Source organism: Jannaschia pohangensis, assembly GCF_900113875.1.
Lineage (GTDB): Bacteria > Pseudomonadota > Alphaproteobacteria > Rhodobacterales > Rhodobacteraceae > Jannaschia > Jannaschia pohangensis.
Map to the genome: position 1 here is coordinate 282,735 of NZ_FORA01000001.1, position 890,760 is coordinate 1,173,494.

The 890,760-nt window shown below is 65.7% G+C and carries 907 protein-coding genes, 13 tRNA genes, 1 other RNA gene, 6 pseudogenes and 1 riboswitch (2 of these 928 running past the window's edge); of the genes and pseudogenes, 466 read left to right on the forward strand and 461 right to left on the reverse strand.

The annotated features are described in order from the left end of the window. Positions 1–1,530, forward strand: the 3' portion of a protein-coding gene (locus BM002_RS01345; protein ID WP_092776542.1) for a transglutaminase family protein. It extends 1,791 nt beyond the left edge of the window; only the last 1,530 of its 3,321 coding nucleotides appear in the window; its start codon lies off the left edge, out of view; the stop codon is at positions 1,528–1,530. 7 nt (positions 1,531–1,537) lie between these two features. Here BM002_RS01345 and BM002_RS01350 read toward each other — a convergent pair whose 3' ends face one another. Then, positions 1,538–2,572, reverse strand: coding sequence for a zinc-binding metallopeptidase family protein (locus BM002_RS01350; RefSeq protein ID WP_092776544.1), 1,035 nt, complete (start codon positions 2,570–2,572; stop codon positions 1,538–1,540). A gap of 250 nt (positions 2,573–2,822) precedes the next feature. Further along, a tRNA-Ser gene (locus BM002_RS01355) sits at positions 2,823–2,912 on the reverse strand. A 152-nt stretch (positions 2,913–3,064) separates the two neighbouring features. On the opposite strand from BM002_RS01355, the gene BM002_RS01360 reads away from it, so the two are divergent. The 10 genes from BM002_RS01360 to BM002_RS01405 all read left to right on the forward strand — a co-directional run bounded on the left by BM002_RS01360 (position 3,065) and on the right by BM002_RS01405 (position 11,820). Continuing rightward, positions 3,065–3,922, forward strand: coding sequence for a Rossmann-fold NAD(P)-binding domain-containing protein (locus tag BM002_RS01360; protein ID WP_175484769.1), 858 nt, complete (start codon positions 3,065–3,067; stop codon positions 3,920–3,922). Between the two features lie 203 nt (positions 3,923–4,125). Continuing rightward, positions 4,126–4,875 carry a 50S ribosomal protein L21 gene (locus BM002_RS01365; protein ID WP_092776548.1) on the forward strand — a complete coding sequence of 250 codons (750 nt, stop codon included), beginning with the start codon at positions 4,126–4,128 and terminating at the stop codon, positions 4,873–4,875. Positions 4,876–4,881: 6 nt separating this feature from the next. After that, entirely contained in the window at positions 4,882–5,151 is a 270-nt protein-coding gene (rpmA, locus tag BM002_RS01370; RefSeq protein WP_092776550.1) for a 50S ribosomal protein L27, read from the forward strand. A 190-nt stretch (positions 5,152–5,341) separates the two neighbouring features. Next, on the forward strand, positions 5,342–5,911 hold the full coding sequence (locus BM002_RS01375; RefSeq protein WP_092776552.1) for a GNAT family N-acetyltransferase: 570 nt from the start codon (positions 5,342–5,344) through the stop codon (positions 5,909–5,911). Beyond that, entirely contained in the window at positions 5,911–6,513 is a 603-nt protein-coding gene (locus tag BM002_RS01380; RefSeq protein WP_092776554.1) for a LysE family translocator, read from the forward strand. The genes BM002_RS01375 and BM002_RS01380 overlap by 1 nt, the downstream gene beginning before the upstream one ends. Further along, positions 6,510–7,076: a GNAT family N-acetyltransferase gene (locus BM002_RS01385; RefSeq protein ID WP_092776556.1), complete on the forward strand. Its 567-nt coding sequence runs from the start codon at positions 6,510–6,512 to the stop codon at positions 7,074–7,076. The genes BM002_RS01380 and BM002_RS01385 overlap by 4 nt, the downstream gene beginning before the upstream one ends. A gap of 137 nt (positions 7,077–7,213) precedes the next feature. Next, positions 7,214–8,263, forward strand: coding sequence for a GTPase ObgE (gene obgE / locus BM002_RS01390; protein ID WP_092776558.1), 1,050 nt, complete (start codon positions 7,214–7,216; stop codon positions 8,261–8,263). Beyond that, positions 8,248–9,351: a glutamate 5-kinase gene (gene proB / locus BM002_RS01395; RefSeq protein ID WP_092776560.1), complete on the forward strand. Its 1,104-nt coding sequence runs from the start codon at positions 8,248–8,250 to the stop codon at positions 9,349–9,351. Before obgE ends, proB begins: the two co-directional genes overlap by 16 nt. A gap of 9 nt (positions 9,352–9,360) precedes the next feature. Continuing rightward, complete coding sequence (locus BM002_RS01400; RefSeq protein ID WP_092776562.1) at positions 9,361–10,620, forward strand: glutamate-5-semialdehyde dehydrogenase; 1,260 nt, start codon at positions 9,361–9,363, stop codon at positions 10,618–10,620. 24 nt (positions 10,621–10,644) lie between these two features. Then, positions 10,645–11,820: a trans-sulfuration enzyme family protein gene (locus tag BM002_RS01405; RefSeq protein ID WP_092776564.1), complete on the forward strand. Its 1,176-nt coding sequence runs from the start codon at positions 10,645–10,647 to the stop codon at positions 11,818–11,820. 3 nt (positions 11,821–11,823) lie between these two features. Here BM002_RS01405 and BM002_RS01410 read toward each other — a convergent pair whose 3' ends face one another. After that, on the reverse strand, positions 11,824–12,177 hold the full coding sequence (locus tag BM002_RS01410) for a hypothetical protein (protein ID WP_139212205.1): 354 nt from the start codon (positions 12,175–12,177) through the stop codon (positions 11,824–11,826). Between the two features lie 219 nt (positions 12,178–12,396). Here BM002_RS01410 and BM002_RS01415 point away from each other — a divergent pair, with 219 nt between their 5' ends. The 7 genes from BM002_RS01415 to phoB all read left to right on the forward strand — a co-directional run bounded on the left by BM002_RS01415 (position 12,397) and on the right by phoB (position 19,689). Further along, entirely contained in the window at positions 12,397–13,425 is a 1,029-nt protein-coding gene (locus tag BM002_RS01415; RefSeq protein ID WP_092776568.1) for an ATP-binding protein, read from the forward strand. A 135-nt stretch (positions 13,426–13,560) separates the two neighbouring features. Further along, the gene (locus tag BM002_RS01420; protein WP_092776570.1) at positions 13,561–14,595 is read left to right on the forward strand and encodes a substrate-binding domain-containing protein; all 1,035 of its coding nucleotides are present in this window, start codon (positions 13,561–13,563) and stop codon (positions 14,593–14,595) included. Positions 14,596–14,676: 81 nt separating this feature from the next. Next, the gene (gene pstC / locus BM002_RS01425; RefSeq protein ID WP_092776572.1) at positions 14,677–16,116 is read left to right on the forward strand and encodes a phosphate ABC transporter permease subunit PstC; all 1,440 of its coding nucleotides are present in this window, start codon (positions 14,677–14,679) and stop codon (positions 16,114–16,116) included. After that, positions 16,113–17,462: a phosphate ABC transporter permease PstA gene (gene pstA, locus BM002_RS01430; RefSeq protein WP_092776574.1), complete on the forward strand. Its 1,350-nt coding sequence runs from the start codon at positions 16,113–16,115 to the stop codon at positions 17,460–17,462. The genes pstC and pstA overlap by 4 nt, the downstream gene beginning before the upstream one ends. Before the next feature lie 9 nt (positions 17,463–17,471). Continuing rightward, entirely contained in the window at positions 17,472–18,269 is a 798-nt protein-coding gene (gene pstB / locus BM002_RS01435; protein ID WP_092776582.1) for a phosphate ABC transporter ATP-binding protein PstB, read from the forward strand. 9 nt (positions 18,270–18,278) lie between these two features. Next, positions 18,279–18,998: a phosphate signaling complex protein PhoU gene (gene phoU, locus BM002_RS01440; protein WP_092776584.1), complete on the forward strand. Its 720-nt coding sequence runs from the start codon at positions 18,279–18,281 to the stop codon at positions 18,996–18,998. Position 18,999: 1 nt separating this feature from the next. Next, positions 19,000–19,689 (forward strand): phosphate regulon transcriptional regulator PhoB, encoded by a 690-nt coding sequence (gene phoB / locus BM002_RS01445; protein WP_092776586.1) that lies wholly within the window; start codon positions 19,000–19,002, stop codon positions 19,687–19,689. A gap of 135 nt (positions 19,690–19,824) precedes the next feature. On the opposite strand, the gene BM002_RS01450 is transcribed toward phoB, so the two are convergent. Then, a complete protein-coding gene (locus BM002_RS01450; RefSeq protein ID WP_092776588.1) occupies positions 19,825–20,181 on the reverse strand; it encodes a DUF3775 domain-containing protein in 357 nt (118 codons plus the stop codon). A gap of 3 nt (positions 20,182–20,184) precedes the next feature. Beyond that, positions 20,185–21,366 carry a bactofilin family protein gene (locus BM002_RS01455; protein WP_139212206.1) on the reverse strand — a complete coding sequence of 394 codons (1,182 nt, stop codon included), beginning with the start codon at positions 21,364–21,366 and terminating at the stop codon, positions 20,185–20,187. Between the two features lie 130 nt (positions 21,367–21,496). Here BM002_RS01455 and BM002_RS01460 point away from each other — a divergent pair, with 130 nt between their 5' ends. Next, a complete protein-coding gene (locus BM002_RS01460; RefSeq protein ID WP_092776593.1) occupies positions 21,497–22,333 on the forward strand; it encodes a universal stress protein in 837 nt (278 codons plus the stop codon). Positions 22,334–22,356: 23 nt separating this feature from the next. Here BM002_RS01460 and BM002_RS19465 read toward each other — a convergent pair whose 3' ends face one another. Then, entirely contained in the window at positions 22,357–23,037 is a 681-nt protein-coding gene (locus BM002_RS19465) for an endonuclease/exonuclease/phosphatase family protein (RefSeq protein ID WP_245749089.1), read from the reverse strand. Here BM002_RS19465 and BM002_RS19470 point away from each other — a divergent pair. Both BM002_RS19470 and BM002_RS01470 read left to right on the forward strand, forming a co-directional pair. Next, positions 22,921–23,670, forward strand: a complete 750-nt coding sequence (locus BM002_RS19470; RefSeq protein WP_245749163.1) for a DUF2238 domain-containing protein — start codon at positions 22,921–22,923, stop codon at positions 23,668–23,670. The two genes, BM002_RS19465 and BM002_RS19470, sit on opposite strands and share 117 nt — an antisense overlap. 155 nt (positions 23,671–23,825) lie before the next feature. After that, positions 23,826–24,272, forward strand: coding sequence for a DUF2267 domain-containing protein (locus BM002_RS01470; RefSeq protein ID WP_092778615.1), 447 nt, complete (start codon positions 23,826–23,828; stop codon positions 24,270–24,272). 5 nt (positions 24,273–24,277) lie between these two features. Here BM002_RS01470 and BM002_RS01475 read toward each other — a convergent pair whose 3' ends face one another. After that, the gene (locus tag BM002_RS01475) at positions 24,278–24,934 is read right to left on the reverse strand and encodes a Crp/Fnr family transcriptional regulator (RefSeq protein ID WP_092776597.1); all 657 of its coding nucleotides are present in this window, start codon (positions 24,932–24,934) and stop codon (positions 24,278–24,280) included. A 167-nt stretch (positions 24,935–25,101) separates the two neighbouring features. On the opposite strand from BM002_RS01475, the gene BM002_RS01480 reads away from it, so the two are divergent. Beyond that, positions 25,102–25,815 carry a response regulator gene (locus BM002_RS01480; protein ID WP_092776599.1) on the forward strand — a complete coding sequence of 238 codons (714 nt, stop codon included), beginning with the start codon at positions 25,102–25,104 and terminating at the stop codon, positions 25,813–25,815. Between the two features lie 15 nt (positions 25,816–25,830). Here the strand turns inward: BM002_RS01480 and BM002_RS01485 are convergent, their stop codons facing one another. From BM002_RS01485 to BM002_RS01495, 3 genes are read right to left on the reverse strand one after another with little or no spacing between them, the layout of a single operon-like run. Continuing rightward, positions 25,831–27,396: an ATP-binding protein gene (locus tag BM002_RS01485; protein WP_092776601.1), complete on the reverse strand. Its 1,566-nt coding sequence runs from the start codon at positions 27,394–27,396 to the stop codon at positions 25,831–25,833. A gap of 25 nt (positions 27,397–27,421) precedes the next feature. Beyond that, positions 27,422–28,540: a site-2 protease family protein gene (locus BM002_RS01490; RefSeq protein WP_175484770.1), complete on the reverse strand. Its 1,119-nt coding sequence runs from the start codon at positions 28,538–28,540 to the stop codon at positions 27,422–27,424. A 4-nt stretch (positions 28,541–28,544) separates the two neighbouring features. Next, positions 28,545–29,258 (reverse strand): VIT1/CCC1 transporter family protein, encoded by a 714-nt coding sequence (locus tag BM002_RS01495; protein WP_092778616.1) that lies wholly within the window; start codon positions 29,256–29,258, stop codon positions 28,545–28,547. Positions 29,259–29,389: 131 nt separating this feature from the next. Between BM002_RS01495 and BM002_RS01500 the strand changes: the two genes are divergently transcribed. The 11 genes from BM002_RS01500 to BM002_RS01550 all read left to right on the forward strand — a co-directional run bounded on the left by BM002_RS01500 (position 29,390) and on the right by BM002_RS01550 (position 39,449). Further along, on the forward strand, positions 29,390–29,728 hold the full coding sequence (locus BM002_RS01500; protein ID WP_139212208.1) for a hypothetical protein: 339 nt from the start codon (positions 29,390–29,392) through the stop codon (positions 29,726–29,728). Positions 29,729–29,745: 17 nt separating this feature from the next. Further along, the gene (locus tag BM002_RS01505) at positions 29,746–29,958 is read left to right on the forward strand and encodes a YgaP family membrane protein (protein ID WP_092776607.1); all 213 of its coding nucleotides are present in this window, start codon (positions 29,746–29,748) and stop codon (positions 29,956–29,958) included. 80 nt (positions 29,959–30,038) lie between these two features. Further along, positions 30,039–31,475: a YfcC family protein gene (locus tag BM002_RS01510; protein WP_092778617.1), complete on the forward strand. Its 1,437-nt coding sequence runs from the start codon at positions 30,039–30,041 to the stop codon at positions 31,473–31,475. Then, complete coding sequence (locus tag BM002_RS01515; protein ID WP_245749090.1) at positions 31,472–32,683, forward strand: arginine deiminase; 1,212 nt, start codon at positions 31,472–31,474, stop codon at positions 32,681–32,683. The genes BM002_RS01510 and BM002_RS01515 overlap by 4 nt, the downstream gene beginning before the upstream one ends. A 29-nt stretch (positions 32,684–32,712) precedes the next feature. Next, complete coding sequence (gene argF / locus BM002_RS01520) at positions 32,713–33,714, forward strand: ornithine carbamoyltransferase (RefSeq protein ID WP_092776611.1); 1,002 nt, start codon at positions 32,713–32,715, stop codon at positions 33,712–33,714. A 3-nt stretch (positions 33,715–33,717) separates the two neighbouring features. Continuing rightward, the gene (locus BM002_RS01525; RefSeq protein ID WP_092776614.1) at positions 33,718–34,620 is read left to right on the forward strand and encodes a carbamate kinase; all 903 of its coding nucleotides are present in this window, start codon (positions 33,718–33,720) and stop codon (positions 34,618–34,620) included. After that, positions 34,617–35,699 (forward strand): ABC transporter permease, encoded by a 1,083-nt coding sequence (locus BM002_RS01530; protein ID WP_092776616.1) that lies wholly within the window; start codon positions 34,617–34,619, stop codon positions 35,697–35,699. The genes BM002_RS01525 and BM002_RS01530 overlap by 4 nt, the downstream gene beginning before the upstream one ends. Beyond that, on the forward strand, positions 35,699–36,463 hold the full coding sequence (locus BM002_RS01535) for an ABC transporter ATP-binding protein (RefSeq protein ID WP_092776618.1): 765 nt from the start codon (positions 35,699–35,701) through the stop codon (positions 36,461–36,463). The genes BM002_RS01530 and BM002_RS01535 overlap by 1 nt, the downstream gene beginning before the upstream one ends. Continuing rightward, positions 36,463–37,977, forward strand: coding sequence for an MlaD family protein (locus tag BM002_RS01540; protein ID WP_175484771.1), 1,515 nt, complete (start codon positions 36,463–36,465; stop codon positions 37,975–37,977). Before BM002_RS01535 ends, BM002_RS01540 begins: the two co-directional genes overlap by 1 nt. 4 nt (positions 37,978–37,981) lie before the next feature. Continuing rightward, on the forward strand, positions 37,982–38,593 hold the full coding sequence (locus BM002_RS01545; protein WP_092776622.1) for an ABC-type transport auxiliary lipoprotein family protein: 612 nt from the start codon (positions 37,982–37,984) through the stop codon (positions 38,591–38,593). A gap of 88 nt (positions 38,594–38,681) precedes the next feature. Further along, positions 38,682–39,449, forward strand: coding sequence for a LuxR family transcriptional regulator (locus BM002_RS01550; protein WP_245749091.1), 768 nt, complete (start codon positions 38,682–38,684; stop codon positions 39,447–39,449). Between the two features lie 300 nt (positions 39,450–39,749). Here the strand turns inward: BM002_RS01550 and tsf are convergent, their stop codons facing one another. The 8 genes from tsf to trkA all read right to left on the reverse strand — a co-directional run bounded on the left by tsf (position 39,750) and on the right by trkA (position 47,666). Further along, entirely contained in the window at positions 39,750–40,625 is an 876-nt protein-coding gene (tsf, locus tag BM002_RS01555; protein WP_092776624.1) for a translation elongation factor Ts, read from the reverse strand. Positions 40,626–40,700: 75 nt separating this feature from the next. Next, a complete protein-coding gene (gene rpsB / locus BM002_RS01560; protein ID WP_092776626.1) occupies positions 40,701–41,486 on the reverse strand; it encodes a 30S ribosomal protein S2 in 786 nt (261 codons plus the stop codon). A 244-nt stretch (positions 41,487–41,730) separates the two neighbouring features. Next, on the reverse strand, positions 41,731–42,288 hold the full coding sequence (locus BM002_RS01565; RefSeq protein ID WP_092776628.1) for a lipid-binding SYLF domain-containing protein: 558 nt from the start codon (positions 42,286–42,288) through the stop codon (positions 41,731–41,733). A gap of 225 nt (positions 42,289–42,513) precedes the next feature. Further along, positions 42,514–42,927 (reverse strand): hypothetical protein, encoded by a 414-nt coding sequence (locus tag BM002_RS01570; RefSeq protein ID WP_092776630.1) that lies wholly within the window; start codon positions 42,925–42,927, stop codon positions 42,514–42,516. 77 nt (positions 42,928–43,004) lie between these two features. Beyond that, complete coding sequence (hflX, locus tag BM002_RS01575) at positions 43,005–44,387, reverse strand: GTPase HflX (RefSeq protein WP_092776632.1); 1,383 nt, start codon at positions 44,385–44,387, stop codon at positions 43,005–43,007. Further along, entirely contained in the window at positions 44,350–44,604 is a 255-nt protein-coding gene (hfq, locus tag BM002_RS01580; RefSeq protein WP_092778619.1) for an RNA chaperone Hfq, read from the reverse strand. Before hfq ends, hflX begins: the two co-directional genes overlap by 38 nt. 151 nt (positions 44,605–44,755) lie before the next feature. After that, positions 44,756–46,267 (reverse strand): potassium transporter TrkG, encoded by a 1,512-nt coding sequence (locus tag BM002_RS01585; RefSeq protein WP_092776634.1) that lies wholly within the window; start codon positions 46,265–46,267, stop codon positions 44,756–44,758. 16 nt (positions 46,268–46,283) lie between these two features. Beyond that, complete coding sequence (trkA, locus tag BM002_RS01590; protein WP_092776636.1) at positions 46,284–47,666, reverse strand: Trk system potassium transporter TrkA; 1,383 nt, start codon at positions 47,664–47,666, stop codon at positions 46,284–46,286. 156 nt (positions 47,667–47,822) lie between these two features. Here trkA and BM002_RS01595 point away from each other — a divergent pair, with 156 nt between their 5' ends. Beyond that, a complete protein-coding gene (locus BM002_RS01595; RefSeq protein WP_139212209.1) occupies positions 47,823–48,239 on the forward strand; it encodes a hypothetical protein in 417 nt (138 codons plus the stop codon). Here the strand turns inward: BM002_RS01595 and ntrX are convergent. The 5 genes from ntrX to dusB form a co-directional block, all read right to left on the reverse strand. Further along, positions 48,236–49,630 carry a nitrogen assimilation response regulator NtrX gene (gene ntrX / locus BM002_RS01600; RefSeq protein WP_092776640.1) on the reverse strand — a complete coding sequence of 465 codons (1,395 nt, stop codon included), beginning with the start codon at positions 49,628–49,630 and terminating at the stop codon, positions 48,236–48,238. The two genes, BM002_RS01595 and ntrX, sit on opposite strands and share 4 nt — an antisense overlap. A 1-nt stretch (position 49,631) precedes the next feature. Next, on the reverse strand, positions 49,632–51,797 hold the full coding sequence (locus BM002_RS01605; protein ID WP_092778620.1) for an ATP-binding protein: 2,166 nt from the start codon (positions 51,795–51,797) through the stop codon (positions 49,632–49,634). Positions 51,798–51,951: 154 nt separating this feature from the next. Then, complete coding sequence (locus BM002_RS01610; protein ID WP_092776642.1) at positions 51,952–53,316, reverse strand: response regulator; 1,365 nt, start codon at positions 53,314–53,316, stop codon at positions 51,952–51,954. 18 nt (positions 53,317–53,334) lie between these two features. Continuing rightward, entirely contained in the window at positions 53,335–54,396 is a 1,062-nt protein-coding gene (locus BM002_RS01615; protein ID WP_092776644.1) for a two-component system sensor histidine kinase NtrB, read from the reverse strand. After that, entirely contained in the window at positions 54,393–55,397 is a 1,005-nt protein-coding gene (gene dusB, locus BM002_RS01620) for a tRNA dihydrouridine synthase DusB (RefSeq protein WP_281243785.1), read from the reverse strand. Before dusB ends, BM002_RS01615 begins: the two co-directional genes overlap by 4 nt. 203 nt (positions 55,398–55,600) lie before the next feature. On the opposite strand from dusB, the gene BM002_RS01625 reads away from it, so the two are divergent. From BM002_RS01625 to BM002_RS01635, 3 genes are read left to right on the forward strand one after another with little or no spacing between them, the layout of a single operon-like run. Beyond that, positions 55,601–56,719, forward strand: coding sequence for a bifunctional 2-C-methyl-D-erythritol 4-phosphate cytidylyltransferase/2-C-methyl-D-erythritol 2,4-cyclodiphosphate synthase (locus BM002_RS01625; RefSeq protein ID WP_245749094.1), 1,119 nt, complete (start codon positions 55,601–55,603; stop codon positions 56,717–56,719). Then, entirely contained in the window at positions 56,716–57,195 is a 480-nt protein-coding gene (locus BM002_RS01630) for a phosphatidylglycerophosphatase A family protein (protein ID WP_175484772.1), read from the forward strand. The genes BM002_RS01625 and BM002_RS01630 overlap by 4 nt, the downstream gene beginning before the upstream one ends. After that, positions 57,192–57,674, forward strand: coding sequence for a CinA family protein (locus BM002_RS01635; RefSeq protein WP_092776648.1), 483 nt, complete (start codon positions 57,192–57,194; stop codon positions 57,672–57,674). The genes BM002_RS01630 and BM002_RS01635 overlap by 4 nt, the downstream gene beginning before the upstream one ends. Here BM002_RS01635 and BM002_RS01640 read toward each other — a convergent pair. After that, complete coding sequence (locus BM002_RS01640) at positions 57,653–58,108, reverse strand: type II toxin-antitoxin system RatA family toxin (protein ID WP_092776650.1); 456 nt, start codon at positions 58,106–58,108, stop codon at positions 57,653–57,655. The two genes, BM002_RS01635 and BM002_RS01640, sit on opposite strands and share 22 nt — an antisense overlap. Before the next feature lie 69 nt (positions 58,109–58,177). Between BM002_RS01640 and hpt the strand changes: the two genes are divergently transcribed. After that, positions 58,178–58,714, forward strand: a complete 537-nt coding sequence (hpt, locus tag BM002_RS01645; RefSeq protein WP_092776652.1) for a hypoxanthine phosphoribosyltransferase — start codon at positions 58,178–58,180, stop codon at positions 58,712–58,714. Positions 58,715–58,753: 39 nt separating this feature from the next. Here the strand turns inward: hpt and BM002_RS01650 are convergent, their stop codons facing one another. From BM002_RS01650 to BM002_RS01675, 6 genes are all read right to left on the reverse strand, one after another. Continuing rightward, positions 58,754–60,352 (reverse strand): hypothetical protein, encoded by a 1,599-nt coding sequence (locus BM002_RS01650; protein ID WP_139212210.1) that lies wholly within the window; start codon positions 60,350–60,352, stop codon positions 58,754–58,756. A gap of 160 nt (positions 60,353–60,512) precedes the next feature. Beyond that, entirely contained in the window at positions 60,513–61,610 is a 1,098-nt protein-coding gene (locus BM002_RS01655; RefSeq protein WP_092776656.1) for an ABC transporter ATP-binding protein, read from the reverse strand. Positions 61,611–61,635: 25 nt separating this feature from the next. Then, complete coding sequence (locus BM002_RS01660) at positions 61,636–63,273, reverse strand: alpha-amylase family glycosyl hydrolase (RefSeq protein WP_092776658.1); 1,638 nt, start codon at positions 63,271–63,273, stop codon at positions 61,636–61,638. 8 nt (positions 63,274–63,281) lie between these two features. Continuing rightward, positions 63,282–64,418 carry a carbohydrate ABC transporter permease gene (locus tag BM002_RS01665; RefSeq protein ID WP_092776660.1) on the reverse strand — a complete coding sequence of 379 codons (1,137 nt, stop codon included), beginning with the start codon at positions 64,416–64,418 and terminating at the stop codon, positions 63,282–63,284. Further along, positions 64,418–65,422, reverse strand: coding sequence for a carbohydrate ABC transporter permease (locus BM002_RS01670; RefSeq protein ID WP_092776662.1), 1,005 nt, complete (start codon positions 65,420–65,422; stop codon positions 64,418–64,420). Before BM002_RS01670 ends, BM002_RS01665 begins: the two co-directional genes overlap by 1 nt. Positions 65,423–65,485: 63 nt before the next feature. Next, positions 65,486–66,835 carry an ABC transporter substrate-binding protein gene (locus BM002_RS01675; RefSeq protein ID WP_092776664.1) on the reverse strand — a complete coding sequence of 450 codons (1,350 nt, stop codon included), beginning with the start codon at positions 66,833–66,835 and terminating at the stop codon, positions 65,486–65,488. Positions 66,836–67,067: 232 nt separating this feature from the next. Between BM002_RS01675 and BM002_RS01680 the strand changes: the two genes are divergently transcribed. The 10 genes from BM002_RS01680 to BM002_RS01725 all read left to right on the forward strand — a co-directional run bounded on the left by BM002_RS01680 (position 67,068) and on the right by BM002_RS01725 (position 75,484). Further along, complete coding sequence (locus BM002_RS01680) at positions 67,068–68,093, forward strand: substrate-binding domain-containing protein (protein ID WP_092776666.1); 1,026 nt, start codon at positions 67,068–67,070, stop codon at positions 68,091–68,093. Next, positions 68,048–69,409, forward strand: coding sequence for a GH1 family beta-glucosidase (locus tag BM002_RS01685; protein WP_245749095.1), 1,362 nt, complete (start codon positions 68,048–68,050; stop codon positions 69,407–69,409). The genes BM002_RS01680 and BM002_RS01685 overlap by 46 nt, the downstream gene beginning before the upstream one ends. A gap of 15 nt (positions 69,410–69,424) precedes the next feature. After that, positions 69,425–70,381, forward strand: coding sequence for a glucokinase (locus BM002_RS01690; RefSeq protein WP_092776670.1), 957 nt, complete (start codon positions 69,425–69,427; stop codon positions 70,379–70,381). A gap of 105 nt (positions 70,382–70,486) precedes the next feature. Next, entirely contained in the window at positions 70,487–70,780 is a 294-nt protein-coding gene (locus tag BM002_RS01695; protein WP_092776672.1) for an STAS domain-containing protein, read from the forward strand. Further along, positions 70,777–71,148: a response regulator gene (locus BM002_RS01700; protein ID WP_092776673.1), complete on the forward strand. Its 372-nt coding sequence runs from the start codon at positions 70,777–70,779 to the stop codon at positions 71,146–71,148. Before BM002_RS01695 ends, BM002_RS01700 begins: the two co-directional genes overlap by 4 nt. Then, positions 71,148–73,382 carry a chemotaxis protein CheA gene (locus BM002_RS01705; protein ID WP_092776675.1) on the forward strand — a complete coding sequence of 745 codons (2,235 nt, stop codon included), beginning with the start codon at positions 71,148–71,150 and terminating at the stop codon, positions 73,380–73,382. The genes BM002_RS01700 and BM002_RS01705 overlap by 1 nt, the downstream gene beginning before the upstream one ends. After that, positions 73,379–73,906, forward strand: a complete 528-nt coding sequence (locus tag BM002_RS01710) for a chemotaxis protein CheW (RefSeq protein WP_092776677.1) — start codon at positions 73,379–73,381, stop codon at positions 73,904–73,906. Before BM002_RS01705 ends, BM002_RS01710 begins: the two co-directional genes overlap by 4 nt. Then, on the forward strand, positions 73,903–74,775 hold the full coding sequence (locus tag BM002_RS01715; RefSeq protein WP_092776679.1) for a CheR family methyltransferase: 873 nt from the start codon (positions 73,903–73,905) through the stop codon (positions 74,773–74,775). Before BM002_RS01710 ends, BM002_RS01715 begins: the two co-directional genes overlap by 4 nt. Further along, on the forward strand, positions 74,766–75,152 hold the full coding sequence (locus tag BM002_RS01720; protein WP_092776681.1) for a response regulator: 387 nt from the start codon (positions 74,766–74,768) through the stop codon (positions 75,150–75,152). The genes BM002_RS01715 and BM002_RS01720 overlap by 10 nt, the downstream gene beginning before the upstream one ends. Further along, positions 75,152–75,484: a hypothetical protein gene (locus BM002_RS01725; RefSeq protein ID WP_092776683.1), complete on the forward strand. Its 333-nt coding sequence runs from the start codon at positions 75,152–75,154 to the stop codon at positions 75,482–75,484. The genes BM002_RS01720 and BM002_RS01725 overlap by 1 nt, the downstream gene beginning before the upstream one ends. A gap of 42 nt (positions 75,485–75,526) precedes the next feature. On the opposite strand, the gene BM002_RS01730 is transcribed toward BM002_RS01725, so the two are convergent. Both BM002_RS01730 and BM002_RS01735 read right to left on the reverse strand, forming a co-directional pair. Further along, positions 75,527–77,341 (reverse strand): ABCB family ABC transporter ATP-binding protein/permease, encoded by a 1,815-nt coding sequence (locus tag BM002_RS01730; protein WP_092776685.1) that lies wholly within the window; start codon positions 77,339–77,341, stop codon positions 75,527–75,529. Between the two features lie 61 nt (positions 77,342–77,402). After that, positions 77,403–78,620 (reverse strand): LysM peptidoglycan-binding domain-containing protein, encoded by a 1,218-nt coding sequence (locus tag BM002_RS01735; RefSeq protein WP_092776688.1) that lies wholly within the window; start codon positions 78,618–78,620, stop codon positions 77,403–77,405. Positions 78,621–78,714: 94 nt separating this feature from the next. Between BM002_RS01735 and BM002_RS01740 the strand changes: the two genes are divergently transcribed. Then, positions 78,715–79,248 carry an LOG family protein gene (locus tag BM002_RS01740; protein WP_092778637.1) on the forward strand — a complete coding sequence of 178 codons (534 nt, stop codon included), beginning with the start codon at positions 78,715–78,717 and terminating at the stop codon, positions 79,246–79,248. A gap of 58 nt (positions 79,249–79,306) precedes the next feature. On the opposite strand, the gene BM002_RS01745 is transcribed toward BM002_RS01740, so the two are convergent. From BM002_RS01745 to BM002_RS01765, 6 genes are all read right to left on the reverse strand, one after another. After that, positions 79,307–79,906: a superoxide dismutase gene (locus BM002_RS01745; RefSeq protein ID WP_092776690.1), complete on the reverse strand. Its 600-nt coding sequence runs from the start codon at positions 79,904–79,906 to the stop codon at positions 79,307–79,309. 55 nt (positions 79,907–79,961) lie between these two features. Next, complete coding sequence (locus BM002_RS01750) at positions 79,962–80,459, reverse strand: sarcosine oxidase subunit gamma (protein ID WP_092776692.1); 498 nt, start codon at positions 80,457–80,459, stop codon at positions 79,962–79,964. Beyond that, on the reverse strand, positions 80,452–83,427 hold the full coding sequence (locus tag BM002_RS01755; protein WP_092776694.1) for a sarcosine oxidase subunit alpha family protein: 2,976 nt from the start codon (positions 83,425–83,427) through the stop codon (positions 80,452–80,454). Before BM002_RS01755 ends, BM002_RS01750 begins: the two co-directional genes overlap by 8 nt. Next, entirely contained in the window at positions 83,424–83,732 is a 309-nt protein-coding gene (locus tag BM002_RS01760; RefSeq protein WP_092776696.1) for a sarcosine oxidase subunit delta, read from the reverse strand. Before BM002_RS01760 ends, BM002_RS01755 begins: the two co-directional genes overlap by 4 nt. Positions 83,733–83,783: 51 nt before the next feature. Continuing rightward, positions 83,784–83,948, reverse strand: coding sequence for a hypothetical protein (locus BM002_RS19210; protein ID WP_175484773.1), 165 nt, complete (start codon positions 83,946–83,948; stop codon positions 83,784–83,786). 136 nt (positions 83,949–84,084) lie between these two features. Next, complete coding sequence (locus tag BM002_RS01765; protein ID WP_092776698.1) at positions 84,085–85,329, reverse strand: sarcosine oxidase subunit beta family protein; 1,245 nt, start codon at positions 85,327–85,329, stop codon at positions 84,085–84,087. A gap of 208 nt (positions 85,330–85,537) precedes the next feature. Between BM002_RS01765 and ccmI the strand changes: the two genes are divergently transcribed. The 3 genes from ccmI to BM002_RS01780 are packed head-to-tail and all read left to right on the forward strand — an operon-like array spanning position 85,538 to position 87,452. Then, on the forward strand, positions 85,538–86,737 hold the full coding sequence (gene ccmI, locus BM002_RS01770) for a c-type cytochrome biogenesis protein CcmI (protein ID WP_092776700.1): 1,200 nt from the start codon (positions 85,538–85,540) through the stop codon (positions 86,735–86,737). Beyond that, positions 86,734–87,210 (forward strand): Holliday junction resolvase RuvX, encoded by a 477-nt coding sequence (ruvX, locus tag BM002_RS01775; protein ID WP_092776702.1) that lies wholly within the window; start codon positions 86,734–86,736, stop codon positions 87,208–87,210. The genes ccmI and ruvX overlap by 4 nt, the downstream gene beginning before the upstream one ends. Next, positions 87,207–87,452 (forward strand): DUF1289 domain-containing protein, encoded by a 246-nt coding sequence (locus BM002_RS01780; RefSeq protein ID WP_092776704.1) that lies wholly within the window; start codon positions 87,207–87,209, stop codon positions 87,450–87,452. Before ruvX ends, BM002_RS01780 begins: the two co-directional genes overlap by 4 nt. Here BM002_RS01780 and BM002_RS01785 read toward each other — a convergent pair. Then, on the reverse strand, positions 87,449–88,267 hold the full coding sequence (locus BM002_RS01785; RefSeq protein WP_092776706.1) for a sulfite exporter TauE/SafE family protein: 819 nt from the start codon (positions 88,265–88,267) through the stop codon (positions 87,449–87,451). The genes BM002_RS01780 and BM002_RS01785 overlap by 4 nt on opposite strands. A gap of 125 nt (positions 88,268–88,392) precedes the next feature. Here BM002_RS01785 and BM002_RS01790 point away from each other — a divergent pair, with 125 nt between their 5' ends. Beyond that, positions 88,393–89,583, forward strand: a complete 1,191-nt coding sequence (locus BM002_RS01790; RefSeq protein ID WP_342707290.1) for a multidrug effflux MFS transporter — start codon at positions 88,393–88,395, stop codon at positions 89,581–89,583. Here BM002_RS01790 and dusA read toward each other — a convergent pair. From dusA to BM002_RS01805, 3 genes are all read right to left on the reverse strand, one after another. Continuing rightward, entirely contained in the window at positions 89,559–90,557 is a 999-nt protein-coding gene (dusA, locus tag BM002_RS01795) for a tRNA dihydrouridine(20/20a) synthase DusA (protein ID WP_092776710.1), read from the reverse strand. The two genes, BM002_RS01790 and dusA, sit on opposite strands and share 25 nt — an antisense overlap. A gap of 389 nt (positions 90,558–90,946) precedes the next feature. Continuing rightward, positions 90,947–92,113: a cation:proton antiporter gene (locus tag BM002_RS01800; protein WP_092776712.1), complete on the reverse strand. Its 1,167-nt coding sequence runs from the start codon at positions 92,111–92,113 to the stop codon at positions 90,947–90,949. A 46-nt stretch (positions 92,114–92,159) separates the two neighbouring features. Next, positions 92,160–93,338: a cytochrome c3 family protein gene (locus BM002_RS01805; RefSeq protein WP_245749096.1), complete on the reverse strand. Its 1,179-nt coding sequence runs from the start codon at positions 93,336–93,338 to the stop codon at positions 92,160–92,162. A gap of 104 nt (positions 93,339–93,442) precedes the next feature. On the opposite strand from BM002_RS01805, the gene BM002_RS01810 reads away from it, so the two are divergent. The 18 genes and pseudogenes from BM002_RS01810 (at position 93,443) to BM002_RS01890 (ending at position 108,420) form a co-directional block, all read left to right on the forward strand. Continuing rightward, positions 93,443–94,786: a Na(+)-translocating NADH-quinone reductase subunit A gene (locus tag BM002_RS01810; RefSeq protein WP_139212212.1), complete on the forward strand. Its 1,344-nt coding sequence runs from the start codon at positions 93,443–93,445 to the stop codon at positions 94,784–94,786. Further along, positions 94,783–95,565 carry an RnfABCDGE type electron transport complex subunit D gene (locus tag BM002_RS01815; protein WP_092776718.1) on the forward strand — a complete coding sequence of 261 codons (783 nt, stop codon included), beginning with the start codon at positions 94,783–94,785 and terminating at the stop codon, positions 95,563–95,565. Before BM002_RS01810 ends, BM002_RS01815 begins: the two co-directional genes overlap by 4 nt. Next, positions 95,552–96,346: a Na+-translocating NADH-quinone reductase subunit C gene (locus BM002_RS01820; protein ID WP_092776720.1), complete on the forward strand. Its 795-nt coding sequence runs from the start codon at positions 95,552–95,554 to the stop codon at positions 96,344–96,346. The genes BM002_RS01815 and BM002_RS01820 overlap by 14 nt, the downstream gene beginning before the upstream one ends. Before the next feature lie 3 nt (positions 96,347–96,349). After that, on the forward strand, positions 96,350–97,015 hold the full coding sequence (locus tag BM002_RS01825) for an NADH:ubiquinone reductase (Na(+)-transporting) subunit D (protein ID WP_092776722.1): 666 nt from the start codon (positions 96,350–96,352) through the stop codon (positions 97,013–97,015). Beyond that, positions 97,012–97,626 carry an NADH:ubiquinone reductase (Na(+)-transporting) subunit E gene (gene nqrE, locus BM002_RS01830; protein ID WP_092776724.1) on the forward strand — a complete coding sequence of 205 codons (615 nt, stop codon included), beginning with the start codon at positions 97,012–97,014 and terminating at the stop codon, positions 97,624–97,626. Before BM002_RS01825 ends, nqrE begins: the two co-directional genes overlap by 4 nt. After that, entirely contained in the window at positions 97,623–98,846 is a 1,224-nt protein-coding gene (gene nqrF / locus BM002_RS01835) for an NADH:ubiquinone reductase (Na(+)-transporting) subunit F (protein ID WP_092776726.1), read from the forward strand. The genes nqrE and nqrF overlap by 4 nt, the downstream gene beginning before the upstream one ends. Positions 98,847–98,848: 2 nt before the next feature. Continuing rightward, positions 98,849–99,826 (forward strand): FAD:protein FMN transferase, encoded by a 978-nt coding sequence (locus BM002_RS01840; RefSeq protein ID WP_175484774.1) that lies wholly within the window; start codon positions 98,849–98,851, stop codon positions 99,824–99,826. Between the two features lie 13 nt (positions 99,827–99,839). After that, entirely contained in the window at positions 99,840–100,019 is a 180-nt protein-coding gene (locus tag BM002_RS01845; RefSeq protein ID WP_092776730.1) for a hypothetical protein, read from the forward strand. Beyond that, a complete protein-coding gene (locus BM002_RS01850; protein WP_092776732.1) occupies positions 100,016–100,408 on the forward strand; it encodes a CBS domain-containing protein in 393 nt (130 codons plus the stop codon). The genes BM002_RS01845 and BM002_RS01850 overlap by 4 nt, the downstream gene beginning before the upstream one ends. Positions 100,409–101,115: 707 nt before the next feature. Beyond that, positions 101,116–101,916, forward strand: a complete 801-nt coding sequence (locus BM002_RS01855) for a CPBP family intramembrane glutamic endopeptidase (protein ID WP_245749097.1) — start codon at positions 101,116–101,118, stop codon at positions 101,914–101,916. Continuing rightward, positions 101,913–102,188: pseudogene (locus tag BM002_RS19730) on the forward strand (serine hydrolase); the annotation flags it as partial. The gene BM002_RS01855 and the pseudogene BM002_RS19730, both read left to right, overlap by 4 nt. A gap of 160 nt (positions 102,189–102,348) precedes the next feature. Then, the gene (locus BM002_RS19480) at positions 102,349–102,606 is read left to right on the forward strand and encodes a hypothetical protein (RefSeq protein ID WP_245749099.1); all 258 of its coding nucleotides are present in this window, start codon (positions 102,349–102,351) and stop codon (positions 102,604–102,606) included. A gap of 10 nt (positions 102,607–102,616) precedes the next feature. Further along, the gene (locus BM002_RS01865; protein ID WP_092776738.1) at positions 102,617–103,579 is read left to right on the forward strand and encodes an alpha/beta fold hydrolase; all 963 of its coding nucleotides are present in this window, start codon (positions 102,617–102,619) and stop codon (positions 103,577–103,579) included. 21 nt (positions 103,580–103,600) lie between these two features. Beyond that, positions 103,601–104,611 (forward strand): medium chain dehydrogenase/reductase family protein, encoded by a 1,011-nt coding sequence (locus BM002_RS01870; protein WP_092776740.1) that lies wholly within the window; start codon positions 103,601–103,603, stop codon positions 104,609–104,611. Beyond that, positions 104,608–106,044 (forward strand): amidohydrolase family protein, encoded by a 1,437-nt coding sequence (locus BM002_RS01875; protein ID WP_092776742.1) that lies wholly within the window; start codon positions 104,608–104,610, stop codon positions 106,042–106,044. The genes BM002_RS01870 and BM002_RS01875 overlap by 4 nt, the downstream gene beginning before the upstream one ends. 106 nt (positions 106,045–106,150) lie before the next feature. Next, complete coding sequence (locus BM002_RS01880) at positions 106,151–107,464, forward strand: alpha/beta fold hydrolase (protein ID WP_175484776.1); 1,314 nt, start codon at positions 106,151–106,153, stop codon at positions 107,462–107,464. Further along, complete coding sequence (locus BM002_RS01885) at positions 107,457–108,041, forward strand: serine hydrolase domain-containing protein (RefSeq protein WP_245749155.1); 585 nt, start codon at positions 107,457–107,459, stop codon at positions 108,039–108,041. Before BM002_RS01880 ends, BM002_RS01885 begins: the two co-directional genes overlap by 8 nt. 145 nt (positions 108,042–108,186) lie before the next feature. Continuing rightward, positions 108,187–108,420 carry an alpha/beta fold hydrolase gene (locus BM002_RS01890; protein WP_092776750.1) on the forward strand — a complete coding sequence of 78 codons (234 nt, stop codon included), beginning with the start codon at positions 108,187–108,189 and terminating at the stop codon, positions 108,418–108,420. 154 nt (positions 108,421–108,574) lie between these two features. Here BM002_RS01890 and BM002_RS01895 read toward each other — a convergent pair whose 3' ends face one another. From BM002_RS01895 to BM002_RS01910, 4 genes are all read right to left on the reverse strand, one after another. Next, positions 108,575–109,396, reverse strand: coding sequence for a M23 family metallopeptidase (locus BM002_RS01895; protein ID WP_139212214.1), 822 nt, complete (start codon positions 109,394–109,396; stop codon positions 108,575–108,577). Between the two features lie 129 nt (positions 109,397–109,525). Then, positions 109,526–110,197, reverse strand: coding sequence for a TetR/AcrR family transcriptional regulator (locus tag BM002_RS01900; protein ID WP_092776754.1), 672 nt, complete (start codon positions 110,195–110,197; stop codon positions 109,526–109,528). Position 110,198: 1 nt separating this feature from the next. Further along, on the reverse strand, positions 110,199–111,755 hold the full coding sequence (locus tag BM002_RS01905) for a trimethylamine methyltransferase family protein (RefSeq protein WP_092776756.1): 1,557 nt from the start codon (positions 111,753–111,755) through the stop codon (positions 110,199–110,201). Continuing rightward, positions 111,752–114,163, reverse strand: coding sequence for a GcvT family protein (locus BM002_RS01910; protein ID WP_092776758.1), 2,412 nt, complete (start codon positions 114,161–114,163; stop codon positions 111,752–111,754). The genes BM002_RS01905 and BM002_RS01910 overlap by 4 nt, the downstream gene beginning before the upstream one ends. Before the next feature lie 205 nt (positions 114,164–114,368). Here BM002_RS01910 and BM002_RS01915 point away from each other — a divergent pair, with 205 nt between their 5' ends. Beyond that, positions 114,369–114,563 (forward strand): hypothetical protein, encoded by a 195-nt coding sequence (locus BM002_RS01915; protein ID WP_092776760.1) that lies wholly within the window; start codon positions 114,369–114,371, stop codon positions 114,561–114,563. Next, positions 114,560–115,528: a D-2-hydroxyacid dehydrogenase family protein gene (locus BM002_RS01920; protein WP_092776762.1), complete on the forward strand. Its 969-nt coding sequence runs from the start codon at positions 114,560–114,562 to the stop codon at positions 115,526–115,528. The genes BM002_RS01915 and BM002_RS01920 overlap by 4 nt, the downstream gene beginning before the upstream one ends. Here BM002_RS01920 and BM002_RS01925 read toward each other — a convergent pair. Further along, on the reverse strand, positions 115,506–116,534 hold the full coding sequence (locus BM002_RS01925; protein ID WP_092776764.1) for an AbrB family transcriptional regulator: 1,029 nt from the start codon (positions 116,532–116,534) through the stop codon (positions 115,506–115,508). The two genes, BM002_RS01920 and BM002_RS01925, sit on opposite strands and share 23 nt — an antisense overlap. Next, complete coding sequence (locus BM002_RS01930; RefSeq protein WP_245749100.1) at positions 116,531–117,478, reverse strand: GntR family transcriptional regulator; 948 nt, start codon at positions 117,476–117,478, stop codon at positions 116,531–116,533. The genes BM002_RS01925 and BM002_RS01930 overlap by 4 nt, the downstream gene beginning before the upstream one ends. On the opposite strand from BM002_RS01930, the gene BM002_RS01935 reads away from it, so the two are divergent. The 21 genes from BM002_RS01935 (at position 117,393) to BM002_RS02035 (ending at position 141,415) form a co-directional block, all read left to right on the forward strand. After that, positions 117,393–118,892 carry an aldehyde dehydrogenase (NADP(+)) gene (locus tag BM002_RS01935; protein WP_092776768.1) on the forward strand — a complete coding sequence of 500 codons (1,500 nt, stop codon included), beginning with the start codon at positions 117,393–117,395 and terminating at the stop codon, positions 118,890–118,892. The two genes, BM002_RS01930 and BM002_RS01935, sit on opposite strands and share 86 nt — an antisense overlap. 192 nt (positions 118,893–119,084) lie before the next feature. Then, positions 119,085–120,344 carry an ABC transporter substrate-binding protein gene (locus BM002_RS01940; protein ID WP_092776770.1) on the forward strand — a complete coding sequence of 420 codons (1,260 nt, stop codon included), beginning with the start codon at positions 119,085–119,087 and terminating at the stop codon, positions 120,342–120,344. Positions 120,345–120,458: 114 nt separating this feature from the next. Continuing rightward, positions 120,459–121,592: an iron-containing alcohol dehydrogenase gene (locus tag BM002_RS01945; protein WP_092776772.1), complete on the forward strand. Its 1,134-nt coding sequence runs from the start codon at positions 120,459–120,461 to the stop codon at positions 121,590–121,592. Positions 121,593–121,734: 142 nt separating this feature from the next. Next, positions 121,735–122,514: a helix-turn-helix transcriptional regulator gene (locus BM002_RS01950; protein WP_175484777.1), complete on the forward strand. Its 780-nt coding sequence runs from the start codon at positions 121,735–121,737 to the stop codon at positions 122,512–122,514. Positions 122,515–122,662: 148 nt separating this feature from the next. Continuing rightward, a complete protein-coding gene (locus tag BM002_RS01955) occupies positions 122,663–123,676 on the forward strand; it encodes a branched-chain amino acid ABC transporter permease (RefSeq protein WP_092776776.1) in 1,014 nt (337 codons plus the stop codon). Beyond that, positions 123,676–124,731: a branched-chain amino acid ABC transporter permease gene (locus BM002_RS01960; RefSeq protein ID WP_092776778.1), complete on the forward strand. Its 1,056-nt coding sequence runs from the start codon at positions 123,676–123,678 to the stop codon at positions 124,729–124,731. The genes BM002_RS01955 and BM002_RS01960 overlap by 1 nt, the downstream gene beginning before the upstream one ends. Beyond that, positions 124,728–125,519 carry an ABC transporter ATP-binding protein gene (locus BM002_RS01965; protein WP_175484778.1) on the forward strand — a complete coding sequence of 264 codons (792 nt, stop codon included), beginning with the start codon at positions 124,728–124,730 and terminating at the stop codon, positions 125,517–125,519. The genes BM002_RS01960 and BM002_RS01965 overlap by 4 nt, the downstream gene beginning before the upstream one ends. Beyond that, entirely contained in the window at positions 125,512–127,701 is a 2,190-nt protein-coding gene (locus tag BM002_RS01970) for an ABC transporter permease (protein WP_092776780.1), read from the forward strand. The genes BM002_RS01965 and BM002_RS01970 overlap by 8 nt, the downstream gene beginning before the upstream one ends. Continuing rightward, positions 127,698–128,525 carry a phosphoenolpyruvate hydrolase family protein gene (locus tag BM002_RS01975; protein WP_092776782.1) on the forward strand — a complete coding sequence of 276 codons (828 nt, stop codon included), beginning with the start codon at positions 127,698–127,700 and terminating at the stop codon, positions 128,523–128,525. The genes BM002_RS01970 and BM002_RS01975 overlap by 4 nt, the downstream gene beginning before the upstream one ends. Before the next feature lie 19 nt (positions 128,526–128,544). Next, a complete protein-coding gene (locus BM002_RS01980) occupies positions 128,545–131,184 on the forward strand; it encodes a flotillin family protein (protein ID WP_092776784.1) in 2,640 nt (879 codons plus the stop codon). Beyond that, positions 131,184–131,621: an SRPBCC family protein gene (locus tag BM002_RS01985; RefSeq protein WP_092776786.1), complete on the forward strand. Its 438-nt coding sequence runs from the start codon at positions 131,184–131,186 to the stop codon at positions 131,619–131,621. The genes BM002_RS01980 and BM002_RS01985 overlap by 1 nt, the downstream gene beginning before the upstream one ends. Before the next feature lie 124 nt (positions 131,622–131,745). Continuing rightward, a complete protein-coding gene (locus BM002_RS01990; RefSeq protein ID WP_092776788.1) occupies positions 131,746–132,192 on the forward strand; it encodes an SRPBCC family protein in 447 nt (148 codons plus the stop codon). Continuing rightward, entirely contained in the window at positions 132,192–132,992 is an 801-nt protein-coding gene (locus tag BM002_RS01995; RefSeq protein WP_092776790.1) for an FAD binding domain-containing protein, read from the forward strand. Before BM002_RS01990 ends, BM002_RS01995 begins: the two co-directional genes overlap by 1 nt. Further along, positions 132,992–133,468, forward strand: coding sequence for a (2Fe-2S)-binding protein (locus BM002_RS02000; RefSeq protein ID WP_092776792.1), 477 nt, complete (start codon positions 132,992–132,994; stop codon positions 133,466–133,468). Before BM002_RS01995 ends, BM002_RS02000 begins: the two co-directional genes overlap by 1 nt. Continuing rightward, positions 133,465–135,114, forward strand: a complete 1,650-nt coding sequence (locus BM002_RS02005; protein WP_092776794.1) for a xanthine dehydrogenase family protein molybdopterin-binding subunit — start codon at positions 133,465–133,467, stop codon at positions 135,112–135,114. The genes BM002_RS02000 and BM002_RS02005 overlap by 4 nt, the downstream gene beginning before the upstream one ends. A 1-nt stretch (position 135,115) precedes the next feature. Next, positions 135,116–136,144 carry a xanthine dehydrogenase family protein molybdopterin-binding subunit gene (locus tag BM002_RS02010; RefSeq protein ID WP_092776796.1) on the forward strand — a complete coding sequence of 343 codons (1,029 nt, stop codon included), beginning with the start codon at positions 135,116–135,118 and terminating at the stop codon, positions 136,142–136,144. Further along, positions 136,144–137,025: an AAA family ATPase gene (locus tag BM002_RS02015; protein WP_092776798.1), complete on the forward strand. Its 882-nt coding sequence runs from the start codon at positions 136,144–136,146 to the stop codon at positions 137,023–137,025. The genes BM002_RS02010 and BM002_RS02015 overlap by 1 nt, the downstream gene beginning before the upstream one ends. After that, entirely contained in the window at positions 137,022–138,122 is a 1,101-nt protein-coding gene (locus BM002_RS02020; RefSeq protein WP_092776800.1) for a vWA domain-containing protein, read from the forward strand. Before BM002_RS02015 ends, BM002_RS02020 begins: the two co-directional genes overlap by 4 nt. Then, a complete protein-coding gene (locus BM002_RS02025; protein ID WP_092776802.1) occupies positions 138,119–139,006 on the forward strand; it encodes an amidohydrolase family protein in 888 nt (295 codons plus the stop codon). The genes BM002_RS02020 and BM002_RS02025 overlap by 4 nt, the downstream gene beginning before the upstream one ends. A gap of 12 nt (positions 139,007–139,018) precedes the next feature. Then, positions 139,019–139,867: an MBL fold metallo-hydrolase gene (locus tag BM002_RS02030; protein WP_092776804.1), complete on the forward strand. Its 849-nt coding sequence runs from the start codon at positions 139,019–139,021 to the stop codon at positions 139,865–139,867. Between the two features lie 15 nt (positions 139,868–139,882). Next, the gene (locus BM002_RS02035) at positions 139,883–141,415 is read left to right on the forward strand and encodes an isochorismatase family protein (protein ID WP_092776806.1); all 1,533 of its coding nucleotides are present in this window, start codon (positions 139,883–139,885) and stop codon (positions 141,413–141,415) included. Between the two features lie 12 nt (positions 141,416–141,427). Here BM002_RS02035 and BM002_RS02040 read toward each other — a convergent pair whose 3' ends face one another. The 17 genes from BM002_RS02040 to BM002_RS02120 form a co-directional block, all read right to left on the reverse strand. Beyond that, positions 141,428–141,760, reverse strand: coding sequence for a chaperone modulator CbpM (locus BM002_RS02040; protein WP_092776808.1), 333 nt, complete (start codon positions 141,758–141,760; stop codon positions 141,428–141,430). Beyond that, positions 141,757–142,704 (reverse strand): DnaJ C-terminal domain-containing protein, encoded by a 948-nt coding sequence (locus BM002_RS02045; protein ID WP_092776810.1) that lies wholly within the window; start codon positions 142,702–142,704, stop codon positions 141,757–141,759. Before BM002_RS02045 ends, BM002_RS02040 begins: the two co-directional genes overlap by 4 nt. A 74-nt stretch (positions 142,705–142,778) precedes the next feature. Beyond that, positions 142,779–143,627: an ABC transporter permease gene (locus BM002_RS02050; RefSeq protein ID WP_092776812.1), complete on the reverse strand. Its 849-nt coding sequence runs from the start codon at positions 143,625–143,627 to the stop codon at positions 142,779–142,781. Between the two features lie 3 nt (positions 143,628–143,630). After that, complete coding sequence (locus BM002_RS02055) at positions 143,631–144,872, reverse strand: ABC transporter permease (protein ID WP_092776814.1); 1,242 nt, start codon at positions 144,870–144,872, stop codon at positions 143,631–143,633. A 52-nt stretch (positions 144,873–144,924) separates the two neighbouring features. Beyond that, complete coding sequence (locus BM002_RS02060; RefSeq protein ID WP_092776816.1) at positions 144,925–145,968, reverse strand: ABC transporter substrate-binding protein; 1,044 nt, start codon at positions 145,966–145,968, stop codon at positions 144,925–144,927. 56 nt (positions 145,969–146,024) lie between these two features. After that, complete coding sequence (locus BM002_RS02065; RefSeq protein ID WP_092776818.1) at positions 146,025–147,119, reverse strand: ABC transporter ATP-binding protein; 1,095 nt, start codon at positions 147,117–147,119, stop codon at positions 146,025–146,027. A gap of 69 nt (positions 147,120–147,188) precedes the next feature. Beyond that, a complete protein-coding gene (locus tag BM002_RS02070; RefSeq protein ID WP_092776820.1) occupies positions 147,189–148,934 on the reverse strand; it encodes a SulP family inorganic anion transporter in 1,746 nt (581 codons plus the stop codon). Between the two features lie 48 nt (positions 148,935–148,982). Next, the gene (locus BM002_RS02075) at positions 148,983–150,656 is read right to left on the reverse strand and encodes a bifunctional protein tyrosine phosphatase family protein/NAD(P)/FAD-dependent oxidoreductase (protein ID WP_092776822.1); all 1,674 of its coding nucleotides are present in this window, start codon (positions 150,654–150,656) and stop codon (positions 148,983–148,985) included. Between the two features lie 16 nt (positions 150,657–150,672). Then, entirely contained in the window at positions 150,673–151,554 is an 882-nt protein-coding gene (locus BM002_RS02080) for an MBL fold metallo-hydrolase (protein ID WP_092776824.1), read from the reverse strand. Between the two features lie 43 nt (positions 151,555–151,597). Next, positions 151,598–151,810, reverse strand: a complete 213-nt coding sequence (locus tag BM002_RS02085) for a YgaP family membrane protein (RefSeq protein ID WP_092776826.1) — start codon at positions 151,808–151,810, stop codon at positions 151,598–151,600. Between the two features lie 86 nt (positions 151,811–151,896). Continuing rightward, positions 151,897–152,562 (reverse strand): Crp/Fnr family transcriptional regulator, encoded by a 666-nt coding sequence (locus BM002_RS02090; RefSeq protein WP_092776828.1) that lies wholly within the window; start codon positions 152,560–152,562, stop codon positions 151,897–151,899. 79 nt (positions 152,563–152,641) lie between these two features. Further along, positions 152,642–153,343, reverse strand: a complete 702-nt coding sequence (locus BM002_RS02095) for an SDR family oxidoreductase (RefSeq protein ID WP_092778641.1) — start codon at positions 153,341–153,343, stop codon at positions 152,642–152,644. Positions 153,344–153,413: 70 nt separating this feature from the next. Next, entirely contained in the window at positions 153,414–155,117 is a 1,704-nt protein-coding gene (locus BM002_RS02100; RefSeq protein WP_092776830.1) for a hydantoinase B/oxoprolinase family protein, read from the reverse strand. Next, positions 155,114–157,189 carry a hydantoinase/oxoprolinase family protein gene (locus BM002_RS02105; protein ID WP_092778650.1) on the reverse strand — a complete coding sequence of 692 codons (2,076 nt, stop codon included), beginning with the start codon at positions 157,187–157,189 and terminating at the stop codon, positions 155,114–155,116. The genes BM002_RS02100 and BM002_RS02105 overlap by 4 nt, the downstream gene beginning before the upstream one ends. 138 nt (positions 157,190–157,327) lie before the next feature. Next, positions 157,328–159,382, reverse strand: a complete 2,055-nt coding sequence (locus tag BM002_RS02110; RefSeq protein WP_092776832.1) for an NADH:flavin oxidoreductase — start codon at positions 159,380–159,382, stop codon at positions 157,328–157,330. A gap of 9 nt (positions 159,383–159,391) precedes the next feature. Then, on the reverse strand, positions 159,392–160,459 hold the full coding sequence (locus tag BM002_RS02115; protein ID WP_092776834.1) for a flavin reductase family protein: 1,068 nt from the start codon (positions 160,457–160,459) through the stop codon (positions 159,392–159,394). After that, a complete protein-coding gene (locus BM002_RS02120; protein ID WP_092776836.1) occupies positions 160,456–161,721 on the reverse strand; it encodes an aromatic ring-hydroxylating oxygenase subunit alpha in 1,266 nt (421 codons plus the stop codon). The genes BM002_RS02115 and BM002_RS02120 overlap by 4 nt, the downstream gene beginning before the upstream one ends. A 152-nt stretch (positions 161,722–161,873) precedes the next feature. On the opposite strand from BM002_RS02120, the gene BM002_RS02125 reads away from it, so the two are divergent. Continuing rightward, a complete protein-coding gene (locus BM002_RS02125; protein WP_092776838.1) occupies positions 161,874–162,770 on the forward strand; it encodes a LysR substrate-binding domain-containing protein in 897 nt (298 codons plus the stop codon). Here the strand turns inward: BM002_RS02125 and BM002_RS02130 are convergent, their stop codons facing one another. Continuing rightward, a complete protein-coding gene (locus BM002_RS02130) occupies positions 162,771–163,577 on the reverse strand; it encodes a GNAT family N-acetyltransferase (protein WP_245749102.1) in 807 nt (268 codons plus the stop codon). A gap of 11 nt (positions 163,578–163,588) precedes the next feature. After that, entirely contained in the window at positions 163,589–164,296 is a 708-nt protein-coding gene (locus BM002_RS02135) for a GntR family transcriptional regulator (protein WP_092776842.1), read from the reverse strand. Between the two features lie 233 nt (positions 164,297–164,529). Here BM002_RS02135 and BM002_RS02140 point away from each other — a divergent pair, with 233 nt between their 5' ends. The 6 genes from BM002_RS02140 (at position 164,530) to BM002_RS02165 (ending at position 170,638) form a co-directional block, all read left to right on the forward strand. Then, positions 164,530–165,516 carry an ABC transporter ATP-binding protein gene (locus tag BM002_RS02140; protein WP_092776844.1) on the forward strand — a complete coding sequence of 329 codons (987 nt, stop codon included), beginning with the start codon at positions 164,530–164,532 and terminating at the stop codon, positions 165,514–165,516. Between the two features lie 25 nt (positions 165,517–165,541). Then, entirely contained in the window at positions 165,542–166,801 is a 1,260-nt protein-coding gene (locus BM002_RS02145; RefSeq protein ID WP_092776846.1) for an ABC transporter substrate-binding protein, read from the forward strand. 46 nt (positions 166,802–166,847) lie between these two features. Continuing rightward, positions 166,848–167,711: an ABC transporter permease gene (locus BM002_RS02150; RefSeq protein ID WP_092776848.1), complete on the forward strand. Its 864-nt coding sequence runs from the start codon at positions 166,848–166,850 to the stop codon at positions 167,709–167,711. After that, positions 167,712–168,551 carry an ABC transporter permease gene (locus tag BM002_RS02155; RefSeq protein ID WP_092776850.1) on the forward strand — a complete coding sequence of 280 codons (840 nt, stop codon included), beginning with the start codon at positions 167,712–167,714 and terminating at the stop codon, positions 168,549–168,551. Continuing rightward, entirely contained in the window at positions 168,548–169,180 is a 633-nt protein-coding gene (locus BM002_RS02160) for an aspartate/glutamate racemase family protein (RefSeq protein WP_092778661.1), read from the forward strand. Before BM002_RS02155 ends, BM002_RS02160 begins: the two co-directional genes overlap by 4 nt. Positions 169,181–169,276: 96 nt before the next feature. Further along, positions 169,277–170,638 (forward strand): MATE family efflux transporter, encoded by a 1,362-nt coding sequence (locus tag BM002_RS02165; RefSeq protein ID WP_092776852.1) that lies wholly within the window; start codon positions 169,277–169,279, stop codon positions 170,636–170,638. Here the strand turns inward: BM002_RS02165 and BM002_RS02170 are convergent. After that, positions 170,635–171,318 carry a GntR family transcriptional regulator gene (locus BM002_RS02170; RefSeq protein WP_092776854.1) on the reverse strand — a complete coding sequence of 228 codons (684 nt, stop codon included), beginning with the start codon at positions 171,316–171,318 and terminating at the stop codon, positions 170,635–170,637. The two genes, BM002_RS02165 and BM002_RS02170, sit on opposite strands and share 4 nt — an antisense overlap. A 308-nt stretch (positions 171,319–171,626) precedes the next feature. Between BM002_RS02170 and BM002_RS02175 the strand changes: the two genes are divergently transcribed. The 11 genes from BM002_RS02175 (at position 171,627) to BM002_RS02225 (ending at position 184,445) form a co-directional block, all read left to right on the forward strand. After that, complete coding sequence (locus tag BM002_RS02175) at positions 171,627–172,730, forward strand: ABC transporter ATP-binding protein (protein WP_092776857.1); 1,104 nt, start codon at positions 171,627–171,629, stop codon at positions 172,728–172,730. Then, positions 172,727–173,722, forward strand: a complete 996-nt coding sequence (locus BM002_RS02180; protein WP_092776858.1) for an ABC transporter permease — start codon at positions 172,727–172,729, stop codon at positions 173,720–173,722. Before BM002_RS02175 ends, BM002_RS02180 begins: the two co-directional genes overlap by 4 nt. 10 nt (positions 173,723–173,732) lie before the next feature. After that, positions 173,733–174,614, forward strand: coding sequence for a carbohydrate ABC transporter permease (locus tag BM002_RS02185; RefSeq protein ID WP_092776860.1), 882 nt, complete (start codon positions 173,733–173,735; stop codon positions 174,612–174,614). 37 nt (positions 174,615–174,651) lie between these two features. Beyond that, on the forward strand, positions 174,652–176,196 hold the full coding sequence (locus BM002_RS02190; protein WP_092776862.1) for an extracellular solute-binding protein: 1,545 nt from the start codon (positions 174,652–174,654) through the stop codon (positions 176,194–176,196). A 76-nt stretch (positions 176,197–176,272) separates the two neighbouring features. Next, the gene (locus BM002_RS02195) at positions 176,273–178,600 is read left to right on the forward strand and encodes a DUF4962 domain-containing protein (protein WP_092776864.1); all 2,328 of its coding nucleotides are present in this window, start codon (positions 176,273–176,275) and stop codon (positions 178,598–178,600) included. 27 nt (positions 178,601–178,627) lie between these two features. Continuing rightward, positions 178,628–179,371 (forward strand): SDR family NAD(P)-dependent oxidoreductase, encoded by a 744-nt coding sequence (locus BM002_RS02200; protein ID WP_092776866.1) that lies wholly within the window; start codon positions 178,628–178,630, stop codon positions 179,369–179,371. Positions 179,372–179,442: 71 nt separating this feature from the next. Further along, positions 179,443–180,684 (forward strand): NAD(P)/FAD-dependent oxidoreductase, encoded by a 1,242-nt coding sequence (locus BM002_RS02205; protein ID WP_092776868.1) that lies wholly within the window; start codon positions 179,443–179,445, stop codon positions 180,682–180,684. Positions 180,685–180,708: 24 nt separating this feature from the next. Next, a complete protein-coding gene (locus BM002_RS02210) occupies positions 180,709–181,686 on the forward strand; it encodes a TRAP transporter substrate-binding protein (protein WP_092776870.1) in 978 nt (325 codons plus the stop codon). Between the two features lie 58 nt (positions 181,687–181,744). Continuing rightward, the gene (locus BM002_RS02215; RefSeq protein ID WP_092776872.1) at positions 181,745–182,458 is read left to right on the forward strand and encodes a TRAP transporter small permease; all 714 of its coding nucleotides are present in this window, start codon (positions 181,745–181,747) and stop codon (positions 182,456–182,458) included. Further along, a complete protein-coding gene (locus tag BM002_RS02220; protein ID WP_092776874.1) occupies positions 182,455–183,756 on the forward strand; it encodes a TRAP transporter large permease in 1,302 nt (433 codons plus the stop codon). Before BM002_RS02215 ends, BM002_RS02220 begins: the two co-directional genes overlap by 4 nt. A 2-nt stretch (positions 183,757–183,758) precedes the next feature. After that, the gene (locus tag BM002_RS02225) at positions 183,759–184,445 is read left to right on the forward strand and encodes an aspartate/glutamate racemase family protein (protein WP_092776876.1); all 687 of its coding nucleotides are present in this window, start codon (positions 183,759–183,761) and stop codon (positions 184,443–184,445) included. Between the two features lie 4 nt (positions 184,446–184,449). Here the strand turns inward: BM002_RS02225 and kduD are convergent, their stop codons facing one another. The 21 genes from kduD to BM002_RS02330 form a co-directional block, all read right to left on the reverse strand. Beyond that, complete coding sequence (kduD, locus tag BM002_RS02230; RefSeq protein WP_092776878.1) at positions 184,450–185,175, reverse strand: 2-dehydro-3-deoxy-D-gluconate 5-dehydrogenase KduD; 726 nt, start codon at positions 185,173–185,175, stop codon at positions 184,450–184,452. Beyond that, a complete protein-coding gene (kduI, locus tag BM002_RS02235) occupies positions 185,172–185,999 on the reverse strand; it encodes a 5-dehydro-4-deoxy-D-glucuronate isomerase (protein WP_092776880.1) in 828 nt (275 codons plus the stop codon). Before kduI ends, kduD begins: the two co-directional genes overlap by 4 nt. An 11-nt stretch (positions 186,000–186,010) precedes the next feature. After that, positions 186,011–186,322 carry a cupin domain-containing protein gene (locus BM002_RS02240; protein WP_092776882.1) on the reverse strand — a complete coding sequence of 104 codons (312 nt, stop codon included), beginning with the start codon at positions 186,320–186,322 and terminating at the stop codon, positions 186,011–186,013. Between the two features lie 106 nt (positions 186,323–186,428). Further along, positions 186,429–187,265, reverse strand: coding sequence for a 3-oxoadipate:acetyl-CoA acetyltransferase (locus BM002_RS02245; RefSeq protein ID WP_092776884.1), 837 nt, complete (start codon positions 187,263–187,265; stop codon positions 186,429–186,431). Between the two features lie 11 nt (positions 187,266–187,276). Further along, positions 187,277–187,846 carry a protocatechuate 3,4-dioxygenase subunit alpha gene (gene pcaG, locus BM002_RS02250; RefSeq protein ID WP_092776886.1) on the reverse strand — a complete coding sequence of 190 codons (570 nt, stop codon included), beginning with the start codon at positions 187,844–187,846 and terminating at the stop codon, positions 187,277–187,279. Between the two features lie 2 nt (positions 187,847–187,848). Next, the gene (gene pcaH, locus BM002_RS02255; protein ID WP_092776888.1) at positions 187,849–188,565 is read right to left on the reverse strand and encodes a protocatechuate 3,4-dioxygenase subunit beta; all 717 of its coding nucleotides are present in this window, start codon (positions 188,563–188,565) and stop codon (positions 187,849–187,851) included. Positions 188,566–188,588: 23 nt separating this feature from the next. Further along, the gene (gene pcaC / locus BM002_RS02260) at positions 188,589–188,966 is read right to left on the reverse strand and encodes a 4-carboxymuconolactone decarboxylase (protein ID WP_092776890.1); all 378 of its coding nucleotides are present in this window, start codon (positions 188,964–188,966) and stop codon (positions 188,589–188,591) included. 27 nt (positions 188,967–188,993) lie between these two features. Then, the gene (locus BM002_RS02265) at positions 188,994–191,084 is read right to left on the reverse strand and encodes a TRAP transporter permease (protein WP_092776892.1); all 2,091 of its coding nucleotides are present in this window, start codon (positions 191,082–191,084) and stop codon (positions 188,994–188,996) included. Positions 191,085–191,177: 93 nt separating this feature from the next. After that, positions 191,178–192,182, reverse strand: coding sequence for a TAXI family TRAP transporter solute-binding subunit (locus tag BM002_RS02270; protein ID WP_092776894.1), 1,005 nt, complete (start codon positions 192,180–192,182; stop codon positions 191,178–191,180). Positions 192,183–192,292: 110 nt separating this feature from the next. Then, on the reverse strand, positions 192,293–193,675 hold the full coding sequence (cysG, locus tag BM002_RS02275; protein WP_092776896.1) for a siroheme synthase CysG: 1,383 nt from the start codon (positions 193,673–193,675) through the stop codon (positions 192,293–192,295). A gap of 10 nt (positions 193,676–193,685) precedes the next feature. Further along, positions 193,686–194,570 carry a glycosyl transferase family protein gene (locus BM002_RS02280; RefSeq protein WP_092776898.1) on the reverse strand — a complete coding sequence of 295 codons (885 nt, stop codon included), beginning with the start codon at positions 194,568–194,570 and terminating at the stop codon, positions 193,686–193,688. Next, positions 194,567–197,158: a nitrate reductase gene (locus BM002_RS02285; RefSeq protein WP_092776900.1), complete on the reverse strand. Its 2,592-nt coding sequence runs from the start codon at positions 197,156–197,158 to the stop codon at positions 194,567–194,569. The genes BM002_RS02280 and BM002_RS02285 overlap by 4 nt, the downstream gene beginning before the upstream one ends. Continuing rightward, entirely contained in the window at positions 197,155–197,487 is a 333-nt protein-coding gene (gene nirD, locus BM002_RS02290; RefSeq protein ID WP_092776902.1) for a nitrite reductase small subunit NirD, read from the reverse strand. The genes BM002_RS02285 and nirD overlap by 4 nt, the downstream gene beginning before the upstream one ends. Then, entirely contained in the window at positions 197,484–199,916 is a 2,433-nt protein-coding gene (gene nirB, locus BM002_RS02295) for a nitrite reductase large subunit NirB (protein ID WP_092776904.1), read from the reverse strand. Before nirB ends, nirD begins: the two co-directional genes overlap by 4 nt. 46 nt (positions 199,917–199,962) lie before the next feature. Beyond that, entirely contained in the window at positions 199,963–200,391 is a 429-nt protein-coding gene (locus BM002_RS02300; protein WP_175484779.1) for a globin domain-containing protein, read from the reverse strand. 79 nt (positions 200,392–200,470) lie between these two features. Next, on the reverse strand, positions 200,471–202,147 hold the full coding sequence (locus BM002_RS02305) for an ABC transporter ATP-binding protein (protein WP_092776908.1): 1,677 nt from the start codon (positions 202,145–202,147) through the stop codon (positions 200,471–200,473). A 10-nt stretch (positions 202,148–202,157) separates the two neighbouring features. Next, entirely contained in the window at positions 202,158–203,231 is a 1,074-nt protein-coding gene (locus BM002_RS02310) for an ABC transporter permease (protein WP_092776910.1), read from the reverse strand. A 175-nt stretch (positions 203,232–203,406) separates the two neighbouring features. Further along, positions 203,407–204,744 carry a CmpA/NrtA family ABC transporter substrate-binding protein gene (locus tag BM002_RS02315; RefSeq protein ID WP_425431829.1) on the reverse strand — a complete coding sequence of 446 codons (1,338 nt, stop codon included), beginning with the start codon at positions 204,742–204,744 and terminating at the stop codon, positions 203,407–203,409. Positions 204,745–205,029: 285 nt separating this feature from the next. Beyond that, positions 205,030–206,202 carry a CmpA/NrtA family ABC transporter substrate-binding protein gene (locus tag BM002_RS02320; protein ID WP_092776914.1) on the reverse strand — a complete coding sequence of 391 codons (1,173 nt, stop codon included), beginning with the start codon at positions 206,200–206,202 and terminating at the stop codon, positions 205,030–205,032. Beyond that, positions 206,199–206,783 (reverse strand): ANTAR domain-containing response regulator, encoded by a 585-nt coding sequence (locus tag BM002_RS02325; protein ID WP_092778663.1) that lies wholly within the window; start codon positions 206,781–206,783, stop codon positions 206,199–206,201. Before BM002_RS02325 ends, BM002_RS02320 begins: the two co-directional genes overlap by 4 nt. A gap of 149 nt (positions 206,784–206,932) precedes the next feature. Beyond that, positions 206,933–207,403 (reverse strand): chemotaxis protein CheD, encoded by a 471-nt coding sequence (locus BM002_RS02330; protein WP_175484780.1) that lies wholly within the window; start codon positions 207,401–207,403, stop codon positions 206,933–206,935. A gap of 263 nt (positions 207,404–207,666) precedes the next feature. Here BM002_RS02330 and BM002_RS02335 point away from each other — a divergent pair, with 263 nt between their 5' ends. Next, positions 207,667–208,134 carry a rhodanese-like domain-containing protein gene (locus BM002_RS02335; RefSeq protein ID WP_092776918.1) on the forward strand — a complete coding sequence of 156 codons (468 nt, stop codon included), beginning with the start codon at positions 207,667–207,669 and terminating at the stop codon, positions 208,132–208,134. Beyond that, a complete protein-coding gene (locus BM002_RS02340) occupies positions 208,131–208,964 on the forward strand; it encodes a CE1 family esterase (protein ID WP_092776920.1) in 834 nt (277 codons plus the stop codon). The genes BM002_RS02335 and BM002_RS02340 overlap by 4 nt, the downstream gene beginning before the upstream one ends. A 3-nt stretch (positions 208,965–208,967) precedes the next feature. On the opposite strand, the gene mdoH is transcribed toward BM002_RS02340, so the two are convergent. The 7 genes from mdoH to BM002_RS02375 form a co-directional block, all read right to left on the reverse strand. After that, positions 208,968–210,818 (reverse strand): glucans biosynthesis glucosyltransferase MdoH, encoded by a 1,851-nt coding sequence (gene mdoH / locus BM002_RS02345; protein ID WP_092778665.1) that lies wholly within the window; start codon positions 210,816–210,818, stop codon positions 208,968–208,970. Beyond that, entirely contained in the window at positions 210,815–212,365 is a 1,551-nt protein-coding gene (locus tag BM002_RS02350; RefSeq protein WP_092776922.1) for an OpgD/OpgG family glucan biosynthesis protein, read from the reverse strand. The genes mdoH and BM002_RS02350 overlap by 4 nt, the downstream gene beginning before the upstream one ends. Continuing rightward, positions 212,362–213,657, reverse strand: coding sequence for an OpgC family protein (locus BM002_RS02355; protein ID WP_092776924.1), 1,296 nt, complete (start codon positions 213,655–213,657; stop codon positions 212,362–212,364). Before BM002_RS02355 ends, BM002_RS02350 begins: the two co-directional genes overlap by 4 nt. 33 nt (positions 213,658–213,690) lie before the next feature. Further along, positions 213,691–215,055, reverse strand: a complete 1,365-nt coding sequence (locus BM002_RS02360; RefSeq protein WP_092776926.1) for a tetratricopeptide repeat protein — start codon at positions 215,053–215,055, stop codon at positions 213,691–213,693. Positions 215,056–215,234: 179 nt separating this feature from the next. After that, positions 215,235–216,419: a CaiB/BaiF CoA transferase family protein gene (locus tag BM002_RS02365; RefSeq protein WP_092776928.1), complete on the reverse strand. Its 1,185-nt coding sequence runs from the start codon at positions 216,417–216,419 to the stop codon at positions 215,235–215,237. Beyond that, entirely contained in the window at positions 216,403–218,010 is a 1,608-nt protein-coding gene (locus BM002_RS02370) for a thiamine pyrophosphate-binding protein (protein ID WP_092776930.1), read from the reverse strand. Before BM002_RS02370 ends, BM002_RS02365 begins: the two co-directional genes overlap by 17 nt. A 62-nt stretch (positions 218,011–218,072) precedes the next feature. Next, positions 218,073–218,549 (reverse strand): DUF302 domain-containing protein, encoded by a 477-nt coding sequence (locus tag BM002_RS02375; RefSeq protein WP_092776932.1) that lies wholly within the window; start codon positions 218,547–218,549, stop codon positions 218,073–218,075. Positions 218,550–218,676: 127 nt separating this feature from the next. Here BM002_RS02375 and BM002_RS02380 point away from each other — a divergent pair. Next, positions 218,677–218,766, forward strand: a tRNA-Ser gene (locus BM002_RS02380). 127 nt (positions 218,767–218,893) lie between these two features. Here the strand turns inward: BM002_RS02380 and BM002_RS02385 are convergent. From BM002_RS02385 to hmgA, 6 genes are read right to left on the reverse strand one after another with little or no spacing between them, the layout of a single operon-like run. Continuing rightward, positions 218,894–219,076: a DUF2783 domain-containing protein gene (locus BM002_RS02385; protein WP_092776934.1), complete on the reverse strand. Its 183-nt coding sequence runs from the start codon at positions 219,074–219,076 to the stop codon at positions 218,894–218,896. 4 nt (positions 219,077–219,080) lie between these two features. After that, a complete protein-coding gene (locus BM002_RS02390; protein ID WP_092776936.1) occupies positions 219,081–220,703 on the reverse strand; it encodes an FAD-dependent oxidoreductase in 1,623 nt (540 codons plus the stop codon). 2 nt (positions 220,704–220,705) lie between these two features. Continuing rightward, positions 220,706–221,236: a DinB family protein gene (locus BM002_RS02395; protein WP_092776938.1), complete on the reverse strand. Its 531-nt coding sequence runs from the start codon at positions 221,234–221,236 to the stop codon at positions 220,706–220,708. Further along, positions 221,233–222,183 carry an MBL fold metallo-hydrolase gene (locus tag BM002_RS02400; protein WP_092776940.1) on the reverse strand — a complete coding sequence of 317 codons (951 nt, stop codon included), beginning with the start codon at positions 222,181–222,183 and terminating at the stop codon, positions 221,233–221,235. Before BM002_RS02400 ends, BM002_RS02395 begins: the two co-directional genes overlap by 4 nt. Continuing rightward, complete coding sequence (locus BM002_RS02405; protein ID WP_092776942.1) at positions 222,180–223,142, reverse strand: fumarylacetoacetate hydrolase family protein; 963 nt, start codon at positions 223,140–223,142, stop codon at positions 222,180–222,182. Before BM002_RS02405 ends, BM002_RS02400 begins: the two co-directional genes overlap by 4 nt. Continuing rightward, entirely contained in the window at positions 223,139–224,500 is a 1,362-nt protein-coding gene (gene hmgA / locus BM002_RS02410; RefSeq protein WP_092776944.1) for a homogentisate 1,2-dioxygenase, read from the reverse strand. The genes BM002_RS02405 and hmgA overlap by 4 nt, the downstream gene beginning before the upstream one ends. 70 nt (positions 224,501–224,570) lie before the next feature. Here hmgA and BM002_RS02415 point away from each other — a divergent pair, with 70 nt between their 5' ends. After that, the gene (locus tag BM002_RS02415) at positions 224,571–225,005 is read left to right on the forward strand and encodes a MarR family winged helix-turn-helix transcriptional regulator (RefSeq protein WP_092776947.1); all 435 of its coding nucleotides are present in this window, start codon (positions 224,571–224,573) and stop codon (positions 225,003–225,005) included. Here the strand turns inward: BM002_RS02415 and BM002_RS02420 are convergent. The 15 genes from BM002_RS02420 to BM002_RS02490 all read right to left on the reverse strand — a co-directional run bounded on the left by BM002_RS02420 (position 225,002) and on the right by BM002_RS02490 (position 240,791). Continuing rightward, entirely contained in the window at positions 225,002–226,282 is a 1,281-nt protein-coding gene (locus BM002_RS02420) for a TRAP transporter large permease (protein ID WP_092776949.1), read from the reverse strand. The two genes, BM002_RS02415 and BM002_RS02420, sit on opposite strands and share 4 nt — an antisense overlap. A gap of 1 nt (position 226,283) precedes the next feature. Further along, entirely contained in the window at positions 226,284–226,778 is a 495-nt protein-coding gene (locus tag BM002_RS02425; RefSeq protein ID WP_092776951.1) for a TRAP transporter small permease, read from the reverse strand. A 61-nt stretch (positions 226,779–226,839) separates the two neighbouring features. Continuing rightward, positions 226,840–227,808 (reverse strand): TRAP transporter substrate-binding protein, encoded by a 969-nt coding sequence (locus BM002_RS02430; protein WP_092776953.1) that lies wholly within the window; start codon positions 227,806–227,808, stop codon positions 226,840–226,842. A gap of 144 nt (positions 227,809–227,952) precedes the next feature. Beyond that, positions 227,953–228,633 carry a GntR family transcriptional regulator gene (locus BM002_RS02435; RefSeq protein ID WP_092776955.1) on the reverse strand — a complete coding sequence of 227 codons (681 nt, stop codon included), beginning with the start codon at positions 228,631–228,633 and terminating at the stop codon, positions 227,953–227,955. A gap of 160 nt (positions 228,634–228,793) precedes the next feature. Next, a complete protein-coding gene (locus tag BM002_RS02440) occupies positions 228,794–229,513 on the reverse strand; it encodes an alanyl-tRNA editing protein (RefSeq protein ID WP_092776957.1) in 720 nt (239 codons plus the stop codon). Next, positions 229,510–231,819: a DUF3772 domain-containing protein gene (locus BM002_RS02445; protein WP_092776959.1), complete on the reverse strand. Its 2,310-nt coding sequence runs from the start codon at positions 231,817–231,819 to the stop codon at positions 229,510–229,512. Before BM002_RS02445 ends, BM002_RS02440 begins: the two co-directional genes overlap by 4 nt. Then, positions 231,816–232,844 (reverse strand): cysteine synthase A, encoded by a 1,029-nt coding sequence (locus BM002_RS02450; RefSeq protein WP_092778672.1) that lies wholly within the window; start codon positions 232,842–232,844, stop codon positions 231,816–231,818. Before BM002_RS02450 ends, BM002_RS02445 begins: the two co-directional genes overlap by 4 nt. A 53-nt stretch (positions 232,845–232,897) precedes the next feature. Continuing rightward, the gene (locus BM002_RS02455; protein WP_139212215.1) at positions 232,898–234,013 is read right to left on the reverse strand and encodes an NUDIX domain-containing protein; all 1,116 of its coding nucleotides are present in this window, start codon (positions 234,011–234,013) and stop codon (positions 232,898–232,900) included. After that, positions 234,010–234,471 carry a TrgA family protein gene (locus tag BM002_RS02460; RefSeq protein ID WP_139212217.1) on the reverse strand — a complete coding sequence of 154 codons (462 nt, stop codon included), beginning with the start codon at positions 234,469–234,471 and terminating at the stop codon, positions 234,010–234,012. Before BM002_RS02460 ends, BM002_RS02455 begins: the two co-directional genes overlap by 4 nt. After that, positions 234,471–235,682, reverse strand: coding sequence for an SAM-dependent methyltransferase (locus BM002_RS02465; protein ID WP_092778674.1), 1,212 nt, complete (start codon positions 235,680–235,682; stop codon positions 234,471–234,473). Before BM002_RS02465 ends, BM002_RS02460 begins: the two co-directional genes overlap by 1 nt. Before the next feature lie 78 nt (positions 235,683–235,760). Further along, positions 235,761–237,125: a cryptochrome/photolyase family protein gene (locus BM002_RS02470; protein ID WP_092776965.1), complete on the reverse strand. Its 1,365-nt coding sequence runs from the start codon at positions 237,123–237,125 to the stop codon at positions 235,761–235,763. Between the two features lie 155 nt (positions 237,126–237,280). Then, on the reverse strand, positions 237,281–238,270 hold the full coding sequence (gene acuI / locus BM002_RS02475) for an acryloyl-CoA reductase (protein ID WP_092776967.1): 990 nt from the start codon (positions 238,268–238,270) through the stop codon (positions 237,281–237,283). Further along, positions 238,267–239,346, reverse strand: a complete 1,080-nt coding sequence (locus BM002_RS02480) for a dimethylsulfoniopropionate demethylase (RefSeq protein WP_092776968.1) — start codon at positions 239,344–239,346, stop codon at positions 238,267–238,269. The genes acuI and BM002_RS02480 overlap by 4 nt, the downstream gene beginning before the upstream one ends. A 51-nt stretch (positions 239,347–239,397) precedes the next feature. Next, positions 239,398–240,084 (reverse strand): DUF1326 domain-containing protein, encoded by a 687-nt coding sequence (locus BM002_RS02485; RefSeq protein WP_092776970.1) that lies wholly within the window; start codon positions 240,082–240,084, stop codon positions 239,398–239,400. Continuing rightward, a complete protein-coding gene (locus tag BM002_RS02490) occupies positions 240,081–240,791 on the reverse strand; it encodes a DUF2182 domain-containing protein (RefSeq protein WP_245749104.1) in 711 nt (236 codons plus the stop codon). The genes BM002_RS02485 and BM002_RS02490 overlap by 4 nt, the downstream gene beginning before the upstream one ends. Before the next feature lie 97 nt (positions 240,792–240,888). On the opposite strand from BM002_RS02490, the gene BM002_RS02495 reads away from it, so the two are divergent. Together BM002_RS02495 and BM002_RS02500 are read left to right on the forward strand one after the other, a co-directional pair. Further along, a complete protein-coding gene (locus tag BM002_RS02495; RefSeq protein ID WP_092776974.1) occupies positions 240,889–241,623 on the forward strand; it encodes a FadR/GntR family transcriptional regulator in 735 nt (244 codons plus the stop codon). Positions 241,624–241,684: 61 nt separating this feature from the next. Next, positions 241,685–242,725, forward strand: coding sequence for an ABC transporter substrate-binding protein (locus BM002_RS02500; protein WP_092776976.1), 1,041 nt, complete (start codon positions 241,685–241,687; stop codon positions 242,723–242,725). A gap of 76 nt (positions 242,726–242,801) precedes the next feature. On the opposite strand, the gene BM002_RS02505 is transcribed toward BM002_RS02500, so the two are convergent. Further along, on the reverse strand, positions 242,802–243,710 hold the full coding sequence (locus BM002_RS02505) for a DUF2167 domain-containing protein (protein WP_139212219.1): 909 nt from the start codon (positions 243,708–243,710) through the stop codon (positions 242,802–242,804). 115 nt (positions 243,711–243,825) lie between these two features. On the opposite strand from BM002_RS02505, the gene ssrA reads away from it, so the two are divergent. The 8 genes from ssrA to BM002_RS02545 all read left to right on the forward strand — a co-directional run bounded on the left by ssrA (position 243,826) and on the right by BM002_RS02545 (position 247,930). Beyond that, positions 243,826–244,179, forward strand: a transfer-messenger RNA (tmRNA) gene (ssrA, locus tag BM002_RS02510). Between the two features lie 129 nt (positions 244,180–244,308). Then, positions 244,309–244,509, forward strand: coding sequence for a mercury resistance system transport protein MerF (gene merF, locus BM002_RS02515; protein WP_092776980.1), 201 nt, complete (start codon positions 244,309–244,311; stop codon positions 244,507–244,509). Beyond that, the gene (locus BM002_RS02520; protein WP_092776982.1) at positions 244,494–244,709 is read left to right on the forward strand and encodes a GDCCVxC domain-containing (seleno)protein; all 216 of its coding nucleotides are present in this window, start codon (positions 244,494–244,496) and stop codon (positions 244,707–244,709) included. Before merF ends, BM002_RS02520 begins: the two co-directional genes overlap by 16 nt. 189 nt (positions 244,710–244,898) lie before the next feature. Then, a complete protein-coding gene (locus BM002_RS02525) occupies positions 244,899–245,345 on the forward strand; it encodes an SspB family protein (RefSeq protein ID WP_092776984.1) in 447 nt (148 codons plus the stop codon). Between the two features lie 114 nt (positions 245,346–245,459). Then, positions 245,460–246,017, forward strand: coding sequence for a class I SAM-dependent methyltransferase (locus tag BM002_RS02530; RefSeq protein WP_092776986.1), 558 nt, complete (start codon positions 245,460–245,462; stop codon positions 246,015–246,017). Positions 246,018–246,096: 79 nt separating this feature from the next. Then, a complete protein-coding gene (fumC, locus tag BM002_RS02535; RefSeq protein WP_092776989.1) occupies positions 246,097–247,488 on the forward strand; it encodes a class II fumarate hydratase in 1,392 nt (463 codons plus the stop codon). Positions 247,489–247,529: 41 nt separating this feature from the next. Further along, positions 247,530–247,703: a DUF4169 family protein gene (locus BM002_RS02540; RefSeq protein ID WP_092776991.1), complete on the forward strand. Its 174-nt coding sequence runs from the start codon at positions 247,530–247,532 to the stop codon at positions 247,701–247,703. Then, on the forward strand, positions 247,700–247,930 hold the full coding sequence (locus tag BM002_RS02545) for a ribbon-helix-helix domain-containing protein (RefSeq protein ID WP_092776993.1): 231 nt from the start codon (positions 247,700–247,702) through the stop codon (positions 247,928–247,930). The genes BM002_RS02540 and BM002_RS02545 overlap by 4 nt, the downstream gene beginning before the upstream one ends. A 274-nt stretch (positions 247,931–248,204) precedes the next feature. On the opposite strand, the gene aroB is transcribed toward BM002_RS02545, so the two are convergent. After that, complete coding sequence (aroB, locus tag BM002_RS02555) at positions 248,205–249,299, reverse strand: 3-dehydroquinate synthase (RefSeq protein WP_092776996.1); 1,095 nt, start codon at positions 249,297–249,299, stop codon at positions 248,205–248,207. Beyond that, positions 249,296–249,841 (reverse strand): shikimate kinase, encoded by a 546-nt coding sequence (locus tag BM002_RS02560; RefSeq protein ID WP_245749157.1) that lies wholly within the window; start codon positions 249,839–249,841, stop codon positions 249,296–249,298. Before BM002_RS02560 ends, aroB begins: the two co-directional genes overlap by 4 nt. A 124-nt stretch (positions 249,842–249,965) precedes the next feature. On the opposite strand from BM002_RS02560, the gene BM002_RS19600 reads away from it, so the two are divergent. The 8 genes from BM002_RS19600 to BM002_RS02600 all read left to right on the forward strand — a co-directional run bounded on the left by BM002_RS19600 (position 249,966) and on the right by BM002_RS02600 (position 256,327). Continuing rightward, complete coding sequence (locus tag BM002_RS19600; protein WP_281243787.1) at positions 249,966–250,094, forward strand: hypothetical protein; 129 nt, start codon at positions 249,966–249,968, stop codon at positions 250,092–250,094. Continuing rightward, on the forward strand, positions 250,084–251,601 hold the full coding sequence (locus BM002_RS02570; RefSeq protein WP_139212220.1) for a hypothetical protein: 1,518 nt from the start codon (positions 250,084–250,086) through the stop codon (positions 251,599–251,601). Before BM002_RS19600 ends, BM002_RS02570 begins: the two co-directional genes overlap by 11 nt. Then, the gene (locus tag BM002_RS02575; RefSeq protein ID WP_092777002.1) at positions 251,598–252,521 is read left to right on the forward strand and encodes a site-specific tyrosine recombinase XerD; all 924 of its coding nucleotides are present in this window, start codon (positions 251,598–251,600) and stop codon (positions 252,519–252,521) included. The genes BM002_RS02570 and BM002_RS02575 overlap by 4 nt, the downstream gene beginning before the upstream one ends. Before the next feature lie 69 nt (positions 252,522–252,590). Then, positions 252,591–253,046 (forward strand): YtoQ family protein, encoded by a 456-nt coding sequence (locus BM002_RS02580; RefSeq protein WP_092777004.1) that lies wholly within the window; start codon positions 252,591–252,593, stop codon positions 253,044–253,046. A gap of 48 nt (positions 253,047–253,094) precedes the next feature. Beyond that, on the forward strand, positions 253,095–254,408 hold the full coding sequence (locus BM002_RS02585; protein WP_092777006.1) for an HlyC/CorC family transporter: 1,314 nt from the start codon (positions 253,095–253,097) through the stop codon (positions 254,406–254,408). 89 nt (positions 254,409–254,497) lie between these two features. After that, entirely contained in the window at positions 254,498–254,977 is a 480-nt protein-coding gene (locus tag BM002_RS02590) for a DUF1579 domain-containing protein (protein ID WP_092777008.1), read from the forward strand. Positions 254,978–255,093: 116 nt separating this feature from the next. Continuing rightward, positions 255,094–255,807 carry a lysozyme inhibitor LprI family protein gene (locus BM002_RS02595; protein ID WP_139212222.1) on the forward strand — a complete coding sequence of 238 codons (714 nt, stop codon included), beginning with the start codon at positions 255,094–255,096 and terminating at the stop codon, positions 255,805–255,807. 7 nt (positions 255,808–255,814) lie between these two features. Beyond that, entirely contained in the window at positions 255,815–256,327 is a 513-nt protein-coding gene (locus BM002_RS02600) for a hypothetical protein (RefSeq protein WP_092777012.1), read from the forward strand. Between the two features lie 6 nt (positions 256,328–256,333). Here the strand turns inward: BM002_RS02600 and BM002_RS02605 are convergent, their stop codons facing one another. Beyond that, the gene (locus tag BM002_RS02605) at positions 256,334–257,425 is read right to left on the reverse strand and encodes a DUF2235 domain-containing protein (protein ID WP_425431822.1); all 1,092 of its coding nucleotides are present in this window, start codon (positions 257,423–257,425) and stop codon (positions 256,334–256,336) included. Beyond that, positions 257,406–259,703 (reverse strand): xanthine dehydrogenase family protein molybdopterin-binding subunit, encoded by a 2,298-nt coding sequence (locus BM002_RS02610; protein WP_092777016.1) that lies wholly within the window; start codon positions 259,701–259,703, stop codon positions 257,406–257,408. Before BM002_RS02610 ends, BM002_RS02605 begins: the two co-directional genes overlap by 20 nt. Positions 259,704–259,839: 136 nt before the next feature. On the opposite strand from BM002_RS02610, the gene BM002_RS02615 reads away from it, so the two are divergent. Together BM002_RS02615 and BM002_RS02620 are read left to right on the forward strand one after the other, a co-directional pair. Beyond that, positions 259,840–262,974: a valine--tRNA ligase gene (locus BM002_RS02615; RefSeq protein ID WP_092778689.1), complete on the forward strand. Its 3,135-nt coding sequence runs from the start codon at positions 259,840–259,842 to the stop codon at positions 262,972–262,974. Then, complete coding sequence (locus tag BM002_RS02620; protein WP_092777018.1) at positions 262,971–263,963, forward strand: hypothetical protein; 993 nt, start codon at positions 262,971–262,973, stop codon at positions 263,961–263,963. The genes BM002_RS02615 and BM002_RS02620 overlap by 4 nt, the downstream gene beginning before the upstream one ends. On the opposite strand, the gene BM002_RS02625 is transcribed toward BM002_RS02620, so the two are convergent. Continuing rightward, positions 263,960–264,613: a hypothetical protein gene (locus BM002_RS02625; RefSeq protein WP_092777020.1), complete on the reverse strand. Its 654-nt coding sequence runs from the start codon at positions 264,611–264,613 to the stop codon at positions 263,960–263,962. The genes BM002_RS02620 and BM002_RS02625 overlap by 4 nt on opposite strands. After that, a complete protein-coding gene (locus BM002_RS02630) occupies positions 264,610–265,329 on the reverse strand; it encodes an ArsR/SmtB family transcription factor (RefSeq protein WP_092777022.1) in 720 nt (239 codons plus the stop codon). Before BM002_RS02630 ends, BM002_RS02625 begins: the two co-directional genes overlap by 4 nt. A 226-nt stretch (positions 265,330–265,555) precedes the next feature. Between BM002_RS02630 and BM002_RS02635 the strand changes: the two genes are divergently transcribed. The 9 genes from BM002_RS02635 to BM002_RS02675 all read left to right on the forward strand — a co-directional run bounded on the left by BM002_RS02635 (position 265,556) and on the right by BM002_RS02675 (position 275,365). Further along, on the forward strand, positions 265,556–266,188 hold the full coding sequence (locus tag BM002_RS02635; protein ID WP_092777024.1) for an ATP-dependent Clp protease proteolytic subunit: 633 nt from the start codon (positions 265,556–265,558) through the stop codon (positions 266,186–266,188). Between the two features lie 218 nt (positions 266,189–266,406). Then, on the forward strand, positions 266,407–267,675 hold the full coding sequence (gene clpX / locus BM002_RS02640) for an ATP-dependent Clp protease ATP-binding subunit ClpX (RefSeq protein WP_092777026.1): 1,269 nt from the start codon (positions 266,407–266,409) through the stop codon (positions 267,673–267,675). 151 nt (positions 267,676–267,826) lie between these two features. After that, positions 267,827–269,059 carry an FAD-binding domain-containing protein gene (locus BM002_RS02645; protein ID WP_092777028.1) on the forward strand — a complete coding sequence of 411 codons (1,233 nt, stop codon included), beginning with the start codon at positions 267,827–267,829 and terminating at the stop codon, positions 269,057–269,059. 123 nt (positions 269,060–269,182) lie between these two features. Beyond that, positions 269,183–270,574 (forward strand): SPOR domain-containing protein, encoded by a 1,392-nt coding sequence (locus BM002_RS02650; RefSeq protein ID WP_092777030.1) that lies wholly within the window; start codon positions 269,183–269,185, stop codon positions 270,572–270,574. Positions 270,575–270,622: 48 nt separating this feature from the next. Then, a complete protein-coding gene (locus BM002_RS02655; RefSeq protein ID WP_092777032.1) occupies positions 270,623–271,783 on the forward strand; it encodes a D-alanyl-D-alanine carboxypeptidase family protein in 1,161 nt (386 codons plus the stop codon). Positions 271,784–271,848: 65 nt separating this feature from the next. Then, positions 271,849–272,445, forward strand: a complete 597-nt coding sequence (gene tmk / locus BM002_RS02660; RefSeq protein ID WP_092777034.1) for a dTMP kinase — start codon at positions 271,849–271,851, stop codon at positions 272,443–272,445. Further along, positions 272,442–273,500: a DNA polymerase III subunit delta' gene (locus BM002_RS02665; protein ID WP_092777036.1), complete on the forward strand. Its 1,059-nt coding sequence runs from the start codon at positions 272,442–272,444 to the stop codon at positions 273,498–273,500. The genes tmk and BM002_RS02665 overlap by 4 nt, the downstream gene beginning before the upstream one ends. Before the next feature lies 1 nt (position 273,501). Next, complete coding sequence (locus BM002_RS02670; RefSeq protein ID WP_092777038.1) at positions 273,502–274,536, forward strand: hypothetical protein; 1,035 nt, start codon at positions 273,502–273,504, stop codon at positions 274,534–274,536. A gap of 40 nt (positions 274,537–274,576) precedes the next feature. Continuing rightward, positions 274,577–275,365 (forward strand): TatD family hydrolase, encoded by a 789-nt coding sequence (locus BM002_RS02675; protein ID WP_092777040.1) that lies wholly within the window; start codon positions 274,577–274,579, stop codon positions 275,363–275,365. A 2-nt stretch (positions 275,366–275,367) separates the two neighbouring features. On the opposite strand, the gene BM002_RS02680 is transcribed toward BM002_RS02675, so the two are convergent. From BM002_RS02680 to BM002_RS02710, 7 genes are all read right to left on the reverse strand, one after another. Beyond that, entirely contained in the window at positions 275,368–276,081 is a 714-nt protein-coding gene (locus BM002_RS02680; protein ID WP_092777042.1) for a helix-turn-helix transcriptional regulator, read from the reverse strand. Between the two features lie 3 nt (positions 276,082–276,084). Beyond that, the gene (locus BM002_RS02685; RefSeq protein WP_092777044.1) at positions 276,085–276,456 is read right to left on the reverse strand and encodes a VOC family protein; all 372 of its coding nucleotides are present in this window, start codon (positions 276,454–276,456) and stop codon (positions 276,085–276,087) included. A 91-nt stretch (positions 276,457–276,547) separates the two neighbouring features. Continuing rightward, on the reverse strand, positions 276,548–277,180 hold the full coding sequence (gene ureG, locus BM002_RS02690; protein ID WP_092777046.1) for an urease accessory protein UreG: 633 nt from the start codon (positions 277,178–277,180) through the stop codon (positions 276,548–276,550). Then, a complete protein-coding gene (locus BM002_RS02695) occupies positions 277,164–277,550 on the reverse strand; it encodes a carboxymuconolactone decarboxylase family protein (protein ID WP_092777048.1) in 387 nt (128 codons plus the stop codon). Before BM002_RS02695 ends, ureG begins: the two co-directional genes overlap by 17 nt. Then, positions 277,547–278,164 (reverse strand): urease accessory protein UreF, encoded by a 618-nt coding sequence (locus BM002_RS02700; RefSeq protein ID WP_092777050.1) that lies wholly within the window; start codon positions 278,162–278,164, stop codon positions 277,547–277,549. Before BM002_RS02700 ends, BM002_RS02695 begins: the two co-directional genes overlap by 4 nt. Then, positions 278,154–278,591 (reverse strand): urease accessory protein UreE, encoded by a 438-nt coding sequence (locus BM002_RS02705; RefSeq protein ID WP_092777052.1) that lies wholly within the window; start codon positions 278,589–278,591, stop codon positions 278,154–278,156. Before BM002_RS02705 ends, BM002_RS02700 begins: the two co-directional genes overlap by 11 nt. Next, positions 278,588–279,196 (reverse strand): hypothetical protein, encoded by a 609-nt coding sequence (locus BM002_RS02710; protein ID WP_139212224.1) that lies wholly within the window; start codon positions 279,194–279,196, stop codon positions 278,588–278,590. Before BM002_RS02710 ends, BM002_RS02705 begins: the two co-directional genes overlap by 4 nt. A gap of 24 nt (positions 279,197–279,220) precedes the next feature. On the opposite strand from BM002_RS02710, the gene BM002_RS02715 reads away from it, so the two are divergent. Beyond that, complete coding sequence (locus tag BM002_RS02715) at positions 279,221–279,412, forward strand: hypothetical protein (protein ID WP_092777056.1); 192 nt, start codon at positions 279,221–279,223, stop codon at positions 279,410–279,412. A 6-nt stretch (positions 279,413–279,418) separates the two neighbouring features. On the opposite strand, the gene BM002_RS02720 is transcribed toward BM002_RS02715, so the two are convergent. Further along, complete coding sequence (locus BM002_RS02720) at positions 279,419–279,841, reverse strand: hypothetical protein (RefSeq protein WP_092777058.1); 423 nt, start codon at positions 279,839–279,841, stop codon at positions 279,419–279,421. Positions 279,842–279,932: 91 nt separating this feature from the next. On the opposite strand from BM002_RS02720, the gene BM002_RS02725 reads away from it, so the two are divergent. Next, positions 279,933–280,196 (forward strand): hypothetical protein, encoded by a 264-nt coding sequence (locus tag BM002_RS02725; protein WP_092777060.1) that lies wholly within the window; start codon positions 279,933–279,935, stop codon positions 280,194–280,196. A 13-nt stretch (positions 280,197–280,209) separates the two neighbouring features. On the opposite strand, the gene ureC is transcribed toward BM002_RS02725, so the two are convergent. The 7 genes from ureC to BM002_RS02760 form a co-directional block, all read right to left on the reverse strand. Next, positions 280,210–281,919, reverse strand: coding sequence for an urease subunit alpha (gene ureC, locus BM002_RS02730; RefSeq protein ID WP_092777062.1), 1,710 nt, complete (start codon positions 281,917–281,919; stop codon positions 280,210–280,212). A 128-nt stretch (positions 281,920–282,047) separates the two neighbouring features. Continuing rightward, the gene (locus tag BM002_RS02735; protein ID WP_092777064.1) at positions 282,048–282,539 is read right to left on the reverse strand and encodes a hypothetical protein; all 492 of its coding nucleotides are present in this window, start codon (positions 282,537–282,539) and stop codon (positions 282,048–282,050) included. Then, entirely contained in the window at positions 282,536–283,354 is an 819-nt protein-coding gene (locus BM002_RS02740) for a cyclase family protein (RefSeq protein WP_092777066.1), read from the reverse strand. The genes BM002_RS02735 and BM002_RS02740 overlap by 4 nt, the downstream gene beginning before the upstream one ends. A gap of 96 nt (positions 283,355–283,450) precedes the next feature. Beyond that, positions 283,451–283,741 (reverse strand): antifreeze protein, encoded by a 291-nt coding sequence (locus tag BM002_RS02745; protein ID WP_245749106.1) that lies wholly within the window; start codon positions 283,739–283,741, stop codon positions 283,451–283,453. After that, positions 283,741–284,049: an urease subunit beta gene (locus BM002_RS02750; protein ID WP_092777070.1), complete on the reverse strand. Its 309-nt coding sequence runs from the start codon at positions 284,047–284,049 to the stop codon at positions 283,741–283,743. Before BM002_RS02750 ends, BM002_RS02745 begins: the two co-directional genes overlap by 1 nt. Next, entirely contained in the window at positions 284,046–284,366 is a 321-nt protein-coding gene (locus BM002_RS02755) for an urease subunit gamma (protein ID WP_092777072.1), read from the reverse strand. Before BM002_RS02755 ends, BM002_RS02750 begins: the two co-directional genes overlap by 4 nt. 9 nt (positions 284,367–284,375) lie before the next feature. Continuing rightward, positions 284,376–285,179, reverse strand: coding sequence for an urease accessory protein UreD (locus BM002_RS02760; protein WP_092777074.1), 804 nt, complete (start codon positions 285,177–285,179; stop codon positions 284,376–284,378). A gap of 54 nt (positions 285,180–285,233) precedes the next feature. On the opposite strand from BM002_RS02760, the gene pyrC reads away from it, so the two are divergent. The 9 genes from pyrC (at position 285,234) to BM002_RS02805 (ending at position 294,983) form a co-directional block, all read left to right on the forward strand. Beyond that, positions 285,234–286,250 carry a dihydroorotase gene (gene pyrC / locus BM002_RS02765; protein WP_092777076.1) on the forward strand — a complete coding sequence of 339 codons (1,017 nt, stop codon included), beginning with the start codon at positions 285,234–285,236 and terminating at the stop codon, positions 286,248–286,250. A gap of 63 nt (positions 286,251–286,313) precedes the next feature. After that, the gene (locus BM002_RS02770) at positions 286,314–286,991 is read left to right on the forward strand and encodes an orotate phosphoribosyltransferase (RefSeq protein ID WP_092777078.1); all 678 of its coding nucleotides are present in this window, start codon (positions 286,314–286,316) and stop codon (positions 286,989–286,991) included. A gap of 202 nt (positions 286,992–287,193) precedes the next feature. Then, positions 287,194–288,786, forward strand: a complete 1,593-nt coding sequence (locus BM002_RS02775) for a replicative DNA helicase (RefSeq protein ID WP_175484781.1) — start codon at positions 287,194–287,196, stop codon at positions 288,784–288,786. A 48-nt stretch (positions 288,787–288,834) separates the two neighbouring features. Continuing rightward, positions 288,835–289,875, forward strand: a complete 1,041-nt coding sequence (alr, locus tag BM002_RS02780) for an alanine racemase (RefSeq protein ID WP_092777080.1) — start codon at positions 288,835–288,837, stop codon at positions 289,873–289,875. Positions 289,876–290,045: 170 nt separating this feature from the next. After that, positions 290,046–290,834 (forward strand): hypothetical protein, encoded by a 789-nt coding sequence (locus BM002_RS02785; RefSeq protein ID WP_092777082.1) that lies wholly within the window; start codon positions 290,046–290,048, stop codon positions 290,832–290,834. A 60-nt stretch (positions 290,835–290,894) separates the two neighbouring features. Then, positions 290,895–292,262: a DNA repair protein RadA gene (radA, locus tag BM002_RS02790; RefSeq protein WP_092777084.1), complete on the forward strand. Its 1,368-nt coding sequence runs from the start codon at positions 290,895–290,897 to the stop codon at positions 292,260–292,262. Positions 292,263–292,286: 24 nt separating this feature from the next. After that, on the forward strand, positions 292,287–292,868 hold the full coding sequence (locus BM002_RS02795; RefSeq protein WP_092777086.1) for a CvpA family protein: 582 nt from the start codon (positions 292,287–292,289) through the stop codon (positions 292,866–292,868). Positions 292,869–292,970: 102 nt separating this feature from the next. Next, a complete protein-coding gene (purF, locus tag BM002_RS02800; protein WP_092777088.1) occupies positions 292,971–294,452 on the forward strand; it encodes an amidophosphoribosyltransferase in 1,482 nt (493 codons plus the stop codon). Positions 294,453–294,509: 57 nt separating this feature from the next. Then, positions 294,510–294,983 (forward strand): DUF1284 domain-containing protein, encoded by a 474-nt coding sequence (locus BM002_RS02805; protein ID WP_092777090.1) that lies wholly within the window; start codon positions 294,510–294,512, stop codon positions 294,981–294,983. Positions 294,984–294,987: 4 nt separating this feature from the next. On the opposite strand, the gene BM002_RS02810 is transcribed toward BM002_RS02805, so the two are convergent. Continuing rightward, positions 294,988–295,608: a biotin transporter BioY gene (locus BM002_RS02810; protein ID WP_245749107.1), complete on the reverse strand. Its 621-nt coding sequence runs from the start codon at positions 295,606–295,608 to the stop codon at positions 294,988–294,990. Positions 295,609–295,678: 70 nt separating this feature from the next. Here BM002_RS02810 and BM002_RS02815 point away from each other — a divergent pair, with 70 nt between their 5' ends. Further along, entirely contained in the window at positions 295,679–296,347 is a 669-nt protein-coding gene (locus tag BM002_RS02815) for an SDR family NAD(P)-dependent oxidoreductase (RefSeq protein ID WP_092777092.1), read from the forward strand. A 3-nt stretch (positions 296,348–296,350) separates the two neighbouring features. Here BM002_RS02815 and BM002_RS02820 read toward each other — a convergent pair whose 3' ends face one another. After that, the gene (locus BM002_RS02820) at positions 296,351–296,749 is read right to left on the reverse strand and encodes a cell division protein ZapA (RefSeq protein ID WP_092777094.1); all 399 of its coding nucleotides are present in this window, start codon (positions 296,747–296,749) and stop codon (positions 296,351–296,353) included. Beyond that, positions 296,742–297,116 carry a hypothetical protein gene (locus BM002_RS02825; RefSeq protein WP_092777096.1) on the reverse strand — a complete coding sequence of 125 codons (375 nt, stop codon included), beginning with the start codon at positions 297,114–297,116 and terminating at the stop codon, positions 296,742–296,744. Before BM002_RS02825 ends, BM002_RS02820 begins: the two co-directional genes overlap by 8 nt. A 130-nt stretch (positions 297,117–297,246) precedes the next feature. Between BM002_RS02825 and tkt the strand changes: the two genes are divergently transcribed. Then, entirely contained in the window at positions 297,247–299,301 is a 2,055-nt protein-coding gene (tkt, locus tag BM002_RS02830; RefSeq protein WP_092777098.1) for a transketolase, read from the forward strand. Positions 299,302–299,427: 126 nt separating this feature from the next. Beyond that, entirely contained in the window at positions 299,428–300,144 is a 717-nt protein-coding gene (locus tag BM002_RS02835) for an NYN domain-containing protein (RefSeq protein ID WP_092777100.1), read from the forward strand. A 7-nt stretch (positions 300,145–300,151) separates the two neighbouring features. On the opposite strand, the gene BM002_RS02840 is transcribed toward BM002_RS02835, so the two are convergent. After that, on the reverse strand, positions 300,152–301,633 hold the full coding sequence (locus BM002_RS02840) for a hypothetical protein (RefSeq protein ID WP_092777102.1): 1,482 nt from the start codon (positions 301,631–301,633) through the stop codon (positions 300,152–300,154). A gap of 56 nt (positions 301,634–301,689) precedes the next feature. Beyond that, complete coding sequence (locus BM002_RS02845) at positions 301,690–302,643, reverse strand: DUF808 domain-containing protein (RefSeq protein ID WP_092777104.1); 954 nt, start codon at positions 302,641–302,643, stop codon at positions 301,690–301,692. Positions 302,644–302,856: 213 nt separating this feature from the next. On the opposite strand from BM002_RS02845, the gene gap (BM002_RS02850) reads away from it, so the two are divergent. Beyond that, positions 302,857–303,855, forward strand: a complete 999-nt coding sequence (gene gap, locus BM002_RS02850; protein WP_092777106.1) for a type I glyceraldehyde-3-phosphate dehydrogenase — start codon at positions 302,857–302,859, stop codon at positions 303,853–303,855. Between the two features lie 124 nt (positions 303,856–303,979). Here gap (BM002_RS02850) and BM002_RS02855 read toward each other — a convergent pair whose 3' ends face one another. Then, positions 303,980–304,879 (reverse strand): acyl-CoA desaturase, encoded by a 900-nt coding sequence (locus BM002_RS02855; protein ID WP_092777108.1) that lies wholly within the window; start codon positions 304,877–304,879, stop codon positions 303,980–303,982. Positions 304,880–304,960: 81 nt separating this feature from the next. Between BM002_RS02855 and BM002_RS02860 the strand changes: the two genes are divergently transcribed. From BM002_RS02860 to BM002_RS02900, 10 genes are all read left to right on the forward strand, one after another. Further along, positions 304,961–305,380 (forward strand): GNAT family N-acetyltransferase, encoded by a 420-nt coding sequence (locus BM002_RS02860; protein WP_092777110.1) that lies wholly within the window; start codon positions 304,961–304,963, stop codon positions 305,378–305,380. 40 nt (positions 305,381–305,420) lie between these two features. Continuing rightward, the gene (locus BM002_RS19215; protein WP_175484782.1) at positions 305,421–305,564 is read left to right on the forward strand and encodes a hypothetical protein; all 144 of its coding nucleotides are present in this window, start codon (positions 305,421–305,423) and stop codon (positions 305,562–305,564) included. Between the two features lie 109 nt (positions 305,565–305,673). After that, complete coding sequence (gap, locus tag BM002_RS02865; RefSeq protein WP_092777112.1) at positions 305,674–306,672, forward strand: type I glyceraldehyde-3-phosphate dehydrogenase; 999 nt, start codon at positions 305,674–305,676, stop codon at positions 306,670–306,672. A gap of 244 nt (positions 306,673–306,916) precedes the next feature. Beyond that, complete coding sequence (locus BM002_RS02870; protein ID WP_092777114.1) at positions 306,917–308,089, forward strand: phosphoglycerate kinase; 1,173 nt, start codon at positions 306,917–306,919, stop codon at positions 308,087–308,089. A 61-nt stretch (positions 308,090–308,150) separates the two neighbouring features. Continuing rightward, on the forward strand, positions 308,151–309,698 hold the full coding sequence (locus BM002_RS02875; RefSeq protein WP_092777116.1) for a hypothetical protein: 1,548 nt from the start codon (positions 308,151–308,153) through the stop codon (positions 309,696–309,698). A gap of 86 nt (positions 309,699–309,784) precedes the next feature. Further along, on the forward strand, positions 309,785–310,678 hold the full coding sequence (locus tag BM002_RS02880) for a fructose bisphosphate aldolase (protein ID WP_092778694.1): 894 nt from the start codon (positions 309,785–309,787) through the stop codon (positions 310,676–310,678). Positions 310,679–310,800: 122 nt separating this feature from the next. Then, the gene (locus tag BM002_RS02885; protein WP_092778696.1) at positions 310,801–311,094 is read left to right on the forward strand and encodes a septum formation initiator family protein; all 294 of its coding nucleotides are present in this window, start codon (positions 310,801–310,803) and stop codon (positions 311,092–311,094) included. Between the two features lie 135 nt (positions 311,095–311,229). Continuing rightward, positions 311,230–312,249: a pyruvate dehydrogenase (acetyl-transferring) E1 component subunit alpha gene (gene pdhA / locus BM002_RS02890; RefSeq protein WP_092777118.1), complete on the forward strand. Its 1,020-nt coding sequence runs from the start codon at positions 311,230–311,232 to the stop codon at positions 312,247–312,249. Further along, positions 312,249–313,625, forward strand: coding sequence for a pyruvate dehydrogenase complex E1 component subunit beta (locus tag BM002_RS02895; RefSeq protein ID WP_092777120.1), 1,377 nt, complete (start codon positions 312,249–312,251; stop codon positions 313,623–313,625). Before pdhA ends, BM002_RS02895 begins: the two co-directional genes overlap by 1 nt. Before the next feature lie 12 nt (positions 313,626–313,637). Next, positions 313,638–314,972: a pyruvate dehydrogenase complex dihydrolipoamide acetyltransferase gene (locus BM002_RS02900; protein ID WP_092777122.1), complete on the forward strand. Its 1,335-nt coding sequence runs from the start codon at positions 313,638–313,640 to the stop codon at positions 314,970–314,972. A gap of 85 nt (positions 314,973–315,057) precedes the next feature. On the opposite strand, the gene cysE is transcribed toward BM002_RS02900, so the two are convergent. The 28 genes from cysE to BM002_RS03035 all read right to left on the reverse strand — a co-directional run bounded on the left by cysE (position 315,058) and on the right by BM002_RS03035 (position 339,502). After that, positions 315,058–315,855, reverse strand: a complete 798-nt coding sequence (cysE, locus tag BM002_RS02905; RefSeq protein ID WP_092777124.1) for a serine O-acetyltransferase — start codon at positions 315,853–315,855, stop codon at positions 315,058–315,060. A gap of 80 nt (positions 315,856–315,935) precedes the next feature. After that, positions 315,936–319,868 carry a baseplate multidomain protein megatron gene (locus tag BM002_RS02910; RefSeq protein ID WP_092777126.1) on the reverse strand — a complete coding sequence of 1,311 codons (3,933 nt, stop codon included), beginning with the start codon at positions 319,866–319,868 and terminating at the stop codon, positions 315,936–315,938. A gap of 12 nt (positions 319,869–319,880) precedes the next feature. Then, a complete protein-coding gene (locus BM002_RS02915; RefSeq protein ID WP_092777128.1) occupies positions 319,881–320,318 on the reverse strand; it encodes an NlpC/P60 family protein in 438 nt (145 codons plus the stop codon). Then, entirely contained in the window at positions 320,315–321,184 is an 870-nt protein-coding gene (locus tag BM002_RS02920; RefSeq protein WP_092777129.1) for a DUF2163 domain-containing protein, read from the reverse strand. The genes BM002_RS02915 and BM002_RS02920 overlap by 4 nt, the downstream gene beginning before the upstream one ends. Next, the gene (locus BM002_RS02925) at positions 321,181–321,813 is read right to left on the reverse strand and encodes a DUF2460 domain-containing protein (protein ID WP_092777131.1); all 633 of its coding nucleotides are present in this window, start codon (positions 321,811–321,813) and stop codon (positions 321,181–321,183) included. Before BM002_RS02925 ends, BM002_RS02920 begins: the two co-directional genes overlap by 4 nt. A 10-nt stretch (positions 321,814–321,823) precedes the next feature. Further along, the gene (locus BM002_RS02930; protein ID WP_092777133.1) at positions 321,824–322,477 is read right to left on the reverse strand and encodes a phage tail tape measure protein; all 654 of its coding nucleotides are present in this window, start codon (positions 322,475–322,477) and stop codon (positions 321,824–321,826) included. A 1-nt stretch (position 322,478) separates the two neighbouring features. Then, a complete protein-coding gene (locus BM002_RS02935) occupies positions 322,479–322,673 on the reverse strand; it encodes a rcc01693 family protein (RefSeq protein ID WP_092777135.1) in 195 nt (64 codons plus the stop codon). Then, the gene (locus BM002_RS02940) at positions 322,670–322,993 is read right to left on the reverse strand and encodes a gene transfer agent family protein (RefSeq protein WP_092777137.1); all 324 of its coding nucleotides are present in this window, start codon (positions 322,991–322,993) and stop codon (positions 322,670–322,672) included. The genes BM002_RS02935 and BM002_RS02940 overlap by 4 nt, the downstream gene beginning before the upstream one ends. Beyond that, on the reverse strand, positions 322,993–323,406 hold the full coding sequence (locus BM002_RS02945; RefSeq protein ID WP_092777139.1) for a phage major tail protein, TP901-1 family: 414 nt from the start codon (positions 323,404–323,406) through the stop codon (positions 322,993–322,995). The genes BM002_RS02940 and BM002_RS02945 overlap by 1 nt, the downstream gene beginning before the upstream one ends. Positions 323,407–323,429: 23 nt before the next feature. Continuing rightward, positions 323,430–323,843 (reverse strand): DUF3168 domain-containing protein, encoded by a 414-nt coding sequence (locus BM002_RS02950; protein WP_092777141.1) that lies wholly within the window; start codon positions 323,841–323,843, stop codon positions 323,430–323,432. Beyond that, positions 323,840–324,181 carry a head-tail adaptor protein gene (locus BM002_RS02955; RefSeq protein ID WP_092777143.1) on the reverse strand — a complete coding sequence of 114 codons (342 nt, stop codon included), beginning with the start codon at positions 324,179–324,181 and terminating at the stop codon, positions 323,840–323,842. Before BM002_RS02955 ends, BM002_RS02950 begins: the two co-directional genes overlap by 4 nt. Then, on the reverse strand, positions 324,181–324,732 hold the full coding sequence (locus BM002_RS02960) for a head-tail connector protein (RefSeq protein WP_175484784.1): 552 nt from the start codon (positions 324,730–324,732) through the stop codon (positions 324,181–324,183). Before BM002_RS02960 ends, BM002_RS02955 begins: the two co-directional genes overlap by 1 nt. Before the next feature lie 187 nt (positions 324,733–324,919). Then, positions 324,920–326,080 carry a phage major capsid protein gene (locus BM002_RS02965; protein ID WP_092777146.1) on the reverse strand — a complete coding sequence of 387 codons (1,161 nt, stop codon included), beginning with the start codon at positions 326,078–326,080 and terminating at the stop codon, positions 324,920–324,922. Between the two features lie 19 nt (positions 326,081–326,099). Beyond that, a complete protein-coding gene (locus BM002_RS02970) occupies positions 326,100–326,627 on the reverse strand; it encodes an HK97 family phage prohead protease (protein WP_092777148.1) in 528 nt (175 codons plus the stop codon). A 9-nt stretch (positions 326,628–326,636) separates the two neighbouring features. Next, positions 326,637–326,873, reverse strand: a complete 237-nt coding sequence (locus tag BM002_RS02975; protein ID WP_092777150.1) for a GTA head formation protein, RCAP_rcc01685 family — start codon at positions 326,871–326,873, stop codon at positions 326,637–326,639. Beyond that, on the reverse strand, positions 326,870–328,018 hold the full coding sequence (locus BM002_RS02980; protein WP_092778698.1) for a phage portal protein: 1,149 nt from the start codon (positions 328,016–328,018) through the stop codon (positions 326,870–326,872). Before BM002_RS02980 ends, BM002_RS02975 begins: the two co-directional genes overlap by 4 nt. Positions 328,019–328,079: 61 nt before the next feature. Then, on the reverse strand, positions 328,080–329,357 hold the full coding sequence (locus tag BM002_RS02985; protein ID WP_245749108.1) for a DNA-packaging protein: 1,278 nt from the start codon (positions 329,355–329,357) through the stop codon (positions 328,080–328,082). After that, a complete protein-coding gene (locus BM002_RS19415) occupies positions 329,350–329,706 on the reverse strand; it encodes a hypothetical protein (protein WP_217641158.1) in 357 nt (118 codons plus the stop codon). Before BM002_RS19415 ends, BM002_RS02985 begins: the two co-directional genes overlap by 8 nt. A gap of 281 nt (positions 329,707–329,987) precedes the next feature. Further along, positions 329,988–330,425 (reverse strand): GNAT family N-acetyltransferase, encoded by a 438-nt coding sequence (locus BM002_RS02990; RefSeq protein ID WP_092777154.1) that lies wholly within the window; start codon positions 330,423–330,425, stop codon positions 329,988–329,990. Positions 330,426–330,497: 72 nt separating this feature from the next. Beyond that, on the reverse strand, positions 330,498–331,658 hold the full coding sequence (gene mltG / locus BM002_RS02995) for an endolytic transglycosylase MltG (RefSeq protein WP_092777156.1): 1,161 nt from the start codon (positions 331,656–331,658) through the stop codon (positions 330,498–330,500). A 20-nt stretch (positions 331,659–331,678) separates the two neighbouring features. Next, positions 331,679–332,932, reverse strand: a complete 1,254-nt coding sequence (gene fabF / locus BM002_RS03000; RefSeq protein WP_092778699.1) for a beta-ketoacyl-ACP synthase II — start codon at positions 332,930–332,932, stop codon at positions 331,679–331,681. 92 nt (positions 332,933–333,024) lie between these two features. After that, positions 333,025–333,801 (reverse strand): enoyl-CoA hydratase-related protein, encoded by a 777-nt coding sequence (locus tag BM002_RS03005; protein WP_092777158.1) that lies wholly within the window; start codon positions 333,799–333,801, stop codon positions 333,025–333,027. A 63-nt stretch (positions 333,802–333,864) separates the two neighbouring features. Continuing rightward, positions 333,865–334,374, reverse strand: coding sequence for a DUF2087 domain-containing protein (locus BM002_RS03010; RefSeq protein WP_092777160.1), 510 nt, complete (start codon positions 334,372–334,374; stop codon positions 333,865–333,867). Between the two features lie 167 nt (positions 334,375–334,541). Then, a complete protein-coding gene (locus BM002_RS03015; RefSeq protein WP_092777162.1) occupies positions 334,542–335,003 on the reverse strand; it encodes a cytochrome c-type biogenesis protein in 462 nt (153 codons plus the stop codon). After that, entirely contained in the window at positions 335,000–336,976 is a 1,977-nt protein-coding gene (locus BM002_RS03020) for a heme lyase CcmF/NrfE family subunit (RefSeq protein ID WP_092777164.1), read from the reverse strand. Before BM002_RS03020 ends, BM002_RS03015 begins: the two co-directional genes overlap by 4 nt. A gap of 92 nt (positions 336,977–337,068) precedes the next feature. After that, positions 337,069–337,599 (reverse strand): holin family protein, encoded by a 531-nt coding sequence (locus BM002_RS03025; protein ID WP_092777166.1) that lies wholly within the window; start codon positions 337,597–337,599, stop codon positions 337,069–337,071. Continuing rightward, positions 337,590–338,201 (reverse strand): holin-associated N-acetylmuramidase, encoded by a 612-nt coding sequence (locus tag BM002_RS03030; RefSeq protein WP_092777168.1) that lies wholly within the window; start codon positions 338,199–338,201, stop codon positions 337,590–337,592. The genes BM002_RS03025 and BM002_RS03030 overlap by 10 nt, the downstream gene beginning before the upstream one ends. Positions 338,202–338,296: 95 nt before the next feature. After that, complete coding sequence (locus tag BM002_RS03035; RefSeq protein WP_092777170.1) at positions 338,297–339,502, reverse strand: cytochrome b/b6 domain-containing protein; 1,206 nt, start codon at positions 339,500–339,502, stop codon at positions 338,297–338,299. Positions 339,503–339,642: 140 nt separating this feature from the next. On the opposite strand from BM002_RS03035, the gene fabD reads away from it, so the two are divergent. The 15 genes from fabD to BM002_RS03110 all read left to right on the forward strand — a co-directional run bounded on the left by fabD (position 339,643) and on the right by BM002_RS03110 (position 351,941). Next, a complete protein-coding gene (gene fabD, locus BM002_RS03040; RefSeq protein ID WP_092777172.1) occupies positions 339,643–340,581 on the forward strand; it encodes an ACP S-malonyltransferase in 939 nt (312 codons plus the stop codon). A gap of 13 nt (positions 340,582–340,594) precedes the next feature. Further along, positions 340,595–341,332 (forward strand): 3-oxoacyl-[acyl-carrier-protein] reductase, encoded by a 738-nt coding sequence (gene fabG / locus BM002_RS03045; protein ID WP_092777174.1) that lies wholly within the window; start codon positions 340,595–340,597, stop codon positions 341,330–341,332. Next, the gene (locus BM002_RS03050; RefSeq protein WP_092777176.1) at positions 341,329–341,715 is read left to right on the forward strand and encodes a RidA family protein; all 387 of its coding nucleotides are present in this window, start codon (positions 341,329–341,331) and stop codon (positions 341,713–341,715) included. Before fabG ends, BM002_RS03050 begins: the two co-directional genes overlap by 4 nt. Before the next feature lie 146 nt (positions 341,716–341,861). After that, the gene (locus tag BM002_RS03055) at positions 341,862–342,095 is read left to right on the forward strand and encodes an acyl carrier protein (RefSeq protein WP_092777178.1); all 234 of its coding nucleotides are present in this window, start codon (positions 341,862–341,864) and stop codon (positions 342,093–342,095) included. Positions 342,096–342,192: 97 nt separating this feature from the next. After that, a complete protein-coding gene (locus tag BM002_RS03060) occupies positions 342,193–343,089 on the forward strand; it encodes a lysophospholipid acyltransferase family protein (protein ID WP_092777180.1) in 897 nt (298 codons plus the stop codon). Beyond that, entirely contained in the window at positions 343,086–343,895 is an 810-nt protein-coding gene (locus tag BM002_RS03065; RefSeq protein ID WP_092777182.1) for a glutamate racemase, read from the forward strand. Before BM002_RS03060 ends, BM002_RS03065 begins: the two co-directional genes overlap by 4 nt. Positions 343,896–343,904: 9 nt before the next feature. Further along, entirely contained in the window at positions 343,905–344,357 is a 453-nt protein-coding gene (ccmE, locus tag BM002_RS03070) for a cytochrome c maturation protein CcmE (protein WP_092777184.1), read from the forward strand. 3 nt (positions 344,358–344,360) lie between these two features. Next, positions 344,361–345,215 (forward strand): DMT family transporter, encoded by an 855-nt coding sequence (locus BM002_RS03075; protein ID WP_281243791.1) that lies wholly within the window; start codon positions 344,361–344,363, stop codon positions 345,213–345,215. A 193-nt stretch (positions 345,216–345,408) separates the two neighbouring features. Continuing rightward, positions 345,409–346,539, forward strand: coding sequence for an OmpP1/FadL family transporter (locus BM002_RS03080; protein WP_092777186.1), 1,131 nt, complete (start codon positions 345,409–345,411; stop codon positions 346,537–346,539). 103 nt (positions 346,540–346,642) lie between these two features. Continuing rightward, positions 346,643–347,560: a DMT family transporter gene (locus BM002_RS03085; protein WP_092777188.1), complete on the forward strand. Its 918-nt coding sequence runs from the start codon at positions 346,643–346,645 to the stop codon at positions 347,558–347,560. After that, positions 347,557–348,411 (forward strand): ATPase, encoded by an 855-nt coding sequence (locus BM002_RS03090; RefSeq protein ID WP_092777190.1) that lies wholly within the window; start codon positions 347,557–347,559, stop codon positions 348,409–348,411. The genes BM002_RS03085 and BM002_RS03090 overlap by 4 nt, the downstream gene beginning before the upstream one ends. A gap of 30 nt (positions 348,412–348,441) precedes the next feature. Next, a complete protein-coding gene (locus BM002_RS03095; RefSeq protein WP_092777192.1) occupies positions 348,442–349,392 on the forward strand; it encodes a homoserine O-succinyltransferase in 951 nt (316 codons plus the stop codon). A 28-nt stretch (positions 349,393–349,420) separates the two neighbouring features. Further along, positions 349,421–350,383: an alpha/beta fold hydrolase gene (locus BM002_RS03100; RefSeq protein ID WP_245749109.1), complete on the forward strand. Its 963-nt coding sequence runs from the start codon at positions 349,421–349,423 to the stop codon at positions 350,381–350,383. A gap of 72 nt (positions 350,384–350,455) precedes the next feature. Further along, positions 350,456–351,328, forward strand: coding sequence for a polyphosphate kinase 2 (gene ppk2 / locus BM002_RS03105; protein ID WP_092777194.1), 873 nt, complete (start codon positions 350,456–350,458; stop codon positions 351,326–351,328). Then, positions 351,321–351,941 (forward strand): TetR/AcrR family transcriptional regulator, encoded by a 621-nt coding sequence (locus BM002_RS03110; protein ID WP_092777196.1) that lies wholly within the window; start codon positions 351,321–351,323, stop codon positions 351,939–351,941. The genes ppk2 and BM002_RS03110 overlap by 8 nt, the downstream gene beginning before the upstream one ends. Here the strand turns inward: BM002_RS03110 and pgi are convergent. Genes pgi through BM002_RS03130 form a run of 4 tightly spaced genes read right to left on the reverse strand, consistent with a single transcriptional unit; the run spans position 351,938 to position 356,842 of the window. Next, positions 351,938–353,536 carry a glucose-6-phosphate isomerase gene (pgi, locus tag BM002_RS03115; RefSeq protein WP_092777198.1) on the reverse strand — a complete coding sequence of 533 codons (1,599 nt, stop codon included), beginning with the start codon at positions 353,534–353,536 and terminating at the stop codon, positions 351,938–351,940. The genes BM002_RS03110 and pgi overlap by 4 nt on opposite strands. Positions 353,537–353,546: 10 nt before the next feature. Then, entirely contained in the window at positions 353,547–354,218 is a 672-nt protein-coding gene (pgl, locus tag BM002_RS03120; RefSeq protein WP_092777200.1) for a 6-phosphogluconolactonase, read from the reverse strand. Between the two features lie 2 nt (positions 354,219–354,220). Further along, entirely contained in the window at positions 354,221–355,675 is a 1,455-nt protein-coding gene (zwf, locus tag BM002_RS03125; protein ID WP_092777203.1) for a glucose-6-phosphate dehydrogenase, read from the reverse strand. Between the two features lie 18 nt (positions 355,676–355,693). Next, positions 355,694–356,842 (reverse strand): anhydro-N-acetylmuramic acid kinase, encoded by a 1,149-nt coding sequence (locus tag BM002_RS03130; RefSeq protein ID WP_092777205.1) that lies wholly within the window; start codon positions 356,840–356,842, stop codon positions 355,694–355,696. 67 nt (positions 356,843–356,909) lie between these two features. Between BM002_RS03130 and tyrS the strand changes: the two genes are divergently transcribed. Further along, entirely contained in the window at positions 356,910–358,163 is a 1,254-nt protein-coding gene (tyrS, locus tag BM002_RS03135; RefSeq protein ID WP_092777207.1) for a tyrosine--tRNA ligase, read from the forward strand. Positions 358,164–358,223: 60 nt separating this feature from the next. Next, positions 358,224–358,430 carry a DUF2273 domain-containing protein gene (locus BM002_RS03140; RefSeq protein ID WP_092777209.1) on the forward strand — a complete coding sequence of 69 codons (207 nt, stop codon included), beginning with the start codon at positions 358,224–358,226 and terminating at the stop codon, positions 358,428–358,430. Between the two features lie 77 nt (positions 358,431–358,507). Here the strand turns inward: BM002_RS03140 and BM002_RS03145 are convergent, their stop codons facing one another. The 7 genes from BM002_RS03145 to BM002_RS03175 all read right to left on the reverse strand — a co-directional run bounded on the left by BM002_RS03145 (position 358,508) and on the right by BM002_RS03175 (position 366,318). Continuing rightward, complete coding sequence (locus BM002_RS03145) at positions 358,508–359,062, reverse strand: peptidylprolyl isomerase (RefSeq protein WP_092777211.1); 555 nt, start codon at positions 359,060–359,062, stop codon at positions 358,508–358,510. Further along, positions 359,055–359,555, reverse strand: coding sequence for a peptidylprolyl isomerase (locus BM002_RS03150; RefSeq protein WP_092777213.1), 501 nt, complete (start codon positions 359,553–359,555; stop codon positions 359,055–359,057). The genes BM002_RS03145 and BM002_RS03150 overlap by 8 nt, the downstream gene beginning before the upstream one ends. Positions 359,556–359,654: 99 nt before the next feature. Further along, a complete protein-coding gene (locus BM002_RS03155) occupies positions 359,655–360,314 on the reverse strand; it encodes a DUF533 domain-containing protein (RefSeq protein ID WP_092777215.1) in 660 nt (219 codons plus the stop codon). 200 nt (positions 360,315–360,514) lie between these two features. Then, positions 360,515–362,866: a TRAP transporter large permease gene (locus BM002_RS03160; protein WP_092777217.1), complete on the reverse strand. Its 2,352-nt coding sequence runs from the start codon at positions 362,864–362,866 to the stop codon at positions 360,515–360,517. Between the two features lie 90 nt (positions 362,867–362,956). Next, on the reverse strand, positions 362,957–363,874 hold the full coding sequence (locus tag BM002_RS03165; protein ID WP_092777219.1) for a TRAP transporter small permease subunit: 918 nt from the start codon (positions 363,872–363,874) through the stop codon (positions 362,957–362,959). Between the two features lie 87 nt (positions 363,875–363,961). Beyond that, positions 363,962–365,044: a TRAP transporter substrate-binding protein gene (locus BM002_RS03170; RefSeq protein ID WP_092777221.1), complete on the reverse strand. Its 1,083-nt coding sequence runs from the start codon at positions 365,042–365,044 to the stop codon at positions 363,962–363,964. 194 nt (positions 365,045–365,238) lie between these two features. Further along, positions 365,239–366,318: a TRAP transporter substrate-binding protein gene (locus BM002_RS03175; RefSeq protein ID WP_092777223.1), complete on the reverse strand. Its 1,080-nt coding sequence runs from the start codon at positions 366,316–366,318 to the stop codon at positions 365,239–365,241. 170 nt (positions 366,319–366,488) lie between these two features. On the opposite strand from BM002_RS03175, the gene BM002_RS03180 reads away from it, so the two are divergent. Beyond that, positions 366,489–367,904, forward strand: a complete 1,416-nt coding sequence (locus BM002_RS03180; protein WP_092777225.1) for a cache domain-containing protein — start codon at positions 366,489–366,491, stop codon at positions 367,902–367,904. Positions 367,905–367,958: 54 nt separating this feature from the next. Further along, positions 367,959–368,609, forward strand: coding sequence for a response regulator (locus tag BM002_RS03185; RefSeq protein WP_092777227.1), 651 nt, complete (start codon positions 367,959–367,961; stop codon positions 368,607–368,609). Positions 368,610–368,613: 4 nt separating this feature from the next. Here the strand turns inward: BM002_RS03185 and BM002_RS03190 are convergent, their stop codons facing one another. Further along, positions 368,614–369,210 (reverse strand): lytic transglycosylase domain-containing protein, encoded by a 597-nt coding sequence (locus BM002_RS03190; RefSeq protein ID WP_092777229.1) that lies wholly within the window; start codon positions 369,208–369,210, stop codon positions 368,614–368,616. 201 nt (positions 369,211–369,411) lie between these two features. On the opposite strand from BM002_RS03190, the gene ssb reads away from it, so the two are divergent. The 5 genes from ssb to trpE are packed head-to-tail and all read left to right on the forward strand — an operon-like array spanning position 369,412 to position 375,318. After that, positions 369,412–369,927: a single-stranded DNA-binding protein gene (ssb, locus tag BM002_RS03195; protein WP_092777231.1), complete on the forward strand. Its 516-nt coding sequence runs from the start codon at positions 369,412–369,414 to the stop codon at positions 369,925–369,927. Next, positions 369,927–370,673: a hypothetical protein gene (locus BM002_RS03200; RefSeq protein ID WP_092777233.1), complete on the forward strand. Its 747-nt coding sequence runs from the start codon at positions 369,927–369,929 to the stop codon at positions 370,671–370,673. The genes ssb and BM002_RS03200 overlap by 1 nt, the downstream gene beginning before the upstream one ends. Before the next feature lie 15 nt (positions 370,674–370,688). Continuing rightward, positions 370,689–371,912, forward strand: coding sequence for an aminotransferase (locus tag BM002_RS03205; RefSeq protein WP_092777235.1), 1,224 nt, complete (start codon positions 370,689–370,691; stop codon positions 371,910–371,912). 23 nt (positions 371,913–371,935) lie between these two features. Continuing rightward, on the forward strand, positions 371,936–373,819 hold the full coding sequence (locus BM002_RS03210; protein ID WP_092777237.1) for a peptidylprolyl isomerase: 1,884 nt from the start codon (positions 371,936–371,938) through the stop codon (positions 373,817–373,819). Continuing rightward, on the forward strand, positions 373,816–375,318 hold the full coding sequence (gene trpE, locus BM002_RS03215; protein WP_092777239.1) for an anthranilate synthase component I: 1,503 nt from the start codon (positions 373,816–373,818) through the stop codon (positions 375,316–375,318). Before BM002_RS03210 ends, trpE begins: the two co-directional genes overlap by 4 nt. On the opposite strand, the gene BM002_RS03220 is transcribed toward trpE, so the two are convergent. Genes BM002_RS03220 through BM002_RS03235 form a run of 4 tightly spaced genes read right to left on the reverse strand, consistent with a single transcriptional unit; the run spans position 375,315 to position 378,129 of the window. Then, a complete protein-coding gene (locus BM002_RS03220; protein WP_092777241.1) occupies positions 375,315–375,941 on the reverse strand; it encodes a hypothetical protein in 627 nt (208 codons plus the stop codon). The genes trpE and BM002_RS03220 overlap by 4 nt on opposite strands. Before the next feature lie 54 nt (positions 375,942–375,995). Next, a complete protein-coding gene (locus tag BM002_RS03225; RefSeq protein WP_092777243.1) occupies positions 375,996–376,454 on the reverse strand; it encodes a YaiI/YqxD family protein in 459 nt (152 codons plus the stop codon). Then, on the reverse strand, positions 376,451–377,419 hold the full coding sequence (locus tag BM002_RS03230) for a hypothetical protein (RefSeq protein WP_092777245.1): 969 nt from the start codon (positions 377,417–377,419) through the stop codon (positions 376,451–376,453). The genes BM002_RS03225 and BM002_RS03230 overlap by 4 nt, the downstream gene beginning before the upstream one ends. Next, positions 377,416–378,129, reverse strand: a complete 714-nt coding sequence (locus BM002_RS03235; RefSeq protein WP_092777247.1) for an HpcH/HpaI aldolase family protein — start codon at positions 378,127–378,129, stop codon at positions 377,416–377,418. The genes BM002_RS03230 and BM002_RS03235 overlap by 4 nt, the downstream gene beginning before the upstream one ends. Before the next feature lie 245 nt (positions 378,130–378,374). Here BM002_RS03235 and BM002_RS03240 point away from each other — a divergent pair, with 245 nt between their 5' ends. The 4 genes from BM002_RS03240 (at position 378,375) to BM002_RS03255 (ending at position 381,968) form a co-directional block, all read left to right on the forward strand. Then, on the forward strand, positions 378,375–379,385 hold the full coding sequence (locus BM002_RS03240) for a C4-dicarboxylate TRAP transporter substrate-binding protein (protein ID WP_092778702.1): 1,011 nt from the start codon (positions 378,375–378,377) through the stop codon (positions 379,383–379,385). 81 nt (positions 379,386–379,466) lie between these two features. After that, a complete protein-coding gene (locus BM002_RS03245) occupies positions 379,467–380,096 on the forward strand; it encodes a TRAP transporter small permease subunit (RefSeq protein ID WP_092777249.1) in 630 nt (209 codons plus the stop codon). Next, a complete protein-coding gene (locus BM002_RS03250) occupies positions 380,096–381,514 on the forward strand; it encodes a TRAP transporter large permease (RefSeq protein ID WP_245749110.1) in 1,419 nt (472 codons plus the stop codon). Before BM002_RS03245 ends, BM002_RS03250 begins: the two co-directional genes overlap by 1 nt. Positions 381,515–381,746: 232 nt before the next feature. Next, positions 381,747–381,968, forward strand: coding sequence for an EF-hand domain-containing protein (locus BM002_RS03255; RefSeq protein ID WP_092777251.1), 222 nt, complete (start codon positions 381,747–381,749; stop codon positions 381,966–381,968). 66 nt (positions 381,969–382,034) lie between these two features. Here the strand turns inward: BM002_RS03255 and BM002_RS03260 are convergent, their stop codons facing one another. After that, a complete protein-coding gene (locus BM002_RS03260; RefSeq protein ID WP_092777253.1) occupies positions 382,035–382,895 on the reverse strand; it encodes a LysR family transcriptional regulator in 861 nt (286 codons plus the stop codon). A 96-nt stretch (positions 382,896–382,991) separates the two neighbouring features. Between BM002_RS03260 and BM002_RS03265 the strand changes: the two genes are divergently transcribed. From BM002_RS03265 to BM002_RS19220, 3 genes are all read left to right on the forward strand, one after another. Beyond that, a complete protein-coding gene (locus BM002_RS03265; protein WP_092777255.1) occupies positions 382,992–384,035 on the forward strand; it encodes a sodium-dependent bicarbonate transport family permease in 1,044 nt (347 codons plus the stop codon). Between the two features lie 255 nt (positions 384,036–384,290). After that, a complete protein-coding gene (locus BM002_RS03270; protein WP_092777257.1) occupies positions 384,291–386,042 on the forward strand; it encodes an acetolactate synthase 3 large subunit in 1,752 nt (583 codons plus the stop codon). Continuing rightward, complete coding sequence (locus BM002_RS19220) at positions 386,042–386,215, forward strand: hypothetical protein (RefSeq protein ID WP_175484787.1); 174 nt, start codon at positions 386,042–386,044, stop codon at positions 386,213–386,215. The genes BM002_RS03270 and BM002_RS19220 overlap by 1 nt, the downstream gene beginning before the upstream one ends. A gap of 136 nt (positions 386,216–386,351) precedes the next feature. On the opposite strand, the gene BM002_RS03275 is transcribed toward BM002_RS19220, so the two are convergent. Next, positions 386,352–386,735, reverse strand: a complete 384-nt coding sequence (locus tag BM002_RS03275) for an EF-hand domain-containing protein (protein ID WP_175484788.1) — start codon at positions 386,733–386,735, stop codon at positions 386,352–386,354. 258 nt (positions 386,736–386,993) lie between these two features. Between BM002_RS03275 and ilvN the strand changes: the two genes are divergently transcribed. Next, positions 386,994–387,557 (forward strand): acetolactate synthase small subunit, encoded by a 564-nt coding sequence (ilvN, locus tag BM002_RS03280; RefSeq protein ID WP_092777259.1) that lies wholly within the window; start codon positions 386,994–386,996, stop codon positions 387,555–387,557. A gap of 54 nt (positions 387,558–387,611) precedes the next feature. On the opposite strand, the gene coaD is transcribed toward ilvN, so the two are convergent. Beyond that, on the reverse strand, positions 387,612–388,106 hold the full coding sequence (gene coaD / locus BM002_RS03285; RefSeq protein WP_092777261.1) for a pantetheine-phosphate adenylyltransferase: 495 nt from the start codon (positions 388,104–388,106) through the stop codon (positions 387,612–387,614). A gap of 77 nt (positions 388,107–388,183) precedes the next feature. Continuing rightward, positions 388,184–388,621 carry a CBS domain-containing protein gene (locus BM002_RS03290; RefSeq protein ID WP_092777263.1) on the reverse strand — a complete coding sequence of 146 codons (438 nt, stop codon included), beginning with the start codon at positions 388,619–388,621 and terminating at the stop codon, positions 388,184–388,186. Positions 388,622–388,718: 97 nt separating this feature from the next. On the opposite strand from BM002_RS03290, the gene BM002_RS03295 reads away from it, so the two are divergent. Beyond that, positions 388,719–389,906, forward strand: a complete 1,188-nt coding sequence (locus BM002_RS03295) for an amidohydrolase (RefSeq protein WP_092777265.1) — start codon at positions 388,719–388,721, stop codon at positions 389,904–389,906. Here BM002_RS03295 and BM002_RS03300 read toward each other — a convergent pair. Next, positions 389,895–390,785, reverse strand: coding sequence for a LysR family transcriptional regulator (locus BM002_RS03300; protein WP_092777267.1), 891 nt, complete (start codon positions 390,783–390,785; stop codon positions 389,895–389,897). The two genes, BM002_RS03295 and BM002_RS03300, sit on opposite strands and share 12 nt — an antisense overlap. A gap of 100 nt (positions 390,786–390,885) precedes the next feature. Between BM002_RS03300 and BM002_RS03305 the strand changes: the two genes are divergently transcribed. Both BM002_RS03305 and BM002_RS03310 read left to right on the forward strand, forming a co-directional pair. After that, a complete protein-coding gene (locus BM002_RS03305; RefSeq protein ID WP_092777269.1) occupies positions 390,886–392,382 on the forward strand; it encodes a CoA-acylating methylmalonate-semialdehyde dehydrogenase in 1,497 nt (498 codons plus the stop codon). A gap of 397 nt (positions 392,383–392,779) precedes the next feature. After that, entirely contained in the window at positions 392,780–393,337 is a 558-nt protein-coding gene (locus BM002_RS03310; protein WP_139212226.1) for a hypothetical protein, read from the forward strand. A 6-nt stretch (positions 393,338–393,343) separates the two neighbouring features. Here the strand turns inward: BM002_RS03310 and BM002_RS03315 are convergent, their stop codons facing one another. After that, positions 393,344–393,838, reverse strand: coding sequence for a VOC family protein (locus BM002_RS03315; RefSeq protein ID WP_092777273.1), 495 nt, complete (start codon positions 393,836–393,838; stop codon positions 393,344–393,346). 99 nt (positions 393,839–393,937) lie between these two features. Further along, the gene (locus BM002_RS03320; protein WP_092777275.1) at positions 393,938–394,519 is read right to left on the reverse strand and encodes a DUF805 domain-containing protein; all 582 of its coding nucleotides are present in this window, start codon (positions 394,517–394,519) and stop codon (positions 393,938–393,940) included. A 196-nt stretch (positions 394,520–394,715) separates the two neighbouring features. Here BM002_RS03320 and BM002_RS03325 point away from each other — a divergent pair, with 196 nt between their 5' ends. The 4 genes from BM002_RS03325 (at position 394,716) to mmsB (ending at position 398,571) form a co-directional block, all read left to right on the forward strand. Next, the gene (locus tag BM002_RS03325) at positions 394,716–395,309 is read left to right on the forward strand and encodes a L,D-transpeptidase (RefSeq protein WP_092778721.1); all 594 of its coding nucleotides are present in this window, start codon (positions 394,716–394,718) and stop codon (positions 395,307–395,309) included. A 121-nt stretch (positions 395,310–395,430) separates the two neighbouring features. Beyond that, entirely contained in the window at positions 395,431–396,570 is a 1,140-nt protein-coding gene (locus BM002_RS03330; RefSeq protein ID WP_092777277.1) for an acyl-CoA dehydrogenase family protein, read from the forward strand. Between the two features lie 91 nt (positions 396,571–396,661). Then, positions 396,662–397,702 carry an enoyl-CoA hydratase/isomerase family protein gene (locus tag BM002_RS03335; RefSeq protein WP_092777279.1) on the forward strand — a complete coding sequence of 347 codons (1,041 nt, stop codon included), beginning with the start codon at positions 396,662–396,664 and terminating at the stop codon, positions 397,700–397,702. Next, the gene (gene mmsB, locus BM002_RS03340) at positions 397,699–398,571 is read left to right on the forward strand and encodes a 3-hydroxyisobutyrate dehydrogenase (RefSeq protein ID WP_092777281.1); all 873 of its coding nucleotides are present in this window, start codon (positions 397,699–397,701) and stop codon (positions 398,569–398,571) included. The genes BM002_RS03335 and mmsB overlap by 4 nt, the downstream gene beginning before the upstream one ends. 51 nt (positions 398,572–398,622) lie before the next feature. Here the strand turns inward: mmsB and BM002_RS03345 are convergent. Together BM002_RS03345 and BM002_RS03350 are read right to left on the reverse strand one after the other, a co-directional pair. After that, positions 398,623–398,699 (reverse strand) — tRNA-Asp (locus BM002_RS03345). Between the two features lie 606 nt (positions 398,700–399,305). Then, positions 399,306–399,382 (reverse strand) — tRNA-Asp (locus BM002_RS03350). Between the two features lie 191 nt (positions 399,383–399,573). On the opposite strand from BM002_RS03350, the gene BM002_RS03355 reads away from it, so the two are divergent. Beyond that, positions 399,574–400,323 carry an SDR family NAD(P)-dependent oxidoreductase gene (locus tag BM002_RS03355; protein WP_092777283.1) on the forward strand — a complete coding sequence of 250 codons (750 nt, stop codon included), beginning with the start codon at positions 399,574–399,576 and terminating at the stop codon, positions 400,321–400,323. Between the two features lie 94 nt (positions 400,324–400,417). On the opposite strand, the gene amt is transcribed toward BM002_RS03355, so the two are convergent. From amt to BM002_RS03375, 4 genes are all read right to left on the reverse strand, one after another. Then, positions 400,418–403,273 carry an ammonium transporter gene (amt, locus tag BM002_RS03360; RefSeq protein WP_175484789.1) on the reverse strand — a complete coding sequence of 952 codons (2,856 nt, stop codon included), beginning with the start codon at positions 403,271–403,273 and terminating at the stop codon, positions 400,418–400,420. A 118-nt stretch (positions 403,274–403,391) separates the two neighbouring features. Beyond that, positions 403,392–403,467: transfer RNA gene (locus BM002_RS03365), tRNA-Val, on the reverse strand. A 35-nt stretch (positions 403,468–403,502) separates the two neighbouring features. After that, positions 403,503–404,105, reverse strand: a complete 603-nt coding sequence (locus tag BM002_RS03370) for a histidine phosphatase family protein (RefSeq protein ID WP_092777287.1) — start codon at positions 404,103–404,105, stop codon at positions 403,503–403,505. Between the two features lie 25 nt (positions 404,106–404,130). Further along, positions 404,131–404,205 (reverse strand) — tRNA-Val (locus BM002_RS03375). Positions 404,206–404,462: 257 nt separating this feature from the next. Between BM002_RS03375 and BM002_RS03380 the strand changes: the two genes are divergently transcribed. After that, positions 404,463–404,651 carry a hypothetical protein gene (locus BM002_RS03380; protein ID WP_092777289.1) on the forward strand — a complete coding sequence of 63 codons (189 nt, stop codon included), beginning with the start codon at positions 404,463–404,465 and terminating at the stop codon, positions 404,649–404,651. Between the two features lie 79 nt (positions 404,652–404,730). Beyond that, the gene (locus BM002_RS03385) at positions 404,731–405,642 is read left to right on the forward strand and encodes a glutaminase (protein ID WP_092777291.1); all 912 of its coding nucleotides are present in this window, start codon (positions 404,731–404,733) and stop codon (positions 405,640–405,642) included. 58 nt (positions 405,643–405,700) lie between these two features. Here the strand turns inward: BM002_RS03385 and lon are convergent, their stop codons facing one another. Next, complete coding sequence (lon, locus tag BM002_RS03390) at positions 405,701–408,100, reverse strand: endopeptidase La (RefSeq protein WP_425431823.1); 2,400 nt, start codon at positions 408,098–408,100, stop codon at positions 405,701–405,703. 441 nt (positions 408,101–408,541) lie between these two features. Between lon and BM002_RS03395 the strand changes: the two genes are divergently transcribed. Next, the gene (locus tag BM002_RS03395) at positions 408,542–409,240 is read left to right on the forward strand and encodes a hypothetical protein (RefSeq protein WP_092777295.1); all 699 of its coding nucleotides are present in this window, start codon (positions 408,542–408,544) and stop codon (positions 409,238–409,240) included. Between the two features lie 72 nt (positions 409,241–409,312). Here the strand turns inward: BM002_RS03395 and BM002_RS03400 are convergent, their stop codons facing one another. After that, positions 409,313–410,398 carry a hypothetical protein gene (locus BM002_RS03400; protein WP_217641139.1) on the reverse strand — a complete coding sequence of 362 codons (1,086 nt, stop codon included), beginning with the start codon at positions 410,396–410,398 and terminating at the stop codon, positions 409,313–409,315. Between the two features lie 148 nt (positions 410,399–410,546). Then, positions 410,547–411,677, reverse strand: a complete 1,131-nt coding sequence (gene tgt, locus BM002_RS03405; RefSeq protein WP_092777299.1) for a tRNA guanosine(34) transglycosylase Tgt — start codon at positions 411,675–411,677, stop codon at positions 410,547–410,549. 273 nt (positions 411,678–411,950) lie between these two features. Between tgt and BM002_RS03410 the strand changes: the two genes are divergently transcribed. The 5 genes from BM002_RS03410 (at position 411,951) to tpiA (ending at position 415,004) form a co-directional block, all read left to right on the forward strand. Then, on the forward strand, positions 411,951–412,535 hold the full coding sequence (locus BM002_RS03410; RefSeq protein ID WP_092777301.1) for an outer membrane protein: 585 nt from the start codon (positions 411,951–411,953) through the stop codon (positions 412,533–412,535). 94 nt (positions 412,536–412,629) lie between these two features. Next, positions 412,630–413,367, forward strand: a complete 738-nt coding sequence (locus BM002_RS19420) for a helix-turn-helix transcriptional regulator (protein ID WP_217641140.1) — start codon at positions 412,630–412,632, stop codon at positions 413,365–413,367. Between the two features lie 81 nt (positions 413,368–413,448). Continuing rightward, entirely contained in the window at positions 413,449–413,814 is a 366-nt protein-coding gene (locus BM002_RS03420; RefSeq protein WP_092777305.1) for an SUF system Fe-S cluster assembly protein, read from the forward strand. 65 nt (positions 413,815–413,879) lie between these two features. Next, entirely contained in the window at positions 413,880–414,248 is a 369-nt protein-coding gene (locus BM002_RS03425; RefSeq protein ID WP_092777307.1) for a HesB/IscA family protein, read from the forward strand. A 33-nt stretch (positions 414,249–414,281) separates the two neighbouring features. Beyond that, positions 414,282–415,004 (forward strand): triose-phosphate isomerase, encoded by a 723-nt coding sequence (tpiA, locus tag BM002_RS03430; RefSeq protein WP_092777309.1) that lies wholly within the window; start codon positions 414,282–414,284, stop codon positions 415,002–415,004. Positions 415,005–415,067: 63 nt separating this feature from the next. On the opposite strand, the gene BM002_RS03435 is transcribed toward tpiA, so the two are convergent. The 5 genes from BM002_RS03435 to BM002_RS03455 all read right to left on the reverse strand — a co-directional run bounded on the left by BM002_RS03435 (position 415,068) and on the right by BM002_RS03455 (position 421,326). Beyond that, positions 415,068–416,507, reverse strand: a complete 1,440-nt coding sequence (locus tag BM002_RS03435) for a TRAP transporter large permease (protein ID WP_092777311.1) — start codon at positions 416,505–416,507, stop codon at positions 415,068–415,070. Positions 416,508–416,510: 3 nt separating this feature from the next. Further along, the gene (locus BM002_RS03440) at positions 416,511–417,200 is read right to left on the reverse strand and encodes a TRAP transporter small permease (RefSeq protein ID WP_092777313.1); all 690 of its coding nucleotides are present in this window, start codon (positions 417,198–417,200) and stop codon (positions 416,511–416,513) included. A gap of 82 nt (positions 417,201–417,282) precedes the next feature. After that, positions 417,283–418,278, reverse strand: coding sequence for a DctP family TRAP transporter solute-binding subunit (locus tag BM002_RS03445; protein ID WP_092777315.1), 996 nt, complete (start codon positions 418,276–418,278; stop codon positions 417,283–417,285). A 163-nt stretch (positions 418,279–418,441) separates the two neighbouring features. After that, positions 418,442–419,656, reverse strand: coding sequence for a sigma-54-dependent transcriptional regulator (locus BM002_RS03450; RefSeq protein ID WP_092777316.1), 1,215 nt, complete (start codon positions 419,654–419,656; stop codon positions 418,442–418,444). Continuing rightward, a complete protein-coding gene (locus tag BM002_RS03455; protein WP_092777318.1) occupies positions 419,653–421,326 on the reverse strand; it encodes an ATP-binding protein in 1,674 nt (557 codons plus the stop codon). Before BM002_RS03455 ends, BM002_RS03450 begins: the two co-directional genes overlap by 4 nt. Positions 421,327–421,403: 77 nt before the next feature. On the opposite strand from BM002_RS03455, the gene BM002_RS03460 reads away from it, so the two are divergent. Further along, positions 421,404–422,561, forward strand: coding sequence for a cytochrome P450 (locus BM002_RS03460; protein ID WP_092777320.1), 1,158 nt, complete (start codon positions 421,404–421,406; stop codon positions 422,559–422,561). Positions 422,562–422,568: 7 nt separating this feature from the next. Here the strand turns inward: BM002_RS03460 and BM002_RS03465 are convergent, their stop codons facing one another. From BM002_RS03465 to BM002_RS03480, 4 genes are all read right to left on the reverse strand, one after another. Next, positions 422,569–423,396: a CE1 family esterase gene (locus BM002_RS03465; protein WP_092777322.1), complete on the reverse strand. Its 828-nt coding sequence runs from the start codon at positions 423,394–423,396 to the stop codon at positions 422,569–422,571. Between the two features lie 65 nt (positions 423,397–423,461). Then, positions 423,462–423,860, reverse strand: coding sequence for a hypothetical protein (locus BM002_RS03470; RefSeq protein WP_092777324.1), 399 nt, complete (start codon positions 423,858–423,860; stop codon positions 423,462–423,464). Next, entirely contained in the window at positions 423,857–426,715 is a 2,859-nt protein-coding gene (uvrA, locus tag BM002_RS03475; RefSeq protein WP_092777326.1) for an excinuclease ABC subunit UvrA, read from the reverse strand. The genes BM002_RS03470 and uvrA overlap by 4 nt, the downstream gene beginning before the upstream one ends. A gap of 127 nt (positions 426,716–426,842) precedes the next feature. Next, a complete protein-coding gene (locus BM002_RS03480; protein WP_175484790.1) occupies positions 426,843–427,970 on the reverse strand; it encodes an MFS transporter in 1,128 nt (375 codons plus the stop codon). A 139-nt stretch (positions 427,971–428,109) separates the two neighbouring features. Here BM002_RS03480 and BM002_RS03485 point away from each other — a divergent pair, with 139 nt between their 5' ends. Further along, complete coding sequence (locus tag BM002_RS03485; protein WP_139212228.1) at positions 428,110–429,048, forward strand: sterol desaturase family protein; 939 nt, start codon at positions 428,110–428,112, stop codon at positions 429,046–429,048. Positions 429,049–429,052: 4 nt separating this feature from the next. On the opposite strand, the gene BM002_RS03490 is transcribed toward BM002_RS03485, so the two are convergent. The 3 genes from BM002_RS03490 to BM002_RS03500 form a co-directional block, all read right to left on the reverse strand. Next, positions 429,053–429,415 carry a DUF1304 domain-containing protein gene (locus BM002_RS03490; protein ID WP_092777332.1) on the reverse strand — a complete coding sequence of 121 codons (363 nt, stop codon included), beginning with the start codon at positions 429,413–429,415 and terminating at the stop codon, positions 429,053–429,055. A 105-nt stretch (positions 429,416–429,520) separates the two neighbouring features. Beyond that, complete coding sequence (lpdA, locus tag BM002_RS03495) at positions 429,521–430,915, reverse strand: dihydrolipoyl dehydrogenase (protein ID WP_092777334.1); 1,395 nt, start codon at positions 430,913–430,915, stop codon at positions 429,521–429,523. Positions 430,916–431,090: 175 nt separating this feature from the next. Then, entirely contained in the window at positions 431,091–431,681 is a 591-nt protein-coding gene (locus tag BM002_RS03500; RefSeq protein ID WP_092777336.1) for an NAD(P)H-dependent oxidoreductase, read from the reverse strand. A 100-nt stretch (positions 431,682–431,781) separates the two neighbouring features. On the opposite strand from BM002_RS03500, the gene BM002_RS03505 reads away from it, so the two are divergent. After that, a complete protein-coding gene (locus BM002_RS03505; RefSeq protein ID WP_092777338.1) occupies positions 431,782–432,369 on the forward strand; it encodes a TetR/AcrR family transcriptional regulator in 588 nt (195 codons plus the stop codon). Here the strand turns inward: BM002_RS03505 and BM002_RS03510 are convergent. From BM002_RS03510 to BM002_RS03525, 4 genes are all read right to left on the reverse strand, one after another. Continuing rightward, positions 432,354–432,926, reverse strand: coding sequence for a DUF924 family protein (locus BM002_RS03510; RefSeq protein WP_092777340.1), 573 nt, complete (start codon positions 432,924–432,926; stop codon positions 432,354–432,356). The two genes, BM002_RS03505 and BM002_RS03510, sit on opposite strands and share 16 nt — an antisense overlap. Before the next feature lie 7 nt (positions 432,927–432,933). Then, on the reverse strand, positions 432,934–434,205 hold the full coding sequence (locus BM002_RS03515; protein ID WP_092777342.1) for an MFS transporter: 1,272 nt from the start codon (positions 434,203–434,205) through the stop codon (positions 432,934–432,936). 154 nt (positions 434,206–434,359) lie between these two features. After that, positions 434,360–435,418 (reverse strand): tRNA preQ1(34) S-adenosylmethionine ribosyltransferase-isomerase QueA, encoded by a 1,059-nt coding sequence (gene queA / locus BM002_RS03520; RefSeq protein ID WP_092777344.1) that lies wholly within the window; start codon positions 435,416–435,418, stop codon positions 434,360–434,362. A gap of 28 nt (positions 435,419–435,446) precedes the next feature. Beyond that, the gene (locus BM002_RS03525) at positions 435,447–438,737 is read right to left on the reverse strand and encodes an AsmA-like C-terminal region-containing protein (RefSeq protein ID WP_092777346.1); all 3,291 of its coding nucleotides are present in this window, start codon (positions 438,735–438,737) and stop codon (positions 435,447–435,449) included. Between the two features lie 103 nt (positions 438,738–438,840). On the opposite strand from BM002_RS03525, the gene BM002_RS03530 reads away from it, so the two are divergent. From BM002_RS03530 to BM002_RS03550, 5 genes are all read left to right on the forward strand, one after another. Further along, positions 438,841–439,308 (forward strand): peroxiredoxin, encoded by a 468-nt coding sequence (locus BM002_RS03530; protein WP_092777348.1) that lies wholly within the window; start codon positions 438,841–438,843, stop codon positions 439,306–439,308. 17 nt (positions 439,309–439,325) lie between these two features. Next, positions 439,326–440,120 (forward strand): ferritin-like domain-containing protein, encoded by a 795-nt coding sequence (locus BM002_RS03535; protein WP_092778734.1) that lies wholly within the window; start codon positions 439,326–439,328, stop codon positions 440,118–440,120. Between the two features lie 254 nt (positions 440,121–440,374). Further along, the gene (locus tag BM002_RS03540; RefSeq protein ID WP_092777350.1) at positions 440,375–441,703 is read left to right on the forward strand and encodes a M23 family metallopeptidase; all 1,329 of its coding nucleotides are present in this window, start codon (positions 440,375–440,377) and stop codon (positions 441,701–441,703) included. Next, on the forward strand, positions 441,693–442,205 hold the full coding sequence (locus tag BM002_RS03545; protein WP_092777352.1) for a bactofilin family protein: 513 nt from the start codon (positions 441,693–441,695) through the stop codon (positions 442,203–442,205). Before BM002_RS03540 ends, BM002_RS03545 begins: the two co-directional genes overlap by 11 nt. Positions 442,206–442,214: 9 nt before the next feature. After that, positions 442,215–443,564, forward strand: coding sequence for a glycosyltransferase (locus BM002_RS03550; protein ID WP_139212229.1), 1,350 nt, complete (start codon positions 442,215–442,217; stop codon positions 443,562–443,564). 6 nt (positions 443,565–443,570) lie between these two features. Here the strand turns inward: BM002_RS03550 and prfB are convergent, their stop codons facing one another. From prfB to BM002_RS03570, 4 genes are all read right to left on the reverse strand, one after another. Continuing rightward, entirely contained in the window at positions 443,571–444,695 is a 1,125-nt protein-coding gene (gene prfB / locus BM002_RS03555) for a peptide chain release factor 2 (RefSeq protein WP_092777356.1), read from the reverse strand. A 78-nt stretch (positions 444,696–444,773) separates the two neighbouring features. Continuing rightward, a complete protein-coding gene (locus tag BM002_RS03560; protein ID WP_092778736.1) occupies positions 444,774–447,311 on the reverse strand; it encodes a penicillin-binding protein 1A in 2,538 nt (845 codons plus the stop codon). Between the two features lie 210 nt (positions 447,312–447,521). Further along, on the reverse strand, positions 447,522–448,688 hold the full coding sequence (locus BM002_RS03565; RefSeq protein ID WP_092777358.1) for an N-acetylmuramoyl-L-alanine amidase family protein: 1,167 nt from the start codon (positions 448,686–448,688) through the stop codon (positions 447,522–447,524). Continuing rightward, positions 448,685–449,836, reverse strand: coding sequence for a pyridoxal phosphate-dependent aminotransferase (locus BM002_RS03570; RefSeq protein WP_092778738.1), 1,152 nt, complete (start codon positions 449,834–449,836; stop codon positions 448,685–448,687). The genes BM002_RS03565 and BM002_RS03570 overlap by 4 nt, the downstream gene beginning before the upstream one ends. Before the next feature lie 92 nt (positions 449,837–449,928). Between BM002_RS03570 and BM002_RS03575 the strand changes: the two genes are divergently transcribed. Then, complete coding sequence (locus tag BM002_RS03575; RefSeq protein WP_092777360.1) at positions 449,929–451,227, forward strand: M48 family metalloprotease; 1,299 nt, start codon at positions 449,929–449,931, stop codon at positions 451,225–451,227. A gap of 61 nt (positions 451,228–451,288) precedes the next feature. Here BM002_RS03575 and BM002_RS03580 read toward each other — a convergent pair whose 3' ends face one another. The 7 genes from BM002_RS03580 to purQ all read right to left on the reverse strand — a co-directional run bounded on the left by BM002_RS03580 (position 451,289) and on the right by purQ (position 460,656). After that, complete coding sequence (locus BM002_RS03580; RefSeq protein ID WP_092777362.1) at positions 451,289–454,186, reverse strand: Rne/Rng family ribonuclease; 2,898 nt, start codon at positions 454,184–454,186, stop codon at positions 451,289–451,291. A 400-nt stretch (positions 454,187–454,586) separates the two neighbouring features. Further along, positions 454,587–455,423, reverse strand: a complete 837-nt coding sequence (locus BM002_RS03585; RefSeq protein WP_092777364.1) for a hypothetical protein — start codon at positions 455,421–455,423, stop codon at positions 454,587–454,589. Beyond that, positions 455,420–455,827, reverse strand: a complete 408-nt coding sequence (locus tag BM002_RS03590; protein WP_092777366.1) for a hypothetical protein — start codon at positions 455,825–455,827, stop codon at positions 455,420–455,422. The genes BM002_RS03585 and BM002_RS03590 overlap by 4 nt, the downstream gene beginning before the upstream one ends. Before the next feature lie 90 nt (positions 455,828–455,917). Continuing rightward, a complete protein-coding gene (locus tag BM002_RS03595; RefSeq protein WP_092777368.1) occupies positions 455,918–456,778 on the reverse strand; it encodes a hypothetical protein in 861 nt (286 codons plus the stop codon). Continuing rightward, on the reverse strand, positions 456,775–458,109 hold the full coding sequence (locus BM002_RS03600) for a sigma-54-dependent transcriptional regulator (RefSeq protein WP_092777370.1): 1,335 nt from the start codon (positions 458,107–458,109) through the stop codon (positions 456,775–456,777). The genes BM002_RS03595 and BM002_RS03600 overlap by 4 nt, the downstream gene beginning before the upstream one ends. Before the next feature lie 8 nt (positions 458,110–458,117). Next, positions 458,118–459,863, reverse strand: a complete 1,746-nt coding sequence (locus BM002_RS03605; RefSeq protein ID WP_092777372.1) for a sensor histidine kinase — start codon at positions 459,861–459,863, stop codon at positions 458,118–458,120. A gap of 124 nt (positions 459,864–459,987) precedes the next feature. Continuing rightward, complete coding sequence (gene purQ, locus BM002_RS03610) at positions 459,988–460,656, reverse strand: phosphoribosylformylglycinamidine synthase subunit PurQ (RefSeq protein WP_092777374.1); 669 nt, start codon at positions 460,654–460,656, stop codon at positions 459,988–459,990. A 250-nt stretch (positions 460,657–460,906) separates the two neighbouring features. On the opposite strand from purQ, the gene BM002_RS03615 reads away from it, so the two are divergent. The 4 genes from BM002_RS03615 to BM002_RS03630 all read left to right on the forward strand — a co-directional run bounded on the left by BM002_RS03615 (position 460,907) and on the right by BM002_RS03630 (position 462,755). Then, positions 460,907–461,158 (forward strand): PepSY domain-containing protein, encoded by a 252-nt coding sequence (locus tag BM002_RS03615; protein ID WP_175484791.1) that lies wholly within the window; start codon positions 460,907–460,909, stop codon positions 461,156–461,158. A gap of 7 nt (positions 461,159–461,165) precedes the next feature. Further along, complete coding sequence (locus tag BM002_RS03620) at positions 461,166–461,741, forward strand: cytochrome b/b6 domain-containing protein (RefSeq protein WP_092777378.1); 576 nt, start codon at positions 461,166–461,168, stop codon at positions 461,739–461,741. Further along, positions 461,738–462,295 (forward strand): helix-turn-helix transcriptional regulator, encoded by a 558-nt coding sequence (locus BM002_RS03625; RefSeq protein ID WP_092777380.1) that lies wholly within the window; start codon positions 461,738–461,740, stop codon positions 462,293–462,295. The genes BM002_RS03620 and BM002_RS03625 overlap by 4 nt, the downstream gene beginning before the upstream one ends. A gap of 241 nt (positions 462,296–462,536) precedes the next feature. Beyond that, positions 462,537–462,755, forward strand: coding sequence for a hypothetical protein (locus tag BM002_RS03630; RefSeq protein WP_092777382.1), 219 nt, complete (start codon positions 462,537–462,539; stop codon positions 462,753–462,755). A gap of 50 nt (positions 462,756–462,805) precedes the next feature. Here BM002_RS03630 and BM002_RS03635 read toward each other — a convergent pair whose 3' ends face one another. The 5 genes from BM002_RS03635 to BM002_RS03655 form a co-directional block, all read right to left on the reverse strand. Then, positions 462,806–463,840, reverse strand: coding sequence for a zinc-dependent alcohol dehydrogenase family protein (locus BM002_RS03635; protein WP_092777383.1), 1,035 nt, complete (start codon positions 463,838–463,840; stop codon positions 462,806–462,808). Positions 463,841–463,956: 116 nt separating this feature from the next. After that, positions 463,957–464,154 carry a CsbD family protein gene (locus BM002_RS03640; protein ID WP_092777385.1) on the reverse strand — a complete coding sequence of 66 codons (198 nt, stop codon included), beginning with the start codon at positions 464,152–464,154 and terminating at the stop codon, positions 463,957–463,959. Positions 464,155–464,501: 347 nt separating this feature from the next. Then, complete coding sequence (locus BM002_RS19230; RefSeq protein WP_092777387.1) at positions 464,502–464,696, reverse strand: hypothetical protein; 195 nt, start codon at positions 464,694–464,696, stop codon at positions 464,502–464,504. A 207-nt stretch (positions 464,697–464,903) separates the two neighbouring features. After that, positions 464,904–465,131: a phosphoribosylformylglycinamidine synthase subunit PurS gene (purS, locus tag BM002_RS03650; protein WP_092777389.1), complete on the reverse strand. Its 228-nt coding sequence runs from the start codon at positions 465,129–465,131 to the stop codon at positions 464,904–464,906. A 66-nt stretch (positions 465,132–465,197) separates the two neighbouring features. After that, positions 465,198–465,881, reverse strand: a complete 684-nt coding sequence (locus BM002_RS03655) for an ArsR/SmtB family transcription factor (RefSeq protein WP_092777391.1) — start codon at positions 465,879–465,881, stop codon at positions 465,198–465,200. 73 nt (positions 465,882–465,954) lie between these two features. Between BM002_RS03655 and BM002_RS03660 the strand changes: the two genes are divergently transcribed. Then, positions 465,955–466,275 (forward strand): NIPSNAP family protein, encoded by a 321-nt coding sequence (locus BM002_RS03660; protein ID WP_092777392.1) that lies wholly within the window; start codon positions 465,955–465,957, stop codon positions 466,273–466,275. A gap of 18 nt (positions 466,276–466,293) precedes the next feature. On the opposite strand, the gene purC is transcribed toward BM002_RS03660, so the two are convergent. After that, entirely contained in the window at positions 466,294–467,055 is a 762-nt protein-coding gene (gene purC, locus BM002_RS03665) for a phosphoribosylaminoimidazolesuccinocarboxamide synthase (protein ID WP_092777393.1), read from the reverse strand. A 130-nt stretch (positions 467,056–467,185) separates the two neighbouring features. Here purC and BM002_RS03670 point away from each other — a divergent pair, with 130 nt between their 5' ends. Beyond that, positions 467,186–467,506 (forward strand): DUF1476 domain-containing protein, encoded by a 321-nt coding sequence (locus BM002_RS03670; protein WP_092777395.1) that lies wholly within the window; start codon positions 467,186–467,188, stop codon positions 467,504–467,506. Positions 467,507–467,848: 342 nt separating this feature from the next. Here BM002_RS03670 and BM002_RS03675 read toward each other — a convergent pair whose 3' ends face one another. Next, positions 467,849–468,364: a hypothetical protein gene (locus BM002_RS03675; protein WP_139212232.1), complete on the reverse strand. Its 516-nt coding sequence runs from the start codon at positions 468,362–468,364 to the stop codon at positions 467,849–467,851. 1,155 nt (positions 468,365–469,519) lie between these two features. On the opposite strand from BM002_RS03675, the gene bmt reads away from it, so the two are divergent. Together bmt and BM002_RS03685 are read left to right on the forward strand one after the other, a co-directional pair. Next, positions 469,520–470,530 (forward strand): betaine--homocysteine S-methyltransferase, encoded by a 1,011-nt coding sequence (bmt, locus tag BM002_RS03680; protein ID WP_092777399.1) that lies wholly within the window; start codon positions 469,520–469,522, stop codon positions 470,528–470,530. Then, entirely contained in the window at positions 470,530–471,369 is an 840-nt protein-coding gene (locus BM002_RS03685; protein WP_092777401.1) for an endonuclease/exonuclease/phosphatase family protein, read from the forward strand. The genes bmt and BM002_RS03685 overlap by 1 nt, the downstream gene beginning before the upstream one ends. A 77-nt stretch (positions 471,370–471,446) precedes the next feature. On the opposite strand, the gene BM002_RS03690 is transcribed toward BM002_RS03685, so the two are convergent. After that, a complete protein-coding gene (locus BM002_RS03690) occupies positions 471,447–472,490 on the reverse strand; it encodes a PA0069 family radical SAM protein (protein ID WP_092777403.1) in 1,044 nt (347 codons plus the stop codon). Between the two features lie 157 nt (positions 472,491–472,647). Here BM002_RS03690 and BM002_RS03695 point away from each other — a divergent pair, with 157 nt between their 5' ends. Beyond that, positions 472,648–473,346, forward strand: coding sequence for a corrinoid protein (locus BM002_RS03695; protein WP_092777405.1), 699 nt, complete (start codon positions 472,648–472,650; stop codon positions 473,344–473,346). Positions 473,347–473,466: 120 nt separating this feature from the next. On the opposite strand, the gene BM002_RS03700 is transcribed toward BM002_RS03695, so the two are convergent. Then, positions 473,467–474,027, reverse strand: coding sequence for a bifunctional transcriptional activator/DNA repair enzyme AdaA (locus BM002_RS03700; protein ID WP_092777406.1), 561 nt, complete (start codon positions 474,025–474,027; stop codon positions 473,467–473,469). A 127-nt stretch (positions 474,028–474,154) separates the two neighbouring features. On the opposite strand from BM002_RS03700, the gene BM002_RS03705 reads away from it, so the two are divergent. The 14 genes from BM002_RS03705 (at position 474,155) to grxD (ending at position 482,673) form a co-directional block, all read left to right on the forward strand. Next, on the forward strand, positions 474,155–475,072 hold the full coding sequence (locus BM002_RS03705; protein ID WP_217641141.1) for a DMT family transporter: 918 nt from the start codon (positions 474,155–474,157) through the stop codon (positions 475,070–475,072). Between the two features lie 207 nt (positions 475,073–475,279). Beyond that, a complete protein-coding gene (locus tag BM002_RS03710) occupies positions 475,280–475,888 on the forward strand; it encodes a glutathione S-transferase family protein (RefSeq protein ID WP_092777407.1) in 609 nt (202 codons plus the stop codon). Positions 475,889–475,958: 70 nt separating this feature from the next. Beyond that, positions 475,959–476,171, forward strand: a complete 213-nt coding sequence (locus tag BM002_RS03715) for a hypothetical protein (RefSeq protein ID WP_092777408.1) — start codon at positions 475,959–475,961, stop codon at positions 476,169–476,171. Between the two features lie 15 nt (positions 476,172–476,186). Continuing rightward, a complete protein-coding gene (locus BM002_RS03720) occupies positions 476,187–476,501 on the forward strand; it encodes a YbjQ family protein (protein ID WP_092777410.1) in 315 nt (104 codons plus the stop codon). Beyond that, on the forward strand, positions 476,498–477,139 hold the full coding sequence (locus tag BM002_RS03725; RefSeq protein ID WP_245749111.1) for a DUF1638 domain-containing protein: 642 nt from the start codon (positions 476,498–476,500) through the stop codon (positions 477,137–477,139). The genes BM002_RS03720 and BM002_RS03725 overlap by 4 nt, the downstream gene beginning before the upstream one ends. A 147-nt stretch (positions 477,140–477,286) precedes the next feature. Next, entirely contained in the window at positions 477,287–477,544 is a 258-nt protein-coding gene (locus BM002_RS03730) for a hypothetical protein (protein ID WP_092777412.1), read from the forward strand. A 55-nt stretch (positions 477,545–477,599) separates the two neighbouring features. Further along, on the forward strand, positions 477,600–478,040 hold the full coding sequence (locus BM002_RS03735) for a hypothetical protein (protein WP_092777414.1): 441 nt from the start codon (positions 477,600–477,602) through the stop codon (positions 478,038–478,040). A gap of 72 nt (positions 478,041–478,112) precedes the next feature. Beyond that, positions 478,113–480,275, forward strand: coding sequence for a phosphoribosylformylglycinamidine synthase subunit PurL (gene purL, locus BM002_RS03740; RefSeq protein WP_092777416.1), 2,163 nt, complete (start codon positions 478,113–478,115; stop codon positions 480,273–480,275). A gap of 3 nt (positions 480,276–480,278) precedes the next feature. Continuing rightward, positions 480,279–480,722 carry a hypothetical protein gene (locus BM002_RS03745; protein ID WP_092777418.1) on the forward strand — a complete coding sequence of 148 codons (444 nt, stop codon included), beginning with the start codon at positions 480,279–480,281 and terminating at the stop codon, positions 480,720–480,722. A 63-nt stretch (positions 480,723–480,785) separates the two neighbouring features. After that, positions 480,786–481,256 carry a hypothetical protein gene (locus BM002_RS03750; protein ID WP_092777420.1) on the forward strand — a complete coding sequence of 157 codons (471 nt, stop codon included), beginning with the start codon at positions 480,786–480,788 and terminating at the stop codon, positions 481,254–481,256. Between the two features lie 74 nt (positions 481,257–481,330). Then, on the forward strand, positions 481,331–481,774 hold the full coding sequence (locus tag BM002_RS03755; protein ID WP_092777422.1) for a hypothetical protein: 444 nt from the start codon (positions 481,331–481,333) through the stop codon (positions 481,772–481,774). 29 nt (positions 481,775–481,803) lie between these two features. After that, positions 481,804–482,046, forward strand: a complete 243-nt coding sequence (locus tag BM002_RS03760) for a BolA/IbaG family iron-sulfur metabolism protein (RefSeq protein WP_092777424.1) — start codon at positions 481,804–481,806, stop codon at positions 482,044–482,046. Next, positions 482,043–482,309 carry a hypothetical protein gene (locus tag BM002_RS03765; protein ID WP_092777426.1) on the forward strand — a complete coding sequence of 89 codons (267 nt, stop codon included), beginning with the start codon at positions 482,043–482,045 and terminating at the stop codon, positions 482,307–482,309. Before BM002_RS03760 ends, BM002_RS03765 begins: the two co-directional genes overlap by 4 nt. 1 nt (position 482,310) lies before the next feature. Further along, entirely contained in the window at positions 482,311–482,673 is a 363-nt protein-coding gene (grxD, locus tag BM002_RS03770) for a Grx4 family monothiol glutaredoxin (RefSeq protein ID WP_092777428.1), read from the forward strand. A 146-nt stretch (positions 482,674–482,819) separates the two neighbouring features. Here the strand turns inward: grxD and BM002_RS03775 are convergent, their stop codons facing one another. The 10 genes and pseudogenes from BM002_RS03775 to BM002_RS03820 all read right to left on the reverse strand — a co-directional run bounded on the left by BM002_RS03775 (position 482,820) and on the right by BM002_RS03820 (position 493,452). After that, positions 482,820–483,830, reverse strand: a complete 1,011-nt coding sequence (locus BM002_RS03775; protein WP_092777430.1) for a serine hydrolase domain-containing protein — start codon at positions 483,828–483,830, stop codon at positions 482,820–482,822. A gap of 518 nt (positions 483,831–484,348) precedes the next feature. Continuing rightward, positions 484,349–484,486, reverse strand: a pseudogene (locus tag BM002_RS03780) (IS3 family transposase); the annotation flags it as partial. A 134-nt stretch (positions 484,487–484,620) separates the two neighbouring features. Next, on the reverse strand, positions 484,621–485,064 hold the full coding sequence (locus tag BM002_RS03785) for a hypothetical protein (protein WP_092777435.1): 444 nt from the start codon (positions 485,062–485,064) through the stop codon (positions 484,621–484,623). Positions 485,065–485,068: 4 nt separating this feature from the next. Then, positions 485,069–486,343: an agmatinase family protein gene (locus BM002_RS03790; protein ID WP_217641142.1), complete on the reverse strand. Its 1,275-nt coding sequence runs from the start codon at positions 486,341–486,343 to the stop codon at positions 485,069–485,071. A 95-nt stretch (positions 486,344–486,438) separates the two neighbouring features. Continuing rightward, positions 486,439–487,206 carry an ATP-binding cassette domain-containing protein gene (locus tag BM002_RS03795; RefSeq protein WP_092777437.1) on the reverse strand — a complete coding sequence of 256 codons (768 nt, stop codon included), beginning with the start codon at positions 487,204–487,206 and terminating at the stop codon, positions 486,439–486,441. Beyond that, positions 487,203–488,015 carry an ABC transporter permease gene (locus tag BM002_RS03800; protein ID WP_092777439.1) on the reverse strand — a complete coding sequence of 271 codons (813 nt, stop codon included), beginning with the start codon at positions 488,013–488,015 and terminating at the stop codon, positions 487,203–487,205. Before BM002_RS03800 ends, BM002_RS03795 begins: the two co-directional genes overlap by 4 nt. A 61-nt stretch (positions 488,016–488,076) precedes the next feature. Next, positions 488,077–489,138 carry a putative urea ABC transporter substrate-binding protein gene (locus BM002_RS03805; RefSeq protein WP_092777441.1) on the reverse strand — a complete coding sequence of 354 codons (1,062 nt, stop codon included), beginning with the start codon at positions 489,136–489,138 and terminating at the stop codon, positions 488,077–488,079. A gap of 101 nt (positions 489,139–489,239) precedes the next feature. Then, positions 489,240–489,344: riboswitch (guanidine-I (ykkC/yxkD leader) on the reverse strand. A gap of 573 nt (positions 489,345–489,917) precedes the next feature. Next, entirely contained in the window at positions 489,918–491,372 is a 1,455-nt protein-coding gene (gene der, locus BM002_RS03810) for a ribosome biogenesis GTPase Der (protein WP_092777443.1), read from the reverse strand. A gap of 45 nt (positions 491,373–491,417) precedes the next feature. Next, positions 491,418–492,740, reverse strand: coding sequence for an outer membrane protein assembly factor BamB family protein (locus BM002_RS03815; protein WP_092777445.1), 1,323 nt, complete (start codon positions 492,738–492,740; stop codon positions 491,418–491,420). Between the two features lie 52 nt (positions 492,741–492,792). Further along, positions 492,793–493,452 carry a hypothetical protein gene (locus BM002_RS03820; protein WP_092777447.1) on the reverse strand — a complete coding sequence of 220 codons (660 nt, stop codon included), beginning with the start codon at positions 493,450–493,452 and terminating at the stop codon, positions 492,793–492,795. A gap of 248 nt (positions 493,453–493,700) precedes the next feature. On the opposite strand from BM002_RS03820, the gene BM002_RS03825 reads away from it, so the two are divergent. The 3 genes from BM002_RS03825 to BM002_RS03835 all read left to right on the forward strand — a co-directional run bounded on the left by BM002_RS03825 (position 493,701) and on the right by BM002_RS03835 (position 499,925). Beyond that, positions 493,701–495,017 (forward strand): efflux RND transporter periplasmic adaptor subunit, encoded by a 1,317-nt coding sequence (locus BM002_RS03825; protein ID WP_092777449.1) that lies wholly within the window; start codon positions 493,701–493,703, stop codon positions 495,015–495,017. Beyond that, positions 495,014–499,024 carry an efflux RND transporter permease subunit gene (locus tag BM002_RS03830; protein ID WP_092777451.1) on the forward strand — a complete coding sequence of 1,337 codons (4,011 nt, stop codon included), beginning with the start codon at positions 495,014–495,016 and terminating at the stop codon, positions 499,022–499,024. Before BM002_RS03825 ends, BM002_RS03830 begins: the two co-directional genes overlap by 4 nt. Before the next feature lie 559 nt (positions 499,025–499,583). Beyond that, entirely contained in the window at positions 499,584–499,925 is a 342-nt protein-coding gene (locus BM002_RS03835) for a TfoX/Sxy family protein (protein WP_092777453.1), read from the forward strand. Here BM002_RS03835 and BM002_RS03840 read toward each other — a convergent pair. The 6 genes from BM002_RS03840 to BM002_RS03865 form a co-directional block, all read right to left on the reverse strand. Further along, positions 499,922–500,320: a hypothetical protein gene (locus BM002_RS03840; RefSeq protein WP_139212233.1), complete on the reverse strand. Its 399-nt coding sequence runs from the start codon at positions 500,318–500,320 to the stop codon at positions 499,922–499,924. The genes BM002_RS03835 and BM002_RS03840 overlap by 4 nt on opposite strands. An 87-nt stretch (positions 500,321–500,407) precedes the next feature. Beyond that, positions 500,408–501,037 carry a uracil phosphoribosyltransferase gene (upp, locus tag BM002_RS03845; protein WP_092777457.1) on the reverse strand — a complete coding sequence of 210 codons (630 nt, stop codon included), beginning with the start codon at positions 501,035–501,037 and terminating at the stop codon, positions 500,408–500,410. Next, positions 501,038–502,006: an adenosine deaminase gene (locus tag BM002_RS03850; protein ID WP_092777459.1), complete on the reverse strand. Its 969-nt coding sequence runs from the start codon at positions 502,004–502,006 to the stop codon at positions 501,038–501,040. Then, the gene (locus tag BM002_RS19490; RefSeq protein WP_092777461.1) at positions 502,003–503,193 is read right to left on the reverse strand and encodes a phosphopentomutase; all 1,191 of its coding nucleotides are present in this window, start codon (positions 503,191–503,193) and stop codon (positions 502,003–502,005) included. The genes BM002_RS03850 and BM002_RS19490 overlap by 4 nt, the downstream gene beginning before the upstream one ends. Next, complete coding sequence (locus tag BM002_RS03860; RefSeq protein WP_425431824.1) at positions 503,190–504,506, reverse strand: thymidine phosphorylase; 1,317 nt, start codon at positions 504,504–504,506, stop codon at positions 503,190–503,192. Before BM002_RS03860 ends, BM002_RS19490 begins: the two co-directional genes overlap by 4 nt. Further along, entirely contained in the window at positions 504,503–504,892 is a 390-nt protein-coding gene (locus tag BM002_RS03865) for a cytidine deaminase (protein WP_092777463.1), read from the reverse strand. The genes BM002_RS03860 and BM002_RS03865 overlap by 4 nt, the downstream gene beginning before the upstream one ends. Positions 504,893–505,049: 157 nt before the next feature. Here BM002_RS03865 and BM002_RS03870 point away from each other — a divergent pair, with 157 nt between their 5' ends. Beyond that, positions 505,050–505,523 (forward strand): YHS domain-containing (seleno)protein, encoded by a 474-nt coding sequence (locus BM002_RS03870; protein ID WP_092777465.1) that lies wholly within the window; start codon positions 505,050–505,052, stop codon positions 505,521–505,523. Between the two features lie 30 nt (positions 505,524–505,553). Beyond that, complete coding sequence (locus BM002_RS03875; RefSeq protein WP_092777467.1) at positions 505,554–505,967, forward strand: DUF1801 domain-containing protein; 414 nt, start codon at positions 505,554–505,556, stop codon at positions 505,965–505,967. Between the two features lie 48 nt (positions 505,968–506,015). Here the strand turns inward: BM002_RS03875 and BM002_RS03880 are convergent, their stop codons facing one another. Continuing rightward, a complete protein-coding gene (locus BM002_RS03880) occupies positions 506,016–506,927 on the reverse strand; it encodes an MBL fold metallo-hydrolase (RefSeq protein ID WP_092778749.1) in 912 nt (303 codons plus the stop codon). Positions 506,928–507,050: 123 nt separating this feature from the next. Here BM002_RS03880 and gltX point away from each other — a divergent pair, with 123 nt between their 5' ends. Next, entirely contained in the window at positions 507,051–508,382 is a 1,332-nt protein-coding gene (gene gltX / locus BM002_RS03885) for a glutamate--tRNA ligase (RefSeq protein WP_092777469.1), read from the forward strand. Positions 508,383–508,413: 31 nt separating this feature from the next. Here the strand turns inward: gltX and BM002_RS03890 are convergent, their stop codons facing one another. Beyond that, a complete protein-coding gene (locus BM002_RS03890; protein ID WP_092777471.1) occupies positions 508,414–509,091 on the reverse strand; it encodes a hypothetical protein in 678 nt (225 codons plus the stop codon). A gap of 445 nt (positions 509,092–509,536) precedes the next feature. Here BM002_RS03890 and BM002_RS03895 point away from each other — a divergent pair, with 445 nt between their 5' ends. Continuing rightward, entirely contained in the window at positions 509,537–510,778 is a 1,242-nt protein-coding gene (locus BM002_RS03895; protein WP_092777473.1) for a bifunctional alpha/beta hydrolase/OsmC family protein, read from the forward strand. A gap of 2 nt (positions 510,779–510,780) precedes the next feature. Here BM002_RS03895 and BM002_RS03900 read toward each other — a convergent pair whose 3' ends face one another. Together BM002_RS03900 and BM002_RS03905 are read right to left on the reverse strand one after the other, a co-directional pair. Continuing rightward, the gene (locus BM002_RS03900; RefSeq protein ID WP_092777475.1) at positions 510,781–512,271 is read right to left on the reverse strand and encodes a hybrid sensor histidine kinase/response regulator; all 1,491 of its coding nucleotides are present in this window, start codon (positions 512,269–512,271) and stop codon (positions 510,781–510,783) included. Continuing rightward, positions 512,268–514,157 carry a propionyl-CoA synthetase gene (locus BM002_RS03905; protein WP_092777477.1) on the reverse strand — a complete coding sequence of 630 codons (1,890 nt, stop codon included), beginning with the start codon at positions 514,155–514,157 and terminating at the stop codon, positions 512,268–512,270. The genes BM002_RS03900 and BM002_RS03905 overlap by 4 nt, the downstream gene beginning before the upstream one ends. 121 nt (positions 514,158–514,278) lie before the next feature. On the opposite strand from BM002_RS03905, the gene BM002_RS19605 reads away from it, so the two are divergent. Genes BM002_RS19605 through BM002_RS03950 form a run of 10 tightly spaced genes read left to right on the forward strand, consistent with a single transcriptional unit; the run spans position 514,279 to position 518,968 of the window. Continuing rightward, on the forward strand, positions 514,279–514,404 hold the full coding sequence (locus tag BM002_RS19605; protein ID WP_281243792.1) for a hypothetical protein: 126 nt from the start codon (positions 514,279–514,281) through the stop codon (positions 514,402–514,404). A gap of 3 nt (positions 514,405–514,407) precedes the next feature. Further along, positions 514,408–515,640: a TrkH family potassium uptake protein gene (locus BM002_RS03910; protein ID WP_217641143.1), complete on the forward strand. Its 1,233-nt coding sequence runs from the start codon at positions 514,408–514,410 to the stop codon at positions 515,638–515,640. Between the two features lie 50 nt (positions 515,641–515,690). Continuing rightward, entirely contained in the window at positions 515,691–516,113 is a 423-nt protein-coding gene (locus BM002_RS03915) for a YeeE/YedE family protein (RefSeq protein WP_092777479.1), read from the forward strand. Then, positions 516,110–516,520 (forward strand): DUF6691 family protein, encoded by a 411-nt coding sequence (locus BM002_RS03920; protein ID WP_092777481.1) that lies wholly within the window; start codon positions 516,110–516,112, stop codon positions 516,518–516,520. Before BM002_RS03915 ends, BM002_RS03920 begins: the two co-directional genes overlap by 4 nt. Continuing rightward, positions 516,520–516,948, forward strand: a complete 429-nt coding sequence (locus BM002_RS03925; RefSeq protein ID WP_092777483.1) for a protein tyrosine phosphatase family protein — start codon at positions 516,520–516,522, stop codon at positions 516,946–516,948. The genes BM002_RS03920 and BM002_RS03925 overlap by 1 nt, the downstream gene beginning before the upstream one ends. Further along, on the forward strand, positions 516,945–517,304 hold the full coding sequence (locus tag BM002_RS19610) for an SH3-like domain-containing protein (RefSeq protein ID WP_281243793.1): 360 nt from the start codon (positions 516,945–516,947) through the stop codon (positions 517,302–517,304). The genes BM002_RS03925 and BM002_RS19610 overlap by 4 nt, the downstream gene beginning before the upstream one ends. Beyond that, positions 517,291–517,566 carry an SH3-like domain-containing protein gene (locus BM002_RS19615; protein ID WP_092778750.1) on the forward strand — a complete coding sequence of 92 codons (276 nt, stop codon included), beginning with the start codon at positions 517,291–517,293 and terminating at the stop codon, positions 517,564–517,566. The genes BM002_RS19610 and BM002_RS19615 overlap by 14 nt, the downstream gene beginning before the upstream one ends. After that, on the forward strand, positions 517,566–518,207 hold the full coding sequence (gene nthA, locus BM002_RS03940) for a nitrile hydratase subunit alpha (protein ID WP_092777485.1): 642 nt from the start codon (positions 517,566–517,568) through the stop codon (positions 518,205–518,207). Before BM002_RS19615 ends, nthA begins: the two co-directional genes overlap by 1 nt. A gap of 3 nt (positions 518,208–518,210) precedes the next feature. After that, positions 518,211–518,531: a hypothetical protein gene (locus tag BM002_RS03945; protein ID WP_092777487.1), complete on the forward strand. Its 321-nt coding sequence runs from the start codon at positions 518,211–518,213 to the stop codon at positions 518,529–518,531. Beyond that, positions 518,528–518,968, forward strand: a complete 441-nt coding sequence (locus tag BM002_RS03950) for a VOC family protein (RefSeq protein WP_092777489.1) — start codon at positions 518,528–518,530, stop codon at positions 518,966–518,968. Before BM002_RS03945 ends, BM002_RS03950 begins: the two co-directional genes overlap by 4 nt. Positions 518,969–518,996: 28 nt before the next feature. Here the strand turns inward: BM002_RS03950 and BM002_RS03955 are convergent, their stop codons facing one another. The 5 genes from BM002_RS03955 to BM002_RS03975 all read right to left on the reverse strand — a co-directional run bounded on the left by BM002_RS03955 (position 518,997) and on the right by BM002_RS03975 (position 524,823). After that, entirely contained in the window at positions 518,997–519,932 is a 936-nt protein-coding gene (locus BM002_RS03955; protein WP_092778759.1) for an ABC transporter permease, read from the reverse strand. 34 nt (positions 519,933–519,966) lie between these two features. Beyond that, on the reverse strand, positions 519,967–520,974 hold the full coding sequence (locus BM002_RS03960; protein ID WP_092777491.1) for an ABC transporter permease: 1,008 nt from the start codon (positions 520,972–520,974) through the stop codon (positions 519,967–519,969). Between the two features lie 71 nt (positions 520,975–521,045). Continuing rightward, positions 521,046–522,761 carry a peptide ABC transporter substrate-binding protein gene (locus tag BM002_RS03965; RefSeq protein ID WP_092777493.1) on the reverse strand — a complete coding sequence of 572 codons (1,716 nt, stop codon included), beginning with the start codon at positions 522,759–522,761 and terminating at the stop codon, positions 521,046–521,048. 47 nt (positions 522,762–522,808) lie between these two features. Next, positions 522,809–523,816: an ABC transporter ATP-binding protein gene (locus BM002_RS03970; RefSeq protein ID WP_092777495.1), complete on the reverse strand. Its 1,008-nt coding sequence runs from the start codon at positions 523,814–523,816 to the stop codon at positions 522,809–522,811. Beyond that, a complete protein-coding gene (locus BM002_RS03975; protein ID WP_092777497.1) occupies positions 523,813–524,823 on the reverse strand; it encodes an ABC transporter ATP-binding protein in 1,011 nt (336 codons plus the stop codon). Before BM002_RS03975 ends, BM002_RS03970 begins: the two co-directional genes overlap by 4 nt. A gap of 206 nt (positions 524,824–525,029) precedes the next feature. Here BM002_RS03975 and argE point away from each other — a divergent pair, with 206 nt between their 5' ends. Then, complete coding sequence (gene argE / locus BM002_RS03980; protein WP_092777499.1) at positions 525,030–526,190, forward strand: acetylornithine deacetylase; 1,161 nt, start codon at positions 525,030–525,032, stop codon at positions 526,188–526,190. Positions 526,191–526,204: 14 nt separating this feature from the next. Here the strand turns inward: argE and BM002_RS03985 are convergent, their stop codons facing one another. Both BM002_RS03985 and BM002_RS03990 read right to left on the reverse strand, forming a co-directional pair. After that, positions 526,205–527,047 (reverse strand): hypothetical protein, encoded by an 843-nt coding sequence (locus tag BM002_RS03985; RefSeq protein ID WP_139212235.1) that lies wholly within the window; start codon positions 527,045–527,047, stop codon positions 526,205–526,207. A gap of 123 nt (positions 527,048–527,170) precedes the next feature. Continuing rightward, positions 527,171–528,172: a Stealth CR1 domain-containing protein gene (locus BM002_RS03990; protein WP_092777503.1), complete on the reverse strand. Its 1,002-nt coding sequence runs from the start codon at positions 528,170–528,172 to the stop codon at positions 527,171–527,173. A 167-nt stretch (positions 528,173–528,339) separates the two neighbouring features. On the opposite strand from BM002_RS03990, the gene BM002_RS03995 reads away from it, so the two are divergent. Next, a complete protein-coding gene (locus BM002_RS03995) occupies positions 528,340–529,500 on the forward strand; it encodes a M20 aminoacylase family protein (protein ID WP_092777505.1) in 1,161 nt (386 codons plus the stop codon). Positions 529,501–529,767: 267 nt separating this feature from the next. Here the strand turns inward: BM002_RS03995 and BM002_RS04000 are convergent, their stop codons facing one another. Both BM002_RS04000 and BM002_RS04005 read right to left on the reverse strand, forming a co-directional pair. Then, entirely contained in the window at positions 529,768–531,270 is a 1,503-nt protein-coding gene (locus tag BM002_RS04000; RefSeq protein WP_092778766.1) for an AMP-binding protein, read from the reverse strand. A 47-nt stretch (positions 531,271–531,317) separates the two neighbouring features. Beyond that, positions 531,318–531,803, reverse strand: coding sequence for a hypothetical protein (locus BM002_RS04005; RefSeq protein WP_092777507.1), 486 nt, complete (start codon positions 531,801–531,803; stop codon positions 531,318–531,320). Between the two features lie 161 nt (positions 531,804–531,964). On the opposite strand from BM002_RS04005, the gene BM002_RS04010 reads away from it, so the two are divergent. The 6 genes from BM002_RS04010 (at position 531,965) to BM002_RS04035 (ending at position 536,950) form a co-directional block, all read left to right on the forward strand. After that, the gene (locus BM002_RS04010; protein ID WP_092777509.1) at positions 531,965–532,939 is read left to right on the forward strand and encodes a zinc transporter ZntB; all 975 of its coding nucleotides are present in this window, start codon (positions 531,965–531,967) and stop codon (positions 532,937–532,939) included. 55 nt (positions 532,940–532,994) lie between these two features. Continuing rightward, on the forward strand, positions 532,995–534,008 hold the full coding sequence (gene moaA / locus BM002_RS04015) for a GTP 3',8-cyclase MoaA (protein WP_092777511.1): 1,014 nt from the start codon (positions 532,995–532,997) through the stop codon (positions 534,006–534,008). Next, positions 534,001–534,699: a ferredoxin gene (locus BM002_RS04020; protein WP_245749113.1), complete on the forward strand. Its 699-nt coding sequence runs from the start codon at positions 534,001–534,003 to the stop codon at positions 534,697–534,699. Before moaA ends, BM002_RS04020 begins: the two co-directional genes overlap by 8 nt. Then, positions 534,696–535,163, forward strand: a complete 468-nt coding sequence (locus BM002_RS04025; protein ID WP_092777513.1) for a SixA phosphatase family protein — start codon at positions 534,696–534,698, stop codon at positions 535,161–535,163. Before BM002_RS04020 ends, BM002_RS04025 begins: the two co-directional genes overlap by 4 nt. Next, the gene (locus tag BM002_RS04030) at positions 535,160–535,738 is read left to right on the forward strand and encodes a GFA family protein (protein ID WP_092777515.1); all 579 of its coding nucleotides are present in this window, start codon (positions 535,160–535,162) and stop codon (positions 535,736–535,738) included. The genes BM002_RS04025 and BM002_RS04030 overlap by 4 nt, the downstream gene beginning before the upstream one ends. A gap of 255 nt (positions 535,739–535,993) precedes the next feature. Further along, entirely contained in the window at positions 535,994–536,950 is a 957-nt protein-coding gene (locus BM002_RS04035) for a calcium-binding protein (protein WP_175484793.1), read from the forward strand. A gap of 75 nt (positions 536,951–537,025) precedes the next feature. Here BM002_RS04035 and BM002_RS04040 read toward each other — a convergent pair whose 3' ends face one another. Beyond that, positions 537,026–537,505 (reverse strand): Lrp/AsnC family transcriptional regulator, encoded by a 480-nt coding sequence (locus BM002_RS04040; protein ID WP_245749115.1) that lies wholly within the window; start codon positions 537,503–537,505, stop codon positions 537,026–537,028. Between the two features lie 119 nt (positions 537,506–537,624). Between BM002_RS04040 and cysG (BM002_RS04045) the strand changes: the two genes are divergently transcribed. From cysG (BM002_RS04045) to BM002_RS04070, 6 genes are all read left to right on the forward strand, one after another. Continuing rightward, complete coding sequence (gene cysG / locus BM002_RS04045) at positions 537,625–539,007, forward strand: siroheme synthase CysG (RefSeq protein WP_092777521.1); 1,383 nt, start codon at positions 537,625–537,627, stop codon at positions 539,005–539,007. Continuing rightward, positions 539,004–539,324 (forward strand): DUF2849 domain-containing protein, encoded by a 321-nt coding sequence (locus tag BM002_RS04050; RefSeq protein ID WP_092777523.1) that lies wholly within the window; start codon positions 539,004–539,006, stop codon positions 539,322–539,324. Before cysG (BM002_RS04045) ends, BM002_RS04050 begins: the two co-directional genes overlap by 4 nt. Before the next feature lies 1 nt (position 539,325). After that, positions 539,326–540,975, forward strand: a complete 1,650-nt coding sequence (locus BM002_RS04055) for a nitrite/sulfite reductase (protein WP_092777526.1) — start codon at positions 539,326–539,328, stop codon at positions 540,973–540,975. Next, complete coding sequence (locus BM002_RS04060) at positions 540,965–541,696, forward strand: phosphoadenylyl-sulfate reductase (RefSeq protein ID WP_092777528.1); 732 nt, start codon at positions 540,965–540,967, stop codon at positions 541,694–541,696. The genes BM002_RS04055 and BM002_RS04060 overlap by 11 nt, the downstream gene beginning before the upstream one ends. A 10-nt stretch (positions 541,697–541,706) precedes the next feature. Then, entirely contained in the window at positions 541,707–542,126 is a 420-nt protein-coding gene (locus BM002_RS04065; protein ID WP_092777530.1) for a DUF934 domain-containing protein, read from the forward strand. Positions 542,127–542,201: 75 nt separating this feature from the next. Further along, on the forward strand, positions 542,202–543,065 hold the full coding sequence (locus tag BM002_RS04070; RefSeq protein WP_092777532.1) for a ferredoxin--NADP reductase: 864 nt from the start codon (positions 542,202–542,204) through the stop codon (positions 543,063–543,065). Positions 543,066–543,077: 12 nt separating this feature from the next. On the opposite strand, the gene BM002_RS04075 is transcribed toward BM002_RS04070, so the two are convergent. After that, a complete protein-coding gene (locus tag BM002_RS04075; protein ID WP_092778768.1) occupies positions 543,078–543,791 on the reverse strand; it encodes an RraA family protein in 714 nt (237 codons plus the stop codon). A 108-nt stretch (positions 543,792–543,899) separates the two neighbouring features. Next, complete coding sequence (locus tag BM002_RS04080; RefSeq protein WP_092777534.1) at positions 543,900–544,901, reverse strand: hypothetical protein; 1,002 nt, start codon at positions 544,899–544,901, stop codon at positions 543,900–543,902. A gap of 258 nt (positions 544,902–545,159) precedes the next feature. On the opposite strand from BM002_RS04080, the gene infC reads away from it, so the two are divergent. Beyond that, positions 545,160–545,618, forward strand: a complete 459-nt coding sequence (gene infC / locus BM002_RS04085) for a translation initiation factor IF-3 (protein ID WP_245749160.1) — start codon at positions 545,160–545,162, stop codon at positions 545,616–545,618. An 82-nt stretch (positions 545,619–545,700) separates the two neighbouring features. Here the strand turns inward: infC and BM002_RS04090 are convergent, their stop codons facing one another. The 8 genes from BM002_RS04090 to BM002_RS04120 form a co-directional block, all read right to left on the reverse strand. Beyond that, the gene (locus BM002_RS04090) at positions 545,701–546,492 is read right to left on the reverse strand and encodes an FAD binding domain-containing protein (protein WP_092777538.1); all 792 of its coding nucleotides are present in this window, start codon (positions 546,490–546,492) and stop codon (positions 545,701–545,703) included. A gap of 11 nt (positions 546,493–546,503) precedes the next feature. Beyond that, a complete protein-coding gene (locus tag BM002_RS19235; protein ID WP_175484794.1) occupies positions 546,504–546,641 on the reverse strand; it encodes a hypothetical protein in 138 nt (45 codons plus the stop codon). 71 nt (positions 546,642–546,712) lie between these two features. Continuing rightward, positions 546,713–549,076 carry a xanthine dehydrogenase family protein molybdopterin-binding subunit gene (locus BM002_RS04095; RefSeq protein WP_092777540.1) on the reverse strand — a complete coding sequence of 788 codons (2,364 nt, stop codon included), beginning with the start codon at positions 549,074–549,076 and terminating at the stop codon, positions 546,713–546,715. Positions 549,077–549,211: 135 nt separating this feature from the next. Next, the gene (locus BM002_RS04100; RefSeq protein ID WP_092777542.1) at positions 549,212–549,697 is read right to left on the reverse strand and encodes a (2Fe-2S)-binding protein; all 486 of its coding nucleotides are present in this window, start codon (positions 549,695–549,697) and stop codon (positions 549,212–549,214) included. 136 nt (positions 549,698–549,833) lie between these two features. Further along, on the reverse strand, positions 549,834–551,792 hold the full coding sequence (locus BM002_RS04105; RefSeq protein WP_139212237.1) for an OmpA family protein: 1,959 nt from the start codon (positions 551,790–551,792) through the stop codon (positions 549,834–549,836). Positions 551,793–551,868: 76 nt separating this feature from the next. Next, positions 551,869–552,354, reverse strand: coding sequence for a DUF1203 domain-containing protein (locus BM002_RS04110; RefSeq protein WP_092777546.1), 486 nt, complete (start codon positions 552,352–552,354; stop codon positions 551,869–551,871). Positions 552,355–552,424: 70 nt separating this feature from the next. Beyond that, positions 552,425–553,651, reverse strand: a complete 1,227-nt coding sequence (locus tag BM002_RS04115; protein WP_092777548.1) for a vWA domain-containing protein — start codon at positions 553,649–553,651, stop codon at positions 552,425–552,427. Between the two features lie 84 nt (positions 553,652–553,735). Continuing rightward, positions 553,736–554,614, reverse strand: coding sequence for an AAA family ATPase (locus BM002_RS04120; RefSeq protein ID WP_092777550.1), 879 nt, complete (start codon positions 554,612–554,614; stop codon positions 553,736–553,738). A gap of 94 nt (positions 554,615–554,708) precedes the next feature. On the opposite strand from BM002_RS04120, the gene BM002_RS04125 reads away from it, so the two are divergent. After that, the gene (locus BM002_RS04125) at positions 554,709–555,923 is read left to right on the forward strand and encodes an acyl-CoA dehydrogenase (protein WP_092777552.1); all 1,215 of its coding nucleotides are present in this window, start codon (positions 554,709–554,711) and stop codon (positions 555,921–555,923) included. A 114-nt stretch (positions 555,924–556,037) separates the two neighbouring features. Here BM002_RS04125 and BM002_RS04130 read toward each other — a convergent pair whose 3' ends face one another. From BM002_RS04130 to BM002_RS04140, 3 genes are all read right to left on the reverse strand, one after another. Continuing rightward, positions 556,038–556,625 carry a c-type cytochrome gene (locus BM002_RS04130; protein WP_092777555.1) on the reverse strand — a complete coding sequence of 196 codons (588 nt, stop codon included), beginning with the start codon at positions 556,623–556,625 and terminating at the stop codon, positions 556,038–556,040. Continuing rightward, a complete protein-coding gene (locus BM002_RS04135; RefSeq protein ID WP_092777557.1) occupies positions 556,622–557,881 on the reverse strand; it encodes a PQQ-dependent sugar dehydrogenase in 1,260 nt (419 codons plus the stop codon). The genes BM002_RS04130 and BM002_RS04135 overlap by 4 nt, the downstream gene beginning before the upstream one ends. A gap of 269 nt (positions 557,882–558,150) precedes the next feature. Beyond that, a complete protein-coding gene (locus BM002_RS04140) occupies positions 558,151–558,726 on the reverse strand; it encodes a YceI family protein (protein WP_092777559.1) in 576 nt (191 codons plus the stop codon). Between the two features lie 219 nt (positions 558,727–558,945). Between BM002_RS04140 and BM002_RS04145 the strand changes: the two genes are divergently transcribed. From BM002_RS04145 to BM002_RS04175, 7 genes are all read left to right on the forward strand, one after another. Then, positions 558,946–560,094, forward strand: a complete 1,149-nt coding sequence (locus BM002_RS04145; RefSeq protein WP_092778769.1) for a WD40/YVTN/BNR-like repeat-containing protein — start codon at positions 558,946–558,948, stop codon at positions 560,092–560,094. 189 nt (positions 560,095–560,283) lie between these two features. After that, positions 560,284–560,760 carry a PRC-barrel domain-containing protein gene (locus BM002_RS04150; RefSeq protein ID WP_175484795.1) on the forward strand — a complete coding sequence of 159 codons (477 nt, stop codon included), beginning with the start codon at positions 560,284–560,286 and terminating at the stop codon, positions 560,758–560,760. A gap of 214 nt (positions 560,761–560,974) precedes the next feature. Further along, positions 560,975–561,337: a 30S ribosomal protein S6 gene (rpsF, locus tag BM002_RS04155; protein WP_092777563.1), complete on the forward strand. Its 363-nt coding sequence runs from the start codon at positions 560,975–560,977 to the stop codon at positions 561,335–561,337. Positions 561,338–561,349: 12 nt separating this feature from the next. After that, a complete protein-coding gene (rpsR, locus tag BM002_RS04160) occupies positions 561,350–561,577 on the forward strand; it encodes a 30S ribosomal protein S18 (protein ID WP_092777565.1) in 228 nt (75 codons plus the stop codon). A gap of 12 nt (positions 561,578–561,589) precedes the next feature. After that, complete coding sequence (rplI, locus tag BM002_RS04165) at positions 561,590–562,219, forward strand: 50S ribosomal protein L9 (protein ID WP_092777567.1); 630 nt, start codon at positions 561,590–561,592, stop codon at positions 562,217–562,219. A gap of 194 nt (positions 562,220–562,413) precedes the next feature. After that, on the forward strand, positions 562,414–564,375 hold the full coding sequence (locus BM002_RS04170; RefSeq protein ID WP_092777569.1) for a bifunctional 2',3'-cyclic-nucleotide 2'-phosphodiesterase/3'-nucleotidase: 1,962 nt from the start codon (positions 562,414–562,416) through the stop codon (positions 564,373–564,375). Positions 564,376–564,491: 116 nt separating this feature from the next. Continuing rightward, positions 564,492–565,664, forward strand: a complete 1,173-nt coding sequence (locus BM002_RS04175; protein WP_092777571.1) for a PQQ-dependent sugar dehydrogenase — start codon at positions 564,492–564,494, stop codon at positions 565,662–565,664. Positions 565,665–565,748: 84 nt separating this feature from the next. Here BM002_RS04175 and tig read toward each other — a convergent pair whose 3' ends face one another. The 4 genes from tig to BM002_RS04195 all read right to left on the reverse strand — a co-directional run bounded on the left by tig (position 565,749) and on the right by BM002_RS04195 (position 568,555). Then, a complete protein-coding gene (gene tig, locus BM002_RS04180; RefSeq protein WP_092777573.1) occupies positions 565,749–567,077 on the reverse strand; it encodes a trigger factor in 1,329 nt (442 codons plus the stop codon). 248 nt (positions 567,078–567,325) lie between these two features. Next, complete coding sequence (locus BM002_RS04185; RefSeq protein ID WP_092777575.1) at positions 567,326–567,823, reverse strand: MarR family winged helix-turn-helix transcriptional regulator; 498 nt, start codon at positions 567,821–567,823, stop codon at positions 567,326–567,328. Positions 567,824–567,887: 64 nt separating this feature from the next. Continuing rightward, positions 567,888–568,163, reverse strand: a complete 276-nt coding sequence (locus tag BM002_RS04190; RefSeq protein WP_092777577.1) for a succinate dehydrogenase assembly factor 2 — start codon at positions 568,161–568,163, stop codon at positions 567,888–567,890. After that, the gene (locus BM002_RS04195) at positions 568,160–568,555 is read right to left on the reverse strand and encodes a helix-turn-helix domain-containing protein (RefSeq protein ID WP_092777579.1); all 396 of its coding nucleotides are present in this window, start codon (positions 568,553–568,555) and stop codon (positions 568,160–568,162) included. Before BM002_RS04195 ends, BM002_RS04190 begins: the two co-directional genes overlap by 4 nt. A gap of 75 nt (positions 568,556–568,630) precedes the next feature. On the opposite strand from BM002_RS04195, the gene BM002_RS04200 reads away from it, so the two are divergent. The 7 genes from BM002_RS04200 to BM002_RS04230 all read left to right on the forward strand — a co-directional run bounded on the left by BM002_RS04200 (position 568,631) and on the right by BM002_RS04230 (position 573,590). Next, the gene (locus BM002_RS04200) at positions 568,631–569,833 is read left to right on the forward strand and encodes a pyridoxal phosphate-dependent aminotransferase (RefSeq protein ID WP_092777581.1); all 1,203 of its coding nucleotides are present in this window, start codon (positions 568,631–568,633) and stop codon (positions 569,831–569,833) included. Next, positions 569,830–570,381, forward strand: a complete 552-nt coding sequence (locus tag BM002_RS04205) for an EF-hand domain-containing protein (protein WP_139212239.1) — start codon at positions 569,830–569,832, stop codon at positions 570,379–570,381. Before BM002_RS04200 ends, BM002_RS04205 begins: the two co-directional genes overlap by 4 nt. Further along, positions 570,378–571,136: an EF-hand domain-containing protein gene (locus BM002_RS04210; RefSeq protein ID WP_092777585.1), complete on the forward strand. Its 759-nt coding sequence runs from the start codon at positions 570,378–570,380 to the stop codon at positions 571,134–571,136. The genes BM002_RS04205 and BM002_RS04210 overlap by 4 nt, the downstream gene beginning before the upstream one ends. Continuing rightward, entirely contained in the window at positions 571,133–571,750 is a 618-nt protein-coding gene (locus tag BM002_RS04215; protein ID WP_092777587.1) for an EF-hand domain-containing protein, read from the forward strand. The genes BM002_RS04210 and BM002_RS04215 overlap by 4 nt, the downstream gene beginning before the upstream one ends. Then, positions 571,747–572,307: an EF-hand domain-containing protein gene (locus BM002_RS04220; RefSeq protein ID WP_092777589.1), complete on the forward strand. Its 561-nt coding sequence runs from the start codon at positions 571,747–571,749 to the stop codon at positions 572,305–572,307. Before BM002_RS04215 ends, BM002_RS04220 begins: the two co-directional genes overlap by 4 nt. Next, the gene (locus BM002_RS04225) at positions 572,304–572,702 is read left to right on the forward strand and encodes a hypothetical protein (RefSeq protein ID WP_092777591.1); all 399 of its coding nucleotides are present in this window, start codon (positions 572,304–572,306) and stop codon (positions 572,700–572,702) included. Before BM002_RS04220 ends, BM002_RS04225 begins: the two co-directional genes overlap by 4 nt. Positions 572,703–572,828: 126 nt before the next feature. Then, entirely contained in the window at positions 572,829–573,590 is a 762-nt protein-coding gene (locus tag BM002_RS04230) for a hypothetical protein (RefSeq protein WP_092777593.1), read from the forward strand. Here BM002_RS04230 and BM002_RS04235 read toward each other — a convergent pair. After that, positions 573,587–574,198 (reverse strand): cation efflux transmembrane domain-containing protein, encoded by a 612-nt coding sequence (locus BM002_RS04235; RefSeq protein ID WP_092777595.1) that lies wholly within the window; start codon positions 574,196–574,198, stop codon positions 573,587–573,589. The two genes, BM002_RS04230 and BM002_RS04235, sit on opposite strands and share 4 nt — an antisense overlap. A 74-nt stretch (positions 574,199–574,272) precedes the next feature. On the opposite strand from BM002_RS04235, the gene BM002_RS04240 reads away from it, so the two are divergent. The 7 genes from BM002_RS04240 (at position 574,273) to BM002_RS04275 (ending at position 579,703) form a co-directional block, all read left to right on the forward strand. Next, complete coding sequence (locus BM002_RS04240; protein ID WP_092777597.1) at positions 574,273–574,674, forward strand: MerR family transcriptional regulator; 402 nt, start codon at positions 574,273–574,275, stop codon at positions 574,672–574,674. A 92-nt stretch (positions 574,675–574,766) separates the two neighbouring features. Further along, positions 574,767–575,714, forward strand: a complete 948-nt coding sequence (locus BM002_RS04245) for a DUF4123 domain-containing protein (protein WP_092777599.1) — start codon at positions 574,767–574,769, stop codon at positions 575,712–575,714. Between the two features lies 1 nt (position 575,715). Next, positions 575,716–576,633 carry a hypothetical protein gene (locus BM002_RS04250; protein WP_092777601.1) on the forward strand — a complete coding sequence of 306 codons (918 nt, stop codon included), beginning with the start codon at positions 575,716–575,718 and terminating at the stop codon, positions 576,631–576,633. Then, positions 576,630–577,184 (forward strand): hypothetical protein, encoded by a 555-nt coding sequence (locus BM002_RS04255; RefSeq protein WP_092777603.1) that lies wholly within the window; start codon positions 576,630–576,632, stop codon positions 577,182–577,184. Before BM002_RS04250 ends, BM002_RS04255 begins: the two co-directional genes overlap by 4 nt. A gap of 429 nt (positions 577,185–577,613) precedes the next feature. Then, positions 577,614–578,504 carry a hypothetical protein gene (locus BM002_RS04265; protein WP_092777607.1) on the forward strand — a complete coding sequence of 297 codons (891 nt, stop codon included), beginning with the start codon at positions 577,614–577,616 and terminating at the stop codon, positions 578,502–578,504. A 67-nt stretch (positions 578,505–578,571) separates the two neighbouring features. Continuing rightward, positions 578,572–579,354 carry an exodeoxyribonuclease III gene (gene xth, locus BM002_RS04270; protein WP_092777609.1) on the forward strand — a complete coding sequence of 261 codons (783 nt, stop codon included), beginning with the start codon at positions 578,572–578,574 and terminating at the stop codon, positions 579,352–579,354. Between the two features lie 109 nt (positions 579,355–579,463). Continuing rightward, entirely contained in the window at positions 579,464–579,703 is a 240-nt protein-coding gene (locus BM002_RS04275) for a hypothetical protein (RefSeq protein ID WP_139212240.1), read from the forward strand. Between the two features lie 3 nt (positions 579,704–579,706). Here BM002_RS04275 and BM002_RS04280 read toward each other — a convergent pair whose 3' ends face one another. Continuing rightward, complete coding sequence (locus tag BM002_RS04280) at positions 579,707–580,873, reverse strand: MFS transporter (RefSeq protein ID WP_245749116.1); 1,167 nt, start codon at positions 580,871–580,873, stop codon at positions 579,707–579,709. Positions 580,874–580,954: 81 nt separating this feature from the next. Between BM002_RS04280 and BM002_RS04285 the strand changes: the two genes are divergently transcribed. Further along, positions 580,955–581,923 carry a GlxA family transcriptional regulator gene (locus tag BM002_RS04285; protein ID WP_092777613.1) on the forward strand — a complete coding sequence of 323 codons (969 nt, stop codon included), beginning with the start codon at positions 580,955–580,957 and terminating at the stop codon, positions 581,921–581,923. Positions 581,924–582,009: 86 nt separating this feature from the next. After that, positions 582,010–583,050: an aldo/keto reductase gene (locus BM002_RS04290; RefSeq protein ID WP_092777615.1), complete on the forward strand. Its 1,041-nt coding sequence runs from the start codon at positions 582,010–582,012 to the stop codon at positions 583,048–583,050. On the opposite strand, the gene BM002_RS04295 is transcribed toward BM002_RS04290, so the two are convergent. The 4 genes from BM002_RS04295 to BM002_RS04310 form a co-directional block, all read right to left on the reverse strand. Then, on the reverse strand, positions 583,044–583,868 hold the full coding sequence (locus BM002_RS04295) for a hypothetical protein (protein ID WP_092777617.1): 825 nt from the start codon (positions 583,866–583,868) through the stop codon (positions 583,044–583,046). The two genes, BM002_RS04290 and BM002_RS04295, sit on opposite strands and share 7 nt — an antisense overlap. Next, a complete protein-coding gene (locus BM002_RS04300; protein WP_092778771.1) occupies positions 583,865–584,314 on the reverse strand; it encodes a DUF1499 domain-containing protein in 450 nt (149 codons plus the stop codon). The genes BM002_RS04295 and BM002_RS04300 overlap by 4 nt, the downstream gene beginning before the upstream one ends. Beyond that, entirely contained in the window at positions 584,314–585,564 is a 1,251-nt protein-coding gene (locus tag BM002_RS04305; protein ID WP_092777619.1) for a glycerate kinase type-2 family protein, read from the reverse strand. Before BM002_RS04305 ends, BM002_RS04300 begins: the two co-directional genes overlap by 1 nt. A gap of 160 nt (positions 585,565–585,724) precedes the next feature. Continuing rightward, positions 585,725–585,809: transfer RNA gene (locus tag BM002_RS04310), tRNA-Leu, on the reverse strand. Between the two features lie 132 nt (positions 585,810–585,941). Between BM002_RS04310 and BM002_RS04315 the strand changes: the two genes are divergently transcribed. Together BM002_RS04315 and BM002_RS04320 are read left to right on the forward strand one after the other, a co-directional pair. Continuing rightward, entirely contained in the window at positions 585,942–586,457 is a 516-nt protein-coding gene (locus BM002_RS04315; protein ID WP_092777621.1) for a Hint domain-containing protein, read from the forward strand. 213 nt (positions 586,458–586,670) lie between these two features. After that, the gene (locus BM002_RS04320; protein ID WP_175484796.1) at positions 586,671–587,159 is read left to right on the forward strand and encodes a Hint domain-containing protein; all 489 of its coding nucleotides are present in this window, start codon (positions 586,671–586,673) and stop codon (positions 587,157–587,159) included. On the opposite strand, the gene BM002_RS04325 is transcribed toward BM002_RS04320, so the two are convergent. After that, positions 587,114–588,709, reverse strand: coding sequence for an NAD(P)H-hydrate dehydratase (locus BM002_RS04325; RefSeq protein ID WP_092777625.1), 1,596 nt, complete (start codon positions 588,707–588,709; stop codon positions 587,114–587,116). The genes BM002_RS04320 and BM002_RS04325 overlap by 46 nt on opposite strands. Positions 588,710–588,865: 156 nt before the next feature. On the opposite strand from BM002_RS04325, the gene BM002_RS04330 reads away from it, so the two are divergent. The 5 genes from BM002_RS04330 to hisD (BM002_RS04350) all read left to right on the forward strand — a co-directional run bounded on the left by BM002_RS04330 (position 588,866) and on the right by hisD (BM002_RS04350) (position 593,230). After that, positions 588,866–589,204: a P-II family nitrogen regulator gene (locus BM002_RS04330; protein ID WP_092777627.1), complete on the forward strand. Its 339-nt coding sequence runs from the start codon at positions 588,866–588,868 to the stop codon at positions 589,202–589,204. Between the two features lie 50 nt (positions 589,205–589,254). After that, positions 589,255–590,658 (forward strand): type I glutamate--ammonia ligase, encoded by a 1,404-nt coding sequence (gene glnA, locus BM002_RS04335; protein WP_092777629.1) that lies wholly within the window; start codon positions 589,255–589,257, stop codon positions 590,656–590,658. Between the two features lie 194 nt (positions 590,659–590,852). Continuing rightward, positions 590,853–591,287 (forward strand): DUF4399 domain-containing protein, encoded by a 435-nt coding sequence (locus tag BM002_RS04340; protein WP_092777631.1) that lies wholly within the window; start codon positions 590,853–590,855, stop codon positions 591,285–591,287. Between the two features lie 100 nt (positions 591,288–591,387). Beyond that, positions 591,388–591,858: a hypothetical protein gene (locus tag BM002_RS04345; protein ID WP_092777633.1), complete on the forward strand. Its 471-nt coding sequence runs from the start codon at positions 591,388–591,390 to the stop codon at positions 591,856–591,858. A gap of 94 nt (positions 591,859–591,952) precedes the next feature. Next, a complete protein-coding gene (gene hisD, locus BM002_RS04350; protein ID WP_092777635.1) occupies positions 591,953–593,230 on the forward strand; it encodes a histidinol dehydrogenase in 1,278 nt (425 codons plus the stop codon). 24 nt (positions 593,231–593,254) lie between these two features. Here the strand turns inward: hisD (BM002_RS04350) and BM002_RS04355 are convergent, their stop codons facing one another. Together BM002_RS04355 and BM002_RS04360 are read right to left on the reverse strand one after the other, a co-directional pair. Further along, positions 593,255–595,705 carry a GcvT family protein gene (locus BM002_RS04355; protein WP_092777637.1) on the reverse strand — a complete coding sequence of 817 codons (2,451 nt, stop codon included), beginning with the start codon at positions 595,703–595,705 and terminating at the stop codon, positions 593,255–593,257. After that, positions 595,702–598,101, reverse strand: a complete 2,400-nt coding sequence (locus BM002_RS04360; RefSeq protein ID WP_092777640.1) for a GcvT family protein — start codon at positions 598,099–598,101, stop codon at positions 595,702–595,704. Before BM002_RS04360 ends, BM002_RS04355 begins: the two co-directional genes overlap by 4 nt. Positions 598,102–598,359: 258 nt before the next feature. Between BM002_RS04360 and aroQ the strand changes: the two genes are divergently transcribed. The 3 genes from aroQ to BM002_RS04375 are packed head-to-tail and all read left to right on the forward strand — an operon-like array spanning position 598,360 to position 600,175. Further along, on the forward strand, positions 598,360–598,776 hold the full coding sequence (gene aroQ, locus BM002_RS04365; RefSeq protein WP_092777642.1) for a type II 3-dehydroquinate dehydratase: 417 nt from the start codon (positions 598,360–598,362) through the stop codon (positions 598,774–598,776). After that, complete coding sequence (locus BM002_RS04370; RefSeq protein ID WP_245749117.1) at positions 598,773–599,396, forward strand: nucleoside/nucleotide kinase family protein; 624 nt, start codon at positions 598,773–598,775, stop codon at positions 599,394–599,396. Before aroQ ends, BM002_RS04370 begins: the two co-directional genes overlap by 4 nt. Beyond that, complete coding sequence (locus BM002_RS04375; protein ID WP_092777644.1) at positions 599,393–600,175, forward strand: citryl-CoA lyase; 783 nt, start codon at positions 599,393–599,395, stop codon at positions 600,173–600,175. Before BM002_RS04370 ends, BM002_RS04375 begins: the two co-directional genes overlap by 4 nt. Here the strand turns inward: BM002_RS04375 and BM002_RS04380 are convergent. The 4 genes from BM002_RS04380 to BM002_RS04395 form a co-directional block, all read right to left on the reverse strand. Beyond that, the gene (locus BM002_RS04380) at positions 600,163–601,941 is read right to left on the reverse strand and encodes a serine aminopeptidase domain-containing protein (protein WP_092777646.1); all 1,779 of its coding nucleotides are present in this window, start codon (positions 601,939–601,941) and stop codon (positions 600,163–600,165) included. The two genes, BM002_RS04375 and BM002_RS04380, sit on opposite strands and share 13 nt — an antisense overlap. Positions 601,942–602,088: 147 nt before the next feature. Continuing rightward, positions 602,089–603,825 carry a hypothetical protein gene (locus BM002_RS04385; protein ID WP_139212242.1) on the reverse strand — a complete coding sequence of 579 codons (1,737 nt, stop codon included), beginning with the start codon at positions 603,823–603,825 and terminating at the stop codon, positions 602,089–602,091. Between the two features lie 15 nt (positions 603,826–603,840). Then, the gene (locus BM002_RS19425) at positions 603,841–606,036 is read right to left on the reverse strand and encodes a vWA domain-containing protein (protein ID WP_092777651.1); all 2,196 of its coding nucleotides are present in this window, start codon (positions 606,034–606,036) and stop codon (positions 603,841–603,843) included. 80 nt (positions 606,037–606,116) lie between these two features. Continuing rightward, entirely contained in the window at positions 606,117–607,163 is a 1,047-nt protein-coding gene (locus BM002_RS04395) for a hypothetical protein (protein WP_092777654.1), read from the reverse strand. Positions 607,164–607,295: 132 nt separating this feature from the next. Here BM002_RS04395 and BM002_RS04400 point away from each other — a divergent pair, with 132 nt between their 5' ends. Together BM002_RS04400 and BM002_RS04405 are read left to right on the forward strand one after the other, a co-directional pair. Beyond that, positions 607,296–610,808: a hypothetical protein gene (locus tag BM002_RS04400; RefSeq protein WP_139212244.1), complete on the forward strand. Its 3,513-nt coding sequence runs from the start codon at positions 607,296–607,298 to the stop codon at positions 610,806–610,808. 115 nt (positions 610,809–610,923) lie between these two features. Then, on the forward strand, positions 610,924–612,174 hold the full coding sequence (locus tag BM002_RS04405; RefSeq protein WP_139212246.1) for a sodium:solute symporter family transporter: 1,251 nt from the start codon (positions 610,924–610,926) through the stop codon (positions 612,172–612,174). Here the strand turns inward: BM002_RS04405 and BM002_RS04410 are convergent. Together BM002_RS04410 and BM002_RS04415 are read right to left on the reverse strand one after the other, a co-directional pair. Then, entirely contained in the window at positions 612,171–612,899 is a 729-nt protein-coding gene (locus tag BM002_RS04410) for a Crp/Fnr family transcriptional regulator (protein ID WP_092777660.1), read from the reverse strand. The genes BM002_RS04405 and BM002_RS04410 overlap by 4 nt on opposite strands. 97 nt (positions 612,900–612,996) lie before the next feature. Next, on the reverse strand, positions 612,997–613,809 hold the full coding sequence (locus BM002_RS04415; RefSeq protein ID WP_092777662.1) for a response regulator: 813 nt from the start codon (positions 613,807–613,809) through the stop codon (positions 612,997–612,999). 142 nt (positions 613,810–613,951) lie between these two features. Here BM002_RS04415 and BM002_RS18970 point away from each other — a divergent pair, with 142 nt between their 5' ends. The 6 genes from BM002_RS18970 (at position 613,952) to BM002_RS04440 (ending at position 619,834) form a co-directional block, all read left to right on the forward strand. Further along, positions 613,952–614,104 carry a NepR family anti-sigma factor gene (locus BM002_RS18970; RefSeq protein ID WP_139212248.1) on the forward strand — a complete coding sequence of 51 codons (153 nt, stop codon included), beginning with the start codon at positions 613,952–613,954 and terminating at the stop codon, positions 614,102–614,104. Then, positions 614,101–614,658: an RNA polymerase sigma factor gene (locus tag BM002_RS04420; protein WP_092777664.1), complete on the forward strand. Its 558-nt coding sequence runs from the start codon at positions 614,101–614,103 to the stop codon at positions 614,656–614,658. Before BM002_RS18970 ends, BM002_RS04420 begins: the two co-directional genes overlap by 4 nt. 62 nt (positions 614,659–614,720) lie before the next feature. Further along, positions 614,721–616,394 (forward strand): sensor histidine kinase, encoded by a 1,674-nt coding sequence (locus BM002_RS04425; protein WP_175484797.1) that lies wholly within the window; start codon positions 614,721–614,723, stop codon positions 616,392–616,394. Beyond that, the gene (locus tag BM002_RS04430; RefSeq protein WP_092777668.1) at positions 616,394–617,947 is read left to right on the forward strand and encodes a phospholipase D family protein; all 1,554 of its coding nucleotides are present in this window, start codon (positions 616,394–616,396) and stop codon (positions 617,945–617,947) included. Before BM002_RS04425 ends, BM002_RS04430 begins: the two co-directional genes overlap by 1 nt. A gap of 75 nt (positions 617,948–618,022) precedes the next feature. Next, positions 618,023–618,568, forward strand: coding sequence for a hypothetical protein (locus BM002_RS04435; protein ID WP_092777670.1), 546 nt, complete (start codon positions 618,023–618,025; stop codon positions 618,566–618,568). Positions 618,569–618,634: 66 nt separating this feature from the next. Continuing rightward, positions 618,635–619,834 carry an acyl-CoA dehydrogenase family protein gene (locus BM002_RS04440; protein ID WP_245749118.1) on the forward strand — a complete coding sequence of 400 codons (1,200 nt, stop codon included), beginning with the start codon at positions 618,635–618,637 and terminating at the stop codon, positions 619,832–619,834. On the opposite strand, the gene BM002_RS04445 is transcribed toward BM002_RS04440, so the two are convergent. From BM002_RS04445 to BM002_RS04495, 11 genes are all read right to left on the reverse strand, one after another. Next, entirely contained in the window at positions 619,828–620,901 is a 1,074-nt protein-coding gene (locus BM002_RS04445) for a 3-carboxy-cis,cis-muconate cycloisomerase (protein ID WP_092777674.1), read from the reverse strand. The two genes, BM002_RS04440 and BM002_RS04445, sit on opposite strands and share 7 nt — an antisense overlap. Positions 620,902–620,914: 13 nt before the next feature. After that, positions 620,915–621,772, reverse strand: a complete 858-nt coding sequence (locus BM002_RS04450) for an MBL fold metallo-hydrolase (protein WP_092777676.1) — start codon at positions 621,770–621,772, stop codon at positions 620,915–620,917. A gap of 57 nt (positions 621,773–621,829) precedes the next feature. Beyond that, positions 621,830–622,516: an ABC transporter ATP-binding protein gene (locus tag BM002_RS04455; RefSeq protein ID WP_092777678.1), complete on the reverse strand. Its 687-nt coding sequence runs from the start codon at positions 622,514–622,516 to the stop codon at positions 621,830–621,832. After that, on the reverse strand, positions 622,513–623,262 hold the full coding sequence (locus tag BM002_RS04460) for an ABC transporter ATP-binding protein (RefSeq protein WP_092778774.1): 750 nt from the start codon (positions 623,260–623,262) through the stop codon (positions 622,513–622,515). The genes BM002_RS04455 and BM002_RS04460 overlap by 4 nt, the downstream gene beginning before the upstream one ends. Beyond that, a complete protein-coding gene (locus tag BM002_RS04465; protein WP_092777680.1) occupies positions 623,255–624,238 on the reverse strand; it encodes a branched-chain amino acid ABC transporter permease in 984 nt (327 codons plus the stop codon). Before BM002_RS04465 ends, BM002_RS04460 begins: the two co-directional genes overlap by 8 nt. After that, a complete protein-coding gene (locus tag BM002_RS04470) occupies positions 624,235–625,155 on the reverse strand; it encodes a branched-chain amino acid ABC transporter permease (RefSeq protein WP_092777682.1) in 921 nt (306 codons plus the stop codon). Before BM002_RS04470 ends, BM002_RS04465 begins: the two co-directional genes overlap by 4 nt. Continuing rightward, on the reverse strand, positions 625,152–625,766 hold the full coding sequence (locus BM002_RS04475) for a LysE family transporter (RefSeq protein ID WP_092777684.1): 615 nt from the start codon (positions 625,764–625,766) through the stop codon (positions 625,152–625,154). Before BM002_RS04475 ends, BM002_RS04470 begins: the two co-directional genes overlap by 4 nt. Positions 625,767–625,814: 48 nt before the next feature. Next, the gene (locus tag BM002_RS04480; RefSeq protein WP_092777686.1) at positions 625,815–626,960 is read right to left on the reverse strand and encodes an ABC transporter substrate-binding protein; all 1,146 of its coding nucleotides are present in this window, start codon (positions 626,958–626,960) and stop codon (positions 625,815–625,817) included. Between the two features lie 30 nt (positions 626,961–626,990). Further along, the gene (locus tag BM002_RS04485) at positions 626,991–627,227 is read right to left on the reverse strand and encodes an Lrp/AsnC ligand binding domain-containing protein (RefSeq protein ID WP_092777688.1); all 237 of its coding nucleotides are present in this window, start codon (positions 627,225–627,227) and stop codon (positions 626,991–626,993) included. 88 nt (positions 627,228–627,315) lie between these two features. Beyond that, positions 627,316–628,824 (reverse strand): malonate--CoA ligase, encoded by a 1,509-nt coding sequence (locus BM002_RS04490; RefSeq protein ID WP_092777690.1) that lies wholly within the window; start codon positions 628,822–628,824, stop codon positions 627,316–627,318. Further along, a complete protein-coding gene (locus BM002_RS04495) occupies positions 628,821–629,099 on the reverse strand; it encodes a malonyl-CoA decarboxylase domain-containing protein (RefSeq protein ID WP_092777692.1) in 279 nt (92 codons plus the stop codon). The genes BM002_RS04490 and BM002_RS04495 overlap by 4 nt, the downstream gene beginning before the upstream one ends. A gap of 82 nt (positions 629,100–629,181) precedes the next feature. Between BM002_RS04495 and BM002_RS04500 the strand changes: the two genes are divergently transcribed. Genes BM002_RS04500 through BM002_RS04515 form a run of 4 tightly spaced genes read left to right on the forward strand, consistent with a single transcriptional unit; the run spans position 629,182 to position 632,189 of the window. Next, positions 629,182–629,811, forward strand: coding sequence for a DUF4123 domain-containing protein (locus BM002_RS04500; RefSeq protein WP_092777694.1), 630 nt, complete (start codon positions 629,182–629,184; stop codon positions 629,809–629,811). After that, positions 629,808–630,563, forward strand: coding sequence for a hypothetical protein (locus BM002_RS04505; protein WP_092777696.1), 756 nt, complete (start codon positions 629,808–629,810; stop codon positions 630,561–630,563). The genes BM002_RS04500 and BM002_RS04505 overlap by 4 nt, the downstream gene beginning before the upstream one ends. Next, positions 630,548–631,798: a glycoside hydrolase family 108 protein gene (locus BM002_RS04510; protein WP_092777698.1), complete on the forward strand. Its 1,251-nt coding sequence runs from the start codon at positions 630,548–630,550 to the stop codon at positions 631,796–631,798. The genes BM002_RS04505 and BM002_RS04510 overlap by 16 nt, the downstream gene beginning before the upstream one ends. Continuing rightward, positions 631,779–632,189 carry a hypothetical protein gene (locus BM002_RS04515; protein ID WP_139212249.1) on the forward strand — a complete coding sequence of 137 codons (411 nt, stop codon included), beginning with the start codon at positions 631,779–631,781 and terminating at the stop codon, positions 632,187–632,189. The genes BM002_RS04510 and BM002_RS04515 overlap by 20 nt, the downstream gene beginning before the upstream one ends. Before the next feature lie 37 nt (positions 632,190–632,226). Here BM002_RS04515 and BM002_RS04520 read toward each other — a convergent pair. After that, positions 632,227–632,301 (reverse strand) — tRNA-Gln (locus BM002_RS04520). A 156-nt stretch (positions 632,302–632,457) separates the two neighbouring features. Here BM002_RS04520 and BM002_RS04525 point away from each other — a divergent pair. Beyond that, the gene (locus BM002_RS04525; RefSeq protein WP_092777702.1) at positions 632,458–633,180 is read left to right on the forward strand and encodes a type 1 glutamine amidotransferase domain-containing protein; all 723 of its coding nucleotides are present in this window, start codon (positions 632,458–632,460) and stop codon (positions 633,178–633,180) included. A 6-nt stretch (positions 633,181–633,186) separates the two neighbouring features. Here the strand turns inward: BM002_RS04525 and scpA are convergent, their stop codons facing one another. Then, a complete protein-coding gene (scpA, locus tag BM002_RS04530; RefSeq protein ID WP_092777704.1) occupies positions 633,187–635,316 on the reverse strand; it encodes a methylmalonyl-CoA mutase in 2,130 nt (709 codons plus the stop codon). Beyond that, positions 635,279–636,253, reverse strand: a complete 975-nt coding sequence (locus BM002_RS04535) for a hypothetical protein (RefSeq protein WP_092777706.1) — start codon at positions 636,251–636,253, stop codon at positions 635,279–635,281. The genes scpA and BM002_RS04535 overlap by 38 nt, the downstream gene beginning before the upstream one ends. Before the next feature lie 126 nt (positions 636,254–636,379). Between BM002_RS04535 and BM002_RS04540 the strand changes: the two genes are divergently transcribed. Continuing rightward, entirely contained in the window at positions 636,380–636,835 is a 456-nt protein-coding gene (locus BM002_RS04540) for a DUF4174 domain-containing protein (protein WP_092777708.1), read from the forward strand. An 82-nt stretch (positions 636,836–636,917) separates the two neighbouring features. Here the strand turns inward: BM002_RS04540 and BM002_RS04545 are convergent, their stop codons facing one another. The 10 genes from BM002_RS04545 to BM002_RS04580 form a co-directional block, all read right to left on the reverse strand. Then, positions 636,918–637,718: a hypothetical protein gene (locus BM002_RS04545; RefSeq protein ID WP_139212250.1), complete on the reverse strand. Its 801-nt coding sequence runs from the start codon at positions 637,716–637,718 to the stop codon at positions 636,918–636,920. Between the two features lie 4 nt (positions 637,719–637,722). Beyond that, the gene (locus BM002_RS04550; RefSeq protein WP_092777712.1) at positions 637,723–639,741 is read right to left on the reverse strand and encodes an acetyl-CoA carboxylase biotin carboxylase subunit; all 2,019 of its coding nucleotides are present in this window, start codon (positions 639,739–639,741) and stop codon (positions 637,723–637,725) included. Positions 639,742–639,857: 116 nt separating this feature from the next. After that, the gene (locus BM002_RS18975; RefSeq protein WP_139212252.1) at positions 639,858–640,052 is read right to left on the reverse strand and encodes a hypothetical protein; all 195 of its coding nucleotides are present in this window, start codon (positions 640,050–640,052) and stop codon (positions 639,858–639,860) included. Positions 640,053–640,142: 90 nt separating this feature from the next. After that, positions 640,143–640,343, reverse strand: a complete 201-nt coding sequence (locus tag BM002_RS04560) for a hypothetical protein (RefSeq protein WP_092777716.1) — start codon at positions 640,341–640,343, stop codon at positions 640,143–640,145. A gap of 301 nt (positions 640,344–640,644) precedes the next feature. Next, on the reverse strand, positions 640,645–641,037 hold the full coding sequence (locus BM002_RS04565) for a hypothetical protein (RefSeq protein WP_092777719.1): 393 nt from the start codon (positions 641,035–641,037) through the stop codon (positions 640,645–640,647). Positions 641,038–641,115: 78 nt separating this feature from the next. Beyond that, positions 641,116–641,259, reverse strand: coding sequence for a hypothetical protein (locus BM002_RS19240; RefSeq protein WP_175484798.1), 144 nt, complete (start codon positions 641,257–641,259; stop codon positions 641,116–641,118). Positions 641,260–641,544: 285 nt separating this feature from the next. Further along, a complete protein-coding gene (locus BM002_RS19620) occupies positions 641,545–641,673 on the reverse strand; it encodes a hypothetical protein (protein WP_281243794.1) in 129 nt (42 codons plus the stop codon). Positions 641,674–641,791: 118 nt separating this feature from the next. Further along, a complete protein-coding gene (locus BM002_RS04570) occupies positions 641,792–642,178 on the reverse strand; it encodes a DUF6497 family protein (RefSeq protein WP_092777721.1) in 387 nt (128 codons plus the stop codon). A 1-nt stretch (position 642,179) separates the two neighbouring features. Beyond that, positions 642,180–642,497 (reverse strand): hypothetical protein, encoded by a 318-nt coding sequence (locus BM002_RS04575; protein ID WP_245749119.1) that lies wholly within the window; start codon positions 642,495–642,497, stop codon positions 642,180–642,182. Positions 642,498–642,550: 53 nt separating this feature from the next. Beyond that, the gene (locus BM002_RS04580; protein WP_092777723.1) at positions 642,551–644,083 is read right to left on the reverse strand and encodes an acyl-CoA carboxylase subunit beta; all 1,533 of its coding nucleotides are present in this window, start codon (positions 644,081–644,083) and stop codon (positions 642,551–642,553) included. 191 nt (positions 644,084–644,274) lie between these two features. Here BM002_RS04580 and BM002_RS04585 point away from each other — a divergent pair, with 191 nt between their 5' ends. Together BM002_RS04585 and BM002_RS04590 are read left to right on the forward strand one after the other, a co-directional pair. Next, positions 644,275–645,486, forward strand: coding sequence for a multidrug effflux MFS transporter (locus BM002_RS04585; RefSeq protein WP_092777725.1), 1,212 nt, complete (start codon positions 644,275–644,277; stop codon positions 645,484–645,486). Positions 645,487–645,531: 45 nt separating this feature from the next. After that, complete coding sequence (locus BM002_RS04590; protein WP_092777727.1) at positions 645,532–646,911, forward strand: helix-turn-helix domain-containing protein; 1,380 nt, start codon at positions 645,532–645,534, stop codon at positions 646,909–646,911. A gap of 31 nt (positions 646,912–646,942) precedes the next feature. Here the strand turns inward: BM002_RS04590 and BM002_RS04595 are convergent, their stop codons facing one another. From BM002_RS04595 to BM002_RS04605, 3 genes are all read right to left on the reverse strand, one after another. Continuing rightward, on the reverse strand, positions 646,943–647,596 hold the full coding sequence (locus tag BM002_RS04595) for a thermonuclease family protein (protein WP_092777729.1): 654 nt from the start codon (positions 647,594–647,596) through the stop codon (positions 646,943–646,945). Between the two features lie 67 nt (positions 647,597–647,663). Beyond that, positions 647,664–648,560 carry a DMT family transporter gene (locus BM002_RS04600; protein ID WP_245749120.1) on the reverse strand — a complete coding sequence of 299 codons (897 nt, stop codon included), beginning with the start codon at positions 648,558–648,560 and terminating at the stop codon, positions 647,664–647,666. 40 nt (positions 648,561–648,600) lie between these two features. Continuing rightward, positions 648,601–649,197: a LysE/ArgO family amino acid transporter gene (locus tag BM002_RS04605; RefSeq protein ID WP_092777733.1), complete on the reverse strand. Its 597-nt coding sequence runs from the start codon at positions 649,195–649,197 to the stop codon at positions 648,601–648,603. Positions 649,198–649,267: 70 nt separating this feature from the next. Between BM002_RS04605 and BM002_RS04610 the strand changes: the two genes are divergently transcribed. Next, entirely contained in the window at positions 649,268–650,137 is an 870-nt protein-coding gene (locus tag BM002_RS04610) for an ArgP/LysG family DNA-binding transcriptional regulator (protein WP_092777735.1), read from the forward strand. On the opposite strand, the gene BM002_RS04615 is transcribed toward BM002_RS04610, so the two are convergent. The 3 genes from BM002_RS04615 to BM002_RS04625 all read right to left on the reverse strand — a co-directional run bounded on the left by BM002_RS04615 (position 650,134) and on the right by BM002_RS04625 (position 652,425). Further along, positions 650,134–650,808: a DUF998 domain-containing protein gene (locus BM002_RS04615; RefSeq protein WP_245749121.1), complete on the reverse strand. Its 675-nt coding sequence runs from the start codon at positions 650,806–650,808 to the stop codon at positions 650,134–650,136. The two genes, BM002_RS04610 and BM002_RS04615, sit on opposite strands and share 4 nt — an antisense overlap. Positions 650,809–650,884: 76 nt before the next feature. Then, positions 650,885–651,631, reverse strand: coding sequence for a YebC/PmpR family DNA-binding transcriptional regulator (locus BM002_RS04620; protein WP_092777737.1), 747 nt, complete (start codon positions 651,629–651,631; stop codon positions 650,885–650,887). 98 nt (positions 651,632–651,729) lie between these two features. Next, a complete protein-coding gene (locus tag BM002_RS04625) occupies positions 651,730–652,425 on the reverse strand; it encodes a hypothetical protein (RefSeq protein ID WP_092777739.1) in 696 nt (231 codons plus the stop codon). Between the two features lie 163 nt (positions 652,426–652,588). Between BM002_RS04625 and BM002_RS04630 the strand changes: the two genes are divergently transcribed. Next, positions 652,589–654,370, forward strand: coding sequence for an SLC13 family permease (locus BM002_RS04630; RefSeq protein WP_092777741.1), 1,782 nt, complete (start codon positions 652,589–652,591; stop codon positions 654,368–654,370). A gap of 9 nt (positions 654,371–654,379) precedes the next feature. Here BM002_RS04630 and BM002_RS04635 read toward each other — a convergent pair whose 3' ends face one another. Beyond that, positions 654,380–654,952 carry a hypothetical protein gene (locus BM002_RS04635; protein ID WP_092777743.1) on the reverse strand — a complete coding sequence of 191 codons (573 nt, stop codon included), beginning with the start codon at positions 654,950–654,952 and terminating at the stop codon, positions 654,380–654,382. Between the two features lie 187 nt (positions 654,953–655,139). Here BM002_RS04635 and BM002_RS04640 point away from each other — a divergent pair, with 187 nt between their 5' ends. After that, positions 655,140–655,940: an MBL fold metallo-hydrolase gene (locus BM002_RS04640; protein ID WP_092777745.1), complete on the forward strand. Its 801-nt coding sequence runs from the start codon at positions 655,140–655,142 to the stop codon at positions 655,938–655,940. 63 nt (positions 655,941–656,003) lie between these two features. After that, a complete protein-coding gene (locus BM002_RS04645) occupies positions 656,004–656,930 on the forward strand; it encodes an AEC family transporter (RefSeq protein WP_092777747.1) in 927 nt (308 codons plus the stop codon). Here BM002_RS04645 and BM002_RS04650 read toward each other — a convergent pair. From BM002_RS04650 to BM002_RS04670, 5 genes are all read right to left on the reverse strand, one after another. Continuing rightward, positions 656,899–657,957, reverse strand: coding sequence for an acyltransferase family protein (locus BM002_RS04650; protein WP_092777749.1), 1,059 nt, complete (start codon positions 657,955–657,957; stop codon positions 656,899–656,901). The genes BM002_RS04645 and BM002_RS04650 overlap by 32 nt on opposite strands. A gap of 105 nt (positions 657,958–658,062) precedes the next feature. After that, positions 658,063–658,914, reverse strand: coding sequence for a transglycosylase SLT domain-containing protein (locus BM002_RS04655; protein WP_092777751.1), 852 nt, complete (start codon positions 658,912–658,914; stop codon positions 658,063–658,065). A 406-nt stretch (positions 658,915–659,320) separates the two neighbouring features. Then, the gene (locus BM002_RS04660; protein ID WP_245749122.1) at positions 659,321–660,142 is read right to left on the reverse strand and encodes a DUF481 domain-containing protein; all 822 of its coding nucleotides are present in this window, start codon (positions 660,140–660,142) and stop codon (positions 659,321–659,323) included. A 125-nt stretch (positions 660,143–660,267) separates the two neighbouring features. Continuing rightward, a complete protein-coding gene (locus BM002_RS04665) occupies positions 660,268–661,212 on the reverse strand; it encodes a LysR family transcriptional regulator (RefSeq protein ID WP_092777756.1) in 945 nt (314 codons plus the stop codon). A gap of 120 nt (positions 661,213–661,332) precedes the next feature. Further along, positions 661,333–661,539, reverse strand: coding sequence for a hypothetical protein (locus BM002_RS04670; protein ID WP_245749123.1), 207 nt, complete (start codon positions 661,537–661,539; stop codon positions 661,333–661,335). A gap of 260 nt (positions 661,540–661,799) precedes the next feature. Here BM002_RS04670 and gatB point away from each other — a divergent pair, with 260 nt between their 5' ends. The 4 genes from gatB to BM002_RS04690 all read left to right on the forward strand — a co-directional run bounded on the left by gatB (position 661,800) and on the right by BM002_RS04690 (position 666,721). Continuing rightward, entirely contained in the window at positions 661,800–663,314 is a 1,515-nt protein-coding gene (gatB, locus tag BM002_RS04675; RefSeq protein WP_092777760.1) for an Asp-tRNA(Asn)/Glu-tRNA(Gln) amidotransferase subunit GatB, read from the forward strand. A 145-nt stretch (positions 663,315–663,459) separates the two neighbouring features. Further along, the gene (locus tag BM002_RS04680; protein WP_092777762.1) at positions 663,460–665,535 is read left to right on the forward strand and encodes a tetratricopeptide repeat protein; all 2,076 of its coding nucleotides are present in this window, start codon (positions 663,460–663,462) and stop codon (positions 665,533–665,535) included. Between the two features lie 225 nt (positions 665,536–665,760). After that, a complete protein-coding gene (locus BM002_RS04685) occupies positions 665,761–666,153 on the forward strand; it encodes a DOMON domain-containing protein (RefSeq protein ID WP_092777764.1) in 393 nt (130 codons plus the stop codon). 142 nt (positions 666,154–666,295) lie between these two features. Beyond that, positions 666,296–666,721 carry a DUF4177 domain-containing protein gene (locus BM002_RS04690; protein WP_092777766.1) on the forward strand — a complete coding sequence of 142 codons (426 nt, stop codon included), beginning with the start codon at positions 666,296–666,298 and terminating at the stop codon, positions 666,719–666,721. Positions 666,722–666,723: 2 nt separating this feature from the next. On the opposite strand, the gene BM002_RS04695 is transcribed toward BM002_RS04690, so the two are convergent. Beyond that, positions 666,724–666,984: a BolA family protein gene (locus tag BM002_RS04695; RefSeq protein WP_092777768.1), complete on the reverse strand. Its 261-nt coding sequence runs from the start codon at positions 666,982–666,984 to the stop codon at positions 666,724–666,726. 75 nt (positions 666,985–667,059) lie between these two features. Here BM002_RS04695 and BM002_RS04700 point away from each other — a divergent pair, with 75 nt between their 5' ends. After that, entirely contained in the window at positions 667,060–667,674 is a 615-nt protein-coding gene (locus tag BM002_RS04700) for a J domain-containing protein (protein ID WP_092777770.1), read from the forward strand. A gap of 9 nt (positions 667,675–667,683) precedes the next feature. Here the strand turns inward: BM002_RS04700 and BM002_RS04705 are convergent, their stop codons facing one another. The 3 genes from BM002_RS04705 to BM002_RS04715 form a co-directional block, all read right to left on the reverse strand. Further along, positions 667,684–668,856, reverse strand: a complete 1,173-nt coding sequence (locus BM002_RS04705; protein WP_175484799.1) for a DUF2235 domain-containing protein — start codon at positions 668,854–668,856, stop codon at positions 667,684–667,686. 72 nt (positions 668,857–668,928) lie between these two features. After that, entirely contained in the window at positions 668,929–669,288 is a 360-nt protein-coding gene (locus BM002_RS04710; RefSeq protein ID WP_092777774.1) for a hypothetical protein, read from the reverse strand. Further along, positions 669,285–669,833, reverse strand: coding sequence for a sigma factor (locus tag BM002_RS04715; RefSeq protein WP_175484800.1), 549 nt, complete (start codon positions 669,831–669,833; stop codon positions 669,285–669,287). Before BM002_RS04715 ends, BM002_RS04710 begins: the two co-directional genes overlap by 4 nt. 114 nt (positions 669,834–669,947) lie before the next feature. On the opposite strand from BM002_RS04715, the gene cobS reads away from it, so the two are divergent. Continuing rightward, positions 669,948–670,940: a cobaltochelatase subunit CobS gene (gene cobS / locus BM002_RS04720; protein ID WP_092777778.1), complete on the forward strand. Its 993-nt coding sequence runs from the start codon at positions 669,948–669,950 to the stop codon at positions 670,938–670,940. 53 nt (positions 670,941–670,993) lie between these two features. Here the strand turns inward: cobS and BM002_RS19625 are convergent, their stop codons facing one another. Continuing rightward, entirely contained in the window at positions 670,994–671,119 is a 126-nt protein-coding gene (locus tag BM002_RS19625; protein ID WP_281243795.1) for a hypothetical protein, read from the reverse strand. 342 nt (positions 671,120–671,461) lie between these two features. Between BM002_RS19625 and BM002_RS04725 the strand changes: the two genes are divergently transcribed. From BM002_RS04725 to BM002_RS04750, 6 genes are all read left to right on the forward strand, one after another. After that, a complete protein-coding gene (locus tag BM002_RS04725; RefSeq protein ID WP_092777780.1) occupies positions 671,462–671,818 on the forward strand; it encodes a hypothetical protein in 357 nt (118 codons plus the stop codon). A 102-nt stretch (positions 671,819–671,920) separates the two neighbouring features. Beyond that, positions 671,921–672,292, forward strand: coding sequence for a hypothetical protein (locus BM002_RS04730; RefSeq protein ID WP_139212254.1), 372 nt, complete (start codon positions 671,921–671,923; stop codon positions 672,290–672,292). A gap of 98 nt (positions 672,293–672,390) precedes the next feature. Then, positions 672,391–672,963 carry a hypothetical protein gene (locus BM002_RS04735; RefSeq protein ID WP_139212256.1) on the forward strand — a complete coding sequence of 191 codons (573 nt, stop codon included), beginning with the start codon at positions 672,391–672,393 and terminating at the stop codon, positions 672,961–672,963. A 61-nt stretch (positions 672,964–673,024) separates the two neighbouring features. Further along, positions 673,025–674,896 carry a cobaltochelatase subunit CobT gene (gene cobT, locus BM002_RS04740; RefSeq protein ID WP_092777786.1) on the forward strand — a complete coding sequence of 624 codons (1,872 nt, stop codon included), beginning with the start codon at positions 673,025–673,027 and terminating at the stop codon, positions 674,894–674,896. Between the two features lie 106 nt (positions 674,897–675,002). Beyond that, a complete protein-coding gene (locus tag BM002_RS04745; RefSeq protein ID WP_092777788.1) occupies positions 675,003–676,781 on the forward strand; it encodes an aminopeptidase P family protein in 1,779 nt (592 codons plus the stop codon). A 58-nt stretch (positions 676,782–676,839) separates the two neighbouring features. Then, on the forward strand, positions 676,840–677,181 hold the full coding sequence (locus tag BM002_RS04750) for a DUF427 domain-containing protein (RefSeq protein ID WP_092777790.1): 342 nt from the start codon (positions 676,840–676,842) through the stop codon (positions 677,179–677,181). Between the two features lie 16 nt (positions 677,182–677,197). Here BM002_RS04750 and BM002_RS04755 read toward each other — a convergent pair whose 3' ends face one another. Both BM002_RS04755 and BM002_RS04760 read right to left on the reverse strand, forming a co-directional pair. Beyond that, positions 677,198–677,656: a riboflavin biosynthesis intermediates N-glycosidase gene (locus BM002_RS04755; protein ID WP_139212258.1), complete on the reverse strand. Its 459-nt coding sequence runs from the start codon at positions 677,654–677,656 to the stop codon at positions 677,198–677,200. A 13-nt stretch (positions 677,657–677,669) separates the two neighbouring features. Continuing rightward, positions 677,670–679,043, reverse strand: a complete 1,374-nt coding sequence (locus tag BM002_RS04760) for an FAD-binding oxidoreductase (RefSeq protein WP_092777792.1) — start codon at positions 679,041–679,043, stop codon at positions 677,670–677,672. 57 nt (positions 679,044–679,100) lie between these two features. Here BM002_RS04760 and BM002_RS04765 point away from each other — a divergent pair, with 57 nt between their 5' ends. Together BM002_RS04765 and BM002_RS04770 are read left to right on the forward strand one after the other, a co-directional pair. Further along, a complete protein-coding gene (locus tag BM002_RS04765) occupies positions 679,101–680,771 on the forward strand; it encodes a chloride channel protein (protein ID WP_245749124.1) in 1,671 nt (556 codons plus the stop codon). After that, positions 680,768–681,436 carry an NAD(P)H-binding protein gene (locus BM002_RS04770; RefSeq protein WP_139212260.1) on the forward strand — a complete coding sequence of 223 codons (669 nt, stop codon included), beginning with the start codon at positions 680,768–680,770 and terminating at the stop codon, positions 681,434–681,436. Before BM002_RS04765 ends, BM002_RS04770 begins: the two co-directional genes overlap by 4 nt. Here BM002_RS04770 and BM002_RS04775 read toward each other — a convergent pair. The 3 genes from BM002_RS04775 to BM002_RS04785 all read right to left on the reverse strand — a co-directional run bounded on the left by BM002_RS04775 (position 681,409) and on the right by BM002_RS04785 (position 684,143). Next, entirely contained in the window at positions 681,409–682,368 is a 960-nt protein-coding gene (locus BM002_RS04775; protein ID WP_092777796.1) for an XdhC family protein, read from the reverse strand. The two genes, BM002_RS04770 and BM002_RS04775, sit on opposite strands and share 28 nt — an antisense overlap. 4 nt (positions 682,369–682,372) lie before the next feature. Next, positions 682,373–682,819 (reverse strand): SRPBCC family protein, encoded by a 447-nt coding sequence (locus BM002_RS04780; RefSeq protein WP_092777798.1) that lies wholly within the window; start codon positions 682,817–682,819, stop codon positions 682,373–682,375. A gap of 67 nt (positions 682,820–682,886) precedes the next feature. Further along, positions 682,887–684,143, reverse strand: coding sequence for a urate hydroxylase PuuD (locus BM002_RS04785; protein WP_092777800.1), 1,257 nt, complete (start codon positions 684,141–684,143; stop codon positions 682,887–682,889). 96 nt (positions 684,144–684,239) lie between these two features. Between BM002_RS04785 and BM002_RS04790 the strand changes: the two genes are divergently transcribed. Then, positions 684,240–685,160 (forward strand): LysR family transcriptional regulator, encoded by a 921-nt coding sequence (locus BM002_RS04790; protein WP_092777802.1) that lies wholly within the window; start codon positions 684,240–684,242, stop codon positions 685,158–685,160. On the opposite strand, the gene uraH is transcribed toward BM002_RS04790, so the two are convergent. Then, the gene (uraH, locus tag BM002_RS04795; protein ID WP_092777804.1) at positions 685,145–685,498 is read right to left on the reverse strand and encodes a hydroxyisourate hydrolase; all 354 of its coding nucleotides are present in this window, start codon (positions 685,496–685,498) and stop codon (positions 685,145–685,147) included. The genes BM002_RS04790 and uraH overlap by 16 nt on opposite strands. 147 nt (positions 685,499–685,645) lie before the next feature. Here uraH and puuE point away from each other — a divergent pair, with 147 nt between their 5' ends. Genes puuE through BM002_RS04810 form a run of 3 tightly spaced genes read left to right on the forward strand, consistent with a single transcriptional unit; the run spans position 685,646 to position 689,023 of the window. Then, the gene (gene puuE / locus BM002_RS04800) at positions 685,646–687,043 is read left to right on the forward strand and encodes an allantoinase PuuE (protein ID WP_092777806.1); all 1,398 of its coding nucleotides are present in this window, start codon (positions 685,646–685,648) and stop codon (positions 687,041–687,043) included. Next, complete coding sequence (locus BM002_RS04805) at positions 687,040–687,543, forward strand: ureidoglycolate lyase (RefSeq protein WP_092777808.1); 504 nt, start codon at positions 687,040–687,042, stop codon at positions 687,541–687,543. The genes puuE and BM002_RS04805 overlap by 4 nt, the downstream gene beginning before the upstream one ends. 31 nt (positions 687,544–687,574) lie before the next feature. Further along, positions 687,575–689,023, forward strand: a complete 1,449-nt coding sequence (locus BM002_RS04810) for a nucleobase:cation symporter-2 family protein (protein WP_092777810.1) — start codon at positions 687,575–687,577, stop codon at positions 689,021–689,023. A 77-nt stretch (positions 689,024–689,100) separates the two neighbouring features. On the opposite strand, the gene bhcD is transcribed toward BM002_RS04810, so the two are convergent. The 4 genes from bhcD to bhcA all read right to left on the reverse strand — a co-directional run bounded on the left by bhcD (position 689,101) and on the right by bhcA (position 693,503). Beyond that, positions 689,101–690,066, reverse strand: coding sequence for an iminosuccinate reductase BhcD (gene bhcD / locus BM002_RS04815; RefSeq protein ID WP_092777812.1), 966 nt, complete (start codon positions 690,064–690,066; stop codon positions 689,101–689,103). 95 nt (positions 690,067–690,161) lie between these two features. Continuing rightward, complete coding sequence (bhcC, locus tag BM002_RS04820; protein ID WP_092777814.1) at positions 690,162–691,322, reverse strand: 3-hydroxy-D-aspartate aldolase BhcC; 1,161 nt, start codon at positions 691,320–691,322, stop codon at positions 690,162–690,164. Positions 691,323–691,332: 10 nt separating this feature from the next. Continuing rightward, the gene (gene bhcB, locus BM002_RS04825) at positions 691,333–692,316 is read right to left on the reverse strand and encodes a beta-hydroxyaspartate dehydratase BhcB (protein ID WP_092777816.1); all 984 of its coding nucleotides are present in this window, start codon (positions 692,314–692,316) and stop codon (positions 691,333–691,335) included. Beyond that, positions 692,313–693,503 carry an L-aspartate--glyoxylate aminotransferase BhcA gene (bhcA, locus tag BM002_RS04830; protein ID WP_092777818.1) on the reverse strand — a complete coding sequence of 397 codons (1,191 nt, stop codon included), beginning with the start codon at positions 693,501–693,503 and terminating at the stop codon, positions 692,313–692,315. Before bhcA ends, bhcB begins: the two co-directional genes overlap by 4 nt. Positions 693,504–693,665: 162 nt before the next feature. Here bhcA and bhcR point away from each other — a divergent pair, with 162 nt between their 5' ends. Continuing rightward, on the forward strand, positions 693,666–694,505 hold the full coding sequence (gene bhcR / locus BM002_RS04835) for an HTH-type transcriptional regulator BhcR (RefSeq protein WP_092777820.1): 840 nt from the start codon (positions 693,666–693,668) through the stop codon (positions 694,503–694,505). Here the strand turns inward: bhcR and BM002_RS04840 are convergent. Further along, the gene (locus tag BM002_RS04840) at positions 694,483–695,301 is read right to left on the reverse strand and encodes a bifunctional allantoicase/(S)-ureidoglycine aminohydrolase (RefSeq protein ID WP_092778786.1); all 819 of its coding nucleotides are present in this window, start codon (positions 695,299–695,301) and stop codon (positions 694,483–694,485) included. The genes bhcR and BM002_RS04840 overlap by 23 nt on opposite strands. A 268-nt stretch (positions 695,302–695,569) precedes the next feature. On the opposite strand from BM002_RS04840, the gene BM002_RS04845 reads away from it, so the two are divergent. The 8 genes from BM002_RS04845 (at position 695,570) to BM002_RS04880 (ending at position 702,174) form a co-directional block, all read left to right on the forward strand. Then, positions 695,570–696,160 carry an Arm DNA-binding domain-containing protein gene (locus tag BM002_RS04845; RefSeq protein WP_245749161.1) on the forward strand — a complete coding sequence of 197 codons (591 nt, stop codon included), beginning with the start codon at positions 695,570–695,572 and terminating at the stop codon, positions 696,158–696,160. 253 nt (positions 696,161–696,413) lie between these two features. Beyond that, complete coding sequence (locus tag BM002_RS04850; RefSeq protein WP_092777822.1) at positions 696,414–697,520, forward strand: LysM peptidoglycan-binding domain-containing protein; 1,107 nt, start codon at positions 696,414–696,416, stop codon at positions 697,518–697,520. A 110-nt stretch (positions 697,521–697,630) separates the two neighbouring features. After that, positions 697,631–698,239, forward strand: coding sequence for a hypothetical protein (locus BM002_RS04855; RefSeq protein WP_092777824.1), 609 nt, complete (start codon positions 697,631–697,633; stop codon positions 698,237–698,239). Positions 698,240–698,988: 749 nt separating this feature from the next. Continuing rightward, positions 698,989–700,200 carry a helix-turn-helix transcriptional regulator gene (locus tag BM002_RS04860; protein WP_139212262.1) on the forward strand — a complete coding sequence of 404 codons (1,212 nt, stop codon included), beginning with the start codon at positions 698,989–698,991 and terminating at the stop codon, positions 700,198–700,200. Positions 700,201–700,515: 315 nt separating this feature from the next. After that, on the forward strand, positions 700,516–700,872 hold the full coding sequence (locus BM002_RS04865; protein WP_092777828.1) for a hypothetical protein: 357 nt from the start codon (positions 700,516–700,518) through the stop codon (positions 700,870–700,872). A gap of 92 nt (positions 700,873–700,964) precedes the next feature. Then, positions 700,965–701,381, forward strand: a complete 417-nt coding sequence (locus BM002_RS04870) for a hypothetical protein (protein ID WP_092777830.1) — start codon at positions 700,965–700,967, stop codon at positions 701,379–701,381. Between the two features lie 98 nt (positions 701,382–701,479). Next, positions 701,480–701,776: a curli-like amyloid fiber formation chaperone CsgH gene (csgH, locus tag BM002_RS04875; RefSeq protein WP_139212263.1), complete on the forward strand. Its 297-nt coding sequence runs from the start codon at positions 701,480–701,482 to the stop codon at positions 701,774–701,776. Positions 701,777–701,826: 50 nt separating this feature from the next. Next, entirely contained in the window at positions 701,827–702,174 is a 348-nt protein-coding gene (locus BM002_RS04880) for a hypothetical protein (protein ID WP_139212264.1), read from the forward strand. Positions 702,175–702,913: 739 nt separating this feature from the next. Here the strand turns inward: BM002_RS04880 and BM002_RS04890 are convergent. From BM002_RS04890 to BM002_RS04945, 12 genes are all read right to left on the reverse strand, one after another. Further along, positions 702,914–702,988, reverse strand: a tRNA-Phe gene (locus tag BM002_RS04890). Between the two features lie 101 nt (positions 702,989–703,089). After that, positions 703,090–703,281 carry a DNA gyrase inhibitor YacG gene (locus BM002_RS04895; protein ID WP_092777836.1) on the reverse strand — a complete coding sequence of 64 codons (192 nt, stop codon included), beginning with the start codon at positions 703,279–703,281 and terminating at the stop codon, positions 703,090–703,092. Beyond that, positions 703,278–704,282: a ribonuclease E/G gene (locus BM002_RS04900; RefSeq protein ID WP_092777838.1), complete on the reverse strand. Its 1,005-nt coding sequence runs from the start codon at positions 704,280–704,282 to the stop codon at positions 703,278–703,280. The genes BM002_RS04895 and BM002_RS04900 overlap by 4 nt, the downstream gene beginning before the upstream one ends. After that, entirely contained in the window at positions 704,279–704,845 is a 567-nt protein-coding gene (locus BM002_RS04905; protein ID WP_092777841.1) for a Maf family protein, read from the reverse strand. Before BM002_RS04905 ends, BM002_RS04900 begins: the two co-directional genes overlap by 4 nt. Before the next feature lies 1 nt (position 704,846). Next, a complete protein-coding gene (gene infA / locus BM002_RS04910; RefSeq protein WP_055087116.1) occupies positions 704,847–705,065 on the reverse strand; it encodes a translation initiation factor IF-1 in 219 nt (72 codons plus the stop codon). A 330-nt stretch (positions 705,066–705,395) separates the two neighbouring features. Beyond that, complete coding sequence (locus tag BM002_RS04915) at positions 705,396–705,836, reverse strand: arsenate-mycothiol transferase ArsC (RefSeq protein WP_092777843.1); 441 nt, start codon at positions 705,834–705,836, stop codon at positions 705,396–705,398. A 2-nt stretch (positions 705,837–705,838) separates the two neighbouring features. Continuing rightward, positions 705,839–706,309: a UPF0262 family protein gene (locus BM002_RS04920; RefSeq protein ID WP_245749125.1), complete on the reverse strand. Its 471-nt coding sequence runs from the start codon at positions 706,307–706,309 to the stop codon at positions 705,839–705,841. Beyond that, positions 706,306–707,193, reverse strand: coding sequence for a GIY-YIG nuclease family protein (locus tag BM002_RS04925; RefSeq protein ID WP_092777847.1), 888 nt, complete (start codon positions 707,191–707,193; stop codon positions 706,306–706,308). The genes BM002_RS04920 and BM002_RS04925 overlap by 4 nt, the downstream gene beginning before the upstream one ends. Beyond that, a complete protein-coding gene (gene hisD, locus BM002_RS04930; protein ID WP_092777849.1) occupies positions 707,190–708,491 on the reverse strand; it encodes a histidinol dehydrogenase in 1,302 nt (433 codons plus the stop codon). Before hisD (BM002_RS04930) ends, BM002_RS04925 begins: the two co-directional genes overlap by 4 nt. 33 nt (positions 708,492–708,524) lie before the next feature. Beyond that, positions 708,525–709,040: a GNAT family N-acetyltransferase gene (locus BM002_RS04935; RefSeq protein WP_092777851.1), complete on the reverse strand. Its 516-nt coding sequence runs from the start codon at positions 709,038–709,040 to the stop codon at positions 708,525–708,527. Beyond that, positions 709,037–709,507, reverse strand: coding sequence for a DUF2948 family protein (locus BM002_RS04940; RefSeq protein ID WP_092777853.1), 471 nt, complete (start codon positions 709,505–709,507; stop codon positions 709,037–709,039). The genes BM002_RS04935 and BM002_RS04940 overlap by 4 nt, the downstream gene beginning before the upstream one ends. A 4-nt stretch (positions 709,508–709,511) precedes the next feature. Continuing rightward, positions 709,512–709,697: a hypothetical protein gene (locus tag BM002_RS04945; protein WP_092777855.1), complete on the reverse strand. Its 186-nt coding sequence runs from the start codon at positions 709,695–709,697 to the stop codon at positions 709,512–709,514. A gap of 156 nt (positions 709,698–709,853) precedes the next feature. Here BM002_RS04945 and BM002_RS04950 point away from each other — a divergent pair. Further along, a tRNA-Thr gene (locus BM002_RS04950) sits at positions 709,854–709,928 on the forward strand. A 91-nt stretch (positions 709,929–710,019) separates the two neighbouring features. After that, positions 710,020–711,285 carry an Hsp70 family protein gene (locus tag BM002_RS04955; RefSeq protein ID WP_092777857.1) on the forward strand — a complete coding sequence of 422 codons (1,266 nt, stop codon included), beginning with the start codon at positions 710,020–710,022 and terminating at the stop codon, positions 711,283–711,285. On the opposite strand, the gene BM002_RS04960 is transcribed toward BM002_RS04955, so the two are convergent. Continuing rightward, positions 711,261–712,370 carry an FAD-dependent oxidoreductase gene (locus BM002_RS04960; protein WP_245749126.1) on the reverse strand — a complete coding sequence of 370 codons (1,110 nt, stop codon included), beginning with the start codon at positions 712,368–712,370 and terminating at the stop codon, positions 711,261–711,263. The two genes, BM002_RS04955 and BM002_RS04960, sit on opposite strands and share 25 nt — an antisense overlap. Before the next feature lie 4 nt (positions 712,371–712,374). Continuing rightward, positions 712,375–712,797 (reverse strand): RNA polymerase-binding protein DksA, encoded by a 423-nt coding sequence (gene dksA / locus BM002_RS04965; RefSeq protein WP_092777861.1) that lies wholly within the window; start codon positions 712,795–712,797, stop codon positions 712,375–712,377. A 193-nt stretch (positions 712,798–712,990) separates the two neighbouring features. On the opposite strand from dksA, the gene BM002_RS04970 reads away from it, so the two are divergent. Further along, on the forward strand, positions 712,991–713,830 hold the full coding sequence (locus tag BM002_RS04970) for an AAA family ATPase (protein ID WP_092777863.1): 840 nt from the start codon (positions 712,991–712,993) through the stop codon (positions 713,828–713,830). Positions 713,831–714,509: 679 nt separating this feature from the next. On the opposite strand, the gene BM002_RS04980 is transcribed toward BM002_RS04970, so the two are convergent. Beyond that, positions 714,510–715,127 carry a TetR/AcrR family transcriptional regulator gene (locus BM002_RS04980; protein WP_175484801.1) on the reverse strand — a complete coding sequence of 206 codons (618 nt, stop codon included), beginning with the start codon at positions 715,125–715,127 and terminating at the stop codon, positions 714,510–714,512. A 75-nt stretch (positions 715,128–715,202) separates the two neighbouring features. Here BM002_RS04980 and BM002_RS04985 point away from each other — a divergent pair, with 75 nt between their 5' ends. Then, on the forward strand, positions 715,203–716,057 hold the full coding sequence (locus BM002_RS04985) for an alpha/beta fold hydrolase (RefSeq protein WP_092777869.1): 855 nt from the start codon (positions 715,203–715,205) through the stop codon (positions 716,055–716,057). Between the two features lie 695 nt (positions 716,058–716,752). On the opposite strand, the gene BM002_RS04990 is transcribed toward BM002_RS04985, so the two are convergent. The 8 genes from BM002_RS04990 to BM002_RS05025 form a co-directional block, all read right to left on the reverse strand. Beyond that, complete coding sequence (locus tag BM002_RS04990; protein WP_092777871.1) at positions 716,753–719,047, reverse strand: arginine/lysine/ornithine decarboxylase; 2,295 nt, start codon at positions 719,045–719,047, stop codon at positions 716,753–716,755. A gap of 262 nt (positions 719,048–719,309) precedes the next feature. Continuing rightward, complete coding sequence (locus BM002_RS04995; protein WP_092777873.1) at positions 719,310–719,822, reverse strand: DUF3299 domain-containing protein; 513 nt, start codon at positions 719,820–719,822, stop codon at positions 719,310–719,312. 17 nt (positions 719,823–719,839) lie between these two features. Continuing rightward, positions 719,840–721,090 carry an ABC transporter permease gene (locus BM002_RS05000; protein WP_092778787.1) on the reverse strand — a complete coding sequence of 417 codons (1,251 nt, stop codon included), beginning with the start codon at positions 721,088–721,090 and terminating at the stop codon, positions 719,840–719,842. Next, positions 721,090–721,803 (reverse strand): ABC transporter ATP-binding protein, encoded by a 714-nt coding sequence (locus tag BM002_RS05005; protein WP_245749127.1) that lies wholly within the window; start codon positions 721,801–721,803, stop codon positions 721,090–721,092. Before BM002_RS05005 ends, BM002_RS05000 begins: the two co-directional genes overlap by 1 nt. 11 nt (positions 721,804–721,814) lie before the next feature. Beyond that, on the reverse strand, positions 721,815–722,381 hold the full coding sequence (locus BM002_RS05010) for a DUF2796 domain-containing protein (protein ID WP_092777875.1): 567 nt from the start codon (positions 722,379–722,381) through the stop codon (positions 721,815–721,817). Between the two features lie 34 nt (positions 722,382–722,415). Further along, positions 722,416–723,213 carry a metal ABC transporter permease gene (locus tag BM002_RS05015; RefSeq protein WP_092778789.1) on the reverse strand — a complete coding sequence of 266 codons (798 nt, stop codon included), beginning with the start codon at positions 723,211–723,213 and terminating at the stop codon, positions 722,416–722,418. Continuing rightward, positions 723,213–723,959, reverse strand: coding sequence for an ATP-binding cassette domain-containing protein (locus BM002_RS05020; protein ID WP_092777877.1), 747 nt, complete (start codon positions 723,957–723,959; stop codon positions 723,213–723,215). The genes BM002_RS05015 and BM002_RS05020 overlap by 1 nt, the downstream gene beginning before the upstream one ends. Further along, positions 723,956–724,492 carry a Fur family transcriptional regulator gene (locus BM002_RS05025; RefSeq protein ID WP_092777879.1) on the reverse strand — a complete coding sequence of 179 codons (537 nt, stop codon included), beginning with the start codon at positions 724,490–724,492 and terminating at the stop codon, positions 723,956–723,958. The genes BM002_RS05020 and BM002_RS05025 overlap by 4 nt, the downstream gene beginning before the upstream one ends. 56 nt (positions 724,493–724,548) lie before the next feature. Here BM002_RS05025 and BM002_RS05030 point away from each other — a divergent pair, with 56 nt between their 5' ends. The 6 genes and pseudogenes from BM002_RS05030 (at position 724,549) to BM002_RS05050 (ending at position 727,621) form a co-directional block, all read left to right on the forward strand. Beyond that, positions 724,549–725,529 (forward strand): zinc ABC transporter substrate-binding protein, encoded by a 981-nt coding sequence (locus tag BM002_RS05030; RefSeq protein ID WP_092778790.1) that lies wholly within the window; start codon positions 724,549–724,551, stop codon positions 725,527–725,529. Positions 725,530–725,725: 196 nt separating this feature from the next. After that, a complete protein-coding gene (locus tag BM002_RS19500) occupies positions 725,726–725,896 on the forward strand; it encodes a hypothetical protein (RefSeq protein WP_245749128.1) in 171 nt (56 codons plus the stop codon). Then, positions 725,815–726,384: pseudogene (locus tag BM002_RS05035) on the forward strand (IS3 family transposase); the annotation flags it as partial. The gene BM002_RS19500 and the pseudogene BM002_RS05035, both read left to right, overlap by 82 nt. A 16-nt stretch (positions 726,385–726,400) precedes the next feature. Beyond that, positions 726,401–727,057 (forward strand): annotated as a pseudogene (locus tag BM002_RS05040) (integrase core domain-containing protein); the annotation flags it as partial. 29 nt (positions 727,058–727,086) lie between these two features. Further along, positions 727,087–727,272, forward strand: a pseudogene (locus BM002_RS19505) (integrase core domain-containing protein); the annotation flags it as partial. 115 nt (positions 727,273–727,387) lie between these two features. Further along, positions 727,388–727,621, forward strand: a complete 234-nt coding sequence (locus tag BM002_RS05050) for a DUF1858 domain-containing protein (RefSeq protein WP_092777883.1) — start codon at positions 727,388–727,390, stop codon at positions 727,619–727,621. Here BM002_RS05050 and BM002_RS05055 read toward each other — a convergent pair. After that, a complete protein-coding gene (locus BM002_RS05055; protein WP_092777885.1) occupies positions 727,618–728,367 on the reverse strand; it encodes a Crp/Fnr family transcriptional regulator in 750 nt (249 codons plus the stop codon). The genes BM002_RS05050 and BM002_RS05055 overlap by 4 nt on opposite strands. A 139-nt stretch (positions 728,368–728,506) precedes the next feature. On the opposite strand from BM002_RS05055, the gene BM002_RS05060 reads away from it, so the two are divergent. The 3 genes from BM002_RS05060 (at position 728,507) to BM002_RS05070 (ending at position 730,987) form a co-directional block, all read left to right on the forward strand. Further along, positions 728,507–728,938: a pseudoazurin gene (locus tag BM002_RS05060; protein WP_245749129.1), complete on the forward strand. Its 432-nt coding sequence runs from the start codon at positions 728,507–728,509 to the stop codon at positions 728,936–728,938. Between the two features lie 73 nt (positions 728,939–729,011). Further along, entirely contained in the window at positions 729,012–730,235 is a 1,224-nt protein-coding gene (gene nirK / locus BM002_RS05065; protein ID WP_092777887.1) for a copper-containing nitrite reductase, read from the forward strand. Positions 730,236–730,252: 17 nt separating this feature from the next. Then, positions 730,253–730,987, forward strand: coding sequence for a formylglycine-generating enzyme family protein (locus BM002_RS05070; protein WP_092777889.1), 735 nt, complete (start codon positions 730,253–730,255; stop codon positions 730,985–730,987). Between the two features lie 7 nt (positions 730,988–730,994). Here the strand turns inward: BM002_RS05070 and BM002_RS05075 are convergent, their stop codons facing one another. Beyond that, on the reverse strand, positions 730,995–731,942 hold the full coding sequence (locus tag BM002_RS05075) for a GlxA family transcriptional regulator (protein WP_092777891.1): 948 nt from the start codon (positions 731,940–731,942) through the stop codon (positions 730,995–730,997). Between the two features lie 71 nt (positions 731,943–732,013). Here BM002_RS05075 and BM002_RS05080 point away from each other — a divergent pair, with 71 nt between their 5' ends. From BM002_RS05080 to BM002_RS05095, 5 genes are all read left to right on the forward strand, one after another. After that, positions 732,014–732,574, forward strand: a complete 561-nt coding sequence (locus BM002_RS05080) for a cysteine hydrolase family protein (protein WP_092777893.1) — start codon at positions 732,014–732,016, stop codon at positions 732,572–732,574. A 100-nt stretch (positions 732,575–732,674) separates the two neighbouring features. Next, positions 732,675–733,130, forward strand: a complete 456-nt coding sequence (locus BM002_RS05085; protein WP_092777895.1) for a GNAT family N-acetyltransferase — start codon at positions 732,675–732,677, stop codon at positions 733,128–733,130. Then, positions 733,130–734,494 (forward strand): DUF2927 domain-containing protein, encoded by a 1,365-nt coding sequence (locus tag BM002_RS05090; protein WP_092777897.1) that lies wholly within the window; start codon positions 733,130–733,132, stop codon positions 734,492–734,494. The genes BM002_RS05085 and BM002_RS05090 overlap by 1 nt, the downstream gene beginning before the upstream one ends. A gap of 9 nt (positions 734,495–734,503) precedes the next feature. Continuing rightward, positions 734,504–734,665, forward strand: coding sequence for an apolipoprotein acyltransferase (locus BM002_RS18985; protein ID WP_139212266.1), 162 nt, complete (start codon positions 734,504–734,506; stop codon positions 734,663–734,665). Beyond that, positions 734,666–735,850 carry a vWA domain-containing protein gene (locus BM002_RS05095; RefSeq protein ID WP_092777899.1) on the forward strand — a complete coding sequence of 395 codons (1,185 nt, stop codon included), beginning with the start codon at positions 734,666–734,668 and terminating at the stop codon, positions 735,848–735,850. A 16-nt stretch (positions 735,851–735,866) separates the two neighbouring features. On the opposite strand, the gene BM002_RS05100 is transcribed toward BM002_RS05095, so the two are convergent. Further along, positions 735,867–736,349, reverse strand: coding sequence for a DUF421 domain-containing protein (locus tag BM002_RS05100; RefSeq protein WP_245749130.1), 483 nt, complete (start codon positions 736,347–736,349; stop codon positions 735,867–735,869). A gap of 85 nt (positions 736,350–736,434) precedes the next feature. Here BM002_RS05100 and BM002_RS05105 point away from each other — a divergent pair, with 85 nt between their 5' ends. The 4 genes from BM002_RS05105 (at position 736,435) to BM002_RS05120 (ending at position 739,628) form a co-directional block, all read left to right on the forward strand. Continuing rightward, positions 736,435–737,121, forward strand: coding sequence for a M48 family metallopeptidase (locus BM002_RS05105; RefSeq protein WP_092777903.1), 687 nt, complete (start codon positions 736,435–736,437; stop codon positions 737,119–737,121). 53 nt (positions 737,122–737,174) lie between these two features. Further along, positions 737,175–738,107, forward strand: coding sequence for an acyl-CoA desaturase (locus tag BM002_RS05110; protein WP_092777905.1), 933 nt, complete (start codon positions 737,175–737,177; stop codon positions 738,105–738,107). Further along, the gene (locus tag BM002_RS05115; protein ID WP_092777907.1) at positions 738,097–738,963 is read left to right on the forward strand and encodes a PfkB family carbohydrate kinase; all 867 of its coding nucleotides are present in this window, start codon (positions 738,097–738,099) and stop codon (positions 738,961–738,963) included. The genes BM002_RS05110 and BM002_RS05115 overlap by 11 nt, the downstream gene beginning before the upstream one ends. A gap of 251 nt (positions 738,964–739,214) precedes the next feature. Continuing rightward, positions 739,215–739,628: a BLUF domain-containing protein gene (locus BM002_RS05120; RefSeq protein ID WP_175484803.1), complete on the forward strand. Its 414-nt coding sequence runs from the start codon at positions 739,215–739,217 to the stop codon at positions 739,626–739,628. 111 nt (positions 739,629–739,739) lie between these two features. Here the strand turns inward: BM002_RS05120 and BM002_RS05125 are convergent, their stop codons facing one another. Genes BM002_RS05125 through BM002_RS05135 form a run of 3 tightly spaced genes read right to left on the reverse strand, consistent with a single transcriptional unit; the run spans position 739,740 to position 741,069 of the window. Beyond that, positions 739,740–740,021, reverse strand: a complete 282-nt coding sequence (locus tag BM002_RS05125; protein ID WP_092777911.1) for a hypothetical protein — start codon at positions 740,019–740,021, stop codon at positions 739,740–739,742. 15 nt (positions 740,022–740,036) lie between these two features. Beyond that, entirely contained in the window at positions 740,037–740,819 is a 783-nt protein-coding gene (locus BM002_RS05130; RefSeq protein WP_139212268.1) for a hypothetical protein, read from the reverse strand. 40 nt (positions 740,820–740,859) lie between these two features. Then, complete coding sequence (locus BM002_RS05135; RefSeq protein WP_092777915.1) at positions 740,860–741,069, reverse strand: hypothetical protein; 210 nt, start codon at positions 741,067–741,069, stop codon at positions 740,860–740,862. Between the two features lie 258 nt (positions 741,070–741,327). On the opposite strand from BM002_RS05135, the gene BM002_RS05140 reads away from it, so the two are divergent. Beyond that, the gene (locus tag BM002_RS05140) at positions 741,328–742,038 is read left to right on the forward strand and encodes a DUF502 domain-containing protein (protein WP_092778799.1); all 711 of its coding nucleotides are present in this window, start codon (positions 741,328–741,330) and stop codon (positions 742,036–742,038) included. 96 nt (positions 742,039–742,134) lie between these two features. Beyond that, positions 742,135–742,587 (forward strand): hypothetical protein, encoded by a 453-nt coding sequence (locus BM002_RS05145; RefSeq protein ID WP_139212269.1) that lies wholly within the window; start codon positions 742,135–742,137, stop codon positions 742,585–742,587. Positions 742,588–742,596: 9 nt separating this feature from the next. Here BM002_RS05145 and murD read toward each other — a convergent pair whose 3' ends face one another. Beyond that, positions 742,597–743,982 carry a UDP-N-acetylmuramoyl-L-alanine--D-glutamate ligase gene (gene murD, locus BM002_RS05150; RefSeq protein WP_092777919.1) on the reverse strand — a complete coding sequence of 462 codons (1,386 nt, stop codon included), beginning with the start codon at positions 743,980–743,982 and terminating at the stop codon, positions 742,597–742,599. Between the two features lie 31 nt (positions 743,983–744,013). After that, positions 744,014–744,220, reverse strand: coding sequence for a hypothetical protein (locus tag BM002_RS05155; protein WP_092777921.1), 207 nt, complete (start codon positions 744,218–744,220; stop codon positions 744,014–744,016). A 101-nt stretch (positions 744,221–744,321) separates the two neighbouring features. Between BM002_RS05155 and BM002_RS05160 the strand changes: the two genes are divergently transcribed. Then, positions 744,322–744,789, forward strand: a complete 468-nt coding sequence (locus BM002_RS05160) for a hypothetical protein (protein ID WP_092777923.1) — start codon at positions 744,322–744,324, stop codon at positions 744,787–744,789. Positions 744,790–744,866: 77 nt separating this feature from the next. Here BM002_RS05160 and mraY read toward each other — a convergent pair whose 3' ends face one another. From mraY to BM002_RS05205, 9 genes are all read right to left on the reverse strand, one after another. Continuing rightward, positions 744,867–745,949: a phospho-N-acetylmuramoyl-pentapeptide-transferase gene (gene mraY / locus BM002_RS05165; RefSeq protein WP_092777925.1), complete on the reverse strand. Its 1,083-nt coding sequence runs from the start codon at positions 745,947–745,949 to the stop codon at positions 744,867–744,869. An 8-nt stretch (positions 745,950–745,957) separates the two neighbouring features. Further along, the gene (locus BM002_RS05170; RefSeq protein WP_092777927.1) at positions 745,958–747,346 is read right to left on the reverse strand and encodes a UDP-N-acetylmuramoyl-tripeptide--D-alanyl-D-alanine ligase; all 1,389 of its coding nucleotides are present in this window, start codon (positions 747,344–747,346) and stop codon (positions 745,958–745,960) included. Beyond that, positions 747,343–748,809, reverse strand: coding sequence for a UDP-N-acetylmuramoyl-L-alanyl-D-glutamate--2,6-diaminopimelate ligase (locus BM002_RS05175; RefSeq protein ID WP_092777929.1), 1,467 nt, complete (start codon positions 748,807–748,809; stop codon positions 747,343–747,345). The genes BM002_RS05170 and BM002_RS05175 overlap by 4 nt, the downstream gene beginning before the upstream one ends. 61 nt (positions 748,810–748,870) lie before the next feature. Then, positions 748,871–750,688 carry a peptidoglycan D,D-transpeptidase FtsI family protein gene (locus tag BM002_RS05180; protein ID WP_245749131.1) on the reverse strand — a complete coding sequence of 606 codons (1,818 nt, stop codon included), beginning with the start codon at positions 750,686–750,688 and terminating at the stop codon, positions 748,871–748,873. Further along, positions 750,685–751,131: a cell division protein FtsL gene (ftsL, locus tag BM002_RS05185; protein WP_245749132.1), complete on the reverse strand. Its 447-nt coding sequence runs from the start codon at positions 751,129–751,131 to the stop codon at positions 750,685–750,687. The genes BM002_RS05180 and ftsL overlap by 4 nt, the downstream gene beginning before the upstream one ends. Beyond that, positions 751,128–752,129 (reverse strand): 16S rRNA (cytosine(1402)-N(4))-methyltransferase RsmH, encoded by a 1,002-nt coding sequence (gene rsmH, locus BM002_RS05190; protein ID WP_092777931.1) that lies wholly within the window; start codon positions 752,127–752,129, stop codon positions 751,128–751,130. The genes ftsL and rsmH overlap by 4 nt, the downstream gene beginning before the upstream one ends. A gap of 9 nt (positions 752,130–752,138) precedes the next feature. After that, positions 752,139–752,645 (reverse strand): division/cell wall cluster transcriptional repressor MraZ, encoded by a 507-nt coding sequence (locus BM002_RS05195; RefSeq protein WP_092777933.1) that lies wholly within the window; start codon positions 752,643–752,645, stop codon positions 752,139–752,141. Positions 752,646–753,385: 740 nt separating this feature from the next. Next, complete coding sequence (locus tag BM002_RS05200; RefSeq protein WP_092777935.1) at positions 753,386–754,465, reverse strand: Mrp/NBP35 family ATP-binding protein; 1,080 nt, start codon at positions 754,463–754,465, stop codon at positions 753,386–753,388. 24 nt (positions 754,466–754,489) lie between these two features. Then, positions 754,490–755,680: an MFS transporter gene (locus tag BM002_RS05205; protein WP_092777937.1), complete on the reverse strand. Its 1,191-nt coding sequence runs from the start codon at positions 755,678–755,680 to the stop codon at positions 754,490–754,492. A gap of 244 nt (positions 755,681–755,924) precedes the next feature. Here BM002_RS05205 and BM002_RS05210 point away from each other — a divergent pair, with 244 nt between their 5' ends. After that, a complete protein-coding gene (locus BM002_RS05210; RefSeq protein ID WP_092777939.1) occupies positions 755,925–756,146 on the forward strand; it encodes a DUF1127 domain-containing protein in 222 nt (73 codons plus the stop codon). A 435-nt stretch (positions 756,147–756,581) separates the two neighbouring features. Here BM002_RS05210 and BM002_RS05215 read toward each other — a convergent pair whose 3' ends face one another. Together BM002_RS05215 and BM002_RS05220 are read right to left on the reverse strand one after the other, a co-directional pair. After that, positions 756,582–757,196 carry a hypothetical protein gene (locus BM002_RS05215; RefSeq protein ID WP_092777941.1) on the reverse strand — a complete coding sequence of 205 codons (615 nt, stop codon included), beginning with the start codon at positions 757,194–757,196 and terminating at the stop codon, positions 756,582–756,584. Between the two features lie 74 nt (positions 757,197–757,270). Then, on the reverse strand, positions 757,271–759,700 hold the full coding sequence (locus BM002_RS05220) for an ATP-dependent helicase (RefSeq protein ID WP_092777943.1): 2,430 nt from the start codon (positions 759,698–759,700) through the stop codon (positions 757,271–757,273). Between the two features lie 123 nt (positions 759,701–759,823). Between BM002_RS05220 and BM002_RS05225 the strand changes: the two genes are divergently transcribed. The 6 genes from BM002_RS05225 to BM002_RS05250 all read left to right on the forward strand — a co-directional run bounded on the left by BM002_RS05225 (position 759,824) and on the right by BM002_RS05250 (position 767,158). Continuing rightward, on the forward strand, positions 759,824–760,408 hold the full coding sequence (locus tag BM002_RS05225; protein ID WP_092777945.1) for a hypothetical protein: 585 nt from the start codon (positions 759,824–759,826) through the stop codon (positions 760,406–760,408). Positions 760,409–760,464: 56 nt separating this feature from the next. Then, positions 760,465–761,133 carry a hypothetical protein gene (locus tag BM002_RS05230; protein ID WP_139212272.1) on the forward strand — a complete coding sequence of 223 codons (669 nt, stop codon included), beginning with the start codon at positions 760,465–760,467 and terminating at the stop codon, positions 761,131–761,133. Between the two features lie 93 nt (positions 761,134–761,226). Continuing rightward, complete coding sequence (locus BM002_RS05235) at positions 761,227–764,673, forward strand: pyruvate carboxylase (RefSeq protein WP_092777949.1); 3,447 nt, start codon at positions 761,227–761,229, stop codon at positions 764,671–764,673. A 101-nt stretch (positions 764,674–764,774) separates the two neighbouring features. After that, complete coding sequence (locus tag BM002_RS05240) at positions 764,775–765,587, forward strand: hypothetical protein (RefSeq protein ID WP_139212274.1); 813 nt, start codon at positions 764,775–764,777, stop codon at positions 765,585–765,587. An 81-nt stretch (positions 765,588–765,668) separates the two neighbouring features. Then, a tRNA-Gly gene (locus BM002_RS05245) sits at positions 765,669–765,743 on the forward strand. A 275-nt stretch (positions 765,744–766,018) separates the two neighbouring features. Then, positions 766,019–767,158, forward strand: coding sequence for a DNA cytosine methyltransferase (locus tag BM002_RS05250; RefSeq protein ID WP_092777953.1), 1,140 nt, complete (start codon positions 766,019–766,021; stop codon positions 767,156–767,158). Positions 767,159–767,179: 21 nt separating this feature from the next. Here the strand turns inward: BM002_RS05250 and BM002_RS05255 are convergent, their stop codons facing one another. Beyond that, a complete protein-coding gene (locus BM002_RS05255) occupies positions 767,180–768,109 on the reverse strand; it encodes a NotI family restriction endonuclease (RefSeq protein ID WP_092777955.1) in 930 nt (309 codons plus the stop codon). 164 nt (positions 768,110–768,273) lie between these two features. Between BM002_RS05255 and BM002_RS05260 the strand changes: the two genes are divergently transcribed. Continuing rightward, positions 768,274–770,235: an AAA family ATPase gene (locus BM002_RS05260; RefSeq protein ID WP_092777957.1), complete on the forward strand. Its 1,962-nt coding sequence runs from the start codon at positions 768,274–768,276 to the stop codon at positions 770,233–770,235. Here the strand turns inward: BM002_RS05260 and BM002_RS05265 are convergent. The 11 genes from BM002_RS05265 to BM002_RS05315 form a co-directional block, all read right to left on the reverse strand. After that, positions 770,232–771,101, reverse strand: a complete 870-nt coding sequence (locus BM002_RS05265; RefSeq protein WP_175484804.1) for a tyrosine-type recombinase/integrase — start codon at positions 771,099–771,101, stop codon at positions 770,232–770,234. The genes BM002_RS05260 and BM002_RS05265 overlap by 4 nt on opposite strands. 147 nt (positions 771,102–771,248) lie before the next feature. Next, positions 771,249–771,578 (reverse strand): hypothetical protein, encoded by a 330-nt coding sequence (locus BM002_RS05270; RefSeq protein ID WP_139212275.1) that lies wholly within the window; start codon positions 771,576–771,578, stop codon positions 771,249–771,251. Between the two features lie 81 nt (positions 771,579–771,659). Then, positions 771,660–772,115 carry a hypothetical protein gene (locus tag BM002_RS05275; RefSeq protein ID WP_092777963.1) on the reverse strand — a complete coding sequence of 152 codons (456 nt, stop codon included), beginning with the start codon at positions 772,113–772,115 and terminating at the stop codon, positions 771,660–771,662. Positions 772,116–772,298: 183 nt separating this feature from the next. After that, complete coding sequence (locus BM002_RS05280) at positions 772,299–773,057, reverse strand: hypothetical protein (protein WP_092777965.1); 759 nt, start codon at positions 773,055–773,057, stop codon at positions 772,299–772,301. Between the two features lie 51 nt (positions 773,058–773,108). Further along, entirely contained in the window at positions 773,109–773,381 is a 273-nt protein-coding gene (locus BM002_RS05285) for a hypothetical protein (RefSeq protein WP_139212276.1), read from the reverse strand. Positions 773,382–773,599: 218 nt separating this feature from the next. Further along, positions 773,600–773,929: a hypothetical protein gene (locus BM002_RS05290; protein ID WP_092777969.1), complete on the reverse strand. Its 330-nt coding sequence runs from the start codon at positions 773,927–773,929 to the stop codon at positions 773,600–773,602. After that, positions 773,929–775,479 (reverse strand): primase C-terminal domain-containing protein, encoded by a 1,551-nt coding sequence (locus tag BM002_RS05295; protein ID WP_092777971.1) that lies wholly within the window; start codon positions 775,477–775,479, stop codon positions 773,929–773,931. The genes BM002_RS05290 and BM002_RS05295 overlap by 1 nt, the downstream gene beginning before the upstream one ends. 103 nt (positions 775,480–775,582) lie before the next feature. After that, positions 775,583–775,795: a helix-turn-helix transcriptional regulator gene (locus tag BM002_RS05300; RefSeq protein ID WP_092777973.1), complete on the reverse strand. Its 213-nt coding sequence runs from the start codon at positions 775,793–775,795 to the stop codon at positions 775,583–775,585. 93 nt (positions 775,796–775,888) lie between these two features. Further along, entirely contained in the window at positions 775,889–776,416 is a 528-nt protein-coding gene (locus tag BM002_RS05305; protein ID WP_092777975.1) for a hypothetical protein, read from the reverse strand. After that, positions 776,409–777,599 carry a tyrosine-type recombinase/integrase gene (locus tag BM002_RS05310; RefSeq protein WP_092777977.1) on the reverse strand — a complete coding sequence of 397 codons (1,191 nt, stop codon included), beginning with the start codon at positions 777,597–777,599 and terminating at the stop codon, positions 776,409–776,411. Before BM002_RS05310 ends, BM002_RS05305 begins: the two co-directional genes overlap by 8 nt. Positions 777,600–777,942: 343 nt before the next feature. Continuing rightward, positions 777,943–781,164 carry a Hint domain-containing protein gene (locus tag BM002_RS05315; protein ID WP_139212277.1) on the reverse strand — a complete coding sequence of 1,074 codons (3,222 nt, stop codon included), beginning with the start codon at positions 781,162–781,164 and terminating at the stop codon, positions 777,943–777,945. 220 nt (positions 781,165–781,384) lie between these two features. Between BM002_RS05315 and hisB the strand changes: the two genes are divergently transcribed. Both hisB and hisH read left to right on the forward strand, forming a co-directional pair. Beyond that, positions 781,385–781,972: an imidazoleglycerol-phosphate dehydratase HisB gene (gene hisB / locus BM002_RS05320; RefSeq protein WP_092777981.1), complete on the forward strand. Its 588-nt coding sequence runs from the start codon at positions 781,385–781,387 to the stop codon at positions 781,970–781,972. 4 nt (positions 781,973–781,976) lie between these two features. Then, complete coding sequence (hisH, locus tag BM002_RS05325; RefSeq protein ID WP_092777983.1) at positions 781,977–782,615, forward strand: imidazole glycerol phosphate synthase subunit HisH; 639 nt, start codon at positions 781,977–781,979, stop codon at positions 782,613–782,615. A 65-nt stretch (positions 782,616–782,680) separates the two neighbouring features. On the opposite strand, the gene BM002_RS05330 is transcribed toward hisH, so the two are convergent. Then, the gene (locus BM002_RS05330) at positions 782,681–783,067 is read right to left on the reverse strand and encodes a DUF2147 domain-containing protein (RefSeq protein WP_092777985.1); all 387 of its coding nucleotides are present in this window, start codon (positions 783,065–783,067) and stop codon (positions 782,681–782,683) included. Positions 783,068–783,204: 137 nt separating this feature from the next. Between BM002_RS05330 and hisA the strand changes: the two genes are divergently transcribed. Both hisA and BM002_RS05340 read left to right on the forward strand, forming a co-directional pair. Continuing rightward, the gene (gene hisA, locus BM002_RS05335) at positions 783,205–783,924 is read left to right on the forward strand and encodes a 1-(5-phosphoribosyl)-5-[(5-phosphoribosylamino)methylideneamino]imidazole-4-carboxamide isomerase (protein ID WP_092777987.1); all 720 of its coding nucleotides are present in this window, start codon (positions 783,205–783,207) and stop codon (positions 783,922–783,924) included. Positions 783,925–784,007: 83 nt separating this feature from the next. Then, positions 784,008–784,217, forward strand: a complete 210-nt coding sequence (locus tag BM002_RS05340; protein WP_092777989.1) for a hypothetical protein — start codon at positions 784,008–784,010, stop codon at positions 784,215–784,217. Here the strand turns inward: BM002_RS05340 and BM002_RS05345 are convergent, their stop codons facing one another. Further along, the gene (locus tag BM002_RS05345) at positions 784,218–784,658 is read right to left on the reverse strand and encodes a DUF302 domain-containing protein (RefSeq protein ID WP_092777991.1); all 441 of its coding nucleotides are present in this window, start codon (positions 784,656–784,658) and stop codon (positions 784,218–784,220) included. Between the two features lie 108 nt (positions 784,659–784,766). Here BM002_RS05345 and hisF point away from each other — a divergent pair, with 108 nt between their 5' ends. From hisF to BM002_RS05360, 3 genes are all read left to right on the forward strand, one after another. Next, entirely contained in the window at positions 784,767–785,528 is a 762-nt protein-coding gene (gene hisF / locus BM002_RS05350; RefSeq protein WP_092777993.1) for an imidazole glycerol phosphate synthase subunit HisF, read from the forward strand. Between the two features lie 3 nt (positions 785,529–785,531). Then, positions 785,532–785,846 (forward strand): phosphoribosyl-ATP diphosphatase, encoded by a 315-nt coding sequence (locus tag BM002_RS05355; protein WP_092777995.1) that lies wholly within the window; start codon positions 785,532–785,534, stop codon positions 785,844–785,846. Positions 785,847–785,979: 133 nt separating this feature from the next. Continuing rightward, complete coding sequence (locus BM002_RS05360; RefSeq protein ID WP_175484805.1) at positions 785,980–786,537, forward strand: PRC-barrel domain-containing protein; 558 nt, start codon at positions 785,980–785,982, stop codon at positions 786,535–786,537. Positions 786,538–786,608: 71 nt separating this feature from the next. On the opposite strand, the gene BM002_RS05365 is transcribed toward BM002_RS05360, so the two are convergent. The 3 genes from BM002_RS05365 to rlmB form a co-directional block, all read right to left on the reverse strand. Then, positions 786,609–787,082 (reverse strand): CoA-binding protein, encoded by a 474-nt coding sequence (locus BM002_RS05365; protein WP_092777999.1) that lies wholly within the window; start codon positions 787,080–787,082, stop codon positions 786,609–786,611. Positions 787,083–787,261: 179 nt separating this feature from the next. After that, the gene (locus BM002_RS19510) at positions 787,262–787,420 is read right to left on the reverse strand and encodes a hypothetical protein (protein ID WP_245749133.1); all 159 of its coding nucleotides are present in this window, start codon (positions 787,418–787,420) and stop codon (positions 787,262–787,264) included. Positions 787,421–787,517: 97 nt separating this feature from the next. After that, complete coding sequence (gene rlmB / locus BM002_RS05375; RefSeq protein WP_245749134.1) at positions 787,518–788,330, reverse strand: 23S rRNA (guanosine(2251)-2'-O)-methyltransferase RlmB; 813 nt, start codon at positions 788,328–788,330, stop codon at positions 787,518–787,520. Positions 788,331–788,415: 85 nt separating this feature from the next. On the opposite strand from rlmB, the gene BM002_RS19245 reads away from it, so the two are divergent. Continuing rightward, a tRNA-Tyr gene (locus tag BM002_RS19245) sits at positions 788,416–788,499 on the forward strand. Between the two features lie 71 nt (positions 788,500–788,570). Here the strand turns inward: BM002_RS19245 and BM002_RS05380 are convergent. The 5 genes from BM002_RS05380 to BM002_RS05400 form a co-directional block, all read right to left on the reverse strand. After that, complete coding sequence (locus BM002_RS05380) at positions 788,571–789,005, reverse strand: c-type cytochrome (RefSeq protein WP_092778808.1); 435 nt, start codon at positions 789,003–789,005, stop codon at positions 788,571–788,573. 85 nt (positions 789,006–789,090) lie between these two features. After that, positions 789,091–789,564: a DUF305 domain-containing protein gene (locus BM002_RS05385; protein WP_139212279.1), complete on the reverse strand. Its 474-nt coding sequence runs from the start codon at positions 789,562–789,564 to the stop codon at positions 789,091–789,093. Between the two features lie 92 nt (positions 789,565–789,656). Continuing rightward, positions 789,657–790,421, reverse strand: coding sequence for an ATP-binding cassette domain-containing protein (locus BM002_RS05390; protein ID WP_092778005.1), 765 nt, complete (start codon positions 790,419–790,421; stop codon positions 789,657–789,659). Continuing rightward, complete coding sequence (locus BM002_RS05395) at positions 790,421–791,509, reverse strand: ABC transporter permease (protein ID WP_245749135.1); 1,089 nt, start codon at positions 791,507–791,509, stop codon at positions 790,421–790,423. The genes BM002_RS05390 and BM002_RS05395 overlap by 1 nt, the downstream gene beginning before the upstream one ends. 79 nt (positions 791,510–791,588) lie before the next feature. Further along, positions 791,589–792,620 carry a sugar ABC transporter substrate-binding protein gene (locus BM002_RS05400; protein WP_092778009.1) on the reverse strand — a complete coding sequence of 344 codons (1,032 nt, stop codon included), beginning with the start codon at positions 792,618–792,620 and terminating at the stop codon, positions 791,589–791,591. Positions 792,621–792,805: 185 nt separating this feature from the next. Between BM002_RS05400 and BM002_RS05405 the strand changes: the two genes are divergently transcribed. After that, positions 792,806–794,011: an ROK family transcriptional regulator gene (locus BM002_RS05405; RefSeq protein ID WP_092778011.1), complete on the forward strand. Its 1,206-nt coding sequence runs from the start codon at positions 792,806–792,808 to the stop codon at positions 794,009–794,011. Between the two features lie 9 nt (positions 794,012–794,020). Here BM002_RS05405 and BM002_RS05410 read toward each other — a convergent pair whose 3' ends face one another. Beyond that, positions 794,021–794,689, reverse strand: coding sequence for a cupin domain-containing protein (locus tag BM002_RS05410; protein WP_092778013.1), 669 nt, complete (start codon positions 794,687–794,689; stop codon positions 794,021–794,023). A gap of 180 nt (positions 794,690–794,869) precedes the next feature. On the opposite strand from BM002_RS05410, the gene BM002_RS05415 reads away from it, so the two are divergent. Further along, positions 794,870–795,358 (forward strand): hypothetical protein, encoded by a 489-nt coding sequence (locus tag BM002_RS05415; RefSeq protein WP_092778015.1) that lies wholly within the window; start codon positions 794,870–794,872, stop codon positions 795,356–795,358. A 21-nt stretch (positions 795,359–795,379) separates the two neighbouring features. On the opposite strand, the gene BM002_RS05420 is transcribed toward BM002_RS05415, so the two are convergent. Genes BM002_RS05420 through BM002_RS05440 form a run of 5 tightly spaced genes read right to left on the reverse strand, consistent with a single transcriptional unit; the run spans position 795,380 to position 799,905 of the window. Continuing rightward, entirely contained in the window at positions 795,380–795,679 is a 300-nt protein-coding gene (locus tag BM002_RS05420) for a DUF4387 family protein (protein ID WP_092778017.1), read from the reverse strand. Beyond that, positions 795,672–797,012 carry an acyclic terpene utilization AtuA family protein gene (locus BM002_RS05425; RefSeq protein WP_092778018.1) on the reverse strand — a complete coding sequence of 447 codons (1,341 nt, stop codon included), beginning with the start codon at positions 797,010–797,012 and terminating at the stop codon, positions 795,672–795,674. The genes BM002_RS05420 and BM002_RS05425 overlap by 8 nt, the downstream gene beginning before the upstream one ends. Beyond that, positions 796,993–798,513, reverse strand: a complete 1,521-nt coding sequence (locus BM002_RS05430; RefSeq protein WP_092778020.1) for a tripartite tricarboxylate transporter permease — start codon at positions 798,511–798,513, stop codon at positions 796,993–796,995. The genes BM002_RS05425 and BM002_RS05430 overlap by 20 nt, the downstream gene beginning before the upstream one ends. A gap of 1 nt (position 798,514) precedes the next feature. After that, positions 798,515–798,949, reverse strand: coding sequence for a tripartite tricarboxylate transporter TctB family protein (locus tag BM002_RS05435; RefSeq protein ID WP_092778022.1), 435 nt, complete (start codon positions 798,947–798,949; stop codon positions 798,515–798,517). Further along, positions 798,946–799,905 carry a Bug family tripartite tricarboxylate transporter substrate binding protein gene (locus BM002_RS05440; protein WP_092778811.1) on the reverse strand — a complete coding sequence of 320 codons (960 nt, stop codon included), beginning with the start codon at positions 799,903–799,905 and terminating at the stop codon, positions 798,946–798,948. Before BM002_RS05440 ends, BM002_RS05435 begins: the two co-directional genes overlap by 4 nt. A 100-nt stretch (positions 799,906–800,005) precedes the next feature. Between BM002_RS05440 and BM002_RS05445 the strand changes: the two genes are divergently transcribed. The 3 genes from BM002_RS05445 to BM002_RS05455 are packed head-to-tail and all read left to right on the forward strand — an operon-like array spanning position 800,006 to position 803,005. After that, the gene (locus BM002_RS05445; RefSeq protein WP_092778024.1) at positions 800,006–800,674 is read left to right on the forward strand and encodes a response regulator transcription factor; all 669 of its coding nucleotides are present in this window, start codon (positions 800,006–800,008) and stop codon (positions 800,672–800,674) included. 4 nt (positions 800,675–800,678) lie between these two features. Further along, the gene (locus BM002_RS05450) at positions 800,679–802,031 is read left to right on the forward strand and encodes a sensor histidine kinase (RefSeq protein WP_175484806.1); all 1,353 of its coding nucleotides are present in this window, start codon (positions 800,679–800,681) and stop codon (positions 802,029–802,031) included. Continuing rightward, positions 802,004–803,005 (forward strand): ABC transporter substrate-binding protein, encoded by a 1,002-nt coding sequence (locus BM002_RS05455; RefSeq protein ID WP_092778028.1) that lies wholly within the window; start codon positions 802,004–802,006, stop codon positions 803,003–803,005. Before BM002_RS05450 ends, BM002_RS05455 begins: the two co-directional genes overlap by 28 nt. A gap of 4 nt (positions 803,006–803,009) precedes the next feature. Here BM002_RS05455 and BM002_RS05460 read toward each other — a convergent pair whose 3' ends face one another. The 4 genes from BM002_RS05460 to BM002_RS05475 are packed head-to-tail and all read right to left on the reverse strand — an operon-like array spanning position 803,010 to position 806,720. Beyond that, a complete protein-coding gene (locus BM002_RS05460) occupies positions 803,010–804,212 on the reverse strand; it encodes a CaiB/BaiF CoA transferase family protein (protein ID WP_092778030.1) in 1,203 nt (400 codons plus the stop codon). A gap of 9 nt (positions 804,213–804,221) precedes the next feature. After that, positions 804,222–805,358 carry an AI-2E family transporter gene (locus BM002_RS05465; protein ID WP_175484807.1) on the reverse strand — a complete coding sequence of 379 codons (1,137 nt, stop codon included), beginning with the start codon at positions 805,356–805,358 and terminating at the stop codon, positions 804,222–804,224. Continuing rightward, a complete protein-coding gene (locus tag BM002_RS05470; protein WP_092778034.1) occupies positions 805,342–806,337 on the reverse strand; it encodes a YihY/virulence factor BrkB family protein in 996 nt (331 codons plus the stop codon). The genes BM002_RS05465 and BM002_RS05470 overlap by 17 nt, the downstream gene beginning before the upstream one ends. Then, the gene (locus BM002_RS05475; protein ID WP_092778812.1) at positions 806,334–806,720 is read right to left on the reverse strand and encodes a DUF4112 domain-containing protein; all 387 of its coding nucleotides are present in this window, start codon (positions 806,718–806,720) and stop codon (positions 806,334–806,336) included. Before BM002_RS05475 ends, BM002_RS05470 begins: the two co-directional genes overlap by 4 nt. Before the next feature lie 86 nt (positions 806,721–806,806). Here BM002_RS05475 and BM002_RS05480 point away from each other — a divergent pair, with 86 nt between their 5' ends. Beyond that, entirely contained in the window at positions 806,807–807,538 is a 732-nt protein-coding gene (locus tag BM002_RS05480; RefSeq protein ID WP_092778036.1) for an SDR family NAD(P)-dependent oxidoreductase, read from the forward strand. A 4-nt stretch (positions 807,539–807,542) separates the two neighbouring features. Here the strand turns inward: BM002_RS05480 and kynU are convergent, their stop codons facing one another. The 3 genes from kynU to BM002_RS05495 all read right to left on the reverse strand — a co-directional run bounded on the left by kynU (position 807,543) and on the right by BM002_RS05495 (position 812,232). Beyond that, the gene (kynU, locus tag BM002_RS05485; RefSeq protein WP_092778038.1) at positions 807,543–808,745 is read right to left on the reverse strand and encodes a kynureninase; all 1,203 of its coding nucleotides are present in this window, start codon (positions 808,743–808,745) and stop codon (positions 807,543–807,545) included. Positions 808,746–808,844: 99 nt separating this feature from the next. Beyond that, the gene (gene rhaI / locus BM002_RS05490) at positions 808,845–810,119 is read right to left on the reverse strand and encodes an L-rhamnose catabolism isomerase (RefSeq protein WP_092778040.1); all 1,275 of its coding nucleotides are present in this window, start codon (positions 810,117–810,119) and stop codon (positions 808,845–808,847) included. A 10-nt stretch (positions 810,120–810,129) separates the two neighbouring features. Further along, positions 810,130–812,232, reverse strand: coding sequence for a bifunctional rhamnulose-1-phosphate aldolase/short-chain dehydrogenase (locus BM002_RS05495; RefSeq protein ID WP_092778042.1), 2,103 nt, complete (start codon positions 812,230–812,232; stop codon positions 810,130–810,132). Between the two features lie 187 nt (positions 812,233–812,419). On the opposite strand from BM002_RS05495, the gene BM002_RS05500 reads away from it, so the two are divergent. The 7 genes from BM002_RS05500 to BM002_RS05530 all read left to right on the forward strand — a co-directional run bounded on the left by BM002_RS05500 (position 812,420) and on the right by BM002_RS05530 (position 819,579). Further along, positions 812,420–813,223: a DeoR/GlpR family DNA-binding transcription regulator gene (locus tag BM002_RS05500; RefSeq protein ID WP_092778044.1), complete on the forward strand. Its 804-nt coding sequence runs from the start codon at positions 812,420–812,422 to the stop codon at positions 813,221–813,223. A 34-nt stretch (positions 813,224–813,257) separates the two neighbouring features. Continuing rightward, positions 813,258–814,253: a rhamnose ABC transporter substrate-binding protein gene (gene rhaS, locus BM002_RS05505; RefSeq protein WP_092778046.1), complete on the forward strand. Its 996-nt coding sequence runs from the start codon at positions 813,258–813,260 to the stop codon at positions 814,251–814,253. A 73-nt stretch (positions 814,254–814,326) separates the two neighbouring features. Continuing rightward, the gene (locus BM002_RS05510) at positions 814,327–815,862 is read left to right on the forward strand and encodes a sugar ABC transporter ATP-binding protein (RefSeq protein ID WP_092778813.1); all 1,536 of its coding nucleotides are present in this window, start codon (positions 814,327–814,329) and stop codon (positions 815,860–815,862) included. A 3-nt stretch (positions 815,863–815,865) separates the two neighbouring features. Beyond that, positions 815,866–816,846, forward strand: coding sequence for an ABC transporter permease (locus BM002_RS05515; protein ID WP_092778048.1), 981 nt, complete (start codon positions 815,866–815,868; stop codon positions 816,844–816,846). After that, positions 816,843–817,847 (forward strand): ABC transporter permease, encoded by a 1,005-nt coding sequence (locus BM002_RS05520; protein ID WP_092778050.1) that lies wholly within the window; start codon positions 816,843–816,845, stop codon positions 817,845–817,847. Before BM002_RS05515 ends, BM002_RS05520 begins: the two co-directional genes overlap by 4 nt. Further along, positions 817,844–818,161: an L-rhamnose mutarotase gene (gene rhaM / locus BM002_RS05525; protein ID WP_092778052.1), complete on the forward strand. Its 318-nt coding sequence runs from the start codon at positions 817,844–817,846 to the stop codon at positions 818,159–818,161. The genes BM002_RS05520 and rhaM overlap by 4 nt, the downstream gene beginning before the upstream one ends. Further along, on the forward strand, positions 818,158–819,579 hold the full coding sequence (locus BM002_RS05530; protein ID WP_092778054.1) for an FGGY-family carbohydrate kinase: 1,422 nt from the start codon (positions 818,158–818,160) through the stop codon (positions 819,577–819,579). Before rhaM ends, BM002_RS05530 begins: the two co-directional genes overlap by 4 nt. 492 nt (positions 819,580–820,071) lie before the next feature. Here BM002_RS05530 and BM002_RS05535 read toward each other — a convergent pair whose 3' ends face one another. Further along, positions 820,072–820,365 (reverse strand): MmcQ/YjbR family DNA-binding protein, encoded by a 294-nt coding sequence (locus BM002_RS05535; RefSeq protein WP_092778056.1) that lies wholly within the window; start codon positions 820,363–820,365, stop codon positions 820,072–820,074. Between the two features lie 247 nt (positions 820,366–820,612). Between BM002_RS05535 and BM002_RS05540 the strand changes: the two are divergent. The 11 genes and pseudogenes from BM002_RS05540 to BM002_RS05575 all read left to right on the forward strand — a co-directional run bounded on the left by BM002_RS05540 (position 820,613) and on the right by BM002_RS05575 (position 831,486). After that, positions 820,613–821,621: pseudogene (locus tag BM002_RS05540) on the forward strand (IS3 family transposase). 284 nt (positions 821,622–821,905) lie between these two features. Continuing rightward, on the forward strand, positions 821,906–822,106 hold the full coding sequence (locus BM002_RS19685; RefSeq protein ID WP_342707295.1) for an Arm DNA-binding domain-containing protein: 201 nt from the start codon (positions 821,906–821,908) through the stop codon (positions 822,104–822,106). A gap of 54 nt (positions 822,107–822,160) precedes the next feature. Next, positions 822,161–822,652, forward strand: coding sequence for a phage integrase central domain-containing protein (locus tag BM002_RS19690; protein WP_342707296.1), 492 nt, complete (start codon positions 822,161–822,163; stop codon positions 822,650–822,652). Continuing rightward, positions 822,649–822,996, forward strand: coding sequence for a tyrosine-type recombinase/integrase (locus tag BM002_RS19695; protein WP_342707297.1), 348 nt, complete (start codon positions 822,649–822,651; stop codon positions 822,994–822,996). Before BM002_RS19690 ends, BM002_RS19695 begins: the two co-directional genes overlap by 4 nt. Before the next feature lie 56 nt (positions 822,997–823,052). Then, entirely contained in the window at positions 823,053–823,712 is a 660-nt protein-coding gene (locus tag BM002_RS18995; RefSeq protein ID WP_139212281.1) for a hypothetical protein, read from the forward strand. 86 nt (positions 823,713–823,798) lie between these two features. After that, the gene (locus tag BM002_RS05550; RefSeq protein WP_092778058.1) at positions 823,799–823,981 is read left to right on the forward strand and encodes a helix-turn-helix transcriptional regulator; all 183 of its coding nucleotides are present in this window, start codon (positions 823,799–823,801) and stop codon (positions 823,979–823,981) included. A 392-nt stretch (positions 823,982–824,373) separates the two neighbouring features. Next, on the forward strand, positions 824,374–825,261 hold the full coding sequence (locus BM002_RS05555) for a DUF7146 domain-containing protein (protein ID WP_092778059.1): 888 nt from the start codon (positions 824,374–824,376) through the stop codon (positions 825,259–825,261). Continuing rightward, positions 825,258–826,754, forward strand: coding sequence for a YfjI family protein (locus BM002_RS05560; RefSeq protein WP_092778061.1), 1,497 nt, complete (start codon positions 825,258–825,260; stop codon positions 826,752–826,754). The genes BM002_RS05555 and BM002_RS05560 overlap by 4 nt, the downstream gene beginning before the upstream one ends. A 299-nt stretch (positions 826,755–827,053) precedes the next feature. Next, positions 827,054–827,602, forward strand: coding sequence for a YjbH domain-containing protein (locus BM002_RS05565; protein ID WP_139212282.1), 549 nt, complete (start codon positions 827,054–827,056; stop codon positions 827,600–827,602). 111 nt (positions 827,603–827,713) lie between these two features. Further along, positions 827,714–831,199 (forward strand): class I SAM-dependent DNA methyltransferase, encoded by a 3,486-nt coding sequence (locus BM002_RS05570; RefSeq protein WP_092778065.1) that lies wholly within the window; start codon positions 827,714–827,716, stop codon positions 831,197–831,199. A 20-nt stretch (positions 831,200–831,219) separates the two neighbouring features. After that, a complete protein-coding gene (locus BM002_RS05575; protein WP_092778067.1) occupies positions 831,220–831,486 on the forward strand; it encodes a hypothetical protein in 267 nt (88 codons plus the stop codon). 106 nt (positions 831,487–831,592) lie between these two features. Here the strand turns inward: BM002_RS05575 and BM002_RS05580 are convergent. Beyond that, positions 831,593–831,668: transfer RNA gene (locus BM002_RS05580), tRNA-Thr, on the reverse strand. An 8-nt stretch (positions 831,669–831,676) separates the two neighbouring features. Continuing rightward, a complete protein-coding gene (locus BM002_RS05585) occupies positions 831,677–833,317 on the reverse strand; it encodes an ABC transporter permease (protein WP_092778069.1) in 1,641 nt (546 codons plus the stop codon). Between the two features lie 84 nt (positions 833,318–833,401). Here BM002_RS05585 and BM002_RS05590 point away from each other — a divergent pair, with 84 nt between their 5' ends. Next, positions 833,402–834,265 (forward strand): hypothetical protein, encoded by an 864-nt coding sequence (locus BM002_RS05590; RefSeq protein WP_092778071.1) that lies wholly within the window; start codon positions 833,402–833,404, stop codon positions 834,263–834,265. A 33-nt stretch (positions 834,266–834,298) separates the two neighbouring features. Here BM002_RS05590 and BM002_RS05595 read toward each other — a convergent pair whose 3' ends face one another. Further along, entirely contained in the window at positions 834,299–834,574 is a 276-nt protein-coding gene (locus tag BM002_RS05595; protein WP_092778073.1) for a DUF2312 domain-containing protein, read from the reverse strand. Positions 834,575–834,653: 79 nt separating this feature from the next. Between BM002_RS05595 and BM002_RS05600 the strand changes: the two genes are divergently transcribed. Next, on the forward strand, positions 834,654–834,869 hold the full coding sequence (locus BM002_RS05600) for a hypothetical protein (RefSeq protein ID WP_092778075.1): 216 nt from the start codon (positions 834,654–834,656) through the stop codon (positions 834,867–834,869). A gap of 76 nt (positions 834,870–834,945) precedes the next feature. Here BM002_RS05600 and BM002_RS05605 read toward each other — a convergent pair whose 3' ends face one another. Together BM002_RS05605 and BM002_RS05610 are read right to left on the reverse strand one after the other, a co-directional pair. After that, positions 834,946–835,833: a cation diffusion facilitator family transporter gene (locus BM002_RS05605; protein WP_092778077.1), complete on the reverse strand. Its 888-nt coding sequence runs from the start codon at positions 835,831–835,833 to the stop codon at positions 834,946–834,948. A gap of 180 nt (positions 835,834–836,013) precedes the next feature. Beyond that, on the reverse strand, positions 836,014–837,237 hold the full coding sequence (locus BM002_RS05610; RefSeq protein WP_092778079.1) for an aminotransferase-like domain-containing protein: 1,224 nt from the start codon (positions 837,235–837,237) through the stop codon (positions 836,014–836,016). 145 nt (positions 837,238–837,382) lie between these two features. On the opposite strand from BM002_RS05610, the gene BM002_RS05615 reads away from it, so the two are divergent. Next, positions 837,383–838,378, forward strand: a complete 996-nt coding sequence (locus BM002_RS05615; protein ID WP_092778081.1) for a nuclear transport factor 2 family protein — start codon at positions 837,383–837,385, stop codon at positions 838,376–838,378. On the opposite strand, the gene BM002_RS05620 is transcribed toward BM002_RS05615, so the two are convergent. Beyond that, a complete protein-coding gene (locus BM002_RS05620; RefSeq protein ID WP_092778083.1) occupies positions 838,367–839,380 on the reverse strand; it encodes a phosphotransferase family protein in 1,014 nt (337 codons plus the stop codon). The genes BM002_RS05615 and BM002_RS05620 overlap by 12 nt on opposite strands. 62 nt (positions 839,381–839,442) lie before the next feature. Between BM002_RS05620 and BM002_RS05625 the strand changes: the two genes are divergently transcribed. The 3 genes from BM002_RS05625 to BM002_RS05635 all read left to right on the forward strand — a co-directional run bounded on the left by BM002_RS05625 (position 839,443) and on the right by BM002_RS05635 (position 842,136). After that, positions 839,443–840,684, forward strand: coding sequence for an acyl-CoA dehydrogenase family protein (locus BM002_RS05625; RefSeq protein ID WP_092778085.1), 1,242 nt, complete (start codon positions 839,443–839,445; stop codon positions 840,682–840,684). A 588-nt stretch (positions 840,685–841,272) separates the two neighbouring features. Further along, a complete protein-coding gene (locus BM002_RS05630) occupies positions 841,273–841,488 on the forward strand; it encodes a hypervirulence associated TUDOR domain-containing protein (protein ID WP_092778087.1) in 216 nt (71 codons plus the stop codon). Positions 841,489–841,542: 54 nt separating this feature from the next. Next, the gene (locus BM002_RS05635) at positions 841,543–842,136 is read left to right on the forward strand and encodes a hypothetical protein (protein ID WP_139212283.1); all 594 of its coding nucleotides are present in this window, start codon (positions 841,543–841,545) and stop codon (positions 842,134–842,136) included. Positions 842,137–842,147: 11 nt separating this feature from the next. Here BM002_RS05635 and BM002_RS05640 read toward each other — a convergent pair whose 3' ends face one another. Further along, complete coding sequence (locus BM002_RS05640) at positions 842,148–842,639, reverse strand: ClbS/DfsB family four-helix bundle protein (RefSeq protein WP_092778091.1); 492 nt, start codon at positions 842,637–842,639, stop codon at positions 842,148–842,150. Positions 842,640–842,749: 110 nt separating this feature from the next. After that, positions 842,750–845,041 (reverse strand): NADP-dependent malic enzyme, encoded by a 2,292-nt coding sequence (locus tag BM002_RS05645; RefSeq protein WP_092778093.1) that lies wholly within the window; start codon positions 845,039–845,041, stop codon positions 842,750–842,752. Between the two features lie 115 nt (positions 845,042–845,156). Between BM002_RS05645 and BM002_RS05650 the strand changes: the two genes are divergently transcribed. Next, positions 845,157–846,206 carry a cupin domain-containing protein gene (locus BM002_RS05650; RefSeq protein WP_092778818.1) on the forward strand — a complete coding sequence of 350 codons (1,050 nt, stop codon included), beginning with the start codon at positions 845,157–845,159 and terminating at the stop codon, positions 846,204–846,206. Here BM002_RS05650 and BM002_RS05655 read toward each other — a convergent pair. Next, a complete protein-coding gene (locus BM002_RS05655; protein ID WP_092778095.1) occupies positions 846,203–846,601 on the reverse strand; it encodes a hypothetical protein in 399 nt (132 codons plus the stop codon). The two genes, BM002_RS05650 and BM002_RS05655, sit on opposite strands and share 4 nt — an antisense overlap. A 286-nt stretch (positions 846,602–846,887) precedes the next feature. Here BM002_RS05655 and BM002_RS05660 point away from each other — a divergent pair, with 286 nt between their 5' ends. After that, positions 846,888–847,796, forward strand: coding sequence for a DMT family transporter (locus BM002_RS05660; protein WP_342707298.1), 909 nt, complete (start codon positions 846,888–846,890; stop codon positions 847,794–847,796). Here the strand turns inward: BM002_RS05660 and BM002_RS05665 are convergent. Beyond that, a complete protein-coding gene (locus tag BM002_RS05665) occupies positions 847,793–848,458 on the reverse strand; it encodes an NUDIX domain-containing protein (protein WP_092778099.1) in 666 nt (221 codons plus the stop codon). The genes BM002_RS05660 and BM002_RS05665 overlap by 4 nt on opposite strands. Beyond that, positions 848,436–848,825: a DUF983 domain-containing protein gene (locus BM002_RS05670; protein WP_092778101.1), complete on the reverse strand. Its 390-nt coding sequence runs from the start codon at positions 848,823–848,825 to the stop codon at positions 848,436–848,438. Before BM002_RS05670 ends, BM002_RS05665 begins: the two co-directional genes overlap by 23 nt. Positions 848,826–848,987: 162 nt before the next feature. Between BM002_RS05670 and BM002_RS05675 the strand changes: the two genes are divergently transcribed. Genes BM002_RS05675 through BM002_RS05690 form a run of 4 tightly spaced genes read left to right on the forward strand, consistent with a single transcriptional unit; the run spans position 848,988 to position 850,952 of the window. After that, the gene (locus BM002_RS05675; RefSeq protein WP_175484810.1) at positions 848,988–849,488 is read left to right on the forward strand and encodes an EF-hand domain-containing protein; all 501 of its coding nucleotides are present in this window, start codon (positions 848,988–848,990) and stop codon (positions 849,486–849,488) included. A 59-nt stretch (positions 849,489–849,547) separates the two neighbouring features. Then, positions 849,548–850,108 (forward strand): sigma-70 family RNA polymerase sigma factor, encoded by a 561-nt coding sequence (locus tag BM002_RS05680; protein ID WP_245749137.1) that lies wholly within the window; start codon positions 849,548–849,550, stop codon positions 850,106–850,108. 5 nt (positions 850,109–850,113) lie between these two features. Then, a complete protein-coding gene (locus BM002_RS05685; protein WP_092778105.1) occupies positions 850,114–850,461 on the forward strand; it encodes a hypothetical protein in 348 nt (115 codons plus the stop codon). Then, a complete protein-coding gene (locus BM002_RS05690; protein ID WP_092778107.1) occupies positions 850,458–850,952 on the forward strand; it encodes a periplasmic heavy metal sensor in 495 nt (164 codons plus the stop codon). The genes BM002_RS05685 and BM002_RS05690 overlap by 4 nt, the downstream gene beginning before the upstream one ends. A 2-nt stretch (positions 850,953–850,954) precedes the next feature. Here BM002_RS05690 and BM002_RS05695 read toward each other — a convergent pair whose 3' ends face one another. Then, the gene (locus tag BM002_RS05695; RefSeq protein WP_092778109.1) at positions 850,955–852,382 is read right to left on the reverse strand and encodes a diguanylate cyclase; all 1,428 of its coding nucleotides are present in this window, start codon (positions 852,380–852,382) and stop codon (positions 850,955–850,957) included. A gap of 95 nt (positions 852,383–852,477) precedes the next feature. Here BM002_RS05695 and BM002_RS05700 point away from each other — a divergent pair, with 95 nt between their 5' ends. After that, positions 852,478–852,753 (forward strand): DUF3572 domain-containing protein, encoded by a 276-nt coding sequence (locus tag BM002_RS05700; RefSeq protein WP_092778111.1) that lies wholly within the window; start codon positions 852,478–852,480, stop codon positions 852,751–852,753. Between the two features lie 43 nt (positions 852,754–852,796). Here BM002_RS05700 and BM002_RS05705 read toward each other — a convergent pair whose 3' ends face one another. Next, a complete protein-coding gene (locus BM002_RS05705; protein ID WP_342707299.1) occupies positions 852,797–854,545 on the reverse strand; it encodes an extracellular solute-binding protein in 1,749 nt (582 codons plus the stop codon). 507 nt (positions 854,546–855,052) lie between these two features. On the opposite strand from BM002_RS05705, the gene BM002_RS05710 reads away from it, so the two are divergent. The 5 genes from BM002_RS05710 to BM002_RS05730 all read left to right on the forward strand — a co-directional run bounded on the left by BM002_RS05710 (position 855,053) and on the right by BM002_RS05730 (position 857,973). Then, on the forward strand, positions 855,053–855,826 hold the full coding sequence (locus tag BM002_RS05710; RefSeq protein ID WP_092778115.1) for a 3-hydroxybutyrate dehydrogenase: 774 nt from the start codon (positions 855,053–855,055) through the stop codon (positions 855,824–855,826). Further along, on the forward strand, positions 855,823–856,167 hold the full coding sequence (locus BM002_RS19255; RefSeq protein WP_175484811.1) for a pentapeptide repeat-containing protein: 345 nt from the start codon (positions 855,823–855,825) through the stop codon (positions 856,165–856,167). Before BM002_RS05710 ends, BM002_RS19255 begins: the two co-directional genes overlap by 4 nt. A 2-nt stretch (positions 856,168–856,169) precedes the next feature. Continuing rightward, positions 856,170–857,183 carry a patatin-like phospholipase family protein gene (locus tag BM002_RS05720; protein ID WP_092778117.1) on the forward strand — a complete coding sequence of 338 codons (1,014 nt, stop codon included), beginning with the start codon at positions 856,170–856,172 and terminating at the stop codon, positions 857,181–857,183. Between the two features lie 74 nt (positions 857,184–857,257). Then, positions 857,258–857,605 carry a hypothetical protein gene (locus tag BM002_RS05725; protein WP_092778119.1) on the forward strand — a complete coding sequence of 116 codons (348 nt, stop codon included), beginning with the start codon at positions 857,258–857,260 and terminating at the stop codon, positions 857,603–857,605. Then, positions 857,602–857,973, forward strand: coding sequence for a hypothetical protein (locus BM002_RS05730; protein ID WP_139212285.1), 372 nt, complete (start codon positions 857,602–857,604; stop codon positions 857,971–857,973). Before BM002_RS05725 ends, BM002_RS05730 begins: the two co-directional genes overlap by 4 nt. On the opposite strand, the gene BM002_RS05735 is transcribed toward BM002_RS05730, so the two are convergent. After that, positions 857,957–858,580, reverse strand: a complete 624-nt coding sequence (locus BM002_RS05735; RefSeq protein ID WP_092778123.1) for a helix-turn-helix domain-containing protein — start codon at positions 858,578–858,580, stop codon at positions 857,957–857,959. The genes BM002_RS05730 and BM002_RS05735 overlap by 17 nt on opposite strands. Positions 858,581–858,642: 62 nt before the next feature. Next, positions 858,643–858,930, reverse strand: coding sequence for a DUF1330 domain-containing protein (locus tag BM002_RS05740; protein ID WP_092778125.1), 288 nt, complete (start codon positions 858,928–858,930; stop codon positions 858,643–858,645). Positions 858,931–859,017: 87 nt separating this feature from the next. Here BM002_RS05740 and BM002_RS05745 point away from each other — a divergent pair, with 87 nt between their 5' ends. The 5 genes from BM002_RS05745 to BM002_RS05765 are packed head-to-tail and all read left to right on the forward strand — an operon-like array spanning position 859,018 to position 863,122. Then, positions 859,018–860,340, forward strand: coding sequence for an NAD(P)-dependent oxidoreductase (locus BM002_RS05745; RefSeq protein ID WP_092778127.1), 1,323 nt, complete (start codon positions 859,018–859,020; stop codon positions 860,338–860,340). Beyond that, positions 860,337–860,717 carry a hypothetical protein gene (locus BM002_RS05750; protein ID WP_092778129.1) on the forward strand — a complete coding sequence of 127 codons (381 nt, stop codon included), beginning with the start codon at positions 860,337–860,339 and terminating at the stop codon, positions 860,715–860,717. The genes BM002_RS05745 and BM002_RS05750 overlap by 4 nt, the downstream gene beginning before the upstream one ends. Before the next feature lie 39 nt (positions 860,718–860,756). Further along, complete coding sequence (locus tag BM002_RS05755) at positions 860,757–861,278, forward strand: DedA family protein (protein ID WP_092778131.1); 522 nt, start codon at positions 860,757–860,759, stop codon at positions 861,276–861,278. Between the two features lie 48 nt (positions 861,279–861,326). After that, a complete protein-coding gene (preA, locus tag BM002_RS05760) occupies positions 861,327–862,631 on the forward strand; it encodes an NAD-dependent dihydropyrimidine dehydrogenase subunit PreA (RefSeq protein WP_092778133.1) in 1,305 nt (434 codons plus the stop codon). Between the two features lie 44 nt (positions 862,632–862,675). Continuing rightward, positions 862,676–863,122 (forward strand): DUF6636 domain-containing protein, encoded by a 447-nt coding sequence (locus tag BM002_RS05765; protein ID WP_092778135.1) that lies wholly within the window; start codon positions 862,676–862,678, stop codon positions 863,120–863,122. 40 nt (positions 863,123–863,162) lie between these two features. On the opposite strand, the gene BM002_RS05770 is transcribed toward BM002_RS05765, so the two are convergent. Then, entirely contained in the window at positions 863,163–865,031 is a 1,869-nt protein-coding gene (locus BM002_RS05770) for a potassium transporter Kup (protein WP_217641146.1), read from the reverse strand. An 88-nt stretch (positions 865,032–865,119) separates the two neighbouring features. Then, a complete protein-coding gene (locus tag BM002_RS05775; protein ID WP_092778139.1) occupies positions 865,120–865,743 on the reverse strand; it encodes a TetR family transcriptional regulator C-terminal domain-containing protein in 624 nt (207 codons plus the stop codon). A gap of 157 nt (positions 865,744–865,900) precedes the next feature. Between BM002_RS05775 and BM002_RS05780 the strand changes: the two genes are divergently transcribed. The 13 genes from BM002_RS05780 to BM002_RS05835 all read left to right on the forward strand — a co-directional run bounded on the left by BM002_RS05780 (position 865,901) and on the right by BM002_RS05835 (position 876,472). Next, positions 865,901–867,151 (forward strand): Zn-dependent hydrolase, encoded by a 1,251-nt coding sequence (locus tag BM002_RS05780; protein ID WP_092778141.1) that lies wholly within the window; start codon positions 865,901–865,903, stop codon positions 867,149–867,151. Between the two features lie 129 nt (positions 867,152–867,280). After that, positions 867,281–867,565, forward strand: a complete 285-nt coding sequence (locus tag BM002_RS05785) for a hypothetical protein (protein ID WP_139212286.1) — start codon at positions 867,281–867,283, stop codon at positions 867,563–867,565. After that, on the forward strand, positions 867,562–867,810 hold the full coding sequence (locus BM002_RS05790; protein WP_092778145.1) for a hypothetical protein: 249 nt from the start codon (positions 867,562–867,564) through the stop codon (positions 867,808–867,810). The genes BM002_RS05785 and BM002_RS05790 overlap by 4 nt, the downstream gene beginning before the upstream one ends. A 66-nt stretch (positions 867,811–867,876) precedes the next feature. Further along, entirely contained in the window at positions 867,877–868,170 is a 294-nt protein-coding gene (locus tag BM002_RS05795) for a hypothetical protein (protein ID WP_092778147.1), read from the forward strand. Then, a complete protein-coding gene (hydA, locus tag BM002_RS05800) occupies positions 868,171–869,634 on the forward strand; it encodes a dihydropyrimidinase (protein ID WP_092778151.1) in 1,464 nt (487 codons plus the stop codon). It begins immediately after the preceding gene. Then, positions 869,634–870,110: a hypothetical protein gene (locus tag BM002_RS19005; RefSeq protein ID WP_139212287.1), complete on the forward strand. Its 477-nt coding sequence runs from the start codon at positions 869,634–869,636 to the stop codon at positions 870,108–870,110. Before hydA ends, BM002_RS19005 begins: the two co-directional genes overlap by 1 nt. A 93-nt stretch (positions 870,111–870,203) precedes the next feature. Continuing rightward, on the forward strand, positions 870,204–870,977 hold the full coding sequence (locus tag BM002_RS05805; protein ID WP_092778153.1) for an ABC transporter ATP-binding protein: 774 nt from the start codon (positions 870,204–870,206) through the stop codon (positions 870,975–870,977). A gap of 274 nt (positions 870,978–871,251) precedes the next feature. Beyond that, positions 871,252–871,431: a hypothetical protein gene (locus tag BM002_RS05810; RefSeq protein WP_092778155.1), complete on the forward strand. Its 180-nt coding sequence runs from the start codon at positions 871,252–871,254 to the stop codon at positions 871,429–871,431. Then, positions 871,428–871,856 carry a GNAT family N-acetyltransferase gene (locus BM002_RS05815; RefSeq protein ID WP_092778157.1) on the forward strand — a complete coding sequence of 143 codons (429 nt, stop codon included), beginning with the start codon at positions 871,428–871,430 and terminating at the stop codon, positions 871,854–871,856. The genes BM002_RS05810 and BM002_RS05815 overlap by 4 nt, the downstream gene beginning before the upstream one ends. Beyond that, positions 871,853–872,833 carry an ABC transporter permease gene (locus BM002_RS05820; protein ID WP_092778822.1) on the forward strand — a complete coding sequence of 327 codons (981 nt, stop codon included), beginning with the start codon at positions 871,853–871,855 and terminating at the stop codon, positions 872,831–872,833. Before BM002_RS05815 ends, BM002_RS05820 begins: the two co-directional genes overlap by 4 nt. Next, positions 872,830–873,777 carry an ABC transporter permease gene (locus tag BM002_RS05825; protein ID WP_092778159.1) on the forward strand — a complete coding sequence of 316 codons (948 nt, stop codon included), beginning with the start codon at positions 872,830–872,832 and terminating at the stop codon, positions 873,775–873,777. Before BM002_RS05820 ends, BM002_RS05825 begins: the two co-directional genes overlap by 4 nt. A 47-nt stretch (positions 873,778–873,824) precedes the next feature. Beyond that, positions 873,825–874,811: an ABC transporter substrate-binding protein gene (locus BM002_RS05830; protein ID WP_092778161.1), complete on the forward strand. Its 987-nt coding sequence runs from the start codon at positions 873,825–873,827 to the stop codon at positions 874,809–874,811. A 257-nt stretch (positions 874,812–875,068) separates the two neighbouring features. Then, on the forward strand, positions 875,069–876,472 hold the full coding sequence (locus BM002_RS05835) for an AlbA family DNA-binding domain-containing protein (protein WP_092778163.1): 1,404 nt from the start codon (positions 875,069–875,071) through the stop codon (positions 876,470–876,472). Between the two features lie 202 nt (positions 876,473–876,674). Here the strand turns inward: BM002_RS05835 and BM002_RS05840 are convergent, their stop codons facing one another. Together BM002_RS05840 and BM002_RS05845 are read right to left on the reverse strand one after the other, a co-directional pair. Further along, the gene (locus BM002_RS05840) at positions 876,675–877,061 is read right to left on the reverse strand and encodes a BrnA antitoxin family protein (RefSeq protein WP_092778165.1); all 387 of its coding nucleotides are present in this window, start codon (positions 877,059–877,061) and stop codon (positions 876,675–876,677) included. A gap of 117 nt (positions 877,062–877,178) precedes the next feature. Next, positions 877,179–878,159, reverse strand: a complete 981-nt coding sequence (locus BM002_RS05845; protein WP_425431825.1) for an NAD(P)-dependent oxidoreductase — start codon at positions 878,157–878,159, stop codon at positions 877,179–877,181. On the opposite strand from BM002_RS05845, the gene BM002_RS05850 reads away from it, so the two are divergent. Beyond that, a complete protein-coding gene (locus BM002_RS05850) occupies positions 878,128–880,584 on the forward strand; it encodes a penicillin acylase family protein (RefSeq protein WP_092778167.1) in 2,457 nt (818 codons plus the stop codon). The two genes, BM002_RS05845 and BM002_RS05850, sit on opposite strands and share 32 nt — an antisense overlap. Here BM002_RS05850 and BM002_RS05855 read toward each other — a convergent pair. The 9 genes from BM002_RS05855 to BM002_RS05890 form a co-directional block, all read right to left on the reverse strand. After that, entirely contained in the window at positions 880,581–881,117 is a 537-nt protein-coding gene (locus BM002_RS05855; protein WP_092778169.1) for an RSP_2648 family PIN domain-containing protein, read from the reverse strand. The two genes, BM002_RS05850 and BM002_RS05855, sit on opposite strands and share 4 nt — an antisense overlap. Beyond that, on the reverse strand, positions 881,114–882,319 hold the full coding sequence (locus BM002_RS05860; RefSeq protein WP_092778171.1) for an RSP_2647 family RNA methyltransferase: 1,206 nt from the start codon (positions 882,317–882,319) through the stop codon (positions 881,114–881,116). The genes BM002_RS05855 and BM002_RS05860 overlap by 4 nt, the downstream gene beginning before the upstream one ends. 86 nt (positions 882,320–882,405) lie before the next feature. Further along, positions 882,406–882,543: an RSP_7527 family protein gene (locus tag BM002_RS19260; protein ID WP_175484812.1), complete on the reverse strand. Its 138-nt coding sequence runs from the start codon at positions 882,541–882,543 to the stop codon at positions 882,406–882,408. Between the two features lie 131 nt (positions 882,544–882,674). Next, complete coding sequence (locus BM002_RS05865) at positions 882,675–883,451, reverse strand: HpcH/HpaI aldolase family protein (protein WP_245749139.1); 777 nt, start codon at positions 883,449–883,451, stop codon at positions 882,675–882,677. An 84-nt stretch (positions 883,452–883,535) separates the two neighbouring features. After that, the gene (locus BM002_RS05870) at positions 883,536–884,738 is read right to left on the reverse strand and encodes a flagellar motor switch protein FliM (protein WP_139212288.1); all 1,203 of its coding nucleotides are present in this window, start codon (positions 884,736–884,738) and stop codon (positions 883,536–883,538) included. 137 nt (positions 884,739–884,875) lie between these two features. After that, positions 884,876–887,533, reverse strand: coding sequence for a sensor histidine kinase (locus BM002_RS05875; RefSeq protein WP_092778175.1), 2,658 nt, complete (start codon positions 887,531–887,533; stop codon positions 884,876–884,878). Continuing rightward, positions 887,530–887,817, reverse strand: coding sequence for a hypothetical protein (locus tag BM002_RS05880; RefSeq protein WP_092778177.1), 288 nt, complete (start codon positions 887,815–887,817; stop codon positions 887,530–887,532). Before BM002_RS05880 ends, BM002_RS05875 begins: the two co-directional genes overlap by 4 nt. Beyond that, a complete protein-coding gene (locus tag BM002_RS05885; protein ID WP_092778179.1) occupies positions 887,814–888,224 on the reverse strand; it encodes a response regulator transcription factor in 411 nt (136 codons plus the stop codon). Before BM002_RS05885 ends, BM002_RS05880 begins: the two co-directional genes overlap by 4 nt. Before the next feature lie 91 nt (positions 888,225–888,315). Next, entirely contained in the window at positions 888,316–889,608 is a 1,293-nt protein-coding gene (locus tag BM002_RS05890; protein WP_092778181.1) for a short-chain fatty acyl-CoA regulator family protein, read from the reverse strand. Between the two features lie 248 nt (positions 889,609–889,856). Here BM002_RS05890 and BM002_RS05895 point away from each other — a divergent pair, with 248 nt between their 5' ends. Then, positions 889,857–890,760, forward strand: partial view of a substrate-binding protein gene (locus tag BM002_RS05895; protein WP_092778182.1) — the 5' portion only. It continues 473 nt past the right edge of the window; the window shows 904 of its 1,377 coding nt (coding positions 1–904); the start codon lies at positions 889,857–889,859; its stop codon lies beyond the right edge, outside the window.

Genomic DNA, 890,760 nt, shown 5'->3' on the forward strand with positions numbered 1-890,760 from the left:
TTGGGCGGCGCCGTGCGCACCGCTTTGTCGGTCGAGCTGCGCGATGGCCGCCTGTGCATTTTCATGCCGCCCGTCGAAAAGCTGGAGGATTATCTGGATCTGGTCGCGGCGACCGAAAGGGCGGCCAAGGCCTTGAACCTGCCGGTTCATATCGAAGGGTATTCGCCGCCCGATGACCCGCGCATGAACGTGATCCGCGTCGCCCCCGACCCGGGCGTGATCGAGGTGAATGTCCACCCCGCCGCCAATTGGGCGGACTGCGTCAAGATCACCGAGACGGTGTACGAGGCCGCGCGCCAGACGCGTCTTGGCGCTGACGCCTTCTTGATCGACGGCAAGCACACCGGGACCGGCGGCGGAAATCACGTCGTCGTCGGCGGCGCCACGCCCGCCGACAGCCCGTTCATCCGCCGCCCGGACCTGCTCAAGAGCATGATCCTGTTCTGGCAGCGGCACCCCAGTCTGTCCTACCTGTTTTCCGGCCTCTTCATCGGCCCGACCAGTCAGGCGCCCCGCATCGACGAGGCGCGCCACGACAGCCTCTATGAACTCGAGATCGCGCTGGCCCAGATCCCCAAGGCAGGCGAGGCCAATCCCGCCACGCCCTGGTTGCCGGATCGACTGCTGCGCAACATGCTGACGGACGTCACGGGAAACACGCACCGCGCCGAGATCTGCATCGACAAGATGTTTTCGCCCGACGGCCCGACCGGACGGCTGGGGCTGGTCGAGTTTCGCGGCTTCGAGATGCCCCCGAACCCGCGGATGAGTCTTGCGCAACAGCTTCTGGTCCGCGCCATCATCGCGCGGCTCTGGCAATCGCCGCTGGAGGGAACTTTCGTCCGGTGGGGCACCAGCCTGCACGACCGGTTCATGCTGCCGCATTTCGTCTGGGATGATTTCAAGGACGTGCTGCGCGACCTGTCCGAACATGGCTTCGAGATGCGCCCCGAATGGTTCGAAGCCCAAGCCGAGTTCCGGTTCCCGTTCTGCGGCGAGGTTGAAACCGACGGCGTCCAGCTGGAAATCCGGCAGGCTCTGGAACCTTGGCATGTGCTGGGTGAAACCGGCGCGATCGGTGGAACGGTCCGCTATACCGACAGCTCGACGGAACGCCTTCAGGTCAAACTGACGGCGGCGGGTCACGACCGCTACCACGTGCATTGCAACGGGCGCAAAGTCCCGTTGCAAGCGACCGGGCAGGGCGGGGTCGGCGTGGCGGGCGTGCGGTTCAAGGCCTGGCAGGCCTCGAACGCCATGCACCCGGTTCTGGAGGTGGATGCACCCTTGGTCTTCGACATCTACGACAGCTGGACCGGTCGCGCGGTCGGAGGGTGCAAATACCACGTCGCCCACCCCGGCGGACGGAATTACGACACCTTCCCGGTCAACGGAAATGAGGCCGAGGCGCGGCGTCTGGCCCGGTTCGAGGCGCATGGACATAATCCGGGGGCCTATGCCCCGGCGCCGGAAATGCCGCATCCGGAATTCCCGTTCACCCTGGATCTGCGCCGCAAGCCCGGTTTCTGACCCGGGTTTATTGCGCCTCGATCAGATCGTGGATGAACTTGAGCTTGTCGGAGATGACGGGCGTCAGGGCGAAGGGATAATAGTCGCGATGACCCATGGCCCGGTTCATCGCGTTCATCGCGACCGTGAGCGGGACCCAGTGTTCCAGCAGCTGTGCATGATCGGAAACATGATAGGGATCGTCCAGCTGAACAAGCTGCGGCGCGCCCGGAATGATGGGCTGCGGGTTCAGGCCATAGGCATAGGCCGTCTCCAAGCCGCCGACCATGTGGAAATAATGCGCCCAGGTTTCCGCGAAATCCTCCCATGGGTGGGCGCAGGCGTATGAGCTGACGAAGGATTGCTGCCAATCCGGCCTGGGACCGTTGGCGTAGTGGGCCCTCAGCGCCGCGCCATAATCCGCGCGATCGTCCCCGAAGGTCGCGCGGCACGCATCCAGCATGTCTTGCCCGACGATCAGCTTTTCCCAGTAGTAATGCGCGACTTCGTGCCGGAAATGCCCGATCAGGGTTCGATAGGGTTCGCGCAGGGCCGTCCGGTGCTTTTCGCGTATCGCATCGTCGGCCTCCTCGATGTTGATCGTGATGCACCCGCTGGCGTGCCCGGTCATCACCCGTTTCACCTTGCCGTCTGGCTTGATCTCATCGCTCAGGAACTCGAACATGAGCGAGCCGGTGGTGCGATCCGGTTGAGGTTCCAGAGGCAGGCCGAACTTGATCAGCGCATAGAACAGCCGCCTCTTGGCGCGTTCCAGACGGCTCCAATGCCCGGCCTTGATCGGGTCGAAGGTGTCAGGGATTCGCGTGGTGTGAAGACAGCTGAGGCAAAGCCCCGTTGAGTCATTGCTTTCGCGCAACCAGTTGCAGCCGATTTTTTCACGATTGCTGCAGCATGTTCTGCCGGATGGTGCGGTCATGTCCGGTGTCAGCCCGACCAACTGATCCTCGAGCGGCGCATAGGCGAGAACGGCATGACAGGTGAAACACTGGCTGTTGTTGAAGTGCACCTGATTGCCGCACTGCGGACACATGAATCGACGCATCGGGTGGCCCCATTGCTGGTGAAAAAAGCTGCGACACGAAAATTCAGTGCAGGCCATCTGCTACACGAACCGGCAAACGGCCACCACAGGCATATGCGTCGACGCTCTGACTGATGGCCTGGCTCGCCTTGTCGGCGCAACATGGCTGACGCATGCAACCACCAAGCCGTCACAGTACGCATTCCGGCATTCGGCCAGCAGTATTTCGGCGTACCGGACCAGATTGGCAAGCCAAACAAGTAGTTGGAAGTGGCGGAGAGACAGGGATTCGAACCCTGGGTAGACTTTCATCCACAACGGTTTTCGAAACCGTCCCGTTCGACCACTCCGGCACCTCTCCGCGCCTGTGGTGTGGCGCGTCTTTAGGCAAGTGTCGCGACTGCTGCAAGAGGATCACGCGGCTTTTCCCAATCTTCCGTGCATTGATGCGTCATGGGTTCTCAAACGGGTTCGCAGCGTGTTCACTCGCGGGAAGGGATAGAGGAGCAGCCAATGAAAAAACTCACCCGCATCGTGACCGCCACCCTTCTGGGCTTCGGTCTTGCATATGGAGCCGCACAGGCGGAGCCGATACCAACCCTTCAGGCCGAGGTCGACCCCGTTGCCGACGTCATGCGCGCCGCCCAGATCGAGGCGCTGATGCAGGTCGTGGCGACCGAGGGCGCGCGACACGGCATTCGTCTTGAAGGTTCGCTTTTTCCGGGGCGGGGCGGCGGGGCCTGGGCCAAGGCGGTCTCGGTCATACAGTCGCCCGAACGTCTGTTTTCGTTGATCGACGAGACCTTGCGCCGCGAATTGAGCCCGCAGGACGTGCAGGCGGTGACAGCGTTTCTCGACAGTGACCTGGGGGCGCGCATCATCCACAGCGAAGTGACTGCCCGGCGGCATATGCTCGACGTCGGGATCGAGTCGGGTGCAAAGGCGGCCTCCGCGATGCTTCTGTCCGAAGGGACCGCGCGGGCACATCTCATCGAAGAGATGATGACCCGCCTGGGCCTGGTGGAAACCAATGTCTCCGGCGGCCTGAACGCCAACTTCGCCTTCTACAAGGGGCTTGGCGATGGCGGGGCGTTGGCCAGTCGTCTTACCGAAAGCGAGATGATCTCGATGGTCTGGGATCAGGAAAGCGCCGTTCGCGATGCCACCCAAAGCTGGCTGCGCGGATACCTGACGCTGGCCTATACCCCGTTCAGCGAAGAGGAACTGCGCCTCTACATCGACTTTGCCGAAACCGATGCCGGGCGGCGTTATACGGCAGCGATGTTCGCCGGATACGGCCGGGTGTTCGAGACGACGTCCTACGATCTGGGACGGGCGGCCGCGCGGTTCATCGCCGAGGACGCCATCTGAGGCGGGTCTGCCCCGGCGGGTCTTGACGCAGGGCAGGGGCCGTGGAATAGCGGCGGCGGGCTACGAGGCGACTCGTGGCCCACTATATTTTTGCATGTCCCCAGAGGGCACGCTGTTCGAGGTCGGCGCCATACCCAAGGGTTCGTGCCGGTGAACGTCCGAAAGGGCGACCGCAGGACGCGACAGAAAACAGGAGGAACGGAATGTTTGCCGTTCTAAAGACCGGTGGGAAGCAGTACCGGGTCGCCGCTGGCGACGTGCTTCGGGTTGAAAAGCTGGCTGCGGAAGCCGGTGAGAAGATCCAGTTCAACGACATTCTGATGCTCGGCGGTGACAAGGTGACCGTCGGTGCCCCGATGATCGATGGTGCCGCGGTTCAGGCCGACGTGATCGACCAGATCAAGGGCGAAAAGCTCATCCACTTCGTCAAGCGTCGCCGGAAGCACGGCTCGCAGCGCACGAAGGGTCACCGCCAGAAGCTGACGCTGATCCGCGTGACGGACATCCTCCCCTCGGGCGGCGACAAGTCGGGCGTCAAGGCCGCAATCGGTGCCGGTTCGGTGTCCGTGGCTGCCGTTGCCGCCGCGACGAAGCCCGCCAAGGCCCCCAAGGCCGAGGCCAAGCCGGCCGCGAAGCCCGCCGCCAAGAAGGCCGCTGCTCCGACGAAAGCCGCCGATAACGCCGCCGCACCGACGGAAGTTGCGGGCACCAAGCCCGGCAACCTTCTCAAGGCAGCACGGGGCGGCAAGGCCGACGATCTCAAGAAGATCTCGGGCGTCGGTCCCAAGCTCGAGGGCCTGCTCCACGAGAACGGAGTGTTCCACTTCGACCAGATCTCCGCTTGGGGTCCGGAAGAAATCGCCTATATGGATGACAAGCTGTCGTTCAAAGGCCGCATCGAGCGTGATGATTGGATCGCGCAGGCGACCCAGTTCGCCGCAGAACAGGAGTAATATCTCATGGCACACAAGAAAGCCGGTGGTTCCTCCCGCAACGGTCGCGACTCTGCAGGCCGTCGCCTTGGTGTAAAGCTGTTCGGGGGCCAAGCGGCCATTCCGGGCAACATCATCGTGCGCCAGCGCGGCACCAAGTGGTGGCCGGGCGAGGGCGTGGGCATGGGCAAGGATCACACGATCTTCGCAACCGTTGAAGGCGCCGTAACGTTCCGCAAGGGACTGAAAGGCCGAACCTTCATCAACGTGCTTCCGGTTCAGGAAGCTGCCGAATAGGCCGTCTCTGACTGGACATAAGAAATCCAAGGGATCGGTCTTCACGGACCGGTCCCTTTTCTTTTGTGGATGGGGCTGGACTACTCACGGCCTTACCGGGCGCTCACTCTGAAAAAGAACGGATCGGCAAGATGGCATTCGCGAAGAACGATCTGATCCCGCTGCCCTGCGTCGCGGTCCGGGCCGTCCCATGACCGGGGAGAGTGAAGCCCTGGGCGCACTTCCCGAAATGACGGGCCCCCGCCTGCATCTGCGCGCGCCGTGCGATGCAGATGCGACCGCGCGCATGGCGCTTGGCTACGATCCCACGATCCTGCGCGCCTATGGGGCGGAGGTCGCGGATCAGGCCAGCTACACCGAGGCTCGCGCCCAATCCTGGCTGGCCGAGCAGCGTCAGGCCATGGCCTGGATGATCACCATCGACGGCAGACTTCTGGGAACCGTCCGCCTTCACAGCCACGTCCAGGCCGACCGGCGCGCTCAGATCGCCATCGGCCTTCTCGACAGCGCGAACCTCGGCCACGGCTATGGCACCGAAGCGATGCGGCTGGTCCTCGATCACGCCTTTGACGGCATGGGGTTGAACCGCGTGTCGCTGCGCGTGCTGGCCGACAACGCGCGCGCGATCCGCTGCTATACCCGCCTCGGCTTTGTCACCGAAGGCCGGGAGCGTCAGTCGGCGCGCGTCCCCGGCGGCTGGCAGGATGACCTGATCATGGGCCTTCTGGCCTCCGAATGGTCCGCGCAGGGGGATGCTTGATGAGCGTCGCTGTCCTGCCATTCCTGGCCTTCGCGGTCAGCCAGGTCGGCACGCCCGGCCCGGCCAACATGGCGCTGATGACGACCGGAGCGGCGTTCGGGCTGCGGGCGGCCTTGCCCTTCGTGGCGGGGGTGGCCCTGGGCAAGCAGCTGGTCATCTGGCCCGTCGGTTTCGGCCTGATGGAACTGGCCGCCCGGGCCCCCTGGGCGTTCGAGACACTCAAATGGGCCTCGGCCGCCTATATCATCTGGTTAGCCTGGCGCGTGGCGAACATGCGTCTGGCCGATGCCGGTGACGCCAAGGCTCCCGGGTTCCTGGCCGGCCTGATCGTCCATCCGCTCAATCCCAAGGCCTGGGCGATGATCACCGGGGGCTTCACCGCCTTCGTCGAACCCGGCACCCCGACGCTCGAGGCGACGGCGACCATCGCCGCCTGCCTTCTTGGTGTCCAAATCCTGTTGCATCCCTTGTGGACATGGGGCGGCAGCCTTGTCGCCCTTCACCTCCGCGGCACCTCCGCGGAACGTTATTTGATGTGGAGCCTCGCCGCCCTGACGGTGGCGAGTGTCCTGTTCGTGTTGTTCGGAGGAGGAACACCATGACCCCCCAACGTGCGCCCATCCGGCTCGACTCGGTCGAAACGGCCGATCAGGCCGTCATCATCACGCCCCGGCTGACCCTGCGGCCGCTGCGCCGATCGGACATGGGTTTGATCGAGCAATATGCCGGCGACCGGCGCGTGGCCGAGATGACGACGACGATTCCCCATCCCTTGCCCCCCGGGGCCACGGATGCCTTCGTCACGCGCAGTCTGGCGCGCAATCCGGGCGAAGTTGTCTGGGCCATGGATGCCAGCAGCAGCAACCTGGGCGAACTGGTCGGGGTGATCAGTCTGGACCAGATGGATCGCGGCCAGGCCGAGATCGGCTATTGGGTGGCCCCCGTGGTCTGGAACACCGGCCTCGCGACCGAGGCGATCACCGCCCTGATCGAGACGAACCCCTTGGGCAACCGCCAGATTTTCGGCAAGGTCATGCAGGACAACCCGGCGTCGGCCCGCGTGCTGACGAATTGCGGGTTCGACTACATCGGCGATGCCGAGGCGTTCAACGTGGCCCGTGGCGCGATTGTTCAGCAATGGACATATATCCGTCAGATGGCCTGACGGGTCGGCTGCCGCCAGCGGCCCCTTGAACGGGGCGGTCGGCAGACCTTGGGCCGTCGTCCCGCCACCGACAACCGCGCCTTGAGACTGCGCGGAAACCCTAGTATCGGACGGGCCAAAGCAGACGGGACGACAGCATGAAATTTCTCGACCTTGCAAAGGTCTACATCCGCTCGGGCGGCGGCGGTGGCGGGGCGGTGTCGTTCCGGCGCGAGAAGTATGTCGAATTCGGCGGTCCTGACGGCGGCGACGGTGGTCGCGGCGGCGATGTGATCGTCGAGACGGTCGAGGGCCTGAACACCTTGATCGACTTCCGCTACCAGCAGCATTTCTTCGCGAAATCCGGCCAGGGCGGCATGGGCAAGCAGCGGACCGGCAAGGACGGCGACACCATCGTTCTGCGCGTGCCTGTCGGGACCGAGATCCTGGACGAGGATCAGGAGACCGTGATCGCGGATATGACCGAACTGGGTCAACGCATCGTGCTGGCCAAGGGCGGCAATGGCGGTTTCGGCAATCTGCACTTCAAATCCTCGACCAATCAGGCCCCGCGCCGCGCCAATCCGGGGCAACCGGGGGTGGAGCGGACGATCTGGCTGCGGCTCAAGCTGATCGCCGATGTCGGCCTGTTGGGGATGCCAAATGCCGGCAAATCGACTTTTCTGGCTGCGACTTCGAATGCGCGGCCCAAGATCGCGGACTATCCCTTTACCACGCTGGTTCCGAACTTGGGCGTGGTCGGCGTCGACGGGGCGGAATTCGTCGTGGCCGACATCCCCGGCCTGATCGAGGGCGCGCACGAGGGACGCGGGATCGGCGACCGGTTCCTGGGCCATGTGGAGCGGTCGGGCGCGTTGCTGCATCTGGTCGACGGGACAAGTGCCGATGTGGTCGCGGACTACCAGACGATCATCACCGAGCTGGAAATGTATGGCGAGGGGCTGGTCGACAAGCCCCGCCTGACCGTCCTCAACAAGATCGACGCCATCCCCGAGGATGAGCTGGAGGAGCGTCGCGCGGCGCTCTCTGCCGCCGTCGGCGATGACGTCATGGTCATGTCCAGCGTCGCGGGCACCGGTGTGACCGACGTGTTGCGTGCCCTGCGGCGCCTCATTGGGCACGACACCTCCCATATCGAGGACGAAGCGGAGGACAGCGCGGGGGACGAACCGTGGTCGCCTCTCTGACCGAGGCGCGCCGGGTCGTCGTCAAGATCGGCTCCGCGCTTCTGGTCGATGCCGAAACCGGACGGTTGCGCCATGATTGGCTGGCCGGTCTTGCCGCCGATGTCGCGATGCTGCGGGGCATGGGCAAGGATGTGATCGTCGTCTCGTCGGGATCCATCGCCCTTGGTCGCCGCGTCCTGGGCCTGACCGCCGCCCTGTCGCTGGAGGAGTCGCAGGCCGCCGCAGCCGTGGGACAGATCCGCCTGGCCGCCGCCTATGACGACGCCCTGTCGCCCCTTGGCGTCACGACCGCGCAGGTGCTTCTGACGCTGGACGACAGCGAGGATCGCCGCCGTTACCTGAACATGCGCGCCACCTTCGAGACACTGCTGGCCATGGGCGCGGTTCCCATCGTGAACGAAAACGACACCATCGCCACCGACGAGATTCGGTTCGGTGACAACGACCGGCTTGCGGCGCAGGTCGCGGCCATGGCGGGGGCCGAGGCCTGTGTCCTGTTGTCGGATGTGGACGGGCTCTACACCGCCAATCCGAACCTCGACCCCGAGGCACGGCACCTCGACATCGTGCCCGATATCACGCCAGAGATCGCCGCCATGGCGGGCGAGGGGGTGTCGGGCCTGTCGAAGGGCGGCATGATCACCAAGATCATGGCGGCGCGCACGGCCACCGATGCGGGCTGTGCGTTGGGCATCACGCGCGGAACGGATAGGCCGCTGTCGGCGCTGATCGACGGGGCGCGGGCCACCTGGTTCCTGCCCAAGGGCGACCCCCGCACTGCGCGCAAACGCTGGATCGCGTCGATGAAACCGCGTGGCACTGTGGCCATCGACCAGGGCGCGGCGCAGGCGTTGGCGCAGGGCAAATCCCTGCTTCCAGCCGGTGTGACCTTCGTGGGCGGGCATTTCGACCGGGGCGATCCGGTCACCATCGAAGGGCCGGACGGGCGCGCCATGGGCCAGGGGCTCATCAGCTATTCGGGCGATGACGCGCGCAGCATCCGGGGCCTGCGGTCGGGTGACATTGCCGAACGCCTCGGCTATTCGGGACGTGCGGCCCTGATCCACCGCGACGATATGGCGATCTGAGGGGATGTGATGAAGGATTTCGCGGACGACATTCCCGGCCTGATGCGCGACATGGGCCGCGCGGCGCGGACCGCCGCTGCCGAACTTGCCTCGGCGAGTGCGGATCAGAAGACGACCGCCCTGACCCTCGCGGCGGATGCCCTTTTGGCTGCACGTGACGAGGTTCTGGCTGCGAATGCCAAGGACATGGCTTACGGGCGCGACAAGGGCTTGACCGACGCGATGATGGACCGCCTGCGGCTGGACCAAGGGCGCATCGACGACATCGTCCAGAGCCTCCGTGCCATCGCCGCGCAACCCGACCCGGTCGGCGCGGTGCTGGCCGAATGGGACCGGCCCAATGGCCTTCATATCAAGCGCGTGCGCACGCCTCTGGGTGTTGTCGGGGTGATCTATGAAAGCCGCCCCAATGTGACGGCGGATGCCGGTGCGCTCTGCCTTAAGGCCGGGAATGCCGTGATCCTGCGCGGCGGGTCCGAAGGGTTCCATTCGTCCCGCGCGATCCATGCCGCCATGGTCGAAGGCCTGCGCGGCGCAGGCCTTCCCGAAGCGGCGATCCAACTGGTCCCGACGCGCGACCGCGCCGCCGCGAGCGCCATGCTGACCGCCACCGACCACATCGATGTCATCGTGCCGCGCGGCGGCAAGGGCCTGGTCGGATTGGTCCAGCGCGAGGCGCGGGTGCCGGTCTTTGCCCACCTCGAAGGGATCGTGCACATCTACGTCGACGCCTCGGCCGATGCGGAAATGGCGCGGCGCGTCATCCTGAACGCCAAGACGCGGCGCACGGGGATCTGCGGGTCGGCCGAATGCCTGCTGATCCACCGCGACGTGGCGCAGGGTCTGGGGCAGGATGTACTGGACGCGCTCATGGCAGAAGGGGTTGAGGTGCACGCGGACGATGGGTTGCGCGGCTCGCAACCTGCCACCGAAGAGGACTGGGGCACCGAATTTCTCGACATGAAGATCGCGGCGAAAGTCGTTGATTCCGTTGATGATGCCATCGCCCATATCCGCAAATACGGCTCGGACCATACCGATTGCATCCTGGCCGAAGATCCCGCTCCGGTGGCGCAGTTCTTCGCGCGGCTCGACTCCGCGATCCTGATGCACAACGCCTCGACCCAGTTCGCGGACGGCGGCGAGTTCGGGATGGGCGCCGAGATCGGCATCGCGACCGGCAAGATGCATGCGCGCGGCCCTGTCGGCGCAGAGCAGCTCTGCAGCTTCAAATACCTCGTGACCGGCAACGGTGCGATACGTTCCTGATCAACCTCTTACACGGTGAAGTTCATGGCTGAACGCCCCAATCTCGTCCGTCGGACGGCCTTTCCTTCTTCGGTCAGCCGCGCCGTCGCGACGCCGCTGCAACCCTCGGTCGTCTATTCGTCGCCCGACCCGGACGCGCTCGACGATCAGTACGAGGGGCGGGCCAAGGGCTATACCTATGGGCGCGAGGGGCATCCGAACGCGGACGTGCTGGCCCAGATGATCGACCGGCTGGAAGGCGGCGAGGGGGGCATCGTCACCGGGTCCGGCATGTCGGCGGTGACGGCGACGCTTCTGGGGCTTCTGTCGGCGGGCGATCACATCGTCGGCGGCAACCAGCTCTATGGCCGCAGCCTTCGGATGATGACGCAGGACCTGCCCCGGTGGGGCATCACCAGCACCCTGGTCGACCCGACCGATATCGCCGCCATGCGCGCCGCCATCACGCCCGCGACCAAGCTCCTGCTGGTCGAGGTCGTCTCGAACCCGACGCTCCGCATCGCGGATATGGAGGGGATCGAGGCGCTGGCCCGTGACACCGGCCTGATCCTCGTGGTCGACAACACCTTTACCACGCCCTACGGCTTTCCGGCCTATACCCGTGGCGCGGATGTCGTGATCCATTCGGTGACGAAACTGCTGGCCGGGCATTCCGATGTGACGCTCGGCTATGTGCTGGCCCGCGACCCGGCGCGGCGCAAGGCGATCTATGACACCAATGTCACCCTTGGCCTGACGGCCAGCCCCTGGGATTGCTGGATGGCGGAGCGTGGGCTCTATACCTTCGACATGCGGTTCGAGCGGGCGCAGGCCAACGCCGCCGCCCTGGCCGACATGATCGGCGCGCATGATGCGGTCGAGGCGGTGCTTTATCCCGGGCGTCCCGACCACCCTGACCATAACCGGGCCGGTGCCTTGCTGGATGGCCAATTCGGCAATATGGTCAGCTTCCGCCTCAAGGGGGGCAGGGCGCAGGCCAATGCCCTGACGCGCGCCGCGCCGCAGCTGGCCTTTGCCCCGACCCTGGGCGACGTCGGCACGACGTTGTCCCATCCCGCGTCGTCCAGCCACCGCGCGCTCACCCCCGAAGGACGTGCGGCGCTCGGTATCACCGAGGGGTTCTTTCGTGTCTCGGTCGGCTGCGAACCGATTGAGCTTCTGGGGCGGGATTTCCGCGCGGCTCTCGATGCCGCAGTGTGACGCTCAGCGGCCCGCCAGATGCGGGCCGCGCCCGGTTTCGATGATGTCGAAGTTCAGGTCGGGCGCGACGCCCTGCACCTCGCGCCGGATCAATTCGTAGTTCGGAAGCGTCGGTGCAAAGGCGATATAGCGTCCGCGGAAGTCTGCGGCATGTAGCCGCATCGCCACGTCAACGGCATCGAATCCGACCCCGACGACCGGCGAAAGCACGATCATCGCGCTGTCCAACCGGTCGGGACCCAACTCCTGAAACGACACGCTATGCGTTCCCTGACCAAGGGTTCCGACCAATCGTGACGGTATGGATCCGACCTGCGACGGGGAGAGCCCCACGGCAAGAACGGAACTTCTTTGCATCTTCCCAGAGGTTTGCACCTCGGGCATCTGCGACGACCTTGATCGTTCGCTCGTCATAGGCCCACCCCTGCGCCTGAAAGAGATTTCCGGAATTGAACCCCTCCAATTCCGTTAGGATATGTGAACAAGATAAATCAGATTTTACGCGGCTCAAAGTTAAATTGTTATGAAACAACTGATTACCGCTTAAGGGGCATTGGCCGAAGGAGTTTGCATCCCATGATTGAGTCGATCCTCGATGCGCTGACGGAACCGGCGCTGCTGCTGGATCCGGTCGGCCGGGTTGCGATTGCCAACGAAAGCGCGCGGGACCGTCTCGGTGTCTGGGTGATCGGCCAGTCCTATGTCAGCGTTCTGCGCCAACCGGCCCTTCTGGCCCCGGTCGAGGATGCCTTCGCCCTGGGGCAGGGCGGATCGGCGCGCTTCACCCATTCCTCGGGCGCAGTCGAGACGCTGTTTGACGTTCGCGTCAGCCCGGTTCGCGGGGCAGGCGGGAAGCGCCAGGTGCTGCTGGTGTTTCGCGACGTGTCAGAGGTGCAGGCGAGCGAATCCATGCGCCGCGATTTCGTGGCCAATGTCAGTCACGAACTCAAGACACCCCTCACGGCCGTCAGCGGCTTCATCGAAACCCTCGAAGGGCCCGCCCGAAACGATGCCCCGGCCCGCGACCGGTTCCTGTCGATGATGGGGCAGGAGGTGCGGCGTATGGATCGGCTGGTATCCGACCTTCTGTCGCTCAGCCGTCTCGAGGGGCAATCCCGCCGAAGACCGACGACGCAGGTCGATCTGGCCCGGGTGTTGCGGGACGTGGCGGCAACCCTCACCTTGGGCGCCGAGACCGAGGGGGTGACGATCAACGTCGACGCAGAGGCCGAGGCAACCGTGCCCGGCGACCGAGACCAGCTTACCCAGGTCTTCGCCAACCTTCTGGAAAACGCGATCAAATACGGCGCGCAGCCGGGCACTGTCACTTTGCACCTCTCGCCGGTCGAGCGCGATCCGGTCATCAAGGGGCCCGCGTGGCGGGTCGGGGTGAGCGACGAAGGTGCGGGCATCGCGCCGGAGCATATCCCGCGGCTGACCGAACGGTTCTACCGCGTCGACACCGGGCGGTCACGCGAACAAGGGGGGACGGGGCTTGGTCTTGCCATCGTCAAGCACATCGTCAATCGCCATCGCGGACGCCTCAAGATCGACAGCGAAGTCGGGCGCGGAACCGAGGTTGTCGTGACGTTACCCGCCGCCTGACCGGCGCCTGCCGGTGCTGTCATAAAACCGTTACGTCCCTGTCACAAAAGCCCAACACGGCGCGCCTAGGTGCGGCCTCGAACGGATGCCAGGGGGGCATTCGTCGACGCTCAACGGAATTGCAGGAGCAACTTCATGACCTTCACAAAGGCCACCGTCTCGGCACTCGCCCTCATCGCAGCCTCGGCCACCACGGCCGCCGCTCGCGACCAGGTTCAGATCGCCGGATCCTCGACCGTTCTTCCCTATGCTTCGATCGTTGCCGAAGCCTTTGGAGAGAACTTCGACTTCCCGACACCCGTTGTGGAATCGGGCGGCTCCTCTGCCGGCCTCAAGCGCTTCTGCGAGGGCGTGGGCGAGAACACGATCGACATCGCCAATGCCTCGCGCAAGATCCGCGACGGCGAGATCGAGGCCTGCGCCGCCGCCGGCGTGACCGACATCATCGAAGTCCGCATCGGCTATGACGGCATCGTTTTCGCCAGCCAGCAGTCGGGACCGGCCTTCAACGAGTTCACGCCGTCGCAGTGGTATCTTGCCCTCGCCGCCCAGATCCCGGGCGAGGACGGCGCGCTGGCCGACAACCCGAACACCAATTGGACCGACGTCGACGCCGCGCTGCCCGACGCGCCGATCCTCGCCTTCATCCCCGGCACCAAGCACGGCACCCGTGAAGTGTTCGAAGAGAAGGTCATCCTTCAAGGCTGCGAAGATACCGGCGCGATGGAGCGCATGATGGCCGCCGGCATGGACGAAGATGCGACCGAAGAGGCCTGCATGTCGATCCGCGCCGATGGCCGCAGCGTCGACATCGATGGCGACTATACCGAAACCCTCGCCCGCATCGAAAGCGACGCGAACGGCGTGGGCGTGTTCGGGCTGTCCTTCTACGAGAACAACACCGACAAGCTGAAGGTTGCCACCATGGGCGGTGTCGTCCCGACGACTGAAAGCATCGCGTCGGGCGAATACCCGGTGTCGCGTCCGCTCTACTTCTACATCAAGAAGGCGCATATCGCCGCGATCCCCGGCCTGAAGGAATTCGCGGAGTTCTTCGTCTCCGACGACATCTCCGGACCCGAAGGACCGCTGGCCGAATACGGTCTGGTGTCCGACCCTGAATTGGCCGACACGCAGGCGGTGGTCTCGGACGAGACGACGATGCAATAAACGGATCGGGCCGGGGGAAACCCCGGCCCATCTGCCGCACGACCCCGATCTGCCTGCCGCCTGCCACCGGAGACTGCCCCCATGACGATCAGCTGGCTGTTCCTGATCCTGCTCGCCGTCGGCACAATGGCGTTCCTCATGGCGCGGGGCAGGGCGCTCGCCTCGGTCGATGGGGATGCGCGCAACCTTCACAGCCTGCCCATCTACTATGGTCTCAACGGCCTTCTGACGGCTCTGACGCCGGCGCTCGCACTTCTGGCGGTCTGGCTGATCGTGCAGCCCATTGCCATCGATGCCAGCGTCAAGGGCAGCTTCCCGATCGGCGCCTTGCCCGAGGGGGGCACGCTTGACTTGGTGATGTCCGACGTCCGGCGGGTTGCCGACGGTCTTGATGCCGCCGATGCCCCCGACGCCCTGTCGGTCGAAGAGGCCGCGACCCTGCTCGGGTCTGGCGGCGTGGCCCTTGGCACCACCTTGACGACCGAAGTTCTGACCGCAGCGCAGCAATACCGCGATAGCCGGTCCACGATGAACCTGTTCATGGTGGTGGCCGTCCTGGTGCTTGCCCTGATCGGCGGGGCCTGGGCCGTGATGCGCACCAACGGCGATTTCCGCGCCCGCAACGTGGTGGAGCGGGGCGTCCTTGTCCTGCTCATCGCCGCTGCATCCATCGCGGTGCTGACGACCCTTGGCATCGTCCTGTCCATGATCTTCGAGGCGACGAACTTTTTCCGCCAATACCAGTGGACCGACTTCTTCTTCAGCACCACCTGGAAACCCAGCTTCTCGGGGCGGGGCGGCGGGTCGGAACTGGGCATTCTGCCGCTTCTCTGGGGCACGCTCTATATCTCGTTCATCGCGCTGGTCGTGGCGGTGCCCATCGGGCTTTTCGCGGCGATCTATCTGTCGGAATACGCGGGGCCGAAGTTCCGCAGCCTGGCCAAGCCGATGATCGAAATCCTCGCCGGCATTCCCACCATCGTTTACGGTCTCTTTGCCCTCGTCACCGTAGGCCCCCTGTTGCGGGATGCCATCGCCTCGCCGCTTGGGCTTGGCAATTCAGCGTCTTCGGTGATGACGGCGGGTCTGGTGATGGGCGTCATGCTGATCCCCTTCGTGTCGTCCCTGTCCGATGACATCATCAACGCCGTCCCGCAGGCCATGCGCGACGGCAGCCTGGGCCTCGGCGCCACCAAGTCCGAAACCATCCGGCAGGTCATCGTCCCCGCCGCCCTGCCGGGCATCGTCGGCGCGGTGCTGCTGGCGGCATCCCGAGCCATCGGCGAGACGATGATCGTGGTCCTTGGGGCAGGGGCCGCGGCCCGGCTTGACCTCAATCCGTTCGAGGCGATGACGACCGTCACTGTCAAGATCGTCAGCCAGTTGACCGGCGATACCGACTTCGCCTCGCCCGAGACGCTTGTGGCCTTTGCCCTTGGCCTGACGCTGTTTGTCATCACCCTGGGCCTCAATGTCCTGGCGCTTTATATCGTGCGCAAATACCGGGAGCAGTACGAATGACCGACGCGACCGCAGAGCACGTGCCAAGCGGCGCCGGGCAGGGCAGTCTGCTGGCCAAGGACGCCCGCACGGCCAAACGCAATGCCGCCGAGACGCGGTTCAAGACCTATGGCCTGATCGCGGTCTGCATCGGCATCGCGATGTTGATCCTGTTGATGACCTCGATCCTGTCCAATGGTCTGTCGGCATTCCGCCAGACCACCATTCAGGTCATGGTGGAACTGCCCGAGGACAAGCTTGACAAATCCGGTGTCCGCGACCCCGAGGTGATGGCGAAGGTGACCACCTTCGGCTATAAACCGCTGCTGCGCGACAGCCTGATCGCCACGGTCGCGACCGCGGGCATCGAGACGGATCTGGACCCGAAGGACCTGGAGGCGCTGGTGTCGGACGAAAGCGTGGCACAGCTCCGCGACTTCGTGCTGGCCAACCCGGAGGTAATCGGCCAGACGATCCCGGTGCAGGTTCTGGCCAACGGGCGCATCGACGGCTTCTTCAAGGGCCGCGTCACCTATGAAAGCGCCGCCCTCGACAACAACGTCAGCCCCGAACAGCTGCAACTGGCCGAAGCGCTGAAAGAGGCGGGGCTGCTCCGGACCGGGTTCAACTGGGGCTTCCTGACCCTTCCCGACGGCTCCGACACCCGGCCCGAGGCGGCGGGCCTGGGCGTGGCCATCCTGGGGTCGCTCTACATGATGCTGATCGTGCTGGCGCTTGCGCTGCCCATCGGTGTGGCCGCGTCGATCTATCTGGAGGAATTCGCGCCCCAGAACCGGTGGACCGACCTGATCGAGGTGAACATCTCGAACCTGGCCGCCGTGCCGTCCATCGTCTTCGGTATCCTGGGCCTTGCGATCTTCATCAACTTTGCGGGCCTGCCGCAATCGGCCCCCATCGTCGGCGGCCTCGTGCTGACCCTGATGACCTTGCCCACGATCATCATCGCCACGCGTGCCGCGCTCAAGGCGGTGCCGCCATCGATCCGTGACGCGGCCCTGGGCCTTGGCGCGTCCAAGATGCAATCGGTGTTCCACCACGTCCTGCCGCTGGCGATGCCCGGCATCCTGACCGGCACGATCATCGGCTTGGCGCAGGCCCTGGGCGAGACGGCGCCGCTTCTGCTGATCGGGATGGTGGCCTTCGTGCGCGAATACCCCTCAGGCCCGCCCGAAGGCCTGTTCGATCCGGCCACCGCGCTGCCGGTGCAGGTGTTCAACTGGACGCAGCGGTCGGACCCGGCCTTCGTGGAGCGCGCATCAGGGGCGATCATCGTGCTATTGGTGTTCCTGCTCCTGATGAACCTGACGGCGATCTTCCTGCGCCGCCGGTTCGAACGCCGCTGGTAGGGGACTGACATGAACGACATGCGACTGACGGAGAGAGCCGTGGATCAAGAGACGACGAAAATCACGGCCCGCAAGGTCCAAGTCTATTATGGCGACAACCATGCCATTAAGAACGTGGACGTCGACATCGCCGACAAGACGGTGACCGCCTTCATCGGGCCTTCGGGCTGCGGCAAGTCGACGTTTCTGCGCTGCATCAATCGCATGAACGACACGATTTCTACGGCGCGGGTGACCGGCGACATCCTAATCGACGGCGAGGACATCTATGACAAGCGGGTCGACCCGGTGCAGTTGCGCGCCAAGGTCGGCATGGTGTTCCAGAAACCCAACCCGTTCCCCAAGTCGATCTACGACAACGTCGCCTATGGACCGCGCATTCACGGGCTGTCGTCGAACAAGGCCGACCTCGACGATATCGTGGAGCGGTCGCTGCGCCGCGCCGCCCTCTGGGGCGAGGTCAAGGACCGTCTGGCCGCGCCCGGGACGGGTCTTTCGGGGGGCCAGCAGCAGCGTCTGTGCATCGCGCGCGCCGTCGCCACATCGCCCGAAGTCCTGCTGATGGACGAGCCCTGTTCCGCGCTCGACCCGATTGCCACGGCCCAGGTCGAGGAACTGATCGACGAGCTGCGGCAGAACTATTCGGTGGTCATCGTCACCCACTCGATGCAGCAGGCCGCCCGGGTCAGTCAGCGGACGGCCTTCTTCCATCTCGGCCATCTGGTCGAATACGGCGAGACCGGCAAAATCTTCACCTCTCCCGAGGATCCTCGGACCGAGAGCTACATCTCCGGCCGGATCGGCTGAGGGGGGACCATGATCAAGAATACTCATATTGCCAGTGCCTTCGACCGCGATCTTGAAGCGATCCAGGCGCAGATCATGAAAATGGGCGGCATGGTCGAAGAGGCCATCGAGAACGCCAGCAAGGCCCTTGTCGACGGCGATACGGAGCTGGCCATCGCCACGCGCCGGGCCGACAAGGCCATCGATCTGCTCGAAGAAAAGGTGAACGAGGAGGCGGCCCGTGTCATCGCATTGCGCCAGCCAATCGCCACCGACCTGCGCACTGTCCTCACGGTTTTTCGTATTTCCGCCGCGTTGGAGCGCGTGGGTGACTACGCGAAGAACATCGCGAAACGCTCTGAAATTCTTCAGGATCTTCATCAGGTCGAAGGCGGTGCCGCATCGCTCAAGCGGATGTCGAAGGCGGTTCAGATGATGCTCAAGGATGCGTTGGACGCCTACATCCAGCGCGACGTGGCCCTTGCCGCCGATGTCCGGGCCCGCGACGAGGAAGTGGACCAGATGTATAACGCGCTCTTCCGCGAATACCTGACGCATATGATGGAAGACCCGCGCAACATCACGGCCTGCATGCACCTGCATTTCATGGCCAAGAATATCGAACGGATGGGCGACCTCGTGACCGGTATCTGCGAGCAGGTCATCTATCTGGTGACCGGGGAATTGCCGGACGAAGATCGCACCAAGGCCGACATCACCAGCACGGCCAAGGGCGGCACGGTGAATTAAGATGGCTTCGCAACCTTCTGTTCTTGTTGTGGAAGATGAGGCGTCTCAGCGCGAAATCCTGGTCTATAACCTTGAGGCGGAAGGCTATGAGGTGCGTCAGGCCACGTCGGGTGACGCGGCCTTCGACATGGCGCGCGAGGACCATCCCGACCTGATCCTGCTCGACTGGATGCTGCCCGAAGTCTCGGGCATCGAAGTGTGCCGTCGTCTCAAGGCAACTGCCGAGACGCGCGGCATTCCCGTCATCATGATCTCTGCCAGGTCCGAGGAAGTCGACCGGGTGAGGGGCCTTGAAATGGGTGCTGACGATTACGTCGTGAAACCCTACAGCGTGGTCGAACTGATGGCGCGCATCCGGACGCAGCTGCGGCGTGTCCGTCCGGCAAGTGTCGGAGAGCGCTTGGAATTCGCCGACGTCGCCGTCGATACGGCCGAGCATCGCGTGTTCCGCGACGGACAGGAATTGCACCTGGGGCCAACCGAATTCCGGCTGCTCACGACCTTCATGGAGCGTCCGGGGCGCGTCTGGTCACGCGATCAGTTGCTGGACCGGGTCTGGGGCCGCGACATCTATGTCGACAGCCGGACGGTCGACGTTCACGTGGGACGCCTGCGCAAGGCCTTGCGCGCGGCAACCGGCACCGACGATCCCATCCGGACCGTGCGCGGCGCGGGCTATGCTCTGGGATAGAAAGGCCGGAGAGGGCCGCCGATCAGCCCCCCGCACAACCACGCGCATCTATCCAGTAATGTGAATTATGTAAATTATAGATACGCGAAAACAGCGGGTTTCGACGCTCTGGTTGCGTCCCCCGTCGGGTCATGGCTAGCGCGAAACGTCTGACAATACATCGTCATGGCCGATTTCCTCCAGACCTGCCGCAAGTTCATCTGCGGCCATCGGATGGGACATCACATAGTCAAAGCACGGCCCCACATGCCGCTCTCGCGCCAGTGCCACTGCGTCCTCCCATTCGTCATCCGTGAAATCTCCGCGCCCCAACCAGAGGAGCGCGACGAGTTCATGTTGCTGATCGCGGTCCAACGCCTCGATCTCGGCCTGCAATTCGCCACGCCGCATGTCGTGACCGGCGTCTTCCGATGGCGTGTCGGCAACGCTCAGGGTCCGAAGTTGCTCGATCATTCGGCGCAGCGCGTGCGGCGGTATGGCAAGCTCCGTCATGGCTCAGTCTCCGACCTGTGATTTCATCATCTCGTCATGGGCCGCCGTGTCGACATCGGGCATCAACCGGCGCAGCACGCCCTTGGTCATCGCGCCCACGCCCAGGAAGACCAGCGCCAGGTTCACGATCCAGCCGACGAACGGGATGAAATTCAAGAGCGCCATGCCCGTGATCGCACAGGCCAGGATTGCAAGGCGGACTGGCAAGGTCGGGCTGTCGCCCAATCCGGCCGCCTGCCCGATCGCCATCGCAAGCACATAGGCGCCAAGCAGATATCCCAAGCCCCAGGCCAGGATCACCGCGAGGATGGCAATCGGCAAGAGCGGCAGGCCGATGACGCTCATGGCCGAAACGGGGATCAGGCCCACCAGCGTCGAGAAGCCGACACCGCCGACAAGCATGGTGATGCCGGGTTGTGCCAGGGCCATGCGCCGCATGTTGGCGACACCGTCCGGCATCAGCGCCAGAAAAGCCGCGCCCGTCACCAGAAGGAAGGCCAGACCAAGAAGGTAGCCGCCGCCGATGGCCATTGCGGTTGGCGCCTCGGGCATGTTGTCCCACGCCAGTTCGTCGAAGTCGCGCCAACCCTCCGCATCGATGTATTCATAGCTGACCCGGACCGAGGGCGCGACGCTGGTCGGCACGTCCATTTCCTCTGGCAGGGCCATGACAAGGCGGCCGTCGATACGGGCGTCGGGACCGAAGCTGAGCGCATTGGCCTGGATCCGGACATCGCCGGTGATCTGTCCGTTCAGTCGGATTTCCGAGGCCATGGCGACAAGCGATCCGCCGACCTTGCCCGAAATGGTCGCCGAGCCCGCGAAGATGCGGGCGTTCCCGATGACGTCGGAGGCGTCGTCCAGCGTGACGATGCCGCCCGTCACGGTCGCATCGGCGCCGACGTCTGCGTCCAGACGAACACGCGCTCCGGCCGCGGTCACGTCGCCACCTGTCGGGCCCTCGACGTCGATGGCAAAGCCCGCGGCGAAAAGGTCATCCTCGACATCGGCGCGCATGACGATCTGGGCGCCCGATATCAACAGGTCGCGGGGTGCCGTTCCCGTGGCCTCGGGGCGCGTGCCCGAGATCAGTCGGTCTCCGCCGCTCTGCATGTCGAATTGATCCGCCGTCGCGGGCAAGACCACTGCTGCCAGGAGCAGGGCCGCTAGAAATCGCCTGGTCATCCCGTTGTCCTCCGAAAGCCTGATGTTCGGATGCGAGACTAGCGGATCGGAACCGTCCGCCATTTGATCACCGTCAAGACCGGGTTCGGTGACAGGTAGTAAGGTGGCGGCAACATCAAAGGAGGATGCCATGACCATTCGAACGATCCTGACCTGCCTGCTCAATGAATCGTCGGCCACACGTCTGACAGAGGCCGGATCAACGCTGGCGGAACGTTTCGATGCCCATCTGGTCGGTCAGCACACGATGGAGGCGATCGTCCTCTATCCCGGCATCGTCATGCCCGCGGCCGGCCCCACGTTCGAGACCTTCAATACCGCGCAGCGCGAAGAGGCAGAGGCGGTCGAGGGCATCTTTCGAAGCGTGACCGAACGCCGGGGCGTCAAGGCAGAATGGCGCGAAGTCCACGCGGATGCCACGGCTTCGGCGGATCGCATGGTCGACAGCGCGCGGGCCGTCGATCTGGTGCTGATGGGCCAACCCGACGATGCCTATGACAAGGAGGAGCAGAAGTTCGCGCTGGACCGCGTGATCCGCGATGGTGGTCGCCCGGTGCTGGTCATCCCGGAGGGCGGCCTTGGCGCGTCGGTCGGCGCCCGTGTTGTGATGGGTCACGCGGGCACCCGCGAATCCGCCCGTGCGGCCTTTGACATGCTGCCGCTGCTTCAGCCGGGAGCAGAGATCCACCTCGTCCATGTCGGGGACGAAAAGGACGAGATGCGGGATACCGCGATGACCGAGTTGAGCGCCGCGCTCTCGCGCCACGGGCACAAGGTGACGATGACGCACCGCGCGCCGCACGGCAAATCGGTGTCCGAGGTGCTTCTGCGCGAGGCGGGCGAACTGGGGGCCGACATGATCGTGTCCGGCGCCTATGGCCATTCACGGACCTATGCGTTCTTCCTGGGTGCCACGACCGGCCGCCTGATCCGCGAGGCGAAGGTGCCGGTCCTCTTTTCCGCATGATGCGGGGGGACGGCAAAGCCGGATCAGGGCAGTACGATATCCGCCCAGATCGGCAGGTGATCGGATGCGCGGCGCGCTTCGGGGGTATCGACGACCCCCCTGCCCTCCACACGCATTCCCCGCCTGACGGCGATCCGGTCCAACCCGGCGACGGGCCGCGCGGCATGAAACGAGTGTCCGGGTGCGTGCACGTCGAATTCGGAGGTCAGCCCTTCGAGGCCCGATGCGGCGGACCATTCGTTGAAATCGCCGACCAGGGCGACAGGTCCGGGATGGCGTCGCAACCGTTCGGCAATGGCGGCAAGTTGCATCCGGCGATGGCGACGCAGAAGGCCCAGGTGAACGGCGGCGACGATCAGGGGGCTGCCGCCGATGTCGAGGCCTGCGATCAGCGCACCGCGCGGCTCCAGCCCCGGCAGGTCCACCACATCGGTCCAGAGCTGCCGACTCCCCGGCCCCAGAAGGATCGCATTGCCGTGCCAGCCGAGAGAGCCGCCGTCGCCGATTGTGACCGGCTTCCACCCGGCACCCGAAAGCAGGGTCATGGGCAGGGCCGAGGGACGCCGCCCCAACCGTTTGTCCGCCTCTTGCAGGGCCAGAACATTCGCACCGATGTCGTCGGCCACCCGAAGGATCCGAGCCGGGTCACGCCGCCAGTCAAGCCCGACGGCCTTCCGGATGTTGTAGCTGGCCAGCCTGACCAACCCGGCAGGCTTCGCCGGAAGGTCATCATCGGCGTCTGTGTCGCCTTCGTCGTTCTGGCGGTCTGCGCGCTGGTCTTCGACCGTCCTATCCTGGCTGCCGTCTCGGTCCTGTCGCTGATCCTGACCCTGGCGCCGCTGATCCTGGCGGCGCGGCTTCGGATCGTCCTGCCCCTGCCCTTCGTGTTGGCGCTGGCGACTTTCCTCGCGGCCTCGCTCCTTCTGGGTGAGGCGTTCGATCTTTACGAACGGGTCTGGTGGTGGGACATCGCCTTGCACACGGTGGCTGCGACGGGGCTTGGCATGGCCGGGTTCCTGTTCGTGCTGATGCTGTTCGAGGGCGACCGTTTCGCCGCCCCGATCTGGGCGCTGACGCTGATCGCGGCCTGCGTGGCCATCACCCTTGGGGTCCTGTGGGAATTGTTCGAATTCACCATGGATTCGGTCTTTGGCCTTCGGATGCAGAAATCCGGTCTTGCCGATACCATGGGCGACCTCTGGGCGGATCTGGTCGGTGCGACCCTCGGGGCGCTGACCGGGGCCGTCTACCTGACCGGCCGCAAGCTCGGCTTCGCCACGACGCTCATGTCGCAGTTCGTCCGGATCAACGGTCGGTTCTTTCGCAAGCGCAAATGAGGCCACGTGCTTCATCGCCCGAGTATTCCACGCCCGGCGGCTGTCGTCTCGCTCGTTCTGAATCCGCGGCGTCGCTGTCGCCCTTGACGCCGGTCAAGGGGCGTCGCCCCCGCCTGCGCTATCCTCGGGCCGACAACCCCGGGAAGGAGCAAGACATGTCTGCGCAAAACCTCGAAGTGCTGGACCATACGGTCCAACTGACCCACGAATGGGTCAATGAATTGCGCGAGCGCCTGGATTGGCCGAGCAGTCGGGACGCCCTGCGCCTGATGCGCGCGGTTCTGACCGAAGTGCGCGACCACATCCCGCATGCCGAAGTCGCCCAATTGTCCGCCCAGATGCCGCTTCTGATCCGGGGCATGTTCTTCGAAGGCTGGCAGCCCGCCCGGACATCCGGTCATGACCGTGACGCCGCGCATTTTCTCGCGGCGATCGACAGGCGCGTCGGGCAAGTCGACGGCTATCGCGGTCGCGACGACATCGCGGCGGTCTTTGCGACCCTGGCCAACCGCGTGTCCGAAGGCGAACTCCGACATGTTCGACATGCCTTGCCACCCGCGATCCGGTCGTTCTGGCCTGCGGATACGATCTGGGACGATTGAGCCCGTCATTCCGCCCCGGCCATCTCGGCCAGGCCCTCCCGGTCGAGGATGGCGATCCGCTGCGCCGTCTCCAGCCGGATCAAGCCACCCCTGCGCATCTTCGTCAGGGCGCGGCTGACGGTCTCGGGGGTCATGCACAGGTAGTCGGCGATATCCGAGCGCGGCATCTCGAGCTGCAGCACGGACAGATCCGCGCGTGTCCCGGCTTGATGGTCGACCTGCGCCAGAAGGAACGAGGCAAGCTTGCCGCAGGCCCCGGGGCGCGCCATCAGGAGCAGGTGATCCTGCAAGGTCTCGATCTGGCGCATCGCGGCGGCCTCGATATCGCAGCCCTGCTCGGCGTTCGCGTCCCTGCTGTCTCCCTCTCCGCGACGGTGGACCAGAACGGTCGTCTCAGACAGGGCGGTACAATCGGCGGTATGGCCGTGGTCGGATGAAAACCCCACGATGTCGCCCGCATGGGCAAAGCCGATCACATGCCGGCGCCCGTTTTCAAGCAGACGCGTCAGGCGCAGGACACCGGACTTAACTTCGAACAGACAGGTCGCCGGATCGGTCTCATGGAACAGGACGTCGCCCGCATCAAGCGTGCGGACCGGATGAAGCCGGGGCCGCCGGATATGAACGGCAGGCTCTTGGTTGAACTTCTGATAGGCAGACATGGCAGGCCCCCTTGGTCTGGATGCCTCCGATATTCATCGATGCCTGTCATATCACGTCCACCGAAGATGTATCGAATTGTAGCGAAGTGTCGCGTGGGCCGGTCGCAGGGCTGGCCCAAGGTCGAATGCGGGCTGTATAAATGCGGCAGGGAAGCCGAGGTTTGACGATGACACCCCGCAAGATCCTCATCATCGACGACGAGACCAAGGTCCGCACCGTGCTGCGAAAGGCCTTCGAGAGCGAAGGTTTCGACGTGGTCGAGGCGGGCGACATCGCCACCGCGCGCCGCCATCTGACGGCGACACCGCTGGATCTCGTGACGCTCGATCTGAACCTCAGGGGCGAAGACGGGCTCGATCTGGCCCGCGAAATCCGCAGCATGCGGCAAATCCCGATCATCATGATCACCGGCAAGGGTGACGTGATCGACCGGGTCGTCGGTCTGGAACTGGGTGCGGACGACTATATCGCGAAACCGTTTCATCTGCGCGAGGTTCTGGCCCGGGTGAAGACGGTGTTCCGCCGCTCGGCCCGTGATCCGGGCGTGCCGAACTGCGTGGAAAGCCAGACGCTCGACGGGTTGATCATCGATCTCGACCGCATGGATGTGCGCGACCGGGACGGTCAGTCCTGCGAGGTCACGGCGGCCGATGTGCGGCTGTTGCGGGCTTTCGTGGACAACCCGTTGCGCCCTCTGTCGCGCGACCGGCTGATGGACCTCGTGAACGGGACGGATTGGTCCCCTCTCGACCGGACCATCGACAATCAGGTGGCGCGCCTGCGCAAGAAGATCGAGCGGGATCCGGCCAACCCCGAACTGATCCGCACGGTTCGCGGCGTCGGCTACATGCTGGCCGAGCGTCCTGTGCCGCAGGCCTGACCGGCCGCGTTGTGGTCAGGGGGCGCGGGTCAGCACTGCCTCGACAGCCGCCGCAAGATCGGCTTGGCGATAGGGCTTGCGCAAAAGCTGCGGTGCGCCCTCGATCCCTTCCAGGTTGGCCATCCCGCCCGAAAATCCCGACGTCAGCAACACGGCCACGTCCGGCCGCTCCGATCCGATCCGGTGGGCCAGATCCTCGCCGGTCATAGTGCCGGGCATGACGAGGTCGGTGAAGACCAGCGCCACATCATCACGCGCGGTCAGGATCTCCCAGGCGTCCTGCGCATTGTCGGCCCCGACCACGTCGAACCCCAGGGCCGCGATCCGTTGTTCGGACAGCCGCCGGACCGCCGGATCGTCCTCGACCACCAACACGACCCGGCGCGCGCCGAAGGCCGGTGAAGGCGTGTCCTGCGTCGGGACCCGGGCCGCGCCGCCGTCGGACCGCGGGAAATAGAGAGAGACCGTCGTCCCCTTCCCCACCTCGCTGTAAAGCGTCAGATGCCCGCCCGACTGGCCCACATAGCCATAGACCATCGACAGCCCGAGGCCGGTCCCCTTGCCCGGCGGTTTGGTGGTATAAAACGGCTCGAGCGCGCGCCGCTGCTGATCGCGCGTCATCCCGATGCCGGTATCGCTGACCGACAGGCGGACGTATCGACCGGGCGGGAATGGCACGGTCTGTGCCATATGATCGTCGTCGACGGTGATATTCTCGACCTCGAGACGCAGGCGACCGCCGTCCGGCATGGCATCCTGCGCGTTCAGCGCCAGGTTGATGATCGCGGTTTGCAGCTGCACGGGATCAAGTTCGACGGGCCAGATGTCGTCGACCAGTCGTTTCTCGACCGTGATCCGCGCACTTAGCGTGCGACGCAGCAGGCGCAGCGCATCCGACGTGGCAAGCCCCAGATCGAGCGGTTCGGGCCGCAGTTCCCCTTTGCGCGAAAAGAGCAGCAGGCGCGACGTGAGGTCCGCCCCCATCTCTGCCGCCGACATCGCATCCTCGATCAACTCGGCGGTTTTCGCATCTGAGCCCGCCATCTGCATCAGTTCGAGGTTTCCCACGATGATGGTCAGCAGATTGTTGAAATCATGGGCGATGCCCCCCGTCATCTGGCCGATTGCGTCCATCCGCTGCGCCCGCATCAGCGCCTCTTCCGCGATCAACCTGCGGGTCAGATCGTGCATGATGGCGATGAAGACCGGACCCCCGGCGATATCCGTTCGACCGACCGAAATGTGCATGGGAAATGTCGTGCCATCGCCGCGCCGACCGGTGACATCGCGCCCGGTGCCGATGATCCGTCGGTTGCCCGTGGCAAGATAGGTCTCCACAAAGCCCGGATGCCGCGCCGCCATGTCCGGCGTCATCAGCTCCGATATGCTGCCGCCCAGCATCCTGTCGAGCGACTGGCGGAAGAGGGTCCCGGCGGCGGCGTTGACGCGCAGGATCCGACCCTTGGCATCGGCCACCACGATCGCATCCACCGCCGCATCGAGCAGGGCATCGAGCAGGGCCGCATCCTCGTCCATCATCTGCAACTCTCCGGTCGCCTCTGGTCGGTGCGAGGATGGCATCTTGGCCCCCGTCCGGCCAGTGGCTTCACCTGGCATGCTGCGCCAGCTCGGCCTTGAGCCGGACGCGAGCCATCAGATCGCCAAGCGTCACGACCCCGACCAGCCGACCGCGGTCCAGCACCGCGAACTTGCGCTTGCCGGTCCGCACCATCCGGTCCAGCAGGTCGCCCGCGTCCATGTTGGGGGCCAGCACATCGGCCGCCTGCATCGCCTGAAAGACGTCATCCACCCGCGTGTGCGGCCAATTCTCGCGCTCGATCCCCCGCACCGTGGGCAGATCGACCACCCCGAGGAATCGCCCTGCCTCGACCACCGGCACGAAGGACACCGCATGGCGCAGCATCACGCCATCCACCAGGTCGGCAAGCGTCAGAGACGGGTCGACCGAGACCGGATCGTGTTTCATCACCTGTCGGACGGTGCGCCCGGCCAGCGCCTCGGCCAGATCGACCCGCGACCGGGCGGCGCTTGATGCGGTCAGGATGAACAGGGCCAGAAGGACAGGCCAGATGCCCACGACCCCGCTGCCCGACAGCACCTGAATGACGCCCAGACCAATCATCGCGAAGGCGACCACATTGGACACCCCGCCCGCGATCCGTGTCGCCCCCGCCAGGTCGCGGCTGCGCCAAAGCCAGGCGCGCAGGACCCGCCCGCCATCGAGCGGAAAGGCCGGAACCATGTTGAAGACCGCCAGAACAAGGTTGGCCAGCGCCACATAGCCCAGAACCACGACGACAAGGTCGGACAGGCCAAGCGCCGGGGCCGCCCACCAGCCCAGTGCAAAGACCGCAGAAATCGCCAGGCTGGCAACCGGGCCCGCGATGGCCACGCGGAATTCGGTCCGCGCATCGGGCGGCTCGTCCCGCAACTCCGCCACCCCGCCGAACAGGAACAGGGTGATCGAATTCACCCCCATGCCATGGGCCCGCGCGACGGTGGCATGGGCCAATTCGTGCAGGATCAGCGATCCGAACAGCGCGAGCATCGACACAAGGGCCGCGGCCACCCGTTGCAACGCGTCCGTCGCAGGCAGAAGCGCCGGAACATACCCCTGACTCAACGACCACGTCAGAAGTGCTGCGATCACGAACCAACTCGCATCAAGCCGGATCTCGATCCCCATGATCCGCGTCAGCCGCATCGACCTACCCCACATTGAACAGACCTCCGACGAAATAGGCAATCGCGGCGGCCGTGCCGCCGATGACCAGCGTTTCCAATGCCGAAACCCACCAGCGGGCCAGCGACCATCGGCTCTTGATGGCGCCGATCAGTACGAAAGTTAGCGATGTGACCCCCGCCGAGACGGCAAAGGCATTCGGCACCGGCAGGATGAATGGCACGAGCGGCAGAAGGCCCGCTGCAAGGAACGCCAAAAAGGTGATCCATGCGGCCTTCACCGGCTCTGGTTCGGTCGGGCCCAGACCGTATTCGTCGGTCAGCATCGTGTCGATCCACATCGCCTGGTTCGAGGCGATGGCCTCGACCGCGCTGTCGAGGGCCTCTCCGGTCAGACCCTTGATGGCGAGGATCTGGCGCAATTCCTCGCGCTCGCCTTCGGGATAGAGGCGGATGTGCCGCTCCTCCCGCGCGCGCAGGCGCCCCCTGTGGTCGCCGTCGGCCTTGGTGCCCGCGTAATTGCCCGCCGCCATGGAAAACCCGTCGGCCAGGACATTCGCCAGCCCCAGAACCAGGATCGCCCCGACCGGCAGGCCCGATCCTGCGACCCCCGCGACAATGGCGAATGTGGTCACCGCGCCGTCGATTGCGCCATAGACCGCGTCGCGCAGATGGCCCGGCCCCTGCCGCCCGGCCAAACGGGCTGCGATTTCTTCGGGGCCATGTCCGTGGTCCTGCATGGGGCGCGATCCTTCCGTCGCCCCATGATGGATCGAAACGAAACGCCGCGACTTGACGCACGTCAATGAGGGCGCCGCGCGAAAGGTGCATCCTTGGGCCGACCGATCCATCCATGACAGGGAGAAGGACGATGACACAGCCCGACAAACAGACCACAGCCAGGACGAGCGCATCGGACGCATCGAACGTTGGCTTTGCCATGTCCCTGATGCCATGGTCGGTCGGCACGCGCATGGCGATGACCTGGCTCGAGGGGGCGACCCGGATTCAGGGCGAGTGGACCCGCTTCGTCGCCGAACGTCTGGCCAAGGACGCAGAGATGCAGCACGCGCTGCTCGCCTGCCAATCCCCGACCGAAGCCCGCCAGATGGGCACGGATTTCCTGCATTGCGCGGTGTCGGACTACCTCACCGAAACCGCGCGCATCACCGCGATGGGCTCGCATCTGTCCCAGGACGCGGGACTTTGACCCCGAAGGAGAACGCTATGACACGGAATGTCGGATCCGCGGATATGATCATCCGCCTTGGCCTGGGGCTGGCGTTGATCGTCGCACCCCTGCTCAACGTCCCGCCGGTGTGGGCCAGTCCGGTGCTCGGCTATGGCGCGATGATCGTGGGCACGGTGCTTGTGCTGACGTCGCTCTTTCGGTTCTGCCCGCTCTACCGGGTTCTCGGGTTGAACACCTGCGGCATCTGAGCCGCGGTTGACCGCCGTCAATGCCCCTGCCCCGCCGCGGGGGCATCGTTCCGTCACCGATGCCAATGGGAGGGACCGCCATGACCGATGTCACACATCCAAGCCCGGAGCCGACCCGCACGGATCGCTTCCCCTCGGCCTTCACCATCCTCTTCGCGCTGGTGGCCTTGGTGGCGCTGGCCAGCTGGTTCGTGCCCGCGGGCGAATACACCCGCGTGGCGAGCGAGGCCTTGGGCAAGGACGTTCCCGTTCCGGGCACCTACGCGACGGTTGCGGCCACGCCCCAGGGCCTCTGGGATGTTCTGCGCGCCCCGATTGCCGGGTTCTATGACCCCGACAGCTATGCCGCGAACGCCATCGACGTGTCGCTGTTCGTCCTCGTGATCGGCGGTTTCCTGGGTGTGGTGAACGCCACCGGGGCAATCGACGCGGGCATCGGTGCGGCCATGGCGCGGATGCGCGGGCGGGAGAAATGGATGATCCCCGTCCTCATGGCGCTTTTTGCCTTGGGCGGCACGACCTATGGCATGGCCGAGGAAACGCTCGCCTTCTATGCCATCCTGATCCCTGTGATGATCGCCGCGGGCTATGATGCGCTGACCGGCGTCGCGGTCATCCTGCTCGGGGCCGGGATCGGGGTTCTGGGGTCGACCATCAACCCCTTTGCGACCACGATCGCCTCCAACGCAGCGGGCATTCCGTTCACCGACGGGATCGGGCTTCGACTGGCGATCCTGGGCCTCGGCTGGGCGATCTGCGTCTGGTGGGTGATGCGCTATGCCGCGCGGGTCAAGGCCGATGAGAGCCGGTCGCTGGTCGCGTCCCGCGCCGCCGAGAATGAACGTCATTTCCTTCGGAGTGGCAGCGCGCGCGTGGTGCCGTTGACCACGAACCACCGCATCGTTCTGCTCCTCTTTGCCGTGACCTTCGCCGTAATGATCTGGGGTGTCGCAAGCCAGGGATGGTGGATGGCCGAGATGTCGATGCTCTTCCTGGCCGCAGCACTGGTGATCGGCGTGGCGGGCTGGGTCGGCGAAAAGCCCTTTGTCACCGCCTTCGTCGATGGTGCGCGCGACCTTCTGGGGGTCGCCCTGATCATCGGCCTCGCGCGGGGCATCGTCGTGGTCATGGACGCGGGTCACATGACCGATACGATCCTGCATTCCGCCGAAGGACTGGTCACCGGCGTCTCGCAGGTGGTCTATGTCAATGCGCTCTTCGCAATCGAGGCGGGGCTAAGCTTCATCGTGCCCTCCACCTCGGGGCTGGCCGTGCTGTCCATGCCGATCCTGGCCCCCGCCTCCGATTTCGCGGGTGTGGATCGGTCGCTGGCGGTCACGGCCTATCAATCCGCGTCGGGCCTCGTGAACCTGATCACGCCGACATCTGCCGTCGTTGTCGGCGCGCTGGCCATCGGACGGGTGCCCTATGACAAATGGCTGCGGTTCGTGGCCCCCCTTCTCGTGATCCTGGCCGTGCTCATCATGGGCGCGCTCAGCCTTGGAGCGATGCTGTGACGGCCTTCCCCGCCGTCCAGTCCGAGACCGGGCATCTGCGCAGTGTCATCGTCTGCGCGCCGGGACCTGCACAGGCGCGGCTGACCCCCTCCACCTGCGACGCGATGCTCTTTGATGATGTCATGTGGCTGGAGCAGGCGCAGACCGATCACCGACGATTCACCACCCTGCTCGAGGCAGAGGGCATCGAAGTGATCGACCTTCGGGACCTGTTGATCGACGTGCTGGCCATCGCCCCTGCGCGCAAGGCCCTGGTCGCGGCCCGGGTTACCGCCGACACCGTGGGCATCGGCCTGTGCGACGACCTGCGCGCCTGGTGCGACGATCTGGGCCCCGCGCGTCTTGCCGACCTTCTGATGGGCGGGCTGACGGTGGACGAAGCCCCGGATGTATCGGGCCTTACGGCGCAGGTTCTGGGGCCCGAGGGCCTGCTGGTCGCCCCGCTGCCCAATCTGATGTTTCCGCGCGACAGCAGTCTTTGCGTCAATGGTGGCGTGATCCGGGGCACGATGCGCTATGCCGCGCGCGGCGGCGAGACGGCGATCCTGAAGGCCATTCACGACCACCACCCGCGCTTTCGCGAGGCCGCTCACCCCTGGCCCGTGCCGGGACTGGCCCCACTCGAGGGGGGCGATGTCATGGTCCTGAGCCGCAGCACCCTTCTGATCGGCATGGGCGAACGGACGGCACCCCAGGCCGTGGGCCAGATGGCCCGCGCCCTGTTCGACGCGGGTCAGGTGCAGCGCGTCATCGCCTGCACCATGCCAAAGGGTCGGGCCTCCATGCATCTCGATACGGTATTCACCCTGTGTGACCGCGACCGTGCCACGGCCTATCCGGAGGTCGCCGAAGCGATCACCTGTCACAGCATCCGCCCCGCCTCCGCCCCCGGCGCCATCGACGTCACCGCCGAGACGACGCCGTTCCTGAACGTGGTGGCCGAGGCGCTTGGCCAGCCCGGCCTGCGCGTCATCGCCACGGGCGGCGACCGATATCTGCGCGCGCGCGAACAATGGGACGACGGCAACAATGTCCTGGCCATCGGGCCGGGCAAGGTCCTGGCCTATGACCGCAACACCCGCACCAACACCCTTTTGCGCAAGGCCGGCATCGAGGTCATCACCTTCCCCGGCGGCGAACTCGGCCGGGGACGCGGCGGGCCACGCTGCCTGTCCTGTCCGCTGGTCCGCGATGCGGCGGGCGACTGACGCATTCAGCCACGGGAAGGACAACCGACATGTCGTTCAATCTTCATGGACGCTCGCTGCTGACGCTGGCGGATTTCAAGGGCGCAGAGATCGCCCATCTTCTGAACCTTGCCGCAGACCTGAAGGCGGCCAAGGCGGCGGGCACCGAATTGCCCCGGCTTCAGGGGCGCGAAATCGCCCTGATCTTCGAAAAGGACAGCACCCGCACCCGCGCCGGTTTCGAGGTCGCGGCCTTCGATCAGGGCGCGCATGTCACCTATCTGGGCCCGACCGGGTCGCACATGGGCAAGAAGGAAAGCGTCAAGGACACGGCCCGCGTTCTGGGCCGCCTCTATGATGGGATTGAATTTCGCGGCCACGACCACGCCACGGTGGAAACCCTGGCGGAATGGTCCGGTGTCCCGGTCTACAACGGCCTGACGTACCGCTTTCACCCGACGCAGGCGCTGGCCGACCTGCTGACCATGGGCGAGGTGGCGGGCCATGATCTTCGCGGCGTGGCCGCGTGTTTCCTGGGCGACGTCGGCAACAACGTGGCGGTGAGCCTTGCCATCGGAGCGGTGCGGATGGGGATGGACATGCGCCTGTGCGGTCCGCGCGCCCTCTGGCCGGACGATGCCATCCGCGCCGCGCTGACCGCCGATGCCCGGGCGTCCGGGGGATCGTTCCGTCTGACCGATGATCCGACCGAGGGCATGGTCGGCGCGCGTTTCGTTCACACCGACGTCTGGGTTTCCATGGGCGAGGACGAGTCGCTCTGGCCCGCGCGGGTCGAGAGTTTGCGCCCCTACCGCGTCGACCTGGACATGATGCGGCGCACCGGGCGCGACGATGCGCGTTTCATGCATTGCCTTCCGGCCTTCCACGACGACCAGACCGAAATCGGTGCCAGGCTTTGCGCGCAATTCGGACTGGACGGGATCGAGGTGTCGGACGAGGTCTTCGAAAGCCCCTGGTCCATCGTCTTCGACCAGGCCGAGAACCGTGTTCACACCATCAAGGCGGTTCTCGTCGCCACCCTGGGCGGCTGACCCATGCTGGTCGTCGCAGCCTTGGGGGGCAATGCCCTGCTCAAACGGGGCGAGCCATTGACGGCGCTGGCACAGCAGGCCAACGTTGCCCGTGCGGCCCGGGCCCTGGCCGGGATCCTGAAGGCCGGTCACGGCCTTGTCGTCACCCATGGCAACGGCCCGCAGATCGGGCTTCTGGCGATGCAGACGGATCCCTGGCCGCTTGATGTTCTGGGGGCGGAAACCGATGGCATGATCGGCTATGTGATCGAACGGGAGCTGGAGAACGCGCTGGACCATGATCGCCCCGTCGCGACGCTTCTGACACAGGTTCTGGTCGATCCTGCCGATCCGGCATTTGCCGACCCCGTCAAGTTCGTCGGTCCCGTCTGGACCGAAGACGAGGCCCAGGCGCGGGCCCGGGCGAACGGCTGGACGGTCCGTCAGGACGGCGCGGGATGGCGACGCGTTGTCCCCTCGCCTCCGCCTCTGGATATTCCCGACCTTGCAGCGGCACGCCTGTTGCTCGACCACGGGGCCGTGGTGATTTGTGGCGGCGGCGGCGGCATCCCCGTCGCCCGCGGGCCGGACGGACGCCTGACGGGGGTCGAGGCGGTGGTCGACAAGGACAGCACCTCTGCCCTTCTGGCCCGGCGTCTGGGGGCGGATGCCTTACTTCTGCTGACCGACGTCGCCGGCGTGATGGCCGATTTCGGCACCGACCGCGCCCGGACGATCCTGCATCTGACACCGGACGAGGCCGAGGCGATGACCCTCCCCGCCGGGTCCATGGCGCCCAAGGTCGCCGCCGCCGCCGACTTCGCCCGTCAGACCGGCGGCAACGCGTGGATCGGACGGCTGGAGGACGCAGTGGACATGCTGGACAGACGGGCAGGCACGCGCATCGGCGCAAGGCACGGTTCATGAGCGGTATCGACCTGCGCATTGCGGATGGCACGCTGCACCTGTCGGGCGACCTGTCGATTGCCCACGTCGGCACCGTCGCAGCGCCAGAGGACGGCACCGTTGCCCGGATCGAACTGTCACAGGTTGCCCGCCTCGACACAGCGGGGGCCTGGCTGGTTCTGGACCTTGCGCAGCGGTTCGGCGACGTGCCCGTGTCCGGGGCGACCGCGCCTCAGAACGACCTGATCGAAACCGTGCGCCGGAACCTGCCGCCGGACGTGCAGCCGCCCGAACGTCACACGCTGCGCAACCTGCTGATCCGTCTGGGCCACGCCGTCTGGGACACGGGCCGCGAGGCGCTGGCCCTGACCGCCTTTCTGGGTCAGGTCGTCGCCGAGATCCTGCGTCTTCTGCGCCATCCCGGGCGGCTTCGCGTCACTTCCATGGTCCACCACATGCAGGCGACTGGCCTCGATGCGGTGCCCATCGTGGTGCTCATGTCCTTCCTCATCGGCGTGGTCGTGGCGTTTCAGGGATCGACGCAGCTGGAGCAATTCGGGGCCGAGATCTTCGTCGTCGACCTGATCGCCATTTCGGTCCTGCGCGAGCTTGGCATCCTGCTGACGGCCATCATCGTGGCGGGCCGGTCCGCCTCCGCGTTCACGGCGGCCATCGGGTCAATGAAGATGCGCGAAGAGATTGACGCCCTGCGCGCCCTGGGCCTTGATCCGATCACGGTGCTGGTGGCGCCGCGCATTCTGGCGCTGGTCCTGATGCTTCCGATCCTGTGCATTCTGGCGAATGTCGCGGGCCTGACCGGCGGGGCAATGATGGCCTGGATGGACCTTGGCATCGCGCCCGCCGCCTTTGCCGAACGGATCGCGACCCAGATCGGCCCCTGGCACCTGGCCGTCGGCCTCATCAAGGCGCCGGTCTTCGCGCTGATCGTCGGGGTCGTCGGCTGCCGAAACGGGTTGCGGGTGGGCGGCGACGCCGAAAGCCTGGGTGCGCAGACGTCCGCGGCGGTGGTGGCGTCGATCTTCCTCGTGATCGTGGCGGACGCGGTCTTTTCGGTGTTCTTCGCCGTGGTGGGGGTCTGATGGACGATCCCGTGATCCGGGTGCGCGGGCTTGCCACGCGGTTCGGCGACCATGTCGTCCACGAAGGGCTGGACCTCGATGTGGGGCGCGGCGAAATCCTGGGTGTCATCGGCGGGTCGGGCACCGGCAAGTCGGTCCTGCTGCGTCAGATCGTGGGCCTGCTGGAGCCTGCCGAAGGCGAGATCGAGGTTCTGGGCCAACCCGTTCGAGACACCAGCCCCGAGGAATTCCGCGACTTGCGGCGTCGATGGGGGGTGATGTTCCAGGGTGGTGCGCTGTTCTCCTCCTTGTCCGTCCGCGAAAACGTCGAGGCTCCGATGCGCGAACAGATGGATCTGCCCGACGACCTGCGTCGCAAGCTGGCGGCGATCAAGGTCCGTATGGTCGGCCTGCCCGATGATGCGATGGACAAGCCGCCCTCGGCCCTGTCGGGCGGCATGCGCAAGCGCGCGGGGTTTGCCCGGGCCATCGCGCTCGACCCCGAGATCGTCTTTCTGGACGAGCCGACCGCCGGGCTGGACCCGATCGGGGCCGCCGCCCTTGATGTTCTGGTGCGCCAGTTGCGCGATGCCCTTGGACTTACGGTCTTTCTCGTGACCCACGATCTCGATACGCTGCACGCGATCTGCGACCGGGTCGCCGTTCTGGCCGAGCGGCGTGTGCTGGCGACCGGCACGCTCGACGAATTGCGCGACCTGCGACACGAGTGGTTGCAGGCGTATCTGGGCGGCCCACGCGGGCGCGCCGCACGGGGAGAGCCATAGTGGAAATCAAGGCGAACTTCCTGCTGATCGGGCTCTTTACCCTTCTGGGGCTCGGCGCGGTGCTGGCCGCCTTCGTCTGGCTCGGATCGTTCCGGCTCGACCGCGACGAGGCGGTCTACGGGGTGCTTTTCAACGACGTCTCGGGCCTGACGGTGAACGGCGAAGTCGTCTTCAACGGCCTGCCGGTGGGGCGGGTGACCGAACTGCGCCTGCACGCGCCCGACCCGTCCCTGATCTACGCGCGGATCGAGATCGACGCCGCCACACCCGTGCGCGGCGACACCATCGCGCAGCTGTCGTCACAGGGGGTCACCGGCATCGCCTATGTCGCTCTGTCGGGCGGCTCGCCCTCGGCGCCTCTGTTGAACTCCGTGCCCGATGACCCTGCATTGATCCCGTCGCGCCGAACCGGGTTGCAAACGCTGCTGAACGACGCGCCTGTCCTGTTTGACGACGTGGCCGCTCTTGTCGCGGACGTCCGCGTGTTGGTCGGGCCCGACACCCAGACCAAGGTCGCGCGCATCCTGACGAACCTCGACTCGGCCTCGGCCAAGCTGGACACGACGCTAGACGGGATGGCGGAGTTGACCGAGGGGCTTTCTGCGGCGGCGACGCAGATCGGCGGTCTGGGCGACACGATCGCAGCTTTGGAGGGACAGGTCGGGACGACGCTCGCGAATGCGGACTCGGCCCTGATCGCGGCGACGGGGACCTTCGATGCGGCAACCCCGGCCATCGCGGATCTGCGCACTGCCCTCGATCTCACGCGCGATCTCCTGGCGCAGGAAGGGCCGGATACGCTCGCCGCGCTGCGCAGCGGGGTCGCAGGGCTCGACACGACGCTCGAGTCGGCAGAGACTGCCTTCGACGCCCTGGCCCGCGCGGCGGACCGGATCGACGAACTGGCGTCAGGCGACGGAGCCGCGCTTCTGGCGTCGGCACGCGGAACGCTGTCGGCGGTGGAGCCTGCGCTGCGCGATGACCTGCCTGCGACCCTGTCGGACCTGCGTGCCGCGAGTGCCGAGACACGGGCCGCCCTGACCCGCATCACCGACGGCATTGCCGGGACGACCGACCAACTCGACCCGCTGGCGACCGACGCGCGGGCCGCGCTGGCAGAGGTCACCGCCCTGCTGGAACGCGGGGGCACGACCCTCGACACGCTCGACGGCGCGCTCGCCTCGGCGGACGGGGCCTTCGCCACGGCCGGCACCATCATGGAGGCGGACATCGGCCCCGCGATGGCCGACATCCGGGCCGCCGCCGATGCCATCGCCCGCGACTTGCCGACCCTGACCGCGCGGGCCGATACGGTGCTGCGCGATATCGCGAATGCCGTGGCAGTGGTCACCCCGGGGTTGCGTGATTTCGGCGCGACCACCCTGCCCGAGTTTGGCCGGTTGGCCACAGAGACCCGAACGCTGGTCCGCGGATTGTCCGATCTGGTCCGCCAGATCCGCAACAACCCCGTCGGGCTTATCCAGGGCGGCCAAGTGCCGGAATACAGGAGGTGACGCCATGATTTCCCTGCCCCGCCGGGCGCTTTTGCTGGGCCTTGTCGCCAGCAGTTCGGGCTGCGCCGCACTTGGCGCTCTGGAGAACGCGTCTCGCGCCCTGCCCACCTACGAGTTGACGCCGGTTGCCGGTTCTGGCGGCGCGCGCCGCGCCGTCACTCTTGTCGTCGCCCGTCCCGAGGCGCCGGCGGCCATCTCCACCGACCGCATCCTGATCAAGCCCGACCCCCTGTCGGTGGCCTATCTGCCTGATGCCCGCTGGTCCGAAGAGGTGCCGCAGCTTGTCCAATCGCTCGTCATCCGCTCCATCGCCGAGTCGGGTCGTCTGGGATACGTCGGATCGGCGGATGGCGGCCCCCTGCCCGATGTCGCGTTGCTGCTGCGGGTCGACGCGTTTCAGGCCGAACCCGTCGCCGGTCAGGACGCGGTCCCGGTCCGCACGGCCCTGTCGGCCAGCCTGATCCGCGACAGCGACCAGAGGGTGTTGGCCTCGCGCGACTTTGCGGGCGCGTCGCTTGCCGCGTCCGACCGGCCTGCGGATCTTGTGCCCGCGTTCCAGAATGCGCTCGGCCCCGGACTGGCTGCCCTGGCCGATTGGGTGGCCCGGACCGTTTGAGCCTTGGCTGCGACGTCTCGACACATGCGTGAACTCTGCGTAACCTTACGTCACCTCACACATCGGATTCCGTTTCGTGCCGCAATCCTTGACCAGTACCGAGCAGTTCCTGCTCGAAACCTCGCGTCTGACCGACCTTGAAACGGTCTGGTCCCGCTTTCTGGAGCGGATGGGCGACTACGGTTTCAATCGTGTGCTCTATGCGGTGACCCGGTTTCGGACCGATTTCTCGGCCGGCGACATCCGCGACGCCGTTGTGATGACGAATTATCCCAAGGAGTTCACCGATCCCTATCTGGAGGGCGGGCTGTTCCGGAACGCCCCCATGGTCCGGTGGGCGATGAAGAACACCGGGACGCTGTCCTGGGCGACCATCGCCGAGGAAGCCAAGGCCGGCCTGCTGCCCCCCGAAGTGATGGAAGTGGTGGCATTCAACCGCGCGCACGGCATCATCGCGGGCTATGGGATCAGCTTTCCCCGGGTGTCGCCGCGCACCGGCCACGGCGTCGGGCTGAGCAGCACGACCCTGACCCAGGAAGAGGTCGAGGCGATCTGGGCCACCCATGGCTGCGAGATCGAGCTGATTTGCCAGGTCTGCCACCTGACGATGATGTCCCTGCCCCATGCGTCCCACGGGCGCCAGTTGACAGTGCGCCAGCGCGAGGTGCTGGAGCTGGTGGCCGATGGCAAGACCATCCAGGACGTCGCCCTCCTGATGGGGCGCAACCCGGCCACGGTGGAAAAACACCTGCGTCTTGCGCGGGATGCGCTGGATGTCGAAACCACGGCGCAGGCGATTTTGAAGACGAGCATCCAGAACCAGTTCTTCCGCTACGAAGGCGACGCGGCCCCCTGATCCGCGGGGGGTAAGGTTTTCCTTACTTACCTGACCTAGGGGAAAGCGGCATGCTCGGGGTGTCTTGTGAGTGATGGCAATTACGCCATGGACTATTCGGACGGGGGCGCATCGGAGCGGTTTTCAACCGACGTGCTGCAGTTCGGCCGATGAAGTTCGGCAGATGCGAGGTCCGGGGAATTTCCCCCGGGCTGAGCGGTGACTTCCGGTGGCGGCGCTCCCCAGTCTGCCAGACCGGACAACGGAAAGCGGCGCCGAAATTTGCTTCGGCGCCGCTTTTTGCTGGTCTCGGGTCAGATCTTACGACTGGCTGACCTTGGCGACTTCGGCGGCGAAATCCTCGACCGTCTTCTCGATGCCTTCGCCGACTTCCAGGCGGATGTAGCCGGTGATCTCCAGGCCGGCCTCTTTGGCGGCCTGCTCCACGGTCACGTCCGGGTTGATGACGAACTGCTGGTTGAGAAGCGTGACCTCGGCCATGTACTTCTTCATCCGGCCTTCGATCATCTTCTCGATCACCTGCTCGGGCTTGCCCGACTCGCGCGCGATGTCGATCTGGACCTGGCGTTCCTTGTCGATGACAGAGCTGTCGAGCTCGGCCTCGTTCAGGGCGGCGGGGTTGGTCGCGGCGACGTGCATGGCGACCTGCTTGCCGAAGGCGTCGTCGGCCTTGGACAGGGCGACCAGAACGCCGATCTTGCCCATGCCGGGTGCGGCGGCGTTGTGGACATAGGACACGACGGACCCGCCCGACAGCTTGGCCATGCGGCGCACGGACATGTTCTCGCCGATGGTGGCGATCTTGCCGGTCACCAGATCCTCGACCGACTTGCCGCCGACCTTGGCCGACTTGAGCGCGTCGACGTCATCGACCGACAGCGCGGCCGTCGCGATGTCCGACACCATCTGCTGGAACTCGGAGTTCTTGGCGACGAAGTCCGTCTCGGAGTTCACTTCGACGGCAACCGCCGTCGTGCCATCCACGGCCACGGCCACGAGGCCCTCGGCGGCGGTGCGGCCCGATTTCTTGGCGGCCTTGGCCAGACCCTTGGTGCGCAGCCAGTCGATTGCCGCCTCCATGTCGCCATCCGTCTCGGTCAGTGCCTTCTTGGCATCCATCATGCCCGCGCCGGTCGTGTCGCGCAGGTCCTTCACCATTGCTGCGGTGATCGCCATGATCCTGTCTCCTTGAAAAAATGGGGTGGGGCGCGCCGTCGGTGGCGCGCCCTCTGAACCGATGTGCGTCGGGGCTCAGGCCTCGGCGGCGTCTGCTTCGGCAGGGACGTCGTCCGCGTCGCCGTCAATCGCACCCTCTTCCATCGCACCGATATCGACGCCGGCGGCGCCGAGTTGGGCGCTCATGCCCTCCAGCGCGGCGCGGGCGACGAGGTCGCAATAGAGGCTGATGGCACGGGCCGCGTCATCGTTGCCGGGGATGATGTAGTCCACACCATCGGGCGAGCAGTTGCTGTCCACGACGGCGATGACCGGGATACCCAGCTTCTTGGCTTCGGCGATGGCCAGGTCTTCCTTGTTCACGTCGATGATGAACAGAAGGTCGGGCAGACCGCCCATTTCACGGATCCCGCCGAGCGAGGCCTGCAGTTTGGTCTGGTCACGCTCCATGCCCAGACGCTCTTTCTTGGTCAGGCCCTCGAAGCCGCCGTCCATCGCTTCGTCGATGGATTTCAGGCGGTTGATCGAGTTGGACACGGTCTTCCAGTTGGTGAGCGTGCCGCCCAGCCAACGGTGGTTCATGTAGTACTGCGCGCAACGCTCGGCGGCATCGGCGACGGGCTTCTGGGCCTGGCGCTTGGTGCCGACAAACAGGATGCGACCGCCACGGGCGACGGTATCGGCCACGACCTGCAGCGCCTGCTCCAGCATGGGAACGGTCTGGGTCAGGTCCATGATGTGGATGCCGTTCTTGGCGCCGTAGATATACGGGCCCATCCGGGGGTTCCAACGCTGGGTCTGGTGACCAAAGTGAACGCCGGCTTCGAGCAGCTGACGCAGAGAGAAATCAGGCAATGCCATGTTTCTTGTCCTTTCCGGTTTCAATCCTGAGCGGGGGATCAGAGCGTCATGCTCAACCGGTGGACCGTTCGGGGATGTCTCCCCCGAGGGCCCGCCCCCGCCTGTGAAGTGCGCGGCCTATCTCACGGCGGCACATGTGTTGCAAGGGGGAAATCGCGTATTTCGACCGATCGCACCGGGATGCGGCGCGGCGGGAAAAGGGGTGGCACAGAAGCTTGGGACCCCGCGCCACCCAGGAGGAACCTTAGGGAATGATCCGATTGTATTTCGCGCCCTCGAGCGATGCGCCGGCCAGAAGTCCGGCCTGCCCGAAGACCACGGCGATCACCGGCGTCAGAAGTTCGGTCGTTCCGGTGCGAAGGCCGCCCGCGTTGTTGGACACGGCATATTCGACGTCGGCCCCCGCGACCCAGCCGGGCGAGGTGCGGAAGTTGTTGAGCGCGGGTTCGGTCATGAAGAACAGCGCGTGGCTATATTGCTGGCCACCGATCTGCAGGCCGACCGAGGCGGCGGTCGTGGAATAGTAATCCACCGTTACATCGTTGATCCGCAGCGCCCCACGCCCGTAGGCGCCCCCGATCCCGAGACCGGCCTCGGTCACGACGGGCATCATCAGGATACCGCTGGCTTTGCCCGCCAGGACCTGTGTGTCCGGCAGCTGGTTGTACATGAAGTTGAAGGCCGCATCCACGCGGCTATCGATGCGCTGGCCACCGTTGGCGCCAATGCCGTTCCCGCAGGCGGCAAGCGCCAGAGGAGCGGAAGCCGCCGCAATGAAGCGACGACGCGAGAATGCGGTCATGGGTTTGTCCTGTCCAAAGTCTGCTCATACCGCCGAGGTCTTCTGCCTCGATCTGATGAAAAAGGTAGCAGGACAATGTGCTCTTGTCACCCCTTTTGGACATAATCCCGGGTCAATGATCCGAACCGACGCCCGGACACGCCGAAAGGGGCACGCCCCCCTTCCCGAAGACGCACCCCTCCCCCAAGCGCATCCCGAAGGACGGCGAAGGTCTATGTCCGGAGCTCAGCCGGCGTCGGCTGCGGTCTCGGTCGGCTCGATCACGGCCTGATCCACGGGGCCAACGACGTCGGCGACGGGCATGTCGCCATGCAGGACAACCGGGATGGGAATGAAGACCGCGACGTCGGTCAGACTGGGCAGGCCGGGCGCGACGGGCATGTCGTTCCCCATCTGCCGCACGTCATAGGGCAGGATTGTCGGGGCGACGGGCAGATCCGCGTGGATCGACGCGAGGTTCGCGGCCACCAGCCGATCACGCCAGCCTTCGGGCACCGTGGGGGCGTCGGGCATCTCAGCAAAGATCGGCGCGTCGGGGCGCGGCGTCGGGCGGACGCCCACATCCGCGATCGCGGGCAGCGCCAGGGCGACGGGAAGGATGGAGAGCGCAGTTACGCGCGCGGTACGCAGAAAGGTCATGACGGGACTCCGATTTTAATTGAGTCCTTATTGCTCGGGAAACCGGCACGACTTGCCCGTCACCAAGGCCATTTTCGTCAATCGACTTCGGGTGGCGCAACAATCCCTGCGGAATCGGCCTCATTGGGGAAGCGACTGCGGAACCTTGCCGCATCTTCGGCCAACCATCGTACTGAAACGCGCGTTCCCGCCTCTTCCTGCGACTCGGCCGTCACCAGACCGCGTTCGTGCAGCCAGGCGCGGGCGCGCCCCGCATCATGGGCCAGCAGGATGTCGCTCTCCATCACCCGACCCTCAAGGCGATCTGCGATGGCCGCCAGAAGCGCATCCAGACCCGCGCCGCTGAGCGCGGAGCCCAGGAACACGTTCTCCTGACGGGCCGCGAGGTTGGTCGTGGCCTCCAGATCGTCGGCGGACAGCGCGTCGGACTTGTTCCAGAATTCCAGGCGCGGCACGTCCGGCGACACGCCAAGCTGCTCCAGGATCGTCTCCACGTCGCGGGCCTGCGCCGCGGATTCAGGATGGCTGATGTCGCGGACGTGCAGAACCAGATCGGCGTCCAGCACCTCCTCCAACGTGGCGCGGAAGGCGGCGACCAGCTGCGTGGGCAGGTCCGAGATGAAGCCCACCGTGTCCGACAGGATCACATCGAGGCCCCCTGCTTCGCCCACCGGCAGGCGCACCGACCGCATCGTCGGGTCGAGCGTGGCAAAGAGCATGTCCTTGGCCAGCACATCCGCCCCGGTCAGACGGTTGAACAGCGTCGACTTGCCCGCGTTGGTATAGCCCGCGAAGGCCACGACCGGATACGGCACCTTGGCGCGCGCCGCCCGGTGCAGCTCCCGCGTCGTGGCCACCTTGGCCAATTGACGGCGCAGGCGGATCATCTGGTCGTCGATGGCGCGGCGGTCCGCCTCGATCTGGGTCTCACCCGGGCCGCCCACGAACCCGAGGCCGCCGCGCTGACGCTCCAGATGGGTCCAGGCCCGCACCAGACGCGTCCGCTGATAGGACAGCGCCGCCAGTTCGACCTGCAACACGCCTTCCCGCGTCGCGGCACGGTCGGCGAAGATTTCCAGAATCAGGCCGGTCCGATCCAGCAGCTTGACCTTCCAGGCCCGTTCCAGATTGCGCTGCTGGACGGGGGTCACGGCGCCGTCGATCAGGATCAGGTCGACTTCGTCAGCCTCGATCCGGGCGCGCAGTTCCTCGACCTTGCCGGACCCGAAGAGCATGCCGGGATGCGGCTTGGGCAGTCGGACGATGTCGCCGCCCAACACCTCGAGTCCCGGCAACGCATGGGCCAGCGACACCGCTTCCTCCAGGGCATATTTCGGATCCCTGGCGGAACGGTCGCCTGCGCGCGTGTCGGGATGCAGGACCAGAGCGCGCGTTGGCTGCGCTTCGGTCGAATGCGTCTGATCAGGAGGATTCGTCAGAACCGTCCCCGTTATTGTCATAAAGGTTGATGGGCTGGGCCGGCATCACGGTCGAGATCGCGTGCTTGTAGACAAGCTGGCTCTGACCGTCGCGGCGCAACAGCACGCAGAAGTTGTCGAACCAGGTGATCACGCCCTGAAGCTTCACACCATTGATCAGAAAAATCGTCACGGGCACTTTCGTCTTGCGGACGTGGTTGAGAAACGCGTCCTGAAGATTCTGCTTATCCGATGCCATTGTCAGAAGTCCCTGTCCCGCGCGCCCCTTTTGCGAGGCGTCGAATTGCAATGCCCTGTTTATGAAACGCAGTTCACAAAGTTTCCACCCCTGAAACGAAGGTTTCTGACGTGCCATGGCAAGACGCAGCCGGTGAACAGTTGCCGCAAGGTCAATCGCGCCAGAAATCGGGGTTTAGAAGGGCGATCAACGCCAGCGCTTCAAGCCGACCCAGGACCATCGTCATGGCCGCCACGACCTTGGCCGCATCGGGCAGGACGTTGATCGCGCCGGGGCCACCCAGAACGATCTCGGCCAGGGGGCCGGTTGTCGTCAGGCAGGCGATGGCAAGGGTCATCGCCGTCTCGAATTCGAGGCCGGTCAGGGTCAGCGCCAAGGTCACACCGGCGATGGACGTCGCGAACAGCATGAAGAACACCCAGGCCGCCTCGGTCCCGCCGGAGGGGATGCGCCGCGCACCCGCCCGCCCGCTCACGATGGAGCTTGGATGCACCAGAAGCGCCATTTCCCGTCGCCCGTGGGCATAGAGCGCGTAAATCCGCAACAGTTTCACGCCGCCCGCCGTGGTGGCGACCCCGCCCCCGAAGATCGCCAGCCCCAGTAACAGAACCGACGGCGCGCCAAGGCCCGACCATTGCTGCGCCTCCTGCCAGTGCAGGCTCTCGAACCCGGTCGTGGTCAGGAACGACAGCACCGTGAACGCCGACCCCCAGAGCGCCCCGAGGGCGGCTTCGGTATCGGCCAGCGCCCCCACCTCCAGCGCGCCGACCCAGTGGCGTGCAAAAAGGACGACCGTCACCAGCGCGATGAGCATCGCCCCGATCCGGAGCTCCCGATCCTGTGCCAGGTTGCGGATGTGGTCGCGGTTCATGTCGGTCGAGAACAGCTGACGACTCAGGGCGAACAGCAGAAACACGGCGATCAGCATTTCGCCCCCAAGGCCCGCCCCGTTTTCCCCAAGCGACGTGGCGTTCGTGATGCCAGATGTCGACAGGGTCGACATCGCGAAGATCAGGCCCGTCACCGCCCGTTCCCCCGAGGCGACCAGCAGCCCCCAAAGCAGGGCTGTCAGACCCAGATAGATCGGACCCAGGGTCATCGTCGCCCGGGTCAGCCGTGCGACCGGATCACTGCCGTCCGCCCCCCCGATCCGGTCGGCCCCGCGCGTTACGTTCCCGTCGGCCACTTCGAATCCGCCCAGGTTCAGCGGGGCGAGAATCGCGATGGCGGCGATCCAGATCACGAACCCTCCCTGCCAGGCCACCATGGCCCGCCACAGATGCACCGAATCCGACAGACGGTCGGCGGCAAACAGGCTGCCGCCGGTGGTCGTCATCGCGGCAACCATCTCCACATAGAGGTTCAGGGCGCGCGTATCTGGCACGATATCGGTCAGCGGCACGGCGGCAAGCGCCGGGAGCAAGGTGAAGACCGACAACAGCGCGATCAGATGGTTTCGGGTGATATTCGTAGGCTTCGTTCGCACGGTCGCGATCGCGATTCCTCCGATTAACGCCAGTAGCAGGGTGCCGGCATAGAAGAACGCCTGCGCCTCGCGGTGGCGGTCATTCACGACCGCGTGGATGGCGGGCACGAACATCGAAGCCGACAGAGCCGCCGCCAGCACCACCAACAACGGGATGCGGCGTATCAGGGCTGGCATCGGCGCGGCCCCGCCATCAGAAGAAGTCCACCTGCACCTGCAACAGCCGCTCCACCTCGGGCACATCCGCCGAGAGCGCGAACAGTGTGATGACGTCCCCCTCCTCGATCACGGTACTCGCTTCGGGTCGCACCACGCCCGCGGACTTGCGGATCATGCCCACCAGAACGCCTTCCGGGAAATCGATGTCCCGCACCGCCTTGCCCGCCATGGATGAGGTCGACAGGACCTGCGCCTCGATCACCTCGGCCTCGGAATCGCCGACCGAATAGACGTTGCGCACCCGTCCGTGCCGCACATGCCGCAGGATCGACGACACCGTCGTCTGGCGCGGGTTCACATAGGCATCGATCCCGAGCGGATCGAGCAGCGGGACAAGCGTCGGGTCATTGATCAGGGCGATGGTCTTGCGGCAGCCGGCGGCCTTGGCGCGCACCGCGGCCAGCATGTTCGTCTTGTCGTCATCCGTCACGGTCAGCACGGCGTCGGCCTTGTCGATATTCGCCTCGCGCAGCAGTTCGATGTCCAGGCCGTCACCCGACAGGACGATCGTGCGCTCCAACGCCTCGGCGGCGCGTTCGGCGCAGGTCCGATTGCGCTCGATCATCTTGGCCCGGATCCGCTCGGGCGCCGCCTCGAGGGCGCGCGCGACCGCAAGGCCGACATTTCCGCCGCCGATGATGACGATCCGTTCCTGCTTCTTCAGTTTCTTGCCAAAGATTTCCTGCGTTCGCGACAGGTCATCGGAATGACACAGCACATAGATCTGATCGCCGGCCTTCAGCTGATCGCCGGGTTCGGGCGCAAAAAGCCGCCCCTTGTCGGCCCTGCGCACGCCCACGACGACGGCACGCAGGGTGCTGAAAAGCTCCGACAATTGCCGCAGCGGCGTGTCGAGAACCGGGCAGTTCTCATCCAGATGCAGGCCCACGAACTGCGCGGCACCATCCAGGAAATCGACGATGTCAAAGGCTTCCGGCGCGCGTAGACGGCGCAGCGCGGCCTCGGCCACTTCGCGTTCGGGGCTGATGACCACGTCGATCGGCAGGTGGTCGCGACGATAAAGGCCGGATCGCATCGCGCTCAGATAGCTTTGCGCCCGCAGACGCGCGATCTTGCGCGGTACGGTAAAGACCGAATGGGCGATCTGGCAGGTCACCATATTGACCTCGTCCGAATGCGTCGCCGCGATCAGCATGTCCGCATCTTCGGCCCCCGCCCGTTCCAGAACGTTCGGATAGGATGCAAAGCCCGTGATCCCCTGCACGTCCAGCGTATCGGTGGCGCGGGCGACAAGGTCGGCGTTGTTGTCGACGACGGTGACGTCGTTGCGTTCGCCCGACAGGTGGCGGGCAATCTGCCAGCCGACTTGCCCCGCACCGCAGATGATGACCTTCATGGACTGCCCTTCGCGGCAATGAACCCGGACCCGCTGGATAGGACGTGCGGGGGTGGGCGGTCAATCACGGCAACGCCGCCCGGTTTCAAATGTCTGACAATTGAAATCACGGGTTTGCCAATTGTCAGACGTTTGAACTCCGCTATGGTCCGAAGCATGAAACGCATCCTGCCCCTTTTCCTGTTCCTTGCCGCCTGCGGGATCGGCACGTCGCCGGTCTGGCTCAAGCCCGGGACGCCGACCCTCACTGCCGAACAGGATTTCCTGGCCTGCGCCGCGCAGGCGCGCCGTGACTTCCCGGAAACCCGCCGCATCACGACCGCCCCGAGCGTTGTCATCGGTGGCGGGCTTTGCCGCGACGGCGTCTGCGTCGGAGTGAACGACCGGCCGGATGTGTTCGAGACGGATCGCAATGATCCCTTGCGCGCCCGCGCCATCAACGCCTGCATGGAGGCCAAGGGATATCAGAGAACCACCCTGCCCGTCTGCGCCGCCGGGGCGACGCAGCTGGCCAGTCAACCCTTTGATACCCGTGGGCTTTGCGTGGCCAACGGGCGGATCGCCTCGCCCTAGTCGTCCACCCGCGCGACCCGCGCCCCGCCGCGTGCGGTGGTGACCACGCCGAGCGATTTCAATTTGCGGTGCAGGGCGCTGCGTTCCATCCCGACGAAACTTGCCGTGCGGCTGATGTTGCCGCCGAACCGGTTGATCTGCGTCATCAGGTACTGCCGTTCAAAGAGTTCCCGCGCTTCCCGCAAAGGCAGGCTGGCCAACGAACCCGACAGGGTCATTTCGCCTGCATCCGCCCCGCCATCGGTCGGACTGGGGAGTTCGGAAGGCTCGATCGGGCCGGTGCCGTCGCCCAGGATCAGGACCCTTTCGATGACGTTGCGCAATTGTCTGACATTTCCCGGCCATCGCATCGTCTGCAGCAAAGCCTTTGTTTCTTCGGACAATTCCCGCAACGGCAGGCCCTGCGCCTTGTTCAGCGAGGCGATGAAGTAATCGGCAAGAACCGGAATATCGTCGCGCCGCTCTTCCAGCGACGGGACCTCGATCGGGACGACATTCAGGCGGTGATACAGTTCTTCGCGGAACCGGCCCGCACGCACTTCCTGCATCAGGTCGCGATTGGTCGAGGAAATCACACGCAGGTCGACCCGCACCTTGTCGTTGCCGCCGACCCGATTGAAGGCCTGCTCCACCAGGACGCGCAGGATCTTCGACTGCGTTCCCATGGGCATATCGGCGATCTCGTCGAAATAGATCACGCCCTCATGCGCCTGTTCCAGCAGGCCCATCTCGATGCCCTTCTCGGGACTTTCGCGACCGAACAGAACCGCCTCCATCCGTTCCGGCTCGATGGATGCGGACGAAACCGTCACGAAGGGCGCAGAGGCACGGTTGGACTTGCCGTGAATATAGCGCGCAGCCACTTCCTTGCCGGATCCGGCAGGGCCGGTCAGCATGACGCGCCCATTCGAGTTCATCACCTTTTTCAGGTTTGAAACCAATGCTTTGAAAGCGGCCGACTGGCCGATCATCTCGGCCGATGACGCATCCTTACGGCGCAGTTCCGAATTTTCGTGCCGAAGACGCGACGCCTCCATCGCGCGACTGACCACCACCATTAGCTGATCGATATTGAAGGGCTTTTCGATATAGTCGTAGGCCCCCTGCTTGATCGCCGCCACCGCGATTTCAATGTTGCCATGCCCCGATATGATGATGATCGGCACGTCCGGATTGGTGCGCCGCACGGATTTCAGGATGTCGATCCCGTCCATGTCGCTGTCCTTCAGCCAGATATCGAGGATCATGAGACTGGGCGCCTCGTCCTCGATGGCCTTCATGCACGCGTCTGCGGTGCCAGCCGTCCGGCAGGAATATCCTTCGTCTTCAAGGATATCCGAGATGAGGCTCCGAATATCCGACTCGTCGTCAGTGATCAGGATGTCGCCCATGTTAGCTCTCCTCTATGCGGGGCAGTCGAATGACGGCCTCCGCGCCCCTGTGACCGTCGGCTCCGGGTTCTGCGTCGCGCAGATCCAGGGTGCCGCCGTGTTCCTCGATGATTTTCTTGACGATGGGCAGGCCAAGGCCTGTCCCCTTGTCGCGTGTGGTGACGTAGGGCTCGAACAGCCGCGCGCGATCTTGCGGCAGGCCGATCCCGGTGTCCGAAATGCGCACTTCCAGATGGCTGCCATTTGCGGACAACACCACCGACACCTGTTTCGCGAACGGGGTCTCGTCCCGTTCCTCTCGGGTCTCGATGGCCTCACCGGCGTTCTTGATGAGGTTGGTAAAGGCCTGGCGCATCATCGTCGGATCGAATTCGCCCATGACCTTGCCCGCCGGAATGTCGTCCAACAACTCCACCGGTTCCAGAGCGGGGCGTTGCAGCGTCACCGTCTCTCGCAGAAGGTGGGCCAGATCACCGCGCTGACGCTCGGGTTCGGGCATCCGCGCGAATTTGGAAAACTCGTCAACGATGCGTCGCAAGTCATTGGTTTGACGAACAATCACCCCGGTCAATTCGGCCAGTTTCGCCGCGCTTTCCTCGCTCAGCTCGCGCCCGAACCGCCGATTGACCCGCTCTGCCGATAGTTGGATCGGCGTCAGCGGATTCTTGATTTCATGGGCAATGCGCCGTGCCACGTCACCCCAGGCCGCCATGCGTTGCGCGCTGACCAGTTCGGTTACGTCATCGAAGGCGACGACATAGCCTTCGGGCGCGCCATCCAGGCCCGGGCGTGTCGCGATACGGACCAGCAGGCTTTCAAGTTTTCCGCCTCGCGCAACCCGGATCTCCTCTTGTTCGGTCTCGGCTCCACTGGCCTGCAAACGTGCCCATAGACCGGCGTATTCGGGCACGACATCGTTCAGCAACAGGCCGTACCGCTCCCCTTCGAGCGCAAGAAGACGTTGCGCGGAGCGGTTCATGAAGTCGATCCGTCCTTCGGGATCGAGGCCGATGACCCCCGCCGTGACCGAGCCCAGAACGCTGTCGAACAGGCGCCGACGTCGTTCGGTCTGGGTGTTGGTTTCGACCAGCGCGTCGCGCTGCCCCTTCAACTGCCGGGTCATCTGGTTGAAGATACGGCCGAGCATGGCGATTTCGTCGTCGCCCGCCTCTTCCTTCACGCGCACGCTCAAATCGCCCTGGCCGACCCTTTGCGCCGCGCCAGCCAAACGGCCGACGGGCCGCGACAGCCGTTCGGCGAACCACAATCCGGCCCAGGTCGCCGCAAGGATCAGGATCAGGGCGAAGCCGACATAGAGCAGGCCGAATTCGAAGAGCAAGCGCCCGCGATCCCGTTCAAGCTGTTGATAAAGCTGCGCTGTCGCCTGAGTCTGATCCAGAAGCTGCAGCAGATCGCCATCCACGGTCCGGGTCACATAGAGAAACCGATCCTGATAGGCGGAGAGTTGAAGAAGGATCCGGAACTCGTTGATTTCCTTGTCTTCGATAAGGACGATTGCACCATCGCGTGCCTGACCGATCTGGGTGTCGGTCACTTCCTCGAAATCGAACAGATAGGAGCCTTCGCCACGGGCCCGGATGGCCCCGGTTCCGTCGATGACGAAGGCTTCTTCCAGGCCGCGCTGGATCTGCTCCTGACCCTGGGCCAGGATCTGTCGCAATTCGCCGTCGGCCAATGTGCCCCCGCCCGATGTTCCGAGTGACGCGCGTTTGGCGAGGTCGAGGTACCCGGCCAATGCGCGCGCATCCTGGGTCAAGCCGTCGCGATGTTCCTGGGCATAGGCCTGGGCGGCTTCGACCGAATTCCCCAAGGCGCTGCGCACACGGTCCGAGAACCAGCCTTCCAGTCCGACATTGATCGTGATCGTCGCGAAAACCGCCGTCAGCACCGTTGGGATGAGCGCGATGCCGGTAAAGACGCCGGTGAGTCTAAGGTGGAGTTGCGATCCCGCCGACCGGGCCCGGCGCGCCGCAACCATCCGCGTCAGACGCCGTACGACCAGGGCAGCAATGGCCAGAATATAGACTAGGTCGGCCAGCAGAACGACGCGGAGCCACCCCAGATCCTCGCTCGCCCCGCGCAGCGTGATGGCGAGGAACGTCAGGACGACAAGCGTCGGGCCGAGCACCACGAGGGTGACCGTCATGATCGTCTGAATCTGCCTGCGCCCGCTCCAGAGGAAGCTGGGAAACAAGGCAGCGCCGGAGGAATCCGAAGCCCGCAAGGTCGCCTCTAAGCCATGTCTTTACCGCGCGTCGTCCCTGCCGGGTTGTTCCCGATCTGCAACGCCTGTGGCGGTTTTACATCAACTTGCGGCGCCGTGTCACGAGGATATCGAGATCCGTGATCTTCTTTCGCAGCGTATTGCGGTTAATCCCGAGTAAATCGGCGCATTTCGCCTGATTTCCGCCCGTCGCATCGAGCGCGATCTCGATCAACGGTGCTTCGACCTCACGCAAAATGCGTTGGTACAGCCCCGGGGCCGGCAATTGGCCGCCCTGCAAATCGAAGTACCGGCGCAGGTGGCTTTCGACCGCATCGCTCAGCTTGTCTGTCGCCGCAACCGCACGGGGGCCGCTGGAAATCGTTCCCAGAACCGCTTCGACCTCGGGCTTGGTAATTTCTTCGGCGGGACTGGTCGCAACCAACCGGCGGGTGATGTTCTCGAGCTGACGGACGTTGCCGGGCCAGGGATGCGCGCGGATGAGGCCCATGGCCTCATCGGAAAAACGTCGCAGGCTGCCCCCGTCCCGTTCGGCGCGACCGAGGAAATGCGCGGCAAGCAACGGAATGTCGTCCACCCTTTCGCGCAGCGCGGGCACATCGAGCTGCGCCCCCGCCAGTCTGTAGTAGAGGTCCGATCGAAAGTTGTCGGGACCGCTGCTGTCGAGACGGGGCGTCAGGTCACGCTGCGCGCTCGCCATGATTCGCGGACCACTGCTCTCCAGACCGTCGAGCATGCGAACGACGCGGGTCTGAAGTTCCGGCTCGAGGTCCCCCACTTCGTCGAACAGGATGGACCCCCCCTTGGCCCGCGCAAGCAGCTCCGATGGCCCGTCGAAACCCACCAGATCGGATGCGGTCGCCGTCACGAACGGCAGGGTCCGGCGGTCAGAGAAATCATGAATTGCCCGTGCGATCAAGGATTTACCAGTCCCACTTTCCCCGACGATCATGACGGGCAGGTCCGTGTTCATCACCCGCGCGACCAAGCGATAGAGAGCCTGCATCCGCGGGGTTCGCCCGACCAGGGGCAGATCGTCGTTATCCTCGGTCTTTGCGACATCCGGCGCCGCCACGCGTTTCTGATCGAGCGCGCGCGACGCGCGTTTCATCAAATCGGGCAAGTCAAAGGGCTTTGGCAGATAATCGTAAGCCTCGGCCTCGGCCGCCTGGATCGCCGTCATGATGGTGTTCTGGGCGGAAATCACGATGACCGGCAGACCGGGGCGTTCCCGTGTGATGCGGGGCAGCATCTCGAGGCCGTTGCCGTCGGGCATGACCACGTCGGAAATGACCAGATCGCCTTTGCCTTCCTCGACCCACCGCATCAGGGTGACGAGCGACGAGGTAGCATGCACCTTGCACCCTGCCCGCGTCAGGGCCTGGGTCAGCACCGTGCGGATGGTGCGGTCGTCGTCGGCGACTAGAATTGTTCCGTCCATGCGTTTTCTCTCAGACCTTTAGGGGGCGTTCTTGATGTCTTTGGGCGGCATCGGCAGCGAAATCCGAAAGGCGGTACGCCCCGGCTCGCTATCGACCGAAATCCACCCGTCATGTTCGTGGATGATCTTGGAGACGAGCGCCAAGCCAAGCCCGGTTCCGTTTTCCCGTCCGGAGACGAAGGGTTCGAACAGATTGGCGGCAAGATCGGGCGGCACACCCGGGCCGTCGTCCACGATCTCGATCTGCAGGGGTACCGAACCGCCCGACCCATCCGGCCGCCGCACGCGCAGCGACAGCTCATAGAAAGTCCGGATGGTGATTTTTCCACCCTGCTCCGCGACTTGCGCGGCGTTCTTCAACAGGTTCAACACCACTTGAAGCAATTGATCCGGATCGGCCCAAGTTGACGGGAGCGACGGGTCGTAGGCCTCGTCTATCGTCATATGCGCGGCGAACCCGACCATCGCAGACCGGCGCGCCCGGTCCAAGACGTCGTGAATGTTCACCGCCCGACGTTGTGGCGGCTGCAGGTTTCCGAACTGCTCCACCTGGTCCAGAAGTTTGACGATCCGGCGGCTTTCGCCAACAATTAATTCCGTCAGTTCGAAGTCTTCGCCGGTGAGGTTCATGCTGAGAAGCTGCGCGGCCCCCGTTATCCCGGCCAGTGGATTCTTGATTTCATGGGCCAGCATCTCGGCCATGCCGATGGCCGATTTGGCAGCGGTCTGCGAATTGCGCGCCCGGTCCAGCCGACCCGCGATATCCTGCGGAGAAATCAGGATCAGAACCCCATTCCCCAGGGGCGACATATGCACTTCGCTGCGGATCGCGGGCGCGGGGCCAACGCGCAAATGCGTGTCGTGCAGCGTCAGAGGTGCCATGGTCCGCCGCACCCGGGCCGTTGCAACCTCGATGTCACTGTCGAGCGCCATGATCCTGGCCAACGGGGCATCCTGAAGCGTCTTGGCGGATCGGTTCAGGAACCCTTCGGCGGGACCATTCACCTGCAAAATCAGGTCATTGCCATCGACAACGATCGCCGGGATCGGCAGAGCTTGCCAGATATCAGCCTCGGTCATGCTGCCTGCCTTGCCTGCGGTGCCAGCGCGGCGCGCAGCAGTTTGGGAACGTCCTGCGGCCCGGCCGTCAGAACCTCCTTGCGGAGGGCCGGCACCGTCCCGGAGTCGTCCATGTACCAGCCCAGATGCTTGCGCGCGACGCGGCCTCCCAACTCTGGCCCGTAAAAGGCGATCATCGCGCTGTGGTGACGTGTCACCAGGTCAATCAAAGCGCTTCCGCTCGGGATCGCGGGCGTCGCGCCATGGCCAAGCCCGGCGGCGATCTTCGCCAGTTGCCAGGGGCGCCCCTGCGCGCCGCGACCCACCATGACACCGGCGGCGCCGGACGCATCGAGGGCCGCCCGGGCCGACGCCACGTCGACGATATCGCCGTTCGCCAGAACGGGGATCGTCAGCGCCGCGACAATCGGACGAATGGCACGCCAATCGGCGGCCCCCTTGTAGAATTGGCAGCGCGTCCGGCCATGAACGGTCAGCATGCGAATGCCCGCCGCTTCGGCACGTTTGGCCAACTCGACCGTATTCCGACTATCGTCATCCCACCCGAGGCGGGTCTTCAGGGTCACGGGCACATCCACGGCCGCCACCACCGCCTCGATCAGGCGCAGGGCATGGTCGTGATCGCGCAGCAAGGCCGACCCGGACAGGCCGCCTGTCACCTTCTTGGCCGGGCAGCCCATGTTGATGTCGATCATCCGCGCGCCCTGCCCCGCCAGAACGCGTGCCGCCTCAGCCATCCAGACCGCCTCACGCCCTGCGATCTGGACGGAGGTGCCTTCGACCATTGCGCCGAGTTCCGCGCGGTCGCGCACCGACGGCTTGGCCTCCACCATCTCGCGGCTGGCGACCATTTCGGACACGACCAGCCCGGCGCCGAATCCCTGCACAAGGGTCCGGGTCGGCAAATCGGTGATTCCGGCCATGGGTGCCAGGGCCACCGGAGAGGTGAACCCCAAGGCCGCAAGGCGCGAATCCAAGGCAGGTGCGGTTTTTTCGGGCACGTGACTAACTTCTGGGCGATTGTGCCCTGTTCATAGGGTGAACGGCGGCGGATGGGCAGTCATCGCGCAACCATCGGGCGGCAGGTTCGACAATTGCCCAAAATATAGGCAATCATATGCCGACTTGCCCGTCTGGTTGTCAGCTTCGGGGTCGCGCTATAGGAACGGGGCGGGGTTATTGCCCCGGGACCCGAGGTGCCAGATTGACCCGCACAGATGCCACAGCGCTTATTGTCGCCGCCGGTCGCGGGCAGCGTGCAGGTGGCGGGATTCCCAAGCAATATCGGGACCTTGCCGGGCGTCCGGTGCTGGCGCGCACGGTGGAGGCCTTTGCTGGCCGGGTCGGCGCGATTGTGGTGGTGATCCACCCCGATGACCGCGATCTTGCAATGGCTGCCATTCCTGGCGTGCACCTGATCGACGGCGGGGCGACGCGCGCCGCGTCGGTCCGTGCGGGTTTGGCCGCAGTTGAAACGACGAAGGTTCTGATCCACGATGCCGCGCGGCCCGGGGTGACGGGGGCGATCATCGACCGTGTGTTGGACGCGCTGGATCACGGCGACGGGGCCGCACCGGCGCTTGCGGTAACCGATGCGCTCTGGTCCGGGTCGGTTCGTGTGGAGGGCTTGGCCGACCGTCGGGGGCTTTGGCGCGCACAGACACCGCAGGGGTTCGACACGGCTCTGATCCGCGCGGCCCATGACGCCTTTGACGGTGAGGCGGCGGATGATGTGGAGGTCGCGCTGGCCGCAGGGCTGGACGTCGCCATCGTGGCGGGTGACGAAGCAAACATGAAGATCACCGCACCGGAAGATTTCGCCCGCGCAGCCAAGGGGTTGGAGATGGATATCAGGGTCGGCAACGGGTTCGACGTGCATCGGTTTGGCCCCGGAGATCACGTGGTGCTCTGCGGCGTCAAGGTGCCCCATGGGCGTGGGTTGCAGGGACATTCGGACGCGGATGTCGGCCTGCATACCATTACCGACGCCATCTATGGCGCGCTGGCCGAGGGCGATATCGGGACGCATTTTCCCCCGTCCGAGGCTGAGTGGAAGGGAATGGACAGCGCCGTCTTCCTTGATCACGCGGCAAATCTGGCGCGGACGCGGGGCTATGCGATTTCCAACGTGGACGCGACGCTGATCTGCGAATTTCCCAAGATCGGCCCCCATGCGCAGGCGATGCGGGGCCGCGTCGCCGAGATTATCGGGGTGGAGGTCGGGCGCGTTTCCGTCAAGGCGACGACGACCGAGCGGCTCGGCTTTGCGGGGCGTGGCGAGGGCATCGCCTGCCTTGCCACGGTCACGCTGGTGCGCGGATGATCGCGCGGGCGGTCGCCACGGTCGGCTTTGTCGGCCTGATCCGGCCCGCGCCGGGCACATGGGGGTCTTTGGCCGCCCTGCCCCTTGGCTGGCTTGCGATGCAGGGCGGACCGATCCTGTTCACGGTGCTGACGCTGCTGATCCTGCCGCTCGGGTTTTGGGCCACGACGGAAGTGACGCGGGGCAAGGCCGATCACGACCCCTCGGAAGTCGTCATCGACGAGGTTCTGGGCCAGTGGATCGCCCTTTTGCCGCTGGTCTGGGGGGCCGCGCAGGCGGGCGTGCCGGTCGAACGTCTCTGGCCCGGGTGGATCGCGGCGCTGCTGCTGTTTCGTCTGTTCGATATCTGGAAGCCCGGCCCCGTCGGCTGGATGGATCGGCGGACCGATGCCTGGGGTGTAATGCTGGACGATGCGGTCGCCGGAGGAATGGCTGCCATTTGCGTCATGGCCCTGGCCGCGCTGGCGCATCTATGAGCATCGCGGGCGATCTTCTGAACCTGTGCCGGTCCAAATGTCTGACAATTGCAACGGCGGAAAGCTGCACCGGGGGCATGGTCGCGGTCGCGCTGACCGACTTGCCCGGATCATCGGATGTTTTCCTTTGGGGCGCGGTGACTTACGCCAATTCGGCCAAGCGGTCGCAATTGGGCGTTGGTCAGATGACGCTGGTGTCTCATGGGGCGGTTTCCGAACCCGTCGCGCGGCAGATGGCAGAGGGCGCGCGGGTCCGGTCGGGGGCCGATCTGGCGGTATCGATCACCGGGATCGCGGGCCCTGGAGGGACGGCGACCAAACCCGAAGGACAGGTCTGTTTCGCCATTGCGACCACGGCCGGGACGCAGACGCGGACCGTTCAGTTCGGCGCCCTGGGCCGGGATGCGGTGCGTCGGGCCGCACGGGATACGGCCCTGGAAATGCTGCTGGAGGCCGCTCAGGCCGCCGACGCGCCGTAAAGCTGCCGCGCGCGCTTTTCGAAGGCCGCGACAACGCGCTGCATCGCCTCGTTGAAGACGACACCGACGACGCGCCCGATGATCGGGTTCCGAAATTCGAAATCGACCCAGAAATCCACTTCGCAGCCGGACGCGGTCGGCGTGAACGTCCATTCCGATTGCAGATGACGAAACGGGCCGTCGAGGTATTCCGTCTCGATCCGCTTTTTGCCGGGCCAGAGGGTCACGCGCGACCCGAAGCTTTCGCGGAAGAGTTTGAAGCTGATGATGAGGTCGGCGAGCATCACTTCGCCCTCGGGCCCACCGGTTCGCGACCGGATCCGGGCGGCGGCGGTCCAGGGCAGGAATTCGGGATAACGGGCGACATCGGCGACGAGGTCATACATCTGATCGGGGGTATAGGGCAGCGCGCGGCGCTCGGAATGTCGGGGCATGGGGCCTCTTGGGCTTGGGGGCTTTCACATGTTAGGCCCCTCTTGGCCGATGGACCCGGGGGGAGCAATATGACTGAGCGTTATGTGATCGATCAGATGATCTCTGCCAAGGCCATCGCGGCCCGGATCGAGGCATTGGCCCGCGACATCGAGGCGCGGTTCGCGGGCACCGACAAGCTGATCGTGGTGGGCCTCTTGCGAGGATCGTTCGTGTTCATCGCCGACCTGGTGCGAGAGCTGGACCTGCCGGTCGAAGTCGATTTCCTGGAGGCGTCGAGCTATGGCGACGGCATGGAAAGCTCGCGCGAGGTCCGCATCCTGAAGGACCTGCGGGGCAAGATCGGCGGGCGCGACGTTCTGGTGGTCGAGGACATCGTCGACACCGGGCACACGCTGCACCACGTCACGAACCTGCTGCGATCGCGGGATCCGGCCCGGCTTGAGACGATTGCCCTGTTGGACAAACCGGCCCGGCGGGAGGTCGACATCAAGGCAAGCTGGACGGGGTTCGAAATTCCGGACGCTTTCGTGGTCGGCTACGGCATCGACTATGCGCAGCGGAACCGCAATCTGCCCTATATCGGCTGCGTGCGGATGCTGGAGTAGCGGCGCGCCGTCCACGGGGGGCGGCGCGCCGGCAAGGGCTCAGGCGCCGGGCATCCGGGCCTTGCGCAGGGCGTGCAGCTGGTTCGACGACATCGAGGAGATCGGATCGCCCTTGTAGTCCAGCTTGGGCAAGGCGCCCAATTGGCGGAAGAGGGCCACGATCACCGTGGAGGTCACCGCGATACCCGCAAGCGACTTGAAGAGCAGCGGCACGGCCACGAGCAGGGTCTGGTGATAGATCTGCGGCGTGAAGGTGACGATCGCGATTTGCAGCGGCGGGATCAGGATGAACGCCGTCCCGACGAGCATCGCGGCCTTGACCAGAGCCATGAACACCGTGCGCGGCTCGGCCAGGAAGCGGGGCATGATGAAGGGGATCGCCATGAAGGCGCCGAGGCCCGCGTAGGCATAGAGGGCGTACCAAGGATCCTGATTGTAGATCAGTTCGGGAAGGCGTGCGCTACCCTGCTGGATCATGCCGAAGGTCATGTAGGCGGTGCCGAGAAGGCCAAGGCCGAAGAGGCGCATGATGAGCCAGTCAGCCGCGCCGTAAGCCTTCATCGCGACGCCGAGCGCGGGCAGCGATTGCCGCGAGGCGGGCACGATCTTCTGGCCAGTCATCGCGGAAGCGGCGCTTTTGCGCGGAGCTTTCTTGAGTTCCTTGGGGAGCGGGCGATAGGTCACGATCGTGATCAGCGTCACGGCACAGACCGCAACCAGCGCGAAGGCCCACCGTTGCTCCAGCAGGATGGCGGGCACCGTCCAGCCGAGGCCGAGCTTGGCCAGGGCGGCGGGCCAGGCGGGGGCCAGGAACGCACCGGCGGCATAGACACCGAAGGCTGCCAGCGGCAGTCGCACGATCTGACGCAGGCGGACGGGCATGAAGAGATGCGCCTGACGCGAGACGGGAATCGGCGTCATGTAGGCGATGGCGATCAGCGCAAGCACCACAAGGCCGATGCCCGTGCGACGCCCGTCGGGCACGTAGTTGGCCCAAAGACCGTCATCGGCGAGCCAGAAGGAATGGGCGAGATAGGCTGCGGGCACCAGCAGGATCAGGCCGCCAATCCGCAGAAGCGCCCAGGACACCCAGATCGTCAGCCGGTTGGGCAGGCTGCGCGGGGCCGAGACAGCCTGTTCCACGGCTTTTTCGTGCATGTATTCGTCGATATCGATATGCGGCGCGATGGTCGGGTCTTCGGAATAATCGGGCCGATTGTCGAAGAGCTTGGGCAGGATCAGGATCACGGCCAGAACACCGGGAACGATCAGCGACCAGATCGGATTGGCGGCCGTCGCCTGTTCGACGAGCTCGGGCGGGATATGTCCCATCTGCGAGGCCACGGCGAGGAGCGGGATACAGAGGACCGGGGTCAGCCAGACGACCGCATAATGGGCCGGGATCCAGATCAGGTCATGCGGCTTGCGCGGCTGGCGAAGGCCCCGCGGCAGAAGCCAGGGGATGAGAAACGCGACCCCGAGAATGGCCGCAGCCACCAGGACGGATGCCGGGATCGCGGGCGGGACGACACCGGGCGGAGGCGAGACATCGAGCGAATAGGCGAAAGCGGCAATGGCAACCAGGCCGAGGCCGGTAAGCCGCAAATAGAGAGCATAGATAAATCGCACGAAAGCCATCGGGATCTCCGCAAAAACAGTCCAATCCTCCGAAATATGCCAGTGCATTCTGTCAAAAGTCGGGCGGTGACCTGACGGCGTTAGGACAATGCGCCCCGCTTTGCGTGGATCATCCGTTTGACCGGAGACAATCCGGCCAGATTGTCGGCACGGCGTCGCCCTAGCGATAGAGCAGCGAGACTCCGTCGCGGAAGATGTGGACCTTGGAGGGATCGGCGGTCAGGCGCATGGATTTGCCGCGCAGGCCGGTATGGATGCCCGGCAGCTTGGCCACCACTGGCTCCTGCCCGATCACGGGCTTCTCGAAATAGATCAGGGTGACTTCGCCCAGGCTTTCGCGAATCTCGATCGTGCCTTCGAAGGCATAGTTCTCGGCCTCGGTCTGGATGGCGTCTTCGGGGCGAATGCCGATGTTGACCTTGGCCCCCATGTCGTCATCGCGGCTTGGCACGTTGGACGTGATCGTCCCGCCGCCACGCTTGGTCTTGATCGTGGTTGTCTGGCCGGTGCCGACGATCTCGCCCGCGATCAGGTTCATGGCGGGGGAGCCGATGAACTGGGCGACGAATTCGCTGTTGGGGGTTTCGTAGAGTTCGAGGGGCGTGCCGACCTGCGCGATCCCCTTGTTGGCCAGCACGACAATCCGGCTGGCCAGGGTCATGGCCTCCACCTGATCGTGGGTCACGTAGATCATGGTGGAGTCGGGCATCGCCTCTTTGAGTTGGGCGATCTCGATCCGGGTGGCGACGCGCAGCGCGGCGTCGAGGTTCGAAAGCGGCTCATCGAAGAGGTAGACCTTGGGGTCGCGCACGATGGCGCGGCCGATGGCGACGCGCTGCCGCTGGCCACCCGACAGGGCCTTGGGCAGCCGGTCGAGATAGTCCGTCAGTTGCAACTTGTCGGCGGCGGCATTCACGGCGGCGTCGATGTCGGACTTCGACATCTTGGCGATCTGGAGGGCGAAGGACATGTTGTCGCGCACGGTCATGTGCGGATAGAGCGCGTAGGACTGGAACACCATGGCGATGCCCCGCTGGCTTGGGGGCAGGTCGTTGACCACGTTGCCGTCAATCTCCAGCGTGCCGCCGGAGATCTTTTCAAGGCCCGCGATCATCCGCAAGAGCGTGGACTTGCCGCAGCCCGAGGGGCCGACGAAGACGATCAATTCGCCCGTCTTGATGTCGAGGTCGATGTTGCGCAGCACCTCGACCTTGCCGCCGTAAACCTTGGCCACATCCGTCAGTTTCAGATTGGACATCTCTCGCCTCCCCCTCGTGTTTCGTTCAGACCGCGCGCAGGACGCTGAAGCCCCAATCGCCCAGTGCCAGCCCGCCGGCCCCCGGGGCAGTTGCCCCGACTCCCTCGACCGCGTGCCAATTTCCATCGGGCAACGCGATGCTCGCCGCCCCCTCCCCCATGTTGAAGGCGCAGAAGTAGCGTTCTGTGCCGTGCTCGCGCATGAAGCTTAACAGGTTGCCATCGGATTTGAGGCCAGTCTGGTCGCCAAGGCGCAGGGCATCGGACCCAGTGCGCAGGCCGATGACGGCCCGGTAATGCTGCAGGAGCGAGTCCGCTTCGGCATCCTGGGTCGCGGCAGACCGGCCCAGGTGCTCGGGCGCGACCGGCAGCCAGGGTTGGGCCGTGCTGAACCCGCCATTCTGGTTCGAAGGCTCCCAGACCATGGGCGTGCGGCAGCCGTCGCGCCCCTTGAACTCGGGCCAGAATTCGATCCCGTAGGGGTCTTGCAGATCTTCGTAGGCGACATCCGCCTCGGTCAGGCCAAGCTCTTCACCCTGATAAAGGCAGACCGACCCGCGAAGGCAGATGATGAGCGTCGCGTAAAGCCGCGCGCCCGCATCGTTCAGGCCCCAACGGGTCACATGGCGTTGCACGTCATGGTTGGAAAAGGCCCAACAGGCCCACCCATCGGGCGCCTCGGCCTCGAGCCGGGCGAAGACGTCGACGACGCGCGGCGCGGTCAGCGGCTCGGCAGCCAGGAAGTCGAAGGCATAGCACATCTGCACACCCTGCCGGTCGCGGGTGTATTCGCCCAAAAGCTCCATGCCGCGCTGCGCATCCCCGACCTCGCCCACGGCGCAGGCGCCGTAGTCGTCGAGCAGATCGCGAAACCGCTTGAGGAAGGCCAGGTTTTCGGGCTGGTTCTTGGAATAGAGATGTTCCTGATGGTTGTAGGGGTTGACCGAGGGCGCGATGGTCGCATTGCGCCGCTCGGGCGGCAGGGCCGGATTGTCGCGCAGCTGCGCGTCCGCGAAGTAGAAGTTGATCGTATCGAGGCGGAAGCCGTCGACCCCCCGCTCCAGCCAGAAACGCGTCACGTCCAGAAGCGCGTCCTGCACGTCCGGGTTGTGGAAGTTCAGGTCCGGCTGACTGGCGAGGAAGTTGTGCAGATAGTACTGCTGCCGCCGCCCGTCCCAATGCCAGGACGGCCCCCCGAAGATCGACAGCCAGTTGTTGGGCACCGTGCCATCGGGCTTGGGGTCGGCCCAGACGTACCAGTCGGACTTGGGGTTGTGCCGACTCGCGCGGCTTTCGGCGAACCACGGATGCTGATCCGACGAATGGGACAGCACCAGGTCGATCATGACCCGCACGCCGTGGCGGTGCGCGGTGGCGACCATCTTGTCGAAGTCGTCGAGCGTGCCGAACATCGGGTCGATGTCGCAGTAGTCGCTGACGTCATAGCCGAAGTCCTTCATCGGCGAGGTGAAGAACGGGCTGACCCAGATCGCATCGACCCCGAGGCTGGCGACATAAGGCAGCCGTTCGGTGATGCCCGCGATGTCACCGATGCCGTCACCCGACGTATCCTGAAAGGAACGCGGATAGATCTGATAGATGATGCCGCCCTTCCACCAATCGGGATTGGTCTGGGCACGCGGGGCTTCGGCGGTCGCGGTCATGTTTGGTCCTATTTGACGGAGCCGGCCAGCAGGCCGCGCACCAGGTAACGTTGCATGGAAAAGAAGACCACGAGCGGCACCGCGATGGACACGAAGGCCGAGGTGGCAAGGATTTCCCAGTCCCCCCCGCGCGAGCCCAGAAGGTTCACGAGGCGACCGGTCAGGACCAGGCTGTCGTCATCCGCGCCCAGGAACACAAGGGCCACCAGCAGGTCGTTCCAGGTCCAGAGGAACTGGAAGATGGCAAAGCTGGCCAATGCCGGGAACGACAGGGGCAGGATGATCTTGACGAAGATCTGGAAGTCGCTGGCGCCGTCGACCTTGGCATTCTCGATGATGTCGCGCGGCAGGCCGACCATGTAGTTGCGCAGCAGATAGATCGCGAGCGGCAGGCCAAAGCCGGTATGGGCCAACCATACACCCAGATAGCCCTTTCCGATCCCGATGGTGTTGTGGATCTGCAAGAGCGGGATGAGCGCCAGTTGCAACGGCACCACCAGAAGGCCCACGACCGTCGCCACCAGAAGGGCGCGACCGGGGAACTCCATCCAGGCCAGGGCATAGGCGGCAAAGGCCGCGATCAGGATCGGGATGATCGTCGCGGGAATCGACACGGTCAGCGTGTTCAGAAACGCCTGTCCGATCCCGGCGGCTGCTGTGCCGGTGAACAGGACGGTGCCGTAATTCTCGACCGTCCAGACCGGCGGGGACGAGGCGGTCATGAAGACACGCGGCAGGCGTGTGCCCTCGAACGTCTCGGGACCGGTCAGCACATAGGTGGAATCGTCGTTGACGGTCAGGGTCTGGCCGTCGCCCAGATCGACCGTCTCGCCAGGCTCATAGGCATTGGGTTCACGCGACGAGGTGCCCCAGGCGCTGACCGTGGTGTCACCCGAAATCAGCGTGCCCTCGATCACGAAGGCGTCGCCGGTGGCCGTCTCGTCCCCTTCGATCCGGATCGGAGAGAGCTGGCTTTCCTGTGTCGACAACGATTGCCACCAGCCGGAGCTGGAAATCTGATCGCCGGTGCGGAACGACGACACGAACAGGCCGACAGTCGGGAACAGCCACAGCGCCACAAGCACGACGACAGAGATATGGACGGCCCAGGTCAGCGACGATTTCTTGCCTGCGATATTGTCCATCAGCGCATCTCCTTGCGGGCGTTGATCACGTTCCAGACGAGGATCGGGGACACCAGCAGCATGATCGTCATGGCGGCGGCGGAACCGACGCCCCAGTCAAAGGCGCGGAACAGCTTGTCGTACATGTAGTTGGCCAGAACCTGTGTCTCCCACTGACCGTTGGTCATGGCGAGGACGATGTCGAAGACCTTGAGCACGACCAGGGTGATCGTGGTCCAGACCACCACGATGGTCGGCATGATCTGTGGCACCTTGATGCGAAAGAAGATCTGCCAGGGAGAGGCCCCGTCGACGATGGCGGCCTCGACCGTCTCTTCGGGGATGCCGCGCAGGGCCGCCGAGAGGATGACCATGGCGAAACCCGTCTGGATCCAGATCAGGACGACCATCAGGAGCAGGCTGTTCCAGGGCGAAATGGTCAGCCATTGCTGAGGCTCGCCGCCGAAGGCGACCCAGATCGCGTTGAGGACACCGATCTGGTCCGACCCTGCGGGCCGGGCGTCATAGATAAGTTTCCAGATGACCGAGGCGCCCACGAAGGAAATCGCCATGGGCATGAAGATCAGGGATTTGGCGAAGCTGCCCCAGCTGATCCGGTCGGTCAGCTGCGCCGCCAGCAAACCGAAGGCGGTCGAGGCGGCGGGCACGATGATGAGCCAGAGCATGTTGTTGAAGATGGCTTCGCGGAACTTCGCCTCGCCGATCATCTGCACGTAATTGTCGAGGCCGACGAATTCGCTGCCACCTCCGGGCACCCGCGTCTGGAATGACAGAAGGAACGTGGCGACAACCGGATAGGCCAGGTAGAGGCCCAGGGCCAGGATCGCCGGACCCATGAAAAGCCAGGGCCGGATCGCATTGGCCCGGTTGATGTTGCGCCCCGCATTGGGGCCGCTTGGCGGGAAGAAGACGCGGTCCAGAATGACGTTCGAGAACCAGAAGTAGCCGATGCAACCGCCAACACCGATGACGATCGTGATGAGACCCAGAATGGCCGGATGCATTGTCGTTCTCCCCCCCGAGATGGTGTCGGGCCGCCCCGGTCAGGGCGGCCCGTTCGGCATCGCTTACTGCGCGGGCCAGCTGGACTGGATTTCGGCGGCGACTTCGGCGGCGTCCTTGCCGCCGGCATAGTCGACCATACCGGTCCAGAAGGTGCCTGCGCCGACGGCGCCGGGCATCAGGTCCGACGCGTCAAAGCGGAAGGTCGTCGCATCCAGAAGGATCTGACCCTGCTTCTTGAGCGTGTCGTTGGCATACATGTCGGTGTTCACGCTCTTGAAGGGCGTCAGGAAGCCGGACTGCGCCATCCACAGCTCGTGGGCGATCGGCGTCTTCAGGAATTCGAGGAATGCGCGCGCGCCCTCGCCTTCCTTGGTGATGAATGCGAGCGTGCCCGCACCCAGGACCGGGTTGCCCAGATCCTTGCCTGCATAGGACGGCATGTAGAAGAAGTCGGCATCCACGCCCAGTTCCGTGCCTTCCGGGAAGAAGGTCGGGATGAAGCTCGCCTGGTGGTGCATGTAGCACTGCGGCGGGCTTTCAAACAGGCCCTTGGGGCTGTCGCGGAAGTCGGTCGAGGCGACGGCACCGGCGCCGCCGGCGACGAAGGCGTCGTTGCGGGCGAAATAGCCGAATTCTTCGATCGCGCCGATGACCGCCGGGTCGTCGAACGGGATGTCGTTGCTCACCCAGGCGTCATAAACCTCGGGGGGCTGCGTGCGCAGCATCATGTCCTCGACCCAGTCGGTCGCGGGCCAGCCGGTCGCACCACCCGAACCCAGACCGATGCACCAGGGCGTGCCGCCGTCTGCCGCGATCTGTTCGGTCAAGGCCTTGAGGTCCTCCATGGAGGTCGGCACTTCGTAACCAGCATCCTCGAAGTTCTCGGGGACGTACCAGACCAGCGATTTGACGTCGATCTTGTAGGGGAAGGCATAGAGGCGATCTTCGCCGTCGGGGCCGGCGTAGGTGCCCAGGCTGACCCAACTGTCGCCCGCAGCATAGTTTTCCTGAAGCCAGGCTTCGGTCTCTTCGCCCAGGGGCTCGATGAAACCACGGCTGGCCAGCGTGCCGATCAGGCCGGGCTGCGGCAGGATCGCGACGTCGGGCGGGCTGCCCGCTTCGGTGTCGATGACGATCTGCTGCTCGTAGTTCTCGGACGACGAATACTCGACATTGGCGCCGGTCGCGTCTTCGAAATAGGCGATGATGTTCTCGACAAGCGCCTGGTCGTCACCGCGCCAGGGGCCGAAGACGTTGACCGTCTGGCCCGACAGGTCGGTGGCGGCGGCGAATGCCTCGAGGCTGCCCCAGTTGAAGTCGCCCTCGCCCGGCGTGAAGGCCAGATGCCCGTCCGCCATCGCGACGCCAGTGGACAGCACGGCGATGGCCATGCCGGTGAGAAGTTTAGTCATTGTTCCTCCCTGCGGGTGACCCCGCGAATTGCTGCATCGCGGCATATTTTGAAACCGCTTTGACAATTCAAGGATGCGCGTTGCATCCCGATCTTGTCAATGGGCTTTTCGGGGCGGAACCTGTTGCAATGCGCAATTTTGGAGTTGCCAGTCGTCGTGCTTTCGGGGCACCCCAATAGGGCGCCCGGCAAATTGCGGCGCGAATCTAAACCGGTTTGGTAGGTGGTCCGGCGTGAACCTCAAGGAATTCTCGGATATTCTGGGCCTGTCGCCCACGACGGTCAGCCGTGCACTCGGCGGGTATCCGGAAGTCAAGGAATCCACCCGCCGTCGCGTTCACGAAGCGGCGCGCACCCATGGCTATCGCCCCAACCGGCGCGCGGCCTCCCTCGCCACCGGGCGCGCCATGGCCATCGGCCACGTCATCCCCACGGCCTTCAACCATGAGATGGTAAACCCGATCTTTGCCGACTTCATCGCAGGCGCGGGCGACGTCTACGCCCGCAACGGATACGACATGGTCCTGTCAGTCGTGCCGGACGGGGACGAGGCGCGCGCCTATCGCAATCTGGCGGACGCAGGGTCGGTCGACGGGCTGATCGTTCATGGCCCGCGCACCGACGACCCCAGGATCGCCATGCTGGAGGCGAACGCCCTGCCCTATGTCGTGCATGGCCGCGCGCCCATCGACACCATCGCCTACAGCTATGTCGACATCGACAACCTGCGGGCGTTCCGGCGGGCGACGGACCTCCTGCTGGATCTGGGCCACCGGCGGATCGCCCTTCTGAACGGGCTTGAGACGATGGACTTCGCCCGGCGCAGGCGCGACGGCGTGGTTCAGGCCCTGACGGCGCGTGGCCTGTCCTTGCAACCGCATCTGCACACCACGTCCGAGATGACGGAACACATGGGCCACGAAGGCGCGCTGCGGATGCTTCGGGGGGACGGGCCGCCGACCGCCTTCGTGGTCTCGTCGCACATCATGGCCATCGGGGTGCGCCGAGCCATCGGGGACGCCGGTCTGACCATGGGGCGCGATGTATCGGTGGTGATCCATGACGACATGCTCAGCTATCTGGCCAACGGCTCTACGGTCCCGGTGTTCACGGCGACCCGTTCGTCCGTGCGCGCCGCGGGACGACGCTGCGCCGAGGTGCTGATGGAGCGGATCAACGACAATTCCACCCCGCCCGTGCAGGAGGTCTGGGAATGCGACCTCGTGCTCGGTGCCTCGACCGGACCGGCCCCGCAATGATCGACTTCCAGTTCTCGCGCAGCGACTTCCCCGAGGGGTTCCTGTTTTCGGCGGCAACATCGGCCTATCAGATCGAGGGCCATGCCTTCGGCGGCGCCGGCCGGACCCATTGGGACAGCTTCGCCGAGACACCAGGCAAAGTCGACCGGGGCGAAACCGGCGCCATCGCCTGCGACCATTTCCACCGGTGGAAGGAAGACCTCGACCTGATCCGGGACGCCGGGCTCGACGCCTATCGCTTCTCGACCTCCTGGGCCCGGGTGATGCCGGACGGTGTGAACATCAACCCCGAAGGCCTTGATTTTTATGATCGGCTTGTGGACGGAATGCTGGCCCGTGGCATTCGCCCCATGGCCACCCTCTATCATTGGGAGCTGCCGGAGGTCTTGGGCAATGCGGGTGGCTGGACGATCCGCGACATCCCCGAGCGGTTCGCGGATTTCGCCGCCGTGATCGCGGAGCGCCTCGGCGACAGGCTCCATTCCGTAGCCCCCGTGAACGAGCCGTTCTGCGTCTCCTGGCTCAGCCATCACGAGGGGTATCATGCGCCCGGCCTGACGGGCCTCGGGCCCGCAGCCAAGTCGATGCACCACGTCGGGCTGGCCCATGGCCTCGCCGTTCAGGCCCTGCGCGCGCAGGGTGTCGGTAACGTCGGCGCGGCCTGCAACTTCGAATACGCCCTGCCCGCGACCGACAGCGTCGAAGATCGCGCGACGGCGACGATCTATGACGGCATCTATAATCGCTGGTTCCCCGGCGCGATGATCCGGGGGGAATACCCGCAGGATGTGCTCGACGGTTTGGCCGAACACATGCCTGACAACTGGCAGGATGACATGAAGATCATCTCGCAACCGCTTGATTGGTTTGGGGTCAATTACTACACCTGCCAGCGGATACGTGCCACCGGCGCGGCTTGGCCCGGTGTCGGGTCCGTGCCCGGCCCGCTGCCCAAGACGGACATGGGGTGGGAAATCTGCCCCGAGGGTCTGGCGTGGCTGGTGACGCGGCTGGCACGTGACATCACAGGGGACCTGCCGCTTTTCATTACCGAGAATGGCCTGGCGAACCCCGACACGCCCTTGCGACCCGACGCCGAACGCGTCGCCTATCTGGATGCGCACCTTGCCGTGGCCTGCGACCTGATCGAGAGCGGGGTGCCCCTGACCGGCTATACCTTCTGGTCGCTGCTCGACAATTACGAGTGGACGCTCGGCTATGCCAAGCGGTTCGGCCTGGTCCACGTCGATTTCGAGACGCAGACGCGCACCCCCAAAGCCAGCTACCACGCGCTTGCGCGTGCGTTGGCCCGTTGATACGGCGGCCCCATCATGACTGAACCGCTCTTCCTTGTGGCCGATGTCGGCGGCACCAATACGCGGGTGGCGCTGGCCCATGGCCGGACCGTCCTGCCCGAGTCGATCCGTCGCTATGCCAATCGCGATTTCGCCAATCTTGCGCCCGTGCTGCGGCAGTATCGGTCCGATCAGGGATGCGCGACGCCGCAAGGGGCCTGTGTCGCGATGGCCGGACCGGTCGCAGACGGCCGCGCGGAACTGACGAACCTCGACTGGTCCATCGATACCCATCGGCTGCTGGAGGCGACGGGGGCCAAGGACGCCGCGATCCTGAACGATCTGCAGGCCCAGGGTCATGCCATCGGCCATCTGAACCCGGGCGAGCTCGAGACGATCATCAAGGGCCCTGTCATTCCCGATGCGGCGCGCCTTGTGATCGGCGTCGGGACAGGTTTCAACGCCGCGCCCGTCCACGACACGCCCTCCGGTCGCTTCGTGCCGCCTTGCGAGGCGGGCCATGCCAACCTTCCCATCCGGACCGAGGACGAACTGCGTCTGTGCACCTTTGTGTCGACCGCTCACGGCTTTCCCGCAGTCGAAGATGTCCTGTCTGGCCGCGGGCTGGAACAGGTCTATCGCTGGCTGTCGTCCGAAGCGGGCGCGACCGAGGAATTCCGCGCCGCCGACATCATGGCGCGGCTGGGCAAGGATCCGCGCGCCGATGCCGCCGTGGCACAGTTCATTCGAATCATGGGCACGGTGGCGGGCAATCTGGCGCTGATCCATCTGCCCTTCGGCGGAGTCTTTCTCGTGGGCGGTGTGGCGCGGGCGATGGCGCCGCATCTGGCCGCCAAGGGCTTTGCCGACGCCTTCCGCGACAAGGGGCGTTTTGCCGGTTTCATGCATAATTTCCCGGTGACGCTGGTCACCGATGACTTTGCTGCCCTGACCGGTTGTGCTGCCCATCTGAGCGAACGCGCGCACCGTTAAGCAAATTCTGACCTTCGGATGTTGAGGTAACCCTTTTTTAGGGACCTGCGGTCTAGGCATGCCCTCACCACAGCGTGAGGCGTGCAACATGAGGCTCTGCAGGATATGACCGACAAACCCGAGGACGCCGTTATCGTGCTTCCCAAACGCCTGGAAATGACGACGGCGAATGCCCTGCGCGACGAAGTGTTGGCGATCGAAGGCGATCTTGTTCTCGACGCCTCCGGTGTCACCGTCGTGACCACACCCGGTGTTCAGGTGCTGATGGCGATCCGCGATCATCAGGCCCTTCGCGGTCGGCATGTCCGCGTCGACCGTCCCACCGGGGATTTCATGTCTTGTATCGCCATACTAGGCGCGCCGCTCAGCCGGCTTCAAACCGAAGGGGTGACCGCATGAGAGTTCTTGCCATCGACGACAGTCGCACGATCCGCGACATGGTTCGCCTGACGCTCGAGCGTGAGGGGATTGAAACCGCCGTCGCCGAAGACGGAATCCACGGGATCGAGGTTCTCGACAGTCTCGATCCTCGGCCGGACGCCATCCTGACAGATGTGAACATGCCCCGCCTGGACGGGTTCGGCTTCATCAACCGCGTCCGGGAACGGTCGGAATACGCCGGTATCCCGATTCTGGTTCTGACGACCGAAAGCGCGCGGGAGCTCAAGCTCAAGGCCCGCGCCGCCGGGGCGACCGGCTGGATCGTGAAACCCTTTGATCCGGCCCGATTGGTCGGTGCCCTTCGCACGGTGACGGGGCTGACCTGATGGATCCGATGGACGCAATCCGGGCGACATTCTTCGAGGAATGTGCCGAACTACTGGAAAGCCTGGAGGGCGGCTTGCTCGCCCTCCAGTCCGGAACGCAAACGCCCGATACGGTCGATGCCGTGTTCCGCGCCGTCCATTCGATCAAGGGGGGTGCAGGTGCCTTCAACCTGTCGACGCTTGTGGCCTATGCCCATGAATTCGAGACGACGCTCGACGCCTTGCGGTCCGGACGGCTGACGGCTTCGGCCGAGGTTGTCGGAACCCTTCTGCGCGCCTCTGATGTTCTTGGCGATCTGGTGAACTCGGCTTGCCTGGGTGAAGACGTCGATGTCCCCGACACTTCGGAACTCAAGGCGGTTGCGGGTTCGGCCGAGGCAACTCCCGGCAAGGAAGACGACTCCGACTTCAATCCGGTGATGCTCAATTTCGGGCTCGACCCCATCCCCGATGACGACATCGACCTTGCACCGACGCCGATCGAGATCGAGACCGTCCCGGTTTCGACGAGCACAGCGGCTCCGCACTCTGCGGTCGGTAAGCGCATCTGGCGCGTCACATTCGAGCCCCTGCCCGAACTGTTGGTCAGCGGGAACGAGCCATTGTTTCTGTTCCGCGCCCTCGAAGTTCTGGGGCGAATGTCGGTCGAGGCGCTGGACAGTGATCTTGCCTCTCTGTCCGACATGGATGTTTCGGTGCCCCGGCTTCGCTGGTCGATCCGGCTGGAACCGACCGCCACCGATCTGACGGAAACGGAAATCGAGAGTGTTTTCGAATTTGCGGACGACATCTGCGTTCTGACCATTTCCCAGATCAAGGACGAGGACGAGAACGCTCCCTCGCCTCAGGCCGAGGCTGTCCCCGGTCAGGTGTCGCCAGCGGTTGTCGAACCTCCCAAGATGACCATCAAGGAAACCGCGGACACCGCCCCGCCCCCCGCCGCGCCGAAGCCGGACGTGTCGGTACAGCCGACCCCGATCGGCACGGCCGCCCCACAGGCACAGACGTCCGCCCCCGCGACGATCCGTGTTGATCTGAACCGTGTCGACCGCCTTGTGAACCTGGTTGGCGAACTGGTGATCAGCCAGTCGATGCTCGCCCAGGGCATGACCCGTGCGGGACTCGATCAGCATTCCGAAGCCGTTGCGACGCTTGACGAGCTTCAGCAGTTGACGCGCGACATGCAGGACAGCGTGATGTCCATTCGGGCGCAACCGGTCAAATCCCTCTTTCAGCGCATGACCCGCATCGTTCGCGAAGCCGGGCAGGCCACCGGCAAAGACGTTCGTCTGGTCACCGAAGGCGAAGGGACTGAAATCGACAAGACGGTCGTGGAGCGGCTGGCCGATCCCTTGACCCACATGATCCGCAATTCGATCGATCACGGGCTCGAAGCTCCGGATGAGCGCAACGCAGCCGGTAAATCGCCTGGCGGTGTCGTGCGGCTTTCGGCACGCCAACAATCCGACCGGGTCGTGATCGAAGTGTCCGACGATGGTCGCGGGATCAATCGCGCAAAGGTTCTCGAGCGTGCCATCGCGCGCGGTCTCGTTCCCGAAGGCAAGACGCTCGACACAACAGAGATTGATCGCCTTCTGTTCCTGCCCGGATTTTCGACGGCGCAGACCGTGTCCGCTCTCTCCGGGCGGGGCGTAGGCATGGATGTCGTGCAACGCGCGATCCGGGACCTGAATGGGACGATCGCCATTTCTTCGGTCGAAGGAAAGGGGACGTCCATTTCCATCAGCTTGCCGCTGACCCTGGCGATCCTTGACGGAATGATCGTCCGAAGCAGTCGTCAGCGCATGGTCATCCCGCTTTCGGCGATCGTTGAGACACAGACCTACGCAGCCGCCCGGATCGAGACACTCGGTCCGAATCAGTCAGTCGTCCGTTTGCACGAGCGGTTTGTCCCCATCGTCGACCTCGCAGGAAGCATGGGCTTCGCCCGCCAACCGACGGATGACCTGGTCGAGGACGACACCGCCCTGCTGTTCGTACAGCCCGATGAAAGTGGCACGTTCGCCTTGCGGGTCGACGCGATCGAGGCGCAGCGGCAGGTGGTCATCAAGGGATTGGGCGAGAACTTCGGGCATATCCCCTGCGTCTCTGCCGCCACGATCCTCGGGGATGGCCAGGTGGCCTTGATCGTCGACCCGGGCGGCATCGCCGAAATGGCCGGTCTCAACCGCCAGAACCCAACACTTCAGACACCGGAGCTTGCTGTCCAATGACCCAAATCGAAGCCACAGTTGCGGTTCCCGAAGAAGCGGGCCCCAAACCGGACGCATCTGACGTCACCGGTCAGGACCGGATCGAACTTCTGACGTTCCGCTGCGGCGGACGGGGCTTTGCGGTCAACATCATGGACGTTCGCGAGATCCGCAGTTGGAGCGAACCGACGCCCCTGCCCCATGCGCCGCCCTTCATGAAGGGCATGGTGAACCTCCGAGGGTCGGTTTTGCCGGTGATGGACCTTGCGCAGCGCCTTGGCCAGCCACCGACCCAAGACGATCCGCGCAATGTCATCATCGTCATCCAGAATGGAAATCGGGTTCATGGCCTTCTGGTCGATGCGGTTTCAGACATCGTGCATCCGACAGATGATCAGTTGCAGGACGTCCCGCGCGTCAATGCCGAAGACGGCGCCGGGATGGCTGATCGCCTCTTCGTCGTCGATGACAAGATGATCCAGATTCTGTCGACCTCCCGCATTCTGCCGGAAGTTTCCCGACCATTTTCCGAGGCGATAGCGTGATCGAACTTTCGTCAAAACAATACGCGGAGCTGGCTGCGCTTGCGGATAGAGAGGCTGGTCTGTTTCTCCCCGAGACCAAGATTGCTTTCGTTGCTTCCCGCTTGCAACGCCGGTTGCGTGCGACTCGGCTGGATGACTTCGGAAGCTATCTGAAACTCCTACATTCGACCTCCCAGGACGGTCAGGCGGAGCGGCGCGCGTTCGTGACGGCCCTGACGACGAATGTCACCCAGTTGTTCAGAGAACCCCATCACTATGAGCTCCTGGCCACCCACCACGAGCGGCATCAGACCCGCACCTCATCCGGCGGCCGTAAATACCAGGTCTGGTCTGCCGGGTGTTCCAGCGGGGAAGAGGCTCTGTCGATCGCGGCCCGGTGCTACAACAGTCTCGGCCGCGATTGGAATCGGCAGGTCTCCATTCTGGCCAGCGATGTCGATCAATCTGTCCTGCAGACGGCGCGGGATCGGCCCGCGAAAGTGGCGGTCGGAGCTCAACTCCTTGCCTATTGCGGTCTGGCCGGTGCGGATGATGCCTCAAAGGATCGAAGGGCAGCGGAGTTCCATGATTTTCTGACACAAGGAATCGAATTTTGTCAGCACAACTTGCTCCATGAATTGCCGAGAGATGATCGCTTCGATGCAATCTTCTGCCGGAACGTCACGATCTATTTCAGCAGGGCAGCGCAGGACCATGTCCATCGGCTGTTGTGCAATCGCCTTCTGGACGGCGGCCTTCTGGCTCTCGGGCATTCCGAGCGCTTGACTGGCCATGACGAGACGATGATCCAGGTCGGTCGTACCGCCTATATCCGAAATCGCGCCTCCGATATTTCGGCGTTCAAGAAAGACAGACTGCAATGCCACTGAGAGATATGCTCCGCGTTCTTGTGGTCGACGACATGTCGACGAGCCGCGGGATCCTTCTGCAAGCGCTCGATACCCTGGGAATTTCAAATGTTTCCTATGCGGAGGATGGCAAGCAGGGCGTTTTGAGCGCGCGCCAGAACGTTCCGCACCTGATCCTGTCGGACCTGTATATGCCGAACCTGAATGGCCTGCAGATGTTGCAGCATCTCAGGGCGGAACCCCTGACGCAGAAGGTTGGTTTCATCCTCATCACGGGCCGGGGCGATGAAGCTGTCATTCAGACCGGCAAGAAACTCGGAATGAACAATTTCCTGACGAAGCCGTTCACGCCCCTGCAGCTGAAGGAATGCATCGAAGCCGTCGTGGGGAAGCTCTAATGCCTGTGGATCATCCGACTTTTTTATCCCTTCTCTCGCGCGAATGCCGATCTTCGGCGAACGACCTCGCGCATGTTCAAGACGCGATCGGCGACCACGCGGCCTTGCCGGAACTGGCCGTAGAACTTGCCCATGATCTTCAGGCCTTGGATCGCGTCAGCCAGACTTTGAACGATCTTGGGGCGATGTTCGAGGCAATGGCGAGGTCGAATTTGCCGATCGGAGAGAAGGTCCAGGAGGATATTCTGCATGCCATATCACAGGCGACACTGCGCGCACGCCTGTCGGGCCTGCACCATCCGGCGAGAACGGAGCACGTGGAGCTGTTTTGACTGATAGGCTTGCAGGCGCAGGGTGTGAGGTGGGTCCGCTTGCTACGCGGCCTCTTCGTCGGCAAGCTGCCGATGCCACATCGAGGCATAGCGCCCGGGCTTGGCCAGCAACTGATCGTGCGATCCGGACTCGACGATCCGCCCGTCTTCCAGAACCACGATCAGGTCGGCATCGACCACGGTAGACAATCGATGCGCAATCGTGATGACCGAACGCCCCTGCGACATCGCCCGCAGTTCGGTCTGGATGGACCGCTCGGTCTCCGTGTCGAGGGCCGATGTCGCCTCGTCCAACAAGAGGATCGGAGGGTCCTTCAGCAAGGTGCGTGCGATCCCGACACGTTGCTTTTCGCCACCCGAGAGCTTCAGCCCGCGCTCACCGACGGTGGTCTCATAACCATCGGGCAGCGTTTCGATGAACGTATCGATCCGGGCGGCGCGGGCGGCTTCGCGGATCTCCTCGAAGCTTGCGTTCGGACGCCCGTAGGCGATGTTGTACCGGATCGTGTCGTTGAACAGGACGGTATCCTGGGGGACGACGCCGATGTGCCGGTGCAGGCTTTCCTGGGTCACCGAGCGGATATCCTGCCCATCGATCTCGATCGCGCCCTCGGCCACATCATAGAACCTGAAAAGAAGCCGTCCGATCGTCGACTTCCCAGAACCCGAAGGGCCGACCACGGCGATCGTCTGTCCTGCGCCGACCGTCAGGCTGACACCCTTCAAGATGGGGCGCGCCGCATCATAGCCGAAATGTATGTTGCGAAATTGGACCTTGCCCGCAGACACGACAAGCTCTTCCGCATCTGGCGCGTCAGAGACTTCGGGCGGCTGCTCCAGAAGGCCGAACATCTCGCCCATGTCGACAAGCGCTTGCCGGATTTCACGATAGACGGTGCCGAGAAAATTCAAAGGCATGGTGATCTGCACCATATAGGCGTTCACCATGACAAAATCGCCGACCGTAAGGTCGCCGCGCTGCACGCCAAGCGCGGCCAGGACCATGACCCCCACAAGACCGGAGGTAATCAGAAGGGATTGGCCGAAATTGAGGAACGCCAGCGAATAGGATGTCTTGAGCGCGGCCTGTTCATACTGCTGCATTGCGCCATCGTAGCGCGCGGCCTCGCGCGCCTCGGCGCCGAAATACTTGACGGTCTCGAAATTCAGGAGGCTATCGATGGCCTTCTGGTTCGCATCCGTGTCCTGATCGTTCATGACCTTTCGGATCTTCACCCGCCATTCGGTGACCGCGAAGGTGAACCAGACATAGCCGGCAATCGTGACCAGCACGATCACCAGGTACCAGACGTCGAAAACAAAAAAGAGGATCGCCGAGATGAGCAGCAGTTCCAGAACCAGTGGGCCAATGGAAAACAACAGGAATCGCAGCAGGAAATCGACGCCCTTGACCCCGCGTTCGATGATCCGGCTCAGCCCGCCGGTCTTGCGGCTGATGTGATATCGCATCGACAGGCGGTGCATATGCGTGAACGTCTCGGCCGCGAGGCGTCGGAGGGCGCGTTGGCCGACGGTCGCAAAGATCACATCGCGCAACTGTTGAAACCCGACGTTGAGCGCGCGCGCCGCGCCATAGATAACGGTCAGCGCGACGGCCCCCGCACCAAGCGCCCAGGCCGGTGTCACGGTTTCGGGCGCAAGGGCGTCGACCGCTGCCTTGTAAAAAAATGGCATCGTCACCGCGATGACCTTGGCCAGAACCAACATGCCAAGGGCCGCGACGACGCGAACTTTTACTGCCGTTTCCCCCTCGGGCCACAGGTACGGCATTACGCGGCGGATGATCCCGATTGCGCCCGCTGGCGCTTCGGTCGTCGTGGTTGTCGTGCGGCGCATCTGGGATCCCGGCGAGTTTTCCGGCCTACCCTAGGCGCGCCGGACCGGAATGGAAACCGCGCTACTCCGTCGCGTCGGGCAGGTTAAATACTTGACCGGGAAAGATTAGGTTGGGGTCCCGGATGGCGTCGCGATTTGCCTCGAATATCTGGACATAGCGCACACCGTCCCCAAAATAGCCCTCGGAAATCGCCCAGAGGGTCCAGCCCGGTTGAACGGTCAGCGCGGTGACCCCTTCGGCACGAGCGGCGGCGGCGATCTCGGGCGCGGTCCGCTGGAACGGCGTTTCGATCCGCGTCGTCACAGAACCGTCCTCGCCCAGGGCATCGATCCGGAGCGTGTAGACCCCGGTCTCGACATCCGGCAAGGGCGAGACCCAGGCGCCACCCTGGTCAACTCGGGTCAGCTGCACCGGCTCGTTGTCGAGATAGATCCGCAACTGGCTGTCGCGCGCACCGCGACCGGCCAGTTGCACTTCGCCGGTTTCGTCATACGTGATCGCGTCGAGACCAAGGTCGTCGACGACACTGGGCGGTGCTCCGCCGTCCGCTAGAACCGTGACACCCGAGGGGCCGGCCCGGAAGAGCCTGGGCGCCGCAGGCGCATCGCTTGCCACGTCCGGGCGGTCCGGTTCGGGCGCGACCAGATCCGGTGTGGCGACCGGCGCAACCGGCGCGCTCTCGGTCGCGGCGGCAGTCACCACGGGTGCCTCGGCGGGGGCGACGCTTGGTTCGACAGGTGTGATCGCCGCGGTTTCCTCTCCTGGCGTTACGGCGGCTTCGGCCACCTCTGCGGGCGGCGCCGGGAAGGCTGGTGCCACGATGATGCTGTCGGCGGCACGGGCAAGCTGACCTTCGGCGTCCCGCGTCTCGACCGTCAGGATGCGCGGCGTTTCCGCCAAGCCAAGATTGAAAAGCGAGACGAAATTGCCATCGGCATCCGTCCTGGCCGTCGCGACTTCCTGGCCATCGAGGCGCAGGATGACGTCGACCCCTGCCCCGCCTTTTCCGGCAATTACGGCGCTTCCCGCCGCATCGATGCGCACGACATCGAGCTGTGGGACGGGCGGCCCCTTCGGCATGTGGGGCTGATCCATTGGCTCGGGCTTGACGGGTGTCTCGGTGGTCGCGGCCACGTCGATCGAAGGCTCCGAGATGTCAGGCTGGACAGCGCTGTCATCCACCAGATCACGAGGTGCCAGAAGATAGGCCCCCAGACCGGCGGCCACGACCGCACCCACAATCATCGCCCCTCGAGCCGTCGAAAAACCTTTGCGCATCCGGTCCGTCCTTCACACCCCAACCACGGGGTTTGCGCAAGACTAGCGATGGCGTAGTGCAGCGTCAAAGCCACAAGAATGTGTAGAGGTCATGATGAAATCGATCTGTGTCTATTGCGGCGCGCGAGACGGAAGGAATGCGGCCCATGCCGTCGCCGCCGAGGCCTTGGGACAGTCGATCGCCGCGCAGGGTTGGCGGTTGGTCTACGGCGCGGGCGATGTCGGCCTGATGGGGCGCGTCGCCCGCAGCGTTCAGGTCGCGGGCGGTCAGACCTTCGGCGTCATTCCAACACATCTGATGGAGTTGGAAGTCGGCAAGCGCGACCTGACGGCCTTCGTCGTGACCGAGACGATGCACGAGCGCAAGAAAGTCATGTTCATGAATGCGGATGCGGTGGTCGTCTTGCCCGGAGGGGCCGGAACGCTGGACGAATTCTTCGAAGTTCTGACCTGGCGGCAATTGGGGTTGCACCAGAAGCCGATCATCCTGCTCAATATCGGCGGCTATTGGGACCCGTTGATCGCGATGCTTGACCATGTCGTAGCCGAGGGTTTTGCAGGCAAGGCAACGCGCGACTTCGTGCAGGTGGCACGGGACGTGCCCGAGGCGATGTCCCTGCTTGCCTGAGCCAAGCAAAAGGGGGCCACCACGGCCCCCTTTTCAAATGTCAGACATTTGGACCAGCTCACATCCGCGAGGCGACGTTTTCCCAATTAACCAGATTCTGCAGGAAGTTCGTCAGATAGGCGGGCCGCTTGTTGCGGAAGTCGATGTAGTAGGAATGCTCCCACACGTCGCAACCCAGAAGCGCGGTCTGGCCGAAGCAGACGGGGTTCACGCCATTTTCGGTCTTCGTGACCTTCAGGCTGCCGTCGGAATCCTTCACGAGCCAGGCCCAGCCGGACCCGAACTGACCCGCGCCGGCGGCGGAAAACTCTTCGTGGAATTTGTCGACCGAACCGAAATTCTCGACCAGCGCCTTTTCCAGGTCGCCCGGCATCGTGCTGTTTCCCGGGCCCATCATTTCCCAGAACTGGTTGTGGTTCCAAAGCTGGCTGATGTTGTTGAAGATACCATTCTGGGCGACCGAACCGGCCTGATAGGTACCCTTGATGATCTCTTCGAGCGACTTGCCCTCCCACTCGGTCCCGGCGATCAGCTTGTTGCCGTTGTCGACATAGGCCTTGTGGTGCAGGTCGTGGTGATACTCCAACGTTTCCTTGGACATGCCTTTGTCGGCAAGGGCGTCATGGGCATAGGGCAGGTCGGGAAGCTCGAAAGCCATTGGGTCTCTCCTGTTCAAAGTGTCAGATGCACATGTCGTCCGGATTGGGCCCGGGTCAAGCCCCGACCGGGCGCGCGGCGCGCAGCAGGCCATCGGCATAATCCGCGACAGACCGGAAACACATCAGCCGCCAGCCGCCATCATGCCGCCAGATCGCGGCGGGCACCTGAGCCATCCGCGTCCGGCGGACTTCGCTTGCGTCCAGCCTGGCAAAATCGACGGGCATGACGTTCGCCAACAGGCTTTCGACCCCCTGCCCTTTCAATTCAAACACTTGTCGGGCCGAGCTGATGTTGGCAACCGTGGCGAAAACGCCGGACAGTCGGCTGCGCAGGTCCGAAGCGATGGCCTCGGCGGCCTCGGCGTTGCAGGTCAGAAGTAATTCGTCACGCGACATCCATAGCAACGTGTGGCCATCGGCACTCGTGCACATCCGCTGATCCGGCAGCGCGCATCCGGTGACGGCCTTCACAACCTTGCCAAGCGATGACAGGTCGCCGCGAAGGCCGATCATTCCCGTGATCGGCAAGCGGGAGATCGAAATGTCAGACATTTGATTTCTCCCCTTCCGGATCGAAGAAGACAGCGTTGACGATCCGCGCCTCCTGCGGAGCCTGGCCAATCCGGGTGAACTTGATCACCTCGCCCATCCGGTCGGGTCCACGTTCGACCAGGCCCATGGCGATACCCTTGCCAAGCGTCGGCGACATATAGGTCGAGGTCACGCGGCCCTGCACGTTTCCCTGCCCGTTTTCATTGCGCCCGTCCGCGACGGCATAGGCGCCATCTTCCAGCGCGCTGCCATCCAGCGTCTCCAGGCCGACCAGTTTCCAGCGGCCGGGCTTCTGGAAGGCGTCGCGTTGTTGGCCGCGCTTGCCGAGATAGTCGTCTTTCTTCTTGGAAATGGCCCAATCAAGGCCGAGGTCTTGCGGAATCACGGTGCCATCCGTCTCGTCACCGATCATGATGAACCCCTTTTCCGCGCGCATGATGTGGAGCGCTTCGGTGCCATAGGGCGTGATCCCGAACTCGGCACCGGCCTCCATCAATGCGGTCCAGAGCTCCGGCCCCTGATGCGCGGGAACGGCGATTTCATAAGACAGCTCGCCCGAGAAACTGATCCGGTAGGCACGCACCGAAAGACCGGCCAGGGTGCCATCTGCCCAGGCCATGAAAGGCAAAGTCTCGGCCTTCACATCCATACCGCCCAGTTTTTCCATGACTTTCCGGGCATTCGGGCCAACCACGGCGATCTGCGCGAGTTGCTCGGTCAGGTTCACGACATGAACCTTCCAATCCCACCATTCGCATTGCAGCCAGTCTTCCATCCAGCCGTGGATGCGATCCGCGCCGCCGGTCGTGGTGTGGCAAAGCCAGGTGTCGTCGTCGATGCGCGCGACCACGCCATCGTCGATCAGGAAACCGTTCTCGTCGCACATCAGCCCATAACGGCACCGGCCGACGTTCAGCGTGCTCATCATGTTGGTATAGAGCATGTCGAGGAAGCGGCCTGCGTCGGGGCCGCGCACCAGCAGCTTTCCCAAAGTGGACGCATCAAGCATTCCAAGACTTTGGCGGGTGTTCTTCACTTCGCGCGCGACGGCGTCGGCGTGGCTTTCGCCGCCTTGGGGATAGCAATAGGGCCGCCGCCACTGGCCGACAGGCTCCCAGAAGGCACCGTTTGCCTCGTGCCAATCATGCATCGGTGTCTTCCGGAGCGGCTGGAAGATGTCGCCCCGTGCCTCGCCCGCCAGCGCGCCGATGGTGATCGGGGTGTAGGGGGGGCGGAACGTGGTCGTCCCGACCTGCGGGATCGTGACGTCAAGGCGGTCGGCCAGCACGGCGAGGCCGTTGATATTGCTGAGCTTGCCCTGATCCGTCGCCATGCCGAGCGTGGTATAGCGCTTGGCATGCTCGACGCTTTCAAAGCCTTCCTGTGCGGCCAGACGGACGTCGGATACTTTGACATCGTTCTGATAATCCAGCCACATTTTCGCACGCAGCGCCGGGCCCGCCCCGTCGGGCATGATCCAGACCGGTTTAATTGGCGCTTCGGCGACGTCTTCGCAGGCGGGCATGTCCGTATCCATGGTCTCGGCCACGTCGGCCAGAACCTGCCTGACTGTCAGGGCGCCCGACGCGGCGCCGATGGCCGTGACAAAGCCCTGCGCGTTGCCGTCGCGGGGCGGCTGGTCGGGGTCGGGGCGGAACATGGCCCGCGCCTCGTCCCACCAGAGTTTGCCGCCGCAATGGGACCAGAGGTGGACGACCGGAGACCATCCGCCCGACATGGCGACGCAGTCGCAGCGGATTTCCTGAAGGACGGTCCCGTCCCCCGATTGCAGGCAGACGGACACGCCGGTCACGCGCGCGTCGCCGTGGACCTTGGCGATCCCGCGGCCCGTGTGAACAGTGACGCCCAAAGATTTGATTTCATTTATGATGTCAGAGGCGGCATTGGGCCGAACGTCCAGAATGGCGGGAACGCGCAACCCAGCATCGAGCAGCACCTTTGCCGTGCGATAGGCATCGTCGTTGTTGGTGACGATGACCGTCCGCTCACCCGGGCTGACGCCGTGGTTCGCCACGAAATCGCGCACCGCCGAGGCCAGCATGACACCGGGAACATCATTGCCCGCAAAGCTGATCGGCCGTTCGATCGCCCCGGTCGCGGTGACGACGCGACCGGCGCGGACCCGCCAGAGGCGCTGGCGCGGGCCTGACTTGTCGGCGATGTGGTCGGTCAGGTTCTGATTGCACAGAACATAGCCGTGATCGTAGACGCCCGACCCCTCGCACCGGGTCATCAGGGTCACGTTCTTCATCTTTTCAAGCGCTTCGACGGTGGACTTCACCCAACTGGCGGCGTCCTGGCCGTCGATGGTGGCGCCGTCGACAGGGCTGCGTCCGCCCCAATGTGCGCCGCGTTCCACCAGCATGACACGCTCGCCCGCCTTGGCCGCCGTCCAGGCCGCCAGCAGCCCCGCAATGCCGCCGCCCACGATCAGCGTGTCACAGAAGGCGTATTGATGCGCGTAATGATCGCCGTCGCCCACGGTCGGCGCGGACCCGAGGCCCGCAGCCTTGCGGATCACCGGCTCGAACAGGTGTTTCCAGAGGGGGCGCGGATGGATGAAGGTCTTGTAATAGAAGCCGGCCGGCAGGAAGCGGGAGCCATAGTCGTTCACCCGCCCGACATCGAAGCCGAGCGACGGCCAGGCGTTCTGGCTCCGCGCGGTCATGCCTGGCCAAATTTCCTGCAATGTGGCGCGCTGGTTCGGCTCGAACCGGTCACCCTCGCCGATGCCGAACAGGGCATTCGGCTCTTCCGGGCCGGAACCCACGACCGAACGGGGACGGTGATACTTGAAGCTGCGGCCCATGACACGCTGACCATTCGCAAGCAGGGCCGAGGCAAGCGTATCGCCCGCATAGCCGCGCAAGGCCTTGCCGTCGCAGGTGAATTCGACGGGCTTGGTGCGGTCGATCAGCCGACCGCCGGATTTTAGACGGCGGCTCATTTGCCTGTCCTCTCGCGGATACGGGCCAGGATGTCGGCCGGGGGTTCGGTCGTCTGGGCGGAATAGGTGCCAAAAACCTCCAGCGTGGCGGTGTCGCGCGCGGCCAGGAACCACTTGCCGCAGCCATAGGCGTGGCGCCAGCGTTCGAAGTGAACGCCCTTGGTATTCTCGCGATTGAACAGATAGGCCTCGAACTCGTCATCGGACGACCCCGGGCCGAACCGCTTCAGATGGGCTTCGCCGCCGGGCGCGAGTTCGGTCTCCTCGACCGACAGCCCGCAGTTCGGACATTTCAGCAGGAGCATGACAGGCCTCGGCAGGTCGGGGCCGGATGGCCGGTTTTCAGACTTTGCGGGTCATTCAGAAGCCGCAGCGTCTTCGATCTGAACGGACGGCGCGCCCCCGATCTTGAAGCCGAAGCCGCCCGTGGACAGGACGACCCCGAGAATGCAGATCGTGGCGACGATACCGCCGAGAAGGAAATTGATGCCGCGCGGCAGGCGGCGAGGAGCGAGTGCCATGGCAGATGGCTTTCTTCGTTACGGGTACAATGCGAAACATCTACGCCTGCAAATGTGTTCCCGCCAGACCCTGAACGCGTCGTTTTCGAGTCTTTCGCGCAGACGGTCCTGTGCAGGTCTTCCAACGCATGTTCCATCAATGCGCCACCCCCGCCGCGACGCTTTCGTCGATGAAGCGGCCTTCGCGGAAGCGTTCCATGCCGAATTCCGCGGTCAGGGGCGAATGCCCCTTGGCGATCAGCTCGGCCATGCCCCACCCCGATCCGGGAATCGCCTTGAAGCCGCCGGTGCCCCATCCGCAGTTCACGAAGATGCCATCCACGGGCGTTTTCGTCAGGATGGGCGAGCGGTCGCCCGTCATGTCGACAATGCCGCCCCATTGGCGCAGCATCTTGAGGCGGGAGATCATCGGGAATGTCTCGACCAGGGCGCGCAGGGTCTCCTCGATATGCTGGAAAGAGCCGCGCTGCGTGTAGTTGTTGAAACCGTCGGCGCCGCCGCCAATGACCATCTCGCCCTTGTCGGATTGGCTCATGTAGCCGTGGACGGTGTTTGCCATGACGACAACATCCATGCAGGGCTTGATCGGTTCCGACACAAGTGCCTGAAGCGCCACGGATTCGAGCGGCAGGCGAAAGCCCGACATCTCGGCCAGAACGCTGGAATGGCCCGCGACGACAAGACCCAGTTTGTCGCAATCGATGGGCCCTTGAGTGGTGTCGACACCGCGCACGCGCCCGCCTTCGGTGCGCACGCCGGTGACTTCGCATTTCTGGATGATGTCCATGCCCATGTCGGTGCAACCGCGCGCATAGCCCCAGGCGACCGCATCATGCCGTGCCGTGCCGCCGCGCGCCTGCCAAAGCGCGCCCAGAACCGGATAGCGCGGCCCCGAGATGTTCATGATCGGGCAAAGTTCCTTGACCCGGCTCGGCCCGATCCATTCGGTCTTCACCCCTTGAAGGGAATTGGCATGGGCCGTCCGTTTGTAGCCCCGGACCTCGTGATGAGTCTGGGCCAGCATGATGACGCCGCGCGGGCTGAACATCACGTTGTAGTTCAGGTCCTGGCTCAGCGTCTCATAGAGGCTGCGGGATTTTTCGTAGATCGCGGCGGATGGGTCTTGCAGGTAATTCGACCGGATGATCGTCGTGTTCCGACCCGTATTCCCACCACCAAGCCAGCCTTTTTCAAGGATCGCGACGTTGGTGATGCCGAAATTCTTGCCCAGATAATAGGCGGTTGCGAGGCCATGACCGCCCGCCCCCACGATGATCACGTCATAGCGTTTGCCGGGCGGGCGCTTGGCCCAGGTCCGGCCCCATCCCTCGTGGTTGCGCAGGGCCTCTCGGGCGATGGCGAAGGCGGAAAAGCGTCGCATGTCGGTGGGGTCCCCTGATCCTCTTGCCGTCTGATTGCCCGGTCTGGTCCGACCTCGGTCGCTTTGGCGCGGCATGTTCATGGATATTCGCGACATTCCCCCGAGGCCAGAGGTCGCGGATCGGTCACGTTGCCGCAATCGCGTCCCCTGCCCCTTCTGCCCGGGCAGCGATCCGGTTAAGAGGGCCGCGGAATGAGATGGGGTGACAATGCTGTTCTGGATCGTGGCAGGCGTGATCATGGCAATCTGCGTGGCGGCAATGGCCGCCGGATTGCGGGGTGACGACACCGATGCGGGCGATGCGCCCGACATCGCGGTTTACCGCGATCAGCTGGACGAGCTGGACCGCGACGCCGCGCGCGGCACCCTTGCCCCCGAAGAGGCCGAGGCCGCCCGCGTCGAAGTCGCGCGCCGTCTTCTGTCGGCCGACAAGACCGAACGCGCGACCTTTTCGACCGGCAGCCGGAACCTCGGGCTCGCGCTGATCATCCTGCCGGTCATCATCGTCTCGGTCGCCACCTACATGCGGATCGGCGCGCATGGCTTCCCCGATTTCCCGCTGCAGGCCCGGATCGAGCGGATCGAGGAGGCGCGCGCCGCCCGCCCGGGGCAAGCCGAGGCCGAGGCGACGGTCGAGGACGCGGTCGACACCTCCGACCCTGACGTGACGTCCATGGCGGAGCAGTTGAAGACCGTCCTGAACAACCGGCCAGACGACCTGCGCGGCTGGCGTCTGGCGGTGCAGACGCAGGCGGGCCTTGGCGACCTGGAGGCGGCCTGGCGGTCGCAGAACCGGGTCATCGCGATCCTGGGCGACGACGCAGAGGCGCGCGACTTCTCGATCCTGACCGAACTTCTGGTTCTGGCCGCCGGGGGCTATGTCTCGCCCGAGGCAGAGGAAGCCATCGACGCCACGCTGGCCCGCGACCCGCGCGACGGGACCGCGCGCTATTACCAGGGGCTGATGTATGCCCAGGGTGGTCGACCCGACCGCGCCTGGGTCATCTGGCGTCAGCTTGTGGCCGAAAGCACGCCCGACGCGCCCTGGCTGCCCTTGATCTATGCGCAGATCGAGGAAGTCTCCGCATTGGCCGGCGATCCGACCCGGGTCGAGGATCTACCACAACCGCGCGGTCCGTCCGCCGCCGATATCGATGCGGCCGGCGAGATGACGCCCGAAGACCGCATCGCAATGATCGAGGGGATGGTAGGCAACCTGTCGGAACGGCTTGCCTCCGAAGGCGGGCCGCCGTCCGATTGGGCCCGGCTCATCACGTCGCTTGGCGTTCTGGGTCAGGGAGCCGCCGCCGCGCAGGTCTATGCCGAGGCGAAGGTGGTCTTTGCGGGCGATCAGGGCAGTCTCGACATGCTGGCGCAGGCCGCCGATCAGGCCGGGATCGCGCCGTGATCCATGACGATATCGTCGATTTCGCCGCCGCCCTGCCCCGCATCGGCGCGCTGCTTGGGCTCGATCTCGGGACCAAGACCATCGGCGTTGCGATCTGTGACGGGATGCGGTCGGTGGCCAGCCCGCTGGAGACGATCCGGCGCACCAAGTTCACCGCCGATGCCATCGCCCTCGAAGCGATCATCGCGCGCCGCGACGTGCGCGGCCTGATCCTGGGGCTGCCGCTGAACATGGACGGCTCCGAGGGGCCGCGCATTCAGGCGACGCGGGCCTTCGCGCGCAACCTGGCCCGCCGCATCGACCTGCCCATCGGCTATTGGGACGAACGGCTGAGCACGGTCGCCGCCGAACGTGCGTTGCTGGAGGCGGATACGTCCCGCAAACGTCGCGCAGAGGTCATCGATCACGTCGCGGCCGGCTATATCCTGCAAGGCGCATTGGACCGCCTGCGGCATCTGGAACGAGAATCATGACAAACGACCCCACGTCCGACCGCATCTGGACCCGTGCCGAAATCGAAAGCCCCTGCATCAAGGTCTGCGTCGTCCACCCTGACACGCGGCTTTGCACGGGCTGCCTGCGGACGATGGACGAGATCGGAAGCTGGTCGCGGATGACCCCCGAAACTCGTCGCGCCGTGATGGACGAACTGCCCGCGCGCGAGGCCCTGCACAAGGTGCGTCGCGGCGGGCGAGAAGCCCGGCTCAAGCGTTAGAACAGCACCTTGCGCAGCATGTTGAGCGCGACAAGGAACAAGAACACCGCAAAGGCCTTTTTCAACGGCGCGGGGTTCATCGCATGGGCCAGTTTCGCGCCAAGCGGCGCGGTCAGCACCGTCATCGCCACGATCACGAAAAACGCCGGCACATTGACCAGGCCGATGGTCAGCGGTGGACGCAGCCCCTCGGTCGGAAGCACGAGAAACAGCAGAACCGCCGGCACCGCGATCAGCATGCCAAAGCCCGCCGCCGTTGCCACGGCCCGGTGAATCGGCACGCCGTGCAGCGTCATCAGCGGCACGCCGAAGCTGCCCCCGCCGATGCCCATCAGGACCGAGGCAAAGCCCACGCCCGGCGAATAGATGTATTGGCGCAGGCCCGACGGCATCGTCTCGGCCAGACGCCAATGGGGCCGCGACAATGCCATATAGAGCGCCACGATCAGGGCCAGGCCCGCAAAGATCGCCGTCAGCACGTCGGACCGCAGCTGAGTCGCCACAAGCGAGCCGACAAGCGCGCCCATGACAATGCCCGGACCCCAGCCTTTCAGGATGCCGATCTCGACCGCGCCCTTGGCATGATGCGCGCGCACCGACCGCCAGCTTGTCACAACGATAGTCGCAAGAGACGTCGCCACGCAGACCTGCATGATGTTGGCGCCGTCATAGCCCAGAATCTGGAACACATAGTAGAACGCGGGCACCAGAACGATGCCGCCCCCCACACCCAGGAGACCGGCCAGAACGCCCGCGAACGCTCCGACGACCAGAAGGAAAGCGACAAGCGGCAGAAGAAGGGACAGGTCCGGCATGGGATCTCCGACGACAGGAAGCCTTCGCATACAATCCCGCCGGGCCATGGGCCAGAGGTGATTGCGGCTTGACCGCCCCTGCAATCGGGTATGTCAGTGCGGGGCACTCCCCCCGAGGTTTCCCGATGTCAGAGATGTTCCGCCGTGCCGCCATTCTGGGCCTGCTCTCAGCCGTGGGACCGTTCGCTATCGACATGTATCTGCCCGCGATGCCCACGATCGCCACCGATCTGAAGACGAGCATCGCGGGGACACAGGCCACGCTGACGGCCTTCTTTCTGGCCTTCGGTCTGGCGCAGATGGTCTATGGCCCCTGGGCCGATGCGGCGGGGCGCAAACTGCCGCTGCTGTGCGGTCTGGCGCTTTACGTCGTGGCCAGCATCGGGGCGGCGGTCGCCCCCGACATCCAGACGCTGATCGTTGCGCGATTGGTCCAGGGGTTGGGCGCGGCGGCGGTCATGGTCATCCCGCGCGCCATCATCCGGGACTGGTCCACCGGGACCGAGGCGACGCGGCTGATGGCGATGGTCATGCTGGTGATCTCGGTCTCGCCCATGCTGGCGCCGCTCGCGGGCAGTTTCGTCATCCTGCTGGCCGACTGGCGGGCGATCTTCTGGGTCATGGTCGTCGCGGGCCTGGCCAGCCTTCTGGTCACCGTCACCGCCCTGCCCGAGACCTTGCCGCCGGCGATGCGCCGGCCGGTGTCGGCCAGTCGCCTGCTCCGCGAGACGGCGGGCCTTTTTGCGCATCGCGGGTTTATGGTGCTGACCTTCGTCGGGGCCTTCGGCATGGCCAGCTTCTTCGTCTTCATCGCCTCGGCCAGCTTCGTCTATACGTCGCAGTTCGGTCTTTCGCCCACCGGGTTCTCGATTGCCTTCGCGATCAATGCCGCCGGGTTCTTCGCGGGCAGCCAGCTGGCCGGCTCCGCTGGTGGACGGTGGGGCATGGGTCCGGTGGTGAGGGGGGCCACGGCGGGGTTTGCCCTGGCCGCCTGCACCTTGCTGGCGCTGGATCTGAGCGGCCTGGCCGGGCTGGTCGTCATCATCGTCCTGCTGGCGGCGGGGAACTTCTGCCTCGGCTTCGTCATCCCGGCGGTGATGGTCATGGCGCTGGACGATCAGGGGGAGCGCGCGGGCCTCGCCTCGTCGCTGGGCGGCACGTTGCAGATGATGACGGGGGGCTTGCTCGTGGCGGCGGTCGGGCCGCTCTTCGACGGGACGGCGACGCCGATGATCGCGACCATCGCATTCTGTGCCGTTGTCGCCACGGCTTTGGCACGGCTGGTCCCGGTTCAGGCGGCGCGCGCCGCGACCTGATCCAGCGCCTGGTGCAGGACCTCGACCCCGGCGTCTGCCCTTGCGGCCCCCTCGGACAGGGTTCGCCGCCAGCCCCGCGCCCCCGGCAAGCCGCTGAACAAGCCGAGCATGTGGCGTGTGACCTGACCCAGCTTGCCGCCTTCGGCCAGATGCGCCTCGATATAGGGGATCATTCGCAGGGCCGCCGTCACCCGGTCGGGACAGGGATCGGCGGTGCCGAAGATCCGGCTGTCGGCCTGCAGGAGCAAGTTGCCGGGGTCGTGATAGGCCGCCCGCCCGATCATCACCCCGTCCATCACCGACAGCTGTGCCTCGGCCTCCTCCAGCGTGGCGATGCCACCGTTGATCGAGATGTGCAGGCCAGGAAATCGCGCCTTCATCGCGTGGACTAACGGATAGTCGAGCGGTGGAACTTCGCGGTTTTCCTTGGGGCTGAGACCCTGGAGCCAGGCCTTGCGCGCATGGACCGTGACACGGGTCACGCCGACGTCTTCCATGCGGCCCAACAGGTCGGGCAAGGCGTCTGCCGGGTCCTGATCGTCGACACCGATACGGCATTTCATAGTCACCGGCACCGATCCGGCGGCCCCGACCATTGCCGCCAGGCATTCGGCCACCAAGGCAGGGCGCTCCATCAACACGGCCCCGAAGCAACCCGATTGCACCCTGTCCGACGGGCAGCCGACGTTCAGGTTCACCTCGTCATAGCCGCGCGCGACCGCCATCGCCGTGGCCTCCGCCAACTCTCCCGGATCGCTGCCACCCAATTGCAGCGCGACGGGGTGTTCGGTGTCGTCAAAGGCCAGCAAATGATCCGCCCCACCCCGGACAAGCGCAGCGGAAGTCACCATTTCCGTATAGAGCAACGCCCGCGCCGACAGAATTCGGTGAAACACCCGGCAGGCCGAGGTCGTCCAATCCATCATGGGCGCAGCAGATAGGCGCGCTGCCTGAGTGGCTGCGTTTAAGGGCATTCAGCGTTCTCCTTGGGTCTGCCAGCATTTGGGCGGACCCGCAGTTCACACGATACGCAAACGAGACGTGATCTGCTACCCGACCCCGTGCAAAGACAGGAGATTGGCGCTTTCTGGACGGGTTCGAGGCCAACACCAATCAAAAAAGCCAATCTGTCGGAGCGCATCAGTCAAGGAATGCTCACCGACCATGCGAGTCAAGGAGCGGATACTGCTGCGGCGCCAGCTATTGGGCTAGCGAGCCCTTTCCTGGCGCTTACCGTGCATGCAGCATTCGACGAGAGGGCGCGCGGCGAATGGGCGTACCCTGCGAGACTTGCCAATGCGTCCCAAGCTCACGGAGGATTGATCATTGGCCATGATCCATTCCTCGCGCCATGGCCTGACCATCACGACCCAGGCACCTCGCGCGCGGAACGGCGCAGGCACGAGAGCGTGATCGGTGGTCCAAGAAGCTCGAACACGACCGTCGTGGCGATCACAAGCGAAACGATCTGCGTACTCCAAACGGGGAATGTCTCTGCCGCGACAAGCGCCATTCCGACGGCAACCCCTGCCTGGGGCAACAGCGCGGGACCGTACAAATGGATCTCGGCCTTTGGGACTCGGCCAAATCGCGCGCCGATTTCGCCGCTTGCAAGGCGCGCAAGGACCCGTAGCACGATGAATGCCGCAGCGATCCACCCCATCGATACAAGCGCATCGAGGTCGAGCAAGGCCCCGGCCAGAAGGAAGAACAAGAGCATGAAGGGCAGTTCGATCCGTTCGATCTCGTTGAACGCATAGTCGTGATGACGCCCGAGATTGGCGATGATTGCACCTGCGGTCATCCCTGCGATGAGAAAGGACGATTCGAGCCAGAGCGCCAGCCCGGCGGTCAGGAAGACAATCCCCAGCGCTTCGATCTGGAGGGGCTCTCCCGGCTTAAGCCTCCCTGTCAGAATGGCGGCTGGCGCTCCGACGAGGATGCCCAACAAGACCGCCCCGCCGATCTCGCGCATCGCGCCGGAAACCGGGCCGATCCAATGCCCGGACTGGTGAAGGACGGCGAGGCAGACGCTGAACACCATCAACCCCCACAGATCGTCGATGGCCACGATGCCGCTGATGGTCTCGCTGAAGCCGTTCTTGATGCCGGATTGGTGGATCACATCGGCGATGGCCGCCGGTGCGGTCGATGTTGCAATCGCGCCGAGAAGCAAGGCAAGCCCGGGGTCGACGCCAACCGCCGAGAGGCCCACCCAGATAAAGACCGTGGTACCCGCGACGATGGCAATCGATATTGCGAAGATCGCGCGCCCGTGGCTTGAAAGGTTTTCCCGGGTGAGATCCGCCCCCAGCAGGAAGGCGACCATCGTAAGGGCGACCACCGAAATTGGTTCGAACCAGTCCGTCGCTGCCTCCGGCAGAAGGCCAAGACCCGATGGTCCGACCAAGACCCCAAGCACCAACAGGATCGTCACCCGAGGCAGGCGCGTGATGCGCCCCATGTGATCGGCTGCGAGGCCCCCGAGAAAGACCGAGCCGATCGCGATGAGGAGGACGGCTTGATCCATGCTGTCAGTCCCTGTCGTCCGGGGTGCGGAGTTGAGGCGCGCGGCCCTATCTCAAAAGGCCAAGATCATCCATGTCCAAACCCAGAGGCGCACTTAGGTCTTCGATCGCGTCATAGAGAAGCTCCAGCGAATAGAGCGGGTTATGGGCGTAGTTTCCGGGATCTGCTGTCACCAGCTTCCAGTTGAAGGCAGTACGAAGGCCCCGCGGTGTCCAAGAGGCATAGGCAACGGGCCGACCGTCAGCCATATCGATCGCCCCATCGCCATTGGCATCGGCAAAGAAATAGGGATAGCGCGTCGCATCGTAGATCGCGGGCGCTCCGACGACATCATCGGTGTAGTCCAGAAGCAACGACATCAGGAGGTCTGCATTGGCCTGAATGTCCGACCGGATCCCGACCGTCGTATCACCGCTGCCGTCATAGCTTTGACGGGCAATCCGAATGTCGCCGGGACTGTTGGCCTCGTGGCAGGTCAAGCAGGGCTCGAATTGAACTTCGAGTGTGTGCGGGTCATGGCAGGAGTTGCAACTGGCCACCGGGCGCGCGTGAAAGAACCTCCCCGAGTATGCGTTACCCTCGTAATGATACCCGGCCGCGCCATATCCGCCGAGCCATGTCGCCGCGGCGGTGGCGTAGTGTGGATTGATGAACCGCAATTCGCCGTTGGGTTCATCATCGGCCATTCCTTGCGTCGCGGCCAGGACAGTCGCACCCGCCGCCCTGCCCTGATGGCAGGTCAGGCACGAGGCTTCGACGCCGGTGACCGGATGAACGACACCACTCGGGAAGGTCACTTCGGAGATCTTGGCAAGGCCCGCGTTGTGGCAGGTTCCGCAATCGACGACGCCGCCCACGTCGATGGTCCCGTCAACCACGCCGGCCTGCGTGCCGTCGAGGCCGTAAAAATCCCGGAACCCTTCACCAGAATGGCAAGTGGCGCAGGCGGCATTGATCTCACCTTCATCGTCCCAGTGGCTGAAAGCCTCGGCTGCGGCATTCGCATGGGCCGAGCGGAACCAATCGAGGATGGCCTGGTCGTTTTCGATATCAATTTCGGCGGCATTGAATGGCCCCGATTGCGGCAATGCGAAGGGGATAGCCGTGTCGTCACCCTCCGCCTCGGTTATGCCAGGGGCCGTCTGCGCCCATGCGCCGATCCCAAGAGCCAAGAAACCGAGGCTCACATAAAGAACCACTGGTCGCATTGTCAGGAATGAGCCCAAAGACATGATCGGAATCCCTCTCCGGATCTGGTTCGATACCGGTTATTCTACCCGACCAATCCACCCCGGACCTTGATCTCGATCATATTGCCGGAAGGTTTCGCTTGCTAACCTTCGGCTCTGAGCCGCCGGGCTTGAAAGATCAGCATCTGGCGGGACCTGTCGTGATCGGAGGCCGAATGGCAATGCATCGTGCCGGTGCGGGGTTGACCCCGGAGTTCCCGTCTCCGATCGAGCGCTTGGACAGCATCGACATCATCACCGAAGAGGCAGCCGTGCAGATGCCGGGTGCGCAAACGACGCGTGTGACGCCGCTGGTGCAAGAGGGTGACCTGATCGCCAAGGGCGCCGCGGTGGCGTGCCTCAGGCATGCACCGGACATCTGTCTTGTTGCGCCGATCGCAGGCCGCGTGGCGCAGATCTCGGTGATACCGGGTCGTCGGCTTTCCGAAATCGTTCTGTTCCGCGAGGATCAGGGCGGCATCCAGCGTCATGGCACCGTAAGTTCGGAAAGCCCCGCAGCGCTTCGCAGGTTGATGCAGGCCGCCGGGGTCTGGCCGTGGATCCGCCGACGTCCGTTTGGGGGCATGCCCGCACCCAACGAGGCGCCAGCCGCAATTGTTGTCATGGCCGCGGATACCCGCCCCTATGCGCCGTCGCCGATGCAGGCGCTGGAAGGGCGCGAGGAGGCGTTCGCCCGCGGGCTGGCCGCACTGGGTCAGATATCACGAGGTCCGGTTTTCGTTTGCTGGCCTCGCGGCATGCCGGCCATGCAGCTGCCGACAACGATACCGGATGTTCGCTGGATCAGCTGCGGCAGCCGCCATCCCCAGGCGAGTCCCGGGATCCGCATTCACCGGGACATACCCGCAGGCCTCGACACACCGGTTTGGGACATGCACGCCGAGGACGTCGCGGCCCTCGGCGATCTGCTGGAGACCGGCGAGCTGCCGATGCAGCGGCGTATCAGGATATCCGGCGCGGGCCTGCGTGAGGGCCGAAGCCTGCGCACCCACCCGGGCGCTGACCTGCGTCAACTGACCCAGCACATCGTCGCCTCGGGTCCCCATATCCTGATGTCCGGCGGGCATCTCGATGGGCGGGCGGCGCGCTGGCTTGGTCAACGGCACCGGCAGGTTACCGTACTTCCGCGGACCGCACAGCAACAAAGGCGGCATTGGCTGATCCACGCGCTGACGAAGTCGGCGACGTTGCGACCGGTGATCCCCACAGCTGCATTGACCCAGTCGTTTGGCGCCGTGCTGCCGGCCCCGGCGCTTATCCGCGCCCTTGGCGCGGGCGACAGTGAGGCGGCAATGGCTTTGGGTGCTTTATCCCTCTTGGAAGACGATGTCGCCCTGGCGGACTACGTGCTTGGCGCGGGCGGTGAGATCATGCTCCAGCTCCGGTCCTTGCTCGATCATATCCAGGCGGAGTACGCCGGATGAAACAGGGCCTCTGGAACCGGGAAACTGTCGCGCTGATGACCTTTGCGGCGCTGTTGCCGCTTGGGACCTTCTGGCTGTGGTTCGAAGGGACCGACATGCTGGTGCGGCTGTTCATGACACTGTTGGTCATCGCGGTCTGGCAGCTGATCTTCATGCTGGCCCGCGCGCAATCGCCGTCCTTCTCCTGTCTGGTCACGGCGCTGGCCATTGCAATGCTTGCGCCCGAGGAACTTGGTGTGTTCGGGCTGACCTTCGGGATAAGCTTCGGTGTCGTCATGGGCGAACTCGTCTTCGGCGGCTGGGGCCGGAACGTGGTCAATCCCGCAACGGTGGCCCTCGCGTTCCTGGGCTTCGGGTTTCCGGCCGCGCCGTGGCCGGTGGCGGAGGTGCCCGTGGCATGGGCCGCGATCCCGGCGGCAATCCTTGGAACAACCTTGGGTGTCATGCCCGCAGCTCTCGTGATGACGACGGTCCTGTTGGGTGCCGTCGCGGCCTCGACCGGTATCCTGGCGGAGCCGATCGTCCAAGCGGCGGGGATCGTGCTTGTCTTGTTGGTGGCCGACCCCGTGACGAGCGCTGCAACCACGCTTGGCCGCTGCCTGCACGGGGCGCTTTACGTCGCGCTCGTGACATTGTTCGGGTTGGGATGGTCCGGGGCGGCGCCCTTCCAGATCGCCGTCGCCGCGGCGCTCCTGTCATCGCTGGCCGCCCCGTCATTCGACGAGCTTGCGATGAAGCTTTGGGTTCATCACCGCAGGAGACGACATGGCAGAACGTGACGTGAGTCCATGGCGCCGGTTTCTGGCACTCCCCAACGAGAGCCGGACAAAAACCATCCTTGTGGCGTTTCTGGTCTCGGCCATTTGCGGCGCATTCGTCAGTTTGGCAACGGTCTATTTGCGGCCGATCCAGACCGCCAACCGTGCCGCGGAGGAACAGGCGCGGATCGAAGCGCTCGTGCAGGGCATTCCCGGCATGGCCGGTATTCTGGCGCAATCGGGCGGCGTCCTGTCGACCGTGGTCATCGATCTTGCGTCTGGGCGGGTGGCTGATGGCATAGCCCCCGACGCTCTGGAGAACGCATTGGCCGACCCCGGGAACTGGACGCCGCTCGATCCTGCCGAGGATCTCGCAGGGCTCGGGCACCGGCCCGATTTTGTACAAGTGTTCCTTCTGCGCAGTGCCGACGAGGTGTCGCTTATCCTTTTGCCCCTCAGCGGGCAGGGCTACGGCGGACGGATCGACGCGATCCTGGCGCTCAGGGGGGATACCAACACCATCGCCGGTCTGACGATCACCCAGCACTCGGAAACCCCGGGGCTCGGTGGACGGATCGACGAGGCATCCTGGCAGGCAAGCTTTCCGGGAACCGAACTGCGCGACGCCGCCGGAGAGATGCGGTTTCGCGTGGCCGGTGGCCCTGCGTCCGGCGTGCATGAGGTCGACGGGATCACCGGCGCCACGCGGACAGGGCGCGGCGTGACCCAGATGGTCCGCTTCTGGCTCGGCCCGAACGGTTACGGCCCATTCCTGCAGGCGATCGAGCGGGGTGAGTTCTAGGCGATGGGACCCAAGACGGAATACTGGCGCGTTCTGACCGAGCCCCTTGTCCGGCAAAACCCGGTGACGCTCCAGATCCTGGGCATCTGTTCGGCGCTCGCCGTCACGACCACGCTTGCGACCGCTTTCACCATGGCGGCATCGCTGACCGTCGTGCTGACCCTTGCCGCGGGCCTTGTCAGTGTGATCCGGCACCATATCCCCGACACCATCCGGCTCATCGTGCAGATTGTGATCATCGCGTCGCTGGTCATCGTGATCGACCAGATCCTGCAAGCCTATTTCGCCGAGATCAGCCGCGCCCTGTCGGTCTATGTCGGACTGATCACGACGAACTGTCTCGTGCTAGGCCGGACCGAAGCCTATGCTCGGCATAACCGCCCCGTGGCCGCCATGGTCGACGCCTTGGGCAACGGTCTGGGCTATTCCCTCGTCCTGATCCTGATCGGCGGTATACGGGAACTGTTCGGCAGGGGAGAGCTCTTTGGCGCTCGGGTTCTGCCGCTGTCCGAGTCCGGTGGCTGGTTCACGCCCCTCAGCCTGATGTTGCTTGCCCCATCGGCTTTCTTCCTGCTCGGCCTGCTGGTCTGGGCCATCCGAAGCTGGCGGCCCGAACAGGTGGAAGCAAGAGAGCATGAGCCGCCCGCCCGGGCGAAGGTGGCGGAATGAACGCCCTGTGGTCACTCTTCCTCAACGCGGCCTTCGTCGACAACATGCCGTTGATCCTGTTTCTGGGACTTTGCACCTTTCTGGCGCTCTCCAAAGAGGTTGGCGCGGCTTTCGGACTTGGGGTCGCCATGATCGCAGTCCTTGGCGTGACCGTGCCCGTCAATCACCTGATCTACCAAACCTTCCTGGCACCCGGCGCATGGGCCTGGGCAGGTCTGCCGGAGCTTGATTTGTCCTATCTTGCCCTCATCGCGTTCATCGGGGTCATCGCGGCGGCTGTTCAGATACTCGAGATGATCCTCGACCGGTTCTTTCCTTCGATCCATGCCGCCTTTGGCGTTTTCCTGCCGCTGCTGACGGTCCAATGCGCCATCCTCGCGGGCAGCCTTTTCATGGTCGAGCGAAGCTACACATTGGCTGAATCCGCCGTATTCGGCCTGGGCAGTGGCGTTGGCTTCATGGTCGCCGTCGTCATGCTCGGCGCGATCCGCACCCGTCTGGCGTATGCCGACCTTCCCGCGGGGCTGCGCGGTCTTGGGGTGGCATTCATTCTGACTGGGATGATGTCGCTTGGCTTCGCCTCGTTCGCCCAGATGGTGGCCGCGCAATGACGGAGGTACTGCTCGCAATCGGCACGATCGTTGTCCTGATCGTGGGCATGTCAGGGGGCCTTGTCGGCCTTCGGCGGCTGCTCGTGCCCAATAATGCAATCGATGTGGACGTGAACGGGGTGCGGCATCTCACGGCGCAACGCGGAGACGCGCTTTTGTCGGTCTTGCACAAGGGGGGCATCTTCATTCCTGCCGCGTGCGGCGGATCGGGCACCTGCGGGCTGTGCCGCGTGACCGTCACCGGCGACGGCATCGGGACACCGCAGGCAACGGAGCAAGGCATCCTGTCCGCCCGTGAACGCCGCGCCCATGTCCGCCTTGCGTGCCAGGCTCGTGTGCGCGGCGACTGTGCTGTCACGGTCCCGGGCGACATCCTCAGCGTCGGTGGCGGTTTCCGGTGTACCGTGAGGTCTGCAAGGATGCTGGCCCCCCTCATCCGCGAGATCGTGGTCGATCTTCCGCCCGATCATGAGGAGGACTTCAGGGCCGGCGATTTCATGCAGGTCACTGTGCCGCCCTTTGAGCTGGATTTCCATGAGATCGAGGTCCCGGAAGAATTCGCGACATCGTGGGAGAGTGAAGGCTGGCGTTCCCTGCGGGCCGGATCAGGGATCGAGGTCACGCGGGCCTATTCGCTCGCCAACAGGCCAGAGGATGCGGGCCGCGCCGTGTTCAACATTCGTCTTGCCGTGCCCCCGCCGGGCCGAGAAGGCGACGTGCCCCCCGGCGTGGTGTCGTCGTGGCTGTTCGCGCTGAACCCCGGAGACGATATCATGTTGTCCGGCCCGTTCGGAGATTTCCATGTCCAGCAGACAGGTCGTGAAATGGTTTTCGTTGGAGGCGGTGTCGGGATGGCCCCGTTGCGCGCGATGATCCATGAGGAACTGGCGCGCGGCTCTGAGCGCCGCATTCGGTATTTCTATGGCGCGCGATCTCGGGCCAACCTGTTTTACGGGGACGAATTCAGCGCACTTGCGGAAACGCACAAACTGTTCAGCTGGCGACCGACACTTTCCGACCCCATGCCCGGAGATCGCTGGACGGGTGCGACAGGGTTCGTTCACGAAACCCTGAGGGCCGAACTGAGCAAGCATCCTGCGCCCGAGGACTGCGAATACTACCTGTGCGGACCGCCGATGATGATCTCTGCGGTTCTTGCCACGCTGGATCGCCTGGGTGTCGAGGCGTCAGCGATTTTCTATGACGATTTTGGAGCCTGATGATGACGCAAAACGCATATGGTTTGTCACGCCGCACGGCGATTGGCGCAATCGGGGCGGCCATGCTTGTCCCGCGTGCCGGTCGGGCCGCAGGTCTCCGAACCCTCTCGGGCAGCGCCTTTGGCACGACCTGGAGGCTCTCATTGCCGGAACACGTCGACCAGACGCCGATCGAAGGTGCCATCGATGCGCTTTTCCGTCGGGTCGACGAAGTCTTTTCCCCGTGGCGGACCGACAGCGTCCTTTCGCATTTCAATACGCAGTCCGCAGGCACGGCTTGCCGAAACGTCGAGCTTGCGGCGGTGACCCGAAGTGCGCTCGATATCGCAGGACAAAGCGACGGCGCCTTTGATCCAACCGTGGGGCCGCTTGTGGCACGCTGGGGGTTTGGCCCGATCCATCATGGCGGGGCGCCTGACTGGCGCGGTCTGTCCTCTGACACGGACGAGGTCCGCAAAAGCCATGATGACCTGACCCTCGATCTGTGCGGAATAGCCAAGGGCTGGGCACTTGATCGGGCCGCGGATCTTGTTGAAGCGCATGGCATCCGGGACTTTCTATTCGAACTCGGCGGGGAATTCGCCGCCCGCGGGCGTCACCCGGACGCGCGCCCATGGCGCATCGCAGTCGAGATCCCTCCCACGATTGCACAGTCACAACCCGTGCTCCGCCTCCCTTCTGGCGCGGCCGTCGCGACATCGGGAACCTGGACGCAGAGCTACCGACACGCGGACAATTTCTACAGCCACATCATCGACCCGGGAACGCGTATGCCGATCTCTGGCGCGCTTCGGTCCGTGACGGTTGTGTCCGAGACCGCAACGCTGGCGGATGGCTGGGCGACGGCTCTCTGTGCCGCCGGTGCTGAAGCCGGGCCAGACCTGGCGCAATCCATCGGACTTCCCGCGCTGTTCGAGATCGAGACCGAAACCGGCCTGAGAGGGGTCGAAACGGCGAGGATGGGGGAGTTCCTGCTATGAGGGAGGGCGCGTCATGCTGGAAATGCTGATGGCGATGATCATCTTCGCGCTTGCCGCAGGCGGCATTGGCCTTGGTCTCGCGATCGGGCGTGGCCCTGCAAGAACCAGTTGCGGCGCGACCGACCGGCTGGTTCACGCCCGCTGCGCGGATTGTCCCCTGCGTCGGCAGGCCTCGGAAAGAGATGCGCCATGACTGCCTATCTGGTGCGCGAGATCGTGCGCAGAAACATACCTGTCTTGTCGCCTGACACACCGATCCGACAAGCGGCGTTTGCCCTTGTCGATGCCAAGGCCGACGCTGCGCCCGTCGTCGATGATGATGGGGTTCTGGTCGGCATCCTGTCGCAACGGGACTGTTTTCGTCCCGCGCTCCACGCCAGTTATCACCGCCAGTGGACGGGGCGCGTTATGGACCAGATGTCGCGCGACGTGGTGTCGATCGAAGTCGAGGAAGAGATCATCCGCGCCGCCGAGATGTTCCTGATGCATCCGCACAGGGTCTTTCCAGTCCTGAATTCAAACCAGATAGAGGGGCTCCTCTATCGCTCGGAGGTGTTGCGGTTCCTGATACACTTCGGTTGAGGGACCAGCACCCGACCCGTGACACCCGTGCCCGGTGCCGCCGATGGGATGCAGTTCGGCGAAGAGCGCCCGGCGCCCTGAACGACGTCCATGAATGGCAAGACCTACTCCCCTTGACCAGAACAATGGTCGATTTGGCCCAGCCCCGTCATTCGCCCGCTGGGTACCGAAGGTTCGGTTTGGTCGGGTTGATATGCAGGTGACGGGGACATTCCGGTGAGAGACGACGCGCGCATGATGGCTCCGGAAGGATGATTTTGAACGACGGTCGTCGGCATAAGAGTGCAGAGGCGCCGCGGAATGACGACAACCTTGGCGCAACTCGATCTTCTGCCGCTCATGAACCCGGTAAACCGCTGACCTCCACGAGCAATCGTTCCGATCCTCCAAGGTAGGCACTTGTTCGATCACTCGGCAGGGCCCGCTGGTGAAGAGAGATGTGAACCGGGTCGAGGCGCATCGCGACAATCCGGAGAAGCCTGGATTGGGCCTGACGGGCGCAGATAAATCCATCGGGCCGACGCAATGGTCCCTCGGTCAACCTGCAAGCCCAGTCCTGCCCCTTCTGTTCTCAGCTCATTGCGTTCCAGTTGATCTTGATCAGTGCAAACGGGCGCAACGTCGGGAAAGCTCGGGCGAATTCCACCGAATGATTCCTCTCTGGAGGCTCCCCCATGTCTTCCATTGGAGATAGCCGGAGACCAATTTTGCCTTCCTACGCACTTCTTTTCTTCGCCTTGCTGACGTTCGGCGTCACCTGGAGCGTGATCGGAGGCTACATCTCCTATCCAGAGCAAGCCGCTGCGACCTTTGGTGAGATCAGCGGCAGGCATCCGCTTTACTTCCTTGCCACCTGGGCGCCCGGGATCGCGGGCATCTTGCTCGTGCTGGCCTTTGGCGGCTTGAGAGGGCTGCGCGCCTTCCTCTCCCGCCTTCTTCTATGGCGCTGCGCGCCGGTCTGGTGGGCCTTCATCCTGATCGGCATCCCGCTTGTCTTCATGGCCGGCTCGCTGATCAAGGGCGGGCCCCTGCTCGCGCCGGCCCCGCCCGAGGGAGTCGGCGCCATGGTCGCGCTTATGTTCATGATGCTGTTCCTTGGCCCGATGGAGGAATTCGGGTGGCGCGGCGTCGCGCAGCCGCTTTTGCAGCGCCATGTGGCACCGATCTGGGCCGGAGCGATCATCGGCGCGACCTGGGGCGTCTGGCATCTTCCCGCGTTCCATCTGGCGGGTGTCGTCTACGAGAACTGGTCCTTCCTTCCGTTCTTCATCGGCAATGTCACTCTGGCCATTCTGGTCACGCCCATCTTCAACAGCACAGGCGGGAGCCTTCTGCTGCCGATGCTGTTTCACTGGCAGTTGATCATCCCGTTCTGGCCAGATGCACAGCCTTGGGACACCCGCATCCTCGTTGTGGTCGCCATCGTGGTGGTCTGGCTGAACCGCAAGACAATGTTCAGCCGCGAAGGGGCTGCGACTGAAGTGATCCCGTCCGGGGCGCGGCCATGAGGGGTTGCATCGCCGGGTCGGCAGTCGTGGCGGCGGTGCTCACAAGCACCGCGTCAACGGCCGAGACGCAACAGGCGCGCATCAAGACGTTGCTCGACAGTTTCCATGATGAGTACGGGTTTCCGGGTGTGACCGCTGCATTCGCTCTGCCGGACGGAACCCTGCCGGTCAAGGGAACTGGTCTGGCCGACGCAGAAGCCGAAACGCCGATGACCCCTGACAGCCGCAAGATGGCTGCCAGCATTGGCAAATCCTTCGTCGCCGCGACAGTCCTGGCAGTTGAGACCGACGGCGTCCTGAACCGCTCGGATCTTGTGTCCGCCCATCTCGGTGATCGCGGTTGGTTCGCCCTCCTGCCGAACCAGCCTCAGGTCCGCGATGTGGCGCCCCGCGCCCGATCTCATCATCTCCGCCTACCGGGGAGACGCCCCGATGACCAACAGGATCCATGTCGCCTGTGCAACGCGCGCCGGGTCCACCGCCGTGGCCGAGTGGGCGAAACACACCGCAAGCGCGCGCGACCTGATCATCCCGACCGACGAGGTCTTTTTCGAAGGCATGATCGACCCCGCGCGCCTGTCCTTTTTCGACCGCCTCGCCGTGCGCCTTGTGAAATCGCCGGTCGGCGACAGGCGCAATCGGGACCGGATCGCCGCCTGGGCCGACACCCTTGCGCCCCGATTGACCTGAGGAGACTTGCTTGACCACCCGACGTGCCATTCTTCTCGGTCTGGGTGGGCTCGCCCTTGCGGGCGGAGGCTATGTCGCGGGCGCGTTCCGTGAGGCGCGCATTCAGGCTGACAGCAGGTTGTTTCGGCAAGGCACCCTGATCGACACGCGCGCACGCACCCTTGAATACGCCATCGCCGGAGACGGCCCGCCCCTGATGATGATCCACGGCACCGGCGGCGGGTTCGACCAGGGTCTTCTCTTTGCCGCAGGGCTCAGGCAGCGCGGAGTTCAGGTCATAGCGCCGTCGCGTTTCGGGTATCTCGGCACCGCCTTTCCCGACGATGCCTCTCCGGCGCACCAGGCTGACACGCTGGTCGAGTTGCTGGACCATCTCGGCATCGAGCGATTGCCGGTCGCGGGCGGCTCTGCCGGGGCGCTGAGTGCCGCCGAATTTGCGCTGAGACATCCGGACCGATGCTCCCACCTTGTTCTGATCGTCCCGGCCGCGAACCTGACGAACAGCGATCCGGTTGAGTTCACGGCGCTGCAGCGCCGAGCCGTCGGTGCGGTGCTGGGATCGGATTTCTGGTTCTGGTCCCTGACGCGCCTGGCGCCGGGGCAGATGATCCGCACCCTGCTCGCCACCGATCCGGCCCTTCTGGACCAAGTGTCGGAGGCCGAACGCAGCCGGGCCGTGGCGATACTCGACCAGATATTCCCCATCAGCCGCAAGGTCGACGGGCTGCGCACCGACGGCTTCTGGGCCGGAACGCCCTCGCCCACGGCATACGAGCGGATCGAGACGCCGACCCTGATCCTGTCTTGCGAGGATGACCTTTTCGGCACGGCCAAAACCGCGAGATTGCTGGCCAACCGCATCCCCGATGCCCGGCTGACGATCTACCCCGACGGCGGTCATATCTGGCTGGGCCATGACGATGCCCTGTCGCGCGAGATCACAGAGTTCATTCGTCAGGCGGACAGCGCCTGACCAAGATGGAGGAGACGCCCGATGCCCTGGACCCGTGTCAGACTGAACGCCTTCGGCGGCCCCGAGGAACTGGAGCTTGAGACCGTCCCCGACCTGCCGGAACCGGGACCGGGGGAGGCGCGGGTGCGCGTGCTGGTGACCAGCGCCGCCTTCACCGACGTGATGATCCGCAAGGGGCTCTACCCTGACGTTAAGAACAAGCCGCCCTTCACGCTTGGCTACGACATGGTGGGGATCATCGATGCCGCAGGCCCCGATGCGATGCGCTTCAAACCCGGCGACCGTGTCGCGGACCTGACCACCATCGGTGCCTATGGCGAATACATCTGCCTGCCCGAAGACCGCCTGACGCCGGTGCCCGAGGGTGTTTCGGACGCCGATGCGCTTGGCATGATCTTGTCGGCAGTGACGCCCTGGCAGATGCTCACCCGCGTCGCCAAGATGCGAAAGGGCCAGAGCCTGCTGATCCACGGCGCGGGCGGGGCGGTCGGCACGGGGATGCTTCAACTGGCACGGGACGCCGACATCACGGCCTTCGGCACCGATGTGGTCGCCAAACACGACCTGATCCGCAGCCTCGGCGCCACGCCGCTGGACGCCGACGCGCCCGAGGCAACCCTGTTGACGGCGACGGGGGGCGGGGTCGATGCTGTGTTCGACCCGCTGGGCGGCGAGAGCCTGCCGCGCTCACTGCACGCGCTCAAGCCCGGCGGGATGCTGGTCGCCTTCGGGTTCCAGAACGAAGTTCTGGGCCGGGCCGGGTCGATCCCGGTGGATTTCATCAAGCTGAAGCTCTGGGACTGGCTGCCGAACGGGCACGCCACGGCGTTCTATTCCATCGGCGCGATGCGACGGAAACATCCCGGGTGGTTCCGCGAGGATCAGACGCGGCTGTTTGGCATGCTTGCAGAAGGCCGCATCGACCCGGTCGTCGCCGAGATCGTTCCCCTGAGCGACGTGCGGCGGGCGCACGCACGGGTCGAGGCGGGCGAGATCGCAGGGAAACTGATCTTCAGGGTGACGGAGCGATGAAACGCTTTTCCAACACCGCTTTGGCGGTCGCGCTGACGGTCGGGCTGGCCGCACAGACGCAGGCACAAGTGCAATCCGAAACGCTGCTGACCGACGTCACCATAGTCGACGTAGCAGAGGGTACGCTCGCGGCAGGGCAATCCGTCCTGATCCGCGACGGTCTTATCACCGGGGTCGGCACTGATGTCGGTGCTGGTCGTGCCGCGATGCGCGTCGATGGGAACGGCGGCTATCTTATCCCCGGTTTGTGGGACAGCCATGTGCACATCTTCTCCTCCGCGACCGAACCGGATACCGCCCTGCCCCTCTACCTGATCCACGGGGTCACCGGCATTCGCGACATGGGCGCGCTTTGGCCAATCGCCGAACAACAGGCACTGCAAACCCGGATCGAGGCAGGAGACGTCCTTGGCCCGCGGTTGATCCTTGCGGGTGCCTGGGTCGATGCATCGCCGGGGTCCTGGCCCGGCATGTTTCTCGCCGATACGCCCGAACAGGCGCGGGCTGTCGTGGCGCAGATCGCGGCGGAAGGCTGGGCGGCGGTGAAGGCCTATTCGATGCTCGACGAGGCAACCTACCTCGCCTTGGCCGAGGCGGCTCATGATGCCGGTCTGTCCTTTGTGGGGCACATTCCCGAACGCGTGGCCCTTGGCACGGCGATCGACGCGGGTCAGGACGGGATGGAGCATTTCGGTCGAGTCGCGATGGCCTGTTCGACCGACGAGACCCGGATGCTCACCGATTTGCGCGACGCGATGGCCGGGGGTGCGGACCTGCGGCGTGTCTTCGAGATCATGGCCTCGCGCAACCGGATCATCCTGGAGACCTGGGACAATGCGCTTTGCAACACGGTTCTCGCGCGGATGGCTGGTGCGGGCATGCAGGTCAGCCCGACGCTGGTCGTGGCCGATTTCTACACCGGCAACTGGCCCGCCCCCGAGGCACCGCGGATGCAGATGATCCCCGAGGTTGTACGGGAGGCTTGGGGGCGACCGGATTTCCGACTGGAGGCGATGACCGACGAGGTCCGCGCGCTGGCGACGGACAGCATCGCGCTCGACCGTCGCACCTTCCTCATGGCGCATCGGGCGGGCGTGCCGATCCTCGCCTCCACCGATGCCTCCTTCGCCAACCCCTATCTGTTCCACGGCTTTCCCCTGCTTGATGAACTGGATCTTTATGTCGAGATCGGTCTGACCCCGCGTGAGGCGCTCTACACCGCCACCGTCGCGCCGCCGCGGTTCTTCGACCTCGCGGACCAGGACGGCACCATCGCGCCGGGCCGCCGCGCCGATCTGGTCTTGCTCGACGCAAATCCGCTCGACGGTCTTGCCACGCTGCGCCACCCGCGGGCGGTGATCGCCGGTGGGCGTGTGTTGAACCGCGCGGCGCTGGACAGGCTCGAGGCAACCCTTCTCGAACACGGCGAATAGGCATGGCTCTTGGCAGGATCGGACCAGCGACATGGACCCGGAAATCCCCTCTTCGCGCCCACGCCAAAGCCTGCGTCGCATCATGGTGACGGCGGGCATTGTCCTGTTGGTCATCCTGATCGGAGGCTTGATCTGGCTCGTCGCCATCAGCGCCGGCCGCTCCGCCCCGTTGCGTGACGAGGCGGGCCAGATCATCCCCGGCAGTCTCTCGGACCGCGTGACCGTCGATATCGGGGGCATCCCGCAAACCATGATCATCCAGAGCGTCGATCCCGCCAACCCGGTCTTGCTTTTCCTGCATGGCGGCCCCGGCATGACGGAGTTCTTCATGGAACTGGAGTATCCCACCGGGCTGGAGCAGCATTTCACCATGGTCTGGTGGGAACAACGCGGGGCCGGCATGTCGTTCTCGGCCGACATCCCGCCCGAGACCATGACCATGGAAAGGATGATCGCAGACACGGTTGAGGTGGCGGATTACTTGCGGACACGCTTCGGCCAGGACCGTATCGTGCTGCTCGGTCATTCCTGGGGCAGCTATTTGGGCGTTCAGGTGGCGGCCGCTGCACCAGACCGGTTCCTTGCCTATGTCGGGATGGCACAGATCGCGCTCCAGCTTCGATCCGAGGTGATGGCGCACGATGCCCTGCTGGACACGTACCGGGCGCGCGGCGATACCGCCATGGTCCGCAGGCTGGAGGCCTCCCCGGTCAGCATGGAGGCAGGCACGTCGCCAGAGTGGATGCAGCTGCGCGATACGGCCATGCACCGTGCAGGTGCCGGCCATACCCACGACATGACTTCGGTCATTACCGGAATCTTCCTGCCCATGTGGCGGGTGCGGGCCTATACACTCATGGACAAGATCAACGTCCGGCGCGGCAAGATCTGGTCGCGCCCGTTCTTCTGGGACCGGCTGCTACGCGATAACCTCAGCGCGCGCCGATGCAAGGTGAAGGCGGAGACTGATGGCAACCGAACGCTGGATGATCACGCTGTCACCCTGAGCCGCCGCACGTCTGCGTGCAATGATGGCGATCCAGTCGGTCATGCCGTGGCGCGCGGTCGGTGCCGGCACCGGGTCGAGTGGGCGGCACAAACAGGGGCAATGAGATGGGCCATCGCGATCGCGGCAGCGCTTCTGGCAATGGGGCAGGCCGTCGCCAACGCGCAGGCCGGGCCCGATGCCGTTGGCCCATCCTTGCGCGAAATCGCGACGGCCCGGATGGCGCGTGACGGCGTGGCAGGGACCGTGATCGTTCTGCTGCAACACGGGCGGCTCCTCAGGACAGTTGCCTTCGGCACGGCCGACCCCGCCACGGGTCGGGTGATGGGCGAAAATATTCCGTTCCCTGTCGAGCCCCTTTCGAAACCAGTCACCGCCTGGGCCGCGATTCATCGCCCGGCAACTCCTGTCTGAGGCGGCGGGCCTCGGCTTCGGCGATTTCACCGAGCGCTACGCGCCAGGCGACGCACGTCCCGGCCTGTCCGATCATCTGGACCGCGATTTCCGGAAGGTCGCCTCGCCGGGCGCGCGGTACGTCTATTCCAAAACCGGCTACAACCTTCTCGAACTGGTGATCGAGGATTGCGCCGGCGTGGGATATGCCGCCTTCGTCGAACGGGAGATTTTCACGCCACTGCGCATAAAATTAGCAACCTATGACTGGCCCGGCCCTGCCATGACCGTTGGCCACGACCTGCGGGGGTGGCCCGTGGCAACTTACGTCTCCCCCTGGCGCGGTTCCGAAGGATTGTTCGCGACGGCAAGCGACATCGCCCGCCTTGCCGCCGCCAGCATGACGGGCGCGGATCAAGCTGTGCTGTCAGAGGCCGGGGCGAGACTCTTGCGCCGCCCCGTCGTGACGGTCGACGGTCTGTTCGGGGTCACGGCTGAGGGCTACGGCCTCGGCCATTCCTGGGGCAAGATACTGGGCGCGCGGCTCGTGGCGTGCTCGCCCGGGGACTACGCGCGCTACGTCGGTGTAGGCCAATAGGTCGACAAGATGCGCGGCGTGGCGATGACGCTGGACTGGCTGCGGCAGGTCGCGCCGGAATACCGGCTGCCCGAGTACCTGCGCCGACTGAACGGAGCGAACCGGGGCAGCGGGCCGATGTGGCGGAGTACTCGCGCGCGATCTGATGGCCGAGGTGCCGAGGATGCCGGTTCCGGTGCTGCTGATCTCGGGCGCGTGCGCCATGACCACGCCGGTCGCTCTCGTGCGGGACTGGATCCCGCAGGTCGAGGCGCTGCGTGGCAAACAGATGGTCGTTTTCGACGCTTCCGGCCATGCCCCGTTCGTGTCCAAGACCGAGCATTTCGTCAAGACGGCCCGCGGCTTCGGGGTGGAGGTCGTGGGGGCAGGTGGAGAATGATCGCGCGTCATCCCCCGCGCCCAGCGTCCCCTGCCAATCGATCCCCCCGCACCAGAAACCGCCCGTCGATCCGCAGCGCGCGTGGTTCGCCCGAGATTGGCGGGGCACCTTCCGGCGCCGGGCGTTGCGCGTGGATGTGCAAAGGCTGCTCGGGTCAGGCGCCGGAATTGCCGACCTCGCCCAGCCGATCCCACACCGCCACCGTGTCACCCGGCGTGACGGCGACGCTGTCCTGCCGCATATGCGCCAGCACGATCTCTGTATTGCCCCAGCGCAGGATGACGTGGTTGCCGAGACGGTTCTCGCTGTCCTTGGAGGGCACGTCGAAATCCGGCATAGCCCCCACGGCCGCCACGATGCTACCGGCACAGGGCGCGCGCAATTCTGCGCCGAAAATGGCATAGACCGCCGGATCGGCAGGCCGCCATCCCCGCGCGCGCAGCCCCAATGTACCCAGCCCGAAGAAGTCGGCGGCATGGGACTGTCCGGGCCACGGCCGGAACCGGTCCACCGTTTGATCGAGGGTCCGCAGATGGCTGTTCACCAGCGTGTTCGGGTCGCCATGACCGACAAGGTACCGGCCAGGACCAAATTGGTTGGCGATATCCAGGATCTCGAGGGGCGGCAGCCTCTGGCCTGCCAGCGCCTTTGCGCCACAATGGCCACCGAGAGCGAGCAACACGATCGCCAAGGCATTTCCCGCCCATGCCAAGGACGTCTGCGCATAGAGCGGCAGGTCAGACAGGCTGTGCCGCAAGAGCCTTGCGAGACGCGCCGCGAACCACAGCGCGCCGTAGACCAAAGGCAACCACCAGACGGGCAAGGCCCATTGCGCAACGCGCGCCAGTCCAAAGAGAAGCGCGCCCGTCCCTGCCGCCTGCGCCACGAAACCGGCAAGGCTTTTTGCAGGCAGAATGGCGAGCCAGCCATTCAGTGCCAGAGGCAAGGCGACTTGTGTCACCAGGATCAGCGCCATCATGCCGGGAATTCCTTATTCGGATCCCGGGGCAATCACATGAGATCGGCCCTCCAAAGGCCGGCCCCCAGCGCAGCAAGACTGCGGAGAACGCCGCGAGGGCAAAGGCGAAGCCGGAATTGCGGCCACTCATCGATCGCCCAGATCCTTCACGAAACTTCGCAACGCGGCGACCGCACGGGGGTCCGGCTCTTTCCCCGTGAACCCGCGCAAGTACCCTTCGATCCTCTCCAACCGGCTGTCCATCGGCTCGCGCAGCTCCAGGGCGTGATAGCCAAGCTGCATGAAATAGAGGATGCGCGCGCGGGTATCGGCATCGGAGGGCGGGTAACCGAAGCGCTGAAACATCTCGGTGACAGCGGCAAGCCGCGTCTGATCTGCGGCATCAATGCGCTGGCGCACCCGCCCGTCACGACGCGACCATTCCCGGACCGCGAAATCCAGCCCCTGATCGAACAGGTCGGGGTCGAGGAAACACCGAAAGAAGTTGCACACAGCCGCGCCGATCGACGGGGCGGGCAAGGCGCAGGCGTCGATGATCGTCTGGGTGTTGCGATCTTCCCAACCGTCGAGCAACGCCTCCAAAAGGTGCTTCCGGCTCTTGAAATACCAGTAGAAGCTGGAACGCGACACCTCCAGCCGCTGGCCAAGCGCCAACACTTTCACATCGGCCACGCCATCGCTGACCAAGACATCGCGGGCCACGTTCAGCCAATCGTCGCGCGTGACCTTCACATGGCCGACAAGCGGGTCCTTGCTTGGATCATCGCGGTGCAGAAGCGGTGTCGCGCGGTCTGCCATGTCAGCTTTCGGGCGGCGCACCGCCCTCCCCTGTGCGCTTGTCGATAAAGGCCTGCAGCGCCTCGCGCCGCGCGGGGTCGGTGACGGGGCGCTTGTCGGCAGCAAGTATGTCCTGCCAGACCTTCGTGGCCCGGGTCGAGGCGTCCTTGGCGCCGCGCTCCGTCCAGGTCCCGAAATTCGCGTAGTCATGGACCACAGGCTCATAGAATTCGGTGGTGTAGCGCGCCAGCGTTTGGGTCGTGGCGAAGAAATGACCGCTGGGCGCGACCTCGGCGATAGCGGTCTCGAAGCCGATCTCGTCGGAGCCCGCCTTGTTGCCCGCGCAGAGTTCGGCCACCATGTTGAGCACTTCGACATCGGCGATGAGTTTTTCGTAGGAGAAGGTGAGCCCCCCCTCCAGCCAGCCCGCCGAGTGGATGATCACGGAAGCGCCTGCCAGAAGACACCCCCAGAGCCCCATCTGATTTTCGTTGGCCGCCTGCGCATCGTTGACGTTCGAGGCGGAACCTGCTGCCGACCGCCAGGGAAGCCCCAGAAACCGCGCCATCTGGCCAGCAGCAAGGCTTGCCTGAAAATGCGTCGGCGTGCCAAGCGCCGGTGCGCCCGATTTCATGTCCACATTGGAGGTGAACGTGCCGTAGCAGACCGGCGCGCCCGGGCGCACCAGCTGGTGCAGCGCGATGGACGCCAGAACTTCCGCGTGGCTGAGCGTGATCGCGCCCGCCACCGTGATGGGGGCCATCGCACCCATCAGTGTGAAGGGCGTGATGATCGGCATCTGCCCATGCCGCGCGAAGTCGATGACGCCCTGGGCCATCGGGATGTCGAGGGTGCGGGGCGAGTTTGTGTTGATGATCGTGTAGCAATGCGGGTTGGCCGCGAATTCAGCGTCCGACAGGCCGCGAAAGTCCCGGACCATCTCGAAATTGTCCATCGTCTGCGGCGTGCCGCGCGCGTAGAGGAATGGAAACTTGTCGGTGAGCTCCAGCTGCGCCTGTGTGGTGAAATAGTGCCGGACATTGGTGGCGATGTCCTGAGGTTCGGTCAGCGCCGAGATCATCTGGAACACGTCAAAATGATGCGTCAACTGCACCAGATCGCGGAAATCGCGCCCCGAACCGGGCCGCCGCCCGCGCTCACGGTCCGTGACATGGGGCGCGCTCCCCCCAGGCTGGAACGTCAGGCAGCCCAGTTCCAGAAGAACGTCGCGGTGCCGCGCGCCGGCCATGCAGGCGATGGACTTCGGCGCCGACGCCAGTCCCGCCTCAACGATATCCCGCCCGATATAAACCATCTGCGTCGTCTCATCGACGCGGGCGCCGCCCTGTGCGTAGATCTTGCGCGCCTCGGGCAAAAGGACCTTGATGCCCAGCTCCTCGAGGATGCGCAGGGCGGTATCGTGCATCGCGGCGATCTCGTCGTCCGAGAACACGTTCATGTGGGGAAACGGGCTGCGCAACTGACGGTAATTGGGCGTTCGTTTCGACGCAGGGATCGAACCATCGCCCCGGCCCCGCCGCCGTTTCGGCTCGGGGATTGTCGTTTCCGGCAGGCTCATGGTCGTCCTCGCATCGCTAGACCTTCGGGATCGTAGGGCGAGGGCGCGATCACCCGCGCCGCACATTCGGCGCCCACGACATGCACGCTCAATTCAGTGCCGACCGCCGTTGCCGCACGGTCCAGCATCGCCATCGCCAGCGACTTTCCGACCGTGTGGCCATACCCGCCCGACGTCACGAAGCCGACCAGCGCGCCATCCTGCCATACCGGCTCGAACCCGCTGGCATCGGCATCGGTCGCGTCCACCTCAAGCGTGACGACGATCCGATCCGGCCCGTTGCTGTCGCGTTCCGCCAGCGCCGCCGCCTTGCCGGTGAAGTCCTTGCCCCAGTCGATCCAGCGGTCCATGCCGGTCTCAGCGGCGGTGTAGCCTTGGGTGAATTCGGCGTTCCAGATGCCGAAGCTCTTTTCCAGCCGCAGGCTCAGCAGCGCGTTGAACCCGATTTCGCGGATGCCCAAATCGGCGCCCGCCGCCAGCAGCGTTTCCCGCAAGGTGATATGTTCGGCCGCCGAGCAATGGACCTCGTAGCCAAGTTCGCCCGCGACCGAGAGCCGCCCGACCCTGGCGCGGATCATGCCGATATCGAAGGTGCCGCAGCCCATGAAGGGCAGATCGGCGATCGGGCCGTCGGTGAGTTTCTCCAGCACCTTGCAACTGTTCGGCCCCGAGAGGGAAAAGCCCACCGTCGCATCCCCGATGTCGCGCAGGGTTGCATCTTCGCCCATCTGACCTTGGAACCAGCGCATGTGCCATTCGCGCAGGTAATAGCTGCCCATGATCCACCAGGTGCCGTCGCCCCAGTTGAATACGGTCAGATCTCCCTTGAGCTTGCCCTCGGGCGACAGCATCGGCGCCAGCTTGGCGCGGCCCGGTTTGGGAAGGCGCGATGCCATGATGCGGTCCAGCCAGACTTCGGCCCCCGCACCGCTGACCTCGAAGCGCGAGAAGCCGGAGATGTCGAGAAGTCCCACGGCTTCGCGGACGGCCTTGCATTCGACGGCCACGATCTCGTGCGCATTGGAGCGTTTGAGCGTCGGCGTTTCCTTGAAATCCGACGATGGCGCAAAATAGAGCGGCACCTCCAATCCCCAGCTTGCGCCCCATTGGCACCCGGCGGCGCTCATGTCGGAATAGGCCCCCGACTTTTTGAGCGGCCGACCGGCAGAAAGCTGTTCGTTGGGATAGGTCATCACGAACCGGCGGGTATAGAACTGGCCGGTGGTTTCCTTGATGAACCGCTTGTTCTGCGCATAGTCGCCGAACCGCGCCACGTCCATGCCGAAGACATCGGCCTCCGGCTCGCCATGGATCATCCATTCCGCAAGCGATTTGCCCACGCCTCCGCCCTGCAGGAAGCCCGCCATGACGCCGCAGGCGCACCAGTATCCCGGCTTGCCCCGCACCGGACCCACCAGCGGGTTGCCATCGGGCGCGAAGGTGAAGGCCCCGTTCACCCAGGTCTTGATCCCGACGTTCTGCAATGCCGGATAGCGTTCATACCCAAGGATCAACTCGCGTTCGATCCGATCGGTATCCTCTTGTTGCAACTCAAACCCGTATTCCCAGGGCGCGCCATCCATCATCCAATGGTCGTGGTCGGTCTCGTATATCCCCATCAACAGACCCTTCTGGTCCTGCCGCGTATAGGTGAACCCTTCCAGATCGACCGTCAGCGGCACCTCGAAATCGAGCGTCTCCAGTTCGGGGACGGTATCGGAAATCAGGTAATGGTGGTTGAGCGGCGAGACCGGCAATTCGATGCCCGCCATGCGGCCGACCTGCTTGGCCCAAAGACCGGCGGCATTGACCACATGTCCGGTATGGATCGTGCCCTGTTCGGTGACGACGTCCCAGCCATCCTTCGTCTGGATCAACTCCAGCACCCGATTGTTCTCGATCACCTCGGCGCCGTACTTTTTCGCGGCCCCGGCATAGGCATGGACGGTGCCGGTGGTGTCCACGTAGCCTTCACGGTCGGCCCACATGCCGCCCAGGATGCCATGCGTGGAAATCAGCGGGTTCAATTCGCCCGCCTCCCTGGCGGTGATCAGACGCACATCGTCGATCCCGATCGACTGAAAGGTGCGATAGGCCGACTGCAGCCATTCCCAGCGGTCCGGCGTGCCGGCCAATGTCATGCCGCCGGTCATGTGCATGCCGACGGACTGACCGGATTCCTTCTCGATCTCTGACAGAAGGTCGATGGTATAGGCCTGGAGCGAGGCGATGTTGGGATCGGCGTTCAGCGCATGAAAACCGCCCGCCGCGTGCCAGCTCGACCCGGCGGTCAGGATCTTCCGCTCGATCAGACAGACATCCTTCCAACCGAACTTGGCAAGATGATACAGCACCGAAGCGCCGACAACGCCGCCGCCTATGATGACCGCGCGATAATGGCTTTTCACTTGGTGCCTCTTTCACGAATAAGAACGTTTGATGGACGCTATCGCCGCGCAACGGTCCCGTCTAGACATCTCTGTCCGGACTCCGATCAACGCCGATCCGTGGCACTCAACGGCCTGCGGATCACCTGCGCTATGACTGGTCCCTGAAGCGTGACTTCCCGCCAGGTCTGCTGCAAGACTTCGTCAAACTTCAACGGCCCCTGACATGACCCAGACAGTTGCTTCTTTCCTGTTCGCACGTGGCGGCATATTGCGCGCGCCGACCGGCTTGGAACAGGCTTCCGGTACGATCGAGGTGCTGGTTGACGACGAATTGGATGAGGGCGGGATCACCCTCACCTCCACCGGGCTCGCGCGGGGCGAAGTCTTGATCCCAGGACGTTTTGAAAGGTTACAATGAAGGTTCATATCCTTGACGATTGGTTCGACACGCTGCGCACCTTGCCGTGTTTTGCCAAACTGGACCGCCACGATGTCACGGTCTGGACAGACCACGAACCCGACCCCGCAAAGCTTGCCGAAAGGGTGCAGGATGCGGAGTGCCTGGTTCTCTTTCGCGAACGCAGCGCTATCGGTACAGAGCTTCTGTCGCGGCTTCCCAACCTGAAACTGATCAGCCAACGGTCGGTCTATCCCCATGTCGACGTCGAGGCCTGTACCGGCAATGGCGTCCTGCTGTGTTCGAACATGCAGAGCGACACACCGTCCTATGCGGCGGCGGAACTGACGCTGGCGCTGATCCTTGCCAGCTATCGCCAGATTCCGCAGCAGGTCGCATCCCTGCGGGCCGGCAGCTGGCAAATGGGTGTCGGGCGCACGTTGCGCGGTCGCACACTGGGGCTTTACGGCCATGGCCGGATTGCCGGAGTGGTGGCGGACTATGCCAGGGCAATGGGCGTCGATGTGCAATGGTGGGGATCAGAGGCCGGGCGTGCGCGCGCATCCGCAGCTGGTGAAACCGTCGCGCCATCGCGCGAGGCGTTCTTTGCCACATCGGATGTGGTCAGCCTGCATGTCCGCCTCACCTCTGAAACCAGGGGGCTGATTTCAGCCGATGATCTGGCCGCAATGAAGCCGAGGTCCCTGTTCGTGAACACCTCACGCTCGGGCCTCGTGGCGACAGGCGCGCTAGAGGCCGAGATCGAAAGAGGCCGCATCTTCGCGGCGGTCGATGTCTTCGACACGGAACCGATGCGCGATGCGGACCATATCCTTGCGACCCACCCCAATGTGCTGCCCACGCCGCATATCGGCTATGTCACCGAGGACGAATTCGACATGCAGTTCAGCGACATCTTCGATCAGATCAACGCCTATGCGCAGGGCGCGCCGATCCACATGATCAATCCTTCGGTCTGGGGCTGAAGACGCGCGCGGCGAGTGGCGCACCAAGGATGACGACAAAAATCCGCAAGACGTGGTGGGCGATCACGAACGCCATGTCCGCCCCCACGATCAACGCCAGAATCGTCATCTCCGCCTGACCGCCGGGCGCGAAGGCCAGCAGCGTTTCGAGCGGCGGTGCAAGCTCCATCAGATGGATCGCCTCGGCGAAAATCACCGTGAGGATCAACAGGATCACGCAAAACCCGATTGCTGCGGCAACGTCTCGGCGCACTTCCGGCATCGTCACGCCGACGTATTTGGTCCCCACGGTCATGCCGATGAAGAACTGCGCCAACCAGATCGCTTCGGAGGGGGGGCGATGTTGCAGAACCCCGAGCAAGGCAAGAATCGCGGCAAGGATCAGGGGCCCCAGAATGGACGCCCCGAACATGCCGATCGCCTTGGCACCGCGCCAGCCGACAAGCCCGCAAAAGACCATCAGCAGAAGCTGTGTCGGCGCAACCGACGTGGCGGGCGCGCCCGGCGGGTTGGACAGATCAGCGTCCCACACACCCTGCAAGATGAACGGCAGGGCCACGACAATCACCATGACCCGTGTCGCATGGATCAGCGAGAGCGCCCGCACGTCTCCGCCCGCTTCTTCCCCGAAGGCCAGCATGTCCTGCAAACCGCCAGGCATCGCCGAATAATAGCTGGTCGCGAAGTCAAACCCCCAGATCCGCTGGAAGTACGGGATACCGATCGCGCCAATGCTGGCGATCATCAGCGGGATCATGAGCAGCGTCGGCCACATGTCTACCATCGACCCCAACAGCGCGACGGTAAAGGTCGCCCCGACGGCCACACCCAGGATCGACCGCATTGCATCGTTGACCAGCTTGTTTCCCCGAAGCGGCAGGCCACACAGGGCCGCAATCAGGCAAGCGAAGATCGGACCAAGTAGCCAGGGCAACGGCAGGCGCAGCAGGTGAAACACCGCAACACCCACTGCCGCCACCGCATAGGTCAGGGCAAGCCGCTTCATCCCCGCATGACCGACAGGCGGTGGCGCAGGGAGGTCTGCAAATGCGCCTCGGCCGAAGCGCCGGCCGCCTTTGGATCACCGTTCCGGATGGCGTCGATGATGTCTTGATGCTGGCGGCACACGACAGCAATCCGACCTTCGTCGGCCAGCGTCGTCGGACCAAGCAACATCAGGGCGTTATTCAAGGCGCGCGCGGATTCCAGAAGAAACCGGTTGCGCGTGGCAAGGTAGATGCAGCGGTGGAACTGCTGATTGATCGACGCGGCCCGGGCCGGATCAGCCACCGCATCGGCAATCGTCGCGTTCAATTCATCGAGTTCATCAATTTCGGCGTCTATGGCGTGTTTCGCCGCCATCTCTGCCGCCGTGCGTTCCAGCACCAGCCGCATCTCGTAGAGCTCGACCACCTCGGTATGGCCGAGCGCCCGGACGATTGCACCAAGGCGGGGCCGGTGTTCGACGATACCATCGGCTTCCAGCTTGCGAAGGGCTTCCCTGACCGGGGTGCGCGACAACGCCATTCGTGCCCCGACATCTTCCTCGCGGAGCCTGTCGCCGGGTTGAAACACACCACCACGAATGGCCTCGAGCAGCTTGGCATAGGCAACGTCGCCCTGAGACATTTCGGAGGATGGACCGGCGCGCATCGTAAGCTTTCCAAATTGTATCCCTTTGGATACCAGCGGAGCGTAGCCACGAGATCGCGTCGTGTCAAAGAAGAAGATTGTCGTTGCGGGGTCGCGAAACGCGGCCCTGGACGGCAAAGCCGACTGAACGCTTTGCCGGATCGCAGCCGCTCTGTCACAGAAGGCGTACTTGGGCTTATGCTGCCGCAGGCAGCGAATGGGAGAGTGCGCGATGTTGACCGGACAACAGCTTATTGCGGGGACGTGGAAGATGGGGGTGGCGACGTTCACCTCGGCCCCGGCGTCGGGTGCGCCCATGACCGTCTACGTGGCCGGACCCGACGATATCGCGGCGGCGGTCGAGGCGGCGGAAGGGGCCTTCGCGTCTTTCGGGGCGACACCCCGCAGTCAGCGAGCGGCCTTCCTGAACACCATCGCCGACGAGATCGACGCGCGGGGCGAGGCCATCACCAGCATCGGGACCGCCGAGACGGGCCTGCCCGAAGCGCGCCTGAACGGCGAGCGGGGCCGCACCGTGGGGCAGCTGCGCCTGTTTGCGAAGCACATCCTGGACGGCGGGTATCTGGACCGGCGACATGACGAGGCCCTGCCCGACCGCAAGCCACTGCCACGCTCCGACCTGCGGATGATCCAGCGACCCGTCGGCCCCGTTGCGGTCTTCGGCGCGTCGAATTTCCCGCTGGCCTTCTCGACCGCCGGGGGCGACACCGCCGCCGCGCTGGCCGCCGGATGTCCCGTCGTCGTCAAGGGCCACCCGGCCCATCCGGGCACGGGCGAGATCATCGCGCAGGCCATTGACGCCGCGATCCGGGCGCACGACCTCCATCCGGGCGTTTTCTCTCTGTTGCAGGGCGATACGCACGACATCGGTCAGGCGCTTGTCACGCATCCGCTGATTGCGGCGGTCGGGTTCACCGGCTCGCTCGGCGCGGGGCGCGCGCTCTTCGATCTTTGCGCGGCACGGCCTGTCCCGATCCCGTTCTACGGCGAACTGGGGTCGATCAACCCCGTATTCCTGCTGCCGGCGGCCCTGGCCGCGCGTGCCGAGGCGATGGCCCGGGGGTGGGCCGCATCGCTGACCATGGGCGCGGGGCAATTCTGCACCAACCCGGGCGTCGTCGTGGCCATCGCCGGGGAGGCAGCCGAGCAATTCGTCGCCACCGCGACCGATGCCCTGACCGAAGCGCCCGAACAGACGATGCTGACCGACGGCATCGCCTCGGCCTATCGGCGCGGGCGCGATGCTGCCACCTCTGGGTGCACGCCGCTCGTTCGCTCAGAAAGCGCCGGGCGCAAAGCAAGCGCGGACCTGCTGCGGGTCAGCGGGGCCGATTGGCTTGCCAACCCCACCCTTTCGCACGAAGTTTTCGGCCCCCTTGGGATCATCGTCCTGGCCGAGGACGCGGCCCAGGTCACCGAGATCGCCACGCGCCTTGACGGGCAATTGACCTGCACCCTTCAGATGGACGCAGGCGATAACGACGTGGCCCGGGCCCTCCTGCCGATCCTGGAGCGCAAGGCGGGGCGCATCCTGGCCAATGGTTTCCCGACGGGGGTCGAGGTCAGCGATGCCATGGTGCACGGCGGCCCCTACCCTGCGTCAACGAATTTCGGCGCGACCTCCGTAGGCACGATGGCGATCCGGCGGTTCCTGCGGCCCGTCTGCTATCAGGACATTCCCGCAACCCTTTTGCCCGACGACCTGACCTGATCCGTCCGGGCCGCCCGACCGGTGCGGGCGGCCAATTTCGGAAAAATGAGACGCTCGGGTATGACGTCGCACCCCCGGTAATCACGAATTCCGCAACCGCGCCTACCGTCTGAGGACGAGGATCGAGGTCGCACCGCCACGGCCACGCGAAGGGGCCAACAGGCATTCATGCGACCCGAAAGGGAGGATGACATGAACAGATTTATTGCAAGCGTTGTCGCTGCGACAGCGTTGACGATGCCCTTGACCGCACAAGCCCAGGAAGCGTTCAAGATCGGCGTGCTGGTCACCCAGGAAGGCACGTTCACCGTTGCCGGCGGTGACGGCATCCGGGGCGTTGAGCTGGCCATCGACCAGTTCGGCGGCGAAGTCGCCGGTCGGCCCATCGAATGGGTTCTGGGACCATCGGACGCCACGCCGGACACGGCCGTACGCGTCGCACGCAAGCTGATCGAGCAGGACGGCGTCGACATCATCGTCGGCCCGCTGTCCGGGTCCGAGGGTATCGCGATGCGCGACTACTCCAAGACGATCCCGGACAAGACGATCATCAACGGTATCTCGGGCGCTCTCGAGACGACCTTCGTCGATCCGTCGCCCAATTTCTTCCGGTTCAACACCGACGGCAACCAGTGGGGCTCGGGCCTCGGAAGCTATGTCGTGAACGAACTGGGCTGGACGAACATCGCCACGGTCGCGGCGGATTATTCGTTCGGCTACACCAACTTCATGGGCTTCGCCGTCGACTATTGCCGCGCGGGCGGCAAGATCGAGGAACGCTTCTGGCAGCCATTGGGCAGCTCGGACTTCGGATCGGTCATCGCGGCCCTGCCCGATGACGTCGATGCGATCTATCTGGGGATCGGCGGCACGGACGCCATCAACTTCCTGAACCAGTATCAGCAGGCCGGCTCGGAGACGAACATCATCGCGGGCACCATCCTGGTCGACCAGTCGGTCCTGACGGCCGAGGGGCGCGCCAAGGACGCGCTGATCGGGACCGTGTCGTCTGGTCCGCAGGCCGACGACTACGACAGCCCGGCCTGGAAGGCCTATGTCGAAGCCTATCAGGCGAAGTGGGCCCCCGAAGACCGCTTCCCCACCCCGTCGCTGTTCGCGACCGGCTACTACAACGCGACGATGGCCGCCCTGACCGCCCTGCAGGAGGTCGAGGGCGACACGAGCGACGGACAGGAAGCGTTCCGCGCCGCACTCTCGGGCCTGACCCTGGCCAGCCCCATCGGTGACATCACCCTGAATGAGAACCGTCAGGCCACCGGCCCCGTGTTCATCAGCGAGGTGATCGAGAACGAGGACGGCACCCTGTCGACCAAGATGGTGAGCAAGGTCGAAGGCGTGACCCAGACCCTGGGCCTCGAGATGGCGGATTTCGCCGCCCTTGGCCTGCCGTCGCGGGACACGCCGGATTGCGACGCCCTCAACGGCGGCTGACCTGTTCCCGAACGCCTGAGCGGGGCCGGCTTGGCGCTGGCCCCGCCCCTTTTGCAGACATTGCGCCGGGGGACCTTGCCGTCCCGACCGGCGGACGTTCGGAGGGGCCGCATCATGTCATTGATCACGTATCTGACCCGTGTGCGCTTTGCCGACGCGGTTCTCGAAGACGGGATCGAGTCCGAACTGCGTCAATGCGGGATCACCCGCCCCTTCGTCCTGACCGATCGCGAACCTGACGGAGCCTTGCTGGCCCGGTTCCTCGGGGCCTTGCCCGACGGGATGCCGGTCACCCGACAGCTGCTGCCCAATGCCCCCCTGACCCAGGCCAACCTGCTGATCGCGGTCGAGCGGTTTCGCGCGGGCCGCTGCGACGGGGTCATCGGCTTTGGTGGCATCGCGGCCATCGACATGGCCCGCCTGCTGGCCCTGACCTATGCGGACAAATCGGCCCGCACGCGCGTTCTGACCGGGACGGCCACCACCCTTCGGGACCGGGGTCGCGCCCTGCCGGTGATCACGGTGCCCACGACGGCCGCCTGTGGCGCGGGTCTGGGCAATTGCATCCGACTGGTGCGCGCCGATACCCGGCCCGTCACCCTGATCGGCCCGGCGCTGCTGCCGTCGGCCACGCTCTGCGATCCGACCCTGATGTCCGACGAAGGCCCCGAGGCCATGGCCGCGGCCGTCATCGACGTGCTGGTCCATTGCGTCGAAACCTATCTGTGCACCGATTGGAACCCGCCCGCCGACGGCATCGCGCTCGAAGGGTTGCGGCGGGCTTCCGCCGTGCTGGACCGGGCAGTCGATGACAGGGGTGACCTCGAGGCGCGGCGCGAATTGATGGCCGCCGCGTTGAACGGCGCGCTGGCGGGGCAAAAGGGCCTTGGCGGCATTCACGCGCTGGCCCATGCGCTCGAACGTCAGGTGCCCGGCGGGCCCGCGCCCCATGGACAGCTTCACGCGGCCCTCGCACCCCATGTCCTTGAATTCAACGCGCCCGCCGTTGGCAAACGCTATCGCCTGATTGCCGAGACGATGCGCCTGCCCGAAAGCGCGGACCTGCCGACGGCCTTCGCGAAGCTGGGCGAGAGACTGTCCCTGCCCCTGCGGCTCAGCCCGACCGGACTGGCCCGCACGGCGCTGCCGCAGATCGCCGCGCAGGCCGAGGCGGACCCGACCAACCGGACCAACCCGCGCATGGCCACGGCCGCCGATTACCAGACCATGCTGGAGGCCGCATTGTGAGCCAAGAACAAAACCTTGTCTTTTGGCGCAACAAGATTAGGCTTGCCCTAGGGTCGCGTTACCAAAAGTTGCGCGAGGGAGGAAGATGAGCACTGCTGCCGCCGTAATTCACGGGCCTTTTGGTCGCGTGTGCCTCTACAACATGGATCGCCCCATGGTGCGTCACGCCCATAGGGAAGGCCATCTTGTGTTCCACGTTCAGGGCCCGCCTGCGGAAATGGTGGTGGAGTCCAAGGCCTATCCGATCGCGCCCGGACAGGCCGCCGCCGTCAGCCCGTGGCAACCCCACCTCTACAGACCGCTGCACGATGAGCCGACGCTCGCGCTGGTTCTCTATATCAATCCCGGCTGGTTTCTGGAGGCCAGCCGACGCGCCACCTCGTCCCTGCGCTTCGGGCGCAACGCCATCGAGGCCAGCACGCCGATCAACGCACATGTCCACCACATCGCCCGCGTCATGCTGGAGCACGAGGTCGATGACGGCAACGTCGAGGACGAGATCTGCGCCCTGACCCAGACCTGTTTCGACCAGTCGTGGCAATGGACGACCGAGGGCACGGCCTTCGTCGGACGTGCCCTGCCCGTCTGGGATTTCCGGGTCCGCGCGTCCCTGCGCCTGATGCGCGACCACGTCGGCAGCGACGACACCCTGACCGACATTGCCCGTGCGGCCGGCCTGTCACGACCGCATTTCTACAAGCTGTTCCGGCAACACGTGGGCGTGACCCCGAACCTCTACATGAACGCCCTGCGGATGGAGCGTGCCATCGGCCTTCTGACCGACAGCCAGGACGCCGTGACGGACATCGGCTTTGACCTCGGCTTTTCCAGCCAAGCCAGTTTTTCGCGGTTCTTCATCGCCAATGGCGTGGTGGCCCCGTCCGACTATCGCCGCAGCGTTCTCAACGCGATGACGCTCTGAAACCGGCGCCGATCTCGCCGATGTTTACGCGACCCTGCGCCACGCTTTGAGACTCTCGGGTATGCCCGCGCCCCGGCCCCGCCCCTAGAGTAGACGGCGTCACGTCGGCTCCCGCAGGGGAATCGTCACGTACATCGGGGAGGAATTCATGAGGGCGTTCACTCAGCGCTATCCGGTCTGGTCGGCTCTCATCGGCTTGGCGGCCCTCATCCTGCTGTATGCCATCTTCGCCCCCTGGTCGGACGCCGCCGAAGACATTTTCGGACGCAAGCGCATCTTCCTGAACGCGCTCTTCGGGGGCATCACCCTCGGGGCGCTCTACTTCCTGGTCGCGTCGGGGTTCACGCTGATCTTCGGACTGATGAAGAACGTCAACCTGGCCCATGGGTCGCTCTATCTGTTCGGCGGCTACATGGGCTATCTCTGGGTCGATCTGACGGGCCTGTGGATCTGGGCGTTCCCCGTCGTCTTCATCATCGTGGCCCTGATCGGCGTGGTCCTCCAATATGTTGTCTTCCGCCGGATGGAGGGCGAGGATCTGCGCCAGACCCTTGTCACCATCGGGATCGGCATCGTCGCCGCCGACATCATGCTGTGGATCTGGGGCGGCCAAAGCTACACCATCCTGACGCCCGAATGGCTGTCGGGTCCGACAAAACTGCCGATCATCTCGTCCATCCGGGACAGCGGCGAGATCGTCTATCTCAGCTATCCGCAGGTGCGCATCGCGATCCTCGTGGCCTCCATCGTGATCGGCCTGGGCATGTGGTTCGCCCTGAACAAGACGCGGATCGGGATGCTGATCCGGGCCGGCGTCGACGACAAGGAGATGCTGACGGCGACGGGCGTGCGCATCCAGCTGGTTTTCGTCGGGGTCTTTGCCTTCGGCGCGGGGCTGGCGGGCATCGCGGGCATCGTCGGCGGCACGTTCCAGTCGATTTCCCCGGGTGAAGACACGCGCTTCCTGCTGGCAAGCCTCGTGGTGGTGATCGTGGGCGGCATGGGGTCGATCCCGGGGGCGGCGCTCGGCGCGCTCATCATCGGTCTCGCCGATCAGCTCGGGTCGGTCTACATGCCGACCTATTCGGTGGTCCTGTCGTTCCTCATCATGGCGCTGGTCCTGGCGTTCCGGCCCCAGGGCCTTCTGGGGGGTGGTCGCTGATGGCCGTCACCGACACCAGACCGCAGCCCTCCTATCAGTGGATCGAGCATATCTCGGCCACCAACTTCGGGATCATCGCGCTGGCGCTCATCATGCCCGTGCTGGCCAACGATTTCATCCTGTTCCAGGTCTTCGGTTGGGCCTTCATCCTGGGGACCATCGCCCTGTCGCTGCAGTTCCTCGCGGGTTATGGCGGCATGGTCAGCCTGCTTCAGATGACCGTCGCGGGGCTGGCCGGATATGGCGTGGCCCTCTTCGGGGACAGCGGCGCGGCCCTGTCGCTCGGCTGGCCCTGGTGGTTGAACATCCCGGTCGCCATCATCGTCGCGGGCATCTTTGCGACCCTCGTGGGTGCCCTCGCCGTGCGGACCGAGGGGATCTATACCATCATGATCACCCTCGCCATCGCCTCGGCGTTCTTCTATTTCGCGCGGCAGAACTATCCGATCTTCAACGGCTATACCGGGTTCAACCTGGTCATCCCACCACAGCTCTTTGGCGTCGACTGGCGGCAACCCGTGCCGTTCTACTACCTGACGCTCGGGGCCGCGACGCTCTCGTTCATCTGCGTCCTCTATGTATCGCGGTCGCCCTTCGGCCTGGCCCTTCAAGGCGTGCGCGACAACCCGCGCCGCATGGCGGCCCTCGGATTCAACGTCACGATGCACCGCATCTATGCCTATACCTTCGCCAGCTTCTTTGCCTCCATCGGGGGCATCCTTCTGGTCTGGCAGAACGCGCAGGTATCGCCCGGCACCGTGGGCCTGCCCAATGTCTTCGACATCCTGGTGATCGCCGTGGTCGGCGGTCTGCGCCACCCCATCGGACCCTTCATCGGCGCGCTGATCTATTGCGTTCTGCGGGCCTTTGCCCCCGACATCCTGCTGGCGTTCGGTCTGTCGGGCGAGCGGTTCAAGATGCTGATCGGCCTTGGTTTTCTCGCCATCGTGTTCTGGTCGCCCGACGGTGTCCTGGGCCTTTGGGATCGCTGGAAAGCGCGCAGATCGGCCAATGCGGATCCGCTGACCGGGAAAGCACGCGGGGGGTCGGCATGACGATGACCGATACCGCCGCCGACCGTCTGGGCAGCGCCAGCAGCGGCAACGCGCTGGAACTGCGGGGTGTCACCAAGCTCTTCGGTGCGCTTGCCGCGCTCACCGATATCAACCTGACCGTCCGGCCCGGCGAACGGCGCGCGGTTCTGGGCTCCAACGGCGCGGGCAAGACCACGCTGTTCAATTGCGTCACGGGCGATTTCCTTCCGACGAACGGCTCCATCCGCCTTTTTGGTGAAGACGTCACCAGCTTTCCGCCGCAGGAGCGTATCCGGCGCGGCCTTCGGCGCACCTATCAGATTTCGCTGCTGTTCGGCGGGCTGTCGGTGATCGACAACGTCTATCTGGCCTGTCGCGGTGTCAGCCGGGGACGGTTTTCGATGCTGCGGCCCCGGCGCAACGACACGCTGATGGCGCGGGCGGCCGAACTGATCGAGGCGGTCCACATGACGCCGCTCAAGGACACCATGGTCCGCAACCTGGCTTACGGCCAGCAGCGGCAGCTCGAGATCGCGCTGGCCCTGTCCGGGGCACCCCGCCTGATCCTATTCGATGAGCCAGCGGCCGGCCTGTCGCCCACCGAGCGCAGCGAGTTGATCGCCATCCTGATGGGTTTGCCCGGACACATCGGATACATCATCATCGAGCATGACATGGACGTGGCCCTGCGTGTCGCGACCTCGGTTTCGATGATGCACAACGGGCGCATCTTCAAGGAAGGCAGCCCCGAAGAAATCGAAAACGATCCGGAGGTGCAGGAATTGTACCTGGGGGGTGGCCATGGCTGAGCGCGCGCAGGCACCAGCCCTCGACGTCAAGGGTCTCAACGTCTTCTATGGCGCGTCGCATGCGTTGCAGGGCGTCGATCTGCACCTGGCGGGCGGCGTCCTGTCGGTCGTGGGCCGCAACGGGATGGGCAAGACGACCTTGTGCAAGGCGATCATGGGTCTGGTGCCCGCCGCCGCCGGGTCCATCACCTTCGCCGGGCAAAGCCTGATCGGGAAATCCCCCGCTGAAATCGCCCGTCTCGGTGTCGGCTACGTGCCGCAGGGGCGGCGTCTCTGGCGGTCGCTGACGGTGGATGAACACCTGCGGCTGGTGGCCACCAAGTCAGGTGCCTGGACGGTCGAGCGGATCTATTCGACCTTCCCCCGCCTGGCCGAACGCAAGTCCAACGGTGGCGCCCAACTGTCGGGCGGAGAGCAGCAGATGCTCGCCATCAGCCGTGCGCTTCTGTCCAACCCGAAACTTCTCATCATGGATGAGCCGACCGAGGGGCTCGCTCCGGTGATCGTCGAACAGGTGGAGCAGATGCTGATCCGCCTTGCCGAAGACGGCGACATCGACGTGCTGGTGATCGAACAGAACATCGGGGTTGCCACGGCGATTGCCGAAGACGTGGCCATCATGGTCAACGGGCGGATCAACCGGCTGGTCGACGCGGGGCTTCTGGCTTCGGACCGCGATCTGCAACAGCGGCTTCTGGGTGTGGGTCGCCACGGCGAGGGCGATGGTCCCGGCGAAGGGGAGGCCGCGCCGCAGGACTCGCCCGAGGCGGCGGCGCCGAGCCCGACCACGGTCACCAAGATCTATCTGTCCAACCCGAAGACGCCGACCCGGTGGAGCCGGCCCGTTCCCGTCGACGTCCTGGAAACGCAGGCGCGGATCAAGACGACCGGCCCCGCCGTTCAGGGCAGCCAGCCTGTCATCCAGCCGATTACCCCATCGGTCGAGAATATCGTTCTGGTCGCCGGCACCTTCGACACCAAGGGCGCAGAGCTGCGCTTCATGCGCGACATCCTGCGGGCGTCCGGCCTGCCCGTGCGGACCGTCGATCTGTCGACGACCAACGTCCATTCCGGCGCGGATGTGCCCGCCCATCAGATCGCCGCTTTCCACCCGCGCGGCGCGTCGGGCGTGTTCACCAACGACCGGGGCCAGTCGGTCGCGGGCATGACGCTGGCGTTCGAGCGTTGGATGCGCGGTCAGTCCGGCATCCTCGGCATTCTGTCGGCGGGCGGGTCGGGCGGCACGGCCATCGTCGCCCCGGCCATGCGGTCGCTGCCGGTCGGGGTGCCCAAGATCATCGTCTCGACCGTCGCCTCGGGCGAGGTGTCGCAATACGTCGGCGCGGCGGACATCACGATGATGCATTCGGTGGCCGACGTCCAGGGGATCAACGCGATCACCCGCTCGGTTCTGGGCAATGCGGCCAACGCCATGGCGGGGATGGCCAACGCCCGTCGCAAGGCAGGCCCGGCCCCGACCGAGGCGCGCGCCGCCATCGGCCTGACGATGTTCGGCGTCACCACCCCCGCGGTCCAGCAGATCACGGCGGCGATGCAGGACGACTATGACTGCCTCGTCTTCCACGCCACCGGGATCGGCGGGCAGTCGATGGAGAAGCTGGTCGACTCCGGCATGATCAAGGGTGTCATCGACGCGACCACGACCGAGGTCTGCGACATGATGATGGGCGGGGTCTTTGCCGCCACCGAAGATCGCTTCGGCGCGATGATCCGTGCCCGGATGCCCTATGTCGGCGCGGTCGGGGCCCTCGACATGGTGAATTTCGGCGCGCCCAACACCGTGCCCGAAAAATACCGGGGTCGGCTGTTCTATGAACACAACCCGCAAGTCACCCTGATGCGGACCACGCCCGAGGAAAACACCGCCATGGGCCGCTGGATCGGCGAGCGGTTGAACCAGATGGAGGCGCCGGTGCGCTTCTTTCTGACCGAAGGCGGCGTGTCGCTGCTGGATGCGCCGGGCAAGCCCTTTGACGATCCGCGCGCCCGCGCCGCGCTTTTCGATGCTCTGGAACAGACCGTGCGACAGACGCCCGCACGTCGCCTGATCCGCCTTCCCCATAACATCAACGCCCCCGAGGCATCGGCGGCCATGGTCGCGGCCTTCCGCGAACTTCACGGACCGGTGCGCCCGCACAGCAAGACAAAGGTAGCAAGATGATTTCCAGACAGTCCCTGCTCGAAAAGTTCCAGGCCATGAAAGCCGCAGGCACGCCCATCGTCGGCGGCGGGGCCGGCACCGGACTTTCCGCGAAATGCGAAGAGGCGGGCGGCATCGACCTGATCGTGATCTATAATTCCGGCCGTTACCGCATGGCGGGGCGCGGATCGCTTGCGGGTCTCATGCCCTACGGTGATGCCAATGCCATCGTCATGGAAATGGCCTCCGAAGTCCTGCCGGTCATCAAGCACACCCCGGTTCTGGCGGGCGTCTGCGCCACCGACCCCTTCCGCCTGATGGACAAGTTCCTGGACGAGGTGAAGGCGCGCGGCTTTTCGGGGGTGCAGAATTTCCCGACGGTCGGCCTGATCGACGGCACCTTCCGCGCCAACCTCGAAGAGACGGGAATGTCCTTTGGGCTGGAGATCGACATGATCGCCAAGGCCCATCAGAAGGACCTGTTCACCACGCCCTACGTCTTCAACGAAGACGACGCGACAGCCATGGCCAAGGCGGGCGCGGATATCATCGTCTGCCATCTGGGCCTGACGACCGGCGGCTCCATCGGGGCGGATACCGCCGTCACGCTGGAGCAATGTCCGGCCCTGGTCGACGGCATGGCCGAAGCGGCGCTGCGAGTGAACAAGGACGCCATCGTCCTGGTCCACGGCGGCCCCGTCGCGATGCCCGCAGACGCGGAATACGTCCTCAAGAACACGCAGAATTGCCACGGCTTCTATGGCGCCTCCTCGATGGAACGGCTGCCGACCGAGGTCGCGCTCACGGAACAAACCCGTCTGTTCAAACAGATTTCGGGCAAGTGATCAGGGAAGGATTACAGCAATGACCGGACAGATCATCGGACAGCTCGTCTTGTGGCTCATCGTGGCGGTTATCGTTATCGCCATTCTCTACTGGGTGATGAACTGGCTCTATCGCCGCTCCACCAAGGAAGTGGCCTTCGTGCGAACGGGTTTCCTGGGCGAAAAGGTCGTGATCGACGGCGGTGCCTTCGTCTGGCCCATCGTCCACGACATCACGCCCGTCAACATGAACACCCTGCCCCTCGCTGTCACGCGCACGCAGAAGAACGCGCTCATCACCAAGGACAGGATGCGCGTGGACGTCGAAGCCGAATTCTACGTCCGCGTCCGCCCCGAGCGGCCCGCCGTGTCGATGGCCGCGTCGACCCTGGGTCGCCGAACGCTGGAGGCAGAGAACCTGCACGGCCTTCTGTCGGGCAAGTTCGAATCCGCCATGCGCACCGTCGCCGCCGAAATGTCGATGTCCGACATGCACGAGAACCGGAACGCCTATGTCACCAAGGTCCGTGAAATCGCGCAGGACGATCTGACCAAGAACGGGCTGGAGCTGGAATCGGTCGCCATCATCGACATCGACCAGACCAGCCTCGAATTCTTCAACCCCTCCAACCGGTTCGATGCCGAAGGTCTGACCACGCTCATCCAGGACATCGAGGCGCGCCGCAAGCTGCGCAACGACATCGAGCAGGACAGCATGATCCAGATCCGGACCCGCAACCTGCAGGCCGAAAAGGAAGCGCTCGACATCGAAAGCGCCTCCGAGGAAGCGCGCTTGACCCAGGAACGCGACGTCGAATTCCGCCGCGCGCAGCAACGGGCCGAACTGGCGCGGGAGCGTGCGGAGCGCGAGACCGAGGGCGAGACCGCCCAGATCACCGCCCGCGAGATCATCGAGAAGGCGCGCATCGCCAACGAGCAGAGCATTTCCGAAACCCGCATCGCCTCCGAGCGCCAGATCCGCAGCCGCGAGATCGCCCGCCAGCGCGAGATCGAGGCCGAGGAAATCGCTGCCCGCGAACAGACCGAGACCGCCCGCATCCTTCAGGAACGGACCGTCAAGGAAGCGCGGATCACCAACGATCAGGAAACCCAGTCCAGGGAAATCGCCAAGGCCCGCGCCATCGAAGAGGCCGAGATCGCCGCCCGCGAAGCAACCGAACGCGCGCGCATCGAACAGGAGCGCGCACTGGCCGAAGCCCGCATCGCCAAGGACCGCGAGACACAGGCCCTCGAAATCGAGCGCCAGCGCGTGACCGAACAGGCCGAGATCAAGGCCACCGAAGAAACCGAGCGTGCCCGCATGGCCCGGACACTCGTCATCAACCAGACCCGCATCAGCGGCGAGGAAAAGGTCCGCCTGCAGGAGATCACCCGCCAGAAGACGCTCGACGAAGCCGAGATCGCCGCGCGAGAGACCGTGGAGCGCATCCGCATCCTCCAGGCCGCCGAGGTTTCCGAGGCCCGGATTGCAGAGGATCAGCGCATTCGCGAGTTGGAAATCGACCGCCAGAAGGCCGTCGAAGCCGCGGAGATCGCCGCCGCGGAAAGCATCGAACAGGCGCGCATCGCCCGCGAGCGCGAAGTGGCCGCGACACGGATCGCGGCGGATCAGACGACCCGGTCGCAGGAGATCGCCCGCAACCGCGCGCTCGACGAGGCGAAGTTGGCCGCCGACGAGGCCATCGAACAGGCGCGAATTGCCCAAAAGAAGACGCTGGACGCCGAACGCATCGCCGCCCATCAGGCCACCCGCGCCCGCGAGATCGAGCGCGAGGAGGCGATCGAGACCGCCGAAGTCGCCCGCGAACAGGCCGTGGAGGCCAGCCGGATCGAGCGCCGCCGGTCCATCGAGCAGCTGGAAATCGCCCGGATTCAGGCGCTTCGCGAGGCCGAGATCGAAAGCCGCGAGGATATCGAGCGCGCCCGCATCGCGTCCGAGCGCGGGATCGACGAGATCCGGATCAGCCACGAGACCGAGCGCCGTCGCCTGGAGATCGAGCGGGAGCAGTCGGTCGAGACGGTCCAGCTCGACAAGGCCATCGCGATCTATGCCAAGTCGCTGGAGGAGTCGGCGGCCCGCGCCAAGGCCGATGCCGCCCGCGCCACAGCCGCCGAGGCCGAAGAGAAGGTCAAGACCGTCCGAGAGACCGAGGTCGCCAACCGCAAGCAGAAGATCGACGTGCTGATGGCGCAGAAGGCCGCCGAAGAAGCAAAGATTGCGGCCGAGGCCGAAAAGGTCCGCAGTTCGGTCATGGCCGAGGCACAACGCCTGATCAACGAGGCCGAGAACGTGCTGACCGATCCGGCCCGCGCCAGCCTCTTCAAGCTCAAGATGCTGGAGCATGTGGAGGGCATCGTCGCCGCGTCCGTCAAGCCGCTCGAGAAGATCCAGGATATCCGCATCATGCAGCTCGATGGCATGGGCGGCGGTTCCGGGTCGTCGGGGGGCAGCCCGACGGACGAGGTCATCAATTCCGCCCTGCGCTACCGCGTCCAGGCGCCGATGATCGACAGCCTGCTGTCCGACATCGGCATAGACGGATCGAACATCGCCAAGCAGGGCGGCCTCATGCGCGAGGCGTCCGACATGCAGCGCGTGGCCGATGGGGCGGCCAAGGCGGCCAAACCCGACGCCAAGCCGGAAGGGGACAAGAAATAATGCCCCGCGTCTTCATCTCCTCCGTCATCGGGGCCCCGCCCGCAAAGGTCTGGGACAAGATCCGGGATTTCAACGCCCTGCCCCGCTGGCACCCGCGCATCCGCGACAGCCGGATCGAGAACGGCGAGCCGTCCGACCGCGTGGGATGCGTCCGCGACTTCCACCTGCAGAACGGCGACCGGATCCGCGAAAAGCTTCTGGCGCTCAGCGATTTCGACCTGTCGTGCACCTATGCGATCCTGGAAAGCCCGATGCCGCTGACCGACTATGTCGCGACCCTGCGGCTCACGCCGATCACCGACGGGGACCGCACCTTCGCCGAATGGACCGCCGAATTCGACTGTGCCGAAGCGGATGCAGAGGATCTTGTCGTCGGAATTGGCAACAACGTGTTCCAGGCGGGTTTCGACGCGCTCAAGCGACAGATGACGGGCTGACGGACCAGCTTGCGACGGCACGGCGACCGATCCGGTCGCACGAAAGGGAGGAGACGACATGACAGCACCGATTTCGACCGCTCCGCGCCGCGCCCCCCTGGGCCGCAGGTAAGGGGCGTCGCCAATGGTCAAGGTCGTCACATCCACCATCCTGCCCGCCCCGGTCGAGGCGGTCTGGGACGTGATCCGCGATTTCAACGGCCACGACCGCTGGCATCCCGCCGTCAGCGACAGCGCCATCGACCGCGGCCAGCCTGCCGACAAGGTCGGCTGCGTGCGCCGCTTTCATCTGGCCGACGGGTCGGAACTGCGCGAGCAACTCCTGTCGCTGTCGGATATCGACATGGCGTTCAGCTATTGCCTGCTCGAGACGCCGATCCCGCTGTTGAATTATGTGGCGCATGTCCGGCTCCTGCCGGTGACCGACGACGATCACACCTTCTGGCACTGGGAGTCGCGCTTCGACACGCCACCGGGTCAGGAAAAGACCCTGAGGGAGATGGTCGGCAGCCAGATCTATCAGGGCGGCATGGACGCCGTGAAATCCTATATGAGACTGGAAGGCGCGTAATGGCTTTTACCATCGAAACCTATGCGACAACCGCCGAAGCGGCCCGGGCCATGGGGGCCGATGCCCGCTTTCTGGCCGGCGGAACGCTCGTCATGCGCGACGTGAACGCGGGCGACCAGAGCTTCACGCGCATCATTCGCAGCACTGATCCCGCGCTGACCGCCATCCGCGGCACCGGCGACGGGATCAGCGTCGGGGCCTGCGTCACGCTGCACCAGATCGTCGCGAACCCCGACCTTGCCTTTTTGGCCCCGGTGGCACGCCAGGTTGGGGGACCACAGGTGCGCAACATGGGCACCGTTGGCGGCAACCTCTTCGCGCCGCACCCTTATGGCGATTTTACCGTCGCCCTTCTGGCGATCGGGGCGAAGGTGACGACGGCCCAGGGTCAGAAACCGGTCGACGATTTCCTGCGCGACCGGGACCGGTCGGGGCTGGTCACCGAAATCCTGATCCCGCGCCCGCGCGATCCGGGCAGTTTTGGCTGGCACAAGGTCAGCCGGACCAAGCCCAAGGGCGCGTCGGTCATGTCCATCGCCGCCTATCTGCCGCGCGAAGGCGGGCGCATCCGCAATGTCCGCATCGCCTTTGGCGCCATGGGCGGCCATCCGTTGCGGGCGACGGGGGCCGAACGCGCGCTGGAGGGGCAATCCCTCGACGCCTCGACAATCGCCAGGGCTGCGGCAGTGACGCTGGAGGGGCTGTCGCCTCCGACCGACCCGCTCGCCTCCGAATGGTACCGGCGCGAGGTCGCGGCGGTCCATTTGACCCGCCTTCTGACCCGGATGGAGCGTTCGTGATGGGCAAGACGCCAGTGACCCTGACCCTCAACAAGGCGGAGCGCGCGGGCTTCACCGATCCGGGCGAGAACCTGTTGAACTTCCTGCGGCGTGGTCTGGGGGACCTGTCCCCCAAATACGGCTGCGGCCAGGGCACCTGCGGCGCCTGCACCGTCCTGATCGACGGCGAACCGCAGCTGTCCTGCCTCGTGCTGGCGGAAACCGTGTCGGGCAAGACAGTCAACACCACGGGCGGCCTGGCCGACGGCGCGCAGCTTCACGCCCTGCAAACCGCCTTCATGGACGGCTTCGCGGCCCAATGCGGCTATTGCACGCCGGGCATGTTGATGGCGGCCAAGGCCCTGCTCGACCGCAACCCGCGCCCCTCCCGTGACGAAATCGCCGAAGCGATCAGCGGCAACCTCTGCCGCTGCACCGGCTACGCCCCCATCATCGACGCGATCCTCGCGGCCACAGGACAGCAGGTGCAAGGATGATCGAATTCCGCAAGGACCTTTTCGCCGACGAACGCGATGACACCCTGAACGAGGTCGGCAAACCCACGCGGCGGCAGGATATTCTGGGCCATGTCACCGGGCGGTCGCCCTATTTCGACGACCATCTGTTCGACGGGCTGCTGCATATGCGCGCCGTTCGTTCGCCCCATCACCACGCCCGTATCCGCCGCATCGACACCGCCGAGGCCGAACGGATGCCCGGCGTCGTCCGCGTGCTGACCGGCAAGGACGTGCCGCAGAACCTCAACACCCTGCTCAGTCTTCTGGATTTCGGCATCGACGACGAGCCGCTGTTGTCCACGGACAAGGTCGCCTACCGGGGCGAGCCGGTGGCCTGCGTCATCGCGGCGACGGAGCTTCAGGCGCGCGATGCGGTCGCCAAGGTGCGGGTCGACTACGAGGAATTGCCCGCCGTCTTCGACGTGGAAGAGGCGCTGAAGCCCGGCGCGCCCACCGTGAACCCGGTCTATCCGAAGAACGCCTTCGTCTATCACGGTCGCTACGACCATCAGAAGCTGCGCTTCGGCGACGTGGATGCGGCTTTGGCCCAGGCCGATCATGTGGTCGAGGGGCGCTATCAGATGTCGCCCATCGAGCAGGCCCCGATGGAGACCTGCGGCGCCATCGCCGCCCCCGAACAGAACGACCGCTATGTCTGCTATACCTCGACGCAGGCCCTGTTCTTCAGCCTGGGGACAGCGGCCAAGATGCTCAAGATGGGCTCCAACCGGCTGCATTTCATCGGCGGGACGGTGGGGGGCGGTTTCGGCGGCAAGGTGGACAGCCTGCACGAGCCGATGGCCATTCTGGGGGCAAGCCTGACGGGTCGACCCTGCAAATTCGCGTGGGACCGCGAGGAAGAGATGCAGGTCGGCGCGCCGCGTGGCGCGGAACGCTGGTATCTGACCGATGGCGTGATGAACGACGGGCGGATCGTGGCCCGCAAGTTCACCGGCTATTTCGACAGCGGGGCTTATACACGCCTGTCCTCCTACGCGATCATCAAGGGCGTGGGGCATTTGCCCGGGCCCTATACCATCCCGAACGTCCATGCCGACGTCTACTGCGTCTTTACCAACCGCACGCCCGCCACGGCCATGCGGGGGTTCGGCATCACCGGCGTCGATTTCGCCATCGAGGCGCATATGGACAAGGTGGCCGAGGTGGTCGGCATGAACCCGATCGACCTGCGCATCCTGAACGCCTACCGCGACGGCGACATGAAGGCGCACAGGCGTCTGGCCAAGAATACCGCACTGATCGAATGCTGTCAGGTCGCGGCGCAGAAGGCCGGGTGGTCCATCGCCCCCAGTTCGCAGGCCGCCGCATCGATGAAAGACGGCGGTGGCGCGCGCGCGGCGCTGCCCGCGCATACGGTCACCGATCAGAAAGGCCTGGTCGAGGGGTTCGACAGCGGCTCCTATGCCAAGAAGGCCGGGGCCTCCGCACCGCCCTCCCCGTCATCGGCGCAGCCAAACCGCCCGACCCCGACACCGACGCCAGGCCAGGCGGCCCCTGCCCCGGCGCAGGCCCGCCCGGCGCCGCAAACGGCGGCATCGTCCCCGGATCAGCCGCGGAACAAGCCCAACCGCTTTTCCTCCCTCTCCGGCTTCAGGAGGCGTTGAGATGACCATTCACAAGGGGCGCGGGTTCGCCTGCATCAACTATCCCATCGGCATGAACCTGGGCGGCGACCCGTCGCAGGCGCTGGTCCATTCGAACCCCGACGGCAAGTTCACCGTCGCCCTGTCGGCCATCGACCTTGGGCAGGGGATGAAATCGGTGACGCGGCAGATCGCGGCCGAAACACTTGGTGTGCCGGTCGAGGACGTCTATGTCGACACCGCCGACAGCGACACAGGCCCCCACGACATGGGCAGCTTTGCCAGTCGCGGCACACACCGGGTCGGCAACGCCGTCATTCGCGCCGCCGAAGAGGCGCGGGGCGTGATGCTGGAGGCCGCCGCCGAGGAGCTGGAGGTCGATGCGGGCGACCTTGTAACCGACGGGCGGGGCAACATCCACGTGCGCGGCGCGCCCTCGCGGTCGATCACCACGATGGCGGCAAGCCAGGCGGCCCAGTTCAAGCAGGGGCGCACCATCGCCGGTCGCGGCATCTTCCTCATCCCGCTCTCCGAAGTGGACCCCGAGACGGGCGAGATGACGCCCGTGTCCTGTTTCGCCCACGCGGGGCTGGTCGTGGACCTGACCGTCGATGACGAGACGGGCGAGGTGGAGGTCCTTCAGATCAATTCGGCCTATGAAGTCGGGCGCGCCCTGAACCCGCGTCTGGTCGAACAGCAGTTGATCGGCGGGGCCTGGATGGGTCTGTCCCATGCGCTTTGGGAGACGACCGAGCCCTATTATCCGAACCGCGACCACGGGCCGGTGGATTTCGTCAACTACCTGATGCCGGGGCCCGGCGAAGTCACCCCGCACAACATCGCGGTGCTGGAACGGCCCGCCGAAGACGCGCCTTTCGGCGGCAAGGGCCCGGGCGAGATGTGCGCCAACCCCGTTCTGCCCGCCGTGGCCAACGCGCTCTATAATGCGGTCGGCGTCCGCTTCGACGAGCTGCCGATCACCCCCGAGAAGATCCTGCGCGGCTTGCGGGCGAATGGCGGCGCGCGGCCCCAAGCGGTCAGGCAAGGCTGATGCCGGTCCGCCCCTCCATCGCCGGGATCGACAGCCCGGACCGCCTGGCCGAGGTGCTGCGCGACGCGCAGTACATTGCCGACGAGGGGCTTTCGACCGCGGGTTATCTGGCGCTGGCCCTGGGCAAGCCGCTCCTGCTCGAAGGGGCGCCGGGCGTGGGCAAGACCGAAGCGGCCAAGGCCATCGCCTCGGTTCTGGGGCGGGGCCTGGTCCGGTTGCAGTGCTACGAGGGGATCGATGCCTCGGCGGCCATGTACGAATGGAATTTCCCGCGTCAGATGCTGGCAATCCGGCAGGCGGGCGAGGATTTCATCAACCTCTACGGCGACGAATACCTGATTGCGCGGCCCATGTTGCAGGCGTTGCAGAACCCGCGCCAGACCGTCCTGCTGATCGATGAGATCGACCGCGCGGACCCGGAGTTCGAGGCGTTCTTGCTGGAATTCCTGTCCGACTTCACCCTGTCCATCCCCGAGCGCGGAACCCTGCGCGCCGAGGAGCATCCGGTCGTCGTTCTCACGTCGAACCGCACGCGCGAATTGCACGAGGCCTTGCGCCGTCGCTGCGTGTATCACTGGATCGACTATCCGGCCCCGGCGCTGGAAGCGCAGATCGTGATGATGCGGGCCAGCACCGTGGCTGAGCGGACGGCCGCGGCCGTTGTCGCCGCCGTCAACCGCCTGCGCGCGGAGCCGCTGGCCAAACCTCCCGGCGTCGCCGAAACGGTCGAATGGGCCGAGGCGGCGACGCTGCTCAATGCCCAGGGGGCGGCCTGGCCCACGGCCTTTGCGCGGGCCATCGGCGTGGCCCTCAAGGATCAGGACGACGTAAGCTATGTGGCGCCCGGTCTCGACGCCCTGCTGGCCGAGGTGGCGGCATGACCGTCCCCCGGCCCCTTCTTCCCTATCTCCATTTCGCCGCCGCGCTGCGGGCCCACGGCTTTCCGGCGGCGTCCGAACAGACAGTGGACGTGATCGCCGCGACGGAACTGCTTGGCCCCCGGGCGCTTGCCGACATCAGGGCGGCGGCGCGCGCGCTCTATGGTCCGCCGCCCGAACGCTGGCCCGAATTCGACGCGCTGTTCGATCAGTCGTTCCTGGGCCGGACCATCGCCGCCCCGGCCATGGGCGACCCCGAGGACATGCCCGACGCCTATGACGCGGGCACCCCCGAATTGCAGCCCGAAGCCGAGGAGGAAGACCCGTCCGGCAGCGAGGCGACGGTTGCCGAACGCCTCTTCGCGCGCGACTTCGACGCCCTGAGCGAGGCGCAGACGCTGCGCCGTTTCGCGCGGTCCGCACCCGCGGCGATGCCCATGCGAAGGACGCGCCGCACCGAAAGCCATACCAAGGGCCCCCGCCCCGACCCAGCCCGCGCCTTCCGCGACATGGCCCGCCGGGACGGCGATATCGGCCATCTGCCGGTCCGGCGTCGGGTGGTGAAACCCCGGAGAGTCCTGCTGCTGATCGACGTCTCGGGCTCCATGAAGGCGCAGACGGACAGCGCGCTGCGCATCGCCCATGCCGTCACCCAGGCCTTGCCGCACGTAGAGACCTTCACCCTTGGCACGCGTCTGACGCGCGTGACCCGCGCCCTGCGACCGCGCGAGCAGGGCCTTGCCCTGTCGCGCGTGGCGGGACTGGTGGCCGATTGGGACGGCGGCACCCGTCTGGGCGACACGTTGCAGGTCTTCCTGTCTGTCCCACGCTTCGCAAGTTTCGCGCGGGGGGCCTATTGCGTGATCCTGTCTGACGGGTTGGAACGCGGCGATCCGCAGGCCCTGACCGATGCTGTGGCCCGCCTGTCGCGGCTGTCCTGGGGGGCGTTGTGGCTGTCGCCGCTGGTGCAGGCCGGACAGACGCCCGAGACGGCGGCGATGCAGGCCATCGCGCCCCTGATCGACCACATCGGGGACGGCTCCTCTGCCGCGCGCATCTGCGCCGAGATCCTCGGCTTCGCACGGGGGGCCCCGGCATGATCGACAGCCATTTCCATATCTGGCGTCAGGCCGACCTGCACTGGCTTCAGGGGCCGAGCCAGCCGCGCATCTTCGGCGAATACGACGCCATCAAGCGCGATTACCCGATCGAGGAATACCTGAGCGACGCGCAAGGCGCCGGCATCACCGGCAGTGTCTATGTGCAGGCCAACTGGCCCACCGAGCGGGCCGAGGACGAAGTCGCCTGGGTCAGTCAGACGGCGCAGGACACCGGCTGGCCCATGGGGATCGTGGGCTATGCCGACATGACCGTGCCCGATGCCCGCCCCGCCCTCGACCGGCTGGCGCGATACCCGCTTCTGCGCGGCATCCGGCAGCAGTTTCACTGGCACGAGAACCCGACCTATCGCTTTGCGCAGGATCCCGACATCTGTCGCTTTCCGAACGTGCAGGCCAATATCGCGCGGCTGGCCGATTATGGCCTGACCTTCGACCTTCAGGTGTTCGCCGGGCAGATGGACAGCGCCGCGGCCCTTGCCCGGGCCTGTCCGCGCGTGACGTTGATCCTGCAACATGCCGGGATGCTCGAAGACCTGAGCGATGCGGGCCGCGCCGACTGGCGGCAGGCGATGGCGACCCTGGCTGCGGAACCCAATGTCGTGTCGAAACTGTCGGGTTTCGGCACCTTCATCCACCGCAACGACCCCGCGCTTATCGCCTGGCTCATCAGCGAGACGGTGGGCCTGTTCGGGGCACAGCGCTGCCTCTGGGGCTCCAACTTTCCCATCGAGAAGCTCTGGACCAGCTACGACCGGCTTCTCGACGCCCACAGGCAGGGCGCAGGCGGGCTGAGCGCCGCCGAACAGGCCGACATCTTCACCAATACCGCAGTCCGGGTCTACCGGCTGTCCGCAACACACTAGGGAGGACCGAAATTGGCTCTGGAAATCAAAATCCTGGACTACGGCGATATCGAACTGGAAAGCAGCTTCCTGGTGCTGGCACGCGAATGCGGGCGCACCCGGCGCGTTCCGGTCTATGGCTTCCTGATCCTGGGCGGCACCTATCCCATCGTGGTGGACACCGGCTACCGGGACAACGCGATCATGGAAACGCTCGGCATGCGCGGGCTGCAATTCCATGAAAACATGATCGAAAACCAGCTGGCCCGCCACGGCGTCAAGGTCGGCGATGTTCGCTATGTCTGCCACACGCATCTGCACATCGACCATGCGGGCAAGGACGACAAGTTTCCGATGAATACCACCGTCGTCATCAACCGGCGTGAAATGGAATGCTCCGTCTCGGGCCTGATGCATCCGCAGTATCCCAAGCCCGACATCCAGCACCTGATCGAACGGCTGCACACGCCCCACGCCCTGCGCTTCGAAGACCTGGAGCTGTCGGGCGCGATCGAACTCATCCCCGGCGTCTATCTGGAGGCGGCGAACGCCCATACCGAGGGGTCGATGAACGTCCACGTGGAAACCGCCGAGGGTCTGGCGACGATCTGCGGCGACGTGATCTATGACTTTCAGGATCAGATCGTCGAGCCGCTGTTCCAGGTCAACGACCACGAGGTGCAGGTGACCGGCAACCACGCGGGCTCCAAGCGCAGCGAAAAGGCTGCCGTCAAGAAGCTGCTCAACAGCTCCCGCTTCCTGCTGCCGATCCACGACAAACCCGCCAAGATCGAGAACGGGCAAGTCGTCGGACGCCTCGACATGCAGGTCCCGGGGCCAGTCAGCCAGACGGTCCAGAAACGCAACTGGTTCCCCGTCTAACCCCAAGGACAGACCATGCCCCATACCGCCGTCACCCCCGCATTCGATGCGCTTCTGGATGTGAACGCGCCCGTTCGCACCATCGGCAGCGGGTTCATCTTTACCGAAGGCCCGATCTGGCATCCGTCCGAGCATCATCTGACGTTCTCGGACATGCCCGGAGATGTGCGGCGACGGTGGGACGGGGCGAATATCACCGAGGTCGCGCGCCCGTCGCACAAGGGCAACGGGATGACCTATGACGCGAGCCTGAACCTGATGGTGTGCGAACACGCCACCTCGTCGGTTGTCCGCATCGCGCCCGACGGGACCCGCGTGGTTCTGGCCAGCCATTTCGAGGGCAAGGAGCTGAATTCGCCCAATGACATCGTGGTGAAGTCCGACGGCTCCATCTGGTTCACCGACCCTTGGTATGGCCGGATGCCGCACTACGGCGTGGAGCGGCCGCGGGAGCTTGGCTGGCAAGGGGTGTTCCGCCTGCCGCCGGGCGGCGGCGACCCGGAACTGATGGTCGACCGCCACATGTTCAGCCAGCCGAACGGCCTGTGCTTCTGCCCAGACGAAAGCAAGCTCTACGTAAATGATACCGAACAGGCGAACATCCGGGTGTTCTACCTCAAGGGCGACAAGCTGGACGGCGGCCGGATCTTTGCGTCGGGCATTCGCGACGGGCGGCTGCCCGGCGTGCCAGACGGGATGAAATGCGACGCGCAGGGCAACGTCTGGGTCACCGCCCCGGGGGGGCTGTGGGTCTATGCGCCGTCGGGCGCGTTGATCGGCAAGGTGGCCATCCCCGAACAGGCGGCGAACCTGCATTGGGGCGGGCACGATTGGCACACGCTCTTCGTCACCGCCGGAACATCGGTCTATGCGGTGCCCACCAGGATTGGCCCAAGACGGGAGCCTTTCATGTCAGCTTCCTCCCCCCCCGCCGGCACCGAACCCCTGATGCTCGACACGGCTCGCTGCGCCCTCATCATCCAGGACATGCAGAACGACGTGATCATGGACGGCGGGGCCTTTGCAGAGACCGGGTCGCCTGACCATTGCCGGGCGCAGCAGAACATTCCCAAGACCGCCGATCTGGCCGCGCATTGTCGCAAACTCGGCGTGCCGGTGATCCACGTCTGGTTCAAGAACCCGCCCGGCGGCCAGGGCCTGACCCTGAATGCGCCCCTGTTCGAGGGAGTTCTCGACAACAATGCGCTGGTCGAAGGGACCTGGGGGTCGGAACCCGCCCCCGGGCTGGAGGCGCAGGCAGGCGACCACATCGTCACCAAGAACCGAATGTCCGCCTGGGAGGGCACGCGGCTCGAGACGATCCTGAAGGCCGAAGGCCGCGACATCCTGATCCAATGTGGCGCCTGGACCAACATGAGCGTGGAGCACACGGCCCGGACCGGGGCCGACAAGGGCTATGTCATGGTCATCCCCGAAGACGGGTGCAGCACGATGAACGCCGATTGGCACCGCGCGTCCATCGACTATGCGATGACCAACGTCGCCCTTGTCACCAAGGTGTCCAGCGTCATCGCCGCCCTGCGCTGAGCGCGCGGGCCCTCAGCCGTCCGGCCTCATCGCCGCCAGAACACGGTCGCGCAGATCCGGGGGCAGCGTCTGGATGGCATGGGCCATCGTGGCCAGATCCTGCCGCGCGGCGTGCAGCTGATCGATCAGCGACAACACGATGCCGAGCGCCGTCTCGTCCAGATCGAGGTCGAGCGACAGGTCGCAGAGCAGTTCCAGCCGCGCGATATCGACACGCCGGAACGAATAGCCGCCCGCCCCGCGTTCGGGTTTGACGAAGTCGCTTTCGATGAAGCGGATCAACTGGCTTCGGGTCAGGCGGGTGACGGTGACGACCACCTCGTCTTCGGAGAAACGCTCGCTCATCTGCCTGCCTCCCGCATCAGATCGGCCCTTGGGTCAACGGCGTGGGTCTTGCGCCATTCCCGCAGGAAGTCGCGCAACCCGTCGTCCGGATCGGGCGGAACGACGATCCGAAGCTCCACCAGCTGATCCCCCGGCGTCCCCTTGCCCGGCCGCGCGATCCCCCGCCCGCGCAGGCGCAGAACACGGCCGGAGCTTGCCCCGGGCGGCACGGTCAGGCCGACCGGGCCGCCGATGGTGGGCGCGGTGACCTTTGCGCCCAGAACCGCCTCGTCCAATGTGATGGGCAGGGTCAGATGGATGTCATCGCCCGCACGCCGAAAGACCGGATGGGGCCGCACCATGACCGTGATCAGGGCATCGCCCGGCGGGCCGCCCCCGAACCCCGGCGCGCCTTTGCCGCGCAGGCGCAGGGTCTGGCCGTCGTCCGTGCCTTGCGGGATCTTGACGGCAAGGTTCTGACCGTCGGGCAAGGTGATCCGCGTCTCGGCCCCCCGCGCCGCGTCGAGGAAGGACACGGTGAGCGAATAGCGCGCGTCGGAACCGGCGGCGCGAAACCCGCCGCCCATGTCGTCCCCCATGCCGCCCTGACGGGCTCGGTTACGCAGGATTTCGGCAAAGATATCGGCGGGGTCGACCCCCGCGCCAAAGCCCTTTCGGCTCTGATAGGCGTTGCCCGGCGCATCGCTGAAATCGCGATAGTATTGCCGCCCCGGCTTCTCGGCCCCAAGCCCGTCGATCTCGCCCGCGTCAAAGCGCGCGCGGGTTTCGGGGTCTTTCAACAGATCATGGGCCATCGAAATCGCCTTGAACCGGGCTTCGGCATCGGGATCGTCGGGGTGCAGGTCCGGATGGCTGCTCCGGACGAGTTTGCGGTAGGCCTTCTTGATCTCGTCGGCCGTTGCCGCCTTGGTCAGGCCAAGCACCTCGTATGGATCGTCAGTCATCCGGGCCCCCTTCGTATCATCCCGAAACCCCTATCATGTCGTCGCATCACGTCCTTGATCGAGATCAGGCCCGTTCAGCCGGACCCGCCCATGCGCACCGACCGGCGGCGCAACGCCTCCAGCGTGAAGAGGAGCGCCGCCGACAGGACGACAAGCAGGGTTGCGACGGCCAGGATCGTGGGATTGATCTGTTCACGCAGGCCCGAGAACATCTGACGCGGGATGGTCCGCTGTTCCGGACCGGCCAGAAACAGGACCAGCACCACCTCGTCAAAGGATGTCACGAAGGCAAAGAGGCCGCCCGAGATCACCCCGGGCCGGATCAGCGGGATCACCACGTCCCAGAAGACCTTGACGGGCCGCGCCCCAAGGCTGAGGCCTGCGATGAAAAGCGACCGGTCAAAGCCGCTGAGCGTAGCGGTGACGGTGATGATGACAAAGGGCACCCCAAGGGCGGCATGGGCGATGATCAACCCCGGATAGGTGCCGACCAGATTGAAGCGCGTATAGAAGAAGAACATGCCCGCCGCGATGATGATGAGCGGGACGATCATCGGCGACAGCAGGAGCGCCGTGATCAGCCGCTTGTAGGGCATCCAGGGCGACGAAAGACCGACCGCCGCCAAAGTGCCCAGAGTCGTCGCGATCAGGGCCGAGGCGATGCCGATGGCAAAGCTGTTCCAGATCGCCAGACGCCAGTTCGGGTCGTCCGCGAACTCCTGATACCAGCGCGTCGAATAGGCGTCAGGATCGAGCGCCAGCATCCCGTCGGTGAAGGTGAAGAACGGCTCGGCGTTGAACGACAGCGGCATGATCACGAGGATCGGCAGCATCAGGAAGATCAGCACCAGAAAGGCGAACAGGCGCAGGCCATAGTGACCCGCGATGTGCCGGAACGTGTAATAGGCTGGGAAACGCTTCATCACCTATCCCAGCTTGATGTTGTCGGTGCCGACGAACCGGTCGAACAGCCAATAGAGCAGAAGGATCAGCAGCAGCAGAAGCGACCCCAGGGCGGCGGCCAGTTCCCAATTGTTCGACTCGCGCATGTGGAAGGCGATGATGTTGGAAATCATCTGACCGTCCGTGCCGCCGACGAGGGCGGGCGTGATGTAGTAGCCGACCGAGATGATGAACACGAGAAGCGCCCCCGCAGACAGGCCCGGCAGGCTCATGGGAAGGTAGATCTTGTACCACGCGCCGAGGGGTCGGCTCCCCATTGAAATCGCGGCGCGCATGAAGCTGCTGTCGATGCCCCGCATCACCGCATAGAGCGGCAAGACCATGAACGGCAGCAGGATATGCGTCATCGCGATGATGGTCGAAAACTCGGTATAGAGCATCTCGATCGGGGCATCGGTGATCCCTGTGGCCATCAGGGTCGAATTGACCACGCCGTTGGTCTGCAACAGCGCGATCCAGGCCGTCGTCCGCACCAACAGCGAGGTCCAGAACGGCAGCAGGACAAAGACCATCAGGAAGTTGGCCAGCCCGTCCGACGCATGCGCCATGTAGAAGGCGAGCGGATAGCCAAGAAGGATCGTGAGCAGCGTGATGATCAGCGCCATGCGCAGCGTCTTGACGTATAGCTTCTTGTAGATCTGCGTGTCCCGCTGCACGATGCCCCCGCCCGCCGTATGTTCAAGGTCGACAGACGTCAGGTAGTAGTCGGCCGTATAGACACGCCCGGCCGCCTTCAGCGCGCGCCAGGTGTCCGGCTCCGCCCACCGATCGTTCGCGGCCAGCAAAAGGGCCGCGCCATTGGTGGCAAGGTCGGCATCATCGACCCGCCGCAGGCTGCGCGCCGTGGCTTTGACGACGCTCGACATGCCTGGCAAAGCGCGGTTGATCTCGTCTGCGATCTGTCCCGAGGTTCGGTCGTTCGCCATGCGTTTCAGGTCGACCGCGAACTGGGTCAGCACGGCGTCATCTGGAAGGGTTTCACCGGACCAGTCGGAGAGCGCGGCCAAAGTCTCGGGGACGAGGTTGGCGACCGTCGGGTTGTGGACGCTGCGATAGAGCATCGTCGCAATCGGGGCGACAAAGGCCAGCACGACAAAGACCAAGAGCGGCACGACGAACAGGAACGCCTGCACCTTGCGCTTGCGCACTTCGCGGGCGGCGTTCTGCGCGTCGGCGCGGCTCAATCCTGTGTCGAGGCTGGTCATGTCGCGGGGTCCAGAAGCCCCTGCGCCGACGGGCGGCGCAGGGGACGCCTTGTTACTGCAAGAGCCACTCGTTGAACTTCTCGCCCAGTGTCTCGCCGTAATCGGCCCAGAAGATGCCGTCGGCCTTCAGGCCCACATCAAGGTGCGCGGTCGGCAGATCCTGCTTCACGCTCTCGGGCAGCAGGGCCTGGGCAGAGCGGCGGGTCGGGCCATAGGCCACGTCCTGCATCCCCGACAAGGGCACGGTGCGGGTGGCGAACTGGATGAATTCCATCGCCTTTTCCTTGTTCGGCGTGCCCTTCATGATCGCCCAGACGTCGAGATCATAGACATGGCTGTCCCAGACGATCTGGAAGGGAGCGCCATCGTCCTGAATGGCCGCGAAGATGCGGCCGTTGGCCGATTGCACCATCTGCGCGCCGCCATCGTTCAGAAGGACGGGGGCCTGCGACCAGCTGTCGTACCAGACGATATCGGCCTTTATCGTGTCGAGCTTGGCAAAGGCGCGGGCCTGCCCTTCTTCGGTCGCGAGCGTCTCGTAGACGTCTTCGGGGGCCACGCCATCGGCGATCAGCGCCCATTCCATGTTGACCTGCGGCCGCTTGCGCAGGCCACGCTTGCCCGGAAAGGCCTCGGTGTCGAAGAACTCGGCAATGGTCTGCGGTCCGGGGCCGTTCTCGGTGTTGACCGCGAAGACGACCGACCAGACGATGTTGCCGACGCCGCATTCGTTGGCCAGCGCGTCCTCGATGAAGTCGTCGGCGGCTGCCACGCCGTCATCCCCGGCGGGCAGGACGCTCTGGTCGATGACTTCGAGATAGCCCTCGGCGCAGGCGCGCTCCAGGTCGATCACCTCGATGTCGACCACGTCCCACTGGATGTTGCCGGCCTCGACCTGGGCCTTCATTTCCGCGATCCCGCCGCCGTAATCCTCGAACAGGATGTTGGTGCCGGTCTCGGCCACGAAGGGGTCGATCATATGCTCCTTCTGCGCAGCACCGTAAGCGCCGCCGAAGGATGTAACAGTGAGATCTTGTGCCGCGAGGGGGCTGGCAGTCAGCGCCAGGGTGGCAAGTAACGTCAGATTCTTCTTCATCGGTCTCTCCTTGTCGGTTCGGGATTTTCGCAGGACCCCGGTTTGTCCCTTGTCGCCTAACTTGCGGGAAAGGCGATGCAATCGGAGGCCAGCCACAGAAGCTGCGCCTCCGCGTTGTCTGCAAATTCGGGTGCAGACAAGTCATTGAGAACCTTGACGATGATGTCGGTCCCGTCAGGCATCTTGAAGTAATAGCGGATGAAATCGCCGACATAGATGCGGGTATTGAACCGCACCGTCAGCGCGTTGTCATGGGCGTGGCTGGTCGGCGGAATGAACAGCTTTTCGGGCCGGATCGAGACGCGACAGGCCTGTCCCTGCACCAGACCTTCGGCGGCTTGCGCAACCAGCGGCCCGCCCTCGGTCTGGACCTGGGCGGTGCTGCCTTGCAGACTGGTGACCCGGCCCGGCACGAAGTTGTTCTCGCCGATGAAATCCGCGACGAAGGCGTTCACCGGCCGCTCGTAGAGTTCGGACGGGGGCGCGCATTGCTGGACGACGCCGTCGTTGAAAACGGCGATCCGGTCCGACATCGACAGCGCCTCGGTCTGGTCGTGGGTCACGTAGATGACTGTGAAGCCAAGCTTCTTGTGCAGGCGCGTGATCTCGAACTGCATCTGTTCGCGCAGGTTCTTGTCGAGCGCGCCAAGCGGTTCGTCCATCAGGATCAGCGTCGGCTCGAAGATCATGGCACGGGCCAGCGCGACGCGTTGCCGCTGACCGCCCGACAACTGCCCGGGGCGGCGGTTCCCGAAAGACGACAGCTCGACCAGGTCCAGGTATTCGGCAACCCGCGCCTTGATCTGCGGCTTGGGCAGCTTTCGCACCGTCAGCGGATAGGCCAGGTTTTCGGCGACCGTCATGTGGGGGAACAGGGCGTAGTTCTGGAACACCATCCCGATGTTGCGCTTGTTCGGCGCGGTGCGGGTGATCGACTTGCCCGCGATGGCGATGTCGCCCGAGGTCACGCTCTCGAACCCGGCCAGCATCATCAGAACCGTGGTCTTGCCCGAACCGGAGGGGCCCAGAAGGGTGATGAACTCACCGTCCTGCACGTCCATGTCGAAGCCTTTGACCACGAGGTTTTTCTGGTCGTAGGTTTTCTTGACGTTGTCGAAACGCAGAAAGACGTCTGATCCGAGATCTTTCATTCTTGGCGCACACTCCCCAGTGACAGCCTCAGCCTACGCAGGTGTCAGGGCCTTTGACAACACGGAGATTCAGCGAGGCGGACCCGACCCCACGCCTCCGTGGGACAGCCGCGTCTTTCGGACGGCATCATATTGCGACAGGAAGATTTCGCCGGTCAGCTCGTGCAGGAATGCCTGTTTTTCGAGCCGGTCCATGACCGGGCCCTTCACCTCGGACAGGTGCAGCTTCACATCCATTTCGCGCAGGCGTTCGTTGATCGCCTCCAGCGATTCCAGCGCGCTCATGTCGATCTCGTTGATGGCGGAGCATTGCAGGATGACGTGGCGGATATTCGGGTCGCCCGCGACGCGGTTCTGGATCCGGTCCTCCAGAAAGCGCGCATTGGCGAAGTACAGGCTTTCGTCCACGCGCAGGGTCAGGACGGTCGGATCAGTGATCACGTCATGGCGCAGGACATTGCGGAAATGCTCGGTTCCCGGGATCTGACCGACCTCCGCGATATGCGGTTTCGAGGAGCGATAGAGGTGCAGCAGGATGGACAGGCCGACGCCGGCCGACACCCCCACCTCGACGCCCAATGCCAGCGTCGCAAGGATCGTGGTCAGAACAGCAGCGAAATCGGCCTTGGAATAGAACCAGCTGCGCTTGAGGACCGAAAGGTCCACGAGGCTGAGAACGGCCACGATGATCGTCGCGGCCAGCGTCGCCTTGGGCAGAAAGAAGATCAGCGGCGTTAGCGCCAGCGCCGTGATCGCCAGCCCCACAGCCGTGAATGCGCCTGCGGCCGGGGTCCTTGCACCCGCGTCGAAGTTGACGACGGAACGCGAGAACCCACCTGTGACCGGAAAGCCCCCGGTGAAGGCCGCGCCGACATTGGCCGCGCCAAGGCCGATCAACTCCTGATCCGGGTCGATCCGCTGGCGTGTCTTGGCCGCGAGGGTCTGCGCAACGGAAATGGATTCGACGAAACCGATGACCGAAATCAGCAGCGCGGGCAGCAGCAGTTGCCCGATCAGGTCGGGCGATACCGACGGCAACGTCAACGGCGGCAGGCTGCGCGGAACCGCCCCGACGACATCCACCCCCCGATCCGTCAGCGACAGGGCCCAGACGGCATAGGTGGTGCCAGCGACGACCATCACCGGACCCGTCTTGACCAGAATGTCAGCCAAACCCGCGCCAAGCCCAAGCCGCCGGAGCAGCGGACCAAGCCCCTTGCGCACCCAGAACAGGAACCCCACGGCAAAGACCCCGATCACCGCCGTGACGGGATTGGTCTCCGTCAGGTGTTCGGCCAGGGACAGGCCAAGTTCCAACAGGTCATGGCCCTGCGCATCGATGCCCAGGATGTGCTTGAGCTGGCTGGCCGCGATGATGATCCCCGAGGCCGTTATGAACCCCGAAATGACGGGATGGGACAGGAAATTCGCAAGGAACCCCACGCGAAACACCCCCATCACCAGCAGGATCACGCCCGACAGGCCCGCAAGTGTCAGGGCCGCGACCCCATAGCCCATAGTGCCCTGTTCAGCGATCTTGCCAAGCGCCGCCGCCGTCATCAGCGAGACGACAGCCACCGGCCCGACCGCCAACGCCCCGCTGGTTCCGAAGAACGCATAGAGGATGATCGGTGCGATCGATGCATAGAGCCCGGCCTCGGGCGGCAATCCGGCCAGCAGCGCATAGGCCAGCGATTGCGGGATCAGCATCACCGTCACGATCAGGGCAGCGATCAGGTCACCACCAAAGGCAGACCTGTCATAGGCCCGCCCCCACGTCAGGATGGGCAGGTATCGGGAAAGCGTCATGTGCATCTCGTCGATTGGGCATGGCGCCAAGGCCATGCCATGCGAACCGCCGCGCTATTCGGCGGCGATCTTTTCCGGCTTGGCCAGCCATTCCCGGCCCTTGAGCATGCCCTGCCAATAGACCGGCGGCAGCAGCTTCTCCTTGAGGAACCAGGCGGCGCGGGTCGGTTTCGTCCCGTCGATCAGGGCCTTGGGGAAACTGGGCAGTAGCGTGCCGCCATATCCGAACTCCGCAAGGACGATCTTGCCCCGCTCGACCGTCAGAGGGCAGGAGCCATAGCCGTTGTATTGCGCCACGGGCGACCGGCCGCGCATGTCGGCCAGGATGTTCTCGGCCACCACCGGCGCCTGCACCCGTGCCGCGGCCGCCGTCTTCGCGTTCGGCGCGTTCATCACGTCGCCCAGGGACCAGACGTTGTCATGGGTCTTGTGGCGCAAGGTCGCCTGATCCACGTCGATCCAGCCTGCCGCATCGGCCAGCGGCGAGACGCGGATGAAATCGGGCGCGGTCTGCGGCGGACAGACGTGCATTATGTCGAAACCCATTTCGACCCGCTCGACCGGCTGATCGGGCTTGGCCACATCGAACCAGGCCTTGCGCGCGGGTCCATCGACGGCCACGAGATTGTGGAAAAAGTTGAGGTTCGCGTCGTATTTCTCGACGTATTTCATGAGCGCGGGGACATAGTCCTTGACCCCAAACAGAACGCCGCCCGCATTGTTGAAATTGACCTCGATGTCCGAGAGCACGCCGCGCCGCTTCCAGGCGTCGCAGGACAGATACATCGCCTTCTGCGGTGCGCCCGCACATTTGATCGGCATGGGCGGTTGGGTGAAGATCGCCCTGCCCTGCCGCATGTTGCGGACCAATTCCCAGGTATAGGGCGCAAGGTCATAGCGATAGTTCGACGTGACCCCGTTGCGGCCAAGGGTGTCGACCAACCCGTCCACCTTGTGCCAGTCGAGCTTGAGGCCGGGACAAACGATCAGGCGGCCGTATTTGACCACCCGGCACCCATCCAGGATCACGGCGTTGTTGTCGGGCTCGAAGGCGGCGACGGCGGCCTTGATCCAGTGGACGCCTTTCGGGATCAGCGATCCCATGGTCCGCGAGGTGTCCTTGGGCTCGAAGATGCCACCGCCGACCATGGTCCATCCCGGCTGGTAATAATGCACGTCGGCGGGGTCGATGATCGCGATTTCCAGGCCCGGTTTGCGGGCCTTCAGGCTTGCGGCGGCGGCAATGCCGGCCGCGCCGGCCCCGACGATCACGATCTCATAGGTGGCATCAACGGTCTGTGTCGGTGTCTTTCCCCCGTTGGCGATGCGACGCACGACGCCGCCCATATCGTAGCCGGCGGCGCGGGTCGCGGTCAGGATGTCGGACAGGTCGCGCCGCTTCGCCTCGCTCAGCGACCAGAGCGTCGCCGACCGCGTCCCCGACCGGCAATAGGCCAGAACCGGACCTGGCAGATCACCGATCAGCTTGTCAAAGGCCTCGGCGTCCGCGTCGCCCACCTTGCCGGTCTCGACCGGCTGGTAGTGCGCATCGAGGCCCTGCTTGCGGGCTGCGCGTTCGATTTCGGCGAAGGTCGGCTGATCCGCCCCCTCGCCATCCGGCCGGTTGCAGATGACGGCGCGAAACCCGGCCTCCTTGATCGCCTTCAGGTCGGCGGGCAGGATCTGCGCGCTGACCGAAAGCTTTGGCGTCAGTGTCTTGATCTCCATGGTTTCGCTCCTGTTTTTACAGACCGTTGACCGGGACTTTGAGCATCTGCCTGCCGTCCTTGTCGGTGGGGATTTCGCCGGCCCGCATGTTCACCTGCAAAGACGGAATGATGAGTTTGGGCATCGCCAGTTGCGCGTCCCGTTCCGTGCGGAAACGGATGAAATCGTCCCGGGTCTTGCCGCCGCCCACGTGGATGTTCTCGCGCTTCTGCTCGGCGACCGTGGTTTCCCACCGGATCGCGCGGCCATTGGGACCGTAGTCGTGGCACATGAACAGCCGCGTCTCGTCCGGCAGGGACAGCACCTTCTGGATGCTGTCATAGAGATCGCCCGCGTCGCCCCCCGGAAAGTCGCAGCGCGCCGACCCGCCGTCGGGCATGAAGAGCGTGTCGCCCACAAAGGCGGCATCCCCGATCACATGAACCATGCAGGCCGGGGTATGGCCCGGAGTGTGGATCGCGACGGCCTCCATGGTGCCGATCCGGTAGGTATCGCCGTCCTTGAAGAGCACGTCGAACTGGGAGCCGTCGCGCTGGAACTCGGTGCCTTCGTTGAAGACCTTGCCGAAGGTTTCCTGCACCACCTTGATCCCCTCGCCCACGCCGATCTTGCCGCCAAGACGCTCTTGCAGATAGGGCGCGGCACTCAGGTGGTCAGCGTGGACATGGGTTTCGATGATCCAGTCCAGCGTCAGGCCCCGCGCCTCGATCTCGGCGATCAGGGCGTCGGCATGGTCGAAGGTGATCCGGCCAGCGGCATAGTCGATGTCCATCACGCTGTCGATGATGGCGCAATGGTCGCTGCGCGGATCCTTGACGATATAGGATATGGTATTGGTGGCCTCGTCGAAATGGGCGGACACCTCGGGTTTGGTCGTCATGTCGATTGAAACCTTCATCTGTCTCTCCTTTCCTTGATGGTCGGATGGGTCGAACCCAAAGTCAGATCTTGCAGGTCTGGATCCCCAAAACGCGGTAGAGCGGGCAGAACCGCATGGCCGATGTCGCCAGCAGAACGATGCCGACGACCACGGACACGACGGTGGCCGCCGTGGATGCAAAGAGCGCAAACCCGCTCACGAAGGGCGCCGCCACGAGCAGCAGGCCCAGGATTGCACGCAGGGCGCGGTCGACAGTGCCAAGATTCGCAGTCATGTCTCGATCTCCTCTGAAACTGCCCCAAGCATAGCTGGCGCACGAAGGATCGTCGGTGACATAGTCACCAATCGCGGGCGATCCGTCTAGGCGTGATGATCCGCCAGCTTCATCAGCGCGGTTCTGTCCATCAGATTGACCCGCCCCCGGCTCTGCGCGATCCAGCCGCGCCGCTGGAATTCCTGAAGCTGGCGCGAGATGACCTCCCGCGCTGTCCCCAACTCGACCGAAAGCTTCTGATGCGTCGTGGCCACGACACCCTCGTCGTCCGCAAGCTCGATCAAGCGGTCGGCCAGCCGCACATCCATCCGCTGAAACGCCACCTCGTCGATCATCACGAAGAGATCGGTGATGCGCTTGGAAAATGCCGCGAAGACGAAGTCGCGAAACGATTTCGACCGCGCCACAAGATCGTCGAAGACGGCCCGAGGGATCGCCGCGGCCTGGACATCCGTCTCGGTGATGCCTTCGGCGGAATAGTCGTCGTAGGCCAGAAGACAGGCCGTCGTCAGGACACAGCTTTCCCCGGAATGAATGCGGTAGAGGACGATCTCGTGCCCGCTGTCGGACACCTGTTGAACCCGCACCGTCCCGTCCAGCAGGAACAGCATGTTCTCGGGCGACTTGCCGGGCCCGAAGATCGTGGTGTCCGGCGGCAGGGACATGACCTTGCTCTGCGCACGCAACATGTCCTTCACCGGCGCCTCGAGCCGGGACAGCCCCGGAAACCGGTCCACCCAATCCTGCGTCATCGCATCACCCCCCGATTGTGTTCGCCGTGGCCGAAGATCCGGCGGCACCTTCACGAACGCCAAGTCAACCTGACCCGCCCTAGACAGATCGCGTCACGCCGCCGTCCACCCGAATGTTCTGTCCGGTGATATAAGCACCCCCCGGCGACGCCAGAAAGGCCACGACGCTGGCGATTTCATTGCGCGAACTGCCATAGCGTCCCATTGGCACCATGCTGCAAAACTCCTCCTTCTCGGGCAGGCTGTCGATGAAGCCGGGCAGGACGTTGTTCATCCTTATGTTCTCGGCCGCATATCTGTCGGCGAAAAGCTTGGTGAAGGCCGCGAGACCTGCGCGCATCACACCACTCGTGGGGAACACCGCATTCGGCTCGAACGCCGCGAAGGTCGAGATGTTGATGATCGCGCCACCGCCCTGCTTCTGCATGATCGGCGTGACGAGCCGCGAAGGCCGGACCGCGTTGAGAAAATAAACCTCCATCCCCTCATGCCAGTCGGCGTCGGTGAGCTCCAGCACGGGCGCGCGGGGGCCGTGGCCCGCCGAATTGACCAGCACGTCGATCCGGCCCCATTTGCGCATCGCGGCATCGACAAGGGCCTGCAGGTCGTCGTCGGACCTGTTCGAGCCGGTCACACCCACGCCGCCCAGTTCCTCGGCCAGGGCCGCGCCCTTGCCCGAGGACGACAGGATCGCGACACGGAACCCGTCATCGGCCAATGCTCGGGCACTGTCCGCGCCCATCCCGCTTCCGCCGGCCGTCACCAGGGCGATTTTGGTCATTTTGCCATCCTTTTCGATATGACTGCGTTCGGTTTTCAACCAGGTGACGCCGGGCGCGAAGAACCGCGTATCAGACCGCCTCGCCCCGCCGAACCGCCGCTTCGATCTCGGCGATATCCTCGGGGCTCAGGCCATAGTCGCGGGCGGCAACCTCGGCCGAGATATAGCCGCGCGCCAGATCACGGCGGATCATCGCCCTGTCACGCGCGGCGGCGTCGCCGTAGCCGGCGCCACCGGGGAACGCCATCACCACCTTGCGGCCATGCGGCACGAATTGCTTGCCCTTGACCCGCATCGGGGTGCCGTCGTCCTGCGCGATCATTGTGGGCGCACCGTCGCCGCCCCCCCGTGTGCCGCGCGCGGGATGATCGCCCCGGTCGAGCATGGCGGAGAGGTCGAACTCGTACCCCTGCATCGCGCCCACGGTCATGAACTGCCCCAGGCCGCCCCGGGTCTTGCCCACGCCGCCGCTGTCGGGGCGCAGCTCCTTGCGCCAGATGATGACCGGGCCCGCGTGTTCCGTCGCCTCGATCGGCATCGTCATGACGCCCGAGGGAAAGGCCGTCGCGTTCAGCCCGTCGTGCCCGGGCCGCGCGCCCGATCCGCCGGAGTTGAAGGTCAGCACTTCGGCACGCCGTGCACCCGGCGGCGCAGGCGCATCCGACCGGGGCCGCAGCGACATCTGGAAATTGCACAGACAGCCGGCCCCCTCGGCGGGCACGACACCGGGAACGATCTTGTCGAAGGCGTTGAACACCGTGTCCGGCACGAAATGCCCGACGATATGGCGCAACGCCACGGGCGCGGGATGCGGCGCATTCACGATGGTATTGTCCGGCGCCACGATCTCGAACGGCAGAAGGGAGGCGTGGTTGTTCGGGATCTCGGGCGCGATGGCGACCTTCAGGGCATAGCACGCATAGGCCTTGGTATAGACCAGCGGGCAGTTGATCCCCTTCTTGTCCAGCCCCGACGATCCGGTGAAATCCGACACGATCCGGTCTTCGTGGATCGTCACGCGGACTTTCAGCGTGATCGGCACGTCGAAGCCGTCGACCGTCATCTCGCCCGTGGCCGACGTGCGCGGCAGGGCGGCGATCCGGTCCAGTGTGGCGCGCCGGGAATTGTCGAAGATGAACCCGGCGATCCCGGCAAGGTCCGCCAGATCGAACTCGGTCATCATCTCGGTCAGGCGCCGATGTCCAATCTCGTTGCAGGTGGCCAGCGCATACATGTCGCCGACCAGTTGGTCGGGTTCCCGCACGTTGCCCCGCACGATCCGTAACAGGGTCTCGTCCACCATGCCGCGATCCGCGAACTTCATGATGGGGACGTAAAGCCCTTCCTCATAGACGCTAGCCGCATCCGCGCCGAACCCGCGTCCACCCACGTCGACCACATGGGCGGTGCAGGCGAAAAAGCCGACCAGAACGTTGTGGTGGAACGACGGGGTGACCACGGTGAAGTCGTGCAGATGGCCCGTCCCCTCCCAGGGGTCGTTGGTGATGTAGACATCGCCTGGATGCATGTTCCCGCGCCCGATCCGGCGGATGAAATGCGCCACGGCATCGGCCATGGCATTGACGTGCCCCGGGGTCCCCGTCACCGCCTGCGCCAGCATCCGACCCCTGTCGTCATAGACCCCGGCTGACAGATCCCCGGCCTCGCGCACGCTGGTGGAGAAGGCGGTGCGGACCAGGGCCTGCGCCTGCTCCTCTACGATGGAGATCAGACGGTTCCACATGACCTGATAGGCGACATTGGTCGGGCTCATGGCTTGCTCCTCAGGTCCAGGCATCCGTCCGGCTGACGGACCGTGGTCCGGCTGGAGGGGACGATGACGGTCGTTTCGGCCTCGGTGATGATGGCAGGCCCCGCGACCCTGTCGCCCGCGATCAAGTCGGCCCGGTCATGCCGCTTGGCCGCGACGGTGTCCCCAATCGCGGGGTCGAAGAACGCACAATCACCACCCGTCGCGTCCCTGTCCCCGTCACCGTCCACCGTGCGCGGGACGGTTTCGGGCGGTGTCGTCGCATTGACCGACCAGACGGTGATCTCCGAGTCCATCCCGCTGACCGTTCGCCCGAAGAGCCGCGCATAGTCTTCCTCGAACCGCGCAAGAAAGGTCGCGGCCTCGGGCGCCATCGCCTGCGCCTCGCTCAGGGTGACGGGGATTTCCCATCCCTGCCCCGAATAGCGCATGTAGACCTTGAATTCCGCCTGTATCGGGCTTTCGGCGTCGCAGCTGCGCACGAAACCCGTCGCCTCGTCCCGCAATTCGGTCAGCAACTCGCGGATGCGCGCGCCGTCGAAATCGCTGAGCCGCATGTAGACGGATCGATTCGCCTCGAACGAAAAGGGCGCGCGCAGGAACCCGATGGCCGACCCGACGCCCGCCCCGGGCGGCACCAGGCACCGCGCCACACCCAGCTTTTCGCACAGTCGCCCGGCATGCAGGGGGGCCGCGCCGCCGAAGGCGATCATGGTGTAATCCGACAGGTCTTCGCCGTTCTCGACCGCATGGACGCGGGCGGCGTTGGCCATATTCTCGTCTACCACCTCGGCCAGTCCGAAGGCCGCCGTCTGCGCATCCATGTCCAGCACGTCGCCAAGGGTGGAGGACAGCGCCGCCCGCGACGCCGCGATGTCCAGCGTCATCGACCCGCCCGCGAAATTTCCGGGGTCGAGCTTGCCCAGAACCAGATCGGCATCGGTCACGGCGGGCCGGTCACCGCCGCGCCCATAGCAGGCGGGCCCGGGTTCGGACCCCGCGCTTTCCGGGCCGACCCGGATCTGGCGCATCGCATCCACATGGGCCAGCGATCCGCCCCCGGCCCCAATCTCGACCATGTCGATCACCGGGATCGAAATCGGCATCCCCGACCCCTTCTTGAACCGATACGTCCGCGCGACTTCGAACACCCGGCTGGTCTTGGGCGTCTGGTTCCGGATCAGGCAGATCTTGGCCGTCGTCCCGCCCATGTCGAAGGACAGCACCTTGTCCAAGCCGTATCGCGCCGCGATATGCGCCGCGAAGACCGCGCCCCCCGCAGGCCCGCTTTCGACCAGTCGGACGGGAAAATCGGCGGCATTCCGGATCGAGATGATGCCCCCGCCCGAATGCATCAGAAAGATACGACAGGCCACGCCCTCACCCTGTAACCGCGCCTCGAGCCGCCCAAGGTAGGACGCCATCAGCGGCTTGATATAGGCGTTGGCGACCACGGTGTTGAACCGCTCGTATTCCCGCATCTGCGGGCTGACCTCGGAAGAGATCGAGACGGCGACATCGGGCAGCCGCCGGGCCAGCACGTCGCGTATCATCCGCTCGTGCGCGGGGTTCAGGTAGGAATGGATCAGGCCGACCGCGACGCTCACAAAGCCCGCTTCGGCGATGCGGTCCACCACCGCCTCGACGGCGTCGATGTCGAGCGGGATCATCACCTCGCCCCGCGCATTCACGCGCTCGGGCACCGTGAACCGCATCTGCCGCGGCAGCAGCGGCTCGGGCAGGGTCAGGTTCAGGTCGTATTGCTCGAACCGGCTTTCGGTCCGCATCTCGATCACGTCGCGGAACCCTTCGGTCGTGATGAGCGCGGTCTTGGCCCCCCGCCGTTCGATCAGGGCGTTGGTGGCCAGCGTGGTGCCGTGGATGATCTGACCGATTCCGGCGGGGGTGATCCCGGCCCTGGCGCAAACCTGATGCATCCCATCGATGATCGCATTCTCGGGCGCCGCATAGGTCGTCAGGACCTTGGTCGACACCTGCGCCCCGTTCCGTTCCAGCACGACATCGGTGAACGTGCCGCCGATATCGACGCCAAGGCGCGCTGCCGCTGACTTCATGAGGGTCTTCTCCACGTCTTGTCCCAGCCCCACTCCCGACGAAATGCTGCGGGGATTCGGGACCACGGGCCAACCGTGTCACCTTGCGGCGCGCACCACAAATTCCAATGCGCGCCGCCGGTCTAATCCGGTCGCCGTCTAGATGTCCTTCAGAAGGCGCAAGGCATCATAGATGGCGGCATGGGTGTTGCGCGCGGCGACGGCATCCCCGATCCGGAACAACTGAAACGCGCCGTCGGGATTGGTTCGGACCGTCTGGGGCCGCCCCGCGATCAGCGCATCGTGATCGACCGCGCCGCCGTTGACCGACATGTCCCGCAGCTCGAAATAGAGGTCGGCCAACGGCATGGTCCCATAGTTCACCACGATCTGATCGTAGGGCTTCCGCGTCTGCCGGTCCGAATAATCGGTCCCGATGGTGGCGCACAGCCGGTTGCCGTCCCGTTCCACACCCACAAGGCGCTGCGTGACGGTGAAGGTCACGTCGTCGTGCTGCAACGCCTTCATGTAGGGAACGAGGTTCATCGCCATGACTTCGGGTGCGAACGTCCGGTCCGGGGTCATGATCTCGACCCGCGCCCCGGCCTTGAGCGCGACTTCGGCGGCTTGCAGGCCCGCGTGATCCCCCGCCTCGTCATAGATGAGCACATCGCCCGAAGGCACCACGTCGCCCGACAGAATGTCCCAACTGGTGATGACATGCGGCTGGTCGGCTTTGGTCTCGTAGAGTTGCACGTGGGCCATTCCGCCCGTGGCAACGATCACCACGTCAGGGGACAATGACAGGATATCAGAGGCTTCCGCGAAGGTGTTGAAGTGAAATTCGACGCCCATCCGTTCGCATTCCGCCATCCGCCAATCCACGATCCCCAGCATTTCCGACCGGCGCGGCGTCCGGGCCGTCAGGCGGATCTGACCGCCGGGCGCATCCGCCGCCTCAAGCACGGTGACGGAATGTCCGCGTTCGGCGGCCACCCGCGCCGCCTCCAGACCCGCGGGCCCGGCGCCCACGATCACGATCCGCTGCGCCACATCGGCTTGCGCGATCCGGTGGGGCATCGTCTCTTCCCGTCCCGTGGCCGCATTATGGATGCAGAGCGCCATGCCGCCTTGGTAAATGCGGTCGAGGCAGTAATTCGCGCCGGTGCAGGGCCGGATCTCGGCCTCGCGCCCGTCGATGATCTTCTGCACGATATGCGGGTCGGCCATATGCGCGCGGGTCATCCCGACCATGTCGAGCAACCCCGCCGCAATCGCATGGCGTGCGGAGGCGACGTCTTGAATGCGCGAGGCGTGGAAGGTCGGCAGGCCGGTAGCCGCCCGAATGCCGCCCGCGAAATCCAGATGCGGGGCGCTGCGCATCCCGGCCACGGGGATCATCTGCGTCATCGCGGGGTCTGTGTGGATGCGCCCGCGATTGACGTTGAAGAAGTCGACCATCCCGCTGTCGCGCAGCATGGTCGCGATGGCGATGCCCTCGTCTTCGGTGATGCCGCCGCTCTGCATCTCGTCCGCCGTGCCGCGCACGCCGACGATGAACTCGGGGCCGGTGCGTTTGCGGATCGCGGTCAGCACGTCCAGCGTGAAGCGGATGCGGTTTTCCAGGGTATCCGCCCCGTAGGGCCCGTCCAGCGCGTTGGTCAGGGGGGACCAGAACTGATCCAGCAGGTGACCGCCTGCATAAAGCTCCACCCCGTCCATGCCGCCCGCCTGCATCCGTGCCGCGGCATCGGCGTAGTCCTCGATGATGCGGGCGATGTCCCAGTCTTCCATGACCTTCGGGAATGCCCGATGCGCCGGTTCGCGGTGCGGCCCCGGGCTGACCGCCGGAAGCCAGTCGCCCTTGTTCCAGTTGGTCCGCCGACCCAGATGGGTGAGCTGGATCATCACCGCGCAGCCATGTTCGTGGCAGGCATCCGTCAGCTCCCGGATCCATGGGACGACATCATCGCGGTAGGCCAGGATGTTGTTGAAGACCGGCGGGCTGTCACGGCTGACCGCCGCCGATCCCGCCGTCATGGCCAGCGCCACGCCGCCCCGGGCACGCTCCGCGTGATAGGCGCGATAGCGGCCCTTCGGCATGCCGTCTTCGGGATAGGCCGGTTCGTGACTGGTCGTCATGATCCGGTTCTTCAACGTCAGATGCTTGAGCCGGTACGGTTGCAGGAGGGGGTCGGACGGGACGTCTTTCATGGCGCGCTCCTAACAGTCGAGGACGATATCGGTCAGCGGACGGCTCACGCAGGGCAGGATGAACCCCCGGTCGATCTCTCGCTGCCGGATGCCGCCTTCATGGGCCAGCGTCACCTCGCCGGAATGCTTGAAGGTCTTGCAGGTACCGCACATGCCCCGCGCGCAGGACGATGGCATCGGCAGACCGGCGGCCCGCGCCGCCCCGAGGATGGTCGAGGTCTCGGCGCAGGCAAAGCTGCGCCCCGAGCGGGCATAGGTGATCTGCCGCGTGATCGTGTCGGCGGCGGGTGTGATCTCGGGTTGGGGCGAGGAAAAGTCGAAACTTTCTTCGCCGTAGGCGTCGGGCGGAACACCGGCACGGCGCGCGGTCTCTCGCACCATTTCCATGAAGGGTTGCGGCCCGCAGCACAGCACCGTGCGGTCGGCAATGTCGGGCAAAAGCCGGGCCAGAATATCCGCGTCGGGCCGCGCCGCACCGACTTCGCGGGTCGGCAGGTGATGGACGACCAGCCGGGGCAACCGCCGCGCCAGAGCACGCAGGTCATCGGCGGCGATCATGGCGGCGCGGGTCGGCGCAACCTGGATCAGCACGGCATCCAGATCGATGCCCTTGTCGGCCGCGGTCCGCAGGATCGACAGCATCGGCGTAACCCCCGATCCGGCGGCGATCAGGGCATAGCGCGACCCGGGCCAGGCCGTGGGGCCAAACCGCCCCGAGGGGCCGAAGGCTTCGATCCGCGCGCCGGGGACCAGCATGTCATGTAGCTGCGCGGCGCCCGGCCCGGCCTGACGTTTCACCGTGATCTCGACCCCGCTGTCGCGCGCGGCAGAGGAGGCAATGGTATAGCACCGCTCCAGCGCGGCGTCGGGCGTATCGATGCGGACCGTCAGGAACTGACCCGGCTCGTGTTCGATCCGGCTGTCGTCCGCCGGGGTCAGCAGGAAGCTGCGCACATCCGGGGCCTCGTCCCAGACCGCGCGACAGATCAGCGTGCCCCATCGGTCGGACGGAAAGCGTCTGCGCCGCTGCACCGACCAGTTGGGGGTCGCCACATCAACCGGTTGGACAACCGTCATGCGCCGTATCCGTTGGCGGTCATCCGGTCGACATACCAGGTCGAGAATTCGTCCAGCGCCCGCTCGGTGAAGGGCGAATAGGGTCCGGGCCGATAGCCGGCCGAAGCCACCCCCTGCTGCGCGATGGCGACCAGATGCGCGTCTTCGGCATTGGTGGTCTTCCAGACGCTCGTCAGGTTCTCCAGATCGTAATCCTCACCCTCGACCGCATCGCGGTGGACCAGCCATTTCGTGCGCACCAGCGTGCGGTCGGGGCCGAGCGGGAAGGCGGTGAAGATCACCGCGTGATCCGACATGACGTGGTTCCAGGAATTGATGCCCCAGAGGTGAACGTCTCCCATGCCCGGCCGCCCCGCCGTCCCGAGGGGCAGGCTGACCGCCGCGCGGGTGTCGGGCGTCTGGCTTTCGCCCAGACCTGCGATGATCAGGCGCTGCGTGCGGAAATTCGTGGGCCAGCCGACGGTGTGCTCCACGGCGACGTGGTCCAGCCCGTCCCGTTCCCAAAGGGCACCCTGCCGGGCATAGGCATCGAGCAATCCGTTCGCCTCGGCCTGTTCGGCCACCGTCAGCCCTTCGGGATCATAACCGAAATCGGCGGCATGGAACGACAGGCTGAGCTGTGGATGGTTCGACGCGCAATGATAGCATTCGCGGTTGTTCTCCATCGTCAGCTTCCAGTTGCCCGCCTCGATCACGTCCTGCTCGAAGGCGATCCGGGCGTTGCGCAGGTCGTAAGCGGCCAGGCGCGGCTCCATCACGGCGGCCAGTGCGTCGATGTCTTTGGGCGGATCGTCCGACAGGCAGGCATAGAGGATGCCGCCCACATCGCGCAGCGCCACGGGTTTCAGATGGTGCAAACCCCGGTCGAAATCGGTGCCCATGTGCGGGGCCAGCGCCAGATCGCCGCTCAGGTCATAGGTCCATTGGTGATAGGGGCAGACCAGCTTGCCGACGACCGACCGACCCGGCGGCACCAGCCGCGCGCCGCGGTGCGAACAGACGTTGTGAAAGGCGCGCAGCGCGTCATCATCGTCGCGCAGGATCACGATGGAAGACGGGCCGATGTCGACCGAGATGACGTCTCCCGCCTCCTCCACGTCGCAGGCCACGCCGACGGCGATCCAGTGGCGCGAAAAGATGACGTCGCAATCCGCCTGATAGGCCTCGGTCGAGGTGTAGAGCGGCGCGGGCAAGGTATGGCCCGGCTGTCGCGCCCGCAAAAGGGCGGCCACGCGGGCCTGGTCGGCGGATTGGTCGAGCATGTCACGGGCCTCTGGTTTGCCGGACAGAATATCTGGCGGGCGAGGCCAGGCAACGTCAGAAAATATGCCTTGATCCATACGCCCAGGTTATCGATTATGCCTGGGCGGTCCACCAAGGTGGCGCGTCCGCATCCCAGGACTGACCTGACATCATGCACCGCCTTCGCCGCTCCCTGCCCTCGCTGACCGCGCTCATCGCCTTCGAGGCGGCGGCCCGGACCGGGGGATTCACCCGCGCCGCCGATGAACTGGGCGTTACCCAGGCCGCCGTCAGCCGCCGGATCGCCGCGCTTGAAAAGGACATCGGCCTGCCCCTGTTCGAACGGCGCAACCGGGCGGTGCACCTGACCGATGCGGGGCGGGATCTGTTTGCCAGCGTTCGCACCGCGCTCGACGGGCTGGCCGATACGGTGGAGCGGATGCGGGCCCCCGGCGCGCGCCTGACGATCACGGTGTCCGTGGCCTTCGCGCATTTCCTTCTGCTGCCACGGCTTTCCACGTTTCGAGAGGCGCATCCGGACATCGACCTGCGCGTCATTTCCGAAGACGCCTGGACCGCGCCCGATGATCGCCAGATCGACCTGGGCGTGCGCTATGGCACGCCGCCCTTTCGCGGCATGCGGGTCGTCGGATCGCTGGACGAGACGCTGGTCCCCGTCTGCACGCCCGCGCTTGCCGATCGGTTGGGCCCGCTGACCCTGACCGACCTTGCGCAGCGGCGGGACATCATCAAGATCGACAGCGCCTCGCCCGAACCGGGGTGGTTGAACTGGACGGCATGGTTCCGGCAGTCGGGCTGGACCGGTGGGTTTGCCGAGGCGCGGTTGCGGTTCAGCAGCTACAGTGACGCGGCCTATGCGGCGATGAACGGCGAAGGCGTGGCCCTGGGCTGGACGCGCCTGTTGCAACGGCCCTTGGCGGACGGTCGGCTGACCACCCTGCCCCTGTCCCCCGTCGTGCCCGAGGATCGCCACTTCATCCTGGTCCCCGAAGGCAAGCCGCCAAGCCCGGAGCGCGACGCCTTCGCCGCCTGGCTGGCCGACGCCTAGTCACCCCAGTTCGAGCGTCGCACAGGCCTGGAAGGGTGGCGGCCTGCCTTGGGGCGGGCGGCCGAAATACATGCTGGCGGTCTCGAACACGGGGGCAAATCCGAGACCGGCCAGAAGCCGGGCGAGGTCCGGCGCGGTCTCGGGCACGTCGACGGCAACGGTGCCTGCGCCGAAAATGGCGGCTGCCCCGGTCAGCAAGGTCATCGCGTCGGCTTCGGTCACCGCCTGAAACGGTCCGATCTTCACCCCGTCGCGACACTTCCGAACGGTCGCAAAGCCCGCGCCCGGATCGGACGGGGACAAACAGATGGTCCGGCGCGTTTCGGTATCGGTGAACCAGGCCCGCGCGAACCGGGCACGGTCGATCCCGGTCGCCGCGCGGTCCGCCGCCAGAAGGCCGTCGACGTCCGGGGCCGTTCTGGCTGCGACACCGGTCGCAGGCAGGCTGCCCTTATAGCGAACGGTCCGGCCGATCGGGGCGAAGCCGGAGCGCACATAATTGCCCTGCTGCGCCGGGACGCCCTCCAGCCCGATGCAGCGGTTGCCGGCATGGGCCAGCCCGGCGCGCCAGACCTCCATCCCGAACCCCTGCCCCCGCGCGTCCGCCCGACAGAGATAGAGGCCGAGAAAGGCGAAATTGGGGGAGTGATTGACCACGGACACCGCGGCAACAGGCGCGCCGTCGATCTCCTTGAGGAAGAACCCCTCGCGGTCCGCCGCGAAAAACGCCGCCGCGTCGTCCAGGCCCGGGTTCCACCCCTCGGCCGCGGCCCAATCCAGAACCCCCGCCAGATCATCAAGGGACATCCGCCGAACGGTCATCGCCGCAATGCATCCCGAAGCGACCGGGGCGCTGTCGTGCGATCCCGCAGGTCGAGGGCCGAATGCAGGTCGACCAGATGGCTGCGCATCAAGTCCTCGGCCCGCGGCCCGTCGCCGGTGGCAATCGCCTCGACCAGCGCGTGGTGGGCGAAACTTTCGCACAGGGCGCTTTGCCGCCGCCAATAGAGCGCGATGATGAGCGACGAGCGCGCGATCAGCGTCTCGATGAAGCCCGCGATGGTGGCCTGATCGGCGATCCGGGCGATCTCGATATGAAACATCCCCGACAGACGCAGCGCGCGCCCCGGATCGGCGGCATCGAGGGCGGCGTGTTCGTCGTTGATATGACGGCGGAGCCTTGCGACATCGGCGGGTTTGGCGAAGGCGGCGGCGGAGCGGGCCATCCGCGGCTCCAGCAATTCGCGCGCCTCGAACACCTCGCGCGCCTCGGTCAGGGACGGCTGCGCCACGAAGGCCCCGCGATTGCGGCGCATGTCCACCAGCTGCGAATGCGACAAGGATTGCAGAGCCGCCCGCACGATGGTGCGGGATACGCCGAAGATTTCGCCGATCTCGTCCTCGCCCAGTTTGGTGCCGGGCGTCAGGCGATGTTCGTGGATGGCGACCGACAGCGCGGCCTCGACCGATTCGAACCGGGGACCGTCACGCAAGACGGCAGACGCGCCTGTGGGATTCTTTGTCATGTCGGTCCTATCGCCCGATCTTTGACAGACAGGGCGTGGCCGCACAATGGCGAGGGACCCGGGGCAGGAACGACCGGTCGGATTGTATACAATATTGTGTCCATTTTTTTGGCAGGACGCTGCCGCAGCGCGGAATCTTGCGGCAGAAGGTGGAATTGTCCGCTCACCGCACTGCTAAAGATTTGCCCGGGTTCCCGACTTGCGTCTCGCTTGGATCAAGCACCGGGGGGCGCATGACAACAGCCAAGGCAGATCTGGAATTGGTCAGCGTGACCAAACGCTACGGCAAGACGGTTGCCGTAAATGCGGTCAGCCATCATTTCCGCCCGGGCAGCTATACCTGCCTTCTGGGCCCTTCCGGTTGCGGCAAGTCGTCGACCCTGCGGATGATCGCGGGGCACGAAAGCGTGTCAGACGGATCCATCCTGCTTGGCGCGCGCGACATCTCCAACCTGCCACCCGCCAAGCGCGGGACGGCGATGATGTTCCAGAATTATGCGCTCTTTCCGCATCTGAGCGTGACCGAGAACGTCGCCTTCAGCCTCAAGATGAAGGGTGTCGATGCCCCGACCCGGCGCAAGGCCGCGGGCGAGATGCTGGAACTTGTCGACCTGACGCCGCTTGGCGACCGGCTTCCCGATCAGCTTTCGGGCGGGCAGCAGCAGCGCGTCGCCCTCGCCCGCGCCCTCATCACCCGGCCGCAGGTCCTTTTGCTGGATGAACCGCTCTCGGCGCTGGACCCGTTCCTGCGGATCCGGATGCGGGCCGAATTGCGCAAGCTGCAACAGGAACTCGGCATCAGCTTCCTGCATGTCACCCACGGTCAGGACGAGGCGCTGGCCCTGGCCGACGAGATCGTGGTGATGAACAACGCCGTCATCGAGCAGGCCGGTCCCGCGCGTCAGGTTTTCAACGCGCCGCGCACCGAATTCGTCGCCCGCTTCATGGGCGGCCACAATGTATTGGCCCTGACCGAGGGGCATTTCGCGATCCGGACCGATGCCATCGGCCTGGCCCCGGCAACGGCCGGCAAGCTCGACGCGCAGATCACCGCCGTCGAATACCAGGGCACCCACGTGTCCGTCACCGCCCGCACAATCGGCGATCAGGACGTCACCGCGCTGGTCGCGGAGCGGGCCTTCTTTGAGCACCCCAACAACCCGGGCGACCGCGTCGGTCTGACCTGGGAGGACCAAGACCTTCACCACCTGACGACGTGACCCACACCCGACACGGAGAGTAGAGATGACCAAAGTGAACAGACGGACCCTGCTGAAGGGCGGCACCGCCTTTGCCGCCGGCACCACCCTCGGCGCCCCGATGATCTGGGCCCAGAACATCAAGGACGTGACCCTGCGCCAGTTCGGCACCGGCGTGTCCAACCTCAACGAGGTGGCGCAGAAGGTGAAGGAAGACCTCGGCTTCACCCTCGAGATGACGGCCCTCGATTCCGACAGCGTGACACAGCGCGCGGCCACCCAGCCGGGCAGCTTCGACATCGCCGACATCGAATACTGGATCTGCAAGAAGGTCTGGCCGACCGGCAACCTACAGGCGATGGATACCTCCAGGATCGCCAACTACGACAACATCGTGGGCATCTTCCGCAATGGCCTGCTGACCCCCGAAAGCACCATCGCCCAAGGCACCGCGCCCCACACGGTCGGCTTTACCTCCGGCCCGGAAGGCACGGATTTCGTTCAGGAAGAATCCGGCTGGATGACCCTGATCCCGACGATCTACAATGCCGATACCCTGGGCATCCGCCCCGACCTGATCGGGCGGCCCATCACCAACTGGTCCGAGCTTCTGAACCCCGAGTTCAAGGGCAAGGCCTCGATCCTCGACATCTCCTCCATCGGGATCATGGACATGGCGATGGTCGTGGAATCGATGGGTGAATACACCTATCCCGACAAGGGCAACATGACCCGCGAAGAGATCGACCTGACCATCGGCATCTTCACCGAAGCCAAGCGGAACGGCCAGTTCCGCGCCTTCTGGAAGTCCTTCGACGAAAGCGTGAACCTGATGGCGTCGGGCGAAGTCGTCATCCAGTCGATGTGGTCGCCCGCGATCACCGCCGTGAAGGCCAAGGGCGTGCCTTGCGTCTATCAACCGCTCGAGGAAGGCTATCGCTCCTGGGGCGGCGGCATCGGCCTGTCGGCGGCGCTGACCGGGCTGGAGCGGGACGCGGCCTATGAATACATCAACTGGTATCTGGACGGCTGGGTCGGCGGGTTCCTGATGCGGCAGGGCTATTATTCCGCCGTGCCCGAGACCTCCAAGAACCACATGTCCGAGAACGAGTGGGGCTATTGGTTCGAGGGCAAGGCCGCGACCGACACCATCACCTCGCCCTTCGGCGACCCGCTGGCCCAGGCCGGAGAGCTGCGCGACGGCGGGTCGTTCTATGACCGGATGGGGGCCGTGGCCTGCTGGAACGCCGTGATGGACGAAAACCAGTACATGGTCCGCAAGTGGAACGAGTTCATCGCGGCCTGACCCCCTTGGGGGCGCTTTAACAGCGCCCCCTAACCCAAGGATTACAATGGAAAAGATACTGGCAAACCGCGCCATCGGCGGATGGCTGATGGCCCTGCCGCTGGTGGTCGTGCTGGTGCTTTTCCTGGTGCTTCCCATCATCCTGATCGTGGTGGTCAGCTTCTGGCAGGCCACCGAATTCTCGATCATCCCCGCCTTCGTCTGGGAGAATTACGAGTTCCTCTTCGGCTCGCCTGTGACCTACCGCGTATTCCTCAACACCTTCAAATACGCTGCCATCACCTGGGCCCTGACCCTGGGCATCGGTTTCACCGTGGCCTATTTCCTGGCCTTCCACATCCGCACCCAGACTTGGCAGATCGCGCTGTTCCTGCTCTGCACGATCCCGTTCTGGACGTCGAACATCATCCGCATGATCAGCTGGATCCCGTTTCTGGGCCGCAACGGCATCGCCAATTCGGCGCTGATGTCCTGGGGGGTGATCGACGCGCCGCTCGAATGGCTCCTGTTCAGCGACTTCGCCGTCATCCTGGCGTTCGTCCACCTCTACACGCTTTTCATGGTGGTTCCGATCTTCAATACCATGATGCGCATCGACAAAAGCCTGATCGAGGCGGCGCGCGATGCCGGCGCCTCGGGGGTTCAGATCCTGTGGAATGTCATCATCCCGCTGACCAAGCCGGGCATCATGATCGGCACGATCTTTGTGGTCACGCTGGTGATGGGCGATTTCATCACCGTGCGTTTCATGTCGGGGTCGCAATCGGCCAACGTGGGGCGTCTGATTTCCAACGACATCTCGCTTCTGGCCTATCCGTCAGCGGCGGCGACGGCGGTGATCCTGCTGCTGACGGTTCTGATTGTCATCGGCATCCTGTTGCGCTTCGTCGACATCCGGAAGGAGCTTTGAATGGAACCCCGGTCCCGCTCATTCTATGTGCTGGCCGCCTTTTTCGGGCTGTTCCTGCTGTTCCTCTATGGGCCGACGATCACCATCGCGATCCTGTCGTTCCAGGGCCCGGGCGGCGGCCTGACCTTCCCCATGCGCGGCACGTCGCTCCACTGGTTCCGCGACCTTTTCGAGCAACAGGCCGTGGGCGACATATGGGGAAGTTTTCGGCGCAGCTTTGCCCTGGGCCTGATGGTCATGGTGACCACGGTCGTCGTCTCGGTCATGGGCGGGCTGGCGTTCCGCAAACGGTTTCCGGGGTCGGGCATGGTGTTCTACCTCATCATCACCTCGCTTGTGATTCCGTCGATCCTGATCTCGCTCGGCGTGGGCCTGATGTTCAGCCAGTCGGGAATGACGGTCCACTGGGCCACGTCGGGTTTCGGATCGCAGCTGACCTGGACCCTGCCCTTCGGCCTGCTCATCATGTTCGCCGTCTTCAACCGCTTCGACAAAAGCTATGAGGAGGCCGCCCGCGATCTGGGCGCGACCCCGTGGCAGACGTTGCGCCATGTCGTCCTGCCGATCATTGCGCCGTCGCTGATCGGGGTGGCGCTGTTCGGCTTCACGCTCAGCTATGACGAATTCGCACGGACCCTGCTGACCGCCGGAAGCTATAACACCCTGCCGCTCGAAATCTTCGGGATGACCACGAATGTGACGACGCCGGTTCTCTATGCGCTTGGCACGCTGACGACGGTGTTTTCGCTCATCATGATCGGCGTCTTTCTGGCGTTGGCGTGGCTTGGGGCGCGACGCCGCGCGCGGGCGGGGTCGGACGCGGGCGACGGGCTGGCATGATCGTCCTGATCAACCCAAACAGCACCGTGTCGATGACCGAAGCAATGCTGCGCACCGCCCGCGAAACCGTCCCCACGGCCGCGTTCGAGGGGTGGACGTCCCACGATGGCCCGCCCGCGATCCAGGGGCGCGAGGATGGCGAGGTCGCGACGCCGCCCCTCCTTGACCTCGTGGCCCGAGCGTCGGACGCAGGCGCGTGCGCGATCATCATCGCCTGTTTCGACGACACCGCGCTGGCCCAGGCGCGCAAGCTGGCCGCCTGCCCCGTGATCGGGATCGGTCAGGCCGCATATCACATGGCCGCCATGGCCGCCGAGCGGTTCTCGGTCGTCACCACGCTGCCGGTGTCGGTGCCCATCCTTGAAGAAAACATTTTCGCCTACGGTCTTGGCGGCCAATTGGGTCGGGTGCGCGCCAGCAACGTGCCCGTCCTGCACCTCGAGGCGGCAGCCGATGCCACGGAGCGCGTGTTGGCCGAGATCATCGCCGCCGACCGCGAAGACGGGGTCCGCGCCGTGGTGCTGGGATGTGGCGGCATGGTCGACATCGCGCGCCACGCCAAGGGCCGGACCCGCGCGCGTCTGATCGACGGGGTCCGGGCGGCGGCGCTGATCGCCAGCGGCCTCTGACCGGGGCGCAAACCGCCCGGCAAACTTGTATACCAGTTTCCATCGTGTAGGGATGGCGCCAGCATCCGGACGCGACGCAAACCTCGGGCACGACACATGACTTCGGAAAAGACGGTCGGCGACATCTATGCCGTGGCCTGGCCGCTGGCCCTCAAGGCCATCATGCTGCACGGCATCGTCGTCATCGACGCCTATCTCATCTCGGCCCTGGGCGAAGCGGCGCTGGCGGCCATGGGCCTGGCCGGGGCGCTTGTCGGGCTGTTGCTCGGCTTGCTCGTCGCCTTTTCCAACGCGACGCAGATCCGCATCGCGCAATCCTTCGGCATCCCCGACCCGGCGGTCCGCGAGGTCGGCCTGAAATCTGCCCTCGCAAGCGGCCTGACCATCAACCTCGTCTCGATCCTGCTCGGGTTGGTTTTCGTCGCCCTGTTCGGCCCCATGATCCTGCGCGGTTTTGCCCAGACCCCCTGGATCGCGGAACAGGCGCAGGCCTATCTGACCATCTTCGCCCTCGTCGTCGTGGCCGAGGCGTTCGGCCAAAGCCTCGACAGCTATTTCAACGGCTGCGGGCGCACCAAGCTGACGTTTTCCAGCTATCTCATCTCGATGCCCGTCAACGTCGGGGTCAGCATCGTGCTGATCCACGGCCTCCTTGGGGCGCCCGAACTGGGCGTCGCCGGGGCCGCCTGGGGCAGTGCGGCGGGCGCGATCCTGCGGGCGCTGTTCCTCGGGGTGCAGCTCCAGCGTCAGAACCGGTTCTTCCGCGATGTGGCGGGTTGGGCGCGCGGGCGCTTTGGTTGGGCCCTGCGGCGGCACTTTGCCTTTTCCTGGCCCATTGCGGCCACCTTCCTCAGCATGTCGGTCGGCACACAGGTCTGCGTGCTGATCTATGCCAGGATGGACATCACCGATTTCGCGGCCATCACCCTGATCATGCCCTGGGTTCAGGTCGCGGGCACCTTCGGCATGGCCTGGGCGCAGGCAACCGGCATCATCGTGGCGCAGCTTCTGGGGGCGTCCCTGGCCGAAGATGCGCTGGACAGCTTTCTCAGCCGCGCCTGGCGGGTCGCCTTCCTCGCCGCCGGTGTCGTCGCGGCGGTCTATCTGACGATCTGTCTCGCCTCCCCTTGGCTCTATCCCGATCTGGAGGCGCAGACCCGAACGGCGCTGATGCTGTTCCTGCCGACGCTGCTTCTGCTGCCGTTTCCAAAGGGGTCGAACGCGATCTGCGGTCAGACCCTGCGCGCGTCGGGCGACACGTTCCACGTGATGAACATCTTCATCGCCGGGCAATGGCTCTTCAAGGTGCCGATGACCCTGTTGTTCGTGGTGGTCCTGGACCTGTCCGTGGGATGGGTCTTTGCGCTGTTCCTGTTCGAGGAGCTGGTGAAGTTCCCGCCCTTCCACCTGCGCCTGTTCAAGGGCGGATGGAAGCGTGCGGACGTGCAGGCGGATTAATCGTCGAAGTAATCGGGGTTCCGGTCCAGGATCGCGTCGATGGTGGCATCCAGGCGCGACAGATGGATCATCCCCGCCTCGACCGCTCTTTCGGCATCACCGTTTTTCAGGCTGCTGCAGATCGCGGTGTGATCGTCCAGAAGCTGCCCCATCCGGTCTTCCTTGGCGATGCTGAGCCTGCACAGACGGTCGACGCTGGCCTTCTGGACGGCGATGATCTCGAACGCCCAATCGACGCGCGCGACTTTGCACAGGGCCTTGTGGAACGCATAGTCGAGCTGGCCGAAGACCTCGTAATCGCCATCTGCCACGGCCATGGCCTGCTGCGCCAAGGCTGCATCCAGCAACGCGTGATCTGCGGGCGTCGCCGTGCGGGCGGCCCGGCGCAGCACCTCGGCTTCGACGCAAGACCGGATGAAGCGCGACTTGGTCGTCTCGCGCACCGAAAAGCGCTTCACCTCGGTTGCCTTCTGCGGCCGGATCAGCAGCAGATCGAGGTTGGCAAGCCGACTGAAGGCGTCGCGGACCGGTTGGCGCGACACGCCGAAGCGCGTAGCGATATCCGCCTCGGAAATCTTGTCGCCCGGCAGCAACTCAAGCGAGACGATGGCCTCGTGCAGGTGATCAAACACCACGTCGACGCTTGTCCGGCGGTCCCTTGGTCGGGTTATTGTTGCCATCTGGCCGTCCTCCGAAGTCCGTCAACGAGTCTGTGGTGTGGCGCGCGCCGGTCCGCATTCGCTTGCCGCAAAGGCCCTCGGTCGATCCCCCAAGGCGGAAATCGCGAGATGAGCCACCACCGCACGCGGAATCGTCCTGCGGACCTTCGCCCCGGGATGAGTAAAAAGGACGTCTGGCGAAAAATCAATACTAGTATACTAGCTAGATTAGACTAGTATTCCACTTAGGGAATCCGAATCGTGCCGTCGAAAGATCGGTCGGTCGGACAGGGTACTTCGTCCATGGATTTGGGCGCGCGGGAGGGGTCATGGCAGGCGTCCAGCTTGAGAATATCGTGAAGGCCTATGGCGGTCTGCAAGTCGTCCACGGTATCGACCTGGAGGTCGAGGAGAAGGAATTCGTCGTCCTGGTCGGACCGTCCGGCTGCGGCAAGTCGACGACGCTGCGCATGATCGCGGGTCTCGAGGAAATCAGCGACGGCAAGCTCACCATCGACGGGCGCGTGATGAACCGCGTGGCCCCCAAGGACCGCGACGTGGCGATGGTGTTCCAGAACTACGCCCTCTATCCCCATCTGAACGTGGCCGAGAACATCGCCTTCGGCCTTCGTATCCGCAAGGAAAGCAAGCAGCATATCGACGATGCCGTGGCCGAGGTCGGCGGCATCCTGGGCCTCACCGAATACCTTGATCGCCGTCCGGCCGATCTGTCGGGCGGGCAGCGTCAGCGCGTGGCCATGGGCCGTGCCATCGTGCGGCAGCCCAAGGTGTTCCTCTTTGACGAGCCGCTTTCCAACCTTGACGCCAAGCTGCGCACGCAGATGCGCGCCGAGATCAAGCGCCTTCACAAACGTCTGGGCGCGACCAGCATCTATGTGACCCACGACCAGGTCGAGGCGATGACGCTGGCCGACCGGATCGTGGTGATGAACGATGGCCGGATCGAACAGATCGGCAGCCCGATGGAATTGTTCCTGAACCCTGCGAATTCCTTTGTCGCGGGCTTCCTGGGCGCGCCGCCCATGAACCAGATCAAGGCGAGCATCGTGAACGGCACCGATGGCCCCGTGGCCAGTTTCGCGGGCCAGAAGATCGCGCTCGCCCACCTGCCCGGCCTTCAGAACGCCGAAGGGCGCGAGGTGATCGTCGGCATCCGCCCAGAATACGCACAGATCGTCACCGAACCGCGCGACGGCGCGGTGATGGCCGACCTCGACCTGGTGGAAACCCTTGGATCCGAGGCGCTGCTGCACATGACCGTCGGCGGCGACCCCTTCGTGATCCGCACCGAAACGCTCGGTAACATCGCTACGCTGGACGCCGTCCGGGGGTTCACGGCGGCGCCCGAGCTGATCAAGGTGTTCGATGCCCAAACGGGAATGGCCCTGTCGGGTCAGATCCGCGTCGAATGAGCGTGACCGGCAACAAGGTCGGTGGCTCGACCGAAGAGCTCGTGATCGGGGCAAGCGAGGCGCTGCGCGACCGCAAGGCCGGGCGTGGCGCCCTGATCGTCGATCACATGCGGCGCGAATGGCAGCTTTACGTGATGCTGCTGCCGACGATCATCTGGCTGCTCGTGTTCCTCTACAAGCCGATGTACGGGCTTCAGATCGCCTTCAAGGACTACAGCGTCTTCCGGGGCATCGACGGCTCACCCTGGATCGGGCTCACGCATTTCGAGACGTTGTTCAACAACGACCAGTTCCTGCGCGCGCTCAAGAACACCGTCTACATCAGTTTCCTGAGCCTTCTGTTCGGCTTTCCCATGCCGATCCTCCTGGCGCTAATGTTCAACGAAGTCCTGAACCAGTGGTTCAAGAAGGCCGCGCAAACCATTGTTTATCTTCCACACTTCATTTCGTCGGTTATCATCGCGGGCATCGTAATCACGGCCTTCTCGCCCTCGGCGGGTATCGTGAACACCATCCTCGGGTGGTTCGGCCTCGACTCGATCTACTTCCTGACCAAGCCCGAATGGTTCCGGCCCATCTTCGTCGGCACCACCATCTGGCAGGAGGCGGGATTCCAATCCATCGTCTATCTGGCAGCCATCGCGGGCGTGTCGCCCACGCTCTACGAATCCGCCGTCGTGGACGGGGCCAGCCGCTGGCAGATGATGTGGAAGATCACCATTCCCACGATCATGCCGACGATCATCATCATGCTGATCATCCGCATCGGCAACATGCTCGAAGTGTCGTTCGAGATGATCATCCTGCTCTATCAGCCGGCCACCTATGCCACGGCGGATGTCGTCAACACCTTCATCTACCGTCAGGGTCTGTTGGGCGGGCAATACGACGTTGCCGCCGCTGCCGGCCTGTTCAACGCCGTCGTGGCCTTCGTGCTGGTGATCGGCGCGAACGCGGTCTCCAAGCGCTATTCGCGCACGTCGCTGTGGTGAGGGGGCCGAGATGACCAACATGAACCTCTATTCACGTGGCGACCGGGTTTTCGTCGTCCTGAACATGGTGCTGATCGGGCTTTTCACGATCTCGACGCTCTATCCGTTCATCTACATCGCGTCGCTGTCGATGTCCTCGGCCTTCGAGGCGCGGGCAGGCAATGTCATCCTGACGCCGGTCGGCTTCACGCTCGAGGCCTATTCCCGCGTCCTGTCCGAGCCTGGCTTCTGGACGAGCTATGGCAACACCTTCATCTACACCATCGGCGGCACTCTGATGAGCCTCGCGTTCATCATCCCCGGGGCCTATGCCCTGTCGCGTCCGCAGCTTTTCGGACGCCGGTTCTGGAACCTGATGGTGGCCTTCACCATGTGGTTCAACGCGGGCCTGATCCCGTTCTTCCTGAACTTCCGCGACCTGGGCCTTCTGGACAGCTATTTCGGCATCATCATCGGCTTCGCCGTCAACGGCTTCAACCTGATCCTGCTGCGCAACTTCTTCGAAGCGGTCCCGTCGAGCTTCGAGGAGGCGGCGCGGATGGACGGCGCCTCCGAGTTTCAGGTTCTCTGGAAGGTCTATGTCCCGCTCGCCAAGCCCGCCATCGCCACGGTCGCGCTGTTTTGCATCGTGGGCCGCTGGAACGGCTTCTTCTGGGCCATGGTCCTGCTTCAGGACGAAGACAAGATCCCGCTCCAGGTCTACCTGCGCAAGGTAATCTCGCAGCTGGCCGACGACGAGGAGTTTGCGGCGTCCCTGCTCTCGGCAAACTACTCCATGGAAACGATCAGCGCGGCGATCATCGTCTGCTCGATCATCCCCGTCCTCATCATTTACCCGTTCGTTCAGAAATACTTTAACAAAGGTATCCTGATGGGCGGCGTGAAGGAATGACCAATGAAATCCACGCATATAACTCTGGGAGGAAAACATGCGACATCTGACACTTGCAGCAGCTCTGCTCACCGCCACGGCCATGGCCGGGCCCGGCTTTGCCGACGGTCACCTGAGGATCGTCGACGAACCGCTGGAGCTGACGATCCACATGCACTGGCGCCGTTCGCAGGGCTATCAGGAGGATTACCCGGTCGAGGCCGCGGCCGCCGAAATGACGGGCATCTCGCTCAAGGACGCCACCGTCGGCACCAACACCACCGAAAGCCGCGAGGCGCACAACCTGCTGATCGCGTCGGGCAATATCCCCGACATCTTCGGCGGTGACGCGGTCCAGCAGTTCGTCAACGAATTCGGTCCCCAAGGCGCCTTCCTGCCGCTCAACGACCTGATCGACGAGCATGCGCCCAACATCAAGGCCTTCATGGAGGAATATCCCGAGCGGTTCGCCGCCGTGACGGCCGCTGACGGCAACCTCTACTACATCCCCTATTTCCCGGATGGCTTCTTCGGACGCGCCTATTTCATCCGGCAGGACTGGCTCGATGCCCTGGGGCTGGAGCAGCCGCAAAATGTCGAGGAACTCAAAGCGGTGCTCGAAGCGTTCCGCGACCAGGATCCGAACGGCAACGGCCTCAAGGACGAGATCCCCTTCTTCGGGCGCGACTTCGAAGAGATGATCCGTCTCGTCACCCTTTGGGACGGACGGTCCTCGGGGTCGGACACCTATCACGACTTCCTGGTCGAGGACGGAAAGGTCACCCATCCCTACATCGGCGAAGGCTATCGTGAGGGCATGGCGAACCTGGCAGAGTGGTATGCCGAAGGCCTGATCGATCCGGAAATCTTCACCCGGGGCAACCAGTCGCGCGACTATCTTCTGTCGGAGAACCTGGGCGGCATGACCCACGACTGGTTCGCATCGACCGCGGGCTACAACGACCGCCTCCAGGAAAGCATCGAAGGGTTCGCCTTCCTGCCGTTCATCCCGCCCGCCTCCATCTCGGGCGTGCGCATGGAGGAGCATCGTCGCATCCTGGTTAAACCGGACGGTTGGGCCATCGGCCACACCAACGAACACCCGGTCGAGACCATCAAGTACTTCGACTTCTGGTTCACCGAAGAAGGCCGCCGTCTGGGCAACTTCGGGATCGAGGGCGTGCATTACGACATGGTCGACGGCAAGCCCATCTACAAGGACGAGGTCCTGAACAACGACCAGTCGGTCGCGGCCCAGATGTACGCCATCGGCGCGCAGATGTTCCGGGGCTATCAGCAGGACTACGAGTACGAGAAGCAGTGGACGAACCAGATCGCGCTGGACGGCATCGCCCTTTACGAGGCCGGCGACTATCTTGTGCCCGACTTCCTGGGCGTGTCCTTCACTCCCGAAGAGCAGGCGGTCTATGACCGCTACTGGCCGACCATCCGGACCTACATGCTGGAGCGTCAACAGGCTTGGATCCTCGGCACCGGCGACATCCGTGCGGAGTGGGACGACTACCTTGAAACCCTGAACGAGATGGGTCTCGACCAGGTTCTCGAGGTGATGAACGTCGCCTACGCACGTCAGGGCGGCTGATCCTTCCCAGCCGACCACGGGCGCGGCCTTTCCCGGTCGCGCCCGTATTCCGTTTCTCTGTCCAGAAAGACCTGCGATGTCCGGCAAATCCCTTCCCCGTCTCGATGAACCCAAAGCCGGACGCCTGACCATCCAATACGCGCCCGCCGACGGCGTCGCCGTGGCGGAAAACCCGCCCCGCTTTTCCTGGCTCCCGGTGATCGAGGACGAGGCGCTCTTCGTTGTCCGGGTGTCGACGGACCCCGCCTATCCGGCCAAGACCACCCATGTGTTCGAGGGCATCGCCCTCAACTTCTTCACGCCCGACCGTGTCCTGCCGTCCGGCGACTACGTCTGGTCCTATGCCGTCTGGGACGCCGCCACCAAGGCGCCCGTCAGCACCTGGAGCAGCGACCGCAGCTTCCACATCGCCGACGACCTGCCCCAGACGCCCCTGCCCGGCCGCGCCACGCGCTTTGCCAAATCCGACCGCAGCCATCCGCGCCTGTGGCTGACGCAAGACCGGCTGTCGGACTTCCGCGCAGCGGTCGCCTCCGATCCCGATCACTGCACATGGTCGACCTTCTTCGACAAATCCGTCCTGCCCTGGATGGATCGCGACATCCTGCCCGAACCCGCCGGCTATCCGGGTCACAAGCGCGTCGCCGCCGTCTGGCGCAAGACCTACATCGACTGTCAGGAACTGCTCTATGCGATCCGGCATCTGGCCGTGGGCGGTCAGGTGACCCAGGATCCGGCGATGCTGGCGCGGGCCAAGGAGTGGCTTGTGTCGACCGCACGCTGGAATCCGTCGGGCACCACCTCGCGCAGCTATACCGACGAATGGGCCTTTCGCGTGAACCTGGCCCTCGCCTGGGGCTATGACTGGCTTCACGACCAGTTGGACGACGACGAACGCGCGCTGGTCCTGTCGGCCCTGCTGGCGCGCACGCGCGAAACGGCGGACCACGTCATCAAACACGCCAACATTCAGCTGTTCCCCTTCGACAGCCACGCCGTCCGCGCCGTGTCGGCGGTGCTGGTGCCCGCCGCCATCGCCATGCTGGACGACGCGCCCGAGGCCGAGGATTGGCTGCACTATTCCGTCGAATTCCTCTCGACCGTCTATTCGCCCTGGGGCGACGCAGACGGCGGTTGGGCCGAGGGGCCGCATTACTGGATGACCGGGATGGCCTATCTGATAGATGCGGCCAACCTGCTGCGCAGCTATACCGGCATCGACCTTTACCAACGTCCGTTCTTTCAACGGACGGGGGATTTCCCGCTCTATACCAAGGCGCCCGACACCCGCCGCGCGACCTTTGGCGACGACGCGACCCAAGGCGACCTTCCGGCCGTCAAGGTCGGCTTCAACCTGCGGCAATTCGCGGGCGTCACCGGCAACGGCGCCTATCAATGGTACTATGACGAGATCAAGCGCACCAACCCCGGCACCGAGATGGCGTTCTACAACTGGGGCTGGTGGGACTTCAATTTCGACGAGCTGGCCTATCGCACGGATTTCCCGATCATCGAGGCCGTGCCCCCCGCCGACGACGACCAGTTGCGCTGGTTCAAGGGGACGGGATGGGTCGCGATCCAGCACCGGATGCAGGACCCGGACAACCACATCCAGTTCGTGATGAAATCCTCGCCCTTCGGCGCGATCAGTCACAGCCACGGCGACCAGAATGCCTTCTGCCTGGCCGGCTTCGGCGAGGATCTGGCGGTGCAATCCGGCTATTACGTCGCCTTCAACAGCACCATGCATCAGAACTGGCGCCGCCAGACCCGCTCCAAGAACGCCATCCTGATCGACGGCAAGGGCCAATACGCGGGCAAGGACAAGGTGCGCGCCATGCAGTCGTCGGGCCGCATCGTCACTGCCGAGACGCGCGATGACCATATTTTCATCCGGGGCGACGCCACCGCCGCCTATCAATCCCTCTCGCCCGCCGTCACCGCCGTGACCCGCGATGTGCATTTCGTGCGCGACCAGTATTTCGTCATCGTCGACAGCATCGACGCGGATGAACCCGTGGCCATCGATTGGCTTCTGCACGCCAATGCCCCGATGACCCTGGGCGACGCGACCTTCCGCTATACCGGCGAAAAGGCGGGATTCTATGGCAAGTTCCTCTGGTCCGAGGCGGGCGCCCCGACCCTGTCGCAGAACACCGGCTTCCCGGACGTGGACCCGGCGGAATACGAGGGCCTGCCGGTCAGCACCTGCCTCACGGCCAGCTTCCCCAAGGCCATCCGCCACCGCATCGCGACCCTGCTGGTCCCCTATCCCGCCGCAGCGCCACGCCGGGTGTTCAGCTTCCTCGACGATCAGGGCTATGATTGCGATCTCTACTTCACCACTGCCGACGACCACAGCTACAAGGTCGTCGTTCCCAAGACATTCGACGTCGGGGCCTGACCCCCTTCGCTCCCGGAAGGACATCCCATGAAGCTTGCCGGCAAGACAGCCATCGTGACCGGAGGCGGCCGCGACATCGGCCGGGCCTGCGCCCTGAAACTCGCCGCCGAGGGGGCGCACGTCGCCATCAACTATTTCGCCAGCAGTGACGGTGCCGACAGGACCGTGGCCGAGATCACCGCCGCAGGCGGACAGGCCTTCGCGCTTCAGGGCGACCTTCAGACCGAAGCGGGCGCCGAGGCACTTGTCGCCAGAACCGTCGCGGAGTTCGGCGGCGTCGACATCCTGGTGAACAACTCCGGCGGGCTGATCGCGCGCAAGACCATCGCGGACATGTCGCTGGACCATTGGAACGCGGTCATGACGCTGAACCTGACCAGCACCTTCCTGATGGTGAAGGCCTGCCTGCCGCATCTGAAATCCGGGACCATCGTCAATCTGGCCAGCCAGGCCGCCCGCGACGGCGGCGGGCCGGGGTCGGTCGCCTATGCCGCCTCCAAGGGCGCGATCATGACGATGACGCGGGGCCTCGCCAAGGAGTTGGGGCCGAATGTGCGGGTCAATGCGCTCTGCCCCGGCATGATCGACACCGACTTCCACAACATCCACACGCCCGACGCAGCCCGCAAGGGATACGAGGCTGCGGCCCCCGTCAAACGGCAGGGCACCTCCGAGGATGTGGCCAACCTCGTGCTGTTCCTGGCCTGCGACGACTCGGCCTTCATCACGGGGGCCAATGTCGACATCAACGGCGGCATGCTCTTCAGCTGAGCCCCCCGATCCGCAGGCCCCCGCCTTGCATAGGTTTGCAAAACGGGTCACCCTTGGAACAGGAGGGTCCCATGCAGATCATCGTTGCGGGTGCGGGTATCGTCGGCGTGTCCTGCGCCATCTGGCTTCAGCGTGCGGGCCATGACGTCACCATTGTGGACCGGACGGGGCCCGCGACAGGCACCAGCCATGGCAATGCCGGCGTTCTGGCGGCGGGCGCGATCATCCCGGTGACGACCCCGGGCCTGCTTGGCCGCGCACCCGGAATGCTTCTGGACCGGGACGCGCCGCTGTTCCTTCGGTGGGCCTATCTGCCCCGGCTGTTGCCGTTCCTCTGGCGCTATCTGGGGCACGCGACCCCGGCCCATGTGGATCACTACGGGGCGGCCATGGCGCAGCTTCTGCACGACTCCCTCGACCAGCATCGCGCGCTGGCCCAGGGCACTCAGGCGGCGCACTACATCCATCCCGACGACTATTGCTTCGGCTACGCCACCCGCGCCGCGTACGACGCGGACCAGATGGCCTGGGACAGGCGCCGGGCTGCGGGCTTCGACTTCGAGGTGATGGACGGCGCAGAGTATGCGCAGGTCGACGCGGCCTTCGGCGACGCCTTCGAGGTGGTGGTCCGCTGCAAGAACCATGGCCGCATCTCCGACCCCGGGGCCTATGTGAAGGCGCTGGCCGATCACTTCGTCGAACAGGGCGGCCGGATCACCCTGGCCGAAATTACCGACCTTCAGATGGACGGGCGCGAGATCACTGCCCTGCGGACAAACAAGGGCGACCTGTCGGCCGACCGTATCGTCTTTGCCCTGGGCCCCTGGTCGCGCGCCATGGCCCGCAAACTGGGCCTCGACGTCCCCTTCGAGAGCGAGCGCGGCTATCACATCGAATTCGTCAACCCATCACGGATGCCGCGCAATCCGATGATGGTGGCCAGCGGCAAGTTCGTCCTGACCCCCATGGACGGGCGGCTGCGCGCGGCGGGCGTCATCGAATTCGGCGGGCTGGAGGCCGGGCCGAGCCGTCCGCCCTTCGACATGCTGCGCCGACAGGTGGCCCGGCTGATGCCCGACCTAGAATACGACGAGGTGGTCGAATGGATGGGCCACCGTCCCGCCCCTGCCGACAGCCTGCCGCTGATTGGCGCGAACGACCCGCAGGGCCGCAGTTTCAGCGCCTTCGGGCACCAGCACGTCGGGTTGACAGCTGGACCCAAAACGGGTCGGATCATCGCGGGTCTGATCGACGGGCATAAGCCGAACATGGATTTGGCACCATTTGACCCGCAGAAATTCGCTGCGCGCTGACCGCCGCAGTCAGGGAGAGTACCAATGAAAACATTCCTCACAACGACCTGTGTCGGCATGGTCGCCGCGACCACCGCGATGGCCGATGGCCATGCCCAGTCCTGGGACATGCCGATGGCCTATGCGGCCACCAACTTCCACTCCGAACAGGGTGTGATCTTTGCCGACAAGGTGCGGGAATACACCGACGGGGCCATCGACATCACCGTCCACCCCGGCGGGTCGCTGTTCGGCGGCGGCGATATCAAGCGGGCGATCCAGACGGGTCAGGTTCCCATCGGCGAACGCCTGATGTCGAGCCATGCGAACGAGACGCCGCTTCTGGGGTGGGACAACCTGCCCTTCGTCGCCACCAGCTATGAGGCGAACGAAAAGCTCTGGCAGGCCGCCAAGGACGTCGTCAACGAAGAACTGGCGGGCCAGCAGCTTGTCACGCTCTACACCTGCCCCTGGCCGGGTCAGGGCTTTTATTTCAACAAGGAAGTGAACGGGTCCGCCGATACGCAGGGCGTCAAGTTCCGGTCCTACAACACCGCGACCGCCACTTTTGCCGAAGAAATGGGCATGATCCCTGTGCAGGTCGAAGCCGCCGAACTGGCGCAGGCGCTGGCCACCGGCGTGGCCGAGGCGTTCATCTCTTCCGGCTCCACGGGCTATGACCAGAAGGTCTGGGAATACCTCAGCCACTACTACAAGGTGAACGCCTGGCTGCCGCGCAACTATGTCATGGTCAACAAGGGCGTATGGGATGCCCTCGACGCCGACACGCAGGCCGCCATTCAACGCGCCGCCGACGAGACCGGGGCAAGCTGCCTCGCCAAATCCGAAGAGCTGACGAATTTCTACTTCGACGGGCTGGCCGAGAACGGGATGACCGTCACCGACGCGGGCCCCGAATTCCTGGCCGAGCTGGAGACCATCGGCGCGGGCATGACCGCCGACTGGCTGGAACAGACCGGCGCGCAGGGTCAGGCCATCCTCGACGCCTACAACGCGAACTGAGCGAATACGGGGCCAGCCCTTTCACAGGCTGGCCCCTCTTCCATCGAAGGACCGAACGATGAATGACTGGTCGCCCGTCATGGGGCTGCCGCTTTGGGTCTGGCTGTTCGTCGTGCCAAGCCTGATCGGCGTGATCTGCCTCGTGGCCGGGCCGCGCCTGGAACCGGCGCTTCGCCCCCTGTGGCGGGGTCTCGACCGGCTCTATCTGCTCAGCGGGGCCATCGCGGCGGTCTTCATGCTGACCATCATCCTTCTGATCGTCAGCCAGATGATCGCCCGCTGGACCGGCGTCGCCCTTCCAGGCACGACCGAATTCGCGGGCTACGCCATGGCCGGGACATCGTTCTTCGCGCTTTGCCACGCGCTGACCCGGGGGGCGCATATCCGCGTCTCGATCATCCTGAACGCCAATGCCTTCCTGAAGAAGTGGCTCGACCTCTTTGCGGTTTTCGGCGCCGCCGTGATCGCCACCTATCTGGCGCGCTATGCGGTCAAGGCGAATATCTTTTCCGAGATGCTGAACGACCGGACCCAGGGACAGGACCAGATCCCCGAATGGGTCGTCACCCTGTTCACCCTGCCCGGGCGCGCCATCGGCGACTGGGGTCAGGCGTTCGCCGACGGCAGCGGCGCCTCGGTCTACACCCCCCTCTGGATCCCGCAGCTGTCGATGTCGGTGGGCACGATCCTTCTGGCCGTGGCGCTGTGGGACACGCTTTACCGGATGCTGGTGACCGGCGTGAACCCCATCGTGTCGGAGGCCGTCGAATGACCGAAGCCTACGCCACCATCGTCTTCCTGTTTGTCCTGTTCACCCTTCTGGGGTCGTCCATCTGGATCGGCCTGGCCCTGATGGGCGTCGCCTTCGTCGGGATGGAGCTGTTCACCACGCGGCCCGCGGGCGACGCGATGATCACCGTGATCTGGGCCGGGGCCAGCAGCTGGACCCTGACCGCCCTGCCCCTGTTCATCTGGATGGGCGAGATCCTCTATCGCACCCGCCTGAGCCAGGACATGTTCCGCGGCCTCGCCCCCTGGATGCGGTGGCTGCCGGGCGGGTTGCTTCACACCAACATCGCGGGCTGCACGGTCTTTGCCGCCGTCTCGGGGTCTTCGGCGGCGACGCTCACCACCGTGGGCAAGATGTCGATCCCCGAACTGCGCAAGCGCGGCTATCCCGAATACATGATCATCGGCACGCTGGCGGGGGCGGCGACGCTCGGCCTGATGATCCCGCCCTCGCTGACCCTGATCGTCTATGGCGTGTCGATCAACGAAAGCATCATCAAGCTCTTCATGGCGGGCATCATCCCGGGCCTCGTGCTCGCGGGGCTGTTCATGTCCTACATCGTTGCTTGGCACTACCTGCGCCGGGGCGAACGTCCGCCGCCCGAACCGCGCATCACCTTCGGCGAAATGCTGGCCGAAAGCCGGTTCCTGATCCCGGTGCTCTGCCTCGTTTTCGCGGTGATCGGGTCGATGTATTTCGGATGGGCCACCGCGACCGAGGCGGCCGCCGTCGGGGTCATCGGCTCCCTCATCCTTGCGGGGTTCCAGCGGTCGCTCACACCCTCGGCCTTCATCGAAAGCCTGATGGGCGCGACCCGGACATCCGCCATGATCGCGCTGATCCTGATGGGCGCGGCCTTCCTGTCGCTGTCGATGGGGTTCACCGGCCTGCCCCGCGCGCTCGCCGCCTGGATCGACGAATTGGGCCTGTCGCCCATCACCCTCATCGCCGCGCTGACCGTGTTCTACATCATCCTCGGCATGTTCCTCGACGGCATCTCGTCGGTCGTCCTGACCATGGCGATCGTCGAACCCATGATCCGGCAGGCCGGGATCGACGTGATCTGGTTCGGGATCTTCATCGTCGTGGTCGTGGAAATGGCACAGGTGACGCCGCCCATCGGGTTCAACCTCTTCGTGTTGCAGGGCATGACCCGGCACGAGATCGGCTATATCTCCAAGGTGGCCCTGCCGATGGTGGGCCTGATGCTGCTGATGGTGGTAATCCTGGTGGCGTTCCCGGGGCTGGCGACCTGGCTGCCGGACAACATCCGGCAATAGCGATGCGCCCCGCGATCACCGTTTTGCAACTCGACACGGGGTTTCCCCGCATTCCGGGCGACGTGGCCTGCCCCGACACCTATCTGGGCGCGGCAGAACTGCTGATCGTGCCGGGCGCCACCGTGCGTCGGATCGTCAGCGACCGCCCCGATCTGATCGACATCGCCCCCTTCGAGGCGGCGCTGGCAAGGGCACGGGGCGAGGTCATCGCCACATCCTGCGGGTTCCTGTCCTATTGGCAGGATCACCTGGCCCGCCGCACGAAGATGCCCGTCATCGCCTCGGCCCTGACCGCGCTGCCCCGGCTGGCCCGCGACCATGCGCCGGGTGAAATCCTGATCCTGACCTTCGATGCCGCACGGCTGAACCGTCTGCATCTGGGCGCGCAGGGCGACCACATGGCGGGGCTGGTCGGCCTGCCGCCGCAGATGCACCTGCGCCAGGTGATCGAGGACAACCGCGCCACGCTCGACCCCAATTTGGCCACGCGGGAACTGGTGGATTTCGTCACCGGATGCCAACGGCCCGGCCACCGCCACATCCTGCTCGAATGCACGAACCTGCCGCCCTATGCCGCGGCATTGCAACGGGCCACCGGCCTGCCGGTTTCGAGCATTCTGACGGAAGTAGAGGCGATGCGCCCCGGCACGGTTGCGCCGAAGTATCTGCCGGGACGCGTCGCCAGCTGAGGCCCTAGCGTGCCAACCATCCACCGTCGACGTTCAGAACGGCGCCGTGGATGTAATTCGCTGCGGGCGACGACAGGAAAACCGCCGTCTCCGCGATATCGTCAGCCTTGCCCCACCGTCCCGCCGGAATGCGGTCCAGGATGGCCTTGTTGCGGTCGGGATCGGCGCGCAGGGCTTCGGTGTTGTTCGTCTCGATATAACCGGGGGCGATTGCGTTGACGTTGACGCCCTTGGCCGCCCATTCGTTGGCCATGATCTTGGTCAGGCCCGCGACCCCGTGCTTGGACGCGGTATAGGACGGCACGCGGATGCCCCCCTGAAACGACAGGAGCGAGGCGATGTTGACGATCTTCCCGGCCCCGCGCGGCAGGGCCGCCCTGGCAAAGGCCTGACAGGTGAAGAACACCGCCTTCAGGTTCACGTCCATCACCGCGTCCCAGTCTTCTTCGGTGAAATCGACGCTGTCGTCGCGGCGGATGATGCCCGCGTTGTTTACCAGGATGTCCACCTGCCGGTCCGCGAACACATCGCGCGCGGCCATCGGGTCGGCAAAGTCGAGCGTCATCGCCTCGGCACTGGCGATCTGGGCCACCGTCTCGTCGCAAGACGACCGGCCGGCACAGATCACATGCGCCCCGGCCCGGCCCATGGCCATCGCGATGGCCTGGCCGATGCCGGTATTCGCGCCGGTGACCAGCGCCGTCTGTCCGTCCAGACCGAAGGGGGTCATCGCAGCTCGTCCATTCCGACCATGTCCATATCGGTGAAATCGACGTTGTCGCCCGCCATGGTCCAGCAGAAGGTATAGGCCGCCGTGCCCGCACCGCAGTGGATCGACCAGGGCGGCGAGATCACGGCCTCTTCGTTGGCCATGACGATGTGGCGCGTCTCTTCGGGCTTGCCCATGAAGTGGAAAACGCGCGCATCTTCCGGGACGTCGTAATAGAGATAGGCTTCCATCCGGCGGTCATGCAGGTGGGCCGGCATCGTGTTCCACAGGCTGCCCGGCTGAAACTGGGTGTAGCCCATCAGAAGCTGGCACGTCTCGCAGACTTCGGGGTGCAGGAACTGGATGATGACCCGCTCGTTCGCCGTCTCGCGGCTGCCCAACTCGACCCGGCGCGCGTCCGACAGTTTGATGAGCTTGGTCGGACAGGTGCGGTGCGCGGGCGAGGAGGTGATATAGAACCGCCCCGCACCCGAGAACGTCACCGGACCGCCGCCCATGCCGACATAGAGCAGCTCACCGTTTTCCAGCCTATACGTCTCGCCACCGACCTCGACCTGGCCCGTCTCGCCGATGTTGAGGATGCCCATTTCACGGCGATCGAGGAAATTCGGCGTTCCCGTCTCGGCCACTTGGTCCAGCGTCAGGCTGCCCGATCCGGGCACGGCCGATCCCAGGATCAGACGATCGTAATGGGTGTAGACGAGGTTGATTTCGCCCGTCGCGAACAGCCCGCCCTTGTGGAAATGGTCGCGCAGACCGGTGGTGTCCAGCGACTTGGCCGTGGTCGCGTCGATGGCGTGGCGGGTTTCGGTTTTCAGGGTCATTGTCGCTCTCTTCACAAAAAATCGTCGCGGCGCGGGGTGAAGCAATCCACCAGGCGGCCGGGTTCCAGACAGACGCAGCCGTGGACCGCGTTCGAAGGGATCACGAAGCTGTCGCCCGGGCCCACTTCGAAGGTGTCGCCATCCATGGAAAAACGGAATCGACCGCTTTCCACGAAGGTCGACTGGACGTGGGGATGGTTGTGCAGCGCACCTTCCGCCCCCTTGGCCTCGAATCCGAAGGCCACCACCATCAGGTCCGGGTGATCGGCAAGGACCTGCCGCGTCACGTTTTCCCCTGCCTGTACGATTGGATGCGATGCCATCGTCGTTTGCCTCCGATAATCCCCGAGTCTCTAACTGGTATGATAGTATACCAGTTTCACGAAAGGAAGCGGCTTTCGAAAATCCGTCGGGGATTATTCGACCTTTTTACGCGGCCGCAGGGCGCAGCCCCAACATCTGCCGCGCCTCTTGCCAGGTGGCGACGGGGCGGTCATGTTTCGCGCAAAGGTCGACCACGCGCCGGACCAGCGCCGCGTTCGACGGGGCCAATGTCGCGCGGTCCAGCCGGACATTGTCCTCCAGCCCCGTGCGCGTGTGGCCCCCCGCCGCGATGGCCCATTCATTGACCACGATCTGCTGCGCCCCGATTCCCGCCGCGCACCATTCGGCATCGGGCGCACGGCTGCGCATGATCTCCACATAGAAGTCGAAGACGGTCCGGTCGGCGGGCATCGCGTTCTTCACCCCCATCACGAACTGCACGTAGAGCGGCCCGAACAGCGCGCCCGCCTTGTGCATCTCGATCGCGCGCAGGATGTGGCTCAGATCGAAGGCCTCCACCTCGGGCACCACCTCGTGGGTCCGCATCTCGGAGGCGAGCCAGTCCACCAGGTCGGGCGGGTTCTCGTAAACGCGGGTCGGGAAGTTGTTGGACCCCACCGAAAGCGACGCCATGTCGGGCCGCAGGGGCAACATTCCGCCCCGTGCCTGCCCCGCGCCCGACCGCCCGCCGGTCGACAATTGCACGATCATGCCGGGGCAATGCGTCTCCAGCCCCTCTTTCAGGCGGGCGAACCGCTCGGGGTCGGAGGTGGGCGCGCCCGCATCGTCGCGCACGTGGCAATGGGCGATGCTGGCCCCCGCCTCGAAGGCTTCCTGCGTCGATTCGATCTGTTCGGCCACGGTGATCGGCACCGCCGGATTGTCGGCCTTGGTCGGGACGGACCCGGTGATGGCGACGCAGATGATGCAGGGTTTCGTCATGGGCAGATCACTCAGGCGTCGAAGAAGACGGTTTCGTCCTCTCCCTGAAGGTGGATGTCGAAGCGATAGGCATCGGGGCCGTCCGGCGCGGCGATCAGGGTTCCGCGTCGCCCGTCAGGCACGAGGGCCAGCACAGGGTCGGCGTCGTTCGCCGCCCCCTCGTCCCCGAAGTAAAGACGCGTGTGCAGCCCGATGTTGATCCCCCGCGCCACGATCCAGAGCGTCAGGTGCGGGGCAATTCCTGGGCCCGTCGAACCCGGCCTGATCGTGTCAAACCGCCATTCGCCCGTCTCGAAATCGGGAATGACGCGGCCCCAACCCCGGAATCCCTCGGCACCGTATCGCCCCGCCGCGTCTGCCTGCCACACCTCGATCAGGGCGTCGGCCACGGGCGCGCCCTTCCCGTCGATCACGCGGCCCGACACGGTGATCCGCGCGCCCTGAGCGTCGCCCGCGATCTCTCGGCCCAGATCGGCCAGCGCCCCGTCGATGCCCGCCGCCGTCGGGGCCAGCCCGATGTGAACATAGGGCCCCGCAGTCTGGGACGGGGTTTCGCGAAGGCGGTCGGAACGCTCGGCCATGGTCACATTCCCTCGGGTCGGTTTTCGAACACCGTCGCCGCCCGTCCGCGCAACACGATGTCGAAGCGATAGGCCACGCTGTCGAAGGGCACGGTCGCCTCAAGGTCCAGCCGCGCCACCAGCCGGTCGCGCGCCGCCGGGTCGGGCAAGGCCCGGACAATGGCGCAATGGGGGATCAGCGGATCGCCCTGAAAATAGCACTGGGTGATGAGGCGCTGCGCGAAGGCCGTCCCGAAGATCGACAGGTGGATATGCGCGGGCCGCCAGCTGTTGGCACTGTTGGGCCAGGGATAGGCGCCGGGTTTAACGGTGTGAAAGGAATAGGCCCCGTCCGCCCCGGTCAGCACCCGCCCGCAGCCCGCGAAATTCGGATCGAGCGCCGCCAGATAGCCGTCGACCCGGTGGCGATAGCGCCCCCCGGCATTGGCCTGCCAGACTTCGATCAGGGTGCCCGGCACCGGCCGCCCGTCCTGGTCCACGACGCGACCGTGCAGGATGATCCGCTCGCCGATGGCGCTTTGGCCGGGCGCGGCATGGTTGTGCAGCAGGTCATTGTCCCCCGCCGCCACATCGCCATGGCCGAACACCGGCCCCGAAAGCTCGCTCGGCGTGGGCGGCAGGCGCAGCAGCGGATTGGCCGGGGCGCGCGCCACGGTCGTGCGATATTCGGGCGTCAGCGCGGGCGGCTGCCATCCCCAATCGCGCGGCGTGAACGCCATGTCCCCTTGTCCGCCCATCCCGCTTATCCGGCGGCCATCTCGGCCAGCGTCGTCTTGGCCAGCTTCAGCGCATGATTGGCGCGGGGCACGCCGGCATAGATGGCGACATGCTGGAACACCTCGGTGATGTCCTGTTCGCTGGCCCCCGTGTTGGCCGTCGCGCGGACATGCATCGGGATCTCCTCGAAATTGCCGGTCGCCGCCAGGATCGCCAGCACCAGCATCGAGCGTTCGCGCCGGGTGATCGCGTCCGACGCCCAGACCGTGCCCCAACAGGCCTCGGTCACCAGCGACTGAAAGGGTTGATCGACGGCCGTGGCGTTGCGGGCAGAGCGGTCCACATGGGCATCGCCCAGAACTTCGCGGCGAATGCGCTCTCCGGTGGCAAGGCGATCGGTCATGACAAAACTCCCTTTGTCGGTATCAGGTCAGGCGGGGGACGCGGGCTCATCCCCGCGACCCCGCCGCAATTGCAGCACGACGATCGGCAGCAGGGCCACCGCCCCGATCCCCATCGTCAAAAGGCCGGGCGCGATGAACAGGAAGGACACGAGCGCCAGATACACCCGCTCCCACATCGAAAGCCGCGCCAGCAGAAACCCCGAGAAGGCCGCCCCGAGCGCTGCGATCCCCAGCATCGCCCCGGTCAGCGTGACGGCAAATGCTCCCCAGCTGAATCCCTGCGCCACCAGAAGAAGCGAGGGCGAATAGACGAAGACAAAGGGCACCAGCGCCTTGGCGATGCCCAGTCGGAAGGCGGTGTTGCCGGTCTTGAACGGGTTCGACCCGGCGATCCCGGCGGCGGCATAGGCGGCCAGTGCGACGGGTGGCGTGATGTCGGCCAGCACGCCGTAATAGAACACGAAGAAATGCGCGACGATGGGTTCCACCTGAAGGATCTGGAACGCCCCCGCCGTGACCGACACGAGGATGATATAGGTCGCCGTCGTCGGCACCCCGGCCCCCATCACAATGCAGGCGATGGCCACCAGCACGAGCGAGAAGAACAGCGACCATTGCTGCACGTCGAAGATGTTGAGCAGTGGCAGCGACGCGAACAACTGGCCGATGTCGCTGGCCGTCCCGACCACGATGGCGCCGACGCGGAACCCCGTCCCGGTCAGGGTGACGACGCCGACGATGATCCCGACACAGGCCGCCGCCGCGCCGATGGCGATGGTGCCCCGCGCGCCCATGGCCAGCGCCTCGAGCAGGGCGCGGATGCCGAACAGATCCTCGGGCGGGGCGACCCCGGCGGCCTTGGCCTGCGCCCGGGCGATCCCATTCTGCATGAAGCCCACCACGACGCAGGAGATGATGGCATAGACGGCGGCGTAACTGGGCGTGCGCCCGTCGACGATCAGGTAGATCAGCACCACAAGCGGCGCGATGGTCAGCCAGCCCGACCGCAGAACGGCGAACAGCTGCGGCATCTCGGCGGCGGTCAAGCCGCGCAGGCCCAGCTTCTTGGCCTCCAGATGCACCATGATGAAGATGCCGAAATAATGCAGGAGCGCCGGAAACAGCGCCGCCAGCAGAATGTCCCGCAGGGGAATGTTCAGGTATTCCACCATGATGAAGGCCGCGGCCCCCATGACCGGCGGCGTGATCTGCCCCCCGGTCGAGGCCGTGGCCTCGGTCGCGGCGGCGAATTCCTTGGGGTATCCGATCCGCTTCATCGCCGGAATGGTCAGCGCACCAGTCGTCACGGTGTTCCCGATGGACGAGCCGGAAATCGACCCCATGAAGGCCGAGGCGACGATGGCCACCTTGGCCGGCCCGCCGGAATAGCGCCCGGCCAGAACCGTTGCCAGATCGATGAACAACTGGCCCAGCCCGACCCGCGTGGCCAGCGCCCCGAACACCACGAACAGGAAAACGTATTTCGCCATGGCTCCGATCGCCACGCCGTAAATCCCCTGATTGGTCATGTAGATGTGGTTGACGAAGCCAAGCCAGCTTGTCCCCCCATGCTTCAGCGCACCGGGAAACACCGGCCCATAAAGCGCATAGAGGATAAACCCCATGGCGATGATCGGCAGGGTCGGCCCGATGGACCGGCGCGCCACCTCCAACGTGATGACCAGAAGGGCCGTGCCCATGAAGATCTCGAACGATCCGGGGTTGTCGACGCGCAGAGACACCACTTCGGGCGGCAGAAGCGGCAGGTAAAGCGCCGCCCCCACGGCCAGCACCGCAAAGACGATGTCGAGGATGTTGATCCCGTCGAAGCTGTACCAGTTGCGTTCGACCTCCGTTCCTTCCGGCGCGCGCCGCCACGAGAACAGCAGGAACCCCAGACCCAGCACGAAGGCCAGATGGATGCCGAAGTGCAAAAGCTCCCGGATGAGGGCGAAACCCGCCGCATAGAAATGATAGACCGACATCGCCACGAGCGCCGCGAAGATGATCCCGCTCATGATCGGCCCGGTCGGACGATGGGCGGTCTCGGGGTCGAACTTGCGCTCGATGGCGGCAAGCTCCTGGGCAGACAGGCTGCCGGTGTCGGTCGCACTCATGGGGGCCTCGCGGGTCGAAGGCGGACGACCGCGCGGGCCGCCCGTCAATCGGAAAGAAGTGGGGCGGACCGCATCGGCCCGCCCCGGTCAGCCTTATTCCAGAAGGCCAGCCTCGCGGTAGAACCGTTCGGCCCCGGGATGCAGCGGCACGCCGACCCCGTCGAGCGCCGTCTCGGGCGTGATTGTCTGGCCCTTGGCATGGCCCACGTCCAGCAGGACGCGGGTTTCGGCGTTCCAGAGCGCCTTGGTGATGTTGTAGATCAACTCCTCGTCCTTGTCGGCGCTGGTGAACCACTGGGCCCCGACCGAAATGGTCTTGGCACCGGCCACGCCCTCATAGGTGCCTTCGGGGATCTCGCTGGCGGCAAAGAAGCCATGCTGGTCCACGAGCGCCTCAGCCACGGCCCCGTCGATTGGCACGATCTTGATGTCGGCGGCCGAAGCCAGCTCGACAACCGCGCCCGTGGGATAGCCCGCGACCGCAAAGAAGGCGTCGATCTGCCCGTTGCGCAGCGCCTCGGCGGCGGCATTGCCCTTGAGCGCCTCGACGGTGATGTCGTCCTGGCTCAGCCCGCCGGCCTCGAGGATGAGGTTGGCGTCCACATAGGTGCCCGACCCCGGCTCATCCAGCGACACGCGCTTGCCCGCAAGGTCCGCGACCGAATTGATGCCGCTGTCGGCCAGCGCGACCAGATGGATATGCTCCTCGAACAGCGCCGCGATGGTGCGCAGGCTTTCCGCCGGGGGCTGGCCTTCCTGGGTGCCGGTGCCGGTAAAGGCCCAGTATGCCACGTCCGACTGGGCGAACCCGCTGTCGCGCAGGCCCGAGACGATGGCGTTGATGTTGTCGACCGACCCGCGCGACGACACCGCCGACGCGATCAGCCCTTCGACCCCGCAGCTGCCGCCGTCGCCGCATTCGCGCGACCCGGGCGGGCGCGAGATGGCGTTGGCGATCACACCGCCGACCGGGTAATAGGTGAATCCGGTGCCGCCGGTGCCGATGGTGAAGAACGTCAGCTCCTGTGCGGCAGACGACAGGGTCGTCATCGCCAGCACAGCCGTCGCTGCGGCGAATGTCTTGAATTTGTTGAGCATGTCAGCCCCCCTCCCTGGGGTTCGTTTCGGATGCGGGGCCGATTCCGCCCCCACTGAAACAAGCTTAACGTCCCCCTCCCCACACCGCGACCCCCTTTCGCGGCCCGGCTCTACCCCACGGCGCGCAGGTTCTGCACCGCCGCCGACTTGGGCAGACGCATCAACAGGACGGCGGTGCCGGTCACGCCGCACCGGGTCAGCGTCGCGGGCAGGTCGTCCAGCGTCGTCTCGATCAGGCGCTCGCTGCTGCGCGACACATCGGCGGCGATGACGACGCCCGTGTCGGGCGGCACCCCTTCGGCCAGGGCCGCATCGCGCATCGCTCCCGCCCCGGCGACCCCCATGTAGACCGCGACGCTCGTCCCCGGGTGCAAGTGGCGCGTCCAGTCCGGGGCCGGATCGCCGGGGCGGCAGGTGCCGGTGGCCAGCACCAGCGTGTCGGTCGCGCCCCGCTCGGTCAGGCTCTGGCCAAGGGCCGCGGCGGCACCGCTTGCCGCCGTCACGCCGGGCACCACCTCGACCGGGATGCCCGCGTCGCGCGCGGCGGCCAGTTCTTCGGTCGCGCGCCCGAAGATCGACGGATCGCCCGATTTCAGGCGCACCACCCGCCGCCCGCGCCGCGCCTCGGCCACGATCAGGGCGTTGATCCGGTCCTGCGGCCAGGCACAGGCACCGATCTCCTTGCCAACGAAGACCCGTTCGGCATCGCGCCGCGCCAGTTCCAGCACATCGGGATCGACCAGCCGGTCGTGGAAGATCACATCCGCCTCCTGCAACCGGGCCACGGCGCGCAAGGTCAGAAGATCGCGCGCCCCCGGCCCTGCCCCGACCAAGGCGATATGCCCCCGCCCCGCGCCGTCGGGCACCCGGCCCGCCTCGATCGCCGCCTTGACCTGCGCCGCCGCCTCCCGGGCGGCACCCCGGGCATGGGCCTGCGCCGGTGCACCCTCGAACATCCAGCGCCAGAAGGCCCGCCGCGCGGGGCGCGGAATGCGCTGCGCCACGGCAACGCGCAAGCGGCCCGCCAGTTCGGCCAATGCGCCCAGGTTCGGGTCCAGCATCGTCTCGATCTCGGTCTTCAGCATCCGACCCAGAACCGGGGCTGTCCCCTCGGTCCCGATGGCGACCACCACGGGCGCGCGGTCGACGATGGACGGTGTCGTCATGTCGCAAAGCTCCGGACGGTCCACCACGTTGACCGCCGCGCCCGCCGCCTTGGCCAGACCGTGCAGCGCCCCGTCCGTCCCGGGACAGCCGGTCGCAATGAAAACCAGTGCCGCATCCCGAAATGCCGCCGCAGTCACCTCCCGCTCCCAGATTGCACGCCCTTCGGCCACCAGCGCCGACAATTCGTCATCCAACGCGTCGGCCAGCAGGACCAGTGTCGCATCCGTCTTGCCCACCAGTCGCGCCTTCTGCGCCGCCTGCTCGCCGCCGCCCGCGATCACGACCCGGCGGCCCGTGGTGCGAATGAACATCGGAAAGGCTTTCATGGTGATCTCCTCAGGCGGGAACAAGATGGTCGAACGCAAGGGCCGCCGCCCCCACGGTCGCGTTGATGGTGGCCCGCCCGAAGGCACAGGGCGCGGACAGGGTTCCTTCCGCCTCGGTCAGGCGCCGGGTGTCGCCGATTGCGGGCTGCAGCACGGTCTCGAACCGTACCCCGCGCCGCAGACCGAACAGTGTCGCGGGCTTGCCCGGATGCCTCTCGAACTCTCCGCCGCCGCCTTTCAGGCAGACAAGGCCCGGTTGCCCCAGAAGGGCCGCCGCATCCGCCTGCAACGCGCGATAGGACGGATGGAACACGCCTTGCACCTGCGCCGCCGCCCCGAACGGGTTCAGCATCCGCAGCACCGTATTGATGCAGGACCGCAGGCCGAACACCGCCCGCAATTCCAACAGCCGCAACAGCGCGGGCGACACCGCCGACAGCGCGACAAAGGCGATCCCGTCCCGTTCCAGAACGTCTAGCGCATGCCCCGCGTCCCGCGCCTCGGTCACGCCCAGATCGGCCAGCCCCGCACGGATCACCGGCAATTGCGGCCCCGCCCCGTGCAGCAGGACCGGGGTTCCCTGCTGCGCCACGCGCTGCGCCGCCGCCAGAAACCAGGGCGCGCCCCGGGTACGCCCGGCGGCATAGCAAGGCCAGTCGAGCGCAACACCCCTGGCGGCCAGATCCAGCGACCGCCGCGCCGCGCGCACGAAACCCGCGATTTCTTCGGCCGTTTCGCCCTTCATCCGTAGCAGCATCAGCAGCGCGCCCACAGCCTCGGGCGCGGCATCCCCGGACAGCACTTCTTCCATGGCCGCCTCTGCCTCGCCTTCGGTCAGCGATCGGGCGCGCCCCGGACCCCGGCCCAGGGTGGCGACGGCGTGGGTCACGCTCATTCCGCCGCCGCCCGTACTGCAAGCCCCGCGATCAGAGCGGCGATTTCCGGCTTGCAGGAGCCGCAGTTGCTGCCTGCCCCCGTGCAGGCCTCGACGTCCATCCCGGCCTCGGCGGCGGCGACGATGGTGTTGCGCCCGACCCCGAGACAGGAACAGACCACCGGCCCGGGATCCAGCCGCCCGGCGCCACTGCGCCCCGACAGGACATCGGGCGCGATCTGCCCCAGAAGGCCCGCGACATGGGCCCGCTCCACGGCGACCGGACCGGGCGAGACGAACAGCGCCGCATGCAGCAGCCCATCCTCGAAGAATGCCAGTCGCACCTGACCGCTCACCCGGTCGGTGACGGTCTGGGGCGATGTGGTCAGCCCGAACATCGCCGCCGCCCTCCCGGCCCAATCCACCAGCGCGACATCGCCCGCCATCTCGACCGCCCAACCGCCTGCGATCCGCGACCGCGCCCAATAGGCGGCGTCGGGCGCAGGCTTCGACCGCGACACCGCAAAGCCGTACCAGACCGCCGGAAAGGGCGAAATCGCAACCCGTGCCGCCTTGAGGTCGGGCTGGCCCGAGACCGGATCGACCGCCCCGGGGATCAGCGCATCGACCCGACCGGCCGAGGCAAATTCCGCCGTCCAATGCATCGGGGCAAAGGGCGCGCCGGGCGCGACTCGGTCGGTCACCAGCACCCGAAGCAAGGCGCGACCAAGCGGGCTCTGGACCTGCGCGATGTCCGCCGCCCGAAGACCAAGGGTCACCGCATCCGCCGGGTGCAGTTCCAGAAACGGCTCGGCCAGATGACGGCTCAACCGCGGCGTCAGGGCCGAGCGTGTCATCGTGTGCCACTGGTCCCGAATGCGCCCGGTGTTCAGCCGGAACGGATAGCGTGGCTGCGACGCTGTCTCTTCGGGGGTTGCGACCGGGATCATGCGCCCGCGTCCGTCGGGGGTAAAGAACCCGCCCGCGCCAAAGAACCGCCCGCCCTGCCGCGCACCGCTTACCGGCCAGCGGGTCGGGGCCAGCGCGGCATAGCCCCGGTCGTCCAACCCGCTCAGGTCCGAGATGTCGAAATCGCGCCCCAGACGTCCCGCGATCCCCGACAGGGCGGCATGTTCGCGGAACACTTCGGCCGGGCTTGCATAGGAGAACGCCTCTCTCCATCCCATCCGACGCCCGACCTCGGCAAAGATATCCCAATCGGCCCGCGCAGATCCGGGTGCGGCCACGACGCCACGCTGACGGCTGATTGTGCGGTCCGAATTGGTGACCGTGCCGTCCTTTTCCGCCCATCCGAGGGCTGGCAAGACGATCTGCGCGCAGCGCGCCGTGTCGGTTGTCGCGTACATGTCGGACACCACCGACAGGTCGCAGGTCCGGATTGCCTCGGCCACGAGGTCGGCTTCGGGCATGGAGGCGACGGGATTGGTGCAGGCAATCCAGAGCGCCTTGATCTGGCCCGACCGCACCGCGCGGAACATGTCGATGGCCTTCAATCCCGGACGGTCGGCCACGGCGGGCGCATCCCAGAAGCGGCCCACGGCACTGCGATGGACCGGGTCCTCCAGGTCCAGATGTGCGGCCAGCATATTGGCCAGCCCCCCGACCTCGCGCCCGCCCATGGCATTGGGTTGGCCGGTCACCGACAGGGGGCCGCATCCGGGCCGTCCGATCCGCCCCGTCGCCAGATGGCAATTCAGGATCGCATTCACCTTGTCCGTGCCGCCCGTGGACTGGTTCACGCCCTGACTGAACACGGTCACCACGCGCTCCGACCGGGCCCAGAGGGCGTGGAACCCGGCCAAGTCCTCCGCACTCAACCCCGTGGTGCTTAGATCCCGCTGCGCCATGGCGACCGCCGCGTCCAGACCCGACACATGGGCCCCGACATAGGTGTGATCCACATGGCCATTCGCATGAAGATAGGCCAGCAAACCATTGAACAGGCTTGTATCACTGCCGCCGCGCAGCGCCAGATGCAGGTCGGCGGCATCGCAGGTCGCCGTCCGTCGCGGGTCGACCACGACCACCTTGGTGCCCCGCGCCGCCTTGGCCGCCACCAACCGTTGGAACAGCACCGGATGACACCAGGCCAGGTTGGACCCGACCAGCACCACAAGGTCCGCCTCGTCCAGATCTTCGTAGGTTCCGGGCACCGTATCGGACCCGAAGGCCCGCCGGTGCCCCGCCACGGTCGACGCCATGCAAAGCCGCGAGTTGGTGTCGATGTTCGCCGATCCCATGAACCCCTTCATCAGCTTGTTGGCGACGTAATAATCCTCGGTCAGCAACTGGCCCGACAGATAGAAGGCGACCGATCCCGGCCCGTGCCGTTCCAGCGTCGTGCGAAACCCGTCCGCCACACGGCTCAGGGCCACGTCCCACGACACATCTGCCCCATCAACGCGCGGCTGCAGCAGCCGCCCTTCGGACGTCAGCGTCTCGGCCAGCGCGCTGCCCTTGGAGCACAGCCGCCCGAAGTTCGCAGGGTGATCCGGATCGCCCCGAACCGACACCCCCTCGGGCCCCTGCCGCAGCAGGACACCGCACCCGACCCCGCAATAGGGACAGGTGGTGCGCGTCTCGTTCACGCAGCCCCCCGCAGCGCCAGTTTCGCGCCATCCAGCAACAACCGCCCACCTTCGATGCGCAGCGGATAGGTCTCCACCTGACCCGCGTCCGCGCCCTGCGCCGCGCCGGTTTCCAGCGAAAACACCCAGTTGTGCAGCGGACAGGTCACCGCGCGGCCATGCACGATCCCCTCGGACAGCGGCCCGCCCTTGTGCGGACAGCGGTCGGCAAGGGCATAAACCTCGTCCGCAGCGGGCCGGAACACCGCCACGCAACCAAGCCGCGTCTTGACCACGCGCGCGCCGCGCAGCGGGATATCCTCGGGGGTTCCGATGTCGATCCAGTTCATTCGGCGGCCTCCAGCGTGAGATCGGCGAGCGGCGCAAATCCGCGTGCGGCCTCGGGGGCGGCAAGATCCGCCCAGGGGTCGCGCTGATAGATCGACTGGCTGAGGGCAAAGGCCGCCACGAGGCGCGCCCGCTCCTCCGCGTCACCTACCCGCGCCTGCACCCAGTCGAGGCCGACCTTGGCAATCCATTTGTAGGGCCGATCCAGATATTTTGCGTTCTCGCGGTAGAGCTGGACGAAGGCGATGGTCCACTCGACCGCCTCGGCTTCGGTCGCGACCTTGCCCAATGGCTCGGTTTCCTTGACGTCCATCCCGGCGGCGCCGCCCACGCTGATCTCGAAGCCCGAGTCGACGCAGACGATGCCGAGGTCCTTGCATGTCGCCTCGGCGCAGTTGCGCGGACAGCCCGAGACCGCCAACTTGACCTTGTGCGGCGTCCACGACCCCCAGAGCGCCTTTTCCAGCTTGATGCCAAGACCCGTCGAATCCTGGGTGCCAAACCGGCAATGATCCGTCCCGACACAGGTTTTCACCGTCCGCAGGCCCTTGGAATAAGCGTGGCCCGATACCATCCCTGCGCGGTTCAGATCGGCCCAGATCGCCGGCAGGTCGACCCCCCGAACGCCCAATAGATCGATCCGCTGGCCGCCGGTCACCTTGACCGTCGGCACCTTGTACTTGTCGGCGGCATCGGCGATCGCGCGCAATTCATCGGGCGTCGTGATCCCGCCCCACATCCGCGGCACCACCGAGAAAGTCCCGTCTTTCTGGATATTTGCGTGGCGACGTTCATTCACGAACCGGCTTTGAGGATCGTCGCGGTATTCCAGCGGCCAGTCGGCCAGCAAGTAGAAATTGATCGCCGGACGACAGACATGGCAACCGTTCGGCGTCGACCACCCCAACTCCTGCCAGACGGCGGGCTGCGATTTCAGGGGCTTCGACTTGATCAGGCGGCGCACATCCTCATGGGTGAGGTCGGTGCATCCGCAGATCGGCTTGGCCGTCGGCAAGACGAATGCCTCGCCCAGCGTGACGGCAAGCAATTGCTCAACCAGCCCCGTGCAGGTCCCGCAGGAGGCCGAGGCCTTCGTCGTGGCGCGCACCGCATCCAGCGTGCCCGCCCCGCCCTCGATCGCGGTGGTGATCTGACCCTTGCACACGCCGTTGCAGCCGCAGATTTCTGCGTCAGCCGGTAAGGCTGCAACGGCCGCCATAGGGTCCAGCGCGGCCCCTCCCTGGAAACTCGGCCCGAAAATCAGGGTATCGCGCATCTCGGACACGTCGGTCGCATCCTTGATGAGGCCATGAAACCATCCACCGTCGCCCGTATCGCCGTACATCACGGCCCCGATCAAACGATTGTCCCTCAGAACCAGGCGCTTGTAGATGCCACGCCCGGGGTCGCGAAAGACGATATCCTCCCGGTCCTCGCCTTCGGCAAAATCGCCGGCCGAGAACAGATCGCACCCCGTGACCTTGAGTTTCGTCGCCGTCTCGCGATTGACGAAGGCCGCCTCCGCTCCGGTCAGGACCGCTGCCGCCACCTTCGCCTGATCGTAGAGCGGGGCGACAAGGCCGAACACCTGCCCGCCATGCTCCACGCATTCGCCGATGGCCAGCACGTCCGCATCCGAGGTCAGCATCTGGTCGTCCACATGCACCCCGCGCCCGACGGCCAGACCCGCCGCCTTGGCAAGTCCAGTCGATGGACGAATGCCCACGGCCATCACCAAGAGGTCACAGGGCAATTCCGTCCCGTCCTCCAGGATCAATGCCTGAACCTTACCATCCTTCCCCTTGATTTCCTTTGAATTCGCGCTGCACCGGATGTCGATTCCCCGGCCGACCAATTCGCGGCGCAGAAGGTATCCCGCGGCCTCGTCCAGCTGCCGCTCCATCAGGTGACCCATCAGGTGCACGACCGTGACCGACACGCCCCGCGCGTGCAGACCCGCCGCCGCTTCAAGGCCCAGAAGACCGCCCCCGATGACGACCGCACGCTGGCCCGCGGCCAGGCCCATCATCCGCTCGGTGTCCTCGAGGTCGCGGTAGGCGATCACCCCATCGAGGTCGTGACCCGGCAACGGGATGATGAACGGTTCGGACCCCGTGGCGATGACCAGCTTGTCATAGGGCAGAACGTCGCCCGAAGCGCCCGTCACCGTCCGCGCCTCCCGGTCGATCCGCGTCACCCGTTCACCGAAGCGACAGGCAACGCCCCGCTCGGCATAGAAGCCGTCGTCGTGGGTGACGATTTCGGAATAGGTCTTTTCGCCCGACAGGACAGGCGACAGCATGATCCGGTTATAGGTCCCACGCGGCTCTGCGTTGAACAGCGTGATATGCCAGCCACCCGCCTCGGTCACCAGCTCCACAAGGCGTCCGGCGGCCATTCCGGCCCCGATGATGATCAGATTTCGGGTCATTGTCCCGCCTTTCCCGCCAGAGGCAGGGGCGCGGGGGCGCCGACCGTCAGGCGGTGTGATTGAGGGTTTCGTCCATCAGAAACGCGTTGACCCGACCCAGCAGGACATCCCAGGCCTCCAACTCGTCCCCGGTCAGGGGTGCGGCATCCAGCGTGCGCAGGGTGCGCATCATGATATCGCCCACGATCGGGTACATTTCGCGCGTGACGCCGTATTCCACGTGGCGTTTCGCCAGATCCTGCAACGGTCTCAGGATCACGCCGGGGTTGAGCACATCGGCCACCAGAACAACCAGCATATCCTCGAACTTGGCGTATTGGGTGCTCAGGTCCGAATGGAACATCGGACGCACTTCGGGATGCGCCGAAAACAACTCCGCATAGAATGATCTGGCCAGCGGCGCGCCATTCTCGGAGATCCGACGCAGCGACCGCGACAACAGCCGGGCCTGCGTGTTCGTGACAAGTCCGTCCACCATATCCTCCGGCCAAACCGCGCTCGGTCCGATCCCTAAAGGCGAAAGGTTTCACAATTCCTAACAGATGGGTCATGTCTCACTCCGCCGCCATTGCCGGGCGTTTGGCGCGGGGCCGCGCGCCGTGCTCGTACTCTTCAAGGAAATCAAGGATTTCCTGGCGATAGTTATAGTAGTCCGGATGCTCCAGCAGGGCCTTGCGCGTGCGCGGGCGCGGCAGTTTGACCTCCGTGATCTTGCCGATGGTCGCCTGTGGGCCGTTGGTCATCATCACCACCCGGTCGGCCAGCAGAACCGCCTCGTCCACGTCGTGCGTCACGCAGATCGCGGTCACCTTGGTGCGCGACCAGACTTCCATCAGGACTTCCTGCAACTCCCACCGGGTGAGCGAATCCAGCATCCCGAACGGCTCATCCAGCAGAAGGAGCTTGGGCGACAGCGCGAAGGCCCGTGCGATCCCGACCCGCTGCTTCATCCCGTTCGACAGATCCGCCGCCTGCTTGTCCATCGCATCGGCCAGCCCCACGCGTTCCAGATAGTATTCCACCACATCCTGCCGTTCCGCGCGCGAGGCACGGGGATAGACCTTGTCGACGCCGATCGACACGTTCTCCTTGGCCGTCAGCCAGGGAAAGAGATTGGGCGACTGGAACACCACGGCCCGCTCGGGGTCCGCCCCCTCCACGTGTCGGCCGTCCAGCTTGATCGCGCCCTTCGAGATTGCGTTCAGCCCGGCGGCCATGGTCAGCACCGTCGACTTGCCGCAGCCCGAATGCCCGATCAGCGAGATGAACTCACCCCGGTCGATCTTCAGGTCGAAATCCTCGACCACGGTCAGCGGCCCCTTGGGCGTCGGATAGACCTTGTGCAGCTGGCTGAAATCCAGGAACCGGGTGTCGATCAGGCCTTCCTGCGCCTGGGCGACGGCCGCGGGCACGCCGTGGATCGGCGTCACATTCGGCAGCGTCCGCGTCCCCTCGATCCGCGCCTCGATCCCGATGTCCATCAGGTACTTGGTGACCTCTGACCGCAGCGCCTTGAACGTCTCGTCGCTGTTCATCGCACCCCGGTCGCGGGGCCGTGGCAGGGTCACGCGGAACTCCGTTCCCAGCCGACCTTCGGGGGTCAGCGTGACGATCCGGTCCGCCATGAGGATCGCTTCGTCCACGTCATTGGTCACCAGGACGCAGGTCTTGCGATCCGCCTCCCAGATCCCCACGATTTCATCTGCCAGGTTCGCCCGGGTCAACGCATCCAGCGCGCTCAGCGGCTCATCCAGCAACAGCACCTCGGGGTTCATGGCAAGCGCACGGGCCACCGATACCCGCTGCCGCATACCGCCCGACAATTCCGCCGGACGCCGCGTCGTGGCATGGCCCAACCCCACCATCCGGATGTATTTCGTCGCCCGCGCATCCCGCTCGGCCCGGGGCAGATCGCCTGCCACCGCATCCACGGCCAGCCGCACGTTTCCCTGCACCGTCAGCCAGGGCATCAGCGAATAGGACTGGAACACCAGCCCCCGTTCGGGCCCCGGCCCGGTGATCGGCGCACCGCGAAAGGTCGCCGTGCCGGTGTCGGGCATCTCCAGCCCGGCCAACAGGTTGACCAGCGTGGTCTTGCCCGTGCCCGAAAACCCCAGGATTGCCAGGAATTCCCCGTCGGCCACGTCAAGCGTCACATCGTCCAGAACCTCGACCCGGTCGGTGCCCGCGCCGAACCCCTTGCTGACGCCGCTCAATGTCAGGATGCCCATGACGTCCCCCTCAACGATGATTGGTGAAGGTGAAGGCGGCCTGGATGGCGTACATCAACCGGTCCAGCAGGAAGCCGATGATCCCGATGGTGAAGACCGCCACCATGATCTTGGCCAGGCTCTGCGACGACCCGTTCTGGAACTCGTCCCAGACGAATTTGCCCAGACCCGGGTTCTGCGCCAGCATCTCGGCGGCGATCAGGACCATCCAGCCGACACCGAGCGACAGGCGCAGACCCGTGAAGATCAGCGGCAGCGCCGAGGGCAGGACCAGCTTAGTGATCTTGGCCCATGTCCCCATCTTCAGAACCTTCGACACGCTGATCAGGTCCTTGTCGATACTGGCCACCCCGAGCGCCGTGTTGATGAGCGTCGGCCAGAGCGAGCAGAGCGTCACCGTGATCGCCGAGGTCAGGAACGACTTTGCAAAGAGACCGTCATTGGTCGCATAGACCGCCGAGACGATCATCGTGACGATGGGCAGCCAGGCCAGCGGGCTGACCGGCTTGAAGATCTGGATGATCGGGTTCAACGCTGCGTTTGCCGTCGGCGACAAGCCGGCCAGAATGCCCAGAGGCACGGCCAGCGCGGTGGCGATCAGGAAGCCGAAGAACACGGTAAAGATTGAGGTGCCGATCTGGTCATAGTAACTGGGCGCGCCGGTATAGGCGATGGCGCGCACCTCGTCGCCGCGCCCCGCTTCGATCAGGCGGGCGTTGCGCTGCTCCAGCCGGTCCAGGAACTGCGCTTCCTTTGCCGCCTTGGCCACGGCGTCCTGATGCAGGTTCACAGCTTCGGTCCAGACGGCAGTCGGCCCGGGCACCGCGCCGAGCGAGGTCTGCACCTGCGGCGCGAGCGTCCCCCAGAGGACTAGGAACGCCGCGATGGCCAGAAGCGGCACCCCCAACAGGCGCCACACATCGCCAAGATTGGACCGGGGACTTTCCCCCAGGGCCGCCTTGGCCAATGGCGTGGCCCAGCCGAGGCCCAGAACCGTCAGCCATTTGTCGGCACCCTGAATTCGTGTCAGCCAGCGGTCGCGCCGGGCCGTGTCGGTCAAGGCATTCGGGTCGATTGCGGTCACGTCGCGTTCCCTTCGATCATCTGTCCTGTCGCCGCCCGGTCGCTGCCCGTTTTTCGGGCGAAGGCGAATTGCTGCGGCGCGGCGGTGTACGGGGGGTGTACAGGGGGTGTACACATGTCACCCTCCTCTCCCGGCCCGAATTGCTGCGGATGCAGCATCGCGGGCCGGGGGTCGATCACCCCTGGATTTCGGTCCCGACGACCCGCTGCTCGCCCTTCAGGCCGATGGGCAGGCTGTCGATGTAGGCATTGGGCGCGCGGCCGTCGTAAGCGATGCCGTCGATAATGTCCCCGGCAGGTGTCGGCGCCTTGTAACCGTCGCTATCCCATGGGAAATCCGCCTCAGAGGCCAAGCCCTCGTCGACCAGAAGGCGCGCCGCCTCCAGGTAGATGTCGGGGCGATAGACCTTGCGCGCCATCTCGTCGTACCAGGCGTCGGTCTGCGGCTCGGCGATCTGGCCCCAACGGCGCATCTGCGTCAAATACCAGACCGCGTCCGAATAGAACGGATAGGTCGCGTTGTAGCGGAAAAATACATTGAAATCCGGGATTTCCCTGACATCCCCTGCCTCGAACTCGAAGGTGCCGGTCATCGACGCGGCAATCACGTCGCGGTCTGCGCCGACGTATTCCGGACGGCTCAGGATATCGACCGCCTCTTCGCGATTGGCGTTGTCGTTCTCGTCCAGCCAGATCGCCGCACGGATCAGCGCCTTGGTCAACGCCAGCGTGGTATTCGGGTTTTCCTCGGCGAATTCCGCCGTGATTCCAAAGACTTTCTCGGGGTTGTTCTTCCAGAGCTGATAGTCGGTGATGACGGGCACGCCGATCCCCTTGGCCACCGCCTGCTGGTTCCAGGGCTCGCCCACGGCATAGCCATAGATTGTTCCGGCCTCCATCGTGGCGGGCATCTGCGGCGGCGGCGTCACCGACAACAGGACGTCCGCTCCGATCTGCCCGGTCACGTTCTCGGGCGAATAGTATCCCGGCTCGAGCCCGCCGGCGGCCAGCCAATAGCGAATCTCGTAGTTGTGGGTCGAGACCGGGAAAACCATGCCCATGTTGAAGGGTTTTCCCTCGGCCCGATAGGCCTCGACAACCGGCGCCAGGGACGCGGCACTGATCGGATGTTGTGGCCGTCCATCGTCCATGCTGGGCACATGGGGGCGCATCGCCTCCCAGATTTCGTTCGACACCGTGATGCCGTTGCCGTTCAGATCCATCGAGAAGGGCGTGATGATATGCGCCTCGGTACCATAGCCGATCGTCGCGGCAAGTGGTTGACCGGCAAGCATATGTGCCCCGTCCAGCTGCCCGTCGATCACCCCGTCCAGAAGAACCTTCCAGTTCGCCTGCGCCTCGAGCGTCACGAACAGCCCCTCGTCGAGGAAATACCCCTGCTCATAGGCCACGGCGAGCGGGGCCATGTCGGTCAGCTTGATGAAACCAAAGGTCAGTTCGTCCTTTTCGAGATCCAGGATCTCGGCCATCGCGGGTGCCGTGCTCAGGGCCATGAGCCCCACACAAGTCAGGAAATTGCGCATCTATCTGTCCCCAGAAGTCATCCGTTCCAGATCTTTGGTGGAACGGGGAAAAACGAAAAAAGGCCGTCAAACAGCTGCGCGATCAAAAGGAGATGCGAAGCGGTTCGAGCGGCCTTGCCCGGAAGTGGCGTCCCAGTCTCGGGACAGCACGCAGACCCCGTTGTCTGCTCATCCCACAATCCCGCATCAGAACCAGAATCGCAAGTCCGTCGCTGCGATGCAGCACCAGAATTTCGGTCTTCGCCCAATTTTCGATCAATTTTCAGCATCAGGATCAAAAACGCGCCCATCAAAGAACCGATTTTCCGCCAGCAGCAGGCGTCCGCCTTCCGACGGAACGGCCGTGCCGGACCGGATGGCCCCCTCGACCTTGGACGACGCCCCGGGCAGCAAGGCGCCCGCAGGCCCCAGATGGCGGCGGTAGAGATCGCTACGGAACACGTCCTGAGCCGTCTTGACGGCCGCAGACCGCTCCAGCCCCAGACGCCCCGCCATGCGGGCCCCGATCCAGGCCGCTTGTGACCGCCAGGGGAAGGTCGCGGCCCCGTCGTGGAACTGCACGAAACCATCGACCCTGCGACTGTCTCCCTGGGGCGAGATCATCATGTGCCCGGTCAAGGCGCGGTCGATCCATTCGGCAGGCAAGTCCAGCCATTCCGGCCGCCCCAGCAATTCCGCCGCCGCGACATGGGCTTCGGGCTGGGCCAGCCAGCGTCCGGCCCGCCAGAGCGCCCGCATCAGCCGCCCCGTCAGATCCGGCTCGCTCTCGACCCAGTCACGGCGCAGGGCCAGAACCTTTTCGGGCGCGAAACTCCAGATTGCGCGGGACGGCAAGAGAAGCCGACCTGCCCCGCGTTCGACCGCAAGCGTGCCCCAGGGTTCGCCCACGCAGAAGGCGTCGATCTCTCCGGCGGCCAGCGCCTCGGCCATCAAGGGCGGCGGGATGGACCGGACAGAGAGCGCCTCGGGAGCGGGCAGACCAAGCGTTGTCAGCCAGAAGAATAACAACTCCGCATGCATCGAAAACGGGAACGGCACGCCGACACGCAAAGGGCCTTGGGCGGCGGCGATCAGGGCCCGTCCTGCAACCGTCGCATCGTCGAAGCCGAACGCTTCGGGGGGCATACGCCTTGCAAGCGCCTCGCTCACACCGATGGAAGTGCCGTTCACGGACAGGATCATGGGAGCGATGACCTGCCCCGCCGTCCCGCCAAGGCCGAGCGACATGGCCACGGGCACGGGCGACAACATATGCGCCGCCTCGACCGCGCCGAAGGTGAGCATATCGCGGGCCGATGACCAGGATGGCGCGCGCATAAGGTCAAGCGTCAGCCCCTCTTCTGCGGCGAAACCGATTTCGCGCGCCACGATCAGGGGGGCGGCGTCGACCAACGGCACCCAGGCCACGCGGAGCCGGACCCGCGTCATGACAACAGATCCGCCGCCGTGACCAGGGCCTGCGCCACGTCGCTGACCTTGCGGCCCTTGTCCATCGCGGTCTTGCGCAACAGGGCATAGGCCGCATCCTCGTCGAGGCCCCGCGCCTTCATCAACAGACCCTTCGCGCGGTCGATGACCTTGCGTTCCTCGAGCGCGCGACGGGTTTCGGACAGTTCATCCCGCAGGCGCCGGAACAGGTTGAACCGTGCGATTGCGGCCACCAGGACCGGGGCGACCCGTTCGGGGCGCAACTCGTCCACGACATAGGCCGACACCCCGGCCTCGATCGCGGCCTTGGTCAGGGCCATATCGCTGCCGCCGGCAAAGATGGCGACGGGCCGGTCGAGCGGCGCCGAGGCGAGCGTCAGTTCTTCCAACGTGTCGCGCGACGGATTGGCCACATCGATCAACACAACGTCCGGATTGCGGTCGGCGATGCGACGGGCGAGGCCGGAGGTATCGCCGATGACGTGGATGTCGTGATCGCCCGCCGCGCGCAATGCATCGACCAGAGCCAGCGCGCGGTCGCGGTCGGCCTCGACGATGACGATGGACAGGCGGTCGTTCATTCGGCGCTTGTGCGACACGGCCCGGACCGCTTCCATGGGAAGCCCACTGCCGCCACGGTCACAGACTGCAAGTGCTCGCAAAGCAGGCAATGTCGGCGCCTCGCGCCCGTGATCTCAGCAGGCCGCGTTTTCCGGCCTTGGCCCGACCGTCAGAACAGCTCCGCGCCGTTTGTCTGGGCCGCTGCCGGTGCCTCTTCCACCACCAGGGAGGAGCCTGGATAGCTGATCGTCAGAAGGCCCTGGACGGGCTTGAAGGCAATCCGGCGGGGTCGCGTTCCGCCCAGGTCCTGCTCCAGCAGGGTCAAGCCTTCAGCGGCCAGATACTCCAGACAGACGCGCGCGATATCGCCCCCGTGGTCGCGCCCGCGGCCAAGGGTGCGCGCGCCGCCGGCGATCCGGCACTGCATGTTGCGACGCGACGATCCCAGGTGGACCATTTCGTTCACCAATGCCTCCACCTCGGCCACGACCGAAGCACCGCCCAGGGGGCCGGGATCGACGCATTGGAAGATGTGATTCATGCCCCCGCAATTCAGCTGCGGGTCATGCAGGAAGATCGCCACGCAAGAGCCGAGCGTCGCGACAAGTGTCAGGTCGGGATCGGCGCTGACAGCGCGCATGCCCTGACCGATCTCGCTTTGGCGCCCCCGACACAAACCCAGATTTCGCATCGCATGCAGGGCGGCGTTTTCAGATGTCTGAGCAAAATCGACAGGCATCATATCTCCCCATGAATGTTCCAAGCGCTGTATCCAGTCCGGCAAGCCGCACGCCCTGACCCTCATCATCCGGCGCATTCCTGAACATCGGATTAACACCGTCACCCTTTCGTGACTTGGGCACGCGAAGCGAAGCGGGTATGGCGAACCAAACAGGAGTGCCCATGACCGACGCCCCCGCAGCCGCCCCGCGCCCAAACCGCCGCATGCTGATTCTGGGCGGCTGCGGCCTGTTGGCGGTTGGTGCCGCCGGTGTGGGCTTTGCCCGCCGCGACCGGTTCGAGGGGGCTGAAATGACCCCGCCCGAAGTTCTGGCCGCGGTTCAGGCGGGCGAGGTCATGCTGATCGACATTCGGCGGCCTGACGAGTGGACGGGCACCGGGATCGCGGAAGGAGCGCAACCGCTCGACATGCGACGCGACGACTTCGCCGAAGCGCTGGCCGTGCTGACCGGGGGCGACCTGGATCGGCCCGTCGCCTTGATCTGCGCGCGCGGCGTGCGCTCCGACCGGACGAGCGCCCGGCTGGCCGACGCGGGCTTCACGCGCATCATCGACGTGCCCGAGGGGATGCTCGGGTCCGCCGCCGGGCCCGGCTGGCTGGAACGCGGGCTGCCGGTGGTGCAACCTTGAAGGCTGGCATCGCTGCTGTCCTGCTAAGCCTCGCATCGGCGGCTCAGGCGCAGGTGTGCGACCGCGACGCCGCGCCCTGCTCCATCGACAGCGGCACCTATCACGTGGCCTTGCCCGCGACGCCTGAAGGCGACCTGCCCGCCGTGCTGTTCCTGCATGGCGCGGGCGGTACGGGGCGCGGCGTTCTGGGGATGACCGGAACGATCAAGGCGCTGACGGATCGGGGCTATGCGGTGATCGCGCCCGACGGTCTGCCCTGGCGGCCGGGGCGGAGCGGCGGCATCTGGTCGTTCCTGCCCGCCATCCAGCGCGACAAGGCGCGCGACGAACCCGCGTTCTTTGCCGCCGTCGTGGCAGATGCCGCCACCCGCTACGATGTCGATCCGGACCGGGTCGCGCTGGCCGGGTTTTCGGCGGGCGCCTTCATGGTCAACTATCTGGCCTGCGATACGCCCGAAGCCTTCGCCGCCTACGCGCCGGTGGCAGGCGGGTTCTGGCGGCCGCACCCCGAGAACTGCGCAGGACCCGTCCGGCTTTTGCACACCCACGGCTGGACAGACGGCACCGTCCCGCTGGAGGGGCGGCCGCTGCGCAACGGGGCCTGGTTGCAAGGCGACATCTTCGAGGGGCTTGGCCTCTGGCGCGCGGCGAACGGCTGCACCAGCCCGGCCCCCTCCGGCCATCGCACGACGGACGATTTCATGCGCCGCTACTGGACCTGTGCGGACGGATCGGCGCTGGAATTGGCGCTGTTTCCGGGTGGGCACGGGATGCCTGCGGGATGGGCCGACATGATGGTCGACTGGTTCGAGGGACTGCCCGAAAGCTGACTGTCACTCTGCCGGCTTGACCGTCAGGCTGGCCTTGATCTCGGCCCGCCATTGCGCGGCGCGGATCGCCACGAGCGGCGGACGAACCTCCTGCGGGGTGGCGAGCGTGCCGGGCATGGGCACCGCCGACAGACGCGACAGCGGGACCGCCAGCAGAAGGCTGGCCATGATCGGCATGAGCCAGAGCGAAATGAACCCCGTCACCATCCCGATCAGCAACAGCAGCCCCAGAACCGTCTCGAAGGCATGGAAGCGCAGCAGCGTCAGCCAGGATTGCGCCCCGCCTTCGCGCGATTGCGGGGTCCAGTCGAAGGCGCGCCCGGTCAGGGCCGACCCGACGGCCAGCGTCTGCTGCACCATCAGGATGGGCGCATAGGCGATGGAAACCACGATCTCGAAAATCAGCGAGCCGACAAAGCGCAAACCGCCGCCCACATGCGACAGCGGCGTGCCGGACACGATCAGCGCCAGCGCCCCGATCAGTTTTGGCGCCAGCAGCAGCGCATACATCGTGCCCATCAGCCAGATATGGTTCACGGGCGACATCTCGGGCCAGTTGGGCATCGTCGGATTGGTGGGCGAGAAATAGTTGATGACCGATTTCTCCTCGCTCACCCCGATGACCGCCCAGAGGGCCAGAAGCAGGAACCAGAGCGGCGACAGAAGATAGCCGACCGCGCCATGGAAGAGGTGAAACCGGCTGAGCGCATGGAACCCGCGGGTCCGCAACAAACCGAGATGTTGCAGGTTGCCCTTGCACCACCGACGATCCCGTAGAACGTGGTCGATCAGCGTGGGCGGCGTTTCCTCGAAAGAGCCGCGCAGACGGGGCAGGAAGCGGACGGACCAGCCGGCGCGGCGCAAAAGGCCCGCCTCGACGAAATCGTGGCTCAGAATCAGGTTGTCGCGCCCGCGAAGGTCGCGGATATGGGGCAGACCGGCCGAGGTGGCGAAGGCCCGGATGCGGATGATCGCGTTGTGGCCCCAATAGTTGCCCTCGCGACCCGTCCAGCGTGCAAGGCCTTCGGCGAGCGCCACGCCATAGATGGCATTCGCGAACTGCTGGCTGCGGGCGAACAAGGTGCGCGCACCGATCAGCTGCGGCAGCGACTGGATCAGGCCCGCGCCGGAGTCTCGCCCCATGGCATCGCAAAGGGCGCGGATGGCCCGCGCGCTCATCAGGCTGTCGGCGTCGAGCACCAGCATCGCGTCATGGCCGCCGCCCCACCCCGCAACCCATTGGGCCAGGTTGCCGACCTTGCGGTCGGTGTTCTCGGCTCGCCGACGATACCAGACGGCAGCCTGCGGCAGGCGCGCGCGGATGGCGTCGAAGGCCGCCTCTTCCTGCGCGGCACGGTCGGGATTGCGGGTGTCCGACAGGATATAGAGCGAATAGCGATGCGCGCCCGGCTCGGCGGCCAGCCGCTCCAGCATGGCGGCGGCATTGCCGAAGACGTCCCAGGGCGCCTCCTCGTAGACCGGGATCAGCAGCGCCACGTCCAGCGGCGTGACCGGTCCCGTTTCGATCGCGGGGCGGCGTGCCAGGGCCCAGGCCCCGGCGAGCATCGTGACGAAAGTCAGCGCAATCCAGAAGAAGCCGACGCCGATCAGGATCGCCAGAAGACCTTCGGCCCAGCTTGTCCCGTCGGTCGCGAACCACGACAGGAACCCCCAAAGGAGCAGCCCCGTCCCGATCATCGCAGGGAGAAAGGTTCCCATCCGCCAGCGCGCTGCCGACGGGTCCGCCGTCAGGATCGGCGCGGCATCATCCCGGAACCGCCGCGACAGATCCTGACGCGGATGCGCCAGCGGAGCGGGCGGCGGCATGGAGCCGGTAATGCGCGGCGCGGTCATGAGCGGGTCCACCTGTAGAGCCAGACTTCGGTCACGGGCGTGCCATCCTTGAAGACCTGGGCGCGCAGTTCCGTGGACTCCGCGTCACCGGGGTCGAAGGTGAACGCCAACCGGGCCCCTCCGGTTTCAGGGTTCGGCTGAAACACGCCGGTGCTCGTCTCAGCGCGGCTTGCGTTCACGAAAAGGGTGAACCCCTCGAGCGCGCCATAGACGGGCGGGACGTCGAACGAAGGATGCGGGGCAAAGTCGATGGCGGCCAGAATGGCATCCCGACGGAAGTTCAGACCCATGTGGGTGTTGAGCACGCGGGCCACGTCCTTGCGGCGCGGCGGCGCGGCCCGGCCCGCCTCGTCGCCCCAGGTCATCCGGTAGGCAAAGCGGTGCTCCTGCCCCGGCGCCAACGGATCGCGGGGCCGCCAATAAGCGACGATGTTGTCGTAGATTTCCTCGTCCGACGGGATTTCGACCAGTCGGACGACCCCCGGGCCCCAATCGCCCTCGGGCTCGATCCAGAGGCTCGGGCGCTCGTGGTAATGCGCCTCGAGATCGGCAAAGTCGGACAGGCGGCGGGCGCGCTGCATCAGGCCAAAGCCGCGCGGGCTGTCGTCGACGAAGCTCGACACCTGCAATTCGACCGGATTAGCCAGGGGGCGCCACAGCATCTCGCCAGCGCCGTTCCAGATCAGCAGACCGTCGCTGTCGTGGATGGCAGGGCGGAAATCCTGGAACCGGTGACGGTTCGTCTGATCGTAGAGGAACATCGACGTCAGCGGTCCGATCCCCGCGTGGTCCAGTGGAACCCGGGGATAAAGGCTGCATTCGACGCGCATCTCGCAGGCCTCGCCCGGCGTGATCTCGAACCGGTAGGCCCCGGCGACGGACGGGCTGTCGAGCAGGGCGTGCATGATGATGACCGGATCGCCCGGCGTCGGCTCCTCGACCCAGAAGCGGGTGAAGTCGGGGAATTCCTCGCCTTCCGGATCGCCAGTCTTGAGGGCGAGGCCCCGTGCGGACAAGCCATAAGCCTGCGCCGCCCCGATGGCGCGGAAATAGCTTGCCCCCTGGAACACGGCGAATTCGCGGTGGTTGAACTCCCCCTCGAAGAGATGCCGGAACCGCAGGCCCGAATAGCCCATCGTCTCGTCCACGGCGAGGACAGGAGCATCGTCGGTGCTGTCGAAGAGGTCCATGTCGAAGGCCAGGCGATGCGCCGTATCGGCCTGAACCACGTCGATTTCGACCGCGCGGGGGAAGTAGAGGCCGGGATGGAACAGGTCCATCTCGAAGAGGAAGGGGTCTTCCGCCCAGATCGCATTCTGCACGTTGAACCAGATCTTGCGGTATTCGTCATAGGTCAGATCGCGCCAGGCGGCGGGCACCTCGGGGCGAGGCCGGAACTCCGACAGGGCCAGTTGCTGCGCCAGGACGCGGACGGTGTCGGCGGTGAAAGGCTCGGACGACAGGAACCGGGGCATGGCCGCCCGCACGGGCGCCGCCATCAGGGCCAGCGCCGAGGTGCCCAGGGCCAGAAATGCGCGGCGCTTCATCGTTTGACCTTCCAAGGTTGGGATTTGAACCACCCTGCCCCGTACGCGCAGGCGATCAGAAGGCCAAAGCCGGTCAGGTTGATGAGGGTCCAGGTCAGGGCATTGCGCCCGATCTCGTCCAGAACATAGCCGTTCACCCGCGCAAGAACCATCGAGAAGACGAAGACGGCGAGGCTCTGCTGGCCGACCTTCATGACGATGGTCACGACTTCGTCCCACAGACGGGCCAAGGCCCCTTGTCCGGCGGCGATCAGGCGATGGCCGCCCTGACCCGCAGCGGCCCAGGCGACATAGGCCAGCGACAGGAAATGCAGGTAATGCAGGATCGCGTGGTCGGATTTATCGTACCAATCCTTGTTGTCCTGACGCCAGTCGAACACCGGGTTGCAGTTGCCGAACCCCGTCTCGGTGCAGCCGGTCATAGCGGTATAGACGCCCTTGAGCAGGTCCGTCTCAAAAAGCCGGAAGCCGACGCTGGACAGGACGGCGCTGACGATCAGGACCGCAATCGCCAGCCCCATGAGCCAGGGTTTGACCGGCGGCGCGGGAATCCAGCCGCGCATGAAGGCAAACCCCGTGAAGAACAGCAATTGCCAGCCGAAGGGGTTGAAATACCACTGCCGTTCCGACCAGGGCTCGGCGGGAAGGGACAAGTGCAAATGTTCCAGACCGATCAGCCCCAACAGATTGTCCTGGGCAAAGAACCAGACCGTCACCGACAGCACGGCCAGCAACGGGAACGACACCCGTGCAACACCCATCACCACCGGCATCATGATCAGCACGACCATATACATGGGCAGGATGTCGAAATAATTCGGCACATAGGTCAGCGTCATCAGACCGATCAGCTGCGGCGCGGGATCGGCAAAGAACCGGGTCAGGTTCAGGCTGCCGATGTATTCGCGGTCGGGGTGCCAGCCGGTCGCGTCGATCGCCGCAAGGATCGTGGCGATGGCGAGGAACATGCAGATGTGCGCCCAATAGATCTGCCACACCCGAAACCCGACTCGCGCGGTGCCGAAACCCCAACCCGCCCGATCGAACGTGCGCCCGAAGGCGATGGCCGAGGCCATGCCCGAACAGAACACGAAGATTTCCGTCGCGTCCGAAAACCCCCATCGGGCCGGAATCCAGAGCGTCCAGGCATTTCCCGGCGTATGCGCCACCAGGATTATGAACATCGCCATCCCCCGGAAGAAATCCAGCCGGGGGTCGCGGACCGTGGCCGCCGCGGCGGTCGAAGGGATGGCCGCGGGGGAAAATGCGGTATGGGGCGAAGTCACACTCATCTATGCGCAATCTTTGGGTTCAGTGCGCGCAAATTATGCAGTCGCGCCCTGTGGGCAAGCGGATTTTGCTGCACGTGCAATCAATGCGCGCCGCGCCGCCGCATAACCGTCTTCGTGGCCGCCGCGCCGCCGCGTCCGGTCGGCCAGCAGGATCTCCGCTTCGCTCAACCGCCCGGCCCTGAGGCCCGCATCGATGGTCAGCCGTTCGAACACATCGCGTTGCGCATGACTTCCGCCCGCATCCTGCATGTGCGGGCGCGCTTTCGAGAGCGCGGCGAAGGCCAGGCCGTAATCGCCGTCGCCGAATGCCTCGAGGCCCCGGGCCGCGTTCAAGCCGGGAATCGCCATTCGCGCATCAACCTCGTTTGCACCGCGCTCGGCATCGCGGGCCAGCCGGGCCATCATGCGGGCGGTCGCATCCTCACGATGCTCCCGGGTCAGCGCCAGAAGGTAGTGCAGATCGGCGAAAATCAGGCAGCCATCCTCGGTCCGGTTTTCGGCAAGATCGGCGAGTTCTTCCCAACGGTGGCCGACATCGACGCCTTCCAGTTCCAACCGGCTGAGCAGGGAGGTGGCATTGGAGATATCGCGGTAATCGTCGGTCTTCTCGGCCCGGATATGCCCGTCATAAAGGTCAAGGGCGTCCTCCATCCGTCCGATATCCAGCATCATCAAGGCCTTGTGCCACCAGACGTGGAAGCGGAAGTTGTTGCAATGGGCCCAGGCCCCTTCCCGCCCCTCGAGCCATTGCAGCCCGCCTTTGGCGTCGCCGGTCATGTCGTGCACATGCGCCACCGCATGCAGACCCCAGGCATCGTCGGACGCGAGCGTCAGCGCGGCCCGCCCGGTCAGCGCGGCGCGGGCATAGTCGCCTGTCTCCTCCAGCGCGAAGGCATGGCAGCCAAGCAGGTAGCCGCGCCCGGCATGATCGTCGCCGTAGTGCGGCAGCACCGCTTCGATGGACTGGCGCATTCCCTTGCCGTCACCGATGACGAAGCGCAGCGCATGGCTCAGCTTCATGGCAAGCGTATCGCCAGGGGCCACGGCCAGGATTGCCTCAAGCTCGGCGATGGCCGACGTGATCTGACTGGCCAGGAACAGGCGCAGCGCGGCCAACAGACGCCGTTCACGCGGATTGGCCGTATCCCGCAGGGTTTCGGCCCGGGCCAGCGCCGCCTCGGCGTCGGCCATCAATTCGCGACGCCCCAGAAGGCCATAGAACAGCCCCTTGACCGCATAGGCGGCCCCGAAGTCCGGCGCCAACTCGAGCAATTTGCCAAGATGAACAGGTGTCGCGGCCCCATGGGCCAGGAATGCGCGGACCATGGCGTTCCACGCATCCACAGCCGCCCCATCGGTCAGAGATACAGGCTGGTCGAAAAGATCATGGCGGGACATGGCGGCTCCGGAAGGCGAAGGAAAAGACGGATGAGTCTGACGACACTTATTCGCCAGCCCGCATTCATCCTATAGAAGAAGCCGCCGCATAACGGACACGTGAGCCAACGTCATCACCTTTGAGCGAAAATCGGGCATCCCAGACCCGCCATGCGCAAGCTTCCGCCGGTTTCAACGACTTACGTGAGGTCGAATGGGTCGTCGCGGTCCAGAAGCGGCGTGTTGGCCCCGAACCGCGGCGGCGGGTGGCGATAGGTGACGGGTGTCGCGCTCAGCTTCAGGGGGTTCCCGATCAACGGCAGCACCGTGTCGCCCGCCCGCATGTCCAGCGTCATGCCCCGGGCCCTGGCCTGATCGGTCGCGAAGACCTCGGGCAATGTCTGCACCGGGCCGACGGGCACCCGGGCAGCCTCCAGCCCCTCGATCATCTGCGCGCTGCTCCGCGCGGCGATGGCAGGCACCAGGTGGTCGGCCAGCGCATCGCGGTGGATCAGGCGCGCCGGATTGGTGGCAAAGCGTGGATCAAGTGGCAGTTCGGAAAGATGAAGAACGTCGCAGAACCGTTTGAACTGGCTATCATTTCCAACTGCGACGATCACATGGCCATCGGCAGTCGCATAGACATCATAGGGCACGATGTTCGGGTGACCGTTGCCGCGCCGTTTCGGGGCCTCGCCACTCAGCCGCGTATTCACGCCCTCGTTGATGAGCCAGGCGATCTGGCTGTCGACAAGGGCGACATCGACCTGCTGACCCTGACCCGTCGCCTCGGCGTGGCGCAGCGCGGCCAAGATGCCGACGCAGGCATACATCCCGCACATCACATCCGCGACGCCCACGCCGACCTTCATCGGCTGGCCCTCCGGCTCTCCGGTCAGGGACATGATGCCGCCATAGCCCTGTGCCATCAGGTCATAGCCGGGCTTGGACGCATTCGGTCCCGTCTGACCATAGCCTGAGATGGAGGCATAGACGAGGCGCGGGTTGACGGCCGAAAGGCTCGCATAATCCAGCCCGTATTTGGCCAGCCCGCCGGGTTTGAAATTCTCGAGCAGGATATCGGCCAGGCCCGCCAGCCGCCGGACCTGGGCCTGACCTTCGGGGGTGGCGATGTCGATGGCCAGGGACAGCTTGTTGCGGTTGGCGGACATAAAGTACCCTGATAAATCCGTGTCTTCCGCGCCGTTCTTCACGTAAGGCGGACCCCATTGGCGGGTATCGTCCCCCTGCGTCGCCGGGTTCTCGACCTTGAGGACGGTCGCCCCCAGGTCGCCCAACAATTGCGTGCAGGTCGGTCCCGCCAGGATGCGGCTCAGGTCCAGGACCTTTACGCCCGCCAGTGGGCCGTCAGATGCGTCCGTCATAGGCTTTCCTGTCGATTTCGCAGGCGATCAGGGTGAAGGTCCCGGCCCCGAGCGCCTCCTGCATCGCCGCGCGCAATCCGTCGCGGTCGCGCACCTGCACGCCATTGCCGCCAAAGGCGCGCGCCACGGCGGCGTGATCCGTCGCACCGAAATCGACGCCCGCATTCTTCATCTGCCGTTGCCGCTGCTTCAGCTCGATCAAGGCCAGCGACCGATCGACGAAAACCACAAAGACGACCGGCAGGCCGAGAGCGGCGGCGGAGGCCAACTCTCCCGCGACCATCAGGAACCCCGCGTCCCCCATGAACCCCACCACGGCGCGCTCGGGCGCCGCCCGCTTGGCCCCGATGGCCAGCGGCAGGGCGCAGCCCATGGTGCAAAGCCCCGACGATTGCAGCAAGCTGCGCGGCAGATCGCACTCCCACTGCTGCGACAGCAGGATGCGATGCGCACCCGAATCCGCCGTCGCGATCGTGCCCGGGGGGCAAACCTCGCGGCAGACCTCCACGATGGCGCCCGGCCCCCAGTCATTGGCGGCGAAGGCGGCCCGCAGGGCGGCCCGCGTCGCGGACAGGTCCCAGACCTCGCGCGGCGAGACCCCGGCGCGGATCGCGTCGAGCGTCGCACCGACGGGGGCGATCACCTCCAGCGTGGCGCCGTGCATGCCGTGCAGATTGGTGTCATGGGCGATGTCGATCACGTTCTGCGTGGCCGAATCCCAGACATTGCGCCAGCCGGGCCGCATCTCGATCGGGTCATAGCCCGCCAGCAGGATCAGGTCGGCCTGTCGGAACAGCGGCAAGAGATGGGTGTCCGCCAAGGGCGACAGACCCGCGCCGCCAAGCGCCAGCGGATGCCCCTCGTCCAGCAGACCCTTGCCCTTGTAAGTCGTCACCAGCGGCACACCACGGGTTTCGCAGAACGCCCGGATCGCCTCCCCGGCCCCGTCGCGCACCGCATCGAGGCCCGCCAGCATGATCGGCCGTTCCGCCTTAGACAGCCAGCCCTGTGCCCGGCGCAACGCATCCGCCCCGATGGCCCCGGCGCTTGCATCGGCCCGGTGGACCATCTCGTCGGACACCTTCGCGTCGGCCACGGAGATCGGCACGTCAATGTGAACCGGCCCGCAACGCCCCCCGGCCCCGCCGGTGGCGATCCGCACCGCCTTGTCGGCCTGCACGGCAGCGGCACCGGTCGTCAGGGTGAAGGTCGCCTTGGTGATCGGGGCAAATACGGCACGATGATCCAGAACCTGATGGTTGTAGGTCTCTGCCTCGTCCGGGTCGACGCAGCCGGTCAGGACGATCATCGGCACCCGGTCCTGTTCGGCATTGGCCACGACATTGACGCCGTTCATCGCCCCCGGCCCCACCGTGGCGACCAGAATGGCGGGCGCGCCGTCTACGTGATGCGCGCCCTCGGCCATGAAGCCGGCCGCGTTTTCATGGTGGCAGAGGATGAATTCGATCCCCGCCGCTTCGAGGGCATCGACAAGGGTCAGCACCTCGCCCCCGGGCATCCCGAAGGCACGGCGGCAACCGGCAAGATAAAGGCGACGGGCAAGGGCGTCGGCGGCGCGAATATGGCTCATGCGGCGGGGTCTAGCATTGGTTTCGGGCCGCGCAAAGGCACGGCGTCAGATCGGCCAAGAGCCTAGCTTCCCGTCGCGGTCGCGGCCACGGTGGCGAAGGCCGCGTCGAGTTCGGCGGCAATCGCCGCCAGGTCCGGCGCCTCGGTCATATAGGGGGCCAGGACGGCCGAGGGCAGCTTGTAGCTGAGCGTGGCGGTGCCATCGGCGTTCTCGGTCACATAGACGCGGATCGGCGCTTCGATCATCGCCGCCGTGCTCTGCCGCAGGACCCGCACCGCGAAATCGTTGTTGTAAAGCCCGATGACCCGGTTCCCCGGAATGTCGATCCCGCGTTGCGCGGCGGCATCCGTCGGCCCGGCCATGGTCACCACGGCAAGCCCCCCGGCCTTGGCGGCGCCGCGCGTCCCCTCGACCAGTTGATCGAAGGTCTGGGCAGTGGGGATCACGGTCCAACCGTCGCGCGGGGCCATGTCGGCAACGTCCTGCGCCATGGCAGGCAGGGCCAGGGTGAGGGCAAGGGCGGCGGCGCGCAGCAGCATGGGACGTGTCCTTTCGATGACAGGCCCCAGCCAAAGCAGGGGGCATCGGGGGTGGCAAGGGTGCGGCGGTCACATCTTCGACACTGACCCCTTGCACCCGTGGGCCCGCTTGACTAGACCCGCCGGCGGACAGGTGGCCGAGTGGTCGAAGGCGCGCGCCTGGAAAGTGCGTAGGCGGGTGACCGTCTCGAGGGTTCGAATCCCTTCCTGTCCGCCACCCCTTCCCCCTGATGCGTCGATTTTCCTTTGGATCTGCTCACGGTCTTCCAAGGCTTTGCGACTCGCGTTTCGCCGCAACATGACAAGCGCGGGTGCGGTGCGTTCGAGAACGCACCCTACGCCCTTCACCTTGCGGCCAGAAGGGCGGCGCGAAGGGTTTCGGGGTCGCCGATATGGTTGGCGAGGATCAGGATCAGGCGCGCATTGAAGGCGGCGCTTTCGGCATCGCTCAGGCCTGCATGGGCGCGCAGCAGGTCGTCATAGAACCCATCGGGGTCGGGCAGGTTCGGGGCAAGGGTCAGGGGCATCGGATCACGCCTTTCCAAGGGCTCGGGACAGGGCCGCGGCCACGGCACCCGGATCGAAATCGGGCCAACGGGCCACGACATGCTGATCGGGCCGGATCAGGTAGAGCGCCGTTTCGGCATCGCCCAGATACCGATGGGCCAGCGCACAACTGACCCGCGGCAGATGGAGGATGCGCGGGGTGATGCCATGGGCCGACACCGGTTTCGGCGCGGGGCCGCCAAGCGCCAGCAGGACGAAATCGCCGCCCAGATGATCGAGCAGGAACCCGTCTTCGACCGGTCCGTCGGGACAGGCGGCACCCGGGCGGCTGAGGGCGGGGCCGCCCGTCGCGTCTGGGCCGAAGCCCGGCAACCCGTCATAGGTGCAGGGCACCGAAAGGCGGCCCGAATTGACCAGCGGGCGGGCGAAGGGATGCTTGCCCGCAAGGTCCAGAACGGCGTCGCGGAACAGACGGCTGGCGCCTGTCTTGGGCGTCATGAAGTCGGTCGCGCGGCTGGAGTTCAGGATGTTTTCATCCGCCGCAACTTCCCGTTCGGTCGCATAGCCATCGAGGAGGCCGTCATCGGCAAGGCCGCGACGTACGAGGTCGAGTTTCCAGCCCAGATTGTCGGCGTCCTGCACCCCCGAGTTCGCGCCACGCGCCCCGAAGGGCGACACCTGATGCGCGCTGTCGCCGGCAAAGAGGACGGGGCCGTGGCGAAACCGCTCCATCCGGCGGCACTGGAACGTATAGATCGAGGTCCAGACGAGGTCATAGTCGGGGACCTGGCCCGTCTGGCTGGAGAGCATGGCGTCAACCCGGGCGCGGATGCGCGCTTCGTCGAGTTCAGCGTCGCGGTCGATGTCCCACCCCAATTGGAAATCGATGCGCCAGATATCGTCGGGCTGCTTGTGCAGAAGGGCGGATTGGCCGCTGTCCTTGAAGGGCGGTGCGAACCAGAACCAGCGTTCGGTCGGAAATTCCGCCTTCATGCGGACGTCGGCGATCAGGAAGTTGTCCTCGAACACCCGCCCGGCAAAGCCCAGACCCATCATGTCGCGCAAAGGCGAGCGGGCGCCGTCGCAGGCGATGAGATAGCGCGCCGCGACCTCGTAAGGACCATCGGGCGTGTCCACGGTCAGGGTCGCCCCGTCGTCGTCGGTCACCAGCCCGGTGACGCGATTGCCACCCCGGATCTCGATAGGCGCGCCGTCGGCCTGTGCACGCTCGATAGCCTCGTGAAGGAACCGTTCGAAATGAGGTTGTTGCAGGTTGATGAAGGCGGGGTGGCGATGGCCTTCGCTCGGCAGCAAATCGAAGGAGAAAAGCTCGCCCTCGGCATGAAATACCCGCCCGACGTTCCAGACGACGCCCTTGTCGACCATGGCGGCCCCGGCCCCCAGACGGTGCGCGATGTCGAGCGTGCGTTTGGCGAAACAGATGGCCTTGCTGCCCTGCCCCGGCCCCTCGTGATCGTCGAGAAGGAGGACCGGCGTCCCGCGCTGGCCAAGGTCCAGCGCGAGGGTCAGGCCGACAGGCCCGCCGCCCACGATGACGACGGGATGGCGGCGCGCGGCGGCCCCCTGATCGGCGACTCTGCGATAGGGATAGAGGCGGAAGGCCGTCTGATATCGCGCCGCTACCATGCTCAGCCGTCGCCCCGGATGGCCCGGACCGAAGCGATGCGCCCCTGGGTCATGTAGAATTCGTCCAGCTGAGGCGGGGCGATGCCCGCATGGTGCAGCTGCACATGGGCCTGACCCCGGTGGTGGATCTGATGCTGGAACAGATGGGGCAGGATTTCGCCCACCTGTTCGCGCACCGGCCCGTCGCGGCGGGCGATCTGGCGCGTCTGATCCAGTGTCTCTTCGGTCAGGGTATCGCAGAAGGCGACGAGCGCCGCGTCCGCCTCCGCCTGCCGGTCGGCCAGTGCCCCGGGGTCAAGGATGTCGGGCGCATCGAAGACGGCCCTGCCCCGCCCGCCTTCGGTCAGCACGTCGAGGTAGAAGAGGTCGACGACATGGATGTGGTTCAGGGTCTGGGACAGCGACGGAAAGAACCCGGGTCGCGGCGCGGCAAAGGCCCCGTCCGGCAGTGCGGACAGGGCCGCAAGGAAAGTCGCATTGGCCCAGGCGTTGTTGCGCGCGGCGAGGCGCACTTGGGCAAGCGCCCGGCTCATCCCTGAAGCGCCGCCCACATCGCGAGGTCCCGCTCCGCCGTCCAGATGCGCGGGGTGTCGATGTCCAGCGCCTCGTCATAGGCGCGGGCCACGTTGAACGGCAGGCAGTGTTCATAGATGGCATAGTCGCCGAACTTCGGGTCGCATTCGGCGCGCACCGCCTCCCAGGCCTCGCGCAGGGTGCCGCCGCGCAGGGCCACGCGGGCGGCGGGCCGATAGGTGGAGCGGACGAAATCGCGCGTCGCCTCGATCGCGCCATTGACCCGGTCCGACCCGATCAGGGCACCGCCGCGCCCGGGCGCGATGGCGTCGAGGTCGAAGGCCCGGATCCGGTCCAGCGTACCGGGCCAGTCGTGGAAATGCCCGTCGCCGCAATAGCAGGCCGAGTGATCCTCGACGATGTCGCCGGTGAACATGACGTTTGCGTCGGGCACATAGATCACCGCGTCGCCTGCCGTATGGGCGCGGCCGAGGCGCATGATGTCGACGCGGCGACGGCCCAGATAGACCGTCATGCGGTCGTTGAAAGTGGTGGTGGGCCAGGTCAGGCCGGGAATGCTTTCGTGGCCTTCGAACAGGCGCGGGAAACGCTGGAATTCGCTGTCCCAGTCTTCCTGGCCGCGTTCGGCGACCATGGCGCGGGCCGCCTCGGACATGACGATCTGGCTTGCACCATAGGCGGAGGCCCCCAGGACGCGGACGGCGTGATAGTGGGTCAGGACGACGTGGCTGATGGGTTTGTCGGTCACCTCGCGGACCTTTTCGATGACCTTGGCGGCCAGCCGCGGGGTCGCCTGCGCCTCGACGATCATGACGCTGTCGTCGCCGATGATGACGCCGGAGTTCGGGTCGCCCTCGGCGGTGAAGGCCCAGAGGTCGCGGCCAACTTCGTCGAAGGTGATCTTTTTCTCGGTCAGGTCGCCCTGGGACGCGAATGCCTTGGTCATTTCATGGCCCTTACTGTTTGGTCGATGGTTCCGAAGATGTTTTTCCCCGCGTCATCCTCCATCCAGATCTGCACCCGGTCGCCGGGTTGCAGGAAGGGCGTCTTCGGCGCGCCGGTCAGGATCGTTTCGACCATCCGCTGCTCGGCGATGCAGGCGTAGCCGGCCCCGCCATCCGCCACGGGTTTGCCTGGCCCGCCGTCCAGCTTGTTGGAGACGGTTCCCGACCCGATGATGGTCCCCGCAGCAAGATCGCGGGTCTTGGCGGCGTGGGCGATGAGTTGACCGAAGTCGAAGGTCATATCGACGCCCGCATCGACGCGGCCAAAGGCTTCGCCGTTCAGGTCGATCCGCAGAATGCCGTGCAATTTGCCATCGTGCCAGCCATCCAGCTCATCCGGGGTCACGGCCACGGGGGCAAAGGCGCAGGCCGGTTTGGACTGGACGAAGCCGAAGCCCTTGGCCAATTCGTTCGGGATCAGATTGCGCAGGGATATGTCGTTGCAAAGCATCACGAAGCGGATCGCCTTGAGCGCCTGGTCCCGCGTCGCGCCCATGGGCACATGGCCGGTGATGACGGCGATCTCGCCTTCGAAATCGATGCCCCAGTCGGGATCGCCCGTGATCGGTTCGGCGGGCGCAAGGAAGCTGTCAGACCCGCCCTGATACATGAGAGGGTCGGTCCAGAAGCTCTCGGGCATCTCCGCGCCGCGCGCCCGACGCACCAGCTCGACGTGATTCAGATAAGCCGACCCGTCGAGGAACTGATAGGCGCGCGGCAGGGGCGACGCGCAGGCGCTGGACTCAAATGGCTGCCATTCGTCGATGCGCGCGATCTCGGCCCCGTCGAGCATGTCCTGAAGTGTGGCGGCCCCGGCGGGAGACCATCTGTGCAGATCGTCGTCTACAACCACCAGACGGCCATCGGGGCGGCCCGCTTCAAGCAGGGTGGCAAGTTTCATTTCACACCCGGCGTTCCGTCGAATTTCTTCTCAAGCGACGTCCAGCAATCGATGTAGTCGTCCTGCAACGGGGCCTCGGTCGCGGCGAAGGCGGTCAGGTGCTGCGGGAAGCGCGTCTCGAACATGAAGGACATGGTGTCCGACAGCTTTTCGGCCTTGAGTTCGGCATTCGACGCCCCTTCGAAAGCTGTCTTGTCCGGCCCATGGGGCAGCATCATGTTGTGCAGCGACAGGCCACCCGGCACGAAGCCCTTGGGCTTGGCGTCGTAAATGCCGTGGATGTTGCCCATCAGCTCGGACATGACGTTCTTGTGGTACCACGGCGGGCGGAAGGTGTTTTCGGCCACCATCCAGCGGTCGCGGAACAGGACGAAATCGATATTCGCCGTCCCCTCCACCCCTGAGGGCGCGGTCAGCACGGTAAAGATCGACGGGTCCGGATGATCGAAAAGCACCGCGCCGACCGGGCAATACGTGCGCAGGTCGTATTTGCAGGGTGCATAGTTGCCGTGCCAGGCGACCACGTCCAGCGGGCTGTGGCCGATCCGCGTCTCGTGGAACTGGCCACACCATTTGACGGTGACGGTCGAGGGCGCATCGCGGTCCTCGAAGGCGGCGACGGGCGTCTTGAAATCGCGCCGGTTCGCCATGCAGTTCGCCCCGATGGGCCCCCGCCCCGGCAGCGCGAATTTCTGGCCGTAGTTTTCGCAGACGAACCCGCGGCACGGCCCCTCCAGCACCTCGACCCGGTACACCAGACCGCGCGGCAGGATGGCGATTTCCTGAGGCTCCACGTCGATGACGCCCAGTTCGGTGCAAAACCGCAGACGCCCCTCCTGCGGGACCACCAGCAATTCGGAATCGGCGGAATAGAAATAGGCATCCACCATGCTGTCCGTCACCAGATAAACGTGGGACGCCATGCCAACCTGGGTGTTCACATCGCCCGCCGTGGTCATGGTGCGCATCCCCGTGAGCCAGGTCAGCGGCGTGTCGGCATGGGGGACCGGATCCCACCGGTACTGGCCCAGACTGACGATGTCGGCGTCCACATGGGGCGCGGTTTTCCAATACGGAAGGTCGATCTTCGTGAACCGCCCGGTGTGCCGGACCGACGGGCGGATGCGATAACACCAGGTCCGCTCGTTCTGGTGACTGGGGGCTGTGAAAGCCGTGCCCGACAATTGTTCGCCATAAAGCCCGTAGTTCACCTTCTGGGGCGAGTTCATCCCCTGCGGCAGCGCGCCGGGCAGGGCCTCCGTCTCGAAGTCGTTGCCGAACCCGGGCATGTAGCCCGGATGGGTCCCGACCGGCGTGGCGGCCGTGCGCAGGGTGGCGGAATCGCTGGTCCGGTTCATCGGATGCTCCTTTCGAAACCTGCTTCGGAGTAGTAGTTGCTTTTGTAACTAACAACAGGTGTTTCGCCAGATGTCCGATCAAAGCGGGTTCGACCTCAAGGATTTCATGCCCTACCTGCTCAACCAGGCGGCAGATGTGACCAGCCGCCGGTTCGAGGTCTGCTACAAGTCACGCTACGGCATGTTGCGGACGGAATGGCGGGTGGTGTTTCACCTGGGCCGCTACGGCGACATGACGGCCAGCGACATCTGCGCCCGCGCCCGCATTCACAAGACCAAGGTCAGCCGCGCGATCCGCGCGCTTGAGGTGAAGCGCTATCTGGGCCGGACTGAACGGGCTCATGACCGGCGGCAGGAAACCCTGTCGCTCACCCCCACCGGGCGACAGGTCTTCGACGATCTCTACCGCGAGGCGGCCCGCTTCGACGCCCAGATGATGGCGCACTTCGACGCGGCGGATCAGGCCGTTCTGCGACGGCTGCTGACCCGGATCGCGGAACTCTAGGGCGTCAGGTACGACCCCAGACCAAGCGAGATGAACGGCACATAGGTCACCAGCGTCAGCGCGAACAGGATGGCCAGGTAGAACGGCCAGATGGTGCGGACGACGTTTTCCATCCGCTCGTTCCCGACGACGCAGCCCACAAACAGACAGGCGCCAACCGGCGGCGTGGTCAGGCCGAGGCCGAGGTTCATCATCATGATGATGCCGAACTGAACCGGGCTCATGCCGAGGTCGATGACGATGGGCAGGAAGATCGGCGTGGTGATCAGGATCAGCGCCGCCATGTCCATGATCATGCCCAGAACCAGCAGGGTGCAATTGAGCAGAAGCAGGATGACGTATTCGGAGTCCGAAATCGACAGCACCGCCCCCGCAAGAAGGTCGGGCACGCGATTGAGCGTCAGAAGATAGGCGAAGGCCGAGGCACAGGCGACCAGGATCATGACCATGGCCGTGGTGCGCACCGAGACGAGGACCGCGGCCTTGAACCGCTCCCACGTGAGTTCGCGGTAGACGAGCGCGGTTACCAGGATGGCCCAGATCGCCCCGAAAGCGCCGGATTCGGTCACAGTCATCACACCCGACAGAACCCCGCCCACGATGATGACGGCGGTCATCAGACCCGGCAGCGCCACGATGAACGAGACGGCAAGGCTGGAGAGACCCGGGAAAGGCTCGGCCGGATAGCCGCGCTTGACCGCAACCAGCCAGGCCACGAAACCGAGGCAGAGGCACATCAGGATGCCAGGCACGACGCCCGCGATGAAAAGCTGGCTGATGGGCACGCCGCCGGCCGCAACCGCATAGAGGATCATGTTGTGACTGGGTGGGATGACCACGCCCGCGATGGACGAGGTCACGGTGACGTTGACGGCATAGTCGCCGTCATAGCCCTTCTCCTTCATCACCGGCATCAGGATCGAACCGAGCGCCGAGGTATCGGCCACTGCCGACCCCGAAATGCCGCCGAACAGCATGGAGGAGGCGACGTTGACGACGCCAAGTCCGCCGCGCATCCAGCCCACGGCCCCCGCCGCAAGCTTGACCAACCGCGCCGCGATCCCGCCTTGCAGCATCAATTCGCCCGCGAAGATGAAAAAGGGAATCGCCAGCAGCGAGAAGACCGAGATGCCGGAGACGATGCGTTGGAACGCGATGAAGAGCGGCAGGCCTTCGTAGAGGAAGCCGGTCACGGCCGCGATGCCCAGGCAGTAGGCGACCGGAACCCCGGCCGTGAGGCACAGGAAGAACACGCCGAAAAGCAGGATGAGTTCCATGTCAGACGCCTTTCCGGCCAGTCAGAAGTCGGCGCAATTCGTCGAGGCAGAAGACTGCGGTCAGGACACCGCTCAGGCTGACGGGAATGGCGCGCCAGCCTTCGGAGATGCCCAGAAGCGGGATCTCGCGCTGGACCGTCCGCTCCCACATGACATAGCCCTGCCAGGCCATGATGGCCCCGAACAGGCCGAGCGTCACGATGGTGAAGACCACGCAGGCCATGCGCAGCGGTGCGGGCAAGGCGTCGCGGATGAAGTCGACGGCAAGGTGGCTCTGGCGGCGGATGCCGACGGCGGCGCCCAGAAAGGCGATCCAGACGACCAGCAGGAGCGAGACCTGCTCGACCCAGGTCGGCGTCGCGTTCAGGACATAGCGGCCATAGACCAGCCAGCTGAAGATCAGGATCAGCACGACCATCATCGCGCCCGCCAGGGCCATCACAGCCGAGGCCACGGCATCGAGAAGACGGTCGAGCCGCCCCGGTTCTGGTGTCATTGTCCCGCCCCATGGTTCGGGGGGCCGACATGGCCCCCCGCAGTTACGCCTGTGGCGCGGTTCAGTTGACGGCCTGGATCGCTTCGATCACGACGCCGAGGTCGGGGTTGGCGGCCAGGAAGCTTTCGTAGACCGGGGCCATGCGCTCTTGGAAGGCGACCTTGTTCTCGACTTCGTTGACCTGCGCGCCTGCGGCACGGACCTTGTCCAGGCTCTCCTGCTCGCGGGCGGCCCAAAGCTCGCGCTGCGTTACGGCAGAGGCGCGGGCGGCCGCCATCACCTTGGCCTTGGTGTCATCGTCCAGGGCGTTCCACGATTCGGTCGAAACGCAGAGGCACTCGGGGATGATCAGGTGGTCGGTGATCGAGTAGAAGCCCGCGACCTCGAAGTGGCCGGTGGACTCGTAGGACGGATAGTTGTTCTCGGCCCCGTCGATGACGCCGGTCTTGAGCGACTGGTAGACTTCGCCGAACGCCATCGGCGTCGCGTTACCGCCCAACTGGGCCACCATGTCGACGAAGAGGTCGTTGTTCATGACCCGCAGCTTGAGACCTTCGACGTCCGCAGGCGTCACGATCGGGCGCTTTGAGTTGTAGAAGCTGCGCGAGCCGCTGTCGTACCATGCGAGCGGCACCAGACCTTCGGCTTCCATTGCTTCGGCAAAGATCTCGCCGACGTCGCCGTCCATGGCCTTGTGCATGTGATCGACGCTGGAGAAGATGAAGGGCAGCGACAGCACGTTGGTCGTGGGGATGATCGGACCCATCGGGCCCATGTTGAACTGACCGAACTCCAGCGCGTTATTGCGCACCTGCTCGATGGCGTCGGGCTGCGAGCCGAGCACGCCGCCGTGGAACACCTGAAGGTTCAGGTCCGTCTCGGCGTTCACCGTTTCGACGAACTGATCCAGCGCGACGCTGTTTGGATAGCCTTCCGGATGGATGTTCCAGCCGCGCCAGTCCTGGGCGGTTGCAACAAACGGAGCAGCGGCAACGATGGCGGCTGCGCAGGCGATACGTGTGAATTTCATGTGGTCCCTCCCGAGGATCTATCGACGACCAGAAATGGCGCGCCGGACATGAGGCCGACTGCTTCTCCCTTCGGCCTTACGCTTCGAATACTAGCATATCAGTTGACGGGCGCCAGTAGTGTTTTGAAGATATTTCGAGCCGCTTCAATCGTCAAAGTATTCCGCGTGATCCCGCCGGATCGCAGCGATGGTTCTGTCGATCCGCGACAGGTGAAGGCGCAGCGCGGCCTCGGCGTCCGCGGCATCGTGGCGCGACAGGGCGTCGACGATAGCGCGGTGATCGGCGACGAGCTCCACCATCTCATGCGGACCCTTCAGACTGAGGACGCAGATCCGGTCGACCTGCGCCTTCTTCTCGCGGATCAGGTCATAGGCGAACGGCGCCTGCGCGACCTCGGCGATCCGCTCGTGGAAATTGGCGTCGAGCATGTGGAACCGGCGCCCGTCGCCCGCGTCGGCACAGGCCTGCTGTTCATCAAGCATACGGTCGAATTCCGGGGCCAGGTCCGGCGTCCAGTTCTGCGCCGCGACCCGAAATACCTCCAACTCGACGGCCAGCCGGATGAAGCGCGCCGATTGGATGGCCGCGATCGAGAAATTGCGGACAACGGTCGCGCGCTGCGGCTGGATCAGCAGAAGGTTTAGATTGCCGAGGCGATTGAAGGCGTCGCGCACCGGTTGGCGGGATACGCCGAACCTGTCCGCCACATCCGCCTCGGACATCTTTTCACCCGGCATGAGGTCGAGCGAGACAATCTGCTCGTAGAGGCTGTCGTAAACTGCATCGGCAGCTGTGCGGCGGTCCGAAGCGATTGCGAATTTCATGGCGACGTTTCCTTGCTTGCTTCGGATTTAAGCCAGAAAATTCGCGAAATCCAGTGGTTCCGATGTGTTGCGGCCAATGGGCGTGCGTTCTGTGACCGGTTCTCCACCACGATCTGCCGCCTGTGACGGGGTCGCATTTTCGCCCGGGCAAAATGTCGGATCAGGGCGCGAGCGTCAGGGAGATCCGGCGGTTGGCGCGGCCCTTGTTCTCGATCTTGCCGACGCGGACGTCACCGATTTCGCCCGTGCGCGCCACATGAGTGCCGCCGCAGGGTTGCAGATCGACGAGCGACGACTCGGTGCCGATCCGCACCAGACGGATGTGCCCTGCCCCGCGCGGCGGCTGGACCGACAGGGTCTTGACCAGACCGGGGTTTGCGTCGAGCGCGGCCTCGGTGATCCAGTCGTCGGTCACCGGATGGTCGGCCGAAATCAGCTGTCCCATCCGGGCCTGAATGAACTCCCGCTCGTGAATGACTTCCGGCATGTCGAAGTCGAGGCGGGACTTGTCGGCCCCGATCTGGCCGCCGGTCACCGGCAGGGGCACCACCACAGACAGAAGGTGCAGCGCCGTGTGCATCCGCATGTGCCGATAGCGCCGGTCCCAGTCGAGGCGCATCTCGACCTCTGCGCCCACGGGCGGCAAGGGACCCGTCGTCACCGGCAACAGGATGATGGCCTCGCCGTCGCCCTTGACCGCATTCGCCACGTCCCAGACGCCGCCGTCCCAGGTCAGCCGACCGCTGTCGCCCGGTTGCCCGCCGCCCTGCGCATAGAAGATGGAGCGATCCAGGATCAGCCCGCCTTCGGCGGTATGCGCCGTCACGCGGGCCGGGGCGGATTTGAGATAGGCGTCCGTTCGGAACAGGGGTTCTGTCATGGGGCCTCCGCCGACTTGGGCTGCAACGCCTCGGGGTTGCGGAGCCAGAGGTCGCGCTGCGCAAAGGGAATCTCCAGCCCCTCGTCCCGGAAGCGTTCCGCGATCAGATGGTAGATCTCGGAGGAGACGATGGGTTTGAAGAGGATGTCCCGGATGACGACCCGGATCGTGAAATTCAGGCTGTCCGCCCCGAAGCCATCGAAGGTGATCGTCGGCGGCGGGTTCAGAATGACCATGGGATGCAGTTGGGCGACCTCTTCCAGAATCTTCTGCACCCGCCGGGTATCGGTCCCGTAAGCCACACCCACGGTCAGCACGACCCGCCCCGACGAATTGCTGAGCGTGTAGTTTGTCACCACGCCCGCGATCAAATCGGCGTTCGGCACGATCACGTCCTGCCGATCGAAGGTCTCGATCCTGGTGGAGCGGACGGAGATCTGGCGCACGAAACCCTCGATCCCGCCCACGTTGATCCAGTCGCCCAGCTTGATCGGCCGTTCGATCAGCAGGATGATCCCCGAGACGAAGTTCTGCACGATGGTTTGAAGTCCGAAACCGATGCCGACCGACAGGGCACCCGCCACGATGGCCAGACCGCTCAGGTCGATGCCGGCGGCGGTGATCGCGGCCAGCGCGGCGATGGTGATCCCGACATAGCTGGTCCCCGACAGGATCGCGTTTGTCCCCCCGGTGTCGAGCTTGGTCTTGGGGAGGACGTTGGTCCGCAGCACCCCCTTGAGCAGGCGGACGGCCATGTAACCCAGGACGAAGACGATCACGAAGGTCAGGAAGTTGGACGGCGACACCTGTGCCCCGCCGACCTGGAACCCGCGCAGGAAGGTCGACCACCACTCGCCCAGTGTCGACGGCCGCACCCCCCAGATCAGCGCAAAGAGCGGCAGCGCCGCCAGCGCCAGGCCGAAACCCACAAGGGTGGGCGTCAAGGCATCGCGCCCGGCGTCCGCGCGACGCGTGGCCGTCGCATAGAGGTCGAACACCAGCCCCTGCACCACGCCGATCAAGGCGATCAGCCCCAGGCTGACAACCGAGGGCCAGAAGATCGCGAGGCCCAGGTTCACATATCCAACGGCGGCGACCAACGGAGCAACAAAGGCCACCAGGATCAGACCGCGCCCCAAAAGGCGCAGAACCTGCGCCCAGAAGCCGTCGCCGCCCTCTTCCTCGCGGGCGGCGCGGCCTTCTGACAGGAATATCTGGCCCAGACGCAGCATCGCGAGACCCGCGAACACCAAGAGAAGCACATGGGCCAATCCCCGGGCCGCCGCCATGTCGCCGCCGGTCATCGCAATCGTCTCGACCGCGATCGTCAGGGCAAGACCAAGCCCGAGGGTGAGAACCTGAAGCCGCGCGCTGCCCCGCCGTTCCGGTGTCACGGGCAGGAAGGCCTGCGCCCCCTCGCGCTTGGGAAGGGCCTGAAGCCCGAGCCAACGGGCCGCCAGTACCGTGAACCCGAAGACCGGAAGCGCGTCGGCCACGGCCTGTGCGCGCAATCCATCAGCCCCGAAAAGATGGATCAGGTAAGACAGGATGACGAGGCCCACGACCGGCAACACCAGCCGTCCGACCGAGATCAGCAGTAGGACGACCCGTGTCGGCGGGCTGTCGGCCTCGCGGGTGGCCAGACGGTCGCGCAGGCGGCCAAGCCAGATACCCGACCGCCACATCAGCAGGATCGCGATGAAGACCAACGCGCCGATTTCCACGCCCCGCCCTTGCCAGAGGGCGCGCGCCGTGGGGGTGGCGAAGGGTGCGTAGAGTTCGGTGCCCAAGGCGCCGAACCACCCGCCGAGCGCGGCGATGGCCCCGGGCCAGACCACCGGGTTCAGGGGCAGCGGCGAGCGGGACAGAAGTTGCGCCGCCCGGTCCGCCTCGATCAGGCGGTCCGTCTCGGAAATGAGGCCGTTGGCGCGGGTGAAGGCGGTCTGCGCCTCGCGCACGGGGACCAGCAATTCCTCCAGCCGGGCGGCAAGCTCGGCGCGTTGCTGCACCGTTTCGGGGGCCTCGATCTCGCCCTCGGCGGGCACGGGGCCAAGCGCCGCGATCTGGGCGCGCAGGTTCTCGATCCGGGTGGCGTTGACGCCCTGCGCCTCGTCGAAGCGGCGACGCCAATCGACGAGGTCCGCGCGCAATTGCGACAACGCCTCGGGCGACGCCACGCCGCGCGACAGGACCGCCTCGGCCCGCGCGGTCAGGTCATTCCATTCGGCTGTGGCGACACCTTCCTGCGCCAGACCCGGCAGGGCCAGGCCGACAAACAGGACAACGGCAGCGAGAAAGCGGATCATTCGAAGACTTCAGGAACCTCCCGCGGGGCCTCGGCCAGCCAATGGGGCACCGGAAGGTTCTTTTCCCGCAGGAACGCAGGGTTCCAGACCTTGGACTGATAGCGGGAGCCATAGTCGCACAGGATCGTCACGATGGTATGCCCCGGCCCCATGTCCTGGGCCATCTTGACGGCGCCGCCGATGTTGACGCCGGTCGATCCGCCCATGCAGAGCGCCTCGAACTCCAGAAGATCGAAGATGATGGGCAGCGCTTCCTCGTCGGTGACCTGGCAGGCGAAATCGGGGGTAAACCCCTCCAGATTGGCGGTGATGCGCCCCTGCCCGATGCCTTCGGAAATGGAGCCGCCTTCGGCTTTCAACTCGCCGTTGGTGTAGAAATTATAAAGCGCCGCGCCCATCGGATCGGCGATACCGACCTTGACGCCCTTGGGCTGCAACGCCTGGGCCACGCCCGCGACCGTGCCGCCCGACCCTGCCGCGCAGATGAAGCCGTCGACCGCGCCATCGGTCTGTGCCCAGATTTCCGGGCCGGTCGTCTCGACATGGGCCTGCCGGTTGGCGGTATTGTCGAACTGGTTGGCGAAAACCGCGCCATTGGGTTCGGTCTTGGCCAGCTCGGCGGCCAGACGGCGGGCATAGTGGATGTAGTTGTTCGGGTCGCGGTAGGGTTTCGGCGGCACCTCGACCAGCGTGGCCCCGGCAAGGCGCAGCATGTCCTTCTTTTCCTGGCTCTGGCTGTCGGGAATGACGATCACCGACTTGAAACCAAGCGACGTGCCCACCAGCGACAGGCCGATCCCGGTGTTGCCGGCCGTCCCCTCGACGATGGTTCCGCCCGGTTGCAACGCGCCCGAGGCGATGGCGTCCCGGATGATGTAGAGCGCGGCGCGGTCCTTGACCGACTGGCCGGGGTTCATGAATTCCGCCTTGCCCAGGATCTCGCATCCGGTTTCCTCGGACACCCGGTTGAGCCGGATAAGCGGCGTGTTTCCAATGGCTTCGATGACGGATTGATGGATTTGCACGTGAAAGGCCTCCCACAGCTTTGGCACCCGTCTAGACCTCGGCCGCGCCCGCTTCAACCACGCAAGGTGGCGCGGTGCAGGGCAAGCCACTGCGCCGAGACGATCAGCGGCGCATTCGCGGCCTCGCCCGTGGCGACCATGGCAACCAGATCATCGAGCGGCATCAGGCGGACGCGAATATCCTCGTCCTCATCGGCGACGCCGTGCAGGCCGACGGCATCATCCGGCAGGTCGCACAGGGCCACGAAGGAATGCAGAACCTGCGCCAGACCGCCGGGGCTAGGATAATAGCGCGCCACAAAAACAAGGGCTTGCGCGTCGATCTTAAGACCCGCCTCCTCCTCCAGCTCGCGCAGGGCACTCTGCTCGGGCGTCTCGCCCGCATCGATCAGCCCGGCGACGGGCTCGATCATCCATGGCAGCGGGTCGCCCTTGGCCAGCGCGCCGACGCGGATCTGATCGACGACCAGCACCCGGTCGCGCACGGGATCATAGGGCAGCACCGTCGCCGCATCGACCACATGGCTGATCGCGCGCTGGATGGTGCCCGACCGCCCGCCATCGAAACGCGGATGGTCCAGATGCCACTCCTCGACCCGGTGAAACCCTTCGTAGGGGTAGTCGACCCGGCTGACCCGCACCGCATCGGCACCGGTATCGGTGCCTTGGGTAATGGGGCGGCGATAGGTGCGGTTGCTGGCGATGGCATGGGCGCGGGCCTGGATGACACCGCGCCGCGCGGCGATCTGGGCGGGCGTGACCTTGCCCCGCGCCCGCATGACTTCGGCGGCGGCCAGACGCGTGCGCGCGCCATGTGTGGCCTGCCATGTGGCCAGATCCCAGGGGAGCCCGGCACCGCCACCGCCCTCTGCCTCGCGGTAGACGAGTGCCGCGACGGGTCCGTCCGGGCCAGTCACGGTCACCGCCTCGGGCACATAGCCGAAGGCCGTCTCGTACCAGTCAAGGCGCGCCTTGGCCTCGGAGCCGAGCGTGTCGGTCAGCTGCCCCCCGGCCCCTGTCCCCGGCACCAGCACGGGCCAGTCGCCCGCCGCCGCACGCTCCACCTGCCAGCCGTCAAGCCTGGCGGGCACGCAGTCCACCGGCCCGCCCGCCACATCGGCGCGCAGCGCATCCCACAGCAAAGTTCCGAACAGAAAGTACCGGCTCACGGCATCCGGCGCCCGACGATCCCCGCCAGAAGCCCGATGACAGCCGCACCCAGAAACCAAGTGCCGCCCACGATCGGCACCAGCAGGATCTGCACGTCATCCCAGATGAACGACAGCGTGGCGGACACGGCCCGGCCAAGCTCGGTGTATTTACCGGTCAGCGAAATCTGGATCATCTTGCCGAAGGAATGCAGCAGGATCGCCAGCAAAGCCCCGATCAGCGCCGCACCGATCCCGGCGGTCAGGACAACCGTCACCCGCTCGCCCCGCCCGGTCGGCCCCGTGGCGGCCTTGCCGATCACGATCCAGCCGACAAAGAAGGCAAGGAAGGCCAACGCTTCCCGCAGGTAACCGACGCGCGTGCCTTCGGGCAGAACCTCCCTGACGATCAATTCGCCAATGAACCACGCGAGCGCGGCCAGAAGCACCGCAGAGAAGAGTTTCGAAGGGGTAGGCATCAGGCTGGTTTCCGGACCGTCAATTGGATGACATCACACATGCCATATTCGAACGCGCCCGCACAGCCCGTCAAATAAAGGTTCCACATCTTGCGAAAACGGTCATCGAACCCGTGCGCCGCAACTTCGTCCCATCGGGCGTTGAAGGTGTCGAACCAACGGCGCAGGGTGATGGAATAGCCCTTGGCGAAACTGATCGACCCCAGATCCTCGAGGCCCGCGCGCGCCATCTCCTCGGCCAGCTTCATGGGCGCGGGCAACATGCCACCCGGAAAGATGTACTTCTGGATGAAGTCGACGCCCCGCGAATAGACCGCCCAACGGGTGTCGGGCACCGTGATGATCTGAAGCGACGCCTGCCGACCGGGACGCAGACGTTCGCGCAACGTCTCGAAATAGACGGGCCAATACCGTTGTCCCACGGCCTCGAACATCTCGATCGAGGCGATGCCGTCATAGACGCCGGTCTCGTCGCGGTAGTCCTGAAGCTTGAACTCCACCTGATCGGACAGGCCCAGCTTTTCGATTCGCTCCTGCGCGAAGGCGAGCTGCTCCCGGCTCAGCGTCAGGCAGGTAACCCGCAACCCACGTTCGCGTGCGGCATACTCCGCGAAACCGCCCCACCCGCAGCCGATTTCCAGAACATGTTCGCCCGGTTGCACGTTCATGCGGTCGACGATGGATTTGTATTTGGCGATCTGCGCGGCCTCCAGGCTTTCCTGTCCGGTCTCGAAGATGCCCGCCGAATAGGTCATCGTGTCGTCGAGCCAGAGGCCATAGAAATCATTGCCCAGATCGTAGTGGGCCGAGATGTTCTTGCGCGCCTGCTGCTTGGTGTTGCGCAGCATCCAGAAGCGCATCTTTTCATAGGCACGCACGAAGGCCATGCCCGGAAACTGCTGGATCAGCGCGTCGCCTTCCTTGTTGATATAGTCGAACAGCGCCTGCAAATCCGGCGTCGTCCAGGACCCGTCCATATAGGCCTCCATGAAGCCCACATCGCCCTCGCGCACGAGCCGGGCGAAGACGTCGGTATTGTGCACGATGATCTCGGCCACCGGGCCGGGTTCGATTCCGTCGTGGCGAAATCTGCGCCCGTCGGGCAGCACGACATCCAGACGGCCAGACTGTGCCCCCTCGGCCATGGCGAAGGCCTGCCGGAAATAGCGGGGCAAATTCTTCTGGCCCGAGATCGTCGTTATTGCGTCCATTTTTCCCCCGGCATCCATGCCGTCACCTTGCCCTTACAGAACCATCCGCCCCCCCGGGCGGCAAGTCCGTTAACAGTTTTATTCTGCGTTTCTTTGACCATAGGCGTCCAGAGCGCGTTGACGACCCTCTGCCAGATCGACGATCGGATGCAAGACCGGGCGATCATCGGGCGCCATGTCCCAACTCCGCGGGATCGCCGCATAGAAACTCCGATCCCGTTTCCACCGCTTGCGATAGGCAGCATCGGGGTCGAATTTGGCCGCCTGCGTGTCCGGGTTGAAGATCCGGAAGAACGGCGACGCATCCGGGCCGGATCCCGCCGCCCATTGCCAGCCCATGGCATTCGACGCGGGGTCCCAGTCGACCAGCGTATCCGCGAACCAGTCTGCCCCGACCTTCCAATGCGTCATCAGGTGCTTGGTCAGATAGGACGCGACCAGCATCCGCGCGCGGTTGTGCATCCGGCCGGTGACGTAAAGCTCCCGCATGGCGGCATCGACCACATCGATGCCCGTGCGCCCCCGACGCCAGGCCTCGGCCAGATCGTTGTCGCCCTTCCACGGAAAGGCGTCCCAGTCCGATTTCCAGTTTTCGCGGATCAGGTGCGGTGTGTGATAGGCCAGATGATGCGCGAAATCGCGCCAGACCAGCTCCTTGAGGAAGGTCTCGGCCCCGGCCTTGCCGTCTTCCATCGCGCGCCGCCCCGCGTGCCAGCAGCTGCGCGCCGAAATCTCGCCATAGGTCAGGTTTTCGCTCAGGCCCGAGGTGCCGTCTTCGGCCAGCATGTCGCGCGCGCTGTCATAATCCGCGATCCGGTGCGCGATGAACGCCCCCAGACGGGATTGCGCCGCCTGTTCGCCGACGTGGACATGGTCGGCCACGACCTCCGCCCCGCGCCGCATCGCCTGCGACAGGTCCCAGTCATCCAGCGCATCGCTGCCGGGCCAGGCATCCGGGGCGGCGACAGAGGACGGCGCGGTCAGCGCGGGGCCCACATCGCGGTCCCGCACGGATTTCCAGAACGGCGTGTAGACCTTGTAGTAGCCGCCCGTCCCCGTCACGACCGTCCAGGGTTCGAAGAGGACATGGGCCTGAAACGACTTCGCCTCCAGCCCCGCGTCCCGCAGGTGCTCCTTGACGCTCGTGTCGCGCAGCCGCTCGTCCTCGACGTAAAGGCGGTTCCAGACGACCGTCTCGGCCCCCGTCTCGTCCACCAGCTCGCGCAGCACGTCCAGCGCCTTGCCACGCCGTAGGATCAGGGTTGACCCCACGGCGGCCAGGCTCTCGCCGATGGACCCGAGGCCGAGGCCCAGACGCCACTTCGGCGCGGCCCCCCAAGTTTCCACGACCTCGTCCAGAATGAATACCGGAATCACGGGTCGCCCCTGATCCACGGCCCAGCACAGGGCGGGGTTGTCGGTCAGCCGCAAGTCCCGGCGCATCCAGTAAAGTATCGGTGCCACATATCCTCCGGCGCTCAATCCGGGCAGGAACCTAGCACAGGGTCAGGCGACGCCCACCCCCTTTGGCACGTCGGACCAGCGGACGTCAGGCGCGGTGTCGGCGCGCAGAGACCTGCCCCGCGCGCCGCGACGGCTCAGGCGTTGACGTCGACCACGACGCGGCCCCGGACCTGACCCTTGAGGATGTCGGCCCCGAGCTTGGGCAGATCGCCCAGTGTCGCGGGTACGACCATCGCCTCCAGCTTGTCCATCGGCAGCAGTTCGGCCAGCCGCGCCCAGGCCCGGACGCGGTTGTCATAGGGCTGCATCACGCTGTCGATCCCCAGAAGGTTCACACCGCGCAGCAGGAACGGGATGACCGTCGCGGGCAGACCCGCCCCCCCGGCCAGACCCACGGCCGAGACCGAGGCACCGTATTGCATCTGGCCCAGAACGCGGGCCAGCATCGCGCCGCCCACGGCATCGACGCAGCCGCCCCAGGTCTCGCCCTCGAGCGGGCGTTTGACGGTCTCGGCCAGGTCTTCGCGGGCGACGATCTGCGTGGCGCCAAGACCCGTCAGGTAATCGGCCTGCTCCGGCCGCCCCGTGACGGCGGCAACCTCGTGCCCCATGGCGGCCAGCAGGGCGACGGCGACCGACCCCACGCCACCGGCGGCCCCGGTGACCAGGACGGGGCCGGATTTGATCCCATGATCCTCAAGCGCCTGCACGGCCAGCATCGACGTGAACCCCGCCGTGCCGACGGCCATCGCCTGCCGCGTGGTCAGGCCGTCCGGAAGCGGCACCAGCCAGTCGGCCTTGACGCGGGCCTTTTGCGAATAGCCGCCCCAATGCGCCTCGCCCACACGCCAGCCAGTCAGGACGACCTTGTCGCCTGGCTTGTAGCGGTCGTCGGACGACGCCTCGACCGTCCCCGCGAAATCGATGCCCGGCACATGGGGATAGTTGCGCACCAGCCCGCCACCCGGTCCGATGCACAACCCGTCCTTGTAGTTCACGCAGGAATATTCGACTGCGACCGTAACCTCGCCCTCGGGCAGGTCGGCCAATGTCAGGTCCTTGACCGTCGCCTGCGTGCCATTGTCGTCCTTGTCGACCACAAGTGCCTTGAACGTTTCGCTCATCTCCAGAACCTTTCCTTGATCTCGGCTGCAATCTCGCCGGCCTGCGTCACGCAGACCAGCCGGTCGCCTGCCGCGCAGGACATGTCGACCATTCCGATCGCCACGCCGCATTGAAACTCGTCCGACCAGGCGGCCGAACGGACCCGTCCGACACGCTGATTGCCGGACATCAACGACCATTCCCGGTCGCATGTGGGTGGCGCCGAGTCCAGTTGGATGGGCACGATCTGCCGACGGGCCTGATGCGCGCGAAGGGCCGCACCGCCAAGGCAGTCGAACCGCTGGACATAGCGCCCGAGGCCCGCCTCGAACGGCGTGTCCTGGCGGGTCATGTCGTTGCCATAGCTCAACATTCCGCCCTCGATCCGCTCGATGGCATTGGGACAGCCCGCCCGGATGTCAAATGGCTGCCCTTTGTCCATCAGGTGATCCCAGAGCGGCATGGCCAGCGCCTGATCCGTCACGTAGATCTCGAATCCGCCCTGCTTGGAATAGCCGGACCGGGCCACCAGAACCTCGCCCGATCCAAATGGCAGCCATTTGAAACCGAAGAACGGAATGTCCCGCGTCTCCTCGCCGAAAACCTCGGCGGCAAGGTCGTTGGCCAGCGGCCCTTGAAGGCCCAGGATCTGCACGTCCGGTTCACTGACCGACACGGCATAGCCGCCACCCATGGCGACCCCTTCGACCCAATAGGCGAGGTCGCTGTCGGCCAGCGAAATCCACCAGACGCCCGGGCGCGGCTGCAAGGCCACCGGATCGTTCAGCATCCCGCCATTGACGTCGCAGATCGGCACATAGGCGCATTTCTGCGGCTTGACCCGGCTCAGGTCACGGGGGGTCAGCCGTTGCATCAGCGCGTCGGCATCCGGTCCTTCGATCTGGATCTGGCGTTCGCAGGCCACATCCCACAGCTGGACCGCTGATTTCAGATGACGGCAATCCTCGGAAATGCTGTCGAAGACGACCGGCAGCAGGGTCTTGTTGTAAACGGTATAGCCGGTGACGCCACAGGCCTCCACGGCGTCCGACCACCAGGTCCGGCGCAGCCGGTTCGACGGCGCAAGCGCGACCATTCTAGAGCACCCCGACCATATGAAGATCGCGCTCCAAACCCATGATTTGACTCACTTCGCCACCTCCGGACCGGACCAGTCGATCTGGCAGATCTCGGCGGACCGGCCGTCGAAATCCCAGACCCGGCCAAAGGCGCGCACGCGGCCCTTGGTGGCGGTCGCGACGGTGATGTCGCTGCCCATCCAGTATTCGGTGTTGACGGCGACGATGTCCTTCTCGGGGTCCTTGCCCTTGACCGGCACGACCTCTCCCTGGATCTTCTTGCCGACCATCAGGCGGCGTGTCTTACCCTCGTTCTCATAGGTGATCTTGGCGCGCTCGGCGCCCAGGAATTCGCTGACCAGCAGCTTGAACAGACCCGTTGTTCCCTTGGCCCGCCCCGAGAAGATCTCGATCAGCGCCAAATAGGCGGCCTGATCCGCGCGGTCATCGATGAAGGCCGCGGCCTTCCAGTTGCCGCGCGCCATAAGCCCCGGAATTTCCAGCAGAAGACCGACGTTCAGGCCAGACAGATCGCTGTCGCCGTAAAAGCCGGTGTCGATCCGGATGCCGGACCAGGCCTGGCAATAGCCTTCGGTCGGCGCGTGTTTGCCGAGCGAGACGACGCAGGGGCAGAAAACGGTGCAGTTGCAGTTGAGGATGAGCTCGCCCTTGATGGCCCAGGGCGTGGTGCCCGCAGCGGGGGGCTTGGCGTCCGGGTGTCGGCTCGACACCGTAGGGGCAGCGATCTTGGTCATGCGGGTCCTCCGATCAAAAAGCCTGCGCCGACAAGGCATGCAAGGCCGATAGCCCGGGGCACCAGCGCCCCGCGCGACAATTTTTCCAGCGTCATCAAGCCTGTGGCCAGCGCCATGAAGCCGAGGGACATCGCCCCTCCGATCAGGCCCAGCGCCATCAGCGCCCAGCAACAGCCAAGGCAGGTCGCGCCCAGGCGCAACCCCATGCGGAACGGGCCGTCGTTCCAATGGCCCATGAAGAAGGTCAGCGGCATCCGGCATTTCGACAGGCACGCGTCCTTGAGAGGCGAGAATTGATAGCCGCCCGCCAGGATCAGCAGGGCCGCGGCCAGCAGCGGCTCATCCAGGATGGCAAGCCGACCGAGGGCCAGCTGCGCGACCATGGCCAGGGCGGAAAAGCCAGCCCAGACAATCGCATAGCCTGCGATCAGATGTCCGCCACCGCCCGTGCCGTGGGCCTGCGCGATGTCGTCATAGGTGGCGAAGGCCGGAAGCGCCGTGGGCAGCATCATCGCCGACGACATGATGAGCCACATGGCCAGCACGCCGCCCGGTCCCGCCGCTGCCGCAGGAGTCAGACATAGATCCCTGAGCAGGGTGCCCCACCCCGTCGGCGTCGCCATCAGGACGACGGCCGTCCATGCCGCCAGAAGCGTTCCGTACAGGGCCAGCCAATGCGGCGCGGTCATGCGAGAAAGATGCCTCAAGCCAGCCCTCCCTTGCCGCCGCGAGATGTCTTGAACGAGTCGCCGTTCACCCGTATTCAAATGTCAGACATTTAAATGTCAGACAATTGGATTTTGCATGCCCCCCGATCAAACCGCGCCCAAACCCCTGTCGACCGACATCTCTGACCGGCTTGCCGCGCGCATCGCCGACGGCGATCTGATGGCGGGTGACCGGTTGCCGTCGGAGGCAGAGCTTGCCGCGCAATTCGACTGTTCGCGCGCCACCGTGCGCGAGGCGTTGAAGCGGCTGGCGGCCAAGAACCTGATCCGGACCGCGCGGGGTCACTCGGGCGGGGCGTTCGTCAACAACCTGACCTATGCCGCCGCCGTGGAGGCGCATGTCGCCACCTCTACCCTGCTCCTGTCGATGAATGCCGTCGATTTCCAGACGGCGGTCGAGGCGCGGTTCGCGCTGGAGCGGGCCTGCGCCCACCTGGCAGTGACCCACCACGAGGCGTCGGACCTGCGGGCGATGAAGACCGCGATCAACCGGCTGGCCAGCAAGTGCAACGATGAGCAATTCTGTGCCGCCGATGTGTCGTTCCACCGCGCGCTGGTCGATGCCGCGCACAATCCGATCCTGTCGTATCAACTGGCCGGCGCGGTCGAGGCGATGCAGCCCCTGATGAACATGATCACCTATCCCGAGCGGGACCGGGAGGTCATCATCCGCCTCTATCGCCGGATCGCCGGAGCGGTGATGGCGCGCGATGCCGCCGAAGTGCGCCACATCATGGACGAGCTGGAGGCGGTGATCCTCGATCTGTTCCAGCGCCGCCAAAGCCGTCGCGGGCCTGTGAAACCCGGCTAGACATTCCCGCCGACGCAATTAAGTCTGCTCCCATAAAACAAGGTCCAACCGGGAGAGACCAATGACCATCCGCACCTGCCTTCTGGCGAGCGTCGCTTTTGCGCTGCCGCTGTCCGCCGCCGCCCAGACCCTGACCGTGTTCGAATACTCGGGGTTCGAGGATCCGGCGTTCCATTCGACCTATGTCGCCAAGCACGGCGCCAGCCCCGATTTCGCGTTCTTCGGTGACGAGGAAGAAGCGTTTCAGAAGCTGTCGTCGGGCTATAACGAGCCCGGGCTGACCCACATCTGCGCAGGTTCCGTCACCAAGTTCGTCGAATCCGGCATCATCGAGCCCTGGGACACGTCGCGCATCGCGGCCTTCGACGACCTGAACAGCGACCTCACGGGGACAAGCGTTCTGACCGAAGGCGAGACGTATTTCATCCCGGCCGACTACGGCTCGACCGCGATCGCCTATAATGCCGACGAAGTGCCCGCCGAAGACGTGGCCTCGCTCAATGTGTTTCTAAACCCCAAGTATCAGGGCCGGGTGTCCATTCCCGACAACGTCGACGACGCCTTTGCGCTGGCCTACCTCGCGACCGGCGTGACCGATTGGTCGACCGTCGACGATGCCCAGTTCGAGGCCGCCGCTGACTGGCTGCGTCAGGCCCATGCGAACATGCGCACCTATTGGGTCGATCCCGGCGAATTGAGCCAGCTTCTGTCCTCGGGCGAGGTTCTGGTCAGCTGGGCCTGGAACGAGACGCTGCCGACGATGGTCGAGGAGAATTTCCCCATCGGCTTCCAGCGTGAGGCCGCCGAGGGGTCGTCGCTGTGGGTTTGTGGCTATGTGAACATGGCGGACTCCGAAAGCTCCGAAGACCTGGTCTATGACTACCTGAACGCCTTCCTCGACGCGAGTTCGACGCAGGCTTTGATGGACAACGGCTATGGGCAGGCGAACCTGACCGCATTCAACGCGCAGATCGATGAGGCGGGCCGCGTGGCCGGCGGTCTGGGCCCGGTGTCGGCCCCCGTGCTGGCGCAATTGCCGATGCCCGGTCAGCTGCGGGAAAAGCAGGCCACCGTGTTCGAGCGGATCAAGGCCGGCTTCTGATCAGCCCCTCCGGAACGACGAAGGGCCGCCCCGGGAGGCGGCCCTTTTCATGTCCGGGTGTTCGACGGGTCCCGTGTCAGACGTCAGGGTCGCGCTTGGGGCGCAATAACATGCGCTTGAACATCCCGCCAAGGGCCACGACGCCCATGATGCCGAAGATCAGGAATTTCTTGCCGAAGGCCAGCAGCGCGACAAGAAAACCGCCTGCCGCCTTGCCGTACTTGACACCGAAGAAGGTGCCCAGAAGGCCAAGGGCGCCGACGGCGGCAACCTTGTCGCCGGTCACGAAGGACGCATAGCTCTGCTCGGCCACGGGTTGATACAGGGCGAGGTTGTCGATGATGAGCCCGCGCATCTTCTCTTCGCTCATATTGCTGTCGATCGGGATCAGGTTGAACTCGATGAAGCCACTGCGGTCGAATTGCGTGACGGAGACGTTGATCGTGCGGTCCTGGTCGAACTGCCAGTCGGTCGCATAATACATGATCGCCCGCTCCCGATCGAGGGTCGGCGGCACGCGCCATCCCTTGAACAGAACCGGATACCCGAGGCTGGCCGACTGGCCTTCGGCCCCAAGGCGCAGGTCCGCCTCGATGGCCGCCATCAGCTCGGTCACGCCCTCGTCCGTCCAGTCGTCGAAGGTGACATAGCCGTTGCTGTCGGGCGCATAGATCATCATGGAATCGGTGGACGACGTGGTGTCGATGATGAAGCCGTCGATGCCTTGGCAATTGGGCCAACCCCAGGCCTCGCGGACCAGCGTGCAGGTGTCTTCAGGGCTGAGTGCCATGGCCTCGGAACGGGACGGGTCGATGCGTCCACGCGAAACGCTCAATCCGTCGGCGATCGGAAAAGGGCTCAGGTTCAGGTCCTGGGCCTGAACGATGGCGGGCGTTGCGACATAGGGCACGAAGGCCAGCGCGGCGAGCAGCACGGCCTCCTGCAGGGCCCGGAGGGGACCACGGGGGGAAAGGGGCTTCGTCACGGATAGAAACTTTCTTGTCTACTGATTGAATCAGACGATCAACGAAGAAGAGGGCGAAAACAGGGCGTTGACCCGGTCATGGCGGGGCTTTCGGTTCACACCACCCCCGCGCGGCGGCCTTGAACTTCGCCGGGCGGCGGCCTATATCGGCTGTGTTCTCGCAAGGGAACTATGGCGATAAACGCACCCGTAATAAGCGGATCGGACCCGGGGGCGGTACCCGGCGACTCCACCAAATATCCTCGTATTGGGGGATCATGGGGTCGAAACAGGATCGACGGACGTCTAAAGGGGCCAGCTTTCGCTCGGTGAGATACCACCGTTATCGGTTCACAATGTACAGTTGCCAATACCAACCGTGCTCCGGTCGCGCTGGCTGCGTAAGCAGTCCGCAAGATCGAAACTTAAGCCCTGACGCCTAGCAGTGTCAGGCGGGGTTCGCAGGCACCTGGCAACAGAAGCCTGCACTTTCTCCCTCGCCTTCCAAATATACCCACAGCACCAACGGGTCTTTTCGGGTGCACCTTGGCCCAGGGGGTGCTGTCGCACCCGGCCCTTTGCCGTGCCATGGTCCCGGTCGTTGCTTGCGTGGGGTACGATGGAGAACAAACGTCTCATGATCGGCCTCGGCGGGACCGCATTCGCGGCGCTCTGCTGTTTCACGCCACTGCTGCCCGTCATCCTGACGGCCTTGGGGCTGACCGGGCTTTTGCCGTATGTTTACAACGACCTGGTCTTGCTGCCGATCCTGGCGGCGTTCCTGATCCTGACGGGGTATGCGGCATGGCGACCGAGGTAGTGCTGGAGTCCCGGCTGACCTGTCCGTTGTGCGGCCATGCCGAAACGGAGGTCATGCCGACGGATGTCTGCCAGTGGTTCCATGACTGCAAGGGCTGTCACGCCGTCCTGAAGCCGCTGCCGGGCGATTGCTGCGTCTTCTGTTCCTACGGCACGGTGCCCTGCCCGCCCATTCGGAACGGCCAATCCTGTTGCGGCTGACCGCCGGTCCGGCAGGGGCCTGCTGCCTGCAAATCAGGCACCTTGCCCAATCGCGCACCGGCGCCCCCGGCCCGTTCCAATCGCCCCTTGCCCGCCCGCGCGGCCTCTGGTCTACCTAGGGTCAAGTCACGTCACGGGGGCCGGACAGTGAGACCGCCAAGCAGGACAGACCATATCGACTACGGCACGATGATGCATGATGCCATGCGCGGTCTCATCGCGCGCGTCCTGCGCCAGGTGGCGGCCCATGGATTGCCCGGCGACCATCATTTCCTGATCTCGTTCGACACCAACCATCCCGGGGTCAAGATCGCCGACTGGCTGCACGAACGCTATCCCGAAGACATGACCATCGTGCTGCAACACTGGTTCGATGCCCTTGAGGTCGGCGAACAGAGTTTCACCGTGACGCTCAATTTCGGCGACCAGCCGGAGCCTCTGGTGATCCCTTGGGGGGCCATGAAGACCTTCGTCGATCCATCGGTCGAATTCGGCTTCCGGTTCGAGCGGCGCGACGACGACGGCCCCGACGATCCCGACGGTGAGGACGACGAGGCGCCCTTTGCCGACCTCGACGAGGCCGAGCCACCCCGTCGCGAGGCCGAAGTGGTCAGTCTGGACCGTTTCCGCAAATAGATTTCACGCCGAACCGCTCACGCGTGATCACGCCTGACTGATCGCCAGGTGGTGCGCATTGACCATACCGCTGTTCCACTTCACGCTCTGGCCAGCTTTTCCAAGAGATTTCGAATGTCAGCAGGTTTCCGTGTCTTTTTCGAACAGATCCTGACCAATCCCGCCCAGATGGGCACCCTTGTTCCGTCCTCCTCCTACCTTGGGGCCGAAATGACCGCCGGTCTGGGGCCCGAATCTGGCCCGGTGATCGAGTTAGGGCCGGGCAGCGGCGCGATCACCCGCGCGATCCTGGCGCGGGGCGTTGCGCAATCCGACCTCCATCTGGTCGAGATGAACCCGGCCTTCGCCGAAGGGCTGCGGCGCAGCTTTCCCGAGGCCCATGTCCATTGCCGCAGCGCCGCCGACCTGCCCGAGCTTGGCCTGCCGCCCGTCACCACGATCCTGTCGAGCCTGCCGCTTCTGTCGCTGCCCGATACCCTCGTGCCTGCCATCCTGCACGCGGCGCGGTCCGCGCTCGCCCCCGGCGGGTCCATCGTGCAATTCACTTATGGCGTGCGGCCCCCGGTCGACGACGCCATGCTGGCGCGGGTCGGCCTGCGCTGTTCGCCCGGGGCCACGGTCTGGCGCAATCTGCCGCCCGCGCGGCTGTTCCATCTTCATCGGGTCGAATGATGCTCCGGGCAATGGACGTGGGCAAACCCCTTCGCTAGACCCGGCCCCGAGATGTGCCCGCAGCAGACCGGAGTGACCGATGACCGCGACCCGTACCGAGACCGACAGCTTTGGCCCGCTGGATGTGCCCGCCGACAAGTATTGGGGCGCGCAGACGCAACGCTCCATCCAGAACTTCCCCATCGGGTGGGAGCGGCAGCCCGTCGCCATCGTCCGCGCGCTTGGCGTGGTCAAGAAAGCGGCGGCCATCGTCAACGAAGGGTTCGGCGATCTTGACGCCAAACTGTCGAAGGCCATTCAGGATGCCGCCGGTGAGGTGATCGACGGCAAGTTCGACGACAACTTCCCGCTGGTCGTGTGGCAGACCGGGTCGGGCACGCAGTCGAACATGAACGCCAACGAGGTGATTTCGAACCGCGCGATCGAGATGCTGGGCGGGACCATCGGGTCCAAGACGCCGGTCCACCCGAACGATCATTGCAACATGGGCCAGTCGTCCAACGACACCTTCCCGACCGCGATGCATGTCGCCATCGGCATGATGGCGCGCGACACGCTCCTGCCCGGTCTGCGTAAGCTTCACACGGCGCTGGTGGCGAAGTCGGATGAGTTCAAGGACATCATCAAGATCGGCCGCACCCACACGCAGGACGCGACACCCCTGACCCTGGGCCAGGAATTCGGCGGCTACGCCCACCAGGTCGCCAAGGGGATCGAGCGGGTCGAGGCCTGTCTGCCCGACATCTATGAATTGGCGCAGGGCGGAACGGCGGTCGGCACGGGCCTCAACACCCGCAAGGGCTTTGCCGAAAACGTGGCCGCCGAAATCGCGAAGATCACCGGCCTGCCCTTCGTCACCGCCCCCAACAAGTTCGAGGCACTGGCTGCCCATGACGCCATGGTCATGTTCTCGGGTGCCCTGAAGACCGTTGCCGCCAGTCTCTTCAAGATCGCCAATGACATGCGCCTTCTGGGCTCGGGCCCGCGGTCGGGTCTGGGCGAGTTGATCCTGCCCGAAAACGAACCCGGATCGTCGATCATGCCGGGCAAGGTGAACCCGACTCAGGCCGAGGCGCTGACCATGGTCTGCATCCACGTCATGGGCAACGACGCCGCCGTCGGCATGGCCGGGTCGCAGGGCCATTTCGAGCTGAACGTCTACAATCCGATGATGTCCTACAACGTGCTGCAATCGATGCAATTGCTTGGCGACGCGGCGAGCAGTTTCACCGACAACATGGTCGTGGGCACACAGGCCAACGTGGAGCGGATCGACAAGCTGATGAAGGAATCGCTGATGCTGGTCACCGCGCTGGCCCCGACCATCGGCTATGACAACGCCACCAAGGTCGCCAAGACCGCCCATAAAAACGGCACCACCCTGCGCGAGGAGGCCTTGGCCATGGGTCTGGTCGACGCGGAAACCTTCGATCGCGTCGTCGACCCGAAATTGATGATCGGACCGAAGTAGCCGGCCTTCACCCCGCTCGGGGTCGGCGCTAGGCTCAGGCCATGAAAACGGTCATCAATCTCAACAAGGCGCGCAAGACGCGGGACAGGGACGCGGACAAGGCGCGGGCGGATGCCAACGCCGCCCGGTTCGGCCGCACCAAGGCCGAGCGACAGGCCGAGGCGGCGCGCGCCGAAAAGGCGGCCCGTGATCTGGATGGGCACCGTAGGGAATGAACGACGCGCGGCCCCGCAAACGCTCGCTCACCCTGCACGGGCACCGCACATCGGTGTCGCTGGAAGATGCGTTCTGGGTCGAGTTTCAGGCGATGGCGGACGACGCGGGCAAGTCGGTCAATGCGCTTGCCGCTCAGATCGACCGTGACCGGGGCGTCAGCGCGGGCCTTGCCTCGGCCATAAGGGTCGCGGTTCTGAAGCACTTGCGACGGGACGCGGAAGATTAACCTTTTTGCGGCAGGCTGCGGGGCATAACACCCGTTCTGTCCGATCGCGCCGCCGCATGGCTTCAGTCCGTCTTCTCGGCCAAGGCCGCGTAGCGCGGTGGCATCGTCCGGCGCTCTGTCCGCGACGTGGAGGCCTTGATCCACCGCGATTTTTTTCTGGCCGAGGTTAGACGGCGCGGATTTACCGCGGCCAAAAATGGTGGCCAGTTCGTGATCTTCTGTAACCGCGAACTGCTCCGCCGCGTGGTGTGAAGGACTTTCCGCGAAGGCTCTTCTAGGCCGAGTCGCGCAGGACGCCCAGAACCGCTTCGGCGGGCACAGCCGCCGTCACGAAGGCCTGCCCGATGCCGCGCGCCAGAATGAATCGGAGCTTGCCGTCGACGACCTTCTTGTCCTGGCCCATGAGGTCGAGCAGCACCTCGGCCGAAGGCAGGTCACCGGGAATGTCGCGCAGGTCGCGGCGCATCCCCATGTCGGCCAAATGGGCGCGCACCCGGCTCGGGTCTTCCTGCGAACACAGGCCCATGCGGGCCGACAACTCAAAGGCCAACGCACAACCTATGGCGACACCTTCGCCGTGCAGCAGCCGGTCGGAATAGCCCGTCGCCGCCTCGAGCGCATGACAGAACGTGTGCCCCAGGTTCAGAAGCGCGCGGTCGCCCTGCTCCGTCTCGTCGCGCACGACGATGTCGGCCTTCATCTGGACGGCATGGCGCACCGCCTCGACCCGTAGCGCGGGGTCCGAGGCAAGCTTCGGCCCGTTCACCTCCAGCCAGTCGAAATAGGCCGCGTCCCCCAACATCCCGTATTTCGCCACCTCGCCATAACCGGCCAGGAAATCGCGCGTGTCCAGCGTGTCCAGAACATCCACATCGGCCAGGACCAGCACCGGCTGATGAAACGCGCCCACCAGGTTCTTGCCATGGCGCGTATTGATCGCCGTCTTGCCGCCGACCGAGGAGTCCACCTGCGCCAGCAAGGTCGTCGGCACCTGAACGTAGCGCACGCCGCGCCGCAGGATCGCGGCGGCAAAGCCCACCAGATCCCCGATCACGCCGCCGCCCAGGGCCACCACCACATCGCCCCGTTCGCAGCGTTGATCGAGCAGCCATTCGACCACTTCGGTCAGGCCCGCCCATCCCTTCGTCGCCTCGCCCGGCGTCAGCCTCAGGGCCGGGGCGTCGATGTCGCCAAGCCCCGCGCGAAAGCCCGCGAGATGCAGATCGGCCACCCGCGTCTCGGTCACCACGAAGACGCGGGGACGGCGGAGCAGCGGCGCGATGCGCGCCCCGGCCTCGGCAAACAATCCCCGCCCCACGAGGACATCATAGGCCCGGTCCCCCAGGGGGACATGCACTGTCTCGTTCATTGCAGGACCCCTGCCCCCTCCAGCACCGCGATCACGCGGTCCACCATATCCGAGATCGAATAGGCAGGGTCGCAATCGGCCACAAGGTCGGCCAGCGCATAGGACGGCAACCGCGCCTCCAGAAGCTCGATCAGGGTGCCGCGCGGGTTGTCGGTCAGCAGCAGGGGCCGCGTCGTCTTGTGCCGGACCCGCTGCCACAGAAGGTCGGCATCGGCGCGCAGCCAGACCGAGACGCCATGGGCGGCGATGATTTCGCGGTTCTCGGGACGCAGGAAGGCGCCGCCGCCGGTCGACAGAATCCCCGGCCCCTCTTCCAGAAGACGGGTGATGACCTCGGTTTCGCGGGCGCGAAAGAACGCCTCGCCGTCGCGTTCGAAGATCTCGGCGATCGACATGCGCGAGGCGGCCACCAGAGCCTCGTCGCTGTCGCGGAACGGCACGCCCAGACGGTCGGCCAGCGCGGTCCCGATGGCGGTCTTGCCCGACCCCATCATCCCGACCATGACGACAGGGCGCGTCAGGTGACGACGCGCGGCTGGCATCTTGTCGCTTACCGTTGACGTCCCGCGCCCCATGGCTGTCACCTCCTGCATGGACAACTATATCTCTGGCCGCCACTATGGATGCAATGAGAACGGGGCGCGAAATGACAAAAGACGGCCGAGCATGCTGCGGTTCCTGAAATACCTGCTGATCCTGCTGGTCCTCGGAACCCTTGGACTTTGGGGCTATTCCTATCTTCTGGAGCCGGAGACCGCGCCCCGCACGCATACGATTGAAATCGATGCGGGTTAATGTCGCGGCCCTTTGCGTGGGGATGTTGCTGGCCCATCAGGCGGTGGCGCAGGCCGCCCCGGACTCCGCCATTCCCTGGCTGTCGGATTCGCTTGCGGCCCCCACGCCTGTCACCCCAGCCCGGCCAGAGGAACCCGCCGCCACACCCCTGACGCAGCGCGAGATCAGCGTGATGCCCATCGGGCAGACGCGGCGCGATGCGGTCGGGTTGTTGCCGACGGGCCTGACCGGGCTGCCGCGCGATACCTTCGCCGCCTCCGACCCGGACCGGCTGGCGCAGCTGATTTCTCAGCTTCCGGGCGATGCCATGCCCGCGATGCAGGATCTGGCCCTGATGCTGCTTCTGGCGGAACTGGACGCGCCGCGGGTCTCAAGCGACCCCGACATGCTGTTCTTTGCCCGCGTCGATGGCCTGCTGCGCTTCGGCGCGCTCGACCAGGCGCAGGCGTTGATGGAGCGGGCGGGCGCGACCGACCCCAAGGCGTTCCGACGCTGGTGGGACACCTCGCTTCTGACCGGGTTCGACACGCGGGCCTGTGACGCGATGACGGCCAATCCGGGTGTCGCCCCGACCCTGCCCGCGCGCATCTTCTGCCTGACGCGCACCGGCGACTGGGCGGCGGCGATGCTGACCCTCGACACCGGGCGCGCCATCGGCGCCATCACCGAGGAGGAGGACCTGTTGCTGGCCCATTTCCTCGACCCCGAGCTCTTCGAGGGCGAGCCGCCCCCCATCCCGCCGCGCCCGATGACGCCGCTGGCCTTCCGCCTTCTCGACGGGATCGGAGAGACGCCGTCCACCCTGGATCTGCCGCTGGCCTTTGCCGCAGCCGATCTGCGGCCGACCTCCGGTTGGAAGGCCCAGATCGAGGCGGCGGAACGTCTGGTGCGGGTTCAAGCGCTGGACCCCAACCGCCTGCTGGCGCTTTACACCGAAGGACGGCCATCGGCCTCGGGCGGGGTCTGGGACCGGGCGGCGGCGATCCAGCGGCTGGACACGGCGCTGTTGTCGGGCGACCCCGCGCAGGTCAACGACAGCCTGCCGCAGGCGGTGGTGAGCATGCGCGACGCGGGCCTGTTGGTGCCATTCGCCAAGCTTTACGGCGAACGCCTGGCCCAGATCCCGCTGGAGGGGGCGACGGCGGAGCTTGCCTTGCGCGTCGGCCTTCTGTCCTCGGCCTACGAGGCGGTGGCCCGCACCGCCGCCCCCGTCACGCCCCGCGATGCCTTTGCCACGGCCATCGCCCTGGGGGACGCGCCCGGCACCCTGCCGCCAGGCCCGCTGGCCAGGGCCATTGCCGACGGAATGACCGGAGAGCCGCCGGAACATCTGACCTCCCTCGCCAATTCGGGCCGTCTGGGCGAGGCCCTCTTCGAGGCGGCAATCCTGCTGGCTGACGGGGCAGAGACGGACCCGCAGGACATCGCCGACGCACTCGCCTTCTTCCGCTCGGTCGGGATGCAGGACGTGGCGCGGCGCACCGCGCTGCAACTGCTCCTGATATGAATTGGGTCGATCTCTTCCTCGAGGCGCAGGCAGCGGAACGGGGGGCCGCGCTCAATTCGTTGATGGCCTATCGCCGCGACCTGGAGGATTTCAGCGCCCATCTCGCCGCGCGCGGGCTGTCGCCCGACCGGGCGTCGCGGGCGGACATCGAAGGCTACCTCATCGCCTGCGAAGCCGAGGGGCTTGCCGCCTCGACCCGCGCGCGGCGGTTGTCGGCAATCCGGGGCCTCTACCGCTTTGCCCACGAGGACGGGCTGCGGACCGATGACCCCGCCATCCGCATCACGGGGCCGGCCAAGCCCAAGAGCCTGCCCAAGACATTGTCGCAGGAACAGGTCGACGCGCTTTTGACGGCGGCCGAAGACATGGGAAAGACCGCCGAGGAGCGTCTGCGCGACACGGCGCTGATGCAGCTGCTCTATGCGACGGGCATGCGGGTGAGCGAGTTGGTCGCCCTGCCCGTGGCCGCCGCGCGGGGCGATCCGCGCATGTTGCTGGTGCGCGGCAAGGGCGGCAAGGAGCGGATGGTGCCGCTGTCCCCACCCGCCCGCGATGCCATGGCCCATTGGCTGGCGCACCGGGACGCGGGCGAACGGAAGGGGCGGGTCGAGCGTGGGACGCCGCCGTCGGCCTTCCTGTTCCCGTCGCGCGGCAAGGCGGGCCACCTGACCCGCGTCTGGTTTCACGGCCGCATCAAAACACTGGCCGCCTTCGCGGGCATCGACCCGGCCGGCGTCAGCCCCCATGTGCTGCGCCATGCCTTCGCCACCCATCTTCTGTCCGGGGGCGCGGACCTGCGGGCCATCCAGGCGATGCTTGGTCATGCCGATATCTCAACCACGGAGATCTATACCCATGTCCTGGAAAGCCGCTTGCAGGAGCTGGTGCTGACGAAGCATCCGCTTGCCGGGGGCGCCTAGCGGCTGCGCGCGGGGGGCCGGCCCCCCGCGACCCCCCGGAGTATTTATGAAGCAGAGAAGGAAACGCCCATGACCCTGTCCGTCTATCTTTCCGGCGAAATCCACACCGATTGGCGCGACGAGATCCTGGCCGGGTGCAAGGCGGCGGGTCTTGATGTGGTGTTCAGCGGGCCGGTCACGGATCACGCCGCGTCCGACGATTGCGGCGTCGCGATCATGGGGGCGGAGCCGGACAAGTTCTGGCACGATGCCAAGGGCGCGCGCCTGAACGCCATCCGCACCCGCCACGGGATCGAGACGGCGGACATCGTCGTCGTGCGCTTCGGCGAGAAATACAGGCAATGGAACGCGGCGTTCGATGCGGGTCAGGCGGCGGCCCTGGGCAAGTCTCTGATCGTGATGCACGGGGCCGATCACCAGCACGCGCTCAAGGAAGTGGATGCCGCCGCGCTGGCCGTGGTCGAAACATCGGCGCAGGTGGTGCAGATCCTCGACTATGTGCTGAATGGGCGGCTGTCGGGATGACGCACGCCCTCCCTTGTCGCAGGACGGACCTGGCCCCATAAGCGCGTCATGGAACAGACACTCGACACGATCAATTGGGGCGCGACATGGGGCACGGCGGGGGCGATCGTGTTCCTTCTGGTGCTGTCGGCCTTCTTTTCCGGCTCGGAAACCGCGCTGACGGCCGCCAGCCGGGCCAAGTTGCGCAGCAAGGCCGACAAGGGCGACAAGGGTGCCACCCGCGCCCTGGCGGTGACCGAAGACAACGAGCGTCTGATCGGTAGCGTCCTTCTGGGCAACAACATCGTCAACATCCTTGCCGCATCGCTGGCCACGGCCCTGTTCACCACGCTCTTCGGCGAGGGTGGCGTGGCCATCGCCACTCTGGTGATGACGGCGCTGGTCCTGGTCTTTGCCGAAGTGCTGCCCAAGACCTATGCCATCACAAACCCCGAAAGTGCGGCGTCGCGCGTGGCCCCGGCCATCGCCGTCGTGATCCGGGTGTTCAGCCCCGTCGTCTATGGCGTGCGCGCCCTGGTACGTGGGGTGCTGCGCTTGTTCGGCGTGGACACCGACCCCGACAGCAACATCATGTCCGCGCACGAGGAAATCGTCGGCGCCATCACCCTGGGCCATACCGAGGGCGGGGTGGAGAAAGAGGACCGCGACCGCCTTCTGGGCGCGCTGGACCTGTCTGATCGCTTCGTCGAGGAGATCATGCTCCACCGCTCCAATATCGAGCTTCTGGACGTGAACGCACCCCCGGCGGCCATCCTGGACCAATGCCTGGCCAGCCGTCACACCCGCCTGCCGCTCTATCGCGACGAGCCCGAAAACATCATCGGCGTGCTGCATTCCAAGGACCTGCTGCGCGCCATCGACACGCTGGTGCGCGGCGACGGCGGCGGGATCGAGGCGGTGGACAAGCTGGATGTGACCGAAGTCATGATGGAGCCCTATTTCATCCCCGAGACCACGACGCTTGACGAACAGATGCGCCAGTTCCTGACCCGAAACACCCATTTCGCGCTGGTGGTGGATGAATACGGCGCGTTGCAGGGCCTGATCACGCTGGAAGACATCCTGGAAGAGATCGTGGGCGAGATCACCGACGAATTCGACCACCCGGAGGAGGACACCCTGCGCCCCGAGGCGGATGGGACCTATGTCATCGACGGCGCCATGACGATCCGCGACCTGAACCGCGCGACCGACTGGCGCCTGCCCGACGACGAGGCGAACACCGTCGCGGGCCTCGTCATCCACGAGGCGCAGACGATCCCGACCGTGGGCCAGGTGTTCAGCTTCCACGGCTTCCGCTTCGAGGTGACCGAGCGCGCGGCCAACCGCATCACCAAACTGCGCATCCGTTCGCTGGCCTGAGCGGGCGGGCGCCGGGGTCGGGCCAATTTTCTTTGCTTTTGACGAGACCGGAACATAAAGTGAACGAATAGCCATCGAGGATTGGTCAGATGCCAGAGTCCACCCGTATATCCAATGATTTCGATTTCGAGTTCGGCACCTGGCGCGTTCACCATCGGCGCCTGAAGGAGCGTCTTGTCGGCTGCGCCGATTGGGAAGACTTCGACGGCACCTCCGAGACGCGGCCCGTGTTGGGCGGCAATGGGAATGTCGAGGACAATCTGCTGGAATTCCCCGCCGGGTCCTATCGCGCGATTGCGCTGCGGTCCTTCGATGCGGCCAAGGGGACCTGGGCCATCTGGTGGCTGGCGGCGACCGACCCGCATCGGCTGGACGTGCCGGTGATCGGCCGGTTCCGGGACGGGGTCGGCACCTTCCTGGCCGAGGATACCCTGGGCGACACGCCGGTCCTCGTCCGGTTTCTCTGGCTGAACACCGACACCGCCACGCCCCGGTGGGAGCAGGCGATGTCGACCGACGGCGGCGCTTTCTGGGAGACGAACTGGACGATGGATTTCACCCGCGCCTGACCCCAAGGCCCCGCGACGGGGGGGTGGGGTAGGGAATACCTGACTTCGCCCAAGGCCCCCGCCGTGTTACCTTGCGTCAACCGGTCCCGACCCGGGGCTTGACCAAGGGGGACGTCATGCTGCGAGCACTGATATTCTGGGCCATGACCCTGGGCCTGCCGCAGGCGGCCTTTGCCCAATCCCCGAGCTTCGATTGCAGAGCAGCGGGGACGCCGACCGAGTTTGCGATCTGCAGGGACGGGCGGCTGGCGCAGCTGGATGTCGCGATGGTCGATGCCTACAAGGCCGCGCAGACCGATGCCGCCACAGTCGAGCGGCTGGCCCGCGACCAATCCATCTGGCGACGTTGGCGCGACACCTGTCTGGATGATCGGGCCTGCCTGACCCGCCGCTACACCGCGCGGATCGCCGATTTGCAGCCCTTTCTGATCCTTCCCGAGGGGTTCGAGTTCACCGTCCTCGACGCCCCGACCGCAGATCCGCCGACGGGCGACATCGTGACCCGGCTAAACGGCGACCGCTACGAGCGGGTCTATCCCGACGGCACGATCCGCTGGGCGGTCGTCGGCGGCATCGACAGCGGCGTGATCTTTCCCGATGGCAGCCAGTCACTCTTTTCTCCGATACAGGTCGGGGGCACCGACCTGCCCACCCTGCCCGGCACTGCCACCCCCTGGGTCACCGAGATGGAGACCCGGCTTCTCTCCATCGTCGACACCCACCTGCCGCCCGAGGATCATGCGCCCTACCGCGCGCTTCAGGCGGGCTTCCCCCTGGACGAACGGGTGATGCGCCACATCGAAGCCATCCGCTTCCTCAGCTTCCGATAGGACCACGATGCACCTGATTCTGCGCTGCCTTGCCGCCGTCCTGATCCTGTCGCTGCCCGCCCTCGCACAAGACGAGGGGTCGCTTCTCGACCAGCTTACCGCCGCACAACAATCGACGGCGACGCCCACGGCGCCGGACGTCCTGTTTCCCGATATGCCGCAGGGCTATGCCCCAAGCACCGAGACGCTGGAGGCTATCGATACCTCCCTGCGCGGCTACTACGACTATCGGATCGTGCAGTACGAACACCGGCTGGCCGTTTTCAAATGGCAATACCTGTCATCGCAGGTCATCTTCTATGTCGTGATCGCCATCGTCCTGATCGGGCTCTACTTTTCGTGGATGCAGTTCCACCGCGACCAGATCGGCGACGCACCGCCAGCCGTGACCGAGATCAGCGCCAAAAAGGACGGCTTCTCGGTTTCGTCACCGGTTCTGGGGGTCATCATCCTGGTGCTGTCGCTCGGGTTCTTCTACCTTTACCTCGTCCACGTCTATCCCATCTCCGAGACGTTCTGACATCGATCAGCCGCGCGACGCGGCGGACAAGTCGGACGGGGTTTCTTCCGTCTCACCGACCCATTCGCGCAACTTCGCGCCGGCCCGGTGACGTGCCGCCGTGGGGTGCAGGCTTTCGCTCGGATCGACCCCGACCTTGCGCCGCCGACGTGACAGGAAGAAGGGCGCAAAGCCGCGCCATTTCCCCACCGACGGCGCATCGGGGTCGCAGGGGAAGCGGTCGCGCCAGCCTTCGGGCAATTGCAGGCCAAGCGGCTCCAGCCGCGACAACAGCCAGACCAGTGGAATGTTCGACAGGGGCCGGGCCGCGTTGTACCCCCGAAGCTGGCCGCCGATATCCCCGTGGGTTCCGCGAAACCAGACCTGCTCGACCGTCTGCGTCCGGGTGCCATGGGTGCGCCACCGCTCTATGCCGTAGGCATTGCGCGTCTCGTCCAGGGCCATGGCGTGAAACCCGTGTTCGACCACCTGCCCCAACCGGTGCGACCGGAAGGCATGGACATGGGGAAACAGCCGCCAGAGCAGCGGCCAGCGGATGCCCACGGCCTGCACCGTGTCGAGCGCGCCGACCGCCGTGATCGACACCCTCGTGTGACAGAACTGCGCCGAAAAACTGCGCGAGGCGGGGTGCGTCGGGTCTTCGCGGTAATGGGTATAGGCGTGCAACACCTCTGCCTCGCCCGAATGCTCGGGCCTCAGCAGGCCGACCCGGTCGATCATCCCCGCCAGCGCCCGCGCGGCATAGGCGCCGCGCGAAAAGCCGATCAGAAAGATCTTGTCGCCGGGCCGATAGCGGTTGGCCAGAAACATGTAGGCGCGGCGAATCTGGTGATTGATCCCGACGCCGGCCATCACCTCGTTCACGTTGCGCCAGCCGCGCCACTCGATCCCCGGCTCGTAGTAAAGGCAGCATCGCGTTTCCCGGTCGAGCATCCGGTAGATCAGCCCGATCGACGTTTCATAGCCCGGTTGCAGCGTCGACAGGGTGCCGTCCAGAAGGACCACATGGGTCTGATGGGGCGCGACAATGGCACGCTCCATCCCGGCCGTGCGACGCGACCACAGGTGTCGGATCAGGCTACTCAGCGGCAATCGCACCCTCCGCCTGTTGCAACATCGCCCAGACCCGCGAGGGGGTGAACGGCATGTCCACGCGGCGCAGGCCAAGCGGCCAGAGCGCGTCCAGCGCGGCATTGGCCACGGCGGCCATGGCCCCCACGGTCCCCGCTTCGCCACAGCCCTTCATGCCAAGGACATTGGCGGTCGAGGGCACGGATTCGGTGTAGAAGGCGATCATGGGCAAGGATTGCGCGCGCGGCATGCCGTAGTCCATGAACGATGCCGTCAACAACTGCCCCGTCTCATCGTAAACCACGTGTTCGCTGACCGCCTGGCCGATGCCCTGGGCCACGCCGCCGTGGACCTGGCCCTCGGCCAGCATCGGGTTCATCAGCGTCCCGAAATCGTCGACCACGGTATAGCGGACCACCGACAGGTTGCCGGTGTCGCGCTCGATCTCGATCTCGCACAGATGCGCGCCATTGGGGAAACTGCGCCCGGGCAGCGTCGTCGTCTCGCGCGTCTTGAGCAGGTCCTGCTCGCCCGCCTCGCGCGCGGCCTCCGCCGCTTCCAGCAGCGTCATCACCTTGTTGGAGCCGGGGGCGCGGAAGGCCCCGTCGTCGAAGTCCACCGCCTCCACGTCCAGAAGGCCCGCAACGAAGGGCGCGAACTTTCCGACCACCTTGGCCGCCGTGGCCCGGTTCGCCGTGCCCTGCGTCGTCACCGAACGCGATCCGCCGGTGCCCCCGCCCGTGGCGATGCGGTCACTGTCGCCCTGCACCACGTCGATCACATCGGGGTCGAGACCCAGATCGGTATTCAGGAACTGGCGATAGACGGTGTCATGCCCCTGCCCGTTCGACTGCGTCCCGACATAGAGCGTCACGCGGCCCGTCGCTTCGAACACGATCTCGGCGCTCTCGGACGGGTTCCCCAGGATCGACTCGATGTAATAGCACAGGCCCAGACCGCGCAACTTGCCCTCGGCCTCGCTTTCGGCGCGCCGCGCGGCAAAGCCCGCCACATCGCCCTCGGCCATGGCACGGCGCAGAACGCGGGGAAAATCGCCCACGTCATAGGTCTCTTCCATGGGCGTCGCATAGGGGAAGGCGTCGGTCGGGATGAAGTTCTTCATCCGCAATTCGAACGGATCGACCCCCAATTCGCGCGCCGCAAAGTCCATGGCCCGCTCCAGCACATAGATCGCCTCGGGTCGCCCGGCCCCGCGATAGGCGTCGACCTGTGTGGTGTTGGTGAAAATCCCGACCGACGTCATGTAGCAGGCCTGCACGTCATAGACGCCGGGCATCACGCGGCTGAACAGATCCGACTGGATGTTCTGCGCATAGCCCGAGCAATAGGCCCCCATGTTCGCCACGTTGTCCATGCGATAGGCGACCAGCTTGTGATCCGCGTCGAACCCCAGTTTCGCGGTGCAGATCAGGTCGCGCCCGGCATTGTCCGACAGCATCGACTCGCCCCGCTCCGCCATCCAGCGCACCGGATGGTCCAGCACCCGCGCGGCATGGGCCACCAGGAACATCTCGGGATAGGTCATCGCCTTCATTCCGAACCCGCCGCCCACGTCCGGGTTCGTCACCCGCACATCCGCCTTGCCCAGCCCGAGCGTCTTGGCAAGCTGATCGCGCGGCCCCCAGACGCCCTGTCCGTTCACGCAGACATGCAGCCGCCCGTCCTCCATCGCGGCCCAGGTCCCGCGCGGCTCCAGCGAGGCACAGATGATGCGGTTGTCATCCACCGTCAGCTCGACCACATGGGCCGCCCCGGCCAGCGCCGCTTCGGTCGCCGCCTCGTCGCCCCGGCCGTAGTCATAGACCAGGTTGTCGGGCACATCGTCGTGCACCAGGGGCCCGCCCGTCGCCACGTCCATCTTGACCGGCAGATCCTCGAACTCGACCTGAATCGCTTCGGCGGCGTCGCGCGCCGCGGCGGCCGTGTCGGCCACGACCATGGCGATCGCCTCGCCCACGAAACGCACGCGGCCCTTGGCCAGAAGCGGGCGCAGCGGTGTGGCCCCCATGCTGCCGTCGCGGTTCTTGACCGGCGTCGTGCTCATGGCGTTCGACACGCCCGCCGCCTCCACCGCCTCGGCCGTCAGGATCAGGCGAACCCCCGGCATCCCCTCCGCCTCGGCCACGTCCAGCGCGGTGATGTCGGCGTGGGCCACAGGCGACCGAAGGACATAGGCATGAAGCGCCCCCTCGGGCGCGGTATCATCCACATAGGCCCCGCCCCCGGTCAGAAGACGCGGGTCTTCGTGGCGCGGGGTGGACTGGTTCAGGCCGAACTTCTGCATGGGACACCTCGGATAGGAAAAGACGGGTTCGCGGCGGACCTTAGCGCCCCACCCGCTCCCTGCAAGACGCAGCGCCCTTTCCCTTGGCCCGCCGCTTCGTTATCCCGCAGACAACCTGCGAAGACGAGGCATGACGATGGCGATGGACAAGACCTTCAATTCGGCCGAGGCCGAGGCAAGGATCAGCGACAAGTGGATCAAGGGCGGCTATTTCCGCGCCGGGGCCAATGCCTCGCGCCCCGAGACGTTCTCGGTCGTCATCCCGCCGCCCAATGTGACCGGCTCGCTCCACATCGGCCACGCCTTCAACAACACCTTGCAGGATATCCTGACCCGCTGGCACCGGATGCGCGGCTTCGACACCCTCTGGCAGCCGGGCACCGACCATGCGGGCATCGCCACCCAGATGGTGACCGAGCGCGAGATGGCGAAGAACGGAGAGCCGACGCGCCAGGAAATGGGACGTGAAGAATTCCTCAAAAGGGTCTGGCAACAAAAGCAGAAGTCCCGCGGCACCATCATCGGTCAGCTGCAACGCCTCGGCGCGTCCTGCGACTGGGACCGGGAAGCGTTTACCATGGGCGGCGCACCCGGCGACCCCGATCCGACCGAACAGAATTTCCACGACGCCGTCATCAAGGTCTTCGTGGAGATGTACGACAAGGGCTTGATCTATCGCGGCAAGCGCCTCGTGAACTGGGATCCGCATTTCGAGACGGCGATCTCCGATCTGGAGGTCGAGAACGTCGAGACGCCGGGTCACATGTGGCACTTCAAATACCCGCTCGCAGGCGGCGAGACCTATGAATACGTGGAGCGGGACGAGGACGGCGAAATCCTGTTCACCGAAACCCGCGACTATATCTCCATCGCCACCACGCGGCCCGAGACGATGCTGGGTGACGGGGCCGTCGCGGTCCATCCTTCGGATGAACGTTACGCCCCAATCGTCGGAAAACTCTGCGAAATCCCTGTCGGCCCCAAGGAACATCGCCGCCTGATCCCGATCATCACCGACGAATACCCCGACAAGAATTTCGGCTCGGGCGCGGTCAAGATCACTGGCGCGCACGACTTCAACGACTATGCCGTGGCCAAGCGGGGAAATATCCCCTGCTACCGCCTGATGGACACGCGCGCAGCCCTCCGCGCCGACGGCGCGCCCTATGCCGAAGAGGCCGCCAAGGCGCAGGCCATCATCGACGGCGCAGAGATGTCCGAGGCGGAGATCGACGCCATCAACCTCGTCCCCGAGGCCTATCGCGGGATGGACCGGTTCGAGGCGCGCAAGGCCGTCGTCGCCGACATCACCGCCGAGGGGCTGGCCGTCATGGTCCCCGCCACCGACCCGCGCCTGGGCGCGGTCAAGGCTCCCGTCGCGCCCGAGGAAGGCGGCGAGGCGCGCACGGACGAAGAGGAACTCGTCCCGCTGGTCGAAGCGAAGCCCATCATGCAACCCTATGGCGACCGCTCCAAGGTCGTGATCGAGCCGATGTTGACCGACCAGTGGTTCGTCGACACCGCGCAAATCGTCCAGCCCGCCATCGACGCCGTCGAGAACGGGACGATCCGGATCATGCCGGAGAGCGACCGCAAGGTCTATTTCCACTGGCTCAACAACATCGAACCCTGGTGCATCTCGCGCCAACTCTGGTGGGGGCATCAGGTTCCGGTTTGGTATGGGCCGGGGTATACTGAATATTTACCAGAGGGATTAGATTACTCTTCAGTCACCTTCCGTAAGTTGTCTTGGAAACCGGAAGATATCCAACGCTTTTGCGCGCCAACCTTCGATGAAGCAGCTGAGCTAGCAGATAAGTTTTATCGGAATTTGGGCCTTCAAGGGGAGGCAGACGAACTTCCACGGGAGGTTTCCAATGCAAATATCTCTGAAACGAGTAATGATGACATAGGTCCTGTCCATCTATGGCGCGACCCCGACGTCCTCGACACCTGGTTCTCCTCCGGTCTCTGGCCGCTCGGCACCCTCGGCTGGCCGGAGGACACCGAGGAGTTGCGCAAGTATTTCCCGACCTCCACCCTCATCACCGGCACCGACATCCTGTTCTTCTGGGTCGCGCGCATGATCATGATGCAGCTTGCCGTCCTGCCCGACGCGCAGCCCGTCGAGGCGCGGATTCCGTTCCGGGAGGTCTACCTCCACGGTCTCGTTCGCGACGCCAAGGGCAAGAAGATGTCCAAGTCGACCGGCAATGTCGTCGACCCGCTCGACGTGATCGACGAATACGGCGCCGACGCCCTGCGCTTCACCAACGCGGCCATGGCGTCGCTTGGCGGCGCGCTGAAACTCGACACGCAGCGCATCGCGGGCTACCGCAATTTCGGCACCAAACTCTGGAACGCCGTCCGCTTTGCCGAGATGTACGACGTCAAGTTCAACGAAACACCGCCAAACCAGATCACCCGTGGATCACCCGTAAATCTGACGTTGAATCGCTGGATCATCGGAGAGACGGCGCGCACCCGGATGGAGGTCGACGCCGCCCTCACCGCCTATCGTTTCGACGACGCGGCAACCGCGCTCTACAAGTTCGTCTGGAACGTCGTCTGCGACTGGTACGTGGAGTTCTCCAAGCCGATACTCCAAGGCGAAGCCACTGAAGACAAAGCAGAAACCCAGGCCGTCATGGGCTGGGTTCTGGAGCAGTGCATGACGCTGCTGCACCCGATCATGCCCTTCATCACCGAGGAATTGTGGGAGGTCACGGGCCACAAGGGCATGCTGGTCCACGGCGCGTGGCCCGAGGATCTGGGCGAGCAAGCCATTGATCCGGCTGCGGAAACCGAGATCCGCTGGGTCATCACCTTCATCGAAGCCATCCGCTCCGCCCGCGCCCAGATGAACGTGCCGGCCAGCGCGATCATCCCCGTGGTCGCCGTGGAATGGGACAAGACCGCCGCGCAAAGCTATGAAACCAATAAGCAAATCATCGCGGCCCTCGCCCGGATCGAGACGCTGACCGAAGGTGACGCGCCCAAGGGCTCCATCGCGGTGACAGCGGGTGGCGGGCGCTTTGCCCTGCCCCTCGACGGCGTCATCGACGTGGCCGCCGAACGCAGCCGGTTGGAGAAATCTCTGACCAAGCTTCAAAAGGAAATCAAGGGGATGGAAGGCAGAGTTAACAACCCGAACTTCGCCGCCTCTGCCCCTCCGGAAGTGGTCGAGGAGACGAAGCAGAACCTCGCCGCCCGACAGGACGAGGCGGCGGCGGTGCAGACCGCGCTCGACAGCCTGTCCGAATTGGAATGACCTTCAACATCCTGATCATAGGACAAAAGGGCCGCCTCGCGCATGAGGCGGCCCTGTTTGCGGCGACCCTGCGGCACAATTCGCCACGCTGGTCCGGCCGCCTGATCGTCGCGGAACCCGAACCCGGGGAACGCTGGCCCGACGATCCGCGCATCCCCGAAGGACCGCAGCGCGACCTGCTGACTGAACTGGGCGCGGAAATCGTGCCCTTCACGAACTGGCATTTCGGCAGCTACTACCCCAATGGCAACAAGATCGAGGGGCTGGTCGCCTTGCCCGAAGGCCCCTTCGCGTTCTTCGACACCGATACGGTGATCGTCGACGAATTGGCCGGCCTCGACATCGATTTCAGCCGACCCGCCGCATCCATGAAGCGCGAGGGCACCTGGCCCGAGATCGACCTTTATGGCCCCGGTTACAAAGACATATGGGGCGTTCTTCATGCGCGGCGCGGCGGCGATCTTGCCGAGACGCTCGACACCGCCTGGCCGGACGAGCATTGGCGGCGCTATCTCTATTTCAACGGCGGCTGGTTCTTCGGCGATGACCCGGCGGCCTTTCACAAGGCGTTTCGCGATGCCGCGCTGATGATCCGCGACGACCCGCCCGAGGAAGTGGTGTGCCAGACCCTCGACCCCTGGTTGGATCAGGCGGCGCTGCCGCTGGCGATCCACGAATTGGGCGGCGGCAGGCCCGGCGACAAAGGCGGCATCGCGGACGGGATCTTCGATGGCAGCCACAGCTTTCACTATCGCCACATGCCGCTGATGTATGCGACCGCGCCCGATCACGTGATCGTCGGGGTCGATGCCGCCGCAGCGCCGAATGCGGTCAAGAAGGTGCTGAAGGATTATGAGCCGTTCAAGCGGTTCCTCTATCAGCCCAAGGGACAGAAGGCGCGGGAGTTGTTCGACCGGACCGACCTGCCCCGCAAGGAACAGGCGATCCGCAACCGTCTGCGCCGCGAAGGGCTCTGGATCGCGCGCTAGAGCGCGTCGAGGCCGTTTTGCGCCAGCCAGTCCCGCGCCCGGCACGCCGCCGCCTGATAGAGCGGGCGCGACTGCTGCCCCGCCTGCCGCCCCCATTCGCGGAACCCCTCGGGCAGGGTCTCGTCCGCCAGCGTCGCGCAGACCTCCTCGGACAGGTCGAACCGGGGGTCGTCAGAGGCCAGAACGGCCAACCCCTCGTTCAGCCAGGCGGGCAGATCCCCGGTCATGACGCGCCAGGCCGAAACACGCTCGGACAGGGCGACATGCGACATCTCGTGGGTCAGGATCGCGCGGCGCAGGTCGGCGTCCTCTGCGGCCAGCCGGGAATAGAGGACGACGACGAAGCGGCCATACGCCTGCGCAAGGGGGCCGGGTCCGCCCAGGGCGGCGTCGCAGGCCTCGGTCAGGCAGACCAGGATGCGCGGCCGTTCGGGCGCGCGACCCCAGAAATCGGCAAGCAATACTTCTGCCGTTTCCACGTCTTCGCGGGTAATGGGCGACGGGGCCGCGCCGTCTTCGACCCAAAGCTGCGGGGCGATTTCGGTGAAGCCGTGCAGGCCCGGCAGGGCCGCTGTCCGCCCGAAGGCAGGCACGATGGCCGCGACCATGCCGGCCACAACGGCCAGGGCAAGCCAGCTGCGTTTTCTCATCCGAAATTCGACAGGCTGGACGCGGCGGCGGCGGCGAAACGCTCTAGCACGATATCCCACATCGCGCGGGTGTCGCCGGAGTCGACGTCATGGGTCAGGGTCAGGCGACTGCCGTCCGGGGCGGCAGAAATGGCCAGCGTGACGCGCGATCCCTCCGGCGTGCCAAGCGTCCAGTCGAGGATCAGCCGGCCGGGGGCATCCGCCTCGACGACCCGCGCCCACTCGCCAGTGGTGCCGTCGAACAACGTCTCGCGCAGGGTGCCGCCCGGGCGGGCCTGAAGGATGACGACCTGCGGCAATGCGCCCTCGGCGCGGGCCGACAGGGACACACGGGCGACCGGCCACCAGATCGACAGATCCTCGCAGAAGAGCTGCCACGCCTCGCCGGGGGTGAGCCGGGTGGTCAGGCTGCGGTGCAATCCGTCGGCATCCCCAGTGTCGGGGGCGGAGGTCATGGGCGGCGACAATTCCCCGAGCCACGACACCAGCGGCCCCGCCCCGCCCGCCGTGAGCGCATAGAGGTTTCGCGTGCCCTGCGGCGTGACCGACACCAGCCCGGCATCCAGCAGGACCCTCAAGTGCTGCGACACCGCAGGGCGCGACACCGGCAGGTCTTCGGCGATGCGCCCGACCGGCAATGCACCGCCCCGCAGACGATCCAGCACAGAGCGTCGCGTCGGATCGGCAAGGGCCGTGAGGATTGCGTCGTAAGTCATCCGTGACGGTATTCACCCGGGTCCACCTGCGGTCAACGGCACAGGTCCCACAGAGGCCCGGGCGGCACGCTTCCGCCCGTCTGCCCGCGGCTGACCGGCAAACCCCGCGACGACAAAGCGGTAACCGAACTTGCCGGTGCGCCTTGAAGCCCCCCGCGCGCAGACATAGTGTCTGGACCAAGCGGTTCCGCGACAGGCGCGGGCGACGTCACCAGAAGGGCAGTGCATGCGCGATCCAGTCGATCATTTCCAGAACAACCTCGTACCCATGGTGGTCGAACAGACCAGCCGGGGCGAGCGGGCCTATGACATCTTTTCCCGCCTCCTCAAGGAGCGGATCATTTTCGTGAACGGCCCCGTCCATGACGGGATGAGCCAGTTGATCGTCGCACAGCTGCTGCACCTCGAGGCGGAGAATCCGTCCAAGGAAATCAGCATGTACATCAACTCGCCCGGCGGCAGCGTGATCGCCGGCATGTCGATATATGACACGATGCAGTATATCCGCCCCAAGGTGTCGACACTGGTCTGCGGCCTTGCCGCGTCGATGGGGTCGGTCATCGCCATCGGCGGCGAAAAGGGCATGCGCTTCGCCCTGCCCAACTCCGAAATCCTGGTGCATCAGCCGTCCGGCGGATCGCAGGGCACGGCGGCCGACATCCTGATTTCCGCCAAGCATATCGAACAGACGCGCGAGCGGTTCTATCAGCTTTACATGAAGCACACGGGTCAGGACTACGACACCGTGCAAAAGGCGCTGGACCGCGACCTCTGGATGACGCCGCAGGAGGCCAAGGACTGGGGCCATATCGACGAGATCGTCGAGAACCGCGCCGTTCCCGACGCCGAAAAGGCCTGATCCGACACCGGCAGACGGCCCCGTCGCAGGGGCCGTTTCCAACCCTGATACAAAGCGGCAACGGGCCGAAACAGGGCAAAGACGGATGCGGCTTTTTTGCCATTGTGGCCCCCGGACGATGGGCCTAGGATTTGGCCGAACATGGAATTCACGTGTGGGGATGCGTCCCCGCGGTCAGCGACACAGGGCAGGTCGCAACGGCCCAAGGAGGCACGAGCATGGCGAACAATTCGAACTCGGGTGAGGGCAAGAACACCCTTTACTGCAGTTTTTGCGGCAAATCCCAGCACGAGGTTCGCAAGCTGATCGCCGGACCCACGGTGTTCATCTGCGACGAATGCGTGGAGCTGTGCATGGACATCATCCGCGAAGAGACCAAGCAGGCCGGCCTCAAGACCAGTGACGGAACGCCCACGCCACGCGACATCTGCAAAGTGCTCGACGATTACGTCATCGGCCAGGAACACGCCAAGCGCGTCCTGTCGGTTGCCGTCCACAACCATTACAAGCGCCTCGACAACGCCGGGAAATCCGACATCGAGCTGGCCAAGTCCAACATCATGCTGATCGGCCCGACCGGCTGCGGGAAGACCCTGCTGGCGCAGACGCTGGCGCGCATTCTGGATGTGCCCTTCACCATGGCCGACGCCACGACGCTGACCGAAGCGGGCTACGTGGGCGAGGATGTCGAGAACATCATCCTCAAGCTGCTTCAGGCGTCGGAATACAACGTGGAGCGGGCGCAGCGCGGCATCGTCTATATCGACGAGGTCGACAAGATCACCCGCAAGTCGGACAACCCGTCGATCACCCGCGACGTGTCGGGCGAAGGCGTGCAACAGGCGCTCCTCAAGATCATGGAAGGCACCGTCGCCTCCGTGCCGCCGCAGGGCGGGCGCAAGCATCCGCAGCAGGAATTCCTGCAGGTGGATACCACCAACATCCTGTTCGTCTGCGGCGGGGCCTTTGCCGGTCTCGACAAGATCATCGCGCAGCGCGGCAAGGGGTCGTCCATGGGTTTCGGCGCCGAGGTGAAGGCACCCGACGAAAAGACCGTCGGTGAATACTTCAAGGATCTCGAGCCCGAGGATCTGCTGAAATTCGGCCTGATCCCGGAATTCGTCGGCCGCCTGCCCGTCATCGCGACGCTGACCGATCTCGATCTGGAGGCTCTGGTCATCATCCTGACGCAGCCCAAGAACGCTCTGGTCAAGCAATACCAGCGCCTTTTCGAGCTGGAGGGCGTGCAACTGACCTTCACCGACGACGCGCTGCAGGCGATTGCCAAGCGGGCGATCGAACGCAAGACCGGGGCCCGTGGCCTGCGCTCCATCATGGAGGACATCCTGCTCGACACGATGTTCGACTTGCCGGGCATGGACACGGTCGAGGAGGTCGTCGTCAACGAGGAAGCCGTCCGCCGCGACGCCGCCCCGCTGATGATCCATTCCGAAAAGAAGACCGGAGAGCCTGCCAGCGCGGGCTGACCCGGGGCCTCGCCCATCTGAACGACAATCGCGCCGCCTGTTTCGACAGGCGGCGTTTTTCGTGTCGGTCCGACGCGCCGATGCCCGTGGATCGCCCTTCAGACCGTTGGTGCCTCTGGCCGGGGCGCGGCCACGCCCTATCCTTCGGGCCATGACAAGACAGACAGACCTCTTCCCGGCGGATGCCGCCCCCGCCCCGACCTTCACGCCGACCCGCGAGGCGGGGCTCGACCGGCTGCGACGGTTCGTGCCGCAGGCCGGGCGCGCCTATGCCGACATGCGCAATCACGACCTGCCCGGTCACCCCCATGTCTCGACCCTGTCGCCCTGGCTGCGCCACCGCGCGCTGACCGAGGCCGAGGTTTGCGCCGCCGTTACCGAGCGGTTCTCCCCCGCGACCGCCGAGAAATTCCTGCAGGAAGTCCTTTGGCGAAGCTACTTCAAAGGCTGGCTGGAGCGGCGGCCCGGGGTCTGGACGGAATACCAGCAGGGCCTGAAGGCCGCCCGCAACCGCATCGCCACCGAAGGCGGCCTTCGGTCAGGATGGGAAGACGCCTGCGCCGGGCGCACCGGGATAGAGCCCTTCGACCATTGGGCGCAGGAGTTGGCCGCGACCGGCTATCTGCACAACCACGCGCGGATGTGGTTCGCGTCGATCTGGATGCACACGCTGCGCCTGCCGTGGGAGTTGGGGGCCGATTTCTTCCTGCGCCACCTGCTCGACGGCGATCCTGCGTCCAACACTCTGTCGTGGCGGTGGGTTGCGGGCCTGCACACGCGGGGCAAGACCTATGCCGCGCGGGCCAGCAACATCGCGAAATACACCGGCGACCGCTTCGATGGCTGGACGCTTGGGCACAAGCTGCGCTCGGCGGGCGAGGTGGAGGCGCTGGACGGCCCGGCCCATCCCGCGCCCCGCGACATGCCCGGGGATCAGGCCCTGCCGACCGGCGGGCGCATCGGGCTTCTGCTGCACGAGGATGACCTGCACCCCGACTATCTTCTGGCGCGCGGGCTGGAGGCGGCCGATTGCGCCGCCCTCATCGCGCCGACCGACCGCTCACCGCTGGCCGTGGCGCGGCATGTCACCGACTTCACCTTCGCCCTGGCGCAGGATGCGGTGACACGACAGGGCGGAACCGGCCCCGTGACCGATGACCCGGACCAGATCGCGGCCTGGGCGGAGGGATTCGATCACATCGTGACGCCCTATGCCCCGACCGGCCCGCTGGCCACGAAACTGGCCCGCATCGACCGACCGATGATCCGACCCCTGCGCGACTGGGATGCCGCAGCCTGGCCCCACACCACCGGCGGATTCTTCAAGTTGAAGACCAAGATGGCCGATATTTTGGCCACGGTTCCGCAAGATATGGGGGCCTGATAGAGACAGGCTTCACAGATAGACGAATGTGGTCTAGTGTTTACCGCAATGCAGGTCCGAACAACGGGCCGCAATCGGTAAGAGCAGAGCACGGGGCAAACGACAGTGCGACAGGCATTTGACATGGGTCTTGCACCCAAACACATCCGTTTTTTCACGTCCGCAGCGATCATCGCGCTTGTGGCAGGCTGTCAGGCGGGCGGCGGTGGCCAGGCCACGCGCGGCGCACCACTCGACGGCGCCGTGCAGATCGTTGAACGCGACGTCGAAGCACCCGAAGTCTTCTCGGTCGAGGAGCGCGCCCTTTGGGACGGTCGCCCCTCGCTCGGCGGCGTCTGGGTCGCATCGTCCAGCACACGCGACCCCGAGCGGGTCATCATCCGCGACCCCGAGACCGGCAAATCGGTCGTCGGGGCCCTCTTCAAGCGGGAACGCGAGGTCGGCGGCCCGCCCCTTCAACTGAGTTCCGATGCGGCGGCGGCCCTGGGCCTGCTTGCCGGATCGCCGAAGGTTATCGAAGTGGTGGCCCTGCGCCGCGAGTCGGTGTCCGAGCCGGCGCCCGAAATGCCGATCTCGAACGGCGAGGTCGAGGACCTGCTGGCCGAAGGACCGGACGCCGAGGCGACCGAGGGTGAGCCGACCGATGCAATCGCGGTCGCCGCGGCTGCCGTGTCGTCCCTCGATGAGGCGGCCGAGCCCGCGCTCGATGCGTCGGCCGACGGCGAAGCCGCCCTTGCCGACGTCGAAGCCGCGCCCGAGGAGCCGCGCCGTCGCAACGTCTTCAGCCGCATCTTCGGACCCCGCAAAGCGCCCGAGGCCGAGGCCACCGACGCCGCGTCGGCAGACCTCGCCGTAGAGCCGTTGATCGAGGCCGATGGCCCGCCCGCCGCGCTTCCGACTCCGGCCCCTGCCGAAGTCGTGGCGACGCTGGCCAATACCGCCCCCACGGTCGCGGTCCCTGCGACCGCCTCTGTCGGCGCCCTGACCGAAACCGATGTCGCGCCTGAATTCGGCACGGACGCCCCCGAAGCGACGAGCGCATCCGACCAGGGCGCACCGCGCAAGGGGTTCCTGCGTCGCCTGTTCGGGCCGCGCAACCCTGACGTGAGCCGCACGGACGCCGGCGGCGACGCGCTGAGCATCGACGCCACAGCCGAAGCGCCGATCGCCGCCAGCGCCGCCGCGCCCACGATCCAGGCGACGTCGCTCGACAGCGGCCCGGAAGCTGCGGCTCCGGTTCAGGTCGCCTCCACCGCGCCGCTCGACCGGTCGGTGGCGGGACTTGACGACAAATGGGTTCAGATCGGCCTCTTCAACGAGGAATCGCGCGCCCGCTCGGCTGCGGGTGACCTGCGCGCCGCAGGCGTGATCGGCACCATCCGCCAGGAAACGGTGCGTGGTCAGACCGTCTGGCGCGTCGTCGTAGGCCCGGCCAGCAGCAACCGCGACCGGCAGGCGATTATCCGCAAGGCACAGGAAATCGGCTATACCGACGCTTTCGCCATCAGCGGATGACGGGGTATAGACGCGCCTGACCCTTCCCCTTACCGGAGAGCCCTGCCAATGCTCCGTCCCTTGATCGCCGCCCTTCTGCTGTCCTCCCCTGCCCTCGCGCAGGAATTCCAGACGGCGGCCGGGTCGGCGATCGTGATTGACCACAACACAGGCCAGGTGTTGCTGTCGAAGAACGCCCAGGTGCCCTTGCCGCCGGCGTCCATGTCCAAACTCATGACCCTCAACATGGCGTTCGAGGCGCTGGAAGACGGGCGTCTGACGCTGGAGACGGAGTTGCCTGTGTCCCAACATGCGGCGAGCTATGGCGGCTCTACCATGTTCCTCGACCCGCGCGACCGGGTGAAGGTCATCGACCTGATCCGCGGCATCGTCGTTCTGTCGGGCAATGACGCGACGACCGTTTTGGCCGAAGCGCTCAGCCCGGACGGCACCGAGGACGGCTTCGCCCAGATGATGTCCGAGCGGGCGCAGGAGTTGGGCATGGAGAATTCCATGTTCCGCAATTCCAATGGCTGGCCAGCCCCCGGGCATGTCATGTCGATGGAAGACCTCGCCATCCTGGCCGAGCGGATCATCACCGAATTTCCGCAGTATTACGTCTATTTCGCCGAAACCGAGTTCGCCTTCGACGGCCGGTCCCCGTCGAACCGGTTCAACCGGAACCCCCTCCTGCGGCTCAACATCGGGGCAGACGGTCTCAAGACCGGGCACACCCAGGAAGCAGGCTATGGCCTTGTCGGCAGCGCGGTTCAGGGCGACCGCCGCGTGACCTTCGTCATCTCCGGGATCGAGACCGAGGCCGCGCGCGCCGAGGAAAGCGAACGCATCGTCAACTGGGCCTTCCGCCAATTCGCCGAGGAAAAGCTGTTCGAGGATCTGGCCGACCCGGTGATGGAGGCCGAGGTGTTCATGGGCGACGTCGGCACCGTGCCGCTTGTCCCGGGCGAAGGTGTCACGCTGTTGTTGCCGGTCACGGGTCGGCAGGCGGTTTCGGGCGAAGTCGTCTATGACGGCCCCATTGAAGCGCCGGTGACCAAGGGCGCCCGTCTGGGCACGCTGACCCTGTCGCATCCGGGCGTCCCCCCCGTCGAAGTGCCGCTGGTGGCCGGGGCGGACGTGCCGCGCGCCGGTGTCCTGCGCCGCATCCAGATCACCGGGACGCGCGTTGCGGGCGAAGTGCTCGGCTCCGCTCTCGACCGGTTCCAATAGACCGCGGAAGCCGTTTGCGCATCGGATCGGTTTGCCTTGCCTGAATGCCCTGCTAGAGCGGTCCCATGTTCATTTCGCTTGAAGGGATCGACGGGTCGGGCAAGTCCACCCAGTCGCGATTGCTGGCCGAAGCCCTGCGTGGGCGCGGCCATGACGTCGTCTTGACCCGCGAGCCCGGCGGCAGTGCCGGGGCCGAGGCGATCCGCCGCCTGCTGGTCGAAGGCGACCCCGACCGCTGGTCCCCGGAAACCGAGCTCCTGCTCTTCAACGCCGCCCGCCGCGACCATCTGGAGCGGTTGATTCGTCCTGCGCTGGCGCGGGGCGCTTGGGTCGTGTCCGATCGCTTCGCCGACAGCACGCGGGTCTATCAGGGGGCGACGCGCGGCGATCTGCGCGATCTGGTCGACCGTCTGCACGCCCTCGTCATCGGACAGGAACCGGACCTGACCATCGTCATCGACATGGACCCGGAGGTCGCGCTGACCCGGGGGCTGGCCCGCGCCTCGGGCGAGGACCGGTTCGAGGAGTTCGGCCTGCCGTTCCAGCAGAAGCTGCGCGCCGGGTTCCTGGCCCTTGCCGGGGATTTCCCCGACCGCATCCGCGTGATCGACGGCATGGCCGACGCCGACACCGTGGCCGCGCGCATCGGGGCGCTGTTGTGAACGACATCCCCGAACCCGACCGCCTGGGCGACGCCCCGCATCCGCGCATGACCGAGCAACTGTTCGGGCAGGAGGCCGCCGAGGCCGCCTTCCTCGACGCCTGGACCACCGGGCGGCTGCACCATGGCTGGCTGCTGACCGGGCCGCGCGGGGTCGGTAAGGCGACGCTGGCCTGGCGGATCGCGCGCTTCCTTCTGACAGATCCTGCGGCGGGGGCCGACACGCTGGACCCGCCCGCCGGTCACCCCGCCCTGCCCCGAATCCGCGCCCTGTCCGAGCCGGGTCTGATGCTGCTCCGGCGGCCCTGGGACGACAAGGCCAAGAAGCTGAAGACCCAGATCACCGTCGACGAGGTGCGCCGTCTTGGCGGCTTCTTCGGCATGTCGTCGGGCGGGCGGCGTGTGGTGATCGTCGATCCGGCGGACGACCTGAACCCCTCGGCGGCCAATGCGATCCTGAAACTGCTGGAAGAGCCGCCGGCCGCCGCCACCCTGCTCCTCATCTCTCATCAACCCGCGCGCCTGCTTCCGACGATCCGGTCGCGGTGCCGGGTGCTACGCCTCGGGCCGCTGTCCCCCGATGCGCTGCGCGCCGCCGTGGTGCAGGCGGGCGGGCACGAGGCCGCCGCCGCTCCGCTGGCCGAAGGGTCCGTGGGCGCCGCGCTGGAACTGGCCGAGGGCGGGTCGGACATCTACGAGGCGCTGATCGACCTTTTCGCGCGCCCCACCCTCGACCGCGCCCGCGCCCGCGCGTTGGCCGATGCCTGTGCGGGCAAGGCGGGGTCGGCGCGCCTTGACGCGACCATCGGGGCGCTTGCCCGCCTTCTGCACCGGGCGGCGCGCGCGGGCCTGATCGGGCCGCCCGCCGATGCGCCTGATGCCGAGGTCGCCGCCCTGACCCGCCTGGCCCCCCACGACGCGGCCGCCCGTGCCTGGGCAAAGCTGGCGCAGGAGGTGGGCGACCGCATCGGCCATGCGCGCGCCGTCAACGTCGACCCCGCCGCCATCGTCTGGGATGCGCTGGCCCGCATCGATGATCAGGCACGGCGGATCTGACATGGGTCGCTGGATTGCCTTGCTCCTCCTTTGGCTCGCCGCCCCGGCCATTGCCCAGATGCCGACCTGCGGCACCGGCCCCCTGCCCTGCGAAGTCACCTGGGTCGAGAATGGATCGCTGACCACCATCCGCCTGAAACTCCATACCGAGGACTTCGTCAGCGACTATGCCGGGGTCGCGGGCGGCATCGACACCTTCCTCACCTCCGACATCGACCCGACCCTGCGGGACTTCGACCAGGACGGTCGCATCGACGTGGGGCTTTTCGAACCGGTCGGCATGGTGAACGGCGACCTCTACCTGTTTCGCCGCACCGACAATGGATTCGAGCCTTGGGGCGTGCTGAACGGTGATTTGTTCACTGCGGATAAAACCGGCGTGCTGGTGACCAATGGACGGTCGAGTTGCTGCGAACGCGGCCTGACATTCCATGCGGTGACGCCGAGCGGTACCGCCCTCCTCTTCGGGCTTCGCGTGCGCCCCGAAGCGCTGAGCGAGTCGGTCCCGCAATGCGAAGTGGTGACAGATGGGTCCGAGGAAGCCATTCGCCGCGACCATGGCGCGATGATTGCCGATTATTGCCGCCTTTACGAAGAGGACGACGTCCTCGACGACCGTACAGTCGCCAACCTTCGCATCACCACGGCCACGCGGGTCGACGCGACCACGGTCTTTGCCTGCATCTTGGACAACGGCAAGCGGATCCGGCTGAGCGAGGCCGGGGGCGTGCTGACCTACAGCTACGGGGCCGAGGCCGATCAACCCGAGCTGTCCTTCGACGTCCCCGTCGAGGCGGCGCGGATCGTCTGGGAAGACGGCTCCGGCGCGTCGCAATTCTCCCATGTGGAGCTGCCGCGCGGCGGCTATCGCTACCGTCTGGAACATGGCCACCAATTGTCGGGGACGGCGGGCAGTCCGGTGTCGGACATCTATGCGAACCTGAGCGTGACGGCCCCCGACGGCGCCCTTGTCTTCGACCGCTATTGCGACCCCCGTACGCTCTTTGGGGCAATCGACCGGATGGGCAACCGCTGACCCCTTGCCCCGACCGGAACCTGCGCCTAGGTCCGGCCCCATGACAGAACCCCGCATCACCGACAGCCATTGCCACCTCGACTTTCCGCAATTCGAGGGGGAGCTTCCCGATCTTCTGACCCGCGCGACCGAGGCGGGCGTGCACCGAATGGTCACCATCTGCACCAAGCTGCGACAGGCCCCCACCGTGCGCGCCCTGGCCGAAGCCAACGCCCCCGTCTTCTGGGCGGCAGGCACCCATCCGATGTCGGTTGCCGATGAACCCATGACCACCGTAGACGAACTTGTGACGCTGGCCGCGCATCCCAAGATGGTGGGCATCGGCGAGACGGGCCTCGATTATCACTACACCGCCGAAAGCATGGCCGTGCAGCAGGAGAGCCTGCGCCTGCATATCGAGGCCGCGCGCCAAACCCGCCTGCCCCTCATCATCCATGCGCGCGATGCCGACGACGACATGGCCCGCATCCTGACCCAGGAGCATCGCGCGGGCGCCTATACCTGCGTCATGCATTGCTTCAGCAGCGGGGCCGCATTGGCGCAGGCGGCGCTGGACCTGGGGTTCTATCTGTCGATGTCGGGCATCGCGACCTTCCCCAAGTCGCAGGAGGTGCGCGACATCTTTGCCGCCGCCCCGCTCGACCGCATCCTCGTGGAAACCGACAGCCCCTATCTCGCGCCCAAACCGCACCGGGGCAAAACGAACGAACCCGCCTTCGTGAACCACACCGCGCGCGTCGGCGCGGAGGTCTTCGGCATGGACTACGCCGATTTCGCCGCCGCGACCGAGGCAAATTTCGAACGGCTTTTCTGGAAGACCGTCGCCTGAAGTCAGCGGATGCTGTCGCGCGGGAAACTGCGCCCCTCGCGCGCTTCCATCTGGGCGATGCAGGTGCGCAGGCTGCGGTCCGGGCGCTTGCCGGTGCTGTCTTCGCTGACCTCGAGCGAGACGATGCGGTCCAGCCGGAACATCCGGAAATCCTCGCGCAGGCGACACCAGGCCACCAGCGTCCAGGTCTGACCCCAGAACCACTGGCCCAATGGCTCCACCAGCCGGGTGCTCGGTGTGCCGCCCGCGTCCTGATAGACCAGTGTCACCATTACCGCATCGCGAATGGCCGCATCCAGAACGTCGATCCGGCCCCGCGCTTCGGTCGCGAGATCCTGCGGTATGGCACCCAGTCGATCCAGCGCCTCCTGCACCACATGGGGGCGCGGCAGGACGGCTTCGATCTTGGTGAGCGCCTCGCGCGCGTTCTGCGCCATCCGTTCACCGCCCCAGGCCGCGACCAGCCGCGCGCCAAGGGCCAGCGCCGTGCTTTCGGCCTCCGAGAACATGAGCGGCGGCAAATCATAGCCGTCGCGCATGAGGTACCCGACCCCGGCCGCACCTTCGATCGGCACGCCCGAGGCCATGAGGTCCGCGATGTCGCGGTAGACGGTGCGCTCGGACACCTCCATCGCCTCGGCCAGCCGCGCCGCCGTCCAGAGCTTGCCATCCCGGAGGGTCTGGACAAGTCGGAACAGACGGTCGGCGCGGCGCATCGCTCAGGCCTGCGCGAAAAGGCTGATGCGGTTGCCGTCGGGGTCGATGACATAGAAGAATTCGCCCGCCGGGATCTTGATCGCCTCGCTGATCACCTGGCCCCCCGCCTTCGTGACCCGCGCCATCGCGGCGGGCAGATCGTCCTTCACCATCAGGCTCACCGCCGGGCCGCGTCCGTCTCCGGCGGTCGGCCCCTCGTAGATGTGGCCCGACACGGCGACGTCGCTGTCATAGGGGAAGACGGCGGTTTCCATCGGGCCCATCTGCTCGGTCAACATCTCGACCTGCAGGATTGCCTCATAGAAGGCGCGGCCCTTGGCGAGGTTGCTGACGGGGATTTCGGCCCAAACAACGGCGTTCACGTTCTTGGTCATGGTTCAGTTCCTTGTCTGTTTCTGCCCCGGTTGTCGGGGCGACAAGGACTGTCTCGCACAGCCCTCCTGACAGCATACTGTCAGGAGGATGTCAGGGTTGGTCGCTTTTCTCCAGCCCGCCTTCGCGGCGGATGAAATCGACGATCTCCGCCACTCCGGTCCCGTGCCGCAGGGCCGCCATGACGAAGGGCCGCGCGCCCCGCGCGACGGCCAGATCGCCGCGCGCCATGCCCAGATCGACGCCGACATGGGGGGCAAGGTCGGTCTTGTTCAGGATCAGAAGGTCCGACCGCGTCACCCCCGGCCCGCGCTTGCGCGGTATGTCCTGCCCGGCGGCGGTGTCGATCACATAGAGCGTCAGGTCCGCTAGTTCCGGGCTGAAGGTCGCGGCCAGATTGTCGCCCCCACTCTCGATCAGGATCACGTCCAGATCGGGGTGCGCGGCGTTCAGGTCGGCAATGGCGGCCAGGTTGATCGACGCATCCTCGCGGATCGCGGTATGCGGACAGCCCCCCGTCTCGACCCCGCGGATCCGATCCAGCGGCAGGACCTGCGCCCGCATCAGGAACTCCGCATCCTCGCGCGTGTAGATGTCGTTGGTGATGACCGCGACCGACAAGTCACGGGACAATTCGCGCGCCAGATGTTCCGTCAACGTCGTCTTGCCCGCGCCCACCGGACCACCGATCCCGACGCGCAAGGGGCCGTTAGGACTGTGCGCCATTGTCTTCCCCTTCAAACACTTCCAGCGCGGCGTTCAGCGCATTGATCGCCGCCGGAAACCCGCCATAGAGCGACATCTGCCAGATCGTCTCGGCGATTTCCGTCCGGCTCAGCCCGGCCTTCAGCCCGCCGGCGATATTCACCTTCAACTGCGGGCGCGTCTGGCCGCCAAGGGCCGTCAGGGCGGCAATCGTCGCGATATATCGGTCGCGCAGCGGCAGGCCGGGCCGGGCGTATTGGCGACCATATGCGAAATCGACCACCCCTTCGGCCATGCCCGGCAACAGGTGGCCGTAGCGGGCATCCAGGGCCGCCTCCATCCCCGGGTTCAGCTCTTCGGACAGGGCCTTGCCTTGGTCATAGCTGCTCATGTGCGGAAAATCCTCGGTTGCAGGGTTTCGTGACGCATCGCGTCCAGATCGGCCATCAGGGCCGCGCCGCCGGGCGGGTCGGTGTCTGTCCGGGCGGCGACCTCTGCGATGACCGGATGCAGGGCGCGCAACACGGTCTGCGCCTCGGTCTGGCCCAGAGGCAGGAAGCGCGTGGCCGCCGACACCAACTGACCCGCGAACCCCTGAAGATAGAGCATGGCGACCACATCCGCCGCCATCCCCCGCGCGCGCAGGCCCAGGGCGACAGGGAGCGGCAGGTCGGGGATCGGCGGCTCGCCCATGCCGGTGGTGACGGTGGCGAAGGCCGCGCCCTGATCGCGGGTTTCCTGCCAGCGTTCGGCGCATCCCGCACGTGCCTGCAAGACCTCGGCCACCTCGCCTGGATCGTCCCCGCCCATCACCGCGCGGATCGCCCAGACATCCAGCGGACCGGCCCCGAAGCGCAGCACATGGGACGCCCAGTCCTGCACGTCCCTTGCACCCGCCACCCGGCCCGAGGCCATCGCCGTCTCCAGCCCATGGGAATAGGCATAGCCCGACACCGGGAAGGCGGGTGACAGCCATTGCGTCAGCCGCAGAAGATCAGCCGTCATGGCCATGATCGTGCCCCATCGTGCGCCCGTGACCATAGGCGCCGCCCTCGGGGTGGAAGGGCCGGACGTCCTCGGTCACCTCGGCCTTCAACCCTTCCAGCATGCCGCGCAGCACATGGTCGGCGCGGATCACCAGCGTGTCGCCGTCGATCTGGCAGGGGGTGTGCCGGTTGCCGATGTGCCAGGCCAGACGCGGCAGGTCGCCCCGGATGACCAGCACCGGCTCGGCCGCCGCCTCAAGCGCGATCTCCGTCCCGTCCTCCAGCCGCAGCCCGGCGATCCGGCTCAGATCGGTCAACTCCGGCAGGTCCAGCATCACGGCGCGTCCCCCTTCGGTCATCAGCCGTTTGCGCCGCACCAGACGCGCATCATAGTCGAGGCGGATCACGTCCGTCGCGTGGTGCAGGTGGTCCAGAAGAGCGATCATCGCAGGGCCTCGATTTCCGTGACTTCGAAATAGTCGAGCGGCTGTCCCGCATCGCCCAATCCATAAACATTGGCGAACCCGAGGTCCGGGTAGTACCGCAGAAGCTCGATCGATTGCGACGCGGCGGTACCATCATTGCGGGTCAGTTTGATGTCGATGGCCGAATAGGTGCAACCGCCGATTTTGACGTCCTGCGCCGGGCCGCCGACATAGGTTTCCAGCAGCAGGTCGATGCTGCCGTCGAAAGCCTCGCTCACCGGGATCGTCACGTCCATTCCGGCTTCGGGCGCGGGAAGATCGCCGGGGGACATGTTGTAATCCAAGGATAATACGTTGGTTTCCTTGCCGCCCACGAAGTCCGCACTGCGCAGAAGATAAAGCCCCCGGCCCGAAATCTCGCGCGCCGGATAATCCGGCCCCACGATCGTCTCGACCCGATCCGCATCAAGTCTGCGCATCGTCTCGACCGACCCGTCCGCATAGGTCAGCACGATGCCCTTCGCCAGATCCGCCGCCACCGGGCATGAGTCCTGCGCCGACGCAGGCAACGCATGGGCCGACGCCAGGGTCATGGCCACCAGCCCGGCCCTTAACGAATTCTTCACGTTTCGACCTCCATAGTGGTTCGCATGAAACATGCCAATCCGCGCCCCGCGCCCGCCGAAACCCTCGCCCAACTGTCGCGGGTTCAGGCCCGTATCGACGATCTTCAGTCCGAAGCTGCGCGCCTGCGGGCGCAGCTTTTGGCCTCCAGCGATGACATGCCGCTCCATCCCGGGGCCCTGTCGCGCACCGCCCAATCGCCGCAGCCGCGCGGCTGATCGGGGTCAGGCGTCCAGTTCCGCCATCAACATCGTCTCCATCTGACGCGGCTCGATCAGCGCGCCCGGCATCTCGGAGCGGCGCAGGAACAACTGCCCCGGCGCGACCAGCCGTTCGACGCCGTCGGTCGAGGCATCCAGCGCAAAGGTCGTGCCTTCCTCGGTCGGCACCCGCACCCAGGACCAGCCAGGGTTCGACAGGCGCAAAGCCTCGCCCCAGACCATGCCGAGGGCAAAGATCTCTTCCGGGCCATAGTCCTTGACGAAATCCTGCGCCATCAACCCGTCGAGCAGCCCCATGATCGCCGGGGCATCGCTCAGGTCCGCCGCAGGCTCCACATGGCCGGCCGTCCATTCGATCCAGCCATCCAGCATGGCGCGGTCTTCGGCGGTGATCGGGTCGGGGGTGGTCTGCGGGGTCTCGGTCATGAAAGGGCGCTCCTCAAAATTCAATTGAAGGAACCGCGAAACCCGAGAGGCGTCAACCAACCGTTTACCATTTCATGCTTGGATCAAATGCATGAGCCTGTCCGACCCCATCAACGATATTGCCCGCCTGCACGCGCTCCGGCGGTTGATGGCCTCCTTGCGGACAGAAGAGGCGGAGCTGCGCGCACGCCTGATGACCCTTGGTGATGGGGATCATGGCGGAAACGGCATTCGCATTCGCATCGCTACGCAAGTTCGCCGCCAGCTTGACCAATCCGCCATTCCGCCGGAAATCCTGGCGAGGCCGGACGTCTGGCAGGAAATTCGTTCGCGCGCCGTCCGATTGCTGCCCTGAAGGGCCGCCCCCCTCAAAACAGGAAATACCGCTGCGCCATGGGCAGCTCACTGGCCGGTTCACAGGTCAGGAGTTCGCCGTTCGCCCGCACCTCATAGGTCTCGGGGTTCACTTCAACTTCGGGCGTCAAGTCGTTCAGAACCATGTCTTTCTTGCCGATGCCCCGCGTCCCCCGCACCGCCACCAGGTCCTTGGCCAGCCCAAGCTGCGCGCCAAGGCCCGCATTCAACGCCGCGCCCGACGCAAAGATCACCGCCCCCCGTTCGACTGCCCGCCCGTAAGACCCCCACATGGGCCGCGAATAGACGGGCTGCGGTGTCGGGATCGACGCATTGGGGTCTCCCATCTGCGCCATGGCGATGGTGCCGCCGATCAGCACCATCTCGGGCTTCACACCAAAGAAGGCGGGCGACCATAGGCAGAGATCGGCGCGCTTGCCCACCTCGATCGACCCGATTTCCTGGGACATCCCGTGGGCGATGGCCGGATTGATGGTGTATTTCGCGATGTACCGCCGGACGCGCAGGTTGTCGTTGTCCCCCGTCTCCTCCGCCAGCCGCCCGCGCTGTTTCTTCATCTTGTCGGCGGTTTGCCAGGTGCGGATGATCACTTCGCCAACCCGGCCCATGGCCTGACTGTCGGAGGCGATGATCGAAAACGCCCCCATGTCGTGCAGGATATCCTCGGCGGCAATCGTCTCCTTGCGGATGCGGCTTTCGGCAAAGGCCACGTCTTCGGGGATGGCGCGATCCAGGTGGTGACAGACCATCAGCATGTCCAGATGCTCTTCCAGCGTGTTGACCGTATAGGGCCGCGTCGGGTTCGTGGACGACGGGATCACATGCTCCAGCCCGCAGACCTTGATGATGTCGGGCGCATGGCCGCCGCCGGCCCCTTCGGTGTGAAAGGCGTGGATCGTGCGGCCCTTCATGGCGGCCACGGTATTCTCGACAAAGCCGCTTTCGTTCAACGTGTCGGTGTGGATCATCACCTGCACGTCCATCTCGTCCGCCACGCTCAGGCAGGTGTCGATGGCCTGGGGCGTCGTGCCCCAATCCTCGTGCAATTTCAACGCGCAGGCGCCCGCCGCCACCATCTCGCGGAGCGGCTCGGGGCGCGACGCATTGCCCTTGCCCGACAGGGCCAGATTGACCGGAAAGGCATCCATCGCCTGCAACATCCGCCCGATGTGCCAGGGCCCCGGCGTGCAGGTCGTGGCCAGCGTCCCATGCGCGGGCCCGGTGCCGCCGCCAAGGAAAGTGGTGACGCCCGAATGCAGCCCGTCCTCCATCTGCTGCGGACAGATGAAGTGGATATGGCTGTCAAAGCCGCCGGCCGTCAGAATCCGCCCCTCGCCCGCGATGATCTCGGTCCCGGGCCCGATGACCAGCGTCACGGCGGGCTGCGTGTCGGGATTGCCCGCCTTGCCGATGCCCGCGATCCGCCCGTCACGCAGACCCACGTCGGCCTTGTAGATGCCGGTATGGTCCACGATCAGCGCATTGGTGATGACGGTATCCATCGACCCTTCGGCGCGGGTGCGCTGCGACTGGCCCATGCCGTCGCGGATGACCTTGCCGCCGCCGAACTTCACTTCTTCGCCATAGGTCGTGTGGTCCCGCTCCACCTCGATGATGAGGTCGGTATCGGCGAGGCGCACCCGGTCGCCCGTGGTGGGGCCATACATGTCGGCATAGGATCGGCGGGAAATCGGGGTGGGCATCGGCGGGCTCCGGTACGTGACGCGCCTCAACACTCGCGAGGGGACCGGGCGATGTCAAACCGCCGCGGGCCGGATCGCCCCCGAAACCAGTGGGTTGCCCAAGAAAGAAGCAGACAGTAGATCGCCGGTCAGGGGCCCACGACGGAAACGCCCCGCGCACGAAGCGCTTCTGCCAGGGCTTTCGGCGGCGGTCCGAACGGTGGTTTCAGGATATGCGCGGCCCTCGGGGCATCCCTCGTGAAGAGGAAGACCGCCTCGCCATAGGCATCGATCCGATGTTCCGCCCGGTCGATATCCTCGAACCGGAAAGACGGCTCCACGCAGGGTGACGCCTCGCCACACAAAAAGATGCCGTTCCGGTCGATCCGGCTGCGGAAAATCTCGTCGCGCGGCGACGACAGGGCAAGAAACAAGCCCAACAGGCCGTATGTCAGAAAGGCGGTCGGCAGAAGCGCGCTTTGCCAATTCAGGACGTCGAAGCGGTAAAGGCCCGTGAACATCACGAGGCCGATTCCGACCCAGAGAAGCGCGATCAGACACACCTGGGTCGGAAAACCCGGCTTCACCGACCACGTCAGGCCGCCCGACGCATCCCGCGTCTCGACCGTCAGAAGGCTCATATCAGCGCGAAGATTCGCGCAGGCCCGCCCGTGCCGCCCCGGTGCTTGGGCGCGCCGACGATCAGCGTGGCCCCGGCGGCGGGCACCTGGTCCAGCCCGGCCAGATTCTCGATCCCGTAGCGTCCCTCGGGCAGCCAGGCGTAATGCGACGCGAAATCCGCCGATGGGCCGTGGTCCAGCGACAGGGTGTCGACCGCAATGGACGAGGCCGAAGTCCGCTCCAGCAGGAAGGCGACCGCCTCGGGGTGAAAGCCCGGAAAATGCAGGACACCCGCATCGTCCGCCCCGCGGTAGGCCGCGGTATTCACCTTGTCGGCCCACCCCGACATCATCGCCACACAGGCCCGGTCGGGAATATCGTCATTGTCCCGGATCCACGATTCCAGATCGTCGGGCGTGACCTGCGCATCGGGGTCGGCGGCGGCCTTGGCGCGGATATCCACCACGCAGAGCGGCACGATCAGGTTCCCGATCTCGATTTCGTCCACCGACCTGCCATCGGCGCTGAAATGCAGCGGCGCGTCGATGTGAGTGCCCGTGTGTTCGTTGATCGTCAGGTTCAGCAGGTTGAAACCGTTCTCGGCAAAATTGAACAACGCCTCTGCGCCATATCCCGGCTCACCGAAGAAGGTCGGGAAATTCTCGGACAGGGTATGCGTCATGTCACGGATCGACCCATGTCCATCGGCCAGCGCCGCCGTCCCGGTTACCGTCGCGGCCACGCCAGCCACCCCGGCGGCCAGCCCGCCGCGAAACAGGTCGCGACGACTCAGCATACGGTCCTTGACGGCATTCATCACACAGATATCGCACATCTCATCTCTCCTGATCCGGGGCCACACCCAATTCTCAGGCTGGCGGGCCGAGCCGCTGCCTGTCAATGAAAACCGAAGTTTGGCGCGCCCGATGCCTCAGGCGGCGGTCTTGCGCCTGGTCAGCCGCTTCGAGTTGGCCCGCGTCGTCCGCCCGATGGGCGTCAGCGCCATGCCGTAGACCTGCGCCGGGGTTTTCCCCGCCATCAGCGCGCCAATGGCAGCAAGGCCCGACTGGGCGAAGGCGGTCTGCTTTTCGGTGACCATGCGCATGTTTTCATCCGCATCGGGGCGCAGCACGCCAGCCATGCCGAGCATCCGCATCGACATCACCGACTGCGCCTCGACCAGCATCTGAGCGGTGCGCAATTGCAGACGGAAGAGTTCCATCATTCGAGAGACCCCATGACCTTTCCCTGAAATCCGACGACCACGCGGTCGCCCGACAGCGGCACCAATGGCACCCGCCGTGTCTGTCCCGGCTCAAACCGGATTGCCGTGCCCGCCGCGATGTCGAGCCGCCTGCCCCGCGCTGCATCGCGGTCGAAGGCCAGCGCGCCGTTCGTCTCGGCGAAATGGTAGTGGCTGCCGACCTGCACGGGCCGGTCGCCGGTGTTGGCGACCTCCAGCGTGATGGCGTCGGCGCCCTCGTTCAACGTGATATCGCCCGCTGCGGGCATGATTTCGCCGGGGATCATTCCGCCGCCTCCCGCACCCGGATGGGGTGATGCACGGTCACCAGCTTGGTGCCGTCGGGAAAGGTCGCCTCGACCTGGATGTCGTGGATCATCTCGGGGATGCCCTCCATGCACTGGTCAGCGGTGATGACATGCGCGCCCGCCTGCATCAGGTCGGCGACCGAACGTCCGTCGCGCGCCCCCTCGACCACGAAATCGGTAATCAGCGCGATGGCTTCGGGGTGGTTCAGCTTGACGCCACGCGCCAGCCGACCGCGCGCGACCATGGCGGCCAGGCTGACGAGCAGCTTGTCCTTTTCACGGGGGGTCAGGTTCATGTGCGGGCCTCAGACGTCGGATTGCCAGACGCGCGGAACCGGGGTGCCGCGCAACGTCACGATGGCGCGGATCAGGGCGCGGCGCAACGGGGCGGCCTCTGCCGCCAGCATTCGGACCACCAATCGCCCATCCCAGGCCGAGGCTGCGGCCTCGACTGCCTCATCTTTGGGCAGAACGTCGCGCAGCGGGGCCAGCGCATCCGCCGCTCCGGGCGACACCAGCACCAGAGTCGCGAAGGCCCGCGCCGTCCCGAGCGGGCCGTTGCCCCCGAAAACCCCGGGTCCCAGAACCAGCCGTTCGTCGTGGATCAACCGCCCGTCGCGCCGCACCTGCCGGTGATCGTCCAGCCGGGCGGTCGCCACCACCTCGCCGTGGGCGGCTCGTCCCAGGATGACCGAATCGACCCCCAGAAAGGTCGCGTCCCCCGTCAGGTCGACCGACGTGCGCCGCACCATGTCGGACCCATCGAACGCGATGACCTCCTGCGGGAGCCAGTCCAGATGCCCGCCCGCGCCCACGCGCAGCACGGTCTCGATCCGTCCCGGCCCGTCGTCGGCGCGATAGGCCCGCTCCGCCGTCTGGGTGGCCCCCGTGGCCCGCGCCCCCGCCCGCAGCGTCAGCGCGTAATCCAGCCGGTCGCCCGACGTCACACCCCCGGCGGTGTTCAGGAACACCACCTCGGGCACATCGGCATCGGTGCGCGGCAACATCGCCTTGGCCGACCCCGCCTGTCGCAAATCCACCAGACCGGCGCGGCCAAGCACGACCTGCGCCTCGCCTGTGATCCGTTGCATCCGGGGTCGGTCGAGCATGGCGGCACCCTGAACCTCTGGCCAAGCGGCCGCAAGATGGCTAGGCCGTCGCCCATGGACACGCTTACGATACGCCGCCCGGACGATTGGCACCTGCACCTGCGCGATGGCGACATGCTGCGCCTCGTGGCGCCGCAAAGCCGCCTGTTCGCCCGCGCCATCATCATGCCCAACCTGGTGCCGCCCGTGGTCACGGGTGCCGAGGCCGCCGCCTACCGCGACCGGGTGATCGCCGCAGGCTTCGCCCGGCCGCTGATGACGCTGTATCTGACCGAAGACACCGACCCCGCCGATGTGGTCGCCGCCCACCGGGACGGGATCATCACGGCCGTCAAACTCTATCCCGCCGGGGCCACGACCAACTCCGCCTCGGGGGTGCGCGACTTCGACAAGGTGCGCCCCGTTCTGGCGGCGATGGAGGCGGCGGGCGTGCCGCTCTGCCTGCACGGCGAAGTCACCGACCGCGACATCGACATCTTCGACCGGGAGGCGCGGTTTCTGGACCGTATCCTGACGCCGCTTCGCGCCGCGCATCCGAACCTGAAACTGACGCTGGAGCATGTGACCACGACCGAGGCGGTCGACTGGGTCCGCGCACATCCGGGCGTCGGCGCCACGATCACGGTTCAGCACCTGATGGCCAACCGCAACGATATGCTGGCGGGCGGGATGCGGCCGCATTTCTATTGCCTGCCGATCCTGAAACGCGACACGCATCAGGCCAGCCTGCGCGCCGCCGCCACCGGCGGGGAAGCGCAGTTCTTCCTGGGCACAGATTCCGCGCCGCACCCGACCCACGCCAAGGAATCGTCGTGCTGTTCGGCGGGCTGCTTCACCGCGCCCCACGCCCTTCCGCTTCTGGCCCATGTCTTCGAAGAGGAGGGCGCGCTCGGCCTGCTGGAGGCCTTCGCCTCGCTGAACGGGCCCGCGCATTATGGGTTCACGCCGAATGACGACACCATCACCCTGACCCGCGGCCCCCTGACCTTTCCCGACAAGATAGAGGGATACGGCCAGAGCGTCACGCTCTTTGATCCCGGCCATCCGGTGAACTGGCGGATCGCGGATTAACCCAATCTAAACCTCTGTTACCAATTCGTTATTTCCCCGCAGGGAAACCCCGAGGAGCCTGCCATGATCCCCACCAGCTTCCCCCCCAAGGACGAGATCGCCCGCCTGACCGCCCGCGCCCTGCTCGAGGTCGGCGCGGTGCATTTCAATTCGCGCGAACCCTATACCTATGCCTCGGGGGCCAAGGGGCCGACCTATATCGATTGCCGCAAGCTCATCTCCTATCCGCGCCTGCGCTCGACCCTGATGGATTTCCTGGCCGTCACCGTGATGCGCGACGCGGGATTCGAGGCGTTCGACAATGTCGCGGGTGGCGAGACGGCGGGCATCCCCTTTGGCGCGATGATCGCGGAACGGCTGGCCCTGCCCATGACCTACGTGCGCAAGAAGCCCAAGGGCTATGGCCGCAACGCCCGCATCGAGGGCGTGATGACCGAAGGCCAGCGCGTCTTGCTGATCGAGGACATGACCACCGACGGCGGCAGCAAGCTGTCCTTCGTCGACGCCATCCGGGAAACCGGAGCCACTTGCGCCCATACCGGCGTCATCTTCAGCTATGGCATCTTCCCCGAGATCACCAAGACGCTGGCCGACCACGGCATCACCCTGCATGCGCTGGCCACCTGGTGGGACGTGCTGGCCGAGGCGAAGGCCCAGGGCCATTTCGACGCCGAAACGTTGGCCGGGGTCGAGGAGTTCCTGAACGACCCCCGCGGCTGGCAGGCGGCGCGGAAAGACTGACGCAAGGTCGGGCAGAAATAACTTCCCGGCCTTCCCAAGACCTTGCCGTTTTCTCCCCAGAGGACTGCGAGTTCACCACAGGCTGTCCACAGGGCCCTGATTGCCGGACCCGGGTCGCGGATGTATGGTCGCCCCGGGGACAATCCATAACGACACGCACGGCGGCCATCGGTCGCACGGGCGGTATGGCAGGGGCAGGCACATGAACGAGATCGCGCGCATGGATCAGGGGATGCCGACGACGACGTCCGAAAGCCAGCTGCCCCACAACATCGAGGCCGAGCAGCAGTTGCTGGGCGCGCTTCTGACCGACAACGACCTGTACGACCGCGCCGCCTCTGTCGTGCGGGCCGAGCATTTCTATGACCCGGTCCATGCCCGCATCTGGGAGATCTGTGCCGCACGCATCCAGAAGAACGCGCTGGCCTCGCCCGTGACGCTCAAGCCGTTCCTGGAGGAGGACGAGGGCCTGAAGTCGCTCGGCGGGCCGTCCTATCTGGTCAATCTCGCCGCCTCGGCCATCGCGGGTTACGCGGTGCGTGACTATGCCCAGATGATCTATGACCTGGCCATTCGGCGCGAGTTGATCGCCCTTGGCCGCGACATCAGCGCCCGCGCCAACGATGTGACCATCGACGCCGAACCCGCCGCCCAGATCGTGGAGGCGGAGTCGAAGCTCTATGCCCTGGCCGAACAGGGTCGGTCCGAAAGCGGGTTCCAGTCGTTCCTGTCGGCCATCAAGCAGGCCGTCGACGTGGCCAATGCCGCCTATCAGCGGGACGGCGGGCTGGCCGGCATCTCGACCGGGCTTGTCGACATGGACAAGAAACTGGGGGGCCTGCACCGCTCCGACCTTCTGATCCTCGCGGGGCGTCCGTCGATGGGGAAGACGTCGCTGGCCACCAACATCGCCTTCAACGTGGCCAAGGCCTACAAGCGCGGCACCACCTATGACGGGCGCGACGGCGCGGTCGAGGGTGGGGTCGTGGGCTTCTATTCGCTGGAGATGTCGGCCGAGCAGCTGGCCGCGCGGATCCTGTCGGAGGCGTCCGAGGTGCCGTCCGAACAGATCCGCAAGGGCGATATGACCGAGGCCGAGTTCCGCCGCTTCGTCGAGGCGGCCAAGGCGCTCGAATCCTGCCCGCTGTTCATCGACGACACCCCCGCCCTGCCGATTGCGCAACTTGCGGCGCGGGCCCGGCGGCAGAAGCGGACCCATGGCCTGGACCTGCTCATCATCGACTACCTGCAACTGGTGACAGCGCCCGGCAAGGGCGACAACCGCGTGAATGAGGTGTCGGCGATCACCCAGGGCCTGAAGGCCATCGCCAAGGAACTGGACATCCCCGTCATCGCCCTGTCGCAGCTCAGCCGTCAGGTCGAGAACCGCGAGGACAAGCGCCCGCAGCTGTCCGACCTGCGGGAATCCGGCTCGATCGAGCAGGACGCGGACGTCGTGATGTTCGTCTACCGCGAGGAATACTACAAAGAGCGCGAAAAGCCCGGCGACCACCAGCTGGACAAGATGGCCGAATGGCAGGCCGCGATGGAGGCCGTTCACGGCAAGGCCGAAGTCGTCATCGGCAAGCAGCGTCACGGCCCCATCGGCACCGTCGAGCTGTCGTTCGAGGGGCGGTTCACGCGCTTCGGCAACCTCGTGAAGCCTTGGCAGACTGAACAGGCTGCAATTGGTTCCTCCCGAACTTTGGGCATTGAAGACAGTAGGCACAAAAACCGCTTGGCTGACTTTTCGGCGCGAACAGATAACGCGAAAGACCAATCTCCTCGCCGTTAGCAATGTAAGCTTCCTTGACGCCTCCGCAGCCGCGTCGCATCAGGCGGCATGGGGACCGGAACACTACATATCGATCTTGAGGCCGTGGCCGCCAACTGGCGCGCGCTCGATGCCAAATCCGCCCGCAGTTGCGAGACAGCGGCGACGGTCAAGGCGAATGCCTATGGTCTGGGCGTGGTGCCGGTGGCGACGCGGCTCTTCTCCGAAGGGTGCCGGGCGTTCTTCGTGGCGACCGCCGACGAGGGGCTGGAGCTGCGCCGCGCCCTGGGGCCGGAGCCGCGCATCTATTGCTATTATGGCCACATGCCCGGTGACACGGCGACGATCAAGCGCGCCGATCTGGTGCCGCTGATCTGTTCGGTCGACCAATTGACCCGGCACCTCGAGACCCTGCCCCGGCAGCCGTTCGGCATTCAGCTCGATACGGGCATGAACCGTCTGGGCCTGAAGATGTGGGAATGGGCCGCCGTGGGCGAATTGGCCTTGCAGGCCGAGCCTGTCCTGCTGATGTCGCATCTGGCCAGCGCGGACGACCCCGACAGCCCGCAAAGTGCCGCGCAACTGGCCCTGTTTCACGAAATGACCGATGGCCTGCCGATGCCGCGCAGCCTTGCCGCAACCGGCGGCATCCTTCTGGGGCCCGAGTATCATTTCGACATGGTGCGCCCGGGGATCGGCCTTTACGGCGGGATGCCCTTTGCCGGTGCCGACCCCGTGGTGTCGCTGGACCTGCCGGTCGTCGCCTGCTTCGACGTGGCCGAGGGCGAGACGGTCGGCTACAACGCCACCTGGCAGGCGCGCGCGCCGTCGCGCATCGCGACCATTGCGGGTGGCTATGCCGACGGGTTGATCCGCGCGCTTGGCGCCGGGATGGACGTGATGGCCGGTCCCGTCCCCTGCCCCGTGGTGGGCCGTGTCTCGATGGACCTGCTGACGGTCGACATCAGCCATCTGGACCGCGACCCCGAGAGCCTGCGCGTGATCGACGCGCACCGCCGCGTCGACGATCTGGCCGCCGTCGCGGGCACGATCGGCTACGAAATCCTTACCTCCCTCGGCTCCCGTTACCAGCGACATTACAGAGCTTGACCGCTAGCCCTTGCGATTCGCACGGACCGCGAACGCAGATATGGCCAAATCACGGCAAAGTTGCGGAAACGTTAAGAAAACGTTGCCTCCGAGGGGCGAATCTCTGCTATGCAGGAGTCCGGGCAGCCAAGAAACCCATAAGAAATTGTTATCGAATAGGGTCCGGCTAGATGAAAGAAACTCCGCGTCAGGTCGCCGTCGCCACCAGTCTGCTTCAGCAGGTCTGCACGTTTGTCCTCGTGTTGTCCGCCCTCGCCGTGACCGCATCCACCGTCGCCGCCCTGGCCGGTGCGCTGCCCTGGCTGGAGCTGTCGGTGGGTTTTGACGGCGTGGCCGTCGAAGGCGCCGGGCAGATCGCCCAGATTTCGCTGACCGTGTTGATGCTGCTCCTGGTGGGGTTCCTGCCCGCCAACTCCCGGATGCGCCGGCTGGAGCTGACCAATCGCGATTTCCACCTGTCGATGGATGATGTCGCCCGCGCCTATGCCGTCGTCCACGCCGCCGACCGCGACGGCACCTTCGAGCTGAGCCGCGAATTCGACGCCATGCGCGACCGGATCGACTGGATGCGCGCCCATCCCGACCTGACCGGGCTGGAGCATGACGTGCTTTTGGTCGCGGCCCAGATGTCGGTCGAGAGCCGCGAGTTGGCCGAGGTCTATTCCTCCGAGAAGGTCGACCGCGCCCGGTCGTTCCTGCGCCAGCGGCAGGCCGAGGTCGAGGATTACCGCCAGCGCATCTCCATGGCGCAAGCCACCGTGACCGAGATCAAGCGCTGGATGCAGGCGATTTCGGTCGAGGAGAGCCTGGCCGAGAAGCAGCTGGACCGCCTGAGAAAGGACCTGTCGGAGGTCACCGATGCCCTGAAGATCACAGGCTTCGACCGGTCCGACAACGTGGTGGGCCTGGCCCGCCGCGACGCGCCCGCCGACAAGGTCGCCGCCACCCCCGCCGAGTAACCGCAGCGCTGCGTCACGCGCAGTCTTGCGCGACGCAGTGAATTGGACCAAAACGGGAACATGGTAAAACCCGTGACCCAATTCGCCTGCTCCGACTGCGGTGCCCTCCACAAGAAATGGACCGGGCGCTGCGACGGCTGTGGCGCCTGGAACTCCATTCAGGAAGAGGTGCCCCTGTCGCAGGGGCCGTCCAAGAAATCGCTCGGCACGATGAAGGGCAAGCGCATGGCGCTGACCGACCTCGCCACCGAGGAAGCGCCGCCGCCCCGCACCCTGAGCGGCATGGGTGAGCTGGACCGCGTGTTCGGCGGCGGCCTTGTTCCGGCGTCGGCGACGCTGGTGGGGGGCGATCCGGGCATCGGCAAGTCGACCCTGCTGCTTCAGGCGGCGGCGGCCTTCGCGCAGGCGGGCCACAAGGTCATCTATGTCAGCGGCGAAGAGGCGACGGCGCAGGTGCGGATGCGCGCGCAACGCCTGGGGCTTGGCGACGCGCCGGTGAAACTGGCCGCCGAGACGAACCTGCGCGACGTGCTGACCACGCTGGAGGCGGAAAAACCCGATCTGGCCATCATCGATTCGATCCAGACCATGTGGGTCGACACCGTCGACAGCGCCCCCGGCTCGGTCAGTCAGGTCCGCGCCAGCGCCCATGAGCTGACCAGTTTCGCCAAACGCTTCGGCACCTCGGTCGTTCTGGTCGGCCATGTCACCAAAGAGGGACAGATCGCGGGCCCCCGCGTGGTCGAACACATGGTCGACACCGTGCTTTATTTCGAGGGCGAGCGCGGGCACCAGTTCCGCATCCTCCGCGCCGTCAAGAACCGCTTCGGCCCCGCCGACGAGATCGGGGTCTTCGAGATGACGGGCGCGGGCCTGGCCGAGGTCGCCAACCCGTCGGCCCTGTTCCTGGGCGACCGCGACGCGCCGGCCCCCGGGTCCGTCGTCTTTGCCGGGATCGAGGGGACGCGCCCCGTTCTGGTGGAAATTCAGGCGCTTGTGGCCCCATCCCAACTCAGCCAGCCGCGCCGTGCGGTGGTCGGATGGGACGGCGGGCGCCTGTCGATGATCCTGGCCGTCCTCGAAGCGCGCACCGGGATCAGCTTTCAGGGCCTCGACGTCTATCTCAACGTCGCGGGCGGCATCCGCATCAGCGAACCGGCCGCCGACCTGGCCGTGGCCTGCGCGCTTTTGTCGGCAAGGGAGGATGCGGCGATCCCCCCGGAAACCGTTGTCTTTGGCGAGTTGTCGCTGTCCGGCGCGCTGCGTCCGGTGTCTCAGGCGGAAAATCGGTTGAAAGAGGCGGCCAAACTTGGTTTTACCGCCGCAATGGCCCCGAAGGGCTGTAAGACAGGCGATGCGGGGGAGATGTCCCTGCGCCTTCTGCCGGACCTCGCCACCCTCGTGGGGGAGGTGTTCGGCGCAGGTTGAACCGCCACGGGGACGAGGGACGACATGGACGGTTTCACCATCGTGGACGGCGCGGTTGCCGCGGTCATCCTGATTTCTGCGATTCTTGCCTATTCCCGGGGTCTCGTGCGCGAACTGATGGCGATTGCCGGCTGGGTCGCGGCGGCCGTCGTGGCCTTCACCTTCGCCGGGGCCGCCGAACCGCTGGTCCGCGAACTGCCCTATGTCGGCGACGTCCTGGGGGACAGCTGCGAACTGGCCCTGATCGCAGCCTTCGCGCTGGTCTTCGCGCTGGCGCTTGTGGTGGTCAGCTTTTTCACCCCGCTCCTGTCGTCGGCGGTCCGCCATTCGGTGCTCGGCCCCTTCGATCAGGCGCTTGGCTTCGTCTTCGGCGTGCTGCGCGGCATCCTCCTCGTGGCGGTGGCCTTCGTGGTCTATGACCGCGTCACGGTCAGCGCGGGCATCCCCGTGGTCGAGGAAAGCCGCTCGGCCACCATCTTCGGGCGCGCCAAGACCAACATCGAAGGCCAGATCCCCGAGGATGCGCCGGGCTGGATCCTGTCGCGCTACGAGTCGCTGGTCGGAAGTTGCGGCGCGCCTGTCGAGACGGTGACTCCGACCCAGTGACCGGTCGGGGTTTCCCCCTTCAGGCCGTGTCGGAAAGCCGCGTGACACTTGGATGACAACCGCCTATGTGGGGGCATCTGCCGCCATCAGAGAGCATCCCCCATGTCTGACAACGACTGGCTTGCCCACCCTTTCGACGATGACAAACTGAAAGAGGAATGCGGCATCTTCGGTGTCGTCGGCGTCTCTTCCGCTGCGAATTTCACGGCCCTGGGCCTGCACGCCCTGCAACATCGCGGGCAGGAGGCCGGGGGCATCGTCGTCCACGACCCCGAGCAGGGGTTCAACTCGGTCCGGCGCTTCGGCTATGTGCGCGACAATTTCACCCAACAGGACGTGATGGACATGCTGCCCGGCCCCATCGGCATCGGGCACGTGCGCTATTCGACCTCCGGCTCCAAGGGGGCCACCGCCATCCGCGACGTGCAGCCCTTCTTCGGGGAATTCGCCATGGGCGGCGCGGCCATCGCACACAACGGCAACATAACCAACGCCGACGCGCTGCGCCGCGAATTGATCGAACGCGGCTCCATCTTCCAGTCGAGCAGCGATTCCGAGTGCATCATCCACCTGATGGCGCGGTCCCTGCAACGCAACATCCCCGAGCGGATGAAGGACGCGCTCCGCCGGGTCGAGGGCGCGTTCAGCGTCGTGGCCATGACCCGCAGCAAGCTGATCGGTGTGCGCGACCCGCTTGGGGTGCGCCCGCTGGTTCTGGGCCGCGTGACGGCGGAATCGGGCGACGGCTGGGTTCTGTCGTCCGAGACCTGCGCGCTCGACATCATCGGGGCAGAGTTCATCCGGGAGATCGAGCCGGGCGAAATGGTGGTGATTTCCGAAAAGGAGGGCGTCACCTCCCACCGCCCCTTCGAGGCCCGCAAATCGCGGTTCTGCATCTTCGAGCATGTCTATTTCAGCCGACCCGACAGCATTCTGGGCGGCCGGTCCGTCTATTCCACGCGCGAGAACATCGGGCGCGAGCTGGCCAAGGAAGCCCCGGTCGATGCCGATCTGGTCTGTCCGGTGCCGGATTCGGGAACGCCCGCGGCCATCGGCTTCAGCCTCGAATCGGGCATCCCCTATGCCATGGGGATTATCCGCAACCAGTACATGGGCCGGACCTTCATCGAGCCGTCGGAGTCGATCCGCAACATGGGCGTGCGCCTCAAGCTGAACGTGAACCGGGCGCTGGTGCGCGGCAAGCGGATCATCCTTGTCGACGATTCGGTCGTGCGCGGCACCACCAGCCGCAAGATCAAGGAAATGATCCTGGATGCCGGCGCGGCAGAGGTTCACTTCCGCATCGCCTCGCCCCCGACCGCCTGGCCCTGTTTTTACGGGGTCGACACGCCGCAGCGCGAAAAGCTGCTGGCCGCGACCATGTCCGAGGACGAGATGCGCGAACATCTGGGGGTCGATTCCCTGCGCTTCATCTCGCTCGACGGGCTTTACCGCGCCGTGGGCGAGGCCGGGGGCCGCGATGGCAAGTCGCCACAGTATTGCGACGCCTGTTTTTCCGGGGAATATCCGGTGGAACCCGCCGATCAGATCCAGAAGGGTTTTCAACTGAAAGCCGCCGAATAGGCTTTCATCCAAACTTTTCCTTGTCAGGGCCGCATTGGATTGATTTGTCCAAGCCCGATGACTTTGCGCCTTCGCCCCCACCACGTTCTGTGCTCGATCGGATTCGAGGGGTCGGGCTATGACGGGCCGTTCATCGCCAACATGAGGCATATCGTGACGCAGGTCCTGCGCGGCCCCGGCGGTCGCGATCAGCGGATTTGGATCAGCGATACGGCGGATGCGATCTGTGCACCCTGCCCCAAGCGCGTGGGCCTCGGCTGCGAAAGCCAGGACAAGATCGACCGCTTTGACCGCGACCACGCCGAAGCGCTGGACCTGACCCCGGGACAGGCGTTGTCGTGGGGCGAATGCCATGACCGGGCCGTGGCCCGCGTGGTGCCTGCCGATCTGGACCGCATCTGTGCCGGCTGCGAGTGGCTGCCGCTCGGGATATGCAAGACGCGGTTGGCGGCGGCGATTGCGGCGCAACCGGGCATGGAAAAGGGCCGCCCCGGCGAAGAGACGGCCCCAAACGAAACGCCGGTCGTGTGACCGATCAGGCCTGACGGTTGCGCAGGGCGTTTGCGGCACCGGCCACGATCAGCGCGGCCAGGATCGCCTTGACCGCATCCCCGATCAGGAACGGCGCCATGAAGCCCTGCACCACGGTGCCGAAGTCGAGCGTCGTCCATCCGGCGTCGATGCCCGCGACCTGCGCGACACCAAGGGGCCAGGCCAGACCCGGCACATACAGCAGAGCGGAGGCGGCCAGCGTCACCAGCGACAGCTTGACCGGGCCGGTGATGCCCCGGTCCGTGGCCAGACCGGCCAGGAAGGCCAAGCCGACGAAGCCCACAAGGAAGCCCGCTGTGGGGCCCGCAAAGGCCGCGCCATTGGCGAAATTCGCCAGAACCGGCGCACCCAGCATCGCCTGACCCAGCCAGACCAGAACCGTGATCGCGCCCAGACGGGCCCCCAGGGTCAGGCCGACCATCAGAACCGCGAGGGTCTGAAGCGTCATCGGTACGGGAAAGAAGGGCACGCTCACCTGGCTGGCAATCGCCAGAACGGCGGTGCCGCCCAGCACAAGTCCCGCCTGCTTCAGCAGGGTCATGCGGCCAAGGGCCATGGTCGTCAGGGTCATGTCGTCCTCCTCATCGGGATGGCTGTCTGTCATGGGTTCTTTTCCGTGGCGCGGGGCGGACTGTCAACTTGAACCCGCGCGGCGGACATGGCACCGGGTGCCCATGACACAGCAGACCGACAAGATGCCCCTCGCCCTCGTCACCGGTGCCTCGCGCGGGTTGGGATGTGCCGTGGCCGAATACCTGGCGGCCAGGGGCCATCACGTGTTGGCCGTGGCGCGCACCCAGGGTGCACTGGAAGAGCTGGACGACCGCATCAAGGCGGCGGGCGGTCAGGCCACGCTGGCCCCGATGGATGTGACCAACGCGGGCGCGATGCAGCATCTGTGCCAAAGCATTCACGACCGGTGGGGCGCCCTGCCCCTCTGGGTTCATACGGCGGTGCATACGCCGCCCCTGTCGCCCGCGACGATGGCCGACGAGAAGGATTTCGCCAAGACGCTGGCCACCAATGTCACGGCGCTGCAACGGCTCATCCCCTATGTCGACCCGTTGCTGCGGGCGGCCGGGCGGGGTCAGGCGGTGTTCTTCGACGACCCGCGCCCGCTCAAGTTTGCGTCGGCCTATATGGCGGCCAAGGCGGCGCAGCGCGCCATGATCGAGGCGTGGCAGGCCGAAGCCGTGACCGAAAGCGCCGCGCGGGTCCATCTGCTGACGCCAGCGCCCATGCCCACGGCGGTGCGCGCCCGGTTCCACCCGGGCGAGGATCGCGCGCCGCTGGCCGACACGAGGGCCGAGGCGGCGCGCCTCATGACGCTGATCGGGGTCTGAGCCTCAGGCCTGTCCGGCGGCCTGCGCGGCCAGAGCTTCCGCCTGGGCGGCCAGCGCGTCGAGCCGGTCGATGGCCGATTGTGGCACGACTTCGCGGACCACCTCGACTTCGCGCACTTCGGGTTCCGCCGAATTGGCCTGCATCTCCGACAGAAGCTGGGTCTGCTGCGCCAGGCGCTTGTCCAGCGTGCGCAACTCCTCGTCGGCCGAGATCGACTTGTCGGCCAGCATGAGCCCCGCCATCAGAAGCATCCGGTCCGCCGTGAGCCGCGCGCCCGAGCCGGTCAGGATCGTCGCCTCGCGGTTGAGCAGCTCCGCCGCGGCGCTGAGGTAGCCCTCCTCGCCCTCCTGGCAGTTTACCGTAAACGCGCGTCCGCCGATTTCGATTGTCATGTCAGGCATTTGCCGTCTCCAGCATGGGTTCCAGTTCGGCCAGCAGGGCCTTCATTTCGGCCAGGTCCATTGCCCGGGCGGCGGTCAATTCGGCGATCCGCGACTCGAGTGCGGCGACATCCGCCTGGGGTGCGGCCGGCGTCGCCTCGGCGGCTTCGGCCCGGTCGATCGCCTTCGAGAGCGCGGCTTCCCGCTCCTTCGCTTCGCTTTCCAACGTGACGATGCGCTGGCGCGCCACCAGAAGCTCGGCCTCGACCGCCTTCAGCTCCGCCGAATGGTCCGGCGCATCCGCCTTTGCGGCGACGGCGGCCATGGCCGCGCCAAGCGCCGCTTCGATCCGCGCGATGCGGCTGTCTATCTCTGCCTGATCGGGCATGTTGCCCCCCTGTTTTGCCTTTGCCCACAAGGGACCGCAAATCTGCTCACATGTCAAAGCCCCCGCGCGGCGCAGGTTGCGCCCCGGCCACAGCCTGCTAGGAGGATGCGACAGTGACGGAGATGCCAGAATGAGCAACCAGACCCCCGAAGCCAGCCCCGACAAACCCCTCGATCTCGACGCGCTGCGCGCCGCGAACCCGGGCCACTGGCGCCGCGCCACCGCGATCCGCACCCTGACGCTGGATGCCGTGGCCGCCGCCAACTCCGGCCATTCGGGCATGCCCATGGGAATGGCCGACGTCGCGACCGTCCTTTATGAAAAGCACCTCAAGTTCGACGCCAGCCGCCCCGACTGGCCCGACCGCGACCGTTTCGTCCTGTCAGCGGGCCATGGATCGATGCTGCTCTATTCGCTGCTGCATCTGACCGGCTATCCCGAGATGACGCTCGACCAGCTGCGCAACTTCCGCCAGCTTGGCGCGATCACCGCCGGGCATCCCGAATACGGCCACGCCCCGGGTATCGAGACGACGACCGGCCCCCTGGGTCAGGGCATCGCCACCGCCGTCGGCATGGCCATCGCCGAAGAGATCCAGCGCGCGCGCTTCGGTCGCAAGATCGTCGAGCATCGCACCTGGGTCATCGCGGGCGACGGCTGCCTGATGGAGGGGGTCAGCCAGGAGGCCATCGCGCTGGCGGGCAAGCTGGAGCTGAGCCACCTGATCGTGCTGTGGGACAACAACGGCATCACCATCGACGGCAAGGTGTCGCTGTCGGACATCACCGACCAGAAACAGCGATTCAAGGCCTCGGGCTGGAACGTGATCGAGGTGGACGGCCATGACCCCGTCGCCATCGACGCGGCCCTGTCGGACGCCAAGAAGGGCCGCAAGCCCACCATGGTCGCCTGCAAGACGCATATCGCCATCGGGTCGAGCGCGCAGGACACCTCCAAGGGCCACGGCGCGCTGACCGATCCCGACCTGATCGCCGCCACCCGCCGCGCCTATGGCTGGGAACATGGGCCCTTCGACATCCCTGCCGACATCAAGGCCGAGTGGGAGGCCATCGGTGCCCGCGGCGCCGAGGCGCGTGCCGAATGGGAAATGCGCCTGGCCGAACTGGGCGCAGGCAAGCGCGGCGAATTCGAGCGCGCCCTCAAGGGCGCGCCGCCGCGCCGCCTGTCAGCCACGATCCGCGCGCTGAAAAAGCAGGTCAGCGAAAGCACCCCCAAGGTCGCCACGCGCAAATCCTCCGAGATGGTGCTGGAGGTGGTGAACCCCATCATGCCCGAAACCATCGGCGGGTCGGCGGACCTGACCGGGTCGAACAACACGCTGACCAAGGACATGGGCGTGTTTTCCCCCGAGGATCGCGCCGGGCGCTATATCTATTACGGCATCCGCGAACACGGCATGGCCGCCGCACTGAACGGCATGGCGCTGCACGGCGGGGCGCGGGCCTACGGCGGGACGTTCTTCTGCTTCACCGATTACGCCCGGCCGGCCATGCGCCTGTCGGCCCTGATGGGCATTCCGGTGACCTATGTGATGACCCATGACAGCATCGGTCTGGGCGAAGACGGCCCGACCCACCAGCCGGTGGAGCATCTGGCGATCTGCCGCGCCACGCCCAACACCAATGTCTTCCGCCCCTGCGACACGGTCGAGACGGCGGAGGCCTGGGAGCTGGCGCTGACCTCGACCTCGACCCCGTCGGTCCTGTCGCTGACGCGGCAGGGATTGCGGACGTTGCGCACCGCCCATTCCAACAAGAACCTGGTCAGCCAAGGGGCCTACATCCTCGCCGATGCCACCGAAAAGCGGATGGTCATCCTGATGGCGACCGGTTCCGAAGTGGAAATCGCCATGGCCGCCCGCGACATCCTGGAGCGCGACGGGATCGGGACGCGCGTCGTGTCGATGCCCTGCTGGGAATTGTTCGAGACCCAGGACGAGAAGTACCGCAAGAAGGTGTTGCCCGCAGGCCCCGTCCGCGTGGCCGTCGAGGCGGGCATCCGCTTCGGCTGGGACCGTTGGCTTTACGGCGAGCGCGGCAAGCGCGACAAGGGCGCCTTCGTCGGCATGCACGACTTCGGCGCCTCCGCCCCGTCCGAAGTTCTGTTCGAACACTTCGGCATAACCGCCGAAGCCGTCGCCAAGGCCGCCCGCGAGATGTTGTAGGACCGAGGTCCATGCGGACATGGTCTTCGGACCGATGGAGCATCAGGGAGGGGTGGCCCAGGGGCCGCCCTTCTTGTTTTTCAGGCCGCCACAGGATTGCCACGAGAGGATGATCCGTTCGGCGATATGAAACACGATTCCGACATGAGCTTTGCGCCCCCTGCCCTGACGACGGCCGTCTTCATAGACGCGGACAACATCTCGGCGCGCCACGCTGCCACCATATTCGCCGAAGGGGGCAGATCCCCGCGCATGATGCGGGCCTATGGCGATGCGATCAGGGCAAAGGAATGGCGCGCCCACCATGCGGTGGAGTTCCGGGATACCGGCACCGGGAAGAATGCGTCGGACCTGGCGCTTGCCGTGGATGCAATCGACGCGGCACACAGTTGCGGATTGACCCGTGTCATCATCTGCAGTTCCGACGGGGACTTCCGACATCTCGCCCTCGCCCTGCGCGCGATGGGCGTGCACGTCATCGGTATCGGCGAGGCGGCCAAAAGGCCCAAGCCCTTCGCGACTGTCTGCTCCAGATGGATCGGTCTGCCGGACCTTTCGGAATACGGGGTCGGACCCGTATCGTTGTCCGATCAGCGGCTTTGCGAAGTTCTGCGGGACTTCATCAAGGTCAATTCCAAAGGCGGACGCGGCGTCGCCATATCGCAGATCAACCGGCACGTCATGTCCGACATCAGCAAACAAGACCAAACCGTTCCGTCGCGGTGGCGCCGCTGCCTGTCCGACACAGACAAGTTCGCCGTCGACAGGACAGACGCCGACGGCACCCGCCTGCCAGACCCGATGGTCCGGTTCCTGCCGGACGGGTTCAGGGCATCCGCCTGACCCCCGCTCAGATCGGCCCCCCGAATTTCGTCCGTCGCGTATGGAGGCCCCAGGGTTCGCGGACCTTGGGGTTATCGAAGAACGTGGTCTTGATGCCGAGTCCCGGGTCGGTGTCCGTGCCCGGAAGGAAGAACTTGCTGGCCAAAGCCACCGGGGCGATCCTGAGCGTGGGCGGGGGTGGGCCATAGCCGCCGCCGGTCGAGGCAAAGCAGCTACCGAAGAACCAGTTGTCGTTCCAGAAGTCGCCGCAGCCGGCATCCTCTGACGGGCCGCGCAGAATGCCCTTTTCGTGATCGTAGGCGCGCTTGCGTTCCTTGCAGAATTGCTGGTGCTGGATCACGCCCCAAGTGTTGCTCGACGATCCGCCGCGATAGGTCTCGGTCTCGGATTTCAGCTTCATCAGCGCCATGAGGCACGCCGTGTGAAACCCCACCCTTTGCGCGCGGCGGATCGGGGCGGCATCATCGGGCCAGTCGATGTCCTTGGCGATGACCGCGGCGCAAAAGCCGTCGAGGTTGCCCCAATCGGAAACCAGCGCCACAAGCGCGTGCTCCACCGCTCCGATGGTCGCCTCGAACTGGACGAAAAGCGCGGCCTCCATCTCCGCGATCTGCGCCTTCACCACGCCCGAGGCCCCGGTCTTTGCACGCGCCACGTTCCACAGAATGCCGAACGCCTTGCCCACGGCCCAATGCACCTGCCCCAGTCCCGCCGTGATCACCGCGACGGCGATATCCACCGACAGCGGCACCTCTGCCTTGGGGTCGCACAGGCCGTAGCGCGAATTGAGAAGGCCCATGAACCCCAGGTCAGAGAACATCTGGTCGCGGATGTAGTTGCGCATCTTGCCGTCGTGGTCGAACCATTCCCGTGCGCGTTGAAAGTGCCGCAACTCGACCTGAAGATGGGCGATGACCTCGTCCCAGGCCTTGCGGTCGATGCGCGGTTTGCGGACGGGTCGCTTCAATCGGTCCAGGTCCGACGGCGCCAGCGTCTTGCCCCCGTCCTGCCAGGGGACGACACCGCCCAACTGGCGCACGATCTCGTCGTGGGCCTCGGCCAGCTTGCCGGTATAGCCCTGTTCGGGGAAGGGCACGCCGCTCGGCTTGGCCGCAAGCACCGCCTCCCAGACGGCTTCGGCAGGGGTGGCGGCGGCGGCGAGCGGCAGCAGGTCGGGCCGCAATTGGGCGACGATCGTTGCGACGTCCGCCTCCGGGTCCTGCGGCGCGGGCGGGATGTGGACGTCCGGCAGCCCGCGTTCCAGCGTCATCCCCGGCAGGGAAAGCCCCTCCATCGCGGCAATGATCTGCGCCTCCTCCGCCTCGGTCGCCTCGGGCAGGCGAAGGCGCAGATGCGGCAGCTCCGCTTCGACGCGCAGGTCCATATCGGTGACGCGGGCGCGGAGTTTTCGTGGAAGCGCATCGCGAAGCGACTCCAGCCCGGCAATGAAATCGCATGGTTCGGTCTGTACGATCGTCAGGTCCATCATCCCTTCCCCCCTTTTGACTTGGGGGAGATGGATACACGTTTACCTTACGTAAGTCATCAATGCGCGTTCGCGTCTTTCCGGCTGAACAGACCCACGACGGGAATCAGAAGCAACCCGATGACCACGCCCACGATCCCGTCCAGAACCGCTGTCACCAGCCATTCCACGAAGCCCGCCGCCGCCGGGATCGCGCCCGCCGCCGCAACCGCGACGCCGTGGATGAAGTCATAGGGCCCGTGCCAGACGATTTCGCCGACGGCATGGACCACGATGTTACCGCCAACCCAGATCATCGCTGCCGTGCCCACGATGGTCAGCACCGTCATGAACCCGGGCATCCCCCGCACCACGGCGCGCCCGACCGCGCGGGTGGCCGACAGGCGCCCGCCCTCGGCCATGGCCAGGCCCACATCGTCGGCCTTCACGATCAAAGCGACCGCCCCGTAGACCGCCAGCGTGATGACCAGCGCGGCAAGACCCAGAACGGCGGCCTCGAAATACCAGGCGCTACCCGGGTCGATGTTGGCCAGGATGATGGTCATGATTTCCGCCGACAGGATGAAGTCGGTCTTGATCGCGCCTTTGACGCGCTGCTCTTCCAGGTGGGTGTCGTCCAGCGTCGTCGTCTCGGGGTCGATGTCGCTCAGGTCGTCGTGGGGCACCAGCCAGTGATAGACCTTCTCGCCCCCTTCAAAACACAGGTAAAGCCCGCCAAGCAAAAGGAAATACGGGATGACCCAGGGTGCGAACTGCGACAGCAGCATTGCAATGGGCAAAAGGATCACCAGCTTGTTGAAGATCGACGCCCGGGCGATCTTCCAGACGATGGGCAATTCGCGAGCGGCCTGGAAGCCGTGAACATACTTCGGGGTGACGGCGGCGTCATCGATGACCGCGCCCGCCGCCTTGGCCCCCGCCTTGGCCGCCTGCCCCGCGATGTCGTCGATGGACGCGCTGGCAACCTTGGCGATGGCCGCCACATCGTCGAGAAGTGCGAGAAGTCCGCTCATGAGGTCCGAATCCCTGTCGATTGCCGTGTCGTTGCGCCCCTTGATCTAGCCCGCCCCGCCCCGCGTCAACGCATCGGCCCGGCGGGGTTGGCGCTAACCGTTAGCGCAACCGGACAGGTTTAACGCTAACAGTCTGGCAAAGCTGGTCTTTCGCCGTTGTCCGCGCGGCAGGCGTTCGTATACCGCCCGCATGTGTCCAGTGCGGGGAAGATCATGACCATCACCATCGGGATCAATGGCTTCGGCCGCATCGGGCGCTGTACCTTGGCCCATATCGCCAGTGCCGGGCGCAATGACGTGAGCGTCGTCAAGATGAACGCGACCGGCCCGATCGAGACCAACGCCCACCTGCTCCGCTATGACAGCGTGCATGGCCGGTATAGCGGCGCGGTCCGGGTCAAGGACGACACGCTGGATCTGGGCCAGGGGCCGATCAGGGTCTTCTCGACCTACAACCCAGAGGAACTGGATTGGGAGGGCGTCGATGTCGTCTTGGAATGCACCGGCAAATTCAACGACCGTGACGCCGCCGCCATCCACCTGAGCCGCGGGGCCAAGCGGGTTCTGGTCTCGGCCCCTGCGCGGAATGCGGACCTGACCGTGGTCTATGGCGTCAATCATCGCAGCCTGACGCGCGATCACCACGTGGCGTCGAATGCCTCCTGCACAACGAATTGCCTGGCGCCGATGGCCAAGGTCCTGAACGACGCCATCGGGATCGAAAGCGGGATCATGACCACGATCCACAGCTATACCGGCGATCAGCCGACGCTGGACCGCCGTCACGACGACCTCTACCGCGCCCGGGCCGCCGCAATGGCGATGATCCCGACCTCGACCGGGGCGGCGAAGGCCATCGGCGAGGTGGTGCCGGAACTGGCGGGCAAGCTGGACGGCACGGCCCTCCGCGTCCCCACCCCGAACGTCAGCGCCGTGGACCTGACCTTTCAGGCTGCGCGCGATGTGACCGTGGCGGATGTGAACGAGATCATGGCCGAGGCGGCAGCGGGTCACATGGGATCGGTCCTGGCCTATGACCCCGAGCCCAAGGTCTCCATCGACTTCAACCACACCAGCCATTCCTGCATCTTCGCCCCTGACCAGACCAAGGTCGTCGGCCGCACCGTCCGCGTGCTGGCCTGGTACGACAACGAATGGGGCTTCTCCTGCCGCATGGCGGATGTCGCAGCGACAATGGGAAGACTGATTTAGCCAGCGTTTCGCGCAGACAAAACGCTGGCCGCGGCAAGGTGATGTTTTGCAAACAAAACATCACGGCCGCCCGGTCCAGAATCGAGCGCCACAAAAATCAAGACCTCCGTCGCGCAAGACCCCCCTAAACCCGCACCAACCCCTCCCGCGCAGCCCGATCCCCGGGCCGCACCACGTCGCAGGCCAGTCCGACACGCTCAAGCAGCAACACAAGCCACCAGCCCGGGTCCATCTGCCCCGCCCCGACCCCCAGACGCGCGGAATGGGGAAAGGCGTGATGGTTGCCGTGCCAATTCTCTCCGAAGGTCAGCAGGCCCAGACCCGGCAGGTTGCGCCCCTGCACCGGCAGCCCGTCAATGCGCCAGCCGGTCGGCGTGCCGTGATGGGCGAAATGGCCCACGGCCCAATGCCCGGTCAGCGACACGAAAACCCGCAGGCAAACGCCCCAGAGAACCCAACCCCACCCACCGACGGCAAACAGGATCAGCGCCAGGGGGAGTTGCTGCCACCGCCACGTCGCCTCCATCGCGCGATAGATGGGGTCGCGGGCCACCTCTGCCTCCACCACGAAGCGCAACGGATGCGTCAGGCGGAACCGGCAGTGCATCTGCCACCACATGTCCCGCAGCGGCGCGGCGCCGTGGGACGGATGGGGTGGACAGGTGACCTGCCGTTGATGCCAGTCGCGCATGTCGTGGGCGCGGATCATGCCCATGGGTCCGGCCATGCCGACCAGCACCCCGAGCCAGACCAGCAGGTATTCCAGAGGCTTCGGTACCCGGAACGCCCGGTGGATCAGAAGGCGGTGCATTCCCACGGAATGCCCCGCGCAGATGGTCACCCCGCTCAGGACAACGAACACCAGGGCCGCATCCCAGGCCGGGAAAAGAACCACGCCCGCCAATCCCCCCACCCCATGTCCGATGGTCCAGAGCGATTGCGGCGCATCCCACACGATCCGGCCCGTCATGGCACAGGTGCGCGCGTCGGGGTGGACCCGTTCCGTGGCAATCCAGTCTGTCATCGCCGCAGCTTTGCCCGCCCTGCCCGCCCGCACAAGTCTTAAGTGTTTACAGGACAATGCGTCGCTGGAAGAAGGAGGGTAATGGACCACGACATTTCCTACAGACCCGTCCGCGCCGCGCGTATTCTGGCGTTTCGTCAGGCGATGCTCTGGCCTGACCGACCGATCGCGCATGTCGAGGTGCCGGGGGATGACACGGCGCTGCACCTCGGGGCCTTTGCGGGGCATGCGCTTGTCGGGGCGGGGTCGTTCTTTGCCCACGGCGCGGCGACGCAGCTGCGCAAACTGGCGGTGGACCCGGGCTGGCGCGGACATGGCATCGGGTCGGAACTGGTCCGCCAGGGCGCCGCGATGACGCGGGCCGAGGGACAGCACAGCCTCTGGTGCGATGCGCGTGCGGAGTCCTGCGCCTTCTATGTGGCCATCGGATTCGAAATCGACCCGGACACCTATCAGAAATCCGGGCGGCCCTATCGGCGCGCCACGCTGCGCCTGACCTGAAAGCCCTTGCGCACGCGTCTGGGCCTGCGATTGTCGGCCCATGAATAACATGACGGCCGTTATCCTGGCCCTGCTCCTCATCGCGTTCTTCCTCGCCGACTATCTGTTCAACGGGGCCGGGATCGCGACGTTCCTCGGTCGGCGGATGATCGACCTGATCGAATACATCGCCTTCTGGCGCTGAGCGGGCAGTTGCACGGAATGGCCCGCTCATGGTAGCGCGAAACCGTTAGCGGTAACGACCCGTTGCCGCCCGGAAAGACATGGCATCAGATACCCCTCGGAGGTCCCCAATGGTCAAAGTGGCAATCAACGGCTTCGGTCGCATCGGACGCAACGTTCTGCGCGGCATCATCGAGTCGGGCCGCACCGATATCGAGGTGGTGGCCATCAACGACCTCGGCCCGGTCGAGACCAACGCCCACCTGCTGCAATACGACAGCGTCCACGGCCGCTTCCCCGCCCCCGTCACCACGGGCGACGACTGGATCGACGTGGGCCGGGGCAAGATGCGCGTGACCGCCATGCGCAACCCCGCCGACCTGCCCTGGTCGGATGTCGACGTGGTGATGGAATGCACCGGCATCTTCACCTCCAAGGAAAAGTGCCAGGCGCATCTGGACAACGGATCGTCCCGCGTCCTGATCTCGGCCCCCGGGGCGGATGCGGACAAGACCATCGTCTACGGCGTGAACCATGACACGCTGACCTCCGATGACCTGATCGTCTCGAACGCCTCCTGCACGACGAACTGCCTTGCGCCGGTGGTCTATGTCCTTGACGACGTGATCGGGATCGAGCGCGGGTTCATGACCACGATCCACAGCTATACCGGCGATCAGCCGACGCTGGACACGATGCACAAGGATCTCTATCGCGCCCGCGCCGCGGCCCTCTCGATGATCCCGACCTCGACCGGGGCGGCCAAGGCGGTCGGCCTCGTCCTGCCGCAGCTCAACGGCAAGCTCGACGGCGTGGCCATCCGGGTGCCGACGCCCAATGTCTCGGTTGTCGACCTGACCTTCACCGCCTCGCGCGACACCAGCATCGAGGAAATCAACGACGCCATCCGCAAGGCGGCGGACGGCAAGCTTAAGGGCATTCTGGGCTATACCGACAAGAAGCTGGTGTCGTCCGACTTCAACCACGATCCGCATTCGTCGATCTTCCACACCGACCAGACCAAGGTCATGGACGGCACCATGGTCCGTATCCTGAGCTGGTATGACAACGAATGGGGCTTCTCGAACCGGATGGCGGATACCGCCGTGGCCATGGGCAAACTGATCTGACGGTTTTCGGGAACGTGACAGCGGCACTTTCCACACGGGAAGTGTCCGCATGGCGTGGTCCACGCACCCAAAGGTTAACGCGCCCTTTCCACACCAGCCATGCGCGCGCTCTGACCAACGCAAAGGTGGTCGCATCGCGTTGGCCAAGCTGATATTCCTTGACGGGACCGATGCTCTCTGAGCAATAAACACCTGTTTTCACGATAAAAAAGGTTACCCACGGGTAACCCGGCGGAGCAATCACATGACCTTCAAGACCCTCGATGACATGGACCTTGCGGGCAAGATCGTCCTGACGCGCGTGGATATCAACGTCCCGGTCGAGGATGGCCGCGTCACCGACACCACGCGCATCGACCGCATCGTGCCCACCATCCGAGACATCCTCGCGGCGGGTGGCACCCCGGTGATGCTGGCGCATTTCGGTCGGCCCAAGGGCAAGGTCGTGCCCGAGATGTCGCTGCGCCAAGTGGTGCCCGCGCTCGAAGCCGCCCTCGGCCAATCCGTCACATTCGTCGAGCGGCCCGACCGCGACACGCTCGCCGCCGCCAAGGGCCCGGTCCTGATCGAGAACACCCGCTTTTCCCCCATGGAAGAGGCGAACGATCCGCAGATGGCGCAGTTCCTCGCCTCACTGGGGGATGTCTATTGCAACGACGCCTTCTCGGCGGCGCATCGGGCGCACGCCTCGACCGAAGGCGTCGCGCGGCTTCTGCCCGCCTGTGCCGGCCGGTCGATGCAGGCGGAACTGACCGCACTCGAAACGGCCCTCGGCACGCCGAAACCACCGGTCGCGGCGCTGGTCGGGGGCGCGAAGGTGTCGACCAAGCTCGACCTGCTGGGCAACCTCGTGACCCGGGTGCAGCACCTCATCATCGGCGGCGGCATGGCCAACACCTTCCTCGCCGCCCAGGGCATCGACGTGCAAAAATCGCTGTGCGAGCATGACCTTCTGGACACCGCGCGCGACATCATCGCCAAGGCCGAGGCGGCGGGCTGTTCGATCCTGCTGCCGCGCGACGTGGTGTGCGCCGCCGAATTCCGTGCGGACCCGCCGACGACGGTTGTCAAAGCGGAGGAGGTGCCCGCGGGGCAGATGATCCTCGACGCAGGCCCCGACTCGGTCGCCCATATCAAGACGCTGCTCGACGGCTGTGCGACGCTGGTCTGGAACGGCCCCCTCGGTGCCTTCGAGATGACGCCCTTCGATGCCGCCACCGTCGCCGCCGCGCGCCATGCCGCCGACCTCACCCGCGCGGGCAAGCTGATCTCGGTTGCGGGCGGCGGCGATACGGTCGCGGCGCTCAATCACGCCGGTGTCGCCGAGGATTTCACCTATATCTCGACCGCCGGCGGCGCGTTTCTCGAATGGATGGAGGGCAAGACCCTTCCCGGAGTCGCCGCCCTCGAAGCCTGAGCCATTGCGATGCAGGCCGACTTGCCCCTAGGTTGACGCCAATCAACCCGGGGGAATTTCCATGCGTCGATTTCTGTTCGTAACCACCGCCATCGGCCTTGCCGCCCTGCCCGCCCGCGCAGAGGAGCGCAGTCTCTGGGACCTCCTCTCGCCCGACCGAATCCTGGAGGGGGTGCTGCAGAACGCGGTGATGGCCCTGCGCACGCAGGTGGACATGACCTATGAGACCATCGATGTGTCGGTCCGCACCGGCGATTTTTCCATCGACGGCATCCGCATCGACATCCCCGAGGATGTGGCGGGGGTTCAGGGTTGCACGATGACGATCCGGTCGCTGGACCTTCTGGACCTCGATCCCTTCGCCGTCGACACCTTCGGGGGGACCATCGCGCTGCGCGACCTCGACCTGCCCGGAAGCTGCCTTGGCCGGGATGCCCTGCCGATCATCGGATTTCTGCCGGACGGTCGTTTGCAGGTGTCGGATGTGACGCTGGATTTCGTCTATGACATTCCCACGTCCGGTCTGACGGTGCAATCGCGCGGAACGATGCCCGACATGATCGCTTTCGACTTGGGCGTCGATTTCGACTACATCTGGGGGCGTCAGTCCGGGTTGAGCCAGGCGTTGTCGGCGCGTCTGTCGGGTGCCTCGGTCACCATCGAGAATCTGGGTGCATGGGAGGTTGCGGCCCCCCTGTTGCCGCCGCCCTTCACCGACCCCGACCAAGCCGCAGCCGCGATCCAGCAGAGCATCGGACAGATCCTGACCGATCAGGCCCCGAACGGCGTGCTGCCGAAAGCGAGCAAGACCTTTGTCGCCGACCTGGCCGAAGGATGGGCGGCTTTCGTGACCGACCCGAAGCGGTTGGTGATCGAAAGCGGGTTCCCGGCCGATCAACCCCGGGTCGTCGACGGACAGGTCGTCGCGGCCATCGAGGAAAGCCCGGTCGCCCTGATCGAGTTGTTGGAGCCCCGCGTCGGGTTCGACCGCGCCTCCGAGCGCGCCGTGTTGCCGGTGGAGTTGGTGGCCCGGGCGCGGGACAACGCGGATGACCTGTCGCCGGAGGAGCGGCGGATGGTCGGTCTGGCCTTGCTGGTCGGGGATCGCGCGCCCCGCAACACGGCGCTCGCGACCACCCTTCTGACCCCGATTGCCGAAACGGGCGACGGCGAAGTGGCGCTGGCCCTGGCCGAGGCCCTGCGCGACCGCGACCCCGAGGCGGCCTATGCCCAGGCACTTGCCGCCGGATCGTCGGGGGTGGCGGGGGTGCGCAGTCTGCTCAACAGTCTTGAGGCGGATTTGCCTTTCGCCACGGTCCTGCGCCTTCAGGGTGCTGCGGCGGAACCGGGGGCGTCGGACCTGCGCGCATCTGCCAGCGAGATGCGGGCCCGGGCCGAAGCACATTTGCGCGGCGTCGGGGCCAGTCGGTCGCTTCGGTCGGCGCTGATCTATGCGACCATCGCGTCGGCCAAGGGGGACCGCGCGGCGGGCGACCTTCTGGCGGCCATCGACCGCGCAGTGCCGGCGGATGGGGCGGACATCTGGGTGCCCGTCGCCGCAGATGCCGCCGAAATCGCCATGGATGCCTGGCTTGAGCAGGGGCAATAGCGCCCGTTAGCGCAACCAACCGCTTGCGGGGGATCGGCGGGCCTTCTACCCCGGGGTGAATGGATTTGGATGCCGAGGGGGACACCATGGTCGATCAGGACAAAGCCGCGAAGATCCGGGCCGGACAGGGCTTCATCGCCGCGCTGGATCAATCGGGGGGGTCGACGCCCAAGGCGCTGCGGCTTTATGGGGTGGCCGAGGATCGCTATGGCTCCGAGGAGGAGATGTTCGACCTGATCCACGCCATGCGCGCGCGGATCGTGCGGGCTCCGGTGTTCAGCGGCGACAAGGTGATCGGCGCGATCCTGTTCGAGCAGACGATGGACCGCGATTTCGAAGGGCAGCCTTCGGCGAAGTTCCTGTGGTCCGAGCGTGGGGTGGTGCCCTTCCTCAAGATCGACAAGGGGCTGCAAGAGACGCGTCAGGGCGTGAAGCTGATGAAGCCGATTCCGGACCTCGACGCAACGCTGAGCCGGGCGCGTGACCACGGTGTCTTCGGCACCAAGGAGCGGTCGGTGATCGACGCGGCGGATGCCGACGGGATCGAGGCCATCGTCGCGCAGCAGTTCGACGTCGGGCGTCAGGTCCTGTCCCATGACATGGTTCCGATCCTGGAGCCGGAGGTCACCATCTCGATCGCCGACAAGCTGGCCGCCGAAAGCCTGCTGCGCGATTCGATCCTGCGGCACCTCGACACCCTGCCCGAGGGTCAGGACATCATGCTGAAGCTGACCCTGCCGGAAGAGGCCGGGTTCTATGCCCCGCTGGTCGACCATCCTCGCGTGATGCGGGTCGTCGCTCTGTCGGGTGGATACTCGCGTGACGAGGCGAATGCCCGGTTGGCCCGCAACCGGGGCGTCATCGCCAGTTTCAGCCGGGCGCTGACCGAAGGGCTGTCGGATGCGCAGGACGACGAGACGTTCAACCGCGAACTTGGCCGCACCATCAACGCCATCCGGGACGCGTCGGTCGCGGGCTGAGTCCTTGGCGCAACAGAACCGCCTGCCGTGAGGGCAGTCGCCATTGGGCGTTTCCCTGCGACCGTTGGTTGGCTAAAGTCATGAAAAGGCCCGGAACGGGCAAGAGCAGGACCGACCGACAGATGTTTTCACGCCGCGTCATCTATGGCTTCGCGCTGCCCCTCGCGCTTTTGGGCTTTGCCGGTTACTTCGTCTTTGCCGCGGTTCAGGGGGAATACGGGGTCTTCCGCCGGGTCGAGCTGGAAGCCGAGCGGGAGGTTCTGGCCGCCGAGCTGGCCCTTCTGACCGCCGAGGCGGCGCGGATGCGGGACCGCACGGCGCGACTGTCGGATGACAATCTGGACCTCGACCTGCTGGACGAACGGGCGCGTCTTGTCCTGGGCGTCGCACGCACCGACGAGATCATCGTCGAGTAACCCCACAGCACCGCATCGACCGGACTTGCCGCGCGCGTATGCCTGCAATTCCGCAATCCGTCTTTCCCCCGCGGAACGTTTCGTCTAGGAAATGGTTTAACGTTAAACGATTCCGCGACCGGAGGATTGCGCCCCATGGCCACCAAGAAGACCGCCGCCAAGGCAAAGCCGAATGTGTCCAAGGACGAACTGCTTGGATATTACCGCGACATGCTGCTTATCCGGCGATTTGAGGAGAAGGCGGGTCAGCTTTACGGGATGGGTCTGATCGGGGGGTTCTGTCACCTCTATATCGGTCAGGAAGCGGTCGTCGTCGGGCTGGAGGCCGCGGCCAAGGAAGGCGACAAGCGCGTCACCTCCTACCGCGACCACGGTCACATGCTGGCCTGCGGCATGGACCCCAACGGCGTTATGGCCGAGCTTACGGGCCGCGAGGGCGGGTACTCCAAGGGCAAGGGCGGCTCCATGCATATGTTCTCCAAGGAGAAGCATTTCTATGGCGGCCATGGTATCGTCGGCGCGCAGGTGCCCATCGGGGCGGGTCTTGCCTTTGCCGACAAGTACAAGGGCAACGACAACGTCACGTTCACCTATTTCGGCGACGGCGCGGCCAACCAAGGCCAGGTCTACGAGGCCTACAACATGGCGGAACTCTGGGACCTGCCCTGCATTTTCGTGATCGAGAACAACCAATACGCCATGGGCACGTCCCAGAAGCGGTCGACCAAGTCGCCCTCCTATTGGGAGCGTGGCGCGGCCTACGGCATCCCGGGTGAGGAAGTCGACGGCATGGATGTGCTGGCCGTGAAGGCCGCGGGCGAGAAGGCGGTGGCCCACTGCCGCGCGGGCAAGGGCCCGTATATCCTCGAGATCAAGACCTATCGCTATCGGGGCCATTCGATGTCGGACCCGGCCAAGTACCGGACCCGCGACGAGGTTCAGAAGATCCGCGAGGAGCGTGACGCCATCGAGATGATCCGCCAGATGCTCCTGACCGGCGACCACGCCTCCGAAGATGATCTGAAGGCCATCGACAAGGAGATCAAGGAAGTGGTCAACGCCTCGGCCGAATTCGCCAAGGAAAGCCCGGAACCCGCGCTCGAAGAGTTGTGGACCGATATCTACGCAGATGAAATTCCGCAGGAGGCCGTGTAATGGCGTCCGAAATCCTGATGCCCGCCCTGTCCCCCACCATGGAGGAGGGCACGCTCGCAAAATGGCTGGTCAAGGAGGGGGACACCGTATCCTCCGGCGACATCCTGGCCGAAATCGAGACCGACAAGGCCACGATGGAGTTCGAGGCGGTCGACGAAGGGATCGTCGGCAAGATCCTCGTGAGCGAGGGCACCGAAGGCGTGAAGGTGAATACGCCGATTGCCATCATGGTTGAGGAAGGCGAGAGCGCGGATGACCTGACATCCTCGTCCGCTGCCGAGAGCAAGCACGCGCAGGAAGAGGCCGCGACCCCTGCACCCGCCGCCGCGCGCGTCGCGAGCGAAGAACCAGCACCCAAGTCGAACGCAAGCCCCGACTGGCCCGAAGGCACCGAGATGGTCACCATGACCGTCCGCGAAGCCATCCGCGAGGCCATGTCCGAAGAGATGCGGCGCGACGAGATGGTCTTCCTGATGGGCGAGGAAGTGGGCGAGTATCAGGGCGCCTACAAGATCAGCCAGGGCATGCTGGACGAATTCGGTCCGCGGCGCGTGATCGACACGCCGATCACCGAGCATGGGTTTACCGGCATCGCCGTAGGTGCGGCCTTTGGCGGCACCAAGCCCATCGTCGAGTTCATGACGTTTAACTTCGCCATGCAAGCCATTGACCAGATTATCAATTCGGCTGCGAAAACGCTCTATATGTCCGGCGGTCAGATGGGGGCGCCGATGGTATTCCGCGGCCCCAATGGTGCGGCGGCCCGCGTCGGTGCACAGCACAGTCAGGATTACGCCGCATGGTATGCGTCGATTCCCGGCCTGAAAGTGGTGATGCCCTATTCGGCAGCGGACGCGAAGGGCCTGATGAAGTCGGCCATCCGCGATCCGAACCCGGTGATCTTCCTCGAAAACGAGATCCTCTATGGCAAGTCGTTCGACGTGCCGAAGCTCGATGATTTCACCGTCCCCTTCGGCAAGGCAAAGGTCTGGCGCGAAGGGTCGGACGTGACCATCGTGTCGTGGGGGATCGGGATGACCTATGCGCTCGAAGCTGCGGAACGGCTGGCGGGCGACGGGATCGAAGCCGAAGTGATCGACCTGCGCACCCTGCGGCCCGTGGATTACGACACGGTGCTGGCGTCGGTCATGAAGACCAACCGCTGCGTTCTGGTCGAGGAAGGTTTTCCCGTGGCGTCGTTCAGCGACCACATGGCCAGCACGATCATGCAGCGCGCCTTCGACTACCTGGACGCACCGGTCATCACCTGCACGGGCAAGGACGTGCCGATGCCTTATGCGGCGAACCTCGAAAAACTGGCGCTGGTGACCACGGACGAAGTGGTCGAAGCGGTCAGAAAAGTCACCTACCGGTAAGGGATCGGACACATGGCAACAGAAATTCTCATGCCCGCGCTGTCCCCCACCATGGAAGAGGGGACGCTGGCGAAATGGCTGGTCAAGGAGGGGGACACGGTGTCATCCGGCGACCTTCTGGCCGAAATCGAGACCGATAAGGCCACGATGGAGTTCGAGGCCGTGGACGAAGGCGTGATCGGCAAGATAATCGTGGCCGAGGGCACAGAAGGGGTGAAGGTCAATTCCCCGATCGCCATTTTGCTGGAGGAGGGGGAGGACGCCTCGGCCGTGGACAGCGCGTCGGCGCCGAAGGCCGACACATCGTCGGGCACGGCCCCCGCCGAGCCGAGCGAAGCCACGGAACCGGCCAAGGGATATGGGCGCGATGGTGGGGCGGCTGCGGCCCCTGCTCCGGCGGCCCAGTCGGGCGACCGGGTGTTCGCAACCCCCCTCGCCCGCCGTATTGCGAAGGACAAGGGCCTCGACCTGAGCCAAATCAAGGGCTCCGGTCCGCGCGGTCGGATCGTTAAATCCGATGTGGAGAACGCAAAGCCCGGTGCAGCCAAGTCCGAGGCCGCTGCGACGCCGGCAGCCAAGACCGAGACCGCCGGGCAAAAGCCCGCGATGGCGGCCGGGATGTCCGCAGATCAGGTCATCAAGATGTTCGATGGCCGCGATTTCGAAGAAGTGAAGCTGGACGGGATGCGGAAGACCGTTGCCGCCAGATTGACCGAGGCCAAGCAGACGATCCCGCATTTCTATCTGCGGCGGGACATCCGGCTGGACGCGCTTCTGAAATTCCGCGGCCAGCTCAACAAGCAGCTTGAAGGGCGCGGCGTCAAGCTGTCGGTCAACGATTTCATCATCAAGGCCTGCGCGCTGGCCCTGCAGGAAGTGCCCGATGCCAACGCCGTTTGGGCCGGTGACCGGATGCTGCGGCTGAAGCCGTCGGATGTTGCGGTCGCTGTCGCAATTGACGGCGGGTTGTTCACGCCGGTCCTCAAGGATGCGCACCTGAAGTCTCTCTCGGCCTTGTCGGCAGAGATGAAGGATCTTGCGACCCGGGCCCGCGACCGGAAGCTTGCGCCCCACGAATACCAAGGCGGCAGCTTTGCGATTTCCAATCTGGGGATGTTCGGGATCGACAATTTCGATGCCGTCATCAACCCGCCCCATGGCTCGATCCTTGCCGTAGGTGTCGGCGTGAAGAAGCCGGTCATCGGGTCGGATGGTGAGATCACGGCAGCTACGGTGATGTCCGTCACCCTCTCGGTCGATCACCGTGTCATCGATGGCGCGCTCGGAGCTGACTTCCTGAAGGCGATCGCGCAGAACCTGGAAAATCCGATCACCATGCTGGCCTGATCGTCACAGGTTCAGACAAACGAAAAAAGGCGGTGGATGCAGAAGCATCCACCGCCTTTTTATTTCCAACGAGTTGCGGAGCCGTTCAAACCAATTGGTTCATCATGATAGACGGCTGCGCACAGCCCGCCTCGCCCACGATCTTGGCCGGAACGCCGGCCACCGTCTTCATCGGCGGGACATCGGCCAAGACCACGGAGCCCGCAGCGATCCGGGAACAATGGCCGATCGTGATATTCCCAAGCACTTTCGCACCAGCCCCAATCAATACCCCGTCCCCGATCTTGGGATGACGGTCATCGTCTTCCTTGCCAGTTCCGCCGAGCGTGACGGAATGAAGCATGGAGACGTTGTCGCCAACCACAGCTGTCTCCCCCACGACAATCGAATGGGCATGATCGATCATGATGCCCCGTCCGATCCTGGCACCAGGATGGATATCGACCCCGAACAACTCGCTGACCCGCATCTGAACGAACCGCGCAAGGTCTTGCCGACCCGATGTCCAGAGCCAATGCCCGACACGGTAGGCCTGCACTGCCTGAAAGCCCTTGAAGAAGACAATTGGCTGCAAGAATCGATTGCAGGCTGGATCTCTCTCGAATGTCGCAACGATGTCCGCGCGCGCCGCCTGCACCAGATCCGGATCCACTGAATACGCATCATCCGCGAGTTCCCGCAGGATCTGTTCGCTCATCTCGGCAGACGAGAGCTTCTGAGAGAACCTGTAGGCCAGAGCTTTTGCAAGCGTATCGTGGTGAAGGATGGAACTATGGATCATTCCGCCCAGCAGAGGCTCATCCTGGACCGCCTCCCGCGCTTCCTGGCGGATGCGATCCCAGACTGGATCGACGGGCATGACCGCATTTCGTGCAAGTGCCATGGCAATACCTCAAGCGCTGACGTTCGACGACCAACTTAAGGTCGCAAGGCGCGGGTGCAAACCCCCACTCTGCGCGCTGGTCACTGGGGAACCGAAATACTTGCGAATTTGCCGATGCCGATGTCATCGGAAACCTGTGCGACCGCCAACTGAAACGGGGGTCTCGAAAGGCCCGCCAAGACCGACCCGTCTATCCGCATCTTCGGTTCTTGCGTCGTTTTTTCCCACAGAACCTGACCATCGGACCCGATCACCCGAACGAGATAGACTTCGCGCAGTTCACCAAGACCGATGTCGCCGGCAGTCCAATTGTCGACAGCCGTCCGCGATCGGCGGATCCACGCGAATTGCAGGTCGGATCCACTCCACGCAACTCGCAGGTGCACAGGCGCATACGGACGCAGGCCTGCCCCCGTCGCCGTAACGGCACGATGGATATATGCTTCGGTGTCATACAGCATGCTGGCCGGGCCGATCAGGAAATTGCGTTCCAATCCAACGGCCGAGCGTGAAAGGTTCAGCTGGAAGAGGCTTTCATCCAGCAGGACGAACTTGCTCCCGACTGGCCAAGTCGACCGGCTTGCCGCTTCCGTTCCACGCTGACCGCGCAATCTCGCAGAAAGAGCCCAGACTCCGTTTGCAACCGGCTCTGCGGATCGAAACTGGATCACTTCCCAGTTGGCCGAGCTTCCATCGCCAATCGCCGCGGCATTTGCTCCGGAAAACAAGGCTGCCTCCGTAACAGAGGCCAGGTTTCCGCCGCTCAATCTCACCTGGAGTCCATCTCCCCTGTCCCAGACACCAGCGCAGGCCGGGGCAAGCTCGGTCAGGGTCGTCCCAAGGACCGCTGGTCGCTGGATGATCTGATCAAGAACGAAATTGCTTTCTTCCACGGATGAATAAACGGCGACGCTTCCGGGCCAAGGCTTTGCAGCCACGGCGACATACGGCGCATGCGGCACCTCTTCTCCCGTCAACAGAGGCAGGTCCAGAAACAAGGAATCCACCGGAAGCGGCGCCAAAGGCCGCAGTCGACCCGATCCATCCTCGACCGCATCGCTTGGCTCGAACAGACCGAGTTCGGTCCGCACAGCCTTGACGTTCCGAGTGGCCGCGTCCTCGAGCATATCGACGCGCCAAAGATCGTTGCTGTCGCTCAGCATGACGATATCGCCCACGCCAACGTCGCGAACAGACGGCGCAAGTGAGAACGAGACCTCATCTCGAACGATCGCCGCCTCGGCCAACATACGCTCGGCCAAGGCGTGTCCCTCGCCCTGCGTCATGGCAAGGGCCAGCTCGGTCTCTTGAACCGGAACAGAGTCACGCCCCGGCAAATTCGCATCAGAAGCCCTGACCTTGAAGTCACCATTGGCGTCGACATGATGCACGATGACCCGGCCCGAAACCTCCGCGTCGCCCCCGCGTGTTTTCTTGACGACAGCCTCATCGATTCTTGCCAAAGTGCCGATGTCGACATGCATTGGAAGCTTCTCTGCCCGCATCGAAAAAACGATACGGCCTGCGCGTTCAGTTACCTCGACACTGTTTGCGATCATCAACGGCTGCAGGTCACTCCGCGCAGACTGAACGCTTCCAACGGAATAGCCCCGCACAACTCCACGGACTGCAGAGACGTCGACATCGTCCAATCCCGCGTCGCGGCAAATCTTCAGGATCACCGACGACAACGGTTGTTGGGCACTTCTGCCATTCAACCAATGGCCGCGCGCATAATTCTCCCCATCCGACCAGAAATCCGTCAACTCCGGAAAGAACGGCCATGGACGCGTGTCCCATGCCCACGCGAAACTATGCTGCAGGTCGAGCATCGCGCCGTCATAGACGGAAGACAAGCCATTCCGTTCAGGTGACGCCCAGTAGTCGAGGAATGCGCGGTAGTATTGCATCTGCATGCTGTCATCGCGTCTCCCCGTTGAAAATCGGGGAAGCGAGGATTCAGACGATTTGGCGTCAAGGAACTTGTTGGGTTGGTTTGCGCCCTTGTCGATCGCTGCGCAGCCATACTCGATGAACCGGATCGGTTTCGACATGGGCTCCCAGGCCGTCGGAAAATCAGCACGTTGGCCATCGATTCTGTCATGATGGGCAAACCGCCACCAGGAGCGTATGTCCTTGTAGCGATAGATCCAAGGCTCTTCATGAGCACCGTCCGTTATCGGCGAGCGTCTTTGCGACTCTCGGCTGTCTGGCCCCGTATAATACCAGTCAAATCCTTCACCGCCTTCGATGTTGCTTTGCAGATAGCTGATATTCTTGTCAGACCCCCAGATTGCATCAACATGGCCAGCCGTATCGCGCCAATCGGCAAGCGGCATATAGTTGTCGATTCCGATGAAATCGATGTCGGGCGATGACCACAACGCATCAAGGTGAAAATACCGGCTATTCTCACCTGATGGCTGGTAGCCGAAATACTCCGACCAATCGGCAGCATAGCTGATTTTTGCATCCGGCAGGATTTCGCGGACGTCCTCAGCAAGTTTGCGCAGGGCCTCGACAGCTGGGAAGCTGTCACCTTCTCCGCGGATTTGCGTTAACCCGCGCATCTCGGATCCGATACAGAATGCTTCGCCCCCCCCCGCCGCAGCACAGAGCTTGGCATAGTGCAGAATGAAGCGCCGATAGGACCAGTCGTTCTCCGGTCCCTCATAAACCATCTGTGGCGGAGGCCCGAACAACGAGCCGCCCAAACCAAGAACCAAGCGCGAAGAGAACTCCGTCCCCTGCGTCGTCCCGAAAAACGTGTCGACTTCAGCTCGCGCAGCTGCCGTTCGATCAGGCGTCCCCTCCTGTCCCGGGGCCAGCGAGGTCGTTATACGACCGCGCCACGGCAGCGCAGGTTGCTCGTCGGATCCATACGGATCGGGCAGCCCGTTTCCGACAAGCTGATCCATCAGGATGAATGGATAGAAGGTCACATCGATACCACGCGCGTTCAACTCGCGGATCGACTCCACCACGGACACATCGCTCGGAGTCCCACCGTAGACCGGCCGCCCGTCAAGTGTGGGCACCGCCCCCGCGAGTTCCCGGTTTTCGCCCGCAACGTTCCAGACAATTGGCGTACCTTCGGTCTCGGATTGTTCGGCTCTCGGGCGCAACTTGCACTCGCCAACCCTCAGGTCGTCCCCGAACCAGGACACCACAAGCGAAACCGACTTCAGGTTCGGCAATTCCTCGGTCAGATCATCGAGCGACACCTTGAAGTCGGCAACGCCTTGCGCGGAATTGACATTGGCTGAGCTTTTCTCGCCGACGCCATGATCGTAGTGCACGGCAGTCGTCGACAGACTGTATTCACCGGTTCCGGGAACCAGAGCGACCCCCTCGATCAGCTGAGAGGGCGCAGGAACCTCACCGGGCACGTCGACGTGGCGAACCACTTCAAAAGACAAATTCGGAATTCGGTTACCGAACGGTGCAAGGTCCAGATCTTCAATGACGACATAAGCCGTCCCCCGATAGGCCGGTGCAGACCCAGGTCCCTCTATGGCCTCGATCAACGCATCTGGAAGCTGGTCTTCGTCACCGGCATGGACGCGGTACATCAACGACTCGCGTGCGATCTCGCTACCGTCCGCCCAGATGCGGCCGATCCGCGTGATCGGGCCCTCGCAAAGCGCGACGGCAAAAGAAACGGAATAGCTGTAGGAGGTCTGCTGCGGGGCTTTAGGTTTTCCTTTCCCACTCCCGCCGGTCGTAACCGCATGTTCCTTGAAGCGCGTCGCCCAGATGATCTGACCGCCAATACGGGTGCGTCCCATGACCCGGGGAATTGCGGCCCCTTCCGAAGCGCCGGAAATGCGCAGGCGATCGATCCGCCCATGCTCAACGGCATCCGAACCCGCGCCAAGGACAGTCTGGTCGATCAATCGACCGACGGTCGCACCGGCGGCGCGACCGATCACGGCCGCAGAGAGCCCCAGAAATGATCCGCCAAGGCTGCCGCCAATGGCTGCGCCAACGGCGCCGAGTACGAGTGTCGCCATGGCTAAGACCTCTCAGTGGGAATGTGCGGGAAATTCGAAACGCGCCGCGACACGGCGCATCCATGGGTGCGACAGGGAGCTTTCGACGACTCCATGCCCTGAGTACGCGTGAACAAATCTCGGATGCGGACCGACCGTCGTGACGATCCCGAGGTGCTTGGCAATGGCGGCATTGCGCATCCGGAAGAGCAGCAATTGACCCGGTGCCAGGGCCTCTCCGACGGGAAGTCGCCGCAAGTGACGCCCTGCTGCATGGTCGAGAACCTCGAGGCCCTGAACCTCCGCCCAGTCTTCGGAATACTGCGGAACCGCTTCGGGTTCCTCCCCATAGACTTCGCGCCACACACCCCGGATCAGGCCCAGACAATCCGTCCCGGCACCTTTGACGGCCCCCTGATGCATGTAGGGCGTGCCGATCCAAGCTCGGGCGACGTCGACAACCCTGCTCATAGACGTCCCCCATCGTTGGATTGCGTCTTCTTGGGATAGGCCATGAGCCAGTCATCCCCCGGAATCGATGGAAAGCCCCTGAAATTGATCAGGTTGTCGAATTTCAAACGACATGTTTCCTGCCGCTTGTCACAGCCCGCCTCGATGCGGATCCGGTCCCCGGCACGTATATCCGCACGAACCGATGCCCAAAGCTCGATCAACCGGAACGTATCGTCGCCCCTGTCGAACTTGATCCGCTCCGACATTCCAGCGGCGGACCCGGTCAGCACGACCATCCGACCCCGTTGAAACCATTTAGGCGAAAAATCGCGGAGCGGCTCCAGCGACAGTTTGGTATTTTCAACGACTTCTGCGACGTCCACTTCGACCGAGAAAAGCGGGCCAAGATCCTTCCGGCATCGATCATCACCCAGAACAGCATCGCAGCGCGACTGATAGAGCCGCCCCCGAACCTGGTTCAACAACTCAGCCTGACCGCGCAACTCGGCCGCAAATGCACCGTCACCCCAGGTGATTTCGCCCAGAAAACCTCGAAACGTGATCTCGAAAACATTTGGATCACGCCAATCGACAAGATACGACGTCACCTTGGCCGCATCCCACTTGCCTGCCCGAATGTCTTCATCGCTGATCGAAGCATCGCAAAGCGCACCGCTGGCTTCGGCGTTGTCCACCGCCAGACCTGTAGCCATCTGAAGCGCTCCGGCCGTCAATCCGGTATCAGCCCGACAAGGCACACCATCGACCACCAGCGCTCCATCATGATCGGTGAAGCCCATCACGACACCGTCCCGGCGCTCGACGATCCAGGCGCGGCAAACATGCGACGCGCTGCGCGCCAACGTCTCGCCAAGCGCAGTCATATCCGAACCTCGATCACCGGAATATCGGGGATCTCGCCTGCTTGGAAACTCGCGACCGAGGTCTGGATCATATCCGTGTCAAACCGGACGGGCACATCGAACTCGAAACCCGCAGTGACTTCGGCCCCATCCTCCGGCGCACTCTCGAAGACTATAAGGCCGGTGTCAGGATCGACGCTAAAATGAACATCCGCTTCCAGCTCGTCATCACCCACACCCGCCAGAACCGTTCCGACAACCGGCTTGGTGATCGGCCGACGGTAGGACTGCGTTCCAGACCGGTAGGTTCTGGCCAATTGAAACACTTTCGTCTCCCCGTCCCCAACCCCCAGCGGTTGATCCAGAAAACTGATGCGTCCGGTCGCATTGCACGACTTGAAGTCCGCCCAGTCCTTCCAGCGGAACCCGAAAAGACGTCCTTGGCGCGCTTCGAAGAACGCGATGACCTCGCCGATATCGTCGAGGGACCGCATGCCAATGCCTGCATCATAGCGACGGCGGGAATGGGCCCAGGGCGTATTCCGCTCCTCATGGCCATTGGCCAAGGTCACGATCTCGGTCAGGCGCTCGGGCCCGCCCATGGATCCGAGTGACAGCCGGGGCGGAAAGCGAATTTCATGAAATGACATCGACTGGCCCTCAACGGTTTCTTGATCCGCGCGACAATGCGCGGGACATTTCGGCGGCGATCTGGCTGCGGGATCTGCGGAAGCCCTCGACGTCCGGTGTCGAGATGTTCATCTGCACGCTGACACTGGTTCCCCCGCCGCCATGGGTCTGAACGCCAAGGCGACCATCCGGCCCCCGGGTCAGCGGCATGATCGCTTCCGGACCGGCTTCCCCCATCAAACCGGTAGCGCCGCGCATCGGAAACGTCGTCGGAGAGCTGACAATACCGCCCCTGGCGAACGGCATCACCCTGCCTTGTGCGAAACTGCCCCCGTTCTCGAAGGGCAGAACTGCATTCAACCCGCTCGCCAGCAGTCCGCCAAATGCCTGACTGACCGGCTTCATAGCGGTATTGTAGGTCGCATTGATCATGGAGCGCGTCAGGTTCGTCAGCGCATCCGACAGCTTCATGCCATCGAAAACCACGCCGTCGAACGCCCGCTTCAGGGAGCCGCCAAAGGATCGCGAAAGTCCCTCGACCTCCTTCTGGGTATGGAGCATCTGGCCCTCCAGCGTGCCCAGTTCGCTGGTGAACTGCGCGACCACAACCTCCGAAGACCCAAGTCGCGCCTCAAGGGCATCCAACTTGTCGTCAAGGCCATCGGCCTCGTCCGTAGTGTACATCTCAAGTCTCCTGTTTGTCCGGGAACCGGGCGGCCAGTTCATCCAAAGCGTTGCGATCCATCGGCAATCGCCCGTCGCCCTGCCCCAGCAGGAAGGCGAGTTCGGCAGGCGTGAGGGCCCAGAAATCTTCTGGCCGCAGCCCCAGGCCCCGCATCCCCGCCGCCATCAGGCCGGGCCAATCGAAACGATCATTCATTTGCCGGGCAACGCGAATGCGCGCCCCAGCAACAACGCCGCAACCCGTGTCGCCTCCACCGGTCCACCATCGATATTCGCCGACAACAATTGATCGGCCGCACCGCGCCATCCGCCACCCCGCAACCCTGCAAGCAACAGGCGCGCGACATCACGGGTATTGAACGCGCCCGTCTCGAACCGCGACACCAACGCCACAAGACTGTCGCTCTCCATCGCGGCTTCGAGTTCGGCCAGCGCGCCCAGCGTCAGCTTGAGCAGGTGGCGCTCCCCATCTAGGGTCAGCGCCACCTCCCCGGCATAGGGGTTCCCCTCCCCCATCAGAGCGGCGTGAACGTAAGTTCGCCCGCCGAGGCCAGCGCGATCTCATAGGTCGCCTCGCCGTCGTGGGTGCCGCCGTACTCCAGCGAGGTGATCTGGAACGCGCCCTCGACGATCCCGAAATCGGGAATGATGACCTGAAATCCAGGGACCTCGCCATCAAAGAAAAGTTGGCGCGCGCGCGCATCCGTATCCGCATCGCGAAAGACGCCCGACCCGGCGATCTGCGCCGACTTCACGCCGCCACCGCCCAGCAATTCGCGCCAACCGCCTGCACTCTCGGTCGATGTCACATCGATCGAGCCCGCATTGAACGTCAGCCGCGTCGCCCGCAAACCAGCCATGGTGACGAACACACCGGTGCCGTCCTGATCCACCTTCAGCAAGAGATCCTTGCCCGCTTGAATACCCATATCGTCTCTCCTGAGGTAACGGCCTATTGGCCCTGATCATCCAGACGCGCGCGAAACCGAAGATCGATCCGTCGCGTGCCTGCTGTCTTGTCCCGCCGGGCATCCGCCCGAAGAAATCGCAATGAAATCAATCGACCCCGTGTCAGCGGAATGTCCGCCCCGACCAGCAGGTCCGACACACGCGCTGCTGCCGCCTTGGCCGCAAGATACCCGTCTCGGCGCGTCACCACGCTGACCTGAAAGTCGTGAACGGCCCCCCCTGCGGTCGCATCCGACCGCCCGACCGCGCGCTCGGCCCCCAAAGCGACGAACAGGTCCGGCGTCGTCTCCGGAACCGCATCGAACACCGCTCCGGAAATGAGTGTGTTCAGCTCGGCATCCCCCGACAGACGGCCATAGACCGCGACCTGCAGACATTCACCCAAGGCATAGGTCATGGCTGGCCCTCCGCGCCGAGCATTTCGCGGGCCAAAACCGTCATCATCCGCCTGTCGGCCTCGTGAACGGCCTCGACCTCATAGGACCGCGACCCGTCCAGCAACCTGTCGCCGACCTTCGGTCGCATGGCGTGCCCCTCGGGCATGGCCACGGTATTGATCCGAACCTGCAGACGCGGCAGTTGACCGAAATCACTATTGGGCAGGGCGCCGGACCGCATCAGGACCTCGCCCCAAAGCGCACCACGCTCGACCCAGGTCTCGGTGAAACCGCCCCCGCCGTCGGCGGTTCGGACTGGACCCATCAAGCGGAGCCTGCGCGAATTGACCCGCGTCATCAGCCCTGCCCCCCCAACCGCAAAAGCCGGTGCGGTGCCAAAAGGGCTTCCGCAGCCTCCGGCACCTTTCCGTGGTCCGTTTCCATGGCATCGGCCACCAGCAGGACCGCCTGCCGCAAATCGGGCGGAACCGCAGTCCAGGGCCCATAGCCAGCCTGCACCACCAGCGTGAGCCGATCGCCCCGGGCAACGGACCGCGCCAGTTTGGCAACCGGGCGATACCCATCGTCATCAACTGACGCGGCACCCAGGGTCTCCGTCGTGCCGGAATGATCTGCCTCGCTGGACAGCACAGCCTCGACCGGTGCAATCGGCAGCGATACCTTCTGGCCTCCCTCCGACACGCCGATCAGGGTGAATTCCCGCGCGATCAGGGCTTTGCCCAAACGCCGCTCGACGGCTGCAATGGCCGACCGCAACCGCAGCCGCAGGCGCTCTGCCATGCCCGGCACGGACTCGAACCCATCCGGCAGACGCATCTGCGCGGCCAGTTCCGCAAGCGGCAGGGCCTCATCCGCGATTGCCTGCCCATCCTGAACTCTGATCGCCATTGGCACCTCCGCTAAGTTTCTGCATCTGTTGTGAATTGTGTGAACGGGGCCAGCACGCCGCACGTGCGGACCATGCCGGAGACCCACCGGCCCCGCCCTCCCCCACATGCCCGCACGACACGCAGAGGATGAAGACCGCCCCCACCGAACGGCATACGGGCGCCCCGTCTCGGGGGCGCCCGTCAGCTCAGGCGACGGTAAACTTCAGCAGCTTGATGGCCGCGAAATCGGTGACATCGCCACCAACGCGCTTGGTCGCATAGAACAGGACGTGCGGCTTGGCGCTGAAGGGATCGCGCAGAACCCGCAGGTCCGGACGCTCGGCCACGGTATAGCCCGCCCCGAAATCACCGAAGGCGATGGCCGTTGCATCGGCACCGATGTCGGGCATGTCCTCGGCGATCAGCACCGAATAGCCCATCAGCTGCGCGGGCTGACCCGCCGCCAGGCTGTCGGACCACAGGAACCGACCGTCGGCATCCTTCATCTTGCGCACCGCACCGGCGGTCTTCGAATTCATCACGAAGGTGCCGTTGGCGCGGTACTTCGCACCCAGCGCATAGACCAGATCGATGATCGCATCCGACGGACGGTCGGCGTGGAAGTCGGCGGCGGCACCCGTGGCGACATAGCCGAGCGAACCCCAGGCCCAGGACTGCTCGTCCACGTGGGGATAGGTCAGGAAGCCCGTCGGCTTGTCGTTGCCATCGCCTTCGATGAACGACTGCGCCTCAGCGGTCGCGAACTTGTCCGCGATCCGACCGGCCAGCCAGCTTTCGATATCGAAGGCAGCATCGTCCAGCAGACGCTGCGAGGCCTTCGGCATGGCCGACAGCTCGTGCAGCGGGATCGAGATGCGGTCGAACATCGGCGACGCCGTCTCGGCAGCAGACCCGCTTTCGCTGACCCAGCCGGCACCCATTTCGGCATGGTCGACCAGAACATCATAGGAGGTGGCCTCGACGTTGACGACCGTCGCGATGGCCCGGATCGACGCCGCCGACGTCAAGACCGACTTGACCGTCTCCGCCGTCTGCGGGTCGACCAGGTAACCGCCCTCGGCGCTCACGGCGGTGTTCATGCCCTTGCCCTCAAGGTGCAGGGCGCGCAGGCCATCGTCATCGCCCGACCGCAGGTAGGCGTCCATGGCCTTCTGGTGGGGGGCTTCAGCAATGCCGGTGGTGGCCAGTTGCGGACGTTGGGTCTTGTAGTTCATGGTAAGACGCTCTTCCTGTTGCTTCATCTCTGTGGTGATCTGTTGGCGAAAGCCCTTGAAATCGCTGACAAGTCCTGCCAGCGCCTCCGTGACTTCACCGATGCCGTCATGGCCCATCGGGGTCTCCTTCATTCGCAAGGGATCGGCGGCGTCAGTCGCGCGCCAGTTCAAGACGCGCGGCCTCGATTGCCCGCGCCACGTCACGCAGAGGGTCCGCCTTGGCCCCGACCCGCGCACTGGGCAGCATCGGGAACGTCACAAGCGAGACCTCCCAAAGCTCCAGTTCCTTCAGGTGCCTGCGCCCCTGGTTGTCCTTCACGGCCCGCTTGACCGTGTAGCCGATGCTCAGCCCGTCCAGCGCGCCCGCCTCGACCAACGCGGCAGCTTCCCGGGCCTTCTCGACACCAGGCAGAAGCCGGCCTTTGACATAGAGGCCCCGCGCATCCTCGCGGACCTCGTCCCAGACGCCAATCACCTGCGCCGGATCATGCTGCCATAGCATCTTGACCGACCGCCCCTCGGCACTCAGCCGCGCGAGACTGTCGCAATAGGCCCCGGCATCCACCACATCGTGCCCGGTATCCTCGATCCCGAACCACGAGGCATAGCCCGCGATCCGGGCCCCCTCTTCCAGTCGCACGGCACGTTCGCCCTGCGCGAACTTACGTTCCAGCCCCATGAGCTTCTCCTATAGTGAAATCAGATAGTTGACGCCCTGGGCCAGCACCGTGCCGGCCACGCCCATCACGGCCAGCCAAAGCCGCCTCTCCAGGCGCTCCAGCGTGCCCTCGATCTGTTGCAGCCGGAACGTCAGCGCGTCCCAGCGCTCCTGCAGAACCCGCTCGTTCGCGTCGATCCGTGCATTCGCCGCATCGAAGGGATCATAGAGAAATCGCGAACCGCTTCCGCTGCGCAGCGCACTCATCCCTCCCCCACAGGGGCCAGGCCAAGCATCCGGCGCTTCTCCTCCGCGGTCAGGAAATCCGCCGTGGCGATCCGCGCCCACTCGGAGTCGCGCTCGGACTGCAAGGCGGGCAGCCGGTCACGGTCCACGTTCAGCGACACCTGCGCCCCCCCGTGACAGCCCAACCAATGGGCCAACGCACCGGCCACCTTCGACACAAGCGGCAGGACTGTCAGGCGATAGAACGCCCGGTTCGCCTCGACGTAATTCGCATAGGTCGCATCCCCGGGGATGCCCAACATCATGGGCGGCACGCCAAAGGCCGTCGCGATCTCGCGGGCGGCGGCTTCCTTGGTCTTCTGGAACTCCATGTCCGACGGGCTGAAGCCCATCGGCTTCCAATCCAGCCCCCCGTCCAGCAGCATCGGACGCCCCGCATTGCGCGCGCCCTGGTGCTGCGTCTCCAATTCGATGGACAGGCGATCGAACTGCTCCTGCGTCAGATCCTCGCCCGCATTCACGATGGCCCCCGAAGGCCGCGCCGCATTGTCCAGCAGGCCCTTCGACCAGCGCGAGGCGGCGTTGTGGACATCGATCGCCGTGGCCGCCGCCTGCAGGGGCGAAAGGCCATAGTGATCGTCCTGCGGGTGAAACGACCGCATATGGCAAACGGGGGAAACCTCGCCCACCGCGAAGCGGTGCTTGCGACCCCCGACGGTGTAGTCATAGGCCACCGGCCATCCATCGTCGCCCGGCACAACCGACATCCGGTCCGACCGCAGCACATGCAGCTCATCGGGCAATCCACCCGCCCCGACCGCCTCCACAAAGGCATTGCCCGACAGCAGGAACTGCCCGAACAGCGCCTCCAGGAAATCCGCCTGCCCCTGCACACCGTTGGGCCGGGCCAGCAGCGACAGAACCGGATGTACATCCATCCGCCCGTCTGCATCCGCACAGATCAACGGCACCGCCGCCGCCGCCTCCGCGATCAGCTTGACGGCGCGAAAGCCGACCGGGTTCGAGGTGAACCCCATGCGCGTCAACGTCCCGGTGTCGCGCGACGACCAGACGGCGCGCCCCGCACTCCCCATTGCCGCGACGCGACCCGTGGCCGAGGCCTTTGCCTCCGGCATTTCCGCCGCCTTTCGCCCAAATCCGAACATCGCCCGTCCTTCCGTCATCTGCCAAAGAAAAGGGGCCCCGAAAGGCCCCGCATATTCCGCGTCACAATTGTCGTATTCTCGGCCCGGCCCGCGTCCGCTCCGGGTCCAGCATCACCGACCAGAGCGCCCAGACCATCGCGTCGACCCGGTCCGGCGATCCAGATCCCCGGTAACCTGCGACCGTCATCCGGCACATCTGGTCCTCCAGCGCACCCAGACCGCGAAGGTGTCGCACCTTGCCCTGCTCATAAAGCGCCGCGACCGGCTCGGCGCGAACGCCCTTGCCACGCCGCGCCGTCACCTTGCGATAGCTGACCGTCGGGGCCACCTGCCGCAGCACCGCCTCGATCATGTCGCCGCCCTGGTTGCCCTCGGCCACCACACGGTCCGCGCCCCACTTCTCATAGGCATTGGCCACGGCCCGCGCCCATTCCGTTGGCGACGCCGCACTCACCGTGGCATCTTCCAGCACATAGGCCCGCCATTCCGAGATCGGGCCCCGCATCACCGCGCCCACCACGACGATCCCGGTCTCGTCCGCGGCACCGCCCGACGTCACCGCCGGGTCTACTCCGATCACGATCCGGTCCATTTCCGGGGCCGTCTCGACCCGCAGCGCATCCAGGACCGGCGTCGTCCAGAACGCCCCCTCGATGTCATCGAGCAGGATTCCATCCAACTCCTGCCGCCCCATCCGCGTGCCCTTGTAGCGCTCCATGACCTCGGCCAGAAACCCGCGCGCCAGATTGGCCCGGTTCGCCTCGGTCGCCGCATGGGTGCAGACCGTGCTCCGACGGCTCAGAATATCCTTCAACACCGGGATGTTCTTCGGCGTCGTCGTCACCACCGCCTGCGGGTTGTCCCCCAGACGCAGGCAGAATTGCAGCATGTCCCAGGCATCCTCGGCCTTGGGCCATTTGGCCAGTTCATCCATCCAGGCCGCATCGAACTGCGGCCCCCGAAGGGCCTCGAAATCATGGGCGGAAAAGACCTGAGCCTCCGCACCGTTGGGCCAGACCAGCTTGCGCTGCGTGGCTTTCCAGCTCGGCATCCTATCCCGGGGGGAGCAGGCCAGTATCCCACTGTCCCCCTCAATCATCACGGACCGGACCTGCTCATAGGTCTCTCCAACCAGCGCGACACGGCGTGCGCGCCCCGCCATCAGGGGGCGGGGGCCCTCAACCTGCGCCCGCACCCATTCGGCACCGGCGCGGGTTTTCCCCGCGCCGCGCCCACCCAGGATGACCCAGGTGCGCCAATCCCCTTCCGGGGGAAGCTGGTGGTCCAAGGCCCAGAACTCGAAGAGATAGGGCAAGGCCGCCAGCGTGTTGTCATCCATCTCCCGCAGGAACGCTTCCCGCTGGTCCGGCGTCGCGGATGCAACGGAGACGGCGCCGTATCTCAAGCTTGGCAGCCTCGAGGTCGAGTCCATCTCCACCGTCTTCCTTTGAAATCGCATCACACACCCTTCCTATTTCGGCGACGGCCGTCACGACGGCCTTGCCCAACTCGCGGTGCAAGGCTCCAAATCCGGAGACGTCGATCTGGGACTCGGGCATGGCATTCATCTTGGCCAGGGCCCGATCCATTGTCAGCCGGGCGGCTTCCATACCCGCAAGGGCAGCCTCCGCACGCTGTTTCATCTCGCCCACGTTGACGCGGGTCGTGTTCTCTACTCGATCTTGCATTCAGTTAAGCTCCGTGCAGCGGTGGAAAAGTTTGGTCCGCACTTGCGAGAAACAAGAAAGGCGACCCGGGGGTGTCCCGTGCCGCCTGTCCCATTTCTTCCAGCTTGCCCTAAAGATGTTTTTGAGCGCGCGCTCGGTCAACAGGGTTTCTGACCGCTGGCCCGCATTTCTCACAAACCACTGTTACAGATTGTGAAAATCATGCGTCCGCCCGCCCCGCGCGCATTTTCTCGACCATCGAACCACCAGGACTCCCCGTCTGTCCGTGAACGGACCGCCCGTTACGCAGGTCGCTTCCACCGATGCTCGACAATCAGCAGGCCCGACCATTCCTCGGTCTCCCGGCTGATCTCGACCAGACCTTCCCGTACATAGAACGCAACCGCGCGCATGTTCGGGGCATCCACCCAGGCCGTGATCCAATCCCGATCCGCTTTCGCCGAGTCGAGCAGCCGTTTCCCGATCCCCGCGCCCCGCGCATCCGATGTCACATAGAGTCCGATGATGTTGTCGTCGCCCCGAGCACAGAAGCCGACAACGCGCTCTCCATCCTCCGCGACCCACACAGGCTGGACCTTGAAATTCTCGTGCCAGAATTCCTGCATTGACCCTCGGGAAGACAGCGCGGGCATCCAAGGCGTCTTCTCTGCCCAGTCGCGTAAGATATCGACGCAAGCCCCGACATCCGCTTTCGCGCCCTGTCGGATGCAAACGGCCATGGCCCCTCTCTTTCAATTGTCAGACATTTGCCCCCGCCGCGCGGAAACGTCCCAAATGTCTGACATTTGACCTCAGTTCCCCGTCGTCGCCCCCCGCGCCGCCTCGATCGCCCGCCACGCCGCCACGTTCTCGTTGTGCTCGGCCAGCGTTTCGGCAAAGGCGTGACCGCCCGTCCCGTCTGCCACGAAGAACAGGAACGGCGTCTCCTCGGGGTCCACCGCCGCACGGATCGCCTCGGCACTGGGGTTGGCAATCGGCGTCGGTGGCATCCCATCGATCACATACGTGTTGTAGGGCGTCGCCTGCCGCAGCTCGCTCGCGCGGATGCCACGGCCCAGAGCGCCCTGTCCCCGCGTGATCCCATAGATCACCGTCGGGTCCGTCTGCAGGCGCATCCCCTGCTCCATCCGGTTGGTGAAGACGGCCGCAACGGTCCGCCGCTCGGATGCGACCGCGGTTTCCTTCTCGACGATCGACGCCAGGATCAAGGCTTCCTCGGGTGTGTCGAACGGCAGACCCGGCGCGCGTGCCGCCCAAGCCTCCGCCAGAATACGCTCCTGCGCGCGCGACATCCGCTCGATCAGCGCCGCCCGCTCTCCGCCGGGCGTCACGTCATAGGTATCGGGGGCCAGCGACCCTTCGGGCGGCACCTCCACCTCTCCAGTCAGGAAATCCGCGCCCTTCAGGCCCTCGACCACCTCCCAGGACGTCAGCCCGGGGGCCACCGACACGCGCCAGGTAATGGGCACGCCGCGTTCGATCAACGCGGTATAGGCTTCGGGCACCTCGTCGCCCGGCTCGAAGGTCGCGACCTCGACGGCCTCGGTCTGGCCCGGCACGCGCTCGCGGACCCTGATCTCGGGCCCAATGGCCCGCAACAGATAGGTCACGGTGAACGGGAAGACCGACGGGCCGCCCGCCGTCACGATCTCCAGCACCTCGGGCATCGAAGCCCCGGGCGGTATCTCATAGGTGCCGAACTTCAGATCGTCATCGCGGTCGACATAGCCGGTGCCGATCCGGAACAGGCTGGCCGAGGTCACGATCCCCGCGTCCGCCAGGCCTTCGCTGACCTGACGCAGGCTCGCGCCGCGCGGCACCTCGAAAAAAGCCGCCTCGGTCAGGGGGCCAGGCTCCGACCATCTGGTCTTGCCGATCTGCACGAGACCCGCAATGCAGACGATCAACACGATACCCAAGGTCAGGGCATTGGCTGCGATATGTTTCCACATCAGATGGTTACACCCCGAAGTTAAACCTTGCCCATGACGAGCGAGGCGTTTGTGCCACCAAATCCGAAGGAGTTCGACAGCACCGTATCGATCCGGCGCTTCTCGGCGACCTTCGGCGCAAGAGATAGCTTGGGTTCGACGGCTGGCGTGTCAAGGTTCAGCGTCGGCGGCGCAACCTGGTCGCGCAGGGCCAGAATGCAGAAGATCGCCTCTACCGCCCCGGCCGCGCCCAACAGGTGCCCAATGGCCGACTTGGTCGATGACATCGTGGCCCGGGACGCGTGATCCCCCATCATCCGCTCCACCGCACCCAGCTCGATGGTATCCGCCATGGTCGAGGTTCCGTGGGCGTTGATGTAATCCACATCCCCCGGCTCCAACCCCGCGTTGCGCAACGCCGCACGCATCGACCGTTCGGCTCCGTCGCCGTCGTCGGCCGGCGCGGTGATGTGATAGGCATCACCCGACATCCCGTAACCCTTTATCTCGGCGTAGATTTTCGCGCCCCGCGCCTTGGCGTGCTCATATTCCTCCAGCACGACAACGCCCGCCCCCTCGCCCATGACGAAACCGTCCCGGTCGTCGGAATAGGGCCGCGACGCCTTGGTCGGATCGTCGCCCCACTTCGTCGAGAGCGCCTTGCAGGCGTTGAACCCGGCGATCCCGATCTCCGAAATGGGCGATTCCGCCCCGCCCGCGACCATCACGTCCGCATCGCCAAGCGCGATCAGGCGCGACGCATCACCGATGGCATGGGCGCCGGTCGAACAGGCGGTGACCACCGCATGGTTCGGCCCCTTGAAGCCATAGCGGATCGACACCTGCCCCGACACCAGGTTGATGAGCGCCGAAGGGATGAAGAACGGCGACACCCGCCGTGCCCCCCGCTCCTTGATCAGGACCGCGGTCTCGGCGATGGTCTGCAACCCGCCGATGCCCGATCCAATCATCACGCCGGTGCGCAGCTTGCCCTCTTCGCCGGGGGTCCAGCCGGAATCCTCGACCGCCTGCACCGCCGCCGCCATCCCATACAGGATGAAATCGTCGACCTTGCGCTGATCCTTCGGCTCCATCCAGTCGTCGGGGTTGAACGTCCCGTCGCTGCCGTCGCCACGCGGGATTTCACAGGCATAGGTGGTGGCCAGATGGGCGGCATCGAACCGGGTGATCGTGCCCGCCCCCGATTGCCCGGCGATCAGGCGACGCCAGGTCTCTTCCACTCCGCAGGCCAACGGGGTCACCATCCCCAGTCCCGTCACGACAACGCGGCGCATCTGCATCCCACCCACTCCTCATTCGTTTGGGGGGTGATACATGGGCCGCCACCTCCCCTCAAGAGAGGGCTGACCCTTCGCATCACGGGCGTTCAGCGGCCCTCGAACTTCGCGGCACGCTTTTCAAGGAAGGCCATGACGCCTTCCTTGAAGTCGCGGCTGTGCCCCGCCTCGCCCTGCAATTTCGCCTCAAGCGCCAGCTGCTCCTGCAGGCCGTTCTCGAAACTGGCGCGAAGCGCCCGCTTGACGTTCTTGTAGGCCAGCGACGGCCCCCGCGACAGATGGCTGGCCCGCTCGGCCCAGACGGTCGAGAAATCCTCGTCCGGCACCGCTTCCCAGATCATGCCCCAATCGCTCGCCTGACGCGCGCTGATCGGCTCGGCAAAAAGCGCGGCCCCCATGGCTTTGGCCATCCCCATCTGGCGCGGCAACCAATAGGTGCCGCCCGCATCAGGGATCAGGCCGATCCGGGTAAACGCCTGAAGAAACACGGCACTTTCCGTCGCGATCACCACGTCGCAAGCCAGCGCCAGGTTGGCCCCGGCCCCGGCCGCCGGGCCATTGACGGCGGCGATGGTCGGGATGGCGCAATCGAAAATCGCCATCAACATCGGCTCGTATTCGTCGCGAAGCGTGCGTTCCAGGTTCAGGTTGTCGATGCTGGCGCGGTCGCCCAGATCCTGACCGGAACAGAACGCCTTGCCCTTGCCGGTGATGACCAGAACCCGCGACTCCTTTTCCGCCGTGCGCACGGCATGAAGGATTTCGGCCCGCATCTGCGTGCTGAGCGCGTTCATCACCTCGGGCCGCGACAGGGCCAGCACGGCCACATCGTCATGCGTGCTCATGCGGATGGTTTCATAGTCCATGGCGTCCTCCGGCCCAATCTCGGGGCGACCCTAGCAGAGCCGCCCCGAAGGGGAAGTCCAACCCTACGGCAGGACGGCGCGGATCAGCGCGCGCTGCGTCGGATCGGGCTTGCGGTTCACGCGCCGGTATTCGCTCCCGTCGAGGGTGCGGGTCAGCATCCCCTCGCCCACCATCTCGCGCCGGATGCCCGCCGCGTCGCGAAACGTGCACAGCGCATGGATATCGGCGGAAATCTCCTGCTCGGTCTGCACGGCCTTGGGGTCCAGCCGCGCCCAGATGGGCCAAAGGCAGAGGGTCCGCAGGCTACGCTTGACGGGCCAGCCAGTGAACCGCCCCTCGCCGTCGAAACGGGCCATCGCACGGCGCACCCGGGCCATATCGGGCATAGGCTCCGCCTCGCCCTCCGACCACCCATGGGCGGCCTTCAGATGCTGGAAATTGCGATAGCCCGCCGCCCGCGCCACGGCGTTCAGCATGGTCTGGTGGGATGTCTGGTCGGGCAACTGGCTGCGCAAGGACCGCGCGAACAGGCTCACGTCCTCGACAAGAAGGGGGATTGCGTCCCTCGGCATGATGTCTCTCCTGCCGTCATCGCTGCCCCGCGGAACGGGGTCGGGTGGCCGCCAATGCCCGTCGGATGACGGATCGGATCATCATGGATCAGATAACTGTCGCAGGTTCAGCGTGCCCGGATGGGCGGCGGCGCCTGGGTGAACTGCGGACCCTTCCGGGCCGCATATCACCCCTTGGGCGCGTCGTCCATCAGGCTGGCCAGCCGCGCCTCTTCCTCGGGCGACAGGGCATCGGGTGCCTCGCGACGGGCGCCGATGGCAACGGCGGCAAAGATGCCCCCAAGCAGCAGAAGGCCCAGCGGCGCCCCCCAAAGGATCAGGTTCGTGCCCCCGCCACGCGGATCGAGCAGCACGTATTCGCCATAGCGCGCGACCATATAGTCCAGGATCTGTGCATCGCTGTCGCCCGCCACCAGCCGCTCGCGCAGGACCAGGCGGATTTCACGGGCGAGGTCGGCGTGGCTTTCGTCGATGGATTCGTTGCGGCAAACCGGGCAGCGCAACTCTTTCGACAGATCCCGCGCCCGCGCCTCGAGTGCGACATCCTCCAGCACCTCGTCGGGCAACACAGCCAGCGCAGGCCCGGCAAGACCGACAATCAGCGCCAGAACGGCCAGCAGCCGGGTCATTCGGCGGGCACCCCGCCGCGCGGCGCCGCGACCTTGCGTGCGCCAGCTGCCACGCGGTAGCGGCGATCGCAAAGCGACAGAACCCCGCCCAGTGCCATGATGATCGACCCGATCCAGATCCAGTTGGCGAAGGGCTTGATATAGACCCGGATGGCCCAGCCGCCGCCGACCTGCGCATCACCGATCACCGCATAGACGTCGCGGGTAAAGCCACTGTCGATCCCGGCTTCGGTCGTGGGCATGCGCGCCACCGGATAGATGCGCTTTTCGGGATAGAGCCGCCCCAGCGGCTCGCCCCCCTCATAGGCCTCCAGCGTGGCGCGGGTGGCGACGTAGTTCGGGCCCAACACCTGCTCGACGCCCTTCAGCTCCACCTCGTAGCGCCCCACGGTCAGGCGGTCGCCAATGTCGAGTGCGGCGATATCCTCCTGCTGCCAGGCCATCAGGCCCGATACGCCGACGAACACGATCCCCAGCCCGCCATGGGCCATCGCCTTGCCCCAGTCGGCACCCGGCAGACGGAACAGGCGACCGAACCGGTCGGCCAGCGCCCCGCGTCCCGTCCGGCTGAACAGATCGACCAGCGCGCCGACAACGAGCCAGGTGCCGAGCCCGGCCCCAAGCGGCCCGCCCAGCGATTGACCGGTCTGCATCGCCCAGGCCAGCCCCATCACGGCCAGCGCCAGACCCAGCACGGGCAGCATCTTGCGCAGCACCTGACCCTTGCCCCGCTTCCACGGCAGGGTGGAGCCGAGCGGCACAAGCGCGCCCAAGGCAATGGCGAAGGGCGTAAAGGCGGCGTTGAAGAACGGCGGCCCCACCGACAGCGTCCGGTCGAACACAAGCTCCGAGAACAGCGGCCAGAGCGTGCCGACGAAGACCACGAAACAGCTCACGGCGAGCAACAGGTTGTTCATCACCAAAGCGGATTCGCGGCTGACCAACCCGAAGACGCCCTTGGCCTGCATCGCCGGGGCGCGGATCGCATAGAGGATCAGCGCGCCGCCGGTGAAGAACGCCAGAATGCCCAGGATGAACACACCCCGGTCCGGATCGTTGGCAAAGGCATGGACCGACGTGATCACACCCGAGCGGACGATGAACGTCCCCACCAGCGAAAAGCCGAATGCCAGGATCGCCAGCAGGATGGTCCAGCTTTTCAAGGCCTCGCGCTTTTCCACCACGATGGCCGAATGCAGCAGTGCCGCGGCGATGAGCCAGGGCATGAACGACGCATTCTCGACAGGGTCCCAGAACCAGAACCCGCCCCAGCCAAGCTCGTAATAGGCCCACCAGGATCCAAGGCCGATGCCCACCGTCAGGAACATCCAGGCGGCCAGCGTCCAGGGCCGCACCCAGCGTCCCCAAGCCGCGTCGACCCGCCCCTCGATCAGGGCGGCGACGGCGAAACTGAACGCCATACTAAGCCCGACATAGCCGAGGTAGAGAAACGGCGGATGGAAGGCGAGGCCCGGATCCTGCAACAGCGGGTTCAGATCCTCCCCGTTGAAGGGCGGCTGAACCAGCCGCGTGAATGGGTTCGACGTGAACAGGATGAAGGCATAGAACGCCACGCCGATGCTGGCCTGCACCGCCAGCACCCGTGCCTTGAGCGTCGCGGGCAATTGTCCGCCGAACCACGCCGCCGCCGCCCCGAACAGCGCGAGAATGAGCACCCAGAGAAGCAGCGACCCCTCGTGATTGCCCCAGACGCCCGACACCTTGTAGAGCATCGGCTTGTCGGTATGCGAGTTCAGCACAACCAGTCTGAGCGAGAAGTCCGAGGTCACGAAGGCATAGGTCAGCGCGGCGAAACTGAACCCCACCAGCAGGACCTGCGCCGTCGCCGCAGGGGACGCGACACCCATCCAGCCCGACCAGCCGCGCCAGGCCCCCACAAGCGGAACGACCGTCTGCACGATGGCGACGGCGAAGGCGGTGATGAGGGCGAAGTGGCCGAGTTCAGCAATCATGCGCCCGTCTTAATCCAACCGTGCAGCCGCGCCAATGGGGCGTGACCCCCGGTCGCGGGGGTCAGCCTTGTCACATTCCCGTCAGACCGGGATCAATAGATCGCACCGTTCCAGTCCTGCAACGCGCGGTTCGGTCCCACCGACTCGGGCTGTGCGGCCTCAGAGGGGGCCTCGTCCTCCGCATGCCAGGCGGAATGGACGGGCTCCGGGCGCGGTGTCTGACGCTGCGGGCCGCGTGAATAGTGCAACTCACGCGCGCCGAAATAGAACCCGACAATGGCCCCCAAAAGCCACCAGAGCGGATCGGGCACATAGGCCAGCCCCTCCATCCGCGCGCCGAACCCCAAAGGGTCGACCATCGCATAGATGAACAGCCCCAGCGTCCCCAGCGCCAGCATCGGACGCGGCAGGCGGTTCAGCCCATCGACGAAACGGTCGAACAGCCCGCGTGGCGCAAGCGCAAATTCATCGCCCAACTGATCCAGCGCCGCCTGCTGGCTGGCATGGCCCAGGCGCTGGCCCTCGGTCGCGTTCGGGATAAACACCTCCGACACGCCCTGCACCGCGCGCCCCAGGGTTTCGACGGCCCCGCTGCCGCGCACCAGCCCGGAAATCACCCCCATGCCGCGACCCGTGCCCGATGCTCGGCCTCGCTCAGATGATAGCGGGGCGAGATGAACTCTTCGGCCCGGACGATCCAGCCGCCTTTGCCGCCGTCCCGACGCCGGGCGTATTTGCGCGACGACGGGCGACGGTCGGCCAGCGCATAGTACCAGTTGCGCCGTGCGATACCGTAGGCATCGGCCAGATGCCCGGGCGCTTCGGCCAGTGCCGCGCGCGCGGCGGCGGCGGTCTGCGGCCCGATCTTGCCATCGACGGTGACCTTCTGCCCCATTCGCCCCAGCAGGCGTTGCAGGATCTTCACCGCATTGGCCCCTGCATTCACCTGCATGTCGAAGACCGAGGCGTGCAGCACCTCGGGCAAGGTGTCGATGCGGGGGCGGCGGAAGTAATGCTCGATGAAGATATCGGTCGCCCGGTCCCGCGTCAGGGCGCGCACGTCCGCCGTATCGACGTCCCCGTCGCCGTCCAGATCAACGCCCAGACGCCGCATGGTGTGGATGGTGACCCCGTGGTTCGTCGCCCCGCCCGGGTCGTCGGGGTCGTTCACATAGCCGCCTTCGCGGGCGACAATCTCTGCGGCAATGTCCTCTACGGTCTGCATGGCAAACCCTTTCCTGCTCTGTTGGGAAAGGAGCCAGGCTGATCCTGAGCGGTTAACGAAAGCTTGCGATGGTTAACGAAGTGCTGTCGTTGCGGTCATGGCGTACGCTGCGCGATCAGCGCCACATCGACCGTCACCGCAAAGCCCACACTGGATTCGTCGGGATAGGTTTCGCCCATCCCGAAATCGCGCCGGTCCAGCGCCACTTGCCCCGCCATGGTCGCCACGTCGCCGTCGATGGCCAGTGTGAATGGCAGCACCAGCGGCACCTCCACCCCCCGGATCGTCAGCGGACCTTCGGCGACATAGCCCTCGCCCTCGGACCGGATGACACCCGCAAAGGTGGCAGTGGGGAAGTCCACACTCGACAGGAAATCGCTCGACGTCGCCTGCGGCGTGACCGAGCCGAGCGTCAGCGTCCCGGTCGAGATCGCGACCTCCACCGTGCCATGGGTGCCGTCGGCCCGCGCCGCCTCGTCGAAGTCTATGGCCGCCTGCCAGTCGCCGAAGGTGCCGGTGACGGGACTGCCCAACTGGGCGACGGTGATCGAAAGCGTGCCCTCGGTCACCTCCCAGTTGGCGACGCCGTCGACTTGCGCGGCCTCGGTCGGGGCGGCGATGCTGGCCCCGTGGGGCGTCAAGACCATGCCGACCCCAAAGGTGGCCAGCCAGACCAGCGCCGCAGCCCCCAAAGGCAGCACATGGCCCCGCGCCTGCGCCAACGGGCCGGGATCGGTGCCGCGCCACATGCGGGCCATGGTCTGGTCGCGGTCGATGACGACATGCTTGATCGCCCCCAGAACATGCAGGATGACTGCAGCCGCCAGAACCTTGACGAAGGTCGTGTGCAGAACCGCAAGCCGCGCAGCCAGCTCCGCGTCCTGCGGGACGAAGGGCAGGGTTTGGCCGAAGGGCCACCAGATCGGCGCAAAGCCGGTCGTCGCCGCATGTTCCGACCAGCCCAGAAGCGGCACCAGAACCAGCGACCCGTAAAGCAGCCAATGAACCGCGCCCGCCAGAAACCCCTCGATCCCGCCATGCAACGGTCGCGGACGCGGCTGACTGATCGCCCAAAAGATGCGCGCCAGGGCGACGAAGAAGATCGTCACGCCGACCGTCTTGTGGAACGAAAAGAGCCAGGCCTTCTGCGCCAGCGCCGCGTCGGTGTCGAAGGGCGCGTCATAGGCGAGGTTGCCCAGCACGAAAGCGGTCACGATCAGGACGGCGATTGACCAGTGAAAGGCACGTTCCACCCATCCATAGGCAGACGTCGTGTTGGTTGCGGCGGTGTGAACGGTCATGCGAAGCCTCCGACGATAATCTTACCTATCTAGCGCAGCGAGCGGTATCTGCACCATCCCATGTCGCGCACAGACCCCGTGCAGGCTTCACAGCGACGGATCGGATGGTTAGACGCGGGCAACGACATCGGGGGGATACCATGAGCAGAGCATTCGTCTTTCCGGGCCAGGGCGCCCAGACCATCGGCATGGGCCGCGATCTGGCCGACAGCTACCCCGCCGCGCGCGCGGTCTTCGACGAGGTGGACGAGGCCCTGGGCGAAAACCTGTCCCGTCTGATCTGGGAGGGCGAGGCCGAGGCGCTGACCCTGACCGCCAATGCGCAGCCGGCGCTGATGGCGACTTCCATTGCCGCCCTGCGCGCTCTCGGGGCCGAAGGGATCACCGTCTCCGACCACGCCGCCTATGTCGCGGGCCACTCCCTGGGTGAATATTCCGCGCTGGTCGCCGCCGGGTCGCTGACCCTGGCCGATGCGGCGCGCCTGCTGCGCATTCGCGGCGAGGCGATGCAGAGCGCCGTGCCCGTGGGCGTCGGTGCCATGGCAGCCTTGCTGGGCCTTGGGTTCGAAGACGCCCGCGCCGTCGCCGAAGAGGCCGCGCAGGGCGAAATCTGTCAGGCCGCCAACGACAACGACCCCGGTCAGGTGGTGGTGTCGGGCCACAAGGGCGCGGTCGACCGGGCATTGGTCATCGCCAAGGAACGCGGGGCGAAACGCGCGCTTCTGCTGCCCGTGTCCGCCCCCTTCCACTGCGACCTGATGGCCCCTGCCGCGCGGGCCATGGCCGAAGCGCTTGACGATGTGGAAATCGCCGACCCGATCGTGCCGCTCGTGGCCAATGTCACGGCCGATGCGGTGTCAGATGCCACGACCATCCGCTCCCTGCTGGTCGATCAGGTCACCGGGTCGGTTCGCTGGCGCGAAAGCGTCGGACGCCTGGCCGAGCTGGGCGTGACCGAAATCTGGGAAATCGGCGCGGGCAAGGCCCTGTCCGGCATGGTCAAGCGCATCAATCGCGAGGTCGAGACCCGGGCCGTCGGCACCGCTGCGGATGTCGCCGCGGCCAAAGAAGCACTTTAAGAAAGGCCTGCATATGTTTGACTTGACAGGAAAATGCGCGCTCGTCACCGGTGCCTCCGGTGGCATCGGCGCCGACATCGCCCGCGCCCTTCACGCGCAGGGTGCCACCGTCGGCCTGTCGGGCACGCGGGAGGAGCCGCTGAACGCGCTGGCCGCCGAACTGGGCGAGCGGGCCCATGTCCTGCCCTGCAACCTGTCGGACGCCGACGCCGTCAACGCGCTGCCCAAACAGGCAGCCGAGGCGATGGGCAGCGTCGACATCCTGATCAACAACGCCGGGATCACCCGCGACAACCTCTTCATGCGCATGTCCGAAGACGAATGGGCCGATGTCATCAACGTCAACCTGACGTCTGCCTTCCGGCTGTCCAAGGGCGTGCTGCGCGGCATGATGAAGGCGCGCTGGGGCCGCATCGTGAACATCAGCTCCATCGTCGGCGCGACGGGCAACCCCGGTCAGGGCAATTATGCGGCCTCCAAGGCCGGCATGGTCGGCATGGCCAAATCGCTCGCCTACGAGGTGGCCAGCCGCAACATCACCGTCAACACGGTGGCCCCCGGCTTCATCGCGACGCCCATGACCGACAAGCTGACCGACGACCAGAAGGACAAGATCAACGGCCAGATCCCCGCCGGCCGCATGGGCACCCCCGGCGAAATCGCCGCTGCCTGCGTCTATCTGGCCAGCGATGAGGCCGCCTATGTCACGGGGGCCACGATCCACGTCAACGGCGGGATGGCGATGCTATGAGGCAGAATATTCCCTCGGGCAGCTACCTTGAGCCGATCATGGGCTTCAGCCGTGCCGTCCGCATCGGCAACCACATCGCCGTTGCGGGCACCGGTCCCATCGGCACGGACGCGACCGACACCTATGGGCAACTCGTCCGCTGTTTCGAGATCACCCGCGCCGCATTGGCCGAGGCGGGCGCCACGATGCAGGACGTCACGCGCACCCGAATCCTGTTGACGGACATCGCCGACTGGGAAGAGGCCGCCCGCGCCCACGGCGAGATCTTCCGCGACATCCGCCCTGTCATCACGGTGATGCAGGTCTCGGCCTTCGTCGATCCCGCCTGGCGGGTCGAGACCGAGGTGGACGCCATCGTCGGTGGCGACATAGCGTCTGATTGACAAAGGATTTGCCAATCTGTGCCTCCATGATATAGGCGGCGCACATATCCGGGGGGGACCTCGGGGTCCGGAAGATCGGGCCACCCGGCATGGGGTCACGGTCATGCACGATTGCCCCGCAAGGGGTCACGAGATGAGGTAGAGACATGAGCGACATCGAGGACCGCGTCCGCAAGAAAGTCGTCGAACACCTGGGCGTCGAGGAAGACAAGGTAACCGAGAATGCGTCGTTCATCGACGATCTGGGTGCCGACTCGCTCGATACCGTAGAACTGGTCATGGCGTTCGAGGAAGAATTCGGGATCGAGATCCCCGACGATGCAGCCGAGTCGATCCAGACCTTCGGCGACGCCGTGAGCTTCATCAAGGCCAACTCCTGATCCGCAACAGCGCGATCACGGGACAACGACGGGCGCCCCACGGGGCGCCTTTTCTTTGTGACTGGTGCGGTTTCGGCGACCTGCTAGGGTGCGCGCCATGGATGGCTTCGCCCCCCCTTCGCCCCTGCACGATGTCGCCCGCGACATCACCTACGCCCATGCGGCGCGCAGTCGTTCGGGCCGCGCCGTGATTCGCGGGCTCGAGGCGGTGACGGGGCGGCCGCACCTCCTCCGGCGGGCGCGCGGCTATCAATCCGCCATCGCTCAGGGCGCCAACTTCTGGGAGGAGATGGCCCGCCGCTATGGCATCCGGCCCCAGATCCTGCGCGGCGACCTGTCTGCCATTCCCGACCGGGGACCCGTCGTGGTCGTCGCCAATCATCCCTACGGCATTCTCGACGGCCTGATCCTGTCGCTGATCCTCGCCCGGCGGCGGCCGCAGGGGTTCAAGATCATGGCCAACGACGTCTTCCTGCGCGCCCCCGAACTGAGCGATATCGTCCTCCCCGTCAGCTTCGAGGAAAGCCGCGCCGCGCAAGCGCGCAACCTCGCCATGCGCAAGGTCGCTGTCGACGATCTGGTGGCGGGCGGTGCGCTCGGCATCTTTCCGGGCGGGGCCGTGTCCACCCCGGCCCGCCCCTTCGGCCCGGCCCGCGACCCCCATTGGCGCGGCTTCGCGGCCAAGCTGATCCGTGCGTCCGGCGCGACCGTCGTACCCGTGCATTTCGAAGGCAGCAATTCGCGCCTGTTCCACATCGCAAGCCACCTGCACGCCAACCTGCGCACGGGCCTGCTGATCCGCGAATTCCGCGCCCGGACGGATGGACCCGTGCGCCTGTCTGTCGGAACGCCCATCCCGCCCAGAGAGATCGCGCAGATGCCGCTGAACAAGCGCGAACTTATGGCGTTCCTGCGCGAACGGACCTATGCACTGGGCCAGCAGAGCCCCGAGCTGGGTTTTGACTGGGACAAGCAGAAGGCAGGCTGCACATGAGCGTGGGCATCTTCGATTCGGGATTGGGCGGGCTGACCGTCTGGTCGGCGGTGCAAAGGCGCCTGCCCGACCTTGCCATCACCTATTATGCCGACAGCGCCCATGCGCCCTACGGCGTGCGGACAGCCGACGACATCCACGACCTGACGCGCGCCGCCGTCAACAACATGTGGGACCGGGGCTGCGATCTGGTTGTACTGGCCTGCAATACCGCTTCGGCGGCGGCGCTGCGCCGGATGCAGGAGGCGGGCGTCCCCAAGGGCAAGCGCGTGCTCGGCGTCTTCGTCCCGCTGATCGAGGCGCTGACCGAACGCAACTGGGGCGACAATTCCCCGCCCCGCGAAGTGGCCGTCAAGCAGGTGGCCCTCTTCGCCACCCCCGCCACCGTCGCCAGCCGCGCCTTCCAGCGAGAGCTGGCCTTCCGCGCCATCGGCGTCGATGTCGAGGCACAGGCCTGCCCGGGTGTCGTGGACGCGATCGAGGACGGCGACATGATCCTGGCCGAAGCGATGGTCCGAAGCCACGTCGACGCCCTGCGCCGCAAGATGCCCAAGCCGCAGGCCGCGATCCTGGGGTGCACGCATTACCCGCTGGTGCAGGACGCATTCCAGCGCGCCCTTGGCGAAGATGTGACCGTCTTTTCGCAGGCCGACATTGTCGCGGAGAGCCTGGCGGACTACCTGAGCCGCAGGCCCGAGATGGGCGCCGGGGGCACATCGCGGATGCTGACCACGGGCGATCCCGAACAGGTCTCGGCCCGGGCGACGCAATTCCTGCGCCGTCCCATGACGTTCACTGCCGCCTGAGGAGGGACCATGCGTTCGCTCAAGAAGACCCGCCGCATTCAGGTCATCGCCATCGCGGCGCTGGCCCTGGCCGGATCCACGGCCCTGATCGGCTATGGCCTGAGCGATTCCATCGAATTCTTCCGCTCGCCCAGCCAGGTGGCCGAAGCCCCGCCGCCCCCGAACGAGATCTTCCGCATCGGCGGGCTGGTGGAGCCGGGCACGCTGGTGCGCGGCGAAGGCACGGCGATCACCTTCAACGTCACCGACGGCGGCGCGTCGATCCCGGTGACCTATACCGGCATCCTGCCCGACCTCTTTGGCGAGGGCGAGGGCATGGTCGGAACCGGCGCTTATGTGAACAACGTCTTCGAAGCCACTGAAATCCTTGCTCGCCATGACGAGACCTACATGCCCAAAGAGGTGATCGAGGCGCTCAAGGAACAGGGTGTCTATCAGCCCGACGTGACCCCCGAAAGCTGACGCGTGACGCCCCAGACCCTTCGCGCCGCCCTCTGGATGCTGGGCGCAATTGCCAGTTTCACCTCCATGGCCGTAGGCGGTCGCGCGGTCAGCCACGCGCTCGATACCTTCGAGATCATGATGTACCGCTCGGTCACCGGCGTCGTCGTCATGGTGACGATCATCGTACTGACCCGTCGGACGGCCGACATCCGGCGCGACTACCTGGGCCAGCACCTGATCCGTAACATCTGCCATTTCACGGGGCAGAACCTGTGGTTTCTGGCGATCACGCTGATCCCGCTGGCGCAGGTCTTCGCGCTGGAGTTCACCTCGCCGATCTGGGTTCTGCTGCTGGCACCGCTGATCCTTGGCGAGAAAGTCCGCCCGATCCAACTGGTCGTCGCCGCCGCAGGCTTCGGCGGCGTGCTTCTGGTGGCCGACCCTTTCGGCGGCAGCCTGTCGCCCGGTCTGCTCTGGGCGGGTCTTGCCGCCGTGTCCTTCGCTCTGACGAACCTGCTGACACGCCGCCTGACCCGGCACGAGACGGTTGCGGGCATCCTTTTCTGGCTGACGGTGCTGCAACTGATGTTCGGGCTGGCCACCGCCGGGTTCGACGGCGACATCGCCCTGCCCGATGCGACCACCCTGCCCTGGGTCGTGATGATCGGCCTTGCCGGGTTGTGCGCGCATTGGTGCCTGACCAACGCCCTGTCGCTGGCGCCGGCGTCGACGATCATGCCGATCGACTTCGCGCGCCTGCCGCTGATCGCGACGATCGGTGCATTGTTCTACGCCGAACCATTGGACCCGATGGTCCTGCTCGGCGGCACGATCGTCTTCTTCGCGGCCTGGGCGAATCTGCGGCTGGCCCGCTGACGCGACACTTTGTTGCGCGGACGCCATAGTTCGCCTGCGAGTACCTCGAATTATAGATGTGACGTAGCGTGTGATTTGACCGCTGCCCGCCCTTTACGCTCCAATGTCCTAGGAGAGGGCGTGTCACGAAAACGTTCGGACACGTGCCACGGGCCCACACTCACACCGGGCTCAAACAAGGGATGAGGACATCATGAACCGTTTCGCAACTGCCGTCGTGGCGACAATCATCGGCGCGGGCACCGCCACCGCCGGCGGACTGGACCGCTCGGGCCAGAACATCAATATCCTGTTCGAGGAAGGCACCTACGCCGAGCTGTCGTTCGGCTATGTCGCGCCGACCGTGGACGGCAACGACTTGGCCGCCTTCCGCGGTCAGGCGACCGGTGACGTCGCGGGCAACTTCATACGCGCGGGTCTCGGCTACAAGCAGCAGATCAACGATCAGCTGTCCTTCGCCCTCATCGTGGATCAACCTTACGGCGCCGACATCGCCTATGCGCCCGGCGTGCCCGGTGTCGGTGGCAGTCTGACCCTGGGCGGCACCCGTGCCACGCTCAACGCGACGGCCCTGACCGGCCTCGTCCGCTATGAGTTCACCGACCGGTTCAGCGTCCACGGCGGCATCCGCGCCCAGACGATCAACGCGGCGGTCGACCTGCGCGGCGGCGGCTATGGCCCCTTGGGTACCTATTCCGTGACCCTCGACGGCGACACCGCCTTCGGCTTCCAGGTCGGCGGCGCCTACGAGATTCCGGAAATCGCCCTGCGTCTGGCCGTGACCTATTTCTCCGAGATCGATCACGAGTTCCAATCGGTCGAAACCGGCCTTACCCCTGTCGCCGTCAACGGCATCACCGAAGTGACGACGCCCGAAGCGATCAACATCGACTTCCAGACCGGCATCGCCAAGGACACGCTGGCCTTCGCCTCGTTCCGCTATGCCGACTACGGCGTCGTCCGAGTGTCGCCGCCCGTCTTCAACGGCGCGACCGGCGGCGCCAGCCTGACCAACATCGACACCGCCCGCGACCTGAGCATCGGCGTCGGCCGCCGCTTCAGCGATCAGTTGTCGGCCTCGGTCGCCCTGAACTTCTCGGATGGCGGGTCGGACAATCTCGTCTCGCCGCTCGGGCCGACGGACGGCAGCATCGGCATCACCCTCGCCGGCAGCTATCAGGTCACCGATCAGATCAAGCTTTCGGGCGGCATCAACTACACCAAGTTCGGCGACTCGATCCCGACCGTGGGTGGCAACCAGCTGGCCAACATCGACGACAACAGCGCCGTCGGCGTCGGCTTCCGCATCGGCTACTCCTTCTGATCGAAGGACAATCGCGACTTGAAAGGCCCCGTCGGTTCGGCGGGGCTTTTTATTGCGCAGGTTCCGGGTGGCGCAGCGCCACCGCGCGGCATAGCACCCCATCATGAGCAGCCGTGACATCCCCGCCCGCGCCTGGGCCGAACTGATCCTTCTGGGCCTGATCTGGGGCGCAAGCTTCCTGTCGATCCGCGTCGCCCTGGACGAGGTTCCCTTCGTCACCGCCGTCGCCTGGCGCGTCGCACTGGCAGCCATCGTGCTGTGGGTGCTGGTGCTGGTCCGGGGCCTTGCGGTGCCGAAATCGCCCGGGGTCTGGGGCGCGCTCCTTGCCATGGGGCTTTTGAACAACGTCATCCCGTTTTCTCTCATGGCCTGGGGCCAGCTTCACATCGAGACGGGATTGACCTCGATCCTGAACGCAGGGACCGCCGTCTTCGGCGTGCTGGCGGCGGCGCTTCTGCTGGCGGATGAGCGGCTGACACCGGCGCGCGCCATCGGGGTCACACTCGGCTTTCTGGGTGTGGCCACCGCCATCGGGATCGAGACGCTGGCCAACTTCGACCTGCGCTCGGCGGCGCAGCTGGCGGTGGTGGCGGGCACCATCAGCTATGCGCTGGCCGGGGTCTGGGCGCGCACCCGCCTGGGCGGCCTCTCCCCGCAGGTTTCGGCGGCGGGCATGTTGACCGGATCGTCGCTGGTGATGATCCCCGCAGCCCTGCTGATCGACGGGGTCGTCCTGCCGACCCAAGCTGATACGATGCTCGCGATCGGCTATTACGCCATCGTGGCGACGGCGGGGGCCTATCTACTCTATTTCCGCGTTCTGGCCATGGCGGGCAGCGGCAATCTGATGCTCTGCACCCTGCTGGTCGCGCCCGTGGCGATCCTTCTGGGGGCCTGGGTTCGGGACGAGGTTCTCCATCCGCAGGTCTATCTGGGCTTCGCCCTTCTCGCCCTGGGCCTGGTCATCCTTGACGGGCGCGTGTTGCGCAGGCTGCGCCGGGCGGTTACGTCGAAGGCATGATCTATGACACGCCTCGCGACTGGACCGACGCCGCCGCCAAGCGGGTGACATTCTTCGGGATGTCAGGCCTCGGCAAGACGCATATCAGCCAGATCCTGCGCGGCACCGGAAGCTGGTTTCACTATTCCATCGATTACCGCATCGGCACCGCCTATATGGGCGAGCACATCAACGACAACCTCAAGCGTCACGCGATGCAGCAGCCGTTTCTGGCGCGTCTGCTGCGGCATGACAGCATCTACATCGGGTCGAACATCACCTTCGACAATCTGGAGCCTCTGTCGACCTTCCTGGGGCAACCGGGCGATCCGGCGCGCGGCGGGTTGCCGTTCGACGAATACGCCCGCCGGCAGGAGCTGCACCACCGGGCCGAGGTGAATGCCCTGCTCGACACGCCCTTCTTTATCGAACGGGCGCTCGATATCTATCGCTACGACAACTTCGTCTGCGACACCGGCGGGTCCATCTGCGAGGTGGTCGACCCCGAAGATCCCGCGGACCCGGTCATGTCGCAACTCGCTGCCCACACCCTTCCCGTCTGGATCGAGGGCACGCCCGACCACGTGGAAACGCTGGTCGCGCGCTTTGCCCGCGCGCCCAAGCCGATGTGCTATCGCCCCGAATTCCTGAACGCCAAATGGGCCAGCCATGGCGGCGACACCGTTGACCCCAACGAGTTTGCCACCGCCACCTACCGCGACGCGATCACGGCGCGGCATCCGCGATATGCCGCCATGGCCCGCAACTGGGGCGTGACAGTCAAGGCCGCCGACGTGGCGCATGTGCGGGATGACACCGACGTGATCGAGATGGTCGCCGCCGCCATTGGCAACAGGGGTCAGAGCGCCTAACTCAGGCGCTCCAAACCGGAAAGAACACCCATGCCGATCACCCTGCCCCGCGACCTGCCCGCCTATGACGTGCTCGACCGCGAGGGCGTGATGGTGATGTCCGAGGCCGATGCCACCCGTCAGGACATTCGCCCGCTGCGCATCGGCCTGCTGAACCTCATGCCGATGAAGATCACGACCGAGACGCAGTTCGCCCGCCTGATCGGCGCGACCCCGCTGCAGATCGACCTGACCCTGATCCGCATGACCGAGCATCAGTCGCGCCATACCGCGCCCGAACACATGGAAACCTTCTATCGCCCCTTTCAGGAGGTGAAGGACCAGAAATTCGACGGTTTCGTCATCACCGGCTCGCCCATCGAACACCTGCCGTTCGAGGACGTGACCTATTGGAACGAACTCTGCGAGATCATGGACTGGACCCAGACCAACGTCCATTCGACCTTTGGCGTCTGCTGGGGTGGCATGGCGATGGCGTGGCATTTCCACGGGGTGCGGAAACACATGTTGCCGCAGAAGCATTTCGGCTGCTTCCGGGTGCGCAACGAAAACCCGGCCTCGCCCTATCTGCGCGGCTTTTCCGACGACTGCGTGATCCCGGTCTCGCGCTGGACCGAAGTGCGCCGCGACGAGGTGGAGGCGGCGGGGATGAAGGTGCTGCTTGGCTCGGACGAAACCGGCCCCTGCCTGATCGAAGATCGGGCGCACCGCGCCATCCACATCTTCAACCACTTCGAATACGACAGCGACACGCTGCAACGGGAATACGAGCGGGATGTGGCCAACGGCACGCCCATCAACGTGCCCGGCAACTACTATCCCGACGATGACCCGGCCCGCCCGCCGCTCAATCGCTGGCGCAGCCACGGGCACCTGCTCTATGGCAATTGGGTCAATCAGGTCTATCTGACGACCCCATATGACGCATCGCTGATCGGCACCCATCAGCAGGTGCTCGGCGCCGATCCAACCCCCTTGTGATGCGGCCCGGGCAAACAGGAGAAGGCTTGTGATAGGACGGGGCATTCTGACCGGGGCGGGCCTGACGGCCTTGGGTGGCGGCTTTGTCATGCGCCGCGCCGTCGCCCGCGAAGCCGATTTCGAGGCGGCCTTCCCGCCCGAGGGCGACATCCTCTATGTCGACGACATTCCCGTCCACGTCGTGATCAGGGGCACCGGCCCGGACCTCGTGATGCTGCACGGCGCATCGGGCAACAGCCGGGAATTCACCTTCGATCTGATCGCGCGGTTGCAGGACCGCTATCGCTGCATCGCCTTCGACCGGCCCGGGCTTGGCTACACCGGGCGCGCCGATCCCGCCTATGACGCCGCCTATTCCGATCGGGCCGAGACGCCCGCCGAACAGGCCGGGCTTCTGGCGCGCGCCTATGGGCAGATCGCGAAGGGCGATGCCCCCCTCGTCCTGGGGCACAGCTTTGGCGGCACTGTGGCGCTGGCCTGGGCGCTCGACCATCCAACGCGCGCGCTTGTCCTTCTGGCGGCGGCCGCGATGCGCTGGCCCGGTGGTCTGGGTCCGCTCTATGCCGTGAACGCCTCGGCCCCCGGCGGCGCGCTGGCCATCCCGGTTCTGACCGCGACCGTGCCCGAGGCGAAGCTGCGCCAGATTTCCGAGCGCATCTTTCTGCCCAATCCGATGCCTGCGGGATACTTCGAACATATCGGCGCGCAGCTGACCCTGCGGCGGCGCTCGCTGCGGGCCAATGCGCGACAGGTAAACGGGCTCAAGCCGCATATCATCGTGATGGAAGACCGCTATCCCGGCCTGTCTATGCCCATCGAATGGCTGCACGGCGACGCCGACACCATCGTGCCCGCCCACATCCATGCCCATCCCTTCAAGGCGCTGGTCCCGCATACCAACCTGAGCATCCTGTCCGGTGTCGGGCATATGCCGCACCATGCCGAACCGGACGCGGTTCTGGCCGCCATCGACCGTGCCCACGCCGCCTGAGCGGGCGAACGGTCAGGGCTGGCCCCTTGTGGCCCCGGTGGCCTATACCACTTCGACCGACAGGAGACGTCCATGACCAAGCCCTTCGATGCCGCCATCACCCGCTTCTACGAGGAGGAGGCGCCGAGGGATATCGCCAAGGCCATTGCCGAAGCGCGCAAGAAGGACGTGCTGGCCGACGGCTTCCCCTATGACGCCTGGATGGACAAGGGCGACTACGAGGACGAAATGGCCGACCTCCAGATCGAGTTGGTCAAATGTCAGTCCTGGGTCCGCGACAGCGGCACGCGCGTGGCCGTCGTCTTCGAAGGCCGGGACGCGGCGGGCAAGGGCGGCACCATCAAGCGGTTCCGCGAGAACCTGAACCCCCGCATCGCGCGCACCGTCGCCCTGTCCAAACCGACCGAGACCGAGGCCGCGCAATGGTATTTCCAGCGCTACATCGCGCATTTGCCTTCGGGTGGGCAGATGGCTCTGTTCGACCGCTCCTGGTACAACCGTGCGGTGGTCGAACATGTCTTCGGCTTCTGCACAGCGACACAGCGCGAAACCTTCTTCGCGCAGCTCCCCCGGTTCGAGGACATGATGATCGAGGACGGGATCATCCTGATCAAGCTCTGGCTCAACGTCGGGCGGGCCGAGCAATTGCGCCGCTTCCTGTCGCGCGAAAGCGATCCGCTCAAGCACTGGAAGCTGTCGATGATCGACGTGAAGGGCCTGTCCAAATGGGATGCCTATACCGACGCCATCGGCGAGACCTTCGCGCGCAGCCATACCGACACCGCGCCCTGGACCATCGTGCGGTCCGACGACAAGCGGCGCGCGCGGCTGAACGCCATTCGCAGCGTATTGACCCGCATTCCCTATGACGGGCGCAAAGACGCCGCCCTTCAGATTGATCCCGCAATCGCCGGCGGCCCGGAGCTTTGGCTCAACGGTGCCTAAGCGCGGCTACCACCACGGCAACTTGAAGCAGGCGCTGGTCGATGCGGCGCTGTCGCTGATCACCGAAAAGGGACCGACCGGCTTTACCCTGTCCGAGGCCGCCAAACAGGCGGGCGTTACCCCCGCCGCCGTCTATCGCCATTTCGAGGGGCGCGAGGACCTGATCATCGAATGCGCGCTTCAGGGGCACGCGATCTTCGGCGACCTGATGGAATACGCCTACCGCAATGGCCAGCCCTCGGCCTTGGCCGCGTTCGAGGCGACCGGCCGGGCCTATCTGGCCTTTGCGCGCAAATATCCGGGGCACTATATGGCGATGTTCGAATCCGGTCTGTCGCGCCATGCGACCCCCGAACTCAGCCGCGCCGTCGCCCGGTCGCGGGGCATCCTGGAGCAGGCGGCCGAGCAATTGTCGCAACACATCCCCGCCGACCGCCGCCCGCCCGCGACCATGTTCTCGTCCCACATCTGGGCGATGAGCCACGGGGTCGTCGAATTGTTCGCGCGGGGCAATCCGGGCGGCAATGCCCCCTTCCCGCCCGAAGACCTGCTCGAGGCCGGGATCGGGATCTATCTGCGGGGTCTGGGCCTCGTGGCGCCCGACGCGGACTAGCCGCGCCAGGCCAGCAGTTGCGCCAGCAATGCCTGGGTCGAGGCATCCTTGCCGCTGGCATCCGCGCCATCGACAAGGGGCCCAAGGGATGTCGCCAGTTCCTTGCCCAACTCGACGCCCCATTGGTCGAAACTGTTGATGCCCAGCATCACGCCCTCCGCAAAGACCCGGTGCTCGTAAAGCGCGATGAGGCCGCCCAGAACCTCGGGCGTGAGCTGCGGATAGATCAGCGTGGTCGAGGGGCGGTTGCCTTCGAACACCCGGTGCGCGGCCTGCCGCTCCAGCTCCGCGCCCGTGAAACGGTCGGCTATCGTGGCGCGCGCCTCCGCGTGGCTGCGCCCCTTGAGCAGGGCCTCGGACTGCGCCAGGCAATTTGCGATCAGCAGGCGGTGGTGATGGTCCAGCCCGGCCTCGTGACCCCGGGCCGCGACCATGAATTCGCAGGGCACGGGCACCTTGCCCTGATGGATCAACTGATAGAACGCGTGCTGACCGTTCGTCCCGGGCTCGCCCCAGACGACCGGCCCGGCCACGCCCGCGACGGCGTCCCCGGCCATCGTGACGCCCTTGCCATTGCTCTCCATCTCGAGCTGCTGAAGATAGGCCGGAAGCCGCGCCAGCCGATTGTCATAGGGCAGGACAGCGCGGGTCGGATAGCCGCAGACCTGGTGGTTCCAGATGCCCGCAAGCGCCAGCATGACCGGCAGGTTTTCGGCCAGCGGTGCCGTGCGGAAATGACTGTCCATCTCGCGCGCGCCGCGCAGGAAGTCGTCGAACCGGTCCGGTCCGATGGCGATCATCAGCGACAGGCCGATCGGCCCCCAGACGGAATACCGCCCGCCCACCCAATCCTCGAAGCCCAAGACGCGAGACGGGTCGATGCCGAAATCACGGGTCTTGTCGTCGGCGGTCGAGAGTGCTGCGAATTGCGCCGCCGGATCCGAGACGCTTCCCCCCATCCAATCGCGGGCGGTTTTCGCATTGGTCAGGGTCTCGATGGTCGTGAAGGTCTTGGAGGCGACGATGACCAGCGTCGTGGCCGGGTCGAGTCCCTTGGACGTTTCGGCCCAGTCGGCCCCGTCGACGTTCGACACGAAATGACAGCGCGGCCCGTCGTGAAACGGCGCCAGCGCCAGAACTGCCATCGCGGGGCCAAGGTCGGACCCGCCGATGCCGATGTTGACCACATCGGTGATGGTGCCCCCCTGCCCGGTGAACCTCCCGCCGCGCACCTCGTCGGCGAAGGCCCGCATCCGGGCGAGCGTGTCGTGAACGCCGGGCATGACATCCACGCCGTCGACCATGACGGGGTCCGTGCCGCGCAGGGCAGTGTGCAGAACGGCGCGATCCTCGGTCTCGTTGATGCGCGCGCCGGTGAACATCGCGTCACGCCGGGCGGGGACATCGGCGGCGAGGGCGAGCAGCTCGGCCCAGTCGTCGGCAGCGATGGACGTCTTCGTCATGTCGAAGACGAACGAGCCCGCAACGCCGGTCAGGGCCGCATTCCGGTCTCCGTCGCCCAGAAGGTCGGTGATGCGGGGCGCGCGCGCGGTCCACCGCGCTTTCAACGCCTCGATGCCCTGCCAGAAATCCATGTCGCTCTCCTCAGGGGGCCCAGTGAACGGTCGCGTCCCGCAGGAAGGCGGCAATCGGTGCCTGCATCGGGTCGCGTGTCCGGGCGTCTTCCAGAACGGCGCGCTTTTCGTCGCCCATGATCAGGACGTGAATGTCCATCGCATCGGCCAGCACGCGCCGCGACAGGGTCACCCGAGGCTCGCCCGCGGTGTCGGCTCGCATCGGGACAAGGACGGGCGCCGTGTTCGACATCGCCAGGTCCAGCTTGTCGGCCCCGGGAAACAGGCTGGCCGTGTGCATGTCCGTCCCCATCCCGAGCAGGAGGAGCGAGATCGGAAACCTGCCCTCGAACCCGGCTTCGAGCGCCGGGATGCCCTCCTCGGGCGTGGGCGCATCGTTGACCAGCGGCACAAGCCGCGCCCGCGCAGCCTTGTCCGTCAGCAGCGTTTCCCGGAGCAATTTGGTGTTGGACCGCGCGTGATCCTCCGGCACCCACCGTTCGTCGTTGAGAAAGACATGCACTCGGTCCCACTCCAGATCCGCACCCGACAGCGTGGCGAAGGTCTCGCCCGGCGATGTGCCGCCGGGGACGCAGAAGCTCGCGCTGTCATGGGTCGTCAGGCACCGGCGCAGGCAGGATGCCAGCGCATCGGCCAGCCCCATGGCCAGCATTTCCCGGTCGGGATAGGCGCGGAAGTCCATGCTCAACCCTCCTCCAGATCGCGCCATCGCCGCCCGTCACGGTGCATCAGCATCAGCGCCTCTTCGGGGCCGGACGACCCCTGGGCATAGGCCTGCGGCTTGTCCCCGCGTTCGACCCATCCGCCGATGATCGGGTCGGTCCAGGCCCAGGCGGCCTCGACCTCGTCACCACGCATGAAGAGCGTCTGGTTGCCCCGGATCACATCCATGATGAGCCGCTCATAAGCATCGGGAATTTCCTGACCATCGGGACCAAGCGCGTCGGCAAAACTCATGTCGAGCGGCACATTGACCAGACGCATACCGCCCGGCCCGGGTTCCTTGATGGTCACCGAAAGGTCGATGCCCTCGTCCGGTTGCAGCCGGATGGTGAGCGAGTTGGCCGTCGACCCTTCGTCCCGCTCGAAGATGGAATGCGGCGTTTCCTTGAACTGGATGACGATCTCGGACATCCGCTTGGTCATCCGCTTGCCCGTCCGCAGGTAGAAGGGCGTGTGCTTCCAGCGCCAGTTTGAAATCCCGATCTTCATCGCGATGAAGCTTTCGGTGCGGCTGTCGGGGTTTTCGGCATCCTTCACGTAGGAGGGGTTCTCGCCCGCCTTGTACTGACCGCGCACCACGTCCTTGGGCGACACCGGGTCCAGCGCGCGGATTACCTTGAGCTTTTCGTCACGCAGCCGGTCGGGCTCGAACTGGCTGGGCGGCTCCATCGCCGTCAGGCACAAAAGCTGCATCAGGTGGTTCTGCACCATGTCGCGCATGGCACCCGACTTGTCATAGTAGCTGCCGCGCCCGCCGACGCCCACCGTTTCGGCAACGGTGATCTGCACGTGGTCGATGTAGCGCTCGTTCCACAACGGCTCGAACAGGACGTTGGCAAAGCGCACCGCCATCAGGTTTTGTACCGTTTCCTTGCCCAGGAAATGGTCGATGCGATAGATCTGCGTCTCGTCGAAACTGGCCGCAAGATCGGTGTTGAGCTTCCGGGCCGTCTCCAGGTCGACGCCAAAGGGTTTTTCGACCACCAGCCGGCTGTTTTCGCAGGCGATGCCGAAGCTGCGCAGCTTTTCCGCCAAGGGGCCGAAGATCGACGGCGCGACCGAGAAATAGAAGGCCTTGACCACGTCGTCGCGGACGCTTGCCTTCAATTCCTTCCAGCCGCCGTCGCCCATGGCGTCGATTGGAATATAGCTGCACTGCGCGAGGAAGGCCTTGATCGTGTCCTTGTCGCGCTTGGCCTTGGAGACGAATTCCTCCAGCGCCTCGGCCACCAGCTTGCGAAAGGCCGCGTCGTCCATCTCGGAGCGGGCCGCGCCGATGACGCGTGCGTCTTCGGGCATCTGCCCCGCGACGAACCGCCGATAGAGCGAGGGCAGGATCTTGCGCCGGGCAAGGTCGCCGGTGGCCCCGAACAGGACCAGATCAAAGGTGTCGACTGGGATCGTGCGGGAGACCATCTGAAGCTCCTGTTACCGCTAACGGGCCTCAGTTACCCGCCGATTGCCCCCGTGTCTAGCACCCGCTGGCAGGGGGTCCGCAAGACCGTCGGGCCGACTTACCTGTCCACCGCCGACCATCGCCTTGATTCCGGTCGTTCCCGGAAAACTTGTGGGCAGACCACGCAGCACACGGACGGCCAGAAAGGCGAAGGCCTGCGCTTCCAGCATGTCGCCATCCAGACCCGCCGCCTCGATGGGTTCGACCGTGGCGGGCAAGCGCCCGAGCGCGTCCATGATGACCGGATTGTGACGCCCGCCCCCGGTCACCAGAACGCGCGCGGGCGGCGTCGGGCATTGCGTCAGGGCCAGGCCGACGCTCTGCGCGATGACCTCGACCCAGGTGGCGGCGGCATGACTGGGCGGCAAGGCGTCGATCTCGGCTCCGGCGCGGCGAAAGGCGTCGCGGTCCAGCGATTTGGGCGGCGCGCGGAAGAAATAGGCGTGCTGCATCAAGGCATCGGCCAGATCGGCGCGCACCTCCCCCTCGCGGGCCAATTCGCCGTTCCGGTCGAATGGCTGACCCAACCAATCCATGCAGAGGTCGTTGATCGGCGCATTCGCGGGGCCGGTGTCGAAGGCCAGCAGGGCACCCGGATCCGTGACCGGCAGCCCCGGGTCGATCCACGTCAGGTTGCCCACACCGCCAAGGTTCAGGATGGCCAGCGGCTCGGTCGCGCCGATCCAGCGGGCACAGGCGTGGTGGAACACCGGGGCCAATGGCGCCCCCTCCCCGCCCAGAGAGACATCGGCGGTGCGGAAATCCCAGACGATGGTCCGGTGCAGACCCTCGGCCAGCCGCGCGCCATCCCCGGCCTGATGGGTGCGCCGGTTCGCCGGGTCATGGGCCATGGTCTGACCGTGAAAGCCGACCACGTCCGACGCGTCGAACCCCGCCAAAAGCTCCTCATGGGCCGCTTCGACCACCTCGGCGGCGGCGGCGACCCCCGCGCCGCCCTGCCATTGCCCCATGGCGGCGCGGATCACCTCGCGTTCGGCGTCCGAATAGGCACGGTAGGCTGAGACCCCGAAAGACGTGATCGTCTCGCCATCCGTCAGCAGCTCGGCGGCATCCACCCCGTCCATGGAGGTGCCCGACATCGTGCCCAGTGCGCGGATCGGCTGCATGTCTCTTTCCCTCTGACCGCCCCCGCGCTAAGTCGGGGAACCCAACTTCAGATGGACCGAAAGACCCATGGCATACCACCCCAAATCAGACTTCCTGAGCGTGATGATCGAGCGTGGCTTCCTGGCCGACTGCACTGATTATCAGGGTCTGGACGAGGCTTTGGTCAAGGGCGCCGTGCCGGGCTATATCGGCTTCGACGCCACGGCGTCGTCGCTGCATGTCGGGTCGCTGATCCAGATCATGATGCTGCGCTGGCTCCAAAAGACGGGCCACAAACCGATCGTTCTTATGGGCGGCGGCACTACCAAGGTGGGCGATCCGTCGTTCCGCGCCGATGAACGCCCCCTGCTGACGCCTGCGCAGATCGATGCCAACATCGCCGGGATCAAGCAGGTCTTCGCCAGCTACGTGACCTTTGGCGACGGGCCGACGGATGCGATGATGTCGAACAATGCCGAGTGGCTGGACGGTTTGAACTACCTCGACTTTCTGCGCGATGTCGGGCGGCATTTCAGCGTGAACCGGATGCTCGCCTTCGAAAGCGTCAAATCGCGCCTCGACCGCGAACAATCGTTGTCGTTCCTCGAATTCAACTACATGATCCTGCAGGCCTACGACTTCATGGAGCTGCACCGCCGCCATGGCTGTCTTCTCCAGATGGGCGGGTCGGATCAATGGGGCAACATCGTCAACGGCATCGACCTGACGCGCCGCATCCTCGACGATCAGGTCTTTGGCCTGACGTCGCCGCTGCTGACGACCAGCGACGGCAAGAAGATGGGCAAGTCGCTGTCAGGCGCGGTCTGGCTGAATGGCGACATGCTGTCGCCGTATGAGTTCTGGCAGTTCTGGCGCAACACGACCGACGCGGACGTGGGCCGGTTCCTCAAGCTTTATACCGAGTTGCCGGTGTCCGAATGCGACCGTCTGGGCGCGCTCGAAGGCTCGGCGATCAACGACGCCAAGATCGTGCTGGCCAACGCGGTAACCACCCTGCTGCACGGATCCGAGGCGGCGGCGGCAGCGGAGGCCACCGCGCGCGAGGTCTTCGAAAAGGGCGGCGCGGGTGACGATCTGCCCACGGCGACGGTGACCCCGACCGAAGCGGCGGACGGCATTTCCATCGTGCAGCTGTTCGTGCGCGCGGGCCTGTCGAAATCCGGCAAGGACGCCAAACGCCTGATCGCCGAGGGTGGCGCGCGCTTGAACGACGCGGCCCTGACCGATGCGGGTCTGGTGCTGGATGCGGCGGCACTGGCCGACCCCGTAAAGTTGAGCGCCGGACGCAAACGTCATGCACTTGTGCGATTGGCGGATTGATGGGAACCAAACGCGCATCCGCGCGTTAGAATGATGGAATTACGGAAAAAGGAGACCGCCATGAGCGCCCCCGACACCAATCTCGACCGACAGAAGAAGCGTCACGCAGGCCCTCTCATCGGCATCGGCGCGGGCATCGTCTTCGCGATCATCCTGCTTGTCGTGTATATGTCGAACGTCGCGGGCGAGCCCGGCGAAGGTGAAGCGGACGTGGTCGAAAGCCCGAGCGTTTCCGCACCTGCAACAGAGACTCCGGTCAACCAGTAATCCTGGCGATCCCGAGTAAAAAAGGACCCCGCGCGGCAAGCACGGGGTCCTTTTTCGTTGCGTACCCGACGTTCGGGTCAGTCGATGACGCGCACGTCCGCCATCACATCCGGGTCGCCGATCATTGCGCCATTGGGGCCTTCGCCCCGCTTGATCGCATCGACCACATCCATGCCGCCAGTAACCCGGCCCACGACCGTGTATTGGCCATCGAGGTGCGTCGCCGGGGCGAACATGATGAAGAACTGGCTGTTGCCGGAATTCGGGTCCGACGCCCGCGCCATGCCGACCACGCCGCGCTCGAAGGACTCGTCCGAGAATTCGGCGATCAAGTTGGGCCGGTCGCTGCTGCCGGTTCCGGCCAGCGCCATGTTCCCGCCAAGCCGGCCGTGCTGCACGTCGCCGGTCTGGGCCATGAAGCCGTCGATCACCCGGTGAAAGACGACCCCGTCATAGGCCCCGGCTTCGGCCAGCGCCGTGATCTGGGCCACATGATTGGGTGCGACATCTTCCAGCAGGTCGATGGTGATGGTGCCATTCGCGACACCCTGCACATCGATCTCCAGACCGGATGCCAAGGCTGGCCCGGCCAGCAAAAGGCCCGAAACAAGGACACAGGCGACATTACGCATCGGCGGCCACCTTGACCGAGATCATCTTGTCGGGGTTGGCAGGCGGCTCGCCGCGCGTGATGGCGTCGACGTGCTCCATGCCCGAAATCACGCGGCCGTAAACCGTGTACTGACGGTTCAGGAAGTGATTGTCCGAGAAGTTGATGAAGAACTGGCTGTTGGCCGAATCCGGGTTCTGGCTGCGCGCGGCGCCAAGAGTCCCACGGTCATGCGGCACGCCCGAGAACTCGGCCTTGACGTTCGGCTTGTCGCTGCCGCCGGTGCCCGCGCGACCCGTGTCGCCATCGGCGCGCCCATGTTCCACGTCGCCGGTCTGCGCCATGAAGCCGTCGATGACGCGGTGGAAAACGACGCCATCATAGGCGCCTTCGCGGGCCAGCTCCTTCATCCGCGCGCAATGCAGCGGCGCGATGTCCGGCAAAAGCTCCAGAACGACGTTTCCGCCCTTCAACTCGATGATGATCGTGTTTTCCGGATCCTTGATATCAGCCATTCCGGCCTCCCTGAATTTATGTCCCGCGAAGGCTTAAGACATTCGGTTGCGGAGGGGAAGGGACGCGCATGGCGCCCCTGCCCGTCCTGTCGCCGCCCGTCAGTGGACCTGGCGGTGCAGCATCGCCACCTCTTGCGGGTCGAGCGCCAGCGCCGTGGCGAAGCGGTTCAGGAAATCCCGCTCGGCAGGGTGATCGGGGTTGATCGCCGTCAGCGCCGCCGCATAGACCGCCGCCTCGGACCCGCGCGGCACGTCGCGGGCAAGGCCTTCGGGATGGATCGGCTCGGACAGGGCCTGGTCGATCACGGCGCGATCTTCGGGGCTGTCGGCATCGCCCAGGATCTGGTCCAGAGCGGCACGCTCATCCGCGTCGATCTGGCCATCGGCCCGCACGGCCTGCCCGATGGCGCGCACCATGGCGGCGGCCGTCGCCTCGTCCTGTGGGCCCGCTTCGGCGTGGGTCATCATGCTGTCGTCGGTCGCCCCCGACCCGAGCGCGGCCGATCCGCCGGCCATGGCCGCAAGACCGCCGAGCAGGCCCTTGCCCGGCGTGCCGCCGCCAAGCTGGCCCAGAAGACCGCCAAGGCCACCGCTGGATCCGCCCCGCCCCTGAAGCGCGCCCATCAATCCGCCGCTGCCGCCGGACGAGGCCAGCATCTTCTGCACCCCGGCCATGCCGCCCTTGCGGCGGAAGGCGTCGTATCCTTTGGTGGCCGCGAAGGCCACGACCATGCCGACGGCCATTTTCTTGAGTGACATCCGTTCTCTCCCTTTGGCTACGTGGCGAACGTAGGGACAGACGCGCCCTGCGCCAAGGCCCGTGCCACGTGCCGACGGTATTCCGGGCCGATGCCACCGGCCTGACGGCGCGTTTCCGCCGCTGCGTCCGGATGCATCGTCCCTGACATCGCGTCGAGGTCCCGTGTGGACGCGGTGCGGGCCGCGTCCGCCCGCCCCGGTCAGGGCAGCAGGTTCGGCACGATCGTCACGATCGACGGGAACATCCACAGGATGCCGAGACCCATCAGCTGGATCAGCACGAAGGGCACCACCCCGCGATAGATATGCCCCGTGGTCACCGCCGCAGGGGCCACCCCGCGCAGATAGAACAGGGCGAAGCCGAAGGGCGGCGTCAGGAAGGACGTCTGAAGGTTCACGGCGATCATGATCGTCACCCATTTCGGGTCGAAGGTGCCGCCATAGATGACCGGCCCGACGATGGGGATGACGATGTAGATGATCTCGAGGAAGTCGAGCACGAAGCCGAGCACGAACAGCACCAGCATCACGATCAGGAAGACCGTCAGCTCATTGTCGAAGCTGCGCAGGAACTGCTGGATGTAGTGCTCTCCGCCGAAGGAGATCAGCACAAGGTTCAAAAGCTGCGATCCGATCAGGATGGTGAACACCATCGACGTGACCTTGGCCGTCTCGCGGACCACGGGGGCCAGCACGCCGTTGCGGAACAGGACCCAACAGGCGAACAGCAGGCCAAGGAACGCGGCGTGATAGGCGACCACCGCGATGGCCAGCGCGATGGCATCGCCCACGGTCGTCGACTCGAGCCCTGTGCGCAGGTCGAAGTTCACCCCGAAGAGCAGCATCACGACCAGCGCAAGCGTCGAGAGCAGGATGTATTGCCCGCCCGCGCCCTCTTCCTTCAGCTTGCGATAGGCGGCCAGCATGATCGCGCCGGCGGCCCCGAGGGCTGCGGCGGGTGTCGGGTTGGTGATACCGCCCAGGATCGACCCCAGGACCGCGACGATCAGGACGAGCGGCGGGAAGACCACGGCCAAAAGCTCGTTCTGGGCCAGGCGTCCGGCGCCGTGATAGACCCCATAGAGCGCGATCGCCAAGGGGATCGACAAGAGCAGGAACGTCGCCCCCGGCGTAGTCGTGGGCAGGATCAGCGTCCAGTCGACGATGAAGGCCAGAACGATCCCGGCAGCCCCGATGACAAGCGGGCGGGGATCGGCCAGCGGGTTGATGCCCCGTGCCAGCGCCAGTGTCAGGCCCAGACCCAGGAACAGGATGGCCACGCCGGTGCCGATGGGCGCGGCGGTCGAGATGGCGAGGTTGCGCGCCTCGATCAGTTCCTCGGCCGTCAGTTCCCGCGCCAGCTGCGCGCCCCCGGCGTCGTTGATCGCGGCCTGTTGCGCGACGGCAAGGTCCCAGGCCCCCTGCCCGTGCAACTCGATCATCGCGGCCTGACAAGCCTCGGACACGTTGGTGCGCAGCGAGGCCTGTTCCCCGGCTTGCGAGAAGGAAGAGACGATTGTCGATTGGCTGCCGACGATGTCGGCCATGCCTGCCACTATGACACCGCCGATCAACACGAGCGGAATGGCCAGGAACCAGACCAGCGCGTCATTGCGGGTGATGACACTGGACCGGCCGCCATCAAGGATGACGGGCGGCGCCTTGGACGGGTTGAGCAGAGCGAAGCCGAAGGCATAGGCACCGTAAAGGAACGCGAGGAAGATGCCCGGCAGCAGCGCCGCCTGGAACAGCGATCCGACCGACACCACGGCGGGCTCACCCAGGTAGGTCAGCGCATCCGAACAGCCCACAAGCTGCGCGCGGTTTTCCTGTGCGGTGGAATAGATGTCGCCCGCCAAGGTGCCCAGAAGCACGATCACGATGGACGGCGGAATGATCTGCCCCAGGGTGCCCGACGCGGCGATGACGCCGGTGGCGAGCTCGGGCGAGTAATTGTTGCGCAGCATCGTGGGCAGCGCGAGCAGGCCCATGGTGACCACAGTCGCTCCCACGATCCCGGTCGAGGCAGCCAGGAACGCGCCCACGATCACGATGGACACGGCCAGACCACCGGGCAGCGGTCCGAAGACGCGCGCCATGGTCGTCAGCAGGTCGTTGGCGATCTTGGAGCGTTCCAGCGTGATGCCCATCATCACGAACATGGCCACGGCCAGCAGCGTCTCGATCGAGGCGCCGGCAATCACACGCTCGTTCATGCGCTGGATGATCAGGCCCAGTTCGCGGTTGACGGAATCCTGCCAGCCGTTCGGGTAAAGCGCCTCTTCGACGCGGGGCAATTCGGGGTAGCGGAACACGGAAATGGCGTCGCGCGCGATCCCGTCGGAAATCAGCGCGGCATATTCGGCGCTGGCCGTATCGATGGCCTGATGGATCAGCAGCCCCGAACTGTCGAGCGCCGCGATGATCGCAAAGCTGATGACGCCCGCGCCGCCGATGGAGAAGGCGACCGGAAATCCGGACATGATCGCCCCGAACAACGTCAAGAAGACGATGATGATGCCGATTTCGATACCGTCGAGCCCGAAAAGCATGGTGGTGTTCCCCCGCAGCGCCTTGGCTGCCCTTTTGTCTTTGTCTTTGTCGGTGCGCCCGGACCCGTTCGGGCCGCGCGATGATCTGGTCTAGTGGATCTGGGCCGCGCGTTCGGCGTCTTCGTCGCCCAGGATATCGCGGTCGAGATAGCGGTCGGCGCTCAGCTCGCCCTCGCGGAATTCCAGCCAGCTGCGCCAGAAGAAGGTGCAGGCCTGGATGAAGACCGTCGCGGCAAACAGGGTGATGAGGACCTTGAACATCCAGTAGGCGTCGAAGCCGTTCGGGCTGAACCCGATGGTCTCCACGTTCCAGCGCACGCCGCGCGCCCGCTGGAACAGCTTGTCCAGATCGGCGTCGGCGGCCAGGCGCGGGCTGATCAGGCTGCCCCAGAGATAGTACCAGCCGTACATCCAGATCAGGACGAGCGCCGGCATCATGAAGATCAGCGAGCCGAACATGTCGATGGCGCGCTTGGTGCGGTGCCCCACGGCGGAATAGACGAGGTCGACGCGCACGTGACCGCCCTGAATGAACGTCCAGGACACACACAGGCAGACGATGATGGCGTTATAGAGCTTCAGCTCTTCGGAATACCAAGACAGGTCGCGGGTGAAGGTCGTGCCGAATGGCCCGACGCTGATCTCCGAGACGCGGAAGATGCGTTGCAGGAAGACAATCATCACCTGTTGCAGGACCATCAGAAGGCCGGCCCAGGCGGCGATGCGACCGATCCAGTTCATCGTCGCTTCGGACCCGCGCACGACGGACCACAGGAACGGGCGCGAGAAGATGCCGATCGCGGTGATGGTCAGGAAGATGGCGAAGATAACGAAGAAGAACTCGACCGAGGCGCCATAGAACACGAACCGCATCAGCGATTCCTTGTCCTCGGGCGTTTCGAACGACCGGGTCCATGCCAGCCATGACGACGGATGCGTCAGGGCATATCCCAGATTGTAATAGGCAAGAGCCAGGTTCTTGAAGAACCAGATCAATGCGTCCAGCATGGCGTCCCCCACAGACGTGTGCCGGGTCGTTGCCCGGTCACGGAAGTGGCCCGCCCCCCGCTTGGCGCGGGGCGCGGGCCGTTTTCGTCAGCCCATCACGCGGTCGCGCTGAGCGCGGTAGGCGCTCTCGGATTTCTGAATCCAGTTGGACGACTGGCGCATGGAAGCCATGGCGCTCTCGCGGATGCGCGCAAACAGCTCGTCGCCCATGTTCTCGTCCAGGGTGGCGGTCGCAGCGGTGCCCATTGCATCCCAGACCGAGTCGGGGAATTCGCGGACGGTCACGCCGCCGGACTGCAGACGCTCCAGCGCGGAACCGTTGTTGGCCAGGAATTGGGCCAGGTTCCACTGGTGGCACTCGGCCGAGGCGATCTCGATGATCTTCTGGTGGGCCGGCGACAGCTCTTCGAAGACGTCGCGGTTGGTGGCAACCGACAGGCCCGCACCGGGCTCGTGGAAACCGGCGGTGTAGTAGATCTTGGTGATTTCCTGGAAACCGGCCTTTTCGTCGGCCCAGGGTCCGATCCACTCGGTCCCGTCGATGGCACCGGAGGCCAGCGCCTGGTACACTTCGGAGCCGGGCAGGTTCTGCACCGATGCGCCCATCTTGCCGAGCGCCTGACCACCAAGGCCGGGCATCCGGAACTTGAGGCCCTGGAAGTCTTCCGGACCATTGATTTCATTGCGGAACCAGCCGCCAGACTGCGCGCCGGTATTGCCGCCGAGGAACGACTTGAGGCCGAAGATCTGGCCCAGTTCGTCATGCAGCGCGGCGCCGTCGCCATGGTAGTACCAGTTGGCCAGTTCCTGCGCCGTCATGCCGAAGGGCACGGCGGTGAAGAAGGCATAGCCCGGGTGCGAACCCACGAAGTAGTAGTCCGCGCCGTGGTACATGTCGGCCTGACCGGAGGTCACGGCGTCGAACACCTCGAACGCACCGACGAGTTCGCCAGCGGCCTTCAGGTCCACGGTGAGGGCGCCGTCGGTCATGGCGGTGATGCTGTCGGCGACGCGCTGCGCCGAATCATGCACGCCAGCAAGGCCGCGGCCCCAGGTCGTGACCATGGTCAGCGTGCGGTTGCCCTGTGCATAGGCCGGTGCGGCCAGTGCTGCACCGGCTGCTGCGCCGGCACCGATGGTGGAATTCTTAAGGAATGAACGACGGTCCATTGCTTCCCCCCTAAATTGTTTTGGTCCCCCACACCCTCCCGGCACAGGGGTCGCCCGTTTCCGGGACACAGCGGCACCCTAGGGAGCGCGGCGACGGAGTCAAATACCCGAAAACCCGTAGTCGCCGATAAAGAATGCGACGGATTGCCCCGCGCGGTCCCACCATCCGGGCCGCGCGGGGCGCACCCCCCAGGTCAGACGCCGCGCACGCGGTCGCGCTGGGCGCGGTAGATCCCTTCGGACTGCGACAACCACGCCGAGGACGCGGCCATGCTCTCCATCGCGGATGTGTGGATGCGGGCGAACAACTCGTCGCCCATGTTCTCTTCAGTCACCGCATCCGAGGCGGCGCCCATGGCGTCCCAGACCGCTTCGGGGAAGGTGCGCACCTGCACGCCGCCCGATTGCAAGCGGGCCAGCGCGCGCCCGTTCTCGGTCAGGAACTGCGCCAGGTTCCAGTGGTGCGCCTCGGCCGAGGCGATTTCGATGATCGATTGCTGCGCCGGGGTCAGGCTTTCGAAAACGTCGCGGTTGACGGCCAGGCTGTTGCCTGTGCCCGGCTCGTGGAAACCGGCGGCGTAGTAGATCTTGGTGATCTCCTGAAAGCCCATCTTCTCGTCCGCCCAGGGGCCGATCCACTCCGTTCCCTCGATCGCACCCGAGGACAAGGCCTGATAGACCTCGGCCCCCGGCAGGTTCTGCACCGAGGCCCCCATCTTGCCGAGCGCCTGCCCGCCAAGGCCCGGCATCCGGAACTTCAGACCCTGGAAATCATCGGGCGAATTCATCTCGCGGGTGTACCAGCCCCCCGCCTGCACCCCGGAATTTCCGGCCAGGAAGGACTTCAGACCGAAAATCTGCCCCAACTCGTCATGCAGCTCCGCGCCGCCCGAATGGTAGTACCAGTTCGACTGTTCCTGCGCCGTCATGCCGAAGGGGGTGGACGAGAAATAGGCATAGCCCGGATGCTGACCGACGAAGTAGTAATCCGCGCCGTGATACATGTCTGCCTGACCCGAGGTGACGGCATCGAACACCTCGAACGCGCCGACCAATTCACCGGCGGCCTTCAGGTCGATGCTGAGTGTTCCGTCCGACATCGCGGTGATCTTGTCGGCGCAACGCTGTGCCACGTCGTGCACGCCCGCAAGGCCACGCCCCCAGGTCGTGACCAATGTCAGCGTGCGGTTGCCCTGCGCATAGGCGGGGGCGGCCAATGCGGCGGCTCCTGCGGTCCCCATGGCAGTGGTCTTGAGGAAAGAACGGCGGTCCATGTCTGTGCTCCCTGAAACTCTCTGATTGCTGGCTGTCGCGGGCGTCTGCCCCGCGCCGTCGCACAGACTGTGGCGGCGGGGACGCCCGACCAGAATTCGCCCGCAATTCGGACCACTGGCACCGCGAAATTGTTCAATCCGCTGGCATCCCAGACCGAAATGCCCTTGAAATGGGCGCCATGCGCCTGCCTCGCCTGTCATATGTTCAGCGTCTGCTCCTGGTGGCTGCCCTGCCGCTGATCCTGGCGGTCAGCGCGATTGCCGTGCTTGTCGCCGTTCAGTCCGAACGCACCGCCACGCGCGAAATCGAGGCCCTGGAAACCGCGATGATCGACGCCAAGCGCCGCGAGCTGCGCAACTACCTGCAACTGGCGCGCACGTCCTTCATCACGCTGTATGGCAACGCCGCCCCGAACGATGCCCAGGCGAAACTTCGGGTCACGCAGATCCTGTCGGCCATGGTCTATGGCACCGACGGCTTCTTCTTCGTCTACGATTATGACGGCGTGAACCTCGTGGCCCCGCGCCAGACCTGGCTGATCGGGCGGGACTGGAGCGGGATGACAGACCCGAACGGCACGGCGGTGACCGACACGCTGATCGATCTGGCCCGCTCTGGCTCGGGCTATCACAGCTATGAATGGCCCAAGCCTTCGACAGGACGGGAGGCCACGGTCCTGACCTACGTGATCGGTCTGCAGGACTGGCAGTGGGCCATCGGCACCGGCGTCTGGCTCGACGATGTGCTGGCGCAGGCGACGCTGGCGCGGGCCGAGGTGCGGGAACGGGTGCGCGAGCAATTCCTCTGGATCGGGGCGATCACGCTGGCGGCCCTTCTGGCGGTGTTCGGGTCGGGCTTCCTCATCACGGTCCGCGAACGTCGGCTGGCCGATGCCAAGCTCAAAGCCCTGACGCAGCGCGTCTTCGACACCCAGGAGGAAGAGCGCGGCCGCGTCGCCCGCGAACTTCACGACAGCATCAGCCAGCTTCTGGTGGGCATCCGCTATCGCCTCGAACTGGCGCGGCGCCTGACGGCCAAGGGCGATCCCAAGGCTGAGGGCGCGGTCGACGCCGCCATCAGCGGGCTGCAAGGCGCCCTGACCGAGGTGCGCCGGATCAGCCATGACCTGCGCCCCGGCGTGCTGGACGACCTGGGCCTTGGTCCGGCGCTCAAATCCCTTTGCGAGGCGTTCGAGGCGCGCAGCGGCCTGACGGTCGAATTCCGCACCGTCGTCTTCCGCAACCGCCTCGATATCGAGGCCAAGACCGCCCTCTACCGCATCGCGCAAGAGGCTCTGACGAACATCGAACGCCACGCCGGCGCGTCCCGCGTGACGGTGCAGGTTTTCGGGCACCGGCGCGGGGCCACCCTGCGCGTCACCGACGATGGCCGCGGCATCGGCGAGCGGGGCAAGGACCCGGGCCTTGGCCTGCGCAACATGGCCGAACGCATCGAACAGCTGGACGGCACGCTCCTCATCTCTCCCGGACCCGACGGACGCGGCACGGTGATCGAGGCTTCCGTCCCCCTGAGCCACCTCCTGGCCCCCGAACAAAGCGGCCCCGTCCGACAGGCCGCCGAATAGCCGCACGCTCTGCACCGCTTGCCGTAATTGCCCCGAGACCCTAACGAACGCCCCATGACCCAGACACCCGACACCATCCGCATCCTGATCGTCGACGACCACCCGATGGTGGCCGACGGCATGCGCGCCTTGCTGGAAACCTATGACGATCTGATCGTTGTCGGCACGCTGTCGAACGGGCGCGAGGCCATCGAACAGGTCGCGACCCTGTCCCCCGACGTCATCCTGCTCGATCTGAACATGCCCGAGATGAACGGGCTGTCGGCGACCGAGATCCTGCGCGAACGGCACCCCGATATCGCCGTCCTGATCCTGTCGATGCACGACGCGCCCGAATACGTTGCGACCGCGCTGCGCCACGGGGCCGCGGGCTATTGCCTCAAGGATCAGCCGACCGAGGAAATCCGCCGCGCCATCGACCTGGTCCGCGCGGGCGAGCGGTATCTCTGTGCCGGGCTTGAATCGGCGCTGGAGCCTTCGGGCGACGGGTCGGAGCCGCTGACCTCACGCGAGCAGACGATTCTGCTGCTGCTGGCGCAGGGACGCTCCAACAAGCAGGTGGCCCACGACCTCGATATCTCGGTCCGCACCGTCGAGACGCATCGCAAGAACCTCAAGCGCAAACTGGGGATTTCGACGACCGCAGGCCTGACCCGCTATGCGATGGAGCATGGCGTGTTGCAGGGAACCGTGCTGAACGGATGACGCGTCAGCCGCGCCCCAGGATCGCGGTCACGTAATTGCGCGTCTCGCGGTAGGGGGGAATGCCGTTGTGTTGCTCGACCGCGCCCGGGCCCGCGTTATAGGCGGCGAGCGCCAGTCGCCAGCTTCCGAACTTGCGATACTGCGTGGCCAGATAGCGCGCCCCACCCTCCAGGTTCTGCGCCGGATCGTTCGGGTTCACCCCAAGTGCGCGCGCCGTGCCCGGCATCAGCTGCGCCAGACCGATCGCCCCCTTGTGGGACCGCGCGTTCGGGTTCCAGCCCGACTCCTGGCGGATAAGGCGCAGGAACAGGTCCTCGGGGATGCCGTTGCGGCGGGCCGCGGTGCGGGCATGGTCGATCCAGGCGGATCGCTGACTGCCGTTGTAGCGCGGGATGACTTCGGCCGTGGGCACGCGGACCTGTTCGGGCGTGATCGGCAGAAGACGGCGCGAATGGGCATATTGCGACGACAGGCGACGGTCCATCAGGTCGGTCTGGCTGGCGAACAGATCGGCGCGCCCCCGGCTGGAGAATGTCTGCGCTTCGGCGGCGGACGTCACGGTAAGCGCCACGGACAACGCGGCGAGGCTGGCAAAACGCATCGAGGACCACCCCTGTCTGTCAACTGTCGGACCGCCGTGCATGTCTCTGGACGTCCGGTCGTCGCAGACGCTAGCGCAAAAGTTAACCGAAAGGAACCCGGCAAGGCGGCCGCGCCGATCCGCTCCGGTCATGGACCTTTAACCATTACAATGCTCAAAAGGCGGCAGAGAGATTCGACAGACAAAGCGGGAGAGAGCGGCATGGCTGGCAGCGTCAACAAGGTGATCATCATCGGCAACCTGGGCCGCGACCCGGAGATCCGAAGCTTTCAGAACGGTGGCAAGGTCTGCAACCTGCGAATCGCCACCTCCGAGACCTGGCGCGACAAGGCCAGCGGCGAGCGCAAGGAAAAGACCGAGTGGCATTCGGTCGCCATCTTCTCCGAGCCGCTGGTCCGCGTGGCCGAGCAATACCTCAAGAAGGGCTCCAAGGTGTATATCGAGGGGCAGCTGGAAACCCGCAAATGGCAGGACCAGTCCGGTCAGGACAAGTATTCGACCGAGGTCGTCCTGCGCCCCTACCGCTCCGAGTTGACGATGCTCGACGGTCGCAGCGACGGCGGCGGCGGCGGCGGTGGCAACTATGGCGGCGGTGGCGGCGGGTACGACGACCGGGGCGGTTATGACGACCGCGGTGGATCGAGCGGCGGCTCCGGCGGCGGCAGCAAGGGCGGCTATGGCGGCCCGTCCGACATGGACGACGAAATTCCGTTCTGATGACCGGCTGGCGGCTTGCCCTGGCGCTGGCCGCCGCCCTGCGTGCGACCGCGCTTCAGGCGCAGGAGACACTGCTCACCCTGACGCTGTCGGGTGATCTCTGGCGGCAGGGCGGCGTTGTCCGCCTCTTTGCCCTGCCGACCCCGGCGGCGGACATCCCCGACACCATACCGCCCACGGCGACCGTCACCGACCGCTATTCCGAAGTGCAGCTGCGCTTCCCCGAGACCGGAACGTACCGCTTCCGCTTCGCCGCGCCCGCAGAGGCGAGCCAATCGGCCGCGACCGAGCTGATGTCGGTGATGGGCGGCGCGACCCCGATGACCCAGGGCTTCACCGGCCAGATCCCGGACGGCGGATTGGTCGTGCGCGTCCTGCCGCTGGCGGAACATGCCGGGGACAGTGCCGACAGTCGGCAGCAGGCCGCCTGGGGTATCGTCGAGGGATACGACGCAAAGCCCCCCGCCGATGCGCGCAGCGCCCGCGTCCTGGCGGCCCTGATGTATGAGCGACCTTGGCGCGATGTCGGCCTGTCGTGTTCCGGCACCGGTCGGGTGCAGGTCTGCGCCATGCCCGCCGCCTTTGCCGACGATCTGGACGCCGCCTGGTGGCGCGACATCGCCCGCGCCCGACTCGACCGGATGCGCGACAGGGCGGTCGCGGCCTGCTACGACTCCGGCTGGTCGGTCGCCCGCTGCGAGGCCGTGCCCGACACTGACGAACCCACCTACCGCCCCGCCGATTGACCGAGGGAAGCCCCGATGCGCAACCTGAACCCGATGCTTGCCGCGACCGACGCCCCCCCGGTGATGGAGGCGCGCCGCTGGATCGCCAATGCCACCTTTCCCGCCGATCGCCCGCTCCTGAACCTCAGCCAGGCGGCCCCCGCTGATCCGCCGCCCGAACCGCTGCGCCAGGCCATGTCCGACATCGTGCTGAACGACCCCGCGGCGCATCTCTACGGCCCTGTCCTGGGCCTCGATGCCCTGCGCGCGCGCGTTGCCTCCGACTGGTCGCAGCAATATGGCGGCGCGGTCCGTCCCGATCAGGTGGCGATCACCTCGGGCTGCAATCAGGCCTTCGCCGCGTCGATGGCGACTTTGGCCAGCCCCGGGGACAACGTCATCCTGCCGACGCCCTGGTACTTCAATCACAAGATGTGGCTCGATATGGGCGGGATCGAAGCGCGCCCGCTTGAGACCGGCCCCGACCTGCTGCCCGATCCGGGCGCGGCGGCGGCGCAGATCGACGACCGCACGCGGGCCATCGCGCTGGTTTCGCCCAACAATCCGGGCGGCGTCGAATACCCGGCAGAGCTTGTGGCCGCCTTCCGCGATCTGGCCCGGGCGCGCGGCATCGCCCTGATCCTCGATGAGACTTACCGCGATTTCGACAGTCGCGAGGGCGCGCCCCACGACCTGTTCGCCGATCCCGACTGGGACGACACGCTGATCCAGCTCTATAGCTTCTCCAAGGCCTACCGCCTGACCGGGCACCGGGTCGGCGCGATCTGCTGCGCGCCCGACCGGTTGGCGCAGGTCGAGAAGTGGCTCGATACCGTCACCATCTGCCCTGCGGGCCTGGGCCAGCGCGCCGCCCTCTGGGGGATGGAGAACCTGCACGACTGGCTCGCGGGCGAGCGGCAGGAAATCCTGCGCCGTCGCGCCGCGATGGAGGCGGGGTTCGCCACTCTGCCCGACTGGCGGGTTCTGGGCTGCGGCGCCTATTTCGCCTATGTCGCCCATCCCTTCGACGCGCCGTCCGATGCCGTCGCCAAGGCGCTGGTCGACCGCGCCTCGCTTCTGGTGTTGCCCGGCACGATGTTCGGGCCGCTGCGCGCGCAGGGTGGGTCCGGCCGGGCCGGGGCGACGCTGCGCATCGCCTTTGCCAACGCCGATCTGGACGGGATCGCGACCCTGTTCGACCGTCTGCGCGATGTGACCGCCCAAGGCCTCTGGACCCCGCCTGCCCCCTTGCCTATCTAGCGTCCCAACCAAAGGGGGCAGTCATGGCCGAGCAACGTCGCAAGAAGAAGACCAACGTCGTGGTCTGGGCCGTTCTGGGCCTTCTGATCCTCGCCTTGGGCGGATTTGGCATCGGTGGCTTTGGCGGCACCCTGTCGTCGGTGGCCCGCGTCGGTGACCGCGAAATCACCGTGCAGGACTATTTCAACGCCCTGCAATCCGAACAGAACCGCCTGCGCCAGCAAACCGGCCAGGCCTTCACCGTCCAGCAATTGCAACTGTTCGGCATCGACCAGCAGGTCATGGAGCGTCTTTTGGCCAGCGCCGCCTTGGAACACGAGGCCGAGCGGGTCGGCGTGTCGGTCGGCGACGTCATGGTGGCCGAGCGCATTCGCAACAACCCCGCCTTCAGCGGCGTTGCCGGTGGCTTCGACCGCGAGGGCTATGCCTTTGTGCTCGACCAATCCAATCTGACCGAAGCCCGCTACGAGGCCCGCATCCGCGACGAAATCGCCCGCGAAGTGCTGCAAGCCGCCGTTCTGGGCGGAACCGAAGTGCCCGACGCCTATGTCGACGCCCTGGCCGCCTGGATTTCCGAGACGCGCGACATCACCGTGACGACGATCACCGTCTCGGACCTCGACGGCGGCGCCACGGCTCCGACCGAGGACGACCTGCAAGCCTTCTACGACGCGAACCCCGCCCTGTTCGAGACGCCGGAACTGCGCGCCGTCACCTATGCATGGGTCTCGCCCACCCGCCTGATGGACGAGGTCGAGGTGGACGAAGACGCCCTTCGCGCCCTCTATGACGACCGGATCGACGACTATCGCCAGCCCGCCCGGGTTCTGGCGGAGCGCCTCGCCTTCGCCGACGAAGATGCCGCAAATGCCGCGCTGGCCGCCATCAATTCCGGGGAACGGACCTTCGAATCCTACGTCGAGGAACGCGGCCTGACCCTTGAGGACGTGGATCAGGGCGACCTGTCTGCCGCCGATCTGGGGACCGAAGCCGCCGCCGCCGTCTTCGCGCTGCAAGAGCCGGGGATGGCCGGGCCGGTCCCGTCCGGGTTGGGCCCCACGCTCTACCGGGTGAATGCCATTCTGGACCCAACCGAAGTCACCTTCGAGGAGGCCCGCGAAGAGCTGGAGGACGAATTCGCCGGACAGGCCGCGCGTCGCCGCATCGATGATGCCCGCGAAAACATCGACGACCTTCTGGCCAGTGGCGCCACCCTCGAGGAAGTCGCGGGCGAAACCGATCTGGAGGTCGGCAGCCTGCAATGGGACGCCAGCGCCGAAGATGGTGTCGTGGGCTTTGGCATCCTGGGCTATGACACCTTTCGCGAAGCTGCGCGCCAGGCCGAGGTGGGCGATTTCCCCGAACTCGAAAGCCTCGAAGACGGCGGTCTCTTTGCCCTGCGCCTCGACGAAATCATCGCGCCGAGCGTTCCGCCGCTCGATAGCATCCGCGCCGATGTCGAGGCCGCCTGGCAGGCCGACACCCGCACCCGCCGCCTGATCGACCGGGCCGAGGCGCAGGCCGCCGACCCGACCCGCGACACCGCCGCCGAAGGCGTGGACCTTTCGGACGTGGCGCGGGATGCTCGCCTCGACGGTATCCCGTCGACCGTGATCGCCCGCGCCTTCGAGATTGCCGCAGGCGAGACGGTCGCCATCGAAGGCGACGACCAGAACGCCTATGTCCTGACCGTGACGGCGGTGAACGCCGCGGACCTGACCACCGGGGATGCCGCCGAAATCCGCCAGGCCATCGAGCAGCAGACCCGCAGCGAAATCGCCACCGACCTGTTCGAGGGCTATGGCCGCGCGGTCCAGGCTCGCGCCGGATTTACGGTCGATGCGCAGGCCGTCGAAGCCGTCAACGCGCAGCTGACCGGCGGCGTCGCCAGGGGCAATGGCGGATGATCGCACCCGACTTCGCCGCCTTCGAGGCGGGGTTCGAGCGCGGCGCAAATCAGGTTCTCTGGACCCGCCTGCCCGCCGACCTCGACACGCCCGTGTCCCTGATGCTCAAGCTGGCCGAGGCGCAGCCGTTTTCCTTCGTGCTGGAATCCGTCACCGGCGGCGAGGTTCGGGGCCGCTATTCCATCGTCGGCATGAAGCCGGACCTGATCTGGGACTGTCGCGGCACCACCAGCCGGGTGAACCGCGCCGCACGCTATGATCCCGACGCCTGGGACGACACAGGCGCGCCGCTCGATGCGATCCGCGCGCTGCTCGACGAAAGCCGGATCGACCTGCCCGAGGGCCTGCCGCCCGCGTCGGCGGGGCTGTTTGGATACCTGGGCTACGACATGATCCGGCTGGTGGAACACCTTCCGGACGTGAACACCGACACGCTCGACCTGCCCGACGCGGTGTTGATGCGCCCCTCGGTCATCGCGGTGCTCGACGGCGTCAAGGGCGAGGTCATCCTGGTCGCCCCGTCCTGGCGCGCCTCGGGCGGGACCGCGCGGAGCGCTTACGCCCAGGCGGCAGAGCGGTTGCAGGACGCGCTGACCGCCCTGTCGCGCCCCATCGTCGAGGCGCGGGACATGGCCGACCCCTTCGATCTGGCCGAACCCGCGTGCAACTTCACCAAGGACGGCTACAAGGCCGCGGTGGAAAAGGCGCGCGACTACATCGCGGCCGGCGACATCTTTCAGGTCGTCCCCTCGCAGCGCTGGACCTATGACTTCCCGCTGCCGCCCTTTTCGCTCTACCGCGCGCTGCGGCGCACGAACCCTTCGCCGTTCATGTTCCACTTCGACCTGGGCGGCTTCCAGATCATCGGCGCCTCGCCCGAGATCCTGGTCCGCGTCCTCGACAACGAGGTGACGATCCGCCCGATCGCGGGCACCCGCCCGCGCGGCGCCACCCCCGAGGAAGACCGCGCTCACGAGGCCGAACTTCTGTCAGACGAAAAGGAGCTGGCGGAACACCTGATGCTGCTCGACCTGGGGCGCAACGACACGGCGAAGGTGTCGAAGGTCGGAACCGTGCGGCCGACCGAGAAATTCATCATCGAACGCTACAGCCACGTGATGCACATCGTCTCCAACGTCGTCGGTGAGCTTTCGGCCGACCACGACGCCCTGTCGGCCTTGCTGGCGGGCCTGCCTGCGGGGACCGTCTCGGGCGCGCCCAAGGTCCGCGCGATGGAGATCATCGACGAGCTGGAGCCCGAAAAGCGCGGCGTCTATGGCGGCGGCGTCGGGTATTTCAGCGCGGGCGGCGACATGGACATGTGCATCGCCCTGCGCACCGGCGTACTCAAGGACGGCAAACTTTACGTCCAGGCGGGCGGCGGCGTGGTCTTCGACAGCGACCCCGAGGCCGAATGGCAGGAGACGGTGAACAAGTCCCGTGCCCTCAAGATGGCCGCCTCCGAGGCGGGGCGCTTCGCCCGGTCGGGCAACCGCTAGGCACCGTAGTCCGCCAGCGGCATCAACCTGGCGCCAAGGATGACATCCGCCGAGAGCAGCGTTTCGACAAGATCGCGGTGCAGCAGGACCGGGCTGATGCCGACCCCGTCGAGCAGGAACAATTGGCGATCTTGCAGCAGAAGCGGCGCCACCCGTTCCGGGTCGAGCCTGATCCGCGACAGGTTGGCCGAAAAATCGATCTCCGGATCGAACGGCGTGCCATATTCCGAACGGCTTCGGTCCCAGAGGTCAAGCCCTTCCATGAAGTGCAGGTAGAAGATCGGCTCGGCATGATCGCCATGGATGGTCCGCAGAATCGAGGGCACCAACTCCCATCCTGTTGCCCGTGTCCGTGCCAGAACCTCTGCCACCATCGCCGACACCAATATTTCGCCGCCGCTCACCACCCAATGCCCGATCTCGCCCGGAACATTGTCGCGCAGGCGCAGTTCGCGCTCATCGATCTCGAACAGCATCGGCTCTGCGCGGGAAATCGGGTCGCGGTCGTACATCCTGTCTGCGGTCCAGTCGTTCCCGGTGACGAACCCGGCAAATCGGGGCGCGTCGTCCACCCACTCCCGGTCCCGAAGCACGATGAAATAGTCGTCGGTCGGATCGTTCATGGCGGAGGCCTTTCGGGGTCGATGTTCAGGGCGGTTGACGCCGTCATGCAACCGCTAGCCCCGCGCGATCCGGGTCAGCACACGGTCGAGGGCGTTCTTGAAATTGGCGCGGTCGGCCTTGGCGTAGGGCTTTGGCCCGCCCCCCTGCCCGCCGGTCTGCCCCTCCAGCCCCGGGCGCAACTCATGCATCAGGTCGCGGGTGGCGACCACGTCGCCGATGCTGGCGGGCGTGAATTCGCGGCCCCTCGGGTCCAGCGCGGCGCCGCCCTTTTCGATGACCCGCTGCGCCAGCAGGATGTCGGCGGTGATCGTCACGGTGCCGGGCCGGGCGACTTCGGCGATGGCGTCGTCGGCGGCGTCGAAGGCATCGCCCGCCGCGAAGAACCGGATCAGCGGATGGTCGGCCACGCGCAGATAGCTGCCCGCCACGAAGATCGCCTGGATATTGCGGCGGATGGCGACTTCGGTGATTTCGGTTTTCACCGGGCAGGCGTCTGCGTCGATCAGGATCATGCGAAATGGCCGGACTCAAAAGGGACGTCCTGACTGCCCTCGGGCGTCGTCACCGTCAAGCCGTCCGCCGCCACGGTCAGGCCCGTTACCCGGTGCAGGCCGGTCATGCGCAGGATCGCGGTCGGGATCACGTGGCGGCCCGGCGGCAGATGCGTCAGCACGCCCTCGTCCGCGACCCGGCCCCGCCCGGCCAGCGCGGCGGCGAACCCCTCGGCCCCGGCGCAGATCGCGTCTTCCACCCCCAGAATACCCCGCGCCCCGTGCCAGGGCACTCCGGTCCGCGCGCCATTCGACATCCAGAGGTTCGTCATCGGCAGTTGGCCCGCCTGTTTCAGGAAGAGAATCGTGTCGCCGTGGCCCGCGCGCGCGACCGCCGTCCAGACCAGGCCCGGGGCGTGGATCACGGTCACGAATTCTTCGCAGGTCCGGTCGGGATAGTCGGCGAACGGCCCCCACCCGGCTTCCCGCGCGCCCGGGTCGAACACCGGACTTTCGGCGGCGAAGGTCAGCGCCGTGCGCACCGGCCCCGACAGGCGCGCGCCCCCCGCAACGTCCAGCATCGGATGCAGCGCAAAGGTGTAGGGCGCGGTCAGGTCCAGCGTATCGATGCGATAGAGAACCGGGTGCCCGTCCCGCACCGCCAACCGCGTCTCGATCGCGCCCCGGACGAAGCCGCACCGCGCCGTCAGCGACGAAGGCCCGTGCCGCGTCACCTGCCACGGCGCATTGGCGACCGCCCCGTGCGGCGGCCCGCCATCCACATCGTCCCGCCCGAACGGGGCGCAGGCGAAACTGCCCCCAAGGCGCCGCTCGACCATCGGGATCGTGCCGTCGGCCTGCATCCCCGGATCGTCCCGCCAGGGCGCGGACCACAGGACAGGCACACCGTCGATCACCAGCCCGGGCAGATGCCCGCACCCCGCGTCGAACCGCGCGTGAATGCCCCGGGCCGCAATAACCCTCACAAAAGCGCCCACAGGCCCGACGCCAGCACCATCGCATCCGACCCGAGCGACACCACCCGCGCACCGCAGCCGATCCACCTGTCGGGATCGGCGGCGAATATGCCGGGGGCCACGCCGGTTGCGGCAATACGCGCAATCGCATCTTCGAGGGCCGCATGGACGACCGGGTCCGTCGCCGTCGTGCCCATGTCGGCGGCAAGGTCGGCGGGGCCGAGAAAGACGCAGTCGACGCCTGGCACGGCGCAGATCGCCTCGAGGTTGGCCAAGGCCGCCCGGCTTTCGGCCTGCACCCAGACCGAGACGTCGCGATTGGCCCGCTCCACATAGCCGGGGTCGAGGCCATACATCGCCGCGCGCGCCACGAAGGCGCCCATTCCGCGGCGCCCCTCGGGCGGATAGCGGCAGGCGGCGACGGCCTGCGCCGCCTGTTCGGGCGTGTCGATCATGGGCACCAGAACCGTCTTTGCGCCCAGGTCCAGCACCTGTTTCAGGATCCAGTCTTCCAGCACGGGCACCCGCACCACCGCTTCGGGCGCGGCGATCAGACGGCGGCGAATGCAGCCCGGATCCCAGGCCCCGTGTTCGCCGTCGATCACGATCCAGTCGAACCCGGCCCGCGCCGCCAGCTCCGCCATTTCGGGGCCCGGCAGGTTCTGCCAAAGGCCGCGCAGGGTCTCTCCGGCGCGAAGCCGTTGTTGCAAGCTGTTCATGCGCCTGTCGTGACATGACGGCTTTGCCCCTCGCAAGGTCCAACATGCGGGCCAGTCGGAGAATCTGCACCCTTGCCTCGAATCCTGTGCGGAAACCCGCACAAACGCACGGTAACCTCCCCCTTGAAAACTATATTTCGTTATTTCTCAATATTTTGCGAAAAGGGCTTAATGTCGTGTTTGTGTCCGCGCCAACCCTTGCTAGGCTTCGGGCGGACGGGGACAAACCCCGCATCTGGGAGGATATCATGAAAATTCTGACAACGGCGTCCGTCGCCGCCCTGACGCTCGCCTTCGCCACCGAAGCCATGGCCGTAGAATGGAACGTCTCGCTCTGGGGGACGCGCCGCGCCTTTACCGAGCATGTCGAAAAGCTGGCCGAGCTGGTGGCCGAACGGTCCGGCGGAGAGTTCACGCTGTCGATCAACTACGGCGGCCTGTCCAACGAGCGCGAGAACCTTGACGGCATCTCCATCGGCGCCTTCGAGATGGCACAGTTCTGTGCCGGCTATCACAACGACAAGAACCGCGCGATCACCGTGCTGGAGCTGCCCTTCCTCGGCGTCCAGAACCTGGAGCAGGAAGTGGCCGTCGCCCGCGCCGTCTATGCCCACCCAGCCGTCGCCGCCGAAATGGCGCAGTGGAACGCCCGGATGCTGATGACCAGCCCGATGCCGCAGTACAACCTTGTCGGCACGGGCGAACCCCGCGTGACCGTCGACAGCATGAACGGCATGCGCGTACGCGCCACCGGCGGCATCGGCGACGTGTTCGCCAGCGTCGGCGCGGTTCCGACCTCGGTCACCTCGTCCGAGGCCTATAACGCCATGGAATCGGGCGTCGTCGACTCGGTCGCCTTTGCGCAGCACGCGCATCTGTCGTTCCGCACCATCGACATCGCCGACTGGTGGACCGAGAACCTGAACCCCGGGACCGTCAATTGCCCCGTGGTCGTCAACATCGACGCCTATGACGCGCTGTCGGACGAGCATCGCGCCATTCTGGACGCCGCCGTCGATGACTCCATCGCATATTACCTGGAAAACTACGGCAAGCTTCTGGAAGGCTGGGAAGCCACGCTGACGGAAAAGGGTGTGGCCAAGGTCACCGTGGACGCCGCCGAGATCGCCAAGCTGGCGGCCAACGCACAACCCATCCATGACGCCTGGATCGCCGAGGCGACGGCCAACGGACTGCCGGGTCAGGAGCTTTATGACCTGACCGTGCAGTCGGTGGCCGCCAACGCGCCGAAGTAAGGCGCGCCCTTCGACCGGAAAGATCGCGGGTTCCGGCATGTTCGCCGGAGCCCGCCCGAGACCTTGTGCCAAGGGGGCGCCATGTCCACCCCATCCTCTGTTTTGTCCGACGACACCCTGTTGTCCCGGATCGACCGCGGCCTTCTGCGGGTCGAGGCGTTCCTGAACCTCATGTCCGGCTTCGTCATCGGCGCACTCGTCCTGGTGGCGATCTATAATGTCATCGCACGCAAACTGCTGAATGCGCCGGTGCCCGGGTATGTCGACTGGACCGAGCAGTTCATGGCCGTCTTCGCCTTCCTGGGCCTCGCCTATGTGCAACGCGAGGGCGGGCACATCCGCATGGACATGGTCGTGGGCAAGCTGCGCGGCCGGATGCTGTGGCTGTTCGAATGGCTGTCGGTGATCTTCATGCTGGTCGTGACGACGGCGCTGATCTACGGCACCTGGTTCCACTTCGACCGCTCCTTCGACTGGGGCGCGCCGAATTTCTCGACCGACAGCTCCATCGACATCTCCCTGCCGCTCTGGCCCTCCAAACTGGCCGTGCCGGTGGCTCTGGCGCTGCTCTGGCTGCGGCTGGCGGTACAGATCTGGGCCTATGGGCGCGGATTGCGCACCGGCGACGACGCCATCGTGGCCGTCCCCCTTCCCGAAGACCCCGCCGAACAGGCAAACAAGGAAGCGGCAGCCGTCGCCGGAGCAGATTGATGGACCAGTTTATCGACATGAAGTCCGTCCTGGAAGGCGTTGATATCTTTAACGTCTCGCTCTGGCTTTCGGGGCTGTTGCTGATCCTCGTCCTGATCGGGGTCCGGGTCGCCTTCGCCGCCGCCTTCATCGGCTTCGTCGGCCTCTGCGTGTTCTTCATGCAAAAGCAGGGCTTCGACAAAGGCTTGATCACCGCCGCGAAATTGACGGGTCAGGTGCCGCATTCCAAGGCGACAAGCTATGCCCTGTCGTTGATCCCGACCTTCATCCTGATCGGCTATCTCGCCTATTACGCCGGCCTGACGAAATACCTGTTCGAATGCGCGAAACGCTGGATCGGCTGGACGCCGGGGGGGCTCGCCGTGGCGACCATCTTTGCCACCGCCGGTTTCGCCGCCGTGTCTGGCGCGTCGGTCGCCACCTCGGCCGTCTTCGCGCGCATCGCCATCCCGGAAATGCTGAAGGTCGGCTATGACAAGCGGTTCGCGGCGGGTGTCGTCGCGGCGGGCGGCACATTGGCCAGCCTGATCCCGCCCTCGGCCATCCTGGTGATCTATGCGATCATCGTGGAGCAATCGGTGGGCAAGCTGCTGCTGGCGGGGTTCCTGCCGGGTCTCGTCTCGGCGCTGATCTATGCGGGGCTTGTGATGGGACTGGCCCGGTTCCGCCCGTCGCTCGGCCCGCCCGTGGGCGGCTATACCTGGAGCGAGCGGTTCAAGTCGCTGCCCGGCGCGCTGCCGATCCTGCTGGTCGTCTTCATCATCGTCTATTCCATCTATTTCGGCTGGGCCACGCCGACCGAAGCCGGCGCGCTCGGGGCCGGTGTCGTCCTTGTCATGGCGCTCTGGCAGGGGATGCGGTGGGGACAGCTGCAAAGCGCCCTGATGGAGGCGGCGAAATTGACCGTCATGATCTTCGCGATGATCTGGGGCGTGCTGATCTACGTCCGCTTCCTCGGCTTTGCAAAGCTGCCTGACGCCTTTGCAAACTTCATCACCGGCGTCGACCTCGGGCCCTATCAGGTTCTGTTGCTGATCCTGCTCGCCTATGTGGTGCTCGGCATGTTCATGGATGCGATCGGGATGCTGATCCTGACGCTGCCCATCACCTTCCCGGCGGTCATGGCGCTCAATGGCGGGGTCGGCGACGCGCCCGGTGCGCTTGGCATGACGCAGGAAGAGGCGGCGATCTGGTTCGGCATCATCGTCGTCAAGATGGCGGAACTCTGTCTCATCACGCCGCCCATCGGCCTGAACTGCTTCGTCGTGGCGGGCGTGGCGCAGGACGCCAAGATGGACATCTCGGTCCAGGATGTGTTCCGCGGGGCCTCGCCGTTCTTCGTGGCCGATGTGGCGACGGTGGCGGTTCTGATCGCCTTCCCGGGAATCGTTCTCTGGCTGCCGGGGTTGATCGGCTGATCCGGGAACCGGCGGGGACGGGCCGAAACGCCGCGTCCCTGCCGGAGGCGATCCGCCGAGCGGATTTCGCCCCTCTTTTCGCGCAGGAATGCGCTGCGCCATATGCCCCGAAATGGCGGGGTCGCGCACAATTCATGGGCATTGGGCGAAGACCCCTGCACGGTCGCGTCACATCCGGTCTGGTGAGGGCGGGCAACAAAACTGCCTGCCTTAACCAACACGGAGAAATACCATGAAAACCCTTCTGAGCAGCGCCGCAACCGTCCTGATCCTGGCCGCCCCCCTCTGGGCGCAGGATGCGGATGGCGACGGCAACGTCAGCCTCGAAGAGCTTCAGGCCGTCTACCCGGACGTGACGGCCGAAAGCTATGCCGCGATGGACACGGATGCCGACGGCACGCTGAGCGCGGCCGAAATCCAGGCCGCGATCGACGCGGGCACCCTGGGCGGCTGATGATGTGACGGCTGTGTGATGGCGGCGCTCCGTGACCTCTCCACGGGGCGCCGCTTTCGTTTCCGGTCAGGCCAGCAGGCTGGCCAGGGCCGGATGTGGAAACCGCCGCAGGATGGTGACGGCGTGGAACGGCACCCGAAGGCCCAGGTCGAACGGCGCGGTGGCAAGCCTTCCACTTGCGATTTCATCGGCCAGAACGACGGCGGGGGCCACGGCCAAGCCGACCCCGGCCCGGGCCAGAAGGCGCACCATCGCCATATCGTCCACATCGGCCACCACGCGGGGTGCCACGCCCAGACGCGCGGTCAGCGCGGCAAACCCCGCCCGGATCGCCGCATCCGTCGGCAGGATCAGAGGCTCGGTCGCCAACATCTCCCGCAGGGTGCCGCCGGTCAGCCGGTCGGGCCGCCCGTGCAGGCCGACCGCCTGATCGTCGATCCGCTGCGCCGCAAGACCGGCCGCCGCATCCCCGCCCGGCAATTCGGTCGTCAGCACCACGTCCAGCGCCAGCGACCGAAGCCCTGCCAGCAAGGTCCGCGTATCGCCCGACGTCAGCACGATATCGACATCGCCGCGCGACAGCACCGGCTCCAGAAACCGCATCTGGAAGTTGCGCGACAGCGTCGACAGCGACCCGACCCGAAGGGGTGCCGCCACCGACCCCGCCTGCCGCAGGGTGGCCAGCAACTCCTCGCCCGCACCAAAGATGCGATCCGCATGGTCGAGCGCGATGCGCCCCGCTTCCGTCAGCGCCAGCCTGCGCCCGACCCGGTCGAACAGGTCGTGGCCCAGACGCGCCTCAAGCTGGCGGATCTGGATCGACAGGGCGGATTGAGAGACGTTCATGCGTTCGGCCGCGCGACCCAGATGCCCTTCGCGGGCGACCTCGTGAAAATAGCGCAGGTGGTGATAGTTCAGGTCGCTCATACATCTATTTATTAGAACATTTCGCCGTAAAAGATATATTTTATTTCATACGTCGACATCGCTACCCCCAGGGTCAGTCAAACAAGGACGGACCCCATGGATATCTTGCTCAACATTCTGACCACGATTCTGGACCAGCTTCAGAAACCCACCCTTGCCTTCCTGATTGCCGGCATGATGCTGGCCGCCCTCGGCAGCAAGTTCGAGGTGCCGGATCCGGTCTACAAGTTCATCGTGATCCTGCTGCTGCTCAAGGTCGGCCTGGGGGCGGGCATCGCGGTCAAATCAGCCGACCCCCTCGCCCTTGTGGTACCCGCCCTGTTGGCCGCCGCCGTCGGCATCGCCATCGTCCTTCTGGGCAGCGTCACGCTGGCGCGCTGGAAGGGCGTGACGCCCGTGGACGGCATGGCGACGGCGGGCCTGTTCGGGGCGGTTTCGGCCTCGACCCTGGCGGCGGGCATGGCGGTTCTGGACAGCGAGGGCGTCGCCTACGAAGGCTTCATCGGCGCGCTCTATCCCTTCATGGACATCGCGGCGCTGGTGACGGCCATCGTGCTGGCCAAGGTGGCGCAGGCACGTCGGGCGGCCCAATCGGTTCAAGGCGGCACCCTGACCATGGGCGGCAGTGGCCCAAAGCTGGAGCGGGGCCTGATCGGCGGCATCCTGACCGATACCTTCCGCAGCCCGGCGATTTCCGCCCTTCTGGCCGGTCTCGGCATCGGTATCCTGGCCGACCCGGCCTCGGTCTTCGACAGCTTCTACGAGCCGCTGTTCCGGGGCCTTCTGTCGATCCTGATGCTGATCATGGGGATGGAAGCCTGGGCCCGGTTGTCGGAATTGCGGAAAGTGGCGCATGCCTACGTCCTCTACGGGGTCGCAGCGCCACTGATGCACGGGATGATCGGTCTGGGCGCGGGTCTGATCGCCCACCACCTGACCGGGTTCAGCCAGGGCGGCGTGGTCCTTTTGGCGGTAATGGCGGCATCCAGTTCGGATATCTCGGGCCCGCCGACCCTGCGCGGCGCCCTGCCCGAGGCGAACCCCTCGGCCTATGTCGGCACCTCGACCGGCCTTGGCACGCCCGTCGCGATCCTGTCGATCCCGCTCTGGATTGCGCTCTCGGGGCTGGTCATGGCCTGACCACCGCCGACAGGGCGCGCAACAAATGCAAAAAATGTGGCGGGATGGGGCAATTTTCTCCACCCCGCCTGTTGACCCCGCCGGTCCCATCGGTATGGATACGCGCAGACGAAGGAAACAAGATGAACACGCTTCTCGTAATCGTAGGAACAGGGTGCATGGGCTGAGGGATCGGCAACCATAACGGTAACCATGCGCCCCCGGAGTTCCCCCTCCGGGGGTTTTTCGTGGAAGCGCGGCGAAAGGAACAGGACGATGAAACAGATGACCGGGGCACAGATGGTCGTGCGCGCGCTCAGGGATCAGGGCGTGGACACCGTGTTCGGCTATCCCGGCGGGGCCGTCCTGCCGATCTATGACGAGATCTTTCAGCAGAACGACATCCGTCACTTCCTGGTCCGCCACGAACAGGCCGCCGTCCATGCCGCCGAAGGCTATGCCCGCTCGACCGGCAAGCCGGGTGTCGCGCTCGTCACGTCCGGACCGGGGGCGACCAACGCGGTGACCGGCCTGACCGACGCGCTGATGGACAGCATCCCGATCGTCGTCCTGACGGGTCAGGTGCCGACGTTCATGATCGGCTCGGACGCCTTTCAGGAGGCGGATACCGTCGGCATCACCCGCCCCTGCACCAAGCACAACTGGCTGGTCCGCGACACCGATGCCTTGCCCAAGATCATCCACGAGGCGTTCCACGTCGCGACCTCGGGCCGCCCCGGTCCCGTCCTGATCGACATCCCGAAGGACGTGCAATTCGCCAGCGGCGACTACACCAGCCCCAAACAGGCCAAGACCTCCCACTATCAGCCCCGCCTGAAGGGCGACCCGGCCGAGATCGAGCGTCTGGTCGAGTTGATGGAAACCGCCGAACGCCCCGTGTTCTATACCGGCGGCGGCGTCATCAACTCGGGGCCCGCGGCAAGCCAGCTTCTGCGCGAACTGGTCGAGGCGACGGGCTTTCCCATCACTTCCACCCTGATGGGCCTCGGCTGCTATCCGGCATCGGGGGCCAAATGGCTCGGGATGCTGGGGATGCACGGCCTCTACGAGGCGAACATGGCGATGCACGGCTGCGACCTGATGATCAACATCGGCGCGCGGTTCGACGACCGGATCACCGGCGTGTTGTCGGGGTTCAGCCCGAAGTCGACCAAGGTCCACATCGACATCGATCCGTCATCCATCAACAAGGTGGTCAAGGCCGATGTCCCGATCCTGGGCGACGTGGCGCATGTGCTGGAAGACGCGCTGCGCCTGTGGAAATCGCGCGGGCGCAAGACCAACGCCGGCAAGGTCCAGAAATGGTGGGCCCAGATCGAGCAATGGCGCGCCGTCGACTGCCTGAAGTTCAAGCAGGAAGGCGCGGTCATCAAGCCGCAGCACGCCGTCGCCCGGCTTGAGGCGCTGACCAAGGATCACGACCGCTACATCTGCACCGAAGTCGGCCAGCACCAGATGTGGGCCGCGCAATACCTGGGCTTCGAAGAGCCGAACCGCTGGATGACCTCCGGCGGTCTGGGCACCATGGGCTATGGCCAGCCCGCCGCCATGGGCGTGCAGGTCGCGCATCCCGACAGCCTGGTGATCAACGTCGCGGGCGAGGCGAGCTGGCTGATGAACATGCAGGAGATGGGCACGATGGTGCAGTATCGCCTGCCGGTGAAGCAGTTCATCCTGAACAACGAACGCCTCGGCATGGTGCGCCAGTGGCAGGAACTGCTCCACGGCGAGCGCTATTCCTCCAGCTGGTCCGAGGCCTTGCCCGATTTCGTCAAGCTGGCCGAAGCTTTCGGCGCCAAGGGCATCATGTGCTCCGACCCCGCCGATCTGGACGATGCGATCATGGAGATGATCAACCACGACGGGCCGGTCGTCTTCGACTGTCTGGTGACCAAGCATGAAAACTGCTTCCCGATGATCCCGTCGGGCAAGAACCACAACGAGATGCTTCTGGGCGACGCCGAAACCCAGGGCGTGATCGACGCAAAGGGTTCGGTGCTGGTGTAATGCAGACGGAGATCACCTTCGTCGCGCCGCGCTTTCAACGCACGTCCGCGGAACTGGACGATGGTGCCGAGGGCTATATCAACCCCGGACGGTCTGCCCGCGGGCTGAGCGATTTCCTGACCCGTGGTCTGACCGATGCGGGTGTCACGAACTTCGCGCTGGAGGACAATTGAGCACCATGCGTAACAAGGCCAGGCACAACGAAAGGGGTGGCGGGGCGCAGGCTCGCCCGATGGGAGGCATTGACGCGCCCCTGCCCCGCCTCCGGTCCCGACGCAGCATGACGGGACCGGGTGCTGCGGCGCTTTGTCAGCGCGACAGCATGCCGTCCTCGGCCAGATCCGCCTCGACCTGGGCCATCTCTTCGGTTTCGATGGTGCCCGACCCGTTGGTGTCGTACCGGTTGAACAGCAGCGCGTTGTATTCCGCCTCGTCCACGACACCGTCGCCGTTCAGGTCCATGTTGCCGTATTCGCCGATTTCGGTCAGGCCGGAGTCCCACTCGGTCGCATCCAGTGTGCCACTGCTGTCCACGTCGAACTTGGAAAACGTCGCCATGGAGGCGAAGCCGGACACGAATTCCTCGGGGTTGAGCGTGCCGTCGGCATCCACGTCCCATTGCGCCACGGCCAGCGCCGGCCCGGCCAGGGCAATCGCGAACAGGGCGGCGGGCATGGTCAACTTGATGGTCATCTTCATCTCTCCTGGATCACGGCCCGACATCTTGTCCGGCCTCGCCCCACGACATCGGCGGGCATGGCGCCGCGTGCCAGCCCCGCCCTACCGGGACCGCCCGAACCGACTGCTTGCCGCCGCCCCGTCGGCGGTCCTCTGCGCGAATTTCGGCGGATTTCCCGCCTGCCCCTCTTTTCAGGCACTTGCCCGCCGACGCGCGCGCAGCTTTGCCGACCCGATCCCCACTCACGCCCATCCCGACCGGAGAACCCGCACATGTCGCCACTGAAACTCAAGAAGGGCTCGACCAGCCATTCCGCCTATAACCTGCGCCCGGAATTTTCCGACAAGGAGGAGCGGCACACCCTCGCCGTGATCGTCGACAACGAGGCGGGCGTGCTGGCCCGGGTCATCGGCCTGTTTTCGGGGCGCGGCTACAACATCGAAAGCCTGACCGTGGCCGAGGTGGACCACGAGGGTCACACCTCGCGCATCACGGTCGTCACCACCGGCACGCCGCAGGCCATCGAACAGATCAAGGCCCAGATCGGGCGCATCGTGTCGGTGCGGGCCGTCGCCGACCTGACCGTGGGCGGCAAGCCGGTAGAGCGGGAGCTGGCGCTGTTCAAGGTCGCGGGCACCGGAGACAAGCGGATCGAGGCGCTGCGTCTGGCCGAGATCTTCCGCGCCAACGTCGTGGACAGCACCCTCGACAGCTTCGTGTTCGAGATCACAGGCGACGTCGGCAAGATCGACGCCTTCGCCGACCTCATGCGTCCCATCGGTCTGGTCGAAATGGCCCGCACCGGCGTCGCGGCCCTGTCGCGCGGCGCGGAATAACGCACCCGATACCGGCCGCTGCGCTATCCTGCGCGCGGCCGACGCAACCTGCCCTCAGCCGCCGAAGCGCGCGATCAGCGCGGCGTTCACCGGCGGCGTCACAAAGGCCGAGACATCGCCGCCAAGTCGCGCGATTTCCTTGACCAGCTTGGACGCGATGGCCTGATGCTCGGCCTCGGCCATCAGGAAGACCGTCTCGATCTGATCGTTCAGGATACGGTTCATCCCGACCATCTGGTATTCATATTCGAAATCCGCCACCGCGCGCAGGCCGCGCACGATCATCTGGGCGCCGACATCCTGCGCGCAATCGATCAGCAGGTTCTCGAACGGGTGACAGACGATCTCGGTCCCGGTCCGTTCCGACCAGAAGGCGCATTCCGCCTCGACCATGGCGACGCGTTCCTCGAGCGAAAAGAGCGGTCCCTTGTCGCGATTGATGGCGACCCCGATCACCAGCCGGTCCACAAGCGTGCAGGCCCGCTTGATGATATCGATATGGCCCTTCGTGATCGGATCGAAGGTTCCAGGATAGAGACCGGTGCGCATGGGACGCCTCCCGCAAGATTATTGCGTCCTGCCTGACATGGCGTCGCGACAGGTTCAAGCGGGCGATCGGCGTGGCCTCAGGCGTGACCGGTGATCATCGCCTCCAGCGCGTCCTTCTCCATGCTGACCTCGCTCAGCCGCGCCTTGACCACATCCCCGAGCGAGATCAGGCCGACCAGCAGCCCGTCTTCCTCGACCGGCATGTGGCGGAACCGGCCCTCGGTCATGCGCGCCAGGATCGCATCCGACCGGTCGCCCGGGGCGCAGGTCTGCAACTTGCTGGTCATCAGGTCCGACACCTTGTGCGTCAGGACATCCGCGCCGTCCTGGCCCAGACGGCGGACGATATCGCGTTCCGACAGGATGCCTTCGGCGCGGCGACCGTCGCTCGACACCACCAGGGCACCGATGCGGCGTGCGGCAAGTTCGGCGACGGCGTCGGCGATGCTGGTGGCCGGATCGATGGTCAGGACGCCCTGCGTCGACTTTCCCGACAGGATTTGGGTTACAAACATGGGGCCCTCCTCTGATCTCTGATGACCAAGCGTTGCGCTGACCCCGCGTCAAGTCAAGCCTCGTGACTCCGGCGCGGATTTGCGGCACGAGGCTTCCATGACCCAGGATCATCTCACCCCCGACGATCTTGCCGCGCTGATCGCGCTGCGCCGCGACCTGCACCGCCACCCCGAACTCTCGGGTCAGGAGGGGCGGACGGCCGCCCGCATTGCCGCCCTGCTTTCCGATCTGGGGGCCGACGACCTGGTGACCGGTCTGGGCGGGCACGGTGTCGCCGGTGTCTTCGCGGGCGCACGTCCTGGCCCCACGGTCCTTCTGCGCTGCGAACTCGACGCCCTGCCGATTGCCGAGACGGGCACGCCGGACTGGGTCAGCACGGTGCCCGGCACCGCCCATCTCTGCGGCCACGACGGGCACATGGTGACGATGCTGGCGGTGGCCCGGATGCTGTCGCGCGCCCGCCCTGCCCGGGGCCGCGTCGTTTGCATGTTTCAACCCGCCGAGGAAGACGGAACCGGCGCCATCGCCGTCTGCGCCGACCCGGCCTATGGCGCGCTGACCCCCGACTGGGCTTTCGCGCTGCACAACGAACCGGACCTGCCCCGCGGCACGGCCCATGTTCCCGTCGGGCTGGCCAGCGCGCCCTCAGTCGGGCTGCGGCTCGATCTGACGGGAACCGAGGCCCATGCCTGCGCCCCCGAGACCGGCCTGTCGCCCGCCGCGGCGATGGCGCGCCTGATGGCCGAGCTGCCCGCCCTGTCCGGGGGACGGTTTCCCATGGCGGACTACAGGCTCGTCACCCTCTGCCACGCCCGCCTGGGCGACGCGGCTTTCGGCATCGCCCCCGGTCGGGCCGAGGTTCTGGTGACCGCCCGCACCACGTCGGATGCAAGCCTTGCGGAACTGGTCGCGACCATCCGCGCGCTGGCCGAACGGGTGGCGCACGACGCGGGCCTGGCCCTCGCCATCACCGAACACGACGCGTTTCTGGCGGGCGTGAACCACCCCGACGCCGCCCGTATCCTCCATTCTGCCGCAAGTGCCGCCGGGATCGCGACGCAGACGGGTGTGCCCCTTCGTGCCTCCGAAGACTTCGGGCGCTTCGGCCACGATTGCCCGGCGGCCATGCTCCTTCTGGGGGCCGGACCGGGACCGGCCCTGCACAACCCGGACTACGACTTCGACGATGCCCTGATTGCGCCGGGCGCGGCTCTGCTGATCTCGGCCGCCCGCGCCGCCTTGACCCAAGGTCAATCACATGAAGATCGCGCTCTAACCGACTGACAAGGCTTCCAGCCGTGCGACTTCTTCCCGCACCCCGTCGGCCAGCAAATCCGCTGTCCGGCTGATGAGCGGCCCGCCCGCGTCGCCGTGCCGGCTCAGGTGATAAGCCCGCGTCAGGCGCACCTCGCCCGGCAGGACGCGGACAAGTCCGGGCGCGGCGGCCAGCATGAAATCGTGGACCACACCGATGCCACCCCCGGCCCGGATCAACCCCAGTTGAACCGACGCGGAATTGGAGGCGAGGCCCGGCGCATTGGCCCCCACCTCGCCCAGATAATCCAGATCCGCGTCAAAGATCATGTCCGGAATATAGCCCACGATCTCATGCCCGCGCAGGTCGTCGCGCGTCGCCACCGGCCCCCGCACCGCCAGATAGTCGCGGTGCGCCGCAAGGCTCAGATGATAGTCACATAGCCGCCGCACCCGCAGCCGACCGGCCTTGGGCGGCGACACCGTGATCGCCAGATCCGCCTCGCGCCGCCCCAGGTCGAACACGCGCGGCAGGGCGACGACATCCAGACCAAGGGCAGGATGCAACGCCCGCAACCGGGCCAGTACGGCGGGCAGCACGTGGTTGGCGACCCCGTCGGGCGCGCCGATCCGCACCCGTCCGCGCAACCCGTCGTCCGCGCTCAGCGCTGCGACCCCGGCCCGCGCCCGCGCCTCCATCGCCTCGGCGTGGGGCAACAGGCGCTGACCCGCTTCGGTCAGGGCATAGCCGCGCGGCGATTTCAGGAACAGCGCCGCCCCCGCCGCCGCCTCCAGCCGGGTGACCCGTCGGCTCAGCGTCGCGGGGTCGAGGCGCAGCGCCCGCCCCCCTTCGGCCAGCGACCCGGTCCGCGCCACACCCAGGAAAATCCGCAGGTCATCCCAATCCATCCGCCAGCCATCCTTGCAAAAATGCAAGGCTACCCTGCCCCTCTGCCTCTGTTCGCGCAAGGTTGCAGGCGCTAAACTGCGCCAACTCAGGGAGGGTTTCATGGAACAGATCGGTCATTATATCGACGGCGGCGTGGTCGCAGGCTCGGGTCGCACGGCGGATGTCTACAACCCGGCCACCGGCGAGGTGCAGGCAAAACTGGCCCTCGCTTCGGCCGCCGACCTCGACCGCGCGGTCCAGATCGCCGCCGCGGCCCAACCCGCGTGGGAGGCGACGAACCCGCAGCGCCGCGCCCGCGTCCTGATGAAATTCGTCGAGCTTCTGAACCGCGACATGAACAAGCTGGCCGAGGCGCTGTCGCGCGAACACGGCAAGACCCTGCCCGATGCGGCGGGCGACGTGCAGCGCGGCCTCGAAGTCGTCGAATTCTGCATCGGCGCGCCCCACCACCTCAAGGGCGACTTCACGGATTCAGCGGGCCCCGGCATCGATATGTATTCCATGCGTCAGGCGCTTGGCGTCACTGCGGGCATCACCCCCTTCAACTTCCCGGCCATGATCCCGATGTGGATGTTCGCGCCCGCCATCGCTGCCGGAAACGCCTTCATCCTCAAGCCTTCCGAACGCGACCCGTCGGTGCCGATGATGCTCGCCGCGCTGATGGAGGAGGCGGGTCTGCCCAAGGGCATCCTGCAGGTCGTCAACGGCGACAAGGAAGTGGTCGACGCCATCCTCGACCATCCGGTGATCCAGTCGGTCGGCTTCGTCGGATCGACCCCGATCGCGGCCTATATCTATGAGCGGGCCAGCGCCAGCGGCAAGCGCGCGCAGTGCTTCGGCGGGGCCAAGAACCACATGATCATCATGCCCGACGCGGACATGGATCAGGCCGCCGATGCGCTGGTCGGCGCGGGTTACGGGGCTGCGGGCGAACGCTGCATGGCGATTTCGGTGGCCGTGCCCGTGGGCGACGACACCGCCGACCGCCTGATCGAAAAGCTGGTCCCCCGGGTCGAGGCGCTCAAGGTCGGGCCCTATTCCTCGGGCACGGATGTCGACTTCGGGCCGGTCGTGACCAAGGCGGCAAAGGACAATATCCTGGCGCTGATCCAGTCGGGCAAGGACGCCGGCGCCAAGGCCGTCGTCGACGGCAGCCAGATGTCGGTGCAGGGCTACGAGAACGGGTTCTTCGTCGGCCCCGTCCTCTTCGATCACGTGACGCCCGACATGGAGATCTATCGCAAAGAGATCTTCGGCCCCGTCCTGTCGACCGTCCGCGCGCAGACCTACGAAGAGGCGCTCGGCCTCGCCATGGACCACGAATACGGCAACGGTACCGCCATCTTCACCCGCGACGGCGACGCCGCCCGCGACTTCGCGAAGCGCGTGAATGTCGGCATGGTCGGCGTCAACGTGCCCATCCCGGTGCCGCTGGCCTATCACACCTTCGGCGGCTGGAAGAAGTCGATGTTCGGTGATCTGAACCAGCACGGCCCCGATGCCTTCCGCTTCTACACCCGCACCAAGACGGTGACCGCACGCTGGCCGTCGGGCATCAAGGAAGGCGGCGAATTCTCGATCCCGGTGATGGAGTAACCCGTGGCGTTGTTCAATCTGACCAAGGTCTTCGGACGCAAGGCCCCGTCCCAAGACCTGACCGTCCAGCATTTCGCCGCCGCCGACTTCCGGCTGGACGGTGGCCCGCAATGTCTGGCGGCGATGCGCATGCTCCGGGTGTCGCCCGACATGGCGGCCACGGTGACCCACGCGTGGAACGGCGTGCCGCTGACGCTGTCGACCGATGGCGACGGCATCCTGCGACAGGTCACGCTCGGGTCCCAGACCCGCAGCGAGGCGGATCTGGCCGATCTGCCCCCCATCGAGAATTGGGAGCGGAGACAGGGTGGAACCCTGTTGCCGACGTACTTCGATCAACACCTGGGCCAGGTCGCCCTGCCCCAGGTTCCCGTCCGCGAGGTCCGTGCCTTCGTGGATGCCAACGACGGCCCACATTGCCTTGGCGGCGACCTGCCGTCGGGCTTTCGCACCGCGACCGGGTCTGGGCCCGAACGGGACGCAATACATCGGGACGCTCGCCGCCGGTGCGGATTTCCCGGACCTTTCCTTCGACCTGCATGTGTCGGTGCCGGTCTTCGACGAATATGCCTCGATCACGCTGGACTACACCGACCCGATGGCCCCGACGCTGGTCGCGGAGGGCACGCGCTATCTTCAAGACGACCCGAGCGGGGCGCCGCGCGACGCCGCACAGACCTGGACCCGGCATGGCCTCGCCACGGCCCCCTGCGCGGCCTGGACGCCCCATCCGAAGCCCGGCCAGACCGGCGTCCCCGCCTTCGTCCAAAGCCCGGTGTTTCCGTCCACGCCGGATGGCACGCCGATGGCATTCCTGGCGCAATTCGCGTCGCAGCCCCGGATGCCCGGCCCGACGCCCGACGCCCCCGGCCTGACCTTCTTCGGCAGCGGCATGCTCTATCTCTTCTGGGCGGCCGAGCGTCGCCTGCTGACGGCGATCATCCAGGACACGTGACTTGGGTCAAAGCGGCCCGGCCTCGGCCAGCAAGGTCTCGAGGTCGAGCGGCGCGTTGACCATGGCCAGCGCCCCGTGCGCATCTCGGGGCCAATCGTCGCGCGGCCGGTCACGGTACAGCTCCACCCCGTTGCCATCGGGGTCATCCAGATAGACGGCCTCGCTGACCCCGTGGTCCGCCGCGCCCGTCAGGTCGTGCCCCGCATCCAGGGCGCGTTGGACCGCCTGCCCCAGCGAGGCGCGGTCGGGATAGAGAAAGGCGCTGTGATACAGCCCCGGATGGCCGCGCGGCGCGGGGGACGCGCCCGCACTGTCCCATGTGTTGAGGGCCAGATGGTGATGATAGCCGCCCGAGGAGAGGAACGCGGCATGTCGCCCATAGCGCGCCGTCACCTCCAGGCCCACGACATCGGTATAAAAGGCGACCGACCGTTCCAGGTCCGCCACGCGCAGGTGGACATGGCCCAGGGTCGGGGCGGTTTCGGGACGGGGTCGCGTCATGGCACCCTCCGGGTTGGGACTATCCTTCCCCAGAGTTGGCCGCAGAAACGGCCCCTGTCGATGTCCGTCGACGCACCGGCCCTGTGCGCACCTATGGGATCAGTTCGGCATCCGCGACTGGCGCAGGGCGCGCAGGGCCTCGGCCCCCTGCACCCGGTCGACCTCGCTGCGGGGGCGCCCGATAGGGTCGAACTCGCTGTCGTACCCGGATGAACGGCGCGGTTCGGGCGCAGCCTTGCCCCCTCCGCCCCACACCGGGCCAAAGCTGTTGCGGGTCGTATCGCCCGGCAGGATCAGCAGGACCAGCAGGATGATAAATCCGACAAGCGGAATCAGGGTGATCCAGACCCACCAGCCGCTGCGATCGGTGTCGTGCAAACGCCGGATGGCGACCGCAAGGCTCGAGAACCAGATCCACCACGAGGCGATGGTGATACCCCACCACACCGGAACGCTGACCGCCTGGGTGGCCATCATCTCGATCTCCAAGGCCGTCAGGGTCGTGCCGGTTCGCGCGCTGTTCCAGCCGAGGACGACGGCAGGCCAGTAGATGGGGGAAGTCACCAAGGCCGACAGGATGAAACCGGTCAGGAAGAACCACCAATACTCGCTTGGCCGCGCACGGCCCCGCCAGGTGAACGGGTTGATGAGACACCGGACTGTCGCGTCTATGGGTCCCATGGCTGCCTCCGGGGGATAATTTCCGCTCAACCTGGCGCCCGATTGCGGCGCGGCGCGGGCACGAATTTGGTCAGACTGGGAAGAGTCGCACGAATGAACTTCGTTTCAGTCTCTACGACAATGTGATGTGCGTTCCGGCAACGAATCGTGCATTCCCGGCGTTGAGTACACGATGACAATTGATAAGGAGGCGTCGATGACCCGTCAAAACCGTCGCACCATTCTTTTGGGCGCAGCCGCCGCGCTCGCCACACCCACCGTTCTGCGCGCACAGCAGCAGTTCACCGCCGAGGATTTCGGCGGCGTGACCGGCCCGACCGAGACCCGCCGCAACACCTCCAGCTTCCAGATGATCGACTGGCGCGACCACTTCCAGTCGCTTGGCGTCGGGGTGATCATCGCCGACACCACGTCGCGCGCCCTGCATTACTGGGATTCCACCGGGACCGATTACCGCCTTTATCCGACCTCTGTCCCGATGACGGACGAGCTGACGCGGCGGGGATATACCTCCATCGTGCGCAAGCAGGTTGCGCCCAGCTGGACCCCTACCGCCAACATGCGCGAGCGTAACCCCGAGTTGCCGATCCGCATGGAGGGCGGCGACCCGGGCAACCCCCTGGGCACGCACGCCATGTATCTCGACTGGCCCGCCTACCTGATCCACGGCACGCACGACACGCGCAAGATCGGTCGCCGGTCGTCGTCGGGCTGCATCGGTCTCTATAACGAGAAGATCGCAGAGCTTTACGGCCTGACCCAGATCGGCACCCAGGTTCGCCTGATCTGACGGCCAAACCGGTTTCACACGATCAACGCCCGCCCGACCCGGCGGGCGTTTTTCGTTTGCCCTTCCGCGTCGCTGCGGGCATAATTGAACAGGTGTTCTATTCTGCGCCGGGGAGGGCCTGATGGACTTTGCACTGACCGAGGAATCCCAAGCCATCTTCGACATGGCCCGCGACGTGGGCCAGACCGAGATCGCGCCCCACGCCCGGCAGTGGGAGGCGGAAGGGAACATCCCCAAGGACCTCTGGCCGAAACTGGCGGCGCTGGGGTTCGGTGCGCTCTATGTGTCCGAAGATCACGGGGGCAGCGCCCTGTCGCGCCTTGACGCGACGCTGGTGTTCGAGGCGCTGAGCATGGCCTGCCCGTCGGTCGCGGCCTTCCTGTCGATCCACAACATGTGCGCCAAGATGATCGACGCCTTCGGCAGCGACGCGACCAAGGCCGCCCACCTGCCCCGCGCCGTAACCATGGAAACGGTGTTCAGCTATTGCCTGACCGAACCGGGCAGCGGGTCGGACGCCGCCGCGCTGAAAACGAGGGCGACGCGGACCAACGAAGGCTACCGCCTGACCGGGACCAAGGCCTTCATCTCGGGCGGCGGCTATTCCGACGCCTATATCGTCATGGCGCGCACCGGCGACGCGGGCCCCAAGGGGATCAGCGCGTTGATCGTGCCCGACGGCGCGCCCGGCCTGTCCTTCGGCGGGCTGGAGGACAAGATGGGCTGGCGGTCGCAACCCACGCGCCAGGTCCAGCTCGACGATTGCGCCGTGCCCGCGGACGCGCTTCTGGGCGAGGAGGGGCACGGTTTTCGCTATGCCATGGCGGGTCTCGACGGCGGCCGCCTCAACATCGCGGCCTGTTCGGTCGGGGCCGCGCAGCAGGCGCTGGATCAGACCGTCGCCTATGTGCGCGAGCGTCAGGCGTTCGGGAAACCGCTCGCAGACTTTCAGAACACCCAGTTTCGCCTCGCGGAAATGGAGATCGAGCTTCAGGCCGCCCGCACCTTCCTCCGTCAGGCCGCGTGGAAACTGGACCAGGGCGCGGTGGATGCCACCAAGTTCTGTGCCATGGCCAAGAAGCTGGTGACCGAAACCGGATCGCGCGTGGTCGACGGCTGCCTGCAATTGCACGGCGGCTATGGCTATCTGGCCGACTACGGGATCGAGAAGCTGTCGCGCGACCTGCGGGTGCACCAGATTCTGGAAGGCACGAACGAGATCATGCGTCTGATCGTTGCACGGGATATGCTGCGCGCCTAACCTTGGGATAGCACCAGGCTGCGGGGGCGGAGCGAGGGGCCGGCCCCTCGCGCTCCCCGGAGTATTTGCAAAGCAGAGAAGAAGGCAGATCGTGACGTCCGATATCCATATCCGCACCCAAGGACGCGCCGGTCGCATCACCCTGAACCGGCCTGAGGCGCTGAACGCGCTGACCTGGGACATGTGTCTCGAGATTGAAAAAGCGTTGGATATCTGGCGGCTGGACGACGAAGTTCATCTGCTTTTGATCGATGGCGCCGCCGGGCGCGCGTTCTGTGCCGGCGGGGATATCGTCGACATGCACCGCGCCGGGACCGAAGGGCGTTTTGACTATGGGGCGCGGTTCTGGGGCGATGAATACCGGCTCAACGCCAAGCTGTTCCATTTCCCGAAGCCCGTGGTCAGCTTCCTGCACGGCTTCACCATGGGCGGCGGCGTCGGCGTCGGATGTCACGCCAGTCACCGCATCGTCGACGACAGCAGCCGCATCGCCATGCCCGAGTGCGCCATCGGTCTGGTGCCGGATGTGGGCGGCACACTTCTGTTGGCGCGCGCGCCGGGACGACTGGGCGAATACCTCGGGGTGACGGGCGCGCGCATGGGGCCGGGCTGTGCGATCCATGCCGGTTTTGCCGACTACTACGTGCCGGACGGGTGGGACGCGCTGAAGGCCGCGCTGGTGGCAGATGGCGACCCGGCAGCCGTCGACGCCGCCGCATCCGCCCCGCCCGGGTCCCCGCTCGCCGCCGACCAGGCGCAGATCGACGCGCTCTTCGCCGGAGAGACACTGGGCGATATCGCGCGCCTTCTGACCGGGGACAGCCCGCTCGAGGTGTCGGCGCGCAAGGCCCTCCACGCCAATGCCCCGCTCTCCATGGCCTGTGCCGTGGAAATGCTGCACCGTCTGGGCGACGATCCCACCATCGAACAGGCCCTTGGGATGGAGGCGCGCTTTACCTTCCGCGCCCTTGAACAGGGCGATTTCGTCGAAGGCATCCGCGCCCAGATCATCGACAAGGACCGCACCCCCCGCTGGACCCATGCGGGCCCCACGGATGTGCCCGCGATCGATGTCGCCGCCATGCTGCGCCCCCTTGGGCCCCTGGCCCCAAACCTGGAGATCTGGACATGAACATCGCCTTCATCGGCCTCGGCAACATGGGCGGACCCATGGCCGCCAACCTGACCCGTGCGGGGCACTCCGTCACCGGCTTCGACCCTGACGCCCCCGCCCCCGAGGGCGTCACCATGGCCGACAGCGCCGCCGCCGCGGCGACCGGGGCCGAGGTCGTCATCACCATGCTGCCCAACGGCGCCATCCTGCGGCAGGTCGCCGGGGAGGTCATCCCCGCCATGCCACCCGGTGCCGTCCTCCTCGATTGCTCCACCGTCGACGTGGAGAGCGCGCGGGCCGTGGCGGACATGGCCGCCGCCCACGACCTGCTGGCCCTCGATGCGCCCGTCTCGGGCGGGATCGGCGGGGCGGCGGCGGGCACATTGACCTTCATGGTGGGCGGAAGCGAAGCCGCCCTGGCCATCGCCGCGCCGCTCCTCGACGTGATGGGCGGGCGCACGGTGCACTGCGGCCCCTCGGGTAACGGACAGGCGGCCAAGATCTGCAACAACATGATCCTGGGCGCGACCATGGTCGCCACCTGCGAGGCCTTCGCGCTGGCCGACAAACTCGGCCTCGACCGGCAGGCGATGTACGATGTCGCCTCCACGTCCTCGGGGCAGAGCTGGTCGCTCACCACCTATTGCCCGGCGCCGGGCGTGGGGCCGACCGCGCCCTCTGACAACGACTACAAGCCGGGGTTTGCGGCCGACCTCATGCTCAAGGACCTGGGCCTGTCCCAACAGGCCGCCGAGGCCGTCGACGCCGATACGCCGATGGGGGCCGAGGCGCTCCGCCAATACCGCGCCTTCGTCGAAACCGAAGACGGCGCGGGTCGGGATTTCAGCGCCATGCTGCCCCGGTTCGCGGCGCGCTCCCGCGGCTGACGGGCGAACGACCGCCCCGAAAGGGGGCACGTCCGGGACAAAAGGGGAAAGTGGCGCGGTTGACGGGGCTCGAACCCGCGACCCCCGGCGTGACAGGCCGGTACTCTAACCAACTGAGCTACAACCGCGCGATTGGGGCGAGATAGCGGGGCGCGCCAAAGGGGTCAATGGGGATTGTGCGCGCCGCGCGGATGCGGGACGCTTTGGCCAAGGAGACCCGATGGCCAAGACGTTTGTTCCCCACCGCCATGGTGCCTGCCCGATCTGACATTTCCGGAAGACAGAGATGCGAACGCGACGAGTTCTGGCTTGGCGACTGACCGGTTCCGCGAGACTCGCCCGAACCTGACAGCTCAGGAAAACTTTGACCTTGGCACTACCGTGGTATTGACGCTGATGAGGCGGAGGCTTTGCCAAAGAAAACGGTCTTGCGGATCGTATTGGAAGAACACAGGCCCCGCCGCTGGCGCAGCTGCGGTCGCGGTCATCGGTGCCTGCGGGTTCACATAACTCGTCTATGTCTTGGGCAACAGAACTGGTGGTCCCAGCAGGTCTCACGACGATGGAAAAGCTGCCCTGGAGTCCACCCTAACCGCGAACCCTTACCAACCCGTCAGCGTGCACAGTTCGTATGTACGGGGGGTGTACAGCGGGTGCACACAGGGTGACATGGAAAAATCGCACGAAAACAGGGGCCTGGCACTCCTTCATTCGAAAATGTCGAAGAGGGAAAGTGGCGCGGTTGACGGGGCTCGAACCCGCGACCCCCGGCGTGACAGGCCGGTACTCTAACCAACTGAGCTACAACCGCGCATCCGCCGGTCGCCCGGCGTGTGCGGTGTCTATGGCGCGCCCCCCGTCCCGTCAAGCGGGGAGAGCCGTGTTTTTTAGCCATCCGCCCCCGGCCTATTCGTGCACCTGTCCCAAACCCGGGTCCGGCCCACATCGCTTGCCCATCGTCCCCGCCCCGCTACAGTGCCCCATCTGGGAGAGGGAGCGAAAATGGAAAACATCGCATTGGTCACCGGCGCAGCCCGGGGCATCGGCTTGGCCACCACCAAACTGTTTCTGGCCGAAGGCCGCCGCGTCATCATGGTGGACAACGATACCGAGGAACTGGCCCATGCGGCCACCGACCTGACCGGTGCCATTCCCCTGCCCTGCGATGTCAGCGACCCGGACGCGGTCGCGCAACTGGCGGCACGCGCCAAGGCAGAGATCGGCAACGTCTCTGCCGTCGTCAACAACGCGGGACTGGCCGACTTCGGCCCGATCGAGACGACCGATTTCGAAAGATGGCGCCAGGTCATGGCCACCAACCTGGACGGCGTATTCCTTATATCGCAGGCCTTTACATCCTCCCTGAAGGCGACTCGCGGCGCCATCGTGAACATCGCATCCATCAGCGCCCTGCGCGCCTCGACGCTGCGCGTGGCCTACGGCACTTCCAAAGCCGGGGTTGCCCATCTGACCCAACAACAGGCGGTCGAACTGGGGGAGCACGGCATACGGGTGAATTGCGTTTGCCCCGGCCCGGTGCGCACGAAATTGGCGATGGCAGTCCATACGCAGCAAATCATCGATGCCTACCACGATGCGATTCCGCTCAACCGGTATGGTCAGGAGACCGAGATTGCCGAGGCGATCGTCTGGCTCTGTTCCGACAAGGCCAGCTTTGTCACTGGTCAACGCCTGGCCGTGGACGGCGGGTTCGAGGCGACGGGAATCGGTCTTCCGGCGTTGCGAAGCTAAGCCGCGACCCAGCGGCTTTATCGCAGCGGCAGACAGGCATGCCGATCACCGGGCCGAACCCATCTATTGGCTCGATGGGTCAGGCTTGAGCCGATCAGGCCGCCTTGCGGGGCACCGAATGGTCTCCGGTGAAGGTCTCCAGATAGTCGAGGGTCTTGCCGACTTCGGTGTTGAGCTGTTCGGACAGTTTCGACGTCTTGCTGGCAAGCGCGAGGTTGTCCTCCGCACTCCTGGAGACTTCGTCAGCGCGCGCGCGCATGTCGACGACCTGCTTTTGCTGCAGCGCCCCGACCTCGCAGAGCCGTTCGACGCAGGACGAACTTTCGGCCATCGCTTCCGTAATGCTGGCCAGGGACTGATTGGCTTCGGACACCAGTTTCACTCCCTGAGACACCGCGTTCTGCACGCCATCCGTCCGGATCCGGATCTCGCCCGCGGCCTCGGCCGTGCGGGTCGCGAGGTTTCGGACTTCCTGGGCCACAACCTGAAATCCCTTGGCAGAATCCTGTCCGGAACCGCCACCGTTTCCGCCACGGATCGCCTCGATCGAGGCGTTGATGCTGATCATCGTCGTCTGGTTCGATATCTCCTCGATCAGGGCGACGGCCTCGGAAATGGCGGACATGGCGGCATCGATCTCGGTCATGTGTTCCCGCGTCCGGGTCGTCAGGTCCCGACCATGGCCCGCGCGTTGTGCCGCCGTCTTGCACAGGGCGTCGGCGGTCATCGCGGTCGACAGCGTCTCGCCGTTGGCGCGGGTCAGGTCTTCCATGAGGTTGCGGTTCTCCTCCAGCGAGGCGCGCTGGAGCTGTGACTTCTGGCGAATATCCTCGTTGCTCTCGGCGATTTTCGTGCTGGTCTGAAACACGGCGTCAGCGGTGCCCTTGATCTGGCTCATCAAGTTCGAGATGCCGCCCGCCATGTCCGAAACGGCGTCGCCAATCTCGGCATAACGACCGGAGTAGTCGCCCGACATCTGTGCCGTCAGATCGCCGCTTCCAACAGCCCGCAGGGTTTCGAACAACTCGGTCAGGCCGCGCTCCGATATCTCGCACAGGGCGTTGATATCACCACACAGATCCGCAAAGGCGCCCTGCTTGCCGTCCATGCTGACGGTTGTGCTGAAATTGCCGTGGGCTGCGGAACTTACCGTGGACTGCACCTGCTCGAGGACAAGGCCGAAGGTGTCGAGCGTCGCATTGATCGACTCCTGGATTTCGGCCAGTGATCCCTCGAATTTGCCTTCGATACGTTGTGAAAGATCGCCGCGTGACACGGCCGCGAGGCTGAGCCCGATGGCCTGCAACGTCTGCTCGGTCGCGTCGCAGATGTCATTGATCCCTGAAGATATCTCCAAAAGGAAGTCTTTCTTGCCCTCGGTCGACAGCCGTTTGCTGTAGTCGCCCTTGGCACAGGCCTTCATCACATCGGACACCTCGGCCTCGACGGCCATGCGCTTGGCTTTCTCGGTCAGGTACTTCTGCTGTTCGGCGGCGTGTTCGCCATCGATGTTGTCCATGATCTTGTTGAAGAGGACGCTCATCTCATAGGCCTCGTCCCCGTAGTCCATCTCGAGCCGCTTTTTCGCGCCTGTCATGTCCCGGGCCACCTCGGCCATGATCGTCTGCAGGATCCCCGTTCCCATGGGCGTATCGTGCTCGCTTACGTTGAGGCCGTCCGTCTCCTCCTTGGCGGTGACGCGAAGACCACCGCCATGGGGCCCGAGCACAAAGAAGCGATCGGCAGCCTTGAGGATGATGTATCCGGTACCGAAGGACCAAGCGAAGACGAGGACGATGCCCTGAAGCTGCACGAAAGCCTGGCTCAACCGACTGCCGGTCACCAGCGCCTCTTCGGGACCGAACAGGGCGACGGCCAGCGTTCCGAACATGCCCGCGAAGCCGTGGACCGGAATCGCGCCCAGGGGATCGTCGATCTTCAGGATATCTTCCAGAAGGATGGTCGCAAAATGCACGACGACACCGGCGAGCACTCCGATGAAGAAGGCAGCCTGGGGCGTCATGATGTCGGCCCCCGCGGTGATCGCCACAAGGCCGCCCAACGTGCCGTTGATCGACGACACGGGGCGAAACACGCCCATCCCGATGCGACCGATGATCATCAAGGAAAGACCGCCGCCCGCACCCGCCACAACGGTGTTCGCCACGACCTGAGCGAATTCCGTGGTGCCCGTCAGGACAGAGCCGCCATTGAAGCCGATCCACCCGACCCAGAGGATGACGACGCCACATGTGGACAGGACCGGCGAATGGCCATGCAGCACGCGAGCCTTGCCGTTCTCGTCGTACTTGCCGATTCGGGGCCCGAGGATGACGACGGCGGCAAGGGCGACCCAAGCACCGACAGAATGCACGACCGTGGAGCCAGCGAAATCCATGAAACCGAGGGATTTCAGGAACGGCTCATTGTCTGTGTTGAGCAGATCGCCCCAGGCCCAATGGCCCGCGACCGGATAGATCAGCAGGGCAATCGCGACGGTCGAGATGAGGTAGCCGTTGATCGCCATCCGCTCGGCAACGGCGCCCGACACGATGGTGGCAGCGGTGCCGCAGAACATCATCTGGAAGACGAAAAAGGTCACGTCCCAGCCTTCGAAGGCCCCGAAGAACAGCATATCGGGCTGCCACCCCCAGATGCCGTTCCCGCTGATCCCGAACATGAGCATGTAGCCGAAGGCCCCGAACAGGCAGACCGACACGATGAAATCCATCAGGTTCTTCTGGGCCACGTTCACGGAATTCTTCGACCGGACTTCCCCGGCTTCGAGCAGCAGGAACCCGGCCTGCATCAGGAAGACGAGCGCCGCCGCGGTGATCGTCCAGACATGATCGAGGTCGGTCTGAAGGGCGAGACGGTCGGCCGGGCCTTGGGCAAAGGCCACCGCGGGAAAAATCGCCGACCCCATTGCGAGCGCAACCGTTCTGATCATCTGCCTGGCCTCCACCATCGCTGTGATGTGGGGCCTAAGGCAAAGGTCTTGCCAAACATTTAACCGGCGCGCGCGTCACGCCATAGCCCGGCGCTTTTCGTCATGTCAGGGGTTTGGCTGGTGGGTGGTGAGGGGCTCGAACCCCCGACATCCTCGGTGTAAACGAGACGCTCTACCAACTGAGCTAACCACCCACGCGTTGCCCGGATACCGCCTTGGCCGGATGGCATCAAGGGCGTGCGTCGGGCCAATCGGAGAGAATCGGCGTCAAGCGGCGCTCCATGCCCCGGGCCAAGTGGAACGCGATGCCCTGCCCGCCGACCAGTTGAGATATTGCCGCCCTCGGAAGCCCGAGGACGATCGTCCGCAGCATCCGCGCCGTCATGCCGTGCGTCACGAGGATCGTCGGTCCGGCAAGATCCGCCAGAAACGACCGGCACCGCTCTTCCAGCGCATCGAACCCCTCGCCACCGGGCGCGGCCCCGTAGAGGTCGAGCAGGTCGGCATCGGCCGACATACCGGGGCTTTGCCGGATGGTCTCGACCGCGACGCCGGTCCATTCCCCAACCTCGATCTCGCGCAGGCGCGAGTCGGTGCGGGGCGGCGTCCCGAACGCCAGCTCGGCTGTCGTGCTGGCGCGGGGTTGCGGGCTGCTCAGCAGGGCATGGCCTTTCGGCCCGATCCCCATACGTGCGAACATCGAACCAAGGGCGAGCGCCTGCGCACGCCCCCGGGCGGTCAGCGCCGAATCGCGTGCCCCCTGCCAGCGGCCCTGCAGATTCCATTCGGTTTCGCCATGGCGGAACAGGATCAGTTCGGGCAAATCAGCCAACGCGCATTCCGGACAAGAAGGGAAATGGTGGGTGATAAGGGATTTGAACCCCTGACATCTTCGATGTGAACGAAGCGCTCTACCACTGAGCTAATCACCCATTCCATGGGCGGCTTTAGGCGATGGCGCAGAAGGGATCAAGTCCGCTTGTGGCAAATTTCCCCGCTCGTCCGAGGGTCCACAGGGTTCGGCGAAAATGGGGCAGAGTGGAACTTTTCCGCCCAAATTGGCGTTTAGACCTCTGAATCGTAGCGTGACTGCAAGGCAAAAAGACGAAAATCCATTGAATGTCTTGACTCATACCCCCCTCGCCGCACAGTCGGCGTTAATTACCGAAACTCTGCTTAAGGACACGACATGACCCGCGCACTCACTCTCGCCGCCGCCATCGCCGTAGCAACTGCAACCACCGCTGCCGCCGGCAACACTGCTCCCGCTCCTGTGGAACCGCAGGTCATCGTCTCCGACACCTCGTCGTCGGCCGGCGAAGGCTACATCGTTCCGCTACTCTTCCTGGTGTTCCTGGCGAACGCTTTGGGCAACTGAGCCGACTTGACGATCCGGCCCTTGGGGCCAAGAGGAAGGGCCCTTCGGGGTCCTTTTTCTATTGAGATGGACCGGTCGCATGGACCTGCAACAGATACTGGACGATATCGCCACCGAGGTGGCGTCACTCCCCGATCTGGGGCGGGTGGCGACCTATATCCCCGAACTGGCCGATGTGGACCCCGGTCATTTCGGCCTGGCGATCGCGCTCCCTGATGGTCGGGTCCTGACCAGTGGCGAAGCCGATGCGCCGTTCTCGATCCAGTCGGTCTCCAAGGTCTTCACGCTCGCCCTGGCCCTTGGCCGTCTGGGCGAGCTTTTGTGGCACCGGGTCGGTCGAGAGCCATCGGGCCATGCCTTCAACTCGATTCTCCAGCTCGAACAGGAGGCGGGAATCCCCCGTAACCCGTTCATCAATGCCGGTGCAATCGTCGTGACCGATGCGATTCTGGAGGGTCGCCAGCCCCGCGAGGTTCTGGGGGAATTGCTGCGCTTCATCCGGGGCGCGACCGATGACGAGGATATCCGCATCAATGATCGGGTCGCCGCCTCCGAGCAGGCGCATGGTCATCGCAACATGGCCTTGGCGCAGTTCATGGCGGCCCATGGAAACCTGCGCAATCCGGTCGAGATGACCTGCGGCACCTATTTCCACCAATGCGCCATCGAGATGTCGTGCCGCCAGCTGGCCTGCGCCGGGCGGTTCCTGGTCGGGGGGCCGGGTATGCCCCGGCTCATCGCGCCGGCACGGGTGCGGCGGATCAATGCGCTGATGATGATGTGCGGCCATTACGACGCATCGGGCGACTTTGCGTTCAACGTCGGCCTGCCCGCCAAGAGTGGGGTCGGAGGCGGCATCCTGGCCATCGCGCCGGGGCGCGCATCCATTGCCGTCTGGTCCCCGGGGCTGAACGCCAACGGAAACTCTCTCCGCGGCACCTATGCGATCAAGCGGTTGACCGAGATGACGGGCTGGTCCGTCTTCGGCTAGGCCGGACGGCGGACGCGAAAAGGGCCCCACGAGGGGGCCCTTTCCTTGATCTGGTGGATCAGTGGGCAGTGGCGGCCTGGCCCCCACCCTGCGCCGCCTTGGCGGCCAGCGCAGCAGCCTCTTCGGCGGCCTCGTCCCATTCGATCGGCTCCGGCGTCTTGGTCAGGGCCAGTTTCAGAACCTGCGACACGTGCTTCACGGGCACGATCTTGAGCCCGTTCTTCACGCTGTCGGGTAATTCGGCCAGGTCCTTCTCGTTCTCCTCGGGGATGAGAACGGTCGTGATCCCGCCCCGAAGTGCGGCCAGAAGTTTCTCTTTCAGACCGCCGATGGGCATCGCATTGCCGCGAAGCGAGACCTCGCCGGTCATGGCGATATCGCGACGCACCGGGATCCCCGTCAACGACGACACAATGGACGTCACCATGGCCAGACCGGCCGACGGCCCGTCCTTGGGTGTGGCGCCGTCGGGCACGTGGACGTGGATGTCCATGCTGTCGAACTTCGGCGGCTTGATCCCGATCTGCGGCGCGATGGAGCGGACATAGCTGCTGGCGGCGTCGATGCTTTCCTTCATCACGTCGCCCAGTTTGCCGGTCGTCTTCATCCGCCCCTTCCCGGGGAGTTTCAGCGCCTCGATGTGCAGCAGGTCGCCGCCGACACTGGTATAGGCAAGCCCGGTGACCACCCCGACCTGATCCTCCATCTCGGCCAGGCCGTAGCGGTACTTCTTGACGCCAAGGAAATCGTTCAGGTTTTCCTTCGTCACGTTCACCGACTTGTCCTTGCGCCCGACGATGCGGGTCACGGCCTTGCGGGCGATCTTGGCAAGCTCACGCTCCAGGTTCCGCACGCCCGCCTCCCGGGTGTAGGTGCGCACCATCTCCTGCAGGACATCGTCCGAGATCGAGAATTCGCCCTTGCGCAGGCCGTGGTTCTTGATCTGCTTGGGCAGCAGGTGCTGCTTGGCGATCTCGACCTTCTCGTCCTCGGTGTAGCCGGCCAGACTGATGATCTCCATCCGGTCAAGAAGCGGGCTCGGCATGTTGTAGGAGTTGGCCGTCGTCAGGAACATCACGTTCGACAGGTCATATTCGACTTCGAGGTAGTGATCGACGAAGGTCCCGTTCTGTTCGGGGTCCAGCACCTCCAACATGGCCGACGCGGGGTCGCCCCGGAAATCCTGACCCATCTTGTCGATTTCATCGAGCAGGATGAGCGGGTTGGTCGTCTTGGCCTTTTTCAGCGCCTGGATGATCTTGCCGGGCATGGAACCGATATAGGTCCGACGGTGACCGCGAATCTCGCTCTCGTCGCGCACACCGCCGAGCGAGATGCGGATGAACTCGCGCCCCGTGGCCTTGGCGACCGACTTGCCAAGCGACGTCTTGCCGACACCCGGAGGTCCGACAAGGCAGAGGATCGGGCCCTTCAGCTTGGCCGAACGCGCCTGAACCGCCAGATACTCGACAATCCGTTCCTTGACCTTCTCAAGACCGTAGTGATCCTTATCAAGGACTTCCTGGGCCTTGTTGATGTCCTTCTTGACGCGCGACTTGGTGCCCCACGGGATCGACAGCATCCAGTCGAGGTAGTTGCGCACCACCGTCGCCTCGGCCGACATGGGGGACATGTTGCGCAGCTTCTTGAGCTCCGCATCCGCCTTGTCACGGGCTTCCTTGGACAGCTTGGTCGCGTTGATGCGGCCTTCGAGTTCGGCCACCTCGTTCTGGCCATCCTCGCCGTCGCCCAGTTCCTTTTGAATGGCCTTCATCTGCTCATTCAGGTAATATTCGCGCTGCGTGCGCTCCATCTGGTTCTTGACGCGGCTCTTGATGCGCTTTTCGACCTGCAGGACGGACATTTCGCCCTGCATCATGCCATAGACCTTCTCGATCCGGTCGGACACGGTCAGCATTTCCAGCAGTTCCTGCTTCTGCCCGACCTCGATCCCGAGGTGGCCAGACACCAGATCGACCAGCTTGGCCGGGTCCTTGGCTTCCGACACGGCGCCAAGCGCCTCTTCGGGGATGTTCTTCTTGACCTTGGCGTAGCGCTCGAATTCCTCGGCCACGCTGTTGATAAGCGCGTCGATGGTCGCATCGTCGCCCCGCACTTCGGTCAGGGTCGTGGCTTCGGCCTCGAAGAAGCTTTCGTTGTCGATGAAGCGCGTGATCTTGACCCGGCGACGCCCCTCGACCAGCACCTTTACGGTCCCGTCAGGCAGTTTGAGCAATTGCAGCACATTGGCCAGCACACCGACGCGGTAGATCCCGTCGGTCCCCGGCTCATCCGCCGAGGGGTCGACCTGGCTGGACAGCAGGATCTGCTTGTCCTGGGCCATCACCTCCTCGAGGGCGCGGACCGAGCGGTCCCGTCCCACGAAAAGCGGCACGATCATGTGGGGGAAGACCACGATATCGCGCAGCGGCAGCACGGGATGTATTGAATTCGTCATCATCTATCCTTTCGCAAAGGCCCCGTGCCCCGAACGCGGCGGCTTGGGGGCCCTTCGTTGTCCTGCTCTAATTGGGGTGATCTGACAGCGACTTCAACGGCAGCCGTTCTGGCAATCGTTCCCGGTTGGTTCATGACTCTAGGGGGCCATTCGGGCGGCGCAAGGGGAAGCATTGCATTCGCGACAGGTTTTAGCCGGGCGGCAACGGGCTTCCCGCGATGCGGCGACTTGGCCGAAACGGGCCAATCAGGGCCTTCGCGCCACTTTGTTCGCGACCGGGAACCAATGCTGCGCAGAAATCCGGCCGTTTCGCGACGGTTGTCGTCAAGTTTATTAGGATACTACTTATTAACCAATATCTTAAGCATGTTTCAGAGGATTTGCGGGTCTTCCAATCTTCGCTACACTGAGGTCACGACGCCGCCCGAATCCCGGTGCTTGATGCTGGGTAACGACACAGTCCCCATCTGCGAGTCCCTCGTGATCCACGCCACGTTCCCAACCGGCCCCCTTGCCCCCGTCCAGGCGATCCCCGTCGCCCATGTCCGGGACCTGCGTGCCGCGCAGATGGCGGCGGCGCGGGCCGAGAAACTTGCGGCGTCCCGGGCTCTCAAGCGGACGCACCACATGCGCGGCCATGTCCGGCGGGTCCAGCCGGTCTGGGACTCCGGGCCTGCGACGAATCTGCTGGCGCTGGCCTTGGCTGAATACGCCCGCATCGGCAACTTTCAGGGCGCCCTCGTTGGCAGCCCGGACTTCATCAGCCGCCTCGACGACAGCGGCGCCCTGACCTTTCGGCATCGCGACGGCAACATCCTGGGCACGTTCGAGCGCAAGAAGGCGAACATCCGCATTCGAGGTGCCGAGGCCGGGATGGTGATGCGCGATGTCGTGTCGCTGTTCTGCGACGGCCCGGCCGGACGCCCGGAACTGGCGACGATCGGCGCGCGCGGACGCACCGTCCACATGGCCAAGTCAAGCCTCTGGGGTGACCGCACGATGCGCTATGCCTGCATGGAACAGGGTGTCTCGGGAAGCGGCAAACCCGAGGCGACGCTGCTGCTGCGCCCGCTTGCCGCGCCGGTCCTTGTCCTGACGGACCCCATCGAGCTGCCGAGCCGCCGCGTCCTTAGCGCCTGAACCACCCCTGCTTACCGAAAACGCCGCGCCCGTTTCCGAGCGCGGCTTTTCTTTGCCCCGAAGGCTGTACCGTTACCGGAACTGCCGCGCGATGATCGGCAAGGCGCGTTCGGCCCGTCCCAACTCACCCGCGTCGAAACCGTCGCTATGCTCCATCCAGGACACGCCAAGAGCGCTCTTGCCGCGCAGGAACGCCCCCTGCCCCGGAACATATTTGCCATAGAGCTCCTCGACCCGGTTCAACACGTGGCTGCCGGGCGCGCGATAGCCGATCTTGACGCCGCCGCCATGGCGAGTGCCATTGCTGCCGGCCCGACGCTCACGCGGATAATTCGGATCGCTCGGCATCTGGGAGATGCTGCCCGCGTTGCGCCAGCCCGTCCGGCTCGAATTGCCTCCCCAATCCTCGTAGGACGTCATCTTGTAGTCCATCGACAGAAGGATCCCCATCCAGAGCGAAAGCTCCAGCGACTCGGCCGCCCTGACGTGACTGGGAACTCGGCTGCTCATCGGGGCGTCTTGGATGAAGCGGCTTCGGCCCAGGGCAGCCGCCACAGCGTTCCTGTCGGCCTGCGACAGGGACGAAGAGCGCAGGTTTCTGGCCATCGTCAAAAGGAAGCTGGAATGCGCCCGGACCCAGGTATCGAGCTCCAGAAAGAACTTCATCTCCGACTTCATCTCGGTCATCGCGGCCTGGAACGGGTTGGAGGTCAGTCCCGATGCGGCGGCGTTCGTCAGCGACTTGCTGATCTTGCCGGTCACGAAATCGAAGGCCTCGCCCAACATGTAGCGCGATGCTTCGCTGTCGAGCACGTGGTCGGCGGCCCGGTACAACAGCCGCTGGTTGCCGCGCAGAACAAGGCGCAGCGACGCATCGCCGACGGCCCGTGACAGGGTCGCGTGGCCCATTCGCGCCGTCATCCAGCCCCCGACGGGGATGGTGACGGCGATGCTGATGAGGCTCGCGAAAAGCTCGGCCCGGGCCCTGTCCGAGGCCTGTTGCCTTTCGATGGTGCCCTTCACCGCATTGAAGGCGTCGCTGTAGGCGCTGGAGAGCGGATTCCGCCAGTGCAGCATATGCTGTCCGTGCGCCCAATTGGTATCTGCTTCAAGATCGGCGACGGTATAGGAACCGCCAGAACCGGAACGTGGTGCCATTGAGAAATCTCATTTTCAAAGTATCTATGGCGCGCAGTTAACGCCAAGACAGCTTGCGAATGCAACCTGTTTGGCCGGGTGTCCGGGCCGTTGTTTCCGTCTGCGGACCAGCCGGTCACATGGGTGATATCTGTTCCCCGAGCAGGCTCTAGACGGGCTCGATATCACCCGCCGCCCGCAAGGCGTGAAACCCCGATTCCCACGTCGCGAAGGTGCCTTCGGCGATGGCTGCGCGCATCTCGGCCATGATCTGCTGGAAATAATGCAGGTTGTGCCAGGTCAGAAGCATGCCCCCGATCATCTCTTGCGAGCGGATCACGTGGTGCAGGTAAGCGCGGGAATACCCGGTGCAGGCGGGGCAACCGCAAGCCTCGTCCAGGGGGCGCGGGTCGTCCGCGTGGCGGGCGTTGCGCAGGTTGACCTGACCGCGCCGCGTCCACCCCTGCCCGGTGCGCCCCGACCGCGAGGGCAGGACGCAATCCATCATGTCCACACCGCGCTTGACGGCGCCCACGATATCGTCGGGCTTGCCCACCCCCATCAGGTAGCGTGGCTTGTCTTCGGGCAGCTGTCCCGGCGCGAAATCCAGCACGTCGAACATCGCCTCCTGCCCCTCGCCCACGGCCAACCCGCCGATGGCATAGCCTTCGAACCCGATGGCGCGCAGGGCCGCGGCGCTCTCGGCCCGCAATTCCGGGTCGAGGCCGCCTTGCTGGATGCCGAACAGCGCGTGACCAGGCCGGTCGCCAAAGGCCGCGCGCGACCGCGCCGCCCAATCCATCGACAGCCGCATCGACGCGGCGATCCGGTCGCGGTCGGCGGGCAAGGCGGGGCATTCGTCGAAGCACATGACGATGTCGCTGCCAAGAAGACGCTGGATCTCCATCGACCGCTCGGGAGTCAGGCGGTGCCTGGACCCGTCGATATGGCTTTTGAACGTCACACCATCCTTGTCGAGCTTGCGCAGCGCGCCAAGGGACATGACCTGAAACCCGCCGGAATCGGTCAGGATCGGTTTGTCCCAGTTCATGAAATGATGCAGCCCGCCCAACCGGTCGATCCGCTCGGCCGTGGGGCGCAGCATCAGGTGATAGGTGTTGCCCAGAAGGATGTCCGCCCCCGTGGCGGCAACCGACTCGGGCAGCATCGCCTTGACCGTCGCCGCCGTGCCCACGGGCATGAAGGCAGGCGTCCGGATGTCGCCCCGCGGGGTCGAGATGACGCCGGTGCGGGCCTGACCGTCGGTGGCGCCGAGCGCAAAACTGAATCGCTTGCCCATCTGGGGGTCCTTTTGCTTCGGCCGGAGGGAACCGGCGGCACCTTGCCCGAACACCGGCAAGATCGCGCTGCCCCATAGCAGCCTCGTTACAGGCCTGTCACCCTTCTGGCGGGCCGCCGCGCAACCGGGATCGGGCATCGGCGGTCGATGGCCCATCCCGAAGTCGCGATGGAACGGGCCCTTCATTCGGGACGTTTCCCCCATAGCTCGACAGAGCAGCCCCCGCCCGGGTTACCGGACAAGGGGGCAGAGCAGATAAAAAGGAGACTACCCATGAAACGTCATTTGACGCTGATGATCCTTCCGCTTCTGGCCACCCCGGCCTTTGCGGGAAACATCGCCCCGCCGCCCGCCCCGCTGGAACCGGCCCCCGTGTTCGTCGACCCTGCCCCCGTCGGATATGATTGGAGCGGTTTCTCGGTCGGTGCACAGATCGGTTACGCAGACGCGAACGCCACCGGCGGCCTCGAGGGCGAGGGCGCGATCGGCGGTTTGCGGGCCAACTATGACCTCGATCTGGGCAATTGGGTCGTTGGCGCCGGGATCGACTATGACACCACGAACATTGATCTGAGCGGCGCAGCCACCGTCGACAACGTTCTGCGGGTCAAGGGCCGTGCGGGCATTGATGGCGGCCGCAACCTCTACTACGCGACCGCCGGCTACGCCCAGGCCGAAACCGATCTGATCGGTGACGGCGACGGATATTTCGCGGGTCTCGGATACGAGGTTTTCGTGACCGACCAGCTGACCGTCGGCACCGAGGTGCTTTATCACGAGTTCGATGACTTCGACGGCGCCCCCGGTGTCGAGGCCGACGCCACCACGGCGCAGGTCTCGCTCAACTGGCGGTTCTGAAACCGTCTGCCTCGGGCGCCGGAAAACAGCGCCCGGGGCATCTTCCCTCTTTGACGACAAGCGCTTAGACTGCGTCTTAGGGGGACGTTCGGCAATGCTTTACGACAGATGCGCCGAGATCGAGGCGCTGTCCGACGCGGATGCCGTCTGGCGCAGGGCAATCGACATCCTGGCGGACGAAGGCATCCCGGTGGTTATGCACCTGGCCTCTGCTCCGGACCGCAGCGACGTGCGGGTGATGACCACGACGCCAGAGATCCACGCCGCCGTGCCGCCCGCAGACGATCCGTTTCTGGAGCATTGTTGCAGCAGTTACCGGATCACCCACACCGGCGCCGCTTTTCTCGACGATTATCCCTATCTTCCCGACATCGCGCGCGACTTCATCAAGGCCGCCGTGTCCCATGGATTTCGGTCCGGCCTCGGCATTCCCATGCGGCTGGAAGGCTCGCCCCGATTTGGCGGATTCAACCTGGGCAGCCCGTTGGACAGGGTCGCATTCGAGGCGCAGATCATCCCGCGCGAAGAGGAGTTCCGCCTGTTCTGCCTTGTCGTTCACCGCAGGCTTGAGGAATTGTCGACGCCGCCGCCCGTGGAGGGGGAAGACCTTTTCCGGCACCTCCTCCTGTCGCCGCCGGCGTCCCGCCTTGACGCGCTCAGCCCTCGGGAGCGCGAGGTTCTCTATCTTCAGGCGCGGGGCCTGTCCCGCAAGGAAGTCGCGCGCATGTGCGGCATTTCCCCCCATACCGTCGCCGAATACACCGCCAACGCCTATCGCAAGACGGGCATCCGCAACCGGGCCGAGGCGGCACGGGTCGTTTTCGGCGCCTGATGCGCCCTGCGGGCCTGCGCCCCCCTTTACCCGGCAGCGCACAATCCTTATCTTTTCACTCGACAACTGTTGGGACATCCGATGACTGCTGAGCAGAATGACCGCCTCGAAGGGACGCCGCTGATCGCGCCGTCGACGACCGATCACCCGCTGCACGAACCCGTGGTCGAGGCGTGCCGGTCGGTGTTCGACCCGGAAATCCCGGTGAACATCTTCGACTTGGGCCTCGTCTATACCATCGACATCGGGTCCGAGAATGACGTCCGCGTTCTGATGACCCTGACCGCGCCCGGCTGTCCCGTGGCGGGCGAGATGCCCGGTTGGGTGGCCGATGCCGTGTCCTCCGTGCCCGGCGTCAAGACCGTCGATGTCGACCTCGTGTGGGAGCCGCCCTGGGGCATGGAGATGATGTCCGACGAGGCCCGCCTGGAACTGGGCTTCATGTAGACCACCCCCGCACCCCTTGAGCGTGGACCCGAGGAGGCCTAGGTTCAAGTCAAAGGAGCGCCAAGATGTTCGCTATCCCCGGCCAATCCCCCGTGACCGTGACCCCCGCTGCCGCGGCTCAGATTGCCCGCCTCATGACCCGGCAGAAGGCCGCGGGGCTGCGCATCGGCGTCAAGAAGGGCGGCTGCGCGGGCATGGAATACACCATGGACTATGTGACCGAGATCGAGCCGCACGACGAAGTGGTCGACCTTGACGGCGGTGCGCGGGTTATGATCGCGCCCATGGCGCAGATGTTCCTGTTCGGCACGGAGATCGACTACGAGACGTCCCTGCTGGAATCGGGCTTCAAGTTCCGCAATCCCAATGTCGTCGACGCCTGCGGTTGCGGCGAGTCGATCAAGTTCGACGAGTCTCTGGGCACCTCCACCTGATCGCGCTATCCCCTGTGCAAACAGGAGGATCCCATGACGAAGAAAATCGCCGCCGGAAACTGGAAGATGAACGGGCTGGTGTCCGATCTCTCGGACATCCTCGATATCGACAGACAGATCGAAGGGCTGGAGTGCACCACGGTGATCTGCCTGCCCGCGACGCTGCTCTATGCGTCTGACGGCGATCCGCGTCAGCGGGTGGAGATCGGTGGCCAATACTGCCACCCCGCCGCGTCCGGCGCGCATACGGGCGACATTTCCGCGCCCATGCTCGCCGACGCGGGCGCCACCTGGTGCATCACCGGCCATTCCGAACGTCGGACCGACCGGAACGAGACCGACGCCGACGTGCGCGCCCAGACCGAGGCCGTCTGGGCCGCAGGCATGACCGCGATCCTCTGCATCGGCGAGACGCTGGCGCAGCGCGAGGCGGGCGAAACGCTTGCCGTCCTGACCGCGCAACTTGCCGGATCGCTGCCCGAAGGGGCCACCGCCGACAACACCGTCCTTGCCTATGAACCCGTCTGGGCCATTGGCACGGGCAAGGTCGCCAGCCCCGAACAGGTGGCCGAAGTCCACGACGCCCTGCGCGCGCAGGTCGGGGCGGACATGAGCCTGCTCTATGGGGGGTCCGTGAAGGCCGCCAATGCCGCCGAGATCTTTGCCCTCGCCAACGTCAACGGCGGGTTGGTGGGCGGGGCCAGCCTCAAGGCCGCGGATTTCGTGCCCATCGTGCAGGCCCTTGCGGCGTCCTGACGGGGCACGACCATCGCCGAGACAAATGACGGGCGGGCATCGCAAGGATGCCCGCCCGTTCGTCTATTTGATGATGAGTTCCGGTCCCATGACCAGCGTCGGCAACCAGGTCGAGATCGCCGGAATATAGGTCACCATGATCAGGAAGATGAACAGCACGCCAAGGAACGGCAGGGCCGCCTTGACCACGGCCATCATCGACATGCCCGCCACGCCCGACGTCACGAAGAGGTTCAGGCCGACCGGCGGGGTGATCATCCCGATTTCCATGTTCACCACCATGATGATGCCCAGATGGATCGGGTCGATTCCCAGTTCGATGGCAATAGGGAACACCAGCGGCGCGACGATGACCAGAAGGCCCGATGGCTCCATGAACTGACCGCCGATCAGCAGGATGACGTTCACCATGATGAGGAAGGTCACCGGCCCCAGACCCGCGCCGAGCATGGCGTTGGCGATGGACTGCGGGATCTGCTCATCCGTCAGGACGTGCTTGAGGATCAACGCGTTGGCGATGATGAACATCAGCGTGATGGTCAACTTGCCCGCATCCAGCAGGGTGTCGCGCGTGTCGCGGTGGAAGAACGCCGTGATGAGGGCCTGCGGATGCGACAGCAGCGATTTCGGCGTCCCCATCGGGGCATCCATGCCCTCGGCCACGGCCGCGCCCACCGATTGCGCGGGCTTCGCGGCCAGCGGGCCGATGTCGCGATAGACGAACATGGCCACGATGAAGGCATAGACCGATGCGACGGCCGCAGCCTCGGTCGGCGTGAAGATCGCGCCGGTGACCCCCGGAATGCCATAGATCCCGAGCATGATGATCGCAATCAGCATCAGGCCCCAGAACGCCCCCCGGAACGATGCGCCGACCTCGGCCCATCCGGCGAAGTCGCCCTTCGGCATGTTCCGCTTCACGGCGATGATATAGATCGCGACCATCAGCATGAAACCGGCCAGAAGGCCCGGGATGACGCCTGCAAGGAACATGCGCCCGACCGACACATCGGTGGCCGAGGCATAGACCACCATCACGATGGACGGCGGAATCAGGATGCCGAGCGTGCCCGCGTTGCAGATCACGCCTGCCGCGAACTCCTTGGTATAGCCCGCCTGCTTCATCGCCGCGATGACGATGGTGCCGATGGCGACCACGGTGGCGGGCGACGACCCCGACAGGGCGGCGAACATCATGCAGGCAAAGACGCCCGCGATGGCGAGGCCGCCCCGGAAATGCCCGACGCAGGCGATGGAGAAGCGGATGATCCGCCGCGCCACGCCGCCCGTCGACATGAAGCTGGACGCAAGGATGAAGAACGGAATGGCGAGCAAGGTATAGTGCCCGGCCATCGCTTGATAGAAGGACTGCGCAATCGAGGCGAGCGAGGTGTCCGAAAAGGCCAGCAGGAAGACGATCGAGCTGAACCCGAGGGAGACCGCAATCGGCACGCCAAGCAGCAGCAGGCCGACGATCATCACGAAGAGAAGAACGACTTCCATGGCTCAGGCCCCCTGACGCTTGAGAGTTTCGGCGGCCTCGGCCACCTCGTCTTCGGCTTCGTGGCTGACGATCAGCGACGACCGCGTGCCCCGGGCGACGGCCACGACGGCCTGGACGACACGGAACAGGATCAGGGCGGACCCGAAGGGCAGGATGAAATAGGGCACGACGCGCGGCATCTTTTCATAGACCTCGCCTTGGTTGATCAATGGCTCCAGCCAGCCGAACAGCCAGCGGAGCGGCGGCACCTGGTCGGTCACATACCATGCCTGATCGCGTGTGTTTTCCCACCCGGTCGGGAACCACTGCCCCGACGTGCGGTCGAGTGCGGCAAACGGCGCCCAATAATCCCACGACCCCTTGAGGAGCAGGAAGGCATAGGCAATCGTCACCGCCCCCGCCAGCAGGGCACAGATGCGCTTGCCCCGGTCCGGCAGCAGGTTCGTGACCGCGTCCACCCCAAGGTGCGACGTGATCTTGAAGGCATAGCTGACGCCAAAGATCACCAGCCAGGAGAACAGGATCAGGATGACTTCGAGCGACCAGATCAGGGACGAGTTGAAGGCATAGCGCAACACGACATTCACGAAGGCAAGCAGCGTCATTAATCCAAGGAGGACCGCAATGGCCGTCTCCTCGAATTCATGGACGAAGCGCCCGATCCGGCCTTTCGGCTCAAAACGTGTTCCCATGATCACCCCTCCCCTGGACGAAATCCGGTCGCGCGCCCCCGGGATACGGGGACGCGCTGTCTTTGGGCCGTGAGGCCCGGGCTTAGTTCGAGTAGCTCGCGGCGGCGTCGATGACGTCCTGGCCAATGCCTTCGGCAAACTGCGCCCAGACCGGCTTCATGGCCTCGACCCATGCGGCCCGCTGCTCGGGGGTCAGCTGGCGGACGACGCCGCCGGCGGCCAGGATCTGCTCCTTGGCTTCCTCGTTGACGCGGGTCGACTCGGAGTTGCGGGCCTCGGTCACCTCGTTGAGGATCGTCAGGAACTGATCCCGCACATCCGCGTCAAGGCTGTCGAGCCAATCGACGGGCGCCACGACCAGATAGTCGATGATGCCGTGGTTGGTCTCGGTGATGCCGTCCTGAACCTCGAAGAACTTCTGGCCGTGGATGTTCGACCAGGTGTTCTCCTGCCCGTCGACAACGCCCGTCTGGAGCGCGCCGTAAACTTCGGCAAAGGCCATCGGCTGCGGCGAGGCGCCGATCGCTTCCATCTGGGCGACCAGAACGTCGGAGGGCTGAACCCGGAACTTCAGGCCGTTGGCATCCGTCGGCAGCTCCAGCGGGACGCTTGCAGACATCTGCTTCATGCCGTTGTGCCAGAAGCCGAGGCCCTGAAGGCCGCGACGCTGCATGGAATCGAGCAGTGCCTGACCGTCCTCGGAGCTCTGATAGGCGTCGACCGCGTTGATGTCCTTGAACATGAAGGGCAGGTCGAAGACCTGGAAGACCTTGGTGATCGGCTCGAAAAGCGACAGAGACGGCGCGGCAAGCTGCACGTCGCCCTGAAGCATCGCCTCGAGCACCTGTTCGTCGGTATAAAGCGTGGAGTTCGGGAAGATCTCCATGCACATCGTGCCGTCCATCTCGGCGTTCACACGCTCGGCCAGAAGGGCGGCAGCAATGCCCTTGGGGTGCCGGTCGGTGTTGGTCACATGCGAGAACTTCACGACGATTTCGCCGTCGTCACAGGCGGCCTGCGCCACTTGTGCGGTCATCGTCAGAGCCAGCGCCACGGCTGTTGTAGTCAGGAACTTCATATCTCTCTCCCTAGAGTCGGCACATCCTCCCGATGCGCTTCTGGGGCAAGGCTACAATCGGAATCGCCGGGGTAAAGATCGAAGTTTGTTGGTGGTTCGACTATAACTTCGTCAATGTCTTACGGGTCGATCTTAAAGCGCTGCATCCGCCCCGTGCGGGTTTTCACACACCCTGATCGGGGCGAAAGTCCTCGGGGCGCAGGGCATGACGCGCCAATTTGTCGTAGAACGTCTTGCGCGGCAGGTCGAGATCGCGGGCGGCGGCGCTCGCCTGCCCCTCGTGACGGATCAGCGTCTCGATCAGGATCGACTTTTCCACCGCGCGCATCCGGTCGGCCAATCCCGCCCGCGGCGTCCCCGGCTCATCCTCAAGGCCCATGGCATAGCGCATCGCGTGGTTCATCAGGCCGCGCGCGTTCCCCGGCCAATCCCGCGCCATCAGCCGCGCCTGAACATCCGGCGGCACCTCGGGCACGGGCAGGTCGGCCTGTTCGCAGGCCTGGGCAAGATAGTGCTGAAACAGCACCGGAATGTCCGTCGGCCGGTCGCGCAGGGGCGGAATGTGGACGCGCAACGCTTCCAGCCGGAACGAAAGGTCGGGAATGACGGTCCGCGACAGGGTGGCGGCCTTCTGGTTCGTCGCCAGCAGCAGGCGCGCCCCGGTTTCGGGCAATTGATGTTGCAACGCGGCGGGCAGCGCGTCGATGTGGTCGATGAAGAGGCTCCCGCCATCGGCCAGCGCCAGCGCCTCGGCCAGGGATACCGCATCGAGCGCCGGGGCCGTCCGCTTGACGAAGGGCCCGCCCGCCCGCTGGCTCATCAGGTGGATGACCTCGGCGACCTTGGAGGTGCCGGTGCCCGGCTCGCCGTGGATCAGCACGGCATCGGTTCCCCGGGCGACGGTGCGCACCGTCTCGCGCAGGGCGATCGACTGCGGCGAGGCCCCGGCCAGCATCCGCGCGGCCACATCGCCACCCTCGAGCGCGCTGCGGGCCTTGCGGGCGGTCAGGGTCGCGCGCCGCAGGTCCAGCGCGCGGCGCACGGTCGACACCAGCTCGTCGGGATCGCAGGGCTTTTCGAGGAAGGCAAAGGCCCCTTCGGCCATCCCGCGCAGGGCCGTTGGCACATCCCCCTCGCCCGTCAGCAGGATCACCGGCAGATCCGGGTCCATCCGTCGCGCCACGGCCAGCAGGTGAAACCCGTCGCGCCCCGGCATCCTGATGTCGCTGACCACGACACCTTGCAGGTCGCGGTCCAGACGGGGTTGCGCGGCCAGATAGCTGCCCGCCTGGACCACCCGCAGGTCCGCAAGCTCCAGCGTCTGGGACAGCGCCTCGCGCACATGGATGTCGTCCTCGACCAGCAGCACGTCGATCATGCGGCATCCTCCTGCGTCGCGGCGACGGGCGGCAAGGTGACCGAGAACTCCGCCCCGTCCCCCGTGTTGCGCCCGCGAATGGTGCCCCCGAAGCCCGCCACGATCCCATAGCTGATCGACAGGCCAAGCCCGAGGCCCGCCCCGACTTCCTTGGTTGTATAGAAGGGGTCGAAGATCTTTTCGCCATTCTCGAGCCCGGTCCCCGTGTCCCGTACCGTCAGGCAGGGCGGATTGTCGGCAAGCGTCACGGTCAGAACCTTTTCGGCGCTCTGCTCCATGGCGTCGATGGCGTTGCCGATCAGGTTGACCAGAACCTGACCCAAGCGCACCTCGCCGCCCATGGCCAGCACGGGACCGGGGTCGAGGATCAGGCGCGTCTCGATCCCGGCCTCGCGCCTGCGCGTCTCGGTGATCTCCAGCGCCGCCTCGACGACGGTGGCGAGGTCGGTTTCGACCGCGTCCTGCGGCTCGGCCCGGGCAAAGGACGACAGGTTGCGGATGATCCGCCCCATCCGCCCCGCCAGGTCGCCGATACGTTGCAGATTGCCGGCCGAGGCTTCGGTGTTGCCGCGTTCCAGAAAGGTCACGGCATTCTGCGCAAAACTGCGGATCGCCATGAGCGGCTGGTTCAATTCGTGGCTTATGCCCGCCGACATCTGGCCCAGGGCCGACAGTTTGCCCGCCTGCACCAGATCGGCCTGCGCGCGCGTCAGACGGGCCTCGGCCTCGCGCCGTTCGCGCACCTCGTCGGTCAGGCGGGCGTTGGCCTCGGTCAGGGCCTGTGTGCGATCCAGCACCCGCGCCTCGAGCTGCATGTTGGCCCGGGCCAGCACGCGCCGCCGCTCCCACAAGAAGATCAGCGCCGCGCCAAGCACCAGAAGCGCCGCTGCCGCCGCCTGCGCCCGGGCCAGGGCCAGTGCGCGGGCCGGGGCGGTATCGAGCAGGACCTCGGCGGTCAGGCCAAGCGTCTCGACCGGGATTTCGAGGTGCAGGGCGTCGCGCGGAATATACCGCCCCGCCTCGATCACGCGGATATCGTGGCCCTGGAACGGACGCAGGTCCTGCGGCGGTGGGCCGGCCAGCAATTCCTCGCGGTTCGAAACGACGACGCGCCCCGCCTTGTCGGTGAAGTAAATCGCGAGCGGGTCGCCGCGCCAACTGCTCTCCAGCGTCGGAAGATCGCGCACCACGGCCACCGCCCCGGCCATGCGGCCATCGCGCCCGAACACCGGCGCACCATGGGCCAGCGACCGCCCCGTCGGCATCGGGCCAAGCCCGAGCGCGCCATGCCGCGTGCGTTGAAACCACTGCGTTCCCGACAGATCGCCGGCTGTGCCTGCCGAGGACGCCAGAACCCGGCCCGTGCGGTCGACGACAACGATGTCGGACGCCCCGGATCGGTCGGCGAAATGCTGAAGCCGAAGGGGCGAGATGCTGACATCGTCGGGGCGCAGAACACCGAACCGAAGGGCCGGATCCTCGGCCAGGATGACGGCCAGATCTCGGGTCCGCTGCAATTCCAGCCGCAGCCTGTCGGCGGCCAGGTCGAGGTCTGAGCGCCCCTTGGCGTCCAGCGCCGTCAGCGCCGTGCCAAGCGTCGTCCACCAGACCGCCGTCGCCAGCAGAGCGGTGGCCAGAACATAGAGCAGGATGGCGAAGGCGCGGTGCATGGGCCGCAGACTAGGGCCTTGGCATCGACGGGCCAAGGGTGCTTGACGCGCCGCCACGCCCCGGCCACCCCTGCGGAATGGAAACCTTCGACCAATGCCCGACCGACCCCGCCTTCGTGCAGGACCCCTACCCCTTCTATGACCGCCTGCGCGCCGCCGGGCCGCTGTCGGTCTGGCGCGACTACGCCATGCCGGTCGCCTCGGGGCACGCTGTCGTGGGCGCGTTGCTGCGCGACCGGCGGTTCGGGCGCGAAGACCCGTTCCCGCCGCCCCGCCCCGACCATCAGGCGGGCTTCTGGGCCATCGAGGATCACTCCATGCTTGAGCTGGAGCCGCCGCGCCACACGCGCCTGCGGTCACAGGTGCTGCGCGCCTTTACCTCCCGCCGCATCCAGGCCCTCGGCCCCGAGATCGCGGCCCTGGCCCACAGCCTGATCGACGCTTTTCCGGCGGGTGAGTTCGACCTGCTCGACGCCTTCGCGCGGCCCCTGCCCGTACGCGTCATCGCCCGCCTTCTGGGCGTCCCCGAGACGGATGCCCCCCTGCTTCTGAGGTGGTCGAATGCGATGGTCGGCATGTACCAGGCACGCCGGACCCAGGCCGACGAAGTGGCCGCCGCAAGGGCCGCCGGCGAATTCACCGCCTATCTGCACGACATCTTTCGCGCGCCACAGCCGGACAGCCTGATCGCGCAGCTTCTGACCGTGTCGACCGAAGGCAAGCTGAGCCCCGAAGAGGTCACGGCGACCTGCGTCCTGCTGCTCAATGCGGGTCACGAGGCGACGGTTCATACCCTTGGCAACGGCGTCGCGGGGCTATGCTCGGCGGGTCTTTGGGGGCACCCCGTCACCGCCGACCTGGTGGAGGAGGTGCTGCGCCATGATGCCCCACTGCACATGTTCACCCGCTACGCGATGGAAGACCTCAGCCTTTTCGGCCACGACTTCGCGCGCGGCGACAGGGTCGGCCTGCTGCTTGCGGCGGCGAACCGCGATCCGGCGGTCTATGACGACCCTGCCTGTTTCGACGTGGCCCGTTATCCCGAGGCGCCCGTCTCGACCAGTTTCGGCGCCGGGCTGCACTTTTGCCTTGGCGCGCCACTGGCGCGCCTGGAACTGCTCGAAGGGCTGCGCGTGCTGGCCGAACGCTGCCCCGGCCTGACGGTGGCCACCCCGCCGCGCTACGCCGACATCTATCATTTCCACGGGTTGGAGCGGCTGGAGGTTCGGCGCTAGCGCGGGCCTATTCGCCCTGACCCTCGAAGAAGTCGCGCGCCAGGTCGGTCCAGCCGCGGGGCAATCCGTGGCCGCCGTCGTGCATGACGAAGCGAACGCGCCCCTCGGCCTCGCAGGAGGCATCCCAGTCGCGGATGCGGAAGCGGTCGTCGATGGTGATCTCGTCCGGGTTCGACCGGCAGCCGTTCCGGTCGCGCGCATAGCCGAGCGAATCCCAGACCGACCCCTGATGCCAGTCACGGATGCCGCGTCCTTCCAAAGGCACCTGCCCGTCGGCAAAGCCATGGACCTGCATCACCGGCAATCCCGCAAGGCCCGCGCATTCCGTGGGGTTCGGGCGACGGAGCGCCCCGGCCACCGACACCATGCCCGCCAGTCTGTCGCCCGCCTCGCAGGCAAAGAGCCAGGCCATCGACCCGCCTGCCGAAAACCCGCTGGCAAAGATGCGGTCTCGGTCCAGCGGAAGGCGCGCGGCCACGTCATCGAGGATGGCCACCGTCAGCGCCACCTCGTCGCGCGGGGCACCGACGCGGGCGGGATTGGAGCGGAAGTTCTGCCCCTCGCGCATAGGCCCGTTGGGCGCGATGAGCAGGTAGCCGCGGTCGGCAAAACTGTCGTTCAATCCGGCGGACCGGAATATCTGCGCCCCCGATCCGCGGTGGCCGTGAAAGAAGATCAACGCAGGGAGCGGCGTCTCCCCGTCCCAATCGTCGGGCACCACAAGATGATATGACCCCTCGCCCACCTCGCAGGCCGCATCGGGGCCGCAGGGGGTGATTTCGGTTTGGGCAAGAGCGGGGCCCGCAAGAAGCAGCAGGGCAAGGATCATACGCATCGCACCAGAGTGCGTGTCCGCCGCGCCGCGTCAACTGCCCGATGATCACGTCACTGAGATTGTGCCTATCGGATCCGGAATTCCGGAGTCCCGCGAAGCTGCGGGTCGCTGGCGATCGACAGGCAATGGCGCAGCAAAAGCCCCATGTCGATGCGGGCCTGCGGACTGTCGGGCATGGTCTGCCAATGCTCTGCCGTGCGCGCCGCAATGGCTTCGGAGCGGCTTGCCCCGTCGAAACCGCTTGCGCGTTCGAGGAAGTCCGGAACGGCTTCGGTCAGGAGCGTTTGGAGCGCCGCATCCTCTACCTCGAGAACCGAAAGGAATCCGCTGCAATAAGCGGTCCCCCGGGTCCAGCCCGAGGATGCACCGGTTTCGCCCATGAGAACGGTCACCCGGTCGGTTTCGGTCTGGGCAAAAGCCGGCCCGGCAATCAGGATCGCGCAGACGACGGACGCGCGTGTCACTCCGCCGCGACCTTGCGGCCCGCGAGCATGGGTTTCAGGTAGCGCCCCGTATGGCTCCCCTCGACCTCGGCGATCTGTTCGGGCGTGCCGGTCGCGACCACTTCGCCGCCGCCGTCGCCGCCTTCGGGACCGATGTCGATCACATGATCGGCGGTCTTCACGACGTCGAGGTTGTGTTCGATCACCACGACCGAATTGCCCTGATCCACCAGTTCGTGCAGCACCTCGAGAAGCTTGCGCACGTCTTCGAAATGCAGACCCGTCGTCGGCTCGTCCAGGATGTAGAGCGTCCGCCCTGTCGAGCGTTTTGACAGCTCTTTCGACAGCTTCACGCGCTGCGCCTCGCCACCTGACAGAGTCGTCGCCTGCTGCCCGACCTTGACGTAGCCCAGACCCACGCGCATCAGCGCATCCATCTTCTCGCGGATTGAAGGCACCGCCTTGAAGAACTCCTGCGCATCCTCGACCGTCATATCAAGAACGTCGGCTATCGACTTGCCCTTGAACAGAATTTCCAATGTCTCGCGGTTGTAGCGCTTGCCTTTGCAGGTCTCGCATTCGACGTAGACGTCGGGCAGGAAGTGCATCTCGATCTTGATGACGCCGTCACCCTGACAGGCTTCGCAGCGCCCGCCCTTGACGTTGAAACTGAACCGCCCGGGCTTGTAGCCGCGCGCCTTGGCCTCGGGCAGGCCCGCGAACCAGTCGCGGATCGGGGTGAAGGCCCCGACATAGGTGGCGGGGTTCGACCGGGGCGTGCGCCCGATGGGCCGCTGGTCGATGTCGATGACCTTGTCCAGATGCTCCAGGCCCTTGATCGTCTCGCAGGGGGCGGGCGTCTGGCGCGCGCCGTTCAGCTTCATGGAGGCCGTCTTGAACAGCGTCTCGATGGTCAGGGTGGACTTGCCGCCCCCCGATACGCCGGTCACTGCGACGAACTGGCCCAAGGGGTAGTCGACCGTGATCCCCTTCAGGTTGTTGCCCGTCGCCTTGACGACACTGACCTTTTTCTTGTTCCCGGCCCGACGCTTGGCGGGCACGGTGATCGCGCGACGACCGGCCAGATAGTCGCCGGTGATGCTGGCGGGGTTCGCCATCAGATCCTTGGGCACGCCATGCGCCACGACGGTGCCGCCATGCACCCCCGCACCCGGGCCGATATCATAGACGTAATCCGCCTCGCGGATCGCCTCTTCGTCGTGTTCGACCACGATGACCGTATTCCCCTGATCCCGCAGGTTCTTGAGCGTGGTCAGCAGGCGGTCGTTGTCGCGCTGGTGCAACCCGATGCTGGGCTCGTCCAGCACGTAAAGCACGCCCGTCAGGCCCGAGCCGATCTGGCTGGCCAGGCGGATGCGCTGGCTTTCGCCCCCCGACAGCGTCCCGGCGTTCCGGCTGAGCGTCAGGTATTGCAGGCCGACGTTGTTCAGAAACCCCAGGCGTTCGCGGATTTCCTTGAGGATGGCACGGGCGATTTCGTTGTTCTGCTTGCTCAGTTGCCCGGGCACCGCCTCGCACCAGTCCAAAGCCTCGCGGATGGACATCTGCACCACCTGCCCCACATGCAGCTTGCCGATCTTGACGGCCAGTGCTTCGGGCCGCAGGCGATAGCCCTCGCAGGCACCGCAGGGGCGGTTGTTCTGGAAGCGCTCGAACTCTTCGCGGACCCAGTTGCTGTCGGTTTCCCGGTAGCGGCGTTCCATGTTGGGGATGACCCCCTCGAAAACGCGCGTCACCTCGTAGACGCGGCCGCCCTCGTCATAGCGGAACTTGATCTTCTGGGACCCGGAGCCGCGCAGGAAAACGGTCTGCACCTGTTCCGGCAGGTCCTTCCAAGCCAGCTTCTTGTCGAAGCCATAATGCTTGGCGATGCTGTCGATGGTCTGGATGAAATAGGGGGACTTGCCCTTGTTCCAGGGCTCGATCGCCCCCTTGGCGAGCGTCAGCGTGACATCGGGCACCACCAGACGTTCGTCGAAGAACAGCTCCATTCCCAAGCCGTCACAGGTGGGGCAGGCGCCGAAGGGCGCGTTGAAGGAAAACAGGCGCGGCTCGATCTCGGGAATGGTGAAGCCACTGACCGGACAGGCGAATTTCTCGCTGAAGGTGATGCGCTCGGCGTCGCCTTCCTTGGGTGCGGTCTCCAGGATGGCGATGCCGTCGGCCAGATCGAGCGCGGTGCGGAAGCTGTCGGCCAGCCGCGTCTCGAGGCCTTCGCGCACGATGATCCGGTCGACCACGACATCGATGTCATGGCGGAACTTCTTGTCGAGGTCGGGCGGGCTGTCGAGGTCGTGGAACTCTCCGTCGACCTTGACCCGCTGGAAGCCCTGCTTGCGCAGCTCCAGCATTTCCTTGCGGTATTCGCCCTTCCGGTCGCGCACGATGGGGGCCAGCAGGTAACCCCGCGTGCCCTCCTCCATCGCCATGACGCGGTCGACCATGTCCTGCACCTGCTGCGCGGTGATCGGCAGGCCGGTGGCGGGGCTATAGGGCGTGCCCGCACGCGCAAACAGAAGGCGCAGGTAGTCGTAGATTTCCGTGACCGTGCCCACGGTGGAGCGCGGGTTCTTGGACGTCGTCTTCTGCTCGATGGAAATGGCGGGCGACAGGCCGCTGATGTGATCCACATCCGGCTTCTGCATCATGTCGAGGAATTGCCGTGCATAGGCCGACAGCGATTCCACATAGCGGCGCTGCCCTTCGGCATAGATCGTGTCGAAGGCGAGCGACGATTTCCCTGACCCCGACAGGCCGGTGATGACCACAAGCTGATCGCGCGGGATGTCGACATCCACGCCCTTGAGGTTGTGTTCGCGCGCGCCGCGCACTTCGATGAATTTCTGTTCGGCCATGTCGCCCCCGAAAGCTGCGCGTCACTACCTAGTCGGCGGGGCGCGGCTTGCAATCCGTTCCACACGGGATTCGGGTGGAACATTTACGGAACGTTTACCACCTGCCCCGGTCCGGCGCCAGCCCGGCCTATCTGTGGCCCCGTGCCAGCCGCAGGCCGGTCCAGACCGACAGGACGCCGCCCAGAAGGGCCGCCGCCCCCGCGACCGTCATCAGCACGCCCAGACCGCCCGTTGCCGCAAAGGCCAGAACCGGCGTGCCGGTGACGGTGCCGAGGTTGCCAAGCTGCGCAATCGCCCCCGTCGCGCGGGCGCGGTCCCCGGGCAGGATGTTGAGCGCCGGGATTGCCGCAAAGCTGGCCCCGGGAATCAGGCCCATGGCGGCGAACCCCACCTCGACCGCGCCCGGCAGGCCGAAGGCCGTTCCCAGAAGGCCGAGCAGGGTGCCCAGGTAGCCCGCCGCCGCGACCTTCCACGGCGCGAACCAGCGACAGACCGCACCACCGGCCAGCGTCGTGGCCAGCGTGACCAGTGGCAGAACGGTCGCAAGCCCCGGCCGTCCAAGCATGTTGGGCACAGTCGCGATTAGTGCGATGAACAGGAATGTGTAGCAGAAAAAGCCAAGCCCGGGCGCGACATAGCTGAGCCGCCCATAGATCGCGCGGTGCATCGCCACCGGCTCAAGAACGACGGCATGGGGCACCGACCGCGGCAACCGCCGCCACAGGACCGCCGCCAGGATCAAGAGGCCCAAGCCATGCAGCGCGAACAGCAGCGGCAGACCCCCTTGCGCCAGAACGAACGGGAACAGCCAGCCCGACAGGGCCAGTGACGCCCCGAAGAACACCGCCCAAAGGCCCATGACCAGCGGCCTGTCCCGCTCGGACGCGGCGGCGGCCATGAGCGGCGGCCCGGCGACCACGAGGCAGAGATGGGCGACCCCCTCCACCACGCGCGTCGCCGCAAAAAGCCAAAGTGGCGGCATCAGTGCCTGGATCCCCGACATCGCGGCCCCGAGGATCAGCCCCGCCAGGAACGTCCGCGCCAGGCCGAACCCCGCCGCCAAAGCCCCCGCCATCGCGCCAAAGACCAAGCCGACCAGCCCGACCAGCGACACCATGAAGGCCACTTGCGGCACCTGCCGATCAAAGGCCACGCCGACCTCGGGCAAAGTCAGGGTGATCTTGCCGAACTGTGCCGCCGCAAAAAGCCCGGCCACGAAAATAAGAGCCACAAGGCCGGGACGTGTGCGTTCCATGACCCCGTCATGACAGCTTCGCGCGTCCTCTGCGACCCCGGTCGATGACCCGGCAATTTCCAAGAAGTCGTCAAAATGTCGCCAGACTTCTTGGGCGATTTGGGGGCCGACGACGAGATTGATTCCGGAAGGCACAGACGTGGAAACGCTCAACAGACTGGCCCATGTGTTCAACACCAATCTGATCCTGAGCATCGGGGTCGTGCCCGTTCTGATGTGCGTCGCTCTTGCGGTTTTCTGGGGCAAGCGCGCCGAATTCAGCTGGCACGCGATCCAGAACACCAGCACGACCCTTCTGATCGGCGTGCTGAATTACGGTGTGGCCCTGCTTTTCTACAAGGAGATCAGCGGTTTCATCCAATCTGTCTACGATGCCCTTCGCATTCCCACGCTGCCCGAAGATTTCTGGGTCGGCATGCCACTTTTGGCAGTCGCCCTGATCGGGATCGTCGCCAAGGATTTCGTCGATTACTGGAACCACCGCCTGATGCATACGAAGTGGGCATGGCCCACCCATGCGGCCCATCATTCGGACACCCACGTCAACGCCTTCAGCACCTTCCGCGTTCACGCGCTCGAAGCGATCCTGATGACGAGCAGCTACATCTTCCTGCTGACCTGGCTCCAGATGCCGAATGCCATCCCGCTCGTGCTGATGCTGACGGCGCTGCACAACATGTATGTCCACATGGACCTGCCCTATGAGCATGGGCCGCTCAAATACCTGATCGCGTCGCCCGTCTTCCACCGCTGGCACCACGCCGACGCGCCCGAGGCCTATGGCAAGAACCTCGCCAATCACATGCCACTCTGGGACCGTCTGTTCGGCACCTATTATGCGCCCGGCCGGTGCGAGGCACCGATGGGCGCTCTGGCGTCGGGTGTCGAAGACAAGAACCCGATTGCGATCTATGCCTATCCGGCCTTTGCCTGGGCGCGGCTGATCCGGGACGAATGGACCGCGCACCCCGAACTTGCGGGCAAATTCAAGGAGATGGGTCCCGCCAATATCGAGGCGCGCATGCGCGAGTCGGCCCGCAATCGCGGCAACAATCGCGGCGACGGGTTGCGCCCCTGACGCCTCAGGTCAGCCAGACCGCCAAAAGGGCCAGACCGGCGGGAACCGTTTGAACGAAAAGGATGCGCCGTGACGCCGTGACCGCCCCGTAAAGACCGGCCACCGCGACGCAAATCAGGAAGAACGTGGCCACCCGCGCGGCCCAGGCCGGATCGCCGATCAGCAATGACCAGATCAGTCCGGCCGCGAGGAAGCCATTATAGAGCCCCTGATTGCCCGCCATCGACACCGTGCGGGCAAAGAGGTCGCGGTCGAAGGCGGGAAAGACCTTGGGGCCGCGCCGTTCCCAGGCGAACATCTCGAACCAGCAGATGTAGAGGTGGAGGAGCGCGATCAGCCCCACCAGAATGCTTGCGATCAGTCCCATCAAACCCTCCTTGGCCCACCTCGGGTACCGGAATGCAAAAGGGGACCTGGACGGCCCCCTTTCGACATCGAAACATGTCCCGGGCGTCGGCCGGACGCCCTGGGGTCAGAAGTGGATGGCGCGCCCGTCGGCGTCCAGCACGCTTTCGTGCATCATCTCCGACAGGGTGGGATGCGGAAAGACGGTATGCGCCAGGTCTTCCTCGGTCGTCTCCAGTTGGCGACCGATGACGTAGCCCTGGATCAGCTCGGTCACCTCCGCCCCGATCATATGCGCTCCGAGCAATTCGCCGGTCTTCTTGTCGAAGATGGTCTTCACCATCCCCTCGGGTTCGCCCAGGGCGATGGCCTTGCCGTTGCCGATGAAGGGGAAATGGCCGACCTTGATGTCAAACCCTGCTTCCTTGGCCTTGGCTTCGGTCAGGCCGACGCTGGCGACTTGCGGGTGGCAATAGGTGCAGCCCGCGATGCTTTCGGGGCGGACCGGATGCACGTCGTTCTTGCCCGCGATCAGCTCGGCCACCATGACGCCCTCGTGGCTGGCCTTGTGGGCAAGCCAGGGCGCGCCCGCGATGTCACCGATGGCATAAAGCCCCTCGACCCCGGTGCGGCAATATTCGTCGGTCACCACATGGGTCCGGTCGATCTTGACCCCGGCCTCCTCCAGCCCCAGTCCTTCGACGTTGCCGACGATGCCGACGGCGGAAATCACGGTGTCGAACTCGTGCTTTTCTTCCTTGCCGCCCGCCTCGATGGTGGCGATGACCTTGGTCTTCTGCCGGTCCAGCGACTTGACGATGGCCTTTTGCAGGATCTTCATTCCCTGTTTTTCGAACTGCTTCTTGGCGAAGGCGGAAATCTCCTCGTCCTCCACCGGCAGGATGCGGTCCATGACCTCGACCACGGTCGTATCCGCGCCAAGGGTGTTGTAGAAACTTGCGAACTCGATGCCGATGGCGCCCGAACCGATCACCAGAAGCTTCTTGGGCATATGCGGCGGCTGAAGCGCGTGCTTGTAGTTCCAGACCCGCTCGCCATCCGCCTCGAGGCCCGGAAGGTTGCGCGCCCGCGCGCCGGTGGCCAGCACGATGTTCTTGGCCGTCAGCTCTTCGGTGCCCTTGTCGGTCTTGACGGTGACCTTGCCCTTCCCGGCCAGCTTGGCCTCGCCCATGATGGTGGTCACCTTGTTCTTCTTGAACAGGTGGCCGATCCCGCCCGACAGCTGCTTGGCGACGCCGCGCGACCGCTTGACCACGGCGTCGAGGTCATAGTCGATCCCGTCGCACTTCAGCCCGAACTCCTTGGCGCGGTGCATCAGGTGAAACACCTCGGACGAGCGCAGCATCGCCTTCGTCGGGATGCAGCCCCAGTTGAGACAGATGCCGCCCAGATGCTCCCGCTCCACGCAGGCGACCTTCATGCCAAGCTGCGTGGCCCGAATTGCCGCGACATAGCCGCCGGGGCCGGCCCCGATCACGATAAGGTCGAAGTTCTGCGCCATGGGTGCACCTTTCGGATGATTAACTCGTTTAACGTTGAACTATTATATCGGGCGACCCAAGGGAAGGGCTGCGAGCGCAAGGCCGCCCTGCCCGGACCGCGTATCGCATCGTCGCCGCAGTGAAATCGCGGGTCTGGGGCCGCCCGCGCGTCCAAATGCCCCGGTGATCGCGGCGTCAAGCCCCCGCCGCGCCCAGCCTGGCGACCCGGGTCAGCCAACGGTCCACCGCGCCCTCCTTGGGGTGACTGGTGCCCGCGAACCAGGTGAAGCGGGTCGGTTTGATCCCGACGAAGCCCAGGATCTGGCCGTCGATCTGGCGCAGCATCGCCTTGCCATAGACCAGCCGCATGAACCAATAGGGCGTGTCCGCCGTGATGATGACCCGCGCCGTGCGCCCACCCAGAAGCGGGGTCGGCATCCCCATCTTGGTGACCCGCGTGTCAAAGGCCCGGCCCGGTAACAGGACACGGTCGAACAAGCCCTTCAGACGCGCGGGCAGTCCGCCCCACCACATCGGGACGGTCAGGACGATGTGGTTCGCCCATTCGATCTGTTCGATCACGTTGTCCAGATCCGGCTCCAGTGGCTTCCACGAGTCGTAGTTGCCCTGCCCGAAATCCGCATCGAAGGACAACGCCGACAGATGGGCAACGCGAACCTGGTGGCCCGCCGCCGTCGCCTTGGCGGCGTAGGTCTCGGCAAAGCTGCGCGACAGGGAGGTTTCGGCCGGATGACCATCGAGGATGAAGATGCGCTTGGTGTCCATGGTTGTCTCCTTAAACTGACCATGGTCACATTTCAAGATAATTGACCGTGGTCAATAGTGTAATTTGACCATGGTCAAAATATATGTCAGAGCCTCACCTATGGCCCGAACACCCCAGAAACGAACGCTCGAAACCCGTGCCCGCCTTGTGGCGGTGGCGCAGGATATCGTCGCGCGCAACGGGTTCGAGGCCCTGCGGGTCGAGGATGTGGTGCAGGTTGCGGGCGTCGCAAAGGGCACGTTCTTTGCCCATTTCCGCGACAAGGATGCGCTGATGGATCGCCTGATCGGCGCGCGGCTGGACGCAGAGATCGACGCGATGGTCGCCGCCCCCCCGCCCCGCGACTTGGCCCAGATGGTCGACCGGCTTGTCCCGCTGCTGACCTTCATGACCAGCGAGCGCTATGTCTTCGACGTGATCCTGCGCTATTCCGGGGCCGCCGCCCGCGAGGAGATCGGGGCGATCGCCACGACCTTCGGTCGCCAAATCGAGGTCTTCATCGGCTGGATCGAGGGCGGCGATTTCCGCCGCGACGTTCCGGCGGCGATCCTGGCCGAGGGGGTACAGGCCTTCGCGGTGCAGGTAATGGCGCTGCGATTTTGCGCCTTGCACGGCGGGAACGGGTTGCGCGACCCGCTGTCGACCTATCTCGCGGCCTGGCTTTCGCCGCCTCAGCCCTCGGCCTGAAGGTCCCGTACGACGGCGCCATAGCTGCCAGAGTCGAGGAAGGCCTGCTCGGCCGAAGATGTCCGGCGCCCCAGGGCGTCATTGCGGAACGGAAACCGCCCGAACCGGCGGATGACTTCGCGGTGCGCCCGCGCGTGGAGCAGCGTCTCGGGCGCGTCCATCCGCGTCAGGATCATGCGCACGGCGCGCGACTGGTCCTGTAAACTCTCCGAATGCTCCAGCGGCAGATAGAAGAATTGCCGCCCCGCCCCCTCGATCTGCGTATCAAGGCCCCGCGAGAGGGCGCCATAGACGACCGACCGGGCCAAAGGATCGGTGGCAAAGGCCTGCGCCGTGCCGCGGAACATGTTGCGCGAAAACTGATCCGTCAGGATCAAGAGCGCCAGTGCCCCGCGCGCCGTCACCGCCCAATGCGCCAGCTTGTCCTGTCGCGCCGCATCCCATGCGGCCCCGAACCGCGTGCGGATTGTCGCGTCCAGCTTCGGGTCGGACTTGTACCAATCGGCCGGCTCGCACTCTTCAAGCCAGAACGTCAGGACGTCTTCGGGATCGATCATGGGAACCTCACGCTGCGGCATCGGTCGGAGGGGTGTTCTCGGCGGCTTCCTCCTCCCATTCCTCGACAAGATTGCCCATGGTCACGGGCGTCGTCACCATGGGCGCCATCGCGACGAAACTGCCGGTGGTGTCCGACTGGATCGCGGCGCGTCGGCTCATCCGCCAGACCGCGTAGACCGCCAGCAGAACCATCAGCACGCCGATGAACACGAAGAACCCGGCCGGCCCCAATTTCGACATGAGCCAACCTGTCAGCAGCGGGCCACCGATGGCCCCGACGCCGTTCACAAACAGCAACCGGGCCGAGGCCGAAGCCATGTCTTCGGGGTCGAGGTAATCGTTCGTATAGGCAAGCAAGATCGCATAGAGCGGATTGGCCATGCCGCCGATTAGCAGGGCCGAAACCATCAGACCGTTGACGCCGCCCAGACCCGAAAAGCCCAGACCGCAGGCCAAAGCGCCGACAATGGCACCGGCCACGACCAGCTGACGGCGATCCATCCGGTCCGACAGCCAGCCGATGGGATATTGCAGAACCATCCCGCCCGCATAGATCGCCGACACGAAAAGCGCGATCTGGCCGGTGGTCAACTGCGCCTGCGCACCGAACACCCCCGCCATCCCGAATAGCGCCGAGAAGACCGCCCCCAGAAGGAACACCCCCACGAACCCCAGGGGCGACACACGGTAGAGCGCGCGAAACGACATCGGTTTCGTCGTCGCAAAGGGCGGTACCGGCGTCGCCGACAGAAGGATGGGCGCAAAGGCCAGCGACACGAGGACCGACACGATGACGAACAGCTCGTATTCGCTTGCGTCGCCATAGGCAAAGAGGGCCTGCGCCGCGACGATCCCGATCATCTGGGCGATGATATAGAGCGACAGCGCGCGGCCCCGCGTCTCGTTCGTCGTCGTATTGTTGAGCCAGCTTTCGCTGACGATGTAGACGCCGCAGAAGCAGAACCCCAGAAGCAGGCGCAGCAGGACCCAAGCCACCGGATTGGTGAGGGCCGGATACATGATGAGACCCGCCGAGGCGAGCGAGCCGAGGAAGGCGAAGACCCGCACATGGCCGACCCGCCGGATCAGGTCGGGCACGAACTGCGACCCCAGAAGGAAGCCCGCGAAATAGGCCGACATGATGATGGACATCGCGGCGGTCGAGAAGCCCTCGATCTCGCCGCGCACGCCGAGCAGAGTGCCCTGCATCCCGTTGCCGACCATCAACAGGCCGATGCCGAGCAGCAAGGCCCAGGAGTTTCGAACGACAGACAGCATGAGGGGGCACCAGAGGGAACGAATATCCTCGCGCCTACGCCCCGCTCCGGGCCGGGTCTAGGGTAAAAACGACGCCTTCATGTCGCCTGCGTCCCTGCCTCGGCGGCCTGCCGCCAAACCGACCGGAAAGCGCGCCCCGCAGGATGGCCCTGCGTCAGGGCGCGGGCAGCAGAAGCGAGGCGTCCCCATAGCTGAAGAATCGGTAGCGTTCGGCAACCGCATGGGCATAGGCCGCCAGCATCCTGTCGCGCCCCATCAGCGCCGAAACCAGCATCAGCAGCGTCGATTGCGGCAGGTGAAAATTGGTGATGAGGCCGTCTGCCACGCGGAATTCGAACCCGGGATAGATGAAGATATCCGTCTCGTCCCGGAACGGCGCGATCATGCCCTCGGGCCCCGCCGCCGCGCTCTCGATCAGGCGCAGCGCCGTGGTGCCGACCGGGATGACCCGCCCGCCAGCGGCCTTGGTGGCGGCGATGGCGGCGGCGGCCTCGGGCGTGACCTCCCCCCATTCGGCATGCATCCGGTGCGTGGTCACATCCTCGACCTTGACCGGCAGGAATGTCCCCGCGCCCACGTGCAGCGTGACTTCGGTAAAGTCGACGCCTTGATCCCGCAGCGCCGCAAGCAGGGGCGCGTCGAAATGCAGGCTGGCCGTCGGGGCCGCCACCGCGCCCGCGTGACGTGCCCAGATCGTCTGGTAGTCGTCGCGGTCCTGCGCATCCGGTTTCCGCTTGGCCGCGATGTAGGGCGGCAACGGCATGTGCCCGACCGCATCCAGCGCCGCCTGCAACGCCGCCCCGTCGCGGTCGAAGCGGATCACGGCGTCGGTCTCGTCGCGGGCCACGACCTCGGCCCCAAGACCCTCGGGCAGGGCCAGCCGGTCGCCCGCCTTCAGCTTGCGCAGGGGTTTGGCCAGCGTCCGCCAGGTGCCGGCCGCCTGGGGCGCGGTCAGCGTCAGCTCGACCTGCGCCGCGACCGGGCCTTCGGGCGTCACGCGGTGCCGAACCCCGGCCAGCCGCGCGGGAATGACCTTGGTGTTGTTCAGGACCAGCCGGTCGCCCGGGCGGAGCCACCGGGTCAGGTCGCGCACCACCGCATCCGTCAGCCTGTCACCCTCGGCCACCAGCATCCGCGCCGACGACCGGGGCCGCGCGGGCCGTGTCGCGATCAGGTCTTCGGGCAGGTCGAAATCGAAATCGGAGAGTTTCATGGCAGCGCCTTAGCACCGCCCCCGCGCCTCAGGAAGGCGGCGCGCGACGGAAGATTTCGCGAAACACACCGGGCGTCAGGATCGACAGCGGGTTGACCGAGACATTCGGGGCCGCCGCCGCCCCGGTCAGCCGATAGGTGAAGCCGAACAGCCCTTCGTCGCGCCGCGCGAACAGCGCGCCGAACAGGCCGTTCACCAGATAGATCGGAGAGATCACGCCCTGCAGGTCCATCCGCTTGGACCCCAGATCATAGCGCCCGTCCGCCGTGATCGACATGGAGGGGCCGACGGCGCTGGCGCGCTGCACCACGATGTCGTCGGGGCGCAGGGTAAAGTCGGTCTCGACCGTCTGGAAGAACAGCCCCTCGCCGCCCAGTTGCTCCAGAATGCCGACCACAGACAGCGCCTGGAGCAGCGAGGCGAGCGCCGGGGCATTGCGCACCCGGACGTCGGCCATGCGGACCGCACCCGCATAGACACCGGTTTGCCCCGTCGGGCGCAGGGTCAGGGTCAGCGATCCGCCCCGCGCATCCTCGAACAGGCCCGCCGAGCGCAGGACGGCGCCCGCATCCGTGCCGCGCACCTGCACCGCCGTGCCGCCCCCCTGCGGCGCGACCACGCCCTCGACAGCGGCCCCGCCATTGAGTCGCCCGGTGAACTGCCCCGACGAATTGCGCAACGTCGCGCGCAGGTCGGTCAGGGCGATCCCCTCGGATATTGTCAACCGGTTCAGCGCGATGTCGAGCGGCGCGCCATCGCCGCCGCCCCCGTCGCCACCGACCAGCAGGGCCTGACGCAGGTCCGCCGAGCCGCCGCGAATGGAAATGGCCGGCGCCGCCCCCGCACCGCGCCCGGTCAGGACAAGCGGCCCCTGGAACCAGCCGGTGTCGACGCGGTCGAAATTGGCCCGCTCCAACCCGCCACCCGGGCGCAGGGTCACGCTGCCCCGCGCGCTCAGGCCCCGCGCGTCGAGGGCGACGGCCGTCACCTCGGGCGTCTCGCCCAGGGTCGCCTCGAGCGTCAGGGTCGCGGCGCGATCGCGCGGCTTTGACCAGCTGATCGCGGGCAGCGCCACCGACAGGCCGGCCAGGTCGCTTTCGACGCTCAGGCGCGGGGGCTGGCCCTGGGGCAGGCGCACGCGGATCCGGGCGCTGGTGGTCCCGCGCAGATCGAAGGCGTCGATGGCGATGCCAAGGCGCGACAGGCCGTCGGGGTCGATCCGCGCCACACCCGTCACTTCGCCCGGATCGAGACGAGGCACCCCGGTCGGCGGCGGCGCGTCGGGGTCGATGGGCTCGGTCGAGGGCGGCGGCAGGGCCTGCGACCAGCGGCCCGAGAACGGCACCCCGTCCAGCCGCAGATCGCCGCCGATCTGGACCCGCTCCGCATTGGCGGTCAGGGTCAGCGCCTCCCCCGTCAGATTGCGCCCCGGAATGAGCGTCCGGCTTTCCACCCCGCGCAGGTCGGCCTCGACGGCATAGAAGATGTCGGCGGGCGCATTCCCCTTTTTCAGCGGCAATCGCACCTCCACCCGCGCCTCGGCCTGCCCCGACGCCAGATCGCGCCCCCGGTCCAACCGCTGGAGCAGGCGGAACGGCGCATTGTCGAGCAGGGTCAGCATGTCGGGCACGGACCCCCGGGCCAGCAGGTTCAACTCTCCATTGGCGGGCCGGACGGTGGCGTCGGGAATGGCAAAGACCGATCCCGCAATGTCGATCCGCCCCGACGGGTCGGGCGTCGCGGGGCCGATGGCGGGCACCGTGCCGCGATCCACCCGGATCGTCAGGCGGTTGCCGTCCAGCTGTGCCGCGCCCCAGGCTTCCTCGGCCGGGGGCATGAACCGCATGTAGCGAAAGCGCCCGTCCTCGAAGGCGAAACTGGCCAGTACGTCCGGAGGGGCGTCGGGATGTAGCCGGACGAGCCCTGTCGCGTCACGGGCCAGACCGCCGAGCATGTTGGTCACGAACCAGTCGCGCGATTGCGGCAGCAGGTCGGGCGGCCAGAGGGCGACCAGCTCGCCCACCTCCATCTGCGGCACGGCGAGGCGCAGACTGCCCGCGACGCCGGTCTCCTCGAAGGTCAGGCGCCCGGACACGCGCGCCGTGCCCGAAGGCCCGGTGAGCATGGCCTGACCGATGCGCAGGCCCAGGATGTCCTGCGTCAGCCGCGCCTCGAACACGCCCTGCTCGAATTCGACCCGGCGGTCGAACATCCCGTCCGGATCGAGGATCGTCCGCCCCAACCGCAGTTGCAGCTGCGCCGCGCCCGTGAGCCCCTCTTCCAGCAGGATCTGGCCATCTGCCCCCACCTGCAGCGCGTCCGAGGAGGCCGATATCTCGGTCAGGCCGATACGGTCCGAACCGGGTACCCAATCGAAGGCCAGCACCGCGCGGTCGAGCGCAAAGACAGGCCGGTCGACCATGGCGGAGTCGGTGGCCACCAACCGGCCAACAAGCGGACCCGGCACGCCGTCTTCGGACAGCGATATCGTCGCCGTCGCCGCAACTTGCCCGGTGACCAGCGTCAGCGCCGGCACATTGGGCACCACTTCGGCCAGCCCCGACAGCGACAGCCCCCTGAGCGCGACATCGGCCTGCGCCCCCTGCCCGCGTCCGTCACGCCGGACCCGGACCTCAAGCTCGGCCGTCCGCCCCCCAAGGCGGAACCCGGACGACAGCGCCACGGCAACGCCAGAACCATCACGCCGCCATTCAAGGTTGCCATCCTCCACCTGTTCATCGAGCCCGGTGATCGCATCGCGGAACCGCAGGGTGACGCCGTCCACCTGCACATTCATCAGGTCGGCGATGACCGGGGTGGCCAACGCATCGTCCAGCGCGGCAAGCGCCTCGGGCCAGGTCGACGGCAGCGCTCCGGCGTCGCGCCCGAAGGCGAGCGACAGCCGCCCGTCGGCATCCCGGCTGATGTCGAGGATCAGGCCGGTCACGCTCATCTGCCGGGGCCGCACCTTGCCCCGCAGCAGGGCGGCACCGTCGAGCGCCACCCGCGCCTCGGGCACCGTGGCCAGTGGCGGGCCGGGCGCGATCGGCACCAATTGCGCATCGCGGACCTGAAGACGCAGCGCCTGCGCCTCAAGATCATAGGCCAGCGCCACGCCCCCCACGGACAGCCGGTTCGGGGCCAGCCCGCGCGACAACCGTTCCTCGACCCGCGCGACCGTCCAGTCCGGCAGGGCAATCGGCCCCTGCGTCAACCGGTAGGCCGCACCGCCGACGACGCCGATCAGCACCAGCAACAGCCACATCATCCCGCGCAACAGGCGGCGCGGGCGGCGACGGGGCGGCTCGGGCAGTGACATCGACGGCGGACCCTTCCGGTCGGGATATTCGTCGGGCCATCTTGACCTGCCCCCCACCGGGTTCCAAGTCCTGCCAGAGTCGCAGCCAGAAGGAGACGCCGAAATGTCCACCGAGATCACAGTGGGTCAGCCCGCCCCGGACTTCACCCTGCCCCGCGACGGCGGCGGCACCGTCGCCCTGTCCGAGATGCGCGGCAAGCAGGTCGTGCTCTATTTCTATCCCAAGGACGACACGCCCGGCTGCACCAAGGAAGGCATCGCCTTTTCCGAGGCCATCGGCGATTTCGAGGCGGCGGGGGCCGTTGTGATCGGCGTGTCGAAGGACACCGTCGCCAAGCATGACAAGTTCGCGGCCAAGCATGACCTGAAGGTGATCCTCGCGTCTGACGCCGAGGGCAATACCTGCGAAGACTACGGCACCTGGGTCGAAAAGAGCATGTACGGCAAGACCTACATGGGGATCGAACGGGCGACCTTCCTGATCGACGCGGCCGGCATGGTGAAACAGGTCTGGCGCAACGTGAAGGTCCCGGGCCATTCCGACGCCGTGTTGGAGGCCGTGAAGGCGTGAGCCTGACGCTCGCCCAGATGGCGGTAGAGGTGCTGACCACTGCCGATGCCCGCGCCAAGACCGCCCTGTCGCGACGTCACGCGGCGACCTGGCGCGCGGCCCGGGCGGGCGATGCGCCGACGATCGAGGTGGGGACGGCGACGCCGCCGATGCGTCCGGCGCGGCCCGATGCACCCGAACTTCTCCATCCGCGCGACGTGCCCCGCCGCAAGCCCGGCACGCCCGAGGGGCGGATCGCCCTCCTCCATGCGGTCGCACATATCGAGCTGAATGCCGTCGACCTGCATTGGGACATCATCGCGCGGTTCAGCGGCACGCGCCTGCCCCTTGGGTTTTGCGATGACTGGGTCAAGGCGGCGGACGAGGAGTCGAAGCACTTCAACCTGATGGCCGATTGCCTCGAGGCGGCGGGAAGTCACTACGGCGCGCTGCCTGCCCATGCCGGGATGTGGCGCGCCGCCGAGGATACCGCCGAGGACATGATGGCACGGCTCGCGGTCGTGCCCATGGTGCTGGAGGCGCGCGGGCTGGACGTGACGCCGGGCATGATCGAGGTTTTTCGCCGCGCCAAGGCCAGTGACGCGGTCACGGCGCTCGAGACGATCTATGCCGAGGAAGTCGCCCACGTGGCCTATGGGTCGAAGTGGTTTCACTTCCTCTGCGGGCGTCACGACCTCGATCCCAAGGAGGTGTTTCATGCGCTGGTGCGCAAGCATTTCCACGGAAACCTGCGCCCGCCCTTCAACGAGGAAAAGCGCGCCGAAGCCGGGATTCCCCCTGATTTCTATTGGCCTTTGACCGAAGACGCCTGACGGCAATGGTCCGACATTCCCTAGGGTCAACCGGAAACGCGTTGGATTTCGCGGGGTTACCAGCCTGTGCAAACCGGCGAGATTCTGCCACCCGGGCTGGTCAAAAAACTCGCAAAGGTTGCTTAAAAGACGATCAATCCGTAGGAAGCGGCAGTCGTCGACAGCCCGATTACAAGGGTGCGGCGTTTGGGGGTATGGGACCGCGAGCCGCATTTCACGTTTGAAAGGCACGCGCACAGACACGGGAGACGGACGTGAAGCAACGCCTGTCGGACAGACTGAACGCACGCCTTGAACGGCATCTACCTGAGCAGCGGCTCTTCATGAAATCGGAAGAAGGCACCCGTTTCGTACGGATGCGTCCCCTGACGCAGGCCTCGGTCCTGCTGGGCGGTGCGCTTGTCCTGGGCTGGACGGTTGTCGTCACATCCTTCTTTCTGATCGGCGCGATCACGTCCGGGTCCAACCGGGACCAGACGGCCCGCGCCCAGATCGCCTATGAGACGCGGCTGGCCGCGTTGTCGTCGGAACGCGATATCCGCGCCGCCGAATCCGAGCAGGCGCTGGAACGGTTCTATGCCGCCCTCGAAGAGGTCTCGAAGATGCAGGGGATCGTCCTTGCCTCCGAGCAGCGGGTCCGCGAGCTGGAAACCGGGATCGAAGTCATCCAGCGCACGCTGCGCCGCACCGTGACCGAACGCAACGAAGCCCGCGACGCCGTCGAGACCCTTGAAGCTCGACTGGAGGGCGCGCCCGAAGCCGCCGCCCTGGCCGAGCGTCTGGCCGCCGACAGCGCCGCCACCGCCGAGGCCCTCGCCACGGTTCTGGACAGCACCGCAAAGGCGCGCGACGACGCCATGCTGGTGGCCGAAACCGCCGACGCGGAAATTGCCCGGATGGAAGCCCTTGCCGAAGTCATGGCCGACCGCAACGACCGCATTTTCACCCGTCTCGAGGACGCGCTGGAAACCTCGCTCGCCCCGCTGGACCGTGTGTTCTCGCGCGCTGGCATCTCGTCGGACGCGCTGCTGCAATCGGTGCGCAGCGGCTACGCGGGCCAGGGTGGGCCGCTGGAGCCGGTCGTTCTGTCGACGCGCGGCGGCGGCAACATTCCGGACATCGAAACCGATCGGGCCAACCGCATTCTCGACAAGCTGGACGATGTCGGCATGTATCGCTCTGCCGCCGAAAGCCTGCCGATCGCCCATCCGGTCAGCGCCCCGCACCGCCGCACCTCGGGCTTTGGTCCCCGTTGGGGCCGGATGCACTCGGGCATGGATTTCGCCTCCAGCCGCGGCACGCCGATCCAGGCGACGGCGGATGGCGTCGTGACGCATGCCGGGTGGCAGTCGGGTTACGGCAAGCTGATCAAGATCGAACATGCGCTCGGGTTCGAGACGCGCTATGCGCATCTGAACTCCATAAATGTGAGCGTGGGTCAAAGGGTCTCGCGCGGACAGACCATCGGTGGTATGGGAACCACCGGACGGTCGACCGGTGTGCACCTCCACTATGAGATTCGCCGCGGCGGTCAGGCCCTCAACCCACTCACCTTCATAAACGCAGGTCAGGATGTTTTCTAAATCGAAACTGAACCAGCCCGGTGGCGACACCGGGGACAAGCCCTCCAACCCGGCGACGGGCCAGGGCGCCACGACGCCACCGTCCAAGCCGGCCGGACTTGAACTGGGGGCCGGTTCGGCCGCCATGAAGCCCAAGGTCGCGCCGTCGACGCTGTCTTCGGACCTTGTTATCAAGGGCGATATCCGCACCTCCGGTGACATCCAGGTCGAGGGTGAGGTCGAGGGCAATATCCAGGCGCATCTTCTGACCGTCGGCGAAACCGCTACCGTGCGTGGCGAGGTCATCGCCGACGACATCGTGGTAAACGGCCGCGTCATCGGTCGCGTCCGCGGCCTGAAGGTCCGGCTGACGTCGACCGCGCGGGTCGAGGGCGACATCATCCACAAGACCATCGCCATCGAATCGGGTGCACATTTCGAAGGCGCCGTGCAGCGTCAGGATGACCCGCTCGGCGGTGCCAAGTCGGTCGCCAAGACGGCCACCGAGGCCCCCAAGCCCTGATCCGTCACCATGACGACGCAGAAAAGAACCCCGCCCCTTCAATGGCGCGGGGTTTCTCGTTTGCCGGGGCTGGAGGGGCGGATCCCGAAATCGGACCGGGGGGCCGTGGTGTTGGCCACGCTCGGCTCGCTCGGGGATCTCTATCCCGTCCTGTCGGTGGCCCGCGCGCTCGAAGGGTTCGGGGTCGAGGTGCGGCTGGCGCTGTCGCCCGACGATTGCGACATGGCGCGACGGTGGGGTCTGCTCGCCACGCCGGTCGGCCCGTCCGAGGCCGAGGGGCTGGAGCTGGCCGGGATGACCCGCGACGAGTTGGCCGCCGACGTGCTGCGCGATCCGGGCCGCTTGCTGAACCGGACCCTGATACCGCTTCTGCCGGACATCACGCGCCAGATGGACGAGCTTTGCGTCGGCGCGGCCTGTGTCGCGGGAACGGCCTTTGCCCTTGGGGCACCGCTGGCCGCGGAGCGTGCCGATCTGCCCTTCGTGCCGCTGGTCCTGCAACCGATGCTGACGTTTTCCGCTGACGATCCGCCCGTGGCCCGGGGTTTCGGTCTGACCATCAAGGACCCGCAGAGCGACCTTGCGCGGCGCTGGAACCGGGGGCAGATCGCGCTGGCCCGGACCGTGCTGCGGCTGCGGCACCAAAGACCGCTGAACCGCGCGCGGGCCGCGCTCGACCTGCCGCAGAGCACTGCGACGCCGCTGATGGACCCGGCCCCGAACATCCCGTTTCGACTGGGTCTCTGGTCGCGCCACTTTTCCCCCTTGCCCCGCGACCGGCGGGAGGGGTGGCACCTGACAGGATTTCCGCCCGCGCCCAATGGCGACCTGTCCCGCGAGGTTCAGGACTGGATCGATGCGGGCCCTGCCCCGCTGGTCGTGACCCTCGGCAGCATCGCGCAGAACATCGCAGGTCCGAATTTCTGGGACGAGGCCGTCAGGCTTGCCCGGGGCATGGGCCTGCGGGCAGTCCTTCTGCACGGCGAGGCGACGGTGCCGACCGGGCCCGACATCCTCGCCCTGCCCTATGCCGCCCATGGGCCGCTCTTTCCGCAGGCCGCCGCGATCCTGCACCACGGCGGAATCGGCACCACGGCCGAGGCGATCCGGTCGGGCCGCCCGCAGCTTGTCCTGCCTGTCGGCGGCGACCAGCCCGACAACGCGGCCCGGCTGGTCCGTCTGGGGTTGGCGGCGACGGTGCCCGCGAAATCCTTTCGGGCGGACAAGGCAATTGTCCCGCTGCGCGCGCTGCTGGACCGGTTCGATTATGCGAAGGCCGCTGACCTGGGAACGGGCATCCGGATCGAGGACGGCGCGCGTCAGGCCGCGCTGCATCTTGCGGGTCTTGTGAACCGCTAGGCCGACCTAGCCGCCCGAGGTATCGGCGCGGCTTTTGCCCGAAGCATCCGAGGCAAGCACGCTCGCCATCACCCCGTCCAGCGCACCATCCAGAACGCCGGAGGTGTCCGACGTCTCATAGCCGGTGCGCAGATCCTTGACCATTTGGTAAGGCTGCAGGACGTAGGACCGGATCTGGTTGCCCCATCCCGCATCGCCCTTGGCTTCGTGCGCGGCGTTGATGTCGGCGTTCCGCCGATCCAGTTCCAGCTGATAGAGCCGGGATTTCAGCGCCTTCATGGCGATATCGCGGTTCTGGTGCTGCGACTTTTCGGAGGATGTGACGACAATATTGGTGGGCAGGTGCGTGATCCGCACCGCCGAGTCGGTGGTGTTGACGTGCTGACCGCCGGCCCCCGACGACCGATAGGTGTCGATGCGGATGTCATTTGGCTGCACGTCGATCTCGATGTTGTCGTCGACGACCGGATAGACCCAGACCGAACAGAACGAGGTGTGCCGCCGCGCGCTGCTGTCATAGGGGCTGATCCGGACGAGGCGGTGAACGCCCGATTCCGACTTGAGCCAGCCATAGGCGTTCTTGCCGCTGATCTTGTAGGCGGCGGATTTGATGCCCGCCTCTTCGCCCGGCGTGGTCGATTGCAGTTCCACGTCATAGCCGCGCTTTTCGGCCCACCGGACGTACATCCGGGCCAGCATCGACGCCCAGTCGCAGGATTCCGTCCCGCCGGCACCCGAGTTGATTTCGAGGAAGGTATCGTTGCCGTCGGCCTCGCCATCGAGCAGGGCCTCAAGCTCCTTCTCGGCGGCGGTTTTGACCAGCGAAGCGATGGCGGCTTCGGCCTCGGCGACGACTTCGGTGTCGTTCTCCATCTCGCCCAACTCGATCATCTCGATATTGTCGGCGGTGTCGCGCTCGAGCGTCTCGATCCCCTCGATGCTGTCCATCAGGGCCTGACGGTCGCGCATCAACTGCTGCGCCCGCTCCGGCTTGTCCCAGAGGGTCGGATCCTCGATCATCGCGTTGAATTCTTCCAACCGATGCGCCGCGGTTTCCCAGTCCAGACGCCGCTTGAGCAGCGCCACGGATTTGGCGATGGAATCGACGTTGTTCTGAACTTCTGCGCGCAAGGGTCACCACCTGAGGGGTCGAAAGATACCGGCCCGTGACCTACCGCGAGGCCCGGGCCGCCACAAGAGCCGCCGCCGTCAGTAGAGACCCCCGGAACTCAGACCGCCAAAGGTAGCCCGCCCGGGCACCACGACACTGCGCCCGGTCGAGGTCTGGACCTGCGTCGCGGCAGGCACATTGCCCCCGTCCTCGGCATCGCCCTCGCCCCGTCCGAACAGCGGCAGGTCGCCCGCCATCGCAAAACCACCGTCGATGACCGTGCCACCGCCGATGCCGATGAACGGATCGTCGCCTTCGCGGAAGTATTCGGACACCACATTCTCGCCTGTGGCCGAGTCCGGCAGGCGCGCGCCGGTATAGCGGTCGATCTTCACGAAGTATCCGCCTTCGGGCACTTCGAACGGCCCGCCGCCGTATTTCTTGATCGCTTCGCGCATGAATTCATTGAACACGGGGCCGCACATGCCGCCGCCCGATGCACCGCTGCCCAGGGACCGGGGCCGGTCGTGACCGATGTAGCAACCTGCCGCGATGGTGGACGAAAAGCCGACGAACCAGACATCCTTGGAGTCGTTCGTGGTCCCCGTTTTGCCCGCAACCGGAACGGAGAGGTTGACGGTGCCCGCCGCCGTGCCGCGCTCCACCACGCCGCGCATCATCGACGTCAGCTGATAGGCGGTGATCGCATCCATGACACGCTCGCGGTTCGATACGATCCGGGGGCCGTACCCCGCCTGAAGCGAGGCGAACTGCTCGCAGTCGTTGCAGACCCGCTGATCGTGCCGGAACACGGTACGGCCATAGCGATCCTGGATGCGGTCGACCAGCGTCGGCTCCACCCGCTCGCCGCCGTTGGCGAACATCGCGTAGGCGGCGACCATCTTGTAGAGCGTCGTCTCCTGAGAGCCGAGGGAATTGGCCAGAAGCTCGTCCATGTCATCATAGACGCCGAACCGTTCGGCATAGCTCGCCACGGTGCCCATCCCGACATCCTGCGCCAGACGCACGGTCATCAGGTTGCGCGACCGCTCGATCCCGGTGCGCAGGGGCGACGGACCATAGAAGCGGTTGGACGCGTTCTTTGGACGCCAGATTTCGCCGCCCGACAGGATCTCGATGGGCGCGTCGACGACGATGGTGTTCGGCTGATACCCGCTATCGAGGGCAGCGGCATAGACAAAGGGCTTGAAGCTGGAGCCCGGCTGACGGGTCGCCTGGGTCGCGCGGTTGAAGACCGAGTCCTGATAGCTGAACCCGCCCTGCATCGCGATCACGCGGCCGGTGTTCACGTCCATGGCCATGAAGCCGCCCTGCACTTCGGGCACCTGACGCAGGGACCAACGCAGCAATTCGCCGCTGTTGTCATCGGTCATCCGGCGCACGTGGACCACGTCGCCTTGGGTGAAGTTGTCAAAGAAGTTGCCGCGCATCCACTGGATATCCTCGCGCGGGACACTGACGAGGTCATCTTCGCCCTCGACGCCCAGGGTCACCGATTGATCGGCAATCTCGAGGACGACGGCGGGCAGCCACGGGTTTTCCAACTTGATGTCGCGGGCCACGTCGGTGTTGGCCAGTGCCGTGCGCCAGGCCACCTCGTCGCCAAGCAGCTCGGCGGCGATCGTCTTGCCGGTGCCGCGCCAGACGCCCTGCCCCCGGTCATAGCTTTCGAGGGCGCGTTGCAGCGCCTCGGCAGCGACCTGCTGCATTTCCGCGTCGATGGTCGCGCGGACATTGAAGCCCTGGGTGAAGAACGCCTCCTCGCCGAAGTCGGCGGTCAGCTGGCGACGGATCTCGTCGGTGAAATAGTCGCGCGGCGGCAGGGCGGCGCGGAAGGGCGTGAAATGACCCGACTGCACGGTCAGAAGGGGCGATGTCTGGGCCTCCTCCATCTCGGCGCGGGTGATGTATCCGTTCTCGAACATCTCGCGCAGGACGAAATTGCGCCGGTCGATGGCGCGCTCGGCCTGACGGACGGGGTGATAGTCGGACGGGGCCTTGGGCAGGATCGCGAGATAGGCCGCCTCTTCCAGGGTGAGGTCAGCCAGGGTCTTGTTGAAATAGGTCTGGGCCGCTGCGGCCACGCCATAGGAGTTCTGACCCAGAAAAATCTCGTTGAGATACAACTCAAGGATGTCTTCCTTGCCAAGCGTCTCCTCGATCCGGGAGGCGAGGATGATTTCCTTCACTTTCCGCTCCGCGCTGCGGTCCGACGACAGCAGGAAGTTCTTCATCACCTGCTGCGTGATCGTCGACGCCCCGCGCAGACGCCCACCCTTGGCGGCATCCACGGCAGCGGCGATCATGCCCATGGGGTCATAGCCCGCGTGCACATAGAAATTCTTGTCCTCGGCCGAGATGAAGGCCCGCTTCACCAGATCGGGGATCTCTTCGGCGGGCGCGAACAGGCGGCGTTCCCGGGCGAATTCGTCGATCAGTCGGCCCTCGCCCGAATAGATGCGGCTGATGGTCGGGGGCGTGTACTGCGCCAATTGCTCGTGGTTCGGCAGGTCGCGGCCATACATCCAGAGCACGCCGCCAATGCTGACGGCGGCGGCAATCACCCCAAGCGTCAGAGCCGAGAAGATCCCGCCGAGCGATGACAGGATGAACATCGCCGCACCCCGGAAACTGCCCGAGATCGCGGCAGTCATCGCCCTGATCGTGCTTTTCAACATTGCCGTACCCCAATCGTCGCGGGCCTGTCCGCAAACTTGCCGCATCATAGGCCGACAGCCGCGCCGCGTCAAAGCACCCAAGGCTCCGAAAGCGGCCATCTGCCCACCACAAACCCCTTGTTTCCCGGTCACATCCCCGTGACGGACCTATTGCCGCAGTCGCGTGACGGCACGGGCGTCGATCTCGGCCCAGGCCTCGACGCTGCGGGCGACCGCCGTGGCCATCCGGCCCCGCCAGTCCGGCGACATCAGGTTGGCAAGGTCGGTTGGGTCGGACATGAACCCCAGTTCCAGCAGGACCGACGGAATGTCGGGCGCCTTCAGAACCGTGAACCGCGCCCCCAATCGGGGCCGCTTGTGCAGCCGCACGCCCGCCTCGCCCAACCCTTCGACCAAAGCATCGGCCAGCGCCTCGGACCGGGCGGCGGTTTCCGCCTGCGCCAGATCGATCAGGACGCGGGCGATCTCATCCCCCTGTTCCGGCAATTCCACGCCCAGAAGCAGGTCATCGCGCGCCTGCCGTTCCGCCAGTTCCGCGGACAGCGCGTCGCCGTCGCTATCGGCCAGGGTATAGACCGTGGCCCCCTCGGCCCCGCCGCCCTCCACCGCATCCGCATGGAGCGAAATCAGAAGGTCCGCAGACCATGCGCGCGCGACGGTCGTCCGCCCGCGCAGGCCGACGAATTCGTCACCGTCGCGGGTGAAGACGACCTGATGCCCGTCACGACGCAGCACCGCCGCCAGTTCGCCCGCAAACCGCAGCATGAGGTCGGCTTCGGTCACGCCGCCCCGTTCCGCGCCCGAGTCGATGCCGCCGTGCCCGGGGTCGAGCGCCACAACCAGCGGGCGGCTGCCGTCCTGGCGGGGGCGCGGGGTCACGTCGATGGGGGCCGGTGCGGCCTGCCACGCCAATGGGACGAGCGGCCCGGTTCTGGGCGTCCCCTCCTCCAGCGTCACGGTGATCGTCGCGGGCGACCCGCTCGCCATGGAGGCCGCCGTGACGACCATCGGCCCGTCAAGCGCCAGCAGCAGCCGGGACCATCCCGGGCTGATCCGCCCGGCCAGCGTCTGCCCGATGCCATCCAGACCGCCCGCAGGCAGGGTCGACCAGTCGACCTCCGAGGTGTCGAGGACAAGGCGCCAGGGGTCGGCCTCCACGAAGACGCGCCAGGGGACGGCACGGTCCAGCGTCAGGGTCAGCTCCACCTCTTCCGCATCGCCCTCACCCGCGACGGCCACCACAGTGGCGCGCGGCATATCCTGTGCTGCGACCGGCAGGGCCAGGACCAGCAGAAGGCACAGAAACCGGATCATCGGGCCGCCATGAAGGCTGTGAGCCGGTCCAGCCCTTCCGCGATATCCGCCGTGGCGCGGGCATAGCTGAACCGGAGCGTTCCGCCCCCGCGCACCGGGTCGAAATCAAGGCCAGGCGTGACCGCGACACCAGCCTTTTCAAGGATTTCCGAGGCGAACTTCACGCTGTCATCGGTCAGATGGCTGACATCGGCATAGATGTAGAATGCCCCGTCCGGCGGCGCGATCCGGTCGAAGCCCGCACCGGGCAACCTCTCCAGCATCAACGCCCGGTTGCGTGCATAGACCGACAAGTTGGCCGACAGATCCGCCTCTGCATCCAGCGCATGCAGCGCCGCGATCTGGCTGGCATGGGGGGCGCAGATGAACATGTTCTGGGCCAGACGCTCGACGGTGCGGACGTGGTCTTCGGGGACGACCATCCAGCCGATGCGCCAGCCGGTCATGCTGAAATACTTGCTGAAGGAATTGATGACGTAGACGTCGTCCGACACCTCGAGCGCGCTGATCGCCCGCCCCTCGTACTGGATGCCGTGATAGATCTCGTCCGAGATGAAAGCCGTGTCCTGCGCCGCGCAGCGCGCGATCAGGGCGGCCATCGCGTCGCGGTCCAGCATCGTCCCCGTCGGGTTAGAGGGCGAGGCGACGATCAACCCCGCCAGGTCCGCCGGAATGTCGCCTGCCACCGGCTGATACCGGTTGGCCGCCGCCGTCTCGATCCCCACGGCCCTGAGCGACAAGGCCTTCAGGATCTGGCGATAGGAGGGATAGCCCGGCAACCCGAGGCCCACCCGGTCGCCCGCATCGAAGAGCGTGGTAAAGGCCAGCAGGAACCCCGCCGACGATCCGGCGGTGACGACGATGCGACCGGGATCAAGGTCGAGACCGTACCATTTGCCATATAATTCCGCGATTTTGGCGCGCAGTTCCGGCAGGCCCAGGGCCACGGTATAGCCGAGCGGCCCCGCCTCCATCGCTCGGGCCAGACCGGCGCGGGCCACTTCCGGGGCGGCAGTGCCGGGCTGGCCGACTTCCATGTGGATCACGCTGCGCCCGGCGGCTTCGGCCCGGCGCGCCTGTTCCATCACGTCCATGACGATGAAGGGATCGACCCCGGAGCGTTCCGAGACACGCCTTGCACCTGACATCTGCCGCTCCATACTCTGCCCTGCGCGTCCTGATGCCCCGGCCCGCCCGGTGGGGTCAATGCGGCGCGACGCCTGACCCGGGAGAGTATCCGATGATCCGCCTGTTTGCCGCCCTCTGCGCAGTTGCCGCTCTGACCCTGCAACCGGCGCGCGCCCAGGGCCTGATCCGCGACGCGGAAATCGAATACGCCCTTGCACAGGTCGCGCAACCCATCCTGCAACAGGCGGGGCTGCCGGGGTCGGTGCGGATCTACATCATCGACAATGACCGCATGAATGCCTTCGTGGGCGACGCGCGGGCCATCTTCATCCATTCCGGCCTCCTCCTGCGGCTCGAGTCGGCGGACCAGTTGCAGGCCGTCATCGCCCACGAGGCCGCCCATATCGCCAACGGTCATCTGACGCGCCGCCCGGCTGCGGCCAGATCGGCGGCCACGGCGGCGAAACTGGGCCTGATCCTGTCGGCGGCGGCTGCGGCGGCGGGGGGCGGGCGCGCAGGCCTCGGGGTTGCGGCGGGCACGGCTTCTGCGGCGCAGCGCAGCCTGTTCGCCCACACCCGCGCCGAAGAGGCGAGCGCCGATCAATCCTCCCTGCGCTACATGGCCGCCGCCGGGGTGAACCCGCAGGCCGCCCGCGAGGTGCTGGAGCTGTTCCGGGGTCAGGAGATGCTGTCCGTAGGCCGCCAGGACCCCTATGCCCAGACCCATCCGTTGACCCGTGACCGCATCCGTGCCGTCGAGGGCTTCGCCGCCGCCGTGACGCCCCGCACCACCGACCGCAGCGCCGTCGACTATTGGTATGCCCGGGCCACCGGCAAGCTGTCGGCCTTCATCCGCGCGCCGTCCTGGACCCTGCGGCAAGTGGGGCGGTCGGGCGACGAGGTGTCGGTTTTGCGCCGCGCCATCGCCGAACACCGCAAGCCGGACCTGAACCGCGCCCTGTCCGCCATCGACAGCCTGATCGCGGCGCGCCCGAACGACCCGTATTTCCATGAGCTTCGGGGCCAATTCCTGCTGGAAGCCGGACAGGCCGGGGCCGCCGTCGGCAGCTATCGCAGGGCCGCGGACCTCGCCCCCCGCTCCGCCCTGATCCGCGCGGGTCTGGGGCGCGCCATGCTGGCCGCCGATCAGACGGGCGAAGCCCTGCGGGTGCTGGAGAGCGCGCGGGCGAGCGACCCCTATGATCCGAACCTGCTGCGTGATCTGGCCACGGCCCATGCGCGGTCGGGTCAGAACGGAATGGCGTCGGTCGCCACGGCGGAACGCTATGCCGTGCTTGGCCGCCTTGCCGATGCGCGCATCCACGCGGAGCGGGCGTCGGGCATCCTGCCGCGCGGGTCGTCGGGTTGGCTCCGCGCGCAGGACATCCTGGCCGTCGCACCGCGCCAGTAACCCGTCAGGGACGAAAAAACGCGCCCGAAGGCGCGTTTGATCTTTGGGCTATTCCGCTCGGTCAGCTGCCGAACGACCACCAACCCTTGCGCTTGGGCTTTGCTTCGTCCGCTGCCTGAATCTCGGCGGCGGGCTCCTCCGCCACGGCGGCGGGGGGTTCGTCGGCGGCGGGGGCCTCCTGCTCGACCACCGGCTCCGGTGTGGCAGCCGTGGCGCTATCGGCAGCCTCAGCAGCCTCGACCACCTCGTCCGACACCGTTGCGGGTGCCTTGGCGCGGGCCCGGCTGCGGCTCTTGGGCTTTGCCTTGGCCGGTTCCTCGGGGGCATCCGCCACCTCGGCCTCAGCCGCGGGCTCGGACGTGTCCGCGCTCGGGGTCTCGGCTTCGGTCGACTTCTTGGAGCGCGACCGGCTGCGGGACCGTGACTTGGGCTTGGGGGCCTCTTCGACCTTGTCAGCCGGGGCTTCGGCGGCAGGTGCCTCCTCGGCCTCCGCCGTGGTCTCGGCCTCCGGTTCGGCGGAATCATCGTCACCCGACGCCTGATCGCGGCCATTGCCCTGATCGTCGCGGGTATCCTGACCCTCGCCATTGCCGGGCTTCTTGCGACGCGACCGGCGACGGCGTTTGCGCTTGGGCTTGTCCTCGCCGTCCTCGTCGCGCGGGGCTTCGGCGGGAGTTTCAGCCTGTTCCTCGGCCAGGGCCTGGGCTTCGGCTTCATCCGCGGCGTCGGCCTCGGCGTCGACCACATCATCCTCGTCCTCGTCGTCACCCGACCAGGCCGTGTCCATCTGCACGACACTGGACGGCTTCGGCACGATCCGCGTCGCCGTCTTGAACTTCTCGATGCTGTAATCGGGCGCGATCATATGGGCATCCGCGACCACGCGAACGGCCATGTCATAGCGCATCTCGATCCCTGCAAGATGCTCGCGCTTCTCGTTCATCAGGTAGTTGCAGACGTCGACCGGCACCTTCAACAGCACCTCGCGCGACCGCTTGCGCGTTCCTTCCTCCTCAAGGGCGCGCAGGATCTGCAGCGCCACCGAATCGTCGGACCGGATCAGGCCGGTGCCGTGGCAATGCGGGCAGGACTGCGTCGTCGCCTCCAGCATGCCGGGACGCAGACGCTGACGCGACATCTCCAGCAGGCCGAAGCCCGAAATGCGGCCCACCTGAATGCGGGCGCGGTCGTGCTTGAGCGCATCCTTCAGGCGTTTCTCCACGGCAGCGTTGTTCTTGCGCTCGTCCATGTCGATGAAGTCGATGACGATCAGGCCGGCGAGATCGCGCAGCTTCATCTGACGGGCGACTTCGGTCGCGGCCTCCAGGTTGGTCTTGGTCGCGGTGTCCTCGATGGAGCCTTCCTTGGTCGCCTTGCCCGAGTTCACGTCGATGGCCACCAGCGCTTCGGTGATGCCGATGACGATGTAGCCGCCCGAGGGCAGTTGCACCGTCGGATTGAACATCGACGCCAGATAGCTTTCGACGCCATGCTTTGCAAAGAGCGGCTGGCCCCGGCCATCGTGCAGTTTCACGTTCTTCGCATGCGACGGCATGATGAGCTTCATGTAGTCCTTGGCGTCGCGGTATCCGGCCTCGCCCTCGACGATGACCTCGTCGATCTCGCGGCTGTAGAGGTCGCGGATCGAGCGGTGGATCAGGTTGCCTTCCTCGTAGATCGGGGCGGGCGCGATGGATTTGAGCGTCAGCGCGCGGACCTGTTCCCACATCCGTTGCAGGTATTCATAGTCGCGCTTGATCTCGGTCTTGGTGCGCTTGGCCCCTGCGGTGCGCACGATCAGGCCCGCGCCCTGCGGCACGTCGATTTCCTGTGCGATTTCCTTGAGCTTCTTGCGGTCGGCGGCGTTGGTGATCTTGCGGCTGATGCCGCCGCCCCGCGCCGTGTTGGGCATCAGGACGCAGTAGCGGCCGGCCAGCGACAGATAGGTGGTCAGCGCCGCGCCCTTGTTGCCGCGCTCTTCCTTGACGACCTGCACCAGCATGATCTGGCGGACCTTCACGACCTCCTGGATCTTGTACTTGCGGGCCTTGGGCCGGGGCACCCGCACGGGGCGGATGTCTTCGGGCGCATCGTCGTCGGCGATGGTCTCGACACCGTTGTCGGTGATCTCTGAATCCGCATCGGCCTCGGCTGCCTTGGCCGTGGGCTTCTTGCGGCTGCGCGAGCGGCTCTTCTTGGGGGCGGGTTCCTCGACGGGGGCAGAGGCATCCTCGTCCTCGTCCTCGCCCAGGTCGACGGTTTCCATGCCCGACGGCTCGGACCGGGCGGGCGCCTCGTCTTCGTCTTCTTCCGGCGCATCGCCCTCAGTGACGATCTCGTCCTCAAGGCCGGTATCTTCGGCAATCGTCGTCACCGGGCCGTCGTCATCCTCCGCCTCGGAAGCGGTCGAAGTGGCCTCGGTCGCGGCCTCGGACATCTCGGCGGAACTGCCTTCGGCAACGCCTTCGACGGACGCCGTTCCGGCGGATTGATCCTCGGGCAACTCGGTCTTCTTCTTGGAGCGCGAGCGGGTCCGGCTGCGCGACCGGCTCTTTTTCGGAGCCTCGGCCTCGCCGTCGGCTTCTGCCGTCTCGCCGTCGTCGTCGTTCTGGGCGGCACGGCCCGACGCGCGGGCGCCCGCCGCCTCGTCTGCGGCGGCCTGCGCCTCGGCATAGGCGCGTTCCTCGGCCAGAATCGCATCGCGGTCGGCCTTGGGGATCTGATAATAATCCGGGTGGATTTCCGAGAACGCCAGGAACCCGTGCCGGTTGCCGCCGTAGTCGATAAAGGCCGCCTGCAGCGACGGCTCGACGCGCGTCACCTTGGCCAGATAGATATTACCCGCAAGCTGCCGCTTGTTCAGGCTTTCAAAATCAAATTCTTCGACCTTGTTTCCGTCTGCCACCACGACCCGGGTTTCTTCCGGGTGGGTGGCGTCGATCAGCATTTTCTTCGCCATTGTACTTTCCGCGACAGCAGAGCGGCCCCCCGGGGGGCGCCGACCTTGTCTGTCTTTGTGATGGGGCAATGGCCGGCATGACGGCGGCGGGGCGGTCTAGCCGCAATCCCACCGTTCCTGTCATGTCCTGCGTCATCGCGCGTCTACTCCGACACGAAGCCATGAAACATCAATGACTTCGGGCCAAACTGGGCCCGGGAACCCCCGGACGTCTCACTCGAAAACGGCTTTCGCGCGCCTTCGCAAACTTCCCCCGATGCGCGGACCTCAAGACGGGGCCGATGATGCACGGGAAAGAATCTCACCGGTTCCGACCGCCGACCAATCCGCGGCACAACCGTATTTCATGTCTGTTACAAAAACCCGCCCGTTGCAATGGCGGATCGCCCGTGCGGCTGCGTCAGAACCAACCGAAACACAGGACAGGCGGCGGCAGGGTGAAATCCGACAGGTCGGGCTCCCGGTCCCCGCAAACCCAAGCGATCAGCGTCGTCTGATAGTCGTTGGGCCAGGGCAGATCGTTCGAGCGGGTCATCATCGGGAACAGGAAATCGGGCCGCTCCACATCGACATAGAGCATCCGGGCCAGCGGTTGGACCTGTCCCGCCCCGGGCCCTTCGAACACATGGAGCGACCGTGCGGTGCGGCCCTTGCCGGGTGCCAACGGCCCGAGCAGGTCGGGAAACCGACCCGCAAACGTCTCGTATTCGTCAAAGACCATCACCAGATCGGTCTCGAAGGGTAACTCTGCGACCTCGCTCAGCGGCGGTTCCCAATAATCCAGCAAGGGGCCGGTCAACGGGCGATAGAGCGTGCCCGAACCCGCGATGATATCGCCGACGGTCGCCCCGTCACGACCCGCCAGCGTCTGTGTCGCGATGACGAGCAGGTGAACCGAAGCAGCCTCCGCATAGGTGTCGATGGCGAACATCAGATCCTCTTTCGACAGCCGGTCGGGAACCACGATCAGAATATGGCGCCCGTCCAGCTCGACCGTTTCGGGCCAATGGACGGTGGCAGCGATCCAGGCTTCCGTGCGCTTGGCCGACAGCAGACCCCACCCCCAGGGAACGGTGAAGAAAGCGACGAGAACGGCAAGCATCCCCGCCCCCATCACCCGCACCCCCCGACGCCGGTTCTTCAGCGCGAAGAGACCGCCAAGCAGAACCCCGGCCAGGACGATAAAATAGGCCGCCAGCCCCGCGACCAGCAGAAGCGCCGTTGTCTCGGAAATCATGCCGCCCCGGCCGGTCCACAGAGGGCGATATTCTGGCACAGAAGCCTGCACATCAGCGGCCTGAAGGTGGACCCACCCACGAACAGGATCGACTTGCCGGTCAGGTCGATCGGCGTCCTGTCGATCTCCATCGAAGGGGCCGCGGCCAGCTGCCGCTCCCACACGGTGTCATCCAGAAAGGGTTGGGCCACGAAGATGGCGATGGCCACCAGCGCCGCCGCGATACCCGCCAGGATATGCACGCGAAACAGGACGAAGACGCCGAACGCCACGGACCAGAGGATCGCCCAAACGAGGCCCATGAAAAAGAACAGAACCCCTGCCCCGATCAGCCAGATGCCAAGCAGGCTTTTGTAGAATGGCGGTGTGGGGTCGGGGTTCGGACGCGGGCCGTTGTCGGACATGAAAGACCTTTCTGAAAATTCAGGCACCAGTGTCGCAGCCGCGAACAGTGCAATCAAATCAAAAGGAGAGGGCCGCTGATCCGGGGCCTTTCAGCCGGGGAAGAAATCCACACAGTCGGGCGCGGCATCGGTCCCGCAGAACCAGCGCGACAGGACCGCATCATACCCCGCGCCATCCGGCAGGAACGGCGCATCGGAGGTGATCGGGAAGAAGGGTCTCGGAATGTCGGGGCGCACCTGCATCATCCGGGCGACAAGATCGGCTTCTGTCAGGTTCCCGATCTGCCCGCCCGGCACCTCGTAGACATGCAAAGACCACCGCACATCCAGCGCATCCTCTTCGCCCAGGCCCGACGTGGTACGCTGTGTAGCGACGAAGAAGTCCTGTTCATCCAGCGAGATGACGATATCCACGCGGTCCGGAACCGGCGCTTCCTGCCAATCGAGACCCGGATCGTCGGGATAGCCATAAGCAGGCTCGGCTGCAGGATCGGGCACCAGCCTGACCCCACCCCCAAGCGGCAATCTCCACGCCGAAAGGCCGGGCCAGCCGTCATCTGTCCAATCCATCAGATCGGTATACGCCAGATAAACCGACGCGGCCCCGGTGCGCGTGACCAGCGGCGTGCAGAAATCACAATACGAGCTGTTGCGGATCACAAGGACATGACGGCCCGAAAGGTCGAGCGTCTCGGGCCAGAAGGACGCGGCTTCAATCCGGGCGGCCTGCTGACGGGCGGGGATCTGCGCCGAAAGCCACGGTCCGATCAGGAGCGCCAGAACCCCAAACACCAATGCCGCGCCGATCAGGCGGCCGACGCCGCGCTTGCGCACCATCAGGACAAGCCCGCCAATCGCGACAAGCGCCACCAGGGCGATGCCACCGATCACGATGAGCGCGACAATCTCGTACCCACCTGACCCGAAGGATTCGAGCGTGATGGTCCTCACAGATAGTTGGACCGGCTCAGGCCGTATTTCGCCATCTTCTCGTTCAGGGTCCGGCGGGGCAGCGACAGTTCTTCCATCACGCTCGCGATCGACCCGCGATGACGCCGCATCGTGTTGTCGATCAGCATGCGCTCGAAGGCTTCGACATATTCCTTGAGGGGCTTGCCCTCGGTCGTGACCTGCACCGTCTCGCCCTGCTCCTGCGTGTCCGACATCAGAAGCGAAGAGATGGAACCGGTGCCGCGCCGCTGCTGCAGCACCGCACGCTCGCCCAGATTGATGAGCTGGCGCACGTTGCCGGGCCAGGGCGCCTGCAACAGTTGCGCGGCCTCCTGTGCGGACAATTGCGGCGGGGTGGCGCCGTATTCCTCGCCGAAACTCTCGGCGAAATGGGTGAACAGGGTCAGCACATCCTCGCCCCGGTTGCGCAGCGGCGGCAGGACAAGCTTCATCGCCGCCAGACGGAAGAACAGGTCGGGGCGCAGGCTGTCTTCCAGCGTCTTCTCGGGGTCGGAGCCGTTGTGGATGGCGACGATCCGGGTTTCCGCCGGCGTCCCCTGATCGTTGATGAAGGTCAACAGACGAGCCTGAAGCGCCAGCGGCAGCGCCTCGATATCCTCGAGCACAAGCGTGCCGCCCCGGGCCTCCTCGACCAGCGGCAGGCCGCCTTCGGTCACGGGGCCGAATAGCTTGGCGCCCAACTCATCCTCGCCCAGGGCCGCGCAGGAGGTCATGGCAAAGGTCTTGCCCGCCCGTGGCCCGACGGCATGCAGCGCATGGGCGACCAGGGTCTTGCCCGTCCCCGTTTCCCCGTCGATCAGGACGTGGGTATCGGCTTGGCCCAGGTCCAGAATATCCTCGCGCAGACGCTCCATCGCGGGGCTGGTACCGATCAGCTTGCGCATCAGGACCGTGCCGTCGGACAATTCACGCCGCAGCGCCCGGTTGTCGAGCGTCAGCTTGCGGGCCTGCGCCGCACGGCGGGCCAGATCGGTCAGCCGGTCGGGATTGAACGGCTTTTCCATGAAATCATAGGCGCCAAGCTGCATCGCCTCGACCGCCATGGGCACGTCGCCGTGGCCGGTGATCATGATGACGGGCAGCGAGCTGTCGGCGCTCATCAGCTTTTTCAGGAACTGCATCCCGTCCATGCCGGGCATGCGGATGTCGCTGATGACGACGCCGGGGAATTCAGGCGTGATCTTCTTGAGGGCTTCCTCTGCCGAGGGATACGTCTCTGTCGCAAAGCCCGAGAGGGCCAGCCACTGGCTGATCGATTGCCGCATGTCCTGTTCGTCGTCGACAATCGCGATCCGGGTCTGGTTGGCCATCAAAGTCCTCATTCAGCTGCATCAAGCGCCATATCAATGTTCGGTAAGCGAACTTCAAACACCGCGCCGCCCCTGACGGCATTTCGCGCGGTCAACCGCCCACCAAGGTCGGTGATAATTCCCGATGAAATCGCCAGGCCAAGGCCCACGCCTTCGCCCGGTTTCTTGGTCGTATAGAATGGTTCGAACAACTTGTCGGGGGACTCGATCCCGGGGCCGGTGTCGCGGACGGCCAGCACCACATCCTCGCCCGCGGTCAGAAGGATATCCAACTCCCGATCCTCAACCTCGCGCATCGCATCGAGGGCGTTGCGCACAAGGTTGATGATGACCTGCTCCAGCCGCAGCCGGTCGGCCGTCACCATCACCGGTGTCTCGGGCATTATCTGGCTCAACCGGACCTGCTCCTGACGCAACTGCGGCTCCATCAGGGTCAGGGCGGAACTGACGGCCTGGCGCACATCAACGGGTTCGAAGGCATCGCCACCCTTGCGGGCATAGGATTTCAGCTGCCGCGTGATCGCGCCCATCCGCTCGATCAGGTCGTCGATCCGCTGGAACGACGACAACGCCTCGTCGGCGCGCCGCCGTTGGAGGAGGAGCTTGGCCCCCGCCAGATAGGTCTTCATCGCGGCAAGCGGCTGGTTCAATTCGTGGCTGACGGCGGCCGACATCTCGCCCAGGGCGGCCAGTTTTGACGACTGGGCAAGGCTCTGCTCGGTTTCCTTCAGCTCTTCCTGCACGCGCTTGCGCTCCGCGATCTCCCGGCTCAGGCGGTCGTTGAGGCGGCGCAACTGCGTCGATTCCCGCTGGACCAGCAGCGACCGCAACGTGGTGCGCCGGTTGAGCAGATAGAATCCGAGCGCCAGCAGCAGCGCGAAGCCGGTGATGATGAGCGCCAGAACGCCATTCACCCGTTCGCGCACCGACTCGTAACTGGTGAAGCTCACCAACCGCCACCCCCGGAAGGGCACCCGCGTCTCGAGCTGGATCAGCGCCGCACCGGCATAGAACGCCTCGTCAGAATCCGCCTGGAACGCCCCGGTCGTGGCCAGCGCCCGCTCCAGCGCCGACGGCACCGACGTCTGCTTGATCGCCGTCTCAAGCGGTTGCCCGCGCCAGCGCGGTTCGGTCGACAGGATGACCGTGCCCCCCGCGTCGGTCACGGCCACGGCGGCGGTGGTGCCGCGCCAGCGGCTTTCGAACTGCGCCAGGTTGACCTGCACCTGCAACACGCCCAACTGACGCGGGCCGTCCTGCACGATCCGACTGAAGCTTGCCTCGTAAGCGCCTGTTTCATTGGGAAAGATGGTAAAGACCGTGTCGGTCGTATCCTGCGCTTCGGTAAAGAAGGGGCGGTTGGTATAGGTCTGGCCCAACTGCTCCCGGTCGGTGGCGGCGACGGTGCGACCGTCCATGTCCATCAGCCGGATCGAGGCCGCGCCGATGTCGTCCACATAGGAAATCAGGCGCTGGCTCGACGTCGAGAAATCGCGCGCGTTCAACGCCTGGATCAGCGTCGGATCGCGCGACAGCAGCAGGGGGACGACCGAATTGCGCTGCAACTCCGACAGGATGGCACCGGCATAGAGCGACTGGCGCAGTTCGGCCCGCTGCCGCGTCGTCTCGACGAAACGCTCGGTCAAAAGCCCGTTGGCGAACCAGATCGCCGCCCCGGCCGCCAGGATCCCGCCGACGATCAACAGGCGCACGGGCCACGGCAGATGCGGCGTCTCGCTTGGCGGGACGCTCATCGGTGGAATCGTCAGGTTGGTGTCAGGCCGGGCGGCACGTCGCCCGAAGAGGTCGCGCAAAGACATGGTCCTGTCTATCCCTGCCCCCCGTCCGGCTCAAGCGTCGTAAGCGGAGGGCTGCCATTCAGGCAGAGACCAGCGCTTCGGCCAGCCCGCGGAACAGCGCCGCGCCATCCGTTCCGCCCTGCATCGGGTCGGCGGCCCGCTCGGGGTGGGGCATCATGCCCAGGACGCGGCGGTTCTCGCTCAGGATGCCCGCGATGCCGTCCATCGCCCCGTTCGGCGTCGCGACATAGCGGAAGGCCACCCGGTCTTCGCCCGACAGCCGTCGCAGCGTCTCGGTATCAGCGGTGTAATTGCCTTCGTGGTGGGCGATCGGGATGTCGATCACCTGACCCCTCTTGTAGGGGCGGGTAAACGCGCTGTCCGTCGTCTCGACCCGCAGACCGACGGTCTGGCAGATGTACTTGAGCCCCGCATTGCGCAAAAGCGCGCCGGGCAGCAGCTTGGTCTCGGTCAGGATCTGGAACCCGTTGCAGGGCCCGAAGACGTAGCCGCCCCGCGTCGCATGGGTCTTGAGGGCTGCGGCAATCGGCGACTGGGCCGCGATGGCCCCGCAGCGCAGGTAGTCGCCATAGCTGAACCCGCCCGGCACCCCGACCAGATCGACGCCCTCGGGCAGCGTCGTTTCCTTGTGCCAGACCATCATCGTGTCGAACCCGGCGGCGCGGAAGGCCACGGCCAGATCGCGGTCGCAGTTGGACCCGGGGAAGACGAGGACGGCAGCTTTCATGGGATGACCTTTGCAAAGGACAGTTGGACCTGCGCGCGGCTTGTCACATCCCGCAGCGAAGTTCCAGCACCTCGCGACCCCGAGATCAGCTCCGTGCGAACCACGGATTTCCGGCGGCTTCCCGCTCTAAGCGCAGGCTTAGGCCCGCGGTTTAAGCGGCCCTCCAATGGTGTGGCGAGGTCCAGGCCGTCAGGTCGAGGCCGACGACAACACCCGTTGCCGTTTCACACCCGATCCCGAGGAGACCACAATGAAGAAATTCGCACTCATCGCCCTGATCGCCATGACGTCCCCCGCCCTGGCGCAGGACCTTACCACCGAGACCCTGCTCGGCACCACGCTCGAAGAGGTTCAGGCCAGCCTGACCGAAATGGGCTACGAGGTCCGCAAGGCCGAAATGGAAGACGGCAAGATCGAGATCTACTTCGTCAAGGACGGCGCCATGGGCGAGGTCTATGTCGACCCCGCGACCGGTGCCATCACCAAGCTCGACATGAACTGAGACGGTCATGTCGATCCTGTCCGATCAACACAGCGGGCGCTCCGGCGCCCGCGACATCCCGGTCTGGGACCCGCTGGTGCGCCTGATCCACTGGTCCCTTCTGGCGACAATCGTGGTCAACGGCGCGCTGACCGATGTCGAAGGCGACCTGCACGAATGGGTCGGCTATGTGGCCCTGGGCCTTGTCGCCATCCGCCTCGTCTGGGCCGTCGTCGGCCCCCGCCCCGCGCGGTTCACCGCCTTTCCGCCCAACCCAATGCGGGCCATCCGCCACCTGCGCGCCATGCGGGCCGGGGACGACACCGTCCATCTGTCGCACAACCCGCTTGGCGCGCTGATGGTCTACAACATCTGGGCGACCGTTCTTGCCATCGGCGTCACCGGCTACATGATGACGACGCTGCGCTTTTTCGGGATCGACTGGGTCGAGACGGCGCATGAGCTGGCCTTCGACTGGCTGATGATCTCGGTTGCGCTGCATGTCGCCGGCGTAGCCCTCGACAGCTGGCGGTCCGGTGTCAATCTGGTGCGCGCCATGGTATCGGGCTCCAAGAGAATTCCCCACGGGAAAAACGTCGAATGAAACGAGCGATATGGCCCGCCGACGGCAAGACCCGACGCGCGACCACTCTTGCGGCGATCATCCTTTTGCAAGCCCTCTGCGCGCTGTTCTTCATCGGTGACGTCGTGACGGACCTGCTCGAAGGCGCGGCCTTCGTCGACCTTCACTTCGGGGTCGAGACCCTGGCCGCCATCGCCCTGCTGATCGGCGTCGCTTTCATGATGCTGGAGTTGCGGCTGCTGCTGTCGCGCATGGACCAGATGGATACGGGCCTCATGATCGCGCGCGGCAGGATGGCCGAGGTGATGCAGGGCTTCTTCGACGACTGGCACCTGACCGAGGCCGAAAGGGACGTGGCGATCATGGTCCTCAAGGGCCTCGACAACACCCCCATCGCCGAGGTTCGCCAGACTGCCGCTGGCACCGTCCGTGCCCAGACCACCAGCATCTATGCCAAGTCCGGCACCAGCGGCCGCCCTCAGTTCGTGAGCCTCTTCGTCGAGGAGCTGATGTCGGGCGACTTCGAAGTCCCGCCGTCCACGTCCCCGCGCGCCCTGACCGAAAGCGCCCGCTGACCCAAGCGGTCGGGTCCGCGCATAAACCCGCTTTTGACATGCGATAACACGCGAAATCCCCGCGTCCCGGCCCCTCCGGTCATCGGATAGCGGCGGTGAAACCCCTAGATCCGAAGCTGTAGCCGAACGGAGATTCGGGTCGGGCAATCCGCCCCTTCTCCTCCCTCACAGGCTCGGTCACGGACCGGGCACAGATCAGACCAATGCCGACCCCGCGTCGGCCCCTTCCCGGAGATACGACATGAAAATCCTGCTTCCCCTCGTCACCGCCACCGCCCTTCTGTCGGGCTGCGCCCAGGGCGGCTTCATCGACAGCGACATGGAGCGCGGCCTCGTCGGCGCGGCCGTCGGATACGGTGCGGCCAAGGCCATCAACGGCAACGGCGACCGTGGCGCGATCATCGGCGGCCTGGCCGGTGTGTTCTGCGACGATGCGGGCTTCTGCACCCGCGCCCGCTGACCTGACAGACTGGCGATGCCCGGCAGGTCCGGGCGTCGTCGCCTTCGGCCTCAGCGGCTGAAATCGGTGATGACCGCCACGCCCGGCGGTGTCGGGCCGTTGAAGGCGGCCAATTCGGCGGACGTGTCCGACAGCGCCACCTCCCGCGCGATCAGGGGCGACATGTCGACCTTGCCGCTGGTGATCATGCCGAGCAGGGACGGATAGCGCCACGCCGGCATCCCGCGTGTCCCGAACAGCGCAAGGTTGCCCATGTAGACGGTGTTCATGTCCACTTCCATCCGGGCAGTATGACCGACCGGCATCCCGACCTGCACGTGCCGCCCGCGCGGGCGCAGGCATTTGATCGACCCGTTGACCGTCACCGGAATGCCCAGGGCCTCGACCGAGACATGGGCCCCGCCGCCGGTGATCTCCTTGATCTGCGCCGCCGTGTCGTCACTGGCCAGAACCGCCGCGTCGATGCCGAGGCCCAGGGCGTGGTCCAGCTTCTCCTGCACGATATCCACGACCACCACATTCGCGCCCAAGGCCTTGCCGAGCAAAGCCGCCGACAGGCCGATGCCACCCGTGCCATGCACCGCCAGCCATTCGCCCGCCTGCAATGCCGCCCGTCCCGTCAGGGCGTGCCAACTTGTCGTGACGCGGCAGCCAAGGCCCGCCGCGACCGTTGGCGACAGCTCTTCGGGCAGCCGCGCGAGGTTGTGGTCGCGCGGCACGGCCACGTATTCGGCAAAGGCGCCCGGCTCGATGAAGCCCGGCAACCGCTGATCGTGGCAGGTGTTCTGATGCCCCGAACGGCATTCGGGACAGGTGCCGCAGGCCAGGATGAAGGGTGCGACCAGCTTGTCCCCGACCGCGAACTGCGCGTCCGGCCCCGCCGCGATCACCTCGCCGCAATATTCATGTCCGCCGATCTGGCCCGGCTTGATACGCGGATGTTCCCCCACCCAGCCATGCCAGTCCGACCGACAGACCCCGCAGGCAATGGTGCGCAACACCACGCCGTCGCTCGGGCACTCGGGGTCGGGGACATCCTCGATGGACAGCGGGGCGTTGAATTCCCGCAAGACAGCTGCGCGCATGATGTGGTCCTCCCTGACTGACAGGGAAGCCCGGCAGGGCGCCTTTGTAAAGCCAAAGAAAACCCGCTCCGGAGCATCCTCCGAAGCGGGTTTTTGTCATTCAAGAGATTGGCGGATCAGAGACCGGCCATCCAGTTGTCGACCTTCTTCTTGGCTTCTTCCTTGGAGTCGCCATAGCGCTCCTGGATCTTGCCTTCGAGGACATCACGGTCGCCCTCGGCCTGCTGAAGGTCGTCGTCGGTCAGATCGGCCCACTGTTGCTTGGCCTTGCCGGCGAATTGCTTCCAGTTACCTTTGATTTGGTCCCAGTTCATAGCGGATCTCCTTTCGTTGTTGCTCGGGAAAACAACCCGGAGCGGACCGGATTGTTCCGGAATTTCTCAGGTTTCGACGCGGCAGCGGATATATGGCGTGCCATCCCCACCGCCACCGGGCGCCTGCAACCACCAGACCTTCGCCCCCGCCGTAAGGATCGCTCGCCTTATAGGTCCAACGGAACACGAAGCGGCCACGCGCCTGGAACGCCCCGTTGGTGCCGCGGTATTTGCCGTTGCTGTCCTTCGCGTGGACATCTTCCCAGACCCGCGCCGCGATCAAGCCCATGCCGTCGGTGCGGTAGATGGCGGAAAGGTCGTCGCCATATTTGCGCGACCAGCGTGTGCTACGGTGGCGTCAGCACCATAGCGGCAAGATCGCCGTCCCGGAAAGGCCGCTGGCCAAGCCCCGGATGGAACCACAGTTCCACCCCCTTGGTCGTCCGCGTCGACGGGATCGGGTTCGTCACCGAAATGGGCTCTCCAAACGCCCCGCCCTGCCCGGCATATGTGAAGACCTGCACATCGTGCATCCCACCCATCAACCGGGTGAACCCATCCGCATCGGAAATGTAGAAAGCAGTTCCGGTGGCTCAAATCGGGAAATTCGGGAAGCGGCGTATAGGACGCACCCGCATCGCCCAGCATCACAAGACATCGGGGAACAATCGACGCAGGTTCTTTCGTACCGCGTCGATCAATCCTCACCTCGACGACAACCGAAAGGTCGCCATTCGCCCGGGGGGCTCTCACATCTCGATGGCGTAGCTCTCGATCACGGTATTGGCCAAGAGCTTCTCGCACATGGCGGTGACATCGGCCCGGGTCGTGCCCGCCGCCAGGTCCAGCTCGATCAGCTTGCCCTGACGCACCCCGTTGATGCCGTCGAACCCCAGCGCGCCCAGCGCGTGGCGCACGGCCTCGCCCTGCGGATCCAGAACGCCGTCTTTCAGCATGATCGTGACCTTGACCTTCATGGGCTTGCTCTCCGGGGCGGTTTGGTGTCGCGCGGATCGCTAGTGGGTTCGGCGCGCAGGTGCAAGTCAGGCGGCGGACGGGAAGGCGCGGGCGAACTGGCGCGTGCCCTCGGGCGAGAACAGGATGGCGCGGCTGTCGGGGTCGCGACGCGCCCATCCCAGGCCTTCCATCCGGGTCAGGAACGCACGCCCTAGGCTGCCCGCCAGATGGGTGCGCCGCGCGCTCCAATCCAGGCATTCGCGGCACAGCGGCGCGCGCCGCGCCCGAAGCGCCGATAGGTCAATCCCGAACGCCGCGACAAACGCCGCCCCCGCCTCGGTCAGCCGCATCTCACCATCCGCGCGCAGCAGATCGCGGGCCCGCAGACTGTCGTGCAGCTGCACCCCCATCTCTCCGGCCAGATGGTTGTAGCAGACCCGCGCACGCCGCAGCGCGCCGTCCCGTGGCCCGGTCCGCGTGCGCAATTGCCCCGTCCCGGCGGCCAGCCCCATCAGCGCCTCAAGCACATGGGCCACCTGGCCCGAGGCCAGCGTGAAATACTTGTGCCGCCCCTGCTTGCGCACCGACACCAACCCAGCCCCCGCGAGCTTGGCCAGATGCGCGCTGACCGTGGGCGCACTCACGGCGGCTTCGGCGGCCAGTTCGGTGGCGGTCAGGGCCTTCCCGCTCATAAGCGCGGTCAGCATGTTGGCCCGCGCCGGATCCCCGATCAGGGCGGCAATGCGGGCAATGTCCGGTCCGTCTTTCATGGTTCGACCGTAGGCGAAGCATCGACGTCCGGCAATATGGGACACCGGCCCTGCAACCGACAAAGGACCGACCATGCTGACCTGCATCATCCGCTATCACATCGACCCCACAAAGAAGGCCGATTTCGCGCGCTATGCCCGCAACTGGGGCACCGCGATCCCCCGCTGCGGCGCCGACCTCGTGGGCTATTATGCCCCGCACGAGGGGTCGAGCACGCTGGCCTACGGCATCTACAACATCGCGGACCTCGCCGCATATGAGGCGTACCGCGCGCGACTGGCCGACGACCCGCTCGGGCGCGAGAACTACGACTTCGCCATGCGCGAGAAATTCCTGCTGCGCGAGGATCGCACCTGGCTCAAATGTGTCTCGGACCCCGGGGCCGACGGCTGACCGCCGCCCCGGACCGGCTCAGTTGATCAGATGCGGCTTCGTCATCGGCGCGGAATTGGCGGGCAGAACCCCCAGACGCCGCGCGACTTCGGTATAGGCATCCGTCAGCGAGCCGAGGTCGCGCCGGAACACGTCCTTGTCCAGCTTCTTGCCCGTCTCGATGTCCCACAGACGGCAGGAATCGGGGCTGATCTCATCGGCGAGAATCAGGCGCTGAAAATCGCCGTCCCAGACGCGGCCGACCTCGATCTTGAAATCGACCAGCTTGATCCCGACCGCCAGCATGCAGCCCGACAGAAAGTCGTTCACCCGCAGCGACAGGGCGACGATATCATCCAGATCCTGCTGGCTGGCCCAGCCGAAGGCGATGATATGCTCCTCGGCCACAAGCGGGTCGCCCAGCTTGTCGTCCTTGTAGCAGAATTCGATGATCGGGCGCGGCAGGGCCGTCCCCTCTTCGATGCCCAACCGCTTGGAAAGACTGCCAGCGGCCACGTTGCGCACGATGATTTCCAGCGGGATGATCTCGCAGGCGCGGATCAACTGCTCGCGCATGTTAAGCCGCTTGATGAAGTGCGTGGGCACGCCGATGGCGCCCAGACCGACCATGAAGAACTCGGACAGACGGTTGTTGAGCACGCCCTTCCCGTCGATCACCGCCTTCTTTTCGGCGTTGAACGCCGTGGCGTCGTCCTTGAAATACTGAACGAAGGTTCCGGGCTCCGGACCCTCATAGAGGATCTTGGCCTTGCCTTCGTAGACCTTGGTGCGTCGAGCCATGATGTCTCCGGGGGGATTTGGTCGGTTGGGGGGCACATAAGCCCTATCCGCGTCTTTGCCAAGCGAAGCGACTTGCAGCCCGGGGCGCGGCTGCGCATATCGAGGGGGAAACATCTACCGGAGGGTCCCCATGTCCAACAACTTCACCGACCGCGAGAAGAGCTTCGAGAACAAGTTCGCCCATGACGCGGAACTGCAGTTCAAGGTCGAGGCACGCCGCAACCGGCTTCTGGGCGAATGGGCCGGCGCGCAGATGGGTCTGGAGGGCGACGCGCTCAAGGCCTATGCGACCGAAGTGGTGAAGTCCGATTTCGAGGAAGCGGGCGACGACGACGTCCTGCGCAAGGTCGCGGGCGACCTGGGCGACAAATCCTCCCGCGAAGAAATCCGCGCCCAGATGGACACGCTGATGGTCACCGCCAAACAGCAGGTCATGACCGAGCTGAAGTGAGGTCCAACCCGACCAGCGAAAGCCCCCGCCCCGGGGGCTTTTTGCTGTCTGCGGGTTGGGACGGTGGCGCAGTTGGCTGGCGGTAAACGACCGCTTTGAGGTCATAAAGCAACACGGGATTGCTCAGCGATGCGTCATAGCTCGCACTCTCACGGTCGGGGTCGACACCCGCCGGTCGTCCGTCGAGGATATTGTACCTGTTGTTCAACGTTCCATCGAAGACCATGCCCAGTTCCACTGTCGCGCGGGCTCAGGCCTGAGTCGTGGCCCCGGCCTCCGTATCAGGCAAACCTTCCGCGGCAATCGCCGCTTGGGCATCAATATCGGTCAGATTTACCACGCTTAGTCCCTCGGCGGGCAGGTCGGCGGCCCGACAGGTGGCGTGACGGCGGCAAGCGTTCGCTCTTGCTTGCCGGGAAATAGGCCGGACACTGTCCAGTCGCGGTCGGCTTCGGAGACCCTCGTTCCACAGGTGCGTCCAATGGTGTTCACCTCGGCCAGAGGCTTGGGACCAGCTTGGTCTGAATCGATCTCCAGCAAACCGTTGGGACCGAAGATCACCTGGAAGTTCACGGCACCGGACCCACGCGTCATCCGGTCGACTGGGACATCAACAGCGGCGCGCCATGACTTACCGGTCAGCAGTTCCGTCCACTGCGCCTCGACCCGCCAGATCCCATCTTCGCCTGCATCGCGCGGCCCACCAATCAATGCGTCGGACCCGTCGAAACGGGGATACCGGCGATCAGCAAAGGAATGGATCAGGACCGGTTGGCCGATCTCGCCCATGGGCTGTTCGATGCTGAAATGGGTGTGGACCACCGGACTGGACCCGAATGTCCCGAACCGCAGCGACATCTTTTCGGGCGCGGCTTCCCGGCATCCGACAAGAAGCAGGACCGCGACAAGGGCCGCGCGCATCATGGCCGCCGCTCCGGAACGGGGGAGAGGCCGGGCCAGGGCGCGCCCACCATGCGTAGCGGTTCGTCCGCGACCGACTGGAACAGATAGAACCCTACATTTGTCACGATACCCTCCAGGTAATCAGGGGCAATGACGCGCCTGTACTCTTCGATCGGTTTGCGGTCCGGACCGGGGGCACCGGGACTGCACCGAACATGTCGATGGACCGCAACGGTTCGCTCTCGCGCACAAGCAGCCGATCCTAAGCGGCAAGCGGTTTCCAACGACATCTTTGGACCCGCTTGGCCCTGCGCCTCAAGACGCGCGCGCGTGGCCTGTGTTTCCTGGGGGTCTATTGCCATCTCCTCCCTATGGAAGTCAGTCTTGCGGAACGTCTACCAGTTGTTGAATCGCCGAACAAACCCAAGGCGGCTTCGCTCTCGTTTCACATTGATCTGAAACGCTTCATTAGATCAAAACGGCCATCTTTGTCTCTGGGAAACCAAGTTCTGAAATCGCTCAAGACTTGCGCTGCAAACCCATGGCAAAACTCACGTCAAACTTCTGCACGTTTTCGTTCGTCGATTGCAGACCGGCCATTCGTGCGGATCGCAGCATCGTTGAAATTGGGCTCGGAGCTGACATCGGAAGCAGCGCAGCATCGGCGCGTCAGTGTCCTTCACCGGCGACATCTTCCGGCCCGTCCTGGCCGATCCCGCGCAGTCGCAGCGCTAACTAAGCAGATGCAGCGAAAGCCAACTTGGTCCCGCATCCCCGACATCCGCCACGACCATCACCCCCGAAACCGCCCCGCCATCTGCGGCGTCGCACTTATGACCGATGGCGGCCTGCCCCCGCATCAGGGACGCACCCGGTACCACCGTCTGCGATGGCCCGCAGGGACCCGCCCATTCCGCCAACCCCGCTCTCATCCCCTCCCCACCGTGATCGCCCGTCGCGTCACCCGCATATCCGACGTGGATCACCCGTGGATCACCCTTCGATTTCGCCCCCAGACTTGAACCCGCTTCATGAAGGTGATGCAGATTATGAGTTTGCGTCCGCGTCGCGCACGCGCGAAAAGGCTGGACCCAAATTGCAGGTTCCCCGATGTCAGATGCCCTTTCCGACCTTTTGAAAACCCGTGACTGGCTCTTGGCCGACGGGGCCACGGGCACGAACCTGTTCAACATGGGGTTGGAGGCCGGAGACGCGCCCGAATTCTGGAACGAGACGGCGACCGACAAGATCACCAAGCTCTATTCCGGCGCGGTCGATGCGGGGTCTGACATCTTCCTGACCAACACCTTCGGGGCCAATGCCTCCCGCTTGCGACTGCACGGCGCCCAGGCCCGCGCCCATGATTTCAACAGGATGGGGGCCGAACTTGGCCGCGATGTCGCCGACCGCGCGGGCCGACCCGTCATCGTCGCGGGTTCTGTCGGGCCGACGGGTGACATCATGGCCCCGATGGGCCCGCTCACCCACGAGGTCGCCGTCGAGATCTTCCATGAACAGGCCGAAGGCCTGAAGGCCGGGGGCGCCGATGTCCTCTGGGTCGAGACGATTTCCGCCCCCGAGGAACTGAAAGCCGCCGCCGAAGCCGCCGAGCGGGCCGACATGCCCTGGTGCATCACCATGAGCTTCGACACGGCGGGGCGCACCATGATGGGCACCACCAGCGCCGAGATGACGCGCATCATCGGGAAACTGTCCCACAAACCCGTGGCTTATGGCGCGAACTGCGGTGTCGGCGCCTCTGACCTGATCCGCACCGTGATGGGATTCGGCGCGACCGAGCGCCCCCTGATCGCCAAGGGCAACGCGGGCATCCCCAAGTACCACGAAGGCCACATCCATTACGACGGCACACCCGACCTGATGGCCGATTATGCCGTCATCGCCCGCGACGCTGGGGCGACGATCATCGGCGGCTGCTGCGGGACGACGCCCGACCATCTGCGCGCCATGCGCACGGCACTCGAGACGCGCCCGCGCGGCCCCGCCCCCGATCTCGCCGATGTCGCGACCCGTCTGGGCGGCTTCTCGTCGGACAGCGACGGGACCGATGGCAAGGGCCCGACGCGCGACCGCACCAGTCGACGGCGCGCCCGCACCTGATGCGCCACAAAGCCCTGATCGGCGCGGCGGCTCTGGTGATGGCCGGACTGGCCGGGTCCCTGCATCCGGCCTTCGACAGCCTGCGAATCGGCCTGCCCTATGCCAGCCTCGCCCTTCTGCTGCTGGCGCTGACGGTGCGCGGCTGGTTCCGTCGCCTGGGTCTTCTGCTGGCCGTCGCCGGCGCCGTTCCGGTGGCGGCCCTCGCCTGGCCCGCCGCCGATATGCCCACCCCGACGCTGCGCCTGTTGCAACATAATCTGCTCTACACCAATGCCGCGCCCACCCTCGCGGCGCGCCTGGCCGACCAGGATATCGCCACCTTTCAGGAGGTCTGGGCCTCAGAAGACACCATCCGCGCCCTCCCCTACGACAAGGAAATCTGCCTGCGCCGGGGCACGGCCAGCACGGCGGTCGTCTCCCGCCTGCCGGTCGTTGCCCGCGGCTGCCTCGACCGGGCGCAGGCCTGGATGCGGGTCCGGACACCGGCCGGCGACGTCACCGTCCTGGCCGTGCACCTGGCCTGGCCCTGGCCTGCGAGGGGCGGCGCGCAGCATCGCCAGATCGCAAGCCTGTCGCGGATGATAGCGGCCCTGCCCCAACCTGTGATCGTCGCGGGCGACTTCAACCAGGTCTCCTGGTCCGTCGCCGTCGCCCGCGTGGCCGCCGCCAGCCAGACGACAGTCCTCCCCGGCCTGCGCCCCAGCTACTGGATCGGTGGCCTGCTGCCGCTGCCCATCGACCACGTCCTTTTGCCCGAGGGCTGGACCGGAAGCGCCACGCTCGCCGGCCGCCACGGGTCCGACCATGCGGCCATCGCGGCGCGGATCACCGCCCCATGACGAAAAACCGCGCCCCCTTCTCTGCTTTGCAAATACTCCGGCCCGGCAGGGTCGAACCGCATCTTGCACGCCGCCCTTCAGAACAGCGACATCTGCGACCCCGGCACCCGGAACAAATCGCAGCGCAGCGGCGGCAGGCGCTGCTCCAGACCCGTCTCGCGACAGGCCCGTACGAACCGCTGCTGCAACAGGTCGGCGTGAACACCCCGGCCCCGCATCCGCTGACCGAAACCCGCGTCATAGAGCTTGCCGCCGTGGAATTCGCGTATCCGGCCCAACACCTTGCGGGCGCGGTCAGGCACATGGCTGCGCAGCCATTCCTCGAAGAGCGGCGCCACCTCAAGCGGCAGGCGCAGCGGGATCATGCTGGCCGCGACAGCCCCCGCATCGGCGGCGGCGCGCAGCACCCCCTCCACCTCGTGATCGGTCAGCCCCGGAATGACGGGCGAGACCATGACCCGGACCTGCACCCCCGCCTTCGCCAGCGTCTCGATGGCGCGCAGACGCCGCGCGGGCGTGGGCACGCGCGGTTCCAGCCTGCGGGCCAGATCGGCGTCGAGCGTCGTGACCGACAGGCCGACGCGGCACAACTCCGGCCCCATCTCGGCCAGGATGTCGATGTCCCGCTCGACCATGGTGCCCTTGGTGGTGATGCCGACCGGATGGCGATGGTCGCGCAACACCTCCAGCAGGGACCGCATGATCCCGCGATCCCGCTCGATCGGCTGATAGGGGTCGGTGTTGGTGCCGATGGCGATCATCCGGGGCACGTAGGATCGCGCGCCCAATTCCCGCCGCAACGCCGCCGCCGCGCCGGGCCGTGCGATCAGCCGCGTCTCGAAATCGAGCCCCGGCGACAGGCCCAGCCAGGCGTGCGTCGGCCGCGCGAAGCAATAGATGCAGCCATGCTCGCAGCCCCGGTAGGGGTTGATCGAGCGGTCGAACCCGAGGTCGGGGGATTTGTTCGTGCTGATGACCCGGCCGATCGTTTCGTCCCGCACTTCGGTCGGCAAGCGGTCGGGCAAGGGCGCGTCATGGGTATAGGGTTCGAACCGGCCTGCCGCATTCGACAGCGCCCCCCGCCCCGCCAGCCCCGGATAATCGTGACGTGTCTGTCCCATCCGAACCTCCCGATGGGGGAATGTGATGAGAACATAAATAGAACATCCGACACCTCACGACAAGAGGCGTCGCGCCCCGCCTGCCCCATGTCGCTTTTTGCGCTGACCCTGCGACCGCCTGTCGCCACATCGTATCATACACCGCCCGGAGGCCCCCATGTCCGAAGAAGATGACATCGTCCTTGCCGACCTCGACGACGACGAACTGGTTCAGCAGATGTTCGACGACCTCTACGACGGTCTGCGCGAAGAGATCGAGGATGCCGTCAACATTCTGCTCGAACGCGGGTGGGAGCCTTACGACATCCTGACCAAGGCGCTGGTCGGCGGCATGACCGTGGTCGGCAACGACTTCCGCGACGGCATCCTCTTTGTGCCCGAAGTGCTGCTGGCGGCCAACGCGATGAAGGGCGGCATGGCCATCCTGAAGCCGCTTCTGGCCGAAACCGGCGCGCCCCGCGTGGGCAAGATGGTGATCGGCACGGTCAAGGGCGACATCCACGACATCGGCAAGAACCTCGTGTCGATGATGATGGAGGGGGCCGGCTTCGAGGTCGTCGACCTCGGCATCAACAACGCCGTCGAAAGCTATATCGAAGCCGCCAAGGCCGAGGACGCCGACATCGTCGGCATGTCGGCCCTGCTGACCACCACGATGCCCTACATGAAGGTCGTCATCGATACGATGGTCGCCCAGGGCATTCGCGACGACTACATCGTGCTGGTCGGCGGCGCCCCCCTGAATGAGGAATTCGGCAAGGCCATCGGCGCAGACGCCTATTGCCGCGACGCCGCCGTGGCGGTCGAGACGGCGAAGACCTGGATGGCGCGCAAGCACAACCAGATGTCCGCCTGACACCCCGGGGGGCCGCCACCGCCGCCCCCCGGCCCTTCGCGGCAATCGGTCAAGGCCCAGGTCACGGATTCCTTCCTGACACCAATTGTGGCGTCGACATGAGCGGCTCCGACAAGCCCCTCACCGCTTTGGCCTCCTAATCGATGACGGCGGACGCCCGTACAGCTTCTGGAAAGCGGCGTTGAACCGCCTGACGCTGCCAAACCCCGCCTTGAATGCGATGTCTGCCATCGGCAACATGGTTTCATCCAGAAGGCGCTTCGCACGTCCTATGCGTAGCGTTTGGGCCGTCTGGAGCGGTGACGCTCCGATGTGGTTCGCAAACAGCCGCGACAAGTGCCTCGCGCCGACGCCAAGACGTTCTGCGAGGTCTTCCACACTGCCGATGTCCAGCGCGCCGTCTTCGATCAGCCTCAGCGCCCGTTCCACCGTGGTTCTGCTTCCCTTCCATGCGGGACAAAAAGGGGCCGTCTCCGGCCTGCACCGCAGGCAGGGTCGATAGCCCGCCCGTTCGGCGGCGGCGGCGGTCGGGAAATAGCTGACGTTCTTCGTGAGGGGGTGCTTCACGGGACAAACCGGTCGGCAATAGATCCCGGTCGTCCGGACGGCCGTGAAGAACTTGCCGTCATAGGCCGGGTCACGCCTCAATCGCGCTTCGTTGCAGGTAACGAAATCAAGCATGGCAGCAGTTTAGAACCGAAAGCGCCTTGAGACGAGCGGGCCCGGGTGATGGTGTCCGAAAACGGCCAGCGCGGCCATGACAAAGTGCGTAGGTGTCCCGAAGTTCAACGGATCACGGAGATCTGCCATGCGCATGACACCGCAGGATTGGGCGCGGCTTTTCGTGCTCTCGGTCCTCTGGGGCGGGTCGTTCTTCTTTGTCGCAGTCGCGGTCAAGGAGCTTCCGCCTCTGACTGTCGTCACGCTGCGCACGGGTATCGCGGCACTTACACTCATGGTGATCCTGCGCTTTCGGAGGGAACCGTGGCCCGTCGCGAAAGGAACAATCGCCGCCTTCTTCATCATGGGCCTGTTGAACAACCTCGCACCGTTCAGCCTTCTCTTCTGGGCGCAGACCATGATCCCGAGCGGACTTGCCTCGATCCTGAATGCGACGACGCCGATCTTTTCGATCATCGTTGCGCACTTCCTTTTGGCGGACGAGCGCATGGCTGCGAACAAGGCCGTCGGCATCCTGTTCGGATTTCTCGGCGTTGTCGTTCTGCTCGGTGGCGATCTGCTGACAGGGGCCAGCCTGGCCTCTCTGGGAATGCTGGCCTGTCTGGGTGCGGCACTGGCCTACGGGTTTGCAGGGGTCTACGGGCGCAGGTTCAAGGCAATGGACCTGACGGCGACACAGGTGGCATTCGGACAACTCGTCGCGACGACGATCATGATGGTGCCAATCGTCTCGGTCATGGACAGACCCTGGAACTTGCCCATGCCTGGTCTTGCAGTGATTGCGTCGGTGCTGGCGCTCGCTATCGTTTCAACGGCGCTGGCCTACGTTCTCTTCTTCCGCATCCTGGCATCCGCCGGGGCGGTAAATGTCGCTCTCGTCACGCTTCTTGTTCCCGTCAGCGCGATCCTGCTTGGCACGGTCATCCTGCAAGAAGAACTAGCCGGTCGGCACTATGTCGGGATGAGCCTGATCGCCATCGGCCTGCTGGCGATTGACGGACGAACAATTGACCTGTTGCGCGGCAAGGGAAGCGGGAGGCCCTGAACACCGGCGGCCAATGAAATCCCGCCGACGACCCGCAGAAGGCCCGCATGAGGACTGGCCCGCCAAGACCCGAAAACCGCACGTCCCTGCCCCGCCCGCAGGCCCCGCGAAAAACGCCGCGCGCGGTCGACCCGAAGCGGCCAGGGGGCTTTCCAGCGCCCGCTTTTGGTGCGCAATCTGACCCCGATACCCCGAAAAGGACCTGCCATGACCCTCACCCTGTTCCTTGCCCGTGGCACCATCTCCATGTCGGTCCATGCCGCGCTGGAGGAGGCGGGCCTTCCCCATGACCTGAACTGGGTGGATTTCAGCAAGAACGATCAGCGCGACCCGGCCTATCTGGCCATCAACCCCAAGGGGCGCGTCCCCACGCTGATCGCGCCCGAGGGAACGCTGACCGAAGCCGGGGCCATCCTGCAGTGGATCGCGACACAGTCCCCCGGCCTGATGCCCGACGATCCCTGGCAGGCGGCGAAACTGCGCGAGGTGATGTTCTACCTCGCCTCCACGGCCCATGTCGCCCACGCCCACAAGATGCGCGGCCACCGCTGGGCCGACGACCCGGCCGCACAGGCCGCGATGACGGCCAAGGTGCCGCAGACGATGACCGACTGCGCGACCTGGCTCGAAGACCGTCTGTCCGGCGACTGGCTGGGGGCGGCGTTCTCGGTGGCCGACCTCTATCTTTGGAACGTGGCCCTTTGGTTGCCCGGCGACAACGTGGACATGACCCGCTTCCCCAAGCTCGCGGCCCACAGCGCGAGGGTCGCCGCCCGCCCCGCCGTCGCCCGCGTCATCGCCCTGCACGACGGCTGAGCCATCCAGCTTGGCGCGGACCGCCGCAGCCCCCATATCCAGAGGGACACCCGAACCCCGGAGCCACGCCATGCCCCTCGACCGCCTTGTCCTGATCCTCGTGATCGTGATCGCCGCCGCTGCCGCGACCGTCTGGCTGGGCGCGGTGGTCGCGGCCAGCGTCGCCTTCCCCGCCGGGACCTTCCTGCTGATCCCCGCTGCTCTTGTGGCCTATGTGGTTTTCCGCGTCGTGGCCGACCGTCTGGGCAACCGCGACGATGACCGCTACGACAAGATGGACTGACACGCGGAGCCTGCCATGATCCTGACCACCACCGACACCATCGCCGGGCGCGAGATCGCGGTGACACTGGGCCTCGTCAAGGGCTCCACCGTGCGGGCCAAGCACATCGGGTCCGACATCGTGGCGGGCCTGCGCAACATCGTCGGCGGCGAGGTCAAGGAATACGCCTCCCTCCTGACGGGCGCGCGCGAACAGGCCATCGACCGGATGATCGCCGAGGCGCAGGCCATGGGTGCAGACGCCATCGTCGGAATGCGGCTCGAGACGTCGACAATCACGCAGGCCGCCTCCGAAGTGATGGCCTATGGCACGGCGGTGAAACTGGCGTGACTGCGGCCATCCCCCCCGATGCCGTCCTTCTGCGCGACGGGCTGGCCCCGCGCGGCACGGGCCGGGTCCTGATCCTGGCCTGCGGGGCGCTGGCACATGAAATCCTTGCCATCAAGGCGGCCAGCCACCTCGACCACATCGACCTGCACTGCCTGCCCGCGATCCTGCACAACCACCCCGAACGTATCCCGGCGGCGGTCGAGGCAGCGGTGGCCGCGCATTCCGACGCCTATGCGCGGATTTTCGTGGCCTACGCCGATTGCGGCACCGGCGGCCTGTTGCCGGCGACCTGCACGCGCCTTGGGGTCGAGATGATCGAGGGGCCCCATTGCTACGCCTTCTTCGAGGGCGTCGAGCGGTTCATCGCCCGGGACGAGATCGACGCCTTCTATCTGACCGACTTCCTGGCCCGCCAGTTCGATGCCTTCGTGACCAAACCGCTGGGCCTCGACCGGCATCCGGAGCTGCGGGACATGTATTTCGCCCACTACACCAAGGTGGTCTATCTGGCGCAGACCGACGATCCAGACCTGACCGCCCGCGCCCGCGCCGGGGCCGACGCCCTGGGCCTCGCGTTCGAGCGGCGGTTCACCGGCCTTTCCCCCTTCGCCACGGCCATGGCGGGGGGGCTGGCATGACCTTGGACGATGCCATCCTCTGCGATCCGCCGCTGACCCGCGGCGCGCACCAGGACCCTGCAAAAGCGAGTGCCGCCTTGCACGATCCTCGGGACCGGATCACCGGCACCGCAACCCTCCGGGCCTCGACGCAGGCCCAATCCCGCCATGACCCTGTCTGTCCTGCCTGACCCGGACATCGCCTTTCCGCGTCCGCTCAGCCCTGCGGAACTGACAGAATTGGTGCGTATGTTGGTCGCGTTCAAACTGATCCCGGGTGAGCATCGCGGATTCGAGAGCCCGCTGATCAATGACCTTTTGAGGCAGGCCATCGCGCGGGCGCCCTCCATCCCCGTCGCGATGGCCGGCCATGTGACCCCGCTGCGTGACGCCTTCGATGTTCTGATCGCGGGAAACAGGGCGTGACAGCCGCCGGAGCTTTCTCGACCGCCTGCCCGACGATGCCGCGCGCAGGCGGACCGTGTCGGATTTCTTCCTGCCACTGCTGGCCGAGACGGAGATCCCTCTGCATCCCTACGCCGGTACGCCGACTGCCTTCGGCCCGACGCCCTCCCCCGAAGCCACAGCCCCCCTGGACCGCCCGATTTCCTTCGTCCGCGCCTTTGCCCCGATCCAGTGGTCGCTCCTCCTTGCGGGAAGATTCGCGATGCGTTCCCTCGATGACCGGCGGCGCGGCGATACCGACAAATCGGCCTCGGACGCTGTTGTCATCCTGTTCCGGGATTTCGTGCTGACACTGGCGCAGGATGCGGCCCATGGCACCCCCGCCCCGCCATTCTGGGAGCCGGAATTGAGACGGTCCGATCTGGTAACATCCAACGCCTATGGAAACATGAAGGCGCTCGAGTTCTCCGAGGGCGACATGCGTGACGCCTTGGCCCCTTGGAAGATCATCGACTGATCCGCCTGCCTTCGGGCCTTAACCTTCCCGTCCGGGGGCGGTAAAGGGGGGCGATCCCTGCCGGAGCGCTCCATGCAAGACCCAGTCATCACCCCCGACCTGATCGCGGCCCACGGCCTGTCTGCCGCGGAATACGACCGCATCCTGGAGATCATGGGGCGGGAGCCGTCATTCACCGAACTCGGCATTTTCTCGGCGATGTGGAACGAGCATTGCTCCTACAAGTCCTCGAAGATCCACCTGAAGAAACTGCCCACCACTGGCCCGCAGGTCATCTGCGGCCCCGGTGAAAACGCGGGCGTGGTCGATATCGGCGACGGGCAGGCCGTGGTCTTCAAGATGGAGAGCCACAACCACCCCTCCTACATCGAACCCTATCAAGGGGCGGCGACCGGCGTGGGCGGCATCCTGCGCGACGTCTTCACCATGGGCGCGCGACCCGTCGCGGCGATGAACGCGCTATCCTTCGGGATGCCCGACCACCCCAAGACCCGGCGTCTTGTGCATGGCGTGGTCGAAGGCGTGGGCGGCTACGGCAACTGCTTCGGCGTGCCCACCGTGGGGGGCGAGGTCCACTTTGATCCCTCCTACAACGGCAACTGCCTCGTGAATGCCTTCGCCGCGGGCCTCGCCGATGCGGACAAGATCTTCTATTCCGCTGCTTCGGGCGTGGGTCGCCCCGTGGTCTATCTGGGTGCCAAGACCGGGCGCGACGGCGTTGGCGGGGCCACCATGGCCAGCGCCGAATTCGACGACACGATCGAGGAAAAGCGCCCCACCGTTCAGGTCGGCGACCCCTTCACCGAAAAGCGCCTGATGGAGGCCACGCTGGAGCTGATGGCCACCGGCGCGGTCGTGTCCATCCAGGACATGGGGGCCGCGGGCCTGACCTGTTCGGCGGTCGAGATGGGCGACAAGGGCGGCCTTGGCATCCGCCTCGACCTTGACCGCGTGCCCGTGCGCGAGGCGAACATGACCGCCTACGAGATGATGCTGTCCGAAAGCCAGGAGCGGATGCTCATGGTGCTGGACCCCGCTCTGGAGGATGCCGCCCGCGCCGTCTTCGACAAATGGGACCTCGACTTCGCCATCGTGGGCGAGACGATTGCCGAAGACCGCTTCCTCATCGTTCATGGCGGCGAGGTTAAGGCCGATCTGCCGCTCTCGACCCTCGCGTCCTCTGCCCCCGAATACGACCGCCCCTGGGTTCCGACGCCGGCACCCGAACCGCTGGCCATCGTGCCCGAGGTCGACGCGATCGACGGTCTGCGCAGCCTGATCGGCAGCGTGAACTACTGCGCCCGCGACTGGGTCATCCGTCAATACGACACGCAGGTCATGGGCGACACCGTCATCCTTCCGGGCCTCGACGGCGGCGTGATCCGCGTCCACGGCACGCAGAAGGGCCTTGCCTTTACCTCGGACGTGACGCCCCGCTATGTCGTCGCCAACCCCGTCGAGGGCGGTAAGCAGGCCGTGGCCGAAGCCTATCGCAACCTCGTGGCCAAGGGCGCGCGGCCGCTGGCCACCACCGACAACCTCAACTTCGGCAACCCCGAAAAGCCCGAGATCATGGGCCAGTTCGTCGGCGCGCTCGACGGCATCGGACAGGCCTGCGTGGCCCTCGACATGCCCATCGTGTCGGGCAACGTCAGCCTCTACAACGAGACGGACGGCAAGGGTATCCTGCCCACGCCGACCATCGGCGCCGTCGGCCTGATCGAGAACCTCGACACTCGTATCGGCGGCAAGATCGGCGAAGGCATGATCGCGCTGGTCCTGGGTGGCGAAGGCACGCATCTGGGCCGCTCCGCCCTTCTGGCCGAACATCTGGACCGTCCGGGCGAAGGCGACGCCCCGCCCGTGGACCTCGAGGCCGAGCGCGCGCACGGCGATTTCATCCTCGACAACCGGGGCTGGATCACCGCCTGCACCGACCTGTCGGACGGCGGCCTTGCGCTCGCCGCCTTCACGCTGGCGGAAAAGCACGGCATCGGCGTCACCCTCGACGTCAACGGCACCGCCGCCCTCTTTGGCGAGGATCAGGGCCGCTACCTTCTGGCCGTGACCTTCGATTCCGCCGAGGCGCTGATGGTCGCCGCCGGACAGGCGGGCCTGCTCTTGACCATGGTCGGCCAGTTCACCGGCGACATGGTCAAACTGGGCAAGGCCAAGGCCCCCCTGAAAGAGCTGTCCACCCTCTATCGCGGCGCTTTCGAGGCGGCCTTCGCCTGAGCCGTGGGGCGCGCAATCGCCATCCCCCTGCTCTATCTGCTCGCGGCCATGGGCGGCCTCGGGCTGGGCTCTGTCGTTCAGGTCGTGGCCGATGTGACCCTTCTGCGGGACGTCTGTGGGACCGGTCTGACGCTCGCCGCGACGATGGCGGCCTATTTGCCCACGGTCGTCATCGTCGCTCTGCTCTCCGTCGTCCCGCTCCTGATCCTGCGGCGGACCCTGCCGCATTTGCAGGCCCTTGGCCTGGCCGCCGTCTGTCTTGCCGTCGCCGGGTTCATGGTCCACGCCATCAAGATCTGGCTGACCTTCCGGAACGGCTGCGGCGGGGTCCTTGCGTCGAGCGACTCCTGGCTGGCGGGGATTCTGGTTCTGGCTGCCGGCATCGTGCATGTCGTGGTGGCGGGCCGGGGCGGGCGTCGGCTTTGGCAGGATGTGCCGCGCGGCTGACCTGCACGAGGCCTGCACGACCGGCGCACGCCTTCTGCACGGGCCATCCTTCACCACGGGCGCATGACACGCCCCATCACTCTCCCGTTCTTCGCGCTCACCTATCTGCCCGCCGCCATGGTCTCGGGGGCTGTCGGCCTTGTCGTCCTTGTTGCGGCCAACCTGACCACACGCGGCATCCAGACGCCCGGCGTCGATAGCCTTGCCGCCGCTTCCGGCCTGACCCTTGCCCTGCTTACGGTCGGCGCGCCGCAGATCGTCCTTGGCAGCCGGGCCCTCCGGTCGCGCCTGTGGGGCGGCCTGCCGATCTGGGCGATGCTGGCCGCCACCTGGATCGTTGCCGCCTGGGACATCGCGCGCGCCATCGGCGTCGTCGCCCTGCCCCGCCTCCCGGTCGAGACCTTGCCGGCCTGCGCGCTCCTCTTCGTGCTGCTTACCCTCGCCGTGTTCTTCACGGGCAACTGGCGGCTCTGCCATCCGTCCGGTGCCACGGCCCCCCGCATTGCGGCATTCCTGCCGGACCCGGTGCCGTGACGCCGCAATCCGGGGCGCAAGACCCCCGCCGCCCCGCGCAGGACCTCACCCCAAACCCGAATGGACCCGTTTTCATGACCCTTCCCCCGTGCGCCGTCCTCCTCGTCTACATCCTGGCTTTCCCGCTTCTGGCCTTCCTGCCGGTTCCCGCCGCTATGGCCGCCGCCTGGGAAGTCGTGATGTCCGGCAACCGGACGCTTGCCCCGCATATCGCCCTGCCCCTTGCCGTCGCCGCCGCCGGTACAATCGCCGGCTTGCCGATGCTCTGGCTGGGCATCTTCGCAACCCGCCGCCCGGCAATCGCCGCAGCGCCCGTGTCCGCAACCGTCGCGGCCCTTTTCGGCATGGCGGTCCTGCCGTCCTTCCCCGCCCTTGTGCCCGATATCTCCGCCCTCGAACTTCTGGTCGGCCTGGCCGCGATCTACCTCGCCCTGGCCCTGATCCCCTACGCCTTCGGCATCCATCGCCTCTGGCTCGCACACTGCTCCCGTCTTGCCCCCGCGGCCAAGGCATCCTAGCTAGAAGACGACAGCAGGAGACCCCGCCCATGGCCATGCAAGCCCACGAGATCGAGACGCTGATCCGCGCCACGTTCCCGAATGCCAAGATCACCATCACCGACCTGGCAGGCGACGGAAACCACTACGCGGCCGAGGTCGTCGACGACAGCTTCCGCGGCCAATCCCGCGTGGCCCAGCAACGCGCCGTCTATGCCGCGCTCAAGGGCAAGATGGACGGGGCCAATGGCGAACTCCACGCCCTCGCCCTGACCACCCGGGCACCCGCGTGACCGACCTTGCGGCATATCTCTCTGCGATCATCCTGGCGATCCTGCTGGGCCGAGCCATAATCGTCCTGCGGGCCGAGGCGCGCCAACCCGACCGAGGCCGCCCCCGTGGCATCGACCCGGGCACCGGCTATACCAAGATCGAAAGCAACTATTCCTCGGGCGTGGGCGGCGGCGATCAGCTGACCTGCCACATCCCCAAGGACCCACAGGAATACGCAAGGGCCTTCGTGCCCCGGCGCGACCGAACCCCGAAGGAGAAATAAGATGGCCGATGCCAAGACCCGGATCGACGACATGGTGAAATCGAAGGACGTCGTCCTCTTCATGAAGGGGACGAAGTCCATGCCCCAATGCGGCTTTTCCAGCAAGGTCGCGGGCGTGCTCAATTACATGGGCGTGGAGTATACCGACGTGAACGTGCTCGAGGATGCGGACATCCGTCAGGGCATCAAGGACTACTCCGACTGGCCCACGATCCCCCAGCTTTACGTGAAGGGCGAATTCGTCGGCGGCTGCGACATCATCACCGAGATGACCCTCTCGGGCGAACTCGACACCATGCTCGAAGCCCAGGGCGTCACTTTCGACAAGGCCGCTGCCGAAAAGATCCGCGAAGCCAACGCCTGAACGCGGACCATCCGGCATTCGGGCGATGGTGATGCTCGGATGCCGGGGGTGGGTTCTGGACCGTAAGCCGCCGTTCATTGGCATGGGATGCAGGTCGGCGAATTGGCCTTGCTCGTGACCGGCGACGATGGCCCGAAGCGCGGCCGTCAGGTCGCGTCGTCCGTCGCCCGGACGGTCGCGTCCAGCAGCGAGAGGACCTCCCCGAAATAGCCCTGCGTCCGCGCGGGGAGGTTCGGATCCGATGTGATGACGATCGTAAGCCCCGCGTCCGGCACAACCGCCAATACCTGTCCGCCATAGCCCCGCCCATATGCGGCCATCCGCCCCGCGAAACGGGTCAGGAACCAACCGTACCCGTATGCGTCGCCTGACCAGGGCGAGCGGGCGCGCGGGCGCCACGAGGTCTCGATCCACGTCGCCGGAACGATCTGCGCGCCATTCCAGGCCCCGCCTTGACGGACCATTTCACCCACCCGGGCAAGGTCACGCGGCGTCAATCCCATCTGGTTGCCGCCAAGGTAGAGCCCCTGCGGATCCCGGTCCCATTGCGGAACGGAGATGCCGAGCGGTTCGGCCAACCAGTCCCGCACCAGCGCGTGCAGGTCGCGCCCGGTTGTCCGGGCCAGCACCGCACCGAGCACATGCCAGCCGCCGGTGGAATAGATGAACCGACCGCCGGGGCGTCCGTCAGGCTCGCCGTTCAAGACATAGTCGACCCAATCGTTCGAATTGATCCAGGCACCGTAATTCGGGCCGGAGGTCGAGGTGAGGCCGGTCTGCATCGACAACAGGTGCCCGACGGTGAGCGCGTCCCGCGCGTCGCCCGCAGCGGCCCGGCCCAAAAGCGGCAAGACCCGCGCATCCGGACCCGGCAGGTGCCCCCGCTCGATCGCGATGCCGGTAAGCAAGGCGATCAACGTCTTGGAGACGGATTTGACGTTGGCGATCCGGTCCAGACCAGGCCCGCGGGGCGCCATGGCCAGCGCCTCGGCCCCGTCCCGCAGGACGATCAGGGAATGGAGTTGTTCAAGGCCGGCCGCCGCCTCCCTGACGGCGTCGAGGCCGGTGGCCTGCGCCTGCGCCAGGCCGGGCAGGACAGGGAAGGCAAGGCTGGCGGCGGCACAGGTCTTGAGAAGGGCGCGGCGGGTCAGGAGCATTGATCGGACACCATGGGGCTTGAGAGCATGTCGAAGCATATAGGATCGCGGGCGGATTTGGTACGGCCGCGCGGCAGGAAGTCGCCACCTGCTCGCCATCGACAGCAGGATGCCTGGTTTCGGCGCCGACATGAATGGGTGGACGGCAGGAAACCCGGAGAGAATTCTCCCAGTGGCCTGCCCCCCAACACGAGACCCACGTCGAATAGGGAAGATGTTCCGGTTGGATCGCTTCAGGTTCTTGATGCGTCCCCGGGGGATGCTTCCAGATCCTGTCGGAACGGTCTTGCGTAGGCCCTCTCGACCCTAAGTGAGACGTTCAGGCAACCTGCGTAGACCCAAACGCAAATGATTTGAGGTTCCGCATTGATGGAAACGATCAATCGGCCCTGAGTCGTGACTGGGTTTCGCAAGTGTTCCTCGGGCAATCGAAAAACGCGGGGCCAGATCGTGGCGCCCGCGTCGGTCGATTATTGCAAGGCACCGACTTTGCGGGAGTAGCGCTCTGCACCGGGGGGCAGGGGCATGTCCGCCACCAAAGCCAGGCATTCCCGGCTGTCGTCGTCGACCACGGCCAGGACACGGAACCGGCGGCCATCCATCAGCGCGTCGCTCACGAAGTCGAGGCTCCAGCGGATGTTCGGCGCGTCCGGCACACATCGCCCGTCTCCTTGTTGGAGCGGACTCTACCTCAAACTGGAGGAGGATAAGGAGCTTATGTCACCACCTGCGGTGTGGGCCAGCGGAGGGCCGGCGGTTATCAGGGACAGGGCGAAAAGGGTCGATGTCTTCATGATTCAATCTCTTTCTTTCGGATTGTCAGGAAGTCGCGCAAATCGAGTGACGATTTCTCGTCCATCGACACGTAGATCAGCGACATGTTGGTGCGTTCCCGGACCATCTCTCCGGGGAATGGCAGATAGGACAGCTCGCGCGAGCCGAAGCTGGGCGACGCTGTGCCCACCTGCCAGTCGGTCGTCAGTTCCACATCCACAAGCTTCAAAGCGGTATTGCCGCCCTGCCCCGGTCTCTCGAACGGAACACCGGCCAGCTTGAGGTAGCTGGTCTTGTCCCTGGCCTGGACGAACCCGTCTATGAACTGGGCCGCCAGCACCTGCAGGTCTGCGGCCACGTCTTCGTTGTGCATGTGGCTGTGCAGATGACCGGCATCGTGGGTATGGTTGTGGTCATGCGGATGATGGTGATGGTCGTGCGGGGCGTGGTCATGGGGCATGGCGCTATCCGATCTTGTGGGGTTCGGGGTTCGACCAGCGCTTGCCTTCGAAATCGCCATGGGGAATGGAAACCGGCTTGTCGATATGACGTTTGTGTGCGCCCAACTTGCCGTGCGAAACCAGCGATCCCAACACATCCACGATGACCCGCGTGCCCATGAGGGCCGTGATCTCGGACTGATCGTAAGGCGGGCTGACCTCGACCAGCTCCATTCCGCAGATGCCTTCCGCCGCGACCTTGGACGCCAGCGCAAGCGCCTCTCGCGGAAGAAAACCACCCGGTTCGGGCCAGCCGGTGCCGGGGACGAAACCGCAGTCGATGCTGTCGATGTCGAAGGACATGTAGACCATGTCCACCCCATCCCATGCCATTTCCAACGCCATCTCTGCGGTCTTGTCGATACCCATCGCTTCCATGTCCGACATGGTGATGATGTTGGTGTTGCGCTCGCGGGCGACCTTCACGGCCTCACGCGGGACCTGCCAGCCGCCGATGCCGACCTGCACCAGGTTCTTGGGCGAGACGTTCGGCATGTTCGTCGCGTGGAACCATGGTGTGGTGTGCATCCGCTCGTCGAGGTCTTTCTCCTGGATGTCGGCGTGGCGGTCGAAATGCACTATCCCGATTTTCTTCGAGGTGCATTGAGCGATGCCGCGCAGGCATGGGAATCCGATGGAGTGATCGCCACCGATCATGATTGGCAGCGAGCCGGACGAAAACACGTGGCTGACCGCCCGGCTGATCTGGTCGAAGCTCTTTTCGATGTTGGCCGGGATGGTGAACACGTCGCCTGCGTCGCACATGGTCATCTGTTCGCGCAGATCTACGCCCGTCTCGTAGTTATACGGCGTGTAAAGGGCGCTGATCTTGCGCACCCCCTGCGGGCCGAACCGGGTCCCGGCGCGGTAGGTGGTGCCGCCATCGAAGGGAATGCCGAGCACAGTCGCGTCGTAATGGGCGACCTCTTGCACATCCTCGGCATAGGGCGCCTTGAGGAAGGTGTTGATGCCCGCATAATGGGGCAGCTCCCCGCGCGCGAAGGTGGGAATGGACTTGTCGTCGATGCTATCGGCACCCGTCAGCCCCATGCGCAGCGCCCAGCGGCGCTCTTCGTCCCAACGGCCTTCGGGAAGCCCTTCTTCTTTCTGCATGGCTTTCCAGCCACCCAGCTTGGTCAGATCGGGATGGTGGCCGCGACGGTCGCGGGCTGCCAATCGGTCGGCCATATCGCGTGGATGGCGCGCGCGCGCCTCGGCGCGGTTCAGATCAGAGAACATCGCTGTCTCCCTTGTATACCCCACTACGCGGGGCGGTCAGTACGGGCCTTGGCAAACCTGTCTGCGCGGGGCCCGGCGGCGCGCAGGAGGGACACTTAATGCGCGGCGAGAGAGGGGTATTGGTCGAGGATGTGCTGGAAGGGCACGCCCGCGTCGCGCGCGTCGAAATCGTAGGTAATCGTGGCACCGAAGGCTTCGGGCGCGTGGGGATCCCAGCGCGGCTTGTCGAAAACCAGAACGCGGTCGCCGAGTTTGAAGCCTTCGCTGAGGTCGTGCGTGACCATAAAGACGGTCATCTTCGTCTCGGCCCGCAGGTCTGTCAGAAAGTCGTGCATGGCAATCCGCGTGCCGGGATCCAGCGCGCCGAAGGGCTCGTCCAGCAACAGGATACGGGGTCGAGCCGTCAGCGCCTGCCCGATGGCAAGACGTTGCTGCATGCCGCCGGAGAGCGTCGCCGGGTAATTCCCGGCCACATGCGCCAGACCGATGCGATCCAGCGTCTCGTCTGCACGTTCGCGAGCCGCGCGCAACTTCGACCCGAAGAAACGGCCCAGACCGCCAGAGAAGCTTTCGGCGGCAACGATGTTGTCGCGCACGGTCATGTGAGGGAAGACGGAATACTTCTGAAAGACCACGCCACGCTCGCGTCCAGGCTCGCGGGCGGGTTCGCCTCCATCGATGCGGATCTCTCCGCGGCTTGGCGTCTCATCGGCCAACAGCAGGCGCAGGAACGTGGACTTCCCACAGCCCGAAGCACCGACGATCGAGACGAATTCGCCCTCGGTCACATCCAGATTGACCCGCTCGATGATCGACCGCCGACCGTAGTGTTGCCAGACATCGGTGACCTGAACGAAGCTCACAACCCTTCCTCCAGCCACGGGAAGGCGGCGCGCGACGTGGCTTTCAAGGCCCAGTCGATCAGGAAGGCGAGAAGCGTGATCCAGATGACGTAGGTCAGGATGATATCCATGGCGAGATACCGGCGGACAAGGAAGATGCGATACCCAAGGCCAGCGTCCGCTGCGACCGCCTCGGCGGCGATCAGGAACAGCCATGCGGCCCCCAACGACAGGCGCACCGACTGGATCAAGCGCGGGATGATCTTCGGCAGTACGACCCGCATGGCAATGACCGCGGTAGAGGCACCAAGGGTCTGCGCCTTGACGATTTCCTCATGAGGGATGTCGAGCACGCGTTGGCTCAGGTCACGCGTGATGAAGGGCGTGATGCCCACCACGATCAGGACGACCTTCGAAGTCTCTCCCAGACCGAATACGATGAACAGGATCGGCAGCAGGGCCAGCGGCGGCACCATGGACAACACCGCGACGAAATCAGACAGGGTCCGTCGCGCGTAGGGCAGCATCCCGATCAACACGCCAAGAGAAGTTGCCAGCGCGGCCGCGATGCCAACCCCGGCGCCAAGGCGGCGGAGGCTGGCCCATGTATCTGACCACAACAGGATCTCTCCGGTGCGGCGGTCGCCTTCGGTGAACAGTTGCCTGGCGGTCGCGGCAATGGTTTCCGGCGCCGGCAACAGCTTGTCAGAGGGGTTGGCGCTCAACCGGATTTCCGACCCGATCCAGTAGGCGATGAAGACGGCGGCAAAGGGCAGAGCCGCCAGAAACACAGCTGCGGGCCGGTCGGGACGTCTATTGATCAGGCGCATAACGGGCTCCGGTGCCGGGGGGCAAACCCGGCCCCGCACCTGCGGGACCGGGCGACGGTCATTACAGATCGCCGTCGGCGGCCATCTGCATGAAGCTGGCATCAAAGCGGAACCGGACGTTGCTCTCGTCACCGGTGATCGTGCCATCGGGATACTCGATCCCGATGAAGTCCGCCGACGGGGCGTCAACGCCAAGGATGCCCTTGTCGAACAGGAACTCCGCGATGCTGACCATCGTATCGGGCAGCTCCGCGCTTTCGGCCTGTGCCACGCCATCCGCAGGGGCATAGAACATCTCGGTTGCTTCGAGCTGTGATCGGTAACCCGCCAGATCGGTGCCGGAAGCTTCGGCCATCGCGGTCAGCACCTCTTCATTGCCCTCTGCCATCAGGCCCATCACCTCGTACCAGGCGCCGACAAGCGCGCGTCCAAAATCGGGATTGGCGTTCAGGGTTTCGGTATTGACGACCATCAGGTCGAGAATCTCTCCGGGGATTTGCGAACTGTCGAACAGGATCGTCGCGTCGGGGTTGGATGCCAGGATTTCCGACACCAGCGGGTTCCACGTCACAACGGTGTCCACGTCGGCGCTGGCGAAGGCCGCGATCATGTCCGCGTCCGAAGTGTTGACCACACCGGCGAGATCGCGCTCGGACAGGCCGACCGTATCCAGCGCGCGGGCCAGCAAGTAATGAGAGACCGACAGCTCCACCAGATTGACGGAGGTCCCCGCGAGATCTTCCAGCGTCGTATCGCCAGTCGCGATCACCGCGTCGTTGCCGTTGGAGAAATCGCCGATGATCAGCGCCGTCGTGTCCACGCCACCCCCGGCCGGGATAGACAGCGTGTCCATGTTCGTGGCCGAGACGCCGTCAAAGGCGCCAGCGGTGTATTGGTTGATGCTTTCCACGTAGTCGTTGATCTGAACGATATCGACAGTGATACCGTATTTCTCGGCCCATTTGTCCATGATGCCGGACTCGTCCAGATACCCCCAAGGCATCCAGCCGACATAGATCGACCAAGCAATGGAAAAGTCGGTTTTCTCTTGTGCGACGGCGGGCGATGCGGTGGCGGTGGCCAATCCGATGGCGGCGGCGACAAGGTACTTGGCTTTGGTCATAGGGCATCCCCGTTGGTCAGCGTCCCGCCCGAAGGTCGTGTCTGTCAGATCGGATCCGCTGGCGGAACAGGAGGTCGGTGCGGGTCAAACCTGCGCAGTAAGCCTCCCGGGATTTTGCCCCGCCGTGTGCCTGACCGAATTTTGCCGACCAGGTGATGTTTCTTGGACCTGACCCGCAATGCGGCGGAACCCTAAACACCCTGCACTTCCATCCAGACTGGTAGACGACCTGCCGCATCAAGCTTGCCGGTCACGCGCCGCCAATTATTTCCACACATGCCGCAAAAATCAGCGCTCAGTCGCCGGAACGCCCAATACAAATGCAGGAAATCAGGGGCCAGAACCATTCAGTCGACGTGCTGCCGCCGATTGGTCACGGGCATAGGTGCAACTGACTACCATAGCCGTTGCCCGCGAACTTGGTCGATAGGATGCGGCTCACGCCGGCCGAGCCGATGAATGTCGTCGCCAAATTGGACATCCGACATCCATAGCCAGCGCGCAAAATGTCCACTTCGCAATTCAACACGAGGGTGTCTTTGCGCCAGCAGCGAGCGTCTGCTGCCCAACCCCCTACCCCAGAGCACCCCCCGTTGCGCGGCCGCCAAGCGATCGCGCGCAGGGGGTGTACGCGCGTCTGTACAGGGGGTGTACCGGGGGTGTACCGGGGGTGACACGGGTTTTTCCCATGAAAACAGGGGGCCGAGGGGCGGATGCGCGGCGGTCGGACGCCCGGGCGCACATATCCCCCAAGACGCCCCTTGCGCCCCGTCCCGCTCTCAGTCCGGCTTGCGTCCGCTCAGGTGTTTGCGCAGCCGCGACGGCTCTGCCCGCTTCTTGTTCTTGTAGGGATTGGCGTCGCTCTGCCCGCGCAGGTGCAGCCGGATCGGCGTGCCCGGCATGTCGAAGTCGACGCGCAACCCATTGACCAGATAGCGGGAATAGCTTTCGGGCACGAGGTCGGGGTGCGAGCACATGACCACGAACCCCGGCGGCCGCGTCTTGACCTGCGTGATGTAGCGCATCTTGATCCGCTTGCCCTGCGGCGCCGGCGGCGGATGCTGTTCCAGCATTCCCATCAGCCAGCGGTTGAGCGCCGCCGTCGGAATCCGCCGGTTCCAGGTGGCATGGGCCCGCAGGATCGCCTCCTGCAACCGATCCATCCCCCGCCCCGTCTTTGCCGAAACCGTCACCAAAGGCGCCCCCCGCAACTGCGGCAGCAGCCGCTCGAACTGCTCCTTGAGCATGGCCAGCTTTTCCTGCCGGTTCTCCTCCAGGTCCCACTTGTTGACTGCGACGACGACGGCGCGGCCCTCGCGTTCGGCCAGGTCGGCGATGCGCAAGTCCTGTTGCTCAAAGGGAATATCGGTGTCGAGCAGGATGACGATGACTTCGGCGAACTTCACCGCGCGCAATCCGTCGGAGACCGACAGCTTCTCCAGTTTCTCGGTGATCTTGGCGCGCTTGCGCATGCCCGCGGTGTCGAACAGCCGTGTCGGAACGCCGCCCCATTCGAAGTTGAGCGCGATGGAATCCCGCGTGATCCCGGCCTCGGGCCCGGTCAGAAGGCGGTCGTCGCCGATGATCTGGTTGATGAGCGTCGACTTGCCCGCATTGGGCCGCCCGACCACCGCGATCTTGAGCGGGCGACGGACGGTCGGGGCCCAGTCTGCCTCCTCGCCCAGATCGTCCTCGTCGATCTCGACATCCGCCTCGGCCTCCTCCTCGGGGTCCTCGGGCTTGGCCTCGATCAGGGGACGCAGGGCGGCGGCCAGGTCGGCCATCCCTTCGCCGTGTTCTGCCGACAAACCAATAACATCACCCAGTCCCAGGCCATAGGCTTCGAACATCCCCGCCTCGCCCGCACGCCCCTCGGCCTTGTTGGCGGCCAGCAGGACGGGGTGTCCCTTGCGGCGCAGGATGTCGGCGAAAATCTGATCGGAGGGCGTGACCCCCATCCGCGCATCGATCACGAAAAGCGCTGCATCCGCCATGTCGACGGCGCGCTCGGTCAGACGGCGCATCCGGCCCTGAAGGCTGTCGTCCGTCGCCTCTTCAAGGCCCGCGGTGTCGATGACGGTGAACTTGAGGTCGCCCAGACGGGCCGCCCCCTCGCGCAGGTCGCGGGTCACGCCGGGCTGGTCATCGACCAGCGCCAAGCGCTTGCCCACAAGGCGGTTGAACAGGGTGGACTTGCCCACATTGGGCCGTCCGACGATGGCGAGGGTGAACATCGCGGTCTCCGAAATCTCAGACGCGGCCCCTAGCGCATCCGCGCGTCAACGGAAAGCGTGAAGCGTACCGGACCGTCCGACAACATAAAGCGCGTCGCCAAAGGCAATCGGCCGCGACGCCGCTCCGGACGGGATCTCGACCTGCGATTGCAGCGCACCCGACGCCGGATCGAAGCCACGCAGGACACCGTCGGAGGACGCGACCCAAAGCCGACCCCCGGCCAGAACCGGACCGAAATGGGCATAGACGCCCTGCCGCCGCTTGAGGCGCTGATTGCGATAGAACGGCAGGTCCTGCCGCCAGAGAACCTGACCCGTCTCGGCATCGAGACGCAGCAACTGCGCCCGGTCCGACACCGCGAAGACGGAACCGCCGGCGGCAGCCAAGGGCGACACCGCGCCTTCGTCCGCCGTCCACTGGCGCAGGCCCGAGGAGACCGAAACGGCGATCATCCGTCCCGCCGTCGTGCCAGCATAGACCACCCCGTCCGAGACCACCGGATCGCCGGTGATATCGCCCAGATCGTTGTAGGCCACGCCGCGCCGCGCACCCGAGACGGACGACCCCCAGACCCGCACGCCCGACTGGCGCAACGCCGCCGTCAGCTCACCCGAGCCGAAGGGGAAGATCACGGCCCGCCCGGTGATCGCCGGTGCGGGGGCCGTTGCCATGACGTTGGTCGCGGGCGCGGCGGGCAATTCCCACTGGATCCGGCCGGTGTCGGTGTCGATGGCCCAGGCGCGGTTGTCGCGGCTGACCAGATAGACGAGGCCGCCCGCGACCTTGGGCGTGGTGATCGGCGCGTCCAGCCGTTGAACCCACTTTTCCTGGCCCGAGCCCGCGTCGAGGGCGTGCAACTCTCCGTAGCCGGTCGAGACATAGAGCGTGCCGCCGACCACGGCGGCCCCGCCGCCCGACGCGTCGCTGTCCCGCTCGAACCCGGGGACAAGACTGCGCGACCAGATCACGGCGCCCGAGGGCGCGGTGGCGGTGACGGTGGACTTGGCGTCGACGGTGAAGATGCGGCTGCCGTCCGACACGGGGTCGGCGGTGATGCGCTGACGGCGGCTGTCGCCTGTGCCGATATTCGCGGACCAGATCAGCTGTGGGTTGGCCGACAGGGTGGCATGGCCCGGATCATTCGACTCGTTGCCGACACGCATCGGCCAGTCGGCCAGACGGCGCGCGGCAGGCAGGGACAGGCCCGGAACCTCGGCCGCATCCTGCGCGGCGCTGGCGATCACACCGATACCGCCGGCGTCGCCCGCGCGGACCGGAAGCCGTTCACCCGGAAGGATCAATTCGTCTTCACCACAGGCAGTCAGGACAAGCCCCGCAACCATCAGGATGCCAGCAATCTTAATCATGATCCGTCCCCGTTCCTGCCCGGTCTTGCCACGTGTTGCCCGCCGTCCGCTCTCAGGCGGGATCCGGCGAGGCCCCCAGGGCCACAATCAACTGCTGTGCGCGTCGACGCAAGGCTTGCGTGGCCTCGGCCTCTTCGGTCAACAGGCGCAGAAGGGTGATCGCGGTCGCCTCGTCCCCCGCCTCGAGCGCGGCATAGGCCTGCAATTCGACCGCCATGGCCCGGAAGGGCGCGCCGGGGGCGGCCAGTTCTTCAAGGAACAGGGCGTTCTGCGCCACGTCGTCGGTGCCACCGGCCAGCATCACCTTGAGCAAGGCCAGATGGCGATACTGCCCCTCGACCTCCGGGTTATCCGCAAGCGCAAGCAGTTCGGCCTTGGCCGCCTCGGCATCAGACTCCTCGCCATTCAGGGCCGCTGTCGCGCGCAGCAGCGACAGGACGACCTGCTGACCCGAATCCACGGCCTGCACCTCGGCCAATGCGGCGCGGCGGGCGGCCATGTCTTCCCCGGCCAGCGCGTCCATGACGGCATCCCCGAAAGCCTGGTTCTTGGCGGCTTCGCGAGCCTTGGACCATTCCGACCAGATCGCCCCCCCGACGATCAGCACGATGGCCAGCACCGGAACCCATCCCCACTTGCGCATCAGCTGATACAGCTTGTCGCGCCGGACCTCCTCGGAGACCTCTTCGATGAAGCTTTCGGTATTGGACATCTCACCCCCTCCGGACGGCGCCTGCCTTGGCGTCGGCGCTTCCTAGCGCGGGATGCCGTCCGGGCCAAGCGGCAAAGGCAAAACGATGCACAGGTGCCGTGCAGTGGCGTTCGTTGCGCAGGTCATGCGGCACCGCTAGGGGTGGGCTTGTGAATGACGATTTGAAGCCGTAAAGTGAACCAAACGGTTTACCCACACGTAGACCTGTTCAGATACAGATATTCCGCGCTGCAGAAAGGCCTGCCGCCATGCGTTTCTTTCCCGTCCTGACCGCAGTCTTTGTCTGCGTCGCCCTGTTTTTCGTGGTTCTTCAGCGTGACGCGCTGTTCAACAAGGCTGCCGAGCTGACCGGAACCGAGGTCGAGGCGACGGATGACGCGCCCCCCGCCGCCGAAACCGGGCCCGTGGCGATTGCGACCACCGAAACCGCCAGCGCAGAGCGGGTGCATGTCGTGGCCCTTCGATCCGAGGCGCAGGATGTCGCCGATGCGGTCATGGTGCGCGGCCAGTCCGAGGCGTTCCGGCAGGTCAGCCTGTTGCCCGAAGTCAGCGGCACCGTGATTTCGACCCCCATCCGCAAGGGCGCCTTCGTCGAAAGCGGTCAGGTTCTGTGCGAACTGAACCCCGGCACATCCGCCGCCGTGTTGGCCGAAGCCCAGGCCCGCCTGTCCGAAGCCCGCGCCCGCGTTCCCGAAGCGCGCGCCCGCGTCCCCGAGGCGCAGGCCCGCGTGGCGGAGGCCGAAGCCCGGCTGGAAGAGGCCCGCATCAACCAGAACGCCGCCGCGCGCCTGTCCGAAGGCGGCTTTGCCTCCGAGACGCGCGTTGCCAATGCCGACGCATCCCTGCGGTCGGCCGAGGCGGGTGTCACGGCGGCCACGACCGGCCTCGAGACGGTGCAGGCCGGGATCGAATCGGCACAGGCCGGGGTCGAGGCGGCCGAGGCAGGCGTCCTGCGCGCGCAGCTCGACATCGAGAAACTGACCATCGAGGCGCCCTTCGCCGGCCTTCTGGAAACCGACACCGCCGAACTGGGCACCTTCCTGCAAGCCGGCGGCCCGAGCGGTGAGGGTTGCGCCACAGTGGTGCAGCTTGACCCGATCAAGCTGGTCGGGTTCCTGCCCGAAGCGCAAGTCGACCGCGTCGAGGTCGGCGCGGTCGCAGGCGCGCGCCTCGCCTCCGGTCAGGAAGTGACGGGCGAGGTGACTTTCCTCAGCCGGGCCGCCGACGACCTGACGCGCACGTTCCGCGTCGAAGTCACCGTGCCGAACGCCGATCTGGCCATTCGCGACGGCCAGACCGCCGAAATCCTGATCGGGACCGACCCGACGACCGCCCATATGGTGCCTGCGTCTGCCCTGACCCTCGATGACGAAGGGCGGCTTGGCGTGCGCACGGTCGAGAATGGGCGTGCCGGGTTCATGCCCGTGACGCTTGTGCGCGACACGCAGGAAGGGGTCCTGCTGTCCGGCCTGCCCGACAGTGTCGAAATCATCACCGTGGGTCAGGAATACGTCACCGACGGCGTGCCCGTCCGGGCGACCTATGAGGCGGAGCTGAACCAATGACCGGCCTGATCGACTGGGCTGCCGATCGGGCCCGCATGGTTCTGGCCTTCGTGGTGCTGTCGATCATCGCGGGCACCGCGGCCTATATCTCGCTGCCCAAGGAAGGCGAGCCGGACATCGACATCCCGGGCATCTTCGTCTCGGTCCCCTTCCCGGGCATCAGCGCGACCGACAGTGAAAAGTTGCTGGTCAAGCCGATGGAAACCCGGCTGAAGGAACTCGACGGCCTGAAATCCATGAGCGCGACCGCCGCCGAGGGGTATGCCGGACTGTTCCTGGAATTCGAATTCGGCTGGAACAAATCCGCGACCATCGCGGACGTGCGCGACAAGATGAGCCAGGCCGAAGCGGATTTCCCCGCAGGCGCCGAGCAATACAGCATCAACGAGATCAACTTCTCGGAATTTCCCATCCTGATCGTCTCGCTTTCGGGAACCGCGCCCGAGCGCACCCTGCTGCGGCTCGCCAATTCCCTTCAGGACCGGCTGGAGGCGATGCCCCCGATCCTGGAAGCCGGGCTTGCGGGTCACCGCGACGAGATGCTCGAGGTGCTGATCGACCCCCTCGCCCTCGAAGCCTACAACGTGACGGCGGGCGAACTGATCAGCGTCGTGACGCAGAACAACCTGCTGGTCGCCACAGGCTCCATCGAAACCGAAACCGGCGCCTTCCCCGTGAAGATCCCCGGCAGCTTCGACGAGCCGCGCGATGTCTATGAACTGCCGGTCAAGACCGATGGTGACCGCGTCATCACCCTTGGCGATCTGGCGCAGATCAACCTGACCTTCGAAGACCGCATGGGCACCGCCCGCTACAACGGCGACACGACGGTCGCCCTCCAGGTGGTGAAGCGCAAGGGTTTCAACATCATCGAGACCGCCCAACAGGTCCGGGACGAGATCGACCGCGAAACCGCGAGCTGGCCCGAAGAACTGCGCCAGGCCGTCGATGTGACCGTGACGCTGGATCAGTCGCGCACCGTCCGGTCGATGGTGTCGCAACTCGAAGGCTCGGTCCTGACGGCCATTGCGCTGGTCATGATCGTGGTTCTGGCGACGCTCGGCACCCGGTCGGCCCTGCTGGTGGGTTTCGCCATTCCGACCTCCTTCTTGCTGTCCTTCGCCATCATGGCGGTCATGGGCATCACGATTTCCAACATCGTCATGTTCGGCCTGATCCTCGCCGTGGGCATGTTGGTCGATGGCGCGATTGTCGTCGTGGAATACGCCGACAAGCGAATATCCGAGGGCACGGGGCCGATGAAGGCCTATACCGAGGCCGCCAAACGCATGTTCTGGCCGGTTGTGTCGTCCACGGCGACCACGCTCTGTGCCTTCCTGCCGATGCTGTTCTGGCCGGGTGTGCCGGGCGAATTCATGGGCAATCTGCCAGTCACGCTGATCTTCGTGCTGTCGGCGTCGCTGGTGGTGGCGCTGGTCTACCTGCCGGTTCTGGGCGGCGTCGCGGGCCGCATCTCGCGCCTTTTCGAGGGCGGGTCGACCTGGCTTCGCGCGCGTCTGCCGTGGGTTGTCCGGCTTGTGCTGACGTTGGCGTCCGCCTGGCTGATGATCGTGTCGATCCTTCAGACGTTGAATCCGCTCTACCTCTTGCCCGAGGGCGCGCCCCTGGCGGGCCTGATCGGGCCCCTGGGCTTTGTCGCATCGGCGGCACTGCTCTCGACGACGCTCGGCTCCGTCACCTTCAGCCGCAAGGTCCGCCGGGTGAAGTCGGGCTATCGCCGCAGCACCTTCGGCCATTTCATCAACCTGATCGTCGGCACGCCGCTCGGGCCCATCGTCGCCATCTTCCTCGTGGGGTTCTCGGTCGTCTCGACCTTCGTCATCTTCGGCGAAAACAACAACGGCGTGGAATTCTTCGTCGAAAGCGAGCTGGAGCAGGCCAACGTCTTCGTGCGCGCCCGGGGCAACCTGTCGCTGGCGGAAAAGGACGAACTGCTCGCCCGCGCCGAACAGATCGTGCTGGCCACCCCCGGCATCCAGTCGGCCTTTGCCTTTGCGGGCGAAGGCGGGCTGTCGAGTGGGGGACCGGGGGCATCGTCCGGCCCGCTCGACACCATCGGCCAGATCCAGATCGAGATGGTCCCCTGGGAAGACCGCCCCACGGTGAGCGAGCCGTGGTTCACCTTCTTCGGCCTGACGGTCAATGCGTCGGTCGTGGACCCTGCCTTTGACGGCGACACCATCGGGGAAACCCTGCTGGCCCGCCTGCGCGAATTGCCGGGCGTCAAGGTCGACCTGTCGTCCCAGGATCGCGGCCCCGCACAGGGTAAACCGATCCACCTGCGCCTCACGGGCGAAAACTGGGACGAGCTTCAGGCCGCGACGGCCGACATGGTCGACTTCTTCCAGGCGACGCCCGCCCTGATCGACATCGAAGACACCCTGCCCCTGCCCGGCATCGACTGGGAAATCGACGTGGACGTCGAGAAGGCCGGCCGCTTCGGCGCGGACGTGGCGACCGTGGGCGCGACCGTTCAGCTTGTTACGCGGGGCATCCTGCTCGACACGATGCGCGTCGACAGCTCCGACGACGAGATCGAGATCCGCGTCCGCCTCCCCGAAGAAGACCGCGTCCTGTCGACCCTCGACACGCTCAAGGTGCGGACCGCCGATGGCCTTGTGCCTCTGGCGAATTTCATCACCCGCCAGCCCGTCCCGCAGTTGGCCGAGATCAACCGCTATGATGCCGAACGCTATTTCGACGTGAAGGCCGATGCGCGCGAAGGCCTGGTGAACCTGGGCTTTCCGGTCATGAGCACCGACGCCGAGGGCAACCCGGTAGAGCATATCAGCTCGCTCGCCGTGGCCCGCCAACTTGACCCCTCGGTGGACGACATCACCCAGGCGGAACTGGTTCACCGTTTCCCGCGCCCGGCCCTGTTCGAGATGCTGCTTGGCCCGAACATCGGCTATTTCACCGACGTCAGCTGGAACGATCAGGTGACGTTCTCGGACGTGATGACGCAGCAGACGGGCCTTGTTCCCGACCTGCGCGCCAACCCGATCAACGCCAACGAGCGCATCGGCGTCCTGACCGAACAGCTGGAAGCCGGTGGCTTGCTGCCCGACAGCGTGTCGTGGGAATGGACCGGCGATCAGGAGGAGCAGGCGGAATCCGGCGCCTTCCTGATGAAGGCCTTCGCAGGCGCCCTGGGCCTGATGTTCATCATCCTGCTGGCGCAGTTCAACTCGGTCTACAATTCCGTTCTGGTGCTTTTGGCGGTCGTCCTGTCGACGACGGGCGTGCTGATCGGAATGCTGGTCATGGATCAGGCCTTTTCGATCATCATGACGGGCACGGGCATCGTGGCCCTCGCCGGGATCGTGGTGAACAACAACATCGTGCTGATCGACACCTATCAGGATTACAGTCGCTACATGCCAAAGATCGAGGCGATCACCCGCACCGCCGAGGACCGCATCCGCCCCGTTCTGCTGACCACGTTGACCACGATGGCGGGTCTTGCCCCCATGATGTTCGGCCTGTCGCTCGACTTCATCGGCGGTGGCTATTCCATCGGGTCACCCACGGCCCTTTGGTGGATCCAGCTTGCCACGGCGGTTGTCTGGGGCCTGGGCGTCGCGACGATCCTGACCCTGATCTTCACGCCCGCGATGCTGGCCGCACGTGTATGGGTCGCGACCTATGCGCGCGCCCTGGGCCGCCTGTTCGGACGGATCGGCATGGGTCGCAGCAGCGTCTACGCCCACGACTGGGCGCTGCGCCGTCAGGCCCGCCGGATGCCGACCCCGCTCCTTCTGTGGAGCGAGGAGGAGCCGGAGGAACCGGAACTTCCGTTCACGCCCGATGCTCCGGCCCGACAGACCGCCGAGCAACCGATCGTCCATGCCGCGACCGATGCGGCGGACAATGCCGCAACGGTCAATGCGGACCCCAAGGGTGAGCCGGATGCAAAACCGGCCGACGATGATGCAAAGCCCGATGACGACGCGGCTTCGACTTCGCCATTACGGGCGGCGGAATAGCGCCGAACGACTCGCCGTATCCCGGGGGCCGCGCGGTGTGGCCCCTCAAGTTTTTCGCAATGACGACGCTTTCACCCCGCCCGAGGGGGTGACGCTCAAACTCTGTGCGAAGTGTTAAGATCAACCGCCCCGCACTGGCAAAAAACGCACTTTTACAGTGGAAATTGGCGCTTTCTGCATGTGCACGATTGTCTTTTCTGCGTTGCAGCTTTAACTGTTTATCAACGAAGCGTTCGGGTCTTCCCTCCTCCCTGACCAAAGAATTCTTCGTCTGACTTGAAGCGGCCTCGCCTTCCTCCTCCCTTAGGCGAGGCCGTATTTCTGCCAAAATCCCGCCCAATCCCTTCCTTTGTTTCCGTGTTGGATATAATGATCCTCCCTCCGAACACTGGAACATCAGATGCTTCAGGCAACTCCCCAAAATGGCCCCGCCCCGTCCTCCACGCAGCCGGTGAAGCGCAAGCCGCGTCCCGCTCCGGTCCGCTTTACCGATTGGGCATCGATCTAGGCTCCCCACTTTCGGGTGGACCTGCGCGCCGTGACGCGCTTGGCTGGTCGAATGGATGACTCGCCGATTTCCGCCCTGCGCAACATGGGTCCCGCCATGGAGTCCGTCTTTGACAAGGTGGGCATCAAGACGGTCGGACAGTTGCGCGCGCTCGGCACCGACGCCGCGTATCAGCGCCTGCTGGAGGCCGGAAGCCGTCCGCATTTCATCGTCTACTACGTAATCGAGATGGCCCTGCAAGGGCGTCCGTGGAACGATTGCAAGGGCGACGAGAAAGCCGCCCTTCGCAAACGGTTCGATGCGGTAAAGGCCCGCGGTGTCGATACCGACCGCACGGCTTTCGAAGCGATGATGAACGCTATCGGGGTCATCGACCCCGACACCAAATCCTAGCGACGGACGAAGATCACCGGCTTGCGTTCGCGCGGGGTGGTGTTCGTCCAGACCGCCTCGCTCTGATAATCGCCCTGCAATGTGCGCGGGCCCCGGTTCGGGTTCAGCCGACCATCGTCCCACGCAGCCTTGTAGCCGTGCGGCGGATGGCCGACATGGAAGGTCGAGCGGGCGGCAGGCACGACAACCGTGCCATCGGTGGCGACGGCCGTCCCTGTCACGATCTGGCCCGCGCGCGGGCTGACGGTGCCGGGCGCGACGCGGATCACGCCGGCGGGCAAGGTCACCGGCACGACCGCCACCCCGTCCGAGGTGCGCGTTTGCGCCTGCGCCACGCCGCCAAGCGCCATGAGCGCGCAGGTGGCCAGGGTCATCAGGGGGCGGGTCATGGCCATGTCGATCTCCGTCAAATTCATCTCAAACAGGGGCCAAGCCTGCCCTGCCCCGCGGCCCAAGTAAAGGACGACGGTGTCAACGGACTGTCACTTCGTTCCGAACATACGGTCACCCGCATCGCCCAATCCCGGCACAATATAGCCCTTTTCATTCAAACGCTCATCCACCGCCGCCGTCACGATCGGCACGTCGGGATGGGCCTCTTTCATCCGGGCAATGCCCTCGGGCGCGGCCAGAAGGCACAGAAAACGAATGTCGTTCGCGCCCTTGGCCTTGAGCAGATCAATCGCCGCAGCCGACGAATTGCCCGTGGCCAGCATCGGGTCGACAGCGATCACAAGCCGTTCGTCCAACTGATCGGGCGCCTTGAAGTAGTATTGCACCGGCTGCAGCGTTTCCTCGTCGCGGTACAATCCGACGAACCCCACGCGGGCCGAGGGCACCAGCTCGAGGATCCCGTCGAGCAACCCGTTCCCCGCCCGCAGGATCGACACCAGCGCCATCTTGCGGCCCGCCAGCGTCGGCGCATCCATCGCCTGGATCGGCGTCTCGATCCGCTTGGTGGTCATCGGCAGCTCGCGCGTGATCTCATAGGCCAGCAACTGGCTGATCTCGCGCAGAAGCTGCCGGAAGACGGCCGTTGACGTCTCCTGTTCGCGCATCAGGGTCAATTTGTGCTGCACCAGGGGGTGTTTGACGACAGTCAGATGATCCATTCAGGCCTCCAGAGCTTTGAGCAGTTTGGCGCGCGTCGGCGCGTCGCAGAACGCGGCCTCGGCGGCGGTGCGGTTGACGGCGCGGAACACCTCGTCGTCCCATCCGAAGGTCCGCTCCAACATGTCGTATTCGCGCGTCATGTCGGTGTGAAAGAAGGGGGGATCGTCGGTGGATACCGTCACCTTCACCCCCCGCTCCCGCAGACGTTCGATGGGATGGGCGGCCCAATCGCGATAAACCCCGAGGGCGACATTCGACCCCGGATTGACCTCCAGAGTGATGTCGTCCTCGATCAGGCGGTCGACCAGCGCCAGATCCTCGATGGCGCGCACGCCGTGCCCGATCCGCGTGACCCGCAGCGTGTCGAGCGCGTCGCGCACCGACTCGGGCCCACCGAATTCGCCCGCATGGGTGGTCAGGCCCAGGCCCGACTCGCGCGCGCAATCAAAGGCCCAGGCGAAATCGGCCTGGCTCAGCACCGCCTCGTTGCCGCCCATGCCGAAGCCGGTGACGAAATCGCCCGCCGTCTCCCGCGCGCAGATCGCTGCTTCCCGCGCCTTCTCGGGCCCGAAATGGCGGATGCAGGTGACGATACCGCGCATCTCGATCCCGTCGACGGACTGTGCCGCCTCCTGCATGGCGTGCAGGTATTCGCGCCAGGCCGACACGTCGCGTCCGCCACAGAAGTCGGGGCTGAGGAAGGCTTCGGTATAGACCACACCCTGTTCGCGCGACGCTTCCAGCACAGTCCGGGTCAGGCGACCGTAATCATCTGGGGATTGCAGCACCGCTGTCGCGGCCTCATAGACTTTAAGAAAGCCTTCGAAGTCCTTGTAATCATATGATCCACGCTCGTCGAACACGCCAGCCAGATCCACCTTCTTCTCTCCGGCCAGTCGGCGGATGAACTCGGGCGGGGCCGCGCCTTCAAGATGCAGGTGCAATTCGATCTTCGGCTTGAACGTCACAGAAAACTCCTTCCCGGCCCGACCGGATCCAGGCCCAGATGCGCGCAGACACTGGCCGCGACATCGGCAAAGGCGATGAGCCCCGCCGCACCGCTGGCCCCCGCCACCAGAACCGGAACCCTCTCGCGCGTGTGGTCCGACCCGCGCCACGTCGGGTCGTTGCCATGATCGGCGGTGAAAATCATCCGGTCCTCGGGGCGCAGCGCGGCCAGGATCGGGGGTAGCGCGGCGTCGAACCATTCCAGATGCGCGGCATAGCCCGCCGGATCGCGCCGATGACCGTAAACCGAGTCGAACTCGACGAAATTGGCGAAGGTAAGCGAGCCGTCCGGCATGTCCCGCACCGCGTCGGCCAGATGGGTCATCAACAGCTTGTCCGGCCCCTTGGCCAGCGTGTCGATTCCGCGCATGGAAAAGATATCGCCAATCTTGCCAATGGCATGGACGTGACGTCCGGCGGCCTGCGTCACGTCGCACATGGTCGGCCCCGGCGGCAGGATCGCAAAGTCACGGCGGTTCGGGGTGCGCTGATAGTCGCCCTCCTCCCCGATAAACGGCCGGGCAATCACCCGCCCCACCTTCATCGCGTGCAGTGTCGGGGCGATGGCCCGGCAAAGGTCCAGAAGCCGCTCAAGACCGAAATGCTCCTCGTGGGCGGCGATCTGGAAGACGCTGTCGACGGAGGTGTAGCAGATGGGCCAGCCGGTACGGATATGGGCCGCGGCCTCTGCCTCGATGATGAGCGTTCCGGACGCATGGCGATTGCCCAGAATGCCGTCGGTCCCTGCCGCGAGGCACACCTCGGCCACAAGGTCGGGGGGGAAACAGGGATCGGTGTCAGGAAAATAATGCCAGTCCCAAGGCACCGGCAGCCCCGCCAACTCCCAATGGCCCGAGGGCGTGTCCTTGCCCAGGCTCACTTCGCTGGCCGCTGCCCAAAGGCCGTGTGGCGTGGCGGCAAGTCCGGGGGTCGCATCGCCGGACGCAAGCCGCACGGCGGCCCCCAACCCCAGATTGTCCAGATTGGGCAATTTGATTGGCCCAATGCTCCGTTCAGAGGCGCAATATTGTGCGATATGGGCAAGCGTATTCGCCCCTTCATCGCCGAAATCGGCCGCATCCGGCGCGCCGCCGCAGCCTACGGAGTCCATGACGACGACGAAGACGCGGCCTTGCGGCGACCTCATCGGATCGTCTCCTGGATCAGGACAGGGGGCGTCACGGCCCCGCTCTCCATGGTAAAGGCATGAGCGACCCGTTCGGCGGCATCCTCGGCGGCGGCGCTGTCGGCGGCATGAACCCGCGCCAGCGCCTGACCTTCGGTGACGACGGCACCCAGTTGCGCGAGGTGGCTGATGCCAACGGTCGGATCGATGCGGTCGTCTTCACGCCGCCGTCCCCCGCCCAGATCGACCACGATCTCTCCCAGGGCTCGGGTGTCGATCGCCCCCACGACGCCCGGACGGTCGGCCCGCAATTCAGCCACCACGGGCGCAGCAGGCAGGCGGTCGCGCCAGCGTTCCGGGAAGTCGAGCGGCCCGCCCTGTGCCGCGACCATGCGGCCAAAGACCTCGGCCGCAGCCCCGGCGGTCAGCGCCGCCTCGATCCGCGCGGCACCTTCGGCGGCATCCGAGACCATGCCGGCAAGGGCCAACGCCTCGCCGCCCAGGGCCTTGGTCAGCGCCACCAGACGCGATGACCGCCGGGTCAGAGGTTCGGTCAGGGCCTCCATCGCCGCGATGACTTCGAGCGCGTTGCCCGCACTCGTGGCGGCGGGCTGCGACATGTCGGTCAGGACGGCCGATGTCATGACCCCGTTGGCCTGCCCCGTCTCGACCAGCGCATGGGCCAGCGCGCGCGCCGCTTCGGCGTCGGCCATGAAGGCCCCGCTGCCGGTCTTGACGTCGAGCACGAGCGCCTCGGGCCCCTCGGCCAGCTTCTTGCACAGGATCGAGGCGACGATCAGGTCCAGGCTCTCGACCGTTCCGGTGACGTCGCGCACCGCGTAAAGGCGGCGGTCGGCGGGGGCGATATCTTCGGTCGCGCCGACGATGACGCATCCGACACGGCGCACGACATCCTGCATCTCATCGGTCTGCATCTCTGTCCGAAAGCCCGGGATCGCCGACAATTTGTCGAGGGTGCCGCCGGTGTGGCCCAATCCCCGCCCGGAAATCATGGGCACATAGGCCCCGCAGGCGGCCAGTGCCGGGGCCAGCACCAGCGACACGCAATCGCCCACGCCCCCGGTCGAATGCTTGTCAATCACCGGCCCCGGCAGATCCCAGGCCAGCACCTCGCCGCCGTCGCGCATCGCGCGGGTCAACGCGGCGCGACCCTCCGGCGTCAGCGGCGTTCGGCACACACCCATGGCGAAAGCCCCCGCCTGGGCCGAGGAGACCGACCCGTCGGCCAGCCCTTCGGCAAAAGCGGCCAGAAGGGCGGGCGACGGGGCCATACCGGCCCGCAGCGAGGCCAGGGTTTCGCGCAGCAGGTTCACACCATGTCGTCCGCGTCGAAGGCCCCGGGCAACATGGTCGCGATGGTCGTCGCCTCTTCGGCGCCCGCCACGGTCGCCAGCGTCACCGGCACGTCGCCCCCGCCGAACTCCGCCAGCTTCTGGCGGCAACCGCCGCAGCAGGGCACGGGCCGGGGCGAGCCGGCGACCACATAGACCTCGGTCAGGCGGGTCTCGCCCGCGGCGACCATGGCGGCGATGGCCCCCGCTTCGGCGCAGGTGCCTTCGGGATAGGCCACGTTCTCCACGTTGCAGCCGCGATAGATCGCGCCGGACGCGCCGCGCACGGCGGCCCCGACCTTGAACTTCGAATAGGGGGCATGGGCGTTTTCACGCACGGCCAGCGCGGCGTCTCGCAGGGATGTCATCGGGGCCTCCGGGTCGATCTGGGATGTCTCTGCTTCGCCCCGGGGCGGCCCGGATGCAAGCCCCCGGGTCCGCGACCGCTCGCGCCAGTGTGACGCGGCTTGATTGGCATTCGAGCGGACCCGGGGGCATTTGCACGGTCAAACGAAAGGATACACCATGAATCGCCGAGCCCTTCTGATCGGATCCGCCGCCGCCCTGACTGCCACGGGCGCCTTGGCCAGTCTGCTTGTCCCTACCTCTTTACCGGTGTCGCGCGTCTTTCTCCGCGACGGCCTTGCCATCGGGGGGATCGACCCCGTGGCCTATTTCACCAAAGGCCGGCCCATCGGCGGCGACCCCGCCGTCTGGACCAAGTGGGAGGGCGCGACCTGGCGTTTTGTCGACTCCGATCACCGCGATCGGTTTCTGGCCGATCCGACCGCCTATGCTCCGCAGTATGGCGGCTTTTGTGCCTGGGCCGTCGCTGCAAAGGGCGAACTCTACAGCACGAAGCCGCAGAACTGGGCCATCGTCGACGGCCGCCTGTTTCTGAATTTCGACGATGATGTGCAGGCGCTCTGGAACCAGGATCGGCAGGGTTTCATTGCGCAGGCCGACGCCCGTTGGCCCGGGATCGTGGCGCAGGCCTGAGTCGGGCGCGGGTTTGTGCCAGGATGGGGCATGACGACACGGCCCCCATCCGACGACGCGACGGCCTTTCTGGCGGCGCAACGGGCCCCTCGGGACAGCGAGGGCGCGGCACTCGACGCCCTGTTCCGGAAGGCCACCGGATTTGCGCCCCGTCTCTGGTCTGGGGGCATCGTCGGCTATGGCAGCTATGACTACACCTATGCCTCCGGACGGTCAGGGACGAGCCTTGCCACCGGATTCAGCCCGCGCAAGGCGGCGATCAGCATCTACATCATGCCGGGATATGCGGATTTCGGGGATATCCTGTCGCGCCTCGGGCCGCATCAGATGGGCAAATCCTGCCTTCGGGTCACGCGTTTGGCGCGGATCGACACCGATGTGCTGGCCGAGCTTGTGGCCGCGGGATTGGCCGACCTCGCGCGTCGCTGGCCCATTCGGGCCTGAGCTCCCGAGCGGGAAAAGGGCGCGGAAAACCTCCGCGCCCCCAGATCGTCACAGCATCAGCTGATAGCTTTCGGGCACCCAATGGAACCCGTCGTCCCGGGTCTCGACAAAGCCGACGGCGGGGAACGGCATGTGATAGCCGATCATCGGCATCCGCTCGGCGGCAAGCATCGACAGGACCGCGCGGCGCGAGGCGGCGGCGGCTTCCTTGTCCATGTCGAAGCGCACTTCCCAATCGGGATGGGCCAGCGACCAGACGTAGTGATTGGCAAGGTCCGCCGCGATCAGCAGCGACTTGTCCCCCGACGACAGCCGATAGGTCATGTGACCCGGCGTGTGGCCGAAGGCTGCGACCGCCGTGATGCCCGGGGCCGCGTCCTGACCGTCGCCGATGAAGGTCATCTTCTCGGCCAGGGGGCGAACGTTCGCCTCGAACCCTTCGTTGGCCTGACTGGCCCAGGCGTCGAACTCGGCCTGCCCGGTGACATAGGCGGCGTTGGCGAAGGTCGGGTTGCCGTCGGTCATCAGGCCGCCGATGTGGTCGCCGTGCATGTGGGTGATGACGACGGTGTCAACCTGATCGGGGGTATAGCCCGCCGCGGTGACGGCGGCCGTAATGCTTTCGGGGTTCTGGCCCGTGTCGAACAGGACAAGGCTTTCGCCCGTGTTGACCAGCGTCGGGGTGAAGAAGAACTGGCTGACGTCCGTGGGCAGGAAGGCATCGCGGCTCACCTGCTCGAAGGTCTCCTTGTCGACGTTCATGCCGAAGATGGTCTGCGGGTCGGCCGGATTGGTCAGCGTATTGGCCAGAAGCGTCGTCACCTCCAGGTCGCCCAAGGCAAAGCGGCGGACGGTTTGCTGCACCGCCTCCTGCTTGGGGGCGGCGGCCTGCGCGGCCAGCGGAAGGAAGGGCAAGGCGGCGGCGCTGCCGAGGGCGGCGCGGCGAGTCAGTCGGATCATATCAACCTCCATGTTATGGCGCGCAACCTAGCCCGCCCCCACGCGCCGACCAGTTCACGAGATCGCGAGGCTGGACAGCCCCGCGCCCGGCTGGCACATCCCCACCCAACAAGGAGCACAGCCATGCCCGATACCCGCACCGTCACCCGCTTCGCCCCCTCGCCCACGGGCTATCTGCATGTGGGCAACCTGCGCACGGCGCTGATGAACTGGGTCATCGCGCGCAAGGCCGGGGGCACCTTCATCCTGCGCCTCGACGATACCGATCCCGAGCGGTCGAAACAGGAATACGCCGACGCCATCCGCGAAGACCTTGAATGGCTCGGCTTGACCTGGGACCGCGAGGAACGCCAGTCGGCCCGCCTCGACCGCTATGCCGAGGCCGCCGACCAGATGCGCGCCTCGGGCCGCCTCTACGAGGCGTTCGAGACGCCGACGGAACTCGACCTCAAGCGCAAGAAGCAGCTCAACATGGGAAAGCCGCCGGTCTATGACCGCGCCGCCCTGTCGCTGTCCGAGGCCGAGAAGGACGCGCTGCGGGCCGAACGTGGCGGGCACTGGCGGTTCAAGCTGAACCAGACGCGGATCGAATGGACCGACGGCGTCCTTGGCGATCTGAGCATCGACGCCGCCTCGCTCAGCGATCCGGTGCTGATCCGGGGCGACGGGCAGGTGCTTTATACCATCGCCTCCGTTGTGGACGACACCGAGATGGGCGTAACCCATGTCGTGCGCGGCTCGGACCACGTGACAAATACGGCGACCCAGATCCAGATCATCGAGGCGCTTGGCGGGACCTGCCCCGACTTCGCGCATCACTCCCTTCTGACGGGACCGCAGGGCGAGGGGCTGTCGAAACGTCTGGGCACTTTGGCGCTGCGTGACCTGCGTGCCGCCGGGATCGAACCGCTGGCGCTCCTGTCGCTCATGGCGCGCCTCGGCTCCAGCCAGCCGGTCGAGGTGCGGGGAACATTGGACGAGATCGTCGAAGGCTTCGATCTGGGCCAGTTTGGCGCGGCGCCGACGAAATTCGATGTCGAGGACCTGAAACCCCTGACCGCGACCTTCCTGCAAAACCTGCCCTTTGACGCCGTGGCCGATCAGGTCGCCGCCCTGGGCGTGCCCGCCGATCAGGCCGAGACCTTCTGGACCGTGGTGCGCGACAACATCGCGACCCGCGCCGATATGGCCGAATGGTGGGCACTGGCCCGCGACGGGGTGCCCGCCCTTGTCGCGCCCGAGGATGCCGATTTCGTGGCCGAGGCCCTGACCCTGCTGCCCCCGCCGCCCTATTCGGCGGAGACCTGGGGCGAATGGACAACGGCGGTCAAGGACGCGACCGGCCGCAAGGGCAAGACGCTGTTCAAGCCGCTTCGCGCCGCAGTCACGGGGCGCGACACCGGGCCCGAAATGGCCCATCTGATGCCGCTTCTGCACAAAAAACCCCGGGTCTGATCCCGGGGTTTTCCGTCGTGATCCAATCGGATCAGTTCATGCCGACGTAGTCGTCTTCGAGATCCTCGATCCGGGTCTTGCCCTTGTTCCACTTGCGGACCTTGTGCAGGCGATAGGCAAAGGTCGTCCCCTCGCCCAGGGTGATGACGGAGCTGTTGGTGCCACCGGCGTTCACATTTATCCGCACGTTGTTGCCGGCATAGGAGATGTCGGATGTGTTGAGCGCCCCGATTGTCATGCTGTTGGCCAGCTGCGCTTCCATCGCGACCCAGACCTCGGTCACGACCCGCGCATCGCGGCCCTCGTCGGCCATTTCACGGCGCAGAATGTCGGCCTCGGTGTTCAGGATGCGCTCCACGGCGCTCTCGGGCAGAGAGAAGCTGACCAGCTTGAGCTGCGCGGACCGGGCCCGCGCCAGGGTCAGCGACTGGCTGACATCGACGCCCACACCCAGATAGCGAATGTTGGCCGCGGTGTCGAAATCCACGCTGGAGGTGTTGTTCCAGTCGATGGTCACGGGCGGCGTGACCGTAATCCGCTCGTCCGCCAGATGCCGCGCCCAGATGTGATCGGACACCGCCAGATAGGCCTTGGGCCCGATCGGGTCCTTCTTCTCGCCGATGCTGAGCAGCTTCACTTCGTGGGCCGAGGTGCGGAAATACTTGTGCGCACCGTACTGGAAGTAATGCTTCGTTACCTTGGTTGTCATCTGAAAATCTCCTGATCTGAATTGCCGGGGACGAGCGGTCACGACCGCCGCAAACAATTGTTTCTGCTTTATATTACCCGCCCGCCCCCGTCGCCGACTGGCCCGGAAAACGTGGCATGGCAAAGCTGCGGTCGAAAGTAAGGGAAACCTGACCTTTGCCGCAGCGACGCAGGTTCATCCGCAGAATTCTGACCATGAGACAGCCGCTCAGCGTTGGCTGACGCGCGCATCTGCGGGGAAACATTTCAATGTCGGAAACCGAAGCGGACCGGGTCTTGAGGAAAGGGCGTGGCCCGGACCCGTTTCGTTTCAGGAATACCCGGCGGCATCACAGACAAGGGGCCAAATCCTCGCGCACACTCACAGCGACGTGACACAGGGCCCCGAAGCGTTGCCTCCAGAGGCCCGCGCGACCATCTTGGGGACAACACACAAGGACAAACCGATGCAAACCGAACGTTTCACCTTCAAGGGCCATGACGGCAGCGACCTGGCAGCCCGCCTCGACCTTCCCGATGGCGAGCCTGTCGCCACCGCGCTGATGGCGCATTGCTTCACCTGTGGCAAAGACATCCCCGCGGCTCGTCGCATCGCCGCCCGCCTCGCCGGTATGGGCCTTGCGGTGCTGCGATTCGACTTCACGGGCCTGGGCCATTCGGGTGGGGAGTTCGAGAATACGTCCTTCACGTCCAACGTGCAGGACCTTGTCGCCGCATCCGAGGCGCTAAAGGCGCGCGGCCTGCCGGTCGATCTTCTGGTGGGTCACAGCCTGGGCGGCGCGGCCGTCCTGCTGGCTGCGCAGGATATCCCGTCGACCCGGGCCGTCGCCACCATCGGCGCCCCCTTCGACCCCGGCCATGTCACCCATTATTTCGAAGGCGCGCTGGACCGGATCGCCCGCGACGGATCGGCCGAGGTCAAACTGGGCGGTCGCAAGCTGCGCATCGGCAAGGGCTTCGTCGATGATGTCACGAACACCAAGCTGACCGATGCCATCGCGGCCCTGAAGCCTGCCCTTCTGGTGCTTCACGCCCCCCGGGACGAGATCGTCGGAATCCAGAGCGCGACCCAGATTTTCACCGCCGCCAGACATCCCAAGAGCTTTGTGACACTGGACGATGCGGACCACCTCATCACCCGTGCGTCGGATGCGGAATACGCCGCCGATGTGATCGCGGCCTGGGTGACACGCTACCTTGACCTGCGCCGCCCTGCCCCGCCCATCGGCGCGCCCGAGGGCGTCACCCGCGTGACCGAGACGGCACCGGACGGCCTGGCCCAGGACATCGTCGCCAGCGGTGGCAAACACCATCTGGTGGCCGACGAACCCGCGGCCTATGGCGGCACAGATCGCGGTCTGTCGCCCTATCAACTGCTGGCCGCCTCGCTCGGGGCCTGCACATCGATGACCCTGCGGATGTATGCGCGCCGCAAGAAATGGCCGCTCGAAGGGATCTCGGTCGATGTCACCCACGACAGGATGCACGCCCAGGACGCGCCGTCGGCCAGTGGCGAGCGGATCGACCGGTTCCGCCGGGAGATCGTGCTGACCGGACCGCTGGACGATCAACAGCGCAAGCGCCTGATGGAGATCGCGGATCGCTGCCCCGTCCACAAGACGCTGGAAACCGGTGCCGTGGTTGAGACTGTCCTGCGCGAAACAGCCCCCGAACTGACGACGGCCTGACCTCAGACCGTCTCGGCCAGCTCGGCGCGCAAGGCGGCCAGGCAGTCGAGACAGGTCAGGGTCGCGGCCCGCACCACCTCTGCATCATCCTCATGACAGGCGCGGTTGAGCTTGCGCGCCGCTGTCTGCGTGGGCAAGGCGCCGACCGCACTGCTCAGCGACAACAGGACATGCGTCTGGGACCGGATCGCAGACATGTCGCCCGTCTCGACCGCGTCGCGCAGATGCCGGTCGACCAGGTCCAGGTCCTCGCGCAGGCGGGCCACAAGCTCCACCTGGTGATCGGGGCCGGCCGCCATCATCAGCTCGGCCAAGGTCGCGGCCGACAGGGCAGGCGCGGACTCGGGGCGCCACTTCGCCGCATCAGGGGCTGCGGCCAGCCAAGCGGCGATGGCCCTGCCGAACATCTCGATATTGCCGATGGGCTTGGCCAGGATGCCTTCGGCGCCGGCCTCGATCATCGCGTCCCGGTTGTCGCGCAACACATAGGCCGTCATCGCCACCATCGCCGTGGGCGGGGCCACGCCCCGCGCCTGACGCAGGCGTTCGGCCCGGATCACGTCCAGCCCGCCGAGGGTCGGCATCTCGATATCGACCAGCGCCAGGTCGAATCGCTCGCGCGCCAGCCAGTTCATCGCCTCGATCCCGTCGCGGGCGAATTCGCATTCCGCTCCCATCCGGGTCAGCATGCCCTGGATCAGCAGCCGGTTCGTCGCCGTGTCGTCGGCCACCAGAATGCGCGATCCCGACAGATCCGGCAGGCTGTCCGAGGTATCCGCCGGGCGCATCCAGATCGCCTCGGGGATGGTCAGCGTGACGCGGGCTCCGCCTGTGGGCAGGTTCCCCACCGTCAGTCGGCCACCAAGCGCCTGCGCATGGGCCGACGCGATATGCAGGCCCATGCCCGTGCCGGGCTGTCCTCCGTCGCCGCGCACCCCGGCGTCGAAGAGGCGTGGCAGAAGGTCAGGGGCAAAACCGCCGCCGTTGTCCGTGATGCAGATCGACAGGGTCCGGTCGCGGTACAGCTCGGCCCCGAGGACGACCTTCGTGCCGTTCGAATGGCGCAGCGCGTTGCCCATCAGGTTCGCCAGGATGCGGCGCAGCTGAAGCAGCGGAAGGCGCACGATGTCGGGCAGGTTGGCGTTGCGGTCCAGCGTGACCTTCACGTCCATGGCCTGGGCGACGCCGTGCCAGCGGCGCAACTCATCATCGAGGAACCGGGGCAGGTTCAGGTTTCCGACCTCCCCGACGGTGTCGCCCGGTGTGCCGCCCAGAAGCTCCTCCACCAGCCGTGCCAGAACTTCGGAGGCCGCCTGGACACGGTCGAATTGCGCGAGGCAGGGGTCCGGCAAACCGTCCCGCTGGATCAGGCGAAGGCCGCCGATCACGTCCGACACGGCCGAGCGGATGTCATGGCCGAGCAGCTGCATCTCGTCGGGCGGCTCGACCTCTGCGATCGGCCTTGGGGCGTCGGTTGGGGCGCTGTCGCTCATCGCCCTGGATAGCCGAGCGTGCCCAGGGCCTCGCTGATCTCACCCAGGATCGCCGGATCGTCGATGGTTGCGGGCATCTTCCAGTCGCCGCCATCCGCGATCTTGACCATGGTCGCGCGCAGGATCTTGCCCGAGCGGGTCTTGGGCAGGCGGTCGACCACGCAGGCCAGCTTGAAGGCCGCGACCGGGCCGATCTTGTCGCGGACCAGCTTGACGCATTCGGCCACCACTTCGCCCGCGTCCCGGTCGACGCCCTTCGACAGGCAGAGGAACCCCAGGGGCAATTGCCCCTTCAGGCTGTCGGCGACCCCGATGACGGCGCATTCGGCCACGTCGGGGTGGGTGGCCAGCACCTCCTCCATCGCGCCCGTCGACAGGCGGTGACCCGCGACGTTGATGACGTCATCGGTGCGGGCCATGATCCAGAGGTATCCGTCTTCATCCACCATCCCCGCATCCCCGGTCTCATAGAAGCCCGGGAAGGTCTCGAGATAGGATTTGCGGAACCGCGCATCGGCGTTCCAGAGCGTCGGCAGGGTGCCGGGCGGCAGCGGCAGCTTGACGGCGATGGCACCCAGGGTGCCGGGCGCGACCGGATGGCCCGCATCGTCCAGCACCTGCACGTCATAGCCCGGCATCGGCACCGCCGGAGAGCCGAGCTTGACCGGCAACGCCTCCAGCCCCACGGGGTTGGCGGCGATGGCATAGCCCGTCTCGGTCTGCCACCAATGGTCGATCACGGGCTTGCCGGTCTTGGCCATGATCCATTCGATGGTGTCCGGGTCCGCCCGTTCGCCCGCCAGATAGATGTTGCGCAGCTTCGACAGGTCGTGCCCCGCCATCTGCGCGCCCGAGGGGTCTTCGCGTTTGACCGCGCGGAACGCCGTCGGAGCGGTGAAGAACGACACCACCCCGTGGTCCGCCATGACCCGCCAGAAGGTAGAGGCATCTGGGGTGCCCACGGGTTTGCCCTCGAACACGACGGTGGTGCAGCCGTGGATCAGCGGTGCGTAGCAGATATAGCTGTGTCCCACGACCCAACCGACGTCGGATGCAGCCCAGAACACCTCGCCCGGTTTGGCGTCATAGATGTTCTCCATCGTCCAGTCGAGCGCGACGAGGTGCCCTGCCGTGGGCCGCACCACGCCCTTGGGCGCGCCGGTCGTGCCCGATGTATAAAGGACATAGGCCGGGTGATGCCCCTCGACCGGGACGCAAGGGGCCGGGTCCGCCGCCACCACGGCACTCGCCCAATCCACGTCCCGCGCGCCCATTTCGGCCGGCCCCTCGGGGCGTTGCAGGATGACGCAGAATTCGGGCTTGTGGTCGGCCATCTCGATGGCCCCGTCCAGCAGCGGCTTGTAGGCGACGATGCGCCCCGGCTCGATCCCGCAGGAGGTGGCAAGGATCGCGCGTGGCCTGGCGTCGTCGATGCGCACCGCCAGTTCGGCGGCGGCGAACCCGCCGAAGACAACGGAATGGATCGCGCCGATCCGCGCGCAGGCCAGCATCGCGACCAGAGCCTCGGGGACCATCGACATGTAGATGATGACCCGGTCGCCCTTGCCCACGCCCCGCGCCGTCAGGACCCCGGCCAATCGCGCGACGCGGTCCTGCAATTCGGCATAGGTGATCCGCGCGACCGTCTGGGTCACCGGGCTGTCATAGATGATGGCGACCCGGTTCCCGTGCCCGGCGGCCACGTGGCGGTCGACGGCATTCCAGCAGGTGTTGACCCTGGCGTCGCTGAACCATTCGGGGACCGGGCCCCCGCGATCATGGAGCGCCTTGGCAGGCGGGACATCCCAGTCGATGGCCTTCGCCTGATCCATCCAGTAGCCTTCCGGATCGGTTCGCGCCCGCTCGTATTCCTGCTTCCAGCCCATACCGTGCCTCCCCGATGATCCTCTCTCGTTGTAAGGGGACGGATCGGAGACAGGCAAGATCATGGCAACCGGAATTCCCCCCGATGCGTTGCCTCCCACAGAAATCGCGAAAGCGGCCACGATGGTTACCTTTTCACTTCGCCAACGGTTCCTGAAAGTCTGGGCCCGCTGGCGCGCCGTCCTCAGGCACATACCGGCGCCCCGGCTGCTGCTCCTCGGCTACCTGAGCTATATCACCCTGGGCTAGATATTGCTGTCGCTACCGGTCGCGCAGGAGGTACCGCTCCGGGCCCTCGACACGTTGTTCATCGCGACATCGGCGGTGTCGACGACCGGGCTCGTCACCATTGACCCGGGCACCAGCTTCACGTTCTTCGGCGAAATCGTCATCCTGGCGCTGATGCAGATGGGCAGCCTCGGCTACATGACCATCGGCAGTTTCGTGGCGCTGCACCTCGCGCGCCGCTTCGACAGCCTGCGCGCCCAGACGACGCGCAGCGCCTTCAACCTGCCCGAGGAGATGGACCCCGCGTCCTTCATCCGCGCCGTCGTCGCCTTCACCCTGACCTGCGAGGCGATCGGCGCGGTCTTTCTGTGGTGGATGTTCAGCGCCGCCGGGGTCGACGATCCGATCTGGTCGGCGATCTTTCACGCGGTGTCCGCCTTCGGCACCGCGGGCTTCAGCCTCAATCCCAACAGCTTCGAATCCTTCGCCGATCATGCGGGCATCACCCTGACGCTGTCGGCGCTGTCGCTTCTAGGGGCCATGGGATTCCTGATCGTCGTGGACTTCTGGCGCCATATGACGGGCCGGTCGCGATACCTCGGGTTCACGTCTAAGGTGATCTGGCGCATCACCCTGGGCTTCCTGATCGTGGGCACGGTCGTCCTTTTCGTGGTCGAGCCGACGTATCAGGCCCTCCCGCCCGAAGACCGCCTGCTCGCGTCGTTTTTCCAGGTCATGACGGCCTCGACCACCGTGGGGTTCAACACGACGCCCATTGCCGACCTCGCGCCGGCGATTATCGTGGTGATGATCTTCCTGATGATCGTCGGCGCCTCGCCCGCCGGGACGGGCGGCGGCCTCAAGACCACGTCCTTCGCGGCACTTGTGGGTCTGGTCCGGTCCGCGCTGCGCGGACGCGAATCCGTGCGGTTCTTCAAACGCGACATCCCGACCGAGCGGCTTCAGACCGCGACGGCCTCGCTCGCCTACTACATGGGGCTGATGATGGTCGCGACATTCATCTTGTTGCTGACCGATCCGCTGCTTCCCTTCGACAAGGTTCTGTTCGAGGCGATCTCGGCCATGGGAACGGTCGGGCTTTCGATGGGAATCACGGGCGAGCTGAGCGATCTGGGCAAACTCGTCATCATCGTCCTGATGACGGCCGGTCGCGTCGGCATCCTGACCTTCGGGATGGCCTTGGCCAGTCACGACGAAAGCCGGGCCGAGGAAGAGGACAACGATCTGGTCATCTGAGACATGCCTCGTATAACCCAAAGGCAACTCGACAGAACGGGGAGATCGGGATGGACGGCATACTCTGGGACCTTGGCGCCGTGATCCGCGCCTGCATCGGCGGGCTGATGATCGGCGGGGCGGCGGCTTTGCTCCTGCTGGTGAACGGGCGCATCATGGGGGCGTCCGGCCTTCTGGGCGGGCTGATCGACCGGACGGGCGACGCGCCACGCGAACGGCTGGCATTCCTTGCGGCGCTGGCGGGGGCGCCGACGCTGGCGGTGCTGGCGCTTGGCCTTCCGGCGACGAACATCACGTCGAATTGGGTGCTGCTCGTCGCGGCGGGCCTCCTCGTGGGGATCGGCACGCGGCTCGGGTCGGGCTGCACCTCGGGCCATGGCATCTGCGGTCTGTCGCGCCTGTCGCCCCGGTCGTTCGCCGCCGTGCTGACCTTCATCGCCGCAGGCATCCTGACCGTGCGGGTGTTGGGATGAGGATGCTGGTCTCCGCCCTATCGGGCGCACTCTTCGGCCTGGGCCTGCTGGTGTCGGGCATGACCGATACCGACCGGGTGCAGGGGTTCCTCGCCCTGCTTGGCCCGGGGGCCTGGGATCCGACACTGGCCTTCGTGATGGGCGCGGGTCTCATCCCCATGGCCGTCGCCTGGCGCATCACCGGCAAGCCGCTGCTCGGTCCTGCCTGGCCCGCGGCACCACGCGGCATCGACGCGCCGCTTCTGGGGGGTGCGGTTCTGTTCGGGATGGGATGGGGCCTTGTCGGCCTCTGCCCCGGGCCGGCGCTGGCCGCGCTGTTCTGGGGCGGAGCGGAGGTGGTGGTCTTTACCTTGGCCATGGCGGCGGGCATGCTCGCCCTGCCATACCTTCGCAGGATCACACGCTGATGGACATCCGCCCCCTCGACGACACCACGTCGGTCGCCCCGCAACTGGACCCGGGCGACCTGCCCGCGCTGGCGGCCGAGGGCTACACCACGCTCATCTGCAACCGCCCCGACAGCGAGGTGCCGTCCTCCCATCAGGCCGCCGCGATGCAGATCGCGGCCGAAGCGGCGGGCATGACCTTCGTCTTCAACCCCGTCACCATGCCGCAGCTGACCCTGCAGGCGGTCGAGGAGCAGGCCGACGCCATCGCCGCCGCCGACGGCATGGTCCTGGCCTATTGCGCGTCGGGCACGCGGTCGGCGATCCTCTGGGCGCTGGCGACGGCGGGGCAGAAACCGGCGGATGACATCCTGGCGGCCACGGCGGGCGCGGGCTATGCGCTCGACGGGCTGCGCAGCCAGATCGAGGCGCTGGAGGCTCAGGCATGACCGAACCCTTCGACGGCAAGCGCTGGCACGACATGGGCGGCGCCGTGGCCCACCCGCTGATGGGGCCGATGCCGGGCGACGACCACGACTTCGCGATCTGGGAAAAGCGCGTCGACGCCCTGGTGATCCTGTCGGGCCTCAAGGGGGCGTTCACCGTCGACGGCTTGCGTCGCGTGCTCGAAGACATGGGCGAAGAGGCGTTCGAGACGATGACCTACTACGAACGGTGGGTCGCCAGCCTGAACCAGAACCTGCTCGAGGCGGGGACCTATTCCGTCGCCGAACTGGCCGAACGCATGGATGCGGTCCGGGCGCGCGGCACCACCTATGGCGCGGCGTCCGATGCAGGTGTTTGAGCCGGGCACCGAAGTGCGCGTCCGCCGCATGATGCCGCCCGGGCACGTGCGCACCCCCGCCTATCTGCGCGGTCATGTGGGCCGGGTCGAGCGCGTCCTCGGCCCCTTTGGCAACCCCGAACAACTGGCCTATGGCCACACGCCCGACAGGCTCCCGCTCTACCGCGTGCGGTTCCGGATGGCGGACGTCTGGGGCGACGAAGGGCACCGGGACGACACCCTCGACGCCGAAATCTATGCCCATTGGCTGGAGCCGCTCTGATGCCCCACGATCACCACGACCATGACCACCTGTCCCCCTCGGGCCACCCGTACCGCGCGGATCAGGATCAGGGGCTGACCTATTGGCAGGTCATGGAAATCGCCATTCGCGAGCTGATGATCGAAAAGGGCCTCGTCACCGCGGCCGAGGTGCAGGCCCAGGTCGACGCCATGGACGCCCGCACGCCCGCCCAGGGGGCCGCCGTTGTGGCCCGCGCCTGGACCGATCCGGCCTTCCGCGACAGGCTGCTGGCCGACGGCTCCGCCGCCTGCGCCGAGATGGGGTTCGACGTCGGCCCCATGAAGCTGATCGCGGTCGAGAACACCGCCGACACCCACAACGTTGTCGTCTGCACGCTGTGTTCGTGCTATCCGCGCAACCTTCTGGGCCTGCCGCCCGATTGGTACAAATCGCGCGCCTACCGCAGCCGCACCGTCCGCGAGCCGCGCAAGGTGCTGGCCGAATTCGGCCTGACCCTGCCCGATGATGTCACCGTCCGCGTCCACGACAGCACCGCCGACATGCGTTACCTCGTGGTGCCCGCGCGCCCCGCAGGGACGAATGGACTGGACGAAACCGCCCTCGCCGCCCTCGTCACCCGCGACAGCATGATCGGCGTCGGCGTGGCCAAGGCGTCCTAGGGCGTGCCGGGCGAAATCGCTCAAGCCGCGGGCGAGGCGCTGCTCGCGCTGTTCGCCCGACCGATCTACGGGAGCGACGACGCGCCCAAGCCGCAGATCCGCCGCAACATCCTGCGCGTCATCGGGTTTGGCGGCGTCGCCGTGATGGCGCTCTGGCTGCTGGATCTGACTCCGTTCGACGCCTTGCCCATGTTCCCAACGGGTCTCTGGATCCTGGCCTTCCTCATCGTGCTTTTCGCGGAATTCGAACTCGGAAACTGGCGTGTCGGGATCGCGGCCTGGCTGGCCGCGGGCACGCTTGTCGCGATCTGGTGGGTCACATGATCAGCCACATCACGCTTGGCGTGACGGACATGGACCGCGCCGCCCGCTTCTACCGCGCCATCGCCGCACCGCTCGCTTTGTTCGAGCGGCAGGTCGAGGAGGACGGCGGTCCCCCGATGATCTGCTTTCAGGCGGCCGGGCTGGATATTCCGCTCCTCTTCATCAGCACGCCTTTCAATGAGTCCCCCGCAACCGCCGGAAACGGCACCATGGCCGCCTTCATCGCGCCCAGTCGGGATGCCGTCGATGCCGCCCATGCGGCGGCCCTCGCCCATGGCGGAACCTGCGAAGGCCCCCCGGGCCTGCGCCCGCACTATGCCCCCGACTACTACGGCGCCTATTTCCGCGACCCCGATGGGAACAAGCTGCACGTCGTCTACCGGGCTTCCTTGCAAGCGTTCCGCACGGGCAAAAACTCTTGCCGGAAGGGTTCTTGATAGAGACTTTCGAGAAAACCCTTTCGGCTCACCGGCCCCGGATTCGCGGGTCCAGAGCGTCGCGCAGGCCGTCGCCGACATAGTTGATCGACAGCACCACCAGCGAGATCGCCATGCCGGGCCAGAAGGCGCGGCCCGGGTAGAGTTCGAGGTAGGGCACGCCGTCGTTCAGCAACCGGCCCCAGGTCGGGAAGTCGGGCGGAAAGCCAAGGCCCAGGAAGGACAGCGCCGATTCCGTGATGATGGCCGTGGCGATACCAAGGGTGGCCGACACCATGATCGGGGACATGATATTGGGCAGGATGTGCCGCGTCACGATGCGCCGCGGCGGTGTGCCGGTGGCGCGGGCGGCCAGCACGAACTCACGCTCTTTCAACGCGAGGACGTCGCCCCGCACGATCCGGGCGGTCTGCATCCACGAGGTGATCCCGATGGCGGAGACGATCAGGATGAAAATCCCCATCTCGATCCCGAAGGCCGCCGTCAAAGGCTCGCGGAACAGCAGCACCATGACCAGCAGCAGCGGCAGCAGGGGCAGCGCCAGGAACAGGTCGGTGAGCCGCATCAGCACCCCGTCCAAGCGTCGGAAATAGCCCGCAAGAACGCCAACCAATGTCCCGAGAAACAGGCTCAGCAGCATCGCCGTCATGCCGACGGCCAGCGACACGCGCCCGCCCTCGATCATCCGGGCAAAGATGTCGCGGCCCAACTGGTCGGTGCCGAAGGGGGCGGTCAGGCTCATCGGGGCGTTGCGGGCGCGGATGTTGGTCTTGGTGGGATCGACGTCCCAGACGTAGGGCCCGATGAGCACGACCAGCACGATCAGCAGGAAGATGATCGCCCCCGCCATGGCCCCCTTGTGAGAGCGGAACTGGTCCCAGACGTCCCACCACTGGCTGCGGGCGCGCGTCCGAAGGACCGGCCCGCCCCCGGCCACCGCACCCGAAGCCGCCACCGTGGCCATGTCCGCGCCGACAGGCGTGTCGGGGTCGCGCGCATCAGTCATAGCGGATCCTCGGATCAAGGATGCCGTAAAGAATATCGGCAATCAGGTTGAAGAGCACGATCAGCACCGCGATGATGAAGGTCACGGTCTGCACCATGGGCAGGTCGTTGGCCTGAATGGCCGTGATCAGAAGCTGACCGATGCCGTTCACCTTGAACACTTGTTCGGTGATGATGGCGCCACCGAAAACCTGCGGCACGCCCAGGGCGATCACGGTGACCACCGGGATCATCGAATTGCGCAGAACGTGGACAAGGACGACGGCGCGTTCCTGCAACCCCTTGGCGCGGGCGGTGCGGACGTAATCCTGATCGAGGTTGTCGAGCATCGAGGCGCGCATGAACCGCGACAGCTGCGACGTGATCTGTAGCGCCAGGACCATCACCGGCAGGAACATCTGGCGGATCTGGAAGACGAAGGCGTCCCAACCGTCGACAACGTGGGTGGTGTCATAGATCGACGGGAACCACTTGAGCTGAACCGCGAAGATGATGATGACCAGAACGCCCGAAAAGAACGGCGGGACCGAGAAGCCGACCATCGTGACGAAGGTGCCGGCCTGGTCGAAGACCGAATACTGGCGATAGGCGGAATAGATGCCGACCGGAATGGCGATCAGGATAGCCACGATATAGGCGGTGCCCACGACCCAGAGGGTCTGGGGAATACGCTCGGCGATGGCGATGAAGACCGGCGCGCGGTTCTGCCAGCTGATGATGCGCAGCTTGCCTTCGGCAAAGGACGTGCCGAAGAGGGCATCGAAGATATTGAGCGGCTCGATCCAGAAGAACTGCACGATCCATTTCCAGAAGCGGATCGGGGCCGGTTCACCAAGGCCCAAGGCCTGGCGCATCTGCTCCTTGACCTCGGGCGGGACGGTCAGGGGGACGTTCGCCATCGGATCGCCGGGGGCTAGCTCCAACAGCATGAAGATCACCAGTGCGATGAACAGAAGCGTCGGGATTGCAAAGAACAATCGTCGGATGGTGAAGGTCAGCATCTTCGGCGTCTCGGTTCAGATCACTGGGGATGGGGGCGACGCGGACGCCGCCCCCGGTTGGTGTGCGGGGATCACTCGCCGATGCGGTACCAGTCGGCGATGTTCCACAGCTCGCTGTCCCAGACGTTCAGCTTGATGCCGCCAAGGGAGTTCGCGTGCGCCGACAGGCGACCACGGTGAACCAGGGGGATCTGGCCGCCGTTCATGATGTACATGTCGTTGAGTTCCTTGGCGATGCGCTGACGCTCCGCCAGATCGCCCGTGCGGCTCAGCTCGGCCAGAAGATCGTCATACTCCTGCATGCAGAAACGCGGGATGTTCTCGCCCTGCCACTGGTTGTCGGGGTTGGGGATCCGGTTGCAAAGCTGGCTTGCCAGATAGGATTGCGGATCGGTGCCGTTGAAGGTGTTCGCGTACATTTCCACGTCGGCATAGAACTTCTGGAAGGTGTCGGGCGAACCCGCATCCCCGCCAAAGAACACCGAGGCGTCGATGTTGCGCAGCTCGACCGCGAAGCCGATCTCTTCCCACCATTCCTTGATCAGCGCCTGGAAGTCCTGACGGACGGCGTTGGTCGACGTCTGATAGAGCATCCGCAGCTCGACACCGTCCTTTTCGCGGACGCCGTCACCGTTGCTATCGACCCAACCGGCCTCTTCCAGCATGGCCTTCGCGCCTTCGATGTCCTGCGTGTCGCAGCTCATCGAGGTCGAGTTGAACGCCTCGGGGGCCGGCACGAGGTTGCAGGTCACCCGACCTGCCTGGCCATAGCCGATCTCGACCAGCAGGGGCCGGTCAATCGCCATCGACAGAGCGCGGTAGACGGCCGGATCCTGAAGGAACGGGTGCGGACGGACCACGGACCGCTCATCGGGCCCGAGGGCTGGATCGGGATTGGTATGGTTCAGCTCGATCCGCTCGACCAGCGGGCCGAAACCGACCACGGGCTTGCCAAGGCCGCCCGCTTCCATCGCCGCGATGACATCGGGGGCAAGTTGCAGGTTCCAGGCATAGTCGAATTCGCCGGTCTGCATGACGGCGCGGCCTGCCGCGTCGGCATCGCCGCCGCCCTTGAAGTTCACGGTCTGGAACGCGGGCTTGGACGCATCGCGGAAGTTCGGGTTGGCCGACAGCGAGATGACGTCATTGGTGCGGAACTCATCGACCACGAAGGGGCCGGTTCCGATGGGTCCGAAGTTCTGATCGGTGCAGGTCGACGCCGCGGCACCAAGGCAGTCGGCGAATTGCGCGGCCTGAAGGATCGGGCTCTCGCCGCCGACGAAGGCGGTATAGGGATAGGGCGTCGGCTCCTTGAAGTTGACGACGACGGTCAATTCATCCGGCGTCTCGACGCTCGCCACCGGTTCGAACTTGGCACCCTGGGCGCAGCCGCCTTCGGGGTGGGTGCAATACTCGTAGGTGAACTTGACGTCGGCACTGGTGAAGGGCGTGCCGTCGGACCACAGGATGCCCGGCGTGATCTTCCAGGTGATCTGGGTCAGATCCTCCGAAAAGCCTCCGTTCTCGATGGTCGGGATCTCATCGACCAGCCAGGGCTGGATCTGCCCCGTCTCGTCGAAGCGGGCCAGCGGCTCGACGATGAGCGAGGCGGCCTCGATGTCCTTGGTTCCGCCCGACAGGAACGGGTTCAGCGTGGACGGCGCCTGCCAGTAGATGATGTTGAGCTGCCCGTCGCGGCCGCGTTCGCCCTCGTGCCCGTCGGCATATGCCATCGGGGCCAGGACGAAGCTGGCAGCTGCGCAGAGCAGGGCTGACTTCGTGTTCATGGTCTCTCTCCTTGTTGGGTGCTCGCCCGTTCTCAGGGGTCCTCGGGTCATGCGGTTTGTCCCGCATTTGCATTGTATTCGGCGTCGTGCAGGTGACAGGCGGCCCAATGGCCGGGCGCCACCTCGCGGAATTCGGGGTCGATGCGGCGGCAGACGTCCATCACACGCGGACAGCGCGTGCAGAAGTTGCAGCCTTCGGGCGGATTGGCCGGGCTCGGCACGTCGCCCTGAAGGACGATCCGCCCCTTCTTCTGTCCTGCCAGGGCAGGGTCGGGTTCGGGCACGGCCGACAGCAGCGCCTCGGTATAGGGATGCAGCGGCGCATCATAAAGCGCATCGCGCGGGGCCAGCTCCACCACCTTGCCCAGATACATCACCGCGACCCGGTCGGCGATGTGCCGGACCATCGACAGGTCGTGCGAGATGAACAGATACGTCAGGCCCAGACGGTCCTGCAACTCTTCCAGAAGGTTGACCACCTGCGCCTGGATCGACACGTCGAGGGCCGCAATCGGTTCGTCGCAGACGATGAACTTCGGGTTCAGCGCCAGCGCCCGGGCGATTCCGATCCGCTGTCGCTGGCCACCAGAAAACTCATGCGGATAGCGGTTCACGAAGGCGCGGTTCAACCCGACCTGATCCATCAGGACCTGCACCTGTTCCTCGCGCTCGGCGCGGCTCAGGTTGGTATGCTCCAAAAGCGGCTCGCCGATGATCGCGCCGACGGTCATCCGGGGGTTCAGGCTGGCCTGCGGGTCCTGGAACACCATCTGCATGGTCGTGCGCATCTGGCGCAGGTCCGATTGCGACAGATGTTCGATGGCCCGACCGTCGATCTCGATCGTGCCGCCCGTGATGTCGTAAAGGCGCAGAACGGCGCGCCCACAGGTCGACTTGCCGCAGCCCGACTCGCCGACCAGGCCCAGGGTCTCGCCTTCGAGGATGTCGAAGCTGACCCCGTCCACGGCCTTCACCGCGCCGGTCTGGCGTCGCAGAAGGCCCGAATTGATCGGGAAATGCATGCGCAGGTCGCGCACCTTCACCAGGGCGGTCATGCCACGGCCTCCCTGCCGGTCTGCGCCAGCGGGTGGAAACAGGCGACGTCATGCCCTGCCCCCACATCCTCGCGCAGCGGGTTCTGCTGATGGCACCGATCGAAGACCAGCGGACAGCGGTCGCGGAACGGACAGGCGACGGGGGCCGCGCCCAGGATCGGCGGCTGCCCCTCGATCACCTGCAATTTCTTGGCCCGCGCGCCCGACACGCTCGGGATCGTTTTGAGAAGGGCGCGGGTATAGGGATGGCGCGGATCGTTGAAGAGCGGATGGACCGGCGCATGTTCGACCACCTGACCGCCGTACATCACCATCACCCGGTCCGCGATGCCCGCCACCACGCCCAGGTCATGCGTGATCCAGACGATCGCCATGCCGAGCTTGGCGCGCAGGTCGTCGACGATCTCCAGGATCTGCGCCTGGATCGTCACGTCGAGCGCCGTCGTCGGTTCGTCCGCGATCAGGACCTTGGGGTCGCAGGCCAGCGCGATGGCGATCATCACCCGCTGCCGCATCCCGCCCGAAAACTGGTGCGGATAATCCGTGAGGCGCGCCCGCGCACCCGGAATGCCCACCAGTTCCAGCAACTCCACCGCCCGTTCCCGCGCCTGCGCCTTGGACAGGCCCATGTGGCGGCGGATCGGCTCCATGATCTGGAACCCCACGTTGAACACCGGGTTGAGCGAGGTCATCGGGTCCTGAAAGATGAACCCGATTTCGCCGCCCCGCACATCGCGCAACCGCTCCGGGCTGACCTTCAACAGGTCCTCACCGTCCAGCAGCACCTCGCCCGAGCGAACCTCGGCGGGCGGCGACGGCAACAGACCGATCAGCGACATCATCGTCACCGACTTCCCCGATCCGCTTTCGCCCACGACGCCAAGCAATTCGCCCGGCTTCACGTGGAAGCTGACGGAGTTGACGGCGTGCACGGCGCCGCCGCGTGTCTGAAAGACCGTGCTCAGGTCATTGACCTCGAGCACGTTTCGGGTGTCGCCATCCGGCATCCACCACTCCCCGGTTGATTATGTTTCGGCCAGATCGTGAGCGTCCGGCTATCCCGATACGCTAACAGACATCCCCAAACCCGCAAGCCATTAACCGACGCGCCCGAATTGACGGCACGTCGCCCGTCGGGACGACCATGGTGCGGGCACATCCCTTGACGTCTGCCCATTCCCGCAGCACCCATGAAACCCGAAGGAGCCATGCCATGCCGATGACCCTCACTGCGTTCGAGATCATGGAAAAGCTGATCGCCTTTCCCACCGTCAGCCGCGATTCCAACCTGCCGCTCATCGATTGGGTCGAGGAGTATCTGGCCAGCCACGGGGTCAGCGCGCGCCGGGTCTATGACGACACCGGGCTCAAGGCCGCGCTCTATGCCAATGTCGGCCCCGAGGTCGAAGGCGGCATCGTCCTGTCGGGCCACACCGACGTGGTGCCGGTCGACGGGCAGGACTGGACCTTCGATCCCTTCGCGGTCACCGCCAAAGACGGACGCTACTACGGGCGCGGCACCTGCGACATGAAGGGGTTCGATGCGCTGGCCCTTGCCATGGTGCCGGTCGCGATTGCAAAGGGTGTAAAGCGACCTTTGCAAATCGCGCTCAGCTATGACGAGGAGGTCGGCTGCATCGGCGCGCCGCCCATGATCGACGACATGGTGGCACACCTGCCCCGCGCCGCTGCCGCCATCATCGGAGAGCCGTCGATGCTGCGCCCGGTGACCGGCCACAATGCCTCGACCATCCACGCGATCCACGTTCACGGCTTCGAGGTCCACTCCTCCAAACTGCCGCAAGGCGTGTCCGCCATCCACGAGGCCGGGCGCATCCTGAACTGGGTCAACGAGCGCAACGCCATGATCATGGCCGAAACCCCCTCGGCCATCGCCGCGACCTTCGACCCGCCGCACACCACCGTGCATGTCGGCATGATCTCGGGCGGGACGGCCCACAATATCACCGCCAAGGATTGCACCTTCAAACTTGGCTTCCGGGTGCCTGCGGGCGACGACATGGAGCGGCATACCAAGGCGCTCGACGACTTCCTGACCACGCTCGACGCCGATCTGCGCGCCAGGCACCCGCAGGCCGGTGTCACCTGGGCCTGCAACCTGGGCGTGCCCGCTCTGCAACCCGAAGCCGACGGCGTGGCCGAGACGCTGATCCGCCGCATCACCGGCGACAACGGCACCCATGTCGTCACCTATGGCACCGAAGCCGGCCAGTTCCAGGAGCGCGGCTATTCCGCCGTCGTCTGCGGCCCGGGTGACATCGCACAGGCGCATCAGCCCGACGAATGGATCGCAATCGACCAGTTCGAAGCGGGCGAGGCGATGCTGCGCCGCGTGGTTGACACACTGGTCTGACGCGCCCCGCGCCGTCAGTCGAGGGGCCTGGAAACCGGTTGCATCGGCGGCTGAGGGGGGACGGGCGGCGGCGGCGGGGGCACCTTGACCGGGCGGTCCGGCTCTGGCGTTGATGCGCCCGTGGCCGTCCGTCCCTGGTCCGCCCCTGACCGTCTCTCGTCCGCCCGTGTCATCGCGCCGCGCGCCGCCTGTGACAACGCCCAGTTGCCCCACCAATTGCGCTGGCTTTCAAGGAAGGCCTCGCGTTCAGCCCTTTCCATCCGGTAGCGCTCCTGCACGTATTCATCGCCGATCATCTCGGCATCGACGCCCGCGCGCTCCAAACGGTCAAGCGCCGCTTCCGCCGCCGCGCGCAACACGCGTTCCCGCGCCGCATCTCGCGCCCGATAGGCCCGGTCCCGTGCGAGTGCCCCCATCGCGAAGTCGGCGGCCATTTTGGCCCCGCCAACCTGGGGCAGGATAACGTTATAGGTCACGGTCTCGATAAGCGGTCCGTCAGCGCCAGTGGTCTCCAACACAATCACGGAATGAAGCAGTTCAGGCGCGAACACCGCCAGCGAAACCTCCGCCGGCACGGTGGCGAGACGCAACAGGCTTCCGCCGATGGTGATCCCGGCGGTCGCCAAGGCGATACCCGTCGTCACGAGGGGTTCCGGCCATGGCCCCTCGGCGCGATGGGCCTCGAGGTCCGCATACGCGACCCGCCACGCCTTCTCGGCCTCGTAGCGTTCGGAGACGGCCCGCAGAAGGGCGTCGGAAACGGCATCCGCCCGCGCTCCGCCCATCACCCCCAATGCGACCGCCAGCGATACCGAAATCGCGACGACGCGCCCCGCAAACCTGTCAGAACTCGGCATTTCCCTCAGGCTCCGAAACACGGTGAAGAAGCCTCAAACCTATCACGGATTGGCCGAGTCGCCCAACGTTTCCCACAGCCGAAGATGGCCGGAAGGCCGCGCCCGTACCCACCCGCCTGTCGCTCAGAGCCGGCCGTCGCCCCGGCCAAGAACCTGTCCGCGCCCCGCAAGGCCCCGCGCCCCGGCGGGCGCGATCACATCCTCGATCCGCGCGCGGATATCCGGCAGGCTCCGCTCCAACTGCGGCAGGTCGTTGACGCACAGAAACCGAACCCCTGACGCCGCCAGACCGGCCAGCAAGTCGCGCGCCTCTCCTGCCGCCTGACCGCTGCGGATATGCAGGTGGTCCACCCGCGTTTCGATCACCGCCCCGTCCACGGCGATGCAGGCGTGGTTGTGCAACCCCTGCGGCAGAAATTGCGCCAGGTCGCGGAACCGATAGCCCACGTTGGCGGCAAAGGCATCGCCGTGCCGGTCAAAGAGACTTGCCATCACGCTGCGCCGCATCGGGTGCACGACATGGGCCGCCGCGAACAGGCGCGCGGCGTCGAAGCCCGCAATCGCCGCCGCATTGATCTGCATGAAGTGGTTGAACCGCGCCGGATCGGCGCGCAGGTCGGGCCGCGCCAGAAGCGCGCGACGATCCACCCATTTGCCGCGCAACACCGGCGACATCCCGCGAAACACGTCCTCGGGGTGCAGGGGCGCGGTCAGGAAGACGTCATCGTTGAAATAGAGAAACCGCTCGCTCAGGCCCGGGATGCGCCACAGCAGGCTTTCGATGGCCAGCGAATTGAATGTCGGCAGGACGCCTTCGAAGCCGGTGAAAATCGCGCCATGGCCGACGTGCCGCACCCGCGCGCGCAGGCCTTCGGACATGGCCGACAGGTCCGGCCCTGCCCCCTCGGTCACGATCCAGATGCGCCGGATCCAAGGGGCATGCGCCTCGATCGAGCGCAGGCAGAACAGGATCTCGTCTGCCGCCTCCCACCGATGCGGGTTGACGGCATTCTCGTGCAGGGGGCCATCGGCCAACGCGATATAGCGGTTACGCCGCGCCCGGTGCGCCGGATTGTCGCCATCCACCCAGGTGATGACTGCGTCGATCGGCGCGGGGTCGGTCATGTCATATCTCTATCGCCCCTTTACCTGCGGGCAAATAGGGCCGAGCGGGGCCGCGGCAATAGCGAGCGACGCTTTTCCGAAGGCCTGTCCCGCCGGATGCCCGCATGTCGTCCCTTGCAGCGGGGCCGCCAACCACTACTCTTGCAACAGTCCTTCAGGAGAGCGTCATGCCCATCAAGAACCGTTTCGCCGAACTTCTGCCCGAGATCACCGCCTGGCGCCGTGACCTGCACGAAAACCCCGAGATTCTGTTCGAGACGCATCGTACCTCCAAGATCGTGGCCGACAAGCTGCGCGAATTCGGGTGCGAGGAAGTGGTCGAGGGGATCGGCCGCACCGGCGTCGTCGCCACGATCAAGGGCCGCACCGACAGCGGCAAGGTCATCGGTCTGCGCGCCGACATGGACGCGCTGCCGATCCATGAGCAGACCGGAAAACCCTATGCCTCCAGGACCGCCAACGCGATGCACGCCTGCGGCCACGACGGCCATACGGCGATGCTTCTGGGGGCGGCGAAATACCTGTCCGAGACGCGCAATTTCGACGGCACGGTCGTCCTGATCTTCCAACCCGCCGAAGAAGGCGGCGGCGGCGGCAAGGAGATGTGCGACGACGGCATGATGGACCGCTGGAACATCCAGGAGGTCTACGGGATGCACAATTGGCCCGGCAAGCCCGTGGGCAGCTTCGCGATCCGTCCCGGCGCGTTCTTCGCGGCGACCGACCAGTTCGACATCACACTGACCGGCAAGGGCGGCCATGCCGCCAAGCCGCAGGAAGTGATCGACACCACCCTGATGGGCGCGCATCTGGTCACCGCCCTGCAAAGCATCGTCAGCCGCAATGCCGATCCGGTGAAACAGATCGTCGTCTCGGTCACCTCGTTCGAGACGTCGTCCAAGGCCTTCAACGTCATCCCGCAACGGGTCCAGATCCGCGGCACCGTGCGCACCATGGCCGAGGATCAGCGCGACCTGGCAGAAAAGCGCATCAAGGAGATCACCGATGGCATCTGCACGACCTTCGGGGGCAGCGCCGAGATCACCTATCACCGCGGCTATCCCGTGATGGTCAACCATGACGAACAGACCGAATTCGCCGCCGAAGTCGCCACCGCCGTGTCGGGCCACTGCGACGACGCGCCGCTGGTCATGGGGGGCGAGGATTTCGCCTTCATGCTGGAGGAACGGCCCGGCGCCTACATCCTTGTGGGCAACGGAGAAACCGCCCCGGTCCACCACCCCGAATACGACTTCACCGACGAGGCGATTCCCGCCGGCTGTTCCTGGTGGGCAGAGATCGTGGAACGCCGGATGCCCGCCGCCTGAGGTCCCGGGCGGCGCACCCGGAACCGGACGGCAGCGGGGGCCAGCCCCCGCACCCCCGGGATATTTTAGGCAAGAGGAAGAAGGTTCAGCGCCCCGCAACCGACATCAGCCAGGCGGAGGGTCCACGGGGCGCCTTCCCCTTGCGCGGTCATCGGCGTCCCCGCCTGTACCGCAGGCTGATCGTCCCACCACGGGGTTGATATCCGGTTAACGGCTTCCTCTTGCCGGAAATATCCCGGGGTCCGGGGCAGAGCCCCGGCCGCCCCCTCAGCCGCGCAGGTCGCGCCGCTGGATCTTGCCCGTGGCCGTCATCGGCAGGGCATCGACGAACCGGACCGCGCGCGGGGCCATATGGGGCGACAGGCGGTCGCGGACCCATTGGATCAGCTCCGCCTCTGACGCCGTGCCGACGACGAAGGCCGTCACCGCTTCGCCCCGCACCGGATCGGGCAGGCCGACAACCGCGCACATGGTGACACCCGGATGCCCCATCAGGCAGGTCTCGATCTCGGTCGGGCCGATACGGTAGCCCGCCGAATTGATCACGTCATCATCGCGGCTGACGTAAGTGATTACGCCATCCGCCTCGACCCGGCCCAGATCGCCTGTCCGCAGCCAGCCGCCCCGCCATTTGGCCGCCGTCTGATCGGGCTTGTTCCAGTAGCGCAGGAAGGTCGCGGGGCTGCCCCGGGTGCAGATTTCGCCCGTCTCGCCCGGCGCCACGTCCCCACCATCGGCGTTCTGCACCGCGACCTCCACTCCCGGCACCGCGCGGCCCAGGGTGCCCGGGCGGACATCCTGCGTGCCCGAACAGGCGGCCAGCACCAGGTTGCATTCGGTCTGGCCGTAGATCTCGTTGATCGACACGCCCAGGGTCCGGCGGCCCCAATCCAGCAGATCCGGCCCAAGCGCCTCGCCCCCCGACAGGACTGCGCGCAGGCGCAGGCCGTCGGGCGCCGCGGTCTGCCGCATGAGCTTGAGCGCGGTCGGCGGCAAGAAGGCGGCCGACACCCCCTCGCGCGCCATCAGGTCCCAGGCCTCGGCCGCATCGAACTTGCCGAACCGCTTGGCGACCAGCGGCACGCCGAACCACAGGCTCGGCATGGCAAGGTCCATCAGCCCGCCGATCCAGGCCCAGTCGGCGGGCGTCCAGGCCACGTCGCCCACCACCGGAAACCCCTCCAAGGCCGTCTCGACGCACGGCAGGTGACCGAACAGGAACCGATGCGCGTGAAGCACCCCCTTCGGCGTGCCCGTGGTGCCCGAGGTATAGATCATCATCCCAGGATCCTCGGCCCGCGTCTCGACCGCCGGGGCGGGCGGGCCCGACAGGTCCCAGGTCTCGACGTCCAGCCGCATCGCCATGTCCGGCAGGTCCAGCCCCGCGATCCGGGCCAGCCCCGCGCCGTCGCCGACCACCGCCCGCGCGCCGGAATCGCGCAGCCGGTAGTCCAGCGCCTCGGGCCCAAACAACGTGAACAGCGGCAGGGACACGGCGCCCAGTTTCATCGCCGCGAAATGGGCCACCATGACTTCGGCGCATTGCGGCAGCAGGATCGCGACCCGGTCGCCCGCACGAACTCCGCCGCGCGCCAGAACCCCGGCCAAGCGGTCCGAGGCGTCCTTCAGGTCGCCATAGGTCCAGACGCGCCGCCCGGCGGACAGGTCGATGATGGCGGTGCGGTCAGGCTCCGCCTCGGCCCAACTGTCGCAGCACCCATGGGCGATGTTGAACCGCTCGGGGATCGACCAGCGGAAGGCGGCGCGCATCTCGGCCCAGGAGGCCAGCGCGGCGATGGTCCGGCGCTGCACCTCCGTCAGCCGGCGCGGGCCAGCGTCACCGGGTGCAGCCCTCCCAATGGCAACCCAAGCGCCTGCAAAGCGGATAGCGAAATCTGCGCACCCCCCGCCCCGCCAAGGGGGCGCAGGGTGACGGCGATGGCCTCGCCCGACCCGGTGCGCACTGTGCCGGGGGTGTCCTCGGTCACAAGGTCGGTCTTGACCCAGAGGCCGGGGTCGGTCGGACTGCCAAGCGACACGGTCACCTGCCCCAGTTCGCCACCCGCAGGCGCGGTTTCGGCGGCGGCGCGGGCGGCGGCCTTGTCGGCGTCGCTGACGGTGTCGAGCGATGCGGCGCTTGTCGCGGGGCCGGTCAGAACGGCGGCGGGGGCCGCGGCCGTCTCGGGCGCGGGGGCCGCAGGCGCGGAAGGGGCCGGTGCGGGCGCGTCCGGAGCCCGGTTGAAGATCGGAAAATCCGAACATCCCGCAAGGGCAATCGGCAGGATCAGAAGAAGACGGGTCATGGTGTCGGGCCCCCAAGGCAGGTGTCGCGCCCCGACCCTAACCCGGTCCTTGCGTCATCGGTAGGGGGCTTGGCCCGACCAACGTCCCCGGGTCCGCAACCTGCCGATGCCGCGATTGTCGGCGGCGCCCGCCCGGCGTAAGCATCGCCAGAGGTATCCCGATGACCCAACCGCGTTCCATCCGTTCCATCTGCGCCTTCGACATCCCCGCCGAAGGCGACCCCGTTGCCATCGAAACCCCCTGGCCCACGGCCACCAAGGCGGAAGGTATGGCCTATCGCTGGCTGCATTTCGATCTGGCCGAACCCGAACTCGAAGCCTGGATGCAGGATTTCCTGCCGCCGATCGCCTCCTCCTCCCTGCGACAGGACGAAACGCGGCCCAGGTTCGGTCCCTTCGCCGACGGGTCGATCCTGAACCTGCGGGGCGTGAACCTGAACGAGGGGGCGACACCCGAAGACATGGTCTCGATCCGGCTGTGGGTGTCCGACGGGCTGATCGTGAGCGCGCGACACCGCAAGATCTGGGCGGTGGATGCGATCCGGCAGCGGGTCGCGGCGGGCGACGCGCCACGCTCCACGGGCCGGTTCCTGGCCGACCTCGCCTATGGGCTGACCCGGCGGATCGAGCATGTATCCATCGCGCTCGAGGAACAGACCGACGATCTGGAGGAGCGGGCCCACGAACAGGCGGACGGGTTGAACGAGGAGGTGGCGCGCTGCCGCCAGCGGGCGATCAAGCTGCGCCGCTATATCCGCCCCCAGAGAGAAGCGCTGTCCGACATGATCGAAAGCCGGAACCCGTCGTTCGACGATCACGTGATCCTGCTGCTCTCCGAGACGGCGAACCGGGTCATGCGCACCATCGAAGCGCTGGACGCAACCCACGAACGTCTTGCCGCGATCCAGGACCTGCTCGACATCCAGCATTCCAAGGCCCTCGGTCGCAACAGCTATGTCCTGTCGATCGTGGCGGCGATCTTCCTGCCGCTCGGCTTCGTGACCGGCCTCTTCGGGATCAACGTGGGCGGCATGCCGCTGATCTCGTCCGACCTGGGGTTCTGGATCGTGACCGGGGGGCTGACGGTCCTCGGCATCGTCCTGTTCTTCCTGTTTCGCCATCTGCGCTGGCTCTGACGGCGCAACCGCGTCCCCACTTGCCGCCATCCCGCACGGGGCGTAGCGTCGTGCCATGACCGCGCCCCTGATCGACCCTTTCGCCCGGACCATCGACTACCTGCGGGTGTCGGTCACGGATCGCTGCGATTTCCGCTGCACCTACTGCATGTCCGAACACATGACCTTCCTGCCCAAGCGCGACCTGCTGACGCTGGAGGAGCTGGACCGCCTGTGTTCGACCTTCGTGCGCATGGGCGTGAAAAAGCTCCGGATCACCGGCGGCGAACCCCTTGTGCGCAAGGGCATCATGACCTTCTTCGAGGGCATGTCCCGCCACATCGGCGCGGGCCTGGACGAGCTGACGCTGACCACCAACGGCAGCCAGCTCGACCGCTTCGCGCAGCCGCTGGCCGACGCGGGCGTGCGCCGCATCAATGTCTCGCTCGACACCCTCGACGCGGACAAGTTCCGCGCGATCACCCGGTGGGGCAGCCTCGACAAGGTCCGCCGCGGGATCGACGCGGCCCGGGCGGCGGGCCTTCGGGTCAAGATCAACACCGTGGCCCTGCGCGGCTTCAACGAGGATGAGCTGTTCGACCTCCTGGCATGGTGCGCCGAGGGCGACATGGACCTAACCTTCATCGAGGTCATGCCCATGGGCGACATGGGCGACGGCACCGACGGCACCCTGCGGCTGGATCAATACTGGCCGCTCAAGGATCTGCGCGCACGCCTTGCCGAACGCTTCACCCTGACCGAGCTGGCCTATCGCACCGGCGGCCCGGCGCGGTATTTCGAGGTGGCGGAAACCGGACAGCGCATCGGCTTCATCACGCCCCTGACGCATAATTTCTGCGAGTCCTGCAACCGCGTGCGCGTCACCTGCACCGGGGAGCTCTACATGTGCCTCGGCCAGGAAGACATGGCCGACCTGCGTGCGCCCCTGCGCGCCTCCGAGGCGGATGCCGGGCTGGAACAGGCGATCCGCGCCGCCATCGCCCGTAAACCCAAGGGCCACGACTTCGACTACACCCGCGAGACCGTCACAGGCCAGATGACCCGCCACATGAGCCACACGGGTGGCTGACGCGTCCGCCCGCGCGACCGACTGGAGACCGCGCCCGCCGCGCCCGACTCTGACGCGCCCCGACACGGTCTATGGCCGCGTCACCATGGCCGCCTCGGCCACGGGCCTCGTGCTTCTGGGCGGCGCGCATATCGACGACGGCACCATCCTGCTGCTCGGGCCGCACCCGCAGACGTTCTGGCCCGCCCTTCAGGCCTCGCCCCACGCGACCGCCGCCAACCCCGCCGACGCCTGGTCGACCGAGGTCATCGGCTCCATGGCCCGCGCCTTCGGGGCCGAAGCCCGTTTTCCCTTCGGCACGCCAGTGCAACCCTTCGTGACCTGGGCGCTTGCCACCGGCTGGTGCCACATCTCCCGCGTGGGTCTTCTGGTCCACGAAACCCAGGGCCTGATGGTGTCGTTTCGGGGCGCGCTCCTCTTTGCCGACCGCCTCGACCTGCCGCCGCCCGCGCCATCGCGCTGCGACGGCTGCCCGGCCCCCTGCCTTGACGCCTGCCCGGTCGGCGCGCTGACGCCACAGGGCTACGACCTGCCCGCCTGCCACGGCTGGCTCGACGATCCGGCGAACAGCTGCATGGCGCGGGGCTGCGCCGTCCGCCGCGCCTGCCCCGTCTCGCCGCCCCGGCCCGACGCGCAATCGGCCCACCACATGGCCAGCTTTCACCACACCGAAAGGGACACCGCCCCATGAAACTCATCCTGCTGCGCCACACGAAATCCGACTGGACCGACCCCGCGCAGGAGGATCACGACCGTCCCCTGAACGCACGCGGCCGGGCCGCTGCGGCCAGCATGGGCGACTGGCTCCGCTCGCGCAGGCATCTGCCCGACCTCGTGCTCTGCTCTGACGCGACCCGGACGCAGGAAACCCTTGAAAACCTTTTCCTTCCCGACGCCGAGGTGCAGATGCGCCCCGACCTCTACCTGGCCGAGGCCGCCGCGATCCTGACCCTCGCACGCGCCCAGACCGTCGGTTGCGTCCTGATCGTGGGCCACAATCCGGGCATCGCCGAGGCCGCCGCCGCCATCGTCGCCACCCCGCCACTCCACTCCGAATTCGCCCATTACCCGACCGGCGCCTGCCTTGTCGTTGATCTGCCGGATGACCGCCCGGGTCGGCTTCTGGACTTTGCCGTGCCGCGCGACTTCGAATGACAGAACAGGACAAGACCCCGCCCCGTGCCGAAGGCGGCTGCCTCTGCGGAGCCCTGCGCTACCGTGTGGCCACCGACCCGCTTCGCACGACCGTCTGCCACTGCACCTTCTGCCAGCGCGCGACCGGCGCGGCCTATATGGTCGAGCCCGTTTTTGCCGCCGACGCCTTTGCGGTCACCTCGGGCGAGGTCAGCCGATACACCCACATCTCGGAGGGCAGCGGCAAAGAGGTCTACGTCCATTTCTGCGCCACCTGCGGCACAAAGCTCTTCCTGACCTTCAAACGGTTCCCGGGCTTCGTCGGCCTCTACGGCGGCACATTCGACACCCCGAACTGGTTCGACCTGACGCCAGAGACGTCGAAACACATCTTCCTCGGCGTCGCCCGCCACGGCACCGTCATCCCCGCCCATGTGCCCACCTACGTCGAACACGCGGCCGAAATCGACGGGACGCCGATTGCGCCAACCGTTTACGACGCGCCCAAGGTCATCGGGGCGTGCCTTGTGGTCGATTTGCCCGACGATCGACCGGGCGGCGCCCCCGACTTCTCCGTGCCCCGCGACTTCGAATAAGGGGCACGACAGGCGTTATCGCAACGGCATGTGATTCTGCGGGTGCGAAGGCACTTTGTTTCAATTTTGGCCTGAATCGGACTGATTTTGGCTCCGCATCTGCAACGCAGTATTTAGAATCTGTGTATAAAACGCGCACTTACTGCGCTTCCTTCAGCACTTGAATTAATTACGTCACATTTCACTTACGCGGTCTCGACGTTGATATCTCTGGATGTTAGGGACACTCTGTAATTTTTTATGGTGGGGACGGGTATGAATATCGTGGGAACGTCAGGCTCCGGTGCGCTGACTGGCACTGACGCCGATGACAAGATCATCGGCTTGGCGGGCGACGACACCATCAACGGTGGTGCCGGCAACGACCGGATCTACGGCGGCGCAGGCGCGGACTTGATCATCGGCGGCGCTGGCAACGACGTGATCTTCGCGGGCAACGGCGGCCAGCGTGGCGGCGACGGTTTCGCTGACGTCATGGAATTCGGAGCCGATGACGGTTTCGACAAGGTCTACGGCTTCGAGGTTGGCGTCGACAAGATCGTGCTGACGGGCCAAGGCGTTGAGTACACCATCACCTTCATCGAGAGCACGCAGAACACCATCATCACTTACGGCGACACGACAATCACCGTCTATGACGTCCGCCTGACGGATGATGACATCTCGAACCCCGGCGGCATTGGCGGGAACGTAGATGGCGAAACCATCACCGGGACCCCTGCGGCGGACGCGCTTGTCGGCACCAACGGCGACGACACCATTGTCGCATTGGGCGATGACGATGTCGTCGACGGTTCGGGTGGCAATGACTTCATCCTCGGCAATACCGGTTTTGACAGCCTTCTCGGCGGCGCAGGCGATGACACACTCTATGGTGGACGGGACGACGACCAAGTCGAAGGCGGCGATGGCAATGACGTCCTCTCGGGCGATGCCGGCTCCGACACTCTCACCGGTGGCGACGGCGACGACACCTTCGTCTTCTTCTCGCGTCACGATGGTGTTGGCTCCGACGTGATCACCGACTGGGAAGCAGGCGAGGAGATCGCGCTGATCGGATTTGGCGGCGTGTTCGTTGTTACGGACGTCGACGGTGACTCGGTGCTCATCTTCAGCAATGACACCGAGAGCCTGATCGTTGAAATCGAGGGCACGACGGACGTGACCGCTATCGAAGGCGCGATTGCATTCTACGAGGACAACCCGTTCTAAAGCGGCAAGCTCCCTTTCGACAATCAAGGGCCGCCCCACCTGGGCGGCCTTTTTCCATAGGGCATCCGGGTTTTGTCAAACCGGCAAGGCCACGTCGTTCTTCAACTCCTCCATCGACAGAAGCGCGGTCACGTTGAACACCCGCACCTCCGAAATCAGCGCCTGGTAGAAGACGTCATAGGCCCGGGCGTTGGCCACGCGGACCTTCAGAATGTAGTCGATTTCGCCCGCCAGCCGGTGCGCCTCCTGCACTTCGGGCCGGGCGCGCAGCGCGGCAAGGAACTTCTTCTGCCACTCCGCCTCGTGTTCGGATGTGCGGATCAGGACGAAGAAACAGGCTTCCAGACCAAGGGCTTCGGGGTCGACCACCACGGTGGACGGACCCATCACGCCCCGGGCGCGCATCTTCTTGATCCGATTCCACACCGGCGTCTTCGACGACCCCACCTGACGCGCGATTTCGTCCAGGCTCTGCCCTGCATCCGTCTGCAACGCGCGGAGGATATTCCGGTCCAGATCGTCCAGCCGGACCACCTTCCCCGTTTCCATAGCCATTCGGGACACCTTTCTGTCTTGGACATGATTTCAGCCTATACGTCCCTGTTATCGCGGGGGGACTGCCCAATTACCAGAACAATGTTCTATATGAAGGGCAGAGTTTCCCGGAGCGTCCCATGAACCATTTCCCCATCTTCCTCGCCCTCGAAGGCCGCCGCGTGCTCGTCGCCGGCGGTGGCGATGCGGCTGTGGCGAAGCTGCGGCTGCTGCTGAAGACGACGGCGCGGATCACGGTCGTGGCCGAGGCCTTCGATCCGGTCATCGAGGGATGGGCCACCGAGGGACGCGTGACGCTGATCCGGCGCGCGCAGGAGCCGGGCGACGCGCTGTGCTGCGTCATCGCCTACGGCGCGCATGAGGATGACGTTCTGGATGCCCGCACCCTGCGGCTGGCCACGGCCGACGGCGCGCTGGTCAACATCGTCGATAACCTGGCCGCGTCGCAGTTCATCACCCCCGCCATCGTCGACCGCGACCCGGTCGTGGTCGCCATTGGCACCGAAGGCGCGGCCCCGGTATTGGCCCGCAAGATCAAGGCAGATCTGGAATCGCGTCTGCCCGCGCAACTGGGCGTTCTGGCCCGCATCGGGAAAACATTCCGCAAGGCCGCCGACATCCTGCCCATGGGTGCTGTCCGCCGCCGCTTCTGGGCCGACTATTACGACACCACCGGTCCCCGCGCCGCCCCCGAGGGCGAGGGGGCGATTCTGGCCGCGCTCGATACTCTGCTGGAGCAGCATGTCGCGCAAGACGCGCGGCCCGGTCACGTCGATCTGGTGGGGGCAGGCCCCGGCGATCCCGACCTGCTGACGCTCAGGGCGCGCAAGGCGCTGGACCGGGCCGATGTCGTCATTCACGACCGTCTGGTCAGCGCCGAGATTCTGGAACTGGCGCGCCGCGAGGCCCTGATCATCGACGCGGGCAAGGAAGGCTTCGGCCCCTCCACCCCGCAGGACGACATCAACGCGATCATGGTCGAACACGGCCTGAAGGGCGCGCATGTGGTGCGGCTCAAGGCGGGTGATCCCACGGTCTTCGGGCGGCTGGACGAAGAGATCGAGGCGCTGGACGCCGCCGGTCTCGACTGGGCCATCGTGCCGGGCATCACCGCCGCCAGCGCCGCCGTGGCAGGCATCGGACAGAGCCTGACCAAGCGGGGCCGCAACGGGTCGGTTCGCTTTCTGACCGGGCACGACATGAAGGGCTTCGCCGACCACGACTGGGCCGCGCTGGCCCGCCCGGGCGAGGTCGCCGCGATCTACATGGGCAAGAAGGCCGCGCGCTGGATGCAGGGCCGGCTGATGATGCACGGCGCGTCGCCCGCCACGCCCGTGACGGTGATCGAGAACGTCAGCCGCCCCGATCAGACCGTTCACGCCGCCACATTGGCCACCCTGCCCGACCACCTGCGGGACGTCACCGGGCCGGCCGTCATCCTTCATGGCCTGGCCCCGCGCGCCGCCGCCACCGCCCTCGCCCGACAGGAGATTGCGCTATGAGCCGCAAGCCGTTCACCCCCAAGGTCGTCACCGCCAATCTGCTGCGCGAGGGCGATGTGGTCTACCTCGCCGCCGATGACACCTGGGTCACCGACCTTGCACTGGCCGAAATCCTGACCGACGAGGCCCATGCCGAGGTCCGCCTGATCGAGGGCAGCCAGCAGCCGCAGGTCGCCGTCGGCGTCTATCTGGCCGACGTCCAACCCGGACCCGACGGCCCGAAACCCACCCATTTCCGCGAGGATTTCCGCGCCTCCGGCCCCACGAATTACGCCCATGGCAAGGCCCATGGCCAACGACCCGGACCGGAGGTCTGAGATGTACCAATACACCGAATTCGACCGCGCCTTCCTGACGGAACGCAACGCCCAGTTCCGCGCCCAGGTCGCCCGCCGTCTGGACGGCAGCCTGACCGAGGACGAGTTCAAGCCGCTGCGCCTGATGAATGGCGTCTATCTGCAACTGCACGCCTACATGCTGCGCGTGGCGATCCCCTATGGCACGCTGTCGAGCGATCAGATGCGCACCCTCGCGCTGCTGGCGCAGAAGTGGGACAAGGGCTATGGCCATTTCACCACGCGCCAGAACATCCAGTACAACTGGCCCAAGCTGGTCGACATTCCGGACATGCTCGACGCGCTCGGCCAGGTCGGGCTGCACGCCATCCAGACCAGCGGCAACACGATCCGCAACGTGACCGCCGACCATTTCGCGGGCGCCGCCGCGGACGAGATCGAAGATCCGCGCCCCGTGGCCGAGCTTCTGCGCCAATGGTCGACCGACCATCCGGAGTTTCAGTTCCTGCCCCGCAAGTTCAAGATCGCCGTCACCGGCAGCCCGAACGACCGCGCCGTGACCCGGGCCCATGACATCGGCCTTGTGACGGTCGAGCGGGATGGCGAGATCGGTTACGAAGTTCTGATCGGGGGCGGTCTGGGCCGCACGCCGATGATCGGCAAGACCGTCCGCGACTTCCTGCCCAAGGAAGACCTGCTGCCCTATTGCGAGGCGATCGTGTCGGTCTACAACCGGCTCGGTCGTCGCGACAACAAGTACAAGGCGCGCATCAAGATCACCGTTCACGAGAATGGCCTCGACGAGATGAAGGCCCTGATCGAGGCGCGGTTCGCCGAGGTGAAGCCCCTCTTCAACGGTGTCGATCAGGAAATGCTGGCCGCGATCACGGCACAGTTCGCGCCGCCCGACTTCGTGGACAACACGCCCGCGCCGATCCTCGACCCGGTGCTGCAAAGCTTCGTCGACACAAACGTAACGGCGCACCGGCGCGACGACCACGCCATCGTCACCATCTCGATCAAGAAGCACGGCGCGACGCCGGGCGATGCGACAGCCGATCAGATGCGCCTGATGGCTGATCTGGCCGACGCCCATGCCTACGGCGAATTGCGGATCAGTCACGAGCAGAACGTCATCCTGCCCCATGTGCGCCGCGACCGCCTGCCCGAATTGTTTGCCGCACTCAAGGCGGCGGGTCTCGGGACGGCCAACGTCGGCCTGGCCTCCGACATCATCGCCTGCCCCGGCATGGATTATTGCGCCCTGGCCACCGCGCGCAGCATTCCCGTCGCCCAACAGATCGCCACCCGCATCGACGCGCTCAAGATCGAGCATGAGGTCGGGCATCTGAAGATCAAGATTTCGGGCTGCATCAACGCCTGTGGTCACCATCACGTGGGCCACATCGGTATCCTCGGTCTCGACCGGGCCGGGGTGGAAAATTACCAGATCACGCTCGGCGGAGACGGCACGGAGGACGCTATCATAGGCGAGCGGACGGGCCCGGGCTTTGCCTATGACGCCATCGTGCCCGCCATCGAGCGCCTGATCCTCGCCTATCTCGACCTGCGCCACGGCGCTGACGAGACCTTCCTTCAAACCTATCGCCGCCTTGGCATGACCCCGTTCAAGGCCGCCCTCTACGAGCAGGAGAAACAGGATGCCGCTTGACGCCCATGCCCTGCTGACCGCCCGCGCGGCACAGCTCAACGCCGACTACGGCGACTCGACGCCCGAGGCCATTCTGGGCGCGGCCATTCGAAACGCCAAGATCGGCGACATCGCCTTCGTGTCGTCTTTCGGCGCGGAATCGGTGGTCCTGCTGCACATGCTGTCGCGGGTCGATCCGACGGTCCCGGTGCTGTTCCTTGAAACGGGGATGCTATTCCCCGAGACGCTCGCCTATCAGAGCACGGTTGCCGAAACGCTCGGCCTGACGGACATCCGCATCCTGCGGCCCGACAGCACCGACCTGTTCCTGCACGACCCCGAGGGCGACCTGCATCAGCGCGACCCCGATACCTGCTGCGCGCTGCGCAAGACCAAGCCTCTCGAACTGGCACTGCAAGCGTTCGACGCGGTGGTGACGGGCCGCAAGCGGCACCAGACCGGCGACCGCGCCGCCATGCAGGTGTTCGAGGTGGACGCAGGCAAGCTCCGGATCAACCCGCTGGCGTCCTGGACGCCGCAGGACATCGCCGCCTACATGGACGCTCACGATCTGCCCCGTCATCCGTTGGTGGCCCAGGGGTTCGCGTCCATCGGCTGCGCCCCCTGCACCACCAAGGTCGCCCCGGGCGAAGATCCGCGCGCCGGACGCTGGCGGGGCCGCGTCAAGACCGAATGCGGCATCCATTTCTCGGGGGGCCGCGTCTGGCCCGCCAACCGCTGAGGAGCGCGCCATGCCCATCGTCACCGACCGCGGCTTTGCGCCCGACGACCTGAACCACGGCTTCACCCCGTCCGATACCCTGCCCGCCAATGGCCCCCTGGCCGTCGACGTGGCGTCGGACGCCGATCTCACCCCGTTGTTGGCGCGATTGGGCGAGACCTCGGCCATTCGTGTGGACTTTCCAAGTTTCGCGGATGGTCGGGGGTTCTCCATCGCCCGCGAACTGCGGCGGGCCGGATACATCGGTCGGCTGCGCGCGCGCGGCCATGTCATCGCCGACCAATACGCCATGGCGCGCCGGTCGGGGTTCGACGAGGTGGAGATCGACGACGCCCTGGCCGCCCGCCAGCCCGAGGACCAATGGCTGGCCCGCGCGGATTGGCAGGCGCACGACTATCAGGCCCGTCTGGGCCGGTTGCGCACGGGCTGACGACCTGTCGCCTTTCCCTGACACAGATCAAAGACTAAGAAGACGGAGGGGTGCGATCACGCACCCGAGCATACCATGACCGAGCAGAGCCCCGTGACCCAAACCGCCGCCGCCCCCGTGAACGCCACCGCCAGTCCCGTGCTGCCCGATGCACAGACCGTGACGTCGGTCACCCATTGGACGGATCGGCTGTTTTCCTTCCGCGTAACGCGCCCCGCCTCGCTGCGCTTCCGGTCGGGCGAATTCGTCATGATCGGCCTGATGGGCGATCCGGACCCCAAGACCGGCAAGGTCAAGCCGCTGCTGCGCGCCTATTCCATCGCCTCTCCGTCCTGGGACGAGGAGCTGGAGTTCTATTCGATCAAGGTGCAGGACGGCCCGCTCACCTCCCGATTGCAACACATCAAGCCGGGCGACCAGATCATCCTGCGGCCCAAGCCCGTGGGCACGCTGGTCCACGATGCCCTGCTGCCGGGCAAGCGGCTCTGGTTCTTTGCCACCGGCACCGGCTTTGCGCCCTTCGCCTCGCTGTTGCGCGACCCGCAGACCTTCGAGGATTACGACGAGATCATCATGACCCACACCTGCCGCGACGTGGCCGAACTGGCCTATGGGCGTCAGGTAATCGACAGCCTGCGCACCGACGAATTGCTGGTCGAACTCCTGGGCGAGGAGAACCTGTCCAAGCTGAAATACTATCCGACCACCACCCGCGAGACCTCGCCCAAGATGGGGCGCATCACCGACCTTCTGCGCTCGGGCGAGGCGCAGCGTGATCTGGGCGTCGAAGCGATCAGCCCGGAAACCGACCGGGCCATGGTCTGCGGCTCCATGGGTCTGAACACCGATCTCAAGGAGATTCTGGAGGGGTTCGGGCTGGAGGAAGGGGCCAATTCGGACCCGAAGCACTACGTCGTCGAAAAAGCCTTCGTCGGCTGACGGCACGCGCCGTCAGACCCAGTCGATATCCTCGCCGCTCTCCAGCATGGCCGAGATCAGCCCGACCTCGGCCAGCCCATCTGCCACCTGCGCATCCAGCGACAGTTCCGCCTCGGCCACGCCCCTCAGGGCCGCAATCACCGCGTCGATCCGGGCAAAGGGGACGACCACGATCCCGTCACTGTCACCCACGATCATATCCCCCGTCTCGACCTGCTGGCCGCCGCATCGCACCGGCAGGCCGACCGTTCCCGGCCCCCGCGCCACCGGTGACCCGGGCGTCAGGCCGGTGCAGAACGCCGGAAGGCCGATCCCGCGCAGTCCGGTCAGATCGCGCAGCGGACCATCGGTGACGAACCCCGCTCCGCCCCGGTTGCGCAGGAATCCCATCACCCGGTCGCCCGCCGCGGCACACCCCTGATAGCCGTCGAACCCCGCCACCAGGATATCTCCGGGCCGCACCATGTGGATCGCCGCCAATGTCGCCAGCACGTCGCCGGGACGATTGCCGACCGGCAGGGCCGGACCACAGAGCCGGTCGGGCAAGCCCGCGCAGGGTTTGATCGCGGCGGACATCGCCCCCGCCCCCATCATCGCGTCCAGCACGAAACCTGTGGGTTGATCGCGAAAGGCCGCGATCTGGGCTGCCGTGGGTTGCCGCCAGCCGGGGGTCCCGTCGGGGCCAAGGTCGCGCGCAATGCGCAGCGCTTTGGGTTCTTCGATCATCGCATCCTCCGGTTTGGCCAAGGATGACGGCCAATAGGGCCTTGCCGCAACGAAAAAGGGCCGCGCGGGATGATCCGCGCGGCCCCTGTCAGGCGATATGGTGTCGGATCACTCGAGGCCGAGGCGCGTCTTGACCTGACCGATGACCCCCTCGACGAGGGTCGGGTTGTCGCGCGCACCCTCGATCGCCGTCTTGAGGCTGGTCTTGGCGAGGGCGTTCAGGTCCGAGTTGTCGACGTAGGCGATCACGGCGTCGGCGTCGAAGCCTTCGGGCGTCAGCAACGTCTGGATGTCCGGCGTCGCGGTGACGGTCGCATCGGCGGCTTCGGTGCCAGCGGTTGCCGCATCGGCGGCGCTGTCGACGGCAGCCTCGGCAGAGGCGGCTTCGGCGGCCTGGTCAGCGGCTTCGATGGTTTCGGTCACGGCGTCCGTCGCGGCGCCCACTGCGTTGCCTGCGGCATCCACGGCGGCGCCGACCGCATCGCCGGCAGCATCCGTCGCGGTGGCAGCGGCATCGGTTGCGGCGTCCGCCGCCTCAGCCGCCGTATCAGCAGCAGCCGTTGCGGCATCGGCAGCAGCGCCAGTCGCCGCACCCGCCGCATCAGTTGCTGCGTCGGCAGCGGCACCGGCGGCATCTGCGGCGGCATCCGTCGCGTCAGCGGCGGCGTCCGTCGCGGCGGCAGCAGCATCGTCGGTGGCTGCCGTGGCAGCATCGGTCGCGGCAGCGGCGGCGTCCGCAGCGGCGGCAGCGGCGTCGGTGGCGGCTTCGGTCGCACCGTCTGCGGCTTCGGTCAGAGCGGCCGAGGCGCCCTCGACCGCGTCGCCCGCAGCATCGGTCGCCGCAGCGGCGGCATCGGTCGCGGCGTCGGCAGCATCGGCAGCTGCATCGGCGGCGGCATCAGCGGTGTCGGCGACAGCATCTGCAGCCGCGTCGGTCGCGTCCGCGGCGGCGTCCGTGGCGGCATCGGCAGCGGCGCCCGCGGCTTCGCCCGTCTCCTCAACGGCACCCGAGACGGCCTCGACCGCCTCGTCCCCCGAGCGGTTGAAGAACACAAAGCCCAGAACGGCCACGACGGCGACAGCGAGGCCAACGATGATATTGCGTGACATGACGGATTCCCCCTAACGTGATTCCATTGATCGCTGCTTGCCGCAATGGCGCGCCGAGGACAATGGAGAGTGACGGAAATCACTGTCTCCGGCGCTGCGCCGCCTTGAAGACCACGCCAAACGAAGCTACCTTGCGACCTTGTCATCAACGTCCCTGAAAGGACCACGACCATCGCCCGCAGACCTCACAACGCGCCACCGCAGCGCGAAACCGGACCCCGCGTAAACGACCGGATCCGAGCGACTGAAATCCGCCTGATTGGCGCCGAAGGCGAAAACGTCGGAGTTGTCACTCCTGCCCGTGCCCGCCAGATGGCCGAAGAAGTCGGCCTCGACCTTGTCGAAATCAGCCCGAACGCGACGCCGCCCGTCTGCAAGATCATGGATTTCGGCAAGTACAAGTACGAGACCCAGAAGAAAGAGGCCGAGGCCCGCAAGAAGCAGAAGATCATCGAAATCAAGGAAGTGAAGTTCCGTCCGGGAACCGACACCAACGATTACGAGGTGAAGATGCGCAACGTGGTCAAGTTCCTCGAAAACGGCGACAAGGTGAAGGTCACGCTGCGCTTCCGCGGCCGCGAAATGGCGCACCAGGATCTGGGTCGCCAGCTGCTGGAGCGGGTGGTCGAAGATACCAAGGAAATCGGCAAGGTAGAGAACTTCCCCAAGATGGAAGGCCGCCAGATGGTCATGATGATCGGCCCGATGGGTCGCTGATCCGCCGCATCCGCCGGAAACGAACAGGGGCATCCAATCGGATGCCCCTTTGCTTTTGGGCGGCCCGAAACCGCCCTGGATGTCAGACGGCCGCCTTGACCGCCCGCGCCGTCATCACCGACACCAGATGCGCGCGGTAGGCGCCATCGCCATGCAGGTCGGAGATCATGTCGTCCGCATCCAGATCGCCAAGCCCCTTGACCGCATCGGGCGAGAAATTGGCTGACAGCGCCGCCTCGGCTTCGGACCAGCGGAACACGCCATCCCCCGAGGCACCGGTCACCGCGACCCGCACCCCGTCCGAGAACTTGGCCACGAAGACCGCGACCAGCGGGAAGCGCGAGGCGGGTTGCAGGAACTTTTCGTAGGCGGCCTTTTCGGGCACCGGGAACTTCACCTCGGTGATGATCTCGCCCTCGTCCAGCGCGGTCTCGAACATGCCCTGGAAGAAGTCGTCGGCGTCGATCTCGCGGGCGTTGGTCACCACGGTCGCGTTCGACGCCAGGACACCCGCCGGATAGCAGGCCGAGGGGTCGTTGTTGGCGAGCGATCCGCCGATGGTGCCGCGATTGCGCACCGCCGGGTCACCAATCCGTCCGGCCAGCGAGGCGAGCGCCGGATAGCCAGACGCCTCCCGGGCGACGGTGGCATGGGTGGTCGCCCCGCCGATGCAGATCCGGCCGTCATCATCGACACAGATGCCGTGCATTTCCGCCACGCCCGACAGCGCGACCAATTGCTCGGCCTGCGCCAGACGCGCCTTCATCGTGGGCAGCAGGGTCTGGCCCCCGCCAAGCGCCTGCGCCTCGTCCGACTTCAGGGCCGCGACGGCGTCCTGGATGGTTGCGGGTTTCACAAGTTCGAAACTGTGCATGTTCGTCCCCTTCAGAGGTTCGATATCAGAAAGACGCCGCCGGGCAGGATGACCCCGGCGATCAGAAAGGTGTTCACGCCCGCAAAGGGCGAGACCATGGCGGCGACCACCACAGCGGCAGTCGCACAGAGAGTCAGCCAGATCGCCATCGACATGATCCGGGTGCGGCGAGAGGTATTCGCGGCCGGACCCAAATCGATTCCACGACGCGGCATGACGCTCAGCCCTGCATCGCAGCCCAGACCCGCGCGGGGGTCAGCGGCATGTTGATGTGGCCCACGTTGTGTCCACCGCTGGCCAGCGCGTCCAGCACGCCGTTGACGATGGCGGGCGGCGATCCGATGGCCCCCGCCTCGCCGCAGCCCTTCACCCCAAGCGGGTTGTGCGTGCAGGGCGTGGCGCAGGAATGGTCCACCTGGAACATCGGCAAATCGCCGGCGCGCGGCATGGCATAGTCCATGTAGCTGGCCGACAGCAGTTGCCCGTTCTCGTCGTAGGCGCAGTTTTCCAGCAAGGCCTGGCCGATGCCCTGGGCCAGACCGCCATGGACCTGCCCCTCCACGATCATCGGGTTGACCACGTTGCCGAAGTCGTCTGCCGCCGCGAAGGACAACACCTGGACCTGGCCGGTTTCGGGGTCGACCTCCACCTCGCAGGCATAGGCGCCCGCGGGATAGGTGAAGTTGTTGGGGTCATAGAACGCCGTCTCCTCCAGCCCCGGCTCGAGGTCGGTCAGCGGGTAGTTGTGCGGCACATAGGCCGCCAGCGTGACATCGCCCCAGGCCAGCGACTTGTCGGTGCCCGCCACGGTGAAGCGGCCTTCCTTCAGCTCGATGTCACCCTCGGCGGCCTCCATGATGTGGGCGGCGATCTTCTTGGCCTTGGCGATGATCTTCTCGGTCGCGCGGACCATGGCCGACCCGCCGACGGCGAGCGAGCGGGAGCCATAGGTCCCCATGCCCATGGGCGTGTTGGCGGTGTCGCCGTGGACGATCTCGATCTGGTCTTCGTTGATGCCGATCATGTCGGCCACGACCTGGGCAAAGGACGTCTCGTGCCCCTGGCCGTGGCTGTGGCTTCCGGTCATCACGACCAGCCCGCCCGTGGCGTTCACCCTGACGGTCGCGGATTCGTAGAGACCCGCGCGCGCGCCAAGCTGACCCACGAGGTTCGACGGCGCAATGCCGCAAGCCTCAATATAGCAGTTGATGCCAAGGCCGCGCAGCTTGCCGCGCGATTCGCTTTCCTTGCGGCGGGCGGCAAAGCCGTCGCGGTCGATCATCGACAGCAGCTTGTCCATCGTCGCGTCATAGTCGCCCGTGTCGTATTCCACGGCGACCGGGGTCTGGTAGGGGAATTCGCGGATGAAGTTCTGACGGCGCAGATCCACCGGATCGACCCCCAACTCCCGCGCGGCCTTGTCGATGACCCGCTCCAGCTGGAACGTCGCCTCGGGCCGACCCGCACCGCGATAGGCGTCGACGGGCACGGTGTTGGTGAAGACCGCCTTCACGTTCACATAGACGAGCGGCGTCTTGTAGTTTCCGGCCATCAGCGTGCCGTGCAGCCAGGTCGGAACCGACGGCGCAAAGGTCGACAGATAGGCCCCCATGTTGGCGTAGGTCTCGGTGCGGATGGCGGTGAAGTTGTTGTCCGCATCCAGCGCCAGTTCGATCTTGGTCACGTGATCGCGGCCATGGGCGTCGGACATGAAGGCCTCGGACCGGGTGCAGGTCCACTTGACGGCCCGCTCCAACTGCTTGGCTGCGAAGGTGCAGAAGGCTTCCTCGGCATAGTGGAAGATCTTGGTGCCGAAGCCGCCGCCCACATCGGGGGCCACCACGCGCAGCTTGTGCTCGGGGATGCCCAGAACGAAGGCGCCCATCAGAAGGCGGATGACATGGGGGTTCTGCGACGTCGTATAGAGCGTGCTCGACTGGTCATGGGCGGCGAAATCGCCGACGGCCACGCGCGGCTCCATCGGGTTGGCGACCAGGCGGTTGTTCACCAGCTCCAGCGTCGTGACATGGGCGGCGGAGTTGATCGCCTCGGCCACGGCGTCGCGGTTCTCCTCCACGAAACCCCAGTCATAGCAGAGATTGGAGGTCAGGTCGTCATGCACCTTGGGCGCGCCATCCGACAGCGCCGCCTTCATGTCGACGACGGCGGGCAAGGCCTCGATATCGACCTCGATCGCCTCGCAGGCCAGCCGCGCGATCGACGCGCTCTCGGCTACGACGGCGGCAATCGGGTCGCCGACGTGACGCACCTTGCCTTCGGCGAGGATGGGGTGCTTGGGCTCCTGCATGGGGTTGCCCTGCCGGTCGGTGATCTGCCAGCCGCAGGGGATGCCGCCGACGCCTTCGAAATCCTTGGCGGTAAAGACACGCACCACGCCGTCGATGGCCTCGGCCGCGCTGGTGTCGATGGACTTGATCCGACCGTGGGCCACGTCCGAGCGCAGGAACACCACATGGGCCTGACCGGCGACGTTGATGTCATCGGTATAGCGACCCTTGCCGGTCAGAAACCGCACATCCTCGCGCCGTTTGGGGCTTGCGCCGATTCCGGTATCCTTGGGCATTTCAAATTCCTCCGCTTGGGGGCCGGGGGGCGCTGTGCCTCGCCCCGGCGGGTTCAAGGTGGGGGCGCGGCTCCTCCCTTCCGCGCGCCCGAGGGGTCATGGGTCGTTCCACCCGCCCCTTACTCTGTCGTTCGCCTATTCGGCGGCGACCGGGGCGACCTGCTGGCCGCTGGCCGCCATCACGGCCTTCACGATGTTGTGGTAGCCGGTGCAGCGGCAGATGTTGCCCTCAAGGTAGTGGCGCACGTCCGCTTCGGTCGGGCGGGGGTTTTCCTTGAGCAGTGCCGCCGCCGACATCACCATGCCGGGCGTGCAGAAGCCGCATTGCAATCCATGGTAATCCTGAAAGGCCTGCTGGATCGTGCCGAGCGATCCATCGGCATTGGCCATGCCTTCGATGGTGGTGACTTCGGCCCCGTCGACCTCCTGCGCCAGAACGCTGCAGGACTTCATCGCGACGCCGTTCACATGAACCACGCAGGCGCCGCACTGCGAGGTATCGCAGCCGACATGCGTTCCGGTCATGCGCAACCCTTCGCGCAGCCAATCCACCAAAAGTGTGCGACCCTCGGCCGCCGCGGTGCGGCTCTTGCCGTTTACGGTCATCGTGACGTTCGTCATCGTCGTCCTCCCTTTGTCCCGCAAGGTAACCACAAGGATCGCGGGCTGAGAACAACTTTATTGCGACGATCCGTCAAAAAGCGGATTGGCCGCAGATCGGCCCGCCCCCGGCGTCTTCCGGGGGCGGGCCTTGCCGTCAATTTGCGGCAGCCGTCTGCAACAATGCCGTGATTTGCCGGACGGTTGCGCGGCGGTTGGCCTGCTCGTTCCCCTGGGTCGGAACCTTGAGGAAGGATTCGCCATAGCCCTGAACGACCATGTTCTCGACCGGGATGCCGAAGTATTCGTTCAGCGCCAGCGCCAGGCTTTCGGCGCGCCGGTCCGACAGGGCCAAATTATAGGCTGCGTCGCCCACGGCGTCGGTGTGTCCTTCGATCAGGAACACCTCGCGCGGGTTGGCCCGGATCGAGGCCAGAACCTCACGGGCAAGGCTGGTCAGGTTCGACGCCTGCTCGGGCGCGATGGCCGCCGAGCCGCTGGCGAAGGTCACGGCGCTCAGCTCATAGGCCGGGGCCAGGGCGCGCACTTCGGCGATGTTGCGCACCTGCGCCAGGCTGAACCGACGGTCCAACCCGTTCTCGCGCGCCAGGGCCGCCGCAAGCGGGTCATCGCCGCGTGTGGACACGACCGGCAGCGGCTCGGGCAGGTTCGCTACATCGACAGGTTCCACAGGGGCGGTGTCGTCGATCAACGTATACCGCGTGCCGTCGACGGCGATCAGCTCGCGCCGCAAGACGCGAAGGGACGCATCGCGGATCGTGACCACGACCGACCCATCCTCGCGTGTGACGGTCTGACGGGTGGAGCCGTCATCGAACCGCTCGGTCCGGACGTTCGAGCCCGGCTGGCGCAGCAGGACGTCATCGTCCTTGAGAACCTGAAGCCCGCCGTCGTCGCGCTGCACCACGACCCGGTCGCCCGAGTTCGAGACGACGCGCGACCGATTGGCCAGCACCGTACCGATGGCCAGGGCGCCGAGCGCGCCCAGAACGATCTTTTCGCGGTCCGAGAAGCGCGGCTCATCACGTTGCGTCACCACGGCCTGCGTTCCGAAATCCTGATCCGAGGTACGCACGTCGTCCTGCGTCACCAGCTCCTCGACCGTGGTTCCGACCGCGGAGTCGTTGACGGCATCCGTCGCCACGACGTTGCCTTGCAGCAGATCGACCAGCGCGTTCGAGGTCTGATCGCGGGCGGTCGTCTGCTCCTCGGTCAGTTCGGGCTCCGGCTGAGCGGCGATTTCAGCGGCGATGGCGCTTTCGGTCTGCGTCTCGACGATGGTGCTTTCTTCCAGCACGGGTGCGGGCGCTTCGGCGGCATCCGGCTGGGTCAACAGATCGGCGAGCGAGCCCTGGTTTGCGGGAGCGGGGGCCGCTTCGGGGGCGGGGGCCGCTTCCGGAGCAGGCGCGGCCTCGACCACCGGGGCGGTTTCGGGCGCGGGTGCGGCCTCGGGTTGCGCTCTCAGGGCGTCGGCGAGACCGTTGTCCGCAGGAGCCTCGGCCGCAGGAGCGGGGGCCGCTTCCGGTGCAGGTGCGGGTGCAGGCACGACTTCGGGTGCAGGCGCGGGGGCAGCTTCCGGAGCAGGGGCAGCTTCCGGAGCGGGGGCCGCCGTGTTCCCCTGCAGTCTGTCCTGCAGCGTCGTCGGAGCCGGGACAGCCTCGGGCGCGGGGGTGGCCTCGGGGGCCGGAATGATCTCCGGCGCGGGAGCGGCTTCGGGGGCCGGGGCGGCTTCGGGAACGGGGGCCACTTCCGGTGCCGTCTCGGGCACGGGGGCCGCTTCGGGGGCGGGGGCCGCTTCAGGGACCGGGGCCGCTTCTGGGGCGGGCGCCGCTTCAGGAGCGGGCGTCACAGCCTCGGGCTGCTGGCCCAGAAGACCGCCCAGGCCGCCACCAGCTGCAGCGCCACCGGACGTCGCCACGCAATTGGCCAGCCCTTCGGCATCCGAACCGAATTGCGCCGTGCAATTGGCAAGAACCTCATCCGCCGTCTGGGCCGATGCGCTGAGCGTCAGCCCGGGCAAGATGAGCGAGAAGCTGGCGGCAAGCGCCGTGGCCGAGCGAAGCGCGCGGAGTGATTTGGTCGAAGTACGGGGCATCGAAGCCTCCTGCAGATGCTGTTCAATCGTCTGTATCAACACCCGCATGCCCTTGTCGTTCCAAATCCACCACTTGTTATCGGATAACAGGCAAGTTCTGGCCCGGCCCGCGCATCCGCGTCAAAAAACAATTGTTCCGCGCCGACCGCACATCGACGAAAACGTTGTCCGGATCGGCCAGGCGCTGCGCGACAGCGTGGGCCAGGACATCGCGGCCCAGCACCTCCCCGGTTCCATAGCGAATCCGCTCGTCGGACCCATAGGCCTTGATAAGGTAATCGGGCGACTCGTGCAGGATCGGCGGCAGGCCCGCTCCGGCCCAGGGCTTGCAGGGGCGCGCGCAGAGGAAGATCGGCCCCGTCTCGGCATAGGGATGGAGCGTGGCGAAGGGGCGCGCCGCGCAGATCAGCATCTCTTCTCCCTCAGGCACATTGGACAGGCAAGAGCGGCAGGGCGTCCCCGTCCCTTTCGAAATCGCGCGTTCGGCGGGTTGGCCGTTCGCGTTGGCACCACCGGCGCGGATGTGGTCGACAAAGGTCTGGTCCATGGCAAGAAAGGTCATCTCGGGGCTCCCGTTGTGTGATGTGCCCTTCTGACCCGACCGACCCGGGCAGGACGACCCGGAAGCTGCGCTATCGTCGCAACCGGGCCAATTCGCCGACATCGTCGGGGCGCGACAGGGCTTCGGCCAGACCCTCGATGGCCGCGATGGAATGACCCGAGCGGAGCGAGTCGACATGGGGCAACAAAGCCTGGATGCCGGCGGCCTTGGGGGCGAAGCCGTCGAACCGCAGCAGCGGATTGATCCAGATGACCTTGCGCGCCGTCAGATGCAGGCGGCGCGCCTCGAACGCCAGTTGGTCGATGTTGCCCCGGTCCAGCCCGTCGGTCACCAGAAGGACGACCGCCCCCTGCCCCAGAACCCGGCGCGACCAGTCGCGGTTGAAGGCATGCAGCGCCGCGCCGATGCGGGTGCCCCCCTCCCAATCCTGCGCCTCGGCCCCGGCGGCGGCGAGGGCGGTGTCCACGTCGCGGGTGCGCAGATGCCGGGTGATATTGGTCAACCGCGTCCCGAAGGTGAACCCATGCACATCGGCCCATCCCTGACCCTGCCGGTTGGCGACGGCGTGAAGGAAGTGCAGCAGGACGCGGCTATAGGACGACATGGAGCCGGAAATATCGCAGATCGCCACAAGGTTGGGCCAGCGAATTCTATGGGTTGCGCGGCGAAGTTCATGCATCTCACCGCGCCGCAGCGCCGCCCGCAACGTCGCGCGCCGGTCGATCCGGCCCAACACGTCGGCTTGCAGGCGGCGCGACGACATCGGTTTGACCGGCAGGGAGAGCCGGGCGAGCATCCGCTTCGCCTCGGCCATCTCGGAAACCGACATCTGCTCGAAATCGAGGGACCGCAGCCGTTCGCGGGCCGAGGCGGTCGCGGCCGCATCCAGCTGCAACTCCTCCGTCGGCTCCTCGGTCTGGGGCACGACGTCTGGTTGATCCAGCAAGGCCTCGGCCGCGCGTTTTTCGGCCGGTTTGGCCTTTTGCTCCTGCTGGACGCCGCGCACCGTGGGCGTGAGCAGGCCCATCATATGCTCAAGGTAGCGCGGGTCGCGCCAATAGAGCCGGAAGAGCTGCGCGAAGGTCGCGCGATGCTCGGGGCGTTGAACGAAGACCGCCTGAAGGGTGTGGAAGAAATCGGCGCGATCGGTGAACCCCGCCGCCTGCACCGCCTCGGTCGCAAGGATCAACCGATCCGCCCCGACCGGCACACCGGCGCGGCGCAGGGCAGCGCCGAAATGGGCGATATTGCCCGCCAGTTTCGGGTCGTCGGGAAGGTCGAGGGGCGGGTGTTCCATCGGCGCAGGCCGGGGGCTAGCCCCCGGACCCCCAGGATATTTGAACCGAGAAGAAGACGGGTCGGAGCGCCGGGTCCAAGTGCATCACGCCAGTTCCGCCCGGACCTCGTCGAGGATGCGCTTGGCCTCGGAACCCTGAAGTTTCTGGATGTCGTCCTGGTATTTCAGCAGCGCGCCAAGGGTGTCGGCGATCACCTCGGGCGACAGGTCGATCATGTCGAGCGCGAGCAGGCATTTCGCCCAGTCGATGGTTTCGGCCACGCCGGGTTTCTTGAACAAGTCTTCGGTGCGCAGTTTCTGGACGAAGGCCACGACTTCGCGCGACAGGGCGGCAGAGGCCTCGGGGGCACGGGCGGCGAGGATCTCCATTTCCCGGTCGTGGGTCGGGTAGTCGACCCAGTGATAGAGGCAGCGACGCTTGAGCGCGTCATGCACCTCTCGCGTGCGGTTGGAGGTCAGGATCACGATGGGCGGTTCCGGCGCGGTGACGGGGCCGGTTTCGGGGATGGTGACCTGAAAGTCTGACAGCGCCTCGAGCAGGAAGGCCTCGAACGGCGCGTCGGTGCGGTCGATTTCGTCGATGAGCAGGACGGGCGCGCCGCCCTCCTGCGGGCGCATCGCCTCCAGCAGGGGGCGCGCGATCAGGAAGTCGTCGGAGAAGAGGTCCGGCGGCGTGTGGCCCGTGGCCTCGGCCCGCCGGATCGCCATCATCTGGGCGGCGAAATTCCATTCATAGACCGCGCTGGACGCATCCAGCCCCTCGTAGCACTGAAGCCGGATCAAACGACGCCCGAGGGCCGCGGCGATGGCCTTGGCGATCTCGGTCTTGCCGGTGCCGGCCTCCCCCTCCAGAAACAGGGGGCGACCCAGTCGCAGCGCCAGAAAGGTGACCGTCGCGAGGGCGCGCCCGCAGACGTAGTTCTGTTGGGCCAATGCGGCCTGCACATCATCAATCGAGTTCATTGCGCCATGGGGCATTTTGCACCGCGTGCGGTCAAGTCGCGTTGCGGGATCGGCGCATGCGGCGTATCTGTGACGCAGCGACTTGGAGGATGCGATGAAAGACACGGCTGCACAGGGCTTCGGCCCCGACCTCGCCGCCTTCGACTGGGCCGATGCGTTCCGGCTGGAGGATCAACTGACCGAGGAAGAGCGGATGATGCGCGACGGCGCGCGCGCCTTTGCCGATGCCGAACTGGCCCCCATCGTGCGCGAGGCCTATGCCGGCGAGACGTCGAACCCCGGTCTTTTCAAGAAGATGGGACGCGCCGGGTTGCTTGGCCTGACGATCCCCGAAGAGTACGGCGGGCTTGGCGCGGGTTATGTCACCTATGGCCTTGTGGCGCGGGAAGTGGAGCGGATCGACTCGGGCTATCGCAGCATGATGTCGGTGCAATCGTCCCTCGTCATGTATCCGATCTACGCCTACGGGTCCGAGGAGCAGCGGCGGAAATACCTGCCCGGACTGGCCAGCGGCGATCTGATCGGATGTTTCGGCCTGACCGAACCCGACGCGGGGTCGGACCCGGCGGGCATGAAGACGCGGGCGGTCAAGACCGACACCGGCTACCGGCTGACGGGGGCGAAGATGTGGATCTCGAATGCGCCGTTTGCGGATGTTTTCGTGGTCTGGGCCAAGTCGGAGGCGCATGGCGGCAAGATTCGCGGCTTCGTGCTGGACAAGGGCATGGCGGGGCTGAGCGCGCCGACGATCAAGGGCAAGCAGAGCCTGCGCGCCTCGACCACGGGTGAGATCGTGATGGACGGCGTCGACGTGGGTGAAGACGCCCTTTTGCCGAACGTTCAAGGACTTAAAGGCCCGTTCGGATGTCTGAACCGCGCCCGGTACGGCATCAGTTGGGGCGTCATGGGGGCGGCGGAATTCTGTTGGCATGCGGCGCGGCAATACGGGCTGGATCGGCATCAATTCGGCCGACCGCTGGCCCAGACACAGCTGTTCCAGAAGAAGCTGGCGGACATGCAGACGGAAATTTCCCTTGGACTTCAAGGGTCTCTGCGGGTGGGGCGGTTGATGGACGAGGGGCGCGCGGCGCCCGAGATGATCAGCCTGATCAAGCGCAACAACTGCGGCAAGGCGCTGGATGTGGCGCGGCTGGCGCGGGATATGCATGGCGGAAACGGAATTTCCGAGGAATATCAGGTCATTCGCCACATGATGAACCTTGAGACGGTCAACACCTATGAGGGGACGCATGACGTTCACGCCCTCATCCTGGGGCGGGCACAGACCGGATTGCAGGCCTTTTTCTGAGACGGATTTCAGGGGTGATCCACGGGTGATCTACGTCGGATATACGTCGGACGTGATCCGCAAATGAGGGGGTCGGCGGGGTGAACCCCGCCCTACCCCGCTGCCCGCTGGCGGTCACTCTGCAACGGGCGTGATCTCCAGCGTGACGGCGGCATACCAGTCGGCGATCTGGCGGATCTCGGCGTCCGACAAACCGGCGGCGATGTCGGACATGATCTCGTGCTTGCGGGTGCCGCGCTTGAAGGCCTTGAGTTGGGTGTCGATGTAGATGTTCGTCTCACCGGCCAGGTTCGGCGCATCCAGCAACAGGGAGATGCCGTCGGCGCCGTGACAGGACACGCAGGCTTGGGGCGCTTCATCGGGGCTGACCCCGTCGGGCAGGGTCGCGACGACCTCGTGGGCGGCATACCAGGCGGCGACGTCGGAAATCTGCTGCGCGGTCAAGCCGGCGGTCACGACGCTCATCATCTCGTGCTCGCGCGCGCCGGTCTTGAAGGCCAGAAGCTGCGCTTCGAGATACTCCACCGGCTCGCCGCCGATGTGGGGCGCAATGGGGATCGTGGCATAGCCGTCGATCCCGTGACAGGTCCGGCACATGGTCGCGACCTTGCGCCCGGCCTCGGGGTCGTCGGCGCGGGCCGCCTGTGGGATGCCCCCGGCGAGCGTGAGCCCGCCGAGAACGAGTGCGAAAGCGCGGATCATTCCGCAGGCTTCGGATTGTAGGCGATCCGCCAGATCGCCCCGGCGAAGTCGTCGGAGACCAGCATCGAGCCATCGGGCAGGAATTCGATATCCATCGGGCGACCGCGATATTCGCCCGTCGATTCGTCCAGCCAGCCGTCGGCAAAGACCTGCGCCCCGGCCGCGTTGCCCTCTTCGTCGAGCGCCGTGAACATCACGCGCGCGCCGACGGGTTCGGTCCGGTTCCACGATCCGTGCTGCGCCCAGAAGATGCCGCCGTGGTATTCCTCGGGGAAGGAGCTGTCGTGGTAGAAGCGCATGCCCAGATCGGCCGCATGGGCGGTCAGTTCCAGCTGCGGCTCGACGAAGGTCACGCCTTCGGGCCGGGGCACATCGGTGTATTCCGGGATTTCGATCCGGCTATTGGTCCAGGGAAAGCCGAAGTGCTGGCCCGCCGCGGTCTGGCGGTTCAACTCGCCCGGCGGGATGTCGTCGCCCATGCCGTCGACCTGATTGTCGGTCCACCACAGCTCTCCGGTGGCGGGGTTGAAATCCTGCCCGACCGAATTGCGCACGCCCCTTGTATAAACCTCCCTCTCGGTGCCGTCGGTGTTCACGCGGATGATGCCGCCGATCCCGAGTTCGTCATAGAGTTCAAGCTTTTCGACAGGTTGCACGTTGTGGGGCTGTCCGAGCGAGATGTAGAGCTTGCCGTCCGGTCCCACGTCGCAGACGCGGGCGGTGTGGTTGAAGCTCTCCTCCTCTGGCGGGACAAGCTCTCCCTGGTCGATGACGACGCCGACCGCCGGGTCCGGCCCTTCGAAGAAGAATTCCGCCGCCGGGAAGACCAGCACGCGGTTGCGTTCGGCGATGTAGAGAAAGCCATCGGGCGAGAAACAGGGGCCGTTCGGGATGTCGAAGGTGATCGAGGGCGCGAAATCCTTGACCTCGTCGGCGACGCGGTCGCGGTCGCGGTCGACGATGGACCACATCTTGTCCTTGCGGGTGCCCGCAAACAGGACGGTGCCCTGGGGCGCCATCGCCATGGAGCGGGCGTCGGGCACGACGGCGTAAAGGCTCACCTCGAACCCGTCGGGCACGTTGATGTGCTGGATGATCGCGCGGAGGGCGTCGGCGCGGTCGCCGTCCTGCTCCACAAAGGTGAAAGTGGCGTCCGTCTTCTGCATATTGGCGAGTCGGTCCATGTTGTCCTGTGCCGCGAGGGGCGTGGCCAGCATGGACGTACAAAGCAGAGCGACAAGGCTGCGCTTGGTCATCTTGAATCCTCCCAAAGATAAATCGAACTTCCCGTGAGCCCTGGCCGCGGCCTCCTCGCCGATGGCCAAGACAGAAAAAGTGCGACTTGCCTTACGCTAAGTCAACTTTGGAAGAATACGAATGCAGGGGGCGGCGCGTCGGGGGCAGCGAGGGCCAATCGGGGAAGGTCTTTCGGGGGAACCGGGATCGGCGATTTCTTGCCACGGCATACCGCCAAGAAAAAGGGCCGCCCCGAAGGACGGCCCATTCTGGGTGATGGAGTCGGTGTTTACGCGCCGGCCTTCTGTGCCTCGATCGAGATGAAGACCTGCACTTCGTCGGACACGAATGGGGCGAACATGCCCGCATCGAAGTCGGACCGCAGCAGCGTGGTGGTGGCGTCAAAGCCGAGCCAGGGCATCTTGGCCATCGGGTGCTCGGCCGCCTGGTTCAGCTTGGCATCCAGAACGACGGATTTCGTCACGCCGCCCAGGGTCAGATCGCCGGTGATGAGCGCGGTATTCTCGCCCGTCACCTCGATGGCGGTCGAGGTGAAGCTGACCGTTTCATTGGCGGCGGCATCGAGGAAGTCGGCCGACTGGAAGTGGGTGTCGCGCTCTTCCCAACCGGTGAACATGGATGTCAGGGGCATCGAAACGCTGACCGAGGAGTTTTCGGGGGCGTCGGCGTCGAACTGGATTTCGCCCTCGAACCCCGAGAACATGCCGTAGGTCGTCGAGAAGCCGAGGTGGTTGTAGTTGAAGACGATCTGGCTGTGGCTGGAGTCGAGGGTATAGGTCTCGGGCTCGGCCGTGGCGGGGGTGGCGGCAAGAAGGGCGGCGGCGATCAGGGGAAGGCGTGTCATGGGTTGCTCCGGGTTGGAATATGCGTCTTCGGTGGTTTTGATCTGACGGCTTTGCGGCGTTCGGGATACAGGCACGGCCCAACAGGGCCTGTGCGTGCATGCACCGCTCTGGAGATGGTCCGGGCCCATCCGCACCGCAAGGGCGCCCTCGAGCAAATCCCGGCGACAATTCGCCCATTCGGTGATACTTCTGTGCCCATTCGGGCGGAGGTGCGCATGATGGGCCGGGATATCACGATCTTGCTGGGCACGACCAAGGGCGCCTTCCTGCTGGCGTTCGAGCAGGGCGCATGGGTCGCAAGGGGGCCGTTCTGCGACGGCTGGCCCATCAATCACGTGGTCGGCGACCCCGAACGCGGCACGATCTGGGCCGCGGGGGGCGGCGATTTCACCGGCGCGGGCGTCTGGCGCAGCGACGACGGCGGCGCGACCTGGACCGTGACGCGTCTGACGGCCGGGACGATGGACGACTGGGCCGCCAATGACGCGGATTTCGCCGCGATGATGGGCTGGACGCCCGGCCCGCTTCCGTTCGAAGGGTTCGCCCAGGTCTGGAGCCTCGACTTTGCCCATGGCGTGCTGCACGCGGGCACCAAGCCGGCGGGGTTGCTGCGCAGTTCGGACGACGGGGCGACCTGGACGCGGGTCACCGGCCTTGACGAGCATCCGTCGGCCGACAGCTGGAACCCCGGTGCCGCTGGCCTTGTGCTGCACAGCATCGTGGCCGACCCCGCGGTGCCGGAAAAGCTCTGGATCGGGATATCGGCTGCGGGCGTCTTCGCGACCGAGGACGGCGGCGCCACCTGGGATCGCCGCAACCGCCTGTCGAATGCCGAAAGCTGCGGCCACCACGATCACCCGGCCGCCCCGCGGGACGGCGAGACCGGGCATTGCGTCCACAACATCGTGCGCGCGCCGGGGGATGCCGACGTGCTCTATCAGCAGAATCACCACGGCGTCTGGCGGTCGGCGGACGGCGGGCGGGCGTGGGACGATATCACCCCGGGCCTGCCGTCGACGTTCGGGTTTCCGATCCGGGTGCATCCACGCGACCCGCGAACGATCTGGACGCTGCCGCTCAACGGCGACATGGCGGGCCGGTTTCCGCCGGACGGGGCGGCGGCGGTCTGGCGGTCGCGCGACGGCGGCGCCACGTGGCAGGCACGGCGCGACGGCCTGCCGCAACGCGGATGCTTCTTCACCGTCCTGCGACAGGCGATGGCGGGCGACGGCCGCGACCCGGCGGGCGTCTACTTCGGCACCAATTCGGGGTCGGTGTTCGCCAGTCTGGACGAAGGCGACACCTGGTCCGAAGTGGCGCGCCACCTGCCCACGATCCTGTCGGTCGAGGTGCTGGACCGGGCCTGATCGCGGTCGGGCCGCCCTGCCCCTTCCGCCGCTGCGGCCCCGCCGTCGAACGGCCCCGGTGTGCCGATGAGGTGTCGCTTGGGTTCCGTTGCGGAATGCGGTGCCGGGTGCCTTTTTTCCGAGAACCTGCGGAACGATTGCGGCGCCTTCACGTTGAGTCGTTACAACCTGCAAACGAAAGGAATCAATATGTTCCGCATCATTGGTACAACTGCACTGACCCTCGCCATGGCTGGCCCGGCCTTCGCCGACGCCCATGCCGCCAACCCCTCCATGACCGAGATGACCGAAGAGGAATCGGCACAGCTGATCCGCACCCGCGACATCACCGGCGGCCCGATCTATTCGGTGTCGGCGAACTACGCCGAAGAAAGCTGGATGGGCGACGACTACGAGACCGCCTACAGCTATGACACGATGGGATACGGCGACAATCTGGAGCAGATCGGCGAGATCGAGGACATCGTGCTGGATCGCAACGGCCAGATGATCGGCATCGTGGCCGAAGTCGGCGGCTTTCTCGACATCGGCGACAAGCATGTCATGCTGCGGGTGGACGATGTTCGCCTCGTGCCGGTCGACGATAAGACCTACAGCTTTGTGACGCGCATGAGCGAAGAGCAGCTCGAAGAGATGCCGTCGGTCAACGAAGCCTGGTACAACTGATCTTTACAAAGGCCATTTGACGACACGGGAAAGGGAGCCTTCACGGCTCCCTTTTTGCTGCGCGGTTTCGGCCATCCCGGGAGGGGTTGCGCCGCTGCCCCACATCGCTATACCCCGCCCATCCCGCCATGCATTTTTACCGCGTGGTCTCTCGTGTCCGGGGGGCGGGTCAGGCCCGGACTATGAAACGCGCGCAGACAAAACAGGAGTGAACATGCCGCTCTATGAGCATGTGATGATCGCCCGGCAGGATCTGTCGACGGCGCAGGCCGAGGGCCTTGTGGAACACTTCAGCACGGTAATCGCGGACAACGGCGGCTCGGTCGTCGACAGCGAATACTGGGGCGTGAAGACCATGGCCTACAAGATCAACAAGAACCGCAAGGGGCATTACGCCTTCATCCGCACCGACGCGCCCTCGGCCGCCGTTCAGGAGATGGAGCGTCTGGCCCGCCTGCATGACGACGTCATGCGCGTTCTGACCATCAAGGTCGACGCCCACGAGGAAGGCCCCTCGGTTCAGATGCAGAAGCGCGACGAGCGCCCCGAACGCGGCGAACGCCGCGAGCGCCGCTGAGGAGAGACTGACATGGCTTCCAAACCCTTCTTCCGCCGTCGCAAGTCCGACCCGTTCGACGGCCCGAATGCGCCCAAGATCGACTACAAGGACGTTCGCCTGCTGCAACGCTACATCAGCGAGCGCGGCAAGATCGTTCCCGCCCGTATCACCGCCGTCTCGGCCAAGAACCAGCGTCGTCTCGCCCAGGCGATCAAGCGCGCCCGGTTCCTGGCCCTGCTGCCCTATGCCGTGAAATAAGGAGACTTCGACATGCAAGTGATCCTTCTGGAACGCGTCGCCAAGCTTGGCCAGATGGGCGAAGTCGTGGACGTCAAGCCCGGCTATGCCCGCAATTTCCTGCTGCCGCAGGGTAAGGCGCTCACCGCGTCCGACGCCAACGTCAAGGCCTTCGAAGGCCGCAAGGCGCAGCTCGAAGCCAATAACCTCGAATCCCGTAAGGAAGCCGAGGCCCTGGGTGGCAAGCTGGATGGCGAGCAGTTCGTCATCATCCGCTCCGCCTCCGACTCGGGCGCGCTCTATGGCTCCGTCACCACCCGTGACGCCGCCGAAGTCGCCACCGCGGCGGGCTTCACCGTCGATCGCGGTCAGGTCATTCTCCAGCGTCCGATCAAGGACCTGGGCCTGCACCCCGTGACCGTTCGTCTGCACCCCGAAGTCGAGGTGGAGATCACGCTGAACGTCGCCCGCTCGCCCGAAGAGGCCGAGCTTCAGGCCTCCGGCAAGTCCATTCAGGAACTCGCCGCCGAGGAAGAAGCCGCCGCCGAATTCGAGATCGCGGAGCTGTTCGACGACATCGGCGGTGCCGCCGATGAATTCGGCGACGATGCCGGCCCCGTCAGCACCCCCGAGGGTGGCAACGAGGACGAGCAGCCCGGCTGAGCCCGCGCGACATCACCGACTTGATCCGGGGCCGTCCATCTGGGCGGCCCCGTTTCGTTTGATAATGCCGGAGATTGCGCAGGCAGGACCCGCCGCAGGCGACTGACGCGGAGGGGCGATTGTCATCGCAGCTTCACAGGTTGGTGATCTGGGCGCATAGTGTTGCCAGACCCCTGCCAGATCGGAGACCTGCCATGCGAATGAGCCGCCGCCATTTCCTGACCACGACTGCCGGGGCCGCGGGCCTTGTGATGGTCCATCCCTTCGCCGCCCGCGCCGCTGCCGGGCAGGCTCATCTGCGCATCGCCGAGACGACGGACCTGCACGTCCACGTCTGGCCCTATGACTACTACGGCGACCGGCCCGTCGACACCGTCGGCCTGTCGCGCACCGCCGCCCTGATCGAACAGGTCCGGGCCGAGGCGGGCAATTCGCTGGTCATCGACAATGGCGACTTCCTCCAGGGCAACCCGCTCGGCGATTTCATGGCCTACGAACGCGGCCTGAAAGAGGGCGACATCCACCCGATCATCGCCGCGATGAACACCGTGGGATATGACGCCGCGACGGTGGGAAACCACGAATTCAACTACGGCCTCGATTTCTTCGAGAAGGCGATGGCGGGGGCCGACTTCCCAGTCGTGCTGGCCAATATCGTCAAGGAAGCGGGGGCCACGCCGCTGGCCGACACGCCGCTGATGCCGCCCTATATCATCCTCGACCGGGAGCTGACGGACGGCGCCGGAGAGACGCTGCCCATCCGGATCGGCGTCATCGGCTTCACCCCTCCGCAGGTCATGCAGTGGGATCGCCGCCACCTGGAGGGCAATGTCACCGCCCGCGACATCCTGAGCACCGCCGAGGCCTATATCCCGCAGATGAAGGAAGAGGGCGCCGATATCATCATCGCGCTGTCCCATTCCGGTCTGGGGGAGGCGGCGGCCTCCGACATGATGGAGAACGCCTCGGTCCCGCTGGCGGGCCTGCCGGGGATCGATGCGGTCCTGACGGGACACCACCACCTGGTCTTCCCCGGCCCCGATTACGAGGGCAAGCCGGGCATCGACACCGTGGCGGGCACCGTCAACGGGACGCCAACCGTCATGCCCGGATTCTGGGGCAGCCACATGGGGCTTATCGACCTGCTGCTGGAGCATGAGGGCGGGGAATGGCGCGTCGTCGCCTCCACCTCCGAAGCGCGGCCCATTGCCATCCGGCAGGAAGACCGCAGCTGGTCGCCGCAAGTGGAGGATGTCGCCGCCGTGCTGGAGGCGACGCGCGCCGATCACGAGGCGACCCTGGAATACGTGCGCCGTGCCGTGGGCAAGACCGATGCCCCGCTGCATTCCTATTTCGCCCTCGTCGCCGATGATCCGTCGGTTCAGATCGTGTCGATCGCCCAGAAATGGTACATCGCGCAGCTTCTGGCGGGGACGGAGCACGAGGGCCTTCCGATCCTTTCGGCCGCCGCCCCGTTTAAGGCCGGTGGCCGTGGCGGGCCGGAGTACTATACCGACGTGCCCGCAGGCGATGTGGCGATCCGCAATGTCGCGGATCTCTACCTCTATCCCAACACGGTGCGGGCCGTCCGCGTCACCGGTCAGCAGGTCAAGGATTGGCTGGAGCGGTCGGCGGGCATGTTCAACCAGATCGAGGCCGGGGCGAGCGATGCGGTCCTGCTGAACCCCGATTTTCCGTCCTACAACTTCGACGTGATGGACGGGGTCAGCTATGAGATCGACCTGAGCCAGCCCGCCCGGTTCGACAGCGACGGGGCGGTGGTGAACCCCGAGGCGAACCGGATCGTGAACCTGACCCATGAGGGCGCGCCGCTCGACATGGCGGCGGAGTTCATCATCGCCACCAACAACTACCGCGCATCGGGGGGCGGGTCGTTCCCGGGGGCCGATGGCTCCACCATCATCCTGGAAGCGCCAGACACCAACCGCGACGTCATCGTGCGCTATATCGTCGAACAGGGCACGATCAGCCCTTCGGCGGACGGCAATTGGCGGTTCAAGGCGATGCCCGGGACGACGGCGCTGTTCTCGACCGGACCTGCCGGGGCCGCCTATGCCGGGGCCGTGCCGGGCGTCGCGCTGGAGGAAGTGGGCCTCACCGACGACGGATTCCTGGAGTTCCGGCTGTCGCTCTGACACCGAGGCGCGGGGGCCAGCCCCCGCACCCCCGGAGTATTTGAGAAGCAGAGAAGACGCGTGACACGGGCCGTCCGCGCCCTAGGTCATGCCTCCAGCAACGACTGGAGGCTCCGATGCAAAAGACAATCATTTCCTTTATTTGCGCCGCCGGACTGAGTGTCCCGGCATGTGCGCAAGGCTTCACCTATGGCGCGCGGAACACCGATTTCCCGCCCGCCTTCCCCGAGCAATTCCGTGCCCCGCTGATCGATAGCGACGTGGAATTGCGGACAGAGGTTCTGGCCGACGGTCTGGTCAACCCCTGGGGGATCGCGACCCTGCCCGAGGGCGGCGGCTGGCTCGTCACGGAACGGGCCGGGCGTTTGCGTCATCTGGCGGCGGACGGGACGCTTCATGGTGCGATCGAAGGCGTGCCGGAGGTGCTGGCCGAACGTCAGGGCGGAATGCTCGACGTGGTTCTGGCCCCCGATTTCGCGGAAAGCCGGGTGATCTATCTGACCTATGCGAAGCCGCTTTCTGATGGGAGCGCCACGGCAGCCGCGCGCATGACCCTGTCGGACGACATGGCGCGGGTCGAGGGGGTGGAGGACATCTTCGTCCAGTCGCCCCCCTCGCAGACCGCCGCGCATTACGGCAGCCGCATCCTGCCCTTGCCGGACGGGACGCTGGCCATTACGGCGGGAGAGCATTTCACCGAAGACCAGCGCCAATACGCGCAGGATCTGGACAAGACCTATGGCAAGGTGCTGCGGGTCAATCCGGACGGGTCGGTGCCCGCGGGCAACCCCTTCGACGGCTCGCCGGTCTGGTCGCTTGGGCATCGCAATCCGCAGGGGGCCGCGATCGATGCGGCGGGCGATCTCTGGACCATCGAACATGGGCCCCAGGGCGGCGACGAGTTGAACCGGCCCGAGGCGGGGAAAAACTATGGCTGGCCGGTGATTTCCTACGGGCAGAACTACAACGGGTCGCCCATCGGACCCGCGGCGGCGGCCGAGGGATTCGAGCAGCCGGTCTATTTCTGGGATCCGGTCATCGCGCCCGGGGGCATGGCGTTTCATGATGGCGAGATGTTCGCCGACTGGAACGGCGACCTTCTCATCGGGTCGCTGAACCCCGGCGGCGTGGTGCGCCTGCGGCTGGAAGACGGAATGGTGGTCGAGGAGGAGCGGTTGCTGATGGATCTGGGCCGCGTGCGGGATGTGGAAATCCTGGCCGACGGTTCGTTCCTGGTGCTGACGGATTATCCTGACGGGGAAGTCGTTCGGGTCACGCCCGAGGGTTGATTCGTGTGAACTTCGACCTGCAAGGCTTTGAAATGAAAAGGGACGCCTCCGGGCGTCCCTTTTGCGATGTTACGAAAAGATCAATCAGATCTGGTCGAGCTTTTCGACCTCGGCCTGAAGCTCTTCCTTGGTGACCGGCTTGTCGGTGACCTTGGCGCGCTCGAGGATCAGGTCGATGACCTTGTCTTCGAACAGGGGCGCGCGAAGCTGCTGCTGCGCACCTGCGTTCTGCTGGATGAACTGGAAAAACTCGCGCTCCTGACCCGGATACTGACGGGCCTGGTTCATGATGGCCTGGGTCATCTCAGCGTCGGTCACTTCGACCTTTTCCTTTTGACCAAGCTCGGCCAGCAGGAGACCCAGACGGACACGGCGGGCGGCAAGGGCCTTGTGCTCCTCGGTTGGCTCGACGTGGGCGTGGTCGTGGCCCTGCACGTCCGGGTTCTCTTCGTGCCAGAGCTGATGCGCGATCTGCCCGGCCTCTGCCTCCACGAGAGAGGGCGGCAGGTCGAACGACACGAGACCGTCGAGCTGGTCGAGAAGCTGACGCTTGACCACCTGCCGGGCGGCACCGGCGTATTCGGCGCCCAGGCGTTCGGAAATCTGACCCTTCAGGGCATCGAGGCTCTCGGCGCCGAACTGCTTGGCCATGTCGTCGTCGATCTTGGCGTCGGCGGGCTTCTTCACTTCCTTGACCTTGCACTCGAACACGGCGGCTTTCCCGGCCAGATGCTCGGCCTGATAGGCCTCGGGGAAAGAGACCTCGACGTCCTTCTCGTCGCCGGCCTTGAGGCCGATCAGCTGATCCTCGAAGCCGGGGATGAAGGAGTTGGAGCCCAGTTCCAGCGGATAATCCTCGGCGGCGCCGCCCTCGAAGGCCTCACCGTCGACCTTGCCCAGGAAGTCGATCACGATCTGGTCGCCCTTGGCCGACTTGCCCTTCTTGGTGACGAAGGTCTTGGCGTTCTTGGCCAGGCCTTCCAGAGCCTCGGTGATGTCGGCTTCGGCCGCTTCGACGGTCAGACGTTCGATCTTGACGCCCGAGAAATCGACTTCCGGCACCTCGGGCAGGGCTTCGTAGGTCAGCGCGACAACGATGTCGTCGCCGTCTTTCCAGCCTTCCTGATTGGTCATCTCGATCTTGGGCTGCATCGCGGGGCGGTCGCCGGACGCCTGGAAGTGGTCCTGCACGGCGCCGTCGATCGACTCCTGGATCACTTCGCCCATGACCTGACGGCCGAACTGCTTTTTCAGCATGGCCATCGGGACCTTGCCCTTGCGGAAGCCCTTGAGGGCGATCTCGGGCTGCGCCTCGGTCAGCTTGTCGTTGACCTTGGCGTCGATGTCGCCGGAGGGGACCGTGATGGAGTAGCCGCGCTTGAGGCCTTCGTTCAGGGTTTCGGTCACCTGCATGGGATATCCTCGTCTTGTGTTCGTGTGGGGGCCGAAGCCGCATAAGCAAAGCGCCCAGCCCAAGGGGCCGGGTGAAATTCGTGGGTCTCTCTAGGGGGGCATGGGGAGGGGTGCAAGCGGATTCACCGGGGCGTATCCGCGCGGTCGTCGCCTGCCGGGTTTGCGGCGGCGACCGAAGTGTCACGGGGTCGCCCCGAACCCCATTCAGCCTGGGAATCGGGGCGACGCGCGCGTCCGGGAGGGTCGACTCAGTAGATGTAGCGGATCTGATCGCTCCAATACCGCTCAACCCGGCGCAGGGTGCCGACAATCTCGACCAGGCCCGCATCCGACAGGACGCCGGTGTGGCGGATGCCGTCGGCATGGCCCTTGAAGAGCGACTCGACCACGTCGCGCACCTCCCGCCCCTTGGCGGTCAGGCGAACGCGGACGGCCCGGCGGTCGATTTCGCAGCGCTGGTGGTGCATGTAGCCGCAGTCGACCAGTTTCTTGAGATTGTAGCTGACGTTGGAGCCCTGGTAGTACCCCCGGCTCTTGAGTTCGCCGGCCGTCACCTCGTGGTCGCCGATATTGAACAGCAACAGACCCTGGACCGAGTTGATCTCGAGGATTCCGACGCGTTCGAATTCGTCCTTGATGACGTCGAGCAGCAGGCGGTGCAGCCGCTCGACCAGTGTTAGGGCATCCAGATATCCGGACATGAAGTCCGGGTGGGTCCGGGGTTGGAACTTTTCCAGTCGGCTCATTCGGGCGGGTCCTGCTCTCTCGATGTCATTGGCAGGTGTTTGACGACAAAAGCCTTAGATTTCGTTAAACGCTCCCGGTTTTTGCCGCCCCCGCCGCGCGACGCGACAATTCCTCGATCAGGGGTGCAAAACGGGCCGGGGCCTCGGTCTGCCCGGTCACCCAGGAAAACAGATCGTGGTCGTTTTCGCCCAACACCGCCTCGAACAAAGACAGCTCGTCATCGTCGAGCGCATCCAGACGATCATCGGCATAGCCACCCAGGATCAGGTCCATCTCCTTGATGCCGCGCCGCCACGACCGGATGCGCAATCGTTTTATGCGGATCTCACGGTCTGTCATGCGTCCACCGCCTGCATCCGCAGGCGCGCTTCAAGTCGGCGCAGCCGTTCGGTCATCCGCATGCTGTCGCGGCGCAGCGCCTCCACTTCGACCAGTTCCTCGCCGAGGGACAGCGACACCCCCTCAGCGGAAGGTCCGTCGCCCTGCCCCGTCATCAGCCAGACGAGTGTGACATTGGTCAGACCGGCCAGCCGGACGATATGGTGCGCGCGCGGCTCCGACCGGTCCTCCTCCCAGGCCTCGATGGTCTTCGGCTTGACCCCCAGGCTCTGCGCCAGGGCCTGTGCGTCCAGCCCCGCGGCCTCGCGGGCTCCGGTCAGGCGATCTCCGAACGTCGTGGCGTCGGGATCGAACCAGTCGGCCGGATCCGTGGTCTCCTCCTCGTGTGTCATCGCATCGCTCCTTGATTGCAGGTCACCGGCAACCTAGGACGGTGCCGACGCCCTGCCAACCCGGAGACCAACGCAATGGCATTCCTGTCCGACACCCTTTCGCGTGTGAAGCCGTCCCCGACCATCGCGGTCACCAACAAGGCGCGCGAGCTGAAGGCCGCGGGCCGCGACGTGATCGGCCTGGGCGCCGGGGAGCCCGACTTCGACACCCCCCAGAACATCAAGGACGCGGGCGCCCGCGCCATCGCCGAGGGCAAGACGAAATACACCGCCGTCGACGGCATCCCCGAGCTGAAGGAGGCGATCTGCGCCAAGTTCAAGCGCGACAACCACCTCGACTACACGCCGTCGCAGGTGACCGTATCGGGGGGCGGCAAGCAGGTGCTCTACAATGCCTTCGTGGCGACGTTGAACCCGGGCGACGAGGTCATCATCCCCGCGCCCTATTGGGTCAGCTATCCCGACATGGTCCTCCTGGCCGGGGGCGAGCCGGTGATCGTCGAGGCGGGGATCGAGACGCAATTCAAGCTGACGGCCGAGGCGCTGGAAGCGGCGATCACGCCCAAGACCAAGTGGTTCATCTTCAATTCGCCGTCCAACCCGACCGGCGCGGCCTATTCCGCGTCCGAGCTCAGGGCGTTGACCGATGTGCTGATGCGCCATCCCCATGTCTGGATCCTGACCGACGACATGTATGAACACCTGGTGTTCGACAACTTCGTCTTCGCCACCCCCGCCGAGGTAGAGCCGGGCCTCTATGACCGCACGTTGACAATGAACGGGGTCAGCAAGGCCTATTCCATGACCGGCTGGCGGATCGGCTATGCCGCCGGGCCCGAACATCTTATCGGGGCCATGCGCAAGGTCCAGTCGCAGTCGACGTCCAACCCCTGCTCCATCAGTCAGTGGGCCGCCGTCGAGGCGCTGGACGGCACGCAGGCGTTCATCCGCCCCAATCAGGCGCTGTTCAAGGGGCGTCGCGATCTGGTTGTTGCCGGGCTGAACGCCTGCCCGGGGATCAGTTGCCCCAAGCCCGAGGGCGCGTTCTATGTCTATCCGTCCATCGCGGGATGCATCGGCAAGACATCGGCTGCGGGCACGGCGATCACCGACGACGAGGCCTTTGCCTCGGCTCTGCTGGACGAGGAGGGCGTCGCGGTGGTGTTTGGCGCGGCCTTCGGCCTGTCGCCCCACTTCCGCGTGTCCTATGCCACATCGGACGAAGCCCTGACCGAGGCCTGCGTGCGGATCAAACGGTTCTGCGAGGGGCTGAAGTGAGACGGGCTGCGGCCATCGCCTTGGCCGCGCTGGTCTCCGGCGCGGCCGCGGCGGAGGTGCCCAATGTCGTGCCGTCGGCCACGTTGACGCAGTGGTTGCGCGCGCAGGGCGACGTCGACGCGGCGCAATGGCGGGTCTTCGACCTGATGCATGCGGCGGATCAGTTCGATGGCCTGCGCCCTGAACGATTGGACAGCGATCTCAAGCGGATGACGCAGGACGAGGTGTCGGAGGTGACGGAACGGGTGATGCGCAGCGACATCGACGACGATGGTGCCGTGACCCTGGACGAATTCATCACGATGGAGCCCGCCCGAACGCCCGAGGACCTGCAAAGGGAGTTCGCGCGCTACGACCCGGATGGCGACCGGCGTGCGGACCGTGCCGCCGTGAACCTCGGCGCGCGCACGGCAGGCGAGGCGGAAAGTGCCGCCAACCCGCTTCGGGAGATGGCCGCCTGGGACCTCGACGGCGACAGGGTCGCCACCCGTGACGAAATCCGGCGCGTGCTGGACGCCAACGCACCCGCGATCTGGCCTGCGAGATGACGGATGCCGCCCTTCCCCGCCCCGAAGCCAGGGAGAAGGCAGCAGCTGCGTCGCCCCTTGATGCGGCCCCCGGGATGCGCCGACAGCGCCTGAGGTCGAACCCGGTTGCCGTCGCTCTTCTGGCGGCATTGCTTGCGCCCGCGCTTCCGGCCTTGGCTGACGAAGCACCGATGCCCCAAGCCGCGCCGGAGCAACCGTCCCCGCCACCGGGCCGCGCCATATTCGCCATTTACCCCCACACTTTCGACGAAAAACGGCTGGCCATTCCCCTTCCGGGCATGATCGTGGACATGATCGGAAAGGGTTATTCGCAGTCTGCCCTGACCGACGCCATGGGCGCGCTGTTCGACCGGCACACCGACAACCGCATTCAACCTTACGGCGACCTTTCAGCGGAAACGCTCGAGGCACATCTGAAGTCCTCCGTCGCGCGGCGGCGCGCGGCACTGATGGCCGAGGTACTGGATGCGGATACCGACTGGGACGGCACCGTGACCCGGGCGGAGCTGGAGGCTAGCCAGCGGCACCGGGACGCCGAGGATTTGTTGGCCCGTTTCGACGATGACCATGACGATGCGATCACGTCGGCAGAGCTGCGTGTCGGGGCGGGCCGTCTGGTCGATGCGGTGTCCACCCGCGCGCTTCTGACGCGGATGCTCGCCTGGGATCAGAACGGCGATGGGCGGGTCAGCCGCGGCGAGGCGCTGAGCCTCGTCTTTGCCCGTTTCATCCAGCCGCCCCCGTACCCGCGATGACCCGACCGTTTCGACATATCGCGGCAGGGTTGGGCCTTGCCATGACCCTCGCCCAACCCTTGATGGCGCAGGACACTGCTGCAGAGCTGCGCGCCCGCGCGCTGGACCTGCCCCTGCCCGAAAGCATCACCGACCTGATCGAGCGCGGCTTCGACCGGCGCAATGTCGGCTTCGCGATGCAGGACCTCTACAGCCTTTTCGCCATTCCTTCGAACATTCCGGGCCCGAACCACGGTCTAAACGCGGAAAACCGGGATTTCGCCCTCAAGCTGTCGCTGGCCCGGCGGCGCGCGGCGATGATCGCGGACGTTCTGATCCACGATCATGACGGCGATGGGACCGTGACCGCCACGGAAATCAGCGACCATTTCCTCGGGTTCGGAGAGCATCATGTCGAGGAACTGCTGCGCAGCTACGACATCGATTTCGATGCGCGGATCACGCCCGATGAACTGCGCGCCGGCGTGATCCGCCGGATCGACGCGCTGTCGAATGGCCAATTGCTGGACCAGATCCTGACCTGGGACCTCAACGGTGATGGAGAGGTCCATACGGACGAGGTGCAGATCATGAGCGATGCGCGCTTCCGCCCCGAAACGGATCCTGGCCGATGATCGGGCGCGGCCTTGTCATCGCGGCGCTGGCCTGTGCCGCGCCCGCCCGGGCCGAGGATATCGACCCGGCGGACATCGTCCTGACGACCCAGCTGGAGCGGACCATCGCCGCGCTCGAGACGCCCCAAGCGGTGGTCGAGCATCTGACCGACCTTATGGTGCGGATCGGGCGGCCCGACGGCATTGTCCTGACGACACTGACCAAGGACCGCGAGGCCGCCACGCAATCGCGGATCGCACAGGCCGTCCGGGACCTCATGGAGACGGATGCCAATGGCGACGGCGCACTAACCCGGCTGGAGGTATCGCGGGGCCTGCGCGACTGGACGGCGACGAACCTCGAGAGGTTCTTCGGCGAGTTCGACATGGACGGCACCGGCCGGATCACCCTGGCGGAGGTCGAGGAGGGTGTCCGCCTTCGGGCACTGGAAGTCGGCAGCACCGCGCTGCTAGAAGACCTGGGAAATTGGGACCTGAACCGCGACGGCATCGTCACGCCGGAAGAGATCGCGGCGGTGGCACAGGTCCACCATATCCCGAAGGGGACACTCGGATGAACGGCGGCCTTCCCCCCTACTACTTTCGCGTCAAGGACAACGGCGCGCTGGTCTTTCGCGTCGATGCCGAGAACCGGCAGCGGCGGCTGGAACTGGACCAGATCGCCACGATCAACATCAACAACGGCCAGGTGAAGCCCCAGGGCGAGACGAAGCTGACCGCCGAGGACGAGGCCGCGATCGCCGAATGGATCGCCGCGCGCCAGGCCACGCTGGCCGCCCGCGATACCGACGACATCCTGCGCGCCATCGACCACCTGAACCTGACCGCCCATTGGGTGCAATCGAAGGCGACCGACGAACAACTCGACCTCGTGACCGACAAGCTGCTGATGGCGATGCACGACCTGCGCACGGTGCTGGTCAAGAAGCGGGCCGACAGGTTGCTGGGGTAGGGAGACATGAACGCCTTCGCGGCCAAATACCTGCTGCTGGACCAGGTTACGGCCCTGCTCGCGATCGTTCTCGCCCTTTTGGCGGGGGCGCTCGTCTGTCACCTGACCCGCACTATCACCGCGTAATTGTCGCGCGCGACGTATTTCGTGGCGCTTGCCTCTGTCGGCCTTGTCCCCTTGCTCAGCACGATGCTCTGGTTCGCCATGCCCGTTGCTGCGGCGTCGGGCACGCTGTGGCTGGTCGTTGCGGTTCAGCTTTTGATCGCCGGCGGCGGCGGTTACCTGCTCTACTGGGCTTCGGCCGCGCGCTCCAACCACATGATGGGCAGCACCGGCCTCGCCTCGGTCGGTTTGATCCCGGTCGCCAATCTTGTCCTTCTGTTCAAGGGCCGCGAAGATCGTTTGCCGCCGGAAGACCCCAAAACGAGCGGCGGAGAAAATGGCGGGCAGATGGTCGCCGGGCTGGCCGTTTTGCTGATCGGACGAGGTGTGGAAGGGGTGATCCTCGACGCCGTGGCCGACCAATCCTGGCCGCGCAGTCTTCAGGATGTCGCCGCGGGCACCCCTGCCGCCCCGCCCAAAACGCTGGCCGACCGGTTCGCAGAGGAAGCCGCGCTGGCCCAACCCGATTTGCCGATGCAGATTTCGGCGGGTGAATCCCTGACCGCCGTGACGGCCGAGGGCGAACGGCTCACACTCACCTATCTCTACGACTCCGAGAGCTTCCCGCCTTTCACTCAATTCATCATCGACGAAAGCCGACGCGAGCTTTGCAGCGACCGCAGCTTCCGCCCCGAGATCGCCGAGGGCGGCGAAATCGTCTATCGCTTCACCCGCCCCGACGGTCTGGTTCTGGGCACCATCCTCGTTTCGCAGCGCACCTGCTAGGCCCGCGCCCGTTCGGCCCATGCCTGACGCAGGATGGACCACGACGACGACAGGAACAGCGTCGCCATCAGGCCCGCGACGATCAGGTCCGGCCAGGCGCTTGCGGTGCCCCATACGCTCAGTGCCGCGACCATGACGGCGACATTGCCGACGGCATCATTGCGCGAGCAGAGCCAGACCGAGCGGACATTGGCGTCGCCATCCTTGAACGCCACCAGCAACAGAACCGACGCCACGTTCGCCGCCAGCGCCAGCGCCCCGATCCCGCCCATGACGGCGGCTTCGGGCACCGCGTCCTGCCACACCTGCCAAAGCGTCGACCCCGCGACCCACAGCCCCATGGCCGTCAGGCTGACCCCCTTGAAAAGCGCCGCACTGGCCCGGACGCGCAGACTGCTCCCGATAACGGCCAGCGAAATCGCATAGGTCACCGCATCGGCAAAGAAGTCCGCAGCGTCGGCCATCAGGGCCTGCGACTGCGCCACCTGACCGGCGATCACCTCTACCGCGAACATGGCCGCATTGATGGCGATCACCGCCCAGAGGCGGCGGCGATAGGCCCGCGAGGTGCCGTCGAAATCATGCGAATGGCCGCAACTTGCCGACATCGGATGTCCTTTCCTTCTTGTCGACCAGGGATATAATCCCTCTAGTGACTAGAGCTTCAAGAGGGAGTTCCCGGATGTTCACCATCGGTCAGATCGCCGCCCGCACCGGCACCAAGGTGCCGACCGTCCGCTATTACGAGGGCATCGGCCTTCTGCCCGAAGCCGAGCGGACGGCGGGGGGCCAGCGCCGCTATGACCGGGCCGCACTGGATCGTCTGGGGTTCATCCGCCATGCCCGCGCTCTTGGGTTCGGGCTGGAGGACATTCGCGCCCTTCTGGACATCGAAGGCCACGGCGACGCCCATGCCATCGCCGAACGCCAGTTGCGCGATGTGCGCGACCGGATGGCGCGGCTGGCCCGGCTCGAGTCGGAACTGGCCCGCATCGTCGGAAGCTGCGCCGGGGGCGGCGGCACCGGCCCCTGCCGGGTGCTGGAGGCGCTTGGCGACCACGACGCCTGCGCCGCGGATCACTAACGCGTGCGGGCGCGGGTCACCGGCGCCAGATCCACTTGTCTGATGTCGGTCACCGGGCTAACAAAACTTGGTAAACCCCTGAGCAAGACCGCATGTCAGACGTGACGACGCATCTGCTACGTGAAGACCGATCCGTGCCGGTCGAGCCGCTGGCGTCCGAAACCGAAGCCTTGCCCGACCCCCTCCTGACCTTCCTGCAGATCGACACCGGGCAGTGTTTCGCCGTTCTCGATGCCGCAGCCTTTCCCCTTCTGCCCGAACTGATCGACGCCCATGCCGAAGATGCCGCCTGCCTGTGGCAGGGCAATGCCGCGCGCGACATGGCCCATCTGGCACCGTGGCTTATCCGCTTGTCGTCCGCCTCACGCCTGACCCGGTCGCTTTTTGCCGGTGCCCCGGACGCAAACGTCCCCTGGCAGCTTTGGGGAGCATGGCCGGGTCTGATCCTGCGGGCCCGCGCCGATGTCACGGCCGAAGCCTTGCGAAGCCACTTGCGCAAGATGACCCGCCTGCGCGATGCCGCGGGCCAATGGTATTTCCTGCGCTTCTGGGAGGTGGCGACCGCACGCGCCTTCTGGGGGGCCTTCGCCACGGAACCGGACGAGGTCGCCTGGCGCTATGGGTCGGTCATCGAAGCCGTTGTCTTCCCCGACGGCGACCGGTTGACGACGCTCACTTGCGAGGCCGCGCTCCCCGACCGCGCACCCCCCGGAGGCGTCATCGACAGGTACCGCCCGCTGTTCCGTGACGCCTGCTGGCGCGCCTTTCAGATGCGGGTCCTGTCCGCGCTCCGCCTCGAACCACCACCGCTCGGCGACACCCCGGCCCCGGTTGCCACCGCCCTTTGTGACGAGGCCCGCGCCGCCGGCTACCAGAGCGAGGCGGCGATCTGGGATGTGGTCCGCGCCGCCCTGCTGACCCGCGCGACGGGGCGCACCCTGGGGGACCTGTTGGACCGCGGCCCGCTCCCCGACGACAACCTCGCCGCCGCCCGGCAGCTTCTGCTGCGCGCGCGGGCAGGCACTTCCCCGGAGATCTGACATGGCAAACCCCGCGTTCTCATCCCGTGCGGCGGCCGGAGCCGACTGCGCCGACTGTCCGCCAAAGACCGAGAACATCATCGTGATCGGGTCCGAATTCGAATACCTGCGGTCAGGCTTTCAACTGAAATGCATGTTCCTCGGCTGCGGTTACGGCGTGGCGCAAGGCACCCTGCGGCCCCCCGGCTACACCCGGGCGGATCGCACCACCATCGCCTATGTCGACAAGGGCTATACCCGGTGGGAATTGCTGAACCTCGACTACCTGCGCGACCACGCGGGGGTTCGCATCCGGACGATCGGCAGCAGCAATTCCTTCATCAATCTGCTCGCCAACCGGGGAACAGGGGCCGATCGCCATGTCATTCGCAACCTCGTCATGTTCTGCCACGGTTTTCCCAGCTATTTTGCGCTGAATTACTCCGGCCCCGGATCGGATATGAATGTCTTCTACGGCAACTTCGCCGCCGTCCCGACAAATGCCTTCGCCCCGGATGGCAAGCTGTTCTCCTATGCCTGCCGGACGGCCATGAACGTGGGCGCGCGCGGGCCGCAGACCTCTCTCGGGCAGCGGCTCGCGAACCGCTTCGACATCACCGTGCGGGCCTACAAGCGACGCACGAACTACGGCTCCTGCATCCGCCTGCGGTCCGAACACGAACGCCTTGCCACGGACCTGAAGGCCGCGCGTGTCGGCAAGGAAGGGCAGCGCATCCCCCTCCCCCCCGATCACGAAGCCTATCCCCACCCGGGCCTCAGCGATGGATTCTGGCCAGGGATCGAGGACGGCGGCCAATCCGAAGGCATCAACAACTACGCGCTCTGGCGCAAGAACGGCGCGCGCGCCCTGCCCGTCGAAGGCACGTCACCAGCGGGCCAGCCGACCGGCTTTTTCACCCTGACCCCGGCGGGCACGTGACGCGGGCCCGCCTTTCGATCCTGATCCTCGCCGCGCTTGCCGTCGCGGCCCTGCTTTTCGGAGCCCGCCTCATGTCCGACCCGACCAACATGTCCATCTGCTTTGTCGAGGACGACGCCGATTTCGCCGCCTCGGTCGCCAGCTACGAGCGCGGCCTGACCGAGGTCCCGCCCGGCCCCCTGCGAGAGGTCGTGCTTGACCTGCAGTTTCCCTTTGCCACGCGGCCCGGCGACATCCTGATCGCCTCTGCCTTCGACGAGGACACGGGCGATCTGACCCGGTTCCACGACGGACCCGTGCCCGAAGGTCGCCCGCTCACCCTGTTGCTGCCGGTCGCGGACGACCCCGGGGCCGAACGAACGCTGCTCCTGCAATTCGAATTCATCCGCCCGGACGCGCGCATGACCTGCGGCTGGACGCGGGAGGAGTACCTGATCCTGCCACCCGGCACCGCGCCGACCGCCTGGTCGGTCGAACTGCTCGACGCGCCCGACGAGGACCCGGCCCAGGGCACCAGCCGCCTGACCCGCATCACCGCCCTGCCCCGGTGACACGCGCCCGCCCCTGACCCAGGTGTAAAATCCAATCAGGTCGCGGTCAGCTTCGGCCACTTTTGCAGCCCCCGAGCGGATGAGAGCCTCAGATCATCAGATTTGCAGTGGCTATCCTCTTGATGATGATCGCGTCCCCGTCAGCCCCGCAACCCGAGAAGAAGCCGAGCTTCGCCTGGCCCTCCTGCGCGCGGAAAATCCGGAACTGCGCGATTGCGAACCGGATTTGCCGTCCCAAGGGGTTTTGCCCCCGGCTTCGAGGCGCGGACACTGGCCTTGCGACAAGCGACATAAGCGCCGACTTCAAGCGACCACGGCGCCTGTGCGACGGACCATTGCGGGGGGCAATCCGGTCACGGATCGCCATGTTTTTGCCGTCTCGCACGGATTATATGGCCGGAAGCCGCCCGGAGCGGAGAGGAGCGCGCGATGTTCAGGAACAAGCGATGGACAGCGGGCGCAGTGCTGGCGGCGGCGGCGGCAGTCGGAGTTGTTGCCTGGGCGCAGGAAGAGGACGATCCGTTCTATGTGCCGATCCAGCGGGTGCCGGTAATCTCCCCGTTTGAGCTTGAACGAAAAATCACGTTTGAGCTGCATGACTGGCAGTTGAACGAAATCACTTCGGGCCGCTTCGTCACATTCGAGTTTCAGATGAGTCACTTGCATCCGCTCTGGACATGGCCCGACGGACCCGCGACCGTGGTCAACCTCAATCAAGCATACTTGCCAAACATCGGTGGGACGCCTGGTTTTGGCCCGAAAAAGCCCCGTCCAGGCGAGCCTATGGACACAGGCAGAGCGATCTTGGAGCCTCCAAATGTTTATGTGACGCTCAACGCATTGCTTGGGTCTTCTTCAAAAAGACTGAACAGGTTGATGCTCTACGCCAAGGAGACGTCTGACCCGTTTCCGGGGTATGCGCCCGGCGCTCAGAGCGTGTCGCGCGAAGGCGACCTTTACGACATTGACATCGAACACTGCGGTTTTGACGTCTTCGAAAAGATCACACCAAGGCCCTGGCACCGCACGAACGATGTGATGGACCTGACCGTTCCGACCCCGGACGACGTCCCCTATCCCTTCGATCGCGGCCGGTTCTTCGGCTGGCCCGCAGAGGACGGGCTGAGTTACGAATGGGCCGCGGAATGCAACACGGTCTGCAAGGTCTCATTGCAGTACAACGACTGGATTTCTGCGGAATACCAATTCGACCGCTCCATGCTCTGCGAGGCCCCGACCCTGATCCAGGCCCACATGGACTGGCTCAACTCCCGCATCGTGGATCAGCAGCTCGAAATCCTGAACCCTCGCTACCAATAGGCCGCGCGGCCCCCGTGACACGCCGACACGGCTGGCCTACACCCGGTGCAACACCGGAGGGGCCGCCATGAAGATCGCCACATTCAACATCAACGGCATCAAGGCCCGCTACGAGACGGTCTCCGGCTGGCTGCGCGACGACGCGCCCGACGTGGCCGTCCTGCAGGAGATCAAGTCGGTCGACGAGGCCTTCCCCCGCGAGGTGGCCGAAGATGCGGGCTATACCCTCCACACCCACGGGCAGAAGGGCTTCAACGGGGTCGCCATCGCGTCGAAGCTGCCTATCGAGGATGTGACCCGTGGCCTGCCGGGCGACGACAGCGACGAACAGGCGCGGTATATCGAGGGCACGGTGATCGGGGACAAGGGCGCGGTGCGGATCTGCGGTCTCTACCTGCCCAACGGGAACCCCGCGCCGGGGCCGAAGTACGACTACAAGCTCGCGTGGATGGCCCGGCTGGAGGCGCGGGCCCGCGCCCTTCTGGCCGAGGAGACGCCCTTTCTGATGACCGGCGACTACAACGTGATCCCCGATGCCCGCGATGCGGCCCGGCCGGAGGCGTGGGAAAAGGACGCCTTGGGCCTGCCCCAGACCCGCGCGGCCTGGCGGCGGCTTCTGAACCTCGGGCTGACCGAGGCCTTCCGCACGCGCCAGCCCGCCGCCGGGCACTACAGCTTCTGGGACTATCAGGCCGGGGCGTGGAACCGGAACGACGGCATCCGCATCGACCATTTCCTGCTGTCGCCCGCGATTGCCGACCGAATGACCGACTGCACCATCCAGACCGACATGCGGGGCCGCGACAAGCCGTCGGACCATGTGCCGGTCTGGCTGGACCTCGACCTCTAGGGCCGCGCCGATGGAGGCCGGACCCTACACCGAGATACCGCCGCACGCCGGGGAAAGCGACGTGGACTAATGCCGCCGACTGGAGGCGCTCGGGCATGAGGAGATGTGGATGCGCAAGGCGCTCTGCCATCACTTCGGGCGCGCTGACATGCAGGGCCTCGGTGCCTTCTTCGATAGCTTCGAGCAGGCGCGTCAGCGGCATATCTCCATGCTCGACGAAATGCAGCCCAACCGGACGCGCTATTCCCTGACGCGGAAGGTGGCGAAAAACCTCGGCCTGTCCGACGAGGAGGCCGGGGTCTGGGTGGACCGATTCCATGAGATCGGTCGCCTGCCCAATCTGCGATAGCCCCTAGGCAGGCACCGGACGCCGCCACAGCAGGGCAAGCGCCCCCAGAAGGATCGCCACCGCGATCAACGCCAGCACGGTCCAGCCCGGCCCCGTCACGATGGCCCCCGACGCAAAGGCGCAGACCGTCGCGGCCAGAGCGATGACGGTGTCATTCGCCCCCTGCGCCACCGCGCGATCCTCGGGCGGGGCGGCGGCGGCAAGCATCGAGGTCGCGCCGATGAACCCGAAGTTCCAGCCGAGCCCGAGCAGGACGAGCGACCCATAGAAATGCGCGCCCGTCAGGCCGCTCGCCGCGACCCCCGCCGACACCAGCAGCAGGGCCAGCCCCGCCCCTGCCACGGGGCGCGCCCCCAGACGCTGGATCACGAAGCCGGTGATGAAGCTCGGGGCGAACATGGCGACCACATGCCAGCGGATCACGTCGCCCGCCATCGCCTCGGACAGGCCCTGCCCGATCATGGCCAGCGGCGTGGGCGCCATCAGGAAGACCATCGTCCCCTGCGCGACGGCCCCCAGGGCCACGGCCGACAGGACGTCGGGGCGGCGCAGGATGGCGAGGGCGGCAATCCGGCCCAGGGGTTGCGACATCGGCGGCGGACCCAGACGCAGCGCCAGAAGCGGAAGAAGCCCGACAAGGCTGATGACGCTGATCGCCGCGTAGGCCCCGGCCAGCGGCACATCAAAGAGGCCGTCACGCGTCCAGATGAAGATCTGCGGCCCCGCAAAGGCCGCGACCAGCCCCGAGGTCAGCATCAGCGAAATCGCCACCGGCTGCCACCGGGGCGGCACCACTTCGGCGGCGGCAAAGCGGAAATACTGATAGCAGGCCAGCGCCGCCCCAAGCATCAGATGCGCGGCACAGAGCAGCGCGAAACTCCCCGTCATCAGGGCCCAGACCCCGACGACGCCCCCCAATGCGGCGCACCCCGCCCCCACCAGGAACCCGGCCCGCCGACCGACCCGCCCCATCAAGAGCGAAAACGGACCCGCAGCGATCAGCCCGGCCAGGGTTTGCACCGCCGGCGGCATCGTGGCGAGGAAAGGCGACGGGGCCAGCATCAGCCCCGCCAGCCCGCCCAGGATAATGAGCATCGGCATGGCTGACGCGAGGATCGTGTTGGCCGTCAGAAGGCCGAGGTAGGCAGTCGTGGATCGGGGGGCGGTCATGAAGGCTCCGGACGCAAGGGATGGACGCCCCCCTGCTTACCTGCGACATGGAATGTCTGAAATGTCAGACTGGCGTCAAAAATGGACAAAGTCCCGACTGCCCGCACCCTCGACGTCCTGCTGTTTGATGGGGTCAATCTGCTGGATGTCGCCGGACCGGTGCAGGCCTTCGACACCGCGCGCTTCGATGGCCGCCCGGTCTATCGTCACCGCTACCTGTCGATCACGGGACGGGCGGTGCGGGCCAATTGCGGACTGACCCTCGGGGTGGCGGGCGGTCTGGCCGAGCGGGCGCCCGGGGCCGACCTCCTGATCCCGGGCGGGGACATCGACGATGTGGCCGCCTTCCCCGCGCTGCGGGCCGCGATCCGCGCCACGCTCGCCGCACCCGGCGATGCGCGCGTCATCTCCGTCTGTTCGGGCGCGCTGGCGCTGGCGGCGGCGGGCGTGCTCGACGGGCGGGTGGCGACGACCCATTGGTCGCGGCAGCGCGACATCGCGCGGCACCCGGACGTCCGGTGGGATCTCGACCGGATCATGGCGGGCGACGGGCGGGTCTGGACCTCGGCCGGGGTGACGACGGGCATCGACCTCGCGCTGCACATCATCCGCGCCGACTGCGGCAAGGCGGCGGCGCTGGCGGTGGCGCGCGAACTGGTGGTGCAACTGCGGCGCACGGGCGGGCAGAGCCAATACGCCATGCATCTGGCCGGGCAATTCACCGACGACGACGCCCTGACCCGGCTCATCGAGGCGGTGCTGGCCGCGCCCGCCCGCGACTGGACGCTCGACACGCTCGGGGCCGAGGCGGGAATGAACCCGCGCACCCTGTCGCGCCGCTTCCGGCAGGCGATGGACATGACCCCCGTCGGCTTCGTCGAACGGACCCGCGTCGACCATGCCCGGGGCCTGCTGCTCGGGGGGCTTGCCGCCAAACGGGTGGCCGTCGACGCGGGCTTCGGCGACCTGCAACGCATGCGCCGCGCTTTCCAGCGACAACTCGGCGTCGGCGTGCGCGACTATGCCGACGCCTTCCGCGACGGGGCCTGAGCGCGAAAATCCAGCCATCCGCACTGGACGTCCGCCGCCCGGCCCCCCACAAAGGCCGCAATCACAGTCAGATGCGAGCACTCCCGATGCGCCACGTCCCCCTTGGCCAGACCGACACGATTTCTGAGATCATGCTCGGCACCATGACCTACGGCACCCAGACCCCCGAAGACGACGCGCACCGCCAGATGGACATGGCCGTCGATGCCGGCGTGACCTGGGTCGACACCGCGCATCTCTACCCGGTCAATCCGATCAGCTCCGAAACCCTGGGGCTGACCGAACAGATCGTGGGCCGCTGGCTGGCCAAGGGCAACTCGGGCAAGATGCGGGTCGCGACCAAGCACCTGGGCGCCGGCGGCTATCTCCCCGGCGGCCAGATCACCGCCGAAACCATCGCCACCTGTATCGACGACAGCCTGACGCGACTCCGGGCCGAGACCATCGACCTCTACCAACTCCACTGGCCCAATCGCGGCAGCTTCCACTTCCGCCAGAACTGGACCTACCGGCCCAAGGGCGGCCGCGACGCGATCCTGCAGAACATGGCCGATTGCATGGGCGCGCTCGAAGACGCGAGCGCCAGCGGCAAGATCCGCGCCTTCGGCCTGTCCAACGAATCGACCTGGGGCATGGACCAATGGCTGACCCTGGCCAGCGGGGACGACGGCGGCGATGGCCCCGCCCGCCCGGTCTCGATCCAGAACGAATATTCGCTGCTCTGCCGTCTGGCCGATACCGACCTGGCCGAGCTGATGGCCTATGAACAGGTGACGATGCTGGCCTTTTCGCCGCTGGCCACGGGCCTGCTGACCGGCAAGTACCAGAACGGCGCGCTGCCCGACGGGTCGCGGCGGGCGATCAACGGCAACCTGGGCGGGCGCTGGTCCGACCGGGTGGAGGGGGCGGTGGCGCTCTACCTCGACCTTGCCGCCGAACATGGGGTCGACCCGGTGCATATGGCGCTGGCCTGGCTGCAAACCCGGCCCTTCGCCTGTTCCGCCATCCTTGGCGCGACCACGACGGCCCAATTGGAGCACGCGCTCAAGGCGCAGGACATGACCCTGTCCGACGAATTGGTCACTGCCATCGACGACGCGAACCGCAGCTATCCCCTGCCCTACTGACCGGCGGGGGTCGACGACGGCAGGTCCAGGTCCATCGCCTTGCGCAGATGCGCACGGGTCGCCGCCTCGAACGCCTCGGGCCAGTCCAGCGCCAGCCGCTCCGACATCTCGCGCGCCAGCGGCAGCAGGATCGCCGCATAGGCCATATAGGCCTCCGTGACTTCGGGCAGGCGCGCGGGCGGCTGCGGCAGAGCCAGAAGCACCGCCATCCGGTCGGGCCGGATCAGCCGCGACAGATGCAGAACGCCGCCCCGGTCGGCCAGCGGGCACTCCTCCTGCATCAACTGGGTCGCCGCATCGCGCAGCAGGTTCAACCCCCAGAGGAGCGTCACCACCTCCTTCCGCCCGGCGCCGAGCGGCAGCAGGCCGATGATGCGGATGATCTCGCGGCTCAGACGGGCGACCCTGGCGGGGTCGGGTTCGGCCGCCGGCAAACTGGCGGGCATCGCCGACCACAGATCCGCCGGATCATGCAACGGCACCAGCAAATCCCGCGCCCGCCGATCAAGCCCCGGCACGACGAACAGATCCACGCGCAGCCAATCTTCGGTGATCGCATTGACCAGCGTACCACCCCAATCGCGCCGATCCCAATGCACGATGGGCAGCGCCGCCCCAAGCGCCGCCTGCCAGGCGCTGCCCACATCGGCCAGCGCATCTGCCTCCGCCACGGCAAGCAAGTCGATATCGCTGAAGGCATCGGCGGCACCGCGCCCGTGACTGCCCGCCAGAAACAGCGCGGTCAGCCCAGGCGTTTCGATCAGACGCTCCAGCGGCGCGATCAGGCGCGCATCGGGGACCGCCCCGAACTCTGTCATGCCCCGAGGGCCGTCAACCACCGTTCCAGCCGCGCCCTGTTCACTCCCAGGTCCGACTGGCCATAGCGAGACCGGCTCCACAGGATCAGGCCCGTCCGCTCTCCGGTCGGGACGGCCTTGACCGTGATCGCATCGGGATAGCCCATCAGCCGGCTGCGCTGCACATAGGTCACCCAGCCTTCATCCGGCGATCCGGCCAGCCTTGTCGTTCCCGGCTCGGCCATGGCGACGGCGTCGAGGCGGGCCATCACGTCCTCCGTGGTTCCGTCCAAGACGACCGCATCCCGGTCGCCGCCGGGCCCGATCATGTAGTCATTGGGCTTGCCGGTGCGTTCGGCCCCCTCGGGGTCGACGTGCCATTCGGCGGCATCCATGGGGGCCAGCCGGACGTATCCCATCCCGGCAATGGCGGCGGCAAGCGCCGCAAGCAAGAGCGTTCGTTTCATCATGTTGTCCTATCTAGCGGGCCTGCGTCGCCTGTCACGCGATCTTTGCCCCGCGACCCTCCGACCCGCAGCACTTGAAGGTCGGCGACATTGGTCCCCGTGCCTCCCGTCATCAACAGGTCGCCCGCCGCCGCCAGCACCGGATAGCTATCGTTGCGCGCCAGCGCGGCCTCTGCGTCCAGTCCCGCCGCCGCGATCCGGCTCAGCGTGCCGTCATCGACCAGGGCCCCCGCCGCATCGGTCGGCCCGTCGCGCCCGTCCGTGCCCCCCGACAGAAAGGCCCAAGGCCGACCCAGATCGCCAAGCGCCAGCGCAACGCGCAACGCCAGCTCCTGATTGCGACCGCCCCGCCCGTCGCCGCGCAGGATCACCGTCGTCTCCCCGCCCCAGAGCGTCAGGCCCGGGCCGCGCCGCGCCACCGCTGCGACCCGTGCGGCGGCGTCCGCCACGTCGCCCTCCAGCGGCACGGGGTCGAGCGTGGCGCCCGGTGCCGCTGCCAGCATCGCCTCTGCCGAAAGGCGGTTCGACCCGATCAGCCGCGTCTCGCCAAGGGGCGTCACCGCCCCACCCGCCTGACCCAGTGCCAGGCGGCAACTCTCCGGAATCCGCTCCCACAGGTCGGACTTGCGCAACAGCTCCACCGCCGCCCCCGGTCCACCCAGAGGTGCGACCGTCGGACCCGAGGCGATGGCCGACAGATCGTCGCCCACCACATCCGACAGGATCAGGGACGTGACCGTCGCCGGGGCCGCCGCGCGGGCCAGCCCGCCCCCCTTCAGGCGGCTCAGGTTCTGTCGCACAAGGTTCATCGCCCGGATATCCAGCCCCGCCGCCAGCAGAAGGCGCGACACCTCCGCCTTGTCGGCGAGGCTCACGCCCGCGACCGGGGCCGCGGCCAGCGCCGACCCCCCGCCCGAGATCAGCGCAAGGCAGGTCTGCCCGGCCCCGAGGGCCCCCACGGCCTCCAGCACCGCCTCACCGGCGGCCAAGGATCCCGCATCGGGCACCGGATGCCCGCCCACCAGCACGTTCGCGCCCGCCACATCCTCGGCGTTCTCGGGGTTGGTCACGATCAGACAGGGGACACCCGGAAAGGCCGCCAGCGCGGCCCGCGCCATCGCGACCCCCGCCTTGCCGATCGACACGATGAGGTCGGGCCGCGCGATCCCCGGTAGCGCGCCGTCGACCGCGCGTCCGGGGTCGGCCCGCCGCACGCCCGCCATGAAGATGTCCGTCAACCCGTCGCGCATGTGGCAGCCCCCGCTCTCTGGCCCGCAGTCCTGCGTCCCATGTGCGCCCTGTCAAGCGGTCGAAAAACGTCCGACGCAGATCCGACGTGGATCACCCGTGCATCATACGTGAAATCCAGCCGGGATTTGCGCGCCCGGCCCGCGCGTTTCAAGGGGGAAATGGTGCGGGTGAAGGGACTCGAACCCCCACGCCTCGCGGCGCCAGAACCTAAATCTGGTGCGTCTACCAATTCCGCCACACCCGCATTCGCTCGCCATAGCATTCTAACATTCAACCCGAAAGGGCCACCAAGAGTCCCCGTGCCCGCCCCGTTCTTGCCCCATTTGGACGCCACCAAAGTGTCAGAGAAAAGACATAGAGAGACAGGATCACTGCCATGACCGTCCAGCTTCGCAAAAACGCCGATACGCTTGCCGCAACCGACGCCGTCCCTGTCGATCTGGCTGGTTTCGCCATCAAGGGTGGCGTCGCCCTGGGCTCGATCATCCTGACCGCACGCGGCGAAGTCGCCGTCGAGGACCTTCGGGTCGGTGACCGGATCATCACCCGCGAACGCGGAATGGCGACCCTGCGCGCGATCACGACCGTGACCTCGCCCGCCTGCACCATCCGCGCCGACAGCCTGGGCCTCGCCCGGCCCGAGCGGGACATCACCGTCGCCGCCGATCAGCATGTCGCCATCCGCGACTGGCGCGCCGATGCCCTCTTCGGCGTCCAGTCCGCCCTCGTGCCCGCCGCACGCCTGGCCGATGGCAAGCAGATCGCCGTTTTCGGCGAGACGCTCGCCTATCAGCTGAACCTCGGCGCCCCCCTGACGATTTACGCCAACGGTCTGGAAACCCCGACGGGTCGCACCGAGAAGGACCTGATCGACCTGACCGCCGACATTTGACCCAAAAGATTTTTGCTTGGTTTCGAACGACCGAAGGCCCGCCCCGTAAAAGGACGGGCCTTCGCTCATTTCGACGGTCCGGTTCGGGACGATTAACGGGTCTGCAACACCCTGTGTGGCAATGATGGGCCTCGGCACGATTCTCCGTGCCAGACGAATGACCGGGGGCTAGGCTGGATGGCACAAGAAGCGAACAATCGCACGAGCAGTGACATGACAGTCGTCTCCCCTCCCTCCGCGCCTTTGGGCGTGCCGGTCCTGCGTGACCATAGCCTCCGCCACGCGCTGCCTTCCGGCAGCCATGTCCTGACCGCACGCGGCGAGACTCTGGTCGAGGCGTTGGTGCCGGGCGACCGGGTCATCACCCGCGACTACGGTATCGTCCCCCTGCGTCGCGTGATCCGGGGGGTAGCGCCGGCGGGGTCGACCATGGTGCTGTTCCCGGCGGGCAGCATGGGATGGGGTCGCCCCGAACGCAATATCCTGCTGCCGCTCGATCAACCCATCGTCCTGCGCGACTGGCGCGCCCGGTCCCTCTTCGGTGCACGCGAAGCGCGGGTGGCGGCGGTGCGTCTGGTCGATGGGGCCATCATCCGGCAGGTGGCCGCCCCTGCGGGGTCGATCTGGTCGCTGATCCTGGACCGCCCTTCGGCGATCTACGTCGATGGCCTCGAAGTGGTGACTGCCTCGAACGCCGCCTGATCGCTCGCCAGCCTGCGCAGGACGGCGGGCAAGGCTTCTGGCAGGTCTTCGGCGATCAATCCCGGACCGAAGGCAAACGCTGCCTCCAGATGCAGCCAGGCGGCCGATGACGCGGCGTGATACGGGGGGACGCCCCGCGACAGAAGCCCGGTGATGATCCCCGCCAACACATCGCCCGACCCTGCCGTCGCCAGCCAAGGGGCCGCACGATCATAGGCGGCGGAATTGACGGCTGCCTTGCCATTCGGGTCAGCGATCACCGTATCCGGTCCCTTGAACAGAACGGTGCATCCCGCCCGCGCCGCCGCATCGCGGGTCGCATCGACCTTGGAATAGGCGGGGCCGGACATCGCCGGGGCCTTCAGACGCGCTGCGATGTCGGGAAAAAGCCGTGCGAATTCGCCGCCATGAGGGGTGAGCACGCACTTGGAATGCAGCAAGGAAAAGGGATCGTCCCGCCCCGCGAGAACCGTCAGCGCGTCGGCGTCCAGAACGACCTGTCGCCCCGACGCCAAAGCCACGTCGAGAAGCGCGGAGACGCGTGCCGAGACGCCCATGCCGGGGCCAAGGCACAAGGCATTGATGCGGTCATCCTCCAGCATGGCTGCCAAGGCTTCGGCGTTGTCGTACCGCCGCAGCATCACCGCCGTCAACTGCGCCGCGCATTCCATCATCGCCGCGCCGGGCGCCGCGCAGGTCACCAGCCCTGCCCCGATCCGCAGCGCCGCGCGGGCCGCAAGCCGCGCCGCTCCGGTGCGACCCATGCCGCCGGTCAGGATCAGGGCGTGGCCGTGGTCGTATTTGTGGCCGTCGTTCCGTTTCGAGAATATTGGGCTCAGCGCGCGAACCTGCACCGCATGGACGATTTCGCGTTCGGCGAAGAACCCTGCACGTCCGGCAATTTCTCGGGAGAGCTGAAGGTCGACGACGACAACTTTTGATGCCCGTTCCAGATCACCACATGCATGTCCGACCTTTCGGTGCCCGAATGCGATGACAAGGGCAGGATGGAATGCTTGCCCGTCTTCCCCAAGGACTCTGCCACTGTCCAGATCACAGCCACTCGGCGCATCAAGCGAGACAACGAACTGCTGTGAAAAGCAGCTCAATGTCCGAAACAGAGATGCCTCAAGGGGACGCGAAAGGCCGCTGCCAAAAACTGCATCGATCGTCAAATCCGGAAAACGTTCTATCGCATCCGGTGCGTCCCCAAGCGGCAGCACCTTCCCCAACTCGCACCACCGCTCGTAATTCACCCGTGCGTCCGGGGGCAGCCGCTCGGCATCCCCATAGAGAAACACCTCCACGTCCCAACCCTTGCCCGCCAACACCCGCGCCACGACGAAGCCGTCGCCGCCATTGTTGCCCGGCCCGCAGAGCACCACGGCGCGTCCCGGCGCGGCGGCCATTTCGGGCCATTCCGCGAAGATGGCGTCCACCGCACCCACGCCTGCGCGCTCCATCAGCTCCAGTCCGGTGACCCTGCCAGAGTCGATTGCGGCCTGCTCAAGGGCCCGCATCTGGGCGGCTGTCAGCAGCAGATTGCTCATATCTTTTCCAATCGCCTTTTTTTTAATCTCTGCGACTAAAATTTAGCCGCTCGCCCCGGATTCAGGGCGCGGCATCCCACCGGATACAGCCTATGCGATTGTCCGCCCCCGTCCAGACTGCGAAGTGACCACAACGTCGCCGGGAGGAGCAGTCGAATGAAGAAGATCGAGGCTATCATCAAGCCGTTCAAACTGGACGAAGTGAAAGAAGCGCTTCAGGAGATCGGGATCCAGGGCCTGTCCGTGACCGAGGTCAAGGGCTTCGGACGGCAGAAGGGCCACACCGAACTCTACCGCGGCGCGGAATACGTCGTCGACTTCCTCCCGAAAGTGAAAATCGAAGTCGTTCTGGCCGACGATATGGTCGACACAGCCGTCGAAGCCATCATCGCCGCCGCCCGGACCGACAAGATCGGCGACGGAAAGATTTTCGTCTCCTCCGTCGATCAAGCCATCCGCATCCGGACCGGCGAGATGGGCGAAGACGCGATCTGACCCTCCCCCCCGAAAACCCAAGACAAGCATATCAAACGAAAGGGATCTTCATGGCAAACGCCCTGACCAAGCTCATCAAGGACGAGGAAGTCGAATACGTCGACATCCGCTTCACCGACCCGCGCGGCAAGTTGCAGCACGTGACCGTCGTCGCCGACCTGGTGGACGAGGACTTCATCGAGGAAGGCTTCATGTTCGACGGCTCGTCGATCGCCGGCTGGAAGTCCATCGAAGCCTCGGACATGAAGCTGATGCTCGATGTCGACAGCGCCTACATCGACCCCTTCTATGCCGAAAAGACCGTCTGCGTGCATTGCAACGTGGTCGAGCCGGACACCGGCGAAAGCTATGAGCGTGATCCGCGCGGCACCGCCGTGAAGGCCGAGGCCTATCTGAAATCCTCGGGTATCGGCGACGCGTTCTATTGCGGTCCCGAAGCGGAATTCTTCATCTTCGACGACGTCCGCTATTCGAACACCATGAACAAGGTCAGCTTCGAGGTCGACGCGGCCGACGCCGCCTGGAACTCGGGCACCGAGTACGAAATGGGCAACATGGGCCACCGTCCGGGCGTCAAGGGCGGCTACTTCCCCGTGAACCCGACCGACGCCGCCCAGGACCTGCGGTCCGAGATGCTCTCGACCATGAAGCGCATGGGCATGAAGGTCGACAAGCACCACCACGAGGTCGCGTCCTGCCAGCACGAACTGGGCCTGATCTTCGGCACGCTGACCAAGCAGGCCGACGAGATCCAGAAATACAAATACGTCATCCACAACGTGGCCCATGCCTACGGCAAGTCGGCCACCTTCATGCCCAAGCCCATTGCGGGCGACAATGGCACCGGGATGCACGTGAACATGTCGATCTGGAAGGACGGCAAGCCGCTGTTCGCGGGCGACCAATACGCCGATCTGTCGTTGGAAGCGCTGTATTTCATCGGCGGCATCCTCAAGCACGCCAAGGCGCTCAACGCCTTCACGAACCCCGGGACCAACAGCTACAAGCGCCTGATCCCCGGTTTCGAAGCCCCCGTTTTGCGCGCCTATTCGGCCCGCAACCGCTCGGGCTGCGTCCGGATCCCATGGACGGAATCGCCCAAGGCCAAGCGCGTCGAGGCCCGTTTCCCCGATCCGTCGGCGAACCCCTACCTGTGCTTTGCCGCCCTGCTGATGGCCGGCCTGGACGGGATCAAGAACAAGACCCACCCCGGCGAGCCGTCGGACAAGGATCTCTACGACCTGCCCGCCGAAGAGCTGGCCGCGATCCCGACGGTCTGCGGTTCGCTGCGCGAAGCACTGGACGAGCTGGAGAAGGATCACGAGTTCCTGCTGGCCGGCGACGTGTTCACCAAGGACCAGATCGAGGGCTACATGGCGCTCAAGTGGAATGAGGTTTACGCCTACGAGCATACGCCCCACCCGATCGAGTACCAGATGTACTACTCCTGCTGAGGCAGGCCCGGGCCAGACGCCCGGATCGAAAACACCAGAAGCGGGCGTCCCTTGGGGCGCCCGTTTCGCATTCCCGTGTGCGGTCGCCTGTGCCGGACCGGTCCCAATCATGTGACTCGGAGAATTCACCGAATGGGCCTATCCTGTGCTGGCCCGCCCCTGCGGCGGCCTCAGCACCCAAAGGGAGACCGGACATGACCCCGAGAATTCTGGCCACGGCGTTCGCCGTCAGCCTTGCATTGCCCGGATGGGCCCAGGACACGCCCGCGCCCGAAGGCGCGATGGTCTATTTCGTCAACCTGGAGGATGGCGCGACCGTGACGTCGCCCGTGACGGTGATCTTCGGCCTGTCGGGCATGGGCGTGGCCCCCGCCGGAACGGAAAAGGAGAACACTGGACACCATCACCTGCTTATCGACCGGCCCGCCTTCGGATCGGAGGATCCCGAGGAGTTGGACTTCGGCATCCCTGCCGACGACAACCACGTGCATTTCGGCGGTGGCCAGACCGAGACGACGCTGGACCTGCCGCCGGGCGAGCATACGCTGCAACTGGTTCTGGGCGATCTCAACCATGTGGTTCATGCGACGCCGGTGGCGTCCGATGTGATCACGATCATCGTGGAATAGCGGGGCGGGCGGCGGCAAAGGGCGTCTTTTGTCGCCCTCGGGGGCTGGCCACTGCCGCGGCCCTGCGGCACTCTGGGTCCACACAACGACCCGAGAGACCATGCGCCATTTCCTGATTGCCACCGCCCTGATCCTGCCCTCGCCCGTTCTGGCCCAAGGGATCGTGCCCCAGGATGGCACCTGGACGTCCACGGCCGAGGTGACCGGGTTTTCCGACGCCTGCCCCGACGAAATCCAGCCGATCCTCGACCAGATGTCGGCGGCCTTCGACCAGACGGAGGAACACCAGATCGTGTGGGACGGCACGTTCGATCCGAACACCTTGCCCGGAAATTCCGGTGACGGGATCGTCTGGACGCAAGTGACCGACACCGATTGGACCGGCCTTCTGGCGCCGGCCGAAATGGGCACGACGCTGGCCGATGTGACCATGGGCATCAGAGGCCCCGACCGTATCGAGAGCGAGATCGAGATGTATGTCGGCGCGCTTTTGGCGGCGCGGGGTATGGCATTGTCGGGCCTCGACGACTGCACCGCCCGGATCGCGATGAACTGGACGGCGGGCGACTAGATCCGCGCCCGAACCCGACCGGGACGTGTCGCAAATCAACCTCGGACGGCCAACCGGGCGCGCTAAGACATGGGCAATGTGAGGGAGGACGACGATGGCAACCTATCTGAAAAAGGCGACCCAGACCGCAGAGACGGCGGCGGCCGACGTCAGCCAGACCGTGTCGGCAATGCTGGCCGAGATCGAGGCGGGCGGGGACGCGGCGGCCCTCGCCTGGTCCGAAAAGCTGGACGGCACCACTGGGCATCCGGTGCTGACGCGCGCCCAGATCGACGCCGCCTCGGCCCAGTTGAGCGATGAGACGCGCCGCGACATCGCCTTCGCCCGCGATAACGTCCGCCGCTTTGCCGAAGCGCAGCGCGCTACCCTGTCCCAGATGGAGCTGGAAGTCGTACCGGGCCTTGTCGCAGGCCAGAAGGTCATCCCGGTCAGCGCGGCCGGCGCCTATGTGCCGGGCGGGCGCTATGCCCATGTGGCCAGCGCGATCATGACCGTGACGACCGCCAAGGTCGCGGGCGTGTCGCATATCACCGTCGCCTCGCCCCCGCGCAAGGGCGGCGGGATCGACCCGGCCATCGCCTATGCCGCCGATATCTGCGGCGCCGACACCATCCTGGCCATGGGCGGCGTTCAGGGGATCGCGGCCATGACCTTCGGCCTGTTCGACACGCCCGAGGCGGCGGTTCTGGTCGGGCCGGGCAACCAGTTCGTCGCCGAAGCCAAGCGCCTGCTCTTTGGACGGGTGGGCATCGACATGGTGGCCGGTCCGACCGACAGCCTGATCCTGGCCGATGGCACGGCGGATGCCGAAGTCGTGGCCGTCGATCTGGTCAGCCAGGCCGAGCATGGCTGGAACTCTCCGGTCTGGCTTGTCACCGACGACGAAGCCTTGGCCCGCGCCGTGATGGACCGGATGGATGCGCTGATCGCCGACCTGCCCTCGCCCAATCGCGAAAGCGCCGAAGCCGCGTGGCGGGACTTCGGCGAGGTGATCCTCTGTGATGACCGCGAGGAAATGGCCGCGATATCCGACAGTTACGCGCCCGAACACCTGACCGTTCAGGCCAATGATCTGGGTTGGTGGCTTGAGCGGCTGACCTGCTACGGAAGCCTGTTCCTGGGCGAGGAAGTGACCGTCACCTATGGCGACAAGGCCAGCGGCACCAACCACGTGCTGCCGACCAGCGGCGCGGCGCGCTATACCGGCGGGCTGTCGGTGCACAAGTTCCTCAAGATCGTCACCTGGCAACGCGCGACCCGCGACGGCGCGCGGCCCGTGGCCGAAGCCAGCGCCCGGATCAGCCGGATAGAGGGAATGGAAGGTCACGCCCGCGCCGCCGACGTCCGGCTGCGAAAATACGGCCAGATGTAGCGGGCCACCGGCGGGCGCGCGCGCTCACATCCTGAGCCGCGCGCCCGTCGGGTCATACATCGGGCGGAACGACACATCCGCCCCGATCCGCCGCCCCGCCACCTCGATCTGATAGGTCGAGGCGAGGCAGTCGCCCACGCTTTCCCCCGCGCAGGGCACATAGCCAAGGCCGATGGCCGCCCCCAGACTATGACCATAGGCGCCCGAACAGATGTGCCCGACGATATGGCCGTCCCGCAAGATCGGCTCGTTATGATAGAGCATCGCGTCTGGATCGTGCAGCCGGAACTGGAACAGACGTCGCCGCAGCCCCTCTTCGCGGCGACGCAGGACGGCCTCGCGCCCGATGAAATCGCCGGGCGCGTCGGTCTTGACGGCAAAGCCCAGACCCGCCTCCAGCACGTGATCGGCGGGGGTGATGTCGTGGCCCATGTGGCGGAACGCCCGCTCGATCCGGCAGCTATCCATCGTGTGCAGGCCGACGGGGCGCGCCCCGGTATCGGCCCAGATCAGCGTGTCGAGCACATGGGCCGCCATGTCGGACGGGACATAGACCTCCCACCCCAGTTCCCCCACGTAAGACACGCGGTGCGCCCGCGCGATGCCCATTCCGATGTCGATGTCGCGCGCCGTGCCGAAGGGGAAGGCGTCGTTGCTGAAGTCCGCCGGGCTGATCGCCCGCAGGGCGGCGCGCGACCCCGGGCCCATGACGGCCAGAACCGCCTCGCCCGCCGTCACATCGGTCAGGAAGATCGCCTCGTCCGGCTCCATGTGGCGGCGCAGCCAGGCCATGTCCCGGACCGGTGTCGCGGCGGGTGTCACCATCAGGAAGCTGTGTTCCGACAGACGCGTGACGGTCACATCCGCCTCGACCCCGCCGCGGGAATTGAGCATCTGGGTATAGACGATCCGCCCCGTCTCGACCGACAGGTTGCCGCCGCAGAGCCGGTTCAGGAAGGCCTCGGCCTGCCGTCCGTCGATCTTGATCTTGCCGAAGGACGACATGTCGTAGAAGCCGCAGCCTTCGCGGATATGGGCGTGTTCCCGGGCCGCATTGGCAAACCAATTGGGTTTGCCCCAGGTGTCGTCATAGGCGCGGGGCTGGTCGTCGGCGGCGAACCAATTGGCCCGTTCCCATCCCGCCAGCTCGCCGAAGACCGCGCCAAGATCAGCAAGCTGGTCGTGGAACGGCGACCGCCGGATGCCGCGCGCCGTCTCCTTCTGTCGGAAGGGCCAGTGGTCGGCATAGAGCAGGCCCAGGCTTTCGGTCGCACGCTCCCTCAGGTAGCGGCGGTTGCGCTGGAACGTCTGGTTGCGGGCGATGTCCACGTCCATCAGGTCGAACGGCATCTCCGCGTCGTCCATCCACTGGGCCAGCGCCATGCCCGCCCCGCCGGCCGACTGGATGCCGATGGAATTGAACCCGGCCGCAACCCAGAGGTTCGGCACCTCGGGTGACGGACCAAGGTGATAGGCATCGTCGGGGGTAAAGCTTTCGGGGCCATTGAAAAAGGTGTGGATGCCCGCCTCGGCCAGCATGGGCACCCGTTCGATTGCCTTGGCCAGGATCGGTTCGAAATGGTCGAAGTCCTCGGGCAGCTGGTCGAATTCGAAGGTCTCGGGGATGCCGTCCATGCCCCAGGGTTTGGCGCGGGGTTCGAACGCGCCCAGAAGGATTTTCCCTGCGTCTTCCTTGTAATAGGCGCATTCGTCCGGCACCCGCAGCACCGGTAGGCGGGTCAGGCCGGGAATGGCCTCGGTCACGATATAGAAGTGTTCGCAGGCATGAAGCGGCACGTTGACGCCCGCCATCCGGCCCACCTCGTGCGCCCACATGCCTGCGCAATTGATGACGTGATCGGCGTCGATCCGACCCGCCTCGCCCGTCTCTGCCTGCCAGGTCACGGCGCGGGCGGTGCGGCTCGCAACATCGATGCCGGTGACGCGGATGCCTTCGATGATCTGCGCGCCCCGTTGACGCGCGCCCCGGGCCAGCGCCAGCGCGATGTTGGCCGGATCGCCTTGCCCGTCCAGCGGCAGCCAGACGCCGCCCTGCACCCCATCGAGGTTCAGGGCCGGATATTTCTCGGCCACCTCGGCGGGCGACAACTCTGCCACCTCCACCCCGAAGGCCCGCGCCATGGAGGCATTGCGCAGCAACTCCTCCTGCCGCGCCGCCGTCAGCGCGACCGAGACGGAGCCGCATTGCCGCAGGCCGGTCGCCACGCCAGTCTCGGCCTCGAGCCGGGCATACAGATCGGCGGAATACTTGGCCAATCGCGTGGCCGTCGCCGAGGACCGCAGTTGCGCGATCAGCCCCGCCGCGTGCCACGTCGTGCCCGAGGTCAGCCGTTTGCGCTCCAGCAGGACGACATCGGTCCAGCCCAGTCTCGTCAGATGGTAGGCCACCGAACAGCCAATGACCCCGCCGCCGATGATGACGGCGCGGGCGCTCGCGGGAATGGCCTGCGTCATGCGCGGATCCGATCGTTGGCCGCGTCCCAGAGGGGGCGGTCGGGGTGAACCAGTGCCGGGACGCGACGGCCAAAGATATCGACCTCCACCGACGTTCCCGGCGGGGCCTTGGCACGGTCGAGCATGGCCAGGGCCACGGGCTTGCCCACGCGGCATCCGAAGGCGGCGGATGTTATTTCGCCCACCCGGACATCGCCCAGCCAGACGTTGGACATGGGCCGGGGGTCGTATTCCGTATCCTCCAGCGTCAGCACGGCCAGCGCCCGGGCCGGATCGTCGCCCCGACGTTCCGCCCAGATGAAACGGTCGGCCCCGACCTCGCGCAGGGTATAGCCGGGCGACAGGTCGCTGCCCCAGGCCCGATAGGCCTTTTCGATCCGCATGGAGTCGAGCGCCCACATCCCGAAAGGCGCCGCCCCGGCGGCCAGAAGGCCCGCGTGGATCGCCGGGATCGCCGCCACGGGCGCGTGGATTTCCCACCCGAGTTCGCCAGCAAAGCTGACCCGCTGCAGACAGATGTCATGGCCCGGCATCGACGCGCGCTGCACCGACAACCACGGCAAGGTCAGGTCGCCGTCGGTCAGCGGGGCCAGCACGTCGCGCGCGCGGGGCCCCGTGACCAGCAGGCAGGACATATCCTCGCTCCGGTCGGTCAGGATCAGGCCCGGCGGCAGTTGGTGCCGGAGCAGGTCGAGGTCGTGGTCGCGGGCGATGGCGGCGGTCACCAGCGTGATGTCATCCGCGCCCCATCTGGCCACCGACATCTCGGTCTTGAAGCGACCCGTCGGCCCCTCGAAATAGGCGAGCGTCATGCGGCCCACGGGCGGCAGTCTGCCCGCGATCAGATTGCCCAACCAATCGGCCGCCGCCGTCCCCGACAGATCGAAGCGCGAAAACCCGCAAAGGTCGAGGACACCGCAACCCTGCGTTACGGCGGCGACCTCTTCGGCCACCCGCGCCTGCCACGGCCCGTCGCGCCGCCAGGTCTGCGTCGCCTCGAACGACAGGTCGTCGCCGGGTTTGGCGAACCAGTTCGCCCGTTCCCACCCGCCATAGCTGCCCATGACGGCGCCCATTTCGATCAGGCGGTCATGGATCGGCGAGGTCAGCTGACCAGCCCCGGCGGGCCAGCGCATGTGCGGGAAGTGCATCGCGTATTCGTGGCCGTAAACCTCCTCGGCCTTGGCCCTGGCATAGGCCGGGTTCGACGCGAACCGACCGAAGCGGCGCGGATCGACATCCCAGCAATCCCAGTCGGTCGCGCCCCTGGTGACCCAATCGGCCAACACCTTGCCTGCGCCCCCGGCTTGCGCGATGCCGAAGGTGAAGACATTGGCGTCAAAGGCATTCCGCACCCCCGGCATCGGCCCGATCAGGGGCAGGCCGTCGGGCGTATAGGGGATCGGCCCGTTGATGACGCTGCTCACCCCGGCGGTCGCCAGGGCGGGCACCCGCGCCATCGCGTCGGCGATGTAATCCTCCAGCCGGTCGAGGTCGTCCTGCCAGAGCTGAAAGCTGAAATCCTCGGGCATGTCGCCGATCGTCCACATGGAGACGCAGTCGCGCTCATAGGGGCCGAGGTTCAGGCCGGTCTTCTCCTGCCGCAGGTAATAGGACACGTCCGGATCGCGCAGAAGCGGCAGCTTGCCGTCACGGGTTCGAGCGTCCTCCTCGATCGCGGGGATCGGCTCGGTCAGAAGGTACTGATGCGACATCACCGCCATGGGCAGCGGGGGCCGCCCAAAGGGTTCGAACCATTCGGCCACCCGCGCGGCGTAATATCCGGCGGCATTCACCACGACGTCGCAGGCGATATCGCCCTTGTCTGTCTGGACGATCCATCCGTCGCCGTCGCGGCTCACGCCGGTTGCGGGCGTGTGGCGCAGGATCGTCGCGCCCAGATTGCGCGCCCCCCGGGCCAGCGCCTGGGTCAGTTGGGCGGGGTCGATGTCCCCGTCCTCCGGGTCCCATTGACCGCCGACAAGGTCATGGGTCTGAACCAGCGGGTGCAGCGCCCGCATGCGGTCGTTGTTGACCATCTCCATCCGCAGACCCTGTGCCACGCCCATGGCGCGCACATGCTCGAATTCCTGCATCCGCGCCGCGCTGTGGGCCAGCCGCAGCGCCCCCGACACGTGGTAGTTGATGGGATAGTCGACCGCTTCGGCCAGCCCGCGATAGAGGGCGGTGGAATAGCTTTGAATGTTCATCACCGCCCAGGACGTCGCGAAGTTCGGGCAATTGCCCGCCGCGTGCCATGTCGACCCGGCCGTCAGCTCGTTGCGCTCCAGCAGGACGCAATCGGTCCAGCCGGCCAGCGCAAGGTGATAGAGGGAGGAGACGCCGACCGCGCCCCCGCCGATGATGACGACCCTGGTCCTGTCGGGAATGCTCATACGGACTGCCTCCACAGCGGTGGCCCGTTCGGGCCGTGACATCGGGACACCACGTGGGGCGCTTCCGGGTTCCGGGTGCGGGGTCCTGATGGGCGAAGCGTCCGCCACCCCCGACTTTCGATCAAGGGGGCGCGGCTTTCTGGCCATAGGATTCGTGGCCGACCTAGGTCCAGATGCCATGACGCTTGGAATGGACCCTGCCCCGGGCTAGGCATTCGCTGTCCAGATATCCGTCACAGCAATCTCCGGAGGCCCTTCTTGCCCGATATTCTTGTCCTGAACGGCCCCAACCTGAACCTTCTGGGCAAGCGCGAGCCGGAAATCTACGGCTCCGAAACCCTGGCCGATGTGGAAGCCGCCTGTCGCGCGCTGAACCTGGGCGACCTGACGTTTCGGCAATCCAACCACGAGGGCCAGCTGGTCGACTGGATCCAGGAGGCCCGGGGCACACGCGATGCCATCGTCATCAACCCCGGGGCCTACAGCCACACGTCCATCGCCATTCTGGACGCCCTCAACGCATTCGAAGGGCGGGTGGTCGAGGTCCATATCTCCAACATCCACAAGCGGGAGGCGTTCCGGCACCACTCCTATGTCTCTGCCCGCGCGAATGCCGTGATCGCGGGTCTGGGGACCGAGGGCTATGCCGCCGCCCTGCGTTGGCTGGCGCGGTGACCATCGACCTGGCCACGCTTGCGGGGTGCATCGCCGCCCTGCCCGCCGGTCGCCGGGTCGTGGCGCTGGCCGGGCCGCCGGCCGCCGGGAAATCCACCACGGCCGAGGCGTTGGCCCGGTCGGTCACCGAACTCGGGCGCCCCGCGCAAGTGGTGCCGATGGACGGGTTTCATCTGGACAATGCCGCGCTGGACGCGCTTGGGCTGCGCGCCCGAAAGGGGGCCCCGGAAACCTTCGACGCCGCGGGATTGATCCGTCTGGTCGCCGCGTTGCGGGCGGGCGGCGCCGTTGCCTATCCGACCTTCGACCGGGCGGCGGATGCGACGGTGCCCGACGGCGGACAGTTCGCCGCCGACATCGCGCTGGTCGAGGGGAACTACCTGCTGCTGGACGAAGACCCCTGGCGCGATCTGCATCCGATGTGGGACCTGTCGGTGATGATCGACGTCTCCGAGGCCACGCTGCGGGACCGCCTGATCGACCGCTGGACAGGCCACGGCTTTGCCCCCGACGCTGCCCTGGCCAAGGCCGAGGGCAACGACCTGCCCAATGCGCGCCGGGTGTTGCGCGACTCGATCACGCCAGATCTGCGCCTCTCGACCGCTGGAGAGACCCCATGACCGAAGATGCGCTGCGCGACTGGTGGAAGACCGCCATCATCGACATGGAACCAGGCCGGATCGCCTTTCGCGGCCACCCCGTGCAGGACCTGATCGGCAACGTGACCTTTCCCCAGATGATCTGGCTGATGGTGCGCGGCGACCTGCCCGACGCGGCTCAGGCCCACCTGTTCGAGGCCGCTTTGGTGGCCGCCGTCGACCATGGCCCGCAGGCCCCGTCGATTGCCGCCGCGCGAATGGCGGCCACCTGCGGGGTCGGGCTGCAATCGGCCATGGCGACCGGCCTCAACATGCTGGGCGATGTGCATGGCGGCGCGGGCGCGCAATGTGCCGCGCTGATGTATGATATCGCGGAGCGCGCGGGGCCGATGGATGCGGCGGTCAAGGCCGGTCTGGCCGAGTGGCGCGCCACCCACGGCAAGATGATCCCCGGTTTCGGCCACCGCTTTCACAAGCCCGTCGACCCGCGCGCGCCCCGCCTGATGGCCCTGGTCGAGGCGGCCGCAGCCGAGGGCACCGTCAGCGGCGATTTCGCCCGGATCGGTCAGGCCGTGCAACGCCAGATCGGGGCCGACCGGGGCACGCCGATTGCGATGAACATCGACGGGGCGACGGCGGTGATCTTCTGTGAGTTGGGCTTCCCGGCGCCGTTGTCGCGCGGGCTCTTCGCGCTCAGCCGGTCGGTCGGATTGCTGGCCCATGCCTGGGAGCAGACCGAACAGGGCGGGCGAAACAAGGGGCCGATGCCGCCCGCGATCCTGCCACGCTATTCCGGCTGAGCCCGCGCCCAATCAAGGACGGAGGAGCGCATGAGAGACACCAGTTCGACCTGACTGGTGACGTCGAGTTTCTCGAAGATCCGCTTGAGATGCGTGCGCAGCGTGTTGATCGAGATGCCGAGCGCCTCGGCCACGTCGGAGGTGGGCAGGCCGTCGGCCAGAAGGGTCGCGACCTCGGCCTCTTTCTGGGTCAGGCCCAGGGCGAAGGCCACAAGGTCCAGCCGCTCGGCCCGGGTATCCGCCTGCAACCCCTGCCCGGACGACAGGGCCAGCACGCCCGAGGCCCCGCCCCGCTGCAACGCCGTCTGGCGCAGCGCACGGGGCCGGAAATAGAACCCCGCCGGTCGCCCGTCGATCATCAACACCGCCTCGCGGCGCCCCTCGCGCGTCTGGTCGCGGAACGCGCGCGGCAAGGCGTCACGAAGCGGCACATCCCCGAAAAGCCGGGTCGCGGCACGGGCGAAGCTGTCGTTGCGATAGCTGATCTCGAAGGCGTCATCGACCACGGCCAGCCCCAGATCGAACCGCTCCAGCACGTTCTGCATGACCGACCCGATGGCCGCCGTCTGCATGATCTGTCGGTTCAGACGATAGGACCGGTCCCAATGGGGCATCAGCGCCGTCAGCAGCTTTTCCAGCTGGTCGGGGTTGCCCTCGTCCTCGGGCCCCGACAGGCCGTGGACCAGACGGTAGAGCATCTCGACCCACCGGGATTCGTCGTCGATGGCGGTATAGCAAAGCTCCACCAGTTCATCGGCTTCGATCGGGCCGTCGCGCCCACCAACGGTCATCAGCACGTCCGAGGCGACGCTGGCCATGTCGCCCTCGTCCACCGGAGCGCTGTCGCCCGCCTCGCCCCGTGCCCAGGCGTCGACTCGTGCGGCGACGTTCAGCCGCGCCTCCTCCAGGAAAAAGCCGGACCGCCCGCCCTCGACCCTGTCGACCGACACGCTGGACGCCCCCGCCGCGCGCAATTCGGCCAGCATGGGGGCGATGAAGCGACCGTTGGACACCATCGGATCGTTGCCGCCCGACAAGAGCAGGATCTCGGTCCCCGGCGCGATGCGGGCCTGGCGCAGCCGGGTCCAGGCGGCCTCGTAGCCGCGGAAAATCTCGTGCCAGTAGCCCAGGGTCGGGACGGGCCAGGCCAGATGGTCGGCGGCCAGCGCCTCGGCCACCTTCGGGTCGCCGGTGACCGCCGCCGTCAGGCCGCCGCGCGTCTTCAATTGCGCACCCAGAAAGGAATAGACCGTGTGCAGCGTCTTTTCGTCCGGTCGGTCGGGCGCGTGCAGCATCATCCGCGCCTTGACATAGCTGCGCGCCAGAACGTGAATCGCCCGCTGGTTCGGGGGCGGTGAAATCAGGACGATGCGCCGGGCAAGGTCAGGCCGAAGGTGCAGCAAATCGAGCGTCAGCAGGGCCGAGATGTTCGGCGCCACGATCAGGCGTTTGTCCCAGGGCACCCCGTCGAAGGTCGCGTCCAGATGGGCGGCCAGATCGTCGCGCATCCCCTCCCATCCGCTGCCCGGCTCCAGATGGCCCAGGGCACAGCCCCGCCCCGTCGACCGCCCGTGCCCCCGGAAGTCGCCCAGATGGGTGGTCCAGCCACGATTCGTCAGGCCTTGCGCAAAGGGCAGCATGTTGCCGGAATGAGTGGGCTGGCTGTGCCCGACGAAGGCCACGCCGTCGCCCGCGCCCGGCAAGGCACGGTGCATCAGGGGCGTTCCATCCCGCGACACGACTGTCTTGCTGGCGATTTCCGACACGACACAACCCCGTCCCGCCCATGGGCAATGGGCGGAGGACAGATTGCAACGGTGACCCGGGGATGAAAAGCCCTGAAGTCAATGAATTACGCCGAAGTGAATGGAATGGGTGCCGTGCCGGACGCGGCATCCCCCCAACTGGGGGGATCAACCCTCGGGATAGAGAAATACCCCCTTCACCCATCCGGTGCCCGCCGCGCCCGCGTCGATCTGACACCAGGTCGCGGCCAAGATGGAGAGCTTTACGGAAACGTCGCCGGTCTCGAACCCGATGTTGTCGACGTCGGGCTGGCAATTGTTGATCAGCAGACCCCGCGCCAGACGGTCGATCTGACCCGTGGCGGGGGCCGCCACCTCGGGCGCGGAGCGCAGGACCAGATCGCTGCCCGCCGGGATATTGTGCAGTGCGAAGGTCGTGCCGTAGACGCCGAAGGCCGGCACATCCCCCGCGCGCCAGTCGCCGTCGCCGACAGGCACGAGTGTCACGTCGATGATGTCACCGGCCAGGGACAGTGTCCCCGTCGGGTTTTCGGCCGCCGTGCCCGGGTTGGCGACGACCATCCGCCCGAGGGCCTGTTCAGAGGAGCCATCGGCGAACAGCGTCACCGCAATTTCGAGCGTCGCCTGTGTCTCGGCGCGGACCATGTAGAAGGTTTCGGCCACGGCACTCGTGAAAGCCCCGGTGTCCATTTCGCCCGTCGCAGTCAGTTTCCCGCTGGCGTCGCGCGCAAATTCGATGACGCCGACGGGATAGCTCGTCTCGTCGTGGATAGCCCAGGTTTCCGCAAGCCAGCTGTCGCCGTTCCGCATCGGGGCCGCTTCCGGCGCGGCGCCGGGCCTGCGCCGTGCCACGTCGCGGTTGTCGAGGTCGGGGTTGTAGGGGTCGAGGAAGCCTGCCCGGTCGAACACGCCGCGCCATTCCTCGGGGCTGGCGATGAGGGGGCCGAAGCGCCCGCCCTGGCAGGCGGCGACGTCACAGACATGGGGCGAGCGGGTGAGGTAGCCCTGATAATCGACGCCCCGACGCGGGTGGACCAACCCGGCGAAATAGGCATCCTTCCCGCCGCCGAAGCCCATGCGCAGGATATGCGTGTCCTGGCTGTTGGGAAGGCGGAAGGCGACGAAACCTTCCTCTCCGGTCGAGGTTTCGAAGAGAACGCCCTCGACCTCCAGGATGACCGTGCCCTGCCCCGCATAGGTCAGGATTTCCGCGCAAAGATCGACATGCATGACCTCGGGACACTCCGACAATCCGAGAACCTGCATCTGCATGTTCACGAGACCCGTGGTGCCGCCATCAAGGTGATCGATATCGAGCGTGATCGACGCGAAACCATCAAGGCCGGTCAGCTCATAGCTGCCGTACCAGAACCCCAATTCGGACGGCTCGGGGTCGGCAAAGGGGTTCGGCTCCCAGTTGATTTCCGGCAGGATCCCGCCCTCCGCCTCGAAGAAGGCGAACTGGCGGATCATGGCCTGTTCGGACCCCGTCGCTTGCGTGGGCCAGCCCTCGGCGCCGTTGGCAAAACGCAGCCCATCGGGGGTTTCGGTGTCGCGGGTGGCGGCCCATCTGCGCGAGGGGTCAAAGATCTCGACCCCCCAACTCCAATTGCCGTCGAACTTGCGGTCGCCATCGTGGCGGAATTCGAGAAGACCCCACCGACCGTCGGTATAGACAAAGACACCCCGGACCCGGCTGTTGTCTGCCGAGACGCGCGCCTCGATCACGCCGCGGTCGGCATAGTCGCCCCAGACACGCCCGCCGTCCTGCACCAGACGAAGCTGGCCGAAAGAGCTGTCCCAGTTGCCGGACCAATCCTGCGCCGTGGCGACTCCCGACAACAGGATCAGACCAGCAAGGAAGGAGAATATGGATCGCAACATCATCGCGTCCTTTCGTCAGTCAGAGGTCAGGGTGCCGTCATCGGCATAGGAAAAGTTCGGGCCCGCGATGCTCCGCTGGATCATCTTGCGGGTCTCGATGGGCCGCAGACCCGCACCGGGCCGCACGCAGGCATAGAACAGAAGGCAATTCTGTCCCGCGCCGTCGCACATCAGCACATCATCGCCGCCCGCCGCATCGAAGGTCATCAGGCGGGTTTCGCGCGGATCGGTCGGCGCGTCGGGATAGCCCGTGGCCATTTCGCAGATGGTGGTGTCGTTGTCGCCCGCGCGGCAATTGCCATGGCCCGTGGTGGTCCAGCTTTCGTCGACGGGCGACGCGCGCCGCATCACCATCAAGCCGTCCGGGAACATGGCGGTCGGTTGCGTGCGGCAGATGTCTTCGCCCAACTGGGATCGTGCGACGGGGACCTGCGGCTCGGGGAAGATCGCGAAGAGGCCGACGGGGATCACCCCCGACTCCCGATTGCCGCCCGTCGACGGGACCGCGCCTGCGGCGGGGGCGAAGTCGTCGGCCGAGGGGGCAAGGCCGGTGCCCGACCCGCCGCCCGACGCCGCGAAATCCGAGGCAGCGGGCCCCGCGCCGGGCAAGGTCGGCTGGTCGACCGAGGCCAGCGTGCGGCGCGCCTCGGCCAGGCAACCGGTGTGGCCCGCCCCGACCATCGCGAGGCAACCCTGCCGCGCGGGATCGGTCAGCGGGGCGAAATCGTCCGTGGTGGCAGCGGGTACGACCCGGCGGATCGGCTGGTGATCGCCCGGCACCGTCACGACGATGGCGCTGCGCGTGGCACCGCCGCCCTCCCGGCCCAGATTGACGCCCCAGATGCCGGTCGGAAGGTAGAAGGGCCGCGGCTCGGCCCCGACGCCGGTTCCGCGCCGCCAATAGGTCCGGCCCCGGGGTTCACCGTCGTAGACAAAGACCGAGGGGCGGTCGACCGGCTGCCCCTCGGGCGAGAGCGCCTGGAGGAAGACCTGCGTCGCGTCGAAATCGAGTGTCACACGCGTCGGCGTCCCCGCCAGAACCTCCACCTCCTGCTCGACCGTCGTCGTGCGGTCGATCGTGCCGCGCAGCAGATAGCGACCAGGCGGGATGGCCGTGTCGACGGCGGCGGGCGTCTTGAGGAAGGGCGCGCTTTCGTCCGCGACGCCGTTCGCGACAGGGAAGATGTCGATATAGACCGAGGCCGTCGGTCTGACGGAGGATGGCGGTCTGGCGGCATAGTCGTAGGGTTGGGACGCGTTCACCATAACGTCGATAGCCAGCCGCCCGGCCAGAACACGTTCGATCACATGCGGCCCGGGCCCGTCGGGCACCTCGAAGGTCATGCGGATCGGATAGTCCTGCTGCGAGTTTCGGCGAAGCTCCAGCGCATGGACCCCGGGCGGAAAACGCCCGGTCAGGGAAATCTCGCGTCCATAGTTCTGGGCCAGATCGAAGCGCTCCGCATCCACCGAGGTGACGGCAATGTCGCGGGCGTTCAGCACTGGCCCGCCCTCCACATCCCGCAGGATCAGCGTCACGTCGCGTTCGGTCGAGACGGGTTGCGGCGCGGGGGCCGGGGGCGGAGGTGCCACGTTGACCACCTGGTTCAGGGCGTCCCGCAACTGGCCCGCATTGGCCGCCGACAGATAGAGACCGCCCGTCCCCTCGGCCAGGCAGCGCAGGGCGACTTCGTCTTCCGCCGCAAGGTCGAAACCGACGACATGGGCGGTAAAGTCGATGCCCGCCGTCTCCAACTCGGCGCCCAGGGCGCAGGGGTCGGCCTCGCAGGTTTCCACCCCGTCGGTCAGCAGGACGACTGTCGCCGCCTCTTCGGTGTAGCGCAGCCCCTCGGCGGCCATGCGGACGGCATCGGTCAGCGGCGTCTTGCCGCGCGGCGTCACCCCCGCCGCCGCCGACAGGATGGCGGGCACGGTCTGTGTGGCGGGACCCGATGGCACGATGGTTTCGATGTCGCCGCAATTGCCCCGCTCGCGGTGACCGTAGGCCATGAAGCCGATGGATTGCTCGGGCGCGGCCTCGGACAGGACGGAGCTAAGGGTTTCGCGCGCGATCTCGATCTTCGTGCGCCCCTCGATCTGACCCCACATCGACCCGGAGCCGTCGAAGACGATCATCAGGTCATCCGCCGCTTGGGCGGGCGCGACCAGGGTCGCAAGGGCAAGGCAGGCGGCGGACAGGTGGCGAAGCATGGCAAATCTCGTTTCTTGAAATCAGGGGATGGTCTGGCAGGGGCGCGGCGCGCGCCCGTCACCCGGATGGGTGACCCGGGTCAATTTCCCGGCCACCAGGTTGTCAGGCCTCCCACATCGCCGCCGTCCCGGACCGGAACGGCCAGCACCTCGGCAGGGCAGGCGATCAATTGCGAACAACTGTTGGGATGGTCGCGGCCAAGGTCGGGGTTGCACAGGATCGGGCCGCCCGTCTCGGGCAGATCCCACAGCCAGCTGGTCTGGTTCCGGGTACCGGGGATGAACCCCTGCCCGCTCTTGTCGGCGCGGGTACAGGTCAGACGATCCCCGTCGAGCGTGCAACTGCTGACCGTGTTGATCCGTGCCTCCGTTGCATCGTCATTCAGCCGCAGCTCCAGCAGTTGCCCGCTTTCGGTGACCACATAGGGAGAGCGGCGGCAGGTCTCGGTCTCCACAAGGCCCACGATCGTTTCCGGCGTCACTTCGTCAGGGTCGAGCCCGTCTTCGGCCGCCGCCATGGCCAGCGCTTCGGGCGGAAGGTTGGAGAACATCTCAAGCATCTGGCGGCTTTGCGCGGTGCGCGGGAAGATCGCATAGACGCCGGTTACGGGAAGCGCCTCCTGCGTGACATCGCTCCAGGGGCCTTCCTGCGGATCGGCCTGCCGCACCGGCGGCGGAGTGGCGGCGAAGGCTTCGGGCGTGGCGCCCGGCATCATCACCTCGAACGTCGCGGGGCAGCGGCGCAGCAACGTGGGCCGCCCGCCCCCATCTTCGCGGGTCAGCGCCAGCTCTCCGTCGGGAAGGAAAGTCAGCCGCTTGATGTCGCGCTTGCCGTCGGTCGCGGGCACGGCCAGCCCCCCGTCCTCAACGGTGCCGATCCGGCACATCGCGTGATCCGCACTCGCCCAATCGCAGAGGTATCCGCCGGTCGTGGTGACCCCGGAAAGGCCCATGTCCCGGCTCAGGAACTGACCGTCGCCCGCCAGAAACCAGCCCGAGGTCGGGCAGGCCAGATCGGGGGGCAGCAACTTGTCGTGGAAATAGCCGGTGTCGGCGGCGAAGGGTTCGTCCTGCGCCAATGCGGGAGCGGCGGACAGCAGGGTCAGACAGGCAAGGGCAAGGCGCATGGAACGGGTCCGGGATTGAAGGGCGTTGCATTACGCTAGCCCGCGCAGGCGCACCACCGGGTCACCCATTTGGGGGACACGCCTCGCCGCGCGCCGATGCAAGGCTCGGGAACCGCCTGTCCCGGAGCCATCATGCACCTTGCCCTGTCCCTTTGCCTTGCCGCCGCGACGCTGACGATGCCGGGGGTCGCGCGGGGCCAGTTCTTCCCCGACGTGACCGCCGACCCCGAGCTCGCCGCGCGGGCCGAGATCGCGGCACAGATCGCGGCGGGCCGGGACGCCGCCCTATCGCAACCGCAGGAGGTCGAGCCGTTGTCGGACATCGCCCCCGAGGAGCGTGCCTGCGAGTCCGGGGCGTTGGCGGCCTGCGCCCTCGACGATCCCAAGATGGCACTGGCCACGTTCTGTGACGCCTGGACCGATGCCCGCGACCCGACCGGTTGCGCGGGGCTGGCCGAACGGGCGGAGGTCACGCCCCTTCGCCTTGCCCGCGCCATTGCCCTGACCGAAGGCGCGTTTCTGCCGCCCGAGGGGATTGCCGCCCAGGTCCGCAGTGACGCCGAAGCCGTGACCCGCGCGTCTGTGCTGGCCAGCCGGGGTCAAAGCCCAGAGCTTGACCTGTCCGGCCCGGCGCTGGCCCCGACCGACACGGGGACCACCGGCGATGTCACGCTGGACGACATCCTGCCGAACGGGATCGCGCCGGGGCAAAAGGGCCTCGACGCCGCTGTGATCGCCGTGATCATGCACCCGCGCGTCACCCGCGAGACGCAGCCCGCCCTTCTGACGGAACTGCGCAACCGGCTGTCGCCCGACCAACGCGCCATGTTGCCCGAACCGCGCAGCACGCCCGCAACGCCGCCAGCTCGGCTGATCGGCGACCCGATGACCTGCGACGGCGGCAGCCTTCCGACCCGGATGCCCGCGTTGAACTACACGGAGTTCGACCTGCCGGAGGATCTGCACGGCGACGGGGCACTGACCGTCTGGATGGTGACCGATACGATGATGCAGGACGTCCCGGTCGAGCGCGTCTCGGCCACCTCGGCCCGGATCTTCCTGCCGATGGCCCCCGAAGTCGGAAGCGATGGCGGCGGACCGGCGGGCCTTGTGCTGATGTTCGCGGACGGGGCGCGCGATATCACCCGGCGCTGCGCTTTGCGCGTCATCGAACTGACCCCGCCCGAGGCGCCCGCCGGGGCCCATGCCGCACTTCTGGCGGGGATGGCGGAGCTTGTCCTGACGACCAACGCCCTGTCGGGGGTGCTTGAGACGGGGCCCGTGTTTTCGGACGCGTATCAGACGGATATGGCGGCCACGATCGGCGACCTCGAGACGGCCTATGCCGAGGCCGACCCCGCCAGCCGCCGGGCGCTGGATGCGATGGCCCATGCCTTGACCCGGACAGGCCTCGATGGGGCCACGCAGGCCTGGCGCACGCGCGACGTGATGGCCGATCTGCGCAGCCGCCAGCCGGTCGATGGCGGCTGGCTTCTGAACCCCGATGACCCGTTTTCGTTCCGGGTCCTGCCGGCGCAGGGCACGACGGAATTCTCCACTTTCGACACCGCGGCCTATGAACGCAGCTGTCCCGTCGACGCGGAAGAGCTGAACCGCTGGATTCGGATGCAGTTCGCCGCCGAATTCGGGACGGCCGGTCTGGGCAAGGGGTTGCTGACCGCGTCCTCGGTCGCGGCGAGCGCGTCGGCAGAGCTTTTCGTGGCGAGCGTCTCCAACAACAAGAAGGCGCGCCAGACCGCCTCGGCGGCTGTGGGCCTTGCCTATGCCGCCTATTCGATCCACCTCGACTATCTCAAGGGCATGCTTCCGAGCAGCCTTCCCTCTCTGGACGCGGATATCTGGAACCCCGTCATCCACGAGGATGAGCCCAACCTTCGGGTCTACCTCGAACGGGTGCAGATCACGTCCAAATCCAAGGGGTGGGATTCGCGCAAGGCGGCGCTGGATGCGGCCATCGCCATCGCCGGGGCCCTGGGCCAGAAAGGCGCCGCCGGACGGGTCGGCGACATCGCCGACGATGCCGTCACGGCCGCCGCGCGCCAGCAGATCGGCAACCGGGCCTTTTCGCGGCTCGTCGGGAAACCCGCGGCCGAGACGCAGGAAATGGTCTTCGACCTCATCTCGCGCCATCCGGCCTTTGCCGACGCGGCGGCAACGCTGACACGCGGAACGGCGGGGGCAATCCTTGGGGAGGTCGACAACACGCTGGTCGGCGAGGCCTACAACAGGAGCACCGAGGGCGAAGCCGACTGGCGCACCATCCCGCCGGTGACCTGCAGGACCGAGTTGCCGGTCCCGGAATGGGCCACGGTGCGGCTGGAGGACCCGAACCTGGTCTATGAGCGGGTCGAGGAGAACCTCTGGCGGCCCCTGAAATCGGGACGCGCCGTCTTGATCGTGGAGCCGCGCGCCGAGGGCGATCGTTGGAGCGGCAAACCCCTGCCGGTCTTCCGGCAGGTCCTGACCGTGCCGCTGCTGCGCGCCGTTCGGGTGGAGTCGCCCGGTGCGATCCAGCCGGGCGAAGGCGCGGTTCTGGTGGCGGGGCTGGAGGGGGCGGCCTCCTCGGCCACGACGCTCGACTGGACGTTCGAGACGCCGGGCATCGTCCGCCACGACGTCACCTATGGGAACATGAGTGCCGCGATCTATTCGTCGCGCAACATCGACCACTATCCGCTGCGCGCACAGGCCGCGCCAACGGGTGATTTCCTGCCCGAAAGCGACGCGCCAAACCGGTTCGCCAGCTTCGTGATCCAGGCCGGAGAGCTGTGGCTGGTGCCGTCGCGCAACTGCGTCAATCCGGGCGGCAGCATGCAGATCTATGCTTTCGATGCCCGCACGGGCGATCCGGTCCCGGCCCGCGATCTGGTGTTCCGCACCGACACGCGGGGCATCGACATCGACGGCACCGGGTTGGTGACCAGCACCCGGCGCGACGACTACGTCACCATTTCCGCGCGCGGTGTCGGGCGTAATGCGTGGAAGGGACAGGTCCGGATCCGCGCCGATTGCACCTGCGGCGCGGCGCGATTCGACCCGGGCCTCGTCACAGACGCTGGCGGCGGCGGACCCTTGTTGCCGACAGGTCGGATTGGCGCCGATGGCGGTCGGGTGACCATGGGCAACATGACCGCCTGGCTGCCCGCCGTGCCCGGATGGGAGATTTTCGGCGTCAGCGGTCAGATTACGCTCAAGATTTCGGGCGACTATCAGACCACGGTCGAGCAGCCCTTTGTCCTCGACCTCATCATGACGGAAAACGAGACGCCCTTCGGTCCGGCCTGTCATCTGCTGACCGGGGGCACCTCCGCAAAATATCTCGGCACGCAGATGATGTTCGCGGCGCCGGGTCCGCTTCTGGCCAAAGCGGATGGCGACGAAATGCGGGTCGGGGACTTTTCCGAAAGTCTGCTGACTTATTTTCTTGAGGATTTCGGCGGCCCGGACCGCGTTCTGGGGGCACGGCCCTCGGGTCCGACCCGGGTGCGCGTGGTCGAGTTGCGCCGCGATCATCTGGTGATCGAACTGTCGGGCCCCTTCCGGGCCGAGGGCTTTAGCCGCAGACCGGGCGAGCAGACCCGGAACGTCCACATCACCGCCCGGTTCGAGGCCAAACTGCCCTGACGCGCCTGACCTGAATTTCAGGCCAAGTGTCGCATCTGGCGGCATTTTCCAACGGGGCGATTGCCCCTTCCGTCCCCTCTGGCTACTGCAGAGGCGGGAACGGAAGGGAACGGCTGTGGTTTTCGCCATCTGCCTTGGCGCGTTGATGCTGCTGCCGGTTGTGATCTCGGCGCGGGCCGGGCGGGCGGGTGACGTCGACGCCCTGCTGACAAACGCCGGGCGCAATACCCTTGGCCGGACCGTCGCGGGCGTCGTCTGTGGCAATGTCGGCGTGGGGTCTTTCGTGGCGCTCTACCTGTTCGGCGGGGCCAGCCCGGTGATCGGCGCGTCGGTCGCGGCGGCCTATACCTCGGGGCTGGTGATCTGCGCACTGCTCGTGCCGCGCATCCGGGCGCGCGCGGGCGGGACGGTCAGCCTCGTGTCGCTGCTGGCGCAGAGCCACGGCCTGACCTCGCCCCTGCCCCTCTGGGTGCCGGTGGCCGCGATCTTCCTGCTTCGGGCTTCGGTCCAGCTGACGGCGCTTGCCTTGCTGGTTCAGGGGGCCACGGGTCTGGGCATGGGGCCCGCCCTGATCGGGTCGGGCATCGTCGTCGCACTCTACACGGCCATCGGCGGCTATCGCGCGGCGGTCGAGACGGACGTGGCGCAGGCCGTGGTCATCGTGGCCCTGATGGTGCTGATCTGGATCAACCTGCCCGCCGCCCCCGCAGACGGCCCCGCGTTCCTGGACCTTGGCCCTTACGGTCCGGCGCTTCTGGTGGGGATCTGGGCCTTCGTGCCGTTCAGCGCGGTGCTGGCGGTCGACAACTGGCAGAGGATCACCCTGGCCGAAGATACCGCCACCGCGCGGCGCGCCTTCCTGATCGCGACGCCGGTCTGTGGTGCGATCTTCGCGGCCATTGCCTGGATCGGACATGCCCTGCCGGGTGGGGATGTGTTCGAGACGTTCCGGGGCCTGATGCCTGTTTCGGCCCCCTGGCTGGCAGATCTTCTGTTCGTCACGGCGATCATGTCGTCCATCGACACTTTCGTGATGCCGCTTGTCGTGGGCACCGGCCCCGCCCGGCCAAGCCTCGGACAGTTGCGGGCGATGATTGCCGGGCTGTTCGCGACCGTGATCGCCGTCAGCCTGATCTTCGGCGCGCTGCTGTCGTCGGTCATCGCGGCGTTCAGTTCGCTGTCCGTCTTTCTGCCCGCGGTGTTCGGAGCCTTGTTCCTGCGGCCAGGGCGCGGTCGGGCGGCAATCGTTTCGATGAACGGCGGGGTGGTCGTTGCCATGGCGCTGACCGTCATCAGCCGCGACGTGGCGGCCATCGGCGGGTTCGGATTCGCCGCGCTGACCTATGCGATGCTGCGCCGCCGCTAGATCAGCGGACGCGTGCGCACCGGGCTCAGGTCCGTCCCCGCAAGGGCGGCCAGACCCTCCATGTCCGCAATCGTCAGCAACCCATCGGACCAGGAAGCCAGTTGCAGATCGCGGATCTTGGCCAGCGTCTTGTTGGTATGGACCAGCGACAAGCCCAGGGCATCGGCGAGGTCCTGTTGCCGGATCGGCAGCGGCATCCCGTCATCCTCGGCCAGGTTCAATGCATCGGCCCGCTGGTAGAGTTTCAAGAGCGCCCAAGCGACCGATTCAAGCGCGGTGCGCTGACCGACAGTGGCCAAGGCCTCGCCCAGGAACCGCTCTTCGGCGGAGGTCAGCCAGACCAGATCGAAGGCCATTTCGGGATAGGACTTGAACAGGGTCCAGATTTCGCGCCGGTCGAAAACGCAGAGCGTCATCTTGGTCACCGCCTCGACCGAATGGCCCATCTCGCGCATCACACCGGCTTGCAGACCGAGGAAATCGCCCGGAAAAACGAAATTGATGACCTGACGGGCATCCGAGTCGAGCGTCTTGTAGCGCAGCCCCATCCCATGCAGCGCAGTGAAGAGCTGCGGGGAATTCGACCCCTCCATCAGGATCGTCGTGCCCGCGTCCACCACAAGCTCACCGACCTTGAATTTCTGCATGAATTCCAGCCCTTCGGCGGTCGTCTCGGCAAAGACCTTGCGTCGGCGAAGGGGGCAATTCTCGCATTTCGTGGCCATGGCTCGGCTCTCCTGTCTCGGTGGAACGGCGGGCATGGCAAGGCGGTGTGCGGCCCCGCCGGGTCGGCGGGGCCAGACTCACGCCGATGCCGGCGCGTCAGGCGCGCAGTGTCTCGGTCGAGGCGAAGAACATCGCCTGACTGACCGCCGACTGAACCTGCTCTTCGCGGTAGGGCTTGGAAATCAGGAAAGCAGGCTCGGGCCGGTCCCCCGTCAATAACCGCTCGGGGAAGGCCGTGATGAAGATCACGGGAATGTCGGGCATGGAGGCCAGAAGGTCATTCACCGCATCGATACCCGACGAATTGTCGGCCAGCTGAATGTCGGCCAGAATGAGGTCGGGGCGCTCGCTCGCCCCCATCTCGACGGCTTCGGTCCGGGTGCGGGCAACGCCAATGATGTCGTGGCCCAGATCCTCGACGATGGCCGAGATGTCGGCTGCGATGATCGGCTCATCCTCGATCACCATGACACGGCCCCTGGTATTGGACTCCATGTCCTTGCGGGCGGTGGCGATCAAGTGGCGGACGTCGTCGCGATCCGTGTCCATGATGTTGGAGATATCCTCGATCCCGAACTCCTCGACCGTCGACAGAAGGAGCGCTTCGCGTGTGTTCGGCTGAAGCGCCGCAAGGAGGGCCTGCGCACGGCGGTTGCCGTCGCCCGAACCCTCGGACATGGTCGCGCCGCTGCTGGACCAGATGGCGTGGAAACACCGATAGAGCGCAACGCGCGGCTTCAGCTCCCCCTCGAACAGGCTTCGGTCCTGCAAGATGGCCTCGAGGGTGGCGATTGCGTAACGATCCCCGGATGCCTGGCTGCCCGTGAGGGCGCGTGCGTAGCGTCGCAGATATGGCAGGTCCTGTGCGATCTGATCCGACAGGTCCGGTGAGGCTGTTTGTGCAGACATGTATTTTTTGCCCTTGTCCCTATTTTTGTCGGAACCGAACGCGCAATGCCGTTGTTGGTTCCGCAACGTCCAAAAGAAACTAGTGTGCAGGACCACTCAGACCATGAAAAATCGATCCAAGGATGAGCCGGAAGAGGATGATATGGACGGACCCGCTCCGCATGTCGTTGCCATGATCGACCAGAATCTCAAGCTGGTCTACTCCGATCTGGTTCGCGAAGAACTGCCCGACCGCTTCAAGGATCTGTTGGCCGTCCTGAAGGCGCAGGATGCCGACAAGGGAGCCAGTTCATGAGCGCGGCCGATCCCCGCGAGGAGTTGCTTGAACACCTCCCCGCGCTCCGCGCTTTCGCCCTCAGCCTGACACGCAACGGCGCCACAGCCGATGACATGGTTCAGGACACGGTCGTCAAGGCCTGGACGAACATGGACAAGTTCAAGGTCGGCACGAATATGCGGGCGTGGTTGTTCACGATCCTGCGCAACACCTATTATTCCAGCCGCCGCAAATTGAACCGCGAAGTGTCGGACCCCGAGGGCACATTCACGGCGTCGCTGTCGGTCAAGCCCGACCATGACGGGCGCATGAACCTGACCGATTTCCACAAGGCATTCGTGACCCTGCCCGATGAACAACGCGAGGCGCTCATCCTCGTGGGGGCCAGCGGATTCAGTTATGAGGAAGCCGCCGAGATGTGCGGGGCCGCCGTCGGCACGATCAAGAGCCGGGCAAATCGCGGTCGTGCTAAATTGGCAGAGCTTCTGCACCTCGACGGCGACAGCCCGCTCGAGATGACGGACAACGCCACGATGGCGGTCGTCGCGGGCGGCGGGGGAGTTCTGCGCTGATCCCGTCCGGCCAACTTCCCGACCCGTGGTACAAATCGCTGCGCTTCCGACTGGCGACGATGATGTCGGTGGCGCTGCTGCCGCTTGGCGTAGTCGCGGTGCTGCAAACGAACGCCGTGGCCAAACAGGCGCGGCTGAACGCGGAACTGGCGTTGCTGGCGATGACCGAAAAGGCGGCGACCAGCGAACGGCTGGTGATCCGACGCGCCATCGGGGCCGCTGACGGACTTGCCGAAAGTGTCGTCTCCCTGATGGATGACCCTGTCGAATGTTCCGAACGTTTGCGCGGGTTCATCGACCGGGTGGACAGGTTCAGTTTTGCGGGCTTTCTGCCCCGCGACGGCCTCATGACGTGCTCCTCCGCTGATGTGCCTTTCGATTTCTCGGACTATCCGGACTTCGACGAGATGATGGCGGTTCCGGAATCGCGCATTTCCGTCAACGTAGACGCGCCGCTCAGCGGAACGTCGGTTATCGCTGTCTCGCGCCCGGTGTTCGAGCCCGATACGGGTCAGCATCTGGGGTACCTATCGATTTCCATTCCCCATTCGACCTTGGATGCCGAAACCGAACCCTCGTCCGACACCGCCCTCGTCGACCTGATTACCTTCAACAGGGCGGGCGATATTCTGACGTCGCGCAATGGTCTGGCCGATGCCACCGCCAATCTTCCGGCAGGCGTGTCTCTGCGAAGCCTGGTCGAACTGAACGCCTCGGCCATCACCTTTGACGACGCCGACGGGCGCGAGCGGATCTATACGGTCAGTTCCATCGACTCGGGCCTGGTCTATGCCTTGGGGATCTGGGATCCCTATGGCGGGATCGCCGGATCCGGGGACGGACGCCTTCTGACCAGCCTGCTGCCCGGGGTCATGTGGATTGTCAGCCTTGTCGTGGCCCTGCTTGCGACGCACCGGCTGGTCACCCGTCATCTGCAACGCCTCGCCCAACAGATGGGGATGTTCGCCGCCGCCCGTCGCCTGCCATCGACCGAGCCGTTCAAGGACGCGCCGACCGAAATACAGAGGATTCAGGCCTCGTTCCTGTCGATGACCGAAGCATTGATCCAGGACGAAGCGCGGCAGGAAAACGCGATCCGCGAAAAGAGCGTTCTGGTGAAGGAAATCCATCACCGGGTGAAGAACAACCTCCAGATGATCTCGTCCATCATCAGCCTGCAGAGCCGCGCCGCCGACACCCCCGAGACACGCAACGCCCTGCGTCTCGTGCAGGACCGGGTTCTGAGCATGGCGACGATCCATCGCGATCTCTATCAGACGAATGAAAAGGGTCTGGTGAATGTCGGCCCCCTTCTGGAGGAGGTCGTCACCAAGTCGACCGAAGGCAGCGCGATTGCCGGGCGCGTCAACCTTGACCTCCAGATAGAGGATGTCTGGCTGTTCCCGGATCAGGCCGTGCCCCTGTCGTTGTTGGCCGCCGAAGCGGCGATGAACGCCATCAAGCACATGCCCGCGGATTGCGATCCCTGCGAACTCTCGCTGTCGCTGTCGCAGGATGGGGATCGCGATTGCCACTTCCGCATGTCCAACACCGACATCTCGGATCGCGTCGAAAGCGCTCCGAAGGGCCGTGGATCGGGCATCGGAAAAACCTTGATCAAGGCCTTCGCCACGCAGCTTGGCGGCAAGGTGCGGACCTCAACCTCCGAAAACCGCTTCGTGATCGAGCTTACCTTTCAGGCTTCGGAATTCGCGCCCGCTCCGGGAACCTACTGATGGAAGACCAGCGCGAGAGCGGCGCAGAGGTTCTGCTGACCGCGTCCGAGGCATTTCCCGCGTTCGAACGTCTTTTCCTGAACGCCAAATCCCGCATCAGCCTTGGCTTTCGCATCTTCGACCCGGCCACCTCGCTCCATTCGCCCGAAGGGCGCGCCATCGGGACCGATTGGTTCGATCTGCTGGCGCATACGCTGGCGCGCGGCGTGAAAATCCGCCTGATCATCAGCGACTTCGACGCCATCGTGCGGCCCGACTACCATCAACGCGCGCTGCGGTGCCTGCGCATGGCCATCGCCGCGGCAGAGGTCTCGGGGCGCCCGGACCTGCTCGACGCGCAAGTGGCCTTGCATCCCGCACGCGTCGGCTGGATCCCGAGCCTTGCACTCTGGCCCAAGGCGCGCGGATACCTTCTCCAGACCGTGACACGGCTCAATGCCATGGCTCCCGCCGCCCGCGCCCGCGCCCTGGCCGAGATGCCCGGCGTGCGCCCCTACCTCGACATCACGCCGGACGGGGTGTCGTTGCGGTCCTGGAAGATGCCCCGCCTGACGCCCGTCACCCATCACCAGAAACTCGCCGTGGCCGACGGCACGCATCTCTATATCGGCGGGCTCGACCTGAACGAACGCCGTTTCGATACGCTCCAGCATTCGCAACCTGCGGCGCAAACCTGGCATGATGCCCAGGTCCTTGTCGAAAGCCCGGTCGCCAAAGAGGCCGAGACGCATCTCGACAGTTTTCTCAAGGCGGTCGAGGGGAAATCCACGCCCCCGCCCCTGCCCCATCTGCTGCGCACCCTGTCGCGCAAACGCGGATTTGATGCGCTGTACCTGTCGCCCCGCGTGACCCTGACCGAACTGGCCCGGGACCACCGCGAGGCCATCGCGGCCGCGAGGCAGCTCATCTACCTCGAGACGCAGTTTCTGCGCGACTCGCAACTGACCAGGCAACTGGTCAAGGCCGCGCACCGCAATCCGGACCTCGGTTTGATCGTCATCCTGCCGGCCGCGCCCGACGACGTGGCCTTCGACAAGAACAAGGGCCGGGACGCGCGCTACGGCGAATACCTGCAAGCCAAATGCGTCAAGAAACTTCAGCAAGCCTTCGGCCAGCGCGTGTTCCTCGGGGCCCCCGCACAGCGCCGCTCCGCCCCGCCGGATGGTCGCGCCACCACCTATGGCGCCCCGCTGATCTATCTGCACGCCAAGGTGTCCATCATCGATCCAGGGCAATCGAATGGGCGGGCCATCGTATCGTCCGCCAACCTGAACGGGCGGAGCATGCAGTGGGACACCGAAGCGGGGATTTCCCTTGATGATCCGGCCGATGTCACCCATTTGCGCGACCGGTGCTTTGCCCATTGGTTGGGCGGCGAGGTCGCGCCGGAATTCACCGACCCTGCCACGGTCCTCGGGGCCTGGCGCGAACGGGCCAAGTCGAATGCCCGCCGCGCGCCCGAAGACCGCGACGGCTATCTCTTGCCCTACAGTTCCGGACCGGCCCGCCGTTTCGGACGCAACCTGCCGGGCATCCCCGAGGAAATCGTCTGATCATGTGCCCCGGATTAGGGGAACGTTAAGTCATTTTTGCCAAAAGCCGACCCATGCCAATGGCAAAGGTGGGACATGGCTCTGGGTTTGACGCTTCATCGTATCGGTCAGGATGTCCTGACCCCGCTGCGCCTGCTGCGGGCCCTCATGACCGGCTTTGGTCGCCCGGTTCCGGTGGCGACGCGGCAAATCGCGGGGCAGGTTGTGCCCCCTGGCCTTGACCTGTTTCAACGGATGCTACTCGACCTGTCGTCGCAGACCCATCTGCGGCGGACGCCCCCCCACCCGGTCACCTCGCTGCGGGCAACGCTGAAAACCGTCGGAACCACCCTGGTCATCGATCCGACCAGCATCGTCGATCGCCTGCCGATCGAGCGGGCGCATCTGGACTCGCTGCTGGCCGATCTGACCCCTGATCGGGTGCTGGCAACGGTCCGGACCTTTGCCACGCCCCTTGGCGTCCTGTTGACCGTCACGCGCCGCCCCGCACCTGACGAGATCCTGCCGGACCTGCCCCGCATGGGGCGCATCGCGGCGCTTTACGGGGGCCATGTGGCGCAACGCCGCGACCTGAACGACCTGGAGGAGATCGCGATCTTCCTGCCCGTCACCCGCTGTTGAGCGCTTCGGCCTTTGCAACCCCGCAGGCTGGCGGCTAGCAAGGTCCGGCGCAACAGGGGGCACGATATGGCAGACAGGACAGCCGCAGATCACGGCGCCACGCCGTCTGACGCCCGGATGGACCCGCACCGCGACATCCGCGACGCCGTGGCCAGGCTCTGCACACGCTTCCCCGGGGCCTATTGGCGCAAGCTGGACCGGGAGATGGCCTATCCCACCGACTTCGTCGCCGCTCTGACCGAGGCGGGGTGGCTTGCCGCCCTCATCCCCGAAGACTTCGGCGGCGCAGGCCTGCCCCTGTCGGCCGGGGCCGCCATCCTCGAGGAGATTCACCGCTCGGGCGGCAATGCCGGCGCCTGCCACGCGCAGATGTACACCATGGGCACGCTCCTCAGGCACGGCTCGGACGCGCAGAAGACCCGCTACCTGCCCGAAATCGCGGCGGGCCGCTTGCGCCTTCAGGCGTTCGGCGTGACCGAACCCACCTCCGGCACCGACACGGGCGCCCTGCGCACGACTGCCCGGCGCGACGGCGACGTCTATGTGGTCAACGGCCAGAAGATCTGGACCAGCCGGGCCGAACATTCCGACCTGATGATCCTGCTCGCGCGCACGACACCCGCGACCCCGGGCCTGAAACCGACGCAGGGCCTGTCTGTCCTGCTGGTCGACATGCGCGAGGCGCGGGGCAACGGGCTGACAATCCGGCCGATCCGCACGATGATGAACCACGCCACGACCGAGGTCTTCTTCGACAACCTGCGCGTGCCTGCCGCCAACCTGATCGGCGAGGAGGGCAAGGGGTTCCGCTACATCCTGTCTGGCATGAACGCCGAACGCATCCTGATCGCCGCCGAATGCGTGGGCGACGCCAAGTGGTTCATCGAGCGGGCCACCGACTATGCGGGCACGCGCCAGGTCTTCGGTCGCCAGATCGGTCAGAACCAGGGCGTGCAATTCCCCATTGCCCGCGCCTATGCCAACATGCGCGCCGCCGAATTGATGGTGCGCGAGGCGCTGCGCCTCTACGAGGCGGGCGAAAACCCGGGGGCCGAGGCGAACATGGCCAAGATGCTGGCCGCCGATGCGTCGAACGAGGCCGCGAATGTCTGCATCCAGACGCATGGCGGGTTCGGCTTTGCCGAAGATTTCGACGTGGAGCGCAAGTTCCGCGAGACCCGGCTCTATCAGGTCGCCCCGATCTCGACCAACCTGATCCTGTCCTATCTGGCCGAACACGTCCTGGGCCTGCCGCGCTCCTACTGACCGCGCGGCTCCGGCGTCCCGATCCGCTCGATCGACCGCAACAGGCTCGCCGTGTGGCGCAGCGCCGTGCCCGTCGCCTCGGCCATGGCGGGCAGGATCAGCCATTCCAGCGTCCAGGCCACGCCCGACCGCTCCTGTTCGTGAATCACCGCCTGCGCCAGCGCGCCCTGCTGCGCGGCGACCTGGCGGGCAAGCGCGACGGTGACTTCGGCCAGAACGGGGTTCACCTTGTGCGGCATGGCCGAGCTGCCGCCGCCGCCCGTCAGCGTCACCTCCCCGATGCCCTGCTGTGCCATCAGGGCAAGGTCTGTCCCGATCTTGCCGCAGGTGCCCGCGACCAGCGTCAGCCAATGGCCAAGGCTGACCACGCCGCTGCGGTCGTTGTGCCAGACCGGCCCCTCGGCCAGGCCCAGATGCCGGGCGACCATCCCCGCCATGGCGTCCCCCTGATCCGGCGGCACATCGCGCAGGCCGACCGGCCCGCCGACCTGCACCCGCCCCACCTCGACACGCAGCGCGGACAACCGGTCCAGATGCCCCGCCATGGCCGCGCCCCAGGTTCCCAGACGGTGCCCCACCGTGATCGGCAGGGCCGCCTGCATCCGCGTCCGACCCATCAGCGGGGCGTCACCGAAGCGGTCGGTCAGATCGTCGAGCATCGCCACGACGCCTTCGATCCGTGCCTCCAACCGCTCCAGCGTCGCAAGACCGGCCAGCGCCAGCGCGCTGTCGATGACGTCCTGGCTTGTCGCGCCCGAATGGATCGCCTGCGCCACATCCGCCGGTTGCCCCGCCCGCAACGCCGCGACGAGGGCCGGAACCGGCAGGCCATCCGCCTCGCTGCCCAGACCCAGGGCGGCGATATCCGGGCGGGCCGCCTCGATCACGGCGATGGCGCGTGTCGCGATGTCGTCCGGGATCGCGCCCAGATCGGCCAGCGACCTGCTCCAGGCGGCCTCGAAATCCAGCATGTGGCCGAGGATCTGTTCGGCGTCGAACACTTCGGCCAGTTCGGGATCGACCAGAAGGTCACCAAAGAGCCCGTTCCGGGTGAAGGCGTTGGTCATCGTGGAGCCCCCATCAAAACGAAATCCGCTGGCCGTCACGCCCGATGGTGAGCGGCCCGGACCATCCCTGTCGCACGGCATCGGTCCAGTGGCTTTCGGTGAATTGCGCCATCCCGTCAGGCACGAAATGGTTGAGCGCCAGGGCCTTGACCCCCGCCCGCGTCGCCATGTGCCCCAGGTCGGCGGCGTCGGTATGGGCGCGCAGGATATGGTCGCGCAGGCGCGGGTCGGGGTGGGCCAGCCCGGCGATGACCGCGTCGACCCCCGCCGTCAGCATCGCCTCATGCACCAGAAGGTCGGCCCCGGCCACCGCCGCGTCCCACCCGTCGAAGGGCGCGGTATCGCCCGACAGGACAAGGCATTTGCCGCCCGCCCTCAGGCGCAGGGCAAAACTGTCCTCGATGGGCGGATGATGATTGCGGATCGCCTCGATCTTCAGACCGTCCTCGTTGAAAACAACGCCGTCGTTCAGCGTCGCGATCTGCGCCAGCGGGGCCAGCGGCACCCGCCCCTCGTCCGCGATGCGCAGGTCGATGTCGAAGGCCATGGAGCTGAGGAAATGCCGCCAGTAGTCGTCCAAACCCGCAGGTCCGATGATCGGCACGGGCCGGGTCAGCCCTGCGGTCCAGGCGGTATGGAGGAGCGGCCCAAGCTCCAGATAGTGATCGGAATGCAGATGCGTCACCACGATCAGGTCGATCCCGGTCAGCGGCACCCCTTGATCGCAGACGCCGCGCGCCACGCCCAGGCCCGCATCGACCAGCACCGTCCGACCGCCTATGCGCACCAGGATGGACGTCGGCATGTTCGATCCGGGCCGGATCGCGGGCCCGCCCTTGACGCCCAGAAGGGCCACCCAGTCGTCACTCATCGCGTCCCTCCCCTTTGCGCCGACCCTAGGGGCCGATCGGCGCCCTGTCATGCCCCGTCAGACGCCGATCCACCGGGCGCTCAGGTCCGGTGTCAGATCGGCCATGGACCCGGACCAGACGGTCGCACCCCGTTCCAGGATGGTCGCCCTGTCGCAGACCTGCGCCAGTTCGGCGGGCGATTTGTCGATCACCAGAAGGGCCATTCCGCTTTCTGCCTTGAGCCGGGCGATGGCCGCCCAGATTTCCTGACGGATGAGCGGGGCCAGCCCCTCGGTCGCCTCGTCCAGGATCAGAAGGCGCGGATTGGTCATCAGGGCGCGCCCGATGGCCAGCATCTGCTGCTCGCCCCCTGACAGGGTCGCGGCCCGCTGGCTCGCCCGTTCGGCCAGACGCGGGAACAGCGCGGTGACCCGGCCCATGTCCCAGGGGCCGGGGCGGGCGGCCGCGATCAGGTTCTCGCGCACGGTCAGGCCCGCGAAACAGCGCCGCCCCTCGGGGACCAGCCCGATGCCGAGGCGGGCGGCCCGGTGACTGGGCAGCCGCGTCAGGTCGTGGCCCGCGAAATGCAACCCGCCGCTGGCGGGCAGCATCCGGCAGATCGCCTTGACCGTCGTCGTCTTGCCCATGCCGTTGCGCCCCATCAGAGCCATCGCCTCGCCCTCGGCCAGATCGAGGCTCACATCGAATAGGGCTTGGGCCGGGCCATAGAACGCGCGAAGGGCGTGCAGCGACAGAAGGCTCATGCGGCACCGCCCAGATAGGCGTCGCGCACGGCGGGGCTGGCGCGGATTTCGTCGACGGTTCCCGTCTCGATGATCCGGCCATAGACCAGCACAGTGATCCGGTCGGCCAGGGCAAAGACCGCGTCCATGTCGTGTTCCACCAGCAGGATCGGCGCTTCGGCCCGCAACCCGTCGAGGAAGGCCGTGAGTTGCGCCGACCCCTCGGCGCCAAGCCCGGCCATCGGCTCGTCCATGACGAAGGCGCGGGGCGACAGGGTCAGAGCGACCGCGACCTCCAGCTGGCGGCGCTGCCCGTGGCTGAGCTCCGATACCCGCAACGCCGCCTGATCCTGGAGGCCGACGCGGGTCAGCGCCGCTTCGGCCCGGTCGCGCAGGTCGCGGTCGGACAGGGCGGGGCGCAAGAACCGCCAGGGGCTGCCCCCCGCGCCAAGTGCGCCCAGAAGGACGTTCTGCAGGACGCTGTCCTCGGTCGCCAGCGCCGACACCTGAAACGTGCGCGCAAGGCCCGCCCGCGCCCGCGCCGCCACGTCCCATCCGGTCACGTCGCGGCCCAGGAACTCCACCCGGCCCGCATCGGGGGCCAGCCCGCCGCAGATCTGCGCGATGAGAGTGGATTTGCCCGCCCCGTTCGGCCCGATGATGGCGTGGATTTCACCAGGGCGCAGGTCGATCGACACCTCGTTCGTCGCCCGAAGCGCGCCGAAGGACCGCGACAGCCCGTGGGTCGCCAGCACCGCGTCAGTCATGCGCACGCGCCCGCCCCGCCAGAAGGCCCACGATCCCGCCGCGCGCAAACAGAACGATCACCAGCAGAAGCGCGCCAAGCCAGATGTGCCAATAGTCGCTGAGGTCGCCCAGGATATGTTCCAGCGCGACGAAGACGACCGCGCCGACCACTGGCCCGCAGAGGCGCGCGACACCGCCCAGAATGACGAAGACCATGATCTCGCCCGACATCTGCCAGCTGAACATCGTGGGGCTGACGAAGCGGTTGAGGTCGGCAAAGAGCGCGCCGGCCAGCCCCGTGATCACGCCCGAGATGACGAAGGCCACCAGTTTCAGCCGCTGCGGATCGAGGCCGACGGTCTGCACCCGCGCGGGCGACTGGCGCGCGGCGTTCAGCGCCAGGCCAAAGGGCGACCGGGCCAGCAGCGCCACGAACAGAAGCACAAGGCAGAGCAAGGTGAAACAGATCGCGAAGAACGGCATCGGGGCCAGCGTGTTCAGCCCCGGAAAACCGTTGCGCACATAGATCGAAAGCCCGTCCTCACCGCCATACGTGGGCCAGCTGATCGTGAAGAAATAGGCCATCTGCCCGAAGGCGAGCGTGATCATGATGAAATAGACCCCTGCCGTCCGCAGCGACAGCGCGCCGATGGCCAGCGCGGCAAGGCCCGAGGTCAGCATTGCCACCAGCCAGATGATCGGCATGGATTTGGTCCCCGGCACGTCTGCGGGCCAGGTCATCACCGGGGTGAAGGTCTGGGCGTGAAAGGCAAGGATGCCCATGGCATAGCCGCCGATCCCGAAGAAGACCGCGTGCCCCAGGCTGACCATTCCGCCGAGGCCAAGGGCGACGTTCAGCCCCACGGCGGCCAGCGCGAAGATCACCGCACGGGTGGCCAGGGTGATGGTGAAAGGCTCACCCGTCATCTGCGCCCAGACCGGCACGATCAGCAGCAGCGCCAGAACGGCCATGTTGACATAGGCCTCGCGGATCATGCGCGCGCCCCGAACAGGCCGGTCGGCCGCCAGATCAGGACCGCGCCCATCAGGATATAGATGGCCATGGAGGCAAGCGACGCCCCCGCAGCGGTCGCCGTCGCGGGGTCGGTGAACAGCTTGAAGAGTTCCGGCAGGAAGATGCCGCCAAGGGTGTCGGTCAGGCCCACCAGAAGCGCGCCGACCAACGCGCCCTTGATCGACCCGATGCCGCCGATGACGATGACGACGAAGGCGAGGATCAGCACAGGCTCGCCCATGCCGACCTGCACCGACTGGATCGCGCCGACAAGCGCACCGGCCAGCCCCGCCAACGCCGCGCCCAACATGAAGATCAGCGTGTAAAGCCTTGATATGTCGACACCGAGTGCGGCAATCATCTCGCGGTCATTCTCGCCTGCGCGGATCTGGATACCGATCCGCGTGCGGGTGATCAAAAGGCCAAGCCCCGCCGCCACCGCCAGCCCCGCTCCGATCAGGACCAGCCGGTAGAGCGGGTACTGGATGCCGCCGGGCAACGTCACGGGCCCCGACAGATAGTCGGGAATGTCGAGGAACAGCGGGAACGACCCGAACATCCACCGCGTCCCTTCCGAGAAGATCAGGATCAGCGCGAAGGTGGCCAGCACCTGATCCAGATGGTCGGTCGCATAGAGCCGCCGGATCACCACAACTTCGACCAGCACCCCCGCGACGGCCGCCGCCGCCATCGCCGCCACAAGCGCCAGCAGGAACGATCCGGTCAGCCCCGCCACCGCCGCCGCCGCGAAGGCCCCGATCATGTAGAGCGACCCATGCGCCAGATTGATCAGGCCCATGACCCCGAAGATCAACGTCAGACCCGCCGCCATCAGGAACAGCATGACGCCGAATTGCAGACCGTTCAGGATCTGCTCGATGATCAGGATGGCGCTCATCCCAGACGGGTCGTCAGCAGCTTGACCCCGAAACCCGCGAAGACGACCGAGGACAGCCCGTTGATCCAGCGCGCGCTACGGGCATAGACGGCCATCGGTCCGGCCCGCGAAAAGAGCAGCGCATAGCCCAGAAAGACGATCGCGCTTTGCACGGCGATTGCCAGCACCACAAGGGCCAGCGCGGCGGGGGTCTGGCCCGGCGTCAGGATGACGGCATAAAGCGCGCCAAAGAAGAAGATCGCCTTGGGGTTGGTCAGATGCAGTGCCAGGCCGCGCAGATAGGGGCGACGGGCCACCGTCAGGCCCGCCCCTTGCCCGCCCCGCCAAACCGCCCGTGCCGACTTGAAGGCCAGCCAAAACAAATAGACCGCCCCGGCGTAGCGGATGAACTCGACTGCCCACCCGTGGCGCAGCATCAACGCGGCGAGACCCGCCGCAGCCGCCGTCGACCAAATCATCGACCCGGTCAGAACGCCGAGCGCCAGCCGGACGCCGGCCCCTGCCCCATGCGCCATGGAAGTCGCCGCGATGGCCAGCGTCGCAGGCCCCGGCGAGGCAGAGGCGATCAGCGCCGTCCCAAGGATCAGCGGCAGGCTTGTCAGAATGTCCATGGTGTCTCCGATCGCCCGGGCAAGGTCACCCCTGCCCGGGCGTCTGCCTTACATCTTGCAGTCGGCGGCATAGACGTCGCCGTGATCCTCAAGTGCCACGCCGATGATCCGGTTGGTGAAGATGTCGCCTTCCTGGATGACCTCGCGGGCATAGATGTCCTGGATCGGGTGGTTGTTCGGCCCGAAGGCGAAATCGCCCCGCGTGCTGTCGAAATCGGCCGCCTTGAGCGCGGCGCGGAAGGCGTCGGCATCGGCGGGCGCGGCAACCTCGAGGGCCGAGATCAAAAGGTTGGCCGTGTCGAACCCCTGCGACGCATAGAGCGACGGAAGGCGTCCGTATTCGGCCTGAAAGCTCTCGACGAAGGCCGCGTTGGTCGGGTTGTCGATGTCCTTGGACCATTGCGAGGTGTTCACCACGCCCAGGGCGGCGGCGCCCACGGCCTGCAGGATGCCCTGATCGAAGCTGAAGGCGGGCCCCACGACGGGCAGGTCGACGCCGCTGTCGGCGTATTGCTTGAGGAAGGAAATCCCCATGCCGCCCGGCAGGAAGAAGAACACCGAATCCGCGCCGGAGGCCCGGATCTGCGCGATCTCGGCGGCATAGTCGGTCTGGCCCAGTTCGGTGAAGATCTCACCGGCCAGTTCGCCCTCGTACATCCGCTTGTAGCCGGTCAGCGCGTCCTGCCCGGCGGGATAGTTCGGGGCGAGGATGAAGGAATTGGCATAGCCCGCCGTATTGGCATAGGCGCCCGCCGCCTCGTGCAGGTTGTCGTTCTGCCAGGCCACGTTGAAGTAGTTCTGGTGGCAGCCCGCACCGGCAAGCTGGCTTGGCCCCGCATTGGGCGACAGGTAGAATTTGCCCTGCGCCACCGCCGACGGCACCACCGCCATTGCCAGGTTGGACCAGATGATCCCGGTCATCACGTCGACCTGGTCGGACTGGATCATCTTGTCGGCCAGCTGCACGGCCACATCGGGCTTCTGCTGGTCGTCCTCGATGATGACGTCGATGTCGGTGCGGCCCGATTGCGCGATGGCCAGCATGAAGCCGTCGCGCACGTCGATGCCCAGACCCGCGCCGCCACCCGACAGCGTCGTGATCATGCCGACCTTGATGCCGCCGTGTCCGTCGGCCAGCGCCCCGCCCGCCGTGAGGCCGAGGATCGATGCGGCGATCAGTGATTTCAGTTTCATGGAAGTCCCCCCTTGGTGTCGACGGCTGGCTCAGAACGCCCTGAAGGTCAGGGTGGTCAGCGTCCGCTCGATCCCGTCGATGTCGAGCAGATTGTCATTGATGTATTTACCCACATCCGCGCCCGCCGGGATGTAGAGCTTGAGCAGAAGGTCGTATTCCCCGCTGGTGGAATAGAGCTCCGAGTGGATTTCGCGCAGGGCGATGGCGTCGGCCACCGAATAGGCGGTCGACGGGCGGCATCTGATCTGAACGAACACGCAGGTCATGGCAGGCTCCCCTCTGGTCGGCGCCACTCTTGGGGATCGGATCGGCAATGACAACGGGTCGAACGCAGAATCGCGCGGTCGATCGATGTCAGGACGCGAAGGCCCCCGCGTGGACCTTGCGCAACTCGGCCTTCTGCACCTTGCCCATGGTGTTGCGCGGCAATTCGGAGACGACGACATAGACGCGCGGCTGTTTGAACCGGGCCAGACGCCCGGCCACGGCCTCGCGCAGGGTATCCTCGTCCGGGGGGGTGCCATCGGGCACGATGACGGCGACGATGCCCTCGCCCATGTCGGGATGGGGCACGCCGATGACCGCCGATTCCAGCACGCCGGGCAGGCCGTCCAGAACCTCCTCCACCTCGCGGGGATAGATGTTGAATCCGCCCGAGATCACCAGATCCTTGTCGCGGCCGACGATGGTGACATAACCGTCCGCGTCCTGTCGCCCCAGATCACCGGTGATGAACCAGCCGTTAGGGCGCAGTTCGGCGGCGGTCTTTTCGGGCATCCGCCAATAGCCCCGGAATACATTGGGTCCGCGCACCTCGATCATTCCCGTCTCGCCCAGAGGGACCGGATCGGCGGTGCCCGGGGTGCAGATGCGCAGCTCCACCCCCGGCAGGGGCAGGCCCACGGTGCCGGGCCGTCGGTCGCCGTCGTGGGGGTTCGATGTGTTCATGTTCGTTTCCGTCATCCCGTAGCGTTCCAGAATGCGGTGGCCGGTGCGGTCGGTCCATTGGCGGTGCGTCTCGGGCAGCATGGGGGCCGAGCCGGAGACGAACAGCCGCATGTGCCGTGTCGCGTCGCGGGTCAGCCCGTCTTCGGCCAGCAGGCGGGTATAGAACGTCGGCACGCCCATCATGGCGGTCGCCTTGGACATCGCCGCCATCACGGCGGCGGCGTCGAATTTGGGCAGCCAGATCGTCGAACCGCCCGCAGTCAGCGTCACGTTGACCGCCACGAAGAGACCGTGGGTGTGAAAGATCGGCAGCGCATGGATCAGCGTGTCGTCGCGGGTGAACCGCCAGGCGTCGGCGAGGGTGTGGGCGTTCGACAGCAGGTTGTCCTGGCTCAGCATCGCGCCTTTGGAGCGGCCCGTGGTGCCCGAAGTATAGAGGAACGCCGCGAGGTCAGAGCCGTCCCGCGCGACCGGCGACGCAGGGCTCGCGGCATCGGTCGCCTGCGCCAGCGTGCCGTCGCCGTCCGGTCCCAGGGTCATCAGGCGCGCGCCCGCCGAGTCGGCCACGGGCCCGAGGACGTCCGCGTCGCCGGGGCCGCAGACCAGAAGGGCAGCCTCGGCATCCTGCACGAAATAGGCGATTTCGGGCGCGGTATAGGCGGTGTTGAGCGGCAACAGCACCACGCCGACCCGGGCACAGGCGGCATAGAGCGCCAGCGCATCCGCCGATTTGGCGATCTGGCAAGCCAGCCTCTCGCCGGGTTTCAGCCCCGCGCCAACCAGCGCCCCGGCCATCTTCGCGGCCCGCGCGGCAAAGGCGGCATGGGTCATCACGTCGCCGCCGGGCAAGTGGAGGAAGGCCTCCTCGCGGCCCTCCTGCGGGGCGAAAAGCGTGTCGTGCAGCGGGTTGGTCATTGCGTCGTTTCCGGGATCTGGGCCGCGCGGGCCAGGAATTGCACGAACCGGGTGGCCGGAACGCGTCCTTGGGTCAAGTCTTCGAGGTTCCGCCCGATACGGTCGGGATCATAGAGGTAATTGACCACCGCACCCCGCGACCGGGCAAGCCCCGTGGGCGACAGATCGGCCCCGGCGTGGACATCTTGGATCGTCGCCCCGTTGCCCAGGTGGAACCGCGCGACCGGATCGCGGGGGCCGACGACCCCCGGCCCTTCGGCCATCGCATCGAACATTCGGAGCAATTCGACCTGACCCCGTCAGTCCGGGCCCTGCCGATGCCCTTGCGCGGTGCCGCCGACCTGTTAACGTTTGAGCATGACCGAAGTCGAGGCCGTTTTGACGGAAAACATCCAGCACAGGCTTGTCGCGGTTGGCCCTCTCGACGGCCAGTTCGGTGTTCATCCCGCGCTCAGCATTCCGCCTGAGGCCGCCGATTTCGTCTTCGCCACATCCAGCGCGGACCCATCCTTGCGAACCTATGCGCTTTTCGATGCAGGGCGGGTCGAGGGCCTGCCTGAACGGCTGGAGACCGAAGGCGTGGCCTTCGACTGCCTGGTCAGCGGGCCATCACGTGACTCTCTTGGAGCCGTGTCACCCTGGCTGGTGGCCCTCGCCCCCGACAGCCGCCTTTGCCGTGATCTCTTCACCCGCGGCCCCGCGCCCTGGGACCTCTGGGGGCGCGAAGCCTGCGTCCTGTTCCAGTCGCGGGCGTCCCTGCCCGACCTCGTCGCGCATTTCCGGCGCTTCACCCGGATCCGCGACCGGGACGGCAATTGGCATTTCTTCCGCTTTCAGGAGCCTCTCGTGATGCGCACCATCGTGATGGGGCTGCGGCCCGAAGCGCGGCAGGAATTCCTGGCTCCGTTCGGACGCGTGATCGTGCCCGACAATGGTGATGTGCTGCATGTCTTCGACATGCCGCCCGAATACCCGAGCGCGGCATGATCGCCTACGAAGACATCCTCGACAGCAGCGGGATGGAGCCGTTCCGGGAAGAGCGCCGCCAACGCTATTACCGCAAGGCCCTGGCCTTCTGCCGCACCGAATTTCCCGGGCGTTTTTACGATGTCAGCGATGCGAATGGACTGGCCTTCGTCCAGACGGCCTATCGCGCCGGGGGATCCATCGGCCTGCGCAGCGAACGCGACCACCTGAAATTCCTGATCGCCGCCGTCCACTGGGGGGCGGACTTCGGCACCGATCCCCGGCTGGGTCACCGGTTGGCCGCCTGCGGCTGGCTGAATGCAGCGGGGCGGGCGCACATCTATCTGCCGCTGCCGCCGCTTCTGCGCGCCGTCGACCATTGGCATGCGGAGGTGCGGCCCGAAGGCCCGGATTGGCTGGCGGCCATCAAGGCCGCGGATGCCAGCGCAGGCCTGACGGGCGCGCAGGCACTGCAGGTCGCCGATGCCATTTGGCCCGCTGGAACACGACAGATGCCCCAGACATCCTGGCCCGCGCTGGCCGCGATCGTCGATGCGGACCGGGGTCGCCGGATGCTGGACGGCACGGCCCTTGTCCTGCACACGCTGCTTCTGTTGCGGTTCGGCCATCGCTACGCCGATGATCCGACGCTTGCCGCCCTTGGCACGGCGCTTCACACAACCAACGGGCGACCGGACCGCACAACGACCCTTCGGAACGCTGCACTCGCCGTTCCGCCCCTGTCGCAGGAGGGCGCATGGCCCAGGACCTAGACCCCGCTGCCGGGCAAGGGGTGACCGGCCCGGCCGAGGCCGCCGCAGACGCCCAGGGCTCCGACGGCGCGGTGGAAGCGACTGAGCAGGGGTGCCGGGGTTGGGTCGAGCTCGACAGCCGCTACTGGCACGTCAACGACCTGGGGGTGAGCGCCGAGATCACGGTCCACCGCATCGTCGGCGGCACCCGCGATCACCCGGACGAACAGACCGAGCTGGTCGACACGCAAACCCTGCACTATTCGGCAGAGGCGGGGGAACGGCTCGACCCGGCCTCGCCCGTGGCGGGGGCGCTGATCAACGGCAATTGCCGGATCCTGCTTGGCGGCGACGAAGGCTATGAGGCCGGGCAGTTCTACCGCCTGAAACTGCGCCCGCGCGACAACCCGGACAACGCGCGCAAATACGTGATCCTGCCGACGCCGATCCAGCAATCGGATGCGACCAGCGACCCGGCCCTGACGGCAGCCCACGCAGGACGACGCATCATCGCCGACCCGGTGACCGGGCGGCGGCCCTTCACGACCCCCCTGCCCCTGTCCGACACCGTGGATCAGCATCTGCGGGTTCACGACACCCGCACCGTGGGCGCGGCCCAATGGGCCAGCGCGGCGTTCGTCATGCCATGCGCGCCGTCGAGCCAGCCACACCGGGTCGACCTGCGGTGGATCCACTACTGCAACCCGCGCGACTTCATCTATGGGCACCTGCTCAATCTCGAGGGCGGCTTCGTCAACGATCCGGTTGATCGGGGCGGCGCCACGAACATGGGCATCACCATCGCGACCTGGCAGCGTTTCTCGCAACGCCTGTTCGGCATTCCCGGAACCGTCGACACCCTGCGCAACATCACCGAAGCGCAGGTCTATGAAATCACGCTCGAAGGCTACTGGCGGCAATTCTGGTGCGACCGGATCAACAATTGTCCGATCGCCATCCAGTTCCTCGACACCTGTTTCAACGGGGGCGGCGTCGAGGTGCTGCAACGGGCGATCAACGTCGTGGCGAACGCCCAGGGCAAGGCCAACTGGACCACGACCGTCGATGGCGGCATGGGCGCGAACACCTTGAAACAGGCGAACCGGATCATCGAATGCGGCCATGCCGCCGCACTCTATGTCGCCTACCGCGAACAGCGGATCGCCCGGTTCCGCGAAATCGTCGCCCGCAACCCGAGCCAGCAGAGGTTCATTAACGGATGGTTAAATCGTGCGAATGAATTTACCGACTATTAAGGCCGCCCTCGCGGTCATCGCCTGCCTCGGTCTCTGGACCCTTGACGCAACGGCCGAAGGGCCGACATCGACCCAATGGGAGGCGGAGACCCATGACCCGGATCGCTTTGCCGGAAGTGTGATCGTGACCGAAGACGGCGACGCCAGGACCCTGTCGTATTCCTTCGTCTTCGACAGCCAGATCCTCAGCACCAACCACCTGAAACCGGCCACCCTGGAGGCGCTCGGGGCCGCGTGCTGGCGCGCCAATGTAACGGGCGACTTCCTGCAAGGGGTGGCCGAGACGATGGAGGTGCAGTTCTGCGAACGCGACGACCACGCCTATTGGACGCTGCTCGACGGGCGCGGCGGCGCCGTGCGCCTGCCCAATTGGGTCAGGTTCGCGCAGTAGAAACCTGACGCCACACCATTGGATTTTCCGGGAAAAGTGGCTGGGGTGGTAGGATTCGAACCTACGATACACGGTACCAAAAACCGATGCCTTACCGCTTGGCTACACCCCAACAGTGCGGCGTGGGATAATGGAGCGGGACCGGGGCCGCAAGGGAAAAATCGGACGTTTTGAAGAGGTCGCGATCGCGGCTGAAACATGGCCCCGGGGAAGGAACCCGATGCCCCCCGATGGGCGTTGGTCCAAGAACCCTTCTAAGGAGACTCCCATGACCAAGGCCCTTTTCATCCTGACGTCCACATCCGAATTTCCCGCCGATGGCGGCCCCGCCGCGGGCCGCAAGACCGGCTATTACATCGACGAGATGGCCGCCCCCTGGGCAGCCCTGACCGATGCGGGCGTGGACATCACCTTCGCCTCGATCAAGGGCGGCGAGGCCCCCATCGACCCCAATTCGATGGAGGACGACGGCGACAATCCCGAACCGGTGCAACGCGTGTTGGGCGACCCCGACGTGATGGCGCAGCTGAAGGCAACGCTGCCCGTCGACAGCATCGACCCCACGAGTTTCGACCTGATCTTCCTGCCCGGCGGCCACGGCACCATGTTCGATTTCCGCCAGACCCCGGCGCTGGCCGACGTGATCGGCAAGGCCTGGGACAACGGCGCGGTTGTCGGCGCGGTCTGTCACGGTCCCTCGGGCCTGATCGAGGCGCGGGACGCCAGTGGCGACCCGATCGTGAAGGGTCGCAAGGTCAGCGGTTTCACCGACAGCGAGGAAGACGCCGCGGGCCTGACCGACTCCGTCCCATACCTCCTGGAGCAGGAGTTGCGCGCCAAGGGCGCGCTGTTTGAGAAAGGCGATGACTTCACGTCCCATGCCGTACGCGACGGGCGTCTGGTGACCGGCCAGAACCCCACCTCCTCCGAAGCGGTGGCCAAGCTGCTGGTCGCGGCGCTGGAGGCGCGGTCCGCCGACCGCGCCGCCTGATCACGGTCAATCCCGGGCGGCGCGGATCAGACGCAGGATATCCTGCGCCGCCTCGGGGATATTGGTGCCCGGCCCGAAGATGGCCGCGACGCCAGCATCTCGCAGGAAGGCATAGTCCTGCTGCGGGATGACGCCACCGCAGATCACGATGATCTCGCCCGCGCCCGCCACGCGCAGGGCCGCGATCAGCTTGGGGGCCAGCGTCTTGTGGCCCGCCGCCTGACTGCTGATCCCGACCACATGGACATCGTTGTCGATGGCATCCTGCGCCGCCTCTTCGGGGGTCTGGAACAGGGGACCGACATCGACGTCGAACCCGATATCGGCAAAGGCGGTGGCGATGACCTTGGCTCCCCGGTCGTGCCCGTCCTGGCCCATCTTGACGACGAGCATGCGGGGACGGCGTCCCTCTTCCTCGGCAAAGGCCTCCACGTCCTTCTGGATCGCGGCAAAGCCCGCGTCGCCCGCATAGGCCGCGCCATAGACACCGGCCAGAGTCTTCACCTCGGCCCTGTGGCGGCCGAAAACCTTTTCCATCGCCATGCTGATTTCCCCCACTGAGGCACGCGCCCGCGCCGCCTCGACTGCTGCCTCAAGCAGGTTTCCCCCGTCCCGCGCCCGGCGGGACAGCTCTTCCAATGCCTGCGTGCAGGCTTTGTCATCGCGCGATGCCCGGATGCGGGCCAGCCGCGCGACCTGACTTTCGCGGACGGCGTCGTTGTCGATGTTGAGGATATCGACCGGGTCCTGCGTGTCGCGGCGATATTTGTTCACGCCCACGATCACTTCGTCGCCCTTGTCGATCAGGGCCTGACGGGTCGCCGCCGATTCCTCGATCCGCAGCTTTGGCATGCCGGACGCCACGGCCTTGGTCATGCCGCCCATCTCCTCGACTTCCTCGATCAGCGTCCAGGCCGCCTCGGCCAAGTCATGGGTCAGCTTTTCGACGTAATATGACCCTGCCAGCGGATCGACGACCCGGGTCACCCCCGTCTCTTCCTGCAGGATCAGCTGCGTGTTGCGCGCGATGCGGCTGGAATTCTCGGTCGGCAGGGCAATCGCCTCGTCGAAGGAATTGGTGTGCAGCGATTGCGTGCCACCCAGAACGGCGGCCATCGCCTCGTAGGCGGTGCGCACGACGTTGTTGTAGGGGTCCTGCTCCTGCAGACTGACCCCGCTCGTCTGGCAATGGGTGCGCAGCATCGACGACTTGGGATTCTTCGGCTCGAACTCGGCCATGATGCGGTGCCAGAGCAGGCGCGCGGCGCGCAGCTTGGCCGCCTCCATGAAGAAATTCATCCCGATGGCAAAGAAAAACGACAGCCGCCCCGCGAACTTGTCCACATCCATGCCCCGCGCGATGGCGGTGCGCACGTATTCACGCCCGTCGGCCAGGGTGAAGGCCAATTCCTGCACCAGGTTCGCCCCCGCCTCCTGCATGTGATAGCCCGAGATCGAGATGGAGTTGAACTTCGGCATCTCGTCCGAGGTGTATTCGATGATGTCCGCGATGATCCGCATCGAGGGTTCGGGCGGATAGATATAGGTGTTCCGCACCATGAATTCCTTGAGGATGTCATTCTGGATCGTCCCCGACAGGGCGGCGCGGTCGACGCCCTGCTCCTCACCAGCGACGATGAAATTGGCCAGGATCGGGATCACCGCGCCGTTCATTGTCATCGACACCGACACCTTGTCGAGCGGGATGCCGTCGAACAGAATCTTCATGTCCTCGACCGAGTCGATAGCCACCCCGGCCTTGCCCACATCGCCCACGACGCGCGGATGATCGCTGTCGTAACCGCGGTGCGTGGCCAGGTCGAAGGCGACGCTGACCCCCTGCTGCCCGGCGGCGAGGGCCTTGCGATAGAAGGCGTTCGATTCCTCGGCGGTGGAGAACCCGGCATATTGCCGGATCGTCCAGGGGCGGCCCGCATACATCGTGGCCTTGACGCCCCGGGTGAACGGCGCCTCGCCCGGCAGGCTGCCCAGATGGGCGACGCCGTCCAGATCGTCGGGGCCATAGATCGGCTGGACCGCGATCCCCTCCAGCGTGTGCCAGGTCAAGTCGTCGACCGGGCGCCCCCTGAGTTCGGCCTCAGCCCGTTGCGTCCATCTGCTGCGGTGGTCTGCCATGTCCGGGTCTCCTGTCGTGGATATGCCCCTCTGCCGGGGGTCTGTTCGGTGCGGGGATCAGGCCGCCTGCGCCATCGGACAGCCAGGCCAGATCTTCGTCGTATCTTGCGCGCAGGGTCGCGCGCTGGTCGGGGGTGAAGGGCGCGTAGTGGCCCGCCAGCTGCGGCAGCGTGGTGGGGCAGCCCTCATCGTGCAACCGCCGCTCAAGTTCGTCCAGCGGGCGCGAGGCATTCAGGACCTTGCCGTCCCACGCGGCCGGGGCGACGCGGCTCAGGTCGGCACAGGCGCGCAGCGGGGCGGCCGCCATCTCCTCGTGCTGCCAGACGGTCAGGCGGGCGGCGGGAAAGACCGCCGCCACGTCTGTGATCACGTCGCGCCAGCTGCGCCGGGCGCGCAGCACCGCCTCGATCGTGGTGGCATCGGGCGGGGCGAATCCGCGCGTTATCAGGAAGGCAAAGCAACTGGCCCACCAGGTGTCGAGACTACGGATCGACAGGACGACGCGGTCCACCCCGGGAAGCGCCAGCGCCAGCCGGTCGAGCCGCGGCCCCGCCGTCGGATAGAGCCGTCCCATCAACAGGTTCTCGCGCAGGCCGCCCAGAAAATTCTCGTCCGTCAGGATCAGGCGCGACACCCCCTGCCGCGACATCTCGGAGCGCAGCATCGCGACCCGCCCGGCCGCACGATGGGCCAGCACATCGCGGCGCGGATGCACCCGCCCCGGATCGCCGACCACCCCCGCCAGCATCCCGTCGCGCGTCCGTTCGGGGCCCCAGACCCGCACGTCGGCCCGTGCAAGCAAGGCAGCGTTGCGCGTCATGAGCCTTTGCAGAGTCGTGGTGCCCGTCCGATGGGCCCCCAGGTGCAATGTCACGGGCGGGATTCGGGTCAATTTCGCCATATCGTCGAGGCCTTCGGTCAGGTGGGGGAACATCATCCTGCCCTTCCTGCCCCGATGCCCACTGACACTCGGTTAACTGACGGATTTGCAACAAATTGTGCCAAAGCCTTCGCCCCGGCGCAGCAAACACCTATATCTGCCCAAACGGTACGGAACACTGACATGCACGCCCTGACGACCCTGATGACAACGATCGCCTTTCTGCTGCCCTCGGTGGCGGGGGCCGAAGACGCCGATATCATCGCCCGCTGGACCGAGGACCCGACCCAGGCCTTCGCCGCCTCGGAGGTGAGCCTGGACGATCTGCAATGGATCGCCCGCCCCGTCGTGGTCTTCGCCAATTCGCCCCGCGACCCGGCCTTCATCGAGCAGATGGAGGAAATCGTGGCGGGCGTTGACCGTCTGGTCGAACGCGACGTGATCATCATCATCGACACCGACCCGGCGGGCCAGTCCGATCTGCGGCTGCAACTGCGACCGCGCGGGTTCATGCTCGTGCTGATCGGCAAGGACGGACAGGTCAACCAGCGCAAGCCCCTGCCCTGGACGGTGCGCGAAATCAGCCGGACCATCGACAAGATGCCCATGCGCCAGCGCGAGATGCGCGAAGGACGATAGTTGCGCAACCGACTGCGACACTCCATATTGGGGTCAGTGGCAACCAGAGGGTGCATGATGGACCGCGACGACGACATCCCGTTCAACCCTTATCCCGGTATGCCGGGCCGCTCGGGTCCGCGCCCGGGCTACTGAGGGTTTTCGCTAGGGCTTCGGCCTTGGCCGGTCCGCCTTCGGCATAGGCGTGGATCAGGCGTAAAACGCTTTTCCCCATTACGAACGTCCTGCGCCGCAGGTCCAGATAGTCGGCGACCATGGCGATGCGGCGCGGCTGGCTCAGATGCTGGAACCTGTCGCCGCGCATGTCCTCGACCAGCGCCGCAATCGCCGCGACCTGGCTGTAATAGGCGACGACGGCGTCGATCGTCTGCCGGGGCAGCACGTCGATATCGTCCAGTTGCGCCACGAAGACCCGGTCGTGGTGTTCGCGCGGAATGAACGGCACGAAATCCGGCTCTTCCTCCATCCGCTCCAGCAGGGCCTGACCCTGCGCCTCGGCCTCGCCCTTGCCCCAGATCGCCTCCAGGGTGTTGAGGACCTCGGCATAGAGCGCCTTGTGGAAATCGCGCGTCCGTTCGGCCTTGCGGGTGGCACGCTCGATCTCGCCGAAGACGGCGGTGGCCAGCCATCCGGTGGCGATCACCCCGCCCGCGATCAGCGCCTGCCAGAGCCGGTCCTCCAGGTCCACGACCTGTCCCACCACCAGAAGCGGCACGCCAAGCAGCACGGCCATCGGAAAGGCGACCCGCAACACGAAGGGCAGGATGACCCGGCGCGACACTGACGCATTCGGACCCAGATAGAGCGACGCCCAGAGGCCCGCCGCCAGAACGGCGATCAACGCCCCCGCGCCGACCGGACCTATGCCCATGGGGCCGCCCACGGCGCTATTCGAACTCCAGGATCACATCGTCGACGGCCAGACTGTCGCCCGCCGCCGCATTGACCTTGGACACAACGCCCTTCTTTTCGGCGCGCAGGATGTTCTCCATCTTCATCGCCTCGACCACCGCCAGCGTCTGCCCCTCCTGCACCTCGTCGCCCTCGGCCACGTCGATGCGCACGATCAGGCCGGGCATCGGGCAGAGCAGCAGTTTCGAGGTATCGGGCGGCAGCTTCTCGGGCATCAGCGCCGCAAGTTCGGCCTGGCGCGGGGTGCGCACATGGACCTTGAGGTCCGCGCCTCGGGTGCGGATGCGGAACCCGCCCGAGATCTTGCCGACCTTCATCACCACCGACTCGCCGCCGACCGACACACGGGCAAGCTGGTTGCCCGGGGTCCAGTCGCTTTCGACACGCAGGGTCGCGCCGTCGATGGTCACATCGGCCCCGTCGCGGTCCGCCTCGATCTGCACCTCGAACCGGGCATCGCCCAGGGTGACGACCCAATCGGTGCCCACCTTGCGCTCGTGGTTGTCCATGCGCCCCGACACGCGGGTGCGGCGGATCTCGGCGACCCGGTGCATGGCGGCACAGGCGGCGGCGATGCGGCGCAGGTGATCCTGCGGCAGGTCGACCCCGACGAATCCGCCCTCGTATTCCTCGGCGACGAAGGCCGTGGTGATGTCGCCCGACACGAAACGCGGATGGTCCATCACCGCCGACAGGAACGGCAGGTTGTGCCCGATCCCCTCCACCTCGAACCCGTCGAGCGCGTCGCGCATTCCCGCGATGGCCGCCGCACGGTCCGGCCCCCAGGTGCAGAGCTTGGCGATCATCGGGTCATAATACATGCTGATCTCGCCGCCCTCGTAGACGCCGGTGTCGTTGCGCACGACCGGCGCGGCCGGGGTCACACCCGGCAGGTAGTCGGGCGTCTCGGTCGGCGGGCGATAGCGGGTCAGCCGCCCGATGGACGGCAGGAAGCCGCGATACGGGTCTTCGGCGTAAAGGCGGCTCTCCATCGCCCACCCGTTCAGCTTGATGTCGTCCTGTGTCAGGGCCAGCTTTTCGCCGTGGGCCACGCGGATCATCTGTTCGACCAGATCGACGCCGGTGATCAACTCGGTCACCGGGTGTTCGACCTGAAGCCGGGTGTTCATTTCCAGGAAATAGAAGTTGCGATCCCCGTCCACGATGAACTCGACCGTGCCCGCACTGGCGTATCCCACGGCATGGGCCAGGGCGAGCGACTGCTCCCCCATGGCGCGGCGCGTCGCCTCGTCGAGGAAGGGCGACGGCGCCTCCTCGATGACCTTCTGGTTGCGCCGCTGGATCGAGCATTCCCGCTCGCCCAGATAGACGCCGTTGCCGTGCTGGTCGCAAAGCACCTGAATTTCGATGTGGCGTGGCTGTGTGACGAATTTCTCGATAAACATGCGGTCGTCGCCGAAACTGCTGGCCGCCTCGTTCTTCGACGCCTGGAACCCCTCGCGCACCTCGCTTTCGTCCCAGGCGATGCGCATGCCCTTGCCGCCGCCGCCGGCGCTGGCCTTGAGCATCACCGGATAGCCGATCTGGCCGGAAATCCGGATGGCCTCGTCGGCGTCCTCGATCAGGCCCATGTGGCCGGGCACCGTGCTGACGCCCGCCTCCTGCGCGATCTTCTTGGAGGTGATCTTGTCGCCCATCGACTCGATGGCGCCCTTGGGCGGCCCGATGAAGGCGACGCCCGCCGCCTCCAGCGCCTCGGCGAACTTCGGGTTCTCGGACAGGAAGCCATAGCCGGGATGCACGGCCTCTGCCCCGGTCTGGCGGATGGCGTCCATGATCTTGTCGATCACGATATAGGATTGGTTGGCCTGCGGCGGCCCGATGTGCACCGCCTCATCCGCCATCTTGACGTGCAGGGCGTTGCGGTCGGCATCCGAATAGACCGCGACGGTCGCGATTCCCATGCGCTGCGCAGTCTTGATGACCCGGCAGGCAATCTCGCCCCGGTTGGCGATCAGGATTTTCTTGAACATCGGTCCCCCTTTACCGGTCTTGCGCCGGTCGGACAAAAGAAAGGGCCGCCCGGTTCGCACCGGACAGCCCTTCATCAGAATTCATGGATATGGATGGTGCCGTGACGCCCGCAGGCTCAGAGGCGACCGCCGATGACAGCCGCGCCACCGCCGACGACCGCGCCTTCGACGCAGCGGCCATCTTCGATGATTTCACCGGCCACACAGCCGAGGCCCGCCCCGACGCCGCCCCGTACGAGGTCACCTTGGGTGACGCAGCCAGACAGGGCGCCGACCACGAAAAGAGCGGGAAGGATGAACTTGCGATGCATTGATCGTCTCCGAAATGATTGTATCGGCCTAACGCCGTTCCCCCGCGCGGGGGTTCCCGCCGACCGCCGCCTGCGCGGACATATTTTGACCTAGTAGCCTGCGACGTCGTCCGCAAGGGCGCCGGCCGCGGCCCCGATGAGGACCCCGCCCGCGACATTGCCATCAAGCGCCTTGGCCGCGAGACCGCCGACAACGGCCCCGCCAGCGGCCCGTTCGAAATCGTTTCCGACACAAGCCGAAAGGGCCAACGCGGCGACAAGGCCGGTGACCCGAAGAATGGAAGTGGACATGGAACTGCTCCTTCTTGCCCCTTGTTTTTATTGTTTGCTTCGACGTCCCCCCATCCTGCCACCGATGCCTGTCGGGTGACCCGGTAAAAGGGTCCGAACGATGGCATGAAAACTGCGTCACACCATCGTTCGGGAGGGGAAGGGGTACGGTTCCACTCGCTCTCGCACCGGATGTCCAAGTGGAATGCCGACGCCGAGAACACAGACACTGTCCGTCCGTTTCGCCGATCCGCATAGCGAGAAGTCCGCAGCCCCGCCCGATCGGCGCGAGATTGCCCATAGGGAAGGCAGGTCGGCAGATTCACGCCCAATCCTCGTCGTCCCAATCGTCATCGGACCCGGCATCGTTGCTGGCAAAGATGTCGGGAAACGCCGCCTCGGCGGCGGCCAGGTCCACGCGCAGCAGCGCCGCGTAATCCTTGGGGTTGAACGGGTCTTCGGCGGGCAGAACCTCGCGACCGAAAAGCCACGACAGGCGCCCCGCGTCCAGATTGCCCCGCTCGAAGGGTTCGTCCCCGAAATGCTCGATCAATGCGGCAAGGAAGGCGGCATCGGCCCGACGGTCGACGGCCTTGCGGTCGCGGTAGCGCTCACGCCGGGTGATCGGCGTCACACCCTTGGGGTTGGCGCGCCGGATGACGAACTGGAAATCGCTGCCCGACAGGCGGCCGGGAAAGCCGCGGTGCTTCAGCATGTCTGGCCCCCCGGGATCGGGGCACAGCACCGGTGGGGGTGTGTCGGGGCGAAGGCAACCCTCCGCCCCGAAACGATCTCAGAACTTGCCGCTGACGGGCTCGACCACAACGGGTGCGGGCTCGACGATGACGATCTCTTCCGGTGCCGGATCCGGCAGGAAGCAGCCCGAGAGGGCCGACAGAACGCCGAGAGCGGCGACAGCTTTGATGACTTTCGACATCCAGGTCTCCTGACATAAAAGAGCGGCGCCTGGGGTTCAGCCCGGACACCGCTCGCGATGAGGACCGCCGAGTGACGGTCTGTGGAGAACCTAACATAGGGAAAGGGCTGTGGATACGGCTGCCCCAGAAATGCCCAAGTTGGATCAAGGGCTTGTGGCGCTGTCGCACCATTGGCGACAATCGGCTCAAATTTCGGGGATCGTGCCGCGCGCTTGGGGGCGGCGATTTCGGTCGGGGCGGTGCGTATTGCAGCCCGCCCCGACCGGTCGCGATCGAGCGTCAGCTCAGAACTTGGTGGACACGGGCTCGGGCTGGACCGGCGTGAAGATGACTTCTTCTTCAGCGGGCGCGCCACAGGCGACGAGCGTTGCGGTAACACCGAGAACGGCGAAGGCTTTAACGAGTTTTTGCATGTCACTCTCCTATCAATGCATGGGGACGGTTTGCAGAATCGTTCTCCATCCCCTTGGACAAAAGCCATGACGCCCCCCGTTGGTTCCCGCAAGGGGAAGTGCACAATAACCATTCGCATCAGTAGTCCTCAGGCAAACATTCGCCGTTTCCGACCCGGTAGAGGCCGAAATACTGCGTTGCATCGGGGTCGCTGGTCCCGCGGGGCACGGGGCGGTCCATCAATGTGATGACGACCGAATCCGATCTTGCGGCGGTCAGGCCCGCCACCGGCAGGGCATGTGTCGTGCACAGCCAGTCAAGATCGGTCTGCGCCATCGCGGCATCGACCGATCCGCCGTCGCGCGCGATTTCGGGGGCGATGAACCGCAGGACGGCCTGCGTGCCGCCACCGTCGACCCGCTCCCAGACGATCTCCCACAAGACCAGCGGCTGACCCGAGGGCCAGCTGTCCTGCGCCAGCGCCGGTCCCGCAAGACAGGCGATCAGGGCCGCGATCCGCATCATGTCAGCCTCCGGTGCATTGCCGGTGCCGCGCCGCGCGCAGCCAGGCCGCATGCCGCACCGGATCGGACAGCATGTCGTCCAGCCGGGCCCGCGCCGCGCCGGGCACTGCGCCCGAAACCGCCCCGCCCGCACGCAAGGTCACCCCCTGCCCGTCCCGCGTCACCGCCACCACCGGGGCAAAGCCGCGCAACCGCTGCAACGCGCGCCACAGGTCCTGACGCACCGCATGGGCCAGCCTGCGCCGCCCCATGTCCGGAAGGCGCACCCGCCCCGACAGATCCCAGACCACCGGCACTCTCCGCGCGATCGTCAGAGTCACGCCGTCGTCCCACACATGCCATCCGCGCCTGTCCCATGCCCATTGTCCTTCGATCACAGCGGGATGGTGTCATGCTTGCGCCACGGCCGCTCTTGCCGCTTCTGGCGCAGCGAGGCAAAGGCCCGCGCGATCCGCTTGCGCGACAGGCTCGGCTTGATGACCTCGTCGATGAAGCCCTTTTCCGCCGCCACGAAGGGGTTGGCAAAGCGATCCTCGTAATCCTTGGTGCGCTCCGCGATCCGGTCCTTGTCGCCCAATTCGGAGCGATACAGAATCTCGACCGCGCCCTTGGCCCCCATCACCGCGATCTCTGCCGTGGGCCAGGCATAGTTGAAATCGCCCTTCAGATGCTTGGACGCCATCACGTCATAGGCCCCGCCATAAGCCTTCCGCGTGATCAGCGTGACCTTCGGCACCGTCGCCTCGCCGTAGGCAAAGAGCAGCTTCGCCCCGTGCTTGATGACCCCGCCGTATTCCTGTGACGTTCCCGGCAGGAAGCCCGGCACATCCACCAGCGTCAGCAGCGGAATTTCGAAGGCATCGCAGAACCGCACGAACTTGGCCGCCTTGCGCGACGAGTCGATGTCGAGACAGCCGGCCAGCACCATCGGCTGATTGGCGACGACGCCCACGGTCCGCCCCTCGATCCGGATGAACCCGGTCAGGATGTTCTTGGCGAAATCGGGCTGAATCTCGAAGAAATCGCCCTCGTCGGCCAGCTTGGTGATCAGCTCGGCCATGTCATAGGGCGAATTTGGGTTGTCGGGGATCAGCGTATCAAGGCTCGCCTCGACCCGGTCCGGGCTGTCGAAGAAGGGTCGCACGGGCGGCTTTTCGCGGTTCGAGAGCGGCAGGAAATCGATCAGGCGGCGCGTCTCGGCCAGCGCCTCCACATCGTTCTCGAAGGCGCAATCGGCCACGCCGGACTTGCGCGTGTGGGTCGCGGCCCCGCCCAACTCCTCGGCGGTGACGACTTCGTTGGTCACCGTCTTCACCACGTCGGGCCCGGTCACGAACATGTAGGACGAATCGCGCACCATGAAGATGAAGTCGGTCATGGCGGGCGAATAGACCGCGCCCCCGGCACAGGGCCCCATGATGACGCTGATCTGCGGGATGACCCCGCTGGCGTCGATGTTGCGCTGGAACACCTCGGCATAGCCGGCGAGCGAGGCGACGCCCTCCTGGATGCGCGCGCCACCGGAATCGTTCAGACCGATGACCGGCGCGCCGTTCTGGATCGCCATGTCCTGGATCTTGCAGATCTTCTGCGCGTGGGTTTCCGACAGCGACCCGCCGAAGACGGTGAAATCCTGGCTGAAGACATAGACCAGCCGCCCGTTCACCGTGCCCCATCCGGTCACCACGCCGTCGCCCGCGGGCCGGTCGTCGGCCATGCCGAAATCCGTGGCGCGGTGCGCGACGAACATGTCGAACTCCTCGAACGACCCCTCGTCGAGCAGCAGGTCGATCCGCTCCCGAGCTGTCAGCTTGCCCTTGGCGTGCTGCGCCGCGATCCGCCGGTCGCCGCCGCCCTTGCGCGCCTGTTCGCGACGCGCCTCCAGTTGGTCGAGTATGTCTTTCATCGCAAGCCTCCCGCTTGACCTCAGGGATAGACGCTGCGTCGCGGCACCGAAAGTGCGATCTGGAATATTTGCAAATTACGCGGGGCGCGACCGATGAGAATTGCAAATCTGCAAATTTGCGGAACCCTGCACAAGCCCCTGTGCGTTCGGGAGGGTTGGACAGCCCGGACCGAAAGGCGTAGCGCTCAATCATGGTGCCCATCTCACCCTCTGCCGCGCGTCGCTCGCCGCCGCACATCCTGACGCTCGTCGCGCTGGTTAGCCTCTCGACCCTGTCGATGAACGTCTTTCTGCCGTCGCTGCCCGCGATGGCCGAGTATTTCAGCGCCGATTACACGCTGATCCAGCTGTCGGTCGGCCTATATCTCGCGATGAATGCCGTCTTGCAGCTTTTCGTCGGCCCCATCTCCGACCGCTACGGCCGCCGTCCGGTGATCCTGACCGGGCTGGTGCTGTTCCTTCTCGCCACACTCGGCTGTCTCTGGGCCCCGACCATCGAGATCTTCCTGACCTTCCGCATGGCGCAGGCGGCAATCGTGGTCGGCATGGTCCTCAGCCGCGCCATCGTCCGCGACCTCTATGCGCAGGACAAGGCCGCCTCGATGTTGGGCTGGGTCACCATGGGCATGTCGGTCGTCCCGATGATCGGCCCCTTTTTCGGCGGCCTGCTTCAGGACGCCTTCGGCTGGCACGCGAATTTTTGGCTGATGTTCGTCGGCGGCGTGGCTCTTCTGGCGCTGACGTATACGGACGTGGGCGAGACGGCCCCGATGACCGGCGGCTCCTTTCGCGATCAGGTCCGGCAATACCCGGAACTTCTGACCTCGCCCCGCTTCTGGGGCTATTGCCTGGCCTCGGCCTTCGCGTCGGGCGCGTTCTTCGCCTACCTCGGCGGCGCACCCTACGTTGGCACCGTGGTCTTCGGGATGAACCCCGCGACCCTTGGCATGTTCCTTGGCGCGCCCGCCTTGGGCTACTTCATCGGCAACGCGATTTCGGGCGGCTTTTCGCAACGGCTCGGCGTCGACCGGATGGTCCTGTTCGGCGCGGTCGTGCAGGTCAGCGGCCTGTCCCTGCTCGCGGTCCTGATCCTTTTGGGCTTCACCTCGGAATACGTCTTCTTCGGCTTCATGACCTTCGTCGGCCTCGGCAACGGCATGGTCATTCCCAATGCCACCGCGGGCATGCTGTCGGTCCGCCCGCATCTGGCAGGCACGGCCAGCGGCCTCGGCGGCGCGATGATGATCGGCGGCGGCGCGGCGCTGTCGGCGGTCGCGGGCTGGCTTCTGGGGTTCGGCGGCGGGGCGCTGCCCCTCGTGGTGCTGATGGTCGGATCGGGCGCATCGGCGGTCGTCGCCATTGCGCTGACGATCCGGCGCAACCGGCGCATGGCGATCGGCTGACAGCGGCCTGCAAAACCTGCTAAGCCCCTTTGCAAAGGGGGCACCATGGCGACTCGCAAACTCTATGCCGGGGCGAAACTGCGCGAGGTTCGGACCCGCGTCGGCCTGACCCAGACCGATTTCGCGGCCCGCCTCGGCATGTCGTTGCCCTATCTCAACCAGATGGAGAACAACAACCGACCGGTCAGCACGACCGTCCTGCTGGCGCTGGCGCGGGAGTTCGGGTTCGACGTGACCGAACTGGGAGCCGGCGATGACGAACGTCTGGTCTCCGACATGCGCGAGGCGCTGGCCGATCCGGTCTTTTCCGATGCCGTGCCGCTCGCCGATCTGCGGCTGGTGGGGGCCAATGCACCCGCCCTGGCCCGCGCCTTCCTCGGGCTGCACCGCGCCTATCGGGATGGGGCGGAACGGCTTGCATCCCTCGATGCAGCACTTGGGCAATCCGGACTATCTGCGCCATCCCCCTGGGAGGAAGTGCGGGACTTCTTTCACTATTGCGACAATTACGTGGATGCGGTGGATCGAGCCGCGGAAATGCTCGCGGCGCGGATGAAAGGCGACATCGACGCAGGTCTGGCCCGCTATTGGGACAACCGCAACACCCGCGTCACCCTGGCCGACAGCCCGCGCCTGCGTCAGCACGACCTCAAGGCGGGCACGCTGGTCCTGTCGTCCCGCGCCTCGGCGGCGACGAACCGGTTTCAGCAGCTGCATCAGGTCGCGCTCAACTCCCACGCCGACCTTCTGGATGCGACGCTGGACCTTGCGCGCTTTTCGTCCAGCGACGCCCGGGCCATCGCGCGCACCGGGCTTGCCAATTACTTCGCGGGCGCAGTCCTCATGCCCTACGAAGCGTTCCGGACCGCCGCCGAAGACACGCGCCACGATCTGGAGCGTCTGGCCCGCCGGTTCGGCGCTTCACTGGAGCAGGTGGCGCATCGGCTCAGTACGTTGCAACGCACGGGCGCAAAAGGACTTCCGTTCTTTTTCGTCCGCGTGGATCAGGCCGGACAGATCACCAAGCGCCACTCCGCGACCCGCCTGCAATTCGCGCGGTTCGGCGGGGCCTGTCCGCTCTGGAACGTCCATGCGGCCTTTGCGACGCCGGGCCAGTTCCTGCGCCAACTGGCGGAGACGCCGGACGGGGTCCGCTACCTCTGTCTTGCGCGCGACATCTCGGCGCCGGGCGGGTCGTTCGACGCGCCGGTCCGGCGGCATGCGATGGCCTTGGGCTGCGAGGTGCGGCACGCGCCCCGCGTGGTCTATGCCGACGGGCTGGACCTGTCGGGCCGGTTCGAGCCTATCGGGGTGTCCTGCCGGATCTGCGAGCGGGTCAATTGCCACCAACGCGCGGTGCCACCGCTGGAGCGCCCGCTGACGATCGACCCCAACGACCGGGGGGTGTTGCCCTACGACCTGTGAAATCACATGAAGTTCGGCGCGCAACCCGCTGTTATCGAACGGGTCGCCATCCTGCGGCACGAGCCTCGGCCTCGGAACAGAACCAGCGTTCGCCCCGGTTCTCGTCTATCCGTGTCGCGCCATAGGCGCGGCTGCCCGACAGGTGATAGATGCGCCCGCTGTCGGAAATGTTGCCCTTGATCGTGCAATCCCCGGCGGGCGCATTGGCGGCAGCGCGGCGCGCGCGGCCTTCGGCGCGCCAGACGGCGGGGTCGACCATCTCGTAAGCCCAGAGACCGCGCGCCAGAACCCGCGCCTCCTTCTCCTCGTCGAAATAGGCAGGCCCCTCGCGGTAGCGGCGGGCGATCCCGAGACGGACGAGTTCGCCGTTCATGTCGACCCCGTCCACGAAACAGGTGGCCAATGCGCGGCCATAGCGGTCGGTGCTGTCCACCTCGCACCGGGCGATGCGCCCCTCGTACATCCGGCGCGCGGCTTCGGTCGCGAAGGAACCGCAGGGCAGGATCGTGCCGTCCGTATCGCGACACGTCTGGTCGCCCTCGGCCGCGTCGATGCCGATCAGGCGGATGTTGGCGGCCGCCCCGATATCGATGGTATCGGCGTCCACCACCCGGATCGTGCCGGTGAGCGTTTGCGCCCCGACCGGGAAAGCAATGAGTAACAGAAGTGAACAAAGTCTGAACATGAACCCGAGATGTGGCCCATGTCCCGGCAAAACAAGGCTGAATCCGGAAGGATCGTTGACGTGCGCGTCAGATCTTGGTCGCGGGTGACGGCGGCGTCACAGTTCGCCGCAATCTCGCCTCACGCCAGGCGATGAAGCTGACCGAGGCGATGATGAGCAGGGCGCCCAGGATGACGAAGGCGTCCGGCGGCTCGTCGAAAAGGGCCCATCCCAGAAGGACCGCCCAGACCATTTGCAGGAAGGTTACCGGCTGCGTCACCGACACCGGGGCCGCCGCAAAGGCCCGGGTCATGGTGTAATGGCCCGCCGTCGCGAAGGCCGCGACCAGGAACATCCACCCCAGATCGACCAGCGTCGGCGTGACCCAGACCGCGAAGGCGAAGGGAGCCAGCCCGACCGTCACCGTGATCGACAGCATCGCCACCACCATGGACGCCGAATGCCGCCCTGACAGAGGCTTGGCGAAAAGATATGACGCGCCGAACAGGACCGCCGTTGCCAGCATCGCCAGATGCCCCGATTCGACAGCGCGGAACCCTGGGCGCAGGATGATGACCACGCCTATCAGCGCCAAGACCACCGCCAGAATGCGGCGCAGCGCCAGACGCTCCCCCAGGAAAATCGCAGCGCCCAGAGTGACATAGACCGGGTTGAGATAGTTCATCGCCGTCACTTCGGCGATCGGGATCTGGGTCATCGCATAGAACCACAGGATCACGGCCAGCGTGTGGACGACGCCGCGCCCGGCGAAAAACGCCATGTCCCGCGCCGGAATGCGCGTGGCCAGCAGCGTCCGCGCCACCGGCAGCAGGAAGACGAGGCCCAGAAGATAGCGCAGGAAGGCCGCTTCGGCGGCGGGCAGGTCCTGGGCCGCATGTTTGACAACGGCGGTCACGGCGATGAAGCACAGACCCGTCGTTGCCATCCAGAGGATACCTTGCAGGGGGCGGGACGGGCTTTGCATGGGCTACCCTTGCGCCCATGGGCCGCGGGCCGCAAGTCCCTCAGTCGATGAGGAGTTTCGCCGCGATGGCCCACATGAACACGGCGATCACCGCGTCGAGGACCTGCCAGGCGGCGGGCCGCGCGAAAACCGGCCGCAGGAGTGCCGCGCCAAATCCGAGGCTCGCAAAGAAGACCCAGGCCGCCGTCACCGCCCCGGCCCCGAAGGCCAAAGGCACCGCCGCCTGGGTCGAGATGGAGCCGAGCAGGATCACCGTGTCCAGATAGACATGCGGGTTCAGCCAGGTGATGGCCAGGCAGGTGAGCACCGCGCGCCGCAACCCGCCGTCCTGCCCCGCCGCCGTCAGCGCCGCGCCACCCTTCCACGCCGACCACGCGGCCCGCACGCCATAGCCGATCAGGAAGGCCGCGCCGCCATAGCGGAAGACCGGCACGATCCAGGGCGCGGCCTCGACCAGTGCGCCGAAGCCCAGAACGCCCGATGTCACCAGAATCGTCTCGGACAAGGCGCAGGTCAGGACGACGGCGAGCACATGCTCGCCGCGCAGGCCCTGGCGCAGGACAAAGGCATTCTGCGCGCCGATGGCGAGGATCAGGGACAGGCCGAGGCCGAAGCCGGAGAGGAGGGAGGCGATCATGCCGCGGGGGATGGACCGGGACGGGCGGAAAGGGCAACTTAGGATTTCTGCCCTTGGATAAGTGATCCTTATGTTTGTGCCCGCCCATCTTCAGACCCTCATCGCCGTCACCGACACCGGCAGCTTCGATCTGGCCGCCGCGCGTCTGGGTGTGACGCCCCCGGCCGTGAGCCAGCGGATGCGCGCCCTTTCCGAGGCGGCGGGCGGTCCGATCTTTGCCCAACTGCAACCCGCGCGCCCGACCGATCTGGGCCAGCGGCTGCTGCGGCATGCGCGGGACGTGGCGGCGTTGCAGGCCGACCTTGCCGCCGATCTGGGCCGCGACGGCGGGCCGCGCCCGGTGGCCGTGGCGATCAACGCCGACAGTCTGGAGGTCTGGGCCATCCCGCCGCTCGCCGCCTGCCCGGGGTTCCGCTTTGACATCCGCATTGTCGATCAGGATCACAGCGCCGCGGCCCTCCGCCGGGGCGAAGTCAGCGCCGCCATTACCGCCGAGGGGCGCGCCCTGCCGGGGTGCGATGTCCATGCCCTGGGCGCGCTGCGCTACCGGGCTTGCTGCACGCCCGCCTTTCATGCGGAACACTTTGCGGAAGGGGTGACGGCGGACAGCCTCGCCCGCGCGCCGACCCTGCGGTTCACCGGCCTCGACACGCTTCAGACGCGGTGGATCGAGCGCGAAACCGGGCAGGCCATCGACCCGCCCGCGCACCACCTGGCCGCGCCCGGCCCCTTCGTCCAGGCAACGCGGGAAGGGTTGGGGTGGGGCCTGAACCCCGAGACGCTGATCGCGGAGGATCTTGCGGCGGGGCGATTGCGGGAATTGATCCCGGACACATCGCTCGACACCCTGCTCCACTGGCAAGTCAGCCGCACCATGCAGTCGGTGCTGGCCCCCGTCACCCGCGCCATCCGGCAAGCGGCCCGCCGCGCGTTGATCTAGTTCCCCTCGGCCAGTCGACGCGCCAACGCCCGCGACCGCCCCAGAAGGGCGAAGGCCAGTGCATAGGTGAAGACGAAGGTGATGAGGCCGAGGCCCCGCTCGTAAAGGCCGTCGAACTCGGTCCCCATCAGGAAGAACACCGGCGAGAACGGGATCCAGACCACCGTGACCCCGCGCGCGATCTTGCGCAGCACCGGCCGGATGGTCCCCATGCCCGCCGACATCGACCAGGGGATGACGGCGAAGGCCAGCCCAAGGCCCCAGACCAGATAGGAATGGATGACCCAACCGTCGCTATCGCCATCGCCGTATTCGTTGCGCGCCCCGATCAGGAAGACCACCAGGCCGGTCGCGATCAGGCCAAAGATGCCCACGGTCCACCCCCGCCCGCCCAGATGCGCATGGGCCGACCCGACCGACAGGGCGATCAGCGACGCGGCATAGGCATAGATCCCGATATCCACGATGAATTCGTAGCGGCCCGCGCCTAGATCGCTGATCGTGTCGGAAATCCAGTCGTGGTCGGGGACGACGACATCGGCGATCAGGATGGCGATGGTGAAAATGACCGGGCCCGCCAGCGCGATCCAGGCCAGCCCGGTCAGGATGTGGGGGTGTTCCGGTAGCGGGTCACCGGGGTCGGCAGGTATGTCGTGGACGGTTTCGGGCATGGGACCTTCGGTGTTGTTACCCGGTCCCAACCCGTCGGTCGTCGCGCGGGTTCCCCCGCGCCCTGCCCCCCGACCGTCACTCGCCCAGTTGGGCCATGACCTCGTCGCTAGCCTCGAAGTTGGCTGTGACGCTCTGGATGTCGTCATCGTCTTCCAACGCATCGAGCAGCTTCATCAGGGACTGCATCCCCTCCAGATCCAGCTCGGTCGTGGTCGTCGGCCGCCAGACCAGCTTGGTCGAGTCGCTTTCGCCCAAGGACTCTTCCAGTGCGTTCGAAACGGCGGAAAGGTCGGTGTCGGCGCACCAGATCACATGCGACTCCTCGTCGGATTCCACGTCCTCGGCCCCCGCCTCGATCGCAGCTTCGAAGACGGTGTCGGCATCCCCGGCCGAGGCGGGATAGACCACCTGCCCCTTGCGGTCGAACATGAAGCCGACGGACCCGGTCTCACCCAGATTTCCGCCGTTCTTCGAAAACGTCGAACGCACGGTCGAAGCGGTGCGGTTGCGGTTGTCCGTCATCGCCTCGACGATGACGGCGACGCCGCCGGGGCCGTAACCTTCGTAGCGGATCTCGTCGTAATTCTCGGTATCGCCGCCAGACGCCTTGTCGATGGCGCGCTGGATCACGTCCTTCGGGACCGAGGAGGACTTGGCCTCCTTCACAGCGAGGCGCAGGCGCGGGTTCTTGTCGGGATCAGGGTCGCCCATCTTGGCGGCGACGGTGATTTCCTTTGCCATCTTGGAGAACAGCTTGGCCCGGATCTTGTCCTGCCGCCCCTTGCGGTGCTGAATGTTCGCCCATTTGGAATGGCCTGCCATGGGTTCGTCTCCGTCCTGTCGGTTGTGCGCGCCGTATAGCGCCCTCTCAGCGGTCTCCGCAATCCCGGCGCAGGGCCCGGGATCGGCAGCCGGGACGGCTAGCGCAGGTCGCGCAGATAGCCGGTCAGGGCGTCGCGCATCCTCAGGGCGGTCCGGCTGTCGGGCCGCAAGGCCAGCGCCCGGTCGAGGTCATCCAGAGCCAGGCCGATCAGGGCGGGCTCGTTGTCGCGCTGCGCCTTTGCCGTCAGGATATAGGCGCGCCGTTCGAAATGTCCGCTGCGCGGGGTTTCCGCCGCAAGTGCGATGGCGTTGTCGATGTCGGCCAGTGCGGCATCCGCGTCGCCCAGATGACGGACGTGAAGCCAGGCGCGATTGGCATAGGCCGCAGAGGGCACATCGCCGCCCGCATCGATCACCCGGCTGAAGTCGTCAAAGGCCTGCGCCCGGTGCGCGTCGGTAATGCCGTGGTCGAAGAAATGCAGCCCGCGAAAAAAGATCGCGCCGATCGCGTCCTCGGCAAGGGCCACATGATCGTCGCAGGCCGCGCCCTGATCCTCGACCGAAAGGGGCTGCCCCGAAGGATGGCTCACCCCTTCGACACAGCCCCGGAGGGCGATGATCTCGGGCGTCACCTCGGCCGGCGGGGTGAGGCCGCCCTGGGCCAGACCGGCACAGGGCACCAAGAGGCTGACCGCCAGCGCAACGGCCCGACTATTGCGGCGCCGGACCGCGGGGCGGATCGCCTGCGGCAGCGTCTTTGCGTCGGTCTGGGTGTGGGGCGATCTAGCCGTCATGACGGGGCAAGCTAGGCGACCCGTTGGACGAAATTGTGGCCCCGCGCGCGGCACGCCGCAGCCACGGACGCCCTTCGACCGAAGATCGGCAACCAAAACACCCGTTTGCGCGTTGCCCCCCGTCGGCATAGACCGAACCGCACCACGCGACATCGGAGCCGCCATGACCACCGACCAGATCATCCTGTTCTCGCTGTTCGGCGGCGTCTTCGTCATGCTGCTGTGGGGACGGTTCCGCTATGACATCGTCGCCTTCTCGGCCCTGCTTCTGGGCGTGATCCTGGGCGTCATCCCCAAGGAAGACGCCTTCTCGGGCTTCGGCCACCCCGCCACGTTGGTGGTGGCGCTCGTCCTCGTGGTGTCGGCGGGCCTCGTGCGGTCGGGGGCGGTCCTTCTGATCACCCGGACGCTGGTCGACAGCAGCCGCGCGCTCTTTGGCCATATCGCGATCATGGGCGGCATCGGCGCGATCCTGTCGGCCTTCATGAACAACGTCGCGGCCCTCGCCCTGCTGATGCCGGTGGATATCGCGACGGCGCGAAAGGCGGGGCGCCTGCCCGGCGCGACGCTGATGCCGCTGTCCTTCGCGACGATCCTGGGCGGCATGATCACCCTGATCGGCACGCCCCCCAACATCATCATCGCGGGCATCCGGCGGGACCAACTGGGCGAATCGTTCTCCATGTTCGACTTCGCGCCCGTCGGCCTTGTCGTGGCCCTCGTCGGCCTTCTCTTTGTGGCAGTGGTCGGCTGGCGCCTGATCCCCGGCGTGGGCGGCGACACGCAGGGCGGCTCGCCCGAGGGGGAGGTGACATATTACGTGGCCGAACTGACCGTCCCCGAGGGGAACAAGCGCATCGGAACGAAGGTCAACGCCCTCTACGACAGCGCAGACGAGACCGGCGTCAACGTCATCGGCCTGATCCGCGACGGCCGCCGCATGTTCGGCAGCGCGCGCCATATCGACCTCGAGGCGGGCGACACCATCCTCCTCGAGGCCGAGCCGGACGCCCTTGACGAATTCCGCGCGAGCGAAGCCTTCGAGTTCTCCGACAACCGCCGCATGACCCTTCTGGAGGCCGCCGAACAGGGCCTGTCGCTGGTCGAGGTCGTCGTGCCCGAAAACAGCCGCATCACCGGTCGCACGTCCCAATCCATCGGCATGGCCTGGCGGATGCGCACGGTGCTGATGGGCATCTCGCGCAAAGGCACGCGCATCACCAACCGCCTGCGCCGCGAAACCGTCAAGACCGGGGACATCCTGCTGCTGCTCGCCCCCACCGAAACGGTCGAGGATCTGGTGTCCTGGCTCGGCGTGCTGCCCCTGGCCGACCGCGGCCTTGCGGTGACCGAGAACAAGAAGATCCTGCCCGCCGCGGGCCTTTTCGCCGGGGCGGTCATCCTGGCGAGCCTCGGCCTCATCGATCTGACCGTGGCCCTGGGCGTGGTGGTTGTGGGATATGTTCTGACCAAGATCGTCCCGCTGCAGGAACTCTATACCCACATCGAATGGCCCGTTGTCGTCCTCCTCGGCTCCATGATCCCGCTTGGCGCAGCCCTCGAGACGTCGGGCGGCACGCAGCTCATCGCGGGGGCGCTGACCGATCTCACGGCGGGGCAACCGGCCTGGGTCGCGCTGCTGGTGCTGATGGTGGTGACGATGACCCTGTCGGATGTTCTCAACAACACGGCCACGGCCATCGTCGCGGCCCCCGTGGGCATCCAGATGGCCCTGACCCTGAACGTGAACCCCGACCCTTTCCTGATGGCCGTCGCCGTCGCCGCCAGCTGCGCCTTCCTCACCCCCATCGGGCACAAGAACAACACCCTGATCCTCGGCCCCGGAGGCTACAAATTCGGAGACTACTGGCGCATGGGCCTGCCGCTGGAGATCATCGTGATCGCGACGGGCGTGCCCGCGATCCTGTTCTTCTGGCCGCTGTAGGCAGGCCGGTCAGGCGGGCGGCACGACGACGCAGCGCGCGATGGCGCGGCTTTCGGTACCCGTGCCGGGGATCAGTTTCTTGGCGATCAGCTCTTTGGCCAACGCGCCTTTGAAGAAAAGTGATCGGAAAAGGGTCGGGTCCAGCCAAAGGTCGGGACCTTCCAGTACGTCGGACGTGACGGCAACTTGGTCGTGATCGAGGATGAAGGGCATCATACCCCTATCCCCAGCGTTCGGATTGGGCCCCGGCCGTACGTTGGTGGAATGCTCCGGGTCAAACCCCCGCTTCAACTCACGAATGTTCAGGAAAAAGAACTCACCTTCGTGAAGGTCTCCGTTCTTCTTCAGCAAGCGCGCGGGATAGAGCTTCGTCCGTCCGATGTCATGATGTCGCAAGACCTCCGCCACCTCGGCAGAGACCGCATCCAAACTGTTCGCTCGAAACATATGCGGCAGCTTCTTTCGATCTTGCTTGGGCGAGTTGCTTTGCATTTCCGGCGGAAACGGATCGGATTCAACATCCGTCCCGTTTCGCAGATCGTCGATCAGCTTCAGCATCGTCTGGGGCTCGGTGTCGAACATTTCTGTTTGAAACTCGTACCGGATGACTGACGAAAAAACATCACTGACCCAAACATCCCCGTTGCGCACCATTCCGATTACCCCTTGCACGATCCCGCCAGCCCAAGCGGTACCGTCAGCGGGGCGGAAGTCAACTTGGCCCCCGACCGCCCTTGCCCCCGCCGCCCGGCCCGCGCATGAAGGCGGCATGGGCGTATTGCGGTTTACCATCCTCGGCTGCGGCTCCTCCGGCGGTGTGCCCCGCCTGGGCGGCCATTGGGGCGATTGCGACCCGTCGAACCCCAGGAACCGACGCCGCCGCTGCTCTCTGCTGGTGGAGCGGGTGGTGGAGGCGGGCACCACGCGGGTTCTGGTCGACACCTCGCCCGACCTGCGCGAGCAATTGCTGGACGCGGGTGTCGGCAATCTGGACGGCGTTGTCTGGACCCATGCCCACGCCGACCACGTCCACGGCATCGACGACCTGCGGATGATCGTCTTCAACCAGCGCGCGCGCCTCGATGTCTGGGCCGACGGGCCGACACAGGCGGCCCTGGACGCGCGCTTCGGCTATGTCTTCGAGACGCCCGAGGGATCGTCCTATCCGCCCATTCTGAACCGCAACCCGCTGGACGGGCCCGCGACGATCACCGGGGCGGGTGGCGCAATCACCTTCAACCCGGTTCCGGTCGGACACGGCGACATGGACGCGCTTGGTCTGCGCATCGGCGATCTGGTCTACATGCCCGACATCAACACCATCCCGCCCGAATCCGAATGGCTGATTTCCGGGTTGAAGGTCTGGATCCTCGACGCGCTGCGCCGCACGCCCCACCCCTCGCACCTGTCGCTGCCCGAGGCGCTGGCCTGGTTCGAACGGATGACGCCCGAGCGCGGGGTCCTGACCAACATGCACGTCGACCTCGATTGGGAGACGGTGAACGCCGAGACGCCGGACCACGTCACCCCCGCCTGGGACGGCATGGTGATCGAGCTTGCCGATGACTGAGGGCGTGGGGGGCCAGCCCCCCAGACCCCCCGGGATATTTGAGCCGAGAAGAAGGGCACAGGGATGCTAGACGTTCTGGCGGTCACCGTTCCCGTCTTCCTCATTATCGGGGCGGGCTATCTGGCCGTCTGGCGGGGGCTCTTCAGCCAGGGGCAGGTCGATGGCCTGATGGTCTTCACGCAACGCTTTGCCATCCCCTGCCTTCTGTTCCTCGCCGTCTCGACGCTGGATCTGGCGCAGGGGTTCGACTGGCGGCTGCTGGTGTCGTATTATTCGGGTGCGATGGCCTGTTTCGTGGCGGGCATCCTGGGCACGCTCTTCTGGCTCAGACGCGGGGCCGAAGACGCGGTGGCCGTGGGCTTTGCCGCCATGTTCGCCAACACCGTGCTTCTGGGCCTGCCGATTGCGGAGCGGGCCTTCGGGGCCGACTCCCTGACTCCGAACTATGCGATCATCGCGCTGAATGCGGCCTTCTGCTATCTGACCGGGATCACGGCGATGGAGCTGGTGCGCGCGGGCGGCGGCGGGTTCCTGCGGGGCGTGACCACGGTCGCCCGGTCGATGTCGCGCAATTCGCTGATGCTTGGCGTGGCGGCGGGGATCGCGGTCAACCTGTCGGGCCTGCCCCTGCCCGGCCCGGCGGACGAGGCGATCCGCCTGATCGCCAGCGCGGCCCTGCCTGCGGCGCTGTTCGGTCTGGGCGGCGTTCTGGTGCAATACAAGCCCGAGGGCGACGCGCGCGGCATCTTCCTGTGCTGCGCCATCGCGCTCATCCTGCATCCGGCCTGGACCTGGGGCATGGGCCGCCTGCTGGGACTGGAGGAAGGCCCGTTCCGCGCCGCCGTCCTGACCGCGGCCATGGCGCCGGGGGTGAACTCGTATCTTTTCGCGGCGATGCACGGCAAGGCGGTGCGGATCAGCGCCTCCTCCGTCCTGATCGGCACGGCGGCCTCGGTCTTCACCGTATCGGGCTGGCTTCTGTTGCTCTGAGCCGTGCGACCAGCCGGGGGCGCGCAGCCAGAGCGGGCCGCTCCACCAGATGCCAGGACAGGACCGCCAGGATCAGGACCGGCCCCGCCGACAGCGCGATATTGGCCAGGGGTGTCATCGGGCCGAAGGCGTGGACCACGACCTGCTGCACCGGAAATGCCCAGATATAGATGCCATAGGAATAGTCGCCCATCCGGTTCCACCGGCGCAGCATCCCGCCCGGTCGATAGGCCAGAAGGGCCGTCCAATAGGCCAGCGCCAGCACGAGCATCTCGGCCGCCCAGGGCATGTCGCGCGACACCAGCGCCAAAGCCAGCAAGGCCAGCCCGACCGGCCAGATCAGCACGATCCGGTCACGCCAGACCCACCCGGCCATGCCCAGGACAAAGGGCAGCGACAGCCCGTGAAACAGGCCAAGCCTGCCGTCAAATCCGACCGCTGCACCGCCCAGATAGAACACCGCGTAGGCGGCAAAGACCGCCCCCATCCGCCCCGTGATCCACCCCGCGACCCCGAGGGCAAGGACCAGCGCATAACAGGCCGCCTCGTGAAACAGGGTCCAGAGCGAGCCGTTGATCGCCTCGGGATAGGGCGCGGTCCGGAACACGCCCGGCAGGTCATATTGCAGAAGGGCCAGAGACAGGTTGCGCGGCAGATAGGTCCAGGTCAGAGGGTCCGCCACGTAGGCGCGGGGCGACAGGTCGGTCAGCCAAGGCCCGAGGATCACCACCGTGGCCAGCAACACGACCAGAAGTGCCGGAAACAGGCGCAGCACGCGCGCGGCGACAAAATCGGCCACCTGCGGCCTGCGCACCCAACTGCCGGTGATCAGGAACCCCGAGGCCACGAAAAACACGGTGACCGCAACCGCGCCCAGACTGTGCCCGATCAGACCTTCGAGCGGCTCCATCGTGCCGCGCCCCGACGCCAGCGGCCAGGCATGGCTCACCAGAACGGCAAAGGCCGCCACGAAACGCAGCAGGTTCAGGTTGTTGTCGCGCCCTTCGGACGCCTCGGCCAGTCGCATCAGATGCCCCGTTCAATCGGCATCCCCCGCCAGAACGGATGTCAGGCGCGACCGTGTCGATCAAGGGGGCGCAGGCGCAGGACGGGTGACCTGTTGCCGCCGCGCTCAGCCGTCGATGTCGGCAAAGGCCATGTCGTCGTCCACCCGTGCGACCGTCGCGGGCCAGGCCGGCTTGCGCGCCAGAAAATCCTTGTCGAGTTCCCAAGACACGAACAATGGCACGATCTCGCCCTCGGGGGCGGCCGACACGTCATCCTCTGCATAGGTCTCGCCACCCATCCCTTCGGGCCGCGCGACCGGGCGCATCGAAGTGTGCAGACCGTTGCAGAACGGCTGACTGCGGACCCATCGGCGCATATCCTCGCGCTTGCGGCCAGAATGGAACGGCCCCCAGTCGGCGGCGACACCGCGCATCCCCTGTGACACGACACCGTCGCGCGGAACCGTCACGTTCAAGATCCGCACCGCGCAAGACATGTTGAGCGCCCCGTCCTTGAGCGCATCGCCCGTGCGCGCCTGGCAGCCATAACCCCGGGCAGTCGCGGGCAGGATCTGGACCAGACCGTACCACAGGCCACCGCCGCCGACGGCATTGGGCCGATAGGTGCTCTCGTGCTTGGCCAGCGTCGACAGAAGGCCGGCCCAGAACGCCTTACGCTCCCAGTCCGAGCCGCCGACATAGGCCGGGCACCACTCACCGATGTCGCGCGGCTCCGTGTCGATCAGGCGCTGGCCGTGGCTTTCAAGGGCCTGCATCGCAGCGCGGGTCCAGCGGGTCGATCCGCGAACGTGGTCCCACCGAAGATCGGGCAGCGGTTCGACCCGCGGACGCGCGGTCGGGCGCACCGATGCGACGGGCGCAAAGGTCAGCGGGGCGGGCTGCTCCAGGGTCATCGAACTGGGTACGGTCGTCAGGGTCGGAGCGGCGGTTTCGGCCAGAATTGGCGCCGTTCCCATCACTGTGCAAACCGCGGCCAATGCCGCGGCGCGGGCCCGGCGGAGCAACCGATTCGTCATTTAGCATACCCCCCGGGGTCTTCAGCAGAACTCTTCAAAAACGCCATAAGTGGTGGCCAGGTCCCCCCGGTAACCCCACAAATGGTAGGTTGCATCTTACGGTCCGGGTGGCAGCCCGGGCGTCACAACCTGCGGCGTGGTACCAGACCGGGCGCAAATCTCAAACCGCACCCCCCCGGAATGGGCGGGATTCGGCCAGCGTCAGAGCGCAAATCGGCGGAAAGTGCAATGAAAACAGGGGTCGGAGACAATAAGGGGGGCAGGTTTCCCTGCCCCCCCCGATCCTGCATCCGGGTCCCCGCGACACGAGGTACGTCGCCCGCGCGGACCTCTGGATGCGTCCGGATCAGAAGCCGACGACGAGCGAGACGCCGACGGTGTTGTCGGTGGACCGCAGGCCCGGCAGCGGGTCGGACGAATAGTCGGTCCGATAGCTGATCCGGGTCGAGAACGTATCCGACATCTTGAAGTTGACGCCGAAATCGTTGGTCACGACCGTATCGGCCGAAGACGACAGGATGTCGGTGTCATTGGTCAGCGAGACGGTGTCGTTGATGCCGTAGAAGAAGCGCGACGACGCGATCCCGGCGGCTTCCGTCTCGTCGTTGCCGAGCTGGTCCTCGATGTAGCGAACACCGGGGCCCGCCTGAACGCGCCAGGCCATCTGGCTGGTGTTCACGATGCGGTAGCCCAGACCGCCGCCCAGGAAGGCGTCACGTTCGTTGGTATCGAAACCGTCGTATTCGAACCGGCCGGTGCCGAAGGCATAGAGCTGCTGGTTGAAATAGCGGCTGCCCTCGTAGATCGCGAAGAACTCTTCCTCGTTCTGCACGCCATTGGCTTCGCCGTATTCGCCGGCGAACCCGATCAGGTGGTTCCAGTCGCCGACGCCATAGGTCAGGCGGCCCGCGAACGACAACTCGCCGGTATCGGTGTTGCCCGACGCGCCGGACGCGGTCAGCGCGGCGGAACCGCGAAGGCCCTGCACGACGCCGTTGGGGCTGAAGCGCTCGCTGTCGTCGCCACGGGCCAGGTCGTCGCGGGCGTCGTCGGTGATGTCGTCGATGCGGTCGTCAAGGCGGTCGATGCCGATCAAACCGTCCTGCGCGAAGACCGGCAGGGCAACGGTGGTGGCCAGAACGGCGGCCAGGGTCATGATCTTTTTCACGGGGAATTCCTCTCCCATAAGGTGTTCCGTCCACGAAGCGCGGTCGGGAGCATCTCTGCTGAGCCAGCAGATAGGGAGCGATCATCCAAAAGAGAAATTCAAAATAACGCGGTATGGCGTGAGTTTCACTTATGAAAGATCAAGTGACTGGATCCAAAGGTTTCCACCTCGTGATCCTCGCTGATCAGCGCCAACTCGCTCAGGACATCACTTTGCGACCGGTCTATTTCAGCCACGACCGTGGTCAGCGCGGCCGCCGCCTGTGCCGCCAGCGTCTCGTCCACGTCCTCGCGCCACACCACCCAGGCCGGATAGTGGAACGTCGGCGCATCCGCCACCAAGTGCAGGACCCCGGCATCGAGCGCGCGCTTGGCGTAGCGCGCGGGCACATAGCCGGCCAGCCCCCGGTTGGCGATGAAATCCGCCGCCAGCGCGCCCAGCGTCAGCGACACGCCGGAGTTGCACAAGTCCGGCAGTTTGATCGCGTGGGCCTGCGTGAACTCGGCCCCCCAGTCGACATAGACGTAACGCGCCGCGACCTGCGCCATCTCGGGCCGCGCCCATCCCGCCACCAGGATCAGCTCGTCTGCCAGCAGTTCTTCCACCCGCAAACCCGGACGCATCTGCGGCGTGTACATCAGCGCCGTCTGCACCACCCCCTCAACCAGGAACCGCGTCAGGCGGTCGGGCATCCCGATCTCGGCATGCAGGCTGAGGTCCGGCACGTCGCGGCGCAGGGCGTCGATCCACCGAAATCCCAGGCGCGGCCAGAGCGAGTATTGCGCCCCGATGGTCAGGCTGCGGGAGAACCCGTCGGGAATGGCGATCTGCTGACGCGCCTCGGCCCAGATCTTCACCATGCTCAGCGCATACCGCTCGAACTCCTTGCCGGCGGGCGTCAACTCCGCACCGGCCTTCGAGCGCGTGAACAACGGATGGCCCAGCGCCTCCTCCAGTCGCTGCACCCGCAGGCTGACGGCGGATTGCGTCACGAAAAGGCGCGCGGACGCCGAAACGAACGACCCCGTGGCCGAAACTTCGAGGAATGTGCGGATAAGCGTGATGTCCATGACGGATCTATGCGCCGGGTCGCGGGGCCGGGCAACACAAACGGGCGCCCCCTCAACGAAAAAGGCCGCAGCGCGGGGCTGCGGCCTTGGGCCATGGGTCTTTCGGCGTGCCTGCCGATGTCATTGCGCGTCGTCGCCGCCCGACACCGCGCGCCCGACCAATCGGCCGGCACCCACGACGCCCTTGGCGCCCGTCTTCACGACCGTTCCCGTCACGTCCACGGTATTGTCGATCACCTGCCCGGCCGAGCAGCCACCCAGGGCGAATGTCGCCAGAATCAGGGCTGCGACGACGTTTTTTGCATTCAGGTTCATGGCGTTGCTCACTTTCGTCCGCGTCGCGTTGCACGTCGACCCGCCGGGGGGCGACGGCCCCCGGGTTTGCGGCGGCGCGGGGCTCCGGCGGGATCCCTTCATCGCCTCTCGACATTACCCGCGCTGCATCCCCAAGCATAACGAATAGGAATTGGCTTTAACGTGCGTATAGCTCATCTAAAACGCCGCCGCCCTGCGCCACCCTATGCTTGCCCCCGCCCCGCCCGCGCCGTAAACCGCTGGCCAACACCGTTTGCACGCCCGGAGGCCCCATGCTCGACGTGACCGCACCCACCCCGAAACCGCGCGTCATCGCGGGCGAAAAGCAAGACTGGGAACTCGTCATCGGGATGGAGGTCCACGCCCAGGTCGCCTCAAAAGCCAAGCTCTTCTCGGGTGCCTCCACCGCCTTTGGGGCCGAACCCAATTCCAACGTGGCCTTCGTGGACGCGGGCATGCCCGGGATGCTGCCCGTCATCAACGAATTCTGCGTGGAACAGGCGGTGCGCACCGGCCTCGGCCTCAACGCCGAAATCCACCTGACGTCCGCCTTCGACCGCAAGAACTACTTCTATCCTGACCTGCCGCAGGGCTACCAGATCAGCCAGCTCTACCACCCCATCGTGGGCGAGGGCGAGGTGCTGGTCGAACTGGGCGACGGCACCGCGCGCGTGGTCCGCATCGAACGCATCCACCTAGAACAGGACGCGGGCAAGTCGATCCACGACATGGACCCGTCGATGTCCTTCGTCGACCTCAACCGCACCGGCGTCGCCCTGATGGAGATCGTCTCCCGCCCCGACATCCGCGGCCCCGAAGAAGCCGCCGCTTACGTCACCAAGCTGCGCCAGATCATGCGCTACCTCGGCACCTGCGACGGCAACATGCAGTCGGGCAACCTGCGCGCCGACGTCAACGTCTCGGTCTGCCGCCCCGGCCAATACGAGAAATACCAGGAAACGCAGGATTTCGGCCATCTCGGCATCCGCTGCGAGATCAAGAACATGAACTCCCTGCGCTTCATCCAAGCCGCCATCGAGGTCGAGGCCCGCCGCCAGATCGCCATCCTCGAATCCGGCGGCAGCGTCACCCAGGAAACCCGCCTCTACGACCCCGACAAGGGCGAAACCCGCTCCATGCGCTCCAAGGAAGAGGCCCATGACTACCGCTATTTCCCCGATCCCGACCTTCTGCCGCTGGAGATCGAGCAGGCCTGGGTCGACGGCATCGCCGCCACGCTCCCCGAACTCCCCGACGCCAAGAAGGCCCGCTTCATCGCCGACTTCGGCCTGTCGGACTATGACGCATCGGTCCTGACCGCCGACACCGAGGCCGCCACCTATTTCGAGGCCGTGGCCGCCGCCTCCGCCAACGGCAAGGCCTCGGCCAACTGGGTCATCAACAACCTCTTCGGCAAGCTCAAGGAAGACGAAAAGGACATCTCCGACAGCCCCGTCTCCCCGGCGCAACTGGGCGGCATCATCCGCCTGATCGACGCGGGCGACATCTCGGGCAAGATCGCCAAGGACCTGTTCGACATCGTCTATGCCGAAGGCGGCGACCCCGCCGTTCTGGTCGAGGAGCGCGGCATGAAACAGGTGACCGACACCGCCGCGATCGAGGCCGCCGTCGACGCCATCATCGCCGCCAACCCCGACCAGGTGGAAAAGGCCAAGGCCAACCCCAAACTGGCCGGCTGGTTCGTGGGCCAGACGATGAAAGCCATGGGCGGCAAGGGCAACCCCAAGGCCATCAACGATATCGTGGCGGCGAAACTGGCAAGCTGACCTTCGGGCGGCGTTCACCCCGCCGCCCCTGTCCGCCCCACCCGTAGGGCGGGGTTCACCCCGCCATCCGCGCACAATTCACCCGTTGCCCCACGGCATCGACCGCCCCTAAGGTCGGGGAAACCCTCCCCGACCCAAAGGCCCGATGCCCGCAATCTCTGTTCCCCTCGTGGCCGCTTCGGTCAAACTCCTTGCCGCGGCTCTTGCTTTCGCGGAGGCCCCCGGCCTCAAATCCGGCCATTCCGTCTACGACGCCGCGACGAAGCTGCTGAAGGCCAAGCCCAAGAGGCTGACCGCCCTCGCGGGCGACCTGACGCACGCCGCCGAAACCCTCTTTGCCGATTTTCCCGACACGCCTCCGGACGCCGCCGCGCTGTTCTCGCAAATGGTCGAGGCGACCCTGCCCGACGCCCCGGCCCTCGCCAAAGCCAAACTCGATCCGGCGACGGCCTGCGACGCCATGCTCGGGAAACTGACCGACCCGGAACACCTCCGCGCGCCCATGCCGGACCTTTTCCGCGATCTCGTCACCCCGACGCTAACGGCCATGCTCGGCAACAGGGACGTCATCGCCGACATCGAACCCGCCCTCTGGGCCGAAGTCCTGCAAACCGGCAACCGGATCGACGAAACCACCACCGACACGAACCAACGTGTTCGGGAGCTTCAGGCCGACATGACGGCCAAGATAGACCGCCTGATCGCGGAAAAGGAACAGGTCGCCCGCGACCTTCACATCAAGGAGGGCATGCTGATCGGATTGGCGCGCAACTATGCCCAAAACGCCTCGGATTTCGAAAGCGCCCTCGCGGGTCTCCAACTGGCCCTGGAAACGGCCGCGAGGCAACAGGCCCGCAACGCCTTGCCCTCAAATCTGGGGGAAGCCGTGGACAGCGTTATCGCCAAGGTGGACGACCTCAACGACCAAGACCAGATGGCAGCCGCTGACGATCTGCTGCGCGCGGAAATGAACCGCCTCGATGCCGAAATCGAAGAACGCAAGGCCGTGCAGAGCCGGATCATCGACAAGGCCATCGCACAGGCGATCTATCAGGCCGACGCCGATGCGTTGGCCGACCGGACCCTCCGACGCATTCAATTGGACGGCCCGTCCCGGGAGGATCAGTTCAAGCGGCTCCGCCATGAGGTGCTTAGACGCTACAACGAGGGGCTGCGAACCGGTGTCCCTTTCGTGCTCAACGCCGCCATCGGCCTTGCACGTCGCTGCATCGACATCGCGCCAACGCCATATCTCGAGGCAATGGCTCAGAATGACCTTGCCAATGCCCTCCAGACCAAAGGTACCCGCACCGAAGGCCCAGAAGGCGCGAAGCTGCTGGCCGAGGCCGTAACCGCCTTTCGCGCGAGCTTTGATGTCTGCACCCGCATGGACCATCCCGTGGAATGGGCCGTGACCCAAAACAACCTCGCCATCTCCCTCCGCAACCAAGGTATCCGCACCGACGGGCTCGCAGGCGCGGAGCTGCTTGCAGACGCCGTCACCGCCTATCGCGCCGCCCTCGAGGTCTCCACCCGCACGGACCATCCCGTGGAATGGGCCGTGACCCAAAACAACCTCGCCGGTGCACTCCAATCCCAAGGTACCCGCACCGAAGGCCCAGCAGGCGCAAAGCTGCTGGCCGAGGCCGTAACTGCCTGTCGCGCCGCCTTGGAGGTCTACACCCGCACGGACCATCCCGTGGAATGGGCCATGACCCAGAACAATCTCGCCATCTCCCTCCGCAACCAAGGTATCCGCACCGACGGGCTCGCAGGCGCGGAGCTGCTGGCTGAAGCCGTGGCCGCTTTTCGCGCCGCCCTTGAGGTCCGGACCCGCGCGAACCATCCCGTGCAATGGGCCCAGACGCAGAACAACCTCGCCAACGCGCTGAGTGACCAAGGCAACCGCACCGAAGGCCCAGCAGGCGCGGACCTGCTGGCCGAGGCCGTCACCGCCTGTCGGGCCGCCCTCGAGGTCCGCACGCGCGCGGACCATCCAGCGGACTGGGCCGGGACCCACCACAACCTCGCCCTCGCCCTCCTGTCCCGCGCCGACCACGACACGACCACCGACCCCCGCCCGGACCTGACCGAGGCACTCGCCGCCGTGGAGGCCGCGCTCACCGTCTTCGACCCGGTCAACATGTCCTTCAACCACACCGAAGCCACCCGCCTGCGCGACGCCATCAAAACCCGACTCGACGCCCTCCCCCCGCGTTAACCTGTTCCCCCTTCACCCCCGCCCGGCGTCAGAAAGTATGTACGGGGGGTGTACAGGGGGTGTACGCGGGGTGACCTGCGTTTTAACCATAAAATCAAGGGCAATGCGGTCGGTTTCGGGCCATTGTTCACACCCTGTCAGGAATAGTTAAAATTCCGCAGGTCCGACACATCCCCGTCCCTGCCCGTCCACATTTCGGCCATCTCGACTCGGGACACAGAGGGCATGAAACACGCTGCTTTTCCCTCTGACGTGGCCTACGAATACGAGGCCGTCCCCGCCCCCACCAAAGCCGAACGGCGTCCCGGTCTCAAGACCGACGGCGAGCGTCTCGCCTTTGCCCTGTCGGAGATCCTGAACATCATGGCCGAAGACGGATGGGATTATATCCGCTCCGACACCTTCAGCACCGAAAGCTGGACCGACGTCACCGGAACGGCCGAGAAAAGCCAGACAATTCTGATCTTTCGCCGCCCCCTGACCTATGAAGCCGTGCCCGAGATCGCGCCGGCGCCCCGCGCCGCGGCCCCCAACACGCCCAAACCCGAAGCCAAGCCGCTCCTCCTGACCGAGCCGACCCTGGCCCCCGGAACGGTGAACCTGCCGTCCGATTGGTGACCTTCACGGGCGCGGAAAACTCCCCGGAATTTCCCCGCGCCCGCCACGAATAAACCACAAAATCCTGTTTCCCGCTCGGCAACAGGGCGTTTCCGCTATCCACAGGGACAATCCCGCCACAGCGCGATAGACTGTTCCCATCATGGACGAGACGCCTGACCCTCCGCCGCATCAGACCTTTGAATACAGGGTCGTGCCTGCGCCCCGCAAAGGCGAGAAGGCCAAGGGCGTGCGCTCCGGCGAGGCGCGCTTCGCCCTCGCCATGTCCCGCCTTTTCAATCACATGGGCGCCCAGGGGTGGGAGTTCGTGCGGGCCGACACCTTGCCGTCCGAGGAACGTGTCGGGCTGACCGGGACGGAATTGCGCTACCACGCGCTGCTCGTCTTCCGCCGCGCCACTGCCCCCGTCGCCCCGCAGATCATCCAGCAGGTCATCGAGGCCCCCAAGGCCCCCCTGCGCCTGTCGGCCCCCCTGCCCGAATGGCAGGGATTCGAGGATCAGGACGTGATGGACGCTCAGGTCATCGACATCCTGACCGCCCGCAAACGCCCGCTCGCCGCCGAATAACCTCAGGCCCCGTCGGACAATTCCATCGACAGCGCATGGATTCGACCCATGGCATCGCCCAGGGCCGCATGCACAGCCCGATGCCGCGCCAGCCGCGACTGACCCGCAAACCGCTCCGACACGATGACGACATGCCAGTGGCTTTCGCCCGTGCCGTCGTCCCCGGCGTGACCGGCATGTTTCGCGCTTTCGTTGCGAACCTCCAAGTGACTGGGATTCAAGGCCTTCTTCAGACGATCTTCCAGGATTGACTGCATCTGCATGATTTTTCCTCCCGAGGCCTTCCCTCTGCCGTGGCAATGACTAAACTCTGTCGCCTCAGGCTGGAAGGGCAACGCATGACCAAAAGTGATCCGTTCAATTTCGACATGCGTGTTTCCACCGCCAAGAAGCGCAATCCGCGCGGCAAACGCGGCATGTCGGGCGCGGTCGAGACATCGACACGCCTGTGCGAACACGAAGGCTGTCAGGAGGGCGGGAAGTACCGCGCCCCCAAGAGCCGCGACTCCAAGGATGACTTCTACTGGTTCTGCAAGGACCATGTGCGCGAATACAATCTGAAGTGGAACTTTTTCGACGGCGCGACCGAGGCGGAACTAGCCAAACAGGAAGCGGCGGACCAGTCGCCGACCCGACCGTTCCGCAAGACGGTCGAGGAACGCGCCTGGGCCCGTCTGGGCGTCGAGGATGCCCATCAGGTTCTGGGCGGCAATGCCACCCGCAATCCGGGTCGCGGCGTAATCGGGCGCAAGCTGCCCCCGACCGAACGCAAGGCGCTGGATATCCTCGAGGCCAAGGACGATTGGGACAAGGCGGCGATCCGCAAGTCATACAAATCGCTCATCAAGGTGCTGCATCCCGACATGAACGGCGGCGACCGCAGCCAGGAAGAGCAACTGAGCGAAGTCGTCTGGGCCTGGGATCAGCTGAAGGACAGCCGGAACTTCAAGTAGGCCCGCCGCTCAGGCATCGCCGCTGCGGTCCTTCCAATCCTGCAACTGGTCCCGAAGCCCATGCAAGGGGTCGGGTCGGTAGGGGCGGAAGCCCGCGCCCTTGGCCTCGAAGGCCCATCGGGTCCGGGCCGGGATGCTGACAGCTGTCAAATCGGGGACCGGATCGCGCGAGGCGCCGAAGCGGCGCATCAGCTGTGCAAAGGTCCCGCCCGAAGGTTTCGAGTGATTGTGGAGCGGGGCAATGGGGTCGAATTCGGCCCGAAGCCGGGATTCGGCCAGACCGTCGAAGGACAGGCCAAGCTCGCGCGCCCCCTCCATCAGCCAATCAAGGGTCATCGCACTCAGCCCCGTGATATCCCCGCCGCCCCCGACCGACCCGTGGTCGCCCGCGAAATACTCCTCGCGGTAGGGGCGTTCGGGCCGTCCCGCGTTCAGTTCGGCAAGGTTCGTCCAGAGTGTCGGGCGGAACGCCTTGCGCCGCTCGTCCAGGGCGACGGCATGGCGCGCGGCGCGGACCATCGGGCTGAGGTCGGTATCGTGGAAGGAATAGCGCTTGTTGAAGATCGGGGCCGCCGTCAGGTGGCCCGGCACGCCCAGGGCCCCCACCGTGTCCCACACTCCCAGATAGGCCAGGCGAAACGGCTCGGCCAGGTCGGCCCCGAACTCGGCATAGACATCGGCGTCATCCGGGTCGGTCATCAGATGCGGCGAATGGATCGCCCGCCATTCGGCATTGCGACGCTGGCGGCGCTCGGCTGTTTCGAAGCGGCGCTCGGTGTAGCGGGCCACCGCCTCGGGCAGGCTGGCCAGATCGGACCGGGCCAGAAGACCGCTGAACCGGATGAACCCGACAAGGGAGCGGGCCGTGAAGGCCCCGCGCGAAAATCCGAAGACAAAGACCTCGTCCCCCGGTTCGTGCAGGAAGACGAGATGGCGATAGGCCTCGACCATGTTGTCCATCAGGCCCAGGCCCAGAGCCCCGCCCAGAACCCGGTCGACGCCCCGCGAAAACCGCGTGACGCCGCGACGCCCCGTCCCCACCCCTTCGATATAAAGGGGCACCTGCGGGATGTCGTCGCTGTCGACGGGCATCAGCGCCTGACCCAGGCGCACCACATTCGTGGGATGGTCCGACTCGGGCCGGTTCCAGGTTCCGTCGCACAAGATGACGATACGTTTCATCGGCTCCCCCATGACTGACGTAGGGGCAGCTTGCCACAACAGGCCCCAAAGACCGACAGAAAACCGACGCGGTCAGCGCTGCAAGAGCACCAGGGAAATGGCGAAGGCGGCGAGCGGCAGGACGATCAGGGCAGTCCAGCGCAGCCAGCCCGCCCTTTGTGAAAAGGCACGGTCGCGTGGGAAGATCCGGGCTTCGGCGGCGCTCAGGACGTGATCGGGAGGCACCACATCGCGGCCCGCCGTCAGGGGGACCAGATCGGCGACCCATTCGGCATGCAGGGTCGCGAGGACAGGGTGCTGTTTCAGACGGCGCGCAAAGAGGGCGGCCTCGGCCGGGGACAGCAGGCCAAGGACGAACTCGGCGGCGATGACCTCGTCGGCGATCGTGGTGCGATCTTCGTCTTCGGGCACGGGGCCGTGGGTTTCCCTCATCCGTGCAAGTCCGCACGCAGCCACAGGATCGCGTCACGCAGACCGTCGCCCAACACATCCGGCGACAGATCGAAGCGGGCCGAAAGCTCGCGCAGCGTCTCGCCCTCCAGATAGGCGCGGCGCAGGGCTTCGGAGTGGACGGGGTCCAGCCCGTCCAGACTGTCCAGGATGGCTGCGGCATGGTGGCGCGCCAGACGGTTGCCCGCAGGGCCGGGCGGCAGGCTGGACAGGGCGTCATCGGCCTCTGCACGCCCGGCCCTTGCGGCGGCACGGCGCCCGCGCAACAGGTCGGTGCAATGATTGCGCGCCACGGTCAGCATCCAGAGCAACGGGTCGAGCCCGACAGCCCGAAACTGCACCGGATCGCGCCCGATCCGGACAAGGATATCCTCAAGCGCCGCCTCGGCCGCGCCCCGATTGCCCAAGAGTCGCAGACAGACGCCGAACAGCCGCGGCGCGGTCGCCTCATAGAGGCGCGCCAGCGCGGCACGGTCGCCATCACCTATTTCCACCAGCCAGGTCTCGAGGGTCCGTTGCGTCGCCATGCCTCCGGCTGCCACGAAATTTGCGGTCCGTCCAGCCGATCCGCGCCCCTTCCCCTTGTCCTTCACCGGCATATGTTGCATCCGCGAAGGCGGCTGAGATGGGAGACCCACGCGATGGCGGACGGACACATGGACATGAATGCAAACGTGAAACCAACCCGGGATATCTCGGTCCGTGATGTGTTCGGCATCGACAGCAACATGACCGTCAAGGGTTTCGAAGACCGAGCCGACCGCGTCCCCGAGATCGACAGCACCTACAAGTTCGACCCCGACACCACGCTGGCGATCCTGGCGGGCTTTGGCTGGAACCGCCGGGTGATGATCCAGGGCTATCATGGCACCGGCAAATCGACGCACATCGAGCAGGTCGCCGCCCGCCTGAATTGGCCCTGTGTCCGCGTAAACCTCGACAGCCACATCAGCCGGATCGACCTGATCGGTAAGGACGCGATCCGCCTGAAGGACGGCGTCCAGGTCACCGAATTCCACGAAGGCATCCTGCCCTGGGCGCTGCGCAACCCCGTTGCCATCGTGTTCGATGAATATGACGCGGGCCGCGCCGACGTGATGTTCGTGATCCAGCGCGTGCTGGAGCATGACGGCAAGCTGACCCTGATGGACCAGAACACCATCATCGAGCCGCACCCGTCCTTCCGCCTGTTCGCCACCGCAAACACGGTCGGCCTCGGGGACACGACCGGCCTTTACCACGGCACGCAGCAGATCAACCAGGCGCAGATGGACCGTTGGTCCCTCGTGGCGACGCTCAACTACCTTAGCCACGATGCCGAGACGGCCATCGTGCTGGCCAAGAACAGCCACTACAACACCGAGAAGGGTCGCCAGACCATCAGCCGGATGGTGACCGTCGCCGACCTGACCCGGACGGCCTTCATGAACGGTGATCTGTCCACGGTAATGTCGCCGCGCACGGTGCTGGCCTGGGCGCAGAATGCGGAAATCTTCCGCGATGTCGGCTATGCCTTCCGGCTGTCGTTCCTGAACAAATGCGACGAGCTGGAGCGCCAGACCGTCGCCGAGTTCTATCAGCGCTGCTTCGACGAGGAATTGCCGGAAAGCGCCGCGAGCATGTCGCTCGGCTAGTCTGGCCAAAGGGCCGCCCCGATCGTCATCGCGACGTCGAGGCGGCCTTTTGCTTATTTGACCTTCTTGCCCGCCACGACGATTTCGGCGCGCGGCGGCGCGGCCTGGATCGTCTTCACGACTTCCTTCTTCGGCTTCTTGGCTTCCTTGTTGCCCTTCTTGTTGTCATTGCGGCCCATGGTCTGTCCTTTCGGCGCGACGCCGGCCTGGCCGTGCGTTGCGTGAGATGATGTTGCGATGAACCAGGGTTGCCCGGACCTGCGCGGTCAGGGGCGATGATCCCGGCCTGCCGCGCGGATACGGCGGCAGGCATGGGTTCGATTTTACGCCTCGGATCGCGACGCGGCAAGCGACATCGCATCGGGGGCCACGGCGGCCGTTGACGGCACGTCACTGCGACTGCGCGACCGCAGGGCATGAAAAACGCCCGCCATGCCTTTGACAGGTCCATTTTTTGCCCCGACCCTGTGTTTGCGTCACAGATCAGGCCCTCGGGCCCCTGAAACCTTGGGAACCATACGATGAAGATGAAGATCGGGGCCGAATTGCCCGACGGATACGAGCCGACCCACGAAGACCTGGCCGCCGTTGCCGGAACCATGCTGGCCCGCACGCTGCTACCGCTCTTTGCCGAGAACATGTCCGAAGACATGGCCCGCGCCAACGTCGAGGCGATCGTGACGGAACTGTCGTATCTGTTCGACGAGGGCGAGATCGAGATCGGGGGCAAGACGTTCTTTCCGCGCCTGGCCTTCGTGAATGCCGAGGGCGCGGCGCTGCCGGGGCTGGCCGAGATGACCAACCTGCACGAGCTGACGGCGACACCCTTTGACGTCGATCCGAACGCGATGGTCACCTTCGAGGACGAGGCCGAATAGACGGGCCGGACCCGCCCGACCACTGGACTGGAAGGCCTCACTCGACTCGCTTTTACATATTGCCCGTTTGACAGGCGCCCAGAAGCAGTCAACGCTGCTTTCATGAGCAGAATGAAAAGTCTGGTCGTCATCGCCCTTCTGACGACCGCAGGGACTGCACAGGCGGGCGAACCTCTGGAGAGGACCTTTGCCCATTGCGCGGGGCGGATGTCGGCGGACATGGAGCATCGCTGGCTCATGGGCGAACCCGCCGAAGAGGCAGAGGCCCGGCGAAACGCCATGGTTGCCCTTCTGTTCAGCCTGGATTGGTCGCTGCCGCCGGAACGGGTGCTCGACATGCGGATCGCGGCGAAATTCGCCCATGCATCCCTCCTGCAACGCGCGGCCTTCGCCCCGGACCCCGAGGAAGCGGCCCGCGCCGCCCGCCGGGCCGAGGTCGAACTGGCCCATTGCGCGGGCCTTGTCCTGATGTAGGGTACAAAAGCCGGGCGCCTCACCCAAATGAGTGACAGCCGCCAAGCAAAGCTCCGTCATCCTTCGGTCATAGAAACCTTAGATGATTGGAAATCATGATGTTTACGCCTCTCAAGTCAGTTGCTGCCTTCGTTGCGCTCAGCCTTCTAGTCGCCCCGCTTCAATCACAAGCACAGCAAACAACCACCACCGCGATTGGGCTTTCAAATGTGTTCGAGCAATACACCAAGCGGTATCCGCATGTCGTCGACGTCAAGAACATGCAAACCTACCTCGGGGATTGGGAGTGCACGCTGGACGGACGGGGAGCCTCGCTGAGGATCATCCAGCCCGCTGAAAAGCGGACGACCTGTCAGGTCGATCAGCCGAATGTTTGCTCGATCAGCGTGCGGTATCACACCCCGAAGATCTTCTTCCGCGACCACGGTTGGGACGGATCGGGTGCGAATGGTCCCTCGGTTCAAATGATGAATGTGAGCCCGGGCTATACCGGCGCGACCCTCCGCCATCCCGATGGGAACGAATGGCATTTTGGCGGTCGCGATTTCATCACCACGCCCACTCATCAGATCACGCTGGCAAACAGACTTGAAGGAAATTCCACCTGGCGGGGGCGTCAATACCCCCTCTCGTGCGACCGGGTCTGGGCGCCGGGCACGCGCCTCTATTGACCGCCACGGCAAGAGGGCGCGGGGCTTGCCCTGACGCCCCCTCTGCATCATCTAGGGCGGTATGACCAAACCGAGCGACAATCCCGCCGATCCCTTCAAGAAGGCCCTCGCCGAAGCCACCAAAACGATGGCCGACGACCCGGACCTGTCTGTCAGCTATTCGGTGGACCCGCCGGGCCAGTCGAACGACTCGGTGCGCCTGCCGCAGATCAGCCGCCGCATGACGCGGGACGAGGTGATGTTCGCGCGCGGCACGGCGGATGCCTTCGCCCTGCGCCACCGCCACCACGACAACGGTGTCAACGCCCGCTACCTGCCGCAGGGCAACATGGCGCGCGAACTTTATGACGCGATGGAGACCGCCCGCTGCGAGGCCGTGGGCACGCGGGCCATGCCGGGCACCGCGGGCAACATCGACGCCAAGATCAACGTGGAGGCGACGCGCAAGGGGTACGGCGACGTCACCGACAAGGCGCAGATCCCGCTGGCCGTGGCGGCCGGTTACTGGATCCGTCAGATGGCGACGGGGCGACCGCTGCCCAAGGGGGCGGAACATGCGCTCGACCTGTGGCGCGGCTTCATCGAGGAATCGACCGGCGACCGCATCGCGTCGTTGCAGGGCGTGCTGGCCGACCAGACCGCCTTTGCCCGCATGGCGCGCGACCTGATTGCCGACCTCGGCTACGGCGACCAACTGGGCGACGACCCCGACCTGGAGGACGAGGATCAGGAAGACGAGGGTCAGCCCGAGGACGAGGACGAAGAGCCCGACAGCACCGGTCAGGACGATCAGGAGGACGAGGCCGACGCCTCGCCCGAGCAGTCGCAGGAGCAGCAGGACGATCCGTCGCAGGCGCAGGTCTCGATGGACGACATGGCCGATCAGGAGGCCGGGGAAGAGGCGGATATGCCCGACGCCCAGTCGGACATGGAACCGCCCGCGCCGCAGCCCGTGTCGGACGCGGATCCGAATTACACCATCTATTCCGACAAGGACGACGAAGTGGTCGGGGCTGAAGAGCTGGCCGAACCCGCCGAGCTGGAACGCCTGCGCGCCTATCTCGACCAGCAGTTGGAGCCGCTCAAGGGCGCGGTATCGCGGCTGGCCAACAAGTTGCAGCGCCGCCTGCAGGCGCAGCAGAACCGGTCCTGGGAATTCGACCTGGAGGAAGGCATTCTGGACGCCGGTCGGCTGGCCCGTGTCGTCGCCAACCCCACGACACCCCTGTCGTTCAAGATGGAGCGGGACACCGAATTCCGCGACACCTGCGTGACGCTGCTGCTCGACAACTCCGGCTCGATGCGGGGTCGCCCGATCTCCATCGCCGCCATCTGTGCCGATGTTCTGGCCCGCACGCTGGAACGGTGCGGCGTCAAGGTCGAGATCCTGGGCTTCACCACCCGTGCGTGGAAGGGCGGGCTGGCCCGCGAGGCCTGGCTGAAGGATGGCCGTCCCGCCGCCCCCGGTCGCCTGAACGACCTGCGGCACATCATCTACAAATCCGCCGACGCGCCCTGGCGTCGGGTCCGTCCCAACCTGGGGCTGATGATGAAGGAAGGCCTGCTGAAGGAGAACATCGACGGCGAGGCGCTGGAATGGGCGCACCGCCGGATGGTCGCCCGCCCCGAGGCGCGCAAGATCCTGATGGTGATCTCGGATGGCGCGCCGGTGGACGACAGCACCCTGTCGGTGAACCCGGCCAACTTCCTGGAAAAGCACCTGCGCGACGTGATCGCCATGGTCGAAAAGCGGCGGGCGGTCGAATTGCTGGCGATCGGGATCGGCCATGACGTGACGCGTTATTACGACCGCGCCGTGACCATCACGGATGTGGAGCAATTGGCGGGTGCCATGACCGAACAGCTGGCCGCGCTCTTTGACAGCGATCCGCGGGCCCGCGCCCGGGTGATGGGCATGCGCCGCGCGTCCTGATCCGCGACCCGCATCCGCCGCAAAAATCCGTTTCCGTTGGCCCAAAATTGCCAATATCCATGACGTGCCGGGGGATTGCGCCCCGCAGCAGCCCGGAAGGCCCCTCATGTTCCAGAGCTTCGACGTCTCCGCCCGACCCGACGCGGCCGCCCCCCGTGTGGCCCGCCTGCGCGCGTGGATGGCGGGCGAGGCGCTGGATGCCTATCTGGTGCCCCGGGCCGACGCGCATCAGGGCGAATACGTCGCCCCCTGCGACGAAAGGCTGGCCTATATCAGCGGCTTCACCGGGTCCGCCGGATTCGCGGTGATCCTGGCCGCGCGGGCCGCCGTCTTCACCGACGGGCGCTACAAGTTGCAAGTTCGGACCCAGACCGACCCGCAGATGTTCGAGACGGTGAACTGGCCCTCTACCGGGCTGGCCGACTGGCTGCCCGGGGCGTTGCCTGACGGCGGGCGTGTCGGCTTCGACCCCATGCTCCATACCGAGCGGGATCTGGCCCCCCTGCGCAAGTTGACGGGGATCGAGCTGGTGCCCGTGGCGAACGGCGTCGATGCCATCTGGGACGACCGCCCCCCTCCGCCGGTCGCACCGATGTTCGCCTATCCCGACGATCTGGCCGGTCGCTCCGCTGCCGACAAGCGCGCGGAAATTGCCAGGGCCCTGACCGCCGAGGGCGTGGACAGTTTCGTGACCAGCCAGCCCGAAGCGATTGCCTGGTTGCTCAACATCCGGGGCAACGACATTCCGCGCACGCCCGTGGCACAGGCCTTTGCGGTGATCCACGCCGATGGACAGGTCGACCTGATCTGCGATCCGGCCAAGGCGGCCCCGGTCGCGGGGCATCTGGGGGCAGGCGTTCGCATCCTGCCTACCGAAGTGCTGATCGACCATATGGCGGGCTTGTCGGGCAAGGTCGGCTATGACGAGGCGACCTGCGCCGTCGCACTGGTTCAGGCCCTTGGCGAGGGCGTGGCGATCACCAACCCGATCGCCCTGCCGCAGGCCCGCAAATCCGCCGCCGAGATCGCCGCCACCCGCGAGGCCCATTTGCGGGACGGCGCGGCGATGGTGCGGTTCCTGCGCTGGCTGGACCGCGACCGCACGCCGGAGACGACCGAGATCGACGTCGTCCGCGCCCTCGAAGGGTTCCGCCGCGACACCAACGCCCTGCGCGAGATCAGCTTCGAGACCATTTCCGGCTCGGGTCCGAACGGGGCCATCGTCCACTACCGCGTCAATACCGAGACGAACCGGACGCTGGACACCGACACGGTCCTGCTGGTGGATTCGGGCGGCCAATACGTCGACGGCACCACCGACGTCACCCGAACTGTGCCCCTGGGTCAGCCGCCCCGCCACATCGCCCATGCCTTTACCCGGGTCTTGCAGGGCATGATCGCCGTCAGCCGCGCGCGCTTTCCCATCGGGGTGGCCGGCGCGCATCTGGACGCATTGGCCCGCGCACCGCTCTGGGCCGAGCACCGCGACTATGACCACGGGACGGGCCACGGGGTCGGCGTCTATCTGGGCGTCCACGAAGGGCCGGTGCGGATCAGCCGCATCTCGACCCTGCCGCTGGCGCCCGGCATGATCCTGTCGAACGAGCCGGGGTATTACCGCGAGGGCGAATACGGCATCCGGATCGAGAACCTGATCGTCGTCGAGGAGGCGGTCCGCCCGGAAGGTGGCGACGACCGCGACATGCTGGCCTTTTCGACCCTGACTTACGTGCCCATTGACCGCCGCCTGATCCTGAACGATCTTTTGTCACCGGATGAGCGGCGTTGGATCGACGGCTATCATGCCGAGGTGCAGGAAAAGATCGGTCCCCGTCTGGATACCGACGACCGGGCCTGGCTTGACGCGATGTGCGCGCCGCTCTGACCTTTCAACTGACCCGATAGACCGCTAGACGTATCGTCTACCCCAAAGGAGTGCCGCCATGACCACGATCAAAGTGACCCCCGCCGCAGGCACCTGGACGGTTCGCAGCGAAGACGGCGTCATCGTCGAAAGCAGGAACGCCCTGTCGCTGGTCGAAGGCGACCGGCCCTTTGTCATCTATTTCCCGCGCGAAGACATCGCCATGGCCCTGTTCGAGCGGACGGAGTCGAAAACCACCTGCCCCCACAAGGGCGTGGCGTCCTATTACAGCTATGTGGGCCAGTCGTCCTCGATCCCCGACGTCGCCTGGACCTATGAAAAGGTGACCAATCCGGACGCCAAGGCCATCGAAGGCTATATGGCGTTTTACGCGGGCAAGGTTACCGTCGAACAGATCTGAGGGTCGCGCCCCGGTTTCATTCTCCCGCAAGCTCGGCACGGACCTGCATCAGGATTTGGCCAAGCCGGTTCTGTCCCCGCCCGTCCGGACCGCAACCCCAATAGGCGTCCATAGGCGCGTTCTCGACAATCGGGGCATGCCCGATCGACAGAAGCAGCGCGCGCGGGGCTGCGTGGGTCTGGAACTTGCGGCGCACGGCCCGCAGCATGACGCCGTCTTTCACCGCCTCCCAATCGGCGCGTAGAGGCAGCTTTCGGGTCATGCCCAGGGCCTTGGCATCCTTCGGCTTGCGGCTGGCCCGGATCGTTTCACGGTAGGCGGCATCGTCGAATTTCATGGCCTGAAAGAAGTGCTCGACTGTTGGCCACCAGGCACCATCCAGGGCGACGCCGAAGGGTGCGAAATTGGAGAACTCCCAATAGGGGTCGGTCTGGGCGTAGAAATAGATGACGGGGGTCGATGTCGCCTCGTTCACATCGTGGGGCCCCTCAGTTCTGCCGGACCAGCTTGCCCGGGTTCATCACGCCGTCCGGGTCCAGCGCGCGCTTGATTGCGCCCATCACGTCCCAGGCGGCCCCATGTTCCGCCTCCATCAGGTGCAGCTTGCCCAGACCCACGCCATGCTCCCCCGTCGCCGTGCCGCCCAGGTCGAGGGCGTGGGCGACCATGGCATCCGACAGGCGCTTGGCCTCGGTGATTTCCGCAGGACTCGCGCGGTCGACCATCAAAATCGCGTGGTAATTCCCGTCGCCCACGTGCCCCAAGATCGGCCCGTCGAGGGGCGAGGCGTCGATATCCGCCGATGCCCGGGCAATCGCCTCGCCCAGACGGGAAATGGGAACGCAGACATCGGTGACAATCGCCGTGGCCCCGGGGCGCGTCGCCAGAATGGTGTGATAGGCGCGGTGGCGCATCGACCACAGGCGGGTGCGGTCTTCGGGACGGGTGGCCCAGGCATAGCCACTGCCCCCCAGATCGCCCGCGATCTCGCCGAACCGGGCGGCGTCTTCGGCGACCGCGGTGTCCGAGCCGTGGAACTCCAGCAAGAGATGCGGCGTCTCGGGCAGGTCGGCGCCGTCGGCGGCGTTCAGGATGCGGACAGTCGCGGTGTCGACATACTCCATCCGCGCGGGCGTCAGGCCCATCTGCGTGGCCAGGATCACCGCGTCGATGGCCCCCTCGGTCGTCTCGAAGCCGCAGACCGCCGCAGACACCGCCTCGGGCTGGCCGTGCAGGCGCAGCGTCAGCTCGGTGATCAGGCCAAGCGTCCCTTCGGAGCCGACGAACAGTGCGGTCAGATCATAGCCGGCCGAGGATTTGCGCGCCTGCGTCCCGGTGCGAATGATCCGCCCGTCGGCCAGCACCACCTCGAGTCCGCGCACCTGGTCGCGCATCGTCCCATAGCGCAGCGCCGTCGTCCCCGACGCCCGGGTCGAGGCCATGCCGCCAAGCGACGCATTGGCCCCGGGATCAACCGGAAACATCAGGCCCGAGGCGCGCAATTCGCGGTTCAGATCCTCGCGCGTGCAGCCGGGTTGCACCCGCACCAGCATATCCTCGGCCCGCACCTCCAGCACCGCATTCATGTGCCGGAAATCGACGGTGACGCCGCCGCGCGGCGCCGATCCGTGCCCTTCGAGCGCGGTGCCGGCCCCCCATCCGATCACCGGGATGCCGTGGCGCGCACAGATCGCGACGATGGCCGCGACCTGACCCGTGTCGCGCGGATAGGCGACGGCATCGGGCGGCATCTCGGCGTGCCACGTCTCGGATTGGCCGTGAAGGGACAGATCGCTCTTTCCCGTGCTCAGACCTTCGCCTAGCATCAAGCGCAACTCGTCCAGTACGTCGCTCGGGATCATTGCGTCCCCTCCCCGTCGTTTCGGACTCGCTAGCGGCGACAGGCCGAAAGGACAACCGTGACGAACGGCTCCCTCATCCCCCGGGGCTTGGACCTGTGTCGGCACAGTTGGGACGTGATCCTGCAAAAGGGGCCGTCCAAGATCCAGTTCTGGTTCATCGCGCTCGCCATCGGGGTGGCGTCGGGATATGCCGCCGTGGCCTTCATGACGGGGATCGAACTGCTCCAGACGGCGCTCTACGGCATCGACGATCCGAACCGGTTGCACAGCTTTGCCGCGACCCTACCCTGGTATTGGGTCCTGCTGCTGCCTGCGGTCGGCGGGCTGATCGTGGGGTATATCCTGACCCGCTTCACCCCCGACGGACGGGTGCGCGGCCCCGCAGAGGTGATCGAGGCCAGCGCCATGAAGGAGGGCCGGGTCGAGCCGCGCGCGGGCCTCGCCTCCATCGCCGCGTCGCTCATCACCCTGTCGTCGGGCGGGTCATCGGGGCGCGAGGGGCCCGTGGTCCACATGGTCGGTATGATCGCCGGATGGGTGTCGAACCGGATCAACGCCGACGGCATCACGGGCCGCGACCTTCTGGGCTGCGCCGTGGCTGCGGGTGTGGCGGCCAGCTTCAACGCGCCGCTGGCGGGCGCGCTCTTTGCGATGGAAGTGGTGCTGCGCCACTTCTCGGTGCACGCCTTCGCGCCGATCACGATCGCCGCCGTGTCGGGCAGCGTCATCAGCCGGACGCACTTTGGCGACGTCACCGAATTCACCCTGCCCGAGGCGGGGATGCTGGCCTTCTACACCGAACTTCCGGCCTTCCTGATCCTGGGGCTGGTCTGCGGATTGGTCGGCGTGACGTTGATGCGGTCGGTCTTCCTGGCCGAGGATTTCGCCAATCGGATGCAGGGCCTGCTGCGCCTTCCGGCGATGCTGCGCCCGGCGCTGTCGGGGTTGATGCTGGGCGGGATCGCGATCTTCTTTCCGCATATCATCGGCGTCGGGTACGAGACGACCTCGGCGGCCCTGTCGGGCGACCTGATCCTGCAGGAGGCGATCGTCTTCGCCGTCCTCAAGGTGCTGGCCGTGTCCATCACCATGGGCGGCCGCATGGGCGGCGGCATCTTCAGCCCGGCGTTGATGACCGGCGCGCTGACCGGTCTCGCCTTCGGGCTGATCGCCACGGCGATGTTCCCGAACAATTCAGGGTCCGAGACGCTTTATGCATTGGCGGGCATGGGCGCCGTGGGGGCCGCCGTTCTGGGCGCGCCGATCTCGACGACGCTGATCGTGTTCGAACTGACGGGCGACTGGCAGACGGGGTTGGCGGTGATGGTCGCCGTCTCCATCGCCTCGGCCCTGTCGTCGCGGCTGGTGGACCGGTCTTTCTTCCTGACCCAGCTGGAGCGGCGGGGCATCCATCTGGCCGCCGGGCCACAGGCCTATCTGTTGGCGATGTTCAAGGTGTCCGGCGTGATGAAATCGCCCGACCACCCCCGCGCCCCGCCCGAAGACCGCGTCCGCCGCGCCCTGAACGAAGCCCTGTTCGTCGCACCCGGCGACACGCTGGAAAAGGCGATGCCCCTGTTCGAGCGGTCGAATTCCGATTTCCTGGCCGTGGTGCGCTTTGGCGAAAGCGATCAGGCGCCGGAGGTTCTGGGCGTTCTGCTGCATGTCGATGCGCTGCGGGTCTACAACCGCGCCCTGGCCGCCACGGCAGCCGAGGAGCATTCGTGACCTCGGTCGTGATGATCGGCGCGACTGGCGCGGTCGGCGGGCACTGCGCCCGCGCGGTGTCGGGTCGGGGTCAACTCACCAGCCTGGGGCGACGGGTCGCGACGGGGATCGATGCGGCGCAACATGTGGTCGATCTGGCCGATCCGCCGAGCTATGCCGCCCATCTGGCGGGGCAGTCGGTGGCGATCTGCTGTCTTGGGGTCGGCGAGCCATCGAAGGTCACGCGCGACGAATTCCGCCGGATCGACCACGACATCCCGCTAGGCTTTGCGACGGCGGCGCGGGCGGCGGGCGTGGGCCATTTCCTGTTGCTGTCGTCCGTGGGGGCGAACGCCGCCTCGCCCAGTTTCTTTCTGCGCACCAAGGGCCAGCTCGAAGACGGGTTGCGGGCGCTGGCCTTCGACCGGCTCAGCCTGTTCCATCCGTCCATGATCCTGACGCCCGAGAATCGCTATGGCCTGAGCCAGGCGCTGACGCTTGCCATCTGGCCGCGCCTGACGCCGCTGCTGCGTGGGCCGCTTCGCCGGTTTCGGGGGATCGCGGTGGACCGCCTGGGCCAGGCCATCGCCGCCACCGCACTGGGCACGGGGCGGGGCGAGGAGGTGCTCGAATGGCCGCAGATCGTGGCGCGCGCCGATCAGTTCGGGGTGACCTCGACGACCTGAGCGGGCGGCAGGACGGCAGCAACCTGCGCCAAAGCCGACACCGCGATGAGCGAGGCATTGCGCAGCGACGGGACGAGGCCGATGGGGCCGGTCACCCGCGCTCTTTCCGCGGCCGTGAGACCAAGCAACGTCAGTTCCTGCAAGCGCATCTCGTGGGTCCGGCGGCTGCCCATGGCCCCGATGAACCGCGCCTCGGACCGGGCGGCGGTCGCCAGGATCGCAGGCTCCCATTCGTGGTCATGAAACAGGGTCAGCAGCGACGTATGCGCGTCGAGCGGCAGCGTCAGCCCCTGATCCGGCGCGGTCAGGCGCTGCACCGCCACCGTCGGCAGGTCGGCAAGCGCGACCAGGTCGTCCTCTTCGGGCGAAGCGAGGCAGAGCCCCATGCCGGCATGGGCCGTCAGCGCCGCCGTCGCCCGGAACACCGCACCCCGGCCCGCCAGCACCAGCCGCGGCTTGGGCGCATAGCGGATCACGATGGCATCGGCAGCGGCCCCCTCGGGCCCGGCGACCCCCGTGGTCGGCCCGACCGACAGGCGCGCGGGCCGTCGCGCCACCAGATCCCCATGGGCGGCGCGCAGGGCCGCCGCATCGGGGGCGGGGTCGATGACCAGCCCGAGAGTCCCGCCGCAGGGCAATCGCAGGTCCATGAACGGTGACCCCGCGCCATAGGTCGGGCTGCGCACCGCGCCTTCGGCCAAGGCCTCCTGCGCCTGCAGGATCAGGTCGCGGTCGATGCACCCGTTCGACATGTAACCGACCATGTCGCCATCCCGGGACACCACGGCGAGCGACCCGACCTCCCGCGCGGACCCGCCTTCGATGCGGACCGACACGACCAGGGCAAAGGGCGTCCCCGCGTCCAGCAGGTCGCAGGCCCGGGCCAGAACATCCTCGGCCTGTTCGGCATAGGTGATCGGGGGCAAGGGCATGGGGTCAGCCGGTGCCGCCGACACGTTCGGCGAAAGCCGCAAAGAACTTGCCCGCCAGCTTTTTCGAGGTGCTGACGATCAGTCGGCTGCCCAGTTGGGCGATCTTGCCGCCGACATCGGCCTTGGCCTCGTAGCGCAGCAGGGTGCCCTCGGGATGATCTTCCAGCGTGACGTCGGCCCCGCCCTTGGCAAAGCCCGCCGCGCCCCCGGCCCCTTCGCCGGTCAGGGCAAAGCGTTCGGGCGGGGCGATCGGGTCCAGATGCACCTTGCCCGCGAACTTGGCCTTAACCGGACCGATCTTGAGGACGACCTGCGCCTCCAGCTCGGTGTCGGAGGTCTTGGTCAACTCTTCGCAGCCGGGAATGCAGTCCTTCAGGATCTCCGGATCATTGAGCGCGTCATAGACCACCTGGCGCGGTGCGTTGATGATGATTTCGTCTTTGAGTTCCATCCAAGCCCCTCCCGGCGATGCGTCCGGAAGGTCGCACCGGGCGCAGGCGGTGGCAATGGGCAAAGCGTCAGTCGGTCAGCGCCGCCAGTCCGTTTCTGGTCGCGGCGTTGAACCAGGCGACGATCTGCCGACGCTCGGCTTCGGTGATGCCGGTCAGATTGGCCGGCGGCATGGCGTGGCTGACCCCCGATTGCAGATAGATCTGGCGCGCCGCCCCCGCGATGTCGACGCGGGTTTCCAGATGCACACCCTTCGGGGCCCACCGGATGCCGTCCCAATTGGGCTCTCGCGCGTGGCACATGGAGCAGCGACCGAGGACAATGCTCTCCACCTCCTCGAAGCCGGCAGCGGCGACATAGCGGGTCTCTTTTTCGCTCAGCTGCCGCGCATCAAGCGCCTCGTAGTCGCCATCCCAGCTCGACGCGGTCGACAGCCACGCCATGATCACGAAGAGGACCGCCGTCGCGCCCCAGGTCCAGGCCGGACCCTGGCCCGTGGCATGCAGGGTGTTGAAATAATGTCGGATCGTCACGCCGGTCAGGAAGACGAGGCAGGCGATGATCCAGGCGTATTGCGTCCCGAAGGCCAGCGGATAGTGGTTCGACAGCATCAGGAACAACACCGGCAGCGTCAGGTAGTTGTTGTGGGTCGAGCGCAGCTTGGCGATGGCGCCATAGCGCGCGTCAGGCACCCGCCCCTCCTGCAGGTCCTTCACCACGATGCGCTGATTGGGCATGATGACGAAGAACACGTTGGCCGTCATGATCGTCGCCGTCATCGCCCCCAGATGCAGCAAGGCCGCGCGCCCCGTGAAGATCTGGTTGAGCGCCCAGGATGCCGCGACGATCCCTGCGAACAGCACCAGCATCACCGCCGTGGGCCGCGATTTCAGCGGCGACTTGCACAGAAGATCATAGCCGATCCACCCGACGGCGATGAAGGCGGCCGAGATCGCGATGGCCTGCCAGGTGGCCAGGTCCGCCTTGGCCGGGTCGATCAGGAACAGCTCGGCCCCGGCCCAATAGACAATGGCCAGCAACGCCGCACCCGACAGCCAGGTCGAATAGGCCTGCCATTTGTGCCAGGTGAGATGCTCGGGCAGGCGTTCGGGCGCGACCAGGTATTTCGTCGTGTGATAGAAGCCGCCCCCATGCACCTCCCACTCCTCGCCGTAGGCGCCCTCGGGCAGGTCGGCGGCCTTGCGCAGCCCCAGGTCGAGCGCGATGAAATAGAAACTGGCCCCGATCCAGGCAATCCCGGTGATGACGTGCAGCCAGCGAACGGCAAAGGCCAGCCAATCCCACATGATTGCCAGATCATACATCGCGTCTCTCCTTCGGGGTGTGCGGGCAGTCTATGACGGCGCTCATTGTTCCAGTATCCGATGGACCGGGCATAGAGTTTCAAATAATCACGAAGAATGTCCTATTTCGACAACCTTCGGACCTTCGTGCGGATTTTCGAACTGGGCAGCATGTCTGCCGCCGCCCGGGATCAGCGCATTTCCCCCGCCGTGGCCTCGGCCCGGTTGTCGCAGCTCGAATCGCATCTGCATGTCCGCCTGTTCCAGCGCACCACGCGCAGCCTGTCGGCGACGGAACAGGGGCGGCTGTTCTATGCCGGAGCCTGCCGGGTTCTGGATGCGGTCGACGAGGCAGAGGGCTCCGTGGGCGAGGTGACGGCGAACCCGCGCGGGGATCTTCTGGTGGCGGCACCGCTGTGGTTGGGTCGCACCCTGCTTGCGGGGCACATGCCCGCGTTTCGCGAGGTCTACCCGCTGATCCGGGTGCGGTTGCGGCTGAGCGATCGGCGGCTCGACATGACGGCCGAGGGGCTGGACCTGGCCTTTCACGTGGGACGCCCCGCCGACAGCGACCTGCGCATCCGCAAGATCGCGGAGTGTCGCCGCCTTCTCTGTGCCGCCCCCGCCTATATCGCGGCGCGCGGCGCGCCCGAGACGGGCGACCAATTGGCGCGCGGGGCCCATGATTGCCTGAACCTGCGGTTTCCGGGGGCGACCGAATTCCGCTGGACGCTGCTTGGTCCCGACGGGCCCGACACCTTTGAGGTCAGCGGTCCGTTCGAATGCGACGACGGCGACGTGCTGACCGACTGGGCGCTGGCCGGGCACGGGATCGTTCTGAAGCCGGTGTTCGAGGTGGCCGACCACCTTGCCTCGGGCGCGCTGATCGAAGTGTGCAAGCGCACGCCCCCCCTGCCCGCGCAGGTGTCGGTGCTCTATCGGCACCGCCGCCATCAGGACCCGAAGGCGCGCCTGTTCATGGATTTCATGATCGAACGGCTTCAGGCCGACCTCGCCGCGGCTCAGGACCCGCGATAGGTCGAATAGCCGAACGGGCTGAGCAAGAGCGGCACATGGTAATGCGCCGCCTCGGACATCCCGAACCGCAGGGGCACCACGTCGAGGAACCGCGGGCTTTCGGGGGCGACCCCGGCGCGGGTCAGGTAGTCGCCGCAGTGAAACACCAGCTCATAGGTGCCGGTCGCGAACTGATCCTTGGGCAGGATCGGAGCGTCGGTCCGCCCGTCGGCATTCGTCGTCATCTCGGCCAGTTTCGCGCGCGCCTCGCCGTCCAGCCGGAACAATGCGATGCGCAGGCCGTCCGCCGGGCAGCCCCGTGCGGTGTCGAGAACATGGGTCGTCAGATATCCGGCCATCGCACTTCTCCAATCGGGTTTTGGCGGTCAGAATACCGCAAGACGGGCGGATCGAAACCGCCCTTCACGCGAGAGACTGTCAAACGGTTTTTGAAAATTCCGCGTCACTTTATGGCGTATTGTCGCACCAACCCTGAAGGAGTGAGCATGCAACGTTATCCCCGTGACATGCATGGATATGGCGCAACCCCGCCCGAGGCCCAGTGGCCCGGGGGCGCCCGGATCGCCGTCAACCTGGTCCTGAACTACGAAGAAGGCGGGGAAAACAACATCCTGCACGGCGATGGCGCCTCCGAGGCGTTCCTGTCCGAGATCACCGGCGCACAGCCCTGGCCCGGAATGCGGCACGCCAACATGGAATCGATCTATGAATACGGGGCCCGCGCCGGGTTCTGGCGGCTGCACCGGATGCTGCGCGATCTGCCGATCACGGTCTATGGCGTTGCCTCGGCGCTGGCGCGCGGTCCCGGTCAGGTCGAGGCAATGACCCAGGCCGGTTGGGAAATCGCGTCCCATGGCCTCAAATGGGTCGAACACAAGGACATGGCCGAAGGCGACGAACGCGCCGCCATCGCAGAGGCCATCCGCCTGCACACCGAGGTGACGGGGACGGCCCCGCGTGGCTTCTATTGCGGGCGCTCGTCGGGAAACACGATCCGGCTGGCCGCCGAGACCGGGCAATTCGCTTATGTCGCCGACAGCTATGCCGACGATCTGCCCTATTGGGCCGAGGTGGGTGACCGGGATCAGTTGATCGTGCCCTATACGCTCGACGCCAATGACATGCGCTTTGCCATTCAGGCGGGCCACGCCGACGGGGCCTCGTGGGAGACCTATCTGCGCGACAGTTTCGACTGCCTTTACCGCGAAGGCGGTCGCATGATGTCGGTCGGCCTTCATTGCCGTCTGGCGGGGCGTCCCGGTCGGGCCGAGGCGCTGCGCCGTTTCATCGACTACGCCCAGGGGCACGCGGGCGTGTGGTTCGCCACGCGGCTGCAAATCGCCGAACATTGGGCCGAAACCCACCCCCATGTTCGCCGCATCCGCCCGTCGCAGATGGACCGCAAAACGTTCGTATCGGCTTACGGATCGATCTTCGAGCATAGCCCCTGGATCGCCGAACGCGCCTTCGACCTGAACCTTGGGCCAGCCCATGACACCGCGGCGGGTCTGCACAATGCGCTGGCCCGAATGTTCCGGTCTTCCACCGAGGACGAACGTCTGGGCGTTCTGACCGCGCACCCCGATCTGGCCGGAAAGCTGGCCGCCGCCGGACGGCTGACGGCGGATAGCACGGCGGAACAGGCGGGCGCGGGGCTGGACACGTTGACCGACGCGGAGCGGGCGACGTTTCAGGACAGAAACGCCCGATACGTCGCAAAGCACGGATTTCCCTTCATCATCGCCGTGCGCGACCATGACAAGGCGGGCATCCTTGCCGCGATGGACCGGCGCATCGGCAACGACCGCACGGTCGAGTTCGCCGAAGCCTGTCGGCAGGTGGAACGCATCGCCCGGCTTCGCCTTGCGGACCTGTTGCCATGAGCCGGGTCATCCGCACCGCACCGCTGTCGGCCACGGCCTTCGCCCCCTTCGGCGATGTGCTGGAGGTGGCGGGCGCGCCCGACAAGCTGATCAACGCAGGCCTTTGCGGGCGCTATCACGACCGCGCCCGACTCGACTTTGCGGACGGGCGCGCGGGGATCAGCATCTTTGATGCCGTACCCCGCGCCCTGCCCTACACGCTCGACCTGCTGGAGCGGCACCCGGACGGAAGCCAGTGCTTCGTGCCCATGCATGGCAACGACTGGCTGGTCACCGTGGCCCCGGACGCGGGCGGCGCACCCGGCACGCCGCTGGCCTTCATCGTCGGCGCGGGTCAGGCGGTCAACTTTCACCGGGGCACCTGGCATGGCGTTCTGACGCCGCTTCACGCGCCCGGCCTCTTCGCCGTGATCGACCGCATCGGGGACGGCGCGAACCTTCAGGAGCACAGGCTCGAAGCCCCCTATCGCATCGAATTGGGGGGCGCCGCGGGCCCCTAGGGCCGGTGACACAACAGGGAGAGAACCACAGATGGCCGACACGTCCATAGGCACGGCGGCGCAATTGCGCGACCCGGACTACACACCACCGCTGGCCAAGGCGGTGCCGCTCGGCATCCAGCATGTGCTGGCGATGTTCGTCAGCAACGTCACCCCTGCGATCATCATCGCCGGGGCCGCAGGCTTCGGCTTCGGGTCGGATGCGGGCGCGCAGGGCTTTCCGGACATGACCTATCTGATCCAGATGTCGATGCTGTTCGCGGGCACCGCAACCCTGTTCCAGACCATCGGGTTCGGCCCCGTGGGCGCGCGGTTGCCCATCGTTCAGGGCACCTCATTCGCGTTCATCCCGATCATGATCCCGCTGGTCGCGGGCAAGGGCATCGAGGCACTTCCTGCGCTCTTCGGCGGCGTCGTCATCGGCGGCCTGTTCCACACGCTGATCGCCACGTTCATCGGCAAGATCCGCTTTGCCCTGCCGCCACTGGTGACCGGCCTCGTGGTCACGATGATCGGCCTCGCGCTGGTCAAGGTCGGCATCGAATACGCCGCCGGGGGCGTGCCCGCCAAGGCGGCCGACCTGCCGGAATACGGCAGCCTGCTGAACTGGTCCGCAGCGCTTGTGGTCATCTTCGTGACGCTGGCGCTCAAGTTCTATGCCAAGGGCATGCTGGCGGTCTCGGCGGTCGTGATCGGCATTTTCGTCGGGTATTTCTATGCCATGGCCATGGGCATGGTCACGCTGGAGAGCATCACCACAAGCTGGAGCCGCGCCGCCGCCGTGTCCTTCCCGATCCCGTTCAAATACGGCTTCGAGATGAGCTTTGCCGCCATCGTCGGCTTTTGCCTGATGGCCTTCGTCTCGGCGGTGGAGACCGTGGGCGACGTCTCGGGCATCACCAAGGGCGGGGCCGGACGCGAAGCCACCGAAAAGGAAATCACCGGTGCGACCTATGCCGACGGTCTGGGCACGGCGGTGGCAGGCGTCTTCGGCGGCTTCCCCAACACCTCCTTCAGCCAGAACGTCGGATTGATCGCCATGACCGGCGTGATGTCGCGCCACGTGGTGACCATCGGCGCGATCTTCCTGATCATTTGCGGGTTGGTCCCCAAGGTCGGCGCGGTGATCCGCACCATCCCGATCGAGGTTCTGGGCGGCGGCGTCATCGTCATGTTCGGCATGGTCGTGGCGGCGGGCATCTCGATGCTGTCGGACGTGAACTGGAACCGCCGGAACATGGTTATCTTCGCCATCGCGCTGTCGGTCGGTCTGGGCCTGCAACTGGACCCGCAGGCGGTTCAGTACCTGCCCGAGACCGTGCGCATCCTGATGACGTCGGGCCTGCTGCCTGCGGCTGTGATCGCCATCGTGCTGAACCTGATCCTGCCCGAAGAGCTGGCCGGTGAGGCGACCGAGGAAGTCTCGGGTGGGATGGCCGGCAATGGGACGTTCGGGGCCAGGGACGCCTCGCAGCGCTGAACGCCGACCATTCGGACATCAAAAAGGCCCCCGCTGCAAACGGCGGGGGCCTCTCTCGTTCCAAGGCGCGAGGTGGATCAGAAATCGACCTCGACCGCGACCCCTTCGGCAATGGCCCGCTCGACGACCGAGGCGGCGACTGCCAGATCCTGAAGCCCCACGCCGGTCCCGTCAAAGACTGTGATCTCGTCCCCCGACCGGCGCCCCGGATGCGTGCCGTTGATGACCGCGCCCAGTTCGTTGACGTCGCCTTTGGCGATCAGGCCCTGCCCCACGGCATGCTGCGCCTCGCCGATGGTCACCGATTGCGCCACCTCGTCGGTAAAGACGGTGGCGCGGGCCAGGATCGCGGCTTCGACCTCCTGCTTGCCCTTGGTGTCGGTGCCCATGCAGGCGATGTGGGTGCCCGGGCGCACATGCGCATCCAGAAGCGTCGGCGCCTGGGCCGACACGATGGTCACAATGACATCCGCCTGCGCACCCAGGGTTTCCAGCGACACGGCCTCGAACGGCAAGCCGAGCTCTGCGGCCACCTTGGCCAGACGGTCCAGCTTCTCGGGCGACCGGTTCCAGGCGACGACCCGTTCGAAATCGCGGGTGGCGGCGACCTGGCGCAGTTGGAACGTCGATTGATGCCCCGCGCCGACGATGCCGAGAACCCTCGCATCCTCGCGCGCCAGATGGGCCGTCGACACGGCGGCGGCGGCGGCGGTGCGCAAGGCGGTCAGCAGGTTGCCTCCGACCACGGCGCGACATTTGCCGGTGTCCGCGTCGAAAAGGAACACCGTGGATTGGTGGTTGGTCAGGCCCTTGTCGGCATTGCCCGGCCAGTAGCCGCCGGATTTCAGCCCAAGGTTCAGCCCCGCACGGTCGAACCCCGACTTGAACCCATAGAGCGCGTCGGCATGGCCGATCGCTTCGCGGATGACAGGGAAGTTGTAGGCATCGCCGCGCGACATGGCGGCAAAGACGGCCTCGACCGCTTTGAACGCATCGTCTGCGGTCATCAGGTTGGCGATGGCGGATTCGGGAACGATGATCATGGGGACCTCGATGTGTGGAAAGGGTGCGTGACGAGCACGCACCCTACGTATTCAAAGCGACGGTGTAGGGTGCGTGGTGTCCACGCACCGCTCGGTCAATAGGCCTTGCCGCGTGCCGATACCGGCCAGAGCGTCTCGACCTTGCCGCCGCGGACCCCGACGTACCAGTCGTGGACGTTGCAGGTCGGGTCGCAATGCCCCGGCACCAGCTTCAGCTTGTCATTGACTTTCAGCACACCGTCGGGGTCTGCGACCACGCCATGCTCATCGGAGCATTTGACGTATTTCACATCCGTCCGGCCAAAGACCGTCGGCAGGCCCGAGTCGACAGACTGCGCCTTTAGGCCCGCGTCGACGATGGCCTTGTCGGCCTTGGCGTGGGACATGACCGAGGTCAGGATGAACAGGGCGTTCTCCCATTCGCCATCGTCGATGCGCTTGCCGTCCTTGTCGAGGATGCGACCGTAATCGGCGTCCATGAAAGCGTAGGATCCGCACTGCAACTCGTTGTAGACGCCCGAGGCCCCCTCGAAATAATACGACCCGGTGCCGCCGCCCCCGACGATGTCGCAATGCAGCCCTTCGGCTTTCAGTGCATCGACCGCGTCGCGCACCATCTCGATCGCGATCTGGGTCTTGCTCTGCCGCTCGGCGTAGTCGTCGAGGTGCTGCATCGCGCCCTGGTAGGCCTGGATCCCGGTGAACTTCAGCCCCGGGGCCGCGTCGATGGCCTTGGCCAGGGCGACGACTTCGGGCGTCGTGGTGACACCGCAGCGACCCGCGCCACAGTCGATCTCCACCAGGCATTCGATCTGCGTCCCCGCCTCGGTCGCGCCTTTCGACAGGTCCGCGACATTGGCCAGATCATCCACGCAGCAGATGGTCCGCGCGCCCAGTTTCGGCAGGTTGGCCAGGCGCTTGATCTTTTCGGGTTGGGTCACCTGGTTGCTGACCAGCACGTCCTTGATGCCGCCGCGGGCGAAAACCTCGGCCTCCGACACCTTCTGGCAGCAGACACCGCAGGCGCCACCCATGTCCTGTTGCAGGTGCTGCACGTCGACGGATTTGTGCATCTTGCCGTGGCTGCGGTGGCGCATGCCGTGGGATTTGGCGAAATCGCCCATCTTGCGGATGTTCCGTTCCAGCGCGTCCAGATCGAGGATCAGGCAGGGCGTCTGGATGTCGGCTTCGTCCATGCCGGGCACGGCGGGCACATCATAGCCGACTTCGAGGTTTGCGTAGTTCAGGTCTTTCATGGTGGCCTCCTCAGCCCTGCATCCAGGGCAGTTTATCCAGATCGACGTTTCCGCCGGTGACGACGACGCCCACGCGTTTGCCCGCGAAGACGTCCCTGTTCCTGAGGATCACGGCCAGCGGCACGGCGCAGGACGGCTCCATCACGATCTTCATGCGCGCCCAGGTCAGGCGCATGGCGTCGATGATTTCCTGCTCGCTCGCGGTCAGGATGTCGGTGACGTGGTTGCTGACGAAATGCCAGGTCCGCTCCTTGAGCGGGACCTTGAGACCATCCGCCACCGTTACCGGCGCATCGTCGGCAATGATGTGTCCGGCGCGGAAGGACCGCGCGGCATCGTCCGCCTGCTCAGGCTCCGCCGCGATGATCTGCACCTTGGGGGCGATATGGCTGAGCGTCAGGCAGGTGCCCGAGATCATGCCGCCGCCCCCGATGGGCGCAACCATCATTTCGACCGGCGCGCCATGCTCCTCCATCTGCTCCATGAATTCGAGGCTACAGGTCCCCTGCCCCGCGATCACCCGCGGGTCGTTGTAGGGGTGGACGAAATCGGCGCCCGTCTCGGCCTCGACCCGGGCAAAGACCTCTTCACGGCTGGTCGTGGAGGGTTCGCATTCCGTGATGATGCCGCCATAGCCGCGCACCGCGTCCTTCTTGGCCTGCGGGGCCGCGCGCGGCATGACGACGTGGCACGGAATGCCTCGCCGACCCGCCGCATAGGACAGCGACAGCGCGTGATTGCCCGAACTGTGTGTCGCCACACCCCGGGCCGCCATCTCGTCGGACAGGCCGAAGACGGCATTGGTGGCACCGCGCACCTTGAAGGCGCCGGCCTTCTGGAAGTTCTCGCATTTGAAGAACATCTCGCAGCCCGCCATCTCATTCAGGAACGACGACGTCAGGATCGGTGTGCGGTGGATGTAAGGCCTGATCCGGTCCTGCGCGGCGATGACGTCGTCAAAGGTGGGGATGTCCAACCCGTTCACGTCCTTCATTCTGCGGCTGCCTTCTGCTGCGTGTTGCCGTGACGATAATAATCCTGCGCCGCCGCGACGCCCGAGCCGAGCTTGATCGGCAGGCCCAGGTCGACCATCGCCATTTCGGCCACGGCAAGGCCCGACAGCATCATCGCATCCGTCAGCATGCCAAGGTGGCCGATGCGGAAAACCTTGCCCGCAACCTCGCCCAGACCCACGCCAAAGGCCATGTCGTAGTCCCGCGCAGCGACCGTCACGACGTCGGTGGCGTTGAATCCGGCCGGGGTGCAGATGGCCGAGACGCTGTCCGACCAGACGTCGGGCGACGCCGCGCAGAGCTTCAGGTCCCAGGCGTCGACCGCCCGGCGCACCCCTTCGGCCATGCGGTGGTGGCGGGCGAAGACATTTTCCAGACCCTCGGACAAGAGCATGTCGCAGGCGAGTTTCAGGCCGTTCATTAACCCGACCGGCGGCGTGTAGGGGAAGGCGTTGTTGGCATAACCCTTGGCCATATCGGCCACATCAAAGAAAGTCCGGTGCAGCTTTGCCGTCTTCGTCGCGGCCATGGCACGGGGCGAGAAGCCCAGGATGGCGAGCCCGGCGGGCAGCATAAACCCCTTCTGCGACCCGGTGACGGCGATATCGACGCCCCATTCGTCGAAGCGGAAATCCATCGACCCGATGGAGCTGACCCCGTCGACCATCAGAAGCGCGGGGTGGCCAGCCGCCTCCATCGCGCGGCGCACGCCCGCGATGTCGGATTTGACGCCGGTCGCCGTCTCGTTGTGGGTGGCCAGAACCGCCTTGATCGCGTGGCCCGTGTCGGCGCGCAGGATTTCTTCGTAGGTTGAGACGGGAATGCCATGACCCCAAGGGGTCTCGACGATCTGCACATCCAGACCGTGACGCTGGCACATGTCGATCCAGCGATGGCTGAACATCCCGTTGCGCGCCACCAGGACGCGGTCGCCGGGGGACAGGGTGTTCGAGATCGCCGTCTCCCACCCGCCGGTGCCGGTGGACGGGAAGATGAACACCTCCACCTCGGTCGACTTCAGAACCCGGCGCACCCCATCAAGGCAGGGATGCAGGATGTCGGCGAAAGCCGGGGACCGGTGGTCCATCGTCGGCATGTGACAGGCCAGGCGAACGGCCTCGGGCATATTGGTCGGACCCGGGATGAAGACGGGGTTCTGCGAGGTCATGGCGATCTCCGAAGATTGGGCACGGTCTCCATTTACGCAACGGAACCCCGCCGGGCAATTTTTTTGAAAACAGTTTTCATTTTGCGACGGGTCGGATTATGGGTGCCTTATCAGCTAGTTGTATTTTTCACTTCGGCGCGTTGCCCAAATGCGGAGCAGTTTATGAACACCCCGAAACCGGAATCGGCGCGCCTCAGGGGCCGTCCAAAGGCCTTCAACGACAAGACCGACCAGAACACCATCAAGGCGCTGGACCGGGCGATGCATGTGCTGCGGAGCCTGTCTGAGCTGGAAAATGCGACGCTTACGACATTGGCCCAGACGACGGGCGACCCGGCGGCCAGCGTTTACCGCATCCTGGTGACGCTTCAGGCGCATGACATCGTGGAACTCGATACCTCCGACCAGACCTGGCATGTCGGCCCCGGCGCGTTTCAGATCGGGTCCGTCTTCCTGCGTCGCACGTCCCTGATCGAACGGGCCCGGGAACCCATGCGCGACCTGATGGAGGCGACGGGCGAGACCGCGAACCTCGGCATCCGGTCGGGCGGCGATGTCCTCTTCGTCAGCCAGATCGAGACACATGCACCGATCCGCGCGTTCTTTCCACCCGGCACCCGCGGCGACCTGCATGCGTCGGGCATCGGCAAGGTCCTGCTGTCGGCGATGGAGCCGGAGCGGCGCGCGGCCATCCTGCCGTCGCCCCTGCCGCGCTATACCGACGCCACGCTATCCGACCCCGAGGCCCTGGCCGCAGATCTGACGCGGATCGCCGCGCGCGGCTATTCGGTCGACGACGAGGAAAAGAACACCGGCATGCGGTGTATCGCGGCCCCGGTGCGCAACCTGCACGGCGAGGTGGTGGCCGGCATCTCGGTCTCCGGCCCGACCAGTCGCGTCGCACCGGACCGGGTCGCCGACTTCGCGCGCCAAGTCATCGACGCAGCCGAAACCCTGTCACAACGGCTTGGCGCGCGGCCTAGAGCGCCGCGTGACGATTGACGTCCTTGTAGAGCAGATAGCGGAACGGCCCCGGCCCCCCGGCATAGCAGGCCTGGGGGCAGAAGGCGCGCAGCCACATGAAATCGCCCGCCTCCACCTCGACCCAATCGGAGTTCAGGCGATAGACGGCCTTCCCCTCCAGCACATAGAGCCCATGCTCCATCACATGCGTCTCGAGGAAGGGGATCACCCCGCCCGGCTGGAAGGTCACGATGGTGACATGCATGTCGTGCCCCAGGTCGTTCGGGTCGACAAACCGCGTCGTGGCCCAGGCCCCGTTCGTATCGGGCATGACCGTCGGTGCGACCTCTGCGTCCGAAGTAAAGACTGCCGCCGGGACCGCAATTCCGTCGACAGCCTGATAGCGCTTGCGGATCCAGTGGAACCGCGCCACCGCGTCGCCGGTGTTGTGCAGGGTCCAGCCCGACCCGGGCGGCAGCCAGGCATAGCCCCCTTCGGCAAGGGTCTGCGTCGCGCCGTCGAGGGTGATCGTGATCCCGCCCTCGACCACGAAGATGCCCGCCTCGGCACCCGCGTCCGCCTCGGGATGGTCAGACCCGCCGCCCGGCTGCACTTCCATGATGTATTGCGAAAACGTCTCGGCAAAACCGCTGAGCGGTCGCGCCAGAACCCAGAGCCGCGTTCCCGTCCAATGGGGCAGGAAACTGGTCACGATATCCCGCATCGTGCCCTTGGGGATGACGGCATAGGCCTCGGTGAAGACAGCCCGATCCGTCAGAAGATCGGTCTGCGGCGGGTGGCCGCCGGTCGGGGCGAAATAGCTGCGGTTGGTCATGCGGGCTCCGGTGCTCATGTGGCACCATCGTCGCCTGATTGCCGCCGCTTGCCAATGGGGTGACATCATCCGCACGACATCGCCTGCGGCGAAAGAGCGGGGACCGGATGGTAAGGGAACAGATGGTGCCCGGGGGCCTGCGATACCGACTGAATGATGCTTCGCGCCGTCTCATACGCATGTTAAACTTTTAGGTTATATCGTTTCTTCGATATCAGTGCGTCTCGCAGTGTCGCAGCTCTTGCTCGATGTAGGGGTGGTTCCAGAGGTGGAGATAGATGCTTGCGCTGCACAAGCTCACGGCCAAGACAGTCAAGAACGCCAGTCGGGGCAAATACTCGGATGGCCGGGGCTTTGGACTCATGGGCTGGCCGACGGCGGCGGTCAGTGGTTCTTGCGGATCACCACCCACGCCAGACGCGGGGAGATAGGGCTGGGCAAAGCCAGCATTGTGTCGCTGAAAGAGGCGCGAGACCTTGCCAAACGCTGGCGCGCTGAGGTCTCGGTCGGCACTGATCCAATCAAAGAGCGAGAGCGGCTCAGACGTGAGGCAGCCCGAAATACCAACACGCTGACCTTCGTAGCCGAGGAAGCATTCCAAGCGCGCATCCGCACCTCGGCCCTCTGTTTTCATAGGGAAAATCCGTGTCACCCCCGGTACAGCCTCCGTACACCCTCTGTACAGACGCGCGTACACCCCCTGCGCGCGGTCGTCCGGCGGAGGCGCAACGGGGGGTGTTCTGGGGTAGGAGGCGTTACGCCTGATGCTGCCCCGAACGGCCCGCAGTCATTCACGTCGCGCGCCATGCCGATGGCGAACGGGGGAGATGTCGATTTGTTGACGTTTGGGCAACAATAAATGTCCGGGTCTGCCAGTGAGCCTGGAGTTCCTCGATCCAGGGATCGTCCACAGAGCCCTAACGCTTTGTTCCAATGGGCGTTCGGCATGACGACGCTGCACAGCTGCCGTCTCGCCGACGTGCATCCGACGGTGACCGGGTGGTGTAATCTTTGGGATACTAGTCGAACAAATCACAGGCTTTCGACACATTTTAACCAGTTTTTCGGGGATTCTGGGGGTCAGAAACACGCAAACACAGAGGTCCTGTACCATGCAGAAACAATTCGGCCTGAACGCACGCGGATGCCTTGTTCTGGCACAACTCCTGGGTGGGGTGGCATTGTCCGCCTCGGTTCTTGCGACGACGCCCGCAGCGGCTCAGGAAGAATGCACGTCCTATACGGTCGTGCGAGGCGACACGCTCAGCCTGATCGCAAAACGCGGCAACGTGGCGGGTGGGTTCCAGGCCATCTTCAGCGCCAATTCGAACACTCTGGACAACCCCAACATCGTGCAGGTCGGTCAAGTCCTTCAAATTCCATGCCGGGACGGATCCTTGCCCAATGCAGCTGCCGCACAGGAAAGCGCGGCCGCTGCGGCGCCGACGCCGGTTCCGGTCACCTCGACCCCGAGCCGCCCGCTGCGCATCGCCACGGGCAGCGGCTATGCTCCGTTCACCGATGAGGACATGGCGGATGGCGGTGCGCTGACCAAGATGGTCAGGCGTGCAGTTGCGGAAGGGAACCCGGATCAGGAGTTCAGCATCAGCTTTGTGAACGACTGGGGCGCGCACCTCGATAGTCTGGTGCCGAGCGGGGCGATCGACATGACCTTCCCGTGGTTCAAGCCGGATTGCTCCAAGGTGGAATTCCTGTCAGAGGCTAGCGCCTACCGTTGCACGGGCTTCAACCATTCCGAGCCGCTCTATGATGCACTGGTCGGATACTACACGCTCAACGGCAGCGCCTATGCGGATGCGACCACCTATCAAGACATCATGGGCGCGCGCATCTGTCGCCCGGAAGCCTGGTTTACCTTCGACCTGGAAGCCGAGCAGTTGATGCCGCCGAACGTGGAACTGGTTCGCCCCGTTCCGCAGGACGGTTGCTGGCAACTCCTGCTCGACGGTGAGGTGGACATCGTGACCCTCGATGCGCTTCCGGCGGAAGAGGACTATCGCGAGTTGGGCCTGGAAGATCAGGTCGCGAATATCGAGGCGCTTGCGTCAAAGCAGACGATGCACGTATTTGTCGCCAAGGATAACGTCTTTGCCAACGAAGCGCTGCAGATCGTCAATGCAGGTCTTGAAGACCTTCGGTTGTCCGGAGAATGGTTCGAGATCGTTCGGTCCGGCATTCTGGAGACTGTCGACAACTAGGCATCCGGCAAGGGGCGGGGGCCGTTCCCCCGCCTCTCACCAGTCCGAGTTTCGGCGCGTACTTTTACCTTTTTGTGTTCCGGTCCTCTTCTCAACCAAACGGTTTGAAAATGAAAAAGCACAACGCCATGACGGCCCGAAAGACTCTCAGCACGCTCATGATGTCTGCCGTGCTGTCGCTTGCCATGTCCCCCGTTGCCGCGGCATTGGAGCCCGGCGACGTCACGCTTCAATTCGCGAACGGTCAGGACACGATTTCCGGGACGCTGACAGACTATAAGGACGGCAAGTTCTTCATGCAGGCGTCTATCGGTCTGGTGGTCATTCCGACCGACGGTGTGACCTGCGTCGGCGATCCATGTCCGGAGTCGACGCGCCCGGCGGTTTCGACACTTGTCGTCCTGACGTCGAAGGATGGGTCGGTGTCGCTGTCCGGGCAACTCGTCGATGTGACGGCTGATGAGTATCTGATCGTGACCGCCGTCGGGGACCAGCGCATTTCACGCGCGCTGGTCAATTGCGCGGGCGAGAGTTGTCCCGCCGGGTCCCACAGCGCGGATCAGGACATGTTCGTGGAACTGACCAACGGCCAGATGAAGTTGAGCGGCGATCTGCTGGAATACGACGGCGACACGTTCTTTGTGAACGACCGTCTCCTGGGCAATATCCGCGTGAATGCGCGGGGCGTCGACTGCGTCGGTGCGGGCTGCCCGAAGTAAGCGTCTCGTCATCCGCGCGAGGCGGCGGGCAACGGGGCCATGTTCCGAAGTATCGGGTGGACGGACCGCGGAAGTTCGGTAGCTTCCGGCGGGCGTCTTTCAAGCTGTCTGCCAGGATTTCGAGCGATCCCGCTCCGCGTCAGTCGTTTGCTTCGCAAACGATGAAAGGTGGCGCGCATTGGGGGCTTGATGCCTCCGGCATCGCAGTGCGTAATCGACGGGCTCGCCTGCGTCCGCGCCGTCGCATGACCGATCACCCTTCCTCCCTCTAGAGCCGATACAACGTCTTCTGGTTCGTGGTCATGCCCTGGCGCTCAAGCAGGATACCGATCCGGCCCTTCTCGGGATCATGCTCCGCATCACCCTGCCTGGCAGCGGATAGCCGAACCGACGCCGCTCCCTGGCGATCGCCGTCACCGCTGCGCGGATCTCGGACAGTCGGACGGGCGTGGCATACGGTCTGTCGGCTGACCGATCTGTAGTCGTCGATGCTCGTCTACCACCTGATTCGCACGGCTTTGGATCTTGGATGAATGCATGGGAAATTCGGAATTTGGCTGCCGAACGAATCAATTCCCCGTAGTGTGTTCGCACTACGGAGTGCCTGTAAACGGGGGTATTCCAGCAGTGTGGATGCGCGGATTTCCGGTGAGCATTGATGCGGAACAGGCGGTTTTATGCTAATGTGAGTGCTCGGGGTATGAACGATTGTTGCGGCAGCGTGGACCGCTGCCCCGCGAAATCCGACCATGATCCTTCTCCCCGCACTGTGGTCGCGGATGGCGACCGAGACGTATTTCGGGTGGAACATTTCAATGCGCGGCGTGCCTACGACAGAAACCCTCATCGAAACGATATACAATTGCGCTCTCGGCCTCGCGGACTGGCATAGCCTGTGTTTGCAGATGCGCGAGGCGGTGCCGGGAATGGGGGTCGCGCTGCACCTGCACCAGATGGGCGAACTGAACAACGTCGGCGTCGTCGAAACCGGGTTCGATGCCGCGGCCTTCCCCGACTATGTCGAACATTACATGAACGTGAACCCCTGGCTCACCGGCCTGGAGCGAAGCCCTGCCGGACTGCTCCTCCATACCGACGACATCGTCCCGGAAGAGATGCTTCTGCGCAGCGAGTTCTGGAACGACTGGCTCAGGCCGCAGGGCGACTACGCCGCCGGGTCCGCCATTGTCCTGTCGCGCACGCTCAACCGCAACTGCGCCATCTTGACGAATTACTCCCACAGGTCCGAGTCGATGCGGCAGGGGGCGGATGATCTCTTGCGGGAGGTCGGACCGCATATCCAGCAGGCTTTCGGCTTGTGGTGCCGCTCGACCATCGAGCGCGAGCGGGCCGAGATATCAGAAGGGTGTCTCGGAACGCTGCCGATGCCGTTGGTCATCGTCGACGGTCACCGCAAGACCCGTATGGTCAACGAGGAGGCGGATGCGATCCTTCTGCGCAACGACGGTCTACTGCTGGGCGCGAACCGCGAGCTGCGGGCCCACGACCGCTGCGCGGACGCCAAGCTGGGACAGGCGATCGCCGATGCGGCCACGCGGTGCCGCCCCGCCACCCCGATCCTGATCGAAAAGCGATCCACTGAAACCCCCGCGGGGCATTATGTCGTCTCAGCCTTCCCCGCCCCGCATCAGCGGATTGACATGGAGTTCGGCAACTTCACCTTCCAGGACGGCAAACTCGTCGCTCTGGCGATCCACGATACCAGCGCGCGGCTGCGCCTTGATCCCCAAGTCCTCTCGGACGCCTTCGGACTGACGGCGACGGAAGCCGACCTGTCGTGCTTCATGCTGAATGGGGCCACGCTGGCCGACTACGCGCGATCGCGCTGCGTGTCGCGCTATACCGTGCGCAACCAGCTCTGCTCGATCATGCACAAGACGGGAACCCATCGGCAGTCCGAACTGATCGGACGGCTGACGCGCATTGCGCTGACCGTCTGAACTCCTCCGCATCAGCCTGACCCACGGCCGCGACCGGATCGCGGCCGTTTTCGTTGCGACGTGACACCGGCGGCGGCGCGTCATCCATCACGCGATCATGGTGCATTTGCACCAGACCCGGGGGTCGCCTGTCGCTCGATGGGGTCCGTCCATACGACGTAGCACGCGCATCCGGTTCATGCGGGGGGCGCGACCGCACCGGAGGGGCCTGATGCATGGTCACGGGCATGGAAAGCGCATCCCGGCTAGCCTTGGGGGGTCCCGGAAAGTTGCGGATTGGCCGTTTCGCCGGGGATCAACAAAGGAGCTATTTTCATGAAAAAGATCATCATTGCCGCCATCCTGTCTCTCGCAGCCGCGCCCGTCTTCGCGCAGGCCAACGTCTCGACCGTGGGTCAGCTTGGCCTGGGCAACGTCCAGGGCACCTTCCAGGACGGGGCTTTCAACGTCTCCGGCACGGGTCAGGTCGGCGCCGCGAACCTGTCGATCACCGACCAGGTCGGCATCGCGAACCTGTCCGCCACGGCTCAGGTGGGCGTCCTCAACGGATCGTCGACCACCCAGCTCGGCGCGCTGAACGCGTCGGGAACGATCCAGACGGGTCTCGCCCACAGCGCAACGACCACCCAGGTCGGCGTGGGTAACGTCTCGATCACCAGCCAGTCGGATTGATCGGCTGTCTGTCCGGGTCCGGTCTGTCCTCCAGGAGAGGGCCGCCGCGACCCGGACACCATCTGCAGAAATTTCAGGATCAGGGGTTCGTCATGCATCGTTACATCACATACATATCGGCAATCCTGCTCGCCGGGGCCACGTCCCTTCACGCCGTGCCTTCCCTGGCGCAGGCGAACCAGGCGGACGTCGTCCAGATCGGCAGCGGCAATTTCGCCGTTACGGCGCAGGACGGCTTCGCCAACCGGGCCACGACCGTTCAGGTCGGCACCGGAAACACCGCCTCGATCAGCCAGAGCGGGACCGGAAACACCGGAATTGCGGTGCAGGTCGGCAGCAACTTCAACGCCGAAATCGAACAGTCCGGGACCGGTTCCTATGCCGTCGTCCAGCAGGTCGGCGACGGGGCGGGTTCCCAGACGGTCCGCAGCGTATCCCGCAGCAGCCTCTCGGTCAGCATCGGGGTCGGACATAGGAGCGCGTGGAGCCGCGCGAGCGGTTGGCGATGACCGGCGCGGTGGCCGCAGACTGGCCGGACAAAGGATGTCTGATCGCTGTCGCGTTGATCCTCGGCGCTGCCGTCGCCACGATTTCAGAGGGAGAGACCATGTCAGATCATCCGACGGAATGTCGCATCGAGGCGTCCGGGACAGGCGGGATCACCTACCTGACAGCCATCGTCGCCAGCGCCCGCCCGCTCCGCGGCACGGCCTCGCTGAGCGTGGACTCGCGCGGGGCGGGTGGCCGCTCCTCGAATACGCAGAGAGCATCTTTCGCGATTGATGCGGCGGACGGCCAGGCGATCGTGGGGCGCGTCGGCGTCTCTAGCGGATCCGCCACCACCGTGACCGCCCGGCTCACCGCGACTTGGGACGGAGGCCAGACCAGCTGTGCCTACCCGTAGCGGACCCGGAGGGCCCGCATTCTGAAACTCGAAACCATGGGAGAAAGACCATGACACAAAACCGGATGAAGATCGCGCTCGGAATGATCGCCGCTATGGCAACCGGGGGCGCTGCCTTTGCGGATGCACATATCTCGGTCGGGGATGCGACGGGCGACAACTCTTCCGTCAGCATTCAGAGCTCCACCGATGGCGGCACGCCGTCGCTTTCGATGAGTGTTTCGAACGGGGATCGTCAGATCGATATCGACTCGGGCGCGCTCGGTTCGGACTCGGGGGCAGGTCGCGCCGAAGAAGCGCTCGACGGGCTCGGCAACCTGTCGGTCCAGTCGGCTGTGACCGACGACCGCGCAGCCGACATCTGCGAGTTGCAAAGCCAACTCATAGAGTGCCGCTAGTCAAATCGGTTGCCGCCATGATGGGTATCGATCAACGCCCCAGATACTGACGTCGATGTCCGTCTCCTCCTTGCCCACGGCATCGACACGAAGTGCCGTGGTGCTGATCTGGCATGTCCGAGCGACGTCCCGAATAAGTCGAGCGGCGTGCCAGTAACAGCGGCATTGACCCCAAACCCGTGGCGCAGCCCCTTGGGGCTGCGCCACGGCGCGTCAGGCTGCCCGGCCTCGATCACGGCACGCTTGACGATCTGCCAGTTCGGTATTTGGGCGCACTTGCGGGACCGCTGCCTCCCTGCGGTTCTTGAGCTTGCGGGCGATGATCATCCCCCCGATAGATCCACCCACACCGGAGTGATCCCGAGGCGCTCGGATGGCCGACGTCCGTCGAAATGCGGCATCCAGCACAGCGTGCGGTCACGGCCGGGCTGTTGACGGGTGACGGCGAGGACGACGGCGCGCTCCTCGGCGTTGAGATTGAGGCGGTTTGCGTCATGCCGCCAGCGACGTGAAGGTCCGCTTGACGGAAGTTGCGCTGCGGCATCCGGGGGGTCCGGCGAGCGTCCGCTCAGGGCGGTATCTCGAGCGCCGGGTGCGCGGCTGCATCTCAACCACACCTGTCTTCATCCTACGACCCAAGCGACCTCATCGAACTCGCTCCGCCCAAGCACAAGGCAAACTGAGGTGTGGATAGGCTTTATGTGACCTACGGCAATATACTGCAATTTATTTGTATTAGTGGTGCCCGGGGGCGGAATCGAACCACCGACACGAGGATTTTCAATCCACTGCTCTACCCCTGAGCTACCCAGGCACCGGGTGTCGGAGGGTGGCGATTGCCGGGCCTCCGTCGGGTGTCGTCCGTCTAAGTCAGAGGACTAGGGGTGTCCAGATGAAAAACACCGTCGCCTCGCGTCAGTTGGGGCGGGCCCTCCGCTCCAACTCTTCCATGGTCTTCTCAAGGGCTTCCTCGGCGTCGTCGGGGTCGGTCGAGGGCAGCGCATAGGCCCCCGTCAGCCAGCGCCCCAGATCCACATCAGCACAGCGGGCCGAGCAAAACGGGCGGTACTTGGCCTCGGCCGGTTTGTCGCAGATCGGACAGGTCACAACAGCTCCTCCAACGGGCGACGTTCGCGGCGGCGGGTCAGTTCGAAATGGCCGAGAGGGGTCCAGCCGATCAGCGATGTCTCGACGACGTCGGTCTTGAAGGCTTGCCGCAGGGCGCTCTCGAAGATCCGGCGTTCCTTCTTGGGCATCGGGGCCAGGTCCAGCACGATCTGCCCGCCAAGCCCGCGCAGGCGCAACTGGCGCGGCAGTTCGCGGGCCAGGGCCAGGTTCGCCTTCAGGCCACCCGCCCCGCCTTCGGGCGTATTGACGTCGACCGCGATCAGGGCGCGCGTCGTCTCGATATAGGCGGTGGCGACGCCCAGCGGCACGTCGGGCACGCGCAGCGCCTCGATCTGGTCGGCGGCCTGCTCCCAGTCTTCGGACACGTCGTCGGCCTGCCAGTCGCGCCAGGCCAGAAGATGGGCGTCAGGGCCGTCGATCAGACGCTCGGGCCCGTCGCCCCAATCGGACAGAACCTGATCGGCCAGGGCCCAGGTCTGCGCCAGATCCTCGGCCAGCGTAGCCGCATCGACGCCCTCGCAGGCGGTCCGCAGGATGATGCCGTGGTCCCCCCGCTCCGGCAGTGTCTCGTGGGCGATCTCCAGCAGCCGATCCCGCTCTTCGTCATCGGCCAGCGACCGCGCGACATTCACCCCCGGCGCGCCAGGCGTGACGATGCAATAGCGCGACTTGAAAAGCACGCGGTCGGTCACGGGCACGGCCTTGCCCGCCTCCGCATGGCCCGTGACCTGCACCAGCAGGACCTGCCCCGGGGCCATCCCCTTGGCATTGCGGTGCCACCCGGTCAAACCGTCGCCCAGGCGCAGAAACATGCCGCCCTGCCCCTTGACCGGCCGGTCGCAGACCGCGCGGAACACGGTGCCGAGCGGCGGGCGATCATCGGCCCCGTCGATCAGCAGATCGTCCAGAATGCCGTCCACCATCCGCGCGGCGGCGGGCCGCCCGTCGTGGTGGCCCAGAATGACCTGTGTGCCCTTCATCGCCAGACCTCCAGCCCTGCGGCTTGCAACATGTTCGCCGTCTCATGCAGCGGCAACCCGACCACGCCGCTGAAACTGCCCTCGATCCACGACACGAAGGCGGCGGCGGGCCCCTGGATGGCATAGCCGCCCGCCTTGCCCCGCCAATCGTCGGTCGCAAGATAGCCGTTCACCTCGACGTCCGACAGGCGTTTGAACTTCACCGATGTGACAGAGGTCCTGGCCCATGTCGCCTCGCTCCGGCGCACGCCGATGGCGGTGATGACCTTGTGACGGCGACCGGACAGCAGATGGAGGAATTGCGCCGCTTCGCCAGCGTCAGCGGGTTTGCCCAGAATGCGGCGCCCGACGGCCACCGTCGTATCGGCACAGAGGACCACATCGTCCGGTCCCGCCTCGACCGCGGCCAGCTTGGCCGCCGTGATCCGCTCGCAATAGGCGCGTGGCAATTCGGCGGGCAGCGGTGTCTCGTCCACGTCGGGGGCGCGCACGACATCAGGCACTAGACCTAACTGCCCGAGCAGCTCCAGCCGCCGGGGGGAGCCCGATCCGAGGACAAGCACCTTACTTGAAACGGTAATTGATCCGTCCCTTGGTCAGGTCGTAGGGGGTCATCTCGACCTGTACCTTGTCGCCTGCCAGCACGCGGATACGGTTCTTGCGCATCTTGCCCGCGGTATGAGCGATGATCTCATGGCCATTCTCGAGTTCGACCCGGAATGTCGCGTTCGGCAAGAGTTCACGCACGACACCGGGGAATTCGAGCATTTCTTCCTTGGCCATGTTCTCTCCTGAAGTGAGCCGCCTTGCAGGGCGGCGGATGCGGCTAGATGGGGGGAATCGTGGAAAACTTCAAGAGGCAAACCGCCGTGACCCGGTGGCGGCCATGTACCGACGCAGCACCCGCGCGAAACCCGTTCCCCGGCTCACGCGGGCAACGTCGCGTCCGGGCTTCGGTCTCGACCGTCACGCCGCGGATCCCTTGGCCCGCCGCATGTCGTGATCGCCGGGTCTGTCAGAGGTCAGGAGGCGGTCGTCGCGGCCCCGTTCGATGCCCCGCACGGAAGGTCGCGCGCGTTCTTGCGTGGAGGCCGTCGCTGCGGGGTGGTTTGCCTAGCCGAACCGTTCCTTCAGCCGCTTCAGAATCTGGTCGCGCGTCATGCGGTAGCTGCCCAGTTTCTGCTCGCGGCCCTCGCCCAGACCGGTCGGGTCCATGATGGGCCAGTATTCGACGTCGATATGGGCGTGGCGGGCCAGTTCGAGCGCCTGTCTCTGCGACGCGGGCGACAGCGCCACGATCAGGTCGAACCCCTCAAGGTCGTCGCCCCATTGGCGCATCTCGTCGAAGCTGCGGGTGCGGTGGCGCGACAGTTCGACACCGATTTCCTTGCACACGGCGATGGCGAACCCGTCGACGTCGATGTCGTTCTTCACCCCCGCCGATTGGACGTAGATGTCCATGCCATGCAGCTGCTTCATCAGCCCCTCGGCCATGGGGGACCGGACGGCATTGTGATCGCAGCAGAAGAGGACGGATTGTGGCAGGTCTCCCATTCTCAGCTGCCGAAATGCAGGACGCAGATCAAGGTGAAGAGGCGGCGCGCGGTGTCGGTATCCACCTCTGCCTTGCCCTCCAGCCGTTCCTGCAGGATGCGCGCGCCCTCGTTGTGGATGCCGCGCCGGGCCATGTCGATGGCTTCGATCTGACTGGGGGGCAGCTTCTTGACCGCGTCGAAATAGGCCTCGCAGATCTGCCAGTAGTCCTTGACCACCTGCCGGAACGGCCCGAGCGACAGGTGAAACTCCCCCGCCTTGCCCGCCTCGGTCGAGATGTCGAAGACCAGCCGCCGCTCCCGGATGGCCAGCATCAGGTCATAGGGCCCTTGCGGCGCGCCATCGGCCAGCGGCACGAAGCTGTTGTCTTCAAGAAGGTCGAAAACCGCAACCGCCCGCTCCTGCTCGATCTCGGGCGTGGGCGTCGGCAGGTTGGCGTCGTCGATGCGGATATTTGCGATGCGGGCTGTCACTCGGGCAGATCTTTCAGTTGTTCGGCTTCCCAGTCGGCCAATGTCTGTCCGCCCGGTTCGGCACGCCATTCCACCCGCCCGTTTGCCGCGCGCCCGGTCACCACGGCGGCGGCGGCAGAGGGAGAGTTGAACGCGTAATCCTGGGTGAACATGGCGTGACTTTCCCCCGTCCGCAACACGCCTTCATCGATCAACCGGGCCCGAAGCGCCTTGTAGCCATAGTCATGTTCCCCGAGGCCCACCCAGTCGCGTCGCGCCACCGATCCCTCCAGTACCGTCAGACGCGCACCGTCCAGCCGCGCGCGACAATCCACACCGATCCGCGCGCTTTGCAGCACGAACATCGGGGCCGGGTCGGTCGGCGCGACGTCCTGCGCGGGGCGACGCGCGGAGTCGAGCAGCGTGACCCCGAGGGCCGGCAACACCATCCGCAGCATGTCGAGGAACTCTTCCATGTTCGCGCGCTGCGCCTCGGTCAGCGAGGCGGGCAACGGATCGTTGCCGTTGTCCAGATCGGCGTTCCCGGCGGCGCGCGCCAACTGCACCAGCCGAGCCTCGATATACCGGACATGCGCCTTGTGCAGGTTGTCGGCGGATGTGGTCAGGATCAGCGCCTCGCTCCACCAATCCTTCTGCGCGTCGTGGCTCCGGATGCGCGCGACGACGCTTTCCGCCTCTCCGACATAGGCGCGGGGCCTGCCGTCCTGCTCCCCAAGAAGGAGGTAGGCGCCGGTGAACCCCGCTTCCGGCCGCCGCAACCCATCCGCCAGTCGCAGCCGTGGAATGCGCAGAACATGCCCGGTCCAGCCGAACACTTCCGCCGTCAGAATGCCGTCGGGTGTGCCATCCGCAAAATAGAGCTCCAGCGAGCGGCCACGCGTCACCGGTTCAACCGGTCCAGCCGGGCCTGAACGCTCAACCCATGGGCCTCCAGCGATTCGGACGTCGCCAGCCGGACCGCCGCCGGGCCGATCGCGTGCAGGCTCTCGGGCGTCATCCGGGCCATCGTCGTCCGCTTGATGAAGTCCATCACCGACAAGCCCGACGAAAACCGCGCCGACCGGGCCGTGGGCAGCACGTGGTTCGGGCCGCCGATGTAGTCGCCGATGGCCTCTGGCGTCCATTGGCCGAGGAAAATCGCGCCCGCATGGGTGATCTTCGCGGCCAGCGCATCGGGGTCGGCCACGGCCAGCTCCAGGTGTTCGGGTGCAATCCGGTTCGACAGCTCTGCCGCCTGCGCCAGATCCCGCACCACAACGACGGCGCCGAAATCGCGCCAGCTTGCCCCGGCGATGGCCCGCCGCTCCAACGTCTCCAGCCGCTTGTCCACCGCCCGCGCCACCGCCGCGCCGAACGCGGCATCATCGGTGATCAGGATGCTCTGCGCGCTCTCGTCGTGTTCAGCCTGGCTCAGCAGGTCGACGGCGATCCAGTCGGGGTCGTTCTGCGCATCCGCAATCACCAGAATCTCGGACGGCCCCGCGATCATGTCGATCCCGACCCGCCCGAACACGCGCCGCTTGGCCGCGGCGACAAAGGCGTTGCCCGGTCCGGTGATCTTGTCCACCGGCGCGATGGTGTCGGTGCCATAGGCCATGGCCGCCACCGCCTGCGCCCCGCCGATGCGATAGATCTCGGTCACGCCGGAAATCTGCGCCGCCAGCAGGACGAGCGGATTGACCACCCCGTCGGGCGTCGGCACGCACATCACCAACCGCTCGACCCCGGCCACGCGCGCGGGCACGGCGTTCATCAGGACAGACGAAGGATAGCTGGCCAATCCGCCCGGCACATAAAGCCCCGCCGCCGACACCGGCGTCCAGCGCCAGCCCAGGGTCGCGCCCGTCTCGTCGACCCAGCTTTCGTCGCGGGGCATCTGCCGGTCGTGATAGGCACGGATGCGGGCGGCGGCCAACTCCAGCGCCGCGCGATCCTCGGCCGACACCTGCCCCGCGTAATCCGCAATCTCGTCTGCCGAAAACCGCATCGTCTCAGGCGTCAGGTCCAGCCGGTCAAACCGCGACGTCAGATCGCAGATCGCCGCATCCCCCCGCGCCCGGACATCGGCGATGATCGCCGCCACTGCCTCGTCCACGTCGGGCGCATCCTCCCGCTTCATGGTCAGGAGGGCCGCGAAACGGGCCTCGAAATCGGCATCGGTGGCATTCAGGAACTGCGGCATCGGACTCTCGGGCGGCGAATGGGTTTCGCCTGACTAGTCGCCCGCGCCCGGGGCCTCAAGACGCCGTGTCATGAGCACATCGTCACGGCTGACCCCCTCGACCCGGATGGCGTCCTGGCGGCGGCCGATCTCGACAAACCCCTCGCGCGCATAAAAGGCCCGGGCCCGCCGGTTTTCGCCATCGACCCAGAGGTCCAGCCAGACGACGCCCGCCAGAGCCGCCGCTTCCGCCAGCGCATCGAGAAAGACCTTGGCCGCCCCGGTGCCGCGCGCCGATGCGGTCAGGTAGAACGGCCCGATATCCGCCCTGTGGCGCAAGCGCTCCAGATCCCATAGATGCAGCCCCGCATGGCCGATCAACGCGCCCTCGTCCGTGAAAAGACCATAGGTATTGCCCCGTGCCAGGGCCGACTCGACCCGCTCCGGCGTCATTTCCGCCACCTCGTCGAACGACAGAAGAAACGCCTCCGGATGCGCCTGGGTCCCCTCACACATAAGCGTGAACCAGGCGGCGGCATCGCCGGGGTCGAGCGGGCGAACGCGCGTCATTCGGGGTGTTCGGGCACCTTGCCCGAAATGGCGTCATAGGATCGCGTCACGTCGCGCAACGTCACGTCGAGGCATTCGCACTCCACCTCCACCAACCCGTCGCCCGCGAATATGAGCCTCAGCTTGCCCTCGGCATCCGCGCCCGCCTCCCATTCGAGCGACAGCAGCGACAGCACCGTATCGGCATCGCCCGGCACAACGCCCTGCCCGCGCACCGCGGTTGCATCGCCGATGATCAACATGCTCTGGGTGCGCTGCGGCGGACGCAGGGCCACTTCCCACCGGAACCGGTTCAAAAGCAACACAACCTGCCTGCGCCGCTGCATCCACTGCATCTGGGTGCCGGGCAAGACGGCGTCCTGGCACAGGGCCGAAATGACCTGCAAATCGCCCGCCTCCGTGGCCCAAAGGCGCAGAGGGCGGCCATCGGCATCGGCGAAACGTGCGTCCTGGGGTCGGTCGGTCATCGGGTCAGTCTTCCTTGGTCTTGGCGGTCGGGGTCGGTGCGGGACGGTCGGGCGTTGCATCTTCGTCTGATCGCGCGCGCTTCTGCGCCTTGCGACGCGACATGTTCGCCTTGAGCGCAGCCTTCAGCCGATCTTCGCGAGTGGATGCCCCTTTTTGCGCCATGCCGTCTTCACCGGGTCTGCGGGCCATCGGCCCTGTTGCCTTGGGTCCACATAGCCGGGGCACCCGCCCTGGTCCAGCGACCGGCGCGCATTGGGGGGTTGCAGCACCGTCCGGTTCGGTCTAATCCGCCCGCCACGAGGCCGGTGCAGTTCGGCCCCGCCGTGACAACACGGAACCAGAGATGCTGTGGTAGCTCAGTGGTAGAGCACACCCTTGGTAAGGGTGAGGTCGAGAGTTCAATCCTCTCTCACAGCACCATCTCCCCGCCGACAAAACCACAAGCGCCAGCTTGACCGCGGCCCCGGTGCTTCACTATCCCCGGGGTTCAGCGCCGCGCCGGAGAGGGCCGATGACACAGCTTGGTCCGACCCTTGGCGTCGATTTCGGTACGTCAAACTCAGCAGCCGGGTATCTGCGCGACGGGCGGCCGCATCTGATCGAGATGTCGCCGGGCAAGACCAGCCTGCCCACCACCTTCTTCTTCGACTTCGACACCCGCCGGACGCTGATCGGCGAGCCTGCCAATCAGGCGATGCTCGACGGGGCGGACGGGCGGTTCATGCGCGCGCTCAAACGGGTTCTGGGCACCCCTTTGATGCACGAAAAGCGCCAGATCCTGAACGAACGGGTCACATTCGTCGAGATCATCGCCCGCTTTCTGGCCCAGATCAAAACCCGGGCCGAGGCCGAGACGGGCCTGACCTTCGACCGCGTCCTGTCGGGCAGGCCCGTCGTCTTTCACGGCCCCGGCGACCCGCGCGAGGCGCAGGCCGAGGCGGACTTGCGGGCCTGCTACCTTGCCGCCGGCTTCAAGGCAGTCGAATTCATGGCCGAACCCCAGGCCGCCGCCATCGCCAGCGGGACCACGGATACCTCGGGCGAACTGGGCCTGATCGTCGATATCGGCGGCGGCACGTCGGATTTCTCGCTCTTCCGCGCGACGGACCGGGGCGTCGACGTGCTGGCCAATCACGGCATCCGCATCGGCGGCACCGATTTCGACCGTGCGATCAGCATCGACCGCGTCATGCCGCTACTGGGCAAGGGCACCGAGTTGCGCAAGGAGATCGGCGCGGGCCTGCTGCCGACCCCGAACGCCATCCTCAACGATCTGGCCACATGGGAGAAGATCCCCTTCCTCTACACCGCGCAAAACCGACGCGCGGTGCAGGACATGCTCAAACTGTCCGAAGCACCGGGTCGCCTTGGCCGCCTCGCCACGGTCCTGACCGACGAGTTGGGGCACGACATCGCCTTTGCCGTCGAACGCGGCAAGATTGCGGCCAACGGCCCGGAGGCACAGGCCCGCATCGACCTTGGCGACGTGGAGCGCGGGCTGTTCGCCCCCCTGTCGGCCAGCCATCTGCGCGATATCCTGGCCCTGCACGCCGACGATCTGCGCCAAGCCGCGCAGGAGACGCTGGCGATGGCGCATGTCACCCCGTCGCAGGTGCAGCGCGTGATCTATGTTGGCGGCTCCAGCCTGATGTCGATGGTGACGGGCACCATGGCCGACCTCCTCCCGGGCGCGCAGCATGCCATGTCGAATGTCTTTACGGCGGTGACCGACGGCCTTGCCATCGCCGCAGGTCAGGACGCCGCCGTCACATCGTGATCGTAAAGCCAGCCGAACGCCCGCAGCGGCGCGGTCGGCGCCACACGGCCCAGGGTGCGCAAGGCGCCCTGCCCGACCACCCGCCGCAGCCCCGACAGGTGATAGTTGCGCGCATTGCCCGCCGCCGCGGCCAGCGCCCGGGTCACCCGGGGCCTGCGCGACCCCTGCCATCCCGCCCCATCATCGAGCGACCCGGCCAGCGTGAACGCATCCTCAAGGCCCAGGTTCGCCCCCTGCGCCAGAAACGGCAGCGTCGGATGCGCCGCGTCCCCGATCAACGTGCAGATACCACGATGCCAGTCGGGCGTCGCCCCATGGTCCATCAATCCCCAGAGGTTGACCGCCGTCACCCGGGCCAAAAGGTCCCGCACAGACGGCGCAAAACCCGCGAAGGCCGCGCGCAGATGGTCGGGGTCGTCCTGATGGGACCAACCCGCGTCGACCCAGGCCGCGCGCTCCTCGACCGCCACGATGTTCAGGCTCCGACCGTCGCGAAGCGGATAGCACACCAGATGTCGCCCCGGCCCCATGTGGACCTGCGCCTCGTCCGGCCAATCCTGCACCGGCACGATGGCGCGCCAGGCAACCTGTCCGGTGAAGGTGCCGCGATGGTCAGGGGCCACGAAGCCGCGCGAGGCGCCCCGCGCCCCATCGGCCCCGATCAGTCGGCGGGCCGCGCATTCCCCCCCGCCCGCGAATATGACCGACCGTCCCTCGTCCCTTATCGCCGTCACCCGCTTGCCCAGATGAAGCACCACCCCAAGCTCGGTCGCCCGTGCGGCCAGCGCCTCGATCAGGTCGGCGCGGTGCATCAGATGGAAGGACGGGCCAAGCGGCATCCGGATCACCGACCGCCCCGTCGGCCCGTCGATCAGATGGACGGCGCGGCTTTCCCGCGACCGGGGCATGACGCCAAGGGCCTGCAATACGCGCCAGCCGTTCGGGGCAATCTGCAGTCCGGCGCCGACTTCGGTCAGGCGCGGGGCCTGTTCGATCACCTCGACCGACCGGCCCCGCTGCGCGCAGGCGATGGCACAGGCCAGCCCGGCGATCCCGGCCCCCAGAACGGTGACATCCGGCCCCACGGGATCAATCGTCGCGGTGAACCTTTTCGCGCCGCTCGTGACGCTCCTGCGCCTCGACGGTCATCGTGGCGATCGGGCGCGCATCCAGACGCTTGAGCGAAATCGGCTCTCCGGTCTTTTCGCAGTAACCGTATTCGCCCTCGTCGATCCGGCGCAGCGCCGCCTCGATCTTGGAGATGAGCTTGCGCTGACGATCCCGGGTCCGCAGTTCCAGCGCCCGGTCGGTCTCCTCCGAGGCGCGGTCGGTGATGTCGGGGATGTTGCGGGCGGCCCCCTGCAGGCCCTCGATCGTGCGTTCGGTCTCGCCCACGAGTTCGGCCTTCCAGGACAGCAGCTTGCGGCGGAAATACTCCACCTGCCGCTCGTTCATGAAAGGCTCGTCCTCGGCTGGCGTGTAATCGTTCGGAAGAAAGGTCTCGGCTTTCATCTTATGCTCCCTCGCCCTTGGTCCCGTGCGACAAATGCCCCAACGGGGGCCGGTCTTCGGGGCCTCTGGCGCCGCGCTTACATGACGTTATGTAGCTTGTCACGCCCTGCTCACGCGGATTTGCCCGATTGCTTGCGCAACTGCGGACGACTGCTAGGGTGCGGCCCGAATTGATGACGAAAGCGAGACGGTAATGCGGTTCGAAGGCACCAGGGACTATGTGGCGACCGACGACCTGTCGGTGGCCGTCAACGCGGCGATCACGCTGCAACGCCCGCTTTTGGTCAAGGGCGAGCCGGGGACGGGCAAGACCGAACTGGCGCGTCAGGTCTCGCTTGCCCTGGGTGTTCCCATGCTCGAATGGGCGGTGAAATCGACCACCCGCGCGCAACAGGGTCTCTATGAATACGACGCCGTCTCCCGCCTCCGCGACAGCCAGTTGGGCGACGAGCGTGTCCACGACATCACCAATTACATCCGCAAGGGCAAGCTCTGGCAGGCCTTCGAGGCCGAGGAGCGCGTCGTCCTGCTGATCGACGAGATCGACAAGGCCGACATCGAATTTCCCAACGACCTGCTGCAGGAGTTGGACCGCATGGAATTCCACGTCTACGAGACGGGCGAGACCATTGCGGCAAAACACCGCCCCATCGTCATCATCACCTCGAACAACGAAAAGGAGCTGCCGGACGCCTTCCTGCGCCGCTGCTTCTTCCACTACATCCGTTTTCCCGACATGGATACGCTGCGCGCCATCGTCGAGGTCCACTTCCCCGGCATCAAGCAGACCCTTCTGGCCGCCGCCCTGACCCAATTCTTCGCCGTCCGCGATCAGCAGGGCCTCAAGAAGAAGCCGTCGACCTCCGAAATGCTCGACTGGCTCAAGCTGCTGCTGGCCGAGGATCTGAGCCCCGAAGACCTCGCCGCCGACCCCAAATCCGCCCTCCCCCGCCTGCACGGCGCGCTCCTGAAGAACGAACAGGACGTCCACCTCTTCGAACGCCTCGCCTTCATGGCCCGCGGCGGGCGGTGAAGACCGCACAAGACGATATCGCCGCCCTCGTCTGGCAGCTCCAACGGCGACAGATGATCGAAGTGGCACATTCGGCCCGCTGCTTCACTGCCTACCAAGGGGCACGACAAGTCCCGGCCCTACGATCCCAGCATAGCGAGGCCGTCGACCGATACCGTGCGTTCTGCGCACGTCCGACGCGGATCGGCGCGCTAATACTGCGCTTCCTGACCGGCGCGACGGTCCGAGACCCAGACATCCGAGCCTTCGCCTTCGCGTGGCTGGCCGCCGACGTCCGCGCCTTGTCGGGGTCGATGACAGACCCCAACCGTCTTTCGCCGCCTGACGCGTGACGTCCCTCGACGCCTCGGCAACCCGCCATCCGGGGCCGACCTGTCGCTCCGCAATAGCCTAGACACTGCTTGCCGGATCCAGGCCTGTCCTCCAGCGTGTCACCGCGAAAATGCCCTGTCGCGCGCCCCGCCTGCCCCGATGCTCTCCAGTCAAGCCGCAGGCCCGGCAAGTCCCGGCTGTCAGATGTCAGCCAAATCGAGCTCTTGTGACAGAAGAAGAGTGACCCAAATCATGCCCGGATTGGGCCATGCGACCGGTCGTATTCTGCGCATCAACGGCCCGCAAAGAGCCTCCACACCAGTTTTGCGAGATGCACGTATATCGGGAATGGACCCGTGCCGGTGGCCTAACCGACAGGCCGCGCAGCGAGGGCTGCGGTGATAAGCGCGCAGTGTTGCCTGACGACCTCGCCGCGCGGTTGTCCTCTGCTTGCAGGTGAGTTTTGCAGGTCCGAAAGTCCATGAATGGCGGACCATGCAAAGAATTGGTGCTCCGGGCGCGGTGGTGCAATCACGGCAAAGGTGGCCAGCTCGCCAAGGCACTTTGCCAACCATCCGTAAGTCGTCGGTCTGTTTTCGTTCGAGCCGGGGACAAGTCCCAAAGGGCCGAACATCAAACGCCACAATTCGGTTCGATCGTGCGCGAAGCCAACATAGGCTTTGGCCAAGGCTTCGAACCTCGCGCGTGCATGGTCTGCGTCGCGGGCGGTGCTGGCAAAGGGAACGGTCCTTTCGAAGACTTCGGCCAAAGCGTCGAACCCTCGTTCGGCGACGGCACGCATCAGGGCATCCTTGTCTGGAAAGTGGCGGTAGGCCGCGCCCGGCGAAACCCCAAGATCGCGGGCGGCCTGGCGCACGGAAAGCTCGGCGAGCGCACCACGATCAGCGGCAGCAATCGCATAGGAAACAAAGGCTTCCTTGAGATTTCCGTGGTGATGGGTGTCGCGGTCTTTAGCCTGGTTCATGGCGTTGTTGTAATCAGTGTTTACATGCGCCGCAAGGCGGCGTAAGTAATCATTGATTACACGTGGAGACGCTCGATGAGTGCCATGACACAAGCCGCCTTCCAAGCGTCCGCTTCTCATATGGTCGACACCGATCTGGGGCGGTTGCATGTTGTCGACACCGGGACCGGGTCCGAGACAATCGTTCTTTGGCCGTCCATTTTCACCGATCACCGGATATATCACGGTCTCGTAGCCCAAATGGGGGATGCGTATCGGTTCCTGTTGATCGACGGCCCCGCCCACGGGCAAAGCGCGGGCGCAGAGCGCGAGTTCACAATGGGAGCCTGCGCAGAAGCGATGAAACAGGTTATGGATGACTTCGGGCTGGAACGTGCGATTGTTGGCGGCACGTCCTGGGGTGGGCTTGCGGCCGCACATCTCGCCCTGATCGCTCCCGACAGAGCAAAGGCGGTGCTGCTGATGAACACGCCGATGGAGATCGACGGTCGCAGACCTGGACTGAAAGCCCGCTTCATATCAACCGGTGCGCGCTGGATGCTTCGGTCAAGCATGTTCCGCAATGGCGTCGCCAGAAGTTTCTTCACACCAACGGTCCTGGATCAGAATCCGGTCTATGCGCAGACTTTTCACACGATGCTGAAAAGTGCCGATCCATCTCGTCTTGCCAAAGCCATACGGTCCGTGATCCTGCGCGGATCGCCTCTTCTTCCGCGCATGCGAGACATCTCTGCGCCTACGCTGGTGATCGCCGGCAAAGGCGACAAGATGTATCCTGTCGCCAGACAGAAGGAAGCTGCCTCACTGGCCCCGAGAGGTCACTTCGCGCCCGTGGATGGGAAACACATTTCCGTGGTCGAAAACCCTGAGCAGGTTGCTGCAATCGTCCGGGACTTTCTCGCGCGGGAGGTTGCTCACGTCCCTGTCTGACCCCTGGCACAACCGGTCCGCAAGGCAGCGCAGGTGTCCACGAGAGGCAGGGGGTCCGCTTCGAACATCACGGCCTGCTCGACGTTCGGGCCACGCGTTGCCGCCCGCCGCGGGTGGCAACGGAAAATGATCGTCTGCCCCTGCCCGCCACTCTGCCGCCCGCCCCTTGTCGCGGTCGATGACAGACCCCGTTGCGCGCCCTGTCCGGCCAGGTGCTCCACAGCCTGTCAAAGAGCAGGTCAACACCCGGCCGGCAGAATCAGCCGTATCTGGCTCTTGTGGCAGAGAACTGACCCAAATCACGCCCAGATCGGGCCAAGTGAGCTCTGGCTCAATGCGCAGTGAACGTCCGGCTCGAGCCGACAGGAGACAAACACAATCCGCGCTGCTAGCGCTTGCAGCACGGATTATGCTGCAACGGCTAGGAAGTCTGCATTTCGACGCGGCGTGAAGACCGGTCGTTCATACATCGCGCCGCGAGAACGAAACGCTCAAGGTTCAGGTCGCGGACAAAGCAGCCCGGGACGGCATCGACACGAATGGCTGATTTCGGCGGCTCGCAACATCGCAAACCTGGGGGACCAAAGTCAGCCGGTCGTTCTCGCGCCTACCCTGCAGCACCGCCGAACTGAATGGGCGAGGCATTGCGCAGGGGCCAGGAGGTCCTGCGACAATGCGGCAATGAAGGCGGCCAACTACTGTTCCGACACGCAATCGGCGAAGTACTCGACGGTACCGTTCTCGCCCGTCTCCTGCACCAGCCCGTGGATATCTGTCTCGAAACCCGGGCATTCCTTCGCAAAGGTTCTGTTGAACTTGAGATACTCAACGATCGTCTTGTTGAACACCTCGCCGGGGATCAACAGCGGAATACCGGGAGGATATGGCGTGATCAGGCTGGTGGTGATCCGTCCTTCGAGATCTTCGATCGGCACCCGTTCCGTCGTGCGCGCTGCGATATGCGAGAACGCGTCCGAAGGCTTCATCGCGGGCGTCAGATCGCTCAGGTACATTTCGGTCGACAGAACGGCGATGTCGTATTTTGCGTAAAGCGAATGCACATGCTGGCACAGATCCCGCAGTCCGAAATTCTCATAGGCCGGCTGCTTGGCGCAGAACTCCGGCATGGAACGCCAAAGCGGCTGGTTCTTGTCGTAGTCGTCCTTGAACTGCTGCAGCTCGGTCAGAAGCGAGTTCCACCGACCCTTCGTGATCCCGATCGTGAACATCACGAAAAAGCTGTAAAGTCCTGTTTTTTCAACAACAACGCCGTGTTCCGCCAAGAATTTGGTGACGATCGATGCGGGGATGCCGGTTTCCTCGAAACGTCCATCCATGTTGAGGCCGGGCGTGATGATCGTTGCCTTGATCGGATCAAGCAGGTTGAACCCGCGCGCCATGTCACCAAAGCCGTGCCAGCTGTCCTTGCCGTCGGCTTCCTGAACGCCTTCGGCATCCGTCCTGCGCAGCACCCAATCCTTGGGGTGATCGACGCCTTCGTCCTCCAGTTCGTCTGGGCCCCATACCTGAAACCACCAATCCTCGGGGCCGTATTCGTCGTCCACCTTGCGCATCGCGCGACGGAAATCGAGGGATTCGAGGATACTTTCCTCGACCAGTGCACGACCGCCCGGCGGTTCCATCATCGCCGCTGCCACATCGCAACTTGCGATGATGCTGTACTGTGGACTGGTTGACGTGTGCATCAGGTAAGCTTCGTTGAACAGGTGCCGGTCCAGTTTCGTGTCCTGACTGTTCTGCACCAGAACGTGGCTTGCCTGGGATATCCCGGCCAGCAGCTTGTGGATGGATTGGGTCGCGTAGGTGACCGAATGTCTTGGCCGTTCGCGTTTATGACCCATCGCATGAAAGACGCCGTAAAAAGGATGGAACGCAGCATGCGGCAACCAGGCTTCATCGAAATGCAGGTTGTCCACATGGCCGTCGAGCATCTCCTTGATGGTCTCCGTGTTGTACAGCACACCATCGTATGTCGATTGCGTCAGGGTGACGATACGCGGTTTGACGGTGTCGGCATCGACATGGCTCAGCAGCGGGTTGGCCCGGATCTTGTCCCGGATCGCATCAATCTCGAACTCCGACTTCTGAATGGGTCCGATGATCCCGTAGTGATTGCGCGTCGGCTTGAGAAATACCGGGATGGCCCCGGTCATGATGATGCTGTGCAGGACGGACTTGTGGCAGTTGCGGTCCACAACGACGACATCGCCGGGGGCGACCGTATGATGCCAGACGATCTTGTTGGAGGTGCTGGTACCGTTGGTTACGAAAAAGCAATGATCGGCATTGAAAATCCGTGCCGCATTGCGCTCGGAGGCACCGATGGCGCCATTGTGGTCGAGTAGCTGGCCAAGCTCTTCCACCGAGTTGCAGACATCCGCGCGCAGCATGTTTTCACCGTAGAACTGGTGATACATCTGGCCGATGGGGCTTTTGAGGAAAGCGACGCCGCCAGAATGTCCGGGGCAGTGCCAGGAGAACGACCCGTCTTCGGCGTAGTCAAGCAGCGCTTTGAAAAACGGCGGCTGGATGCTTTCAAGATAGGTCTTGGCATCCCGGACAATGTGGCGAGCCACGAAATCCGGGGTGTCCTCGAACATGTGAATGAAACCATGCAGTTCGCGCAGGATGTCGTTGGGCAGATGGCGACTGGTCTTGGTTTCGCCGTAGATGTAGATCGGAACATCCTCGTTCTTCCAGCGGACCTCCTCGATGAATTTCCGCAAGTTGAGGACGGCCGGATCAAGGTCGGGACCCGGTGTGAATTCTTCGTCGTCGATCGATAGAACAAAGGCACTGGCGCGCGATTGCTGCTGTGCAAACTGCGAAAGGTCACCATAGCTGGTCGTCCCCAGGACCTCGAAACCCTGGTTTTCGATCGCCTCGGCGACGGCGCGGATCCCCAGGCCAGAGGAGTTCTCTGACTGGAAGTCTTCGTCGATGATGACGATCGGAAAGCGAAACTTCATATCTAACTCCGGGAGATGACGAAAACGGTTCTCGATGCATCACACCCGCGTGGGCAGAATTGATACCTCTTCGCAGCGAAACCGCTGCGTGCGCTTGTCCATTCTGATGGCATCACCGTCAAGGGGGGGTCTGTTGCATGACCCGGCAGACGCCGCAGGTTCAGCTTGTTTGCGCTGGCCGCGATTGATGTCGAAACCCCGCACGCGGCAATGACGGCCCTCAGAAATCGGCGCCTGTCGAACGGGGTTGGACGTCAGGAGATCACTCCCATTCGTAAACCTCGATCGCGTTCGCCGTCATGTCATAGCCGATCTCGGCAAGGCTGGTGCGGATAGGATTGACCCGGATCGTTCCTGTCACCCACACCGCTTCGAACATCGACTCAGCTGGCCAGGGTCGTGCGGACGTCACGAAAACCAATTGATTGGGTGGGGGCGGCGGCACGTGGATGCAGGCCCCGACATAGGGCGTCAGGATGAACTCGGTCACGCCGTTGCCGCCGGTTTCGAGTGGCAGCATGTAACCGGGCATCTTTATCGTGACGCCATTCAAGGCCTCGGCGAACTTGAAGGCGTTCTGATCGAACTTTGGCAACCAGGTGTCGTTCTGTTCATCATACTCGCCTTCGCCGACGATTTCGGAATAGGGAACGCCCGGCGGAATGAGATCATCCCAGGTGATTTCCCGAACCGGAGCGGCAAGGGCCGGATGTGGTGAATAGAGGAGCGATGCACTTGCAAGGCCAAGGAGGGCTGTACGGCGGGATGTATGCATGTGGACTCCTCCTTTTTTCAGCTTCTGACGATCATACCGTCCGACAATGAAAGCCTGTATGCGCGAACTGCGGGGAACAGGCTGGTCACGGCGGCGGCAAGGATCACACCGATTGCAACAAGTCCTTCGCGCGACGACAATGTGTCTATCGGCAGATATAGACCGAATGCCGCATCGACGTAAGGCCGCAGTGCCCACAAACCCGTGTAGAGCAAGGCGATGCCCAGCAGGACGGCGATCAGCGCCATCAGGACGGCTTCCAGCATCAATAGCCCCACGATGGTCAGCGGTCGCGCGCCGACCGCGCGCAGGATCGCCATTTCGCGTCGTCTCTCGTTCAGGCCCGAAAAGATCATCGCCGCCATACCCAGAAGGGCCGTGGCCACCACCATGCCAGAAACGGCGATCAGCGCCGTTTCCGCAATGCCGACAATGCCCCACAACTCCTGCAAGGCCACGCCGGGCAGAACGGCCAGGAGGGGCTCTTCGGGGTACTGGTTTATGCTGCGTTGCAGCTCAAAAATCTGGAGACGGGATTTCACGCCGATCATGGCCGCGGTCACCGCACTGGGGGTCAGGTCCATCTGCCGGATTTCATCCGGCGATGTTGCCTGACCGGGAATCCGCGCTCCGCCCTGCCAATCCACGTGAATGGCTTCGATCGCCTCAAGGCTGACAATGACGGTGCGGTCGACCGGGGTTCCGGTCTTTGCAAGGATCCCGGCGACGCGGAATGGTTGATTTTCATGATTGGTGAACGACGCAAGCCCGTGTGCCACGACCAGCGGATCATCGACGGCATAGCCAAGTGCCGCAGCAACGTCCGCCCCGATCACCGCATCGAACAGATCATCAAAGGCGCGGCCTTCGGCGAACCCCAATGCCCTTCCACTACGATACTTGTAGCGTTCGAAATATTCCGCCGTCGTGCCCATGACGCGAAATTGCCGGTGCGAGTCCCCCAGCGAAATCGGGACGATCCAGTCGACTTCTGGTCGCGCGGCGATGTCCTGATAGCTTTCCCAAGTGACGTTGTTGGTGGCGTTCCCGATGCGGAACACCGAATAGAGGAGCAGTTGCACCGATCCCGACCGCGCGCCAACAATCAGGTCGGTGTCCGAAATCGTGTCGCCGAAGCTGGCCTTTGCACCTGTCCGCACCTTTTCCACACCCAGGAACAGCGCAACTGACAGGGCAACGGCAAAGATCGTCAAGCCGACCGTCAGACGGCGCGCGATCAGACTGCGCAGGGCAAGGCGCAGCAGGATCATGCGGCCGCCTCGCGCGTCAGGGTGGCGATGTCTTCCATTCGGACGCTGCGATCAAAGCGGGGGGCAAGCCGTTCGTCGTGGCTGACCATCAAGAGCGTCGAGCCGGCAGCCGAGCATTGCGCGAACAGCAGGTCGAGGAAATTGGCCTGCGATCCGGCATCGAGCGCGGACGTGGGTTCATCGGCAATGATGAGCGACGGTGCGCCGATCAGGGCGCGGGCCACTGCCACACGCTGCTGCTGGCCGACGCTCAGGCGATCGGCGGTGGGGGACGCCATCGTATGACGTGCAAGGCCAAGCGCATCAGTCAGGGCCAGTGCGGCGGTGCGCCCATCCCCCGCGCGCGCCCGGCGGTCAGGCGCGAAACACAGCGGCAACAGGATGTTGTCCACGGGCGAGGCGTAAGGCAGCAAATTGAATTGCTGGAACACGATCCCGATCTTCTCGGCCCGGAAGCGGTCCCGCGCGGCGGCGGGCATACTCACCATCTCGGTCCCGTCTACGCGGATCGACCCGCGTGCCGGTGCATTGATCCCACAGATCAGCGAGAGAAGGGTGGACTTGCCCGATCCGCTTTCGCCCAGCAAAAGGACCCGCTCGCCCCGCCCGATGCGAAAACCGGAAACGCGCAAGCCGAACGCATCGCGCCCGGCCCAGTGAAACTCTACCTGATCCAGGGCCAGGGCGAATGGAGTGTCAGTGTCGATCACCAGCGTCCCCGTCAGATCAGTCCCGACAGGTCAAGAACGGGGTCTGCACGCTCAACTTCGAAGGCTTGCGATCCTGTCTCCGAGATCATCTGCACCTCGACCTCCTGTGCATTCGGGAAGACCTCGAAGAAGGCGAATTCGATACGGTCAATGGCGGTCGGATCCGCGCAATCCAGCAAGTATTCCGCGTGGAATTCGGTATGTTGCGCGCCCTCTTTTTCCGCGTGATCGTCATGCGCATGGTCTTCGCCTTCTTCATGGTGCCCGTCGACCAGCCCTGCGCTTGATGAGACGACCGTGCAGCCAGCCGCGTCCGGCAGGACAAACAGCGCCAGCGGCTTTGACAGCTCTGCAACCGCCACGTCGAGTTTGGCGCGATCCTCGGCGGTTTGTGCCTCATACTCAAAGCCGACGATATCGGCACCGGGCGCTTCCAGCTCCAATGCGATCCGCGTCCCTTCGATGGCGATATTCAACGCAGAGTGCCCATGTTGGTGAGCGCCAAGCTCCCGGGCTTCCTGCGCGAAAAGCATGGACGGCATCACAAGTGCCATCACCAAAGCCGTCTTGTTGATCATGTTGTCTCCGTTTGAAGGGTGCGTTTCGAGGCGATCATGGGCCGGATGTTCGAAGACTTCCCACGATGCTCAGCCCGGCAAAGATCAGGGCGGCAACGCAGACAATCGAAGGCCCGGCAGGCGTGTCGAAAATATAGGCCGCCCGCAGCCCTATCAGGGCCGAGACACTCCCGATGCCTGCGGCGACCAATGCCATGCTTTCAGGTGTGCGGCTCAGGGGTCTGGCGGCGGCGGCGGGGATGATCAGCATCGCGGCGATCAGCAGGACACCGACGACCTTGATGGCGACGGCGACGGTTATGGCCAATGCCAGCGTCAGGACCAGTTGTTCGCGCTTGGGGTCGATGCCGCTGGCGTGCGCCAGGTCCTCATTCAGCGTTGCGGTCAACAGGGCCGACCAGCGCCAGCAGATCAACGCCACGACAAGCGCCGCGCCGCCCCAGATCACCGCAAGATCCATGCGTGACACGGCGAGGATGTCGCCAAACAGATAAGCCATAAGGTCGATCCGGATGCCGGACAGAAACGACACCGCCACCAGACCGAAAGCCAGCGCAGAGTGAGCCAGCACACCCAGTAGCGTATCCATCGCATAGCCCCGCCCCGTGAGCAGGTTCACGGTCAGCGCCATCAGAAGGGCGATTACCATCGCCCCGGCAAAGACCGAGATTGACAAGGCCAGCGACAGGGCAACCCCAAGGATCGCGGCATGCGCCGTTGCATCGCCGAAATAGGCCATGCGTCGCCAGACGACAAAGCAACCGAGTGGCGCTGCGGCCAACGCCACACCGATCCCGGCAAGGGTTGCCCGCATCATGAAATCATCCAGGATCATTCGGCGGCTTCCGTATGTTCGTGTCGATGATCGTGGTCATGCGCATGATCATGGTCGTGACGATATAGCGCCAAGGCCCCCATCGTGCCCGACCCGAAAAGCGCCCGGTATTCCGGAGCCGACGCGACCACCTCTGGCGTGCCCTCGCAACACACATGACCGTTGAGGCAGATCACCCGGTCGGACGCGCTCATGACGACGTGCAACTCGTGGCTTATCATCAGGACGGCACAGCCGGTGTCACGCCGCACCGTCTCGATCTGGCGGTAAAAGGCGGCGGAGCCGGGCTGGTCCAATCCCTGCGTCGCCTCATCAAGCAACAGGAGGTTCGGTTTGCCAATGAGAGCGCGCGCCAGCAGAACGCGCTGAAATTGCCCGCCCGAAAGCTGCGACATCTGCGCGGTCGAAAGGTCCGGCACACCGGCCTGTGTCAGTGCATCGTCAATGCCCGCTGGTGCGACCCCGCCCGGCAGACGCAGGAACCGTGCCACGGTCATCGGCAGCGTCGGATCGATATGCAGTCGCTGCGGAACGTATCCCACCCGCAAGTCGGGGCCATGAGTCACCCGGCCCCGTGACGGCTTCACTGCTCCGATGATCGACCGCAGAAGGCTGGTCTTGCCGGAACCGTTGGGGCCCACGATCGTCACGATCTCGCCGGGCTCAATGGCAAGCGAGACGTGGGCCAACACCGTTTTCGCGCCGTAGCTGACGCTCAGGTTCTCGACGTTCACAAGGCTCATGCGGGGACCTCCTTGGTCACCTTGTCCGCGCAGGTCGGACAAACACCTTCGGCTTCGACGACCGTGCGCTCGATCCGGAACCCGGTCGCGCGGGCGGCGGCGCCCAAGGCACCCCGTGCCGGGGCCGATTGCGCCTCGGCCACGCACTCGCACATGCGACAGATCATGAAAGCCGGCGCGTGCTTCTCTCCGGGGTGGGCGCAAGCGATGAAAGCGTTCAACCGCTCGATCTTGTGAACGAGACCATGCGCGACAAGAAATTCGAGTGCACGGTAGGCGACGGGCGGTTGTGATCCGAAGCCCTCTTCGCGCAGGCGATCCAAAATCGAATACGCACCAAGCGCCCGATGCTCCTGCAACAGGATTTCCAGCACCTTGCGGCGCACCGGCGTGAACCGCAGACTGTCCTCTTCACAACGCGTCTCCGCAGCCGCCAGCCCCTCGGCAACACAGGTGTCGTGATCGTGATGCGCGAACCCTACCGGAGTTGTAGCGCCTTCCAGATCATTCGAGGATGAGGACTCACTTGTCATGTTATCACGTTTCCGATATGGCGGATGAAACGTTATATAATCACACGGAAGACGCGATGTCCAGAATTCTGCTGTCCCTTTCGATCAACGCCGCACTGATGGGGGGGGCCGCCTTTGCGGAGGTGCCCCGTGTTGCAGTTGACATTGCACCGATCCATTCGCTGGTTGCGCGTGTCATGGACGGCGTCGGGACACCTGACCTGATCGTCCAGTCCGGTGCCAGTCCGCACGAGTATTCGTTGCGCCCGTCCGAGGCCACCGCCTTGCAGAAGGCGGATATCGTGTTCTGGATCGGCCCTGATCTGACGCCGTGGCTGGACGACGCGATTGAGACACTGGCGACGGATGCTTCGGTAACAGAGCTGCTGGAAGCCGACGGGACAATCGAGCTTGAATTCAGGGAAGGTGCACTGTTCGAAGCGCATGACGAACATGGCCAGGATGAGCACGAAGAGGGTGCGCATGAGGACCATGCCGGAGGCGAGCATGCTGAGGAGAAGGCTGGCCATGAGGACCACGACCACGGCGAACATGACCCGCACGCTTGGCTCTCACCGCAGAATGCTTCGACATGGCTCAACGTGATCGCCAGTCAGCTTTCCGTCGCCGATCCCGAGAATGCCGGTGCCTACTTCGCAAATGCCGCTGCAGGCCGGGCCGAGATCGATGCACTGACCGCTGACGTCAACGCCGTGCTGGACCCTTTGCGTGGTGCGCGGTTTATCGTCTTTCACGACGCTTATCAGTATTTCGAAGCCGCTTTCGACTTTCCCGCTGCCGGAGCAATTTCGATCAGCGACGCCTCCGACCCTGGCCCGGCCCGGATCGCTGAAATCCGCGCAAGGATTGCGGACGAAGGCATCGATTGCGTTCTGGCAGAGCCGCAGTTCAACGCTGGTCTAGTGGCAACAGTTCTTGACGGAACCGAAGCCGGAACCGGTATTCTCGACCCTCTCGGTTCCGACCTGGAGCCTGGCCCTGCGCTCTATCCCCAACTTATCCGCAATCTCGCTACAAACCTTGCGGAGTGCCTGTGACAGCGAAACCAGCAAGTGCATTTGTGAGGTGCCCCAAGATTGGTAGACGCTTTGCTCCCTTACCATGAGGCAAGGAGGCCGAGATGGGGACAAGCGGTTACAGCGATGAGTTCAAGCGGGACGCGGTGCATCCACTGCCCGGCAGGGCATCACGCAGTGGTGTCCCGTAAGGGAGATCACGGCACGGGGCTATCCGGTGCGGGAGGTTTCCCGGCGTTTGGGGGTCAGCACGCATTCACTGTACAAATGGTTGAAGCTGTTCGGGGAGCCGTTGCCGAAGCCTGGCACGGCGGCAAGCCTGCCATCGTGGCTGAGAACAGGCTGGAACAGCAGTTCCAGGCGTCTGCACCGGATCAGGTCTGGGTGACCGACATCACCTACATCAAGACCCATGAGGGCTGGCTGAACCTGTGCGTCGTCATCGACCTGTTCTCGCGCCGGGTGGTCGGATGGTCCGCCCAGTCACGGATGACGACCGACCTCGCCCTGCAAGCTTTGCCAATGGCCGTCTGGCGTCGAAAACCTGATGGAAAGATCATGGTACATTCCGATCAAGGTTCCCAATTCACCAGCCGGGAACGGCAGACGTTTCTCCGCCAGCACGATCTCGAACCCAGCATGAACCGACGTGGCAATTGTCACGATAACGCCGTCGCCGAAAGCTTCTTCCAGCTTCTGAAACGCGAACGGATCAGGCGGCGCACCTACCCGACGCGCAACGATGCCAGGCGGGACGTGGTCGAATATATCGAGCTGTTCTACAACCCAAAACGCAAGCACACGAACAATGGCATGCTGTCGCCCGTTGACGATGAGAACAGACAGCGCAAACTGAACCAGGCAGGTGTCTCGTAAACTAGGGGCACCTCAGTCGGTGAAACGAAGGCGCGGGCGCAAGCGGGCCCGAGGGTCACGCAAGCCGATGCCGGACGCGGCGCATCGCAATGCCCGCTGGTCGCTCGACTTCCTGGCCGACAGCTTCGGCACCGCGCGCAAGTTCCGCATCCTGGCGGTGATCGACGATTGCTGCCGGGAGAACCTCTGCCTGACCGCCGACACCAGCATCTCGGGCGCCGTCGCCATTGTCGCTTGGACCAATGGCGCGATCAATGGCGACCGCCCGCGAGCTGGATGCGCTAGTGCGGATTTACGGAAAGCCCGCTTGCATCATCAGCGACAACCGCACCGAGTTCACCAGCCGCGCCATCCTGAAGTGGGCCGACAAGAACGGGGTGCCCTGGCATTACATCGACCCGGGCAAGCCCCAGCAGAACGCCTTCATCGAAAGCTTCAAGGGTAGCCTGCGCGACGAGCTCTTGAACGAGGAGTCTTCGACGACCTGGACGACGCCCGGCGCAAGCTGGCGCTCTGGCGCTACGACTACGACGCCTTCAGACCGCACTCGTCGCTGGGAAGCCAGACACCGCTCGAAGCGCGCCGGACGCTTGAGCAACTTGAGGGCTCCGGACCCGGCGCGCTTGCCCAGAGCGACCGCTCAGCCTACCAATCTCAAACCCGCAGACTCTCACATGATCGAGGGACCCGAAGGGGGGCAGGTCACTTCATGCTCGGTTCCGGGATGAACGTCTCAAGGGAGAGCAGTTCTATACCCTACGCGAGGCCCAAATCCTGATCGAGCAATGTCGCGTTCACGACAACACCGTCAAGCCGCATAGCGCTTTGGGCTGCCGTCCACCCGCGCCGGAAACCATCGTCCCGATGGACCAGATGCCGACGATGCACGTGAACTTGAACCAGACCACTCCATGGCAGGATGCCACGGGACTTTGCGCCAGCGCAACGTGCGAAACGGATCGCGCGGGCATGAACGGCTCATCCCGGATCGGAGCCGTCCCCCGTGAGACCGCAACTTGAAAACCCCGACCTCGCGATCGGCGACATCATGGACATCTGGCCTGCGACGATTCCGGTCTTCCTGCGTCACCGGATGCTCTGTGTCGGATGTCTCATCCGTCCGTTCCACAGTCTGTCGGATGCCTGTGCGGAATACGGTCTGGACGAAGAGACGTTTCTGCGGGCGCTGCGGGAGGCGGTGCAAGACGACGATCCGTCCGCGCCCCGCCCGACCTAGCGCGGGGGCGTGACGGTGTCGTCCGGAGCCGCGCTGCCCTGCGACCGCAAGACCAGCGCATGTGCATCGGTCACGGTGATCCGCTTTCGGGCGCTGCGGACAAGGCCATCCCGCTCCCATGCGCTCAGAAGGCGGCTGACCGTGTGCAGCGTCGTGCCCGTCATCTCCGACAGGTCCTGGCGCGTGATCGGAAAGTCGATCTCGATCCCGTCGTCGACCCGGCGACCCGTCTGGTTGACCAATCGCAACAGGGCATTGGCGACCCGCTGCTCCACCGCCTGCGTCGCCATTTCGACCAGTCGCGTATTCATCTCGCCGATCCGGTTGCCGACTGTCGCATAGGTTTCGCTGGCGAACCCGTCGTATTCGGAAACGAACGGCGTCCAGAGCCGCATGGGCCAGGACAGGGTCAGCGCTTCGGCCGCGGTGATCGCCGTCGCCGGATAGCGGTCCCGCCCGAGCGCCTGCGCGATGCCGAACAACTGACCCGGCGGGATATGCAGCGCCACGACCTGATCGCCGGTCGGGGTGATCCGCACCACGCGGATATAGCCGTCGAGCAGCAGGTAGAAGCGGTCGGCCTCTGCCCCCTCGTCGAAGATATGAACCCCGACGTCGTGCCGCCGCGACGTCGCCTGATCCAGGATCGCGCGGATCTGGTGCCGCTCCAGCCGCGAGAACGGCGGCAGATGCGTCAGCAGGCTCTCATCGAGCCCGGGGCTCCGTTTGCGCATGGCGTCCATCATTCAGCCGTTGAAGCACGAATGCAGGCGTCCCGCCATGCCAACCGCAGGAACCGCCCCGAAGTTTGCCCGGGCGCAAAGTCGCGAGGCGGCCCCTGTGTCCATACCGACGCATCACCGAAGTCGAGAAAGGACATCCCGGATGTTTCGCACACTTATCACGGCAACCGTCCTCGCAACCGCCCTCGCGGCACCGGCCCTGGCCGACATCCTGGAGGTCCGGATGCTCAACCGTGGCGACGCGGGCAACATGGTGTTCGAGCCTGCCTTCCTGCGCGTGGCCCCCGGTGACACCGTCAAGTTCATCGCCACCGACCGGGGTCACAACGCCGAGGCGATCGACGGCATGGTCCCGGACGGGGCCACGCTCTTCAAGGGCAAGATCAACGAAGAGATCGAGGTGACGCTGGATGTGGACGGCCTCTACGCCGTCAAATGCACCCCGCATTTCGCCATGGGCATGGTGATGATCATAGCCGTGGGTGACGTCGCAGAGGTGCCTGATGGCTTTCTCGAAGGGCGTGTGCCGCCCCGGGCCAAGGATCGCTTCGCCGATCAGCTCGCCGGTCTCTGACCCGAATTTCCGCGCGACCGCCCAGCCCGGTCGGCGACACCGCCGCAAGGCTCGATGACCAAGGAGAACTTCCATGACCCGCTTCGTGAACCCGGGCCTCGTGCCTACCAGCCGCCGCAACGTCCTGCGCGGCTCTGTCCTGGCCGGTGCGGCCGCCGTTACCGGGGGCTTTGCCACCAGCGCCGCCGCCATGCCCAAGCATGTGCCCGCGCCAACCCCGCGGATGCCGGGCGCGCAGATCATCCAGGCGCAGGCCGACGCCCAGGCCCGCGCGCCGTCGCCCGACCTGTCCGGCTATGTCCGCGTCAAGCAGGAGATGGTCGCCCCACCCTTCGCCCCCGTCCACGAACAGGTGGCGACCGGCGACCCCAAGATCGTCGAAGTCACGCTCGAGACGCAGGAACGCCTGATGGTCGTCGACGAGGACACGGGCGCAAGCGTCTGGGCCCTGACCTACAACGGATCGGTTCCCGGTCCCCTGATCATCGTGCACCAGGGTGATTACGTCGAGATCACGCTGCGCAATCCGCAAGACAGCGTGATGGAGCACAACGTCGATTTCCACGCCTCGACCGGGGCGCTCGGCGGCGGCGGCCTGACCCATGTCTTCCCCGGCGAAGAGGCGGTGCTGCGCTGGAAGGCCACCAAACCCGGCGTCTTCACCTATCACTGCGCCCCCGGCGGCGCGATGATCCCCTATCACGTCTGCCACGGCATGAACGGCACGGTCATGGTGCTGCCCCGCGACGGGCTGAAGGACGGACAGGGCAACCCGCTGACCTATGACAGCATCGCCTATATCGGCGAGCAGGATTACTACCTGCCCCGCGACGAGAATGGCGACTTCAAGACCTATGAGGCGGCGGGCGACGACTATCCCGACAGTCTCGACGCGATGCGCACCCTCACCCCGACCCATTCGGTGTTCAACGGTGCCGTCGGCGCCTTGACGGGCGATGCCGCCCTGCGCGCCAATGTCGGGGAGACCGTGCTGATGATCCACAATCAGGCGAACCGCGACACGCGGCCCCACCTGATCGGCGGGCACGGCAACTTCGTCTGGGAGGCGGGGTCGTTCAGCGACGCGCCGCAGACCGGGCTTGAATCCTGGTTCATTCGCGGGGGCAGCGCCGGGGCGGCGATGTATACCTTCGAGCAGCCGGGCGTCTATGCCTACGTCAACCACAACCTGATCGAGGCGGCCCTGCTTGGCGCCACGGCCCACTTCGTCGTCGAGGGCGATTGGGACAATGCCCTGATGGAGCAGGTCGTGGCCCCCCGGACGTTCGAAATCTAGGCCCGGAAACCGATGCCATGGCCCTTGCCGCCGCCAATCCCAGACTGCCGACCCGGACGATCCTCGGGGCGATACTCGGGCTGGCGGCGGCGCTCGGCATCGGGGTCGCGCTGACGTGGCGCGGGCCGGACAGGCTGCCGCGTCCCGACATGGTCGCAGTGTCCTTCACCGGGCCGCTTTGGGTCCAACGCCATGAGGTGACGGTCGCAGACTGGAACCGCTGCGCCAAGGCCGGGGCCTGCGACCGCGCGCTGAACGCACCCAGAGGCATGGACGCGGTCAGCACGCCCGCCACCGGGGTCAACCACCCCGAGGCGATGCAATACGTGGAATGGATCTCTGCGCGGACCCACCACCCCTACCTCCTGCCCGACATGGCCGAATGGTCCGCCATGGCGCGCGATGTCGTCAGATTTGGCGCGGACCCGATTTTCGATCAGCCCGAGCTGGACTGGGCCTCCGCCTATCTTCTGGATGCCCGGAAATCCCGGGCCCTCATGCCCTCGGGCGCCTTCTCGGTCTCGCCCGAAGGGGTGGCCGATCTGGACGGGTCCGTCTGGGAATGGACGCGCGATTGCCATGCGGGGACGGCGGGGCCCGCCTCCCTCGATCGCTGCTCTGCCTATGTCGTGGGGGGCGCGCATTTCGCCGTCATGGCCTGGCTTGAACGCGACCCGGCGCGCGGCGGATGTGCGGTCGGCACGCCGCCGGCGCATTTGGGCCTGCGCCTCGTCACCCACGTCGAACCTTGATCCTGGCTCAGCGCGGGGCCGCAAGGCCGAACCGGGTGCGATAATCCCCCGGTGTCGTGCCCGTGACCGACTTGAACACCCGTCCGAAGGCCGAGATGTCCTGATAGCCCACGCTCCACCCGATATCCTGGATCGTGCGGCCAGATTGCTCCAGCAGGCTGCGCGCCGTCTCGATGCGCAGCGTCTGCACATAGCGGTTCGGCGGCAGGCCGGTCGCGGCCTTGAAGCGGCGGATGAACGTGCGCTCCGAACATCCGGCCCGCAGCGCCAGCGCGCGCACCGACAGATCGGCGTCCACATGCCCCTCCATCCAGTGCTGCAGGGTCAGGACGGCCGCGTCGTCGTGGGCGACCGCCGGGCGGAAAGTGCGGTAATTCGACTGCTGCCGACCGCGCGGATCGACCAGAAGGTGGCGCGCGACGAAGGTCATCGCCTCGGGTCCGCCGAACCGCTCCACGACGAAAAGGCCCAGGTCGATCCAGGCCATCATGCCGCCCGCCGTCACGATATCGTCGTCGTCGATCAGGATGCGGTCGGTCTGCAATGCGGCCTCGGGGCAGCGCGCGGCGAACTCCGCCTCCAAGGCCCAATGCGTCGTGACCTCGCGTCCGCGCAGAAGACCCGCCCCGGCAAGCCAGAAGATCCCCGCACAGGCCGAACAGATCGTCGCCCCCGCCCGATGCTCTGCCCGCAGGAAGGCGTGAACCTGCGCATCGCCGTCGCCCCGGGCGCCGCTCAGGTTCGGCGGCACGATGACCACGGCGAAGGTCCCCCGCAGCTGGTCCGCCGCCAGTGTCTCGACCCGCAGGAGGACCGATCCGGTCCGCGCCGCATGGCGGTTGGCGATGAGAAACAGGTCCTCCAGCCCCAGGACCGCGGACATCTGGACCCCTTCGTAGGCGAGGATCGCGATGGAGACGCTGGCGTTTGGCAGATTCTGCAGATGATTTGTCATATCTGCCGGTGTGGCACGCGGCACACCCGATTTAAAGACAGGTCATCCGCATCTCCAAGACAGGCAGACCCATGACACAGACCGCGCTCATCCTGATCGATATCCAGAACGACTACTTCGAAGGCGGCCTCTGGCCGGTCGCGGGGATGGCCGGGGCCACCCGCATCGCCGCGAGCCTGCTGCATCGCGCCCGGGCGACCGGGCAGGCCATTTTGCACGTTCGCCACGAAATCCTGGCACCCGACGCGCCCTTCTTTCGGCCCGGCAGCACCGGGGCCGACATCCATGCGGAGGTGGCCCCGATCACGGGCGAGGCCGTCATTCTCAAGCACCGGCCCAACAGCTTTCTGGGCACCGACCTTGGCGCACGGCTGGAGGCGGCGGGCATCACCGACGTCACGCTTGCCGGTGCCATGTCGCAGATGTGTATCGACGCGACCGCCCGCGCGGCCAGCGACAGGGGCCTGACCGTGACCGTCGTTCAGGACGCCTGCGCCGCCCGCGCCGCGACCTTCCGGGGCCGCGACGTCAGCGCGGCGGACGTCCATGCCACGATCATGGCCGCCCTGTCGGGCAGCTATGCCCGGGTGGTCGATTTTGCCGACCTCGACGGGGACACGGCCCGGGGATGACCTGTGGCACATCTGCATGGCCGCCGCCGCACGCTGCCCCATTTCGGCCCCATTGCCTGTCTAGCCTCGCCACAAAGACCGAGAAACGGCGCGGGCAGACATGGCATTGGAAACACTTACCCTCCGGGCGATCGGGGCAGACGATCGCACCGCCTGGGACGCGCTCTGGACCGGATATCTCGAGTTCTATGGCACATCGGTCGAGGGCGCGGCGCGCGAAATCGCGTTCGAGCGTCTCTTGTCCGACGCGCCCGGCACCTTTCAGGGGCTGATCGCCTGGGACAACCAGACACCGCTCGGCCTTGTCCATTGGGTGCATCATCCGCACATGTGGCGGCCCGAAGGCGTCCTCTACCTTCAGGATCTGTTCACCGCCCCGACGGCGCGCGGCAAGGGTGTCGCACGCAAACTGATCGAGGCGGTCTATGCCGATGGCGACGCGCGCGGCACGCCCCGCGTCTATTGGCTGACCCACGAGGAAAACTACGCGGGCCGGATGCTCTATGACCGCATCGCGCGCAAATCCCCTTTCATCCGCTATGATCGGGTCCTCTGATGTTCAAGACAATCGCCGCCCTGTCCATCATGACCCTTGCCGCCTGCGCCCCCGCGGGGATGAGCCCGCAGGCCACGCGCGCCACCGTCGCGTCCATCCCCGAAGCCCTGCCGCCCCTGCGCCGTTTTACCGGCGCGCCCCGGATCGCCGTTCCGGTGCAGCCGAACGGGCAATTGGCGCGCGACTTCATGGCGCTCAGCTTCCAGTTGGAAACCGGGCGCGGCATCGACACCTTCACCCGCTTCGAGGGGCCGATCACCGTCGCCGTCGAAGGTGACATGCCACCGACCCTCGGCCCCGACCTCGACGATCTGATCACGCGCCTGCGGGACGAGGCGGGCATCGACATCAGCCGCGCGGGCCGAGGCGAGATGGGATCGATCACCATCACCGCCCTGCCCCGTGCGACCCTACAACGAGTGGTGCCCGGTGCCGCCTGTTTCGTCGTCCCGCGCGTCAGCGGCTGGCAGGACTACCTGGCCAAGCGGTTCGGCCCCGCGACCGACTGGACGACCCTGACGACCCGCAGCCGGGCCAGCGTCTTCCTTCCGTCGGACGTGAGCCCGCAGGAAATCCGCGATTGCCTGCACGAGGAAGTGGCCCAGGCCCTGGGACCGCTCAACGATCTCTACCGGCTGCCGTATTCGGTCTTCAACGACGACAACACCCACGCCGTCCTGACGTCCTATGACATGCTGATCCTGCGCGCGACCTATCACGACGGCCTGAAATCGGGGATGACGCAGCAGCAGGTCGCGGAACGCCTTCCGGCCATCTTTGCCAATATCAATCCACGGGGCCGCCGCGCCGACCGCGCCCCGGTGCGCGAATCCTCGCTGCGCTGGTCGCGGTCGCTTCAGGGCGCGCTCGACCCGCGTGGGTCCGACGAGGTGCGGCTGACCCATGCCAAGAACGCCGTCACGCTGGCCCAGGCCGAGGGGCTGACCGATGCACGGCTGGCCCTGTCGCATCTGGCCCTGGGCCGTGCCGCACTGGCCGTCGACGGCGACCTTGCCATCGCGGCCTTCCTCGAGTCGGCGTCGATCTATCGCAGGCTCGACGGCGACGGGGTGCAGACGGCGCAGATCACGGTGCAACTGGCCGCGCTGGCCCTGTCGTCCGGACAGGCCGAGGGGGCGATCACCCTGCTCGACCGGGCCATTCCGGCGGCCGACGGGGCGCAGAACGCATCCCTTCTGGCCACGCTCCTGCTGTTGCGGGCCGAGGCGACCCAATTGCGCGGTGCCGACGCCGAAGCCGGACGCATTCGCCGCGAAGCGCTGGCCTGGGGCCGCTATGCCTGGGGCGACCGGGTTTTGGCCTTGCGGTCGGCGGAGGTTGCGGGTTTGCGTCCGGGAGCGTAAAGCCCGGACATGCTTCCGATCTTCACCGCCATCGCCGGGGCCGCGCTCGGTGCCTTCACCGCCTACCGCCGCAAGGGGAACGGTTTCGACGTCGCGCAATGGGCGGCGGTCTGGGCCGTCATGGGCGGGCTTGTGGGTGTCCTGGCGATCATCGTCCTGACGCGGCTCTAGATGCTGCTGCGCTTCTTCGAGACGCTCCGGCAGGCTGGCGTCCCGGTATCGCTGCGCGAACATCTGGCCCTTCTCGAAGGGCTGTCGGCGGGTCTGGTGACCCATGATGTCGAAGCGTTCTATTATCTGGCCCGCACCGCGCTGGTGAAAGACGAGCGGCATATCGACCGCTTCGACCGCGCCTTCGCCCAGGCCTTTCAGGGCCTTTCGGGCATCAGCACGCAGGACGTGCTGGAGGCGATCGACCTGCCCGCCGACTGGCTGGAAAAGCAGGCCGAGAAATTCCTGACACCCGAAGAACGCGCCGAGATCGAGGCCCTGGGCGGCTTCGACAAGCTGATGGAAACCCTCAAGGAACGTCTGCGCGAACAGCAGGGCCGCCATCAGGGCGGGTCCAAGTGGATCGGCACCGCCGGGACCAGCCCCTTCGGTGCCTATGGCTACAACCCCGAAGGCGTGCGCATCGGCCAGGACGAAAGCCGCCATCAGCGCGCGGTCAAGGTCTGGGACAAGCGCGAATTCCGCAACCTCGACGACAGCGTCGAACTGGGTACCCGCAACATCAAGGTCGCCCTGAAACGCCTGCGGTCCTGGGCCCGCGACGGCGCGCACGAGGAGCTGGATCTGGATGGCACGATCCGCTCCACGGCCAAGGCGGGATACCTTGACGTGAAGACCCGGCCCGAGCGGCGCAATGCGGTCAAGGTCCTGCTGTTCCTCGACGTCGGCGGCTCCATGGACCCGCATGTGAAGGTGGTGGAGGAACTATTCTCGGCGGCGCGGTCCGAATTGCGCACGCTGGAGCATTTCTACTTCCACAACTGCCTTTACGAAGGGGTCTGGAAGGACAATCGCCGCCGCTGGAACGCCGTGACGCCGACGATGGAGGTGCTCAATACCTATGGGCCCGACTATCGCTGCATCTTCGTGGGCGATGCGTCGATGTCGCCCTATGAGATCGCCTATGCCGGGGGCGCCAACGAACATTGGAACGAAGAGCCGGGGCAGGTCTGGCTGGAGCGGGCGCGTGCCAAATGGACATCGAACCTCTGGATCAATCCCCTGCCCCGAAGTCATTGGGATCACACGCATTCGGTGCGCCTGATCCGTGACATCTTCGAAGACCGGATGGTGCCGATGACCCTTGAGGGGCTGTCGGCGGGGATGAAGCTGCTGACCCGGTGACGTCGATCGGCTGATGTCAGGGCGTTGTCGAGACGCCGTCCAGAAGACCTTCGTCCAGGTCTGTCCCGTGCAGAACGCTGACGTCGCCCGTGGTCTCCAGGACGACGGCGCGCACCTCCGAGAAATCCATGACATTCGCCTCGCGCAGCTTGGCCACAAGATCGCTTCGCGCAACGCCCGTCGCCGCCATGTTCGCCTCCAGGATCTGGCCGTCCCGCATCAGCAGGATCGGCGCATTGTCCGACAGAGCCTTCACCGGCGCAAACCGGGCACGGGCCGTCCCGATCGCCCATTGCACGGCGAACAGGGCCACAAGGGCCAGGATGCCCTGAACCACCGTCGTTGACGGGCTGAGGACCGTCGCTGCGAGGACCGAGCCAAACGATACGGTCACCGCAAAATCGAACGACGTCATCTTGGAGAAGGCGCGCAGTCCCGCCAGTCGCACCAAAAGGACCATCACCGGCACCAGAACGGCCGCATCCACGAAATATGTCATCCAGTCCGGCATCGGCACCCCGCCGGACAACGCAGACGACGAGTCGCAGTTCCCTTTCTTACCTGGTCGCCCCATATCAAGGGCCATGATCAAGGCGCCCGCACTCCTTCTCGCCATCGGCTACGGCCTCGTCGTGTGGCTGTTCTCGTCCTGGCGGCTCAAGCGGCAGATGGACGCGACGGCGACACCGCTGGATGTCCCGGCGCTTGATCCGGCGTTGGCCGCCATGGCGACGGCGCTCGATGTCGAACGGATCAAGGTCCATGTCCACGAGGTGGAGCCGATCAACGGCATGGCCATGGCGGACGGGCGCATCTTCCTGACACGCGGGTTCCTGAACAAGCTGGACGCGGGCGAGGTGACGCCCGACGAATTGGCCAGCGTCATCGCCCATGAGTTGGGTCATGTCGCCCTGGGCCATGCGCGCCGGCGGCTGATCGACTTTTCGGGCCAGAACGCGATCCGCGTAGTGCTGGCCGGGGTTTTGGGGCGGTTCCTGCCGGGCGTCGGACCCTATGTGGCGAACATGCTGGCATCCATCGTGGCCGCGAGGCTGTCACGTCAGGACGAGTACGAGGCCGACGCCTATGCCAGCGCGCTGATGGTCAAGGCGGGCCTCGGGACCGCGCCGCAAAAGGACCTGTTCCGCAAGTTGGCCAAGCTGTCGGGGATGAAGGGACGCGGCGCGCCCGCCTGGCTGATGAGCCACCCGAGCACCGACGACCGCATCACCGCGATCGAGGCGAACGAGGCGAAATGGCGCATCACCTGAGCCTTGCCCCGAAGGGCGCGAACCGGCACCGTACCCCGTGACCGGAGGCGCCCTTGACCCTGACCACCACAGACCGCGTGACCCCGCGCCCTGACAGTAGCGCGACCGACGCCGCCATCGTGTGGTCCGCTCCCAAATCCGCGTGGTTCACGGCAATGGCCCTGGGCGGGATTGTCGGCGTGGTCTTCTTCGCCAGCTGGACCAACCTGATCGTCACGCTGGTGCTGATGTTTCTGACCCTCTGGCTTGGGCATTCGGTCGGGATGCACCGTCTGCTGATCCATCGGTCGTTCGAGACGCCGCGCTGGCTGGAATACCTGCTGGTCTGGTTGGGAACGCTGGTCGGCATGGCCGGGCCCATCGGCATGTTCCACATCCACGAGATCCGCGACTGGCAGCAGCAGCAGCCCGATTGCCATTCCTTCGCCAAGCATGACCGTGGCTTCTGGCGCGATGCCCTCTGGCAGATGCACTACGAGCAGGTGCTGACCCATCCCCCAGATCTGACCATAGAGGCGCGGGTGACCGGGGACCCTTTCTATCGCTGGCTGGAGGCCACGTGGCGATGGCAGCAACTGCCCCTCGCCCTGCTTCTTCTTGCCTCGGGCGGCATCGGTCTTGTCCTCTGGGGCGTCTGCCTGCGGGTGGCCGTGTCGCTCGCCGGTCATTGGATCACCGTCCATTTCGCGCATACCGTGGGGCAACGCCCATTCGCGCAACCCGGTCTGGCCGTCGACGGGCGCAATCTGCCGGCGCCCTTCGGCCTGCTGACGTGCGGCGAAAGCTGGCACAACAATCACCACGCCTTCCCCCGCTCGGCCCGGATGGGGCATGACGCGAGCCAGATCGACCCGGGGTGGTGGCTGATCCGGGGTCTGGCCGCCCTGAACCTCGCCTGGGATATTCGCGTGCCGGGCGGGAACGACACCGTCCATCTGGCTTTACCCGCCGCTGCCGATCCGGCACAGACGCGGTATGAAAGCTGACATCCTCTGCATCGGCGCGGTCCTGTGGGACATCATCGGCCGGTCGAACTCTCACATGGAGCGCGGGTCGGACGTGCCGGGCCACATCGTGCGCATTCCGGGCGGCGTGGCGTTGAACATCGCCATGGCGGCCAAGGCATATGGCATGACGCCCGCCCTCCTGTCGGTCGTCGGCCGCGATGCCGAGGGGGACGAGTTGATCGCCGCCTGTGACCGTCTGGGGCTGGTGACCGAGACGGTCTATCGGTCGGACGACCTGCGCACCGACGTCTACATGGCGGTCGAGGGGGGCAACGGCCTGATCGCGGCGATTGCCGATGCGCATTCGCTGGAAAAGGCGGGGGACAAGATTTTGGCCCCACTGGCGGAGATGCCCGACTGGTCAGGGCCGATCGCACTCGATGGAAATCTTACGCTGGACCTGCTGTCGCAGATTGCCGCCGATACGGCCTTTGCCAGTGCCGACCTGCGGATCGCCCCCGCTTCGCCCGGCAAGGCCGAGCGTCTGATCCCGTTCCTGACCCACCCGTCGGCCACGCTCTATGTGAACCTGGAAGAGGCGGGTCTGATCCTGCATGCCGCGCAACCCGATGCCGCCAGCGCGGCCAACGCGCTTCGGTCCCGCGGCCTGCACCGTGCCGTGGTCACCGACGGCCCGCGGGCGGCGGCCTGCGCACATCCAGGCGGTGTCGTCACCTGCGCGCCGCGTCAAGTCATGGTGACCCGGGTCACCGGCGCGGGCGACACTTTCATGGCCGCCCATATCGCCGCCGAAGTCGAGGGCGCCGACCCCGATACCGCCTTGACCCGCGCGTCCGAGGCGGCGGCGACCTATGTCTCGGGGGATACCTACTAGCCCCGCATCCAGCCGTGCGGCGTCGGTCTTTCGCCGACCCGAATGGCAACTTCGCCATTCGTAAGATCACCGATTTGGCAGACTGACGCCAAGGGTCGGAGACGGTTGCCCGGACAGGGAGGCAAATGGTCGCGGCGGTGCAGAAAAACCCTTCACATCTGCATTATTTCGCCACGTTCCTCTGGGAATATACCATCATATCAAGTGACCTTTGCCCGACCACGGGCAAAAACCGACATGGGATTCCGAACATGAACCTTACGCGCCTCGTGTACTACAGCCAGCGTAACCCGTCGCTCAGCCTCAAGATGCCCGAACTGATGGAGACATGTCATCGCAACAACTCCGCGATGAACGTGACCGGCATCCTGCACTACAACGGGAACGCCTTTCTTCAGGTGCTGGAGGGGGGCCGCGCCGAAGTCAGCTCCATCTATCACCGCATCGCCGCCGACCCCCGGCACATCAACATCATCCTGATCCATTGCTCCGACGTGCGCGAGCGGATGTTCCCGACCTGGTCCATGGGCCTGCACGAGGGCATGGACGAGAAGACCAAGAACATCTTCCTGCGCTACTTCGCCAGCAATATCGTGAACCCGGAAACGGTCAGTCAGGAAAGCCTGCTGGACGTCCTTCAGGATCTGTCGGCCGAACTGGGCTGACCCCCGGCCCTGCGGGGTCACCGGCACAAGAAAACGCCCCGTCCCGATCATCTCGGGCGGGGCGTTCTTCTGTCCGAATGTCTGATCTTTCGAGGAGTGTCCCCCGCCGGGTCAGGCGCGAGCGGGGCTGCGGCTGCGACGGCGGGCGCGCTCAAGCTCGGAACGGGCGCGGGCCAGCTTGGCCTCGGCGGCGTTGCGCTGGCGGTTGGACCTGGCCAGCTCTGCGACATAGGCGTCCGATACGTTTTCGACGGCCTTGCGCTGCCGATTGCTGTCGACCATTCGCACCAGGAGGACCGCTGCAACCGCGGCCAGAACCAACCCCGCATCGGGGATCGGAAGGGAGACGTTCGCCAAATCCGAGGCGAAATCGAGAACGAGTGTCATGGTCATGTCCGAAGCCTTTCGTTAGCGCATCGTAAAGTTGGTCCAGGGCAGCGCATCGGCGTCGGCCCCGGTTTCGGCTGGATCCTGCGTCGGTCGCGCCGGATCGAGAGAGGCCCGCGCGACGGTCCTGAGTTCGAGTTGTGCGGTGTCACGGTCCCAGATCACTTCCAGATCGGCCAGACCGACCTCGAGCAATTGCAGGCTTCCGACAACCTGGAACCCGGCTTGCGGGCAATCGAGGACCTTCTGGACCAGATCGGTGACCTGCTGTTGCCGCGACGACCAATCCGCCGAGACCGTGGCGGTGCTGCGCCCCCGCTCCATCGCCATCAGGTTGAATTCGACCGCAGCGACACAGGCGATGGTCGACGTGGTGAAATTGCGCAGCGGCGCGGCCTCCGGCGTCGCTTCGGTCACGCTTGCCGTTGCGACAACTTCGACCGGATCGTCGCTTGCCGCAGGCGTGTCGGGGGATGCCTCGATCAAGGCCACGTCCTGCGTCGGCGCCTCGATCTCGATTTCAGCGACGGGGGACGGTGTGGCATCCAGGGCCGGTGTCTCGATGGACACGGCGGCAATGGGCGTATCTGCGGCGCTATCGACCGCCGGGTCGGAGCGGAGCGAAAGGAAGGACACTGCGCCGATGGCCACGATCACGGCGCCCAGGCTCAGGGGGACCGCGCCAAACCCCTTGGAGCCGCTGTTCTGTTCGACCCGATCCGACAAGCGTCGCGCGCGCGACGAATGGACACCACCACGGGCGCTTACACCAACGCCTTCTTCTGTGTTGTTCTTCTTAGGCATAGCTAACACTCACACTTTGCTACTCGTTCTGTACTCACCGCTAAGCTTTCTTTGCAAACCTGAAGTGCTGGACGCCGTCGACGACGCCCTTGCTGAGGTTGATGTTCATCATGGCCGACAGGTCGGTCAGCATCTGCTCATTGTCCGCAAGCGATACGGGAGAGTTCGCATCCGACAGCGTCAGGGTGAGCCCAAGCTCGATCACGACCTGCTGAAGGACACCTTGGAACCGGTGTGAATAGACAATCATTCGCCTCTAACCATATCGAATTTAAGATCTTCACCCGTTGTATTGTCAGAAAGATTGGCGAAAATATGGTGGATGGCGGCAGTTTTCTCTGTTTGTGAGAATTGGTCAGTCGGCGATCACCAAAGCCGCGCAGTTGGCAGATTTTCCGGCAGAAGACGAATGACGCAGCCGGGCTCCGGGCCCCTCAGCGGTCGGTCGCTTGTTCCTGTCGACGCCTCGGCCTATGTGAAGGGAAGAAACAAGGAACAGGCGCGCTTGATGCAACTTGGCGACGACATTCCACCGCGCCCGGCGCGCCCAGGGCTGCTGGCACGGCTGAGGAACAATTTTCTGACCGGTCTGATCGTGATCGCCCCGATCGGTCTCACGTTCTGGCTGATCTGGTCGGTGATCGGCTGGTTCGATGGATGGGTGCTGCCCTTCATCCCGCTCAGCTATCGGCCCGACATCTGGCTGTTGCAACGTTTCGGCCTTGATCTCGACATTCGCGGGATCGGCGTGGGCATCTTCCTGCTGTTCACCCTGCTCGTGGGTATGCTTGCCAAGGGTCTGATCGGGCGGTCGATTCTGCGTTATGCGGAAAATCTGGTTCAGACGATGCCGGTCGTTCGCTCGGTCTACAGCGGCCTCAAGCAGATCGCGGAAACCATTCTGGCGCAGGATCAATCCAGCTTCGAGACGGCCTGCCTGATCGAATACCCGCGCAAGGGGATCTGGGCGCTCGGCTTCGTGTCGACCAGTGCCAAGGGCGAGGTTGCGGCCCGGGCCGGCATCCCGATGGTGTCCGTCTTCCTTCCGACCACGCCCAACCCGACATCCGGGTTCCTTCTGTTCCTGCCCGAAGATGATGTCATCATCCTCGACATGTCGGTGGAGGATGCGGCCAAGCTCGTCATCTCGGCGGGTCTGGTCTATCCCGGCTCCAAGGATCCCGAGAACGCGCCCCAGGGTGCGACCGTCGTGGAATAACGAAAGTCGCCCCGACTTCTTCCGATTTGCGCCACTTCGGTGCCAGAACCGCCCGTGATGCTGACCCGAACGCCGTTGATGCGGGAAGGACAGCACATGGACGAAACATTCGCCGCCCGGATCGCCCGGATCGAAGCCGCGTCCCAGCAGAACATGCAGCAAGAGGAACCCGCGCAGCACCGTCAGGCCGTGGCCGCGTCCCATTCGGATGAGGAGTCTCCGGTCTGGACCTTGCTGGCCATTCCGATCTGCTTTGCCCTGGGGTTCCTCAGCATCCTGATCGGCAAGGGTATCGACGTCTATGTCCTTGGCAACCCTGACATAACCTTTGACGGCTGGATCACGCTGAGCAAGGGCGGCTTTGGCGCGGCCCTCGTCCTGTCGTTTGCATTGGACCGATTGTTGCCGTCCTCCCAACTGGGCGTTTACGCCACGACGGCCGGTTTCATTGTCGGCGCGCAGTTTCACGCAGAGATCGCGAACTATGCCCCGGTGCTGTGGGACTGGATGTTCGCCAACCCGATGCTGCTGGAACTGGCCGGGCGCTGACCGCTCCGGTCAGATGTCGAGCGCGGTGACACAGGCGGCGAAATCCTCGCCCCGCTTTTCGAAGTTGTCGTATTGATCGAAGCTGGCCGCCGCCGGGGCCAGCAGAACGACGTCCCCCGCCTCCGCTTCGGAGGCCGCGCGGGCCACCGCGACGGCCATGTCGGTGCAGACCTCCGCCTCGATATCGGGGCCAAGCGCCACGGCAAAGGCCGCCGCTTCGCGCCCGATAACATAGGCTTTGGCGACAGTGCCGAAATGCGGCTGCAAGGACTCCAGCCCGCCCTCCTTCATCAGCCCGCCACAGATCCAGCGGATGCGCTTGAAGGCCTGCAAGGCCTGTGCGGCGGCATCCACGTTCGTCGCCTTGCTGTCGTTGACGAAGGTCACGCCCGCCCGCTCCGCAATCCGCTGCGAGCGGTGCGGCAGGCCCGGATAGCTGCGCAGCCCCGCCTCGATCTCGCGCGGGGCAAGGCCAAGGGTCCGCGCGGCGGCCCAGGCACAACAGGCGTTCTGATGGTTGTGCCGACCGGGCAGGCCGGGAATGTCGCGCAGATCGACGCTGGCGACCTGCCGTCCCTTGCGCATCTCGGCCAGCCAACCCTTGCGCGCCGTCACCTGCCAGCCCGGCCCGCTGAGCTTGCCAAGGGAGACGCGGATGACGCGATCATCGCCGGGCGCTTCGGACATCTGATTGGCCAGATAACGCCCCTCGTTCTCGTCCACGCCGATCACCGCCCGCTCCGGCCCGCCCTCGGCGAACAGCCGACGCTTCGCCGCGAAATAGCCGCCCGGGCCGCCGTGCCGGTCCAGATGGTCGGGCGACAGATTGGTGAAGACGCAGACGTCCGGCGTCAGGCTGCGTGCGAGATCGGTCTGATAGCTGCTGAGTTCCAGAACCACGATATCCGCCTCGCCCAGGGGATCGAGGTCGAGGACACCGCGCCCGATATTCCCGGCCAGATGGGCCTGCCGCCCGGCCTGCGCCAGCACGTGATGAAGCAGCGCCGAGGTCGTGGATTTGCCGTTCGATCCGGTGATGCAGACGACGCGCGGCGCCTCGCCATCATGGCCGAGCGAGCGGAAGAACAGGCCGATGTCGTTGTCCACCGCGACACCCGCCTCCCAGGCGGCGCGGATCGCGGGGTGCGGCGCGGGGTAGAGGTGCGGAATGCCGGGTGACGTGACCAGCGTGGCAACACCGTCAAGCGCGCCCTCGCGCGTCAGGTCCCGCACCTCGAACCCCTCGGCCTCGCCCCCCTCGCGCCCCTTTGCCCCGTCGTCCCAGACCACCACATGCGCGCCCCCGGCGTGCAGGGCCCGCGCCGCCGTCAGGCCAGAGCGGCCAAGCCCCAGAACGGCGACGGTCGCATTTTCGAAACCACGGACGGGGATCATCTTGAAACCTCGAAATCTGAGACGGCGGCGGTCACCGCGTCTCTTCCTGCACCAATTGCCAGCCGAAGACCTGCAATTCTTCCCAAGGGGTCCCGGCCCGCGGCTCCGGCGCGCCCGCACGGGCGGCCTCCATCCCCTGCCAGACCGGCCAGACCAGGATCGCAGCCCCGACCAGCAGGGCCACTGCACCATAGCGCGCCGCCTTCGTCGACAGGGCCAATGGATTGCGGGGCGTCATGATCCAAGCCGCACAAGTAAGGTTTCTGACACTAGGGCACGGGCGTGCCGGGGCGTATCGTGACCGGACTTTTCCATAATATCATTTGATTGGAGACCCTCATGATTGCCGACTTTGCCAAACAGGCTGCGCGCGACATTCTCGCGTCCTATCCCGGAGCGGATGCCGCCCGCCAGAAGGAGATCATCGCCGCCTTCTGGGATCTGCAGTACATGGCGCGTTTCGGCGCGCCCGAGATCAAGCTGACACCGAACCCGGACGGGCCGTTCCCGCCCTGGCCGATCCCGTTTCCCTGGCCACGCCCCTTCCCGCGTCCCTGGCCGCTGCCGTTCCCCTGGCCCCTTCCCTGGCCACAGCCCGGACCCGATCCGCTGCCTTATGACCGCGGATTTGCCGAAGACCTCGTCCTCGAGATGATCGACGTGAACCTGGGCGACCCCTCGCCGCAGCCAAGCCTCATGACCGCGCTCAAGGACATCAAGCCGCGCCGCGCCGCCGCCAAGGCCGCCCTGGCCCGGCACCTCGACGCCGCCAAGCAGCTGGAGCGGGCCATCGAGAAGATGGGCTGACCCCGACGGCACAGCAAAGGGGCGCTTCGGCACATTTGCCGAGGCGCCCTTCCTCGTCACGGCTCGGGCCCGGGTCATCACCGCACCTTCAACGTCGCCAGCCCGATCAGCGCGAGGATCAGCGCGATGATCCAGAAGCGGATCACGACCTGCGGTTCGGCCCATCCCTTCTTTTCGAAGTGGTGATGGATCGGGGCCATCAGGAAGACGCGCTTGCCCGTCGCCTTGAAGTAGAGGACCTGGATGATGACGCTCAGCGCCTCGACCACGAAGAGGCCGCCGATGATCGCCCAGACCAGTTCGTGCTTGGTGACGACGGCGATGGTGCCCAATGCGCCGCCCAGGGCCAGCGAGCCGGTGTCGCCCATGAAGACGGCCGCCGGGGGCGCGTTGTACCACAGAAAGCCAAGGCCCCCGCCGATCAACCCGGCGGCAAAGATGAGCAACTCTCCGGTGCCCGGCACGTAATGCACATCCAGGTAGTCGGTGAAATCGACCCGTCCCACGGCATAGGCGATGACACCCAGGGTGCCCGCCGCGATCATCACCGGCATGATGGCCAGCCCGTCCAGACCATCGGTCAGGTTCACCGCATTGGCGGACCCCACGATCACCAGCATCACGAAGGGCAGGTAGAGCAGCCCCATGTTCCACAGCACGTCCTTGAACACCGGGAAGGCCATCTGGCTTTGAAGCTCCTCCGGGTGGGCCCAGACCGCGACCAGACCCGCGATCAGGGCAATGGCGAAGCCGAGGGCCAGACGCACGCGGCCCGGCACGCCCTTGGTGTTGCCCGCGCTGACCTTGGCGTAGTCGTCCACGAACCCGATGGCCCCGAAGCTGATCGTGACGCCCAGAACCAGCCAGACATAGGGATTGTCGAGCCGTCCAAAGAGCAGGGTCGCGACCGTGACGGCCCCCAGGATCAGGACCCCGCCCATGGTGGGCGTGCCCGCCTTGGCGAAATGCGTCGCTGGACCGTCTTCGCGGATCGGCTGGCCCTTGCCCTGACGACGGCGAAGCAGGTTGATGAGAGGTCGCCCGAAGATGAACCCGAAGATCAGCGCGGTGAAGAACGCCCCGCCCGCGCGCACGGTGATATAGCTGAACAGGTTGAAGACGTCGCCGCCATCCGAGAATTTGGTAAGCCAATACAGCATCTTCGTTCCTATTCCTTCGGCCCGGTTTCGCCGAGCGCCTTGAGGCCGTCCACCAGCCGGGCCATTTTCATCGAGAGGGAGCCTTTGACCAGAACCGCGTCACCGGGCCGGATCATGTCGCGTAGATGCGCCGACATGGCCTCGCTGTCGTCCGTGTGTTCTCCGCGCCGGTCGGCGGGCAACGCGTCGTGCAGCGACGCCATGAGGGGGCCAACCGTATGGACCAGGTGGATGTCTGCCATGGCCGGATGCGCCGCAAGGCCCGCGTGCAGGTCGGGGCCGGTCGGTCCCAGTTCCTTCATGTCGCCCAGGATCGCGATGCGGCGCCCCTTGCCGGGCACCTCGGTCGCCGCCAGCAGGGCCAGCGCCGCGCCGACCGAAGAAGGGTTCGCATTATAGGCATCGTCGATCAGGTCGACCGGCGGCCCATCGGGATGCAACCGGACCCGGTGCCGCGCCCCGCGCCCGTCGGGCGGTGTCCAGTCGGCAAGCGACAGGGCCGCACGGGCGACATCGCCGCCCAGGGCATGGGTCGCGGCCAGAACCGCCAGCGCGTTCATCGCGAAATGCACCCCCGGCGCGCCGATGCGGAACAGGACCGGGCCCATCGGCGTCGTCGCAGCACAGGTCGTGCTGTCGCCCCCGGCCCGCACCTCGGTCAGATGCCAGTCGGCGCCTTCGGTCTGTCCGAATGACGTGGTGCCATGGGTCGCCAGAATGTCCGACACGTCGAGGTCGGCGTTCCAGATCGCCGCCCCGCCCGACTCTAGCCCCCTGAAGATCGACGCCTTTTCGCGGGCGATCCCCGGCACGCCGTCGTCGAAGGCCTCCAGATGCACGGGGCCGACGTTCGTCACCATGGCCACATGGGGTCGGGCCATGGCCGCAAGAGGGGCGATTTCGCCGGGATGGTTCATCCCGATCTCGATCACCGCGAAATCCGCGTCCGGCGGTATCGCGGCCAGCGTCAGCGGCACGCCCCAGTGGTTGTTATAGGATTTGATCGCCGCATGGGTCTTGCCCTGTGCCGACAGGACGTGACGCAGCATTTCCTTGGTGGAGGTCTTGCCGACGCTGCCGGTCACCCCGACGACGCGCGCGCGCGTCCGCGCCCGACCGGCGCGGCCCAAGGCCTCGAGCGCGGTCTGCACGTCGTCGACCAGCAACAGGGCGCGCCCGTCGCACCCGTCGGGTATGCGGCTGACCAGTGCGGCTCCTGCCCCGGCGTCCAGTGCCGCGGCGACGAAGTCATGCCCGTCGCGCGCGGCCTTCAGGGCGACGAACATCTGCCCCGGAACGATCCCGCGGCTGTCGATGCCGAAGCCGGTCACCGACCAGTCGCCGATGGCCCGCCCGCCCGTCGCGGCGGCAGCGTCGGAGGCGGTCCAGAGCGTCATGCCTCGCGACCCTCGAGCGCGGCCACCGACATCGACGCCTGTTCCACATCGTCGAAGGGCAGGACCATGTCGCCGACCGTCTGCCCGCTCTCATGTCCCTTACCCATCACCAGCAGGGCATCGCCAGCCTCGAGGAGGCTTGCCCCGCGCAGGATCGCCTCGGCCCGGTCACCGACTTCCATCGCGGCTGGCGCGCCCTCGAGCACGGCGGCGCGGATCGTTGCGGGCACTTCGGAGCGGGGGTTGTCGTCGGTCACGATCACCACGTCCGCATGAGCGGCGGCGGCCTGCCCCATCAGGGGGCGCTTGCCCCGGTCACGGTCGCCGCCGGCGCCGATCAGCGCGATGATCCGGCCCATGACATGGGGGCGCAGCGCCTGAATGGCGGTGGCGATGGCATCAGGGGTATGGGCGTAGTCGACGAAGACCGACGCACCGTTGTCGCGCGTCGCGGCCAACTCCATCCGCCCGCGCACGCCCACCAGTTTGGGAAGGGCGGCAAAGACCGCCTCGGGCTCTTCGCCCCCGCCGATGACCAGACCCGCCGCCAAAAGGGCATTGGCCGCCTGAAAGCCGCCGATAAGCCCGAGGCGCACCGATGTGGCACGGCCCTGCCATTGAAACAGCACCTCCTGGCCCGTGGCATCGAAGCGTTGCCCGGTCAGGCGCAGTCGCGCGGCGACGTTGCGGCCCACGCCGATGACCTCCTGCCCCCGCGCTTCGCAGGCGGCCGCAAGCTCCGGCCCCGCGGGGTCGTCGAGGTTGATGACCGCCACGCCGTCGCCGGGCAGCAGCCGGTCGAAAAGACCTGCCTTCGCCGCGAGATAGGCCTCCATCGTGCCGTGGTAGTCGAGGTGATCCTGGGTCAGGTTCGTGAACCCCGCCGCCGACAGGCGCACCGCCTCCAGTCGCCGCTGATCCAGACCGTGGCTCGACGCTTCCATGGCGGCATGGGTCACGCCGAAAGCCGCCATTTCGGCCAGCAATTGGTGCAGGGTGATCGGCTCGGGCGTGGTGTGGGCAGAGGGCGCGTGGAAGGCCCCCTCGACCCCCGTGGTCCCGATGTTGGCCGCCGTCAGGCCAAGCGCATCCCAAAGCTGGCGGGCAAAGCTGGCCACGCTGGTCTTGCCGTTGGTGCCGGTCACCGCGACCATCGTTTCGGGCTGGCTTCCGGCAAAGAGGGCGGCGGCAAAGGCAAGGGCCGCACGCGGGTCTTCGGTCACGACCGAGGGCGCCCCTTCGGGCAAAAGCGCCGCGCCCGCCGGATCGGTCAGCACGACCACGGCCCCGCGCGACAGGGCATCGCCCGCGAACCGCGCGCCATGGGTGGTAGCGCCGGGCAGCGCCGCAAACAGATCGCCGGGCCGCACCTTGCGGTTGTCGACGGCAAGGCCGCTGACCGACAGCCCCGCCGGCACCTGCGTCAGGCCCGTCAAACCCAGTTCCGAAAGTGTCTTCTGCATCGTGCCTACCCCCGACGCCCTTGCCCTAGCGCGGGCGGCCCGCGCCGTCCATCGGGCGCGATCACGGCCGCGCGTTGGCCTGTGTCAGATATGCACCGAAGGTATCGACCTCGGCCCGGAAATCCGGGCGCATCCCCAAAAGCGGCGCAGCCCTGCGCACGATTTCGGCGGCAATCGGCACAGCTGTCCAGCCGGCGGTGCGGCGATCTTCCCCGGCGGCCTCGACCTGCGGTTCGTCCAGGGTGACGATGATCACGTAACGCGGGTCCTGCGAGGGAAACACGCCAGAGAAGGTGGTGATGGTCTTGTCATCGAAATAGCCGCCCGTGGGCGACGGCTTGTCCGCCGTGCCGGTCTTGCCGCCCAGTTGATAGCCTTCGACTTCGGCCAGCGACGCGGTGCCGCGCGTGACGACCTGGCGCAGCATGTGGCGGGCTTCGGCAGAGACGCGCGCACTGACGACGCGCGGGCCGGGCGGGGTGCCCCCCTGACGCGCCAGAAGGGTCGGCGTGACGCGGGTGCCCCCGTTCAGAAGCGACGCATAGGCCGTCGCCAGATGCAGCGGCGAGGCCGACAATCCGTGGCCATAGCTGATCGTCATGGTGGAGATTTCGGTCCAGCGGGCCGGGACGATGGGGCGTGCGCCCGGCGCTTCGGTCAACTCGACCGGCGTCGGCTCGAAGAAGCCGAGCGAGCCCAGGAAGGCCTTCTGCCGCGCGCCGCCGATCTCGATCGCCATGCGCGCCGTGCCCACGTTGGACGATTTCACGATCACATCTGTCACCGACAGGCGCGGCCCGTAGTTGTGGAAGTCGCGGATCCGGTGCCGCCCGAAGCGCAGCGGCCCCTGGGTGTCGATCATCGTTCCGGCGTTGGTCAGGCCGAGGTCGAGGCTCTGCGCCACCGTGAAAATCTTGAAGGTCGAGCCAAGCTCATAGACCCCCTGCACCGCCCGGTTGAACAGCGGGCTATCCGCCTGATCGCCGGACACGGCCACGCGGGGCCGGTCGTTCGGGTCGAAATCGGGCAAGGACGCCATCGATACGATTTCGCCGGTGTGGACATCCATCAGGATCGCGGCGGCCCCCTTGGCCCCCATCAACCGCATGCCGGAGTCGAGCACACGTTCAACCGTGGTCTGCACCGACAGGTCGAGCGACAGGCGCAGCGGCGCGCCTTCGTGAACCGGGTCCGAGAGGAAGTCGTTGAACACCGCCTCGATGCCCGCGATGCCCTTGATCTCGGCGGCGCGAACGTCCTGCGCGCCGTATTGCGCCCCGCCCAGGACATGCGCCCCGATGGGCCCGTTGGGATAGACCCGCATCTCGCGCTGACCGAACAGCAGACCGGGTTCACCCAGATCGAAAACCGCCTGCTGCTGCTCGGGAGAGATATTTCCCTTGAGCCAGAAGAACTTGGAGCCAGATTTGAAGCGGCGCTTCCAGGTTTCGGCCTCCATGTCCGGAAAGATCCGGGCCAGCCCTTCGGCGGCGGCATCGGAATCGACCATCAGGTGCGGCTGCGCATAGAGCGCGGTCGCCATGACGTTGGTCGCCAGTACGCGACCTTCGCGGTCGGTGATGTCGGCGCGGGCCGATACGATACTGGCCCCCGACAGGCCGCCGGTCACCGGCTCCCGCGCCTCAGAGGCCGAAATCGCGCCCATCTTCACGCCGACCAGAGCGAACCCGAAGACGAAACAGGCCGCCGTGACCTTGAGCCGCCGTTCGGCCCGCAGGCGCACCTTTTCGGGATTCTCGCGCGGCATGACCATCACCGGCGCCTGCACGGGCGGACGGGGCTCCGTCGAGCGGACCGGAACGAAAGGATCGGTCGGCACGGTTTTGCGGCGGCGCGGAGACCGGAGCCAGGCCATCATGGCAATTGCTCCCCGTCGTCGGCCAAGGTGGGCGGGGCGATCATGCGCGGCTCGGCATCGGCGCCGAAGACGTGGTTCATGACGACAATGCCGTCGATTTCCTGCTCCAGCACCTCGGCATTCACCCGGGGCCGGATCGGCAGGACGATCTGCGGCGGCGGATAGGCGACCTGATCGGCCAGCGCGAAATGGTCGGGGGCCAAGGGCATCAGGCCCAGACGCTCGAAATTCATCTCGGCCAGCGCGTGCAGGCGGTCGGGGCGGTTGAGATAGGCCCATTCCGCGCGCAACATCGACAGCTCCTGATGGCGCGCGCCGATTTCGCGCTCAAGCTGCGCGACCTCGCGTTCGGTCGCGCGCGTCTCATAGCCCTCGCCGTAGGCCCAGAAGGCCAGGCCGACCACGGCCGCGATGCAGAGGGCATAGACGAGACTGCGCATCATCGTTTCCCCAGGTTGACGGCCTCGGGGAGGCCAAGGGCGCGACGGTCGACCCGACCCGCAGGCGCGTCGGTGCGTTGTGCCAGCCGAAGACGCGCGGACCGGGCCCTCGGGTTCTGCGCCACCTCTTCGTCGGTCGGAGAGATCGCCTTGTGCTTGACGGTAAAGGCCGGCTCGCGATCTTCGCGGGCAGGCGCATGGCGACTGCCGCCGCCGCCTGTGTCGGAGCGGTCGGCCAGGAAGCGCTTGACGGCCCGGTCCTCGACCGAATGGAAACTGACCACGGCCAGCCAGCCGCCCGGCTGCAACGCCCGCTCGGCGGCTTGCAGACCCTCGGCCAGCTCCCCGAATTCGTCGTTCACCGCGATGCGGATGGCCTGAAAACTGCGCGTGGCCGGGTGGCTTTGCCCGGGACGCTGACGCGGCAGGTTGGCCGAAACCGTTTCGGCCAGGTCCAGCGTCGTCTCGAACGGGGCCTCGTCGCGCCGCGCCACGATGGATTTGGCGATCCGGCGCGAGGCGCGCTCTTCGCCGTAACGATAGAGGATGTCGGCCAGCGTGCCTTCGGGAAGTTCGTTCACCAGGTCGGCCGCCGTCGGCCCTTCGTCCCCCATGCGCATATCAAGCGGCCCGTCGCGCATGAACGAAAAGCCCCGGTCGGCGCGGTCCAGCTGCATCGAACTGACCCCGAGGTCGAGCACGATGCCATCCAGGTCGACGCCAAGCTCCGCTGCCGCCTCATCCATCTTGGAGAACACGTTCTTTACCAAAGTCACTCGCCCGTCTGCCCAGTCTTGCGCCATTTGGTGAGCCAAGGGATCGCGGTCCAGACCGATTACCCGGTCCGCGCCCGCCTCCAGCAGCCCCCGGGTGTATCCCCCGGCGCCCATGGTGCCATCCAACCACACGCCCCTGACGGGGGCCAGATTTTCGAGAATCGCGCCAAGAAGAACGGGAACGTGTGGCGCGGAAGACTCAGATTTCGCCGGACGTTTGGCCATGACCCACCTTCATTCCGCCGCTCGGCGCTTGCGCGGCAGAAGGCTTGTGACGGGCGTGCCCTCGGGCAGATCGGACAGGACGGCGCGCAGACGGCTTGTCGCCGTGACGGGCGCCTCGGGCGAATGCACGCGGAACGTCTTGCCCTTGCCCGCAAAGACCAACGTATCGGTGACGCCGATCTGGGCGCGCAGTGCCGCATTGAGAAGCAGGCGACCGGAATCATCGACCGAGATGGTTTCGGCGAAGGTATAGAAGTAATCCTCCAGCGCCTCGCGCTGCGGATCGCCCTCGTCCATGTCCTCGATCATCTCGCCCATCTCGGCCACGCCATCCATCGTGTAGCACGTGAAGAAGGGCACGCGGTCATCGCCGAAGCACAGCGTGACGCGGGGGTTTGTGCCGGGTTCGCGGTCGGGATCGCAGGCGTCGAGCACGCGACGAAAATCGGCCGGGATCGAGACCCTGCCCTTCGCGTCCACCTTGTGGGTGCCGGTGCCCCGGAAGCGTTGCTCCAACCCGCCTGTCCTAAATACCTGGGCGATTTCAACCGCCAGTTGTGTTATCCCCTGAAACTGAAGCGGGCGGATCGGGTGTCTGCCAAAACCCGATCCGCCCTATGTTCCCCGTGCCGGACCCAATGGAGGGCCTGGTCAGGGCGTCGTCGGCGCGCTGTCACCTGGGGGGATGTCTGCTCACGGCGCGCGTCGGATCTTTCGTAGTCCAGAGACTATCTTTGGGGGGTTGCCTGTTTTTGACCTGCCTCGTTTTGGTTTTTAGGGGTCTGAGATCTTCGTCTCTTTCCTCCCCGTGCTCTGTGGAAGCTTGATGCCATGCGGGCTTCTGCCTGTCACCCCACTTTTTCCCACCTCATGCCACTTTTATTATCCACACCCTGTGGGTAAAAGCTGCAACTTGACCGAAATCCACAACATATTGTGTTTCAGAATTGATACAGAGGAAGGTCTTGTTGCCCTTCAAGTGGCCGAAAAACGGCCTGACTTCGGCGGAGCGTTGCCAAATCTACACAAAGTGAGCGCCCATCCTCTCATGGAAAAAATGGGCATTTACAGACAACCCCAGAATGGCGCAGGCATCCATTCACGTCTCATTTCATTGATTTCAAGGTGTTAACGGGAAATTAATACTTTTGCCGAATCGTAAGGTCCGAGTCGGCCGAATGTCACCGATTTCGAATCCGATTCGAGTCGGACGTTTGGGGCATGAAGTGGGATGGATGCCCCGCTCTACGTTGAGCCTATGCGAGGCCGTCGCCGATCAACCTGAGGGCGAGTTCGGTGAACGCATCGGCCATCGGACCCTCGCCCGCTGCGATCGGCACCCCGCCGTCGCCCGCCAGACGGGTGTCCAGATCAATCGGCAAGGCGCCCAGGAACGGCAGGCCAAGACGCGACGCTTCCGCTGCCACGCCACCATGGCCGAAGATATGCGCCTCATGCCCGCAGTTGGGGCAATGGAACGTCGACATGTTCTCGATCAGGCCGATCACCGGCGTCTTGAGCGTGGCGAACATGTCGAGGGCCTTGCGCGCATCCAGAAGGGCCACATCCTGTGGGGTGCAAACCACGATGGCCCCCGCAAGCAGCGTCTTGGTGCAAAGTGTCAGCTGCACATCCCCCGTCCCTGGAGGCAGATCGACGATCAGCACGTCGAGCGGGCCGCCCGCGTGATGGGTCCAGTCGACCTGGCCCAACATCTGCTGCAAGGCGCCCATGAGCATCGGGCCGCGCCAGACCACGGCCTTGTCCTCGGCCAGCATCAGACCGATCGACATGACGGTGACGCCATGCGCCTGAAGCGGCAGGATCGTCTTGCCGTCGGGCGACGCGGGCCGCTTGTTCACGCCCATCATCCGCGGCTGGCTCGGCCCATAGATGTCGGCGTCGAGCAGGCCGACCTTCTTGCCCTGACGCGCCAGGGCGACGGCCAGGTTGGCCGACACGGTGGATTTGCCCACGCCGCCCTTGCCCGATGCGATGGCGATGACCTGCCGCACGCCCGGCACGCGCATCGGCCCCTCCTGCGGTTTGGGATGCCCGCCGATCTTGAGAGACGGCGGCGCCTTGTCCACCGTGGGCGCGGTCAGGACGGCCTGCACCCGGGCCACGCCGGGCAGGGCCGCGACGGCGGCCTCGGCGGCGGCGCGCATCGGCTCCATCACCTTGGCGATCTCGGTCGACGGGGCTTCGAGCACGAAGCGCACGCTGTCGCCCTCGACCATCAGGGCGCGCACCATGTCACGGCTGACGATATTGCCGTCGTCCGGTGTCCGGATTTCGGCGAGCGCGGCGGTAACGGCGTCTTTGGTGATCGGCATGTCGGTCCCTTTCGAGCGTTGCCTTCACCTGATGGCTTGCGCGCGCGAAGGCAAGACCAGGATGGCGGCAACCAATGTGCCGCCAAGGCCCGACCAGAACAGAACCTTGGGCAGATCGACCAGAGCGGCCCCCCACCCCAGAAGGCCGGACCCGAAGGCGACCGCGCCGATCCCCACCACGACCCAGAGCGACATGACCCGGCCGCGCAGATCGTCCGGCAGCACTTCCTGCATCGCGGCCTGGAGGCTGACGCCGCAGAAGGTGGACGCAAAGCCGAGGACCGCCGTCCAGCACAGGGCCGCGATCCAGCCCGAGGACAGCCCAAGCGCCGCCAGCGCCGCGATGCCCGCGACCAGGATGACGCGCGTCAGGGTGGGAATGCCGCCCTGCCCCGCGCCCGCCGCCTTGGCCAGTGCAGCGACCAGGGCCCCGCCGCCCGCCGTCGCCGTCAGCAGGCCCAGACCCTCTGCCCCGCGCCCGTGCACGCCTTCGGCCATCACCGGCAACAGCTCCAGATAGCCGCGCACCAGGATCGCCATCACCGCCGTCAGCCCCATGGCCTGCCGCGCCATGGGCGTGCTCAGGATATAGGAGACGCCTTGACGAATGCCGCCCAGGATCGAGGTGCGCGCCGACCCCGGCAAGGCCCGAGGATCCATCCAGCGCACGGCAAAGAGCATCGGCAGATAGAGCAGTGCCGAAAGCCACAGCGTCGCGACCGCCCCGACCGAGGCAAGGGCCAGACCGGTCAGCACCGGGGCAATCATCCGCGCCAGATTGAAATTCAGCGCGGAAAGGGCGACGACGTTTGGAACATCCGAGTTCGGCACAAGGCGCGGGCCGAGCGACATGCGCACCGGATGATGCGCCGCCGTGACCAGACCGATGGCCAGCGACAGCACGATCAATGCGCCTTTGCCGAGGCCCGGGCCACCCGCGATCAAGGCCGCGACCGCCAGCAGTACCGCCATCGTGGCCGAGGTCGAGAAAATGGCCCGGCGGATATCGGCGCGGTCCACCAGAACCCCGAACACGGGGCCCGCGAAAATCATCGGCGCCAGCCCCAGGGCGGCGATCAACCCCACGAAGGCCGGCGAGGCCGATACCTCCCAGGCGAGCCACCCAAGGGTGACCCGTTGCGCCCAGAGTGCCTGCACAAGTGGGACCGCCGCAAAGAAGTAGGCACGGAAGCCGATATGGGAGAGCGCGCTCATGCTGTCATGAAACCATTACAAAAATGCCCCGAAAAAGAGCGACTTGACCCAAAATTCGCCGCTTTCAACCCGTGGAGCCGTTTCAACCCCCCTGGCCATGCAAATGCTGCATAGCGGCATTGAATGTCCCGGGGATTGTGCGGGTGCAGCATCGTTGTCATCTTCCTCTCAACGAAACACGGCGTCGAACGGCAATGGGGCCGGGACGCATAGGGCCAGAAGGCCCGCATCAAAGGAAATGACAATGGCTTACACAACCTATGGCAATTCGGCCGCAGCCTCCACCTCCCTGCGGGACCGCATCGCGGCACGCTTTGACGCAATCCGCGAGGCAGCAGCCAAGCGCCGGATCTACCGCACCACCCTGAGCGAACTTTCCGCTCTGTCCAACCGCGATCTCAACGACCTCGGCCTGAGCCGGTCGATGATCCGTTCGGTCGCCCTGGAAGCCGCGTACGGCAAGTAAGGAATTCCCGTCCTGCCATCTCCTCCCTTTGGCAGTAGGGTAAATGCGACGGGAGCCTCCTCCTCCCTTGGTTGTCGTCGCAACTTTTTCCCGGCCCTCCTCCTCCCTTTGGGCCCGGGGATCGCCTGACCCTCTCCTCCTCCCCTGAGGGTCGGGCACCGTGAAGGACCGGTCGCGCTCTCCTCCTCCCTTGGGCGCGACCGGGGCCCTTCGACAAATCTCGGGAACCGTTCGGCCTTTCCGGCGTTCCCAACTGAATTCGATGCGTGGCCCTCCTCCCGATCAGCCACGCTCGGACCGGAAGACCGCCCTCCTCCCTCCCTTGGGTCGGCCTTCCAAAGACAGAGACGGCGGTGCCCATCCTCCCTTGGGCACCGCCGTTTTTTGTTTGAGCATCGAAAATCATCCTCGCGCCGCAACGGACCGCAAGGCGGTTCAGCGCCCAGTGCGCTCGCGCAGGACCGCTCCAACCCGCCGCAGTCCGAGTTCGACGCCACTGTCCACGTTCACGCGCTGCGCGATGAAGATGATGAGATCACTTCCAACGGATACAAACGAAACTTCGGTCAGGATGGGAGAGGTCGTCACGTCGGGCATGACGAAGGCCGTGCTCATGATCACCCCGCGCGTCCCGGCTGCATTCGCCGTGACATCCACACTCTGTGCGACCTCGGCGCCGGATCGCGTCAAAAGGAAATGAAACACTGGCCTCAGGACCAGGGCGTCGGTCAGGCGGATGTCCCGGCCATCGCGGCTGGCTCCGGCGGCGTCGACCGAAAGGTCGAACAAGGCCGATGCCCGCGCGTCGAGATCGGCAGGGTCGGTGAAATCCGTCTGCATCGCAACGGCGAGGATTTCCTGATAGACTTCACTCGCCTGCTCCCAAGGCTCTACACGCGCCGTTTCAATCACCAGAACATGGGGCGGCTGACCACTGTCGCGCGCCTTGACGAAATGCCCATCCGGAACCGGCAGGGTATGTGTCCGGTGCCCAGATCTGATCTCGGATGTCTGTTGCGCAAGGGCGGGCACGGCCGCCGACGTCAGCATCAGACAACAGAAATACCTTGAATGTATCCGCGTCTCTTTCCGCTGCGCCCCGCACATCGGACTTGGTCCGGTGCCTAGAAGGGCACGTCTCCCGCCTGCTCCGCAGGCAGCAGAAACCGGCCCACGATCTTCTTGGACCCGGCCTTGTCGAATTCCACATCCAGCTTGTCGCCCTCGATGGCGATGACCTCGCCATAGCCGAACTTGGTGTGGAACACCCGATCACCTTCGGTGAAGGCCGACACCGCCGTGGCGTCGATGGTCAGGTTGCGCGCCTCGCTCGGCTGGCGCAGGGGGCGCGTGGCGTTCGATTGCAGCCGTCGCCAGCCGGGGGAGTTGTAGACATCCGCCTTGGCGGCCTGTTCCTGAAGGTTGGACGTGACGCCACCCGACATCGCCGCATGTTGCGCCGCCGCCATCCCGATCGCGCCGAACCCGCCACCATAAAGGCCGGGCGGGGTCAGAACCTCCACATGCGCCTCGGGCAATTCATCGATGAACCGCGACGGCAGGGCCGACTGCCACTGGCCGTAGACCCGCCGGTTGGCCGCGAAACTGATGGTGCAGATTTCCTCGGCGCGGGTGATGCCGACATAGGCCAGCCGCCGCTCCTCCTCGAGGCCCTTGACGCCGCTCTCGTCCATCGACCGCTGCGACGGGAACAGGCCGTCCTCCCATCCGGGCAGGAAGACCACCGGAAACTCCAGCCCCTTGGCCCCGTGCAGCGTCATCAGGGTGACCATGGGTTCGTCCTGCGACTGCTCGTTGTCCATGATGAGCGAGACATGTTCGAGGAAACCCTGAAGGTTCTCGAACCCCTCCAGCGCCTTGACCAGTTCCTTGAGGTTTTCCAGCCGACCCGGCGCCTCGGGCGTCTTTTCGTTCTGCCAGAAGGTCGTGTAGCCGGATTCGTCCAGGATTTCCTCGGCCAAGCGGATATGATCGCGCCCATCCAGCAATTCCGCCCGCCAGCGGTCGAACCCGTCGCAGAGTTCCTTGAGCGCCGCGCCGCCCTTGCCGCCGATCGTCTTGGTCGCGACACAGAGCTTGGCCCCTTCCAGCAGGGAAATGCCGTTCGACCGGGCCATGACCTGAATGGTCTGCTGCGCCTTGTCGCCAAGACCGCGCTTGGGTGTGTTCACGATCCGCTCGAAGGCCAGATCGTCGTCGGGGCTGACCACGACGCGGAAATAGGCCATGGCGTCGCGGATTTCCAAACGCTCATAGAAGCGCGGCCCCCCGATCACGCGGTACGGCAGCCCGATGGTCAGGAACCGATCCTCGAAGGCGCGCATCTGATGCGAGGCGCGGACGAGGATGGCCATGTCATCTAGCGATTTCGGGTCGAGGCCACGGGTCCCGCGTTGCAGGCTCTCGGCCTCTTCGCCGATCCAGCGCGCTTCCTCGTCACCGTCCCAATGACCGATCAGGCGGACTTTCTCGCCCTCCTCGGCCTCGGTCCACAGGGTCTTGCCCAGACGTCCCTTGTTGCCCGCGATCACTGCGGATGCGGCGGCCAGGATGTGCGGGGTGGAGCGGTAATTCTGCTCCAGCCGGATGATCTCCGCCCCCTCGAAATCCTTCTCGAAGCGCAGGATGTTGCCCACCTCGGCCCCGCGCCAGCCGTAGATCGACTGATCGTCGTCGCCCACGCAGCAGATGTTGCGATGCCCGCCCGCCAACAGTCGCAGCCAGAGATATTGGGCGACGTTGGTATCCTGGTATTCGTCCACCAGGATATAGCGGAACCAATTGCGGTACTTTTGCAGGATGTCGTCATGGGTCTGGAAGATGCCGATGACATGCATCAACAGGTCCCCGAAATCGACCGCGTTCAGCGTCAGAAGCCGGTCCTGATACTGACGATAGAGCGCCACCCCCTGCCCGTCGAAGGCCTGCGCCTCGGCCGCTGGGATCTTGTCGGGGGTCCAGGCGCGGTTCTTCCAGTGGTCGATGATGCCCGCCAGCATCCGGGGCGGCCACTTCTTCTCGTCCATGTCGGCGGCGACGATCAACTGCCGAAGAAGGCGGTTCTGGTCGTCGGTATCGAGGATGGTGAAGTTGGATTTGAGGAACAGCTCGCGGCTCCCGCCTTCCAGAAGCGGGTCGGGCACCGTGCGGCCCACCAGTTCGGCGTGACGGCGCAGCAGTTTCACGCAGACCGAATGGAAGGTGCCGAGCCAGGGCATCCCCTCGGCCACCTCGCCCATCATGGCCCCCACACGGTCGCGCATTTCGCGCGCGGCCTTGTTGGTGAAGGTCACGGCCAGAATTTCGTTCGGACGCGCCTTGCCCTGCGCCATCAGATGCGCGATCCGGGCGGTCAGGGCGCGGGTCTTGCCGGTCCCCGCCCCCGCCAGCATCAGGACCGGCCCGTCCACCGTCTGGACGGCCTGCAACTGCGCCGGGTTCAACCCGTCGAGATAGGGCGCGGGCCGGGCGGACATGGCGCGGGCCGACAGGCTGGCCCCCTCGAAGGCGTCGGATTCGTCGAACTGAGTCATGCATGACAGATAGAACGACCCGGCCCGCGAGGAAAGAGCGTGTTCATGATCTGTTCATAAGTTGGTGAACCCGAGGAATGCGCCGGTCATAAATCCGCCAAGGTGGCCCGGCATCGCAAGGCAATGAGCACGTTCGACGCGATCCTTGAATTCGTAGCATCCATCCTGTTTTCGTGGGAGCTTGTCAGGGCGGCCGCGGTCGCGATCGTGACGACGGGCCTGGGCCAGCTCTGCGCATCGGTCCTGCGCCGATCCGCGCCGATCGACCTCGGGGCGTTGACCTGCATGTCGCGGCCTCACGGCGGTGTCTGCCTCGGCGTTGCGTTCGCTCTGATGGTGTCCGGCTCTGCCATGATGTGGTGGGGATGGCGCAGTCCCGACCTGACCGGCACCATTTTCTGCTACGTCACGGCCTCCATGTTCCTCGTGCCGGCCATCTTCCTGGGACAGGCGACCGACGACCGCTACAGCGTGGTCTGGGACGACACGTCCGTCGAAGGGCCCGAGCGATTGCTGACCCTGTGGCCCAATCGGCATCGCATCCCCGTCGACAAGATTTGCCATGTGACGCGGGCGTCGCCGCACCACTGGGTCGCCGTGACCCGTGACGGGCGACAGATCTCGTGGTCGACGCTGCACTGCGGGGCGCGGTTCCTGATGCTGACGCTCCTTGTCCATTCACAACAGGACCTCGATCCTAGCGGTTGAGAGGCCCGGCAACGGCCCCGAGTGTCCGGAACACACAAGGCGAAAGGACCGATACGATGCGCGATGATGCAGGGCTGCCATCCAAAGACTGGGCGCGCGGATTGCGGATGCTCGGATACATCCTTGGGGTGATCGGCGCGCTGCTCCTCGTGGTCCCGATCCTCGGTCTTGTCGGCAGCCCAGACACCTTTGCCGCCGACGCCGTGACCGAGGATGATTTTACCAACCGCGACCGTCAGGCGATGCTGATGGGCATGGTGCACGGGGCGGCGACGTCGATCTATCTCCTGCCCATCGGCAATGCGACCCTGGAAGGGCGACTTGGCCGCAGCGGCGTTTTCTTCACGCCGATCACAAATTCCGACACGTCGCCCGACGGCGACGTCGCGGTCTTCATCGCCTCGCCCACCGTGACCGGTCTGACGCGCGAGACGGTCAATCCCGCGGTGCGCACCTATCTGGACGAGCTGGCGGATCAGCCGGACCCGGATGCGATGCTGGTGACCCTGCTGCCGCAGGGGGACCACGACATATTTCGGTCTTTGGGGACCCAACTGCCGGGTGTGACCGCAACCACGCTCTTCGTCTGGCCAGATCACGTGGTGGCGACCGAATTCGGCGGCCCGTCCGACCCACCCGGCTTCTGGCAGGCGGGGCTGACGTTGCTGGCATCGGCCCTGGCCTTCGGCGCGGCGGCGGTCCTGCGTCGACGCCAAGGCAGTTGATGCGCCCGCAGGTCTACCCACTAACCCGGTGTTGCCGCGCTGCGGCGTTGTCGTTACCAAATCGTTACGTGCAACGCCCCGGGGGACGAACCAATGGCCGACTTCAACAAGATCCTGATCGCCAATCGGGGTGAAATCGCCATCCGCGTGATGCGCGCGGCCAACGAGATGGGCAAGAAGACGGTCGCCGTCTATGCCGAAGAGGACAAACTGGGCCTGCACCGCTTCAAGGCGGACGAGGCCTACCGCATCGGCGAGGGCCTGGGCCCGGTCGCGGCCTATCTGTCCATCCCCGAGATCATCCGCGTCGCCAAGGCCAGCGGCGCCGACGCCATTCACCCGGGCTATGGCCTGCTGTCCGAAAACCCCGAGTTCGTCGATGCCTGCGAGGAAGCCGGGATCAAGTTCATCGGCCCGCGCGCCGAAACGATGCGCAAGCTCGGCGACAAGGCGAGCGCCCGAAGAGTGGCGATCGAGGCGGGCGTGCCTGTCATCCCCGCGACCGAAGTCCTCGGCGACGACATGAAGGCCATCAAGAAGGAAGCGGCCGAGGTCGGCTATCCCCTGATGCTCAAGGCGTCCTGGGGCGGCGGCGGGCGCGGCATGCGGCCGATCTTTTCCGAGGACGAGCTGGAGGAGAAGGTGCTGGAGGGCCGCCGCGAGGCCGAGGCCGCCTTCGGCAACGGAGAGGGCTATCTGGAAAAGATGATCCAGCGCGCCCGTCACGTCGAGGTGCAGATCCTGGGCGACAGCCACGGCAACATCTATCACCTCTACGAGCGCGACTGCTCGGTCCAGCGCCGCAACCAGAAGGTCGTGGAGCGCGCGCCTGCCCCCTATCTGTCGGGCACGCAACGCGAACAGATCTGCGCGCTCGGCAAGAAGATCTGCGCCCATGTGAACTATGAATGCGCGGGCACGGTCGAATTCCTGATGGATATGGATTCGGGCAAATTCTACTTCATCGAGGTGAACCCCCGCGTTCAGGTCGAGCATACCGTCACCGAGGAAGTCACCGGCATCGACATCGTCCGCGCCCAGATCCTGATCGCCGAAGGCAAGAGCCTGATGGAAGCGACCGGCACCGCCAGCCAATACGACGTCAAGCTGGATGGCCATGCGCTCCAGACCCGCGTGACGACCGAGGATCCGCAGAACAACTTCATCCCCGACTACGGCCGCATCACCACCTACCGCGCCGCGACCGGTATGGGCCTGCGCCTGGACGAAGGCACCGCCTATTCCGGCGCCGTCATCACCCGCTATTACGACAGCCTGCTGACCAAGGTGACCGCCTGGGCCCCGACGCCCGAGGCCGCGATCGCCCGCATGGACCGCGCGTTGCGTGAATTCCGCATCCGGGGGGTCAGCACCAATATCGCCTTCGTGGAAAATCTGCTCAAGCACCCGACGTTCCTGTCGAACGAATACACAACCAAGTTCATCGACAACACGCCGGGCCTGTTCGACTTCAAGGCGCGGCGCGACCGGGCCACCAAGATCCTGACCTATATCGCCGACATCAGCGTCAACGGGCACCCCGAGACCGAGGGCCGCCCCCGCCCCGCCGCCGACATCCGCGCCCCCCGCGCGCCGGAACGGTTGCTGGAAGTCGCGCCCGACGGCACCCGGCAGATCCTGGAGCGCGAGGGGGCCAAGGGCCTCGCCGATTGGATGCTGGCGCAGAAACAGCTTCTGCTGACCGACACGACCATGCGCGACGGGCATCAATCGCTTCTGGCGACGCGGATGCGGTCCATCGACATGGTGCGCGCGGCCCCGGCCTATTCCACCAACCTGCATCAGCTGTTTTCGGTGGAATGTTGGGGTGGGGCGACCTTCGACGTCGCCTACCGCTTCCTGCAGGAATGCCCGTGGCAGCGCCTGCGCGACCTGCGCGCGGCCATGCCGAACCTTCTGACCCAGATGCTGCTGCGCGCGTCGAACGGTGTCGGCTATACCAACTATCCCGACAACGTCGTGCAGGCCTTCGTCAAGCAGGCCGCCGAGACGGGCATCGACGTCTTCCGCGTCTTCGACAGCCTCAACTGGGTCGAGAACATGCGCGTCGCCATGGATGCGGTGATCGACAGCGGCAAGGTCTGCGAAGGCACCGTCTGCTATACCGGCGACCTGCTGGACCCGGCGCGGTCCAAGTATGACCTGAAGTATTACGTCGGCATGGCCAAGGAGCTGGAGGCGGCGGGCGCGCATGTCCTGGGCCTCAAGGACATGGCAGGCCTTCTGAAACCCGCCGCCGCCCGCGTTCTCATCAAGGCCCTGAAGGAGGAGGTCGGTATTCCGGTCCACTTCCACACCCATGACACCGCCGGCATCGCCTGCGCCACAATCCTGGCCGCGACCGAAGCGGGCGTGGATGCTGCCGATGTGGCCATGGACAGCTTTTCGGGCAACACCAGCCAGGCGACCTTCGGCACCATCGTCTCGGCGCTCAAGGGCGACAAGCGCGATACCGGCATCGACATGGCCGCCGTGCGCCGCATCGACGACTACTGGGATGCGGTGCGTGCGCAATACCTCGCCTTCGAGAGCGGGATGCAGGCGCCGTCGTCCGAGGTCTATCTGCACGAGATGCCCGGCGGCCAGTTCACCAACCTCAAGGCCCAGGCCCGGTCCATGGGGCTGGAGGAGCGCTGGCACGAAGTGGCGCAGATGTATGCGGACGTGAACCAGATGTTCGGCGATATCGTCAAGGTGACGCCGTCGTCCAAGGTCGTGGGCGACATGGCCCTGATGATGGTGGCCCAGGGCCTGACCGTCGAACAGGTTCTGGACCCGAAGTCCGAGGTCTCCTTCCCCGACAGCGTCGTCGACATGATGCGCGGCAATCTGGGCCAACCCCCGGGCGGCTGGCCCAAGGCCGTGCAGAAGAAGGTCCTCAAGGGCGAGAAGGCCAGCTCCGAACGTCCGGGCAAGCATCTGCCCGCGGTCGACCTTGAGGCGGTGCGCGCGGATGTGTCGGCGCAGCTGGACGGGATGACCGTGGATGACGAGGATCTGAATGGCTACCTGATGTATCCCAAGGTCTTCATGGATTACATGGGCCGCCATCAGACCTATGGCCCCGTGCGCACCCTGCCGACGCCCGTCTTCTTCTACGGGATGGAGCCGGGGGACGAGATCGAGGCCGAGATCGACCCGGGCAAGACCCTGGAAATCCGTTTCGTCGCCCGCGGCGAGACGAACGAGGACGGCGAGGCGCGGATCTTCTTCGAACTCAATGGCCAGCCCCGGACCGTCAGGGTTCCGGACCGTCGCGTCGTGGGAATCTCGGCCAAGATGGCCAAGGCCGAGGCCGGGAACGCAAACCACATCGGAGCGCCCATGCCCGGCGTCGTGGCCAGCGTCGCGGTTCAGACCGGTGCCGCGGTCAAGAAAGGCGATCTGCTGCTCACGATCGAGGCAATGAAGATGGAAACCGGGCTACATGCGGACCGCGATGCCACAATTGCGGCAATTCATGTGACACCGGGGGCCCAAATTGACGCCAAGGACCTGCTGGTCGAACTGGCGGAATGACAAGAATCGGGGGCTTGTGGAAACAGTCGCACGCACGCCCCCGATCTGTTGGCTAAAACAACGGCAATTGGCCCCATTGGAGCCTTGAAATCTTCCTGAGTTTGCCAGAAGCGAAAGGTAACCATGGTGAAACTGTCCTTTGGATAACAGGTGCCGCCATGTTCGCTTTCGAGAAAAAATTTAAGAAATTCCGCGAGGATGAAGCCGGGGCCACGACCGTTGAATGGGTCATGCTCGCCAGTCTCGTGACCATGGTCGGGCTCGCCTCGACCGGGGTTATCGAACGCGGTTTCCTCGCCCTCGCCGGAACGGTTCAGGGCGAGCTTCGCGGCGATCCGGTGGAGCAGGTTGCCGGTCTCACATATTCGGACGGGTTTGATCATGGATCGAACGGCTGGAGCGGCGCGAGCGTCACCGAGATCAACGGTGTCGGCAATGTTCTGGGGCCGCTTGGTGGAACCGGCGGCTATCCCGGGATCACGCGTGACTTCGACATCGATCCCGACGCGGACCAGGTGCAGTTCGAATTCGACTTGCTGAGCCTCGACAGCTGGGACGGTGAATCCGGCATCGTGTTCCTGAATGGTTACGAAGTCGGCCGCGTCACCAGCGATCACCGCGGCAGCACGACCTTTACCGCCGCCGAAGGCCTCGCAAATAGCGGCATCACGATCCGTGGCTCGGTTGTCGACAACAACGTTGATCTGGGCGGCGTCAGCACGAACGCGGGCTTTACCGACAGCCGGACAACGATCCAGATCGCCGTGGATCGACCCGCCGAAGGCGATTTCGACACCATCAGCTTCGGCATCGGTTCGACGACGGATCAGGGTGTGAACGACGAAAGCCTCGCGCTGGACAACTTCACAGTGCGCGGTCTGCGCGATTCGTCCCGTAGCGCGACCGCCGGCTGACACGTAAAAAAACCGCTGCCCGGGCCGGTTTTTCCCTTGCGCCCGGACACGGCTTTTCCTATCTCACCGACACCGAAACGGGCGGGCGTAGCTCAGGGGTAGAGCATAACCTTGCCAAGGTTAGGGTCGGGCGTTCGAATCGCCTCGCCCGCTCCAATTTGGTCCTGCAAACCCAGCAGGTTAGCAAAGGCCACCTTCGGGTGGCCTTTCTGCTTTGTGGGCTTGGGGTAACAACCGGGTAACAGAACGCTACCCGGTCGGGCTTGCCGGAATCGGGCTTTGCCGGTAAGAACGAATTAAGAACATGCGTGCAAAGTGAATCCTAACTTGATTTGAAAAACCACAACGGGTTGTATGAAGGAAAAAAGGGCGGACAAGATGCAGAGTCGGAGCAGAACTGTCGAAGGCAATGATCAACCGGGTGCGCCGTTGTGAGTCGGCCAACCGTTATCGATTTGTTTTGTGGCGCGGGCGGACTGTCAGAGGGCCTGCGCCAAGCCGGTTTCGATATTCGTGCAGGCAATGACATCGACCTCCACGCTGGCGCGACCTTCGCAGCCACCCACCCCGATGCAAAGTTTCTCCCCGGTTCGATCTACGAACTGACACCGCAAGACTTCCTTGATGCAACCGGCCTGGAAAAGGGTCAGCTCGACTGTCTTGCAGGCGGACCTCCCTGTCAGGGATATTCAGTTTATAACCACCAGCGGGGTATGCACGACGAGCGCAGCCATTTGTTCAAAGAGTATTTGCGCATCGTTAAGGGCCTCATGCCCAAGTGGCTGGTGATGGAAAATGTGACGGGCATCATGTCCGCTGGAGAAGGCGAAGCGTTCCAAGCGGTATTGGCCGGTATCAGAGGGCTTGGGTACAAAGTCGAAGCCAAGATCCTGCGGGCTGAGGACTACGGTGTCCCGCAAGAGCGTCGCCGTGTAGTGTTCATCGGCAACCGCATTGGTGCGCCTATCATCTGGCCCGCCAAGACCCATGGCGATGGTCTTTTGCCTTTCACAACTATTAGAGATGCCCTGAGCGATCTTCCTGCGCTCGCCAATGGTGAGGACAAGGGCATAACGACCTACCGGACGTCGCCTGCTTCTGATTTCCAGCGCGAACTGCGGCAAGGGTCCAAGTCAGTCCACAATCATTCCGCCTCGAAGCTAGGAGCAATAAACATCGCGCGTATGCAGCACATTCCGCAGGGCGGAAGCTGGCGCGACGTACCGCATGATCTACTCCCCGCAGGCATGAAGCGCGCGAAACGTAGCGATCACACCAAGCGATACGGTCGGATGCGGTGGGACGGGTTGTCCTGCACTGTCTTGACCAAGTGCGACATTCACTGGGGTGCGTATATTCATCCCGAGCAGGATCGCAGCATCACGGTTCGGGAAGCCGCGCGCATCCAGTCCTTTCCGGACTGGTTCCACTTCACCGGGCCTCGGACCGAACAGTTTGTGCAGGTCGGGAATGCCGTCCCACCCATGCTTGGAAAGTGCATTGGCCTCGCGCTGCTAAGTGCTGTCGAGGAGCAAGACCACGAGCCCCAGTTGGCAGTCGCCACCGCCTAACAACAATTTTCGCGAAATGGCCTAGAGGTTTTTCTTGCGGCTCAATGCGCCTAGTTTGGCGGTGAGCGTGTCCTGATAGATACCCAACGGCGGCAAATTTTGCGGTGAGACAAACGCAAATGCGATCTGCTCTACCGTCGTCGTGAACTCCGTCACAGGCACCAGCGGTCTTTCTGCACCCTCCCATTCGTCAGCGAGTTGATACGAGTGGAAGGTTATCGTGCCCGGTCCTTTGGGATATTCCAAAAGTGCGCTGCCAATCCTAGTCCTGATCTTCTGCAACACAGGATCGGGCAAGACAAAGAACAGCCCGTGCATCGCCAGCTTTTCACGGCGCAGTGCGTGCCCTTTATAGATGATTTGAGGAAGGATGCGCTTGGTGACGTTCTCCCAGTTAAACCCGGCGTTCGTGCCGCCCTCGCCCCACTGGCTAGGGTGTGGTTTCTCGGCATAGTAGCTGGTGGACGCCTTCTTGTAGCTGTTCGTCGTGTCGATTGTCTGCACCTCAACCGCCACGATAGACAACGGCTCCAAGTCAGGACCAACCTGCGACAGCAAAAAATCAACCTTGAACGATCCGGTCTCACCGTCGGCGGCAGGGGCTTTGATTCCCACCTCTCCGCTGTACCCCTGCCCGAACACGACGACCTCGCGCCCATTCAGTGATCCGTCACGTCGCCGTGTCTCGGCTTCCACGTCTGTGACCAAGTCGCAGTCGTCACCGAAGGTTTCGCGAGCGATCCTCCCGATCACTGCAAACTCATTTCCATAGAGGCGGTTCGGGCAGATTATGACTGGCGACGTGGTCGGGGCCTGCAATGCGCAAGCACCACCGCTCTGCGCCTTCTTGCACTTCTGGTCCACAAACGGGCACCACTTGCGCGCTGCGAAAGCCTTGCTTTCTGCGGACAATGGCGGGAAACCGTGAAACTCTAGTACCTTGGTCGGCATCAGTTGTGATCCTTGTTTCAGGAACAAGACCTGTCTTTCCAAGATTCTTCAACTGGTAAGCCGCTGCGTGGAACGCGCCTAGCGCACGCTAACCGCCATATTCGGTTGATTTGAATGGGGCAACTACCATATCCTGAGTACGTCCCGTAGGAGTTAAGCCACAAATGAAACTGCTTACCGCACACGTTACTAATTTCCGCAGCGTTTTAGATTCAAATCCCGTGGCAATAGGCGGATCAACTTGCCTCGTGGGAAAAAATGAAGCTGGCAAAACGGCTTTTCTCAAGGCCCTTGAGGGACTGAACTCGGTTGATCCAGATTATACGAAATACGGCAAAACTGAAAACTATCCCCGCCGTTTTTTAGCTGATTATGCTGAAAAGCACGAAGGTGATGAAGCGTTAGTAATCGAAACGGTATGGGAATTAGACCCAGTTGATGTCGAATTACTTTCAGAGGAATTTGGTGATGGCGTGGTTTCTGGGACGTCCCTCACGATAAAAAAGTCGTATGAACAGGAAAGCACGAGTTGGATACTTCCAATAGATGATGCTGCTCTTCTGAAAAAGCTGATTGATCGCTTTGCTTTATCGGATTCCGACAAGGTGCCATTGGAAAATTGCCGAAGCACTTGGCTGGCAGGCCATAGACTTGAAAAGCTGGAAGAAAAGTCAGAATCGCAACAAGAGTTGCTTGCCGCCCTTTCCAAGTATCCTAAGAATAATGCCTGCACCAAGGCCCGAGCGTTACTAGAACCTCACGTACCAAAGTTTTTGTACTTCTCACACTATGACCGAATGGCGGGTGAGATTTCGATCAATCAACTCGCCAAGGACAAGGCGCAGGGCGGCATCAAAGACGGCGATCAGGTTTTTCTAGACTTCCTTGAGTACGCCGGGACCACTCTCGAAGACTTAACTGGCGCAACGCGGTTCGAGGAGATGAACGCCAAATGTGAGGCGGCGGCCAACCGCATCACCGATCAGATATTCGAGTATTGGACTCAAAACGATCAGCTCGAAATTGAGGTCCGTCTGGATGAAGGCAAGCCAGAAGACAAGCCGCCATTCAACTCTGGGCCGGTCGCCCGCGCCCGAGTAAAGAACAACCTGCACCGGGTCACTGTGCCGTTTTCGGAGCGATCCGCCGGTTTCATCTGGTTCTTTTCTTTCTTGGTCAAATTTGCCCAAATCAAGAAACGCCAAGGTAATGTAATCATTCTCTTAGACGAACCGGGCCTGACGTTGCACGGCACTGCACAGAAAGACTTGCTAAGATATTTCCGGGAACAGCTAGAACCGAAGCATCAACTCATCTTTTCGACCCACTCGCCCTTCATGGTACCGGCTGACGATTTGGCCAGCGTGCGTACTGTGGAAGATGTTGTGAAGCGCGACAAACGCGACCGTGCATATTCAGAAGGCACTAAAATTCGGCCCGATGTTCTAACCACCGATCCGCAGACTAACTTCCCGATTTTCGGCGCTATGGGTTTCGAGGTAACGCAGGGACTCATCATCGCCCCTGATACCTTGTTAGTAGAGGGGCCGAGTGACATTCTTTATCTACAGGCTGTTTCCAAAAAATTGCAGATGCTCGGACGAACCCATTTGGACCTAAAGTGGGCCATCTGTCCTTCTGGTGGGATCGACAAGGTTCTGCCATTCGTAAAGCTGTTCTACGGCAACAAACTTAACGTCGTAGTATTGACCGACTTTGATAGAGGGCAGAAGCGCAAACTCGATGATCTTTATAAAGCGGAATTGCTCGAAGATGAGCGGATCATTCTAGCCACGGAAATAGCCGACCAAGACGAAGCCGACATTGAAGATTTTTTTACGACCGAGTTCTTCGCAGATTTGGTTAATCACGCCTACAGTTTGGCAGGTAAAAACAAGTTGACCGCCAAGAAGCTCGCCGATGCGGAGGAAGGTACTGCTCGTTTGGTCAAGAAGGCAGAAGCGTACTTCCGCGTTCTACCTGACACCGTACCAATGTTTAGTCACTATGACCCTGCTTACCACCTTTTGACCCATCCCGAATTATTGGATGCAAATACGAAGGCCGTGAACGATACGCTTGACCGTTTTGAAGCGGCTTTCGCTAGGATCGCAAAATACGTTTAGCGATATGCCCCCAACCTTAGCAGCGGACTATCCTCAAAGCTGCGTTCCAACCGCACATAAGTCGCCAGCGTGCCCAGCGACTTGTGGCCCGACTGCACCTGAATATCCGGCAGGCTCAGGCCGTCCTTGGCCAGCGACGTGATGCCCCCGGCGCGCAGGGAGTGGCCGCCCATGCAGGCCGGGTCCATGCCCAGTTCCGTCGCCGCGCGCTTCACCACCCGGCCCACGGCACCGCCGCGCAGGCGGCCCGCGCGCACGTTGCCGTGGCGGTCCACGCCCCGGAACAGGGCCTCGCCCTGCGCGATGCCAGCGGCGGCGATCCACCGTTCCACCGCCAGCACGGGGCAGAAGCGCGGGGCGCTGCGCCGGTACGGGATCGCGTAGGGCAATTCCTCGTCGCCCGCGCGGCTGGTCTTGGACCTGCGCAGCTTGATCAATAAGCCTTCGTTAGTGATCGTCGCGTAGCCGGACCCCGATCCGCCGGGGCCGAAGTCCAGCCCCACGATTTCCGACCGGCGGCGGCACCCGTACACGCCGACGCAGAGGATCGCGGCGTCGCGGATCGCCCTCACCGTTTCCGGCGAGGCCGCGATGTAGGTGTCGAGGCTGGCGATCAGCAGGGGCCGCTTGCGCACCGGCTCCGCCCCGTGTTCGGCCCGGATGCCGCGCAACACGCGCTGCACCTCTGGGTGGCGGGCGGGGCTGGGCCTAGTGCCAAGCCCCGGCTCGCCATGCGCGTTGCCCTTCCCCAGCGTCTCGAACGTGGCGGTCAGGGCGGCGCAGGCCACCTCGACCGATTGCGGCTTCACCGTCTGCGCGAGGAAGACGAACCAGCGGCGCACGTCGCGGTGGTCCGCCTTCCACACATCGGCGGGGGCGCAGAAGTCCGTGAAGCGGCGGAACCAGCGGGTATATTCTCGCAGGGTCTTGGGGGGCGTAGCCGCTGGTCGTGCGATAGCGACGGGCGGCCTCGTCCAGCGCGACGACGTCGCCGCCGGGGCGTGCGAGGGCGTTCATGCCGCTTTGTACTTCAAGCACTGCATCGTGCGGCTGCGCCGCGCCACCACCTTGCCCGCCTCTTTCAGACCGTCCAGCATCGTCTGCACCGCCTCCACGGGCGCGGCGTGGGCGTCGGCCACCTGCGCGGCGCTGCGATACTTGCCCAGCGACAGGGCCTGCATCACGTCCGCCTCGGTGGGTTCGGGCAGGTCTGCGCGCAACTCGTTCAGGGTGGCGATCAGCTTGGCCTTGGCGACGCCGGGGTATTCGACCGGCTCCATGCCCTTGATCTTGCGGACGGCGTTGATGCGCTCGACCAGTTGCGCGGCGGAAATGTTGTCCATCTGTTGTTCTCCTGTGTGCTGGGGCACTGCGCCCCGGTGCATTCAAGTTGGCAGGAGGTCTCTCGCGGCGAAATGAGCGTTCTAGAGAAAGTCCTGAAACATCAGATTTTTGTTCACTCCGTCTGCGTTCCACTCGATGAATATCCCGCGCATCAGATCGGGAGTCATCAGCAGCGCCTTGCCTTCGCTGGCGGCGTCGAGCGCGGCGAAGCCGAAAGCCTCGGTCAGAGGGAACGGCAGATCGTTTAGCATGGCCAGCGCCTTGCCGACGAAGACGTACATCGCGGCGAACTGCATGTATCGGAAGTTGCGATACCACGCCCGCCGGTGCATCGCCTTCTCGCCGTCCAGAATGGCAGTCATACTATCGAAGGTGCGATAGAACCTGAGTGCAGTATCGGCCTCGGGCAGGTCGCGGATGCGGTGGGCCAGATGATCGACCCACAGAACCACGTCTTCGTGCATCGCGCCGAAGGGCACGCGGTTCGTGTAGGTCACATCGTCCTTAAGGACGAACTCGCAGTCGTCGGCGTTCATATTCTTCCTCCAATGCGGGGTCGTCGGGCGGCCCCATGATCGCCCCCAGCTTCACCAGCCGTCCCGGCGGAGGCGCGGGGCACCGCTGGCCGAACCGATAGGCTGGTGCCCAAACCACGGGGCGCGCCGGGGGCGTTATGCGCGCGGCGGCCCGCCGCAACTGGCGGGCCATCGAACGGATGCTCATGCAGGCACGCGGATGCGCAGATTGTCGGCCAGGATCATGCTGTCGCCCGCCTGCTTGCGCGTCATGGCAAGCGACAGGACGTGGCTGGGTTTCTCCACATCGGGGGCGGCCATCCGCTCGGTCAGCGGCAACACCTGTTCCAGCGCGCGGTTCAGCAGGCGGTGCATGTCCCGCCCGTTGGCGATGCGCCCCCATTCCTCGGGCCGGTGGGCCTTGGCATAGGCCCGCAGAGCGCCAGAAACGACCTCTGGGTCGGCACCCGCCAGCATCCCGACGCCGGGGTCGGCGGCGGCTTGCAGGGGCAGCAGGTTGCCCGCCTTCGCCTGTTCGGTCAGGAAGTCGCGCCGATCGTTCTCGGGCAGGCTGCGCATGTAGGCCCGCACCTCGCCCGCCTTCACCGCCGTGGCGGCGTCGTCGGGCATGGCGGGGAACAGGGCGCGCTCGCTCCGGTCCATCGCGGCGGCCTCGGCGTCGGCGTCGGCCAGCATCGCCTTGGCGTCGGAGTGCAGCGCCTTGGCCATACCGGCGATCTTGCGCTTGCGGGCCTCGTTGTTCAGGTCGGGGTTGGCGGCGACTTCCACCGCCTTGGCGTCGGCCACGGTCAGGGCGTCATGCAGTCCCGACAGGATGGTGCCCAGCTTGTAGGCCGGGGTGCTGGCCACGCCCCCGTGCGGGATCGCGGCGGCCTTGCCGAGGAAGATGCTGGCCCCGAGAAAGTTCACGGTCAGCGGGATTGTGTCGAATGTGTCTGCCATCTGGTTCGTCCTTTGTAGGTTAAGCGATCGCCAGAACCGGAGGCAGGCGACCTAGTGGGTTGTGCGGGCCTCGTCGGGAAAGGGTTCGTCCATGGCCGGTTCCAGACCGGCGCGCTCCATGATGCGCCGCTGATTCCGTTCCAGCACGTCCTGCTCGTAGAGCGCGGACCAAGCCTTGAGGCCGTGGATGCCCGCGTAGTAGGTCTTCTTGTCCAGCGTCCCGCGCATCATCGCATGGTACAGGCGTGCGACCTCCAACCGCGCGTCGGAGAGCGTGGTCAGGGGTCGCTGCTTGTGCAGGTATGGAGAGGACGAACGAGACATGCCGCCATTACGGCAGGTTTGGCCGGGAACGAAAGATGAAGTCCCGATGGGCCACCGAAGAAAATCGGGAATTGCGATCTGCCGACGCCAGAGAGCATTTTTGCCGTCCGCGCAGCGGGATAGCTTCAATTCGGCGGGCACCCTATACACGGGTAGATTAAAGGAAATAATAAATAGGCTATTTATTATTAGATTAGATCCCCCCGCGTTATAGGGCATTACCCGGCCCCCTGCTTTTGCAACCACGCCCGCATGGCGCTGGCGGCTTCGGCATCCGAGGGGTTGGTACCCAGCTTGCGCTTAAAGGCTTCTACGGCGGCCCCCAGCCGCTCTGGCGACACGGCGCGCATACCCCACGCCAATGCTATGTCGGCGGCCACGGCGGGGGCGCACTCGCCGCCCTGCATCACGCGGTAGAACTCCGGCTGGCTCACGGTATCCTGCATGGCGAGGGCCTCGTACGCCCTTGCGACTGTGCCGAAGTGCGCCTTGATCGCGGCGATGGTTTCGGGCCGAACGGCCTCTGTCCGGGTGCGTTTGGCGGGCATCAGTAGGCTCCATCTTGGTTTTCATAGTCGGGCACGTCGCGCTCGGGTGCTTCCTTGTCATGTTCGGGATAGGGCATCGCCAGCGTGTCGATCTTGGTGCCCTTTATTTCGAGCGTTTCGGCGCGGGCACCCAGCGAGTGCAGGAAGTGATGAACCCGCTCCGACCTCAGATCGCGAAAGCCTTGCCTCTTGAGGTACGCCAGAAAGTGATGAAGCCGGAATTGCATGTGTGTGCCGCCATCGACCGCGAAGGTATGTACCTGCCCCGTAAGAAGTCCCTCGAATATGTCGGTCTTGCGGCTGCGAACGTATTCCATGAAGAACGTCATCAGCTGGCCGAAGGCGTCGGAATCACCCTCAGGCTCGACGACGACGATGGTGTCCAGCAGTTGTCGAATATGGTCATTCCAGTCGCCCGACTTCATCTGGTCGTGGAACAGGTCCAACTGAGTGATGCACAATCTTGCGAAGTCCGCCTGTTTCAGCAGAGCACCGGGGTCGCTGATTTCTAATTCGCGCCCGTCTGCCATCAGCGCGAACCACATCGGGTTGGGCCGGTAATTGATCTTTCGGAGCGACTCCATCGGCCCCCTCACACGCCCAGCGGCGATGCCGTATCTACGGCGCAGGCACTCCGCCCGATTGCAGAACGGTTTCAGAACGTCGCCGTTGCAGGCGGGCGGATAGTCATTTCGCATTACGGCCATCAGCTTCTCGCGCACCTGCTTTTCCGGCAGCGGCGGGTCGAAGGATTCTTCGTTGGCGTCCCTGACCAATTCGGCCACGGCGTCGGGGTCAGCGTTCACTCGCTTGGCGTTGATTGCGAATTGCAGCATCGTGTCGTCGCGTTGGCCCTGCGGCACGCCCTGTTCCATCAGTCGCTCGATGCAGGGTTGCCAGTCGGCGTATGGGCCTGCGTCCGTCTCCAGCGCGCGCAGGGCGTCCACGGTGGTCCGCATGTCTGTCGCCATCCGGCAGAAGGTCGCCGGGTCGATGTACTCGCCCTGCCAGATGCCGCGGCGGGTGTTGCCGCTGCACGGTAGGGTCACGGTGCGGCCACCGCCCACCTTCTTATCGGTGGCGGGGAAAAGTTCATACTTCCCCGGCAGACGCAACGCGGCGGCGAAGGCGAATAGCACCGGCTGCACCTGCGCCATCGGCGTCGGCTTCTGAAAGAAGAACCAGAGGTAAGCCCCGCTCGACTTGGACTCCGACACGAGACAGGGCCAGACCAGCTTGCGCACCTGCGCCTCTAGCCGCATGGCTAGGCCCGGTTCACCGTAGTGATCGACGTCGATGCAGGCCCATAGCACCTTGCTCTTGCCGTCCACGAATGGGCACACCGCCAGCGCCACCGAACCGTTCAGGTGCCGCCGATAATCAGCCTTATCGGGGGCACGGTGCTGAGTGGTAAAGGCGAACTCGACCTTGCCATTGTCGCCAACCTCGCCCGTCGCCTGCCCGGTGGCATGTACGTTCTGGTCGCAGGCGAACACGTCCACGAACGCGCCGACGTCGATACCGCCCTTGTCTTTATTGGCTAGGGGCATCGGCCACCCCCGGCAGGCCGGTTGCCCGCATATCTTCTCTATCCGTCATATTCTGTCCCGCTCGTCCTAGAGGTCAGCGGCGGCGCGCGCACCGCCCGCCGGATCACCGCGCTTCGATGCGTGCGTTCAGCCATTCGGCCACTTCACTTTCGAGCCAGCCGACGCGGTTGCGCCCGATCTGCACGCGCTTGGGAAATTCGCCCCGGTCCATCAGGCGATAGATGTGGACGCGGGAATAACCCACGGCCCTGCCGACTTCGTCGCAGGACAGCAGGCGGGGAATCTTGGAAGTCTGTTTGTCGAAGAGGTCGGCCATTTCGGGCACTCCTGTGTATAAGGGTGCCCCGGTTGTGCGCTGTTATACCCCGAACGAGGCAGTGCCAGTTTTGCCGCGCAGATTGCAGCGAAACTATATCGGCTTGTTCGCCAATAATAATCTAAGTTGTTCGCGCGCAGAACCGGCGGCGGAATGGCCAAATACAGTCAAGGTCACGCCATAGATAAATCGCGCGAAGGGGCCGCCCGGTTCATGCACGTCCGGCCAAGTGAATGCGGGTTCCCGGTCGAGTTCGCACCATAGCGCCAGCAGTTGCCGCGCGAGGTCGGCCTCCCGCGCCTTGGGACGCTGGCGCGGCGCTTTCGTTATCGCCAGCAGTGCCACGAGGTCTTCCACCGCGCCCATGAGGTCGCTTACCCGATTTATCGCTTCCTCACCCTTCCAGCGAGAAGCTGCGACCATCGCGCGAAACTCTCCGTCCGTTATGCGAGCCAGACTCTTGTTCAGATCGGCTATGGTCTGCGCCCGGTCGCGCTTGCTTAGGGCGGGGCCGTCCTCACCGATGTGTAAGACGCAAGGGGCGACCGCTTCCGCGAGCATCATATAGGGGACATCGTGTTCTAGTGCCTGCGCTTCCAGTCTGGCCGCTAGGTCATCCATCAACAATCTCCCCCAGCCGTTCGCCCCACGCCGCCAGCGCCGCCTTCTTTTCCTCGATGTAGGTGTACCGATTATATCGGGCGGTCACGCCGCGCGGGGCGTGGTTCAGCACCCTGCCGATAATGTCGTCCACCACGCCGAGGGCCGCCATACCGGTGGCGCAGGTACGGCGCAGGTCGTGGTAGCGCCAGTCACCGAAGCCCACCGCCGCGTCGAACTCTACCTTGGCCTTGCTGTATCCCCGAATGTGGTTCGCTCCGGCGCTGGTGGAAAAGACGTGGGGGCCAGACTGGCGGGGGCACTCAGAGAGAATCGCCAGAGCGATCTCGCTGAGTGGCACCACATGCGCCCGCGCCGCCTTGGTCCGCTCCTTGGGCATCACCCAAGTATCGCCTTCCACCTCGTCCCACGTCATGGCGGCAACTTCCGTCCGCCGTTGCCCCGTGGCCAGCAGCAGGCGTGCCCAGTGGCCGAAGGGGTAGCCGAGGTCCAGCGCCGCGCGCCACACCGCCCGCACCTCGTCGTCTGACAGCACCCGGTCGCGCGATACAGGGCGCACCGGGGGCTTGGCGCGCATGGCCGGGTTGGCTTCCACAATGTCGTGGTCCATCGCCCAGTTGTACATCGCGCGCAGCACCTTCAGCACATTCTCCGCCGCCACTGGCCCGCCCGTGGCCACACCGCCCCGGCCCTTGCCGCCGGACTTGTCGCCGCGCTTGACCGCAACCTCTTGCAGCATCTGCGTCACGTCCAGCTTGCTGACCCTGTCGGGCCGCCGGGTGCCCCAGCGCGCGACGACGTGCATCTGTAGCTGCGACTCCTGCGCCCGCCACGTCTTGTTGTTCGGCTTGCAGTGCTGTTCCACGAAGGCGCTCGCGAGGTCCGCAACGGTGGTCGTCCGGGCGGCGGTCGGCCTGCGCGGGTCCACCCCACGCTGCACGGTTTCCATCTTGTCGCGGGCTATCTTTCGGGCGTCGGCAAGCCCCAGTGCAGGGTATCGGGCTTCCAGAGTTTCCCGCACCTGTTTGCCATTCACCCGGTAGATCAGGCACCACGACTTCGCCCCGCCGCTGGCAACGCGCAGGCCGAACCCCGGCAACAGCCCGTCCCAGTATTCGGTGCGACCCGTCTCGGGCGGCTTCACTTTATCCACGAAGGCGGCGGTCAGATTCTGCTTGGGCATGGCGGATTCCGGGAATGGTTTCGGGTCGGCGGGTAACAAGCGGGGTAACAGTTGACCCGTAAACCCACGCTACCGCATGTTACCCAGCGTTCGCCAGAAGTATTCTCAGCCCAGCGTTTGCAGGGCTTTAGGTTATCAGACGAGTGTTAGGGTTACACTCAAATCGCCGCTTGCCAAGGTTAGGGTCGGGCGTTCGAATCGCCTCGCCCGCTCCATTTCGGTTCAGGAAAAAAACCCCCGGTTTAGCGGCCGGGGGTTTTTCTTTTGTTTGTCGGGACATCAACATGCACAAGATCACGCGCCCTGAGGGCGGTCGTGTTGCGGCGAACGTTCGGAGGTCGGTTCAGGCGGTCAGCAACATCGCCTGTCGCGCCTTGGGCATATAGCGCGCGGCCTGGCCATAAGCATTCAGATCCGCCCGCAGATCAGGCCGAGTGACAAACAGCCGGGCGCGGTCGGCCTCGTCGATCCCGTCCAGACCGTAAGCAGCGGGCAGGAACGTCTCGGTCTCGGCCCCTTCCGCGAAGATGAGCTGGTGGCGCGGCGTCATCAGGTGGATGTAGGTCATGAAACCCGGTGCCTCCTGCACGATGCCCTGACCATCGATCAACGCCTTTGCGGGCACCAGGACCTCTTCCTGACCGAACATCAACTGCGCCCGCCAGCCGCGCACCATCATGCGGTGCTGCGGCGAGACGCGCAGGGGCCGGTCGTTGCCGATGGTTCCGCGCGCAAAGCACACGGGGGCGGTGTCGGCGGTCGTCATGCCGCGCTTGCGGCCGATCCATTCGAGCGTCTGCATCCCGTCGTCGCGGGTGCGGACCAGATCGCCCTCGATCAGATCCTCGACCGAACGGGGCCCGAAGGGCGTGTCGATCTGCGTGCCTTCGGCGAAACAGATGATCGTTTCGATCTCGCTGAACGTGACGATCGTGCCGTCGATCAGGGTCGCCGTGCCGCTGAACCCGCCCGCGTCGTCGTCGGTGTTGGTATAGACAATGGAGCCCCGGACCAGCTGTCCGTTGAAGTCGAGCGTGTCGCCCACGACATTGCCGGCCGCATCGGTGCTCTCGTTGCCTTCGCCGCCCACAATGGTGATTGCGCCGCCGTTGGTCTGGGTGCCGTCGATGACGAAGTAGTCGTCGCCGTCGCCGCCCTCTGCGGTATCGCCGCCGCCCACGACCAGGGTGTCGTTGCCCGTGCCACCTGACAGGCTATCCGCGCCTGACCCTCCGTCGAGGCTGTCGTCGCCCGCATCCCCGAACAGCGTGTCGTTGTCATCGCCCCCCGAAAGCGTGTCGTTGCCGATGCCACCCGACAGGCTGTCCGCGCCCGACCCACCGTCAAGGCTGTCGTCGCCCGCATCCCCGAACAGGGTGTCAGAGCCGACGCCGCCTGAAAGCGTGTCGTTGTCATCGCCACCCGAAAGCGTGTCGTTGCCGATGCCACCCGACAGGCTGTCTGCGCCCGACCCACCGTCGAGGCTGTCGTCGCCCGCATCCCCGAACAGGGTGTCAGAGCCGTCGCCGCCCGAAAGCGTGTCGTCGTCATCGCCCCCCGAAAGGGTGTCGTTGCCCGTGCCACCCGACAGGCTGTCGGCGCCGGCTCCGCCGTCGAGGCTGTCGTCGCCCGCATCGCCGTTCAGGGTGTCGTTGCCGATGTCGCCGAGCAGCGTGTCGTTGTCGTCGCCGCCCGACAGCTCGTCGTTGTTGCTTCCGCCGTCGATGAAGTCGTTTCCGGCCCCGCCGGTGATGGTATCGTTGCCGCTGCCGCCGAGAAGGGTTTCGTTGCCCGATCCCCCGACAAGGATGTCCGCCCCGCTGCCGCCGTCCAGAACACCCCCACCCGTGCCCGAGACGAGCGTATCGCGACCCGATCCACCGCTCAGGATATCGAAGCCCGCGCCGCCATCGAGGCTGTCGTTGTTCTCGCCACCGTCCAGCGTGTCGTTGCCGTCCCCGCCAAGAAGCGTGTCGTTCCCCGTACCGCCAATCAGGACGTCATTGCCCGTCCCGCCATTCAGACTGTCGTTGCCCGCACCACCGTCGAGGCTGTCGTTATCGGCACCGCCAAGCAGCGTATCGGCCCCGTCTCCGCCCAGAAGCGTGTCGTTGCCCGCACCGCCATCAAGGCTGTCGTTGTTCTGTCCACCGTCGAGGAGATCCGCGCCGGCACCCCCCAAAAGGGTATCGTTGCCAGACCCGCCGTCCAGCGTGTCATTGCCGGTTCCGCCCAGGATTCTGTCGTTGCCCGTCCCCCCAAAGAGACTGTCATTCCCCGAACCGCCGTCGATGGTGTCGTTGCCCGACCCCCCGTCGACCGTGTCGTTGTCGGAGCCGGCAAAGACCGAGTCGTTGCCCGCACCCGCCTCGATGCTGTCGGCGTTGCCTTGGGTCGAGATCGCGTCATAGCGAATATCGGAGAGGAAAATCGCCTGCTGCGTCAGCGGGTTCCCGTTGGCGGGAACGTTGTCATAGATGATTTCGAACCGATCGACCGGCCCCGGGATCGTGACGAGGATGGCGCCGTCCGCTTGGCTCGGCTCGTCACTGTCCACCAACGCGGTGACGGTGTTTCCCGACAGGCTGTCGTTGCCCAGAACCCGGATCTGGACCTCGATCTGGTTGCCGTCCACGTCATAGGCGCGGATCGTCACCACATCGGTGAAGTTGTTGGCGCTGTTGATGACACCGTCGATGTCGCTGATCACGAACTGGACGTTGTGAACCTCGGTCGAAGTTCCGGCCCCGCTTGTCGGGTTGAAATCGACGTTGATGACCGTATCGGTCTGGATGCCCCCGGCAAAGATGCGGGCGTTCGATGTGGCCGAGAACCCTGACCCCGCGGGAACATGGACCGACTCGTCGGTGCCCGCGTTGTTGTCCTCGTAGTTGGCGATGAAGGTCGATCCGGTCGGGACGTTCGAGGTGACCGTGACGTCGACGCCACCCTCGCTCTGCGTGGGCGAGGACGTGGAGGTGATCGCTGCGTTGTCGCCGTAAACGCTCCAGTTGAACGTGCCCTGGGTCGTCTGGCTGGTGTATTGGTCATTGGCATCGACGCGGTCGCCGTTCGGGTCGCCGGTATAAGCCCGGTCGATCACATCGTCCCCCGAAGTGCCCTGCACGATGCCGTCGTTGAAATCGGCATAGTTGAACGATACGCCCTCGCCCTCGGTCACCGAGGAGTCGAAGGCCACCGTTTCGTAGACCCGGCCCTGGACCAGCGGCGAAGACGTCAGCGTGAAGCGCGCGCCGCCTTCGTTGACGTTGAACTGGACGACGCGGATTTCCTCGCCGGTTACAGTGTCCCGGATCAACCAGGATTCCTCGGATTCCACATTGGCGTTGGTGGCCGAGAACCCGCCGACCGTCACATTCGCGACGGCGGTCTCGCCCGTGTATTCATCTTCGAGCGTCGCCCCGTTCGGGCCGATCACGTTGTCGGTGACGACGGCCGTCCCGGTCGCCTGACCGGGGCCGGTCCAGGTCGAGAAACCACCGATGTTCTGGCTGAGGATACCAGTCGGATTGGCGGCATAGAGACGAAGATTGAAAACGGGCACGCTCGATCCTGACAACAAGAAACCTCGCGCCTTCTGCGGGCGCGCATACGGAGAAATCGCAGAAAATTTCGATCAAATTGTGTCGATTTCGGGGTATTCTCCCCGCGTGACATTTGCGGGTCATCACCAATCGCGACGACCGCTCCGGCCTTGTGGCCTTTTCGTCGTCCCGTCTTGCGGCTATGGGACGTCCAACGGAACCCGCCTGAGGGACAAGGCCATGCGTACGGCAACACTCACCCGCAAGACCGCCGAGACGGATATCTCCGTCACGATAAATCTTGACGGAACAGGAACCTATGACAACCGGACCGGCGTGGGATTCTTTGACCACATGCTGGATCAACTGGCCCGTCATGCGCTGATCGACATGGAAATACGCTGCTCTGGCGACCTTCACATCGACGACCACCACACGGTCGAAGATGTCGGCATCGCCCTGGGGCAGGCCCTGACCAAGGCCATGGGCGACAAGCGCGGGATCCGGCGCTATGGCGCCTGCCTGCTGCCGATGGACGATGCGCTGGTGCGCGCGGCACTCGACCTGTCGGGGCGGCCCTGGTTGGCCTGGGAGGTGCTGATGACCGCCCCCCAGATCAAGACATTCGACACCGAACTGGTGCGCGAATTCTTCCAGGCGCTGTCAACCCATGGGGGCATCACCCTGCACGTCGACGGGCTGCGCGGCGTCAATTCACACCACATCGCCGAAGCCGCCTTCAAAGCCGTCGCCCGCGCCCTGCGCGACGCTCTGGAAGTCGATCCGCGCAAGGCCGACGCGATCCCCTCGACCAAGGGAACACTGTAAGTCCATGCTGACGGTTCTTGTCGACTACGACAGCGGCAACCTGCATTCGGCGCAGAAGGCGTTCGAGCGGATGGCCCGCGAAAGCGGGGGCGGCGACATTCTGGTGTCGCAGCGCCCCGAAGACGTGGCCCGCGCCGACCGGGTCGTGCTGCCGGGTGACGGAGCCTTTCCCGCCTGCCGCCGTGGCCTGCGTGATTTCGACGGGCTGGAGGAGGCCGTGCTCGAGGCCATCGGCCCGCGCGCGCGGCCCTTCATGGGCATCTGCGTAGGGATGCAGATGCTGGCCACCGTCGGGCGCGAATACGAGGATGTCGTCGGCTTCGACGTCATCCCCGGTGCAATCGAACGGATCGTGCCCGACACCCCGGGCCTCAAGGTGCCGCACATGGGCTGGAACGACCTGATCGTGACGGGCACGCACCCGGTCATGGCCGGGGTGGCGACGGGTGATCACGCCTATTTCGTCCATTCCTACCAGATGGTCATGGGCGACACGTCGGACCGGCTGGCCCATGTGGATTACGGCGGCGACGTCACCGCCATCATCGCGCGCGACAACGTGGTGGGCACGCAATTCCACCCCGAAAAAAGCCAGGCCACGGGCTTGCGCCTGATCGCGAATTTCCTGGGCTGGACCCCCTGAAACGGCAAACGGCCCGCGGGGATGCGGGCCGTTCGTTTGAGTATTTGTGAAGCAGAGAAGCCGTTTTAGCGGATCTTGACCCAGTTCTGACGGGCACAGATCAGACCGCCGGCAACGCACCCGCGCAGCGCCATCTGATTGCCGTTCAGGGCGATCTTGCCCAGATAGACCTTGTCGTTGGACGGGCGCCAGACCTGCCCCTCGTATTCGCCGCCGCCCTGTGCGGCCATGTTGCGGACGATCTGCCGACCCAGATTCGGGGACTGGTATTCGCCACCCGTGTTGAAGGTCTTGCTGATCACGCCGCAGTAATTCGGCCCGCAGGGCGCGATGGTGACGTGGGCATAGGCGCCGTCGTCGACCTCGGTCTGCCAGACGCCCTCGATGGGGTCGGCGCTGGCCATCGTGGCAAGGCCAAGGCTGGCCACAAGCGTCAGAAAGAAGCGGTTCATGTCGTATCCTCCCTAGATATCGCCGACAGCCTGTCGCGAGATTGGCCGTTCTGGCAAGCGTGACGTTTCGGCACGGGCTTCCCCCTTTCGTCACTTTGCGCCAAAAGCGCGGGCGAACGACCTGCCGGAGCCGCGCCATGATACTCTATCCCGCCATCGACCTCAAAGACGGCCAGGCCGTGCGCCTTGTTCATGGCGCGATGGAGAGTGCGACGGTCTTCAACGACAACCCCGCCGCCCAGGCCCGCGCGTTTCAGGATGCGGGCTGCGAATGGGTGCATCTGGTCGACCTTAACGGGGCCTTCGCGGGCCAACCGGTTAACGGCGCGGCGGTCGAGGCGATTTTGGCCACCGTCACCGTCCCCTGCCAATTGGGCGGCGGCATCCGCGACCTGGCGACCATCGAGGCCTGGCTGTCGAAGGGTCTGGCCCGGGTGATCCTGGGCACCGTCGCCGTCGAAAACCCGGATCTGGTCCGCGAAGCGGCCCGCGCCTTCCCGGGCAAGGTCGCCGTGGGGATCGACGCGCGGGGCGGCCGCGTCGCGACACGCGGATGGGCGGAAGAGACGGACGTCATGGCCACCGACCTCGCCCGCCGGTTCGAGGACGCGGGCGTCGCCGCCATCATCTACACCGACATCGACCGCGACGGCGCAATGGGCGGCCCGAACGTCGAGGCGACGGACGCGCTGGCCCGTGCGGTATCCATTCCGGTCATCGCATCGGGCGGCGTCTCATCGCTGGCCGACCTTCAGGCGCTGAGGGACAAGGGCACGATTGCCGGCGCGATCTCGGGGCGCGCGCTTTATGACGGGGCGATCGACCTCGGCGCGGCGCTCTCGGCCCTGAGGGACTGAACGGCGCACCCCCCGGGCAGGGCGCATTCCTCGCGGACTTCTGATAAAGGGGATAAGGGCAGCCCGCCTCGAAAGGCCCCGACATGAAACTGACAGGCCCGATCATCGCCATCGTCCTGGGGGTCGCCGTGGCGTCGATCCCCTGGATCGATCACCGCTATGGCCAGGTGACCCACAACATCGGCGCAGGCATCGCCCGCGGCGTCGGCCTGCAGATCCTGGCCGTCATCGGAGGAGGCGCCGCCCTGGTGGGGGCGATCATCCTCCTCGTTCGGGCGCTGGACCGACCCTGACTATTCGGCCACCGCCGCATCCGTCAGCTTGCCGAGCGCGCCGTTGATCGTCATCGCGGCCTCGGACCCCAGATCGACATCCATTCCCGCGAACAGATCATCGGCGGTCTGATAGGTCACGGCGGCCCCGTCGCCATCGGCATGGACCAGGACCCGAAGCGGCAGCGTCAGGCCCGCGCGTAGATCCTGCTGCATCACCGGCGTGCCGACCTTGGGGTTTCCGAAGATCATCAGGATCGACTCGGGCAGTTCCATATCCACCGACGCGGCGGCGGCCGAATGGGGCACACGGGCGACAAGGGTGGCGCCCGCACCCTCGATGGCGGCGGCCAGACGGTCGGCGGTCTCGGTGACGGAATGGGGGGACGGCTTGGTAATCATTTCGGCGAAACTCGGGCTTGCGGCGACAAGCGCTGCGGTCAAAAGGATGGGGCGAAACATGATCTCTCCTCTGGCTATGTGCCGACCTTACTACCGCATCGGTGGCCCCGGCCCCACACTTCTGCGTGAAGCCTTGCCCCCTGCGCCATTCCGCGCCAAACCGGCCCCATGCTGAAGACACGCATCATCCCCTGTCTGGACGTGGCCGATGGCCGCGTGGTCAAGGGCGTCAACTTCGTCGACCTGATCGACGCGGGCGACCCGGTGGAATCTGCCCGCGCCTACGACGCGGCGGGCGCGGACGAGCTGTGCTTTCTCGACATCCACGCCACCCACGAAAACCGCGGCACCATGTACGACCTCGCCACCCGCACCGCCGAGGCGTGCTTCATGCCGCTGACCATCGGCGGCGGCGTGCGCACGGTCGACGATGTGCGCAACCTGCTGCTTGCGGGCGCCGACAAGGTCAGCTTCAACTCCGCCGCCGTGGCCGACCCCGATGTGCTGTCGCGCGCCGCCGACAGGTTCGGCAGCCAGTGCATCGTCTGCGCCATCGACGCCAAGACCGTCAGCCCCGGCAAATGGGAGATCTTCACCCACGGGGGCCGCAAACCCACCGGCATCGACGCCGTGGAATTCGCCCGCACCGCCATGGACAGGGGCGCCGGAGAAATCCTGCTCACCTCCATGGACCGCGACGGCACCAAGGCGGGCTTCAACCTGCCGCTGACCCGCGCCGTGTCGAACGCGGTCACCATCCCCGTGATCGCCAGCGGCGGCGTCGGCACGCTCGACCATTTGGTCGAGGGCGTGACGATCGGCGGGGCCAGCGCCGTGCTCGCCGCGTCGATCTTCCACTTCGGCACCTACACCATCGGCCAGGCCAAGACGCATATGGCCGCCGCCGGTATTCCCATGCGGATGGAGTGAGCCATGCACAGTCTCGACCGCCTCTGGGCCACCATCGACGCCCGCCGCAGCGCCGACCCCGACGACAGCTGGACGGCCCGCCTGCTGGCCAAGGGCCCGGAGAAATGCGCCGAGAAGTTCGGTGAGGAAGCCGTCGAAGCCATCATCGAGGCCGTCAAGGGCGACCGCGACCGGCTGACCTCCGAGGCGGCGGATGTCCTGTACCACCTCTGCATCATGCTGGCGGCCCGCGACGTGCCCTTGGCGGATGTGCTGGCGGAACTGGACCGGCGCGGCGGCACCTCAGGCCTTGCCGAAAAGGCGTCGCGCAAGGACTGACGCCACCTTCCACTGCGGATGGCCCCGAAAGGTGCAAGACGGCACTCTGGGTACGGAACCCGAGCACCGCCTTGCGTGTTACGTCTTCGACCGACCTGCAATCCGGTCGATCCGCAACACCGAGGAGATTACGATGAAATTCCTTTTCGCGTCTACGGCCACGGCACTGGCCCTTGCGGTCCCGGCATATGCCGACAGCCACGCCGCCGACCCCGCCACCACCGTTCCCGATCGGGTGGAGGAGACGGCAGACGTGGAACGGACGGGCACCGGTCTTACCACGCAATCGGGGGCCGGCAACATCGTCGAAGGCGAACCGCAGATCCCCGACACCGACGCCATCTCCCCCAGCCCGATCATCGAGCCGGGCAGCGACACCACCTCCGAGATGATCGTGCCCGACGGCTACACGGTTCTCGGCTATGACGCGCTCGTCGACGAAGACATGGTCGGCGTGCCGGTCTTCGGTCTGGGCGATGAACGGATCGGCGAAGTCGCATCCCTCGTCCGCTCGGATGACGGGCTGCTGACCGACGTTGTGGTCGATGTGGGCGGCTTTCTGGGTCTTGGGGAAAAGCCGGTTGCGGTGCCGATCGGGCGCCTCCTGATCCTCGAGAGCCCGACGGCGATGCGCGTTGACGTGAACGCGACCCAGGAAGACCTCGAAGCGATGCCCGCCTACGAAGGCTGACCTGACGGATCAACACGACAGGCCCGCGCAGCCCCCGGCTTCGCGGGCCTTTTCGCGCCCGGCGCCCCGAGTCACAGCCGGGACGAGATGATCCCGGTGTTGAACCCGCCCTTGCGCAATTCCCCGAACAGCCGCTGGTATTCGATCTTGGGGCAACGGTCCTGCACGATGGGCACCCCGGCGGCGTCGCACATCGCCTCGGCCTCCGGGCTGACGATGCCCACTTGCAGCCAGACGCAGATCAGGTCCGGAAAGCGGGCCAGACCCTCCTCCACGATGGCGGGCACCGCCTCGGGGCGGCGAAAGATGTCGAGGACGTGGACCGGCTCGGTGATCGACGCCAGATCGGGCACGACCGTCTGACCGAACAACTCTGTCCCCGCATGACCCGGGTTCACCCCGATGACGCGATAGCCCCGCACCGACAGGTAGCGGCCCACGAAATGACTGGGCCGGATCGGGTTTGGCGACACGCCCACACAGGCGAATGTCTTCGCCCGGGTCAGCACATCGCGCAGGAAGTCATCGGTCGGTGTCGTGGTCATCCCCCGACTGGACGATAAAAAAGGGCCCGCTGCAACAGGGTGCGGCGGGCCCGAGGTGTGGAACGAGGGACAGTGAACAGAAGACGAAGGTTCCAGTTTCGCCTTCCTCAGACATATGGGTAACCACTGTGGCCGAAAAAAGTTCCCATCACGGAGAATTCAACGACGGGCCTTTGCCGTCAGTCAAAGATATCCTCGATCAGATCAAAGGCCTCGCCCGCCACTTTCCGCCACAGACTCTTGGATTTCTTGCGCTTTTTCGATTTCATCGGGCGCGCGACCTTGGTCGGCGCATGGCTGGCCACAGCGGCAGCCTGTCGCAGCTTGAGGGGCTTCATATTCGTCAAAGGGGCCGCACAGGACCCGCAAACCAGGTGATGATCCACGTCGCGCAGGGCCGTCCGCCGCCCGCAATAGCAACAGGTTGCCAGCCGCTCAACCATCCCGGCCTTCCCGCAGGGCGAACAGCGCGACCGCCGCCGCATTCGACACGTTGAGCGATCCGAAGGCCCCCGCCGGGTCGATCCGCACCATCCGGTCGCACAGCTCCTTGGTCCGCTCGCGCAGACCCGGCCCTTCGGCCCCGAGGACGATGGCCGTGGGCACCGTGACCAGATTGGCAGCAACCGCGCTCAGCGTCTCCTCCGCCTCGCCATCCATGCCGACAAGGGTATAGCCCAGATCCTTCAGCCGCTCCATCGCATCGCCCAGGTTCCCCACCCGCAGATAGGGTTGCCGCTCCAGCGCGCCCGAAGCCGTCTTGGCCAGCGCCCCCGTCTCGGGGGCGGCATGGCGCGAGGGGGCGATCACGGCCCGCGCGCCGAAAACCTCGGCCGACCGCAGGATCGCGCCCGCATTGTGCGGGTCCGTGACCCGGTCGAGCAGGACCAGCAGCGGCGCCCCCTGCCCCGGTCGCGCCAGATCGTCGAGCTTGCCCCAGTCCAGCGCCTTGACCTCCAGCGCCGCGCCCTGATGCACCGACCCGGGGTCGAGCGGCACGGGAAAGCGGCGCGGGTCCGCGATCTCGGGCTCCATCCCCGACGCGGGCACCACCTCGCCCAGGCGGTCGGCGGCATTCTTGGTCAGCACCAGCCGCAGGCGGTCGCGCATCGGATTCTGCAACGCATCGCGCACCGCATGCAGCCCGAACAGCCAGACCGTCGCCTGTGCAGACGCGCGCCTGTCCCGTTCCTTGTCGACCACCCATTTCGGCTTTTGTGCCATTCCCGTCACCCGCAGATCACCCATGGATCACCCGCTTATCACCCGTCCGTCCCCGAGGCCAGAACACCGCTTGACCCCGTCTGCCCGGCCCGCTAGGACCGCCGCCAGTGGGCGACAGGCCGCAAGGTGTGGCAGGGGACTGTAACTCCCTCGAGGCGACTCACGCCTGGTTCGATTCCAGGGTCGCCCACCATTCTACCCAAGATGCCGATGACCGGATCCGCCCCCAGGGGGGCCCGCTGTCAAGACTTCAAGCACCTGAAATCATTGAATTCCGTTGGCGCGCTGCAATTCGCGGACATAGGCGACGATCATCTCGACATCGGCCCGCGTCACCCCTTCGACCGCTGGCATGTCCCCAAAGGGCCAGTGATGCGCCTGCACGCCCAGGGCCACCGCGCGCTGGAAACTCTCGTCGCCGTGGTGCCCGGGTTCATAGATGCGATGCACCAAGGGCGGCGCCACCCCGACCCGCCCCGCCGCATTCACCCCATGACAGACCGCACACTCTCCCTCGAACAGCGCCTTCCCGACCGTGGCCGCTTCGGACAGGTTTTCGGGGAGGGTCACGCTGACCAACGCGCCATCGGGAACCTCCGCTGCGACAGGTGTCGACGGGGGCGCATCGGGCCGGGACAGGAAAACATACCCGCCGATGAGCCCCGAAACTCCCAATGCGATCAAGATGATGGATTTCATGCGCGCCATCCCTTTGTCATGCCGGGCAAGGCGTATCCCTTCCAGTCGGGGGAAGGTCAAGGCCAGGTTTCGCGACGGTGGCCGTTCAGGTTCCGCCCGCTTCCAGCGCGTCGATAAGGGCGACCATCTCGTCGATTTCCCGCCGCTGTGCCTCGATGATGCCACGCGCCAGTTCCTGCACCCGCGGGTCGCTCAGTTCGGCCCGCTCGCTGGTCAGGATGGCGATGGAATGGTGCGGGATCATGGCCTTCATCCAGCTGACGTCCTGCACCGTTTCCTGCGACCGCACGAGCCAGAGCGCGGTGGCGAACACCACCCCGGATCCGCCGTAAAGGGCGAGATTCATTGCCTTGTTACGATACATGCCAAGCATGAAGGTCAGCATCACCACGGCCATGACGGCCCCCATGATGACGGTCATGTAGACGCGCGTCTCGCTGAAGAAGACATGCCCGGTCTCATCGGTATTGAGATACATCAGTCCGAACATGATGGCCGTCGATGTGCCCACCATGGCGAAGAACCTCAGATAGGATGTGCCCCGAGTGTCGTCCTGCATTGCTTGCCCTTTCCGTTCCGTTTCAGGGGCTCAACAACCTTCCAGCGCTGGAAGGTTGCAGACATCCCGAATTCGACGGACAGGCCGCAGGGTCAGGCGGCGGGGGCCTCCTTGGCGCCGGTCATGAAGGCGACGGCGTCGGACATGGTGTAATCCTTGGGGTCGATCACGCACAGACGCTTGCCCAGACGGTGGACATGGATGCGGTCGGCCACCTCGAAGACATGGGGCATGTTGTGGCTGATCAGGATGATCGGAATGCCTCGGGACCGCACATCCAGGATCAGCTCCAGCACCCGGCGGCTTTCCTTGACGCCAAGGGCCGCCGTGGGTTCATCGAGAATGATGACCTTCGACCCGAAAGCCGCCGCCCGTGCCACGGCCACGCCCTGCCGCTGACCGCCCGACAGCGTCTCGACCGCCTGATTGATGTTCTGGATCGTCATCAGCCCCAGTTCCGACAGCTTGTCGCGGGCGATCTTCTCCATTCGGGCACGGTCGAGTTGACGAAAGACCGACCCCATGACCCCGGGTTTGCGCAGCTCGCGCCCCATGAACATGTTGTCGGCAATCGACAGGGCGGGCGACATGGCGAGGGTCTGATAGACTGTTTCGATCCCTTCGGCGCGCGCATCGTTCGGCGAGGAGAAGCGCACCTTTCGCCCCTCCAGCAGGACGTGGCCCGCGTCGGGAATGACCGCCCCTGACAGCACCTTTATGAGCGACGACTTCCCCGCCCCGTTGTCGCCGATCACCGCGACGATCTCGCCGGGGTTAAGGTCGAAGTCGCAATTGTCGAGGGCCGTGACCTTGCCATAGCGCTTGACCAGCCCGCGGGCCTTGAGAATGGGTTCCATCACGCAGCCACCTTTCTGATCCATTGGTCCACGGCCACTGCGGCGATGATGAGCACGCCGATCAGCAGATAGGTCCATTGCGCATCCGCCCCCAGAAGGCGCAGGCCCAGAGTGAACACGCCGACGATCAATGCGCCGAAGAACGTGCCCATGATCGACCCGCGTCCGCCAAACAGGCTGATCCCGCCGATGACCACGGCCGTGATGCTTTCGATGTTGAGCAGTTGCCCGGAGGTGGGCGACACCGATCCGATGCGCCCGATCAGGGCCCAACCGGCGAAGGCGCAGATCAGGCCCGCCACGCCATAGACCGAAATCAGCGTGCGCTTGACGTTGACACCCGAAAGCTGTGCCGCCTCGGGGTCGTCGCCCGTCGCATAGACGTGCCGCCCCCAGGCCGTGTGACGCAGCGCATAGGCGAGGAACACCACCACCAAGACCATGAAGATGACGCCATAGGTGAAGGTCGCCCCACCCCGCCCGTCGGCATCGGCGCCGATCTTGAACGTCGTGCCGAGGAATTGCAAAAGCGGCGCTTCGGTCTCGATCTCCTGGCTGCGGATGGTTTCGTTGGCTGAATAAAGGAAGTTGGCCGCCAGCACGATCTGCCACATGCCAAGGGTCACGATGAAGGGCGGCAGCTTCATGACCGCCACGAGCCAGCCGTTGACACAGCCGATGGCCGTGCCCGCCAGCAGGCCGATGGCGACCGAGATTTCCACCGGCACGCCGTAGCGGAAGGTGAACTGGCCCATGATGACCGAGCTGATGACCGCGATCGCGCCGACCGACAGGTCGATGCCCGCCGTCAGGATGACCAGCGATTGCGCGGCGGCGACGATGCCCACGATCTGCACCTGTTGCAGGATCAGCGTCAGTGCGAAGGGCGAGAAGAATTTCGTCCCCAGAAGCAGGCCGAAGGTGATGATGGACCCCAACAGAACCACCAGAGGCACCAGCGCCGGGTTCACGTGGAGCGCGTGCTGCACCCGGTCCAACGCGCTGGCGCGCGCCTTGGAGAAATCCGCTACGGCTTCGCCCCGGCTCGCCTGGACGACGGCCTCGTAATCGTCGGTCTTGTCGGACACCTGCGTTCCCTCCCTCGCGTGTGTCGCAGGGGGCATGTCACCGCACGCCCCCTGCCTTTTGATCTAGCCTGTCAGGGTCTCAGCCCCAGCAGAGCGCCTTGCCTTCCTCGACCGAGATGCTCTCGACGCCTTCGGCGGGCTGGTCCGTCACAAGGGCGACGCCGGTATCGAAGAAGTCCTTGCCGGGCGTGTTCTCGGGCTTGGTGCCGTCGGCGGCATAGGCGGCAATCGCCTCGATCCCCTTGGCGGCCATGAGCAGCGGATACTGCTGCGACGTGGCCCCGATCACACCGTCCGCGACGTTCTGGACGCCGGGGCAACCGCCGTCGACGGAGACGATCAGAACCTCACCCTCGCGGCCGATGGACTTGAGCGCCTCATAGGCACCGGCGGCGGCAGGCTCGTTGATGGTGTAGACCACGTTGATCGTCGGATCGACGGCCAGAAGGTTTTCCATCGCCTTGCGGCCCCCCTCTTCGTTGCCGGCGGTCACGTCGTTGCCGACGATGCGGGGGTCATCCTCGTCGCCCCACTTGCTCGGGTCCTTCACGTCGATGCCGAAGCCGGTCAGGAAGCCCTGATCGCGCAGTACGCCGACGGTCGGCTGGCTGACGGCGAGGTCGAGCATCGCGATGCGGGCATTGGCGGCCTCGTCACCCAAGGTGGCGGCGGCCCATTGGCCGATCAGCTCACCGGCCAGGAAGTTGTCGGTGGCAAAGGTCGCATCGGCCGCATCAATCGGGTCGAGCGGCGTGTCGAGCGCGATGACCAGCAGGCCTGCGTCGCGGGCCTGGGTGACGGCCCCCACGATGGACGAGGTGTCCGAGGCGGTCAGCAGGATGCCCGAGGCGCCGTCGGCGATGCAGGTCTCGATGGCGGCAACCTGGGTCTCGTGGTCGCCGTCGATCTTGCCCGCATAGGAGCGCAGGGTGATCCCGGCTTCGGCGGCGGCGGCTTCGGCACCTTCGCGCATCTTCACGAAGAACGGGTTGGTGTCGGTCTTGGTGATGAGACAGGCCGACGTCCCATGGGCATCGGCCAGCGCCGCACCGGACATGGCGATTGTCATGGTACCCGACGCAAGCAGGGTTCCGATCAAAAGATTCTTCATGGTTTCCTCCCAAAAAACAAAGGCCTGACGCCCCTCGGCCCGGCCTCGTGCAAGTCGTCTTCGGCGACCCGAACGCCCCCTTCATGGCGCGATTCGGCTGAGCCTGTCAATTAATTAGTTAACTTTTCTTATTAACCCGCCTGCGCTATTACGGACGGCAGACGAGTCACCTATGGTGCGCGGGAATGAAGGACGCCGAAGTCAGATCAATCAGCTCGGGCCTGAGCCAGAAGGGTGTTCGTGACCACAACGAACGCCTTCTGCTGTCGTTGCTGCAAAGGCACGGGGAACGGCCCGGCAGCGATCTGGCCCGCCTGTCCGGCCTGTCGCCGCCCACGGTGTCGGGCATCCTGCGACGGTTGGAAGGAGACGGCCTGCTGGAGCGGGGGACACCGACTCGCGGGCGGGTCGGCAAGCCGTCGATCCCGATGCGCCTGGCCGGGGGCGGCGTCCTGTCGTTCGGCCTCAAGATCGGTCGACGATCGGCGGACCTCCTCCTGATGGATATCACCGGCGTGATCCGCCACCAGCGCCAGATCGTCTATCCAAGCCCCGACCCCGAGGCGGTCTTCGCCTTTCTGGCGCACGGCCTGTCCGAGATCACCGCCTCCCTGCCCCGCGTCGAAGCGGTACGCATCTGCGGCATCGGCGTCGCCATGCCCTTCGAGATGTGGAGGGCCGGATACCAAAGTGGCGACCAGGGTTCTGAGCAGAGTTTCGCCCTGTGGCGCGACATCGACATCCGCGAGGTGATCGCCGGGTTTTCGGCCCTACCTGTCGGCATCCTGAACGACGCAACCGCCGCCTGTCAGGCCGAGCACGTCTATGGGCGCGGCAAGGAGTTCCAGGACTACGCTTATTTCTTCATTGGGGCCTTCACCGGCGGCGGCATCGTGCTGAACAACTCGGTGTTCCAGGGGCGGCAGGGCAACGCGGGCGCGCTCGGCTCTCTCCCGAGCATCAGTCCGAACGGCGAGAGCATGCAGCTGGTGGACCTGGCTTCGATCCACCGTCTGGAGTCGCGTCTGCGCGAGGTAGAGATCGACCCCGCCCTGCTCTGGCAGGTCCCGCAGGACTGGAGCGGGATTTCACGGTATGTGGAGCCATGGCTGGGCCAGACCGCGCAGGATCTGGCCAAGGCGGCCCTGTCCGCCTGCTCGGTCATCGATTTTGAGGCGATCGTCATCGACGGGGCCTTCCCCGCCGCGATCCGCGAAGATCTGGTCGATCGGGTCCGCCGCTATATCGTCCATCAGGACACGCGCGGCCTGATCCCGCCCCGGATCGAGGCCGGAACCGTGGGGGGGAACGCCCGTGCCATCGGCGCGGCATCCGGCCCGATCCTGTCGCAATATCTGCTCGACACGAATGCGGTGTCCGCCGTGGCGTGAGCGGTGCTGTCAGTCGCAGGGTGCGCGGGCGTGGATCAGGTGACCCGTCTTCATCCAGATCCTTGTGCCCCCGGCCCTCGCCTGCGCCCGGAGCGGCATCCCATCGGGCAGGCGCAGCCAGCCGCCGCGCGACAGCGTCTCGCCGCCTTCCGCGATGGCGCCGTCGATTACCAGAACCTCGATCCCGCCCGGCGCATCCGACAGGATGGTCGCCCCCGCCTCGGCCACGGTGAACGTCACCTCCTCGAACGCGTCGCGGTGCAGGACGGTCCGGGCAAGCCCGTCACCCGCGGGCGCCAACCCCTCGGCCATGTCGCGGCGGAACTGGGTGCGGTCGTCCGGGTCGAACTGCCAGAGCTTGACGAAGATCGTGCACCCCTCGGCCGACCCCGGAGTATGGGCCGACGTCGGCGGGTTCCGCACGTAGGTGCCCGTGGGATAATCCCCATGCTCGTCCTGAAACACCCCGTCGAGGACGATGAACTCCTCGCCACCGGTATGGGTATGGGCGGAGAAGTGGCTTCCGGGGGCATAGCGCACGATGCTGGTGGCCCGCGCCACCTCCCCGCCGATCCGGTCGAGCATGCGCCGGTCGACCCCCGCCATCGGAGAGGCCTGCCACGGCATCCGGTCGGACTGGACGACGACACGCGCCGAGAAATCGCTGTTGAGTTCCATGTGTCCTCCGCGCTGACCGGGCCGCGACCCTTCGGGCAAGGATAGCCCTTTCAACCGTCAGCGCCACCTGCGGCGCGCTCCCACCCCGGACCTCTCGAATTCGAGCCATTTTCCGTGGAAAAGGACTTCGCAGAGGGTGCGCCCATGCTAACGTAAGGCCACTTGGAAGGGGGGACTTCAATGTTTGCACATACTCTGACCGCGACGGCCCTTGGCCTTGCGCTGTCCTGTCTGGCGGGTGCCGCGCTGGCCTGTCCGGACGTCAGCCAGAACGGCGCCTATGGTCGCTTCACCGGGCAACAGCTCTATGAGGCCAAATTCTTCAGCGTCACCGCCGGCGGCGATTTCCCGATCCGCGCACGGTGCAAGGGCATCTACAACGCCCTGCGGTCCGAGCGGGGCGAGGGGTTCTTTCCTGTCCGTCCCGATTTCACGCTGGAGACGCCGGGGCTGGCCGGCTTCACGCTGGTGATCTCGGTGGTCAGCGACTGTGACTCGGCCCTGCTGATCAATACGCCTGCGGGCAATTGGTATTACGACGATGATGACAACGGGAACCTCGATGCGCGCATCGACCTGACCGCGCCGTCATCGGGTGTTCTCGACATCTGGGTCGGAACGGCGGATGGGGAATACTGCGACGCGCAGTTGCGGCTCGAAACCTTCTGAGCCATCGGCCCGGCGCGGGTGTCAGCCGCGCGCCGGACCGATCTGCATCCCGGTCAACGCATGGGCCAGACCCGCGCCATGCATGTCGCGGTCGGCGGCGGCCCCTTGCACCTGCGGGCGCGGCAGGCTCAGCTTGATGGCCCGCAGGTCGGGCAGGTCGAACCGCTTCAGCTCGGCGACGCCCAGGCGGGCCGCGAAGACCCCGGTCGGTGTGGCCGCGACCGTCCCGTAGGTCTCTGCCTCGCAGAAGATATCGATTGTGATCCAGAACGGCCCGGCATTCTTGGACCGGACCCGGGCAAGGGCGCCAAGCTCAGACATCGACCACCTCCAGCCGGAACCCGTCCATCGGATCGTCCAGCGACAGGACATGGTGCAGGACGAATTCATATTGCGGCCCCAGGTCCACCTCGGGCGGGGAATAGGGGAAGGCGAAGGTCGGCATCGGTTCCTCGGCTGTCAGCGGGTGATGCAGCAGGAGGGCGTTCACGGCCTTGGCCACTTCGGCGGCGACCGCCGGGTCGGGCGCGGTCACCTGCGCCAACACGCCGACCTCGTTCGGGACCGCCGTGCCCGGCTCCAACGCGCCCAGGGTCGCGTCCACACCGATGCGGCGCAGTTCCAGCACATAGTCGACGTCGCCCATCCGGGCCGCGATCCGCGCCTTCGCCCGCGCCACAAGCGAGGCGCACCAATCGTCGATCTGCGCCACGTACCGCGGGTCGCGCACCAGAACGAGCGACATGATCCCGTGACCGGCCACCCGCGCCGCCTCCAGCTTGACGGTGTAGGGGGCGGGCACCCACTCTGCCCCCTCGACCCGGACCGATTTGCCCTGCGCCACATAGCTGGCCCCCGTCACGTCGAGGTGCCCGCCCGGCTCATGCAGGATGATCGGATCGGAGTTTTCATAAAGCAGATGGGCGGCAACGGTCCGCGGGGTGGCGACCGACGCTTCGGCCATCGGCGTGACGGTGAAGCCCCTGTCGTCGAACAGGATCTCGATCACGCCGGCATCGGGATGCGTACAGCAGAGCGCGCCGCATTCCCCGACCTTGGCCCCGTGCCAGGCCCCGCCCGGATGCGCGCCGCGGGCAATCGGCAGGGCGGCAAGGATGGCGGTGTCGGTGGTCCGCCCGCAGATGACGATGTCGGCCCCGGTGGCCAGCGCGGCCTGCACCTGCTCCACCCCGGCCAGCGCCACGATGTTGGTGCATTGGGCCAAGGCCTCCGCCGTGACGTCGGGCGCGCCCGGCAGGGGCGTGACACGGTCCCATTCGGCGGCAAGGCCCGGGCGGTCACAGTAGAGCGTGGCGATCCGGGCGCCCTGCCCCGTCTCGGCCAGAACCTCGCGCGTGATTGCCAGAAGCCAGTCGACCGCCGACCCCGCGCCGCAGGTGCCTGCCGTCCCGATGACAAGCGGACAACCCGCCCGCCGGGCCGCGTCGATCAGCGTGGCCCATTCCGCCTTGGTCTGTGCGCGGGAGTATTTGCTGACCCCCCGCCCTAGGTAGGACGGCCCGCTGTCGGTGGAGCCGCCATCGATGGCGATGAGGTCGGGGCCCCGCGCCAACCCTGCTTCCAGTGCGGCGTCATCCCAGCCGAGGCCAAGCGCCCCGGCCGGCACAAGGACCCTAGTCGACGGGTTTGGCATGATCGGGCACCGTCGGTTTCTTGATGATCCGCCGCAGGAAGATCGGCGCGACGAACCCCAAAATCGCCGCCACCCACAGACCGATGGAAATCGGCGAGGAGAAGAGGAACATCGCATCGCCATCCGACAGGATCATGGCGCGGCGCAGGTTGTCCTCCATCGCGTTGCCCAGAAGGATGCCGAGGATGACGGGCACCGTCGGGATGTCGAGCTTGCGGAACAGCCAGCCCATGACCCCGAAGGCGATCATCAGCAGAAGGTCGAAGTAGGACCCGGTCAGCGAATAGATCCCCACGAAGCTGACCATCATGACCCCCGGCAACAGAAGCGCGGGCGGCACCATCAGGATCTTCACGAAGATCTTCACCATCGGCACGTTCATCAGCAGGAGCACGACGTTGGCAATGAGCAGCGAGGCGATCAGGCCCCAAACGACCTCGGGCCGGTCCGCGAACAGCGTGGGCCCCGGTGTGATGTTCAGGGTCATGAGCACCGCGAGCAGGACGGCAGTCGTCCCCGACCCCGGCACCCCGAGCGTCAGCATGGGCACAAGCGCCCCGCCGGCCGCCGAGTTGTTGCCCGCCTCGGGCGCGGCCACGCCCTTGACGACGCCGGTGCCGAACTTGCCCTTCTCGCCCGCGATGGATTTTTCCATCATGTAGGTCAGGAACGACCCGAGCGACGCGCCGGCCCCCGGCAGGATGCCCGCGATGAAGCCCAGGATCGACGACCGCAGCATCGTCCACTTCGTCTCCCAGATGTCGCGCCAGGGCACGGTGATCTTGCCCAGCTTCACGCCCAGGGCGCTGCCCTTGCCGTGGCTTTCGATGAAGACGAAGACCTCGGACACGGCAAAGAGACCGACGATGGCGACAAGAAAGTCGATTCCGTCCATCAGGTGCAGGTTGCCGCCGGTAAAGCGCGGCAGGCCGGTCTGGTTGTCGAGACCGATCATCGCGATGCCAAGGCCGATGGCGGATGCCAGCGCCGCCTTGGCCTGGTTCTTGGACGCGATGCCGCCCAGGGTCGAGAAGGCCAGAAGGTAGAGGGCGAAATATTCGGCGGGCCCGAAGAGATAGGCCGCCTGCGCCAGCATCGGCGCAATCAGCATCAGCGCGACCGTCGCCAGAAGCGCCCCCACAAAGGACGCCACGCCCGAAATGACGAGCGCATCGCCCGCGCGTCCGTTCTTTGCCATGGGATAGCCGTCGAGGCAGGTCATCATCGCAGGCTCGTCGCCCGGAATGTTCAGCAGGATCGAACTGATCCGCCCGCCATACATCGCGCCGTAATAGACCGAGGTCAGCAGTACGAGGGCGGCGGTCGCGTCGAGGCCCATCGAGAAGGTGATCGGGATCAGAAGGGCCACGCCATTCGACGGCCCAAGGCCCGGAAGCGCGCCCACGATGGTGCCGATGAAGCAGCCCAGAATAGCCAGCATCAGGGTCCAGGGCGACAACGCGACCGAAAAACCCAGGGCAAGATTGGAGAGAATGTCCATGTCAGCCCCCCGGCAGCGCCACGAGGCCGAGGCCCAGGACGAATTTGAACAGACTGAAAAGACCGACCGACAGGCCAAGTCCGGCCAGCACCGCGAACATCGGTCGCGGATTGATCTGATAGCTGAGGACACCGGCGGCGATGGCCGTCGGGATCAGGAAGCCCAAGGGCTTGAGCGTATAGGCATAGGCCGCAAGAACGGCCACAGCGACGGCAAGCGCGCCAAGGGTGCGCAGTGTCGGCCATTCCGGGTCATCGTCCGGCCGGATCACCATGACCAGACCGCAGATCACGGATACGCCCGCCACCAGAAGGGGAAAGGTCTTGGAGCCGACAGGGTCGGACATGAAGCCGGTCTGGAGCTGAAGGGCGGCGGCCGCATAGGCCCCCGCCCCCAGAACCACGACCGCCCCGAAGAGACGGTCGCCGGAGATCACTGGATGATGCCGATTTCGCGGCTCAGGGCCGCCGATTCCTCGATCGACTGATCGACGAAGGCCTGGAAATCGTTGCCCACCCGGGTGAACGGAGCCAGACCGTTGGCGGCCATCGCCTCTTTCCACTCGTCGCTGTCGGCCACGGCCTGCAGACGGTCGGCCCATTCCTGGAAACGCTCGTCCGAGATGCCCTTGGGCACATAGAGCCCGCGCCAGTTCACGGCCACGATGTCGATCCCCTGCTCGCGCGCGGTCGGGATGTCGTCGAAACCGGGCACCCGCTCTTCGGTCAGAACGGCCAGCACGCGCACGTCACCCGACTGGACGAAGCCCACGATTTCCGACATGTCGCCGGTCATGCCCTGGGTGAAACCACCGATGGTCTGGGTGATCGCATCCGCGCCGCCATCGACACCGATGTACTTGATCGTGCGCACATCCTCGATGCCATAGGCCTTGGCGAGTTGCAGCACCTTCAGGTGGTCGAAGCCACCCGCGGCCGAACCGCCGGCAAATGCGACAGAGCCGGGATCAGCCTTCATCGCGTCCATCATCTCGGTCAGCGACTGGAACGGGCTGTCGGCGGCGACGACGATGACACCCGGGTCGGCCCCGATGGCCCCGACAAAGCGAACCTGGTCCGCAGTCGCACCACCGAAGGCGTTCTGCGCCAGGCGCGTCTGCGTCGCGACCGAGGCGGCCACGATCAGATCGGGGTCGTCATTGCGCTCGTTCACGACCGTCTGGAACGCCAGACCGCCGCCGCCACCGGCCATGTTGGTGACCTGAACGGGCTGATCGACCTGGCCGATGTCATAGAGAATCTTGCCGATCTGGCGGCAGGTGAAATCCCAGCCGCCGCCGGGGTTCGCAGGTGCGATGCATTCGGCAGCCGTCGCGGCACCGGCCACGAAAATGGCAGCACCCGTCAGCAGGGCGCGAAACGTATTGGTCATGGTATCCTCCCAGAGACCGGGCACCCCCTCCCGGGTGCCCTTGCAAGCGGGACTAAAGCCCCGCAACCTGACACCAACCTGTCACGTCCGAAGTTTTTCCATGCGGTTCCTGCTGATCGAAGACCATGCCCAACTGGCCCAGACCGTCACCGAGCGGCTGGCTCTGGATGGCCATGGCGTGGATCACGCGGCCACTCTGGCCGAGGCGGCGGACTTCCTTGCCGTCACGCCTTACGACCTGATCCTGCTCGATATCATGCTGCCCGACGGAGATGGCCGCGACTTTCTGGCGGCGCATCGGGCCGGTCCCGCGGGGGATACGCCCGTCATCGTGATGACCGCCCGGTCGGATGTGGCGGATCGCATCGCACTCCTGGATTCGGGGGCCGACGACTATGTGACCAAACCCTTCGACACCATGGAGCTGGAGGCGCGCATCCGCGCCGTCCTGCGCCGTCGGGGTGGGCGAGCCAGTCCCGTGATTCGCCACGGCGACCTGACCTTCGACCCTTTTGCCGCAACCCTGTCGCTGGCCGGGGACGACCGCCCGCGCGAATTGCGGAACCGCGAAATGCGGCTGCTGGAGATCCTGCTCTCGGCCCCCGACCGCGTCCATTCAAAGGCGCAGCTGACCGACCGCCTGTTCGCCGCCGCCGACGAGGTGAGCGAGAACGCGATCGAGGTCTATGTCGCCCGCCTGCGCCGCAAGATGGAAGGCTCCTCCGTGCGGATCGAGACCTTGCGCGGCGTCGGCTATCGGCTGGCCTGACGGAATGCGCGGCACGATGTCGATCCGCCGTCGCCTGACGCTGCTCCTGCTGGCGGGGGCGGCGGCGCTGTCGCTGATCGGCTGGCTTCTGGTGCGCGACGTGGTGGAACGCGCGGCGCAGGAAACCCAGGACGGCATCCTCGGGGCCGCCACCCGTGCCGTCGCCGATGAGATGCGGGGCGGGGTCGAGGGGGTCGAGATCGACATCCCCTTCATGGCTTTCTCGATTCTCGGGGCCGCTGGCGAAGACCGGATATTCTATCGCGTCACCGTGGGGGGCGAGACGGTGACCGGATACGGCGATCTGCCCCTGCCCGACGACGCGGCCACCCTTGCCCCGCGCTTCCTGTCGACGCCCTTCCGGGGCGAGGCGGTGCGCGTCGCCGTCATCGACCGGACCCTGTTGGCGGGCGGGCGCAGTGTGCCGGTCCGCGTGGCATTGGCGCAAGGCAACCGCAGCCGCGACGCCCTCGCCGCGCGTCTGTCGAACCGGGCCGCCGTGGTCGGCTTCGGCTTTTTCCTGATGGCGGCGGCGCTGGCGGTGCTGACCGCGCGCAGCGTGACGCGGCCCGTGCGGCACCTCGCGGATTCGGTGGCGCGGCGGGGGCCGGACGATCTGCGCCCGGTGGATCGTCCGGTGCCGACGGAACTCGCCCCCCTCGTGGCGGCGCTCAACGGGTTCATGGCCCGCCTCGACGCCGGGGCCGACCGGACCGAGACCTTCATCGCCGAGGCCGCCCACCACATCCGCACGCCGCTGTCGGCCCTGCGCGCCCGGGCCGAGATCGCCCTGCGCGGCGCGGATGAGGCGACGCGCGCCCATCTGCGCGACATCCTGCGCCTGACCGACGGGACGGCACGGACGGCGGGGCAGCTTCTCGACCATGCCGCGGTCGTCCACCGCTCGGACCAGCGGGGTGGCAGCGCCGAGATCGACCTGGCGCGCCTGGCCGACGACGTGGTGCGCGCGGCCCGGCCCCTGGCCGAATTGCGCGACATCCGCCTGACGCTGGATGTACCGGGGCCCGTCATCCTGCACGGCGACCGTGTCCCGCTCGAGGCGGCGCTGCGCAACCTGATCGACAACGCGGTGAAGTATTCGCCCGATGAAAGCGAGGTGCATGTGACGCTGCGCCCCGGCGCGACCCTGACGGTCGAGGACCGGGGCCGGGGCCTGAGCGATCCGCCCGAAGCCCTGATGCGCCGCTTTGCGCGCGGGGCGAATGCGGGCGACGTTCTGGGTACCGGACTGGGCCTGTCCATCGTGGAGACCGCCGCCGCCGCCCTCGGCGGCACCCTGACCCTGACCCCCCGCGACGGAGGCGGCACATGCGCCACGCTCTCTCTGCCCTCCTGATCCTCTGGTCCGCTGCGGCGGCGGCGCAGTCCGCCTTCGAGATCGAGGAGGAGCGCCTGTTCGACGCGCCGGGCACCGCTGTCGTGCGCATCGTCTCGACCACGGATACCGACCTGTTCGCCCCGATCGTCACCGCGTTCCAGGCCGCCAATCCGGAGATCGACGTCCACTACACGACCGCCGCCACGACCGAAGTGCACCGCGCGGTCGAAAGCGGCGCGGCTTTCGATCTGGCGATTTCATCGGCGATGGATTTGCAGATGAAGCTCGCCAATGACGGACTGGCCCTGCCCGCCCCTGGCCCCGCCGACTGGCCGCGACTGGCGCGGTGGCGCGACGAGGTCTGGGCCTTCGCGCAGGAACCCGTTGTCGCCGCCTTCGCGCCCCGGGCCTTCGAGGGGATGCTGCCCCGCACCCGGTCCGACCTGATCGACGCCCTGCGCCGGGACCCGGAGCGGTTTCAGGGCAAGGTCGGCACCTATGATCCAAACCGGTCGGGGGCGGGATACCTGTTCGCGACGCAGGACGCCCGGCAATCGGACACGTCCTGGCGGCTGGCCGAGGTGATGGGCGGCCTCGATCCGCGCCTCTATGCCTCGACGGCGGCGATGCTGCGAGACCTGCGCGAGGGGCGCATCCTGGTCGCCTACAACCTTCTGGGGTCCTATGCGACGGCGGACGGGTTCGCGGGGGTCGAGATGCTGGATTTCACCCATGTCCTGCTGCGCACCGCGCTTGTGCCCCGCTCGGCCCCTGCCCCCGATCTGGGCCGCGCGTTCCTGCGCTTCCTGTTGTCGCCCGAGGGGCAGGCCGCCGTCGCCGCGACCGGCCTTCCGCCCATCGATGCGGATGCACTGACCCGGGCGCCGCATCTGCGCCCGATCCGTCTGGATGCCGGGCTTCTGGTTTACGTGGATCCGCTCGTCCGGGGCCGGTTCCTGCGCGAATGGACCGAAGCCGTCCGCCAGCCGTGACGCCTCAGATCGCGCCCGACCGGCGCAGGTCGGCGATGTCTTCGGGCGTATAGCCCGCCTCGCGCAGGATCGCGTCGGTATCGGCGCCCAGTTCGGGGGGCGGGGCGGTCACGCGCGGCGCGGCCCCGTCGATATGCAGGCCGGTGCGGAAGGCGCGGATTTCGCGCCCGTCCTCCAGCGCATAGGTCGCGATCTGGTCGCGGCCCTTCACCTGCGGATGGTCCAGCGCCGCCTCGACGCTCAGGATTCGGCCCGCGGGCACGCCGATGGCGTTCAGCTCCGTCTCCCAGGTCTCGGCCGGGCGGGTCGCCAGAACCGCCCCCAAGGCTGCGTTCAGGGCCGACCGGTTGGCCTTGCGGTCAGCCCGGGTGACGAAGCGCGGATCGTCGATCAACGTGGCCAGCCCGAGGTGACGCGCCAGGGCCTCCCACTGGTCCTGTTTGTTGGCGGCGATGTTCAGGGGCCCGTCGGCGCAGGCATAGGCCGCCGAGGGGGCCGAGGTCAGGTTTTCATTGCCTGCGGGCACCGGGCGCACCCCGCCCACCAGCCAGTTCGAAACGGCCCATCCCATCGTGGCCAGCAGGCTGTCCAGCATCGACACGTCGATGACGCAGCCCCGGGGCCGTTGGTTCAACGCCGCCGAGATCGCCATCGCCGCCGTCAGTCCGCCGACAGTATCGCTGACCGGCCAGCCCGCGCGCTGCGGGGCACAGGCCGCGTCGCCGGTGATCGCCATCGCGCCCGACATCCCCTGCACGATCTGGTCATAGGCGGGCCGGTCCGCCAGCGGCCCCGACTGTCCGAACCCCGAAATCGCGCAGTAGATCAGGGCCGGGTTGGCCGCGCGCAGCACGTCTGCCCCGACCCCCAGACGGTCCATCACGCCGGGGCGGAAATTCTCGACCAGAACATCGGCCTTCCGGACAAGCCGGAGCAGCACGGCGCGCCCCTCGGCCGTCTTCAGGTTCAGCGTCAGCGACCGTTTTCCCGCATTGGGGGCCAGGAAACTGATGCCCATGCCCCGCGCGCTCAGCGCCTCGTCCTGGCCGAGTTGACGGGCAAGGTCACCGCCCTCCGGCATCTCGACTTTGGTGACGGTCGCGCCCAGATGGGCCAGCTGGTGACAGGCAAACGGCCCGGCCAGCACATTGGTCAGATCGAGAATGGTGATCCCGGCAAGGGGACCGTCGGGCGCTTGGGCGGACATGCCGCGACACTACAGCGCTTTGTCCTCGCGTCCAGCAAGCTGTTGCGCCGCCTCGGTTCCGAAGCCTTCGGCATCGCCCAGAAACAGCCCGACCTTGGCCAGCCGGGGCACCGCGTCGCAGACCACCTTGACCACGATGAGCATCGGGACGGCGACGACCATGCCCATCACCGACCAGATCCAGGCAAAGAAGGCGACCGACAGAAAGACCATCGTTATGTTCAGGCGCAGGCGCTGGCCCACAAGCGTGGGCGTGACGAACTGACCTTCGAAGGCGGTCAGACCGTAGTAGGTGCCCATCACCACAAGGGCGGCCCAAGGCGATCCGAAGGCGACGAAGGCGATGACCGCAGACACCAGAGCCCCCACCACGGCCCCCACGAAGGGGACGAAATTCAGCGCGGTCGCCATCAGGCCGATCAGCCAGGGAGACGGCATTTTCAGCCACCACATCGCAGCCCCGATGCACAGCCCGAGGCCGATGTTGATCAGGGTGATCGCCCCCAGGTAATTGCCCAGACGCGCCTCGATCGTGCGGATCGTCGCGACGGTCGTCTTCTTGTCCGAAAACCGATCCACCACCTGAACGGCCTTCTGGATGAAGAGATCGCCGGACGCGACAAGGAAGAACAGCAGGCAGATGGCAAAGACGATCTGCCCCAGAAGGCCCGGTGCGAAAGTGGCGACCGAACTTGCCAAGCCCATGTCATCGACGATCTCGACCTTCACGGGGGCACCCGGACCAGAGGAGCTCATCGTGTCGTTGGCGGCCTGCGACGCGCGCGCAAAGGGCTCCAGCATACCGCCGGGCGCGGTGAGTGTCGCACGGGCCTCGGCCAGAAGACGCGGGAAATCGCTGACGAAATCGCCGACCGGCTCGCTCAGGATGAAGCCGCCGAAAAAGAGAAAAACGCCGATGGAGACCGTGAAGAGCGCCGCCGAAACCGGGGCGGGAACGCCGAGCCGTTCCAGCCCGCGGCGCGGCGCATTCAGGATGAAATATCCAAGAAGGGCCGCGGTCACGGGTATCAGGAAATCCGCAGCGGTGATCAGCGCCTGAATGCAAAGCAGCACGAATATCCCGGTCACCGGAACCTGAAGGGGATGGCGCGCCTTTCGGACGCTTTCGTTATTGTGCGGGTCCAAGTGTGTCAGCCTTCACAGCGTTTCGATGTCCCATCGGCTCGCGCGGGCCGGTGGTCGTGTCGCGGGCGGTCTGAGCCTCGATCTCGGCGTTCAGTTCTCCGCCCAGAAGGATGACAAAAGCCGTGAGCCAAAGCCAGAGGAGGAGCACCACCACACCGGCGAGCGAGCCGAATGTCTGATTATAGCTTCCGAAGGATTGCACGTAGATCGAAAAACCGACCGAGGCCGCGAGCCAAAGGACAACGGCGAACAGCGTCCCCGGCGACAACCACTTGAGCCGCGCGGGCGCGCGGTCCGGTCCCCAACGATAGAAAAGCGCCAGCCCGCCCACGAACAGAAGGATCAGGGGCACATAGGCCACAAGGCGGATGCCCCGCTCGAACCCGGGGGCGAAGGCCATGAACGACAGCGCCAGCGGCAGGACGACAATCAGCAGGACCGCGATCAGCAGACCGATCATCATCGCAAGTGTGAAGGCTATCGTCAGCAGTTTGACGTGGAGGAAATTGCGGCTTTCGACTTCGTCATAGGCGATGTTGAGGCCTTCGATCAGGCTGCCCACACCCGTCGACGCCGACCAGAGCGCCAGCGACAACCCGAGGATGAATCCCAAGGTCAGTCCGCTTCCCTGACTTCCCGCGACTTCCGTCGCCTGATCCATCAGGATCTGCGCGACATCGGGGGGTACCAGTCCAGTCAGACCTTGCAACACGTCCACGACCTGTTCGGGGTCATAGAGCAGACCAGCAAGCGACATGAGCGCGGTGATGGCGGGGAAGACGGCGAGCAGGCCGTAAAACGCGACGCCGGCCGCGGTCAGTGCGACGTGGTCATGCGCCACTTCCTCTTTGACGCGCCAGAAGATGTCCTTCCAGCCCCGCGCCGGAATAGCCAAGGGCCGGGCCGCATCACGGCCTCGGCCCGGTTCGCGCGCGGCGATCTCTTCAGTCGTCTCGAGACGACGTGCGTCGGCGCTCATGCCAGGATTCCGGATGAGGCCCGGGCCGATTGGACCGCACCGTTCTGCTCCGCATGCCAGGCGCGCAGCAACCGCACATTGCGGCGGTTCGCCTTCAGCGTGACATCCAGAAGGTCACCAATGAGCGGAACCGACCCGACGACGAGATCGAGGCCGATGTTCCAGACCATGCGGCCCTTCACTGACAACGGCGCTCCCATCCGATGCGCAGACAGAAGGATGAAACCGGCCGGGGCCAGTGCCGCGATATCGCCCAGACCGGGCACCAAACCCAGGATGGCGTCCCATCCGAAACGGATATTCGTCCCGGGCAGCCGGAAGCGACTGTCCATCGCGACAGCGAGGCGGTCAAGGTTATCGAGCAGGGCGTCATGTTCATTCATCATTTCTGCAAACGCGCCAACACCGATCCGGGTTCCCTGCGGCAATTCGCACGGCTAGGCTGACGGCACATGGGGGAGACAAGAACATGACACAGGAACTCAAGGGACAGGTGGCCGTGGTCACGGGCGGTGCGCAGGGCATCGGCCTGGCGGTGGTGCTGCGCCTGATGGCGGCGGGCGCTCGGGTGGCCAGCTGGGACCGGCAGACCGATCAACCGGCGGCCAAGGCGGCCGGGGCCAGCACCTTCGCCTGCGACGTGGCCGATTACGCGTCGGTCGAGGCGGCGCTGGCGCAGACGGTCGACGCCCTCGGGACGCCCGCAATCGTGGTCAATTCGGCAGGTATCGCCGGGCCGAACATGCCGGTGGCGGAATATCCCTTGCGTGACTGGGCCCAGATCATCGAAGTCAACCTGACGGGCACCTTCCACGTGAACCGCGCCGTGGTGCCGGGAATGGTCGCGGCGGGCTATGGCCGCATCCTCAACATCGCATCGGTGGCGGGCAAGGAGGGCAATCCGAACGCCTCGGCCTATTCGGCATCCAAGGCGGGGGTGATCGGTCTGACCAAATCGCTCGGCAAGGAATTGGCAGGCCACGACATCGCCGTCAATTGCGTGACCCCGGCCGCCGCGCGCACACCGATCTTCGACCAGATGAGCGAGGAGCATATCGCCTACATGCTCTCGAAGATCCCGCGCGCACGGTTCCTCGAGGTGGAGGAAGCAGCCGAGATGATCGTCTGGGCCGTCTCGCCGGCCAACAGCTTCACCACGGCGGCGGTCTTCGATCTGTCGGGCGGTCGGGCGACCTACTGACAGATCAGGTGACCCGGCTCTTCTGGAGATAGGCCGGGTCATCCCACAGCCGATTGTCGATCACATCGGTCAGCACATCGACGGCGCGGTGAATGTCGCCCTCGTCCAGATAAAGCGGCGTGAAGCCGAACCGCATGAGGTCGGGCGCGCGGAAATCGCCGACGACGTCGCGCGCGATCAACGCCTGCATCATCGCATAGCTGTTGTCAGACGCGAAGGAGACCTGAGTGCCCCGTGCCGCCGGGTCACGCGGACTGGCCAGCCGCAGACCCGGGCAGCGTACCTCGACCTGCGCGATGAACAGTTCGGACAGGGCGATGGACCGACGGCGCAGATCGGCCATGTCCACGCCGTCCCAGACGTCGAGTGCCGCGTCGAGCGCCGTCAGCTGCAACACGGGCGGCGTGCCGACGCGCATCCGCTCCACCCCGGGCGCGGGGGTGTAGGACAGGTCGAAGTCAAAGGGCCGCTCGTGGCCCAGCCATCCGGACAGGACGGGGTCGATGGTGTCGACCAGATCGGGCCGCACATAGATGAAGGCAGGCGCGCCCGGACCGCCGTTGAGGTATTTGTAAGTGCAGCCCACGGCGAATTCGCAGCCCGACCCGGCCAGATCGACGGGCACCGCCCCGGCGCTATGCGCAAGATCCCAGAGCATCACTACGCCCGCCGCCTGCGCCGCCGCGGTGACGTCGCCCATGTCGTGCATCCGACCCGAGCGGTAATCGACCTGCGTGATCATCGCGACCGCCACCTCATCGGTCATCGCTTGCGCGACCTCTTCGGGGGCGACGATCCGCAACGCGTGACCGGCCCCGAGGTGTCGGATCAGACCCTCGGCCATGTAGATGTCCGACGGGAAATTGCCGCTGTCGGTCAGGATCACCTTGCGATCCGGTCGCATCTGAAGCGCCGCCGACAGGGCCTGATAGACCTTGACGGACAGGGTATCGCCCATGGTGACCGACCCCGCGGGTGCGCCGATCAGGCGTCCGACCCGGTCGCCCACGCGGGCGGGCTGGCCCATCCAGTCGTCGACATTCCAGCCCTTGATCAGATGCGCGCCCCATTCGTCCCGCACCATCTCGGCAAGCCGGGCGGGCACCGCCCTGGGCAGGGGGCCAAGGGAATTGCCATCGAGATAGACCATCCCCGGGGGTAGGTCGAAGCGATCCTTGACCGGCAATGCTGTCGTCTCTGGCGTCATCTCTGGTCTCCGAATTTGCCGTCACGCTTACGGCAAGTTAGTGGAGCACTACAACGTGCGCGACGCACAGGGGCGGGTGTCGCCTGCCCGACCGACGGGTCAGACGATGCCGCCGCCTGCCCCGCTGACCGCCGGACGGATGGCCGCGACCTGAGCCCGGTAGCCTGAAGCACGGTAGACCGCGACCGGATCGACCGCGCCCCCGGCCTCGAGCCGCGCCATGGCCAGGATCGGCTCCACGTCGGTGCGGAACCCGGCCTTGAGGGTCGTCGTGGCCATCAGCGCGTCGTTGTCTTCCTGATAGCCGTCGAGCGCCTTGCGGTCGACGAGCAGCGCCTGCGCATAGGCGCGCTGCACCTCGGTCGCAGAGACCATCAGGCTTTCGATGGGATCGGTCACGTTGTGGCTTTGGTCCAGCATGTGCATCGGGGCGAAACCGGGGTCCGCCTCGGCCTCGACCAACTCGTTGAAGACAAGGAACAGGCGGTAGGGGTCGATGCTGCCGGTATCCAGATCGTCGTCGCCGTATTTGCTGTCGTTGAAATGGAAGCCGCCGAGTTTGCCGAACTGGCGCAGGCGGGCGACGATCATCTCGATGTTCACATTCGGCGCGTGGTGGCCGAGGTCGACCAGACACTTGGCCTTGGCCCCCAATTGCTGCGCGATCAGAAGGTTGGTGCCCCAGTCCTGCACCACGGTCGAATAGAATGCAGGCTCGTACATCTTGTGCTCGGTCAGCAGGGTCCAATCGTCGGGCAGCGCGGCATAGACCTGCCCGGCGGCGTCCAGATACCGCTCGAACTGGCGGGTGAAGTTGGCCTGTCCCGGGAAGTTGGAGCCATCGCCGACCCAGATGGTCAGCGCCCTGGACCCGATCTGCGCGCCCAGATCGATGCAGGCGATGTTGTGCTCGACCGCCTGTTGCCGCGTGGCCGCGTCGGTGTGCGAGAGGGAGCCGAACTTGTAGCTGTGCGCCTGATCCGGCTGGTCCTGGAAGGTGTTCGAATTCATCGCGTCGAAGGTCAGCCCGACTTCTTCGGCCTTGGCGTTCAAATCGGCAGCGGGCTGTGCATCCCAAGGGATATGCAGCGAGACCGAGGGCGTGGCGCGGGTCAGCTGCTGGATCACGCCGCAATCCTCCAGCTTGTCGAAGATGTGCCGCGGCTCGCCCGGACCGGGGAAGCGCGCGAACCTTGTGCCGCCGGTGCCGACGCCCCAACTGGGAACGGCCACGCCGTAGGCCGCGACCCTGGCCTTGATCGCCGCGATGTCGATGCCGCGGCGGTCAAGGTGTTCGCCAAGGGCCGCGTAGTCGGCGCGAAGCCGGGCTTCGGCCCTGGCGTTCGACTGTTCGATGATGTCCGCTGTGATCATGCCCGCCCCCTTACCGTGTGAATGCCTGAACGTTGCCCGCATCGACATTCAGGATGTTTCCCGTCGATTTGGCAGACAGGTCCGAGGCCAGGAAATAAGCGGCTTCGGCGATATCTTCGGGCAGGACCGAGCGTTTGAGCATCGAGCGGTCGCGGTACATCGCCTCCAGCCCCTCCTTGTCGGTGCCATAGGTTCCGGCCCGCTGGTCCAGCCACTCACCCTGCCAGATCTTCGACCCCCGAAGCACAGCATCGGGATTGACCACGTTAACGCGCACGCCCATCGGCGCGCCCTCCAGCGCGAGGCACCGGGCCAGGTGGATTTCCGACGCCTTCGCGGTGCAATAGGCCGAGGCATTGGGCGACGCGGCCAGCCCGTTCTTTGAGGCGACGAAAACGATGGCCCCGCCCATGTCCTGCACCCGGAACAGCTTGAACGCCTCGCGACTGACCAGGAAATAGCCCGTGGATAGGATCGCCATGTTGCGGTCCCACATGGCGAGGGTTGTCTCCTCGACCGGGGCGGAACTGGCGATGCCCGCGTTGGAGACCAGGATGTCGACCCCGCCGAATTCGACGGCGATATACGCATAGGCCGCCGCGACCGCCGCCTCGTCGGTCACGTTCATGTTGACGGTCCGCACGACGTCCGCGGAATGACGCGCGCTCAGCGCTTCGGCGGTTTCGGCCAAGGCGGCATCGTCGATGTCGGCCAGCATCACGCAGGCCCCTTCCCGCAGGTAGCGCTCTGCGGTGGCCGACCCGATGCCGCCCGCCCCGCCAGTGACGAGGGCCACGCGGCCCGCCATCGACTTGGGCGCGGGCATACGCTGCAACTTGGCCTCTTCCAGAAGCCAGTATTCGATGTCGAAGGCCTCCTGCTCGGGCAGGCCCCGGTATTCAGACACGGAATCCGCTCCGCGCATCACGTTGATCGCGTTGACATAGAACTCGCCCGAGATGCGCGCCGTCGCCTTGTCCTTGGCAAAGGTGATCATGCCGACGCCGGGCACCAGATAGACCACGGCATTGGGGTCGCGGATCGCCGGGCTGTCGTCGCGTTTGCAGCGGTCGTAGTAGGCTTGGTACCCCTCGCGGTAGGTGGCGACCGAATCGGTCAGCCCGGCAAGGGTCGCGTCCACATCCGGATTGGCCGGGTCGAAATCGACCACCAGCGGCCGGATCTTGGTGCGCAGGAAATGATCGGGACAGGACGTGCCAAGCGCGGCCAGACGCTCCATGTCCTTGGCGTTCACGAATTCCAGAACGGCGGGCGCGTCGGTGAAATGGCCGACCATATGCTGCTGGCCCGACACCATGCCGCGGATCGCGGGCATCAGGCGGGCGGCGGTGGCGCGGCGCTGATCTGCGGGCAGGCTCTGGTGCTTCGCGCCACCGAAGGCCGGTTTGCCGGCGGTCTGATCGGCGAACCAGTCCATCGCCGTCTGGATCGTGCGCAGCGTCAGATCATAGCAGTCCCGCGCATCGTCGGCCCAGGTGAACAGCCCGTGACTTTCCAGAACGACGCCCTTCGCCTCGGGGTTCTTGGCGCAGAAATCCGACAGCCACAGACCCAGTTCATAGCCCGGCTTCTTCCACGGCAGCCAGCCGATGCTGTCGCCGAAAATCTGCTGCGTCAGGGCCTTGCTGTCCTTGGCCGCCGCAATCGCGATGATCGCGTCGGGGTGCATGTGATCGACGTGCCTGGCGGGCACATAGGCGTGCAGGGGCGTGTCGATGCTGGCCGCGCGCGGGTTCAGGTTGAAGGTGCAATGGGGCAGATAGCCGACCATCTCGTCTTCGTAGTCCACCCCCCGATAGAGGTCGCGCAGGGCGTTCAGCTTGTCCATGTAGAGGGTCGAAAAGCCGTCCATCTTGATGGACCCGACATCGCCGCCCGACCCCTTGACCCAGAGCACCTCGACCATCTGGCCGGTCAGCGGGTCTTTCTGGGTCACCTTGGCCGAGGTGTTCCCGCCGCCGTAGTTCGTGATTCTCTTGTCGGACCCCAGAAGGTTGGAGCGATAGAGCAGCTTTTCGGGCTCGCTCATCGCCTGCGCCTTCGCCTCGTCCCATTTGTTTTCAAGGCGTTCATCGGCGGATGCAGTGGTCATCGTCGTCTCCCTGGGCGGCACGAAGCGTCGCGCCTCTTGCGGGAAAGCTGACCGGATCAAAGGGTCAAGTCAATCAGTATCCGTCAAGATCAATCATGCTGCACCGCAGAATGATTGATAATGATAATTCGTGATTGACAGTGACGGGTGAGTCGCTCCACGCTGACCCCAGGGAAGAGGGAGAACCATGCACGAGAAGGACCGCCATCGCGTCATTCTGTCCGCCGTTCAGGATCGGTCGCTGGTGACGGTTGTCGACCTTTGTGCCCTGACCGGCGCGTCCGAGGCGACGGTGCGCCGCGACATCAACACGCTCGACACACAGAAGCGCCTGCGCCGGGTGCGCGGCGGGGCCGAGGCCCTGACCAGCAAGCCCTTCGTCGGTCTGGCCGGGCGGCCGTTTTCCGTCAACGCGACGATGCACAGCGCCGAAAAGCAGGCCATCGCCGCCGCCGCGGTGGACCTGTGCGAGGATGGCGAGCCGATCATCATCAACGGCGGCACCACGACATTCCAGATGGTTCACCCGCTGGCGTCGCGGCGGATGCAGGTCTTCACCAACTCCTTCCCGATCGCCGAACACCTGCTCAAGAACACGCGCAACACCGTCATGCTGTCGGGCGGCATCATCTACCGCGAGCAGAACATCATCCTGTCGCCGTTCGACAATGACGTGACCCGCAATTTCTATGCCAAGCGGATGTTCATGGGGGCGCAGGGCATCGGCCCGCTCGGGCTGATGGAGCAGGATCCGCTGATCGTGCAGGCCGAAGAGAAGCTGATCGGTCAGGCGGATGAACTGATCGTCCTCGTCGACAGCTCGAAATTCGCGAACCGGTCCAGTCTTGTGCTCTGCCCGCTGGACCGGATCGACACGATCGTCACCGATGACGGCATGGACGACCGCAACGCGGCAATGCTGGAGGCGGCGGGTGTGAAACTGATCGTGGTGCCCTCGGGTGCCGCGCAGAAAGAGGGGGTCGCGTCCTAGCGGCCTTTCGAAAACGCTCTTCAGGGAGGAAACCATGAGTGTATTCAAGAAACTGATCGCGTCGGTCGCCGTCGCGGGTGCTACGCTGGCAAGTCCGGTCTTCGCGCAGGACGACGTGCGCATCGCCCTTGTCGTCAAGGCGCTCGGCATCGGCTTTTTCGAGGCCGCCGCGCGCGGTGCCGAAGAGGCCGCCGCCGAATTGGGCAACGTGGAGATCATCTATACCGGCCCGACCGACACCACCGCCGAAGGCCAGATCGAGGTCATCAATGCCCTGATCGCCCAGAACGTCGATGCCATCGCGGTGTCGGCCAATGACACCGACGCCCTGGTCCCCGCGCTCAAGCGGGCGATGGATCGCGGCATCACCGTCATCAGCTGGGATTCCGGCGTCGCCCCCGAGGGCCGTCAGATGCACCTCAACCCGTCGTCCAACCCGCTGATCGGCAACATGATCATCAAGCTGGCCGCCGACCATCTGCCCGATGGCGGCCAGGTCGCTCTGCTGTCGGCCACGACCACCTCGACGAACCAGAACATCTGGATCGAGGAAATGAACAAGGTGATGGGCAACTATCCGGGCATCGAGGTGGTCGCCACGGTCTATGGCGATGACCTTGCCGACAAATCCTATCGCGAGGCGACGGGCCTGATGCAGTCCTATCCCGACCTCGACGCCATCATTGCCCCGACCTCGGTCGGCATCGTCGCGGCGGCGCAGGCCGTGGTCGACGCGGGCAAGGTCGGTCAGGTGAACGTGACCGGTCTGGGCCTGCCCTCCGAGATGGCCGGCGCCATCGAGAGCGGTGCCTCGCAGTCCTTCGCCATCTGGAACCCGATCGATCTGGGCTATTCCGCGACGATGCTGGCCTATGAGCTGAGCCAGAACGGCATCGAAGCCGCACCCGGCGCGGAAATCCCCATGGGCCGCATGGGCACGCTGACGTTGGACGACAACAACGAGGGCGCGATGGCCGACCCCTTCGTCTATGACGCCAGCAACATCGACGAATTCAAGTCGATCTTCTGAGCCATGAGCCCTTGTCCCGGTGCGACGCCGCATCGGGACAGACCCTTCGCGCCCCTGCAAGATGAGCCCGATGATGTCCGAGCGTGCACCGCCCGCCATAGCCCCCGTGGTCTCCATGGACGCGATCACCAAGACGTTTCCGGGGGTCCGGGCGCTCGACCAGGTGCGGCTCGACCTCTATCCCGGCCAGGTGACCGCCCTCGTGGGCGAGAATGGCGCGGGCAAATCCACAACGGTCAAGATCCTGACCGGCATCTACCACCCCGATGGTGGCACGATCCGGATCGACGATGCGCCCGTCACCTTCGCCGGGCCAAATGACGCCTCGGCCGCGGGTATCACGGCGATTCATCAGGAAACCGTCCTGTTCGACGAGCTTTCGGTGGCCGAGAACATCTTCATCGGCCATGCGCCCCGCACCCGCCTGGGCCTGATCGACCGGGCCGCGATGCACCGCGATGCCGCCGCCCTTCTGGCCGAGATCGGCGCCCCCTTCGGCACCCATACCCCGCTGCGCGACCTCGGCATCGCCAACAAGCACCTTGTGGCGATTGCCCGCGCCCTGTCCGTCGATGCCCGCGTCGTCATCATGGACGAGCCGACGGCGGCCCTGTCCCACAAGGAGATCGAGGAGCTCTATGAGCTGGTCGAGACACTGAAGTCGCAAGGCAAGGCCATCCTCTTCATCAGTCACAAGTTCGACGAGATCTTCCGCATCGCCGACCGCTTCACCGTGTTCCGCGACGGGGCCTTCGTGGCCGACGGCATGATCGCCGACATCACCGAAGATGCGCTGGTTTCCATGATGGTGGGCCGGTCCGTGAACCAGATCTTTCCCGCGCGCAGCGCCCTCGTGGGCGAGGACGTGTTGCAGGTCGTGGGCTATGATCACCCGACCGAATTCGCCGACATCGGCTTCACCCTTCGGCGCGGCGAAATCCTGGGGTTCTACGGCCTTGTCGGCGCGGGCCGGTCGGAATTCATGCAGTCGCTGTTCGGGATCACCAAGCCGAGCAAGGGCGTCTGCAAGATCAATGGTCGGATCAGCGTCATCCGCTCCCCCGCCGACGCCGTGGCCGCCGGGATCGTCTATGTCCCCGAGGACCGGGGCAAGCAGGGGGCGATCATCGGCCTGCCGATCTTCCAGAACATCACCCTCCCGTCTCTTGGCCGCACGTCGCGGTCAGGGTTCCTGAAGCTGGCCGAAGAATTCAGGCTGGCCCGCGAATACGCCGAACGCCTCGACCTGCGGGCGGCGTCGCTGGATCAGGACGTGGGGAACTTGTCGGGCGGCAACCAGCAGAAGGTGGTAATCGCCAAGTGGCTGGCCACGCAGCCGCAGGTCATCATCCTGGACGAGCCGACCAAGGGCATCGACATCGGGTCCAAGGCCGCCGTCCATGACTTCATGGCCGAACTGGCGGCGCAGGGCCTGTCGGTCATCATGGTCAGCTCGGAAATCCCCGAGGTCATCGGCATGTCCGACCGCGTCATCGTCATGCGGGATGGACGCATCGCGGCAGAGCTTTCGGGCGACGCCTTGACCCCCGAAACGCTGGTCCGGCACGCCGCGGGCATCACCGCCGCCCCCGAATTGCAGGAGGCCTAGGTCATGGCCCGCTTCATTCCCGTTCGCGAAACCATCCTGGCGGGGGCCATCGGCCTTCTGCTGGTCCTTGTCGCATCCCGCTTCCCGGGCTTCGTGGCCCCCGGCAACCTGGCCAATGTGTTAAACGATACCGCCCCGCTCATCATCCTGGCCCTGGGGCAGATGGTGGTGATCCTGACCCGCTGCATCGACCTGTCGGTGGCCGCGAACCTGGCGCTGACCGGCATGGTGGTGGCGATGATCAATGTCGCCATGCCGGACCTGCCGATCCCGGTGATCCTGGCGATTGCCGTGACCCTCGGCGCGCTGATGGGGGCGATCAACGGCATCCTCGTGTGGAAACTCGCCATTCCGCCCATCGTCGTCACCTTGGGCACCATGACGATCTTCCGGGGCATCATCTTCCTGATCTCCGACGGCAAATGGGTGAACAGCCACGAGATGAGCCCCGCCTTCACCGCCTTTCCGCGCGCTGTGATCCTGGGCCTTCCCGTCCTGTCCTGGGCGGCCATCGTCACGGTGATCGTCTTCGCGCTGATGATGGCGCGCACCCCGCTCGGGCGGTCGATCTTTGCCGTGGGCGGCAATCCTCATGCCGCCGTCTATACCGGCATCGACGTGGGCCGGACGCAGTTTCTGGCCTTCGTGATCTCGGGCGCGCTTGCCGGGCTGACCGGATACCTCTGGGTGGCGCGCTATGCCGTGGCCTACGTCGACATCGCGGGCGGGTTCGAGCTTGAGGTCGTGGCCGCCTGCGTCATCGGCGGCATCTCCATCGCGGGGGGCATCGGATCGGTCGGAGGCGCGGTTCTGGGCGCGATCTTCCTTGGGGTGGTCAAGAACGCCCTGCCGGTCATCAACATCTCGCCCTTCTGGCAGCTGGCCATCTCGGGCAGCGCGATCCTGATCGCGGTCGCGTTCAACGCCCGGGCCGGCCGCTCCAAGGGACGGATCATCCTCAAATCCGCCGAGGCCTCTTCATGACCGACACCGCCGCCCCGCACCGCCATGTGCCCGACCGCCTGCAGAGCCGCGCCACCCGCGTGTTCCGCAGTTGGGAGGCGCTGCTTCTGGCCGTGGCCATCGCCATCTTCGTGGTCAACAGCTTCGCCTCGCCCTATTTCCTGAATGCCTGGAACCTGAGCGACGCGACCTTCAACTTCACCGAAAAGGCCATGATCGCCTTCGCCATGGCGCTCCTGATCATCGCCGGAGAGATCGACCTGTCGGTCGCCTCGATCATCGCGCTGGCCAGCACCGCCATGGGCCTTGCCGTGCAATATGGGGCGGGCACCCCGGAACTGGTCGTTATCGGGCTGATGGTCGGCCTGCTGTGCGGGGCCTTCAACGCGGTCTTCGTCACCGTCCTCGGCCTGCCGTCCATCGTGGTGACCATCGGCACCATGAGCCTGTTTCGCGGCATCAGCTTCATCATCCTGGGCGATGATGCCTTCCGCGGCTATCCCGCCAGTTTCTCCTGGTTCGGACAGGGCTACATCTGGTGGGTCTTCACGGTCGAAATGGCGCTCTTCGCCCTGATCGCCGTGATCTACGGGGTGCTTCTGCACAAGACGAACTTCGGACGCGCGGTCTATGCCATCGGCAACAACCCGACCGGCGCGCTCTTCAGCGGGATCCGCGTGCAGCGGGTCAAGTTCATCCTGTTCCTGCTGACGGGCCTGATGTCGGGGGTCGCGGCGATCTGCCTGACGTCGCGCCTGGGCTCCACCCGCCCCAGTATCGCCACCGGCATGGAGCTCGAGGTGGTGACGATGGTCGTCCTGGGCGGCGTCAACATCCTGGGCGGATCGGGGTCGATCCCCGGGGTCGTCATCGCGGCCTTTGTCATGGGGCTGGTCACCTTCGGCCTGGGCCTGTTGAACGTGCCCGGCATCGTCATGTCGATCTTCATCGGCCTGCTGCTGATCGGGGTCATCGCCCTGCCCCGTCTCTGGACGATGGTCGCCAACCGGAGGTCCGCATGACATCGCGCCACGTCTTTCGGATGCGCCTGAACGACGGCATGGCCGATGAATACCGGCGCCGTCACGATGCCATCTGGCCCGAGTTGGTGACCCTGCTGCAGGAGGCGGGGGTCAGCGACTACAGCATCCACCTCGACACCGAAACCGGCCTGTTGATCGGCGTGCTGGAGCGGACCGAGGATCACCGCATGGACAGCCTGCCCGACCATCCCGTGATGCAGAAATGGTGGGCGCATATGGCCGACATCATGGAGACCGGCCCCGACAACGCCCCGGTCGCCGTGCCGCTCCCCCGTCTGTTCCACATGCCATGACCGACCTGCGCCACGTCGCCGTCATCGACATCGGCAAGACCAATGCCAAGCTGGCCCTGGTCGACATGGCCACGCTGACGGAAATCGCCGTGGTCACCCGGCCCAACACGGTCCTGCCCGGTCCGCCCTGGCCGCATTTCGATACCGAAGGGCATTGGGCCTTCCTCCTTGATGCGCTCAAGACCTTTCACCGCGAATACGGCGTCGATGCCATCTCGGTGACGACCCACGGGGCGAGCGTCGCGCTGCTGGACCATCATGGCGATCTGGCCGCGCCGATCCTCGATTACGAGCATCCGATCCCCCCGGAGATCGCCGCCGCCTATGACGCCCTTCGCCCGGCCTTCGACCGGACCGGGTCGCCGCGACTGGCAGGCGGGCTCAATGTCGGCGCGCAGCTTCACTACCAGTTCGCCCAAGTCGCCGACCTGCGCGCCCGCACCGCGCATATCGTCGGCTATCCGCAATACTGGGGCCATCGCCTGACCGGAGTGGCGGCAAACGACGTGACCTCCATCGGGAGCCACACCGACCTGTGGGAGCCGCGGTCGGGTCACCTTTCGACCCTGCCCGCCCGCCTTGGCGTGGCCGACAAGATCGCCCCGGTCCGCAAATCCGGCGATATCCTGGGCACGCTGCGGCCCGACATCGCCGGGACCACAGGCCTGTCCACCGCCACGCCGGTCGTGTGCGGCATCCACGATTCCAATGCCTCGCTCTATCCGCATCTGATGATGCAGCAGGGGCCGTTCTCCGTCGTCTCGACCGGGACCTGGGTGATCGTGATGACCATGCCGGGGGCGGAGGTCTCGCTCGATCCGGCGCGCGATACCCTGATCAACGTCAACGCCCTAGGCGACCCCGTCCCCTCGGCCCGGTTCATGGGAGGGCGGGAGTTCGAGGTGATCCAGGGAGGCCATCCCTTTGCGGCCCGACCGGAGGACGCGCAGGCGGTTCTGGCGGGCGAGGTGATGCTGCTCCCTGCGGTCGAGCCGTCGACCGGTCCCTTTCAGGGCCAGCCCATGCGCTGGCACGGGCCGGAGCCCGCCGCCGGGTCAGGCCCCCGCGCCGTCGCCCTGTCGTGGTATCTGGCACTGATGACGCGCGAATGCCTGACGCTGACAGGTGCCACCGGCCCGACCATCGTCGAAGGCCCTTTCGCGCGGAACCCGCACTACCTCGCCATGCTGTCGGCAGCGGCAGGCAGACCCGTCCTTCGCAGCCAATCCACCACCGGCACCAGCATCGGCGCGGCCCTGCTGTTCGGCGGCGCAAAGGCCCTGACGCTCCCCGACACCATCGCCCCGGCAGACGATGCGACTGACCTTCGCCGCTATGCCGACACCTGGACCCGTCGCGCCAACGCGGATCGCCACAAACCAAACCCTGGTATTGATGGTGCACCCACGCGGCATTGAAGAGCAGTTTCGACCAATGCCGCAAAGTCGTCATTGCAACGCAACCTTCTGAAAACAGGCCAGCAGGTTTCATCACTTGCCGCCTGACAGGTCGCCCTGCCACCTTGGCGGCCAGATGGGTAAGGCTCTCTGCCCCGGCGCACGCACCCGGTCAAAAAAGGGGTTCGGGATGACTGCCAAAGCGCCTTGTGAAAGCTATTGCGGCCCTTTGTATCGATCGGGCGTCGGACTTCCCTACCGATCCCGGCAGCGTAAAGACCTCAACAATCACAGGCAGGAACGCGTGGCTTCCTCCATGTTCAGCACCGTAGACCACTCGAATGGTAAAGATCACTGAAGGCGGAAAACGCACCTTCGCTGCAATATGCGTGGATGCCCGTTGTGCGGACAAAGCCGCCGTTTGATAAGCAAATGCCAATGTCCGTTCTCTGGCATCTGCTTCTAACGCAAGCCCCGATCAAACTTGGTGATTGCCCGCATAGATGCAGTGTTTCACCACCTTCTTTCCAATAGAGCTTCAGCTTCCGATGGAGAAATCGCGTCCAGGCGTGCCAGCACGATGTCGTAGTCTCTATAGTGATCTTCGACAAAGAATGTTTGTGGTGACGCCTCAATCAGCATTTCGCGTTCCTCTGATGGAACATCCAGAAAGACGATAGTGTCGTCTTCTATTCTAGTCCGGGTCAATAGTCGCTTACGAACCTTGAGTGACGGCTCGCCATACGAGATGTCTTCTGCAACTTCGGGCCACTTCAGCGCAATCTCGACAACATCCAGCCATCGCATCGCTCACTCCTGATAGCTTTCTTGGATCGAAATCCACCATATAGTGCCGTTGCCATCTGCGACGCCACCACGGTAGTCGCCATCGCCCGACCGTGTCATCTCCTGCACGATTTGTGCGCCTGCATTGATCGCTCTATCAATTACTGCATCTGCATTGCTGACATAAACATGCACATTTGCCTTGACCTGCTCCCCTGAAAAGCCCCCGGTTTGAGGTGAGCCTGTTCTCCGACAGAGGAGACCGACGATGAAGAGAAGCCGTTTCAGCGAAGAGCAGATCATCTCGATCCTGATGCAGCAGGAGCGCGGCGTTGCGACGGCGGAGCTGTGCCGCGAGCACGGGATCAACTCGGCGACGTTCTACAAGTGGAAGGCGAAGTTCGGCGGGCTCGAAGTCTCGGATGCCCGTAGGCTGAAGGCGCTCGAGGATGAGAACGCAAAGCTGAAGAAGCTGTTGGCCTAGCAGATGTTGGACAACGCGATGCTGCGAGACGTTGCAGCGAAAAAATGGTGACGCCCGCGGCCATGCGGGAGGCCGTGGCGGCAGAGCGCCGTCGGTTCGGCTATCGGCGCGTGCATGTGATGCTGGAACGGCAGGGCTGGCAGGTGAACCAGAAGAAGTTACGGCGGCTCTATCGCGAGGAGAAGCTACAGGTGAGGAAGCGTGGCGGCCGGAAGCGCGCTCTGGGGACACGGCGACCGATGCTGGTGCCCGAGCGGCCCAACGAGCGCTGGAGCCTCGATTTCGTCTCGGACGCCTTCACCGACGGGCGCAGGTTCCGGGTGCGGGCCATCGTGGATGACTTCAGCCGGGAATGCCTGGCACTGGTCGCGGATACGTCTCTCTCGGGGCGCCGTGTCACACGCGAACTGACAGCGGTCATGGCGCGGAGAGGACGGCCCAGAACGATTGTCAGCGACAGTGGCACGGAACTGACCAGTATGGCCGTGCTCCGATGGTGCCGAGAGACCCGCATCGACTGGCACTATATCGCGTCCCACTGCCCGGCAGGGTCATGCGAAGCGTGATCCCGAGAGGGGGCAAACCGATGTAGAACGGTTTTATTGAGAGCTTCAATGGCAGCTTCCGCGATGAGCTTCTCAACGAAATGCTGTTCTCGTCGCTGGCTGAGGCCCGCGAGAAAATCACAGCCTGGAAGGAGGACTACAACCGTCAAAGACCCCACTCATCCCTCGGCAACCTGACGCCCGAGGCATTTGCAACGAAATCGAGACTGGAAACCCAGGCCGCATGAGGCCAGAAATCAATCGACGGATTCTCCCAAAGGCTGGAGGGAAGTCGGGTCTCAGGTCAGATCTTATCCAGGATTTCTGGTGCCCCCACACGGAACCAAGATACTGTATTTATTTGTTTTTCACCGCCTCACTCTACCCCCTATCCCCCCATAATTATTGCGCTTCGTGTCCTGTTCCGTCTTCCCCTGTCCGCCCGCATCTACTAAGCTAGGGTGGATATTTAGGGGGATACAGAATGCGGGCGAGGAACAGGCTTTCCTCACAATTTCTCAAATCCGCGCCCGTGGGGAAGCACTGCGATGGGGCGGGGCTTTGGCTGATCAAGCGAGACGATGGTGGGGCGCAGTGGGTGCTGCGCGTTACCGTCCACGGCAGACGGCGCGAAATGGGCCTGGGCGGCTTTCCTTTGCTGTCTCTGGCAGAGGCGCGCAAGCTGTCCGACCGCTGGCGTAAGATGGCGGCGGCGGGCCGCGACCCGATTTAGGAACGTGAAGCGGCCCAGCGGGCTGCACGGCGTGAAGATATCACGCTTGCTATCTTGACCACCGATGCGTTCGAGGCGCGCAAGGCGGAACTCAAGGGAGATGGAACGGCGGGGCGGTGGCTTTCGCCGTTGAACATTCACGTTCTGCCGAAGCTCGGGCGCGTGCCAGTGACGGACCTCGATCAACGCGATATTCGCGACACGTTAGCCCCCATTTGGCACACCAAGGCCGACACGGCGCGCAAGGCGCTCAACCGGCTATCTCTGGTGCTGCGCCACGCGGCGGCGCTGGGCCTAGATGTGGATTTGCAGGCAACCGAAAAGGCGAAGGCTCTTCTTGGCAAATCGCGTCACGTACCGAAGAACAACCCGTCAATGGCTTGGCAGGATGTGCCAAACTTCTATTCCAGCCTTGAAGAGCCGACGCTAACGCACCTCGCCATGCGCTTGCTCATTCTCAATCCCGGCGTGCGCTCGAAACCGCTGCCCATATCAACCTCGATCAAATCTACGGCGACGTATGGACGGTGCCCGGCGAAGACATGAAAGGCCGCAAGGGCAGAACGCCTGCTTATCGCGTGCCGCTTTCGTCGGAGGCGCAGCGCGTCATTGATCTGGCACGACCGCATGCCCGAAACGGGTTTTTGTTTCCCAACACTCGCGGCGGCGTGATTAGCGACATGACCCTTTCGCGGCATATGGAACGGCGCGGCTTGGAAGCGCGCCCACACGGCTTTAGGGCAAGCCTTCGCACATGGCTGGCCGAAGCGACAGACGCGCCGCACGAAGTGGCCGAAGGGATGCTGGCGCACGTGGTGGATGGAAGCGTGGTCCGGGCCTGTCGGCGCACCGATTACCTTGAGCAGCGCGCAAAGATGGCAGAGCGCTGAGCGGATTACATGACCGGTGGCTCTGCGCAGGCCGTGAAGCTGGTGGAGGCAGTCTGATGAAGCGTGCAGCGGCGATTGGCGGCAACGCGCTATGGGCTGGAGAGACTGAACCGCCAATCTCACGTGAAGCGGCAGGGACAGAATTTGGCGCTGAGATATCCACAGAAGCTTGGTCGATAATCCGCTCCGCCTATGTTAAGCACGCCTTTAGATTGCAAGACTTGGAAGGAACGCGAGACAATAAAAACCCCAACGACACACGGGGTTGGGGCAGGCGGAAGAGAAAGGCCGTCACGGAATTGAACGCTGCACTAAAAGGTTGTGCCGCCATAAACCGCGAATTTCTAGATGAGGCAGATGAACTCTACTCGATGGCGACAGGCGGAAACGCGCATTCTTACGATCTGCGTCGGAGGTTAGAAAGCGTTCATGATGAACTTACGAACATTTTAACAGTTATCGAGCGCGCTGAACCTTTGAGCCGTGAAATACCCTCGGAAGCTGATAGCCGAAGGGAACTAGCGCGCGATGTTTTTGCGGCTTTGGAAAGCGCTGGTGCGAATCTTTCAAACGGTTGGACGTTAAGCCAGGCCAACCCAAGTCACGCTGACTTAACCGGATTCGAAAAGCTGATTGAACTGCTAGAAATTCACACTGGCGACACGCCAGAGGCAAACGCAAAATGGCTCCGCGAGGCGCTGGCACAAAGAAGGTGACGCGGCATCACCAAAGCCCGGCTTAGAGCAGGCGAACGTTTCCCGACATCATCGCATCATCCAAACCACGAAAGGATGGATGCGACATGCAAACCTATCTCACCCTCACGGAATTGCGCAGAAAGCTCGGCAATCGCTCACGCAGCGCAATCTATGCTGACCTCGCTGCGGGTCGCTTGCCCCAGCCGATCAAGCTGGGGGGCCGCATCTATTGGCCGGAAGGCGATATTGATGCGCACCTGCGCGACTTGAACCAACAGGCCACTTGATATGAGCGGCGCAAATGAAATGGCCCGGAACCTGTTGGCGCAGGAACCGGGCCGGAATTATCGCCATGCGATAGCGGCGGACACCCAGAAAATAGCACGCCCGATACGCCAGCGCCACAATAGCGGCACGTCTAATCGCATCACACCCAGCGCAGGCGAGACTTTCCGCATCATGGCGGCGGGCCGCAAATGCTGGGCGGTCGAAGAACTACGCCGCGTAGGTGCGCGGCGATGCACGCCTATCGGCAAAACTATGCTGCGCTCCGGCGCGTCCTTCGACTTGAACGGGGGTGCAGTATGACTCGTCTCCAAATCCTGCGCCTACGTGTAACGCACGGCCTGACCGAGGCGCAGGCACACGCTCTGGCCGTCCTGATATGGGGGGCCAAGCAATGACCGATGCTTGCGACCTGACACAGGCGCTGGGCGGCAAGTGGTATCATAGATACGGGACGGCACCCTGCCCCGTATGCCAGCCCCAGCGCAAAAAGGGCCAGACCGCCCTAACCATTGCCAATGGGCGCACCGGGCGGCTGGTGCTGGACTGCAAAAAAACCGGCTGCGCCTTTTTCGACATTCTGGCAGCGGCAGGGCTGCGCTCGGGAGATTACACGCCCCCCGAACCGGCAGCGCTGGCCCTACGCGATGCGGAACGTCGGGCGGATATTCGGCAGCGGGCGTTGCAGGCGTCTCGCCAGTGGAAAGAGGCGCAGCCCATCATGGGCACGCTTGCGGAAACCTATCTGCGAACTGCTCGGGGCATCACATGCGACTTGCCCCAGACTTTGCGCTTTCACGGCTCTTGCTGGCATGGGCCAACGGCAAATGAATATCCGGCGCTCGTGGCGCTGGTGGAGGGCAGCGACGGCGTGGCCGTGCATCGGACCTATTTGCGCGCCGATGGCATGGAAAAGGCCGATATCGCCCCGGCAAAGATGATGCTGGGCGCGACCACAGGGGGCGCTGTCCGGCTCAATCAAGGGCCTGGGCCGCTGGTGGTAGCAGAGGGCATAGAAACCGCCCTTACCCTTGCCTCTGGTCTGCTGCGCGGCCCTGCAACTGTCTGGGCAGCACTATCGACGTCCGGCATCCGGGGGCTGCGTCTTCCTCACGCGACGGGACGTCTGACAATTGCGCCCGATGGCGACACGCCGGGCCGCGAAGCGGTAAATGAACTAGCAAGGCGTGCGCAAGCTCTGGGTTGGCAAGTCTCCCTGTTCCCCGCGCACATCGGGCGCGACTGGAACGATATTCTTATGATGAGCGGGGAAAACGGATGAACGCGCCACAACCGATCCCGTTTGAGCCGGAACCACCGCAACCTTTGGTGCGGACCATCGCCCCAGGTGAAACCTATCCCGTCGAGGCGCTGGGGCCTTTACGCGCCGCCGTGGAAGCCGTGCAGGGTATGACCCAGGCCCCTATGGCAATTCCTGCGCAATCAGCCTTGGCGGTCGCGTCTCTTGCAGTGCAGGGCTTTGCCGATGTGGAAACACTGGGCGGTCCGCGTGCGGTGTCGCTCTATGCACTGACCATCGCGTGCAGCGGTGAACGGAAATCGGCGTGCGACGCCCCATTGATGGCGGCGCTGCGGGACCATGAACGCAAACAGGCGAAAACTCAGCGCGATGAGATGCAAAGCTGGACCAATGCGCACGCCCTTTGGAAAGGCGTGCGCGACCGCATCCTTGCCGAAGCAAGAAAAGGCAAAGGCGAAAAGCGCGAAGCCGCGCAAGCCGAGCTTAATGCGCTGGGGACAGAACCCAGCGCGCCCCCATCGACTGACCGCACGGTGTCCGAACCGACGTTCGAGGGGCTCACGAAACTCTTTGCGACCGGCCAGCCCAGCCTTGGCCTTTTCTCGGACGAAGGCGGGCAGTTTTTAGGCGGGCACGCCATGAACAGCGAAAACAGGCAGAAGACATTGGCCGCGCTCAATGACCTCTGGCAGGGCAACCCCATACGGCGCACGTGCTCCGGCGACGGACATGCGACGCTATTCGGGCGGCGGCTGGCAGTGCATTTGATGGTTCAACCGACCGTGGCGCGCATCTTTCTGGCCGATCCACTGGCGGCGGATACCGGCTTTCTGCCCCGCTTCCTAATGTGCGAACCGCCCAGCGCAATCGGCACTCGGATGCAGGCGAACGCGCGGCAGGACGATATGGCCTTGGCCGATTTTTCCGACCGGCTGCGCAGCATCCTCGACACCTCCATGCCAATGGACGAAGACACCCGCGAATTGCAGCCGCGCATCCTGCGCCTTGCCCCAGACGCCCGCATGTTGCTGTCAGGCTTTTCGGATGCGATCGAGGCGGCGCAGGCCCCCCTGGGCGACCTCGCGCATATCACGGGCACCGCATCAAAGGCTGCGGAACAGGCCGCGCGCATTGGGGGCGTCCTGACTCTATGGGCGGATGTGGACGCGGCGCTGGTCAAGGCCGACGTGATGGCTGACGCGATTGCTTTGGCGCAATTCTATCTGTCAGAAGCATCACGGCTTGCCAGTGCGGCGGCCATGTCTGCGGAAATCGACATGGCAGAGACGCTGCGCAAATGGTTGCTGAACAGTTGGCTGCATTCGGACGTGATGGTGCGGGATGTGGTGCAAATGGGGCCAAACGCCATGCGTGAGACTCCGAAGGCGGGCGCCGCTATGGGCATCCTAGAAAAACATGGCTGGCTCGTGCGACTGGACGCGGGCGCGGTGGTGCGCGGATCAGCGCGGGCCGAAGCGTGGCACATCGTGAAGGGGGGCGGCTACGTGGTTTGACGCATCCGCTGCACTGACGGAACTCGGCGGCGGTCATTATGACCACGTATTGGCTGCTGCTACACCCGCTACACCGGCTACATTCCGCCCCGGTGTAGCAAAAGTAGCGGATGTAGCGCGCGCCCCTAAATCGCTGGCGATAAACAGATGGGGCGCAGGTCCGTCCCATCTGCTCAGTATCCCAAACACATGTGCGACGTGCGGAGTAGCTGACTGGACTGTCAGCCTCACAGAACCTGATGGCCGAAAGCTGCATGTCGCGTGCTGGAAGGCAGAAATTACAGAAAGGATGCAAAATGGTGAATGACCTCGACAAACAAGACAATTGGGCCGCGAAAATGCGGGCACGAAAGCCGCCCAGCGTCGGTCTGGACTGGAGGCCCGATAACACTCTCAACCTATCGCTTAGCGGCGACTGGGCACGCATCTTCAAGGCATCCGGCAATGTATCGGTGTCCAATGGTCTTATGGCACAGGCGGCGATTCTTGGTTCACAGGGCAAGCGGACGGACCAAGAGGCGACCAACTTTGTCACGGGCTACGTGGATGCGATGGCTCCCCAAGACGCAGCTGAGGCCTTGCTGCTAACCCAGATGGCCGCAACGCATCAGGCCACGTTGATGCTGGCGCGACGCCGGAACGATGCGGAGACGTTGCCGCAACAAGACGCCGCCGAACGAGCGCTAAACAAGCTGGCGCGCACCTACGCTGCGCAAATGGAAACTTTAAAGCGGTATCGCTCGAAGGGGCAGCAAACTGTTCGCGTCGAACGTGTCAACGTGGAGAGCGGCGGACAAGCGATTGTGGGGAACGTCGAGACGGGGGGAGCGTGCAGGAGAACAGGCTAGGCGCTTGCGGACATTGAGAGGTGCAAAGTTGGGCATAGCCTTTGCAGTTTTACGATTGAAGTGCGCGCGCAACGCGGCAAAGGTGTCGGGATGATTGATGCACAAAACACTATGGACGTTGCAGAATTCATCACGCGCTGGGCGGCATCCGGTGGCAGTGAGCGCGCCAATTTCCAGACCTTCGCGAATGAACTGTGCGGGATATTGGGCGTGCCACGCCCCGATCCCGCCACGCAGCACGCGCCCAGCGATGCTTACTGCTTCGAACGCCCGGTCACTTTCATTCACACCGGCAGTCAATCGCGCGGCTTTATCGACCTCTACCGTGCCGGGCATTTCGTGATGGAGGCCAAGCAAGGCACCGATGGGAAGGCCAACCCGAAAACAGATCAGGCGGAACTGATCCCCGACCTGCCGCGCGCCACCCGTGTCGGACATGGCAAGCGCGGCACCCAGCAATGGGCGCTGGCCATGATGGGTGCGAAAGCCCAGGCGGATGGATACGCCCGCGCCGTGTCACGGGATGATGGCTGGCCACCTTTCCTGATGGTGGTGGACGTAGGCCATGTGATCGAACTCTACGCTGACTTTTCGGGACAAGGCCAAGGATACACACAGTTTCCCGATGGTCGCCGCTACCGCATCACGATGGACGATCTGCGGAACGAAGCCACGCGGGACTTGCTCCGCATGATCTGGACCGATCCCATGGCGCTGGACCCTTCGCGGACGGCGGCACGTGTGACGCGCGAGGTAGCGGACCGGCTGGCCGCCCTTGGCCGGTCCTTCGAGGGTCAGGGTCATGCGCCCGAAACCGTTGCCAACTTCCTGATGCGATGCCTGTTCACCATGTTTGCCGAGGATGTGGACTTGATCCCGGCTGACAGCTTCACGGATCTGCTGACCAAGTTGCGAGGGCACCCCGAACATGCAGCCCCATCGCTCAAGGCGCTATGGGAGACCATGAATACCGGCGGCTTTTCCGCCGTCCTGACGACCGACCTCAAGAAATTCAACGGCGGCCTGTTCAAGGATGCTGAGGCCCTGCCCCTATCCAACGTGCAACTGTCCCTGCTGATCGACGCGGCACAATGCGACTGGCGCGAGGTGGAGCCCGCGATTTTCGGCACCCTGCTGGAACGCGCGTTGGACAAGAAACAGCGCCACAAGCTGGGCGCGCATTACACGCCGCGCGCCTATGTCGAACGGCTTGTGGTGCCCACCATCATGGAACCCTTGCGCGCCGATTGGGCCGATGTGCAGGCCGCCGCCCTGACCTTGGCCAAACAGGGCAAGGAGGACGCCGCGCGCGATGTGGTGCGCGATTTCCACCGGCAGCTTTGCGAAACCACGGTGCTGGACCCGGCCTGTGGATCGGGCAATTTCCTGTACGTGGCCCTCGAACTGATGAAGCGGCTGGAAGGGGAAGTGACGGCCCTGCTGGCCGAACTGGGCGAAGATCAAAGCGCACTGTCGCTGGCGGGCTACACCGTGGACCCGCACCAGTTTCTGGGCATCGAACTGAACCCCTGGGCGGCGGCGGTGGCCGAACTGGTGCTGTGGATCGGCTATCTGCAATGGCACTTCCGCACCCACGGCACGGCCAGCCCGTCGGAGCCTGTGCTGCGCGATTTCCACAATATCGAAAACCGCGATGCCGTGCTGACCTACACCGGCACCACGCCCCGGCTGGACGAGGCGGGCGCGCCCGTGACCCGGTGGGATGGCGTCACCAAGACGCGCCACCCGGTGACCGGAGAGGACGTGCCCGACCCCCAGGCCCGCGTGCCGGTGCTGGACTATGCCGCGCCCAAACCCGCGCAATGGCCGCGCGCCGATTTCATCGTGGGCAATCCGCCGTTCATCGGGGCCAGCCGGATGCGCGACGCCCTTGGCGACGGCTATGCGGAGGCGTTGTGGAAAGCCTATCCCAAGATGCCGCAAAGCGCGGATTTCGTCATGTTCTGGTGGGAAAAGGCGGCGCTGGCGACCCGTGGGTGGAAACCGGCGACCGCCAAGGCAAAAGCCAGGGGCACCCGCCGCATGGGGCTGATCACGACCAATTCCCTGCGGCAGACGTTCAACCGCAAGGTGCTGGCCCCGCATATGGCCGACCCGAAAACGCCCCTGTCCCTGACCTACGCCATTCCCGATCACCCTTGGGTGGATGCGGGCGATGGGGCGGCGGTGCGTATCGCCATGACCGTGGGGCGGTTGGGCAACCATCCGGGGCGGTTGTTGACCGTGGACCGCGAACAGAAGAGCGAGGCGGAGGCCGAAGGGCGCGCCGTGTCCCTGTCCGTCGAGAAGGGCAAGATTTTCGCCAACCTGCGGATTGGGGCAGATGTGGCGGGGGCCAAGCCACTCAAGGCGAATGATGGAATTTCCTCACCCGGCGTGAAGCTGCACGGCGCGGGCTTCATCGTGACGCCAGCCGAGGCAAGGGCGCTTGGTCTGGGCACCGTGCCGGGCCTCGAAAACCATATCCGCGACTATCGCAACGGCCGCGACCTGACCGCAACCCCGCGCGGGGTTATGGTCATCGACCTGTTCGGTCTGTCTGAAAAAGAGGTCCGCGAACGGTTCCCGGCAGTCTATCAGCATGTATTCGACCGGGTGAAACCAGAGCGCGATGAACGGGCGAAAAACTCGAAAGATAGTGCGGCATATGCAAGACTCTGGTGGCTCCACGGGAAGCCACGACAAATGTTGCGCCCGGCGCTGCAGGGCTTGCCGCGATACATCGCCACCGTTGAGACCACCAAGCACCGGACGTTCCAATTTCTTGGTTCCAACACCCTGCCGGACAACATGCTGATCGCAATCGGTAGCGACGACGCCGCTATGATTTCGATTTTATCGTCGCGAGTGCATGTCGCATGGGCGCTGACCGCTGGCGGGCGTCTCGGATTCGGGAATGACCCACGATACAACAAATCAAAGTGCTTCGACCCCTTCCCCTTCCCCGACCTCACCGACCCCCAGCGTACCCGCCTGCGCGCCTTGGGCGAAGAACTCGACGCCCATCGCAAGGCCCAACAGGCGCAGCACCCTAAGCTGACCCTGACGCAGATGTATAACGTGCTTGAAAAGCTGCGCGCGGGCGAAACCATCGAAGGAAAGGACCGCGAAACCTACGACCAGGGCCTGATCGGCATCCTGCGCGACATCCACGACCGGATCGACGCCGCCGTGGCCGACGCCTACGGCTGGCCCGCCGATCTGTCCGACGACGACATCCTGCACCGCCTTGTGGACCTCAACCGCGAACGCGCCGCCGAGGAAGCGCAGGGACACATCCGCTGGCTGCGCCCCGAGTATCAGAACCCGGCGGGCACGCAGGCAGAGGCCAAGGGCAAGACCGCCGACATGGACCTTGGCCCCAAGGCTGCCGCCGACAAGCCCGCCTTCCCCAAGGCCCTGCCCGACCAGATCGCCGCCGTCCGCGAAGCGCTCTCCGATCTGGGCCAGGCCACCCCCGAACAGGTCGCCCGCCAATTCAAGCGGGGCCGCGCCGCGACAGTGCAACCGCTTCTGGACAGCCTGACCGCCCTGGGACAGGCGCAGGTGGTGGACGGTGGACGCTATGCGATGTGACACACCCGGGGGGGACGAAGATGAAAGCTGACGCTGACCCCATGCAAAGCGCCCATGGCGCACCCAGATGCACCGCCAAATCGAAGCGCACCGGCAACCCCTGCCGTGCCCCCGCCGTTCGCGGCTGCACCGTTTGTCGAATGCACGGCGCGCGGGGTAGCGCGAAGCCCGGCACGGCGCATCCGAACTGGAAACACGGCGGGCGCAGCGGCGACATGGTGAACCTGCGCAAGCTGGCGAACGCGCTGAGCCGCGAAACGCGCAACCTGGCTGATGGCATGGACTAGGCCCACCCGCAGAGGCATCAAAGCATCTAGGGTGGATAATTAGGGGGATGGATCACAACCCATTTCAGGACTTACCGTTATAAATCAGTATTTTATGTGATTTATTTGGTGCCCCCACACGGACTCGAACCGCGGACCTACTGATTACAAATCAGTTGCTCTACCAGCTGAGCTATAGGGGCACTGCCGGTCATTTAACCTTGTCGGCGCGTGCCAGCAAGAGGACTGCGACCAATCCGACGCAAGTTATCACCAGGGCCGCCGGGGCGGCTTGGGACAGGCGTTCCAGCGACGCCTGATCGTGGACCCGGGTCGCCAATGTGTCGAACCCGAAGGGCCGCAGCAGAAGCGTCGCGGGCAATTCCTTGACGCTGTCCACGAAGACCAGAAGCAGGGCCATGGCGATGGAGCTGCGCATCAGCGGCAGATGGATCGCCCGCAGCGTGGCCCCCGGCCCGCGCCCGAGCGACCGCGCGGCCAAGGGCAACGAGGGCGGGATCCGACCCAGGGCCGCGTCCGCCGCCCCCTGACCGATGGCGAAGAACCGAACGACATAGGCAAAGACCAGTGCCGCCGAGCTACCCGTCAGGATCAGCCCCGGGTCCCATCCGGTCAGCGCCAGGACCGCGTCCGCCACCCGGTTGTCGAACGCCGCCAGCGGGATCAACACGCCCAGCCCCAGAACCGCACCGGGGGCAGCGTATCCCACGGTCGTCACCGGTAGCAAAAGGCGCGGCAGGGTCCGCCCCGCCATCCGCACGCCGTAGGTCATGAACAGGGCAAGCCCGACACAGAGGACCGAGGCCGCGCCCGCGACCACCAGCGTGTTCAGGATCGCCCGTACCAACCCCGGGGCCAGCCAGCCGTCAGCGGCCACCACCGCGTGCCAAAGCATCACCGACGCCGGAAAGACGAAGCCCAACAGGACCGGCAACAGGCACACCGCGAAGGCGGCCCACCCCGCGCGGCCCGTCAGCACCATGCGGGTGACGGGGCGCTGCGACCGGGGTGCCTGCCAGAAGCGGCGCCGCGCGCGCGATTGCCGCTCGATCCAGACGAGGCCCGCGATCAGGACCAGCACCACACAGGCGATCTGCGCCGCGCCGCCCGCGTTGCCCCCCGACAGCCAGGTCGTGAAGATGCCCGTGGTCAGGGTCTGGACGCCGAAAAAATCGACGGTGCCGAAGTCGTTGACCGCCTCCATCATGGCGACCGCCGTCCCTGCCGCGATGGCGGGCCGGGCGAGCGGCAGGCCGACGCGCAGGAACCTCTGCCACGGCCCCGCGCCCAGGGCCCGAGCGACTTCGTAGCCGGCCCCCGACTGTTCGGAAAAGGCGGCGCGCGCCAGAAGATAGACATACGGATAGAGCGACAGCCCGATCACCAGCACCGCGAAAGGCAGCGACCGGATCTTGGGAAAGCTGTAGTCGGCGGCGCTCGACCAGTCGAAGGTCGCCCGCAACGCCACCTGAAGCGGCCCCGCGTAGTCGAGGAAATCGACCAGCGCATAGGCACCGACATAGGCCGGGATCGCCAGCGGCATCAGCAGCGCCGAGGCCAGCCAGCGCCGCCCCGGAAACTCGTGCATCGCCACCAGCCAGGCCGTCCCCGTCCCCAGAACCGCCGCCAGCGCGCCCACCCCCGCCATCAGGATCAGCGTTGTCGCGATATAGCGCGGCAGGACCGTATCCATCAGATGCGGCCAGATATTCTGGGTCGGTAAGGCCGCCAGCCAGAACACTGCGACAATCGGCACAAGGACCAGCGCGGCAATTGCCACGGCCCCCGCCGACCACAGGTCCGGCTTGATCCGAGTGTTTCCGTCAGACATACACCCGCGCTAGAGGATTGGCGTTTGCCTGTCCAGCGGGGCATCGCTATCGTGCGGCGAAACGCACCACATGGGCAGAAAACCTTGGATATTGCCATTCACCTCGGCGCGCATTGCACCGACGAGGATCTGATCCTGCGCACCCTTGCCGACAACGCGCCCCTGATGGCGCGCAATGGCGTGGCCCTGCCTGCGCCAAACAAGGCCCGCCCGGCCCTGCGCAAGGCGTTGCAAGCGGGCGGCAATCTGGTGCCGGGCATGGGCAATCCGCTGGTGGGCGAATTGCTCGACGGACATGACGGCTCACGGATGGTCCTGAGCTACGAGGGCTTTCTGGGCACCTATGCCACGGTCCTGTCGGGGCCATCGATGTATCCCGCGGCGGGCCAGCGCTGCACCATGTTGCGCGATCTGTTTCCCGGGCATGCGGTGTCGTTCTTCCTTGCGCTGCGCAACCCCGCCACCCTGATCCCCGCCCTGTTCGAGGCCTCTTCGGTGACCGACTTCGGCGCCTTCGTGAATGGTCACGACCTGTCGGCGATCACATGGTCCGAACCCATTGCCGCCATCCGGGCCGCCTGCCCCGAAGTGCCGCTGACGGTCTGGTGCAACGAAGACCTGCCGATGATCTGGACCGATGTGCTCGAAGCGATTTCCGGGGTCGAGGGGCCGAAGATCGGCGATCTCGCCATTCTGGAACAGATCATGACGGACCCGGGCATCGCACGGCTCAAGACCTATCTGGCCGATAATCCACCGGCCAATTCCGCGACGCGGCGCAAGGTCATCACGGCCTTCTTGGGAAAATACGCCGACGACTCCAAGGTCGCCCCCGAGATCGCGCAACCTGGCTGGACCGACGAGATGATCGCGGGTCTGTCGAACCTCTATGAGCAGGATGTGGCGCGGGTGAAGGCCATGGGCGACATCACCTTCATCGCCCCCTGAGGTTTTGGGACGGGGCCTTGCGGCCCCACCCCCTCAGCTCATTCCGAGCGCTTCCTTGTACATTTCCAGCACGGCCTCTTCCTCGGCCACGTCGTCGGGCTCGCGCTTGCGCAGCGCGATGACCTTGCGCATCACCTTGGTGTCATAGCCCCGGCCCTTGGCCTCGGCGAAGACCTCCTTGACCTGTTCGGCCAGGTCCTTCTTCTCCTGCTCCAGCCGCTCGACCCGTTCGATGAACTGACGCAGCTCGTCGGCGGTAACGCGGTAGGTATCCGAGGGACCATCGTCCACCACATGTAGGTCGGCCATTTTCGCTGCTCCTCTTGTATCGATCAGATGCCTTCGGTAGCGCCGGGGCAGACATGATGCAACGGAAGGACGGCCCGAAATGGAAGCTTTGATCTGGATCGGCGCAGGGCTTGTCGTGATGGGCATCCTCGGGCTGCTCTATTGCATCGTCGTCGCCGCCCGCGCCAAGCGCGAAGGCCTCGAGGGTGACGCCATGGCCGCCCGCCTGAAACGCCTCGTCGCCCTCAACCTCGCCGCCCTCGCAATCTCGGCCCTGGGCCTGATGACCGTGGTGACGGGCATACTCCTCGGCTGACCGCTCCGGCCATCGCTCCAACGCGGCGGGGGCTGGCTCCCGGCGGCAAATCCACCCCTTGGGGTCAGACCGCACCTCAATCAGGAACGATGACACCCGCGTGCTTCAGTTTGTGTTCCGGCTCCACGTGGATCGTCACCTTGGCATCGTCCAGAAGCTCTTTCAGGGCCGCCTCGATCCGGTCGCAGATCTCATGGGCCTGAAACACCGTCGTGTCGCCCGGGACCACCAGGTGAAAATCGATGAAGGTCGCCACCCCGGCATGGCGCGTCCGCAGGTCGTGCGCCTCCATCGCGCCGCCGGCCTCCGCCGCGATGGTCTTGCGGATGTCGGTCAACGTCTGCTCTGACACGGCCTCGTCCATCAGGCCGCCGACGGAGTCCTTGACGATCTTCCAGCCGGACCAGAGGATATTGACCGCCACAACGGCTGCCATGAGCGGATCAAGAACCCACCATCCCGTCACGACTGCAAGGACGATTCCCACGGCGACCCCGACAGAGGTCAGCACATCGGACACAAGATGCTTTCCGTCCGCGACCAGCGCCGGAGATTTCCGTCTGCGCCCTCCGGTGATCAGCACCCAGGCCCAGACACCGTTCAGGACGGTCGCCACCATGTTCACAGCCAGACCCTCGACCGGCGCATCGAGCGGCACCGGGTCCAGAAATCCTTGGAACGCCTCTCGAAAGATCAGAAGCGCCGCGACGATGATCATCACGCCTTCGATGACCGCGCTGAAGAACTCTGCCTTGTGATGCCCGAACGGATGATCCGCATCGGCGGGTTTCGCGGCAATCCGGATGGCGATCAGCGCCGCAAACGCCGTCGCCACGTTGACCGTGCTTTCGAGGGCATCCGACAAAAGCGCGACCGATCCCGTGATCCAATAGGCCGCAGCCTTGAGACCCAGGACCGCGAAACCGACCAGAATGCTGCCGATTGCGAGTTTGAGAGTGGTCATGGGGCTGCCCTTCCGGTCGCTCGCAAACCACGTAGACGCGCAGGACTGGGAGCGCAAGAAACCGGCTTCGGTTCAGAAAATCACGGCCCGTTACGGTAGAAATGACTCGGACGGGCCCGCAATCCAAGGTCTTCGCGAGGTCGCTGCGGCGGCCGGTCCGGGGTCAGCCACGCTGGCCTGTCATCCCGGAAGGTGCCGGGCAAGCACGCGCGACAGCCGGTCGATCCCCTCGGCAATGTCCGGGGCAGAGGCCAGCGAATAGCTCAGCCGCATGCAATTCGCCGTCCCACGGTCGGGAAAGAACGCGGCACCCGGCACATAGGCCACGCCCGCCGCAATCGCCTCGGGCAGGGTCCTGGCCGCGTCCATCCCCTCGGGCAGGGTCAGCCACAGGAACATGCCCCCCTCGGGCCGGGTCCAACCGACACCGGCCGGCATCGCCGTCTCGAGTGCGGCCAGCATCGCGTCGCGCTTGGCGCGGTAGCTGTCGCGGACCCGTTCGATCTGTGGCCCGAGGCCGCCGCGCGCGATGTCCAGCACGGCCATCTGGTTCAACCGGGCACAGTTCAGGTCGCCCGCCTGTTTCATCAGGACCAGACGGTCGATGACCGACCGCGCGGCACAGACCCAACCGACCCGCAATCCGGGCGTCAGCACCTTGGAGAAAGACCCGAGCCGGATCACCCGCGAGGCATCGAGCGACCCGACCCGCCCCACATCTAGCGCCTGAAGCGCGGGCAAGGCCGTGCCTTCGAACCGCAGGGCGCCGTAGGGGTTGTCTTCGATCACCGGGAAATCAAGCGCGCGGGCCATTGCAAGCAATCCCTCGCGGTCGGCAAGGGTCATCGTCTCGCCCGTCGGATTGGCGAACTCGGGCACGACATAGGCCATGGCGACCCCGCCCGACCCCGCCGCATCGCGCAGGCCTTCGGCATCGCGGTTCTGCCCGGACCGCAGCGGCAGATACCGGGGCCGGTTCGGCGCAAAGGCCTGCAACGCGCCCAGATACGTCGGCCATCCGGCCATGATATGCGCCCCCTCGTCCACCAGAAGCCGACCCAGATAATCGAGGCCCTGCTGCGCGCCATTTGTGATCAGGATGTTGTCGGGCCGACAGTCATACCCCTCGGCCCGGACCCCTTCGGCGATGAACGCGCGCAAGTCGGGGTCGCCCTCGCTCGTGGAATATTGCAACGCCATCGCCGCGCGGGCCGGATCCGACAGGATATCGGCATAGACCGCCTCGATCCGGACCCGCGGGAAAAGTGCCGGGTCGGGAATGCCGCCCCCGAAGCTGATGACGCCGGGCTGGTCCGCGATCTTGAGCAATTCGCGGATTTCGGAGGCTTGAACACCGGCCATTCGGGCGGCGATGCGGGGGGCGTAGGGGGCGATCTGTTCCATGATTTACGTCAGCATGACTGACATAGTTAGGTCAACAAGCCTGATATTATATTTCAAACACGGGGTGAATTCGTGAATGTTCTTGCGCCCCGCTCGATCCGCGACCAATCACGGATCGTACGAAGCCTGACTATCGGAGCCCCGAATGCGCCCTGACGACACCGCTTTTCGTCGGTCTGCCCTGACCCTTCTGGCCGACCTCGCCCGGGGCGACACGACCGTCATCGCGCCCGATGCAACGGCGGATGCGGCGGCCCCTTTCGGTCAGCTGGATGCACGGGGTATCGCGATCCTTTTTGCCGATCTGCAGCGCGCCCTGCCCGATCTGGAGCGCCGCGACGACATCCTGCTGGCCGGTCGCAACCATGACGACGCGCGCTGGCAAAGGCCCCGCGCGCCCGTGATGGTCGCCACCACCGGCAGCTATGTCGGCACCTTCCGCGCGCCCTTCGCCGGTATTCCGCCGACCGGGGGCGTCGTCACCCTGACCTATGGCGAGGCGCATCACATAGTGGACGGCAAGCTGCGCCAGTCGTTCCTGCTGTGGGATATCGCCGGACTGATGATGCAAGCGGGGTGCTGGCCGATGGCGGCACCCCTTGGCCGCCCCGGTCTCTGGCCCGGACCCAAGGGTGGCGCGGGCCTGCGGCTGGAACCGGGCGACGACAGCGCCAGCCTTGCGCGCGTTCTGGCCATGCACGACGCGCTGCACGCCTTCGACGGCCACAGCATCGAATCGATGCCGATGGACGCCTGGGCCGAGGATTTCATGTATTACGCCGCGGGCAACATCGGGGCCTGTCGCGGACTGTCCGGGTTCCGGGCGCACCACCAGATCCCGTTTCTGCGCGCCTTTCCCGACCGCAAGGGCGCGGGCCATTTCGTCCGACTGTCCGACGGGCCCTTTGCCGTGACCGGGGGCGATGTGGCGCTGACGCATACGGGGGCCGATTACATGGGTATTCCCGCGACGGGCCGTGCGCTGCGGATGCGGGTGATGGATTTCTACCGCTTCGACGACGAGGGCAAAATCGCCGAAAACTGGCTGCCCAATGACACCATCGGCCTGATGGCACAGATGGGCGTCGACGTGATGGCCCGGATGCACCACCTGACCGGGGATGCGCCGCTAACCCTCTGATCGCAAACGATGACCCAGCTCGATCAGCTCGGGCACGAGGCGGCCATAAGCTGCCCCCTGTTCGGGGTTGGCAGCATTCCCCGCCGCCGCCCGCGCGCCGACACCGGCCAGGATCGCCGCCAGACGGTAGGCGGCCAGCACCACGAAGGGCCGCCAGGCCGGGATCTCGGTCAGGCCCAGGGCAGCGCGATAGGCGGCGAGATATGCCGCGTCATCGGGCAGGCCCAAAGCCGCACGATCCACACCCGCCAGACCCCGCAGCGCGCCGCCATGGGCCAGCTGCCACTGCATCACCTGATAGGCGATGTCCGCCGTGGGATGGCCAAGGGTCGAAAGTTCCCAATCGAGAAGGCCGATGATGCGCGGCTCGGTCGGATGGAAGATCATGTTGTCCAATCGAAAATCCCCGTGGACCAGCGCGGGGGCCAAGTCCGCCACCTGCTCTGCGGCAAGCCAGTCGCCAAGCGCGACCATCCCGGGGTCGGGGTCGGGCACGCTGGCCGCGTATTGCCGGGACCAGAGGGCGACCTGTCGCGCAAAGAACCCTTCGGCGCGGCCAAAGTCGGCCAGACCGACCGCGCCCGGGTCGATCCGCGCCAGATCGGCCAGAAGGCGGCCCATGGCGGCATAGATCGCGGCGCGCTCGGGGGCGGTGCAGTCAGGCAAGGCCGGGTCCCAGAAGATGCGCCCGTCGAGATGCTCCATCACATAGAAATCGCGTCCGAGCGGATTGTCCTCCTCCACCAGCAGGATCATCCGGGGGACCGGCACGGCGGTGTCCGACAGGGCCTGCATCACGCGGAATTCGCGATCGATCATATGCGCCTTGGGCAGCAGGCGACCGGGCGGCTTGGCCCGAAGAACAAGGGGTCCGGCAGGGCTTTCGATGGCCCAGGTCGGGTTGGATTGCCCCGTCCCGAAGCGGCGCGCGCCGGTCAGCCGGGGCTGGCCGGGAAGGCGCACGGAAAGCCAGGTCAGAAGTTCGGGGGTCACATCATCCATGGCAAGCAGGGTTGCGCGTCGCGCGGCCTGTGACAAGATCAACCTCAGCCGGAGGAGGCGATATGGATCTTGGACTGACAGAGCACGGGCGCGGGTTGCGGGACGCGGTGGCCGAGATGGTCAGGACGCGGATCGCGCCGCTGGATGCGGAATTCCACACCGAGACGGGCAGGACCGGAAACCGGTGGGAGCATACGCCGCGCCAGACGGAGATCCTGAAGACACTGAAGGACGGGGCGCGGGCGGCGGGGCTGTGGAACCTTTGGCAGACGCATCTGGCCGGGGGAGGGTCGGGCATCACCACCGTCGACTATGCCTGGATCGCCGAGGAGATGGGCAAAAGCTGGCTCGCCCCCGAGGTGTTCAACTGCAATGCGCCGGACACGGGCAACATGGAAGTCTTTCTGCGCTACGGAACGGACGCCATGAAAACCCAATGGCTGGAGCCGCTTATGGCCGGGGAGCTCCGGTCGGCATACCTGATGACGGAACCGGATGTGGCGTCTTCGGATGCGTCCAACATCGCGATGCGGTGTGTGCGGGACGGGGACGAGTGGGTTCTGAACGGCGAGAAATGGTGGTCCACGGGGGCGGGCGATCCGCGCTGTGCCGTCCACATTGTCATGTGCCTGACCGACCCAGACGCGCCCCGGCACCAGCGGCATTCCATGGTCGTCGTGCCGCGCGCCACGCCGGGGATCGAGGTGCTGCGCGGGATGCAGGTGTTCGGCGACGACGAGGCCCCGCACGGGCATATGCACATCCGCTACACCGATGTGCGGGTGCCGTCCGAGGCGATGCTTCTGGGCCCCGGGCGCGGGTTCGAGATCGCCCAGGGGCGACTTGGGCCGGGGCGTATCCACCACTGCATGCGCGCCGTCGGCATGGCCGAGAAGTGTCTGACATTGCTGGCGGAACGCGGGGTTGCGCGGCAGGCCTTCGGCGGTGACCTGCTTTCGCTTGGCGGCAACATGGACAAGCTGGCCGAGGCGCGGATTGCGCTGGATGCGGCGCGGCTGATGTGCCTGCGGGCGGCCTGGGAGATGGACCGGGCGGAAGCAGAGACGGGAACGATGACACGGGCCGCGCCCTTCATCAGCCAGGCCAAGGTGATGGTGCCGCGCGTGGCCTTGCAGGTCTGCGACGAGGCCATCCAGATGCACGGCGGTGCGGGCGTGTCGCAGGACACCGATCTTGCGCGCACCTGGGCGCATCTGCGCACGTTGCGCCTGGTCGACGGACCGGACTCGGTGCATCTGCGGACCGTTGCGCGGGCAGAGCTTCGGGCGCGCGCACTGCACTGATTTCAGGGCGGTTTTTGGGGGGCACCCCCGGTACACCCGGCGTACACCCCCTGTACATACAGCTGTACACCCCCTGCGCCCGCCGAGGACATTTCGCGCAACGGCGCGATGTTCGGGGCGACGCGCGCGCGGGACGGGCGGCGGGGGCCAGCCCCCGCACCCCCGGAGTATTTGGAAAGCAGAGAAAGGACGCCCACGTTCGGGTGGCACCGGGGGTCGCCGGTCGACGCGGCATCAACACTTGCCCGGACCGCGCGGTGATGGGCCCTGCTGTCTTGTCATGGAAACGGGGCGCATCCAGGATGCGTCGGCGTCCGGTACGAGTACGTTCGACGCGCTCATGACGCGGATCTGGTAGGAGGCTTCGGATGCCCCCCCTGCCCCTCGCGACATCGGCGTGGGGGCCAGACGCCTGGCGCAGGTCGGCCTTCGAGGCGTGTTTTGTCCGGCGATGGGCTGACATCACGAACGCCGGACTCCGTGCCGGTTCCAAGCCGGATGGAACCTGCCGCAGTTTCCATGGCAAAGACGGGAACCTCGCGTCAGTGTGACGGGTTTGGCGTGTGTACAAGCACGGAGGATAAGACGATGGCCAGCTATGATGTGGGCGACAAGGTGAAGTGGGATTGGGGTGACGGCACAGCCGAGGGCAAGGTCGAGAAGACCTATACCCGCAGCGTGACCCGTAAGCTTCAGGGGTCGGAGGTGACGCGGAACGGGTCGGAGGATGACCCGGCACTTTATATCGAGCAGGAGGACGGCGACGGGGTGCTGAAGCTCGCGTCGGAGGTGCAGAAGGCCTGAGCGCCACATTGACGCCACGGCCTTGCGTCATACCCCGTGCCGTTCGCAGGATGGATGGCACGACAGGAGGGCCCGATGGCGGCGCGGCAATTCGACGGGGAACGGCTCGATCTGTCGACCCTCGGGCATGTGACGGAGCTGAGCGTCAACACGATCCGCAAGGCCGACCTGAAGCGGCTTCGCGGGCTGGACGCTTTGCCGCTGGAAGCGCTGGCGCTTCGGTGGTTGTCGGCGTCTGACCTGACGGTGGTGCCGATGCCGCCCGGATTGCGGGCGTTGCGGCTGTGGCATTCGTCGAAGGTGAAGACGCTGGACGGGATCGAACAGGCGCCGGGCCTGATGGCGTTGGACCTGCGGGAGTTGGGGCAGCCGTTGGACCTGTTGGCGGTGGCCGGTCTGAGGGATTTGCGACGTCTGAGCGTGCAGGGCGGATACGGCGCGGGGCAGCGGATCGTGAGCCTGGCGCCGCTGAGCGGGTTGCCGATCGAGGATCTGACCCTGATGGCGGTGGACGGTGCGGATCTGGACCTCGGGCCGGTCACGCGGATGCGGGCGCTGCGCAAGCTGACCCTGACCGGCACGAAGCTGGACCCGGCGGGGATGGCGGCGATCAAGGCGGCGCATGCGTGGTTTGAACTCGACGCCTGAGGGCATTCGGGTCAGCGGGCCCTTAGGGTCTGGCGAATGTATTTCGCGGCGGAGCGGAAGTGGCTGGGGCCCGCCGCTTCGGCCCATCTGCCCGGGGTCCAGGCATTGTTCGCCCCTTTCATCGGGCCGCCGTAGAGATCGGGGTCGGAGTGGCTTTCGATGAAGGTCAGAAGGGTTTGGACGCGGTCGCGGAAGGTCGCGACGGCCTCGGGCCAGTCAAGATTGGCCTGACGTTTCCGCAGCTCCGCATTGTAGCGTTTCAGGTCGTTCCATCTGTACCCCTCGGCCGGGAAATGCACCGTCTTTCCGGCGAGGCCGTCGGCATACCATCCCAGAAACAGGTCGATCCAATGGGCCCTGTGGGCGATCACGTCCTTGATGGAGGTGTCCTCATCGCGCTTGGCCAGTGCCGTGGTCGCGTCGATCCCGTCGATCAGCCTGTCGAGCTTGGCATATTCCTTGCGGATCACGTCAAGCAGTTCGGTTTTGGTCGTGGCGGCCATGCATCCTCCGTCGGCTTTTGCAACGACGATAGGGGAAGCGGGCAGGTGCCGCCTTGCGTTCGGTCAATTCAAGGGGCGGATGTCCCCGGCGCGATGCCGGGGACGGAAGGTCAGCCGTAATGCGTGACCGGCGTGCCGGCCAGCGCGCTGATGTTCAGAAGGCCGCGCGCGGTGATGGAGGGCGTCACGATATGGGCCTTGTTGCCCATGCCCATCAGGATCGGACCGACTTCGAGACCGCCTGCCCGCGCCTTCAGGATGTTGCGCGTGGCCCCCGCCGCATCGGTCGAGGCGAAGACGAGGACGTTGGCCGCCCCCTCCATCCGCGAGTGCGGCAGGAAACGGGCGCGAAGGGTCGGGTCGAGGGCAGCGTCGACGTTCATCTCGCCCTCGTACTGGAAGTCGAGGGTCATGGCATCGAGGCGGGCCATGACGGATCGCATCGTGCGACCGGAGGCGGAATCGAGGTTGCCGAATTGCGACGCGGAACACAGCGCGATGCGCGGCTCCACCCCGAAGCGGCGCACGTGGCGGGCGGCGGCGATCACGGTTTCGGTAAGCTGATCGGGGTTCGGCTGTGCGTGGACATGGGTGTCGGCGATGAAGAGCGGCCCGTCTTCGAGGATCATCAGGCTGAGCGCGCCGACCGGGTGCAGACCGTCCTGGCCCAGAACCTCGGTCACGTAGCGCAGGTGCCAGAGGAACTGACCGAAGGTGCCGCAGATCAGGCTGTCGGCATCGCCGCGCTGCACCATGACGGCGCCGATGGCGGTCGTGTTGGTGCGCATGACGGCGCGGGCCAGATCGGGGGCGACGCCGCGCCGCGCCATGAGGCTGTGATAGGTTTCGTAGTAGTCGCGGTAGCGGGGGTCGGATTCGGGGTTCACGATCTCCACGTTGCGGCCCGGTTCGATGGTCAGGCCCGCGCGGGCGGCGCGGGTGGCGATGACGTCGGGGCGACCGATGAGGATGGGGATGTCGGTCGTCTCCTCCATGATGGCCTGGGCGGCGCGCAGCACCCTCTCATCCTCGCCCTCGGCAAAGACGATGCGGCGTTCGACTTGGGCCGCGGCGGAAAAGACCGGGCGCATGATCATGGAGGATTTGAACACGCTGGCGTCGAGCTGCGCCTTGTAGGCCTTCATGTCCGTGATGGGGCGCGTGGCCACGCCCGACTCCATCGCGGCACGGGCCACGGCGCTGGCCACCACACCCATCAGGCGCGGGTCGAAGGGTTTGGGGATCAGGTAGTCGGTGCCGAAGGTCAGCTGTTCGCCCTGATAGGCGGCGGCGGCCTCGGCGGAGGTGGTGGCGCGGGCGAGGGCCGCGATGCCTTCGACGCAGCCGACCTTCATCGCCTCGTTGATCTCGGTCGCGCCGACGTCGAGCGCGCCGCGGAAGATGAAGGGAAAGCACAGGACGTTGTTGACCTGGTTGGGATGGTCGCTGCGGCCCGTGGCGATGATGGCGTCGGGGGCCGTGGACTTGGCGAGGTCGTAAGCGATTTCGGGGTTGGGGTTGGCCAGCGCAAAGATGATGGGCTTGGCAGCCATTCTTGCCACCATCTCGGGCTTGAGGACGCCGGGGCCGGAGAGGCCGAGGAACAGGTCGGCCCCGTCGATCACGTCGGCCAGGGTGCGCGGGCCGCCGGGTTGGGCGTAGTCGGCCTTTTGCGGGGTCATGTCCTCGGTGCGGCCTTCGTGGACGAGGCCGTGCAGGTCGCAGAGATAGACGTTCTCGCGCTTGACCCCGAGGGTGAGCAGCATGTTGAGGCAGGCGATGCCCGCCGCGCCGCCGCCGGTGGAGACGACCTTGATGTCCTCCCACTTGCGGCCGGTGAGCCGGAGCGCATTGAGGGCGGCGGCCCCGACCACGATGGCGGTGCCGTGCTGATCGTCGTGGAAGACGGGGATGTTCATCCGCTCGCGGCAGAGTTTTTCGACCACAAAGCAGTCGGGGGCCTTGATATCCTCGAGGTTGATGGCTCCGAAGGTCGGCTCCAGCGCGCAGACGATATCGGCCAGGCGCTCGGGGTCAGCCTCGTTCAGTTCGATGTCGAAGCAGTCGATGCCTGCGAATTTCTTGAAGAGGACGGCCTTGCCCTCCATCACCGGCTTGGAGGCCAGCGCGCCGATGTTGCCGAGGCCCAGAACGGCGGTGCCATTGGTGACCACCGCCACCAGGTTGCCGCGCGCGGTGTAGTCGCGGGCGGCGTCGGCGTTGTCGCGGATGGCGATGGAGGCCTCGGCCACGCCCGGCGAATAGGCCAACGCCAGGTCGCGCCCGTTGGCGAGGGGCTTGGTCGCCCGGATCTCCAGCTTGCCGGGGCGCGGATGGCGGTGGTAGTCGAGCGCGGCCTTGCGCAGGACGGCCTGAGGATCATCGGACGGGGGGGTGCTCATGTCGGTCTCCGGCGGGCATTTCCGCGATTGTTTAACATTAAACGAATTTCGACCGCCAGAGCGTGTTTGATCTTTGCCTGCGACCGTGCTGAGCTTTGATGACATGGGGCACAGCATGACACCAAGCGCCGAAACCATCCTGCCCGCGCCCGATTTCGGGGCGGAGCTGGCCTTCTGGACGAAACGGGGCTTTCGGCTGGACGCGATCTGGCCCGCCGACGATCCGGAGGTCGCGCGGCTGAGCGGGATGGGCCTGCGGCTGCGGCTGGAGCGGGCGGCCGAGGGGCCGGTGACGCTGCGCCTTGAGGGCGACGGGACGAAGGAGGTCAGCCCGGCGGGCAATGCGGTGATCTTCGGGCCCGGCGTGCCGTCGGGGGCGATGCCGAAGGTGCAGCAGGGGTTCGGGTTACGGCGTTTGGCCGAGGGCGCGCCCTGGATCATCGGACGGGCGGGGATGCAGTACCGCGATCTTGTGCCCGATCGTCTGGGCGGCGCGATCATCGCCAGCCATATCCGCATTCCCGACGGCGGGCCGGTGCCGGACATGGTGCATTTCCACACCATCGGGTTCCAGTTGATCCATTGCTACAAGGGGTGGGTCGATCTGGTCTACGAGGATCAGGGGCCGCCGTTTCGCCTGATCGCCGGGTCCTGCGTGATCCAGCCGCCCGAGATCCGGCACCGGGTTCTGTTCGCGTCCGACAATATCGAGGTGATCGAGATCGGGGTGCCTGCCGTCCATGTCACTACCATCGATCACGAGATGGAATTGCCGAACGACACCGTGAACCCCGAGCGCCGGTTTCAGGGCCAGACCTTCGTCCACCACCGGCCCGAGGAGGCCACCTGGGGCCCGGCGGCGCAGGCGGGCTTTACCTGTCGGGACACGACGATTGCCGCCCATACCGGCGATGTGGCGGGGGTTCGCGTTCTGCGCCCGGACAGTAGGCCCACGGCCGCGTTCCGGCACGATGCGGAGATCCATTTCACCTTTGTGCTGTCGGGCGAGATGACCCTGACCGTCGGGGGCGCGACGCATGCGGTCGCGACGGCGGACGCCTTCGTCACGCCACCGGGCGAGGACGTGATCTATGAGGCGTGTTCGGACGATCTGGAGCTGCTGGAGGTCACCCTGCCCGGCTCCCCGACGCTGTCCGCGCCCTAGGAGGCCTCGGCAGCCAGTTCGGCGGTGCGCAACTCGGGCGGGATCAATTCATGCAGCGGCGTGGTCAGGCGACGGCTTTCGGCGATGCAGAGCATGATCTGCGTGCGCGTCAGGGCCATGCCCTCGATCCGGCGGAAATCCTTGGGGTGGGTCACATAATAGCCGACCGCGGCGATCACGTCCTGATCGGACAGGGTCAGCGCGTCTTGCAGATACCAGGCCGTGACCTCGGATTCGGCGACATCCAGAAGCGCCGCATGATCGGCCGCCCAACCGTCGGGGCAGATCGAAGCGTCGAAACCTGCCTGGCTGACCGCTTCGCGCAGCGCGTCTTCGGTGGTGATCACCGGAGCCAGCGTTGCCTGAGCCACCATCACGCCAAGGGCGAGGGACATTCCACTAAGACCAAGGATCATACACACCGTCTCCAGTCTGCTCGCTCCGGACATATCCGCAGCGAACCGGACCAGCGCACGACGCCAGAGAGACGTCCGGCGCGACGGTGTTGAAGGCTGCAGTATGGCGGAACTCCGGTAACATAGTGACGGGTTTAAAGCGGATTATGGACATCAATATGGCCAGACTCCCGGCGGACGTCCACGATTCGACACCTGTTTTGGCCGGAAGAAACGGATCGTTTCGCGATCGGGGCGAATTGCACTGGTTCTCGAGGATGCAGAGGTGCGAGATGCCGCCATGTCGCTCTGGATATTCGCCACACTTTTCGCCGCCTCGGTTCAGGCCCTGCGCTTCCTGCTGCAAAAGCGTCTTGCCGTGGGCGGTCTGTCCCCCGTGGCGGCCACATTCGCGCGCTTCGTCTATGCCCCGCCCGCCATCGCGCTTGGTCTGGCGGTCTGGATGGGGGTCAGCGGCACGGCCCTGCCCGCCATCGGCGCGGAGTTCTGGCCTTTCGCGGTGGCCGGCGGCGTCGCCCAGATCCTGGCGACGATTTGTGTCGTGGCGCTGTTCGCCTATCGCAACTTCGCCGTGGGCATCGCGTTTTCCAAGGTGACGGTCCTGCTCACGGTGGCCACGGGCTTCATCGTCCTGGGCGAGACGGTGACCCTGCTGGACCTTGTGGCCATGGGCGTGGGGTTGGTCGGCGTGCTGATCCTGTCGGTGCCGGCACAGGGCGGCTGGCAAGTTCTGAACCGCGGATCGGCCCTGGGCCTCGCTTCGGGGGTGTTCTTTTCGATCTCGGCCGTGGGGTATCGCGGCGCGTCCCTGACCGTCGACAGCGAGGCGGCGCTGGTGCGCGCGGCGGTGACGTTGTGCCTTGTGACGCTGTTCCAGACGGCGATCCTGGCGGCTTGGATGCTGTGGCGGGACCGCGCCGGACTGGTCGCGGTATTCCGGCGGTGGCGGGCGACATCGCTGGTCGGGGCCACGTCGATGGCGGGGTCGATGGGGTGGTTCACGGCCTACACGCTCCAGACGGCGGCCTATGTGAACGCCGTGGGTCAGGTGGAATTGGTCCTGTCGATCCTGATTTCGTGGTTCGTGTTGGGCGAACGACAATCGCGCCGCGAGATCGGTGGCATCTGTCTGGTCAGTGTCAGCGTGATCGCCCTGATCCTGCTGCGCGCCTAGAGGCGGTGAAAGACCGAGGTTTCGCCCGAATTGTCGAAGAACGGCACGCCGGGGGTTTCCTGACCTTCGGCGATCGCCTGCACTTCGGCCAGCACGACCTCGGTGATGAACGGCATGTCAAGGGCGCGGGCCTGGTGCAGGGGCACCCAGTGCAGGTGGCTCAGCTCATCCTCGGCGGCGCTGAAATCGTCGGGGTCACCCAAAAGCGCCTCGGCCGGGGCCAGCAGGAAGCGCGCGTCGAAGCGGCGGGGCCGCGCGGGCGGGGTGATGGCACGGAAGACGAAGCGCAAAGGCGTGGGATCGGGGCAAAGGCCGTCGAACCCGGGCCAGGGGCAGCCGGTGCCGGGGGCGGCGATGATCTGCCCCGTCTCTTCGGCCAGCTCCCGAAGGGCGGCGGCGGCGAGGGCTTCGGGCGGGCGGCTGGACCGGGCGCTCAGCCCCGCGTGGAGCGCGTCCGACAGGGGTGCGGCAAGGCGGACCATCGCGTCGCCCGCATCGACCGCGCCGCCCGGAAAGACGTATTTCGACGGCATGAAGGCGGCTTTGGCCCCGCGTTGTCCCATCAGGACGGACGGCCCCTCGGCCCCGTCGCGCCGCAGCACGACGACCGTGGCCGCGTCGCGCACCGACGGGGCGGCGTCAGTCAACCGCGGCGTCCCCATGGCCGAAGCCATGCATCCGCGCGGCCCATTGGACCCCCACGATCATCCCCTTGAAGCGCGGCAGGAACCACAGCGACAGGACGGTTGCCGCCCCCATGAAGATCACCATGAAGGCAAGCGGCGACGGCTCGTAGGCGGTGTAATAGAACAGCATGGCCGGGCCGATGATGTGTCCGACCACCAGCAGCGTCAGATAGGGCGGCCCGTCGTCAGCGCGGTGATGGTGCAACGCCTCGCCACAGGTATCGCAGTGATCGCGCACCTTGAGATAGTTGCGCAGCATCGCGCCCTCGCCGCAGTTCGGACATTTGCAGCGCAGGCCGCGCCAGATGGCGGTGCGCATTTCGCGGTCATCGGTCTGGGACATGGCGGGTTCCTTCTTACCCCCTTCATCTAGGCTGAACGGGGTCGCGCGGAAAGGGGGGCGCGGCGGTTGCAAAAAAGTTGCGACGGAATGTCCGGCCCCATCCGTGGGAGAGGGGAGCGCATCGCAAAGGGCGATGGCGCATCAGACCATAATGGAGTTCCCATGAAGAAGATCGCAATCCTCGCGCTTGCCATTGCGGCCGGCGCCTCCCTGTCGACGATGGCCGAAGCCCGCGACGGTGGCCACGGGCGGGGCGAACATCCCGCCTTCGAAGAGATCGACGCCAATGGCGACGGTGCGGTGACCCGTGAGGAAATCACAGCGTTTCGCACCACCCGGGGCGCGGCGCGCTTTGAGGCGGCGGATACGGACGGCAACGGCAGCCTGAGCGCAGCCGAGCTGACCGCAGCCGCCCAGGGACGCACCGAAAGCCGTGTGACGCGGATGCTGGAGCGTCTGGATACGGACGGCGACGGTGCGCTGAGCCAGGCCGAGATGGAGGCCGCACGCGAAGGCCGCGGGCAGCGCGGCGACCGGCAGGGGCGCGGCGGCGGGTTCGAGCGCATGTTCGAGCGCGCCGACGCCGACGACAGCGGCAGCCTGAGCGCCGAGGAATGGGCGCAACTGGGCCAGCATCGGGGTGGCCCGCGCGGCCGCAACTGAGCATGATGACTTCGGGGGCGGCGCGGTCGCCCCCGACCACGACGCGCTGCGGAGACCTGATGACCGACACCCGCCAGACCGATGCAGCGCTTCTGACCCTTGCCGGTCAGGGGGACGCGGCCGCCGCGGCGGCGCTGCTGGATCGGCTGGGGCCCCGGCTTCTGGCGTTCTGTCGGCGGATGACGGGGGGCGACACGGCGCAGGCCGAGGATATTGTGCAGGAAGCGTTCCTGCGGCTTTGGCAGAAGGCCCCGGAATGGGACGCGGGCGGCGCTGCGCAGATGTCCACCTGGCTGGGGCGCGTGGCGGCCAACCTGGCCATCGACGCGCGACGGCGGTCGGCCCGGATGACGCCGCTCGATGACGACATGCCGCTGGCCGACGATGCGCCCTCGGCCGTGGCGCGGCTGATCCGGGCGGAGGGGCTGACGGCGTTGGACGCCGCATTGGCCCAGTTGCCCGAGCGGCAGCGGCAGGCCTTGGTGCTGCGCCATATCGAGGGCTACTCGAACCCGGACATTGCGGCCATGATGGGCTGTGGTGTCGAAGCCGTCGAAAGCCTGACGGCGCGGGGAAAACGACATCTGGCGGCGTTGCTGGCGCCGCTGAAACCGGAGTGAGATCGATGCAAGACCCGACCGACACCGACGATCTGGACGCCCTGCTGACGGCGGCGCGCGGCGATGACGCGCCCCTGCCCCAAGGGTTGCGAGCCCGTGTTCTGGCCGATCATGCGCGGGTGACCGCGCCCGTCCGGCCCGTCGGTGGCTTCGGTTTGCGCGGCTGGCTTGCGGGGATCGTCGGTGTGCCCGGCGCTGCGGTTCTGGGGCTGTGGCTGGGTCTGGCGCAGCCCGATCTGTTCTATGGCATCCTGCCGGACGGCGGGGTGGTGGATGGCGGGCTGGCCGAGGAGGAGACGGTCCTTCTCGAAGACCTGTTCGGCACGGACTGGACGCAAGGAGACACCCTATGACGCCGCCCCCCACCCCCAAGGACCGGCCCCGGCGCAACTGGACCCGGTGGGCGCTGATCGCGTCACTGCTGGTCAATGTCCTGATCGCCGGTCTGGTCGTCGGCGCGCTCAGCCAGGGTCGGCCCGAGACGCGCGGCGGCAACGGCAGTGATTTTCGCGGCCCGCCCGAAATCGCGGCCCTGATCCGGGGTCTGGACCGACCGCAGCGCCGCGCCCTTCTGGAGGCGATGCGCGATGTTCCGGGTCTGCGCGAAGGCCGGGGGCGAATGGGGCGGGTGCAGGCCGAGGTTCTGGACGCGCTGGAGGCCGAGCCGTTCGACAGCGCGGCCCTGGAGGCGGCCCTGTCGGACCGGCGGCAGGTTCAGGACGATCTGGCGCGGGCGGGCATCACGGCCTTTGTCGGTTTCGTGGCCGAGATGTCCCCCGAAGATCGCGCGCGGCTGGCGACGCAAGCCCGCGAGCGGGCAGAACGGCGTTCGCGCCGGGATTGAGTTCAGGCAGAGGGGCCCGCGGCGGAATCGGCGAAACGCACCCGGTTGCGGCCCCCGTCCTTGGCCGCATAAAGCGCGCGGTCGACGCGTTCGAGCAGGTCGCCCGGCGCGCCCGCATCGGGGGTCAGCATGCCGACGCCAAGCGACAACGTCACCGAGAGGGTGGCCCCGTCGCGCGCCGGAATGGGCAATGTCTCGACCGTTTCGCGCAGGCGTTCGGCGACCATGCGGACGTGGTCGAGGTCGGTGTCGGGCAGGACGGCCAGGAATTCCTCGCCGCCGATGCGCGCGACCAGATCCTCGGTCCGCAAGCTGTCCTTCAGGCGCTGCGCAACGCGGGCCAGCACCTGATCCCCAACGGGGTGGCCGTGGGTGTCGTTGACCTTCTTGAAGTGGTCGATGTCCATCAGGACGACCCCGGCGCGGATGCCCTGGGCCTGGCAACGGGTGGCGACCTGGCTGAGGTGATGCAGCGCATAGCGGCGGTTGTGCAGGCCGGTCAGCGGGTCGATGACCGCAAGCTTGAGCCCCGTGTCGAGCGTCGTGCGCATCTGGTCGGCGCGCTTCTTGCGGGCCAGCTGCGTGCGCACGCGCATCGCCAGTTCCTCGGACGCCAGCGGGTGATAGCTGACGTCGGCGGCCCCGAGGTCGAGCGCCGTCGCCGCCCGTTCGCTGTCGCCCTTGGGCAGCAGGATGATGAAGGCCGCATGGCGCGTGGCGGGCCGCGACCGCAGTTCGGACATCAGGCGCAGACCCTCGTTGCGTTGCGCCAGATCCGCCTCGATCAGGAACAGGTCGGGGGCGTCGCGTTCGGTCACGGCAAGGGCGGTATCGCGGCCAAAGACGCGGACCTGTTCGCGAAAGAGCGGGCGCAGGCGGTCGCGCTGCACCGGCACCCAACGCGCGTCGGGGCCGCCCACCAGGGCGATGTTGCCTTCGGTGGCGCGCGCCGAAGCCTGAAAGGGGGCCTGGCCACCGGCCTCGGCGAAGCCGTCCAGACCGCTGCTCTGCGCCATTTCGAGAACGGCACCGCCGCGTTCCCTGAAGTCGCGTTCTTCGGACTGGCTGCGCAGGAGCGAGCGCACCCGGGCCAGCAGGGCCACCTCGTCCACGGGTTTGGACAGGAAGTCGTCGGCCCCGGCCGAAAGCCCCTCCATCCGCGATTGCTTGTCTTCGGAGGCGGTGACCAGGATGACCGGAATCGTCGACGTCGCCGGATCGGCGCGCAACCTGCGGCAGGCTTCGGCGCCGGTCATCGCGGGCATCATCATGTCCATGATGATCAGGTCGATCCCGCCGCTTTTGGCCAGATCGATCGCCTCCTGCCCGCTCGACGCCGGAATGACGTCGTAGCGCGCAGCAGCCAGTTTGACCTTCATCACGATCCGGTTGGTCGCAACGTCGTCAACGATCAGGATTCGGCCAGTCATGGCACAGGTGCTCGCAATGTTTTACCCATCGGTGAGACAAGTTATGCAAATATTAAGTTAACAAAAGGTTTCGAAGACATGCCCCAAGGCCCGCTATGACGCAAGATCACGCTGAAGTTATCGCCCTGGGCGCCCTTGGATGGCTGGCCGAGGCAGACCTCCTCGACACCTTCATGTCCGCGACCGGGGCCGAACGTGATGCCATCCGGGCGGCGGCGGAAAGCCCTGAATTTCTTGGAGCAGTGCTCGATTTCGCGTTGATGGACGACACTTGGGTGCGCGGTATCTGCGACGCGCAGAACCTGTCCTACGATTCGCTGCTGCGGGCCCGGGCGGCCCTGCCCGGCGGAGACCTGCCGCATTGGACCTGAGCCGCCGGGCACAAACTGCCATGTCAAATGACGTAGGCCTCGATCACTCCGCGAACCACCAGACGTCGGGCTGAAATCCGATCCAGTCGCCATAGATGGGCAGATTGTCCGCCGGATAGAGCAGGCGCGCGTCGTGGGCGATCCAGCTGACCGGATTGTGCCAGGTCGGGATGACATAGCGCCCGGCGGTCAGGACACGGTCCAGCGCGCGGACAGCGGCGACATAGTCGTCCTGCGTCTCCGAGTTCAGCATGGCGTCGATCATGGCGGAGATCGCCGGATCGTCCGCGCCCATCAGATTGCGGCTGCCGGGGTTGTCGACACCGTCGGGCCCCCAATAGGCGAACTGCTCGTTTCCGGGGCTGAGCGACAGGCCCCAGGAATACCACGTCATGTCGAAGTCATAGGCGTTGGTGCGTTCGGTATACTGCGCGCTGTCGACGGCGACGGCGCGCGCCTCGATGCCCAGACGCTTGAGCGCCTCCACATAGATGTCGACGATGGACTGCACCTCGGACGATCCGGTCTGGACCAGGATCTCGAAGGTCACGGGGCCGTCGGGGCCGGTCAGAGCGCCGCCCTCGATCGTGTAACCCGCTTCGGCCAGAAGGTCGGTCGCGACGCGGATGCCGCCCCGGTTCGCCTCCCGCCCGTTCGTGACCGGCAGAGCGTAGCCGTCGATCGTCCCCGGGAGAAGGTCGTCCGCCATGGGTGCCAGAAGGTCGGCCACGCGCCCTTCGGCCGCGCCGGGGCGCATGCCCAGGACGGAGTTGTCGTAGTAGGACAGGATGCGCGGTTGTGCGCCCGCGTTGATGACGCCGTTGACGTATTCGAAGTTGAAGGCCTGGATCATCGCCTCGCGGACGCGCCAGTCATCGAAGAATGCGCGCCGGGTGTTCATCACAAGCCCGGTCATCCCGGTGGGCCGCTGGTGGGGGATTTCCGACAGCACCACCTCGCCCGAGGCGACGGCGGGAAAGGCGTAGTTGCGCGCCCAGTTGGCGGCGTTGGTTTCGCGCATGGTGCTGATCTCGCCCGCCTTGAAGGCCTCGAAATGCGCCGCGGCGTCGCCGAAGAATTCCATCCGGATGACGTCGATATTGTTGGTGCCCCGGCGGAACGGCAGGTCGGCACCCCAATAGTCGGCGTCGCGCGTCAGCTCGACGTAGCGGCCGGCGTCGACATCGGTCACCACATAGGGCGCGGTGCTGATGGGCAGGTTGTCGATGCCCGACTTGAAGAAGGCGCTTTCGTCGTCAGCGTATTGCGCGGCCTTCATGATCGGCCGGTAGCCGGTGGTCATCAGCAATTCGCGGTCCGGGGTGTCGATGGTGAAGCGGACCTGGCCTTCGCCCAGATCCTCGACGCTTGTGACCTTGGCGAAGGCGGTGCGATAGCGACCGCTGGCCCCCTCCTGCCCCAGGATGTTCCATGACCAGATGACATCGGCCACGGTGACGGGCGTCCCGTCCGAGAACTGCGCATCGGGGTTGAGGGTATAGGTGATGGCGGTGTTGTCGTCGTTTACCTCGACCTTTTCCGCCAGCAGTCCGTAGAGCGTGAAGGGTTCGTCCCAGCTTCGCCCCAGCAGGCTTTCGTAGGCGAGGAAGCGGAGCTGCCACGGGGTGCTGCCCTGAAGGATGTGCGGGTTGAGGCTGTCGAAGCTGCCGACCTGCCCGTCGACGAAGCGACCGCCGGTCGGCGCGTCGGGGTTCACATAAGGCAGGTGGATGTAATCGGCGGGCTGCGCTGGCGCACCGTAAAGGGCAATGCCATGGCCATCTGCGGACACGCTAGGGGCGAGTGCAGATGTGGCGACAGCTGCGCAAAAGAGTGTTCTGAGAAAGCCGATTCGCGCGAAACGATTGAGTTGCATTGTCTTCTCTGCCCCTAAAGCCCTGTTCACTTTGACCTTTATCTTAACCACTCCCGGGATGCCTGCGAAAGATTTGCTTGGACTCCCTGACGTGAGCGTCTATAACAGGGGCACTGCTCGATAGGTTTCTTGCCTGTATGAAACCTGCCTCAATGACTTAGCGCCGGCCTTGTGTCGGCGTTTTTTTTGGCTTTACCCTAAGGAAACCGGGGTTTTGCCTCATTTTGGCCATAGTCCGGGCACGATCCCGCTGATGCACGAATCTCTGCGCAGGCTTTCGCCGACAGGCCCCGGATTTTGGATGAAAGGCGTCGGCTTGCCCGACCCCGGCGCGGACGCGACGGCAGCGGAGTCGCCCTGGCCCCTTCCCTTCGCACTCGCGGCATCTATGGTCATCCTCAATCGAACATCGAGGAGGCCGACATGGCTCTGACAGGAAAAACCGCAGTCATCACCGGATCGAACTCGGGCATCGGGCTGGGTATCGCGCGCAGCTTCGCCGCCGCCGGGCTCAACGTCGTGCTCAATTCCTATACCGACCGCAAGGAAGACCATGCGCTGGCCGAGGAACTGGCCAAGGCGCACGGGGTCGATGTGCGCTACATCAAGGCCGACCTGGCCAAGGGCGACGAAGCCCGCAACCTGATCGAGGAGGCCGGGGCCTGCGATATCCTGGTCAACAACGCGGGCATCCAGCATGTGGCGGGCATCGACGAATTCCCAACCGCCAAATGGGATGCGATCATCGCGATCAACCTGTCGTCGGCCTTTCACACCACCGCCGCCGCCCTGCCGATGATGCGCAAGGCCGGATGGGGCCGTGTCATCAACATCGCGTCGGCCCACGGATTGCGCGCCTCGCCCTACAAGTCGGCCTATGTCGCGGCCAAGCACGGCATCGTCGGCATGACCAAGGTCGTGGCGCTGGAAACCGCTCAGGAGCCGATCACGGCCAATGCCATCTGCCCGGGCTATGTCCTGACCCCGCTGGTCGAGGAACAGATCCCCGACACGATGAAGAAATACGACATGGACCGGGAAACGGCCATCAAGGAAGTCCTGCTCGACCGTCAGCCGTCCAAGGAATTCGCCACCACCGACCAGTTGGGGGGCACCGCGCTGTTCTTGTGTTCGGACCATGCGGCCCAGATCACCGGCACCACGATCAGCGTCGACGGCGGCTGGACCGCGATGTGAGCGGTCCCGAGGCGGGGCGCGACAAGCTCGAGATCGAGGACAGTTTTCTGGACGGCTCCACCTTTCAGCGGGTCAGCCTGAAGGGCGCGGTCATCTGCGACAGCCACCTGATGGAGGCCGAGGTGCGGGACGTGAACGCCACCGGCACGACGTTCGACGATGTGAACCTGTCGGACGTGCGCTTCCATGACGTGAACCTCAGCGGCGCGTCCATCGACTTCGCCAACCTCAGCGGTCTCGTGCTGACCCGCGTGAATATAACGGGTGCGACGCTGGACGGCATCCTGCTCAGCGACATGGTTGCCGCCTGGGATGCCGCGCAGCAGAAAGACACCCCCTAAGAATGACCCACAAACCCCTCAATCTCGCGCTGCAAGGCGGCGGTGCCCATGGCGCGTTTACCTGGGGTGCGCTCGACGCGATTCTGGCGGACGAGCGGATCGTAATCGCGGGAATTTCCGGCACCTCTGCTGGCGCGCTCAACGGGGCGGCGGTGAAATGCGGGCTGGCCCGGGGATCGCGCAGCCTCGCCATCGAGACGCTGGAGGAGGTCTGGACCCGGATCGGCGCGCTGACCGATGAGCGGATCGCCCCCTGGCTCAACAGCTTTTCGCCCCTCGCCGTCAGTCAGGCGGTCGAGATGTCGCCGCTCTATCAGATGGGCGACATGTTCACGCGCAGCGTCTCGCCCTATCTGACCGGTGGCATGAACGAGAATGCCCTGCGGCGCATCGTCGAGGGGATGAACTTCAAATCCATCTGTTCGGACGACGGTCCAGAATTCCACATCGGTGCCACCAACGTGCGCACCGGCAAGATCAAGCTGTTCACCCGGGGCGCCATCACGGTCGACGCCATCCTCGCGTCCGCCTGCCTGCCGACGATCTTTCCGGCGGTCGAGATCGAGGGGGAGTTCTACTGGGACGGCGGCTATACCGGCAACCCGGCGCTTTTCCCGCTGTTCGATCCCAAATTGCCGCGCGACATCCTGATCGTGAACATCAACCCGCTGGAGCGGCCCGAGGTGCCCGTGACCGCCCGCGACATCCAGAACCGCATCAACGAGATCAGTTTCAACACCTCGCTGCTGCGCGAATTGCGCGCCATCGAATTCGCGCAGCGCCTGATCCGGTCCGGCAAGCTGGAACAGGGGGCGATGAAGGACGTGCTGGTCCACATGATTTCGGACGATGCGCTGATGCGGCAATTGTCGGTCGCCACCAAGTCGGTGCCCAATCCGGTGGTGATCCACCAGCTGCGTGCGGCGGGCCATGCGGCGGCGACGGCCTTCCTCGACCGCGATTTCGACGCCATCGGCGAGACGAGCAGCGTCAACCTGACCGAGATGTTCGCCTGACGGGCGGCGCGGGGCGGAACCCGCGACACCGGGCCCGCGTTTATCGCCAGATACATTGACGCAGGAGAGCCATCATGAGCCGCCACCAATTCGCCGAAGACTGGGTTCCGTTCCGCGATCCACTTCTGTCGACCTACCCCGAACTGACCGACGGCGATCTGGCCGAAGCCGACGGGTCCACGGCGGCGCTGGCCCGGACGATCGCTCGCAAGCAAGGCGTCGGCCCCGACGATGCGCAGCGCGACCTGCATGCGTTTCTCGACGGCCCGATGCCCGCCGACGCCTATGCCGACCCGAGCCATGACGATGCCGCCGTTGCCGAAAGCGGGGCCTATATTCCCGAGGGCGAAGATGCTCTGGCCGACGACGCGCGCTTCGGCGATGATGGCAAGGCCGAGAACCCAGTGGGACGCAAGACATGAGAGCATTGATCACGGCGCTGGCGGTGTTGATGGCCCTGCCCGCCGCCGCGCACGACTATCGCTATGATCCGGCGGTCCTTTGGTTTGACGCGCCGAAGACGACCGACGCCGGGGACGCGCGCATCCGCATCGTGTTTCACGGTCAGGAAGGCGCCGCGGCCCTGACTCCGAACCAGTATTGGTTTTATGCCAACGCCTATCGCAACCGGATGATCGAGCTGTCGCGTCACGGCGTTTCGGTCGCGCGGGCAACGCTGCGGGCGCGGCACGATGCGTTTCACGCGACGGCAGCTGCCTATCCCGGAATGCGGGTCGACGGATTCAAGCTGACCGATCTCGACGATCCGCGGCTTACGCCAAGCTGGTGACCCAGAGGATCGTCGCATCCTCGGGCGAGGTGCTGACGACGTTGTGACCCATCGTGGCGTCGTAATAGGCGCTGTCGCCGCGCGCCATGTCGACGGGTTCGTAAAATTCGGTGAACAGACGGATCGTGCCCGTCAAAACCAGCAGGAATTCTTCACCGTCGTGGCGCACCCAGCCGTCGAATTCGTCGAACCGGCGCGCCCGGATCCGTGCGCGGTAGGGCAGCATCGCCTTTTTGGTCAACTGCCCGGCCAGCAGCTCATGTTCATACGTCGTCGTCGCATGGGCCGCGCCCTCGCCCAACCGGGTGATGTCGCGGCGACCCATGATCGCGTCCTTCGAGGGCGGGGTGAAAAGCTGCGGCACTCCGATTTCGAGGCCGGTGGCCAGCTTTTTCAGCGCGTCGAAGGTGGGCGACATCTGCCCATTCTCGATCTTGGACAGCGTCGAGCGCGCCAGACCCGCCTGCTGCGCGGCCTGTTCCAGCGTCCAGCCGCGCGATTTGCGCAATTCGCGCACCCGGGAACCGAGGTCCAACGGCTCGGGCTTGACCTGAGAACCGCTTTCGCGGGCCAGGCGGATCAGACTTGGTTCATCGGCTTTGACCATGCTCGCCTTCTAGGGGCGGCCCGTCCCCCCCGGCAAGCGCGATTATTCCGCCCTGGGGCGGCCTAGACGCCTTCCAGAAGCATGATCTGCGCGTCCCCGGCCCCGATGCGAAATTTCCGCGCCGCCTGGTATTCGGGCGAATCGTAGCAGGCCTGCGCGGCCTCCAGGCTCTCGAATTCGATGACGACGTTGCGTGGGCGGCTTTCGCCTTCGAGACCCACAACCGCCCCACCCCGCGCCAGCACCTTGGCCCCATATTTTTCAAACACTTCGGTCGCGCCCTGGGCATAGAGCCCATAAGAGTCCGGCTCTGACACCGTGACATGGGCGATCCAATAGGCCTTGGGCATCGTTCATCTCCTGCCAATTTTTTACCAGTTGATAAAATTTCAGGTCGTGGCACTCTGGTCCAGAGAAATCTTCACCCGGAGTATGACATGACGGAAGCGATGCGCCTGGATGGAATCCGGGCCGGACGGCTGGGAGCCGATGATCTGGCCCGCAATTTCAGCGACTTGCACGAGCCGTTCGACGCCCACGAAGCGATGGTGGCCGCCGACCGCTGCTATTTCTGCCATGACGCGCCCTGCATCACCGCCTGTCCGACCGACATCGATATCCCGATGTTCATTCGTCAGATCCAGACCGGGATGCCGGAAACTGCCGCCAAGACGATCTTCGATCAGAACATCCTGGGCGGCATGTGCGCCCGCGTCTGCCCGACCGAGACGCTGTGCGAAGAGGTCTGCGTGCGCGAGGTGGCCGAGGGTAAGCCGGTCGAGATCGGTCGTCTGCAACGCTTTGCCACCGATGCGATGATGGCGGCGGGCGAGCACCCCTTCACCCGCGCGCCCGAGACCGGCAAATCGGTCGCCGTCGTGGGGGCTGGCCCTGCCGGGTTGGCCTGCGCGCATCGCCTCGCCCTGCATGGGCACAGCGTCACGCTGTTCGATGCGCGTCCCAAGGCCGGCGGGCTGAATGAATACGGCATCGCCGCCTACAAGACGCCCGGCGGCTATGCCCAGGCCGAGGTCGACTGGCTGCTCAAGATCGGCGGCATCACGGTCGAGACGGGGCGCGCCCTGCGCGACAGCTTGGCGCTCGATCAGCTGCGTGCCGACCATGACGCTGTTTTCCTGGGCATCGGCCTCGGCGGTGTCGGGGCGCTCGGCCTTGCGGGCGAGGATCTGGCCGGGACGGCCAATGCCGTCGATTTCATCGCCACCCTGCGCCAGCAGGACGATCTGACCCAACTGCCCATCGGTCGGCACGTCGTCGTCATCGGGGGCGGCATGACCGCCGTGGACGCCGCCGTGCAGTCGAAGCTTCTGGGGGCCGAGACGGTGACCATCGCCTATCGCCGTGGCCGCGACCGGATGCCCGCCAGCCGCTACGAGCAGGACCTGGCCGCCAGCCACGGCGTGCGCCTGATGTTCGGCGTCATCCCCCATGCGATCCACGGCGACGACCGCTTGCGCGAGGTGGAGCTGGCCTATGTCGGCGACGACATGGCCCCCACGGGCGAGACGCTGCGCCTGCCCGCTGACCAACTGTTCCGCGCCATCGGCCAGAAGCTGATCGCGGTCGAGGGGCTGGCGACCGAACGGGGCAAGATCGCCGTGACAGGGGCGGGCCGCACGTCGCTGCCTGGCGTCTGGGCCGGGGGTGATTGTGCTGCGGGCGGCGAGGATCTGACCGTGACGGCGGTTGCCGAGGGGCGCGACGCCGCCGAAGACATCCACGCAGCACTGTCGGCGTGAGGCGGGCGGGTCTTCTGGCGGGTGCGGCCCTGGCCCTTGGGCCCGGATTGGCCCAGGCGCAGAGCGCCTTCGACGGGGTGTGGTGTGACGCCGCAGCCGGCGAGGCCATGTACCTGCGGGACGGCACGCTCGGCTTCAATGAACACACGGTCTGCGAGACCGATCCGGCCCTGAATATCGGGCAGGCCACCCCCTGGCGCGGGATCGTCGATTGCCGGAACGTCTATGTCATCGAGTTCCGCGACGACGGCACCTTCGACACAGTCGAGATGCCGACCCCCTCGGTGAGCCTGCGGATCGCGGCGCGGGGGATCGACCGGCTGGCCGTATCCGTTGACGAAGGCCCGCCAAACCTCTTTGTGCGGTGCGATGAATGACCGAGTATCCGCCGATCCCGCCCCGCCCCGGAGCCCCCGATGCAAGCCTTTGCCGACGCCGTCCTGTCCTTCCTGTCGGCCAACCCGAACTGGCTGATCCTGATCGCCTTCGCCATGGGATTTGCCGAGACGATGGTCGTCATCGCGATCTTCGTGCCCGCGACGGTGGTCCTTGTCGGGATGGGCGCGCTGGTGTCCACGGGCGAGATCCCGTTCTGGCCGCTGTTCGTCGGCGCGACCTTCGGGGCGATCGGCGGCTCGACCACGGCCTGGTGGCTGGGCTGGCGGTTTCACGAACCGGTGCTGGCCTCCAGACCGTTCCGCAATCGCCAGAAGGAACTGGACCGCGCCCGGCGTGCCCTGCGCAAATGGGGTCTCTGGGCCGTCTTCGTGGGACACTTCCTGGCGCCCTTGCGTGGCCCGGTGTTCCTTCTGGTCGGGGCGGCGGCAATGCCGATCCGACGCTTTCTGCCGGTCACCGCCGCCGGGTCCGTCATCTGGGCCTATGTGACGCCCAAGCTGGGCGAGCTGGGCGGGCGACTGGCGGCCTGGCTTTTCTGACGCGGGCAAAGCCTGCACCGTTCCCCTTCTTCACCTTCGGAGGACCTCATGGCTGACCTGACTTCCACGTTCGTAGGCATCAAATCGCCCAATCCCTTTTGGCTCGCCTCGGCGCCGCCGACCGACAAGGAATACAACGTCCGCCGTGCCTTCAAGGCCGGGTGGGGCGGCGTGGTCTGGAAGACGCTCGGGGCCGAAGGGCCGCCCGTCGTCAACGTGAACGGGCCCCGATATGGCGCGATCTATGGGGCGGACCGCCGCCTTCTGGGCCTCAACAACATCGAGCTGATCACCGACCGGCCGCTCCAGACCAATCTGGACGAGATCAAGTCCGTCAAGCGCGACTTCCCCGACCGCGCCATGGTGGTGTCGATCATGGTCCCCTGCGAGGAAGACGCCTGGCGCGCGATCCTGCCCCGGGTCGAGGAGACCGGTGCCGACGGGATCGAGCTGAACTTCGGCTGCCCACACGGCATGTCCGAGCGCGGTATGGGTGCCGCCGTGGGCCAGGTGCCCGAATACATCGAGATGGTCACCCGCTGGTGCAAGCAATACACCCGCATGCCCGTCATCGTGAAGCTGACCCCCAACATCACCGACGTGCGCAAGCCTGCGGCGGCGGCGAAACGTGGGGGCGCGGATGCCGTCAGCCTGATCAACACGATCAACTCGATCACATCGGTCAACCTCGACACGATGTCGCCCGAACCCTCCATTGACGGCAAGGGCAGCCACGGCGGCTATTGCGGCCCGGCGGTCAAGCCCATTGCCCTGTCGATGGTGAGCGAAATCGCCCGCGACCCGGAAACCCACGGGATGCCCATCAGCGGGATCGGCGGGGTCACCACCTGGCGCGATGCGGCCGAATTCATGTCGCTCGGCGCGGGCAACGTGCAGGTCTGCACCGCCGTGATGACCTATGGCTTCAAGATCGTGGACGAGATGACGGCGGGCCTGAGCCGCTGGATGGACGAGAAGGGCTATCGCAGCGTCGACGAGGTCGTGGGCCGCGCCGTGCCCAATGTGACCGACTGGCAGTATCTGAACCTCAACTATGTCGCCAAGGCACGGATCAGCCAGGATGACTGCATCAAATGCGGGCGCTGCTATGCCGCCTGCGAGGACACGTCGCATCAGGCGATCAGCATGTCCGCCGACCGCACCTTCGAGGTAATCGACGCGGAATGCGTCGCCTGCAACCTCTGCGTCGATGTCTGCCCGGTCGAGAACTGCATCACGATGGAGCGCCTGGCCCCCGGCACGGTCGACGCGCGCACCGGCAAGGTGGTCGAGGCGGAGCCCGCCGACTGGACGACGCACCCCAACAACCCGGGCGCAGTCGCGGCGGAGTGATCCGTCGGGACCTGGATGCCCCGGAAAGACGCAGGAGAGACCGCATGACACGTCTGACCCACGCCCTTGCCGTCGCGCTCGGTCTTCTTTTCGGCGCCGGCGCCGAAGCGCGGGCGGCGGGCTTTACCAGCCCGAGCGGGAACATCCTGTGCTATCTCGACGTGCTGTCCGATCTGCCGTTCGATGAAATGCCTCTCGTCTGTCTGGTGTTCGAGGCGGAGTGGGACCTGCCCCCGGACTATGGCGACGATGACCCGACCTGCGACTTCGACCGCACGCGCACCATCTTGCTACGCCCCGGTCAACCCGCCACGGCACGGTGGACCTGTCACGGCGACGTCTTCTGGCCCGCACCCCTGGGGGCAATCAGCTATGGCTCGGAATGGTCGTTGGCCGACTACACCTGCGCCATGGCGACCGACGGCGTCCGGTGCGGCAACAGCGCGGGGAACGGGTTCCAGGTTCGCCGTTCGTCCGTGACGTTGAACTAGACCGCGGACCCTCGGACGGGTCGCGGCATGGCAGGGCGCCCTAGAGGATGTTCTGCTGACCGACCTCGACCACCCGGTCAGCGGGCAGGTGGAAGTATTCGAACGCGCTGGAGGAAGCCGCCGTCAGCGTCCGATACAGCCGCTTTTGCAACAGGGGCCAGCCGTCCCGCCCACCCACGCGAAAACTGCGACGGCTCAGAAAGAACGAGGTCGCCATGATGTCGAAGGGCACCACGGCCCGGATCGCCCGCGGCACGTTCGGATCGTCCATGTAGCCGAAAGTCAGGCGGATCCGGGTGAAGTTTTCGTCCAGCGGCGTGACCACCGCCCGCTCCGCTTCGTCCACCGTCGGACGGTTCGCGATCCGCACCGACACGACGAGGTTCTGGGCGTGGAGCGTCTGGTTGTGCTTGAGGTTGTGGGCCAGCGCCGAGGGGGTGGCGACCGGGTCCTGGCTCAGGAAGACTGCGGTTCCGGGCGCACGGGCGAGGCGGTCTGATCCGGCGAGGGATCGCGCCAGCACCTCCAGAGGGACAGCCCTTTCGCGGGCACGGGTCTCTACCGCCGCCGTGCCGCGCACCCATGTCCACATCACGATCGCCAGCACGGCGGCCACCGTGATCGGCAGGTATCCTCCGTTTGCGAATTTGGTCAGGTTCGCGCTGAACAGCGCCCCCTCGATCAGCAGAAGCGGGATCACCACCAGCGCGATCAACCCGGGCGACCAGCCCCAGACCTTGCGGAACACGAAAGCGGCCAGAAAGGTCGTCACGATCATCTCGCCTGTGACAGCGATGCCATAGGCGGTGGCCAGATTGGCAGAAGACCGGAACGTCATCACCAGCATTACGACCGTCACCAGAAGGATGCCGTTGATCTGCGGCAGGTAGACCTGACCTTCCTGCGTCGTCGAGGTGTGCAGAACCGTCAGGCGCGGCAGCAGGCCCAGTTGCACGGCCTGCCGCGCCACCGAGAACGCGCCGGTGATGACCGCCTGACTGGCGATGACCGTAGCCAGCGTGGCCATGGCGACAAGCAGCGGCAGGAACGTCTCGGACGCCATCAGAAAGAACGGGTCACGCGCCGTTTCGGGATGCGCGATGACCAGCGCGCCCTGCCCCAGATAGGCGAGTGCCAGGCAGGGGAACACCAGTCCGAACCAGGCCATCCGGATCGGTTCGCGCCCGAAATGGCCCATGTCGGCATAGAGCGCCTCGGCCCCCGTGATCGCCAGGAAAACCGCCGCCAGCACCGGCAGCGCGGTGGTGCCGTGCAACACCAGATAACCGATGCCATGGATCGGGTTGAAGGCCGCCAGAATGCGCGGCGCGTCCATGATGTGCCACAGGCCCATGCCGCCCATGGTCAGGAACCAGACCAGCATGACCGGCCCGAAGAACCGCGATATGCGGCCCGTGCCCCGGCTTTGAACCCAGAACAGGGCGAAGAGGATCGCGATGGTCGCCGGGACGACATAGGGTTCGACGGCCGGCGCGATCAGCACCGCGCCCTCGACCGCCGAGAGGACCGAAATCGCGGGCGTTATCATCGCGTCCCCGAAGAACAGCGCGGTCCCCACGATCCCGAGGCCCAGAACCGCCATCTTGCGCCCGCCGAAGGCCCGTTGGCAGAGCGCCAGAAGCGACAGGGTGCCGCCCTCGCCCCGGTTGTCGGCGCGCAGGATCAGCAGCACGTATTTCAATGTCGCAATCAGGATCAGCATCCAGAGCAGCAAGGACACGATGCCCGTCACCGCCTCCGGGTCGGGCGCCGCGCCCTCGGCGGCAGCGGCCAGACCTTCGCGCAGCGCATAGAGCGGGGAGGTTCCGATATCCCCGTAGACCACACCGACAGAGCCGAGAGCGAGACCCGCCTTCGCGGCCGGAGCATGGGAATCAGGCGCAGACATGGCAGACGGCCCAGTGGATGACGGCGCAGCAGGTATACCTATTCGCCGCATCCGCAAGCGGTATCGTGCGAACCTGTCGCGACGGGCGTCAGATGGCCACCAAGGGGGTCAGGAGTCGGGTGAAATGCGTAACAAGGTGGCGCTCCGCCTCGGCCCAGGGGTCGCGGACGTCGCCAAGGACGGCGCGGACCTGCACCTCGAAGTCGGCGTAATGCTGCGTCAGCGCCCAGATGGAGAAGATGAGGTGATGGGGATCCGACGGCGCGAGGCGGCCCGTCGCCATCCATCCCGCGATGACCCCGGCCCGGGCATCCACCAGACGGCGCAGGTCGCCCGACAGGTCCGCCCCCATCAAGGGCGCGCCGCGCAGGATCTCGCCCGCGAACAAGCGGCTTTCACGGGGGAAATCCCGCGCGAGATGGAGTTTGCGGCGCACATAGGCGAGAAGTTCCGCCATAGGCTCCCCCTCGGGATCGAGGGCGCGCAGCGGGTCGAGCCAGGCTTTCAGCAGGCGCGCCAGAAGGTCGGTATAAATCGCTTCCTTGGTGGCGAAATAATAGAGGAGGTTGGGCTTCGACAGCCCCGCCGCCTGCGCGATCTCGTCCACGGTGGCACCACGAAATCCCTTGGCCGAGAACACCTCCAGCCCCGCCTCGCGGATGCGCCGACGGCGGTCGCGCTGGATCCGGGTGGGGGCCTCGTCTTTCGCCATGCTCAGTCCTCGGGCGGCGGCGCGACAGGCTGCCGGTTCTATGGGCACATCGCACCCGCCCCCTGCGGCGCGGTCGCAACGGTTGACTGCCGTTGCCCCCGTGTTAGCCTGTCTTTGACCAAGCGGTCAAATCTGCAAGACCACACCCGGGGGGACCATGGCAGCCGCAGGACAGAACTTGTCGATTGATCCCGACCGGCTGTGGGACAGCCTGATGGAGATGGCGAAAATCGGACCCGGTGTGGCGGGTGGCAACAACCGCCAGACCCTGACCGACGCCGACAGCGAGGGCCGCCACCTGTTCCAGAAATGGTGCGAGGCGGCGGGCATGACCATGGGTGTCGATGCCATCGGCAACATGTTCGCCACCCGCCCCGGCACCGACCCCGACGCCCTGCCCGTCTATGTGGGCAGCCACCTCGACACCCAGCCGACGGGCGGCAAATACGACGGCGTTCTGGGCGTCTTGGGCGGGCTGGAACTGATCCGCACGCTCAACGACCTGAACATCAAGACGAAGCACCCGATCTGCGTGACCAACTGGACGAATGAGGAGGGGACGCGCTTTGCCCCCGCCATGCTCGCCTCGGGCGTCTTTGCCGGGGTTCACACCCAGGACTGGGCCGAGGACAAGCGCGACGCCGAGGGCAAGCGGTTCGGTGACGAGCTGGACCGCATCGGCTGGCGCGGCACGGAGGAGGTGGGCGCGCGCAAGATGCACGCCATGTTCGAGCTGCACATCGAACAGGGCCCTATTCTGGAAGCCGAAGGCAAGGATATCGGCGTGGTAACCCACGGTCAGGGCCTGTCCTGGACGCAGGTGACGATCCACGGCAAGGACAGTCACACAGGCTCTACCCCGATGCCGATGCGCAAGAACGCGGGGCTGGCCATGGCGCGCATCCTGGAGAAGGTCGAGGAGATCGCCCTGTCGCACGCGCCCCACGCCGTGGGCGCGGCGGGCCACATCGACGTCTATCCCAATTCCCGCAACGTGATCCCGGGCAAGGTGGTGTTCACGGTCGACTTCCGGTCGCCCACCCTGTCGGTGATCGAGGACATGGAAACACGTCTGCGCAGCGAGGGGCAGGCCATCGCCGATGCCATGGACATGCAGATCGAATTCGAAAAGGTCGGCGGCTTCGATCCCGTCACCTTCGACGAGGGCTGCGTCACGGCGGTGCGATCGGCGGCGGAGCGTCTGGGATATTCCCACATGGACATCATCTCGGGTGCCGGTCACGACGCCTGCTGGATCAACCGCGTGGCGCCAACGGCCATGATCATGTGCCCCTGCGTCGACGGCCTGTCGCACAACGAGGCCGAGGAAATCACCAAGGACTGGGCCAAGGCGGGGGCCGATGTCCTGCTTCATGCGGTTATCGAAACCGCCGGGGTCGTGGCGTGACCGACCCGGTCAGCGCCGCTTCCGACTTGCGCCCGCCCCCCGTCCTGCGGAATGCTGCCGCGAGCGCAGGGGCGGGGCATCATCCGGTCGCCCCGCCCCCTGCGGCAACACAACACGCGAGGTGACCCGATGTTCAGACTGATCCTTCCCCTGTCCATGGTTCTAGCGGGGTGCAATGCCTCGGTCGGACCCGTGGGCGTGTCCATCGGCGGGCCCGAAGCCTCTCCGGCGGTCGCCAACCCGGCCGACTACAAGGAGCTGGACCACAACGTCCCGCGCGGGGTCGAAGCCGCCTTGCCCCCCGGTGTCTCCAAGCTGGACGTGCGCGAAAACGACCTCTGCTACGCCTATGTGCAGGACGGCCTGATCCTTCCGGTCAAACGCCCGGACGGCAGCCAGTATTGCCTGAAATGACGCGCGCCCTCCTCCTCGCCCTGCCGCTCGCCCTTGCCGCCTGCCTGCCCACGGCGGACGGCCCGGTCAGTGACCCGCAGACCTATGTCGTCACCGACGCGCCCATCCCCTTCGCGGTCACGCGCCTTCTGCCGCGCGGGATCACCGCCCAGGATGTCCGCGTCGCCGACAACTGCTATGGCTATCAATATCAGGGGCAGATCTATCCGGTGCTGATCCCCCGGGGGACGCAATATTGCCTGTGACGGCCCGCAACGAACCCTTCGGCCGGGTGCGCCATGCCCCCGGTCCGTGGGGATAGCGAGGGCCGCGTGATCCGAACAGGCGGCACATTCACGGCGGCGGTTCTCTGGGCCAGCTGCGTTCCGGCACAGGAGGCGGGCTTTGGCCCGGCCCCCGCCGACCTGCCCCAGGCCGTCGACATGATGCGGCCCACCAGCATCCCCCGCAAGGACATGCTCGTCCGCGACGGCTGCTTCTATTACCGCGACCGTCACGGCGACATCCGCCCCTTCGATTTCGCAAGCAGCGAGAGGGGCGTGCCTTTCTGCGAAGGCGACCCCGAATCCGTCATCGAAGCCATCCCCCTGCCAAGGAGCCAATGAATGTCCAAGGTCATCAAGAACGGCACCATCGTCACCGCCGACCTCCAGTGGAAGGCCGATGTCCTGATCGAGGGGGAGCATATCGCCCAGATCGGCGAAAACCTTTCGGGCGACGAGGTCATCGACGCCACCGACGCCTATGTCATCCCCGGCGGCATCGACCCGCATACCCATCTGGAAATGCCCTTCATGGGCACCACCGCCCACGAGACCTTCGAGTCCGGCACCTTCGCGGCGGCGGCGGGCGGGACCACGATGCTGGTGGATTTCGTCCTTCCGGGCGAGGATGGGTCGCTACTCAATGCGATCGATGACTGGGACCGCAAGAGCCGGGACCAGATCTGCACCGACATTTCCTATCACATGGCGATCACCGGCTGGAACGAGAAGATATTTGCCGAGATGGAGGAGGTCGTGCACAAGCGCGGCATCAACACCTTCAAGCATTTCATGGCCTACAAGGGCGCGCTGATGGTCGAGGACGACGAGATGTTCGCCTCCTTCCGCCGCTGCGCCGAACTGGGCGCGCTGCCGCTGGTCCATGCCGAGAACGGCGACATCGTGCAGGAGTTGCAGCAGAAATACCTGGCCGAGGGCGTCACCGGCCCCGAGGGTCACGCCTATTCCCGCCCGCCCGAGGTGGAGGGCGAGGCCGCCAACCGCGCCATCATGATCGCCGATGCCGCAGGCTGCCCGCTCTACATCGTCCACGTCTCGTGTGAACAGGCGCACGAAGCCATCCGCCGCGCCCGCCAGAAGGGGATGCGTGTCTATGGCGAGCCGCTGATCCAGCACCTGACACTCGACGAGACCGAGTATTTCAACAAGGATTGGCAATACGCCGCCCGCCGCGTCATGTCCCCGCCCTTCCGCAACAAGATGCATCAGGACAGCCTCTGGGCCGGCCTCGCCGCCGGGTCGCTGCACGTCGTCGCCACCGACCACGCAGCCTTTTCCGACGAACAGAAGCGCATGGGTGTCGGCGACTTCACCCGCATCCCCAACGGCACCGGCGGGCTGGAGGAACGTATGGCGATGCTCTGGACCAAGGGCGTCGAGACGGGCCGCCTGACGCCCGAGGAGTTCGTCGCCGTCACCTCGACCAACATCGCCAAGATCCTGAACATGTACCCCCTCAAGGGCGGCATCATGCGGGGCGGCCACGCCGATCTGGTGGTCTGGGACCCAGGCATCCACCGCACCGTCTCGGTCGCCACCCAGAAGTCGATCATCGATTACAATGTTTTCGAGGGCATGGAGCTGAAAGCCGCCCCCCGCTACACCCTGTCGCGCGGCGAGGTCATCTGGGCCCATGGCCAGAACTCCCAACCGCGACCGGGCCGGGGCCGCTTCGTCAGCCGCCCACCCTTCGCCAGCGCCTCGCAGGCCCTGTCGAAGTGGAAAGCGCTCAACACCCCGCGCAAGATCGAGCGCGACCCGATGAACATTCCAGCGGGGGTTTGATGAACAGTGATCTTAGAAATGCCGCAGGACTTGCAGTCGTAGAAAACTTTATAATTTCCGAGATATATGGGACAGAAGAATGGAAAGCTGCCGTTAGTAAAGTGGAAAAGAATGCAGGTTACGTGCCGGGAACTCTTTCAGATGGATACTTCACGCAGGTTCGTGTCCTATCTGTGCTTTATTTCATTTTAGTTTTCCCAAAAGATCGGTGGTTAAATGATGCTATTTCTTCGATCAAATTCCTTAAGGTATGGAAAATTTGGTCTGAAAAATATGATATCAATGATGATCCAAAGCGATTTTTGAGGCATATGCGTAATTCAATAGCCCACGGCGATGTCGAGTTCAAATTTCGTAAATTCGTATTTCGTGATCGCAATAATCCAGAACTAGCTCTAGATGCAGATTGTCTAGCAGATTTAATTGACACTGTTGGCCGGTTCTTTGCAGTATATCCTTTTTCATCGGAACGGTGAATGCGGGTGTTCTCAATCCGATCATATGACAATGGACTTTTTGCCTCCACTGGTGCGAATTTACGTTAGTTTCAAGAAAATGAAGTCGATAAAATGACCACCATCTCCGCCCAATCCCTCGACCTCACCTTCCCGTCCCCAGACGGCCCCGTCCACGCGCTCTCCGACATCTCGCTGGACATAAACGAAGGCGAATTCGTCTCCTTCATCGGCCCCTCGGGCTGCGGCAAGACCACCTTCCTGCGCTGCGTCGCAGCACTCGAAACCCCCACCGGCGGCACCCTCACCGTCAACGGCATGGCCCCCGATGACGCTCGGAAAGCGCGCGCTTACGGTTACGTGTTCCAAGCCGCCGGCCTCTACCCCTGGCGCACCATCGGGCGGAACGTCACCCTGCCGCTGGAAATCATGGGCTACTCCAAGGCCGACCGGACCAAGCGGATGGAAGACGTTCTCGAACTGGTCGAACTGGGCAACTTCACCAACAAATACCCCTGGCAACTCTCGGGCGGGATGCAGCAACGCGCCTCCATCGCCCGCGCGCTGGCCTTCGACGCCCCGATCCTGCTGATGGACGAACCCTTCGGCGCACTGGACGAGATCGTCCGCGACCGCCTGAACGAGGAACTGCTCTCCCTCTGGAAGCGCACCAACAAGACCACGCTTTTCGTCACCCACTCCATCCCCGAAGCGGTCTACCTGTCGACCAAGATCGTCGTCATGTCCCCCCGCCCGGGCCGCATCACCGACATCATCGACTCGCCCCTGCCAAAGGACCGCCCCCTCGACATCCGCGACACGCCGGAATTCCTGGCCGTCGCCCACCGCGTCCGCGAAGGCCTGCGGACCGGGATGGAAGCCGCATGATCGCCGCGCGGGGCATGGAGACGAGGGGCACAAGGCCCCTCGCATCACTGGTCACGGTCATCGGCTCTCCAGCCTGTACCGCGCCCCAATCCCTGCACGACCGAAGTGAAGAAATCGTTAAGCGAGGCCCCCGGTCCTTCGGTTGCGACATGAGTATTTCAGGACCAATGATGATGAACGCGCCGTTAAGAATAATGCGCGCGACCACCTCCATCACGGGTCCGAAAATACTCGAATTCCATCCTCTCGGCCGCGCCGTCCATCGGGTCATGGCATGAACCGCGACACCGCCCAGACCATCGCCGACATCCTCGTGATCGTCATCGCGATCTGGTTCCTCACGTCCGCCGCCTTCGCCGACATGGCCGGACGCCCTGCGTTCAGCGCCATCGCCCTCTTCGTCATCGCGAGCTCCCTGTGGCGGATCTGGCGACGCTACCGGGGCAAACCATGATCCTGCGTCGCGCCACCTCCGACGATGCCCCCGCCTGTGCCGCCATCGTGGCCGATTGGCTTCGCGCGACCGACTGGATGCCCGATGCGCCGACACGCGACCAGTTGGAGGCCATCATGCGCGACGGCTTCCCCCGGCGCGAGGTCTGGGTCGCCGCGACCGAAGACGACGCCATTCTGGGCTATCTGTCTTTCGCCTTCGACGAAAACCATATCTATGGCCTCTATGTCGCCACCCCGGGCCAAGGTGTCGGGCGCGCCCTGCTGGACCGGGTCAAGGCGGACCGCGACCGCATCACCCTGCGCAGTCACGCGCCCAACACCGCCGCCCATCGGTTCTATGAACGGGAAGGTTTCCGCGTTGTGGAACGGGGCCTGACAGGGGCCGACGGCGTCCCCGAAATCCTGATGGAGTGGCGGCGATGACCGATGCGACCTTCGCCGCAACACCTCCGGGCGCGACGTCGCGCCGCCTGCGTGAATTCGCCCGCAACTTCGGCCCGGTCGTGACCGTGATCGCGGCGCTGATCGGGCTGTGGTACCTCGCCTGCATCCCGATGAACGCGCAGAACAGCCTGCTGCTGGCCGAACGCGAGGGCATCGCCGTCAGCCCCGCCACGGCGGCCGAGCGGCGCGATGTCGGCGGCATCGCCCTTGCCTTCGCCACCCCCGATCAGGCCCTGGCCCGCGCCTTCGATCAGGACCGCCCGCGCCTGCCGACCCCGCATCAGGTGGTGACCGAACTCTGGGACACGATCGTCGGACAGAAGATCACCTCCAAGCGCAGCCTTGTCTGGCATGCGGGAATCACCCTTGCGCCCACGCTTCTGGGGTTCCTGATCGGGTCGATCGCAGGCATCGCGCTGGCCGTGGGCATCGTCCACAGCCGCGTGATGGACCTGAGCGTCATGCCATGGGCCATCGCCTCCCAAACCATTCCGATCCTCGCCATCGCGCCGATGATCATCGTAGTGCTGAATTCAATCGGCATCCAAGGCGTGCTGCCCAAGGCCATCATCTCGGCCTATCTGTCGTTCTTTCCGGTGACCGTGGGCATGGTGAAGGGCCTGCGCGCCGCCTCGCCCTCCGATCTCGACCTGATGCGGACATGGAATGCCAGCGGCCTGCGGACGCTGCTGTCCCTGCGCCTGCCGATGTCGCTGCCCTATCTTTTCGCCTCGCTCAAGATCGCCGTGGCCGCGGCCCTCGTGGGCGCCATCGTGGGCGAGCTTCCGACCGGCGCCGTCTCGGGTCTCGGCGCGCGCCTGCTCGCGGGCAGCTACTACGGCCAGACGGTGCAGATCTGGTCCGCGCTTTTCGGGGCGGCCATCGTGGCGGCCCTGCTGGTGGCGGTCATCGCCGCAGTCGAACGGTTCACCCTCAGACGGATGGGTTTGGCATGAGTTCATCCGCAGATCGGACCCGTCGCATCAACGATTGGATCCTGGGGCTGGAGGCTCTGCGTTGGCTCCTCGGCGCGGTGGCGGTCATCTCGCTTGGGGCCCTCCTGTTCTGGCAGGTTTCGCTTCTTCTGGCGATCTGGCTGGGGCTCTGGGCCGCAAACATCGGGCTCGCCAGAACGCCGATGGCCAGAATTGCCTCTCCGATCCTCTTCGGCCTCACCCTGCTGATCCTGTGGGAAATGGCCTGCCGCCTGTTCGCCATCCCGACCGTCATCCTGCCCGCTCCGACCCAGATCGCCGCGGCCTTTGCCACCAACCTCCCCACCCTCTGGGCCGACTTCGTGCAGACCGTCCTCAAGGGCGCGCTCGGCGGGTGGATCATCGGTTGCACCGCCGCCATCGCGACCGCCCTCCTGGTGGCGCGGTCCGATTTCCTGCGCCGCGGCCTCCTCCCGGTGGGCAGCTTCATGGCCGCCCTTCCCATCGTCGGCACCGCGCCCATCCTGGTGATGTGGTTCGGCTTCGGGTGGGAGAGCAAGGCGGCGGTCGTCGTCGTCATGGTCTTCTTCCCCGTCCTCGTGAACACCGTCGCGGGCCTGTCGGACACAACCGCGATGCAGCGCGACCTGATGCGCACCTACGGCGCCAGCGCGGGCCAGGAACTCCGCTTCCTGCGGCTCCAGGCCGCCCTGCCCTTCATCTTCAACGGCCTCAAGATCGCCACAACCCTCGCCCTCATCGGGGCCATCGTCGCCGAATTCTTCGGCAGCCCGACCCTCGGCATGGGCTTTCGCATCTCGACCGAGGTGGGCCGCTTGAACCTTCCGATGGTCTGGGCCTCTATCGTGGTCGCGGCGCTGGCCGGATCGCTGTCCTACGGGGCCATCGCCCTGCTCGAGAAACGCCTGACCTTCTGGCATCCTTCACAACGCGGACGGGCCTGAACCCGTCCCGGAACCCGGGCCAAAGCGCCCCCAACACGGAGAGAACCATGAAACACCTGATCGCCGCCGCCACCCTGGCGCTCGCCACGCCCGCCTTCGCGGACGGCCATGCCAATACCGTCACCCTGCAACTGCAATGGGTCACCCAGGCCCAGTTCGCGGGCTACTACGTCGCCCTCGACAAGGGCTTCTACGAGGCCGAGGGCCTCGACGTCACCATCCTGCCCGGCGGCCCCGACATCGCTCCGCCCCAGGTCCTCGCGGGGGGCGGCGCCGACGCCATGCTCAACTGGATGCCCTCCGCCCTCGCCGCGCGCGAAAAGGGCCTGCCCGTGGTCAACATCGCGCAGCCCTTCAAGACGTCGGGCCTCATGCTCACCTGCTGGAAGGACACCGGCATCACCGGCCCGCAGGACTTCCGCGGCAAGACCATCGGCGTCTGGTTCTTCGGCAACGAATACCCCTTCCTGTCTTGGATGAGCCAGGAGGGCATCCCGACCGAGGGCGGCGAAGACGGCGTGACCGTCCTGAAACAGGGCTTCAACGTCGATCCCCTGCTGCAACGCCAGGCCGACTGCATCTCCACCATGACCTACAACGAATACGGTCAGGTGCTGGACGCCGGCGTCTCGCCCGATGAACTCGTCACCTTCAAGTACGAGGACATGGGCGTCGCCACCCTGGAAGACGGCATCTGGGTTCTGGAAGAGAACCTGGAGGACGAGGTCTTCGTCGACAAGATGACCCGCTTCGTGCGCGCCTCGATGCAGGGCTGGAAATACGCCGAGGAAAACCCGGCCGAGGCCGCCGCCATCATCATCGAGAACGACGAGACCGGCGCCCAGTCCGAGGCCGCGCAACTGCGCATGATGGAAGAGATCGCCAAACTCACCGCCGGCTCCAACGGCGCATTGGACGAGGCCGACTACCAGCGCACCGTCGACACCCTGCTGGCCGGTGGGTCGGACCCCGTGATCTCGGCAGCGCCCGAAGGCGCGTGGACCAGCGTGATCACGGATGCCGCGCTGAACTGAGCGCCGCGCTTTGCAACGACGAAGGGCACCCCCCAGGGTGCCCTTTTTCGTTTCTCACCGCCCTCCGTCATCCTCGCGCTCGACCCGCTCCCCCGCGCCTCACACCAATCCCCGTAGGGCGGGGTTCACCCCGCCACACCCCTACGCTTCGCGCGCCACAAGCCGGACGGGACCGATTGTGGCGTTGCGCCAGACCCCGAATTCCAGGACACTAGGCTTTAGCGTTTTCCATAATCAAGCCAAGGGCGCACCACGTTATGACTGATTACACGCCTTTCAAGAACACCAAGCTTAGCAACTTAACCGCCTTAGATTTAAACGATCTTTCGCAGGTAAGAGAGGGCTGGTATGTAGAATATAAGGAGAAGATCCCAAACTCGAAGTCTATTGCGAAATCTGTTTCTTCTTTTGCAAACACCTATGGCGGATGGATATTTTACGGGATAAAAGAGAGGTCTGGGGCAGATAATTCTGCTGAATGCTGCCCCGGCATCAATCATGAACAGTTAGACGAATCGATTCAAACCATTCGGCAGAGTATATCTGCCCACCTCAACCCACTTCCGCACTTCGAAATTAAAATCCTTACTGGGCCGAATTCCGAGATGGGGCTTTCCGAGATATGTTCTGTAATTTGTATTCATGTCCCGATGAGCTTCTCGACTCCTCACATTCATTCTAATGGCTGTATATTTCGGCGAGTAGCCGATAGCTCTGAGCCAAAATCAGAAACCGATCGTCACCAATTAGATAACCTCTGGGAAAGAGGTGAAAAGGTAAATCAAAAATATGAAGATTGGGTAAAACGTCATCCCGAACTTACAGAAGGTGATGTTGAAATTCCTTACCTCCGCATACTACTGGACGCTGACCTTCGTAGCGTGGAAGGTGCGTCTTGGCGTTTCTCCAGCAAGGAGATTTCAACCATCCTCAACGAACCAGATAGTGGCCCATACGCGCCCGTTGATTCTTGTTATCGCTCCAATCGAGGATTAATAGCAAGGCAAACATCAAGTTTGTCAAAACATTCTCAATTTGGCCTCACGTGGATTATCGGACCTGGCTTAAAAAGTGAAATATGGATACCATTAAACCTTTATTACACCCATGGCGACCTCCCATACATCGTTGGATTCGAAAAATACGAGAATACTACCGAATTTTACGAATTACTCCGGTCTTCACGAGTTACCGATGGGAAGATCCTAGATTTGAATCAGATATGGCAAACCTTGATATCTATAATGAACAGGTACATCCAACTTTTGGAAAAGAACAACACGCCAAAGAATAAAATCTTCGCCAAGACCGTAATATCAGGCGTTCGCCAATGTATACCTTTTTTAGACTCAAGTACGATACTTTGCAATATTAAAACACAAGGTTTGCCTTTTTGCATCTATGATGAAGTGATAACGCCCTTCGGCTATCACCCTGATACCTTCCACGAAATAATAAATATTTTTGACGATGAAGGTTTCGAGAAATATTTATTTCCGACCCTAATGGTAATGGAACTTGTATGCGCCGGTCTGGGCGTTCCGGGTTTCTTTGAAGAGCCAGGCAGTCAGGACTTGGCGACGCTATTGCGGGAGCTTTCGGAGGCCGGTGAAAGAGCAGTTGGTAGAAAAGCGGCCCAGAATAAAGAACTCGGCAGTTGATTGTTGCCCCACACTTCTTCCCCGCTCCAACACCGCTATGATCTCCACCACCGAGGGCTTGGGCCGTCCCATCCACGCCCCCCGCGCTTCCTCGACCAGATCGTCCCCCTCCAGCAACCCCGCCAGCCGGGCGCGGGCAAACGCCCCGAGCACGAGGGTCATGCGCGGTCCCATGCCCGCGCCCATCGACTTGAACAGCCCCTCATCCTTGCTCCCTTCCCCTCCCCCGCTCCAACAACGCAAAGCACTCCGCTGCCGTCGGTTTCGCCTTGCCCATCCAGTTTTCCCGCGCCTGTTCCACAAGATCCTCGCCTTCCAGCAGCCCTGCCAGCCGGGCGCGGACGAAGGCGCTCAGGACCGTGTTCATGCGCGGGCCCATGCCCGACCCCATGGAGCGGAAGAGTTTGTAGACGTCCTCGTCCACGTACAGGCTCACCTTGCGTTTCTTCTGGCTGCGGTTCTGCCAGATCTGTCGCCAGTCCTCCGGCACGCGGTCGCGGCGGGTTGCGGCATGGGCCATGTCCCATTCGAACCGCATCATCATCGCCAGCATTTCGGAGGTCTGGTTGCGCTGTGCCTTGGTCGTCATCGTCGTCCCCTTTCGGTGTCATCGAAGGGGAGCCTCGGGCGGAGCGGTTAGCGAAAGGTTAACGCGGACAACGTCCGACGCGGATCACCCGTTGGTCACCCGCGTCTCCGCTGTGGATTATTCCGCCAGTTTCTTCAGCCGCGCCATCAGGCTCGACGTGTCCCAGCGGCCGCCGCCCATGGCCTGGACGTCCTTGTAATACTGGTCGATCAGCGCCGTTCCGGGCAGCGGCGCGCCGATGTTCTCCGCCTCGGCGAGGCAGATGCCCAGGTCCTTGCGCATCCAGTCGACGGCGAACCCGTGGTTGTACTCCCCGGCCAGCATCGTCTTGTGTCTATTGACCATTTGCCAGCTTCCGGCCGCCCCGCCCTGGATCACGTCGACCACCGCCGCGCCGTCCAGACCCGCCTTCTGGGCAAAGACCATCGCCTCCGACAGACCCTGCAACAGCCCCGCGATGCAGATCTGGTTGACCATCTTCGTCAGCTGCCCCGCGCCCACGTCGCCCATGTGCTTGCTGAGCTTCGCAAAGGCCGCCATGACCGGCTCCGCGCGCTGGTAATCCTCGGGTTTTCCCCCGCACATGATCACCATCTGCCCATTCTCCGCCCCCGCCTGGCCGCCCGAAACAGGCGCGTCCACGTAGTTGATTTTCAACGCTTTTGCGGCTGCGGCCAACTCCCGCGTGACCTCCGCCGAGACTGTGGTGTGGTCCACGAAAAGCGCGCCCTCCGCCATGCCCGCAAAGGCCCCGTCGTTACCCAGGCACACGCCCCGCAGGTCATCGTCGTTGCCCACGCAGGCCATCACGATATCCGCCCCGTCAGCCGCCTCGCGCGGGGTCGCCGCCATCTCTCCGCCGTGCACATTGGCCCAGCTTTCGGCCTTGGCCGCCGTCCGGTTGTAGACGCAGACCTCGTGCCCCGCCTTGACCAGATGTCCGGCCATCGGAGCGCCCATCACGCCCATCCCCAAAAACGCCACTTTCGCCATGCCGACCTCCCTTTGCATCCATGCCTTTCCGCGGTTAGACCCGCCCAACCGACAGGGGTCAACCGGGGGCATCATGGAACGTCTGTTCCGCTGGACATTTCGCATCGTGACGGGGTCGCTGATCCTGTTCGGCCTGTCACTGGCCTTGGTGTTCTGGCTCGCCTCGCGGTCGTTGCCCGACTATGACGCGACCGAGACCGTGGCCGGGCTGACCGCCCCGGTCGAGATCGTGCGCAACACCCACAATGTGCCCCACATCTTCGGCGAGACGGACGCGGATGTGTTCTTCGGCCTGGGCTATGCCCATGCGCAGGACCGGCTGTGGCAGATGACGCTGATGCGGCGGACGGCCCAGGGCCGGTTGTCGGAACTCTTCGGAAGTCGCACCGCCCGCACGGACGAATTGCTGCGGCGCCTTGGGCTCTACAAGGCGGCGACGGCGTCGGTCGAGGCGCAGGACCCAGAGACGATGGCCATGCTGCGCGCCTATTCGGCGGGGGTGAACGCCCGCATCGCCGTGGTCAACCGGGAGGCGTCGGGCCGGGGTGCGCCGGAGTTCTTCCTCTTCTCGCCGCAGATCGCGCCCTGGCAACCCGCCGACAGCATCGCGGTGGTCAAGCTGATGGCCCTGCAACTCTCTGGCCATGTGACCGAAGAGGTGCGCCGGGCCCGCGCCTCGCTGGTCCTGCCGGCCGAGCGGTTGCGCGACCTGCACCCTGACCTGCCCGGCGCGGGCACGGTCGAGCTGGCGGGCGACCTGTTCCCGGGGCTCGAGCCCAGGCAATACGCCGCCGCCGAAACACCGTTCCTCTGGCCCGTGCCGGACGGCGACCTGGCCGGCGCTTCGAACGCCTTCGCCGTGGCGCCGGACCGCGCGGCGGCGCGGTCGGCCCTGCTGGCCAACGATCCGCATCTCGGGCTTCAGGCCCCGGCGCTCTGGTATCTGGCCCGGATGGAGCTTGCCTCGGGCGGGGTGATCGGTGCGACGGTGCCCGGTTTGCCCACGATCCTCGTCGGTCGAAGCGAGCGGCTGGCCTGGGGTCTGACGTCCAGTTACCTCGACGATCAGGACGTGCTGATCGAGCAGCTGAACCCCGAAAACCCCACGCAATACCGCACGCCCGACGGTTGGGCAGACTTCGAGACGGAGCGCAGCATCCTGACGATCAAGGATGCAGAACCCGTGACCCTGACCCTGCGGCGCAGCGTCAATGGCCCCGTCCTGACCGGCAGTCAGTTCGATCTGGGGGCGGTGACGCCCGACGGTCATGTGGCCGCCCTGTCCTGGACGGGCCTGTCGACCGAGGACACCTCGCTGCGCGCCGGGCTGGACTTGATGCGGGCCCAAACGCTGGATGATGGGCTGGCTGCGACGGAACATTTCATCGCCCCGGCCCAGAACCTGATGCTGACCGACGGGACGCGGATCGCCATGGCCCTGATGGGGCGGCAACCCGACCGCGACCCGGGCCACCAGTCCGAAGGCCGCATTCCCGCCCCCGGCTGGATCCCCGAGAACCGTTGGCGCGGCCTGAAACCCGCCAGCGCCAACCCCGTCTGGGCCGACCCGGACAGCGGCATTCTGGGCAACACCAACAACAAGACCGTCAACACGCCCTTCCCCGATCACCTGAGCCACTATTGGGGCGACAGCCAGCGGGTGCAGCGGATGGAGCGGTTGATGCAGGACCGACAGGTTCACACCCGGCAAAGCCTTGTCGATGCGCAACTCGACATCATTTCCACCGCCGCGCGGTCGCTGCTGCCGTTGATCGGGCGCGATCTGTGGTTCACCGGCGAAGCGGCCCCGGCGGGCACGCCCGAACGGCGCCGCGAAGTTGCGCTGGAACTGCTGGCCGCCTGGAACGGCGAGATGTCAGAGCACCTGCCCGAGCCGCTGATCTATGCCGCCTGGATGCGCGCGTTGCAGCAACGCCTGATCCGCGATGACCTCGGACCGCTCGCCGCCGAATACCCCCGGATGGAGCCGCTGTTCATCGAACGGGTCTATCGCAACATCGATGGCGCGCAGGCCTGGTGCGACATCATCCAGTCGAGCGCCGTCGAAAGCTGCACCGACGTGGCGCGCCTGGCGCTCGACGATGCGCTGCAATTCCTCGAAGATCGCTATGGCGGACGGGTCGAAGCCTGGAGATGGGGCGACGCGCACGAGGCGATGCAGGATCATCCTGTCCTGGGCGAACAGCCCGGCCTGTCGTTCATCGTCAACATCCGGCAAAGCACCTCGGGCGGCGATCACACGCTGAACCGGGGGCGCACGGGGGGCGAGATGCCCAACCCCTTCGCCAACGTCCATGCCGGCAGCTATCGCGGCGTCTACGACTTCTCGGACCCCGAGAGCAGCCTGTTCATCATCTCGACCGGGCAATCGGGGCACCCGCTGTCGCGGCACTACGACGATCTGGGCGAACTGTGGCGACGGGGCGAATACATCCCGATGACGCTGGACCCGCAATTGGCGCGGGCCGGTGCCGTGGGTGTCACGCGGTTGCTGCCCGAAGCCGACTAGTCCAGCGCCTTGCCCAACCGGGGCAGCCGCGCACGTTTCATCATGGCGCGGCGGTCAAGGTCTTCGCCCGACAGGCGGCAGGCGGTCGCATGGACCCCCGCCACGACCCCGGCCACCGCGTCCGAATGTGCCAGCCACAGGTCCATCAGGAAGGCGTCCGGGTTCGACAGGGAGATCCCCTCGGCCGCCACGTCGCCACGCGGGAAGTCACGGATGTTCAACGTCACGAGGATATCCGCGCCCGCATCGGACGCGGCGGCCAGGACATGCACATCGTTCGGGTCGGGCAGATACATCCGCGCCTCCGTCGCCTCTCCGGGCCGGACTTCGGCCTTGGGAAAGCGGGCGCGAAGAGCGGCGATCTCGCCCCGGGCAAAGACCTCCCCATCGGGGATCTTGCGGGTCGCGCGGGCCCATTCCTCCAGGACGCGCGGGCTCCAGAGGGGGCGATAGAGGTCGGCGGCGGCGCAGCCGACCAGAATTTCGCGCAACACCGTCGGGTAAAGAACGCAGGCGTCGAGGAAGGCTTTCACGGCATCAGCCGGAAGGTCAGCGCCTTGAGGTATCCGCTTTCGGTCAGCTGAGGATGCACCGGATGATCGGCCCCGGCATAGCCGGTGTGGACCAGCTGCCCCGACCGCCCCGCGCGCCCGATTCCCCGGATGCAGGCCATGCGAAACTTGGACAGGTCGGCGGCATGCGAACACGAACAGAGCGTCAGATAGCCGCCCGGCGCCACCAGCGGCGCGGCATTGCGGGCGACCTTTTCATAGGCGCGCAGACCTTGGGTCAGCGCCTGTTTGGAGGGTGCGAAGGCCGGAGGGTCGGCCACGACGATGTCGAAGGTCGCACCTTCTGTCGCGAGGTCGGCCATCACGGCGAAGGCGTCGCCCCGGCGGATCGCGAAGTCATCGGCGCGACCCATGGCAGCCGCCCCCCGCTCGGCCAGGGCTAGGGCAGGCGCAGAGCCGTCGACGGCCAGGGCCGACGTCGCCCCCGCCGCCAAAGCCGCCAGACCGAAGCCGCCCACATGGCTGAAGACGTCCAGAACGCGGGCATCCCGCGCCAGGCCGGCAACGAAGGCGTGATTTGGCCGCTGGTCATAGAACAGACCCGTCTTCTGCCCGCCGATGAGGTCGGCCATGTAGGTCGCCCCGTTCATCGGCACGGCGACGGCATCGTCCAGCCCGCCGCGCAGCCAGCGGGCGGTGTCGTCAAGCCCCTCGGCATCGCGCGACCGACCCGAGGCATTGAGCAGCACATGGCTCAGGCCAAGGGCGATCAGCGCGTCCGCAAACAGATCGGCCCGCGCATCTGCCCAGGCGCTGTTGGGTTGCAGGACGGCGGCATCGCCGAAACGGTCGATGACGACACCCGGCAGACCGTCCGCCTCGGCATGGACCAGACGGTAGAAGGGCGCGTCGAAGGCCCGGGCGCGGTGCGCCAGCGCCATCTCGAGCCGGGCGGCGATCCAGGTGCCGTCGATCTCGGCCAGCGGGTCACGGTCGAGCATGCGGGCGGCGATCCGGCTTTCGATGGTGACCGCGACAGTGCCGAGGGGCTGGCGTTCGGCGTCTTCCAGAACGGCGATGGTTCCCGGCGCAATCGCCTGGGTGCGCCGGTCGGTCACCAGCTCGTCGCGGTGGACCCAAGGGTAGCCATGTCGGATGCGGCGCGCGTCGGCCTTGGGCTTCAGGCGCAGTACCGGGCGGGAGGAGGTGTCATGTTCGGTCATGGCTCCCTCTAGTCCGACTGCCGGACATGCGAAAGGCCCCACGAGGGGGCCTTTGTCATCGGCACGGGGCCGATATCGCGGCAGCTTCACGCGTGGGCGGAACCGGTCCGGGCAGTGCCGCGCAGGCGGGCAAACAGACTCGCGAACATCTCGCGGACATAGGCGGCGCGCAGGGCGCGGGCACGGGCTTCGATGGCCATGGTATCAAGATCAACAGTCGTCATATCGGTATCTCCGGCGGGTTGGGTGGGTGCGTGCGGCGCCCCTGTTCCTGTTGATCCCAACTTATGCCGCGATGCCGCAAACTACCAATGCGGTTGCAGCAATTCCCCCATGCACCTGACGCAAAATGCCGCTAGGTCAACGCCTTGATACCCTGCGCTGTTGCCCGAGCTCCCTGCAACATCCAGCCATGTTCCGAGGAGACGAAGAACATCGTGAACCCGTTCGGCCGCCAGGCTTGGGCGGTCGCGACGTCGGGGACCCAGGTCACATAGGTCTTCCCCGCCGCTGCGCAGACCTTCCCGACCGAGGCCATGGCCGCCCGCAGGTCCGGATTGTCGAGGGTTTCGTGGCCGTAGGACACCGTCAGGTCGGCGGGCCCGGTGAAGAGGCCGTCGATCCCTTCGACGGCAGCGATGTCGGCGGCGGCCTCTACCCCCTCCGGCTCCTCGATCTGGGCGATGACGATGGTTTCGGCCTGCGAGCGGGCCAGCAGGGCGGGCATTGTGGAGGTGGTGTATTCCGCCCATCGGGTCGATCCGGCATAGCCGCGCCCGCCGTGGCCGAAGCGGGCCGCGCGGGCGATGTCGTGCGCTTTCTCCACGCTGTCGACATGGGGGACGACGATGCCGGTGGCGCCCATGTCCATCACGTCGAGGATGCGTGCCGGGCTACCGTCGCCGATGCGGACAAGGACAGGAAAGTCGCGCGCCCGGGCAACGGCCATGCAAGCATCCATGGCACCGCGATCGAAGGGGGCATGTTCAGCGTCGATGCAGACAAAATCGAGACCCGACAGGATCAGGATTTCCATCACCACATGGTTCGGCGTCTTCATGAATGTGCCCGCCAGCGGCGCGCCCGACTTCATCAGGGCCCGAAGCCCCGTTGGTGTGTGCGTATCATCCATTGCCGCGCCCCTTCCGTATCTGCGTCGCTGCAATTGCTTGCAGCTTGGGTCGCCGCGCACAAGTCGCGTCGCGATGGCGATGGATCAGGGAAGCTCCGGGAGATCGGGGAGATCGGGGAGGTCCGGCAAATCCGGCAGATCGGGCAATTCGGCTTCGCCCGGATCGAACGAGAGATCCAGATCCGGCATTTCGGACATCAGCTGATCGGTGGCGGCAGTGGCCATGGCCCCGGACTTTGCCGCATTCGGCACCGACAGGGCCGACCCCGCCGAGCCGTCACCGCCGAACGAAGGGCCTGCGACGGCGGTGCCATGCGCGCCGCTCGACGGCTGTGCTGCGGGGTCCGCCGCCTCGCCGGGCAGGGCCGCGATCTTGACGGCGCGCTGGCCATTGAGTTGGCCCAGACGCGCGACCAACGTGGCGTTGCGCGGCAGGGTTTTGCGCCCGGGGGATGTCACGCCCGAGGAGCCCCCGACCAGGGTGACCCTGGACAGCGCTGATGCGCTCAGCGGGATCAGGTCGCCTGCCTTCATCCCGATCAGGCGCGACAAGGGTATGGTGACCGTCGGCAGCATCGCCTCGATCCGGACAGGCGCGGCCATCGCCGTTTCCTGCAGGGTTCGGTGCCAGTCGGCACCGGGGTCAGGCGCGCTGCCATCTTCGGGCAGGGACGCCGCGTCGACGGGCAACAGGACGCTGATCCGCCCGGTCCGTGCGCCGTGGCCGAACCCGAGCGCGATGTCGATGCGCAGGAACTGCGGCGCGGTCAGAACCAACGCCAGCGAATCCGGGCCCGCAATGAAACTGCCCGCGCGCAGGGGGCCGGGCATCGGCCCGTCGTGACGAGGCGGCAGAATGCCGTGCACCTGCTCCAGCAGGGCGCGCGCAAAGGGTTGGGCCAGGGCGGCATCGATCCGCGTGGGGCGACGTGGCGGGCGGCCCGCGCCATCGACGCGCCCGATGGTCTGCACCTCGATCAGGGCATCGGTGGTGGCCGGGTCGAAGACGATGAGCCCGGTCTGCGCCGCCAAAGCCTCGGGCGCCGGACGGGCCGGGCCGGTCAGATCGACGCCCGGAGGGTCGAGCAGAAGGCAGAGCGCCTGCGCATCGATGTCGTCGAACGCCTCGGCCCCGGGAACACGGCGGGCCATCCGGCCGGATGTCGACAGCCCCAGACCGGCCATCCCGTCGCCCAGACGCAGCAATCCGGTGCTGAGCGCACGGGCCAGCTCGGGCGCCTCCGGACGCACGACGGGGGCCGCGCCCGGCGGGGCGGCACCGGCCATACGGCGTAGCGTCGGAGAGGGAGAATCGGGCGGCATGACATCCGTCAGTGGGGAATCTGTGACGTCTGTCTGGGCCAAACGGGTTAACAAAGGCTTTGCGGCCCCTGCATTTGCAGCGAACTTTCGCCGGATGCGGCCTATTCGGCGGCGCGCGCGGCATCCACGGGACGGGGCAGACGGACACGGAACGCCGCCCCGCCCTGACCGGGCAGATAGTCGATGGTCCCGTCGAGCCGCATCATCACCTCGCGACAGATCGCCAACCCCAGGCCCGCGCTTCCCGCCGACGCCTGATCGCTGAGCCGGGCGAATTTTTCGAAGATGAGGCCACGGTCCCGTGGGGCGATCCCGGCGCCGTTGTCGATGAAGTCGATCATCACCGACTCGCCCTGAAGACCGACCCGGATGCGAAGCGAGGGCGCAGCGGCCTCGCAATACTTGGCGGCGTTCGTGATGAGGTTGATGAAGACCTGCGCCAGACGGTCGGTGTCGGTCTCGACCTCCACATCCTCTTGGTCCGGGTTGCGGATCACGTCCAGCCCGGTCTGGCCCGAGGCCGTCACCGCGCGGTCCAGAATATCCGCAAGGCTGGCGCGGGTGCGGTTCAACGTGCCTTGCCCGGATTCGAGGACGCTGAGGTCCAGAAGATCGTCCAGCAGGCGGGTCAGGCGCTGGCTTTCGTCCTGGATGATCCCGGCATAGCGCGCGCGCTCCTCCTCCTCGAGGCCGTCCATCCGCAGGATTTCCGAAAAGGCGCGGATGGAGGTCATCGGCGTGCGCAGCTCGTGGCTGACCTGGCTCAGGAAGGCGTCCTTCTGGCGGCCGAGCGCGGTCAGCTTGGCATTCGCCTCGCGCAGCTGTTCGGCGGTATGGGTCAACTCGTCGGACTGGGACTGGAGCATCGCGGAATATTCCATGATCTGCGCCGTCTCGTCGGCCACGGCCAGCAGATCCTCGACCGAGACAATGGAGTCGCCGGTGATCCCTGTGACCATGGCATGGGCCGTGGCGGCCCCGACCGACCCCGAAAGGCGACGTTCGAGGGTTTCGAGCAGGGCGGGTGTGACGTGGGGCATCTCGCCGATCCGGCCTTCGCCCCGGGCCGCGGCCCCGAACAGGGCCTGCGCCTCGGCGGCACCCAGAATGCGCTGCGCCATGACCAGCAGTTCCTCTGCCCCCGCACTGCCCGACCGGTGACCGCGCGGACGGGCGGCGCGGTCGAAGACCTGAACGAAACGCGGAGCCTGCAGGCGCTCCATCTGCGTGGGCTCCGTCAGAAGGGACACCGCACAGAAGACCAGGACGTTGAGCCCGATTGACAGCAGAAGCGAGGTCAGGAACGGATCGCCGCCCAGGCCGAACATCGCCTCGGGGCGCAGGGCCCCGATGCCGAAGGGACCTTCCGGCAGCCATCCCGGCCCCATCAGAACCGGCAGAAGCATCGTCCAGGCCCAGATCGCAAAGCCCGTCACGATGCCCGAGGCGGCGCCGATCCGCGTCGCCCCCGTCCAGAACAGGCCGAACATCAGCGCGGGCAGGACCTGCGCCATCCCCACAAAGGAAATCAGCCCGATGGCCGCCAGGGCCGAAGTGCCCCCGCTGACAGCGTAATAGGCATAGCCCATAGCGAGAACCACGAGGATGGAGGCCCGCCGCGCGCCCAGCACAACCCGCCGTACATCCCCCGAGATGGAAGCCCGCCCCTGCCCCTGCCACGCCAGCCACAGGGGCATGACGATATGGTTCGACAACATGGTGGCCAGGGCGACCGAAGCGACGATCACCATCGACGTGGCCGACGAAAAGCCGCCCAGAAACGCCAGCATCGCCAGCCCGTCCCGCCCTTCGGCCAGCGGCAGGGTCAGGACATAGAGGTCGGGGTTGGCCCCCGCGGGCATCCGCGCGAGGCCTGTGGCGGCAATCGGCACCACGAAAAGGCACATCGCCAGCAGGTAGAGCGGAAACGCCCAGGAGGCGGTCGCCAGATGCCGCTCATCGGTGTTCTCGACCACCAGCACCTGGAACATGCGCGGCAGGCAGATGATCGCCGCCGCAGATACGAAGATCAGCCCCGCCCATCGGCCCGGCGTCGCCGTCCAGTCGGCCAGCGGCGAGGCGGCGATGGTCGCAGCCGCCCCCGACAGACCGTCGTTCAGGCCCCAGACCACGAAGATACCGACCGAGAGGAGCGCCACCAGCTTGACGATGGATTCGACGGCGATGGCGGTGACGATCCCGTCGTGACGCTCGTTCGCGTCGAGGTTCCGGGTGCCGAAGAGGATCGTGAAGACGGCAAGGCCCGTCGCGACCCAGAAGGCGAGCGATGTCTGGCCCGCCGCATCGCCCGAGGTGGCGAACACTCCGAAGGACAGGGTCACCGACTGTAACTGGAGCGAGATGTAGGGCGTCGTCCCTATCACCGCGAGGATGGTCACGATCACGGCGAGCAGATTGGACTTGCCGTAGCGACTGGACAGAATGTCGGCGATGGAAGTGATCCGCTCGGCCCGTCCAATCCGCACCAGCTTGCGCAGGACCCACCACCAGCCGACGAAGACCAGCGTCGGGCCGAGATAGATCGTCATGAACTCCAGCCCGGACCGCGCCGCGTAGCCGACCGCGCCATAAAACGTCCAGGCGGTGCAATAGATCGAAAGCGACAGGGTATAGATGCCCGGCCCCCGCAGAAGGCCGCCGCCCCGCGCCGCCTGCCGCTCCCCGGCGAAGGCCATCACGAACAGGAACGCGACATAGGCCAGGCAGACCGCGACCAGCAGGTTGAACGTGAGGTTCATAGGGCGGAGTCAGGCGCTGGTGCCGCCCCGTCGTCGTCCCGGGCCCGCGCATGCAGCCGGGCGATCCAGAAGGCGCAGCCGATCAGGGCGGCCCAGGCGACAAAGAGATAGGCAAGCCACGGCGCGGTCGCCCCTTCGGTCGCGGAGCCTGACAGCACGAGGTCCGGGACAAGGAAGAGAACCCCGCCGAGGAACGGCAGCAGGCGGGCCGCATCGGCGATCCGCGAGCGCATCCGGGCGCGCCGCTGCGCCGCATTCGCGGCGGGATCGAGCAGGTCGCTCACCCCGTACCGTCCGGTGCACCCGCCAGTTCGCGCACGGCATCCAGCAAATCGCGGTTGGAAAACGGCTTCGTCATGAACCGGCTGACCCCCAGGGCCTCGGCGCGTTCCCGGTCCTTGGTCTGCCCCTTGGCCGTCAGCATCAGCACCGGAAGGGCCGAACGCTCCCCGTCCCGGATCGCGCCCAGGATGTCGAAGCCCGACTTTCCCGGAAGCATGACATCCAGCACCACCACATCCGGCGCGTGCCGATCGACCGCCTCGAGCGCCGTCGTCCCGTCGGAATGCGTCGACACGCGCCAGCCGTCGCGTTGCAGGATGAACGCGATGGCCGTGGCAATGTTGGGCTCATCCTCGATCAGAAGGACGCGTCCCGGACTTGTCTGCGGTGCCGATTGGTCTGCGGTCATGGCCGGCCTCCCCTCCGGTCACGTCTGGCCCTGCGACTGTGTTCGCTTCTGTCCGATCTGTCCAGAGGGCGGGGCGCGCCGCGCCAGTCGGTCAAGGTCTCGCCGGGAGCAGGGCCGCGGCCCCCGGGGCGACCGGTTCGGACAGGACGGACGGCTCCCTGCGCGCGGCGCAATCGGCGCGCGGACAGGTTCGGCACCCTGGCCCCACGGGCTCGGCCCGGCCCGGCGTGTCGGCGCGGGTCAGGAGCATCGTGGATTGCAGGACAGGCTCCGTCCCGAATTTGGGCGGCGTGACCGAGGCCGCGACCGCATGAACCTGCCAGCCCGCGCCGTCGGGCGTCTCGATCCGCGCGGCAAGCGCCCGACCGGGTTGCCGAAACGCCGCATAGACGGGCCAGAGCGGACAGCCGGCCCCCACCACCGGCAGGGGAAACCCGGCCACGGGCTTGCGCCGGATCATCGCGCCGGCCGCGTCGCAGATCACCAGACCCCGCCCCGGGACCGCCAGACCCATGCGCCGCAGGACAAGCGCCATATCGCCCTGGGCCGCGTCGATCAGATCGTCGGGTGTCCGCGCCATCTCGACCAGCGGTCGCGGCAGGCGCGCGGCATCGGCGGCGTCGCGGGTCAGGACTTCGGCGGCGAGCGTGCGTGTGGCGGGGTCGGCGATCCCGGCGACGAGATCCGGGACGGCTGCTCCGCCGGACGGCCCTTCCAGCGCCCCGGCCAGATCGTCCTGCGCCTCGAGGAACCGGGCCACGCCTTCGGAGGGCAACAGGTTCCCGTCCCCCGCCGTCGCCTTGCGGTCGAAGAGCCCGACAACCGCCTCGGCCCCCTCGGCCAAGCGGCGGCTGTCTTCATCGAGGTTGGCGTGAAATCGGGCCAACCAGTTCGGATCGATCTCGGGGGTCTGTGCCAGGATCGACGCCGTCGACCGGACAACCGAGACGGTCGAAAGAAGTTCATGCATCGCCTCGGCCAGTGACGGGTCATGGGCCAGGCGGTCCGACATCGCCTCGATGGTGCGAGCCTGCGCGGCAAGCGCCTGGGCCTGGGCCTGAATCACCCGGGCCCAATCGGGGAGCCGCCGGGCCAGGTCCGCGGCCTGCGCCAGGCTGTCGGGCCCGAGGCCGCGCGCAGCACCCGCCGCCTGCACCGCGCTCACGAGGCCGCTGTCACCATCTTCGGACAGGGCGGCGCGGTCGACCCCGAGCGCCTCGGCCAGCCGGATCAAAAGGCTGCCACCGATGGGGCGGCGGTTGTGCTCGATCAGATTCAGATAAGAGGGCGAGATCCCGACTTTTGCCGCCAAAGCGCCTTGTTTGATGGCAAGCTCAAGCCTGCGGTCGCGAATCCGACTTCCGGTTGGCATGGAGCGGGGCATGCAACCTCCTGATCCGGCGGACTTGCTGCAATTGCAAAAGCGGGCCTTCTGCGATCGCGAGAGAACGAATTTACAAAACCCAAAGCGTTTATGTCATTTTCTTTACAGAAAAACCATGGCAATTCGGAGTCTTATTGAAGTCTTCACCTCATTGCCGCGATAGTGTGCACGACTCGTCAATTGGCGGGTCCGACCCGTGCGGCCTTGAGGGAGGATGCCACGGGACACACCAATTAGGGAGGGTCTTCATGACCAAGACGAATTTCACCCGCCGTGGCGTGATGAAAACCGGCGCCGCCACTGGTGCCGGTCTCGCCGTTCCGACGCTGTTCACCGGGGCCGCCTGGTCCGATGGCCACACCGGCTTCACCAACGCGCCGGGCGAAGGCTCCGTGACCCTGGGCTTCAACGTCCCCCAGACCGGCCCCTACGCAGACGAAGGCGCGGACGAGCTGCGCGCATTCGAGCTGGCGGTCGAGCATCTGAACGGCGAAGGTGACGGCGGCATGCTGTCGACCTTCTCGTCCAAGACGCTGGACGGCACGGGCATCCTGGGCCGTCGCGTCGAGTACGTGACCGGCGACACACAGACCAAGCCCGACGCCGCCCGCGCCGCTGCCAAGTCCATGATCGAAAAAGACGGTGCCGTGATGATTTCCGGCGGCTCGTCCTCGGGCGTGGCCGTTGCCGTACAGGCCCTCTGCCAGGAAGCCGGCATCATCTTCATGGCCGGCCTGACGCACTCCAACGACACCACCGGCAAGGACAAGAAGGCCAATGGTTTCCGCCATTTCTTTAACTCCTACATGTCCGGTGCGGCGCTGGCGCCGATCTTGGCCGCGCAGTACGGCGCGGACCGCAAGGCCTATCACCTGACCGCCGACTACAACTGGGGCTACACGACCGAGGAAGCGATCCGCACCTCGACCGAAGCCCTGGGTTGGGAAACCGTCGCCGCCGTGAAGACGCCGCTGACGCAGACCGACTTCTCGTCCTACATCGCGCCGGTCCTGTCTTCGGGTGCGGATGTTCTGGTTCTGAACCACTACGGCGGAAACATGGTCAACTCGCTGACCAACGCCGTGCAGTTCGGCCTTCGCGCACAGCAGGCCAACGGCAAGCAGTTCGAGATCGTCGTCCCGCTCTACTCGG

What these genes read in the sequence shown, in the direction of transcription:
- BM002_RS03395 (WP_092777295.1), top strand. Translation starts at nt 408,542, where the DNA reads ATGCTGGGTAACGACACAGTCCCCATCTGCGAGTCCCTCGTGATCCAC.
- uraH (WP_092777804.1), bottom strand. Translation starts at nt 685,498, where the DNA reads ATGGCCGGATATCTGACGACCCATGTTCTCGACACCGCACGGGGCTGC.
- BM002_RS03925 (WP_092777483.1), top strand. Translation starts at nt 516,520, where the DNA reads ATGGACATCCGCCCCCTCGACGACACCACGTCGGTCGCCCCGCAACTG.
- pgl (WP_092777200.1), bottom strand. Translation starts at nt 354,218, where the DNA reads ATGGACTTCCGCGCCTATCCCGACCGGGAAATGCTGGCCATGGGGCTG.
- BM002_RS03330 (WP_092777277.1), top strand. Translation starts at nt 395,431, where the DNA reads ATGGACTTTGCACTGACCGAGGAATCCCAAGCCATCTTCGACATGGCC.
- rlmB (WP_245749134.1), bottom strand. Translation starts at nt 788,330, where the DNA reads ATGGGTGATCTGCGGGTGACGGGAATGGCACAAAAGCCGAAATGGGTG.
- BM002_RS03620 (WP_092777378.1), top strand. Translation starts at nt 461,166, where the DNA reads ATGTCGATCCTGTCCGATCAACACAGCGGGCGCTCCGGCGCCCGCGAC.
- tig (WP_092777573.1), bottom strand. Translation starts at nt 567,077, where the DNA reads ATGCAGGTGACCGAAACCCTGAACGAAGGCCTCAAGCGCGGCTACTCC.
- BM002_RS01740 (WP_092778637.1), top strand. Translation starts at nt 78,715, where the DNA reads ATGAAATCGATCTGTGTCTATTGCGGCGCGCGAGACGGAAGGAATGCG.
- BM002_RS01945 (WP_092776772.1), top strand. Translation starts at nt 120,459, where the DNA reads ATGTCATTGATCACGTATCTGACCCGTGTGCGCTTTGCCGACGCGGTT.
- BM002_RS03875 (WP_092777467.1), top strand. Translation starts at nt 505,554, where the DNA reads ATGACGACACGGCCCCCATCCGACGACGCGACGGCCTTTCTGGCGGCG.
- BM002_RS04040 (WP_245749115.1), bottom strand. Translation starts at nt 537,505, where the DNA reads ATGGCTATGGAAACGGGGAAGGTGGTCCGGCTGGACGATCTGGACCGG.
- BM002_RS02975 (WP_092777150.1), bottom strand. Translation starts at nt 326,873, where the DNA reads ATGAGTGCGCTGCGCAGCGGAAGCGGTTCGCGATTTCTCTATGATCCC.
- BM002_RS01815 (WP_092776718.1), top strand. Translation starts at nt 94,783, where the DNA reads ATGAAACAGGGCCTCTGGAACCGGGAAACTGTCGCGCTGATGACCTTT.
- BM002_RS02595 (WP_139212222.1), top strand. Translation starts at nt 255,094, where the DNA reads ATGCTGCGAGCACTGATATTCTGGGCCATGACCCTGGGCCTGCCGCAG.
- BM002_RS04415 (WP_092777662.1), bottom strand. Translation starts at nt 613,809, where the DNA reads ATGTCTGCACAAACAGCCTCACCGGACCTGTCGGATCAGATCGCACAG.
- BM002_RS01375 (WP_092776552.1), top strand. Translation starts at nt 5,342, where the DNA reads ATGACCGGGGAGAGTGAAGCCCTGGGCGCACTTCCCGAAATGACGGGC.
- BM002_RS02815 (WP_092777092.1), top strand. Translation starts at nt 295,679, where the DNA reads ATGACACAGCAGACCGACAAGATGCCCCTCGCCCTCGTCACCGGTGCC.
- BM002_RS04990 (WP_092777871.1), bottom strand. Translation starts at nt 719,047, where the DNA reads ATGAAGTTTCGCTTTCCGATCGTCATCATCGACGAAGACTTCCAGTCA.
- BM002_RS02695 (WP_092777048.1), bottom strand. Translation starts at nt 277,550, where the DNA reads ATGAGCAGCTATGACCAAGGCAAGGCCCTGTCCGAAGAGCTGAACCCG.
- BM002_RS03670 (WP_092777395.1), top strand. Translation starts at nt 467,186, where the DNA reads ATGTCCAACAACTTCACCGACCGCGAGAAGAGCTTCGAGAACAAGTTC.
- BM002_RS04235 (WP_092777595.1), bottom strand. Translation starts at nt 574,198, where the DNA reads ATGTCGGCAAGTTGCGGCCATTCGCATGATTTCGACGGCACCTCGCGG.
- BM002_RS04025 (WP_092777513.1), top strand. Translation starts at nt 534,696, where the DNA reads ATGAAACTCATCCTGCTGCGCCACACGAAATCCGACTGGACCGACCCC.
- BM002_RS05770 (WP_217641146.1), bottom strand. Translation starts at nt 865,031, where the DNA reads ATGTCTGCGCCTGATTCCCATGCTCCGGCCGCGAAGGCGGGTCTCGCT.
- BM002_RS04805 (WP_092777808.1), top strand. Translation starts at nt 687,040, where the DNA reads ATGAGCCGGGTCATCCGCACCGCACCGCTGTCGGCCACGGCCTTCGCC.
- nthA (WP_092777485.1), top strand. Translation starts at nt 517,566, where the DNA reads ATGCCCCACGATCACCACGACCATGACCACCTGTCCCCCTCGGGCCAC.
- BM002_RS02835 (WP_092777100.1), top strand. Translation starts at nt 299,428, where the DNA reads ATGAAACACGATTCCGACATGAGCTTTGCGCCCCCTGCCCTGACGACG.
- BM002_RS01495 (WP_092778616.1), bottom strand. Translation starts at nt 29,258, where the DNA reads ATGCAGGACCACGGACATGGCCCCGAAGAAATCGCAGCCCGTTTGGCC.
- BM002_RS02080 (WP_092776824.1), bottom strand. Translation starts at nt 151,554, where the DNA reads ATGAAGGTTTCAATCGACATGACGACCAAACCCGAGGTGTCCGCCCAT.
- BM002_RS03730 (WP_092777412.1), top strand. Translation starts at nt 477,287, where the DNA reads ATGACCCTGTCTGTCCTGCCTGACCCGGACATCGCCTTTCCGCGTCCG.
- BM002_RS03965 (WP_092777493.1), bottom strand. Translation starts at nt 522,761, where the DNA reads ATGAACACGAAGTCAGCCCTGCTCTGCGCAGCTGCCAGCTTCGTCCTG.
- BM002_RS05570 (WP_092778065.1), top strand. Translation starts at nt 827,714, where the DNA reads ATGGACGTTGCAGAATTCATCACGCGCTGGGCGGCATCCGGTGGCAGT.
- BM002_RS03675 (WP_139212232.1), bottom strand. Translation starts at nt 468,364, where the DNA reads ATGTCGCTGCGGTTCGGGACATTCGGGTCCAGTCCGGTGGTCCACACC.
- BM002_RS03700 (WP_092777406.1), bottom strand. Translation starts at nt 474,027, where the DNA reads ATGCTTGATTTCGTTACCTGCAACGAAGCGCGATTGAGGCGTGACCCG.
- BM002_RS01500 (WP_139212208.1), top strand. Translation starts at nt 29,390, where the DNA reads ATGACACAGCCCGACAAACAGACCACAGCCAGGACGAGCGCATCGGAC.
- BM002_RS02205 (WP_092776868.1), top strand. Translation starts at nt 179,443, where the DNA reads ATGCAGATCATCGTTGCGGGTGCGGGTATCGTCGGCGTGTCCTGCGCC.
- BM002_RS01365 (WP_092776548.1), top strand. Translation starts at nt 4,126, where the DNA reads ATGTTTGCCGTTCTAAAGACCGGTGGGAAGCAGTACCGGGTCGCCGCT.
- BM002_RS05460 (WP_092778030.1), bottom strand. Translation starts at nt 804,212, where the DNA reads ATGTCCGCCCAAGCGCCCGACGGTCCCCTTGCCGGGATCACCATTCTC.
- BM002_RS01895 (WP_139212214.1), bottom strand. Translation starts at nt 109,396, where the DNA reads ATGGCGCTGATCCTGGTGACACAAGTCGCCTTGCCTCTGGCACTGAAT.
- BM002_RS03055 (WP_092777178.1), top strand. Translation starts at nt 341,862, where the DNA reads ATGAGCGACATCGAGGACCGCGTCCGCAAGAAAGTCGTCGAACACCTG.
- BM002_RS05595 (WP_092778073.1), bottom strand. Translation starts at nt 834,574, where the DNA reads ATGGCCGACCTACATGTGGTGGACGATGGTCCCTCGGATACCTACCGC.
- BM002_RS05775 (WP_092778139.1), bottom strand. Translation starts at nt 865,743, where the DNA reads ATGGCGAAAGACGAGGCCCCCACCCGGATCCAGCGCGACCGCCGTCGG.
- BM002_RS04240 (WP_092777597.1), top strand. Translation starts at nt 574,273, where the DNA reads ATGTTCACCATCGGTCAGATCGCCGCCCGCACCGGCACCAAGGTGCCG.
- BM002_RS05830 (WP_092778161.1), top strand. Translation starts at nt 873,825, where the DNA reads ATGAAACACCTGATCGCCGCCGCCACCCTGGCGCTCGCCACGCCCGCC.
- BM002_RS03715 (WP_092777408.1), top strand. Translation starts at nt 475,959, where the DNA reads ATGCCCCTCGACCGCCTTGTCCTGATCCTCGTGATCGTGATCGCCGCC.
- rsmH (WP_092777931.1), bottom strand. Translation starts at nt 752,129, where the DNA reads ATGGCCAAACGTCCGGCGAAATCTGAGTCTTCCGCGCCACACGTTCCC.
- csgH (WP_139212263.1), top strand. Translation starts at nt 701,480, where the DNA reads ATGTCAGATCATCCGACGGAATGTCGCATCGAGGCGTCCGGGACAGGC.
- BM002_RS04215 (WP_092777587.1), top strand. Translation starts at nt 571,133, where the DNA reads ATGACCCGACCGTTTCGACATATCGCGGCAGGGTTGGGCCTTGCCATG.
- BM002_RS01930 (WP_245749100.1), bottom strand. Translation starts at nt 117,478, where the DNA reads ATGGGCGCACCCGACGCCGGGGCCGAGGTGAACGTCGCCACCCCCATC.
- BM002_RS02575 (WP_092777002.1), top strand. Translation starts at nt 251,598, where the DNA reads ATGAATTGGGTCGATCTCTTCCTCGAGGCGCAGGCAGCGGAACGGGGG.
- hflX (WP_092776632.1), bottom strand. Translation starts at nt 44,387, where the DNA reads ATGACAATAACGGGGACGGTTCTGACGAATCCTCCTGATCAGACGCAT.
- BM002_RS03200 (WP_092777233.1), top strand. Translation starts at nt 369,927, where the DNA reads ATGACCGGCTGGCGGCTTGCCCTGGCGCTGGCCGCCGCCCTGCGTGCG.
- BM002_RS02485 (WP_092776970.1), bottom strand. Translation starts at nt 240,084, where the DNA reads ATGACCAAGATCGCTGCCCCTACGGTGTCGAGCCGACACCCGGACGCC.
- BM002_RS02620 (WP_092777018.1), top strand. Translation starts at nt 262,971, where the DNA reads ATGACCTTCAACATCCTGATCATAGGACAAAAGGGCCGCCTCGCGCAT.
- BM002_RS04295 (WP_092777617.1), bottom strand. Translation starts at nt 583,868, where the DNA reads ATGACAGAGTTCGGGGCGGTCCCCGATGCGCGCCTGATCGCGCCGCTG.
- BM002_RS02020 (WP_092776800.1), top strand. Translation starts at nt 137,022, where the DNA reads ATGACCGTCCCCCGGCCCCTTCTTCCCTATCTCCATTTCGCCGCCGCG.
- BM002_RS01975 (WP_092776782.1), top strand. Translation starts at nt 127,698, where the DNA reads ATGATTTCCAGACAGTCCCTGCTCGAAAAGTTCCAGGCCATGAAAGCC.
- BM002_RS02185 (WP_092776860.1), top strand. Translation starts at nt 173,733, where the DNA reads ATGACCAACATGAACCTCTATTCACGTGGCGACCGGGTTTTCGTCGTC.
- BM002_RS05075 (WP_092777891.1), bottom strand. Translation starts at nt 731,942, where the DNA reads ATGACAAATCATCTGCAGAATCTGCCAAACGCCAGCGTCTCCATCGCG.
- BM002_RS01710 (WP_092776677.1), top strand. Translation starts at nt 73,379, where the DNA reads ATGACCCAAATCGAAGCCACAGTTGCGGTTCCCGAAGAAGCGGGCCCC.
- ntrX (WP_092776640.1), bottom strand. Translation starts at nt 49,630, where the DNA reads ATGGGCGACATCCTGATCACTGACGACGAGTCGGATATTCGGAGCCTC.
- BM002_RS04985 (WP_092777869.1), top strand. Translation starts at nt 715,203, where the DNA reads ATGAGTGCCATGACACAAGCCGCCTTCCAAGCGTCCGCTTCTCATATG.
- BM002_RS03150 (WP_092777213.1), bottom strand. Translation starts at nt 359,555, where the DNA reads ATGGCTGATATCAAGGATCCGGAAAACACGATCATCATCGAGTTGAAG.
- BM002_RS05070 (WP_092777889.1), top strand. Translation starts at nt 730,253, where the DNA reads ATGGCCCTTGCCGCCGCCAATCCCAGACTGCCGACCCGGACGATCCTC.
- BM002_RS04680 (WP_092777762.1), top strand. Translation starts at nt 663,460, where the DNA reads ATGCCCGCAATCTCTGTTCCCCTCGTGGCCGCTTCGGTCAAACTCCTT.
- BM002_RS03450 (WP_092777316.1), bottom strand. Translation starts at nt 419,656, where the DNA reads ATGATCGACGTGCTGCTGGTCGAGGACGACATCCATGTGCGCGAGGCG.
- BM002_RS04480 (WP_092777686.1), bottom strand. Translation starts at nt 626,960, where the DNA reads ATGAAACTGAAATCACTGATCGCCGCATCGATCCTCGGCCTCACGGCG.
- BM002_RS02015 (WP_092776798.1), top strand. Translation starts at nt 136,144, where the DNA reads ATGCCGGTCCGCCCCTCCATCGCCGGGATCGACAGCCCGGACCGCCTG.
- BM002_RS04650 (WP_092777749.1), bottom strand. Translation starts at nt 657,957, where the DNA reads ATGCGACTGGCCGAGGCGTCCGAAGGGCGCGACAACAACCTGAACCTG.
- BM002_RS05620 (WP_092778083.1), bottom strand. Translation starts at nt 839,380, where the DNA reads ATGGATGATGTGACCCCCGAACTTCTGACCTGGCTTTCCGTGCGCCTT.
- BM002_RS02105 (WP_092778650.1), bottom strand. Translation starts at nt 157,189, where the DNA reads ATGAAGTCAGCGGCAGCGCGCCTTGGCGTCGATATCGGCGGCACGTTC.
- BM002_RS04410 (WP_092777660.1), bottom strand. Translation starts at nt 612,899, where the DNA reads ATGGCCACGAAATGCGAGAATTGCCCCCTTCGCCGACGCAAGGTCTTT.
- BM002_RS05390 (WP_092778005.1), bottom strand. Translation starts at nt 790,421, where the DNA reads ATGGAACCCATTCTCAAGGCCCGCGGGCTGGTCAAGCGCTATGGCAAG.
- BM002_RS01605 (WP_092778620.1), bottom strand. Translation starts at nt 51,797, where the DNA reads ATGACGGTCACCCTCGTGGTGCTCGGCCCGACGCTTGTCGTCCTGACG.
- BM002_RS18995 (WP_139212281.1), top strand. Translation starts at nt 823,053, where the DNA reads ATGAAGCGTGCAGCGGCGATTGGCGGCAACGCGCTATGGGCTGGAGAG.
- BM002_RS01905 (WP_092776756.1), bottom strand. Translation starts at nt 111,755, where the DNA reads ATGAGCCTGCCGGAAACGACAATCCCCGAGCCGAAACGGCGGCGGGGC.
- BM002_RS03800 (WP_092777439.1), bottom strand. Translation starts at nt 488,015, where the DNA reads ATGCGCCTGATCAATAGACGTCCCGACCGGCCCGCAGCTGTGTTTCTG.
- BM002_RS04655 (WP_092777751.1), bottom strand. Translation starts at nt 658,914, where the DNA reads ATGGGAACGGCGCCAATTCTGGCCGAAACCGCCGCTCCGACCCTGACG.
- BM002_RS01420 (WP_092776570.1), top strand. Translation starts at nt 13,561, where the DNA reads ATGACCTTCACAAAGGCCACCGTCTCGGCACTCGCCCTCATCGCAGCC.
- pyrC (WP_092777076.1), top strand. Translation starts at nt 285,234, where the DNA reads ATGGACACGCTTACGATACGCCGCCCGGACGATTGGCACCTGCACCTG.
- BM002_RS05640 (WP_092778091.1), bottom strand. Translation starts at nt 842,639, where the DNA reads ATGGCCGCCACGACCAAAACCGAACTGCTTGACGTGATCCGCAAGGAA.
- BM002_RS04345 (WP_092777633.1), top strand. Translation starts at nt 591,388, where the DNA reads ATGCGCCATTTCCTGATTGCCACCGCCCTGATCCTGCCCTCGCCCGTT.
- BM002_RS02070 (WP_092776820.1), bottom strand. Translation starts at nt 148,934, where the DNA reads ATGCACATGACGCTTTCCCGATACCTGCCCATCCTGACGTGGGGGCGG.
- BM002_RS05405 (WP_092778011.1), top strand. Translation starts at nt 792,806, where the DNA reads ATGAAGGACGCCGAAGTCAGATCAATCAGCTCGGGCCTGAGCCAGAAG.
- BM002_RS02240 (WP_092776882.1), bottom strand. Translation starts at nt 186,322, where the DNA reads ATGGCATCGCATCCAATCGTACAGGCAGGGGAAAACGTGACGCGGCAG.
- BM002_RS04630 (WP_092777741.1), top strand. Translation starts at nt 652,589, where the DNA reads ATGACCACCGACCAGATCATCCTGTTCTCGCTGTTCGGCGGCGTCTTC.
- BM002_RS03590 (WP_092777366.1), bottom strand. Translation starts at nt 455,827, where the DNA reads ATGTCCGACAACGGCCCGCGTCCGAACCCCGACCCCACACCGCCATTC.
- BM002_RS02635 (WP_092777024.1), top strand. Translation starts at nt 265,556, where the DNA reads ATGCGCGATCCAGTCGATCATTTCCAGAACAACCTCGTACCCATGGTG.
- BM002_RS01990 (WP_092776788.1), top strand. Translation starts at nt 131,746, where the DNA reads ATGGTCAAGGTCGTCACATCCACCATCCTGCCCGCCCCGGTCGAGGCG.
- BM002_RS03460 (WP_092777320.1), top strand. Translation starts at nt 421,404, where the DNA reads ATGGAAACCTTCGACCAATGCCCGACCGACCCCGCCTTCGTGCAGGAC.
- rplI (WP_092777567.1), top strand. Translation starts at nt 561,590, where the DNA reads ATGCAAGTGATCCTTCTGGAACGCGTCGCCAAGCTTGGCCAGATGGGC.
- BM002_RS04460 (WP_092778774.1), bottom strand. Translation starts at nt 623,262, where the DNA reads ATGACTGACGCGGTGCTGGCGACCCACGGGCTGTCGCGGTCCTTCGGC.
- BM002_RS04860 (WP_139212262.1), top strand. Translation starts at nt 698,989, where the DNA reads ATGATCCTTCTCCCCGCACTGTGGTCGCGGATGGCGACCGAGACGTAT.
- BM002_RS01630 (WP_175484772.1), top strand. Translation starts at nt 56,716, where the DNA reads ATGATCGCGCGGGCGGTCGCCACGGTCGGCTTTGTCGGCCTGATCCGG.
- BM002_RS05815 (WP_092778157.1), top strand. Translation starts at nt 871,428, where the DNA reads ATGATCCTGCGTCGCGCCACCTCCGACGATGCCCCCGCCTGTGCCGCC.
- BM002_RS04280 (WP_245749116.1), bottom strand. Translation starts at nt 580,873, where the DNA reads ATGACCGCCCCCCGATCCACGACTGCCTACCTCGGCCTTCTGACGGCC.
- ccmI (WP_092776700.1), top strand. Translation starts at nt 85,538, where the DNA reads ATGCTGTTCTGGATCGTGGCAGGCGTGATCATGGCAATCTGCGTGGCG.
- BM002_RS03380 (WP_092777289.1), top strand. Translation starts at nt 404,463, where the DNA reads ATGACCCGCGCACTCACTCTCGCCGCCGCCATCGCCGTAGCAACTGCA.
- BM002_RS01405 (WP_092776564.1), top strand. Translation starts at nt 10,645, where the DNA reads ATGGCTGAACGCCCCAATCTCGTCCGTCGGACGGCCTTTCCTTCTTCG.
- BM002_RS03095 (WP_092777192.1), top strand. Translation starts at nt 348,442, where the DNA reads ATGCCGATCACCCTGCCCCGCGACCTGCCCGCCTATGACGTGCTCGAC.
- BM002_RS02265 (WP_092776892.1), bottom strand. Translation starts at nt 191,084, where the DNA reads ATGAGTGCGACCGACACCGGCAGCCTGTCTGCCCAGGAGCTTGCCGCC.
- mdoH (WP_092778665.1), bottom strand. Translation starts at nt 210,818, where the DNA reads ATGACCGCGCCGCGCATTACCGGCTCCATGCCGCCGCCCGCTCCGCTG.
- queA (WP_092777344.1), bottom strand. Translation starts at nt 435,418, where the DNA reads ATGAAACTCTCCGATTTCGATTTCGACCTGCCCGAAGACCTGATCGCG.
- moaA (WP_092777511.1), top strand. Translation starts at nt 532,995, where the DNA reads ATGACCGCGCCCCTGATCGACCCTTTCGCCCGGACCATCGACTACCTG.
- BM002_RS02720 (WP_092777058.1), bottom strand. Translation starts at nt 279,841, where the DNA reads ATGACCGAGACCCCGCAGACCACCCCCGACCCGATCACCGCCGAAGAC.
- BM002_RS03455 (WP_092777318.1), bottom strand. Translation starts at nt 421,326, where the DNA reads ATGCACCGCGCCTTCGCCATCCTGCTCTATGTTCTGGCCACCGCTCTG.
- BM002_RS03805 (WP_092777441.1), bottom strand. Translation starts at nt 489,138, where the DNA reads ATGACCAAAGCCAAGTACCTTGTCGCCGCCGCCATCGGATTGGCCACC.
- BM002_RS03915 (WP_092777479.1), top strand. Translation starts at nt 515,691, where the DNA reads ATGGACGGCATACTCTGGGACCTTGGCGCCGTGATCCGCGCCTGCATC.
- scpA (WP_092777704.1), bottom strand. Translation starts at nt 635,316, where the DNA reads ATGGCAGACCACCGCAGCAGATGGACGCAACGGGCTGAGGCCGAACTC.
- BM002_RS01385 (WP_092776556.1), top strand. Translation starts at nt 6,510, where the DNA reads ATGACCCCCCAACGTGCGCCCATCCGGCTCGACTCGGTCGAAACGGCC.
- BM002_RS01935 (WP_092776768.1), top strand. Translation starts at nt 117,393, where the DNA reads ATGTTGACCGGACAACAGCTTATTGCGGGGACGTGGAAGATGGGGGTG.
- BM002_RS03020 (WP_092777164.1), bottom strand. Translation starts at nt 336,976, where the DNA reads ATGATTGCTGAACTCGGCCACTTCGCCCTCATCACCGCCTTCGCCGTC.
- argE (WP_092777499.1), top strand. Translation starts at nt 525,030, where the DNA reads ATGCCGATGACCCTCACTGCGTTCGAGATCATGGAAAAGCTGATCGCC.
- BM002_RS04105 (WP_139212237.1), bottom strand. Translation starts at nt 551,792, where the DNA reads ATGCCCCGTACTTCGACCAAATCACTCCGCGCGCTTCGCTCGGCCACG.
- BM002_RS04250 (WP_092777601.1), top strand. Translation starts at nt 575,716, where the DNA reads ATGGCAAACCCCGCGTTCTCATCCCGTGCGGCGGCCGGAGCCGACTGC.
- BM002_RS02390 (WP_092776936.1), bottom strand. Translation starts at nt 220,703, where the DNA reads ATGGTAGCGGCGCGATATCAGACGGCCTTCCGCCTCTATCCCTATCGC.
- BM002_RS02925 (WP_092777131.1), bottom strand. Translation starts at nt 321,813, where the DNA reads ATGTCATTTCATGAAATTCGCTTTCCGCCCCGGCTGTCACTCGGATCC.
- BM002_RS04570 (WP_092777721.1), bottom strand. Translation starts at nt 642,178, where the DNA reads ATGATGCGGATCGCGGCCCTGATCGCCTGTCTTGCGGGACCGGCGCTG.
- BM002_RS04490 (WP_092777690.1), bottom strand. Translation starts at nt 628,824, where the DNA reads ATGACCAACCCGCTGCACGACACGCTTTTCGCCCCGCAGGAGGGCCGC.
- BM002_RS05025 (WP_092777879.1), bottom strand. Translation starts at nt 724,492, where the DNA reads ATGACAAGTGAGTCCTCATCCTCGAATGATCTGGAAGGCGCTACAACT.
- BM002_RS01790 (WP_342707290.1), top strand. Translation starts at nt 88,393, where the DNA reads ATGTCAGAGATGTTCCGCCGTGCCGCCATTCTGGGCCTGCTCTCAGCC.
- BM002_RS04695 (WP_092777768.1), bottom strand. Translation starts at nt 666,984, where the DNA reads ATGCAGATGCAGTCAATCCTGGAAGATCGTCTGAAGAAGGCCTTGAAT.
- BM002_RS02625 (WP_092777020.1), bottom strand. Translation starts at nt 264,613, where the DNA reads ATGAGAAAACGCAGCTGGCTTGCCCTGGCCGTTGTGGCCGGCATGGTC.
- BM002_RS05360 (WP_175484805.1), top strand. Translation starts at nt 785,980, where the DNA reads ATGAAATTCCTTTTCGCGTCTACGGCCACGGCACTGGCCCTTGCGGTC.
- BM002_RS04055 (WP_092777526.1), top strand. Translation starts at nt 539,326, where the DNA reads ATGTACCAATACACCGAATTCGACCGCGCCTTCCTGACGGAACGCAAC.
- BM002_RS04090 (WP_092777538.1), bottom strand. Translation starts at nt 546,492, where the DNA reads ATGCACAGTTTCGAACTTGTGAAACCCGCAACCATCCAGGACGCCGTC.
- BM002_RS02040 (WP_092776808.1), bottom strand. Translation starts at nt 141,760, where the DNA reads ATGAGCGAGCGTTTCTCCGAAGACGAGGTGGTCGTCACCGTCACCCGC.
- cysG (WP_092776896.1), bottom strand. Translation starts at nt 193,675, where the DNA reads ATGAAAGCCTTTCCGATGTTCATTCGCACCACGGGCCGCCGGGTCGTG.
- BM002_RS02700 (WP_092777050.1), bottom strand. Translation starts at nt 278,164, where the DNA reads ATGACGGCTGATCTTCTGCGGCTGACGCAATGGCTGTCACCCGCCTTC.
- BM002_RS04095 (WP_092777540.1), bottom strand. Translation starts at nt 549,076, where the DNA reads ATGCCCAAGGATACCGGAATCGGCGCAAGCCCCAAACGGCGCGAGGAT.
- BM002_RS03160 (WP_092777217.1), bottom strand. Translation starts at nt 362,866, where the DNA reads ATGCTTTTCGGGCTCGACGGTATCGAAATCGGCATCATCATCGTCTTC.
- BM002_RS19625 (WP_281243795.1), bottom strand. Translation starts at nt 671,119, where the DNA reads ATGGGCCGCAATGACAACAAGAAGGGCAACAAGGAAGCCAAGAAGCCG.
- BM002_RS02955 (WP_092777143.1), bottom strand. Translation starts at nt 324,181, where the DNA reads ATGACGCGGGTCAATTCGCGCAGGCTCCGCTTGATGGGTCCAGTCCGA.
- BM002_RS02320 (WP_092776914.1), bottom strand. Translation starts at nt 206,202, where the DNA reads ATGACGCGGGTCCGGCTCCGCGTGGCCTGGGTGCCGTTGGTCGACGCC.
- BM002_RS02970 (WP_092777148.1), bottom strand. Translation starts at nt 326,627, where the DNA reads ATGGGGCTGGAACGTAAGTTCGCGCAGGGCGAACGTGCCGTGCGACTG.
- BM002_RS05160 (WP_092777923.1), top strand. Translation starts at nt 744,322, where the DNA reads ATGATTGCCGACTTTGCCAAACAGGCTGCGCGCGACATTCTCGCGTCC.
- BM002_RS03775 (WP_092777430.1), bottom strand. Translation starts at nt 483,830, where the DNA reads ATGCTCCTGACCCGCCGCGCCCTTCTCAAGACCTGTGCCGCCGCCAGC.
- BM002_RS04210 (WP_092777585.1), top strand. Translation starts at nt 570,378, where the DNA reads ATGACGGATGCCGCCCTTCCCCGCCCCGAAGCCAGGGAGAAGGCAGCA.
- hmgA (WP_092776944.1), bottom strand. Translation starts at nt 224,500, where the DNA reads ATGAACCGGACCAGCGATTCCGCCACCCTGCGCACGGCCGCCACGCCG.
- BM002_RS04995 (WP_092777873.1), bottom strand. Translation starts at nt 719,822, where the DNA reads ATGCATACATCCCGCCGTACAGCCCTCCTTGGCCTTGCAAGTGCATCG.
- hydA (WP_092778151.1), top strand. Translation starts at nt 868,171, where the DNA reads ATGTCCAAGGTCATCAAGAACGGCACCATCGTCACCGCCGACCTCCAG.
- BM002_RS02880 (WP_092778694.1), top strand. Translation starts at nt 309,785, where the DNA reads ATGGTCGATCAGGACAAAGCCGCGAAGATCCGGGCCGGACAGGGCTTC.
- BM002_RS03225 (WP_092777243.1), bottom strand. Translation starts at nt 376,454, where the DNA reads ATGATCCTGATCGACGCAGACGCCTGCCCGGTGAAAACCGAAATCACC.
- BM002_RS02225 (WP_092776876.1), top strand. Translation starts at nt 183,759, where the DNA reads ATGCGCCCCGCGATCACCGTTTTGCAACTCGACACGGGGTTTCCCCGC.
- BM002_RS03970 (WP_092777495.1), bottom strand. Translation starts at nt 523,816, where the DNA reads ATGACCGCCCTGGTGAAGGTGCGCGACCTGCGCATGCATTTCCCGATC.
- BM002_RS02110 (WP_092776832.1), bottom strand. Translation starts at nt 159,382, where the DNA reads ATGAAAGACGTCCCGTCCGACCCCCTCCTGCAACCGTACCGGCTCAAG.
- BM002_RS05455 (WP_092778028.1), top strand. Translation starts at nt 802,004, where the DNA reads ATGCGCCACGCTCTCTCTGCCCTCCTGATCCTCTGGTCCGCTGCGGCG.
- BM002_RS19620 (WP_281243794.1), bottom strand. Translation starts at nt 641,673, where the DNA reads ATGCAAAAACTCGTTAAAGCCTTCGCCGTTCTCGGTGTTACCGCAACG.
- BM002_RS04000 (WP_092778766.1), bottom strand. Translation starts at nt 531,270, where the DNA reads ATGCGCGCCGCCTTCCGCTGGTCGATCCCCGAGCGGTTCAACATCGCC.
- BM002_RS03220 (WP_092777241.1), bottom strand. Translation starts at nt 375,941, where the DNA reads ATGAACGATCCGACCGACGACTATTTCATCGTGCTTCGGGACCGGGAG.
- BM002_RS04705 (WP_175484799.1), bottom strand. Translation starts at nt 668,856, where the DNA reads ATGAAACGTATCGTCATCTTGTGCGACGGAACCTGGAACCGGCCCGAG.
- tpiA (WP_092777309.1), top strand. Translation starts at nt 414,282, where the DNA reads ATGACGAAGAAAATCGCCGCCGGAAACTGGAAGATGAACGGGCTGGTG.
- fabD (WP_092777172.1), top strand. Translation starts at nt 339,643, where the DNA reads ATGAGCAGAGCATTCGTCTTTCCGGGCCAGGGCGCCCAGACCATCGGC.
- BM002_RS04505 (WP_092777696.1), top strand. Translation starts at nt 629,808, where the DNA reads ATGATCGCCTACGAAGACATCCTCGACAGCAGCGGGATGGAGCCGTTC.
- BM002_RS02480 (WP_092776968.1), bottom strand. Translation starts at nt 239,346, where the DNA reads ATGGTCGCGCTTGCGCCGTCGAACCGGCTGCGCCGGACCTGGTGGTCG.
- BM002_RS02045 (WP_092776810.1), bottom strand. Translation starts at nt 142,704, where the DNA reads ATGACTGACGATCCATACGAGGTGCTTGGCCTGACCAAGGCGGCAACG.
- ftsL (WP_245749132.1), bottom strand. Translation starts at nt 751,131, where the DNA reads ATGATGCGCAGTCTCGTCTATGCCCTCTGCATCGCGGCCGTGGTCGGC.
- BM002_RS05655 (WP_092778095.1), bottom strand. Translation starts at nt 846,601, where the DNA reads ATGTCCCTCGCCCTTGGCGTGATGGTGGCTCAGGCAACGCTGGCTCCG.
- BM002_RS19235 (WP_175484794.1), bottom strand. Translation starts at nt 546,641, where the DNA reads ATGGCGATCTGGCTGACTCTCTGTGCGACTGCCGCTGTGGTGGTCGCC.
- BM002_RS02520 (WP_092776982.1), top strand. Translation starts at nt 244,494, where the DNA reads ATGGCGACCGAGGTAGTGCTGGAGTCCCGGCTGACCTGTCCGTTGTGC.
- BM002_RS02580 (WP_092777004.1), top strand. Translation starts at nt 252,591, where the DNA reads ATGACCCTGTCCGTCTATCTTTCCGGCGAAATCCACACCGATTGGCGC.
- BM002_RS02350 (WP_092776922.1), bottom strand. Translation starts at nt 212,365, where the DNA reads ATGAAGCGCCGCGCATTTCTGGCCCTGGGCACCTCGGCGCTGGCCCTG.
- BM002_RS03955 (WP_092778759.1), bottom strand. Translation starts at nt 519,932, where the DNA reads ATGGCCACGGTGGCGGCTTCGGGTGCGGTGGCCGGGGGCGGGCCGGTC.
- BM002_RS04775 (WP_092777796.1), bottom strand. Translation starts at nt 682,368, where the DNA reads ATGCCCTTGCCCCCGATCACCTATGCCGAACAGGCCGAGGATGTTCTG.
- BM002_RS04440 (WP_245749118.1), top strand. Translation starts at nt 618,635, where the DNA reads ATGGCAGACAGGACAGCCGCAGATCACGGCGCCACGCCGTCTGACGCC.
- BM002_RS02405 (WP_092776942.1), bottom strand. Translation starts at nt 223,142, where the DNA reads ATGAAACTTGCCACCCTGCTTGAAGCGGGCCGCCCCGATGGCCGTCTG.
- BM002_RS03400 (WP_217641139.1), bottom strand. Translation starts at nt 410,398, where the DNA reads ATGGCACCACGTTCCGGTTCTGGCGGTTCCTATACCGTCGCCGATCTT.
- BM002_RS03575 (WP_092777360.1), top strand. Translation starts at nt 449,929, where the DNA reads ATGATCCGCCTGTTTGCCGCCCTCTGCGCAGTTGCCGCTCTGACCCTG.
- hisD (WP_092777849.1), bottom strand. Translation starts at nt 708,491, where the DNA reads ATGCCGCAGTTCCTGAATGCCACCGATGCCGATTTCGAGGCCCGTTTC.
- BM002_RS01610 (WP_092776642.1), bottom strand. Translation starts at nt 53,316, where the DNA reads ATGGACGGAACAATTCTAGTCGCCGACGACGACCGCACCATCCGCACG.
- BM002_RS05290 (WP_092777969.1), bottom strand. Translation starts at nt 773,929, where the DNA reads ATGCCCGCCAAACGCACCCGGACAGAGGCCGTTCGGCCCGAAACCATC.
- BM002_RS05520 (WP_092778050.1), top strand. Translation starts at nt 816,843, where the DNA reads ATGACCGACACCGCCGCCCCGCACCGCCATGTGCCCGACCGCCTGCAG.
- BM002_RS04850 (WP_092777822.1), top strand. Translation starts at nt 696,414, where the DNA reads ATGCAGAAACAATTCGGCCTGAACGCACGCGGATGCCTTGTTCTGGCA.
- BM002_RS01690 (WP_092776670.1), top strand. Translation starts at nt 69,425, where the DNA reads ATGACTGAACCGCTCTTCCTTGTGGCCGATGTCGGCGGCACCAATACG.
- BM002_RS04060 (WP_092777528.1), top strand. Translation starts at nt 540,965, where the DNA reads ATGCCGCTTGACGCCCATGCCCTGCTGACCGCCCGCGCGGCACAGCTC.
- BM002_RS04725 (WP_092777780.1), top strand. Translation starts at nt 671,462, where the DNA reads ATGAAGATGAAGATCGGGGCCGAATTGCCCGACGGATACGAGCCGACC.
- argF (WP_092776611.1), top strand. Translation starts at nt 32,713, where the DNA reads ATGTCGTTCAATCTTCATGGACGCTCGCTGCTGACGCTGGCGGATTTC.
- BM002_RS04080 (WP_092777534.1), bottom strand. Translation starts at nt 544,901, where the DNA reads ATGTCACGCAATATCATCGTTGGCCTCGCTGTCGCCGTCGTGGCCGTT.
- BM002_RS04375 (WP_092777644.1), top strand. Translation starts at nt 599,393, where the DNA reads ATGACCGAAGATGCGCTGCGCGACTGGTGGAAGACCGCCATCATCGAC.
- BM002_RS02400 (WP_092776940.1), bottom strand. Translation starts at nt 222,183, where the DNA reads ATGACCAAGGCATTCGCGTCCCAGGGCGACCTGACCGAGAAAAAGATC.
- BM002_RS05105 (WP_092777903.1), top strand. Translation starts at nt 736,435, where the DNA reads ATGATCAAGGCGCCCGCACTCCTTCTCGCCATCGGCTACGGCCTCGTC.
- ppk2 (WP_092777194.1), top strand. Translation starts at nt 350,456, where the DNA reads ATGACCAAGCCCTTCGATGCCGCCATCACCCGCTTCTACGAGGAGGAG.
- BM002_RS04955 (WP_092777857.1), top strand. Translation starts at nt 710,020, where the DNA reads ATGACACAGCTTGGTCCGACCCTTGGCGTCGATTTCGGTACGTCAAAC.
- BM002_RS04600 (WP_245749120.1), bottom strand. Translation starts at nt 648,560, where the DNA reads ATGCAAAGCCCGTCCCGCCCCCTGCAAGGTATCCTCTGGATGGCAACG.
- BM002_RS03920 (WP_092777481.1), top strand. Translation starts at nt 516,110, where the DNA reads ATGAGGATGCTGGTCTCCGCCCTATCGGGCGCACTCTTCGGCCTGGGC.
- BM002_RS01980 (WP_092776784.1), top strand. Translation starts at nt 128,545, where the DNA reads ATGACCGGACAGATCATCGGACAGCTCGTCTTGTGGCTCATCGTGGCG.
- BM002_RS03705 (WP_217641141.1), top strand. Translation starts at nt 474,155, where the DNA reads ATGCGCATGACACCGCAGGATTGGGCGCGGCTTTTCGTGCTCTCGGTC.
- BM002_RS01960 (WP_092776778.1), top strand. Translation starts at nt 123,676, where the DNA reads ATGGCCGTCACCGACACCAGACCGCAGCCCTCCTATCAGTGGATCGAG.
- BM002_RS02135 (WP_092776842.1), bottom strand. Translation starts at nt 164,296, where the DNA reads ATGACAAAGAATCCCACAGGCGCGTCTGCCGTCTTGCGTGACGGTCCC.
- BM002_RS02145 (WP_092776846.1), top strand. Translation starts at nt 165,542, where the DNA reads ATGACCAAAGTGAACAGACGGACCCTGCTGAAGGGCGGCACCGCCTTT.
- mmsB (WP_092777281.1), top strand. Translation starts at nt 397,699, where the DNA reads ATGAACATCGCCTTCATCGGCCTCGGCAACATGGGCGGACCCATGGCC.
- BM002_RS05670 (WP_092778101.1), bottom strand. Translation starts at nt 848,825, where the DNA reads ATGTCCCAGACCGATGACCGCGAAATGCGCACCGCCATCTGGCGCGGC.
- BM002_RS19605 (WP_281243792.1), top strand. Translation starts at nt 514,279, where the DNA reads ATGGTTACCTTTTCACTTCGCCAACGGTTCCTGAAAGTCTGGGCCCGC.
- ilvN (WP_092777259.1), top strand. Translation starts at nt 386,994, where the DNA reads ATGTCGCCACTGAAACTCAAGAAGGGCTCGACCAGCCATTCCGCCTAT.
- BM002_RS04070 (WP_092777532.1), top strand. Translation starts at nt 542,202, where the DNA reads ATGACCGAGCAGAGCCCCGTGACCCAAACCGCCGCCGCCCCCGTGAAC.
- BM002_RS03175 (WP_092777223.1), bottom strand. Translation starts at nt 366,318, where the DNA reads ATGGACCGCCGTTCTTTCCTCAAGACCACTGCCATGGGGACCGCAGGA.
- BM002_RS04525 (WP_092777702.1), top strand. Translation starts at nt 632,458, where the DNA reads ATGACCAAGGCCCTTTTCATCCTGACGTCCACATCCGAATTTCCCGCC.
- BM002_RS01480 (WP_092776599.1), top strand. Translation starts at nt 25,102, where the DNA reads ATGACACCCCGCAAGATCCTCATCATCGACGACGAGACCAAGGTCCGC.
- BM002_RS03180 (WP_092777225.1), top strand. Translation starts at nt 366,489, where the DNA reads ATGGGCGCCATGCGCCTGCCTCGCCTGTCATATGTTCAGCGTCTGCTC.
- BM002_RS02495 (WP_092776974.1), top strand. Translation starts at nt 240,889, where the DNA reads ATGCCCCCCGATCAAACCGCGCCCAAACCCCTGTCGACCGACATCTCT.
- BM002_RS02200 (WP_092776866.1), top strand. Translation starts at nt 178,628, where the DNA reads ATGAAGCTTGCCGGCAAGACAGCCATCGTGACCGGAGGCGGCCGCGAC.
- BM002_RS03065 (WP_092777182.1), top strand. Translation starts at nt 343,086, where the DNA reads ATGAGCGTGGGCATCTTCGATTCGGGATTGGGCGGGCTGACCGTCTGG.
- uvrA (WP_092777326.1), bottom strand. Translation starts at nt 426,715, where the DNA reads ATGGCCGAACAGAAATTCATCGAAGTGCGCGGCGCGCGCGAACACAAC.
- BM002_RS03655 (WP_092777391.1), bottom strand. Translation starts at nt 465,881, where the DNA reads ATGAAAGACGGACCGGACATTGCCCGCATTGCCGCCCTGATCGGGGAT.
- BM002_RS03480 (WP_175484790.1), bottom strand. Translation starts at nt 427,970, where the DNA reads ATGGAACGCACACGTCCCGGCCTTGTGGCTCTTATTTTCGTGGCCGGG.
- BM002_RS01400 (WP_092776562.1), top strand. Translation starts at nt 9,361, where the DNA reads ATGAAGGATTTCGCGGACGACATTCCCGGCCTGATGCGCGACATGGGC.
- BM002_RS05305 (WP_092777975.1), bottom strand. Translation starts at nt 776,416, where the DNA reads ATGGATGACCTAGCGGCCAGACTGGAAGCGCAGGCACTAGAACACGAT.
- BM002_RS04715 (WP_175484800.1), bottom strand. Translation starts at nt 669,833, where the DNA reads ATGGCGACGCAACGGACCCTCGAGACCTGGCTGGTGGAAATAGGTGAT.
- BM002_RS05280 (WP_092777965.1), bottom strand. Translation starts at nt 773,057, where the DNA reads ATGGCAGACACATTCGACACAATCCCGCTGACCGTGAACTTTCTCGGG.
- BM002_RS02945 (WP_092777139.1), bottom strand. Translation starts at nt 323,406, where the DNA reads ATGGGTATTCAAGCGGGCAAGGATCTCTTGCTGAAGGTGGATCAGGAC.
- BM002_RS03975 (WP_092777497.1), bottom strand. Translation starts at nt 524,823, where the DNA reads ATGCCGGATGGCGACACCCGAAACGTGCTCGAGGTCAATGACCTGAGC.
- pstA (WP_092776574.1), top strand. Translation starts at nt 16,113, where the DNA reads ATGACCGACGCGACCGCAGAGCACGTGCCAAGCGGCGCCGGGCAGGGC.
- BM002_RS04510 (WP_092777698.1), top strand. Translation starts at nt 630,548, where the DNA reads ATGGCCCAGGACCTAGACCCCGCTGCCGGGCAAGGGGTGACCGGCCCG.
- infA (WP_055087116.1), bottom strand. Translation starts at nt 705,065, where the DNA reads ATGGCCAAGGAAGAAATGCTCGAATTCCCCGGTGTCGTGCGTGAACTC.
- BM002_RS02330 (WP_175484780.1), bottom strand. Translation starts at nt 207,403, where the DNA reads ATGCGCGCTGTCAGCGCCGATCCCGACCTGACACTTGTCGCGACGCTC.
- tsf (WP_092776624.1), bottom strand. Translation starts at nt 40,625, where the DNA reads ATGGCGATCACCGCAGCAATGGTGAAGGACCTGCGCGACACGACCGGC.
- BM002_RS04340 (WP_092777631.1), top strand. Translation starts at nt 590,853, where the DNA reads ATGACCCCGAGAATTCTGGCCACGGCGTTCGCCGTCAGCCTTGCATTG.
- BM002_RS05030 (WP_092778790.1), top strand. Translation starts at nt 724,549, where the DNA reads ATGTCCAGAATTCTGCTGTCCCTTTCGATCAACGCCGCACTGATGGGG.
- BM002_RS03570 (WP_092778738.1), bottom strand. Translation starts at nt 449,836, where the DNA reads ATGTCAGGTGCAAGGCGTGTCTCGGAACGCTCCGGGGTCGATCCCTTC.
- BM002_RS05230 (WP_139212272.1), top strand. Translation starts at nt 760,465, where the DNA reads ATGCGCGATGATGCAGGGCTGCCATCCAAAGACTGGGCGCGCGGATTG.
- pcaH (WP_092776888.1), bottom strand. Translation starts at nt 188,565, where the DNA reads ATGGCGTTCACGCCGCGCGATTGGGGATGGCAGCCGCCCGCGCTGACG.
- BM002_RS05550 (WP_092778058.1), top strand. Translation starts at nt 823,799, where the DNA reads ATGCAAACCTATCTCACCCTCACGGAATTGCGCAGAAAGCTCGGCAAT.
- BM002_RS02365 (WP_092776928.1), bottom strand. Translation starts at nt 216,419, where the DNA reads ATGACGGACGCATCTGACGGCCCACTGGCGGGCGTAAAGGTCCTGGAC.
- BM002_RS05530 (WP_092778054.1), top strand. Translation starts at nt 818,158, where the DNA reads ATGACCGACCTGCGCCACGTCGCCGTCATCGACATCGGCAAGACCAAT.
- BM002_RS04470 (WP_092777682.1), bottom strand. Translation starts at nt 625,155, where the DNA reads ATGAGCGCCATCCTGATCATCGAGCAGATCCTGAACGGTCTGCAATTC.
- BM002_RS03950 (WP_092777489.1), top strand. Translation starts at nt 518,528, where the DNA reads ATGATCAGCCACATCACGCTTGGCGTGACGGACATGGACCGCGCCGCC.
- BM002_RS02715 (WP_092777056.1), top strand. Translation starts at nt 279,221, where the DNA reads ATGAAACATGCCAATCCGCGCCCCGCGCCCGCCGAAACCCTCGCCCAA.
- BM002_RS05115 (WP_092777907.1), top strand. Translation starts at nt 738,097, where the DNA reads ATGAAAGCTGACATCCTCTGCATCGGCGCGGTCCTGTGGGACATCATC.
- BM002_RS03325 (WP_092778721.1), top strand. Translation starts at nt 394,716, where the DNA reads ATGACCCGTCAAAACCGTCGCACCATTCTTTTGGGCGCAGCCGCCGCG.
- trkA (WP_092776636.1), bottom strand. Translation starts at nt 47,666, where the DNA reads ATGAAGGTCATCATCTGCGGTGCGGGGCAAGTCGGCTGGCAGATTGCC.
- BM002_RS03355 (WP_092777283.1), top strand. Translation starts at nt 399,574, where the DNA reads ATGGAAAACATCGCATTGGTCACCGGCGCAGCCCGGGGCATCGGCTTG.
- BM002_RS02180 (WP_092776858.1), top strand. Translation starts at nt 172,727, where the DNA reads ATGAGCGTGACCGGCAACAAGGTCGGTGGCTCGACCGAAGAGCTCGTG.
- BM002_RS03210 (WP_092777237.1), top strand. Translation starts at nt 371,936, where the DNA reads ATGGCCGAGCAACGTCGCAAGAAGAAGACCAACGTCGTGGTCTGGGCC.
- BM002_RS05535 (WP_092778056.1), bottom strand. Translation starts at nt 820,365, where the DNA reads ATGCGATGGCTGGATGTTGTCGAGATTGCGCTGAAGTGGCCCGAAGTT.
- BM002_RS01755 (WP_092776694.1), bottom strand. Translation starts at nt 83,427, where the DNA reads ATGAGCCGCCGTCTAAAATCCGGCGGTCGGCTGATCGACCGCACCAAG.
- BM002_RS02855 (WP_092777108.1), bottom strand. Translation starts at nt 304,879, where the DNA reads ATGACAGACTGGATTGCCACGGAACGGGTCCACCCCGACGCGCGCACC.
- BM002_RS05200 (WP_092777935.1), bottom strand. Translation starts at nt 754,465, where the DNA reads ATGCCGATCACCAAAGACGCCGTTACCGCCGCGCTCGCCGAAATCCGG.
- BM002_RS05885 (WP_092778179.1), bottom strand. Translation starts at nt 888,224, where the DNA reads ATGACCGCAGACCAATCGGCACCGCAGACAAGTCCGGGACGCGTCCTT.
- BM002_RS05665 (WP_092778099.1), bottom strand. Translation starts at nt 848,458, where the DNA reads ATGGGGACGCCGCGGTTGACTGACGCCGCCCCGTCGGTGCGCGACGCG.
- BM002_RS01650 (WP_139212210.1), bottom strand. Translation starts at nt 60,352, where the DNA reads ATGGCTTTCGTGCGATTTATCTATGCTCTCTATTTGCGGCTTACCGGC.
- BM002_RS04790 (WP_092777802.1), top strand. Translation starts at nt 684,240, where the DNA reads ATGTCCTATTTCGACAACCTTCGGACCTTCGTGCGGATTTTCGAACTG.
- BM002_RS01720 (WP_092776681.1), top strand. Translation starts at nt 74,766, where the DNA reads ATGCCACTGAGAGATATGCTCCGCGTTCTTGTGGTCGACGACATGTCG.
- BM002_RS05425 (WP_092778018.1), bottom strand. Translation starts at nt 797,012, where the DNA reads ATGCCAAACCCGTCGACTAGGGTCCTTGTGCCGGCCGGGGCGCTTGGC.
- kduD (WP_092776878.1), bottom strand. Translation starts at nt 185,175, where the DNA reads ATGACCCCCTTCGGTCTGGACGGACAGACGGCGCTGGTCACCGGCGCG.
- alr (WP_092777080.1), top strand. Translation starts at nt 288,835, where the DNA reads ATGGGGACCGGAACACTACATATCGATCTTGAGGCCGTGGCCGCCAAC.
- BM002_RS01850 (WP_092776732.1), top strand. Translation starts at nt 100,016, where the DNA reads ATGACTGCCTATCTGGTGCGCGAGATCGTGCGCAGAAACATACCTGTC.
- BM002_RS04780 (WP_092777798.1), bottom strand. Translation starts at nt 682,819, where the DNA reads ATGGAACTCAAAGACGAAATCATCATCAACGCACCGCGCCAGGTGGTC.
- BM002_RS04495 (WP_092777692.1), bottom strand. Translation starts at nt 629,099, where the DNA reads ATGTTCGATGCGATGGCCGAAGGGCCGGGGGTCGTCGGCCCCCGCGAT.
- BM002_RS04625 (WP_092777739.1), bottom strand. Translation starts at nt 652,425, where the DNA reads ATGACGGCTAGATCGCCCCACACCCAGACCGACGCAAAGACGCTGCCG.
- BM002_RS04145 (WP_092778769.1), top strand. Translation starts at nt 558,946, where the DNA reads ATGGGCCGGGATATCACGATCTTGCTGGGCACGACCAAGGGCGCCTTC.
- mltG (WP_092777156.1), bottom strand. Translation starts at nt 331,658, where the DNA reads ATGTGGAAACATATCGCAGCCAATGCCCTGACCTTGGGTATCGTGTTG.
- hisB (WP_092777981.1), top strand. Translation starts at nt 781,385, where the DNA reads ATGCGTACGGCAACACTCACCCGCAAGACCGCCGAGACGGATATCTCC.
- BM002_RS05140 (WP_092778799.1), top strand. Translation starts at nt 741,328, where the DNA reads ATGCAACTTGGCGACGACATTCCACCGCGCCCGGCGCGCCCAGGGCTG.
- BM002_RS02270 (WP_092776894.1), bottom strand. Translation starts at nt 192,182, where the DNA reads ATGCTCAACAAATTCAAGACATTCGCCGCAGCGACGGCTGTGCTGGCG.
- BM002_RS02820 (WP_092777094.1), bottom strand. Translation starts at nt 296,749, where the DNA reads ATGCCTGACATGACAATCGAAATCGGCGGACGCGCGTTTACGGTAAAC.
- bhcD (WP_092777812.1), bottom strand. Translation starts at nt 690,066, where the DNA reads ATGATCATCGTTCCCGAATCCGCCATCGCCAACCTGATGACCGCAGAC.
- BM002_RS05095 (WP_092777899.1), top strand. Translation starts at nt 734,666, where the DNA reads ATGCTGCTGCGCTTCTTCGAGACGCTCCGGCAGGCTGGCGTCCCGGTA.
- hisF (WP_092777993.1), top strand. Translation starts at nt 784,767, where the DNA reads ATGCTGAAGACACGCATCATCCCCTGTCTGGACGTGGCCGATGGCCGC.
- BM002_RS03250 (WP_245749110.1), top strand. Translation starts at nt 380,096, where the DNA reads ATGGACCAGTTTATCGACATGAAGTCCGTCCTGGAAGGCGTTGATATC.
- BM002_RS02870 (WP_092777114.1), top strand. Translation starts at nt 306,917, where the DNA reads ATGACCTTCAAGACCCTCGATGACATGGACCTTGCGGGCAAGATCGTC.
- BM002_RS03410 (WP_092777301.1), top strand. Translation starts at nt 411,951, where the DNA reads ATGAAACGTCATTTGACGCTGATGATCCTTCCGCTTCTGGCCACCCCG.
- BM002_RS19510 (WP_245749133.1), bottom strand. Translation starts at nt 787,420, where the DNA reads ATGAAGCCCCTCAAGCTGCGACAGGCTGCCGCTGTGGCCAGCCATGCG.
- BM002_RS02840 (WP_092777102.1), bottom strand. Translation starts at nt 301,633, where the DNA reads ATGATGGACCTGACGATCGTACAGACCGAACCATGCGATTTCATTGCC.
- BM002_RS05700 (WP_092778111.1), top strand. Translation starts at nt 852,478, where the DNA reads ATGACGCAAGATCACGCTGAAGTTATCGCCCTGGGCGCCCTTGGATGG.
- BM002_RS01985 (WP_092776786.1), top strand. Translation starts at nt 131,184, where the DNA reads ATGCCCCGCGTCTTCATCTCCTCCGTCATCGGGGCCCCGCCCGCAAAG.
- BM002_RS03630 (WP_092777382.1), top strand. Translation starts at nt 462,537, where the DNA reads ATGAAAATCCTGCTTCCCCTCGTCACCGCCACCGCCCTTCTGTCGGGC.
- murD (WP_092777919.1), bottom strand. Translation starts at nt 743,982, where the DNA reads ATGATCCCCGTCCGTGGTTTCGAAAATGCGACCGTCGCCGTTCTGGGG.
- BM002_RS05890 (WP_092778181.1), bottom strand. Translation starts at nt 889,608, where the DNA reads ATGCCCCGCTCCATGCCAACCGGAAGTCGGATTCGCGACCGCAGGCTT.
- BM002_RS03270 (WP_092777257.1), top strand. Translation starts at nt 384,291, where the DNA reads ATGAAACAGATGACCGGGGCACAGATGGTCGTGCGCGCGCTCAGGGAT.
- BM002_RS19230 (WP_092777387.1), bottom strand. Translation starts at nt 464,696, where the DNA reads ATGGGTGGGATGCACGATGTGCAGGTCTTCACATATGCCGGGCAGGGC.
- BM002_RS03865 (WP_092777463.1), bottom strand. Translation starts at nt 504,892, where the DNA reads ATGACATCCCTGCGAGACGCCGCGCTGGCCGTGCGTGAAAACGCCCAT.
- BM002_RS05120 (WP_175484803.1), top strand. Translation starts at nt 739,215, where the DNA reads ATGAACCTTACGCGCCTCGTGTACTACAGCCAGCGTAACCCGTCGCTC.
- pcaG (WP_092776886.1), bottom strand. Translation starts at nt 187,846, where the DNA reads ATGGCCGAGCGTTCCGACCGCCTTCGCGAAACCCCGTCCCAGACTGCG.
- BM002_RS01350 (WP_092776544.1), bottom strand. Translation starts at nt 2,572, where the DNA reads ATGCGTCGATTCATGTGTCCGCAGTGCGGCAATCAGGTGCACTTCAAC.
- BM002_RS03465 (WP_092777322.1), bottom strand. Translation starts at nt 423,396, where the DNA reads ATGCGTATGATCCTTGCCCTGCTGCTTCTTGCGGGCCCCGCTCTTGCC.
- BM002_RS05450 (WP_175484806.1), top strand. Translation starts at nt 800,679, where the DNA reads ATGCGCGGCACGATGTCGATCCGCCGTCGCCTGACGCTGCTCCTGCTG.
- BM002_RS05755 (WP_092778131.1), top strand. Translation starts at nt 860,757, where the DNA reads ATGCAAGCCTTTGCCGACGCCGTCCTGTCCTTCCTGTCGGCCAACCCG.
- BM002_RS02900 (WP_092777122.1), top strand. Translation starts at nt 313,638, where the DNA reads ATGGCAACAGAAATTCTCATGCCCGCGCTGTCCCCCACCATGGAAGAG.
- BM002_RS02245 (WP_092776884.1), bottom strand. Translation starts at nt 187,265, where the DNA reads ATGACGAAACCCTGCATCATCTGCGTCGCCATCACCGGGTCCGTCCCG.
- kduI (WP_092776880.1), bottom strand. Translation starts at nt 185,999, where the DNA reads ATGACCCTGAAAACCGAAACCCGCCACGCCATCGACGCGACCACGGCC.
- BM002_RS04760 (WP_092777792.1), bottom strand. Translation starts at nt 679,043, where the DNA reads ATGATCCCGAGCGACGTACTGGACGAGTTGCGCTTGATGCTAGGCGAA.
- BM002_RS04245 (WP_092777599.1), top strand. Translation starts at nt 574,767, where the DNA reads ATGTCAGACGTGACGACGCATCTGCTACGTGAAGACCGATCCGTGCCG.
- BM002_RS05680 (WP_245749137.1), top strand. Translation starts at nt 849,548, where the DNA reads ATGACCGACACCCGCCAGACCGATGCAGCGCTTCTGACCCTTGCCGGT.
- BM002_RS01595 (WP_139212209.1), top strand. Translation starts at nt 47,823, where the DNA reads ATGAAACGCATCCTGCCCCTTTTCCTGTTCCTTGCCGCCTGCGGGATC.
- BM002_RS05430 (WP_092778020.1), bottom strand. Translation starts at nt 798,513, where the DNA reads ATGGACATTCTCTCCAATCTTGCCCTGGGTTTTTCGGTCGCGTTGTCG.
- purF (WP_092777088.1), top strand. Translation starts at nt 292,971, where the DNA reads ATGTCTGACAACGACTGGCTTGCCCACCCTTTCGACGATGACAAACTG.
- BM002_RS03895 (WP_092777473.1), top strand. Translation starts at nt 509,537, where the DNA reads ATGCAAACCGAACGTTTCACCTTCAAGGGCCATGACGGCAGCGACCTG.
- mraY (WP_092777925.1), bottom strand. Translation starts at nt 745,949, where the DNA reads ATGCTGTATTGGCTTACCAAATTCTCGGATGGCGGCGACGTCTTCAAC.
- BM002_RS01570 (WP_092776630.1), bottom strand. Translation starts at nt 42,927, where the DNA reads ATGACCTTTCTGCGTACCGCGCGCGTAACTGCGCTCTCCATCCTTCCC.
- BM002_RS05500 (WP_092778044.1), top strand. Translation starts at nt 812,420, where the DNA reads ATGCACGAGAAGGACCGCCATCGCGTCATTCTGTCCGCCGTTCAGGAT.
- BM002_RS05835 (WP_092778163.1), top strand. Translation starts at nt 875,069, where the DNA reads ATGACTGATTACACGCCTTTCAAGAACACCAAGCTTAGCAACTTAACC.
- BM002_RS02100 (WP_092776830.1), bottom strand. Translation starts at nt 155,117, where the DNA reads ATGAGCCCGACCAATGTCGCCTATCAGGTCATGTGGAACCGTCTGATC.
- BM002_RS02120 (WP_092776836.1), bottom strand. Translation starts at nt 161,721, where the DNA reads ATGCTCGACCAATCCGCCGACCAGGCCCGCGTGGCCGCCCTTTTGCGG.
- BM002_RS05560 (WP_092778061.1), top strand. Translation starts at nt 825,258, where the DNA reads ATGAACGCGCCACAACCGATCCCGTTTGAGCCGGAACCACCGCAACCT.
- nirD (WP_092776902.1), bottom strand. Translation starts at nt 197,487, where the DNA reads ATGAACTGGATCGACATCGGAACCCCCGAGGATATCCCGCTGCGCGGC.
- BM002_RS04450 (WP_092777676.1), bottom strand. Translation starts at nt 621,772, where the DNA reads ATGAGTGACGACTGGGTGGCCCTTCTGGGCGTCAAGGGCGGGCCCGCG.
- ccmE (WP_092777184.1), top strand. Translation starts at nt 343,905, where the DNA reads ATGCGTTCGCTCAAGAAGACCCGCCGCATTCAGGTCATCGCCATCGCG.
- BM002_RS03625 (WP_092777380.1), top strand. Translation starts at nt 461,738, where the DNA reads ATGAAACGAGCGATATGGCCCGCCGACGGCAAGACCCGACGCGCGACC.
- BM002_RS03760 (WP_092777424.1), top strand. Translation starts at nt 481,804, where the DNA reads ATGGCCATGCAAGCCCACGAGATCGAGACGCTGATCCGCGCCACGTTC.
- BM002_RS04290 (WP_092777615.1), top strand. Translation starts at nt 582,010, where the DNA reads ATGCGCCACGTCCCCCTTGGCCAGACCGACACGATTTCTGAGATCATG.
- nqrF (WP_092776726.1), top strand. Translation starts at nt 97,623, where the DNA reads ATGACGGAGGTACTGCTCGCAATCGGCACGATCGTTGTCCTGATCGTG.
- rhaS (WP_092778046.1), top strand. Translation starts at nt 813,258, where the DNA reads ATGAGTGTATTCAAGAAACTGATCGCGTCGGTCGCCGTCGCGGGTGCT.
- BM002_RS02915 (WP_092777128.1), bottom strand. Translation starts at nt 320,318, where the DNA reads ATGAGCAGGGTTGTCGACGTCGCCCGAGCTTGGATCGGCACGCCCTAC.
- BM002_RS02950 (WP_092777141.1), bottom strand. Translation starts at nt 323,843, where the DNA reads ATGACCTATGCCTTGGGTGAATGTCTGCAGGTCGCGGTCTATGGCCGT.
- BM002_RS05480 (WP_092778036.1), top strand. Translation starts at nt 806,807, where the DNA reads ATGACACAGGAACTCAAGGGACAGGTGGCCGTGGTCACGGGCGGTGCG.
- BM002_RS03545 (WP_092777352.1), top strand. Translation starts at nt 441,693, where the DNA reads ATGTTTTCTAAATCGAAACTGAACCAGCCCGGTGGCGACACCGGGGAC.
- BM002_RS04110 (WP_092777546.1), bottom strand. Translation starts at nt 552,354, where the DNA reads ATGACCTTTCTTGCCATGGACCAGACCTTTGTCGACCACATCCGCGCC.
- BM002_RS02090 (WP_092776828.1), bottom strand. Translation starts at nt 152,562, where the DNA reads ATGACGCAGGATTGGGTGGACCGGTTTCCGGGGCTGTCCCGGCTCGAG.
- BM002_RS05635 (WP_139212283.1), top strand. Translation starts at nt 841,543, where the DNA reads ATGGCACGACAGGAGGGCCCGATGGCGGCGCGGCAATTCGACGGGGAA.
- BM002_RS05365 (WP_092777999.1), bottom strand. Translation starts at nt 787,082, where the DNA reads ATGACCACGACACCGACCGATGACTTCCTGCGCGATGTGCTGACCCGG.
- BM002_RS04175 (WP_092777571.1), top strand. Translation starts at nt 564,492, where the DNA reads ATGCAAAAGACAATCATTTCCTTTATTTGCGCCGCCGGACTGAGTGTC.
- BM002_RS02000 (WP_092776792.1), top strand. Translation starts at nt 132,992, where the DNA reads ATGGGCAAGACGCCAGTGACCCTGACCCTCAACAAGGCGGAGCGCGCG.
- BM002_RS04685 (WP_092777764.1), top strand. Translation starts at nt 665,761, where the DNA reads ATGAAACACGCTGCTTTTCCCTCTGACGTGGCCTACGAATACGAGGCC.
- BM002_RS02065 (WP_092776818.1), bottom strand. Translation starts at nt 147,119, where the DNA reads ATGAAAGATCTCGGATCAGACGTCTTTCTGCGTTTCGACAACGTCAAG.
- pstC (WP_092776572.1), top strand. Translation starts at nt 14,677, where the DNA reads ATGACGATCAGCTGGCTGTTCCTGATCCTGCTCGCCGTCGGCACAATG.
- tgt (WP_092777299.1), bottom strand. Translation starts at nt 411,677, where the DNA reads ATGGGCAAGCGATTCAGTTTTGCGCTCGGCGCCACCGACGGTCAGGCC.
- BM002_RS02910 (WP_092777126.1), bottom strand. Translation starts at nt 319,868, where the DNA reads ATGGCGACACTCGTACTCGGCGCCGTTGGCGCAGCCATTGGCGGCAGC.
- BM002_RS05510 (WP_092778813.1), top strand. Translation starts at nt 814,327, where the DNA reads ATGTCCGAGCGTGCACCGCCCGCCATAGCCCCCGTGGTCTCCATGGAC.
- BM002_RS02425 (WP_092776951.1), bottom strand. Translation starts at nt 226,778, where the DNA reads ATGACACCAGAACCGGGGCGGCTCGACCGTCTTCTCGATGCCGTGGCC.
- BM002_RS03060 (WP_092777180.1), top strand. Translation starts at nt 342,193, where the DNA reads ATGGATGGCTTCGCCCCCCCTTCGCCCCTGCACGATGTCGCCCGCGAC.
- BM002_RS01760 (WP_092776696.1), bottom strand. Translation starts at nt 83,732, where the DNA reads ATGCTCCTGCTGAAATGTCCGAACTGCGGGCTGTCGGTCGAGGAGACC.
- BM002_RS02540 (WP_092776991.1), top strand. Translation starts at nt 247,530, where the DNA reads ATGAAAACGGTCATCAATCTCAACAAGGCGCGCAAGACGCGGGACAGG.
- BM002_RS04970 (WP_092777863.1), top strand. Translation starts at nt 712,991, where the DNA reads ATGCGGTTCGAAGGCACCAGGGACTATGTGGCGACCGACGACCTGTCG.
- BM002_RS01530 (WP_092776616.1), top strand. Translation starts at nt 34,617, where the DNA reads ATGAGCGGTATCGACCTGCGCATTGCGGATGGCACGCTGCACCTGTCG.
- BM002_RS05585 (WP_092778069.1), bottom strand. Translation starts at nt 833,317, where the DNA reads ATGTCTGACGGAAACACTCGGATCAAGCCGGACCTGTGGTCGGCGGGG.
- ssb (WP_092777231.1), top strand. Translation starts at nt 369,412, where the DNA reads ATGGCTGGCAGCGTCAACAAGGTGATCATCATCGGCAACCTGGGCCGC.
- BM002_RS19005 (WP_139212287.1), top strand. Translation starts at nt 869,634, where the DNA reads ATGAACAGTGATCTTAGAAATGCCGCAGGACTTGCAGTCGTAGAAAAC.
- BM002_RS02470 (WP_092776965.1), bottom strand. Translation starts at nt 237,125, where the DNA reads ATGCGCCGGGACTTGCGGCTGACCGACAACCCCGCCCTGTGCTGGGCC.
- BM002_RS01450 (WP_092776588.1), bottom strand. Translation starts at nt 20,181, where the DNA reads ATGACGGAGCTTGCCATACCGCCGCACGCGCTGCGCCGAATGATCGAG.
- BM002_RS01485 (WP_092776601.1), bottom strand. Translation starts at nt 27,396, where the DNA reads ATGCCATCCTCGCACCGACCAGAGGCGACCGGAGAGTTGCAGATGATG.
- BM002_RS02705 (WP_092777052.1), bottom strand. Translation starts at nt 278,591, where the DNA reads ATGATCGCTCTTCTGGACCACCTGCACCACGCGACGGACGTGATCCGC.
- BM002_RS02215 (WP_092776872.1), top strand. Translation starts at nt 181,745, where the DNA reads ATGAATGACTGGTCGCCCGTCATGGGGCTGCCGCTTTGGGTCTGGCTG.
- BM002_RS05210 (WP_092777939.1), top strand. Translation starts at nt 755,925, where the DNA reads ATGGCTTACACAACCTATGGCAATTCGGCCGCAGCCTCCACCTCCCTG.
- BM002_RS05805 (WP_092778153.1), top strand. Translation starts at nt 870,204, where the DNA reads ATGACCACCATCTCCGCCCAATCCCTCGACCTCACCTTCCCGTCCCCA.
- BM002_RS02125 (WP_092776838.1), top strand. Translation starts at nt 161,874, where the DNA reads ATGCACCGCCTTCGCCGCTCCCTGCCCTCGCTGACCGCGCTCATCGCC.
- BM002_RS01765 (WP_092776698.1), bottom strand. Translation starts at nt 85,329, where the DNA reads ATGCGACGCTTTTCCGCCTTCGCCATCGCCCGAGAGGCCCTGCGCAAC.
- BM002_RS03295 (WP_092777265.1), top strand. Translation starts at nt 388,719, where the DNA reads ATGACCCAGGATCATCTCACCCCCGACGATCTTGCCGCGCTGATCGCG.
- BM002_RS03995 (WP_092777505.1), top strand. Translation starts at nt 528,340, where the DNA reads ATGCCCATCAAGAACCGTTTCGCCGAACTTCTGCCCGAGATCACCGCC.
- gatB (WP_092777760.1), top strand. Translation starts at nt 661,800, where the DNA reads ATGCTCGACGTGACCGCACCCACCCCGAAACCGCGCGTCATCGCGGGC.
- BM002_RS02685 (WP_092777044.1), bottom strand. Translation starts at nt 276,456, where the DNA reads ATGACCAAGAACGTGAACGCCGTTGTTTGGGCCGAAATCCCCGTCAGC.
- BM002_RS04580 (WP_092777723.1), bottom strand. Translation starts at nt 644,083, where the DNA reads ATGAAAGACATACTCGACCAACTGGAGGCGCGTCGCGAACAGGCGCGC.
- BM002_RS05865 (WP_245749139.1), bottom strand. Translation starts at nt 883,451, where the DNA reads ATGGATGATACGCACACACCAACGGGGCTTCGGGCCCTGATGAAGTCG.
- BM002_RS03990 (WP_092777503.1), bottom strand. Translation starts at nt 528,172, where the DNA reads ATGACCGACCCCGCGCCGATCGACGCAGTCATCACCTGGGTGGATGGC.
- BM002_RS02560 (WP_245749157.1), bottom strand. Translation starts at nt 249,841, where the DNA reads ATGCCAGCCGCGCGTCGTCACCTGACGCGCCCTGTCGTCATGGTCGGG.
- BM002_RS05145 (WP_139212269.1), top strand. Translation starts at nt 742,135, where the DNA reads ATGGACGAAACATTCGCCGCCCGGATCGCCCGGATCGAAGCCGCGTCC.
- BM002_RS04445 (WP_092777674.1), bottom strand. Translation starts at nt 620,901, where the DNA reads ATGACCAACGCCTTCACCCGGAACGGGCTCTTTGGTGACCTTCTGGTC.
- BM002_RS02155 (WP_092776850.1), top strand. Translation starts at nt 167,712, where the DNA reads ATGGAACCCCGGTCCCGCTCATTCTATGTGCTGGCCGCCTTTTTCGGG.
- BM002_RS04195 (WP_092777579.1), bottom strand. Translation starts at nt 568,555, where the DNA reads ATGACACACGAGGAGGAGACCACGGATCCGGCCGACTGGTTCGATCCC.
- BM002_RS03260 (WP_092777253.1), bottom strand. Translation starts at nt 382,895, where the DNA reads ATGAGCGACCTGAACTATCACCACCTGCGCTATTTTCACGAGGTCGCC.
- BM002_RS05125 (WP_092777911.1), bottom strand. Translation starts at nt 740,021, where the DNA reads ATGACCATGACACTCGTTCTCGATTTCGCCTCGGATTTGGCGAACGTC.
- BM002_RS01695 (WP_092776672.1), top strand. Translation starts at nt 70,487, where the DNA reads ATGACCGACAAACCCGAGGACGCCGTTATCGTGCTTCCCAAACGCCTG.
- BM002_RS02960 (WP_175484784.1), bottom strand. Translation starts at nt 324,732, where the DNA reads ATGGCGATCAGAGTTCAGGATGGGCAGGCAATCGCGGATGAGGCCCTG.
- BM002_RS05695 (WP_092778109.1), bottom strand. Translation starts at nt 852,382, where the DNA reads ATGACTGGCCGAATCCTGATCGTTGACGACGTTGCGACCAACCGGATC.
- BM002_RS02525 (WP_092776984.1), top strand. Translation starts at nt 244,899, where the DNA reads ATGATGCATGATGCCATGCGCGGTCTCATCGCGCGCGTCCTGCGCCAG.
- BM002_RS02325 (WP_092778663.1), bottom strand. Translation starts at nt 206,783, where the DNA reads ATGAACGACCGCCTGTCCATCGTCATCGTCGAGGCCGACCGCGACCGC.
- BM002_RS02750 (WP_092777070.1), bottom strand. Translation starts at nt 284,049, where the DNA reads ATGATCCCCGGCGAAATCATGCCCGCAGCGGGCGATATCACGTTGAAC.
- BM002_RS02680 (WP_092777042.1), bottom strand. Translation starts at nt 276,081, where the DNA reads ATGCGCCGCGCCGACCGTCTGTTCCGACTTGTCCAGACCCTCCGGGAT.
- hisD (WP_092777635.1), top strand. Translation starts at nt 591,953, where the DNA reads ATGGCAACCTATCTGAAAAAGGCGACCCAGACCGCAGAGACGGCGGCG.
- BM002_RS01900 (WP_092776754.1), bottom strand. Translation starts at nt 110,197, where the DNA reads ATGGCAGACCGCGCGACACCGCTTCTGCACCGCGATGATCCAAGCAAG.
- coaD (WP_092777261.1), bottom strand. Translation starts at nt 388,106, where the DNA reads ATGCGCACCGGTCTCTATCCTGGAACCTTCGATCCGATCACGAAGGGC.
- BM002_RS02965 (WP_092777146.1), bottom strand. Translation starts at nt 326,080, where the DNA reads ATGAAGGAGACCCCGATGGGCCATGACGGCATCGGTGAAGTCACGGAG.
- BM002_RS03275 (WP_175484788.1), bottom strand. Translation starts at nt 386,735, where the DNA reads ATGACCATCAAGTTGACCATGCCCGCCGCCCTGTTCGCGATTGCCCTG.
- BM002_RS02875 (WP_092777116.1), top strand. Translation starts at nt 308,151, where the DNA reads ATGCGTCGATTTCTGTTCGTAACCACCGCCATCGGCCTTGCCGCCCTG.
- BM002_RS02600 (WP_092777012.1), top strand. Translation starts at nt 255,815, where the DNA reads ATGCACCTGATTCTGCGCTGCCTTGCCGCCGTCCTGATCCTGTCGCTG.
- BM002_RS04945 (WP_092777855.1), bottom strand. Translation starts at nt 709,697, where the DNA reads ATGGCCCGCAGACCCGGTGAAGACGGCATGGCGCAAAAAGGGGCATCC.
- BM002_RS04425 (WP_175484797.1), top strand. Translation starts at nt 614,721, where the DNA reads ATGTCGGTGGCGCTGCTGCCGCTTGGCGTAGTCGCGGTGCTGCAAACG.
- BM002_RS02190 (WP_092776862.1), top strand. Translation starts at nt 174,652, where the DNA reads ATGCGACATCTGACACTTGCAGCAGCTCTGCTCACCGCCACGGCCATG.
- BM002_RS04225 (WP_092777591.1), top strand. Translation starts at nt 572,304, where the DNA reads ATGAACGGCGGCCTTCCCCCCTACTACTTTCGCGTCAAGGACAACGGC.
- BM002_RS01675 (WP_092776664.1), bottom strand. Translation starts at nt 66,835, where the DNA reads ATGACTAAACTTCTCACCGGCATGGCCATCGCCGTGCTGTCCACTGGC.
- puuE (WP_092777806.1), top strand. Translation starts at nt 685,646, where the DNA reads ATGCAACGTTATCCCCGTGACATGCATGGATATGGCGCAACCCCGCCC.
- nirB (WP_092776904.1), bottom strand. Translation starts at nt 199,916, where the DNA reads ATGACCCGAAATCTGATCATCATCGGGGCCGGAATGGCCGCCGGACGC.
- BM002_RS02025 (WP_092776802.1), top strand. Translation starts at nt 138,119, where the DNA reads ATGATCGACAGCCATTTCCATATCTGGCGTCAGGCCGACCTGCACTGG.
- BM002_RS02885 (WP_092778696.1), top strand. Translation starts at nt 310,801, where the DNA reads ATGTTTTCACGCCGCGTCATCTATGGCTTCGCGCTGCCCCTCGCGCTT.
- BM002_RS02795 (WP_092777086.1), top strand. Translation starts at nt 292,287, where the DNA reads ATGGACGGTTTCACCATCGTGGACGGCGCGGTTGCCGCGGTCATCCTG.
- BM002_RS04565 (WP_092777719.1), bottom strand. Translation starts at nt 641,037, where the DNA reads ATGCTGAAGCACCGCGGCTTTCCCGGCCGCCTGTCGGGCAGCGATTTC.
- BM002_RS19695 (WP_342707297.1), top strand. Translation starts at nt 822,649, where the DNA reads ATGAAAGGCCGCAAGGGCAGAACGCCTGCTTATCGCGTGCCGCTTTCG.
- bhcC (WP_092777814.1), bottom strand. Translation starts at nt 691,322, where the DNA reads ATGAAAGACCTGAACTACGCAAACCTCGAAGTCGGCTATGATGTGCCC.
- BM002_RS04935 (WP_092777851.1), bottom strand. Translation starts at nt 709,040, where the DNA reads ATGACGCGCGTTCGCCCGCTCGACCCCGGCGATGCCGCCGCCTGGTTC.
- BM002_RS04300 (WP_092778771.1), bottom strand. Translation starts at nt 584,314, where the DNA reads ATGAAACGAACGCTCTTGCTTGCGGCGCTTGCCGCCGCCATTGCCGGG.
- BM002_RS04485 (WP_092777688.1), bottom strand. Translation starts at nt 627,227, where the DNA reads ATGACCTGCGTGTTCGTTCAGATCAGATGCCGCCCGTCGACCGCCTAT.
- BM002_RS05645 (WP_092778093.1), bottom strand. Translation starts at nt 845,041, where the DNA reads ATGAGCACCCCCCCGTCCGATGATCCTCAGGCCGTCCTGCGCAAGGCC.
- BM002_RS05615 (WP_092778081.1), top strand. Translation starts at nt 837,383, where the DNA reads ATGCGCCCTGACGACACCGCTTTTCGTCGGTCTGCCCTGACCCTTCTG.
- BM002_RS04980 (WP_175484801.1), bottom strand. Translation starts at nt 715,127, where the DNA reads ATGAACCAGGCTAAAGACCGCGACACCCATCACCACGGAAATCTCAAG.
- BM002_RS03385 (WP_092777291.1), top strand. Translation starts at nt 404,731, where the DNA reads ATGGACCTGCAACAGATACTGGACGATATCGCCACCGAGGTGGCGTCA.
- lon (WP_425431823.1), bottom strand. Translation starts at nt 408,100, where the DNA reads ATGACGAATTCAATACATCCCGTGCTGCCGCTGCGCGATATCGTGGTC.
- BM002_RS03635 (WP_092777383.1), bottom strand. Translation starts at nt 463,840, where the DNA reads ATGCGCGCAGCTGTCTTGCGGGAATTCAACGCCCCGCTGTCCATCGAG.
- BM002_RS02655 (WP_092777032.1), top strand. Translation starts at nt 270,623, where the DNA reads ATGCTCCGTCCCTTGATCGCCGCCCTTCTGCTGTCCTCCCCTGCCCTC.
- BM002_RS02060 (WP_092776816.1), bottom strand. Translation starts at nt 145,968, where the DNA reads ATGAAGAAGAATCTGACGTTACTTGCCACCCTGGCGCTGACTGCCAGC.
- BM002_RS02085 (WP_092776826.1), bottom strand. Translation starts at nt 151,810, where the DNA reads ATGACTGCGAATCTTGGCACTGTCGACCGCGCCCTGCGTGCAATCCTG.
- BM002_RS18985 (WP_139212266.1), top strand. Translation starts at nt 734,504, where the DNA reads ATGCTTCCGATCTTCACCGCCATCGCCGGGGCCGCGCTCGGTGCCTTC.
- xth (WP_092777609.1), top strand. Translation starts at nt 578,572, where the DNA reads ATGAAGATCGCCACATTCAACATCAACGGCATCAAGGCCCGCTACGAG.
- BM002_RS03025 (WP_092777166.1), bottom strand. Translation starts at nt 337,599, where the DNA reads ATGGGGGTGATTTCCGGGCTGGTGCGCGGCAGCGGGGCCGTCGAAACC.
- BM002_RS01705 (WP_092776675.1), top strand. Translation starts at nt 71,148, where the DNA reads ATGGATCCGATGGACGCAATCCGGGCGACATTCTTCGAGGAATGTGCC.
- BM002_RS04050 (WP_092777523.1), top strand. Translation starts at nt 539,004, where the DNA reads ATGAGCCGCAAGCCGTTCACCCCCAAGGTCGTCACCGCCAATCTGCTG.
- phoB (WP_092776586.1), top strand. Translation starts at nt 19,000, where the DNA reads ATGGCTTCGCAACCTTCTGTTCTTGTTGTGGAAGATGAGGCGTCTCAG.
- BM002_RS05090 (WP_092777897.1), top strand. Translation starts at nt 733,130, where the DNA reads ATGTTCAAGACAATCGCCGCCCTGTCCATCATGACCCTTGCCGCCTGC.
- BM002_RS01470 (WP_092778615.1), top strand. Translation starts at nt 23,826, where the DNA reads ATGTCTGCGCAAAACCTCGAAGTGCTGGACCATACGGTCCAACTGACC.
- BM002_RS02675 (WP_092777040.1), top strand. Translation starts at nt 274,577, where the DNA reads ATGACAGAACCCCGCATCACCGACAGCCATTGCCACCTCGACTTTCCG.
- BM002_RS04840 (WP_092778786.1), bottom strand. Translation starts at nt 695,301, where the DNA reads ATGACCAACCGCAGCTATTTCGCCCCGACCGGCGGCCACCCGCCGCAG.
- BM002_RS04515 (WP_139212249.1), top strand. Translation starts at nt 631,779, where the DNA reads ATGAATTTACCGACTATTAAGGCCGCCCTCGCGGTCATCGCCTGCCTC.
- BM002_RS02175 (WP_092776857.1), top strand. Translation starts at nt 171,627, where the DNA reads ATGGCAGGCGTCCAGCTTGAGAATATCGTGAAGGCCTATGGCGGTCTG.
- hisA (WP_092777987.1), top strand. Translation starts at nt 783,205, where the DNA reads ATGATACTCTATCCCGCCATCGACCTCAAAGACGGCCAGGCCGTGCGC.
- BM002_RS01685 (WP_245749095.1), top strand. Translation starts at nt 68,048, where the DNA reads ATGCGACCTCGTGCTCGGTGCCTCGACCGGACCGGCCCCGCAATGATC.
- BM002_RS02095 (WP_092778641.1), bottom strand. Translation starts at nt 153,343, where the DNA reads ATGACCAAAATCGCCCTGGTGACGGCCGGCGGAAGCGGGATGGGCGCG.
- BM002_RS04585 (WP_092777725.1), top strand. Translation starts at nt 644,275, where the DNA reads ATGGTGCCCATCTCACCCTCTGCCGCGCGTCGCTCGCCGCCGCACATC.
- BM002_RS05060 (WP_245749129.1), top strand. Translation starts at nt 728,507, where the DNA reads ATGTTTCGCACACTTATCACGGCAACCGTCCTCGCAACCGCCCTCGCG.
- BM002_RS02420 (WP_092776949.1), bottom strand. Translation starts at nt 226,282, where the DNA reads ATGGAACTCATCCTGCTTTTCGGCGTGTTCTTCCTGTGCCTCACGGCC.
- BM002_RS02460 (WP_139212217.1), bottom strand. Translation starts at nt 234,471, where the DNA reads ATGCCTACCCCTTCGAAACTCTTCTCTGCGGTGCTTCTGGCCGCGCTC.
- BM002_RS04620 (WP_092777737.1), bottom strand. Translation starts at nt 651,631, where the DNA reads ATGGCAGGCCATTCCAAATGGGCGAACATTCAGCACCGCAAGGGGCGG.
- BM002_RS03505 (WP_092777338.1), top strand. Translation starts at nt 431,782, where the DNA reads ATGGCCCGAACACCCCAGAAACGAACGCTCGAAACCCGTGCCCGCCTT.
- BM002_RS01585 (WP_092776634.1), bottom strand. Translation starts at nt 46,267, where the DNA reads ATGCCAGCCCTGATACGCCGCATCCCGTTGTTGGTGGTGCTGGCGGCG.
- BM002_RS03660 (WP_092777392.1), top strand. Translation starts at nt 465,955, where the DNA reads ATGCTGACCTGCATCATCCGCTATCACATCGACCCCACAAAGAAGGCC.
- BM002_RS04745 (WP_092777788.1), top strand. Translation starts at nt 675,003, where the DNA reads ATGTTCCAGAGCTTCGACGTCTCCGCCCGACCCGACGCGGCCGCCCCC.
- BM002_RS05735 (WP_092778123.1), bottom strand. Translation starts at nt 858,580, where the DNA reads ATGGTCAAAGCCGATGAACCAAGTCTGATCCGCCTGGCCCGCGAAAGC.
- BM002_RS03550 (WP_139212229.1), top strand. Translation starts at nt 442,215, where the DNA reads ATGACGACGCAGAAAAGAACCCCGCCCCTTCAATGGCGCGGGGTTTCT.
- BM002_RS05470 (WP_092778034.1), bottom strand. Translation starts at nt 806,337, where the DNA reads ATGAGCGCCGACGCACGTCGTCTCGAGACGACTGAAGAGATCGCCGCG.
- BM002_RS04635 (WP_092777743.1), bottom strand. Translation starts at nt 654,952, where the DNA reads ATGTTCGACACCGAGCCCCAGACGATGCTGAAGCTGATCGACGATCTG.
- BM002_RS03690 (WP_092777403.1), bottom strand. Translation starts at nt 472,490, where the DNA reads ATGGGACAGACACGTCACGATTATCCGGGGCTGGCGGGGCGGGGGGCG.
- BM002_RS03985 (WP_139212235.1), bottom strand. Translation starts at nt 527,047, where the DNA reads ATGCCGAGTTCTGACAGGTTTGCGGGGCGCGTCGTCGCGATTTCGGTA.
- BM002_RS04855 (WP_092777824.1), top strand. Translation starts at nt 697,631, where the DNA reads ATGAAAAAGCACAACGCCATGACGGCCCGAAAGACTCTCAGCACGCTC.
- BM002_RS02355 (WP_092776924.1), bottom strand. Translation starts at nt 213,657, where the DNA reads ATGAGTGTGACTTCGCCCCATACCGCATTTTCCCCCGCGGCCATCCCT.
- upp (WP_092777457.1), bottom strand. Translation starts at nt 501,037, where the DNA reads ATGGATCATCTGACTGTCGTCAAACACCCCCTGGTGCAGCACAAATTG.
- BM002_RS04220 (WP_092777589.1), top strand. Translation starts at nt 571,747, where the DNA reads ATGATCGGGCGCGGCCTTGTCATCGCGGCGCTGGCCTGTGCCGCGCCC.
- BM002_RS01840 (WP_175484774.1), top strand. Translation starts at nt 98,849, where the DNA reads ATGACGCAAAACGCATATGGTTTGTCACGCCGCACGGCGATTGGCGCA.
- BM002_RS02005 (WP_092776794.1), top strand. Translation starts at nt 133,465, where the DNA reads ATGATCGAATTCCGCAAGGACCTTTTCGCCGACGAACGCGATGACACC.
- BM002_RS05385 (WP_139212279.1), bottom strand. Translation starts at nt 789,564, where the DNA reads ATGCAGGACGACACTCGGGGCACATCCTATCTGAGGTTCTTCGCCATG.
- rpsB (WP_092776626.1), bottom strand. Translation starts at nt 41,486, where the DNA reads ATGGCATTGCCTGATTTCTCTCTGCGTCAGCTGCTCGAAGCCGGCGTT.
- BM002_RS03190 (WP_092777229.1), bottom strand. Translation starts at nt 369,210, where the DNA reads ATGCGTTTTGCCAGCCTCGCCGCGTTGTCCGTGGCGCTTACCGTGACG.
- BM002_RS01660 (WP_092776658.1), bottom strand. Translation starts at nt 63,273, where the DNA reads ATGACCGCGACCGCCGAAGCCCCGCGTGCCCAGACCAATCCCGATTGG.
- BM002_RS03560 (WP_092778736.1), bottom strand. Translation starts at nt 447,311, where the DNA reads ATGTTCATCCTGTCATCGCTCGGCGGGATCTTCTCGGCTCTGACGCTT.
- BM002_RS02150 (WP_092776848.1), top strand. Translation starts at nt 166,848, where the DNA reads ATGGAAAAGATACTGGCAAACCGCGCCATCGGCGGATGGCTGATGGCC.
- BM002_RS19610 (WP_281243793.1), top strand. Translation starts at nt 516,945, where the DNA reads ATGACCGAACCCTTCGACGGCAAGCGCTGGCACGACATGGGCGGCGCC.
- BM002_RS19260 (WP_175484812.1), bottom strand. Translation starts at nt 882,543, where the DNA reads ATGACGACTGTTGATCTTGATACCATGGCCATCGAAGCCCGTGCCCGC.
- BM002_RS02785 (WP_092777082.1), top strand. Translation starts at nt 290,046, where the DNA reads ATGAAAGAAACTCCGCGTCAGGTCGCCGTCGCCACCAGTCTGCTTCAG.
- BM002_RS02940 (WP_092777137.1), bottom strand. Translation starts at nt 322,993, where the DNA reads ATGGGGGAGGGGAACCCCTATGCCGGGGAGGTGGCGCTGACCCTAGAT.
- purQ (WP_092777374.1), bottom strand. Translation starts at nt 460,656, where the DNA reads ATGAAAGCTGCCGTCCTCGTCTTCCCCGGGTCCAACTGCGACCGCGAT.
- BM002_RS02435 (WP_092776955.1), bottom strand. Translation starts at nt 228,633, where the DNA reads ATGAAATTCGCAATCGCTTCGGACCGCCGCACAGCTGCCGATGCAGTT.
- BM002_RS05010 (WP_092777875.1), bottom strand. Translation starts at nt 722,381, where the DNA reads ATGATCAACAAGACGGCTTTGGTGATGGCACTTGTGATGCCGTCCATG.
- BM002_RS05720 (WP_092778117.1), top strand. Translation starts at nt 856,170, where the DNA reads ATGACCCACAAACCCCTCAATCTCGCGCTGCAAGGCGGCGGTGCCCAT.
- BM002_RS01940 (WP_092776770.1), top strand. Translation starts at nt 119,085, where the DNA reads ATGAACAGATTTATTGCAAGCGTTGTCGCTGCGACAGCGTTGACGATG.
- BM002_RS03490 (WP_092777332.1), bottom strand. Translation starts at nt 429,415, where the DNA reads ATGGGACTGATCGCAAGCATTCTGGTGGGGCTGATCGCGCTCCTCCAC.
- BM002_RS02825 (WP_092777096.1), bottom strand. Translation starts at nt 297,116, where the DNA reads ATGCCCGATCAGGCAGAGATAGACAGCCGCATCGCGCGGATCGAAGCG.
- BM002_RS05630 (WP_092778087.1), top strand. Translation starts at nt 841,273, where the DNA reads ATGGCCAGCTATGATGTGGGCGACAAGGTGAAGTGGGATTGGGGTGAC.
- BM002_RS04035 (WP_175484793.1), top strand. Translation starts at nt 535,994, where the DNA reads ATGAATATCGTGGGAACGTCAGGCTCCGGTGCGCTGACTGGCACTGAC.
- BM002_RS02650 (WP_092777030.1), top strand. Translation starts at nt 269,183, where the DNA reads ATGGGTCTTGCACCCAAACACATCCGTTTTTTCACGTCCGCAGCGATC.
- BM002_RS02760 (WP_092777074.1), bottom strand. Translation starts at nt 285,179, where the DNA reads ATGCTCGACCGACCCCGGATGCAACGGATCACAGGCGAGGCGCAGGTC.
- BM002_RS05860 (WP_092778171.1), bottom strand. Translation starts at nt 882,319, where the DNA reads ATGACCGAACATGACACCTCCTCCCGCCCGGTACTGCGCCTGAAGCCC.
- BM002_RS04200 (WP_092777581.1), top strand. Translation starts at nt 568,631, where the DNA reads ATGGCATTCCTGTCCGACACCCTTTCGCGTGTGAAGCCGTCCCCGACC.
- BM002_RS04395 (WP_092777654.1), bottom strand. Translation starts at nt 607,163, where the DNA reads ATGCGCCTTGCCCTTGCCTGTCTGACCCTGCTGTCCGCCGCTCCCGCA.
- BM002_RS05330 (WP_092777985.1), bottom strand. Translation starts at nt 783,067, where the DNA reads ATGAACCGCTTCTTTCTGACGCTTGTGGCCAGCCTTGGCCTTGCCACG.
- gap (WP_092777106.1), top strand. Translation starts at nt 302,857, where the DNA reads ATGACCATCACCATCGGGATCAATGGCTTCGGCCGCATCGGGCGCTGT.
- purS (WP_092777389.1), bottom strand. Translation starts at nt 465,131, where the DNA reads ATGAAGGTCAAGGTCACGATCATGCTGAAAGACGGCGTTCTGGATCCG.
- BM002_RS03755 (WP_092777422.1), top strand. Translation starts at nt 481,331, where the DNA reads ATGACCCTTCCCCCGTGCGCCGTCCTCCTCGTCTACATCCTGGCTTTC.
- BM002_RS05355 (WP_092777995.1), top strand. Translation starts at nt 785,532, where the DNA reads ATGCACAGTCTCGACCGCCTCTGGGCCACCATCGACGCCCGCCGCAGC.
- BM002_RS03290 (WP_092777263.1), bottom strand. Translation starts at nt 388,621, where the DNA reads ATGTTTGTAACCCAAATCCTGTCGGGAAAGTCGACGCAGGGCGTCCTG.
- BM002_RS02370 (WP_092776930.1), bottom strand. Translation starts at nt 218,010, where the DNA reads ATGAGCCATATTCGCGCCGCCGACGCCCTTGCCCGTCGCCTTTATCTT.
- BM002_RS19425 (WP_092777651.1), bottom strand. Translation starts at nt 606,036, where the DNA reads ATGCTTCGCCACCTGTCCGCCGCCTGCCTTGCCCTTGCGACCCTGGTC.
- BM002_RS03880 (WP_092778749.1), bottom strand. Translation starts at nt 506,927, where the DNA reads ATGATCCGACTGACTCGCCGCGCCGCCCTCGGCAGCGCCGCCGCCTTG.
- BM002_RS05845 (WP_425431825.1), bottom strand. Translation starts at nt 878,159, where the DNA reads ATGCGAAATGTCCAGCGGAACAGACGTTCCATGATGCCCCCGGTTGAC.
- BM002_RS05020 (WP_092777877.1), bottom strand. Translation starts at nt 723,959, where the DNA reads ATGAGCCTTGTGAACGTCGAGAACCTGAGCGTCAGCTACGGCGCGAAA.
- BM002_RS03050 (WP_092777176.1), top strand. Translation starts at nt 341,329, where the DNA reads ATGAGGCAGAATATTCCCTCGGGCAGCTACCTTGAGCCGATCATGGGC.
- BM002_RS02050 (WP_092776812.1), bottom strand. Translation starts at nt 143,627, where the DNA reads ATGAAGCGTTTCCCAGCCTATTACACGTTCCGGCACATCGCGGGTCAC.
- BM002_RS04915 (WP_092777843.1), bottom strand. Translation starts at nt 705,836, where the DNA reads ATGGGAGACCTGCCACAATCCGTCCTCTTCTGCTGCGATCACAATGCC.
- BM002_RS19240 (WP_175484798.1), bottom strand. Translation starts at nt 641,259, where the DNA reads ATGTCGAAAGTCATCAAAGCTGTCGCCGCTCTCGGCGTTCTGTCGGCC.
- BM002_RS04010 (WP_092777509.1), top strand. Translation starts at nt 531,965, where the DNA reads ATGACCCAACCGCGTTCCATCCGTTCCATCTGCGCCTTCGACATCCCC.
- BM002_RS04030 (WP_092777515.1), top strand. Translation starts at nt 535,160, where the DNA reads ATGACAGAACAGGACAAGACCCCGCCCCGTGCCGAAGGCGGCTGCCTC.
- BM002_RS01460 (WP_092776593.1), top strand. Translation starts at nt 21,497, where the DNA reads ATGACCATTCGAACGATCCTGACCTGCCTGCTCAATGAATCGTCGGCC.
- aroB (WP_092776996.1), bottom strand. Translation starts at nt 249,299, where the DNA reads ATGAACGAGACAGTGCATGTCCCCCTGGGGGACCGGGCCTATGATGTC.
- BM002_RS01825 (WP_092776722.1), top strand. Translation starts at nt 96,350, where the DNA reads ATGGGACCCAAGACGGAATACTGGCGCGTTCTGACCGAGCCCCTTGTC.
- BM002_RS04435 (WP_092777670.1), top strand. Translation starts at nt 618,023, where the DNA reads ATGGCTCTGGGTTTGACGCTTCATCGTATCGGTCAGGATGTCCTGACC.
- BM002_RS01745 (WP_092776690.1), bottom strand. Translation starts at nt 79,906, where the DNA reads ATGGCTTTCGAGCTTCCCGACCTGCCCTATGCCCATGACGCCCTTGCC.
- pstB (WP_092776582.1), top strand. Translation starts at nt 17,472, where the DNA reads ATGAACGACATGCGACTGACGGAGAGAGCCGTGGATCAAGAGACGACG.
- fabG (WP_092777174.1), top strand. Translation starts at nt 340,595, where the DNA reads ATGTTTGACTTGACAGGAAAATGCGCGCTCGTCACCGGTGCCTCCGGT.
- BM002_RS05275 (WP_092777963.1), bottom strand. Translation starts at nt 772,115, where the DNA reads ATGAACGCCGACGACTGCGAGTTCGTCCTTAAGGACGATGTGACCTAC.
- dusA (WP_092776710.1), bottom strand. Translation starts at nt 90,557, where the DNA reads ATGCCCTTAAACGCAGCCACTCAGGCAGCGCGCCTATCTGCTGCGCCC.
- BM002_RS05875 (WP_092778175.1), bottom strand. Translation starts at nt 887,533, where the DNA reads ATGAACCTCACGTTCAACCTGCTGGTCGCGGTCTGCCTGGCCTATGTC.
- BM002_RS01415 (WP_092776568.1), top strand. Translation starts at nt 12,397, where the DNA reads ATGATTGAGTCGATCCTCGATGCGCTGACGGAACCGGCGCTGCTGCTG.
- BM002_RS04455 (WP_092777678.1), bottom strand. Translation starts at nt 622,516, where the DNA reads ATGAGCCTTCTGTCGCTGCACGCCCTTCGCGCGTTCTATGGCCCGGCC.
- BM002_RS05745 (WP_092778127.1), top strand. Translation starts at nt 859,018, where the DNA reads ATGACGGAAGCGATGCGCCTGGATGGAATCCGGGCCGGACGGCTGGGA.
- BM002_RS04115 (WP_092777548.1), bottom strand. Translation starts at nt 553,651, where the DNA reads ATGGAACACCCGCCCCTCGACCTTCCCGACGACCCGAAACTGGCGGGC.
- BM002_RS01725 (WP_092776683.1), top strand. Translation starts at nt 75,152, where the DNA reads ATGCCTGTGGATCATCCGACTTTTTTATCCCTTCTCTCGCGCGAATGC.
- BM002_RS05295 (WP_092777971.1), bottom strand. Translation starts at nt 775,479, where the DNA reads ATGCCCCTAGCCAATAAAGACAAGGGCGGTATCGACGTCGGCGCGTTC.
- BM002_RS04750 (WP_092777790.1), top strand. Translation starts at nt 676,840, where the DNA reads ATGACCACGATCAAAGTGACCCCCGCCGCAGGCACCTGGACGGTTCGC.
- rhaI (WP_092778040.1), bottom strand. Translation starts at nt 810,119, where the DNA reads ATGATCACAGCGGACATCATCGAACAGTCGAACGCCAGGGCCGAAGCC.
- BM002_RS05080 (WP_092777893.1), top strand. Translation starts at nt 732,014, where the DNA reads ATGACACAGACCGCGCTCATCCTGATCGATATCCAGAACGACTACTTC.
- BM002_RS03825 (WP_092777449.1), top strand. Translation starts at nt 493,701, where the DNA reads ATGCGTTTCTTTCCCGTCCTGACCGCAGTCTTTGTCTGCGTCGCCCTG.
- BM002_RS02360 (WP_092776926.1), bottom strand. Translation starts at nt 215,055, where the DNA reads ATGTCCCGCCATGATCTTTTCGACCAGCCTGTATCTCTGACCGATGGG.
- BM002_RS05400 (WP_092778009.1), bottom strand. Translation starts at nt 792,620, where the DNA reads ATGAAGAATCTTTTGATCGGAACCCTGCTTGCGTCGGGTACCATGACA.
- BM002_RS01820 (WP_092776720.1), top strand. Translation starts at nt 95,552, where the DNA reads ATGGCAGAACGTGACGTGAGTCCATGGCGCCGGTTTCTGGCACTCCCC.
- BM002_RS04355 (WP_092777637.1), bottom strand. Translation starts at nt 595,705, where the DNA reads ATGACGCAGGCCATTCCCGCGAGCGCCCGCGCCGTCATCATCGGCGGC.
- BM002_RS05605 (WP_092778077.1), bottom strand. Translation starts at nt 835,833, where the DNA reads ATGACCACTCTCAAACTCGCAATCGGCAGCATTCTGGTCGGTTTCGCG.
- BM002_RS01735 (WP_092776688.1), bottom strand. Translation starts at nt 78,620, where the DNA reads ATGCGCAAAGGTTTTTCGACGGCTCGAGGGGCGATGATTGTGGGTGCG.
- BM002_RS03145 (WP_092777211.1), bottom strand. Translation starts at nt 359,062, where the DNA reads ATGCGTAATGTCGCCTGTGTCCTTGTTTCGGGCCTTTTGCTGGCCGGG.
- bhcB (WP_092777816.1), bottom strand. Translation starts at nt 692,316, where the DNA reads ATGAAGGACGTGAACGGGTTGGACATCCCCACCTTTGACGACGTCATC.
- BM002_RS03750 (WP_092777420.1), top strand. Translation starts at nt 480,786, where the DNA reads ATGACACGCCCCATCACTCTCCCGTTCTTCGCGCTCACCTATCTGCCC.
- cysE (WP_092777124.1), bottom strand. Translation starts at nt 315,855, where the DNA reads ATGGCACTTGCACGAAATGCGGTCATGCCCGTCGATCCAGTCTGGGAT.
- BM002_RS04870 (WP_092777830.1), top strand. Translation starts at nt 700,965, where the DNA reads ATGCATCGTTACATCACATACATATCGGCAATCCTGCTCGCCGGGGCC.
- BM002_RS03580 (WP_092777362.1), bottom strand. Translation starts at nt 454,186, where the DNA reads ATGGCGAAGAAAATGCTGATCGACGCCACCCACCCGGAAGAAACCCGG.
- BM002_RS04170 (WP_092777569.1), top strand. Translation starts at nt 562,414, where the DNA reads ATGCGAATGAGCCGCCGCCATTTCCTGACCACGACTGCCGGGGCCGCG.
- rhaM (WP_092778052.1), top strand. Translation starts at nt 817,844, where the DNA reads ATGACATCGCGCCACGTCTTTCGGATGCGCCTGAACGACGGCATGGCC.
- grxD (WP_092777428.1), top strand. Translation starts at nt 482,311, where the DNA reads ATGGCCGATGCCAAGACCCGGATCGACGACATGGTGAAATCGAAGGAC.
- BM002_RS01565 (WP_092776628.1), bottom strand. Translation starts at nt 42,288, where the DNA reads ATGACCGCATTCTCGCGTCGTCGCTTCATTGCGGCGGCTTCCGCTCCT.
- BM002_RS02805 (WP_092777090.1), top strand. Translation starts at nt 294,510, where the DNA reads ATGACTTTGCGCCTTCGCCCCCACCACGTTCTGTGCTCGATCGGATTC.
- BM002_RS04735 (WP_139212256.1), top strand. Translation starts at nt 672,391, where the DNA reads ATGTTTACGCCTCTCAAGTCAGTTGCTGCCTTCGTTGCGCTCAGCCTT.
- BM002_RS05345 (WP_092777991.1), bottom strand. Translation starts at nt 784,658, where the DNA reads ATGTTTCGCCCCATCCTTTTGACCGCAGCGCTTGTCGCCGCAAGCCCG.
- purC (WP_092777393.1), bottom strand. Translation starts at nt 467,055, where the DNA reads ATGGCTCGACGCACCAAGGTCTACGAAGGCAAGGCCAAGATCCTCTAT.
- BM002_RS04645 (WP_092777747.1), top strand. Translation starts at nt 656,004, where the DNA reads ATGCTAGACGTTCTGGCGGTCACCGTTCCCGTCTTCCTCATTATCGGG.
- BM002_RS02810 (WP_245749107.1), bottom strand. Translation starts at nt 295,608, where the DNA reads ATGACAGACAGCCATCCCGATGAGGAGGACGACATGACCCTGACGACC.
- BM002_RS05740 (WP_092778125.1), bottom strand. Translation starts at nt 858,930, where the DNA reads ATGCCCAAGGCCTATTGGATCGCCCATGTCACGGTGTCAGAGCCGGAC.
- BM002_RS01870 (WP_092776740.1), top strand. Translation starts at nt 103,601, where the DNA reads ATGCCCTGGACCCGTGTCAGACTGAACGCCTTCGGCGGCCCCGAGGAA.
- BM002_RS04275 (WP_139212240.1), top strand. Translation starts at nt 579,464, where the DNA reads ATGCGCAAGGCGCTCTGCCATCACTTCGGGCGCGCTGACATGCAGGGC.
- BM002_RS05515 (WP_092778048.1), top strand. Translation starts at nt 815,866, where the DNA reads ATGGCCCGCTTCATTCCCGTTCGCGAAACCATCCTGGCGGGGGCCATC.
- BM002_RS05780 (WP_092778141.1), top strand. Translation starts at nt 865,901, where the DNA reads ATGGCAGCCGCAGGACAGAACTTGTCGATTGATCCCGACCGGCTGTGG.
- BM002_RS05610 (WP_092778079.1), bottom strand. Translation starts at nt 837,237, where the DNA reads ATGGAACAGATCGCCCCCTACGCCCCCCGCATCGCCGCCCGAATGGCC.
- BM002_RS04385 (WP_139212242.1), bottom strand. Translation starts at nt 603,825, where the DNA reads ATGTTGCGATCCATATTCTCCTTCCTTGCTGGTCTGATCCTGTTGTCG.
- BM002_RS01360 (WP_175484769.1), top strand. Translation starts at nt 3,065, where the DNA reads ATGAAAAAACTCACCCGCATCGTGACCGCCACCCTTCTGGGCTTCGGT.
- BM002_RS05690 (WP_092778107.1), top strand. Translation starts at nt 850,458, where the DNA reads ATGACGCCGCCCCCCACCCCCAAGGACCGGCCCCGGCGCAACTGGACC.
- BM002_RS19480 (WP_245749099.1), top strand. Translation starts at nt 102,349, where the DNA reads ATGACCAACAGGATCCATGTCGCCTGTGCAACGCGCGCCGGGTCCACC.
- BM002_RS03820 (WP_092777447.1), bottom strand. Translation starts at nt 493,452, where the DNA reads ATGTCCAATACCGAAAGCTTCATCGAAGAGGTCTCCGAGGAGGTCCGG.
- trpE (WP_092777239.1), top strand. Translation starts at nt 373,816, where the DNA reads ATGATCGCACCCGACTTCGCCGCCTTCGAGGCGGGGTTCGAGCGCGGC.
- der (WP_092777443.1), bottom strand. Translation starts at nt 491,372, where the DNA reads ATGTTCACCCTCGCCATCGTCGGACGGCCCAATGTGGGCAAGTCCACC.
- BM002_RS05765 (WP_092778135.1), top strand. Translation starts at nt 862,676, where the DNA reads ATGACACGTCTGACCCACGCCCTTGCCGTCGCGCTCGGTCTTCTTTTC.
- BM002_RS03245 (WP_092777249.1), top strand. Translation starts at nt 379,467, where the DNA reads ATGTCCACCCCATCCTCTGTTTTGTCCGACGACACCCTGTTGTCCCGG.
- BM002_RS01640 (WP_092776650.1), bottom strand. Translation starts at nt 58,108, where the DNA reads ATGCCCCGACATTCCGAGCGCCGCGCGCTGCCCTATACCCCCGATCAG.
- BM002_RS03835 (WP_092777453.1), top strand. Translation starts at nt 499,584, where the DNA reads ATGGATGACTCGCCGATTTCCGCCCTGCGCAACATGGGTCCCGCCATG.
- BM002_RS04900 (WP_092777838.1), bottom strand. Translation starts at nt 704,282, where the DNA reads ATGAAGGGCACACAGGTCATTCTGGGCCACCACGACGGGCGGCCCGCC.
- BM002_RS05625 (WP_092778085.1), top strand. Translation starts at nt 839,443, where the DNA reads ATGGATCTTGGACTGACAGAGCACGGGCGCGGGTTGCGGGACGCGGTG.
- BM002_RS03710 (WP_092777407.1), top strand. Translation starts at nt 475,280, where the DNA reads ATGACCCTCACCCTGTTCCTTGCCCGTGGCACCATCTCCATGTCGGTC.
- BM002_RS01525 (WP_092776614.1), top strand. Translation starts at nt 33,718, where the DNA reads ATGCTGGTCGTCGCAGCCTTGGGGGGCAATGCCCTGCTCAAACGGGGC.
- BM002_RS05205 (WP_092777937.1), bottom strand. Translation starts at nt 755,680, where the DNA reads ATGAGCGCGCTCTCCCATATCGGCTTCCGTGCCTACTTCTTTGCGGCG.
- BM002_RS01750 (WP_092776692.1), bottom strand. Translation starts at nt 80,459, where the DNA reads ATGTCTGACATTTCGATCTCCCGCTTGCCGATCACGGGAATGATCGGC.
- BM002_RS04285 (WP_092777613.1), top strand. Translation starts at nt 580,955, where the DNA reads ATGGACAAAGTCCCGACTGCCCGCACCCTCGACGTCCTGCTGTTTGAT.
- BM002_RS04265 (WP_092777607.1), top strand. Translation starts at nt 577,614, where the DNA reads ATGTTCAGGAACAAGCGATGGACAGCGGGCGCAGTGCTGGCGGCGGCG.
- BM002_RS03790 (WP_217641142.1), bottom strand. Translation starts at nt 486,343, where the DNA reads ATGTTCTCTGATCTGAACCGCGCCGAGGCGCGCGCGCGCCATCCACGC.
- BM002_RS01920 (WP_092776762.1), top strand. Translation starts at nt 114,560, where the DNA reads ATGAAGGTTCATATCCTTGACGATTGGTTCGACACGCTGCGCACCTTG.
- BM002_RS05215 (WP_092777941.1), bottom strand. Translation starts at nt 757,196, where the DNA reads ATGCTGACGTCGGCGGCCGTGCCCGCCCTTGCGCAACAGACATCCGAG.
- BM002_RS05850 (WP_092778167.1), top strand. Translation starts at nt 878,128, where the DNA reads ATGGAACGTCTGTTCCGCTGGACATTTCGCATCGTGACGGGGTCGCTG.
- BM002_RS04130 (WP_092777555.1), bottom strand. Translation starts at nt 556,625, where the DNA reads ATGATCCGCGCTTTCGCACTCGTTCTCGGCGGGCTCACGCTCGCCGGG.
- hfq (WP_092778619.1), bottom strand. Translation starts at nt 44,604, where the DNA reads ATGGCATCGGATAAGCAGAATCTTCAGGACGCGTTTCTCAACCACGTC.
- rpmA (WP_092776550.1), top strand. Translation starts at nt 4,882, where the DNA reads ATGGCACACAAGAAAGCCGGTGGTTCCTCCCGCAACGGTCGCGACTCT.
- BM002_RS05155 (WP_092777921.1), bottom strand. Translation starts at nt 744,220, where the DNA reads ATGACGCCCCGCAATCCATTGGCCCTGTCGACGAAGGCGGCGCGCTAT.
- amt (WP_175484789.1), bottom strand. Translation starts at nt 403,273, where the DNA reads ATGATCAGAACGGTTGCGCTCGCAATGGGGTCGGCGATTTTTCCCGCG.
- BM002_RS02645 (WP_092777028.1), top strand. Translation starts at nt 267,827, where the DNA reads ATGACAAGACAGACAGACCTCTTCCCGGCGGATGCCGCCCCCGCCCCG.
- BM002_RS03840 (WP_139212233.1), bottom strand. Translation starts at nt 500,320, where the DNA reads ATGGCCATGACCCGCCCCCTGATGACCCTGGCCACCTGCGCGCTCATG.
- BM002_RS03030 (WP_092777168.1), bottom strand. Translation starts at nt 338,201, where the DNA reads ATGCAGACCGTAGAGGACATTGCCGCAGAGATTGTCGCCCGCGAAGGC.
- BM002_RS05725 (WP_092778119.1), top strand. Translation starts at nt 857,258, where the DNA reads ATGAGCCGCCACCAATTCGCCGAAGACTGGGTTCCGTTCCGCGATCCA.
- BM002_RS05685 (WP_092778105.1), top strand. Translation starts at nt 850,114, where the DNA reads ATGCAAGACCCGACCGACACCGACGATCTGGACGCCCTGCTGACGGCG.
- BM002_RS02585 (WP_092777006.1), top strand. Translation starts at nt 253,095, where the DNA reads ATGGAACAGACACTCGACACGATCAATTGGGGCGCGACATGGGGCACG.
- BM002_RS05235 (WP_092777949.1), top strand. Translation starts at nt 761,227, where the DNA reads ATGGCCGACTTCAACAAGATCCTGATCGCCAATCGGGGTGAAATCGCC.
- fumC (WP_092776989.1), top strand. Translation starts at nt 246,097, where the DNA reads ATGACCGCGACCCGTACCGAGACCGACAGCTTTGGCCCGCTGGATGTG.
- BM002_RS03090 (WP_092777190.1), top strand. Translation starts at nt 347,557, where the DNA reads ATGATCTATGACACGCCTCGCGACTGGACCGACGCCGCCGCCAAGCGG.
- BM002_RS03720 (WP_092777410.1), top strand. Translation starts at nt 476,187, where the DNA reads ATGATCCTGACCACCACCGACACCATCGCCGGGCGCGAGATCGCGGTG.
- BM002_RS03515 (WP_092777342.1), bottom strand. Translation starts at nt 434,205, where the DNA reads ATGCTGTCTGTCGTTCGAAACTCCTGGGCCTTGCTGCTCGGCATCGGC.
- BM002_RS03905 (WP_092777477.1), bottom strand. Translation starts at nt 514,157, where the DNA reads ATGGGCTGGAAGCAGGAATACGAGCGGGCGCGAACCGATCCGGAAGGC.
- BM002_RS01965 (WP_175484778.1), top strand. Translation starts at nt 124,728, where the DNA reads ATGACGATGACCGATACCGCCGCCGACCGTCTGGGCAGCGCCAGCAGC.
- BM002_RS05475 (WP_092778812.1), bottom strand. Translation starts at nt 806,720, where the DNA reads ATGAATGAACATGACGCCCTGCTCGATAACCTTGACCGCCTCGCTGTC.
- BM002_RS04100 (WP_092777542.1), bottom strand. Translation starts at nt 549,697, where the DNA reads ATGACGAACGTCACGATGACCGTAAACGGCAAGAGCCGCACCGCGGCG.
- BM002_RS03500 (WP_092777336.1), bottom strand. Translation starts at nt 431,681, where the DNA reads ATGGACACCAAGCGCATCTTCATCCTCGATGGTCATCCGGCCGAAACC.
- BM002_RS05495 (WP_092778042.1), bottom strand. Translation starts at nt 812,232, where the DNA reads ATGACCACTGCATCCGCCGATGAACGCCTTGAAAACAAATGGGACGAG.
- BM002_RS02980 (WP_092778698.1), bottom strand. Translation starts at nt 328,018, where the DNA reads ATGTTCGGATTTGGGCGAAAGGCGGCGGAAATGCCGGAGGCAAAGGCC.
- BM002_RS19615 (WP_092778750.1), top strand. Translation starts at nt 517,291, where the DNA reads ATGCAGGTGTTTGAGCCGGGCACCGAAGTGCGCGTCCGCCGCATGATG.
- BM002_RS05555 (WP_092778059.1), top strand. Translation starts at nt 824,374, where the DNA reads ATGACCGATGCTTGCGACCTGACACAGGCGCTGGGCGGCAAGTGGTAT.
- BM002_RS03435 (WP_092777311.1), bottom strand. Translation starts at nt 416,507, where the DNA reads ATGGAAGTCGTTCTTCTCTTCGTGATGATCGTCGGCCTGCTGCTGCTT.
- BM002_RS02210 (WP_092776870.1), top strand. Translation starts at nt 180,709, where the DNA reads ATGAAAACATTCCTCACAACGACCTGTGTCGGCATGGTCGCCGCGACC.
- BM002_RS02130 (WP_245749102.1), bottom strand. Translation starts at nt 163,577, where the DNA reads ATGTCCCTTGATGATCTGGCGGGGGTTCTGGATTGGGCCGCGGCCGAG.
- BM002_RS01845 (WP_092776730.1), top strand. Translation starts at nt 99,840, where the DNA reads ATGCTGGAAATGCTGATGGCGATGATCATCTTCGCGCTTGCCGCAGGC.
- BM002_RS03605 (WP_092777372.1), bottom strand. Translation starts at nt 459,863, where the DNA reads ATGAGCGTCCCGCCAAGCGAGACGCCGCATCTGCCGTGGCCCGTGCGC.
- clpX (WP_092777026.1), top strand. Translation starts at nt 266,407, where the DNA reads ATGGCGAACAATTCGAACTCGGGTGAGGGCAAGAACACCCTTTACTGC.
- BM002_RS05730 (WP_139212285.1), top strand. Translation starts at nt 857,602, where the DNA reads ATGAGAGCATTGATCACGGCGCTGGCGGTGTTGATGGCCCTGCCCGCC.
- BM002_RS01505 (WP_092776607.1), top strand. Translation starts at nt 29,746, where the DNA reads ATGACACGGAATGTCGGATCCGCGGATATGATCATCCGCCTTGGCCTG.
- BM002_RS05415 (WP_092778015.1), top strand. Translation starts at nt 794,870, where the DNA reads ATGTTTGCACATACTCTGACCGCGACGGCCCTTGGCCTTGCGCTGTCC.
- BM002_RS19600 (WP_281243787.1), top strand. Translation starts at nt 249,966, where the DNA reads ATGCTGCGGTTCCTGAAATACCTGCTGATCCTGCTGGTCCTCGGAACC.
- BM002_RS01475 (WP_092776597.1), bottom strand. Translation starts at nt 24,934, where the DNA reads ATGTCTGCCTATCAGAAGTTCAACCAAGAGCCTGCCGTTCATATCCGG.
- BM002_RS01780 (WP_092776704.1), top strand. Translation starts at nt 87,207, where the DNA reads ATGACAAACGACCCCACGTCCGACCGCATCTGGACCCGTGCCGAAATC.
- phoU (WP_092776584.1), top strand. Translation starts at nt 18,279, where the DNA reads ATGATCAAGAATACTCATATTGCCAGTGCCTTCGACCGCGATCTTGAA.
- BM002_RS02375 (WP_092776932.1), bottom strand. Translation starts at nt 218,549, where the DNA reads ATGCTGCTGCGCGCCGCCGCCCTTGCCCTCACCCTGGCCCTGCCTGCC.
- BM002_RS05270 (WP_139212275.1), bottom strand. Translation starts at nt 771,578, where the DNA reads ATGGACAACATTTCCGCCGCGCAACTGGTCGAGCGCATCAACGCCGTC.
- BM002_RS02570 (WP_139212220.1), top strand. Translation starts at nt 250,084, where the DNA reads ATGCGGGTTAATGTCGCGGCCCTTTGCGTGGGGATGTTGCTGGCCCAT.
- BM002_RS02035 (WP_092776806.1), top strand. Translation starts at nt 139,883, where the DNA reads ATGCCCCATACCGCCGTCACCCCCGCATTCGATGCGCTTCTGGATGTG.
- BM002_RS02445 (WP_092776959.1), bottom strand. Translation starts at nt 231,819, where the DNA reads ATGATCCGCTTTCTCGCTGCCGTTGTCCTGTTTGTCGGCCTGGCCCTG.
- BM002_RS02775 (WP_175484781.1), top strand. Translation starts at nt 287,194, where the DNA reads ATGAACGAGATCGCGCGCATGGATCAGGGGATGCCGACGACGACGTCC.
- BM002_RS02305 (WP_092776908.1), bottom strand. Translation starts at nt 202,147, where the DNA reads ATGGGCATCCTGACATTGAGCGGCGTCAGCAAGGGGTTCGGCGCGGGC.
- BM002_RS02055 (WP_092776814.1), bottom strand. Translation starts at nt 144,872, where the DNA reads ATGACCAGCCTCGACACAGGATTGAGCCGCGCCGACGCGCAGAACGCC.
- BM002_RS03005 (WP_092777158.1), bottom strand. Translation starts at nt 333,801, where the DNA reads ATGGACTATGAAACCATCCGCATGAGCACGCATGACGATGTGGCCGTG.
- BM002_RS02770 (WP_092777078.1), top strand. Translation starts at nt 286,314, where the DNA reads ATGATCCCCACCAGCTTCCCCCCCAAGGACGAGATCGCCCGCCTGACC.
- BM002_RS01510 (WP_092778617.1), top strand. Translation starts at nt 30,039, where the DNA reads ATGACCGATGTCACACATCCAAGCCCGGAGCCGACCCGCACGGATCGC.
- BM002_RS02010 (WP_092776796.1), top strand. Translation starts at nt 135,116, where the DNA reads ATGACCATTCACAAGGGGCGCGGGTTCGCCTGCATCAACTATCCCATC.
- BM002_RS02335 (WP_092776918.1), top strand. Translation starts at nt 207,667, where the DNA reads ATGACCGACGCCCCCGCAGCCGCCCCGCGCCCAAACCGCCGCATGCTG.
- BM002_RS03305 (WP_092777269.1), top strand. Translation starts at nt 390,886, where the DNA reads ATGGAACAGATCGGTCATTATATCGACGGCGGCGTGGTCGCAGGCTCG.
- BM002_RS18970 (WP_139212248.1), top strand. Translation starts at nt 613,952, where the DNA reads ATGGACGGACCCGCTCCGCATGTCGTTGCCATGATCGACCAGAATCTC.
- BM002_RS04615 (WP_245749121.1), bottom strand. Translation starts at nt 650,808, where the DNA reads ATGCCCGAAACCGTCCACGACATACCTGCCGACCCCGGTGACCCGCTA.
- BM002_RS02610 (WP_092777016.1), bottom strand. Translation starts at nt 259,703, where the DNA reads ATGCAGAAGTTCGGCCTGAACCAGTCCACCCCGCGCCACGAAGACCCG.
- BM002_RS04690 (WP_092777766.1), top strand. Translation starts at nt 666,296, where the DNA reads ATGGACGAGACGCCTGACCCTCCGCCGCATCAGACCTTTGAATACAGG.
- BM002_RS01950 (WP_175484777.1), top strand. Translation starts at nt 121,735, where the DNA reads ATGGATCGCCCCATGGTGCGTCACGCCCATAGGGAAGGCCATCTTGTG.
- BM002_RS05675 (WP_175484810.1), top strand. Translation starts at nt 848,988, where the DNA reads ATGAAGAAGATCGCAATCCTCGCGCTTGCCATTGCGGCCGGCGCCTCC.
- BM002_RS05225 (WP_092777945.1), top strand. Translation starts at nt 759,824, where the DNA reads ATGAGCACGTTCGACGCGATCCTTGAATTCGTAGCATCCATCCTGTTT.
- BM002_RS01785 (WP_092776706.1), bottom strand. Translation starts at nt 88,267, where the DNA reads ATGCCGGACCTGTCCCTTCTTCTGCCGCTTGTCGCTTTCCTTCTGGTC.
- BM002_RS04400 (WP_139212244.1), top strand. Translation starts at nt 607,296, where the DNA reads ATGCACCTTGCCCTGTCCCTTTGCCTTGCCGCCGCGACGCTGACGATG.
- pdhA (WP_092777118.1), top strand. Translation starts at nt 311,230, where the DNA reads ATGGCCACCAAGAAGACCGCCGCCAAGGCAAAGCCGAATGTGTCCAAG.
- BM002_RS05085 (WP_092777895.1), top strand. Translation starts at nt 732,675, where the DNA reads ATGGCATTGGAAACACTTACCCTCCGGGCGATCGGGGCAGACGATCGC.
- pcaC (WP_092776890.1), bottom strand. Translation starts at nt 188,966, where the DNA reads ATGACCGATCGCCTTGCCACCGGAGAGCGCATTCGCCGCGAAGTTCTG.
- BM002_RS03530 (WP_092777348.1), top strand. Translation starts at nt 438,841, where the DNA reads ATGTCCACCGAGATCACAGTGGGTCAGCCCGCCCCGGACTTCACCCTG.
- acuI (WP_092776967.1), bottom strand. Translation starts at nt 238,270, where the DNA reads ATGAGCGAAACGTTCAAGGCACTTGTGGTCGACAAGGACGACAATGGC.
- BM002_RS02315 (WP_425431829.1), bottom strand. Translation starts at nt 204,744, where the DNA reads ATGGCCCTGAGCACGGCACCCGCGATGGCCGAGATCCTGGATCTCGAA.
- BM002_RS02725 (WP_092777060.1), top strand. Translation starts at nt 279,933, where the DNA reads ATGAGCCTGTCCGACCCCATCAACGATATTGCCCGCCTGCACGCGCTC.
- BM002_RS02385 (WP_092776934.1), bottom strand. Translation starts at nt 219,076, where the DNA reads ATGCCCCTGACCCTTGCCCCGAACCTGCCCGACCCCGATGGGTTCTAT.
- BM002_RS04880 (WP_139212264.1), top strand. Translation starts at nt 701,827, where the DNA reads ATGACACAAAACCGGATGAAGATCGCGCTCGGAATGATCGCCGCTATG.
- BM002_RS04560 (WP_092777716.1), bottom strand. Translation starts at nt 640,343, where the DNA reads ATGTCCACTTCCATTCTTCGGGTCACCGGCCTTGTCGCCGCGTTGGCC.
- hisH (WP_092777983.1), top strand. Translation starts at nt 781,977, where the DNA reads ATGCTGACGGTTCTTGTCGACTACGACAGCGGCAACCTGCATTCGGCG.
- BM002_RS04190 (WP_092777577.1), bottom strand. Translation starts at nt 568,163, where the DNA reads ATGACAGACCGTGAGATCCGCATAAAACGATTGCGCATCCGGTCGTGG.
- BM002_RS04465 (WP_092777680.1), bottom strand. Translation starts at nt 624,238, where the DNA reads ATGATCCGCGAGGCCTATGTCAACATGGCCGTTCTGGCGCTGCTGCTG.
- BM002_RS05170 (WP_092777927.1), bottom strand. Translation starts at nt 747,346, where the DNA reads ATGACGCTCTGGACCGCCTCCGACGCTGCCGCCGCGACGGGCGGGCGG.
- BM002_RS04700 (WP_092777770.1), top strand. Translation starts at nt 667,060, where the DNA reads ATGACCAAAAGTGATCCGTTCAATTTCGACATGCGTGTTTCCACCGCC.
- BM002_RS05100 (WP_245749130.1), bottom strand. Translation starts at nt 736,349, where the DNA reads ATGACATATTTCGTGGATGCGGCCGTTCTGGTGCCGGTGATGGTCCTT.
- BM002_RS04535 (WP_092777706.1), bottom strand. Translation starts at nt 636,253, where the DNA reads ATGATGTTCCCCCACCTGACCGAAGGCCTCGACGATATGGCGAAATTG.
- BM002_RS03155 (WP_092777215.1), bottom strand. Translation starts at nt 360,314, where the DNA reads ATGTCACTCAAGAAAATGGCCGTCGGCATGGTCGTGGCCTTCGCGGCC.
- BM002_RS05130 (WP_139212268.1), bottom strand. Translation starts at nt 740,819, where the DNA reads ATGCCTAAGAAGAACAACACAGAAGAAGGCGTTGGTGTAAGCGCCCGT.
- BM002_RS03815 (WP_092777445.1), bottom strand. Translation starts at nt 492,740, where the DNA reads ATGATTAAGATTGCTGGCATCCTGATGGTTGCGGGGCTTGTCCTGACT.
- bhcR (WP_092777820.1), top strand. Translation starts at nt 693,666, where the DNA reads ATGAACACCCCGAAACCGGAATCGGCGCGCCTCAGGGGCCGTCCAAAG.
- BM002_RS02740 (WP_092777066.1), bottom strand. Translation starts at nt 283,354, where the DNA reads ATGTGCGATATCTGTGTGATGAATGCCGTCAAGGACCGTATGCTGAGT.
- BM002_RS05220 (WP_092777943.1), bottom strand. Translation starts at nt 759,700, where the DNA reads ATGACTCAGTTCGACGAATCCGACGCCTTCGAGGGGGCCAGCCTGTCG.
- BM002_RS01915 (WP_092776760.1), top strand. Translation starts at nt 114,369, where the DNA reads ATGACCCAGACAGTTGCTTCTTTCCTGTTCGCACGTGGCGGCATATTG.
- BM002_RS03585 (WP_092777364.1), bottom strand. Translation starts at nt 455,423, where the DNA reads ATGATTTCCGAGACAACGGCGCTTCTGCTGGTCGCGGGGCTGGCGGCC.
- BM002_RS01890 (WP_092776750.1), top strand. Translation starts at nt 108,187, where the DNA reads ATGGCCGAGGTGCCGAGGATGCCGGTTCCGGTGCTGCTGATCTCGGGC.
- BM002_RS04150 (WP_175484795.1), top strand. Translation starts at nt 560,284, where the DNA reads ATGTTCCGCATCATTGGTACAACTGCACTGACCCTCGCCATGGCTGGC.
- ureG (WP_092777046.1), bottom strand. Translation starts at nt 277,180, where the DNA reads ATGGCGCACAGTCCTAACGGCCCCTTGCGCGTCGGGATCGGTGGTCCG.
- BM002_RS18975 (WP_139212252.1), bottom strand. Translation starts at nt 640,052, where the DNA reads ATGCATCGCAAGTTCATCCTTCCCGCTCTTTTCGTGGTCGGCGCCCTG.
- rpsF (WP_092777563.1), top strand. Translation starts at nt 560,975, where the DNA reads ATGCCGCTCTATGAGCATGTGATGATCGCCCGGCAGGATCTGTCGACG.
- BM002_RS04065 (WP_092777530.1), top strand. Translation starts at nt 541,707, where the DNA reads ATGCCCATCGTCACCGACCGCGGCTTTGCGCCCGACGACCTGAACCAC.
- BM002_RS01655 (WP_092776656.1), bottom strand. Translation starts at nt 61,610, where the DNA reads ATGTCCAATCTGAAACTGACGGATGTGGCCAAGGTTTACGGCGGCAAG.
- BM002_RS04665 (WP_092777756.1), bottom strand. Translation starts at nt 661,212, where the DNA reads ATGGACATCACGCTTATCCGCACATTCCTCGAAGTTTCGGCCACGGGG.
- BM002_RS04785 (WP_092777800.1), bottom strand. Translation starts at nt 684,143, where the DNA reads ATGTATGATCTGGCAATCATGTGGGATTGGCTGGCCTTTGCCGTTCGC.
- BM002_RS19420 (WP_217641140.1), top strand. Translation starts at nt 412,630, where the DNA reads ATGCTTTACGACAGATGCGCCGAGATCGAGGCGCTGTCCGACGCGGAT.
- BM002_RS04550 (WP_092777712.1), bottom strand. Translation starts at nt 639,741, where the DNA reads ATGTTCAAGAAAATCCTGATCGCCAACCGGGGCGAGATTGCCTGCCGG.
- BM002_RS03425 (WP_092777307.1), top strand. Translation starts at nt 413,880, where the DNA reads ATGTTCGCTATCCCCGGCCAATCCCCCGTGACCGTGACCCCCGCTGCC.
- BM002_RS03170 (WP_092777221.1), bottom strand. Translation starts at nt 365,044, where the DNA reads ATGGACCGTCGTTCATTCCTTAAGAATTCCACCATCGGTGCCGGCGCA.
- BM002_RS01700 (WP_092776673.1), top strand. Translation starts at nt 70,777, where the DNA reads ATGAGAGTTCTTGCCATCGACGACAGTCGCACGATCCGCGACATGGTT.
- BM002_RS02930 (WP_092777133.1), bottom strand. Translation starts at nt 322,477, where the DNA reads ATGTACACTACGGACGAGGCCGATGGCCTTGACGACAAGTTGGATGCC.
- BM002_RS01970 (WP_092776780.1), top strand. Translation starts at nt 125,512, where the DNA reads ATGGCTGAGCGCGCGCAGGCACCAGCCCTCGACGTCAAGGGTCTCAAC.
- BM002_RS04320 (WP_175484796.1), top strand. Translation starts at nt 586,671, where the DNA reads ATGACAGTCGTCTCCCCTCCCTCCGCGCCTTTGGGCGTGCCGGTCCTG.
- BM002_RS03315 (WP_092777273.1), bottom strand. Translation starts at nt 393,838, where the DNA reads ATGACGCGACCCCGTCCCGAAACCGCCCCGACCCTGGGCCATGTCCAC.
- BM002_RS03185 (WP_092777227.1), top strand. Translation starts at nt 367,959, where the DNA reads ATGACCCAGACACCCGACACCATCCGCATCCTGATCGTCGACGACCAC.
- BM002_RS05785 (WP_139212286.1), top strand. Translation starts at nt 867,281, where the DNA reads ATGTTCAGACTGATCCTTCCCCTGTCCATGGTTCTAGCGGGGTGCAAT.
- BM002_RS01875 (WP_092776742.1), top strand. Translation starts at nt 104,608, where the DNA reads ATGAAACGCTTTTCCAACACCGCTTTGGCGGTCGCGCTGACGGTCGGG.
- lpdA (WP_092777334.1), bottom strand. Translation starts at nt 430,915, where the DNA reads ATGGCGCAGAACTTCGACCTTATCGTGATCGGGGCCGGCCCCGGCGGC.
- BM002_RS01730 (WP_092776685.1), bottom strand. Translation starts at nt 77,341, where the DNA reads ATGCGCCGCACGACAACCACGACGACCGAAGCGCCAGCGGGCGCAATC.
- BM002_RS02440 (WP_092776957.1), bottom strand. Translation starts at nt 229,513, where the DNA reads ATGACAGAACCCCTGTTCCGAACGGACGCCTATCTCAAATCCGCCCCG.
- BM002_RS03205 (WP_092777235.1), top strand. Translation starts at nt 370,689, where the DNA reads ATGCGCAACCTGAACCCGATGCTTGCCGCGACCGACGCCCCCCCGGTG.
- BM002_RS03890 (WP_092777471.1), bottom strand. Translation starts at nt 509,091, where the DNA reads ATGACAACCAAGGTAACGAAGCATTACTTCCAGTACGGTGCGCACAAG.
- BM002_RS02755 (WP_092777072.1), bottom strand. Translation starts at nt 284,366, where the DNA reads ATGAACCTGACCCCCCGTGAAAAGGACAAGCTGCTCGTCAGCCTGGCC.
- bmt (WP_092777399.1), top strand. Translation starts at nt 469,520, where the DNA reads ATGTCAGATGCCCTTTCCGACCTTTTGAAAACCCGTGACTGGCTCTTG.
- BM002_RS05285 (WP_139212276.1), bottom strand. Translation starts at nt 773,381, where the DNA reads ATGTCTCGTTCGTCCTCTCCATACCTGCACAAGCAGCGACCCCTGACC.
- BM002_RS03445 (WP_092777315.1), bottom strand. Translation starts at nt 418,278, where the DNA reads ATGAAGTTCCTGACTACAACAGCCGTGGCGCTGGCTCTGACGATGACC.
- zwf (WP_092777203.1), bottom strand. Translation starts at nt 355,675, where the DNA reads ATGGTCTCCCGCACGATCCCAGTCGACACCTTTGATCTGGTCCTGTTC.
- glnA (WP_092777629.1), top strand. Translation starts at nt 589,255, where the DNA reads ATGGCAAACGCCCTGACCAAGCTCATCAAGGACGAGGAAGTCGAATAC.
- BM002_RS03165 (WP_092777219.1), bottom strand. Translation starts at nt 363,874, where the DNA reads ATGCTGGACGCATTGATCTGGTTCTTCAAGAACCTGGCTCTTGCCTAT.
- bhcA (WP_092777818.1), bottom strand. Translation starts at nt 693,503, where the DNA reads ATGACCTCGCAGAACCCCGTCTTCATCCCGGGTCCGACCAATATGCCC.
- rpsR (WP_092777565.1), top strand. Translation starts at nt 561,350, where the DNA reads ATGGCTTCCAAACCCTTCTTCCGCCGTCGCAAGTCCGACCCGTTCGAC.
- BM002_RS04005 (WP_092777507.1), bottom strand. Translation starts at nt 531,803, where the DNA reads ATGACCCGTCTTCTTCTGATCCTGCCGATTGCCCTTGCGGGATGTTCG.
- BM002_RS01925 (WP_092776764.1), bottom strand. Translation starts at nt 116,534, where the DNA reads ATGAAGCGGCTTGCCCTGACCTATGCGGTGGCGGCAGTGGGTGTTGCG.
- BM002_RS04540 (WP_092777708.1), top strand. Translation starts at nt 636,380, where the DNA reads ATGCACGCCCTGACGACCCTGATGACAACGATCGCCTTTCTGCTGCCC.
- BM002_RS05440 (WP_092778811.1), bottom strand. Translation starts at nt 799,905, where the DNA reads ATGACCAATACGTTTCGCGCCCTGCTGACGGGTGCTGCCATTTTCGTG.
- BM002_RS02160 (WP_092778661.1), top strand. Translation starts at nt 168,548, where the DNA reads ATGATCGTCCTGATCAACCCAAACAGCACCGTGTCGATGACCGAAGCA.
- BM002_RS03615 (WP_175484791.1), top strand. Translation starts at nt 460,907, where the DNA reads ATGAAGAAATTCGCACTCATCGCCCTGATCGCCATGACGTCCCCCGCC.
- BM002_RS19220 (WP_175484787.1), top strand. Translation starts at nt 386,042, where the DNA reads ATGCAGACGGAGATCACCTTCGTCGCGCCGCGCTTTCAACGCACGTCC.
- BM002_RS02465 (WP_092778674.1), bottom strand. Translation starts at nt 235,682, where the DNA reads ATGGACGCAATAACGACGATCTCGGGCCAGAAGAATTTGCCCCGCTAT.
- BM002_RS05840 (WP_092778165.1), bottom strand. Translation starts at nt 877,061, where the DNA reads ATGACGACCAAGGCACAGCGCAACCAGACCTCCGAAATGCTGGCGATG.
- BM002_RS03535 (WP_092778734.1), top strand. Translation starts at nt 439,326, where the DNA reads ATGGCGGTAGAGGTGCTGACCACTGCCGATGCCCGCGCCAAGACCGCC.
- BM002_RS01455 (WP_139212206.1), bottom strand. Translation starts at nt 21,366, where the DNA reads ATGACCAGGCGATTTCTAGCGGCCCTGCTCCTGGCAGCAGTGGTCTTG.
- BM002_RS04730 (WP_139212254.1), top strand. Translation starts at nt 671,921, where the DNA reads ATGAGCAGAATGAAAAGTCTGGTCGTCATCGCCCTTCTGACGACCGCA.
- BM002_RS01615 (WP_092776644.1), bottom strand. Translation starts at nt 54,396, where the DNA reads ATGACCGAGGCTGATATCTGGCAAGCTCTGCCGATCCCGGCGATCGTT.
- BM002_RS01955 (WP_092776776.1), top strand. Translation starts at nt 122,663, where the DNA reads ATGAGGGCGTTCACTCAGCGCTATCCGGTCTGGTCGGCTCTCATCGGC.
- BM002_RS04500 (WP_092777694.1), top strand. Translation starts at nt 629,182, where the DNA reads ATGACCGAAGTCGAGGCCGTTTTGACGGAAAACATCCAGCACAGGCTT.
- BM002_RS05175 (WP_092777929.1), bottom strand. Translation starts at nt 748,809, where the DNA reads ATGCAGAAGACACTTTCGGAACTGGGTTTGACGGGCCTGACGCAGGTG.
- BM002_RS04420 (WP_092777664.1), top strand. Translation starts at nt 614,101, where the DNA reads ATGAGCGCGGCCGATCCCCGCGAGGAGTTGCTTGAACACCTCCCCGCG.
- radA (WP_092777084.1), top strand. Translation starts at nt 290,895, where the DNA reads ATGGTAAAACCCGTGACCCAATTCGCCTGCTCCGACTGCGGTGCCCTC.
- BM002_RS03870 (WP_092777465.1), top strand. Translation starts at nt 505,050, where the DNA reads ATGAATCGCCGAGCCCTTCTGATCGGATCCGCCGCCGCCCTGACTGCC.
- cysG (WP_092777521.1), top strand. Translation starts at nt 537,625, where the DNA reads ATGAACCATTTCCCCATCTTCCTCGCCCTCGAAGGCCGCCGCGTGCTC.
- obgE (WP_092776558.1), top strand. Translation starts at nt 7,214, where the DNA reads ATGAAATTTCTCGACCTTGCAAAGGTCTACATCCGCTCGGGCGGCGGC.
- tyrS (WP_092777207.1), top strand. Translation starts at nt 356,910, where the DNA reads ATGGCATACCACCCCAAATCAGACTTCCTGAGCGTGATGATCGAGCGT.
- BM002_RS03510 (WP_092777340.1), bottom strand. Translation starts at nt 432,926, where the DNA reads ATGATCGATCCCGAAGACGTCCTGACGTTCTGGCTTGAAGAGTGCGAG.
- BM002_RS05340 (WP_092777989.1), top strand. Translation starts at nt 784,008, where the DNA reads ATGAAACTGACAGGCCCGATCATCGCCATCGTCCTGGGGGTCGCCGTG.
- BM002_RS02165 (WP_092776852.1), top strand. Translation starts at nt 169,277, where the DNA reads ATGACTTCGGAAAAGACGGTCGGCGACATCTATGCCGTGGCCTGGCCG.
- BM002_RS02500 (WP_092776976.1), top strand. Translation starts at nt 241,685, where the DNA reads ATGACCATCCGCACCTGCCTTCTGGCGAGCGTCGCTTTTGCGCTGCCG.
- BM002_RS02920 (WP_092777129.1), bottom strand. Translation starts at nt 321,184, where the DNA reads ATGACTGCGCTTGGCGAGACGTTGGCGCGCAGCGCGTCGCATGTTTGC.
- cobS (WP_092777778.1), top strand. Translation starts at nt 669,948, where the DNA reads ATGGCGGACGGACACATGGACATGAATGCAAACGTGAAACCAACCCGG.
- BM002_RS03685 (WP_092777401.1), top strand. Translation starts at nt 470,530, where the DNA reads ATGCGCCACAAAGCCCTGATCGGCGCGGCGGCTCTGGTGATGGCCGGA.
- BM002_RS01635 (WP_092776648.1), top strand. Translation starts at nt 57,192, where the DNA reads ATGAGCATCGCGGGCGATCTTCTGAACCTGTGCCGGTCCAAATGTCTG.
- BM002_RS01800 (WP_092776712.1), bottom strand. Translation starts at nt 92,113, where the DNA reads ATGGATCAAGCCGTCCTCCTCATCGCGATCGGCTCGGTCTTTCTCGGG.
- BM002_RS19490 (WP_092777461.1), bottom strand. Translation starts at nt 503,193, where the DNA reads ATGAGGTCGCCGCAAGGCCGCGTCTTCGTCGTCGTCATGGACTCCGTA.
- BM002_RS04305 (WP_092777619.1), bottom strand. Translation starts at nt 585,564, where the DNA reads ATGCGCGACGGGTTGACGGACATCTTCATGGCGGGCGTGCGGCGGGCC.
- merF (WP_092776980.1), top strand. Translation starts at nt 244,309, where the DNA reads ATGGAGAACAAACGTCTCATGATCGGCCTCGGCGGGACCGCATTCGCG.
- BM002_RS02115 (WP_092776834.1), bottom strand. Translation starts at nt 160,459, where the DNA reads ATGACGGTTGTCCAACCGGTTGATGTGGCGACCCCCAACTGGTCGGTG.
- BM002_RS02545 (WP_092776993.1), top strand. Translation starts at nt 247,700, where the DNA reads ATGAACGACGCGCGGCCCCGCAAACGCTCGCTCACCCTGCACGGGCAC.
- BM002_RS03960 (WP_092777491.1), bottom strand. Translation starts at nt 520,974, where the DNA reads ATGCTGACCTTCACCATCCGACGATTGTTCTTTGCAATCCCGACGCTT.
- BM002_RS19415 (WP_217641158.1), bottom strand. Translation starts at nt 329,706, where the DNA reads ATGCAAGATCGAGTAGAGAACACGACCCGCGTCAACGTGGGCGAGATG.
- BM002_RS05820 (WP_092778822.1), top strand. Translation starts at nt 871,853, where the DNA reads ATGACCGATGCGACCTTCGCCGCAACACCTCCGGGCGCGACGTCGCGC.
- nirK (WP_092777887.1), top strand. Translation starts at nt 729,012, where the DNA reads ATGACCCGCTTCGTGAACCCGGGCCTCGTGCCTACCAGCCGCCGCAAC.
- BM002_RS03600 (WP_092777370.1), bottom strand. Translation starts at nt 458,109, where the DNA reads ATGGCCAACCAGACCCGGATCGCGATTGTCGACGACGAACAGGACATG.
- BM002_RS02280 (WP_092776898.1), bottom strand. Translation starts at nt 194,570, where the DNA reads ATGAGCGTGACCCACGCCGTCGCCACCCTGGGCCGGGGTCCGGGGCGC.
- preA (WP_092778133.1), top strand. Translation starts at nt 861,327, where the DNA reads ATGGCTGACCTGACTTCCACGTTCGTAGGCATCAAATCGCCCAATCCC.
- BM002_RS05810 (WP_092778155.1), top strand. Translation starts at nt 871,252, where the DNA reads ATGAACCGCGACACCGCCCAGACCATCGCCGACATCCTCGTGATCGTC.
- BM002_RS04590 (WP_092777727.1), top strand. Translation starts at nt 645,532, where the DNA reads ATGGCGACTCGCAAACTCTATGCCGGGGCGAAACTGCGCGAGGTTCGG.
- BM002_RS03320 (WP_092777275.1), bottom strand. Translation starts at nt 394,519, where the DNA reads ATGGGACCCATAGACGCGACAGTCCGGTGTCTCATCAACCCGTTCACC.
- BM002_RS03080 (WP_092777186.1), top strand. Translation starts at nt 345,409, where the DNA reads ATGAACCGTTTCGCAACTGCCGTCGTGGCGACAATCATCGGCGCGGGC.
- BM002_RS05445 (WP_092778024.1), top strand. Translation starts at nt 800,006, where the DNA reads ATGCGGTTCCTGCTGATCGAAGACCATGCCCAACTGGCCCAGACCGTC.
- BM002_RS01490 (WP_175484770.1), bottom strand. Translation starts at nt 28,540, where the DNA reads ATGCGGCTGACGCGGATCATGGGGATCGAGATCCGGCTTGATGCGAGT.
- BM002_RS03640 (WP_092777385.1), bottom strand. Translation starts at nt 464,154, where the DNA reads ATGAACTGGGACCAAATCAAAGGTAACTGGAAGCAATTCGCCGGCAAG.
- BM002_RS04135 (WP_092777557.1), bottom strand. Translation starts at nt 557,881, where the DNA reads ATGACCAAGCGCAGCCTTGTCGCTCTGCTTTGTACGTCCATGCTGGCC.
- BM002_RS03565 (WP_092777358.1), bottom strand. Translation starts at nt 448,688, where the DNA reads ATGATCCGGTTTCTGTGCCTTCTGCTGGTCCTGGCCCTGCCGGTCGCA.
- BM002_RS04120 (WP_092777550.1), bottom strand. Translation starts at nt 554,614, where the DNA reads ATGAACTCGATTGATGATGTGCAGGCCGCATTGGCCCAACAGAACTAC.
- BM002_RS02430 (WP_092776953.1), bottom strand. Translation starts at nt 227,808, where the DNA reads ATGAAATTCACACGTATCGCCTGCGCAGCCGCCATCGTTGCCGCTGCT.
- BM002_RS02415 (WP_092776947.1), top strand. Translation starts at nt 224,571, where the DNA reads ATGTCCGATCAAAGCGGGTTCGACCTCAAGGATTTCATGCCCTACCTG.
- BM002_RS03140 (WP_092777209.1), top strand. Translation starts at nt 358,224, where the DNA reads ATGAGCGCCCCCGACACCAATCTCGACCGACAGAAGAAGCGTCACGCA.
- BM002_RS04475 (WP_092777684.1), bottom strand. Translation starts at nt 625,766, where the DNA reads ATGGACATTCTGACAAGCCTGCCGCTGATCCTTGGGACGGCGCTGATC.
- BM002_RS05825 (WP_092778159.1), top strand. Translation starts at nt 872,830, where the DNA reads ATGAGTTCATCCGCAGATCGGACCCGTCGCATCAACGATTGGATCCTG.
- BM002_RS02530 (WP_092776986.1), top strand. Translation starts at nt 245,460, where the DNA reads ATGTCAGCAGGTTTCCGTGTCTTTTTCGAACAGATCCTGACCAATCCC.
- BM002_RS02845 (WP_092777104.1), bottom strand. Translation starts at nt 302,643, where the DNA reads ATGAGCGGACTTCTCGCACTTCTCGACGATGTGGCGGCCATCGCCAAG.
- BM002_RS03235 (WP_092777247.1), bottom strand. Translation starts at nt 378,129, where the DNA reads ATGAACAGCTTGCAACAACGGCTTCGCGCCGGAGAGACCCTGCGCGGC.
- BM002_RS02895 (WP_092777120.1), top strand. Translation starts at nt 312,249, where the DNA reads ATGGCGTCCGAAATCCTGATGCCCGCCCTGTCCCCCACCATGGAGGAG.
- BM002_RS03310 (WP_139212226.1), top strand. Translation starts at nt 392,780, where the DNA reads ATGCCAACGACGGCCCACATTGCCTTGGCGGCGACCTGCCGTCGGGCT.
- BM002_RS02220 (WP_092776874.1), top strand. Translation starts at nt 182,455, where the DNA reads ATGACCGAAGCCTACGCCACCATCGTCTTCCTGTTTGTCCTGTTCACC.
- gltX (WP_092777469.1), top strand. Translation starts at nt 507,051, where the DNA reads ATGCCCGATACCCGCACCGTCACCCGCTTCGCCCCCTCGCCCACGGGC.
- BM002_RS05600 (WP_092778075.1), top strand. Translation starts at nt 834,654, where the DNA reads ATGGAAGCTTTGATCTGGATCGGCGCAGGGCTTGTCGTGATGGGCATC.
- BM002_RS05380 (WP_092778808.1), bottom strand. Translation starts at nt 789,005, where the DNA reads ATGAAATCCATCATCTTGATCGCATTGGGAGTTTCGGGGCTCATCGGC.
- tmk (WP_092777034.1), top strand. Translation starts at nt 271,849, where the DNA reads ATGTTCATTTCGCTTGAAGGGATCGACGGGTCGGGCAAGTCCACCCAG.
- BM002_RS04360 (WP_092777640.1), bottom strand. Translation starts at nt 598,101, where the DNA reads ATGAGCATTCCCGACAGGACCAGGGTCGTCATCATCGGCGGGGGCGCG.
- BM002_RS02860 (WP_092777110.1), top strand. Translation starts at nt 304,961, where the DNA reads ATGGACCACGACATTTCCTACAGACCCGTCCGCGCCGCGCGTATTCTG.
- BM002_RS02170 (WP_092776854.1), bottom strand. Translation starts at nt 171,318, where the DNA reads ATGGCAACAATAACCCGACCAAGGGACCGCCGGACAAGCGTCGACGTG.
- BM002_RS03420 (WP_092777305.1), top strand. Translation starts at nt 413,449, where the DNA reads ATGACTGCTGAGCAGAATGACCGCCTCGAAGGGACGCCGCTGATCGCG.
- BM002_RS04315 (WP_092777621.1), top strand. Translation starts at nt 585,942, where the DNA reads ATGACCGTCCAGCTTCGCAAAAACGCCGATACGCTTGCCGCAACCGAC.
- BM002_RS05790 (WP_092778145.1), top strand. Translation starts at nt 867,562, where the DNA reads ATGACGCGCGCCCTCCTCCTCGCCCTGCCGCTCGCCCTTGCCGCCTGC.
- BM002_RS05310 (WP_092777977.1), bottom strand. Translation starts at nt 777,599, where the DNA reads ATGCCCAAGCAGAATCTGACCGCCGCCTTCGTGGATAAAGTGAAGCCG.
- BM002_RS03265 (WP_092777255.1), top strand. Translation starts at nt 382,992, where the DNA reads ATGGATATCTTGCTCAACATTCTGACCACGATTCTGGACCAGCTTCAG.
- BM002_RS01545 (WP_092776622.1), top strand. Translation starts at nt 37,982, where the DNA reads ATGATTTCCCTGCCCCGCCGGGCGCTTTTGCTGGGCCTTGTCGCCAGC.
- BM002_RS03900 (WP_092777475.1), bottom strand. Translation starts at nt 512,271, where the DNA reads ATGAGCGACAGCGCCCCAACCGACGCCCCAAGGCCGATCGCAGAGGTC.
- BM002_RS02075 (WP_092776822.1), bottom strand. Translation starts at nt 150,656, where the DNA reads ATGGAGATCAAGACACTGACGCCAAAGCTTTCGGTCAGCGCGCAGATC.
- BM002_RS03785 (WP_092777435.1), bottom strand. Translation starts at nt 485,064, where the DNA reads ATGCCCCATGACCACGCCCCGCACGACCATCACCATCATCCGCATGAC.
- BM002_RS02670 (WP_092777038.1), top strand. Translation starts at nt 273,502, where the DNA reads ATGGGTCGCTGGATTGCCTTGCTCCTCCTTTGGCTCGCCGCCCCGGCC.
- fabF (WP_092778699.1), bottom strand. Translation starts at nt 332,932, where the DNA reads ATGCGCCGCGTTGTCGTGACGGGACTGGGGATGGTGACCCCGTTGGCC.
- BM002_RS02935 (WP_092777135.1), bottom strand. Translation starts at nt 322,673, where the DNA reads ATGAATGATCGTTTCGATTGGCCCGGCCTGATGGCGGCGGGGATGCGG.
- BM002_RS04610 (WP_092777735.1), top strand. Translation starts at nt 649,268, where the DNA reads ATGTTTGTGCCCGCCCATCTTCAGACCCTCATCGCCGTCACCGACACC.
- BM002_RS19215 (WP_175484782.1), top strand. Translation starts at nt 305,421, where the DNA reads ATGAATAACATGACGGCCGTTATCCTGGCCCTGCTCCTCATCGCGTTC.
- BM002_RS02395 (WP_092776938.1), bottom strand. Translation starts at nt 221,236, where the DNA reads ATGAGCCGGGCGCTTGCCCAAGTGCGCCTCGCCGCGCGCAACAACGCC.
- BM002_RS02735 (WP_092777064.1), bottom strand. Translation starts at nt 282,539, where the DNA reads ATGAGCCTTCTGACGGTCGAGACGCGGGATGCGTCGGGCGGCCTGACG.
- BM002_RS04325 (WP_092777625.1), bottom strand. Translation starts at nt 588,709, where the DNA reads ATGAGCAATCTGCTGCTGACAGCCGCCCAGATGCGGGCCCTTGAGCAG.
- BM002_RS05710 (WP_092778115.1), top strand. Translation starts at nt 855,053, where the DNA reads ATGGCTCTGACAGGAAAAACCGCAGTCATCACCGGATCGAACTCGGGC.
- kynU (WP_092778038.1), bottom strand. Translation starts at nt 808,745, where the DNA reads ATGACGCCAGAGACGACAGCATTGCCGGTCAAGGATCGCTTCGACCTA.
- BM002_RS04430 (WP_092777668.1), top strand. Translation starts at nt 616,394, where the DNA reads ATGGAAGACCAGCGCGAGAGCGGCGCAGAGGTTCTGCTGACCGCGTCC.
- BM002_RS04140 (WP_092777559.1), bottom strand. Translation starts at nt 558,726, where the DNA reads ATGACACGCCTTCCCCTGATCGCCGCCGCCCTTCTTGCCGCCACCCCC.
- BM002_RS05135 (WP_092777915.1), bottom strand. Translation starts at nt 741,069, where the DNA reads ATGATTGTCTATTCACACCGGTTCCAAGGTGTCCTTCAGCAGGTCGTG.
- BM002_RS02195 (WP_092776864.1), top strand. Translation starts at nt 176,273, where the DNA reads ATGTCCGGCAAATCCCTTCCCCGTCTCGATGAACCCAAAGCCGGACGC.
- purL (WP_092777416.1), top strand. Translation starts at nt 478,113, where the DNA reads ATGCAAGACCCAGTCATCACCCCCGACCTGATCGCGGCCCACGGCCTG.
- BM002_RS02590 (WP_092777008.1), top strand. Translation starts at nt 254,498, where the DNA reads ATGCCAGAGTCCACCCGTATATCCAATGATTTCGATTTCGAGTTCGGC.
- BM002_RS01665 (WP_092776660.1), bottom strand. Translation starts at nt 64,418, where the DNA reads ATGGACAATATCGCAGGCAAGAAATCGTCGCTGACCTGGGCCGTCCAT.
- BM002_RS02140 (WP_092776844.1), top strand. Translation starts at nt 164,530, where the DNA reads ATGACAACAGCCAAGGCAGATCTGGAATTGGTCAGCGTGACCAAACGC.
- BM002_RS03085 (WP_092777188.1), top strand. Translation starts at nt 346,643, where the DNA reads ATGAGCAGCCGTGACATCCCCGCCCGCGCCTGGGCCGAACTGATCCTT.
- BM002_RS03010 (WP_092777160.1), bottom strand. Translation starts at nt 334,374, where the DNA reads ATGCCGAGGGACGCAATCCCCCTTCTTGTCGAGGACGTGAGCCTGTTC.
- gap (WP_092777112.1), top strand. Translation starts at nt 305,674, where the DNA reads ATGGTCAAAGTGGCAATCAACGGCTTCGGTCGCATCGGACGCAACGTT.
- BM002_RS03695 (WP_092777405.1), top strand. Translation starts at nt 472,648, where the DNA reads ATGTCCGAAGAAGATGACATCGTCCTTGCCGACCTCGACGACGACGAA.
- ureC (WP_092777062.1), bottom strand. Translation starts at nt 281,919, where the DNA reads ATGCCCACCCCGATTTCCCGCCGATCCTATGCCGACATGTATGGCCCC.
- BM002_RS03300 (WP_092777267.1), bottom strand. Translation starts at nt 390,785, where the DNA reads ATGGATTGGGATGACCTGCGGATTTTCCTGGGTGTGGCGCGGACCGGG.
- BM002_RS02615 (WP_092778689.1), top strand. Translation starts at nt 259,840, where the DNA reads ATGGCGATGGACAAGACCTTCAATTCGGCCGAGGCCGAGGCAAGGATC.
- BM002_RS02985 (WP_245749108.1), bottom strand. Translation starts at nt 329,357, where the DNA reads ATGGATGACAACACGCTGGCGGCCTTGCCCTATCTCTTCGAGTTCTGG.
- BM002_RS03035 (WP_092777170.1), bottom strand. Translation starts at nt 339,502, where the DNA reads ATGACCGTTCACACCGCCGCAACCAACACGACGTCTGCCTATGGATGG.
- BM002_RS03255 (WP_092777251.1), top strand. Translation starts at nt 381,747, where the DNA reads ATGAAAACCCTTCTGAGCAGCGCCGCAACCGTCCTGATCCTGGCCGCC.
- BM002_RS05870 (WP_139212288.1), bottom strand. Translation starts at nt 884,738, where the DNA reads ATGGCCGGTGCCGCCCCGCCGGGCGCGGCCCCCGTCGTGCGTCCGGAG.
- hpt (WP_092776652.1), top strand. Translation starts at nt 58,178, where the DNA reads ATGACTGAGCGTTATGTGATCGATCAGATGATCTCTGCCAAGGCCATC.
- BM002_RS04640 (WP_092777745.1), top strand. Translation starts at nt 655,140, where the DNA reads ATGGGCGTATTGCGGTTTACCATCCTCGGCTGCGGCTCCTCCGGCGGT.
- BM002_RS04605 (WP_092777733.1), bottom strand. Translation starts at nt 649,197, where the DNA reads ATGATCGCCTCCCTCCTCTCCGGCTTCGGCCTCGGCCTGTCCCTGATC.
- BM002_RS03830 (WP_092777451.1), top strand. Translation starts at nt 495,014, where the DNA reads ATGACCGGCCTGATCGACTGGGCTGCCGATCGGGCCCGCATGGTTCTG.
- BM002_RS04810 (WP_092777810.1), top strand. Translation starts at nt 687,575, where the DNA reads ATGGCCGACACGTCCATAGGCACGGCGGCGCAATTGCGCGACCCGGAC.
- BM002_RS05410 (WP_092778013.1), bottom strand. Translation starts at nt 794,689, where the DNA reads ATGGAACTCAACAGCGATTTCTCGGCGCGTGTCGTCGTCCAGTCCGAC.
- BM002_RS05650 (WP_092778818.1), top strand. Translation starts at nt 845,157, where the DNA reads ATGACACCAAGCGCCGAAACCATCCTGCCCGCGCCCGATTTCGGGGCG.
- BM002_RS05180 (WP_245749131.1), bottom strand. Translation starts at nt 750,688, where the DNA reads ATGATGGCCTGGCTCCGGTCTCCGCGCCGCCGCAAAACCGTGCCGACC.
- BM002_RS01995 (WP_092776790.1), top strand. Translation starts at nt 132,192, where the DNA reads ATGGCTTTTACCATCGAAACCTATGCGACAACCGCCGAAGCGGCCCGG.
- BM002_RS03525 (WP_092777346.1), bottom strand. Translation starts at nt 438,737, where the DNA reads ATGTCACTGCCCGAGCCGCCCCGTCGCCGCCCGCGCCGCCTGTTGCGC.
- BM002_RS04940 (WP_092777853.1), bottom strand. Translation starts at nt 709,507, where the DNA reads ATGACCGACCGACCCCAGGACGCACGTTTCGCCGATGCCGATGGCCGC.
- BM002_RS04185 (WP_092777575.1), bottom strand. Translation starts at nt 567,823, where the DNA reads ATGAGCCGACTGGAAAAGTTCCAACCCCGGACCCACCCGGACTTCATG.
- BM002_RS02745 (WP_245749106.1), bottom strand. Translation starts at nt 283,741, where the DNA reads ATGGAACTCTTCCGTCTGCAATTGCGCACCGCTCAGATGCTGGTCGAG.
- BM002_RS04330 (WP_092777627.1), top strand. Translation starts at nt 588,866, where the DNA reads ATGAAGAAGATCGAGGCTATCATCAAGCCGTTCAAACTGGACGAAGTG.
- tkt (WP_092777098.1), top strand. Translation starts at nt 297,247, where the DNA reads ATGAGCAACCAGACCCCCGAAGCCAGCCCCGACAAACCCCTCGATCTC.
- BM002_RS01535 (WP_092776618.1), top strand. Translation starts at nt 35,699, where the DNA reads ATGGACGATCCCGTGATCCGGGTGCGCGGGCTTGCCACGCGGTTCGGC.
- BM002_RS04710 (WP_092777774.1), bottom strand. Translation starts at nt 669,288, where the DNA reads ATGAGGGAAACCCACGGCCCCGTGCCCGAAGACGAAGATCGCACCACG.
- BM002_RS05260 (WP_092777957.1), top strand. Translation starts at nt 768,274, where the DNA reads ATGAAACTGCTTACCGCACACGTTACTAATTTCCGCAGCGTTTTAGAT.
- BM002_RS01380 (WP_092776554.1), top strand. Translation starts at nt 5,911, where the DNA reads ATGAGCGTCGCTGTCCTGCCATTCCTGGCCTTCGCGGTCAGCCAGGTC.
- BM002_RS02630 (WP_092777022.1), bottom strand. Translation starts at nt 265,329, where the DNA reads ATGACTTACGACGCAATCCTCACGGCCCTTGCCGATCCGACGCGACGC.
- BM002_RS05055 (WP_092777885.1), bottom strand. Translation starts at nt 728,367, where the DNA reads ATGATGGACGCCATGCGCAAACGGAGCCCCGGGCTCGATGAGAGCCTG.
- BM002_RS01410 (WP_139212205.1), bottom strand. Translation starts at nt 12,177, where the DNA reads ATGCAAAGAAGTTCCGTTCTTGCCGTGGGGCTCTCCCCGTCGCAGGTC.
- nqrE (WP_092776724.1), top strand. Translation starts at nt 97,012, where the DNA reads ATGAACGCCCTGTGGTCACTCTTCCTCAACGCGGCCTTCGTCGACAAC.
- cobT (WP_092777786.1), top strand. Translation starts at nt 673,025, where the DNA reads ATGACCAAACCGAGCGACAATCCCGCCGATCCCTTCAAGAAGGCCCTC.
- BM002_RS02990 (WP_092777154.1), bottom strand. Translation starts at nt 330,425, where the DNA reads ATGGCCGTTTGCATCCGACAGGGCGCGAAAGCGGATGTCGGGGCTTGC.
- BM002_RS03440 (WP_092777313.1), bottom strand. Translation starts at nt 417,200, where the DNA reads ATGGGAACACGTTTTGAGCCGAAAGGCCGGATCGGGCGCTTCGTCCAT.
- BM002_RS04075 (WP_092778768.1), bottom strand. Translation starts at nt 543,791, where the DNA reads ATGATCGAAGAACCCAAAGCGCTGCGCATTGCGCGCGACCTTGGCCCC.
- BM002_RS05255 (WP_092777955.1), bottom strand. Translation starts at nt 768,109, where the DNA reads ATGCCGACCAAGGTACTAGAGTTTCACGGTTTCCCGCCATTGTCCGCA.
- BM002_RS03130 (WP_092777205.1), bottom strand. Translation starts at nt 356,842, where the DNA reads ATGCAGCCGATCCGCGCACTGGGCACGATGTCGGGCACCTCCATGGAC.
- BM002_RS19210 (WP_175484773.1), bottom strand. Translation starts at nt 83,948, where the DNA reads ATGGCACTCGCTCCTCGCCGCCTGCCGCGCGGCATCAATTTCCTTCTC.
- BM002_RS04865 (WP_092777828.1), top strand. Translation starts at nt 700,516, where the DNA reads ATGAAAAAGATCATCATTGCCGCCATCCTGTCTCTCGCAGCCGCGCCC.
- BM002_RS05300 (WP_092777973.1), bottom strand. Translation starts at nt 775,795, where the DNA reads ATGGCCGACCTCTTCGACAAACAGACTTCCAAGATTCCCCGCCTGCTG.
- pgi (WP_092777198.1), bottom strand. Translation starts at nt 353,536, where the DNA reads ATGGATTTCTGGCAGGGCATCGAGGCGTTGAAAGCGCGGTGGACCGCG.
- BM002_RS05575 (WP_092778067.1), top strand. Translation starts at nt 831,220, where the DNA reads ATGAAAGCTGACGCTGACCCCATGCAAAGCGCCCATGGCGCACCCAGA.
- dksA (WP_092777861.1), bottom strand. Translation starts at nt 712,797, where the DNA reads ATGAAAGCCGAGACCTTTCTTCCGAACGATTACACGCCAGCCGAGGAC.
- BM002_RS01670 (WP_092776662.1), bottom strand. Translation starts at nt 65,422, where the DNA reads ATGCATCCGGCCATTCTGGGTCTCATCACGATCGTCATCGGTGTTGGC.
- BM002_RS04125 (WP_092777552.1), top strand. Translation starts at nt 554,709, where the DNA reads ATGAAAGACACGGCTGCACAGGGCTTCGGCCCCGACCTCGCCGCCTTC.
- BM002_RS05420 (WP_092778017.1), bottom strand. Translation starts at nt 795,679, where the DNA reads ATGTCTGAGCTTGGCGCCCTTGCCCGGGTCCGGTCCAAGAATGCCGGG.
- BM002_RS04595 (WP_092777729.1), bottom strand. Translation starts at nt 647,596, where the DNA reads ATGTTCAGACTTTGTTCACTTCTGTTACTCATTGCTTTCCCGGTCGGG.
- BM002_RS03015 (WP_092777162.1), bottom strand. Translation starts at nt 335,003, where the DNA reads ATGACCCGGCTGCTGGCCGTTCTGGCGCTGATTGTCGGTCTTGCCGGG.